At 55.7% G+C, this 914,307-nt stretch carries 813 protein-coding genes, 6 tRNA genes, 3 rRNA genes, 5 pseudogenes and 1 riboswitch (1 of these 828 cut by a window edge); of the genes and pseudogenes, 346 read left to right on the forward strand and 481 right to left on the reverse strand.

Annotated features, from left to right (window positions below):
* Positions 1–1,238 carry the 5' portion of a TonB-dependent receptor domain-containing protein gene (locus EBC_RS20540; RefSeq protein ID WP_013203780.1) on the reverse strand. The gene continues 1,162 nt to the left of window position 1, outside the view, so the window shows 1,238 of its 2,400 coding nt (coding positions 1–1,238); its start codon is at positions 1,236–1,238; the stop codon falls past the left edge of the window.
* 262 nt (positions 1,239–1,500) lie between these two features.
* Between EBC_RS20540 and EBC_RS20545 the strand changes: the two genes are divergently transcribed.
* Entirely contained in the window at positions 1,501–1,782 is a 282-nt protein-coding gene (locus EBC_RS20545; RefSeq protein ID WP_013203781.1) for a SelT/SelW/SelH family protein, read from the forward strand.
* A 213-nt stretch (positions 1,783–1,995) separates the two neighbouring features.
* A complete protein-coding gene (locus tag EBC_RS20550; RefSeq protein WP_013203782.1) occupies positions 1,996–3,210 on the forward strand; it encodes an MFS transporter in 1,215 nt (404 codons plus the stop codon).
* Positions 3,211–3,251: 41 nt separating this feature from the next.
* Here the strand turns inward: EBC_RS20550 and EBC_RS20555 are convergent, their stop codons facing one another.
* Positions 3,252–4,448 carry an MFS transporter gene (locus tag EBC_RS20555; protein WP_013203783.1) on the reverse strand — a complete coding sequence of 399 codons (1,197 nt, stop codon included), beginning with the start codon at positions 4,446–4,448 and terminating at the stop codon, positions 3,252–3,254.
* A 113-nt stretch (positions 4,449–4,561) separates the two neighbouring features.
* On the opposite strand from EBC_RS20555, the gene EBC_RS20560 reads away from it, so the two are divergent.
* Complete coding sequence (locus EBC_RS20560; RefSeq protein ID WP_197535593.1) at positions 4,562–5,530, forward strand: AraC family transcriptional regulator; 969 nt, start codon at positions 4,562–4,564, stop codon at positions 5,528–5,530.
* 16 nt (positions 5,531–5,546) lie between these two features.
* On the opposite strand, the gene yghX is transcribed toward EBC_RS20560, so the two are convergent.
* Positions 5,547–6,434, reverse strand: a complete 888-nt coding sequence (yghX, locus tag EBC_RS20565; RefSeq protein ID WP_013203785.1) for a YghX family hydrolase — start codon at positions 6,432–6,434, stop codon at positions 5,547–5,549.
* 175 nt (positions 6,435–6,609) lie between these two features.
* Between yghX and EBC_RS20570 the strand changes: the two genes are divergently transcribed.
* From EBC_RS20570 to EBC_RS20605, 9 genes are all read left to right on the forward strand, one after another.
* Positions 6,610–7,650 carry a dipeptidase gene (locus tag EBC_RS20570; RefSeq protein ID WP_013203786.1) on the forward strand — a complete coding sequence of 347 codons (1,041 nt, stop codon included), beginning with the start codon at positions 6,610–6,612 and terminating at the stop codon, positions 7,648–7,650.
* Positions 7,651–7,833: 183 nt separating this feature from the next.
* Positions 7,834–7,905, forward strand: a complete 72-nt coding sequence (gene pqqA / locus EBC_RS25240; protein ID WP_071822147.1) for a pyrroloquinoline quinone precursor peptide PqqA — start codon at positions 7,834–7,836, stop codon at positions 7,903–7,905.
* Between the two features lie 55 nt (positions 7,906–7,960).
* Positions 7,961–8,872, forward strand: coding sequence for a pyrroloquinoline quinone biosynthesis protein PqqB (gene pqqB / locus EBC_RS20575; protein WP_013203787.1), 912 nt, complete (start codon positions 7,961–7,963; stop codon positions 8,870–8,872).
* A 10-nt stretch (positions 8,873–8,882) separates the two neighbouring features.
* Positions 8,883–9,650: a pyrroloquinoline-quinone synthase PqqC gene (gene pqqC, locus EBC_RS20580; protein WP_013203788.1), complete on the forward strand. Its 768-nt coding sequence runs from the start codon at positions 8,883–8,885 to the stop codon at positions 9,648–9,650.
* Positions 9,650–9,934 carry a pyrroloquinoline quinone biosynthesis peptide chaperone PqqD gene (gene pqqD, locus EBC_RS20585; protein ID WP_013203789.1) on the forward strand — a complete coding sequence of 95 codons (285 nt, stop codon included), beginning with the start codon at positions 9,650–9,652 and terminating at the stop codon, positions 9,932–9,934. Before pqqC ends, pqqD begins: the two co-directional genes overlap by 1 nt.
* Positions 9,921–11,060, forward strand: coding sequence for a pyrroloquinoline quinone biosynthesis protein PqqE (gene pqqE, locus EBC_RS20590; RefSeq protein WP_041692122.1), 1,140 nt, complete (start codon positions 9,921–9,923; stop codon positions 11,058–11,060). The genes pqqD and pqqE overlap by 14 nt, the downstream gene beginning before the upstream one ends.
* On the forward strand, positions 11,060–13,657 hold the full coding sequence (pqqF, locus tag EBC_RS20595) for a pyrroloquinoline quinone biosynthesis protein PqqF (RefSeq protein WP_013203791.1): 2,598 nt from the start codon (positions 11,060–11,062) through the stop codon (positions 13,655–13,657). Before pqqE ends, pqqF begins: the two co-directional genes overlap by 1 nt.
* A gap of 234 nt (positions 13,658–13,891) precedes the next feature.
* A complete protein-coding gene (locus EBC_RS20600; RefSeq protein ID WP_013203792.1) occupies positions 13,892–15,394 on the forward strand; it encodes a sugar porter family MFS transporter in 1,503 nt (500 codons plus the stop codon).
* A 109-nt stretch (positions 15,395–15,503) separates the two neighbouring features.
* Positions 15,504–17,165 (forward strand): methyl-accepting chemotaxis protein, encoded by a 1,662-nt coding sequence (locus EBC_RS20605; protein WP_013203793.1) that lies wholly within the window; start codon positions 15,504–15,506, stop codon positions 17,163–17,165.
* A gap of 32 nt (positions 17,166–17,197) precedes the next feature.
* On the opposite strand, the gene EBC_RS20610 is transcribed toward EBC_RS20605, so the two are convergent.
* Positions 17,198–18,133 (reverse strand): LysR family transcriptional regulator, encoded by a 936-nt coding sequence (locus EBC_RS20610; RefSeq protein ID WP_013203794.1) that lies wholly within the window; start codon positions 18,131–18,133, stop codon positions 17,198–17,200.
* A gap of 96 nt (positions 18,134–18,229) precedes the next feature.
* On the opposite strand from EBC_RS20610, the gene EBC_RS20615 reads away from it, so the two are divergent.
* Positions 18,230–19,444, forward strand: coding sequence for an MFS transporter (locus EBC_RS20615; protein ID WP_013203795.1), 1,215 nt, complete (start codon positions 18,230–18,232; stop codon positions 19,442–19,444).
* Positions 19,445–19,523: 79 nt separating this feature from the next.
* On the opposite strand, the gene EBC_RS20620 is transcribed toward EBC_RS20615, so the two are convergent.
* Positions 19,524–19,736, reverse strand: coding sequence for a helix-turn-helix domain-containing protein (locus EBC_RS20620; protein ID WP_013203796.1), 213 nt, complete (start codon positions 19,734–19,736; stop codon positions 19,524–19,526).
* A gap of 125 nt (positions 19,737–19,861) precedes the next feature.
* Between EBC_RS20620 and EBC_RS20625 the strand changes: the two genes are divergently transcribed.
* Positions 19,862–20,080 carry a helix-turn-helix domain-containing protein gene (locus EBC_RS20625; protein ID WP_013203797.1) on the forward strand — a complete coding sequence of 73 codons (219 nt, stop codon included), beginning with the start codon at positions 19,862–19,864 and terminating at the stop codon, positions 20,078–20,080.
* A 201-nt stretch (positions 20,081–20,281) separates the two neighbouring features.
* Here EBC_RS20625 and EBC_RS20630 read toward each other — a convergent pair whose 3' ends face one another.
* From EBC_RS20630 to EBC_RS20660, 7 genes are all read right to left on the reverse strand, one after another.
* Positions 20,282–20,587, reverse strand: coding sequence for a hypothetical protein (locus tag EBC_RS20630; protein ID WP_013203798.1), 306 nt, complete (start codon positions 20,585–20,587; stop codon positions 20,282–20,284).
* A 10-nt stretch (positions 20,588–20,597) separates the two neighbouring features.
* A complete protein-coding gene (locus EBC_RS20635; protein ID WP_013203799.1) occupies positions 20,598–21,863 on the reverse strand; it encodes a PTS sugar transporter subunit IIC in 1,266 nt (421 codons plus the stop codon).
* A gap of 48 nt (positions 21,864–21,911) precedes the next feature.
* Positions 21,912–22,211 carry a PTS sugar transporter subunit IIB gene (locus tag EBC_RS20640; RefSeq protein WP_013203800.1) on the reverse strand — a complete coding sequence of 100 codons (300 nt, stop codon included), beginning with the start codon at positions 22,209–22,211 and terminating at the stop codon, positions 21,912–21,914.
* Positions 22,212–22,221: 10 nt separating this feature from the next.
* A complete protein-coding gene (locus EBC_RS20645; RefSeq protein WP_013203801.1) occupies positions 22,222–23,214 on the reverse strand; it encodes a 6-phosphofructokinase in 993 nt (330 codons plus the stop codon).
* A gap of 12 nt (positions 23,215–23,226) precedes the next feature.
* A complete protein-coding gene (locus EBC_RS20650; RefSeq protein ID WP_013203802.1) occupies positions 23,227–23,670 on the reverse strand; it encodes a PTS sugar transporter subunit IIA in 444 nt (147 codons plus the stop codon).
* A gap of 230 nt (positions 23,671–23,900) precedes the next feature.
* A complete protein-coding gene (locus tag EBC_RS20655) occupies positions 23,901–24,494 on the reverse strand; it encodes an AAA family ATPase (RefSeq protein WP_013203803.1) in 594 nt (197 codons plus the stop codon).
* Entirely contained in the window at positions 24,487–25,428 is a 942-nt protein-coding gene (locus tag EBC_RS20660) for a tagatose-bisphosphate aldolase (RefSeq protein WP_013203804.1), read from the reverse strand. Before EBC_RS20660 ends, EBC_RS20655 begins: the two co-directional genes overlap by 8 nt.
* Before the next feature lie 268 nt (positions 25,429–25,696).
* Between EBC_RS20660 and EBC_RS20665 the strand changes: the two genes are divergently transcribed.
* Both EBC_RS20665 and ftnA read left to right on the forward strand, forming a co-directional pair.
* Complete coding sequence (locus EBC_RS20665; protein WP_013203805.1) at positions 25,697–26,596, forward strand: sugar-binding transcriptional regulator; 900 nt, start codon at positions 25,697–25,699, stop codon at positions 26,594–26,596.
* Positions 26,597–26,885: 289 nt separating this feature from the next.
* A complete protein-coding gene (ftnA, locus tag EBC_RS20670; protein WP_013203806.1) occupies positions 26,886–27,395 on the forward strand; it encodes a non-heme ferritin in 510 nt (169 codons plus the stop codon).
* Between the two features lie 83 nt (positions 27,396–27,478).
* On the opposite strand, the gene EBC_RS20675 is transcribed toward ftnA, so the two are convergent.
* The 4 genes from EBC_RS20675 to EBC_RS20690 form a co-directional block, all read right to left on the reverse strand.
* Positions 27,479–28,780: a c-type cytochrome gene (locus EBC_RS20675; protein WP_013203807.1), complete on the reverse strand. Its 1,302-nt coding sequence runs from the start codon at positions 28,778–28,780 to the stop codon at positions 27,479–27,481.
* 15 nt (positions 28,781–28,795) lie between these two features.
* Positions 28,796–30,574: a GMC family oxidoreductase gene (locus EBC_RS20680; RefSeq protein ID WP_013203808.1), complete on the reverse strand. Its 1,779-nt coding sequence runs from the start codon at positions 30,572–30,574 to the stop codon at positions 28,796–28,798.
* Between the two features lie 3 nt (positions 30,575–30,577).
* Positions 30,578–31,306 (reverse strand): gluconate 2-dehydrogenase subunit 3 family protein, encoded by a 729-nt coding sequence (locus tag EBC_RS20685; protein ID WP_013203809.1) that lies wholly within the window; start codon positions 31,304–31,306, stop codon positions 30,578–30,580.
* Positions 31,307–31,637: 331 nt separating this feature from the next.
* Complete coding sequence (locus EBC_RS20690; protein WP_013203810.1) at positions 31,638–32,561, reverse strand: LysR family transcriptional regulator; 924 nt, start codon at positions 32,559–32,561, stop codon at positions 31,638–31,640.
* Positions 32,562–32,832: 271 nt separating this feature from the next.
* Here EBC_RS20690 and EBC_RS20695 point away from each other — a divergent pair, with 271 nt between their 5' ends.
* The 3 genes from EBC_RS20695 to abgT all read left to right on the forward strand — a co-directional run bounded on the left by EBC_RS20695 (position 32,833) and on the right by abgT (position 37,216).
* Positions 32,833–34,149, forward strand: a complete 1,317-nt coding sequence (locus EBC_RS20695; protein WP_013203812.1) for a M20 family metallo-hydrolase — start codon at positions 32,833–32,835, stop codon at positions 34,147–34,149.
* Positions 34,149–35,597 (forward strand): M20 family metallopeptidase, encoded by a 1,449-nt coding sequence (locus EBC_RS20700; protein WP_013203813.1) that lies wholly within the window; start codon positions 34,149–34,151, stop codon positions 35,595–35,597. The genes EBC_RS20695 and EBC_RS20700 overlap by 1 nt, the downstream gene beginning before the upstream one ends.
* Positions 35,598–35,683: 86 nt before the next feature.
* Positions 35,684–37,216, forward strand: coding sequence for a p-aminobenzoyl-glutamate transporter (abgT, locus tag EBC_RS20705; RefSeq protein ID WP_013203814.1), 1,533 nt, complete (start codon positions 35,684–35,686; stop codon positions 37,214–37,216).
* A gap of 64 nt (positions 37,217–37,280) precedes the next feature.
* Here abgT and EBC_RS20710 read toward each other — a convergent pair whose 3' ends face one another.
* The 3 genes from EBC_RS20710 to EBC_RS20720 form a co-directional block, all read right to left on the reverse strand.
* Entirely contained in the window at positions 37,281–38,552 is a 1,272-nt protein-coding gene (locus EBC_RS20710; RefSeq protein ID WP_013203815.1) for an acid phosphatase, read from the reverse strand.
* Positions 38,553–38,707: 155 nt separating this feature from the next.
* Positions 38,708–39,928 carry an oxalate decarboxylase family bicupin gene (locus EBC_RS20715; protein WP_041692123.1) on the reverse strand — a complete coding sequence of 407 codons (1,221 nt, stop codon included), beginning with the start codon at positions 39,926–39,928 and terminating at the stop codon, positions 38,708–38,710.
* Between the two features lie 334 nt (positions 39,929–40,262).
* The gene (locus EBC_RS20720; RefSeq protein ID WP_041692416.1) at positions 40,263–41,966 is read right to left on the reverse strand and encodes a lysophospholipid acyltransferase family protein; all 1,704 of its coding nucleotides are present in this window, start codon (positions 41,964–41,966) and stop codon (positions 40,263–40,265) included.
* A gap of 219 nt (positions 41,967–42,185) precedes the next feature.
* Between EBC_RS20720 and EBC_RS25245 the strand changes: the two genes are divergently transcribed.
* From EBC_RS25245 to EBC_RS20735, 3 genes are all read left to right on the forward strand, one after another.
* The gene (locus tag EBC_RS25245) at positions 42,186–43,280 is read left to right on the forward strand and encodes a fatty acid desaturase (RefSeq protein ID WP_013203818.1); all 1,095 of its coding nucleotides are present in this window, start codon (positions 42,186–42,188) and stop codon (positions 43,278–43,280) included.
* On the forward strand, positions 43,261–43,869 hold the full coding sequence (locus EBC_RS20730) for a phosphate/phosphite/phosphonate ABC transporter substrate-binding protein (RefSeq protein ID WP_231853673.1): 609 nt from the start codon (positions 43,261–43,263) through the stop codon (positions 43,867–43,869). Before EBC_RS25245 ends, EBC_RS20730 begins: the two co-directional genes overlap by 20 nt.
* 224 nt (positions 43,870–44,093) lie before the next feature.
* Complete coding sequence (locus EBC_RS20735; RefSeq protein WP_013203821.1) at positions 44,094–45,317, forward strand: serine hydrolase domain-containing protein; 1,224 nt, start codon at positions 44,094–44,096, stop codon at positions 45,315–45,317.
* Positions 45,318–45,461: 144 nt separating this feature from the next.
* Here the strand turns inward: EBC_RS20735 and EBC_RS20740 are convergent, their stop codons facing one another.
* The 8 genes from EBC_RS20740 to EBC_RS20775 form a co-directional block, all read right to left on the reverse strand.
* The gene (locus EBC_RS20740; protein WP_049789673.1) at positions 45,462–45,845 is read right to left on the reverse strand and encodes an Imm50 family immunity protein; all 384 of its coding nucleotides are present in this window, start codon (positions 45,843–45,845) and stop codon (positions 45,462–45,464) included.
* A 10-nt stretch (positions 45,846–45,855) separates the two neighbouring features.
* Positions 45,856–50,136, reverse strand: coding sequence for an HNH/endonuclease VII fold putative polymorphic toxin (locus tag EBC_RS20745; protein WP_013203822.1), 4,281 nt, complete (start codon positions 50,134–50,136; stop codon positions 45,856–45,858).
* Positions 50,137–50,150: 14 nt separating this feature from the next.
* Positions 50,151–50,585, reverse strand: a complete 435-nt coding sequence (locus tag EBC_RS20750) for a DcrB-related protein (RefSeq protein WP_013203823.1) — start codon at positions 50,583–50,585, stop codon at positions 50,151–50,153.
* Positions 50,586–50,854: 269 nt separating this feature from the next.
* A complete protein-coding gene (locus EBC_RS20755; protein WP_013203824.1) occupies positions 50,855–51,565 on the reverse strand; it encodes a proteasome-type protease in 711 nt (236 codons plus the stop codon).
* A 19-nt stretch (positions 51,566–51,584) separates the two neighbouring features.
* A complete protein-coding gene (locus EBC_RS20760; protein ID WP_013203825.1) occupies positions 51,585–52,385 on the reverse strand; it encodes a transglutaminase family protein in 801 nt (266 codons plus the stop codon).
* Positions 52,382–53,311, reverse strand: a complete 930-nt coding sequence (locus EBC_RS20765) for an alpha-E domain-containing protein (RefSeq protein ID WP_013203826.1) — start codon at positions 53,309–53,311, stop codon at positions 52,382–52,384. The genes EBC_RS20760 and EBC_RS20765 overlap by 4 nt, the downstream gene beginning before the upstream one ends.
* A complete protein-coding gene (locus tag EBC_RS20770) occupies positions 53,305–54,741 on the reverse strand; it encodes a circularly permuted type 2 ATP-grasp protein (protein ID WP_013203827.1) in 1,437 nt (478 codons plus the stop codon). Before EBC_RS20770 ends, EBC_RS20765 begins: the two co-directional genes overlap by 7 nt.
* Before the next feature lie 192 nt (positions 54,742–54,933).
* Entirely contained in the window at positions 54,934–55,521 is a 588-nt protein-coding gene (locus tag EBC_RS20775; protein WP_041692125.1) for a cupin domain-containing protein, read from the reverse strand.
* Between the two features lie 301 nt (positions 55,522–55,822).
* Here EBC_RS20775 and EBC_RS20780 point away from each other — a divergent pair, with 301 nt between their 5' ends.
* Complete coding sequence (locus EBC_RS20780; RefSeq protein WP_013203829.1) at positions 55,823–56,305, forward strand: YlaC family protein; 483 nt, start codon at positions 55,823–55,825, stop codon at positions 56,303–56,305.
* 75 nt (positions 56,306–56,380) lie between these two features.
* Here the strand turns inward: EBC_RS20780 and EBC_RS20785 are convergent, their stop codons facing one another.
* Together EBC_RS20785 and EBC_RS20790 are read right to left on the reverse strand one after the other, a co-directional pair.
* Complete coding sequence (locus EBC_RS20785; RefSeq protein WP_013203830.1) at positions 56,381–57,790, reverse strand: aminotransferase-like domain-containing protein; 1,410 nt, start codon at positions 57,788–57,790, stop codon at positions 56,381–56,383.
* A gap of 57 nt (positions 57,791–57,847) precedes the next feature.
* Positions 57,848–59,980: a putative bifunctional diguanylate cyclase/phosphodiesterase gene (locus tag EBC_RS20790; protein WP_013203831.1), complete on the reverse strand. Its 2,133-nt coding sequence runs from the start codon at positions 59,978–59,980 to the stop codon at positions 57,848–57,850.
* Positions 59,981–60,529: 549 nt separating this feature from the next.
* Here EBC_RS20790 and EBC_RS20795 point away from each other — a divergent pair.
* The 6 genes from EBC_RS20795 to tcuC all read left to right on the forward strand — a co-directional run bounded on the left by EBC_RS20795 (position 60,530) and on the right by tcuC (position 67,316).
* Positions 60,530–61,096: a spore coat protein U domain-containing protein gene (locus tag EBC_RS20795; RefSeq protein ID WP_013203832.1), complete on the forward strand. Its 567-nt coding sequence runs from the start codon at positions 60,530–60,532 to the stop codon at positions 61,094–61,096.
* 37 nt (positions 61,097–61,133) lie between these two features.
* Positions 61,134–61,649 carry a Csu type fimbrial protein gene (locus tag EBC_RS20800; RefSeq protein ID WP_013203833.1) on the forward strand — a complete coding sequence of 172 codons (516 nt, stop codon included), beginning with the start codon at positions 61,134–61,136 and terminating at the stop codon, positions 61,647–61,649.
* A 26-nt stretch (positions 61,650–61,675) separates the two neighbouring features.
* A complete protein-coding gene (locus tag EBC_RS20805; protein WP_013203834.1) occupies positions 61,676–62,395 on the forward strand; it encodes a fimbrial biogenesis chaperone in 720 nt (239 codons plus the stop codon).
* A gap of 3 nt (positions 62,396–62,398) precedes the next feature.
* Entirely contained in the window at positions 62,399–64,822 is a 2,424-nt protein-coding gene (locus EBC_RS20810; RefSeq protein ID WP_013203835.1) for a fimbria/pilus outer membrane usher protein, read from the forward strand.
* A complete protein-coding gene (locus EBC_RS20815) occupies positions 64,819–65,805 on the forward strand; it encodes a Csu type fimbrial protein (RefSeq protein WP_013203836.1) in 987 nt (328 codons plus the stop codon). The genes EBC_RS20810 and EBC_RS20815 overlap by 4 nt, the downstream gene beginning before the upstream one ends.
* Positions 65,806–65,987: 182 nt before the next feature.
* Positions 65,988–67,316 (forward strand): MFS transporter, encoded by a 1,329-nt coding sequence (tcuC, locus tag EBC_RS20820; protein WP_013203837.1) that lies wholly within the window; start codon positions 65,988–65,990, stop codon positions 67,314–67,316.
* Between the two features lie 50 nt (positions 67,317–67,366).
* On the opposite strand, the gene exbD is transcribed toward tcuC, so the two are convergent.
* Both exbD and exbB read right to left on the reverse strand, forming a co-directional pair.
* Complete coding sequence (gene exbD, locus EBC_RS20825) at positions 67,367–67,789, reverse strand: TonB system transport protein ExbD (RefSeq protein WP_013203838.1); 423 nt, start codon at positions 67,787–67,789, stop codon at positions 67,367–67,369.
* A 5-nt stretch (positions 67,790–67,794) separates the two neighbouring features.
* A complete protein-coding gene (gene exbB, locus EBC_RS20830) occupies positions 67,795–68,526 on the reverse strand; it encodes a tol-pal system-associated acyl-CoA thioesterase (protein ID WP_041692126.1) in 732 nt (243 codons plus the stop codon).
* Between the two features lie 249 nt (positions 68,527–68,775).
* Between exbB and metC the strand changes: the two genes are divergently transcribed.
* Both metC and EBC_RS20840 read left to right on the forward strand, forming a co-directional pair.
* On the forward strand, positions 68,776–69,975 hold the full coding sequence (gene metC / locus EBC_RS20835; protein WP_013203840.1) for a cystathionine beta-lyase: 1,200 nt from the start codon (positions 68,776–68,778) through the stop codon (positions 69,973–69,975).
* A gap of 106 nt (positions 69,976–70,081) precedes the next feature.
* The gene (locus tag EBC_RS20840) at positions 70,082–70,738 is read left to right on the forward strand and encodes a DedA family protein (protein ID WP_013203841.1); all 657 of its coding nucleotides are present in this window, start codon (positions 70,082–70,084) and stop codon (positions 70,736–70,738) included.
* 27 nt (positions 70,739–70,765) lie between these two features.
* On the opposite strand, the gene EBC_RS20845 is transcribed toward EBC_RS20840, so the two are convergent.
* The gene (locus EBC_RS20845) at positions 70,766–71,659 is read right to left on the reverse strand and encodes an AraC family transcriptional regulator (RefSeq protein WP_013203842.1); all 894 of its coding nucleotides are present in this window, start codon (positions 71,657–71,659) and stop codon (positions 70,766–70,768) included.
* Between the two features lie 124 nt (positions 71,660–71,783).
* Here EBC_RS20845 and dkgA point away from each other — a divergent pair, with 124 nt between their 5' ends.
* Complete coding sequence (gene dkgA, locus EBC_RS20850) at positions 71,784–72,608, forward strand: 2,5-didehydrogluconate reductase DkgA (protein WP_013203843.1); 825 nt, start codon at positions 71,784–71,786, stop codon at positions 72,606–72,608.
* Positions 72,609–72,670: 62 nt separating this feature from the next.
* Here the strand turns inward: dkgA and ftsP are convergent, their stop codons facing one another.
* The 4 genes from ftsP to EBC_RS20870 form a co-directional block, all read right to left on the reverse strand.
* Positions 72,671–74,089 (reverse strand): cell division protein FtsP, encoded by a 1,419-nt coding sequence (ftsP, locus tag EBC_RS20855; RefSeq protein WP_013203844.1) that lies wholly within the window; start codon positions 74,087–74,089, stop codon positions 72,671–72,673.
* A gap of 107 nt (positions 74,090–74,196) precedes the next feature.
* Positions 74,197–74,934 carry a 1-acylglycerol-3-phosphate O-acyltransferase gene (locus EBC_RS20860; RefSeq protein WP_013203845.1) on the reverse strand — a complete coding sequence of 246 codons (738 nt, stop codon included), beginning with the start codon at positions 74,932–74,934 and terminating at the stop codon, positions 74,197–74,199.
* A gap of 180 nt (positions 74,935–75,114) precedes the next feature.
* Positions 75,115–77,388, reverse strand: coding sequence for a DNA topoisomerase IV subunit A (gene parC / locus EBC_RS20865; RefSeq protein WP_013203846.1), 2,274 nt, complete (start codon positions 77,386–77,388; stop codon positions 75,115–75,117).
* A 148-nt stretch (positions 77,389–77,536) separates the two neighbouring features.
* Positions 77,537–78,319, reverse strand: coding sequence for a transporter substrate-binding domain-containing protein (locus tag EBC_RS20870; RefSeq protein WP_013203847.1), 783 nt, complete (start codon positions 78,317–78,319; stop codon positions 77,537–77,539).
* Between the two features lie 153 nt (positions 78,320–78,472).
* Here EBC_RS20870 and EBC_RS20875 point away from each other — a divergent pair, with 153 nt between their 5' ends.
* Both EBC_RS20875 and EBC_RS20880 read left to right on the forward strand, forming a co-directional pair.
* Positions 78,473–79,054, forward strand: coding sequence for an NAD(P)H-dependent oxidoreductase (locus tag EBC_RS20875; RefSeq protein WP_013203848.1), 582 nt, complete (start codon positions 78,473–78,475; stop codon positions 79,052–79,054).
* Between the two features lie 33 nt (positions 79,055–79,087).
* Positions 79,088–79,396: a putative quinol monooxygenase gene (locus EBC_RS20880; protein WP_013203849.1), complete on the forward strand. Its 309-nt coding sequence runs from the start codon at positions 79,088–79,090 to the stop codon at positions 79,394–79,396.
* A gap of 51 nt (positions 79,397–79,447) precedes the next feature.
* Here EBC_RS20880 and EBC_RS20885 read toward each other — a convergent pair whose 3' ends face one another.
* The 5 genes from EBC_RS20885 to EBC_RS20905 all read right to left on the reverse strand — a co-directional run bounded on the left by EBC_RS20885 (position 79,448) and on the right by EBC_RS20905 (position 87,120).
* Positions 79,448–80,704 carry a flavin-containing monooxygenase gene (locus tag EBC_RS20885; RefSeq protein ID WP_013203850.1) on the reverse strand — a complete coding sequence of 419 codons (1,257 nt, stop codon included), beginning with the start codon at positions 80,702–80,704 and terminating at the stop codon, positions 79,448–79,450.
* Between the two features lie 37 nt (positions 80,705–80,741).
* Positions 80,742–81,779 carry an ABC transporter ATP-binding protein gene (locus EBC_RS20890; RefSeq protein ID WP_013203851.1) on the reverse strand — a complete coding sequence of 346 codons (1,038 nt, stop codon included), beginning with the start codon at positions 81,777–81,779 and terminating at the stop codon, positions 80,742–80,744.
* 2 nt (positions 81,780–81,781) lie between these two features.
* Entirely contained in the window at positions 81,782–83,554 is a 1,773-nt protein-coding gene (locus EBC_RS20895; protein WP_041692128.1) for an ABC transporter permease subunit, read from the reverse strand.
* A gap of 49 nt (positions 83,555–83,603) precedes the next feature.
* Positions 83,604–84,689: an ABC transporter substrate-binding protein gene (locus tag EBC_RS20900; protein ID WP_013203853.1), complete on the reverse strand. Its 1,086-nt coding sequence runs from the start codon at positions 84,687–84,689 to the stop codon at positions 83,604–83,606.
* A gap of 61 nt (positions 84,690–84,750) precedes the next feature.
* A complete protein-coding gene (locus tag EBC_RS20905; RefSeq protein ID WP_013203854.1) occupies positions 84,751–87,120 on the reverse strand; it encodes a glycoside hydrolase family 3 C-terminal domain-containing protein in 2,370 nt (789 codons plus the stop codon).
* A 403-nt stretch (positions 87,121–87,523) separates the two neighbouring features.
* Here EBC_RS20905 and EBC_RS20910 point away from each other — a divergent pair, with 403 nt between their 5' ends.
* Positions 87,524–88,471, forward strand: a complete 948-nt coding sequence (locus EBC_RS20910) for a LysR family transcriptional regulator (protein WP_013203856.1) — start codon at positions 87,524–87,526, stop codon at positions 88,469–88,471.
* Between the two features lies 1 nt (position 88,472).
* Here EBC_RS20910 and argE read toward each other — a convergent pair whose 3' ends face one another.
* Genes argE through EBC_RS20925 form a run of 3 tightly spaced genes read right to left on the reverse strand, consistent with a single transcriptional unit; the run spans position 88,473 to position 90,715 of the window.
* Positions 88,473–89,624 (reverse strand): acetylornithine deacetylase, encoded by a 1,152-nt coding sequence (gene argE / locus EBC_RS20915; protein ID WP_013203857.1) that lies wholly within the window; start codon positions 89,622–89,624, stop codon positions 88,473–88,475.
* Complete coding sequence (locus EBC_RS20920; protein WP_013203858.1) at positions 89,617–90,294, reverse strand: DUF1028 domain-containing protein; 678 nt, start codon at positions 90,292–90,294, stop codon at positions 89,617–89,619. The genes argE and EBC_RS20920 overlap by 8 nt, the downstream gene beginning before the upstream one ends.
* A gap of 1 nt (position 90,295) precedes the next feature.
* Complete coding sequence (locus tag EBC_RS20925; protein ID WP_013203859.1) at positions 90,296–90,715, reverse strand: RidA family protein; 420 nt, start codon at positions 90,713–90,715, stop codon at positions 90,296–90,298.
* A gap of 261 nt (positions 90,716–90,976) precedes the next feature.
* On the opposite strand from EBC_RS20925, the gene EBC_RS20930 reads away from it, so the two are divergent.
* The gene (locus tag EBC_RS20930; RefSeq protein WP_013203861.1) at positions 90,977–91,489 is read left to right on the forward strand and encodes a flavin reductase family protein; all 513 of its coding nucleotides are present in this window, start codon (positions 90,977–90,979) and stop codon (positions 91,487–91,489) included.
* 70 nt (positions 91,490–91,559) lie between these two features.
* Positions 91,560–92,492 carry a nucleoside hydrolase gene (locus EBC_RS20935; protein ID WP_013203862.1) on the forward strand — a complete coding sequence of 311 codons (933 nt, stop codon included), beginning with the start codon at positions 91,560–91,562 and terminating at the stop codon, positions 92,490–92,492.
* 16 nt (positions 92,493–92,508) lie between these two features.
* On the opposite strand, the gene EBC_RS20940 is transcribed toward EBC_RS20935, so the two are convergent.
* From EBC_RS20940 to EBC_RS20960, 5 genes are all read right to left on the reverse strand, one after another.
* Positions 92,509–93,408, reverse strand: a complete 900-nt coding sequence (locus EBC_RS20940; RefSeq protein WP_013203863.1) for a LysR family transcriptional regulator — start codon at positions 93,406–93,408, stop codon at positions 92,509–92,511.
* A gap of 99 nt (positions 93,409–93,507) precedes the next feature.
* Positions 93,508–93,885, reverse strand: a complete 378-nt coding sequence (locus EBC_RS20945) for a DUF1090 domain-containing protein (RefSeq protein ID WP_013203864.1) — start codon at positions 93,883–93,885, stop codon at positions 93,508–93,510.
* A gap of 16 nt (positions 93,886–93,901) precedes the next feature.
* Positions 93,902–94,384 carry a GlcG/HbpS family heme-binding protein gene (locus tag EBC_RS20950; protein ID WP_013203865.1) on the reverse strand — a complete coding sequence of 161 codons (483 nt, stop codon included), beginning with the start codon at positions 94,382–94,384 and terminating at the stop codon, positions 93,902–93,904.
* 70 nt (positions 94,385–94,454) lie between these two features.
* Positions 94,455–95,102 (reverse strand): response regulator transcription factor, encoded by a 648-nt coding sequence (locus EBC_RS20955; RefSeq protein ID WP_013203866.1) that lies wholly within the window; start codon positions 95,100–95,102, stop codon positions 94,455–94,457.
* Positions 95,099–96,424 carry a sensor histidine kinase gene (locus EBC_RS20960; protein ID WP_157868036.1) on the reverse strand — a complete coding sequence of 442 codons (1,326 nt, stop codon included), beginning with the start codon at positions 96,422–96,424 and terminating at the stop codon, positions 95,099–95,101. The genes EBC_RS20955 and EBC_RS20960 overlap by 4 nt, the downstream gene beginning before the upstream one ends.
* Before the next feature lie 195 nt (positions 96,425–96,619).
* On the opposite strand from EBC_RS20960, the gene ampC reads away from it, so the two are divergent.
* Positions 96,620–97,786 carry a class C beta-lactamase gene (gene ampC, locus EBC_RS20965; RefSeq protein WP_013203868.1) on the forward strand — a complete coding sequence of 389 codons (1,167 nt, stop codon included), beginning with the start codon at positions 96,620–96,622 and terminating at the stop codon, positions 97,784–97,786.
* 85 nt (positions 97,787–97,871) lie between these two features.
* Here ampC and parE read toward each other — a convergent pair whose 3' ends face one another.
* From parE to nudF, 5 genes are read right to left on the reverse strand one after another with little or no spacing between them, the layout of a single operon-like run.
* Positions 97,872–99,761: a DNA topoisomerase IV subunit B gene (gene parE / locus EBC_RS20970; RefSeq protein ID WP_013203869.1), complete on the reverse strand. Its 1,890-nt coding sequence runs from the start codon at positions 99,759–99,761 to the stop codon at positions 97,872–97,874.
* A 53-nt stretch (positions 99,762–99,814) separates the two neighbouring features.
* A complete protein-coding gene (gene yqiA / locus EBC_RS20975) occupies positions 99,815–100,396 on the reverse strand; it encodes an esterase YqiA (RefSeq protein WP_013203870.1) in 582 nt (193 codons plus the stop codon).
* Between the two features lie 3 nt (positions 100,397–100,399).
* Positions 100,400–101,227, reverse strand: coding sequence for a 3',5'-cyclic-AMP phosphodiesterase (gene cpdA / locus EBC_RS20980; RefSeq protein ID WP_013203871.1), 828 nt, complete (start codon positions 101,225–101,227; stop codon positions 100,400–100,402).
* Positions 101,228–101,266: 39 nt separating this feature from the next.
* Positions 101,267–101,692 carry a DUF1249 family protein gene (locus EBC_RS20985; protein WP_013203872.1) on the reverse strand — a complete coding sequence of 142 codons (426 nt, stop codon included), beginning with the start codon at positions 101,690–101,692 and terminating at the stop codon, positions 101,267–101,269.
* On the reverse strand, positions 101,689–102,324 hold the full coding sequence (gene nudF, locus EBC_RS20990; RefSeq protein ID WP_013203873.1) for an ADP-ribose diphosphatase: 636 nt from the start codon (positions 102,322–102,324) through the stop codon (positions 101,689–101,691). The genes EBC_RS20985 and nudF overlap by 4 nt, the downstream gene beginning before the upstream one ends.
* 212 nt (positions 102,325–102,536) lie before the next feature.
* Here nudF and tolC point away from each other — a divergent pair, with 212 nt between their 5' ends.
* From tolC to EBC_RS21005, 3 genes are all read left to right on the forward strand, one after another.
* Positions 102,537–104,015, forward strand: coding sequence for an outer membrane channel protein TolC (tolC, locus tag EBC_RS20995; RefSeq protein WP_013203874.1), 1,479 nt, complete (start codon positions 102,537–102,539; stop codon positions 104,013–104,015).
* A 144-nt stretch (positions 104,016–104,159) separates the two neighbouring features.
* On the forward strand, positions 104,160–104,831 hold the full coding sequence (locus tag EBC_RS21000; protein ID WP_013203875.1) for a DUF1190 family protein: 672 nt from the start codon (positions 104,160–104,162) through the stop codon (positions 104,829–104,831).
* 4 nt (positions 104,832–104,835) lie between these two features.
* Positions 104,836–105,996: a glutathionylspermidine synthase family protein gene (locus EBC_RS21005; RefSeq protein WP_013203876.1), complete on the forward strand. Its 1,161-nt coding sequence runs from the start codon at positions 104,836–104,838 to the stop codon at positions 105,994–105,996.
* Between the two features lie 642 nt (positions 105,997–106,638).
* Here EBC_RS21005 and EBC_RS25865 read toward each other — a convergent pair.
* The gene (locus tag EBC_RS25865; RefSeq protein ID WP_157868037.1) at positions 106,639–107,064 is read right to left on the reverse strand and encodes a hypothetical protein; all 426 of its coding nucleotides are present in this window, start codon (positions 107,062–107,064) and stop codon (positions 106,639–106,641) included.
* 154 nt (positions 107,065–107,218) lie between these two features.
* Here EBC_RS25865 and EBC_RS25870 point away from each other — a divergent pair, with 154 nt between their 5' ends.
* Complete coding sequence (locus EBC_RS25870) at positions 107,219–115,696, forward strand: Ig-like domain-containing protein (RefSeq protein ID WP_013203878.1); 8,478 nt, start codon at positions 107,219–107,221, stop codon at positions 115,694–115,696.
* 127 nt (positions 115,697–115,823) lie between these two features.
* Positions 115,824–116,840 (forward strand): hypothetical protein, encoded by a 1,017-nt coding sequence (locus EBC_RS21020; protein ID WP_013203879.1) that lies wholly within the window; start codon positions 115,824–115,826, stop codon positions 116,838–116,840.
* A 10-nt stretch (positions 116,841–116,850) separates the two neighbouring features.
* Here EBC_RS21020 and ygiD read toward each other — a convergent pair whose 3' ends face one another.
* Entirely contained in the window at positions 116,851–117,636 is a 786-nt protein-coding gene (ygiD, locus tag EBC_RS21025; RefSeq protein ID WP_013203880.1) for a 4,5-DOPA-extradiol-dioxygenase, read from the reverse strand.
* A gap of 195 nt (positions 117,637–117,831) precedes the next feature.
* On the opposite strand from ygiD, the gene zupT reads away from it, so the two are divergent.
* Complete coding sequence (zupT, locus tag EBC_RS21030) at positions 117,832–118,599, forward strand: zinc transporter ZupT (RefSeq protein WP_041692129.1); 768 nt, start codon at positions 117,832–117,834, stop codon at positions 118,597–118,599.
* A gap of 104 nt (positions 118,600–118,703) precedes the next feature.
* On the opposite strand, the gene ribB is transcribed toward zupT, so the two are convergent.
* Entirely contained in the window at positions 118,704–119,360 is a 657-nt protein-coding gene (ribB, locus tag EBC_RS21035) for a 3,4-dihydroxy-2-butanone-4-phosphate synthase (RefSeq protein WP_013203882.1), read from the reverse strand.
* 107 nt (positions 119,361–119,467) lie between these two features.
* A riboswitch (FMN riboswitch) is annotated at positions 119,468–119,620 on the reverse strand.
* 147 nt (positions 119,621–119,767) lie between these two features.
* On the opposite strand from ribB, the gene ubiK reads away from it, so the two are divergent.
* Complete coding sequence (gene ubiK, locus EBC_RS21040) at positions 119,768–120,055, forward strand: ubiquinone biosynthesis accessory factor UbiK (protein ID WP_013203883.1); 288 nt, start codon at positions 119,768–119,770, stop codon at positions 120,053–120,055.
* A 64-nt stretch (positions 120,056–120,119) separates the two neighbouring features.
* Here ubiK and hldE read toward each other — a convergent pair whose 3' ends face one another.
* The 3 genes from hldE to EBC_RS21055 all read right to left on the reverse strand — a co-directional run bounded on the left by hldE (position 120,120) and on the right by EBC_RS21055 (position 125,863).
* Positions 120,120–121,547: a bifunctional D-glycero-beta-D-manno-heptose-7-phosphate kinase/D-glycero-beta-D-manno-heptose 1-phosphate adenylyltransferase HldE gene (gene hldE / locus EBC_RS21045; RefSeq protein ID WP_013203884.1), complete on the reverse strand. Its 1,428-nt coding sequence runs from the start codon at positions 121,545–121,547 to the stop codon at positions 120,120–120,122.
* A 119-nt stretch (positions 121,548–121,666) separates the two neighbouring features.
* Entirely contained in the window at positions 121,667–124,501 is a 2,835-nt protein-coding gene (gene glnE / locus EBC_RS21050) for a bifunctional [glutamate--ammonia ligase]-adenylyl-L-tyrosine phosphorylase/[glutamate--ammonia-ligase] adenylyltransferase (protein ID WP_013203885.1), read from the reverse strand.
* 57 nt (positions 124,502–124,558) lie between these two features.
* Positions 124,559–125,863 (reverse strand): CYTH domain-containing protein, encoded by a 1,305-nt coding sequence (locus EBC_RS21055; protein ID WP_013203886.1) that lies wholly within the window; start codon positions 125,861–125,863, stop codon positions 124,559–124,561.
* 271 nt (positions 125,864–126,134) lie between these two features.
* Here EBC_RS21055 and EBC_RS21065 point away from each other — a divergent pair, with 271 nt between their 5' ends.
* Positions 126,135–126,755, forward strand: coding sequence for a TIGR04211 family SH3 domain-containing protein (locus EBC_RS21065; RefSeq protein WP_013203887.1), 621 nt, complete (start codon positions 126,135–126,137; stop codon positions 126,753–126,755).
* 139 nt (positions 126,756–126,894) lie between these two features.
* On the forward strand, positions 126,895–128,121 hold the full coding sequence (locus EBC_RS21070; RefSeq protein WP_013203888.1) for a multifunctional CCA addition/repair protein: 1,227 nt from the start codon (positions 126,895–126,897) through the stop codon (positions 128,119–128,121).
* A gap of 49 nt (positions 128,122–128,170) precedes the next feature.
* Here EBC_RS21070 and bacA read toward each other — a convergent pair whose 3' ends face one another.
* Both bacA and folB read right to left on the reverse strand, forming a co-directional pair.
* The gene (gene bacA / locus EBC_RS21075) at positions 128,171–129,019 is read right to left on the reverse strand and encodes an undecaprenyl-diphosphate phosphatase (protein WP_173363018.1); all 849 of its coding nucleotides are present in this window, start codon (positions 129,017–129,019) and stop codon (positions 128,171–128,173) included.
* A gap of 113 nt (positions 129,020–129,132) precedes the next feature.
* Complete coding sequence (folB, locus tag EBC_RS21080) at positions 129,133–129,492, reverse strand: bifunctional dihydroneopterin aldolase/7,8-dihydroneopterin epimerase (protein ID WP_013203890.1); 360 nt, start codon at positions 129,490–129,492, stop codon at positions 129,133–129,135.
* A 107-nt stretch (positions 129,493–129,599) separates the two neighbouring features.
* Here folB and plsY point away from each other — a divergent pair, with 107 nt between their 5' ends.
* The gene (plsY, locus tag EBC_RS21085) at positions 129,600–130,208 is read left to right on the forward strand and encodes a glycerol-3-phosphate 1-O-acyltransferase PlsY (RefSeq protein ID WP_013203891.1); all 609 of its coding nucleotides are present in this window, start codon (positions 129,600–129,602) and stop codon (positions 130,206–130,208) included.
* A gap of 100 nt (positions 130,209–130,308) precedes the next feature.
* Here plsY and tsaD read toward each other — a convergent pair whose 3' ends face one another.
* Complete coding sequence (gene tsaD, locus EBC_RS21090) at positions 130,309–131,328, reverse strand: tRNA (adenosine(37)-N6)-threonylcarbamoyltransferase complex transferase subunit TsaD (protein WP_013203892.1); 1,020 nt, start codon at positions 131,326–131,328, stop codon at positions 130,309–130,311.
* A 302-nt stretch (positions 131,329–131,630) separates the two neighbouring features.
* Here tsaD and rpsU point away from each other — a divergent pair, with 302 nt between their 5' ends.
* The 3 genes from rpsU to rpoD all read left to right on the forward strand — a co-directional run bounded on the left by rpsU (position 131,631) and on the right by rpoD (position 135,802).
* A complete protein-coding gene (gene rpsU, locus EBC_RS21095; protein ID WP_001144069.1) occupies positions 131,631–131,846 on the forward strand; it encodes a 30S ribosomal protein S21 in 216 nt (71 codons plus the stop codon).
* 111 nt (positions 131,847–131,957) lie between these two features.
* Positions 131,958–133,703, forward strand: a complete 1,746-nt coding sequence (dnaG, locus tag EBC_RS21100; protein WP_013203893.1) for a DNA primase — start codon at positions 131,958–131,960, stop codon at positions 133,701–133,703.
* A 260-nt stretch (positions 133,704–133,963) separates the two neighbouring features.
* Positions 133,964–135,802 carry an RNA polymerase sigma factor RpoD gene (rpoD, locus tag EBC_RS21105; RefSeq protein ID WP_013203894.1) on the forward strand — a complete coding sequence of 613 codons (1,839 nt, stop codon included), beginning with the start codon at positions 133,964–133,966 and terminating at the stop codon, positions 135,800–135,802.
* Between the two features lie 72 nt (positions 135,803–135,874).
* Here the strand turns inward: rpoD and mug are convergent, their stop codons facing one another.
* The 4 genes from mug to EBC_RS21125 form a co-directional block, all read right to left on the reverse strand.
* Positions 135,875–136,393: a G/U mismatch-specific DNA glycosylase gene (mug, locus tag EBC_RS21110; protein WP_041692423.1), complete on the reverse strand. Its 519-nt coding sequence runs from the start codon at positions 136,391–136,393 to the stop codon at positions 135,875–135,877.
* Between the two features lie 37 nt (positions 136,394–136,430).
* Positions 136,431–137,387 (reverse strand): YncE family protein, encoded by a 957-nt coding sequence (locus EBC_RS21115; RefSeq protein WP_013203896.1) that lies wholly within the window; start codon positions 137,385–137,387, stop codon positions 136,431–136,433.
* A gap of 71 nt (positions 137,388–137,458) precedes the next feature.
* Complete coding sequence (locus EBC_RS21120; RefSeq protein ID WP_013203897.1) at positions 137,459–137,920, reverse strand: heme-degrading domain-containing protein; 462 nt, start codon at positions 137,918–137,920, stop codon at positions 137,459–137,461.
* A 100-nt stretch (positions 137,921–138,020) separates the two neighbouring features.
* Positions 138,021–138,941: a LysR substrate-binding domain-containing protein gene (locus EBC_RS21125; protein WP_013203898.1), complete on the reverse strand. Its 921-nt coding sequence runs from the start codon at positions 138,939–138,941 to the stop codon at positions 138,021–138,023.
* 130 nt (positions 138,942–139,071) lie between these two features.
* Here EBC_RS21125 and EBC_RS21130 point away from each other — a divergent pair, with 130 nt between their 5' ends.
* Positions 139,072–139,461 (forward strand): tautomerase family protein, encoded by a 390-nt coding sequence (locus tag EBC_RS21130; protein ID WP_013203899.1) that lies wholly within the window; start codon positions 139,072–139,074, stop codon positions 139,459–139,461.
* Positions 139,462–139,497: 36 nt separating this feature from the next.
* On the opposite strand, the gene EBC_RS21135 is transcribed toward EBC_RS21130, so the two are convergent.
* From EBC_RS21135 to EBC_RS21145, 3 genes are all read right to left on the reverse strand, one after another.
* Positions 139,498–140,844 (reverse strand): amidase, encoded by a 1,347-nt coding sequence (locus EBC_RS21135; protein WP_013203900.1) that lies wholly within the window; start codon positions 140,842–140,844, stop codon positions 139,498–139,500.
* A 60-nt stretch (positions 140,845–140,904) separates the two neighbouring features.
* On the reverse strand, positions 140,905–142,065 hold the full coding sequence (locus EBC_RS21140; RefSeq protein WP_013203901.1) for an alanine racemase: 1,161 nt from the start codon (positions 142,063–142,065) through the stop codon (positions 140,905–140,907).
* Positions 142,066–142,216: 151 nt separating this feature from the next.
* Entirely contained in the window at positions 142,217–143,368 is a 1,152-nt protein-coding gene (locus tag EBC_RS21145) for a porin (RefSeq protein WP_013203902.1), read from the reverse strand.
* Between the two features lie 330 nt (positions 143,369–143,698).
* On the opposite strand from EBC_RS21145, the gene EBC_RS21150 reads away from it, so the two are divergent.
* From EBC_RS21150 to fucO, 8 genes are all read left to right on the forward strand, one after another.
* Positions 143,699–145,477 carry a glycerol-3-phosphate dehydrogenase/oxidase gene (locus tag EBC_RS21150; protein WP_013203904.1) on the forward strand — a complete coding sequence of 593 codons (1,779 nt, stop codon included), beginning with the start codon at positions 143,699–143,701 and terminating at the stop codon, positions 145,475–145,477.
* Positions 145,449–146,294, forward strand: coding sequence for a class I fructose-bisphosphate aldolase (locus EBC_RS21155; protein ID WP_041692131.1), 846 nt, complete (start codon positions 145,449–145,451; stop codon positions 146,292–146,294). Before EBC_RS21150 ends, EBC_RS21155 begins: the two co-directional genes overlap by 29 nt.
* A gap of 14 nt (positions 146,295–146,308) precedes the next feature.
* Complete coding sequence (locus EBC_RS21160) at positions 146,309–147,802, forward strand: FGGY-family carbohydrate kinase (protein WP_013203906.1); 1,494 nt, start codon at positions 146,309–146,311, stop codon at positions 147,800–147,802.
* Positions 147,803–148,175: 373 nt separating this feature from the next.
* Positions 148,176–150,473: a phosphatidylglycerol--membrane-oligosaccharide glycerophosphotransferase gene (gene opgB / locus EBC_RS21165; protein ID WP_013203907.1), complete on the forward strand. Its 2,298-nt coding sequence runs from the start codon at positions 148,176–148,178 to the stop codon at positions 150,471–150,473.
* Between the two features lie 106 nt (positions 150,474–150,579).
* Positions 150,580–152,160: a methyl-accepting chemotaxis protein gene (locus tag EBC_RS21170; protein ID WP_013203908.1), complete on the forward strand. Its 1,581-nt coding sequence runs from the start codon at positions 150,580–150,582 to the stop codon at positions 152,158–152,160.
* 130 nt (positions 152,161–152,290) lie between these two features.
* Complete coding sequence (gene ampH, locus EBC_RS21175) at positions 152,291–153,484, forward strand: D-alanyl-D-alanine-carboxypeptidase/endopeptidase AmpH (RefSeq protein WP_013203909.1); 1,194 nt, start codon at positions 152,291–152,293, stop codon at positions 153,482–153,484.
* Positions 153,485–153,822: 338 nt separating this feature from the next.
* Positions 153,823–155,424, forward strand: a complete 1,602-nt coding sequence (locus EBC_RS21180; protein ID WP_013203910.1) for an APC family permease — start codon at positions 153,823–153,825, stop codon at positions 155,422–155,424.
* 137 nt (positions 155,425–155,561) lie between these two features.
* Positions 155,562–156,713, forward strand: a complete 1,152-nt coding sequence (fucO, locus tag EBC_RS21185; RefSeq protein ID WP_013203911.1) for a lactaldehyde reductase — start codon at positions 155,562–155,564, stop codon at positions 156,711–156,713.
* Here the strand turns inward: fucO and EBC_RS21190 are convergent.
* The gene (locus EBC_RS21190) at positions 156,685–157,773 is read right to left on the reverse strand and encodes a LacI family DNA-binding transcriptional regulator (protein ID WP_013203912.1); all 1,089 of its coding nucleotides are present in this window, start codon (positions 157,771–157,773) and stop codon (positions 156,685–156,687) included. The two genes, fucO and EBC_RS21190, sit on opposite strands and share 29 nt — an antisense overlap.
* A 201-nt stretch (positions 157,774–157,974) precedes the next feature.
* Here EBC_RS21190 and EBC_RS21195 point away from each other — a divergent pair, with 201 nt between their 5' ends.
* The 4 genes from EBC_RS21195 (at position 157,975) to EBC_RS21210 (ending at position 161,631) form a co-directional block, all read left to right on the forward strand.
* Positions 157,975–158,805 (forward strand): ABC transporter substrate-binding protein, encoded by an 831-nt coding sequence (locus tag EBC_RS21195; protein WP_013203913.1) that lies wholly within the window; start codon positions 157,975–157,977, stop codon positions 158,803–158,805.
* Positions 158,806–158,867: 62 nt separating this feature from the next.
* Positions 158,868–159,680: an amino acid ABC transporter permease gene (locus EBC_RS21200; RefSeq protein ID WP_013203914.1), complete on the forward strand. Its 813-nt coding sequence runs from the start codon at positions 158,868–158,870 to the stop codon at positions 159,678–159,680.
* A gap of 1 nt (position 159,681) precedes the next feature.
* Positions 159,682–160,455: an amino acid ABC transporter ATP-binding protein gene (locus tag EBC_RS21205; RefSeq protein ID WP_013203915.1), complete on the forward strand. Its 774-nt coding sequence runs from the start codon at positions 159,682–159,684 to the stop codon at positions 160,453–160,455.
* Positions 160,456–160,512: 57 nt separating this feature from the next.
* Positions 160,513–161,631 (forward strand): NAD(P)/FAD-dependent oxidoreductase, encoded by a 1,119-nt coding sequence (locus EBC_RS21210; protein ID WP_013203916.1) that lies wholly within the window; start codon positions 160,513–160,515, stop codon positions 161,629–161,631.
* Between the two features lie 87 nt (positions 161,632–161,718).
* Here the strand turns inward: EBC_RS21210 and EBC_RS21215 are convergent, their stop codons facing one another.
* Genes EBC_RS21215 through EBC_RS21225 form a run of 3 tightly spaced genes read right to left on the reverse strand, consistent with a single transcriptional unit; the run spans position 161,719 to position 165,407 of the window.
* The gene (locus tag EBC_RS21215; RefSeq protein ID WP_013203917.1) at positions 161,719–162,927 is read right to left on the reverse strand and encodes an aminotransferase class I/II-fold pyridoxal phosphate-dependent enzyme; all 1,209 of its coding nucleotides are present in this window, start codon (positions 162,925–162,927) and stop codon (positions 161,719–161,721) included.
* A 47-nt stretch (positions 162,928–162,974) separates the two neighbouring features.
* Complete coding sequence (locus tag EBC_RS21220; RefSeq protein WP_013203918.1) at positions 162,975–164,282, reverse strand: LLM class flavin-dependent oxidoreductase; 1,308 nt, start codon at positions 164,280–164,282, stop codon at positions 162,975–162,977.
* Between the two features lie 54 nt (positions 164,283–164,336).
* A complete protein-coding gene (locus EBC_RS21225) occupies positions 164,337–165,407 on the reverse strand; it encodes an iron-containing alcohol dehydrogenase family protein (protein ID WP_013203919.1) in 1,071 nt (356 codons plus the stop codon).
* A 335-nt stretch (positions 165,408–165,742) separates the two neighbouring features.
* Here EBC_RS21225 and EBC_RS21230 point away from each other — a divergent pair, with 335 nt between their 5' ends.
* From EBC_RS21230 to EBC_RS21245, 4 genes are read left to right on the forward strand one after another with little or no spacing between them, the layout of a single operon-like run.
* Positions 165,743–166,294 carry a GNAT family N-acetyltransferase gene (locus EBC_RS21230; protein ID WP_013203921.1) on the forward strand — a complete coding sequence of 184 codons (552 nt, stop codon included), beginning with the start codon at positions 165,743–165,745 and terminating at the stop codon, positions 166,292–166,294.
* Entirely contained in the window at positions 166,291–167,469 is a 1,179-nt protein-coding gene (locus tag EBC_RS21235; protein ID WP_013203922.1) for an amidohydrolase, read from the forward strand. The genes EBC_RS21230 and EBC_RS21235 overlap by 4 nt, the downstream gene beginning before the upstream one ends.
* A complete protein-coding gene (locus tag EBC_RS21240) occupies positions 167,466–168,572 on the forward strand; it encodes an Ldh family oxidoreductase (RefSeq protein WP_013203923.1) in 1,107 nt (368 codons plus the stop codon). The genes EBC_RS21235 and EBC_RS21240 overlap by 4 nt, the downstream gene beginning before the upstream one ends.
* A gap of 14 nt (positions 168,573–168,586) precedes the next feature.
* Positions 168,587–169,927, forward strand: coding sequence for an MmgE/PrpD family protein (locus tag EBC_RS21245; protein ID WP_013203924.1), 1,341 nt, complete (start codon positions 168,587–168,589; stop codon positions 169,925–169,927).
* A gap of 983 nt (positions 169,928–170,910) precedes the next feature.
* Here the strand turns inward: EBC_RS21245 and EBC_RS21250 are convergent.
* Genes EBC_RS21250 through EBC_RS21265 form a run of 4 tightly spaced genes read right to left on the reverse strand, consistent with a single transcriptional unit; the run spans position 170,911 to position 175,853 of the window.
* Positions 170,911–173,253 (reverse strand): molybdopterin-dependent oxidoreductase, encoded by a 2,343-nt coding sequence (locus tag EBC_RS21250; protein WP_013203925.1) that lies wholly within the window; start codon positions 173,251–173,253, stop codon positions 170,911–170,913.
* A gap of 26 nt (positions 173,254–173,279) precedes the next feature.
* Positions 173,280–174,041, reverse strand: a complete 762-nt coding sequence (locus EBC_RS21255; protein WP_013203926.1) for an amino acid ABC transporter ATP-binding protein — start codon at positions 174,039–174,041, stop codon at positions 173,280–173,282.
* Positions 174,034–174,960, reverse strand: coding sequence for an amino acid ABC transporter permease (locus EBC_RS21260; protein WP_013203927.1), 927 nt, complete (start codon positions 174,958–174,960; stop codon positions 174,034–174,036). Before EBC_RS21260 ends, EBC_RS21255 begins: the two co-directional genes overlap by 8 nt.
* Complete coding sequence (locus EBC_RS21265; RefSeq protein ID WP_013203928.1) at positions 174,957–175,853, reverse strand: ABC transporter substrate-binding protein; 897 nt, start codon at positions 175,851–175,853, stop codon at positions 174,957–174,959. Before EBC_RS21265 ends, EBC_RS21260 begins: the two co-directional genes overlap by 4 nt.
* A gap of 412 nt (positions 175,854–176,265) precedes the next feature.
* On the opposite strand from EBC_RS21265, the gene EBC_RS21270 reads away from it, so the two are divergent.
* From EBC_RS21270 to EBC_RS21285, 4 genes are all read left to right on the forward strand, one after another.
* Positions 176,266–176,832 (forward strand): sugar dehydrogenase complex small subunit, encoded by a 567-nt coding sequence (locus EBC_RS21270; RefSeq protein WP_013203930.1) that lies wholly within the window; start codon positions 176,266–176,268, stop codon positions 176,830–176,832.
* A gap of 27 nt (positions 176,833–176,859) precedes the next feature.
* Positions 176,860–178,518 carry a GMC family oxidoreductase gene (locus tag EBC_RS21275; RefSeq protein WP_013203931.1) on the forward strand — a complete coding sequence of 553 codons (1,659 nt, stop codon included), beginning with the start codon at positions 176,860–176,862 and terminating at the stop codon, positions 178,516–178,518.
* A complete protein-coding gene (locus EBC_RS21280) occupies positions 178,515–179,915 on the forward strand; it encodes a cytochrome c (RefSeq protein ID WP_013203932.1) in 1,401 nt (466 codons plus the stop codon). The genes EBC_RS21275 and EBC_RS21280 overlap by 4 nt, the downstream gene beginning before the upstream one ends.
* A 306-nt stretch (positions 179,916–180,221) precedes the next feature.
* Entirely contained in the window at positions 180,222–180,770 is a 549-nt protein-coding gene (locus EBC_RS21285; protein ID WP_013203933.1) for a hypothetical protein, read from the forward strand.
* Between the two features lie 72 nt (positions 180,771–180,842).
* On the opposite strand, the gene EBC_RS21290 is transcribed toward EBC_RS21285, so the two are convergent.
* The 3 genes from EBC_RS21290 to idnO are packed head-to-tail and all read right to left on the reverse strand — an operon-like array spanning position 180,843 to position 182,649.
* The gene (locus EBC_RS21290) at positions 180,843–181,316 is read right to left on the reverse strand and encodes a YhcH/YjgK/YiaL family protein (RefSeq protein WP_013203934.1); all 474 of its coding nucleotides are present in this window, start codon (positions 181,314–181,316) and stop codon (positions 180,843–180,845) included.
* On the reverse strand, positions 181,306–181,872 hold the full coding sequence (locus EBC_RS21295) for a gluconokinase (protein ID WP_013203935.1): 567 nt from the start codon (positions 181,870–181,872) through the stop codon (positions 181,306–181,308). Before EBC_RS21295 ends, EBC_RS21290 begins: the two co-directional genes overlap by 11 nt.
* A gap of 15 nt (positions 181,873–181,887) precedes the next feature.
* Positions 181,888–182,649 (reverse strand): gluconate 5-dehydrogenase, encoded by a 762-nt coding sequence (gene idnO / locus EBC_RS21300; RefSeq protein WP_013203936.1) that lies wholly within the window; start codon positions 182,647–182,649, stop codon positions 181,888–181,890.
* Positions 182,650–182,919: 270 nt separating this feature from the next.
* Between idnO and EBC_RS21305 the strand changes: the two genes are divergently transcribed.
* The 7 genes from EBC_RS21305 to EBC_RS21335 all read left to right on the forward strand — a co-directional run bounded on the left by EBC_RS21305 (position 182,920) and on the right by EBC_RS21335 (position 193,504).
* A complete protein-coding gene (locus EBC_RS21305; protein WP_013203937.1) occupies positions 182,920–183,912 on the forward strand; it encodes a LacI family DNA-binding transcriptional regulator in 993 nt (330 codons plus the stop codon).
* A 150-nt stretch (positions 183,913–184,062) separates the two neighbouring features.
* A complete protein-coding gene (locus tag EBC_RS21310; RefSeq protein ID WP_013203938.1) occupies positions 184,063–185,004 on the forward strand; it encodes a 2-hydroxyacid dehydrogenase in 942 nt (313 codons plus the stop codon).
* Between the two features lie 86 nt (positions 185,005–185,090).
* A complete protein-coding gene (locus EBC_RS21315; RefSeq protein WP_013203939.1) occupies positions 185,091–186,422 on the forward strand; it encodes an MFS transporter in 1,332 nt (443 codons plus the stop codon).
* A 617-nt stretch (positions 186,423–187,039) separates the two neighbouring features.
* Entirely contained in the window at positions 187,040–188,542 is a 1,503-nt protein-coding gene (locus tag EBC_RS21320) for an OmpA family protein (RefSeq protein ID WP_013203940.1), read from the forward strand.
* 14 nt (positions 188,543–188,556) lie between these two features.
* The gene (locus EBC_RS21325) at positions 188,557–190,155 is read left to right on the forward strand and encodes a hypothetical protein (RefSeq protein WP_013203941.1); all 1,599 of its coding nucleotides are present in this window, start codon (positions 188,557–188,559) and stop codon (positions 190,153–190,155) included.
* Positions 190,152–190,982, forward strand: coding sequence for a hypothetical protein (locus tag EBC_RS21330; protein WP_013203942.1), 831 nt, complete (start codon positions 190,152–190,154; stop codon positions 190,980–190,982). Before EBC_RS21325 ends, EBC_RS21330 begins: the two co-directional genes overlap by 4 nt.
* Before the next feature lie 449 nt (positions 190,983–191,431).
* Positions 191,432–193,504, forward strand: coding sequence for an FUSC family protein (locus tag EBC_RS21335; protein WP_013203943.1), 2,073 nt, complete (start codon positions 191,432–191,434; stop codon positions 193,502–193,504).
* Between the two features lie 34 nt (positions 193,505–193,538).
* Here EBC_RS21335 and EBC_RS21340 read toward each other — a convergent pair whose 3' ends face one another.
* From EBC_RS21340 to EBC_RS21355, 4 genes are all read right to left on the reverse strand, one after another.
* Positions 193,539–193,826 carry a helix-turn-helix domain-containing protein gene (locus EBC_RS21340; RefSeq protein ID WP_013203944.1) on the reverse strand — a complete coding sequence of 96 codons (288 nt, stop codon included), beginning with the start codon at positions 193,824–193,826 and terminating at the stop codon, positions 193,539–193,541.
* Positions 193,827–193,828: 2 nt separating this feature from the next.
* A complete protein-coding gene (locus EBC_RS21345) occupies positions 193,829–194,497 on the reverse strand; it encodes an RES family NAD+ phosphorylase (protein WP_013203945.1) in 669 nt (222 codons plus the stop codon).
* Positions 194,490–195,206: a hypothetical protein gene (locus tag EBC_RS21350; RefSeq protein WP_013203946.1), complete on the reverse strand. Its 717-nt coding sequence runs from the start codon at positions 195,204–195,206 to the stop codon at positions 194,490–194,492. The genes EBC_RS21345 and EBC_RS21350 overlap by 8 nt, the downstream gene beginning before the upstream one ends.
* 176 nt (positions 195,207–195,382) lie before the next feature.
* Positions 195,383–196,036, reverse strand: a complete 654-nt coding sequence (locus EBC_RS21355) for a hypothetical protein (RefSeq protein ID WP_041692133.1) — start codon at positions 196,034–196,036, stop codon at positions 195,383–195,385.
* A gap of 825 nt (positions 196,037–196,861) precedes the next feature.
* Between EBC_RS21355 and EBC_RS21360 the strand changes: the two genes are divergently transcribed.
* The 16 genes from EBC_RS21360 to EBC_RS21430 all read left to right on the forward strand — a co-directional run bounded on the left by EBC_RS21360 (position 196,862) and on the right by EBC_RS21430 (position 219,896).
* Positions 196,862–199,360: a type VI secretion system Vgr family protein gene (locus tag EBC_RS21360; protein WP_013203947.1), complete on the forward strand. Its 2,499-nt coding sequence runs from the start codon at positions 196,862–196,864 to the stop codon at positions 199,358–199,360.
* 16 nt (positions 199,361–199,376) lie between these two features.
* Positions 199,377–200,330, forward strand: a complete 954-nt coding sequence (locus tag EBC_RS21365; protein ID WP_013203948.1) for a T6SS immunity protein Tli3 family protein — start codon at positions 199,377–199,379, stop codon at positions 200,328–200,330.
* A gap of 2 nt (positions 200,331–200,332) precedes the next feature.
* The gene (locus tag EBC_RS21370) at positions 200,333–201,199 is read left to right on the forward strand and encodes a T6SS immunity protein Tli3 family protein (RefSeq protein ID WP_013203949.1); all 867 of its coding nucleotides are present in this window, start codon (positions 200,333–200,335) and stop codon (positions 201,197–201,199) included.
* A 3-nt stretch (positions 201,200–201,202) separates the two neighbouring features.
* Complete coding sequence (locus EBC_RS21375) at positions 201,203–203,239, forward strand: T6SS effector phospholipase Tle3 domain-containing protein (protein ID WP_013203950.1); 2,037 nt, start codon at positions 201,203–201,205, stop codon at positions 203,237–203,239.
* Positions 203,236–203,493, forward strand: coding sequence for a PAAR domain-containing protein (locus EBC_RS21380; protein WP_013203951.1), 258 nt, complete (start codon positions 203,236–203,238; stop codon positions 203,491–203,493). The genes EBC_RS21375 and EBC_RS21380 overlap by 4 nt, the downstream gene beginning before the upstream one ends.
* Positions 203,493–204,932 carry a hypothetical protein gene (locus EBC_RS25875; RefSeq protein ID WP_013203952.1) on the forward strand — a complete coding sequence of 480 codons (1,440 nt, stop codon included), beginning with the start codon at positions 203,493–203,495 and terminating at the stop codon, positions 204,930–204,932. Before EBC_RS21380 ends, EBC_RS25875 begins: the two co-directional genes overlap by 1 nt.
* Before the next feature lie 2 nt (positions 204,933–204,934).
* Positions 204,935–208,033: an ImcF-related family protein gene (locus EBC_RS21390; RefSeq protein ID WP_013203953.1), complete on the forward strand. Its 3,099-nt coding sequence runs from the start codon at positions 204,935–204,937 to the stop codon at positions 208,031–208,033.
* 13 nt (positions 208,034–208,046) lie between these two features.
* The gene (tssF, locus tag EBC_RS21395; protein ID WP_013203954.1) at positions 208,047–209,822 is read left to right on the forward strand and encodes a type VI secretion system baseplate subunit TssF; all 1,776 of its coding nucleotides are present in this window, start codon (positions 208,047–208,049) and stop codon (positions 209,820–209,822) included.
* On the forward strand, positions 209,822–210,847 hold the full coding sequence (gene tssG / locus EBC_RS21400; RefSeq protein WP_013203955.1) for a type VI secretion system baseplate subunit TssG: 1,026 nt from the start codon (positions 209,822–209,824) through the stop codon (positions 210,845–210,847). The genes tssF and tssG overlap by 1 nt, the downstream gene beginning before the upstream one ends.
* Before the next feature lie 25 nt (positions 210,848–210,872).
* Complete coding sequence (locus EBC_RS26270) at positions 210,873–211,007, forward strand: hypothetical protein (RefSeq protein WP_013203956.1); 135 nt, start codon at positions 210,873–210,875, stop codon at positions 211,005–211,007.
* 156 nt (positions 211,008–211,163) lie between these two features.
* The gene (locus EBC_RS21405; protein ID WP_013203957.1) at positions 211,164–212,036 is read left to right on the forward strand and encodes a phosphorothioated DNA-binding restriction endonuclease; all 873 of its coding nucleotides are present in this window, start codon (positions 211,164–211,166) and stop codon (positions 212,034–212,036) included.
* Positions 212,037–212,077: 41 nt separating this feature from the next.
* Positions 212,078–212,743 (forward strand): hypothetical protein, encoded by a 666-nt coding sequence (locus tag EBC_RS21410; protein ID WP_041692134.1) that lies wholly within the window; start codon positions 212,078–212,080, stop codon positions 212,741–212,743.
* Between the two features lie 323 nt (positions 212,744–213,066).
* Complete coding sequence (gene hsdR, locus EBC_RS21415) at positions 213,067–215,502, forward strand: EcoAI/FtnUII family type I restriction enzme subunit R (RefSeq protein WP_013203959.1); 2,436 nt, start codon at positions 213,067–213,069, stop codon at positions 215,500–215,502.
* A 74-nt stretch (positions 215,503–215,576) separates the two neighbouring features.
* Positions 215,577–217,049 carry an N-6 DNA methylase gene (locus tag EBC_RS21420; protein ID WP_013203960.1) on the forward strand — a complete coding sequence of 491 codons (1,473 nt, stop codon included), beginning with the start codon at positions 215,577–215,579 and terminating at the stop codon, positions 217,047–217,049.
* Positions 217,049–218,779 (forward strand): restriction endonuclease subunit S, encoded by a 1,731-nt coding sequence (locus tag EBC_RS21425; RefSeq protein WP_013203961.1) that lies wholly within the window; start codon positions 217,049–217,051, stop codon positions 218,777–218,779. The genes EBC_RS21420 and EBC_RS21425 overlap by 1 nt, the downstream gene beginning before the upstream one ends.
* Before the next feature lie 10 nt (positions 218,780–218,789).
* Positions 218,790–219,896: a PDDEXK family nuclease gene (locus EBC_RS21430; RefSeq protein WP_013203962.1), complete on the forward strand. Its 1,107-nt coding sequence runs from the start codon at positions 218,790–218,792 to the stop codon at positions 219,894–219,896.
* A 922-nt stretch (positions 219,897–220,818) separates the two neighbouring features.
* Here the strand turns inward: EBC_RS21430 and EBC_RS21435 are convergent.
* The 7 genes from EBC_RS21435 to EBC_RS21470 form a co-directional block, all read right to left on the reverse strand.
* The gene (locus tag EBC_RS21435) at positions 220,819–221,382 is read right to left on the reverse strand and encodes a hypothetical protein (protein ID WP_013203964.1); all 564 of its coding nucleotides are present in this window, start codon (positions 221,380–221,382) and stop codon (positions 220,819–220,821) included.
* Positions 221,383–221,573: 191 nt separating this feature from the next.
* Positions 221,574–223,904 (reverse strand): primase-helicase zinc-binding domain-containing protein, encoded by a 2,331-nt coding sequence (locus tag EBC_RS21440; RefSeq protein ID WP_013203965.1) that lies wholly within the window; start codon positions 223,902–223,904, stop codon positions 221,574–221,576.
* Positions 223,905–223,917: 13 nt separating this feature from the next.
* Complete coding sequence (locus EBC_RS21445; protein WP_013203966.1) at positions 223,918–224,241, reverse strand: DUF5375 family protein; 324 nt, start codon at positions 224,239–224,241, stop codon at positions 223,918–223,920.
* Positions 224,238–224,462 carry a hypothetical protein gene (locus EBC_RS21450; protein WP_013203967.1) on the reverse strand — a complete coding sequence of 75 codons (225 nt, stop codon included), beginning with the start codon at positions 224,460–224,462 and terminating at the stop codon, positions 224,238–224,240. The genes EBC_RS21445 and EBC_RS21450 overlap by 4 nt, the downstream gene beginning before the upstream one ends.
* Positions 224,459–224,998, reverse strand: coding sequence for a host cell division inhibitor Icd-like protein (locus EBC_RS25250; protein WP_013203968.1), 540 nt, complete (start codon positions 224,996–224,998; stop codon positions 224,459–224,461). Before EBC_RS25250 ends, EBC_RS21450 begins: the two co-directional genes overlap by 4 nt.
* 7 nt (positions 224,999–225,005) lie before the next feature.
* A complete protein-coding gene (locus EBC_RS21465; protein ID WP_041692135.1) occupies positions 225,006–225,224 on the reverse strand; it encodes a hypothetical protein in 219 nt (72 codons plus the stop codon).
* Positions 225,221–225,487: a helix-turn-helix transcriptional regulator gene (locus EBC_RS21470; RefSeq protein ID WP_013203969.1), complete on the reverse strand. Its 267-nt coding sequence runs from the start codon at positions 225,485–225,487 to the stop codon at positions 225,221–225,223. Before EBC_RS21470 ends, EBC_RS21465 begins: the two co-directional genes overlap by 4 nt.
* Positions 225,488–226,026: 539 nt before the next feature.
* Between EBC_RS21470 and EBC_RS21475 the strand changes: the two genes are divergently transcribed.
* The 4 genes from EBC_RS21475 to EBC_RS21485 all read left to right on the forward strand — a co-directional run bounded on the left by EBC_RS21475 (position 226,027) and on the right by EBC_RS21485 (position 230,677).
* The gene (locus EBC_RS21475; RefSeq protein ID WP_013203970.1) at positions 226,027–226,782 is read left to right on the forward strand and encodes a hypothetical protein; all 756 of its coding nucleotides are present in this window, start codon (positions 226,027–226,029) and stop codon (positions 226,780–226,782) included.
* A complete protein-coding gene (locus EBC_RS21480) occupies positions 226,779–227,327 on the forward strand; it encodes a phage polarity suppression protein (RefSeq protein ID WP_013203971.1) in 549 nt (182 codons plus the stop codon). Before EBC_RS21475 ends, EBC_RS21480 begins: the two co-directional genes overlap by 4 nt.
* A 1-nt stretch (position 227,328) precedes the next feature.
* Complete coding sequence (locus EBC_RS25255) at positions 227,329–227,601, forward strand: ogr/Delta-like zinc finger family protein (protein WP_013203972.1); 273 nt, start codon at positions 227,329–227,331, stop codon at positions 227,599–227,601.
* A gap of 601 nt (positions 227,602–228,202) precedes the next feature.
* On the forward strand, positions 228,203–230,677 hold the full coding sequence (locus tag EBC_RS21485; RefSeq protein WP_013203973.1) for a toll/interleukin-1 receptor domain-containing protein: 2,475 nt from the start codon (positions 228,203–228,205) through the stop codon (positions 230,675–230,677).
* 56 nt (positions 230,678–230,733) lie between these two features.
* Here EBC_RS21485 and EBC_RS21490 read toward each other — a convergent pair whose 3' ends face one another.
* Together EBC_RS21490 and EBC_RS21495 are read right to left on the reverse strand one after the other, a co-directional pair.
* Positions 230,734–231,987 carry a tyrosine-type recombinase/integrase gene (locus EBC_RS21490; RefSeq protein WP_013203974.1) on the reverse strand — a complete coding sequence of 418 codons (1,254 nt, stop codon included), beginning with the start codon at positions 231,985–231,987 and terminating at the stop codon, positions 230,734–230,736.
* 164 nt (positions 231,988–232,151) lie between these two features.
* A tRNA-Leu gene (locus EBC_RS21495) sits at positions 232,152–232,236 on the reverse strand.
* A 379-nt stretch (positions 232,237–232,615) separates the two neighbouring features.
* On the opposite strand from EBC_RS21495, the gene EBC_RS21500 reads away from it, so the two are divergent.
* The 4 genes from EBC_RS21500 to EBC_RS24745 all read left to right on the forward strand — a co-directional run bounded on the left by EBC_RS21500 (position 232,616) and on the right by EBC_RS24745 (position 240,854).
* A complete protein-coding gene (locus EBC_RS21500) occupies positions 232,616–233,128 on the forward strand; it encodes a DUF2501 domain-containing protein (RefSeq protein WP_013203975.1) in 513 nt (170 codons plus the stop codon).
* A 202-nt stretch (positions 233,129–233,330) separates the two neighbouring features.
* A complete protein-coding gene (locus tag EBC_RS21505) occupies positions 233,331–234,833 on the forward strand; it encodes a helicase HerA-like C-terminal domain-containing protein (protein WP_013203976.1) in 1,503 nt (500 codons plus the stop codon).
* 55 nt (positions 234,834–234,888) lie between these two features.
* Positions 234,889–236,184 carry a DUF445 domain-containing protein gene (locus EBC_RS21510; protein ID WP_013203977.1) on the forward strand — a complete coding sequence of 432 codons (1,296 nt, stop codon included), beginning with the start codon at positions 234,889–234,891 and terminating at the stop codon, positions 236,182–236,184.
* 404 nt (positions 236,185–236,588) lie between these two features.
* Positions 236,589–240,854, forward strand: coding sequence for a S6 family peptidase (locus EBC_RS24745; protein ID WP_013203978.1), 4,266 nt, complete (start codon positions 236,589–236,591; stop codon positions 240,852–240,854).
* Between the two features lie 80 nt (positions 240,855–240,934).
* Here EBC_RS24745 and lptG read toward each other — a convergent pair whose 3' ends face one another.
* Both lptG and lptF read right to left on the reverse strand, forming a co-directional pair.
* Positions 240,935–242,011 (reverse strand): LPS export ABC transporter permease LptG, encoded by a 1,077-nt coding sequence (gene lptG, locus EBC_RS21525; RefSeq protein WP_013203979.1) that lies wholly within the window; start codon positions 242,009–242,011, stop codon positions 240,935–240,937.
* On the reverse strand, positions 242,011–243,111 hold the full coding sequence (gene lptF, locus EBC_RS21530; protein WP_013203980.1) for an LPS export ABC transporter permease LptF: 1,101 nt from the start codon (positions 243,109–243,111) through the stop codon (positions 242,011–242,013). The genes lptG and lptF overlap by 1 nt, the downstream gene beginning before the upstream one ends.
* 290 nt (positions 243,112–243,401) lie before the next feature.
* Here lptF and pepA point away from each other — a divergent pair, with 290 nt between their 5' ends.
* From pepA to EBC_RS21550, 4 genes are all read left to right on the forward strand, one after another.
* Positions 243,402–244,913: a leucyl aminopeptidase gene (gene pepA / locus EBC_RS21535; RefSeq protein WP_013203981.1), complete on the forward strand. Its 1,512-nt coding sequence runs from the start codon at positions 243,402–243,404 to the stop codon at positions 244,911–244,913.
* 5 nt (positions 244,914–244,918) lie between these two features.
* Complete coding sequence (locus EBC_RS21540) at positions 244,919–245,377, forward strand: DNA polymerase III subunit chi (protein ID WP_013203982.1); 459 nt, start codon at positions 244,919–244,921, stop codon at positions 245,375–245,377.
* A gap of 5 nt (positions 245,378–245,382) precedes the next feature.
* Entirely contained in the window at positions 245,383–248,238 is a 2,856-nt protein-coding gene (locus EBC_RS21545) for a valine--tRNA ligase (RefSeq protein ID WP_013203983.1), read from the forward strand.
* Between the two features lie 84 nt (positions 248,239–248,322).
* Positions 248,323–248,826, forward strand: a complete 504-nt coding sequence (locus tag EBC_RS21550; protein ID WP_013203984.1) for a GNAT family N-acetyltransferase — start codon at positions 248,323–248,325, stop codon at positions 248,824–248,826.
* Between the two features lie 61 nt (positions 248,827–248,887).
* Here the strand turns inward: EBC_RS21550 and miaE are convergent, their stop codons facing one another.
* Both miaE and rraB read right to left on the reverse strand, forming a co-directional pair.
* Positions 248,888–249,652: a tRNA isopentenyl-2-thiomethyl-A-37 hydroxylase MiaE gene (miaE, locus tag EBC_RS21555; RefSeq protein WP_013203985.1), complete on the reverse strand. Its 765-nt coding sequence runs from the start codon at positions 249,650–249,652 to the stop codon at positions 248,888–248,890.
* A gap of 127 nt (positions 249,653–249,779) precedes the next feature.
* Positions 249,780–250,199, reverse strand: coding sequence for a ribonuclease E inhibitor RraB (rraB, locus tag EBC_RS21560; RefSeq protein WP_013203986.1), 420 nt, complete (start codon positions 250,197–250,199; stop codon positions 249,780–249,782).
* Between the two features lie 159 nt (positions 250,200–250,358).
* Here rraB and argF point away from each other — a divergent pair, with 159 nt between their 5' ends.
* The 5 genes from argF (at position 250,359) to ridA (ending at position 253,527) form a co-directional block, all read left to right on the forward strand.
* A complete protein-coding gene (argF, locus tag EBC_RS21565) occupies positions 250,359–251,369 on the forward strand; it encodes an ornithine carbamoyltransferase (protein WP_013203987.1) in 1,011 nt (336 codons plus the stop codon).
* Between the two features lie 91 nt (positions 251,370–251,460).
* The gene (locus EBC_RS25880) at positions 251,461–251,613 is read left to right on the forward strand and encodes a hypothetical protein (protein ID WP_013203988.1); all 153 of its coding nucleotides are present in this window, start codon (positions 251,461–251,463) and stop codon (positions 251,611–251,613) included.
* 12 nt (positions 251,614–251,625) lie between these two features.
* The gene (gene pyrB / locus EBC_RS21570) at positions 251,626–252,561 is read left to right on the forward strand and encodes an aspartate carbamoyltransferase (RefSeq protein ID WP_013203989.1); all 936 of its coding nucleotides are present in this window, start codon (positions 251,626–251,628) and stop codon (positions 252,559–252,561) included.
* A gap of 11 nt (positions 252,562–252,572) precedes the next feature.
* Positions 252,573–253,037, forward strand: coding sequence for an aspartate carbamoyltransferase regulatory subunit (pyrI, locus tag EBC_RS21575; RefSeq protein WP_013203990.1), 465 nt, complete (start codon positions 252,573–252,575; stop codon positions 253,035–253,037).
* 103 nt (positions 253,038–253,140) lie between these two features.
* Positions 253,141–253,527 carry a 2-iminobutanoate/2-iminopropanoate deaminase gene (ridA, locus tag EBC_RS21580; protein WP_013203991.1) on the forward strand — a complete coding sequence of 129 codons (387 nt, stop codon included), beginning with the start codon at positions 253,141–253,143 and terminating at the stop codon, positions 253,525–253,527.
* A gap of 40 nt (positions 253,528–253,567) precedes the next feature.
* Here ridA and EBC_RS21585 read toward each other — a convergent pair whose 3' ends face one another.
* Positions 253,568–255,958, reverse strand: coding sequence for a beta-N-acetylhexosaminidase (locus EBC_RS21585; RefSeq protein ID WP_013203992.1), 2,391 nt, complete (start codon positions 255,956–255,958; stop codon positions 253,568–253,570).
* Positions 255,959–256,168: 210 nt separating this feature from the next.
* On the opposite strand from EBC_RS21585, the gene EBC_RS21590 reads away from it, so the two are divergent.
* The gene (locus EBC_RS21590; RefSeq protein ID WP_013203993.1) at positions 256,169–257,827 is read left to right on the forward strand and encodes an alpha,alpha-phosphotrehalase; all 1,659 of its coding nucleotides are present in this window, start codon (positions 256,169–256,171) and stop codon (positions 257,825–257,827) included.
* Positions 257,828–257,863: 36 nt separating this feature from the next.
* Here the strand turns inward: EBC_RS21590 and EBC_RS21595 are convergent, their stop codons facing one another.
* From EBC_RS21595 to EBC_RS21615, 5 genes are all read right to left on the reverse strand, one after another.
* Positions 257,864–260,440 carry a DEAD/DEAH box helicase gene (locus tag EBC_RS21595; RefSeq protein ID WP_041692434.1) on the reverse strand — a complete coding sequence of 859 codons (2,577 nt, stop codon included), beginning with the start codon at positions 260,438–260,440 and terminating at the stop codon, positions 257,864–257,866.
* A gap of 251 nt (positions 260,441–260,691) precedes the next feature.
* The gene (celB, locus tag EBC_RS21600) at positions 260,692–262,044 is read right to left on the reverse strand and encodes a PTS cellobiose transporter subunit IIC (RefSeq protein WP_013203995.1); all 1,353 of its coding nucleotides are present in this window, start codon (positions 262,042–262,044) and stop codon (positions 260,692–260,694) included.
* 46 nt (positions 262,045–262,090) lie between these two features.
* On the reverse strand, positions 262,091–263,392 hold the full coding sequence (locus EBC_RS21605) for a 6-phospho-beta-glucosidase (RefSeq protein WP_013203996.1): 1,302 nt from the start codon (positions 263,390–263,392) through the stop codon (positions 262,091–262,093).
* A complete protein-coding gene (locus tag EBC_RS21610) occupies positions 263,385–263,708 on the reverse strand; it encodes a PTS lactose/cellobiose transporter subunit IIA (RefSeq protein WP_013203997.1) in 324 nt (107 codons plus the stop codon). Before EBC_RS21610 ends, EBC_RS21605 begins: the two co-directional genes overlap by 8 nt.
* Before the next feature lie 91 nt (positions 263,709–263,799).
* Positions 263,800–264,108 (reverse strand): PTS sugar transporter subunit IIB, encoded by a 309-nt coding sequence (locus tag EBC_RS21615; RefSeq protein ID WP_071822128.1) that lies wholly within the window; start codon positions 264,106–264,108, stop codon positions 263,800–263,802.
* Between the two features lie 305 nt (positions 264,109–264,413).
* Here EBC_RS21615 and EBC_RS21620 point away from each other — a divergent pair, with 305 nt between their 5' ends.
* The 3 genes from EBC_RS21620 (at position 264,414) to nrdG (ending at position 268,365) form a co-directional block, all read left to right on the forward strand.
* Positions 264,414–265,559 (forward strand): MurR/RpiR family transcriptional regulator, encoded by a 1,146-nt coding sequence (locus tag EBC_RS21620; protein ID WP_013203999.1) that lies wholly within the window; start codon positions 264,414–264,416, stop codon positions 265,557–265,559.
* Between the two features lie 200 nt (positions 265,560–265,759).
* Entirely contained in the window at positions 265,760–267,892 is a 2,133-nt protein-coding gene (gene nrdD / locus EBC_RS21625; protein WP_041692137.1) for an anaerobic ribonucleoside-triphosphate reductase, read from the forward strand.
* Positions 267,889–268,365 carry an anaerobic ribonucleoside-triphosphate reductase-activating protein gene (gene nrdG / locus EBC_RS21630; RefSeq protein ID WP_013204001.1) on the forward strand — a complete coding sequence of 159 codons (477 nt, stop codon included), beginning with the start codon at positions 267,889–267,891 and terminating at the stop codon, positions 268,363–268,365. Before nrdD ends, nrdG begins: the two co-directional genes overlap by 4 nt.
* 42 nt (positions 268,366–268,407) lie before the next feature.
* Here nrdG and EBC_RS21635 read toward each other — a convergent pair whose 3' ends face one another.
* Entirely contained in the window at positions 268,408–269,451 is a 1,044-nt protein-coding gene (locus tag EBC_RS21635) for a permease (protein ID WP_013204002.1), read from the reverse strand.
* Between the two features lie 242 nt (positions 269,452–269,693).
* On the opposite strand from EBC_RS21635, the gene EBC_RS21640 reads away from it, so the two are divergent.
* On the forward strand, positions 269,694–270,215 hold the full coding sequence (locus tag EBC_RS21640; protein WP_013204003.1) for a type 1 glutamine amidotransferase domain-containing protein: 522 nt from the start codon (positions 269,694–269,696) through the stop codon (positions 270,213–270,215).
* A 30-nt stretch (positions 270,216–270,245) separates the two neighbouring features.
* Here the strand turns inward: EBC_RS21640 and EBC_RS21645 are convergent, their stop codons facing one another.
* A complete protein-coding gene (locus EBC_RS21645; RefSeq protein ID WP_013204004.1) occupies positions 270,246–270,674 on the reverse strand; it encodes a YhbP family protein in 429 nt (142 codons plus the stop codon).
* Between the two features lie 73 nt (positions 270,675–270,747).
* Between EBC_RS21645 and EBC_RS21650 the strand changes: the two genes are divergently transcribed.
* A complete protein-coding gene (locus EBC_RS21650; RefSeq protein ID WP_269446433.1) occupies positions 270,748–271,065 on the forward strand; it encodes a GIY-YIG nuclease family protein in 318 nt (105 codons plus the stop codon).
* On the opposite strand, the gene EBC_RS21655 is transcribed toward EBC_RS21650, so the two are convergent.
* Entirely contained in the window at positions 271,052–271,555 is a 504-nt protein-coding gene (locus EBC_RS21655; protein ID WP_013204005.1) for a GNAT family N-acetyltransferase, read from the reverse strand. The two genes, EBC_RS21650 and EBC_RS21655, sit on opposite strands and share 14 nt — an antisense overlap.
* Positions 271,549–272,076 carry a ubiquinone anaerobic biosynthesis accessory factor UbiT gene (gene ubiT, locus EBC_RS21660; protein WP_013204006.1) on the reverse strand — a complete coding sequence of 176 codons (528 nt, stop codon included), beginning with the start codon at positions 272,074–272,076 and terminating at the stop codon, positions 271,549–271,551. Before ubiT ends, EBC_RS21655 begins: the two co-directional genes overlap by 7 nt.
* 205 nt (positions 272,077–272,281) lie before the next feature.
* Here ubiT and ubiU point away from each other — a divergent pair, with 205 nt between their 5' ends.
* From ubiU to EBC_RS21675, 3 genes are all read left to right on the forward strand, one after another.
* Positions 272,282–273,277 carry a ubiquinone anaerobic biosynthesis protein UbiU gene (gene ubiU / locus EBC_RS21665; protein WP_013204007.1) on the forward strand — a complete coding sequence of 332 codons (996 nt, stop codon included), beginning with the start codon at positions 272,282–272,284 and terminating at the stop codon, positions 273,275–273,277.
* An 8-nt stretch (positions 273,278–273,285) separates the two neighbouring features.
* On the forward strand, positions 273,286–274,164 hold the full coding sequence (locus tag EBC_RS21670) for a U32 family peptidase (RefSeq protein ID WP_013204008.1): 879 nt from the start codon (positions 273,286–273,288) through the stop codon (positions 274,162–274,164).
* Between the two features lie 235 nt (positions 274,165–274,399).
* Positions 274,400–275,407: a luciferase-like monooxygenase gene (locus tag EBC_RS21675; protein ID WP_013204009.1), complete on the forward strand. Its 1,008-nt coding sequence runs from the start codon at positions 274,400–274,402 to the stop codon at positions 275,405–275,407.
* Positions 275,408–275,520: 113 nt separating this feature from the next.
* Here the strand turns inward: EBC_RS21675 and EBC_RS21680 are convergent, their stop codons facing one another.
* The 17 genes from EBC_RS21680 to rlmE form a co-directional block, all read right to left on the reverse strand.
* Positions 275,521–277,458 (reverse strand): DEAD/DEAH family ATP-dependent RNA helicase, encoded by a 1,938-nt coding sequence (locus EBC_RS21680; protein ID WP_013204010.1) that lies wholly within the window; start codon positions 277,456–277,458, stop codon positions 275,521–275,523.
* 16 nt (positions 277,459–277,474) lie between these two features.
* Positions 277,475–277,531 (reverse strand): protein YrbN, encoded by a 57-nt coding sequence (yrbN, locus tag EBC_RS26365; RefSeq protein WP_151038654.1) that lies wholly within the window; start codon positions 277,529–277,531, stop codon positions 277,475–277,477.
* Between the two features lie 103 nt (positions 277,532–277,634).
* Complete coding sequence (gene nlpI, locus EBC_RS21685; RefSeq protein WP_013204011.1) at positions 277,635–278,519, reverse strand: lipoprotein NlpI; 885 nt, start codon at positions 278,517–278,519, stop codon at positions 277,635–277,637.
* Between the two features lie 126 nt (positions 278,520–278,645).
* Positions 278,646–280,790: a polyribonucleotide nucleotidyltransferase gene (pnp, locus tag EBC_RS21690; RefSeq protein WP_013204012.1), complete on the reverse strand. Its 2,145-nt coding sequence runs from the start codon at positions 280,788–280,790 to the stop codon at positions 278,646–278,648.
* Positions 280,791–281,090: 300 nt separating this feature from the next.
* Positions 281,091–281,360: a 30S ribosomal protein S15 gene (rpsO, locus tag EBC_RS21695; RefSeq protein WP_013204013.1), complete on the reverse strand. Its 270-nt coding sequence runs from the start codon at positions 281,358–281,360 to the stop codon at positions 281,091–281,093.
* 108 nt (positions 281,361–281,468) lie between these two features.
* The gene (truB, locus tag EBC_RS21700) at positions 281,469–282,413 is read right to left on the reverse strand and encodes a tRNA pseudouridine(55) synthase TruB (RefSeq protein ID WP_013204014.1); all 945 of its coding nucleotides are present in this window, start codon (positions 282,411–282,413) and stop codon (positions 281,469–281,471) included.
* The gene (gene rbfA, locus EBC_RS21705; protein ID WP_013204015.1) at positions 282,413–282,829 is read right to left on the reverse strand and encodes a 30S ribosome-binding factor RbfA; all 417 of its coding nucleotides are present in this window, start codon (positions 282,827–282,829) and stop codon (positions 282,413–282,415) included. Before rbfA ends, truB begins: the two co-directional genes overlap by 1 nt.
* Before the next feature lie 69 nt (positions 282,830–282,898).
* Positions 282,899–285,586 (reverse strand): translation initiation factor IF-2, encoded by a 2,688-nt coding sequence (gene infB / locus EBC_RS21710; protein ID WP_013204016.1) that lies wholly within the window; start codon positions 285,584–285,586, stop codon positions 282,899–282,901.
* A gap of 24 nt (positions 285,587–285,610) precedes the next feature.
* A complete protein-coding gene (gene nusA, locus EBC_RS21715) occupies positions 285,611–287,098 on the reverse strand; it encodes a transcription termination factor NusA (protein ID WP_013204017.1) in 1,488 nt (495 codons plus the stop codon).
* A gap of 24 nt (positions 287,099–287,122) precedes the next feature.
* Positions 287,123–287,575: a ribosome maturation factor RimP gene (rimP, locus tag EBC_RS21720; RefSeq protein ID WP_041692438.1), complete on the reverse strand. Its 453-nt coding sequence runs from the start codon at positions 287,573–287,575 to the stop codon at positions 287,123–287,125.
* A gap of 212 nt (positions 287,576–287,787) precedes the next feature.
* Positions 287,788–287,864: transfer RNA gene (locus EBC_RS21725), tRNA-Met, on the reverse strand.
* A gap of 61 nt (positions 287,865–287,925) precedes the next feature.
* Positions 287,926–288,012: transfer RNA gene (locus tag EBC_RS21730), tRNA-Leu, on the reverse strand.
* Between the two features lie 54 nt (positions 288,013–288,066).
* On the reverse strand, positions 288,067–288,399 hold the full coding sequence (secG, locus tag EBC_RS21735; RefSeq protein ID WP_013204019.1) for a preprotein translocase subunit SecG: 333 nt from the start codon (positions 288,397–288,399) through the stop codon (positions 288,067–288,069).
* Between the two features lie 220 nt (positions 288,400–288,619).
* Positions 288,620–289,954 carry a phosphoglucosamine mutase gene (glmM, locus tag EBC_RS21740; protein WP_013204021.1) on the reverse strand — a complete coding sequence of 445 codons (1,335 nt, stop codon included), beginning with the start codon at positions 289,952–289,954 and terminating at the stop codon, positions 288,620–288,622.
* 4 nt (positions 289,955–289,958) lie between these two features.
* A complete protein-coding gene (gene folP / locus EBC_RS21745; protein ID WP_013204022.1) occupies positions 289,959–290,795 on the reverse strand; it encodes a dihydropteroate synthase in 837 nt (278 codons plus the stop codon).
* Between the two features lie 115 nt (positions 290,796–290,910).
* Positions 290,911–292,845, reverse strand: coding sequence for an ATP-dependent zinc metalloprotease FtsH (gene ftsH / locus EBC_RS21750; RefSeq protein WP_013204023.1), 1,935 nt, complete (start codon positions 292,843–292,845; stop codon positions 290,911–290,913).
* Between the two features lie 56 nt (positions 292,846–292,901).
* Complete coding sequence (gene rlmE, locus EBC_RS21755; protein WP_013204024.1) at positions 292,902–293,531, reverse strand: 23S rRNA (uridine(2552)-2'-O)-methyltransferase RlmE; 630 nt, start codon at positions 293,529–293,531, stop codon at positions 292,902–292,904.
* A 128-nt stretch (positions 293,532–293,659) separates the two neighbouring features.
* Between rlmE and yhbY the strand changes: the two genes are divergently transcribed.
* Positions 293,660–293,953, forward strand: a complete 294-nt coding sequence (gene yhbY, locus EBC_RS21760; RefSeq protein WP_013204025.1) for a ribosome assembly RNA-binding protein YhbY — start codon at positions 293,660–293,662, stop codon at positions 293,951–293,953.
* Positions 293,954–294,078: 125 nt separating this feature from the next.
* Here the strand turns inward: yhbY and greA are convergent, their stop codons facing one another.
* On the reverse strand, positions 294,079–294,555 hold the full coding sequence (gene greA / locus EBC_RS21765; RefSeq protein ID WP_013204026.1) for a transcription elongation factor GreA: 477 nt from the start codon (positions 294,553–294,555) through the stop codon (positions 294,079–294,081).
* A 248-nt stretch (positions 294,556–294,803) separates the two neighbouring features.
* Here greA and dacB point away from each other — a divergent pair, with 248 nt between their 5' ends.
* The 3 genes from dacB to pmrB are packed head-to-tail and all read left to right on the forward strand — an operon-like array spanning position 294,804 to position 297,957.
* The gene (gene dacB / locus EBC_RS21770; RefSeq protein WP_013204027.1) at positions 294,804–296,237 is read left to right on the forward strand and encodes a serine-type D-Ala-D-Ala carboxypeptidase; all 1,434 of its coding nucleotides are present in this window, start codon (positions 294,804–294,806) and stop codon (positions 296,235–296,237) included.
* A gap of 5 nt (positions 296,238–296,242) precedes the next feature.
* Positions 296,243–296,905, forward strand: a complete 663-nt coding sequence (pmrA, locus tag EBC_RS21775) for a two-component system response regulator PmrA (protein WP_013204028.1) — start codon at positions 296,243–296,245, stop codon at positions 296,903–296,905.
* Entirely contained in the window at positions 296,902–297,957 is a 1,056-nt protein-coding gene (gene pmrB, locus EBC_RS21780) for a two-component system sensor histidine kinase PmrB (RefSeq protein ID WP_013204029.1), read from the forward strand. The genes pmrA and pmrB overlap by 4 nt, the downstream gene beginning before the upstream one ends.
* A gap of 34 nt (positions 297,958–297,991) precedes the next feature.
* Here pmrB and EBC_RS21785 read toward each other — a convergent pair whose 3' ends face one another.
* Positions 297,992–300,205: a TonB-dependent siderophore receptor gene (locus tag EBC_RS21785; protein ID WP_013204030.1), complete on the reverse strand. Its 2,214-nt coding sequence runs from the start codon at positions 300,203–300,205 to the stop codon at positions 297,992–297,994.
* A 156-nt stretch (positions 300,206–300,361) separates the two neighbouring features.
* Here EBC_RS21785 and fes point away from each other — a divergent pair, with 156 nt between their 5' ends.
* A complete protein-coding gene (gene fes, locus EBC_RS21790) occupies positions 300,362–301,600 on the forward strand; it encodes an enterochelin esterase (RefSeq protein WP_013204032.1) in 1,239 nt (412 codons plus the stop codon).
* Here the strand turns inward: fes and fepB are convergent.
* The 4 genes from fepB to rplU form a co-directional block, all read right to left on the reverse strand.
* Positions 301,565–302,533, reverse strand: a complete 969-nt coding sequence (gene fepB / locus EBC_RS21795) for a Fe2+-enterobactin ABC transporter substrate-binding protein (protein WP_013204033.1) — start codon at positions 302,531–302,533, stop codon at positions 301,565–301,567. The two genes, fes and fepB, sit on opposite strands and share 36 nt — an antisense overlap.
* A 147-nt stretch (positions 302,534–302,680) precedes the next feature.
* Complete coding sequence (gene cgtA, locus EBC_RS21800; protein ID WP_013204034.1) at positions 302,681–303,868, reverse strand: Obg family GTPase CgtA; 1,188 nt, start codon at positions 303,866–303,868, stop codon at positions 302,681–302,683.
* 329 nt (positions 303,869–304,197) lie between these two features.
* Complete coding sequence (gene rpmA / locus EBC_RS21805; RefSeq protein WP_013204035.1) at positions 304,198–304,455, reverse strand: 50S ribosomal protein L27; 258 nt, start codon at positions 304,453–304,455, stop codon at positions 304,198–304,200.
* A gap of 15 nt (positions 304,456–304,470) precedes the next feature.
* Complete coding sequence (gene rplU, locus EBC_RS21810; protein WP_013204036.1) at positions 304,471–304,782, reverse strand: 50S ribosomal protein L21; 312 nt, start codon at positions 304,780–304,782, stop codon at positions 304,471–304,473.
* A gap of 254 nt (positions 304,783–305,036) precedes the next feature.
* Here rplU and ispB point away from each other — a divergent pair, with 254 nt between their 5' ends.
* Positions 305,037–306,008: an octaprenyl diphosphate synthase gene (ispB, locus tag EBC_RS21815; RefSeq protein ID WP_013204037.1), complete on the forward strand. Its 972-nt coding sequence runs from the start codon at positions 305,037–305,039 to the stop codon at positions 306,006–306,008.
* A 317-nt stretch (positions 306,009–306,325) separates the two neighbouring features.
* Entirely contained in the window at positions 306,326–306,583 is a 258-nt protein-coding gene (locus EBC_RS21820; RefSeq protein ID WP_013204038.1) for a helix-turn-helix domain-containing protein, read from the forward strand.
* 51 nt (positions 306,584–306,634) lie between these two features.
* On the opposite strand, the gene murA is transcribed toward EBC_RS21820, so the two are convergent.
* The 7 genes from murA to mlaF all read right to left on the reverse strand — a co-directional run bounded on the left by murA (position 306,635) and on the right by mlaF (position 311,443).
* Positions 306,635–307,897, reverse strand: a complete 1,263-nt coding sequence (gene murA / locus EBC_RS21825) for a UDP-N-acetylglucosamine 1-carboxyvinyltransferase (protein WP_013204039.1) — start codon at positions 307,895–307,897, stop codon at positions 306,635–306,637.
* A 77-nt stretch (positions 307,898–307,974) separates the two neighbouring features.
* Positions 307,975–308,229 (reverse strand): BolA family iron metabolism protein IbaG, encoded by a 255-nt coding sequence (ibaG, locus tag EBC_RS21830; RefSeq protein ID WP_013204040.1) that lies wholly within the window; start codon positions 308,227–308,229, stop codon positions 307,975–307,977.
* 124 nt (positions 308,230–308,353) lie between these two features.
* Complete coding sequence (gene mlaB / locus EBC_RS21835) at positions 308,354–308,650, reverse strand: lipid asymmetry maintenance protein MlaB (protein WP_013204041.1); 297 nt, start codon at positions 308,648–308,650, stop codon at positions 308,354–308,356.
* The gene (mlaC, locus tag EBC_RS21840) at positions 308,650–309,285 is read right to left on the reverse strand and encodes a phospholipid-binding protein MlaC (RefSeq protein ID WP_013204042.1); all 636 of its coding nucleotides are present in this window, start codon (positions 309,283–309,285) and stop codon (positions 308,650–308,652) included. The genes mlaB and mlaC overlap by 1 nt, the downstream gene beginning before the upstream one ends.
* An 11-nt stretch (positions 309,286–309,296) precedes the next feature.
* Positions 309,297–309,845, reverse strand: coding sequence for an outer membrane lipid asymmetry maintenance protein MlaD (mlaD, locus tag EBC_RS21845; RefSeq protein ID WP_013204043.1), 549 nt, complete (start codon positions 309,843–309,845; stop codon positions 309,297–309,299).
* A gap of 4 nt (positions 309,846–309,849) precedes the next feature.
* The gene (mlaE, locus tag EBC_RS21850) at positions 309,850–310,623 is read right to left on the reverse strand and encodes a lipid asymmetry maintenance ABC transporter permease subunit MlaE (RefSeq protein ID WP_013204044.1); all 774 of its coding nucleotides are present in this window, start codon (positions 310,621–310,623) and stop codon (positions 309,850–309,852) included.
* A 7-nt stretch (positions 310,624–310,630) separates the two neighbouring features.
* Entirely contained in the window at positions 310,631–311,443 is an 813-nt protein-coding gene (gene mlaF, locus EBC_RS21855; RefSeq protein WP_013204045.1) for a phospholipid ABC transporter ATP-binding protein MlaF, read from the reverse strand.
* 223 nt (positions 311,444–311,666) lie between these two features.
* Here mlaF and EBC_RS21860 point away from each other — a divergent pair, with 223 nt between their 5' ends.
* From EBC_RS21860 to npr, 11 genes are all read left to right on the forward strand, one after another.
* Positions 311,667–312,647 carry a calcium/sodium antiporter gene (locus tag EBC_RS21860; protein ID WP_013204046.1) on the forward strand — a complete coding sequence of 327 codons (981 nt, stop codon included), beginning with the start codon at positions 311,667–311,669 and terminating at the stop codon, positions 312,645–312,647.
* A gap of 15 nt (positions 312,648–312,662) precedes the next feature.
* Positions 312,663–313,649 (forward strand): arabinose-5-phosphate isomerase KdsD, encoded by a 987-nt coding sequence (gene kdsD, locus EBC_RS21865; RefSeq protein WP_013204047.1) that lies wholly within the window; start codon positions 312,663–312,665, stop codon positions 313,647–313,649.
* A 17-nt stretch (positions 313,650–313,666) separates the two neighbouring features.
* Entirely contained in the window at positions 313,667–314,233 is a 567-nt protein-coding gene (gene kdsC / locus EBC_RS21870; RefSeq protein ID WP_013204048.1) for a 3-deoxy-manno-octulosonate-8-phosphatase KdsC, read from the forward strand.
* A complete protein-coding gene (lptC, locus tag EBC_RS21875; protein WP_013204049.1) occupies positions 314,230–314,805 on the forward strand; it encodes an LPS export ABC transporter periplasmic protein LptC in 576 nt (191 codons plus the stop codon). The genes kdsC and lptC overlap by 4 nt, the downstream gene beginning before the upstream one ends.
* The gene (lptA, locus tag EBC_RS21880) at positions 314,777–315,325 is read left to right on the forward strand and encodes a lipopolysaccharide ABC transporter substrate-binding protein LptA (RefSeq protein ID WP_013204050.1); all 549 of its coding nucleotides are present in this window, start codon (positions 314,777–314,779) and stop codon (positions 315,323–315,325) included. Before lptC ends, lptA begins: the two co-directional genes overlap by 29 nt.
* Positions 315,326–315,331: 6 nt before the next feature.
* A complete protein-coding gene (gene lptB / locus EBC_RS21885) occupies positions 315,332–316,057 on the forward strand; it encodes an LPS export ABC transporter ATP-binding protein (RefSeq protein ID WP_013204051.1) in 726 nt (241 codons plus the stop codon).
* 48 nt (positions 316,058–316,105) lie between these two features.
* Positions 316,106–317,539 (forward strand): RNA polymerase factor sigma-54, encoded by a 1,434-nt coding sequence (gene rpoN / locus EBC_RS21890; RefSeq protein ID WP_013204052.1) that lies wholly within the window; start codon positions 316,106–316,108, stop codon positions 317,537–317,539.
* Between the two features lie 22 nt (positions 317,540–317,561).
* Positions 317,562–317,849 carry a ribosome hibernation promoting factor gene (gene hpf / locus EBC_RS21895; protein ID WP_013204053.1) on the forward strand — a complete coding sequence of 96 codons (288 nt, stop codon included), beginning with the start codon at positions 317,562–317,564 and terminating at the stop codon, positions 317,847–317,849.
* A 213-nt stretch (positions 317,850–318,062) separates the two neighbouring features.
* Positions 318,063–318,545: a PTS IIA-like nitrogen regulatory protein PtsN gene (ptsN, locus tag EBC_RS21900; RefSeq protein ID WP_173363019.1), complete on the forward strand. Its 483-nt coding sequence runs from the start codon at positions 318,063–318,065 to the stop codon at positions 318,543–318,545.
* A 109-nt stretch (positions 318,546–318,654) separates the two neighbouring features.
* Positions 318,655–319,509, forward strand: coding sequence for an RNase adapter RapZ (gene rapZ / locus EBC_RS21905; protein ID WP_013204055.1), 855 nt, complete (start codon positions 318,655–318,657; stop codon positions 319,507–319,509).
* Positions 319,506–319,778: a PTS phosphocarrier protein NPr gene (npr, locus tag EBC_RS21910; protein ID WP_013204056.1), complete on the forward strand. Its 273-nt coding sequence runs from the start codon at positions 319,506–319,508 to the stop codon at positions 319,776–319,778. The genes rapZ and npr overlap by 4 nt, the downstream gene beginning before the upstream one ends.
* A gap of 47 nt (positions 319,779–319,825) precedes the next feature.
* On the opposite strand, the gene mtgA is transcribed toward npr, so the two are convergent.
* Both mtgA and arcB read right to left on the reverse strand, forming a co-directional pair.
* Positions 319,826–320,548, reverse strand: coding sequence for a monofunctional biosynthetic peptidoglycan transglycosylase (mtgA, locus tag EBC_RS21915; RefSeq protein WP_013204057.1), 723 nt, complete (start codon positions 320,546–320,548; stop codon positions 319,826–319,828).
* Between the two features lie 877 nt (positions 320,549–321,425).
* Positions 321,426–323,756, reverse strand: a complete 2,331-nt coding sequence (gene arcB / locus EBC_RS21920; protein WP_013204059.1) for an aerobic respiration two-component sensor histidine kinase ArcB — start codon at positions 323,754–323,756, stop codon at positions 321,426–321,428.
* 1,152 nt (positions 323,757–324,908) lie between these two features.
* Here arcB and EBC_RS21925 point away from each other — a divergent pair.
* Together EBC_RS21925 and EBC_RS21930 are read left to right on the forward strand one after the other, a co-directional pair.
* Positions 324,909–330,440, forward strand: a complete 5,532-nt coding sequence (locus EBC_RS21925; RefSeq protein WP_013204061.1) for a glutamate synthase-related protein — start codon at positions 324,909–324,911, stop codon at positions 330,438–330,440.
* Positions 330,441–330,506: 66 nt separating this feature from the next.
* A complete protein-coding gene (locus EBC_RS21930; protein WP_013204062.1) occupies positions 330,507–332,264 on the forward strand; it encodes a sulfite reductase subunit alpha in 1,758 nt (585 codons plus the stop codon).
* A gap of 37 nt (positions 332,265–332,301) precedes the next feature.
* Here EBC_RS21930 and sspB read toward each other — a convergent pair whose 3' ends face one another.
* The 5 genes from sspB to zapE form a co-directional block, all read right to left on the reverse strand.
* On the reverse strand, positions 332,302–332,802 hold the full coding sequence (sspB, locus tag EBC_RS21935; protein ID WP_013204063.1) for a ClpXP protease specificity-enhancing factor: 501 nt from the start codon (positions 332,800–332,802) through the stop codon (positions 332,302–332,304).
* 5 nt (positions 332,803–332,807) lie between these two features.
* Positions 332,808–333,449, reverse strand: coding sequence for a stringent starvation protein SspA (gene sspA, locus EBC_RS21940; RefSeq protein ID WP_013204064.1), 642 nt, complete (start codon positions 333,447–333,449; stop codon positions 332,808–332,810).
* Between the two features lie 319 nt (positions 333,450–333,768).
* Positions 333,769–334,161, reverse strand: coding sequence for a 30S ribosomal protein S9 (gene rpsI / locus EBC_RS21945; protein WP_013204065.1), 393 nt, complete (start codon positions 334,159–334,161; stop codon positions 333,769–333,771).
* Positions 334,162–334,176: 15 nt separating this feature from the next.
* The gene (rplM, locus tag EBC_RS21950) at positions 334,177–334,605 is read right to left on the reverse strand and encodes a 50S ribosomal protein L13 (protein WP_013204066.1); all 429 of its coding nucleotides are present in this window, start codon (positions 334,603–334,605) and stop codon (positions 334,177–334,179) included.
* A 245-nt stretch (positions 334,606–334,850) separates the two neighbouring features.
* The gene (zapE, locus tag EBC_RS21955; protein WP_013204067.1) at positions 334,851–335,978 is read right to left on the reverse strand and encodes a cell division protein ZapE; all 1,128 of its coding nucleotides are present in this window, start codon (positions 335,976–335,978) and stop codon (positions 334,851–334,853) included.
* Positions 335,979–336,165: 187 nt separating this feature from the next.
* Between zapE and zapG the strand changes: the two genes are divergently transcribed.
* The 3 genes from zapG to degS all read left to right on the forward strand — a co-directional run bounded on the left by zapG (position 336,166) and on the right by degS (position 339,197).
* Entirely contained in the window at positions 336,166–336,567 is a 402-nt protein-coding gene (gene zapG, locus EBC_RS21960; RefSeq protein ID WP_013204068.1) for a Z-ring associated protein ZapG, read from the forward strand.
* Positions 336,568–336,687: 120 nt separating this feature from the next.
* Positions 336,688–338,061: a serine endoprotease DegQ gene (degQ, locus tag EBC_RS21965; protein ID WP_013204069.1), complete on the forward strand. Its 1,374-nt coding sequence runs from the start codon at positions 336,688–336,690 to the stop codon at positions 338,059–338,061.
* Positions 338,062–338,138: 77 nt separating this feature from the next.
* On the forward strand, positions 338,139–339,197 hold the full coding sequence (gene degS, locus EBC_RS21970; protein ID WP_013204070.1) for an outer membrane-stress sensor serine endopeptidase DegS: 1,059 nt from the start codon (positions 338,139–338,141) through the stop codon (positions 339,195–339,197).
* 50 nt (positions 339,198–339,247) lie between these two features.
* Here degS and mdh read toward each other — a convergent pair whose 3' ends face one another.
* Positions 339,248–340,183, reverse strand: coding sequence for a malate dehydrogenase (gene mdh / locus EBC_RS21975; RefSeq protein ID WP_013204071.1), 936 nt, complete (start codon positions 340,181–340,183; stop codon positions 339,248–339,250).
* A gap of 435 nt (positions 340,184–340,618) precedes the next feature.
* Here mdh and argR point away from each other — a divergent pair, with 435 nt between their 5' ends.
* From argR to yhcN (EBC_RS21990), 3 genes are all read left to right on the forward strand, one after another.
* The gene (argR, locus tag EBC_RS21980) at positions 340,619–341,089 is read left to right on the forward strand and encodes a transcriptional regulator ArgR (protein ID WP_013204072.1); all 471 of its coding nucleotides are present in this window, start codon (positions 340,619–340,621) and stop codon (positions 341,087–341,089) included.
* A gap of 437 nt (positions 341,090–341,526) precedes the next feature.
* Positions 341,527–341,790: a peroxide/acid stress response protein YhcN gene (gene yhcN / locus EBC_RS21985; RefSeq protein WP_013204073.1), complete on the forward strand. Its 264-nt coding sequence runs from the start codon at positions 341,527–341,529 to the stop codon at positions 341,788–341,790.
* Positions 341,791–341,905: 115 nt separating this feature from the next.
* Complete coding sequence (gene yhcN, locus EBC_RS21990) at positions 341,906–342,175, forward strand: peroxide/acid stress response protein YhcN (RefSeq protein ID WP_013204074.1); 270 nt, start codon at positions 341,906–341,908, stop codon at positions 342,173–342,175.
* Positions 342,176–342,333: 158 nt separating this feature from the next.
* Here the strand turns inward: yhcN (EBC_RS21990) and EBC_RS21995 are convergent, their stop codons facing one another.
* The 5 genes from EBC_RS21995 to aaeX all read right to left on the reverse strand — a co-directional run bounded on the left by EBC_RS21995 (position 342,334) and on the right by aaeX (position 347,347).
* The gene (locus EBC_RS21995; RefSeq protein WP_013204075.1) at positions 342,334–342,597 is read right to left on the reverse strand and encodes a barstar family protein; all 264 of its coding nucleotides are present in this window, start codon (positions 342,595–342,597) and stop codon (positions 342,334–342,336) included.
* 52 nt (positions 342,598–342,649) lie between these two features.
* On the reverse strand, positions 342,650–344,104 hold the full coding sequence (locus tag EBC_RS22000; RefSeq protein ID WP_013204076.1) for an NAD-dependent succinate-semialdehyde dehydrogenase: 1,455 nt from the start codon (positions 344,102–344,104) through the stop codon (positions 342,650–342,652).
* A 127-nt stretch (positions 344,105–344,231) separates the two neighbouring features.
* Complete coding sequence (gene aaeB, locus EBC_RS22005; RefSeq protein WP_013204077.1) at positions 344,232–346,190, reverse strand: p-hydroxybenzoic acid efflux pump subunit AaeB; 1,959 nt, start codon at positions 346,188–346,190, stop codon at positions 344,232–344,234.
* A 13-nt stretch (positions 346,191–346,203) separates the two neighbouring features.
* Positions 346,204–347,136 carry a p-hydroxybenzoic acid efflux pump subunit AaeA gene (aaeA, locus tag EBC_RS22010; RefSeq protein ID WP_013204078.1) on the reverse strand — a complete coding sequence of 311 codons (933 nt, stop codon included), beginning with the start codon at positions 347,134–347,136 and terminating at the stop codon, positions 346,204–346,206.
* Positions 347,137–347,143: 7 nt separating this feature from the next.
* Positions 347,144–347,347 carry a p-hydroxybenzoic acid efflux pump operon protein AaeX gene (gene aaeX, locus EBC_RS22015; RefSeq protein WP_013204079.1) on the reverse strand — a complete coding sequence of 68 codons (204 nt, stop codon included), beginning with the start codon at positions 347,345–347,347 and terminating at the stop codon, positions 347,144–347,146.
* Between the two features lie 280 nt (positions 347,348–347,627).
* On the opposite strand from aaeX, the gene aaeR reads away from it, so the two are divergent.
* Entirely contained in the window at positions 347,628–348,545 is a 918-nt protein-coding gene (aaeR, locus tag EBC_RS22020) for an HTH-type transcriptional activator AaeR (protein ID WP_013204080.1), read from the forward strand.
* 71 nt (positions 348,546–348,616) lie between these two features.
* Here the strand turns inward: aaeR and tldD are convergent, their stop codons facing one another.
* The 8 genes from tldD to csrD form a co-directional block, all read right to left on the reverse strand.
* A complete protein-coding gene (gene tldD / locus EBC_RS22025; protein ID WP_013204081.1) occupies positions 348,617–350,062 on the reverse strand; it encodes a metalloprotease TldD in 1,446 nt (481 codons plus the stop codon).
* Between the two features lie 83 nt (positions 350,063–350,145).
* Positions 350,146–353,970, reverse strand: a complete 3,825-nt coding sequence (gene yhdP, locus EBC_RS22030) for an AsmA2 domain-containing protein YhdP (RefSeq protein ID WP_013204082.1) — start codon at positions 353,968–353,970, stop codon at positions 350,146–350,148.
* A gap of 19 nt (positions 353,971–353,989) precedes the next feature.
* Positions 353,990–355,459: a ribonuclease G gene (gene rng, locus EBC_RS22035; protein WP_013204083.1), complete on the reverse strand. Its 1,470-nt coding sequence runs from the start codon at positions 355,457–355,459 to the stop codon at positions 353,990–353,992.
* Positions 355,449–356,042 carry a Maf family protein gene (locus EBC_RS22040; RefSeq protein WP_013204084.1) on the reverse strand — a complete coding sequence of 198 codons (594 nt, stop codon included), beginning with the start codon at positions 356,040–356,042 and terminating at the stop codon, positions 355,449–355,451. Before EBC_RS22040 ends, rng begins: the two co-directional genes overlap by 11 nt.
* Positions 356,043–356,050: 8 nt before the next feature.
* Entirely contained in the window at positions 356,051–356,539 is a 489-nt protein-coding gene (gene mreD / locus EBC_RS22045) for a rod shape-determining protein MreD (RefSeq protein WP_013204085.1), read from the reverse strand.
* Entirely contained in the window at positions 356,536–357,585 is a 1,050-nt protein-coding gene (gene mreC, locus EBC_RS22050; RefSeq protein WP_013204086.1) for a rod shape-determining protein MreC, read from the reverse strand. Before mreC ends, mreD begins: the two co-directional genes overlap by 4 nt.
* Before the next feature lie 71 nt (positions 357,586–357,656).
* Positions 357,657–358,700, reverse strand: coding sequence for a rod shape-determining protein MreB (mreB, locus tag EBC_RS22055; RefSeq protein ID WP_003855260.1), 1,044 nt, complete (start codon positions 358,698–358,700; stop codon positions 357,657–357,659).
* A gap of 314 nt (positions 358,701–359,014) precedes the next feature.
* Positions 359,015–360,964 (reverse strand): RNase E specificity factor CsrD, encoded by a 1,950-nt coding sequence (gene csrD, locus EBC_RS22060; RefSeq protein ID WP_013204087.1) that lies wholly within the window; start codon positions 360,962–360,964, stop codon positions 359,015–359,017.
* Positions 360,965–361,281: 317 nt separating this feature from the next.
* Between csrD and msrP the strand changes: the two genes are divergently transcribed.
* From msrP to EBC_RS22135, 15 genes are all read left to right on the forward strand, one after another.
* Positions 361,282–362,286 (forward strand): protein-methionine-sulfoxide reductase catalytic subunit MsrP, encoded by a 1,005-nt coding sequence (gene msrP, locus EBC_RS22065; protein ID WP_013204088.1) that lies wholly within the window; start codon positions 361,282–361,284, stop codon positions 362,284–362,286.
* A 2-nt stretch (positions 362,287–362,288) separates the two neighbouring features.
* A complete protein-coding gene (msrQ, locus tag EBC_RS22070) occupies positions 362,289–362,888 on the forward strand; it encodes a protein-methionine-sulfoxide reductase heme-binding subunit MsrQ (RefSeq protein WP_013204089.1) in 600 nt (199 codons plus the stop codon).
* A 240-nt stretch (positions 362,889–363,128) separates the two neighbouring features.
* The gene (gene aroQ / locus EBC_RS22075) at positions 363,129–363,581 is read left to right on the forward strand and encodes a type II 3-dehydroquinate dehydratase (protein WP_013204090.1); all 453 of its coding nucleotides are present in this window, start codon (positions 363,129–363,131) and stop codon (positions 363,579–363,581) included.
* 21 nt (positions 363,582–363,602) lie between these two features.
* Complete coding sequence (accB, locus tag EBC_RS22080) at positions 363,603–364,073, forward strand: acetyl-CoA carboxylase biotin carboxyl carrier protein (protein WP_013204091.1); 471 nt, start codon at positions 363,603–363,605, stop codon at positions 364,071–364,073.
* Between the two features lie 11 nt (positions 364,074–364,084).
* The gene (gene accC / locus EBC_RS22085; protein WP_013204092.1) at positions 364,085–365,434 is read left to right on the forward strand and encodes an acetyl-CoA carboxylase biotin carboxylase subunit; all 1,350 of its coding nucleotides are present in this window, start codon (positions 364,085–364,087) and stop codon (positions 365,432–365,434) included.
* Between the two features lie 72 nt (positions 365,435–365,506).
* A complete protein-coding gene (locus tag EBC_RS22090; RefSeq protein ID WP_013204093.1) occupies positions 365,507–365,743 on the forward strand; it encodes a YhdT family protein in 237 nt (78 codons plus the stop codon).
* Positions 365,740–367,191, forward strand: coding sequence for a sodium/pantothenate symporter (gene panF / locus EBC_RS22095; RefSeq protein ID WP_013204094.1), 1,452 nt, complete (start codon positions 365,740–365,742; stop codon positions 367,189–367,191). The genes EBC_RS22090 and panF overlap by 4 nt, the downstream gene beginning before the upstream one ends.
* A gap of 15 nt (positions 367,192–367,206) precedes the next feature.
* Positions 367,207–368,088, forward strand: coding sequence for a 50S ribosomal protein L11 methyltransferase (prmA, locus tag EBC_RS22100; RefSeq protein ID WP_013204095.1), 882 nt, complete (start codon positions 367,207–367,209; stop codon positions 368,086–368,088).
* A gap of 303 nt (positions 368,089–368,391) precedes the next feature.
* Positions 368,392–369,357, forward strand: a complete 966-nt coding sequence (dusB, locus tag EBC_RS22105) for a tRNA dihydrouridine synthase DusB (protein ID WP_013204096.1) — start codon at positions 368,392–368,394, stop codon at positions 369,355–369,357.
* Positions 369,358–369,381: 24 nt separating this feature from the next.
* Positions 369,382–369,678 (forward strand): DNA-binding transcriptional regulator Fis, encoded by a 297-nt coding sequence (fis, locus tag EBC_RS22110; RefSeq protein ID WP_000462905.1) that lies wholly within the window; start codon positions 369,382–369,384, stop codon positions 369,676–369,678.
* 201 nt (positions 369,679–369,879) lie between these two features.
* Complete coding sequence (lpxP, locus tag EBC_RS22115) at positions 369,880–370,800, forward strand: kdo(2)-lipid IV(A) palmitoleoyltransferase (protein ID WP_013204097.1); 921 nt, start codon at positions 369,880–369,882, stop codon at positions 370,798–370,800.
* Positions 370,801–371,148: 348 nt separating this feature from the next.
* The gene (locus EBC_RS22120) at positions 371,149–372,174 is read left to right on the forward strand and encodes an amino acid ABC transporter substrate-binding protein (protein WP_013204099.1); all 1,026 of its coding nucleotides are present in this window, start codon (positions 371,149–371,151) and stop codon (positions 372,172–372,174) included.
* A 68-nt stretch (positions 372,175–372,242) separates the two neighbouring features.
* Entirely contained in the window at positions 372,243–373,421 is a 1,179-nt protein-coding gene (locus EBC_RS22125; protein WP_013204100.1) for an amino acid ABC transporter permease, read from the forward strand.
* A 15-nt stretch (positions 373,422–373,436) separates the two neighbouring features.
* Positions 373,437–374,537: an amino acid ABC transporter permease gene (locus tag EBC_RS22130; protein WP_013204101.1), complete on the forward strand. Its 1,101-nt coding sequence runs from the start codon at positions 373,437–373,439 to the stop codon at positions 374,535–374,537.
* Positions 374,538–374,545: 8 nt separating this feature from the next.
* A complete protein-coding gene (locus tag EBC_RS22135) occupies positions 374,546–375,307 on the forward strand; it encodes an amino acid ABC transporter ATP-binding protein (RefSeq protein WP_041692138.1) in 762 nt (253 codons plus the stop codon).
* 338 nt (positions 375,308–375,645) lie between these two features.
* On the opposite strand, the gene rrf is transcribed toward EBC_RS22135, so the two are convergent.
* The 5 genes from rrf to EBC_RS22160 all read right to left on the reverse strand — a co-directional run bounded on the left by rrf (position 375,646) and on the right by EBC_RS22160 (position 380,901).
* Positions 375,646–375,761: ribosomal RNA gene (gene rrf / locus EBC_RS22140) — 5S ribosomal RNA — on the reverse strand.
* Positions 375,762–375,867: 106 nt separating this feature from the next.
* Positions 375,868–378,775, reverse strand: a 23S ribosomal RNA gene (locus tag EBC_RS22145).
* A gap of 202 nt (positions 378,776–378,977) precedes the next feature.
* Positions 378,978–379,053: transfer RNA gene (locus EBC_RS22150), tRNA-Ala, on the reverse strand.
* A gap of 155 nt (positions 379,054–379,208) precedes the next feature.
* Positions 379,209–379,285 (reverse strand) — tRNA-Ile (locus tag EBC_RS22155).
* Positions 379,286–379,360: 75 nt separating this feature from the next.
* A 16S ribosomal RNA gene (locus EBC_RS22160) occupies positions 379,361–380,901 on the reverse strand.
* The 16S, 23S and 5S rRNA genes sit together here with 2 tRNA genes alongside, the layout of an rRNA operon.
* A 510-nt stretch (positions 380,902–381,411) precedes the next feature.
* Here EBC_RS22160 and EBC_RS22165 point away from each other — a divergent pair.
* Entirely contained in the window at positions 381,412–381,966 is a 555-nt protein-coding gene (locus EBC_RS22165) for a gamma carbonic anhydrase family protein (RefSeq protein WP_013204103.1), read from the forward strand.
* Here EBC_RS22165 and EBC_RS22170 read toward each other — a convergent pair.
* The 6 genes from EBC_RS22170 to dprA are packed head-to-tail and all read right to left on the reverse strand — an operon-like array spanning position 381,942 to position 385,734.
* On the reverse strand, positions 381,942–382,193 hold the full coding sequence (locus EBC_RS22170; protein WP_041692139.1) for a DUF1488 family protein: 252 nt from the start codon (positions 382,191–382,193) through the stop codon (positions 381,942–381,944). The two genes, EBC_RS22165 and EBC_RS22170, sit on opposite strands and share 25 nt — an antisense overlap.
* Positions 382,190–383,008 (reverse strand): shikimate dehydrogenase, encoded by an 819-nt coding sequence (gene aroE / locus EBC_RS22175; protein WP_013204104.1) that lies wholly within the window; start codon positions 383,006–383,008, stop codon positions 382,190–382,192. The genes EBC_RS22170 and aroE overlap by 4 nt, the downstream gene beginning before the upstream one ends.
* Positions 383,009–383,019: 11 nt before the next feature.
* Positions 383,020–383,592, reverse strand: a complete 573-nt coding sequence (gene tsaC / locus EBC_RS22180; protein ID WP_041692140.1) for an L-threonylcarbamoyladenylate synthase type 1 TsaC — start codon at positions 383,590–383,592, stop codon at positions 383,020–383,022.
* Complete coding sequence (locus EBC_RS25260; protein ID WP_013204106.1) at positions 383,582–384,139, reverse strand: DNA topoisomerase family protein; 558 nt, start codon at positions 384,137–384,139, stop codon at positions 383,582–383,584. The genes tsaC and EBC_RS25260 overlap by 11 nt, the downstream gene beginning before the upstream one ends.
* Positions 384,140–384,164: 25 nt before the next feature.
* A complete protein-coding gene (smg, locus tag EBC_RS22185) occupies positions 384,165–384,638 on the reverse strand; it encodes a DUF494 family protein Smg (protein WP_041692141.1) in 474 nt (157 codons plus the stop codon).
* Positions 384,610–385,734: a DNA-protecting protein DprA gene (gene dprA, locus EBC_RS22190; protein ID WP_013204108.1), complete on the reverse strand. Its 1,125-nt coding sequence runs from the start codon at positions 385,732–385,734 to the stop codon at positions 384,610–384,612. The genes smg and dprA overlap by 29 nt, the downstream gene beginning before the upstream one ends.
* Before the next feature lie 127 nt (positions 385,735–385,861).
* Here dprA and def point away from each other — a divergent pair, with 127 nt between their 5' ends.
* The 5 genes from def to mscL all read left to right on the forward strand — a co-directional run bounded on the left by def (position 385,862) and on the right by mscL (position 390,652).
* Positions 385,862–386,386: a peptide deformylase gene (gene def / locus EBC_RS22195; RefSeq protein WP_013204109.1), complete on the forward strand. Its 525-nt coding sequence runs from the start codon at positions 385,862–385,864 to the stop codon at positions 386,384–386,386.
* 9 nt (positions 386,387–386,395) lie between these two features.
* Positions 386,396–387,340: a methionyl-tRNA formyltransferase gene (gene fmt, locus EBC_RS22200; protein ID WP_013204110.1), complete on the forward strand. Its 945-nt coding sequence runs from the start codon at positions 386,396–386,398 to the stop codon at positions 387,338–387,340.
* A 46-nt stretch (positions 387,341–387,386) separates the two neighbouring features.
* Positions 387,387–388,676 carry a 16S rRNA (cytosine(967)-C(5))-methyltransferase RsmB gene (gene rsmB, locus EBC_RS22205; RefSeq protein ID WP_013204111.1) on the forward strand — a complete coding sequence of 430 codons (1,290 nt, stop codon included), beginning with the start codon at positions 387,387–387,389 and terminating at the stop codon, positions 388,674–388,676.
* A 62-nt stretch (positions 388,677–388,738) separates the two neighbouring features.
* Positions 388,739–390,115 (forward strand): Trk system potassium transporter TrkA, encoded by a 1,377-nt coding sequence (gene trkA, locus EBC_RS22210; RefSeq protein ID WP_013204112.1) that lies wholly within the window; start codon positions 388,739–388,741, stop codon positions 390,113–390,115.
* 126 nt (positions 390,116–390,241) lie between these two features.
* On the forward strand, positions 390,242–390,652 hold the full coding sequence (mscL, locus tag EBC_RS22215; protein ID WP_013204113.1) for a large-conductance mechanosensitive channel protein MscL: 411 nt from the start codon (positions 390,242–390,244) through the stop codon (positions 390,650–390,652).
* Here mscL and EBC_RS22220 read toward each other — a convergent pair.
* The 42 genes from EBC_RS22220 to fkpA form a co-directional block, all read right to left on the reverse strand.
* Positions 390,627–390,899 carry an alternative ribosome-rescue factor A gene (locus tag EBC_RS22220; protein ID WP_049789634.1) on the reverse strand — a complete coding sequence of 91 codons (273 nt, stop codon included), beginning with the start codon at positions 390,897–390,899 and terminating at the stop codon, positions 390,627–390,629. The two genes, mscL and EBC_RS22220, sit on opposite strands and share 26 nt — an antisense overlap.
* Positions 390,900–390,953: 54 nt before the next feature.
* The gene (zntR, locus tag EBC_RS22225; protein ID WP_013204114.1) at positions 390,954–391,373 is read right to left on the reverse strand and encodes a Zn(2+)-responsive transcriptional regulator; all 420 of its coding nucleotides are present in this window, start codon (positions 391,371–391,373) and stop codon (positions 390,954–390,956) included.
* Positions 391,373–391,744 carry a DnaJ family domain-containing protein gene (locus EBC_RS22230; RefSeq protein WP_013204115.1) on the reverse strand — a complete coding sequence of 124 codons (372 nt, stop codon included), beginning with the start codon at positions 391,742–391,744 and terminating at the stop codon, positions 391,373–391,375. The genes zntR and EBC_RS22230 overlap by 1 nt, the downstream gene beginning before the upstream one ends.
* Positions 391,745–391,856: 112 nt before the next feature.
* The gene (rplQ, locus tag EBC_RS22235) at positions 391,857–392,243 is read right to left on the reverse strand and encodes a 50S ribosomal protein L17 (RefSeq protein ID WP_004160560.1); all 387 of its coding nucleotides are present in this window, start codon (positions 392,241–392,243) and stop codon (positions 391,857–391,859) included.
* A gap of 40 nt (positions 392,244–392,283) precedes the next feature.
* On the reverse strand, positions 392,284–393,273 hold the full coding sequence (locus EBC_RS22240) for a DNA-directed RNA polymerase subunit alpha (RefSeq protein WP_013204116.1): 990 nt from the start codon (positions 393,271–393,273) through the stop codon (positions 392,284–392,286).
* Positions 393,274–393,298: 25 nt separating this feature from the next.
* Positions 393,299–393,919: a 30S ribosomal protein S4 gene (gene rpsD / locus EBC_RS22245; protein WP_012442832.1), complete on the reverse strand. Its 621-nt coding sequence runs from the start codon at positions 393,917–393,919 to the stop codon at positions 393,299–393,301.
* Positions 393,920–393,951: 32 nt separating this feature from the next.
* A complete protein-coding gene (rpsK, locus tag EBC_RS22250; protein ID WP_004160563.1) occupies positions 393,952–394,341 on the reverse strand; it encodes a 30S ribosomal protein S11 in 390 nt (129 codons plus the stop codon).
* Positions 394,342–394,357: 16 nt separating this feature from the next.
* Positions 394,358–394,714 carry a 30S ribosomal protein S13 gene (gene rpsM, locus EBC_RS22255; protein WP_013204117.1) on the reverse strand — a complete coding sequence of 119 codons (357 nt, stop codon included), beginning with the start codon at positions 394,712–394,714 and terminating at the stop codon, positions 394,358–394,360.
* A gap of 136 nt (positions 394,715–394,850) precedes the next feature.
* Positions 394,851–394,967 carry a 50S ribosomal protein L36 gene (gene rpmJ / locus EBC_RS25265; RefSeq protein WP_013204118.1) on the reverse strand — a complete coding sequence of 39 codons (117 nt, stop codon included), beginning with the start codon at positions 394,965–394,967 and terminating at the stop codon, positions 394,851–394,853.
* A 32-nt stretch (positions 394,968–394,999) separates the two neighbouring features.
* Positions 395,000–396,331, reverse strand: a complete 1,332-nt coding sequence (gene secY, locus EBC_RS22260) for a preprotein translocase subunit SecY (RefSeq protein WP_013204119.1) — start codon at positions 396,329–396,331, stop codon at positions 395,000–395,002.
* A 7-nt stretch (positions 396,332–396,338) separates the two neighbouring features.
* The gene (gene rplO / locus EBC_RS22265; protein WP_013204120.1) at positions 396,339–396,773 is read right to left on the reverse strand and encodes a 50S ribosomal protein L15; all 435 of its coding nucleotides are present in this window, start codon (positions 396,771–396,773) and stop codon (positions 396,339–396,341) included.
* A 3-nt stretch (positions 396,774–396,776) separates the two neighbouring features.
* The gene (rpmD, locus tag EBC_RS25575) at positions 396,777–396,956 is read right to left on the reverse strand and encodes a 50S ribosomal protein L30 (RefSeq protein ID WP_004160569.1); all 180 of its coding nucleotides are present in this window, start codon (positions 396,954–396,956) and stop codon (positions 396,777–396,779) included.
* Between the two features lie 5 nt (positions 396,957–396,961).
* Positions 396,962–397,462, reverse strand: a complete 501-nt coding sequence (gene rpsE, locus EBC_RS22275) for a 30S ribosomal protein S5 (protein ID WP_013204121.1) — start codon at positions 397,460–397,462, stop codon at positions 396,962–396,964.
* Positions 397,463–397,476: 14 nt separating this feature from the next.
* Positions 397,477–397,830 carry a 50S ribosomal protein L18 gene (gene rplR / locus EBC_RS25580; RefSeq protein WP_013204122.1) on the reverse strand — a complete coding sequence of 118 codons (354 nt, stop codon included), beginning with the start codon at positions 397,828–397,830 and terminating at the stop codon, positions 397,477–397,479.
* A gap of 9 nt (positions 397,831–397,839) precedes the next feature.
* Positions 397,840–398,373, reverse strand: a complete 534-nt coding sequence (gene rplF / locus EBC_RS25585; protein WP_013204123.1) for a 50S ribosomal protein L6 — start codon at positions 398,371–398,373, stop codon at positions 397,840–397,842.
* Positions 398,374–398,383: 10 nt separating this feature from the next.
* Positions 398,384–398,776 (reverse strand): 30S ribosomal protein S8, encoded by a 393-nt coding sequence (gene rpsH, locus EBC_RS22290; RefSeq protein ID WP_013204124.1) that lies wholly within the window; start codon positions 398,774–398,776, stop codon positions 398,384–398,386.
* A gap of 30 nt (positions 398,777–398,806) precedes the next feature.
* Complete coding sequence (rpsN, locus tag EBC_RS22295) at positions 398,807–399,112, reverse strand: 30S ribosomal protein S14 (RefSeq protein WP_013204125.1); 306 nt, start codon at positions 399,110–399,112, stop codon at positions 398,807–398,809.
* Between the two features lie 13 nt (positions 399,113–399,125).
* Positions 399,126–399,665 (reverse strand): 50S ribosomal protein L5, encoded by a 540-nt coding sequence (rplE, locus tag EBC_RS22300; RefSeq protein WP_013204126.1) that lies wholly within the window; start codon positions 399,663–399,665, stop codon positions 399,126–399,128.
* Positions 399,666–399,679: 14 nt separating this feature from the next.
* The gene (rplX, locus tag EBC_RS22305) at positions 399,680–399,994 is read right to left on the reverse strand and encodes a 50S ribosomal protein L24 (protein ID WP_013204127.1); all 315 of its coding nucleotides are present in this window, start codon (positions 399,992–399,994) and stop codon (positions 399,680–399,682) included.
* A 10-nt stretch (positions 399,995–400,004) separates the two neighbouring features.
* The gene (gene rplN / locus EBC_RS22310) at positions 400,005–400,376 is read right to left on the reverse strand and encodes a 50S ribosomal protein L14 (protein WP_004160583.1); all 372 of its coding nucleotides are present in this window, start codon (positions 400,374–400,376) and stop codon (positions 400,005–400,007) included.
* A 166-nt stretch (positions 400,377–400,542) separates the two neighbouring features.
* The gene (gene rpsQ, locus EBC_RS22315; protein WP_013204128.1) at positions 400,543–400,797 is read right to left on the reverse strand and encodes a 30S ribosomal protein S17; all 255 of its coding nucleotides are present in this window, start codon (positions 400,795–400,797) and stop codon (positions 400,543–400,545) included.
* On the reverse strand, positions 400,797–400,988 hold the full coding sequence (gene rpmC / locus EBC_RS22320; protein ID WP_013204129.1) for a 50S ribosomal protein L29: 192 nt from the start codon (positions 400,986–400,988) through the stop codon (positions 400,797–400,799). The genes rpsQ and rpmC overlap by 1 nt, the downstream gene beginning before the upstream one ends.
* Positions 400,988–401,398, reverse strand: coding sequence for a 50S ribosomal protein L16 (rplP, locus tag EBC_RS25590; protein ID WP_002438716.1), 411 nt, complete (start codon positions 401,396–401,398; stop codon positions 400,988–400,990). Before rplP ends, rpmC begins: the two co-directional genes overlap by 1 nt.
* Before the next feature lie 12 nt (positions 401,399–401,410).
* A complete protein-coding gene (gene rpsC, locus EBC_RS25595; protein ID WP_013204130.1) occupies positions 401,411–402,109 on the reverse strand; it encodes a 30S ribosomal protein S3 in 699 nt (232 codons plus the stop codon).
* 17 nt (positions 402,110–402,126) lie between these two features.
* Complete coding sequence (gene rplV, locus EBC_RS22335; RefSeq protein WP_013204131.1) at positions 402,127–402,459, reverse strand: 50S ribosomal protein L22; 333 nt, start codon at positions 402,457–402,459, stop codon at positions 402,127–402,129.
* 13 nt (positions 402,460–402,472) lie between these two features.
* Positions 402,473–402,751 (reverse strand): 30S ribosomal protein S19, encoded by a 279-nt coding sequence (gene rpsS, locus EBC_RS22340; RefSeq protein ID WP_013204132.1) that lies wholly within the window; start codon positions 402,749–402,751, stop codon positions 402,473–402,475.
* A gap of 16 nt (positions 402,752–402,767) precedes the next feature.
* On the reverse strand, positions 402,768–403,589 hold the full coding sequence (gene rplB, locus EBC_RS22345; protein WP_013204133.1) for a 50S ribosomal protein L2: 822 nt from the start codon (positions 403,587–403,589) through the stop codon (positions 402,768–402,770).
* 17 nt (positions 403,590–403,606) lie between these two features.
* Positions 403,607–403,909 (reverse strand): 50S ribosomal protein L23, encoded by a 303-nt coding sequence (gene rplW / locus EBC_RS22350; RefSeq protein WP_013204134.1) that lies wholly within the window; start codon positions 403,907–403,909, stop codon positions 403,607–403,609.
* Complete coding sequence (gene rplD, locus EBC_RS22355; RefSeq protein ID WP_013204135.1) at positions 403,906–404,511, reverse strand: 50S ribosomal protein L4; 606 nt, start codon at positions 404,509–404,511, stop codon at positions 403,906–403,908. Before rplD ends, rplW begins: the two co-directional genes overlap by 4 nt.
* A gap of 10 nt (positions 404,512–404,521) precedes the next feature.
* A complete protein-coding gene (gene rplC, locus EBC_RS22360) occupies positions 404,522–405,151 on the reverse strand; it encodes a 50S ribosomal protein L3 (RefSeq protein ID WP_013204136.1) in 630 nt (209 codons plus the stop codon).
* Positions 405,152–405,184: 33 nt separating this feature from the next.
* Entirely contained in the window at positions 405,185–405,496 is a 312-nt protein-coding gene (gene rpsJ, locus EBC_RS22365) for a 30S ribosomal protein S10 (protein ID WP_001181005.1), read from the reverse strand.
* Between the two features lie 338 nt (positions 405,497–405,834).
* A complete protein-coding gene (bfr, locus tag EBC_RS22370) occupies positions 405,835–406,308 on the reverse strand; it encodes a bacterioferritin (RefSeq protein WP_013204137.1) in 474 nt (157 codons plus the stop codon).
* Between the two features lie 84 nt (positions 406,309–406,392).
* Positions 406,393–406,587: a bacterioferritin-associated ferredoxin gene (gene bfd, locus EBC_RS22375; RefSeq protein WP_013204138.1), complete on the reverse strand. Its 195-nt coding sequence runs from the start codon at positions 406,585–406,587 to the stop codon at positions 406,393–406,395.
* A gap of 164 nt (positions 406,588–406,751) precedes the next feature.
* A complete protein-coding gene (gene tuf / locus EBC_RS22380) occupies positions 406,752–407,936 on the reverse strand; it encodes an elongation factor Tu (protein ID WP_013204139.1) in 1,185 nt (394 codons plus the stop codon).
* Between the two features lie 70 nt (positions 407,937–408,006).
* Positions 408,007–410,121 carry an elongation factor G gene (fusA, locus tag EBC_RS22385; RefSeq protein ID WP_013204140.1) on the reverse strand — a complete coding sequence of 705 codons (2,115 nt, stop codon included), beginning with the start codon at positions 410,119–410,121 and terminating at the stop codon, positions 408,007–408,009.
* A 93-nt stretch (positions 410,122–410,214) separates the two neighbouring features.
* Positions 410,215–410,685 (reverse strand): 30S ribosomal protein S7, encoded by a 471-nt coding sequence (rpsG, locus tag EBC_RS22390; protein ID WP_008457106.1) that lies wholly within the window; start codon positions 410,683–410,685, stop codon positions 410,215–410,217.
* Between the two features lie 96 nt (positions 410,686–410,781).
* Positions 410,782–411,156: a 30S ribosomal protein S12 gene (gene rpsL, locus EBC_RS22395; RefSeq protein WP_013204141.1), complete on the reverse strand. Its 375-nt coding sequence runs from the start codon at positions 411,154–411,156 to the stop codon at positions 410,782–410,784.
* A 125-nt stretch (positions 411,157–411,281) separates the two neighbouring features.
* Positions 411,282–411,569: a sulfurtransferase complex subunit TusB gene (gene tusB / locus EBC_RS22400; protein ID WP_013204142.1), complete on the reverse strand. Its 288-nt coding sequence runs from the start codon at positions 411,567–411,569 to the stop codon at positions 411,282–411,284.
* A 7-nt stretch (positions 411,570–411,576) separates the two neighbouring features.
* A complete protein-coding gene (tusC, locus tag EBC_RS22405; protein WP_013204143.1) occupies positions 411,577–411,936 on the reverse strand; it encodes a sulfurtransferase complex subunit TusC in 360 nt (119 codons plus the stop codon).
* On the reverse strand, positions 411,936–412,322 hold the full coding sequence (gene tusD, locus EBC_RS22410; protein WP_013204144.1) for a sulfurtransferase complex subunit TusD: 387 nt from the start codon (positions 412,320–412,322) through the stop codon (positions 411,936–411,938). Before tusD ends, tusC begins: the two co-directional genes overlap by 1 nt.
* A complete protein-coding gene (locus tag EBC_RS22415; RefSeq protein ID WP_013204145.1) occupies positions 412,322–413,044 on the reverse strand; it encodes a helix-turn-helix transcriptional regulator in 723 nt (240 codons plus the stop codon). Before EBC_RS22415 ends, tusD begins: the two co-directional genes overlap by 1 nt.
* 199 nt (positions 413,045–413,243) lie before the next feature.
* Positions 413,244–414,080 (reverse strand): FKBP-type peptidyl-prolyl cis-trans isomerase, encoded by an 837-nt coding sequence (gene fkpA, locus EBC_RS22420; RefSeq protein ID WP_013204146.1) that lies wholly within the window; start codon positions 414,078–414,080, stop codon positions 413,244–413,246.
* 285 nt (positions 414,081–414,365) lie between these two features.
* Between fkpA and EBC_RS22425 the strand changes: the two genes are divergently transcribed.
* On the forward strand, positions 414,366–414,584 hold the full coding sequence (locus EBC_RS22425) for a SlyX family protein (RefSeq protein WP_013204147.1): 219 nt from the start codon (positions 414,366–414,368) through the stop codon (positions 414,582–414,584).
* Between the two features lie 58 nt (positions 414,585–414,642).
* Here EBC_RS22425 and slyD read toward each other — a convergent pair whose 3' ends face one another.
* The 4 genes from slyD to kefG all read right to left on the reverse strand — a co-directional run bounded on the left by slyD (position 414,643) and on the right by kefG (position 417,894).
* The gene (gene slyD, locus EBC_RS22430) at positions 414,643–415,194 is read right to left on the reverse strand and encodes a peptidylprolyl isomerase (protein WP_013204148.1); all 552 of its coding nucleotides are present in this window, start codon (positions 415,192–415,194) and stop codon (positions 414,643–414,645) included.
* Between the two features lie 139 nt (positions 415,195–415,333).
* A complete protein-coding gene (locus EBC_RS22435) occupies positions 415,334–415,528 on the reverse strand; it encodes a YheV family putative zinc ribbon protein (RefSeq protein ID WP_013204149.1) in 195 nt (64 codons plus the stop codon).
* Between the two features lie 8 nt (positions 415,529–415,536).
* Positions 415,537–417,342, reverse strand: a complete 1,806-nt coding sequence (gene kefB, locus EBC_RS22440; RefSeq protein ID WP_013204150.1) for a glutathione-regulated potassium-efflux system protein KefB — start codon at positions 417,340–417,342, stop codon at positions 415,537–415,539.
* The gene (kefG, locus tag EBC_RS22445; RefSeq protein WP_013204151.1) at positions 417,343–417,894 is read right to left on the reverse strand and encodes a glutathione-regulated potassium-efflux system ancillary protein KefG; all 552 of its coding nucleotides are present in this window, start codon (positions 417,892–417,894) and stop codon (positions 417,343–417,345) included.
* Positions 417,895–418,015: 121 nt separating this feature from the next.
* Here kefG and EBC_RS22450 point away from each other — a divergent pair, with 121 nt between their 5' ends.
* Positions 418,016–419,914 carry an ABC transporter ATP-binding protein gene (locus tag EBC_RS22450; protein WP_013204152.1) on the forward strand — a complete coding sequence of 633 codons (1,899 nt, stop codon included), beginning with the start codon at positions 418,016–418,018 and terminating at the stop codon, positions 419,912–419,914.
* Between the two features lie 50 nt (positions 419,915–419,964).
* On the opposite strand, the gene EBC_RS22455 is transcribed toward EBC_RS22450, so the two are convergent.
* Positions 419,965–421,452, reverse strand: coding sequence for a nicotinate phosphoribosyltransferase (locus EBC_RS22455; protein WP_013204153.1), 1,488 nt, complete (start codon positions 421,450–421,452; stop codon positions 419,965–419,967).
* On the reverse strand, positions 421,442–422,317 hold the full coding sequence (gene prs / locus EBC_RS22460; RefSeq protein WP_013204154.1) for a ribose-phosphate diphosphokinase: 876 nt from the start codon (positions 422,315–422,317) through the stop codon (positions 421,442–421,444). Before prs ends, EBC_RS22455 begins: the two co-directional genes overlap by 11 nt.
* A gap of 214 nt (positions 422,318–422,531) precedes the next feature.
* On the opposite strand from prs, the gene EBC_RS22465 reads away from it, so the two are divergent.
* A complete protein-coding gene (locus EBC_RS22465) occupies positions 422,532–423,257 on the forward strand; it encodes an NUDIX hydrolase (RefSeq protein WP_013204155.1) in 726 nt (241 codons plus the stop codon).
* A 10-nt stretch (positions 423,258–423,267) separates the two neighbouring features.
* Here the strand turns inward: EBC_RS22465 and tauD are convergent.
* From tauD to EBC_RS22490, 5 genes and pseudogenes are all read right to left on the reverse strand, one after another.
* Positions 423,268–424,122: pseudogene (tauD, locus tag EBC_RS22470) on the reverse strand (taurine dioxygenase).
* Positions 424,119–424,946: a taurine ABC transporter permease TauC gene (gene tauC, locus EBC_RS22475; RefSeq protein WP_013204158.1), complete on the reverse strand. Its 828-nt coding sequence runs from the start codon at positions 424,944–424,946 to the stop codon at positions 424,119–424,121. Before tauC ends, tauD begins: the two are co-directional and overlap by 4 nt.
* A complete protein-coding gene (gene tauB, locus EBC_RS22480) occupies positions 424,943–425,710 on the reverse strand; it encodes a taurine ABC transporter ATP-binding subunit (protein ID WP_013204159.1) in 768 nt (255 codons plus the stop codon). The genes tauC and tauB overlap by 4 nt, the downstream gene beginning before the upstream one ends.
* A gap of 9 nt (positions 425,711–425,719) precedes the next feature.
* Positions 425,720–426,700 carry a taurine ABC transporter substrate-binding protein gene (tauA, locus tag EBC_RS22485; RefSeq protein ID WP_013204160.1) on the reverse strand — a complete coding sequence of 327 codons (981 nt, stop codon included), beginning with the start codon at positions 426,698–426,700 and terminating at the stop codon, positions 425,720–425,722.
* A 225-nt stretch (positions 426,701–426,925) separates the two neighbouring features.
* The gene (locus EBC_RS22490; RefSeq protein ID WP_013204161.1) at positions 426,926–427,528 is read right to left on the reverse strand and encodes a LysE family translocator; all 603 of its coding nucleotides are present in this window, start codon (positions 427,526–427,528) and stop codon (positions 426,926–426,928) included.
* An 85-nt stretch (positions 427,529–427,613) separates the two neighbouring features.
* On the opposite strand from EBC_RS22490, the gene EBC_RS22495 reads away from it, so the two are divergent.
* Together EBC_RS22495 and EBC_RS22500 are read left to right on the forward strand one after the other, a co-directional pair.
* Positions 427,614–428,606, forward strand: coding sequence for a hydrolase (locus tag EBC_RS22495; RefSeq protein ID WP_013204162.1), 993 nt, complete (start codon positions 427,614–427,616; stop codon positions 428,604–428,606).
* Position 428,607: 1 nt separating this feature from the next.
* Positions 428,608–428,826: a YheU family protein gene (locus EBC_RS22500; RefSeq protein WP_013204163.1), complete on the forward strand. Its 219-nt coding sequence runs from the start codon at positions 428,608–428,610 to the stop codon at positions 428,824–428,826.
* Here the strand turns inward: EBC_RS22500 and EBC_RS22505 are convergent.
* The 7 genes from EBC_RS22505 to EBC_RS22535 are packed head-to-tail and all read right to left on the reverse strand — an operon-like array spanning position 428,823 to position 436,015.
* Positions 428,823–430,208 carry an amidohydrolase family protein gene (locus EBC_RS22505; protein WP_013204164.1) on the reverse strand — a complete coding sequence of 462 codons (1,386 nt, stop codon included), beginning with the start codon at positions 430,206–430,208 and terminating at the stop codon, positions 428,823–428,825. The genes EBC_RS22500 and EBC_RS22505 overlap by 4 nt on opposite strands.
* Before the next feature lie 9 nt (positions 430,209–430,217).
* The gene (locus EBC_RS22510; protein WP_013204165.1) at positions 430,218–430,982 is read right to left on the reverse strand and encodes a cysteine hydrolase family protein; all 765 of its coding nucleotides are present in this window, start codon (positions 430,980–430,982) and stop codon (positions 430,218–430,220) included.
* A 1-nt stretch (position 430,983) separates the two neighbouring features.
* Entirely contained in the window at positions 430,984–431,406 is a 423-nt protein-coding gene (locus EBC_RS22515; protein WP_013204166.1) for a cupin domain-containing protein, read from the reverse strand.
* A gap of 3 nt (positions 431,407–431,409) precedes the next feature.
* A complete protein-coding gene (locus EBC_RS22520; RefSeq protein ID WP_013204167.1) occupies positions 431,410–432,348 on the reverse strand; it encodes an ABC transporter permease in 939 nt (312 codons plus the stop codon).
* Positions 432,345–433,457, reverse strand: coding sequence for an ABC transporter permease (locus tag EBC_RS22525; RefSeq protein WP_041692143.1), 1,113 nt, complete (start codon positions 433,455–433,457; stop codon positions 432,345–432,347). Before EBC_RS22525 ends, EBC_RS22520 begins: the two co-directional genes overlap by 4 nt.
* On the reverse strand, positions 433,441–434,991 hold the full coding sequence (locus EBC_RS22530; RefSeq protein WP_013204169.1) for an ABC transporter ATP-binding protein: 1,551 nt from the start codon (positions 434,989–434,991) through the stop codon (positions 433,441–433,443). The genes EBC_RS22525 and EBC_RS22530 overlap by 17 nt, the downstream gene beginning before the upstream one ends.
* A 16-nt stretch (positions 434,992–435,007) precedes the next feature.
* Positions 435,008–436,015 (reverse strand): BMP family protein, encoded by a 1,008-nt coding sequence (locus EBC_RS22535; protein WP_041692144.1) that lies wholly within the window; start codon positions 436,013–436,015, stop codon positions 435,008–435,010.
* Positions 436,016–436,125: 110 nt separating this feature from the next.
* Between EBC_RS22535 and EBC_RS22540 the strand changes: the two genes are divergently transcribed.
* A complete protein-coding gene (locus EBC_RS22540) occupies positions 436,126–437,025 on the forward strand; it encodes a LysR family transcriptional regulator (RefSeq protein WP_013204171.1) in 900 nt (299 codons plus the stop codon).
* A gap of 33 nt (positions 437,026–437,058) precedes the next feature.
* On the opposite strand, the gene EBC_RS22545 is transcribed toward EBC_RS22540, so the two are convergent.
* Positions 437,059–437,856 (reverse strand): creatininase family protein, encoded by a 798-nt coding sequence (locus tag EBC_RS22545; RefSeq protein WP_013204172.1) that lies wholly within the window; start codon positions 437,854–437,856, stop codon positions 437,059–437,061.
* Positions 437,857–438,034: 178 nt separating this feature from the next.
* Here EBC_RS22545 and EBC_RS22550 point away from each other — a divergent pair, with 178 nt between their 5' ends.
* Positions 438,035–438,904 (forward strand): phosphoribulokinase, encoded by an 870-nt coding sequence (locus tag EBC_RS22550; RefSeq protein WP_013204173.1) that lies wholly within the window; start codon positions 438,035–438,037, stop codon positions 438,902–438,904.
* A gap of 39 nt (positions 438,905–438,943) precedes the next feature.
* Here the strand turns inward: EBC_RS22550 and EBC_RS22555 are convergent, their stop codons facing one another.
* Positions 438,944–439,354, reverse strand: coding sequence for an OsmC family protein (locus EBC_RS22555; protein ID WP_013204174.1), 411 nt, complete (start codon positions 439,352–439,354; stop codon positions 438,944–438,946).
* 307 nt (positions 439,355–439,661) lie between these two features.
* Between EBC_RS22555 and crp the strand changes: the two genes are divergently transcribed.
* Positions 439,662–440,294, forward strand: coding sequence for a cAMP-activated global transcriptional regulator CRP (gene crp, locus EBC_RS22560; protein ID WP_005969523.1), 633 nt, complete (start codon positions 439,662–439,664; stop codon positions 440,292–440,294).
* Positions 440,295–440,352: 58 nt separating this feature from the next.
* A complete protein-coding gene (locus EBC_RS22565; RefSeq protein WP_013204175.1) occupies positions 440,353–442,431 on the forward strand; it encodes a YccS/YhfK family putative transporter in 2,079 nt (692 codons plus the stop codon).
* A 67-nt stretch (positions 442,432–442,498) separates the two neighbouring features.
* Here the strand turns inward: EBC_RS22565 and argD are convergent, their stop codons facing one another.
* The 4 genes from argD to ppiA all read right to left on the reverse strand — a co-directional run bounded on the left by argD (position 442,499) and on the right by ppiA (position 445,640).
* Entirely contained in the window at positions 442,499–443,716 is a 1,218-nt protein-coding gene (argD, locus tag EBC_RS22570; protein ID WP_013204176.1) for a bifunctional acetylornithine/succinyldiaminopimelate transaminase, read from the reverse strand.
* Between the two features lie 81 nt (positions 443,717–443,797).
* Positions 443,798–444,376, reverse strand: a complete 579-nt coding sequence (locus tag EBC_RS22575) for an aminodeoxychorismate synthase component II (RefSeq protein WP_013204177.1) — start codon at positions 444,374–444,376, stop codon at positions 443,798–443,800.
* 33 nt (positions 444,377–444,409) lie between these two features.
* The gene (locus tag EBC_RS22580; protein ID WP_013204178.1) at positions 444,410–444,970 is read right to left on the reverse strand and encodes a putative adenosine monophosphate-protein transferase Fic; all 561 of its coding nucleotides are present in this window, start codon (positions 444,968–444,970) and stop codon (positions 444,410–444,412) included.
* 97 nt (positions 444,971–445,067) lie between these two features.
* Complete coding sequence (gene ppiA / locus EBC_RS22585; RefSeq protein WP_013204179.1) at positions 445,068–445,640, reverse strand: peptidylprolyl isomerase A; 573 nt, start codon at positions 445,638–445,640, stop codon at positions 445,068–445,070.
* 269 nt (positions 445,641–445,909) lie between these two features.
* On the opposite strand from ppiA, the gene tsgA reads away from it, so the two are divergent.
* Positions 445,910–447,094: an MFS transporter TsgA gene (tsgA, locus tag EBC_RS22590; RefSeq protein WP_013204181.1), complete on the forward strand. Its 1,185-nt coding sequence runs from the start codon at positions 445,910–445,912 to the stop codon at positions 447,092–447,094.
* Between the two features lie 61 nt (positions 447,095–447,155).
* Here the strand turns inward: tsgA and EBC_RS22595 are convergent, their stop codons facing one another.
* A complete protein-coding gene (locus EBC_RS22595; protein WP_013204182.1) occupies positions 447,156–448,436 on the reverse strand; it encodes a cytosine deaminase in 1,281 nt (426 codons plus the stop codon).
* Positions 448,437–448,684: 248 nt separating this feature from the next.
* Here EBC_RS22595 and nirB point away from each other — a divergent pair, with 248 nt between their 5' ends.
* From nirB to cysG, 3 genes are all read left to right on the forward strand, one after another.
* Positions 448,685–451,219 (forward strand): nitrite reductase large subunit NirB, encoded by a 2,535-nt coding sequence (gene nirB / locus EBC_RS22600; protein ID WP_013204184.1) that lies wholly within the window; start codon positions 448,685–448,687, stop codon positions 451,217–451,219.
* On the forward strand, positions 451,216–451,542 hold the full coding sequence (nirD, locus tag EBC_RS22605) for a nitrite reductase small subunit NirD (protein WP_013204185.1): 327 nt from the start codon (positions 451,216–451,218) through the stop codon (positions 451,540–451,542). Before nirB ends, nirD begins: the two co-directional genes overlap by 4 nt.
* 75 nt (positions 451,543–451,617) lie before the next feature.
* The gene (cysG, locus tag EBC_RS22610) at positions 451,618–452,982 is read left to right on the forward strand and encodes a siroheme synthase CysG (RefSeq protein ID WP_013204186.1); all 1,365 of its coding nucleotides are present in this window, start codon (positions 451,618–451,620) and stop codon (positions 452,980–452,982) included.
* A gap of 57 nt (positions 452,983–453,039) precedes the next feature.
* Here cysG and trpS read toward each other — a convergent pair whose 3' ends face one another.
* The 12 genes from trpS to pilM all read right to left on the reverse strand — a co-directional run bounded on the left by trpS (position 453,040) and on the right by pilM (position 463,021).
* Entirely contained in the window at positions 453,040–454,044 is a 1,005-nt protein-coding gene (trpS, locus tag EBC_RS22615) for a tryptophan--tRNA ligase (protein WP_013204187.1), read from the reverse strand.
* Between the two features lie 17 nt (positions 454,045–454,061).
* A complete protein-coding gene (locus EBC_RS22620; RefSeq protein WP_041692145.1) occupies positions 454,062–454,739 on the reverse strand; it encodes a phosphoglycolate phosphatase in 678 nt (225 codons plus the stop codon).
* Entirely contained in the window at positions 454,723–455,409 is a 687-nt protein-coding gene (rpe, locus tag EBC_RS22625) for a ribulose-phosphate 3-epimerase (protein ID WP_013204189.1), read from the reverse strand. The genes EBC_RS22620 and rpe overlap by 17 nt, the downstream gene beginning before the upstream one ends.
* Positions 455,410–455,461: 52 nt before the next feature.
* Entirely contained in the window at positions 455,462–456,280 is an 819-nt protein-coding gene (gene dam, locus EBC_RS22630) for an adenine-specific DNA-methyltransferase (RefSeq protein ID WP_013204190.1), read from the reverse strand.
* Positions 456,281–456,404: 124 nt separating this feature from the next.
* Complete coding sequence (locus EBC_RS22635; protein ID WP_013204191.1) at positions 456,405–457,433, reverse strand: SPOR domain-containing protein; 1,029 nt, start codon at positions 457,431–457,433, stop codon at positions 456,405–456,407.
* A 90-nt stretch (positions 457,434–457,523) separates the two neighbouring features.
* Positions 457,524–458,612 (reverse strand): 3-dehydroquinate synthase, encoded by a 1,089-nt coding sequence (gene aroB, locus EBC_RS22640; protein WP_013204192.1) that lies wholly within the window; start codon positions 458,610–458,612, stop codon positions 457,524–457,526.
* A 52-nt stretch (positions 458,613–458,664) separates the two neighbouring features.
* Positions 458,665–459,186, reverse strand: a complete 522-nt coding sequence (gene aroK, locus EBC_RS22645; protein ID WP_041692146.1) for a shikimate kinase AroK — start codon at positions 459,184–459,186, stop codon at positions 458,665–458,667.
* A gap of 386 nt (positions 459,187–459,572) precedes the next feature.
* The gene (gene hofQ / locus EBC_RS22650) at positions 459,573–460,835 is read right to left on the reverse strand and encodes a DNA uptake porin HofQ (RefSeq protein ID WP_071822130.1); all 1,263 of its coding nucleotides are present in this window, start codon (positions 460,833–460,835) and stop codon (positions 459,573–459,575) included.
* A complete protein-coding gene (locus tag EBC_RS24750; RefSeq protein ID WP_071822131.1) occupies positions 460,774–461,172 on the reverse strand; it encodes a HofP DNA utilization family protein in 399 nt (132 codons plus the stop codon). Before EBC_RS24750 ends, hofQ begins: the two co-directional genes overlap by 62 nt.
* Entirely contained in the window at positions 461,162–461,662 is a 501-nt protein-coding gene (locus EBC_RS24755) for a HofO family protein (protein ID WP_013204196.1), read from the reverse strand. The genes EBC_RS24750 and EBC_RS24755 overlap by 11 nt, the downstream gene beginning before the upstream one ends.
* Positions 461,655–462,194, reverse strand: coding sequence for a PilN domain-containing protein (locus tag EBC_RS22665; protein WP_013204197.1), 540 nt, complete (start codon positions 462,192–462,194; stop codon positions 461,655–461,657). Before EBC_RS22665 ends, EBC_RS24755 begins: the two co-directional genes overlap by 8 nt.
* Positions 462,194–463,021 (reverse strand): type IV pilus biogenesis protein PilM, encoded by an 828-nt coding sequence (gene pilM, locus EBC_RS22670; protein WP_013204198.1) that lies wholly within the window; start codon positions 463,019–463,021, stop codon positions 462,194–462,196. Before pilM ends, EBC_RS22665 begins: the two co-directional genes overlap by 1 nt.
* Positions 463,022–463,139: 118 nt before the next feature.
* On the opposite strand from pilM, the gene mrcA reads away from it, so the two are divergent.
* A complete protein-coding gene (mrcA, locus tag EBC_RS22675; protein ID WP_013204199.1) occupies positions 463,140–465,695 on the forward strand; it encodes a peptidoglycan glycosyltransferase/peptidoglycan DD-transpeptidase MrcA in 2,556 nt (851 codons plus the stop codon).
* An 81-nt stretch (positions 465,696–465,776) separates the two neighbouring features.
* On the opposite strand, the gene nudE is transcribed toward mrcA, so the two are convergent.
* A complete protein-coding gene (gene nudE / locus EBC_RS22680) occupies positions 465,777–466,343 on the reverse strand; it encodes an ADP compounds hydrolase NudE (RefSeq protein WP_013204200.1) in 567 nt (188 codons plus the stop codon).
* Positions 466,344–466,752: 409 nt separating this feature from the next.
* On the opposite strand from nudE, the gene EBC_RS22685 reads away from it, so the two are divergent.
* From EBC_RS22685 to pckA, 4 genes are all read left to right on the forward strand, one after another.
* Positions 466,753–468,891 (forward strand): intracellular growth attenuator family protein, encoded by a 2,139-nt coding sequence (locus EBC_RS22685; protein WP_013204201.1) that lies wholly within the window; start codon positions 466,753–466,755, stop codon positions 468,889–468,891.
* Between the two features lie 139 nt (positions 468,892–469,030).
* Positions 469,031–469,432, forward strand: coding sequence for a ribosome-associated heat shock protein Hsp15 (hslR, locus tag EBC_RS22690; RefSeq protein ID WP_013204202.1), 402 nt, complete (start codon positions 469,031–469,033; stop codon positions 469,430–469,432).
* A 22-nt stretch (positions 469,433–469,454) separates the two neighbouring features.
* Positions 469,455–470,333: an Hsp33 family molecular chaperone HslO gene (hslO, locus tag EBC_RS22695; RefSeq protein ID WP_013204203.1), complete on the forward strand. Its 879-nt coding sequence runs from the start codon at positions 469,455–469,457 to the stop codon at positions 470,331–470,333.
* 254 nt (positions 470,334–470,587) lie between these two features.
* Positions 470,588–472,201, forward strand: coding sequence for a phosphoenolpyruvate carboxykinase (ATP) (gene pckA / locus EBC_RS22700; RefSeq protein WP_013204204.1), 1,614 nt, complete (start codon positions 470,588–470,590; stop codon positions 472,199–472,201).
* A gap of 55 nt (positions 472,202–472,256) precedes the next feature.
* Here the strand turns inward: pckA and envZ are convergent, their stop codons facing one another.
* Together envZ and ompR are read right to left on the reverse strand one after the other, a co-directional pair.
* The gene (gene envZ, locus EBC_RS22705; RefSeq protein ID WP_013204205.1) at positions 472,257–473,609 is read right to left on the reverse strand and encodes a two-component system sensor histidine kinase EnvZ; all 1,353 of its coding nucleotides are present in this window, start codon (positions 473,607–473,609) and stop codon (positions 472,257–472,259) included.
* Positions 473,606–474,325 carry an osmolarity response regulator transcription factor OmpR gene (gene ompR, locus EBC_RS22710; protein WP_001157751.1) on the reverse strand — a complete coding sequence of 240 codons (720 nt, stop codon included), beginning with the start codon at positions 474,323–474,325 and terminating at the stop codon, positions 473,606–473,608. The genes envZ and ompR overlap by 4 nt, the downstream gene beginning before the upstream one ends.
* Positions 474,326–474,615: 290 nt before the next feature.
* On the opposite strand from ompR, the gene greB reads away from it, so the two are divergent.
* From greB to EBC_RS22735, 5 genes are all read left to right on the forward strand, one after another.
* On the forward strand, positions 474,616–475,095 hold the full coding sequence (gene greB / locus EBC_RS22715; protein WP_013204206.1) for a transcription elongation factor GreB: 480 nt from the start codon (positions 474,616–474,618) through the stop codon (positions 475,093–475,095).
* A gap of 96 nt (positions 475,096–475,191) precedes the next feature.
* The gene (locus EBC_RS22720) at positions 475,192–477,528 is read left to right on the forward strand and encodes a Tex family protein (RefSeq protein WP_013204207.1); all 2,337 of its coding nucleotides are present in this window, start codon (positions 475,192–475,194) and stop codon (positions 477,526–477,528) included.
* Positions 477,529–477,681: 153 nt separating this feature from the next.
* Complete coding sequence (gene feoA / locus EBC_RS22725; RefSeq protein WP_013204208.1) at positions 477,682–477,906, forward strand: ferrous iron transporter A; 225 nt, start codon at positions 477,682–477,684, stop codon at positions 477,904–477,906.
* A gap of 13 nt (positions 477,907–477,919) precedes the next feature.
* Positions 477,920–480,223, forward strand: coding sequence for a Fe(2+) transporter permease subunit FeoB (gene feoB, locus EBC_RS22730; protein ID WP_041692445.1), 2,304 nt, complete (start codon positions 477,920–477,922; stop codon positions 480,221–480,223).
* Between the two features lie 111 nt (positions 480,224–480,334).
* The gene (locus tag EBC_RS22735; protein ID WP_013204210.1) at positions 480,335–482,023 is read left to right on the forward strand and encodes a sugar phosphorylase; all 1,689 of its coding nucleotides are present in this window, start codon (positions 480,335–480,337) and stop codon (positions 482,021–482,023) included.
* A gap of 98 nt (positions 482,024–482,121) precedes the next feature.
* Here the strand turns inward: EBC_RS22735 and EBC_RS22740 are convergent, their stop codons facing one another.
* The gene (locus EBC_RS22740) at positions 482,122–482,391 is read right to left on the reverse strand and encodes a YdgH/BhsA/McbA family protein (RefSeq protein ID WP_013204211.1); all 270 of its coding nucleotides are present in this window, start codon (positions 482,389–482,391) and stop codon (positions 482,122–482,124) included.
* 167 nt (positions 482,392–482,558) lie between these two features.
* Positions 482,559–483,335, reverse strand: a complete 777-nt coding sequence (gene bioH / locus EBC_RS22745) for a pimeloyl-ACP methyl ester esterase BioH (RefSeq protein WP_013204212.1) — start codon at positions 483,333–483,335, stop codon at positions 482,559–482,561.
* Positions 483,336–483,369: 34 nt separating this feature from the next.
* Here bioH and gntX point away from each other — a divergent pair, with 34 nt between their 5' ends.
* Both gntX and nfuA read left to right on the forward strand, forming a co-directional pair.
* Complete coding sequence (gene gntX / locus EBC_RS22750; protein ID WP_041692147.1) at positions 483,370–484,053, forward strand: DNA utilization protein GntX; 684 nt, start codon at positions 483,370–483,372, stop codon at positions 484,051–484,053.
* Between the two features lie 58 nt (positions 484,054–484,111).
* Entirely contained in the window at positions 484,112–484,687 is a 576-nt protein-coding gene (gene nfuA / locus EBC_RS22755) for a Fe-S biogenesis protein NfuA (RefSeq protein ID WP_013204214.1), read from the forward strand.
* 45 nt (positions 484,688–484,732) lie between these two features.
* Here the strand turns inward: nfuA and malQ (EBC_RS22760) are convergent, their stop codons facing one another.
* The 5 genes from malQ (EBC_RS22760) to glpE form a co-directional block, all read right to left on the reverse strand.
* A complete protein-coding gene (gene malQ / locus EBC_RS22760; RefSeq protein WP_013204215.1) occupies positions 484,733–486,841 on the reverse strand; it encodes a 4-alpha-glucanotransferase in 2,109 nt (702 codons plus the stop codon).
* Between the two features lie 9 nt (positions 486,842–486,850).
* Positions 486,851–489,250 carry a maltodextrin phosphorylase gene (gene malP / locus EBC_RS22765; RefSeq protein ID WP_013204216.1) on the reverse strand — a complete coding sequence of 800 codons (2,400 nt, stop codon included), beginning with the start codon at positions 489,248–489,250 and terminating at the stop codon, positions 486,851–486,853.
* A 170-nt stretch (positions 489,251–489,420) separates the two neighbouring features.
* Positions 489,421–490,179, reverse strand: coding sequence for a DeoR/GlpR family transcriptional regulator (locus EBC_RS22770; protein WP_013204217.1), 759 nt, complete (start codon positions 490,177–490,179; stop codon positions 489,421–489,423).
* Positions 490,180–490,217: 38 nt separating this feature from the next.
* Positions 490,218–491,039: a rhomboid family intramembrane serine protease GlpG gene (gene glpG, locus EBC_RS22775; RefSeq protein WP_041692446.1), complete on the reverse strand. Its 822-nt coding sequence runs from the start codon at positions 491,037–491,039 to the stop codon at positions 490,218–490,220.
* A 69-nt stretch (positions 491,040–491,108) separates the two neighbouring features.
* A complete protein-coding gene (gene glpE / locus EBC_RS22780) occupies positions 491,109–491,438 on the reverse strand; it encodes a thiosulfate sulfurtransferase GlpE (protein WP_013204219.1) in 330 nt (109 codons plus the stop codon).
* Positions 491,439–491,668: 230 nt separating this feature from the next.
* Here glpE and glpD point away from each other — a divergent pair, with 230 nt between their 5' ends.
* Positions 491,669–493,177, forward strand: a complete 1,509-nt coding sequence (gene glpD / locus EBC_RS22785) for a glycerol-3-phosphate dehydrogenase (protein ID WP_013204220.1) — start codon at positions 491,669–491,671, stop codon at positions 493,175–493,177.
* A gap of 77 nt (positions 493,178–493,254) precedes the next feature.
* Here glpD and glgP read toward each other — a convergent pair whose 3' ends face one another.
* The 6 genes from glgP to asd all read right to left on the reverse strand — a co-directional run bounded on the left by glgP (position 493,255) and on the right by asd (position 504,214).
* Positions 493,255–495,702, reverse strand: a complete 2,448-nt coding sequence (gene glgP, locus EBC_RS22790) for a glycogen phosphorylase (RefSeq protein WP_013204221.1) — start codon at positions 495,700–495,702, stop codon at positions 493,255–493,257.
* 19 nt (positions 495,703–495,721) lie between these two features.
* Positions 495,722–497,155, reverse strand: coding sequence for a glycogen synthase GlgA (gene glgA, locus EBC_RS22795; protein ID WP_013204222.1), 1,434 nt, complete (start codon positions 497,153–497,155; stop codon positions 495,722–495,724).
* Positions 497,156–497,228: 73 nt separating this feature from the next.
* Positions 497,229–498,518 carry a glucose-1-phosphate adenylyltransferase gene (glgC, locus tag EBC_RS25995; protein WP_013204223.1) on the reverse strand — a complete coding sequence of 430 codons (1,290 nt, stop codon included), beginning with the start codon at positions 498,516–498,518 and terminating at the stop codon, positions 497,229–497,231.
* Positions 498,519–498,530: 12 nt separating this feature from the next.
* Positions 498,531–500,516, reverse strand: a complete 1,986-nt coding sequence (gene glgX / locus EBC_RS26000; RefSeq protein ID WP_013204224.1) for a glycogen debranching protein GlgX — start codon at positions 500,514–500,516, stop codon at positions 498,531–498,533.
* Positions 500,516–502,699, reverse strand: a complete 2,184-nt coding sequence (gene glgB, locus EBC_RS22810) for a 1,4-alpha-glucan branching enzyme (RefSeq protein WP_013204225.1) — start codon at positions 502,697–502,699, stop codon at positions 500,516–500,518. Before glgB ends, glgX begins: the two co-directional genes overlap by 1 nt.
* 405 nt (positions 502,700–503,104) lie before the next feature.
* A complete protein-coding gene (gene asd, locus EBC_RS22815) occupies positions 503,105–504,214 on the reverse strand; it encodes an aspartate-semialdehyde dehydrogenase (RefSeq protein WP_013204226.1) in 1,110 nt (369 codons plus the stop codon).
* Between the two features lie 275 nt (positions 504,215–504,489).
* Between asd and EBC_RS22820 the strand changes: the two genes are divergently transcribed.
* The gene (locus EBC_RS22820) at positions 504,490–505,083 is read left to right on the forward strand and encodes a YhgN family NAAT transporter (protein WP_013204227.1); all 594 of its coding nucleotides are present in this window, start codon (positions 504,490–504,492) and stop codon (positions 505,081–505,083) included.
* A gap of 46 nt (positions 505,084–505,129) precedes the next feature.
* On the opposite strand, the gene gntU is transcribed toward EBC_RS22820, so the two are convergent.
* From gntU to EBC_RS22840, 4 genes are all read right to left on the reverse strand, one after another.
* Complete coding sequence (gene gntU, locus EBC_RS22825) at positions 505,130–506,470, reverse strand: gluconate transporter (protein ID WP_013204228.1); 1,341 nt, start codon at positions 506,468–506,470, stop codon at positions 505,130–505,132.
* A 10-nt stretch (positions 506,471–506,480) separates the two neighbouring features.
* Positions 506,481–507,014, reverse strand: a complete 534-nt coding sequence (gene gntK / locus EBC_RS22830) for a gluconokinase (RefSeq protein ID WP_013204229.1) — start codon at positions 507,012–507,014, stop codon at positions 506,481–506,483.
* 247 nt (positions 507,015–507,261) lie between these two features.
* The gene (gene gntR, locus EBC_RS22835; protein ID WP_013204230.1) at positions 507,262–508,257 is read right to left on the reverse strand and encodes a gluconate operon transcriptional repressor GntR; all 996 of its coding nucleotides are present in this window, start codon (positions 508,255–508,257) and stop codon (positions 507,262–507,264) included.
* A gap of 96 nt (positions 508,258–508,353) precedes the next feature.
* Entirely contained in the window at positions 508,354–509,049 is a 696-nt protein-coding gene (locus EBC_RS22840; RefSeq protein WP_013204231.1) for a pirin family protein, read from the reverse strand.
* A 365-nt stretch (positions 509,050–509,414) separates the two neighbouring features.
* Between EBC_RS22840 and EBC_RS22845 the strand changes: the two genes are divergently transcribed.
* Positions 509,415–509,924, forward strand: a complete 510-nt coding sequence (locus EBC_RS22845) for a GNAT family N-acetyltransferase (RefSeq protein WP_013204232.1) — start codon at positions 509,415–509,417, stop codon at positions 509,922–509,924.
* Here EBC_RS22845 and EBC_RS22850 read toward each other — a convergent pair.
* The gene (locus tag EBC_RS22850) at positions 509,921–510,937 is read right to left on the reverse strand and encodes a LacI family DNA-binding transcriptional regulator (protein ID WP_041692148.1); all 1,017 of its coding nucleotides are present in this window, start codon (positions 510,935–510,937) and stop codon (positions 509,921–509,923) included. The genes EBC_RS22845 and EBC_RS22850 overlap by 4 nt on opposite strands.
* A 115-nt stretch (positions 510,938–511,052) precedes the next feature.
* On the opposite strand from EBC_RS22850, the gene EBC_RS22855 reads away from it, so the two are divergent.
* The gene (locus EBC_RS22855; protein WP_013204234.1) at positions 511,053–511,883 is read left to right on the forward strand and encodes an SDR family oxidoreductase; all 831 of its coding nucleotides are present in this window, start codon (positions 511,053–511,055) and stop codon (positions 511,881–511,883) included.
* A gap of 8 nt (positions 511,884–511,891) precedes the next feature.
* Entirely contained in the window at positions 511,892–513,034 is a 1,143-nt protein-coding gene (locus EBC_RS22860) for a phytanoyl-CoA dioxygenase family protein (protein WP_013204235.1), read from the forward strand.
* Positions 513,035–513,089: 55 nt separating this feature from the next.
* On the opposite strand, the gene ggt is transcribed toward EBC_RS22860, so the two are convergent.
* On the reverse strand, positions 513,090–514,838 hold the full coding sequence (gene ggt, locus EBC_RS22865; RefSeq protein WP_041692149.1) for a gamma-glutamyltransferase: 1,749 nt from the start codon (positions 514,836–514,838) through the stop codon (positions 513,090–513,092).
* 155 nt (positions 514,839–514,993) lie between these two features.
* Between ggt and EBC_RS22870 the strand changes: the two genes are divergently transcribed.
* Positions 514,994–515,287 (forward strand): DUF2756 domain-containing protein, encoded by a 294-nt coding sequence (locus EBC_RS22870; protein WP_013204237.1) that lies wholly within the window; start codon positions 514,994–514,996, stop codon positions 515,285–515,287.
* Positions 515,288–515,401: 114 nt separating this feature from the next.
* Here the strand turns inward: EBC_RS22870 and ugpQ are convergent, their stop codons facing one another.
* The 10 genes and pseudogenes from ugpQ to EBC_RS22920 all read right to left on the reverse strand — a co-directional run bounded on the left by ugpQ (position 515,402) and on the right by EBC_RS22920 (position 525,616).
* Positions 515,402–516,160 (reverse strand): glycerophosphodiester phosphodiesterase, encoded by a 759-nt coding sequence (gene ugpQ / locus EBC_RS22875; RefSeq protein WP_041692447.1) that lies wholly within the window; start codon positions 516,158–516,160, stop codon positions 515,402–515,404.
* Positions 516,160–517,230 (reverse strand): sn-glycerol-3-phosphate import ATP-binding protein UgpC, encoded by a 1,071-nt coding sequence (locus EBC_RS22880; protein ID WP_013204239.1) that lies wholly within the window; start codon positions 517,228–517,230, stop codon positions 516,160–516,162. Before EBC_RS22880 ends, ugpQ begins: the two co-directional genes overlap by 1 nt.
* Positions 517,231–517,233: 3 nt before the next feature.
* On the reverse strand, positions 517,234–518,079 hold the full coding sequence (gene ugpE, locus EBC_RS22885; protein WP_013204240.1) for a sn-glycerol-3-phosphate ABC transporter permease UgpE: 846 nt from the start codon (positions 518,077–518,079) through the stop codon (positions 517,234–517,236).
* Positions 518,076–518,963, reverse strand: coding sequence for a sn-glycerol-3-phosphate ABC transporter permease UgpA (ugpA, locus tag EBC_RS22890; RefSeq protein WP_013204241.1), 888 nt, complete (start codon positions 518,961–518,963; stop codon positions 518,076–518,078). The genes ugpE and ugpA overlap by 4 nt, the downstream gene beginning before the upstream one ends.
* 121 nt (positions 518,964–519,084) lie before the next feature.
* On the reverse strand, positions 519,085–520,404 hold the full coding sequence (ugpB, locus tag EBC_RS22895) for a sn-glycerol-3-phosphate ABC transporter substrate-binding protein UgpB (protein ID WP_013204242.1): 1,320 nt from the start codon (positions 520,402–520,404) through the stop codon (positions 519,085–519,087).
* A 262-nt stretch (positions 520,405–520,666) separates the two neighbouring features.
* Positions 520,667–521,377 (reverse strand): high-affinity branched-chain amino acid ABC transporter ATP-binding protein LivF, encoded by a 711-nt coding sequence (livF, locus tag EBC_RS22900; RefSeq protein WP_013204243.1) that lies wholly within the window; start codon positions 521,375–521,377, stop codon positions 520,667–520,669.
* A 1-nt stretch (position 521,378) separates the two neighbouring features.
* On the reverse strand, positions 521,379–522,146 hold the full coding sequence (gene livG / locus EBC_RS22905) for a high-affinity branched-chain amino acid ABC transporter ATP-binding protein LivG (protein ID WP_013204244.1): 768 nt from the start codon (positions 522,144–522,146) through the stop codon (positions 521,379–521,381).
* Entirely contained in the window at positions 522,143–523,417 is a 1,275-nt protein-coding gene (locus tag EBC_RS22910; protein ID WP_013204245.1) for a high-affinity branched-chain amino acid ABC transporter permease LivM, read from the reverse strand. The genes livG and EBC_RS22910 overlap by 4 nt, the downstream gene beginning before the upstream one ends.
* Entirely contained in the window at positions 523,414–524,340 is a 927-nt protein-coding gene (livH, locus tag EBC_RS22915) for a high-affinity branched-chain amino acid ABC transporter permease LivH (RefSeq protein WP_013204246.1), read from the reverse strand. Before livH ends, EBC_RS22910 begins: the two co-directional genes overlap by 4 nt.
* A gap of 159 nt (positions 524,341–524,499) precedes the next feature.
* Positions 524,500–525,616, reverse strand: a pseudogene (locus tag EBC_RS22920) (branched-chain amino acid ABC transporter substrate-binding protein).
* A gap of 387 nt (positions 525,617–526,003) precedes the next feature.
* Here EBC_RS22920 and panM point away from each other — a divergent pair.
* Positions 526,004–526,399: an aspartate 1-decarboxylase autocleavage activator PanM gene (gene panM, locus EBC_RS22925; RefSeq protein WP_013204250.1), complete on the forward strand. Its 396-nt coding sequence runs from the start codon at positions 526,004–526,006 to the stop codon at positions 526,397–526,399.
* 62 nt (positions 526,400–526,461) lie between these two features.
* On the opposite strand, the gene rpoH is transcribed toward panM, so the two are convergent.
* The 4 genes from rpoH to ftsY form a co-directional block, all read right to left on the reverse strand.
* On the reverse strand, positions 526,462–527,316 hold the full coding sequence (gene rpoH / locus EBC_RS22930; RefSeq protein ID WP_013204251.1) for an RNA polymerase sigma factor RpoH: 855 nt from the start codon (positions 527,314–527,316) through the stop codon (positions 526,462–526,464).
* Positions 527,317–527,578: 262 nt separating this feature from the next.
* On the reverse strand, positions 527,579–528,571 hold the full coding sequence (gene ftsX, locus EBC_RS22935) for a permease-like cell division protein FtsX (RefSeq protein ID WP_013204252.1): 993 nt from the start codon (positions 528,569–528,571) through the stop codon (positions 527,579–527,581).
* Positions 528,564–529,229 carry a cell division ATP-binding protein FtsE gene (ftsE, locus tag EBC_RS22940; protein ID WP_013204253.1) on the reverse strand — a complete coding sequence of 222 codons (666 nt, stop codon included), beginning with the start codon at positions 529,227–529,229 and terminating at the stop codon, positions 528,564–528,566. The genes ftsX and ftsE overlap by 8 nt, the downstream gene beginning before the upstream one ends.
* A gap of 5 nt (positions 529,230–529,234) precedes the next feature.
* Positions 529,235–530,800, reverse strand: coding sequence for a signal recognition particle-docking protein FtsY (ftsY, locus tag EBC_RS22945; RefSeq protein ID WP_013204254.1), 1,566 nt, complete (start codon positions 530,798–530,800; stop codon positions 529,235–529,237).
* 165 nt (positions 530,801–530,965) lie between these two features.
* Between ftsY and rsmD the strand changes: the two genes are divergently transcribed.
* Both rsmD and EBC_RS22955 read left to right on the forward strand, forming a co-directional pair.
* Complete coding sequence (gene rsmD, locus EBC_RS22950; RefSeq protein ID WP_013204255.1) at positions 530,966–531,571, forward strand: 16S rRNA (guanine(966)-N(2))-methyltransferase; 606 nt, start codon at positions 530,966–530,968, stop codon at positions 531,569–531,571.
* Positions 531,561–531,830, forward strand: coding sequence for a DUF1145 family protein (locus EBC_RS22955; protein WP_041692150.1), 270 nt, complete (start codon positions 531,561–531,563; stop codon positions 531,828–531,830). Before rsmD ends, EBC_RS22955 begins: the two co-directional genes overlap by 11 nt.
* Positions 531,831–531,887: 57 nt before the next feature.
* On the opposite strand, the gene EBC_RS22960 is transcribed toward EBC_RS22955, so the two are convergent.
* Positions 531,888–532,232 carry a DUF2500 domain-containing protein gene (locus EBC_RS22960; protein WP_013204257.1) on the reverse strand — a complete coding sequence of 115 codons (345 nt, stop codon included), beginning with the start codon at positions 532,230–532,232 and terminating at the stop codon, positions 531,888–531,890.
* A gap of 152 nt (positions 532,233–532,384) precedes the next feature.
* Between EBC_RS22960 and EBC_RS22965 the strand changes: the two genes are divergently transcribed.
* Positions 532,385–533,011, forward strand: a complete 627-nt coding sequence (locus EBC_RS22965; RefSeq protein WP_013204258.1) for a lysoplasmalogenase — start codon at positions 532,385–532,387, stop codon at positions 533,009–533,011.
* Between the two features lie 93 nt (positions 533,012–533,104).
* Entirely contained in the window at positions 533,105–535,378 is a 2,274-nt protein-coding gene (locus EBC_RS22970) for a zinc/cadmium/mercury/lead-transporting ATPase (protein WP_013204259.1), read from the forward strand.
* 35 nt (positions 535,379–535,413) lie between these two features.
* Here EBC_RS22970 and tusA read toward each other — a convergent pair whose 3' ends face one another.
* The gene (gene tusA / locus EBC_RS22975) at positions 535,414–535,659 is read right to left on the reverse strand and encodes a sulfurtransferase TusA (protein ID WP_013204261.1); all 246 of its coding nucleotides are present in this window, start codon (positions 535,657–535,659) and stop codon (positions 535,414–535,416) included.
* Positions 535,660–535,862: 203 nt separating this feature from the next.
* Between tusA and EBC_RS22980 the strand changes: the two genes are divergently transcribed.
* Positions 535,863–536,528, forward strand: a complete 666-nt coding sequence (locus EBC_RS22980) for a 7-cyano-7-deazaguanine/7-aminomethyl-7-deazaguanine transporter (RefSeq protein ID WP_013204262.1) — start codon at positions 535,863–535,865, stop codon at positions 536,526–536,528.
* A gap of 98 nt (positions 536,529–536,626) precedes the next feature.
* Positions 536,627–537,184, forward strand: coding sequence for a DcrB family lipoprotein (locus tag EBC_RS22985; RefSeq protein WP_013204263.1), 558 nt, complete (start codon positions 536,627–536,629; stop codon positions 537,182–537,184).
* A 75-nt stretch (positions 537,185–537,259) separates the two neighbouring features.
* Here EBC_RS22985 and iolE read toward each other — a convergent pair whose 3' ends face one another.
* From iolE to iolD, 4 genes are all read right to left on the reverse strand, one after another.
* Positions 537,260–538,156 carry a myo-inosose-2 dehydratase gene (gene iolE / locus EBC_RS22990; RefSeq protein WP_013204264.1) on the reverse strand — a complete coding sequence of 299 codons (897 nt, stop codon included), beginning with the start codon at positions 538,154–538,156 and terminating at the stop codon, positions 537,260–537,262.
* Between the two features lie 43 nt (positions 538,157–538,199).
* Entirely contained in the window at positions 538,200–539,084 is an 885-nt protein-coding gene (locus EBC_RS22995) for a sugar phosphate isomerase/epimerase family protein (RefSeq protein ID WP_013204265.1), read from the reverse strand.
* A 16-nt stretch (positions 539,085–539,100) separates the two neighbouring features.
* On the reverse strand, positions 539,101–540,114 hold the full coding sequence (locus EBC_RS23000) for a Gfo/Idh/MocA family protein (RefSeq protein WP_013204266.1): 1,014 nt from the start codon (positions 540,112–540,114) through the stop codon (positions 539,101–539,103).
* Between the two features lie 100 nt (positions 540,115–540,214).
* Positions 540,215–542,155 (reverse strand): 3D-(3,5/4)-trihydroxycyclohexane-1,2-dione acylhydrolase (decyclizing), encoded by a 1,941-nt coding sequence (gene iolD, locus EBC_RS23005; RefSeq protein WP_013204267.1) that lies wholly within the window; start codon positions 542,153–542,155, stop codon positions 540,215–540,217.
* Positions 542,156–542,644: 489 nt separating this feature from the next.
* Between iolD and EBC_RS23010 the strand changes: the two genes are divergently transcribed.
* Positions 542,645–544,564 (forward strand): bifunctional 5-dehydro-2-deoxygluconokinase/5-dehydro-2-deoxyphosphogluconate aldolase, encoded by a 1,920-nt coding sequence (locus tag EBC_RS23010; protein ID WP_013204268.1) that lies wholly within the window; start codon positions 542,645–542,647, stop codon positions 544,562–544,564.
* Between the two features lie 317 nt (positions 544,565–544,881).
* Complete coding sequence (locus tag EBC_RS23015; RefSeq protein WP_013204269.1) at positions 544,882–545,724, forward strand: MurR/RpiR family transcriptional regulator; 843 nt, start codon at positions 544,882–544,884, stop codon at positions 545,722–545,724.
* Positions 545,725–545,769: 45 nt separating this feature from the next.
* On the opposite strand, the gene iolB is transcribed toward EBC_RS23015, so the two are convergent.
* Positions 545,770–546,588, reverse strand: a complete 819-nt coding sequence (gene iolB / locus EBC_RS23020; RefSeq protein ID WP_013204270.1) for a 5-deoxy-glucuronate isomerase — start codon at positions 546,586–546,588, stop codon at positions 545,770–545,772.
* Positions 546,589–546,651: 63 nt separating this feature from the next.
* Positions 546,652–548,157, reverse strand: coding sequence for a CoA-acylating methylmalonate-semialdehyde dehydrogenase (locus tag EBC_RS23025; protein ID WP_013204271.1), 1,506 nt, complete (start codon positions 548,155–548,157; stop codon positions 546,652–546,654).
* 493 nt (positions 548,158–548,650) lie between these two features.
* Between EBC_RS23025 and EBC_RS23030 the strand changes: the two genes are divergently transcribed.
* The gene (locus tag EBC_RS23030; protein WP_013204273.1) at positions 548,651–549,466 is read left to right on the forward strand and encodes a TIM barrel protein; all 816 of its coding nucleotides are present in this window, start codon (positions 548,651–548,653) and stop codon (positions 549,464–549,466) included.
* 108 nt (positions 549,467–549,574) lie between these two features.
* Here EBC_RS23030 and EBC_RS23035 read toward each other — a convergent pair whose 3' ends face one another.
* Positions 549,575–550,795, reverse strand: a complete 1,221-nt coding sequence (locus tag EBC_RS23035; RefSeq protein ID WP_013204274.1) for an MFS transporter — start codon at positions 550,793–550,795, stop codon at positions 549,575–549,577.
* Between the two features lie 259 nt (positions 550,796–551,054).
* Between EBC_RS23035 and EBC_RS23040 the strand changes: the two genes are divergently transcribed.
* The 4 genes from EBC_RS23040 to EBC_RS23055 all read left to right on the forward strand — a co-directional run bounded on the left by EBC_RS23040 (position 551,055) and on the right by EBC_RS23055 (position 555,562).
* A complete protein-coding gene (locus tag EBC_RS23040; RefSeq protein WP_013204275.1) occupies positions 551,055–551,759 on the forward strand; it encodes an ABC transporter ATP-binding protein in 705 nt (234 codons plus the stop codon).
* Positions 551,756–552,730: an ABC transporter substrate-binding protein gene (locus EBC_RS23045; protein WP_013204276.1), complete on the forward strand. Its 975-nt coding sequence runs from the start codon at positions 551,756–551,758 to the stop codon at positions 552,728–552,730. Before EBC_RS23040 ends, EBC_RS23045 begins: the two co-directional genes overlap by 4 nt.
* Positions 552,731–552,773: 43 nt before the next feature.
* Entirely contained in the window at positions 552,774–554,426 is a 1,653-nt protein-coding gene (locus tag EBC_RS23050; RefSeq protein ID WP_371732178.1) for an ABC transporter permease, read from the forward strand.
* 62 nt (positions 554,427–554,488) lie between these two features.
* Complete coding sequence (locus EBC_RS23055; protein ID WP_013204278.1) at positions 554,489–555,562, forward strand: AI-2E family transporter; 1,074 nt, start codon at positions 554,489–554,491, stop codon at positions 555,560–555,562.
* Between the two features lie 48 nt (positions 555,563–555,610).
* Here the strand turns inward: EBC_RS23055 and EBC_RS23060 are convergent, their stop codons facing one another.
* A complete protein-coding gene (locus EBC_RS23060) occupies positions 555,611–556,300 on the reverse strand; it encodes a FadR/GntR family transcriptional regulator (protein WP_013204279.1) in 690 nt (229 codons plus the stop codon).
* 188 nt (positions 556,301–556,488) lie between these two features.
* On the opposite strand from EBC_RS23060, the gene uxuA reads away from it, so the two are divergent.
* On the forward strand, positions 556,489–557,673 hold the full coding sequence (uxuA, locus tag EBC_RS23065) for a mannonate dehydratase (protein WP_013204280.1): 1,185 nt from the start codon (positions 556,489–556,491) through the stop codon (positions 557,671–557,673).
* A 41-nt stretch (positions 557,674–557,714) separates the two neighbouring features.
* Here the strand turns inward: uxuA and EBC_RS23070 are convergent, their stop codons facing one another.
* A complete protein-coding gene (locus EBC_RS23070) occupies positions 557,715–558,044 on the reverse strand; it encodes a DHCW motif cupin fold protein (RefSeq protein WP_013204281.1) in 330 nt (109 codons plus the stop codon).
* Positions 558,045–558,131: 87 nt separating this feature from the next.
* Entirely contained in the window at positions 558,132–559,154 is a 1,023-nt protein-coding gene (locus tag EBC_RS23075) for a LacI family DNA-binding transcriptional regulator (protein WP_013204282.1), read from the reverse strand.
* Positions 559,155–559,398: 244 nt separating this feature from the next.
* Here EBC_RS23075 and iolG point away from each other — a divergent pair, with 244 nt between their 5' ends.
* A complete protein-coding gene (gene iolG, locus EBC_RS23080; RefSeq protein WP_013204283.1) occupies positions 559,399–560,385 on the forward strand; it encodes an inositol 2-dehydrogenase in 987 nt (328 codons plus the stop codon).
* Positions 560,386–560,391: 6 nt separating this feature from the next.
* Here iolG and EBC_RS23085 read toward each other — a convergent pair whose 3' ends face one another.
* The 5 genes from EBC_RS23085 to EBC_RS25610 all read right to left on the reverse strand — a co-directional run bounded on the left by EBC_RS23085 (position 560,392) and on the right by EBC_RS25610 (position 565,437).
* On the reverse strand, positions 560,392–561,966 hold the full coding sequence (locus EBC_RS23085) for a DHA2 family efflux MFS transporter permease subunit (RefSeq protein ID WP_013204284.1): 1,575 nt from the start codon (positions 561,964–561,966) through the stop codon (positions 560,392–560,394).
* Positions 561,966–563,045, reverse strand: coding sequence for an HlyD family secretion protein (locus tag EBC_RS23090; RefSeq protein ID WP_013204285.1), 1,080 nt, complete (start codon positions 563,043–563,045; stop codon positions 561,966–561,968). Before EBC_RS23090 ends, EBC_RS23085 begins: the two co-directional genes overlap by 1 nt.
* Complete coding sequence (locus EBC_RS23095) at positions 563,042–563,584, reverse strand: winged helix-turn-helix transcriptional regulator (protein WP_013204286.1); 543 nt, start codon at positions 563,582–563,584, stop codon at positions 563,042–563,044. Before EBC_RS23095 ends, EBC_RS23090 begins: the two co-directional genes overlap by 4 nt.
* A gap of 128 nt (positions 563,585–563,712) precedes the next feature.
* Complete coding sequence (locus EBC_RS25605) at positions 563,713–564,654, reverse strand: ABC transporter substrate-binding protein (protein WP_013204287.1); 942 nt, start codon at positions 564,652–564,654, stop codon at positions 563,713–563,715.
* A gap of 12 nt (positions 564,655–564,666) precedes the next feature.
* Positions 564,667–565,437 (reverse strand): class II aldolase/adducin family protein, encoded by a 771-nt coding sequence (locus tag EBC_RS25610; RefSeq protein WP_013204288.1) that lies wholly within the window; start codon positions 565,435–565,437, stop codon positions 564,667–564,669.
* A gap of 233 nt (positions 565,438–565,670) precedes the next feature.
* Here EBC_RS25610 and EBC_RS23110 point away from each other — a divergent pair, with 233 nt between their 5' ends.
* Complete coding sequence (locus EBC_RS23110) at positions 565,671–567,269, forward strand: EAL domain-containing protein (protein ID WP_013204289.1); 1,599 nt, start codon at positions 565,671–565,673, stop codon at positions 567,267–567,269.
* 10 nt (positions 567,270–567,279) lie between these two features.
* Here the strand turns inward: EBC_RS23110 and EBC_RS23115 are convergent, their stop codons facing one another.
* On the reverse strand, positions 567,280–567,789 hold the full coding sequence (locus EBC_RS23115) for a hypothetical protein (protein WP_013204290.1): 510 nt from the start codon (positions 567,787–567,789) through the stop codon (positions 567,280–567,282).
* 484 nt (positions 567,790–568,273) lie between these two features.
* Here EBC_RS23115 and proP point away from each other — a divergent pair, with 484 nt between their 5' ends.
* Positions 568,274–569,779 carry a glycine betaine/L-proline transporter ProP gene (gene proP / locus EBC_RS23120; protein WP_013204292.1) on the forward strand — a complete coding sequence of 502 codons (1,506 nt, stop codon included), beginning with the start codon at positions 568,274–568,276 and terminating at the stop codon, positions 569,777–569,779.
* 69 nt (positions 569,780–569,848) lie between these two features.
* On the opposite strand, the gene EBC_RS23125 is transcribed toward proP, so the two are convergent.
* The 3 genes from EBC_RS23125 to ygbI all read right to left on the reverse strand — a co-directional run bounded on the left by EBC_RS23125 (position 569,849) and on the right by ygbI (position 574,014).
* Positions 569,849–570,964, reverse strand: a complete 1,116-nt coding sequence (locus tag EBC_RS23125; RefSeq protein WP_013204293.1) for an ABC transporter substrate-binding protein — start codon at positions 570,962–570,964, stop codon at positions 569,849–569,851.
* A 23-nt stretch (positions 570,965–570,987) separates the two neighbouring features.
* The gene (locus EBC_RS23130) at positions 570,988–573,111 is read right to left on the reverse strand and encodes a TonB-dependent siderophore receptor (RefSeq protein WP_013204294.1); all 2,124 of its coding nucleotides are present in this window, start codon (positions 573,109–573,111) and stop codon (positions 570,988–570,990) included.
* Between the two features lie 141 nt (positions 573,112–573,252).
* Complete coding sequence (gene ygbI, locus EBC_RS23135; RefSeq protein ID WP_013204295.1) at positions 573,253–574,014, reverse strand: DNA-binding transcriptional repressor YgbI; 762 nt, start codon at positions 574,012–574,014, stop codon at positions 573,253–573,255.
* 312 nt (positions 574,015–574,326) lie between these two features.
* Here ygbI and ltnD point away from each other — a divergent pair, with 312 nt between their 5' ends.
* The 6 genes from ltnD to EBC_RS23165 all read left to right on the forward strand — a co-directional run bounded on the left by ltnD (position 574,327) and on the right by EBC_RS23165 (position 581,067).
* Positions 574,327–575,241, forward strand: coding sequence for an L-threonate dehydrogenase (gene ltnD, locus EBC_RS23140; RefSeq protein WP_013204296.1), 915 nt, complete (start codon positions 574,327–574,329; stop codon positions 575,239–575,241).
* Positions 575,241–576,503, forward strand: a complete 1,263-nt coding sequence (otnK, locus tag EBC_RS23145) for a 3-oxo-tetronate kinase (RefSeq protein WP_013204297.1) — start codon at positions 575,241–575,243, stop codon at positions 576,501–576,503. The genes ltnD and otnK overlap by 1 nt, the downstream gene beginning before the upstream one ends.
* Positions 576,500–577,123 carry a 3-oxo-tetronate 4-phosphate decarboxylase gene (gene otnC / locus EBC_RS23150; RefSeq protein WP_013204298.1) on the forward strand — a complete coding sequence of 208 codons (624 nt, stop codon included), beginning with the start codon at positions 576,500–576,502 and terminating at the stop codon, positions 577,121–577,123. Before otnK ends, otnC begins: the two co-directional genes overlap by 4 nt.
* 2 nt (positions 577,124–577,125) lie before the next feature.
* Positions 577,126–577,902: an HPr family phosphocarrier protein gene (locus EBC_RS23155; RefSeq protein WP_013204299.1), complete on the forward strand. Its 777-nt coding sequence runs from the start codon at positions 577,126–577,128 to the stop codon at positions 577,900–577,902.
* Between the two features lie 143 nt (positions 577,903–578,045).
* Positions 578,046–579,401 (forward strand): GntP family transporter, encoded by a 1,356-nt coding sequence (locus EBC_RS23160; RefSeq protein ID WP_013204300.1) that lies wholly within the window; start codon positions 578,046–578,048, stop codon positions 579,399–579,401.
* Between the two features lie 169 nt (positions 579,402–579,570).
* Entirely contained in the window at positions 579,571–581,067 is a 1,497-nt protein-coding gene (locus EBC_RS23165; protein ID WP_013204301.1) for a glucosyltransferase domain-containing protein, read from the forward strand.
* Positions 581,068–581,271: 204 nt separating this feature from the next.
* Here the strand turns inward: EBC_RS23165 and cspE (EBC_RS23170) are convergent, their stop codons facing one another.
* From cspE (EBC_RS23170) to EBC_RS23185, 4 genes are all read right to left on the reverse strand, one after another.
* Positions 581,272–581,484, reverse strand: a complete 213-nt coding sequence (gene cspE / locus EBC_RS23170; RefSeq protein WP_013204302.1) for a transcription antiterminator/RNA stability regulator CspE — start codon at positions 581,482–581,484, stop codon at positions 581,272–581,274.
* A 340-nt stretch (positions 581,485–581,824) separates the two neighbouring features.
* The gene (locus tag EBC_RS23175; protein WP_013204303.1) at positions 581,825–583,198 is read right to left on the reverse strand and encodes a PTS ascorbate transporter subunit IIC; all 1,374 of its coding nucleotides are present in this window, start codon (positions 583,196–583,198) and stop codon (positions 581,825–581,827) included.
* 42 nt (positions 583,199–583,240) lie between these two features.
* Positions 583,241–583,510 (reverse strand): PTS sugar transporter subunit IIB, encoded by a 270-nt coding sequence (locus EBC_RS23180; RefSeq protein WP_013204304.1) that lies wholly within the window; start codon positions 583,508–583,510, stop codon positions 583,241–583,243.
* Between the two features lie 36 nt (positions 583,511–583,546).
* Positions 583,547–584,008: a PTS sugar transporter subunit IIA gene (locus tag EBC_RS23185; RefSeq protein WP_013204305.1), complete on the reverse strand. Its 462-nt coding sequence runs from the start codon at positions 584,006–584,008 to the stop codon at positions 583,547–583,549.
* 457 nt (positions 584,009–584,465) lie between these two features.
* On the opposite strand from EBC_RS23185, the gene EBC_RS23190 reads away from it, so the two are divergent.
* A complete protein-coding gene (locus EBC_RS23190) occupies positions 584,466–585,200 on the forward strand; it encodes a GntR family transcriptional regulator (RefSeq protein ID WP_013204307.1) in 735 nt (244 codons plus the stop codon).
* Positions 585,201–585,254: 54 nt separating this feature from the next.
* Here the strand turns inward: EBC_RS23190 and EBC_RS23195 are convergent, their stop codons facing one another.
* A complete protein-coding gene (locus EBC_RS23195; RefSeq protein ID WP_013204308.1) occupies positions 585,255–586,436 on the reverse strand; it encodes a BaiN/RdsA family NAD(P)/FAD-dependent oxidoreductase in 1,182 nt (393 codons plus the stop codon).
* Between the two features lie 241 nt (positions 586,437–586,677).
* Between EBC_RS23195 and pitA the strand changes: the two genes are divergently transcribed.
* Entirely contained in the window at positions 586,678–588,180 is a 1,503-nt protein-coding gene (gene pitA, locus EBC_RS23200) for an inorganic phosphate transporter PitA (RefSeq protein ID WP_013204309.1), read from the forward strand.
* A gap of 69 nt (positions 588,181–588,249) precedes the next feature.
* On the opposite strand, the gene uspB is transcribed toward pitA, so the two are convergent.
* Positions 588,250–588,585 carry a universal stress protein UspB gene (gene uspB / locus EBC_RS23205; protein WP_013204310.1) on the reverse strand — a complete coding sequence of 112 codons (336 nt, stop codon included), beginning with the start codon at positions 588,583–588,585 and terminating at the stop codon, positions 588,250–588,252.
* A gap of 446 nt (positions 588,586–589,031) precedes the next feature.
* On the opposite strand from uspB, the gene uspA reads away from it, so the two are divergent.
* The gene (gene uspA / locus EBC_RS23210; RefSeq protein WP_013204311.1) at positions 589,032–589,469 is read left to right on the forward strand and encodes a universal stress protein UspA; all 438 of its coding nucleotides are present in this window, start codon (positions 589,032–589,034) and stop codon (positions 589,467–589,469) included.
* Positions 589,470–589,535: 66 nt separating this feature from the next.
* Here uspA and rsmJ read toward each other — a convergent pair whose 3' ends face one another.
* Together rsmJ and prlC are read right to left on the reverse strand one after the other, a co-directional pair.
* On the reverse strand, positions 589,536–590,291 hold the full coding sequence (rsmJ, locus tag EBC_RS23215; RefSeq protein ID WP_013204312.1) for a 16S rRNA (guanine(1516)-N(2))-methyltransferase RsmJ: 756 nt from the start codon (positions 590,289–590,291) through the stop codon (positions 589,536–589,538).
* Positions 590,292–590,298: 7 nt separating this feature from the next.
* Positions 590,299–592,338 carry an oligopeptidase A gene (gene prlC, locus EBC_RS23220; RefSeq protein WP_013204313.1) on the reverse strand — a complete coding sequence of 680 codons (2,040 nt, stop codon included), beginning with the start codon at positions 592,336–592,338 and terminating at the stop codon, positions 590,299–590,301.
* Between the two features lie 236 nt (positions 592,339–592,574).
* Between prlC and EBC_RS23225 the strand changes: the two genes are divergently transcribed.
* Both EBC_RS23225 and EBC_RS23230 read left to right on the forward strand, forming a co-directional pair.
* The gene (locus EBC_RS23225; RefSeq protein ID WP_013204314.1) at positions 592,575–593,399 is read left to right on the forward strand and encodes a CPBP family intramembrane glutamic endopeptidase; all 825 of its coding nucleotides are present in this window, start codon (positions 592,575–592,577) and stop codon (positions 593,397–593,399) included.
* Between the two features lie 95 nt (positions 593,400–593,494).
* Positions 593,495–594,337, forward strand: a complete 843-nt coding sequence (locus EBC_RS23230) for a 23S rRNA (adenine(2030)-N(6))-methyltransferase RlmJ (RefSeq protein ID WP_013204315.1) — start codon at positions 593,495–593,497, stop codon at positions 594,335–594,337.
* A gap of 63 nt (positions 594,338–594,400) precedes the next feature.
* On the opposite strand, the gene rnz is transcribed toward EBC_RS23230, so the two are convergent.
* Positions 594,401–595,315 carry a ribonuclease Z gene (gene rnz / locus EBC_RS23235; RefSeq protein ID WP_013204316.1) on the reverse strand — a complete coding sequence of 305 codons (915 nt, stop codon included), beginning with the start codon at positions 595,313–595,315 and terminating at the stop codon, positions 594,401–594,403.
* A 176-nt stretch (positions 595,316–595,491) separates the two neighbouring features.
* Here rnz and gorA point away from each other — a divergent pair, with 176 nt between their 5' ends.
* Entirely contained in the window at positions 595,492–596,844 is a 1,353-nt protein-coding gene (gorA, locus tag EBC_RS23240) for a glutathione-disulfide reductase (RefSeq protein WP_013204317.1), read from the forward strand.
* Between the two features lie 66 nt (positions 596,845–596,910).
* Here the strand turns inward: gorA and EBC_RS23245 are convergent, their stop codons facing one another.
* The 5 genes from EBC_RS23245 to EBC_RS23265 all read right to left on the reverse strand — a co-directional run bounded on the left by EBC_RS23245 (position 596,911) and on the right by EBC_RS23265 (position 601,598).
* Positions 596,911–598,872 (reverse strand): methyl-accepting chemotaxis protein, encoded by a 1,962-nt coding sequence (locus tag EBC_RS23245; RefSeq protein ID WP_407919942.1) that lies wholly within the window; start codon positions 598,870–598,872, stop codon positions 596,911–596,913.
* A 294-nt stretch (positions 598,873–599,166) separates the two neighbouring features.
* Positions 599,167–600,063, reverse strand: a complete 897-nt coding sequence (locus tag EBC_RS23250; protein WP_013204320.1) for an alpha/beta hydrolase — start codon at positions 600,061–600,063, stop codon at positions 599,167–599,169.
* 270 nt (positions 600,064–600,333) lie between these two features.
* Complete coding sequence (locus tag EBC_RS23255) at positions 600,334–600,840, reverse strand: TIGR00645 family protein (RefSeq protein WP_041692152.1); 507 nt, start codon at positions 600,838–600,840, stop codon at positions 600,334–600,336.
* A gap of 116 nt (positions 600,841–600,956) precedes the next feature.
* The gene (locus EBC_RS23260) at positions 600,957–601,211 is read right to left on the reverse strand and encodes a hypothetical protein (protein WP_013204323.1); all 255 of its coding nucleotides are present in this window, start codon (positions 601,209–601,211) and stop codon (positions 600,957–600,959) included.
* A 54-nt stretch (positions 601,212–601,265) separates the two neighbouring features.
* The gene (locus EBC_RS23265; RefSeq protein ID WP_013204324.1) at positions 601,266–601,598 is read right to left on the reverse strand and encodes a helix-turn-helix domain-containing protein; all 333 of its coding nucleotides are present in this window, start codon (positions 601,596–601,598) and stop codon (positions 601,266–601,268) included.
* A gap of 215 nt (positions 601,599–601,813) precedes the next feature.
* On the opposite strand from EBC_RS23265, the gene EBC_RS23270 reads away from it, so the two are divergent.
* The 4 genes from EBC_RS23270 (at position 601,814) to EBC_RS23285 (ending at position 607,849) form a co-directional block, all read left to right on the forward strand.
* Positions 601,814–602,713, forward strand: coding sequence for a LysR family transcriptional regulator (locus EBC_RS23270; protein WP_013204325.1), 900 nt, complete (start codon positions 601,814–601,816; stop codon positions 602,711–602,713).
* A 228-nt stretch (positions 602,714–602,941) separates the two neighbouring features.
* On the forward strand, positions 602,942–604,306 hold the full coding sequence (locus EBC_RS23275) for an MFS transporter (protein WP_013204326.1): 1,365 nt from the start codon (positions 602,942–602,944) through the stop codon (positions 604,304–604,306).
* Positions 604,307–604,454: 148 nt separating this feature from the next.
* Positions 604,455–605,588: a GNAT family N-acetyltransferase gene (locus tag EBC_RS23280; protein ID WP_013204327.1), complete on the forward strand. Its 1,134-nt coding sequence runs from the start codon at positions 604,455–604,457 to the stop codon at positions 605,586–605,588.
* Positions 605,589–605,941: 353 nt separating this feature from the next.
* Positions 605,942–607,849 (forward strand): exopolysaccharide biosynthesis protein, encoded by a 1,908-nt coding sequence (locus tag EBC_RS23285; protein ID WP_013204328.1) that lies wholly within the window; start codon positions 605,942–605,944, stop codon positions 607,847–607,849.
* Between the two features lie 41 nt (positions 607,850–607,890).
* Here EBC_RS23285 and EBC_RS23290 read toward each other — a convergent pair whose 3' ends face one another.
* Positions 607,891–609,723 carry an ABC transporter ATP-binding protein gene (locus EBC_RS23290; protein WP_013204329.1) on the reverse strand — a complete coding sequence of 611 codons (1,833 nt, stop codon included), beginning with the start codon at positions 609,721–609,723 and terminating at the stop codon, positions 607,891–607,893.
* Between the two features lie 75 nt (positions 609,724–609,798).
* Entirely contained in the window at positions 609,799–610,566 is a 768-nt protein-coding gene (locus EBC_RS23295; protein ID WP_013204330.1) for a DeoR/GlpR family DNA-binding transcription regulator, read from the reverse strand.
* Between the two features lie 192 nt (positions 610,567–610,758).
* On the opposite strand from EBC_RS23295, the gene EBC_RS23300 reads away from it, so the two are divergent.
* The 8 genes from EBC_RS23300 (at position 610,759) to EBC_RS23335 (ending at position 618,276) form a co-directional block, all read left to right on the forward strand.
* Positions 610,759–611,784, forward strand: a complete 1,026-nt coding sequence (locus EBC_RS23300; protein WP_041692153.1) for an SIS domain-containing protein — start codon at positions 610,759–610,761, stop codon at positions 611,782–611,784.
* Positions 611,781–612,710, forward strand: coding sequence for an ROK family protein (locus tag EBC_RS23305; protein WP_013204332.1), 930 nt, complete (start codon positions 611,781–611,783; stop codon positions 612,708–612,710). The genes EBC_RS23300 and EBC_RS23305 overlap by 4 nt, the downstream gene beginning before the upstream one ends.
* Before the next feature lie 225 nt (positions 612,711–612,935).
* Positions 612,936–614,186, forward strand: coding sequence for an extracellular solute-binding protein (locus tag EBC_RS23310; protein ID WP_013204333.1), 1,251 nt, complete (start codon positions 612,936–612,938; stop codon positions 614,184–614,186).
* Between the two features lie 9 nt (positions 614,187–614,195).
* Entirely contained in the window at positions 614,196–615,104 is a 909-nt protein-coding gene (locus tag EBC_RS23315) for a carbohydrate ABC transporter permease (RefSeq protein ID WP_013204334.1), read from the forward strand.
* Positions 615,094–615,933, forward strand: a complete 840-nt coding sequence (locus EBC_RS23320) for a carbohydrate ABC transporter permease (protein WP_013204335.1) — start codon at positions 615,094–615,096, stop codon at positions 615,931–615,933. Before EBC_RS23315 ends, EBC_RS23320 begins: the two co-directional genes overlap by 11 nt.
* A gap of 32 nt (positions 615,934–615,965) precedes the next feature.
* The gene (locus EBC_RS23325) at positions 615,966–617,048 is read left to right on the forward strand and encodes an ABC transporter ATP-binding protein (protein WP_013204336.1); all 1,083 of its coding nucleotides are present in this window, start codon (positions 615,966–615,968) and stop codon (positions 617,046–617,048) included.
* Between the two features lie 145 nt (positions 617,049–617,193).
* Positions 617,194–617,796, forward strand: a complete 603-nt coding sequence (locus tag EBC_RS23330; RefSeq protein WP_013204337.1) for an alpha/beta hydrolase — start codon at positions 617,194–617,196, stop codon at positions 617,794–617,796.
* Positions 617,797–618,054: 258 nt separating this feature from the next.
* Positions 618,055–618,276: a YdgH/BhsA/McbA-like domain containing protein gene (locus EBC_RS23335; RefSeq protein WP_013204338.1), complete on the forward strand. Its 222-nt coding sequence runs from the start codon at positions 618,055–618,057 to the stop codon at positions 618,274–618,276.
* Between the two features lie 61 nt (positions 618,277–618,337).
* Here the strand turns inward: EBC_RS23335 and kdpD are convergent, their stop codons facing one another.
* From kdpD to EBC_RS23380, 9 genes and pseudogenes are all read right to left on the reverse strand, one after another.
* A complete protein-coding gene (gene kdpD / locus EBC_RS23340) occupies positions 618,338–621,007 on the reverse strand; it encodes a two-component system sensor histidine kinase KdpD (protein ID WP_013204339.1) in 2,670 nt (889 codons plus the stop codon).
* Positions 621,008–621,036: 29 nt separating this feature from the next.
* Positions 621,037–621,606, reverse strand: coding sequence for a potassium-transporting ATPase subunit KdpC (gene kdpC, locus EBC_RS23345; protein ID WP_013204340.1), 570 nt, complete (start codon positions 621,604–621,606; stop codon positions 621,037–621,039).
* Positions 621,607–621,618: 12 nt separating this feature from the next.
* A complete protein-coding gene (gene kdpB / locus EBC_RS23350; RefSeq protein ID WP_013204341.1) occupies positions 621,619–623,667 on the reverse strand; it encodes a potassium-transporting ATPase subunit KdpB in 2,049 nt (682 codons plus the stop codon).
* Positions 623,668–623,685: 18 nt separating this feature from the next.
* Positions 623,686–625,371 carry a potassium-transporting ATPase subunit KdpA gene (gene kdpA / locus EBC_RS23355; protein WP_013204342.1) on the reverse strand — a complete coding sequence of 562 codons (1,686 nt, stop codon included), beginning with the start codon at positions 625,369–625,371 and terminating at the stop codon, positions 623,686–623,688.
* Positions 625,371–625,460: a K(+)-transporting ATPase subunit F gene (kdpF, locus tag EBC_RS25615; RefSeq protein WP_082267203.1), complete on the reverse strand. Its 90-nt coding sequence runs from the start codon at positions 625,458–625,460 to the stop codon at positions 625,371–625,373. The genes kdpA and kdpF overlap by 1 nt, the downstream gene beginning before the upstream one ends.
* 122 nt (positions 625,461–625,582) lie before the next feature.
* Positions 625,583–625,867 carry a NadS family protein gene (nadS, locus tag EBC_RS23365; RefSeq protein WP_013204343.1) on the reverse strand — a complete coding sequence of 95 codons (285 nt, stop codon included), beginning with the start codon at positions 625,865–625,867 and terminating at the stop codon, positions 625,583–625,585.
* A gap of 1 nt (position 625,868) precedes the next feature.
* Positions 625,869–625,982, reverse strand: a pseudogene (locus EBC_RS26420) (type II toxin-antitoxin system RelE/ParE family toxin); the annotation flags it as partial.
* Between the two features lie 269 nt (positions 625,983–626,251).
* The gene (locus EBC_RS23375) at positions 626,252–627,481 is read right to left on the reverse strand and encodes an MFS transporter (protein WP_231853723.1); all 1,230 of its coding nucleotides are present in this window, start codon (positions 627,479–627,481) and stop codon (positions 626,252–626,254) included.
* A gap of 375 nt (positions 627,482–627,856) precedes the next feature.
* Complete coding sequence (locus tag EBC_RS23380) at positions 627,857–628,762, reverse strand: GntR family transcriptional regulator (protein ID WP_013204345.1); 906 nt, start codon at positions 628,760–628,762, stop codon at positions 627,857–627,859.
* Positions 628,763–628,898: 136 nt separating this feature from the next.
* Between EBC_RS23380 and EBC_RS23385 the strand changes: the two genes are divergently transcribed.
* The gene (locus EBC_RS23385; protein WP_013204346.1) at positions 628,899–629,921 is read left to right on the forward strand and encodes a zinc-binding alcohol dehydrogenase family protein; all 1,023 of its coding nucleotides are present in this window, start codon (positions 628,899–628,901) and stop codon (positions 629,919–629,921) included.
* A gap of 49 nt (positions 629,922–629,970) precedes the next feature.
* Here EBC_RS23385 and EBC_RS23390 read toward each other — a convergent pair whose 3' ends face one another.
* The 3 genes from EBC_RS23390 to EBC_RS23400 form a co-directional block, all read right to left on the reverse strand.
* Positions 629,971–630,366 carry a hypothetical protein gene (locus tag EBC_RS23390; RefSeq protein WP_013204347.1) on the reverse strand — a complete coding sequence of 132 codons (396 nt, stop codon included), beginning with the start codon at positions 630,364–630,366 and terminating at the stop codon, positions 629,971–629,973.
* Between the two features lie 165 nt (positions 630,367–630,531).
* A complete protein-coding gene (locus EBC_RS23395) occupies positions 630,532–631,443 on the reverse strand; it encodes a LysR family transcriptional regulator (protein ID WP_013204348.1) in 912 nt (303 codons plus the stop codon).
* A 2-nt stretch (positions 631,444–631,445) separates the two neighbouring features.
* Positions 631,446–632,537, reverse strand: coding sequence for a dipeptidase (locus EBC_RS23400; protein WP_013204349.1), 1,092 nt, complete (start codon positions 632,535–632,537; stop codon positions 631,446–631,448).
* Positions 632,538–632,734: 197 nt separating this feature from the next.
* Here EBC_RS23400 and EBC_RS23405 point away from each other — a divergent pair, with 197 nt between their 5' ends.
* Genes EBC_RS23405 through EBC_RS23430 form a run of 6 tightly spaced genes read left to right on the forward strand, consistent with a single transcriptional unit; the run spans position 632,735 to position 639,306 of the window.
* Positions 632,735–634,330 (forward strand): ABC transporter substrate-binding protein, encoded by a 1,596-nt coding sequence (locus EBC_RS23405; RefSeq protein ID WP_013204350.1) that lies wholly within the window; start codon positions 632,735–632,737, stop codon positions 634,328–634,330.
* Positions 634,330–635,340, forward strand: coding sequence for an ABC transporter permease (locus EBC_RS23410; RefSeq protein ID WP_013204351.1), 1,011 nt, complete (start codon positions 634,330–634,332; stop codon positions 635,338–635,340). The genes EBC_RS23405 and EBC_RS23410 overlap by 1 nt, the downstream gene beginning before the upstream one ends.
* On the forward strand, positions 635,337–636,236 hold the full coding sequence (locus EBC_RS23415) for an ABC transporter permease (protein ID WP_013204352.1): 900 nt from the start codon (positions 635,337–635,339) through the stop codon (positions 636,234–636,236). Before EBC_RS23410 ends, EBC_RS23415 begins: the two co-directional genes overlap by 4 nt.
* Entirely contained in the window at positions 636,237–637,067 is an 831-nt protein-coding gene (locus EBC_RS23420; RefSeq protein WP_013204353.1) for an ABC transporter ATP-binding protein, read from the forward strand.
* 2 nt (positions 637,068–637,069) lie between these two features.
* Positions 637,070–637,810 carry an ABC transporter ATP-binding protein gene (locus EBC_RS23425; protein WP_013204354.1) on the forward strand — a complete coding sequence of 247 codons (741 nt, stop codon included), beginning with the start codon at positions 637,070–637,072 and terminating at the stop codon, positions 637,808–637,810.
* Positions 637,807–639,306 carry a serine hydrolase domain-containing protein gene (locus EBC_RS23430; protein WP_013204355.1) on the forward strand — a complete coding sequence of 500 codons (1,500 nt, stop codon included), beginning with the start codon at positions 637,807–637,809 and terminating at the stop codon, positions 639,304–639,306. The genes EBC_RS23425 and EBC_RS23430 overlap by 4 nt, the downstream gene beginning before the upstream one ends.
* A 258-nt stretch (positions 639,307–639,564) precedes the next feature.
* Here EBC_RS23430 and EBC_RS23435 read toward each other — a convergent pair whose 3' ends face one another.
* The 8 genes from EBC_RS23435 to dgcN form a co-directional block, all read right to left on the reverse strand.
* A complete protein-coding gene (locus tag EBC_RS23435; protein WP_013204356.1) occupies positions 639,565–640,386 on the reverse strand; it encodes a M55 family metallopeptidase in 822 nt (273 codons plus the stop codon).
* 67 nt (positions 640,387–640,453) lie between these two features.
* A complete protein-coding gene (locus EBC_RS23440; RefSeq protein ID WP_013204357.1) occupies positions 640,454–641,509 on the reverse strand; it encodes a DmpA family aminopeptidase in 1,056 nt (351 codons plus the stop codon).
* Between the two features lie 4 nt (positions 641,510–641,513).
* Entirely contained in the window at positions 641,514–642,413 is a 900-nt protein-coding gene (locus EBC_RS23445) for an ABC transporter permease subunit (RefSeq protein ID WP_013204358.1), read from the reverse strand.
* On the reverse strand, positions 642,410–643,342 hold the full coding sequence (locus EBC_RS23450) for an ABC transporter permease (protein WP_013204359.1): 933 nt from the start codon (positions 643,340–643,342) through the stop codon (positions 642,410–642,412). The genes EBC_RS23445 and EBC_RS23450 overlap by 4 nt, the downstream gene beginning before the upstream one ends.
* A 69-nt stretch (positions 643,343–643,411) precedes the next feature.
* Positions 643,412–644,953, reverse strand: coding sequence for a glutathione ABC transporter substrate-binding protein (locus tag EBC_RS23455; RefSeq protein WP_013204360.1), 1,542 nt, complete (start codon positions 644,951–644,953; stop codon positions 643,412–643,414).
* A 33-nt stretch (positions 644,954–644,986) separates the two neighbouring features.
* Positions 644,987–646,858 carry an ABC transporter ATP-binding protein gene (locus tag EBC_RS23460; RefSeq protein ID WP_013204361.1) on the reverse strand — a complete coding sequence of 624 codons (1,872 nt, stop codon included), beginning with the start codon at positions 646,856–646,858 and terminating at the stop codon, positions 644,987–644,989.
* Positions 646,859–646,880: 22 nt separating this feature from the next.
* Positions 646,881–647,846: an N-acetyl-D-Glu racemase DgcA gene (dgcA, locus tag EBC_RS23465; protein WP_013204362.1), complete on the reverse strand. Its 966-nt coding sequence runs from the start codon at positions 647,844–647,846 to the stop codon at positions 646,881–646,883.
* 2 nt (positions 647,847–647,848) lie between these two features.
* Complete coding sequence (gene dgcN, locus EBC_RS23470; protein WP_013204363.1) at positions 647,849–648,856, reverse strand: N-acetyltransferase DgcN; 1,008 nt, start codon at positions 648,854–648,856, stop codon at positions 647,849–647,851.
* Positions 648,857–649,078: 222 nt separating this feature from the next.
* Between dgcN and EBC_RS23475 the strand changes: the two genes are divergently transcribed.
* Positions 649,079–651,193 carry a TonB-dependent receptor gene (locus tag EBC_RS23475; protein ID WP_013204364.1) on the forward strand — a complete coding sequence of 705 codons (2,115 nt, stop codon included), beginning with the start codon at positions 649,079–649,081 and terminating at the stop codon, positions 651,191–651,193.
* Between the two features lie 16 nt (positions 651,194–651,209).
* On the forward strand, positions 651,210–652,226 hold the full coding sequence (locus EBC_RS23480) for an ABC transporter substrate-binding protein (RefSeq protein WP_049789680.1): 1,017 nt from the start codon (positions 651,210–651,212) through the stop codon (positions 652,224–652,226).
* Positions 652,227–652,267: 41 nt separating this feature from the next.
* Here EBC_RS23480 and EBC_RS23485 read toward each other — a convergent pair whose 3' ends face one another.
* Complete coding sequence (locus tag EBC_RS23485) at positions 652,268–652,891, reverse strand: pyridoxamine 5'-phosphate oxidase family protein (protein ID WP_041692154.1); 624 nt, start codon at positions 652,889–652,891, stop codon at positions 652,268–652,270.
* A 212-nt stretch (positions 652,892–653,103) separates the two neighbouring features.
* On the opposite strand from EBC_RS23485, the gene EBC_RS23490 reads away from it, so the two are divergent.
* A complete protein-coding gene (locus tag EBC_RS23490; protein ID WP_013204367.1) occupies positions 653,104–653,358 on the forward strand; it encodes a hypothetical protein in 255 nt (84 codons plus the stop codon).
* Here EBC_RS23490 and EBC_RS23495 read toward each other — a convergent pair.
* On the reverse strand, positions 653,355–654,344 hold the full coding sequence (locus EBC_RS23495; RefSeq protein ID WP_231853725.1) for an alpha/beta fold hydrolase: 990 nt from the start codon (positions 654,342–654,344) through the stop codon (positions 653,355–653,357). The two genes, EBC_RS23490 and EBC_RS23495, sit on opposite strands and share 4 nt — an antisense overlap.
* A 346-nt stretch (positions 654,345–654,690) precedes the next feature.
* Between EBC_RS23495 and EBC_RS23500 the strand changes: the two genes are divergently transcribed.
* The 6 genes from EBC_RS23500 (at position 654,691) to EBC_RS23525 (ending at position 660,384) form a co-directional block, all read left to right on the forward strand.
* Positions 654,691–656,289, forward strand: coding sequence for an MFS transporter (locus tag EBC_RS23500; RefSeq protein ID WP_407919943.1), 1,599 nt, complete (start codon positions 654,691–654,693; stop codon positions 656,287–656,289).
* Positions 656,290–656,309: 20 nt separating this feature from the next.
* Positions 656,310–657,449 carry a beta-galactosidase BglB gene (bglB, locus tag EBC_RS23505; protein ID WP_013204370.1) on the forward strand — a complete coding sequence of 380 codons (1,140 nt, stop codon included), beginning with the start codon at positions 656,310–656,312 and terminating at the stop codon, positions 657,447–657,449.
* A 15-nt stretch (positions 657,450–657,464) separates the two neighbouring features.
* Entirely contained in the window at positions 657,465–658,226 is a 762-nt protein-coding gene (kduD, locus tag EBC_RS23510) for a 2-dehydro-3-deoxy-D-gluconate 5-dehydrogenase KduD (protein ID WP_013204371.1), read from the forward strand.
* Positions 658,227–658,272: 46 nt separating this feature from the next.
* Complete coding sequence (locus EBC_RS23515; protein WP_013204372.1) at positions 658,273–658,914, forward strand: RpiB/LacA/LacB family sugar-phosphate isomerase; 642 nt, start codon at positions 658,273–658,275, stop codon at positions 658,912–658,914.
* 299 nt (positions 658,915–659,213) lie between these two features.
* Entirely contained in the window at positions 659,214–659,675 is a 462-nt protein-coding gene (locus EBC_RS23520; protein WP_013204373.1) for an SgcJ/EcaC family oxidoreductase, read from the forward strand.
* A 364-nt stretch (positions 659,676–660,039) separates the two neighbouring features.
* On the forward strand, positions 660,040–660,384 hold the full coding sequence (locus EBC_RS23525) for a hypothetical protein (RefSeq protein WP_041692155.1): 345 nt from the start codon (positions 660,040–660,042) through the stop codon (positions 660,382–660,384).
* Between the two features lie 52 nt (positions 660,385–660,436).
* Here EBC_RS23525 and EBC_RS23530 read toward each other — a convergent pair whose 3' ends face one another.
* The 4 genes from EBC_RS23530 to mntP all read right to left on the reverse strand — a co-directional run bounded on the left by EBC_RS23530 (position 660,437) and on the right by mntP (position 662,854).
* A complete protein-coding gene (locus EBC_RS23530; RefSeq protein WP_013204375.1) occupies positions 660,437–660,736 on the reverse strand; it encodes a chaperone modulator CbpM in 300 nt (99 codons plus the stop codon).
* On the reverse strand, positions 660,733–661,680 hold the full coding sequence (gene cbpA, locus EBC_RS23535; protein WP_013204376.1) for a curved DNA-binding protein: 948 nt from the start codon (positions 661,678–661,680) through the stop codon (positions 660,733–660,735). The genes EBC_RS23530 and cbpA overlap by 4 nt, the downstream gene beginning before the upstream one ends.
* A 341-nt stretch (positions 661,681–662,021) precedes the next feature.
* On the reverse strand, positions 662,022–662,099 hold the full coding sequence (azuC, locus tag EBC_RS26370; RefSeq protein ID WP_134824821.1) for a stress response protein AzuC: 78 nt from the start codon (positions 662,097–662,099) through the stop codon (positions 662,022–662,024).
* A 185-nt stretch (positions 662,100–662,284) separates the two neighbouring features.
* On the reverse strand, positions 662,285–662,854 hold the full coding sequence (gene mntP / locus EBC_RS23545; protein ID WP_013204378.1) for a manganese efflux pump MntP: 570 nt from the start codon (positions 662,852–662,854) through the stop codon (positions 662,285–662,287).
* A gap of 583 nt (positions 662,855–663,437) precedes the next feature.
* Between mntP and EBC_RS23550 the strand changes: the two genes are divergently transcribed.
* Positions 663,438–663,689 carry a DUF1158 family protein gene (locus EBC_RS23550; protein ID WP_013204380.1) on the forward strand — a complete coding sequence of 84 codons (252 nt, stop codon included), beginning with the start codon at positions 663,438–663,440 and terminating at the stop codon, positions 663,687–663,689.
* 140 nt (positions 663,690–663,829) lie between these two features.
* Here EBC_RS23550 and mgtA read toward each other — a convergent pair whose 3' ends face one another.
* A complete protein-coding gene (gene mgtA, locus EBC_RS23555) occupies positions 663,830–666,514 on the reverse strand; it encodes a magnesium-translocating P-type ATPase (protein ID WP_013204381.1) in 2,685 nt (894 codons plus the stop codon).
* A gap of 683 nt (positions 666,515–667,197) precedes the next feature.
* On the opposite strand from mgtA, the gene EBC_RS23560 reads away from it, so the two are divergent.
* Together EBC_RS23560 and EBC_RS23565 are read left to right on the forward strand one after the other, a co-directional pair.
* Entirely contained in the window at positions 667,198–668,646 is a 1,449-nt protein-coding gene (locus EBC_RS23560) for an alpha/beta hydrolase (protein WP_013204382.1), read from the forward strand.
* A gap of 337 nt (positions 668,647–668,983) precedes the next feature.
* A complete protein-coding gene (locus tag EBC_RS23565) occupies positions 668,984–670,312 on the forward strand; it encodes an MFS transporter (protein WP_013204384.1) in 1,329 nt (442 codons plus the stop codon).
* Positions 670,313–670,407: 95 nt separating this feature from the next.
* Here the strand turns inward: EBC_RS23565 and EBC_RS23570 are convergent, their stop codons facing one another.
* Together EBC_RS23570 and pdeH are read right to left on the reverse strand one after the other, a co-directional pair.
* Positions 670,408–672,474 (reverse strand): AsmA family protein, encoded by a 2,067-nt coding sequence (locus EBC_RS23570; protein ID WP_013204385.1) that lies wholly within the window; start codon positions 672,472–672,474, stop codon positions 670,408–670,410.
* A gap of 61 nt (positions 672,475–672,535) precedes the next feature.
* Complete coding sequence (gene pdeH, locus EBC_RS23575) at positions 672,536–673,309, reverse strand: cyclic-guanylate-specific phosphodiesterase (protein ID WP_013204386.1); 774 nt, start codon at positions 673,307–673,309, stop codon at positions 672,536–672,538.
* A 277-nt stretch (positions 673,310–673,586) separates the two neighbouring features.
* Here pdeH and kdgK point away from each other — a divergent pair, with 277 nt between their 5' ends.
* Both kdgK and EBC_RS23585 read left to right on the forward strand, forming a co-directional pair.
* Positions 673,587–674,519, forward strand: a complete 933-nt coding sequence (gene kdgK, locus EBC_RS23580) for a 2-dehydro-3-deoxygluconokinase (protein ID WP_041692457.1) — start codon at positions 673,587–673,589, stop codon at positions 674,517–674,519.
* 456 nt (positions 674,520–674,975) lie between these two features.
* A complete protein-coding gene (locus EBC_RS23585; RefSeq protein WP_013204388.1) occupies positions 674,976–675,851 on the forward strand; it encodes an alpha/beta hydrolase in 876 nt (291 codons plus the stop codon).
* Positions 675,852–675,902: 51 nt separating this feature from the next.
* Here EBC_RS23585 and EBC_RS23590 read toward each other — a convergent pair whose 3' ends face one another.
* From EBC_RS23590 to bcsR, 8 genes are all read right to left on the reverse strand, one after another.
* Complete coding sequence (locus EBC_RS23590) at positions 675,903–677,396, reverse strand: M16 family metallopeptidase (RefSeq protein WP_013204389.1); 1,494 nt, start codon at positions 677,394–677,396, stop codon at positions 675,903–675,905.
* 247 nt (positions 677,397–677,643) lie between these two features.
* Entirely contained in the window at positions 677,644–678,930 is a 1,287-nt protein-coding gene (locus tag EBC_RS23595) for a dicarboxylate/amino acid:cation symporter (RefSeq protein ID WP_013204390.1), read from the reverse strand.
* A 223-nt stretch (positions 678,931–679,153) separates the two neighbouring features.
* Positions 679,154–681,157, reverse strand: coding sequence for a biofilm formation regulator HmsP (gene hmsP / locus EBC_RS23600; RefSeq protein WP_041692158.1), 2,004 nt, complete (start codon positions 681,155–681,157; stop codon positions 679,154–679,156).
* Between the two features lie 166 nt (positions 681,158–681,323).
* The gene (gene bcsC, locus EBC_RS23605; RefSeq protein ID WP_013204392.1) at positions 681,324–684,632 is read right to left on the reverse strand and encodes a cellulose synthase complex outer membrane protein BcsC; all 3,309 of its coding nucleotides are present in this window, start codon (positions 684,630–684,632) and stop codon (positions 681,324–681,326) included.
* Complete coding sequence (gene bcsB / locus EBC_RS23610; protein WP_013204393.1) at positions 684,629–686,929, reverse strand: cellulose biosynthesis cyclic di-GMP-binding regulatory protein BcsB; 2,301 nt, start codon at positions 686,927–686,929, stop codon at positions 684,629–684,631. Before bcsB (EBC_RS23610) ends, bcsC begins: the two co-directional genes overlap by 4 nt.
* Positions 686,930–686,949: 20 nt before the next feature.
* A complete protein-coding gene (gene bcsA, locus EBC_RS23615; RefSeq protein WP_013204394.1) occupies positions 686,950–689,544 on the reverse strand; it encodes a UDP-forming cellulose synthase catalytic subunit in 2,595 nt (864 codons plus the stop codon).
* 46 nt (positions 689,545–689,590) lie between these two features.
* Positions 689,591–690,322 carry a cellulose biosynthesis protein BcsQ gene (gene bcsQ, locus EBC_RS23620; protein WP_013204395.1) on the reverse strand — a complete coding sequence of 244 codons (732 nt, stop codon included), beginning with the start codon at positions 690,320–690,322 and terminating at the stop codon, positions 689,591–689,593.
* Positions 690,322–690,516: a cellulose biosynthesis protein BcsR gene (gene bcsR / locus EBC_RS23625; RefSeq protein ID WP_013204396.1), complete on the reverse strand. Its 195-nt coding sequence runs from the start codon at positions 690,514–690,516 to the stop codon at positions 690,322–690,324. The genes bcsQ (EBC_RS23620) and bcsR overlap by 1 nt, the downstream gene beginning before the upstream one ends.
* Before the next feature lie 187 nt (positions 690,517–690,703).
* On the opposite strand from bcsR, the gene bcsE reads away from it, so the two are divergent.
* Genes bcsE through bcsG form a run of 3 tightly spaced genes read left to right on the forward strand, consistent with a single transcriptional unit; the run spans position 690,704 to position 694,070 of the window.
* Positions 690,704–692,251: a cellulose biosynthesis protein BcsE gene (gene bcsE / locus EBC_RS23630; RefSeq protein WP_013204397.1), complete on the forward strand. Its 1,548-nt coding sequence runs from the start codon at positions 690,704–690,706 to the stop codon at positions 692,249–692,251.
* The gene (gene bcsF / locus EBC_RS23635) at positions 692,248–692,436 is read left to right on the forward strand and encodes a cellulose biosynthesis protein BcsF (protein WP_013204398.1); all 189 of its coding nucleotides are present in this window, start codon (positions 692,248–692,250) and stop codon (positions 692,434–692,436) included. The genes bcsE and bcsF overlap by 4 nt, the downstream gene beginning before the upstream one ends.
* Positions 692,433–694,070: a cellulose biosynthesis protein BcsG gene (bcsG, locus tag EBC_RS23640; RefSeq protein ID WP_013204399.1), complete on the forward strand. Its 1,638-nt coding sequence runs from the start codon at positions 692,433–692,435 to the stop codon at positions 694,068–694,070. The genes bcsF and bcsG overlap by 4 nt, the downstream gene beginning before the upstream one ends.
* 66 nt (positions 694,071–694,136) lie before the next feature.
* On the opposite strand, the gene EBC_RS23645 is transcribed toward bcsG, so the two are convergent.
* From EBC_RS23645 to EBC_RS23730, 18 genes are all read right to left on the reverse strand, one after another.
* Positions 694,137–695,138: a glycosyl hydrolase family 8 gene (locus EBC_RS23645; protein WP_013204400.1), complete on the reverse strand. Its 1,002-nt coding sequence runs from the start codon at positions 695,136–695,138 to the stop codon at positions 694,137–694,139.
* A gap of 8 nt (positions 695,139–695,146) precedes the next feature.
* Entirely contained in the window at positions 695,147–695,614 is a 468-nt protein-coding gene (bcsD, locus tag EBC_RS23650; protein ID WP_013204401.1) for a cellulose biosynthesis protein BcsD, read from the reverse strand.
* 2 nt (positions 695,615–695,616) lie between these two features.
* Positions 695,617–699,426 carry a cellulose biosynthesis protein BcsC gene (locus EBC_RS23655; RefSeq protein WP_013204402.1) on the reverse strand — a complete coding sequence of 1,270 codons (3,810 nt, stop codon included), beginning with the start codon at positions 699,424–699,426 and terminating at the stop codon, positions 695,617–695,619.
* A gap of 8 nt (positions 699,427–699,434) precedes the next feature.
* Positions 699,435–701,969: a cellulose biosynthesis cyclic di-GMP-binding regulatory protein BcsB gene (gene bcsB / locus EBC_RS23660; RefSeq protein WP_013204403.1), complete on the reverse strand. Its 2,535-nt coding sequence runs from the start codon at positions 701,967–701,969 to the stop codon at positions 699,435–699,437.
* On the reverse strand, positions 701,966–704,065 hold the full coding sequence (gene bcsA, locus EBC_RS23665; RefSeq protein ID WP_013204404.1) for a UDP-forming cellulose synthase catalytic subunit: 2,100 nt from the start codon (positions 704,063–704,065) through the stop codon (positions 701,966–701,968). The genes bcsB (EBC_RS23660) and bcsA (EBC_RS23665) overlap by 4 nt, the downstream gene beginning before the upstream one ends.
* A gap of 92 nt (positions 704,066–704,157) precedes the next feature.
* A complete protein-coding gene (gene bcsQ, locus EBC_RS23670) occupies positions 704,158–704,955 on the reverse strand; it encodes a cellulose biosynthesis protein BcsQ (protein ID WP_013204405.1) in 798 nt (265 codons plus the stop codon).
* Positions 704,946–705,761: a cellulose biosynthesis protein BcsO gene (bcsO, locus tag EBC_RS23675; RefSeq protein ID WP_331426447.1), complete on the reverse strand. Its 816-nt coding sequence runs from the start codon at positions 705,759–705,761 to the stop codon at positions 704,946–704,948. Before bcsO ends, bcsQ (EBC_RS23670) begins: the two co-directional genes overlap by 10 nt.
* A gap of 475 nt (positions 705,762–706,236) precedes the next feature.
* Complete coding sequence (gene dppF / locus EBC_RS23680) at positions 706,237–707,241, reverse strand: dipeptide ABC transporter ATP-binding subunit DppF (RefSeq protein WP_013204407.1); 1,005 nt, start codon at positions 707,239–707,241, stop codon at positions 706,237–706,239.
* Positions 707,231–708,217, reverse strand: coding sequence for a dipeptide ABC transporter ATP-binding protein (dppD, locus tag EBC_RS23685; protein WP_013204408.1), 987 nt, complete (start codon positions 708,215–708,217; stop codon positions 707,231–707,233). The genes dppF and dppD overlap by 11 nt, the downstream gene beginning before the upstream one ends.
* Before the next feature lie 9 nt (positions 708,218–708,226).
* A complete protein-coding gene (dppC, locus tag EBC_RS23690) occupies positions 708,227–709,129 on the reverse strand; it encodes a dipeptide ABC transporter permease DppC (protein ID WP_013204409.1) in 903 nt (300 codons plus the stop codon).
* A gap of 12 nt (positions 709,130–709,141) precedes the next feature.
* Positions 709,142–710,161: a dipeptide ABC transporter permease DppB gene (dppB, locus tag EBC_RS23695; protein ID WP_013204410.1), complete on the reverse strand. Its 1,020-nt coding sequence runs from the start codon at positions 710,159–710,161 to the stop codon at positions 709,142–709,144.
* Positions 710,162–710,436: 275 nt separating this feature from the next.
* Complete coding sequence (gene dppA, locus EBC_RS23700) at positions 710,437–712,041, reverse strand: dipeptide ABC transporter periplasmic-binding protein DppA (protein ID WP_013204412.1); 1,605 nt, start codon at positions 712,039–712,041, stop codon at positions 710,437–710,439.
* A gap of 670 nt (positions 712,042–712,711) precedes the next feature.
* A complete protein-coding gene (gene eptB, locus EBC_RS23705; protein ID WP_013204413.1) occupies positions 712,712–714,412 on the reverse strand; it encodes a kdo(2)-lipid A phosphoethanolamine 7''-transferase in 1,701 nt (566 codons plus the stop codon).
* 369 nt (positions 714,413–714,781) lie between these two features.
* Positions 714,782–715,537, reverse strand: a complete 756-nt coding sequence (locus tag EBC_RS23710; protein ID WP_013204414.1) for a molybdopterin-dependent oxidoreductase — start codon at positions 715,535–715,537, stop codon at positions 714,782–714,784.
* Entirely contained in the window at positions 715,530–716,150 is a 621-nt protein-coding gene (locus EBC_RS25900; RefSeq protein WP_013204415.1) for a cytochrome b/b6 domain-containing protein, read from the reverse strand. Before EBC_RS25900 ends, EBC_RS23710 begins: the two co-directional genes overlap by 8 nt.
* 12 nt (positions 716,151–716,162) lie before the next feature.
* Complete coding sequence (locus EBC_RS25905) at positions 716,163–716,774, reverse strand: hypothetical protein (RefSeq protein WP_013204416.1); 612 nt, start codon at positions 716,772–716,774, stop codon at positions 716,163–716,165.
* A 168-nt stretch (positions 716,775–716,942) separates the two neighbouring features.
* Positions 716,943–717,371, reverse strand: a complete 429-nt coding sequence (locus tag EBC_RS23725; protein ID WP_013204417.1) for an organic hydroperoxide resistance protein — start codon at positions 717,369–717,371, stop codon at positions 716,943–716,945.
* A gap of 92 nt (positions 717,372–717,463) precedes the next feature.
* Positions 717,464–717,922, reverse strand: coding sequence for a MarR family winged helix-turn-helix transcriptional regulator (locus EBC_RS23730; protein ID WP_013204418.1), 459 nt, complete (start codon positions 717,920–717,922; stop codon positions 717,464–717,466).
* A gap of 64 nt (positions 717,923–717,986) precedes the next feature.
* Between EBC_RS23730 and EBC_RS23735 the strand changes: the two genes are divergently transcribed.
* The 3 genes from EBC_RS23735 to EBC_RS23745 all read left to right on the forward strand — a co-directional run bounded on the left by EBC_RS23735 (position 717,987) and on the right by EBC_RS23745 (position 719,538).
* Positions 717,987–718,589 (forward strand): HD domain-containing protein, encoded by a 603-nt coding sequence (locus tag EBC_RS23735; protein ID WP_013204419.1) that lies wholly within the window; start codon positions 717,987–717,989, stop codon positions 718,587–718,589.
* Positions 718,586–718,966, forward strand: coding sequence for a hypothetical protein (locus tag EBC_RS23740; protein WP_013204420.1), 381 nt, complete (start codon positions 718,586–718,588; stop codon positions 718,964–718,966). The genes EBC_RS23735 and EBC_RS23740 overlap by 4 nt, the downstream gene beginning before the upstream one ends.
* 95 nt (positions 718,967–719,061) lie before the next feature.
* A complete protein-coding gene (locus tag EBC_RS23745) occupies positions 719,062–719,538 on the forward strand; it encodes a nucleoside deaminase (RefSeq protein WP_225309796.1) in 477 nt (158 codons plus the stop codon).
* 93 nt (positions 719,539–719,631) lie between these two features.
* On the opposite strand, the gene EBC_RS24850 is transcribed toward EBC_RS23745, so the two are convergent.
* Positions 719,632–720,153 carry an RcnB family protein gene (locus tag EBC_RS24850; RefSeq protein WP_013204422.1) on the reverse strand — a complete coding sequence of 174 codons (522 nt, stop codon included), beginning with the start codon at positions 720,151–720,153 and terminating at the stop codon, positions 719,632–719,634.
* Between the two features lie 316 nt (positions 720,154–720,469).
* On the opposite strand from EBC_RS24850, the gene EBC_RS23755 reads away from it, so the two are divergent.
* The gene (locus EBC_RS23755; protein WP_065762088.1) at positions 720,470–721,855 is read left to right on the forward strand and encodes a Fic family protein; all 1,386 of its coding nucleotides are present in this window, start codon (positions 720,470–720,472) and stop codon (positions 721,853–721,855) included.
* Positions 721,856–721,922: 67 nt separating this feature from the next.
* Here EBC_RS23755 and EBC_RS23760 read toward each other — a convergent pair whose 3' ends face one another.
* The 4 genes from EBC_RS23760 to EBC_RS23775 form a co-directional block, all read right to left on the reverse strand.
* Entirely contained in the window at positions 721,923–722,453 is a 531-nt protein-coding gene (locus EBC_RS23760) for a hypothetical protein (protein ID WP_013204425.1), read from the reverse strand.
* 296 nt (positions 722,454–722,749) lie between these two features.
* Positions 722,750–723,157: a YdcA family protein gene (locus EBC_RS26375; protein WP_041692159.1), complete on the reverse strand. Its 408-nt coding sequence runs from the start codon at positions 723,155–723,157 to the stop codon at positions 722,750–722,752.
* 92 nt (positions 723,158–723,249) lie between these two features.
* Positions 723,250–723,546, reverse strand: coding sequence for a contact-dependent growth inhibition system immunity protein (locus EBC_RS23770; protein ID WP_013204426.1), 297 nt, complete (start codon positions 723,544–723,546; stop codon positions 723,250–723,252).
* Between the two features lie 8 nt (positions 723,547–723,554).
* Positions 723,555–724,376, reverse strand: a complete 822-nt coding sequence (locus tag EBC_RS23775; RefSeq protein ID WP_013204427.1) for an RNase A-like domain-containing protein — start codon at positions 724,374–724,376, stop codon at positions 723,555–723,557.
* 671 nt (positions 724,377–725,047) lie between these two features.
* Between EBC_RS23775 and EBC_RS23780 the strand changes: the two genes are divergently transcribed.
* Entirely contained in the window at positions 725,048–726,127 is a 1,080-nt protein-coding gene (locus tag EBC_RS23780; protein WP_013204428.1) for a type I restriction endonuclease, read from the forward strand.
* A 103-nt stretch (positions 726,128–726,230) separates the two neighbouring features.
* Here EBC_RS23780 and EBC_RS23785 read toward each other — a convergent pair whose 3' ends face one another.
* A complete protein-coding gene (locus EBC_RS23785; RefSeq protein WP_013204429.1) occupies positions 726,231–726,626 on the reverse strand; it encodes a VOC family protein in 396 nt (131 codons plus the stop codon).
* Between the two features lie 435 nt (positions 726,627–727,061).
* On the opposite strand from EBC_RS23785, the gene EBC_RS23790 reads away from it, so the two are divergent.
* The 4 genes from EBC_RS23790 (at position 727,062) to EBC_RS25290 (ending at position 728,720) form a co-directional block, all read left to right on the forward strand.
* Positions 727,062–727,298, forward strand: coding sequence for a YgdI/YgdR family lipoprotein (locus tag EBC_RS23790; RefSeq protein ID WP_041692160.1), 237 nt, complete (start codon positions 727,062–727,064; stop codon positions 727,296–727,298).
* Entirely contained in the window at positions 727,299–727,604 is a 306-nt protein-coding gene (locus EBC_RS23795) for a hypothetical protein (protein ID WP_041692161.1), read from the forward strand.
* Between the two features lie 328 nt (positions 727,605–727,932).
* The gene (locus EBC_RS23800; protein WP_013204432.1) at positions 727,933–728,541 is read left to right on the forward strand and encodes a TetR/AcrR family transcriptional regulator; all 609 of its coding nucleotides are present in this window, start codon (positions 727,933–727,935) and stop codon (positions 728,539–728,541) included.
* Positions 728,538–728,720 carry a hypothetical protein gene (locus EBC_RS25290; protein WP_071822133.1) on the forward strand — a complete coding sequence of 61 codons (183 nt, stop codon included), beginning with the start codon at positions 728,538–728,540 and terminating at the stop codon, positions 728,718–728,720. Before EBC_RS23800 ends, EBC_RS25290 begins: the two co-directional genes overlap by 4 nt.
* An 83-nt stretch (positions 728,721–728,803) precedes the next feature.
* Here the strand turns inward: EBC_RS25290 and EBC_RS23805 are convergent, their stop codons facing one another.
* The 3 genes and pseudogenes from EBC_RS23805 to EBC_RS23815 all read right to left on the reverse strand — a co-directional run bounded on the left by EBC_RS23805 (position 728,804) and on the right by EBC_RS23815 (position 731,035).
* Entirely contained in the window at positions 728,804–729,181 is a 378-nt protein-coding gene (locus EBC_RS23805) for a RidA family protein (RefSeq protein WP_013204433.1), read from the reverse strand.
* Between the two features lie 90 nt (positions 729,182–729,271).
* Positions 729,272–729,867, reverse strand: a pseudogene (locus EBC_RS23810) (glutathione S-transferase family protein).
* Positions 729,861–731,035, reverse strand: a protein-coding gene (locus EBC_RS23815) for an IS3 family transposase (RefSeq protein WP_157868027.1) whose coding sequence is annotated in 2 segments (ribosomal slippage) — positions 729,861–730,777 and positions 730,777–731,035 — 1,176 coding nt in all. Because the reading frame shifts where the segments join, the coding sequence is not laid out codon by codon here. Before EBC_RS23815 ends, EBC_RS23810 begins: the two are co-directional and overlap by 7 nt.
* 380 nt (positions 731,036–731,415) lie before the next feature.
* Here EBC_RS23815 and EBC_RS23825 point away from each other — a divergent pair.
* Positions 731,416–731,904: a DinB family protein gene (locus EBC_RS23825; protein ID WP_013204434.1), complete on the forward strand. Its 489-nt coding sequence runs from the start codon at positions 731,416–731,418 to the stop codon at positions 731,902–731,904.
* A 13-nt stretch (positions 731,905–731,917) separates the two neighbouring features.
* Entirely contained in the window at positions 731,918–732,229 is a 312-nt protein-coding gene (locus EBC_RS23830; RefSeq protein ID WP_013204435.1) for a hypothetical protein, read from the forward strand.
* A gap of 514 nt (positions 732,230–732,743) precedes the next feature.
* Here the strand turns inward: EBC_RS23830 and EBC_RS23835 are convergent.
* Both EBC_RS23835 and EBC_RS23840 read right to left on the reverse strand, forming a co-directional pair.
* Positions 732,744–733,751 (reverse strand): hypothetical protein, encoded by a 1,008-nt coding sequence (locus EBC_RS23835; protein ID WP_013204436.1) that lies wholly within the window; start codon positions 733,749–733,751, stop codon positions 732,744–732,746.
* Between the two features lie 247 nt (positions 733,752–733,998).
* Positions 733,999–735,018, reverse strand: coding sequence for a LacI family DNA-binding transcriptional regulator (locus EBC_RS23840; protein ID WP_013204437.1), 1,020 nt, complete (start codon positions 735,016–735,018; stop codon positions 733,999–734,001).
* A 388-nt stretch (positions 735,019–735,406) separates the two neighbouring features.
* On the opposite strand from EBC_RS23840, the gene EBC_RS23845 reads away from it, so the two are divergent.
* From EBC_RS23845 to EBC_RS23855, 3 genes are read left to right on the forward strand one after another with little or no spacing between them, the layout of a single operon-like run.
* Positions 735,407–736,123: a gluconate 2-dehydrogenase subunit 3 family protein gene (locus tag EBC_RS23845; RefSeq protein ID WP_013204438.1), complete on the forward strand. Its 717-nt coding sequence runs from the start codon at positions 735,407–735,409 to the stop codon at positions 736,121–736,123.
* A 37-nt stretch (positions 736,124–736,160) separates the two neighbouring features.
* On the forward strand, positions 736,161–737,933 hold the full coding sequence (locus EBC_RS23850; protein WP_013204439.1) for a GMC family oxidoreductase: 1,773 nt from the start codon (positions 736,161–736,163) through the stop codon (positions 737,931–737,933).
* Between the two features lies 1 nt (position 737,934).
* Positions 737,935–739,245: a c-type cytochrome gene (locus EBC_RS23855; RefSeq protein WP_013204440.1), complete on the forward strand. Its 1,311-nt coding sequence runs from the start codon at positions 737,935–737,937 to the stop codon at positions 739,243–739,245.
* A gap of 84 nt (positions 739,246–739,329) precedes the next feature.
* Here the strand turns inward: EBC_RS23855 and EBC_RS23860 are convergent, their stop codons facing one another.
* The 4 genes from EBC_RS23860 to EBC_RS23875 all read right to left on the reverse strand — a co-directional run bounded on the left by EBC_RS23860 (position 739,330) and on the right by EBC_RS23875 (position 744,297).
* The gene (locus EBC_RS23860; RefSeq protein WP_013204441.1) at positions 739,330–741,153 is read right to left on the reverse strand and encodes a methyl-accepting chemotaxis protein; all 1,824 of its coding nucleotides are present in this window, start codon (positions 741,151–741,153) and stop codon (positions 739,330–739,332) included.
* An 813-nt stretch (positions 741,154–741,966) separates the two neighbouring features.
* On the reverse strand, positions 741,967–742,458 hold the full coding sequence (locus EBC_RS23865; RefSeq protein ID WP_013204443.1) for an Hsp20 family protein: 492 nt from the start codon (positions 742,456–742,458) through the stop codon (positions 741,967–741,969).
* Positions 742,459–742,739: 281 nt separating this feature from the next.
* A complete protein-coding gene (gene cspE / locus EBC_RS23870) occupies positions 742,740–742,952 on the reverse strand; it encodes a transcription antiterminator/RNA stability regulator CspE (protein WP_013204444.1) in 213 nt (70 codons plus the stop codon).
* Between the two features lie 370 nt (positions 742,953–743,322).
* Positions 743,323–744,297, reverse strand: coding sequence for a quinone oxidoreductase family protein (locus tag EBC_RS23875; protein ID WP_013204445.1), 975 nt, complete (start codon positions 744,295–744,297; stop codon positions 743,323–743,325).
* 107 nt (positions 744,298–744,404) lie between these two features.
* Between EBC_RS23875 and EBC_RS23880 the strand changes: the two genes are divergently transcribed.
* The 3 genes from EBC_RS23880 (at position 744,405) to EBC_RS23885 (ending at position 747,337) form a co-directional block, all read left to right on the forward strand.
* On the forward strand, positions 744,405–745,283 hold the full coding sequence (locus tag EBC_RS23880) for a LysR family transcriptional regulator (protein WP_013204446.1): 879 nt from the start codon (positions 744,405–744,407) through the stop codon (positions 745,281–745,283).
* 689 nt (positions 745,284–745,972) lie between these two features.
* On the forward strand, positions 745,973–746,167 hold the full coding sequence (locus tag EBC_RS25910) for a hypothetical protein (RefSeq protein WP_134823040.1): 195 nt from the start codon (positions 745,973–745,975) through the stop codon (positions 746,165–746,167).
* Between the two features lie 477 nt (positions 746,168–746,644).
* Positions 746,645–747,337, forward strand: a complete 693-nt coding sequence (locus tag EBC_RS23885; protein ID WP_013204447.1) for a DUF421 domain-containing protein — start codon at positions 746,645–746,647, stop codon at positions 747,335–747,337.
* 185 nt (positions 747,338–747,522) lie between these two features.
* Here the strand turns inward: EBC_RS23885 and EBC_RS23890 are convergent, their stop codons facing one another.
* The 9 genes from EBC_RS23890 to EBC_RS23930 form a co-directional block, all read right to left on the reverse strand.
* Positions 747,523–748,470, reverse strand: a complete 948-nt coding sequence (locus EBC_RS23890; RefSeq protein ID WP_013204448.1) for an apurinic/apyrimidinic endonuclease family protein — start codon at positions 748,468–748,470, stop codon at positions 747,523–747,525.
* Between the two features lie 445 nt (positions 748,471–748,915).
* Complete coding sequence (locus EBC_RS23895; protein WP_157868040.1) at positions 748,916–749,893, reverse strand: hypothetical protein; 978 nt, start codon at positions 749,891–749,893, stop codon at positions 748,916–748,918.
* Positions 749,893–750,570, reverse strand: a complete 678-nt coding sequence (locus EBC_RS23900) for a Fe(II)-2OG oxygenase family protein (protein WP_049789637.1) — start codon at positions 750,568–750,570, stop codon at positions 749,893–749,895. The genes EBC_RS23895 and EBC_RS23900 overlap by 1 nt, the downstream gene beginning before the upstream one ends.
* 228 nt (positions 750,571–750,798) lie before the next feature.
* Positions 750,799–753,129 (reverse strand): phage/plasmid primase, P4 family, encoded by a 2,331-nt coding sequence (locus EBC_RS23905; RefSeq protein ID WP_013204450.1) that lies wholly within the window; start codon positions 753,127–753,129, stop codon positions 750,799–750,801.
* Positions 753,130–753,143: 14 nt separating this feature from the next.
* Positions 753,144–753,467: a DUF5375 family protein gene (locus tag EBC_RS23910; protein ID WP_013204451.1), complete on the reverse strand. Its 324-nt coding sequence runs from the start codon at positions 753,465–753,467 to the stop codon at positions 753,144–753,146.
* On the reverse strand, positions 753,464–753,688 hold the full coding sequence (locus EBC_RS23915) for a hypothetical protein (RefSeq protein ID WP_013204452.1): 225 nt from the start codon (positions 753,686–753,688) through the stop codon (positions 753,464–753,466). Before EBC_RS23915 ends, EBC_RS23910 begins: the two co-directional genes overlap by 4 nt.
* Entirely contained in the window at positions 753,685–754,224 is a 540-nt protein-coding gene (locus tag EBC_RS25295; RefSeq protein WP_013204453.1) for a host cell division inhibitor Icd-like protein, read from the reverse strand. The genes EBC_RS23915 and EBC_RS25295 overlap by 4 nt, the downstream gene beginning before the upstream one ends.
* Positions 754,225–754,232: 8 nt before the next feature.
* The gene (locus tag EBC_RS23925; protein WP_013204454.1) at positions 754,233–754,451 is read right to left on the reverse strand and encodes a hypothetical protein; all 219 of its coding nucleotides are present in this window, start codon (positions 754,449–754,451) and stop codon (positions 754,233–754,235) included.
* The gene (locus EBC_RS23930) at positions 754,448–754,714 is read right to left on the reverse strand and encodes a helix-turn-helix transcriptional regulator (RefSeq protein ID WP_013204455.1); all 267 of its coding nucleotides are present in this window, start codon (positions 754,712–754,714) and stop codon (positions 754,448–754,450) included. The genes EBC_RS23925 and EBC_RS23930 overlap by 4 nt, the downstream gene beginning before the upstream one ends.
* Positions 754,715–755,257: 543 nt before the next feature.
* Here EBC_RS23930 and EBC_RS23935 point away from each other — a divergent pair.
* From EBC_RS23935 to EBC_RS23950, 4 genes are all read left to right on the forward strand, one after another.
* A complete protein-coding gene (locus EBC_RS23935) occupies positions 755,258–756,010 on the forward strand; it encodes a hypothetical protein (RefSeq protein ID WP_013204456.1) in 753 nt (250 codons plus the stop codon).
* Entirely contained in the window at positions 756,007–756,555 is a 549-nt protein-coding gene (locus EBC_RS23940; protein WP_013204457.1) for a phage polarity suppression protein, read from the forward strand. Before EBC_RS23935 ends, EBC_RS23940 begins: the two co-directional genes overlap by 4 nt.
* A gap of 1 nt (position 756,556) precedes the next feature.
* Entirely contained in the window at positions 756,557–756,829 is a 273-nt protein-coding gene (locus EBC_RS23945) for an ogr/Delta-like zinc finger family protein (protein ID WP_013204458.1), read from the forward strand.
* A gap of 671 nt (positions 756,830–757,500) precedes the next feature.
* The gene (locus tag EBC_RS23950) at positions 757,501–758,988 is read left to right on the forward strand and encodes a P-loop ATPase, Sll1717 family (protein WP_013204459.1); all 1,488 of its coding nucleotides are present in this window, start codon (positions 757,501–757,503) and stop codon (positions 758,986–758,988) included.
* A gap of 377 nt (positions 758,989–759,365) precedes the next feature.
* Here EBC_RS23950 and EBC_RS23955 read toward each other — a convergent pair whose 3' ends face one another.
* From EBC_RS23955 to EBC_RS23975, 5 genes are all read right to left on the reverse strand, one after another.
* Positions 759,366–760,541 carry a tyrosine-type recombinase/integrase gene (locus tag EBC_RS23955; protein WP_013204460.1) on the reverse strand — a complete coding sequence of 392 codons (1,176 nt, stop codon included), beginning with the start codon at positions 760,539–760,541 and terminating at the stop codon, positions 759,366–759,368.
* A 162-nt stretch (positions 760,542–760,703) separates the two neighbouring features.
* Positions 760,704–760,798: transfer RNA gene (locus EBC_RS23960), tRNA-Sec, on the reverse strand.
* Positions 760,799–760,909: 111 nt separating this feature from the next.
* Positions 760,910–761,641, reverse strand: coding sequence for an ArsR/SmtB family transcription factor (locus EBC_RS23965; protein WP_041692163.1), 732 nt, complete (start codon positions 761,639–761,641; stop codon positions 760,910–760,912).
* Positions 761,620–762,012, reverse strand: coding sequence for an amino acid-binding protein (locus EBC_RS23970; protein ID WP_013204462.1), 393 nt, complete (start codon positions 762,010–762,012; stop codon positions 761,620–761,622). Before EBC_RS23970 ends, EBC_RS23965 begins: the two co-directional genes overlap by 22 nt.
* On the reverse strand, positions 762,005–762,328 hold the full coding sequence (locus EBC_RS23975; RefSeq protein WP_013204463.1) for an antibiotic biosynthesis monooxygenase family protein: 324 nt from the start codon (positions 762,326–762,328) through the stop codon (positions 762,005–762,007). Before EBC_RS23975 ends, EBC_RS23970 begins: the two co-directional genes overlap by 8 nt.
* A 178-nt stretch (positions 762,329–762,506) precedes the next feature.
* Here EBC_RS23975 and EBC_RS23980 point away from each other — a divergent pair, with 178 nt between their 5' ends.
* The gene (locus tag EBC_RS23980) at positions 762,507–763,049 is read left to right on the forward strand and encodes an isochorismatase family protein (RefSeq protein WP_013204464.1); all 543 of its coding nucleotides are present in this window, start codon (positions 762,507–762,509) and stop codon (positions 763,047–763,049) included.
* 1 nt (position 763,050) lies between these two features.
* Positions 763,051–763,974 carry a GlxA family transcriptional regulator gene (locus tag EBC_RS23985; protein WP_013204465.1) on the forward strand — a complete coding sequence of 308 codons (924 nt, stop codon included), beginning with the start codon at positions 763,051–763,053 and terminating at the stop codon, positions 763,972–763,974.
* 77 nt (positions 763,975–764,051) lie between these two features.
* Here EBC_RS23985 and malM read toward each other — a convergent pair whose 3' ends face one another.
* The 3 genes from malM to malK all read right to left on the reverse strand — a co-directional run bounded on the left by malM (position 764,052) and on the right by malK (position 767,671).
* Positions 764,052–764,951 carry a maltose operon protein MalM gene (malM, locus tag EBC_RS23990; RefSeq protein WP_041692462.1) on the reverse strand — a complete coding sequence of 300 codons (900 nt, stop codon included), beginning with the start codon at positions 764,949–764,951 and terminating at the stop codon, positions 764,052–764,054.
* A gap of 285 nt (positions 764,952–765,236) precedes the next feature.
* Positions 765,237–766,535 carry a maltoporin gene (locus tag EBC_RS23995; protein ID WP_173363020.1) on the reverse strand — a complete coding sequence of 433 codons (1,299 nt, stop codon included), beginning with the start codon at positions 766,533–766,535 and terminating at the stop codon, positions 765,237–765,239.
* Between the two features lie 26 nt (positions 766,536–766,561).
* Positions 766,562–767,671, reverse strand: coding sequence for a maltose/maltodextrin ABC transporter ATP-binding protein MalK (malK, locus tag EBC_RS24000; protein WP_013204468.1), 1,110 nt, complete (start codon positions 767,669–767,671; stop codon positions 766,562–766,564).
* Positions 767,672–768,026: 355 nt separating this feature from the next.
* On the opposite strand from malK, the gene malE reads away from it, so the two are divergent.
* From malE to malG, 3 genes are read left to right on the forward strand one after another with little or no spacing between them, the layout of a single operon-like run.
* The gene (gene malE / locus EBC_RS24005; RefSeq protein WP_013204469.1) at positions 768,027–769,226 is read left to right on the forward strand and encodes a maltose/maltodextrin ABC transporter substrate-binding protein MalE; all 1,200 of its coding nucleotides are present in this window, start codon (positions 768,027–768,029) and stop codon (positions 769,224–769,226) included.
* Positions 769,227–769,286: 60 nt separating this feature from the next.
* Positions 769,287–770,852 carry a maltose ABC transporter permease MalF gene (malF, locus tag EBC_RS24010; RefSeq protein ID WP_013204470.1) on the forward strand — a complete coding sequence of 522 codons (1,566 nt, stop codon included), beginning with the start codon at positions 769,287–769,289 and terminating at the stop codon, positions 770,850–770,852.
* Between the two features lie 9 nt (positions 770,853–770,861).
* Complete coding sequence (gene malG, locus EBC_RS24015) at positions 770,862–771,752, forward strand: maltose ABC transporter permease MalG (protein ID WP_013204471.1); 891 nt, start codon at positions 770,862–770,864, stop codon at positions 771,750–771,752.
* Positions 771,753–771,838: 86 nt separating this feature from the next.
* On the opposite strand, the gene malQ (EBC_RS24020) is transcribed toward malG, so the two are convergent.
* A complete protein-coding gene (gene malQ, locus EBC_RS24020) occupies positions 771,839–773,920 on the reverse strand; it encodes a 4-alpha-glucanotransferase (RefSeq protein ID WP_013204472.1) in 2,082 nt (693 codons plus the stop codon).
* A gap of 9 nt (positions 773,921–773,929) precedes the next feature.
* Positions 773,930–776,332 (reverse strand): maltodextrin phosphorylase, encoded by a 2,403-nt coding sequence (malP, locus tag EBC_RS24025; protein WP_013204473.1) that lies wholly within the window; start codon positions 776,330–776,332, stop codon positions 773,930–773,932.
* 363 nt (positions 776,333–776,695) lie between these two features.
* On the opposite strand from malP (EBC_RS24025), the gene malT reads away from it, so the two are divergent.
* Positions 776,696–779,419: an HTH-type transcriptional regulator MalT gene (malT, locus tag EBC_RS24030; protein ID WP_013204474.1), complete on the forward strand. Its 2,724-nt coding sequence runs from the start codon at positions 776,696–776,698 to the stop codon at positions 779,417–779,419.
* On the opposite strand, the gene EBC_RS24035 is transcribed toward malT, so the two are convergent.
* The 3 genes from EBC_RS24035 to EBC_RS24040 form a co-directional block, all read right to left on the reverse strand.
* The gene (locus tag EBC_RS24035) at positions 779,416–780,411 is read right to left on the reverse strand and encodes an acyltransferase (protein WP_041692463.1); all 996 of its coding nucleotides are present in this window, start codon (positions 780,409–780,411) and stop codon (positions 779,416–779,418) included. The two genes, malT and EBC_RS24035, sit on opposite strands and share 4 nt — an antisense overlap.
* Positions 780,412–780,475: 64 nt before the next feature.
* Complete coding sequence (locus EBC_RS25915) at positions 780,476–780,667, reverse strand: hypothetical protein (RefSeq protein WP_157868041.1); 192 nt, start codon at positions 780,665–780,667, stop codon at positions 780,476–780,478.
* 37 nt (positions 780,668–780,704) lie between these two features.
* Positions 780,705–781,553 carry a hypothetical protein gene (locus EBC_RS24040; protein WP_041692464.1) on the reverse strand — a complete coding sequence of 283 codons (849 nt, stop codon included), beginning with the start codon at positions 781,551–781,553 and terminating at the stop codon, positions 780,705–780,707.
* Between the two features lie 498 nt (positions 781,554–782,051).
* Here EBC_RS24040 and EBC_RS24045 point away from each other — a divergent pair, with 498 nt between their 5' ends.
* From EBC_RS24045 to EBC_RS24060, 4 genes are all read left to right on the forward strand, one after another.
* Positions 782,052–782,849, forward strand: coding sequence for a fimbrial protein (locus EBC_RS24045; RefSeq protein WP_013204478.1), 798 nt, complete (start codon positions 782,052–782,054; stop codon positions 782,847–782,849).
* Positions 782,850–783,026: 177 nt separating this feature from the next.
* Positions 783,027–783,530, forward strand: a complete 504-nt coding sequence (locus tag EBC_RS24050) for a CS1 type fimbrial major subunit (protein ID WP_013204479.1) — start codon at positions 783,027–783,029, stop codon at positions 783,528–783,530.
* 76 nt (positions 783,531–783,606) lie between these two features.
* Positions 783,607–786,342 carry a TcfC E-set like domain-containing protein gene (locus tag EBC_RS24055; protein ID WP_013204480.1) on the forward strand — a complete coding sequence of 912 codons (2,736 nt, stop codon included), beginning with the start codon at positions 783,607–783,609 and terminating at the stop codon, positions 786,340–786,342.
* Positions 786,343–786,354: 12 nt separating this feature from the next.
* Positions 786,355–787,512: a CfaE/CblD family pilus tip adhesin gene (locus EBC_RS24060; protein WP_013204481.1), complete on the forward strand. Its 1,158-nt coding sequence runs from the start codon at positions 786,355–786,357 to the stop codon at positions 787,510–787,512.
* A 41-nt stretch (positions 787,513–787,553) separates the two neighbouring features.
* Here the strand turns inward: EBC_RS24060 and EBC_RS24065 are convergent, their stop codons facing one another.
* The gene (locus EBC_RS24065; RefSeq protein WP_013204482.1) at positions 787,554–788,147 is read right to left on the reverse strand and encodes a hypothetical protein; all 594 of its coding nucleotides are present in this window, start codon (positions 788,145–788,147) and stop codon (positions 787,554–787,556) included.
* 418 nt (positions 788,148–788,565) lie between these two features.
* Positions 788,566–789,474 carry a LysR family transcriptional regulator gene (locus EBC_RS24070; protein ID WP_013204483.1) on the reverse strand — a complete coding sequence of 303 codons (909 nt, stop codon included), beginning with the start codon at positions 789,472–789,474 and terminating at the stop codon, positions 788,566–788,568.
* Positions 789,475–789,602: 128 nt separating this feature from the next.
* Between EBC_RS24070 and EBC_RS24075 the strand changes: the two genes are divergently transcribed.
* From EBC_RS24075 to EBC_RS24085, 3 genes are read left to right on the forward strand one after another with little or no spacing between them, the layout of a single operon-like run.
* Positions 789,603–790,910: an MFS transporter gene (locus EBC_RS24075; RefSeq protein WP_013204484.1), complete on the forward strand. Its 1,308-nt coding sequence runs from the start codon at positions 789,603–789,605 to the stop codon at positions 790,908–790,910.
* A gap of 14 nt (positions 790,911–790,924) precedes the next feature.
* Positions 790,925–792,013 (forward strand): tartrate dehydrogenase, encoded by a 1,089-nt coding sequence (locus tag EBC_RS24080; RefSeq protein ID WP_013204485.1) that lies wholly within the window; start codon positions 790,925–790,927, stop codon positions 792,011–792,013.
* A 2-nt stretch (positions 792,014–792,015) separates the two neighbouring features.
* Positions 792,016–793,275 (forward strand): glycerate kinase type-2 family protein, encoded by a 1,260-nt coding sequence (locus EBC_RS24085; RefSeq protein ID WP_013204486.1) that lies wholly within the window; start codon positions 792,016–792,018, stop codon positions 793,273–793,275.
* Between the two features lie 296 nt (positions 793,276–793,571).
* Here EBC_RS24085 and EBC_RS24090 read toward each other — a convergent pair.
* The 3 genes and pseudogenes from EBC_RS24090 to EBC_RS24100 form a co-directional block, all read right to left on the reverse strand.
* Positions 793,572–794,431: pseudogene (locus EBC_RS24090) on the reverse strand (SMP-30/gluconolactonase/LRE family protein).
* Positions 794,432–794,488: 57 nt separating this feature from the next.
* Positions 794,489–794,962, reverse strand: a complete 474-nt coding sequence (locus EBC_RS24095; protein ID WP_004958554.1) for a DMT family transporter — start codon at positions 794,960–794,962, stop codon at positions 794,489–794,491.
* Between the two features lie 14 nt (positions 794,963–794,976).
* The gene (locus tag EBC_RS24100) at positions 794,977–796,374 is read right to left on the reverse strand and encodes an amidohydrolase family protein (protein ID WP_013204489.1); all 1,398 of its coding nucleotides are present in this window, start codon (positions 796,372–796,374) and stop codon (positions 794,977–794,979) included.
* A gap of 130 nt (positions 796,375–796,504) precedes the next feature.
* Between EBC_RS24100 and EBC_RS24105 the strand changes: the two genes are divergently transcribed.
* On the forward strand, positions 796,505–797,422 hold the full coding sequence (locus EBC_RS24105; RefSeq protein WP_013204490.1) for a LysR family transcriptional regulator: 918 nt from the start codon (positions 796,505–796,507) through the stop codon (positions 797,420–797,422).
* A gap of 93 nt (positions 797,423–797,515) precedes the next feature.
* On the opposite strand, the gene EBC_RS24110 is transcribed toward EBC_RS24105, so the two are convergent.
* The gene (locus tag EBC_RS24110) at positions 797,516–798,706 is read right to left on the reverse strand and encodes an MFS transporter (protein WP_013204491.1); all 1,191 of its coding nucleotides are present in this window, start codon (positions 798,704–798,706) and stop codon (positions 797,516–797,518) included.
* A gap of 87 nt (positions 798,707–798,793) precedes the next feature.
* Here EBC_RS24110 and EBC_RS24115 point away from each other — a divergent pair, with 87 nt between their 5' ends.
* The gene (locus tag EBC_RS24115) at positions 798,794–799,588 is read left to right on the forward strand and encodes an AraC family transcriptional regulator (RefSeq protein ID WP_013204492.1); all 795 of its coding nucleotides are present in this window, start codon (positions 798,794–798,796) and stop codon (positions 799,586–799,588) included.
* Positions 799,589–799,799: 211 nt separating this feature from the next.
* Here EBC_RS24115 and EBC_RS24120 read toward each other — a convergent pair whose 3' ends face one another.
* The 14 genes from EBC_RS24120 to EBC_RS24180 form a co-directional block, all read right to left on the reverse strand.
* Positions 799,800–800,255, reverse strand: a complete 456-nt coding sequence (locus tag EBC_RS24120) for an Hcp family type VI secretion system effector (RefSeq protein ID WP_013204493.1) — start codon at positions 800,253–800,255, stop codon at positions 799,800–799,802.
* A gap of 20 nt (positions 800,256–800,275) precedes the next feature.
* Positions 800,276–800,728, reverse strand: coding sequence for a DUF943 family protein (locus EBC_RS24125; RefSeq protein ID WP_157868042.1), 453 nt, complete (start codon positions 800,726–800,728; stop codon positions 800,276–800,278).
* A complete protein-coding gene (locus EBC_RS26380) occupies positions 800,725–800,865 on the reverse strand; it encodes a DUF3289 family protein (RefSeq protein ID WP_081461050.1) in 141 nt (46 codons plus the stop codon). The genes EBC_RS24125 and EBC_RS26380 overlap by 4 nt, the downstream gene beginning before the upstream one ends.
* Positions 800,866–800,868: 3 nt before the next feature.
* Positions 800,869–801,321: a DUF943 family protein gene (locus tag EBC_RS24130; RefSeq protein WP_041692164.1), complete on the reverse strand. Its 453-nt coding sequence runs from the start codon at positions 801,319–801,321 to the stop codon at positions 800,869–800,871.
* Positions 801,321–802,163: a DUF3289 family protein gene (locus EBC_RS24135; RefSeq protein WP_013204496.1), complete on the reverse strand. Its 843-nt coding sequence runs from the start codon at positions 802,161–802,163 to the stop codon at positions 801,321–801,323. The genes EBC_RS24130 and EBC_RS24135 overlap by 1 nt, the downstream gene beginning before the upstream one ends.
* 407 nt (positions 802,164–802,570) lie before the next feature.
* A complete protein-coding gene (locus EBC_RS24140) occupies positions 802,571–803,686 on the reverse strand; it encodes a mandelate racemase/muconate lactonizing enzyme family protein (protein ID WP_013204497.1) in 1,116 nt (371 codons plus the stop codon).
* A gap of 43 nt (positions 803,687–803,729) precedes the next feature.
* Positions 803,730–804,503 (reverse strand): GntR family transcriptional regulator, encoded by a 774-nt coding sequence (locus EBC_RS24145; protein WP_013204498.1) that lies wholly within the window; start codon positions 804,501–804,503, stop codon positions 803,730–803,732.
* Between the two features lie 14 nt (positions 804,504–804,517).
* Positions 804,518–805,894 carry a dihydroorotase gene (locus tag EBC_RS24150; RefSeq protein WP_013204499.1) on the reverse strand — a complete coding sequence of 459 codons (1,377 nt, stop codon included), beginning with the start codon at positions 805,892–805,894 and terminating at the stop codon, positions 804,518–804,520.
* A gap of 13 nt (positions 805,895–805,907) precedes the next feature.
* A complete protein-coding gene (locus EBC_RS24155) occupies positions 805,908–806,846 on the reverse strand; it encodes an ABC transporter substrate-binding protein (protein ID WP_013204500.1) in 939 nt (312 codons plus the stop codon).
* Complete coding sequence (locus EBC_RS24160; RefSeq protein ID WP_013204501.1) at positions 806,846–807,910, reverse strand: alpha-hydroxy acid oxidase; 1,065 nt, start codon at positions 807,908–807,910, stop codon at positions 806,846–806,848. The genes EBC_RS24155 and EBC_RS24160 overlap by 1 nt, the downstream gene beginning before the upstream one ends.
* A complete protein-coding gene (locus tag EBC_RS24165) occupies positions 807,903–809,426 on the reverse strand; it encodes an amino acid ABC transporter permease/ATP-binding protein (RefSeq protein WP_013204502.1) in 1,524 nt (507 codons plus the stop codon). Before EBC_RS24165 ends, EBC_RS24160 begins: the two co-directional genes overlap by 8 nt.
* A gap of 87 nt (positions 809,427–809,513) precedes the next feature.
* Positions 809,514–810,398, reverse strand: coding sequence for a transporter substrate-binding domain-containing protein (locus EBC_RS24170; RefSeq protein WP_013204503.1), 885 nt, complete (start codon positions 810,396–810,398; stop codon positions 809,514–809,516).
* A gap of 91 nt (positions 810,399–810,489) precedes the next feature.
* The gene (locus tag EBC_RS24175) at positions 810,490–811,467 is read right to left on the reverse strand and encodes an NAD(P)-dependent oxidoreductase (protein ID WP_013204504.1); all 978 of its coding nucleotides are present in this window, start codon (positions 811,465–811,467) and stop codon (positions 810,490–810,492) included.
* Between the two features lie 16 nt (positions 811,468–811,483).
* A complete protein-coding gene (locus EBC_RS24180; RefSeq protein ID WP_013204505.1) occupies positions 811,484–811,876 on the reverse strand; it encodes a Rid family detoxifying hydrolase in 393 nt (130 codons plus the stop codon).
* A gap of 393 nt (positions 811,877–812,269) precedes the next feature.
* Between EBC_RS24180 and glyQ the strand changes: the two genes are divergently transcribed.
* On the forward strand, positions 812,270–813,184 hold the full coding sequence (gene glyQ / locus EBC_RS24185; protein WP_013204507.1) for a glycine--tRNA ligase subunit alpha: 915 nt from the start codon (positions 812,270–812,272) through the stop codon (positions 813,182–813,184).
* Between the two features lie 9 nt (positions 813,185–813,193).
* On the forward strand, positions 813,194–815,263 hold the full coding sequence (gene glyS, locus EBC_RS24190; RefSeq protein ID WP_013204508.1) for a glycine--tRNA ligase subunit beta: 2,070 nt from the start codon (positions 813,194–813,196) through the stop codon (positions 815,261–815,263).
* A gap of 102 nt (positions 815,264–815,365) precedes the next feature.
* Here the strand turns inward: glyS and EBC_RS24195 are convergent, their stop codons facing one another.
* Complete coding sequence (locus EBC_RS24195; protein WP_013204509.1) at positions 815,366–816,418, reverse strand: NAD(P)-dependent alcohol dehydrogenase; 1,053 nt, start codon at positions 816,416–816,418, stop codon at positions 815,366–815,368.
* A gap of 232 nt (positions 816,419–816,650) precedes the next feature.
* On the opposite strand from EBC_RS24195, the gene EBC_RS24200 reads away from it, so the two are divergent.
* Both EBC_RS24200 and EBC_RS24205 read left to right on the forward strand, forming a co-directional pair.
* Positions 816,651–816,905, forward strand: coding sequence for a hypothetical protein (locus EBC_RS24200; RefSeq protein WP_041692165.1), 255 nt, complete (start codon positions 816,651–816,653; stop codon positions 816,903–816,905).
* Positions 816,902–817,417 (forward strand): type II toxin-antitoxin system YafO family toxin, encoded by a 516-nt coding sequence (locus EBC_RS24205; RefSeq protein WP_013204511.1) that lies wholly within the window; start codon positions 816,902–816,904, stop codon positions 817,415–817,417. Before EBC_RS24200 ends, EBC_RS24205 begins: the two co-directional genes overlap by 4 nt.
* A 47-nt stretch (positions 817,418–817,464) precedes the next feature.
* On the opposite strand, the gene EBC_RS24210 is transcribed toward EBC_RS24205, so the two are convergent.
* Positions 817,465–817,758 carry an HTH-type transcriptional regulator gene (locus EBC_RS24210; protein WP_013204512.1) on the reverse strand — a complete coding sequence of 98 codons (294 nt, stop codon included), beginning with the start codon at positions 817,756–817,758 and terminating at the stop codon, positions 817,465–817,467.
* Between the two features lie 512 nt (positions 817,759–818,270).
* Here EBC_RS24210 and EBC_RS24215 point away from each other — a divergent pair.
* The 13 genes from EBC_RS24215 to EBC_RS24275 all read left to right on the forward strand — a co-directional run bounded on the left by EBC_RS24215 (position 818,271) and on the right by EBC_RS24275 (position 832,269).
* Positions 818,271–818,990 (forward strand): FadR/GntR family transcriptional regulator, encoded by a 720-nt coding sequence (locus tag EBC_RS24215; RefSeq protein WP_013204513.1) that lies wholly within the window; start codon positions 818,271–818,273, stop codon positions 818,988–818,990.
* Entirely contained in the window at positions 818,987–819,991 is a 1,005-nt protein-coding gene (locus tag EBC_RS24220) for an ABC transporter ATP-binding protein (protein ID WP_013204514.1), read from the forward strand. The genes EBC_RS24215 and EBC_RS24220 overlap by 4 nt, the downstream gene beginning before the upstream one ends.
* Complete coding sequence (locus tag EBC_RS24225) at positions 819,988–821,076, forward strand: ABC transporter ATP-binding protein (RefSeq protein ID WP_013204515.1); 1,089 nt, start codon at positions 819,988–819,990, stop codon at positions 821,074–821,076. The genes EBC_RS24220 and EBC_RS24225 overlap by 4 nt, the downstream gene beginning before the upstream one ends.
* Positions 821,073–822,587, forward strand: coding sequence for an ABC transporter substrate-binding protein (locus EBC_RS24230; protein WP_013204516.1), 1,515 nt, complete (start codon positions 821,073–821,075; stop codon positions 822,585–822,587). The genes EBC_RS24225 and EBC_RS24230 overlap by 4 nt, the downstream gene beginning before the upstream one ends.
* A gap of 14 nt (positions 822,588–822,601) precedes the next feature.
* Positions 822,602–823,543: an ABC transporter permease gene (locus EBC_RS24235; RefSeq protein ID WP_013204517.1), complete on the forward strand. Its 942-nt coding sequence runs from the start codon at positions 822,602–822,604 to the stop codon at positions 823,541–823,543.
* Positions 823,544–823,545: 2 nt separating this feature from the next.
* Positions 823,546–824,421: an ABC transporter permease gene (locus EBC_RS24240; RefSeq protein ID WP_013204518.1), complete on the forward strand. Its 876-nt coding sequence runs from the start codon at positions 823,546–823,548 to the stop codon at positions 824,419–824,421.
* A gap of 16 nt (positions 824,422–824,437) precedes the next feature.
* Positions 824,438–826,039, forward strand: a complete 1,602-nt coding sequence (locus tag EBC_RS24245) for a gamma-glutamyltransferase family protein (RefSeq protein ID WP_013204519.1) — start codon at positions 824,438–824,440, stop codon at positions 826,037–826,039.
* Positions 826,040–826,179: 140 nt separating this feature from the next.
* The gene (locus EBC_RS24250) at positions 826,180–826,896 is read left to right on the forward strand and encodes a DUF3053 domain-containing protein (RefSeq protein ID WP_013204520.1); all 717 of its coding nucleotides are present in this window, start codon (positions 826,180–826,182) and stop codon (positions 826,894–826,896) included.
* A gap of 288 nt (positions 826,897–827,184) precedes the next feature.
* The gene (locus tag EBC_RS24255) at positions 827,185–827,610 is read left to right on the forward strand and encodes a hypothetical protein (RefSeq protein WP_041692166.1); all 426 of its coding nucleotides are present in this window, start codon (positions 827,185–827,187) and stop codon (positions 827,608–827,610) included.
* A gap of 432 nt (positions 827,611–828,042) precedes the next feature.
* On the forward strand, positions 828,043–829,974 hold the full coding sequence (locus EBC_RS24260; protein ID WP_013204522.1) for a PTS mannitol transporter subunit IICBA: 1,932 nt from the start codon (positions 828,043–828,045) through the stop codon (positions 829,972–829,974).
* A gap of 101 nt (positions 829,975–830,075) precedes the next feature.
* On the forward strand, positions 830,076–831,224 hold the full coding sequence (mtlD, locus tag EBC_RS24265) for a mannitol-1-phosphate 5-dehydrogenase (protein WP_013204523.1): 1,149 nt from the start codon (positions 830,076–830,078) through the stop codon (positions 831,222–831,224).
* Positions 831,225–831,289: 65 nt separating this feature from the next.
* Positions 831,290–831,835: a mannitol operon repressor MtlR gene (gene mtlR / locus EBC_RS24270; protein ID WP_041692167.1), complete on the forward strand. Its 546-nt coding sequence runs from the start codon at positions 831,290–831,292 to the stop codon at positions 831,833–831,835.
* 71 nt (positions 831,836–831,906) lie between these two features.
* A complete protein-coding gene (locus EBC_RS24275; protein WP_013204525.1) occupies positions 831,907–832,269 on the forward strand; it encodes a YibL family ribosome-associated protein in 363 nt (120 codons plus the stop codon).
* 60 nt (positions 832,270–832,329) lie between these two features.
* Here EBC_RS24275 and EBC_RS24280 read toward each other — a convergent pair whose 3' ends face one another.
* The 6 genes from EBC_RS24280 to EBC_RS24305 form a co-directional block, all read right to left on the reverse strand.
* Complete coding sequence (locus tag EBC_RS24280) at positions 832,330–833,397, reverse strand: sugar ABC transporter substrate-binding protein (protein WP_013204526.1); 1,068 nt, start codon at positions 833,395–833,397, stop codon at positions 832,330–832,332.
* 33 nt (positions 833,398–833,430) lie between these two features.
* Positions 833,431–834,429 (reverse strand): ABC transporter permease, encoded by a 999-nt coding sequence (locus EBC_RS24285; protein WP_013204527.1) that lies wholly within the window; start codon positions 834,427–834,429, stop codon positions 833,431–833,433.
* Complete coding sequence (locus EBC_RS24290) at positions 834,426–835,931, reverse strand: sugar ABC transporter ATP-binding protein (RefSeq protein WP_013204528.1); 1,506 nt, start codon at positions 835,929–835,931, stop codon at positions 834,426–834,428. Before EBC_RS24290 ends, EBC_RS24285 begins: the two co-directional genes overlap by 4 nt.
* Before the next feature lie 312 nt (positions 835,932–836,243).
* Positions 836,244–838,202, reverse strand: coding sequence for a methyl-accepting chemotaxis protein (locus tag EBC_RS26275; RefSeq protein WP_013204529.1), 1,959 nt, complete (start codon positions 838,200–838,202; stop codon positions 836,244–836,246).
* Positions 838,203–838,468: 266 nt separating this feature from the next.
* On the reverse strand, positions 838,469–839,086 hold the full coding sequence (sodA, locus tag EBC_RS24300) for a superoxide dismutase [Mn] (protein WP_041692466.1): 618 nt from the start codon (positions 839,084–839,086) through the stop codon (positions 838,469–838,471).
* Positions 839,087–839,282: 196 nt separating this feature from the next.
* Positions 839,283–840,623: an aspartate aminotransferase family protein gene (locus tag EBC_RS24305; RefSeq protein WP_013204531.1), complete on the reverse strand. Its 1,341-nt coding sequence runs from the start codon at positions 840,621–840,623 to the stop codon at positions 839,283–839,285.
* A 174-nt stretch (positions 840,624–840,797) separates the two neighbouring features.
* Between EBC_RS24305 and EBC_RS24310 the strand changes: the two genes are divergently transcribed.
* Positions 840,798–841,574: a DeoR/GlpR family DNA-binding transcription regulator gene (locus tag EBC_RS24310; protein ID WP_013204532.1), complete on the forward strand. Its 777-nt coding sequence runs from the start codon at positions 840,798–840,800 to the stop codon at positions 841,572–841,574.
* Positions 841,575–841,582: 8 nt separating this feature from the next.
* Here EBC_RS24310 and fdhD read toward each other — a convergent pair whose 3' ends face one another.
* The gene (gene fdhD / locus EBC_RS24315; RefSeq protein WP_013204533.1) at positions 841,583–842,401 is read right to left on the reverse strand and encodes a formate dehydrogenase accessory sulfurtransferase FdhD; all 819 of its coding nucleotides are present in this window, start codon (positions 842,399–842,401) and stop codon (positions 841,583–841,585) included.
* Between the two features lie 151 nt (positions 842,402–842,552).
* Here fdhD and fdnG point away from each other — a divergent pair, with 151 nt between their 5' ends.
* From fdnG to EBC_RS24360, 8 genes are all read left to right on the forward strand, one after another.
* Positions 842,553–845,600 (forward strand): formate dehydrogenase-N subunit alpha, encoded by a 3,048-nt coding sequence (gene fdnG / locus EBC_RS24325; protein WP_157868043.1) that lies wholly within the window; start codon positions 842,553–842,555, stop codon positions 845,598–845,600.
* Between the two features lie 28 nt (positions 845,601–845,628).
* A complete protein-coding gene (gene fdxH / locus EBC_RS24330) occupies positions 845,629–846,525 on the forward strand; it encodes a formate dehydrogenase subunit beta (RefSeq protein WP_013204536.1) in 897 nt (298 codons plus the stop codon).
* Entirely contained in the window at positions 846,522–847,145 is a 624-nt protein-coding gene (fdoI, locus tag EBC_RS24335) for a formate dehydrogenase cytochrome b556 subunit (protein ID WP_013204537.1), read from the forward strand. Before fdxH ends, fdoI begins: the two co-directional genes overlap by 4 nt.
* A 165-nt stretch (positions 847,146–847,310) precedes the next feature.
* Positions 847,311–848,234 (forward strand): formate dehydrogenase accessory protein FdhE, encoded by a 924-nt coding sequence (fdhE, locus tag EBC_RS24340; RefSeq protein ID WP_013204538.1) that lies wholly within the window; start codon positions 847,311–847,313, stop codon positions 848,232–848,234.
* Between the two features lie 84 nt (positions 848,235–848,318).
* A complete protein-coding gene (locus EBC_RS24345; protein WP_013204539.1) occupies positions 848,319–848,930 on the forward strand; it encodes a glutathione S-transferase in 612 nt (203 codons plus the stop codon).
* Between the two features lie 17 nt (positions 848,931–848,947).
* Complete coding sequence (gene selA, locus EBC_RS24350) at positions 848,948–850,327, forward strand: L-seryl-tRNA(Sec) selenium transferase (RefSeq protein ID WP_013204540.1); 1,380 nt, start codon at positions 848,948–848,950, stop codon at positions 850,325–850,327.
* Positions 850,324–852,159 carry a selenocysteine-specific translation elongation factor gene (selB, locus tag EBC_RS24355; RefSeq protein WP_013204541.1) on the forward strand — a complete coding sequence of 612 codons (1,836 nt, stop codon included), beginning with the start codon at positions 850,324–850,326 and terminating at the stop codon, positions 852,157–852,159. The genes selA and selB overlap by 4 nt, the downstream gene beginning before the upstream one ends.
* Complete coding sequence (locus EBC_RS24360) at positions 852,159–852,824, forward strand: DUF1345 domain-containing protein (RefSeq protein ID WP_013204542.1); 666 nt, start codon at positions 852,159–852,161, stop codon at positions 852,822–852,824. The genes selB and EBC_RS24360 overlap by 1 nt, the downstream gene beginning before the upstream one ends.
* 10 nt (positions 852,825–852,834) lie before the next feature.
* Here the strand turns inward: EBC_RS24360 and EBC_RS24365 are convergent, their stop codons facing one another.
* A complete protein-coding gene (locus EBC_RS24365; protein ID WP_231853726.1) occupies positions 852,835–854,778 on the reverse strand; it encodes an autotransporter outer membrane beta-barrel domain-containing protein in 1,944 nt (647 codons plus the stop codon).
* A 204-nt stretch (positions 854,779–854,982) separates the two neighbouring features.
* On the opposite strand from EBC_RS24365, the gene EBC_RS24370 reads away from it, so the two are divergent.
* From EBC_RS24370 to ghrB, 7 genes are all read left to right on the forward strand, one after another.
* A complete protein-coding gene (locus EBC_RS24370; RefSeq protein WP_013204544.1) occupies positions 854,983–855,546 on the forward strand; it encodes a DNA-3-methyladenine glycosylase I in 564 nt (187 codons plus the stop codon).
* 110 nt (positions 855,547–855,656) lie between these two features.
* Positions 855,657–856,319 carry an OmpA family lipoprotein gene (locus tag EBC_RS24375; protein ID WP_013204545.1) on the forward strand — a complete coding sequence of 221 codons (663 nt, stop codon included), beginning with the start codon at positions 855,657–855,659 and terminating at the stop codon, positions 856,317–856,319.
* A 230-nt stretch (positions 856,320–856,549) separates the two neighbouring features.
* Positions 856,550–857,584 (forward strand): LacI family DNA-binding transcriptional regulator, encoded by a 1,035-nt coding sequence (locus EBC_RS24380; protein ID WP_013204546.1) that lies wholly within the window; start codon positions 856,550–856,552, stop codon positions 857,582–857,584.
* A 148-nt stretch (positions 857,585–857,732) separates the two neighbouring features.
* A complete protein-coding gene (locus tag EBC_RS24385) occupies positions 857,733–858,482 on the forward strand; it encodes a sugar phosphate isomerase/epimerase family protein (protein WP_013204547.1) in 750 nt (249 codons plus the stop codon).
* Positions 858,483–858,485: 3 nt separating this feature from the next.
* A complete protein-coding gene (locus EBC_RS24390; protein WP_013204548.1) occupies positions 858,486–859,439 on the forward strand; it encodes a sugar kinase in 954 nt (317 codons plus the stop codon).
* Between the two features lie 92 nt (positions 859,440–859,531).
* On the forward strand, positions 859,532–860,818 hold the full coding sequence (locus EBC_RS24395) for an MFS transporter (RefSeq protein WP_013204549.1): 1,287 nt from the start codon (positions 859,532–859,534) through the stop codon (positions 860,816–860,818).
* 51 nt (positions 860,819–860,869) lie between these two features.
* Positions 860,870–861,844 (forward strand): glyoxylate/hydroxypyruvate reductase GhrB, encoded by a 975-nt coding sequence (ghrB, locus tag EBC_RS24400; RefSeq protein ID WP_013204550.1) that lies wholly within the window; start codon positions 860,870–860,872, stop codon positions 861,842–861,844.
* Positions 861,845–861,908: 64 nt separating this feature from the next.
* On the opposite strand, the gene kduD (EBC_RS24405) is transcribed toward ghrB, so the two are convergent.
* The gene (gene kduD, locus EBC_RS24405; RefSeq protein WP_013204551.1) at positions 861,909–862,670 is read right to left on the reverse strand and encodes a 2-dehydro-3-deoxy-D-gluconate 5-dehydrogenase KduD; all 762 of its coding nucleotides are present in this window, start codon (positions 862,668–862,670) and stop codon (positions 861,909–861,911) included.
* A 303-nt stretch (positions 862,671–862,973) separates the two neighbouring features.
* On the reverse strand, positions 862,974–863,171 hold the full coding sequence (locus EBC_RS25940) for a hypothetical protein (protein ID WP_162096470.1): 198 nt from the start codon (positions 863,169–863,171) through the stop codon (positions 862,974–862,976).
* Here EBC_RS25940 and EBC_RS24410 point away from each other — a divergent pair.
* The gene (locus tag EBC_RS24410; RefSeq protein ID WP_013204552.1) at positions 863,133–864,383 is read left to right on the forward strand and encodes a valine--pyruvate transaminase; all 1,251 of its coding nucleotides are present in this window, start codon (positions 863,133–863,135) and stop codon (positions 864,381–864,383) included. The genes EBC_RS25940 and EBC_RS24410 overlap by 39 nt on opposite strands.
* 253 nt (positions 864,384–864,636) lie before the next feature.
* Positions 864,637–865,005: a YceK/YidQ family lipoprotein gene (locus tag EBC_RS24415; RefSeq protein WP_013204553.1), complete on the forward strand. Its 369-nt coding sequence runs from the start codon at positions 864,637–864,639 to the stop codon at positions 865,003–865,005.
* Positions 865,006–865,019: 14 nt separating this feature from the next.
* On the opposite strand, the gene EBC_RS24420 is transcribed toward EBC_RS24415, so the two are convergent.
* The 8 genes from EBC_RS24420 to yidA form a co-directional block, all read right to left on the reverse strand.
* Entirely contained in the window at positions 865,020–866,288 is a 1,269-nt protein-coding gene (locus tag EBC_RS24420) for a DUF3748 domain-containing protein (RefSeq protein ID WP_041692467.1), read from the reverse strand.
* Between the two features lie 42 nt (positions 866,289–866,330).
* Positions 866,331–867,272, reverse strand: coding sequence for a 2-hydroxyacid dehydrogenase (locus EBC_RS24425; protein WP_013204555.1), 942 nt, complete (start codon positions 867,270–867,272; stop codon positions 866,331–866,333).
* Between the two features lies 1 nt (position 867,273).
* Positions 867,274–868,587, reverse strand: a complete 1,314-nt coding sequence (locus EBC_RS24430) for an MFS transporter (RefSeq protein WP_013204556.1) — start codon at positions 868,585–868,587, stop codon at positions 867,274–867,276.
* A 294-nt stretch (positions 868,588–868,881) separates the two neighbouring features.
* Positions 868,882–870,030, reverse strand: a complete 1,149-nt coding sequence (gene dgoD, locus EBC_RS24435) for a galactonate dehydratase (protein WP_013204557.1) — start codon at positions 870,028–870,030, stop codon at positions 868,882–868,884.
* Positions 870,027–870,644, reverse strand: coding sequence for a 2-dehydro-3-deoxy-6-phosphogalactonate aldolase (locus EBC_RS24440; RefSeq protein ID WP_013204558.1), 618 nt, complete (start codon positions 870,642–870,644; stop codon positions 870,027–870,029). Before EBC_RS24440 ends, dgoD begins: the two co-directional genes overlap by 4 nt.
* The gene (locus tag EBC_RS24445) at positions 870,628–871,509 is read right to left on the reverse strand and encodes a 2-dehydro-3-deoxygalactonokinase (RefSeq protein WP_013204559.1); all 882 of its coding nucleotides are present in this window, start codon (positions 871,507–871,509) and stop codon (positions 870,628–870,630) included. Before EBC_RS24445 ends, EBC_RS24440 begins: the two co-directional genes overlap by 17 nt.
* A complete protein-coding gene (locus EBC_RS24450; RefSeq protein ID WP_013204560.1) occupies positions 871,506–872,201 on the reverse strand; it encodes a FadR/GntR family transcriptional regulator in 696 nt (231 codons plus the stop codon). The genes EBC_RS24445 and EBC_RS24450 overlap by 4 nt, the downstream gene beginning before the upstream one ends.
* A 177-nt stretch (positions 872,202–872,378) precedes the next feature.
* Complete coding sequence (yidA, locus tag EBC_RS24455) at positions 872,379–873,188, reverse strand: sugar-phosphatase (RefSeq protein WP_013204561.1); 810 nt, start codon at positions 873,186–873,188, stop codon at positions 872,379–872,381.
* 184 nt (positions 873,189–873,372) lie between these two features.
* Between yidA and EBC_RS24765 the strand changes: the two genes are divergently transcribed.
* The gene (locus EBC_RS24765) at positions 873,373–873,981 is read left to right on the forward strand and encodes a helix-turn-helix domain-containing protein (protein WP_013204562.1); all 609 of its coding nucleotides are present in this window, start codon (positions 873,373–873,375) and stop codon (positions 873,979–873,981) included.
* A gap of 61 nt (positions 873,982–874,042) precedes the next feature.
* Here the strand turns inward: EBC_RS24765 and gyrB are convergent, their stop codons facing one another.
* The 4 genes from gyrB to dnaA form a co-directional block, all read right to left on the reverse strand.
* Positions 874,043–876,451: a DNA topoisomerase (ATP-hydrolyzing) subunit B gene (gene gyrB / locus EBC_RS24465; protein WP_013204563.1), complete on the reverse strand. Its 2,409-nt coding sequence runs from the start codon at positions 876,449–876,451 to the stop codon at positions 874,043–874,045.
* Positions 876,452–876,468: 17 nt separating this feature from the next.
* A complete protein-coding gene (recF, locus tag EBC_RS24470; RefSeq protein ID WP_013204564.1) occupies positions 876,469–877,554 on the reverse strand; it encodes a DNA replication/repair protein RecF in 1,086 nt (361 codons plus the stop codon).
* A 188-nt stretch (positions 877,555–877,742) separates the two neighbouring features.
* Positions 877,743–878,843: a DNA polymerase III subunit beta gene (dnaN, locus tag EBC_RS24475; RefSeq protein ID WP_013204565.1), complete on the reverse strand. Its 1,101-nt coding sequence runs from the start codon at positions 878,841–878,843 to the stop codon at positions 877,743–877,745.
* 4 nt (positions 878,844–878,847) lie between these two features.
* Positions 878,848–880,239, reverse strand: a complete 1,392-nt coding sequence (dnaA, locus tag EBC_RS24480) for a chromosomal replication initiator protein DnaA (protein ID WP_013204566.1) — start codon at positions 880,237–880,239, stop codon at positions 878,848–878,850.
* A 604-nt stretch (positions 880,240–880,843) separates the two neighbouring features.
* On the opposite strand from dnaA, the gene rpmH reads away from it, so the two are divergent.
* From rpmH to EBC_RS24500, 6 genes are all read left to right on the forward strand, one after another.
* On the forward strand, positions 880,844–880,984 hold the full coding sequence (rpmH, locus tag EBC_RS25310) for a 50S ribosomal protein L34 (RefSeq protein WP_013204567.1): 141 nt from the start codon (positions 880,844–880,846) through the stop codon (positions 880,982–880,984).
* 17 nt (positions 880,985–881,001) lie between these two features.
* On the forward strand, positions 881,002–881,361 hold the full coding sequence (rnpA, locus tag EBC_RS24485; RefSeq protein ID WP_034889333.1) for a ribonuclease P protein component: 360 nt from the start codon (positions 881,002–881,004) through the stop codon (positions 881,359–881,361).
* Positions 881,325–881,582, forward strand: coding sequence for a membrane protein insertion efficiency factor YidD (gene yidD / locus EBC_RS25315; protein WP_071822134.1), 258 nt, complete (start codon positions 881,325–881,327; stop codon positions 881,580–881,582). The genes rnpA and yidD overlap by 37 nt, the downstream gene beginning before the upstream one ends.
* Before the next feature lie 2 nt (positions 881,583–881,584).
* Positions 881,585–883,231 carry a membrane protein insertase YidC gene (yidC, locus tag EBC_RS24490; RefSeq protein ID WP_013204569.1) on the forward strand — a complete coding sequence of 549 codons (1,647 nt, stop codon included), beginning with the start codon at positions 881,585–881,587 and terminating at the stop codon, positions 883,229–883,231.
* A gap of 132 nt (positions 883,232–883,363) precedes the next feature.
* Positions 883,364–884,728, forward strand: coding sequence for a tRNA uridine-5-carboxymethylaminomethyl(34) synthesis GTPase MnmE (gene mnmE, locus EBC_RS24495; protein WP_013204570.1), 1,365 nt, complete (start codon positions 883,364–883,366; stop codon positions 884,726–884,728).
* A gap of 182 nt (positions 884,729–884,910) precedes the next feature.
* Entirely contained in the window at positions 884,911–885,651 is a 741-nt protein-coding gene (locus EBC_RS24500) for a 4'-phosphopantetheinyl transferase family protein (protein ID WP_013204571.1), read from the forward strand.
* Between the two features lie 71 nt (positions 885,652–885,722).
* On the opposite strand, the gene EBC_RS24505 is transcribed toward EBC_RS24500, so the two are convergent.
* Positions 885,723–887,036, reverse strand: a complete 1,314-nt coding sequence (locus EBC_RS24505; RefSeq protein WP_013204572.1) for an NCS2 family permease — start codon at positions 887,034–887,036, stop codon at positions 885,723–885,725.
* Between the two features lie 210 nt (positions 887,037–887,246).
* On the opposite strand from EBC_RS24505, the gene yieH reads away from it, so the two are divergent.
* On the forward strand, positions 887,247–887,909 hold the full coding sequence (gene yieH / locus EBC_RS24510) for a 6-phosphogluconate phosphatase (RefSeq protein ID WP_013204573.1): 663 nt from the start codon (positions 887,247–887,249) through the stop codon (positions 887,907–887,909).
* A gap of 37 nt (positions 887,910–887,946) precedes the next feature.
* Here yieH and EBC_RS24515 read toward each other — a convergent pair whose 3' ends face one another.
* From EBC_RS24515 to EBC_RS24555, 9 genes are all read right to left on the reverse strand, one after another.
* On the reverse strand, positions 887,947–889,182 hold the full coding sequence (locus EBC_RS24515; protein WP_013204574.1) for an MFS transporter: 1,236 nt from the start codon (positions 889,180–889,182) through the stop codon (positions 887,947–887,949).
* 116 nt (positions 889,183–889,298) lie between these two features.
* A complete protein-coding gene (gene phoU, locus EBC_RS24520) occupies positions 889,299–890,036 on the reverse strand; it encodes a phosphate signaling complex protein PhoU (protein WP_013204575.1) in 738 nt (245 codons plus the stop codon).
* Between the two features lie 17 nt (positions 890,037–890,053).
* Complete coding sequence (pstB, locus tag EBC_RS24525; protein ID WP_013204576.1) at positions 890,054–890,824, reverse strand: phosphate ABC transporter ATP-binding protein PstB; 771 nt, start codon at positions 890,822–890,824, stop codon at positions 890,054–890,056.
* 44 nt (positions 890,825–890,868) lie between these two features.
* The gene (pstA, locus tag EBC_RS24530; protein WP_013204577.1) at positions 890,869–891,756 is read right to left on the reverse strand and encodes a phosphate ABC transporter permease PstA; all 888 of its coding nucleotides are present in this window, start codon (positions 891,754–891,756) and stop codon (positions 890,869–890,871) included.
* The gene (gene pstC / locus EBC_RS24535) at positions 891,753–892,715 is read right to left on the reverse strand and encodes a phosphate ABC transporter permease PstC (RefSeq protein ID WP_013204578.1); all 963 of its coding nucleotides are present in this window, start codon (positions 892,713–892,715) and stop codon (positions 891,753–891,755) included. The genes pstA and pstC overlap by 4 nt, the downstream gene beginning before the upstream one ends.
* An 85-nt stretch (positions 892,716–892,800) precedes the next feature.
* Positions 892,801–893,841: a phosphate ABC transporter substrate-binding protein PstS gene (gene pstS / locus EBC_RS24540; RefSeq protein WP_013204579.1), complete on the reverse strand. Its 1,041-nt coding sequence runs from the start codon at positions 893,839–893,841 to the stop codon at positions 892,801–892,803.
* Between the two features lie 141 nt (positions 893,842–893,982).
* Positions 893,983–894,726: an FCD domain-containing protein gene (locus tag EBC_RS24545; RefSeq protein ID WP_041692168.1), complete on the reverse strand. Its 744-nt coding sequence runs from the start codon at positions 894,724–894,726 to the stop codon at positions 893,983–893,985.
* A gap of 96 nt (positions 894,727–894,822) precedes the next feature.
* Complete coding sequence (locus tag EBC_RS24550) at positions 894,823–897,189, reverse strand: glycoside hydrolase family 31 protein (RefSeq protein ID WP_013204581.1); 2,367 nt, start codon at positions 897,187–897,189, stop codon at positions 894,823–894,825.
* Positions 897,190–897,220: 31 nt separating this feature from the next.
* Positions 897,221–898,528 (reverse strand): MFS transporter, encoded by a 1,308-nt coding sequence (locus tag EBC_RS24555; protein ID WP_013204582.1) that lies wholly within the window; start codon positions 898,526–898,528, stop codon positions 897,221–897,223.
* Between the two features lie 317 nt (positions 898,529–898,845).
* Here EBC_RS24555 and uxaC point away from each other — a divergent pair, with 317 nt between their 5' ends.
* A complete protein-coding gene (uxaC, locus tag EBC_RS24560) occupies positions 898,846–900,255 on the forward strand; it encodes a glucuronate isomerase (RefSeq protein ID WP_013204583.1) in 1,410 nt (469 codons plus the stop codon).
* A gap of 93 nt (positions 900,256–900,348) precedes the next feature.
* On the opposite strand, the gene glmS is transcribed toward uxaC, so the two are convergent.
* From glmS to mnmG, 13 genes are all read right to left on the reverse strand, one after another.
* A complete protein-coding gene (glmS, locus tag EBC_RS24565) occupies positions 900,349–902,181 on the reverse strand; it encodes a glutamine--fructose-6-phosphate transaminase (isomerizing) (RefSeq protein ID WP_013204584.1) in 1,833 nt (610 codons plus the stop codon).
* Positions 902,182–902,366: 185 nt separating this feature from the next.
* On the reverse strand, positions 902,367–903,737 hold the full coding sequence (glmU, locus tag EBC_RS24570) for a bifunctional UDP-N-acetylglucosamine diphosphorylase/glucosamine-1-phosphate N-acetyltransferase GlmU (protein ID WP_013204585.1): 1,371 nt from the start codon (positions 903,735–903,737) through the stop codon (positions 902,367–902,369).
* 124 nt (positions 903,738–903,861) lie between these two features.
* Positions 903,862–904,281, reverse strand: coding sequence for a F0F1 ATP synthase subunit epsilon (locus EBC_RS24575; RefSeq protein ID WP_013204586.1), 420 nt, complete (start codon positions 904,279–904,281; stop codon positions 903,862–903,864).
* Between the two features lie 24 nt (positions 904,282–904,305).
* Positions 904,306–905,688: a F0F1 ATP synthase subunit beta gene (gene atpD / locus EBC_RS24580; protein ID WP_013204587.1), complete on the reverse strand. Its 1,383-nt coding sequence runs from the start codon at positions 905,686–905,688 to the stop codon at positions 904,306–904,308.
* Positions 905,689–905,749: 61 nt separating this feature from the next.
* Positions 905,750–906,619 (reverse strand): F0F1 ATP synthase subunit gamma, encoded by an 870-nt coding sequence (gene atpG, locus EBC_RS24585; RefSeq protein WP_013204588.1) that lies wholly within the window; start codon positions 906,617–906,619, stop codon positions 905,750–905,752.
* A 54-nt stretch (positions 906,620–906,673) separates the two neighbouring features.
* Positions 906,674–908,215, reverse strand: coding sequence for a F0F1 ATP synthase subunit alpha (atpA, locus tag EBC_RS24590; RefSeq protein ID WP_013204589.1), 1,542 nt, complete (start codon positions 908,213–908,215; stop codon positions 906,674–906,676).
* Between the two features lie 14 nt (positions 908,216–908,229).
* Entirely contained in the window at positions 908,230–908,763 is a 534-nt protein-coding gene (gene atpH / locus EBC_RS24595) for a F0F1 ATP synthase subunit delta (RefSeq protein WP_013204590.1), read from the reverse strand.
* Between the two features lie 14 nt (positions 908,764–908,777).
* Complete coding sequence (gene atpF, locus EBC_RS24600; RefSeq protein WP_013204591.1) at positions 908,778–909,248, reverse strand: F0F1 ATP synthase subunit B; 471 nt, start codon at positions 909,246–909,248, stop codon at positions 908,778–908,780.
* Positions 909,249–909,351: 103 nt separating this feature from the next.
* Complete coding sequence (gene atpE / locus EBC_RS24605) at positions 909,352–909,591, reverse strand: F0F1 ATP synthase subunit C (RefSeq protein ID WP_003849523.1); 240 nt, start codon at positions 909,589–909,591, stop codon at positions 909,352–909,354.
* Positions 909,592–909,641: 50 nt separating this feature from the next.
* Positions 909,642–910,457 carry a F0F1 ATP synthase subunit A gene (gene atpB / locus EBC_RS24610; RefSeq protein WP_013204592.1) on the reverse strand — a complete coding sequence of 272 codons (816 nt, stop codon included), beginning with the start codon at positions 910,455–910,457 and terminating at the stop codon, positions 909,642–909,644.
* An 8-nt stretch (positions 910,458–910,465) separates the two neighbouring features.
* Positions 910,466–910,846: a F0F1 ATP synthase subunit I gene (atpI, locus tag EBC_RS24615; RefSeq protein ID WP_013204593.1), complete on the reverse strand. Its 381-nt coding sequence runs from the start codon at positions 910,844–910,846 to the stop codon at positions 910,466–910,468.
* A gap of 842 nt (positions 910,847–911,688) precedes the next feature.
* Entirely contained in the window at positions 911,689–912,309 is a 621-nt protein-coding gene (rsmG, locus tag EBC_RS24620; RefSeq protein ID WP_013204594.1) for a 16S rRNA (guanine(527)-N(7))-methyltransferase RsmG, read from the reverse strand.
* A gap of 108 nt (positions 912,310–912,417) precedes the next feature.
* Positions 912,418–914,307, reverse strand: coding sequence for a tRNA uridine-5-carboxymethylaminomethyl(34) synthesis enzyme MnmG (gene mnmG, locus EBC_RS24625; protein WP_013204595.1), 1,890 nt, complete (start codon positions 914,305–914,307; stop codon positions 912,418–912,420).

Here is a 914,307-nt window from a genome sequence, read left to right on the forward strand (position 1 = left end):
GGTTCTTCCCGGAACGGACGTTTCGTCTCGGTGACACGACCGTTCAGGCCGGCGCTCAGCTCGTGGCGACCCAGCGCCTTGCTCAGCTGCGTTTCGAAGCCGTAGGTATCGACATCATAGTTTGAGTAGACGCGCTCCTGGCTGCTGGTGCTGATGGGCATCAGGGTGTTGTCGTGCGCCTGGGTCTGCTGGTAATAGACTTTGTTGCTGAGGGAATCGATAAACGCATTGGCTGGCGTCCACTCATCCTTCAGGCTGACGCCCCAACGGCGGGTATTACTCTGCTGTTGCGAGGTGCCGAGAATGCTGCTGCCCGCCGAGTTCCAGGTGTCGTAATGGGTGTGGTTGGTCTTGTCGTAATAATCGACGGTGCCGGTCAGCTTGTGCTCGTCATTGGGCTGCCAGATCGCGGAGGTCATCAGCGCATTGGAGTGCCAGTTGGCCGGATAGGCATCGATGGTGCCGCTGTTATTGCGGGTTTGCTGGCCGTCACGGCGGCTGTAAACAAACACGCCACGCAGCGTTTCGTCGCCGGCTGCGGCGGTAATGCCGTTATGCCAGCTGCGGTTGGCCGAGTCGTAATCAGACTGATAACCAAAGTAGGTCGATTTGTACGGCGACAGGTAATCGTCGGCGGATTTCGGCTGGAAGGAGACCGCGCCGCCAATGGCGGTGTTGGCCGTCGCCGTTGAGGTCGCACCGGATTCAATGTCCACCTGGCCGTACATATACGGGTCGAGATAGTCACGGCCGATGCCGAAGGTGTTTAATCCGGCGCGGCTGACGTAGCTGCGGCCGGTGGCATCCGGCTGCGGAATGCCGTCCACGTCCAGTCCAACACGGTTACTTTCCAGACCACGGATGTTGTAGCCGGTATAGCCGCTGCGGTCGAAGCCGCTTTTGCCTGCGGACGATCCGCCGCTGACGCCGGTAGCGCTGATTAACGGCTCATAGCGCATCACCGAGCCAAAGTCGTTGGTGCCCTTTTGCTGCATTTCTGCGGCGGTAATGGTGGTTTTGCTGCCCGCCTGTTTTTCCGGCTCGGGCGCGGTCACCGTCATAACGGCTTCCGACTGGCTTTTCTTGCCGGAGATCGCCAGTGGCGTGCCAGAATGGCTGGCTTCGGGAAGTGGTGCGGTGGTGCGTGTTTCAGCAGCGATGCTAAAACCGGTGGTAACCAGCGTGCCGAACAGCACGGACTTCTGGATAAACCCCTGAGAATTGAAAGATTTGCGCATTTAGTAAGCCTTTATTCTTTATTAGTATCGACTCATACATTGCGGCCGCAATCCAACAAGATTGCGAAAACTCCATACGCATCCGGCGCTATGTAGGTCATTCCATGACGACTGTCAAACGCGAATGATAATGAGATCGATTCTCTATATCAACAACCTCCACAATTAATTCACAATGTTAAAAAAGCGTCAGCAACACCCACTTGACAGTGCAGCAACCGACGCCGGAAGATGAGCGCCTGTTTTTAGAGAGGACATCGCGATGAAAACCGCTCCTGCCATCACCATTCACTACTGCTCGCAGTGCAACTGGCTGCTGCGTGCCGGCTGGATGGCGCAAGAATTACTGCATACGTTCAGCACCGATTTAGCCTCGGTCAGCCTGGTGCCCGGCACCGGCGGCATTTATCAGATCTTGATTGACGAGCACATTATCTGGGACCGTAAAACCGACGGCGGCTTCCCGGAAGCCAAAGAGTTGAAGCAGCGCGTGCGGAACTTCTGCTTCCCGGAGCGGGAACTGGGACATATCGACACGAAATAACCCCTGCGCGGGCGGCATCATCCTTGTGTCATCCGGCGGCTTCACGCTAAACTTACCGCCGCATCGCTGCCCTTGCTGGCAGAAAGATGACACAAGGGCCGGAACAGGCCCGATAACAAGAATCACCCCTCACTTACCTGCCCTGCCTGAAGACCTGCGCTCCCGCCTGTGGCTGGAGTAACTTCTCATCGTTAATTAAGTGCACCCTTTTCTATGGATACGTTAGATTCAGCTACACCCGTGCGTGGCGTCGGCCCGCTGCTCTTTTCCCTTGCGCTGGGCGCCTTTGCCATCGGCCTGAGTGAGTTCGTGATTATGGGACTGCTGCCGCACGTTTCCAGCGCGATGAACGTCAGCCTGGCGGAAGGCAGCAAATTTATCAGCTACTACGCGCTTGGCGTGGTGGTTGGCGCACCGCTGTTCTCCCTCAGCACCGCCCGTTTGTGCCGTAAACATCAGCTGATGATTTTTATCTCGCTGTTTTTGGTCGGCAACCTCAGCAGCATGCTGGCCAGCAATGCGCATATGCTGGTGATTTCCCGTTTCCTGAGCGGGCTGCCGCACGGTGCCTTCCTCGGTGTAGCCGCGCTGGCTGCGGCGTCACTGGTGGAAGAGAATCGCCGTGGACAGGCGGTAGGCAGAGTGATGTTGGGCCTGACGCTGGCGTCGTTGCTAGGTAACCCGGCGGCGACCATGCTCGGCGAACATCTCGACTGGCGCTGGGCATTTGCCTGCGTCTCGGTGCTGACCGTGATTGATGCGCTGCTGATCTACAAGCTGTTCCCGGTGCAGAAAGAGCATGAGCAGAGCTCGCCGTTGAAAGAGATCCGTGGCCTGGCGAACCTGCGCCTGTGGTTAACGCTGGGGATTGCGGCGATTGGCTTTGGCGGCATGTTTGCGGTGATCAGCTATATCACCCCGATCCTGACCATGGCGGCGCACCTCTCCACCTTCTGGCTGCCGTTCGTGCTGTTCGCATTTGGTCTGGGCATGGTGATTGGTAATCTGGCGGGTGGCCGTATGGCTGACGGCAAAATCATGCTGTCGATTTTCAGCATCCTGGCGTGGAGCGTGGTGGTGCTGACCATCTTCCCACTGCTGATTGGCACCATTACCGGCCTGATGCTTGGCGCGTTCCTGGTCGGCACTAACCTCGCCCTGTGCGCACCGTTGCAGGTGCGTCTGATGCAGGTGGCGGGCAAAGCGCAAACGCTGGCCGCCACGCTGAACCATTCGGCGTTTAACATCGCCAACGCGCTGGGTGCCTTCCTGGGAGCGTATGTGGTGCAGCAGGGTTATCCGATGACGCAGACCGCCACCTACGGGGCCATCCTGCCGGTACTGGGCATGATGATCTTTATGGTGGCGCTGCTGAAAGAAGTGGCTGACCGTAAAAACACCGGCGTGGGATCGACCGATTTGATCTGATGTTGCTAACGGCCAGGCGCCCTGCCTGGCCATTCACTGTTTTACGCTTTCTCCGCCACAACCGGTTTGGTTCGCAACGCGGCATAAATCGTCAGCGTGGCAATCAGTAACGCCATGGCGCTGCCCATAAATACCCCTTTCGCCCCGGTAATGTTGAAGATCACGCCGCCTGCCGCCGCACCGATGGTAATCGCTAACTGAATAGACGCCACCAGCAGACCGCCGCCGCTTTCTGCCTCATCCGGCATGGTCCGGGTGATCCAGGTGGACCAGCCTACCGGCACGGCACCAAACGCCATGCCCCACAGCGCCACCAGCACCGCATCCACCAGCGGAGCCGATCCCATCACCACCAGACCAACACCGAGCAGGCCCATCGCCAGCGGCATACCGATCAGCGTGCGGTGCAGGTTACGCTCCAGCAGGATGCCGGCAATCAGCGTCCCGGCGAAGTTCGCCACGCCAAAGCCCAGCAGGATCACCGACAGCCCGTTGACGCCGACGCCGGTGACGCTTTCGAGGAACGGACGCAAATAGGTGAAGAAGGCGAAGTGGCCGGAGAACACCAGAATGATCGCCAGCAACGCGGTCTGCATGCCGGGACGGCGGATCAACGCAAACATTGAACTGCTCTTGCCCACCTGCGTCGACGGCATTTTCGGCAGCGCGGCTACCTGCCAGGCCAGCGCCAGCAAACCAATCACCGAGGCGGCGACAAACACGTTTCGCCAGCCAATCAGATGACCAAAGTAGCTGCCCATCGGCGCGGCAACGATAGTGGCAACCGACACGCCGCTAAAGACGATCGACAGCGCGCGCGGGATCATCGCTTCCGGCACCAGCCGCATGGTGGTCGCCGCCGCCAGCGTCCAGAAGCCACCGATGGCAATCCCCAGCAGCACGCGGCCGGCGAGGATAAAGCCCAGGTTCGGTGAAAAGGCCACCAGCAGATTGGAGACGATCAGCATCACCGAGAACATCAGCATCACCCAGCGGCGATCCAGATTACGGGTGGCTGAGGCGCTGAAAAAGCTGGTCAGCAGTGCGAATACCGCGGTAATGGTCACCGCCTGCCCGGTTACGCCTTCCGTTACGCCAAGACTGGCGGCCATGGGCGTCAGCAGGCTGGCGGGCAGAAATTCTGCCGTCACCAGTCCAAACACGCCAAGCGCCATCGAAAATACCGCGCCCCACTGGGGCTTTTCCTCTGCCATGCCGGCCTGTTTGAGTGTGTTCATTGCATGCTTTCCGTAAGAAGAAGTGAGTGTACAGAGTAGTGGGCTGCCGCCGGATGGTCTATGATGTTAAATCCGTATTTATTGATTCTCCGTCCGGAAGGATAGCCACCGTGATCACAGAAACCCACGATCTTGCCAGCGAGCTGCTGCTGGGAATGCGCCTGATGGGCGTGCAGTACAAGCGGATTGAGCTGGCGGCGCCGTTCGGCGTGGGCTTTATTAATGCGCCAGGTCAGGCACAGTTTCACTTTGTCAGCCGCGGTCCGGTGATGCTGAAAACCCAGGGCGGCAATCTGTATACCCTGAATACCGGCGATGCGCTGCTGCTGCCGCAGGGCACCGATCATATGCTGCTCTCCTCGCCGGATGTGCCGTGCAAAGACGTGCGGTCGTTTGAATCGACGCCGGTGTGCGGCAACGTGCGCTGCGTGAAGGCCTGCCCGTCCGAGCTGCCGGAAGCCGCATCGGTGCTGATTTTCAGCGGCAGCATGGAGTTCGATCTGGGCGGCATGCAGATGCTCATCAGCGCCATGCCGGAAGTGCTGCTGGCCGATACGCTGATCCACAAATACCCGGAAGTTCAGCCGATGCTCGATGCGATGGAGCGCGAGTCGCTGAGCCGCAGAGCGGGCTACGCGGGGATCCTGTCCCGGCTGGCGGATGTGGTGGCGTCGTTTATCGTGCGCGGCTGGGTGGAATCGGGATGCGGACAGGCCGGCGGCTGGCTTGAAGCGCTGCGCGATCCGCGTCTGGGTAAGGCGCTGGTGGCGCTGCATCGCGAGCCGGGGAAAAACTGGACGGTAGCGCAGCTGGCGTCCGAGATGGGCAGCTCCCGCTCGGTGTTTGCCGAGCGCTTCCTGGCGGTGACCGGCATGACGCCGGTGCGCTATCTGACCGAATTACGTATGCAGCTGGCCGTGCAATGGATCGGCCGCGATGGTGAAGCGATTGAAACGGTGGCCTGGCGTCTGGGATACGGCTCGCTGGCCGCCTTCAGCCGGGCCTTTAAGCGCACCGTTGGCAAAACCCCCGGCGCGCTTCGCAGCGAGGAAACGCAACGGCTGACGCAGGGCGCAGCCTGAGCACCTTTTTTTACCGTTACGCCAGATACTTATTAAACCAGCCGAGGGTTCTTTCCCAGGCCAGATCGGCAGCTTTCTTGTCGTAGCGCGGTGTAGAGTCATTGTGGAAGCCGTGATTCACCTCCGGGTAAATGTGTGCTTCATACACCTTGTTACTGGCCTTCAGCGCGGCCTCGTAGGCCGGCCAGCCTTCGTTGATGCGCGTATCCAGCCCGGCGTAATGGATCAGCAACGGGGCCTTGATGCGTGGGACATCTTTGGCATCCGGCTGACGGCCATAGAACGGCACCGCCGCAGCCAGCTCGGGATAGGCCACCGCAGCGGCATTGGCCACGCCACCGCCGTAACAGAAGCCGGTGATGCCGACCTTTCCAGTGGTGCGCGGGTCCTGCATCATAAATTCGATGGCGGCAAAGAAATCGTTCATTAATTTGGTCGGATCGATCTGCGCCTGCATCTCCCGCCCTTTCTCATCATTTCCAGGATAGCCACCCAACACGCTCAGCCCATCCGGTGCCAGCGCGATAAAGCCGGCTTTTGCCAGCCGGCGCGCCACGTCTTCGATATACGGATTCAGTCCCCGGTTCTCATGCACCACCACCACCGCCGGCAGCTTGCCGCTGGCCTTCGCCGGACGCACCAGATAGCCGCGCACGGTTTTATTGCCGTTGGGCGAAGGATAGTGAATGTATTCCGGCAGAATATCCGGATCGGTAAATTCCACCTGTTCGGCCAGCGCATAGTTAGGGCTGAGCGAGGTCAGCAGCGTCGCCGCCGTCAGGCCGCCCACCGCAAACTTGCCCGCCAGCGACAGAAATTCGCGCTTATTTATTTTGCCGTGAACGTAGTAGTCATAAATTTCGAGGAGTTCGGGGGAGAAATCTTTCGCGGTCAATCGGGACATATCAATGCTCCTTACACGCCAGAGAAGGGGAAATGATGCTCAGTAACAGTCAGGCACATTGCCCACTTCGTCAAGCCTCACGGCCCGTAGAGCACTTTTTAACGACGCAACGGGCGCTAAACTGCGTATGATCGTCAGCTGTTCACCCCTTTTCATTACGCCATTGAGCCCTGCCATGACTGAAACTGCTTCACTGACGCCGATTTTTGACGGCCACAACGATTTGCTATTGCGCCTGTGGATGCCTGCGGAGCAGGATCCGGTGACGCAGTTTTTGCACGGCACCTTGCCCGGTCATCTGGATATGGCGCGTATCGTTCAGGGCGGATTCGCCGGTGGCCTGTTTGCGGTATTTATCCCGCCGGTCGAGTTTGTGCAGCAAAGCAATCAGGCTTACAGCGAGGCCGTCCACGATCCGTTAGCCATCACCGAGGCGCAGATTGCGCTGCTGCACAGGATTGAAGCGGAGTCCGCTGGTCGGGCAAAAATTTGCCGCACGGCGGGCGAGATCCAGCGCTGTATTGAACAGGGCGTGCTGGCGATGGTGCTGCATATTGAAGGTGCCGGGGCGCTGGATGACCAGCTCAGCCAGTTGGATCGCTGGATTGATGCCGGTCTGCGCAGCATCGGGCCGTTATGGAATCTGGCGAACCGGTTTGGTGTCGGCGTCACCGGCAGTTTCCCTGGCTCCCCCGATACCGGCGACGGGCTGACGCCGCTGGGCCTGGCGCTGTTACGCACCTGCAACCAGAAAAAGCTGCTGATCGACCTGTCGCACATGAATGAGAAAGCCTTCTGGCAGACCGCCAAACACAGCAGCGCGCCGCTGGTCGCCACCCATTCCAACGTGCACGCCCTTTGCCCGCAGCCGCGCAATCTGACCGACAGCCAGCTGCAGGCGATTGCCGAAAGCGACGGCTTTGTCGGCGTGAATTTCGGCAATGCCTTCCTGCGCAGCGACGGCAAACGCGACAGCGACACGCCGCTCGGCGACATTCTGCGGCACCTTGAAGGGCTGATGGCGGTGCTGGGTGAGGATCGCGTGGGTCTGGGGTCGGATTTCGACGGCATCAGCGTACCGGAGACGCTGAAAGATGCGGCCGGACTGCCGCGTCTGGTCGACGCCATGCGCGCTGCGGGCTATTCGCAACAATTGATCGAAAAAATTAGCTGGCGCAACTGGTTAGCGGTTTTACAGAAAACATGGGGAGAATGAACCACCTGGAACGTTCCGGTGACTGTTCTCTCAATATCCCTGCTGCTTACAGGGTTGATATCGCAAAAGCTTAGGCGCAACATTTGCGCGCCAAATCTTTCGATATTTGACAACAAGCGTATTACCTGCCGAACTTAACGAGCAGAGTCCTGTATTTTTCATAAACACCGTGAGGATCCCACCATGTGGACTAAACCTAAATTTGTTGATTTGCGCTTAGGTCTGGAAGTGACGCTGTACATCTCCAACCGTTAATCCTTTATGCCCACAGCCTGCTGTGGGCATCTTCTCTTCTTTAGCTGGTCTACACATGCAGATTAACGTTCTCGGTTCTGCGGCGGGTGGTGGCTTCCCTCAGTGGAACTGCAACTGCAGTAACTGTCAGGGCGTGCGTAATGGCACCCTGAAAACCTCAGCCCGTACGCAATCCTCCATTGCCCTCAGTGACGATGGCATCAATTTTGTGCTGTGCAACGCCTCGCCAGACATTGCTCATCAGCTGGCGGCCACGCCTGCGCTGAGTAAAAAAGAGGTGCTGCGCGGCACCGCGATCGGTTCGATTATTCTGACCGACAGCCAGATCGATCATACTGCCGGGCTGTTGAGCCTGCGCGAAGGCTGCCCGCATCAGGTGTGGTGTACGCCTGAAGTGCATGACGATCTGACCACCGGCTTCCCGGTGTTCACCATGTTGACCCACTGGAACGGCGGGCTGATCCATCACGGCATTACGCCGGGTGAAGCCTTCTCGGTGGCGGTCTGTCCGGCGCTGACGTTCACGGCGATCCCGCTGTTGAGCAACGCACCGCCCTATTCGGCGTATCGCGGTAAGCCCCTGCCTGGCCACAATATCGCGCTGTTTATTGAAGACACCCGCACCGGTAAGACGCTGATGTACGCGCCCGGCCTGGGTGAACCGGACAGCGAGCTATTGGGCTGGCTGCACAAAGCCGACTGCCTGCTGATTGACGGCACGCTGTGGCAGGACAATGAGCTGGCTAACACTGGCGTCGGCCGCAATACCGGTAAGGATATGGGGCACCTGGCGCTGGCAGAGGAACAGGGGCTGATTGCGCTGCTGGCCTCACTGCCGGCAGAACGTAAAATTCTTATTCATATCAACAACACCAACCCGATCCTCGATGAAGAGTCCGCGGAACGTCAGATGCTGACGTCGCTGGGCATTGAAGTCAGCTGGGACGGTATGGTGATTGAGGTTTAGCGAGACGCAGATGAAACCCGATAATTTCCCGGCCCAACCGATGACGCCTGAAGCCTTTGAACAGGCGCTGCGCGACAAAGGCGCGTATTACCATATCCATCACCCGTACCATATTGCGATGCATAACGGTCAGGCCACGCGTGAGCAGATCCAGGGCTGGGTCGCCAACCGCTTTTATTACCAGACCAGCATTCCGTTGAAGGATGCGGCGATCATGGCTAACTGCCCGGATCCGAAAACCCGCCGCAAGTGGGTGCAGCGTATTCTGGATCACGATGGTCACGACGCCAGCGAAGGCGGTATTGAAGCCTGGCTGCGTTTGGGTGAAGCGGTCGGGCTGGACCGCGACGTGCTGCTCTCCGAGCGGATGGTGCTGCCGGGCGTGCGTTTCGCCGTTGATGCTTACGTCAGCTTTGCCCGCCGTGCCGTCTGGCAGGAAGCGGCCTGTAGCTCGCTGACAGAGCTGTTTGCGCCGCAAATCCACCAGTCGCGCCTCGACAGCTGGCCGCAGCACTATCAGTGGATTGAAGCCGAAGGCTACGGCTATTTCCGCGGCCGTTTAAGCCAGGCCAACCGCGACGTTGAGCATGGCTTACAGCTGGCGCTGGAATATTGCACCACCGTTGAGAAGCAGGAACGTATGCTGGAGATCCTGCAGTTCAAGCTGGATATCCTCTGGAGCATGCTGGATGCGATGACCATGGCCTATACGCTGCATCGCCCGCCTTACCACACCGTGACCGATAAAATGGCCTGGCACAAAGAGAGATTACTGTAATGCTCATCACCGAACAGCAGATCCCCGCCTTTCGCCGTGGCTATCGCCTGCAGTGGGAACAGGCGCAGGACTGCCATGTGATCCTTTACCCGGAAGGCATGGCAAAACTGAATGAGAGCGCGACCGCCATTCTGCAACTCGTGGATGGCGTACGCTCTGTGGCTGCCCTGATCGCTGAACTGAACGCGCAGTTTCCGGATGCCGGTGGCGTGGACGACGACGTCAAAGAGTTCTTTGGTCAGGCTTACGAACAAAAGTGGATAATTTTCCGTGAACCCGCTTAAACCTTCGGTCAATCCGCCGCTCTGGTTGCTGGCTGAGCTGACCTACCGCTGCCCGCTGCAGTGTCCTTACTGCTCCAACCCGCTGGACTTTGCCCAGCAGGAGAAAGAGCTGACCACCGAACAATGGATTGAGGTGTTTAAGCAGGCCCGCCAGATGGGTGCCGTTCAGCTGGGCTTCTCCGGCGGCGAGCCGCTGGTGCGCAAGGATCTGCCTGAGCTGATCCGCGCCGCAAGGGATCTCGGTTTTTACACCAACCTGATCACCTCCGGCATCGGCCTGACCGAGAAAAAGATCGATGCGTTTGCCGAAGCCGGGCTGGATCATATCCAGATCAGTTTCCAGGCCAGCGACGAAACGCTGAACGCCGCGCTGGCCGGATCGCAAAAAGCCTTCCAGACCAAGCTGGCGATGGCCAAAGCGGTGAAGGCGCACGGCTATCCGATGGTGCTGAACTTTGTGTTGCATCGCCACAATATCGATCAGATCGATCGCATTATTGAACTGTGCATTGAGCTGGAAGCGGACGACGTCGAGCTGGCAACCTGTCAGTTCTACGGCTGGGCGCAGCTCAACCGTGAAGGCCTGCTGCCAACCCGTGAGCAGATCGCCAACGCCGAAGCGGTGGTGCATCAATACCGCGAGAAGATGACCGCCAGCGGCAACCTCGCCAACCTGCTGTTCGTTACCCCGGATTACTACGAAGAGCGGCCGAAAGGCTGCATGGGCGGCTGGGGAGCGATCTTCTTAAGCGTCACGCCGGAAGGCATGGCGCTGCCGTGCCACAGCGCGCGCCAGCTGCCGGTGGAATTCCCGTCGGTGCTGGAAAACACGCTGCAGGAAATCTGGTACGACTCGTTCGGCTTTAACAAATACCGCGGGTTTGACTGGATGCCGGAACCGTGCCGCTCCTGCTCTGAAAAAGAGAAGGATTTCGGCGGCTGCCGCTGTCAGGCCTTTATGCTGACCGGCAACGCCGACAATACCGATCCGGTGTGCTCGAAATCGCCGCATCACGGCAAGATCCTCGAAGCGCGCGAGCAGGCGAACTGCACCAATATGCAGATCAGTCATCTGCAGTTCCGTAACCGCACCAACTCTCAGCTGATCTTCAAGACTGAGGCCTGATGAGTCAGGCAGCGCCCGGCGAACAACATCGCACCTTAGCCAACGGTTTGCGGATCGCGCTGATCCACGATCCGTCGGCCAGCCGGGCCGCTGCTCTGCTCCAACTCTCCGCCGGCAGCCATCAGGCCCCTGAACAGTGGCCCGGACTGGCGCATCTGCTGGAACACGTGCTGTTTGCCGGCAGCGAAAATTACCGGGATGAAAACCGGCTGATAGCCTGGGGACCGGCGAACGGTGCCCGCTTAAATGCCACCACCCTTGCACATCACACCGCCTGGTTTTTTGATATTGCCAGTGCGCGCTTCGACGCGGGTTTGCGGCGGCTGGTGGATATGCTCGCCAGGCCGTTGTTAAGCCTCGAAGCGATTGCTCAGGAAGCGACGGTGATCGACGCCGAGTTCCAGATGCTGACCCGCCATAGCGACAGCCTGTGTGAAGTCGCTCTGAGCCAGGCGGTGGCTGCGCCGCATCGCCTGCATGATTTCCATGTTGGCAATCGGTCGGCCTTTGGCGAGGATACTGGCGCGCTGCAGCAGGCTCTGCGCGACTATCATCAGCGATTTTTCCGCGCGCCCAATCTGCAACTGTGGCTGCACGGGCCGCAGTCGCTGGATGCGCTGGGCGAGCTGGCTGAGCAGGTTGCGGCCGCGTTCACAGCACTGGCTGACGGCGATAACGGCCGCAGCGGTTTGCCGCAGCAACCAATCGCCAGGCGTCAGGATGCTGAGCAGATTTCTCTGCCTCAGCAGCCTGAACCGCTTTCCCCCCTGACGCTCACTGCCGCACGCCATTATGCTTTACGCCTGCCCTCAGCCCATCGCCTGCAGTTAAGCGTTGTCATCCCGGCTGCCGACCGGCAGATGCTGGCGCTGTTCAGCCAGCTGTTAACCGATAAAGCGCAGCACAGCCTGCTGGCGACCCTGCGCGACCTCAACCTGTGCGATGACATTTCGTTGCTGGAACCCTACCGCAGCCCGCAGCAGTCGCTGATTTCAGTGCAGTTCGACCTGTGCGAGTCGGCCAGTCCGGCGAGGGTTGAAGCGGTATTCAATCAGTGGCTACGCCAGTCGGCCAGTCTGAATCCTGAGGCACTGGCGCATTATGCCAGGCTGGCCCAGCGGCATGTCGACCAGCTTTCCGGCCTCGATCGGCTGCGCACGCGTGCCTTCGGTTTTGCGCCCGCTGAGCGGTCGGTAAACCTGCTGGAAGGCTGGCGGACGTTACGCGCGGCGATGCAACCGGCCGCCCTCACCCGGCTGTGGGTGACGCCTGGGGTGGAAGTCGGTCGTAAGGCGGTGCAGGGATTCACGCTGGACACCGGCGAACTCAGCTGGCCGGAAGCGTCGTGCGACGCCCCGCAGATGACCTTTTATGCGCCCGGCCAGCCGCTCAGCCTGCCTGCGCTGCCGGTTGAAACGGCTGCGCTGCAATGGGTTAACGCCAGTTGCGCGCCGTTGCTGTTGCTGAATCCGCAGGTCGGTCAGCCGTTTTCCCGCCGGGATGCGGCGACGCTTAAAGCCGCGCTGCAACCGGTAATCGGCCTTTGCCAGCATCTTGGCGGCGAGCTAAGCCTGACGCAACGCCAGGGCATCTGGCTGATCCAACTTAGCGGCAGTGCAAGCCTGATGCAGAATCGCGTGGCGGCGATGATTGAAGCGCTGAGCTCACCGTCAGCGGCGGCGATCGCGCAAGGCGACCGGCTGTACCGTAAAGCGCTGCGTTCAGAGCGTGCGGAGATTGCCATCCGCGTGCTGCTGGGACGGCTGCCGGAGGTGCTGAACGGCTCCAAGTCTGAGCCGCTGACATCAACGGAGGTGCTGAGCGGCTCGTCTCAACCGCAGGATGCAGTGGACCGGTTAAGTGCCACGCCGTGGCAGGCGGCCACGGAGGGATTGAGCGGTACGCCCTGGCAGGCAACGCTGTACGGTGGCGATAACGATCTGCAGCTGGCGCTGTCACAGCTTCTGTCTCGCTGGCCTGGCGGGCTGGTCATGCCGTGCCCTGATGGCAGGCGGGTCACGCCGTGCCCAGATGGCGGGCTCATGCCGGGCCTTATGCCTCAACGCCCGCCCTTTTCCTTCCCAACAGAGAGTGACGAGGCGGCGTTATTGCTGTTCTGTCCGCTAACCGAAAACAGCGCACAGTGCCTCGCTGCCTGGCAATGGCTGGCGGGGCTGTTTGAACCCAGTTTCTTCCAGCGACTGCGAGTCGAGCTGAATATCGGCTATGTGGTGAGCTGCCGTTTCCATCAGTCTGCTGGCGTGGCCGGGATACTGTTTGTCCTGCAATCCCCAACCTTAAGCCAGCAACAGCTTAAGCAGCATATCGTCGATTTTATTGCGGATATGGCCGAGGTTATCGACACAATCACTGACGATGAGCTGCGGGAGAAATCCACCATGCTGAGTGATGCCCTGCCCGCCAGCGCCCCGCAGTCGCATACTCAGGTGCTCGATAGCTGGCAGCAGCAGCAACTGAATTTACCGCCGCTAACGGCGGGTATTTTCGCCACCCTTTCAATGGAAAAAATTCAACAGTATTACCGCGCGTTTGCTACAGAAATTCAGCGCGGATTCTGGCTAAATAACGCCAAATAATAGTGTCAACACTGGCAACAAATAGATTCAATTATCCCACCTTAACTCCGTGAAAATAAGATATCGCTTATTGCAGGATAATATTCTGTTTTCCGTTTTGTGAGTGACATCACGTTTTTGCCATGTTATAGCTATAAACAGTCTTTGATAAAAGAGACGCAGATAGCAAAAAAAATGGTGCCCCCTTCCTCGCTACCCTACTGATTTAAAATCACTTAAAGAGCAAGGATACTTATGCCATTACAAAAAAAACCCGAAGAAAATTATCAGGATCCCGTCCTGTCAGTAAACGCTGATAATGAAAAGACCTCCGAGAGTTCCACCAGCGAAATAACCAGCTTCTTAAGCGCTGAGGCCTTTTTATTAACAGCAACCATGATCTCCGCTATCGCCGGTTTTCTCTATGGCTATGACACCGGCATTATTTCCGGTGCCTTACTGCAAATAAGCGCCGATTTCGCCCTGTCACCGCATGCGCAGGAATTAGTGACCAGCGCCATTCTGGTCGGTGCGGTAATTGGTGCCCTGACCTGCGGCAAACTCTCCAGCGTTTTAGGCCGCCGCTATACGGTGATGATCGTCGCCGGCATCTTTGCGGTAGGCGTGCTGGCGTCCGGCATGTCACCCAGCCCCACCTGGCTGGGCGTATCGCGCCTGGTGTTGGGCTTCGCGGTGGGCGGTGCCTCGCAGATTGTGCCAGTTTATATCGCTGAACTGGCCCCGGCGGATAAACGTGGTCGCCTGGTGACCTTCTTCAATATCTCCATCGGCCTCGGCATCCTGACTGCGGCACTGGTCGGCACCTTCCTGCAGGATATCTGGACCTGGCGCACCATGTTTTCCGTGGCGGCAATCCCGGCAGTGATCCTGCTGCTGGGTATGATCCGTCTGCCGGAAAGCCCGCGCTGGTTGGTCAGCAAAAAGCGGCTGAAAGAAGCGCATATTGCACTGGATACCGTGCGGGAAACAGAATCTGAAGTGCGCCGCGAGATCCGCGCCATTCAGCGTGTGCATGACAAGGTGGATCGTAAATCTCAGGGAGGCTGGAAAGAGCTGAAGCAGCCGTGGCTGCGTCCGGCGCTTATCGTCGGTTTGGGGATCGCCGCATTCACCCAGCTTTCCGGCATCGAAATGATGATCTACTACACGCCAACCCTGCTGACCAACACCGGATTTAGCCGCGATGCCGCGCTGCATTCCGCGCTGGGTATTGCGGCGATTTATCTGATCATGACGGTGATCGGCAAGCTGATCGTTGACCACGTTGGCCGCCGTACCCTGACCCTGTGGATGATGCCCGGCGCCATTATCAGCCTGGTCCTGCTGGGTGCGGTGTTCCGCATGGCGGGCGGGGTCAGCCATCATAGCTGGCTGATCGTCATCTGCCTGTTTGGCTTTATGATCTTTAACGCCGGCGGCATCCAGGTGATCGGCTGGTTGATCGGTTCAGAAGTCTATCCGCTGGGGATCCGTGAAAAAGCCAGCAGCCTGCACGCGGCGATGCTGTGGGGATCGAACCTGCTGCTGACTGCCACCGCGCTGACCACAGTGAATATCCTCGGCATCGGTGGCGCCATGTGGTTCTACGCGTTGCTTAACCTGATTGGCTTCCTGTTTATCTTCTTTATGATGCCGGAAACCAAAGGCCGCTCGCTGGAGGCGATCGAAACCTCGCTGAAAGAAGGACACTTCTACCCGCGTGGTCGTCAGCAGCAGAAGGCCGTTTCCCAGCAATAACAGTCCCTTCCCCTCAGCCTCTGACAACGCGTCAGGGGCTGCTTAAAGTTAACTCACTTTGTACCGATAACCCTTTTACCAGGCTTATCTTCCCTACAGAGTGCGCACTATGCTTAAAAATATTAAAGTCGTCACCAGCATCATCATTATGTTGATTGTATTCAGTGCGTTACTGCTGCTCTCCAGCGGGCTCTCCTTTAACGCCATTCATCAGGACAAAGATAACTTCGTCCGCGCCAGCGTGCTGACCGAGCAACAGGGGCAGCTGAGCGATGCCTGGCAGACGCTGATTAAAACCCGCGTCACCATTAACCGTGCCGCCATCCGCATCCTGAAAAAACAGACCGATCCGGCCGCACTGGCGGGGATCACCAAACTGCTGGCAACCGCCAGCACCACGCTGGACGACGCGGCGTTTCATTTTGCTAACTACCAGAAAGCGCCACAGCAAAGCGGCCAGAATGCTCAGTTAGCCACCACCGTGGCCAATAATTACCAGCAGATGTACGACACGATGAAAATGTCGATTCAGTATCTGGGTGCCAATAATTATGAAGCCTACGGCAATCTGGATGCGCAGAAAGCCCAGGACGATCTGGAAACCAGCTACGACAGCTGGCGTACGCAGAACCGCCAACTGCTGGCGGTGGGCATGACCGAAAACCAGCAGGGCTTCAGCCATATGATGTGGACGCTGGCGACCGTGGTGGTGGTGTTGCTGCTGCTGGTTGTGGCGGTCTGGGTGGTGATTAAACGCGTGCTGCTGACGCCGCTGAAACAGGTGCTGGCGCATATCCAGCGCATCGCGGCGGGCGATTTGTCTGAAACCCTGGTGGTGGAAGGCCGCAGCGAAATGGGAATGCTGGCGAGTAATCTGACGGCGATGCAGCAGTCACTGATTGTCACCGTCGGCCACGTGCGTGACAGCTCCAACGCCATCTTCACCGGGGCCAGCGAAATCTCGCTCGGCAACAACGACCTCTCTTCCCGTACCGAGCAGCAGGCGGCGTCACTGGAAGAAACCGCGGCCAGCATGGAGCAGTTAACCGCCACGGTGAAACAGAATGCCGAAAACGCCCGTCAGGCGTCACAGCTGGCGAAAAGCGCCTCCGAAACCGCCGGAAAAGGCGGCAAGGTGGTCGATGGCGTGGTGAAAACCATGAGCGAAATTGCCGGAAGCTCGAAGAAGATTGCCGATATCACCAGCGTGATCGACGGTATCGCTTTCCAGACCAATATTCTGGCGCTGAACGCCGCGGTAGAAGCGGCGCGTGCAGGCGAACAGGGTCGCGGTTTTGCGGTGGTGGCTGGCGAAGTGCGTAACCTTGCCCAGCGCAGCGCCCAGGCGGCAAAAGAGATCAAAACGTTGATCGAAGATTCGGTTAACCGCGTCAATGCCGGCTCTTTGCAGGTCGAAACCGCGGGCGAAACCATGCACGATATCGTCAACGCGGTGGTTCGCGTCACCGATATTATGGGTGAAATTGCCTCGGCGTCCGATGAACAGAGTCGCGGTATCGATCAGATTGGTCTGGCGGTCACCGAGATGGATCGGGTAACCCAGCAGAACGCCTCGCTGGTGCAGGAATCCGCGGCGGCGTCAGCCTCGCTGGAAGAACAGGCCAGCCGTCTGTCTCAGGCGGTTGCGGTGTTCAAAATTGGTCAGCAAACGCTGTTGCCCGCCGTCAGCCAGCCGGTGAAAGCGATAGCGACCCTGCCCCGTAAGGCGCTGACCGTCAGCACCGATCAGGGTAACTGGGAAACCTTTTAAGCTGTGACAGTCCGGCCTCGCTCCGGGGCCGGCTACTTTGCCGGGCGCTGCGTGCCGCCGATAACCGGCAGCACCTCGCGCATCAGCGCCAGAAACTGCCGCAGCTTGGCGGGATAAAAGCGCGCATACGGGTAAACCAGATACACCGGTAACGGCGCCGCATGCCAGTCCGGACACAGATGGCGCAAGCGGCCTTGTTCAATATCCTCTTTCACCGCCCAGGACGAGGCTATCCCCACCCCCATTCCCGCCAGCACCGAATTGCGTAAGGCATACAGACTGTCGGTCAGCAGCTGCGGACGGATATCTATGCGCTGCGTATTGCCCTGTTCACTATTCAGCACCACTTCCTGACGGTAAAAGGTACTCAACGCCACCCAGGGTAATTCGGCCAGCGCCGCCGGCTGGTCAATATCGCTGGCATTGTCGAGGAGCGCCGGTGCGGCCACCACAATGCGTGGCACCTCCGCCACTAACAGCGCCACCACCGACGGATCGGTCAGCGCACCGACGTGCACCGCGCAGTCGATTCCTTCGGCGATAAAGTCCGGGCGACGATCGCTGAGCATCCATTCGATGGTCATTTTCGGGTAGCGCTGCAGATAGTCCTGCAGCGGCGCAATCATCTGGTCCTGACCAAAGGCATGTGGCACCAGCACCCGCAGCACGCCTTTCGGCTCTTCCGCCGCGCCGCGCAGGTCGTCCTCTATCGCCTGCCAGCGCTCGACCAGTTCCTGCGCATGAGCAAAACAGCGTTCGCCGTCATCGGTCAGCTTCATCACATGGGTGGTGCGCTGCAACAGCTTGACCCCGAGCAGGCGTTCAAGGGACTGCAGACGACGGCTGATGGTCGGCTGGGTGGTGCTCAGACGCAGCGCAGCCGCAGACAAACTGCCTGATTCAACGATGCGCACAAAGGTGTGCATTAACTCTATACGGTCAATGCCTGACAGAAGGGATTCTTTCATACGTTAAACGTATAACAGTTTTACCGATCGGGCGACTACCCTTTGATCACCGATCCGGTAAAAATGTGATCATCATCGCACAACAGAGCTAACACCATGTCCATGACACAGACTGCCGACACCCACGAGAAAGGCATCACCGGCCGCACGGTCCTGATGCTCGCCACCGGCGCGGGCTTTTCCGTCGCCTCTATTTATTACAGCCAGCCGATGCTTGGCATCCTGGTTAACGAACTGCATGCGGGCGTCAGTACCGTCGGGCTGGTGCCGACGCTGACCCAGATTGGCTATGCGTTGGGCATTTTGCTGCTGGCACCGCTGGGCGATCGCCACGATCGCCGTCAGATCATTATTCTGAAAGGCGTGCTGCTCACGGCGGCGTTGCTGCTTAGCGCCTTCAGTGGCGGTATCAGCATGTTGCTGGTTGCCAGCCTGGCGGTGGGCATCGCGGCGACGATGGCGCAGGATATCGTTCCGGCCGCCGCCACGCTTTCGCCTGCGGCACAGCGTGGCAAAACGGTCGGCACGGTGATGACCGGCCTGCTGCTGGGCATTCTGCTATCCCGGGTGTTGAGCGGTTTCGTCGCGGAGTACTTCGGCTGGCGCAGCATGTTTGGCGCGGCGGCGGTGATGGTGGTGGCAATTACGCTGGTGATCTGGCGCAGCCTGCCTGCCATTCCGGCCAGCACTACCATGAGCTATCCGGCGCTGTTGGCCTCAATGCGTCATCTGTGGACCGAATACAAACCGCTGCGCAGAGCCACGCTGGCACAGGCGCTGTTGTCCGTCGGCTTCAGCGCCTTCTGGTCGACGCTGGCGGTGATGCTGCATGACGTCTATCAGCTGGGCAGTGCCACCGCCGGCATGTTCGGTCTGGCCGGTGCCGCCGGTGCACTGGCCGCGCCGTTAGCCGGTTCACTGGCCGATCGCCGTGGCCCGGAGCTGGTCACCCGCATCGGCACCGGGCTCGCCACCGTCTCGTTCGCGCTGATGTTTTTGCTGCCGCTGTTGCCTGCGCCTTATCAGCTGGCGCTGATTGTGATCTCGGCCATCGGCTTCGACTTTGGCGTGCAGTCCACGCTGGTGTCTCACCAGTCGATTATCTTCAGTCTTGAACCGGCAGCACGCAGCCGACTGAATGCGCTGATGTTTACCGGGGTGTTTATCGGCATGGCGGCAGGTTCGGCATTAGGGAGTGTGATTCTGGAACATGCGGGCTGGCAAGGCGTGGTCGCGCTGTTAACCCTGGCCGGATTGGGCAGCATGGTGGTGCGCTGGATGAGTAAAGGCTTACATCAAAAGGCGGACTGAGGGCAAATTCAGGACGAGCCTTTCTCGCAGGCATCGTCTGCGGGTAGACATGAAGCGGTCAGTCAGAAAACGCTGGCCGTTATTTCTTTCGGTAACGCGTGGGCCAGATCTGCTCTGGCCGGGCATCCAGGGCGGCGGCAATCAGCAGCTCGCCTTTGGGCCAGGGACGGCGCAAGGCATTGGAGAGGGTTGAAGAGGCCAGTCCGGATTCCCGGGATAAAGCCGACAAATTCGTGCCTCTTTTCTTTAACGCCGCAATAATGTCTGCGGGATGCCAATCATCTTTGTTCATTGCCTTCCCCAACCTGCAGATAAAAGTCTCACTTGTAGACGATGAGTCACAATCATATCACGTTATTTTCCTAATGTGACTAATAGTCCGTGGACTAATAGACTGCAAAGCGCAATGCTGAGCGCATGGAAAAGCTAAACACCACCAAAGTTCTTTTTGGAAAAAGAGTTAAACAACTCAGACTGCAGGCAGGCTTGTCGCAAGAAGCATTCGCACATAAATGCGGGCTGGATCGCACCTATGTGTCTGGAATTGAGCGAGGTTTACGCAACCCGACGCTGGAAGTGATTGCCATTCTGGCCAAAGGATTGGGAATTGAACTTAAAAATCTGATTGAGTTTTAATCGCAGAAGCTAAATATTTTTATTTTTTTATACTGAGCTATTTCATCTGGTTGCAAGTAAGCGCCAAAATAAAACCTTTCTGACACGTTAAAAAAACCTTTTTCAGTTTTTACTTACGAAAATAATTAATTTTTTCGGATTTTACCCGTCACCTTTTTTTAAAAAAACTGAGCGGCACGCTGGCCGCTCGTTCTGTCAGCACTAAAATCCGTAGCGAATGGCATCCTTACTTTGCTGCATTAATCCGTCTATCTTCAATGAATACAACTCCACACCTGCCCCGTCTCCCGCCTGTGAACATTCCCGACGTTTCGCGTTGTAGGCTTTCATCAGCTGTGCCTGAGCAAAACCGGGTTTACCGTAACAGGTCACGCTTTGCTCCCAGCACGCAATCGCGCGGTCGCTGTCCTGCTGTTCCTGGAAACGTTTCCCCAGCTCGTTAAGCGCAGTGGCGCACTCTTTGGCCGGAAGCCCTTGTTGCATGATGTCGTCTATTGCCTGGTCCATAACGCCTCCGTTAATGGAAGAAGTTGAGAATGTGGCCGAAGATCAGCCCGACGCTGATCACGTCGGAGTCACTGAAGGTGACGTTGGCCATACCGTATTGCCCCAGCAGCGGCAGCAGCAGCGCCGGCAGTAAGGTGATAAACAGCCCGTGGAAGACGCCACCGATGATCGCCCCGCGACGTCCGCCCACCGCATTAGCAAAGATCCCGGCCGTCCCGCCGGCAAAGAAGTTGGTTAACATGCCCGGCAGGATCATCGCCAGACCGACCCACGGGAACAGCAGCATGCCGATCACCGAGCCGATGGTGGTGGAGATAAAGCCGATAATCACCGCGTTTGGCGCATACGGGAACAGTACCGGACAGTCGAGAGCCGGAACGGCATTCGGTACGATACGCAGCGCGATACCGCGGAACGCCGGAACAATTTCGGCCAGCAGTAAACGCACCCCGGACAGCAGCACATACACCCCAACCACAAACTGAATCGCCTGCAGGAAGGAATAGACCAGATAGTTAACGCCATTGGATGAGGCGGCGACCACTTCCGGGCCGGCAACGATCGCCGGGATCAGGTAGATCGGGATCATCACCACCATCATCGACAGGTAGGTATCCTGCAGGAAAGAGAGTGCCTGCGGCAGCTCCAGATCCTCGGTACTTTTGCTGACGTCGCCGGTCACTTTGGCCACGCCAGCCTGCACGATATAGCCGACGGTACAGAAATGGCCGAGCGCGAAATCATCGCCGCCGGTGATCTTGCGGACAATCGGCTGAGCCAGCGCCGGCATAAACACCGCCATCATTCCGGCAATCACCCCGCCCAACACGATCAGCTCGACGCCACGCAGTCCACCCATATAACCAATTACCGAACAGACGGTCGCCATCCACAGCGACGCCTGCCCGGTCAGAAAGATATATTTGTAGCGGGTGAAACGGGCAATGGCGATATTGACGATAAAGGCGATCACCATAATCAGTGCGGTCTCACTGCCCAGCGTTTGCTGAGCGATACCGGCAATCGAACCGACGTCGGTAACCACACCGCGCATATGGAAGCCTTTCTGGAATATCTCACCCAGGAAGGTTAAGGTGCCGACAATAATATTGGCACCCGCCAGAATGACCAAAAAGCCTAAGAGGGTTTTTAAGGTGCCAGTAATCACCTGGCCCGGACTTTTCTTCAACGAGATCAGACCGATCATGGCGATCAATGAGATCAGTATTGACGCTTGTCCCAGCACATCATGGACAATAAAGTTAAGGAAAGACATGGTAGTCCCCTGTTTCTGTCACAGTAAACGGATAAGTTTAAAAATGGATCAGAGCATGTAGCCTTTTTCTTTTAGTATCGGCTCAAGCTTGGTTTTAATTTCGTTCTTATCGACCAGACGCTTCAGATAAATAACGGTCGCGTTAATGGTGTAATGCTGAAACTGTGAACGGAAGTTCTCACCGGTCATAATAATGTCGGCGCGGGAGGAGGTGGCGCTGGAGATATCGCAATGCGAGAGATCGGCTTCAATGCCCAGATCCTTTAAGGCCGCTTCAATACTCATTTCGCACGCAAAGCTGCTGCCCAGCCCTGCGCCACACACTGCAAGAATAGATAACTTTTTCATCAGGTATTCCTTAGTTGATCATCTGTAAGTTTCTTGCCGCTACCACTAAATGCGGATCGGGTTGTCTTTTACCTGCTGCGATAGCCTGCAGCCTGATACATGTTGTTTGTCCCCGTGCCATGCCAATCACCAGCCCGCTTTCACCTTGCTGAAAGAGCTGCAAGGCCTGCTGACCGGAAGCGGAGGCCAGTAACCGGTCGGCTGTCACAGGCGTCGCCGCGCGCTGACAATATCCCGGCAGGGTGTAACGCACCGGCACATCGAGCGTCGCTTCAAGCTGCTGCCCTAACGCCACCGCACCGCCCTGGCTTCCTGCCATTACCCTTCCGCTGCCTGCCACGCCTTCGGCACACACCACGATGCCGTAGCCAAAAGGCGCGTTGAGACAGTGGCGTAAGCGCTGCTGCAACCAGTGCATGTCCGGCGGGATCTCCGGGATTAACACCGCATGTGCCGCGCCGGCCAACGCACCGCTGAGCGCCAGATGCCCACAGCCTGCACCGAACGCTTCCAGCAGATAAATCCGCCCCGGCATGTTGTGCGCCGTACCGTGCAGCTGGTCCAGCGCCTGCGCAATCACTCCCACCGCGCTGCTAAAGCCCAGCGTGTCATCCAGACCGGGGATGTCATTGTCTACCGTCATCGGGATCAGCAGGACTGGCTGCCCCTCTTCCTGCAAACACCTTGCCGCCTGCAGCGAACCGCCGCCGCCAAACACCAGCAGCAGATCGACGTCAAGTTCCCGTAACCGCCTGCGGATGCTGGCCCTTCCCGCCGGCTGCCAGGCAAGCTGACTGCGGGCGCTGCGTAAAACGTTACGGTTGCTGGCGACCGCCAGCCTGACCTCGGTTTCATTCAGCATAAAAGGCGCGTGATGAATAATGCCGTCATAGCCACCATGAAACGCCAGCACAGATTCAGCGTGCTGAACCAGCGGCAAAATAGCCGAATTAATCCCTACGGCATCTCCGCCGCTGGCAATCAGTGCAATTTTTCGCTTCATGATCGGGCTCTTTTAAAACTGGCTGAGAATATCCAGTACGGCGTGTTTACTTCGGGCATTCTTTAATTTATCCAGCACGTCATCTTCGCAAAAAAGCCGGGACAGGCTGGCAATCATTTCAATATGTGAATGACTGTCGATGGCCGCCAGGGCAAATACTACATAAACAGGATCGTTATCAGGGCTATTAAAACTGACGCCTTCGGAAATAATGATTAGCGACAGTGCTGTTTTAATCACGCCCTCTTCCGGTCTGGCATGGGGCATTGCGATGCCTTCACCTAACACATAATAGGGCCCTATTTCCCGATGCATATCATAGATGGCGTTCAGGTAGCGCGGCTCCACGGAGCCGTTGTCCACCATCGGTTGCACGGCCAGCTTCACCGCGTGTTGCCAATCATTAACATGGGTGAACAGTGAAAGATTACTTTCGTTAATCCAGTCAGTCAGCATAGTGTTCCTTATTTAGAAAATAAGCGTTAATTCAATATACTTTCCAGCCAAGGGTTAAAACGTGATCCAGTCACCTATTTTAAAATTAAATAAAAAATAATTTAGCCTAAAAAGAGATTGAAAAATAAAGCAATAAGATCACGCTGGTAATTTAATAAAAACCAGTGAAGTTTCATTTAAAATAAATGATATTGAGATCGTTTCTGCCATTAATTCAGGCGGAAAAGTTATCAGTTATAATTAACTGTGGTTAAAACCTCTCTGGTCCAGGCAATAATATTTTCATTGTTGATAACCTGACTCTGGTCGGCAATATACACCGGACTTAACTGCATCGGCCCGGCACGTTCGGCCAGTGCAATCAGTTCAGGAATATATTCGGCGCCGGGATGACCGGGTAAACGATCGCCCAACCGGGCCGCATAACGTTGCGCCGCCAGTTCGCCGGTAAGCTGACACCAGATTTCGGCCAGGGATTTGACGTTCGCCTGCTGTAAGTAATTCACCAGACTCTCTTTGGGTTGGAAGCCAAACCACGCATCAACAATAAAGGTGCAGCCTTGTGGCGCTGCGGCAATCACAGACCAAATGGCCTGATAGCTGGCAATGCCCAGCCGACGATTAAGCGGACGATCCAGCTGTTCGAACTGCTGCATAAACGGTTCTTTGATGCCGTCCACCGACAACACGGGCCAGCCGGTTGCCTGCGATACTGCCCGCGCGATGCTGCTTTTTCCCGAAGCGGGGATGCCGTTAACCATCACGACGCGTTTACCGGCGTTGACCGGGGCGGCGTGGCTGGCGGTTGCCCTTCCATCAGACATGATTGACCTGCTCCTCGCTTTTCACTTCCGCCGTGGCGGCGGTAAAATATTTCCCGATAACCGCCTGAATCTCCCGCAGTCTTGGCACCGCCAGGGTTTCCAGCTTTTCACGGGTCACCGTGCGGTCCAGCGAGATACAGTCTTTCCATAATGCACGGCCTGCAATCACACCGGAAGCCCCATTGCTCATGGCATCGGCCACCTGTCCGAGGAAGGTTGCGTGGTCAACACCGGCGGAGAGCACGGCCCACGGCACATCGCCGGAAATTTCAGTGATGGCGGCACAGGCGGCAGGCGATCCCGGATAAGGAATTTTCAGCACTTTCGCACCGCAATCCAGCGACAGTTTGGTGCCTTCAAAGATAAGCGACGGGACCTTGCTTTTATAGTCAGCATCGCTCTCGCCTTCTAACTGATAGGTAAGGAACTCGACCACCAGCAGCAGATCTTCTTTGCTGAAGTCTTCGATACAGTGGCGGAGAATAGCGAGGTTATGGTCGTTGGCCTCCGGACGATCGGCACGCAGGTAGACCATGATTTTGCCGCCGTTGCCGCCCAGCTCACGCACGCGGCGGGCGTTGATGCCTTCCACCAGACGTGAATTGCGGTAGCCTTCGGCGGTGGTATCCCAGCCTGAGGCATCCAGCCCAATCAGCAGCGCGGTGTCGCGGGCAATGATGCCGTCATCCACCAAATCGGGGACCGCACAGACCGGATCCACCAGCACGCAGGAGGCCTGGCTTGCCAGATACTGGGTGATGTCCGCCTTGATGCGACCGAGTTGCTGTTCGGAAATGGCTTTCTGCTGATCCGGGTCGGATGAGAGCAGGCTGCGCATTGCGCCACGCTGATCGCAGGCAATGACCAGCATTGCGCCGTTGCTGCCGCAAATCTGTTGATAACCACGCAGTTCTGACGTTGACATATGTGACATTATTTTTGTCTCCTGGACAGTTTTTCAGTTTTAGAACACGGTTACAGCCTCATTTTTCAGTGTGCGACTTCATACCCGATCCCCCTGGAGCATCAGTGCTGATGCGGCGTCCTGTCAGGGTTTTTGCCGGGTATACGCATTGCAATTTGTGGGGTGTTGCGCAATAATCCTTCAATCGATGAACTGAGTGTAATACATTGCAGAAAGGAATTTCAAGCTGAAAGAACCTCTTTTACAAGACGCCGCGACAACGCGGGCGATGATGCATATGGTGGCAAAGTTGCACTATCAGTCAGACATGGCTCAGGTGGACATTGCTAAAAAACTGGGCGTATCGACCGCCACCATCTCGCGGCTGCTCAACAAAGCCCGCGCGGCGGGGATCGTGCGGATCGAGGTGGTGGAACTGACGTCGCCTGAAGAGATCACCGCCGATCTTATCCAGCGGCTGGGGCTGAAAAGCGCCGCCGTGGTGGAGCCACCGCCGACCAATATCCTCGGCTCGCTGGCCACGCCGCTGGCGGGTTTGCTGCAGCAGGCCGATCTGGCGGCCGGTTCGGTGATCGGCATTGGCTGGGGTCGTGCGGTGCGGGAAGTGACCATGGGCGGCCTGCCGAAAATTCCTGGCGTGATGACGGTAGCGATGAACGGCGGGATGCAGCAGGCGGCGGCGCATTTTCAGATCAATGAATTTGTCCGTCAGGCGGCGGAACAGATGGGCGGCGTGCCGCATTTCCTGCATGCGCCCTACCTGACCTCGCCGATGCTGCGTGAGGCATTTCTGGCTGATGCCGGCGTGCAGCAAATTATTTCACTGTGGGATAACCTCGACGTGGCGATTGTCGGCGTCGGCTTAACCCATCATCTGCCGGCCCCGTCAGAAACCACCACCGCCACCGCCAACGAGCAGGCGCTCAGCCAGGCGGCGGGCGACGTGCTGCGGCATTACGTGACCGAAAGCGGTGAGATCCTGCACTGGGAAGGCGAAGAGCGGATGATCGCCGCCTCCACCGCCCAACTGCGCAATACCACGCTGAGTATTGGCGTGGCGGCCACGCCGGAAAAAGCGGCTGGCATCATTGGCGCGGTGCGCTCCGGGATGATCAACGCGCTGGTGACCGATGTCACCACCGCCCAGGCAATCCTCGACCGCTTAATGGTGGAGTGATAATAATTCCCCCTGATTTATTCGGGGGCGTTATTTTTAGCAGCACGTTATGCGTTTTTCAGAATTATCTTTCCGCGCAAATAACAATAAGAATGGTTATCAAAACCATTTGGAAAATTGAATAATTGGTATTAATGCGCGAATAGTTATCACTTAACTATCATAATGTTACGAACACCAAATAATAAGATAAAAACCGCAACTAACGGTTTTTATTTAGGCAACATGCGTGCATAATTGCGCCCAATGACACTTCTAATAATATCCCATCATCGCTAATGGAGCCTTTATGCTGACTGCCGACATGACCGCCAAACTGAACGATCAATTAAACCTGGAGTTCTACTCTGCCAATCTGTACCTGCAGATGAGCGCCTGGTGTGCTGACAAAGGGTTTGAAGGGGCTGCGGCCTTTATGCGTGAACACTCCGTTGAAGAGATGCAGCATATGCAGCGTCTGTTTAACTACCTGAGCGACACCGGCGCGATGCCGGTACTGGGCAGCATTGCGGCTCCGCCAGTGACCTTTAACTCGCTGAACGAAGTGCTGGAGCAGGCTTACGAGCACGAGAAGCTGATCACTGGCAAGATCAACGAACTGGCGCACGCGTCAATGACCACTCAGGACTACTCAACCTTTAACTTCCTGCAGTGGTACGTTTCCGAGCAGCACGAAGAAGAGAAGCTGTTCAAATCCGTGCTGGATAAACTGGCGCTGGTTGGCACCGGTGGACAGGGCATGTTCTTCGTTGATAAAGATCTGATGAAGATGAGCACCACCAGCAACCCACAGGCTTAAGCCGGGTCCGTCCGGGCGCGATAGCCCAAGTTAAAAAAAACGCCTGACAGCATTTGTCAGGCGTTTTGCTTTTTAGTGGCAGGTTATTGCTGCGGTTGTTGCTGCTTGTCCGGATCCTTGCGCTCCACGGTCGACACCGTTTTACGCAACGCTTTCACCTGCTCGGGTTTCACCGCCGGCGCATTATTCCCCCAACTGCTGCGAACAAAGGTCGACAGATCCGCCACCTGGCGATCGTCCAGACGCCAGCCGAAGTCCGGCATGGTCAATCCGGTCACCGCTTTATGCGTTACCGCCGCTTTGCCCCCGCGCAGGACAATGCTTATCAGTGACGACGGATCGTCGCTTAAGATCGCCGGGTTGTGTGCCAGCGCCGGGAAGGTTTTACTGTAACCTTTACCGTCGGTGCGGTGACAGGCGGCGCAGTTATCCATATACACCTGCGCTCCCGGTTTGCTCATATCCCCTGTTACCAGCGCTGCCTGGGTACGGCTGTCGGGTTCGGGTGCCACGGCTTTTGGATTCGACGATTTCAGGCTTTTCAGGTACACCGCCATCGCATTCACATCCCGATCGCTCAGATGCTGCGTGCTGTGCTCAATCACGTCGGTCATCGATCCGAACGCGGCGCTGTTTGCCGTCCAGCCGGTTTGCAGGAAGCTGACGATATCCTGCTGCGACCAGCTGCCAATGCCGGCGTGCACGTTGCCGGTCAGGTCCGGCGCGTGCCAGCCTTCCAGCGTGCCGCCGGTCAGGTAAGCCGAATCCTTCTGGTTCAACGCTTTTTCCTGGAAACCGATGCCGCGCGGCGTATGGCAGGTGCCGCAGTGCTCCAGCCCCTGAACCAGATAAGCGCCGCGGTTCCATTCCGCACTCTGACTGCTGTCCGGCTGATATCGACTGTCGTCATGGAACGCCCAGTTCCACACCGTTAGCGGCCAGCGCATGCTTAACGGCCAGGGAATATCGCTGTCGCGGTCGGCCTGATGCACGGCCGGCACTTCGTTCATAAAGTAGTCGTACAGCGCGTGCATATCCTCATCAGTGATCTTCGCGAATGCGGTGTAAGGCATCGCCGGATACAACCGGTGTCCGTCTTTCGCCACGCCGCCACGCACCGCGTTGGCAAAGTCGTCATAACTGTAATCGCCGATGCCGGTTTGCTTATCCGGGGTGATGTTGGTGGAATAAATTGCACCTACCGGGGTGACCATCCTCAGCCCACCGGCAAAATTCGCGCCGCCCGCCGAGGTGTGGCACGCCGCGCAGTCACCGGCCTGTGCCAGATAATGCCCTTTGCTCACCGGCGCGTCTGTCGCCGATGCTGACGCGGAAGCCAGACCGGCAAACAGCAAAGACGCTAACCATCCAGAATGCTTGATCATCTTTTTTCTTCCCTGTTAAGCCTGAACCAGCGGTCCGGGATTGGCCAGATACTGCGTACGAATGGCATTGGCCGCAAACAGCGCGGTTGCCCCCACGATCCCGGTCGGGTTATAGGCCAGGTTCTGCGGGAAGCAGCAGGCGCCCAGCACAAACACGTTCGGCACATCCCAGCTTTGCAGGTACTTATTCACCACGCTGTTTCTCGGGTTATCGCCCATGATCGCGCCACCGGTGGTGTGCGTGGACTGGTACGGACGCACGTCGTAATGTGCGTTCATGCCCATAAAACCGACCTCGTAATGATCGGGTGCCATCGCCTTAACGATGCCTTCGGCTTTGTCCTTGATAAAGTTGGTCATCTTCAGTTCGTTCTGTTGCCAGTCGAAGGTCATCCGCAGCAGCGGCTGGCCATGAACATCGCGATAGGTCGGGTCAAGGTCGAGATAACACTGCTTGTACGGCATCACCGAACCGGACGATCCGACGCCCATCGCGTGCAGATAGTTATCCTTAATCGACTGCTTCCAGCCCGATCCCCAACGCGGCGCGTTTTTCGGCGTGCTCATTTGCTGAATAGGACGGCCGCCGGTGGTGGTGGCCGAGATGGTCGCGCCGCCAATGAATCCCAAGCTGCTGTGGTCGAAATTCTCGGCGTTGAAGTCGTCCATAAACACGCTGGTTGCGCCGGTTGCGGCAAACGGATTGAAGATTTTTTCTTTGTTGTAGAACAGCTTGATGCCGCCGTTCATCTGGTAGGCGTAGTTCTTGCCGACCACCCCTTCGCCGGTGATCGGGTCGTAAGGCTTGCCGATTTTCGACAGCAGCAGCAGACGCACGTTATTCAGCTGGAAAGTGCTCAGCACCACAATCGATGCAGGCTGCTCCACTTCCTGGCCCTGCGCATCGATATAGGTCACGCCGGTGGCTTTTTTGCCGCTGAAGTCGGTGTTCACCCGGATCACCTGCGCCTGAGTGCGCAGCTCAAAGTTCTTGTGCTGATAGAGCGCCGGCAGCACGGTGGTTTGTGGCGAGGCTTTGGAGTAGTTAAAGCAGCCGAAACGTTCACAGAAACCGCAGTAATTACAGACGCCCAGCTGCACGCCGTACGGGTTGGTATAGGATTCAGTGCAGATAGCGGCAGGCAGCGTAAACGGGTGATAGCCCAGTCCCTCCGCGGCCTGGGAAAACAGCTGGCCGCCGAACTGACGCTTTTGCGCTTTGGTCGGATACGGATTCTGACGCGGCGCTTCAAAAGGATTGCCGGTTTCCTGCTTCTGGCCGTTGAGGTTGCCCGCATCGCCAGACGCGCCGCAAATCTTCTCAAACTTGTCGAAATAGGGCTCCATTTCCGCGTAGGTAAACGGGTAATCCTGCACCGTCATATCCTGCGGAATAAACGAGGCGCCGTAACGTTCAATCACCGTGCTGCGCATTTTCAGGTCGGCTTCCAGCGGACGCCATAACATTCCGTTCCAGTGCACGCCTGCCCCGCCGACGCCATCGCCCGGCAGGAAAGAACCGAAGCGGCGATACGGCATGGCGGTATCCGCCGTGGCATGACGCACCGTCACCGTTTCGCGCGCGGCATTCTGGAACAGCTTCAGGCGAATGCCGTAGGTCAGCTCATCGGTATTGCGCGGGTAAGCAAAATCAGGGTAGGTATCGCGTTGTTCGCCACGTTCAAGGGCGAGAATATTCAGCCCGCTGTTGGCCAGTTCCATCGCCATCAGGGATCCGGTCCAGCCGAAGCCGACGATCACCATATCCACGGGATCTTTTTTGATTGCTGCCATGTGTTAAACGCTCCGTTTGCCTGAAATACTCACCGGTCCCAGCGGGTAAGGCTGGTTGGGACGATCCATTTGATCCTGGTAATCGGCGCGCGCACCGGGGAAACCAATCATTTTCCAGGAGGCCAGCGTTTGATTGCCGCCGTGCATCGGATCGGCAAGATAACCTTCCTTGGTGTTTTCCAGCAGTTGCTCAAAGAACAGCTTGCCCGGCACGTTCTCAAAGGTCAGCTTGCCGCCGTCCAAATCGTGCAGCACCGCTTCCTGCTGCAGGTTATCGAGGTCGGCAAACGCCTTTTGAAACTGCTGCTGACAGTGCTGATTAATGGCCTTGATCCCCTGGCGATAGGTTTCGCGCGGGACCAGGCTGGACTGGTAACCGAGTTCTGGCACAGCGTTGGCAAACGGCGGATGCATGTACCACAGGTGACCGTGACCGTAAGGCAGTTCCATCTGTTTATCGATATAGACGGGAACCCCTTCGCTGACGGCACCGGGGCCGTTGCTGTCGGTCGGGATAAGGCGATCGCAGGCGGCCAGAATAAAGCGCCATTCATCGTTGTTGAAATAGTTGGGAACGTAATGGGCGGAGACGCCCTCAGATTTGGCTTCAGCGGCGGGCGCGGCGAGGGCAACGACACTGCTTCCTCCGGCCGCTGCCAGTGGGATCAGCGACAGGGTTCTCTGCAGGAAACGCCTTCGGGAAGGCACCTGCGCTTCTGTTTTTTTTTCCATGACGACATTTCCAATGCAAGCGCGCCGGGGTGCTCCCCGACACAATAGTTACTTGTGTAATAGTTTTAGTGCTAATTGTTTAGCGTTTATAAAATAGCCGTTAAAGATATTGTGTAAAAGTGAACGGGAAGTTAAATATGTTAATAAGTGTTTCTGGTATGGTAAATTTAAGACCATCTGAAAGCTGAATAACCGTGTCAACAAAATGAAAAATAAGGATATTTACAAAAAGTGCGGTTTATGCGTTTAGAGCATAACAGTGGCACTGAGTTTGGCTTAAGTTCAGTGCCTGTTTAGCAGAATGGCAGGTGTGGAGGAAATATCGCGGGGCTTACTGCTCTTCAAGCGGGAATTTGACGCCCTGGCAATGCATCCGGAACAGCCTGGCGAGGTGCGCGCCCATCGGGGTGAGCGTGGTGTCCTTGCGTTGGATTAAATAGAAGGTCGCTTTGGGCAGCGGCTCCTTAATCTTTAATGCCACCAGATGATTGCCGAGGATCGGATCGGAAATCACATCCAGCGAGAGGATGCTGACAAAGTCACTTTGCGCCACCAGGCTGGTGCAGGCCATAAAGGTTTCGCAGGTGACGCTGATCGCCGGGGCCATGCCCATATCGGTAAACAGCTCGTGCAGCAAGCGGTAGTAACTGCCCTTCGGCGTCGGCATCGTCCAGTCGCAATCTTGCAACTCCGCCAGCGAGGTGGCGTGTTCAAGCGGATGCCCTTTGCGTACCACCACCCGATATTCCCGCTCCATCAGACGCTCGTAGCTCAGCTCGTTATCCAGATGGCTCTGATAATAGGTATTGATGGTGAAATCCAGCTCGCCCTGACGCAGTTCGGGGATCATCGACACCAGCTGACCTTCAACAATTCTGACCTTCACCTTGGGGAACTGGCGATGAAACTGAGTTATCACCTGCGGCATAATGGTGCGGGCAATACTTCCGCCCACGCCAATGTTGACCGACCCGCCGGCATGACCCAGCCGCTGCTGAATATCCTCCTGCGCCACCCGTAACTCTTCGAGGATCAGGCTGGCATGCTGAAAGAAATTATCGCCGACATCGGTCAATTCAACCCCTTGCCTGCGGCGGATAAACAGCCGCGCACCAAGGACTTCCTCCAGCTCCTGAATCGATTTAGTTAACGCCGGCTGAGACAAATTAGAGGCGCGGGCGGCGGCACGGATACTGCCCGCCCGGGTGACATCGACAAAGGCACGCAGCTGATGAAGCTTAATGGAAGCAGGCATAAAACCTCGACAAGGGTGATAACCGGTGTTTATCAGTGCAAAGATATTGGCATCTTCTTCCCCCTGCTGCCAATGTGTACAGTCAAAAAAAAGACACATTCTCCACCCGGCCCTTCTGTTGGCCATTTGGTACCCCCGGCAACATCTTTTTTGACTGACCCGGCGCGGCTTTATTGCGCCAGTATCCAGACACCTGTTTACCCGTCCCTGATAATTTTCGGGCCTGTTTTGCTGCCTGCAAAATTTATCCTGTCATTCTGAGGAAGAGAAAATGGAACAAGCTGTTGCTGATTTCGTCCGTGAAATCGCCCCCACGCTACAAACCCGACGACGCGACCTGCATAAATATGCCGAGTCCGGCTGGTTAGAATTCCGTACCGCCACCCTGGTGGCCGAAGAGCTGCACCGGCTGGGATACCCGCTCAAGCTGGGCAGAGAGGTGATCGATGCGGACGCCCGCATGGGCCTGCCGTCGGCCGAGGTGCTGGCGCAGCAGGAGCAGCGGGCGCTAAGCCAGGGCGCACTGCCGCAATGGCTGTCACATTTTTCCGGCGGCTTTTGTGGCATCGTCGCCACCTTAGACACCGGCCGCCCAGGTCCGGTGATGGCTTTTCGGGTGGATATGGATGCGCTGGACGTGATTGAGCTGCAGGCGGAAGAACACCGCCCGTTCGCCGACGGGTTTGCCTCCTGCAACGAGGGCATGATGCATGCCTGTGGCCACGATGGTCACACCTCGATAGGCCTGGGGCTGGCTCAAGTACTGAAGCAGTTTGAGTCCCAGCTGTGCGGCACCATCAAGCTGATTTTCCAGCCGGCCGAAGAAGGCACGCGCGGCGCGAAATCGATGGTTGCGGCCGGCGTGGTGGATGACGTCGATTTCTTTACCGCCATCCATATCGGCACCGGCGTCCCGGCCGGTGAGCTGGTCTGCGGCAGCGATAATTTTATGGCCACCACCAAGCTGGATGTCACCTTCCGTGGCGTCGCCTCCCACGCGGGTGCGCGGCCGGAAGAAGGGAACAATGCCCTGCTGGCGGCGGCTCAGGCCACGCTGGCGCTGCATACCTTGCCGCAGCACAGCGGCGGCAGTTCGCGCATCAACGTCGGCGTGCTGCAGGGCGGCACCGGGCGCAACGTGGTGGCCGATCGCGCCTTTATGAAGGTGGAAACCCGTGGCGCAACCAACGAGATTAACGACTTTATCTACCAGAAAACCCTGCAGGCACTGGCGGGCGCGGCAGCGATGTATGGCGTGCAGCACGAGGTGACGCTGATGGGTGCGGCCCGCAGCAGCAAGCCGACCAAGCCGTGGGTCAACTATATTCGCCAGCAGGCCAGCCGTATTCCTGAACTGACCTCGCTGGTCGATCAGCGCGGGCAGGCCGCCGGATCCGAAGACGCGACCTATATGATGGAGCGCGTGAAGGAATTGGGCGGACAGGCCTCCTACATCATCTTCGGTACCGAACTGAGCGCCGGGCACCATAACGAGAAGTTTGATTTTAACGAGCAGGTGATGGCCACGGCGGTGAAAACCCTCGCCGCGCTGGCGCTCAATATTCAGGACTTCAGGGAGGAGGCGTAATGTCTGACGAATTCAGCGCCTTTGTCGCGCACTATATCGACAGCAACCAGTCCCGCTTCACCGCCCTGAGCGATGCCATCTGGGATCATCCCGAAACCCGCTTCACCGAAACCTTCTCCGCGGATCTGCTGGCGACGGCGCTGGAAGAGGAAGGCTTTGCCGTCGAGCGCGGCGTGGGCAATATCGACACCGCGTTTATCGCCAGCTTTGGCAGCGGCAAGCCGGTGATTGCGCTGCTGGGCGAGTACGATGCGCTGGCCGGATTAAGCCAGCAGTCAGGCTGCGCCACGCCCGATCCGCTGGTCGAAAATGGCAACGGCCACGGCTGCGGTCACAACCTGCTGGGCACCGCCGCGCTGGCCGGTGCCTTTGCGGTCAAAGCCTGGATGACCCAGCAAGGCTTACCGGGCACCGTGCGCTTCTACGGTTGTCCGGGTGAAGAAGGCGGTTCCGGCAAAACCTTTATGGTGCGCGAAGGCCTGTTTGATGACGTCGATGCCGCGCTGACCTGGCACCCGGAAGGCTTCAGCGGCATGTTCAATACCAGCACGCTGGCCAATATCCAGGCCGCCTTCCACTTCAAAGGGGTCGCCGCCCACGCGGCTAACTCCCCTCACCTCGGTCGCAGCGCGCTGGATGCGGTGACGCTGATGAACACCGGCGCGAACTTCCTGCGCGAGCACATCATTCAGGAAGCCCGATTGCACTATGCGGTGACCAATACCGGCGGCAGCTCCCCCAATGTGGTGCAGGCCGATGCCGAAGTGCTCTATTTGATCCGCGCGCCCGAGCTGGATCAGGCCGAAAACATCTATCAGCGGGTGATTAATATCGCCAGGGGCGCGGCGCTGATGACCGACACCACCCTGACCCTGCGCTTTGATAAAGCCTGCTCGAACTATGTGCCCAACCGGGCGCTGGAAAGGGTGATGTACGGTTACCTGTGCGAGTACGGCATTCCTGATTACAGCGCCAGCGAGCGGCAGTTCGCGCACGAGATCCGCCAGACGCTGAGCAAAGAGGATTTGCAGAACGCTAAGCTGAACATCGCCCGTACCGGCGGCGCGGCAGGCAAGGCCTGGGTGGCGGCGCTGGGTGACAAGCAGCTGATGGACGAGGTGGCGCCCTACTGTGAATCCGACGAGGTGATGTACGGCTCAACCGATGTCGGTGACGTCAGCTGGATTGCGCCAACCGCGCAGTGCTTCACCCCCTGTTTTGCGCTGGGTACGCCGCTGCACACCTGGCAGCTGGTGGCGCAAGGCCGCACGCCGATTGCCCATAAAGGCATGTGTCTTGCAGGTAAAACCCTGGCCGCCACCGCGATTGCGTTGCTCAGCGATAGCGCGCTGCTGGAAAACGCACAACAGGAGTTCCGCCAGGTGCGCGAACAACAGCCTTATCACTGTCCGATCCCGGCGGGTGTGAAACCCTCACCCCTGGCTTAGTTCCACCGTCCGACCCTGAGGCTGGGCTCGATCCCAGCCCAAAAATTATAAGCATAAGCAAACACAACCAAGACCGAGGGTAAAGCATGAGTGAAGCAACCAGCCCGGGGAAAAGCCCAGGCAAGATTTTTTACTGGATTGAGCGGGTCGGCAATAAGATCCCGAATCCCTTCCTGCTGTTCGTTTACCTGATCGTGGTGCTGATGGTGTCGACCGCAGCGATCTCCTGGCTGGGCGTGTCGGTGAAGAACCCGGCCAACGGCGAGATCATCCACGTTAAGAACCTGCTGAGCGTTGCGGGGATCCAGTGGATCCTGCCGAACATCATCAAAAACTTCAGCGGCTTTGCACCACTGGGATCGATTCTGGCGCTGATGATCGGTGCCGGGCTGGCGGAAAAAGTCGGCCTGTTGCAGGCGCTGATGCATAAGATGGCGTCGTTTGTCAGCGCCCGGTATGCCAGCTATATGGTGCTGTTTATCGCCTTCTTCAGCCATATCTCTTCCGATGCCGCGCTGGTGGTAATGCCGCCGCTGGGCGCACTGATGTTTATCGCGGTGGGTCGTCATCCGGTGGCTGGCCTGCTGGCCGCCATTGCCGGTGTAGCCTCCGGCTTTACCGCCAACCTGTTGATTGTCACCACCGACGTGTTGCTCTCCGGCATCAGCACCGAAGCGGCCAAAGCGGTCAGTGATACGGTGCACGTCAGCGTGGTCGATAACTGGTTCTTTATGGCCTCATCGGTGGTGGTGCTGACCTTTGCCGGCGGTCTGCTGACCGATAAGTTTGTTGAACCGCGCCTGCCGGCATGGAAAGGCAACAGCAATGAGCAGCTGGCCACGCTGACGCCGAGTCAGAATCGCGGGCTGATGATGAGCGGCATCGCCGGGCTGATTTTTGTTGCGCTGGTGGCGCTGCTGGTGGTGCCGGAAGGCTCGCCGCTGCGTCAGCCGGGCACCGGCTCAATCATCCCGTCGCCGTTTATTCAGGGCATCGTGCCGCTGATCATTCTGTTCTTTTTTGTAGTGGCGATTACCTACGGTGTGGTGACCAAACAGATCCAGCGCCCGGACGATATTCCGCAGCAGCTGATCGAACCGATGAAAAGCATGGCGGGCTTTATCGTGATGGTGTTCCCGCTGTCACAGTTCGTGGCGTTCTTTAACTGGAGCAACATGGGCAAGTTTATGGCGGTGGGGCTGACCGATATTCTGGAGTCCGCCGGGATGACCGGTGCGCCGGCCTTTATCGGGCTGATGTTCCTGTCGGCGTTCCTGTGCATGTTTATCGCCAGCGGCTCGGCGATCTGGTCGATTCTGGCACCGATCTTTGTGCCGATGTTTATGCTGCTGGGCTTCCATCCGGCGTTCGCCCAGATGATTTTCCGCATTGCCGACTCGTCGGTGCTGCCGCTGGCCCCGATGTCGCCGTTCCTGCCGCTGTTCCTCGGCTTCCTGCAGCGCTACCGCAAAGACGCGCAGCTGGGCACCTACTACATGCTGATCATGCCCTATCCGCTGGTGTTCTTTAGCGTGTGGTTCCTGCTGCTGCTGGCGTGGTACGCGCTGGGCCTGCCGATCGGGCCGGGCGTCTGGCCGGGCATGCCGACCCAGGGCTAGTTTCCTGGCGGCGTAAAGTAAAAAGGGGCAACCACGGTTGCCCCTTCTGCTTTCTGACTGACGGCTAGCGGTGCGCGGCAGCCACCGCGTCCTGCAGGTTCAGGCGCTGCCAGAAGTTCTGCTCTGGCGTGTTGCCGGAAAGCGGATAGCCGCCCGCAAGCGCGGTAGACACCATCAGCTGACGACGCTGGGCATCGGTCAGATCGGGCAAGGGCCCTTTCAGCAGCACTTCCGCCCCTTCTGGCACCACCACCGGCGAGGCCTTCACTTTCTGCTGTGGCAGGTTGTAGGTCATGGTGAAGCGGTAGAAGGTTTTCATCTCAGGCGCGGTATAGGGATCGGCTTCGCCAGCCGGTTTAGCACAGACCTCCAGTGAGGTGCCGCACTCCTTCTCCAGCGCGTGACGCAGCTGATCGCGTGCCTCAATAAACAGGCCGCGATACTTCGCATCATTGAGATAATGGGCCACGTTTCGCTGCGCCACCATCCGCGATCCGATTAGGTCGATCGGGTAATGCACGCCCAGCACCATGCGCGAATAGCCATAGCGGGCCGCACGATCCACCAGCGGCACAAACCGCTCTGGCAGCATTTCGCCCAGCAGTAAGGCATCGGTATAGGCGGTATTGGTGTGGCCGCTCGGATAGGATCCTTCGGTGGCGCTGTAAGGTTTGTTGTCCTTCACCACCGCCGTGTCCGGCACAAAGTGAATGCTGTTGCCGTCGATCAGGAACGGACGCGGATTGTTGAACTGTTTTTTAGCGGCGCTGGTGCTGACTTCGCTGGCTTTGATCAACGCGGCGGCTTTGCCGATCTCGCCTTTGTTGTAAGCGTTCAGGAAGGCCTGGCCCAGTTTCGGTCCCAGCGCATCCGCCAGGAAGAACAGATGATCCTGGCCTTCGGCGTCGATCAATGCCTGCGTGCGCTGGCCCTGGCTGGCATTCAGGTTAACGTTCTCCACGGTTTTCAGGCTGGCGGCAATGGTGCTTTTCGGCAATGCCGGGAACGCGGTTAACAGCTGGATACCCGCCTGCTGATTGGCTTTCTTCTGGAAGTCGTAGCCACTCTCTTTCAGCCACTTTTTATCTGCCAGCATTTTGCTCTGTTTGGTGTCGTCCAGCTGGTCACGCGTCAGGGTGGCGGCATCCCCTTTCAGCGCGGCGATCAGCGACTGCTGGATTGCCGCATCAAAGGCGACAAACTGCGGGCTGTCGCTGGCGGGTGTGGTGGTGTCGGCGATGGCGCGGATATGTTCGAAGGTCAGTGTTGCCGGTTTCGCCTGGGCCAACTGGCTGAGCACCAGTGCGCCTGCCAGCAGAGAGTAACGATAGCGCATTGCCGTTCCTTATGAAATTGAAGGTGTTAACTGCCTGGAGAGCAGACTAGAAGACAATTATGACAGAAATGTTGCAAGGCATATTCTGTTACCATTTGCGCCCGTTGCGGGGGGGAAACGCGGGCGAAACCGGACGCCGCCCGCTGCGGTGATGACTAGCTTACGATCGGTTTTTTGGTTTTATCCAGCGCGTGCATAAAGCGGTCATCCAGATGCAAATGCTGTTTCACCAGTTCCGGCGGCGTTGAGGCCAGCCACTGATTGAGGGAAATATCGGCGTAGTAGCTGCTTTTAAACAGCTCAAGGAAACGCAGCGGCTTATCGCCGGTGTTTTCGATGTAATGCCCCATGGCAAAAGGCACGTAGCCGACGTCGCCCGCGCGAAAGTCAAAGGTGCGCGCCTGGCCGGACGAGGCAAATACCCCCATCCGGCCTTCGCCTTCCAGATAGTATTGCCACTCATCATTGTTCGGATGCCAGTGCAGCTCACGCATCGCGCCGGGTTGCAGCTCCACAAGCGCGGCGGCGATGGTTTTCGACACTTTAAAGGAGGAGGAGTCGGTGATGCGCACCGTGCCGCCTTTCAATGTAATCGGATCCTGCGCCAGCATCCTGTGACTGAAAGCAATGCTGGAGCGGGTTGCGCCGCCGATCGCATCGGCATTCAGTGCGCCGGGCACCTTGCCGGCAAAGATATATTCATCGGAGGGCGAAGGCAGCTTGCTAAAGGTTTCCGCCGGGACGCCAAAGTTCTTCGCCAGGATCTCCGGCGGAACGTGCTTAAACCAGTCGCTCAGCAGGAAGGTACTGTCTTCATCAAAGCCGCCGTTGTCGAACGCCAGCAGAAACTCGCAGCCGTCCGGCCCGAGCCCCTGGATCGAGTGCGGCACGCCAGGCGGGAAGTACCACAGATCGCCGACGTTCACGTCATCAACAAACCAGTTGCCGTCGGTATCCAGCGCGGTGATGCGCGCTGAGCCATACAGCATGTACGACCATTCTCCCTCTTTGTGCCAGTGCAGCTCGCGAATGCCGCCTCTGTTCAGGCGCATATCCACGCCGGCGATGGTGGTGGAAATCCCCAGTTCACGTTCCGTGACCTGGCGGGTCCAGCCGCCGGTGCCCTTGCGGACGTGCGAGTCGCTAAAGGAGAAGCGCAGGTTAGGCAGGGTGCCGCTGTCGGTCGGCGGAGGATTAACGATATCGGGATTTTCACCCATGCGGATCGGATCGTTCGGGCCAGGATCGCTCCCGCCGGTTTTACCGGTGAAGGGTTGCGCCACCGGTTGATCGTGAGCGTGCACCTTTCCAGCCGCTAACGCGACGGTGCCACCAGCAGCAAATGCCATAAAACTGCGACGAGTAATGGGGTTCATGATGAGCTTCCTTGTGTAGGATCTTATTAGCCGATGACCTTTTTAGTCCCAGCGAAAGATAAGACTAACCACAGTAATGCCCTGCGCCACTCACCCACGGCGGAATACCCTTACCAAATGTAAGCCACCGTTATGCAGAATTTTTTATCGTTAGTTCAACCGCACTTAAACCAAATTAGCCCTTCTATCGCCAGGCAATATTCCCTGCTTTGGAATGACGTTTTCGCAGAAGCATGCGTTTGATTCGCGCGCTATCCATGCAAAATATTTATCAATAAGTTAATGGAATGTGAAATAAATGTTTACAGTGAACCGCGCCGTTCGGCCTCGCGATTCAGGAGTGATGCACGGCGATATAGCGATCGAAGCGGGTGGATTTCAGTTGCATCAAGTCCACCACCACCAGGCCATCAATGCAGTGATTGAAATCCGGGTCGCTGCCAAAATCGATAAACTGCACGCCGCCCGGTTCGCACAGCTCGGAGTACTGCTTATACAACGGCGGAATGCTGGTGCCGAGGTTGTTCAGCATCCGCTTCAGGGTTTTCAGATCCTGCTGATAATCCTCGCCGCTGAACTGCGCCAGCACGTCGGGCAGCGAAGCCGGATAGGGTCGGCGTGACGTGGCCAGCGGCAGCGCGGGGGCAAAATAGAGGCGATAGAAGGCCACCAGCAGATCGCGCGCGGGCAGCGGCAGCCCGCCAGAGATGGACACCGGGCCAAACAGGTAGCGGTACTGCGGGTATTTCGCCAGGTAAGCGCCGATGCCCAGCCAGAGATAATCCAGCCCGCGTTTGCCCCAGTACGCCGGTTGAATAAAGCTGCGGCCCAGCTCGATGCCCTGCATCAGCACGTCGTTCATCCGGTGATCGTAATGGAACAGGCTGTGGCTGTAGATCCCTTCCAGCCCTTTCTGCGTCAGCTGTTCGGCGGTGGGCAGAAAACGGTAGGCGCCAACAATATCCAGCGCCTCGTCATCCCACAAAATCAGATGGTAATAGTCGTCGTCGTAGTCATCGAGATCGCGTCGTTTGCCGCTGCCTTCACCCACCGCACGGAAAGCGATTTCCCGCAGCCTGCCCAGCTCACGCAGGATTGGCACATAGTCTTCGCCGTTACGCCGCCACAGGTAAATCATTTTGCCATCCGCCGTCTGGCCCAGCACTTCACAGCCTGACAGCGCGCGCTTCAGCACCGCACGATCTTCTGCGCGGGCAATGGCCGGTTCGGTCTGGAACAGACCGGATTTCCCCTGCGCGGTGCGGTACAGATGACGACGGAAGCGCTTTGCCAGCTCTTTGGCCGGCGTGTGGCCGTCATGCCAGTGGGCATAAGGAATGCGCGCGCCGATGGTCAGCTTGAGCCGTGCGCCGCGGTTTTTGAACATCTCGCGCACCAGTAACAGCATCGACAGCGGCTGGTAGACAATCGAGGTGAGATAGAACAGCGAGGTATTGCGCCCGCTGACATGGATCGGCACGATCGGCGCGCGGAAACGGGCGGCCAGCCGCACAAAGCCGTGGTTCCATTTGCCGTCCTTTACTCCTTTGCTGCCAAACCGCGAGACTTCGCCTGCCGGGAAGAAGATCAGCACGCCCTGATTTTCCAGCTGCTCATGCATCTGCGCCAGCTGCTGGCGGTTGGTGCGGTTGCCCATATTGTCGACCGGCAGCATCAGGCTGCTCAGCGACTCCAGGCAGTTCAGCAGCCGGTTGGTGACAATTTTTACATCGCGGCGCACCTGCGAAACCGCGTGTAACAGGGCCAGGCCATCCAGCGTGCCCAGCGGATGGTTGGCGACAATCACTACCGGCCCCTGACTCGGGATCTGCTCCAAATCGCGCTCGCTCAGTTCGCAGCGGATATCGAAGTAATCGAGTACCTGTTCCGCCATATCCAGCCCTTTGAGGTGGCGGTATTTCTGATTGAACTGCTGAAACTCTTTTTCGCGCAGCAGGATCCTGAGCAGGGATTTTTGCCAGCCGGGGGTATTTCGCTGTGGGCAGAGGTCGTCTAATACGGATTCAATAGTAAACACAGGCATCTCTCCAGGCGGTTTACCGCGACAGTAAAGAGCCTGAATGACGCTTTCATGGCGAATAAATGACGACAAAAAGAAGCCTGCAGCGGCGGTCGGTATTCCTCGCTGGCCGCACGCCGCCAGCATTGCCATTAAGCGCATAACTTCATACGTTTTCACTATTTCCGCGCGATTTTCAGCCACGGCATACTGAACGCTCTGTTTCAGGAGAGAGTTATGGCTGATTACCTGCATGCGTCACAGCGCCGCGCCATTAAACGGCGTGAAGCCCACTGGTTGTGGCAAAGCGAACTGCCCACTTGGGCGGTGATCGTCACCGTGTATGCCGGCTGGTTTGGCGTGGTGGCGAACTGGCAGGCGTTAACGCCGTGGATCGGCACGCCGCTGCTGGTGCTGCTGACCACCTGGTATATGTCGCTGCAACATGAATGTATTCACGGCCACCCCACCCGGTGGGCGCGGGTGAATCAGCTGCTGGCACAACTGCCGCTGGCCGTCTGGTATCCCTACCGGCTGTATCGCGATTCGCACCTGAAACATCACCGCAATGAGTTCCTGACGCTGCCGGAAGAGGATCCCGAAACCTACTATTACAGTGCGGCCCACTGGCAACGCTATCCGCGCCTGTTTCCGCTGCTGGCGGCGGTGCGCAACACCTTAAGCGGCCGGGTGGTGCTGGGCCCGCTGCTGGATATCGTTGGCACCGCGCAGGATGCCGTGCGCAAAATACTCGCCGGTGACTGGCGCGAAATGCTGATGTGGCTAAACCACGGGCTGCTGCTGGCCGGCGTTTTTTACTGGCTGGAACGGCACGGTATTGCAACCGGCTACTACCTGTTCGCCGTGAGCTATTTCAGCCTGAGCCTGACCAAAATCCGCTCCTTTTACGAGCACCGGGCGGAAGAGAATCCCCAGGCACGTTCGGTGCTCAACGAGGCGGGGCCGTTCTGGCGACTGCTGTTTTTGAATCTGAACTATCATTTGGTACATCACGATCTGCCGGGCCTGCCGTGGTATGGCCTGCGCGAGGTTTATCTGGCCGATAAAGCGGCGTACCAGCAGCGCAGCGAAGGCTTTGTGGTGGACGGTTACCGCGCGTGGCTGCCCGCGTTAATTACCCCGATCGCGGTGACTGTCCACCCGTTTGCCGATGGAGCAAAAAGCACAGATGATTGCCTCACTGCCAATGTACCCCTTCACGCCCCAGCATGTGGAAGCCTTCTGGCAGACGCTGAGGAACACTCTGCCGTCGCTCACGACGCCCACCGCCCTGAGCTGGCCGGATCCCTTGTTGCCTCACTGGCAACGTGACGATCTGCTGCTGAGCCAGACCTGCGGCTATCCGCTGGTCACCCTGCTGCCGGACGTTCAGGTGGTTGGGGCGTTTTGCTACTCGGCGGCCGGTTGCAATGGCCCGAATTACGCCAGTTGGCTGGTGGTGCGGGAAGAGGAATCGGGTCAGGCGCTGGCTGATTTTGCCGGCCGCAGGCTGGCCTTTAACAGCGAAGATTCCCAGTCGGGCTACCACAGCGTGATGAAAATGACCGGCGGCCCGGCGATTTTTTCTGACACCGTTGCCTCCGGCGGCCATCGACGTTCCGTGGCGTTAGTTCGCCGTGGGCAAGCCGATATTGCCGCCATCGACTGTATCAGCTGGGCACTGCTTCAGCGGGATTTCCCGGAAGAGCTGCGTGGGTTAAAGATTATTGACCAAACGGCGAGCGTACCAGGCTTACCGGTAATCACTTCCGCCCGCACATCCGCTGAAACCCTCGCCGCGCTGCGCGAGGGACTGACTCAGGTGGTGACCGATGTCGCCAACCGCCCGATGCTGGACGCCTTGTTAATTAAGGATTTTAACCCCCTTCCCCGATCCGCCTGGCAGGTTCTCCTCGCGTAATTATTCAGAACTGGATGATAAACGGGCTTAGCGCTTGCCGTTCACAATGTCACCAGGTTACACTATAACAAATCATAACTTATTATTTTTATTGATTATTTTACTTACCAGCAAACGTAAATCTTTGGCACTAATGGAAATCTGGCGACGATCGTCCCGCCGATGCCTTACTGATAAAGTTAAAAATTTCGCGGCAGTCAAAATCATCAGTACGGCCTATCGCAATGAATAACCTGACCTCCCTGTTGCTGTCCGCATGCCTGCTATTGAGCGGCTGCGCCTCGCTGTCCAGCAACAGCATTGATACCTCCCCGGAAGCCAGCCTGCTGGCAAGCTGCCATGTGCCGGTAAAACAGCAGATTGATGCGCTGGCCAAACCTTTGATCGACGCGCACCGCACGCCCGGCGTGGTGGTTGCGCTGTTGCATGGCGGCAAACGCCAGGTGTTCAGCTACGGCTTTACCGACACCGACCGGCAGATCCCGCTGACCGGCGATACGCTGTTTGCGGTGGGCTCGGTGACCAAAGGCTTTACCGCAGAGAGTGCGGCGCTGCTGGTGCAGCAGGGCAAACTGCGCTGGGACAGCACGCTGCGGGAGATGCTGGGCAACGAGGTGGCGCTCAGCCCGGATGCCAGCAGGATCACCCTGATGGAACTGGCGACCCACACTTCCGGCCTGCCGCGCCAGATGACCACGCTGCATATGCTCGGCAAGCTGACCGACTATCTGTTTACCGGCAATCCTTTCTATGACGACCTGGATCAGGGCGAGTTTGTTAGTTACCTGCGCGATTTTTCCGCGCCGGCCCACCGTTCGGTGATCTACTCCAACCTCGGCTATTCGATTCTGGATTACGTGATCACCCGACACAGCGGCCAGTCGCCGCAGCAGATCGCCAGCCAGCAGATTATCGCGCCACTGGGCCTGCGCCATACCGGCTATCAGCCTGAGACATTGCCGGGCTATATGCTTCGCGCCCGCGGACATGCGGGCGATCAGCCTAAATTTGTTCGTCGGGGGGAAGTGGTGCCGGAGTGGCATTTTGCCGGCAATATGGTGGGAGCCGCCTCGCTGTGGTCCAGCGCCAACGACCTGTTAACCTATCTGAATGCGCATATGAACGGCAGCGGCGATCCGGCGCTGGACGCGGCATTTGATGATGCCACCACCATTCGCTTTAAAGAGCCGAAATATGACTCTTCCGCGTTAGCCTGGCTGAGCAACAATATTGACGGTCAAAGCATTCTCTATCAGTCCGGCTTTATCGGCGGCTACGCCAGCTATATCGGTATGGACATCAAACACCGCACCGCCATCGTGGTGCTACAGAACAGCTTTAACTGGGATAATGATATCGGCCACCGCATGCTGCTGCGGTTGGCGACCGAGAAGGATCAAGGAACGGCGTGTGGGGCGAGCGAGGGAGGGGTTAATTCAGTGAGGTGAGTGCATGAGAATATTGCGGGGCAACTGCGGATGATGGAACAGCCGCTAAAGGCGAAGCAGCTGGAGCTGGCTCGCCATACTTGCGTGACGGGCGGCTGGAGGTAAAAGCCAGAAGGATCATTGGGATCGCTTCCGGCTTTAACTTTAATTACTAATATATACTGACGGCCCCATAAACTGAATATGAATACACTTTAGGTGCAAAAAAATACTAGGCCCATTAATTAAAACCTCGCTATACCCATCATTTTTCTCTATTTTAATTTTAGCCTGCATGTTAGTAGACATCCCATCTAACTTGATTGTGCTAACGCCACCGCAATTTATACCACATCGACATCTATTATAACCTTTGACCCATTTAACTGGAGGATTGTCTGGCAATTCATCAATTAAGTCGAAAGATATTATTACAGCAGCACCTTCACGATCTATTTTTACGTCAAAAACATCGATTTCATTAATTTCTACAGGCTTAGAAAAAACATTATTAATCATATAACTACCATCAAGATCATTCCAATACACATTAACCCCCTCAAAATTCATAATGATCAAACGTACCTGAAACAAATCCTGTTCGAATGTTTTCAATAGGCCTTACGTTCAAATGACGGCCTTGGTTTCCGATCCCTCCTGGATAGCTATGTCCCGCAGAATGATCCTGAATAATAATTTTATTTCCATCAGTTTTTGTAAATTGATATTCCCTAGTCCAGATCTGATTTCCACTCTTATCTGAAATAGGATTATTATTTGAGTCAGTCATTCGTACATTCCTATGATCTCCATGAAAACCAGTTTTAGGATTAAATATCCTATCTGGTTGTTGAGTCATTGGTATTCCTGCATCTCTTTTCGCTGCTCTGAAGGCTTCTTTCCTAGAATTGAATTGAGAATTACATTTAGTAAGTCCCAACGGATCGATCCAACTCAAAGGATTAGGCGCATACGCATACAGGTTATCACCACCCGCCAGCCCTATCGGATCCTGAACAGTAAACCGTCCTACACCGGGATCGTAATAGCGGAATAAATTATAGTGCAGCCCGGTTTCTTTGTCAGCGTACTGCCCTGCGTAACGCAGGGGTTGCTCAGTAAGGGAGCGATCCTGACGGACGTCGAAACTGCGGGTGGTCTGGTATTTGACCTCCCCAAACGTGCCGTAATGGCCAGCCCAGCGCAGATGTCCTTCTTCGTCCGTTACCTCCAGCGGCGCGCCGTTCAGATCGGTGTTAAACCAGAAGATGTCTGCTGCTGTTCCGGCGACAGGCTGATCCAGTCTCGCCAGCGGGCTCCAGATATCGTTCGGATCATAAAGGTAAGTCTGCCGTGCGCCATTCTGCTTTTGTTCCTGCAGCAGACGGTAACCCTGCCACAGGAAGCGCGTGGCAACGGTTTTGTCATGGAGGCGAACCGCTTTGCAGGTACGGCGACCCAGCGCATCGTAATGATAGTGGGCCTCAAACCGGCCTTCCGGGCCGGTGCCGCTGGCCTTAATCAGGCGGTTATCTGCATCGTAACGGTAGTGCTGTTCGTCCGCGCCGTTGCGGCGGCTGATCAGGTTGCCCCAGCCATCGTATTTGTAAAACAGGTTTCGCCAGACGCTGAGGCGGTTATCCGCAATGGCGTCCGTGTCCTGGCTACCGTGGCTCTGACGCTGGCCGTAAACTGGATCATCATTCCAGCCTCCCCAGTTATCGGGAAGCGGGCCATTGCCCTCTGCCAGCAGGTTGTCGGCATTGTCATAACGCAGTTCGTTGGCGGCCCGGCGACTGCGCGATTCTGCATGGCTCAGCAGCCGGCCTTCAGCATCGTAGCCGTAATGGATATCGCCTCTTAGCGTGTCGCTGACGCCGGCCAGTTCGCCCCTTGCGGTATAGCGGAAAGCGCGGGCCAGCAGCGTACTCTGTGGTGAAACAAATTCACCGCTCAGCTGGCTTTGCTGTTGCGTGCGGCGGCCGAGCGCGTCGTAGCTTCGCGTCTGCAGGCGGGTTCCCTGGGTGCGTGATACCTCGCGGTGCAGGCTGTCGCGGGTGAATTCGCTGACCGTCTGGCGGTTGAAACCGATCGCGCTGACGTGGCCGGAACCGTAATGCAGCCAGCGGAGTTCATCATCGCCAGGCAGGGCCAGATGGGTCAGATTGCCCTGCGCATCCCGGGTATAACGCAGCGTGCCGTTCACCCCGGACTCTTCTTCCAGCTGCCCCAGCGCGTTATAGCTGAACTGCAGGCTGTCTTCTTCAATGCCCAGCGCTCGTCCTGACTCTGTTGGCGTGCGCTGCAGCCTTGTCAACCTGCCGCGCAGGTCATAGCAGTAATCCCATTCAGCACTGATGTTAGCGCGCCAGAGGAGCTGTCCGGCGGCATCGTGTCGGAACATCTGGCTGCGGCGGGCAATGCCGCCATCAGCCGCTTCCCGCGCGGTCTCCGCCACGGTGGCAAGGTAGCCAGCCTCGTCATAGTCAAACTGACGGGAGGTCTCATCCGGGCGAACTTCGCGCGTCAGGCGTCCCGTCGGATCGTGCTCAAAACGATAGCGTCCTCCGTTGCCGTTATCCAGCTCGGTTAACCGTCCGCGCACGTCATAATGCCAGCGCCGCGTGCGGTTCAGGCGGTCGGTCTGGCTCAGCGGCTGGCCCAGGGCGTTGTACTGCCAGCGAGTGAGGCTCTCCAGCGGATCATGCCACGCCGCCAGCTGATTGCGTTCGTTCCAGCTAAAGCGTTCCGTCGTGCCGTCCGGGTGTTCCACTTCGCTAAGCTGCCCGACGGCAAGCCAGTGCCAGCGGGTGATATTGCCCTGCGCATCGATCATGGCTTTGGGCTGGCCAAAGGAATCGTACTGCCAGCGCGTGATGCTGCCAGAACAGTCAGTACGCTGCGTCAGCAGTCCCTGATGGTTCCACTGCAGACTGACTTCGCCGCCGCTGGCGTCGGTTATCCTGTCCGGCAGGCTCTCTTCAGCGTCCGGATAATGCCAGCGGGTGATGTTGCCTGCGGCATCGGTCTCAGCGATCAACCGACCTGCCGGGTCAAAATCACTGCGCTCGCGGACGCCGTCGGGCCAGGCGATTTCAACAAGATTGGTCGACAGCCGTGACCAGCGATATTCCGTCCTGCGACCCAGTTCATCTTTCTCACTGAGCAGACGGCCATGGCGGTCCCACTGACAGCTGCGCTGTGCGCCGCCCGGCAACAGGACGCAACACAGCTCCCCCTTCTGATAGATAAAGCTGTAACGGCGGCCGTCCCAATCGGTAAACGCGGCCACGCTGTCATCATCCTCACAAACCCAGTGAGCGGTGCAGCCGTCTTCACGCACTGCCCGGCGGGTGCCGTTTTCAAAATCGTAACTGAAGTCCAGCCTTTCTCCCGCGCTGTTGCGGTAAGCCACCACGCGCGGCAACCCCGCAATTTCGCGCCACAGGTATTCGTTCAGCAGGCCGTTAGCATCTTCATGGCTGCTCATCAGCCCGTCGTGCCAGCTGAAGCGTCGCACCACGCTACCGCCCCGGTTTTTAACCCTGACCAGCTGACCTTCATCATCATATTCGTAGCTAACCAGCGTGACTGCATCATCAAGTCGGGCTTCCAGCAGCCGCTTTCGCGCAGGGTCGTAACGGCAGATGACCCGCTGCCCGGCACTGTCGATCAGTTCATGCAGCAGACCATCATGCTGATAATGGAAGGTGATGGTATTGCCGGTAAGGTCAGCCATGGCGGTTAACAGGCCGGGCATCGCCTCGTCCAGACTGCCGTAATGCAGACGCTCGCCGCTGACATCAAACACCGACCAGCTGTCATCGCTATGGTGCTCCAGCCAGCACTTCTCGCTATCGCACCAGGTTTTACGGCCTTTGGGGACGTCGGGGAAAGAGACGTAGTCGCCGGACGGCGCGCGCCAGACCAGCCCATCCTGATAGCGTGCCAGACGGGTTTCCCAGAACAGGCTCCAGCCGCGACCCAGCACACTCTCTGCAGGATTGCCGCTTCGCCAGTAGCGCTGCCAAAGCACGGGCAGACGGGAGGGAAGCGTGAAATCCAGCTCATCATCGCCGTCGAGGAATTTTTGACCGCTGATAAGATCCACCGGGCGGGCAATAATGCCTGCCGCCGCCGCGCCGGTCATCAGTGCCCCCGCGCGACAGGTAATGCGGGCGAGTTTATTGATGCCGGGAAGTTTAGCGAGCAGTTTACTCAACGCGCCAACCTTACCAGCTGCACCGCCCCAGCCACCCACCAGGCCGGTGAACAGCAGCGTCAGATCCGAGGCTTTATACATCCAGTCGGCCACTTCCGGCGTGATGGGTAGGGTGGTCTGGCGGGCCCCGCCAATAAACACGTTGGACGACCCCGTCAACACTTTGGCATCACAATTGGTGGCGTCACCGATACGCGCAGCAGGAAAACCATTGATAAAGACGCTGGCAGAGCCCTGTGCCACCTGCATCGAAGGGCCGTCATTGGCACAGCCTGCCTGGCTGAGGGTGGCGATTGCCGCGGGCTTGCCGTTGATAAAGACGTTATGTGACCCCGTCAGGATCTTGCCGTTCGCGGACATGCCAGCTGCGCCGGCTGCGGCAATGCCATCGCGGGCAGCGGTTGCCAGTTCTCCCGTCGCATAGCCCACTGCCAGACTGGCGCCGACTAACAGCAGACCGACACCGAGATAGGAAGAAGCCAGCCCTGCCACCATCAATGCTCCGGCGGCGATGCCCCCCATCGCGCACAGCAGTCCGCCCACGACTGTTCCGGCAATCATCCCGGCAAGAGCATGGGAATGGCCGATATCATCGCCAACACGCGCAGCTTCAAGCATGTGAAATGTCCTTATTAACGGGCGACGTAGCTTTCCAGTAGAGAGCTGAAGGTCGCCATATCGCCGTTATCCAGCACGGCGGTTTTGCTTTGAGTGATAACCAGTACCAATCTGTCGTCAACCGCGAAAACGGCTTGCTGCTGAGCGATGCGTTTACCTTCCCGCAGATAGCTGGCGTGGATGCTCTCGCCCGGCAACGCAGGTTGCCCCAGCGTCGCCGGTTGACGGCTTTCCAGCTTCCAGCCCTTCAGGACTTGATTCAGTTGCTGCAGCTGACGGTCTATATATGCCCCCAGCATTTCGCCTTCATTCAGCGCATCGCGGGCAATAGTAATGACTGCGCCTGCAGGATCGAGGGGTTTGAAAACGTTGAGGGTGCGATCTTCATAACCTGGCGGCAGGTCAAGCTGACCTTCGGTGAAAATGCACTGCGGAGAGGTGGAAGACATGATGCCCAATCCCTGATGCTTAAAGATAATTGATGCAAACTATCATCTCACGATGCCAGACGCAGACCAAGAAAAAATCGCCGTAGTCCATTACTTACAACAGGTTAGGAAAAATATTAAGCATCTTGCCGGTGTGGAATTATTAACGGATTTATTAAGGATATTATCCAAGCGGGTTATCTGTTGCCGTAAAACCGGCGTCATTAGTTGGCCGGTTTGAGATAAACCCGGCCAACTAAAAGCAGACTTAAAATCGAGATCAGGCGAGGCTATTCATCCAGCTCTAAAGGCGGCAACTGAGCGAAGACGCTGAGCAGACCGGCGCTCCACAGCTGGCGGATTTGTGAGTAGTAGGGATGCTTTTCGGTCAGGTGATACTGTTGCGCGATGCTGTAACTGTCGGTGGGATAAATCATCACGTCCAGCGGCAGTCCGACCGAGATATTACTGGCCAGCGTAGAGTCCATCGAGATCAGCGCGCACTGCATCGCCTGGTCCAGCGGCGTATCAAAGCGCAGCACGCGGTCGATAATCGGTTTGCCGTACTTGCTTTCACCAATCTGGAAATACGGCGTGTCGGTGCTCGACTCGATGAAATTGCCCTGCGGGTAGATCTGGAACAGCCGCGGCTCTTCGCCTTTGATCTGGCCGCCCAACATCAGCGTGCCGCCAAACTCTTCTCCGTCCCGTTTGATGACTTCACGCAGCGTATCGCCCACCAGCAGCGCCACATCGTACATGTTGCTACAGCTCATCAGGTTGGGCTTTTTCGCGTCTTCGCACCCGCGCCTTAACAGGCTGAGGGCACTTTGCGTGGTGGCCAGGTTGCCGGCACTTTGCAGGACCAGCGTGCGCTCATCGTCCTGTTGGAAAACATGAAGCTTACGGAAGGACGAAATATGATCGACCCCCGCATTGGTTCGGGAGTCCGAAACAAAAATCATCCCTGACGATAAACGCATTGCCACACAGTAAGTCATAGTTTGCCCGAGTCATTAATTACTGCTGCGAATTCACCAGTTGCACCGCAGCCACCGCTAACATGTCTTCGCTCCCGCCGCCCAGCCTCATGCCCCGTACCGGGCAGGCATCCATATAATCTACGCCCACCGCCAGCTTGAGATGCTGGCGCGTGCTGCGGGTATTATTGGTGATATCAAAGCTGTGCCAGCTGCCGTCCACCCAGGCCTCAACCCAGGCGTGCGTAGCCACATGTTCAACGGTGTCAGTATAAAGGTATCCGCTTACATAGCGAGCGGGGATATGCAGGCTGCGACAGCAGGCCAGAAACACGTGGCTGTGATCCTGGCAAACCCCGGTGCCCGCGGCAAATACTTTCGCGGCGTTATCAGTAACAATCGTGCTACCCGGCTGATAAGGCATTTTCAGTAATAACTCGTCCATCAACCGGTCCAGGCTGGCCATTGGCGCTTCCGGACGGAAATAGCGCAGGGCAAAGTCGCGGATTGCCGCATCAGGCTGAGTTAACGGCGTCACGCGCAGGAACACTAACGGCGACAGACAGCTGTCCGGATCCGGCGCCATGTCGCCATCATCGAGGATTTCCACCATGCCGCGCGCTTCAATCTCAATCGACTGGTGCGGCGTATCCAGCGTCAGCACGTGCAGCACGTTGCCGTAGGTATCGGTAGTACAGATCGCCTGCTCGGGCAGGATCAATTCCCAGGAAATAATGTTCTGATGGACCGAATTCTGCGGCGTTAGGCGCAGATACTGGGTGCTTTGCTTCACCAGACTCTGATAACTGAAAAGGGTCTTATGGGCGATATCCAGTTTCATTTAGCCTCCAGGTAAGTCTGTTGAATGCTCACGGCAATGTTGCCAAGGTCGCCAAGGAAATCCTGCAGCCAGCTGTGGATCCCCTCTTTTATCAGCGAGTCGTACGAGGTGAAGCGCAGCTCTGCATCCAGCACCGTCACCAGCAGACGCGGGCGATTTTCACCGCTGCCACCGATCAAGTTTAGCTGGTTGGAAATTTCATCAATGCAGGATCGTAAGGATCGCGGGCTCTCTTCCCGCAGGATCAGCATCTCATTGACGCTGGCACTGGCCAGCTCCTGTTTGTAGATGGTGTGGTAAGCCTCGCGCGCCGATACCGAGCGCAGCAGGGTGTCCAGCCGGTAATATTCGCGCACCGAGTCGTCATCCTGCTCGGTCAGATAGTGGGTCACGTCCAGCAATCTGGCGGTGCAGTCCGCCCGCTCCAGCAGCGTGCCGAGCCGGATAAAGCTCATCGCATCGCCGCGCATCAGCGTGCCAAACATCGCGCCACGAAACAGGTGCGAACGCTCTTTTACCCAGTCGAAAAAGGCATCCGCGCCGATGCTGCTGACGCCTTTGCGCCGCAGCTTGCGCATCTCAATCCAGCTGGAGTTGATGCTTTCCCACACTTCGGAAGAGAGGCTGCCGCGCACCGCGTGCGCGTTGTTCCATGCCGATTCCCAGCAGCAAAAAATACTGCCCGGATTGCGTTCATCGAGCACAAAGAAATTGAACAGCTGCGGCATCGCCAGCTTGTCATTCAGCGTCCAGAACAGCTCGCTGGTGCTGGTCAGGTTAAGCGGTACGTGCAGCTCATCGTCGTGGCTGCTGCGCACCGGCATCAGCGACAAACGGTTGGTCACGTCCAGCACGCGGGCAATGTTTTCAGCACGCTCTAAATAGCGCGCCATCCAGTACAATCCACTGGCTGTGCGACTCAGCATTGGTCATCCTCCAGCACCCAGGTATCCTTAGTCCCACCGCCCTGCGATGAGTTCACCACCAGCGAACCTTCGGTCAGCGCCACCCGCGTTAACCCGCCCGGCACCAGCCGGATTTCGGCACCGCTGAGGGCAAACGGCCGCAGGTCGATATGCCGGGGTGCCAGGCCCTGCTCGACAAACGTCGGGCAGGTCGAGAGCGCCAGGGTGTTCTGTGCAATGTAGTTTTGTGGCCGGGCAATCAGCAGCGAACGGAACTCTTCCAGCTGTTTCTGAGTGGCCACCGGACCAATCAACATGCCGTAGCCGCCCGCGCCATGCACCTCTTTCACCACCAGCTTTGGCAGGTTAGCCAGCACCCACGAGAGCTCGTCCGGGCGACGGCACTGCCAGGTCGGCACGTTATTGAGGATCGGATCTTCGGAGAGATAAAACTTAATCATATCCGGCACATACGGATAGATAGATTTGTCGTCCGCCACGCCGGTGCCGATGGCATTCGCCAGCACCACATTGCCGGCGCGATAGACCGACAGCAGCCCCGGCACGCCGAGCATGGAGTCGGCGCGGAAAGCCAGCGGATCGAGGTAGGCATCATCCACGCGGCGATAAATCACGTCGATTTTGCACGGGCCCGCCGTGGTGCGCATCATCACTGCCCCGTCCTTCACAAACAGGTCGGCACTTTCGACCAGCTCCACGCCCATCTGCTGGGCAAGGAAACTGTGCTCAAAGTAGGCACTGTTGAAACGACCGGGCGTCAGCACTACCACCACCGGATCGTTCACCGGCGAGCTTTCGCGCAGGGTTTGCAGCAGATGCGACGGATAGCGTTCGACCGGCGCAATCCGCTGTTGGGCGAAGAGTTCCGGGTAGAGCCGCATCATCATTTTGCGGTTTTCCAGCATGTAGGAGACGCCGGACGGCGTGCGCAGATTGTCTTCCAGCACGTAGTATTCACCGTCGCTGTTACGCACCATATCGACGCCGCAGATATGGGCGTAGATATCGCGATGCAGATTCAGCCCCTGCATGCAGGGTTGATACTGGTCGTTAACCAACACCTGCTCCGCCGGGATGATGCCGGCTTTCAGGATGTGCTGCTCGTGGTAGATATCATGGAGGAAGGCATTCAGCGCCTGAACGCGCTGGCGGATGCCTTTGTCCAGCATCGCCCATTCACTGGCCGGAATAATGCGCGGCACGCTGTCGAACGGGATCAAGCGCTCAGCGCCGCCATCCTGACCATAAACATTGAAGGTAATGCCGACGCGGTGAAACAAAAGTTCGGCCTCTTCCCGCTTGCGGGCGATCGCCTCGTGGTCGGCTTTTTGCAGCCAGTGCCAGTAGTCGCGATAGTGCTGGCGGTGCTGACCGCTGCCCAGCAGCATTTCATCATAAAAGGTTGATGCTAATTCATAGCCTTGATTCATGATTTCCCTTCCACTGTCGGTGAACCCGTTACTTATCTGCACAAAGCGTGCCAGTACCCAGGGTGACAGAGCGGAGCCTGATGCCGTGCGAGGGCACCATCAACGCCTGGCTTGGCCGGTGCGCCGGGAAGTATCCCTGGAAAGGAGGTCGTAAAGGAAACGCACCATAACGGTGCGTTTAATCAGCGGCGATCAGTTTTGTTCCAGCGGGTGCCAGATTTCGGTGACGGCCCCTTCACCGCCGGTGATCGGGTCATGCTGCGGCATCGGAACCCGCTTAATTTCTACTATAGACTGGTTCAGAAGATTCAGCTCATCACGGCGGGTATCTGGCTGCATCCCGCGCGGGTAAGCGCCGACCGCAAAGAAGTCATCGCTGGCGGCCAGCTGTTGATGGCCAACGCCCGCCGGGATCAGCACCGCGTCGCCGGCATAGACGGTGACCGCCCGGCCGGTTTCACCGCCAAACAGAATTTGCGCCCAACCGGCAGCAATCCCCAACAGTTCATGGGTGTTGGGATGGTAATGGGTGTAAGGGAAAACCGGATAGCGCCAGCGCGGCAGCCACTGGTGGCGGGCAAACAGATCTTCGAAAAAGCGGGCAATGTCTTCTTCATCATCCGGTGCGACCTGCGGATAGATGATCAACGGCAGCGGATTGTTCGGTACGCCGCTGGCGGGCTGGAACGTCATATATTGCGGATTGGATGACGCGCCGGCAGAGAAAGTACCGGCAGCGAAGGACATCATGGTGAGTAGGCTCCCAGATTGCGGCAACATACGGCGTCTCCTGTTTCTGGACTTGATTAGTTGTTAATTAATTGTGGCAAATAATCCACAAGATGCAATGTTTGCGCGACGGCGCAGATCACATAACTTATTAATTTACGGGAACTTAACTCAAATCAGCGCAGCGGCAGATCCTTCAAGAGAAAGAAACGGAAATCGGGCTCAAAAAGGCGCGATGCAATGGCGTTTACCACGGTAGGCAAACTGTTATAGCCATATTAATGAAAACTGTGTCTGCCCTGACTTTACGCAGTGTGTTTTACTGTGAACAGTCACGAATGAGGTGAGAAAAATGCACGACGTAAAACAGATACTGCAACGCGAGATCGACACGCTGAATCAACAGGAACAGCGCGATAACCGGCCACGCCTGAGCATGACCTTCCTGAAAAACCATCCCGGCTTATGGATATCAATGTATGTCTGTTACGCATTGACCGTAGCGCTGTGTTTCACCACCGAATTCCTCGGCTGGCCGGCGTTCTGGGGCGCGACGTTTTTTGTGCTGTTGATGAGCGGCTTGATGATGCTGGATGTGAATCCGCGCTACCGTTTTGAAGATATCGATACGCTGGATCTGCGCGTTTGCTATAACGGCGAGTGGTACTACATTCGTACCCTGTCCGACCAGGCGATTCAGGAAATCCTCTCCAGCAGCCAGGTTTCTGACAAGGTGAAACAGGGCATTGAAAAGCTGCTGTCGCTGAAAGGCGAAGTCGATTTCTACGACGTATATCATCTGACCTGGGGCCAGCAGCGCGCCTCAACTATCTGATGGCAATGGGGCCAGGCAAACTGGCCCATTAATCGCATCCATCAGCTCCTGCCCCGACGTCCGTCCGCCCTGCCTTTACAGCATTTCCGCAATCAGTCCCCCGAGAATCGCTACCGCCGCCTCCTGCGCATCGCCCCACGCCCATGACGCGTTAAAGCGGAAATAATTCGCGTATTGTTCGCCTGACGAGAACATTTTTCCGGGTGCAATACTGATGTTGTTGTTCAGCGCGCGGTAATAAAGTTCGGTGGTGTTCACCTGGCGCGGCAACTCCACCCACAAGAAATAGCCGCCCTGGGAATCGTTGATCCTCGCCTCTACCGGCAGATGACGCTTCAGCGACTGTCGCGCCTGATTCTTGCGCTGCTCCAGCAACATCCGCAGTTTGCGCAGATGGCTGTCATAGCTGCGGGTCAACAGGTAGTTGGCCAGCGCCAGCTGCATCGGCGTGCTGGTCGACAGCGTGCTCATCAGCTGTAAGCGCTGGATGCGCTGCGCATGCTGACCGGCAACCACCCAGCCGACGCGAAAGCCGGCCACCAGATTCTTGGAGAAGGACGAGCAGTGCAGCACGCTTTGTTCCAGCTCAAAGGCTTTAGCGGGCAGCGGCTTTTCATGACCAAAATAGAGTTCGTTGTAAACGTCATCCTCAATCAGCGTCACCTTATGGGCAGAGAGGATCTCCACCAGCCGCTGCTTTTTCGCTTTGGTCAGCGTATGGCCCACCGGATTCTGCTGGTTGGTCATCATCCAGCAGGCCTTGATCGGCCAGCGCTCCAGCGCCCTTTCCAGCTCGTCTAAATCCATCCCATGCTGTGGATCGGTGGCGATCGCCACGGCCTTCAGCTTCAGCCGTTCAATCACCTGCAGCGCGCCGTAAAAACACGGGTTTTCGATCGCTACCCAGTCGCCGGGTTCGGTGACCGCCTGCATACTCAGGTTCAGCGCTTCCATCGCACCGTTGGTAATAACGATTTCATCCGGGGAGACCTGAATGCCCTGCAAGGCGTAACGCTGCGCCAGGGTTTTGCGTAAGGCTTCATTGCCCGGCGGCAGGTTATTCAACGCGTCGGCAGGCTTCATGGTGTGGGAAACCGAGGCCAGCGAGCGCATCAGCTGCCGCTGCGGGAACAGTTCAGGATCGGGGAAGGCAGAGCCAAACGGCAGAATGCGCGGGTCGCGGCAGGCTTGCAGCACATCAAAGATAAAGGCATTGATATCGACAGACTCCGCCAGCTGCACCTTCTGGTGGCTGGCAGGCTGGCTGAGGAAGTCCGCGCGCGGGGCAACGTAGTAGCCGGACTGCGGGCGGGACTGGATCCACCCCTGGCTCTCCAGCACCTGATAGGCGTGCATCACCGTCATCAGGCTCATGCCGCTTAACGCGACCTGCTCTCGCAGCGAGGGCAGTTTTTCTCCCGGCAGCCAGACTTCCGACGAAATCTGCTGCTGGAGTTGGTCGATGAGCTGCTGGTATTTAGCCAAAACTGTTACATGCCCGAACTAGGAATTTGGCAACTATTATAGGTCGCCGCTGACGGATTAAACAATGTCCGTTAGCGGCGTGATGCCAATCAACTCTTTTTTCAGGGTTGGCAACACGTCCACTTCAGTGTCACCGACGTAATGCTTCAGCCCGGCCACCTGATCCGCAGGGATTGGTCGGCCTAATAAATAGCCCTGTAGGGAGTTACAGCCGAGGCTGGTAAGAAACGCCTGCTGTTCTTCGGTTTCCACCCCTTCAGCCACCACTTTCAGGTTCAGGGTCTGCGCCAGCGCCACAATGGCGGTGACGATGGTGGCATCCTCGCTCTGCGCCTGTAACTCATTGACGAAGGCACGGTCAATTTTCAGCTCGCTGGCCGGTAAACGCTTCAGGTACAGCAGGCTGGAGTAGCCGGTACCAAAGTCATCAATCGAGGCTTTGACGCCCAGATCGGTCAGCTGCGTCAGGATGCGGATACTTTCATCCGGATCGCGCATCGCGGTGGTTTCCGTCACTTCCAGCGTCAGCAGCTCGGCCGGAATATGATGAACCTTCAGCGCGGTGAGCACGGTTTCCACCAGGCCTGGCTGTTCAAACTGCAACGCGGACAGGTTGACGGCCACCGACCAGTGCGGATTGCCCTGCAAATGCCAGATACGCAGCTGGCGACAGGCTTCGTTGATCACCCAGTTGCCGATACTGACAATCAGCCCGGTTTTTTCCGCCAGCGGCAGGAATACGTCCGGGGACATCAGGCCGCGCTCCGGGTGCTGCCAGCGGATTAACGCTTCAAATCCGAGGATCGGTCCCTGCGGAGCACAGAACTTCGGCTGATAGAACAGACGGAGTTCTTCACGCTCCTGCGCCAGCCACAAATCGTTAATCAGCTGCAGTTGGCTCTGCGCAATCATGTTCATCGATGGCTGGAAGAAGGTGTAGCCGTTACGGCCGTTATTTTTGGTGTGATACATGGCGGCATCGGCATTGAACATCAGCTCGCGCTCGTCATTGCCATCGCCAGGGAACACGGCAATGCCGATGCTCAGCGACACCATCAGTTCATAACGGGAAATTTCAAACGGCTGATCGATGGCTTTGACCAGCATATCGGCCGTGGTGGCCGCATCATTGGGATCGTTGATCTCCACCAGCAGCACAAACTCATCGCCGCCCAGACGGGCCAGCGTGTGGTGGCCCTTCAGCAGATGGTTCATTCGGTCGGTGACGGCAACCAGCAGGTTGTCACCGATATGGTGGCCGAAGGCATCATTAACCGCCTTAAAGCCATCAAGATCCATAAACATCAGCGCAAAAGAGGTGTTTTCCCGCACCGCTTTATTCATCGCCTGGTCCAGACGATCTTCCAGCAGAATACGGTTAGGTAAGCGGGTCAGGTTATCGTGTAGCGCCAGCTGAGCCAGCTCGCGGTTGGCATCGGCCAGCGAAGACGCCAGCACCGAGGTTCGCGCCTGCAGGCGGGCATCCAGCGTCGACACCACCAGGGTGATCCCCAGAATGGAGAGCGTCACCACCACCACCAGCACCGCCAGCCAGTTGCTGTTAACGCCCATTTCAGTGGCGTGGCTGTGCATCGGGAAGCTGGCGGCCGCCATGCCGGTGTAGTGCATCCCGGCGATCGCAAAGCCCATTACCGTTGCCGCACCCGCGCGCATCAGCGCCAGTCGACCGCCGCCCTGACGCAGCTTAAACGCCAGCCACAGCGCCGCAGTGGACGCGGCCAGCGCAATCACCACCGACAGCATGATCCAGTTCCAGTTCCAGATGATGCCCGGCTCGAACATCAAGGCCGCCATGCCGGTGTAGTGCATCGCCACCACGCCGCTGGCTAACACCAGCGCGCCTACCATCAGGCGATGCAGCGGCAGTTCGCCGTAGCAAACAATCCACAGCGCGAAGATAGAGGCCGCCACCGCAATCAGCATCGACACCACGGTCAGCGTGGGATCGTAACTCATCACCATTGCCATGTTCATCGCCAGCATGCCGATAAAGTGCATCGACCAGATGCCGACGCCCATCGCAAAGCCGCCGCCAAACAGCCAGACCTGCGCTGTTCTGCCTGTAGTGGTCGCCACTCTGCCCGCCATATCCAGTGCGGTATAGGAAGCCAGAAAAGCCACGAAGATGGAAACGATGACCAGAAGCTGGTCGTAGGAGCTCATAAGCATAGGGAAATCTCTGATGCTGATGCCGTTTTACGGGCGCCGGGTAGTTAAACAAAATTGCTGAAAAAAACTGCCTTTGAGATCAGTGTATCGGCTAAAGATCAGGCAACTTTATGCCTGTGACAATAAAGAACGGAAGCTGAATAAAATAAGCACAGCGCAATGATAGATATCCCTATAATTTATCTCGTTTATTAATTGCCAATAGCGATCCTACGAACATAGCAGAGGCACTTTTTTTTGCGAAGTTATAAATAGGAAAAGTCCCGTTTATTTTCACAGCCCAGATCGGGTAAGGGTTTGGCGCAGAAATGATTTCTACCGGTAAATTGATAAGCTTTATTTTAAGGTTTCGCTTCGCTACAAGGTCCAGGCTGATCTATAGTAAAGAAAAACAAGACAAAGCTGTTAATTCAAACGCCTGAAGCACAGCCCTCAGGTGTTTATTGTGACAGCGATCAAGTAATTTTATTGCAGAATTTAGCGTCACTTATATTAATTTCACATCAGGCGAAAAAGCACGTTCATCTGTCTAATCAGTAAGGAATGGTTATGAAAATGAAGCTTTTTCTGCTGGGCTGTGGCCTTAGCCTTGGCGTGGCCTCTTCTGGCTTTGCCGCCACCACAACGGGAACCATTAACGCAAGGCTGGTCCTGACCACCGGCTGCCTGGTTAACGGTCAGTCCGCCACCACCGGCGTTAACTTCGGTACCTTAGACTTTGGTAGCAGCGCTGCCACCTTCGATACTCTGAACGCCACCTTAGTCGGCTCGCTGGGTAACGGCATCTTTGTCCGTTGCACCACCGGTCAAACCTACAACGTTCAGCTCACCAGCAGTAATGCGGCCCCCGCTACCGTGTTCGGTGCGGTGACGGCACAGCCACGCTATCTGGTACTCGGCAGTGACGCCACACAGGGAATTGCTTACACCCTGTATGGCACCACCTCTTACACCACGCCAATTGCTAACAGCACAAACCTGACTAATACCGGCACCACCGATCCGGTCAACGGCGACAACTACCCGATTTACGGTCGTATCACCGGCGGTGGATTCAATGCGGCCATTCCGGCAGGCACCTACACCGATACCATCAACGTAGCCGTCAATTACTGAGTCTGAAGACAGGGAAAACAACGTGCTGGAGTGGGTGATGCGACAAGGCGGGAGGCTTTATCCGCTGTGCCTGATGCTGCTGTTAATCAGTTATCAGAGTTGGTCGCTACCCACTCAAACTTTTCAGGTGACGGCTTCGGTGGTCAACGGCTGCGTGGTGTCGGGAACCAATCCAGGCGTGTTTGGCACGCTGGATTTTGGCACCCAACCGGGTGTTGGCAGCCGCAGCGTCAGTGCCGCGTTTGTGCAAAGCACCACCATCACGCTGGCCTGCACGCCCGGCACCACGCTGAATATGAGCATTAATGGCGGTAGCAACTACGGCTCCAGCCGTAATCTGAAGGTGGCAAATAACACCAACCTGGTGGCCTATTCGCTGTATACCAATGCCAGCCACAGTGCGGCAAGTGCTATCCCGGTGAATCAGAACGTGGCGCTGACCTACAGCAATGCAAACAACATTACCCTGCCGATTTATGGCCTGCTGCAGCTGAGTGGCGTCAACCGGGCAGGGACTTACAGCGACACGCTGACCGTGACGCTGAGTTGGTAAAACAGGGATTTCAGAAGGATTGAATAATGAAGACGCTACGACTTTTTGGCCTGCTGATCAGCCTGATGGGCAGTGCTCTGGTGGCGCCAGCCTGGGCTGGTAACTCGGTGTTGATCTGGCCTATCGATCCTAAAATCCCCAGCGGTGATAAAGCCACCGAGCTGTGGCTGGAGAACCGGGGAGAAGCCACCACCTTAATGCAGGTCAGGGTGTTTACCTGGCAGCAGATTAACGGCCAGGAACAGTATCAGACGCAGCAAACCGTGGTCGCCAGCCCGCCGCTGGTGAGGATTGAACCGGGGAAAAAACAGCTGGTGCGGTTGATCAATCAGACGCCGCCACCGGCAGGCAAGGAGGTCGCGTACCGGGTATTGCTGGATGAGATCCCCACCCCGCAAACGCCGGGTAAAGACCAGGCCGGGCTGAACTTCCAGATGCGTTACTCGGTGCCGCTGTTCACCTACGGTAAAGGCCTTTCCTCCGACTCGGCTAAGCCCGATCTCAGCTGGCAGACGGTCAGCCAGGATGGCCATTCCGCCATCAGGATCACCAATAACGGCTCTGGCCACGCCAGACTGAGCAAGGTCTCGCTCGGCAGCCGCATTCTGTCCAACAGCCTGTTTGGCTATGTGCTGGCAGGATCCAGCAATACCTTTCCGTTGAATTTCCCGGCTTCCAACAGTTCGGAACTGAGCGCGCAGCTGGAAAATAACAAAAGCTGGCGTAGTACCGGTTCCTCACAGTAACGCATGAGCAGGCGATGCGTTGCGTCACTGGGACGCTGCTCCCTGGCCGTCACCGGCATCATCAGTTGCCTGTTCCCTGTAACCGGCAGCGCGGAAACCTTTTCCTCACTGCCGCCGCCGCCGCAACAAACTGCGCCAGGTCAGCAGAACAATCAGTACATGCTGGGACTGGTGGTGAACGATCAGGACAGCGGTCAGGTGGTGCCGGTTGAGTTTAAGGATGACCACTATTTATTGCGCGCGGGCGATCTGCAGCGCGCCGGGATCCCCACCTCGAAGATTAACGCCTCGATTGTCGATGTCTCGACGCTCCCCGAGGTCAAAGCCGAATACGATCGACCGCGTCAGCGCATCCTGCTGACCGTGCCGCCGGCCTGGCTGCCGAAGCAAACCATCGCCAGCGCCGAGACCAACGGCCCGCGCTATCCGGGACGCACCACCGCAGGCGCCCTGTTCAATTACGATCTGTATACCAGCCACACCTCGGCCAGCGGCACCCGAATTTCTGCCTGGAACGAATTCCGCCTGTTCAGCGAAAGCGGGCAGTTTTCTACCAATGGCGTTTATCAGGAACAGCTTTCCGGTACGCCGGGCAGCCAGGACGAGGGCTTCCTGCGCTACGACACCTGGTGGAGTAATCAGGATGAGAACCACTCGCTCAGCTGGCGGGTGGGCGATCTGATCACCGACTCGCTGGCGTGGACCAGCAGCGTCAGGCTGGGCGGTATCCAGATCGCCAGGGACTTTTCCGTGCGCCCGGATTTGGTCACCTATCCGCTGCCGTCGTTTTCCGGCCAGGCGGCGGTGCCATCAACCGTTGACCTGTTTGTGAACGGTTATAAAAACAGCAGTAACAACGTCCAGCCTGGCCCGTGGTCACTGACCAATATGCCGTTCGTTAACGGCGCGGGGAACGCGGTGGTGGTGACCACCGATGCGGTGGGCCGGCGCGTGACCACCACCCTGCCGTTTTATGTGTCGAGTAACCTGCTGAAACCCGGCCTGTCGGACTTTTCATTTTCTGCCGGTGCGCTGCGTGAAAATTACGGTCTGAAGAATTTTGATTACGGAGCCGGTGCGGTCAGCGGCTCGTATCGTTATGGCCTGAACGACTGGCTGACGCTGGAAAGCCACGCCGAAGGTGCCGATGCGCTGGCGGTGGGCGGCGCGGGCGGCCAGATGAGAGTTGGCTCGCTGGGCGTGGTCAATGCAGCGCTGACGCAAAGCCAGATGGAAGGCGACACCGGCACGCAGTACAGCTGGGGTTATCAGTACAACAACAGCCGCTTCAGCGTCGGCACGCAGCATATCGTGCGCTCGTCGGGCTTCGGCAATCTGGCCCTGTACGGCGATCGTAACGGTAACATCGGCGGCTCGGAATACACCCTCAGCCGCCGCAGCGCCCAGTACAGTGCCAGCCTGTCGCTGAACCAGTATGGCAGCGTCGGCGCCGCCTTTATTGATATCACCAGCGGCACCGGTGACCGCACCCAGCTGTGGAACCTGTCGTGGAGTAAGAACCTGTGGGGCAACAGCAGCCTCTACGTCTCGGCCAGCCGCGACCAGCAGGAAGGTGAATGGTCCGGTGCCATCTCACTGGTGATCCCGTTCAGCGATCTGGGCACGGTCAGCGTAAGTCAGGAACGCGATCAGCAAGGCGGATCGTCACAACGCATCACCGCCTCACGCGCGATGCCGACCGAAGGCGGTTTTGCCTGGGATGCCTCGTATGCCAATCAGAGCAGCGACAGCGATTACCGCCAGGCGAGCCTGAGCTGGCGTAACGCCAATCTCGAAACCTCCGCCGGCTTCTATGGCGACAAGGACTACAGCACCGAATGGGCGGATTTAACCGGCTCGGTGGTGTTGATGGATGGCAGCCTGTTTGCCGCCAATCAGGTTAACGACGCCTTCGTGCTGGTGAAAACCGACTATCCGAACATCAATGTCCGCTACGAAAACCAACTGATGGGTAAAACCAATGACAACGGCTATCTGCTGGTGCCGGGCATCAGCTCCTATTATCCGGCGAAGTACGATATCGATACGCTCGATCTGCCGGCGGATATGACCACCTCCAGCGTGGAACAGCGCTTTGCCGTCAAGCGGGACAGTGGCTATCTGCTGCACTTCCCGATTGAACCGCTGCGTGCCGCCAGCGTGATCCTGCACGATCAAAACGGCCAGCCGCTGCCGGTGTCCACGCAGATCCTCCGCGAAGGTCAGGCAACCGAATACGTTGGCTGGGATGGTCTGGTGTGGATGGAAAACCTGAAAACTGACAATGCTTTCCGCGCGGAAACGCCGGATGGTCGCCACTGCGCGTCAACACTCACTGTGGCGGGCGGCCGCCCGAAATCGCTTGAAACTTACGGGCCGCTAACCTGCTCGCTCACATCCGATCCCTCTCCAGGAACGTCACCATGAAAAAGCTGCTTTCCGGCCTGTTATTCCTGCTGCTGCTGGCCTGCGCGATCCCCGGCTGGGCCGCCTGTACGTTACCCTCTTCCACCGCCAGTTTTGGCACCGTCAGTTCATTTGCGGTCAATACCACTGCCAGCAACATAACGGCCAACGTCAACGTCAATTGCGGCTCGGGCAGCGTGCTGTCACTGCTTTCTACCGACTATATAAGGCTGCAGCTCGCCAGCGCCACCTACACCAGCGGCACGCGGGCAACGTTAAAAACCGTCAGCACCGGCACCGACAATATCCCGCTTCGCACCTGCACCGACGCCGCCTGCGCCACGGAAATCGCGGTCGGTGGCGTCACCACCAACTATAGCCAGGCGCAGCTGCTGAACCTGCTTGGTCTGGGCGGCGGGCAGAACTTCAGTATTCCGCTCTACCTGCGCACGGTACCGGGGCAAACGGTGGCCGCAGGCACCTATACCGTCAACCTGAATATCCTGGTCAACTACAACATTTGTACCGGCATTGGCGCGTTGGGACTCTGTCTGCTGGGCAATCAACAGACGGGATCGGGCACCATACCCATTACTACCACGCTGATTGTCACCAATGACTGTACAACCATTACCGCACCCGATATCAGCTTCGGCAGCGCGCCGCTGGTCAGCAGTTTCAATACCATTTCTCAATCGATTAATGTGATTTGTACCAAAGGCAGCACCTACACGGTGGGGATGAGCAACGGCAGCCATGCGGTGGGCACCCAACGCTATATGACCAGCGGCAGCAACCAGCTGGCCTACGAGATTTATCAGAATGCCACCACCACGCGCTGGGGGCCAACCGGTACCGACCGGGTGTCGAGTAGCGCATCCAGTGCCCTCAGCACCGATGGCCTTACGCGAACCTTCAACTATACCGCCAGGGTTTTGACCACTCAGGCCACGCCGGTGGCGGGCAGTTACAGCGACAGTGTAGTGATCGACCTGTCGTTCTGAGTCGATGACCGCCGCCGTCAGCGGCTTCTGGCGGCGGCTTTTCTGCCTGAATTATGGCTGGTACTGCATGTGTTAATAATTTGTTACGAAGAGTCTGCACAGCGCCCGGCTAACGGTGACCGTCATCACATTAAATCCGCGGCTGGCAGGATAAAACGGAAGAAAACCCAAAAGGATGCTGTATGACTGCCGTGACTTCTCCCCCAAATCCCGCCCGCAAGCCTCAGGGTAATGCCAGAACCATCTTCAATGTGACCAGCGGAAATTTCCTGGAAATGTTCGATTTCATGGTGTTTGGTTATTACGCCACGGCTATCGCCAAAACCTTTTTCCCGGGTGACGATCCCTTTGCCTCGCTGATGCTGACGCTGATGACCTTCGGTGCAGGTTTCCTGATGCGGCCATTGGGCGCCATCGTGCTGGGGTCGTATATTGACCATCATGGCCGCCGCAAAGGGCTGCTAATGACGCTGGGCCTGATGGCCATCGGCACGCTGACCATTGCAGTGGTGCCGGGTTACAACACGCTGGGTGCCGCCGCGCCGATCCTGATCCTGTTAGGACGCCTGTTGCAGGGCTTCTCTGCCGGGGTTGAGCTGGGCGGCGTTTCGGTTTATCTGGCCGAGATCGCGCCGAAGAACCGTAAGGGCTTCTTCGTTAGCTGGCAGTCGGGTAGCCAGCAGATCGCGGTGATTTTTGCGGCGCTGTTAGGCCTGGGCCTGAACCATCTGCTGGAAAAAGATCAGGTCACCGAATGGGGCTGGCGTATCCCGTTTGTGATCGGCTGTATGATTGTGCCGTTCCTGTTCTGGATCCGGAGCAAGCTGGAAGAGACCGAAGCGTTCAGCCAGCGTAAAACGCACCCGTCAATGAAGCAAATCGTTCGCTCGGTCGCCAGCAACTGGGCGCTGGTGCTGGCGGGCATGCTGATGGTGGTCACCACCACGGTGATGTTCTATATGATCACCGCGTTTACCCCCACCTTCGGCAAAACCGTGCTGATGATGAGCGATAAACAGAGCTTCTTCGTCACCCTGTGCGTGGGCGTGTCTAACCTGATTTGGCTGCCGATCATGGGTACCGTGTCTGACCGTTATGGCCGCCGTCCGCTGCTGATTTTCTTTACGCTGCTGATGATTGCCACCGCGTGGCCGGTGCTGCACTGGCTGGTCGGTTCCCCGAGCCTTTCCCACCTGCTGGAAGCGGAACTGTGGCTCTCGTTCCTCTACGCCAGCTATAACGGTGCGATGGTGGTGTATCTGGCAGAAGTGATGCCGGCGGAAGTGCGGGCGACCGGCTTCTCACTGGCTTACAGCCTGGCAACCGCCCTGTTCGGCGGCTTCACCCCGGCCATCTCCAGCTACCTGATCCACGTCACCGGCGATAAGGCGATGCCTGGCGTCTGGCTGACCTTTGCCGCCGTGTGCGGATTGATTGGGACAATGATTATCAAGCGCCTGATCCGTCAGTACCAGACCCGACACAGCGGCGCCCCGGCGGTGCAGCTGTAATAAAAAAGGGCCGACATCTGCATGTCGGCCCTTTTTTTAACGCCCGTCGGTTACTTCCCGGCGGTTTCCATTCCCATCAGACCAATCTTCAGATATCCCGCCTGACGCAGTTTATCCATCACGCCCATCAGCGTTTCATAATCCACAGACTTATCTGCCTGGAAGAAAATGGTGGTCTCTTTATTGCCTTCGGTCTGGCTGTTCAGCGCATTCAACAGCGTTTCCGGTGTCACCGCATTGTTGCCAATGAACAGCTGCTTGTCGGCTTTGATTGACAGGTAAACCGGCTTCTCAGGACGCGGCTGCGGCGCACTGGTGGAAGCAGGAAGGTTAACGCGGACGTCAACGGTTGCCAGCGGCGCGGCGACCATAAAGATAATCAGCAGCACCAGCATCACGTCGATAAACGGCGTGACGTTGATTTCATGCATTTCGCCGTTGCTTTCGAGATCTTCATTCAATCGCATTGCCATGGTGCTTATCCTACCCGCAGTTTCTGAGCGGGCGCACGCTGTGCGCTGCCGCAGGCGGCCAGGTCCAGATCGCGGCTTTGCAGCAGCATCACCTGGGCGGCAACATCGCCCATTGACGCTTTGTAGTTGCCGATCAGGCGGGCAAAGACGTTGTAGATCACCACGGCGGGGATGGCCGCAACCAGGCCGATAGCGGTGGCCAGCAGGGCTTCCGCAATCCCCGGTGCAACCACCGCCAGGTTAGTGGTCTGGGTCTGGGCAATGCCGATAAAGCTGTTCATGATGCCCCACACCGTACCAAACAGACCGACGAACGGTGCGATGGCGCCGATGGTGGCGAGGAAACCGTTGCCGCGGCCCGCGTGACGGCTAAAGAACGCCACGCGGCGCTCCAGGCGGAAAGAGGTACGCTCTTTGATGCCGTTGTCGTCGTCGGAGCCTGCGGAAAGTTCCAGCTCGTTTTCCGCTTCTTTCAGAAACTGCGTGGTCAGGCTGCCCGCTTTAAAGCTGGCGCTGATCTGCGCGGCTTCCTGCAGAGAGCGTGCACCTGCCAGCGCGTTCTGTTCGTTTTTCAGGCGGCGTTTCGCGGCGCTGAGTTCAAAACTTTTACTGAAGAAGATCGCCCAGGTCACGACAGATGCCAGCAGTAAGCCGATCATCACCACTTTTACTACGATGTCCGCATGCTGGTACATGCCCCAGACGGAAAGATCCGTCTGCATCAAATCATTCGTCACGCTGTGTCTCCAACGTCATTCAACGGGTAAAAAAAACCAGTGCGGATCATACCAAATCAGTGCTGAATTGATAGTGGTTATCATTACTATTTACTTTTGGGGTAACATTTTTTACACACTTTCCTGATTTAGCGCATATCCAGCCGACTTTTGCTGAATCTTTCTCACAGTGCCCTACGCTTAATTTCGCCCAGCCGCCTGCCGTGTTAACGTTAAGGCAGACCAGACATCCGCAAACAGAGCATTCCGATGACCAGTAAAAAAATTGAAACGGCGCTGATTGCCGCCGGACGCAGTAAACGTTTTACCCAAGGCTCAGTGAATAGCGTGATCCAGCGGGCCTCCTCGCTGGTGTTTGATAGCGTGGCTGAGAAAAAACGCTGTACCGCCGGCCGTGCCGATGGCGAGTTATTTTACGGCCGTCGCGGCACGCTGACCCACTTTTCCCTGCAGGACGCGATGACCGAACTGGAAGGCGGCGCGGGCTGTGCGCTCTATCCTTGCGGCGCGGCCGCGGTTGCCAACGCCATTCTGGCCTTTGTTTCTGCCGGTGATAACGTGCTTATGGCGGGCTCGGTCTATGAGCCGACGCAGGACTTCTGCACCAAAATCCTCAGCAAAATGAATGTCTCCACCACCTGGTTCGATCACTGCATCGGTGCGGAAATTGCCGAACGGGTGCAGCCAAATACCAAAGTGGTGTTCCTCGAATCTCCGGCCTCGATCACCATGGAAGTGCAGGATGTCCCGGCGATTGTCGCCGCCGTGCGCAGCAAAGCGCCGGATGCGGTGATCATGATCGACAATACCTGGGCCGCCGGCATTCTGTTCCGCGCGCTGGATTTTGGCGTCGATATTTCCATTCAGGCCGGCACCAAGTATCTGATTGGTCACTCCGACGCGATGATCGGCACCGCCGTTGCCAATGAACGTTGCTGGGCACAGCTGCGTGAAAACTCCTATCTGATGGGCCAGATGGTCGATGCCGATACCGCGTATATGGCCAGCCGGGGATTAAGAACGCTGGCCGTGCGCCTGCGTCAGCATGAAGAAAGCGCAATAAAGGTCGCCCACTGGCTGGCAGATCGGGCCGAAGTTTCCGTGGTCAATCACCCTGCTCTGCCACAATGTAAGGGACATGAATTCTGGCAGCGCGACTTTACCGGCAGCAGCGGCCTGTTCTCATTTGTGCTGAAAGCGCGTTTGACCGACAAGCAGCTGGCTGAGTATCTCGATCGCTTCGAACACTTCAGCATGGCCTATTCCTGGGGCGGCTACGAGTCGCTGATCCTCGCTAATCAGCCGGAAGAGCTGGCGGAAATCCGGCCGGCCGGCGGCGTGGATTTCACTGGCACGCTGGTGCGCCTGCATATTGGCCTGGAGAACGTTGACGACCTGATTGAAGACCTGGCTGCCGGATTTGCTCGTCTTTCCGCCTGTCCTGCCTGATAAAGCTAAACGGACGATTAACGGTGCGACATCCGCGCCCTTGATCAAAGTGTGGTGAGGGGATTAGCGCTACAATGGCAGCTTAACGCAGTAAACAGGAATTAAGATGGGTGTATTGCATGAGATTGTTCAGGCGCTGTGGCATCAGGATTTTGCTGCGCTGGCCAATCCGGACGTCATTTGGGTAGTTTATTGCATTATGTTCGCTACCCTATTTCTTGAAAATGGCCTGTTGCCCGCCTCGTTTTTGCCGGGCGACAGCCTGCTGTTACTGGCAGGCGCGATGATTGCCAAAGGGGTGATGGACTTTGTGCCTACGGTGGCGATCCTGACGCTGGCCGCCAGCCTCGGCTGCTGGCTAAGCTATTTACAGGGACGCTGGCTGGGCAATACGCGGCTGGTGAAAAGCTGGCTGATGCATCTGCCGGTGCAGTATCACCAGCGGGCGTGGAATCTGTTTCATCGCCACGGACTGACGGCTTTGATCGTTGGCCGTTTTCTGGGCTTTGTCCGCACCATTCTGCCGACCATGGCGGGGATTTCCGGCCTGAAAAACGGCCGCTTCCAGCTGTTTAACTGGCTGAGTGGTTTTCTCTGGGTGGCCATTTTGGTGTCGCTGGGCTTTGCCATCACCCAGGTGCCGTTTATCAAACGGCACGAAGATCAGGTGATGACCATTCTGATGGTGTTGCCGCTGGTGCTGCTTTGTGCCGGATTAATCGGCAGCGTGGTACTGCTGATCCGCCGTAAAAAATCGGCGTAAAAAAAGGCCGGTGCTCCGGCCTTTCTCTTATCCCGCCTGACGCATCCGCGTCGCTTCTTCGCCCGGCGTGACGCCAAAATAGCGCTTAAACTCGCGCGAAAACTGCGAAGCACTTTCATACCCTACCCGCATTGCCGCCGCGCTGGCCTTCAATCCTTCATGCAGCATCAGCATCCGCGCCTGATGCAGCCGGTAGCTCTTCAGATACTGCAACGGCGAGGTGCTGGTCACCGCTTTAAAGTTATGGTGAAACGCCGAGACGCTCATATTCACTTCTGCGGCCAGCAGGTCAACGCTGAGGTTATCGGTGTAATGGTGTTCGATGCGGCGCAATGCGCGGGCAATCTGGCTGAACTGGGTGTGGCGGCTGACCAGCGCCATCAGCGCCCCGCCGCACGGGCCAAGCAGCACATGATAGAGAATTTCCCTGACAATCTGCGGGCCCAGCACGCGGGCATCGCGCGGATTCGCCAGCACGTCCAGCAGCCGCTCGGCGGCACAGAGCATCTCTTCCGTCAGCGCGGAGGAGTGAATGCCCCGGGTTTGCGGTTCAGGATGGAAGCTGTCGTCATCGCCAATATCAATCAGCAAATCCTGCAGCTTGACCGGATCGACGTTCAGCAGGATCCCGGCCAGCGGCGCTTCCGGCGTGGCGAAAGTTTCACACTCGACCGACAGCGGCACGGTCAGCATCAGGTATTCCGTGGCATCGTAATGAAAAACATTATTGCCGAGGTAGCCGGTTTTCTGCCCCTGGAACAGGATCACAATCCCCGAAGAATAGAGCACCGGCGTCCGTCCGCTGGGCTTGTCGGCATAAATCAGGCGAACATCCGGCAACGAAGCCAGCGGCGAAGCGCCCGATGTCACCAGATGCACCACCTTCCTGGCAAGCTGAGTACAAAGCGTGTTGCGATCCATAGACGAGTTTTACTCTCAGAGAATTCCAAATAGCATCATGCCCAACGGCGCGGCTATTCTCAACTAGACTTAGAGTCACTCGCCGGCACAGAGGTGCCGGTTCATTCGCTGCAAAGGAGAAAACATGGCAGAGCAACCTGTAATTAAACTCCATGACGGCAACATGATGCCGCAGATTGGCCTTGGTGTCTGGCAGGCCAGCATTGAAGATACCCGCACCGCTGCAGTTAAGGCGTTGCAGGTCGGCTATCGCTCACTGGATACCGCCGCCATCTACAAAAACGAGGAAGGGATTGGGCAGGCGCTGCAAGAAACCGATATCCCGCGCGAAGATATCTTTGTCACCACCAAACTGTGGAATGACGATCAGCTGAACGCGCCGCAGGCGATGGAAACCAGCCTGAAAAAATTGCAGCTGGAGAGTGTCGATCTTTATCTGATGCACTGGCCGTGCCCGGCAAAAGACAACTACGTTGATGCCTGGAAAGCGATGATTGAGTTACAGAAACAGGGGCTGACGAAAAGTATCGGCGTCTGTAATTTCCAGGAAGCCCACCTGAAACGGCTGCTGGAAGAGACTGGCGTCAGCCCGGTGGTCAATCAGATTGAGCTGCATCCGATGCTGCAGCAGCGCACGCTGCACGCGTGGAATGCGATGCACCATATTCAGACCGAGTCCTGGAGTCCGTTAGCGCAGGGCGGTAAAGGCGTATTTGATCAGGAGATTATTAAAAACCTGGCGAAGAAATACGGCAAAACCCCGGCGCAGATCGTGATTCGCTGGCATCTGGATAGCGGCCTGGTGGTGATCCCGAAATCGGTCACGCCGTCGCGCATTGAAGAGAACTTTAAGGTGTTTGACTTCCGTCTGGAGAAACCTGAAATCAGCGAGATTGCCAAGCTGGATAAGGGTAACCGACTGGGGCCAAACCCGGATGAGCTGAACTAACTGTGCAAACGGGGCGAATTAATCGCCCCGTTTTTTTTGCCTGCCTGCCCGACTCTCGCCACCTAAATCGTTGGCTGTATCAGCATCTGACCCGCCGAGCCGCGGTCGGCCATTTCCAGCGTCTGGCTGTAATAGACGAACGGGAAATGTTCAGCTGAGGACTGCAGCAATGAGACAAATAACTCCACCGTGCCGTCGACCCAGACCGTATCTTTCCAGCCGCGATCTTCTGCCCAGGGCTGCGCGCCGTTGACGTTTTTAATCAGGAACTTCACGCCCTGAATATGGAATGACTGCGGCAGATCGGCATGGATAATCCAGCGCTCAAAGGTGCCCTGCTGCGCCTGCACGTCAATTCGCTCCATATCCCATAGCGCGCCATTGATGCCCGGCAATGAATCACCGAGGCTGAATTCACGCGTGCGGCTGACCGACCCTTCAATCACCTCATCGGCCAGCAGGCGCATTGGCAGGTTATCGGTGACCAGCGGTAACAGCCCGGTCGGACGCAGCGTCAGCACCAGCGTCGAGGTCAGAATGCTGGAGGGTTCGAACAGGCCGCGCAAGCGGTCAACGATACCGGCTGCGGTGCCCGCGGTGATCGACACTTCGTCGCCCTGGCTCATATCCACCAGTACTTCACGGCGTTCGCCCGGTGCCAGCGACAGCTGCTTGACCGCCACCGGCGCAGGCAGGAATCCCTGATCGCTGGAAATCACGTTGAACGGGCGGTTGTCGCTCATTAACAGCTGATAACAGCGGGAGTTGGAGGCGTTAAGCAAGCGCAAACGCACCCAGCCGCGCGAGACATCGACATACGGATTCTGCACGCCGTTAACCAGCAGCGTGTCGCCGACAAAGCCACCGCTGGACGGCGGGTCATACTGCGGTGAACCAAAGTTATCCAGGCGCTTATCCTGGATAATCAGCGGGAAATCATCGACGCCGTAATGATTGGGGATCGGCAGCGCTTTGCTGACCTCATCTTCAATCAGCCACAGACCGGCCAGCCCGTTATAAACGTGAGGTGCCATGCGGTTTGGCGTGTTAGCGTGATACCAGCAGGCGGTGGCTGCCTGGCGGATCGGCAATACCGGCGCCCAGTCCACACCCGGTGACATCAGTCGTGGTGCGCCGCCCGCCAGTGCGCCAGGCACCTGCAGACCGCTGATGGTCATCGAGACGGGTTCATTCAGTCGGTTGCTGTAGATCAGCTTGACATCATCGCCGCTCCACACCCGCACCGTCGGCCCGAGGTAGAGGCCGTTAACGCCCCACACCTGAGCCTTATTGCCATCGCCGGTGAAGGACCAGTGGCTGCGTTGTAAGGTCAGGAAAATGGGCTGCCCACGGCGCGATTCCACCAGCGGCGGGACCGGCAATGCGGTGCCCGGCCCGGCGGCGAACGCATTAACAGGTAACGAGCCCGCGCACAGCGCGATACCCGAAGCCTGAATAAACTGACGTCGACTGAAAGACATAAAAACTCCGTAAACCAAAACGCAGTCCTTATGCCGGACTGCTATCCATCTTTTATGATTCTGGTCTTTGCTGTGTGAGGGTAAGCCAGCCCGCAGGCTGGCTGAAATTATCTTTTATCGGCGGCTTCGCGCGCGGCCACTTCTGCGTTCAACTCGTCAAGTTTCGCCATCATCAGTTCACGGCAGTGTGTCGCCAGCTTGCGCACCGACTGGTCGGCAAAGGCAGCCGTATCTACCGGTGGCAGCATTTCGATAATCACATGGCCGTTGTTCAGGCGGTTAAGCTTAATTTTATCGTGGGTGTTCGACACCACAATCGGGATGATCGGCACACCGGCGGCCATTGCCGCGTGAAACGCGCCGGTTTTAAACGGCAGCAGGCCACGACCACGGCTGCGGGTGCCTTCCGGGAACATCCAGAACGAGATTTTTTTCTTCTTGAACTGATCGACCAGCTCGCCAATGGTGCCGTGCGCCTTGGAGCGGTTATCACGGTCAATCAGCAGGTTACCGGTCAGCCAGTACAGCAGGCCAAAAAAGGGCACCCACAACAGCGTTTTCTTACCGACGGTCACCGTCGTTGGCTGCACAATCTTCGCCGCGGTGATCATATCGTAGTTATTTTGATGGTTGGCAATATAGATGGCGTTAGGGTAATTATCGGCGCCTTCTGGACGGCGGAGTTCGACTTTCAGGCCAAATACCGTCGAAAGTTTGCCAAAAAGATGGCCAAACGTGGCGACGTGACGCGGGTTTCTCGGGCTGAATAAGCACCAGATGCAGCCAAAGACACACACCAGGATTGAGTAAATCACCACGACAATAAAACGTAAAATTGAGAGCATCACATCCTCGTTATTGCTTTCAGACTCCCTTGAGTCGGCAGACGGTAACCTGACCTGTTACCGGGGCGAACGCCCTGCCTTCGGGGTACGGATAAAGTATATCCTGAAATCTTGAAATTGACTGCATTTCACCGGGTTAGCCAGGCTTTCGCCTGGCCAGCACGCAGTATACAGGGACCGTTACTCTTCGCTGTCAGCAACCGGTGCTCTGACCGGACCGTCAACTTCCACCCGATCGATACGCTGCAATCCACGTGGCAACAGCGTACCGCGACGCCCGCGCTCTGCGCGGAACTTCTGCAGATCGTCAGGCTTCAGCGTCAGCTTGCGTTTACCGACGTGCAGCGTCACCGAGGTTTGTGGTGTCAGCAGCAGCAGCCAGGCCAGATTATCTTCACCGGACGCCGCCTGCGCGGAAGGAATGGAGATAATTTTGTTGCCCTTGCCTTTCGACAGCTGCGGCAGATCGCCCACCGGGAACAGCAGCATCCGGCCCGCAGAGGTGATCGCTAACAGCAGATCGTCATCATGATGGATAGCCAGTGGCGTCATCACTTTGGCATTCTGCGGCAGCGTGAGCAGCGCTTTACCGGCGCGGTTACGGGAAACCAGATCGCTGAAGGTACAGACGAAGCCGTAGCCCGCGTTTGAGGCCATCAGCAGTTTCTGATCGTCGGCCTCCATCAGCACCTGCTCCATCACCGCGCCCGGCGGTGGCGTCAGCTTGCCGGTTAACGGCTCGCCCTGGCCACGCGCCGACGGCAGCGTAATCGGATCCAGCGCATAGCTGCGCCCGGTGGAGTCGACAAACACCACCGGCTGATTGCTCTTGCCACGGGCGGCGGCGCGATAGCTGTCACCGGCTTTGTAGCTCAGGCCACCCGGATCGATATCATGCCCTTTGGCGCTGCGTACCCAGCCAGACTGCGACAGCACAATGGTCACCGGCTCTGACGGCACCAGTTCGCTTTCGCTGATGGCTTTGGCTTCTTCACGCTCACGCAGCGGTGAACGGCGATCGTCGCCATACAGGTCGCTGTCTGCCTGCAACTCTTTCTTCAGCAGGGTATTCATTTTGCGTTCGGACGCCAGAATGCCCTGCAGCTGATCGCGCTCTTTCGCCAGCTCATCCTGCTCGCCGCGAATTTTCATCTCTTCCAGCTTGGCGAGATGACGTAATTTCAGTTCGAGGATCGCTTCAGCCTGCGTTTCGCTGATCTCAAAGCGCGACATCAGGACCGGCTTGGGTTCGTCCTCGGTACGAATGATGTGGATCACTTCGTCGATGTTGAGGAACGCCACCAGCAAACCTTCGAGGATATGCAGACGACGCAGCACTTTATCCAGACGGTGCTGCAAGCGGCGGCGCACGGTATCACGACGGTAGATCAGCCACTCGCTGAGGATCTCCAGCAGGTTTTTCACCGCCGGACGGTTGTTCAGGCCGATCATGTTCAGGTTGATGCGGTAGCTTTTTTCCAGATCGGTGGTGGCAAACAGGTGGTTCATCACCTGGTCCATATCCACCCGATTGGAGCGCGGCACAATCACCAGCCGCGTCGGGTTCTCGTGGTTGGATTCATCACGCAGATCCTCGACCATTGGCAGCTTTTTATTGCGCATCTGGGCAGCAATCTGCTCCAGCACGCGGGCACCGGAGACCTGATGCGGCAGCGCGGTGATCACCACGTCGCCATCTTCACGTTTCCACACCGCGCGCATGCGCACCGAGCCACGACCGCTCTGGTAAATTTTACGAATTTCGTTACGCGGCGTAATGATTTCGGCTTCGGTCGGATAGTCCGGCCCCTGCACGATATCCAGCAGCTCGTCGAGAGTGGTTTTTGGTGCGTCGATCAGCGCGATCGCCGCCTTCGCCACTTCGCGCAGGTTATGCGGAGGAATATCCGTTGCCATGCCCACCGCAATCCCGGTGGTGCCGTTCAGCAGGATATTCGGCAGCCGCGCAGGCAGCATTTTCGGCTCCTGCATGGTGCCGTCGAAGTTCGGGACATAGTCGACGGTGCCCTGTCCCAGCTCGCCCAGCAGCACTTCGGCATATTTCGACAGGCGGGATTCGGTGTAACGCATCGCGGCGAAGGACTTCGGATCGTCCGGCGCACCCCAGTTTCCCTGACCATCCACCAGCGGATAGCGGTAAGAGAACGGCTGCGCCATCAGCACCATCGCTTCATAACAGGCGCTGTCGCCGTGCGGATGGTATTTACCCAGCACGTCACCCACGGTACGGGCCGACTTTTTGAACTTGGCGCTGTTGTTCAGCCCCAGCTCTGACATCGCATAGACAATGCGGCGCTGTACGGGCTTCAGCCCGTCGCCAATATAGGGCAGCGCACGGTCCATGATGACGTACATGGAATAGTTGAGGTAGGCCTCTTCCGTAAACTTATGCAGGGCACGACGCTCTGCACCATCCTGCGTCAGGTCACTCATTACTCTTGATTCCTCACATCGCGGCGCTGTTGGCGCGCCACATCGGGGTCGTTTGGCGTGGATAGTACCTTATCCAGGCGGGGTCTGTCACAGGTAACCGTGGGGGCAAAGCGGATTCAGGCGGGGAAAGATTGCCCCGCCATCAGGTTTATTTTTTAACGGCCAGCCACTGGCTGACAACCTGCTGATATTCGCCGGTGGCATTGCTCAAATGCAGCCACTGATCGACATACAGTTTCCAGCTCAGATCGTCACGCGGCAGCATGTAGGCTTTCTCGCCGTACTGCATCGGCTGCTCAGGATTGATGGCGCAGAGTTTGGGATAGTGTTTCTGCTGGAACATCGCTTCCGAGGCATCGGTGATCATCACGTCGGCTTTTTTATCCACTAACTGCTGGAATATGGTGACGTTGTCGTGGAACAGCGTCAGGTTAGCCTGCGGCAGGTAAGCGTGGACAAACGCCTCGTTGGTGCCACCCGCCGGTTCGATCAGCCGCACCGACGGCTTATTCAGCTGTTCAATGGTGCGGTACTTCTTCTTATCGGCACAGCGCACCAGCGGGATCTTGCCATCGGTACCCAGCGGGGTAGCAAACCAGGCGGTTTGCTGGCGTTTCAGGGTGACCGACACGCCGCCCAGGGCAATATCGCACTGCTTGGCGATAAAGTCTGGCGTTAAGGTTTTCCAGGTTGTGGGCACCCACTTCACTTCCGCGCCGAGATTTTTGGCCAGTGACTGCGCCATCGCGATATCAATACCTTCATATTGCCCGTCAGCGCGCAGGAAGGTGTACGGCTTGTAATCGCCGGTGGTGCAAACGGTCAGGACTTTGCTTTGCAGCACGCGGTCCAGATGTGACTGAGCACTGGCGCCGCCTGCAACCAGCAGTAACGCGGCAACCCCGCTTTTAATGCGTATTTTTTTTATCATTGTTGTCTGTCTCATGGTAACTGTGCCGAAATCCTACCTTGTGAAGCGCCATTATTGCTCAAAAAGCAAAAGTGTTGTGATCAAACACACATTTTTCTCTGCGGCTCTCGCGCGTAGACTGGCCGTAATGTCATGAACTGGAGAACAAAGAGCATGAGCAAGATTTTAATTATTGATGCAGGAAAAGCCTTCGCCCATTCAAAAGGCGAACTGAACCACACGATGACCGAAGTGGCCGCCACCTTTTTACGCGATGCCGGCCATCAGGTCGACGTCACCGTGGTTGACGACGGCTATGTGATTACCGATGAAGTGCAGAAATATCTTGATGCGGATACCGTGATTTACCAGATGCCCGGTTGGTGGATGGGCGAGCCGTGGATCCTGAAGAAATACATTGATGAAGTCTTCACCGAAGGCCACGGTTCACTGTACGCCAGCGATGGCCGTACCCGCTCAGACGCGGCAAAAAAATACGGCTCCGGCGGGCTGATTCAGGGCACCAAATATATGCTGTCCCTGACCTGGAATGCGCCGCTGCAGGCCTTTACCGATCCCGAGCAGTTCTTCGAAGGCGTCGGCGTCGATGGCCTGTACCTGCACTTCCATAAGGCGAATCAGTTCCTCGGTATGGAAGGTTTACCGACCTTTATTTGTAACGATGTGATTAAACAGCCGGACATTGCCGCAGATATTGCGCGCTATCGGACTCATCTGAGCGAAATCTTTGCTTAACTAGTCAGACGACAATCTCACTAAGGAATAACTATGCTCACCGTGATCGCTGAAATTTGCGTAAAGCCAGGCCGCCGTACGGCCGTGTTACAGGCTATTGAGAACGTAACGCCAACGGTGTTGGAGGAAGCGGGCTGCGGAAGCTATCAGGCGCTGACTGACTATAAAGCGCAGGTTCCCTGGAAGCAGCATTCGCCCGATTCCATCTTTATGGTCGAGCACTGGGATTCTCTGCGCCATCTGGAGCAGCATCAGCAGGCTGCCCATATGGAACAGCACCGCACCAACATCAAAGCCGATGTGGTGGATGTGAAGATTTTCGTGCTGGAAGCGGCTAAGTAACCTGCCTTAAATACTTCGCCCGGATGAGCAGGCCTCTCCGGGCGATTTTTTTTAACCCTGTCGGTATTCGCTGTATTTTCGCTGCGTGGCAATATGGTCAGCGATATACTTCGCGTCGTGCCAGACACCCCAAATAAACGTCGAGCCCCGGCGCGATAACCACGGTAATCCTAAGAAATAGACCCCCGCTTCACTGGATACACCACGTTGGTGTTTCGGCTTATTCTTTTCATCAAAGGCATCCACCTGCAGCCAGCTGTAATCCGTGGTATAGCCGGTCGCCCAGATAATTGAGGTAATTCCCGCCTCTTCAAGATCCAGCTGTAATATAGGATGGGTCACGCATTCAGGGTTTTCCAGGAACTGTCGCGCTTGCGGCTCTTCCGGCAGATCCAGACCGTTACGGACAACATAGGCGTCCGCCGCATCCAGCAGCGAGAGATAGTTTTCATCACCACGGGAAATATTCTCTGCCAGATCGGGCTGGAAGGTCACCTTGCCATTGCGGAACGCTTTTGTCAGGCCCACCAACGTGACGCCCTGATGCGCCAGTGCGCGGAAATCAACGGTATGACCGCCGCGTGCGCCGCTCACGGCAATGGTCACATGCTCTTTGCCTGGCTGGCTGGCGGAGGCGTCCCACAAGCCCAGCACGCCCAACCACCAGCAGAAATCGCGGTTACGGTAAGCACGCGGCGGACGGTCATGTGCCCCCACGGAAAGGTACACCGCTTTGCCTGCGCGCTGCAGCTCGTCCGCGATCTGCACACCGGACGATCCCGCGCCGACCACCAGCACCGCGCCTTCAGGCAGCTGCTGCGGGTTGTAATAGGCCGCAGAATGGATCTGATGCACGCTGTCATCATTTGGCGCGATCGCCGGGATCACCGGACGCTGGAATGGCCCGGTGGCGGCAACAATATGCCGCGCTTCAATGATCCCTTCCGACGTTTCCACCGTGAAGCCCGCGCGTCCGACGTTGCGTTCAACGCGTTTCACTTCAACGCCGGTACGGATTGGCGCGTTAAATTTCTCGGCATAGGCCGCAAAATAGTCGGCAACGCCCTCTTTCGGCACGAAGCCGTCGGCATCAATACCGGGAAATTCCATGCCGGGGAAACGATCGTGCCAGGCAGGACCATTGGCAACCAGCGAGTCCCAGCGTCCGCTGCGCCAGGCTTCGGCAATGCGTTTTTTTTCCAATACCAGATGGGCAATGCCCAATTTAGTCAGATGTTCGCTCATGGCAACACCGGCTTGCCCGGCGCCAATAACCAGGGTATCTGTCACGGTTTTTTCAACCATCATCACTGCATCCTTAAAGTAGTTTTCTGTTGCGGACGGATTACGCCGGGAGTAACAGACTTTGCTGAACATCCCAACCCAGCGAAACCCGATCGCCAATTCGGTTGCCGGACAGGCCATTGCTGCGCACCACGAACCGTGCGCCCTCAGCCAGCGCCACCACCAGACGGGTTTCTGAGCCGGCATAAATACGCTCACAGATTTCGCCGTGCAGCTGGCCGCTGCCGGCCTGCAAAATACGTAAATGTTCTGGGCGGATCACCAGCGAAGCGTTGCCCTGTTTGGTCGGGGATTCCGGCAGCGCGAATGAGCCCTGTTTGGTCACCAGCTGGCCGCCCTGAATATCCCCTTGCAAAATATTGGAGAGGCCAATAAATCCGGCCACAAAGGTCGACTGCGGGCGTTCATAGATGCCTTCTGGCGTGTCGATCTGCACGATCCGCCCTTCATTCATCAGACAGATGCGATCTGAAAGCGCCAGCGCCTCTTCCTGATCGTGGGTGACAAAGATGATCGTGGCGCCTGACTCACGGTGGATCCGGCGGATCTCCATCTGCATAGTTTCACGCAGTTGGCGATCGAGCGCGCCCAGCGGTTCATCCATCAGGATGATCCCCGGCTGGTATACCAGGCAGCGTGCCAGGGCGACACGTTGCTGCTGACCGCCAGACAGGGCCCGCGGAAAACGCTGCGCCGCATGGCCCAGCTCAACCATTTCCAGCGCGGCTTTGACCTTGCGGGCCACTTCCGCCGCCGGCAGTTGCCGCATCCGCAGCGGAAACCCGACGTTTTCTTCAATGGTCAGATGTGGAAAGAGCGCATAGTTCTGGAACACCACGCCGATATCGCGTTTGTGAACCGGCGTCCAGGTTTCATCTTTTCCGTCGATCAATAACCGGCCCGAGGTCGGTTCGGTCAGACCACTGATGATCTGCAATAAGGTGGTTTTACCGGAGCCGGAGGAGCCAAGCAGGGTTAACAGCTCCCCTTTGTTTACCGTTAAATCCAGATCCTGCAATACCTTGGTTTGCCCGTAGTATTTGGCGATCTGTTCCACTTTCAACTTAACAGAGGACATGCTTATTCTCCTTGCAGCGCATCGGCTTTACGACGCGAGCGTTCAGCAATAATGAACAACAGCGTAACCACGGACAGGATAATCACCGAGGCGGCAGCCAGCGTTGGCGTAACGGACAGCAGCACGTCATCCCACATCTGTTTAGGCAGCGTCTGCTTCACGCCGCCGCCGACAAACAGGGCAACCGTCAGCTCTTCAAACGAGTTGAGGAAACCAAAGATAAACGCCGCCACCAGGCTGCTTTTGATTAACGGTAGGGTGATTTCCCGCAGCGTTCGCCAGCGGCTGGCACCCAGCGTGCCCGCTGCCTGATCCAGCCGCCAGTCATAGCCTTTGAAGGTGGTGAGGATAATGATAAACACCACCGGAATGGCCATCACCGTATGCCCCAGAATGATGCCAAGGTCAGACCCAATCAGCCCCAGGGTGGCAAATAGATAGAACAGGGAAACGGCGGTCACAATGTTGGGAATGATCATTGGCAGCAGGAAGGTCATCACCACCAGGCTGCCCGATTTACCCTGATGTTTTGCCAGGCCAAAGGCCGCGGCACCTGAAATCAGCACCGAGAAGATGCCGGTGACCAGCGCGATGCCAAAGGAACGTATCGTGGCCCCGGTCCAGATGGGTGATTCCAGATAGGTTTCCATCCAGCGCAACGAATAACCCGGCGGTGGAAATTGCAGGAAGCTGGAGCTGCTGAAGGCCATCGGCAGGAAGGACACCACCGGTGAAACCAGCACCAGCATCACCAGGATACTGAACAGTGGCAGCAGCCAGCCGAAGCCGGGACGCCCAGGGATCACCGCCAGCCCTGTGGCCAGCCCGTCACATACCCGCGCCAGCACAGCGGTAATCGCATAGCCCACCCGTCGGATCAGCTTGCCGCTGGCATGGCTTTCGCCACCTGAAATCGCCGACATGCCGAACAGCTTGTCATAGCAAAAACAGACAATCAGCGTGGTCACCAGAAGCATCATCGCCACCGCACCGGCCAGTCGCCAGTTGAGCAGTTGTTGCACCTGGGTGATCAGCAGCTGGCCAATCACCGAATCCTGCGGGCTGCCGAGTAATGCCGGCGTAATAAAGAACCCCAGTGAACCGATAAAGATCAGCAAACAGGCCGCGACCACCCCAGGCATGGAAAGCGGGAAAAAGATCCGCCAGAAGCTTTGCGCCTTTGACGCCCCGAGCGTGTGCCCGGCCTTCATCAACCCGTTATCAATGCCGGTCATGGTCGGCAGCATGGTGATGATCGCCAGCGGCAACATGCTGTGCGCCATGGCAAATACCACCACGCCGCGGGTATAGAGCACATTCAGCGGCTGATCGGCACCCAGCGACAGCAGGATTTCCGAGAGAATGCCACGGCGGGAAAGCAGCACCAGCCACGCAAAGTTTTTCAACAGGGCGCTGGTCCAGAATGGCAGTAAAATCAGCCACATTAAGCGACGCCGGACGGTTTCCGTGCGCTGTGAAAGCCAGTACGCTACCGGGTAGCCAATAACCAGGCAGACCACGGTGGTTTGCAGCGCGATGGTGAAGGTATTCAGCATCACCTTCACGTAGATCCCGGCCCCAAACATCTGGCTCCAGACCGCAAGTGAGAATCCGCCGTCGCCATCCTGAAAGCTGAGTAACATCAGTTTCAGCGTCGGCCAGGCGAGGAACAGGGCCAAAAAGAGTAGTCCTGGCGCCGTCAGCCACAGGGGATGCCAGCGTCGGGATTGACCAGGTGGCGATTTTTTCACGCCAGATGTTGCGAGTTCTGCCAAAGACTTGTCCTCCAACAGGTTGGGTGGCGCGATTGCGCCACCGCCTGAATTAACTCATTACCCACTTCTCAAAACGCTCGGTCAGCGCCACCTGATTGTCGCCCCAATAGTCCGCGCTCATCTCCGCCAGGCCCTGGATATGATCCGGCGCGGTCGGCAGCAATGCCGCCTTCTTATTGTCGATAAAGTCGTAGGCTTTAATATTGGTCGGTCCGCAGGCCAGGTCGTTGGTGTACATCGACTGGCGTTTGGCATCCATACAGAACTGAATGAACTTGCGGGCGGCGTCGAGCTTCGGGCTGCCATGCGGAATGGTGAAGCCATCAATGTTGTACAGTCCCTGGCCCCAACCGATTGACGCTGGCGTACCGGCATCAATCGCCGTTTGCGCGCGGGTGCTCCAGATACTCATCAAATCCAGCTCGCCGCTTTGCAACATTTGCGTAGCCTGCGCCCCGCTGGTCCACCAGACGTCGATGCTGCTGCGGATTTTATCCAGGCTGCGGAACGCGCGATCCACATCCAACGGATAGAGTTTTTTCGGATCAACGCCGTCCGCCATCAACGCCAGCTCAAGGGTGCAGACCGGGCTGCGCCACAGTCCACGACGGCCCTTGAATTTGGCGGTGTCCCAGAAATCCGTCCAGTTGGTGGGTGCCGCTTTACCGGCAAAGCTGTCGGTACGGTAGCCGAGTGCCAGCGCATAGATGCTGACGCCACCGAACTGCGGGGTGATCGAGCCTTTAACGTAGTTTTCCGGGTCCGGCACCTGAATATGCAGATCTTCCAGATAGGGTTTCGGCATCTTGTTCAGACGCACCAAATGCTCCGGATTGAGCAACGCCACGTCGAACAGATAGTTTTTGGTATCGACCATCATCTGGAACTGAGGAACCGGATCCGGCCCCAGGACGGTATTAATAATTTTGATGCCGGTGGCTTCTTCAAACGGCTTATAGAAGGCTTTGCCGAAGCCCGCGCCATACGGGCCGCCCACATCCGCCACCGTCAGGGTGGTGACTTCCGCCGCGCGTGCCGGACGGCTGATAATCATCGGCGCAACGGCGGCGGTGACCGCCGCTCCCATGCCGAGTTTGAGTGCATCACGACGCGAATACCCTTTGTTCTCTTTCATTCTGATTCCCCTGCTGCATAGCAAAATGGTGTGAATGGCCGACCCAAAAGCCGCTGTTTTTTTACTGTGTTTCTCGTTCGATGATGGCCCGATTGACCGTAACGATCAGTTGTTCAATATCGGCCTCCGCAAAGCGCTGACGGAACCGGCGATCAAAGGTGGTGAAAATGCTGAAGAACGAGTTTTTGCAGTGCTCAAGCATGCGGTCAGCATCGGGCGCGCTGACGGAGAGTTGGGCCTGCAGGAATCGGGTGAAGGCTTCACGGGCGACCGGGTTTTCCAGCACAAATATCGGCTGGGTATCGCGCGAAATCAGGCGGTAACGCGCCACGTCGCTGAGGCATTTCACCTCAGCCTGCAACGGGAATTCGCGGGAGTTTGGCCCAACGCTCAGCGTTATCTGCCCCTCTTCCAGGATCCACTGCTGACGGCCGGTATCGTAGTAACGCAGGTCATCGGCGGAGACGGCCAGCGTGATGCGGCGCGCTTCACCTGGCTGAAGGTCGACCTTACTGAATGCCCGCAATTCCTGCACCGCACGGGCGCGCTTCGAGGTGTCGTAATGGCTGTAAAGTTGACAGATTTCTTTGCCGGCGCGTGTGCTGGTGTTTTTCAGCGTGAAGCTGACGTTGACGGTGTCATCCTCGCGTAAGCTCTGCACATCCAGCGCGATGTCGCTGTAGGTAAACTGGCTGTAGCTCAGGCCGAAACCAAACGGGAACAGCGGTTCCACTTTACGGATGTCATACCAGCGATAGCCGACAAAGATGCCTTCGCTGTAATAATGACGGCCGTTTTCGCCAGGGTAGCTGTGCCAGCCCGGGATATAGTCAATACGCTGCGGGAAGGTAACGGTCAGCTTGCCGCACGGGTTTACCGCACCAAACAGCACGTCGGCCACGCCGCCGCCCATCGCCTGACCGGCATAGAAGGTTTCAACCACGGCACTCACCCGGTCCAGCCACGGCATTACCACGGCATCCGGGTTCGCCAGCACCACGATCACCCGATCGTTGACCGCCGCCAGCGCGCTAATCAATGCATCGTGACCGTGCTGCAAGCCGAGCGTGCGGCGGTCGGAACCTTCGCCGTCATAACCGTCTTCGCTGTTAACAAACACCACGACATAGTCGGCTGACTGTGCAGCCGTGCAGGCCTCAGCGCGTAATGCCTGCTCATCAGTGAACTCGTCACCGGCTCCCTGACACCAGTTCACAGCAATGGTGTCGCCGCAATAACGGAGGATTTCGTCGTAAGGGATATCGACGCGAGTCGGGGTGGTGGTGGCGCAACCGGAACCCTGAATAACCGGTTTTTTCGCACCTTCACCGACAATCAGCAGCTGGCGGCAGCGTGTGGCTTCCAGCGGCAGCGTCTGATTTTCGTTTTTCAGCAGGACAATTGATTCGGCCACCATCTTACGGGCCAGCGCATGATGCGCATCGACATCAACCTGCGTCTCAGGACGTTCTGCGGATTTGGCCCGGTGCACCAGGCTCAGGATCCGCTCCGCGCTGCGCTCGGCCTCTTCACGCGGCACCTCACCGGATTTGATCGCGTTGATCAGACTGGCCTTGCGCGTCTCGCTTTCTGGCATATCCAGATCGTTACCCGCCAGTAACGACGCCGGACGATCTTTGATGCCGTGCCAGTCCGCGACCACGACGCCTTCAAAGCCCCATTCAGACCGCAGCACATCGTTCAGCAACCAGCTATTTTCGGCAGTATGTACGCCATTCAGGCGGTTATAGGAACTCATTACCGTCCACGGCTGCGACTGCTTAACCGCACGTTCAAAGCCGCGCAGATAGATTTCACGCAGCGCACGTTCCTCGACAATTGAGTCCATGCTGGTACGCTCAACTTCGGAGTTATTACAGGCAAAATGCTTCAGCGACGCGCCAACGCCGCGCTGCTGTAACCCGTTGATCACCCCGGTAGCAATTTCTCCGCTGATCAACGGATCTTCGGAATAGTATTCATAGCTGCGGCCACCCAGCGGCGTGCGGCGGATGTTAATCCCTGGCCCCAGCAGCAGGTTTACGCCAAGCCGCTGGCACTCTTTGCCGAGCGCATCGCCCAGCGTTGCCGCCAGCTCAACGTCCCAGCTACAGGCAAAGCTGGAGCCATTCGGGAAGCAGGTGGCAGGCCGCATGGTGCCCCAGGCCACCTCCACATCTTTTGCGCGCTGGTTGACCACGTTCAGGAAGGCTTCAAAGTCCTGGCCGCCCTTCTCGTCCTGCTCAATTTGCTGGATTGAGTAGCGCACACCGTAGGTGCCGTCGGTCATGATCATATGCGGGATGCCGAGCCGGACGTTGGCTTCGGTCTTCCACATGCCATGTCCGCTGAGAATGTCGCCCAGCTCTTCGGGCGTCATCGCTTTCGCCAGAGATAAAAATTCCCCTTGCTGAATGAATGCAGTGCTCATGCCTTAATATTCCTGTCATGGAGGCGTGGCTGACGACGCCACAGAATTCGCTGGCATTCACTATGTACTGAGGCGAAACAAGGAGGAAAGTAGTAATTTGTTTGCCACTAAACTTAAAAAAACTAGGTCAGTATTTATTCTGCATAAAAAAACTATTTATCCGCTGAATTCGGTTCAGACGGGCAGAAATAAACGCTCACTGCCCTAAAATGGCGCTAATTAATCGACGCTGATGCAGCCGTTGCACGAAATAAGAGCAGGCAGGCCGGTGAATAATAAATAATCCTTCGCCAACCTCTTTTTTTCTGTGGCACAAATATTGCTTTGATGAGTCTGCCTCGCTTTTTTGTTTTCAAAGAAAGCGCTGACATAACTAAATACTCATCAGAGAGAACACCTGCACATGGCTCATTTCACCCTCAAACAGCTCAAATATTTTATAACCGTGGTGGAACATCGCAGTATTGCCGAGGCGTCGCGCCATCTGCACATTGCCCAACCGTCCATTTCAACGGCGATTAAAAGTCTGGAGGAGAGTTTCGAACAGCAATTATTTATCCGTCATCATGCGCAAGGGGTGTCGCTAACGCCGAGTGGACGTCGCTTCTATGAAAAGGCCGCTGAGTTAATGAGAATGTCCCGGCAGTTTGAGCAGAATGCCCGTGCAGACAATGACCTGGTCGCGGGAACGCTGTCGGTCGGCTGTTTTGAAACCGCGGCACCGCTGTATATGCCCAAGCTGATCGCCGGTTTTAAGAAGCTTTATCCCAATATCGAAGTGCAGATTTACGATGGCGAGCAGCATGAGCTGACCGACGGTCTGCATCGTGGGCGCTTTGATATGGCCATTCTGTATCGTCATGAACTGGACAGCAGCATCCATGCCGAGCAGCTGAAAGCCCCGCAAAAACCCTATGCGCTGTTGCCTGCCGATCATCCGCTGGCCTTACGCAGCAGCGTGAGCCTGGAAGAGCTGAGCCATGAGCCGATGATCCTGCTGGACGTGGTGCCAAGCCGGAACTATTTCCTCGATATCTTTAAGCAGAAAGGCCTGTCGCCAAACGTGGCGTTCAGCTCACCGTCGATTGAAATGGTGCGTTGTATGGTCGGTCAGGGCTTTGGTTTTTCGCTGCTGGTGACCCGGCCATTCCCGGACTTTACCTATGATGGCAAGCGCGTGAAGCGCGTGACCATCCGCGATGAGATGGAAGGATCGTGCCTGGTGATGGCGCACTTACGCCACGCAGAACCGACACGCCCGACGCAACTGTTTATGGAATATTGTCGCGCGCAGGAGCTGACGCCAGAACATCTCAGCGCAGCCGAGCTGCTCTCGCAGTCCGTGGCGTAAATTATTCCCGCATCGACTGGCACAGCCGCTGCAGGAAGCGGTCGCACTCTGCCAGCTGGTCGAGGCGAATAAACTCATCGGCCTTGTGTCCCTGGGCCATATCACCCGGCCCACAAACTACCGTCGGGATCCCCATCTGCTGGAACAGCCCGCCTTCGGTGCCAAACGCCACGGTACACAGGCTATCCGGCGGCGGCAGAAGGTGCAGAACCGCCGCCAGCGCGTCGCTGCTCTCGCTCTGTAAACCGGGATAATGGCTGAGCGGACTGAAGGTGATGCGACAGTCTGGCGAGACCCGCTGCATTTCCGGCAACAGATGCTGTTGGCACTCGCTTTCGATTTCATCCACCAGCGACTGCGCATCAACGCCAGGCAGCGTGCGGATCTCAAAATCGAACTGGCAGTGTGCCGGCACAATATTCAACACCTCACCGCCCCGGATCACCCCGGTTTGCAGGGTTGAAAACGGCGGATCGAAGGCCAGGTTTTGCTGTGTTTTTAACTTTTCCGCCAGCGCCATGAGCTGCTGAATAATTCGCACCGCGTACTCGATAGCATTCACTCCCTGCGGCGTATAGGCGGAATGACCCGCCAGGCCAGTCACCTCACAGCGCAACGCGATTTTGCCTTTATGCCCAAGGATCGGCCGCATGTTGGTCGGCTCACCGACGATGCAGGCTGCCGGCAGTACCGGCACCCTGGCCAGATGCGCCAGAAGGGCCGGCACACCTTTGCAGCCCACCTCTTCATCATGGCTGAATGCCAGCCACACCGGCAGACGCAACGGCTGAGCAACCAGCTGCGGGACCAGCGCTAATACCGCAGCCAGCCAACTCTTCATGTCGGCCGTGCCGCGACCGTACAGACAGCCATCGGCTTCACGCAGCTGGAAAGGATCGCTTTGCCACTGCTGCCCGTCCACCGGCACCACATCGGTATGCCCGGAGAGCACGATGCCAGCGCGTTCCTGCGGACCAATCACCGCCAGCAGATTAGCTTTTTCCCCGCTGGCATCGGTCAAAAGCTGGCTGCTGACGCCATAGCCGGACAGGTAATCCTGCACCCAGACCATCAGCGCCAGATTGCTGTTGCGGCTGACGGTATCAAAGGCGATCAGCTTCGCCAGCAGCTCGCGGGTGGTCAGATTATTCATCGCCCGGCACGCCGTAACTGGGTGCAGCAGCAGGATTGATCGCGCGCGTCAGATAGGCTTCACTTTGCGGCTGCCACAGCTGCCAGATCCGTGCCAGCTCGCCAATGGCATCCTCTTCAAACCAGTCCACCCGCAGATCGGTCAGCGGCCAGCTTTCACTGCTGACCACCTTCATGCCCGCCGAATAGATCGGCCCGGCTTCGCCACCGGTCTTCAGCCCGGCCTGCAAGGAGGCAATCAGGCGATCGCCCAGCGACTGGCGCGGATCGGCACAAAACTGGCGGACCATCGCCTCAATCACCTCGCGATCTGCCAGCATATTGCCAGCGGCCACACAGTTCAGCCCCTGCCGGTGATGATTGATGCCCAGCGTTTTCTGGCCAGAAAAAACCGCGCTGTCACCCCTGCCGTCCAGCACCGTCACCTGCCGCCAGTCGGCGTAAGGTTCGGCATCCATCACCGCTTTCAACGCCACGTCGGCCGTTTCCCCCTGCGCCAGCCGGGCAAGAATTCTCGGCCCCAGGGCCGGTAAGGTAATGTTCTGGCTGGACACCGCGCCCACGCCGCTCATCACCCACGGGCAGCGTGCGGCAACGGCCAGGCTGGATGAGCTGAGTGCAATACCATACTGCCCGCTGCGCGGGCAAAAACCGGCGATGGAAAAGGTCATGTTATGCCTCCGGGATCACGGCGATGACATCAATTTCCACCAGCCACTGCGGCTGGGCCAGTGCTGAAACCACCAGACCGGTAGAGATTGGGAAAACGCCCTTCAGCCACTCGCCCACCACCAGATATACCGGCTCACGGTAGCGCGGATCGACAATGTAGGTCGTGGTTTTGACGATATGGCTGAGATCGCTGCCCGCTTCTTCCAGCAGCTGTTTGATATTTTTCATTGCCTGTCCGGCTTGTAGGCCGGCATCACCGAGCCCAACCAGATTGCCATCGAAATCCGTCCCGACCTGCCCGCGCACATACACCGTATTGCCGGCACGCACCGCCTGACAAAGATCGTTATTCAGCGCCTGATTAGGATAGGTGTCTTTCGTGTTAAACATGCGGATACGGGTATGGGTTGGTTGACTCATGGTCGGTTCCTTCAGTAGCCAATAATGAACCGAGCCAGCAGCATCGCGCGAAAATTTTCGCGCATTGGACCGGCTCAGAATATCCGTCCATTCTTGGTGATTGCCGGAGAGAAAATAAATAAGGATTTTTATCTTCCGGCAATAACTAAAAACTGGCCTCTCGCAGACGCGTTTTTTTAATGCCAAAGGATAAAAAAATACGCATTTATTTTTGACGCTGGCCGTGAACATACTTAAAGCTAGTTAATTAAGGAGCTGGCTATGTCCGCCACTGTTAAAGAAGTGCCGCTTATTACCCGGGAAGCCTTTATTAGCGCGATGGAAAGCTGTGTCACCGGCGTGCACATTGTGGCCACTGACGGGCCAGCCGGCAGAGAGGGAGCAACTCTCAGCGGTATGACGGCCATTTCAACCGAGCCAGGGCTGTTGATGATCTGCCTTAACCGCACCAGTTCACTGTGCAGCGCCATAGAAGAAAATCGTGGTTTCAGTGTTAATGTACTGGCCGAAGGGCAAAAAATGGCCGCACACGCGTTTTCAACATTTGCGCAGGGTGAGCCGCAATTTGCCGACTCCCACTGGACCATCAGTCCGGAGGGAACGCCGCTGCTGCAGGGCGCCATTGCCAGTTTCGATTGCCGGTTGCATCAGCAGTGGGCGGTGAATGATAAGGTGTTACTGGTTGGCGAAGTCAGCGCAGTGTATCGCCATTATGGCGTGCCGCTGGCACGACAGGCGCGCCAGTATGTGCTGATCCAACGCGATCAATACTGACATTTGCGGATCGATGTTTTCCTGAAAGACGGCAAAATTTCGGCATAGCGGAATCACAGAGTGAGGAACGATGAGAACCATCATTTTTGATACTGACATTGGCGTAGATGACGCCTTTGCGCTGGCTTACGCTGCCAAAACGCAGACCATTCTCGGCATTACCACCGTCTTCGGTAATGTGCCGGTCGATCAGGCAGTGAAAAATGCAAGGCTGTTTTCACAGCAGATTGGGCTGGATGTGCCGATCTTCCGTGGCTGCTCCCGACCACTTGCCCTTTCGCCGATGGTCAACAGTACTACCGTGCACGGCGGAGATGGCCTGGGCGATGTGCTGACAAATCCCTTTGACGGCCAGGCCGACAATGCCATCAGCTTTATCATCGACAGCGTGAAAGCCCATCCGGGAGAGATCACACTGGTGGCTATCGGTCCGTTGACCAACATTGCGACCGCGATCAATCTGGCGCCAGAGATTATTCCTCTGGTCAAAGAACTGGTGATTATGGGCGGTGCTTTTGGCACCAACGGGCACGCCGGAAACGTAACGCCGCACAGCGAATTCAATATCTGGAAGGATCCGCATGCTGCCGATCAGGTTTTCGCCTCAGCATTGCCGCTGGTGATCCTGCCGCTGGATGTGACGCATGAAGTGCTGATCACCGGCGAGGAGATCCGCGCGCTGAACGTACCGGTGCTGACCAGCATCTCCAAAGGCTATCTGAAATACAGCCTTGAGCGCGAAGGGTTTGAAGGTATGGCATTGCATGACACGCTGACCCTGTCCTGGCTCAGTCACCCCGAGCTGTTTACCACGGTCAATGCCCCGATCAGAGTGGTCACAGAAGGGATCACCCTTGGGCAGACGGTGCGGAAAACCACGGAGCTGGCCTCACGGTTTAACCCGTATCAGCACTGCCGCGCGCAGACCCTGTGTCTGGAAGTGGACGCCGAAAAGGTGAAACAGGCTTTTCTCAGCTGTTTACGGCAGTCGGCGCAGCGTTGAGGTCGACGGCTTCGGTTTACAGCAAAGGCTTGCTGGCGATCTGCTCGCTAAGAAAATCCAGGAAGCAGCTGATGCGCACCGATAAGGTGGTGTTGCGGTAGTAGACCGCGTGGATCGGGTGATGCATCTCGCGCGTCAGGTCATCCAGCACGGTAACCAGCCTGCCGCTGGCGCGATCCTCGCGACTGAGAAAATCAGAGATGCGCACGATCCCCTGCCCGTAAACCGCCAGCTGCCTGAGCGTTTCCCCACTGGATGCCGACATCGTCGGTTTGATTTGCAGCGGCTCTCCTTCACTCTTCCACACCGGCCAGACGTTATGACGATCTAACTGGCTGAAGCCCAGCAAACGGTGATCGTCCAGATCCTCCACGCGGGTTGGCACGCCATATTTCGCCAGATAGTCCGGGCTGGCCACCAGCCGCAACCGGCTGCTGCCTAATGCCCTGGCATGAATACTGGAATCCCTGAGTTCACCAATCCGGATGGCGATATCGGTCTGCTGCTCCAGCAGATCGATCACCAGATCGTCGGTATTCAGTTCAAGCTGGATCAATGGATAGCGCGCGGTGAATTCGTCCAGTAACGGCACGATCACATGCAGCATAAACGGCGTGGCGGCATTCACCCGCAAGCGGCCAGAAGGGATTTCACGACGCTGAGCAATCTGCTCCTCGGCGGTTTCGACCGAACGCAGGATCTCCCGCGCGTGCTCCAGAAATATCTGGCCCTCTTCGGTCAGGGCGATGCGTCGGGTGGTACGGTGCAATAAGGTGGTCTGCAGCTTCTTTTCCAGCCTGCTCAACGCACGGCTGATGCCGGAAGTGGTCTGGCTCAGCTGCTCGGCGGCAGCGGTGATCGAACCGGTATCGACAACCACGACCCAGGCCCGCAGTTCTTCAAGCGTGATTTTCAAGGATGGCCTTAGCGAAAGTGAGCACCGGCTGAGTATATCCCAGAAACTGCGAAGGCATAAAAAAAGGAGCCTCGAGGGCTCCTTTTGCAGGAGCAGAGATTACTTGCTCAACTGCGCCTGCGCGTCTTTTAACTCTTCGTTAGCGCTGTCCAGTTTCTTCTGCTGTTTGGCAATTTTCTTGCTGTTGCCGCTGGCCTGCGCTTCACGCAGATCGGCTTCGCGCTCGGCGACTTTGGCCTGCTTTTCGCTGACCCTCTGTTGGCGATCGGCCAGCAGACCTTCATTAGTGCAGTGCTGATCGATCTCTTTCAGCGCTTTTTCCAGGCCCGCTTTCTGTGAACTGTTGCCATGGGCATCGGCATACTTAATTTGTTCGACAACCTCTGCGCGTTTAGCGGAGCAGCCGGTTGCCGGTTCCGCGGCCTGGGCTGAACCCAACACCATCAGCAGCGAAGTCAGTAGAATGATTTTTTTCATGGTTTAGCCTTCCTCATTAGCCTTTGGACACATTATCGATAGCGGCCTGAGCACACTGCTCATCCAGATTTCCGCCTGGTGCACCACCCACGCCTACCGCGCCGATCACCTGGTCACCATCACGCAGCGGCAAACCACCAGCCAGCAACAGGAAACCCGGGATGTCACGCATATTGGCGGCACCGGCGTTCGACTGCGCGGCTTCCATCACTTTGCCAGAGGCATTTTTCGCGCTCAGCGCGGTGAAGGCCTTCATGCGGCTGGCTTCAACGGTGTGCGGGCCGGCGTTATCCATGCGCTGCAGGGCTTTCACGTTGCCGCCACGATCGAGGACGGTCACGCTGACGTTATATTTTTTCGCCGAACAGGACTGAATGACGGCAGACGCCAATTCATTGGCCTGCTGCAGAGAAATGTTTTTTTCAGTCAGCGACGCGGCATGTACCGGCAGTGCGCTAAAGCAGGCCAGTACGGCCAGAGCAGAAAGGGTCTTTTTCATCTCAGTATTCCTGTTTTCGGTAAGTGGACCCTATTCTGCAGGAAACGTCAGAGGCGAACTATTCGGTGGATTACCCATCGTGCCTGGTAGATCTACCAGGTTCAGACAGGGTTTGCAGCCGGGCATACTGCCAGACCAGCGTTGCCAGGTTATTGACCTCAAGGCGGGCAAAGATCGAGGCACGATGCGCTTCGGCGGTACGCGGGGAAAGCGCCAGCGTCTTAGCGATCTCTTTGGCGCTCTGCCCTTCGACCAGCAGCGCCAGCACCTCGCGCTCACGGTTCGTCAGCTGAGCAAACTTATTCTCCAACTGCTGCCGTTCCTGCCGTTGCCCGGCGCGCAGTTCGCTCTCTTTGAAGGCCTCGCTGATGCACTCAATCAGCGCATCGCTGTCGATGGGTTTGGTAAAAAACTCCCAGGCACCGTGCTGGAACGCCCGGCGGCACAGGTCGATAGTGCCGTGGCCGGTCATCAGGATCACCGGCAGCAGCGGATAGTGACGGGACGTCTCTTCCAGCCAGCTCAGCCCGCTTTTTCCCGGCATGCGGATATCCAGCAACAGGCAACCGGTCAGCGAGGGCGTGACCGACGCGTCGCTTTCAAAGGCGGCAATGCTGTCGAAGGTGTTAACCTGCCAGCCCAGCGTCTGCAACAGAAAGCTCAGGGATTCCCTGATCGACGCATCATCGTCAATCAGCCAGATAGGTGACTCGTTCATTGCTTCTCCCAAAGCTGAAAACGCAGGTGTATGCAGGCTCCGCCAGCCTCATGGTTCGACAGGCGAATCGTCCCGTTCATGCGTAATACCAGGGTTTCCGCCAGCGTCATCCCCAGCCCGATCCCCTCGGCGCGGGTGGTGTAGAACGGCATCAGCGCCTGCTTCAGGCCCTCTTCCGAAAATCCTTTCCCGCCGTCGGTCAGCGTTATCAGCACGCTGCGATCGTCCACCCTGCAGTGTACCCGTACCCAGCCTTTGCGCTGCGCGCTCTGCGCCTGCACCGCATTGCTTAACAGATTATGCAGCACCTGCTCCAGCCACAGGCGGTCGGCGCGCACCAGCGGTGCTGGCGTAATAAAATCGCGCTGCACGGCTATCTCGCCTTCGCGGATCTCCCGCGCCAGCAGATCCTCGACATGCCCCCACAGACGTTTCACGTCCACCGCTTCCATCTTTACTTCACGTTGTTCAAGGTGATCGCGGAAGCGCTGCAGCAGTAAGGCAATGCGCTGAGTCTGGCTTAAAGCGCCCTCAAGCGCTTTCGGCAGCAGGCTGAGATCGCCCTTGGCCACCAGCCTCTGCGCGCCCTGTAACCAGGTCTGGATGGCGGTTAGCGGCTGATTGATCTCATGCACCATGCCCGCAGTAATTTCGCCTAGCGCGTTGAGCTGTGAATGCTGATAAAACTGCGCGCGGCGATCGGCCTGGCGCTGGCGCTGCAGCTGGTGCAGCAGCAGAACCAGCCCACTGAGCAGCAGCGCCAGCAGTAACGAAGGCCATATTTTGACTGCCGCCCAGTTTGCCGACGCGTCAGCGGTCAGCTCAAACGGCTGGATCTCTTGCGCAAAGGTCGTCGACCAGTGCCAGATCCCGCCAGACTGCCCGCTGCCTGCAGTCAGCAGCACGTTTTCCTGCCAGCGTAGCGTCAGATGGCTGAACTCAGCCTGCTGCAATGCCGCGGCGATGACCGGGCGGAAGTCCACCAGCTCGCGGACATTCTGCCAGGGATTATTCAGCCAGTAACGGCCATTATCCGCGAGGGTAATCCGCACTTCTTCAGAGCTTCCGCCAGGCAGGGGTTCAATGGCGACAATTTGCGGGAATTTGTGATTAAGCGCTTTGGCATCGCTGCCGGGTGAGATCAGCGGCAATACCGCCGCATTCTGCGTCAGCCGGTACGCAATCTGCAGCTCCACTTCCTGAAACGCCTTATTGAGCGCTTTCCATTGTTGATACAGCTGAATGCCGGGCACCACCATCAGCGGGATCACCATCAGCAGTAACCAGATGATCAGGCTGCGTTTTATCAGCGGAAATGTCACCAGAAGATCCTTAATCAGCACATTGGCGGCAGAGTAGCCTGTATTATCGCCAGGGATCAACTAAACGGACAGAGAATAAGGGAAAGGGTAAATGTCGCGGCCATCACAAAATTGGCCGATTGCGGTTAAGTACATGTTAACTTCCGGGAGGATCCCTTAGCATAAGCCGGTTAATTAATTATCTGGAGCACTGTGATGTTTAAAGGACTTTTCCCTGTTGTTTGCCTGTCTGCCGTACTGACGTTGACCTCTGCTGACGCTTTTTCTGCCCCGCCGCTGAGCAGTGAACAGATCAAGAGCGTGGTCGATGGCCAGATTGCCCCGCTGCTTAAAGCCCAGCAGATCCCCGGCATGGCCGTGGCAGTGATCTATCAGGGTCATCCCTGGTTCTTTAATTATGGCGTGGCGGAAGTGAAAAGCGGCCGTCCGGTTTCTGCCAACACTATTTTTGAGCTGGGCTCGGTCAGCAAAACCTTCACCGGCGTGCTGGGCGGCTATGCCGTGCAGAGCGGGCTTATCAAGCTCGACGATCCGGTGGCAAAATACAGTGCAGAATTGTCCGGCAAACAGTGGCGCGATATCACCCTGCTCAACCTCGCCACCTATACGGCGGGCGGATTGCCTCTGCAGGTGCCTGATGCGGTCACCGACCAGAAATCGCTGTGGAATTACTATCAGCAGTGGCAACCGCAGTGGAAAGCCGGAACCATGCGCAACTATTCCAACGCCAGCATTGGCCTGTTTGGACTGTTAGCCGTGGCGAAATCCAACAGCAGCTTTGCTTCGCTGATGCAGCAGCAGGTTTTCAACCCGTTAAGCCTGACCCACACCTACCTTCGCGTGCCCGAATCCGCACAGGCTGACTACGCCTGGGGCTATAAAAATGGCCAGCCGCTGCGCGTGACGCCAGGTCCATTGGACGAACAGGCGTACGGCGTGAAGTCCAGCGCGCAGGACATGGCGAAATTTTTACAGGCCAATATCGATCCCGACAGCCTGCCATCTGAGGACGCGGTGCTGAAAAAATCGCTGCTGACGGCGCAGAAAGGCTATTACCAGGTGGGGAATTTCCGGCAGGGACTGGGTTGGGAGATGTATGACTGGCCGACCAATCCCCAGACGATTATTGCCGACAGCGCCAATGACGTTGCCCTGAAGCCACGTGAAGTCCACGCGCTGGTGCCGGCCCGTGCGGCAACGCCCGCCAGCTGGATCCACAAGACCGGCAGCACCAATGGTTTTGGCACTTACATTGCCTTTATCCCTGCGGAGAAGCTCGGGATTGTGATGCTGGCGAACAAGAATTACCCGAACCCGACTCGCGTGGAAGCCGCGGCGAATATTCTGCAGGCATTGCGCTGAGGCGTTAACCCGCCAGCGTTGACGCAATAAAAAGGCCCGGACGGTTTCCTGTCCGGGCCTTTTTTATATCGGCGTTAGATTACGCTTAGATATCCGCCGTATGGCCGTTTTCCTGCAGCCAGTTGCGGCGATCTTCCGAACGCTTTTTCGCCAGCAGCATGTCCATCACCGCCATGGTCTTCTCCACTTCATCATCTTCAACCGTCAGCTGAACCAGGCGACGGGTGTTCGGATCAAGGGTGGTTTCACGCAGCTGTAAGGGGTTCATCTCGCCCAGCCCTTTAAAGCGCTGTACGCCAGGCTTGCCCTTTTTACGCTTGAGCTGATCGAGAATACCGGCTTTCTCTTCTTCATCCAGCGCGTAATAGACCTCTTTACCCAAATCGATTCGGTAAAGCGGCGGCATCGCCACGTAGACGTGGCCGTTTTTCACCAGCGTACGGAAGTGACGCACAAACAGCGCGCACAGCAGCGTGGCGATATGCAAGCCATCGGAGTCCGCATCCGCAAGGATACAGATTTTGCCGTAACGCAGCTGGCTGAGATCTTCGCTGTCTGGATCGATGCCAATCGCAACCGAGATATCATGCACTTCCTGCGAGGCTAACACCTCATCCGAAGAGACTTCCCAGGTATTGAGGATCTTACCTTTCAGCGGCATGATCGCCTGATATTCACGATCGCGGGCCTGCTTGGCCGATCCGCCTGCGGAATCCCCTTCCACCAGGAACAGCTCGGTGCGGTTAAGATCCTGCGCGCTACAGTCAGCCAGTTTGCCAGGCAGTGCCGGGCCGCTGGTCAGCTTCTTACGCACCACCTTTTTGGCGGCACGCATACGCCGTTGCGCGCTGGATACTGCCATTTCGGCCAGTATCTCAGCGGTCTGAATATTCTGGTTCAGCCACAGGCTGAAGGCATCCTTCACCACGCCCGAAACAAAGGCTGCGCACTGACGTGAAGACAGGCGCTCTTTGGTCTGGCCGGCAAATTGCGGATCCTGCATTTTGACCGACAGCACGTAAGCACAGCGATCCCAGATATCTTCCGCAGAAAGCTTCACGCCGCGCGGCAGGATATTGCGGTATTCGCAAAACTCACGCATCGCATCCAGCAGGCCCTGACGGAGTCCGTTGACGTGCGTCCCGCCCTGCATAGTCGGGATCAGGTTGACGTAGCTTTCGGTCAGCAGCTCGCCGCCTTCCGGCAGCCACAACAGCGCCCAATCCACCGCTTCCACATCGCCGGCGAACGCGCCGACAAATGGCCGCTCTGGCAGCGTAGGCAGACCGTTTACCGCTTCACACAGGTAATCGGTCAGGCCATCGGCATAGCACCAGGTTTGTTCGGTGTTGTTCACGTTGTCTTTGAAAACAATTTCAACGCCCGGACAGAGTACCGCTTTGGCCTTCAGCAAATGGCTGAGGCGCGAAACGGAAAATCGTGGGCTGTCGAAGAAGTTCACGTCTGGCCAGAAGCGGACGCGGGTGCCGGTGTTGCGCTTACCCACGGTGCCGGTGACGTGCAAATCTTCCACTTTATCGCCGTTCTCGAAGGCCATTTCATAGACTTCGGCATTACGGCGAACCGTCACTTCCACCCGGGTGGAAAGGGCGTTAACCACCGAGATCCCCACGCCGTGCAGGCCGCCAGAGAACTGATAGTTTTTGTTAGAGAATTTACCGCCGGCGTGCAGACGACAGAAGATCAGCTCAACGGCTGGAACACCCTCTTCCGGGTGAATATCCACAGGCATGCCGCGGCCATCGTCGATAACTTCTAACGATTGATCGGCATGCAGGATCACTTCGACGCGTTTGGCATGGCCCGCCAGCGCCTCATCGACGCTGTTATCGATCACTTCCTGACCTAAGTGGTTAGGACGCGATGTATCGGTGTACATCCCCGGACGGCGACGAACGGGTTCAAGGCCGCTGAGTACCTCAATGGAGTCAGCGTTATAGCTGGATTGAGTCATCGTATAAATCTGATTGGTGGCTAAAAGTGAGAAGCCAGTCGCCGCGACTCACGTCAGCCGGAGGACAAGCCCAGGAAGTCGAGGATCGGGGTGAAATGGCGTTCGAATCTGATAAAAGCATGATTGCCGCCCTCTTCAACCGTCTGGCGGCAGGCACTGTAGTAGTCCAGGGCCTGACGGTAGTCGAGCACTTCATCGCCCGTTTGTTGCAGCAACCAGAGCAAATCCGGTGACTTTAACGGGTCAATCTGCATCATTTTCAGATCGTAAATATGGCGTGACTCTAACACATATTGCTGGCCGGTGTATGGGTTCTCGTTGTTGCCCAAATAATCCGCCAACAGCTCAAAAGGCCGCACCGCCGGGTTCACCACCACCGCCGGAACATGAAAGCGTTGTGACAGCCAGGTGGCGTAATAGCCGCCTAACGAAGAGCCGACAATGCCGACCTGTTCACCGGATGCAGACATCAGCCAGTTCTCCAGCATCTGCGCGGCTTCGCCAGGAAAAGCAGGGAGTTGCGGCACATGCACCTTGAGATCGGGATGGTGAGCGGCCAGCCATTCACGGAACTGGGTGGCTTTGGCTGACTGCGGGGAACTGTTAAAGCCATGCAGATAAAGTAGCGTGGCCATCCGTCAGTATCCTTCCGAATCGGGATCGGGACTAAAGGCACGCGTCGCCAGGCGTTCAACCTGCGTTTCCACCCGACCGTCCGGCAGAAGATCCAGCCAACGCCAGCCCGGCGCTTCGGAATCAATGGTGAAATTGGTGCAATGGGGTTTGAACTGCACGCAGGTCGATGGCGTCGCCAGCAGGCGGCGTCCGTTCCAGTTCAGATCGAGATCCTGATGAATATGACCGCACAGCAGCGTGGTGGCCAGCGGGTATTTTTGCAGCACCGCATCCAGCGAATGGGGATTGCGCAGGCTGTGTTGATCCAGCCAGGTGCAGCCAGAAGGCAGCGGATGGTGATGCAACAGCACCAGCGTGTGACGATGCGGTTCTTTCGCCAGCGTATTCTCCAGCCATTCCAGCTGATAGTCGCTGAGCATGCCGTGCGGCACGCCAAACACCTGGCTGTCTAACAAGACAATCTGCCAGCTGTCGCCGATCAGCACATGTTTCTCATCGGCAATCTGCGATTCGGCCAACGTACTGAACATCGCGGGCTGGAAGTCGTGATTTCCCGGCAGCCAGACGCAGGGTGCGGGCAGGCGCGCGATACCCTCAGCGAAATGCTGATAGGCTTCGACAGTATGGTCCTGAGCCAGATCGCCTGTGGCGACAATCAAATCATAGTGACGGGGGCTGGCGGATATTGCCTGCAGTACCGCGTCATAACTGGCCCAGGTGTTCACACCCAGCAGCGTTTCATCTTTACCTGCAAAGAGGTGGGTATCGGTTATCTGTAAAATCCTGACCGTAGACCCACCCGCCGCAGGAAGTAGTAGCCGGCTATCCAATCAAAATCCTTAGGGTTAACGCCATCTCAGTTGTCTGTCTTAGCAAACCGGTACGGCCATCGCGCCATGCGCCAAACAGTAGCGCAACCAGTCTGCGAGGAACTGGTTTATCTGATGCTTTTCATCACGCTGATGGAGCTTTTTATTAGGATAATCATAGCGCGCTTTGAAGCGATAGATCTGTTGCGTTGAACACACTTCCGCAACCATCGCATCGTGATACAGCCTGACGGACATGGCAGGCAGGCTCCAGTAGCTCACCGCGGGCGCGGTTTGCTTCACTTCCACCAGCGTGGTGTAACGCGTCGATTCCTGGATGGTGACAGAATAATGGGCACCGTTCACCTGATAGGTCACTGACTCTCCCGCCTGGTCTTCTTTAGGCAGCAGGCGACGCAGCTGGGCGAAATTGGTTTCGCACACGCGCATCATTTCAGGGAAATCAGGTACATAGCGCTTTATCATTCGGTTTTCCACTCGTTGCGTAATTTTTTATGGTGCAGTTCAAGCCATTGCAAAGCGATGACAGAGGCTGCGTTGTCTATTTTCCCCTCTTCCACCCACTGGTAAGCCTGCTCACGGCTGACCACATGGACAAGAATATCCTCATTCTCTTCCTCCAGACCGTGGTTTCCCTTCGCCACGCTGGCATCCACTTCTCCCACCAGGATATGCAACCGCTCGCTGGTGCCGCCAGGACTGGCCAGATAGCTCAGCACCGGCTTCACGCGCGCGGGGGTTATCCCGGCTTCTTCTACTGCTTCACGCCGCACCACATCTTCATAGGTTTCGCCCGGCTCAACGATCCCGGCGACTAATTCTAACAGCCAGGGCGTCTCACTGCTGTCAAACGCGGGAATTCGGATTTGTTCGATCAGGACCACTTCGTCGCGCACGGGGTCATAGGGTAGCAGCACTGCGGCATGTCCGCGCTCAAAGACTTCCCTTTTTACTTCACCACTCATCCCACCCTTAAACAAGCGGTGACGAAATCGGTAGCTGGTGAGTGAAAAAAAACCGCTATAAAGTGTCTCTCGTGCAATAATTTCTACATCGTTTTTTGTGAAAGTCACTGGGTATTTTTTGCTGTTTTCCATCGGGGCAGCTCCATTCCGGATGAGTGCGAAAACGAGAAAAGCAACCCGAATCCGCTGAGAGTGTGGTTCTTAATGAATTATTTAAGTAAATTAGGGCAACATGGCACGTTCAGCCAACTTAACTGTTCCGTTTACTCTGCTAGAATCGGCGATTATTTTTTGGCTTACGTCAGCGCTACCATAGCAATTTTGCTGCACTACAAGGAATGCAAATGAAGAAACTGCTCCCGTTACTCATCGGCCTGAGCCTGGGCGGCTTCAGTGTCGCCAGTCAGGCAGAAAACCTGTTGCAGATTTACCAACAGGCTCGTTTGTCTAACCCCGATCTTCGCAGTTCTGCAGCAGATCGTGATGCGGCCTTTGAGAAAATCAACGAAGCCCGTAGCCCGTTGCTGCCGCAGTTAGGCCTGGGTGCTGATTATACCTATAACAACGGCTATCGCGACAGCAGTGGCCTGCATTCCAATACCACCAGCGGAACCTTGCAGCTGACTCAGACCATTTTTGACATGTCAAAATGGCGCGCGCTGACCCTGCAGGAAAAACAAGCCGGCATCCAGGATGTGACTTATCAGACTGCACAGCAGACGCTGATCCTGAACACCGCTACCGCCTACTTTAACGTGCTGAATGCGATTGATACGCTGTCCTACACGGAAGCGCAGAAACAGTCTATTTATCGCCAGTTAGATCAGACCACCCAACGCTTCAACGTCGGTCTGGTTGCCATCACTGACGTGCAGAACGCCCGCGCCCAGTATGACAGCGTGCTGGCTAACGAAGTGACCGCACGCAACGCGCTGGATAACAACGTTGAAATCCTGCGTCAGGTCACCGGCAACTACTATCCAAGCCTGGCGTCGCTGAACATTGACCGCTTTAAAACGGAAAAACCTCAGCCGGTTAACGCACTGCTGAAAGAAGCCGAAAGCCGCAACCTGAGCCTGTTGTCTGCGCGTCTCTCCCAGGATCTGGCACGCGAATCCATCCGTTCAGCCGAAACTGGCCATATGCCAACGCTGGACCTGACCGCCTCTACCGGTTTGTCTAACAGCAAATACGGTGGCAGCCGCGCCAACCAGACCTCTGCGACCGATGACAGCATCACTGGTTCTAACCAGGTTGGCCTGAGCTTCTCTCTGCCGCTGTACAGCGGTGGTGCCGTCACCTCTCAGGTTAAGCAGGCGCAGTATTCATTCGTTGCTGCCAGCGAGCAGCTAGAAAGCGCGCACCGTTCTGCTGTTCAGACCGTGCGTTCTTCCTTTAACAACGTGAATGCGTCCATCAGCAGCATCGATGCGTATCGTCAGGCCGTGGTGTCTGCCCAGAGCTCCCTCGATGCGATGGAAGCCGGTTATCAGGTGGGTACGCGTACCATCGTTGATGTGCTGGATGCGACCTCCACGCTGTTCAGTGCTAAACAGCAGCTTTCCGATGCCCGTTACAGCTACATGATCAATGAGCTGAATATCAAGTCGGCACTGGGTACGCTGAACGAGCAGGATCTGCAGTCGCTGAATGCGCGTCTGGGCAAAGATGTGTCTACCTCTCCTGAGGCGGTGGCACCTGAAACCCCGGAGCAAAATAACGCGGCTGATAACGGCAATGCTGCACCGGCTCAGGTTCATGCTACGCCGGTTGCACAAAGCACCGCGCCAGCCCGTGCCAGCGGCAATCCATTCAGTAAGTAATCCCCAGAGGGGCAGCGCCTGCTGCCCCTTCACAATCAAACGTATAGCTAAGTAAAGATCCCCCTCCGTACTGCCCTCATCGCTTCATTTTTCACCGCTGTTACCCTATTCTATGCACTACCTTTGGGCACAGGACAGAACGTGATGAAACGGACTAAACAAATCAATCATGCCTCCTTTCGCAAAAGCTGGAGCGCACGACACTTAACCCCGGTAGCCTTAGCGGTCACCGCGGTCTTTATGCTTGCCGGTTGTGAACAATCGGATGAAAGCGTTTCCTTGTATCAAAATGCCGACGACTGCTCCAGCGCCAACCCGGGCAAAAGCGAGCAATGCACCACGGCGTTCAACAACGCGAAAAAAGAAGCGGAAAAAACCGCACCGAAATATGCCACACGTGAAGACTGCGTGGCGGAATTCGGTGAGGGGCAGTGCCAGCAAACCCCTGCTCAGGCGGGTGTAGGCACAACCAATAATGCCGAATCTCAGCAGAGCGGAAGCTTCTGGATGCCGCTGATGGCAGGCTACATGATGGGCCGTATGATGGGCGGCGGTTTTGGTGGTCAACAGCAGCCGCTGTTCACCTCACGCGCACCGAACAGCCCGGCCAACGGCAAGTTTGTGGATGCCAGCGGTAAAAGCTTTGGCGCTGCCACACCAGGTCGCACCATGAACGTGCCGAAAACCGCCATGGCGCCGAAACCTGCCACCACCAGCACGGTCACCCGTGGCGGCTTTGGTGACAGCGTAGCTAAGCAGGCCACCGCGCAGCGTAGCAGCGCGACATCCGGTTCCCGCCGCACCTCAGGGGGCTAATGCCATGAAGCGTCTTGCTATCGCTGAACGCCCGGACTGGCGTGAAAAGGCCACCGAATACGGTTTCCGTTTTCATACCATGCACGGCGAGCCTTACTGGTGTGAGGATGCTTACTACCAGTTTACGCTCCAGCAGATTGAGAAGCTGGAGGACGTAACCAGCGAACTGCATCAGATGTGTTTACAGGTGGTGGAGAAAGTGGTGAACAGCGAAGAGCTGCTCGCCAAATTCCGCATTCCAAAACACACCTGGGACTTCGTGCGCGCCTCGTGGAAAACCAACCAGCCGTCGCTCTATTCGCGGCTGGATCTGGCCTGGGATGGCCATTCCGACATTAAGCTGCTTGAGAACAACGCCGATACGCCGACCTCGCTGTATGAAGCGGCGTTCTTTCAGTGGATCTGGCTGGAAGATCAGCAGGCGGCGGGTAACCTGCCTACCGGCAGCGATCAGTTCAATAGCCTGCAAGAGAAGCTGATTGAGCGCTTTGCCAACCTCCATCAGCAGCATGGCTTCAGCTGGCTGCATTTTGCCTGCTGTCGCGACACCGACGAAGATCGTGGCACGGTTCAGTATCTGCAGGACTGCGCCACCGAAGCCGGCTTACCGAGCGAATTTCTGTTTATGGATGAAATTGGCCTGGGCGAACGAGGCCAGTTCACCGATGTGCATGACCAGGTGATCGGCAACCTCTTCAAGCTGTATCCGTGGGAGTTTATGCTGCGTGAGGTGTTCTCTACCAAGCTGGAGGATGCTGGCGTTCGCTGGCTGGAACCCGCGTGGAAAAGCATTATCTCCAACAAAGCGTTGCTGCCGCTGCTGTGGCAAATGTTCCCCAATCATCCGAATTTGTTGCCGGCGTATTTTGCCGAAGATGACGTGCCGCATATGGATAAATATGTGGTTAAGCCATTGTTTTCGCGCGAAGGTTCGAACATCAGCATCATGGAAAACGGCAAGGAAATTGCCAGTGCCGATGGTCCTTATGGCGAAGAAGGCATGATTGTGCAGCAGTTCCACCCGCTGCCAAAATTTGGCGACAGCTACACCTTAATTGGCAGCTGGCTGATCGACGATCAACCGGCTGGTATTGGCATCCGCGAAGACCGGGCGTTGATTACACAGGATCTGTCGCGGTTCTATCCGCACACCTTTATTGAATAACGCTGTTATGCCTTTCAGTTGAGCACTCCGTTAACACGGAGTGCTTCGCTGCTGCTGTTCATGTATTTCCACCCTGCTCTCAGCCCCGGTACTGCCCCTTCCTCTCCTTTTCCATCTTTCCCGGCAATTTTCTCCTTAGTTTTTTTAAAATTTGCGCTACAGGCAGTCTGATAATTGCGCTTATTCACCTCAAAAATTCCTAAGCGGTTATGCTAACAATCATCAATAATATGAAGACGCAAACGCCGAAATAAACAGTCATCCAGAATGACATCAGGATAAAACACAAGGATATCAAGATCTAAAGGTGCCAATAAACGTCATATATATCCAGTAGTGGCGCCCGTAATGGATAACGCTAAAGATTAAGATCTTTATTAATCCTCTGATCGTTTTAACAAAACAAGAACGGTTCAACTAATCGTCAAAAACGATTTCATTAAGCTCTCTCCCATCTTTATCCTCATGCAAAAGTTGTTAAGAAAAATCCAGTCCTGCGGAGGAATCTTAATAACTTTATTAAAGTTGCCGCCTTGTTATTAGATGAGGGCACCTGTGTGCTTTTCATTTTTACACTCGGCCTGGATAGCCATAAGGATATGTACAATGAAGATTCATCAATTCGTCTCACTTGCGCTTCTTTCACTGACGCTTTGCGCCTGCAGTTCGCCGCAAGTAAAAAAAGGAACGGTCAAAAAAACTGGCGACAGCCTGGTGCAACAAAAAACTGACGGTAAGAAGTGTGTCGATAACTTTGATATGTTGAAAGGCCTGAATTACGAAGCCTTTAATCAGTACCGCCTGCAATTCGATAAAATCAATAACTCTCACGCGTATTTTAAAAGTCATGAAGGCCTGATGGAACAGGATCCAAAAGAGCTGATGACGCTGACTCTGAATGACAAACTGAACATGGTCTGCGAGCGCGTAAAAAGCCAGGCTTTCCTGGAGATTCAAAAAAAAATGAAATCCATCAGCCAGATCTAAATAAACCGCTTTTTGCCGCTGACAGCCTGTCACATTAACAATCAAAAGATCTTTTCCTACATTTTTTTCTCTATTTTCCATAACCTCCTCTCCGGGGTTATGGAACTTTTTTTCCGGACGGGAAGATATGGACTTCAAATTCAAAAAAATAGCCTCTGTTCTTGTTATACTGAACCATCTATTTGTCTCGATTGCTATACCGCTTTATTCTTCAGCCGTCCGGGCTAATTCAGACATGCTGGCATTAAGCGAGACGATGGCGGAGCTCAACGCGGGGATAAGTACCCTGCCAGACCGCCATACCCTTGAGCCCGCGCCTGCAACTACAGCGCAGGAAAGTAGCGATCCTTCGCCATCGGCACTCAACCTTTCGCCCCCTTTATTCCCTGCCTCACCGGCCTACGACGCCTCTTCTTCCTCTGGCCCGTTCAATACTGCGGCAGAGTTAAATAAAGAAGGCAGCAATGACCTTATTTCACAGCTCCCTTCACTGGAAGGAAGCCAGAGCAGCTTATCAAAAGAAAAATCGCTGCTGTTAAATGAGGATATGCAACGTTCCCGTGAAGCGGATGAAAACGATCTGCGCCCGCTCGAAGGCGTTAAGCAGTTCTGGCAAATCATGGGCGCAGACAGCCGTTCTCAGGCCGGTATGGGCGTCATTACCGGTATTGCAAATGATATGGCCAGCAGTGCGCTGCGTGACTGGATGGGCCAAAGCGGCAATACCCGCATCCAGTTTAATTCCGCAGGTGAAGCCAGTGCGGATTTACTGATCCCGTGGTGGGATACTCCGAGCACGCTGCTGTTCAACCAACAGGGCGTTCGCGTCAATAAAGAACGCACCACGCTCAATCTCGGGCTGGGGCTGCGTCATTACCTCTCCGACCACTTTATGCTCGGGGTAAACAGCTTCTATGACCGCGATATCACCGGCAACAATGCGCGATTCAGCGTCGGGGCCGAAGCCTGGACCCACTACCTGAAACTGAGCGCCAATAAATATCAGCGCCTGACCGACTGGCACCAGTCGCCACTGGATGCGATGGAAGATTACGACGAACGTCCTGCCAACGGTTTTGATCTGGCCGCCGATGCCTGGCTGCCGTTCTACCCGCAATTTGGCGCGTCGGTGAAGTATGAAAAGTACTTTGGTAAAGGTATCGTTCTTGATAATTCTGCCAGTCCCAGTGACCTGCGGGATTCCCCTTCCGCCGTCACCACCACGGTGAATTACACGCCGATCCCGTTGCTGACCTTCAAGGCGGGCCACAAATCCGGTAGCGGATCCGACAGCTTTGTCGGTCTGGACATTAATTACCGCCTCGGCCTGTCGTGGCAAGAACAGACCGACCGTGAAACGGTCAAGGTGATGCGCAGCCTGCCTGGCGCACGTTACGATTTTGTCGATCGTAACTACAACATCGTCATGCAGTATCGAAAACAGAATCTGATTTCACTCTCCTTACCCGCATCGGTTAGCGCTGAAGCAGCGTCCACCACGGTGATCACCGCCAGCGTTCGCGCGAAATACGGGTTGAAGAAAATTGACTGGCGCGCAGCAGAACTGATTGCGGCGGGCGGCTCGCTGTCTCAGGATTCGGCGACGTCTGTGGCGGTCAAATTACCGAAGTATCTGCACGAGGGGGTTAACAGCTATACCGTTTCGGCCATCGCCACCGATAACCACGGCAATGTCTCGCCAGAAAGTACCGTGGTGATCAACCTTATCCCTTCCAGCACCATCATCTCGCTGGAGGTTAAACCGGCCGATAATGTGGTGGCCAACGGCGTGGATGCTGCACAGCTGCATGCCAAAGTCACCGGAAAATCCGGTGAGCTGTTAAGCGATCATAACGTGCGCTTTGTGGTCTCAGGCATTGATGACAGCTGTATTCTGAAGGGCGCTAACAACTGTGAAGCGCTGCATATTACCGATACCTCGGGTAGCGCGATGGTGCCGCTGGCCTCAACCCGCGCCGGTAAGGTCACTATTTTCTCGCATCTGGATAACGGTAACCGCGACAGCAAAACGCTGAACTTTATCGCCGATAGCACTACCGCTGAAATGGCCGAGCTGACCATGGACGTCAACAATGCCGTCGCCAATGGCAGCGTCGCCAATAAAGCCAGGGTGCTGGTCGCCGATTACTACGGCAACCCGATCCGTAATGTGCCGGTCACCTTCTCTGTCGCTGGGAATGCGACGCTTTCTACCACCGCCACCGTGACTGACAGCAACGGTTCTGCCACCGTGGAGTTGACCAGCAAACTGGCTGGCACCGTCACCCTGACCGCATCAGCCACCGGCATGACCAAAAGTGCCGAGCTGACATTTGTCGCAGATTTGCGTACCGCGAAAATTGATGATCTGTTCGCGACGCCAGCCACCGAGGTGACGGCGAATGGCGCTGATGCCACAGTCCTGACGGCAGTAGTGAAAGACACCAACGGCAACCGCGTCAGTGGCGCGCCGGTGATTTTCAACGCCACGGGTGCGGCCAAACTGGGCCAGACCACGGTTATCTCTGATGCCGACGGAGCCGTCAGGGTTAATCTGACCAGTATCCGAGCTGGCAGCAGTACGGTAACCGCAATCACCGGAGAAGATAAAACCGGTAAGCAGGTCACCGTCACCTTTATCAGTGATATCAGTACCGCGCAGATAGACCAGTTCACCGCTTCGCCAGAAGCTGGCGTGAAGGCGGATGGCACTGAAGCCGCCCAGCTCAACGCCGTGGTGCAGGATGCTCAGGGCAACGCCGTCAGTGGGATTCTGGTTAACTTTGCGATAATAAGCGGCAATGTTCGACTCAGCGCGACTGAGGCCATATCGGGCAATGACGGCACCGTTACGATTAGCCTGGCCAGCGCCACAGCCAACAGCATTACCGTCAGCGCCACAACGCCTTTTGACGCGACGGGTAAACAGGTTTCCGTTGAGTTTGTTGCGGACGTTGCCACGGCCAGCGTTGAGAGCCTTATTGCCTCACCTGCCTCTGAGGTGAAAGCCAACGGCATTGCCACTTCGATCCTCAGCGCGCAGGTGAAAGACGCCAGGGGTAACCTCGTCAGCGGGGCAAAAGTGAGCTTTAGCGTGCCTGCCGATGGAAAAGGCAAATTAAGCCAGTCATCCGCTATCACCAGCAGAGAGGGTATCGCCACCGTCCAGTTGACCAGCACGCAGGCGGATACCCTCACCGTTACGGCGAAAACCGATTTTGATACCACAGGAAAGCAGGCCACCGTCAGCTTTATTGCTGATGCCACGACAGCGAGAATTGCCAGCCTGAGCGCATCGCGTGATACAGAGGTGAAAGCCAACGGATCTGACAGTTCACTGCTGACCGCGAAGGTAAAAGATAACTTTGGCAATGCCGTAGCGGGCGTTACGGTCACTTTCCGCGTGCATGGCCATGCCATCCTGGGTGAGTCGAACGCTGAAACCGACAGTGACGGCACCGCGACAGTCTCCCTTACCAGCAAAGCGGCAGGAAGCAGCACGGTGACGGCAGTGGTCGACGGTGACAACATCGGTAAGCAGACTGTTGTTGGCTTTATCGCCGACGTAGCCACAGCGAAAGTCGAGAGCCTGATCCCTTCACGCGATAATGATGTGCTGTCCAACGGCAACGATATGTCGGTTCTCACCGTGACGGTCAAGGATGCCAACGGCAACCTGGTCAATAATGCTAAAGTGTTCTTCAACGTGTCCGGCAAGGGATCGGCGACGCCATCTCCAGCCACGACGTCCAACGGTATCGCGACCGTGCAACTAACCAGCACTGAGGCCGGGATCGTAACCGTTACGGCCACCACAGACGCTGATGCCTCCGGTAAGCAGACCTCAGTCACCTTCAGGGCCGATGTGGGCACAGCCAAAATCGACAGCCTGAGCGCTTCACGAGATTCTAATGTGAAAGCCAATGGCACCGACAGTTCAATACTTACCGCCACGGTGAAAGATGCTAACGGCAACCTGGTGGACGGTGCGAAGGTGTTCTTCACTTCATCAGCAGGCAAGGGGAAACTCAGTCAGACCTCTGCCACCACCGTCAACGGTGTAGCCACGACCGTTCTGACCAGCCTTAGCGCTGAAACCATCACCGTTACGGCAACAACCAACGTCGATAGCACCGGAAAACAGGCTGCCGTCAGCTTTATTGGTGACTCAGACACCGCGACAATTGCCGACTTCACCGCGTCGCGTACGGAGAATGTAACGGCTAATGGTCAGGACAGCGCCATGGTTACCGCCACGGTGAAAGATGCTCAGGGAAACCTGGTCAATGGCGCGACCGTCACATTCACGGTCTCGGATGGCAAAGCCAAGTTGAGTCCGACTTCGGCCACCAGTAACCAGAATGGCATCGCTACCGCGCAGCTCACCAGCAATGTCGCTGACATCATCACGGTCACGGCTGTCACCAACTTTGATGGAACGGGCAAACAGACTTCTGTCAGCTTTATTGCCGACCTTGCCACGGCGAAAGTAGCCAGCTTAAGCGCCACACGAACAGACGGGGTGAAGGCTAACGGCACAGATAGTACAACCCTTGTTGCGACAGTGAAGGATTCCAGTGGCAACCTGGTCAATGGCGCTAACGTCACCTTCAGCGTGGTGACAGACAATGGAGAACTTAGCCAGAAATCGGCCAATACGGTAAATGGTATTGCTGGCGTTAATCTGTTCAGTACCCGCGCTGAAATTATTAGCGTTAAAGCAGTAACCGATTTTGATGCGACGGGCAAAACTGAATCCGTCAGCTTTATCGCCGACCTTGCCACAGCAAAAATAGAAAACTTCATCGCTTCACCTGACGCGGGGGTTGTGGCTAACGGCACTGACAGCTCGGAACTTAAAGCCACCGTAACCGATGCCAATGGAAACCGCGTGAAGCAGGCTAACGTGTTCTTCAGCGTCGAGGGCAATGCCGACTTAGCTACTCAGTCCGCCAAAACCAACGATGACGGCTATGCCATAGTCAGTCTGACAAACCGCACCGCGGAAATCAGCACCGTTACCGCAACCACGGACGCTGATAAATCCGGCAAAAATAAGGCAGTCAGCTTTATCGCCGATAAAAGCACCGCGAAAGTGGACAGCCTCACTCCCTTCCCTTCCACCGCACTGGCAAATGGCCGTTCAGTCATCACTCTGACGGCGGTAATCAGGGATGCCAATAACAATCCGGTGAGCCAGGTGCCGGTAAGCTTTACTGCAACTAACGGGGCAATACTGGAGTCGGGCTCAGTTACCACCGACAGCAACGGAAAAGTTAGCGTGGGGCTAACCAGTGTCAACGCAGATAGCAGTACTGTCACGGCTACCACGGCTACTGACCAAAGTGGTCAACAGGCCACCGTCACCTTTGTCGCAGAAGCTCAAACAGCCAGTATTGCCACGCTCACCGCGACGCCGGCATCAGGGATCAAGGCCGATGGCAAAGCAACGTCCACCATTGATGTCACGGTGAAAGATGCCAATGGCAATGTCGTGGCAAACGAGGAGGTAACCTTCCATGTGACAGGTAATGCCGATCTGAGCCCGTCCACAGTCAAAACCAACGGCAAAGGGGCAGCCAAGGTGACGCTGAAAAGCGCTACTGCTGGCAGCACGACCATCACCGCCGTTACGGCTTTCGACACCACCGGTAAACAGACTGCCGTCAGCTTTATTGCCGACGCAGACACGGCAAAAATCGACAGCCTGATCCCTTCACGGACGGATAACGTCAAGGCTGACGGCAGCGATAGCTCTGTGATCACCGCCACGGTAAAAGATGCCAACGGAAATCGGGTCAATGGCGCAAAAGTCACCTTCACGGTAACGGGCGGCAAATTAGCTGAGGACAGCGTTACTACTGTAGATGGCGTCGCCAGCGTGCAGCTAACCAGCCTGTCGGCGGAAAGCATCACGGTCACCGCGACCGTCGGCGCGGACTCGACCGGTAAACAAACCAGCGTCCTTTTTAAAGCCGACCCGGCTACGGCAACCATCGACAGCCTGATCCCGTCACGGCCTTCAGACGTGAAGGCGAACGGCACTGACCACTCCGTGCTGACTGCCACGGTGAAGGATGCTAACGGTAACCTCGTCAGCGGCGTCACCGTGTCCTTTAAAATCAACGTTGGCAATGGGACGTTGAGTCAGAATTCAGCCACTACCGTCAATGGTTTAGCGACTGTCGAACTCATGAGCCGTACCGCTGCAATCACCACGGTCAGAGCGCATACCGAAACGGACACGAACTTCAAAGAGGCCGCCGTCAGCTTTATAGCCGATAGCACTACGGTGAAGATCGACACGCTTACCGCTTCACGATCTTCAGACGTGACGGCAAATGGCGCTGACCGCTCGGTAATTAGCGCCAGGTTAAGAGATGCCAACGGTAATCCGGTCAGTGGATTTGATGTGACATTTACCGTGACATCCGGTGAGGGTGTGCTGGCTAAGACCACGAGGAGCAATGTGAACGGCGTGGCGACGGCGAACCTTACCAGCCGCAGCGCCAGTAGCAGCACCGTCACGGCGACCCTCGAGGGCGACAGCATCGGCAAACAGGTTAGCGTCAGCTTTGTGGCCGATGCCGCGACTGCGCATGTTGACTTCCTGGACGCCTCGCGCAAATCCGACGTCATCGCCAACGGTGCCGACAGTTCGGTGCTTAGAGCCAGGGTGGTCGATGCCTATAACAATGCTGTGAGCAACAAACCCGTCAGCTTCAGCGTAAGCGGAAACGCCAACCTGGCCGGCACGTCCGCGACGACGGACAGCGAGGGGTATGCAGAAATGAAACTGACCAGCCTTATTGCGGACAGCAGTACCGTTACTGCAACCACTGATTACGATAAAACCGGTAAGCAGGCTTCCGTCAGCTTTATTGCTGACCAGGCCACGGCCAAAGTCGACAGTCTTAGCGCTGCGCCGGAGAGTGGAATTACCGCTAACGGCACGGATAAATCTGTGCTGACGGCAACGGTGTCGGATGCCAACGGAAATCGGGTCAATAACGCCCGGGTGACGTTCACCATCAAGGGCAACGCCAACCTCATTAACTCATCGGCGACAACAGGCAATGATGGTAAAGCATCAGTGAGCGCCATCAGCTTTACCGCAGGCAGCAGCACGGTGCTGGCGCAGACAGCTTATGACAAAACCGGGAAGCAGGCCTCCGTCAACTTTATTGGCGATATTGCTACCGCCGCCATCAACAGTTTTACCGCGTCTCAAAGCCAGGTAATCGCTGACGGTAAGTCATTTGCCACCCTGACGGGAATTGTGAAAGATGCCAATGGCAATCTGGTGGCAGGGGCCGCAGTAACCTTTAAAGCGCCAGCTAACGGCACCCTGAGCCAGTCTTCAGCTGTTTCCGACAGTGAAGGCAAGGTGGTGGTAACCATTGCCAGTAAAATAGCGGGGATTCATGAGACGAGAGCCGTGACCAAGTATGATCCTGAGGGTAAGAACGCTGCAGTCAACTTTATCGCCAACGAAAACACGGCAAAAGTGACTGACATTATGATGTCAGCAAATATTCCACTGGCTAATACTAAAGATCAGTCGATCCTCACCGCTGTAGTACAGGATGCAAATGAGAACCCTGTCAGTGACGTAGAGGTGATTTTTACCCTCAGTGGCAAAGCGACGCCAAATCAGCTTACTGCCCGCACCGACAACAACGGTTACGCGAAGATGACGCTCACCAGTACCGTGGCAGGCAGCAATACGGTTACGGCCAGGACGGATATGGTTAAAGACAGCAAGAGCATCACCGTTGTCTTTAAGGCAGATGCGTCTACCGCCACGATAGCCAGCCTGACGGCAACGCCGGCAGAAGGCATTATTGCGGACGGCGTCGCCGTCTCAACCATCAAGGCTCTGATCACCGACGCCTACAATAACCCTGTGTCGGATACATCAGTTACCTTCTCCGCACCAGGTACGCTTAGCAAAGGACAGGTACAGACCGACAGTGCAGGTATGGCTGTCACGACAGTGAGCAGTTCTCAAGCAATGACAATGGACGTCATGGCCAGCACTAAGGGCATTGAAAAAACGGTGAGCGTTACCTTTATCGCCAATACTAAAACAGCCGTCGTCGACAGCCTGACGGCCTCGCCAGCGACCGGCGTGACGGCGGATGGTAATACCTTCTCCACGCTCACTGCCGTGGTGAAAGATGCCAAGGGGAATCCCGTAAAAGATGTGGCGGTCACCTTCCAGGCGGCAGGAACAGTTATATGGGGCGCAAGAACCCTTAAAACAGATGCTGAAGGAGTCTCCACAGCGGAAATTGCCAGCACCCTTGCAGGTAGCATAACTCTCACTGCCATCATCAGCACTGACACAACCGGCAAGTCCACAAAGGTTATCTTTGTTGCCGCCCCAATTAATGCCAGCAACTCAGTCTTGCAACTTAGCAACAACATATTGCCAGCTGATGGGAAATCTACGCTTGCCATAACGTTAACTGCGAAAGATAAATTTCAGAATGTCGTCACTGGAGGGAAAGTTGCCTTCAAGGTCGCTAATTTAGAAGGAACGAAAATAAGCGCAGTCACTGAAAAGAATGGGGTTTACACGGCGACACTGACCGGCGGGACGAAAGCGGGCACAGGAACTATCTCCATTTTGCAAAACGATGTATTAGTGGAAAACATGTCGGTTGATGTGGGCCTGTATTCGCCGCAGTTAACCTTAGTGATTAATTAATCGACTTCGAAACTGTATTTATAATTAACAGGTCGGTAATCGCCGGCCTGTTAAAATTGACGCTACCGAAGACGGAATAAAACAGCCGAGGCTCCATTAATTAACTGATGTAAAGGAACTACGATAAATGAAAAAATTCTTGAAAAGAAAAATAACCTTTGGCCTGCTTACCCTGACACTGTCATTTAATGCTGCCGCCCTTGATTGTTATATTGGGAATGTAGCTGATGAAGTTGTATCAATTGGCAAACTTGTGCTGCTTTCTGGCACCGGGAATGGCAGCCGGGTCTGGGAGTCAAAAGAATATGTGCGTGATATTACCTGCAAAGGGGATATCCAGGAAAACGTCTATTTTTATCCGTTTCCCTATATCAGCAGCGAGACGCTGCCAAGCGGCGTAGAAATGGGGCTGGTTTATGATGGGAAAGATCTCGGAACCTTTGATGAAAGCTCAGGAAATGGAAATATAAATACAAAGATAGATACCGGTTGGACGATCAATAAAACAGCTGATACCAAGACCTTTCGATTCAAGGCCTATCTCAAAAAAACCGGGGATATCGACACCAGTAAGGTATCAGGCGCCATCCGTCTGTTTCAGTTGGATGGCAAAGGAGGTTTAAACAGAGCAGTTGGCGCAAAAAATTATAAATTCAGTCTCTCAGAGTGGAATCAGGCCGGCACGGTAAGCTGTTCCCATACGGTTTCTAACAGCACATTCAGTCTTGCAGTGCCCACAGCCCAAGCCCTGTCAGCCTCATCAAGCCTCAGTGCGCAACCGGTGGTGAATATTGCCTGCACGTCGGATACCTCCGGGCTGGCTAATTTAATTTCCACTGTAACCGGTGACTTTTCGCTGTCAGGAAATGCCATGACAAACAAAAGCGATCATTACGGCACTGACAAAGACCAATTTGGTTATGCCGTCACCCTTAAAGGTACCGCTGTCACGCCCGGTAAGACCGTGCCGTTAACTATCCCGATTAGCGCAGGTAAGGCAAGCTACTCTGTGCCGCTGGTATTAACCCCAAGACTGGCAGCATTAACCCTGAACAGTCCTGCATGGATCTTTAACAATGCAGAAAAAGAGGTGAAGGCCAAAGCAACGCCGGCTTTCACCCCTCTTTCTGTCAACACCAACTGATGGTGTGCATTTAGCCCACTTGCACCGAAAGCATACTGAGCGAAGACATCACCAAACCATCCACCGGAATAGAGACGGCTTCACCCGGCAAACGAGCACCCAGCACGTAGAGCAGTGGCAGGTAGTGCTCAGGCGTCGGGTTGGATAACGCAGCGCCGCTGTGCTGACTAAAGTTCACCAGCGGATGCTGCTCTGCTTCCCCTTCCCAGCTCAGGTTTTCACGCACGTAGTCGTTAAAGGATGAGGCCCACGGGTAAGGTTCAGCATTGCCTTCCCAACGCACCATCCGCAGGTTATGCACCACGTTGCCGCTGGCGACAATCATCACGCCCTGCTCGCGCAGTGCCGCGAGCTTACGTCCCAGTTCAAAGTGATAAGCCGGCGGTTGCGTACCGTCGACGCTCAGCTGAACCACAGGAATATCGGCTTCCGGGTACATCTTAATCAGCACGCCCCATGAACCGTGGTCAAAACCCCACTCCTGATCCAGGCGGACATCGTAAGGTGTCAGCGCGTCAACCACCTGGCGGGCCAGGTCCGGTGAACCCGGAGCCGGATAAGTGGTGTCAAACAGCGCCTGAGGGAATCCGCCAAAATCGTGAATGGTTCTTGGCTTTTCCATCGCGGTGACCGCCGTGCCGCGGGTGTACCAGTGTGCGGAGACCGCCACGATAGCTTTAGGACGCGGTAAGGTTTGGCCCAGCTCACGCCAGGCTTCGGTATAAACATTTTCTTCCAGCACGTTCATTGGGCTGCCATGGCCAAGAAAAAGTGCGGGCATACGTGACTGACTCATAGTGGTTCCCCTGAAGATGTCGGCTTAATGATCGCTACATTACGCCCTTTCGACAGGGGATGAACCCGGATAACGGTGATGAAGATATTCAAGAAATTTGAACAGCGAAAAATACAAATCCTGACGTTACAACTGATTATTTTTTGATAAGGTATAGCAAAGGCTATACTTTATTCTTGTCTTTAGGAGGTCACCTTGTCCGTGCCATTAATACTGACTTTACTTGCCGGTGGCGCGACCTTCATTGGCGCGTTTCTGGGTGTTGTCGGCCAGAAACCGTCGAACCGGGTGCTGGCGTTTGCGCTGGGATTTGCTGCCGGCATTATGCTGCTGATTTCACTGATGGAGATGCTGCCAGCGGCGCTGCACGCTGAAGGCATGTCTCCTGTTTTGGGTTACGGCATGTTTGTGGTTGGGCTTCTGGGTTACTTCGCCCTCGATCGGATGTTGCCCCACCAGCATCCACAGGATCTACTTAGCGGCGGCCAACCTCCCCGCAACCTTCGGCGCACGGCAATCTTACTGACGCTCGGCATCAGCCTGCATAATTTTCCAGAAGGTGTGGCAACCTATGTCACCGCCAGCAGTGACCTCGAAATGGGCTTAGGCATCGCGCTGGCCGTTGCCATCCACAATATTCCTGAAGGACTTGCCGTCGCCGGGCCGATGTATGCCGCAACGGGTTCAAAAAGGAAAGCGATCTTCTGGGCAGGCGTGTCAGGCATGGCCGAAATTCTGGGTGGCGTGTTGGCCTTCCTGGTGCTCGGTCCACTGGTGTCACCAGTGATGATGGGCGCGGTGATGGCGACCGTGGCCGGGATTATGGTGGCGTTGTCGGTCGATGAGCTGATGCCGCTGGCGAAAGAGATCGATCCGAAAAGTAATCCCAGCTATGGCGTGCTGTGCGGGATGGCGGTGATGGGCCTGAGCCTGACCATGCTGCAAAGCAGCGGCTTAAGTTAAAGCAGTGGCTTAGTTAAAGCAGTGGCTTAGGTAAAGCAGCGGCCTAAGTTGGGGCATAAAAAAACCGGGTGACAGGCACCCGGTTTTTTTTCATCGTCGGGCAATTAGCTGGCCTGACGAGACTCGTTGCTACGGCGATAAGCCACCAAATCTTCGATGGTCACAACCGGCATATTCTGCTGCTTAGCAAACACGATAGCTTCTGGCGCATGGGCCATAGTGCCATCATCGTTGGTCAGTTCACACAGCACACCCGCCGGTTTAAAGCCGGCCAGCGTCACCAGATCGATAGTTGCTTCAGTATGACCGCCGCGCGTCAGCACGCCGCCTTCGCTGGCGCGAAGTGGGAACACATGGCCAGGACGATTCAGGTCAGAAGGTTTGGCATCGTCGGCGATAGCCGCACGGATGGTGGTCACGCGATCTTTCGCCGAAACGCCGGTGGTCACGCCTTCTGCCGCTTCAATGGTGACGGTGAAGCCGGTGCCATAAGCACTGGTATTGGTTTCGACCATCATTGGCAGCTCAAGCTGACGACGACGCTCTTCCGTCAGACAAAGGCAGACAATGCCGCTGCCGTGGCGAATGGTCAGTGCCATCTGCTCAACGGTCATGGTTTCGGCGGCAAAGATCATGTCACCTTCGTTTTCACGATCTTCATCGTCCAGGACCATCACACCGCGCCCGTCGCGCAAGGCAGCGATAGCACGTTCTACACGCTCTTCAGGCGTGCCAAATTCAGAAAGTAGCGTCTGATTCATGGTAATAAAACCTTATAAAATGTATGGGTTACCAGAATCAGGGCGTGCTTAGGAGTGTCATGCAGTGACAAAAAATAACGGCGCGGCGGGCAAAGCCCGGCCTGATACGTTACTCTCTCCCATCCGGACTTTAACCGTCGGCCCCGGAGTTACACCGGGTCTGCTGACCTTCAAACCGGGAGGTCTGAAGCGCTCGCGGGCTTTCGGCATGACGCCGATTTACCGCCGGTGGGGAATTACACCCCGCCCTGAGAATAAGCCTGCTTACTATAACGCCGATAAAAAGCCAGGGCAACGAACAAAATGTGCCTTTAGTTTGGCATTTTTCTGCTTTGCTTATTTCTGGTTTATCCTTTCGGATTATCGCATTACACTTAAAGAAACTTTGCCGCTACCAGGAAGCCGCTATGATTGACCCCAAAAAAATTGAACAACTCGCCCGTCAGGTTCACGAATCCATGCCAAAAGGCATCCGTGAGTTCGGCGACGATGTTGAGAAAAAAATCCGTCAGACGCTGCAATCGCAGCTGACCCGTTTAGATTTGGTCAATCGCGAAGAGTTTGATGTGCAAACTCAGGTGTTATTACGCACCCGTGAAAAGCTGGCTGCGCTGGAGCAACGTCTGGCCGAGCTGGAAAGCCGCGGTACCGACGCAGCGCCAAAAGACGTGATTAAAACCGAAGATATGCAGTAATTCTCTGGTTTCAGGCCAAAAAAAGGGGCGATCTCAGATCGCCCCTTTTTCTTTCTGACCGCGGTCAGTCTTTCGCTTTAATCGCTTCGATGATTTTGCTGGTGGAGATGCCATCTTCAAAATTCAGCACCCGCACTTCGCCACCGTTAGCCCAAACTTCAACACTGCCCGCAATCTCTTCCGGCTTGTAGTCTCCGCCTTTCACCAACAGGTCTGGCAGCACATCAGCAATCACCCGCTGCGGCGTGTCTTCTTCAAACGGCACCACCCAGTCGACCGCTTCCAGCGCGCCCAGCACAATCATCCGGTTGATCAACGGATTGATCGGACGGGTTTCGCCTTTCAGCCGTTTGGTCGAGGCATCGCTGTTAACCGCAACAATCAGGCGATCGCCCAGCTTACGGGCGTTGGCCAGATAGGAAACGTGGCCAGCGTGCAGAATGTCGAAGCAGCCGTTGGTCATCACCACTTTCTCACCGCGACGACGAGCCAGCGCGACCGCTTCTCTCAGCTGCGCTTCATCCATTACGCCAAAACCCGACTCCGGACGGGCACGGATGGCGTTTTCCAGTTCAACCGGCGACACGGTAGAGGTCCCCAGCTTACCGACCACCACACCCGCCGCCGCGTTGGCGAGGAAGCAGCTCTCTTCCAGCGTATTGCCCGCCGCCAGCGCCGCCGCCAGCACGCCAATCACCGTATCACCGGCACCGGTCACGTCATACACTTCCTGTGCCTGAGTCGGCAGATGGAACGGCTTTTTGCCCGGTTGCAGCAGCGTCATGCCGTTCTCTGAACGCGTCACCAGCAAGGCTGACAGATCGAACTGCGCCATCAGCGCCATGCCGCGCTCAACAATCTCGGCTTCGTCCGCACATTTGCCGACCACGGCTTCAAACTCAGAGAGATTTGGCGTCAGAATGGTGGCACCGCGATAACGCTCAAAGTCAGTGCCTTTCGGGTCGACCAGCACCGGCACATTGGCCTCGCGGGCGATCTTGATCATGGTTTCTACGCTGGCCAACGCCCCTTTGGCGTAGTCAGACAGCACCAGCGCGCCCGCTTTCGGCAGGCCCTGACGAATACGCTCATGCAGCGGCTCAGGATCGACGCCTTCAAAACCTTCTTCAAAATCAAGGCGGATCAGCTGCTGGTTACGCGACAGAACGCGCAACTTAGTGATGGTGGGATGGGTGGCAACCGCAACGAAGTCACACTGCACGTTAACGCCACTCAGGCTGGCGTCCAGCGCGCGGGCGGCATCATCAATACCGGTCAATCCCACCAGACGTGAGCCTGCGCCCAGTGAGGCGATGTTCATCGCCACGTTAGCCGCGCCGCCAGGACGCTCCTCAACGTTATCCACTTTTACTACCGGAACCGGGGCTTCAGGGGAGATGCGGCTGGTTGGGCCGTACCAGTAGCGATCCAGCATCACGTCGCCAACAACCAGAACACCCGCACGGTTAAAATCGGGCAGCGTAATTTTCATTCCAGACACTCCAGGCTGAAGTCAAAAATAGTGCGCGGGATGATAGCACAAGCTGACTATCCCGCACATTCACCCGTAATCTTACACGCTATCGCTTGCAAACCCGGGCAAGCAGCAGATTAACTGCCGAACCAGTGCAGCCAGCTGTTGTTGACCACGCTCTTCTCCGCGCTGAACGCATCCGGCGAGACATGACCCGGCAACTCCTGCAACGCGAGGTGGTGCAGCGCGTCACGTAGCGTGACGTAAGCCTGGGTCAGCGCCTTCGCTTCTTCGCTGCTCATCCGGTCATTATTGGCCATCAGCTCCAGAATGCGCACGTTATCGGACCAGCGGGTCAGCTTCGGTTCACTGGCGGCATAGCGTAAGACCAGGTATTGCGTAATGAATTCAATATCGGTGATGCCGCCCCGATCGGCTTTCAGATCCCAGCGCCCTTTATGCTTGTTGCCAAGGTGCGCGCGCATTTTCTCACGCATCTCGCGCACGTCGATCTTCAGCTTATCGGCCTCACGCGGCAGGCACAGGATGCCACGGCGGATATCATCAAAGCGCTGGCTCAGCGCCGCCTCGCCAAATACGATGCGCGCGCGCACCAGCGCCTGATGCTCCCAGGTCCAGGCTTCATTACGCTGGTATTCATCAAAGGCGTCAAAGGTACTGACCAGCATGCCTGCGGCTCCGGATGGACGCAGCCGCGCATCCACTTCATACAGAATGCCGGAGGAAGTGCGGGTGCTGAACAGGTGCATAACACGCTGCGCCAGACGCAGATAAAACTGCCTGCCGTCAATACTGCGCTCGCCGTCGGTCACCGCATCGGCCGGGCAATCATGCAGGAACACCAGGTCCAGATCCGAGCTGTAGCCCAGCTCCCAGCCACCCAGCTTGCCGTAACCCACCACGGCAAACCCGCGTTCCTGAAGCTGAATCAGGTGCGAAGGACGACCATAACGCTGCACCATCATCTGCCAGGCCTGCTGGACCACCTGCTCGATCATCGCTTCTGCCAGCCAGGTCAGATGATCGCTGACCTTCATTACCGGCAGCGTGCCGGCAATATCTGCCGCCGCAATGCGCAGATGCTGGGCCTGCTTAAACTGACGAAGCGCTTCCAGCTGCTGCTCCTCATCCTCTTCCGGGATGCGCAGCAGATACTGGCGCAGCTCATCACGGTAGGCATCGGTGGCGGTCGGCTGGTAGAGCGTGGCCGGATCGAGCAGCTCATCGAGCAATAACGGATAGCGCGCCAGCTGGCTGGCCACCATTGGCGACGCCGCACACAGGCGGATCAGGTGCTTTAACGCGCCGTGATACTCGGTCAGCAGCTCCAGATAGGTGGTTCTCGTTACCACGCCCAGCAGCAACGGCGTCAGGCGGCTTAAGGCAACGGCAGCATCATCGCGCGGGCAGACTTCGCTCAGTAGACGCGGCATCAGCTGATCGAGCGCCTGCCGTCCACGCGGGCCAATGGTGCGTTTATCCACATCCTGACGGAAGTCGTTGATGGTTTGCAGCAAACGCTGACGCGCCTCGCTTTCAAGGTGGGGAACCAGCGGCGCAAGCTCGGCCTCTTCCAGCCGATCCTGCCAGAGCACGCCATAATCATCGGCTTCTTTATTGCCGCCGGTTTCCGGGGTGTCATCGCCAATCAGGTCATCGAAAATTGCGCGCACCGCGGCCATATGGCCCTCAAGCTGGCGGGTCAGCGCAGCCCAGTTCTCCACGCCCATCGCCCAGGCCAGACGCTCGCGGTTTAACGCGTCCGCCGGCAGCGTCTGGGTCTGTTCGTCATTGATGCTTTGCAGCAGATTTTCCAGACGACGCAGATAGAGATAGGCCTCACTGAGCTGCCCGACCTGTTCGCCAGGCAGCAAATTCAGCTCGCCAATGGCCTGCAAGGTGGGTAACAGCGCACGCAGCTGCAGCGAACGCTCACGCCCACCCCGGATCAGCTGGAACACCTGCACAATGAATTCCGTTTCGCGGATGCCGCCTGCACCCAACTTGATGTTGTCGGTCAGGCCGCGCCGCCGGACTTCACGGGCGATCATGCTTTTCATATTTCGTAGCGACTGGATCACGCTGAAGTCGATGTAGCGGCGGTAGATGAAGGGCCGCAGCATCTGCTGTAATTCCTGGCTCCAGCGATCGTCCGTCCCGCCCATCAGGCGCGCTTTGACCATCGCATAGCGCTCCCAGTCGCGTCCCTGCTCCTGGTAATAATCTTCCAACGCGGCAAAGCTCAATACCAGCGGGCCGCTGTCACCAAATGGCCGCAGCCGCATATCCACGCGATAGACGAAGCCGTCGACCGTCGGTTGATCGAGCACTTTGATCAGACGCTGGCCAAGCCGCGTGAAGAACTGGGCATTATCCAGTTCACGGCGTCCGCCGGTGGTGGTGCCATTTTCAGGCCAGGTGAAAATCAGGTCGATATCAGAAGAGAAGTTCAGCTCGCCGCCGCCCAGCTTGCCCATGCCGAGGATCAGCAGCGGCTGCGGCTCACCGGCGGCATTGACCGGCGTGCCGAATTCACGGCAGCAGGCCAGCCAGAGCCAGTCACGGGCGGCGACAATCAGGGTTTCAGCCAGTTCGCTAAGCTGCTTCAGCGAGTCTTGCGTACTGCTGGTTGCCAGCGTCTGCATCCAGGCAATGCGCGTCAGCATCTGCCGCCGGAACAGGCGCAGTTCACGCATCAGGGCATTTTCATCCGCCACATCTGCCAGCTTTTCAGCCAGCCAGGCCGGATAGTGCCGCCACTCGTCCGGCGCGGGCGCCTGCTCCTGCAGCGATTGCCACCAGTCAGGATGGCGTGCCAGGTTGTCCTGCACAAAATCACTGAAGGCCAGCACGCCCTGCTGTCCGGCGCTCAGTTCTCCCCATGTCGGGCTAAGCTGTTGGGCCTGTGCCGCCAGCAGCGGCGGCAGGGTCTGAGTAAGCGATGGCGACATAAAAACTCCCTGTGAGCGGCGTGAATTCTCTCGGTTCTCTTAACGCGGCGAACGACCTCAGACGGTGCCGTTTTTCCAGAAGGCCGGTTGCTTAACCGCCTGGCGACAATGACCTTCCAGCCAGATTTCCTGACCGCTTTCGATCGCCTGCGCCAGCTGCTGCCAGCTTTGCATCCAGGCATCGACCGTCTCAGCGTCGTAGCCACCGGACAGTAAACGGGCGGCCAGCAGCTGACGATGCAGGCGGGTCAATTTATCCTGATACTCATTCATCTGACGCACATCGCCGAAGGTTTCTTTCAAATCGGCGGCAATTCTGCCGAGCATAATGTCGCAGAAGCGTTTGAACGATCCCTGCAGCTTGGCATCGCCTTTCGCGTCGATAAACCCGCGCCAGCGCTCGGTTACAATCCAGTTAGTAAGTGCTAACTGGGTATCCAGAGAGAGCGTGCTGAAACAGAGAGCGTCGGCCTTAACATCATCTTCCCGCAGCGCTTCTTCCAGCCCGGTTAAGGAGTGACGCAGCTCATTGCTGGCCTTACGCGGCACCAGTGAACCAAACAGGGAGAAAGTCTGGCGCAGGGTTTCAAGCGCCTGCTGCACTTCATGCTGAGCCGCGCGGTTGCCACGCAGCCACAGCTCTTCGTGATACTGCCACTGGCTCAGCGCCAGGGTGAACGCCGCCAGCATCGCCTGCTCTACCGTGGCTTTCGGTGCCACCTTCATTACTTTCAGCGGGCGCAGTTCGCGGGTTGGATTGCCTTTGGCCAGCGCGTATCCACGGGCGGCTTTGCTCAGGCTCCCCAGACGCAGTCCGCCCATATTTGCCAGTTCAGCGGCAAAGGCCAACAGATCATCACGTTCACCGGATTTCAGTTCCAGCTCAATTTCATTCAGCGGCTCGCTCAGCTCACCGGCGGTGACATCGCCGCGATCAAACGCAACTTCAATCTCGCTTTCCCGGTAAGTAACCACCCACTTTTCACGAACGAAATGGGTGCTGAACAGCGGCTGCAACTGCTGCTGCAGCGCGGCCAGATCGCAGCCTTGCGGCCAGATATCTGCTGGCAACAGAGCAATATCCAGCTCGGGTTTGGCAAGCGCCACATTGTATTCCGGGCGCTGATGCAGGCCACCAATGGTCTGCCCTGCTGTCTTCAGCGTCATTTCATAGCTGTCGCCGAAGCCACGAATGCGCAGCCCCATATCCCAACCGCGCAACTGGCCGTCGGCCGTTTCGAAGTAGATATTGGTGAGTTTCTGCGGTGCAGAGTGCTGATGCGGCCAGTTTGCCAGCTGTGCAGGCAATTTTTCGGCGGCGTCGGAGGTCGCGATGAACTTTAATTCGATTTCGATGGTCATATTTTCTTAACCAGATAATTAGCGGTACGGTAAAGGGCTTTTGGCGCGATTTTGCCGCTCATTTCATCAATGGGGCACACGGTGGCCAGATATGACGTGAAGAGTAATGCAGAATCGCCGTGGCTGTCTTGGCTTTCTTCTCTATTTCGCGTCTGCTCGCGTCGGCCCTCGCAGAGCGCTGAGACCAGGAAAGTTCTCATTCAGCTTTCTGCGAGCCAGCTCCAGACTGTTCCATTACTTTTGTCCAGGATCCATGTAAAAAAGACATCGAATGAAAAAAACTCAGCTTATTGGCCTCACTTTACTGACTTTTAGCGTAGCAGCATCCGTTCATGCCGAAGAAAAACGCTATATCTCCGACGAACTTTCCACCTGGGTTCGCAGTGGTCCCGGTGACAATTTCCGCCTTGTCGGCACCCTGAATGCTGGCGAAGAAGTCCAACTGCTGCAATCGAATGACAGCACGCATTATGCACAGATCCGCGACTCAAACGGCCGCACCACCTGGATCCCGGAATCCCAGCTGAGCCAGCAGCCAAGCCTGCGTACCCGCGTGCCGCAGCTGGAACAGCAGGTCAAAGACCTGACTGACAAGCTGGCAAACATTGATGGCAGCTGGAACCAGCGCACCGCCGAGATGCAGAAGAAAGTGGCCGGTAGCGATGGCGCCATCAACAGCCTGAAGGACGAGAATCAAAAGCTGAAAAACGAACTGGTTGTGGCACAGAAAAAAGTGAGTGCCGCCAACGTTCAGCTTGATGATAAGCAGCGCACCATCATTATGCAGTGGTTTATGTACGGCGGCGGCGTGGCCGGTGTCGGCCTGCTGCTGGGTCTGCTGTTACCGCATATGATCCCGAGCCGTAAAAAGAAAGATCGCTGGATGAACTAACCCTTCACCGGTCAGCATCAGGGCATCCATTGATGCCCTTTTTGTCGTGCCTGTCATTCAGCAAACCTGACCCGCAAAGGTGGGAGAGGATCACCACATCTAGTATGATGACGGAAACGTTTAACTCAGGAGCGTGGTAGTGAAGACTTACCTTGTCGGTGGCGCGGTACGCGACGCACTGTTAAATCTGCCGGTCAAAGACAAAGATTGGGTAGTGGTGGGCGCCTCTCCGGAAGAGATGCTCAGCCAGGGTTACGAGCAGGTTGGCCGTGACTTCCCGGTGTTTTTGCATCCTGAAACCCATCAGGAGTACGCGCTTGCGCGCACCGAGCGCAAAAGTGGCAGTGGCTATACCGGTTTTGTCTGCTATTCCGCCCCGGATGTGACGCTTGAGCAGGATTTACAGCGCCGCGATTTGACCATCAATGCCATTGCCCAGGATGAACAGGGCCGCTTATACGATCCCTACGGTGGCAAAGCGGACCTTGATCAGCGTCTGTTGCGCCATGTTTCCGCGGCCTTTAACGAAGATCCGCTGCGTGTGCTGCGTGTGGCGCGATTTGCCGCGCGTTTTGCCCATCTGAATTTTGTGGTGGCGGAAGAGACCCAGGCGCTGATGCGCTGGATGGCAGAGAGCGGCGAGTTGAACACGCTGACGCCAGAAAGGGTGTGGAAGGAGACGGAAAAGGCGCTGGAAACCCGCAACCCGCAGGTCTACTTCCAGGTGCTGAGAGACTGCGGAGCTTTAGCGGTGCTGTTCCCGGAGCTGGACAATCTCTACGGCGTGCCCGCGCCGGCCAAATGGCATCCTGAAATCGATACCGGCATTCATACGCTGATGACGCTGGCTATTGCCGCTCAGCTCAGCCCGGATATCGCTGTCCGCTTTGCCACTCTGTTCCACGATGTCGGCAAGGCGCTCACGCCACCTGAGAAGTGGCCGAGCCATCACGGTCACGGCCCGGCCGGCGTCCCGCTGGTTGCCGCCTTGTGCCAGCGTCTGCGGGTGCCGAATGCGATTCGCGATCTCGCCCTGCTGGTGACTGAATTTCACGATCTGGTGCACACCGTGGAACGTCAGAGCGCCGAAACCCTGGTGGCGCTGTTTGATCGCATCGATGCCTGGCGTAAGCCTCAGCGGGTGGAGCAAATTGCCCTGACCAGCGAGGCGGATGCTCGTGGGCGCACCGGTTTTGAGAGCAATGCGTATCCGCAGGGTGATTATTTGCGTCAGGCATTTGAAGTGGTGTTAAGCGTGTCGACCAGGGAGGTGGTGGCAGCCGGATTTAAGGGTATGGAAGTCAGGGAAGAGCTGAACAGACGGCGCATTGCCGCGCTGGAACAGTGGAAGCAACAGCAGGATTAAGGTCCCGAAGCGGCCTGAGCAGGCCGACTCCGGGGCAAAGCACGCTTAACTACACAAAGATCATGTAGACCGCAGCGGCCACAATAAAGCGGTAAATCGCAAACGGCACGAACGAGATGCGCTTAATCAGGTTGAGGAACACCTTGATAGCAATCAGCGCGACCACGAATGCGGTCAGGAAGCCGACGGCAAACATCGGCAGATCGGCCATGCTCAGGAAGCCAATACTCTTGTAGAGATCCAGCACGGTGGCACCCATCATCATTGGCACGGCCAGGATGAAGGAGAACTCTGAAGCCGCATAACGGCTCACGCCCATCAGCATACCGCCTGAAATGGTCGCGCCCGAGCGGGAGAAGCCCGGCCACAGCGCCAGACACTGGAAGCAGCCGATCACGAACGCCTGACGATAGGTCATATCATCCACGCCGACCGCTTTCGGATTTTTAGGCTTCAGGTATTCTGCCGCCAGCAGCAGCACGCCGCCGACAACCAGCGCGTACATCACGTTAATCGGATTGAAAAGCTCTTTGATTTTGTCGTGGAAAATCAGACCGATAACGACAGCGGGCACCATGCCCAACAGGATGTGGATAAGCGTCAGATGACCTTTGCCAGTGCCTTCATGCGGCACCTTGCCAAAATGAATGCCGATTAAACCAAACAGTCGACGCCAGAACATCACTACGACAGCTAAGATTGAACCAAGCTGGATAACAACCTCAAAGGTGTCCGCCTTGTCGCCTTCAAATCCTAACAAATGACCGACGATGATCATGTGCCCGGTGGAGGAGACCGGAAGAAACTCCGTAAGCCCCTCAACAATGCCGAGTATTGCTGCCACCCATAGCTGATGAATATCTGCCATCCAATCTACCCCTATCCGTATAAAAAACATTAAAAAGGCGGTTGCTCATCGCTACCGCCAAATTCTGCCCAGGTTGAGTTAGGCCAACCTTAAGACAGAGCATAATGTGGTTTGGTTTCACCGTGATGGCAATCACATTGGGTTTATTTCGGATTAGTCCCGCGTTCGATGATCACCCCGACCTGGGCTGCCTGGGCCACTGCGCCTGGCTTGCTGAGCTTAATTCGCACCCAGGGAGAGTTGAATCGGGTCAGCAGCAAGGCAGCCACTTCTTCCGCCACGCGCTCAACCAGCGCAAAACGGCCACCGGCAACGTGATTAATAATGGTCTCAGAGACGTCGGCGTAGCTCAGGCAGTCGTTCACATCATCACTGGCGGCGGCTTTGCGGTTGTCCCAGGCCATTTCGACATCGAACACCAGCTTCTGCTGAATGGTTTGTTCCCAGTCGAAAGCACCAATGGTGGTTATGACCGTGAGTTGTTCAATAAATACAATATCCATGATGGCCGTCTCTGTTTTTGTGGTTGCCGGATACCACTTCCGGCGGATTATGCGTATTATCCACGGATGACGAGAACAAAACGACCCCTACTGGATGGAACGGTGTTATGAGTGTATTCGCGCTTGGTATGATTCTTTTCGCGTATCTGTGCGGCTCCATTTCCAGCGCGATCCTGGTTTGCCGACTGTTCAGACTGCCGGACCCGCGACTTAATGGTTCCGGTAATCCCGGTACGACAAATGTGCTGCGTATTGGCGGGAAAACCCCGGCAGCGATGGTATTGGTGTTTGATGTTCTGAAAGGCATGCTGCCGGTCTGGCTGGCTTATCACTATGGCGTTTCGCCACTCTATCTCGGCCTCATCGCCATTGCCGCCTGCCTCGGTCATATCTATCCGGTGTTTTTCCACTTTAAAGGCGGAAAAGGCGTGGCGACAGCCTTTGGTGCCATTGCGCCGATTGGCTGGGACTTAACCGGGCTGATGACCGGGACCTGGCTGCTGACCGTGCTGTTGAGCGGCTACTCCTCCCTTGGCGCGATTATCAGCGCACTGATTGCCCCCTTCTACGTCTGGTGGTTCAAACCCCAGCTGACCTTCCCGGTCGCCATGCTCTCGTGTCTGGTGCTGCTGCGTCATCACGACAATATTCAGCGTCTGTGGCGTGGGCAGGAATCGAAGATCTGGAAGAAGAAAAAGAAGAAACCTGACGCCTGAGAACGCCGGGCAAAGCCATCGCCCGGGCGGGCATTGAAGGGTTTATTGCGTCATCCGTAACGCCTCTGCCATCACCGGCTGATGATGGCAGAGTGGAACACTACGCCTGGATTGCAGGCAGTTCCGCCAGCGGCCAGCGCGGACGTACTGTCACGCTCAACTCGCCCCGCGTTCCGCCTTTCATCCGCACCATACCCGCGTAAGCAATCATCGCGCCATTGTCGGTGCAGAACTCCGGTCGCGCATAAAACACTTCCCCACCGCGCGCCTTCATCACCTCCGCCATTTTGCTGCGCAGCGTGCGGTTGGCACTGACGCCACCGGCAATCACCAAACGTTTAAAACCGGTCTGCTCCAACGCGCGCTTGCATTTGATCGCCAGCGTATCAACCACCGCATCCTCAAAGGCACGGGCGATATCAGCACGGGTCTGATCGTCATCGCTGTTTTCACGGATGGTGTTGGCCGCAAAGGTTTTCAGCCCGGAAAAGCTGAAATCCAACCCAGGGCGATCGGTCATCGGACGCGGGAAGATAAAGCGCTTTTCGGTGCCCTGCTGAGCCATTTTCGACAGCATTGGGCCGCCAGGATAATCCAGCCCCAACAGCTTGGCGGTTTTATCAAAGGCTTCGCCTGCCGCATCGTCCACTGACTCGCCCATCAGGCTGTATTCACCAATGCCGGTCACGCTGATTAACTGAGTGTGACCACCCGATACCAGCAAGGCGACAAAGGGGAATTCCGGCGGATTATCTTCCAGCATCGGTGCCAGCAGATGGCCTTCCATATGATGAACCGGGATCGCCGGCACATCCCAGGCAAAGGCCAGTGAACGGCCGATAGTGGCCCCGACCAGCAGCGCGCCGACCAGACCGGGACCGGCGGTATAGGCCACCGCATCAATGTCTTTGGCCTGCAATCCGGCTTCTTTTAACGCCGCCTGGATCAGCGGTACGGTTTTACGCACGTGATCGCGCGACGCCAGTTCCGGCACCACACCGCCGTAATCGGCATGCAGTTTGACCTGGCTGTAAAGTTGATTGGCGAGCAAACCGGCGGTTTCGTCGTAAATGGCGATTCCGGTTTCATCGCAGGATGTTTCAATTCCGAGCACACGCATGACTTTATTTACCTCATTCTGGCGGCGCGCAGTGTACCATGAAGGCCGCTGCCATTCGGCAATTTTGCAACGAAAAACGTGACTCCCTGAAAAAGCTGGGGAAAATATTTTCGCGAGCGCCTTCCCTTTGATGTATACTCCTTGGCCTGAAAAAACCGGCAGTGGCACAGGCGCATCTGTTGGTAAGTTAATGCTATGGTGCTTTACAACGCTGCCTGTGTTGGAGTAAAATTCCGCACCATTTTGAAACAAGCTGGCACCGACGTCAGCAACAAAACCGATTTTATCGAGGTGAGAGTTACATGCCGGTAATTAAAGTACGTGAAAACGAGCCATTTGACGTAGCACTGCGTCGCTTCAAGCGTTCTTGCGAGAAAGCAGGCGTTCTGGCTGAAGTTCGTCGTCGTGAGTTTTATGAAAAACCGACTACCGAACGTAAGCGCGCTAAAGCGTCAGCAGTTAAACGCCACGCGAAGAAACTGGCTCGCGAAAACGCACGCCGCACTCGTCTGTACTAGTCGTTGGGGGTTCGCCCTCACGTTTTACAGATAAGTAGTAGTTAAGAAGGCCGTGCTTTCCGAAAGGAATGCGCGGCTTGTTCTCGTTTATGCACTGATAAACCGGGGCCTATGGCTGGACGAATTCCACGTGTATTTATCAATGACTTGCTGGCGCGCACGGACATCGTGGACCTCATCGATGCACGGGTAAAGCTGAAGAAGCAGGGCAAGAACTACCACGCGTGCTGTCCTTTCCATAACGAAAAAACCCCCTCTTTCACCGTGAACGGTGAGAAACAGTTCTACCACTGCTTCGGCTGTGGCGCCCACGGCAATGCTGTCGACTTCCTGATGAACTACGATCGTCTGGAGTTTGTGGAAAGCATCGAAGAGTTGGCGACGCTGTACGGATTAGAAGTGCCGTACGAAAGCGGAACCGGCCCGAGCCAGTTAGAGCGTCATCAGCGTCAGAGCCTTTATCAATTGATGGGCGGCCTGAATGAGTTTTATCAGCAGGCGCTGTCACAGAGTCAGTCTTCAGGTGCACGCGAGTATCTTGCCAATCGCGGACTGAGTGACGCTGTCATCAAGCACTTTTCTATCGGCTATGCCCCCGCAGGCTGGGATAACGCCCTGAAGCGCTTCGGTCGCAATCAGGACGATCGCCAGTCGTTAATCGATGCGGGCATGTTGGTCACCAACGACCAGGGCCGCAGTTACGATCGTTTTCGCGAACGGGTGATGTTCCCGATCCACGACAAACGCGGGCGGGTAATAGGATTTGGCGGTCGCGTGTTAGGCGACGGGATGCCGAAATACCTCAATTCCCCCGAAACCGATATTTTCCATAAGGGTCGTCAGTTATACGGCCTGTATGAAGCGCAAAAGAATCATCCCGAACCGGCGAAGCTACTGGTGGTTGAAGGCTATATGGATGTGGTGGCGCTGGCGCAGTTTGGCATTGATTATGCCGTTGCCTCGCTGGGAACCTCGACCACACCGGAGCATATTCAGCTGCTGTTCCGCACCACCGACACGGTTATTTGCTGTTATGACGGTGACCGGGCTGGTCGTGAAGCGGCCTGGCGCGCGCTGGAAACCGCATTACCTTACATGAATGACGGTCGTCAGCTACGCTTTATGTTTCTACCTGATGGTGAAGACCCGGATACGCTGGTGCGTAAAGAGGGTAAAGAGGCCTTTGAAGCCCGGATGGAGCAGGCGATGCCGCTCTCCGCGTTCCTGTTTGACTCTTTACTCCCGCAGGTTGATTTGCGATCGCCAGATGGTCGCGCGCAGTTGAGCACCCTGGCGTTGCCGTTGATTACCCAGGTGCCGGGCGAAACGTTACGCATTTATTTGCGTCAGGAGCTGGGCAACAAGCTGGGCATTCTGGACGACAGCCAGCTGGATAAGCTGATGCCGAAGCTGGGCGAGAAAGCCCGGCCTCCTCAGCAGCCCCAGCTAAAACGCACAACCATGCGTATACTGATTGGACTGCTGATCCAGAATCCGGCGCTGGCGACTACCGTGCCGCCGCTGGAAGGATTAGAAGCGTCAGATCTGGCCGGATTCCCACTTTTTGTGGAGTTAGTGAGCACTTGCGTAGCTCATCCTGGCCTGACCACCGGACAGCTACTAGAGTTGTACCGTGGAACAAATTTTAGCCAGAGCCTTGAAACTCTGGCCACATGGAACCACATGATCGTAGAAGATGAAGTGGAAACCATGTTTCAGGACTCCCTGGCCAGCATGTATGACGCGGCGCTGGAACGCCGGCTTGAAGAGCTGATTGCGCGCGACCGCACACATGGTCTGAACTCGGAAGAACGCCGCGAGTTCTGGACGCTGAGCCAGGCCTTAGCCAAGAAATAAGTTATATTGCCGAATTTGTGAAGCGTATATCGGCGAGGCCAGTTTGAACGCGAGCACTGCCAGCGTTCAAAAAGGCACGCCAGATAGCTTCCATACAGAATATGTAAAGAACACTGCGGCTTAAGTGCCGATAATCCGCCAGGTCGAGCCTGGCAGCCGCTTGGATGGGCAGCGGCATAAATCCAACGCCCTCACTGTTATTGTTGGCTTGTTAGCCGACCGACACCAATCTAATTTAACAGAAGTGTGGATACCGTCTTATGGAGCAAAACCCGCAGTCACAGCTTAAGCTTCTTGTCACCCGTGGTAAAGAGCAAGGCTATCTGACCTATGCCGAGGTCAATGACCATCTGCCGGAAGATATCGTCGACTCCGATCAGATCGAAGACATCATTCAGATGATCAACGACATGGGCATCCAGGTTGTAGAAGAAGCGCCTGATGCCGACGATCTGATCCTCAACGAAAACAGCAGCGACACTGACGAAGATGCCGCCGAAGCCGCCGCTCAGGTGCTGTCCAGCGTTGAATCTGAAATCGGGCGTACCACTGACCCGGTGCGTATGTACATGCGCGAAATGGGTACCGTTGAACTTCTGACCCGCGAAGGCGAAATCGACATCGCTAAGCGTATCGAAGACGGTATCAACCAGGTTCAGTGCTCCGTTGCCGAATATCCGGAAGCTATTACCTATTTGCTGGAACAGTATGACCGTGTTGAAGCGGGCGAAGCACGCCTGTCAGACATGATCACCGGCTTTGTCGATCCCAACGCTGAAGCAGAAATTGCCCCTACCGCCACCCACGTGGGCTCTGAGCTTTCTGAAGCAGAACGTAACGACAACGACGAAGAAGAAGAAGACGAAGACGACGCGGAAGATGACAACAGCATCGACCCGGAACTGGCGCGCGAGAAGTTTAACGACCTGCGTGTTCAGTACGAGAAAGCGCGTACCGTGATCAAAGCTAAAGGCCGCAGCCACGCTGATGCCGCCGCTGAGATCCAGAATCTTTCTGACGTCTTCAAGCAGTTCCGCCTGGTGCCGAAGCAGTTCGACTTCCTGGTCAACAGCATGCGCATCATGATGGATCGCGTTCGTACGCAAGAGCGCCTGATCATGAAGTTCTGTGTTGAAATCTGCAAAATGCCGAAGAAGAACTTCATCACCCTGTTCACCGGCAACGAAACCAGCGAAACCTGGTTCAAAGCCGCGCTGGCAATGAACAAGCCATGGTCTGAGAAGCTGAAAGACGTCGCCGATGACGTGCAGCGCGGCCTGATGAAGCTCGGACAGATTGAGCAAGAAACCGGCCTGACCATCGAGCAGGTTAAGGACATCAACCGTCGTATGTCTATCGGTGAAGCTAAAGCCCGCCGTGCGAAGAAAGAGATGGTTGAAGCGAACTTACGTCTGGTTATCTCGATTGCCAAGAAGTACACCAACCGTGGTCTGCAGTTCCTGGATCTGATTCAGGAAGGTAACATCGGTCTGATGAAAGCCGTTGATAAGTTTGAATATCGCCGCGGTTATAAGTTCTCAACTTATGCCACCTGGTGGATCCGTCAGGCTATCACCCGCTCCATCGCTGACCAGGCGCGCACCATCCGTATTCCGGTGCATATGATTGAGACCATCAACAAACTCAACCGTATTTCCCGCCAGATGCTGCAGGAAATGGGTCGCGAGCCGACGCCGGAAGAACTGGCCGAACGCATGCTGATGCCAGAAGATAAAATCCGTAAGGTGCTGAAAATCGCTAAAGAGCCTATCTCTATGGAGACGCCGATTGGTGATGACGAAGATTCGCATCTGGGTGATTTCATCGAAGATACCACGCTGGAGCTGCCGCTGGATTCCGCGACCTCCGAGAGCCTGCGCTCTGCCACGCACGATGTGCTGGCTGGCCTGACCGCGCGTGAAGCGAAAGTATTGCGTATGCGTTTCGGTATCGATATGAATACCGACCACACGCTGGAAGAAGTTGGCAAGCAGTTTGACGTAACCCGTGAGCGTATTCGTCAGATTGAAGCGAAGGCGCTGCGTAAACTGCGTCATCCGAGCCGCTCTGAAGTGCTGCGCAGCTTCCTGGACGATTAATCGTTCCCTAAGCGCCAGTAAAAAAGCCCCTGCATGCAGGGGCTTTTTTTATGCCTGAAGCCGGGCAGCGCCCTAACGGCCTCGTGCCGCAAGGGCGGTATCCAACTCGCGGTAAGCGGCCGCCAGCTGCTCCTGAGACGCCCGGTTCAGCCCGCTGGGATTGGGTAGCACCCACACTTCGGTGTCGCCAATGGTTTGCGGCTGCCTGCCCCACTCCACCTTACTGACCCGGAACGCCTGCTTGTAAGCCTGCTTGCCCAGCACCGCCAGCGCATCAGGCTGGTACTGCTGCACCTTCTCAATCAGCGCTTTGCCGCCGTCACGCAGCTCCATGCCGGACAGCTCGGTCGCCTCTTTGGTAGGCCGCTCCACCAGCATTGTGATGCCGCAGCCGGTCTCCAGCAGCTGCATCTCCTCTTCCGGCTTCAGCTGCCTGACGGTGAATCCCGCCTGCCAGATCGTCTTCCAGAAGCGGTTGCCGTTATGGGCAAAATGAAAGCCCTTATGGGCGGAGGATTTTCCCGGATTGATGCCGCAAAAAATCACCCGCAGGCCCGGTGCCAGAATATCGGTAATATTATGCTCGTCGATCTCACTCACTGGTTATCTTCTCTTCCAAATGCCGCGTTTATTCTGCTAACGCATAATAGCTCAATACTTCACAACCTCGCCCGACAGACGGCGTGGCGGTCACGGTCAGGCTGGCAATATCAATGACGCTCAGGGTGCCATCATCTTCGTTAGCAATCAGCAGCGTGCGGTTGTCGGGGCTGAAACAGCCGTCCATCGGCTTATTGCCCACCGCCACCTGACCGAGCGGATTCAGCTCGCCGTCAAACAGGCTGATTACCGGCTCCTGATCGCCAATCACCACCAGCAAAGAGCCATCCTCACTGAAGCGGACAATCTGTGACGCCTTCTGGTGGCCGGTGAGCGGCAAGGTGCGGATAAGCTGATGGCTTTCCGCATCCAGCACATACAGACGCGGCTGGTCGCCATCGGTGGCAACGATCGCCGGATGGCACGGCGACGCCGCAATCCCGTTTATCGGTCCCGGCATCGCAATATTGTCCACCACCTGACCTTTGCCGTTTTCCAGCGCCACCACGGTTATCGAGGCATCTTCTTCGTTGTCGGTAAACAGCTTACGGCCGGAAGGCAGGATGGTCAGGCGATGGGTATTGTGCGAAGGCACCGCAATCTGGCTGACGATCTTATCGGTATTGGGGTCGATCGCCAGGATCGTCGCGCTGTTTTCGCAGCACTGATAGACATAGCCATCGCTTGCCAGCCGCGAAGTATGCGGCGACTCCAGCGGGCTGACGTCAATAAATCCGCTGACCTGGCGGGAGATCAGATCGATCACCGCAATCTTGTGGCCGGGATGGGGATTATCGCCGTGGATGCCATCACCAAAGATCGGCACATAGGCTTTATGCTGCTGCGGCAGGATCAGTAACTCGTGGGGACGCGGAGGGAAAGCATTAAGCTCCTGCTCTACGGCAAAGGTCTCAGGATTGAGGAACAGCACGTTGCTGCCCTGCTTATCCACTGCGATCAAACCATAGCGAGTGGCCGACGTCATACACACCTCCAGTAAAATGAACGTTTCATTTAAAGGTAGCGCATAACGTCGTCAAGTTTTGCGGGAAAAGGTTACAAAACTTGCTGGATCCCCCACATCGCCAGCGCATGATCCTCATGGGAAGGCAGTCCGCTGACCGTCACCGCACCGATAATCCCGCCACCGGTAAGCAGTAATGGGAAGCTGCCGCCGTGGTCGGTATAGCGCTCAGGATCCATATAATTCATCGCTTCCATCCGCGTGCCGGCCGCTTCATTCACTTCGCCGGTGTATAAAGAGGCATGACCGTTGCGCAGGGTGCTGTTGCGCTTGCGGGCAATCCACTCCAGATTTTCGGCGCTGGAACCCGGCAGCGCGGCGCAGAACAACACCTGACCGAAGGCATAAACTTCAATCGCCACCGGGTAGTTTTCCTGTGAGGCGCGCTGGCGGATCAGCTCACCCACTTTCCAGGCATCATCAAAGCTGAACTGGGTCAGACGAACAAGTTGCTCCTGCTGCAGCAGGGTTTCAAGGCTGGGAACGCTGGACATCGGACTCTCCGTGAGCGGGAAACGAGGCCTTCAGCTTAATTGATTACTATTTTCCAAAATAGATAAATATGAAATATCAGTTCTGTTTTTGCGAGCAAGATCACTGCTCAAACGCCGCCCGCAGCCAGTGAATAAAGCCGCTGACCGCGCGCGGCACCTGCGCAGACCACGGGCGCACCACGTACAGCATTCCGGCAAAGGCGCCCACCGTCTGCCAGTCTGGCAACACCTCCACCAGCCGCCCTTCGCTTAAGGCCGCGCGGGCGCTGAAGTCCGGCAGCAGTGCGATGCCCAGCCCGTCCAGCGCCGCATCGCGAATGGATTCACTGTTATTGGTGGCAAACGGCCCGCTGACGTTCACCGTCACCGATTCTTCTCCCGCCTGGCGTGAGGCAAAGGTCCAGCGTGGCATCTCCGTGCCGCGCGGGTAATACAGGCACTGATGATCGCTCAGGGCCTGCGGCGTTTGCGGGAAGCCGTGCTGCGTAAGATACGCCGGGGAAGCAACCACCTGCGCATGCGTGGTACACAGCGGCAGCGCCACATGGGTTTCGGGCAGGGTATCGCTGTGGCGGATAGCGAGGTCAAAGCCTTCACTGGCCAGCGATACCAGCCGGTCAGACACCTCAAGCTGCACACGCACCTGCGGATGCTCGCGCAGGAAGGCGGTGATATGCGGCACCAGCTGCTGGCGGGCAAACGCCACCGGCGCCGTCACCCGCACCAGGCCGCGTAACGGCCCCGCCGAGTCACGCACGCTGAAAAAGCTCTGTTCAATCTGCGCAAAAGGCTGGCGTAACTCTTCCACCAGCTTCTCACCGGCGCTGGTCAGCCGCAGGCTGCGGGTGGTACGCGTAACCAGCGGCACGCCCGCCAGATGCTCCAGCTCTTTGATTTTCTGGCTCATCGCCGCTTTGCTGACCTCCAGGCGTTCGGCAGCGCGGGTAAAACTCCCCTGCTCTGCCAGCACCGTCAGCCAGTGCAGATGGATCCACAACGCGTCGGTCTTTACGTCTTTCATGGTTATTGTTCACTATAGTAAATAATCAATTCAAGTATAGCGCTTTTTCCCGTCTCATATTCCCCGTAAAGTGAACCTCAGATAAGCCGCAGCCATCCGGCTCAATTGACTGTTTTCAGGGGATAAACCAATGCCATTACTGCAATTTGATGTGATTCAGGGCCGTTCAGAATCGGAGATGAGAACCTTACTGGACGCAGCGCACCGCGCGGTGCTGGCGGCATTTAAGGTGCCAGCGCGCGATCGCTACCAGATTGTTCACGAAAACAAAGCGTATCAGATGGTGTTTGAAGATACCGGACTGGGTCTGACCCGTACCGATAATCTGGTGATGGTGCGCGTCTTTACCAGCCCGCGCAGCGATGAGCAGAAGCAGTTTTTTATGGCCGAACTCTGCCGTGAGCTGAAAGAGAGCTGTGGCATTTTGGGCAGCGACGTGATGATCAGTTTTATCACCAACGGCAAAGGCGACTGGAGCTTTGGCAACGGCGTAGCGCAGTACATGACCGGCGATCTGTAAACTGACGGCGCGCTTGTGCAGCAAGCGCGCCGACGGTTATTCCCAGCCAGCGGGCTGCTGATGCCAGCCGGTTAACGCTTCCAGCCGGTGCGCCATCGCCAGCAGCTGTGACTCATGGTGGTAGTTGGCCACCAGCTGCGCACCAATCGGCATCCCTTCTGAGCTCAGCGCCACCGGCAGCGTAATTGCACAGCCATCAAGATAGTTCACCGCGCGGGTCAGCAGCGCCAGCGTGGCCTGCTGCTCATTGACCTCGTCAACCGGGCAGGCGGTGATAGCCAGCGTTGGCATCAGCAGGATATCCCAGTCGTCCATCAACTCATGGAACAGCCCGATATGCTGCTCGCGCTGGCGTAACAGGCCTTCGAAGCTCTCTTTGTTGATCGCCGCCCCGTGCAGCAGCTTCTCAGCCGTTAACGGATTGTAGCGATCGCGGTGGCTGGTCATCATCTCGCGATGCCAGGCCCAGGCTTCCGCCGAAATAATTTCCCCGCTGCGGGCGCTCAGCCCGGTCCATGAGAACGGCAGCTTAATGCGGGTGACCGATATTCCCGCCTCGCTCAGCCGTCTCTGGGTCTTTTCCAGCGCGGCGACAATCTCTGGGTCGATTGCCGCGCCCAACGTATCCGGCTCAATAAACGCCACCTTTAGCGTGTCTGCCACCGCAAGGCGCTGCGTATCGCCACTCATACTGCGGTAGATCAGCTCCGCGTCGGCCACCGTGTGGGTTAACGGACCAATCGAATCCAGCGTGGTGGAGAGCGGAATACAGCCTTCGCGGCTGATGCGATTTTGCGTGGGCTTCAGGCCCACCAGGCCATTCAGCGCGGCGGGAATACGCACCGAGCCGCCGGTATCGGTGCCGATCGCCGCCGGCACCAGGCCCGCCGCCACCGCCACCGCCGATCCGCTGGAGGATCCGCCCGGTACGCGATGCACGTCGCAATCCCAGGGATTCCACGGCGTGCCAGCACTCTGATTGATCCCCCATCCGCCGAAGGCAAACTCCACCAGCTGGGTTTTTCCGGCAATCACCGCGCCGTGTTGCAGCAACCGGGTTACCGCAGGCGCGGTATGGGTTGAGCGGCTGTCCGGCAGCTGACGGGAGCTGGCGCTGCAGGGCGTCCCCCGCCAGTGCAGCAGATCCTTAATGCCCAGTGGCATCCCCTGTAGCGGCCCAAGATCGACCCCGGCTTTCAGCAACAGATCCTGCCCCTGCGCTGCCGTCAGCATCGTCTGCGCAAACACCGTGACAAACGCATTGAGCTTGTCGTTATAACGGGCGATGCGGGCGAGATAAAATTCCGCAATCTCTTCACAGCTCAGCTCGCCGCGACGTAACGCGGCGGCCAGTTCGGCGATCGGTGAAAATGGCGCAATCATGCGGTCTCCATGGCCTGTCATCATTTATGAAGGAGACAGTGCAATATCCGATCCATATTTTTACAGAAACATGCCGCGCGCATCGATATTGATGATTTCCGCCGTGCCATGGCTGTTTCTCATCACAAATTGCGTAAATTGTGCCATTACCGCGCAGGAGTGATTGGGGAAAACGCGCATCAGGCTGCCGAGCGGCGGTGTATTGCCATAATGTGGAATAAAGCCGTGCTCTTCCGATAATTTTTCGACGCGATACTGCCGATCCGTCAGCGCATTGACCGCCAGACCAAAATCGGCTGCACCAGTTCCGTGCGGACCCTTGTCAGAACTGAGTGCTTTTGAGCCGGCATCAATAATGGCGTAGCGATCGTTTACCGACACCACCCGCGCGACCACGCTGATGGCCACCTCATCCAGCGTGCACAGCTGCAGGCGCAACCCGGTAAGATCGCATAAGGCGTAATTGCCGGGACGGATCTCGTCATACCCGTCAGGCAAGGGCGCACCAAGGATCGACGGCGTTGCACCGACGGACAGCGCGCACTGCGCAAATCCAGCCTGATGCAGGCGCTGGCGCAGTCCCTGCATACACTGGGCTTCTGCCTGCACGATCGCCGCCATCTGCTGCGGGTTCTGTGCGCCATAGGCATGTCCGGCATGAGAGACCAGCCCGGCAAAGTGCAGGCCGGCGGCTTGCACCGCGTGGGCCAGCTGCAACGCTTCATCGCCTTCCGGATTGACCCCAACCCGTCCAAGCCCGACATCAACCTTGATCCACACCGATAAATCCAGCGAAGTGACCGCCGCTGCGGCCTGCGCAATAGCCGCCACGCCGGCCTGACTGGCGACAATCACCCCCAGTTTGCAGCCGCTGCTGGCGGCCACGGCAAACAGCGCGCTGACGCTTTCAGCCTGTACCACCGGGTAAGCCAGCAGCACATCGCGCACGCCGCCGTTGATAAACACCACGCCTTCGCTGGGTTTCGACACGGTGATGCCGACCGCGCCCAGCGCAATCTGCTGTTGCGCGATCGCCACGCTTTTATGGGTTTTCACATGAGGACGGAGCCGTACGTTCCCCGTCGCGGCGCGCTGCTGCATCTGCTGTAAATTACGCGTAAGCCGTTGCGCATCGATTTCAATATAGGGCGTCAGCCGGTCGTCATAAAACGGACGATCGCTGCCTGCCACTGCTTCTGAACCTGCCTTCAGTTGATTCACACTGCCTCCATCGTATCGGACTCTCCCGTCATCAGGAGCGAGTTGCCCATCCTAACCCAAACGCGCGTCAGCGAAAAAAAAAGCGCCCGTGCAAATGCAGGGGCGCTCAGAGTCTGCCTGAACCGTGAATAAGGTCACGGTTTACAGCGAATTAGAAGTCGTAACGCAGACGGACCAGGTTCATATCACCCAGGTTGTCGGTGCTGGAGGTGAAGACGTGTTCGTAGTCAACACGGAAGCCGTAATCCAGCTGGAAGGTCACGCCGACGCCGTTATCGATGCGCTGATAGTTGCGGTCGTTAACGTATTCCAGACGGTCACCCATAAAGTACGGCATCACCGATTTCAGGGCGTACTGGCCCACCGGGATGGTGTAACCGGCCAGATACTCAATGCCCCACGCATCGCCCGCGAAGTAGTTATTCACGTTAACTTGCTTGGTGGTCAGGAAGTTCTGGTAGTAACCGCCGCCGAAGCTGAAGGTCCAGTTGTCCGGTTTCCAGCTCAGAGAAGTGCCGTAGATGTTCTGATCGTAGGTTTTGTTGTCGCCGTTGCCAGGGTTACGCATCTCAGCGCGGGTGTAGTTCCACGCGGTGCCCCAGGTCAGGTCTTTGGTCAGGTGATAATCCACACCCAGCGAGCCGCCGCCCTGACGCTTGTAGCGCAAGCCGTTGCCCGGGAGGTATTCGTTATCGCTGAACAGGTACGACGCATAGACGTCAGCCGCGCCGAAGGTGTTTTTGTACTTCAGCATCTTACGGCTACGGTATGAACCATCGTAGTCGCCGTTGATGCCGTTGCCCGGTGCCTGGGCGAGCATGTCGTAGTCCCAGATATCGGTTTTCGCGCCAACCACATCATAGTAAACGCTGTTCTGCTGGCCGAAGGTCATCTGGCCCCAGGTCTTACTTTTAAAACCGGTATACAGCATACGGCGGCTGGTGTTGTTTGCGCCGTCAGCGTGGTGATTATCCCAGTCAAACACCGCCGGAATATTCACGCCCAGCTCGTAGTAACCGATCCAGCTGATGTCATCAAACAGGTAGTAATCCGCCGCAAAGCGGAAACGGGTGCCGCCATCGAAGCCGTTACGCTTGTAAGAGCCGTTATCGCTGGCGCCGGTCATATTGTTGAACTGCGGACGAATACTGCCGCCAACGGTAAAGTTCAGGCGGCTAAGCGGGTCGCCAGCCTGAGGATCTTGCTTCAACACAGTCACTTCTGCATGGGCGGCGAATGACGCACTGCCTGCCAGCAGCCCCAGACCAATGGCCTGAGATAAAACGCGCATTTTTGTTAACATAATGTATCCCTGGAAAGAATCGTCTTAGAATTTTGCCCGCAGATAATAGCCTGAGAAACATGACAAAAAATCGCCTTCCATGACCGTTTTGTGCGTTTTTGCCGACGAAATCATTAAGTAAATGTGTCATTTGACGCACTTACTCACGAAACCAAGCATTTTGTGCGGTTTTTAGCGTTTCCCGTGCAGCATTCACATCCGCATTGATGTTTTGCAATAATTTGCCGATAAGCGCCGTTAAAGCCGCGCGGGTTAACACTTTTGCAACACCAGAGTGAATTTCTGTCCCTGACTGCTATACCTCACAAAGGATTGCATAAGGAGGACAGCATGGCATCAGACAGCAGCAGGCCAGACGATCGCGAGGCGCGACTGACCCGCCTCCGGCAACTCACCCGCACGCCGGTACTGATTATTGGTGGCGGCATCAACGGCATCAGCACCTTCCGCGAGCTGGCTCTGCAGGGGATCCCGGTGGTGATGGTGGAAAAAGGCGACTGGTGTCAGGCCGCCAGCGGCGCGTTGTCACGGATGATCCACGGTGGATTGCGCTATCTGGAAACCGGTGAGTTTTCGCTGGTGAAAGAGTCGGTACAGGAGCGCGACCGGCTGTTAAAAAATGCGCCGCACTTTGTCGCCCCGCTGCGCACCACCGTGCCCATTGACAGCTGGGGTGGTGGCCTGATGAATGCCGGAAAACGCTTCCTGCGCCTGTCCGAAAAACCGAGCCGTCGCGGCGCGCTGGTGATCAAAACCGGCCTGGCGCTGTATGACACCTGGTCCCGCCGCTTCGGCACCATGCCCAAACATCAGCTGCACACTAAACAACAGACTCAGCAACGCTGGCCGGGTTTTGCCGACTGGGTGAAGTGCAGCGCCGCCTACTACGATGCGTGGATTGCCGCACCGGAACGGCTGGGCTTTGAACTGATTGACGATACCGAGCGTGCGGCCGCAGGCGCGCTGGCGCTGAACTATGTCAGCGTTGAGCAGTGTGATGGCGAGAACATCATCCTGCGCGACAGCTTCAGCGGCGAGACGTTTTCGCTGCGACCGCATGTGGTGGTCAATGCCACCGGCGCGTGGATCGATCGGCTGAACGGCACCTTAAGCCCAACCCTGCCTGAGCAAAAGCTGATTGGCGGCACCAAGGGCTCGCATCTGATCCTGCGCAGCCCGGAGCTGCTGCAGATGCTGGATGGCGAAATGGTCTACTACGAGAATCAGGAAGGCCGGGTGTGCATTATGTTCCCGTGGTACGGCAACGTGCTGGTGGGTTCGACCGATATTCGGGTGGATAACCCGGATGATGTGGTCTGCGAAGCGGACGAGAAAACCTATATTCTGCAATCGCTGCGCTTTGTCTTTCCCCACCTTAAGGTCAAAGACGAAGACGTGCTCTATACCTTCAGCGGCGTGCGCCCGCTTCCGGCCAGCGATTCGGCCTTTAATGGCACCATTTCACGCAATCACTCATTAGTGTTACTGCCGCCGGTGGCCGGACGGGAGTTCACCACCCTGTGCCTGGTCGGCGGCAAATGGACCACCTTCCGCAAATTTGGCGAAGAAGCGGCAGACCGCGTGCTGAAGCTGCTGGGCGAAAGCCGCAAGGTCAGCACGGTGGAGTTGGCGATTGGCGGCGGCCGCAATTATCCCAATGCGGCGCGAAAACCCATCTGGATGCACGAACTGAGTGAGGAATTCGGCCTGACGCCGGCGCGCGTTTCACAGCTGGTTGCCCGTTACGGCACCCGCGCCCAGGCGATGCTGCATACCATGGCACTCCAGCCTGACCAGCCGTTGCAGGCTAACCCGAACTGGAGCCAGAACGAAATACGCTTCCTGATCGCGCACGAGCAGGTGCAGACGCTGGAGGACCTGTTGGTTCGCCGCACGCCGCTGGCCATCAGCGGACAGCTGACCGTTGATCTGATTGCGGAGATCAACCGCCTGCTGGCGGAGGCGCGCGGCTGGTCGCCGGAACAGGCCGCGCAGCACCTCGATCACACCCTTTCACGTCTTGCCAGCCTGCACGGGCTCGGCAGGCTTTCTCCTGTGGCCGTTAATAAGGAAACCCGCCATGTCAGCCAGTCAGAAAGTGAGGCTTAACCGACTCTTTAATCAGGGTAAATGCCTGGATGTCGCCATCGATCACGGCATCGCCAACGAGCCAGATTTCCTGATCGGCCTGGAAGATATCGCCAGCGTGATGCGCAGCCTGGTCACCGCTCAGCCTGACGCGATTCAGGTCAATTACGGCCAGGCCGATCTGCTTCAGCAATTGCCCCAGCGCCACAAGCCCGCGCTGGTGCTGCGCACCGACGTCGGCAATGCCTATAACGCCGCCCGTCATCGTGAGATGTGGGCGGTGCTGCACAATCCGGACGATCCGATTCTGGCGGCCCTGCAAATGGACGCGGCGGCAGTGGTGGTGAATCTCTATCTGATCCCCGATGAGCCGGGCATTTTTCGCCAGTGCATTGAGAATATCGGCCGGCTGCGCCACGCCTGCGAGCGTTACGGCATGCCGCTGATGATTGAGCCGCTGGTAATGGCAGCGGCCGGACAGGGCGCGGCCTATGGCTCGCTGGGCGACGTGGAGAAAATGGTGCCGCTGGTCCGGCTGGCGCGCGAACTGGGCGCGGATATCATCAAGGTTGATCCGACCGATAACGTGGAAGAGTTTCACCGCGTGGTGGAAGCGGCCCGTTGTCCGACGCTGGTGCGCGGCGGCGGCAAGGGTGAACTTGGCCCGGTGCTGACCAAAAGCGCGGCGCTGATGGCGCAGGGCGCATCCGGCATGGTGTATGGCCGTAACGTCTATCAACACAGCAATCCGGCCAGCGTGGTGACGGCGCTGATGGCGATAATTCATCAGGGCGTCAGCGGAGAAGAGGCGCTGGCGATCTATCAGCGTGCTGGCTGAAACGGAGAAATGCGATGAGCCAACTGCTGGGCATTGATGCCGGCAACACCATGATTAAGGCGGTGTTGTTCGATCTGGATGGCACGGTTCGCGCCGTTGCCAGCTGTGCGGGCGAAACCCACCAGCCACAGCCCGGCTATGCCGAACGACCGGTGAACGAGGTCTGGCTGGGCGTCACCGCCGCCATCAAAGCCTGCCTGGCACAGATGCCGGATGCGCAGGTGATCGCCGTCGGTGCCGCCGGACATGGCAACGGGCTGTATGCGCTGGATCAGGCGCAGCAGCCGTTAATCGGCATTCAGTCGGTCGACAGCCGCGCCGCCGACCGGGTGGAGGAGCTGGAACAGAGCGGCAACGCAGCGGCGATTTATGCCCGTTCGCTGCAAAAAGTCTGGGCCAGCTCAACGCCGGTGTTGCTGAGCTGGCTGAAGCGAAACCGGCCGGAACTGTATCAGCGCATCGGCCATGTGCTCTGTGCCAAGGACGTTATCAGTCACTTCCTGTCTGGCGAAGTCAGTGCTGACTATTCCGATGCGTCCGGAGCCGGGCTGATTGATCACCGCGTTCGCGGCTACAGCGCCGACCTGCTGGCCCTGTACGACCTGGCGGACGCCCTGCCGCTGCTTCCCGCCCTGCATGAATCCTGCGAAGTGGTCGGCACCGTCACCCCACATGCCGCGCAGCTTACCGGTTTACCTGCCGGTATTCCGGTGGTGGCGGGGATCTTTGACGTGGTGGCCAGTGCCGTTGGCTCCGGCGTGGTGTTGCCAGGCGAAGCCTCGATTGTGGCAGGCACCTGGAGCATTAATCAGGTGGTGGTGTCCCGTCCTGATTACCTGCGCCCGGTCTTTATGAACGCCCTGATTGAGCGCGATCGCTATATGGCGATTGAAGCCAGCGCCACCTCGGCGACCAATCTGGACTGGTTTATCCGCGAGTTTGCCGACGGCCGCAGCGGCAGCGGCGCAGAACAAAGCAGTGATTTAGTGGCAAAGGTGGTGCCGGATGCGCATCTGCCGGTCTACCATCCCTACCTCTATTCCGGCCGGAAAGAAGAACCGGCCAAGGCCGGATTTTATGGCCTCAGCGGCTGGCACACCCGCGCCGATATGCTGTTCGCCTTATTTGAAGGCGTGACCTTTTCTCACCGTGCGCATATCGATCGGCTGCGCGCGGCCGGACTGCCGTTCACCTCGGCTACCCTTTCTGGCGGTGCCAGCCGCAGCTGCGTCTGGCCACAGATGTTTGCCGACGTGTTGGCGATCCCGATTCAGGTCGCGGAGTGTAAAGAGACCGGCGCGTTGGGCGCGGCAATCTGTGCCGGCGTCGGCGTAGGGATCTGGGCGAATCTGGCGGAAGGCGTGGCGCAGGCGGTCAAGCTCAACCCGGTGATTTTGCAGCCCGACGCTGCCCGCGTTGCCTTCCATGAACCCCGTTATCGCCTGTTCAAAAAGCTGGAGCGGGCGATGGACAGCCTCTGGCATGAAGAGCTTAACGACCTGGCTTAACGTGATCTAAATCTGAATTCCGTTACGTCGCTGTTGGGTAGCCGCCGGGTAAATAACGTTAATTTAACTTAACACTCCGCAAGCAGGCTGGCGGACGACTTCCGCATTTTGCTTATAATTCAACGAACTTCCCGTCATCTGGCCCGCTTATGCCCCACAAAATGTTAATGTTACCGATTTGAAAATAATACAAACTTAAACAAAGTGTAAACAGACCGTCATAAACCACGCGGTCAGCCGCATTTTGCTGGGTGGTAACAACATTGCCAGGGATAATTCGCTGCGCTAAATTGGCATATTACGCGCAGATCAGACCACTGCTACTTCCGGCACAGGGCTGGGATCGCGTCAGGTTGAGGATAAAAATAAGCTCATGGGTTCAGAATTACTCTCGCTGGTACTGTTCATTGCTTCAGTGTCGCTTTACACCTGGAAAGCCGGAAGAAATAAACTGTGGTTCAGCGCTATTCTGCTGTTTCTTGGCATCTATATCATTCTGAACGCCTCGATGCTCGCGAGTAATTATTTTACCGGCGAAGGCATTAATGACGCGGTTATTTACACCATCACCAGCAGCTTAAGCGGCGCGGGGATCAGCAAATATATTCTTCCGGCGGTGGGATTGATTGTCGGGCTGGTTGTGCTGTTTGGCGTTTTGTCCTGGCTGTTACGCCTGCGCAAAGGCCATCGCGCCAGTCCGCTCTACAGCCTGCTGGCGGTGATTCTGGCCGTTGCCTCGATCAATACCACGCCGGCCTATCAGCAGGTGGCCAGCCTGATTAAATCCCAGGTCGGAAAAGGTAACTCCGATTTCTATACCCATTACAAAGTGCCGGGAAAACAGCTTCGCGGGGATAAGCCCAATCTGGTTTATATCTATGCCGAAAGCCTGGAACGCACCTACTTCGATGAAAAAGCCTTTCCTGGTCTGGCGCCGGAACTGAGCAAGATTAAAGATAACGCTTACGACTTCAGCAATACCGAACAGCTGCCGGGAACCGAATATACCATTGCCGGCATGGTGGCCTCGCAGTGCGGTATTCCGCTGTTTGCGCCGTTTGACGGCAATGCCTCCAGCTCGCTCTCCACCTTCTACCCGCAGAACGTCTGCCTGGGCGACATCCTGAAGTCTTCCGGCTACCAGAACTACTTTTACCAGGGCGCGAGCCTGAGCTTCGCCGGCAAAGATCTGTTCCTCTCCTCGCACGGCTTCGACCATCTGTATGGCTATAACGAGCTGAAATCGGTGGTCAAAGATCCCAACTACCGCAACGACTGGGGCTGGTATGACGACACGCTGCTGGACGTGGTGTTCGATAAATACCTTGAGCTGGCGAAGCAGAACCGCCCTTTCTCACTGTTTGCGTTAACCGTCGATACCCATCATCCGGACGGATTTATCTCGCGCAGCTGCCAGCGCAAAGACTATCCGTATGAGGGCAAACCGAACAAATCCTTTGCCGCAGTGGCCTGTAGCCAGGAACATATTGCCCGGCTGATCCAGCGCATTCAGGCCACGCCGTACTTTAAAAACACCATTATCGTGGTCAGTTCCGATCACCTGGCGATGAACAACACCGCCTACAAATACCTGAACCAGCACGACCGCAGCGATCTGTTCTTTATGGTGCGCGGCAACGACGTCACCAGCAAAGTGCTGCCGGTGAAACGCAGCACGCTGGATAACGGCGCGACGGTGCTGGATGCGATGGGTGGCGATAACTTTATCGGCCTTGGCCGCAGCAGCCTGTCGTCAACCTCTATGGTGGCCACCTATCTGAATATCAAAGACAAAATCAACGAGTGGAAGCCCGACATCATCAAGCTGTGGAACTTCCCGAAATCGATTTCCGATTACAAAATTGATACGGTCAGCAACACCTTCAGCTTCTCCGGCATGCACTTCAAGCTGCCGCTGCTGCTGTCGGTGAAGCCGAACAGGATTGAGCCAAAGTTTGACGTCTACCTCGCAACTCCCTTAAAGCAGCAGCTGGCGAACTTTGCGCCTGACGAGAAGTTTGTCTGGATTGACCGCTGCTTCAAAATGGGCGATGTCTGGGACGAGAAGCTGGAGCTGAACCCTGGCCTGTGCGTCGCTGACGGCACGTTGAACTCTGCGCCACAAATTGAGCAGATTGAACCGGGCAACACGCTGGGCAAGGTCACCTTTAAACAGACCGGCGATAACAGCGACGCGCGTTATCAGCAGGCGGTAACGCGCCTGAGAGTCACCGATGACGATCTGCGTTATACCGCCGACCACATCATGTTCGGCCTGCCGGGCCTGCCGAAGCAGGTGCAAAAGGTCACCGGCCTCTCCTTTATCGAACCCTGGGGTGGACGCTGGTCTGACGCCAATCTGCTGCCGACCGTCACCGTGCAGTATCTGGAACCGCTGCCGGCAGCCTTTGACCTGAAGCTGACCGCGCGGGCCTTTGGCAAAAACAGCCAGAAGCCGTTCACCGTTAAGGTGGGTGACCGCACGCAACAGATTACGCTGACCAATGCCGACAGCACGCTTAAGATTCATTTCACTAATCCGTCGCAGTCGCGCACCATTGAAATCCTGCCGCCAGCGCCGGAAGAGACCGCCGAAGGCGCTATCGACGGCTTTGCAGCGCGTAAGCTGGGCATCGGCCTGGTCAGCCTGCAGGTGACCACCACCGAATAAACTGAGACCCGCCTCACAAATATTCATCAAGTTTTCGCCCCTGTTGCCGATTTAACCTGCTTCAGGGGCGCAAACGAAAGCCCTGTCTTTCAGAGGGAAACATGTGATGGCATCAGTGAAAAATATGAAGGTCGGGGTTCGCCTCGGCGCTGCGTTCAGTTTGGTGATCCTGTTGTTGATCATCGTGAGCGTCACCGCAGTAGTCAAAATCAACACCATTAACGACGCGGTCAGCAGCATCGTCAGCGATCGTTATATCAAAGTCCGCCTGGCATTTGACGTGCGCGATGGCGTCAACGATCAGATTAAATTCCTGCGCGGCATGGTTATCGACACCACCCGCCCACAATACAACGTTAAGCGCTTCGGTCAGCTGACTGACGCCACCGACAAAACCAATCTGGCGGTGGGCAAAATTGCCCAGCTGCAAACCACGCCCGTGGGTATCAAAAAAATTCAGGCGGTTAAAGAAGCGGCTCAGACATTTGAAACGGCTAAATCCACGCTGCTGGAGATGATCCGTGCCGGTAAACAAGATGAAGCGGCCGAATTCGCCCTGCAAAAAATGACCCCGGCACAGAATACCTATCTGAATCTGGCCTCCGCCTTTGCCGACTCGCAGTCGCAACAGCTGGTCGCTGAAGGCGCGCTGGCCGGCACGGAAGGGAACAGTGCGATTCAAATCACCCTGATCTTCTCTGCCCTGGCGATCCTGGCCGCAGTCCTGCTGGGCTATTTCCTCGCCCGCTCAATCGTGCGTCCATTGCGTGAAGCGGTGACCATTGCCGAAAACGTGGCGGCTGGCGATCTGCGCACGGTGATCCGCGTCAACTCTACCGATGAAACCGGTCAGCTGATGCAGGCCCTGAAGCACATGAACGAAAACCTGCTGCGCATCGTCACCGAAGTGCGCTCCGGCACCGATTTGATCCATAACGCCTCCAGCGAAATTTCAGCGGGCAATATGGACCTGTCATCACGCACCGAGCAGCAGGCCAGCTCGCTGGAAGAGACCGCCTCGGCAATGGAGCAGATGACCTCAACCGTGAAGCAGAATGCCGACAACGCCCGCCAGGCCAATGAACTGGCCGCGCTGGCGTCGAAAGTTGCCAGCCAGAGCGGTGATGCGGTGAAGCAGGTGGTCAGCACCATGGAGATGATTAACGGCTCCTCACGTAAAATTGTCGACATCATCAGCGTGATCGACGGCATTGCCTTCCAGACCAACATCCTGGCGCTGAACGCGGCGGTAGAAGCGGCGCGTGCCGGTGAACAGGGTCGCGGCTTTGCGGTGGTGGCCTCGGAAGTGCGCAGCCTGGCGCAGCGCTCTGCTTCAGCGGCGAAAGAGATTGCCCAACTGATTGAAGACTCGGTCAGCAAAGTGGACGAAGGCGGCAAGCAGGTGGCAAAAGCCGGCACCACCATGGAAGAAGTGCTGAGCAGCGTGAAAAGCGTGACCGCCATCATGGGCGAAATCTCAATTGCCAGCTCAGAACAGAGCACCGGCATCAACGAGATCAGCATGGCGATCACCCAGATGGACCAGGTGACGCAGCAGAACGCCGCGTTGGTAAACCAGTCGGCGTCGGCGGCGCAATCGCTGCAAGAGCAGGCAGAACAGCTGTCGCGGGCGATCAGCGTGTTCAAGGTTAACGACGCGCACTACCACGGTCAGGCGCTGGCCTGATTGTTGAGAGGGCACGCCAGTGCCCTCTTGATACAAATTTGTGGCGAAAGTCGCTGATAAAAGCACGCTGACGGCTTTTTAAGCCGGGTTAAAACAGATTACTATAAGGTTTCTCTTAAGCCTGACTCAGATGGATGACCGCACGTTGAAACCCCTTCTTCACCGTTTGCTGGCACTAATGCTTGTTGCCCTTCCGCTTAGCGGCATGGCAGCGAGAACCAGCCCCGACCCGCTTCTTGCGTCCCAGATTGTTGACCGCTACGCGCAGAACATCTTCTACAACACCAAGGCAACCGGCATGGCGATGGTGGCAATTGATGCCAACCAGCGCGTTTTTGCCAGCCAGGGTTATGTCCGTCCAGGCAGCAACGTGCGCCCGCAGAAAGACTCGGTGATCCGCATTGCCTCGCTGACCAAACTGCTGACCAGCGAACTGCTGGTGAAGCTCTCTGAACAGGGCGTGGTTCGCCTTGACGATCCGTTAAGCAAATATGCCCCTGCCGGCAGCAGCGTGCCGGGTTACGCCGGGCAAACCATTCGCCTGATCAACCTGGCGACGCACACCAGCGGCCTGCCTCGCGAACAGCCTGGCGGTAAGGCGCAGCGTCCGGTGTTTGTCTGGCCGACGCACGCTCAGCGCTGGAACTGGCTGGGCAATGCCCAGCTGAAAGCCGCGCCGGGCAGCCAGGCGGCCTACTCTAATCTGGCCTTCGATCTGCTGGGTGATGCGCTGTCTAAAGCCTCCGGCGTGCCTTATCCGGCGCTGCTTCAGCGTGAAATTACCCGTCCGCTGGGCATGAAGGACACCACCTTTACGCCGTCACCGGACCAGTGTCGTCGCCTGATGGTGGCCGCGAAAGGCGCCAGCCCGTGCATGAATACGCTGGCGGCGATCGGCAGCGGCGGCATTTACTCGACGCCGGATGATATGGGCCGCTGGATGCAGCAGTTCCTTTCCTCCGACGTGCATCCGCGCACGCCGCAGGCCGACCGCATTCAGACCATGATTTATCAGCGCGACCAGTTAAGCAGAGTCATCGGCATGGATGTGCCGGGCAAAGCCACGGCGCTGGGCATGGGTTGGGTATATATGGCGCCTCAGGGCGGCCGTCCTGGCATCATTCAGAAAACCGGCGGTGGCGGTGGCTTTATTACCTATATGGCGATGGTGCCGCAGTACAGCGTTGGCGTGTTTATTGTGGTCACCCGCTCGGCGCAAACGCACTTCACGCCGATGAGCGATGGGGTGAATAATCTGCTGACCGAATTAATCGGCAATACGCCTGACAGTGCGCAATTAGCGGCCAGCATTATGTCCAACTAATATGCGATTCACCCGGCGGACGCCTTAAATCCGCCGGGAATAAGCCACGAATATATCTGGATGTAAATATCCATTATAAAGTTTAAATAATGGATCATCCGGGTGCGCAACGCACTGCTGGCGCTCACCGCCTTTTTTCTTCGCGAATGTATTCAACGCCCTCCGCAATTATTCCGCCCGTATTACGCCCTTATATCATCAGAAACTCGCCGGTAAATTAATACCGTCACGCGCCGTTATTTTTACTGGCACGTAATATGCTACATCCCCCTTTTACCGTATTACCCAAAATAGAAAGCGATAAGCAATAACTCGCGACATCACATCATGAGGTTCCTATGGCGAAGGCGGCATTTAAACAAAAGTTAGGGTTGGTTGATCTCAGCCTGTTGGGGATCGGCTCGATGATCGGCTCCGGCTGGCTGTATGCGGCGCTGACCAGCTCCGGTTATGCCGGGGCACAGACCGGATGGGCATGGATTTTAGGGGCGATTATCGTGCTGATGATTGGCCTGGTGTTTGCCGAGCTTTCTGCCGCCATTCCGCGCGCCGGCGGCTTTGTGCGTTACCCCAACTTCTCACACGGCAACGTGGTCGGCTTTGTGATCGGCGTCAGTTCGTTGCTGGCCTACACCAGCACCGCCGGGGTGGAAGTGGAAGCGGTGCGTCAGTATGCCCAGTACTGGTGGCCGGCGGTCAGTAACAGCGCGGGCGGCCCGACGGCGTTGGGCTTCGCGGTGCAGATCCTGCTGCTGGTCGGCTTCTTCCTGCTGAACTACTGGAGCGTCAGCTTCTTTGGCCGGGTGAACACCATCGTCACCACCTTCAAATTCATCGTGCCGCTGCTGACCATCGGCACGCTGTTTATGTATTACCACGGCGCCAACCTCGATGTGCCACCACCGCCACCGGGCGGCGCGCATGGCATCTTCACCTCGCTGACCGGTGCCGGCATCGTGTTTGCCTATCTCGGCTTCCGCCAGGCGGTGGACTTCGCCAGTGAGGCCAAAAATCCGCAGCGCAACGTGCCGCTGTCGATCATCATCGCCATCGCGGTGAGCTTCGTGATCTATATCGCCCTGCAATATGCGTTTATGGGTGCGGTGCCGTCCGAAGCGCTGTCGGCGCACGGCTGGGATGGTCTGAAGCAGGTATTCCAGTCGCCGTATGCCGATCTGGCGCGCAGCCTGGGGATCACCTGGCTGATTAACCTGATCCTCGTCGATGCGGTGATCTCTCCGGCCGGTACCGGCAATATTTACCTCGCCGGGGCCAGCCGCGTGCTGTTTGCCTGGGCGCGTAACGGCCACCTTTTTAAAATCTTTGGTGAAGTGGATGCCAAATCCGGCGTGCCGCGCGGCGCGCTATGGCTGTCACTGATCCTGTCGATTGCCTGGACGCTGCCGTCGGAGTTCCAGGTGTGGGGCGGATTGATTGGTGCCGTTACCTCGGCCACCGTGTTCACCTATATGCCGGGCCCGATCACCCTGGGCGCATTCCGTCGTCATCTGCCGGATATGCCCCGTCCGTTCCGCCTGCCGGTTGCCGCCATCCTCAGCCCGCTGGCGTTTGTCGCCAGTACGCTGCTAATTTACTGGAGCGGCTGGTCGGTTAACGAAATTCTGATCCCGATTCTGGTGCTGGCGTGGGTGGGCTATGCGCTATTCGGTAAGAAGTCGGACACCTCAGGCCGCGATCTGAAATGCGCCTGGTGGTTGCTGGTCTACTATCTGCTGGTGCTGATCCTGTCGTATCTCGGCACCTTTGGCGGCATCAATGCGATCGCGTCGCCGACCGATATGATCCTGGTAACTATCGCCTCTCTGTTTTGTTACTACTGGGGCGTGGCGGCCAGCCTGTCGGTGCCCGAAATCACCGATGATGAAGAAATTTCCACCGACGCTGACGAAAAACCGTCCGGCAAATATGCCCACAATTAATCCATCGCGTTAACCTCACCAGGGCGAGAAAAACTCGCCCTGGACTGATCTCCATCAATACCCCACCGGCTATTTCCTGCGCATATTTCCCCCCGACCTCTCGAGTAATAATAAAAACCTTCAAGGCAGGAGCCGATATGCAACACAGAATGGTATTGAATGAAACAGCCTGGTTTGGTGCGGGATCGATCGCGCAAATCGTCAGTGAAGTGAACAAACGCCACTTTACCAAAGCGTTGCTGGTGACCGATAAGGCGCTGATGAAAGCCGGCGTGGTGGAGAAAGTCACCGCGCTGCTCGACCGGCACCATCTGCCCTATATGATTTATGACGAGGTGGTGCCGAACCCGACCATCAGCGTGGTGCAGCAAGGCGTGGAGCTGTTTAAAACTGCTGGCGCTGACTACCTGATCGCCATCGGCGGCGGCTCCCCGCAGGACACGGCAAAAGCCATCGGCATCATTATCAATAACCCGGAATTTGCCGACGTGCGCAGCCTTGAAGGCTTCGCCGACACCCGCAACCCGTCAGTACCAATCATTGCTGTTCCCACCACCGCCGGCACCGCTGCCGAAGTCACCATCAACTACGTGATTACCGACGAAGAGAACCGCCGCAAATTCGTCTGCATCGATCCGCACGATATTCCGGTGGTGGCGATTGTCGATGCCGAAATGATGGCCAGCATGCCGCCTTCGCTGAAAGCGGCCACCGGCATTGATGCCCTGACCCATGCGATTGAAGGCTTTACCACCAAAGGCGCGTGGGAGTTAACCGATGCGCTGCACCTGAAGGCGATGCAGATTATCAGCCGCTCGCTGCGGGCGTCGGTCGCAGGCGAAGCCAAGGGTGTGGAAGATATGGCGCTGGGACAGTATATCGCCGGCATGGGCTTTTCTAACGTCGGGCTGGGGCTGGTTCACGGCATGGCGCATCCGCTGGGGGCGTTTTACAACGTGCCGCACGGCGTGGCCAACGCCATTATCCTGCCGCACGTGATGGCATGGAATGCCGAATACACCGGCGAAAAATACCGTGATATTGCCCGGGCGATGAACGTCCCAAGAGTTTGCGGCTTGAGCCTGAGCGAAGTGCGGGTGGCGGCGGTCGACGCGGTGAAACAGCTGTCCGCCGACGTCGGCATCCCCGCCAGGCTGCGTGATGTCGGGATGAAAGAAGAAGACATTGCCGCGCTGGCGCAGGCGGCACTGGACGATGTCTGCACTGGCGGCAACCCGCGCGACGCCACGCTGGCCGATATTACCGAGCTGTATCGCCAGCTGTACTGACCGGACCAACCGAACCCCGGCGGATAAAACGGGGAGTGAAAGTGGGCTGGGAGCCGGCATCATCGCCACGGATTTGTGAAATCACGCGGCGGGCGGCTTCCCGGCCCATCTCATACACCGGCTGCTCAATCACCGACAGCGGCGGCGAAACGATTTCCGTCCATGGGAAATTGTCATACATCACGAACGACAAATCCTGCGGGATCCGCAGCCCGCGCAGCGCGAATTCACGCATCAGCGACTGGGCAATCAGGCTGTCTGAGGCAACAATCGCCGACGGCGGCGGGCCATTCTCAAACAGTTGCGCGACAATCTTGCCGATCGCCGCATCATCAATCGCATCGGTTTTAATCATCTCCGGCAGGAAGGTCACGCCCGCCTGCAGAAACGCCCGTTCCATGCCCGCCACACGCTGCGCCACCGGGGTCAGCCCCAAATCCTCCGGCTGCTGATAGCCGCCCTCGCACTGCATGCTGGTGACATAGGCAATCCGCCGGTGTCCCAGTTCCAGCAGCTGCTGCGTGGCTTCCTGTGCCGCAGGCGTAAAGTCCACGCCGATCACCTCCACATCCAGATCGTAAACGCCCCGATCGAACAGCGTCAGCGCACAGCCATCCGCCAGAATCTGCGCCAGATGCGGATTGTCTCCGGCCGCCGAGCTGCAGGGCGCGACGATAATGCCGTCCACGCGCTTATCCAGCATCACCCGCACCGCTTCCTGTTCGATGTCCACCTGCTCATCGCTGTTGCTGAGGATCACATGGTAACCCGCCTGGCGCGCCACGTCGGAGATGCCGCGCAGCGCGAGGCCAAAGTGCGGATTTTCGATATCGCCGACAATCACCCCCAGCGTGTTCGAGCGTCCGGTGTTCATGCTGCGCGCCAGCTCGTTGGGGCGATAGCCTAAGCGGCTGGCGGCATCGGTCACGCGGGTGGCCACCTCGTCACTCACTGCGCCATAGCCGCCCAACGCGCGGGCGGCCTGCGCTTTCGACACGTTCGCTTCGCGGGCCACATCGGCGACGGTCGGGGCTTTGGCCCGTGCTGCTGCTCTGGTCATAATAATTTCGAATCACATGTTGAGTGGATGAAGATTGACGGCTTTTACCGGCTGTGTCTACTATCACTATAGCTGACTTGAGACCGGTCTCACAACCACCCTGTCGCCCTTCAGCCACCTGCATTGAGACCGGTCTCATACTAATAAACCGATCCGCTCTCAATAGTCGTTGATGTTATCCACAACAAAAACGGACTGACTATGAAATCGCATAAGCCCCTGATCGCTCTGGCCGCTTCCCTTCTCGCTGCGGTCTCTTTATTCACCAACGCTGCTTCGGCGGCCAGTAATGACAATCCCTATGGTTTGATTGAGCCCGGCCACCTGCGCGTCGCCAGCCTTGGCGATGCCAAACCCTATACCTTCACCGATGCCAACGGCCAGTTCACCGGCTTCGACGTCGAGTTCTTTACCGACGTGGCGCACCGCATCGGCATCAACAACGTGGACTTTATCGGACAGGACTTTGCCGGGATTTTGCCGGCGGTGGCGAACGGTCAGTACGACGCGGGCGTGGCGGCGATTGGCATCACCAAAGCGCGCGAGCAGACGGTGGACTTTTCCTCCGGCTATCTGGCGGGTTACCTGACGGTGCTGACCAGCAAAACCTCGGGGGTGAAGAACGTCGATACGCTGGCCAAACACCGGCTGGCGGTGATCCAGGGCACCCTGCAGGAGTCTTATGCGGTCGATCACTTTAAACAGACCGACCTGGTGCGCTTCCCGGATAACAACGCGGCGATCTCGGCGATGAACAACGGCACGGTGGATGCGGTGTTCCTCGATTATGAGTCGGCCAAAACCTACGCCGACCGTTATGACCTGATCCATGCCGCAGACATTCCGTCGTTTGACGCGCCGGCGGGTTTTGCCATCGCCAAAAACAAGGTGGCGTTCAAAACCGCGCTGGATAAAGCGATTAAGTCGGCGATGGAAGATGGCACCTGGAAACGCCTGTATGAGAAATGGTTCCCCGGCTCGCCGATGCCGAAACAGTATCTCCCTGCCGCTGACCAGACCACCCAGTCCTGAAAACGCGCCCCTCTACCCGGCGGCGTGACCTTCTCGCCGCCTAAAGAAAGTGAGTCCTTGCTATGGATATTTTCGAGATCCTGAGGAAAACGTTTTTCGACTTTCCGTCGATGTTACAGGTTCTGCCGCAGCTGCTCGGCACCGGGCTGATCAACACGCTGATCATCTCCCTCTGCGCCACCGTGCTGGGCACCTCAATCGGCCTGCTGCTGGCGCTGATGGGCATTTCGCCGTCCCGCTGGCTGCGCATTCCTGCCCGCCTCTATACCGACCTGTTTCGCGGTTTGCCGTCGATCCTCACCATCCTGCTGATCGGCCAGGGCTTGGCCCGCTTCAGCTATCAGATTTTTGGCCCCAGCCCCTATCCGCTGGGGATTTTCGCCCTGAGCCTGATTGCCAGCGCCTATATGGGCGAGATTTTCCGCGCGGGGATCCAAAGCGTGGAACGCGGACAGCTGGAGGCCTGCCGCGCGCTGGGCATGAGCTACGCCCGTGCCATGAGCCTGATCATCATTCCGCAGGGCATCCGTCGCGTGTTACCGGCGGTGGTGAATCAGTTTATTGCCATCATCAAAGACTCCTCGCTGGTGTATCTGCTTGGGCTGATGGTCAACGAACGCGAGCTGTTCCGCGTCGGCCAGGATGCGGCAGTGCTGACCGGCAACCTGTCACCGCTGATGCTGGCCGGGCTGTTCTACCTGATGATCACCGTGCCGATGACCCATCTGGTGAACTATGTCGATGCCCGTTACCGCACCGGACGCCGCAAAGCGACCGCGCCACAAAGCGGGCTGAAAGAAGTAGACGAAGTGCAGCAACGCAACGCGCTTGCCACCCATCCTGCGTCGCAGCTGACGCCCGACAGAGGACAATAAGATGCTGAAGCAGACTTCCCCGGCAGCGCCGGTCGAGGAGCGCGCGTTTCACGGCGCCAGCCTTGAGCTGCGTGACCTGACGCTGGCCTACGGCGAGATTGAGGTGCTGCGCAAGGTGTCGATCAGCGTCTCACCGGGCACCACCACCTGCATTATTGGCCCGTCCGGCTCGGGAAAATCGACCCTGCTGCGCGGCATCAACCGGCTGCACGAGCCGAAATCCGGCGATGTGTTGCTGGCTGGCCGTTCAGTGTTGAAAGAGAACCCCGACGCGCTGCGGCTGCGCATCGGCATGGTGTTCCAGCACTTCAATCTGTTCCCGGACCACAGCGCCTTGCAGAACGTCGCGCTGGCCCCGTGGAAAATCAAAGGATTGCCGAAGAAGCAGGCCTTTAAGCTGGCGGCAGACCGGCTGAATGAAGTGGGCCTGACCACCCGCGCCGACCACCGCCCGCGCGATCTGTCCGGCGGCCAGCAGCAGCGCGTGGCGATTGCCCGGGCGCTGGCGATGGATCCGCAGGTGATGCTGTTTGATGAGGCGACCTCTGCCCTCGATCCCGAGCTTGTGAAAGGGGTGCTGACGCTGATGGCCGACCTGTGCACGCGTGGCATGACCATGGTGGTGGTGACCCATGAAATGGGCTTTGCCCGCAAGGTTGCCGACCAGGTGGTGTTTATGGATGAAGGTGAAATTGTCGAAAGCGGCACGCCGGAGCAGATCTTCGACCGCCCGCAATCGGCCCGTTTGCGCCAGTTTCTTTCGGAAGTGCTGTAACGCCCTGTTGGCCGTTGACCGCCTCTTACTCTGTCTGACTGATAAGGAATTTGTTATATGGCTGTAACCGCTTCAAGCAAGACCGTTGCCGTGATCGGCGGCGGCATTATCGGTGTTTCCATCGCCACCCATTTGCAGCGCTTTGGCGCACAGGTCACGCTGATTACCGAGGCTGAGCCCGCCTCCGGCGCGTCCGGCCGCTCGCTGGCCTGGCTGAATTCTGCGGGTGAGCGCTCGCTTGCCTACCATAATCTGCGCATGGCCGGGATCGACCGCTATCGCACGCTGTTTTCTCAGCAGCCCGACGTCGACTGGCTGCGTTTTGACGGCGGCCTGTGCTGGAGCAAAAACGACGAGGCCGGCAGCCTGGCGCGTCATGCCTATGAAGCGGCCCACGGCTATGCCTCGGTGCTGGTTGGGCCCGACACCGTCGACCGTTTTACGCCGAATATCGCCAGCGGGGCGATGGCCGCCACCGCCATCTTCAATCCCGGCGAGGGCTGGGTCAGCCTGCCGCCGCTGATTAGCCAGCTGCTGGCCGAGTTCAAGGCCGCGGGCGGCAAGCTGGTTGAGCAGGCCGGGAAAGCCACGGTGCAAACCGACAGCGCAGGACGCGCCACCGGCGTGTCCACCCTTGCGGCCGGTGCGTTTTCCGCCGGGGTGGTGGTGGTGGCCTGCGGACCGTATACCCCTGACGTGGTGAAGCCGCTGGGCGTGACCATTCCCAACGGTTCGCCCGTGTCGATGCTGGTAACCAGCGAACCGGTCGATCACGGGCTGAAAGCGGTGCTGAATACGCCACGATCGGCGGTGCGACCCAATCCGGGCAGTACGTTAGTGATGGATCATGACTGGTATGAAGCGCAGTTTACCCAGGATGCCGCAGGCAACTATCAGATCCCGCCGGCGGTGGTCACCGAGCTGATGGCGGAGACGACGAAGCTGCTGGCCGGGCATCCGCCGCTGCAAGCCGCTGGCTGGAAGGCCGGGCTGAAGCCGATCCCGGGCGATGGCGATCCGGTGCTGGGTGAACTGGAAAAAGTGCCGGGCTGCTATGTCGCCTTCACCCATTCAGGCGCCACGCTGGGGCTGATTGTTGGCGAGCTGCTGGCCGGGGAAATTGTCAGTGGGGAAAAACATCCGATGCTGGCGGCGTTCCGCGCAGAGCGGTTTTAAGGGGTCAGGCGTAACCGGATACGAGGTTACGCCTGACTTAATCGTGAAGTTACACCGACCGTTATTGGCAAGGTTACGCCCCGTCGATCACGCCTTGCGCAGCTGCCCGAAGGCGGTCTGGATGCGGCGACCGGCTTCGCGTACCGACGCCAGGTCCGTCGCAATCGACAGCCGGAAATACGGCGACAGGCCATAGGCGCTGCCCGCCACCCCGGACACGCCGCTCTCCAGTAAATAGCTCAGCACATCCTCTTCACTTGCCAGCGGGCGGCCATCGGGCCGGATGCGACCCAGCACGTCCGCGCAGCGGCACAACACAAAGAAGGCCCCGGCCGGCGAGCTGACGCTGAGGCCATCCACCGTGCTCAATGCATCCACCAGGCTGTCGCGACGTTGCTGATAGGCCGCAAGCTGAGGCACCAGAAAATCCAGCCCGCCGTTAAAGGCCGCCACCGCCGCAGCCTGGCTGACCGATCCGGCCCCCGAGCTGTTTTGCGACTGAACCACCGCCATCGCGTCGGTCAGGACTTTCGGGCCCGCGCCGAAACCAATGCGCCAGCCGGTCATGGCGTAGGTTTTCGACACCCCGCCCACCAGCAAAATACGATCCTTCAGGTCCGGCGCAACGTTCAGCAGGCTTTGATGCTGGCGGCCATCGAACAGCACGTGCTCATACAACTCATCCAGCAATACCAGCACCTGCGGATGCTGGCGCAGCACCGCCGCCAGCGCCGACAGTTCGGCGGCGTCATACACCGCGCCGCTGGGATTACCCGGCGAATTCAGCACCAGCCAGCGGGTTTTCGGCCCAATCGCTGCCGCTAACTGCTGCGGCTGCAGCTTGAAGCCCTGCTCCAGCGGGCAATCCAGCAGCACCGGCTCACCGCCGTTAAACTTCACGCTGTCCGGAAAAGTCGGCCAGTAAGGCACCGGCACCAGCACTTCATCGCCGTCATTCAGCGTGGCGGCGAAGGCGTTAAAGATGATCTGCTTGGCGCCGTTGGCGATCACAATCTGGTTGATGTCATACGCCAGCTGATTTTCGCGCAACAGTTTACGCTGCACCGCCTGACGCAGCGCTGGCGTGCCGGGCGTCGGCGTGTAGTTGGTCTCGCCGCGCGCAATCGCCTGGTATGCCGCCTGCTTGATATGTTCAGGCGTATCGAAATCGGGCTCACCCACCGTAAGATCGAGAATATCCACCCCTTCCGCCTGCAGGCGCTGGGTGAGCTGACGGGCGGCAGCATTCGCCGACAGGGAAACGCGCTGAACACGGCGGGACAGGGTAATGGTCATGAAGAGATCTCGCGGTTAAGCCGGAGCGCATCCGGCTGAGAAAAGGATCAGTTGTAGTCGGGCAGCCCGAGGTTTTCGCGCAGGGTGTTGAACTGATACTGCTCGCGGAACAGGCCACGGCGCTGCAACTCCGGCACCACCAGCTCGATAAACAGATCCAGCTGCTCCGGCACGGTGGCAGGCATGATGTTGAAGCCGTCCGCCGCCGACTGCTCGAGCCACTGCTGGAAGTCATCGGCGATATCTTCGGCCGTGCCCACTACCACGCGATGCCCACGGGATCCGGCGGCTACCGCTGCCAGCTCGCGCAGTGTCAGGTTGTCGCGTTTCGCCATCTCGGTAAACAGCCGTACCCGGCTCTGGTTACCCTCGCCTTCCGGCGCATCCGGCACCGGGCCGTCCAGCGGATACTGGCTGAGATCGAGGCCGAAGCGTGCCGACAGCTGGCGCAGGCCATTCTCAATATCCACCAGCGAATTCAGCGCTTTCCAGGTCGCCTGCGCCTCTTCACGGGTTCTGCCGACAATCGGCATCACGCCCGGCAAAATCAGCAGATGATCCGGGTTGCGTCCGGCCTCTTTCACCCGCTGCTTCTGGGAGCGGTAAAACGCCTGACCTTCTTCCAGGCTGGCGGACGCGGTAAACACCACTTCGGCAGTTTCCGCCGCCAGCGCCTGACCATCCTCCGAGGAACCGGCTTCAATGATCACCGGCCGTCCCTGCGGTGAACGGGAAATATTCAGCGGGCCCTGCACCTGATAATGCTCACCCTGATGATTAATCGCCTTGATCTTGTCATCAACAAAATAGCTGCCGCTGGCGGCATCCGGTTGCACCGCGCCCTCTTCCCAGGCTTCCCACAGCTTGAAGGAGACCTCGAGGAATTCGCGCGCTTTGGCATAGCGTTCCGCATGGCCCGGCATATCGTCGCGGCTGAAGTTGCGCGCCACGTCGGTGGAGAACGAGGTCACCACATTCCAGGCCGCCCGGCCACGGCTGATATGGTCAATCGACGAGAAGCTGCGCGCGAGGGTAAAGGGATCGCTGAAGGTGGTGGAAGCGGTGGCCGCCAGGCCGATATGTTTGGTTGATACCGCCAGCGCCGACAGTAAGGTCAGCGGCTCAAGGCGCGCCATGGTGGATGGCAGGCGGTGCACGCTGGTGGCCAGCGCATCACCGACGAAAAACATATCAAACAGGCCGGCTTCGGCCTTCTGCGCGATCTGGATCAGCCAGTCGATATCGGTCGGCGAACCTAACTGGCGGGTCAGACGCCAGCCGCTGACGTGCTGCCCCAACGGCTGAACGAACAAACCCAGGCGAAGCTGGCGGGGTGAAGACGGAGTCGGTTGCATAATCAGTCCTGGAATAATAAAGCGCACGCCAACACGGCCTGCGTCTGAAAAGGGTTAGCCAATTTCGGTCGCCAGCAAGGCTTTTTCCAGCGTGGCCGGGGAAATCTCGAACGGCAGACGCGCGGCGCTGGCGGGCGAAAATTTCACTTCGCGGGCGATGCGTTGGATCGCCTCTCTGCGGTTGCCGGTCAGCGGTGCCAGGGTTAGCGGCGCATCGTACTGCCGCAGCAGCGCCAGCAAACCGGCGTCGGGCTGGCCATCCGGCTGCTGCATCCGCGACTGCACCAGCAGGCTGAAGCCGACTTTCTCACCGTGCAGCCAGTCATGCAGCTCGGGCTGATGCGTCAGACGATTGTGAATGGCGTGGGCAAAACCCGGCGTCGGATCGGCATCGCGAATGCTGTTGGCCATACCGGCTAACACAATGCAGCCTTCAATGACTTTCTCCAGCGCGGGCGTAACCTGGCCCTGCTGGTTATCCAGCACCGCCTGCTCGCCCCATTGTGCGAACACTTCTACCGCCTGACGGGCCATCAGCGCCTTCAAATTCAGCGCCAGGTTGTCCGGGTTATGCCGCTGATAGGGCTGAAATTCATACCACTTGGCCAGCGCATCGACGATGCCCGCTTTCAGGAAACGGACGTCGCTGCGGGCAATGATTTCGCTGTCCACCAGCACCAGCTCGGGCATCTGGCTTAACGGCTGGCTGCGCTGATGGGCACCGCTGGCGGTATAGAGAATGCTGATCGGTGACCAGGCGGCGCAGGTGGCGGCCAGCGTTGGCAGGGTGACAATCTTCACCTCGTCCAGCGCGTTACCGACGGCTTTCGCCGTATCCAGCACGCGCCCGCCGCCGATGCCCAGCACCAGCGTGCTGCCGTGCGCCTGCATCTCCGCCGTCAAATCCGCAATCGCCACCTCCGTACATTCAGTGGTGAGCATTGCCAGCTGATAGCGGATGCCGGCGGCGGCCAGGCTGTTTTCCAGTTCCGGGTTAACGGCCTGCCAGGCCGCCGGGCTGGAAATAATGAAAATCCTGTTCGCCAGCGGGGAAATTAATTCACCCACCCGTGCGCGAATACCGGGAAGTTGCGAATACTGTTTAGGGGATTTTATTGAAAACACGCTGTGACCTTTTAATTTATTCTGCGTGGAACCGGGCGAACTTTTTCCCTGAAACGTTTTACCTGAAACGGGCTGACTGCTGAGAAAGTGGTTGTCTGCCTTGCTACCAGCGGCGCTTCATTCATCATGCTACAAAGAAAAGTGCAGAAGCAATCAGGCATTCCCGATCCTTTACGACAAATTCGCAAGAGCTTATGCAAATAAAAGCTATAGGGATAAATAGCTTGCTGTGCGAAATTTAAAGACGGCATGATTATTCTCAACGCTTGCGAAACAGCATGACGAATAATAAAGAACGGCACTGAATTTTTTTATTTCCAGTCAGGGAGCACCGCATGAATCTGCATTTCCGCCAGCTGACGCTGGACGATCGTCACGCCTATCTGACCCTGATGCTGGCCGCGTATGCCCCCATCCGCGCGCTGGGGATCCACTTTGATGCCGCCACCGCCGACCTGGATCGGGTCACCCGCCACCTGCAACAGCACGCGGTGTATGGCCTGTTCGCCGACGATCGGCTGGCCAGTTCGCTGACCCTGCGTTTTCCCTGGGGACCGCTGCCCGGCCCGTTTGGCCTGCCGCATATCGGCTGGTTCGGCACCGACCCGGCATATAAGGGTCAGCAGCTGGGCCGCGCGATGCTGGACTGGGTAGAAACGCATATTCTGCGGGCGCAGTTAAAAGCCCCGGCCGTTTCGCTCGGCACCGCCGTCAGCCATCCCTGGCTGAAAGAGATGTACCTGAACCGCGGTTTTGTCGCCATGCACCAGACCGATTTGGGCAAAGGACATATCACGCTGTATATGAAGAAAATTCTCGATGAGGCCGCCCATCAGCAGTGGCTGGAGAAATCCGCCTCATCGACGACCCGTCAGGATAAACCATGAATATCAGTGAAAAGCACCAGCCTCTGGCCGCGCAGCTGCAGGCCTTTCGTCACGAATTGCATCGCCATCCTGAGCTGTCCAACCAGGAGTTTGAGACCACTGCCCGCCTGAGAGCGGCGCTGGAAGAACATCAGATCCGCATTCTGGACCTGCCGCTGCCGACCGGTCTGGTTGCCGAAGTCGGCGACGGTGACGGCCCGCTGATCGTGCTGCGTTCCGATATTGACGCCCTGCCGATTGAGGAAAAATCGGGGGTGGAATACCTCTCGCAAAATCCTGGCGTGATGCATGCCTGCGGTCATGATTTTCATGCCTCGGCCGCCCTGGGTGCCGCCATTTTGCTGAAAAAAATTGAGGCCACTCTGCCGGGACGGGTCCGCATCCTGTTCCAGGCCGCAGAAGAGACCGGCATGGGCGCGCCGGCGCTGCTGGCAACCGGCGCACTGGATCAGGCAAAAGCGATCTTTGGTATTCATAACGATCCGTCGCTGCCGGTGGGGGTGATTGGCAGCAAAGGCGGCGCGCTCACCGCAGGCGTCGATCGTTTCACCCTGACCATTACCGGCACCGGCAGCCACGCGGCTAAGCCGCACGAAGGCAACGATCCGATCGTCATCGCCGGACAGCTGATCGGCACGCTACAGACGGTGATCAGCCGTAATCTGTCGTCGGCGGAAAATGCGGTGGTGTCGATCACCCAGATCCACAGCGGCACCACCTGGAACGTTATCCCGGACAGCGCCTGGCTGGAGGGCACCGTGCGCACCTTTAGCGCCGGGGCCCGCGAGAAGATTGAGCAGCGTTTTCGTCAGGTGGCGCAGGGACTGGGCGAGACCTATGCTGCGCGCATTGAGCTGGACTGGCAGGCCGGCCCGCCGTCGGTGGTTAACGATCCGGCCTGGGCTGAATTTGCGCTGGCGCAGGCGCCGCTGGCCGGTTTTGCCGCCAGAGTGGTCGAGGCCAGCCCGATCGGCGAGGACTTCGCCTTCTATCAGCAGCAGATCCCCGGTGCCTTTGTGATGGTGGGATCCGGCGGGCCGTTCGCCCTCCATCATCCCGAATTCCGCGTTGACGATCGCGCGCTGTTCCCCACCGCCGATTATCTGGCGACGCTTGCGGTCAACGCGCTGGAAAAACTCAGTCAGGAAACGCACGCATCAGGACCCTCGCAATGAATCAGGCGGTGACCCTGCCCGCTGCGCTGCTGATGCGCCAGGCGGAAACCATCCTGACCGGCTGGGGAATGCCGGAGGATATCGCGGTGCAAACTGCTGAATTAATGGTGGAAACCGATCTGTTTGGCGTCGATTCCCACGGCATCTCGATGCTGCCGCATTACGATAAATTATTGCAGGCCGGACTGTGGAACCCGGCCGGACGGGCGAAAATCATCAGGGAAACTCCGGCAACGGCGGTGATCGACGGTTGCCATTCGTTGGGACACGCCACGGCGTTACTGGCGATCCAGACCGCCGTGGCGAAAAGCGAGCTGTCCGGCATGGGCAGCGTAGTGGTACGTCATTCCAATCATTTTGGTGCCGCCGGGCTGTATGCCCGTTACGCGGCGGCCAGAGGCAAGATTGCGCTGATCACCAGCACCACCCGCAGCAGAATGCTGGTGCCCAGCCGCGCACAGGTGCCGGTGCTGGGCACCAATCCCCTCGCCTTTGCCGCACCCGCTGAGCGAAACGCCGATTTCGTGCTGGATATGGCGACCACTACCGTGGCGGCCAACAAGGTCAAGGTATATGACTTTACCGGTCAGGCGTTGCCGCCGGGCTGGGTCAGTGATGAACACGGCGAGGCCGTCACCGACAGCGCGCTGGGCATGGAGTACGTTTTCCAGCGCCCGCTTGGCGGCCTGACGCCGTTGGGCGGTCTGGAAGAGACCGGCGGCCACAAGGGTTATGGCCTGGCGATGCTGGCGCAAATTCTGGCGGGCCCGCTGGCCGGCGCCTCCTTTGCCGCCACGCGTCCGGCGGGCGGCATGCCAGATATCGGCCACTTTTTCCTGGTCATCGATCCTGCGGCGTTTGGCGATCCGTCCGACTTCCGTCAGGGCCTCGACCACATTATTGATACGCTGCATGACACGCCGCCCGCCGATGCCAGTAAGCCGGTGCTGGTCGCCGGTGACATTGAAAACCAGACGCATCAGCAGCGCAGCCTGAGCGGCATCCCGCTGCCCGCCGCGCTGATCGCCCAACTTCAGGCACTTTGTCAGCGCAGCGGCTTTACCGATTTGCTCGCTGCGCATCTTCCGCCGTCATCGTCATGAATCCCGGAGAGCCAATGGCCATTACCCCACCGCTAGCCAGACTGATTGTCCGCAGTCAGCCGGACAGCGCCGCGCGTGAGCGGGCCAGAGCGGGCCTGCTGGATTATGTGGCGGTAACGCTCCCAATACTGCGTGGCGACATCAGCGACAGTGGCCTGAGTGCGCTGCGCAGCGTCAGTCAGGCGCAGGATGCGCAGACGCGTGCTCTGCTGCTTGGTTATGCCGGCCACGCGCTCGATTACGATGATTTTCACCCTGATTTTCGCGGCCATCCCAGCACGGTGATCCTGCCGGCGCTGCTGGCGCTGGCGGCAGACGTTCAGCCCGACGCCGACGCGCTGCTGGATGCCTATGTGATTGGCGTCGAGGTGGCGGGAAGGCTGGGGCTGGCGGCGACGCAGCGTCACTACCAGTCCGGTTTCCACAGTACCGCCACGCTGGGCACGCTGGCGGCCGCCGCGGCGGTGGCACGCCTGTTGAAGGCCGATGAACATCAGGCGGCGGTGATCCTCGGCATCGCCACCACCCAGGCCAGCGGGCTGCGTGCCCAGTTTGGCTCCGCCACCAAGCCGCTGCATGCCGGGCTGGCGGCGCAGAGTGCGGTGCTTGCCGGACGGTTGACGCTGGCTGGCTTTGGCGGGCAGCCGCAGGGCGTGATCGAGGCGTTCTTACTCGCCTGCTGCGGCGAGCAGAGCGATGCGACAAAGCTGGTTGAGCACTGGGGCACGCCATGGCGCATCCAGTCGCCAGGTCTGGAGTTTAAGCCCTATGCCACCTGCGGAGGCACCCATACCGCCGCAGACGTGGCGCGCCGCCTGCGTCAGCAGGCGCTGCCACGGTTTCAGGGCAATGTGGAGGCGATGGACGCCGCCATCAGCCGCATTGAGGTGGCTTTCCCACCGGGCGGTGACATTGCCGCGTCGGTCACGCAGCCGAAAAATGGCATCGAGGCGCGCTTCAGCCTGGAATACGTGATTGCTTCCAGCCTGTTATTTGACGGCGTGGCGCTGGAGGATGTGGCGGAAGGACCGGTGAATCCGGTGATCGCCAGTCTGGCAGATCGCGTGCAGCGCTGTCCCGATTTTTCGGCACCGCCGGATGAACTGGATCCGGCCGCGCGATTCCATAAGGTGACGATCTGGTTTACTGACGCCGAGCCGTTAAGCTGCCGCATGACGCGCAGCGAAAGCCTGGCAACGCCGGTCGATTTGCAGGCGAAATTACGCAGTTGCCTGGGCGCAGGTTCAGAGGACGAGGCCGAGGAGATTGCCTCGCTGTGCCAACTGGCCACGCCAGATTCCCTACCGAGGTTAACGGCGATGCTGATCGCGGCGCTGTATTCCGCCACCCTGTAAAGTTGGCGTCGTTGATAGGTTTGGCGGATGCACAGGTCAAAAGCGGCTTCGGTGGTTCGGCGTCAGCATAGTGCGCATTTTCCGGGACGCCGTAAATCCATCCCTGGAGGCTTGGCTGCGGCATCCCTGCCGCAGACACCCGGCTAATGCGCTCTATGCCGCCACCCAATAGCATTAGCGTCTTGGGTGGTACGGTGGTCACACAGGTCAAAATCAAATCAAGTTTGGTCAATGCATAGAGTGAAGTCAGCGGGTTTTGACCTGTGTGTCCACAATTGATCATCCATTATTGAAGCCTGAGGGGAAGGGAGAGAGGGGGGAAAAGCAAAGCATCGGCGACAGGGATGTCGCCGCTGAGCCCCCAGGGATGGGTTTACGGCGTCTTTGTGTTCCCCCCTCTCTCCCTGAGCAATACACCGAAACATCCAGACGACGTCCCTAACACACAGGTCAAAACCCGCTTCGGTGGTATGGCGTCAGCATAGAGCGCATTATCCGGGACGCCGTGAATCCATCCCTGGAGGCTTGGCTGCGGCATCCCTGCCGCAGACACCCGGCTAATGCGCTCTATGCCGCCACCCAATAACATCAGCGTCGTTGGGTGGTACGGTGGTCACACAGATCAAAAACTGCTCGGGTGGTACGCTGGTCACACAGGTCAAAATCAAATCAAGTTTGGTCAAAGCATAGAGTGAAGTCAGCGGGTTTTGACCTGTGCGTCCACAATCGACCATTCATTATTGAAGCCTGAGGGGAAGGGAGAGAGGGGGGAAAAGCAAAGCATCGGCGACAGGGATGTCGCCGCTGAGCCCCCAGGGATGGGTTTACGGCGTCTTTGTGTTCCCCCCTCTCTCCCTGAGCAATACACCGAAACATCCAGACGACTTACCTAACATCCCTAACATCCCTTACATCCCCAACTTTCCCGACTTCCCTGACTTTCCCGACCTTCCTGATAATAGCGAAAACGTTCCTCGCAGGCTTTACGCTCCAGGCGCCACATCGCCAGCCGCTGCCGACGCTTGAGGCGGGTTGCGGCTAATCACCGGCGGTTCGAACGCCCTTACGGCCGGCGGCTCACCCGTAAACCTGCGGATCTGCACCACGGTTATTTGCCCGGTGCAGCCCTGGCTCAGGCCTGAGGTGCCGATATCCAGCGTCAGCACGTTGGGATTGCCGTGACGACAGGTCGGCTGCTCCGCTAACGGATCGACCGGATCGTACCAGGCGCCGGTCGGCAACTGCACCACGCCGGTTCTGACCTTCTCGCTCAGCGTTACGCTGGCCAGCACCGTGCCACGCGGGTTGGTGATTTCCACCACGTCACCCTCGGCAATGCCCTGCTGCTGCGCATCCCGCGGATGCATGCTGCACACCTCACGCCCACCGCGCTTCTGGCTGACGCTGAAGCGGCCAAAATCCAGCTGACTGTGCAGACGGGAGGCGGGCTGATTGGCAATCAGATAGAACGGGTACTGCTCGTCTGGCTGCTGCAGCGGCGTCAGCCACACCGGATGCCCCGGACAGTCCGCATTGTCAAAACTGGCCAGCGTGGCGGAATAAATTTCGATTTTTCCGCTCGGCGTCGGCAGCGGATGCTGCTGCGGATCGCGCCGGAAGTGACGCAGCAGCCTGCCCGCGTCATCACTCTGCGGCAGCTCGAGGATCCCCTGCTGCCAGAAGGTGGCGAAATCCGGCACGCTGATGCCCTGCTGCTGCAGTTTTTCCTGCATTTGCTGATAGAGATGCGCCTGCCATTCGCGTGCGTTGCGCCCTTCGGTAAAGGCCTGCTCGCTGCCCAGCCGCCGCGACAGCTCGCTGAAAATACTGTAATCATCTTTCGCTTCGCCATAGGGCGCGGCCACCTGCTGCATGGCAATCAAATGCCGGTCGGTCGGTGCGCCGCCAACGTCTTCACGCTCAAGGGTCATGGTCGCGGGTAGCACCAGATCGGCATGACGGGCGGTCGACGTCCAGGCCACCTCATGCACAATCAACGTGTCCAGCGTCGCGAACGCCTTACGTAATCGGGCGAGATCCTGATGGTGATGAAACGGATTTCCACCCGCCCACCAGGCAAGTTTGATGGTGGGATAGGTCAGCGTGCGGCCGTTGTAGCGAAACTTTTCGCCCGGATGCAGCAGCATATCGGAGATGCGCGCCACCGGGATCAGCCGGTCGATGCCGTTTTTGCCCTGCGGCAGCGCGGGAAAGGCCACCCGGTTATGCTGCTTGCCATAATGGCCCAACGCGCCAAGCGCATAGGAATAGCCGCCGCCCGGCAACCCCGGCTGGCCCAATGCGGCCGCCAGCACCAGCCCTAACCACACCGGCTGTTCGCCATGCTGCGCGCGCTGCAACGCATGCGCCACGCTGACAATCACCCGCTTACCGTGCAGCTGTTCTGCCAGCGCCTCGATGCGCGCCGCCGGAATACCACAAATCTCTGCGGCCCAGGCGGCATCACGAAGCTGCCCGTCCTGCTCGCCGTTCAGGTAGGCCACCAGCTGCGGCCAGCCGACGCAGTAGTCCGCCAGAAAGGCTTCATCACTCCACTGCCGCTGCTTAAGGATCTGCAACAGCGCGAGGATCAGTGCCGAGTCGGTGCCGGGATGAATGGCAAGCCACTCGCCCTGGGCTTCGTCAGGCAGATCGCTGGCCAGCGGACTGACCGAGATAAAGCGCGCGCCGCGACGGGCCGCCTGCTGAATAAAGCCGCGTTCGGTATGTTCGCTAAGGCCGCCGCTGGCCACCTGCGAGTTTTTCAGCGCCAGGCCGCCAAACGACAGCACCACTTCACTGTGTTCGGCAATTTCCTGCCAGCTGACGCCACGGCGGGCAATCTCGTTCATGTCGCCCACGATATGCGGCAGGATCACCGACGCCGCGCCCGAACTGTAGCTGTTAACCGAACGGACGTAGCCGCCAATGCTGGTATTAAGAAAGCGATGAACCTGACTTTGCGCATGATGGAAACGCCCGGCGCTCGACCAGCCGTAGGAGCCGCCAAACACCGCTTCCGGGCCTGCCAGCCCGGCTACCCGCTTCAGTTCAGCGGCGGCCAGGCTGTAGGCCTGCTCCCAGCTGATGGCGATGTAGTCATCCGCCCCACGCCGGTCGTCAGGGCCAGGCCCATCCTCCAGCCAGCCGCGACGCACCATCGGCGTTGCCAGCCGCACCGGATGACGCAGGACATTCTCAAAATTCTGGAGCAGCGGGCTGGGATCGGGATCGCCGCTGAACGGGGTGATGTGCAAGGTGCCGTTGTCGTTGAGGGCGCTGAACGCCCCCCAGTGCGAGCTATGCATAGCGCGGGTAGCGGTCATGGTGTTTCCCGGTTAAAACGCGACGGTTAAAGTACCGTGGCTAAAAAATGACGGACGCGCGGGTTTTGCGCTTCGTCAAGTACGGTTGAAGTCGGTCCGGAGGCAACGATTTTCCCTTCTTCCATAAAGACGATGTTATCCGCCACTTCACGGGCAAAGCCGATTTCATGGGTGACGATCACCATGGTGATGCCGGAGTGCGCCAGCTGTTTGATCACCTGCAATACTTCGCCGACCAGCTCCGGATCCAGCGCCGAGGTGGGCTCATCAAACAGCATCACCTCGGGATCCATCGCCAGCGCCCGGGCAATCGCCACGCGCTGCTGCTGACCGCCGGAGAGCTGCTGCGGCCAGTCGTGTTCACGTCCCGCCAGCCCGACCTGCTTCAGCAGCGCCAGACCTTTGCTTTCCGCCTGCTGACGGCTGAGCTTTTTCACCCGCATTGGCGCATCAATCACGTTTTGCAGCACCGTGCGGTGTGGAAACAGATTGAACTGCTGGAAAACCATGCCGATCTGGCTGCGTTGTGCGGCGATCTGCTTGCTGCTCAGCTCGTGCAGCAGCTGGCCCTTTTGTTGATAGCCCACCAACGCGCCACCGATGCGGATGGTGCCGCCATCGAGCTTTTCCAGATGGTTAATGCAGCGCAGCAGCGTCGATTTACCCGAGCCCGACGGGCCGAGGATAGTGGTCACCGAACCGGCGGCAATATCCAGATCGATGCCGTCCAGAATGGTGACGCCGGAAAAACGTTTGGTGATTTTACGTAACGAGATAGCTTCAGCCATTGCTCACTCTCCCCTGCTCTGCGGTAAAGGTTGCCGGCTTGCGTTTGAACCATTCGCGCTTCTCTTTACGGGTGACGCCGCGCGCAAAGTAGCGCTCAACGTAGAATTGTCCCACTGACAGCACCGAAGTCATCAGCAGATACCACAGCGTCGCCACCAGCAGCAGCGGGATCACCTGATAGGTGCGCTGGTAAATAATCTGCGCCGAAAACAGCACGTCCTGCAGGGCGATCACCGACACCACCGCGGTGGTTTTCAGCTGGCCGATGATTTCATTGCCCGCCGGTGGCAGGATGGCGCGCATCGCCTGCGGCAGCACGGTATAGCGGAAAATTTCGGAGGGACGGTAGCCCAACGCTTTGGCCGCTTCCAGCTGGCCGTTGCCGACGCTCTGGATGCCGGCGCGCACAATTTCTGCCGCATAGGCCGCCTGGTGCATCACCAGGGCGATCACCGCCGCGCTGAACGGACTGATCAGCGAGTTCGACGACGCGCTCCACAGCTCGCCGACCCAGGGCAGCGAAACAGAGACCTTTGGATAGAGCGCGGCAATGTTGTACCAGAGAAACAGCTGCACCAGCATCGGCACGCCACGGAAAAACCAGGTATAGGCCCAGCTGACGCTGACCAGCACCGGATTGGAAGAGAGCCGCATTAACGCCAGCACCGTGCCGCCGGTAAAGCCCAGCACCACCGAAATCGCCGTCAGCTGCAGCGTCATCAGCACCCCTTGCAGGATCGACTGCTGGGTAAAGCTGTCGGCAATCACCTGCCACTCAAAACGCGGGTTCTGTACCATCGAGCTGACCGCCGCAGCCAGCATCAGCAGCACCACTAAGGCGCTGATCCAGCGGCCATAATAGCGTTTGCCGACAATGCGCAGCGTGTCGGGATCCTGATGGCTGTCGTCTTTACTCATTTAAAAATATCCAGATTGCGTTTAGCTTCTTTCACCGCGCCGAAGCCGATGTTCCACTTATCGAGAATTTTCTGGTACGAACCGTCTTCGATCAGCGAGTTCAGTGCGGCCTGCACCGCAGGCTCCAGCGGAGAATCTTTAGCGAAGGCCACGGACACCGGCGCATCGTCGACGTGGATCTGGCCCGGTAAGGCCAGCACGGGAACCTGGCTGACCTGATAGGTCAGACCTTCATACGGGCCGAAGAACATCGGCACACGCCCGCTCACCACCGCCTGAACACCGGCCGGACGATCCGGGAATACCGCCGTTTTAATCGGCTGCTTGCCGGCGGCCTCACACGCTTTGCTGGCCTGGTCCAGACGCGTCAGCTGCGTGGTGCCGGCACCGGCGCCCACCGTTTTACCGCAGACGTCCAGCAGCGAGGTAAACGGCTTCACGTTGGCCTCTTTCTGGGCAATGATCCCCAGACGCGAGGCGTTGTAATAGCCAACGAAATCGACCTGCGCCAGGCGGGCTTTGGTGGCGTTGATATTCGACAGCGCCACATCGTAACGGCCGGATTTCAGCCCCGGAATAATGTTGTCGAAGCCGCCGGTATCCTGCCAGTGCACCGGAATGCCCAGGCGTTCGCCGACCGCATTCATAATGTCGATCTCGCGACCGACCAGCGTGCGGTTATCTTCTTTATAAAAGGTGGTTGGCGGCGTATTTGGGTTGGTTCCGGCGACGATATAACCGCGCTTCAGGATCTCAGCAGGCAGCTGGCTTTTCAGCTTGCTGTCGGCCGACACGTGCAAAGAGCTTTCAGTCGGGACATTTTGTTCCGCAGCCCAGGCCGTTGGCAGGCTGGCGACCATCAATGCTGAAAATACCCATTTAGATAATGTCATTTGCACTCTTTCTCCTGAATAAAGATAACAATCCGCTCGCCAAAGAGACGGAAAAGAATAACGCCACCGGATCTTATTTAATGGAACGCTTGATTCATTCTCACTGAAGCCGCGGAACCAGAGCAAATGTGAAAATACGCTAAGCTTTGCCGGTTTTTGTTTAAGGCCCGTGGAGTCTGGCTTCGCCTGCGGTTTCCGGCATCACAACCAGGATTTCGGCGGGATCTGCTGAAGAAGGGTTTTAGGGAGGCATGAAATCGGCTACTAATTTTTAAACAAAATTATCATTTAGAGCTGAAATCGTCACATTTCGATAAATTCCTGCAATATCCCATTAACAAAACAGGGGCATCCCAGTAAGATTTGTGACTTCAGTCTCATTTCTCGCTCACTTTCGTTTTCCAGGGATACCATGCACCAGCCAAAAACCGATCGTTCTCTGGTTCCGCCCAAAAATGGAACCGGTTCCAATCGTCGTGAGTTCCTGCGCACCGCCGTCAATCTGACCGTCTCGGCAGCGCTGTTCGTCGGGCCTGGCCGGGCGTTTGCGGCAAGCCTGGTCAGCGCCAGCGATCCGGTTAAAAACTTTATTACCGTCTCGCAGGCCATCACCGAGCATAAGCAGATCGACAGTGGCCTCGCCGCGCGTTTCTACGAAGCCTTCGCCCGCAGTGACAGGCAGTTTACCGCCAGGGTCACCCGCCTGGCGCAGTTGCTGACCGCCGGCGACAGCGCGCAACAGCTGATGGACAAAGCCACTCAGGCAGGACTGAAAGACTTCCTCTATCAGATCGTTACCGCCTGGTACACCGGCACCGTCGGCAGCGACTATCACGGCACGCTGGTCGCCTATAAGCAGGCGCTGATGTATGCCCCGGTCAGCGATGGCCTGGTGGTGCCAACCTACTGCGGCAATGGCCCGATCTGGTGGACCGCACCCGTCCCGGATGAAAACGACGGTTTGATCGCCAGTCTGTAATTCAACACATTAAAAAATAAGATAAAAATGAACAAACAACCCGTTTTTACTGCGCAAGGCGATGCCAGCGCGGATATTGTGATCGTGGGCTCAGGTGTTGTCGGTGGCATGATTGCCAATGAATTGGTCAGCCAGGGCTATTCCGTGCTGGTGCTGGAAGCCGGGCTGCGCATTGAGCGTTCCCAGGCGGTCGAGAACTGGCGCAATATGCCTTTTGCTAACCGTGCAGGGTCGGATTTCCAGGGGCTGTACCCGCAGTCGAAATTCGCGCCCGCCCCGCTCTACTTCCCGCCGAATAACTACGTTAACGTGACCGGCCCGAACGCCTCCAGTTTCCAGCAGGGCTATCTGCGTACCGTCGGCGGCACCACCTGGCACTGGGCGGCGTCCTGCTGGCGTCACGATCCCAGCGACTTTGTCATGCAGTCGAAATATGGCGTCGGTCGCGACTGGCCAATCTCCTATGACGAACTGGAGCCGTGGTACTGCAAAGCCGAAAACGAAATTGGCGTGGCGGGCCCGCACGATCCCGCCCGTCAGTCACCTTCCCAGCGCAGCCAGCCCTATCCGATGGATATGGTGCCGTTTGCCCACGGCGACAGCTATTTCGCCAGCGTGGTCAACCCGCACGGCTACAACCTGGTGCCGATCCCGCAGGGCCGCAGTACCCGTCCGTGGGAAGGTCGCCCGACCTGCTGTGGCAACAATAACTGCCAGCCGATCTGTCCGATTGGCGCGATGTATAACGGCATTCACCATATCGAACGTGCCGAGCGCGCGGGTGCGGTGGTGCTGGCCGAAGCGGTGGTCTACAAGATGGATACCGACAGCAACAACCGCATCACCGCCGTGCACTGGAAAGACAGCGCGGGTGCGTCGCATAAAGCCAGCGGCAAAGCCTTCGCGCTGGCCTGTAACGGCATCGAAACGCCGCGCCTGCTGCTGATGGCGGCCAACGAAGCTAACCCAACCGGTATCGCCAACAGCTCCGATATGGTCGGCCGTAATATGATGGACCACTCCGGTTTCCACTGCTCATTCCTGACCAAAGAACCGGTCTGGCTGGGTCGTGGCCCGGCGCAGAGTAGCTGTATGGTTGGCTACCGCGATGGCGAGTTCCGCCGCGACTACTCCGCCAACAAAGTGATCCTCAACAACATCTCGCGCGTTGTTGCTGCCACCACTCAGGCGCTGGCAAAAGGTCTGGTCGGCAAGGCGCTGGACGAAGAGATCCGCTATCGCGCCGTGCACAGCGTCGATCTGTCGATCAGCCTTGAGCCGCTGCCGGATCCGGAAAACCGCCTGACGCTGAGCAAAACCCGTCTGGATCCGCACGGCCTGCCCTGCCCGGATATTTACTACGACGTCGGTGATTACGTGCGTAAAGGCGCGGAAGCGTCCCACGCGCAGCTTGAGCATATCGGCCAGCTGTTTGATGCCAAAGAGTTCAACATCAGCAAAGGGCTGAACGCCAACAACCATATTATGGGCGGCGTGATCATGGGCAAAGACGCCAAAGACGCGGTGGTCGATGGCAACTGTCGCGCCTTCGATCATGAGAATCTGTGGCTGCCGGGCGGCGGGGCGATTCCGTCTGCCAGCGTGGTTAACAGTACGCTGACCATGGCCGCGCTGGCGTTGAAAGCGGCACAGGATATGGCGATGCGCATGAAGGGGCGGGTATGAAAAAACTGACGTTGCTTTCCCTGCTGCTGGCCAGCATGACCGCTGCAAGCCTTACCGCTTCTGCTGAGGACCTGGATGTTAACCTGCTGCATAAAGGTCAGCAGGTTGCCTCCGCCTCCGACTGCCAGGCGTGCCACACCGCGCCGGGCAGCAAAACCGCTTTCTCTGGCGGCTATGCCATCGCCTCGCCGATGGGGGTGATTTACTCCACCAACATCACGCCCGCCGAAAACGGCATTGGGCACTATACCGAAGCGCAATTCTCCGCGGCGGTACGCGATGGCGTGCGGGCTGACGGCGCGCAGCTCTATCCGGCGATGCCGTACACTTCCTACAGCCAGATGACCGACGAGGATCTGCACGCGCTCTACTACTACTTTGAGCACGGCGTGAAGCCGGTCGATCGGGCCAATCAGCAGACCAGCCTGCCGTTCCCGTTCAGCCTGCGGTTCAGCATGAAGTTCTGGAACCTGATGTTTGCTAACACCAAACGCTTCGAGCCGGACAGCAGCAAAAGCGCCGAATGGAACCGCGGCAACTATCTGGTCAACAGCCTGGCGCACTGTAATACCTGCCATACGCCGCGCGGCGTGCTGATGCAGGAAGAGAGCGCGAAGCCGCTGGCTGGCGGCCCGCTGGGCAGCTGGTATGCGCCAAACATCACCTCCGACAAGGTCAGCGGCATTGGTGGCTGGAGCGTTCAGGAGCTGATGCAGTACCTGAAAACCGGTCGCGCCGAAGGGAAAAACCAGGCGGCTGGCGGCATGGCGGAAGCGGTTGAAAACAGCCTGCAGTATCTGCCGGACAGCGATCTGAAGGCGATTGCGGTTTACCTGAAAAGCACCCCGGCGATCCGTGACGATGGCGACACCCAGGCCGCCTTCTCTTACGGCAAGCCGATGGATGTTGAAAACAGCATTCGTGGTCGCAACCCGAATAATGCCAACCACTCGCTCACCACCGGTGCCGCATTGTTTAGCGGAAACTGCGCCAGCTGCCACCAGCCGGATGGCGCAGGCAGCAAGAATCAGGCTTATCCGTCGCTGTTCCACAACACCGCAACCGGGCTGCGCGATCCGAATAACCTGATCTCGGCGATCCTGTTTGGTGTGCAGCGTAAAACCGCCGATGGTGACGTGCTGATGCCGGGCTTCAGCTCGCCATCTTATGTCGACAAGCTGAACGATCAGCAGGTGGCGGATATCACCAACTTTGTCCGTCAGAACTACGGCAATCCAGAAGGTACGGTTACCGCAGGCGATGTTGCCTGGGTGCGTAAAGGCGGCCATCCACCGCTGCTGGCCGAAGTGCAGCCGTGGATCGTTCCTGGCAGCATTGCGGTCATTGTGATTGTGCTGATTATTGTTCTGCTGTGGCGTCGGGCACGACGTAAATAATAATCGCTGGGGTTAATTCAATTAACCCCAGCTATTTTACTGTTGGCAATGAGTTAACAATTCAGAATTAATTCGAACACCATCTTATTTATTTCGCTGACGCTAATTAACCTCTCCCTGTTTGTTAATTCTATTTCCGTTACCGCGCGCAAAGTTTGCCACTTCCCGGTTGGATGTCAAAACACAAAGCTTTAGCATCAACATTCAAGGCGTACCGGGCTGGGCCTCTGAGGGATGTATTATTTTACCTCCCACTTTAAGGCGTGAAATCTGGAATTCTAATGATAAAGAATTATTGGTGGTGCCATGAAAAGAGCTCTTCTGACGTTACTCTTATGTTCAGCCTTTGCCAGTGCAGAGATGAGCCCTGCCGCGGTAAAGCATCAGATTGAGGAGCATGGGGTTAACGCTTTTCAGGCTCAAGTCAGCGAATCCGACTGGCATAGCATTATTGCCACTAAAGTTGCTGAAGGCGATGCGGAATGGATAGCCATACTGCCCTGGTTCAGAGCGTTATCTAATAACGAAAAAACCGCTGATCTGGTTGAAGCGGCCCAGCGAGGGTTAATCCGTAACCCTCAGGCTATGCTGGAGGCCCTGAACTCAATCGATAAGATGACGCCACGGGGAAAGGTCGTGCATCTTGATACGGATAATATCTGTTTTGGCAGCATTCCTGATATATCCAAACACTCCTATCTCCTGTTCTATGCCGCAACGAAGCATGCATTGGAAGAGGCTAATAACCTGGCCGCGAAGTGTTTGTGGGTGCTGGACTCTGTCCATGATGAGCTTATGGCTGAAGACAGAAATGGCACAAAGAACTGGGGGACCCGCGCCGTTCCTGGCTACTGACCCACTAAAAAAGCGCCTGAGATCTTCCGATTTCAGGCGCTTTCTAAACAAGATCCTCAAGCCGGATCGGGATTAATCCACCAGCAATGCGCTGTCGATTTTCACCACGATCTTACGCAGCGGAGAGGGAACGCCGAAGGTGCACATTGGGCGATGCAGCTCCAGCGGGAAGATCACCGCCAGCGCGCCGGGTTGCAGGTGGATCAGCGTTTCACTGTCGATCCGATGGCAGAAGCCCAGATCCTTCTGCTCTTCAAAAGGAGCAACCAGATCCCGTTCCAGCCCGATCGGGCCTGCGCCAATGATCTCTTCCCCGGCCAGCACCAGATGGATATCGATATACTGGCGGTGGAACTCGGGCTGCTGCGCGTTAAAATCGCGCGTTTCGCTTTCCATCACCGAGTAGAAAATCGCCTCGCCCTGAATGGCGTATTTTCCTACCGCCTGGGTCTGCGGATTGTTCGCCTGGATAGTCTGCAGGGTGTTGCGGATCACCGCTGGATAAAGCGGATTTTTTGCTGCCTGTTCGAGGGTATCAATGATCATAACGTTGTTCGGTCTCCGGTTGTAAGGATGCCACGGCGGGCGCCGCAGGAGTGGGCTGCAACAGGCTGACGCAGCGGGTCACAATGGTGCTCAGCGCAGGCGAGATATCCACGGGGATAACATCGCGCTCCTCTGCACCGGGTGCTTCCAGCGCGGCAAACTGACTTTTAAGCAGCGCCTCCGGCATAAAGTGCCCTTTGCGCCGCTTCATGCGGTCCAGCACGCAGTCGTAGTCGCCGTTCAGCCAGATAAAATGCACGTTCTGATTGCCTTCACGCAGCCGGTCGCGGTAGCTTTTTTTCAGCGCTGAACAGACCAGTACACCGGACTCATTCTTCTGCTCAAGGCTGAAAATTACGTCTGAAAGCCGGCCTAACCACGGTAAACGATCGTCGTCGTTCAGCGCCTGGCCGGACGCCATCTTGGTGATGTTCTGCCGGGGATGCAGATCGTCCCCGTCGATAAATTTCGCCTGTAAGGCATTTGCCAGCGCCGTCCCCACCGAGGATTTCCCGGTGCCGGACACGCCCATCACAATAATGCATTGACCTGCCATTTCGGTTCCTCCGGGTTAGACCGCTGCCAGCATGCCGCCATCAACAAACAGCAGATGCCCATTCACAAAGTCAGACGCCTTTGAAGACAGGAATACCGCCGCGCCCACCAGTTCTTCGGGATTGCCCCAACGGGCAGCCGGCGTGCGCTTGCACAGCCAGTCGGTAAACTCCTGATTGTCCACCAGCGCTTTGGTCATCGGCGTCTCGAAATAGCCCGGCGCAATGCCGTTGACCTGGATGTTGTAGCGGGCCAGCTCCACGCACATGCCGCGCGTCAGCATTTTCACCGCGCCTTTCGCTGCGGCATAGGGAGTGATGGTGTCGCGGCCCAGTTCGCTCTGCATCGAACAGATGTTGACGATTTTGCCCGCGTTGCGGGTAATCATGCGCTTCGCCACGGTCTGGGAGACCAGGAACACCCCGGTCTGGTTGGTGGCAATAATGTCATTCCACTCATCCAGCGGGAACTCGGTGAACGGGTGACGGCGCTGGATGCCGGCATTATTAAACAGCACGTCGATTGGCCCGATGGTGGACTCAATCTTTTCAATCCCGGCTTCAACCCCTTGCGGGTCCGCGACGTTGAAGACCGCGGTGTGCGCGGTAAAGCCTTCGTCGCGCAGCTTCATCGCCGCATTCTCTGCGCGCTCTTCTGAGGTGCCGTTAATGATGATTTCCGCACCGTGCTGCGCCAGGCCGCGCGCCATAATAAAACCGATGCCCTGCGCTGCGCCGGTCACTAAAATTCGTTTGTTCTCTAAGCTGAATAGATTCATCTGTTCCTGCTCCATTGCATCAGGCAGTGAGTGGCTCGCGCGAGGTGAGTCTGTATGGGCCTTATCACACGGCTTTTAGCCCTTTTAAACTGTGATGCAGATCACCTATAGCGCTGTTACGAAACCAGGATACCGTTGCTGTGATCGCGACGGGCTTTTCACCGTAACGCGTGCCGCAAGACCAGGATTAACCGCACTTTAATCCAATTTCCTTTAAGGGTCGCAGCAGGCATAATGCAGGCATTCAAGGGCTGTCGGCTGATAACAACGATGAAAATGCAACGGATCACGTTACATGATATTGCCACTCTGGCGGGTGTAACAAAAATGACGGTCAGCCGCTATCTCCGCACGCCGGAAAAAGTTAAACCTGACACCGCCGAGCGGATTGCCAGCGTGATTGCCGAGGTGGGCTACCAGCCGGACCCGGATAATCACGCCATCGCCAGCAACGCCCTTCCCCGCATCGGCGTGCTGATCCCCTCCTTTAATAACCAGATTTTCTCCGACCTGCTGGCCGGCGTGGAGTCGGTGACCACCGCCCAGGGCTATCAGACGCTGGTGGTGAATTACGACTACGACAGCCAGCGCGAGGAGGAGCAGATCGCCACCGTGCTGGCCTTCAATGTTAAGGCAATCTTACTGACCGAATCGGTCCACACCGTGCGCGCCGAGAAGTATCTGAAAGCGGCGGGCATTCCGGTGGCGGAAGTGATGGGGCTGACCACCACCGAAGGCCGCGTCAACGTCGGATTCAATAACTTCCAGGCCGGGTTTGATATGGCCAGCATGCTGATTGGCAGCGGCAAAAAGCGCATCATCTATTTCGGCTCAATGTCCGATATCCGCGATGAGCAGCGCTACGCCGGCTACTGCAAAGCGGTGGAAGACGCGGGCCTGCCAACCGGACGCATCGCGCCAAAAAAGGTCTCATCGGTGTCGACCGGGGCCGGAATGATGACCATGGCGCGCCAGATGTATCCCGATATGGACGGCATTCTCTGCACCAACGATGACCTCGCGGTAGGCGTGTTGCAGGAGTGCCTGGCGGCCGGGATTGCCGTGCCCCAGGAGATGGCGATAGCCGGTTTCCACGGGCTGGAGATCGGTCAGGTAACAACCCCGAAACTGGCCAGCGTCATCACCCCGCGCTTCGAGATGGGTAAAACCGCCACTGAGATTTTGATTAAGAAGATCAACAACCTTCCCACCATCGAGCGGGTAGATTTGCACTATCGCCTGTCGATGGGATCGACCATCTGACGCCGGAAACCCGCCGATAAGCACCTTCGCGATCACGTAGTCGGTAACACAGATTTCTAACACGATTCAGTGTGATCCAGCTCGCAATTAAATACTCAGAAACCCCTTTAATAGTACGTATCCGACGTACTGCCTTTGAAGGGGAACCCCATGACAACTCAAGCCATCCTGCTAATCGCTCCCGTACCTGATGCCCTGATGGACCGACTGGCTTCTGGCTGGACGGTTCACCGCCTGTACGAGCAGCAGGATCCGCAGGCCTTTCTGGCCCAGTCTGGCGACAGCATTCAGGCGGTGGTGACGCGCGGCGACATCGGCGTTCGCAACGAGGTTCTGCAGCAGTTACCGCAGGTAAAGCTGATTGCCGTGTTCGGCGTCGGCACCGATGCCATCGACCTCAACACCACCCGCGCCCGCAAGATTGCCGTGACCATCACCTCCGGCGTGTTAACCAATGACGTTGCCGATATGGCGATGGGCCTGCTGCTGGCGGCATCCCGCCGACTGTGCCAAGGCGACCGCTTTGTTCGCGAGGGCCAGTGGCTGAACAACGCGCCACCGCTCGGCACCCAGGTCAGCGGCAAACGTATCGGCATTGTCGGCATGGGCAACATTGGCCAGGCCATTGCCCGCCGCGCCAGCGGATTCGATATGCCGGTCAGCTACACCAGCCGCAGCCGCCGTGAGTCGCTGCCGTACAGCTGGTGCGACGATGTGCAGAGCCTGGCGAAATCCTGTGACTTCCTGGTGATTGCGGCTTCGGGCGGCGAATCCACCAAAGGGATGGTTGACAGCGCCGTCCTGCAGGCGATGCCGAAACATGCCTGGCTGATCAATATCGCGCGCGGCTCGTTAGTCGATCAGTCCGCATTAATTCAGGCCTTACGCAAAGGCGAGATTGCCGGTGCCGCGCTGGACGTCTTCGAGCAGGAGCCGCAGGTTCCAGAAGAGCTGATTGCGCTGAACAACGTGCTGTTACAGCCCCATGTGGGTAGCGCCACTCACGAAACCCGTCAGCAGATGGCGGATGTGGTGTTCGCCAACGTTGAGGCGTTCTTCAACCAGAAGCCACTGCCGACCGCCATCGATTAACGCGTTCATACCACCTGCCCAGGCCGGCGTTGTCGGCCTGCATCACCGGGATGGTCCGCCATCCACTTTTTTCCAGAGGGCCTGAGATGAATAATAAAATACCCGGCACGCGTTGGCTGCGTGTAATAGCCCCGATTCTGATCACCTGCATTGTGTCGTTTATGGACCGGGTGAACATCAGCTTTGCCCTGCCTGGCGGCATGGAGCAGGATTTAGCCATCACCAGCCAGATGGCCGGTATCGCCAGCGGCATTTTCTTTATCGGTTATTTATTCCTGCAGGTGCCGGGCGGCCGCGTGGCGGTGAACGGTAGCGGCAAGAAGTTTATCGCCTGGTCTCTGGCGGCGTGGATGGTAGTGTCGATCGCCACCGGCTTTGTCACCAATCACTGGCAGTTACTGGGTCTGCGCTTCGTGCTGGGCATCTCGGAAGGCGGGATGTTGCCGGTGGTGCTGACCATGGTCAGCAACTGGTTCCCGGAAAAAGAGCTGGGACGTGCCAACGCCTTTGTGATGATGTTTGCGCCGCTGGGCGGCATGTTTACCGCGCCGATTTCCGGTTGGATCATCAACGCCTTCGACTGGCGCTGGTTATTTATCATCGAAGGCCTGCTGTCTGCCGCCGTGCTGCTGGTGTGGTGGCTGGTGATCAGCGACCGTCCGGAAGAAGCCCGCTGGCTGCCCGCGCGTGAGCGTGAATACCTGATTACCGAACTGACCCGTGAGCGCGAAGAGCGCAGCAAGAAAGCGCCGGTTGGCAAAGCGCGGCTGAAAGACGTGTTCCGCAACAAAGGGTTGATGAAGCTGGTGCTGCTGAACTTCTTCTACCAGACCGGCGATTATGGCTACACGCTGTGGCTGCCAAGCATTCTGAAAAACCTGACCGGTGCCAATATGGCCAACGTGGGGTTGCTGGCGATACTGCCGTTTGTCGCGACCATTGTCGGTATCTACCTGATCTCGATGATCAGCGACAAAACCGGTAAACGCCGTCTGTGGGTGATGATTTCGCTGTTCTGCTTTGCCGCATCGCTGCTGGCATCCGTGGTGCTGCATCAGCATATCGTCGCGGCCTATATCGCCCTGGTATTCTGTGGTTTCTTCCTCAAAGCCGCCACCAGCCCGTTCTGGTCAATGCCTGGCCGTATCGCCTCGGCCGAACTGGCCGGTAGCGCACGCGGTGTGATTAACGGTTTGGGTAATCTGGGCGGCTTCTGCGGCCCTTACCTGGTCGGCATTATGATCTACTTCTACGGTCAGGGAACGGCCATCTGCGCGCTGGCAGGCTCGCTGATTATTGCCGGTCTGATTGCCACCACGCTGCCGAAACAGTGTGACCTGGTTGAGGATGCCGACGACGGGAAAGTCAGTGCCGGCCATGGCAAGATCGGGCACGGTGTTTCGCATCAGGGACGGTAATTAGCTGGCTGAGTGTTGAAAAGCGCAAAGTCTGAAGTATTGTGAGACGCCCGGCAATAGCCGGGCTCTTTCATTTCACGGGCAGATTAATCGCCAGATGCGCCGTTTCAAAGAAAGTATTATTTTTTTCCACTTCGGCTGTTCCTCGCTATATATTTTTTTAAACTTCTGCCGATACTCCTACCTAAACAAACCCTTCTTCAACTGTGCCTGGCTTCCATCTTCCCCTCGCGTATTTAAGGGGATTTGTAACTGCTGGACAACGCGTGCGGAGATGGCAATAATGTGCTGGTTTTTCATAGAGTCAGGTCATACCCCAAGGTGATTATTTTATTTAACGGTATTGCCGTCTTATTTCTATGATTTATTCTCCCGCAAATACAATTTTCAGCCATTAAGCCATGCGTTATCCCTGTAATTTGGCTTAGTGCGGAACTTATTTTGCATAAATTATTATTCAGCTTCGCCGTGGATTAGCGCGTTTTCGTGCCTGATCCCCGGGATTTATTTTTTTTATAAATAACGACACGTCAATTATTAAGGCTTAATCCCCAATAAATGTGGGAATAGCGGCATGAATTTTACTTTTTGGGATGGACAAGGATAAAGGAGAGGATGTGGAACGAAATCATTTAGGGAAGATTAGCCTGCTGACGGCCGTCGTTATGCTGTCATCAAGCTGCGCCAGTCTGCACGAAACGGGTCAAAACTATGGCACGGCCATTGGATGTATTGGTGGCGCGGCACTGGGCGGTGGGCTGACCTATTTACTCACTAAAGATGCCGGAAAAGCCCTTGCTGGCGGACTGGCCGGTGGGATCGCCGGATGCGTAGCGGGCAATGCCTGGCAGAATCGCGAAAAGGCGCTGGCCAAGATTGCTGCTGAAGAACATATCGTCATCAGCTCGAGCCCGTTACAGGCTCAGGAAAGTGGCGGCAAAAAAGATGTCGGTATCGTCGCCCAGGTTGAAGATAACGGCATGTTCGATACTGACAGTGCGCAGCTATCGGTTGATGGCTTACGCCAGGTAAGAAAACTTGCGGCCGTTATGAAGCAGGACGATCAGCAAGGTGTGGTGCTTATTGTTGGGCATACCGATGCCACCGGCAACGCCAGCTGGAACCAGAAGCTTTCAGAAAGCCGGGCGCAAAGTGTCGGACGCGTATTACAGCAGGCAGGTCTGAATCCACAGCGACTTTATTTCCAGGGCGCGGGCTCATCCCGTCCGATAGCTGACAACGCTACCCTCGCCGGAAGATCGGCAAACCGTCGGGTCGAGATTGTCGGTCTGGCGAATGAAGCCTTGCTGAAACAGCGTGTTGAGCAGGAAGGCAGCAACCTTGCCTACCTTCGCTACGGCACGCAGTCCGCAGACAGCATGGCAAAACCTAAAGCCACCACGTCCTCACGCAAAACGGCGCGTCCGGCAAAACAGACCTCCTCTTCTCAATCCCGTGCCAGTAAAACCGATGAGGTTGCAAGCGCAGTAGAGTCGAGCCAGACAGCCGCAGCAACCCCTTCTTCACAACCCACCAATGGCAAAAACTGGGTTGATTTTGGCGGCCAGCCCGTCAGCCGCGCCATGCAGCCGCTGGCTGCTAACCTCAAACCGCTCAGCAGTGGCTTCAGCCTGATTTCCAAAGCGAATGCCAGCCAGGTCACCGGCAGTTGCCTGACCGATACCGCCCGTGTCGCCGGGGCGGCAAAAAATCTTGCCAGCGGCAAAGCGATTGATACCCATCGCACCAAAGACTATCTGCCAAATATGAATGGCCATGCCTGGGCCGGGCTGGTCAATAACCATCTGGTCACCCTTTCGCCAGTCCAGGTATTGCAAGAAAACGCCACGGTGGAAGTTAATCCGAAGGTCTATATCACCCGAAACTATCAGTCCACGGGTAACCGCAAGGTTGATGCACCGGTTCAGGCTGTGGCAAATGCGTGGGAAGGCGAGGACAGCATCCTTTATCGCGTCTATATGCCTGCGGCCGACGGCCAGCCTCTTTCCTGTATCGATCTTCTGATGCCAAAAAATGCAGCCAAAGCGCAGCAGGGGCAGCTTTTCTACTCCAGTCACAGCAACGCTTATATGGCGAACTATCTCCCGGTCCGTAGTTAATTAAGGAACAGACAATGGAACTTTTCCAGAGCATCGCGGAAGCGATCTCCCTTTACCGCTATATTTTTTGGCCACTACTCGGCCTGATGGCGCTGGTAATTATCTTTATTCGCTGGTGGGAACAGGTTAGCTATTTCTTCCTGAACTTCTTCAGCAGCCTGCCCGTTGTCGGATTTATTGCCCGCCTTTCACGCAATAATGAACCGCGCCGCGCCGGGACCGGTGGTAAATTCTGGTATCCGGCTGAGGAAGCGCTCTGTGCCAAATACTGGCAGCATCATAAATCCTTCAACCTTAACGCCGATTTCTATCTGCGTTGCGTCAACTACCTGAATAAGGTCGACGAGCGCGGACGCAAACCTACCGGCCCATTATTGTGGTTCTGCAGCGTGGCGCTGGTATTGCTGGAAGCCTTTATTTTCGCCCTGGTGCTTTCTCCGTTTATTGCCAACAACATCTCCGCCAATCAGGCTGAGTTTTCCGCCATTGTGATCTCGGTTTTAATCGGGGTGGTGCTGGTGCCTGCAACCCATTTAATGGGCGCAGAACTGCATAAGAATACCCTGCTCAAAAAGATCCGTTACTGGTATGAAGATGCGCGCCATAGCGGCACGGCCAAGGGCTTGTCAAAAAATGCCCATGTCTCGCTGGAAGAAACGCGTCTTGATGACGGCGAGCCTAACTATGTTCAGATGCATAACCGTGTCAGCACCAACGTGCACGTTAAGCCTCAATACTGGGCCACCGCAATCGCGCTGGCGTTGATCCTGTTCTTTGCCGTCGGCGCTTATTTTGTCCGTGCCGCGACCATTGATTCCATGGACACTCAGGCAGTTAACGGCACGCCGTTCAGCCAGAGCATTGATGTGCAAAGCTCGCCGTTCGATCTGCCTGCTGATGCGGTCGCCGACAATGCGAAAGCCGACAGCCAGGCGTCTAAAGAGATTGGCAATAACCGCGTATTCGCCTCCAAGCTGACCTTTATCATTCTGTCGGTGATCTTCGTTGGCGTGCAGTTGATTGGTATTCTGATTGGCATCTACCGTTCCTTTGCCGGTATCGAGTCCAAGATGGCGGCAAAATATGCCGGTAACTTCAGTGGTTCCGAAGAGTTCTCAGCCTGGCACAGCATGCGCCGTGAGCGGGTTGAGCGGGACGGACAGGAGAAACTGAGCGCGCTGCAGAATCGCATGATGATGAAGCGCACCAGCAGTCAGAGCCAGCAGCAGAATGAATTGCCCACCTTTGATGATTACGTCAGCGGGAAAATTCGCGACAAGGCACGCTCCGAGCATGAGCTGAGCGAGCATCTGAAAAGCGCTAATTATGCTCAGGTTGAACCCGTTCGGGCGCCTCAATCTCCTGTCACCACCCCACGCACCCTGCATGTGGTTGATACCGCCCGTGAAGCCGCGGTGATTGACTTGCCTCAAGCAAGCGCCGTTAAAGAGGATGAGAAAGAGCGGATTAACGCGCTTGGCGATCTAATTGGGCTGGATGAAGATGATCTGGCGTTGATTGCCGAAGATCAGGGCCTGTCGTTGGAAGCCGTGCTGAAACGCCAGCGTGTTCAGCAATTATTGAATAAAACCCGGGCAAAGGGTGAAGCATGAGAAGCTGGCTAGCCCTGATTTTACTGGGCCTGTCCTGCGGCATCCACGCCGCCGATCGTAACGACATTCCAAGTTGTTACCACTATTCGAAGCTGGACGCTGAGCGCCCGGCAGAAAGTGGCCGTGAGCTGGTGATTGTTGTCGATCAAACGGTGAAGATCCCGCTGGATTTGAAAAAGTCGGTCTGGCAGCACGTGATCCGTTACGTGCAACCCGGGGATCGTGTTGTGATGTATCAGTTCTCTGCCCTGTTGCAGGACAACTATATGAAGCGGGTATTTGACGGAAAACTGGAAGCGTTGTTTACCGATCAAAAGGCCCGTAACAATATGGGGATGGAGAGCCTGAAAAACCTCGATGCCTGCCTGATTAAGCAGAAGCAATACTTCGATCAGGGTATCGGCAAGCTGCTGGCCGCCAGCTTTGCAGCAGAAGGTGACAACATCGCTAAAAGCGAAATCCTCGACAGTCTTAAGCGTATTGCAGAGGATCTGAAAAGCGATCCGGCCCCGGATAAATCCGTGGTGCTGGTCTCGGATATGCTGGAGAACAGTGATTTTGGCAGCTTCTACAGCAACAATCAGATCCGACTGCTTGCGCCAGATAAAGAGCTGGCGCGGGTAACGAAACAGAACCTGATAGCTGATTTCTCCGGTGCCAAAGTCTATGTGGCTGGAGCAGGTTTGATTGATACCTCCGCCAAAAATAATTATCGTTCGGGTAAGATCATGCAGCAGCTTGAAGGGTTCTGGCAGCAGTACTTCACCGCCTCAAACGCTGAGTTGGTGAGCTTTGGTGCGCCAGAGCTGACGGTTGAAATTAAATAACGGTTAATTGACTCCTGGTTCATATATAACGCCTCCAGCCCGGAGGCGTTTTTTTTGTGGGTCTGAAAACCCGCGTTATGCGGGCAATCCTTCCCCATCACCCCAGCCGCTACCCCGTTCTTTTACGAATCTTTTTTATGGTTACGGGGCGGTTTCTGAGCATTAACTGATATCGGCTTGATCGCTATCATTGACAGGATTTATTGATTGGCTGTTACGGGTAACGTGCAGCACCTTGTAATGACTCGAAAAGCCCCTGCTTTTACTGGCAGGGGCTTTTGTCGGTAAGGTTGCCGCTGAAGTTTATTTATATAGTTTCACCTGAAGATAATTTCATGATGGGAATATCTTTTTTGATTCAGTAACAATTTGACGTAGTTAACCCCATGAATTAGGCGCGTATTCTGGCAGGATGCTGCGCACTTAGTGTGCATTTGGTAGTCCCTGTCATGCAGTGGTTTTCGAAAAACGCCGTTTTGTTTTCAGTAAAGACCTGTCTTGCGGCCTTTCTGGCTGTCTATATCTCGCTTGAACTGAATCTGGATAAACCTGCCTGGGCACTGACTACCGTTTACGTCTCTTCCCAGCTTTACTCCGCATCGACCATCTCGAAATCGATCTTCCGTCTGATGGGCACGCTGCTGGGTGGGCTGTTTGTATTCCTGATTTATCCTGAAACCGTGCAGTCTCCGATGCTGTTCAGCCTGTGCGTGTCTTTATGGGTCAGCTTCTGCCTCTATCTGTCGCTGCATGACCGCACGCCGAAAAGCTATGTATTTATGCTGGCGGGCTACAGCGCCGCCATTATGGGTTTCCCGGCGGTGACCATGCCGCTGAGCATTACCGGCACGGTGATTTCACGTATTGAAGAGATCGCGCTGGGCGTCACCTGCAGCAGCTTTATTCATGGATTACTGCTGCCGGTTTCGATGCGCAACCTGCTCGAGCAGAGCGTCACCGTCTGGTATCAGAACGGGCGTAAGATGTGCAGCGATCTGCTGACCGGCATTCCGAAACACAACTCGCCGGAGCGGGAAGATATTCTGATCCGCATGGCACAGTATCCGCAGCAGGTTGAAGCGCTGATCACCCACTGTGTTTATGAAGGTGACGCGGCGCGCAGGCTGATCCGCCTGGTGAGCGTGCAGTATCAGCATCTTTCTTATTTGATCCCGACGCTGGCCGCGATTGAAATCCGTCTGCATCAGATGACGCAGCTGGAGATCCGCTTTCCGGAAACGGTTTCCCTCGCCTTTCAGCAGTTTCTGCTGTGGCTGAACGCCGGGGACGACCTCAGGGATAACGCCGGGATTCAGGCCACGCTGACCGCCACTCAGGCCGATCTCAAACGTGCCTGGCAGAATGGCGAGTTGCCGATTGACGAGTGCCTGGTGCTGACCGGTTTACTTGAGCGCCTGGCCGACTTTGTACGCATCGCCGGGGCCTATCACAGCGTCAGCAATCTGGTCAGCGATCTGTCGGGCGATACCAGCCTTGCGCGTAAAGAGCGCTCGCGCCCGCATACCGACACCGGCCTGCTGCTGCTCTCCGCGACCACCTCATTCCTCGCAACCTTTGGCGCCTGCCTGTTCTGGATGGGCACCGCCTGGCGTGATGGCGCCTCCGCGCCGATGATGGCCGCGATCCTCAGCTCATTCTTTGCCAGCGCAGACACGCCGGGCAACTCCATGAAGCTGTTTATTAAAGGCACCGTCATTTCGATCATTATCAGCGTGCTGTACGTCGCGCTGCTGATCCCGCAGGCCGTGACCTTTGAAAGCCTGATTATCTGCCTGTCGCCGGGGCTTTTCGTGCTGGGGTTAGTGATTGCGAATCCTTCGACCAATATGATCGGCCTGAGCGCCGCAATTCAGCTTCCCGGTTTAATCGGCTTGAGCCATCACCTGAAGCCCGACCTGACGCTGGCGATCAACACGGCGATCTCCTCGATGACCGGGATTCTGTTTGCGGTGGTGATCACCGCGATTATCCGCAACAAGCGCCCGTCATGGATTGCCCGCCGCGCGGTGCGTTCGGGGCTGGGCGAGCTGCTGCGCTTTGTGAAAGAGATGGAGCGCAACGGCTCATCACTGCTATCACGTCAGCACTTTATTACCCGCATGCTGGAGCGCGTGAACGTGATCCTGCCGCGTATGCGCCTCGATCCGCATCCCGACCTGCTGACCGCTGGCAACCTGGTGACCGAAGTGTGGCTGGGCGCGAACTGCTATGACTATTACGCCCGCAACCGCGAGATGTTGGGGCAGCATCAGCTGGACAGCGGACAGATGTTCCACGAGCTGGCGCTGTTTCTGAAGCGGCGAATGAAGTCACTGAAAGTGGCTCCGCATCCCGCCCTGCTGGATGAGCTGGATTTGCTGCTGCTGGAGCTGGAAGGCCTGGCCACCCGCGATGAGCAGCTGTTCACGCCGCTGTTCCATCTGTACAGCATCCGCCTGTGGCTGTTCCCGGATCGGGCATGGCCGGATAAGCCGTTAGCGTATTTGAGGATGCGGCGGTGAGGGTTTGGGTGGTGATGGAATAGTAATAACTCAGTTAATTCAGTCCAGCGTGACTGATAGAATACTGCTTTATTATTCTTGCAAATTCGTCATCCTCAGCAAACAGATAAGCAACAGGTACTTCCAGAGCCTCAGCCAGACGCTGAACGGTGTCCAGGTCGGCTTCATGAATCCCCTTTTCATATCGGTTTATACGGGTGCTGGCGACGAACTCGTCGATGCCCGCAGCAATGCCTAAGCTTTTCTGGGAAAAGCCCTTTGCCAGGCGTGCCTGCTTTAAGCGTTTGCAGAACGTTTCATGGATACTTGATCTCGGTTTCATAACTACGAGATGCCACCTCCCGCCGGCAAAAGCACCACTCCCAGCTGATCGGCTTCTTCCTCAATAGCATCCAACACCTTCTCTGACTCATTTATCACTTCAGATTCAATCTCAACCTTCAGTTGAGAGTCTTCGATACGGTCGCCAAATAGCATCAATGCCGCATCACCATGCTGTTTAGAAGACCACTGAAGTCCCTGAACGTCCGGGAAAGCCTGATGTATCGCCACCGCGTATTCCCGGGTGAAAATATACTGTTCGGCAGAAGAGTCTAAAAGCTGAGCTCGCGTGACGCCCATTTTGCGCAGTGTTTTAGGATTAAGATCCGCAAGGTGAAGGTCAATAAGCGGCGTGATAATCGAATGCGCCATTCCGGCCAGCTTTCCCAAATCGTAAGGTGCGCCGGCGGAGTCTGCCGGCAGATCGTGGAACAGCGTTTCCATCACCGCCACGCCGGTATTTTCACCGCCGTATAATGTCGCTACGCCGTTACTCATCGGACTGAAGCGAGAGTTCCCCTTACCTGGGTTGAACTGCACCGCACTGTAATCCGCTGAATGCACCCGATGGAGCCGTTTGCCCGCAGGCCAGGTAACAAAGTTCACCTGCAAATTAGCCTTGGGCTGACGTATTTTGCGGCCAACAACCTCCTTGTCATCGGCATCAGCCATGAATGGCGCCCTCTCTCTCTGCCTGTGCCGCTAACAGCACCTGTTTTGGCTGGGATGCCAGCACATCTTTCGGTTTTTTGCCGCCAAGCCAGCTGTTCTCCGAACCAAACCAGATAGCGAGTCCCCACGGCGTTTTTTTCTCGCCGAACAGTGAGATCACCTGTTTCACCACCGGGATTGGCCGAAAACCTTCATCCAGCGCGTATTCCGGGTAGTTGTCCTTGCCTTGCAGCTGCAGGGCAAAAATACTGCCTGCCGATTTCCAGCGATTAGGTCCCGCGCTTGGATTACTGCTCTGGAAGTTAGCTTTTTCGGAGAGTTCACGCGCCGTCAGCCAGACGGAATCTGCCAGAATACGGTCGTTCAGCTGTTCACGCCGTTGAGCATTCCGTTCGGCCCTGGCCTGTTTGCTGGTTTGTTCCAGAGGTTCAGTGACGACCGCCAGCGTTTTTCGTCTACTGGAAGCCGTGCTCTTGTTCACCGCAGGCTCTTTCTGGCTAAACGAAGCCAGCACGGCGTTCAGGGCAGCCTGCATCGCCACCTTCATAGTTTCATTGAACGCCGGGTTACGTGCTTTCGTGCTGCCCAAATCAATCACCAGGTATTCCGCATCGGCATGGGTTTCCAGGCTGTGAAGCTGGTCGCCACTGAGGCTCCTCACATCGAAGGAGTGATCTTCACGCCGTGCAGAGTTGTTTTTCGCTGCCATCATTCACCTCGACTGACAGATGGATATATCGGTTATATTCATTATATCTTAGCTGTGTGATTTGTCGATTATTTGAGCTAAATGAATTGGGACATGGTGTAAGGATTGGGCTGTTCCTGTATCAGGATTAGCCCAAAACTCAGGATAGGGTGGGGTTTAGAGCAGAAACATCAACCTTAGACATCAACATCCTTGGGTTTTAGAATTTCCTCAAGTAATTGGCACTCTTTAGGACGAGGAATTATGTTTGCAAAAGAGATAAAGAAAAGGAAGAATACTACGGCAGCAAAGTACAAAAGAGCATGTCCCCAAATTGGGTACTGTTCACCTCGGTAGAGGGATATAAAAACGGAACATGCGGAAAGAACTAAAAACTGTAATGAAAACAATCCATACAACACGTTCTCTAACCAGAAGAATGCCCCCTTTTTAAAAATAATATGATCATTTTCCAAAAAAATAAAATTCCTGAACTTTTTAAAAAAAACCACTTTTATTAATTTTCTGTTTTGCATGTAAAGTTGCCATATAGCTTTCTGCTTCGCTACATCTGATATCCCTGTAATACGATATCCAACACTCCTTTCAATTTCATCATTTAAGCCGGTGCGAACTTCTTTAGGAAGTTTATGGCTGTCAAGGATACGCTGTAGTTCGTTTATTCTGGAGTTTCTAACATCATTAATGAATGAGAAAATACCTTTAATTTTCCAGATAACCAGAGCCAAAGGGCCAGCGATAAATATAAATATGATAACTTGTGTAAAATCTAATTTTCCACTAGATAGCCCAAATGTTATAAGGTTGTTTATTACATCACAAAAGTCCATTACTTAGCTCCCTGCCATGCTATTTAAAAATTACCAGGATCCATATCAGGAAAATGGCAACCAGGATTTCACAGGTTTGTTGAATATTTTTCAAGTCATTACCTGTCACACAACACAATGAAACAGATTAGAAGAAGACTATACAAGTAGAAATAATCACTGTCGAAATTTTTTTCTCGAACCATGAGCCTGAACTTGTTTCTCACCTAAGCAGGCTAATGAACAGCTCTTCTAAGGGTACTCTCCCCCAACAGTAAATAATTGCGCAGCATGTTATCCCTTTAAGAAAAAGATGAACTGCTTAATAACAGTAACAAGTCGCATTAATAAAACCCCTAACTTCAAAAATATTCGTTGTACCAATAACTTATCAAACATGATCTCAATAAGTTAATTTTCAGCGAAAATCATTATGCCCCCTAAAATCCCCAGTAAAAGTCTCACACGGCCAAGATATTAACCCTGGAATTTCCTCATATTTTTTAATTTCTAATTCCATCATAATTTTATGTGATCTGACCTGCTTGAATCATGTACTGCCCTGTGCTAATTTTCATTTTCCAGGACTGGAAGCTTTAAAGATAATGCGGTGCGCTGCTGGGATGCTGTTGGCACAAATATTTTCAGTTAATTTATACGTTTACATCATATTTCCCTCCATCCCCGAAAGCACATTAATTATCCCCCCACTTCCATAGCATCATTAACCTGTTGCCAAGCAGAAAGCACTTATCCTGGTTATTGCTGTTAGCGGTTTATATAACGTGAATGCCTGATATTCGGGAGCGGTGTTCACGCCCGTGAGCGTTAAAAAGGACTTGAACGATGAGCATTCAGGAATACATTCTTGCAGGCAGTAAATTACCGATTCACAACCACTATCAGCTCAGGTTAACCCGGCTGGAATCTCAGCAGCCCGGCGTCGATATTTCGGTGCTGAGGTTCAGCAGTTCAGAGGCTATCAGCGATATTCTGCGTTACGAAATAGAGTTTACCAGCGCAGTTAAGGACATCCCCGCCCGTTACATCATTAACTACTCCGCCCTGTTCCTGATGTACCCCGACGGCGAACCGTGGCAGGCGGTTAAACCGCGCATCATCCCCGGCGTCATCACCCAGCTTCACCAGTTCGGTACCTCTGCCGATGAGACCCGTTATGTTGCGACACTGGAACACCGCGTCACTCGCTTAAATCAGGGCTGCAATAACGCGATTTACCAGAACGACAGCGTGATCAGCATGACCGAAAACACCTTCCTGCGTTACAACATGGATCGGCTGGATTTCCGTTTTGCACTCAACGATCGGTACCCGCTGAAGAAATTCATGATGCAGTTTGGTGAAAGTGAGTACGCACACATTGCGCGCCGCCTGGCCGACAGCGGCATCTGTTTTTTCTTCGAATATGACGAAGAAAACAACTGCGATGTGATGGTGCTGGCCGATCACTCTTACGCCTGGCCTGAACCGCTTGCTGTTCCGTTCCGCCACCCGGCTGGCATGTTTGACGGTGGACTGGAATCGGTCTGGGAGATGTCGGTCAGCCGTAAAACCATCCCGAAGTCGGTGACGGTCAACGACGACTATTATCCCGCCGCGCAAAGCGATATGACCGCCACAACGGAGACCAATGCGGACTATCCGGCGCTGGTTGCCGAAGATTATCGCTGGGGTGAGTATTATCCCGAGCCGGGCAAGGAGTACAGCAACGAGCCCGGTCAGGGCATGTGGTATGCCAGACGTCGACAGGATCGCCACCTCACTGAGCAAATCACCTTTGAGGGCAAGTCCAACTGCATGACACTGCGTCCGGGGATGGTCATCACCACGCCCGGTAAGGAGTGGCCGGAAGCACCGGATGGCCTGCTGATTGTGTCCACCCACGCCAAAAATATCGCCCGCGATACGGCGTATGTCATCACCTTCACCGCCGTTCCGCTCAACATCCAGCATCCGTATCGTCCTGCCCTGCTGCCGTGGCCAACCGTCACCGGCACGCTGGCTGCCCGCATCTCCAGCGCCCATCCCGATGAGCCTTATGCCCACATCAACGCCGAAGGTCTGTATCGCGCGCAGTTTGGCTTCGACCGCACCGAATGGCAGAAAGGCTTTGAGAGTTGCTGGCTGCGCCTGGCGAAGCCTTATTCCGGCGAAACCTACGGCTTCCATATGCCGCTGCTAGATGCCACCGGCGTGGCGATTGCGTTCGAAAACGGCGACGTTGACCGGCCTTACATCGCCTATGCGCTGCATGATTCGCGCCATCCTGACCCTGTTGCGTTATCGAACCATAAGCGGAATGTGATTCGTACACCGGCCAATAACAAGCTGCGGCTGGACGACACGCGCGGCAAAGAGCACATCAAGCTTTCGACGCCTGCCAGCGGTAAGAGTCAGCTGAACCTCGGCGCGCTGGTTGATGATAAGCGTAAGGATCGCGGGCACGGCGCTGAGCTGCGCACCGATGACTGGGTGGCGGTTCGCGGCGGCAAAGGCGTGTTTATTTCTGCCGATGTGCAGGCATCCGCCGGAGGTCAGCAGCTGGACATGCAACAGGCAAAGGCACTGCTTTCCAGCGCGATGGTGGAAATGCAGAGCCTGTCGGCCAGCGCGCAACAGGCGCAGGCATTAGCCGCCGACATCGACCGGCAGCAGACGCTGTTACAGCAAAAACTCGACAAGCTTCAGCAGGCCGTTTTACTGCTCAGCGCACCAAATGGCGTTGGAATTGTCAGCGGTGAAAGCATGCAGCTGTATGCGCAAGACAGCCTGACGCTGACCGCCGGTAAACAGGTAGATATTGGCGCGGCCAAAAAATTCACCATCGCGGCCGGCGATCAAATCAGCCTGTACAGCCGTCAGGGCACCAAAATGTTTGCCGCCAGGGGTGACATCGACCTTCAGGCGCAGGGTGGGAAATTCACTACCTGGTCCACGGATGACACGCATATTGCCAGCGGTAAGAAAATGACGGTATCAGCGCAGGACGAGCTGGTTCTGATTTGCGGCGGTGCCTGGATCAAGCTGAAAGGCGGCAATGTCGAGATAGGCGGGCCGGGGAAAATGCTGGTGAAGAATGGCGGTATTGTAAAACAAGGCGCGACCAGCATGCAGAGCGTGATGAAGTCGTTCGAGCCTGAACAATTCACAGAAAGATTTATTGTCACTCATCCCCTCAACGGCAAACCACTGGCTTCCCAAAAATACAGAATCACGCTGGACGATGGTCAGATAATTGAGGGGGTAACTGACGCCTCAGGGAAAACCCAGGAAATAAAATCCAATATCATTAAAGACATGATTATCAGCTTGATTGACGATTAAAAGGAATTAATAAACCATGAAAAAAGAAGCTAAATTAATAATCCGAGCGCTAAGCATTTCTACCGTGCTGATTATGACAGGCTGCGCTGTTGGCCCCTGGGGAGGTGTGGCTATAGGTAATCCATTTTCAGGGCTAGCTGACGCGCGTAAGGCTCGAGAATACGAAGAAAGGCAGGAAGTTATTAAAAAGGAGCTTGCGAATAAAGAGCAGCTGGCTATAAAACCGATCTATGGCCTGCCTCAGGTTATTTATCGTATTGATGAAAACCGTTATATCACCCTTGAAGATTATACCAACTGTGATAACGGATCGATTTATTATAACAATGACAGAAACCAGATAAAGACCAAATTATGGTTTCTTTCAAGAGGGACAATGAATTATAAAGGAAAACTCATTTGGGCTGCTAAAAATGATGACATACTGGCAATTCCATTAGTGAGAGGCGATAACGATGCCTGTGGTGACTCGCTTAGAGGTTGTGCCCACAGTATATTGTCAGTCAGTCATGATGGTGGGAGAACATTTGGTAAAATTAGATTTAGTGCAATTGATAGCTCAGGTTCGAAAGAATACACGATTGTTGTAACTGATGATGCAATCTACATCAAAAGCGACCGCTATCCAGCTGATAAATACGCAATCAATAGTGCTGGTGAATTTTATAACGTGAGGCAAGCCTGGATTCAGGATGAGTTTTACAAAGGAATGAAGAGCTTAGGTGTACCTGAAGATGTCTTGGATAAAAAAAGACCAATGGGATATTCAGAGCTTTGGCTAACAAATAAACACCATTATTCTGATGCGCAACTTTATGAGTTAAGAAAAAAGGCCGAAGTCCTTTTTGATAAATACAATAATTCTCCGCACATCGAAAGACTGCCTGATGTCAAAACATATAATAAAGCCAGCATTCAGTTTCAATGCAATGTCGCAACTTTACCTTCCCTACCAAAGAATAAAGGATGACCATGAAAAAGCTAATACCACTCGCAGCATACGCGGTGTTTGTTATAACCAGCCTTTGCGGCTGTGCGGTTACACCTCCTCCGGGACAAAAAACGGCTCAGCCCGAAAAATTGGTTATAAAACCGATCTATGGCCCGCCTCAGATTATTTATCGTATTGATGAAAATCGTTATATCACTCTTGAAGATTATACCAACTGTGATAACGGATCGATTTATTATCACAATGACAGAAACCAGATAAAGAGCAAACTATGGTTTCTTTCAAGAGGGACAATAAATTATAAAGGAAAATTCATTTGGGCAGCTAAAAATGATGACATGCTGGCAATTCCATTAGTGAGAGGCGATAACGATGCCTGTGGTGACTCGCTTAGAGGTTGTGCCCACAGTATATTGTCAGTCAGTCATGATGGTGGGAGAACATTTGGTAAAATTAGATTTAGTGCAAGTAATAGCTCAGGTTCGAAAGAATACACGATTGTTGTAACTGATGATGCAATCTACATCAAAAGCGACCGATATACAGCTGATAAATACGCAATCAATAGTGCTGGTGAATATTATAACGTGAGGCAAGCCTGGATTCAGGATGAGTTTTACAAAGGAATGTTGAAATTCGGTGTGCCAGAAGATGTTTTAGAGAAAACTAATCCGTTAGGATACTCGTTTATTCGGCTAAAAGAAAAACATCATTACTCAGACAGCCAGATTGATGAAGTAAATATCAAGGCTGATGCATTGTTTAATCGACTTAATAACTCTCCCACATTGGAAAAACTTCCTAAAGATATTTTAGATATCTCAATTAGTAATAAATTTCTTTGTAACGTTAATCTGATACCGACAAAACCAATAATTCAAGGATGACCTATGCCTGAACAATATAAGCACGATCAGCCTACTCGCTTACTGAACGGTGAGACGAGACCTAATGGTATTCTACAAGCCAGAAGTACTATGAGTCCGCAAAATGTTAGTGTTCGAGCGGAGGTAAGAAAAGGTATCCAACTTCCAGGCTTGGTTATCTTTGTTCATGGCGTTAATTCTGAAGGGGAATGGTACCCACCAGCAGAAGAAAGTATTTGTAAAGGTCTTAATATTCGCCTTGGCATAGAAGGCACAGATTTTCAGTTAAGTGAAAATGAATATAACAAAGATAGAACATTCCCGGTTACCTTTACTAAAAAAGGACGCTCTCCAGTCATTCGTTTCTATTGGGGATATCGAGCACAAAAAGGAACAGAAGAGGATTTTATTATCCCACTGAGAACCTCAAAAGGCGATAGTTATACAGATCTCACTACAGAACAGAAAAAAAACACTGATGATCCATTTTTCTGGGGCGGTGGCCCTTTCCAAAATGGCTGCACATCACTGTATTCCTTATGGAGCAAATATGGATTTAACAAATGGTTAAAAAAAATCCCGATCCCGTTCAGTACGCAGTTAATCAATGAAGAAACAGACCGTCTCTTAACGAACGCTCCTGCTCGGGATTATTACTCTCATGCCGCTGAACGACTGGCAAATTTAGTCAGAAAAATTCGTGAATTGAGCCCAAAGGACACGGTTACGGTGATTTCACACAGTCAAGGCACGATGATTGCCGCTGCTGCGGCGGCAATGGAAGGTGCCGCACCGGATGCGCTTTTTTTGATGAATTCCCCGCTTTGTCTGGAAAGTAAAGGAATTGATTATCTTTCCTATCCTTTAACTGAATGTATTTCTGACGTCGCCAGACGTGCCACCTTTGCTGATATTGTCGCTAGGGTAGCTGAAAACAAAAACCGACTTAAGCAAGCCGATCCGAATAAATTAATCTGCGGCCTCGATGGTGCTGGCGAAAACTGGCATCCCGAGGGTAAAACCAGCAATCCAGACGTTCCTGAGCGGGACAATCATGGACGTACGTATATTTATTGCAGCCCCCATGACCGGGTAATGGGATCCTCACCGTTGCTGAGTATCGGCTGGCAGGGTCTTCCCAATACAAAAAATAGCAACTATACCGAGCCTCACCCTGTCTTTGCGATGGTTCCTAAAGACTCTCTCTTCGTGCGCATGCTCGCCCGCAATATGGCCTGTGGGGAAGCACCTAATCCGCAAACGCCGTTCGGTACGTTGCCAGATATGACCAGGGACTGGAAGCCGAAGGGTGGAAAATCATTCTGGGACAGCAATGACTCTTTGTTTAGTCGTCAGGCTTGGCCTACTCCTGATCCTAATCAAAAACTTTATATTAATGCTGAAAAAGTCCCCTTGCCTATCACTGCGGAGGAGATGGCTGACTTTGACAAAGATCGTAAACACATTGAAGAATTACCCGCCCATAAAGCAGCACATTCGATCTATCTTGGTGATAAAAATTACGACAGTTATGGTTATAGTTGGAGCACTATTAATCCTGAAACGAGAGAGCCTAACGACAATACCTACAAGTATTATATTAAGCTCTATGGCTACAATGAGCGTAAAACCTTTAATGTTCCTCAGGCCGATAAAAATGGCCCTCCCTTCGTAAACAGCAGGAATGTTGATCGCGAATCCGTTGAGCAGATGCGCCATCGCATTAGCCAATATATTTCCCGCCCTGCCGACCACAGTGATTTACCTCAAAATCCGTTATTCATTCAGCAGGTAATGGCTTACGACTTGCCAATAGGTTTTTGTCGAATCGGTCAGAATGAAGAATGGATGCAAATGCTACGCAATATGGCTGACTGGACACATTCTGGCTCAGATAGTTATTACAAAACAGGCACATTCACGCCTCCTCCCATGCCATCAATTCTTCGTAAAGACACAGATACCGATGCCCAGCAGCGTTACGACGCAGCACTGAAAAAAGCCGAGGCTGACAATTTCGCGTTAGTACGTGCACAGAAATCGCAGGGAGAACTCGCATGAAAAATGTTGTGGTGCTTGGGGATAAAACTTCCCATGGCGGTACGGTCATCTCGGCGTCTTCCACCTTCGAAATAGTGGGTAAATACGCGGCATTGCTAAATGACAGTGTGAGCTGCCCAGAGCATGGCCCAAACCGCATTATCGAATGCGATTCCAGTTATGAGGAGTTGGGAAAAGGCATTGTGGTGCATGGTTGTAAAACCGAGTGCGGGTCGATGGTGTTAGCCAGCTTGCCTGATGTGGGGTTTGCATAATGGGCTGGTCAGTGCCCCAGGCGGCACCTAAAAAAAAGCCTGCGGTATGGTCGCCATGGATATGCGTTTTTATATTTCTACTGAATTTCGCACTGGCTCTGGCCTGGGTACTGAGCGATACGCCTTCTACCGGACTTTACACTTTGTCTTCAGGACATTACCTGCCGTTGACCGGCTTCACGTTGATTGGGATATTGTCGTGCCTGTCACTTTATCTCCTCCTTTGGGAATGGGGTGCGTTGATTTATTACAACTGGGCACACTGGCAAGCAAACACGAATACAGCATGGCAAAAATGGGCACATCAGCACCTGCACATTGTCGCCAGTACAAACTTCACCACCAGCCAGGATTTATACCCGCAGATTGCGGGCTTATCCCATCCTGAATACGACCAAGATGAACCTGCCATTTTGCTATTTCCTGACGACGTTGCGCCGCCGGGTATTTATCGTTTTGAAGTACTCTGTCGTCATATTCTGACGTCCTTTGAGACTGCGATAAAGGTGATGCATTTTTCCAGGCAAAGAGCATTCAGGCTCTATGTACAGACCCAAACAGAGGTTACTGGTACACACGTTCTCTATCTCGAAGAACTCTGGAAAACGCTTTATCCCGAATTAGAATTGCAGATAAAACCTGTCGCGCCGCAGGCGTCTCTGGGAACACTTGCTGGTTGCTTAGACTCACAAATGCCATCAATCGTTATCGCGATGCATTACTACGATGGTGTGGAGGAAAAACCGCTCAGCGAAATCGCATCCGGTCTCCTGCTTTCCCCCGCCACCCTTCTCAAGCCTGATGCGCAAAAACGTGCCCCGGAACTCTTCCGGGCGATGCCGTTGAATCTGAATAAACTGCCGGAAGAGTTGCAGGAACTGCGTGATATGTCGCAGCAACCGGCGGAGGCTCTTCGTCTGGTGTGGTTTTCAGGGTTGAACAACAGCCTGCGTCAAAAGCTAAATGCTACTGTACATGACCTGAAATTACCGCTGCGCACGGAAGCGCCGATGGGTGGCCAGCTGGACTTCGATAAAAGTTGCGAAGGATATGGCCCTGTTGCCGGCTGGCTGATGGTCGGTGCTGCTGCCGAGATGATTAATCACGGTCAGGGCAGTCAGTGGGTATTGGCCGGTTCAGAAGAGTCCGCCTGGGCGGTCGTTATCGGGACTAAAGCGCCGGTTCCGTCTGACTACCACGGCAAGTTGCCTGCTGATGTTTACCCTGCCGGATGCCTGGTCGCGTCACTGCTGTTCAACCTGGTATTGTTCTGGTCCCTCGGGCATGCCTTCCCTGGCTGGATGTTTTCTTTCTGGGGCGCGGTCACGCTAATTGTGTCCCTGGTTGTCACCATAATTGGCAGCGTCATTGGCCTGAGGATCATGTTAAATCGCCTGCTTGAACCGCACTTTATCCGGTCTTCGCAGCAAGGAAGCTGATAGTGAATAAATTCATCAGGGCACTGGGAATACTGCTCCTGCTGCTGGCTATCGCCGTCGTGGTGATCGGTATGATCTCGCAGTACGGCGTGTTTTCTTCGTCCGGAAAGGGTGCCGGCATTTTAATCTCCCTGCTGGCCATCGTGCCGATCGTCGCTGTTATTGCGGTCTTTTTATCCCTCGCCACCACGTCGGCCAGCTGGCGAGCGCCGGTTCGTCCGAATAGCACACAGGCGGGTGACGATTCGGATCGCCCTGTTGTAAAAGCGTCAATTGATTTCATAAGCTTGAAATCAACACTCCAGCACCACTTCGGCAAGCGCTGGAAACGCAAACTCCCCTGGCTGCTGGTAATGGGGCGTGTGGATGATGTAGATCAGGTCGCGCCGGGTCTGACTGAATCTGGCTGGATGACGGTCGGCAGTACCGTGCTGTTATGGGGTGGTTCACTCGCGGCAGGTGGCAATCCGGCCGATCTTCAGGCGTTACGCAGGCTGCGTCGCTACGCGCCTGCCGATGCGCTGATCTGGGTTAGCCAGGAAGCACACTATAGCCAGCCGGTGCAGGCAGACTCCGCGCTTCGCGGCTATGAGTTTGTCCGCCACCAGCTGCGCTGGGAAATGCCGGTATATCTGCTGGATCGGTCTGAAGATCTCTGGCCGCAGCCAGAACGTCCTGTGCAGCTGGCTGGGGTATTACAGAACAAAAGACTGACGCCTGAATCTTTATCGTCCTACGTTCAATCTCTGCTTCCCGCGCTTCGTGTCCGTGGCATGGCCCAAATCAGCAAGAACCTGAGCCATGCGTTTCTCCTGCAACTTGCCTGTGATTTAAAAGCCCGTTTGCCCCGCTGGATTGATGGTTTCAAGCCTTTGTTGAATAGCTACTGTCCGATGCCTTTGTATGGCGTGGTGTTTTCACCGTCGCTGAAGTTGCGGGCATACGGCCCGCATGAACGTGCTGACTCACCGGTCTGGCGCGAGTTGTCTGCAGGTATTTGCCGCCAAGCCGGTCGTCCGGTCGGGCTAACGCTGCGTGCGGTGACGCAGTGGGGAGTCGCTCTCGCGGTGCTGGTTTTTGCGCTGGGCACGCTGGTATCCGGCATCAGCAATTACCGGCTGGTGAGCCGCAGCCTGGAGCATGTTCAGCAGACGAAAACCTCGCCTTCGCCTGAAGCTCTGCATTCGCTGCAACAGACTCTGCAAACCTTGCTGACTCAGCAGCAACAGGGTACACCGCTGTATCGTCGTTTTGGTCTGGACACAACGGATGCGCTTCTCCCTGCGCTCTGGCCGGAATATAGCGCGCTGGCGCAACGGCTTATCGTGCAACCGGCGCAGCAACAGCTTCACGCCATGTTGATGTTACCCAGGCCTGACTATGACGCCTTGAAAACCTATCTGATGCTGGCCCAGCCAGACAAAGCCGCCGGTGAAGTAGCGCAGCGCTATTTAGCGCAGCAGCTGACGCCGTTGCTGAAAAACGTCGCGCCGCAGGACATCACTTTTATGACCGCGCATTTCGCCCGGCATCCTGAGTGGAAAATCACGCCGGACAACGGGGTTGTCACCCAGGCGCGTTCGGCCCGACTCAATGCCATGAGCGGCGCTGATGAAGAGCAAAAGCTTTATGCCTCGCTGATTTATCGCGCCTCACTTAATTACGTAAACCTGTCGCTGACGCAGCTTTTAGACGGTCAGGAGACGGGTGGCATGTTTACCCTCGGCGCCGACGTGCCGGGCATTTTCACGCGGCAGGCATATGAAGGTGCCATTGCGCCGGAGATTGCCGCGCTGGTCACCAGGCGTCAGGAGCAGGTCGGCTGGGTACTGGCAGAACCGGGACATCCGCTGGAAACCGCACGCTCACCCGCCGCTTTCGGTGAGCGCTTAACGGCGCGGTATTTTGCTGAATACGGGACCGCCTGGCAGAAAACGCTGAACCAGCTGAAGGCACATACGGTGGCGGATCCGGTGGCACAGTTGACGCTGGCCTCCGACGTCAGCCGTTCACCGCAGATCGCGTTGATGAAACAGCTGGCCTGGCAGGGACTGGCGGGCCCGGACGAACGTCGGGGTGAACTGCATCCTGCCCTGGAGCCTGTGTTTGCCGGCATCGTCTCGATGGCGACCGGCGCGGGGAAACGAAATGGTATTACGCTGTCTGCCTGGCGGTCACAAACGGCCGGACTGCGCGACAGGATGCGCAGCCTGTCGTCGGCCACCGGCGGAACGGCGGCGCTCTCACAGTCGGTATTTCGCGGTACGCAGATTGATAACAGCGTCGCTGAGTTACCCGCTCGCCTGCGTGCTCAGCTCGGTAGCGGCTGGCAGCCAATGGCACAGGCGCTGTTTTTGGCTCCGCTGAGCCAGACATGGAAAGGCGTAATGAGCACTGGGGTAAAAGGCATGGACGCGCAGTGGCAGCAGCAGATTGCCGCAGCATGGCACAAAGAATTTGATCACACCTTCCCGTTCGCCGACAGCCCGAAAGATGCCTCTCTGGCCGCGCTAAACGATTTTATTCATCCGCAGAGCGGCCTGATTGCCAGATTCATCCGCCAACATCTGAACGGCGTACTGGAATACAAAGGCAACCGCTGGCAGAAGGCGGACAAGCTGCCGCCGGGAATAACGGTGAACGCCGCCTTTCTTAACAAACTGAACCAACTCGACCGCGTAGGCCATGCGCTTAACGACAGCGGCTGGAGTTTTCGTTTCAGGCTGCAGGCGGGTACGGCGCGTGACGTGGTGCGGACCGAACTGCGCATCGACGGTCAGAAGTTGACGTACTTCAATCAGATGCCTTCATGGCAGGCATTTCAGTGGCCGGGCGATACCTATTCTCCCGGCGCATCGCTGGTGTGGAGCAGCGTGCGGGCCGGTGCGCGACTTTACTTTGATACGCGCGGCGTCTGGGGATTTTACCGGCTGCTAAAGCAGGCCAATGTCACGCAGTTGGACGCGACGCATTATCAGCTGAGATGGATTGCACAAGACGGTCTGCCGCTCAATTACCGGCTGGCCTTTAGCGCCGGTAACGATCCGCTCAGCTTGCTGAAGCTCGAGGGTTTCAGCTTTCCCAACACCATTTTCCGCTAACGCAGGCACTGACATGGAAGACGATTTCTTAAAATATTTTGACGGCGAGATGCGCTATCTGAAGGAGGCCGGGCTGGAGTTCTCGCAGGCGTTTCCGGAACTGGGCCGCACGTTGGGTCTGGACGGCAGTCCGGTTCCGCGCGATGAATCCGTGGAGCGGCTGTTTCAGGGCTTTTCGCTAATGATGGCAAAACTGCGGCAGAAGATTGATGACGATATTCCCGAACTGACTGAACCGCTGCTCTCGCATCTGCTGCCGGTGATCAACCGCACCCTGCCCTCGATCGCGGTTGTCGAACTGATGCCCGCCGCGCCAGAACTGCATGTGCGCGAGGAAGTGCTGCCTGCTGAAAGCGAACTTTATACCCAGCCGCTGGGCAATGACCAACAGCGCTGCGCCTATCGCACGGTCCGCGACCTGAAGCTACATCCGTTTGCGCTAGATAGCGTTGCGGTATTCACCCTGCAGGAAGGTCAGCAGGCGCTGCGGCTGCGCTTCACCCTGCCCGCTCTCACCGAAATCCGCCCTGCCGACTGGCAGAACATCAGCCTGTATCTCAATGGAGATCGCGTGCTGCAGTCTGCGCTGTATCTCGCGCTCAGCCGTCAGGTGAAAGGCATAGGCGTGCGGTTCTGGCAGAACGCGACCGACCTGATGCCGGTAGATGCGACGTTTATGCCGCGCTGGCAGGCTGAAGCCGACGCCTCACTGTGGCCCGAGAGCGACAGCCCGGCGCTGTGCGGCGAAGTGAGACCGTGGCTGGAGTATTTTACCGCGCCGGAACGTTATTTCTTTATGCAGTTGCAGGGACTGGAGACCCTGACTTTCCCGCCGGATACCACGTCGTTTGATATTGAGGTGACGCTCAGCGAACGCTGGCCGTATGATTTGTCGGTGCCTCCGGACGCCCTCCGCATGCACTGCGTGCCGGTGATCAACCTGTTCCGCCTGCTGGCGCAGCCGCTGGCCGTGACCACCGCGGTCAGCGATTACCGGCTGCGGCCGCACCGCCTGAAAGACGGCCATACCGAGATCTATGCGGTGAATGACGTGGTGCAAGTGACCGAAGACAACACCGAATTCAGCTACGTCCCCTACAGCCATTTCCGTCATAAAGGCGGCATGCTGAAATATGCCAAAAGCTGGCCCGAACGTTATTACCACACCCGCCTGTATCGTGGACCTTCCGGGCTGAATGAAACCATTCTGACGCTGGGTGGCCGGACGCATGCAGAACAAAACGGTGTGAAGATGCGCCTGAACATGACCTGCACCAGCGGCGCATACCCGCGCATGGCGTTGCAGGCCAGCGTATACGACGGCGACATGGCCCCTAGCAACCTTGAGCTGAAGTGTGCCACCCGCACGCGCCCTTCGATGCCGTATTACCCGCTGACAGACGCACTTTATCAGTGGCAGGTGCTGTCGCTGCTGCATCCGCAGGCCATCGCCGGGCTGATGGAGATTGGCACGCTGCGTCACGCGCTTGGTTTGCTGGACTGGACAAACAGTGCAGGTAACGCCCGCCGCATCGCGGGCATTACGCATGTTGAATACGATCCCTCACATTACCCTGCCGAAGGCTGGCACGGCGTGGCGATCCGCATCACGCTGGATGAAACGCAGTTCTGCGGACAGGGGGACGCCCTGCTATTCAGTGAGGTGCTGGAACAGTTTTACACCCAGTACGCCGATATCCGACGCTTCACGCAGCTGACGGTGACGCTCAGTCATTCCGGCAGACAATGGGTTTGGCCCGAGCGACGCTTAACACGGATTTTGTTCTGATGACGATGGGAGATAACGAGAAGCGCCTGAACGCATTCTGGCGCGACAAGGACGGCAACGACCGGGCGCACGCATTTAACTTCTATCGCTTCTGCCAGCTTTTGGAGAAACAGCTGTCGGACCTGAAACCCATCGGCAGTACTTTCTCGCCGAAAAATGACGCTGTGCGCTTTCGCCCGCATCCGGGCATGGGTTTTCCGGTCAGCGAGCTTAAGGCGGTGGAAACCGATCCCGAACGACCCGATGCCCCGCCGACGGTACGCACCACCTTTATGGGGCTGTACGGCGTGGATTCGCCACTGCCGACGGGCTACATCGATGACATCGCCCAAAAGCGAGAAGGCCACGAGGCGCAGGAAGCCTTTCTGGACATCTTTAACCACCGGATGATGACGCAGTTCTACCGCATCTGGCGAAAGTACAGCTACCCCGCCACCTTTGAAGACGGCGGTACTGACAAAACCTCTCGCAGCCTGATGGCCCTGACCGGCATCACCGACAGGTGCGACGTTTCCGCCTCGCGACTGCTGGCAATACTTCAACCGCTGGTCCTAACCACCCGCACGGAAGAAGGCATTGCCAGCGTGATCCGCTCGCAGGCCCCGAATACGCAGGTTGTCGTGAAGCCGCATAAGGTAACGCAGATGCCCGTCGGGAAGCGGGCCAGATTCTCGATTTCAGATCGGCAAAGGTTGGGCGATCACTTAGTGCTTGGCAGCATGATGTCCGATGCCAACTACTGCATTGGCGTGGAGATGTTTACCGAGGATGCGAACGAGGCCAAAGGCTGGCTTCCCGGCGGGCAGCTTAGGGAAGACGTATTTACTTTGCTGCGGGTGTATTTGGGGTGTGATTACGACGCGAGTTTGGAGCTGACCATTCCGATGAGGTTAGCTCCGGTGCCACGGCTGGGGGAGCGGTCGCTGCTAATGGGGTATAACGTGGTGCTGGGGTTGAGGGAGGATAATTTGGGGGAGATGGCTGAGAGGGTGACGATGAGGGTTGGGAGAATTCGGAAAAAATGAAAACTAATTAATGATGGAGTGCTAAATGCTGAATGTCATTTTGGAAGGGGAAGCGGGCGGAAATGCTACTACTGCGTGTCGCAATAAGGTGAACCACCCTATTAAAACGCTACCAGAAAAATCCAAAGGCTATCTGGATGTTTATGCGGTTATAGGTTAGTGGAAAGGATTTCGCTACACCGGGAATCTGTTTTGGACAGATGTTGTTTAACGCTACGAATTCTTGACGTCTCACAAATTTTTAAACGAACGGGCGTTGAATTACATATTTTTTACGAGCATGATCGCACCAACTTGAACTTATTAACCTTTCACTATGATCTCACGTAAAGCACTGCAAACAGCAATTTCCAATGTGGCGGTCTGGCGCAATGGCGATCAGCGTGCACCACACAAGCCGCTGCTATTACTCTATGTTCTGTCTCAGTACCTGAAGGGCCATTCCCGACTCTTCGACTATGGACAAGACATCCACGAGCCGCTGACAAAATTGCTGGCTGATTTCGGTCCTAAACGGCGAGACTACTACGCGAATATGCCTTTCTGGAGATTGAGGACTGACGGGTTTTGGAATTTGGAAAATACTGAGGGTTGTAAGCCACGTAAGGGCAACATGCAGCCTACGAAACGTGAGCTGATTGAGAATCATGTTTCAGGCGGTTTTGATGAAAGCAGCTACCAGATCCTTCGTCAAGCTCCAGGAATGATTAATAAGTTGGCACAGCAGATTATGACTGAACACTTCCCTGAAAGTCTTCAAATACGTCTGGCAGACCGTCTGGGTTTTGATTTTACATCGCTAATGAAAGCCCGTGATCCCCGTTTCAGAGAAATTGTTTTACGCGCTTATCACTCACGCTGTGCTTTTTGCGGCTACGATCTTCGGCTTGATGGCGCACTTGTAGGATTGGAAGCGGCACATATCCGATGGAAGCAATATGGCGGACCATGTGAGGTTAACAACGGGCTGGCACTCTGTTCCCTTCATCATTCTGCATTTGATATGGGAGCAATAGGAATAGATGAGCATATGACCATCCGTATTTCTGGTGGAGTAAACAGAAGCCCCGTTGTGGATCACCTTTTCTGGCAACGACACGGGGAACAACTTTATTTGCCGCAAGATAAAGTTTACTGGCCAGCGGATTGTTTTATTGAATGGCATCAGAGTCAGGTTTTTAAGAGCTGAATGTTTGATATTCAATTTTTTATTAGAAAGGATAGAAAAGCATGAGTGTAAGATATATCAATATATTAAAATCCATTGAAATTACAGAAAAAAGAAGGAAATCTCGCAAGAGAAATTACAAAAGCGACTTGCGATGTTTTTTCATAATCTTAGCATTAGGATTATCGTCAATAGCAATGGTTTTTATATATTACCTTACAAAAATAGAATGGTTGAAATTAGCCAGTCTATTTCTTTTGTTATTAGTTTACCTCACAGCACCAGTCATGCAGATTTATAGTGCCTATAGATATCGTTCTAAAATAAAAAGGTCTTTTACTTTACCATTATGCGAGTCTCTTAATCTCAATATAAAAACAGAATTATCAGTAGATACAGTGCATTTCCCTGCACTGAAGGAATTAACAAGGGAGGAGTTAGAGTTAGGATTATTAGAGATAAAAAATGAAAGGGCATTACTGGAGAAAAGGATGAATATTATGATCGGCCCTATCGATAAACTAGGCATCCTCCCAGGCATCGTCGCAACTATTACTGCTATGACAAAAATACCGGAAAGCTATAGCTGGGTTTCTGCCATAGCTTACGGATATATGGGGTTGTCGATTTTTTCATTATTCTTTTATCAACTAATTATGCGTTATGAAAGGATGATTGCACTGACTGAGTTGGCTCTGGAAAGTAAATCTCCCCCTTTAACCACTTAATGAAATTTTCAGGACGGGCAACGTCTCTACCTAGATCTCAGCAGACAATGCCCCACGCATTTTCGACTCGTGCCTGAAACCGACTTTGTTTTAATCGCGCTATATTGGATGAAAGCTAGCAGGCCAGTTAGTGTCAACATCACTATGTGTTTATCAATCAGGATCAGATCATGATTTCCAAAAAATGAACACAGAAACCGCGGAATTCTTCCTAACGAAGAATGATTTTACCAATTGCAGCCCAAAACATCATTTCAGGTCATTACGTAATGCACTTATCTGTGTAAAATCAGAGCTAACCCAATATCGTGGAGTGTTCTGCTATGGCAGGCGTCAACAAAACTCATTTGACTGAAACTGACATTATCACCAAATTCATCCTGCCAGCGGTAAAAAACGCGGGCTGGGATGTGATGTCGCAGATCCGCCAAGAAGTGAAACTCCGCGATGGTAAAGTGGTGGTGCGCGGCAAACTGGCTGCACGTCTGAAAGTGAAATCAGCGGACATTGTGCTTTACCACAAACCGGGATTGCCACTTGCTGTCATAGAGGCTAAAGCCAATAAGCATGAGATCGGCAAGGGTATGCAGCAGGGTTTGGATTACGCTCGCCTGCTTGATGTGCCTTTTGTCTTTGCTTCTAATGGTGATGGATTTATCTTCCACGACAAAACGAATCCCACACAGCTTGAATCGGAAATTACACTTAACGAATTTCCAACGCCGGAGCAGCTGTGGAGTAGATACTGTGTCTGGAAAGGTTTCACCGCTGAACAAATGCCGGTCATCAGCCAGGACTATTACGACGACAGTACCGGGAAGTCCCCCCGCTACTACCAGCTTCAGGCGATTAACAAAACGATAGAAGCTGTTTCTGCCGGACAAAAGCGCCTGTTATTAGTCATGGCGACAGGTACAGGTAAAACCTATACCGCGTTTCAGATTATCTGGCGTCTATGGAAAGCAAAAAATAAGCAACGCATTCTGTTCCTTGCTGACCGTAATATCCTTGTTGATCAAACCAAAACTAACGACTTCGTGCCCTTCGGCAGTGCGATGGCAAAAGTGACTGGCAGGACGATTGATCCGGCCTACGAAATTCAACTGGCTCTCTACCAGGCCATTACCGGTCCGGAAGAACATCAAAAAGCGTTTAAACAGGTTGCTCCTGATTTCTTCGACCTGATTGTTATCGACGAATGCCATCGTGGCAGTGCGTCAGAAGACAGCGCTTGGCGTGAAATCCTCGAATACTTCTGTAGTGCCACCCAAATTGGCCTCACCGCCACGCCGAAAGAAACCGACGAAGTTTCCAGTACCGACTATTTTGGCGAGCCGGTTTACACCTATTCCCTTAAAGAAGGCATCGAAGATGGTTTCCTCGCCCCTTACAAAGTGGTGCGTGTGGATATCGACGTGGATTTACAAGGCTGGCGTCCGACCAAAGGGCAGGTGGATAAGCACGGCGAGCTGATTGAAGACCGTATTTATAACCAGAAAGATTTCGACCGTACCATGGTCATTGATGAGCGTACCCTACTGGTGGCGCAAACCATCACCGACTATTTAAAACGCACCAACCCGATGGATAAAACCATCGTCTTCTGTAACGACATCGATCATGCCGATCGCATGCGCCGAGCACTGATCAACCTCAATCCTGAGCAGGTGAAAAAGAACGAAAAGTACGTTATGAAAATCACCGGTGACGACGACATCGGCAAAGGACAGCTGGATAACTTCATCAATCCGAAGAAAGCCTATCCGGTGATAGCGACCACCTCAGAATTGATGAGTACCGGTGTGGACGCGCAGACCTGCAAACTGGTAGTGCTGGACCAGAACATTCAGTCGATGACCAAGTTCAAGCAAATCATCGGGCGCGGCACGCGTATCAACGAAAAATACGGCAAGCTGTGGTTCACCATTCTCGATTTCAAAAAAGCGACCGAACTGTTTGCCGATGAACGTTTTGATGGCGTACCGGAAAAAGTGATTCGTACGACGGCAGAAGAGATTACCGACCCGGACTCTGATTTTGACGAGCAACTGGAAGACGACACGCAAGAGAGTGAATTGCCTGATGTGTTTACTGGGATGGAAGAACCCCCTGCAACGTATGACCCAACGTCAGGTGATCGAGCTGGGGTTTTCGAAGAAGACGACGACAACAAAATCCGCAAATTCCACGTTAACGGCGTTGCGGTAAAAGTGCTGGCGAAACGCGTTCAGTATTACGATGCCGACGGCAAACTGGTCACGGAATCCTTCCAGGATTACACCCGCAAAACGTTGCTAAAAGATAAAGACTACGCATCACTTGATGACTTCACCCGTAAATGGCAATCTGCCGACCGCAAGCAGGTGATCATCGAAGAGTTGCAACAGTTAGGCATACTTTGGGATGTGTTAGCAGAAGAGGTGGGTAAAGATCTCGACCCGTTCGATTTGCTTTGCCATGTGGTTTACGGTCAGCCGCCGCTCACGCGCCAGGAACGTGCCAACAACGTGCGCAAGCGTAACTACTTCACCAAATATTCCGCGCCTGCGCAGAACGTGTTAAACACACTTCTGGATAAATACGCTGACGAAGGCGTGCAGGAAATTGAAGATATTCAGGTGTTGAAACTCAAACCTTTCGACACGCTGGGCCGGCCTCTTGAAATTATCAAAAGCAGCTTTGGTAACAAGCAGGCTTACGAAGAGGCAGTGAACGAACTGGAAAACGAAATCTACCAGTTGCCACCACGCTCCGCCTGATAACCCAACGACTATTCTGCCACCTGGCGCTTATGGCTCCCGGTGGCATCATTTTTTAAAAGCGGAAAGAAAACATGTCAATTAGCTCAGTCATCAAATCCCTCCAGGATATTATGCGTAAAGACGCAGGCGTGGACGGCGACGCTCAGCGTCTCGGGCAGCTTTCGTGGCTGCTATTCCTGAAGATTTTTGATACTCAGGAAGAAGAGCTGGAACTGGAGCAAGATGATTACCAGTTGCCGATCCCTGAACGCTACCTATGGCGCACCTGGGCGGCAAACAGCGAAGGGATCACCGGCGACGAACTGCTGGAATTTGTGAATGACGACCTGTTCCCAACCCTTAAAAGCATGATTGCGCCAATCGACAAAAACCCACGCGGTTTTGTCGTTAAGCAAGCGTTTAGCGATGCCTATAACTACATGAAAAACGGTACGCTGCTGCGCCAGGTGATCAACAAACTTAATGAAATCGACTTCAGCAGCAGTTCCGAACGGCACCTGTTTGGTGACATTTACGAACAAATCTTGCGCGACCTGCAAAACGCAGGCAATGCGGGCGAGTTCTATACCCCGCGTGCGGTGACTCGCTTTATGGTCAACCGCATCGACCCGAAACTGGGCGAGTCGATTATGGACCCGGCTTGCGGCACTGGCGGTTTCCTGGCGTGTTCATTCGACCATGTGAAAGAGCATTACGTTAAAACCACAGAAGACCATAAAACGCTGCAAAAGCAGATTTTCGGCGTCGAAAAAAAGCAGCTTCCACATCTGCTGTGTACCACCAATATGTTGCTGCACGGCATTGAAGTGCCGGTACAAATCCGCCATGACAACACGCTTAACAAACCACTATCTTCATGGGATGAGCAAGTCGACGTATTTGTTACCAACCCGCCGTTTGGTGGTACCGAAGAAGACGGCATCGAGAAAAATTTCCCGGCAGAAATGCAGACCCGTGAAACTGCCGACCTGTTCTTGCAACTGATTATCGAAGTGCTGGCCGACAAAGGCCGCGCAGCGGTGGTCCTGCCGGACGGCACGCTGTTTGGCGAAGGCGTCAAAACCAAAATCAAAAAGCTGCTCACCGAAGAATGCAACCTGCACACCATCGTGCGTCTGCCGAACGGCGTGTTTAACCCGTACACCGGCATCAAAACCAATATTTTGTTCTTCACCAAAGGTCAGCCAACCAAAGAGGTATGGTTCTACGAGCACCCGTACCCGGATGGCGTAAAGAACTACAGCAAAACCAAACCGATGAAGTTTGAAGAGTTCCAGGCGGAAATCGACTGGTGGGGCAGCGAAGCCGACGGTTTTGCCAGCCGCGAAGAGAACAACCAGGCGTGGAAAGTCAGCATTGACGACATCATTGCGCGCAACTTCAACCTTGATATCAAGAACCCGTACCAGGGTGTAACCGTCAGCCACGACCCGGACGAATTGCTGGCGCAGTATCAGACACAGCAGGCGGAGATCAGCGAACTGCGCAACCAGCTACGCGATATTCTCGGTGCCGCGTTGGCAGGCAACAAGGGGGCGAACTGATGGCCGTTGAACAACTGATTACTCAGCATATTGATACCTGGACTTCCGCGCTGAAAACCCGCTCGACCGCCGGGCGTGGCAGCACCGGCAAAATCGATCTCTACGGCATTAAGAAACTGCGCGAGCTGATTCTGGAGCTGGCGGTGCGCGGCAAACTGGTACCGCAGGACCCGAATGATGAACCGGCGTCTGAGTTGTTAAAGCGTATTGCTGCTGAGAAAGCGGAACTGTTAAAACAAGGGAAGATTAAAAAGCAGAAGCTGCTGCTGGAAATTAGCGAAGAAGAGAAGCCGTTTGAATTGCCGGAGGGGTGGGAATGGATGAGGTTAGGTTTTATTACTAACTATGGCGAGTGTGATAAAGCAGAACCAACTGATGCGAATGCAGATACTTGGATTGTTGAGCTTGAAGATATTGAAAAGAGTACATCCAAGCTCTTAAATCGAGTTAAGTTCTCTGAGCGTCCATTTAAAAGTTCAAAGAATAAATTTTATAAAAATGATGTGCTCTACGGGAAGTTACGACCCTATCTGGATAAAGTTTTGGTTGCTGATGATAGTGGTGTATGTACAACCGAAATTATTCCTATAAAGGGCTACGGTAATATTCTTCCTGATTACATTCGCCTTTTACTTAAATCTCCAAGGTTTATTGCTTACGCAAATAAATCAACGCATGGAATGAACTTACCAAGGTTAGGAACCGATAAAGCCATCCATGCAGTGGTTGAATTAACATCAATTGCAGAACAAGCAAGGATTGTGAATAAAGTTGACGAACTAATGTCCCTCTGCGACCAACTGGAACAGCAATCTCTGACCAGTCTGGAAGCCCACCAGCATCTGGTAGGAACCCTGCTGGCAACACTGACCGAAAGCCAAAATGCAGAAGAATTAGCTGAAAACTGGGCGCGAATTAGCCAGCATTTCGACACGCTATTTACCACCGAAGCGAGTATTGACGCGCTTAAGCAAACCATTCTGCAACTGGCAGTAATGGGTAAACTGGTGCCGCAAGACCCGAATGATGAACCCGCCTCTGAACTGCTAAAACGTATTGAGCAGGAAAAAGCGCAACTGGTGAAAGAAGGGAAAATTAAAAAACATCCTCCAGTTGAACCTTTGGGAGAACCTGCCTTATTACCCCGTTCGTGGTTAAATATTGTTGTTCAGGATTTTGCTGACATAAGGTTGGGAAGTACTCCTGATAGAACTGAAAAAAAATATTGGAATGGAGATATCCCTTGGGTTAGCTCTGGAGAAGTTGCAAATGAAGTTATTTTAGATACAAAAGAAAAAGTCACATCTGAGGGTTTTAAAAATTCGAGCACCAATATGATTCCAGCAGGTAGCTTACTCATGGCAATTATTGGCCAAGGAAAAACGAGAGGGCAGACTGCAATTTTAGGTATTGATGCGTGCACTAACCAAAATGTTGCTGCTTTTGTTTTTAACCGGGAGCTTGTAGATCCTGAATATGTTTGGTTCTGGGCGAAAAGTAAATATTTGTCCCATAGAGGAGATGGGCACGGAGGAGCACAACCCGCACTAAACGGGAAGAAAGTCAGAAGCTTTATCTTTCCTCTGGCTCCAATCAAAGAACAACAGCGCATCGTTAGCGAAGTGAAGCGATTTAATGATATTTGTGACACTCTAAAATCCCACCTGCAATCCGCCCAGCAAACCCAGCAGCACCTGGCAGATGCACTCACAGACGCAGCATTAAACTAAGGAACAGACGATGCCGGTTCATCATGCTATCTGGCGGGTAGGGGACAATCCTCAGCCGCTGACCATCAGCAAACTTGCGAGTGAGCAACTGCTGGAGAGGATGATTTTAAACGACCCGACAATCCTCTCCGATCAATGGATGATTATCGGCCATCAGGAAAATACGCTCGATAAAGGGCGTATCGATCTGCTGGCTATCGCGCCGGATGCCTCGCTGATCCTGATTGAGCTTAAGCGCGACCGTACGCCGCGTGAAGTGGTTGCTCAGGCGCTCGATTACGCCTCTTGGGTGGATGACTTAACCGCCGATCGCTTGTCGCAAATTTATGAAAAATTCTCCGGCGGCGGTAACCTGGGCGACGCGTACAGACAGCGCTTCAATACTGAGCTGGAAGAAGAGTCGCTCAACCAGTCGCATCAAATCATCATTGTGGCAGCAGAACTGGATCCGTCCACCGAACGTATTATCGATTACCTGAGTAAGAACGGCATCTCGATTAACATCCTGTTCTTCAAAGTGTTCCAGCACGGTGACGAGCAGTTCTTAAGCCGCACTTGGCTTATCGATCCGAGTGAGACACAAACCAATGCCGCACAAGCAGTTACAAGCGTAAATGGCAGCACTAAAGAACCTTGGAACGGAGAGTTTTACGTCTCCTTTGGTGATCCACAAAGCCGCGTTTGGGAAGAGGCTCGCAATTACGGATTTATCAGCGCAGGCGGTGGCAGTTGGTACAGTCAAACTTTAAAGCAGCTCCAGCCAGGCGACCGTGTCTGGGTCAATATCCCTAAAACAGGTTATGTGGGCGTAGGTCTGGTACAGAGCGCCGTTGAACCAGCTAGCAGCTATATGGTTAACACCGACAATGGCGAAAAACTCGCAATGGACGTGCTCAAATTTGGTGCCTGGTATCGCGATAACGCCGATAATCCTGATAAATCAGAATATTTTGTCTCGGTTAAATGGCTTGAAACTCGCAGCGAACAAGAAGCGGTGAGCGAGGTCGGCTTCTTCGGTAATCAGAATACCGTGTGTAGGCCGACAGCACCGAGATGGCGTCACACTATCGAGAAATTGAAGCGATCTTTCGTAAACTGGAACGCAGAATGTAATTAGCTGGTATTAATTTTCCAGATATGTACGAAATTAGTATTTTAGAAGACTTCTGAAAATGAACAGCAGCCGCAGTATCATCTGCGGCGTATGGTTGTTTCATTTTTTTACCTCAACGTATTTTTAAATGGGGATACGACTAGTTCACGATTCGCATCCAGATAATACGCCTACCACTTCAACATCTATCTGCGTACTCCAAGATGCTCTGCCTTATGAATATAACCCGCACGTAAAAAGTAAGGTTCTTAATAACTCATCTGCTTATCTAACGTGTTGATGTGGGGTAACTCAGACTGATGACGGTGGACTACAAAAGCGAGAAAAGCCTTGCAGGTACGGGATTTTAACCAAAAAAAAAGCCACCTCAACGGTGACTTAATTTTTTCATACACTATTGGTGCGAAGGCCGGACTCAAACAAACCTTCAATCCATTGTTTAATAAAGACAAAAATGAAGGTAAATTCTTATATGCCCCCTTTTGTGCCCCCACATCAATTTTTACAATTCACTTTAAATTCATAAAGTTAACTAGATTGTATGATTTTTGTTTAAGGTAATCATGATTGACTATTTCACTCAGTCAGGTTCCGTTACACGGAACCAAACCACACTTTATCAAAAAAAGATTTTATGAAAAATCCTTCACACTCTACACCTTTCATTTATTATCTTTAAATTCAATTAATTAGATGATGAAGCATGGATGTAGAATAGACTGTACTCTACACCACGGATGTACAATAGGCGTAAAAAACGGCCTTCATTGGTTCCGGGTGAGCAAATCTGAGTAATCTTAACTTTTTGTAAACCGCATGATTTTGTAGCGCCTAAACGTCCAGAATGCTCACTAACGATGCCCTTGTCAGAAAATAAACTACGCATTAATTATTGCTGATCATTTTCATCCTTATAAGACTTTAGCTAAACTTTACTTTTATATAGAATTGCCTTTTCTATTTTTTTCAACTCGCCTAACATCTTATTACCTACTGAGTTATCAGAAGCAGAAACCCCTAAAAAAGAGTAGATATCCAAATAAGTTCTATTTTTAATGGCTTTTGGGTAAAGAGATTTAGGATTTGCTTTGTAGAAAGTAATATCTACCGTTATTTTTTTCTCTTTAAACCACTCGCTTAGTCCCGCATAATTCCCAAGCATAGATATCCTTGATACATCGGGCGCAAGAAACGGGATGCCTGATATTAAAGGCCCTTCATACATAACTTTAGATTTTTCACCAAAAAAAGCTTTTTGGGGTAGCTTCTCACTGGCTTCAAATGTGATATCTTTAGCTGCACTTTTACCTATATTCTTTATAACTAAATTGAGTACCGTTGGTGCGTGCTTATCCTGCTCAATGTAAACAATAATATCAGGAGAAGAGTTCTCTTTATACACCAAGTAACTAATTAAAGATGAAGCAATGGCGATTATCATCATAATTACATTCACCATAAAGCCACCAAACTCCATTTCATCCATCATTTAAACCTCGCTAATTATTAAATTAATCCCTTATATCAAGGAAGCATATTAAAATAAATATAGTGCAAACGAAATTATCTACAATCCTTTTCACGCAATCGCTTTAACTATCTATTTTCAAAGAATTTTGTATGAAGTATATCATCACATGCTAAGCATAAAAAAACCGGCTTTCGCCGGTTCCGTATGTTTCAGATGGCTGCCGGGTCATCACATTTTGGCAGCCAGTCGGTGTTGCTCTCCTCCGTCAGATCCAGATTGGTCTGGATCCCCTGCTTGGTTCGCCGCTTAAGATAGCTCAGCCCGTATTCCCGTAAAATTCCCTCAAGAGCCAGACCAAACATTTTCATGCTCAGTGGGTTTTTATAGCCATTGGCTTCCATGTAGCACAGGTAAGCATGATACAGATAGCGGCGTGGCTGTGCGGGACGGATACTGGCATTACCCATATAAAGCGCGTTCGGCTCCGGTGCGGTAAACAGGTAGCCACAGAAATCCACCATAGGATCGGCGTCGCGTTTGATGCGCATCGCCTCCCCGGAGTTCTGCTGAGACTGAAGAAGCGCGCGGGCGTCCTGCGGCTGGCTGAACCGCTGCATCAGCTGGCGCACGATAACGGCCATCTCTCCCCGGATTTTCTCTTTCAGCTGCGGATCGCGTTCACTGGCCGCAACAATTTCTGGAAAGTGCAGAATGACCCGGCGGCGTGACACCCCGCCGCTGCGGTCAGTGAAGCGCATCGGGTTGTTGTTCACCGCCAGAATAACCGCCGGGATATGTGTTGAATAGGCATCACGGTATTTCGGGTCAACGGATACCGCATCGCCGCCAGTGATGGCCTTGATGCCCGCACCGTCACCGCTCCACTTCTCCTGGTCGGGCAGGATAATCAGTGAATAGCCAATCACCGCCGCGCGTTCCCGTGATGACTCCAGCGTCTCGATGGTCGCAGAGGTGGTGTTATCCGTTCCGGCCAGCATGGTGGCAATTTCGGCCATGATACTTTTACCGCTGCCGCCCGGACCTGTCACCTCAAGAAACAGCTGCCAGTCAAAGCGGTTTGCGAGCACCATGAACAGCGCGGCCAGAATGATATCGCGCTTCTCTGCACAGCGACCTGCGGCCCGGTCCAGCCACTGCCAGAAGTGCGGCGCGTGGCTTTCCAGCGTCTCACCCGTCACCGGCGGGGTAAAATCAACGTCACTGACGGTACGAAGCCAGTAGTCTTTTCTGTGCGGGCTGAACGTAGCGGTGCGGGTATCGAGTACGCCGTTGCGAAAGCCAATGAGGCGGCGGGCAGGTTCTGCCTGCTGCGGCACAATGAGTTTTAGCGTGTCGACGATTCCCGCCACTTTCGTAGATGAAAAGCTTGCCCCTACCTTAAGGAACAGCGCCGCCACCTCACGGCGAAACTGATTGCCGGGCATCACCTTCCACGCGCCGGATTTGTAGCGGCTGAGAACTTCACCGCTTGCGTCCACGGCCAGCCGGTCACGATAGTGTTCAGACACGCGCTCCGCCTTGTCGCTGACGCTCATGGCCGAAAATTCCGCCTCGCTCATGGTGTTAAACGGGCTGGTCCTGACCGGAGCGGCCGCAACGCTCAGCGCGTGTCGGGTTTCATCCGCGCCGTTCAGAACAAAAGCATCGTTCCAGTCACCAAATACCGGCGGAAGGGCAACGTCGGCGTTACAGGCTTCAGCTGCTCTGCGTGCTTTCGTCTGTCCGTCGCCGTTCAGGTCACGGTCTGCGGCTATCAGCAGCGGCAGTGTGGCGTGTTTTTCCCGGACAAGGCCTGCCAGGGAAAGGAGATTAACGGACGACAGCGCCACCCACACCTCATCGCCGGTGAGGTTATGCACCGTCAGGCCGGTGGCGTAGCCCTCCGCCAGCCAGATACGCTTTGCCGGTTTACCACTGCTGAGAACGTGGCAGGCACCATTCACCTGCCCGCCCTTCAGCGTGCGCTTTTCACCTGCGGCGTTAATCAGCTGAACGTTAACCAGTTCCCCGCTCATATCGTACAGCGGCACCACCACGTCACCCGGACGGTAGCTGATGGTCGCAACCTTCTGAGGCTTCGCAAGTGTCAGGGCACCATGCTGCGGCCAGCCCTTGCGCGACAGGTAGGCATTACCGGTGACGTCTTTCGCCGTACTGACCAGCTGCTGCGCCAGCGTGATGGACGCAGCGCGCGCGGCTTCATCATCAGCCGTGTTTATGGTCAGGGATTCAGGCTGCACCGCGGGCAAAGCGCCGCTCAGTTCGCTGACGCGCGCGGCGGCCTCGCTGAGCGAAATACTGAGCGCCCTTTCCACCAGGGTGAGGCCGTCACCGGCCCCGCAGTGGTTGCAAATCCACGTACCTCGCCCATCCTTGTCATCAAAGCGAAAGCGGTCGGTGCCCTGACAGACCGGACAAGGCATATGACGGTTCTTCATCACCTTAAGACCAAGGGCCGGGAGGATGCGGGGCCACTGGCCCCTTGCGGCGGCAGCCGCTTCTGTTACGGTCATTTTCATTATTTGCTCTCCCTCAGTGCAGTACCGGCACGTCTTTCAGACGTCCGCACAGTTCATCCATCACCACCTGTCCCAGAAAGGACAGGCACGGGGCGGCTTTCAGCGGCCCGGCGGCCATCAGGTCAGCCAGCAGCGCACAGGCAATTTCCTGCCCGCGCTGGCGTCCGTGCTGGCGCAGATAAAACCCCTCAAGCTCGGTTTCAATGGCGTGTTCAAGCCGCGCCAGCGTCAGGGAGGCATAGCGTTTTTGCTCATGGCACAGGGTCAGCCAGGCACAGGCCACCGCGCGGCGGTAGAGTGCGGCTTTTAATGCGGGCGTCAGGTGACATTCTTTCATGACTGCACCTCCATGTTCATCCAGCCGTCGCTGCAGCGGGCAACCACGCCGTCCAGCTGGGCGGTCATCAGGTAAATCAGGGAGGCCAGCTGCGCGCGCTGGTCAGCCGGTGGCACTTCGTGGCAGTCCTGAATCCGGGTCAGGTCAGAAACCAGCTGGCCGACGTTGCGGATATGGTCGAGGCGGAGAATATCTTCATGAGAAATGCTGGCGTGGCTCATGCGCGCACCTCCCTTACAGGCAGGCGGGCGGCCAGAGAGAGAATATAGTCACGGGCAAGCGGCAGGCGCGCGGCGCGCTCACTTGCAGCCACCGTGCGCAGCATCTGAATACGGGAATGGCGCTCACAGCGGCGAAGGGCGGCAAAAACAAAGACGAACTGAATGTGTGGGGAATGAGTGACCGTAGCCATGATGGCAGTCTCCTGTGAATAGCGGTTAACGCCACCACCGGAGTTCCTACACTCATGGGTGGTAGCCCGGACGGGGGTAGGAATACCGGCTTCACAGGATACCGGCCAGCCCGAAGGCTGCCCCGCCCAGGCCACCATTACGCGGACGGCACAGCGGTTACAGAACCGCTGCCCGAAAAATGGGTGCACTGAGGCTTGGACACAAAAAAAGACGCAAGGCGCGTCTGGTGTCGCCTGTGAATTACTCGGGTTCCTACGCCCGGCTGCCGATTTTGCGACAGCGAAAAGAATGTAGCAGGAAAATGCCCCGGCAGGCAAGCCGGGGAAGCAGAAGAAAAATATCATGGATGCCTCAGCAGTCGGTGAGGGAAATACCGGCACGGGAAAGGTTTTCCACATCCGGCTGACCGGATACGGCGCCGGAGCACGCCACGCTGAACGCGATACCGGTGCCCTGAAAACGCTGAGCCTGCCCCGGTTCATCCACCTCAGCGGCGACTGCCAGCGCCAGACTTTTGGCATCCTCTACGGAGAGGCGGTGTGTCACGCCGCCGATGGTCAGCATAATCATGACAAGCGCTCCTGACCGCGCGCGGCGATACGATCATTCATCCAGCTGCCAACCTCACTGGCAACCCACGCCACGTTTTTGCCGCCCAGTGATATCTGCGCCGGAAATGCATCACGAGCGATGAGGTCGTAAACGGTGGAGCGGGATAAACCGCAGAGATGCATCACTTCGGGCAGGCGAATAAAGCGTTCCTGTACAGGCAGGGATGCAGGTAAAGCGGGTGCCGCAGGGGCGGATGAAGATGCGGAAATACTGTTATGCATGGCTACCTCTCAGGGTTCCGTAATGAGCCGGACGGACGTGCCCGGCCTCTGGTAGCTCTTTATTTTGAGTATATTTCCTATGGAATCAACAAGTGAAAATTGTCTGATGGCTGACAAATATTCCGTTTTTTTTTCCCCATTGCCAATGAGTACCAATGAGTACCAATGAGTACCAATGAGTGCCAAGGAGCTTTTATCAAATAATAAAAAAGAATTTTAAATAACTTTAATATACCAAACAAGTCTAAACAGGCTGGCACAGAAGAATTGAGAAGGTGAAGGATGGTGTACGGAGGGTGAAGAATCATTTTCTGATTGTTCACCCCTTAATTTACTGTATTTACTCTATTTTTCTTTAGAGTGAAGAAAGGTGAAGGATATATACAAAAGTAAAATCGACATAAGAAGTTTGTGAAGCCTTTTCCTGGCTAGCCAGAAGAAGGGATTTTGTCTGGTCGCTGAGACAACGGTATGTGGTGGTTCGACTGTGTGAGCGTCGGCACAATTGACTTACCAAAACAAACCTGACAGGGAACACCATGACAGATACAAACACACCTGATGATTCAGATATCACCACTTCATTGCCTGCCGCCACCCAGCAGACGCTCAACAAGCTGAACCTCACTAAAGCCACCTGGCTTGATACGCGCCGCAGACAAAGCGAGGGCGAAGCCATGCTGACCACTATCCGGCAGCGCAGGCAGGAGACTGAAGATGAAGCAAAGGCGCTCAACGACGAATGGCGGCAGCTGTTCCGGGACAATAACGGCGCAATGACGCCCCGTATGAAGAAGCTGCGCCCTGAGATTGCGTTGGGCCATGAAACACTTAGCGAATTCGATTACCTGATAGCCGAACAGGAATACAAAAACAAAGCGCTCATGGCTGATACCGCGAATATGGCAAAGGACTATATCAACGCTCACAACGATTTCACTGAGGGGTATTCGCTTCATCTGTGGGAGCAGTTTATGGCGGCAAACGGGCAGGAGCTGCTGCAATTACTAGGCCTTATGAAAACCACCCTGGGTCGCAGGGCAAGCGCCGTCATCGGCGTGGTGAACTCAGTCAATGACCCTGAATCGATTCTTAAACAGTTTATCGATGAGAAAATCACAAAGCCTGCGCTGGATATGAATTCCGCGCCTGAAAATGACGCGCTGCTGAAGCAGACGGGAGCATACCCGGCACATGCTGCCTCTGTCAGCGTTCATAACGCCCCCAGCCCGGCAGCGCTACACAAACTTCGTGTTCAACGTGAACGGGCCGGTGGTAAGGAAAAAGCACAATGAAAAAACCACAGGAAGCTCTGAATCAGTATCTGACCGCCGCGCAGGAATGGCAGACGCTGCGCAGCAGTCGCGAAGTTGCCAGTCAGCAGCTGGCAGCCTTGCTGGCGTCCGGGGAGAAGCCAGCTGGTTACGCCATTCAGCTGGATAAGGTGCGCGAACGGCTGGCGGTGCTGGAGTGGCAGATTAACTGTGCGGCGCGTGAGGGCGTTTATACGCAAGGTATGGTGCTCGATGCCTGCGTGGAAGACGGTCTGAACGCATTTATGGCTGATAACGGCAGCGCACTGACAACCGCCCTTGCACCCTTCCTCATCGGACGCGGCGGCCTGGAAATGGCAGCGCGGGTCTTACGGACGGCACTTGCCCGTCAGGCAGAAGCGAACAGACCGCAACCGGCAGAAGCCTACCGGGACATTATTGCCGGGTCAGGCCTGTTTCCTGACGGAACTATGGCTGAAGACTGCCAGCAGGGTTATACAACAGCACAACACTTTCGTTTCCAGCGCCGCCTGTCAACGCTGGATACCACTAAGGGAGGCGCGTGACATGGCGCTGAAATGCCCGGAGTGTGGCGCGGTAGCCCACACGCGCACCAGCGCCTATGAATCAGCCACGGTGAAAAGGACCTGGTATCAGTGCCAGAATATTGAGTGCTCATGCACCTTCACCGCACTGGAGAGCGTGGAGAAGATAATCATGAAGCCTGGACGGACAAACGACCTGGGCGGGCTGCCTGAACCACCGGAAAGAAAGCCACAGGTTCTGGGGCGCTATGGTTCAGGAAGTCGCCTTTCAAAGCGCCAGCAGATCCCCGTCTGAAAATTTGAAGTTCATACGCACCCCGGCCAGCGCGCCGGGTTTTTTATGCCCTTTATCTGGCTGGCCTGCCGTTCTGTGTCGGTGCATGACTATGCCGCATGAAAACGCATGACTTTATGCAGTTGGTATTCCCCATCTGAAGCCTGCAGCAGCTTGCATTCAGAGTGTTCATGCAGGCGCATGAAAACCAGCCCATAAAGTGGGCAGGCGTGGCGGGGGTACGAGCGCGCGCAGTGGATATAGACATGCCTAGTTAGTCTCAATTCTTAGCAAACCTTAGCTTTAGAGATTTATAAGCCACCACAAAGATTACACAATGCATTATCCTTGATCGGGCTATTCTTTAGTGCATGAAATTCCATTAGAAGGCGGTTTCTATTGATAAAGTTAAGGGGGTGAGATAAAAAGGTATATCTGCTGGAGTCAACTAACCTTATGAAAGATAGCATACGAACGTAAACGCATAACTCAGGATATGCTCATGATTAGACTCATCTTCTGAGCTCATCTCTGCTTAGGGGGCTTTAAACCATACAGCAAAGAAAGCTCACAAGATAAAACTTCCTGGTACTAGTTAAATATTGATATAGAGGGAATTTTAATGATAAAAGCATTCTTATCACATTCAAGTAAAGATAAAGAACATTACGTGCGTAATGTTGCAAATTGGCTGGGAAAGGAAAACATAATTTATGATGAGTTTACTTTCGAGGAAGGAGAGAAAACACTAGATCAAATTATGGAAGGGCTCGGAGAATCAGAACTCTTTGTGCTTTTCATTTCAAATAGCGCGCTAGAGTCAAAATGGGTAAGAAAAGAAATAATAGAATCCAAAGCTCTTTATGATGCAGGTGTGATTTTAAAAATATTCCCAATAATTATTGATAGCAATATAAACCATGAAGATAAAAGAATACCTGCTTGGTTAAGAAAGCATTATAACCTACAGCCAATTACTCGCACAAAAATAGCAGCATCAAGAATAAAGAATCACCTTTATAAAATATCTTGGCAAAAACACCCTAAACTTGAAAAAATAAACTCTTTATTTGTAGGCAGAAACGAAAAGCTAGAGGAGTTCGAGGAAAGAATTAATGACTATGCAAAGAAAAAACCAACTGTAATTTTTTCTTCCGGGCTTATAGGCATTGGAAGAAGAACATTCCTTTCCAAAGCATTAATAAAAAGCAACATTCAAAAAAGCCAAATAACCCCTTACGCAATATATCTCGATAGGAATGAATCAATTGAGGACTTTATACTTAAACTTAATGACTTGGGGATTATTGACATTAACGAAAGCGCGCTATCACTATCTGAAAAAAGCATTGAAGAAAAACAAGAAATTATAATTAAAATATTAAATGAAGCATATAAAGCAAAGGAAACAATATTCTTTCTAGATGATGGATGCATCATAAACTACAAAAGAGAACTATCTAGTTGGTTCAGAACAATGGTTGAAAAGTGTAATAATTTCAACTATCCAGTCCTTTGCATTGCATCAAGATATAGAGTTAACTTTTCAAACAGGCCGCGAGATGACAGATTTTATTTCATTGAACTTTCAGAGCTAAATACAAAAGAAAGAAAAAGATTATTATCTCAACTTCTTGAAATTGAGGAAATCCGTGATTTAGATACATCAAACTTTAACAATATATGCGACTTACTCACTGGCCTACCTGAACAAGTAAAATTCGCCATTGAATTAATAAAAGACAAAAGCATAATACCTTTTGAAAATAAATTTCCGATGCTTTCCGACTTTAACAACGATAAAGCATCAATACAGTTACAACGTTATGTTAAAAACGAAACAGTATTGGATTTTGTGAGATTACTAGCGCAATTTGAGGTGATAACTTTAGATTTTATTTTTTCCATAATTGATAGGGATGAATGTCTACCTATCCTCGAAGAATTGATTGCAGAAAGCATTTGTGAATTAGTTGGCTCGGATGGAGAAATGGTAAGACTAAATGATATCGTCAGAGATTACATAAAAAGGAATAGGCTAAAAATAAATGAAGACCATAACAAAAAGTTAAATTCAGTCGTAAGAAATATTGTTAATAATGAAGAACTTATAGAGGCAAACTCATCAGTTTACGTATTCACAATTAAAGAAATGCTGAAGTCAGAGGAATACATTGACCCTAAATACCTCATACCATCACATTACCTAAGGTGCATGAAAGATCTTTATAACACCAAAGGATCACTAGATAAAGTTATATCATTAGCTGATGCTATCCTACAAAAAGAAAACAACATGGAAAGCGGTGTGGTTCAAGATGTCAGATATTACCTCTGTCTTGCCTTAGCTAAAAAGTCAGATCGTAGACTATTGGCAGAAGTTCAAAAAATACGCGGAGACGAACATAAGTTTCTATTGGGTTTTTATTTCAGAAAATGCGGAAGATTTTCTGACGCCTTGAAACAGTTTGAAAGTATAATAAATGCACCTTATGTCGACACACGAGCTAAACGCGAACTTGTACAAGTTTACACGCATCTTGAAGAATACGATAAAGCCTTAAATTACGCCAAGAAAAACTACGAAGAAAATAGAAGTAATCAATTCCATTGCCAAGCTTATTTCAACTGCCTTATAAATTCTCAGCACAGAGTAGAAAACGACAATTCCACGCTTAAGGAAATAATAAACATGTTATTGGCCATAGACTCTGAGCAGTCTAACGAAATGGCAAAAATAGCATCCGCGATGTATGCTGCAAAAATAGAAAATGATGAAACAAAATCTATTGATGAGATTAATGATTGTATTTCCATGCATCCTGAAAGTCCTTACCCTTTACTCGCAAAGTGTGATGTTGGACTCAAATTTAAATCAAGTGATATTATCGCTGAAGCATTGCAGTCTTTGGAAAAAATGAGAAGAAGAAAAGTAGTGTCGGAACGAACATTAATAACCTATCAAGCTTATCTAGCAGCCTTACAAGGTGATGAGAATGGTGCTAATAAGATTATAGCGGGTGAAATCTCAAGGTATCCTCATGAAGCCAAGGAAAGAATATTTAAAAGAATAAAGGATTGCGCCGGGAAAAATTAATTTTAAATAAATGAAGGCATCTGATAATGCCTTCATTTATATGATTTTTTATTCAATCATTTTTTTGCATAGTCAAATGGTGAGATATAGCATTCCCTATTTATTGAAAGATAGTCTGCCCACCATTGGACCATTAAGCATCTTTCATCCAAATGCTCTGAAGTATGAATGTAAGCAGCGCGTACGTTATTACGCTCAGAGTGGCTCAACTGCCGCTCAATCGCGTCATCACTCCATAAGCCTGACTCACCCAGCGCGCCTCGTGCCATTGTCCTGAAGCCATGCCCGCAAACCTCGGTCTTCGTGTCATATCCCATAGCACGCAGGGCATTGTTAACCGTGTTTTCGCTCATGACTTTTTTAGGATCGTGATCGCCGGGGAAAAGTCTCTCGTTGTCACCGCTTAATTGCTTCAACTTTTCCAGGAGGGCTAAAACCTGACTGCTTAGCGGTACAAGATGCTCCTCTTTCATTTTCATACCACGGTGGGAGTAACGAACTCCTTCAATCTCTTTGCGTTGTGCAGGAACACGCCACAAGGCCCTTTCAAAATCGAACTCATCCCACCGGGCAAAGCGGAGCTCACTGGAGCGGACAAAAGTCAGTAATGAAAGCTCGACGGCTATGCGCGTCATGATACGCCCACGGTATGCGGCAAGGCGCTCAAGAAATTCAGGAAAACCGCTGAAGGGTAATGCGGGGTAATGACGAGCCTTGACCGTAGAAAGTGCCCCGGCCATATCAACAGCAGGATTAGATTCAATGTAATCGTTCTGCACGGCATAGCGCATTATCGCCGTAACACGCTGCTGAAGACGCTGAGCGACATCGTGCCTGCCACTGGCATCAACGGATTTAATAGGAGCTAACAGCTGACTGGTTTTCAGCCTACGAACGTCCGCCAAACCGATATGAGGGAAAATATACAGTTCAAGGTATCGCATAATCCGTGAACGATGGTCATCACTCCAGCGCTTATTACTGGCATGCCATTCGCGGGCGATTGTTTCAAAAGTGTAAGCCCCCGCATTTTCAGCCTGGGCTTCTTTCTGTTCAGCTTTGGGGTCTATCCCCTGCCCTAACATCTTTTTAGCTTCATCACGCTTAGCACGTGCCTCAGCAAGCGTTACTGTCGGCCAGACGCCAAAGGCAAGCCGGTCTTCTTTTTTATCGGCTGGCCGTCGGTACTTCATACGCCAGTACTTTGATCCTTTTGTCGTGACCTCAAGATACAAACCGCCGCCATCAGCCATTTTATAGGTTTTTTCCTTAGGCTTTGCAGTGTCGACCAGGCGGGCATTCAGCTTCATTTTGGGGGCACATTTCTTATCGAAGTGGGGATGCCCCCAATTATGCCCCCAGCGGGGTCTGGATTGCAACGGATATGCTCGGACGATGCCGGATGATAAAATCATCCTACACAATGATTTTTAAGGTTTTTTTTGACTTCCCCGGACGGGGATGGACAGGATACTGGTGCCGAAGGCCGGAATCGAACCGGCACGCCTCGCGGCGGTTGATTTTGAATCAACTGCGTCTACCGATTTCGCCACTTCGGCACTGAAGGGTATGCGGAAAACGTTGGGGATTATACCGTTACCGACTCTGCGCGCAACTACTATCCGCCCTGTTGTGATGCAAGTGCTGAAAAAATCGGCGGTCGCGAGGAAAAATAGGACTCAGCCTCTCCCCAAACGATCCTGCACATCAATAGCCTCAAATCATCAGTCCCCCTCTCCACCCCGTCAGGCACTCTGCAGCCAACCCACCAGCTCCACTCTCCGCCCTCCCTTCCCTTAGGACTAATCTCAAAGGCCAGCACCAAATGCTTTCCACATTCACAATGCGGAACTCCCCCGCAATCCGGCAGTCCCAAAGGGGAGATACGGTGTGACGCCCGAAGGGCGTCGTGCTGGAAAACATACTAAAAGGTCTATTATGAAATTTTCTAAGATGGTTTTGGCAGTAACGGTTTCTACTTCCTTGTTCGCAGGCGTGGCTTCTGCAGCCAGCTGGCAGGATCAGCTGAGCAGCGCAGCGTCTACGCTCAGCCAGAACTCAAATTCTTCCACTGCGGCTTCAGGCACCACGCCTCAGCCTGCGGGAACGTCGCTTAGCTCGCTGACCAGCCTGTTGGGCGGCGGCAATCAGGCACTCAGCTCCAGCACCATGACCAATGCCACTGGCGTGCTGCAATACTGCGTGAAGAACAATCTGGTGGATAACAACGTCAGCTCGGTGAAAGACCAGCTGATGGGCAAACTGGGTCTGACCGACACGGCGAAGCAGCAGGAAACTACCGATTACAAACAGGGCCTGATGGGTCTGCTGAACACCGGTAACAATCAGCAGGTGAACCTCAGCAGCCTGGGCGATACCGCGATGGGCAAGAAGGTGAAAACCAAAGCCTGTGACCTGGTTCTGAAGCAGGGCAAACAGTTTATCTCTTAAAACGGCGAGGCTGTCCCCTCACCGTCCTTCCCGGAGCCGCCATTGCGCGGCTCTTTTTTTATTTATCCTGCAACTGAAACCGTTAAAGTCATCATTCCGCGCTGAAAAAGGACAGTGGCCTTCTCGCTTCGCTGCGTGTCGGCCTGCTACGCTTAGTGTATGACTTCACCCACTTCTTTCGCTTACTTCAGGAACCATACCGATGACTGAACCGTTGCTGATTGCTAAAACCACCGACCTGTCGCTGAGCCTGTTGCCTGGCATGGCCAATCGTCACGGGCTGATTACCGGCGCAACCGGCACCGGGAAAACCGTCACCCTGCAAAAGCTGGCGGAAAGCTTCTCTGCCATCGGCGTCCCGGTGTTTATGGCCGATGTGAAGGGCGATCTGACCGGGATAGCGAAAGAAGGCACGGCATCTGAGAAGCTGTTAGCGCGACTCGCGAAGATTGGCGTGACCGACTGGTCGCCGCAGGGCAATCCGGTGGTGCTGTGGGATATCTTCGGCGAGAAAGGCCATCCCATTCGCGCCACGGTCTCCGATCTCGGCCCGTTGCTGTTGGCGCGTCTGCTGGATCTGAATGAAGTCCAGAGCGGCGTGCTGCAGATTATCTTCCGCGTGGCGGACGATCAGGGTTTGCTGCTACTCGACTTTAAAGACCTGCGGGCGATGACCCAGTACATCGGCGAGAACGCCAAAGCATTCCAGACGCAGTACGGCAATATCAACAGCGCGTCGGTGGGGGCGATCCAGCGCGGGCTGCTGTCGCTGGAGCAACAGGGTGCCGAGTACTTTTTCGGTGAGCCGATGCTCGACATCAAAGACTGGATGCGCACCGACAGCAGCGGCAAAGGGGTGATCAATATCCTCTCGGCAGAGAAGCTCTATCAGATGCCGAAACTCTACGCCACCAGCCTGCTGTGGATGCTTTCAGAGCTCTATGAGCAACTGCCGGAAGCTGGCGATCAAGAGAAGCCAAAACTGGTGTTCTTCTTCGATGAAGCCCATTTGCTGTTCAGCGATGCGCCGCAGGTGCTGCTGGATAAGATTGAGCAGGTGATACGCTTAATCCGTTCGAAAGCCGTTGGCGTCTATTTTGTCTCGCAGAATCCGGCGGATATCCCGGATACGGTGCTCGGCCAGCTCGGCAACCGTGTTCAGCACGCACTCAGGGCGTTTACGCCGAAGGATCAGAAGGCGGTTAAAGTGGCCGCGCAGACCATGCGTGCCAACCCGGCGTTCGATACCGTCGCCGCCATTCAGGAACTCGGCACCGGCGAGGCGTTAATCTCCTTCCTGGATGAGAAAGGCAGCCCGTCAATGGTTCAGCGTGCGTCAGTGATCGCGCCCTTCTCAAGAATGGGACCGGTCACCGACGATGAGCGCAACGGGCTGATCAATCACTCTCCGCTCTCCGGCAAATACGAAGAAGCGGTCGATCGCGAATCGGCCTACGAGATGCTGAGCAAAGGCGTGCAGGCCGCCAGCGACAAAGCCAACGCGCCGCCGGCCAAAGGGCAAAAGGTTGAGGTCGATGACGGCATCCTCGGCGGACTGAAGGATATCCTGTTCGGCAGCACCGGCCCGCGCGGCGGCAAGCGAGATGGCGTGGTGCAAAGCGTCACCAAAAGCGCCGCGCGTCAGATTACCAATCAGATTATCCGTGGCGTGCTGGGCAGCATTATGGGCGGCCGTAAACGCTAAGCGACTGGAGTAAGGCAAGGCCGTCAACACACCATAAATTGTAAGATAAGGGTCAATGGACAAAGAACTCGAACTCACCAGAGCTAAACGTACGCCGTTGCTGCTGTTATGCGGCGCGGCAGGGGTCTTTATCGGCACCGTGCTTTACCCGCTGTGGTTTCCGAATAATCATTGGGTCGGTGCGCTGAAGGCCATTTCTGAAGCGTCGATGGTCGGCGGACTGGCCGACTGGTTTGCGGTCAGCGCGCTGTTCAGCCGCGTGCCGATCCCGCTGGTTGGGCGCCATACCGCCATCATCCCGCGCAATAAAGACCGCATCGCCGATAACCTCGCGCTGTTTGTGCAGGACAAATTCCTTAACACCACCTCGCTGCTGACGCTGATACGTCGTCACGATCCGGCGCAAATGATTGCCAACTGGCTGAGCAGCCCGGAGAACGCGGCACGGCTGGGCGGCTATCTGCTGAAGATCGTGCGCGGTTTCCTCGATCTGGCAGATGACCAGCGCATTCAGGCATTTATGCGTCGCGCGATTCATAAAGCGATCGATAAGGTCGATTTGTCGCAGTCGGCGGCGATGGTGCTGGAAAGTCTGACCAAGAATAACCGTCACCAGACGCTGCTGGACGATGCCATCGCGCAGCTGCTGCATCTGGTGAACAAGCCGGGCACCCACGAGTTTATCGCCCAGCAGGTGATGCGTTATCTCAAGCGCGAGCATCCACTGAAAGAGAAGATGCTGCCAACCGAATGGGTTGGCGATAAAAGTGCGGAGATGGCCGCCAATGCGGTGCGATCGATCCTCAACGATATCGAGCAGGATGGCGCGCATGAGATCCGTCAGGGCTTTAACCGTGCGGTGCAACGGCTGATCGAGCGGCTGCGCAACGATCCGGAAATGCAGCTGAAGGCCGAAGAGATTAAAGAGTACCTGAAGCAGGATGACGCGCTGAATACCTATATCAGCCAGCTGTGGGGCGACCTGCGGAACTGGCTGAAAGCGGATCTGGATAAGGAAGATTCTGTGCTGCACAGCAAAGTCAGCGCCGCCGGACAGTGGCTGGGGGAAACCCTGATGCAGGATGCCAACTTACGCGCCTCGCTCAACCAGCATATGGAAGAGGCTGCGACCAGCGCTGCACCAGAGTTTTCGGCGTTCTTAAGCCGCCATATCAGCGACACGGTGAAAAGCTGGGATGCGAAGGATATGTCGCATCAGGTTGAGCTGAATATCGGCAAGGATCTACAGCGCATTCGCATTAACGGCACGGTGGTGGGTGGCGTGATTGGGCTGATCCTGTGGGGACTCTCGCAGGTTCCCGCCCTGCTCGCCTGGGCACAACTCACATAGCCGTCGAATAATAAGATTATTCCTGTCAGCATCCCCGATAATAACATTCCCTTCCCACAAGGGAATATTATTATTTTTAAGCGTATTTTAATAAAATCCTCATACTTTTCTGAGCGAAAATTTAACATCCTCCTAATAAGATATCTCATCATTACTGCGGGTATTCAGACGGTTGAATACTATCGCAGATCAATCATTATTCATTAGTGCGTTTACAATCCAATTATTATCATTTTTAATACCCGATTAATGTGTTCGTAAATTGTTTAAAAAATAAGGCGAGATAACTCATTGCTAATGCGCAATGCAAAATAAAATAAATGCGAAGGAATATTATCGTGAGAAAAAGGACCGCTGCGTGTTACTGCACACTGTTCGCGTGCGTAACGTCTTATGCAGGCATCATGAGACAGGATGTTGATCTCCAAGACTATCGTGATTTTGGCGAAAACCTCGGCAAGTATGCTGTGGGCAATACCGACGTTAATGTCTACACCACCGATGGCCTGCTTGCGGGGACGTTGAATTTCCCTATGCCAGATTTTGGGGTCTCCGCTTCCCAGGGTTACGCGACATTAATTTCCCCTTCCTATGTGGCCGGCGTACAACATAACGGTGGCTATAAAACGGTAAGTTTTGGTAATGGTGCCAAATACGGCGCCAGCTATAAATTAATTAACCGTAATGAAATGAGCTCGCTGGATTTTCATGTCCCACGCTTAAACAAAGTGGTGACGGATACCGCGACAATTCCCTATGTCACCGGCACAGAATTAACAGATACCAGCCGCTACACCTGGTACGTCCGTGTCGGTACCGGCGTCCAGAAACAGGTCGATGCCGACACTCAAACCGTCGTTAAGTTGGCCGATGCGTACACTTACCGCACCGGCGGCACGATTCTTAATCCCAGCTTCTCCAGCGATTCTCTCTCCTGGACCACCTATGCGCCGACGGATGCCCGCGTCACGCCGCTGGATATTGGTGCGCAGACTGGCGACAGCGGCAGTCCGGTGCTGGTTTATGACAACGTTGAGAAAATCTGGAAACTCGCCGCCGTCACCGCAACGATATCAGGCCGCTATCCCTACGGCCTGAACACCAATTCAATCTATATCCAGGATGCGTTTGTTCAACAAATCATCGCCAACAATACCGATGCGGATGTTACCGACAGCAGTGCAGATGGCACGCTGCACTGGGGCTCAGACAGCATCACCCAGGGAAGCAACAGCTGGTCATGGCATGGTGTCGACGCCGCGTTACCCGCCAACGCCACAAACGAGGAGCTGGATGCGTCCAAAGATCTGCGCTTTAACGGTGACGGCGGCACGCTGGTGCTGGATCAGGCGGTCAACCTCGGCGCAGGAAAGCTGCAATTTTCCAGTGACTACTTCGTTAAATCGGCCGATGGCGCAAACAGCAGTTGGGTTGGCGGCGGTGTTGAGGTTGATACCGGTAAAACCGTGCGCTGGCAGGTTAACGGGCTGGCCGGTGATGCCCTGCATAAAATTGGTGCAGGTACGCTGTACGTCAATGCCAGCGGGAGCAATGGCGGCAGCCTGAATACCGGCGACGGTACGGTGGTGCTCGATCAACAGGCGGACGCAGAGGGCAACAAGCAGGCGTTCTCCTCGGTGACCCTCGTCAGCGGACGCCCGACGGTGATTCTGAAGGATGCCGATCAGGTGGCGGCAGATAATATCTTCTTCGGTTATCGCGGCGGCACGCTCGACCTTAACGGCAACAGCCTGACGTTCAAAAACATCAATCATACCGACAGCGGTGCCACGGTGGTGAACCATCATTCCGCCAGCCCGGCCTCGATCACTCTGACCGGATACAGCCGTGATGACGTGCCTTTTTACCGGTTCAACGGAAGCAATCACACCGGAACCATCGGGTCGCTCTATGTTTACAACAACCCTTACACCAAAGACACCGAATATTTCCAGCTTAACAAGACGTCCTACTGGTATTTCCCGACCGATAAAACCAGCACCGATACCTGGATCTATTTAGGTACCGATGGCGACGCCCTGATCGAAAGCCGGCTGTTACAGATGAACCAGATGGTTTTTCGCGGCTTTCTGGGTGGCGGTGGCGACCAGCAAGGCGAGTTGAACGTCAATGTCAGTGTACCCGGCTCCTCTGCCGTAACCGCGTTCACTGGCGGCATGGATCTGAAGGGAAATCTGAACGTCTCGCAGGGTACCGTCCTGCTCTCGGGCCAGCCGGTTCCTCATGCGGCCGGCCTGGTGGTTAATGACGACTGGACAACCTCCCGCTTCAGCGCCGACCTTATTTCCGTTAGCAAAGACAGCACGTTGCAGGTCGGCGAGTATGCCCAGGTTGAGGCGAATATCGCTGCGGACGACTCATCTAAAGTAATGCTGGGCTATAACGCCAGCTCATCTGAGGCGGACCGTGTCTGGCGCTGTTATGCGGTGATCAATGCCGACATCTCCACCTGCAGCCAGCCACTGCGCAGCGCGACTGAACTGGCTGCGCTGGCTGCCAGCACCGTCACTGGCGATATCACGCTGGGCGAAAACAGCCTGCTGACGCTCGGTAAAGTGAACTATCAGGGAACGATTGCGGCGGCCACCAGCAGCAATATGACTATGGACAGCGGCGCGTTCTGGCAGTTGAGCGGCAACAGCCGCATTGGGTCTTTGAAAGCCGCCTCCGGCTCCACTATTTCTCTGCTGGCTGCGGATGGCGTGGCCTGGTCGCCAACCCTCTTTAATCTGGCATCGCTGGATGCCAACGGGCTGACGATTAGCCTCGCGGCTTCGCCTGCCACCGAGCAGGGCGACAAAGTGACCATTGAGGATGCCGCAACGGGCAGTAATAACATTCTGGATATCATCGTGCTGGCCGATTCGGCAGAACCGGTGAGGTTGTTGAATGACATTGTGTTGCTGGATGCCCCAGCCGGCACGGCGCATGATTACTTTACCGTTCCCTCAGTTGCCCGCGGCTTCAGCCTGTATACACCGGACTATCAGGTGGTCGACAAAGATAACCGCGTGCAATGGTTGCTGGCGCATAACGCCGTGGCAGAGCCGGAAGGGGTTGATGAGGTTGAAACACCGGTTGAACCTGAAGTGCCGGTGGTTCCGGTAACTCCGGTTGAACCTGTAACACCAGTGATTCCAGTTGAACCTGAAACGCCTGCTGAACCTGAAACGCCAGTGGTTCCGGTAACTCCGGTTGAACCTGAAACACCAGTGGTGCCGGTAACACCAGCGGAACCTGAAACGCCTGCTGAACCTGAAACACCAGTGGTTCCGGTAACTCCGGTTGAACCTGTAACACCAGTGATTCCAGTTGAACCTGAAACGCCTGCTGAATCTGAAACGCCAGTCAATCCGGTAACACCTTCAGAACCTGAAACCTCGGTTGAACCTGACGCACCAACTGAAGCCGAAACACCGGCAGAATCTGAAGCGCCAGTGGTTCCTGAAACCCCAGCCGAACCTGAAGCATCTGCGGATCCCGCAACACCTTCAGAACCTGAAGCATCTGCGGACCCCGTAACACCTTCAGAACCTGAAACCTCGGTTGAACCTGACGCACCAGCAGAAGCCGAAACACCGGCAGAATCTGAAGCGCCAGTGGTTCCTGAAACCCCAGCCGAAACTGAAGCATCTGCTGATGCAGAAACCCCTGCCGAACCTGAAGCGGCGAAGTCCTCATCGCCAGAAGAAGCGGCTAAACCCGAAGCACCTGCCGACCCGACTCCCGACAAGCCTGCCAGCTGGTTTACCGTCGAGGATAACAAGCCGTTGATCCGCGATACCCGTGCGTTACTGGCTTCCCGCCAGTATGTCTTCAGCGAAGCAATAAGCCAGCTGCATGGACGCGCCTCGCTGCTGCGCAATGCGCCGCAAAAAAGCGGTGAATGGGTGTCGATTGAGCAGAACAAGGGCAGCTTCGAAGGATTCACGGTGAATCAGCAGTCTCTGAACCTCGGCTGGGACAGCGTGCAGGGGCAGACGATGTTCGGCTTTAATGCCGGCTACACCCAGGGCACCACCAAGGGTAACGGGCAGGAAACTCACCGTATGGCGAGCGTTGGCGCTGACTACTCCTGGTCGTCTCCGGCTGGCTGGTTTGTTGATGCCGCGGTGCGCTATATGCACCTCAGCCAGGATCTGACCTTCGATCCGGTGCTGGATATTCACCACGGTAAAGCGAGAAGCCATATCCTGGCCGGCAGCGTTAAAAGCGGCTATCAGTTCACTGCCGATCGCGGCTCGCTGTTTATCTCGCCGTACGTAGGTTTGAGTGGCGGCAGCCTGTCTGGCTTCAGCCTGAAGAGCGACAGCGCGCAGGTTGGCCTCAGCGCCAGCACGCCTTATATGGCTACCGCCGGGCTGGAGTTGAAGAAGCGTGGCCTGTGGAAGACGAATCCGGATGTGATGTTAACGGCGGGGGTTGAATATCAGTATTCGCCGGGCAAAGCCGGTTCCAGCCTGACGCTTTCAGACAGCCAGCAGCAACGCAAATTCGGCGCGTTATCGGATAACCGCTACCGTGTGCATATGGGTGCCGAAGGCAAGATTGCCGATAACTGGTCGCTGGAAGGGAAATCCAGAAGCAGCATGGGTGGCACCTTCCGCACCGACTACAGCGGCATCGCAGGCATCAATTACCACTTCTGATCGCTTCTGTAAAAACAAAGACCCCGCCAACTGGCGGGGTCTTTTTGCTGTCAGGTCAGCTTTTAACAACCGGGCTGCGGTTATCGCCGCTTCAGCAACATATAGACGCTGATCGCGAAGAACGCACCGCTTGGCAACAGGGCGCCCATAATCGGCGGAATGTTGTAAACCAGGCTTAGCGGACCGAAAATCTGGTCAAGCACGTAGAAGATAAAGCCAAAGCTGATCCCGGTGACCACGCGCATCCCCATCGATACGCTGCGCAGCGGACCAAAGATAAACGACAGCGCCATCAGCATCATCACCGCCACCGACAACGGCTGGAAGATTTTACTCCACATATTCAGCTGATAACGGCTGGACACCTGGCCACTCTGCTTCAGGTACTTCACGTAATTGTAGAGGCCGCTGATCGACAGCGCATCCGGATCCAGCGCCACCACGCCCAGCTTGTCTGGCGTTAAGGTGGTTTTCCATTCGCCGCTCAGCGTCTGGCTACCGGTCACCTGTTTTGGATCGGTCAGATTCGACTGATCCACTTCCGCCAGATCCCAGCGTTTTTTATCCACGTTGTACTTGGCCGATGCCGCATAACGCACGGTCTCCAGACGACGCTCTTTGTTGAAGCTGTAGATGCTGATACCACTGAGTTCGCTGTTATCTTTGATCTGTTCGATAAAGATAAAGTTATCGCCATCTTTCGCCCACAGACCATTTTGCGTCGACAGCAGCGAGCCGCCCACCAGCTGTTGAGCACGGTAGTTACGCGCCATCTGCTCGCCCTGCGGCGCAACAAATTCGCCGATGGCCATGGTCAACAGCACCAGCGGAATGGCGGTTTTCATTACCGAGGCGGCAATCTGCATACGGGTGAAGCCCGACGCCTGCATCACCACCAGCTCACTGCGCTGCGCCAGCGTGCCCAGTCCCAACAACGCGCCTAACAGCGCCGCCATCGGGAAGAAGATTTCGATATCTTTCGGCACGCTCAGCACGGTGTACAAACCGGCACCCAGCGCAGTGTATTCGCCCTGGCCCGTTTTGCGCAGCTGGTCGACAAACTTGATGATGCCGGACAGCGACACCAGCATAAACAGCGTTGCCATGATGGTGTTGAAGATGGTTTTACCGATATATCTGTCGAGTACGCCAAACATCAGTAGGCTCCTCCCTTGCTAAAGCGGGCACGGAAACGCCGCATCGGCACCGTATCCCACACGTTAAGCAACACGGCCAGCCCCAGATAAGACAGGTTCACCACCCACATCCACAAGGCCGGATCGAGGCGTGCCTTTTGTCCGCTGGAGCGCAGGGAGCTCTGCAGCAGGAAGAAGATCAGGTACAGCAGCATGGCAGGCAGCATCGACAGCACGCGGCCCTGACGTGGGTTGACCACGCTGAGCGGCACCACCATCAGCGCCATCACCAGCACCGAGAACACCAGCGTCAGGCGCCAGTGGAACTCGCTTCTGAACTCCGGCTTGTCGGACTGTGCAAGGGTTTTGAAATCCATCTGCTCGGCATCGTTCGGATCCAGCACCACGTCCTGGTGCCCCACGATCGCCTGATAGTTCTCGAAATCCGTAATGCGGAAGTCGCGCAGCATCGCCGTGCCCTCAAAGCGCGTGCCCTTATCAAGGGTCACAATCTGAGAACCGTCCGGCCCCTGGGTCATATGGCCTTTATCCGCCAGCACCACCGACGGACGCGCGTTGCCTTTCGGCCGCAGCTGCGCCAGGAACACGTTGCCAAAGTTGTTGCCCTTAACGTTCTCAATGAACATCACCGACTGACCATCTCCAGACTGCTGGAACTGGCCCGCCGCCAGCGCAGCAGCGCCAGGGTTAGCTTTAGCATTTTGTGTCACTTCGCTTTGATAGCGCGAAGACCAGGGCCCGAGCCAGGCAACGTTGACCGCCGCAACAATGGCGGTGAACAGCATCAGCACCATCGCTGCCTTCACCAGTACGGCTTTACTCAAGCCGCAGGCGTGCATCACCGTGATTTCGCTTTCGGTGTATAACCGGCCAAGCGTCATCAAAATGGCTAAAAACAGGCTCAGTGGCAGGATAAGCTGCGCCATTTCTGGCACGCCAAGGCCTAATAATGTCAGGACTAAATTTGTTGGGATCTCACCGTCCACCGCCGCGCCTAAAATCCTGACTAACTTCTGACAAAAGAAGATCAGTAGCAGGATGAAGAGGATAGCCAGCTGGCTTTTGAGTGTTTCCCTTACCAGATATCTAATGATGATCACGCTGAGTACGCCTGTGAAAACTTGTCTTTTTGCAGGAAAATCGCTAGTTTCATCGCTTATACGCCATTTTTTCTCATCAATGGCCTCCGTCATAGCTAAACTAGTATGACAACAATCGCGTTCTGGTGATGCAAAAAAATGATGTAACCCAAAATAATTGGGACTAATCATCACCAAAACTAAATCTGACGTCCGTTACTTTAACGGCGTAATGCCTGGCACCGAGCTTGACGAAAGCGCTACATTCTAGCCGCAGCAAGCGCCGTTGTCTTTAAGATTCAGGAGAGTGCATGGAGTTCAGTGTAAAAAGCGGTAGCCCGGAAAAACAACGCAGTGCCTGTATCGTGGTTGGCGTGTTTGAACCGCGCAGGTTGTCACCGATTGCTGAACAGCTGGATAAAATCAGTGATGGCTACATCAGTGCTCTGCTCCGCCGTGGCGAACTGGAAGGCAAAGTCGGTCAGACTTTGTTGCTGCATCATGTGCCGAATATTCTCTCTGAGCGCATTTTACTGATTGGCTGCGGCAAAGAGCGCGAGCTCGATGAACGTCAGTACAAGCAGGTTATTCAGAAAACAATCAATACCCTGAACGATACCGGCTCAATGGAAGCGGTGTGCTTCCTGACCGAGCTGCACGTTAAGGGCCGCAATACCTACTGGAAAGTGCGTCAGGCGATTGAAACCTCGAAAGAGACGCTTTACAGCTTCGATCAGCTGAAAAGCAACAAAACCGAACCGCGTCGCCCGCTGCGGAAAATGGTGTTCAACGTGCCGACGCGCCGTGAACTGACCAGCGGCGAACGCGCCATTCAGCACGGTCTGGCCGTCGCGGCTGGCGTGAAAGCGGCAAAAGACCTCGGCAATATGCCACCGAACATCTGTAACGCGGCTTACCTGGCCTCCCAGGCGCGTCAGCTGGCGGATGCCTACAGCAAAAACATCACTACGCGCGTGATTGGCGAGCAGCAGATGAAAGAGCTGGGCATGAACGCCTATCTGGCCGTGGGCCAGGGTTCGCAGAATGAATCGCTGATGTCGGTCATTGAGTACAAAGGCAACCCGGATCCGGACAGCAAGCCTATCGTGCTAGTCGGTAAAGGCGTGACCTTTGACTCCGGCGGTATCTCGCTCAAACCTGGCGAAGCCATGGATGAGATGAAGTACGACATGTGCGGCGCGGCGTCGGTGTACGGCGTGATGCGGATGGTGGCCGAGCTGAATCTGCCGCTGAACGTGGTCGGCGTGCTGGCCGGCTGTGAAAACATGCCGGGTGGCCGGGCTTACCGTCCTGGCGACGTGCTGACCACCATGTCCGGTCAGACCGTTGAAGTGCTGAACACCGATGCCGAAGGCCGTCTGGTGCTGTGCGATGCGCTGACCTACGTCGAACGTTTCGATCCGGACGTGGTGATTGATATCGCTACCCTGACCGGTGCCTGCGTGATTGCGCTGGGCCACCACGTCAGCGGTCTGCTGTCGAACCACAATCCGCTGGCGCACGAGCTGATCGGCGCGTCCGAACAGGCAGGTGACCGCGCGTGGCGTCTGCCGATGGCCGACGAATATCAGGAGCAACTGGACTCCAACTTTGCCGATATGGCAAACATTGGTGGCCGTCCTGGCGGCGCGATTACCGCAGCCTGCTTCCTGGCGCGCTTTGCCCGTAAATACAACTGGGCACACCTGGACATCGCCGGGACCGCATGGCGCTCCGGTAAAGCCAAAGGCGCCACCGGACGTCCGGTTGCCCTGCTCTCTCAGTTCCTGCTTAACCGCGCAGGCCTGAACGGCGACGATTAAATCTGATGAAAAACGCAACCTTCTATCTGCTGGAAACCGACACCCCGGTTGACGGGATCAGCGCCCTTGAGGCGCTGGTCTGCGATATAGCAGAAGCGCGCTGGCGCGAGGGAAAACGCGTGTTGGTTGCCTGCGAGGATGAAGCGCAGGCCATCCGGCTGGACGAAGCCTTATGGCAACGTCCAGCCAGCGCCTTTGTGCCGCACAATCTGGCGGGCGAAGGGCCAAAATACGGTGCACCGGTCGAACTCGCCTGGCCGCAACGTCGGGGAAATTCTCCGCGTGACCTGCTGATCAGCCTGCTGCCGCACTTTGCAGATTTTGCCACCGCTTTCCATGAAGTGGTAGACTTCGTCCCTTATGAAGAATCTTTGAAACAGCTGGCGCGCGACCGCTATAAAGCGTATCGCAGCGTTGGATTCCACTTGAATACGGCAACGCCGCCCGTGCCGCCAACGACATAGTAGAAATGGAAAAGACATATAACCCGCAAGATATCGAACAGCCGCTTTACGAGCACTGGGAACAGCAGGGCTACTTTAAACCTCATGGCGATACCCGCCAGGAGAGCTTCTGCATCATGATCCCGCCGCCGAACGTCACCGGTAGCTTGCATATGGGTCACGCGTTCCAGCAAACCATCATGGATACCATGATCCGCTACCAGCGCATGCAGGGTAAAAATACCCTGTGGCAGGCAGGTACGGACCATGCCGGTATCGCCACGCAGATGGTTGTCGAGCGCAAAATCGCCGCTGAAGAAGGCAAAACGCGCAAAGACTACGGTCGCGATGCGTTCATCGAAAAAATCTGGGAATGGAAAGCAGAATCAGGCGGCACCATCACCCGCCAGATGCGCCGCCTGGGTAACTCTGTGGACTGGGAGCGTGAGCGCTTCACCATGGACGATGGCCTGTCTGACGCGGTAAAAGAAGTGTTCGTGCGCCTGTACAAAGAGAACCTGATTTACCGTGGCAAGCGCCTGGTCAACTGGGATCCAAAACTGCGCACCGCAATTTCTGACCTGGAAGTGGAAAACCGCGAGTCGAAAGGCTCGATGTGGCATATCCGCTATCCGCTGGCCGACGGCGCGAAAACCGCCGATGGCAAAGATTACCTGGTGGTTGCCACCACCCGTCCTGAGACGGTGCTGGGCGACACCGGCGTTGCCGTTAACCCGGAAGATCCGCGCTACAAAGATCTGATCGGCAAATTTATCGTGCTGCCGTTTGTAAATCGTCGCATCCCCATCGTTGGCGATGAGCACGCGGACATGGAAAAAGGCACCGGCTGCGTGAAAATCACCCCGGCGCACGACTTCAATGACTATGAAGTTGGCCGTCGTCACCAGTTGCCGATGATCAACATCCTGACCTTTGATGGCGATATCCGTGAGCTGGCGCAGGTGTATGACTGCAACGGCGAAGAATCTGACGTTTACAGCGCGGCTATCCCGGCAGAATTCCAGAACCTGGAACGTTTCGCGGCGCGTAAAGCGATCGTTGCTGCGGTCGACGCGTTGGGCCTGCTGGAAGAGGTGAAGCCTCACGATTTGACCGTGCCTTACGGCGATCGTGGCGGCGTGGTTATCGAACCGATGCTGACCGATCAGTGGTACGTGCGTACTGCACCGCTGGCGAAAGTCGCGGTTGAAGCGGTTGAGCAAGGCGATATCCAGTTCGTGCCTAAACAGTACGAAAACATGTACTTCTCGTGGATGCGCGATATTCAGGACTGGTGTATTTCCCGTCAGCTGTGGTGGGGTCACCGCATCCCGGCCTGGTATGATGCGGAAGGCAACGTCTACGTCGGTCGCACCGAAGAAGAAGTGCGTAGCGAAAACAGCCTGGGTGCCGAAGTGGCGCTGAACCAGGATGAAGACGTGCTGGATACATGGTTCTCTTCCGGCCTGTGGACCTTCTCTACCCTTGGATGGCCTGAGAACACCGAGGCGCTGCGTACCTTCCACCCGACCAGCGTGCTGGTCAGCGGCTTCGACATCATCTTCTTCTGGATCGCCCGCATGATCATGCTGACCATGCACTTCATCAAAGATGAAGACGGCAAGCCGCAGGTTCCGTTTAAGACGGTCTATATGACCGGCCTGATCCGTGACGACGAAGGCCAGAAGATGTCCAAGTCGAAAGGCAACGTCATCGATCCGCTGGATATGGTTGACGGCATTTCGCTGGAAGACCTGCTGGAGAAACGTACCGGCAACATGATGCAGCCGCAGCTGGCCGAGAAAATCCGCAAGCGCACCGAGAAGCAGTTCCCGAACGGCATTGAGCCACACGGTACCGATGCCCTGCGTTTCACCCTGGCGGCACTGGCCTCAACCGGCCGTGACATCAACTGGGATATGAAGCGCCTGGAAGGCTACCGCAACTTCTGTAACAAGCTGTGGAACGCCAGCCGCTTTGTGCTGATGAACACCGAAGACCAGGATTGTGGCTTCAACGGTGGCGAAATGGAGCTGTCTCTGGCCGATCGCTGGATCATCGCTGAATTCAACCAGACGGTGAAAGCCTACCGCGACGCGCTGGATAACTATCGTTTCGATATCGCCGCCAACATTCTGTATGAATTCACCTGGAACCAGTTCTGTGACTGGTACCTGGAGCTGGCGAAACCGGTAATGACCGGCGGAACGGAAGTCCAGCTGCGCGGTACGCGTAATACGCTGGTGAACGTGCTGGAAGCCTTGCTGCGCCTGGCGCACCCAATCATTCCGTTTATCACTGAAACCATCTGGCAGCGCGTGAAAGTGCTGAAAAACATCAGCGACGACACCATCATGTTGCAGCCGATGCCCGCTTTCGATACCGCGAAGGTTGATGAAGCCGCACTGAACGACACCGAGTGGCTGAAACAGGCTATCGTTGCCATCCGTAATATTCGGGCGGAAATGAACCTGTCTCCTTCTAAAAAGCTCGATGTACTGCTGCGTGGCGCAAGCCCGGCTGTGGTGCAGCGCGTTACCGACAACCACAGCTTCCTGAAAACGCTGGCACGTCTGGACAGCATTACCTGTCTGGCCGCCGATGACAAAGGGCCGGTGTCGGTTACCAAGATCATCGACGGTGCCGAGCTGCTGATCCCCATGGCTGACCTGGTCGACAAGACCGCTGAGCTGGAGCGTCTGGCGAAGGAAGTCACCAAGCTGGATGTGGAAATCGGTAAGATTGAGAGCAAACTGTCGAACGAAGGTTTTGTGTCCCGCGCCCCTGAAGCTGTTGTGGCGAAAGAGCGTGAGCGCATTGCCGACTTTGAACAGGCTAAAGCGAAACTGATTGAACAGCAGGCGGTAATTGCCGCACTGTAAAGTGCAACGGGCGTCCAGCCCGTTGCCCACCGATCAGAGCCGGGCTTGCCCGGCTTTTTTGGCATGGTTAAACGAGTGAGTCTTATGACAACTGCAACGCAGCTCAATTTACACGTGCGTCCCATCACGCTGGACGATAACCCGCAGATTGCGCAGGTCATCCGCGATGTCTCCGCCGAGTTTGGCCTGACGGCCGATAAAGGCTTCACCGTGGCGGACCCGAACCTCGACCATCTTTTTGAGCTCTACAGCGAGCCTGACAGCGCCTACTGGGTAATTGAGCTGGAAGGTAAGATTGTTGGCGGCGGTGGCGTAGCGCCGCTGCAGTGCAGCGAGGAAGGGGTTTGCGAACTGCAGAAGATGTACTTTATGCCTGCGGTGCGCGGTTTGGGGCTGGCACGCGAGCTGGCGATGCAGGCGATGGACTTTGCGCGCGAGCGCGGCTTCAAACGTTGCTACCTTGAAACCACCGCTTCACTGACGCGTGCCGTGCGTCTGTATGAGCATCTGGGCTTTGAACATATTCCAGGCCCGATGGGCTGCACCGGCCACGTTGACTGCGAAGTCACCATGCTAAAAACGCTGTGATTTGAACCGGACGGAACTCCCCTTCCGTCCTGATCCCTTTCTGACTCAACCTTCTCTTAGGCTAGCCGAAATCCGGTAATCCACTGTGGAATCGCAGCTGGCTGTCCGGTTCCTGGATCAACTTCGCTTCCGTCTCGCCAATGATCTGCACGCGCGCACTGATATCGGTTTTCGATATCTCGGCTGCCAGCGCCAGATAATCCTGATAGTGCCGGGCTTCTGAGCGCAATAACGACACGTAAAACGACGCCAGCTCGTCATCCAGATGCGGCGCCAGGCTGGCGAACCGTTCGCAGGAACGCGCTTCGATATAGGCGCCACAAATCAGCTTATCCACCAGCGTCTGCGGTTCATGATTGGTGATTTCCCGCAGCAGGCCTTTGGCATAGCGGCTGGCGGTGATTTTCACATAGGGAATATTGCGCGCCTGCATAATCTCCAGCACCTGGTAAAAATGGTGCAGCTCCTCTTTGATCAGCAGCACCATTTTATCCACCAGCACATCGCCATATTTCGCGTCGACGCGGCTGATCACCGTCTTCGATAAGGTTTTATGCTGCTCGAGAAACGCCAGGTCAGCGTTCTCACAATGCACAAACTGCTCCCACGGCTTCAGCCAGGCCAGCAGCGCATCGCCGCTCTCTTTGTCCGCGACATATCGGCGGATCAGCCACATGGCGGTCTGTGCCGCTTTCAGTTCGCACACCAGATGGTCGGTGAGCAGCAGCGGCAGGTTCTCCGGCTTACGGGCCTGCTCAATCCATGCCTGCGGCGTGCGGCAATGCAAAAAAGCGTGAATGGGAGCAAGGAGGTGTTCAGTGTTCATGCGGGTCCGAAAAGTGGTGAAGGTGAACCGGCGTTCCCTTCATAAAAGTCGATGGCAGCGCAATTCTGCCCGGTCAGAAATAAACAGGCCCGGAGCAATGTCCGGGCCTGGTAACGCTTAAGCTGAATCAGTGACGGATGCCGTCATCTTCTTCATCGGCTTCGTCGCCTTCTTCATCTTCGTCCTGCGCATCAGGATCTTCGAAGTAGGTGCCCCAGCCATCGTAATCAACGTTGAACTTCGCCGCCAGATCGACCAGCTGTTCAACCTGCGTATCAATCAGTTCGGCATTCAGCGCGCCTTCGCTCAGAATATCGCAGCACATCACTTTGCTGCCATCTTCCAGTTCCAGCTCTTCTGGCTCGGTCACTTCGTAACCCAGCTTAAAGGCTTCAACCGCCGCTTTTTCCAGCGCGTCAAAACTGTCGCAAGAGAGGTGGTGTTCGATGGTGTAAAGCGCGTCCGGGTCGCTGCCATCGTCTAACAGCTCTTCAATAATCAGCCGCGTTTCTTCACGCTGCTCTTCCAGCAAGGCTTCATTTGCCATGATCCGTTCCTCTGTGTGTGGCATCTATAATGAGTATTTTCCCACAGTGCCGTTCCCGCCACTACCTTTAAACAAAAGTTTCTGCACGCCGGGGTTGAAAATGCATATTCATACGGTTAAATTGAATTTTAATTCAATAATTGTCACCTGGAGTGCTTTATGAGTCATTTATATAAACGCCATTTTCTCAGGCTGCTGGATTTTACCCCCGCTGAACTGACCGGATTACTGGCGCTGGCGTCCACGCTGAAAACCGATAAGAAAAATGGCGAGGAAATTCAGCACCTGAAAGGCAAAAATATTGCGCTCATCTTCGAAAAAGACTCGACCCGTACACGATGCTCTTTCGAAGTTGCCGCTTACGATCAGGGCGCAAACGTCACCTACCTCGGCCCGAGTGGCAGCCAGATCGGCCATAAAGAATCGATGAAAGACACGGCGCGCGTGCTGGGCCGGATGTATGACGGTATTCAGTATCGCGGTCACGGCCAGGCGCTGGTTGAGTCGCTGGCGGAGCATGCCGGCGTGCCGGTGTGGAACGGCCTGACCAACGAGTTCCACCCGACCCAGCTGCTGGCAGACCTGCTGACCATGGAAGAGCACCTGCCGGAGAAAGCCTTCAGCCAGATGGCCCTCGCCTACATCGGCGACGCGCATAACAATATGGGCAATACCCTGATGGAAGCCGCCGCGCTGGTCGGGCTGGATTTGCGTCTGGTGGCACCCAAAGGCTGCTGGCCGGATGAGGCGCTGGTCGCCGAGTGCCGTAAGGCGGCAGAGAAAACCGGCGGCAAAATCACCCTGACCGAAGATATTGCGGAAGGCGTGAACGGCGCAGATTTCATCTACACTGATGTCTGGGTGTCGATGGGCGAACCGAAAGAAGTGTGGCAGGAACGTATCGCGCTGCTGCGCAAATACCAGGTCAACAATGAGATGCTGGCGCTGACCGGCAACCCAAAAGTGAAGTTCCTGCACTGCCTGCCGGCTTTCCACGACGACCAGACCACGCTGGGCCAGCAGATGACCGAGCAATACAATCTGCAGGGCGGCATGGAAGTGACCAACGACGTGTTTGAATCCGCGCACAGCGTGGTGTTTGATCAGGCGGAAAACCGTCTGCACACCATTAAAGCGGTGATGGTCGCGACGTTGGCAAAACTGCATTAAGTTGCCAGGGGCAAACGGTTTCGGCGCTGCGGTTTTTGCTTGCCGCAGCGAGCCGATTGCGTATAATGCCCCCCGTTTGCCGGGAGGAAGCATGAAACTGAGTCGCGTTAACATTGCTGGACTGACAAGCCTGAACCCAGGCTGGCAGCGCCGTTTTTCCTTCCATGGCACCATCGATCATAAAAAGAAGCCCCTCATTGAGGGGCTTTTTTTTGCCCGTTTTTCAGCTAACCGGCACGCGTAAAGGAGAGAGATAATGGCAAACCCGTTGTTTCACAAGCATATCATTTCAATTAACGACCTCAATCGTGAAGAGCTGGAGCTGGTGCTGCACACCGCCGCCAGCCTGAAGGCCACGCCGCAGCCGGAACTGCTGAAGCATATCGTGGTGGCGAGCTGCTTCTTTGAAGCCTCCACCCGCACGCGCCTCTCCTTCGAGACCGCCATGCACCGCCTGGGCGCGTCGGTAGTCGGCTTCGCCGATGGCAGCAACACCTCACTGGGCAAGAAAGGCGAAACCCTCGCCGACACCATTTCGGTGATTGGCACCTACGTCGATGCGATTGTGATGCGCCATCCGCAGGAAGGTGCCGCGCGCCTGGCAACGGAATTCTCCAACGGGGTGCCGATCCTCAATGCCGGTGACGGCGCGAATCAGCACCCGACGCAGACCCTGCTGGACCTGTTCACCATTCAGGAAACCCAGGGCCGTCTGAACAACCTTAAGGTGGCAATGGTCGGCGACCTGAAATATGGCCGTACCGTGCACTCACTGGCACAGGCGCTGGCGAAGTTCGACGGCAACCGTTTCTACTTTATCGCCCCGGATGCGCTGGCGATGCCGGCTTACATCACCGATGTGCTGGACGAAAAAGGCATTGTCTGGAGCCGCCACGACAGCATTGAAGAAGTGGTGCCGCAGGTCGACATTCTGTATATGACCCGCGTGCAGAAAGAGCGTCTGGACCCGTCCGAATACGCTAACGTCAAAGCGCAGTTTGTGCTGCGTGCGGCTGACCTCGCCGGTGCCCGCGACAATATGAAAGTGCTGCACCCGCTGCCGCGCATCGACGAGATCACCACCGATGTCGACAAAACGCCGTATGCCTGGTACTTCCAGCAGGCGGGAAATGGCATCTATGCACGCCAGGCGCTTCTGGCGCTGGTGCTGAGTAGCGAACTGGCTCTGTAAGGGGAATTGAGATGACGCACGATAATAAACTGCAGGTCGAAGCGATTAAACGCGGCACGGTAATCGACCACATTCCGGCACAGATTGGCTTTAAGCTGCTGTCGCTGTTCCGCCTGACCGAAACCGATCAGCGCATTACCATCGGTCTGAACCTGCCGTCTGGCGAGATGGGCCGCAAAGATTTGATCAAGATTGAGAACACCTTCCTGACCGACGATCAGATCAACCAGCTGGCGGTCTATGCCCCGCACGCTACGGTTAACCGCATCGATAATTATGAAGTGGTCGGCAAAATTGCGCCGGCGCTGCCGGATCGTATCGAGCACGTGCTGACCTGCCCGAACAGCAACTGCATCAGCCGCAGCGAGCCGGTCACCTCCAGCTTCGCGGTGAAAAAACGTCAGGATGACGTGCGCTTAACCTGCAAATATTGCGAGAAGTCGTTCGCCCACCACGTGGTGCTGGCAAACTGGTAATCAGCATCCAGCGGCCTATAATGGGCCGCGGGTGAACGCCAAACCCGGCCGGAGCGACCGCCGTTGCTCCGCTAACGCAGCATCTCATTATCAGGGAGAAAGTATGTCTCGCGAAATCAGCACTGAAAACGCACCCGCCGCTATCGGTCCTTACGTGCAGGGCGTCGATCTGGGTAGCATGATCATCACTTCTGGCCAGATCCCGGTCGATCCTAAAACCGGCACCGTGGCCGACGACGTGACCGCTCAGGCACGCCAGTCGCTGGAAAACGTGAAGGCGATCGTCGAAGCCGCCGGTCTGAAAGTCGGTGACATCGTTAAAACCACGGTGTTCGTTAAGGATCTGAATGACTTCGCGACGGTGAATGCCGCGTATGAAGCGTTTTTCACCGAGCATCAGGCCAGCTTCCCGGCGCGTTCTTGCGTGGAAGTGGCCCGTCTGCCAAAAGATGTGAAAATCGAAATCGAAGCGATCGCCGTTCGTCGCTAACCGGTTCACCCTCTCCCCGCCGCGGGAGAGGGTTTTCGTCCTACCGTTCCGCCCGCAATAACCGCTCAATCGGATAAACCAGCGCCAGCACCACTTCATCCTGGGTGGCCGCCGCTTTATCCAGCGTCGCCTGCATTTTTGCCACTTCATCCGACCCGAACGCCCGGTTATCCTCAATGGCATCCAGCAATGACAGGCCGATGCGGCTTATCGCTTCCAGCTGCTGCGCCACCGGCTGAAGCGGCTGTAGCGCATAATTTTGCGCCAGCAGCGGCATTACCTCCGGCACGTTTTGCTGCCACAGGCGCAGCTGATGACGTATAGCCTGCAGTGCCTGGCGGTCGCTCCGGTTGGCAATCAATGCCCCGACCTGCTGGTTAAGCTCGCGCACCTTATCGCTCTCAGCGGGTAACACATCGGCAAGCCGGTTTAGCGGTTCGTTCAGGTCATAATGTCCGGCCTGGAATTTCAGGTGCTGACGGGTGTAATACTGGGCCGGCTCCAGCGCTTCCGCGAAGATTTGCAGCGGCACGGTATTGCTGCTGTTCGCCAGCCGGATCATCTGGGTCTGCGTCTGGGCATGCTGCTGCAAGCCCACCGAGACGGCTGACCAGCTGTCCACCGCCGCCAGCCGCCGGTACATGTTCTGCTCATTGGTCACATCCTTCGCCGACCACAGACGCTCCGCGACGACATAGGCGCGCGGCCACAGGCGCACATCAATCACCTGCGGATTGACGATTTCTGCCCACAGCGCCGCTTCGCCGCCCAGCAGGTTATCTTTCATCTGCTGCTCACTGGGTACCGCAGGCTGGATACCGATCGGCACCGCATTCAGCTTAGTGCCCTGAGCAGGATAGCGGGCGTTGCCCACCCGCATATAGCCGCTGAGCCTGTCGCCATCCAGCGAGACCACCGGCTGGAAATCACCCATCCAGGTATCCACGCTGAAAGTCACTTGATGCGGTGACAGCCACTCGACGTCGCGTACCATCCGCCGCGATTTCCCGGCAAAATCGATAAAGCCGCGCCATTCGCCGCCATGCTCGATAAGCGTAAAGCTGCCCTTCACCGCGCTGCCTTTCAGCCTTGGCATGCTGAACTGCCAGCTCTGCGCCGTATCGCCCTGCTGCAGCCGATCGTGCCCGTCCAGACCCACGGGATAGACTTCGTTGCGGTAGTGATAAGAGGCCGGCTGCGCTTGATCCAGATAGAAACCGGCGGAGAGAATGCCGTGATAATCCTGCTTGCTGACCTCGCCCAACGCATCCTGCCCCTGCCAGGATTGGATCAGAATGCTTTTTGGCAGATCCGGATGGGCGATCTCATCCCAGCCCATCATCTGGCGATGATGCTGCTCAAGGATCTTCTCCACCCGCTGGTTGAAATACGCCTGCAGCGCATGCTCATCCTTCAGCCCTTTTTCCCGCATAAAGTCCTGAACAGGTTTGGATTCCTTCCACTGCGTGGCATCCACTTCGTCGCCACCGATATGCAGCCACGGATCGGGGAACACCGCCGCCACTTCCCCGACCAGGGTGTCGATAAACTGATAAACCTGCTCGTTGCTGGGATCGAGCAGCGGTTTGAACACGCCCCAGCCACGTTCGATCTGATACGGCCCCGGCGCGCTGATCAATTCGGGCATCGCTACTGCCAGCGCCGTCGCATGACCCGGAAGATCGATCTCCGGCACCACGCGTACGCCACGATCCGCTGCGTACTGCACGATCGATCTCATCTGATCCTGGGTGTAGAACAGGCCGTCACTGCCCTTTTCCTGCAGCTGTGGATAATGACTGGAGGCGAATCGCCAGCCCTGATCGTCGGTCAGGTGCCAGTGGAAGACGTTCATTCTGGCCGAGGCAATGCCATCAATCTGGCGGCGGAGTGTGTCGAGCGGCATAAAATGACGGGCGGAATCGATCAGGATGCCACGCCAGGGAAAGCGCGGGCTGTCGTGGATAGTGACATAAGGGATCTCGCTAGCCTGCCGGGTGTTCTGCACCAGTTGCAGCACGGTTTCCATGCCACGCATCGCACCAAAACGCGTGGCGGCATTCAGCACCACGCCGTCACCGCTGACCTGCAGGCTGTAGCTTTCATCGCTGTCCGGCTGCGGGATCGGATCGACGCGTTTGGCGATGATAATGCGGATGGTCGGCTGCGCCACCTCAGCGGTTTGCGGCATCATCTGCCAGCCGGTTTGCAGGCCAATACGCTGACGCCAGCGATCTACCGATCCCGGCAGATCGTCGCCCTCAATGCGGATCGAAAGCCGGTTATCCAGCCGCAAACTGCCGCCGCTGGCGGGCTGCTCAACCTGTTGTGGCCAGGGCATCAACGGCAGGTTGCCAGCGGGGGTTGCCTGAGCATAGAGTGAGACAAACAGGGCGCTGGCAAGTAACGACAAACGCAAAAACTGAGGCATCAAAAGGTCTCCATAAGTATGACGGGCCAAAAAAGGCAAAAAACCCATAAAACATATTTCGCAATGCGCAGCAAGTGAGTTGTGACTAATCCCCCAGGCACTGTCTTGTTTTGTGACGCCTTGCCAGATAATGGCTAATCTTAGGGAATAAGAACGGATTACAGCAATCAACACAGCCAGACCCTTTCACCTGAGAATCAGGATTGAGCGATGACCAAAATTCCCCCGTGGTGGCAAAACGGCGTTATTTATCAAATTTATCCCAAGAGTTTTCAGGACACGACCGGCAGCGGAACGGGCGATCTGGCAGGCGTGATCCAGCGGCTCGACTATTTAAAACAGCTCGGCGTGGATGCAATCTGGCTGACGCCGTTCTATATCTCCCCGCAGGTCGACAACGGCTATGACGTGGCGAACTATATCGCCATCGATCCGATTTTTGGCACCCTGAACGACTTCGACAGGCTGGTCGAAGAGACGCATCGGCGCGGCATGCGCATTATTCTGGATATGGTGTTTAACCACAGTTCGACCCAGCATCACTGGTTCCATGAGGCGCTGGATCGCGAGAGTCCCTATCGTTCCTATTATATCTGGCGTGACGGCACGCCAACTCAGCCGCCGAACAACTGGCTGTCGAAGTTTGGTGGCAACGCCTGGCGCTGGCATCCGGAAAGCGCCCAGTACTATATGCACCTGTGGGCACCGGAGCAGGCCGAGCTTAACTGGGAGAATGATAATCTGCGCGCCGAGCTGAAGCAGATCGTCAACTTCTGGGCCGATCGCGGCATCGACGGGCTGCGGCTGGATGTGGTGAACCTGGTGTCCAAGCATCAGGATTTCCCGGACGATCCCGGTGGCGACGGGCTGCGGCTGTATACCGATGGTCCGCGCATCCATGAGTTTATGCAGGAAATGAGCCGCGACGTGTTTCGCCCCCGTGAGCTGATGACCGTAGGCGAGATGTCTTCCGCCACCCTTGAGCACTGCCAGCGCTATGGCGCGCTGGATGGCGAAGAGCTGTCGATGGTATTCAGCTTCGATCATGTTGAGGTGGATTTTTACAACGGCCAGAAATGGACGCTGACGCCGCTGGATCTGGTGGCGCAAAAGGCGATCTTCAGCCACTGGCAGCATGGCATGCACAATCAGGCGTGGAACGCGCTGTTCTGGTGTAACCACGATCAGCCACGGGTGGTGTCGCGCTGGGGAGATGAAGATCGCTACCGCGTGCAGTCGGCCAAAATGCTGGCGCTGGTGCTGCACGGGATGCAGGGCACGCCGTATATCTTCCAGGGTGAAGAGCTGGGGATGACCAATCCCCACTTCACCCGCATCATCGATTACCGCGATATCGAAAGCCACAATATGTACGCCGAGCTGCGCTCTCAGGGTCGTGACAGCGATAACCTGCTGGCGATTCTGGCCAGTAAATCCCGCGATAACGGCCGCACGCCAATCCCCTGGAACGCGGGCGAGAATGGCGGCTTCACCAGCGGCACGCCGTGGATCGGTATGTGCGACAACCTGGAAACAATCAACGCCGAGGCGGCACTGGCCGACAAGGGATCGGTGTTTTACACCTATCAGCGGTTGATCCAGCTGCGCAAAGAGTTCGCGATCCTCACCTGGGGCGATTACCTCGATCTGCTGCCGGATCATCCTTATCTGTGGTGTTACTGTCGACGCATGGACAACGAGACGCTGGTGGTGGCAACCAACTTCAGTGCCGAAACCCAGGTCTGGCACCCACCGGCCTACAGCGGTCAGTGGGACGTGCTGATCAGCAACTATCCCGATACCCACGTCACGCCCGGTGAAGTGATGCTGCGCCCGTGGGAAGCGGTCTGGTGGTATCAGAAGCGCTGATTGCGCCTGGCGGCAATCGACCGCAGAGACGAGACGTCAGAGCGGCGCAAACAGCGTCGCCAGATCGTCACTGGTGAAGCTGGCGGGTTCGCTCAGTTCATCCTCAAGGATGCTGTCGGCCAGTTCGGCTTTCTGCCCCTGCAGCGCGACGATCTTCTCTTCAATGCTGCCCGCGGCAATCAGTTTATAGACGAACACCGGCTTGTCCTGACCGAGGCGATACGCGCGGTCGGTGGCCTGATTCTCTGCCGCCGGATTCCACCAGGGATCGTAATGGATCACCGTGTCCGCCGCGGTGAGATTGAGCCCCACACCACCGGCCTTCAGGCTGATCAAAAATACCGGGACCTCACCTTCCTGAAAACGCCTCACCGGCTCAATACGATCCCGCGTGCTGCCGGTCAGCGTCACAAACGGAATGCGGGCTTTTTGCAGCTCTTCCGCGATCAGCGACAGCATGGTGGTGAACTGCGAGAAGATCAGGATCCGGCGATCCTCCGCCAGCAGATCGTCCAGCATCTCCCGCAGCAGCGCCAGCTTGGCGGAATGCTTCACTTTCGCGGCCTTATCGGTTTTGACCAGCCGCGGATCGCAGCATATCTGTCGCAGCTTGAGTAACGCATCCAGCACCAGCAGATGGCTGCGCCCGGCGCCTTGCTGCTCAACCGCCAGCCGCACACGATCCTGCATCGCACTGCGCACGGATTCGTACAGCTCGCGCTGGCTGCCTTCCATCTCGACCGAACGCACGATGGTGTTCTTCGGCGGCAGTTCTTTTGCCACTTCCTGCTTGCGTCGGCGCAGCATAAACGGCCTGACGCGTCGCGCTAACAGCTCTCTGCGCACCCGGTCACCGTTGCGCTCAATCGGCACGCGCCAGTCCTGCGTAAACTGTTTTTCGCTGCCGAGGAAGCCCGGCAGCAGGAAATCGAACTGTGACCACAGCTCGCCGAGGTGGTTTTCCAGCGGCGTACCGGTCAGGCACAAGCGGTGGCGGGATTTCAGCGAGCGGATCACCGACGCCGCGCGTGAGGCGCTGTTCTTGACGTACTGCGCTTCATCGAGGATCAACAGATGATAGCTGTGGCCAATCAGCTGCGGCTGGTCACGCCATAACAGGGAATAGGTGGTGAGCACCACATCGTACTTTTCGATGTCATCATAAAAGGCTTTGCGATCCGGCCCGGTCAGCGCCAGCACCTTCAGCTCTGGCGTAAAGCGGCTGGCTTCCTGCGTCCAGTTATAGACCAGCGTGGTCGGCACCACGATCAGCGCCGGACGGTCCAGCCTGCCCGCCTCTTTTTCCAGCTGAAGATGCGCCAGCGTCTGCACGGTCTTGCCCAGTCCCATATCATCCGCCAGCACGCCGGAGAGGTCATGGGCGCGCAGGAACTGCATCCAGTTCAGCCCTTGCTGCTGATAGTCACGCAGCTGGGCATGCAGCCCTTTTGGTGGCTCAACCGGCAGGATGCCTTCGCTGGACCTCAGGCGTTCCGCCAGCTGACAGACACCGCTGTCGCCGTGAAACTGCCAGCGACCGGTGTCATTCAGCGCGGTTAAGCGCCCTGCCTCGTAAGGCGCAATCCGCAGCGGCGTATGGGCCCCTAACGCAAACAGATCGATAAGATTGCCGACCAACGGCTTCATGATGCTGGCGCTGATATGCAGACGTTCGTTGCGATCGCTTCGGAGTTCGATCACTTCCTCGTCGGGGATTTGATTGAGGTTGCCGGAGAACCAGCGGCGATCTTTCTGGAACAGCGCGGAGAGTAACGGCTGCATCCGCACCTGGCGTTTGCCGACGTTGACTTCCAGCTCAAGGTTGAACCAGCCGTCCTGCCCCTGCACCGCTTTGCCTTCGATGCCGGCAATGTCGGTGACGTTCCAGGTGAAGTCATCGTCCATGCTGACCTTCCAGCCGCGCTTGCGCAGTTTCGGCAGCTGTTTGCGGATAAACGTCCGCCACGCAGCCGGGGTTTCCGGGGCAAAGATCACCGGTGGCAATGGCGTGGATTCAGGCGTGTAGATGTGCCCGGCCGGGATGGTTTCCAGCCCGGCGGCATTCAGCTCCTGCAACCAGCTCTCCTCCAGCGCCGGCTGACGCTGAATCAAAAAAGGCGCGCCCTGACGGTCTTCAAAGCGTTCACCGCTGCTGCCCGCCGGGACGGCGATGCCCGAGTAGTCAAAATGCACCGCAGCGAAGTCCAGCTTCTTCTGCCGGTGGCCATAGCGACCAAAGCCACTGACAAATTTTGCGCGTGATTCAAGCCGCAGCGTTGGCACTGGCGTGGTGGAGATTCGGTGTAATGTGGGTTCTTCTGACGCTTTTTCAGGCTGCTGTTGCAGATAAGCCAGCATCACCGCCGCAACATGGCGGCAGTTGTTTTTTACCGGACAGGTGCATTCGCCATTGGCCAGCAGCTTGCCCTGCGGCGTGCTGAAATGCACCATCACCTGGAAGGGTTCGATTTTTCTGCCCGGCACTTCGCCGGTCAGCAGGTTGTTTTGCCACTGAATATTCTGCGCTTTTTCCACCAGGCTTCTTCCCCTGGCAACGGTGCGCGCACCGATCCATCGGCTAACCTGTTTTTCATTGTACGTCACAGAAGGCATCAGACAGTATCCCGGGATGACCTGAGCAAAGACATGTTTGCTCCGCATAACAGGCAATAATATGAATTCCTCTGCTATGAATGCAACTGAAGCGCGTCATTCAGGCGCCAAAAAATACTTTCAGCTGCGATGTTGCCCGTTCCCCGGCCAAAGTTTCAGCGCCGTGCGCGTTGACAACCCGCACGCCACCACCCAGGCACAATGCGGGTGGTGGCGTGCTGAGGTAAAAAGACTGAAGTCGATTAACGCACTTACACGGCGGGCTGTGAAGCGGCGGCGGCTTCCACACTTTGCTGCCTGGCCTGTAGCTCCTCACGGGCTTTCAGGTTGTCCCACGCGCGGAAGAACGGGTAATAGACCACCAGCGAGATCCCCAGATTCACCACCTGCAGAATGGTTCCGGAAATGTGCCCGCCGGTTGCCAGATAGCCGCTAACGAAGATCGGCGTGGTGAACGGCAGCGCAATCCCGGCGGGCGGTGCCACCAGCCCGGTAGACATTGAGAAATAGGAAACCAGCACCAGCAGCACCGGCGTCAGGATAAACGGCAGGAAGAAGTACGGGTTCATCACCAGCGGAATGCCAAACACCATCGGTTCGCTGATATTAAACAGCGCGCCCGGTGCGGCGATTTTACCCAGTTGGCGCATCTGTGCGCTGCGGCTGCTGACAACCATAAAGATCACCAGTCCCAGCAATGCCCCGGTCCCGCCCGGCGCGATCCACAGGTCGTAAAACTGCTGGGTAATAATGTGTGGTATCGGCAGGTTATGTTGAAACGCGTTCAGGTTTTCGGTCATATTAGACAGCCACACCGGCTGAATAAACACCAGCACGATGGCATCGCCATGCAGCCCCAACGTCCACAACACGCCAATCAGGATCACCGAGAAAATCATCCCCGGCAGCGTGCCGCCGACATGATGCATCGGAATGCCGATGATGGTGGCGATCATGTTATTTACGTCACCAAAGGAGGAGGCTTCCACCGCCAGCCTGATCGCCAGCACCACCGCCAGTACGCAGAAGCCGGGAACCAGCGCCAGGAACGATTTGGCCACCGCTGGCGGCACCCCTTCCGGCATGCGGATCACCAGATTTCGCCCGCTGACAAAGCGGTAAATTTCGGTGGAGAGTAACGAGATAATGATCGCCACAAACAGCCCCTGACTGCCCACCAGGTTAACCGGGATCACGCCATCAATCACTTTCTGCGCCGCGCCTTCTACTGGCGCAAACAAGGTGTGCTGCGGGATGGTCATCATAAAGGCCACCAGCGACATCGCACCGCTGGTGAGGGGATCGATAGTGCGGTATTTTTCCGCCAGCCGGTAAGCGATGCCGAAGCTGGAGAGGATCGCCATGATGTCGTAAGTGGCTTTCACCGGATACAACAGCTTGTCCCGCCAGCTATCGCCAAACAGGTCAGCCATCAGATGCCCCCAGGCGGGGATCGGCAGATAGGCAAAAATCAGGAAGAAAGAGCCAATCAGCATAAACGGCATATTCAAAATGATGCCGTCACGCACCGACAGCACATGCTTTTGCCCGGCGACTTTCAGCGCTACGGGCAGGACATAACGCTCAATGAATGTTTTTTTCACAGTCACAGACACCCCCATCACCGGTTCGTCGCCGGTGTTTTTCACATCAGTTAAATTGCGGCAGATACGGTTTGTTTAGCGTCAGCACGTCTTCCAGCAACGCTTCAGCACTGGCGAGATTTCCAATCAGTGGATTGGTCACCAGCGCCAGCAGCGCGCTCTGACGATCGCCTTTGACCGCGGCTTCGATGGTCAGCCTTTCAAAGTCTTTTACCTGTTGCGTCAGGCCATTCATGGCCGGCGGCAGGCGGCCAAACGCCAGCGGATGCGCGCCCTGGGCGTCAATCAGGCAGTTGGTTTCAACCACCGCATCATCCGCCAGTCCCTGAATCGCCCCGTTATTGCGGCAGTTCACCACCAGCTCTTTGCCGGCGTTGGTATAGATTGCGCTGATAAGTTCCACGGCCACTTCCGAATAGTGCGCGCCGCCACGGAAGCTAAGCTGCTCGGGCTTGGTGTCCAGCTGCGGATCGGCATACAGCGCAAAGAGCTCGGCTTCGACTTTCATCACCTGTTCGGCTCGGGTACCGCGAGATTTTGCTGCCTCAACTTCTTCTTCGATCATCGCGGCGGTTTGATAAAAGTAGCGATGGTAAGGACAGGGAATTGCGCCCAGCGCTTTCAGGAACGCCGGCGGCCACGGTAAATCCTTGATGTTGTTCATCGACAGGGCGTTGCCATCACACAGCAGGTCGATCGCCTTCGCCGTCAGGTCTTCACCCAACCGGCTGACCTTGTGCACCCAGACCATATGATTCAGCCCGGCAAAGCGCAGCGACAGTTCCTGATAAGGCACCGCAAGCATATCGGCAATCATGTGGTGCATGGTAATGGGGACGTTGCACAGGCCGATGATTTTTGCCCGGCTGTAGCGAGACACGGCTTCGGTAACAATCCCCGCCGGGTTGGTGAAGTTGATGATAAAGGCGTCCGGCGCCAGCTCTTCCACCTTGCGCGCCACGTTCAGCATGACCGGAATGGTCCGCAGCGCTTTGGCAAAGCCGCCAACGCCGGTGGTTTCCTGTCCCAGCAAACCATATTTCAGCCCCAACCGCTCATCGGCCGCGCGGGCGGCTAACTGCCCAACCCGCAGCTGCGTCAGCACAAAGCTGGCACCCCGGATGGCGTCATCCAGCTCGAAGTGAACGCTGACGTTGACCTGCTCCAGCCCTTTGTGCCTGAGCATCCGGCGGGCGAGTGCGGCGATCGCTTCCACCTTCTCGCGCCCGGCTTCCACATCAACCAGCGCCAGTTCGGTGATCGGCACCTGTTGATAGCGCTGGATCAGACCTTCCATCAATTCGGGCGTATAGCTGCTGCCACCGCCAACGACTGCGATCTTAAGCATGACTGACCTCCTGCGGTAAACGGCGATAGAGGGTGATGAAATCCGTCGCCAGATCCTGGATCAGCATCGCATTCATCAGGTGATCCTGAGCGTGGACGGTGATTAAGGTCACCGGCACTTTGCCGCAGCCTTCATCCATGCCGATCAGTTCGGTCTGGATGTGGTGGGCTTCGTTGACCGACTCTTTGGCGGCCGCCATCGCGAGATCGGCGGCGATAAAATCCCCGCTTCGGGCATTTTGCAGAGCGCAAAGCGCATGGCTTCGGGCGCTTCCAGCCCTGACCAGCAACTCCATGATCAGATTTTCCAGTGACATAAAAATTCCTCTTTGACGAAAAAAAAGTGCAGTAAGCCGCACGCTGCAAAGGCAGCGCGTAACAGCGATAAATAAAAAGGGAAGTGAGGGATTAGGCTCCCATCAGCGCCAGAGCTTTATCCAGTACGTTGTCACCGCGCATCATGCCGTAATCCAGCATATCGATAACGGCGACCTGCTTGCCCTGTGGAGCAGCCAGCGCCTGAAGTCGTGCGGCTTCATACTGAACCTGCGGGCCGAGCAGAACGATATCCGCGCCAGCCAGTTCCTGTTCGAAACTGGCCACCGGGACGGCTTCGATCTCAATCTGCAGCGCGCGCTTTTGCGCTTCGGCTTTCATCTTAGTGACCAGCATGCTGGTGGACATTCCAGCGGCACAACACAATACGATTCGCATCAGCTTTCCTCCTGTGATGGCGTGGAAGAATATAAGCCTGAAGCCGATCGTTCTGTAAATACCCCCGGGACATAGGATTTGCTGATGTTTTTTGAAAGCCGTTAATAATCATCAGGATAGAATAAATGCCTTATGAAAATAATTTTCATGAATGTGATCTGGATAGATTTTCACAGATCGCGATCGGAGTGGGTATATTTAATAATCGATAAAAATCATCACCTTAATTGAAAAGCCCTCCCTTTCACGCTAAAAACCCCCTTGTGAAAAAGTTTTTCATTGGCATATGATGGTAAAACAGTTCTCTGGTGTTAAACGTCAAAGGCATAACGGTTCTGGATATTCTCTGGCAGTTGCAAACAGCACAGGCTCGCTTTCCCGCCCCACAGTCGCGGGTCGCGCGCTTTGTGCTGGATAACTTAACGTTTACTTCTCAGGCCAGTATTGAACAGCTGGCCACGAAGGCAGGGGTAAGTGCTGAGACGCTGACGGCTTTCGCACGCTCGGTAGGATGCAAAGATTTGAATGATTTTATGGCGCAGTTGCGGGCCCTGAACAGCAAACAGGTCGACGAGAATAGCGTTGCGCCTGCCGTCACCGGGGATATCGATTTTTCGACCACCACCGCGCTGGAGAAGCTCGCCGCTAAGGCCGGCATCGGCCCGGATATGCTCAAGCGGTTTGCGCGCTCGATTGGCCGGGAAGACTTCAGCGATATTCTGTTCCAGATCCGCCGCCGCCTGAACGAGCTGAGCCAGCAGGAAGCGAAGGTTGCCCGTGCGGTGCTGGAAGATGTCGACTTCGCCTCGTCCGCCTCGATTGAACAGCTTGCGACCCGCTCCGGCGTCAGCCCGGCGACGATCACGCGCTTTGCCAAATCGGTGGGCTGTGAAGATATCCGTGAGTTGAGGATGAAGCTGGCTCAGGCCAGCACCAGCCATTCACGCTATCTGCCGGCCAGAGAGGCCACGAATCTGCCTGCCGCATGGCAGCAGACGCTTGCAGGCGTTGAGCAGGCGCTGCAAACGCAGCTGCAGACCAGCGATACCCACGCCTTCAGCCAGGCCGCTGCCTGTCTTAAAAAAGCCCGCAGCGTGACGCTATTTGCGATGGGCAATCAGGATGCGCCGTTTGCCAGTGAGCTACAGCATCGTCTGCTGGAAGCGGGCATCATGACCACCCTTTGCCAGGAAAGTAATCTGATGCGGATGACGGCCGCCACGCTAAGCGACGATCACGCGCTGCTGGTGCTGACCACCGATGAAGCCGATATCATGCTGCAAGCGGCGGTGTTACAGGCGCGCGAGCACGGTTTGCCGATCGTCACCCTTGCCCCAGCCTCCAGCCCGCTGGCGGCAATGTCACAGCATCTGATTGCCCTGCCTGCCGGGCAGAAACTGGCGCGTTATGGTGTGTTAATGGCGATTGATTTACTGCTGGCGGAGTGGCAATAAACCGGCTGACATCCCGCTAACGTCTCCCTGCATCAGGCATGGTCCGCGCCCCTTTCCGGGACGCTAACCGTGCGTTCTTAAGACTTTGCTGAACACTTGCGCCAGGTCAACAAACTGGCAGTTAAACTCCAAAAATCACTACATATAGCGTTTATCATGCCTGCATAAATCCATATATAGATTTTTGCGAGGGATGATACGTGGTGAGGGTGATTAAACGTGATGGCTGCAGTATGCCGTTTGATGCAACGCGCATCGGCGATGCAATCAAAGGCGCGGCGCACGCGGCAGGGATTGAGGATCAGGGATATTGCGCTGAGGTAACGGTGCAGATTTGCCAGCAGCTTCAGCAACAGGACTGTCTGGATATTCATGATATCCAGCGCGCGGTTGAAAACCAGCTGATGGCCGGGCGCTATCCCGAACTGGCCCGGACCTACATCGAATATCGCCACGATCGCGACATCGCCCGCGAACTGCGGGGCAAACTGAATACCGCCATTCGCGGCCTGGTTGAGCAAAGTAACCCCGCCCTGTTGAACGAAAACGCCAACAAAGACAGCAAGGTGATCCCAACGCAGCGCGATCTGCTGGCGGGGATCGTGGCTAAGCATTATGCCTCACAGCATATTTTGCCGCGTGATGTGGTGATGGCGCATGAACGTGGCGAACTCCATTACCATGACCTGGATTACTCGCCGTTCTTTCCGATGTTCAACTGTATGCTGATCGACCTGAAAGGGATGCTGACGCACGGCTTTAAGATGGGCAATGCCGAGATTGAACCCCCAAAATCCATTTCCACCGCGACAGCCGTTACGGCGCAAATCATCGCGCAGGTTGCCAGCCATATTTACGGCGGCACCACCATCAACCGCATTGATGAAGTGCTGGCGCCGTTTGTCGAGGCCAGCCAGGCTAAGCACCTGAAAACCGCACAACAGTGGCAGATCGCCGATGCCGAAGCCTATGCCCGCGACCGTACCGAAAAAGAGTGTTATGACGCTTTTCAGTCGCTTGAGTACGAAGTGAATACCCTGCATACCGCTAACGGTCAGACGCCTTTTGTCACCTTTGGTTTTGGCCTTGGTACCTGTTGGTCGGCGCGATTGGTGCAGCAATCCATTTTGCGCAACCGCATTGCCGGTTTGGGTAAAAACCGTAAAACCGCGGTGTTCCCAAAACTGGTGTTCGCCATCAAAGAAGGCCTTAACCGCCGCGCCGGTGACGTCAATTACGATATCAAACAGCTGGCCCTTGAGTGCGCCAGTAAGCGCATGTACCCGGATATTCTCAACTATGAGCAGGTGGTCAGCGTCACCGGTTCCTTCAAAACCCCCATGGGCTGCCGCAGCTTCCTCGGAACCTGGGAAGAGAACGGTGAACTGGTGCATGAAGGCCGCAATAATATCGGCGTCATCAGCCTGAATCTGCCGCGCATCGCGCTTGAAGCCAAAGGCAACGAACAGCACTTCTGGACGCTGCTCGACCAGCGTCTGGCGCTGGCGAAAAAAGCGCTGATGACCCGTATCGCCAGGCTGGCGAACGTCAAAGCCCGGGTCGCACCGATCCTGTATATGGAAGGCGCCTGTGGCGTCAGGTTGAATGCCGACGATGACGTGGCGGAGATCTTCAAACATGGCCGCGCCTCCATTTCGCTGGGTTATATCGGGCTGCACGAAACCATTAACGCATTGAGCGGCGGCGAAACGCATCTCTACGACGATCAACAGCTGCGGGACAAAGCGGTGGCGATTGTCAGCCATTTGCGTCAGGCCACCGATCGCTGGAAAGCCGAAACCGGTTACGGCTTCAGTCTGTACAGCACGCCGAGTGAGAACCTGTGCGATCGCTTCTGCCGTCTGGATGCAGCGGAGTTTGGCGTGGTGCCTGGCGTCACCGACAAAGGCTATTACACCAACAGCTTCCACCTCGACGTGGAGAAAAAGGTGAACCCCTACGACAAAATTGATTTCGAAGCGGCCTACCCGCCGGTCGCCAATGGCGGCTTCATCTGTTACGGCGAATATCCCAATATTCAGCACAACCTGAAAGCGCTGGAAGACGTCTGGGATTACAGCTACAGCCGCGTGCCCTATTACGGCACCAATACGCCAATTGATGAATGCTATGCGTGCGGCTTTACCGGCGAATTCGCCTGTACCAGCAAGGGGTTTACCTGCCCGAAATGCGGCAATCACGATGCGGCCAGAGTGTCGGTTACCCGTCGCGTTTGCGGTTATCTTGGCAGCCCGGATGCCCGTCCATTTAACGCCGGAAAACAGGAAGAGGTGAAGCGACGCGTTAAGCACTTGAATGGCCCGCTGGGGTGAATATCCATCAGTATTACCCGGTCGACATCATTAACGGGCCGGGCACGCGTTGCACGCTGTTTGTTGCCGGGTGTGAGCATCAGTGCAAGGGTTGCTATAACAAAAGTACCTGGCGGCTCACTTCCGGCCATCCTTTCACCGTGCAGCAGGAAGAGCAGCTGATTGCTGACCTGAACGATACGCGCATTCCCCGCCAGGGGTTATCCCTGTCGGGAGGCGATCCCTTGCATCCGGCTAACGTCGCGGATGTGCTGAGGCTGGTGAAGCGCGTGCGTCGTGATTGCCCGGGCAAGGATATCTGGCTGTGGACCGGTTACCTGCTGGCTGAGCTGACCGCCAGGCAAATGCAGATTGTTGAGCAGATTGATGTGTTAATCGATGGGAAGTTTATCGCGGCTTTAAAAGACCCGGCACTGCTGTGGCGTGGCAGCAGTAATCAGGTCATTCACTACCTGCGGAAAGCCGATGGCTAAGCCCGTTATTCTGGCGGGCTGACATCGAACGCTCGTATCGTGCTAAAGCAGTAACAGACTCACCCCGCCAACCAGCATTCCGCTTAATGCCACCAACGCGCCGGTAAGCCACAACGAACGGGCCGGCAGCGCGCCATGCAGCATCAGCAACGACGGCACGCTCACCGCAGGCAAGGTCATCAACAGCGCCAGCGCCGGTGCCATCCCCATGCCAGCCAGCATCATGGTCTGAACAATCGGGATTTCTGCCGCCGTTGGGATCACAAACAGGCAACCGGTAATCGCCATCGCCACCACCCAGAACAGCGTATTGCTGACCAGGCCATCCGCATGAGGGAACAGCCAGACTCGCGCCGCGCCGAGCAGGAGCACAGCGAGGATATACAGCGGGATGGTATTCCAGAACAGCGTCCACAGCGCGCGAAACCAGCGTCGCAAAAACGGCGTGTTATCGGTTTTAGGCCTCAGCGGAACCACGTTAGACACCTGCGCGTCTGGCGTCATTTTTTGTACCAGCCGCGCAATGCCCAACACCATCAGCAACCCGGCCACCAGCCGGATTGCCGCAAACTGCCAGCCCAGCACAAATCCCATAAATACCAGCGTGGCCGGGTTCAGGATCGGATTACCCAACCAGAACGCCAGCGTTCCCCCTACCGAGGCTGAAGATTTCCGCAGCCCTGCGGCAACCGGCGCGGCACAGCAGGTACACATCATGCCTGGCAGGGAAAGCAGTGTGCCAAACAGCGTGCCGGAAAAACGGGGCTGCCCTAACGTGCGTAATAACCAGTTTCTCGGGATCAGTACCTGTACCAGAGAACCGAGGATCACGCCCAGCACGGCGGCTTTCCATACCGCAAGAAAATAGACCTGCGCGTAGTCCCAGGCGGCCTGTAAAGGATGCTCGCTGGGGTTGGCCAACAGGGATTTACCGATGCTGTGCGTATCCGCCGCGAGGAAGGTTTTCAGGTAATAAGGCTGCCACTTGACGACCCACAGCCCGATGACCACCACAGCCAAAAACAGCAGCGGTTTCCACCTGGCAAACACAGGAAGAGCAAGGCGTGACGAGGTTATATGGGACATGGCGAAGGCTCCGGATCACTGCGGGCTACGCCCGACAGCGCATAGTACTCAGAATTCAATATCCACAATTTGATCGGGGTTCCGTTTTGAATTTTCGTCTGCACGGGCAGAATGACCGCTTCACCGGCATTACCCTCTGCCTTAATAGTGGTCAATTAGCGCATTCACCCTTACTGGCTTGATTTATCAGCATGATGAACCACACTTAAGGATGTTAATGATTTTAATCACCGGAGGAAAACATGAGCAAGAAGATTGCGGTACTGATCACCGATGAATTTGAAGACTCAGAATTTACTTCTCCTGCCGACGCTTTCATCAAGGCTGGCCATCAGGTAATCACCATTGAGAAAAAAGCCGGCGTGACCGTTAAGGGCAAGCAAGGCAAAGCTGAAGTGAAGATTGATAAATCTATCGACGACGTGAAGCCAGGCGACTTCGATGCGCTGCTGTTACCGGGCGGCCATTCGCCGGACAGCCTGAGAGGCGATGACCGTTTCGTTGACTTCACCAAGCAGTTTGTGGCGCTGGGCAAACCGATATTTGCCATCTGCCATGGCCCACAGCTGCTTATCAGCGCCGATGCGGTCCGCGGCCGTAAAATGACCTCCGTGAAGGCCATTGCGATTGATTTGAAAAATGCCGGTGCCGATTTCTACGATAAAGAAGTGGTCGTCGATAACGACACGCTGGTCAGTAGCCGCACCCCTGAGGATTTACCCGCGTTTAACCGTGAATCCCTGCGTCTGCTCGAAACGGCCTGACAGGTCTAAGGCCGGGTATTACCCGGCCTGTTATCCTCTGATCCAACTCAGCTTTTTGCCAAATCCCAACGCATTGTCGGTCATCTTCAATTCATCCAGCGTTATCTGCCATAACGGTGCGGAGACTTTTGCCGCGACCGGGAAACGCTTGATGTAGGCTTTGCGGGCATGAAGCTCTTCTTCGCCTTGCAGCAAGGCGATCTTGCCAGAATATTGCACCCCTTTTATCAGCAACACTGACCTGGGCTGTCCATTGATGGTGCCGGCCACCAATGGATCCTGGGCGATTTGCGCACCGTGACGGGTTTCGGTTTCCGTCATCAACCAGAACGCGACCTTTTCGGCGTCATAGACGTAAAAGCAGTTGGCACACCACACGGGATTGCCGCTGCAAAGAGACAGCACATGTTGTTTTTTAAGATAGCGGCTAATCGCGCTAAGGTTTTCGCTTGCTGACATGAGGCCTCCCTGAAAAACGCTACTTTGCCACATTCGTCGTGGGTTTTGCTATGCTGCGGGCAGAGGAATCGTGATGACTGAAATAATGAGTGAATGTGAGCGTGCGCCCTGGCGCCTGTATATCCTGCGCACCGCCAGCGGCATGCTGTATACCGGGATCACTAATGACGTGGCCAGACGCTTCTTACAGCATCAGGCGGGGAAAGGGGCGAAAGCATTACGCGGGAAAGGTCCGCTGGAGCTGCTGTTTCACTGTGAGGCCGGGGATCGTTCTTCTGCCTCCAGGCTGGAATATCAGGTGAAACAGTTGAAGCGGCTGGAGAAGATCAGGCTGGTAGAGCACCAGCCTGTCTCATTAAGCGCCTGGCTGGAGGGGCTTAAAAACGGTTAAAGGGCGCCGAATAGTCAATATGCCCTTCTGCACCGGTAAACGCATTATCAGCCAGCTTGTAGACCTGAAAAGCGGCCTCCGCGCCCAGCGTGCGGCAACGGAGCTGATGCCTGGCCGCCGGTTCAAAACCGTATCGTTCGTAGTAGGCCGGATCGCCGAGCACGACTACTGCGGCATAGCCAAACTCATTCAGCGTATCCAGCCCTTCGTAAATCAGCTTTTTGCCCAGTTCCTGCCCGCGAAAATCGGCATCTACGGCCAGCGGCGCAAGGCCGACCCACTGATTATCTTCGCCATTCAAGGTTACCGGACTGAATGCCGCGTAGCCCAGTACCTGGCCTTCCTCATCTGTGGCGACCACGCCCAGGGTGAGTAAACCATCTTCACGCAGTTGCTGAACCAGTTCGGCTTCCGCGGAGGTTTCAAAGCAACGGCGCAACAAACTGTCTATGCTGGCCGCATCCATTCCTATTTCACTACGAATCAACATGGTGCACCCGCGCGATCCGCTGGGGAATTCGCGTCCTCAGTCAGTCCAGCCTCAACCAGATCAGCCAGTTGCATAAGACCAAAGCGCAACGGCGCCGGCATGAATTCAAGCTCAATCGCATCCATCAGATTTTTCACTTCAAGCCCCAGTTCTGTATCCCCTTCAATCACCAAACGGCGCTGGAAAAACAGCGTATCGGGATCCAACCTGCGAGCGGCTACCAGTAGCAAATCGTTGGCGTCGCCGCGAAACCAGACGTCCGCTTCAACCCGATCGGCTACCCGTAATTTTCCCTGTTCAACAGTCGTTGCCCAGCTCAGCCCGAGGTCACGGATCTCAATCCCTAACCAACGCCCCTGCAGAAAGTTTAACTCACCTTCAGCCAAAGCATGGTGAAATTGCCAGTTCAGGATCTGCTGCAGCATCTGCTTCTTGATCATGAACGGTGCAAACTGTAGCGGGATCCGCAACATTTGCGGGCCTTTTCGAACCAATTGAGCGCGAAATGGGTTCAACACCATCGTGACTCCTTTTGAGTAAATTTCGACTATTTTGCCATATCGACAAAATGCATCAGGCAGTTGGATCAACAAAGTGAGCGAACTTTGAGGAATTTGCCGGCAAATCTCTTCCCATCAATACGCCATTAGCTGCCTTAAATCAAAAATTGTCCGCTTCATGCTGACTAAACTCAACGCCTCTTCTGTTTATCCGGAATGTTTTGATATGGAATTGCTATGTCCTGCAGGTAACTTACCTGCCCTGAAGGCAGCGATAGAGAATGGTGCTGATGCCGTATATATCGGCTTGAAAGATGACACCAATGCGCGCCATTTTGCCGGGCTCAATTTTACCGATAAGCGTCTGCAGGAAGCGTCCCGCTACGTTCATCAGCATAGACGTAAACTGCATGTGGCGATCAATACTTTTGCCCATCCTGACGGCTACCAGCGCTGGGAACGGGCGGTGGATATGGCAGCAGAAGCCGGCGTCGATGCGCTGATCCTCGCTGATATCGCAATGCTGGAATACGCCGCCGAGCGCTATCCGCAGATTGAGCGCCACGTTTCGGTGCAGGCATCCGCCACTAACGCTGAGGCGATTAAGTTCTATCAACGCAACTTTGCGGTTTCACGGGTGGTTCTTCCGCGCGTGCTGTCCATTCATCAGGTTCGCCAGCTGGCGCGCGCGACAACCGTTCCGCTTGAAGTCTTTGCCTTTGGCAGCCTGTGCATCATGGCTGAAGGTCGCTGTTACCTCTCCTCCTATCTGACAGGCGAATCGCCGAACACCGTGGGTGCCTGCTCACCGGCGAAATATGTCCGTTGGCAGCAAACCTCCGCCGGACTTGAGTCACGCTTAAATGAAGTGCTGATCGACCGTTACGACGCCGGTCAAAATGCCGGTTATCCGACGCTGTGTAAGGGCCGTTATAAGGTGGGCGATGTGCCGTATCACGCCATGGAGGAACCGACCAGCCTGAATACTCTCGAGCTGCTTCCCACCCTTTTGTCGGCAAATATCGCCTCAGTGAAAATTGAGGGACGCCAGAGAAGTCCGGCCTATGTGGCGCAAATCGCGCGTATCTGGCGACAAGCCATCGATCGCTGCAAGGCTGATCCGCAGAATTTCCGCGCACAACAAAGTTGGATGACCGCATTAAGTTCGCTTAGCGAAGGCACTCAAACCACGCTCGGTGCCTATCACCGTGAATGGCAGTAAGGATCAGCATGAAATACGCAATAGGCCCGGTACTCTGGTACTGGCCAACAGAGACGTTGCAGGCTTTTTATCAGGCAGCCGCTGCCAGCTCGGCTGACATTATTTATCTGGGCGAAGCCGTTTGCAGCAAGCGTCGGGCAACCAGGCACGCCGACTGGCTGGGGATGGCAAAAGACCTGGCGGGCAGCGGAAAACAGGTGGTGCTCACTACGCTGGCATTGCTGCAATCACCCTCTGAACTGACCGAGCTGAAAAGGTACGTTGATAACGGCGAGTTCCTGATCGAAGCTAACGATATGGGCACGGTGAATATGGCCTCAGAGGCCGGTTTGCCTTTCGTCGCCGGACATGCGCTCAACTGTTATAACGCCGTGACCCTGCGCCTGCTGCATAAAATGGGCATGATGCGCTGGTGCATGCCGGTTGAGCTTTCCCGTGAATGGCTGGTCAATTTACTCACCCAGTGTGAGGCGCTGGGGATCAGAAATCAGTTTGAGGTTGAGGTGCTGAGCTACGGCCATTTGCCGCTGGCTTATTCCGCCCGCTGCTTTACGGCCAGAGCGGAAAACCGCGGGAAAGATGATTGTCAGACCTGCTGTATTGACTATCCCCAGGGCAGAGCCTTGCGCTCGCAGGAAGATCAGCAGGTGTTTGTGCTTAACGGCATCCAGACCATGAGCGGCTACTGCTATAACCTCGGCAATGAACTGATTTCGATGCAGGGCCTGGTCGACATTGTGCGGCTGTCACCGGAAGGCAGCGATACCCTGCCGATGCTTGAAGCGTTCCGCAATAATGAAACCGGAAAACAGCCTCTGACCTTGATATCCCGCCAGCAGTGCAATGGCTACTGGTGGAAAGTGGCCGGGCTGGAATTGGTCAACTAACGCGGCGGGCGTAAAGCCCGCATCATCGTACTACCAATAAAGGCTGTTCAATATGGGTAACGATGGAGGATACTGGTCAGACTAGCCTGTCCTGAGCGCGAGCCATTGGGTTGGCGTTTTTTTAATCGCGGCCTTGCACTGCTGAAAAGTGCTGCAAACTGCCAATCCTTTTAAGAAGAAATCGTCCAGGATAGATATTTGTATTGGCTTACGCCCTTCGAATAAGTGAGCACCTATGTCTGATAAAAAAAATGTCCCACTTTCGGTTCTCGATCTGGCGCCGATCCCGCAAGGCGCCACCGCGCGCGATGCGTTTCATTCTTCACTGGCTCTCGCACAGCAAGCGGAAAAGTCAGGTTATAACCGTTACTGGCTGGCTGAACACCACAACATGACCGGCATTGCCAGTGCGGCGACGTCGGTGTTGATTGGCTATCTGGCCGCCAATACCACCACGCTGCGTCTGGGCTCTGGCGGCGTCATGTTGCCAAACCATTCACCGCTGGTGATTGCCGAACAGTTCGGAACCCTCGAATCGCTTTACCCTGGCCGTATCGATTTGGGACTGGGCCGCGCGCCGGGTTCGGATCAGCGCACAATGATGGCACTTCGCCGACATATGGGCGGCCATGTTGATAACTTCCCGTCTGATGTCGCCGAGATGATTGCCTGGTTTGATGCGGAGCCAGACGCGCAACCCGCCGTCCAGCCGGTGCCAGGGCTGGGGCTGAAAATTCCGGTCTGGCTGCTCGGTTCCAGCTTATACAGCGCGCAACTTTCCGCCCAGCTAGGCATCCCATTTGCCTTTGCGTCGCATTTTGCGCCGGACATGTTGTTCCAGGCCCTGCATATTTATCGTGAAAACTTTAAGCCGTCCGCGCGTCTTGAGAAGCCGCATGCGATGGTGTGTGTGAATGTGGTTGCTGCGGATAGCGAACGGGATGCCCGCTATATGTTCACCTCGATGCAGCAGCAGTTCATCAATCTCCGCCGGGGTAAGCCAGGCCCGCTGCCTGCTCCGGTTGAGAATATGGATAACCTGTGGTCACCTTCAGAGCAGTACGGTGTGCAGCAGGCGCTGAGTATGTCAATTGTCGGCGATCTGGATAAAGTCCGTCAGGGACTGGCTTCACTGATCCGTGAAACGCAGGCTGACGAAATCATGGTGAATGGTCAGATACACAACCAGCAGGCGCGTTTGCGCTCGTTTGAACTGGCTATGGAAGCGCATAACACGCTGTAATCCGCACGCAGCAGGGCAGGATTTCGCTGCCCTTATCGCTGATGCAGCGTCCGCGAATTGCAGGCAAAAAAAAACCAGCCCGAAGGCTGGTTTTTTTATGGGTCAGTCAGTGATTATGCATCACGACGACGAGTGGGTGCGTTGCCACCTTCGGTACGAGGACCGCGGTTGCCACCGTCACGGCTGAAACCGCCGCCACGACGCTCTCCACCAGCAGCTGGACCGTTACGGTCATTGCTGAAGCGACGACCACCTTCAGGACGATCGCTACGACCGCCTTCACGGTTGCCAGCGCCGAAGCCGCCACGGGCTGGAGCTGGACCACGACGCTCACCGCCACCAGTACGCTCTTTGCTGTGTGGCACTGCATCGCCAATCAGCTGCATATTCATTGGTTTGTTCAGAATACGCGTACGAGTGAAGTGCTGCAGGATGTCACCCGGCATGCCTTTCGGCAGCTCGATAGTTGAGTGAGTACCAAACAGTTTGATGTTACCGATGTAACGGCTGCTGATGTCGCCTTCGTTAGCGATAGCACCAACGATGTGACGAACTTCAACGCCGTCATCGCGGCCAACTTCAATGCGGTAAACTTCCATATCGCCAACGTCACGACGTTCGCGACGGGCTGGACGCTCGCCACCTTCACTTTTTTCACGAGGACCACGCTCTGGACGGTCACCACGACGATCGTCACGCTCTTTGAACTCACGACGAGGACGCTGAGGTGCATCGGCAGGAACGATCAGAGGACGTTCACCCTGAGCCATTTTCAGCAGAGCAGCGGCCAGCGTTTCGATATCCAGCTCATCTTCTGCAGGCTGCATTTTGCTCAGCAGTGCGCGGTACTGTTCCAGATCGCTGCTTTCCAGCTGCTGCTGAACTTTAGCGGCGAACTTAGCCAGACGACGCTCACCCAGCAGTTCTGCGTTAGGCAGTTCAACTTCTGGAATGGTCAGCTTCATGGTGCGTTCAATGTTACGCAGCAGACGACGCTCACGGTTCTCAACGAACAACAGCGCACGGCCAGCACGACCCGCACGACCGGTACGGCCGATACGGTGAACGTAAGATTCTGCATCCATAGGGATGTCGAAGTTTACCACCAGGCTGATACGCTCAACGTCCAGGCCACGGGCCGCAACGTCGGTCGCAATCAGGATGTCCAGACGACCATCTTTCAGGCGTTCCAGAGTCTGCTCACGCAGGGCCTGGTTCATGTCACCGTTCAGGGCAGCACTGTTGTAACCGCTACGCTCCAGCGCTTCAGCAACTTCCAGCGTCGCGTTTTTGGTACGCACGAAGATGATAGCAGCATCAAAATCTTCAGCTTCAAGGAAGCGAGTCAGTGCATCAGTCTTACGACCAAAAGCCGTCCAGTAGCTCTGAGAAATATCAGGGCGAGTGGTCATGCTTGACTGGATACGCACTTCCTGCGGATCTTTCATAAAGCGTTTAGTAATACGACGAATCGCTTCTGGCATGGTTGCAGAGAACAGAGCAGTCTGATGATTGTCTGGGATCTGAGCCATGATAGTTTCAACGTCTTCGATGAAGCCCATACGCAGCATTTCATCGGCTTCGTCCAACACCAGGCCGCGCAGGTTAGACAGATCTAACGTGCCACGCTTCAGGTGATCCAGCAGGCGACCAGGCGTACCCACAACAACTTGTGGACCCTGGCGCAAAGCGCGCAGCTGAACGTCATAACGCTGGCCGCCGTAAAGGGCAACCACGTTCAGACCTTTCATGTGTTTGGAGAAGTCGGTAATCGCTTCACCCACCTGAACCGCCAACTCACGCGTTGGTGCCAGCACCAGGATCTGAGGTGCTTTCAGGGAGCTATCAATGTTGTTTAGCAGTGGCAGCGAGAACGCTGCAGTTTTTCCGCTACCGGTCTGTGCCATACCCAGAACATCACGGCCTGCCAACAGGTGAGGAATACACTCAGCCTGGATTGGAGAAGGCTTCACGTAGCCCATACCGTTCAGAGATTCAAGGAGTTCGGCGTTCAGGCCAAGGTCAGCAAAAGTGGTTTCAATATCAGTCATGTAGTACACGTGCCTCTTAGATTGCGGCGGCCAGTCTACATAACTCGTCGTGAAAACATTCAGTAATTTTCATCAAAAAGTGTGAACCGGCTCAAATTAGTGGTTTCGACGAACAAGAAAGCCCTCATCCGCTAAGATGATGACATTTCGAAAAAAGGGCGATAGTAGTTCGTCAGCTATTGCTGGTCAGATTCTGATAAATCGTCTTGTGTCTGGCCGAGTAGGGCCAGCTCCAACAATGCATATCGGTGCTCAACGAAGTTGTGAACGTTGTTTGCGACCGTCAGCTTGAACAACGCTTCTGCGTCGTCCTTCTCCCCCAGACTTAGGTAATGTTTACCTAAATAGAAGTTGGTTTCACTGAGATGTTCAGCGAGCGAGGTGTTATCCGTTGCGTCTGCCTTGAGACTGTCCATCAGTGTACTTTCACTGATATTTCCCAGGTAGAACTCGACAATTTTCCATCCCCATTGGTCTCTGACCGCTTTGTCGTAACGCTGTTGAAGCGCTACTTTAGCCTTGTCTGCGTCCATCTCTCTTTCATCGAGATAGAGCCACAAGCTGCGGAAAGGATCGTTAGGATCGTCTTGATAAAACGCCAGCAGATCATCTTGCGCTAATTTATACCTTCCGCCGTAGTATAAGGCGATACCGCGGTTTAAATGCGCATAATTGTAAGTTGGATCAAGCTCAAGTACAGAATCGAACGCTTCATAGGCAGCATCAAAATTGCCTGCCTGCGTTAAGTATATGCCTAAGTAATTGAATACTTCAGGCATATCAGGTCTGACAGATAACGCTAATGAAAAATCATTTCGCGCCAGTGCTCTCAAACCTAAACTATCATACAACACTCCGCGCTCATATAACAGCTGTGCGCGTTCATCATCGCTAAGGGATCGACTGGCAAGAATTTGTTCCATACGTGCCAGAATCACTTCCTGTTGCAGCGTAGGCTGCAGCGGAACAGCCAGAACCTCGTTCTTACGCCAATCCGAGTTGCTGCATCCTGCCAGCGTTAAAGCTGTCGCAACGAAACACCAGCGTAAAAAAGGCTTCATTTCCCACTCCCAAAGACAAACAATGGGATGAATATCCTTTCATCCGCCTGCCGTGCACAAGGTGTCGTCCTGTCCTCGCGATGATACCGCTCTCCCTGTTCGCAGGGAGAGCTTAAGGGTCTGACTTTATTCTGCTTCAGGAGCTTCAGGCGCTGCTGGAGTCACGGCTGCTTCAGGCTCTGCAGCCTGCTCAGTCGCTTCTTTGATGCTCAGACGTACGCGGCCCTGGCGATCAACTTCCAGAACTTTCACCGGCACTTCCTGGCCCATCTGCAGATAGTCGGTCACTTTCTCTACACGCTTATCAGCGATCTGAGAGATGTGAACCAGACCTTCTTTGCCACCACCGATAGCAACGAAGGCACCGAAGTCAACGATGCGGGTAACCTTACCGTTGTAGATACGGCCCACTTCGATTTCTGCAGTGATCTCTTCGATACGACGGATAGCATATTTCGCTTTCTCACCGTCGGTCGCTGCGATTTTCACCGTGCCATCATCTTCGATTTCGATGGTGGTGCCGGTTTCTTCGGTCAGCGCACGAATCACAGAACCGCCTTTCCCGATCACGTCTTTGATCTTGTCCGGGCTGATTTTAATCGTGTGAATACGTGGTGCGAACTGAGAGATGTCGCCACGCGGCGTGCTGATAGCCTGTTCCATCACGCCCAGAATGTGCAGACGCGCACCCTTAGCCTGGTTCAGAGCCACCTGCATGATTTCGCGGGTGATACCTTCAATTTTGATGTCCATCTGCAGCGCGGTGATACCTTCACGGCTACCGGCTACTTTGAAGTCCATGTCGCCCAGATGATCTTCGTCACCCAGGATGTCAGACAGAACCACAAAGTTCTCGCCTTCTTTTACCAGACCCATCGCAATACCGGCTACGGCTGCTTTGATTGGTACGCCTGCGTCCATCAGTGCCAGTGAAGCACCACAGACGGAAGCCATTGAAGAAGAGCCGTTTGATTCAGTGATTTCTGACACCACACGCACGGTATAAGGGAACGCGTCAGCTTTAGGCATTACTGCCAGTACGCCACGCTTAGCCAGACGACCGTGACCAATCTCACGACGCTTAGGCGACCCAACCATGCCAGTTTCACCTACGCAGTACGGAGGGAAGTTGTAGTGGAACAGGAAGCTGTCGGTCTTCTCACCCATCAGCTCATCCAGGTTCTGCGCATCACGGGCGGTGCCCAGCGTTGCGGTAACCAGTGCCTGAGTTTCACCACGGGTGAACAGCGCGGAACCGTGAGTACGTGGCAGAACGCCAGTGCGCACATCCAGACCACGGATCATGTCTTTTTCGCGACCATCGATACGCGGAGCGCCGCTCAGGATACGACTACGAACCACGTTTTTCTCAAGCGCATGCAGGAGATCGCCGATTTCGTTGTCATCAAGGCTAGCGTCTTCCGCCAGCAGTGCTGCGGTAGTTTCAGACTTGATCACGCCAACCTGAGCATAACGCTCTTGTTTTTCAGTGATCTGGTAAGCTTCGCTCAGGCGAGATTCAGCCAGCGCAGCAATACGGGTCTGTAATGATTCGTTGACAGCTTCTGGCTTCCAGTCCCAACGCGGTTTACCTGCTTCGGCAACCAGCGCGTTGATTTGGTCGATCACAACCTGCTGCTGCTCGTGGCCGAACACCACTGCGCCCAGCATCTGATCTTCGCTCAGCAGTTCAGCTTCAGACTCAACCATCAGAACCGCGCCCTGAGTACCCGCTACAACCAGATCCAGCTTACTTTCTTTCAGCTCATCGGTCGTTGGGTTCAGCACGTACTGATCGTTAAGGTAGCCCACGCGAGCGGCACCAATTGGACCATTGAAAGGCAGACCTGACAGGCTCAGTGCGGCAGAGGCACCGATTAATGCCACGATATCCGGGTGAACCTGTGGGTTTACGGAGACCACGGTGGCAATAATCTGGACTTCGTTGATGAACCCTTCCGGGAACAGCGGACGAACCGGACGGTCAATCAGACGAGAGATGAGGGTTTCACCTTCGCTTGGACGGCCTTCGCGACGGAAGAAGCTACCCGGAATACGACCAGCAGCATAAGTACGCTCCTGATAGTTAACGGTCAGCGGGAAGAAGTCCTGGCCTGGCTTAGTGGTCTTTTTGCCTACAACGGTAACGAACACAGCGGTGTCGTCCATGCTTACCATTACGGCTGCCGTTGCCTGGCGAGCCATCATACCGGTCTCAATGGTGACGGTATGCTGACCATACTGGAATTTTTTTACGATCGGGTTCAGCAAAATTATGTCCTTAACGTACTGGCAAGGCACTGACCCTGCCGTTAATTTTAAATCCTCATCTGCATCCTCGCGACTAATGACAACCCTAATCCCTTATGGGACAAAGCCTCTCATTAGCCGCGCGAACCTCTGCAACTGAAGATCACACCCAGCAACAATACAATAGTTTGGCTTGAAATGCTGCCGCTCGCCTAAAAAAAGGGGCCATAAAGGCCCCTTTTTAGCGAAACTCGCACGAATCTGCCAACCCATCATTTCGGTACATCAGAATGCACCGAAACGACCTGGCAAACTCTAAGACTAGCGACGCAGACCCAGACGCTCGATCAGGCTGGTGTAACGTGCAACGTCTTTACGCTTCAGGTAATCCAGCAGCTTACGACGCTGAGAAACCATACGCAGCAGACCGCGACGGCTGTGGTGGTCTTTTTTGTGCTCAGAGAAGTGACCCTGCAGATGGTTAATCTGTGCAGTCAACAAAGCAACCTGAACTTCGGTAGAACCACTGTCATTCGCGTCACGACCGTAATCAGCTACGATCTGCGCTTTAGATTCAACACTTAGAGACATGATACAACTCCAAATTATAAGATAAATGTACAGGCGCCGATCTCTAATTCAGCAACCCAATGGTAAAGCCGCGCCATTCTACTCTTAGCCAGAAGCTTACGCAAATGACTAGTCGGAATATTCTACAACCAGACGGCGTGGCGCCACGCGACCGTCATCGGCAATTTCTGCCATGCCAATAAACTTCTGCTCTTCACCTTCCGTCACGCGAACCAGGCCGGAAGAAGGCGCATTAACCGCCTGCACCGGCATGCCCTGGCGGAAGTAAGCTGACACCGCCAGCGGCAGATTAACCGCCGGATACGCGGCTGCCGGGCTGTCCATCGGCATCAGCAACGCATCAAGCAATTCTGCCGGCGTGCGTTCCGTACGGTAAGCTTCTTCACTCAGTTCAGCCAACTGTTCCAGCGTCACCATACTGGCGATCGGATAGGTCGCAACCTGCAAACGACGCAAATAGATAACGTGCGCGCCGCAACCCAGCATCTCACCGAGATCGTCGGTAATGGTGCGGATATAGGTGCCTTTAGAACAGTGGATTTCCAGCTCCAGCTCATCGCCTTCCCAGCGAATAAACTGTAACTCGTAAACCGTAATGCTGCGGGCTTCACGCGGGACTTCAATGCCTTCGCGGGCATATTCGTACAGCTTACGCCCCTGGTACTTCAGCGCGGAATACATCGACGGCACCTGCTGGGTTTCCCCACGGAAGCTGTCCAATGCCTGCGCCAGTTGTTCTTCAGTAAAGGTCACCGGACGCTCGCTGATAATCGCGCCATCAGCATCAGACGTATCCGTGCGCTGACCCAGACGGGCAATCACGCGGTAACGTTTATCTGAGTCCAGTAGATACTGAGAAAATTTGGTGGCTTCGCCAAGGCAGATCGGCAGCATGCCGGTCGCCAGAGGATCTAACGCGCCGGTGTGGCCAGCACGGTTTGCTGTGAACAACCGCTTCACTTTCTGCAGGGCATCATTACTCGACAGCCCCTGCGGTTTGTCCAGCAGCAGAACACCGTGGACGTCACGTCCGCGACGACGAGGACGGCTCATCAGTCTTCCTTCTTGTCTTCTTCTTCCTGTTCTTCCTGCGGTCCACGACGTTCAACATCGTTTCTGACCACATTGGTCACCAGGTTAGACATGCGCATCCCTTCGACCAACGAGTTGTCGTAGAAGAAGGTCAGTTCAGGGACGATACGCAGACGCATCGCTTTACCCAGCAGTGAACGGATGTAGCCAGAAGCATCACCCAATGCACGCAGACCGCCTTTGATAGCGTCTTCGTCTTTGTCGTTCAGGAAGGTCACAAATACTTTGGCATAGGCCAGATCGCGAGACAAATCGACGCCTGATACGGTAACCATCATGCCCAGACGGGGATCTTTAATCTCACGCTGCAGAATAACAGCAATCTCTTTCTGCAATTCCTGAGAGACACGCTGTGGGCGACCAAATTCTTTCGCCATAATAATACTCTCCAAATAATTCGGGAGGCACAACGGCCTCCCAAATAAGTCACTGTTTTCAGGCGACCATTAATCGATAGTACGTTGGATCTCGATAATCTCGAAGACTTCGATCATATCGCCAACACGCACATCGTTGTAGTTCTTCACGCCGATACCACATTCCATGCCGTTACGGACTTCGTTGACGTCATCTTTGAAGCGGCGCAGGGATTCCAGCTCGCCTTCGTAGATAACCACGTTGTCACGCAGTACGCGGATTGGGTTGTGACGTTTGATGTTACCTTCAGTCACCATACAGCCAGCAACAGCGCCGAACTTAGGTGATTTGAACACGTCACGCACTTCAGCCAGACCGGTAATCTGATGCTTATACTCAGGCGCCAGCATACCGCTCATCGCCTGCTTAACTTCGTCGATCAGATTATAGATCACGGAGTAGTAACGCAGATCCAGACTTTCGGTATCCACTACGCGGCGAGCAGAAGCATCGGCACGCACGTTGAAGCCCAGCAGGATAGCGTTAGAAGCCGCGGCCAGCGTGGCGTCAGTTTCGGTGATACCACCTACGCCTGAACCCACGATTTTCACTTTCACTTCATCAGTGGACAGCTTCAGCAGCGAGTCGGAGATAGCTTCGACAGAACCCTGAACGTCAGCTTTCAGCACGATGTTCAGTTCAGATACTTCACCTTCGGTCATGTTCGCAAACATGTTCTCCAGTTTAGATTTCTGCTGACGAGCCAGCTTAACTTCACGGAATTTGCCCTGACGATACAGTGCAACTTCACGGGCTTTCTTCTCGTCACGAACAACCGTTGCTTCATCACCGGCGGCAGGAACACCTGACAGGCCAAGGATCTCAACAGGAATCGAAGGACCAGCTTCAGTCACTTCGCGACCCAATTCGTCACGCATCGCACGCACACGGCCATACTCGAAGCCGCACAGAACGATATCGCCTTTATTCAGCGTACCTTCACGTACCAGCACGGTAGCAACCGGACCACGACCTTTATCCAGGAAGGATTCGATAACCACACCGCTTGCCATACCCTGACGAACCGCGCTCAGTTCCAGCACTTCTGCTTGCAGAAGGATGGCGTTAAGCAGGTCATCAATACCGGTACCGGCTTTCGCAGACACGTTCACGAACATGTTCTCGCCGCCCCACTCTTCCGGAATGATTCCGTACTGGGTCAGTTCGTTTTTAACACGATCCGGATCGGCATCTGGCTTATCAACTTTGTTCACCGCAACAACAACCGGCACTTTCGCCGCTTTTGCGTGCTGGATAGCTTCGATAGTCTGTGGCATCACGCCATCATCTGCCGCAACGACCAGGATAACGATGTCAGTCGCCTGAGCACCACGAGCACGCATTGCGGTAAACGCGGCGTGTCCCGGGGTATCCAGGAAGGTGATCATACCGGTGTCAGTTTCAACGTGGTATGCACCGATGTGCTGAGTAATGCCGCCCGCTTCGCCAGAGGCGATTTTAGTGGAGCGAATATAATCCAGCAAAGAGGTTTTACCGTGGTCAACGTGGCCCATGATGGTCACGACCGGTGCACGGGATTCCTGCAGCGCATGAGTATCACGATCGCTCATTACCGCTTCTTCCAGCTCATTCTCACGGCGCAGCGTCACTTTGTGACCCATTTCTTCCGCTACCAGCTGGGCAGTTTCCTGATCGATAACCTGGTTAATGGTGGCCATGGCGCCCATTTTCATCATCGCTTTGATGACCTGAGAACCTTTCACCGCCATCTTGTTAGCCAGTTCGGCTACGCTGATGGTTTCGCCGATGATCACGTCACGGTTAACAGCCTGCACTGGCTTGTTGAAGCCCTGTTGCAGGGTGCTTGGCTTGCGCTTGCCGCCTTTACCGCCGCGAACCTGCGCACGCGCTTCTTCACGGTCAGTTTTCGCTTCAGAATGCTTGTTGCCTTTCTTGGAGCGTGGCGCTTTAGCCGGGCGGACTGCACGGGTACGACGGTCGCCTTCAACCTTCGCATCGTTTTCGTCTTCAGCCGCACGGGCGTGGGTAGAAGTGGTTACGTGGTAATCAGAAGTATCTTCAACTTCTTTAACCTCAGTCCACTCGGTGCCTTTCTCTTCTGCCATTTTACGAGCCTCTTCCGCTACGCGCTTCGCTTCTTCTTCAATCTTGCGATGCGCTTCTTCTTCGGCTTTACGCTTCAGTTCTGCAGCTTCTGCTTCGCGACGGGCTTTGTCAGACTGCGTTGCCCGGATTACTTCATCAGTAGGTTGATTGCTCACTTTATCTTTTTCCGCTGCTTCACGTTTGGCTTTATCAGCTGCCTCACGTTTAGCCTGCTCCTCGGCTTCACGCTTCGCTTTGTCTTGGGCTTCACGCTTGGCTTTTTCTTCAGCCTCACGACGAGCCAGTTCTTCCGCTTCACGCTGTGCCTGCTCTTCTGCTTCAGCCTGTTCAGCTTCTGCAGGATCGCCTTTTACATAGGTGCGCTTTTTGCGGACTTCAATTTGTACTGACTTGCTTTTGCCCCCGGTAACGGGAACATTCAAGGTGCTGCGCGTCTTGCGCTGCAGAGTCAGTTTACCTGAACCGCCGTTATGATCGCGATTCAAATGGGTCAGGAGCGTTTCTTTTTCCTGCTGCGTCACAGAATCAGTTTCAGACTTGCGGATCCCTGCATCAGCAAACTGCTGTACCAGGCGTTCTACCGGTGTCTGAATCTCTGCGGCCAGCGATTTTACAGTTACATCTGTCATGCTGTTCCTTCCTGCTACAGTTTATTACGCGTCGTCGCCGAACCAGCAGATATTGCGTGCAGCCATAATCAGCTCACCAGCCTGTTCATCGTTCAGGCCTTCAATATCTGTCAGGTCGTCAACACCCTGTTCGGCAAGATCTTCCAGCGTACAGACGCCAATCGCTGCCAGCTTGAATGCCAGCTCACGATCAAGACCTTCCAGATTCAGCAAATCTTCTGCCGGCTGGTTGTCGCCCAGGCTCTCTTCTTTCGCCAGCGCCAGGGTTGTTAACGCATTTTTCGCACGATCGCGCAGCGCTTCTACTGTCTCTTCATCCAGACCGTCAATTTCCAACAGCTCGTTGATCGGAACATATGCCAGTTCTTCAAGAGAAGAGAAACCTTCTTCAACCAGAACGGTAGCAAAGTCTTCATCAATATCGAGATGCTTGGTAAAGACGTCGATGGCAGCATGGGCTTCAGCCTGGTGCTTCGCCTGCAGATCGTCGACCGTCATTACGTTTAGCTCCCAGCCACTCAGCTGTGCGGCTAAACGTACGTTTTGACCATTACGGCCAATCGCCTGAGCCAGGTTACCGGCTTCAACAGCGATATCCATGGTGTGATTATCTTCATCCACCACGATAGAGGCAACATCCGCAGGGGCCATGGCATTGATCACGAACTGCGCAGGATTGTCATCCCACAGTACGATATCAATACGCTCGCCACCCAGCTCACTGGATACTGCCTGAACTCGCGCACCACGCATACCGACGCATGCACCAACTGGGTCGATACGTTTGTCGTTGGTTTTCACCGCAATCTTGGCACGTGAGCCCGGATCGCGCGCGGCGGCTTTAATCTCAATCACTTCTTCGCCAATTTCTGGCACTTCAATGCGGAACAGTTCGATCAGCATTTCCGGCTTGGAACGGCTGACAAACAGCTGAGCACCGCGCGCTTCTGGACGCACTGCGTACAGAACACCACGAATACGGTCGCCCGGACGGAAGTTTTCACGTGGCAGCATGTCTTCACGAATGATGACGGCTTCTGCGTTGCTGCCCAGATCCAGAGAGATGTTGTCGCGGTTAACTTTCTTAACCACGCCGGTGATGATCTCACCTTCCTGCTGACGGAACTGATCGACAACCATCGCACGTTCAGCTTCGCGCACTTTCTGCACGATAACCTGTTTCGCGGTTTGGGTGGTGATACGGTCGAAGGTCACAGATTCGATCTGGTCTTCTACGTATTCGCCCAGATTAAGCGCTTCGTCTTCGTAGCGAGCTGCATCCAGCGTGATTTCACGCGTTGGCATAGTCACTTCGTCAACGATAACCCAACGGCGGAAGGTGTCGAAATCGCCGCTTTTGCGGTCAATGCTGACACGGACTTCAATTTCCTGCTCGTATTTTTTCTTGGTCGCCGTGGCCAGTGCGCTCTCCAGCGCTTCGAAAATCTTTTCGCGCGGGAGTGATTTCTCGTTCGACACAGCCTCAACTACAGCTAAGATTTCTTTGTTCATCCTGGTATGCCTCAATCCGGACTTTTAAAAGTGGGGAACCAGGTTCGCTTTCTGAATGTTGCTCAGCGCGAACACTTCGTCGTTACCCTCAACAGCAACAGTGATCATTTCACCTTCTACAGATTTAATGATTCCCTGCCATTTGCGGCGGTTTTGAACGGCCATACGCAGCACCAGGCTCACTTCTTCGCCAATAAATTGTGCGTAATGCGCAGCGGTAAAGAGTGGGCGCTCAAGGCCTGGTGAGGAGACTTCAAGGTTATAAGCGACAGTAATCGGGTCTTCGACATCGAATACGGCACTTACCTGGTGGCTAACATCAGCACAATCGTCAACATTGATGCCATTTTCACTATCAATATAGATGCGCAACGTCGATGTACGACCGCGTACAAACTCGATACCGACCAGTTCGTAGCCCAGCGCCTCTACAGGTGCTGTGATCAGCTCAGTTAATTTTTGCTCTAATGTGGACAAGGCCACCCCCAAGACATAAAAAAAGGGCTTAATAGCCCAGTATGCTGTTTCCTGATAACAAAAAACCCCGATAAATCGGGGCTTTATGCGACTGGACCCTGTACGCCAAAAATCTGGCGGTTCGGCACAATCCAAAAGAATTTTTTTCAAAATCTGCTGAGATGCGCCGTTCGATGCATACAGTATATTTGAAAAAGAACTCTAAGGGAAAGTGGTTGCGGGGGCCGGATTTGAACCGACGACCTTCGGGTTATGAGCCCGACGAGCTACCAGGCTGCTCCACCCCGCGTCCGAAATAACGTGGCAAATACTACGCCGATCTTGCGTAAAACGCAAGCAATACTGAAGTTTGGTACCGAGGACGGGACTTGAACCCGTAAGCCCATGCGGGCACTACCACCTCAAGGTAGCGTGTCTACCAATTCCACCACCACGGCACTAAAGTGACGACTTTTTTATTTCTGTCGTGTCGAAATCACTGCATTTACTGCTTACTGTGGGATATCGCTACCCGGGGTTGCCGGTTTAGCTGGCTGGCTCTGCTGCGACTGTGCAGGCTGAGTCAGATTTTCCCACTCGCTTCCTTTCTGAGTCTTATTGGAGTTGAGGTTACCCAGAATCAAGCTAATGATGAAGAACAGTGTTGCCAATACTGCGGTCATACGGGTCATAAAGTTACCTGAACCGTTAGAACCAAACAGCGTTGCCGAACCGCCTGCACCAAATGACGCGCCCATATCAGCGCCTTTACCTTGCTGAAGCATGATCAAACCTACAAGGCCGATTGCAACAATAAGGAAAACAACTAAGAGAGCTTCGTACATAATTAACCTGTTTCCTTGCGCGGTAGCCGCACATCAAAAAGCTTCAAACCAGTTAGAGAGATAGCGTTGTCACTACCCATCAGAAGCGGGTGTGAATACTAACCAAAGCCGCCTGACTGCGCAAGGGCAATTTAGCACCAGGCATCTGATTGCGGAAAAAAACGGCAAATGAGCAATGAATTGCTGGTAAATCACTCATCTACCGTCCTTTTCTGGCTTATCAGACCGCCTTCACCGCATCGGCAATCCGGTGTGCCAGCGCCGTCACTTGCGCTTCATCTTCGCCTTCAACCATCACGCGGATTAGCGGTTCAGTGCCTGATTTACGCAGCAACACACGTCCACGACCCTGCAGCTCTTTTTCGACTTCTGCAGTGACCGTTTTGACCGTTGCATCTTCCAGCGGATCGGTTGTTCCACTGAAGCGCACGTTAACGAGGATTTGTGGCAGCAACTTCATGCCGCTGCACAGATCGTGCAGAGTCATGTGGTTACGCACCATCGCAGTGAGTACCTGCAAACCTGCCACGATACCGTCACCGGTAGTTGTCTTGTCCAACAGGATGACGTGGCCGGAGTTTTCAGCGCCCAGACGCCAGCCTTTTTCCTGCAGTTTTTCCAGCACGTAGCGGTCGCCCACTTTTGCACGCGCAAACGGAATACCCAGTTGCTTAAGCGCCAGTTCAAGCCCCATGTTGCTCATCAGCGTACCGACGACACCACCGCGCAGTTGTCCCTGACGTAAGCCTTCACGGGCAATGATATACAGGATCTGATCGCCATCCACTTTATGGCCCAGATGGTCCACCATCATGATGCGATCGCCATCGCCATCATAGGCCAGCCCCACGTCCGCTTTCTCCGACAACACGCGTTCCTGCAGCTTGCGGACATCGGTGGCGCCACACTCTTTGTTGATGTTCATCCCATCAGGATTAACACCAATGGTGATCACCGTCGCGCCGAGTTCACGCAGGACGTTTGGCGCGATGTGGTAGGTCGCACCGTTGGCGCAGTCCACCACAATCTTCATGCCATTCAGGCTGAGTTCGCTTGGGAAGGTACCTTTGCAAAACTCGATGTAGCGGCCGGCTGCATCGACAATGCGGCTGGCACGTCCCAGCTCTGCAGATTCAACGCAGGTGATCGGTTTCTCCATCTCCGCTTCGATCGCCTCCTCCACGTCATCTGGCAGCTTGGTGCCTTCGATGGAAAAGAACTTGATACCGTTATCGTCAAACGGATTGTGCGAAGCCGAAATCACAATCCCCGCTTCGGCACGGAAGGTTCTGGTCAGATAGGCAATGGCTGGGGTTGGCATCGGTCCGGTAAAGGCTGCCGATAACCCTGCCGCCGCCAGGCCTGCCTCAAGGGCCGACTCCAGCATGTAGCCAGAAATGCGCGTATCTTTACCGATGATAATTTTCTTTGAGCCATTGCGTGCCAGCACCTTACCCGCTGCCCAGCCAAGCTTCAGCACGAAGTCAGGTGTAATAGGAGACTCACCCACTTTGCCGCGGATGCCATCGGTACCAAAATACTTACGGTTGCTCATAGCGTTACTCTTCCTTCGCTGACAGTGTTGCTTCGACGACGCGCATCGCTTCGACGGTTTCTTTAACATCATGAACGCGCAGGATGTGCGCGCCTTGCATCGCGGCGATTACCGCGCAGGCCAGACTGCCTGTCAGCCGCTGCGACGGGCCAACATTCAGCAGTTGCCCAATCATACTTTTACGGGACATGCCGACCAGCAGTGGCAGGCCGAACCGGTGAAAATCAGCCAGATGGGCCAGCAACTGATAATTGTGGGACAGATTCTTACCGAAACCGAATCCCGGGTCGAGGATCAACTGCTCTTTTTTGATCCCGGCGGCTTCGCATCTGGCGATGTGCTGCACAAAAAAGGCGTCCACATCCTGCAGCAGCTGTTTGTACTTCGGCGATTGTTGCATGGTGGCCGGATCGCCCTGCATATGCATCAGACAAATCGGCAGGCCCGTTGCCGCCGCCGCTTCCAAAGCACCGGGCTCCTGCAGTGAACGGATATCATTGATGATGTGCGCACCCGCATTTGCCGATTCCCGGATCACCTCTGGTTTTGATGTATCGACCGAAATCCACACTTCAAAACGTTGAGAAATAGCCTCAACCACCGGAATAACCCGTTCCAGCTCCTGCTCTACACTGACTTCCGATGCGCCAGGACGCGTGGATTCGCCGCCGATATCAATGATGGTGGCACCGGCATTGATCATTTCGTTGGCATGGGTCAGCGCCTGAACCAAATCGTTATGCTTGCCGCCATCAGAGAAAGAATCCGGGGTCACATTCAGGATCCCCATCACATGAGGATGGGAAAGATCGAGGATGGTGTCTCTGGCGTAAAGCTTCATAACGGTAAGTCTCCAAACGGGTTCAGCAGGTCAGTTGGACCGGGTAATGAAATTGTAGATATAAAAAACCCCGGACAGCGCCGGGGTTTGGAGTGAGCTTAAACGAACAAGTAAATTACTTGTCGCCCAGCTGCTCTGACATGGTGTTACCAGGATTAGGCGTGCGCGGTTCATCAACCGGGCGCGGCGCCTTAGGCGTACCGTTGCTGTCAGAATTATTGGTGCTGCCCGGATCTTCCCAACCCTGTGGTGGACGCACTTCACGGCGTGCCATCAGGTCATCGATCTGTGGAGCATCAATGGTTTCATACTTCATCAGCGCATCTTTCATCGCGTGAAGAATGTCCATGTTTTCGTTCAGAATACGACGTGCACGTTGATAGTTACCTTCAACCAGTGATTTCACTTCCTGGTCAATGATACGCGCGGTCTCATCAGACATGTGCTTCGCTTTAGCCACTGAACGACCGAGGAATACTTCACCCTCTTCTTCAGCATACAGCAGCGGGCCCAGTTTCTCTGAGAAGCCCCATTGCGTTACCATGTTACGCGCTATTGAGGTGGCTACCTTGATGTCGTTAGAAGCACCGGTAGAAACACGCTCAACACCGTAGATGATCTCTTCTGCCAGACGGCCACCGTAAAGGGTAGAAATCTGACTTTCCAGTTTCTGACGGCTGGCGCTGATCGCGTCGCCTTCAGGCAGGAAGAAGGTCACACCTAATGCACGGCCACGAGGAATGATGGTCACTTTGTGCACCGGATCATGCTCCGGCACCAGGCGACCAATGATCGCGTGACCGGCTTCGTGGTAGGCCGTCGACTCTTTCTGCGATTCTGTCATCACCATGGAGCGACGTTCCGCACCCATCATGATCTTGTCTTTCGCTTTTTCGAACTCAACCATCGACACAACGCGTTTGTTACCACGGGCTGCAAACAGCGCAGCTTCGTTGACCAGGTTAGCCAAATCGGCACCTGAGAAGCCTGGCGTACCACGGGCAATAACGGATGCTTCAATGTCGGTCGCTAATGGAACGCGACGCATATGCACTTTCAGGATCTGCTCACGGCCTCGAACGTCTGGCAAGCCTACAACAACCTGACGGTCAAAGCGGCCTGGACGCAACAGCGCCGGGTCAAGTACGTCTGGACGGTTAGTCGCGGCGATGACGATGATGCCTTCATTACCTTCAAAACCATCCATCTCAACCAGCATCTGGTTCAGCGTCTGCTCACGTTCATCGTGACCACCGCCTAAACCAGCGCCACGCTGACGACCGACTGCATCGATCTCATCGATAAAGATGATGCAAGGCGCGGCTTTCTTGGCTTGTTCAAACATGTCGCGAACACGGGATGCACCCACACCAACGAACATTTCAACGAAGTCAGAACCGGAGATAGTGAAGAAAGGCACTTTAGCTTCACCGGCGATGGCTTTCGCCAGCAGCGTTTTACCGGTACCCGGAGGCCCGACCATCAGAACGCCTTTCGGAATTTTACCGCCCAGTTTCTGGAAACGGCTTGGCTCACGCAGGTATTCAACCAGCTCAGCCACTTCGTCTTTCGCTTCGTCGCAACCGGCAACATCAGCGAAGGTTGTCTTGATCTGATCTTCCGTCAGCATGCGGGCTTTGCTTTTACCAAAGGACATTGCCCCTTTGCCGCCCCCGCCCTGCATCTGGCGCATGAAGAAGATCCAGACACCAATAAGCAATAGCATTGGGAACCATGAGATGAAGATCGACGCCAACAGGCTCGGTTCTTCTGGCGGTTCGCCAACCACTTTCACATTTTTAGTCAACAGGTTATCAAGCAACTTGGGATCGTTGACAGGAATGTAAGTCGTGTATTTGTTGCTGTCTTTTTTGACAACGTTGATTTCACGCCCGTTAATACGTGCCTCGCGGACCTGATCCTGGTTCACTTCTGACAGGAAGGTTGAATAGTCAACCCTACGGCCATTCGACTCGCTGGGCCCAAAGCTTTGGAATACAGACATCAGCACGACCGCGATGACTAACCAAAGAATTAGGTTTTTCGCCATGTCACTCAAGGGGATTAACCTCTTATTACAACTGTGTTAACAGACAGCGTAGGGTACTATAGTTTGCGCCCTGTCGCTACAATGTACACTTCACGCGAACGAGAGCGCGAAGCGTCCGGCTTACGAATTTTTACTTTCGTAAACAGGGAGCGAATTTCCCGGAGGTAATCTTCAAAGCCATCTCCCTGAAACACTTTTACTAAAAAACTGCCGCCAGGTGCCAATACATCACGACACATTTCCAGTGCAAGCTCAACTAAATACATTGCACGTGGAATATCAACTGCTGGCGTTCCTGTCATGTTGGGAGCCATATCGGACATCACAACCTGTACTTTGTTGTCACCTACTCGTTCCAGCAACGCTTTCATGACCAGTTCATCACGAAAATCGCCCTGGAGGAAATCGACACCGGCGATAGGATCCATCGGCAGGATATCACAACCAATAACACGGCCTTTTGACCCAATCTGCGTTACCACATATTGAGACCAACCTCCGGGTGCAGCACCCAGATCGACGACGGTCATGCCAAGTTTGAACAGCTTGTCACCTTGCTGTATTTCATCGAGTTTAAACCAGGCGCGAGAACGCAGCCCTTTTTTCTGTGCCTGAAGCACATATTTATCGCTAAAGTGTTCCTGCAGCCAGCGGCTGGAACTGGCCGAACGCTTTTTACCAGTCATACAATTTCCAACTATGATTCAACGCATGCGATAAATAAACCGCGCAAATCAGCAAAGCCGATTTGGTGATACACCAGAGATGGCGGTAGAATGACCCGTTTTCAATCCCAATGTAAGTAAAAAATACGATGAATCTGAGTACCAAACAAAAACAGCACCTGAAAGGACTGGCCCATCCGCTGAAGCCCGTTGTCATGCTGGGCAACAATGGTTTGACCGAAGGGGTGCTAGCCGAGATCGAACAAGCACTGGAGCACCACGAGCTCATCAAAGTGAAAATCGCCACGGAAGACCGTGAAACGAAAGCACTGGTTGTTGAGGCTATCGTGCGCGAAACCAAAGCAGCAAACGTGCAGGTTATCGGCAAGATGCTGGTACTGTACCGTCCAACGAAGGAACGCAAGATCTCCCTTCCGCGCTGAGGATCAGGTAACAATTCTGAAACTTAGACCGGAGAAGGTGACACGCTCCTGATGTTGATAAAAGGCCGCATAGCGGCCTTTTTCCTTTCTTTACAATACGCGTGATAGTTTCAGCGTAGCAGAAATCAGAGATATTCTATCTTCAAAATCTCATACTCGACGTCGCCGCCGGGTGTTTTCACGATCGTCACATCATCAACTTCTTTGCCAATCAGGCCGCGCGCCATTGGCGAGTTCACAGAAATCAGATTTTGCTTAAAATCAGCCTCATCATCGCCCACGATGCGATAAGTCGACTCTTCGTCAGTATCCAGGTTCAATACCTTGACGGTTGAACCGAAGATCACCCGACCGTTCGCGTTCATTTTGGTGACGTCGATTACCTGAGCATTAGACAGTTTTGCCTCGATCTCCTGGATACGACCTTCACAGAAGCCCTGCTCTTCGCGCGCTGCGTGATACTCAGCGTTTTCTTTTAAATCGCCGTGCTCACGTGCGTCTGCAATTGAGGCAATAATTCGGGGGCGTTTAATGGTTTTCAGCTCTTCCAGCTCTTCGCGCAGTTTGTCCGCGCCCCTTAACGTCATCGGAATCTGATTCATCTCAATACCTCGTAAACTCTGTCCTGTGCAAAATTTCGTCATCCTGACAGGTTCATGCAGAAAAAGCGTTCTGCGGCGCTTGCCACTGAATTTCAAACGAAATAAACCAGACCCAAAGGGAAGCTCAGGGCCTGGAGGTTTTGCATTTTGATACGTATTTTAACCCAGAGTTCCTTATGGGTCATCGTTTACTTTCCACAACGATGCACCGTAGTATGTCAGCATCACCTGTCAGTAAACGCGAGATTATGCGATTTTCACGAATTGTTACCGGTTTAGCCTGCGCATTTATGCTGAATGCCCACGCTGCTTCGGTTGAAGACTACACCCAATATTTACCTGATGGCGCAAACCTGGCGCTGATTGTGCAGAAAATAGGCGCAACCACGCCTTCAATTGACTACCACAGTAAACAGATGGCGCTGCCGGCCAGTACGATGAAAGTGTTGACCGCCCTGGCGGCGCTGCTTCAGCTTGGCCCGGACTACCGTTTTCATACGCAACTGGAAAGCAAAGGCACCATTAATGATGGCACGCTGCAAGGCGATCTGGTGGCCCGTTTTGGTGGCGATCCGACGCTGACGCGTCAGGACTTGCGCAATATGGTCACCACGCTGAAAAAGCAGGGTGTGAAGCATATTCAGGGCAATTTGGTGATTGATACGTCGGTATTTGCCAGCCACGACGAAGCCCCAGGCTGGCCGTGGAATGACCTGACGCAGTGCTTTAGTGCGCCGCCAGCCGCTGCCATTGTTGACCGTAACTGCTTCTCGGTATCGCTCTACAGCGCACCGAATCCAGGTGACAAGGCGTTTATCCGCGTGGCCTCCTATTATCCGGTCAGTATGTTTAGCCAGGTGCGAACGCTGGCGAAAGGCTCGCCGGACGCACAGTATTGTGAGCTGGATGTGGTGCCAGGCGAATTAAACCGCTTCACCCTGACCGGATGTATGACCCAGCGTGCCGAACCCTTGCCGCTGGCCTTTGCTATTCAGGATGGCGCTAGCTATGCCGGTGCCCTGTTAAAAGCGGAGTTGCAGGCAGCCGATATCGATTATTCCGGCCATTTACTGCGTCAGACTCAGGTCACGCAGCCAGCTAACGTGCTGGCAGAAACACAGTCTGCACCCTTACACGATCTGCTGAAGATCATGCTGAAGAAGTCGGACAATATGATTGCCGATACCGTGTTCCGCACCATTGGACATGAGCGATTTGGCGTCCCTGGCACCTGGCGCGCCGGCTCTGATGCCGTGCGTCAGATACTGAGGCAAAAGGCGAATGTCGATCTGGGCAACAGCATTCAGGTAGACGGTTCGGGGCTTTCACGGCACGATTTGATTTCCCCGGCGACCATGATGCAAGCGTTACAATACATTGCACAAAATGATCAACAGCTGAATTTCATTTCCATGTTGCCTCTCGCAGGCTACGACGGAACGTTACGCTATCGTGGTGGTCTTCATGAAGCAGGCGTCGACGGAAAGGTATCAGCCAAGACCGGTTCATTGCAGGGTGTGTATAACCTTGCTGGCTTTATGACGACAGCCAGCGGGCAGCGCGTGGCATTCGTCCAGTATCTTTCTGGCTATGCCGTTCCGCCGGAAGATCAGCGCCAGCGACGTATTCCGCTGGTCCGCTTTGAGAGCCGGCTTTATAAGGATGTTTACCAAAATAACTGACAATTATGAAACTACTGGTTGTTGAAGATGATGCTTTGCTGTTGGGCGGACTGGTTCAGGCGCTGACGACTGAAGGGTATGCGGTGGATGCGGCTAAGAATGGCGCTGAAGCCTGTGCTCTGCTGCAAAGCGGCCAGTACAGCCTGATTGTTCTCGATCTTGGGTTGCCGGATCGGGACGGCAGGCAGCTGCTGCGGCAGTGGCGTAAAGAGACTATCGATCTGCCGGTGCTGATCCTCACTGCCCGTGATGCCTTAGAGGATCGGGTTGATGGACTGGATGCCGGTGCCGATGATTATCTGGTTAAACCCTTCGCGCTGGCCGAATTGAAGGCCAGAGTTCGGGCTTTGATTCGCCGTTATCAGGGTCGCAGCGATAACCTGCTGCAACAGGGCGATCTCTCCCTTAACCTGTCTTCTCAGCAAGTTTATATAGACAATCAGCCTGTTGAGCTGACGCCGAAAGAGTTTGCGCTGCTGACGCGTCTATTGATGCGCATCAGTCAGACGGTGCATCGTGAAACGCTGCAACAAGATCTTTATAGCTGGCAGGATGATACCGGCTCTAACACGCTTGAGGTGCATATTCACAACTTGCGCCGCAAGCTGGGCAAAGACCGCATCAAGACGGTGCGTGGCGTAGGATATCGTCTGGAAGAACGCACTTGAACAGTATGCGTCGGCGTTTACTGATTATGCTGGCTCTGATCCTGCTGTCCTGTCAGATGATGAGCGCGGCCTGGCTGTGGCATGAAAGCCGCGAACAGATCAGTTTCCTGGTTAACGAAACGCTCTCTGCTCACGCCCGCAATGAGCGAGTCGAAAATGAAATCCGCGAAGCGATAGCCTCACTGTTACTGCCTTCCGTGGTGATGGTCTGCTTCACGCTGCTACTCTCTTTCTGGGCGATCAGCTGGATCATTCGCCCGTTGAAGTCATTGCAGAACAGCTTGTCTGAACGTTCTGCCGATAATCTCACGCCGCTGCCTACTTTCTCTGACATGGATGAAATTGCTGCAGTGACCCGCGCCCTGAATCAGTTACTGGGCAGGCTCGATCATACCTTGCAGCAAGAGCGGCTTTTCACCGCTGATGCCGCACATGAGCTGCGTACACCGCTTGCCGGATTACGGCTTCACCTTGAACTGCTGGAGCAACAGGGTGTTACCCAGGGTCCGATGTTAGTGAAACGCATCGACCAGCTCATGCATGTCATTGAGCAACTGCTGATGCTGTCCCGTGCAGGTCAGGCTCTGGCCGGTGGCCATTATCAGGTGGTCAGCTGGGAAAGTGTCTTCCAGCCATTGCAGCAGGAAATGGTTGAGATGCTATTGCTGCGTCAGCAGACGCTGGAGGTCTCAGGTGACCTGTCGCTTGAAGCTGAAGGCGATGCCGTTCTGTTGCGATTGATGGTGCGCAATTTGCTGGAGAATGCCTCGAGATACAGCCCGGAAGGCAGCCATATCAGCCTGTTGGCAGAAAGTGAAAACGGCGGCAGCCGTTTCACTGTCAGAGATGAAGGGCCAGGTATTGATCCTGAAGCGGCAGCCGACCTGACAAAAGCGTTTCGCAGGATGGATCAACGTTATGGCGGCAGTGGGTTGGGACTGAATATTGTGCTGCGCATCGCGCAGATCCATCACGGTGAGTTGCGATTAACCAACCGAGAGGATCGAAGTGGGCTCAATGCCACCTGCTGGTTGCCGCAAAATCTGAACTAGACGTGGTGGGGGTCCGTCCCCACCGCCACCATCCTCAGAAATGCGTGTTCAGGCCCATATACCAGGTCCGGCCCGATTCGTTATAGGTGTTCGCCCCTGCGCCATACATATACGCATTGGTCGTGGCATTACCGGTTGTTTGTGCATTCCCTTCCCTGAAATGACGTTTATCCAGCACGTTATCCACGCCAAGAGTGACGCTCACGTATTTGTTCACATCGTAGGTGCCGCTCAAGCCAACGATGGAGTAGGGACTGACCGTCGATTGCTCCGTCCCGCTGACTGACTCTCCCTTGTAGTTATATTTTTTCGGCGTCTGTCGACCGTACCAGGTCAGGGTGCTTTGCAGGGAAAGCGCGTCTGTGGCCTGCCAGGCCAGCGTCGAGTTAAGGGTATATTCCGGGATGATTGATAAGCGGTCGCCTGTCGTTTTGTTTTTGCTTTGCAGCATATACGTCAGATTGTTGTTCCAGCTTACTGATTCAGTCAGCGGCAGGTTAACCGTTCCCTCCAGCCCTTCCACTACCGCTTTGGGCACATTCTCCCACTGGTAGATATCAGTACCGCCTGAAGTTGAGGTGCCACTTGGCTGATAGCCGGCTTCAATTTTATTGCGATAATCATTGCGGAACCAGGTGATCCCGGCCTGATAGCCTTCATGCTTATACTCGATCCCCACTTCCTTGTTAATGCTGGTTTCTGCTTTGAGGTCGTCATTTCCCATCAGATAGCAGGCGCCGGCACTGTCTGCACAGCCTTGCCCACGGCTGTACAGGACGTAATTTGGATTGGTCTGGTAAAGGCTCGGTGCTTTGTAGGCTCGGGCAATGCCCAGCTTCAGGGTGAAGTCATCGTCCAGCGCCTGTGAGAGGTTCAACGAAGGACTCCAGTTATCACCGACAATACTGTGGTGATCAAATCTCAAACCGGGCACCAGCGTGGTACTGTCAGTGAGCTCGATATTGTCTTCAGCAAACAACGAGAATATTTCTGCAGAGGAGTAAGGGCTGCGGTTGCTGCTTCCGATCCCTTCAATGTTACCGCCGGACAGCGCCTGAGTATTGGAAGCCCCGTCTTTCATGCGTTGCTGATTCCATTCGACGCCAAACGTTGCGGTCTGATTGACCAACAGCTCAAAAGGAACGCTGATTTCACTGTGCAACAATACGTCATCCAGCTGGATGGTGGAGAAGCCGCTGTCGGAGAAAATCCCTTCCGTACCGCCTGCCAGCCCTTCGTTCATCCGGCTGTTACGCGTGTTTTCATACTGCGCATAACTGCGGGTGCTGATGCCGTTATCCCACACGCCTGTCCACGTGGTGGCGAAGTCCTGACGGTAGAGACGGTTAGTCTCATTGCCATAGTTGTCCTGCACCAGTGCGCTGGTATTAGTATTTTGCGTGTCTCCGGCGTACAGATTTCCTTGCCGACTGTAGCCTGCACTGAATTCCAGTACCTGGCGTGGCGCAAACTCCCAACGCAATTTGCCGTGGATATCTTTATTTTCCACCCCTTCCCGCCCTGCCGGCACCGTATCAGCATACGTGCCGGTTCTCAGTGACTGATGCCCTTCATTGATAAACTGCGCATCAGCCTGCGTTTTACTGAGGTTGCCATACAGCATAAAGCTGACGGCATCAGAGAGCGGCCCACTGAGTGAGAAGTTGGTGCGTTTGGTCGATCCTTCAGAGCGATGCTCCGGCATATTCAGATAGCTATTCCAGGCACCATGCCACTCATTACTGGCCTGCTTAGTGATAATATTCACCACGCCACCTGCGGCGCCGTTACCATAGCGCGCTGCGGCAGGCCCGCGAATCACCTCAATATGGTCGACCATTTCAGGTGGAACCCAGTTGGTGTCTCCACGCGTATCACGCTCGCCACGCCAGCCTAACCGTACCGAGTTGCGGCTGGAAACGGGCAGACCGTCAATCAGGATAAGCGTGTTTTCTGGACCCATGCCACGAATATCAATCTGACGGTTGTTACCGCGCTGTCCGCTGGTTGAGTTGCCGGTCAGGTTGACGCCTGGCATGGTCCGAATGATTTCAGAGAGATCTCTGGCGGGAGGACGTTTTTTGATTTCATCGGCCGTAATGGTCGAAACGCCTGGGGCCTGAAGCGTCTGCTGCGCGGCCGTCACCATCAGCGTGCCACCATTGGCATCAACGGTGTCTGCCTGAGCCAGCGCGACGCCTCCCAGTCCTGCGAGAATCGTCAGTGATAAGCGTGAAAATCTGGTCATGAAGCCTGTTTCCCTACAAATATGCCCTTCAAAATTACCCGGGCCAAATTGGCAAAAGTGCGGCAACACACTATTGCAAATGAAAATAATTATCAATACGATTATTACAATCATTTCTATTTTTGTCAGAAAGTTCACTCAGTGGTTTGATAATCTATGACGGCTTTAACATCTGTAATCGGAACAGAGGCCTGGTGGCAATCTGTCGCTCAACAAGGCACCCCATTTATCGCCAGGGAAAAGGGAAAAAACGCCTTAGTGACTTTCCTCTGGCGCGATCCTGACGGGGATGAGTTCCACTCGGCGATCCGCAACGTCTGGCTGAACATTATCGGCATAACCGACCATCATCGTGGTGGGCTGCCCCACTCTCTTAAGCGCATTGCTGGAACCGACGTCTGGCAGACCACTCTGTCCCTGAGCCAGGGCTGGCGTGGCAGCTACTCTTTGATGCCTGACACCGCAGATGAGTTGCCCGCAGAACCGCTTTCGATGCTTTCCCTGAGACAGTGGTGGCAGCGGAAATTCCCACTGGCACAACCCGATCGTTATAATCCGCTGGCGGGCTGGCAAAGCGGACGTGGTCATTGGGTGTCTCCGCTGCATATGCCTGCAGCACCAGCGCAACCCGAGTGGCAGACTGAGGATAATCGGCTTGAAACCCTGAACTTGAGCTGGGAGAGCGTGTTACTGGGTAATACCCGAGACGTGGCGATACTGGCCACCGGCGAAGAAAATCCCCTTCATCGTCCACTGGTGATCCTGCTTGACGGGAAATTTTGGCTAATGAGTCAACCTGTTGCAGCGCCATTGGCAACGCTGACACGCAGCGGAGACCTGCCTGAAGCGGTATACATATTTATCGATTCGGTGGATAACTCGCTGAGAGCCGCAGAGCTCCCCTGTAATCCGCTCTTCTGGCAGGCCATTCAACAGGAATTGTTACCCGAACTGCGGCGGAAAATCGCGTTTTCCGGGCAAGCAAAAAATACCGTTGTTGTTGGACAGAGTTTTGGTGGCCTCGCGGCGGTGTATGCGGTGCTGAACTGGCCTGAACGCTTTGGCTGTGCGCTTAGTCAGTCAGGATCTTTTTGGTGGCCACGCCGGGATCACCAACCTGAGCAAGCGACAGGGTTGTTGATACAACAGGTTGTAAAGGGAATTGCCGGAATGCCCGGGCAACGCATTGCACTGGATGCAGGCTGGCATGAGAAAATCATTCTTGATTCGAACCGGCAGTTATATCCCCTGCTGGTCGATGCTGGCCTTGATGTCCGCTTTCGGGAGATTGACGGCGGTCATGATGCCCTCTGCTGGCGCGGAGGGATCACGGACGGACTTAAGTGGTTATGGTCCGACTCAGTGAGCAGCGAAGAGATCCCTAAGTCGCGTTAAAAGATGGTTTGCACTGTAGTAGTCAAGGCGGAAGCTGTCATTCCCCAGCGTATAGACCTGCTGATGCTGAACGGCAGGCGACGCCGCCAGTAAAGGCGCAGACAGCAGTGCCAATTTGCCAGATTGATCGGCGGCGAACATCAATACAGATTGCCCATTGATCCCCGTCACCAGGCTCTCGCCACTGAGTGGGATAATGTCTTTGCGTTGCAACCTCCGTTGCGCCTGAGCCAGTTCAGCGGGCACCGTGGCCAGGGTAAACCCCAATGATTCCAGCAATTGCCCCTGCGCAGAGTCGCGGGTCCAGAGATTAGCGGCCTGACTTTGTGGATTGAACACCAGTGCAGAGACGGGCTGCGGTGGCAATACTATTGCCGCTTTGACGGCAGCGACTCGTCTGGCAAATGACTGAATAGAAGCCTCCGCTTCGGTCTCCTTTCCGGTGGCTTTTGCAAGTTGTCGCTCTGTTTGCTGCCAGCTCTGCTGGTCGTAATTAATCACCAGCGTGGGTGCAATCAGCGAAAGTCGGTCATACAGCGTGACAGCTGAGTCTTTTCCCGTTGCGCTGACCACGATCAAATCTGGCTCCTGCGCGGCGATGGCTTCCAGACTGGCTTCCCCTGTGGGTAACGGTTTTACCCCGCGGGCGCTGGCAATATCGCCCCATTGACGAAAGAACCCCCGATCATCGGCAAGCCGTTTTCCAGGCTGAGTTACCCCGCTGGCAATAACCGGGGCTTCAATCGCCAGTAATGAGCCAGTAAGCGTCACGCTGGTTGAAACAATACGTCGCGGCGGCTGCTTAAGCACAACTTCCCCCTTTGAGGTTGAAAGATGGCGCGGCCAGTCAGGACGGGCATCAGCCTGGGCGAGAAAGGGGATCAAAAGCAGGCTGAACAGTAGCGGGTAACGCGTGAGGAAGGCAGAGGTCATTATCAGGCTCGTTGGCAAAGCGCCGATGTCAAAACATGGCAAATCGAAGGATGGCAAAGATGATAATAATTATCTTTACCATTTAAAAGACTTAATTGCCCGAGCTGCAGACATAAAAAAAGGACACCGGGGTGTCCTTTTGTTGGATTAACGCTTGTAGATGATTTCGACGCCTTCGTCGTCCTCTTCATCCCAGTCGTCATCCCAGTCGTCGTCTTCCACTTCAACAGCAGATTCTGCTTCAGCTTCTTCGAGTTGCTGGCGATGATAGTCATCCCACATGAACTCGACTTTCTCAGGCTGCTTCTGTGCTTCTTCCGCTTCTTTTGGATTGGCGTTGATAAAGGACATCACATCCCAGCACAATGGCGTTACGCCAGTACGGTTGGCAGCAGAGATCAGATAGTATTTATCTGTCCAGCCCAGCGCATCAGCAATCGCTTTAGCACGAGATTCCGCTTCTTCCTGGTCCAGCAGGTCAACTTTGTTGAACACTAACCAGCGCGGTTTGTTGAACAGCTTCTCGCTGTATTTTTCCAACTCACCGAGGATGATGCGGGCATTCTCAATCGGATCGGATTCGTCAATTGGCGCCAGATCGATGGTGTGTAACAGCACACGGCAGCGCTCAAGGTGCTTCAGGAAGCGAATACCCAGACCCGCGCCATCAGATGCCCCTTCGATCAGACCCGGGATATCGGCGATCACAAAGCTCTGTTCAGTGTCCATACGAACCACGCCGAGGCTTGGTACCAGCGTGGTAAACGGATAGTCAGCCACTTTTGGTTTCGCGGCGGACACCGCACGGATAAAGGTTGATTTACCGGCATTCGGCAAGCCAAGCATACCCACGTCAGCCAGCAGCATCAGTTCCAGCTGGATATCACGCACTTCACCCTTGGTCCCCATCGTTTTCTGACGAGGAGAACGGTTTACGGAAGATTTGAAGCGGGAGTTGCCCAGACCATGCCAGCCGCCTTTCGCGACCATCTGGATCTGACCATGCGTCATCATGTCGCCCAGCGTCTCGCCAGTGCCCTGATCGATGATACGGGTGCCGACCGGCACTTTAATAATAATGTCCTGACCACGTTTGCCGGTACAATCACGGCTCTGACCATTCTGGCCACGCTCTGAACGGAAAGATTTTTCGAAACGGTAGTCAATCAGGGTATTGAGGTTTTCATCGGCCTGCATGTAGACATCGCCGCCGTCACCACCGTCGCCGCCGTCCGGACCGCCTCTTGGGATATATTTCTCACGACGGAAGCTGACGCAGCCATTGCCGCCATCGCCCGCAGCGACGAGTATCGTCGCTTCATCAACAAACTTCATGTTACTTCTCCGTAAATCATTCGCCCGACGCTGGCAAGGTGACGCGTGTCCGGGAGTGATCCGCCGTAGCAAGCTGGTGTGCCTGGTGACGGAAACTGGGTTTCTGGCGCCGCAAAAGCTGTCTTCACGTCGATTCCAGAAAGGGGATCCGCCTCAAGACATCGTGCAGCTGAATATAAAGTGTACAGCAAAAGTGACCTTTGCTGTGAACCCTCAGACGTAATTACGCCGGGGCAGAACGCAGAATGTAAAAAGCCCCGCAATCATAGCGGGGCTTTTAGATTCGCTGCTGAAAGCGGTATCAGGTACCGCTTTCAGGCACGAAAACCTTACTCAGCAACGATGCTGATGTATTTACGGTTGTTCGGGCCTTTCACTTCGAACTGGACCTTGCCGTTTGCAGTTGCAAACAGAGTGTGGTCACGGCCGCAGCCTACGTTGGTGCCCGCATGGAATTTGGTTCCACGCTGACGAACGATGATGCTACCTGCCAGAACAGATTCGCCGCCGAAACGCTTAACGCCGAGGCGTTTTGCATTGGAATCGCGACCATTTCGAGTGGAGCCGCCAGCTTTCTTGTGTGCCATTTGTCAGATCTCCTCTTACGCGCTGATGCCAGTGATCTTCACGTCAGTAAACCACTGACGGTGACCCTGCTGCTTACGGTAATGCTTACGACGACGGAACTTAACAATCTTGATCTTGTCGCCGCGACCATGAGCAATAATTTCTGCCTTGATCAAGCCACCTGAAACTAAAGGCGCGCCAATTGACACATCTTCACCGTTGGCAATCATCAGAACCTGGTCGAATTCAATCGTTTCGCCGGTTGCGATGTCCAGCTTTTCCAGGCGAACGGTCTGACCTTCGCTTACTCGGTGTTGTTTACCACCACTTTGGAAAACCGCGTACATATAAACTCCGCTTTCGCGCTTGCCGTCTTAGTTTCAGGCTGCGCTATAAATATTCACAATAGGGCGCGAATTCTACGCAACTTCCAGGATAATGACAAGTGCCTGATGCGGGGTATTGCAGAAAAAAAACGCTAAGCGAATGCAATTGTTTCGTTGCGCTGATTTTCCAGTACAATCTGTAATACATAACCTGCCGCAGGCACGGGTAAAGACGCTTATCATAGCAGCATACTGAGCAATAGCTGAACAGACTGATGAACTTAGAACAGATAAACGAACTCACCGCGCAAGATATGGCGGACGTCAACGCAACTATCCTCGAACAGCTGAACTCTGAGGTCTCCCTCATTAATCAGTTGGGTTACTACATCATCAGTGGTGGAGGCAAACGCATCCGTCCGATGATCGCTGTTTTAGCGGCTCGCGCCGTTAATTACACCGGGAAACAGCATGTTACCGTAGCAGCCCTGATCGAATTTATTCACACGGCCACGCTGCTGCATGACGATGTGGTGGATGAATCCGACATGCGTCGCGGCAAAGCCACGGCCAATGCTGCTTTTGGTAACGCGGCCAGCGTGCTGGTTGGCGACTTCATTTACACGCGTGCTTTCCAGATGATGACCAGCCTCGGATCGCTCCGGGTACTGGCGCTAATGTCTGAAGCAGTGAACGTTATCGCTGAAGGCGAAGTCCTGCAGCTCATGAACTGCAACGACCCGGATATCACCGAAGAAAGCTACATGCGGGTGATTTACAGCAAAACCGCCCGTCTGTTTGAAGCGGCAGCCCAATCTTCAGCCATCCTTGCTGAGGCTGTGCCAGAGCAGGAAAAAGCGCTGCAGGACTACGGCCGCTTCATTGGCACCGCTTTCCAGTTAATCGACGATCTGCTGGATTACAGCGCCGATGGTAAAACGCTCGGTAAAAATGTCGGTGATGACCTGAGTGAAGGCAAGCCTACCCTGCCGCTGCTGCATGCGATGCGCAATGGTACCCCTGAACAATCCCAGATGATCCGCGAAGCGATTGAAAAGGGTAACGGACGCCATTTATTGGAACCCGTTCTGGAAACCATGCGCCAATGTGGCTCTCTGGAATGGACGCGTCAGGCCGCGGAGCATGAAGCGGATAAAGCCATTTCGGCGCTTAAAGCACTGCCTGAATCACCCTGGCGCAGTGCGCTTGAAGCGCTTGCTCACATGTCAGTACAGCGCGAATACTAGTCTTTTAAGCGCGGGAAACCGCGCTCTGCCCCCTTTTTCCAGCCCTTTTCGTCGTGAACTCATCCTCCATCCCTCTTTGCCTGATACCTTGCGCAGTTAACCGGCCAAAACTTCTGCAACTTATGCGTTTCCTCGCAAAAAGTTACCTCAACATTTAGAAAATACTGGAAACAAAGTTCCTGAAGTTGCTATAAATGCCTCGCGGTGTATTACGACTATGAGCAGTAAAGCAGGCACTGTTTCCAAACATAGTCATGCTGCTCAGCCGTTAATAAAGGAATGTCCTGAGAAGTCAGGTGTACAAGGAGGAGACACAAATGGTCAAATTTAAAGATGACTGGCACAACGCAGACATTATTGCGAGCCTGCGCAAAAAGGGAACCAGTCTGGCAGGGGTTTCACGCGATGCTGGACTCTGCTCATCGACACTCGCCAATGCGCTATTTCGCCCCTGGCCAAAAGGTGAGTGGCTGATTGCGGATGCGCTGCAAATTCATCCCGCCGAGATCTGGCCAAGCCGCTATTACCATCCCATCACGAAAAAGCTTATCGACCGCAAAGGGCTGATGAGGTAATAAAAAAAGGCGGTAGTTTCCTACCGCCTTTCATTGCTGAGGACGAAAAAATTACTCTTCGCCGCTCACGCGCTCAATGTTCGCGCCCAGCGCCTTCAGTTTATCTTCGATGTGCTCATAGCCACGGTCGATATGATAAATACGGTCAACAATTGTGGTGCCTTCTGCGATACAACCTGCCAGAACCAGGCTGGCTGACGCACGCAGATCGGTCGCCATTACCTGAGCACCGGAGAGCTTCTCAACACCATGACAAATCGCGGTGTTGCTCTCTATCTCAGCATGCGCACCCATACGGATCAGCTCCGGGATGTGCATAAAGCGGTTTTCGAAGATGGTCTCGGTGATCACACCGGTGCCTTCTGCCACCAGATTCAGCAAGCTGAACTGAGCCTGCATATCCGTTGGGAAGCCCGGATGCGGCGCAGTGCGGAAGTTGACCGCTTTAGGCCGCTTGCCATGCATATCCAGACTGATCCAGTCCGGACCGGTTTGAATTTCTGCACCGGCTTCACGCAGCTTAGCCAGTACGGCATCCAGCGTGTCCGGCTGAGTCGCGTGACAAAGGACTTTTCCGCCAGAAATCGCCGCAGCAATCAGGAAGGTTCCCGTTTCAATACGGTCAGGCAGAACGCGGTAAACTCCGCCGCCCAGACGCTCAACGCCTTCAATGGTAATACGGTCGCTGCCGGCACCGGTGATTTTCGCACCCAAGGTGTTCAGGAAGTTCGCGGTGTCCACAATTTCTGGCTCGCGCGCAGCATTCTCGATAACCGTCGTACCGGTAGCCAGTGTGGCTGCGCTCATGATGGTAACGGTCGCGCCAACGCTGACCTTATCCATCACGATATGTGCGCCTTTCAGACGGCCATCGACGGACGCTTTCACATAGCCTTCTTCAAGCTTGATCTCAGCACCCAGCTGTTCCAGACCGGTAATGTGCAGGTCAACAGGGCGGGCACCGATGGCGCAACCGCCAGGCAGAGAAACCTGCCCCTGACCAAAACGGGCCACCAGCGGGCCAAGCGCCCAGATGGAAGCGCGCATGGTTTTCACCAGATCATAAGGTGCGCAGTAGATATTGACGTCACTGGCATCCAGATGCACAGAACCGTTACGCTCAGCCTTAACACCCAGCTGGCTTAACAGCTTCATGGTGGTATCGATGTCCTTCAGTTTCGGGACATTCTGAATCTCTACAGGCTCTTCCGCCAGCAGAGCGGCGAACAGGATCGGCAGCGCAGCGTTTTTTGCGCCGGAAATAGTGACTTCCCCGCTTAAACGGGTCGGACCCTGCACACGAAATTTATCCATTGCACCAGCTCTCTTTTAAAAAAATAAAGGTCTGTTCGCCTCACCACGATCTTGCGCGGTGACCACAGCGAAACAGCTTAAAAACCGTTTAACTTACGGTCGCGCGCCCACTCTTCAGGGGTAAATGTTTTGATGGAGACTGCGTGCATGCGGTTGTCAGCGATATACGCCATCAGCGGTGCATAAACAGTCTGCTGTTTTTTGACCCGGCTGAGATCGGCAAACAGTTCGCCTACCGCGATAACCTGAAAATGGCTGCCATCGCCAGTAACGTGGACTTCCTGCAACGGTAACGCGCCCATCAGCACGGATTGAATTTCACTAGTTTCCATGAGGCTTCTAAATTTAATAGATGATAAACAGGCACACATATTAGTGGAAAGTGCCGCTATCTTAAACAAGCAAAAAGCCCCTGACGGTGCAGGGGCTCTTTCTGTTCAGTTTCCGCCAGGCATTTTATCCGCGGGAAACAATGATCTGCTGCAAGTTATACAGGGTAATCAACGAATGAAGTTTATCGTTGATGCCCGTAAATTGGGGCGCTTTGCCCTGTTGTAATGCTATCTGCCGCAGATGGACCAGCAGCGCCAGCCCAGCCGAATCAACCCGATCCAGTTCAGAAACGTCGATTGTATCGATCTGTTTCATTACCGTCTCGCGCTGCTTCCACAGCGCTAACAGGGTTTCGCGCTGCAGTTCGCCGGACAAATGTAACTGGTTTGCCTCAAGACGCCAGCTCAGTTGATCGCTCATTACTGCTGTTTATCCAACGTGATAGGCTGTTTAGCATAAGACTTCAGCTGCTCGGTCAGGCCATCGATGCCCTTCTGACGCAGCGTGTCGCTCCACTCATTTTGCTTAGTGGTAATCATGCTTACCCCTTCAGCAATCATGTCATACGCCTGCCAGTCGCCGCTGCGGCTGTTTTTGCGCCACTGGAAATCCAGACGCACAGGTGGACGACCGTTCGGATCAACAATGGTGACGCGGATCGCGATAATGGTTTTGTCTGCATAGGATTGCTCAGGAGCAATCTGGTAAGTCTGCCCGTTATACAGCGCCAGCGCCTGACCATAGGCCTGTGCCAGATAATCACCAAAGGCTTTGAAGTACGCATCGCGCTGCGCAGGCGTCGCATCTTTGTAATAGCGACCTAACACCAACGCGCCGGCGTATTTGATTTGCACATACGGCAACAGCTCTTCACGCACGATCTGACGCAGATAGTCAGGATCCTGTTTGATTTTAGGCTGCTCGGTCTTCAGCCGGGTGAAGGTTTTCCCTGCCGCTTCGTTCATCAGCTGATAAGGATTGGTTTGATCTGCTGCCGCATTGGCTGCAACCGGGGCAATAACCAGCATTGCCATCATCAGGAAACGTTTAAACATGACTTGTCCTCTTATGGTGTAGTCGTAGCCGCCGGCGCGGGTTGCCCGTTAGCTTCCGGTGCCGCCGACGAATCATCTTTCTTCTCATTACCATTGCCGCTCTTATACAAGAACTGGCCAATCAGGTCTTCAAGCACCATCGCCGATTTGGTGTCCTGAATGGTGCTACCATCTTTAAGCATAGCGGTTCCCATATCGGGATCGTCAAAACCGACATTCAGCGCCAGGAATTGCTCCCCCAACAGACCGGAGGTTCTGATTGCCAGCGAGCTGGTGTCAGGCAGTTGATTATATTGGTCTTCGATATCCATCGTAACGCGCGGCGAGTAAGTTTTTGGATCAAGTTCAATGTCGGATACCCGACCAATCACCACACCGCCCACTTTGACCGGTGATCCGCTTTTCAGGCCGCCAATATTGTCGAAAGTCGCATAGAGTTTCCAGGTTGGCGTGCTGCCCAGCGATTGCAAATCCGCCACGCGCAGGCAAAGAAACAGTGCCGCAAACAGCGCCAGTAATAAAAACACACCTACCCAAATTTCGCTTTTTTTCGTTTGCATTGAATCAGTTCCCAAACATCAGTGCAGTCAGCACAAAATCTAAACCGAGTACCGCCAGAGAAGCATGTACCACAGTGCGAGTGGTTGCCCGGCTAATCCCTTCCGAAGTTGGGATAGCATCATAGCCATTGAACAGAGCAATCCAGGTCACCGTGAAGGCGAAGACCGCACTTTTGATTACGCAGTTAAGAATGTCCGTGCGCACATCAACAGCATTTTGCATCGCCGACCAGAAGAACCCGCTGTCGATGCCTTTCCAGCTGACGCCAACAATCGCGCCGCCCATGATACCAACCGCCACAAAAATCAGCGTCAGCAATGGCATGCTGATAAAGCCCGCCCAAAACCGGGGTGAAATAATCCGGCGTAGCGGATCGACCGCCATCATCTCCATACTGGAGAGCTGTTCAGTGGCTTTCATCAGGCCAATTTCCGCCGTTAAGGCAGAGCCAGCCCGGCCCGCAAACAGCAGCGCGGTCACAACCGGCCCCAGCTCGCGCAATAGCGAAAGCGCCACTAACATGCCAAGACTGCTGTCGGCACCGTAGGTGTTTAATACCAGATAGCCCTGCAATCCCAGTACCATGCCAATAAATAAGCCCGATACCACAACGATCAGCAGTGACAGTACACCAATACTGTAAAGCTGTTTTATCAGCAGTGGCGCGTGCTTGCGAAAGCGTGGAATACCCACCAGCGCGTGAAAGAGCATTAATCCGGCACGACCAAAGGAAGCACAGGTATTGATCCCCTGTCGTCCAAGCGCACGTAAAAACATCAGTTAGTTAACTCCCTGAACCGGTTAAGTCTTGCAGATAATCGCCTGCAGGAAAACGAAACGGTACCGGACCATCGGCGATACCATCAATAAACTGGCGGACACGCGCATCTTCATTTTCATGCAGGGATTTAGCCGTTCCCTGAGCAATCACCTTCTGCCCGGCAATAATATAAGCGTAGTCAGCGATACTGAGCACTTCCGGAACATCGTGAGAAACCACAATGCAGGTCATCCCCAGCGAATGGTTGAGTTCATCAATCAGTTTAACCAGCACGCCCATGGTAATGGGATCCTGGCCGACGAAAGGCTCATCGAACATGATCAGGTCAGGCTCTAAGGCAATCGCACGGGCCAGCGCCGCACGGCGTGCCATGCCGCCTGAAAGTTCGGAAGGTTTCAGCTGTGCCGCTCCGCGTAATCCTACCGCTTCCAGTTTCATCATCACCGTGCTGTGCAGCAACTGCGGGGGAAGCTGAGTGTGTTCACGCAGCGGCCAGGCAACATTATCAAAGACGGTAAGATCAGTGAACAGTGCACCGGACTGGAACAGCATGCTCATTTTTTTTCTGGCTTCATATAAGCGAGAGCGAGTCAGGCTGGGAATATTTTCGCCGTTAAACCAGATTTCTCCGCTGTCAGGGCGTAACTGGCCACCAATCAGACGTAATAAGGTGGTTTTACCAATGCCTGATGGCCCCATAATAGCGGTCACTTTCCCTTTTGGCACAGTCAGCGAGATGTTATCGAATACTGGGCGATCTCCACGGGCAAAGCTCACGCCCCGGACATCCACCAAATTCGTCTCCGTCTGGCTCATAGTTACCTCTCCACATTTCAGGCATTAAATTTATCTCCGATGGTAGCGTATAACCCATCGGACAGGACACTTTTACAGAAACTTACCTCGAAGACGTGGCTAAAGTTGGCATAAGTTTTACTTTTCGCTCCCAGACCGTCAAAATCAGCACAATAACTTAACACCCTTGCTTTACTCGTCGCGCAAGGCCAGCCGACGATTATACCCGATCAAAGGACATTTCATGCTCGTAGCTATAGCACTGTTGGTTATCGGTTTAGTTCTGCTGGTATATGGTGCCGATCGTCTGGTCTTCAGTGCCGCTATTCTGAGCCGCGCGCTGGGCATTCCTCCGCTGATTATTGGTATGACGGTGGTCGGAATAGGCACCTCGCTACCTGAGCTGATTGTCTCTTTCTCCGCAGCAACCCATGGACAGATGGACATCGCCGTGGGCACGGCCATGGGATCGAACATTACCAACATTTTGCTGATCCTCGGTGGTGCGGCCCTGCTTCATCCCCTTACGGTGCATTCAAATCTGGTTCGTCGTGAACTGCCACTGATGCTGCTGGTCACATTATTATGCGGCGTAATGCTGTTTGATAATAACCTCAGCCGCAATGATGGCGTGGCCTTGATCGCCATTGCGGCGGCTTATTTACTCTTTATTATCAAAATTGCCCGTAAAGCCGAACGCGAAAACAACGACTCGCTGACACGAGAGCAGCTGGCTGAGCTGCCGCGCGACGATACCGGTAATACCGTCGCTTTTTTATGGCTGGCGGTGGCGTTGATTATTCTGCCGATGTCTACGCGGATGGTCATCGATAACGCCACGGTGATTGCGGACTTCTTCGGCATCAGCGAACTGATTATTGGCCTGACGGTGATTTCCGTTGGCACCAGCCTGCCTGAACTGGCGACGGTGATCGCGGGCGCACTCAAAGGCGAAGATGATATCGCTATTGGCAACCTTATTGGTTCCAACATCTACAATATTGCGATTGTCCTGGGCGTTCCGGCACTGATTCACCCAGGGGATATTGATATGCACGCGTTCGCTCGTGACTATTGGGTCATGCTGGGCGTCAGCGCGCTATTTACCTTAATCTGTTTACAGCGCAGCCGCTGTATCGGCCGCGTGGCCGGTGCGCTACTGCTCTCTGGCTTTGTTGCCTGGGTTGCACTGCTCTACTGGCTGCCTTCGGCTACCCTCTGGTAAAAAGGAATGGAAATTATGGCACCTGGCAACCTCGAACCCGGCTTTGACTTTCAGCAAGCCGGGAAAGATGTCCTGAATATCGAACGTCAGGGCCTGGAGCAGCTTGATCAATACATCAACGACGATTTCACCCAGGCGTGTCAGCGCATCTTCAGCTGTTCAGGGAAAGTCGTGGTAATGGGCATGGGCAAGTCGGGTCACATCGGCAAAAAGATGGCCGCGACCTTTGCCAGCACTGGTACACCCGCTTTCTTTGTTCATCCTGCTGAAGCCAGCCACGGCGATTTAGGCATGGTAAGCGCGGGCGATATTGTCATCGCCATCTCCAATTCCGGCGAATCCTCTGAAATTCTGGCCCTTATCCCGGTGTTAAAGCGGCTCCACGTCTCACTGATTTGCATGACCAGCAAACCCGAGAGCGCGATGGGTCGTGCCGCTGATATTCATCTGTGTGTTAAAGTACCGCAGGAAGCCTGCCCTCTGGGCCTGGCGCCGACCACCAGCACCACCGCGACACTGGTGATGGGAGATGCGTTGGCGGTTGCGCTGTTAAAAGCGCGAGGCTTCACTGCCGAAGACTTTGCCCTGTCCCATCCGGGCGGCGCACTTGGCCGTAAGCTGTTGTTAACGGTCAATGATATTATGCATACCGGTGATGAGATCCCGCATGTCAGCCGCGAGGCTTCTTTGCGGGATGCGCTGCTTGAAATTACCCGCAAAAACATGGGCATGACGGTGATTTGCAACGATCTGATGAAGATTGAAGGCATCTTTACCGATGGTGACCTGCGCAGGGTGTTTGATATGGGCATTGATTTCCAGACGGCCGACATTGCCAGCGTAATGACCTCAGGCGGCATTCGGGTCCGCCCAAATCTGCTGGCGGTGGATGCGCTCAACCTGATGCAAAGCAGGAATATTACCGTCGTGATGGTGGCTGACGGTGACACGCTGCTGGGCGTGGTGCATATGCATGACATGCTGCGCGCTGGCGTGGTTTAACAAGGAACAGAAGACAAATGAGTACTGCTGCAGAGTGGGTTGAAACTTGCTATGGCGAGGTGAGCCTTGATGTCATGACCCGCGCGCGCGAGGTCAGGCTGTTGATTTGTGATGTTGATGGCGTCATGTCCGATGGCGTGATCTATCAGGGTAACAGCGGAGAAGAGCTGAAAGCTTTCAACGTCCGCGACGGTTATGGTATTCGTTGCCTGCTGACATCCGACGTGGAAGTGGCCATTATTACCGGCCGGAAGGCAAAATTGCTGGAAGATCGCTGTGCCACCCTCGGGATTACGCATCTTTACCAGGGACAATCTGATAAGCTTTTGGCCTTCCGTGAACTTCTGGATACACTAGCACTTCGCCCCGAGCAGGTGGCTTACATCGGTGACGACCTGATTGACTGGCCGGTGATGGCCGAAGTCGGTCTCAGCGTTACCGTGGCTGATGCCCACCCGGTCCTGCTTCCTCGCGCAAACTACGTAACCCGTATTGCCGGTGGTCGGGGAGCGGTGCGTGAAATTTGCGATCTGATTTTGATAGCACAGGATAAGTTTGATGAGGCCAAAGGGCAGTCTGTATGAGTAAAACCAGACGTTGGATCACGCTGTTACTGGCATTGGTGGCCATTGTACTGATTGGCTGGAATCTGGCCGGTCCGGATGACAGCGCACAACCTGTTGCCAACAGCGACCAGAATCCCACCTACACCAGCCAGAGCTCAAATACTGTGGTCTACAACCCTCAGGGTGGTCTGAACTACAAGCTGGTGTCGGATAAAGTGACCTATTTTTCCACTGAGGCCGTCAGCTGGTTCGAAAACCCGGTGATGACCACGTACGACGAAAACAAAATTCCGACCTGGTCTATCCGGGCAGACAAAGCCAAGCTGACCAATGACCGTATGCTGTATCTTTACGGCCACGTAGAGGTCAACAGCCTGACTCAGGATGCTCAACTTGAGCGGATTAAGACCGATAATGCCATAGTGAACCTCGTCACCCAGGATGTAACGTCGGATGATCAGGTCACACTTTATGGCAGTAGCTTCAACTCTACCGGGATGAAGATGCGTGGAAATTTACGGAAGAAAACAGCCGAGCTGATTGAAAAGGTCAAAACCTCTTATGAAATCCAAAATGCAAAACAACCTTAAGTTCCTGGCGCTCAGCTTGCTGCTGGCTACCAGCCTGCCCGCTCTGGCGCTGACCGGCGACTCCGATAAACCGGTGAATGTCGATTCCGAAAATCAGGCCCTTGATATGCAGGGTAACGTTGCCACCTTTACCGGCAACGTCATCGTGACCCAGGGCTCGATCAAAATCACCGCGGACAAAGTCGTGGTCACTCGCCCGGATGGCGACAGCAAGAAAACCATCGTCGATGCCTATGGTAATCCTGCCACCTTCTACCAGATGCAGGACAACGGTAAGCCGGTGAAAGGCCATGCGCAGAAAATGCATTATGAGCTGGCGAAAGATTTTGTCGAGCTGACCGGTAATGCTTATCTGGAGCAGCTCGACAGCAACGTGAAGGGTGATCGGATAACCTATCTGGTGAAAGATCAGAAAATGCAGGCTTATGGCAGCAGCGGTAAACGCGTGACTACCATCCTGGTTCCTTCCCAGTTGCAGGACAAAGGCACCCAGTCTACCGGCCCAAAAAAGAGTAACTAATCAGCTATGGCTACGTTAATTGCGGAAAACCTGGCGAAGGCTTACAAAGGCCGTCGCGTGGTCGAAGATGTCAGTTTGCAGGTCAAATCCGGTGAGATTGTTGGCCTGTTAGGTCCAAATGGCGCCGGCAAAACCACCACCTTTTATATGGTAGTTGGCATTGTGCCGCGTGATGCGGGTCGTATCATCATTGATGATGAAGACATCAGTATCTTACCGTTGCACGCCCGCGCTCGCCGTGGGATTGGCTATCTGCCGCAGGAGGCGTCGATCTTCCGCCGCCTGAGCGTCTATGACAACCTGATGGCCGTGCTGCAGATCCGCGACGATCTGACCACAGAACAACGCGAAGACCGCGCCAATGAGCTGATGAACGAATTCCACATCGAGCATCTGCGCAACAGCATGGGTCAGGCATTATCCGGTGGCGAACGCCGTCGTGTTGAGATTGCCCGCGCGCTGGCCGCCAATCCAAAGTTCATCCTTCTTGATGAGCCCTTTGCCGGTGTAGACCCGATTTCAGTTATTGATATCAAAAAGATTATCGAACACCTGCGTGACAGCGGCCTTGGCGTGCTGATCACCGACCATAACGTGCGTGAAACGCTGGCGGTATGTGAGCGCGCTTACATCGTCAGCCAGGGGCACTTAATTGCTCATGGAACTCCGGCAGAAATTCTGGAGGATGAACAAGTTAAAAGAGTCTATTTGGGCGAAGAGTTCAGACTCTGATAAGGTGTTAAAACCAGGTAAGATTTTCGAGGAATTAGTATCCTGAATATGAAGCAAGGTTTGCAACTCAGGCTTAGCCAACAGCTTGCCATGACGCCACAACTGCAACAGGCGATCCGTTTGCTGCAGCTCTCTACGCTTGAACTACAGCAGGAAATTCAGCTGGCGCTGGAAAGTAATCCGTTGCTTGAACAAACCGACATTCATGAGGAAGTGGACGTACGCGAATATCAGGAGAAAGAGGCTCTGGATACCAGGGAAGCGCTGGAACAGAAAGACATGCCCGAAGAACTGCCTCTGGATGCGACCTGGGACGAAATTTATACCGCCGGAACGCCGTCAGGCACCGGAACCGATTATCACGACGACGAGCTGCCGGTCTATCAGGGTGAAACCACGCAGACCCTTCAGGATTACCTGATGTGGCAGGTGGAGCTAACCCCGTTTACCGAAACTGACCGGGCGATCGCGACCTCGATCGTCGATGCCGTGGACGACACCGGTTATCTGACCGCCTCGCTGGATGAGATCCTCGACAGCATTGGCAACGATGAACTGACCATGGATGAAGTGGAAGCGGTATTGAAACGCGTCCAGCGCTTCGATCCCGTTGGCGTCTGTGCCCGCGATCTGCGGGATTGCCTGCTGGTCCAGCTTTCCCAGTTCCCGCCTGAGGCCTTGTGCCTGAAAGAGGCACGGCTGATTGTCAGCGAACATCTGGACTTACTGGCTAATCATGACTTCCGTAGCCTGATGCGCGTGACGCGGCTGAAGGAAGACGTGCTTAAAAACGCCATGCAGGTGATTCAGTCGCTCGATCCGCGTCCGGGTCAGTCGATTAATACTACCGAGCCGGAATATGTCATCCCGGATGTGCTGGTGCGCAAAGCCAGCAATCGCTGGACGGTGGAACTGAACTCAGACAGCGTACCCAGGCTGAAGATTAATCAGCATTACGCTTCACTCGGCGGTTCGACGCGTAACGACAGTGACAGCCAGTTTATCCGCAGCAATTTGCAGGAAGCGAAGTGGCTGATAAAAAGTCTGGAAAGCCGTAACGACACGCTGCTGAAAGTGACGCGCTGCATCGTCGATCAGCAACAGGCTTTTTTTGAACAGGGCGAGGAATTTATGCGCCCGATGGTGTTGGCGGATATCGCCAGTGCCGTGGATATGCATGAATCCACCATTTCGCGCGTGACCACGCAGAAGTATCTGCACAGTCCGCGCGGAATTTTTGAATTGAAGTATTTTTTCTCCAGTCACGTCAACACCGACAGTGGTGGCGAAGCGTCCTCCACGGCGATACGTGCACTGGTGAAAAAATTAATCTCGGCGGAGAATCCCGCCAAACCACTGAGCGACAGCAAGCTCACGACCTTGCTCTCTAATCAAGGGATCATGGTAGCGCGCCGCACTGTCGCAAAGTACCGAGAGTCTTTATCCATCCCGCCCTCAAACCAGCGCAAACAGCTGGTCTGATCGAACAGATAAGGAAGAACGTATGCAACTCAACATTACCGGGCAGAACGTGGAAATCACTGAACCATTGCGTGATTTCGTGACGACCAAATTTGCCAAACTGGAACAGTACTTTGATCGAATTAATCAGGTCTATATTGTACTGAAGGTCGAAAAGGTCACTCAGGTAGCGGATGCGACTTTGCATGTGAATGGCGGTGAGTTGCATGCCACCTCGGAAGGGAAAGATATGTACGCGGCGGTTGACGGCTTGATAGACAAGCTGACGCGCCAGCTCAATAAACATAAAGACAAGCTGAAGCAGCACTAAATTTCACTCAAGCATTGATTATTTCTTCGCCACCCTAATCTTAGGATCAGGCATGACGTAAGATAACCGGCTCGGCTCCCTTTAACCGGGGAGCCGGGCCGTTAATCAATCAGGCAGGCTGAGCAGTCGACCGATGACCCTCTCCCCTCTTCTCAGGTGAAGATGTGTCCCGTAATTTTGCCAGGCAGAAGTGAACACGTAAGTGAAACTATGATGAACAATGAATTAACACTGGAACTGAGCTCGGTACTGAATGTGTCCTGCACCCGCAGCGGCGTCCATTGCCAGAGTAAGAAGCGGGCGCTGGAAATCATCAGCGAGCTGGCGGCTAAACAGCTTAACCTTCCGCACCAGACCATCTTCGAAGCGATTCTGACCCGTGAACGTATGGGCAGTACCGGAATTGGTAATGGTATCGCGATCCCGCATGGCAAGCTGGTAGAAGACACCCTGCGTGCGGTGGGCGTTTTTATCCGCCTCGATCAGCCGATCGCTTTTGATGCCATTGATAATCAACCGGTAGATCTGCTTTTCGCCTTACTGGTACCTGCCGATCAGTGCAAAACGCATTTGCATACGCTGTCGCTGGTTGCCAAACGTCTGGCGGATAAAACCGTATGTCGCCGCCTGCGTGCTGCGCAGACTGATGAAGAGCTTTACGAGATCATGGCTGAGACTCCTGAGGAGAGCCACTGATCATACCGGGCGTGGAAGCCCCGGCCCATTTTAAGCATGTGGGTTATTCTGGCGGCCTTAGCAGCCAGGGCTGAATACCCTCAAACAGGCAAATTCAGGAGAACAAGTCATGGTGCTGATGATTGTCAGCGGTCGATCGGGATCGGGTAAGTCTGTCGCCTTGAGAGCACTGGAGGATATGGGCTTTTACTGCGTGGATAACTTACCCGTGGTTTTACTGCCTGAACTGGCCAATTCTCTGGCCGACCGCAACATGTCTGCTGCGGTCAGCATCGACGTGCGCAATATGCCTGAGTCACCAGAAGTGTTCGAAAAAGCCCTGACCAGCCTGCCGGACAGCTTTTCTCCTCAACTGCTGTTTCTCGATGCCGACCGCAACACGCTGATCCGTCGCTATAGCGATACTCGCCGCCTGCACCCTCTTTCCAGCAAGAATTTATCGCTGGAGAGCGCCATTGACGAAGAGAATGAGCTGCTGGAACCGCTGCGCTCTCGCGCAGACCTGATTGTTGATACCTCCGAGATGTCGGTGCACGAGTTGGCCGAGATGCTGCGGACGCGCTTACTGGGTAAACGCGAGCGCGAGCTGACGATGGTTTTCGAATCCTTCGGCTATAAGCACGGTATTCCTATTGATGCTGACTACGTCTTCGATGTGCGCTTTTTGCCGAATCCCCATTGGGATCCCAAACTGCGTCCGATGACCGGCCTGGATCGCCCGGTAGCGGCATTTCTCGACCGCCATACGGAAGTGCATAACTTCATTTATCAGACCCGAAGCTATCTGGAATTGTGGTTGCCGATGCTGGAAACCAACAACCGCAGCTATCTTACTGTTGCCATCGGTTGTACCGGGGGTAAACACCGTTCCGTCTATATCGCTGAACAGCTGGCTGACTATTTCCGCTCTCGCGGTAAAAATGTCCAGTCCCGTCATCGCACGCTGGAAAAACGTAAATCATGACTGTCAGGCAAACCGTTGAGATCAAAAATAAGCTGGGAATGCACGCGCGCCCGGCCATGAAGCTTTTCGAACTGGTGCAGAGTTTTGATGCGGAAGTGTTACTGCGTAATGAGAGTGGCACTGAAGCGGAGGCCAGCAGCGTGATAGCGCTGCTGATGCTGGATTCAGCCAAGGGCGGCCATATTGAAATTGAAGCCTCTGGCCCGGAAGAAGAGAAGGCGCTGAGTGCGGTAATTGAGCTTTTTAACGCCGGTTTCGACGAAGATTAACCGTTTTATCCCAGGCATAATCACCGATTATGCCTGGGAAAACGTTCTCACATCAGCTTATGTTCGCGTAAAAATCCCTCTCCCCCAAGCTGCCTCATCTGGCGCAAAATCCACTGCTGGCGCTGACGGATATAGCCTGACGGTGCATCGGCTTTAAAACGAATTGGATTCGGTAATACGGCCGCTAACAGCGCGGCTTCAGACATCGTCAGACGACTCGCCGGCTTATGGAAGTAGCGCTGAGAGGCTTCCTCAACGCCGAAAACGCCGTCACCAAACTCGGCCACATTCAGGTAAACGGTCAGAATACGTCTTTTGGTCCAGACGGTTTCAATTCCCACCGTCAGGCCCGCTTCTAAGCCTTTGCGTACCCAGCTTCTGCCATCCCATAAAAAGACGTTCTTGGCGGTCTGCTGAGACAGGGTCGATGCGCCGCGGATCCGCCCACCCTCTTCGTTATCCAGCACTGATTGAATGGCCTGCACATCAAAACCCCAGTGCGTCGGGAATTTCTGATCTTCAGAGGCCATTACCGCCAGCGGCATCCAGGGGGAAATGTCATCCATGCTGGTCCAGTCAGAGTGCGCGACATAACTAAAATTGCCGCTAAACCAGGCACCTAGCTGTCGTTCTACCATAACAGCGGAGAACGGTACCGGCAGAAATGAAAACAGTAAAATACCCGCAACCCACACGCCAATCACGGTCAAAAACGCGCGTAAAACCCACGTTTTGAGCAGTTGAAAACCCTTTTTGTTTCGTTTTTTCATACCATAATATCCATGACTATCTTATCAATTCCTGTAAGAGGATAGCTGTATGACACTTTTCTTCTTAAACAAGAACCTGACGCTAACATTGCCAACAAAAGGCGCTTTTAAGGGATAAAGCCCGGCCAGAATTAAAATGTCCTAGCCGCTTCAACCACTTCCGCACTTCAGGAATCGGTTCCATAGAACAAACGAACGTAAAACATCCTCAGGAACATCAGTTAAGCGGTCCGAATCAGTTGATAAAAAAAGATTCGCATAGCTTATAAATTTCTTACCTAAGCATTTGCAAAACAGGTCGGAAGCAGCCCAAAACCCTGAGAAGATTCTGAATAGGGGCTTTTACTGGGCTAACAAGATAAGCGCTTCATCCAGATCGCAAAAGTTATTAAATGCGCCTTCATTAATCGGTAAAAACTTCCAATTGCGCTTTTATCATTCGCCCTGTAAACGGTTTCATTCCCGAGACCGTAATCTCACAAAAAGAATATGTTATACAGAGAGTTAAACTTTTCAGCAGTCTGACCATTTTTGATTAGCAGCGTTGCTAGCGCGCCGACGTGCTGGCTACACCACCACGTCAATCGGATTCCCGAAAAAATCGCCACATTCGTTTAAAAAACCACCAATTCAAAGCAAAAAATCATTTCCAGCTTGACTGTGTTATCAAATTAATGTTTTCTGTCTTAAATCGCTGCTCAACATCACACATTTTAATGAATCTGGTAACATGTGATGTAAGATTTGCTAAGGTAGTTCCTGAGCGTTTTACCCAATACCGCGCCTGTGCTTTTAAACTCTTCTTCTAAGAATAGCGCAAGGTTACCCATTTCCCTGGTGTTGGCGCAGTATTCGCGCACCCCGGCCTCGGTCGGGGTCATTTTTTTCCAGCGTCCGAAACCCATTCCCGTAACACGTCCACGTCGTTCCGCCACTCTTGCTTCAGCTCGTCAATCCATTCCTGAACGTTGTCCCACCAGGCTGGCAGCTCCGGACTTTGAATCTGTTTCGCCAACTGCTGTAAATGTACCAACCCCACAGAACCTGCCGCGCCTTTAATCTTGTGCCCCTCTTCCGCTATCCCTTTCTGATCGCGCGCCATCATGTTGGAGTCCAGCACGTCCAGATAGCCCGGCATCATCTGCTCGAACATCTCCATGCTCTGGTAAATCAACTGCGGGCCCACCAGCTCGATATATTGCTCAAGCATGGTGACGTCCAGTAATCCCAGTTTCTTCTCGTCCACTTTTCTTTCCTCGGCTTCATCTTGCTGAAAGTCCCAGTATTTTTTGATAATGGCGGTCAGCGCCGGCACGGCCAGCGGTTTGCTCAGCACGTCATCCATCCCGGCATCCAGATACTCTTTTTTGTCCTTGAGCACGTTGGCGGTCAACGCGACCAGCGGCGGCAAATGTTGCTTGCCATGACGCTGATGGATCTCACGGGCGACATCCAGGCCCGTCATATCCGGAAGCTGAATATCGAGCAACACCAAATCAAACTCTTCAGGGTCGAACATGGCGAGTGCTTCTTCACCCGTCATCGCCACCTCAACGCTGTTACCGAGCTTTTCCAGCACCGAGCGGGCAACCACCACGTTAAGCTCGATGTCTTCAACCAGCAGCACGTGAAGCGCAGGAAGCGGCATATCATCCGCTGGCTGCTGATCTTCCGGCTGCTCAGCGATACGTGGGGCATTCACCGTCAGGGTAAAGCAGGAACCTGTGCCAGGCGCGCTGTGAACCGTAATATCACCGCCCATGCTCTGTGCCAGCCGGCGTGAAACGGCCAGGCCAATCCCGGTCCCGGTGGCAGGCTTGCCGCCATGCTGGTCTTTCACCTGGTAATACATGGCAAAAATCTTGTCCTGCTCGTCCTGCGGGATCCCCATACCGGAGTCTTCCACTTCGAAGCGCAGGCAGTCTTCGCCCAGATACGCCACGCGAACAATAATGCTGCCCTTCTGGGTGAACTTCACCGCATTGCCGATCAGGTTCCACAGGATCTGCCGCAGGCGCGTGCCATCGGTCATGATTTTGTGAGGCAGCGGCAGTTGCGGGTCGAGCACAAACTTCAGTTCTTTCGGCTGGGCCAGCAGCCCGGAGAGGTTTTCCAGATCGGCAAGGAAGCCGGTAAAATCCACCGGCTGAATATCCAGCTGGACCTTACGCCGCTCGATTTTGTCCATCTCGATCACATCGTTAAAGATATTGCCGAGGGTGATTGCCGACACGTGGATGGTTTTCAGGTATTTGAGCTGCTCCTGATTTAAATCGGTATCCAGCAAAATACGGCTCAGGCCGACGATGCCATTAAGCGGCGTACGAAGCTCGTGGCTGATTGTGGAGATAAATGTGGTCTTTTCCCTGCTGGCATTCTCTAAAGCGTCCTGGTAGCGCTTACGTTCCGTTATGTCGCGTCCGAAGCCCATCAGCCCACTGCGTTTACCAATGCGGTCGTAATAAGGCACCTTACGAATTTCGAAGCAGGCTTTGCGCCCATCCGGATACTGCAACCACTGCTCGTAAGTTAACGACACGTTGTGACGGAAGACTTTATCGTCAGTCTCCAATACCTTAGTGGCGGCATCTTCGTCGTACACATCGCGCGGCGTCAGCCCAATCAGTTGCTTTTCGCTTTTTCCCGTCAGCAATTCCATCGCGCGGTTACAGCCCGAGAACTGTTGATCAATGTTGCGATAGAAGACCAGGTCGGGTGATGCATCCAGGAATGAGCGCAGGAAGGAGGATTGTTGCTCAAGTTCGATCTGCGCTTCCTCGCGCCGGGCCATCTCTTCCTTCAGCTTGGCCATCACCTGCAAACGCGCCTCTTCAGCTTTGATACGGTCAGCAATTTCGTGATTCAGCTGGGTGATGTTTTCTTTCATCTGCTGATTCAGCTCAAGATCGCGGTGACGCATCTCTTCCAGCTTATCGACCAGCCGCGACAGGCGCTGCCTCGACTCCTCAAGCTGCTCAACGACGACTGAGAGAAAATAGACCGCCCACGGCGTAATCAACAGGCCAAAAAACACCGATCGAACCATATCGATACTTTCGACATGACCGCGCAATACCATGGTGACCGCCATCTGAACGATCATCGCCAGGACCACCAGCGCTGAAGCCAGCAACAATGAGAAGCGGACCAGTCCCAGCTTGACCATCAGGTCGACATAATATTGTGCTAAGAGACGAATTTGTTTCATAAAAGATTCCTTCCGGGCCAATAGCCCCAATCATACCGTAAAAGCTTAAAAGACCCACGTAAGCTGTACAAAGCATCAGCGCACCAGCCTGGTGCAGCACCCGCGCTGAATGACTGCTTACGCACTCACTTATTCAAAGAAATAAACGGACCTTAACGGATTTCTGCTACGGCACGCGGTTAAACAAGCCCGGCACGATCGCCTTACTTCGACCTGGTTGAGAGCGGTTGTGGCGAATTGTTAAGGAGGACTTTCACCTGCACGTTTGGCATAAAATAGCGATCGCTTATCTGCCTGCAAGCTGCGTCTTTGCTGGATCCACAGCATAAAAACCGCCTGCCTGAAAATAAACCTGTCGTCGCCCAAATCTTTTGTCATCTTTCTGTCACCCTGAGGCTGGACGCTTTATTGAACTGCATAATCCGCTGGTCGGTCCTTCTGCAGCTTTTCCTCACTGAACTGGCTAATTCATAGTGATAGTGAGATCTTTGCGCTCTTAACCCATTACCCTATCGAATAACAATTCACATTAAGTGAGAACTTACTCATTGCGATGATGATTAATTTTACTAATGATGGGCGGCTGTTTAATTCAAATAAGCGTACGGGATAAAAACAGTATTTTTCAGTAAATAGCGTATAATTGTCAGAACATTCTCCTACCAATAACCCCAGCACCAGCATGGTGCAGAGATATGGCGCCTGCACTACAGTGAGACAGCTCACACTTATTGCGGTCTTTGCCTTGCAGGGTTTAGTAGAAAAAACGGCGACAAATCCTTACACATCAATAGCCTGAGCTGTCATAAGGTCGCAAAAGCCTCAGTAAGAACGCTATTTGACCTGAGTACGCTTTCCCGATAAGTTGGAAATCCGCTGGAAGCTTTCCCGACGGGCCAGTGTCTCGGCATATCTATGCAGCAAGAAGACTCCCTCGTGATGCAAGTTATCTCCCTTTAAGAGATTCGGAAATTTGAGAGCAGCCCCCTTCAAGGACGTCAGGAAAAAAGTCTGGAGAGGTAACGCTCGGGGTAACGGCGTCCGCATTAAGCGGTCAGGAAAAATGAGACAGAGCCTGAGAGAGACTCCTCAGATGCACTCTGTGCTTGAAACACTATAGGTAATGTCACAAAGAAGTTGAGGAGGCCTCCGATGTCCAACACAAAACCTTTTCCCTATGGCTTGTACGATCCTTCAAGAGACAGCGATAGCTGTGGCGTAGGTTTTCTGACGCGTAAGGACGGCGAGCAAACTCATGAGATCCTGCAGATGGCCCATAGCGCCTTGTGCACGGTACCTCATCGCGGGGGTATGTCGGCGGAAGGCGTCGGTGACGGTGCTGGCGTCAACGTGGACATCTCTTTGCACTTCTTCCGCAAAATTACCGGCCAACAGCTTGAAGCGGGTCGCTTTGGCGTCGGCAACTTCTTCGTGCCTAAAGACGTTGAACTGCGTGCCAATGCGGAACGTCTGGTTGAAGATACGCTTGCAGCCTATGGCCTGCCTGTTCTGCTGAAGCGCGACCTGCCACTCGATGGTAGCGTGCTGCGTCCTGCTGCGCTCTCTTTCCAGTTGCCTATCGTCCAGTGGGTGTTTACTGCCCCGCAGGATGTCGACACGCAAAACGAATTCGAAAAACGTATCTACCGTGCCTTGCTGGACATCGAAGCGCGCGCCTTTACCGAAAGTCAGTTTGGCGGGCTCTATCCGCTGTCGCTTTCTTCGCGCACGCAGGTTCTGAAGGCCCGTCTGAATTCCAATGAAGTGATCCCTTACTTCAAGGATCTGACCGATCCGGATCATCAGGTGCGTGGGTTGTTCTTCCATACCCGCTTCTCAACCAACACCGATCCGCACACCACCATGGCGCAGCCTTTCCGGCTGATGGCCCACAACGGCGAGCTGAACACCGACCGTAAAAACCGTATTGCTGAGTCTGCGCTGGCGCTGGCTCGCGGCAAGAAAATTGTTCGCCCGAAAGGACAGTCCGACAGCTCGCGTCTGGATCAGAGTATCCAGAGCCGCCTGATGGAAGATAACCTCGACCTGATCAATGCCGTGGTGTCGATGATGCCGCCGGCGTGGGAAAACGATCTCACCCTGTCGACCGAAGTCCGTGCGATGCTGGAGTACTTCTCTTTATATGAAGAGAAAAACGATGGCCCGGCCGCGCTGATCTTTGGTAACGGTGAAGTGATTGGCGCGCGTCTGGACCGTCTGGGCCTGCGCCCACTGCGCTCTGTGGAAACCGCCGAGTATATCGGTGCGATGTCAGAAGCCGGTCAGATCGCCTTCCCCCCGGAAAGCGTATTACGCCGTGGCCGTATCGAAGCGGGCGGCATGCTGTATTACGATCACAGCGAAAAGCGCAGCTACACCACGCTGGAAGCGCTGGAAAAACTGGCGGCTGAAAAAGATTACCCGGCACTGGTTGAACAGGCCCGTGTCATGCTGGAAGAATTGCCTGTGGTTCCTGCTGAAGAGCAAGGTTCACCGCTGCGCTACAGTGGTGACCTGAAAACTTATCAACGGTTTGTGGCTTACTACTACAACCAGGAAAGCTTCAAATTCATGATGGACCCGATGCTGAACACCGGCGCAGAGAAAATTTCTGCCATGGGTTACGGCAACGCGATCAACGGTCTGTCCGATCATGAAGGCGGGATGGCGCACTACTTCTCTCAGCGCTTTGCTCAGGTAACTAACCCACCGTTAGACTCAATCCGTGAAGTTGACGGCATGACCTTGCGCGTTGCGCTGGGTGCTAAGCCGCATCTTGGCCGCAGCAAAGGCCGTCAGATTATCGTGCCGACCCCGATCCTGACGCATCTGGATATGCTGCAGCTGCGTGAACAGAATGTCGCCCCTTATGCGCGTTTCGATATGCTTTACATCCCGGTGGTGGGCACAGAGCCACAGAACCGTATCGACAATGCCAACGCCCTGGAAAAAGCCATTGATGACCTTGCTCAGCAGGTTGTCGACTTTGCCCGTGAGCAAGGCGGTATCGCGGTTCTGACTGACCGTCATATCTCTTCTACCCGTGCCGGTATCCCGATGCTGTTGATGGTGTCTGCCATTAACCAGCGCCTGGTTCAGGAAGGCTTGCGTCTGGACGTTTCTCTGGTGGTTGAAAGCGGCCAGAGCATCTCCTCGCACCATATCGCGGCAACCCTCGGTTTCGGCGCGTCGGCCGTTTACCCTCTCGGCGTGCAGATGCGCGCAGAAGAAAAGTACGGCGAAGGCGAAGAAGGCAATAAAGCATTCAAACGCTATGCCAAAGCTGCTGAAAAAGCCCTGATGAAAACCATGGGTAAAGTCGGCCTTTGTACCGTTGAAAGCTACAGCTGCGGTGAGTTCTTCGAGCCAAACTTCCTTAATACCGACGATCCGGTACTGAGAAAGTACTTCCCGAACATTAAAACCCCGGTTGGCGGCGCTGGCTTTGCCACGATCGCGCAGATGGCCGTGGACTGGCACCAGAGCGCCCTGAAAATTCAGGGTGAGTCAGAAGTGCCGTTGTTGGGTCTGTTTAAAGAGCGTGCGGAAGGTGCCGGTCACTCCTACGGTACCATTGCTGTGCGTACCTTTATTGATATGACAGAGCAGCCGATCCGTTTTGCTGATAAGCCACGCGATGAAGATCAGTTCATCCGTTTGCTGACGCTGGCGAAACTGGATAATGCCTTCAATATCAAACCCAGCGCTTTTGCGGACACCAGCTTTGAACGTATCCCAAATGACGTGATTGATAACTTCACCATCACGCCGGACTATCGCGAATTCTCCAGCCTGATGCTGCAGGAACGTAAACGTCGCCCGGCGGCGCTGCGTGACATTCTGACCTTCCCGGCCGATCTGACCCACGTCGACAGCCAGGCAGAGTTTGCCCGTAAACTGGGTCGCTACTCGCTAACCAACAATGGTTTTGCGACCCGTGGTCTGGCATGTGAAGCCACCGAAGGCCGTGAAGGTCACTTCACGCTGCGCCTGACCGAAAGCATCGTTGGTCTGAAGCCAGAGAACGAGCGCCTTGCGGCACTGTTCAGCGCACTGAAAACCCGTTTCACCGATGAGATCGGCGAAAGTGAGATTGTGGCTGGTGGCCTGCAGCTTGCCGCAACCGGCAAAGCGGCTGAGTACCTGTCACGCATCTTCACCTCGGCCCCTTCTCTGCCGCTGAACGAAATTCAGCCTGCCAGCGAAATCACCCGCACCTTTGCTTCCGGTGCGATGAGCCACGGTGCGCTGGTTGCGCCGGCTCACGAAGCGGTGGCACACGGCACCAACATGGTTGGTGGCATGAGCAACTGTGGTGAGGGTGGCGAGCACTATTCCCGTCACGGCACTATCCGTGCATCACGCATTAAGCAGCTGGCTTCCGGTCGCTTTGGCGTGTGGGCTGCGTACCTTGCGGACCCGATGCTGGAAGAGCTGGAGATTAAAATCGGTCAGGGCGCGAAACCTGGCGAGGGCGGTCAGCTGCCTGCGGCGAAAGTCACGGTTGAAATTGCTGCGGCCCGTGGCGGTACGCCTGGCGTGGAGCTGGTTTCCCCTCCTCCGCACCACGACACCTACTCGATTGAGGATTTGGCGCAGTTGATCCACGACTGCAAGGCAGCTCGCGTGCGCGTCATCGTTAAACTGGTTTCCTCTGAAGGCATTGGCACCATCGCCGTCGGCGTGGCAAAAGCCGGTGCGGACGTTATCAACGTCGCGGGCAACACCGGTGGTACCGGTGCGGCTTCGGTTACCAGCCTGAAATACACCGGACGCGTGGCGGAAATCGGCATTGCCGAAGTGCATCAGGCGCTGTGCGCTAACGGCCTGCGTGAAAAAGTTCTGCTTCGCTGCTCCGGCGCGCAGCAAACGGGCAGCGACGTCGTGAAATCTGCCCTGTTGGGTGGCGACAGCTTCGAATTCGGCACCACCGCGCTGATGATGCTGAAATGCGTGATGGCAAAAAACTGTAACGTGAAATGCCCGGCCGGCCTGACCACCAATGCCGAAGCTTTTGATGGCGATCCCCGTCAGCTGGCGCAGTACTTTATGAACGTCGCGCATGAAGTGCGTGAGATTCTGGCGCGCCTTGGCCTGCGTTCGCTGCGTGAAGCGCGCGGTCGCTCTGACCTGCTGCACCTGATGGATCACCCACTGGAAGTCGGCAAGCTGGACTTCCGTGCCATGCTGACCGTGGTACCCGAACTGAAAATCGCCCGTCCAGTCTATCTGGAAAAAGATTTCGAGCTGGACAACGGCTGGGTCGATCAGCTGAAACTGGAGCTGGTCGATCAGGGCCAAACCGATATTCAGTTCGGCAATGGCATCACGCTGAACAACCGCAACAAGAGTGTTGGCGGACAGTTGGCCATCGATATCGAGCGCCTGTTGAACCACACGCTGGATGCTGCTCAGCTGAGCAAAATCCCTGCAGCATTGCTGGACGATCGCGGACGCCGTTATCTGGCACCCAATACCGTCAATATCTCTACCTCAGGATCGGCCGGTCAGTCCTTCGGCGTATTCTGCAACGACGGTATGCAGCTTAAGCATTACGGCACCTGTAACGATGGCGTTGGTAAAGGCCAGTGCGGTGGCGAAATTGTGGTGATGTCGCCTGGCGGCGGCTCGCAGGATGCTGAAGGCAACGTGTTGATCGGTAACTTCGCGCTGTTTGGTGCTACCGGTGGACGCCTGTTTGTCCAGGGCCAGGCGGGTGACCGCTTCGCAGTCCGTAACTCCGGCGCAACGGCCGTGGTTGAAGGCGTTGGCGATTTCTGCTGTGAATATATGACCAATGGCGCGATCCTGAACCTGGGCACTTACGGCACCGGTTTCGGTAACGGCATGAGCGGTGGCTTTGCTTACCAGTACGACCCGTACGGCACGCTGGCAGGTTCAGCAGCCGGAGACTCCGTGCTGTTTGGCTGCATCGCTGACGACAATGAAATGGCGCGCGTGCACAAGGACGCGGTGCTGACGATGCTGAACTGGCATCTGGAAGCGACCCATTCACCTCGTGCGGCCTGGCTGCTTGAGCACTGGGAAACCGAGTGCCAGCACTTTGTCTTTGTGATGCCGCGCTCCCTGCTGTTGTACCAGGAAAGCACCGAGATCCTGAAGGCCAAGACCCGTAAGGATCTGCTGGAAGAGCTTTCAACCGCGCTGGCAAGCCATCAGGTTGCCAAGTTCAAAGCGGCCTGGCGCAGCAAGAAAACGATTGCCAATGGGGTGGTACCTGAATACGGTGCAACTGACACGCAAGATATGTTTGTGCTGCTGAACAACTATACCGTGCTCAGCTTTGCACAGCAGCTGGCACTCTCCCGCCTGCCGAAAGGCACGCCGGTAGAAGATGCCGCGGTAGAAAAAGCCGTACGTAACCTGTTAATGACAGAGGACTTCGCACTGATCAGTAAGCTGCAGCGTCACGCACGTTCAGCAATTGAAAATTACAGTGATGATGAACTGGCCTGCCTGATTGCAGCCAAACGTATGGCCGACTACAAGGCTGCCCTGACGCAACGTAACATCCGCTCGATGGACAGCCTGGCGACTTATGGTTGGATCATTTATCAGGATGCGCGTAACAGAGAAGTGCTGGGCGGACTGCCTGACTTCGAAGAGCTGTTTGCTCGCGCCGCACTGCCTGAAATCGCTGCAGCCGTCGGGAAATTATCCTGACGGTTTACCGGACTGAATGTGACTATCTACTGAACACGACGAAACGGGATTGAGTACAGATAACCCATGAAAATTCCTTACATTCCTGAAGACGCGCCATTCAATGGCGACCAGAAATACTGGCTGGCGGGGTTTCTCGCCGGGCTACACTCACGCCTGCTAGTACTGGAAGACAGCAAGCAGGTTGCCAGCGGTACCAGTTCTGCGGCAACCACGCAGTTGCATATCCTGTTTGGCTCGCAGACCGGTAATGCCGAAGCGCTGGCACAGAGCGCAGCGAAAGCTGCCCGTGCTCAGGGTCTGGTGCCTGTGGTGCAGGGCCTGGGCGAAGTGGATATCGACGTGTTCGCGACCATGCGTCACGTGCTGGTGATCACCTCAACCTACGGCGAAGGCGAAATGCCTGACAACGCCCAGCTGTTCTGGCAGGCCATTTCTGCCAGCACCGCCCCGCGTCTGGAGCAGATGCACTTTGCCGTACTGGCTATCGGTGATACCGGCTATGATGGCTTCTGCCAGGCCGGTAAATTCATCGATATGCGCCTTGAGCAGCTCGGCGCGAAACGCGTCAGCGACCGTATTGATTGCGACATTGATTACGAAGAGCCTTCTAATCAGTGGATCTCTACCTCTATGCCACAGTTTGCTGCCAGTGCCGGCAGTAGCGGTACCGCGCTGGAGAATCTACCGGAAGCCCCGGTGATCCCTGGCAGCAACAAGCAGAATCCTTATGCCGCAGCACTGATCACCAATAAGCGTCTTTCTGGTGATGAATCAGGCAAAGATATCCGTCACTTCGAATTCGATTTGACCGACAGCGGGCTGAAGTACGAAGCCGGCGATGCGCTGGGCGTGATCCCGGTCAATGACCCTTCGCTGGTAAAACTGCTGCTGACTCAGCTGAACTCGGATTACGATACGCCGGTTTCAGGCTTCGACAGAACGCTGGGCGACCTGCTGACCTATCAGTTTGAGATCTCTGAGCCTTCGCGTAAGCTGATTGAATGGGTTGGCCAGAACACCACTAACCAGGAACTGCGCCACGTTCTGCAGCATGACGACAAGGACGCGCTTGGCGTCTGGTTGTGGGGCAAAGACACGCTGGACCTGCTGCAACTTGAGCTGACCCGCTCGCTGAGCATTCCAGAGTTCGTTGCGCTGCTGCGCCCATTACAGCACCGTGCTTACTCCATCTCTTCAAGTTCGAAGGCGTACCCAAATCAGGTTCACCTGACTATCGCCACGCTGCGTTACCACAGCACTGGCCGCCCACGTAGCGGCGTATGCTCTGCTTACCTGGCGGAGCGTGTCGGTCGCGGTGAAAAACCGGCTATCTTTATTTCGCCGAACAAAGCGTTCCGCGTGCCGGCGAACAACGATGCGCCATTGATTATGATTGGTCCGGGGACCGGTATCGCGCCATTCCGCGCCTTCCTGCAGGAACGTCAGGCTGCCAGCGCGAAAGGCAAAAACTGGCTGTTCTTTGGTGACCAGCATCAGGAACACGACTTTATCTATAAAGACGAATTGCTGGGCTGGCAGGAAAGCGGCTTACTGACGCGTCTGGATTTGGCCTTCTCCCGCGACCAGTCGAAGAAAATCTACGTACAGAGTCGCATGCTTGAGCAAGGTGCAGAGCTGTTTGCCTGGCTGGAACAAGGCGCCTACTTCTACGTCTGTGGTGATGCATCACGCATGGCGAAGGACGTGGATAAAGCCTTGTATGAGGTGATTACTCAGTTCGGTGGGATGTCTGTAGAGCGCGCGGCCGACTATGTTGACCAGCTCAAAAAAGAAAAACGTTACCTGCGAGATGTTTACTAATCTCAGCGATAAAAAAACGGGCCGAAAGGCCCGTTTTTTATTTCACGACGCGTAACGCCGGTCGACCACCGCGCGGTGGCGGGTCGTTGTCCGGATTGTCATCATCGTTCTGCACGCTGTCATCCGGGCGATCGCCGTCGATAACAGACATCACCGTTTCTGGCGTGTCGTTCTGCTCTGAATCCGGGTTATATTCCCCGGCTTCTTCGTAAACCGGCTCAGGCTCAAACATCGTACCTGCACCGTTTTCACGTGCATAAATAGCCATCACTGCCGCCAGAGGAACCGTAACCTGACGAGGCACGCCGCCAAAGCGGGCGTTGAAAGTCACCTCATCATTACCCAGTTCCAGGTTGCCGACCGCACGCGGAGCGATGTTCAGAACGATCTGACCATCACGCGCATACTCAAGAGGCACCATCACACCTGGCAGATTGATATCCACGACCAGGTGCGGGGTTAGCTGGTTGTCCAGCAGCCAGTCATAGAACGCCCGCAGAAGGTACGGGCGACGAGCGGTAAGTTGCGACATTTCCATCGTAATCAGCCCCGTGTTTGCAGGCGCATTTCACGTTCCGCTTCCGTCAGGGAAGCCAGGAAGGAATCACGCTCGAAGACACGCGTCATATAGCCTTTCAGCTCTTTAGAACCTGCGCCGACCAGCTCAATGCCCATCTGCGGCAAACGCCACAGCAGCGGTGCCAGGTAGCAATCAACCAGGCTGAACTCTTCGCTCATAAAGAACGGGGTACGGGCAAACAGAGGGGCGATCGCCAGCAGCTCTTCACGCAGCTGCTTACGCGCGGCTTCTGCTTCCTGCGCCGTGCCGCTCTCGACCTTACGCATCAGGCTGTACCAGTCTTGCTCCACGCGGTGCATCATCAGACGGCTTTCTCCACGGGCAACCGGGTAAACCGGCATCAATGGTGGATGCGGGAAGCGCTCATCAAGGTATTCCATGATGATACGGGATTCGTACAACGTCAGTTCACGATCAACCAGCGTTGGGACGGTACGGTACGGATTGAGGTCAATCAGATCCTGGGGCAGGCTATCCATTTCTACCTGCTCGATCTCTACGCTAACACCCTTCTCCGCCAGCACGATACGAACCTGGTGGCTAAAAATGTCAGTAGGACCAGAAAACAGCGTCATTACCGAACGTTTGTTGGCAGCGACAGCCATGTAAACCTCCAAGTTTATCCAGAAAATTACTGCGCAAGCCCGCCAGGTGGCGACTAACCTGCTTAATAGAGTGCCATTAGCATGATGTGAAGCCGAACCAGCATCCACTGAGGATTTCATGCATCAATGCTCTGCTAATGCGCGCAAAGTGACACACAGTTTACCAGATTTTAGACAGCTTGTGGGGGCGGGAACGCGGATTTGACGGGAAAAGGGTAAACCCCGTCGCGATTTCCATCATTATGCCGATGGCGGAAAAGAAAAAACCCGGTGCAAGCACCGGGTTTTTCGATAATCGACTCTGCCGAGGCAGAATAAATTAACGCTTGGAGAACTGAGGACGACGACGTGCTTTACGCAGGCCGACTTTCTTACGTTCTACCTGACGAGCATCACGAGTCACGAAGCCTGCTTTACGCAGTTCGCCACGCAGTGATTCGTCAAACTCCATCAGAGCGCGTGTGATACCGTGACGGATCGCACCAGCCTGACCAGAGATACCACCACCTTTAACAGTGATGTACAAATCGAATTTACCAACCATGTCCAACAGTTCCAGCGGCTGACGAACTACCATGCGGGCAGTTTCGCGACCGAAGTACTGTTCTAAAGAACGCTGGTTAATAACGATGTTACCGCTACCCGGCTTGATAAAGACGCGTGCGGAAGAGCTTTTGCGGCGACCAGTGCCGTAGTTTTGATTCTCAGCCATTGCCTGTAATCCCGATTAAATGTCAAGAACTTGCGGTTGCTGTGCCGCATGGTTGTGCTCGTTGCCCGCGTAAACTTTCAGTTTACGGTACATAGCACGACCCAGCGGGCCCTTTGGCAGCATGCCCTTAACCGCGATTTCAATCACACGCTCAGGACGGCGAGCAATCATCTCTTCGAAGGTCGCTTGCTTGATACCACCGACAAAGCCGGTGTGATGGTAATAAATCTTATCGGTACGCTTGTTACCGGTTACGGCAACTTTCTCAGCGTTAAGAACGATAATATAATCACCGGTATCAACGTGCGGAGTATATTCCGCTTTATGCTTACCGCGCAGGCGACGAGCCAGTTCGGTCGCTAAACGACCTAAAGTTTTGCCAGTTGCGTCAACAACAAACCAGTCACGTTGGACCGATTCTGGCTTAGCTGTAAAAGTTTTCATTTAAAAGCTTACCCAAATTAAGTTACACGTTGGTGAAATCCCAAACGCTTGAATAAACGGTTGAGGCTCACACGACCATCTTGACCAGCAAGCCCACCCCTTCGGATAGAGTTACTGGAACACAAAGAGTTTTGGGAAAAAAACCTTTGTTGTAACGTGGGGTCGCAAGATTATAGAGAAGTCGACCACAAAGCGCGACCCTTTTCTTACAATAATTGCACCCCGGTGCCCCGCCCTGGCTTGCTTCAGGGCAAATGCGCCAGCCGGAGGTACTCTTCGCTTTGCATCTCCTGCAAGCGGGAGACGCAGCGTTGGTATTCGAACTTCAGCCGCGCGCCTTGGTATATCTCAAACAGCGAGGCTTCGGCGGAGACCACTAGCTTAACATGCCGCTCGTAGAACTCATCCACCAATGCCAGAAAACGTCGCGCCTGGTCCTCCGTTTTGTAGATCATCACCGGCACGTTATACAGCAATACGCTGTGAAAACGGCGCGACAGCTCGATGTAGTCATGTTGACTGCGCCCTTCACCGCACAGCGTTTTAAAGTCCATCGCCACCACGCCTTCCGCCATGCCCTGGGTCGGCAGAGAACGGTGATTAATCTCCAGCACCGGTTTGTCGCTGCGCGCGACGCCAGCCAGCGCCACGAACATCCGCTCCATCTCTTTGCTGGTGTCGTCATTTAATGGCGTCATCCACAGATGGGCTGAGGTCAGCGTGCGCAAGCGGTAATCAATGCCGGCATCCACGTTCATGATTTCGCAATGCTGCTTAATCATTTCAATGGCGGGCAGAAAACGCGCGCGCTGCAGGCCATTGCGATAGAGATCGTCAGGCGGAATGTTCGAGGTCGCAACCAGCGTAATCCCTCTGGCGAACAGCGCTTCCATCAGCGTGCCCAACAGCATCGCGTCGGTAATGTCTGACACAAAGAATTCGTCGAAGCACAGCAGGTCGGTTTCGCTTTTGAAACGATCGGCGACAATTTGCAGCGGATCGCTTTGTCCCTGAAGCTCAGTCAGCTCCTGATGGACGCGTAACATAAAGCGGTGAAAGTGCAGACGCTGCTTACGCTCTCCAGGAATTGCCTGAAAAAACATATCCATCAGCCAGGTTTTCCCACGGCCGACACCGCCCCACATATATAAGCCCCGGGCCGCCGCCGGCGCCTCGGTTTTTCCTTTGCCCATCAGCTTGTTCAACTTGCCAAAAAGTCCTTTCGCAGGCTGGGCAGAAACCGGCTGAACGCGAGTCAGCGCCTGATAAATTCCGTCAAGGCGCGTCATGGCGTCGAGTTGTACTGCATCAGGCTGGAATTCGCCTTTTTCCAGCGCCTGCTGGTATCGCGCCAGAGGAGACATCGTTTGCATAATTTATTCACATTCCCTGAAAAATTCGGTGCGTCAGGTGGTTGATTGTCGAAAAAAAGGCCGCTATACACTAAGCGATGCAGCCTCAGGATTCCACTTCCATCAGATTAGCGGTTATAGTGGCAGGTAGTGAACTGGCGTTGGCCAGTAGCCCTTACGGAACAACGAAGACAACACGGGAGTTATTATGACCTGGGAATACGCGCTTATTGGCTTGGTAGTTGGATTAATCATCGGCGCGGCGGCCATGCGTTTTGGCAACAAAAAGCTTCGCGAACAGCGGAGCCAGCAGTACGAACTGGAAAAAACGAAAGCAGAGCTGGCCGACTATCGTGAAGAGCTGACCAGCCACTTTGCACAGAGTGCTGAATTGCTGGACAACATGGCGCGCGATTACCGCCAGCTGTATCAGCATATGGCGAAAGGGTCTAATGACCTGCTGCCAAACCTGCCGGGTGAGAAAAACCCGTTTGCTTATCAGCTGACTGAATCAGAAGCGGATAACGATCAGGTCCCGGTTCAGATGCCACGTGACTACCCGGACAGCGCTTCAGGCCTGCTTCGCGGTGACCGTGCAGCACAGAAATAAGCAGAATGATTGAAGGGCGCTCAGCGCCCTTTTTTTCTTTTGCCATAGCAACATCTGCACTCTGAGTTTTAGGTTAATACCTGAGTTCCCCCCACCTTTTGTAGCGAGAGCGTCTTAGCGATGAAGAACAAATCCTTACTGTTAAGTGCATTGGCATTGAGTATTGGCATGAATCTGACCATTACTCCCCAGGCGATGGCTACGCTCCCCGCGCAAATTGAGGGGCAACCGCTGCCAAGCCTGGCGCCAATGCTGGAAAAAGTGCTTCCTGCGGTCGTTAGCGTCCATGTGGAAGGCACCCAGACGGCTGCGCAGTCTCAGGAGATCCCTGAGCCGCTGAAAAAATTCTTTGGTCAGGGCCAGGACGGTGATTCCCAGCCGCAGCCATTCGAAGGTCTGGCTTCAGGCGTGGTGATCAACGCCGATAAGGGCTATGTGCTCACCAACAATCATGTGGTCAATGGCGCCAGTAAAATCAGTGTCCAGCTGAGTGATGGCCGTGAATTTGATGCCAAACTGATTGGTCACGATGAACAAACCGACATCGCGCTGATCCAGATCAGCGGCGCAAAAGGCCTGACGCAGATTAAAGTGGCGGATTCCGATCAGCTTAAAGTCGGTGATTTTGCCGTCGCCATTGGCAATCCATTTGGCCTTGGCCAGACCGCCACTTCAGGGATTGTCTCTGCGCTGGGGCGCAGCGGCTTGAATCTTGAAGGTCTGGAAAACTTTATTCAGACGGATGCCGCCATCAACCGCGGTAACTCCGGTGGCGCGCTAGTGAACCTGAATGGCGAACTGATTGGCCTGAATACCGCCATTCTCTCCTCCGCCGGGGGCAATATCGGCATTGGCTTTGCCATCCCAAGCAATATGGCGATGAACCTGGCTCAGCAGCTGATTGATTTCGGCAAAGTGAACCGCGGTCAGTTGGGTATTAAAGGCACTGAGATGACGGCGGATATGGCCAAAGCCTTCAATGTGGATGCGCAGCGCGGCGCGTTCGTCAATGAAGTGCTGCCAGGCTCTGCGGCGGCGAAAGCGGGCATCAAGGCCGGGGATATCATCACCAGTCTGGATGACAAGCCGATCGACAGCTTCGCTGCACTGCGGGTGAAAATTGGTACTACCGCACCGGGTAAAGACGTCAAGGTCGGCCTGATCCGTGAAGGTAAGCCGGTTAACGTTACCGTTAAACTGGATGCCAGTACGCAAACCTCGACCACGGCCGATCAGACCACTCCGGCTCTGCAAGGTGCTACCTTCATCGATGGCGCCGCGAAAGACGGAACCAAAGGCGTGGTAGTGGATGACGTGACCAAAGCCTCACCCGCTGAGCAATATGGCCTGAAAAAAGGCGATGTGATTATTGGCCTCAACCGCACCAAGGTGGCTAATCTGGCCGAGCTGCGCAAGCTGCTGGAAGCCAAGCCACCGCTGCTGGCGCTGAACGTGATCCGTGGCGATGCGAGTATCTATCTGCTTTTACGTTAAATCATGAAGCGGACACCTGCGTGTCCGCTTAACTCATGCTATCCTGCCAAACGTTCATTCACTCACCATTTAAAGCCATGTTTCCTAAACTATTGCGTTCAGTGCTTCTTGGCCTTGTAGTTGCGGGTTTGCTGCTGGCCGGCATGCCAGCATTGCGGATCGGCAGTGACTTTTTCTCGCACAAAGATGACAGCGCTAATGAAACGCCTGTCAGCTACAACTCTGCCGTGCGTCGGGCTGCCCCGGCGGTAGTGAATGTCTACAATCGCAGTGCCAATGCCTCTGCTGACAACCTCGAAATCCGCACGCTGGGATCTGGCGTGATCATGGATGGGCGTGGCTATATCCTTACTAATAAACACGTGATCAACGATGCCGAGCAGATTATCGTTGCGCTGCAAGATGGCCGCATCTTTGAGGCAATGTTAGTAGGTTCGGACAGCCTGACCGACCTAGCGGTGTTGAAGATCACCGCGTCCAGCCTGCCCGTTATCCCAATCAATCCCGCGCGCATTGCCCATATCGGCGATTTAGTGATGGCTATCGGCAACCCGTACAATATTGGGCAGACGGTGACCCAGGGGATTATCAGCGCCACTGGCCGCGTTGGTCTGAGCCCTTCCCGCTACCAGAACTTCTTACAGACAGATGCTTCCATCAACAAAGGGAACTCGGGCGGCGCCTTGATTAACTCTCTCGGTGAACTGATGGGAATCAATACGCTGTCGTTTGATAAGAGTAACGACGGTGAAACGCCGGAAGGCATTGGCTTTGCCATCCCTACGGCACTGGCTGCGAAAATCATGGATAAGCTTATTCGCGATGGTCGCGTAATCCGTGGGTTCATCGGCATCAGTGGCCGTGAAGTGCCGCAAATGCACGGACAAAACAGCAGCCTGGATCATATTCAGGGCATTGTGGTGACCAATGTTTCTCAGGGAGGCCCGGCAGCCAAAGCGGGTCTGCAAATCAATGATGTGATCACCAACGTGAACCATAAACCGGCTATTTCGGCGGTGGAAACAATGGATCAGGTTGCGGAGATTCGACCAGGAACCGTCATTGACGTGGATATCATTCGCAACGATCAAAAAATGACGCTGCCGATTACCGTGCTGGAATATCCGGGGAATTAAGCGGGAAGTGATGGAATGCAGGGCCAGACAGCGCCGGCCCTGTAGCAGGCTTATTTAACGAATTCTTCGCCCAAGGTAATGTCTTTCTTCAGCGTATCCAACATGCCGTCCAACGACTTCTGCTCAAAAGCGCTCAGCGTGCCGATTGGCTTGCGCTCAACGATGCCGTTTTTACCCAGCAGCAGCGGTTGTGAGAAGAAGCGAGCATGTGCGCCATCTCCCTCAACATAAGCACATTCCACAACGTTGCTTTCACCGTTCAGAGCGCGTACCAGCGACAGACCGAATTTGGCCGCAGCCTGGCCCATCGACAGCGTCGCGGATCCGCCACCTGCTTTCGCCTCAACCACTTCGGTACCCGCGTTCTGGATACGTTTCGTCAGATCGGCCACTTCCTGTTCAGAGAAGCTGACGCCTGGGATCTGGGAGAGCAGAGGCAAGATAGTCACGCCTGAGTGTCCACCCACTACCGGGATGTTCAGCTCGGCAGGATTTTTGCCCTTCAGCTCAGCGACGAAGGTGTTGGAACGGATGATATCCAGCGTGGTAACGCCAAAAAGTTTGTTTTTATCGTAAACGCCGGCTTTTTTCAGCACTTCCGCAGCAATCGCGACCGTGGTGTTAACCGGGTTAGTGATGATACCTATCAACGCCTTAGGGCAAGTGCTGGCAACCTGTTCAATCAGATTACGAACAATACCGGCGTTAACATTGAACAGATCGGAGCGATCCATGCCTGGCTTACGCGCCACGCCAGCGGAGATCAGGACCACGTCAGCGCCTTTCAGCGCCGGCGTTGCGTCTTCGCCACAGAAACCTTTGATATTGACTGCGGTAGGGATATGGCTCAAATCAACAGCTACGCCAGGCGTAACGGGAGCGATGTCGTACAGAGAGAGGTCGGAACCCGCCGGAAGCTGGGTTTTTAGCAGAAGTGCGAGAGCCTGGCCAATACCGCCAGCTGCGCCGAGAACTGCAACTTTCATCCTGAACTCCTTATTATAGTGAGCGTAAAGTGCTGTGAATCCATCTGGTTATGAACATAGTCCAGCCTTCAGCGCTTTGCGATTGCTTTCATGTCGATCTGAGCGCTCACGCCCAAAACCGCTGAAGCAAATGATTAACCGCATAGGGTGCAAGGCCGCTCGTAGCCAGCGACAAACAGCACGATTCGGCCTTACATTACACCCTTAGCGCTAAGCAGAACAACATCAATTTAATAACAAATCGTTTACTTTTTGCGCTACATCCTTGTCTGAGCGGGCATTTTTTTTCCATCAAAAGTTTGGCATACTGTCACCCCTTCACCGCTCCCCCGCATAAAACACCCTGCCTTATTGCATAACCATTCATTTAATTGCATAATCACCGCCAGTCCCATCAGGGAATCCCCTTTATTTCTGACTCTTAAGCGGAAGCCTATGCGTAACCCATCAAAACAGGAAGACCTGATTAAAGCCTTTAAGGCTTTATTGAAGGAAGAGAAGTTCAGCTCGCAGGGCGAGATCGTCGCCGCTTTACAGGAAGATGGCTTCGACAATATCAATCAGTCTAAAGTCTCCCGCATGTTGACCAAGTTTGGTGCCGTGCGCACACGCAACGCCAAGATGGAAATGGTCTATTGCCTGCCTGCGGAACTGGGCGTGCCGACCACCACCAGCCCGCTTAAAAACCTCGTGCTGGATATCGACTACAACGATGCGTTGGTGGTAATCCATACCAGTCCGGGTGCCGCGCAGCTTATCGCTCGCCTGCTGGATTCCCTCGGCAAAGCTGAAGGGATCCTTGGCACCATTGCCGGCGATGACACCATCTTTATTACCCCTGCCCGCGCCTTTACGGTAAAGCAGCTGTTCGAAGCGATCCTGATCCTCTTCGAGCAAGAGTTATAAGCAGCAGCAATTAACGCCTGATTTTTAACCTAAGGCTAACCACCCCGTATCATCATCTTTTCTTAGAGCCGGCGCCTGCCGGCTTTAGCTTTTCTGCCCTTCCACGCCTCACTATTCAGCATGATGCACTGCCTCGCGGGCGACATGTCAGGCAGAAAAACCAGATACTCTCGTCTCATGGTGTGATCCACCACAAATAAGCGCACGAATGGCTAAAGTCACATATCCCTATGTTTTTACATGTATTTAACATGGATAGGGCAACTTATAAGCGTTTTTTATAACGTCTGGTTATTAAAATGCAGTTTTCGGTTAAAGTATCCCAACAAAAAATTATTAGCACGCTATTAATTTTTTACGTTATTAGATCTATACTTGTTTTCGTGATGACAATCACACTAAACAAAAAGATAAAAACATACTACGAGGAAATAATCATGAACATTAAAACTACTGTTGCGGCTGTAACCGTTCTTTCTGCTCTCTCTTTTGGTGCTTTTGCAGCTGAATCTGTTAATGCGGATCAGGCGCAAAATCTGCAATCAGTTGGCACCATCTCCGTAAGCGGCGTTGCCGGTTCACCGATGGACATCCGCCAGCAGCTGAATGCGAAAGCTGACGCTCAGGGCGCAAGTGCTTACCGAGTTATCGAGGCGTACAACAACGGTAACTACCACGCGACTGCAGAGCTGTACAAATAAGCAAAGATTACCCGGCAATACGGTATTAACGACTAAATAAAAACGGTAACCCCAAGAATAATAAACGCTTTTTAGCCCTTTCGGTTACCGCTCAACCCTATCTGGAGCATCTATCATGAAAACCAAATTAGCAATCGCAGTACTCGGCCTGGCCTCAGTTCTTTCTTTCGGCGCCAGCGCCGCTCACCTGATAACTGATCAGCAGGCAAGCGAGCAGAACCTGCAGTCAATGGGCACCATTAGTGTTAGTGGTGTTGATGGCGCGCCAACCGATATCCGTCATGAGCTTTCTCAGAAAGCGGATCAGCAAGGTGCCAGCTCTTATCGTGTGATCGAAGCGCGTAACGATGGCAACTACCACGCCACCGCAGAGCTGTATAAATAAATTCTGATAAGTACAAAAAATTAGAAGGTGCCAGCACCTGCGTGTTGTCGAACGCGCGAATCCCTCTCGCTGGCTTGTCACTGCTACTGTAAGACATTCCTCGTCAGTATGACGAACCCTTTGGCCCCGCTTGTCGGGGCCCTTTTTGTTTCTGCTGACTAGCGAACGTTAAATCGGAGCTGCCCTTCCAGCTCCTCTTCTGCTTCATCAAACAGCAGGATTAACGCGCCATAACGCCGCTTCTGTCCGCTCCCCAAATGTACAAATTCAATTTCCAGGGGTAATGGCAACAGCGTCACCGCGTCCCATAAGCTGTCCAAATCCTTCACATTCAGATCGGCCAGCGCAAACCGTTCGCTGAACTGGCGGTAGAAGTGTGCCTGATCGACAATTTCATCAAAATCAAAAATCTCTGTTCTCATGCTAGCCGCTCCACGAGGCCCACGGTTGGGCGGCATACTGCCGCCCGGTGAGTTACAGTCCCCCAATATGCAGGGCTTTCACTTCTAAAAACTCTTCCAGTCCCAGCACCGAACCTTCACGTCCTAGGCCAGATTCTTTTACGCCGCCGAAAGGTGCCAGCTCCGTCGAGACGGCACACTCGTTAATGCCGACCATGCCACTCTCCAGTGCCGCCGACACGCGGAACACACGCTGAAGGTTTTGCGTATAAAAATACGCAGCCAGCCCGAACTCGGTATCATTTGCCCGACGAATAACCTCGTCTTCCTCATCAAAACGGAAGCAGGCAGCCACGGGGCCAAAGGTCTCTTCTTTTGCCAGCTTCATCTTCTCGTTGGCTTCGGCTATCACCGTGGGCTGCCAGAAATTGCCACCCAGAACATGGCGGGCACCGCCAGTAACAATCTTGCCTCCGTGGGCGACCGCATCCTTGACGTGTTCTTCCACTTTCTCCAGCGCAGAAGCCTCTATCAGCGGCCCGACGATCACCCCTTCTTCCATGCCATTACCGACCTTCAGTTTTTTCACCTCATCAGCCAGCTGGCTGACGAAGCGGTCATAAACGCGGTTGTGGATATAGAAGCGGTTCACGCTGACGCAAACTTGGCCAGCGTTACGGAATTTATTGGCGATGGCGCCTTTCACCGCGGCATCAATATCGGCATCGTCAAACACGATATAGGGTGCGTTACCGCCCAGTTCCATCGAGACCTTTTTCATCGTCTCTGCGGCATTTCGCATCAACAGCTTGCCGACGGCGGTCGAGCCGGTAAACGAGATCTTCCGAACCGCCTTGCTGGCCATAATGGCATCGCTGATTGCATGGGTGTCGCCCGCGACAGCATTGAGAACTCCATCGGGTACACCGGCTTTCTTCGCCAGTGCCAGCAGCGCAAAGGCTGAAAGTGGGGTGTTGTTGGCGGGTTTGATAATGCCGGTACAGCCTGCGGCCAGTGCAGGACCAAGTTTGCGGGTCAACATTGCCATGGGGAAATTCCACGGTGTGATCGCGGCCACCACCCCAATCGCTTCCCGCGTGGCCAGGATCCGCGAGCCGGCTTTGGCAGGAGGAATGATCTCGCCGTTAGCGCGCTTGGCCTGTTCAGCAAACCATTGAATGAAGCTGGCGGCATACTCCACTTCGCCTTCAGCTTCCTTCAGCGGTTTGCCCTGTTCGGCGGTCATTAACTTGCCGAGCCAGGCTTTGTTGTCGATCATCAGCTGATACCAGCGGTTAAGGATTTCGCTGCGCTCTTTGGCCGTTTTAGCACGCCAGGCGGGGAAAGCCTTCTCTGCAGCCGCGATCGCCTGCTCTGTTTCGCTTTTACCGGCTTTGGCGACATGGGCTACCACTTCACCCGTTGCCGGATTCAGTACATCGAAGGTGGCAGCGGTACGCAGCCACTTGCCATCACAAAAATAGCCGGTCTGGAACAGTTCGTGATCCTGAAGTAATGAGGTGCTCATCGTGTTCTCCTGAGGGGTTTGCCATCCTGATGGAATAAGTATAGATGGCACACTTTATCCCTGTATGAACCCGTCGGAGAGAAACGTGAATGGGAAAGCGCTGATACCGGGCAGTATCAGCGTAAAGTCAGATTTGGATGAGGGTGTTCTGGTACTTTTTCAGCGTATTCGCCAGCCTTTTGACCGGCTCGGTTACGTTCAGCGGCGCGTCATAATGCACCAGCTTGCCCTGATAAGTGTCCAGCTCGGCCAGCAGCTGCTCGAAGTAACGATGTCGTTTTGCATCGGTTCTTGCGGCAATGACCTGATCGGCGGTATGCCGCAGCTGTTTATGGTAAGCCGATAAATCCTCATTAACCGGGATATCTGCATCCCGCAAACGCTGGTGCCCGATGATCAACGTCAGGGCAATGCGGAATTTATCGATATCACCAGGGAAAATGTTCAGCAACATAAAGAGCTGGTGATATAGCGCCGGCAGATGATTCTCACGACGGCGAGCCTGATTGGTACTCATGGCGGCCACCGCGGCATACATAAAGCGATTCAGCAAAATGCGGCCGGTGCGGGCTTTCGACGTGTCCCGGATCAACAGGATCACCAGCAGCGCGAGGAAGCAGCCGATAGCCTGCCCCAACGCGTTATCCAGAAACGCGGTGACGTTAAAGGTCATCGGGTTATCCAGGGTAATAATGTTGATGGTGCCGACCAGGCCACCCAAAGTACCAATCTGCCGCCGCTGGATCAGTATTCCACCGATAAATGCCATCACACCCAGCGAGATGCACAACAGCAGCATACTTTGCTGGGTTGACGGCATGATCACCATGTAATAGAGCGATCCGAGTGGGATCGCCACGATCATGCCGTAGAGGAAATCCTTCGCCATCATCAGGGGATTCGGCATACGCATCGCCAGCGCGGTGATCACCGCCAGCATGACCATCGCGCCGCTTCCGGAAGCCCAGCCGGTCCACAGCCAGAAAAGAGAGCCGACTGCGGTGGCCACAAACGTCCTGATACCGTTGATCATCGCATGGCGGGATTCGGCCGAACGCATCTTCACCACCGGCTCATCCTTCAGCACTTCCCGCTCGATACGGCTGATGCTGCTATTGGTATGGATGCCTTTTAACAACAACAGGTAGCGCGTGGCGGCGACCACCCAGTTCTGCAACGTAACCGGCGTGTTTTTGCTGCCACTGGTGGTGATAACCCGTCGCATGATCTTCATCCGCTTGTGGATGTCACCGATGTTTTCTACTGATTTATCAAAAAAGATATGGAACTGCGGCGGGACATACTCTTTTCGGCTGTCCTGGATCAGATAGGTTTCGGCGGCCTGGGTAATCAGCGCCAGCGAAAGGGTATTCAGCGCACGCATGCGCTCATCGATTTTCTGCCAGCGGCTGGACTCCATCATCAGGTTGCCCCGCATGCCGTTCAGCGCCGTGGTGCGGCGAACCAGGTTGGTCCACAGTCTGTCGACTTCTTCCTTGTCGCCGTGCGCGACACAAAGCTGCATCAGCTTGTACTGATCCACCAGCAGGGCATCAATTTCCCGGTCAATGTCCTGCTTCACCGAGCGCGGCGAAAACAGCATATCGGCGAGGATGGCGCAGACAATCCCGATGATGATTTCGCTACAGCGTTCCACCGCAAACTGCGGAGCCAGCAGCACTGAACCGTTCGCATCCACACTGACCACAATGATCAGCGCGGTGTAACCCGCCAGGCCCAGCGCATAGGAGTTTTCAATTTTGATCAGGGAAGAGAGCCAGACGCAGAGTCCGGCCCACATGCAGCAAAGCAGCATCATTAACGCCGGTGCCCTGATGGTGGCGATCATGATGGTCAGTGCCGCAATACACCCTAGGAAGGTGCCGATGATACGCAACATGCCGCGGTGGCGAAGCGCGCCGGAGAACGGATCGCCACCGGCAGCAAACGCCGTTCCGCCTGCCACGATGCAGGCGGTCATTACCGCCCAGCGAGGCGTCTCAAGATTGAAGTGAAAACCGATTAGCAAAGACAGCACAATGGCAAAAGTCAGCTTGATCGGGAACCGCAAACGGTGCCACTGCATAATGCTCTCCTGCTTAGCCGAACTCACGCAGGCGATGCATCAACTTCGACATCGGTGACATCTGTTCCGGCTTGCGATCGGCTGCGCCGGTTACCACTACCGTCGCCGTGGTGCCGGATGGATAAAGATTGCCCTGCTGCTCGTCCAGGTGAATACGCACCGGCACACGCTGCGCCAGACGCACCCACTCCAGGTTGGAGTCAATGGTCGCCATCCCTTTGCTGTCGATGGTGCTGCTGCTGTTAGTCACACCCGCCGCAACGCTGTCCACCGTACCATGCAATACGCGGTTGCTGCCCAGCGGCGTAATCTCGACACGGTAACCCGGACGGACGCCTTCCAGCTTGGTTTCTTCCATATAGGCCAGCACATAGAAAGTATGCTGCTGCACCAACGCCACGGCGGTTGAGCCACGGGTAATGAATTCACCGCGGTAAACGTTCAGGTTAGTCACCCAACCATCGGCCGGCGCTTTCACCACGGTACGCGTCAGATCCAGTTTTGCGGTATCGCGCGTCGCGATGGATTTCGCCAGCTGGTGCTCGGAGGTCTGGTAATCGTTATTGGATTGCTCGATGGCCTCACGGGACATGGCAGAAACACCTAACTGATTGCGGCGGGCCGCTTCACGACGTTTCTCGTTCACCAGCGCCTGGTAGTAAGCCACATCGGCTTCAGCTTCATCCAGTGCCTGTTGATAGCGCGGCTGATCGACCACGAACAGCACCTGGTCTTTCTTCACCAGCTGGTTATCGCGTACCTTAACATCCGTTATCAGGCCGCTCACGTCCGGGGCAATCGCCACGACATCCGCAGTAAATTTAGCATCACGTGTCCACGGGGATTCTGTGTAGAACACCCATGCGCGGAAAATCAGGATAACGGCGATGACGACCAGAATCAGGGTTATGGCGTATCGGGCAATTTTTGTAGTTAGCGCTTTCACTATGACCTCAGACAAACAATCGGGAAACCAGGTAGAACAGGCAGCAGTAGAGTGCTGTATTAAACAGTGCAGGATGCCAGACCAGGTCATAGATCCCGGTTGGTGTCAGCAAACGACGCACCAGCCAGAACAGCATCAATGACACAATAATTTCGAAGAAAATGGGCGGAAAAGAGAGCCCAAATATCACAATAACCGGAAGCATACTCATCTTTTATCCTTGTCAGTACCTTACCGGGCACACGCCTTCTGGCAGACTCAAGCCACCTCCCGGTTGAGGGGGGCTGCTGCTTTACAGGTTGATGATGATAGAGTAACAGACAAGCTGTCAGATAATCATAACCGGCGCTCAATGAATAATAGCGTATTCAGGAGCCAGCATTGTGGTGAGTAGAGTTACGGAAAGGTAACCCGGCGCCGCTATAATAACGCGCCTGACTATGTGTTTTCTACCTAATGTGATCTAAATCACTTTTAAGCCAGGGTTAACAATGGAAAGACTTAAGGGCATGTCCGTGTTTGCACGGGTGGTAGAACTGGGATCCTTTACCGCGGCGGCTAACCGGATGCAAATGAGCGTCTCGGCCGTCAGCCAGACTGTAGCCAAACTGGAAGATGAACTCCAGGTCAAATTGTTGAATCGCAGTACCCGCAGCCTGGGACTGACCGAAGCCGGGAAGATCTACTTCCAGGGCTGTCGACGAATGATGTCTGAAGCGCAGCAGGTTCATGAACAGCTGTACGCGTTTAACAATACCCCAGTGGGAACCTTGCGCATTGGCAGTTCATCCACCATGGCGCAAAACGTGCTGGCCAACATGACGGCGGAGATGCTGCGGGAATATCCCGGCCTGACCGTAAATCTGGTCACCGGCAGCCCAGCTCCCGATCTTATCGCTGACGGGCTGGATTTAGTGATCCGCGTCGGCGCGCTGCAGGACTCGAGTCTGTTTTCACGGCGGTTGGGGTCAATGCCGATGGTGGTTTGCGCCGCAAAAAGCTATCTGACCCAACATGGCACACCGGAGAAACCGTCAGATTTAGGTAACTTTTCTTGGCTGGAGTACAGCGTCCGCCCGGATAACGATTTCGAGCTGACGTCGCCTGAAGGCGTCTCTATCCGCCTTTCTCTTCAGGGGCGTTTTGCCACCAATGACTCACAAACCCTGATCCGCTGGCTGGTTTCAGGAACCGGCATCGCCCATGTGCCGTTAATGTGGGTGATCGATGAGATTAACGCCGGACAGGTGGAGATCCTGTTTGCCCATTATCAATCCGCACCACGGCCGGTTTATGCGGTTTATACCCAGAAGGACAAGCTGCCGTTGAAGGTGCAGGTGTGTATTAACTATCTCACCGAGTATTTCGATAAGGTGGCGGACGTTTATCAGGAATCGCGGCAGGAGTAGAGGCCAGAAAAGCCAAAGGGACGATTTCTCGTCCCTTTGGGTGTCGCTTTTCAGCTATGCGTTTAAACGGATTACGCGGTGCCGCCAACCGTCAGCTTATCAAGCTTCAGCGTGGGCTGACCCACACCAACCGGCAGGCTCTGGCCTTCTTTACCGCAAACGCCCACGCCTTTATCCAGCGCCAGGTCGTTTCCGACCATCGAGATTTGCTGCATCGCTTCGATGCCCGAGCCAATCAAGGTCGCGCCTTTTACCGGTTTGGTGACCTTGCCGTTCTCAATCAGATACGCTTCTGAGGTAGAGAACACAAACTTACCTGAGGTGATATCAACCTGACCGCCGCCGAAGTTCGGTGCATACAGGCCGTACTCCACGCTTTCGATGATGTCCTGCGGCGTGGATTTACCGGCCAGCATATAGGTATTGGTCATACGCGGCATTGGCAGATGAGCATAGGACTCACGGCGGCCGTTGCCCGTTGGGTTAACCCCCATCAGGCGCGCATTGAGCTTATCCTGCATGTAACCTTTCAGAATGCCGTTTTCAATCAGTACGTTGTACTGACCCGGTACGCCTTCATCATCGACAGCCAGCGATCCACGCAGACCTTCGATGGTGCCATCGTCGACCACGGTACAGAGCTCAGAAGCCACCAGCTGCCCCATCTGGCCACTAAAGACCGAGGTTCCACGGCGGTTAAAGTCGCCTTCCAGACCATGACCGACCGCTTCATGCAACAGCACGCCCGGCCAGCCGGCACCCAGTACCACCGGAATGGTGCCTGCCGGGGCAGCAACCGCATTCAGATTAACCAGCGCCATTCGCACCGCTTCACGCGCCCAGGCTTCAGCACGCATTTCGCCAGACTCATCAGCCAGGAAGAATTCATAGCCGAAGCGCCCGCCGCCGCCGCTTGAACCACGCTCACGCTTGCCGTTCTCCTCTACCTGCACGCTGACAGAAAGGCGAACCAGCGGGCGAATATCGGTGGCCAGCGTGCCGTCAGTGGCGGCCACCAGAATCATTTCATACACGCCGCTCAGACTGGCGCTGACTTCCTGAACACGTTTGTCCGCAGCACGGGCGGCGCTATCGACGCGGTGCAATAACGCAATTTTTTCTTCACGGGTCAGGCTCTGCAGCGGATCCACCGTTGGGTACAACGAACGATGCATCACCGCGCCAAGCGTATGGGATTTTCCGTTCCCCTGCTCACGGACAATGCTGCGCGCAGCGGTAGCGCTCTGCGTCAGGGCATTCAGCGTAATCTGGTCTGCATAGGCAAAACCGGTCTTTTCGCCGCTGACGGCACGGACGCCGACACCCTGATCGATATTCCATGAACCGTCTTTAATGATGCGGTCTTCCAGCACCCAGGACTCGTGAAAGCTGGACTGGAAATAGAGGTCGGCATAATCCAGTTTACGTTCAGACAGCTGACCGAGAAGGGAAAAGAGATCCTGTTGATTAATGTTGTTAGCAGTTAGTAACTGCTCACTTACCAGATTCAGACTCATGAATTCTCGCTCTGTTTGGATGAGCCAGTAACCGCTGGCATCGCATATCTATAGCCTGAGGCAATTCGCAGGTCACGTCAAATTCACTTCGCGCTCTTTTCAACGGGCTTACGCAGCACTTCGTCAATCTGCGGCTTATCGATCGAGCCGGAAATATGGTAGCGAAGCACCGAAATTTTGTTCCACAGCGGACCGAGCACTTTGCTGGCGGCAAACACCGCCGCACCGACAATCGGATTGACCGCAAACGCTGCAGCCACACCGACGGTCGCGGAGATCTCTGGTGCCACAACCGCTTCCATATCGATCTGGCGTTTCACCAGGTCCATTATGCCCTTCATCGCAATGTCAGCTTCCAACCCGTCCACCAGCAAATTGTCGGTGTGCATCACGCCCTTTTCAATCCAGGCCGTTCCGCTGATCGAGTCGTAATAGAAGCCCTGACTGAAGGTATCGCTGAAATCCAGCCGCATTTTGCGCAGCAGCGCATCGAAGCTGACCAGCCGCAGGAGCTGTCCGGCTCTGCCGGTATTCACATCGGCAATTTCACCGGCACCGAAATGCGACTTCAGCACGCCGCTTAAGGTTGCTTCTGACGGCTGCCACGGAGCGGACTGCCAGTGAAGATCGTAATCGATATTGAACGGCGAATTCCGCAGTGGCGTATTCACCCCAAACCAGTTGGTGGCATCATTGATTTTTTTACCACTGAGCACGCCTTTTAAAGCCGTACGCTGGGCGCCAGGACGATTAACCCACTCGCCCTCGACTTTCAGCCGCGAGCTACCGGTATCAATCAGGCCATTTTTCAGGGTCAGCGTGTCGCTGGAATGGCTGACATCTGCCGCCATCCGGCCAAATTTCTGCCCGCGTATCCAGCATTCATCGCAGGTCAGTGCCAGCGCTGGCCAGCTGCTGAAATCAATCTTGCTGCTGTCGCCCGGCAGAGGAGAACCGCCTTCGGCGGAGGCCCATTCCGGATTGTAATAAAGGTAGTTGAGATGAGCAGCCCAGGGTGAGCGTTGGTTCATCTTCAACGTGCCGTTAATCTCTTTGCCCTTAGCCTGAATCTGCGTGTCTCCCGATACGGTCTCACTCAGCGTGGCTTCAAGATCGTGCCACAGCTGGCCACCCAGCGTCAGCGCTGGCGTGCGTAGGGTGATATTCCCCGGAATAAACGCCCGGCTTTTAGTGGCCTGCTGCGAAGACGATCCACCTGCCGTTTTGCCTGTGCTTTGGCTGTTGAACAGCCCCAGCCAGGCTTCGCCATCCAGCGGAGGCAGATTCAGGACCATGCCGTCCGCCTCGGGGAGGGGAGGCAGACCTTTGCTGTTGTTCTCCCAGATTCCACGATCGATCTTCAACTGCTTGCCAAAGAGCCACTGGCTATTGAAGTGGCGGTTGCTGCCGACAGAACCGCTGAGGTTGAAACTTTTGAGGTCACCCTTGGCGCTGACTTTAACCGGCATCGCCACATTCCGCTCTTTATCCAACGGTGGAGGTAAGTGACTACTCACATTTTTCAGGTCACCGTCCAGTACAACCTGATAGTTTGCGCTGCCAGCGTGCGGCAAATTGATCAGCACGTTGCTCTTCCAGCTGGCATCGCCGGTGAGTTTGTCACGGATCTGCGCAGGAACCACATCCATCTTGCCTGGCTGCCAATCCCCTTTAAGATCAACGCCAATCTGGTAGTTCTTGTCGCCCTCAAGGGTGTTGAAGCTGACGTCCATCGGCTGCCCGAACCAGTTGGCCGTCATCGGGTCACTCTTCAGATCGCCATTATCGTAGGTAAAGTGGCCAGTCAGCTGCTTGATGGTGCTATCAAGCGGCTTGATGTACAGCGTGTTGTCCTTCAGATTCACATCGCCGGTGGCCCGGACCAGCTCGCCATCGAGCGGAATATCCAAATGTAAGCGACCACTCACATCGCCGCCAATCTGCAGCTCATCAAGCGCGGCACCCAGTGACGGTTTCAATGGCGTCTGATTAAAGTAATCGCCAATCGCTTTGCCGGCACCGTTGATGTCAGCATCAATGATCAGCTTCTCTTTCAGATAATCCGGGATTACCGCCGAGATATTTCTGCCATCAACCTGCCCCAGTTTGGTGTGTTCGGCTTTCATAAACAGGCCGTCATTCACGAAGTCGAGGTTGATATCCAGATTTTGCAGATCCGGCCAGCCTGGCTGGAACTGGAAGGTTGATTGTTTCAGCGGCACCCAGACTTCAAACTGCCCGTCATTATGCTTGAACGGGAACAGTTGGGGGTTGCCGGCGAAAATCAGTGAGGCATTCTGCACCTGCCCGCCCTTAATGGCGCCGCTGAGGTAGTCCACCAGCGATTTGCCCATCAGCGGTTCAGGGAAGTAACGCCAGGCATCGCCGGCATCGGTCACATTGATGCCGGCCAGAATATCCAGTCGGGGCGCTTTGTCCTTCGGCTGGGCGTAGGTGAAGTCGCCTTTCGCCCACAGGGAACGCGCCTTCACATCTAACTGATGGCCTGCAAGGGTGAAGTGGTCGTTGGCGTACTGCCAGCTCAACGCCCCTGTGGCATGTTCTATTTCAAGCGGTGCCCGGAACATCGAACCGTAAGGTAAGGTGGCGTTGTTGACGTTGAAATCGACCTGCCCGTTCGCCACCGCACCGCTCACCGATCCACTGAAATGCGCCATACCGGGCAGCAGTTCCCAGTGTTGCCAGCTGAGATCCCGCCATTTGGCCTGGAAACGGCTCTGTTCAGGTTGTTGGACAGGAATATCCACCGCCAGCGCTTCAATGCGGCCTTTAGGTTGCAACGCACGCCAGTTTTGCAGCAGTGTTGGGGTCAGTTTGGCAAACAGAGGGATCAGCGGATCCAGCCGTTCCAGATCCAGCTGCGTGGCGCGCACGCGTACTTCTTCATTGTGATCCGGGCCTGGCAATACGCCATTCTCAGGCTGCCACATTCCCGACAGCTGGCCTTTGGGCCACGGGTGGCCGTCGGTCACCAGATTGGTCTGAGGAACCTCAATGCTCCAGCCGCTGTTGAAGCGGGCAATGTGCGCGGTAACGTTATCGACGGTCAGATGATGCTGCTGTTGGTCGCCCTTCCAGCTCGCGCCGCCTTTTTTCAGCTGAATATCGCCATCATAGATTTCACCCTCTTTCAGGCTCATCCACGCCGCCAGACTGAATCGTGCACTGTCCAGGCTGGTATTATCGCGCATCCACTGGCCTAGCCAGGGTTTCACGTCGACATCATCCGCCTGCATCCACACCCGGCCGGTATCCAGATAGCCGTTACTGTCGCTCAGATCCAGCCGCACCTGAATTTCACCATGCTGACCGTTAAAACTGGACAGGCTGACCACGCCTTCCGCACGGTGACGGTTTTTTTCGTTTAGCCAGGTGAGCTGAGGAACATCCAGTCGCGCAAGCTGACCGGAAAGGGTGACAAAGCTGATGTGACTGTCGCGGAGATCGAAATGATCGAATTGACGAAGGAACAGATCGCTGAACTTACCCGGCTCCAGCTGCAATTTCTCACCGTTGCCTGAGGTTAACGGCTGACTGGTGGCCAGATTCAGTTGGTAGAAGGTCAGATTACGGAACTGCCAGCGCAGGTGGAGCATTGACTGCCAGATATCCAGCGCCAGCGTGATGCGTTGGGCTTTTAAGTCATCACCTTCTTTCAGGCTGACGTGCAAGTCGCGGATTTCCAGCACCGGGCCGAAGTTTTCCCAGGTGCCGTTCAGCGCACTGGCTTCCACCGGCATGCCGGCCACGGACGAAATTTTTTCCAGCAGCGGTTCGCGCCAGCTGTTCAGATGCGGCATCACCAGACGCAGCCCACTGACCATCAGCGCAACAATCACCACGATGGTTGCGCCAGTCAGTAGCAGGATCCCTGGTAATCGCCTCACACACTTCTCCTTGTGCTGGTCACATCATGATCACGTCAAACTGCTCCTGGGTATAGAGCGGTTCAACCTGGACTTTGACCTGCTTGCCAACGAAGATTTCTACTTCGGCCAGCGCGTGTGATTCTTCGGATTTCAGCGCTTCACCCACCGCAGGTGAAACGTATACCAGGAAGCGGTCCGAGTCATAAGCATGATGTACGCGAACAATTTCACGCATGATCTCATAACAGACCGTCTCAACCGTTTTCAGCGTGCCGCGTCCCTTACAGACCGGGCAATCCTGGCAAAGCACATGTTCAATACTTTCCCGGGTGCGCTTACGCGTCATCTCCACCAGCCCAAGCTGGGAGAAGCCATGGATACCGCTTTTTACCCGGTCTTTACTCAGACCCTGCTCAAGGGAATGCAGCACGCGGCGTCGGTGATCTTCATTGGTCATATCGATAAAGTCGATGATGATAATGCCGCCGAGATTACGCAGACGTAACTGCCGGGCAATGGCATGCGTCGCTTCAATGTTGGTATTGAAGATGGTTTCATCAAGATTGCGATGGCCAACGAACGCGCCGGTATTGATGTCGATGGTGGTCATCGCTTCGGTTTGGTCGATGATCAGATAGCCACCGGACTTCAGCTCCACTTTGCGATCCAGCGAACGTTGGATCTCATTCTCAACGTCAAACAGATCGAAGATCGGTTGCTTGCCGGTATACAGTTCCAGTTTGGAGGTCATCTCCGGGATATATTCGCCGGTAAACTCCACCAGATGCTCGTAGGTCAGACGGGAGTCAATGCGGATCCGGTCGAGCGCTGCACCGGCAAAATCACGCAGGATGCGCTGGGATAAGGCCACTTCGCCATACAGGCGGCAGCGCGTTTGGTTGCGTTTTCTGCGCTCAATCACCTTGGTCCACAGGCGTTTCAGAAATGCCGCGTCAGACGCCAGCTCAACCTCACCCACACCTTCAGCCGCCGTACGGATGATGTAACCGCCCAGTTCGTCACAGTAAGCAGACACCACCTTTTTAAGACGGTCGCGCTCGGCTTCACTTTCAATACGCTGAGACACTCCCACGTGTGAGGCGCCAGGCATAAACACCAGATAGCGTGATGGCAGAGTGATGTCTGTGGTCAGGCGTGCGCCCTTGGTGCCCAGGGGATCTTTCACCACCTGAACCACCAGGTCCTGCCCCTGTCGGACCAGCTCGGAGATATCGCGCACTGAGAAGTTTTTCTGTTCATCTCCGGCGACGCATTCCGTATGCGGCATGATATCCGAGGCGTGCAGGAAGGCGGCCTTTTCCAGACCGATATCGACAAAAGCGGCCTGCATGCCGGGCAAAACACGGCTGACGCGCCCTTTATAAATATTGCCCACAATCCCACGGCGCGCTTCGCGCTCGATATGGATTTCCTGCAGGATGCCGCCATCAATATAGGCTACACGCGTTTCCGAAGGGGTGATATTTACCAGCAGTTCAGCGGTCATGTTGTTCCCTTACCTCACGCAGTGACTGAAAATGGCTGAGTAACTCAGCGGTTTCAACCAACGGCAACCCGACCACTGCGTGATAGCTTCCATTAATTTTGCGAACAAAATTGCCTCCCAACCCCTGAATGCCATAGGCTCCGGCTTTATCCATCGGTTCACCGCTGGCAATGTAGGCGGCAATATCCTCAGCGGTTAAGGTACGAAAAGTGACGTCGGTGACCACCAGACAGTCCAGGATGCTCGCGTTATCTGCCAGCGCAACGGCGGTCAGTACCTGATGCGTCTGACCAGACAGTTTAGTCAGTATTTTGGCGGCGTCAGCCTGATCTTCAGGTTTTTCCAGCACCTCACCGTTCAGCACCACAATGGTGTCTGCGCCAAGCACCGGCAGATCCCGTTCTGCCACGGCAACACCGGCCTGAGCTTTTTCACAGGCGAGACGGCGAACGTAGGCTTCAGCCTGCTCGTCCGGGCGTTTCAGTTCTTCAACTTGAGTAGAGAGGCGTTCAAAGCGCAGGCCAAGCTGCGTGAGCAGCTCGCGACGACGGGGAGAACCAGAGGCCAGATAAAGGGATACCATAATCGTCCTTATTGTACGGCAAACTGGCGGCGTATTTTTCTCATCAACAAGAACAGCCAGGGCCAGAGGATACCGTCTACTACGCTACTCCAGAAAATTTCCGGTCGGAATGAGACGTTTATCACTAAAAATTCAGCCCAAAATACAATGACATCCATTGCCAGCGACAGCACCATGACCATCAGCGCCTGTTGCCAGAGCGCGAGGTTACGGAACAGTTGGAATTTGAACGCCACCAGATAAGCCACGATGCTGAAAGCCAGAGCACGAACGCCCAGCGTCGAGCCAGAGATAAGATCCATTATAGAACCCATCACAAAGCCCGTGCCGACATTCACACGATGAGGCAGAGCCAACACCCAGTAAATCAGGATCAGAAGAAGCCATGACGGCCTGAACATAAAGAACTGTTCAGGCCACGGCATAATTTGTAATACCAGTGCGACCAGGAACGACAGCCAGATAACCCAACGCCCATGGCTGCGATAACTGCTCAAGGATGGCCTCCGCGGGCAGCAGGCGCGGCCTGGCGACCCGCAGAAGAAGGCGCGGCAGGAACAGCGGTTTGACCGGAAGCAGCAGGAACGGATCCCGCAGGTTGCCCCGGTGCGGGCGGTCCCATCAGTTCATTCGCGGCAGGCAGAACCTGCGGCATCATCTGCATCAGTCGCTCATTGGCCACCCGGTGCACTTCATTCGGCGCCATTGGCATCGTGCCATTACGATCGGCGCCCCAAAGCAGCAACAGATAGCGCAGACGCTGTAAACCTGCGGTAGGTCGGGCCTGGATCACGGTGTAAGCGCGCTGGGTATCAAGCTTGACGGAAGAGACCACGCCAACAGGATAGCCTTCAGGGAAACGGCCGCCCAGTCCGGAGGTCACCAACACATCGCCAACGCGAATGTCGGTGTTACCTGGCAGGTGTTCCAGCTGCAAGTCTTCAGTACAGCCGTTGCCCGCCGCGATCACCCGTATATCGTTACGCAGTACCTGAATAGGCAAGGCATGGGACGAGTCACAGATCAGCATCACCCGGCTGGTGATTTTACCCACGGCAACCACCTGCCCGACCACACCTTTATCACTGATCACCGGCTGGCCTTCGTAAACGCCGTTCACGCTGCCTTTATCAATTACCACCTGGTCGGTGTAGGGATCGGTACCGGTGGAGATCACCTGAGTGACCATCTTGTGCTCGTCCTGACGCAGAGGGGAACCCAACAGTTCGCGGAGACGGGCATTTTCCTGCTTAAACTGACCCAGCATCAGCAATTCGCTGTTCTTGAGCATCAGTTCGCGCTGTAAGCCTTTGTTTTCCAGTTCGAGCTGCTGGCGAGAGGCCAGTGTTTCAGAAACACTGTCCAGAATTTGACGTGGCCCGTTGGCCAGAAAATAGAATGGGCTGACCGCCGTATCCATATAGGTGCGTATCTGGCTGAAAGCGCCCATACGACTGTCGGCGACAATCACGCCTATAGCCACAATAACCGCTAAAAATAAGCGTAACTGCAGGGAAGGTCCCCTGCTGAAGATCGGCTTCATAAACTCGGCGTATTCCTCGACATCTTAAAAAAGGAGTGCAGGACAGAGCGTACCTACACTCCTTAAGCAAATTATTCTTCGCTGAACAAATCGCCGCCGTGCATGTCGATCATTTCCAACGCTTTACCGCCACCGCGAGCAACGCAGGTCAGCGGATCTTCTGCCACCACGACCGGAATACCGGTTTCTTCCATCAGCAGACGATCGAGGTTACGCAGCAATGCGCCACCACCGGTCAGAACCATACCGCGTTCAGAGATGTCGGATGCCAGTTCTGGCGGACACTGTTCCAGTGCAACCATCACCGCGCTAACGATACCGGTCAGCGGCTCCTGAAGCGCTTCCAGGATTTCGTTGGAGTTCAGCGTGAAGCCACGCGGCACACCTTCTGCCAGGTTACGACCACGGACTTCAATTTCACGCACTTCATCGCCCGGATAAGCAGAGCCGATTTCATGCTTGATACGTTCAGCGGTCGCTTCACCAATTAGTGAACCGTAGTTACGGCGCACATAATTAATGATCGCTTCATCAAAGCGATCGCCACCGATACGGACGGAAGAAGAGTACACCACGCCGTTCAGCGAGATAACCGCCACTTCTGTTGTACCGCCACCGATATCCACAACCATTGAACCGGTTGCTTCAGACACCGGCAGGCCGGCACCGATTGCCGCAGCCATAGGCTCTTCAATCAGGAACACTTCACGTGCTCCTGCGCCCTGCGCGGATTCACGGATTGCGCGACGCTCAACCTGCGTCGCGCCGACAGGCACACACACCAGCACGCGCGGACTTGGGCGCATGAAGCTGTTGCTGTGAACCTGTTTGATAAAGTGTTGCAGCATTTTTTCAGTAACGAAGAAATCGGCGATGACGCCGTCTTTCATTGGCCGAATAGCAGCGATATTGCCGGGGGTACGACCCAGCATCTGTTTTGCATCATGACCGACTGCCGCAACGCTTTTAGGGGAACCGGCACGATCCTGACGGATGGCAACGACGGAGGGTTCGTTCAGAACGATACCCTGCCCTTTCACGTAGATCAGGGTATTGGCTGTACCCAAGTCGATGGACAAGTCGTTGGAAAACATGCCACGGAATTTTTTAAACATACTAAAGGATAATCCTGCAAGCTGGGGGCGGAAAATAAAATCCGCTTACTTTACCAACCACACGAAGCAGCGACAAGGCGCAAAAATAGTCTACTTCGGTGAAAAATCACGCTATCTCACGCAAGGGCCACACCCTGAAGTCGCGTTGCGAACCACAAGCCTGATGTCAGGCTAATGCGCTCAGAATTCAGGGCTGACAGACGGACATAACGTACATAAAATTTAACATTCTTTGGGTCACTGGCTGACCAGATCCCCCATGCCGGCACCACAGCCGCGCGGGTATTCTACGTGAAATCCAGCACAACGGCAGATTAAACTTGATATCTTTGCGAATATTTTTTTACGCCGGTGTTTAGCGGCTGCGACGGCGCGATGAAATCGCCCTGACCACCCGCCACACCTAGCTCCGCAAGGATTTGCCACTCGCCTCTGGTGCGGACACCCGCCGCGAAAACCTGGGTAGAAGTCCTGGTACAGCTCTCCAGAAGACTCCTGACAAACAGCTGATTCTCTGTACGACGCTCGATGTTTCTTACCAGGGCAGGATGCAGCTTAATCAGCTCCACCTCAAACTGCCTGATATAAGCCGTACTGACCACCGTCAGGCCCGCCTGATTAATCGCAATTCGACAGCCAAAACCCTTCAACAATCGAAACGCAGAACCCAAACGGCTGATGTGTTGACACACATCTGCTTCTGCAAGTTCAAATAAAATGTGGTTTCTTTGCAATTTAGTGCATTGCAGCAGCATATCCCTGAGCCAAATCTGAAAAGGACGCTGCATAAGGGCATCAACGGTCAGCGGAATGGCGAAGGTTTCCTCTGGCCAAATCGGCAACAGCGACAGGATGCGGGTGACTAACTGACGGTCGTATCCTTCGGCCATGCCTAACTGCTGAACGAAAGGCAGATACTCGGCTGAGAGCAGCTCCTTCTCGCCATCATAGATACGCGGCATCATTTCCCGATGATGAACGGTCCCATCAAGGGTCACTGCGGGTTTCAGATACAGTCTTGGGCCGCCACGGTGCAGGGTATTTTCCAGCAGCGTGCGCCATTTAACGCTGCCGCGGGTGAACTCTTGCTGCGGCGCTTCACCCACCGACCAGTTGTTGCCACCCAGTAAAGCGGCATGTCGGGTAGCCAGTTCAACGTTTTCCATTACCTGCTGCGTTTCCTGCCCGCTGTGCCAGGCGCTGATACCGATGTGGATAATATCCTCGCGATCCAACATTCGCGTCGGCGGCAGCGCATCCACGGCATGAATAAGCTGGGAAGCAATGCTGTCGGCATCTTTCAGGCTGCGATGAGGAAGGAGAACGGCAAAATCACTGCGGAAATAGCGCGCCAGCAAGGCGCCGGGATAACGCATCACAAAGGTGGATAACAGGTTCACCAGCGCAAACAGATAGTCTTTGGTCTGGTTATGTCCCCAGTTATCCCGCAGCGTGTCAAAGTCCGGCAGACGGATCATCATTACCATGCCGTGCGTGCCACCGGTTTCGGTATCCTCCAGCATGGTCGCCAGTTGGTTATCAAAGAACAGGCGATTGTTCAGCCCGGTGGTCGCGTCCTGCGCGGCAAACGTCCGGATTAAAGTATCAATGCGCGTGCGCTGCTCGCCCGCTTCCTGCAGGTCTGCCAGCAGTAAATCGATAGCGCTACTGGCCTTGGGTGGCCACTCATGTACCGTCCCCGCCCTTACCGTGCCTCTCTCTCCTTTAATCACCTTGCCGGCTCTGACCTCAAGCCGCTCCATGCCCTGAAGCTGCCGGTTAAGCCAGCGATGCGTCACGATCAGCAGCGTGGTCATGATCGCCACTATCGCGATGACCACGCTAAGAATGAAGGCGCCGATAAACGATTTCAGCCAGGTTTCGGTTGAATCGACCCACTGAACATGGAGGCGGTAACCCGGATGTTTTGGCAGCGGAAGGACGGTGTCGCGATACTGGTTTTGTTCATCATCCAGTACCGGATCCTGATGATGCACGAGGGTTAACCGGGTTTGATCACCTTGCATCAGCTCGGTGCGAACAATTTGCAGTGGCCCCATCACTTTGCTTAGCCACTGAGCAACCTGTTCGGGTGACTCACTTTGCAGCGCGGTATCCACATCGCCAGCCATCAGTTCAAGCCGGTGTTCACTTCTCTGCGTGCTGAGGTAAAAAAAACTCATAATGCAGCCCACCAGCATCAGTAACATCGCCAGTGCGCTCAGTAAGGTGATCATCGTCGAAAGTTTGGTGGTTAATCGCATCCCTGTGCCCATCACTGCGGATAAAGTAACGCATTTCGCGCCCTGAACCCGTGCCGAATAAATGTATGACTCTCCGCTGCCCAAAATCAGACCGCCACTGAAAGTACCATATCCTGGCGGGCGTTGACCTGGCGGATGTCAGATTAATGACCCGCCCTGCGAGTATACGTGTCTCCGCGTTTGCCTGACGTTTCACCGTTCATTTTCGGGTGATTCTCATTCCAGGAAATTTCACATTTTTCGTCCTTTATTCGCGCAAAGCCGACTCTTTGGTCATGCTAACAGGAAGAGAAGAACGAGCCTGTGGAGGCCGCCTGATGAAGCCCTTTGATAAACTTACCGAACGCGATGTTACCCCCGAGAGCATTTTTAACGCCCGTCGCCGCGAGTTGCTGAAAACGCTGGGTATTAGCGCGGCGGCGTTATCGCTGCCCTCTGCGGCTCACGCCGACGTCTTGTCCTGGTTTAAAGGCAACGACCGCCCTAAAGCGCCTTCTGGAAAACCCCTCGACTTCAGCAAACCCGCTCAGTATCAGGCCGATTTAGCCCTGACGCCGGAAGATAAAGTCACCGGCTACAACAACTATTATGAGTTTGGCCTCGATAAGGCCGATCCTGCGGCTAACGCCGGAACGTTGAAAACCGACGACTGGAAAATTGAAATCGGCGGCGAAGTCGCAAAACCACTGACGCTATCCATGGACGATATTTTCAAACGCTTCCCGCTTGAACAGCGTATTTACCGGATGCGTTGTGTTGAAGCATGGTCGATGGTCGTGCCCTGGATTGGTTTTGAATTGCGTAAATTGCTGAAAGCCGCCGAACCCACCAGCAACGCGCGTTATGTGGCGTTCCAGACCATTTACGCACCGGATGAGATGCCAGGCCAGAAAGATCGTTTTATTGGCGGCGGTATCGACTATCCCTACGTTGAAGGATTGCGCCTTGATGAGGCCATGCACCCTCTGACGATGCTGACCACCGGGGTTTATGGTAAAGCGCTGCCCCCGCAAAATGGTGCACCTGTTCGACTGACCGTGCCGTGGAAATACGGTTTTAAAGGCATCAAATCGATTGTCAAAATCACCCTGGTCAAAGATATGCCGCCAACCACCTGGAATCAGCTCGCCTCTAACGAGTATGGTTTTTACGGCAATGTGAACCCGCACGTGGACCATCCTCGCTGGTCGCAGGCGACAGAGCGCTTTATTGGTTCAGGTGGCATTCTCGATGTCAAACGCCAGCCTACCTTGCTGTTTAACGGCTATGCGGATCAGGTGGCTTCTTTATACCGTGGGTTGGATCTGCGGGAGAATTTCTAGTGATGCGTATCACCGCCAGGCAAATTACCGGCTTAAAAGTGATCCTGCACCTTGCGGGTTTTCTTCCTTTACTCTGGTTGCTTCTCTCCATCGACCAGGGCTGGTTCAGCGCCGATCCGGCGAAAGACATACAACATTTTACCGGCAGAATGGCGTTGAAGTTCCTGCTGGGCTCGCTGCTGATCACCCCGCTGGCACGCTACGGTAAGCAACCGCTGTTGATCCGTGTGCGCCGCCTGCTGGGCCTGTGGTGTTTTGCCTGGGCGACGCTGCACCTGGTAAGCTATTCAGTGCTGGAGCTGGGCATCAGCAATCTCGGCCTGCTGGGCTCTGAACTGATCTCCCGACCTTACCTGACGCTGGGCATTATCAGCTGGTTAATTCTCTTATCTCTGGCCCTGACGTCGTTTCAGAAAGCGCAGCGCAAGCTGGGCAAACGCTGGCAAACCCTGCATAACGGTATTTACCTGGTGCTGATCCTCGCACCCATCCATTACTTGTGGTCGGTGAAGACTTTCAGTCCACAACCGTGGATTTATGCGCTAATTGCAGCGATCTTGCTGGCATGGCGCTACAAAAAGTTTCGCCAGTGGTTTCGTTAAAAACCCGCTTAAGACTGTGTGCCACTCCGCATATCTGGCATTAAACCACCTGCCGTTTTTGCCAGGTGGTTGATAATCTTCGCTGATACGACCAGTATTTAGCTGCGAATTGCCACGAAATCGTTATAATGCCCGACTTCAAACTTGCGAACCGACCTAATTTCATCTGGAAAGGTGACAAATGGCGTTTCGCGTTGTATTTTGTGCGATGCCTCAATTATCGCAGGAGATAGCAGCAAGATGACGGATAAGTTTCACATACTGCTTTTAAACGGTCCCAACCTGAACCTTCTCGGCACACGTGAGCCTGAGAAGTACGGTAAAACGACCCTGGCAGAGATTGTAAGTGACCTTACCACGCAAGCTGATGCGCTCAACGTGAAGATGAGCCATCTCCAGTCCAATGCGGAACACGCGTTAATTGACCGCATTCATGAGGCGAAAGGCAATGTCGATTATATCGTCATTAACCCGGCGGCATTCACCCATACCAGCGTAGCGCTTCGGGATGCCCTGCTGGCAGTCAGCATCCCATTCATTGAAGTGCACCTGTCGAATGTGCATGCTCGCGAGCCTTTCCGTCATCATTCATATCTTTCTGATATTGCTGCCGGCGTAATCTGTGGACTTGGTGTCGACGGTTATTCCTGGGCTTTGCAGACGGCGGTTAAACGCCTGTCACAATCTAATTAAACAGAGTACGGAACCACACTCATGGATATTCGTAAGATTAAAAAACTGATCGAACTGGTTGAAGAATCAGGCATTTCTGAACTGGAAATTTCTGAAGGTGAAGAGTCTGTTCGCATCAGTCGCGCACCGGCCAACACGGGCTACCCAATGATGCAGCACTATGCTGCACCGATGATGCAGCAGCAGCCTGCGCTGGCTAACGCCGTCGCACCTGCAACTGCACCAGCGATGGAAGCTCCGGCTGCAGCCGAGATCAGTGGCCACATCGTACGTTCACCAATGGTGGGCACTTTCTACCGTACCCCAAGCCCGGACGCTAAAGCGTTTGTGGAAGTGGGTCAGAAAGTTAACGCTGGCGACACTCTGTGCATCGTTGAAGCGATGAAAATGATGAACCAGATCGAAGCCGATAAATCCGGCGTAGTAAAAGCGATCCTGGTTGAAAGCGGCCAACCCGTTGAATTTGACGAGCCGCTGGTAGTCATCGAATAACGAGGCGAACCATGCTGGATAAAATTGTAATAGCTAACCGTGGTGAAATCGCGCTGCGCATTCTGCGTGCCTGTAAAGAGCTGGGCATTAAGACTGTTGCCGTGCATTCAACCGCGGACCGCGATTTGAAACACGTACTGCTGGCAGATGAGACCGTCTGTATTGGTCCTGCACAGTCCGTAAAAAGCTACCTGAACATCCCTGCCCTGATCTCTGCTGCAGAGATCACCGGTGCGGTGGCAATCCATCCCGGCTACGGCTTCCTGTCCGAGAATGCGGACTTTGCTGAGCAGGTTGAGCGTTCAGGCTTCATCTTTATCGGCCCGAAAGCTGAAACCATTCGCCTGATGGGTGACAAAGTTTCTGCAATCAATGCGATGAAGAAAGCTGGCGTACCTTGCGTACCTGGCTCTGACGGCCCGCTGACTGAAGACATGGATAAGAACCGTGCCTTCGGTAAGCAAATCGGCTACCCGGTAATCATCAAAGCTTCTGGCGGCGGTGGTGGTCGTGGTATGCGCGTTGTGCGTCATGAAAAAGATCTGGAACAGTCCATTAATATGACCCGTGCTGAAGCCAAAGCGGCTTTCAACAACGATATGGTCTATATGGAAAAATACCTGGAAAACCCACGCCACATCGAAATTCAGGTGTTGGCGGACGGTCAGGGCCACGCCGTTTATCTGGCTGAACGTGACTGCTCCATGCAGCGCCGCCACCAGAAAGTGGTGGAAGAGGCTCCAGCACCCGGTATCACTGAAGAGATGCGTCGCTTTATCGGCGATCGTTGCTCTAAAGCCTGTATCGAAATCGGTTACCGTGGCGCAGGGACTTTCGAGTTCCTGTACGAAAACGGCGAGTTCTACTTCATCGAGATGAACACCCGTATCCAGGTAGAACACCCGGTTACCGAGATGATCACCGGTGTTGACCTGATCAAAGAGCAGCTGCGTATTGCTGCCGGTCAGCCTTTGTCGATCAAACAGGAAGACGTGGTGATCCGTGGCCATGCGGTAGAATGCCGTATCAACGCCGAAGATCCGAACACCTTCCTGCCAAGCCCAGGCAAGATCACCCGCTTCCATGCACCAGGTGGTTTTGGCGTGCGTTGGGAATCGCATATCTACGCTGGCTACACTGTGCCACCGTACTATGACTCCATGATCGGTAAACTGATCACTTACGGTGAAACCCGTGATGTGGCAATCGCCCGCATGAAAAACGCGTTGGCTGAGCTGATCATCGACGGCATCAAAGTGAACGTTGAGCTGCAGATGAAGATCATGTCTGACGAAAACTTCCAGCACGGTGGAACCAATATCCACTATCTGGAGAAAAAACTCGGCCTTCAGGAAACCTGATTAGCCTGATGTTTTGAAAAAAAGGCCGGTCTGACCGGCCTTTTTCTTTGCATTTTTAAGGTGAGGAGAGAGATGGACAAGCGCTTCGTTCAGGCTCATCGCGAGGCTCGCTGGTCATTCTGGCTGGCTGTAGCCTATCTTATTGCCTGGTCGCTGATGGCCTGGCTACCGGATGATAAACAAGGCATTACCGGGCTACCACACTGGTTTGAAATGGCCTGTCTGCTGGTTCCTGCGCTATTTATCCTGCTGTGCTGGCTGATGGTCAGGCTGGTATTTCGTGACATTCCTCTGGAAGATGAAAAGTGAAACTTCAAATCATCCTGCCGCTTATTGCCTATCTGCTGCTGGTCGCCGGCCTCTCTGTGTATGCCATGCGTAAGCGCCGTGAAGGCAGCTTTCTGACTGAATATTTCCTCGGTAGCCGATCGATGGGCGGCTTTGTGCTGGCCATGACCATGGCGACGACATACATCAGCGCCAGTTCGTTTATTGGCGGACCCGGTGCGGCCTATAAATATGGGCTGGGTTGGGTACTGCTGTCGATGGTACAGGTCCCCGCCGTCTGGCTTTCGCTGGGCGTATTGGGGAAAAAATTCGCTATCCTCGCCCGACGTTACAACGCGGTTACCCTCAACGATATGCTTTATGCCCGTTATCGCAGTCCGTTACTGGTGTGGTTCGCCAGCCTCAGCCTGCTGATCGCCTTTATCGGCGCCATGACCGTGCAATTTGTCGGTGGCGCGCGCCTTCTGGAAACCGCCGCAGGCATTCCCTACGATACCGGGTTGCTGATATTTGGTGGCACCATCGCGCTGTACACCGCTTTTGGCGGCTTCAGGGCCAGCGTGCTGAATGATGCCATGCAAGGTGTGGTGATGCTGGCAGGTACCTTCCTGCTGCTGTTTGCGGTGGTCCATGCCGCGGGCGGTATGCACAGTGCCGTCGATAAGCTTCAGCATATTGATCCCCAGCTGGTGTCCGCCAGTGGCGTTGACCATATTCTCAGCCCGACCTTCCTGGCGTCGTTTTCGGTGCTGGTCTGTTTCGGCGTGATCGGCCTGCCGCATACCGCGGTGCGCTGCATCTCCTATAAAGACAGCAAGGCGGTCCACCGCGGGATCATTATTGGTACCATCGTGGTCACGATTCTGATGTTTGGCATGCATCTGGCGGGCGCGCTTGGACGGGCGGTGATGCCTGACCTGGCAATCCCGGACCAGGTGATCCCAACGCTGATGATCCACGTTCTGCCGCCCGTCGCTGCCGGGATCTTCCTGGCGGCACCGATGGCGGCGATCATGTCGACCATCAACGCGCAACTGCTGCAATCATCGGCGACGATCGTCAAAGATCTCTATTTGCGCCTCTATCCACAGCAGATGGACAATGAGCCGCTGCTGAAGAAGATGTCAGGCGTGATCACGCTGTTGCTTGGCCTGCTGCTGCTGCTGGCCGCGTGGAATCCACCTGAAATGATCATCTGGCTCAATCTGCTGGCCTTTGGTGGGCTTGAAGCGGTCTTCCTCTGGCCGCTGGTCCTCGGGTTATACTGGGAAAAAGCCAATGCCACTGGCGCGCTCAGTAGCATGATTATGGGTGCGGGTTGTTATACGCTGCTGGCCAGTTTTTCGCTGCAGCCATGGGGATTCCACCCGATCGTGCCCTCACTGATCCTGAGTCTGATTGCCTTTGTCGTTGGAAACCGTTTTGGCCATGCCGCTGCCCCGTCAGCGCAGGCTTCCACCCCTGTTTGAATAAAGAGAATTGCCATGCCCTGGATACAGATGAAAATTAATACCACCGGCGCTCAGGCTGAAGAGCTGGGCGATGCGCTGATCGAGAACGGGGCTGTCTCGGTCACGTTTCAGGACACGCATGACAACCCGGTGTTCGAGCCCTTACCCGGCGAAACGCTGCTGTGGGGCGATACCGATGCGATCGGCTTATTTGATGCTGAAACCGATATGGATCTGGTAGTGATTGGCTTAGAAGCCTGTCCTCTGCTGGGCAGCGGCTTCGCCCACAAAATTGAACAGATCGAAGATAAAGACTGGGAACGTGAGTGGATGGTCAACTTCCATCCGATGCGTTTTGGTCAGCGTCTGTGGATCTGCCCAAGCTGGCGCGACGTGCCGGACCCGGAGGCGGTAAACGTGATGCTCGATCCTGGCCTGGCTTTCGGTACGGGTACGCATCCTACCACTTCAATGTGCCTGACCTGGCTTGATGGTCTGGATCTGCAAGGCAAAACGGTGATCGACTTTGGCTGCGGTTCCGGCATTCTGGCGATCGCCGCACTGAAGCTGGGTGCCGCCAGCGCGATAGGGATCGATATCGATCCTCAGGCGATCCAGGCTAGCCGTGACAACGCTGAACGTAATGGCGTCTCTGATCGCCTCTCGCTGTATCTGCCGCATGAGCAGCCAGATAATCTGAGTGCCGATGTGGTGGTGGCTAACATCCTTGCAGGCCCATTACGCGAGCTGGCACCGCTGATTAGCGTCCTGCCGGTGAAGGGCGGCTCTCTGGGTTTGTCAGGCGTACTGGCAAGCCAGGCTGAAAGTGTTTGTGAAGCCTATCAGGAGCTGTTCATCCTTGATCCGGTAGCAGAAAAAGAAGAGTGGTGTCGGATTACGGGCATCAAAGCCTGAGATGTTAACAAAAGGTGAGATCGTCTGGTTTTGATGATTTCATCCGTCACATGTCTCGTTATCCGGGGCATGTGATGCCTTTTATCTGGCTGTTTAGCCTATAAAAAAAGAAAAATATTTGTTCGTAATTTAATCGCTTTTTATTAAGCGATTGAATTTAATCATTAAAATAATTTACCCCTAACGGATATCTCTACCAGCACCCCGTAAGCCGGTGGATTGTTCAAAGTTTGGCCTTTCATCTTCGACAGAAAATGCGTAATATACGCCGCCTTGCGGACACACTATGGTCACTTTTATTTCATGCGCATTGGAAACCACCAGCTTCGTAATCGTCTGATTGCCGCGCCAATGGCCGGGATAACCGACAGACCGTTCCGGACCCTTTGTTATGCAATGGGCGCTGGTATGACCGTTTCCGAGATGATGTCGTCTAACCCTGAAGTCTGGGCGACGGACAAATCCCGGTTGCGCATGGTTCACAGTGATGAGCCCGGTATTCGTACCGTGCAAATTGCAGGTTGTGACCCTCATGAGATGGCTGAAGCAGCGCGTATCAACGCTTTATCTGGCGCGCAGGTGATTGACATCAACATGGGATGTCCAGCCAAAAAAGTGAATCGCAAACTGGCGGGCTCTGCCCTGCTGCAACACCCTGAGCTGGTGAAGTCTATCCTGCTGGCGGTGGTTGATGCAGTGGACGTTCCCGTTACGCTGAAGATTCGCACTGGCTGGGATCCAGACAACCGTAATTGTGTTGAAATTGCCCAATTGGCTGAACGCTGCGGTATTCAGGCCCTGACCATCCACGGACGCACTCGCGCGTGTTTGTTCAACGGCGAAGCTGAATATGACAGCATTCGGACAGTTAAGCAGAATGTCTCCATTCCCGTTATCGCGAATGGCGACATCACTGACCCGCATAAAGCCAGAGCCGTGCTCGACTATACGGGGGCTGATGCCCTGATGATAGGACGTGCGGCTCAGGGAAGACCTTGGATCTTCCGGGAAATCCAGCATTATCTGGACACTGGGGAGCTGCTGGCACCGATGCCCTTAGCTGAAGTAAAGCGCTTGCTCATCGGGCACCTACGGGAACTGCACGACTTTTATGGTCACCGCAAAGGATACCGTATTGCCCGGAAGCACGTCTCCTGGTATCTCCAGGAGCATGCCCCAAACGACCAGTTTCGGCGCACATTCAACGCCATAGAGGATGCCAGCGAACAGCTGGAGGCGTTGGAAGCATACTTCGAAAATCTTGCCTAATAGAAATAAAGAGCTGACAGAACTATGTTCGAACAACGCGTAAATTCTGACGTACTGACCGTATCTACCGTAAACTCACAGGATCAGGTGACTCAAAAGCCACTGCGTGATTCGGTCAAACAGGCACTGAAGAACTATTTTGCTCAACTGAATGGTCAGGATGTGAATGACCTGTATGAGCTGGTTTTGGCTGAAGTAGAACAGCCATTGTTGGACATGGTGATGCAATACACCCGTGGCAACCAGACCCGTGCGGCCCTGATGATGGGCATCAACCGTGGTACGCTGCGTAAGAAACTGAAAAAATACGGCATGAACTAAGTTTCGGTTCATTGTGTTGGAGGCGCTACCATTCGTTAGCGCCTTTTTTATTGCCTTTTTTCAGGCCCAGAATTATCCGGATCGTGTAAAGTAAACCTTTCTGGCTCAACTTCCTGTCCGTGATGTTGTCGAAGTTTTTGTATCGCTGATGATTTGCGTCTCTATGCGCTACATACCCTATGCACGCTTAAAGAGAGAATTATGAAGTCTTCCCCCCGTTTCACCCGCCGCTTACTGCACCCACGTTACTGGATAACCTGGATCGGACTGGGAATTCTGTTTTTGCTGGTTCAGCTCCCTTTTCCTCTGCTGGAAAAACTGGGCACCTGGATGGGCCGGACCTCGATGCGGTTCCTCAAGCGCCGGATTCGCATTACCCGCCGCAATCTGGAGCTGTGTTTCCCTGAGATGCCTGCCGATCAGCTTGAACAGCACATCGTAAAGAATTTTGAATCACTGGGTATGGGATTACTGGAAACCGGCATGGCCTGGTTCTGGTCGGATCGCCGGGTGAAGCGCTGGTTTACCGTTGAGGGCCTGGATAACCTGAAGGCCGCGCAGGTAGGTGGACGAGGTGCGCTGATCATTGGCGTTCACTTTATGTCTCTTGAGCTGGGAGGCCGTACGATGGGCCTGTGTCAGCCAATGATGGCCATGTATCGCCCGCACAACAATAAACTGATGGAATGGGTTCAGACTAAAGGTCGTATGCGCTCTAACAAAGCGATGATCAACCGTCGCGACCTGCGTGGCATGGTGAATGCCTTGAAACAGGGCGAAGCCGTATGGTTTGCTCCCGATCAGGATTATGGCCCTAAAGGCAGCGTATTCGCGCCGCTGTTCGCCGTTCCTCAGGCCGCGACGACCAGCGGTACCTGGATGATTGCCCGCATGGCTAAACCAGCCATGCTCACCGTTGTCCTGATCCGCAATGATGATGGTAGCGGCTATAAGCTGGTGATCCAGCCTGAGCTAAAAGATTACCCTGTCGCGGATGAGCAGCAGGCTGCGGCGTATATGAACCAGGTGATTGAACACGAGATCATGCGTGCGCCCTATCAGTATCTGTGGCTCCATCGCCGCTTCAAAACCCGTCCCGAGGGTGCCAGCTCCCTTTATTAAATCTCTTTCTCCCTTCTTTTCAGAACCAGCTCATATTCTATGAGCTGGTCTCGCCGAATTCATTGCAATCTCGTAACATAAAGTACGCTTTTGCTCACATTGCTTCCATATAGTGAAACGCGATGCACCATTTGTGACCAATCCACCTGTTTTTGCCCACCCGTAGTGCGCGATATTAAGCAAACTTTCTGGATGCTTCTAATTATTAGCAAACCTTTCCAACAAATTCAGGGCTCTGCAATTTTGGCATTACCTTTGCAGTGTCGTGGATGGCTTCGGCCACAGACAGGAAAAGTGCACCACAGCGTGCGTTAAACATAATAATGATTTCGCCACACAGGATGCTTTATGAAAAAAATGATGCTCTCCACTTTGGTTGCCGCTGCAGCGCTGTTTGCAGTTGCGAATCAGGCTCACGCCGGCACCACCCTGGATGCCATTAAGAAGAAAGGTTTCATTCAATGCGGTATCAGTGATGGTCTGCCTGGCTTCTCGTTTGCAGACGCCAGTGGCAAATTTAGCGGTATCGATGTGGACGTATGCCGTGCAGCAGCTGCCGCCGTGTTTGGCGATGCAACCAAAGTGAAATACACCCCATTGACTGCAAAAGAACGTTTCACTGCTCTGCAGTCTGGTGAAGTAGACATCCTGTCTCGTAACACAACCTGGACCTCTGCGCGCGATGGCGGCATGGGCTTCATTTTCGCTGGCGTAAACTATTATGACGGCATCGGCTTCCTGACCCACCAGAAAGCAGGGCTGAAGAGCGCGAAAGAGCTTGATGGCGCAACCGTTTGCATTCAGGCCGGTACAGATACTGAACTGAACGTGGCTGACTACTTCAAAGCCAACAACATGCAGTACACCCCGGTAACCTTCGACCGTTCTGACGAATCAGCGAAAGCGCTGGATACCGGCCGTTGCGATACGCTGGCATCCGACCAGTCTCAGCTGTATGCACTGCGTATCAAGCTGGGCAAACCAAACGAATTTATCGTGCTGCCAGAAGTGATCTCTAAAGAACCGCTGGGACCGGTTGTCCGTCGTGGCGATGATGACTGGTTCACCATCGTGAAATGGTCTCTGTACGCCATGCTGAATGCCGAAGAGATGGGCATCACTTCTGCAAATGTCGATCAGCTGGCCGCTAAACCCACCAACCCAGATATGGCTCACCTGCTGGGCTCAGAAGGTGATTTCGGCAAAGACCTGAAGCTTGATAACAAATGGGCTTACAACATCGTTAAGCAGGTTGGTAACTATCAGGAAGTCTTTGACCGTAACGTCGGTAAAGACAGCCAGTTGAAAATTGCCCGTGGCCAGAACGCCCTCTGGAACAAAGGCGGCATCCAGTACGCACCACCAGTACGTTAATTCCCACCGTTTACAGGGCACCGGCTTGCCGGTGCCTTAGTCAGAATTTTCGTCACTGAGGTTTCAACATGTCTCAACGCCCAACCGTAAAAAGGGATTTTTCATTCAGTAATCCTGCGGTGCGCGCCTGGCTGTACCAGATCATTGCGATTGTCGTTGTTCTGGGTGTGGCGGGGTATCTGGTTCACAATACCGTCATTAACCTCGCAAGCCGCGGCATTACCTCCGGTTTTGGTTTCCTGGAACGTAGCGCTGGCTTTGGTATCGTTCAACATCTGATCGATTACAGCGAAGGTGATACCTATGCCCGGGTGTTTCTCGTTGGCTTAACCAACACTTTGCTGGTCTCTGCTCTTTGTATTGTCTTTGCCTCGCTCCTCGGCTTCTTTATTGGCCTTTCACGCTTATCCGACAACTGGCTGCTGCGGAAAATCTCGACGATCTATATCGAGACCTTCCGTAATATCCCGCCATTGTTGCAGATCTTCTTTTGGTACTTTGCCGTCTTACGCAACCTTCCGGGACCGCGTCAGGCAGCCAGTGCGTTTGATTTAGCCTTTGTCAGTAATCGGGGTCTCTATATTCCATGGCCACAGTACGCAGTGGGTACCTGGCCGTTTGTCATTGCGCTGTTGGTGGCGGTAGCAGGCACTGTTGCTCTGTTCCGCTACAACCGCACCTATCAGTTGAAAACCGGGCAGCTTCGCCGTACCTGGCCTGCCAGCGTGGCGATGGTGATTATCTTCCCGGTTATTGCGCATCTGACGTTTGGTGCCGCTATGCACTGGGACATTCCTCAACTTCGCGGCTTTAACTTCCGTGGCGGGTTTGCCCTGATCCCTGAGCTGGCAGCCTTAACGCTGGCCCTGTCGATCTATACCTCAACCTTTATCGCTGAAGTTATCCGCTCCGGCATCCAGTCCGTACCGTATGGTCAGCACGAAGCGGCACGTTCACTGGGGATACCGAATCCGGTTACGCTGCGCCAGGTCATCATTCCTCAGGCCATGCGCGTGATAATCCCGCCATTGACCAGCCAGTATCTGAATATCGTGAAAAACTCCTCGCTCGCCGCAGCGATTGGCTATCCCGATATGGTTTCGCTGTTTGCAGGAACGGTGTTGAATCAGACTGGCCAGGCTATCGAGACTATCGCCATCACCATGGGTGTCTACCTGGTCATCAGCCTGCTGATTTCGCTGTTAATGAACATCTATAACCGCAAAATCCGCCTGATTGAGCGTTAAGAGAACGGGATCAATATGACTTTAGCTACTCACGAAACCCCGCCCGTCCCGACGAATGCTTTTTCCCGCACCGTTAGTTGGGCAAGAAAAAATCTGTTCTCCAGCTGGGGAAACTCTCTGCTGACCCTGTTTTGCATTTGGGTTATCTGGACGGTGATCCCGCCGGCGCTTAACTGGCTGGTCTTCCAGGCTAACTGGATTGGTACCACCCGCGCAGACTGTACTAAGGATGGCGCTTGCTGGGTGTTTATCCATGCCCGCTTTGGCCAGTTTATGTATGGGTTATATCCGCATGAACTGCGCTGGCGTATCAACCTGGCGCTGGTGATTGGCCTGCTTTCAATTCTGCCGATGTTCCTCAAAAGCATGCCGCGCCGTGGCCTGTACATCGCCGTTTGGGCGGTGGTTTATCCGATTGCTGTCTGGGTGCTGCTGTATGGCGGTTTCTTTGGACTTGAGCGGGTAGAGACGCGTCAGTGGGGCGGATTAACGCTGACGCTGATTATTGCCTCCATCGGCATCGCCGGTGCCCTGCCGTTGGGGATTTTACTGGCTCTGGCAAGACGTTCCTCGATGCCGGTAGTGCGTGCCCTTTCAGTCATTTTTATCGAATTTTGGCGCGGCGTGCCGCTGATCACCGTGTTGTTTATGTCTTCGGTGATGCTGCCGCTGTTTATGTCAGAGGGCAACAGCATTGATAAGCTGATCCGTGCGCTGGTCGGCGTGATCCTGTTCCAGTCAGCGTATGTTGCAGAAGTGGTTCGTGGTGGATTACAGGCGCTACCAAAAGGCCAGACTGAAGCCGCAGAGTCACTGGCGCTGGGCTACTGGAAGACACAGGGTCTGGTGATCCTGCCGCAGGCGTTAAAACTGGTGATCCCGGGTCTGGTGAACACCATCATTGCCCTGTTCAAAGATACCAGCCTGGTGATTATCATCGGTCTGTTTGACCTGTTCAGTAGCGTACAGCAAGCGACCGTCGACCCCGCGTGGTTGGGGATGTCGACTGAAGGCTATGTCTTTGCTGCACTGGTCTACTGGATTTTCTGTTTTAGCATGTCGCGCTATAGCCAGTATCTGGAGAAGCGTTTTCACACCGGGCGTACACCGCACTGAGGCTTAAAATGACCCAACCTATGAAACAATCCGACGACGCGATGATGATTACGCTCGAAAACGTGAACAAATGGTACGGCCAGTTTCACGTACTGAAAGATATCAACCTGCACGTTAAGCCGCGCGAGCGCATCGTGCTTTGCGGCCCTTCGGGTTCCGGTAAATCAACGACCATTCGTTGTATTAACCATCTCGAAGAGCATCAGCAGGGACGTATTGTGGTTGATGGTATTCATCTCAATGACGATCTCCGCAATATTGAACGTGTGCGGACAGAAGTGGGGATGGTATTCCAACACTTTAATCTGTTCCCGCATCTGACTGTTTTGCAGAACTGCACGCTGGCGCCGATTTGGGTGCGTAAAACGCCGAAGAAAGAAGCTGAGGCACTGGCCATGCACTATCTGGAACGTGTTCGCATTTCAGAGCACGCCCATAAGTTTCCTGGACAGCTTTCCGGTGGGCAGCAGCAGCGCGTGGCGATCGCACGATCGCTGTGTATGAAACCGAAAATCATGCTGTTTGATGAACCGACATCGGCACTGGATCCAGAGATGGTGAAAGAGGTGCTGGATACCATGATTGGTCTGGCTGAAGATGGTATGACAATGTTGTGTGTCACGCACGAGATGGGCTTTGCCCGTACCGTGGCTGACAGGGTGATCTTTATGGATCGTGGTGAGATCGTTGAGCAAGCGCCACCGCAAGAGTTCTTCTCCAATCCGAAGTCAGAACGTACCCGCGCGTTTCTTTCTCAGGTTATTCATTGAGTTAAGCACTGTTAAGTAGCCAACTGTATTAAACGCCCTGCCGACAGGCAGGGCTTTTTTATGCCCGCAGTGAGGGTATGGCCTATCAGGTAGGTGATTAGCATTGAGGGCGTGAGACGATTCTGGGTCCAGTGATAACTGGATTAAATATGGCGTCGTGCGGCAGCACGGCGTCTTTTTTTGTCTGGTTTTTGGGGTGGTTTGGAATTTTAGTGACGGGTTTCGGCCGTTATCAGGCGGGCCGGGGGAGTCCGGGAGCCGTTTTGAGGCGGGTTTTGCCTTCTCACGCACACAAAAAAGCCCCATGCTTTCGCATGAGGCTTGTCTGCTTAATTGATGCCTGGCAGTTCCCTACTCTCGCATGGGGAGACCCCACACTACCATCGGCGCTACGGCGTTTCACTTCTGAGTTCGGCATGGGGTCAGGTGGGACCACCGCGCTAAAGCCGCCAGGCAAATTCTGTTATTCACGCCGCCATAGGGCCGCGCAAATTTATCCGGTTCAAGCTGAAAATATCGTTCGTGTCTCTCAGACACCACCAGAACGCTTCTGGTGTTGTAAGGTTAAGCCTCACGGGTCATTAGTACCGGTTAGCTCAACGCATCGCTGCGCTTACACACCCGGCCTATCAACGTCGTAGTCTTCAACGTCCCTTCAGGGGCCTTAAAGGCCCAGGGAAGATTCATCTCGAGGCAAGTTTCGCGCTTAGATGCTTTCAGCGCTTATCTTTTCCGCACTTAGCTACCGGGCAATGCCATTGGCATGACAACCCGAACACCAGTGGTGCGTTCACTCCGGTCCTCTCGTACTAGGAGCAACCCCTCTCAATCTTCCAGCGCCCACGGCAGATAGGGACCGAACTGTCTCACGACGTTCTAAACCCAGCTCGCGTACCACTTTAAACGGCGAACAGCCGTACCCTTGGGACCTACTTCAGCCCCAGGATGTGATGAGCCGACATCGAGGTGCCAAACACCGCCGTCGATATGAACTCTTGGGCGGTATCAGCCTGTTATCCCCGGAGTACCTTTTATCCGTTGAGCGATGGCCCTTCCATTCAGAACCACCGGATCACTATGACCTGCTTTCGCACCTGCTCGAGCCGTCACTCTCGCAGTCAAGCTAGCTTATGCCATTGCACTAACCTCACGATGTCCGACCGTGATTAGCTAACCTTCGTGCTCCTCCGTTACTCTTTAGGAGGAGACCGCCCCAGTCAAACTACCCACCAGACACTGTCCCCACGCCGGATCACGGCGCCAGGTTAGAACATCAAACGTTAAAGGGTGGTATTTCAAGGTTGGCTCCACGCAGACTGGCGTCCACGCTTCAAAGCCTCCCACCTATCCTACACATCAAGGTTCAATATTCAGTGTCAAGCTATAGTAAAGGTTCACGGGGTCTTTCCGTCTTGCCGCGGGTACACTGCATCTTCACAGCGAGTTCAATTTCACTGAGTCTCGGGTGGAGACAGCCTGGCCATCATTACGCCATTCGTGCAGGTCGGAACTTACCCGACAAGGAATTTCGCTACCTTAGGACCGTTATAGTTACGGCCGCCGTTTACCGGGGCTTCGATCAAGAGCTTCTCCTTGCGGATAACCCCATCAATTAACCTTCCGGCACCGGGCAGGCGTCACACCGTATACGTCCACTTTCGTGTTTGCACAGTGCTGTGTTTTTAATAAACAGTTGCAGCCAGCTGGTATCTTCGACTGGCTTCAGCTCCGGGAGCAAGTCCCTTCACCTACGCGCCAGCGTGCCTTCTCCCGAAGTTACGGCACCATTTTGCCTAGTTCCTTCACCCGAGTTCTCTCAAGCGCCTTGGTATTCTCTACCTGACCACCTGTGTCGGTTTGGGGTACGATTCCGTGTTACCTGATGCTTAGAGGCTTTTCCTGGAAGCAGGGCATTTGTTACTTCAGCACCGTAGTGCCTCGTCATCACACCTCAGCGTTAAAAAGAGTCCGGATTTACCTAAACTCTCCGCCTACATGCTTAAACCGGGACAACCGTCGCCCGGCTAACATAGCCTTCTCCGTCCCCCCTTCGCAGTAACACCGAGTACAGGAATATTAACCTGTTTCCCATCGACTACGCCTTTCGGCCTCGCCTTAGGGGTCGACTCACCCTGCCCCGATTAACGTTGGACAGGAACCCTTGGTCTTCCGGCGAGCGGGCTTTTCACCCGCTTTATCGTTACTTATGTCAGCATTCGCACTTCTGATACCTCCAGCAGCCCTCACAGGCCACCTTCGACGGCTTACAGAACGCTCCCCTACCCAACAACGCCTAAGCGTCGCTGCCGCAGCTTCGGTGCATGGTTTAGCCCCGTTACATCTTCCGCGCAGGCCGACTCGACCAGTGAGCTATTACGCTTTCTTTAAATGATGGCTGCTTCTAAGCCAACATCCTGGCTGTCTGTGCCTTCCCACATCGTTTCCCACTTAACCATGACTTTGGGACCTTAGCTGGCGGTCTGGGTTGTTTCCCTCTTCACGACGGACGTTAGCACCCGCCGTGTGTCTCCCGTGATAACATTCTTCGGTATTCGCAGTTTGCATCGGGTTGGTAAGCCGGGATGGCCCCCTAGCCGAAACAGTGCTCTACCCCCGAAGATGAGTTCACGAGGCGCTACCTAAATAGCTTTCGGGGAGAACCAGCTATCTCCCGGTTTGATTGGCCTTTCACCCCCAGCCACAAGTCATCCGCTAATTTTTCAACATTAGTCGGTTCGGTCCTCCAGTTAGTGTTACCCAACCTTCAACCTGCCCATGGCTAGATCACCGGGTTTCGGGTCTATACCCTGCAACTTAACGCCCAGTTAAGACTCGGTTTCCCTTCGGCTCCCCTATACGGTTAACCTTGCTACAGAATATAAGTCGCTGACCCATTATACAAAAGGTACGCAGTCACACCACGAAGGTGCTCCCACTGCTTGTACGTACACGGTTTCAGGTTCTGTTTCACTCCCCTCGCCGGGGTTCTTTTCGCCTTTCCCTCACGGTACTGGTTCACTATCGGTCAGTCAGGAGTATTTAGCCTTGGAGGATGGTCCCCCCATATTCAGACAGGATGTCACGTGTCCCGCCCTACTCATCGAACTCACAGCAAGTGCATTTTTGTGTACGGGAGTATCACCCTGTACCCTGCGACTTTCCAGACGCTTCCACTAATGCACAAACTGATTCAGGTTCTGGGCTGTTCCCCGTTCGCTCGCCGCTACTGGGGGAATCTCGGTTGATTTCTTTTCCTCTGGGTACTTAGATGTTTCAGTTCCCCAGGTTCGCCTTGCAACACTATGTATTCATGTTGCAATGATGCACCAAAGTGCACCGGGTTTCCCCATTCGGGTATCGTCGGTTATTGCGGTTCATATCACCTTACCGACGCTTATCGCAGATTAGCACGCCCTTCATCGCCTCTGACTGCCTAGGCATCCACCGTGTACGCTTAGTCACTTAACCTCACAACCCACAAGCGTCCCGAAAGACACATGCTGTTGTAAGCATTTGAGAGACTCGAACATATCGTATGATTTCATTCTTATTACGGAGAATGAAAACGACATGTCGTTTCAATTTTCAGCTTGTTCCGGATTGTTAAAGAGCATAATACTTCGCAGCACACCGTTGCCGGTACGCTCTGAAGTATTGTCAGAAAACTGCATGGTGGAGCTAAGCGGGATCGAACCGCTGACCTCCTGCGTGCAAGGCAGGCGCTCTCCCAGCTGAGCTATAGCCCCATACAGTTACTGCAGAGACCATCTACTACCACTCAACGTGAGTTCATCAGCCACCGTCAGGCGACAAATGTTAATTTTTGCTCAGGCAAGGCATGTTTTCGCGCCGCATAGTTCACTATGCAAGCCGGAAACATAACGCAGCATGAGTGAAAATTTGGTAGGCCTGAGTGGACTTGAACCACCGACCTCACCCTTATCAGGGGTGCGCTCTAACCACCTGAGCTACAAGCCTGTAGAGGTTTTTTCTGCTCGTTACTTTTCTATCAGACAATCTGTTGTGGACACTACGCGGGAGAGTATCTTCAGGTAAGGAGGTGATCCAACCGCAGGTTCCCCTACGGTTACCTTGTTACGACTTCACCCCAGTCATGAATCACAAAGTGGTAAGCGCCCTCCCGAAGGTTAAGCTACCTACTTCTTTTGCAACCCACTCCCATGGTGTGACGGGCGGTGTGTACAAGGCCCGGGAACGTATTCACCGTAGCATTCTGATCTACGATTACTAGCGATTCCGACTTCACGGAGTCGAGTTGCAGACTCCGATCCGGACTACGACGCACTTTGTGAGGTCCGCTTGCTCTCGCGAGTTCGCTTCTCTTTGTATGCGCCATTGTAGCACGTGTGTAGCCCTGGCCGTAAGGGCCATGATGACTTGACGTCATCCCCACCTTCCTCCGGTTTGTCACCGGCAGTCTCCTTTGAGTTCCCGACATTACTCGCTGGCAACAAAGGATAAGGGTTGCGCTCGTTGCGGGACTTAACCCAACATTTCACAACACGAGCTGACGACAGCCATGCAGCACCTGTCTCACGGTTCCCGAAGGCACTAAGGCATCTCTGCCGAATTCCGTGGATGTCAAGGCCAGGTAAGGTTCTTCGCGTTGCATCGAATTAAACCACATGCTCCACCGCTTGTGCGGGCCCCCGTCAATTCATTTGAGTTTTAACCTTGCGGCCGTACTCCCCAGGCGGTCGACTTAACGCGTTAGCTCCGGAAGCCACGCCTCAAGGGCACAACCTCCAAGTCGACATCGTTTACGGCGTGGACTACCAGGGTATCTAATCCTGTTTGCTCCCCACGCTTTCGCACCTGAGCGTCAGTCTTTGTCCAGGGGGCCGCCTTCGCCACCGGTATTCCTCCAGATCTCTACGCATTTCACCGCTACACCTGGAATTCTACCCCCCTCTACAAGACTCTAGCCTGCCAGTTTCAAATGCAGTTCCCAGGTTAAGCCCGGGGATTTCACATCTGACTTGACAGACCGCCTGCGTGCGCTTTACGCCCAGTAATTCCGATTAACGCTTGCACCCTCCGTATTACCGCGGCTGCTGGCACGGAGTTAGCCGGTGCTTCTTCTGCGGGTAACGTCAATCGACAAGGTTATTAACCTTATCGCCTTCCTCCCCGCTGAAAGTACTTTACAACCCGAAGGCCTTCTTCATACACGCGGCATGGCTGCATCAGGCTTGCGCCCATTGTGCAATATTCCCCACTGCTGCCTCCCGTAGGAGTCTGGACCGTGTCTCAGTTCCAGTGTGGCTGGTCATCCTCTCAGACCAGCTAGGGATCGTCGCCTAGGTGAGCCATTACCCCACCTACTAGCTAATCCCATCTGGGCACATCCGATGGTGTGAGGCCCGAAGGTCCCCCACTTTGGTCCGAAGACGTTATGCGGTATTAGCTACCGTTTCCAGTAGTTATCCCCCTCCATCAGGCAGTTTCCCAGACATTACTCACCCGTCCGCCACTCGTCACCCGAGAGCAAGCTCTCTGTGCTACCGTTCGACTTGCATGTGTTAGGCCTGCCGCCAGCGTTCAATCTGAGCCATGATCAAACTCTTCAATTAAAAGTTCGATTTGCTGAAACAAGTTCAGCGGTGCTCAAGTGTAAAACGTCATAATGAATTTCATTATGTGTTCACTCTTAAGGCTTGATATTTTTTTGCGCCTTGCGGCGCTGATATCAATCCTGCGAGTGCCCACACAGATTGTCTGATAAATTGTTAAAGAGCGTTGCGGTAAGCGCCTTGGCGCCTTACTGCGAGGTGGCGTATATTACGCTTTCCTCCTTCAGAGTCAACTTCTTTTTGGGAAGTTTTTCTCTGGCGATTCAGCTTCCTGAACCTCTGACCCGGTGACTCGTAAGTCGTTGTTCCGTGTCAGTGGATGCGCATTATAGGGATCCCATTTCAGAGCACAAGGCTTTTTTCGATCTTTCTATTTGGTTGCTGGATTTTCACGCTTTCCGCTGAGATCTCAGACGATCCGCACAAAATTACCGCAAAATAATCGACAGTTATTGATCGGTAAACCCCTGCCGCACTACCCTTCAGGGATCCTATTGCAGAGAGGTAGTTATGTCAGGGAACCTAAGATCGTTTAAAAACACCCGCCCGCAGCTCGGCCAGCGCGTAATGGTCGATGCTTCAAGCGTGGTGGTAGGCGAAGTGGACTTGCAGGACGATGTCAGTATCTGGCCACTGGTTGCCATCCGCGGAGATGTGAACCGTGTCGTGATCGGCAAACGCAGCAATATTCAGGACGGCAGTGTTTTGCACGTTACCCATAAGTCTTCTTATAACCCTGAAGGCAATCCGCTGATCGTCGGGGAAGATGTCACCGTTGGCCATAAAGCCATGTTGCATGGCTGCACCATTGGCAATCGGGTATTGGTAGGAATGGGATCTATTCTGCTGGATGGGGTAATAGTAGAAGACGATGTGATGATTGGGGCCGGAAGCCTGGTCCCTCCGGGTAAACGTCTGGTGAGTGGCTACCTTTATTTAGGAAGTCCGGTAAGGCAAGCTCGCAAACTGACAGAAGCTGAGGTGGCGGGCCTTCTCTACTCATCGAATAATTATGTCGGCTGGAAAGATGACTACCTTGCTCAGGAAAGCCAGACCCAACCCTGATCGTTTTCTTGCGCGTCTTTAATAGAGGCTTCCGCTTCATCTTCCAGATCCCAACGATGGGCAAGGAAACACGGCACTATTGCCAGCTCATTACCGTAGCGGCGAACCATCGTTTCGCCGCTGATCGCACAGGTAAGCAGGAAGCCATTCACCAGGGCTGGAAAACAAACCGCCTTTTCTGTCTCGTCCCACCATTCCCTGTCGGGAAACTGGATAGCCTGATTCACGCGCTGAGTTCTGCCTTTAATACCGCAATGACCGGAGTAATATCGGGTAGCTTGCCGTGCCATAAAAAGAATGAGTGAGCCGCTTGCCCCACCAGCATTCCCAAACCATCTGCCATAGCCACAGCTCCATGCTGCTGGCACCAGTTCAGAAAAGGTGTCGTCGTAGCCAGGTAGAACATATCGTAACAACGGGTTTTTTCAGTGATCAGTGATGATGGCAATGCCGGAATATCCCCACCAATCCCGCTGGATGTGGCATTGATGATCAAATCAAAGTGTTCGCCATCAAGTTGATCCATCGCTTTCGCCTGAATACCACCAGCGTGTTGGAATACTTCGGCGAGGATCTGCGCTTTAGATACCGTGCGGTTGGTGATGGTCAGTGAACAGCCAAACGACAATAAAGGAAGGATCACGCCACGAGCGGCACCTCCAGCACCTACTAACAGAATACGATCGCCCGGTTTGATCAGATTCAGTCGTTCCAGATCCGTCAGCAAACCAATGCCGTCGGTGTTGTCACCTAACAAACGGCCATCCTCCTGTTTTTTCACCGTGTTGACGGCACCGGCCAGAGAAGCACGTTCGGTCAACTCATCGGCTCTCTCGTAAGCCTGCTCCTTGAATGGCAAGGTAACGTTGGCTCCTTTGCCGCCCTGCGCCATAAACTCTGATAAGGAAGCAATGAACTCATCAACAGGCGCACAGATGCGACCATAAACATGAGAGATGCCGGTCTGCTCAGCAAAAAGCTGGTGAATACGCGGTGATTTGCTGTGATTGATCGGATTTCCGAAAACGGCAAAGGTGTGCATCTTATTTCCTGTTATCCCTGACGAATGAGTTCGCCGGTTAAAACATCCCGAATCTCTGACGGATTCAGCCGACCGCCGGTATTTCCCAGAAAGACCGGGAAGTCAGATCCAAACTGCTGATGAACTTCAGCGGCAGTACGGCAGGGTTCAAGCCCGGTTAAATTCGCGCTGGTAGACACCAGCGGTTTACCAAAGCCCAAACAGAGACGCTGCACATCAGGATGGTCAGTGACTCTGACTGCCAGAGAATCAAAACGGCCAGTCAGCCAGCGAGGAGTTGAGGTGCGCGAAGGCATCACCCAGGTAACCGGGCCCGGCCACGAGGCGAACATCTTCTCTTTCTGCGCATCAGTAAGGCCGAGATCGTCGATGTAGGGCTGAAGCTGAGCATAATTTGCAGCGATAAGGATCAGCCCTTTCTCCACAGGCCGCTGCTTTAATGCCAACAAAGCCATTACCGCTGACTCACTGTCGGGATTGCACCCCAGGCCAAAAACAGCCTCGGTAGGATAGGCAATGACGGCATTTTGCCGAAGTTGGTGAATACAGGCTTCTACAGAACCTGGGACGGACTCATTCTTCACTGCTGGTTCCTGATGTTGCCGGCTTACCACAGGCTTTGCTGGCGCAATAACGCCGAAGACCGCGAGCCGTTTTTTTCTCTATTAAAAGCGGGAAATGACAAAACTCACATTCACCCTCGACTGGCGTGAAGTTCACCGCAAACTGGCAATCTGGATAGCGTTCGCATGCGTGGAAGGTTTTGCCATAGCGTGACCGCCGCTGAACCAGCTTTCCTTGATTGCACTGAGGGCAGGCAAGCGTCGTGGCATCGGGCTTATCGATAACTTCAGTATGTTCACATTCCGGGTAGCGGCTACAACCGACAAACATGCCGAATCGTCCCTGGCGTAAAACCAGTTCCGACTGACATTCAGGACAAAACTGTCCTTCCAGAACTTTAACTATGTTGCTATCTGCCTGACTTTTCAGGGGGCGAATGTAATCACACTCGGGATACTGCGAACAGCCGAGAAAAGCGCCGTGTTTGCCGGAGCGAATAACCAGTTCTGCCCCACATTGGGGGCAGGGTTCATTTTTTCGCACAGCGAAAAGCGCTGTTTTATTCATAACATTTCTTACACGAAGACGATCTTCAGTGCACTATTCCTTCGTTGACGTCGAAAAGAAGTTCTTCCATCTGTTGATAAGCGTTTTCACATCCTGGGATATTAAACAGCACCATCAGCACCACCCATTTGAGATCTTCAAGATCAAACTCGATAGTATCGAGGGCCATAATACGTTCGATGACCATTTCCCGGGTTTCAAGATTCAGCACCTGAATTTGCTCCAGGAACAAAATAAAGCCCCGACAGTTAGCATCTAAACGCTGACTCTCTTCCTCGGTGTAGATACGCATAGACAGCGGATCGGTAGCCAGCAGGATCGGAGCGACAAGTCCCTCCTGATAATCTGCGAGCTTTTCCAACCAGTTCAACGCATTATAAATATCTTCACGATGAAAACCGGCATCGGTTAAATCATCAGTCAATTTATCCTGATCAACGCGCATTTCTGCCTCGCTGTGGATATACGTTTCAAATAAGTACATTAGTACGTCGAACATGGCTTGCCCTCCTCAATCGGACATAGCCGCCGGGTACAGCTGCGATCCATCCTGCTAACTCCAACTCAAGCAGCTTAGCTACGATGGTTGGCACAGGTTGGCCGGCACGTTCAGCGACGACGTCAACAGGTGTAACCTCATCTCCTACGTTAGCCAACACATCAGCAAATGGCAATGGAGTATTGCCCTGCTGATGTGAATATATTGTTGAATTTGACGTATTGGACAACCATTTGAGGTCACTTTGCAGCTGTTCAAGGATGGAATGGGGATGTGCCGTTAATAACGCGCCCTGCTGAATCAACCAGTGAGTGCCTTCACTACCCGGATTGCCAATGGCGCCAGGCAAAGCATACACATCGCGATTTTGCTCTAAAGCCAGCTTCGCGGTCACCAATGAACCGCTTTTTAATGTCGCCTCCACCACTAATACGCCCAGGCTCAAACCGCTGATGATACGATTACGCCGGGGAAAATTGTGCGCAACCGGCGAAGTGGATAATGGGAATTCAGAGATCACCGCACCACCACTTGCGATAATCTCCTTTGCCAGAGAGATATGCTGTCGGGGATAAAGGTGGTTCAGGCCGCTGCCCAATACCGCGAGGGTTTTCCCTCCAACCTCCAGTGCCGCACGATGAGCAATCCCATCTATTCCCAATGCCAGCCCAGAGGAGATAGTGATACCACTCAACGCCAATGTCTGAGCGAAATAGCTACCCCAATTTCTGCCATAAGGTGAACATCTACGGCTCCCCACGATAGCAATTTGCGGCGTGAGTAAAATGTCAGGGTCACCCGCAATGAAAAGCAGCGGCGGATAACTGGCAATATTTTTCAAACGTTCAGGATAGTTAGAATTGTCGCATGTCAGAAGATGGTGCTGAGGTTGCTCCAGCCAAAGAAGGGTTTCCTCCACAATCGTTGGATCATAGTTGAGAAAAGCCTGCCGTTGTTCGTCATTTAAGCCGGCGCGGATGAGATCTTTCTCTGCCACACTGGCCGTTTGCCGCAAGCAATCCACAACCCTTAATCGTTGCTGGTTGCGTATACCTATAACGCCGGAAAGACGTAACCAAATCTCCGTTGGTGTCATGATGCATCCCTGTAAATACTGAAAAGTCCCTAAGGCTAACGTAGCGGGAATGCTGTCAATCACCGACCGAAATGTCTACAATAAGAAAGATAAATATCTAATCCCTTGAACACAGATCTGGAAAGTTATGTCAGTTTTGCAGGTATTACATTTTCCTGACGAGCGCCTGCGCATCGTTGCGAAACCCGTTAAAGAAGTGAATGCCGATATTCAGCGCATCGTCGATGATATGTTTGAAACGATGTATGCCGAAGAAGGTATCGGGTTGGCGGCCACTCAGGTCGATATCCATCAGCGCATTATCGTGATTGACGTTTCTGAAAATCGCGAAGAACGTCTTGTGCTTATTAACCCGGAAATGCTGGAAAAAAGCGGCGAAACGGGAATTGAAGAGGGTTGCCTCTCCATTCCTGAACAGCGTGCGCTGGTTCCCCGCGCTGAAAAAGTCAAAATCCGCGCGCTGGATCGTGAAGGAAACAGCTATGAGCTGGAAGCAGATGGTTTACTGGCTATCTGTATTCAACACGAAATGGATCATCTGGTCGGTAAACTGTTTATTGACTACCTGTCGCCGATGAAGCGCCAGCGTATCCGCCAGAAGCTGGAAAAACTTTATCGCCAGACTGCTCGCGATCAAAACGAGCCTGAATAAGGGAAAAGCGTGTCTGAAGCCCTGAATATTATCTTTGCCGGCACTCCAGACTTTGCAGCGCGTCATTTAGACGCGCTGTTGTCTTCTGGGCATAACGTTGTTGGCGTTTTTACGCAGCCAGACCGTCCGGCAGGCCGTGGAAATAAACTCACCGCCAGCCCGGTTAAGCAGCTGGCCGAGCAACACAATCTCCCGGTGTTCCAACCAAAATCCCTCCGACCGGAGGAAAACCAGCAGCTGGTTGCCGATTTACGCGCTGATGTGATGGTGGTCGTCGCCTATGGCTTGATCCTGCCAGCGCCGGTGTTGGCGATGCCACGTCTGGGTTGTATCAACGTGCACGGGTCGCTGCTGCCGAAATGGCGTGGCGCTGCGCCAATCCAACGCTCACTGTGGGCGGGAGATAGCGAAACCGGCGTGACGATTATGCAAATGGACGTCGGGCTGGATACGGGCGATATGTTGTATAAGCTTGCTTGCCCAATCGGGCCTGAAGATACCAGCGCCACGCTTTACAGCAAGCTGGCTGAACTGGGCCCTGAAGGTATGTTGGTCACCTTATCGCAACTGGCTGACGGCACTGCGAAGCCTGAAGTACAGGATGAAGTGCAGGTCAGCTATGCTGAGAAGCTAAGCAAGGAAGAAGCTAAGCTGGACTGGAGCCTTTCGGCTACCCAGCTGGAACGCTGCATCCGTGCCTTCAACCCGTGGCCTGTTAGCTATTTCACTGTCGATGACCAGCCAGTAAAAGTCTGGAAAGCGACCGTATTGCCTCACTCAGATCAACACCCCGGCAAGATCGTTCAGGCCGATAAAAACGGCATTCAGGTTGCTACCGCTGACGGTGTCCTGAACATTGAAGAACTGCAACCTGCCGGCAAAAAGCCGATGAAAGCGCAGGATCTGCTGAACTCCCGCCGAGAGTGGTTCACGCCGGGCAACATTCTTGCCTGATGCCTCGCCCGGTTTACAGCCGGGCTGATTTTGACTTGCGATCCCTATGAAAAAAAATACCAATTTGCGCAGCATTGCTGCCCAGACTATCGAAAAAGTGGTCGAGCAAGGCCAGTCGCTCAGTAACGTGCTGCCTGCTGCGCAGAAATCCGTGGCTGAGAAAGACGCGGCGCTGCTGCAAGAGCTTTGCTATGGCGTGTTGCGTACCCTTCCTCAACTGGAATGGATTATTGGCCAGCTGATGGAACGCCCGATGACGGGCAAACAACGTACTATTCACTTCCTGGTGATGGTTGGCCTTTATCAGCTGATCTTCACCCGTATTCCCGCTCATGCCGCGTTGGCAGAAACGGTTGAAGGTGCAAGCTCCCTGAAACGACAGCAGTTTAAGGGATTGATTAACGGTGTATTGCGTCAATTCCAGCGTAAGCAGGACGAGTTGGTGCAGCAGATGAATGTAGGTGACCAGAAATACCTGCATTCGAAATGGCTGCTGGAAAGACTGAAGCGTGCGTGGCCGAATAACTGGGAAGCCATTGTTGAGGCCAATAATCAGCGGCCGCCAATGTGGCTGCGTGTTAATCGCCAACACCATAGCCGGGATGCCTGGCTGAAGCTGTTACAGGAAGCAGGCAAAGAAGCCGAGCCGCACCCACTGCATGCAGATGCTTTACGACTGGAGACGCCTTGCCCGGTGTCACAGCTGCCGGGATTTGATCAGGGCTGGGTGACGGTTCAGGATGCTTCTGCACAAGGATGCGTGGCGCTGTTGGATCCGCAAAATGGCGAATCTATTCTCGACCTTTGCGCCGCTCCGGGCGGCAAAACAACTCATATTCTTGAAGCAGCGCCACAGGCAACTGTGCTGGCGGTTGATATTGATGAGCAACGTCTGGCCAGGATTAACGAAAATCTGCTGCGTCTCAATATGACGGCAGAGGTAAAGGTCGGCGACGGTTGCCTTCCAGAAACATGGTGTGGCGACAAACAGTTTGACCGAATTCTGTTAGATGCCCCTTGCTCGGCAACCGGTGTTATCCGCCGTCATCCTGATATTAAATGGCTACGCCGCGATCGTGACATCCCTGAGCTTGCTGCTTTGCAGCAGCAGATCCTGGATGCTATCTGGCCGCATCTGAAGCCTGGCGGTACATTGCTGTATGCAACCTGCTCCATCCTGCCGGAAGAGAATCATCTGCAGGTTGCCGCTTTCCTTGAACGCCATGAAGATGCCATGCTGTCTGATACAGGCGATGCCAACCATCCGGGTCTGCAGGTCTTCCCTGCTCCACAGGATGGCGACGGCTTCTTCTATGCAAAATTACTAAAACGATAACTGCGCCGGCCGGTGACAAATTCCCGGCCAGGTTGACTCCCAACGAATCAGACTAAAGCAAAATGAAAATAATCATTCTTGGCGCCGGTCAGGTCGGTGGCACACTCGCCGAAAACCTGGTTGGTGAAAACAACGACATTACCGTCGTAGATACTGATTCGAATCGTCTGCGTCAGTTGCAGGATAAATTCGACCTGCGTGTCGTACAGGGGCACGGTTCACATCCTCGCGTATTACGTGAAGCGGGCGCCGAAGATGCCGATATGCTGGTTGCGGTGACCAATTCGGATGAAACGAATATGATCGCCTGTCAGATCGCCTACTCGCTGTTTAACACCCCCAACCGTATTGCCCGTATTCGTGCTCCGGACTACATCAGGGATGCGGAAAAACTGTTTGTCCCGGAAGCGATCCCAATCGATCATTTGATTTCGCCAGAGCAGTTAGTGATCGATAACATCTACCGGTTGATCGAGTACCCAGGGGCATTGCAGGTAGTGAATTTTGCAGAAAGCAAAGTGAGTCTCGCGGTTGTGAAGGCGTATTATGGCGGCCCGTTGGTCGGCAATGCGCTTGCCGTCATGCGCGAACATATGCCGCATATTGATACACGCGTAGCAGCTATCTTCCGTCAGGATCGTCCCATCCGTCCGCAAGGATCGACGATTGTAGAAGCCGGTGATGAAGTCTTCTTTATTGCTGCCAGCCAAAATATCCGGGCGGTGATGAGCGAATACCAGCGTCTGGAAAAACCGTACAAGCGCATTATGATCGTCGGCGGCGGTAATATTGGCTTTGGACTCGCCCAGCGGCTGGAAAAAGATTACAGCGTTAAACTGATCGAACGCGATCAGCAACGTGCAGCAGAGTTGGCAGAGCAGCTGCAAAACACCATCGTGTTTTATGGTGATGCTTCCGATCAAGAACTGCTTGAAGAAGAACACATCGATCAAATAGATCTGTTCATTGCCATCACCAATGATGACGAAGCCAACATTATGTCGGCTATGCTCGCCAAACGGATGGGCGCGAAAAAAGTAATGGTGCTCATCCAGCGTAAAGCCTATGTCGATCTGGTGCAGGGCAGCGTGATAGATATTGCCATCTCACCACAGCAGGCAACTATTTCCGCATTGCTGGGGCATGTCCGTAAGGCTGATATTGTCGGGGTTTCGTCATTACGCCGCGGTGTTGCAGAAGCCATTGAAGCCATCGCTCATGGTGATGAAACCACGTCGCGCGTCGTGGGCAGACTGATTAATGATATCAAACTGCCTCCAGGCACCATCATCGGGGCCGTAGTGCGTGGTAATGATGTCATGATCGCCAATGATAATTTGCGTATTGAGCAAGGCGATCACGTCATCATGTTCCTTACTGACAAGAAGTTTGTGCCCGATGTTGAACGCCTCTTCCAGCCGAGTCCGTTCTTCCTGTAGTTTCGCGCCGGCGGACTTTACTGCCGGCTGCTTTATTCCGGTGATAATTCATTTATTCACTCATCACCATGGAAAAAAACCAATCGTTTGTTAGACTTAACAATTGGCACAGGAAAGGAGATAACAATGAGTTTATTCAAAGAGTTTCGCGATTTTGCTATGCGCGGCAATGTTGTCGACCTGGCGGTCGGTGTCATTATCGGTGCAGCATTTGGTAAGATCGTTTCTTCTCTGGTGGCGAATATCATTATGCCACCGCTAGGGTTACTGATTGGTGGTGTTGATTTCAAATCGTTCAGCTGGATATTGAAGCCTGCAGAAGGCGAAACCCCAGCGGTTGTGATGCAATACGGTATTTTCCTTCAGACGGTATTTGATTTTGTGATCGTTGCCTTCGCAATCTTTATGGCGATCAAGGTAATGAACAAGTTGTATCAGAAAAAAGAAGTGGAAAAACCAGCGGCGAAACCAAGTGCAGAAGAGACGCTGTTAACGGAAATTCGCGATCTGCTCAAGCAGCAGAATGGCCAGCCATAATTCTGGCGTTGGCTGTAAAAAAACCGCTCCTGGCGGTTTTTTTTTGCCCTGAAAGCAGAAGGCCAGTGGTAAAGCTGTCTTTACCACTGGCCTCCCAGTTACCCTTCTTCGCGTGTTTGTCTTTACGCCGGAAGCTTCCTTTGCCTTTGTGATTCACTTCTATCCGAACTTTGAATAATGGATCGTGCAGTAACGCTTCAATCGCATTGTCGCGAATGACACCTTTCTTATGTTGATAACCTGACATGTGATTTTCCTTTAATGAATGACGGCATGAATATAGAACCCGTTGAATAAAAAATCAATCTGCTGCTGCAATTTCCCCCTTCTCCAGCGCCTCGAGGATTGAACAGTAAACGCTGCTGTGTGAAGTCCCGCAGCAGGCATCATTTAATCGCCGTAGTGAACGCTGCATATTCTGCAATTCGGCAATCATTCCTTCGACTTCCTGCAAGCGTGACTGGACGATGGTTTTAGATTCCTGGCAGGTATGATGCTCCGGATCAACGCGGATCGACAGTAGTTCCCGGATCGCTTCAAGACTAAAACCCAACTGTCTGCCATAACGAATAAACTTCAAACGCTGCAAATCCTTATCGCTATAAAGACGGAATCCGCCTTCAGTTCGGATTTCATGATCCATCATCTGCTGCTTTTCGTAGTAGCGGATGGTATCTGGCGTGACATCGGCCAGCTTAGCCAGTTGCCCAATTTTAAACATCACTCTTCTCCTTTGAACCGCTTATGAACGTGATTACGGTAGTCACCGCGCAGGAACGTAGTGCTCATACCCGCTTGTCTGAGTTTTAGTTCAAGTAAGACCAGACGCTTCGCATGCTGATCATAGCGATGGTCATCGGGCTCGAGCCCTGCAAGGAGTTGGTCAAGTTCGACCGCTTCACGACGCATTTCCAGCTCAGGTGGCAGATAGCCAGAATTTTTCATCAGACGATAGGCCGCGCGTAATTCAACTGGAACATGACTGTCATCATCCAGCTCAAGCTTTTTACCGCTGCCAGGCAGATCGTCCAGCCCACCGTTCTTTTGTGCTTCAGAGATATGTTGCTCTACCAGTCGATCAATAAGCCACATATTGGACTCGCTGAATGGAGAAGGAAGGGATAAGGATAACGCTTGAAAGGGCTGAGGGGAATTTTAGACATAAAAAAACCGGGCAAGCCCGGTTTTTCCGTAGTGCAACAGATTACTCTGCTACAGCTTCTGCTTGAGCTTCTGGACGATCAACGAGCTCGATGTAAGCCATCGGAGCGTTGTCACCAGCGCGGAAGCCACACTTCAGAATGCGAGTGTAACCACCTGCACGACTCGCAAAACGCGGGCCGAGCTCATTAAACAGTTTTGCCACGATCTCGTTATCACGAGTACGGGCGAATGCCAGACGACGATTAGCTACGCTATCGGTCTTGGCAAGAGTAATCAGCGGCTCAACTACGCGACGCAGCTCTTTCGCTTTTGGCAGGGTCGTCTTGATAATCTCGTGACGAACCAAAGAGCCAGCCATGTTGCGGAACATAGCCTGACGATGGCTGCTGTTGCGGTTCAGTTGACGACCACTCTTACGATGGCGCATGACCTTATCCTTCTCAGTGAAACCTTAACCTGTGATCGGTTTATTCATCAGCAATGCTAGCGGGTGGCCAGTTTTCCAGGCGCATGCCCAGAGACAGTCCACGCGAAGCCAGCACATCTTTAATCTCGGTAAGAGATTTTTTACCAAGGTTAGGCGTTTTAAGCAGCTCAACCTCGGTACGCTGTACCAGATCACCGATGTAGTGGATAGCTTCTGCCTTAAGGCAGTTAGCAGAGCGGACAGTCAATTCCAGATCGTCAACAGGGCGCAGCAAGATTGGATCGAATTCTGGCTTCTCTTCTTTAACTTCCGGCTGACGTACATCACGTAAGTCAACGAATGCTTCAAGTTGTTCTGCCAGGATGGTTGCCGCACGGCGGATCGCTTCTTCAGGATCTATAGTGCCGTTGGTTTCCATTTCGATGACCAGCTTGTCCAGGTCAGTACGCTGTTCAACACGCGCTGCTTCAACATTGTAGGCTATACGCTCTACAGGGCTGTAACAGGCGTCTACCAACAGACGACCGATCGGGCGCTCATCTTCTTCCGAATGAATTCGGGCAGAAGCCGGCACATAACCACGACCACGCTGAATTTTGATACGCATGCTAATCGCAGCATTCTCATCGGTCAGGTGGCAAATCACGTGCTGCGGCTTGACGACTTCGACATCACCATCATGGGTGATATCGGCTGCAGTTACAGGGCCAATGCCAGATTTATTCAAGGTGAGAATAACTTCATCTTTCCCCTGAACTCTTACCGCCAGCCCTTTCAGGTTGAGCAGGATTTCCAGGATATCTTCCTGTACGCCCTCTTTGGTGCTGTACTCATGTAGTACACCATCAATTTCAACCTCGGTCACCGCGCAACCCGGCATGGATGAAAGCAGAATACGGCGCAGTGCGTTACCAAGAGTATGGCCAAAGCCACGCTCTAAAGGCTCAAGGGTCACCTTGGCGTGCGTCGAACTCACTTGCTCGATATCTACCAGGCGCGGTTTTAGAAACTCTGTCACAGAACCCTGCATTGTGTCCTCTCTTTGGTACTAAGCTTTACTTGGAGTAAAGCTCGACGATCAGGTGTTCGTTAATGTCCGCAGACAGATCGGTACGTTCAGGAATACGTTTGAACACACCTTCCATCTTAGTCGCATCAACTTCCAGCCAGGTTGGCTTTTCACGCTGTTCAGCCAGCTCCAGAGCGGCTTTCACGCGAGACTGCTTTTTGGCTTTCTCACGGATGCTAACAACGTCATTCGGAGTTACCTGATAAGAAGCGATGCTGACAACGCGACCGTTTACCATGATAGATTTGTGGCTAACTAACTGACGTGATTCTGCACGAGTAGCGCCAAAGCCCATACGGTAAACAACGTTATCCAGACGACCTTCAAGCAGTGCTAACAGGTTTTCACCTGTGTTGCCTTTCAGACGAGCTGCTTCTTTATAATAGTTACGGAACTGACGCTCCAGCACGCCGTAGGTACGACGAACTTTCTGCTTTTCACGTAACTGCACACCATAATCAGACAGACGCGGTTTACGCGCACCGTGCTGACCAGGAGCTTGTTCAATCTTACACTTGGTATCAATCGCGCGAACGCCTGACTTCAAAAAGAGGTCGGTACCTTCGCGACGGCTCAGCTTGAGCTTAGGACCCAAATATCTTGCCATTTTCTTTCTCCAACATTCCTAAAAAACGGGCGTTATACGCGACGTTTTTTCGGCGGACGACAACCGTTGTGAGGGATCGGAGTCACATCAGTAATATTCGTGATGCGGAAACCAGCAGCGTTCAGAGCACGAATCGTTGATTCGCGGCCTGGACCTGGACCCTTAACCATAACTTCCAAGTTCTTAATACCGTAATCTTTCACGGCCTCTGCGCAACGCTCTGCAGCAACCTGCGCAGCGAATGGCGTAGACTTACGAGAACCACGGAAACCGGAACCACCGGCTGTTGCCCAACCCAGCGCATTACCCTGACGATCGGTAATAGTTACGATGGTGTTGTTAAAAGACGCATGGACATGAGCCACGCCATCAGAGACTTGCTTTCTTACACGCTTGCGTGCACGAACTGGTGCCTTTGCCATTATTCAATCACCCCGATTATTTCTTGATCGGTTTACGCGGACCCTTGCGGGTACGTGCGTTGGTCTTAGTACGCTGACCGCGAACTGGAAGACCACGACGATGACGTAAACCACGATAGCAGCCAAGGTCCATAAGACGCTTGATGCTCAGGGTGACTTCACGACGCAGATCGCCTTCAACAACAAACTTAGCTACTGCATCACGCAGAATATCGATTTGTTCTTCAGACAGCTCACTGATCTTAACATTTTCAGCGATTCCCGTAGTTGCACAGATAGACTGTGAACGGGTCTTACCGATGCCGAAGATTGCAGTTAATGCAATCACGGTATGTTTATGATCAGGAATGTTAATGCCTGCTATACGGGCCACTATGCACTCCTATTTAATTACTTATGCGTCCCATGCCGAAAAGCCCGTTTTCAGGATACTCAAATGGAAACGCATAGACATACAAAAGATTGGCTGGCTAATCTAGCCAGCTCAACCCGACTTTGCAAGAAAAATATTAGCCTTGACGCTGTTTATGCTTAGGCTCGGCGCTGCAAATAACACGAACGACACCTTCGCGGCGAACGATTTTGCAGTTACGACATAATTTCTTGACGGAAGCACGAACTTTCATTTTTACTCTCCGTAACTTCAGTAAGCGCCTGATTAACGGCCGTAGCCTTTCAGGTTTGCTTTCTTCAATGCAGACTCATACTGACTAGACATCATCAGAGTTTGCACTTGAGCCATAAAGTCCATGATGACAACCACTACGATCAGCAGTGATGTACCGCCGAAGTAGAATGGGACTTTCATCGCATCACGCATGAACTCCGGGATCAGGCAGATGAAAGTAATGTAGAGCGCGCCGACCAAAGTCAGGCGAGTCATTACTTTATCGATGTACTTCGCCGTCTGTTCTCCCGGACGAATTCCTGGTACAAATGCACCGGACTTCTTCAGGTTATCTGCTGTTTCACGCGGGTTGAACACCAGCGCTGTGTAGAAGAAACAGAAGAAGATGATTGCAGTCGCATAGAGTAGCACATAAAGCGGTTGTCCGGGCTGCAAATTCATCGAAATAGTCGTCAGCCAGTTCCAACCGGTACCGCCCCCGAACCAAGAAGCGATGGTCGCTGGGAACAGAATAATGCTGGAAGCAAAGATTGCTGGGATAACCCCGGCCATATTCACTTTCAACGGTAAATGTGTGCTCTGTGCAGCATAGACACGACGGCCTTGCTGACGTTTCGCATAGTTCACCACAATGCGGCGTTGACCACGCTCAACGTAAACAACGAAGAAGGTCACTGCAAATACGAGAACTGCAACCAACAGCAACAGGAGGAAGTGCAGGTCGCCTTGCCTTGCTTGCTCGATAGTATGGCCAACGGCCGGCGGCAATCCCGCAACAATACCAGCGAAGATTATGATTGAGATACCGTTGCCGATACCTCGCTCAGTAATCTGTTCACCCAGCCACATCAGGAACATTGTTCCGGTAACCAGGCTAACAACAGCGGTAAAGTAGAAAGCAAAGCCTGGGTTTAACACCAGGCCCTGCATTCCAGGCATATTCGGTAAACCGGTAGCAATACCGACAGACTGAAATATCCCTAATACCAACGTACCGTAACGGGTGTACTGGCTAATCTTACGACGGCCAGCCTCCCCTTCTTTCTTTATTTCAGCTAACGCTGGATGAACCACCGTCAGCAGCTGGATAATAATAGAGGCCGAAATGTACGGCATAATACCCAGGGCAAAGATAGAAGCACGGCTGAGGGCACCACCAGAGAACATGTTAAACATTTCAATGATGGTGCCACGCTGTTGCTCAAGCAGTTTGGCAAGTACAGTGGCATCGATACCAGGGATCGGAATAAAAGAACCAATTCGGAAAACAATCAGCGCACCAATAACAAACAGAAGTCTGCGTTTTAGTTCGCCAAAACCACCCTTGGCACTTTGAAAATCTAATCCTGGTTGCTTAGCCATCTGCTACTTATTCCTCAATTTTACCGCCAGCAGCTTCGATTGCAGCACGAGCGCCTTTAGTGACACGCAGACCGCGAACCGTTACCGGTGCAGAGACTTCGCCAGACAGAATAACTTTAGCGAATTCAATCTGAATTCCGATAATGTTGGCTGCTTTCAGCGTGTTCAGGTCGACGATTCCGCCTTCCACTTTCAGCAGGTCAGACAGACGAACTTCTGCCGTAACCATTGCTTTACGTGAGGTGAAACCGAATTTCGGCAGACGACGGTACAGAGGCATCTGGCCGCCTTCGAAACCGCGACGTACGCCACCGCCAGAACGTGAGTTCTGACCTTTGTGACCACGACCAGCGGTCTTGCCGAGGCCAGAACCAATACCACGACCAACACGCTTCGCAGCGTGTTTAGACCCTTCGGCCGGAGACAGAGTATTTAAACGCATCTGTTACTCCTCCACTTTAACCATGTACGAAATCGCGTTGACCATACCGCGTACAGCTGGCGTGTCTTCACGCTCTACGGTGTGGTTAATACGACGCAGACCCAGGCCAAGCAGCGTTGCCTTGTGTTTTGGCAAACGACCGATCGAACTGCGGGTTTGAGTAATCTTAATAGTCTTAGCCATGGTCATTACCCCAGAATGTCTTCAACGGATTTGCCACGCTTAGCAGCGACCATTTCTGGGGAATTCATGTTGCCCAGGCCATCCAGCGTTGCACGAACCACGTTAATCGGGTTAGTGGAACCGTAGGCTTTAGCCAAAACGTTATGAACCCCAGCGACTTCCAGGACGGCGCGCATTGCACCACCGGCAATAATACCGGTACCTTCAGAAGCCGGCATCATGAACACACGAGAACCTGTGTGCACACCTTTAACTGGGTGCTGCAGAGTACCGTTGTTCAACGCAACATTGATCATGTTGCGACGAGCTTTTTCCATAGCTTTCTGGATCGCTGCTGGAACTTCACGCGCTTTTCCGTAACCAAAACCGATACGACCGTTACCGTCGCCAACCACTGTCAATGCAGTGAAGGAGAAGATACGACCGCCTTTAACGGTTTTAGATACGCGATTTACCGCGATCAGCTTTTCCTGCAGTTCGCCAGCTTGTTTTTCGATGTGTGCCATCTTACACCTCTACCTTAGAACTGTAGGCCAGCTTCACGGGCAGCATCTGCCAGTGCCTGGACACGACCATGATATTGGAAACCAGAGCGGTCGAAAGAAACATTTTTGATGCCTTTTTCGATTGCGCGCTCAGCTACTGCTTTACCAACAGCTGCTGCGGCGTCTTTGTTTCCTGTGTACTTCAATTGCTCACCGATTGCTTTTTCTACAGTAGAAGCAGCAACCAGGATTTCAGAGCCGTTTGGAGCAATTACCTGTGCGTAAATATGACGCGGGGTACGATGTACCACCAGGCGAGTTGCACCAAGCTCTTTGAGCTTACGGCGTGCGCGGGTCGCACGACGGATACGAGCAGATTTCTTATCCATAGTGTTACCTTACTTCTTCTTAGCCTCTTTGGTACGCACGACTTCGTCGGCGTAACGAACACCCTTGCCTTTATAAGGCTCAGGACGACGGTAGGCGCGGAGATCTGCTGCTACCTGGCCAATCAGCTGTTTATCAGCGCCTTTCAGCACGATCTCAGTCTGAGTTGGACATTCAGCAGTAATTCCGGCTGGCAGCGCGTGGTCAACAGGGTGAGAGAAGCCCAGGGCCAAGCTCACAGAGTTGCCTTTAACGGCTGCACGATAACCTACACCAACCAGCTGTAACTTCTTAGAGAAGCCTTCGGTAACACCGATAACCATACCGTTCAACAATGCACGAGAAGTACCAGCCTGTGCCCAACCATCCGTGAAGCCTTCGCGCGGGGCGAAAGTCAGGGTGTTGTCAACATGCTTAACTTCTACAGCAGAGTTCAAAGTACGAGTCAGCTCGCCGTTTTTACCTTTAATCGAAATTACCTGACCGTCGAGTTTTACCTCTACGCCTGCAGGAATCACGACAGGTGCTTTAGCAACACGAGACATAAATTCCTCCTTAAGCTACGTAGCAGATAATTTCGCCACCAAGACCAGCCTGGCGCGCTGCACGATCGGTCATAACACCTTTAGAGGTAGAAATAACAGCGATACCCAGTCCTGCCATAACTTTTGGCAGCTCGTCTTTGCGTTTGTAGATGCGCAGACCTGGACGACTAACACGCTGAATGCTCTCTACCACTGCCTTGCCCTGGAAATACTTAAGAGTAAGTTCCAGTTCTGGCTTGGTGTCGCCTTCGATTTTAAATTCTTCAATATATCCTTCTTCCTTCAGCAGCTTGGCAATAGCCAATTTCAGCTTGGAGGAAGGCATGGTAACCGCTACTTTATTCGCAGATTGACCGTTACGGATACGGGTCAGCATATCCGCGATCGGATCTTGCATGCTCATCTGTCTTTACTCCCGTGATTCAATTGGTAATTACCAGCTAGCCTTTTTCAAGCCAGGTACTTCACCGCGCATAGCGGCTTCACGAAGCTTGATACGGCTCAACCCGAACTTGCCCACATAACCATGTGGACGGCCAGTTTGGCGGCAGCGTTTACGCTGACGAGACGGGCTGGAATCACGCGGCAGAGTTTGCAGCTTGAGAACAGCATTCCAACGATCTTCGTCGGATGAGTTCACACCTGAAATGATAGCTTTCAGTTCCTCGCGTTTAGCGCGGTACTTGTCAGCCAGTTTCACGCGAACGACTTCGCGTGCTTTCATCGATTGCTTAGCCATCAGTAACCCTGCCTTACTTGCGGAATGGGAAGTTAAAAGCAGCCAAAAGTGCGCGGCCTTCATCATCAGATTTCGCAGTAGTGGTAATGGTGATATCCAAACCACGAACGCGGTCGACTTTGTCATAGTCGATCTCTGGGAAGATGATCTGCTCACGAACGCCCATGCTGTAGTTTCCACGGCCATCGAATGACTTAGCGGACAAGCCACGGAAGTCACGGATACGTGGAACAGCAATAGAAATCAGACGCTCAAAGAACTCCCACATGCGTTCGCCACGCAGAGTTACTTTACAGCCGATCGGATAGCCCTGACGGATTTTGAAGCCTGCAACTGATTTGCGTGCTTTGGTGATAAACGGCTTTTGACCGGAGATTGCTGCCAAGTCAGCTGCTGCGTTATCCAGCAGTTTCTTGTCAGCGATCGCTTCACCCACACCCATATTCAGGGTGATCTTCTCGACCCGAGGGACTTGCATGACAGAATTGTAGCTAAACTCAGTCATGAGTTGTTTAACTACTTCGTCTTTGTAGTAATCATGCAGTTTCGCCATCGTACTACTCCAAATTACTTGATAGTTACGCTGTTAGACTTGAAGAAACGGACTTTTTTGCCGTCTTCGAATCTAAAGCCTACACGGTCCGCCTTGCCGGTGGCAGTGTTGTAAAGTGCAACGTTAGAAACCTGCAGAGCAGCTTCCTTTTCAACGATGCCACCTGGTTGGTTCAGGGCCGGAACCGGCTTCTGATGCTTCTTAACCAGGTTGATACCTTCAACAATTACCTTGCCAGAAGACAGGACATTCTTAACTTTACCGCGCTTACCTTTATCTTTGCCGGTCAGCACGACAACTTCGTCATCGCGACGGATTTTAGCTGCCATTTTTCGCTCCTTAGAGTACTTCTGGTGCCAGAGAGATAATTTTCATGAACTTTTCAGTACGAAGTTCACGAGTTACCGGCCCAAAAATACGCGTTCCGATAGGCTGCTCGCTGTTATTATTTAAAATAACGCATGCATTACCATCGAAGCGAATGACAGAACCGTCCGGGCGACGAACACCCTTCCTGGTGCGCACCACTACCGCTTTCAGCACATCACCTTTCTTAACCTTACCGCGAGGAATTGCTTCCTTGATGGTAATTTTGATGATATCGCCTACGCCTGCGTAGCGACGGTGCGAGCCACCCAGAACCTTGATACACATTACGCGACGTGCACCGGAGTTGTCGGCGACGTTCAGCATAGTCTGTTCTTGGATCATTTTAGTGCTCCGCTAATGTCAACTACTACTTCGGGACCTGATTCAGGTCGATTGATAGCCCATAATTGAGGGCGCAGCATTATAACACTGCTTTTCGCATATGGGTAGAAAAAATAAACGGCTCAAAACGAGCCGTTTATCTTATTTTTAACGAGGGCAGATTCTATTACAGAATCGCTTTCTCTACAACGCGAACCAGCGTCCAGGACTTAGTCTTGGACAGCGGGCGGCATTCGCGGATGATAACCACGTCGCCGATACCGCATTCATTGTTCTCGTCATGTACGTGCAGTTTAGTCGTACGCTTGATGAATTTACCGTAGATAGGGTGTTTCACAAAACGTTCGATAGCAACGGTCATGGATTTCTCCATTTTGTCACTAGTCACACGACCTTGCAGAGTACGGATTTTATCGGTCATTACGCACCCGCCTTCTCAGTCAGTAAAGTCTTTACGCGTGCAACATCACGACGCACTTGCTTCAACAGATGAGACTGTTGCAGCTGGCCGGATGCTGCCTGCATGCGCAGGTTAAACTGCTCACGCAGTAGGTTAAGAAGCTCAGTGTTCAGCTCTTCAACGCTTTTTTCACGCAGCTCTGTTGCTTTCATTACATCACCGTCTTAGTTACAAAGGTGGTTTTGATAGGCAGTTTTGCTGCTGCCAGCTTGAATGCTTCACGGGCAAGCTCTTCCGGAACGCCGTCCATTTCATACAGGACTTTGCCCGGTTGGATCAAGGCAACCCAATATTCCACGTTACCTTTACCTTTACCCATACGCACTTCCAGCGGCTTCTCGGTAATTGGTTTGTCCGGGAATACACGGATCCAAATTTTACCTTGACGCTTAACTGCACGTGTCATTGCACGACGTGCGGCTTCGATCTGACGGGCGGTCAGACGACCACGGCCAACAGCTTTCAAACCGAAAGTACCGAAGCTAACATCCGTGCCCTGCGCCAGACCACGGTTGCGGCCTTTATGCACTTTACGGAATTTTGTACGCTTTGGTTGTAACATCAGCGACTCTCCTTACTTACGGCTTTTACGCTGCTGCTTTTTAGGTTGAGCAGCCGGTTCCGGTTGTTCAACAGCAGCCATACCACCCAGGATCTCACCTTTGAAGATCCATACCTTAACGCCGATTACACCATAAGTGGTGTGCGCTTCAGAGGTGTTGTAGTCAATGTCAGCACGCAGGGTGTGCAACGGCACGCGGCCTTCACGGTACCATTCGGTACGCGCGATTTCAGCACCGCCCAGACGGCCACTAACTTCAACTTTGATCCCTTTAGCGCCCAGACGCATTGCGTTCTGTACAGCACGCTTCATAGCACGACGGAACATCACACGACGCTCCAGCTGTGAAGTGATGCTGTCAGCAACCAATTTAGCGTCCAGTTCCGGCTTACGGACTTCAGCGATATTGATCTGTGCAGGAACGCCAGCGATATCCGCTACGACCTTGCGCAGTTTTTCTACGTCTTCGCCTTTCTTACCGATCACGATGCCAGGGCGAGCAGTGTGAATAGTCACACGGATGCTCTTAGCTGGACGCTCGATAACGATACGAGATACAGACGCTTTGGCCAGTTCTTTAGTCAAGAACTGACGCACTTTAAAGTCGCTGTCCAGGTTGTCAGCGAATTCTTTGGTATTGGCGAACCAGGTAGAGTTCCAAGCTTTAACTATACCCAGGCGAATACCATTAGGATGTACTTTCTGACCCATTGCTAGTCTCCAGAGTCTCAGCGATCGGACACAACCACAGTAATGTGGCTGGTGCGCTTCAGGATGCGATCTGCACGACCTTTTGCACGAGGCATAATGCGCTTCATGCTAGGGCCTTCGTCTACGAAGATCTTCGTGACTTTCAGATCATCAATGTCAGCGCCATCGTTGTGTTCGGCGTTAGCAATGGCAGATTCTAAGACCTTCTTAACCAGTACAGCCGCTTTCTTGTTGGTGTAGGTCAAAATGTCCAGAGCCTGCGACACATTCTTACCGCGTACAAGATCCGCAACAAGGCGAACCTTCTGTGCAGAAGAACGAGCGTGGCGATGTTTAGCGATAGTTTCCATCTCTTCCTCCTGCTTAGCGTTTCTTGGCTTTCTTATCAGCCGTGTGGCCGCGATAAGTACGGGTCGGTGCAAATTCACCCAGTTTGTGACCGACCATTTCGTCGGAAACAAAGACAGGAACGTGCTGACGACCATTATGGACAGCGATGGTCAAACCGATCATGTTAGGGAAGATCGTTGAACGACGGGACCAGGTGCGCAAAGGCTTCTTGTCTCCGCTTTCCACCGCTTTCTCTACCTTCTTCAGCAAGTGCAGGTCAATAAAAGGACCTTTCTTGAGAGAACGTGGCATGGCTTATCCTCTAAAATTATTTGCTACGGCGACGTACGATAAATTTATCAGTACGCTTGTTGCTGCGGGTCTTCTTACCTTTGGTCTGAACGCCCCACGGAGTTACCGGGTGCTTACCAAAGTTACGACCTTCACCACCACCGTGTGGGTGGTCGACTGGGTTCATCGCAGTACCGCGAACGGTAGGACGAACACCACGCCAACGAGCAGCACCGGCTTTACCCAGAACGCGAAGCATATGCTCAGCATTACCGACTTCACCCAGGGTAGCGCGGCAGTCGATTTCGACTTTACGCATTTCACCTGAACGCAGACGCAGGGTTACGTAGGAACCTTCACGCGCAACGATCTGCACGTAAGTACCAGCTGAGCGAGCAATCTGTCCGCCTTTGCCTGGTTTCATTTCTACGTTATGCACGGTAGAACCCACTGGGATGTTACGCATCGGCAGGGTGTTACCTGCTTTAATCGCAGCATCAACGCCAGACTGAATCTGGTCGCCAGCTTTCAGGCCTTTAGGGGCCAGGATGTAACGGCGCTCGCCGTCTTTGTACAGAACCAGTGCGATGTTCGCAGAGCGGTTCGGATCGTACTCAAGACGTTCAACGGTTGCTGGGATACCATCTTTGTTGCGTTTGAAGTCAACAATACGGTAAGCCTGCTTGTGACCACCACCGATATGACGGGTAGTGATGCGACCATTGTTGTTACGGCCGCCGGATTTGCTGTTTTTCTCTACCAGCGGGGCGAATGGTTTGCCCTTGTGCAGCTCCGTGTTTACCACTTTAACTACATGGCGACGACCCGGAGATGTCGGTTTACATTTAACAACTGCCATTGTTCTTCTCCTCCGACTTACTCAGCGCCGCCGACGAAGTCCAGATTCTGGCCTTCTTTCAGGGTGACGTAAGCTTTTTTCCAGTCGTTACGACGACCAATACGCTGACCAGAACGTTTAACTTTCCCTTTAACTACCAGGGTGTTAACGTCTTTTACTTCCACTTCGAAAAGCTTCTGTACAGCGGCTTTGATTTCTGCCTTGGTCGCGTCTTTAGCAACTTTGAGAACGATGGTGTTTGTTTTTTCCATCGCGGCAGATGCTTTTTCAGATACGTGCGGCGCGCGCACGACTTTCAGCAGACGTTCTTCACGGATCATGCCAGCATCTCCTCAACTTGCTTAACTGCGTCAGCAGTCATAACGACTTTGTCGAAGGCGATCAGGCTAACTGGGTCGATACCAGCTGCATCACGTACGTCAACCTTGTACAGGTTGCGCGCGGCCAGGAACAGGTTCTCTTCCAGTTCGCCAGTGATGATCAGCACGTCTTCCAGAGCCATGTCTTTCAGTTTCTCAACAAGCAGCTTAGTTTTAGGCGCTTCCAGAGAGAACTGCTCGACAACGATCAGACGATCTTGACGTACCAGTTCGGACAAAATGCTTTTCAGCGCGCCGCGGTACATCTTTTTGTTAACTTTTTGACTGTGATCCTGTGGCTTCGCTGCGAAAGTTACACCACCTGAACGCCAGATCGGGCTCTTCACAGTACCAGCACGAGCACGGCCGGTACCTTTCTGACGCCACGGTTTCTTACCGGAACCAGTTACTTCAGCGCGGGTCTTCTGAGCACGAGTACCTTGACGGGCACCTGCTGCATAAGCAACAACAACCTGGTGTACTAGCGCTTCGTTGAAATCACGACCGAAGGTAGTTTCGGAAACAGTCAGCGCGCTTTGCGCGTCTTTCAATACTAATTCCATTGCTATCCCCTTACGCCTTAACAGCTGGTTTAACGATCAGGTCGCAACCGGTAGCACCGGGTACTGCACCTTTAACCAGCAGCAGGTTGCGCTCAGCGTCAACGCGTACCACGTCCAGGCTCTGAACAGTGACACGTTCGTTACCCATCTGGCCTGCCATTTTCTTGCCTTTAAACACTTTGCCCGGAGTCTGGTTCTGACCGATAGAACCCGGTACGCGGTGGGACAAGGAGTTACCGTGAGTAGCATCCTGAGTACGGAAGTTCCAGCGCTTTACAGTACCGGCAAAACCTTTACCTTTAGATGTTCCAGTCACGTCAACTTTTTTAACGTCGCTGAAGATATCAACGTTAATGCTCTGACCAACAGCGAACTCATCACCTTCAACGGTGCGGAATTCCCAGAGGCCACGGCCAGCTTCAACGCCAGCTTTAGCAAAATGACCTGCTTCAGGCTTAGTAACACGGTTTGCTTTTTTAGCGCCCGCAGTTACCTGGATAGCAGTGTAGCCGTCGTTTTCCAGGCTCTTAACCTGAGTCACGCGGTTTGCTTCAATTTCAATCACGGTTACTGGGATAGAAACGCCATCTTCAGTGAAGATACGAGTCATGCCCACTTTCTTACCGACTAAACCAATCATTGTGTTCAACCTCTCAATCGCTCAATGACCTGATTAACCCAGGCTGATCTGCACGTCTACACCTGCAGCCAGATCCAGACGCATCAGAGCATCAACCGTTTTTTCAGTTGGCTCAACGATGTCAACCAGACGCTTGTGAGTGCGAATTTCATACTGATCGCGCGCGTCTTTGTTGACGTGCGGGGAGATCAGAACAGTAAAACGCTCTTTGCGGGTCGGCAGCGGAATAGGACCACGAACCTGCGCACCAGTGCGCTTGGCAGTCTCTACGATTTCCGCAGTTGATTGATCGATCAAACGATGATCAAACGCTTTAAGACGGATACGGATTCTTTGGTTCTGCATGAGACCAGAGCTCCAATTATTTATAAACGAAAAGATTACTACTCAAACCCATTACGATTGATGGGAGAGTGTAATCGTCTGCACATAACTCCCCTATTGGGAGTATTGTCAGGTGAGCTAATTGCTAACCTGCGGTTCAGATTGAACCGGGCCGTCATTTCTGACGAGCCCGCGCATTATACGTGTCTGAGCACACAAAGCAAACTGTTTGTCGCAAAGGACTGTAGTGGGAAGCTGGAAGTGGAAGCGCTTGATGGGACTCAGAAATGACAACGCCGCTGAAGTGACTGTTTCAGCGGCGAAAATATGTACAACAACATTGCAACTGCCCTACCCTGCTATTCGACTTTTATTTGTGTCTGTAGATAATTTTGAACCCCAACCTTGCCCATCAGCTCGAGTTCGGTTTCCAGGAAATCGATGTGATGCTCTTCATCCTCCAGGATCACAATCATCATGTCCCGACTGACATAGTCATGCACCTTGTCGGCGTAGGCTATCGCTTCCCGCAAGTCTCTCGCCCCTTCAAGTTCCAACGCTAAATCTGACTTCAGCATCTCTTCAACATCCTCTCCGATGCGAAGTCTGCCCAGATCCTGCAGGTTGGGTAATCCTTCAAGAAACAGAATGCGTTCAATGTACTTGTCGGCATGCTTCATTTCATCGATGGATTCGTGGTACTCAATATCGTTAAGCCGCATCAGTCCCCAATTCTTGAACATCCGCGCATGCAGGAAATACTGATTAATAGCAACCAGCTCATTTCCAAGCAATTTGTTTAAATGACTTATAATTTTCGCATCGCCCTTCATTTTGCTTCCTCCGCTTCCAGTTAATCAAATCGTAGACGCGGATTGGGGGAAGTCAAAAAACCATGACAAATTATAGGGAGATTATCAGGCGATCTCTTTGTACTGCGGAACGTGCTGCATTTCTTCATCCATGATTTCGCGCGCGGCACGGATACATTTGCCACATTGTTTGCCAACCGGGACCAGTTGACGAAGGTGCTGTAACGATTTCGGTTGATAACGACGGACAACTTCGCGGATGGTTTTATCACTAACGGCATTACACAAGCAGACGTACATTTTGCGACTCCAGTACAGTTTCTGATCATAGTGTAAATGCGAATCGTTTTTATTTCAATCACTACCCCTGCCGGCGTCAAATTACAGGCATAAAAAAAGAGCACCGAAGTGCTCTTTTTATTTGCACCGGCAGAGCGAACCCTGCCGTTTCAAATCATCGACAATTAAGCGATAACTTTAGCAACAACGCCCGCACCAACAGTACGGCCGCCTTCACGGATTGCGAAACGCAGACCGTCATCCATCGCGATTGGGTGGATCAGGGTAACAACCATCTGGATGTTGTCACCAGGCATTACCATCTCAACGCCTTCTGGCAGTTCGATGGTACCGGTCACGTCAGTTGTACGGAAGTAGAACTGTGGACGGTAGCCTTTGAAGAACGGAGTATGACGGCCGCCTTCATCTTTGGACAGAATGTAAACTTCTGACTCAAATTTGGTGTGTGGCTTGATTGAACCTGGCTTAGCCAGAACCTGGCCACGCTGGATTTCTTCACGCTTGATACCACGCAGAAGAACACCACAGTTCTCACCTGCACGACCTTCGTCAAGCAGCTTACGGAACATCTCAACACCAGTACAAGTAGATTTAACGGTGTCTTTGATGCCGACGATTTCAACTTCTTCGCCAACTTTAACGATACCGCGCTCTACACGACCGGTAACAACAGTACCACGGCCGGAGATAGAGAAAACGTCTTCAATTGGCAGCAGGAATGGCTTGTCAATTGCGCGCTCTGGTTCTGGGATGTAGCTATCCAGGTAACCAGCCAGCTCGATGATTTTCTCTTCCCACTCAGCTTCGCCCTGCAGTGCTTTCAGTGCAGAACCGCGAACGATTGGCAGGTCATCACCAGGGAAGTCGTAGGCAGAAAGAAGTTCACGAACTTCCATCTCAACCAGTTCCAGCAGCTCTTCATCATCAACCATGTCACATTTGTTCATGAATACGATGATGAAAGGAACGCCAACCTGGCGACCCAGCAGGATGTGCTCACGGGTCTGAGGCATAGGGCCGTCAGTTGCAGCAACAACCAGAATTGCACCGTCCATCTGCGCAGCACCGGTGATCATGTTTTTCACATAGTCGGCGTGGCCTGGGCAGTCAACGTGCGCATAGTGGCGAGTCGGGGTGTCATATTCAACGTGAGAAGTGTTGATGGTGATACCACGCGCTTTTTCTTCTGGTGCGTTATCGATCTGGTCGAATGCACGAGCAGAACCGCCGTAGGTTTTAGCCAGAACGGTGGTGATAGCTGCTGTCAGGGTAGTTTTACCGTGGTCAACGTGGCCGATAGTACCAACGTTGACGTGCGGTTTGTTACGTTCAAATTTCTCTTTAGCCACGACGATATTCCTTACTTTAATGCTCTCACTCCATGGTGAGAGCATATGATCAATATTTTAAAACTGTAGCTTATTTGCTACGAGCTTCAATAACGGCCTGAGCGACATTGTTCGGCGCATCATCATACTTCAGGAACTCCATAGAGTATGAAGCACGGCCTTTAGTCAGAGAACGCAGCTGAGTTGCATATCCGAACATTTCAGACAGCGGAACTTCAGCGTGAATCTGAACGCCAGTAGCGTTAGATTCTTGTCCCTTCAGCATACCACGACGACGGCTAAGGTCACCGATAACGTCACCGGTGTTCTCTTCCGGAGTCTCTACTTCAACCTTCATGATCGGCTCAAGCAGAACTGGAGTTGCTTTCCTAAAGCCGTCTTTGAACGCGATAGAAGCAGCCAGTTTAAACGCCAGCTCAGAGGAGTCAACGTCATGGTAAGAACCAAAGTGCAGACGAACACCCAGATCAACTACTGGATAACCAGCCAGAGGACCTGATTTCAGCTGCTCCTGGATACCTTTGTCAACCGCAGGGATATATTCCGTTGGAATAGTACCGCCTTTGATGTCGTTGACGAACTCGTAACCTTTAGGGTTCGAGCCTGGCTCCAGTGGGTACATGTCGATAACAACATGACCGTACTGACCACGACCACCAGACTGCTTGGCGTGTTTGCCTTCGATATCGGTAACTTTGGCGCGAATCGCTTCACGATAAGCAACCTGAGGTTTACCGACGTTCGCTTCAACGTTGAATTCACGCTTCATACGGTCAACGATGATGTCGAGGTGCAACTCACCCATACCGGCGATGATGGTCTGGTTAGTTTCTTCATCAGTCCATACGCGGAATGATGGATCTTCTTTAGCCAGACGACCCAGAGCCAGACCCATTTTTTCCTGGTCAGCTTTGGTTTTTGGTTCAACAGCGATCGAGATTACTGGCTCTGGGAATTCCATGCGCTCCAGAATGATCACGTTGTTCGGATCACACAGAGTGTCACCGGTAGTCACGTCTTTCAGACCGATAGCCGCGGCGATGTCGCCTGCACGAACTTCTTTGATCTCTTCACGCTTGTTGGCGTGCATCTGTACGATACGGCCCAGACGCTCACGAGCAGACTTCACCGGGTTATAAACTGTGTCACCGGAGTTAACGATGCCAGAGTAAACGCGGAAGAAGGTCAGGTTACCAACAAACGGGTCGGTAGCGATTTTGAACGCCAGCGCAGCAAACGGTTCTTCATCATCAGAGTGACGAACAGCTGGGGTATCTTTACCATCGTCCAGCATACCGTTGATTGCAGTAACGTCAGTTGGAGCCGGCAGATATTCAACAACCGCATCCAGCATCGCCTGAACACCTTTGTTCTTAAATGCAGAACCACAGGTAACCAGGATGATTTCGCTGTTCAGAACGCGCTTACGCAGAGATGTTTTGATCTCTTCTTCAGTCAGCTCTTCGCCGCCAAAGAATTTCTCCATCAGCTCGTCAGAACCTTCAGCAGCGGCTTCGACCAGCTTGGCGCGCCATTCATCAGCCAGTTCCTGCATATCAGCTGGGATCTCTTCGTAAACGAAGGTCACGCCCTGATCGGCATCGTTCCAGTTGATGGCTTTCATTTTCACCAGGTCAACAACACCGGTGAATTTCTCTTCTGCGCCGATTGCCAGCTGCAATGGAACTGGGTTTGCACCCAGGCGCACTTGCATCTGATCAACAACTTTCAGGAAGTTAGCACCCATGCGGTCCATTTTGTTAACGAACGCGATGCGTGGAACTTTATATTTGTTAGCCTGGCGCCATACGGTCTCAGACTGTGGCTGAACACCACCAACTGCACAGTAAACCATTACTGCGCCGTCAAGCACACGCATGGAACGTTCTACTTCGATGGTGAAGTCAACGTGTCCCGGGGTGTCGATGATGTTTACATGGTGTGGCTCAAACTGCTTAGCCATACCAGACCAGAAACAGGTGGTCGCAGCGGAAGTGATGGTAATACCACGTTCCTGTTCCTGCTCCATCCAGTCCATGGTGGCCGCGCCGTCATGTACTTCACCGATTTTGTGGTTTACACCGGTGTAGAACAGAACACGTTCGGTCGTCGTCGTTTTACCGGCGTCGATGTGTGCGCTGATTCCGATGTTACGGTAGCGCTCAATGGGTGTTTTACGAGCCATTTGATTCCTCTGATTCTCGGACGTTCTAAGTTAGTAAACCCCAGCGGGTGAGTCACTGGGACGCCCGCTGGGTTAATAACAACTACGAAGCTGTTACCAGCGGTAGTGAGCGAACGCCTTGTTGGCTTCGGCCATACGGTGAACGTCTTCACGTTTCTTAACTGCAGTACCTTTGTTCTCTGCAGCATCAGAAAGTTCGTTCGCCAGGCGCAGAGCCATCGATTTATCACCGCGTTTACGAGCAGCTTCAACGATCCAACGCATTGCCAGAGCATTACGACGAACCGGACGGACTTCAACTGGTACCTGATAAGTAGAACCACCAACGCGACGGGATTTAACTTCCACGGTTGGGCGGACGTTGTCCAGGGCTACTTCAAATGCTTCCAGTTCGTTTTTACCTGAACGCTGAGCCAGGGTCTCAAGCGCGGTATAGACGATTGATTCAGCTGTAGATTTTTTACCGTCTACCATCAGGATGTTTACAAATTTAGCCAGCAGCTCTGATCCGAACTTAGGATCTGGCAGGATTTTACGCTGGCCAATTACGCGACGACGTGGCATGGAAATACTCCGTTGTTAATTCAGGATTGTCCAAAACTCTACGAGTTTATTATGACATTTAATATAAAACGTTTGGCCTTACTTAACGGAGAACCATTAAGCCTTTGGCTTCTTCACGCCGTACTTGGAGCGTGACTGCTTACGGTCTTTAACACCTGAGCAGTCCAGCGCGCCACGAACGGTGTGGTAACGCACACCTGGCAAGTCTTTTACACGACCGCCACGGATCAGGATCACGGAGTGTTCCTGCAGGTTATGACCTTCACCGCCGATGTAGGAGGTAACTTCAAAACCGTTGGTCAAGCGAACACGACATACTTTACGCAGTGCGGAGTTCGGTTTTTTAGGGGTAGTAGTATATACGCGAGTACATACACCACGTTTCTGCGGGCAGGCTTCCAGCGCAGGTACGTTGCTCTTTGCAACTTTACGTGCGCGTGGTTTGCGAACCAGCTGATTAACTGTTGCCATTAAATAGCTCCTGGGATTTGCTTTTGCTTCGTAAACACGTGATAAATCGCCTCGTGGTATAACGAGGACGCAGAATTTTAGGGCTGAGCTCAAAAGGTGTCAAGAAATAACCAGGATATCTTCAGTTACCAGGTCATTTGTTGTGGGTTTTTTACCGTCAGCGCGACGAAATCAGTATAGCTTACTGTCGCCACACTGATTGAAATTTGAGCAGAAAGCCCACGCGCGACAATGTCTTCTTCCAGCACATACAGGGATATAGGGGCTTTCTGCAGGATTTCAAGGCTACGCGTCCCTTCAATTGCGGCTAGCACGCCATCCTGAATGAGCAGAACATCGTCGCCTGCCGCAAATAAACGCACGATCGCGGCTAAATCGGTCTTAAAGGGGGAAGCGGTCAGAGTGTGAAGCATAAAATCCTCAAAACGTGATGATCCGATCGTACTTTCCAAGCGCTTCTCGCAATGCAGCAGGCGTCATCACTTCGACCGGCAGCACGTCGGTCATTTCGGCATTCAGGCCACGTTCAGCCAACGATTCCGCACAGACATAGAAATGCTCGATGTCATACAGCGGCAGCACGCCAAAGGTCGCAATGTAATTGCGCGAAAGTATCTGTTCGGGATGCTGGCCTGAGATAAGCTGGAACACGCCATCGCTGACAAAAAACAGCGCCAGCTCTTCACTCAATGCAGACATCGCCATCACCGCATCAAGCCCTTCGCGGCCGGCACTGTTGCCATGAGGAGCCTGGCTGAACACGAACGCCACACGGTTCATCAGAACTGCACCAGACGGTCACAGGTCAGCGCCGCTTCCGCCAGCGCACCCAATCCCGACAGCTGAAAGCCTTCCGCCAGATTGGCCGCAGGCAGCCCCAGATTGGTCGCTTCCTGCCGATCGGTAATGCCCCGACGTAACGCCGCGGCCACGCAGATATTCAACGTCACGCCCTGCTCCTGATGCAGGCGCTGCCAGGCCTGACTGAGGTGAAATTCATCGCTGGCCGGTGAGGTTAACTGGCTGGCATTCAGCACGCCTTCACGATAGAAGAACACGCTCTCCAGCTGATGGCCGGCGGCCAGTAAAGCCTGGGCGAAAAGATAGGCGCTGCTGGATTGCTGCGTGCCGTAAGCCGGTCCGGTGACCAGCAGAGAATAACGCATCAGCGATCGTGCCCCTGCAAATCACCGTTCTTGAACTGGCGGATGTAGAGATAAACCGTGTGCTTGGAAATATTCAGGCGGTCGGCGACCTGGTTAATGGCATCCTTGATATCAAAGATCCCCTTCTCATACAGGTTCAGCACGATCTGACGGTTTTTGGCGTTGTTGGACACATTGCGGTCGCCGCTCACCTCTTCGATGGTGAACTCCAGCGTTTGCATCACCAAATCGTCAACCGACGACGCGAAGTTCACGGAAGATGCCGCGTCCTGTGTCTCCGGTGGCATAAACGTCGCCATAATCTGAGAGAAAGGCACATCCAGGTTCATGTTGATGCACAGCAGGCCAATGACGCGTTGATCGCCGTTGCGGATGGCAATGGTCACCGATTTCATCAGTACGCCGCTTTTTGCCCGCGTGAAGTAGGCTTTGGAGACATTGCTGTCTGCGCCATTCATGTCATGCAGCATACGCAGCGCCAGGTCGGTGATAGGCGACCCAATTTTACGCCCCGTGTGCTCGCCATTGGCGATTCTGACCGCTGAGCACTTCAAATCTTCCAGTGAATGCAGCACGATTTCGCAGTGGGAGCCGATCAGCATTGCCAATCCATCCACCACCGCTTCATAGGATTTGAGGATATCAAAGTCAGTTTGCACGAAGGGATGCTGTTCCAGTAATTCCAGATCGGCCACATCACCGGTAAAAATTGAACCAGACATTTAGACACCACCCTTTAAGAGAGCCTGTCGCACGGCGCAAGGGCAGACTCATTCTGAAGAAAATGCGTGAGGCACAGTCTATCAAATATCAGAAACGCCTGTCCTGACCTTTGTCATGAAATGCCGGGGAACGCAACAACAAGAGGGATTTTACAGCGGGGAAAGCACACCGCCACACAATGTGTGGCGGTGAGAGGTGTTACTTCGCCTGCGTGGCGGCTGGGGCTTCTGCTGGGCTCGGAGCATTAGCATCCGCTTTGGCAGCAGGTTTGATGTCAAGCAGCTCAACATCGAACACCAGCGTGGAGTTAGCCGGGATACCCGGAACGCCGTTTTTGCCGTAAGCCAGCTGTGGTGGGATCACCAGCTTAATCTTACCGCCTTTCTTCACGTGCTTCAGACCTTCAGTCCAGCCTGGGATAACGCCATCCAGACGGAATGACAGTGGCTCACCGCGGGTGTAGGAGTTATCGAATTCAGTACCGTCAATCAGCGTACCTTTGTAGTTCACTACCACAGTGTCGCTGTCTTTCGGTGCGTCGCCGGTACCTTCTTTCTCAACCTGGTAAAGCAGGCCAGACTCGGTTTTCTTCACGCCTTTTTCTTTCGCGAACTTGGTGGCATAAGCCTCACCTTTCGCGGTGTTCTCTTTTGCGTCTTTTTCCATCTTGGCCTGAGCGGCGCCTTTCACGCGGCCTTCAAATGACTGCAGCGTCTGCTCGATTTCCTGGTCTGAGAGTTTGCTCTTACCCGCAAAAGCGTCCTGAACACCGGAGATCAGCTGATCTTTATCCAGTTTGATGCCCAGTTTCTCTTGCTCTTTCAGTGAGTTCTCCATGTAGCGACCCAATGACGCACCCAGCGCATAAGCGGACTGCTGGTCGTCATTCTTGAAGGCTGCATTCTTCGGTGCCTGCTGTGGTGCCTGTTCAGCCGGTGCTGCTGCCGGAGTAGTTTCGGCAGCCATTGCCAGTGGCGCATTCAGCGCAACGGCCATGGTGGTGGCTAACAGTGTGACTTTAAACAGTGATTTCATCCATTTCTCCAAAACCGAAGGCTCTCACCTCGGAAATCGTTTACAGGCCAGGGCCTGCACTATAACTGTCTGCGAGGAAGCTACACAATCTCGCAATGAAAACTAAGTTAACTTCCGACCGCAGTCCCCTGCGAAAGTTTCACCACAGAGATGCAGACGCGAAAGAACTTTTTCAACCGCTGGAGCGAAATTAACCGCAAAATCCCTATTTCAAGCCAGGCTTTGCCGTTAGAATCACGCCATTCGGCCAGTATACCGGCCAGTGCAGCAACAAGAGGAAAACGTATGCAACAATCATTGTTTGAAGAGCGGATGGAGATGCTGGAGAGCCGACTGGCCTTTCAGGAACATACCCTGGAAGAGCTTAACCAAACGGTGATTCATCATGAACTGGAGATGGCCCGTTTGCGTGAGCAAATGCGCCTGCTGACCGATAAGCTAAAATCAGCGGCTCCTTCGATGATCGCGTCACAGTCTGAAGAAGCCCCGCCGCCGCACTACTAACGGCCGGTTCAGCGCATAAAAAAAGGAGCCCGTGGGCTCCTTTTTTTATGTCGGGCACTTAGTGGCAGCCACAGCCGCCAGTACCACAACCGCCTTTACCATGGTCGTGATCATGGTCATGGTCGTGATCGTGGTCATGACCGTGCTCACCGTGAACGTGGCCATGGGCCAGTTCTTCCGGCGTCGCTTCACGAACCGCAACCACTTCAACGTTGAAGTTCAGGTTCTGACCGGCCAGCATATGGTTACCGTCAACCACAACGTGCTCGTCTTCAACTTCGGTGATTTCTACCGGAACAGGACCCTGATCGGTTTCTGCCAGGAAGCGCATGCCAACCTGCAGTTCATCAACGCCCATAAACACGTCTTTCGGTACGCGCTGTACCAGGTTGTCGTCATACTGACCGTAAGCGTCGTCGGCAGCGATGTTCACTTCGAACTTATCACCCGCCTGATGCTCTTCCAGGGCTTTTTCCAGACCTGAGATCAGGGAACCATGACCGTGCAGGTAATCCAGCGGTGCGCTCACCGGGGACTCATCGACCAACACGCCGTCTTCTGTACGTACCTGGTATGCCAGGCTGACCACCAGGTCTTTAGCTACTTTCATGATTACTCCTAACCGTTGAGAACGTTGAGTCCTTAGTTTGTTGACCTGTTTGCCAACGCGAAAGACTCTAAATTGCGCCGATTGTAACGAATTTCAATGCCGCTGTGTGTTACAGCTTAAAAAAAGCTGAGGCATAACGCTACTCAGGATGGAAAATTCCAATCACTTGCTCATTGGTTCTGACCTGTTCCTGCGCCTGTTTGTCGGCTTCACGCATCTGGTGGCCGCACTTAACACACTCAACCACATCGATATTATTCTCCTGCCACAGCGCAAGCGTGTCCTGAGCCTTGCATTTTGGGCAGGTGGCACCTGCAATAAATCTTTTACGCATAATCGATCCTATTCAAATTCGTCCCAGCCATCAAACTGGCGTTTTTCATGCTGCATCTCAGCCTGAAAAATATCTTCCAGCTCACGACGCGCCTCTTTTACCCGGGAAATTTGCTGGCTGTCAGCATGATTTGGCATCAGTTCACGCAGCATCCGCATATCTAACCGGCGAAAATGTTGCTGGGCGCGAAACGCCTGATGAGGATGCATGCCCAGCGTCATCAGCGCCTTGCGTCCTAACTCCAGCGCACTGGAGAAGGTCTCACGCGAGAATTGCGTCACGCCAGCCTGAATCAGCTCGTGCGCCTCCACACGTCCCCTCGCCCTTGCGAGGATCTGCAGGTGCGGGAAGTGATGCTGGCAGAGATGCACAATCTCCATCGCATCTTCCGGGCCGTTACAGGTAATCACGATAGACTGGGCGGTTTCTGCGCCAGCGGCACGCAGCAGCTCCAGCTCGGTCGCATCCCCATAGTATACTTTGTAACCGTATTTTCGCATCAGGCTAACCGCACTGATATCGCGCTCCAGCACGGTAATGCGTTTCTCGTTGGCCATCAGCAGGCGGGCGACAACCTGACCAAAACGCCCGAAGCCCACCACGATCACCTGTGGCTTATCATCTTCAACGAACGGTTTCTCGGCGGTCTCATCCACTTCGTTAAAGCGTCTTTCCAGAATCTTATCCACGCCCTGCATTAGCAACGGCGTGGTCATCATCGACAGGGTGACGGTAACCAGCAGCAGCGGCATCTGATCGCCGGTGAAAAGCTTCGCCGAGGAGGCAGCGGAGAACAGCACAAAGGCAAACTCACCGCCCTGGCTCAGCACGCCGGAAAATTGCAGGCGTTCTGAACTGCGCAGGCCAAAGATGCGGGAAAGCAGATAGAGCACGCCGGCTTTGATGGAAACCAGTGCCACCACGCCAATCAGGATTTCGGTGATATGGGTATAAAGCACGCCCAGATTCAGCGCCATGCCGACGGAGATAAAGAACAGGCCCAGCAGCAACCCTTTGAAGGGATCGATGGCGATTTCAAGCTCATGGCGGTATTCACTTTCCGCCAGCAGGATCCCGGCGATGAAGGTTCCGAGCGCCATCGAAAGCCCCAGCGCATCCATAAACAGCGCCGAACCCAGCACCAGCAGCAACGCCGCTGCGGTAAAGACTTCACGCACGCCGGAAGCGGCGATAAAGCGGAAGATCGGCTTCAGCAGATAGCGACCCCCAATCAGCATGCCGGCAAAGGCCAGCACCTTCATGCCAACCTTCATCCAGTCGGTGTGGCCGCTGTCACCGCCGGCCAGTAACGGCACCAGCGCCAGCGCCGGGATCACTGCCAAATCCTGGAACAGCAGCACCGAAAAGCCCAGCTGACCGGACTCGTTACGGTTCATGCCCTTATCGCGCATTAACTGCAGCGCCATCGCCGTCGAGGACATCGCCAGGCCAATGCCGCCGATGGTCGCGGCCTGCCAGGAGAAATCCGTTAGCAGCAGCAGCCCGCCCAAAATGGCCGCACTGAAGATAACCTGCGCCGCGCCGACGCCGAAGATAGACCGACGCAGCTCCCACAGCTTTGAGGGCTTCAGTTCCAGGCCGATGATAAACATCAGGAACACCACGCCCAGCTCGGAGAAGTGAAGGATCTCGTCCACATCGCTGATAAAACCAAGTCCCCACGGGCCGATGGCAATACCCGCCAGCAGATAGCCCAGAACCGCGCCAATGCCTAAACGGGCCGCAATCGGTACAGCGATAACCGCAGCAAATAAATAGACCACGCCTGCCGTCAGGAGAGTTTGTCCTTCCATTCAAATACCTCCATAAGGCAAAGGGGAAGCGAGCCAGTCACTGTACGCTCGCGAAAAATTCTTCATCACGTCCGGGGTCTGGCGACGGGCCCAGTAGATGATCATCGGCGTCAGCCAGTGCATCCGGCACATCTGCGCCGTCAGCTCGAACGGACGCATAATGTCTGACATCGGATAGCGGTTCAGCCCTTCCTGATGGTAAGCCGCTTCAGGCTCACCGGTGGTGATCACACTGCGCCAGTATTTGCCTTCCAACACGTTGCCGCCGGGACCGCTGGCAAACCCGCGTGACAGCACACGATCGAGCCACTCTTTCAGCAGCGCCGGGCAGCTGTAAGTATAAAGAGGATGCTGGAAAACGATGATGTCGTGCTCGCGCAACAACTGCTGTTCGTAGTGAATATCGATAAAGAAATCAGGATAGTGCGCGTAGAGATCGTGAACGGTCACGTGCGGCAAATCATAGGCCGGTTGCAGCAAAACCCGATTGGCTATCGAGTCTTGTGATTCCGGGTGTGCATAAAGCAGCAAAACTTTAGGTGGCTGCGACATCATTCCCCTCCAAATCATCGTCACGGCGGGGAAATTCCGCTACCATGCTCGACGCAACGGAATTCAAGATTCCGAAAAAATTGATGGTTTAATTTAACATATCCTGACTATTACGGCGCTTATGATTGTCTTCTCATCGTTACAAATTCGACGCGGTGTCCGCGTACTGCTGGACAATGCCACAGCCACGATTAACCCCGGGCAGAAAGTGGGCCTGGTGGGAAAAAACGGCTGCGGTAAATCCACGCTGCTGTCGCTGCTCAAAAACGAGATAAGCGCCGATGCAGGGAGCTTTAGCTTTCCCGGCACCTGGTCGCTGGCCTGGGTCAATCAGGAAACCCCGGCCCTTTCCGTTCCGGCGATTGAATACGTGATCGATGGCGATCGCGAATTCCGTCAGCTGGAAGCTGAACTGGCACATGCCAATGAGATCAACGACGGCCACGCCATCGCCACGCTGCACGGTAAGCTGGATGCGATTCAGGCCTGGACAATACAGCCTCGCGCCGCCAGCCTGCTTAACGGTTTGGGCTTTTCTCAGGAACAGCTGCAACGCCCGGTAAGCGATTTCTCCGGCGGCTGGCGCATGCGTCTTAACCTGGCGCAGGCGCTGATTTGTCGCTCTGACCTGCTGTTACTCGATGAACCGACAAACCACCTCGATCTTGATGCGGTGATCTGGCTGGAGCGCTGGCTGAACAGCTATCAGGGCACGCTGGTATTAATTTCGCATGACCGCGACTTCCTCGATCCGGTGGTCGACAAAATTCTGCATATCGAAAACCAGTCGATGAACGAATACACCGGCAACTACAGCTCGTTCGAAATTCAGCGCGCCACCAAGCTGTCGCAGCAGCAGTCGATGTTTGAAAATCAGCAGCAAAAAGTGGCGCATCTGCAAAGCTTTATCGACCGCTTTAAGGCCAAAGCCAGTAAAGCCAAGCAGGCACAAAGCCGCATCAAAATGCTCGAGCGCATGGAGATGATCGCGCCTGCTCACGTTGATAACCCGTTCACCTTCAGCTTCCGCGAGCCGGAAAGCCTGCCTAACCCGTTGCTGAAGATGGAAAAAGTCACCGCCGGTTACGGTGATAAAATCATCCTGAATTCCATCAAGCTGAACCTGGTTCCCGGCTCCCGCATTGGGCTGCTCGGCCGCAACGGGGCCGGTAAATCCACGTTGATTAAGATGCTGGCCGGCGATCTGGCGCCGTTAAAGGGCGATATCGGCCTGGCAAAAGGCATCAAGCTTGGTTACTTCGCCCAGCATCAACTGGAATTCTTACGGGCAGATGAATCTCCGCTGCAGCATATGGTGCGTCTGGCGCCAAAAGTGTTGGAACAGCAGCTGCGGGATTATCTGGGCAGCTTTGGTTTCCAGGGCGATAAAGTCACTGAAAACACCGAACGCTTCTCCGGCGGTGAAAAAGCGCGGCTGGTGCTGGCCCTTATTGTCTGGCAGCGCCCTAACCTGCTGCTGCTTGATGAACCGACCAACCACCTGGATCTGGATATGCGTCAGGCGCTGACCGAAGCGCTGATTGATTTCGAAGGCGCACTGGTCGTCGTTTCGCACGATCGTCACCTGCTGCGCTCCACCACCGACGATCTCTACCTGGTTCACGATGGTCAGGTCGAGCCGTTTGATGGCGATCTGGAAGATTACCAGCAGTGGCTGAGCGATCTGCAAAAGCAGACCTCGGCGTCAGAGCCGAAGCAGGACAGCGCCAACAGCGCGCAAAACCGTAAAGACCAGAAACGGCGTGAAGCGGAACTGCGCACCCAGACTCAGCCGCTGCGTAAGCAGATCGAGAAGCTGGAAAAGCAGATGGAAAAGCTGAACACGCAACTGTCAGAGGCGGAAGCCAAACTGGCCGATGGCGACATCTACGATCAGAGCCGCAAAGCCGATCTTACTTTAGCGCTACAACAGCAGGCTACGGCTAAATCGGCGCTGGAAGAGTGTGAGATGGAATGGCTGGATGCGCAGGAGCAGTTGGAAACCCTGATGGCCTCCTGATGCCACACGTCAGAGGCGCGTGAAATGCGCACCTCTGACGCTTTGCTGATTTACTGTGCGCCCAGACGCTGACGCAGCGTCGCAAGATCCTCAGTATTCAATAGTTTGCCATTGAGAAAACGCGTTTTCAGTTCCCCGCCGCGCTCCTGCGCCCAGTTTTGCCCATCTTTAAGCGTTAATTCCCCGGCGGCATTCCGATCGACCCGCAACAAGCCACGGGCTGAATTCTTCATGCCGCTGTCGGTTTTAGGCTGTTTAAAGATTTCACGTCCAACGCCATTCACTTCGCCGTAAGTCGCTTTCATCGCAAAGCCGAAGGTGTCCCGGGTATTGTACTGGTAGGTGTAAGAGCCGACCCCAAACACCACGTTACTGCTGGCAAAGCCTTTGGCTTCCAGACGGCTGAGGATCTCATTCGCGCGTTCCAGCGTAATCGAGTCGCCATAAATCAGCCCCACATGCGGATCCAGCACTTTGTAGCCCTTGCTGTTCACCGTACCGCCAAAGATTTCCCATAACACTTCAACAGAGCCTTTTTGCTGGGCGGTTCGCGCGGGATCCGTCGCCTGATCATCACCCGTTCCACATAAGATTTCCACCGGGTTACCGCTGTCCGGGCGAAACACCAGCCGACCCTCACGCGCCATAATCTCCGGCCGCAGCTCGCGGCTGTATTCGGTCAGCACTTTCCAGTAATCCCAGGTATCCGACACCACAGAGACAAATCCCTGCGGGTAAAGCTCGGTGATCAGCCGGCGGAAAGTGGCGATTTCGCCCTGCTCTTCTCCCATGCACATCACGCTGTGCTCGGTGGCCGGAATGCTGCCGGCGATAAAGTAATCTTTGGCCGGCGTGTAGTAACGGCGGGCATACAGAATGGAAGGCAAACTGTCGGTGCCGGTAAAGCTCAGCAGGTGCCCGACACCCGCCTGTGCGGCATCATGCAAGCCTGACATTCCCCGGAAGGAGAAGTCGTGGCACTGAAAATCGATATGGCTGTTATCGTCACAGGTCCGGTCCGCCCACAGTTGGCAAATCTGCCGGTAATGGCTGGCGACGGTGGCATTGGTGGACGATTTCCATAACTCCGCCGACATCACGCTTTCCAGGTAATTGACCAGCCAGAAAAATTCATCAACCGTATTGGTGATGGTCAGCACCGGAATTTTCATCGGCACTTTGCTGCCTTCATCCAGACTTTTGATCTCCAGCGGCAAATAGCCTACGCGGTGCAACGCACGAATATGATCAACGCTGACGCTGCCTTTTCCAAGGTAGCTGTCCATCAGCTGTTGATACTCATCCACCACCACCTCTTCTGGCTGGGCGAAAAACTTGTCGTTAAACAGATCGACCATGAACCACTGCAGAAAACCCTGCAGGCCAAAGAACACCAGACGGTCGTCGGCCAGCGGGGAATGGAAGAAGCGGTTTCCGCGCGGCGTGAAGTTGGAATAGACCTTGTTGGTGCCCAGCGGGTATTGCTCACGGTGCGAGGTCTTGTAACCATCAATGGCCAGAATCGGATTAGTTTGCATGGTTATCTCCTTCGCGGTGGAAAATGGCATCGCTGTTAATCAGCTCGACATGCGGCTGCGCAATGGCCGGATCGGCAATGGAAGTGGTAGTCCAGATATGGTCAATGCCCTGACTCAGCAGATGATCAACCCCTTTAGTAAACAGGCCATGAGTGACATAGAGGCTGACCGAGCGGGCTCCCGCCCCGCGCAGAACGGCGGCCGAACCGATAAAGGTGCCGCCAGCATCACACAGGTCATCGGCGATCAGCACATCGCGTCCCGCAACCTCGCCTTTCAGCAGTTCAAATCCACTTAACCTGCCGCTGGTGATATCTCTGTGCTTGGCCAGGATGCCAAACTCGCTGGCCCCGACATGCTGAGCCAGCGCATGAATTTTTTTCAGCGCGCCCGCGTCCGGTGCTATCAGCATCATTCCCTGTTCCAGCTTGCTCATCAGACTGCGGCTGTGTTGCAGGCAACGATGTTGCGGGATAGCCATCATGCGATCGAGGACACCTGCAGCCACATCACTGTGCGGGTCCAGCACTTTCACCCGGTCAAAGCCCAACTGATTGATGAAACCAGCAAAGACCTTCAACGCGAAACTGTCGCCATCACGCATGTTGCGATCCTGACGGGCATAAGGCAGCCAGGGCAGCTCGAGGGTCGTTAACGTCAGGGTGTAGCGTTGGCGAGCAGCATCCAGTAACTGCGCCACGAGCATCAGATCGTCCATGCTCTGCATTGCTGTCGCCCGCAGCGTCAGCACGTTTGCCCGTGGGCGTAATGGCGGAAGCAGGTGAGCCCAGACCGCACCATCAGGAAAGCGGCCGGTATCGAATGCCGCTTCCTGTCCATCGAGGGTTAATGAGAGTTTCATCATTGTCAGACTCCTTTCAGTTATGATTAATGTCCGAGAGACATTTATATAATTGTCTATGAGACACTATTAAGCAAGCGTTGGATTTCCATTTCGGGTGATAAACACATAACCAGCTGATTTAATGAAGATTAAAACATCCTTTACGCAGCGGTATTTGAATGACGCGCAGCAGACTGATAATGTGTCTTTGTGACACTTCTTCGCAGGCAATCCCATGACAGCAGAACAGCAGTATCTGGCCGGCTATGATCCCAGCCGCTATCCCACGCCCATTGTCACCGTCGACAGCGTCCTGTTTACGCTCTTTGACCAACGACTCTGTGTGTTGCTGGTGCAGCGTGCCAACCATCCGCAGCAAGGTTTTTGGGGGTTACCGGGTGGGTTTATTGATTTAAAGCGTGATGACTCAACCAGAGCCACAGCCATGAGGAAGTTGCAGGAGAAAACGGGCGTGATTCCGCACTGGCTGGAGCAATTAGAAACGTTTTCCGGCCCCGACAGGGATCCGCGCGGCTGGAGCCTGACATCGGCCTGGTATGCGTTGATCGCGGCAGAGAATTGCCAGTCGGAAAGTGATGCCATCAGTGATGTGCAGTGGCAGCCAGTGGCAGAGCTGGCGTCGAGGTCAGATATTGCCTTTGACCATCAGCAGATTATTGCCGCCGCTTTGCAGCGATTACGGCAGAAGACGCTCTATTCCTTGCTGCCGGTGTACTGCCTGCCCGCGGCTTTTACGTTGACTCAGCTTCAGGATGTCACCGAAACGATCCTTGGCCAAACGGTGCAGCGCAAAAGCCTTATCCGCCGGTTTGAGGCTTCTGAGATGTTCGAAGAAACCGGCGAAAGCGTGGCCACCGGTGCGCGAAAAGCGAAACTCTATCGCCTTAAAGTCGGCGCCGATGTCCGCAACTTCTCGCGCAACCTGATGGCCGCTGACTAATTCACAGCCCTCAGCGTTCAGCGCGGTAAAAAGGCTTGTCACCCAGGATGGTGGCACGATGCATGATCCTGCGCTGCGGCAGATAGTCGGCGTTAGCATAATGCTGCGTGACCCGGTTATCCCAGATAGCAATATCGTTCTCCTGCCAGCGCCAGCGGACCTGAAACTCCGGTTTGGTGACATGGGCAAACAGGAAGTTCAGCAGCGCATCGCTCTCCTTCTGGCTGACATCCACAATGCGCGTGGTAAAGCCTTCGTTGACGAATAACGCCGGCTTGCCACTGAACGGATGGGTGCGGATCACCGGATGCAGCAACGGCGGGTTCTTCTCGACCGCCAGCTTCCAGCGCGCATGCTCCTCTTCACTGCCACGATGCTTAAACTCCTGAAATTACTTGGTAAAGTCATGCTCGGCCTGTAATCCGCTCAGCAGCACCTTAAAGGGTTCAGACAGCGCCTCATACGCGGCAATGCCGCTGGTCCACAGCGTATCGCCACCCGTTTCCGGCAGCTGTTTGGCCGCAAGGATCGCGCCAGCCGGCGGCGTGGCAATAAAGGTCACATCGGTGTGCCAGTTATCGTTGTCCGGCGGATTATTGTCATGGGTATCCAGCACGATAATCTCTTCCACACCCGGCGCGTGAGGATAAACCGGGTGGATATGCAGGTCGCCAAAGCGGGTGGCCAGCGCACGCTGCTGCTGAGGCGTGACCGGCTGATCGCGGAAGAATAAGACCTGATGGCGGATCAGCGCATGATAAAGCTGTTCGAATTGCGCATCGCTCAGCGGACGGCTGAGGTTGATGTCGGAAACCTGACCGCCGATATTCGGGCCCAGTGCGGTAATCGTCAGACGTTCGTTCATGAGTGTACTCCGTGCCACGGGGTTAAGCGGCGCTGAAGCGCGCGCAGCCCCAGCTCAAGGGTGAAAGCGATCAGGGCGATGACGGCAATGCCGGCCAGCACCACATCGGTCGCTAAAAATTCTCCGGCGGACTGCACCATAAAGCCCAGTCCACGCGTGGCGGCGATCAGCTCAGCGGCCACCAGCGTCGACCAGCCCACGCCCAAACCAATGCGCAGACCGGTGAGGATTTCAGGCAGTGCGCCAGGCAAAATCACAAACCACAGCACCTGCCAGCGGTTGCCGCCCAGCGACTGGGCCGCGCGGATGCGTACCTGCTGGGCGCTTTTCACCCCAGCCAGGGCTGACATCGCCACCGGGGCAAAAATGGCCAGGTAGATCAGCAGGATTTTGGAGGTCTCGCCAATGCCAAACCAGATCACCATCAGCGGCAGATAGGCCAGAGGCGGAACCGGACGATAAAGTTCGATCAGCGGATCGAGAATGCCGCGAGCGGTTGCACTCAATCCCATCAGAATGCCTACCGGCACGCCGATAATCACCGCGGCAAACAGCGCGATCAGGATGCGGGTCAGACTGGCGGCCAGATGCTGCCAGAGCGTGGCGTCCATAAACCCCTGTGAACTGGCAATGGTCAGCAGCTGATGGAACACCTGCTGCGGCGCAGGCAGAAACAGCGGCGCAATCAGTTTCAGCGCCGTGACGCCCCACCAAATCGCGAGGATCACCAGCAAGGTCGCCGCACTCAGCGTGATCTGGCGGCCAAAGGGCCAACGCAGACGCACGCGGCGTGGCACGGTTTTTTCGGTGGATAACAGGCTCATGAAAACACCTCGCGTTGCTGGAAGACCTGGCCTAAAACGTATTCTCTGCGCTCAATAAACGCCGGATCGGACTTGATGGATCGGCAGGACTCGCCAGCGATATAACGACGACCAAAGTCGAGAGGCAGTCGCTCAATCACCCTTCCCGGCCCGGGCGACAGCAGGATCAGTTCACTGGCAAGAAACACCGCTTCTTCGATATCGTGAGTGATCAGCAGGATCTTTTTGCCGCTCTCCTTCCACAAGGTCAGCAGCAGTTCCTGCATCTGCTCGCGGGTGAAGGCGTCAAGCGCGCCGAAAGGTTCATCCAGCAGCAACAGCTGCGGGTCGGCGGTCAGCGCCCGGGCAATGCCCACCCGCTGGCGCATGCCGCCGGACAGCTGCCAGATAAAGCGTTTTTCAGCGCCTTCCAGCCCAACCTTCTTCAGCATCTGGCGAGCCACCTCGCGGCGAGCGTTTTTCTCGACGCCGGCCAGCTGCAGGCCAAAAGCGACGTTATCCAGCACGTTGCGCCACGGAAGCAGCCCTTCATGTTGAAACACCACGCCGCGTTCAGCGCCCGGCCCGGTGACCGCCTTGCCATCCAGCATAATGCTGCCGGATTCGGCAGGCAGAAAACCGGCAATCAGATTCAGCAGCGTGGTTTTGCCACAGCCTGAAGGTCCCAGCACCACCAGCAGCTCACCAGAATCAATCGACAGGTTGATATCCTGCAGTGCGAGATGCCCTTCATAGCGAGCCGTAAGATGCGAGACCGTCAGCATGGGAACTCCTTATTGCGTCGCGAGAGGTTTAACGAAGCGATCGGTAACGTAATCGCTGTAATCGGTGGCCGCCTGCGGCACCTTGCCCTGCTCTTTCAGGAATTTAGCGGTATCGACAATCGCCTTATCGACCGGCTTCCCGAGTTGTTCAACCTGCTGCTGGGCGGTGAGATAGGTATTGCCTTTCACCAGACCGGGAACCTGTTGTTCCGGCACGCCGCTCAGACGGGACAGTTTGCTCAGGTTGTCGCCCTCTTTCAGCCACTGCTCGGGATTATCGAGATAGCCTTTCTGTGCCGCGAGCGCGCTGCGGGCAAAGGCGGTGACCACTTCCGGGTGTTTCTGCGCAAAATCTTTACGCACCACCCAGACATCCAGCGTTGGCGATCCCCATTTCCCGACCTGATCGGAATCGGTCAGCACCTTGCCGGTTTTTTCCAGTTCGTTAACCGCAGGTGCCCAGACGTAGGCGCCATCGATGTCGCCACGCTGCCAGGCAGCAATAATGGCGGGAGGTTGCAGGTTGATAATTTGCAGCTGATCGGGACGGATGCCCCAATGCTTCAGCGCGGACAGCAGGCTGTAATGGGTGGTGGAGATAAACGGTACGGCGATGCGTTTACCGATCAAATCTTTCGGGGTTTTGATGGTGTTTTTCACCACCATCGCTTCAGAGTTACCCAGCTGAGAGGCCAGCAGGAAGACTTCGATCGGTACCTGCTGGCTGGCGGCTACGGCCAGAGGGCTTGAGCCGATGTTACCAATCTGCACATCGCCGGAAGCCAGCGCACGCACCACGCTCGCGCCGCTGTCGAATTTACGCCAGTCGACTTTCGCCCCGCTCTCTTTGGCAAAGGTGTTGTCGGCCTGAGCGACTTTCGCCGGTTCGGCAGACGTTTGATAGGCTACAGTGACATCCACCGCCTGGGCGCTAAGCGCCGACAATCCGAGTGATGCTGCAATAAGAGTAAGAGTGAATTTTCCTGCCATGATGTCTTCCGCCGCACGTTATTGTTTGAATAACGCCTTTGTAACCGACAGTGACCATCGCAAGAAAGTAATTAGAAATTATCTGTTATAACCTTTTGTCCTTAGATCAAATGCGGGGTTTCTTAGTCAGAATCCGGGTTTAGCCCATAAAAAAACCACCGGCAGAGAAAGTGCCCCTTCAGGGAGCTGCCTACCTGCCGGTGGTTCATGTTGCCGGGCGGGGAATTAATGCCAGATCAGCAGCACGCAGGCCGCGGTCAGGATCCCCATAAAGACATTGAATATCGTCCACGCGCGACGGCTGCGCAGAATACGGCCAATCAGCGAGCCAAAGCCCAGCCAGATCACGCCGGATACCACATTCACCAACGCCATCCCGGCGCTGATGGCGAGCACCGAACCGCGATAGGCTTCACCGGCGAGGCTAAAGCTGGCCACCGCGCCCAGCGCCATCAGCCAGGCTTTCGGGTTAATCAGCTGCAGCAGGCCGCCTTGCCAGAACGGCATCGGCGCGGCGGGTGCCGTTTCGGTGTCCAGTTTCTCGTACTTCGCGCTGGCGATTTTCCATGCCAGCCACAGCAGATAGGCACTGCCGCCAATTTTCAGCACCAGATGCAGCGAAGGATAGAGCAGGATCAGTCCACCAATGCCAAAGGCCACCATCAGCAGCATCACCTGCATGCCGATCATGATGCCAATCAGCAACCACAGCGAGCGCAGAAAACCAAAGTTGGCGCCGGAGGCGGTGAGTAACATATTATTAGGGCCTGGCGTGATGGCAGCGACCCATAAAAAGCCTAACATCGATAAAAACAAACTCAGTTCCATATGAAACGGGTGCTCCTCACCCCCTGACCAGAAACGAACTTGTCGAAGCTAGCAATGTGACAGAGATCCTACAAGCATTTTGAACATGAATTTTAATCACTCAGCAGCCGCCTCTTTTCAGCCCTTAACCGGCATGAGCAATGCGCACCTGCAAACGCTTCTGCCGCGCCTGGTTCGCCGTCGGATTACCTTAAAACCTCACTGGCAGCGCCTGACGTTGCCGGACACGGATTTTGTCGATCTGGCGTGGAGTGAAGACCCTGCGGGTGCCAGACACAAACCGCGGATGGTGCTGTTTCACGGTCTGGAAGGCAGCTTTCACAGCCCCTATGCCCACGGGCTACTGGAAAGCTGTAAAGCGCGAGGCTGGCTGGGTGTGGTGATGCATTTTCGTGGCTGCAGCGGCGAACCGAATCGCCTCAACCGGATTTATCACTCTGGCGAAACCAGCGATGCCACCTTCTTCCTTAACTGGCTGCGTGAAGAGTGGGGTCAGGTTCCCACCGCGGCGGTTGGGTTTTCGCTGGGCGGGAATATGCTGGCCTGCCTGATGGGCGAGCAGGGCAAAAACTGCCTGCTGGATGCGGCGGTGGTGGTATCGGCCCCGCTGATGCTGGAACCCTGCAGCCAGAAACTGGAGCAGGGATTTTCCCGCGTTTATCAGCGCTATCTGCTAAACCTGCTGAAGCAAAACGCTGAACGCAAACTGCTTGCCTGGCCCGGCACCTTGCCCATCGATCTGACTGAACTCCGGGCGCTGAAAAAACTGCGGGATTTTGATGATGCCATTACTGCCCGGGCGCACGGTTTTCAGGATGCGACCGATTATTATCGCCGCTGCAGCGCGATGCCGCGATTGCCTGGCGTGGCGAAACCGCTGCTGATCATTCACGCCAAAGACGATCCCTTTATGACCCGCGAGGTGATCCCCGCGGCCGATCTGCTCCCTGCTTCAGTGACCTACCAACTGACCGAACATGGCGGCCATGTAGGATTTGTCTGCGGCACCTTACGTAACCCGCAAATGTGGCTTGAGCAACGCATTCCTCAATGGCTTTCAACCTGGCTGGACAACTAACGTGATTATTCCCTGGAAAGAGCTCGACGCTGAAACCCTCGATAACCTGATTGAATCTTTTGTCCTGCGTGAAGGCACCGACTACGGTGAGCAGGAACGCTCGCTGGAACAAAAAGTGAAGGATGTTCGCCGCCAGTTAAGCAGCGGCGAAGCGGTGCTGGTGTGGTCTGAACTGCACGAGACGGTCAATATTATGCCACGGGGTTCCGTGACCGGTTAGAACGCGGCAGACCGCCATGGCCGGGGTCGATCGTTGCCGGTTCTGGCAGCCAGTGACGCGGCGGCCAGACGGGAACGAAGCAGTACGTCACGCTGATTGACCCGCGTCAGGTTTCCGGCTCGCATCACCGCTTCACCCTCGATAAACACATCGGTGACTTCGTGTCCGAGCGCGGAGTACACCAGCGCGGAAACCGGATGATGGATCGGCGTCATCGCCGGATGATCGGTTCCGATAACAATTACATCGGCTTTTTTCCCCACTTCAAGCGATCCCACCAGATGGTCCAGCCCGATGGCGCGCGCGCCGTCAATGGTCGCCATCTCCAGCACTTTTTCAGCGGTGATAATGGTCGGATCGCGATGGACGCCCTTCTGCATCAGCGCGGCGGTTTTCATTGCCTGGAACAAACTGTGGTTGTTACTGCTGGCCGGGCCATCGGAACCCAGCCCGACGGTCAGACCGGCGGCCAGCATCTCCGGGATTGGCGGAATGCCGGACGCCAGATAGAGATTGCTGCACGGGTTATGCGAAATCCGCACATCGTGATGTTTCAGCGCGCGGATATCCCGCGAACTGCACTGCACGCAATGGACGGCCAGCACATCCGGCCCGAGAAAGCCGATGTCGCTGAGGAATTCCGTATCGCTGCTCTGAAAACGCAGCTGCGCCTGGGCAATCTCAAAGTCGGTTTCCGCCACATGGGTGGTGATCAGCACGCCGGTTTCATTGGCCAGCGCCCGCGTGCCGCGCAGGACTTTCTCATCCAGCGCCCAAATCATACTCGGTGCCAACCCGACTTTGACCCGCCCATCCGCACGGTGATAGCGGTGGATCACCTGGCGGGCATCGGCCAGCGCCGCTTCGGGGGTTTCAATCAATTCGGCAGGAATGCCGTGCTCTTCACCGGTGGTGAGGAATCCCCGACAGACGTGGCCACGAATGCCGCTAAGCTCAAAGGCTTCAATCACTTTGGCGGTCAGGCCTGGCCGTGGATGCGCATACATAAAATCCACCAGCGAGGTCACGCCCGAGCGGATGGACTCCACGCAGCCATGCAGCGCGGCGGCGAAAACATCCTCTTCGGTCAGCGCCACGGCGCTCGGCCCGGTCATGCAGGTGAACCACTTTTTCAGCACCATATCATCGCCCAGCCCCTTCAGCAGCGTCTGGAACAGATGCGTATGGGTGTTCACCATGCCGGGCATAATGATGCTGTCACGGCAATCAATGATCTCGGCTTCCGGGTTCGCCGCCTGCAGCGTTTCCCGCGAGCCGATGGCGGCAATGCGATCGCCGCTGATTAACAGGCTGGCCTGCTGGTAGATATCCCGGTCGGGATTCATCGTGATGATCCAGCCATCAGCAAGAATATAAGACAAGAGGCCCCCTTAAAGCTGCGGCAGCAGTTCGGCTGAACTGACGACGAAACCGAAACATTGCTGCACGTTGTACAGCGTGGCATCCAGGCAATACGCCGGGGACGTGGTCGCGCTGCAGTCTTCCAACAGCAGGCAGTCGTAGCCGTGAAAATTGGCGTCCTGCAGCGTACAGAGCACGCACTGATCGGCATTCACGCCGGCAAACAGCAGCGTGGTGATGCCCATATTGCGCAGCACGCTGTCCAACACGGTGTCCTTAAAGCCGGACATGCGATATTTACTGATGCGGATGTCATCCACTGCCGGCGTTAACTCATCGATGACCTCGGCGGCCCAGCTTCCTTCCTGCAATACCGGTTCACCCGATACCGGCAGCGGATCGCCCAGCCCCACGCTTGCGCCGTCGCCGTTATAGACGTGCAGTAACGCCGGGCTGAGATTGAGCTTGTCGGGCCGGTTTCCCCAGTTAAGCCAGACCACCGGCACACCCGCTTCACGCAGCGATGGCAACAGGGATTGCAGCGGTGCAATCGGCGCACGCGCCGGCGTCACATCGACGCCAATGTGCCCCAGCCACCCCTCGGGATGACAAAAGTCATTCTGCATATCAATCACCAGCAGCGCGGTGCGCTGCAAATCGAAGGTGATTTCTCTGCCACGGCTGAGCAGGCTAACCGGATGGCAGGAAACCGGTGGCCGCACCATGTTGACCTCGCTGGCCGACACGCGCCATTGGTTGTGCGCCGCACTTCCCAGGGGATTCAGTCCTGACATATTAACTCCCGCTTAATACACGCAAATCTTCTTCATCCAGCGCCATCGGCTGGCCGCTGTGGATCAGTTCCGCAAACCCTTCGTTCGGTGTCATCACGGTCAGGGTGTACAGCTTGCCGCTGCCGGTATTGCGGATCAGATGTTCATTACCCGGATGCAGCAGCAGCGCATCGCCCTTGCCGATGGTCACCTCATCGCCATTGCAGCTCGCCACGCCCTCACCTTCCAGCACGTAGAAGAACTCGTGAGCATGGGCATGTTCATTGGGTGGCGTTGCGCCGCCGACGGTAAAAATCTCCACCACGAAGATGTTTTCAATACCGTCCTGCTGCTGGTCGAACAGCACCGCAAAGTAGTTGGTGTCTTTCGGGCTGATGCGGAAGACCTGAGCCTCCGCGGGGTTAGTCAGGCGGAAATTTTTCATCCATTACTCCTTGCGATAGGGTTGAGTTAACGCCGCAGGCTGCACCGTGCGTCCAACGACGCCCGACATGGCGAGGATCGTCAACAGATAAGGCAGCGCCAGCAGCACCTGCGGCGGCAGGCTGCTTTCAAACAGCTGAAGCGACAGTTGCAGCGCATCCGCCGCACCAAAAATACAGGCGGCAATCAGCGCTTTAACCGGGCTCCAGCGGCCAAATATGACGATGGCCAACGCGATAAATCCCTGGCCGCTGACAATATTGTCGCGGAACAGACCAATCTGCGCGGTGACCAGATAGCTTCCCGCCAGGCCCGCGCCCAGACACGAGAGCAGTACGCCCCAGGTGCGGATGCGCAGCACGTTGAGGCCCGCGGCATGCGCCGCCCGAGGGTTTTCCCCGACGGCACGCAGCGAAAGGCCGAACCGGGTATGGAACAGGCCATAGTGCGCAATGCCGACTAACAGCAAGGTGAGATACAGCGGCAGAGGCTGGGAGAACAGCACCGGCCCGATGCCCGGCAGCGTGGAAAGACCGGGAATATGGATGGCGTTAAGCATGGCAATGGTGGGCGAAGAGCTGTCGCCCATCACCAGCGAGTAGGTCCAGGTTGCCACGCCGCCGGCGAGGATGTTAAAGACGATGCCAATGACGATCTGGCTGGCATGCGCCCGTAAATAGAGCGCGGCCAGCAACACCCCTACCACCAATCCGGCCACGCCGCCGGCGATAAAGCCCAGCGCGGTAGAACCGCTGTAGACGGCGGTCATATAGCTGGCCAGCGCCCCCATCAAAATGGTGCCTTCAAGGCCAATATTCAGCACGCCCGAGCGCTCAGCATAGATTTCGCCGAGGGCTGCCAGCAATACCGGGCCGGCCAGGCGCACCGCTGCCGCCAGCCAGGTGACAATAAACGCCGTATCGATATGCATCAGTGCAGTCATGACTTCTCCTCCATCAGAGAAGAGTGCGGCGAACGAGCAGGCCAGCGCAGACGGTAATAGCGCAGGATATCGCCCGCGAGGATCAGGATAACCACCAGGCTTTGCAGGATAAGCACCACCGAGGTGGGCAAGCCCGTCTGGCGTTGCATCGCGCTGCCGCCAACCTCAAGCCCGCCATACAAAATGGCGGTTGGGATCACCAGCAACGGATTGAGTCTGGCAAGCAACGCCACCACCACGCCGATAAATCCCACGCCGCCCGATAAGCCTTCCATCAGACGATGCTGCACACCCAACACCGCACACAGTCCCGCCAGTGCGGCCAGTCCACCGCCCAACAGCACCGCCTTCATTTGACGGCTGGCAACATCAATGCCGCTGTAGCGCGCGGCTTTGGGATTGAGTCCGCTGACAATGATTTCAAAGCCCGCCGGCGTCGCCCGGATCAGCCACCAGACGTACAGCGTGGCGATAAGCGCGATGCCTAATCCCCAGTGCGCCCGCATACCGTCCATAATAAACGGCAACCAGCTCTCTTTCGGCAGACGCGGCGTTTGCGGCAGATCGCCCATCGCCCGCATCGGCCCGGAGACCAGATACTGGATCAGGAAAATGGCGACATAGTTCGCCATCAGCGAGATCAGCACATCGTTGCCGCCAAACCGTACCCGCAGATATCCCACCCAGCCGGCCCACAGCGAACCGGCGACAAAAGCCGCCACGATAACGGCGGGCCAGTAAGCCCAGTCCGGCAAACTCCACGGCAAGCCCTGCGGCGTGCCGGCTAACGCCACCCAACTCGCCGCCGCGGCGCCCACTAAAAAGCAGCCTTCAAAGCCGATGTAGCCGAGCCCCGCGCGCCAGATCACAATCGTCCCGAGCGCAATCAGGATCAACGGTGTGGCCTGCACCAGCGTCTGCCCGATGCCACGCACCGAGCCGAACGCTTCGCTGAATAAAAAGCCATAGGCGCTGAGTGGATTGCCGCCGAAAGGGATAAACAGCAGTCCGGCGAGGAAAAAGGCCACCAGCATGGCGCCGGAGGTGGTGATGGCAATGGCGGTTGAGGAGTCGGCGGGTGCCAGTCGTTTTTCAAGCAGCCTGGTCATTGTCGGCTCCTGAAACAAGTTTGCCACCGGCCATCAGTTCGCCGAGCTTTTCGGCCGTGGCGTCTGAGGCATCGAGGATCCCGGCGATTTGCCCGCTGTACATCACCGCCACCCGGTCAGACAGGTTGAGGATCTCTTCCAGCTCGGCCGAAATCATCACGATAGCGCAGCCGCTGTCGCGTGCGGCCAGCAGCGCCTGCCAGACCGCTTCCACCGCGCCAACGTCCAGCCCACGCGTCGGCTGTTCCACCACCAGTAACTGCGGTTTACGGGCCACTTCGCGACCGAGGATCAGTTTTTGCAGATTGCCGCCGGACAGTTTTCCGGCTTCGAAGTCGGTATCCGGGGTGCGGACCTTGAAATGATTGACGATCGCCCGTGCGTGCAGCGCAATTTTCTTGTGGTCGAGCAGCCAGCCGCGAGCATGGGTAAAGGTTTGCTGCGCGCCTAACATGGCGTTATCCGCAATCGACAGCGAGGTCACCGATCCGACGCCCCGACGATCGGCGGGGATAAAACCCATGCCCTTCGCGCGTCGCCCGGCAGGAGACAGCTCGGTGATATCTTCGCCTCCCAGCCAGATGCGCCCGGCTTCCACTTCGCGCAGATTCAGTAACGCTTCAGCCAGTTCGGACTGCCCATTACCGTCGACACCGGCAATGCCTAAAATTTCACCGGCGGCCACTTTCAGCGAGGCTCGCCAGATTTTTTGCTGACCGGATTCGTCCCGCACCGCGATATTGTCGACGTGCAGCACCTCTTTTCCCGGCCGACAGGGCGATTTATTCACCCTCAGCACCACATCTCGTCCCACCATGCGCCGGGCAAGATCGGTTTCCGACGTCTCGCTGACCGCCACGGTATCGATCATCTTGCCGCCGCGCATCACCGAGACGCGATCGGCTATCGCCATAATTTCATACAGTTTGTGCGTCACAATGATTACCGAGCGCCCTTCGGCACGCAGTGATTTCAGCGTGGCAAACAGCCCTTCTTTTTCCTGCGGTGTCAGCACCGCGGTGGGTTCATCAAGGATCAACACCTGGGCATCGCGATACAGCAGCTTGAGGATTTCAACCCGCTGCTGCACGCCAATCGGCAGATGCTGTACCTTCGCCCAGGGATCGACCGCCAGACCATGACGATCCGACAAGGTCTGCAAACGCGCCGCCGCCGTGCGTAAATCCAGCCGACCGCTGCGGGTCTCTTTCAGTCCGAGGATCACGTTTTCCACCACGGTCATCGGCTGCACCAGCATAAATTCCTGATGGACCATGCCGATGCCACAGGCAATGGCATCACCCGGATCGCGCAACGTCACCGGCTTACCTTCGATAACGATCTCGCCTTCATCGGGCTGATACAGGCCATAGAGGATCTGCATCAGGGTACTTTTCCCGGCGCCGTTCTCACCGAGCAGCGCATGAATTTCCCCGGAAGCCACCTGCATCGTCACACAGTCATTGGCCGTGACGCGCGCAAAACGCTTGGTGACCTTATTGAGCGCGACACGGACTGACGGAGTTGATGCCATATCAAAAATCCTTTGCTCACACGTTAGGAACGATGCTGCCGTTATCCAGCTGCTGCCAGATGGCGGTAAACGTCTGCCAGGCCTCGGCGCTGACCAGCTTGCTGTTGTATGGCTCGCTGCCGTAAACCACCGACCAGGCTTTGGCGACCGTTGGCGACCACTCTTTGCCGCCCATAAAGCGTTTACTGGCGACCGAGTGGCCGACTTCTTCTACCATCCAGTCAAGGTTCTGCTTCAGGCTGCAGGCGATATACGCCGGCGCCACGTCCTTCTGATCGGCATAACAGCCGATGGCCTTGACCTTCGCCGCCGCCGCGCCTTGCAGCGCCCCTAAGCCGGTCACATCGGCGGTATGCCAAATCACATCCGCACCGTTGCCGATCAGGGTGGTGGCCGCTTCCCGACCTTTGGCCGCATTGTCATAATCGCCGGTTACCACGCCCAGGCCTTTTACTCCCGGACGCGTTTTCTCCGCGCCGGCAATAAACGCCCGCATCATCGCCTGCTGCGTCGGGTTATCCCCGCCGCCGACAAAGCCCACCGCCTTGCCCTTATCGGAAATCAGCGCCGCCAGCGCGCCGGCAGCATAAGCCGACTGCAGGTAGGCCAGATTGACGTACTCAACGTTGGCAGGTGCTTTGCTGTCTGGCTTGAAGGTCGACGCAAAGAAATAGGTGTCCGGATAATCAGGGCCGACTTCAGCAAAGGCCGAGCCGTATTCGAAGCTGTGTCCGATAATCAGCGAATAGCCGTCGTCGGCATAACCGCGGATAGTCTGTTCCATCTGCGCCTGCGGCACGCTTTCGCTCCAGGCAACGGTGAAGCCCTCTTTTTTCAGGGCCTGTAATCCCTGATAAGCGAGCATGCTCCAGCCGCCATCGGCGACGGAGCCGGGTAATAACAACGCGATCTTAATGCTTTTATCGGCCGCCAATGCACGCTTCGAAAGTAACGGCGCCAGAGCCGGTAACATCACCGCACCCGCCAGCATTTTTGCAAATCCCCTGCGACTTACACCTGCCATTTTTTTGCCCCCTCAACTGAAGATTGTTCAGTTATGCCGCGATTTTCGTTACCTTAAAAGCACATATTTTCGTACTCATTGATGCCTTAAAGGCAACGCAGGAGTTTTGCATGTTGCAACACCGGCTCTGGACCTACCTGGATGAAGTGGCGCGCTGCGGATCGATCCGCAAAGCCGCAGGTCGGCTGCATATCTCAGCGTCGGCAATCAACCGCCAGATCCTCGCGCTGGAGGAAGAACTGGGCACGCCGCTGTTCCAGCGCTTGCCGCGTAAAATGGTGTTAACCGCGGCGGGCGAAGTGTTGATCCACCATGTGCGGCAGACCTTTAAAGAGCTGGAATGGGCGCAGATTAAGATTGAAGAGCTGAAGGGATTACGGCGAGGCGAAGTGACGGTGGCGATGATGAGCGGGCTGGCCGCCAATTTGATCCCGCGAATGGCCGCTGAATTTCGCCGGGCAAATCCGCGGGTGAAACTGATCCTCCGGCAGATGACCACCGGCGATGACATTACCGCCGCGGTGGGATCCGGTGAGGCCGACCTCGGGCTGGGGTTCGATTTTGACCTGCCGCCCTCGTTGCGCATGCTGGGCAGCGCCGTCGGCAGACTGGGCGCAGTGGTTGCTCCCGGCCATCCGCTGGCCGATAAAACCAGCCTGAGGCTCAGCGACTGCGTGCCTCATCCGCTGGTGATTGCCGATAAGTCGATGGTGATCCGCCCGTATCTGAATGAGCTGTTTGCCCGGGCGATGGTCACCGTGCATCCGGTAATTGAAACCAACTCAATCGAAGTGATGCGCCAGGCGGCGATGTTCGATCAGGCGCTGACCTTTTTAACGCCGTTTGATATCGAATTCGATCTGCGCAGCGGGCGTTTGATGTATATCCCGGTACGTGAACTGTCGCAGCAGGCACAAACGCTGATGCTGATTGGTCACGACCGGGGCACCAGCGCGATCGGCAGCGTGCTGGCAGAAACCATCAAAGTGATGATGGGACAGATGGCGTAACGGCGTTGCCGCGAAGACAACGCCCGTGGACCTTTAGCGCTGGAAAGGAGGTTGATAAGCCTGCACTTCCTCAATCAGCCGGATCAGGGCCTCAGCCGCCCGATCGGTTTCAATCTTACCGCGTTCAGCATCTGCCGCCGCCGCATTGCCGGTGGTGCCGGACGGATGCAGATCTTCCGCCATCCAGCCAAAGCCGACGCCGCCTTCCGGGGTCAGAATACCGCCCGTTTCCGCCAGCGCCACCGAGGCGGAAACAAAGTTCTGCGCATAGTCCATCTGCACCAAATCCGGGTGCAGATGCAGCATCACGCTGGTTTCGGACTCCCCGCCGTGAATGCCGTGCTGTAACTCCTCCGCGCTAAACAGGTCGGAAGAATCAATGGTGCGGAACCAGCTGGCGCCGACCGCAAACAGATCGAGTTCGATGCGCAGCTGGCGACAGACGATTTCCATCAGCTGCGGTTGCCCACCATGGGAATTCCAGAAAATCAGTTTACGGATCCCGGCACGCCAGGCGCTTTTCGCCACCTCAAACCAGACTTTACCCAACACCTCATAAGGAAGGGTTAAGGTGCCGGGAAAATTGAGGTGCTCATCGGATTTCCCCACCGGCAGCGCCGGGAGGATCAGTACCGGCAAATCCGCCGGCATTAACTCGACCGCGCGCGCAATAATGCCCGCGTTGATGGCGGCATCCACCCGGACCGGCAGGTGCGGACCATGCTGCTCGACGGCGCCAATCGGCAGCACCGCGATCACTTTATCCATGTCCAGCTCACTGAATTCTCGGGTGGAAAGATCCCACCACCAGCGTGACGACGGCATATTCATCTGGCACCTTCTCCTGCATCATTTTTGTCAGTCTGCGGATATTCGTGGCCGAATTGAAGCAGCAAAAATGCGGCGCAGCGTTGCTTTTTTGGCATCAGAGAGTGGCAAAGATGACACCCGTGCGCGAAACATGGTACCAATGCGTGATCGATGTGACTTTACTCAGGGAGGTATGCGCATGTCAGCCAAACATCCGGTTATTGCCGTCACCGGCTCCAGCGGGGCGGGAACCACCACCACCAGCCTGGCCTTCAGAAAAATTTTCCAGCAGCTGAATCTGCATGCCGCCGAAGTCGAAGGCGACAGCTTTCACCGTTATACCCGTCCTGAAATGGATATGGCGATCCGTAAAGCGCGCGATATGGGCCGCCATATCAGCTATTTCGGCCCGGAAGCCAATGACTTCGCCCTGCTCGAACAGACCTTCGCGGAATATGGCCGGTCAGGCAGCGGCAAATCCCGCAAATATCTGCACACCTATGATGAAGCGGTACCCTGGAATCAGGTTCCGGGAACCTTTACGCCGTGGCAACCCCTGCCGGAACCGACCGACGTGCTGTTTTATGAAGGGCTGCATGGTGGCGTGGTGACGCCGCAGAACAATGTCTCGCAGCAGGTTGATTTGCTGGTTGGCGTGGTACCGATCGTTAACCTGGAGTGGATCCAGAAACTGGTGCGCGATACCAGCGAACGCGGCCACTCACGCGAAGCGGTGATGGATTCGGTGGTGCGATCCATGGAGGATTACATCAACTTTATTACGCCGCAGTTCTCCCGCACGCACATTAACTTCCAGCGCGTGCCGACGGTGGATACCTCTAACCCGTTCGCGGCGCGCGGTATCCCGTCGCTGGATGAAAGCTTTGTGGTGATCCATTTCCAGGCGCTGGAAGATATCGACTTCCCGTATTTGCTGTCGATGCTGCAGGGATCCTTTATCTCGCACATCAATACGCTGGTGGTGCCGGGCGGCAAGATGGGGCTGGCGATGGAGCTGATTATGGGGCCGCTGGTGAAGCGTCTGATCCAGGGTAAGAAAATAGAGTAAGCCCCGCGGGCACGGGGCTTAGGGCGGCGATGGGATGACTTACGCCGGTAACTCAATCACTTCATAGCTGTGGGTGATTTCCACGCCCTTGCCCAGCATCAGTGCCACCGAGCAATATTTCTCCGCGGAGAGATCGACGGCACGCGACACCGCTTTATCGCCTAAGGCCACGCCGGTGACGATAAAGTGCAGATTGATGTGGGTGAACAGGCGCGGGGCCTCTTCACGGCGTTCGGAGCTGAGCTTCACTTCGCAATCCTTTACGTCGTGGCGGCCCTTCTGCAGAATGGAAACCACGTCGATTGCGCTGCATCCGCCCGCGGCCATCAACACCATCTCCATCGGGCTCGGGGCTTTATCGCCCGCATTTCCGTCCATCAGAACCTGATGCCCGGATGAGGATTCTCCCAAAAACGTTAACCCTTCAACCCACTTGACTCGAGCCTGCATAACAATTTCCTCTAATTCATTCAGTTATCGCCAGATTACGCTTTAGGCAGAAAAACGGCAATGCGGCAATTTTCGCACTATGCTGAAGCGAGACAACACAAGACACTCGTTGAAAGCTGTGCTACAAACAAAGCTGTAATATTTTCGTCAGTACTCTACAGGCACGACGAAACGAATCGCATAACGAGCCAGGCTTTTAACAGAGGCCCGAATAAATTTCCTGATGGGAAACGCTTGACTATTTCAACGCCTGGCAGGGAACTCTGCCCCTGTATTTAGGCACGATTACAACAGAGGATAACAGCGAATGGTTCTCGGCAAACCGCAAACAGACCCGACACTTGAATGGTTCCTGTCTCATTGCCATATTCATAAGTATCCATCCAAGAGCACGCTGATTCATCAGGGTGAAAAGGCAGAAACCCTCTACTATATCGTCAAAGGTTCAGTAGCGGTGCTTATCAAGGATGAAGAAGGCAAAGAGATGATCCTGTCTTACCTCAATCAGGGCGACTTTATTGGCGAGCTTGGCCTGTTTGAAGAAGGTCAGGAGCGTAGCGCGTGGGTACGCGCGAAGACAGCCTGTGAAGTGGCTGAAATCTCTTACAAAAAATTCCGTCAGCTGATCCAGGTTAACCCTGACATTCTGATGCGCCTGTCTGCACAGATGGCGAATCGCTTGCAGGTCACTTCTGAGAAAGTGGGCAATTTAGCTTTCCTCGATGTGACGGGTCGCATCGCGCAGACCTTGCTGAACCTGGCAAAACAACCGGACGCCATGACGCACCCGGATGGGATGCAGATCAAGATCACCCGCCAGGAAATTGGGCAAATCGTTGGCTGTTCTCGTGAAACAGTGGGACGCATTTTGAAGATGCTGGAAGATCAGAACCTGATCTCGGCACACGGTAAAACTATCGTTGTCTACGGCACTCGCTAATCGGCTCTGATCCACGGCGCAACACCTGGTGTTGCGCCTTTTTATTTGGTGTGGAGTGATGTGGCGTCGACTGATTTATCACCCGGAGATCAACTACGCATTGCGCCAGACGCTGGTGCTCTGTTTACCGGTAGCGATGGGATGGCTACTGGGCGACTTGCAAAAAGGGTTGCTGTTTTCCTTAGTCCCTGCCTGTTGCAACCTCGCTGGCCTTGATACTCCTCATAAGCGCTTTTTCAAACGCCTGATCGTTGGCGGAAGCCTGTTTGCCTTCAGCAGTTTCCTGATCCAGTATCTTGCCGGTCACCACGTTCCCCTGCCCGTGATCCTGTTTTCGATGGCGATGCTGCTGGGCGTCACCGGTGAAATCAGCCCGCTGCATGGCCGCCTGCTGCCCGGCTCGCTGATAGCCGCAATCTTCACCCTTAGCCTGGCAGGACGCATGCCGGTGTGGGAACCGCCGATGCTCTACGTGCTCGGCACCATCTGGTACGGCGTGTTCAACTGGGTCTGGTTCTGGCTGTGGAAAGAGCAGCCGCTGCGGGAAACCTTAAGCCTGCTCTATCGCGAGCTGGCGGGTTACTGCGAAGCGAAATACACCCTGCTGACCAAACTCACCGATCCGGAGAAAGCCCTGCCTCCGCTGCTGGCGCGCCAGCAAAAAGCGGTCGACCTGATCACCACCTGCTATCAGCAGATGCATATGCTGTCAGCCACCAACAACAATCACCACAAGCGGCTGACCCGCGCGTTTCAAATCGCGCTAGATTTGCAGGAGCACATCTCCGTCAGCCTGCATCAGCCGGAAGAAGTGCAAAAGCTGGTGGAGCAAAGCCATGCCGAAGCGGTGATCCGCTGGAACGCGCAGACCATCGCCGCCAGGCTGCGTGAACTGGCCGACGATATCCTTTACCACAAGCTGCCCGAGCGCTTCACCATGGATAAGCAGCTTCAGGCGCTGGAGAAGATCTCACGGCAGAATCCGGATAACCCGGTGGGCACCTTCTGCTATTACCACTTCAGCCGGATTGGTCGGGTGCTGCGTACCCAGCGTCCCCTTTATCAGCGCGATTTGATGGCTGACCGGCAGCGCCGACTGCCGCTGCTGCCGGCCATCAAAAGCTATTTGTCGCTGAAATCGGCCGCCTTGCGCACCGCCGCCCGCTTTGCGGTGATGCTGACCTTTGCCAGTTCGCTGGCGCTGTTCTTTAATCTGCCCAAACCCTACTGGATCCTGATGACGGTCATGTTTGTCAGCCAGAACGGTTACAGCGCAACGCGCGTCCGCATCCAGCACCGTGCGCTGGGCACGCTGGCCGGGTTGGTGATTGCCGCGGTGACCTTGCGCCTGCAGGCACCCGAATCCATCGTGCTGCTGGTGATGCTAGCCATTACCCTTATCAGCTACCTGTTTATCCGTAAATTCTACGGCTTTGCGATGATTGGCTTTACGGTCACCGCAGTGTATTCGTTGCAGCTGCTCTCGCTTAACGGCGCAGACTTCCTGCTGCCGCGTTTACTGGATACGCTGATGGGTTGCCTGATTGCCTTCGGCGGCACCATCTGGTTGTGGCCGCAATGGCAAAGCGGGTTGCTGCGGCAGAATGCGCATGACGCGCTGGAAACCTATCAGGATGCGCTGCGGTTATTGCTGGGGAATGAACAGGACCCGGTGAAGCTGGCCTATCAGCGTATCCGCGTTAATCAGGCGCACAACGCCCTGTTCAACTCGCTCAATCAGTCGATGCAGGAGCCAGGCTTTGATCCCAGCTATCTGGCGGATATGAAACTGTGGGTGACGCACAGCCAGTTTATCGTCGAGCATATCAATGCCATGACCACGCTGGCGCGGGAACACACCATGCTGACCTCGTCGCTGGCGGAGCGTTATCTGCAGGCCTGTGAGGTTGCGTTGCAGCGTTGCCAACAGCGGCTGGAGTATGACGGGCCGAGCTCAGAAGCGAACGTGCTGGATACGCAGATGGAGTTGAATCAGGGGCCGGTGACCATCCTGGAAAGGCATGTGAAGCGGATCCTGGGGCACCTCAGCGTGATGCACACCATCTCGTCACTGGCGTGGAGCGCGCGGCCGCATCATGGGCGCTGGTTGTCCCGACGGTTAAGGAAGTCGACGTAAGCAGAATGGTGCGGAGAACGGCAGGCGCGGATCGGGAGCTGAGCCACTCAGCTCCCGTTTTTGTCGGTTAAGACAGGACTTTTTCGACGGCTTTGGCGAAGCGCGCCATGCCTTCTTCAATGTCGGTCGGCTCAATCACCAGCGAGGGCGCAAAGCGGATCACATCGGTACCGGCATTCAGGATCATCACCCCTTCAGCGGCGGCGGCATTCAGAATATCGCGCGCTTTGCCCGCATGTTGTGGCTTCAGCGCCGCACCAATCAGCAACCCTTTACCGCGAATGTCGCTGAAGAGATCCAGCTTCGCGTCCAGCGCTTTCAGCGCGGTGACAAACTGCTCACGACGCGTTTCCACCCCGCTCAACACCGCTTCGGTATTGATGATATCCAGCGCGGCTTCGGCAATGGCACAGGCCAGCGGATTTCCGCCGTAGGTGGTGCCGTGCACGCCTGGCGACATGGTGGAGGCAATTTCGTTGGTGGTCAGCATCGCACTGACCGGGAAACCGCCGCCCAGCGCTTTCGCGGTGCTGAGGATATCGGGCGTCACGCCGTAATGCTCATAGGCGAACAGCTTGCCGCTGCGACCCATACCGCTCTGCACCTCATCCAGTACCAGCAACGCCTGATGTTCGTCACAGAGTTTGCGCAGCCCCTGCATAAATTCAACGGTCGCGGGCATCACGCCGCCTTCACCCTGAATCGGCTCAACCACGATGGCGCAGGTGTGATCGTCAATGACCGCTTTGACCGCATCCAGGTCATTGAACGGCACATGCACGATATCGGCAGGTTTCGGGCCAAAGCCGTCAGAATATTTCGGCTGGCCACCGACAGAAACGGTAAACAGCGTGCGGCCATGGAAGCCGTTGTGGAAAGCGATGATTTTGCTTTTGTACGGCGAATGGCGTTTAGAGGCGTAATAGCGGGCCAGCTTGAAGGCGGCTTCATTGGCTTCAGCACCGGAGTTTGCGAAGAACACGCGCTCGGCGAAGGTGGCGGCGATCAGCTTGCTGGCAAGGCGCAGTGCGGGTTCGTTAGTGAACACATTGCTGGTGTGCCAGAGGGTTTCACCCTGCGTTTTTAACGCTTCCACCAGCACCGGATGGCAATGTCCCAGCGCGGTGACCGCAATCCCACCGGAAAAATCGATGTACTCTTTGCCCTGCTGATCCCAGACACGGCTCCCTTTGCCTTTCACTGGCACAAACTGCGCTGGTGCATAAACAGGCAATATCACTTCATCAAATGTCGCCCGCGTTACCGCTAATTTATCCGCTGCCATTGACTACCTCATCATTTGTAACGTTGCAGGAAAGTGAAATTATAATCATAAAATATGCATAATAAATCACTCAAAGGCAATTTATTTACGCGCGAGAAAATTCGCCAGCAGCTGATGCCCTTGCTCGCTAAGGATACTTTCCGGATGGAACTGCACGCCCTGCAGCGGCAAATGGCGATGGCGGAAGCCCATAATCTCGTCCGGTTGCCCGTCTGCGAGGGTCCAGGCGGTGATTTCAAAATCATCGGGCAGCGAGCCGTTTTCCACAATCAACGAATGGTAGCGGGTGACGGTGAGCGGATGATTCAGCCCGGCAAACACGCCGCCATCGTTGTGTTCAATGGCGGAGACTTTCCCGTGCATCACTTCGCGCGCCCGCACCACGCGCGCGCCAAACGCCTGGGCAATCGCCTGATGCCCCAGGCAGACGCCCAGAATCGGCAGCTTTCCGGCGAAGGCGCGGATAGCCGACAGAGAAATCCCCGCGTCGTCAGGCGTGCAGGGCCCCGGAGAAATCACCAAATGTTCGGGCTGTAGCGCCGCGATCTGCTCAAGGGTGATCCGATCATTCCTGTGGACTTCAACCTCGGCGCCCAGCTCGCAAAAGTACTGGTAAAGGTTCCAGGTAAATGAGTCGTAGTTGTCGATAAGCAGTAGCATGGTGGCTCCGGGCGGGATCAGGACCGCGCTATTCTACGCACTTTCCGGCCGTTCGTTTACCACTTTGCCAAACGCGGCGGTCAGTAAGCTGAGATCCCCGTCCAGACTCGCCTGGTTCGCGGCCTGCCAGCTTTCCGCATCCATATTCTTCCACTGAATATCAAACCCGGCCTGGATGATCACCTGCTCAAACAGCAGTCGCTGAGCGCGCCCATTGCCGTGCAGGAACGGATGCAGCACCGTGAGTTCGCAGTAATACCACGCCAGACGTTCAGTCAGCGTTTCCAGCGGCAAATCGGCCAGGCCATTCTCATCTTCGAGCGACTGCATCAGCGCATTGCCTTCTTTCTCGATATATTCGAAATGGCAGCACGGCGTGTCGCCCAACTGGATATCAATGCGGCGCAGTTCGCCCGCATCCTCAAGGACATCCTGAAATAAGGCATGGTGAAGCGCCCGCAAATGGGGAAGTCCGGGATGAGCAGGGCCGGGATCGAAGGCGGTGCCGTCTAACTGAAAACTGGCGAGGAAATTGGCTTCCAGTCGTTGCAGCCAAAGGCTGTGTTTTTGTTTCTCGGTGACTTTTTTGGACATGCTGCCTCCATGACGAAGTGATTGCTGCTTAATGCGGCCGGGCGGCCGCGTGCAAGATGCCTGCACTCAGTATAAGCAGCAATCACCCATCGGGAGATTAAGGCAGTACTTTTGCGGAGAGGATCACCACCGGTTTCACCGGAACATTCTGGTAAGGACCGACGTTCTGCGACTGAACCTGGGAGATTTTATCCGCCACGTCCTGGCCTTTCACAATCTTACCGAACACCGCATAGCCAAAATCACGCTGGCCATGGTCGAGAAAAGCGTTGTCCGCGACGTTGAGGAAGAACTGGCTGGTGGCACTGTCCTTGTCCGCGGTACGGGCCATTGAAATGGTGCCGCGCTTGTTCAGCAGGCCATTGTCGGCTTCGTTTTTAATCGGCGCGTTGGTCGGCTTCTGCTGCATATCCGCAGTAAAGCCGCCGCCCTGCACCATAAAGCCGGGGATCACGCGGTGGAAAGTGGTGTTGTTATAAAAACCACTGTTGACGTAATCAACGAAGTTCTTGGTGGAGATCGGGGCTTTCTGATTGTTGAGTTCCAGCTCAATGTTGCCAGCGGAGGTGGTCAACATCACATGCGTGTCTCCCTTGGCTGCCAGAGCAGATACGGAGATCGAGGACAGCGCGAGAACGGTCGCAACCGCTGTCAAAGTACGTTTTAACATGAAAGATTCCTTACAAAGGGCTACAGGCAAGAAAACTGATTGTAAAGAGGCGCTTACCCGTGCGCCAGCGTTTTACCTATATTTACGTCGAAACCTGTCCGGGCAATCGCTTGCGAGAGCCGATAAAGCGTGAGCTTGCTCACGTTATTCATGAATATGAAAACAAATGTTTCATTAATTATTTAAGCTGATCACGATTATCGTTACACTTCCGACGCTTACCGTGGGCGTCCTGCTCCACACTCCCTTTGACTCACAGGTTTCCAATTATGACTAATCGCGATCGCATCGGGCTTACCTGGATCAGCTTCTTCTCTTATGCGCTTACCGGCGCAGTGGTTATTGTGACCGGGATGGTGCTGGAAAATATTGCTGACTATTTCCAGTTACCTGTTGCCCAGATGAGTAATACCTTTACCTTCCTGAACGCCGGTATCCTCGCTGCGGTGTTTCTGAATGCCTGGCTGATGGAAATTATTCCGCTGAAGCGCCAGCTGATCTTTGGTTTTGTGCTGATGGTGTTGGCGGTGCTGGGGCTGATGAACAGCCACAATCTGAGCGTCTTCTCTCTGTGCATGTTTGTGTTGGGTGTAGTCAGCGGCATTACCATGTCGATCGGCACCTTCCTGATCACCCATCTGTACGAAGGCCGTCAGCGCGGTTCGCGCCTGCTTTTTACCGACTCCTTCTTCAGCATGGCCGGAACGATTTTCCCGATTATTGCCGCCGCCATCCTCGCACGATCGCTGCCGTGGTACTGGGTGTATGCCTGTATCGGCGTGATCTACGTGGCTATCTTTGTGCTGGCGCTGTGCTTTGAGTTCCCGGTGCTCGGCAAGAAAGCCCCAAACCAGCCGCAGGGTGAGAAAGAGAAATGGGGTGTTGGCGTGCTGCTGCTCGCCGTTGCTGCCCTCTGTTATATCCTGGGCCAGCTTGGCTTTATTGGCTGGGTACCGCTGTACGCCACCAAAACCATGGGCATGGATATCAGTCAGGCTGGCGGTCTGGTCGGTAACTTCTGGACCTCGTACATGATCGGCATGTGGGCATTCAGCGCCATCCTGCGTTTCTTCGATCCGCAGCGCATTGTCACCGTGCTGGCCCTGCTGGCGACCGCACTGATGTACTGGTTTGTCACCTCGACCGACGCGTCGATGCTGAAGTGGATCATGATCAGCCTGGGCTTCTGCTCCAGCGCGATTTACACCACCATCATCACCCTCGGCTCGCTGCAGACCAAAGTCTCCTCGCCGAAGCTGGTCAACTTTATCCTGACCTGCGGCACCGTCGGCACCATGCTGACCTTCGTGGTGACCGGGCCGATTGTTGAGAAAGGCGGCGCACATGCGGCGCTGTTAACAGCAAACGGTCTGTATGCCGTGGTGTTCGTGATGTGTCTGCTGCTGGGCTTCGTCAGCAAGCATAAGCTGCCTGGCCATATGTCCGCGCACTAAGCACCACACAGATCAACGAAAGGCCGGGAAACCGGCCTTTTTTATTGCCTGCGGGAAAGGCTCAGCGCCTGAAATCCACCGGCTCGCTTTCCTGCAGATGAATGGTGGTTTCGGCAGGCCGGGTCTCTGCAATCACCCTTCCCTGACGAATCGAGTAGCGCACCGGCACCTGACGACGCACGGCATCAAAACCATTCTCCGCCGGCAAAATAATCAGGTTGGCGCTGTTACCTGCCTCGAGTCCGTAATCCGTCAGGTTCATGGTTTTGGCGCTGTGATGGGTGATCAGATTAATGCCGGCATCAATCTGGCCGTAACCCATCAGCTGGCAGACGTGCAGCCCCATATGCAGCACCTGCAGCATATTTGCCGTGCCTAACGGATACCAGGGATCGAACACATCATCGTGGCCAAAGCAGACGTTGATCTCCGCGTCGAGCATCTCTTTCACCCGCGTAATGCCCCGGCGTTTAGGGTAAGTATCAAACCGCCCCTGCAGGTGAATATTGACCAGCGGATTGGCGACAAAGTTGATGCCGGAGAGCTTCAGCAGGCGGAACAGCCGCGAGGTATAGGCACCGTTATAGGAGTGCATCGCCGTGGTGTGGCTGGCAGTGACGCGCTCGCCCATTTTCTCGCGCAGCGCCAGCGCGGCGACCGTCTCGACGAAACGGGATTGTTCATCATCGATTTCATCGCAATGCACATCGACCATTCGCTGATACTTCTGCGCCAGCGCGAAGGTTTTATGCAGCGACTCCACGCCATATTCACGGGTGAATTCGAAATGCGGAATAGCGCCAACCACATCCGCTCCGAGCTTCAGCGCTTCTTCCAATAACGCTTCGCCATTTGGATAAGAGAGAATGCCTTCCTGGGGGAACGCCACCAGCTGAATATCGACCCACGGCGCCATCTCGGCCTTCACTTCCAGCATCGCCTTCAGCGCGGTCAGCGTGGGGTCGGACACATCCACATGGGTGCGTACGTGCTGAATGCCGTTGGCAATTTGCCATTTCAGCGTCTGCTTCGCCCGCTGCTTAACATCGTCGTGGCTTAGCAGCGCCTTGCGTTCCGCCCAGCGCTCAATGCCCTCGAACAGCGTTCCCGACGCATTCCAGGCCGGTTCGCCCGCGGTCTGCGTGGTATCCAGGTGAATATGCGGCTCGATAAATGGCGGAAAGGCTAATCCTCCTTCCGCATCCAGCGCATCCACCGTGGGAGGATCCTGCGTCTGCGGGGAAATCTGCACGATCCTGCCGGCGTCGATCTCAATTTGCCAAAGGCCTTCCCGCGCCGGCAAACGAACATGCGTAATCCATTTCAAATTAACAGCCTGCATACACGCTCCTGAGGGTCAGTGATCTCTTCTTTAACCATAACATTGTTTACGCCGGCTGCACGGCAGATTGTCAGTCACCGGCTGATGCGTTTCAGCTGAAGTTCTGCAAATTCCAATACTTACAATAAAAGCCAGAAAATCAGCAGCATACCCATAAAGGAGTATTTAAAAAGCGCTTTGATGTACATCAATAAGCCGGAGGTCGGGCGCGCTATTGTAGCGGCATTACATTGCATTGTGAGGCAAATATGAGCACCCGACTCGTCATCATTGGCAACGGCATGGTAGGCCACCGGCTGATTGAAGAACTGCTGGAAAAGGCGACGCCCGGCCAGTTTGCCATCACCGTTTTTTGCGAAGAGCCTCGCGTGGCCTACGACCGCGTACACCTTTCCGCCTATTTTTCCCATCATACCGCGGAAGAATTATCGCTGGTCCGCAACGACCTGTACCTGAAAAATAACGTCGAGGTGCTGATTGGCGAACGGGCGATCACCCTGAACCGGCAGGAGAAGGTAATCATTTCCAGCAGCGGTCGCGTCGTACACTATGACAAGCTGGTGATCGCCACCGGCTCCTATCCGTGGGTACCGCCGATCAACGGCGCGGACGGTCAGGACTGCTTTGTTTACCGCACCATTGAAGACCTCAACGCGATTGAAGCCTGCGCGCGCCGCAGCACGCGCGGTGCGGTGGTCGGCGGCGGATTGCTGGGGCTGGAAGCGGCTGGCGCGCTGAAAAACCTCGGCATTGAAACCCATGTTGTGGAGTTTGCCCCGGTGCTGATGGCGGAACAGCTGGATCCCCTTGGTGGCGCGCAGCTGCAGCAGAAAATCGAACGGATGGGGGTGAAGGTTCACACCGGTAAAAACACCCAACGCATCACCGACCGCCCGGAAGGCGGCAAACGCATGCAGTTTGCCGACGACAGCGCGCTGGACATCGACTTTATCGTCTTCTCTACCGGTATTCGCCCGCAGGATACCCTCGCCAGACAGAGCGAGCTTGCCCTCGGCCCGCGTGGCGGCGTGCTGATTGATGACCACTGCCTCAGCTCTGATGGCGACATCTATGCCATCGGCGAATGTGCCGCCTGGCAGGGCCGCATCTATGGTCTGGTGGCGCCGGGCTACAAAATGGCGCAGGTCACCTGCGATCATCTGTTGGGCAACGACAACCTGTTCGCTGGCGCGGATATGAGTGCAAAGCTCAAACTGCTGGGTGTGGATGTGGGCGGCATTGGCGATCCGCATGGCCGCACGCCGGGTTCACGGAGCTATGTTTATCTGGATGAGAGCAAGGAAATCTATAAGCGGCTGGTGGTCAGCGAGGATAACAGGCGGCTGCTCGGTGCGGTGCTGGTGGGCGACACCAGCGATTACGGCAACCTGCTGCAGCTGATGCTCAATGCCATCGAACTGCCTGAGAATCCGGATGCCCTGATCCTGCCGGCCCATGCCGGGAGCAAACCCTCAATCGGCGTCGACTCGCTGCCGGACAGCGCGCAGATTTGCTCCTGTTTCGATGTCACCAAAGGCGATCTGGTCAGCGCCATTCAGGGCGGCTGCCATACCGTGGCTGCCCTCAAAGCAGAAACCAAAGCCGGAACGGGCTGCGGCGGCTGCGTGCCGTTAATGACCCAAGTGCTGAATGCCGAACTGAGCCGTCAGGGCATCGAGGTAAATCATCACCTTTGCGAGCATTTCAGCTATTCGCGCCAGGAGCTGTATCACCTGATCCGCATTGAAGAGATCAAAACCTTCGATGCGCTGCTGGCGAAATACGGTAAAGGCTACGGCTGCGAGGTCTGTAAACCGACCGTCGGCTCGCTGCTGGCTTCCTGCTGGAATGAATACGTATTAAAGCCTGAGCACACCTCACTGCAGGACAGTAACGATATCTTCCTCGGCAATATTCAGAAAGATGGCACCTACTCGGTGATCCCACGATCCGCCGGCGGAGAGATCACCCCGGAAGGGCTGATGGCCATTGGCGACATTGGCCGCCGCTACAACCTCTACACCAAAATCACCGGCTCCCAGCGCATTGGCCTGTTTGGCGCGCAGAAGGATGACCTGCCGGCGATCTGGTCACAGCTGATCGCCGCCGGCTTCGAAACCGGTCACGCCTATGCCAAAGCGCTGCGCATGGCCAAAACCTGCGTGGGCAGCAGCTGGTGCCGCTTTGGCGTCGGCGACAGCGTCAGCCTGGGCGTCGAGCTGGAAAACCGCTACAAGGGCATCCGCACGCCACACAAGATGAAGTTCGGTGTCTCAGGCTGCACCCGCGAATGTGCCGAAGCCCAGGGCAAAGACGTAGGGATTATCGCCACCGAGAAAGGCTGGAATCTGTATGTCGCCGGGAACGGCGGCATGAAGCCGCGCCATGCGGATTTGTTGGCAGCCGACCTGGATAAGGAAACGCTGATCCGTTATCTCGACCGCCTGATGATCTTTTACATCCGCACGGCCGATAAGTTGCAGCGCACCTCGCTGTGGCTGGAGAGCCTGGAAGGCGGCATCGACTACCTGAAACGGGTGATCATTGACGACTCGCTGGCGCTCAATGCGCAGCTGGAAGCCGAACTCGCCAGACTGCGCGCGCGGTTTGTCTGCGAGTGGAAAGAGACCGTGGACGATCCGCGTCAGCACGCGCGCTTCGCCCACTTTATCAACGATTCACGGCGCGACCCGCTGGTACAGGTCATCGGCGAACGCGAGCAGCATCGCCCGGCACGGCCGGAGGAGCGCATCCCTGTTGTTCTGATGGAGGAGCAATCATGAGTCACTGGCAACCGGTCTGTTCTCTGGACAGCATCCTGCCCGCCACCGGCGTGTGTGCGTGGGTGAACAATCAACAGCTGGCGATCTTCCGCCCACGCGCCGATGAGACGGTGTATGCGCTGAGCAATATCGATCCCTTTGCCGGGGTCAGCGTCTTGTCGCGCGGATTAATCGGCGAGCATCAGCAGGCGCTTTGGGTTGCCAGCCCGTTGAAAAAGCAGCGTTTCCGTCTGCATGATGGCCTCTGTATGGAAGACGAAAGCCGTTCCATCACCTGCTACCCTGCCCGCGTCCGTGACGGTCAGGTAGAGATTGCTGTTTGATCCCCGACTGATATGTAAAAATCCCGCACCGGCCGCGTTCTGGCGGCCCTTTTCTTTCTGACTGGTGAGCGTTGTATGGACTATCTTCCCCTGTTTTGTCAGCTGCGTAACAGAGCCTGTCTGTTAGTCGGCGGCGGTGACATTGCCGAACGTAAAGCGCGAATGCTGCTGAAAACCGGAGCCGACCTGACAGTCTGTGCAACCCATTTCTCCCCGCAGTTCCGGCTCTGGCAGCAGGAAGGCAAGGTCACCTTGATTGAGGGCACCTTCCGCGCGGAGATGCTCGACGGTTGCTGGCTGGCGATCGCCGCCACCGACGACGATGCGGCGAATCAGCAGGTGGGCGACTGCGCCGAGGCACGACAGGTGTTCTGTAACCTCGTCGATGCCCCGCAACAGGCCAGCGTCATTATGCCGTCCATCGTTGACCGCTCGCCGCTGATTGTCGCCATCTCCAGCGGCGGCCGTGCGCCGGTGATGGCCCGACTGCTGCGGGAAAAAATAGAGGCGCTGTTGCCTCAGCATCTGGGGAAAATCGCCGCCTATGCCGGTTCTCTTCGCCAGCGGGTTAAAGATCGGTTCGTCGAGATGGGTCAACGCAGACGGTTTTGGGAAAAAGTGTTTCATCACGATCGGCTGGCGCAGTCGCTGGCTAATCAACAAACCGACCAGGTTGCGCAGCTGACCGAAGCGCTGTTTGCGGAACCGCTGGAGAACCGCGGTGAAGTGGTGCTGGTTGGCGCAGGACCTGGCGATGCCGGGCTGCTGACGCTGAAAGGCCTGCAGCAGATCCAGCAGGCTGACGTGGTGGTGTACGATCGTCTGGTGTCCGATGCGGTCCTCGAACTGGTGCGCCGCGATGCGGAGCGCATCTTTGTTGGCAAGCGGGCCGGTTTCCACTGCGTACCGCAGGAAAGCATTAATCAGCTTCTGCTGGAACAGGCGCAACAGGGCAAACGGGTGGTGCGTCTGAAAGGCGGCGATCCCTTTATCTTTGGCCGCGGCGCGGAAGAACTGGAGGCGCTGCTGGACGCGAAGATCCCCTTCTCAGTGGTGCCTGGCATCACCGCCGCATCAGGCTGTTCAGCGTACAGCGGCATTCCGCTGACCCACCGCGATCATGCGCAAAGCATCAGACTGGTCACCGGGCATCTGCAGGCGAATGGCACGCTCGACTGGCAAAACCTGGCGGCGGAGCAGCAAACGCTGGTGTTCTATATGGGACTGTCACAGGCGGGAGAGATCCAGACGCAGCTGCTGGCTCACGGCATGGCGGCCGATATGCCGGTGGCGCTGGTAGAAAGAGGTACGTCGCCCCAGCAACGGGTGGTCAGCGGCACGTTACAGCAGCTGGCAAGCCTGGCAGCAGAAGTCAGCAGCCCGTCATTGATTATTGTTGGCCGGGTGGTGGCCTTGCGGGAAAAATTGCGTTGGTTCTGAGGAATGGAAAGATAAACCAGAAGCGAAAACGTCCGCTTCTGGTTTATTCAACGGCCGTTACGGCTGCGCAACAAAGCCGATGGCTTCGTAGACTTTTTTCAGCGTCACCTGCGCCTGCGAACGGGCTTTCGCCGCGCCATCACGCATGATCTGATCCAGCAGCGCTTCATCATTACGGAAGCGGTAATAACGCTCTTGCAGATCGGTCAGCATGCCGGAAACGGCTTCGGCAACCGCGCCTTTCAAATGACCATACATCTGGCCTTCAAACTGCTGCTCCAGCTCAGGAATACTGGTGCCGGTCACGCCAGACAGGATATCCAGCAGGTTAGACACGCCCGCCTTATTCTTCACGTCATAACGTACCACCGGCGGCTCATCGCCATCGGTCATCGCGCGCTTGATCTTCTTCACTACCGCTTTTGGATCTTCCAGCAGGCCGATGACGTTATTACGGTTATCGTCAGATTTGGACATCTTCTTAGTCGGCTCAAGCAGCGACATCACGCGCGCGCCTGATTTCGGGATAAACGGCTCTGGCACCTTAAAGATATCGCCATACAGCGCGTTAAAGCGTGACGCCACGTCACGGCTCAGTTCCAGATGCTGCTTCTGGTCTTCGCCTACCGGCACCTGCGTGGTCTGGTACAGCAGGATATCGGCCGCCATCAGCACCGGATAGTCAAACAGACCGGCGTTGATGTTCTCTTCGTAGCGCGTCGATTTGTCCTTGAACTGCGTCATGCGGCTCAGTTCGCCGAAATAGGTGTAGCAGTTAAGGATCCAGCTCAGCTGAGTATGTTCAGGCACATGCGACTGAACAAAGATGGTGCTTTTTTCAGGGTCGATGCCGCACGCCAGGTAAAGGGCCAGCGTATCCAGCGTCGCTTTACGCAGTGCGGTCGGATCCTGGCGCACGGTGATCGCATGTAAGTCGACAATACAGTAGATGCAGTCATGGCTATCCTGCATGCTGACCCACTGACGCAGCGCACCCATATAGTTACCGATGGTCAGTTCGCCGGAAGGCTGTGCGCCGCTAAATACGATGGGTTTGCTCATGTTTTTCGTCCTGATAATTACAGCCCGAGTGCGGGCAACAAATCGTTAAAATGGTCCAGTACAACGGTAGGCTGGCTGGCGGCAATCGGCTCACCGTAGTTATAGCCAAACGTCATCCCGATTGAGGGACAACCGGCAGCCTGAGCCGCCAGAATATCATTGCGGGAATCACCGACAAACACCAGCTCCTCCTGCAACAGGCCGAACGTGCCTAACACCAGAAACAGCGGTGCCGGATGCGGTTTTTTCGCCACCACATCATCACCGCCGATAATCAGCGAGAAGTAGTCTGCAATGCCCAGTGAAGATAACAACGGCGCGACGAAAGGCGTCGGTTTGTTGGTCACCACCGCCATTGGCAGGCCTTTCGCTGCCAGTGCCGCCAGCCCTTCCTTCACGCCCGGAAACAGCTTGCTGCCGCTTTCGATGGTGGTGGCGTAATGGGTATCCAGCAGCACGCGCGCATCGCGGATCAGATCGTCTTCCGGCTGATGGCCTAACGCCCAGGTCAGCGCGCGTTCAATCAGGATATCCGCACCGTTACCGATCCAGGTGGAGACGCGTTCAACGCCTGCGGCCGGTAAGCTGAGTGCCGTTAATGCCGCATCGACCGCGCTGGCCAGACCTGGCGCACTGTCAATCAGCGTGCCGTCCAGGTCGAAAGCCAATGCGCGAACCTTAGTGAAATGAGCCATGGCGTGATTTCTCCAGTTCGGTGCGCATATCGTCGATCACTTTTTTGTAATCCGCTTTGCCAAAGATCGCTGAACCGGCAACAAACATATCTGCGCCCGCATCGGCAATCTCAGCGATGTTTTCAACCTTCACGCCGCCATCCACTTCCAGGCGAATGTCATAACCGCTCTGGTCGATCAGCTTGCGAACCTGGCGCAGCTTATCGAGGGTGCCGGGAATAAAGGATTGACCGCCGAAGCCCGGATTGACTGACATCAGCAGAATGACATCCACTTTATCCATCACGTAATCCAGGTAGCTGAGCGAGGTGGCCGGGTTGAACACCAAACCGGCTTTACAGCCGTGCTCTTTAATCAGCTGCAGTGAGCGGTCGACATGCTCGGAGGCTTCCGGGTGGAAAGTGATGTAGCTGGCACCGGCTTTAGCAAAGTCCGGGATCAGACGATCGACCGGCTTCACCATCAGGTGCACATCAATCGGCGCGGTAATACCGTAGTCGCGCAGCGCTTTCAGTACCATTGGCCCCATGGTCAGATTGGGAACGTAGTGATTGTCCATCACATCGAAATGCACGACATCGCCACCGGCGGCCAGCGCTTTTGCTGTGTCTTCACCCAGACGGGCAAAATCCGCAGACAGAATTGATGGGGCAAGTAAAAACTGTTTCATCCATTTCTCCCAATTAGCGCGCCTGACGACAGGCACGTACCGCAGTTGAGGGCTAACTCCCGGCGAACAACGCCAGCAGTTCATCCACCTGATTACGTCCGTTACTGTTGCGACTGATCGAACGCCGCGCTTTGATTTGATGCAGCTTTGCCGCCTGATACCATTCGCGGGTTAGCGGGGTATCGTGATTGGAGATCAGCACCGGAATGTGGCTCTCCATCGACAGCTTCTCCGCCAGTTGCGCCAGATGCTGTTGTTGCAGCAGGCTGAAACTGTTGGTGTGATAAGCGGTAAAGTTCGCCGTCGCTGACAGCGGTGCATACGGGGGATCGCAATAGACCACCGCCCCTTTATGTGCACGGCTCAGGGTAACATCGTACGATTCACAGACAAAGGTGGCGTTTTGTGAACGTTCAGAGAACCAGTACAGCTCGTCCTCCGGGAAATAGGGTTTGCGATAACGGCCAAAAGGCACGTTGAACTCACCGCTCAGGTTGTAGCGACACAACCCATTGTAGCAATGGCGGTTGAGATACAAAAACAGCAGGCCACGGCGGTAAGGATCCTCACAGCGATTAAACTCAGCACGGCGAGCGTAGTAGAACTCGGCGTCGTTGGTTTCACTGGTAAACAGCTCGCGGGCATCGGTGGTGAACTCGCTGACGCGGGTTTTAACGATGTTGTAGAGGTTAATCAGGTCGCTGTTGATATCCGCCAGCAGGTAGCTCGGAAATTCAGTGTTAAGAAACACCGATCCGGCCCCGACAAAAGGCTCAATCAGACAGTCGCCTTCCGGCAGATGACGATGGATATCTTCAAGCAGCGGGTATTTGCCACCCGCCCATTTCAAAAAAGCGCGATTTTTTTTCATGCCGTCGTTTTTATTACACTTATTTTTCTGGCTGCGATGACAACAACAACCTATCTGCGCTTTGAATAGTTAGCCCTCCGAAGAGGGCTAACAGTTTCATCAGTAAATCAGGCTCGCCTGACCTCTATTCAGTGGACTCTTTCTTCACCTGGCTGACTGGCTTCACCCATGGGTTTTGTGCACGAACCTCAGCAGGCAGCGAGGCTACGGCGCGCTTCGCATCTGCTGGCGCGGCATACGAGCCGCTGACCAGCACATACCATGGCTGACCGTTACGTGCGGTTTTATACACGTGATAGCTGCTCAGGTTTTGTTTCTTCGCCCAGGCATTCAGGGTATCTGAACGCGAGGCGCTGCTCAGCTGCAGCGTATAGCTGCCACCCGGCGTTGAGCTAGAGGCTTTTGACGGCTCAGAGGCGCTACGCGCGGCTGGCGTGGTGGCAGCGTGCTTAGTCTCTTTTGCAGCAGGTTTAGCCGTGGCTGGCTTGTGGGCAGTTGCCGGAGCCTGATGCTGAGTCGGATGACGTGGCTGGCTGGCGGCGGGCTTAGCTGCGGTTGCAGGCGGCGTATTGCCACCCGGCGCAACGGTTGCCGGTGCGGTAGGCAATGAGCTGCCGGAATCCTGCGCACCCTGTGCGGCGGCATCGACCTGACCTTGCTGATTGCTCAGGGCATTATTCAGATCGCCCGGCAGCTCAACGCGCTGCTGATTAGCCGGGGTTTGAACCGGTGCAGCCTGAGTTGGCGTGGAAGAGATTGGCGGTGCGCTGAGTTCCTGCGGGCCATTGCTGGTCGCCGGCGGGTTTGCCGCGGTGGTATCAGGCGCAGGCTGGGATCCAGACTGGCCGCTCATTGATGAGGAACCAGAAAGATCGATATTTTTATCGCTGCCGGACTGTGCAGGTGTTGTAGCCGCAGTACCGGTTGGCGCAGCTGGCTTCTCAGCCGTCTGGCTTCCGTTGCTGTCACCCGGCGAGTTCAGCGCGGAGCCGATACCAATCACCAAAAGCAGCAGCACCAGAATACCGACGCCCATCATCATATGCTGGCGGGATACCGGGACTTTAGGGGCAGAAGACGTCTTGCGGGATCGCTGCGGGCGGCGATCACTGGTGTCAGGTTTTAACTCGTCTTCCGGTTTAAACTCGTCCATTCAACCTCCTACAGTAGAGCAGCGACGCCACTCAACATCCTCTGAGCGGCGGATAACTTGATCGTTGGGCACAAGCCCGATGTAACAGCTTCAGACTGGCAGGCAGTCGTTGATCGCAGCCAGCACCGTATCATGGGCCACGCCGCTGCGCACTTCGGACTGGCCGATAGCGAGAGGTAACACCAGACGAAGTTTTCCAGCCAGTACTTTCTTGTCACGCATCATATGCGGCAAATACGCTTCAGCCGCCATCGATTCCGGGCCGGTGACCGGCAGACCTGCACGTTTGAGCAACCGGATGATCCGGTCGGTATCGTCAGCAGAGAATTGCCCCAGACGCTCGGCCGTGCGGGCAGCCATGACCATGCCGGCAGCGACGGCTTCACCGTGCAGCCAGTTACCGTAGCCCATATGGGCTTCGATCGCGTGGCCGTAGGTATGGCCGAGATTCAACAGCGCGCGTTGCCCTAATTCATGTTCATCTGCGGCCACCACGTCGGCTTTCAGCTCGCAACAGCGGCGGATACAGTACGCCAGCGCGGTGCCATCAAGGGCCAGCAGGGCATCGATATTCGCTTCCAGCCAGTCGAAAAACTCAGCGTCGAGAATAATGCCGTATTTGATCACTTCAGCCAGGCCAGACGCTAACTCGCGTGGCGGCAGGCTTTTCAGGCAGTCAATATCAATCACCACCGAAGCGGGCTGATAGAACGCGCCGATCATGTTCTTGCCCAGCGGATGGTTAACCGCCGTTTTGCCTCCCACAGAGGAGTCAACCTGCGACAGCAATGTGGTAGGAACCTGAATAAAGCGCACGCCACGTTGATAGCTGGCGGCGGCAAACCCGGTCAGATCGCCAATAACCCCACCGCCTAACGCGATAAGGGTAGTGTCACGACCGTGAGGTTTTTCGAGAAGAGCGGTAAAGACCTGATCCATGACCGCCAGCGTTTTATACTGCTCGCCATCGGGAAGGATCACCTGGTCAACCTCCACACCAGCGCCTTCCAGCAGCTGGCGCACAGGCGTGAGATAGAGAGGGGCCAGCGTCTGGTTTGTCACCAGCATGGCCCGATCGCCCGCCTTAAGCGGCCAAAAAGAAGCCGGATCGGTAAACAGTCCGGCAGCGATGGTAATGGGGTAACTTCTCTCCCCCAAAGTGACGGTAATCTTCTCCATGAAGCGTTATCACCTTTTTATTACTTTGGCCCGCAGGCGGTCAGAGCTGGACTCAGCTCTTTTCCAACATGTTGATGATCTGATTCGCGACCACTTTCGCACTCTGGTCGTCGGTACGGATCGTCACGTCAGCGATCTCTTCGTAGAGCGGATTGCGTTCTGCGGCCAGCGCTTCCAGCACCTCGCGCGGTGGAGATTCCACCTGCAGCAGAGGACGCTTTTTATCGCGCTGAGTGCGGGCAAGCTGCTTCTCAATGGTAGTTTCCAGATACACCACTACGCCGCGAGCCGAAAGACGGTTACGGGTTTCACGTGATTTTACGGAACCGCCACCGGTCGCCAGCACAATGCCTTGCTTCTCAGTGAGTTCGTTGATGATTTTTTCTTCGCGATCGCGGAAGCCTTCTTCGCCTTCGACGTCGAACACCCAACCCACATCCGCTCCGGTACGTCGCTCAATTTCTTGATCGGAATCGAAAAATTCCATATTGAGTTGCTGAGCTAACTGACGCCCAATAGTGCTTTTGCCGGCACCCATAGGCCCAACCAGAAAGATATTGCGTTTCTCTGCCATTTTTTCGGTATTACTACGACAATTCGTTAATGATACCCCGTCCAACCGGACAGGACATGAACTGAAACCTCATGAGCGTTGTGCGAGAGTCAGAACAAAATTATCTCAACACTGAAGGTGTTTTGGCAACCGTTTAAATTGACCTTGCCCATTGCGCGCTATCTGGCGCGTTTCAGTCCGCTTCATTTATCACCCCGATGTCATTGCATCGGCTACGCCGGTTGCGCACGATAAAAAACGGGTTCTGTGTATTCTTCGGAGCCAAACTGTGGCCCATAAATCAAAATCGCTAAACCTTGTAAGCTAATTCCGCCCTTGCGTCAAACCCATATGCCTTCAAGGCCGGAAAAAAGCACCCGGTTACTCAGTTTGGACTAAAAAAAGCATTACTCATCACGAATCAGTCGTGGCGTGATGAAGATCACCAATTCTCGCCTTTTTTGTTCATTAATATCATAGCGAAACAGCGACCCCAGTATCGGAATATCGCCAATCAGCGGAACTTTGCGTTGGCCGCTGGCGGTGGAACGCTGAAAGATGCCGCCCAGGGCCAGCGTCTGGCCGTCTTTTAACGTCACCTGCGTCTGGATTTCCTGTTTGTCGATGGCCAGATATTCGCCCTCGCCGCTGCGCATGGTTCGGCCAGGCACGTTTTGCGTTAGCTGTAACTTCAATAAAATCCGGCCGTTAGCCTGAACCACTGGTGTCACCTCCATGCCCAGCACCGCCTCCTTAAACTCCACCGTGGTGGTGCCGCTGGTGCCGCTGGATACTTCATAAGGGATTTCGGTGCCCTGTTTGATGCTGGCGGGTTGCTGATGGGAAGTAAACAGACGCGGGCTGGCGATAATTTCCAGCTTATTTTCCTGTTCCAGCGCGCTAAGCTCCAGATCGAGCAATTTTCCGTCCAGTCGGGCCAGCGTAAAGCCCGCCGTCAGGGCGGCATCCGCAACAGGCAGGGAGACGGTAAACTGACTGGTGCGCAACGCTTGTGTGATTTGCTCATTGCTGGTGGTGCCCCAACGAACGCCCAACTCTCTCAGGCTCTCCTCGTTGATGGTGACGATATGGGCCGCCAGCTCGATTTGTTCCAACGGCACATCCAGCGCCTGTACCCAACGTCGGGTGGCATCCAACGCTGGGCGCGTGTCACGCAGCAGTAAACTGTTGGTTCGGGCATCGACGGTAACACTGCCGCGCTCACTCATCAGTCGTGCACGCTCCGACTGCAAACTGCTGTTAACGATGCTGGCATCCGCGTGGGCCAACGTCAGCACTTCAGTTATCAGCAGCTGTTCTTTCTCGGCCTTCTCACGCTGATGTTCCTGTTCCAGCGCCTCCTTGCGTTGCTGTTCCAGCGCCCGGCTTTCCGGCCACACCAGTAAAATACTGTCTTCGGTTTCGACACTGAGCTGAGCCATGCGGGCCACCAGCTGAAGCGCCTGTTGCCAGGGAACGTTCGTCAGCCTGAGAGAAAGCGTACCCTGCACTTCTGGCGCCACCATCAAATTCAGGTTCTGCCAGTCTGCCAGCGCCTGCAGTACCTGCCCCACCGGCGCATCGTCAAAGGCCAGCGAGACCGGTCGTTCATTGGCCTTTAACGGCGTCAGTACGCCCATCAGCATCAGCAGACAAACTATCCTTTTCATAAATGCTCCCTTTTAGGTTCCTTTTAAACGCTGGCTCACACCCGTTCAGATCCGCCACGGTAATGCTCAACGCGGTGATCTCCTGCAACTGCCAGCGCTGGTTAAGCTGTTGGCCCTGAGTAAGCTGGATCCACTTGCCTTTTTTCGCCATCAGCCAGGCATGGAAATCGTCAGCCTGGCCAATGATGCCTTTCAGCTGCCAGTGAAAAGGCATCGGATGTTGCTCGCATTCACTCACCAACGGCTGAAAGGGATCGCGACCGGCCTGACTGTCCGCAGCCACCAGCAACAACAGGCTAACGATGGCCCTACAGAGGTTTCCGCGTTCAGTCTTCATGATTCAGGGCCAGCGTCAGATGGAAACGCAGCTGCGCGTGTTCAGGCTTGAGGGTGAAGCTTGATAGCGTCACGCCGGCGGGCAGCGTGCTCAGATAGCCGAACAGGCTTTCCACCTGCGGCCAGCTAACATCCAACGTCAGGCTTCCTCCCTGGCGGCTGGGTTGCCAGTCTGCCAACTCGCCACCAGAAATCTGGGTCAACGTCAGTAAAGAGAAGGCTGTTTTCTGCTCAGGCTGCAGCGCCTGCTGAAGTTGCGCGATTTCCTCCCTGGCACTGACAAAGGATCCCGACGCCATCAGACGTTGCACAAGAAGCTGATACCGACTGCTTTGCAGCCGATGCTGAGCCAGCAGCTTTATCGCCTGCTGGTCGGCCGGTGCGGTCCAAAGATGCCAAACGCACAGTGCAGAAGCACAGACGGCCATGCACAGCAGCGAGCCCTGCACCCAGACCGGTAAACTCAGCCAGCGAGACCAGGCGCTATTCATCTTCTTCTCCTGCAAGCGTCACCAACAGGTTAAAGGCCAGCCTGCCTTGTGGGCCTCGACTCAGCTGCCCGGTTTTTACCTGCGCGGCCAATGCCAGCGTTTGCAGCTGCAGGCGAAACGTCTCCAGATCGCTTATTCCCTGGCAGACTCCTGAGAGCGTCAGGCTGGTGGCGTTTTTAGCCATGGCGCTCAGCCACAGCGTGTCTGGCATCACCTCGGGCAGACTCAGGGCAAAGCTTCGCCAGCGATCAAGGCGATGTTGACGCTGCTGGCGCGCCGCAAGCTGGCGTTGCAGGCCCTCTTTTTCCAGCGTGAGTGCCGACATCTGCCGGGTCTGCTCTTCCAGCCGCTGGCTGGCACCCTGAATAAAGCTGTCCAGACGTTGGTATTGCTGGTTAAGCGCCCGCGTCCCGACCGTTGGCATTCCGGCGGCGATCAGTGTCAGCACCAGCACACCCAGCACCCATGCCCAACGCTGACGCGCCCTTTTCAGTTTGAGTGCCCGCCAGGGCAACAGATTGACCCAAACCATCAGGCATCTCCTGGACGAAGCGCCAGTCCGGCAGCCAGCGAAAAAGCGCCACTGAGCGTGGGTAACGGCGGCTGCTTCAGGGCAAATGCGGCAAAAGGATCCAACCCCTGCGCGCGCTCCGGCAGCGGTTCCTTTTGGTACGAGCTGTAATAAAATGCGTCAACGTCCGCTAACTGCTTCTGCTGTAACGCGGCAAAATCTGGCGCATCCTGCACTGAACTCCAGCCCCAGCGAGGCCTGCCCACAAATGGGCAATACCACAGCCAGTGATCCTGCAAACGGTGAACCAGCGCGGCCGACGGGTTGAGCGGTAACGTGGTTGAAAGGGCGTGCAGTGCCGCGGGCGACAGCTCCAGCACTTGGGGGTTGAGTCTGGCCTGATGAAGGCAGTGCAGCCAGCTCTGAAGCGCATCCTGACGGGCTGCGGTCAGATAGAGCGCTTTGCCGGCGTCGGCCTCCACACGGTAATCCAGCGCCAGCGTCTCCGGTTCAATTGGGAAAAATCGCCTCGCCGCTGCGGTGATGTACCTGCTACGCTCTGGTTCACGCAATTGGCTGCCAGGCAGCTCGATCTGCCGCTGCAGCACCAGTTGCGGAGGAAAACCCACCCGTAGCGAGATGCGGTAAGGGAGCCGCCTGCGCCAGTTTTGCAGCAGGGCGATCACCGGCTCAGGACGTTGCAGCAGCCCGTTAACTAACGTATCTTGCGGCAACGCATGTTGCCACCAGTGGCGAAGTTGCCAGCCGTTCCGACGGCGCTGGATGCCGAGGGCACAGAGTTGCCCGTTTTGAATATCCAGGCCGACTTGCCATGTCTGAAATGCCATTCGCGCGATCTCCATATCGTCAGTATCTAAAAGGACGTATCCAAGCTTCTGGCTTGCCTTTATACTACCGCGCGATTGTTTATAAACTGCCCAATCGACTCAGAATGGAAAATATCAGGTGAAGTTCGTAAAGTATTTATTGATCCTTGCAGTGTGTTGCATTTTGCTTGGAGCAGGCTCGGTCTATGGTTTGTACAAATACATAGAGCCCCAGCTGCCCGACGTTGCCACACTGAAAGATGTGCGTTTGCAGACGCCTATGCAGGTTTACAGCGCCGACAATGAGCTGATTGCTCAGTATGGCGAGAAGCGCCGTATTCCGCTGAAACTGCAGCAAATCCCGCCGGTGATGGTGAAAGCCTTTATCGCTACCGAAGACAGCCGCTTCTACGAGCACCACGGAGTCGATCCTATCGGCATCTTCCGTGCGGCAAGCGTGGCGCTGGTGTCCGGGCATGCGTCACAAGGGGCGAGTACCATCACCCAGCAGCTGGCGCGTAACTTCTTCCTCAGCCCTGAGCGTACGCTGATGCGTAAGATCAAGGAGGCTTTCCTCGCCATCCGCATTGAGCAGATGATGAATAAAGACGAAATCCTTGAGCTCTATCTGAACAAGATCTACCTCGGCTACCGTGCGTATGGCGTGGGCGCCGCAGCGCAGGTTTACTTCGGCAAAACCGTTGATCAGCTGTCGTTGAGCGAAATGGCGATGATTGCCGGCTTGCCTAAAGCCCCTTCAACGTTCAACCCACTGTATTCACACGAGCGCGCGTTACAGCGCCGCAATGTGGTGCTGGGTCGCATGCTGGACCAGAATTACATCACTCAGGCGCAGTATGACGAAGCGCGCAACACCCCGCTGGAAGCCAACTACCACGCGCCGGAAATTGCGTTCTCTGCCCCTTACCTGACCGAGATGGTTCGTCAGGAGATGGTTAAGCGTTATGGCGACAACGCCTATAACGACGGCTTCAAAGTCACCACCACCATCACCCGTAAATTACAGTTGGCTGCCCAGAAGTCGGTGCAGGACAACGTGATGAACTACGATATGCGTCACGGCTACCGTGGCCCGTCGAATGTGTTGTGGAAAGTGGGCCAGAACCCATGGGACCACACGGCAATCGTCAAGTCCCTCAAGGCATTGCCGGTATATGGTCCGCTGTTCCCGGCAGTGGTTACCGAGGCGAACAGTGATGAAGCCACGGTCACCATGCGTGACGGCAGCAGCATCGCGCTGAATCTGGCGGGTATGCGCTGGGCACGTCCATACAAATCCGACACGGCACAAGGCCGCACGCCAAAATCGGTGACGGAAGTGGTTCAGGCCGGTCAGCAAATTTGGGTCTACAAAGTGGATTCCGGCTGGGCGCTGGGTCAGGTGCCGGATGTGAACTCCTCACTGGTTTCGCTGGATCCCCATAACGGTGCGGTTCGTGCGCTGGTGGGTGGCTTCGACTTTAATCAGAGCAAATTCAACCGTGCCACTCAGGCACTGCGCCAGGTGGGCTCGAACATCAAGCCGTTCCTGTACACCGCCGCGATGGACCGTGGGCTGACGCTGGCCTCTATCCTTAACGACGTGCCGATTTCACGTTGGGATGCGGGTGCCGGCTCTGACTGGCGTCCGAAGAACTCACCGCCAACCTACGATGGTCCAATCCGCTTGCGTCAGGGTCTGGGACAGTCGAAAAACGTGGTGATGGTGCGGGCTATGCGCGCAATGGGCGTCGATTACGCGGCACAATATCTGCAGCGTTTTGGCTTCCCGGCACAAAACATCGTTCACACCGAATCGTTAGCGCTGGGTTCCGCGTCCTTTACCCCGCTGCAGATGGTGCGCGGTTACTCCGTTATGGCTAACGGCGGTTTCCTGGTTGACCCTTACTTCATCAGCAAGATCGAAGATGAGCAAGGCAACACCCTGTTTGAAGAGAAACCGAAGGTCGCCTGCCCGGAGTGCAATCTTCCGGTCATTTACGGCGAAACCAAGAAAGCGGTCGCTCTGAGTGAAGACAGCGTGGAAAACGTTGCCGTCTCGAAAGAAGGTGAAAAGACCGCCGTTCCTCAGCCGCAGCTTGAGCAGGTTTCGCAGAAGCAGGCCGAGCAGGATGGCGAGCAGCAATACGCGCCTCACGTGATCAACACGCCGCTGTCGTTCCTGATTAAGAGTGCAATGAACTCGAACATCTTCGGCGAGCCAGGCTGGATGGGAACCGGCTGGCGCGCAGGTCGTGATTTAGGTCGCAACGATATCGGCGGCAAAACCGGGACAACCAACAGCTCGAAAGATGCCTGGTTCTCTGGTTATGGCCCTGGCGTGGTGACCTCGGTGTGGATTGGCTTTGATGACCACCGTCGCGATCTGGGTCGCACCACGGCGTCGGGTGCGATCAAGGATCAGATTTCAGGGTATGAAGGCGGCGCGAAAAGTGCTCAGCCTGCCTGGGATCAGTATATGAAAGCTGCGCTGGATGGCGTGCCTGTTCAACCCCTGACTCCGCCGGAAGGCGTGGTGACGGTGACCATTGACCGTGGCACCGGCAAGCTGGCGAATGGCGGTGGCAACACCCGTCAGGAATACTTCATCGATGGCACCCAGCCTACCGAGTACTCCGTGCATGATGTCGGCACCACGCTGATGGATAACGGCCAGAGTCATGAACTGTTCTGATCGTTAAGCCAACAAAAAGGGACGCGCCGTTATCCGGCGCGTCCCTCTTAATCAACGAAAGCGGGCCTGGTGCCCGCTTTTTTAATAGCGAATGCGGCCCTGCTTCACCAGCCATTCACGGACCAGGAACAGCGCACTGACGTTACGCGCCTCGCAGAAGTCCGGTTCTTGTAACAATCCCAGCAGGTTATCCAGCGGCCAGCGCAGCTGCGGAAGGGGTTCAGGTTCATCTCCCTCCAGCTTCTCTTCATAGAGCTTTTCCGCCACCACGATATTCATTTTGCTGGAGAAATAGGACGGTGCCAGCGTCAGTTTACCCAGCGTTTCCAGCGTTTCCGCGCCGAAACCCGCTTCCTCTTTCAGCTCACGGTTTGCCGCTTCAAACGGGGTTTCGCCTGGGTCAATCAACCCTTTTGGAAAGCCGAGTTCATAGCATTCCAGCCCCACCGCATACTCCTGGATCAGGATAATGTGGTCGTCGATAATCGGCACGATCATTACCGCTTCGCGGTCAGTGGGTTTCATCCGCTCATAGACTCTACGGGCACCGTTACTGAATGCCAGGTCTACGGCCTCAACGGTGAACAGGCGCGAGCGTGCCACGGCTTCCACATTAAGGATTTTGGGTTTCTGCAGTTGTCTGGTCATAGTGGCCCCAGGAAAAAAGCCAAAAAATGAGCGTCATAGCCCGTAAGTCACGGCATATTGACCGTCGTACCCCCATTGTGCGGCACCGGAGTGGGGATGCCAATCATCGCATGGATTATTTTACGTAGTTATAACAAATGCGCGTCGGCTAGCATGAAAAGTTTTAAAAAAAGTCAATCAGGACCAGTAAAAATAGGATTATGCCGATACTGATGCGGCAAATGGGTTGATACCATCACAACAGGGAATCTTATACTAATAATCTAATTTTATGATTTTGCGCGCTATTTTTGTATACACAGCGGATTGCCAGAGCCGTCTAAACCCGCCACAATGTCGGTAACGATATGATCAAAGCCGGGTATCATCATAATGACGACGGGAGCATCGTGGCAGGAATGAGGGAAGCATGAGCACAATAGTCATTATATTGGCTGTAATGCTGGCCTGCTCGATGGGAGCGGGATGTTTCTTTTGGTACGCTATGCGGCATCGCCCGCCGTTGGCGAAACCACTGCCATTCATCAGTCCTCCATTTCGTAAACTGAGCGACGACGAGCGCAAAGCCGTTGAGCGCTATATCAGCCTGCTTGAAAAACATCGCGATAACACCTTACCCGGTGGTACCAGCAGGACAGCCGAACCGCTGGTCCTCACCTCGCAAAGCAGCAACGTCTACCCTGTCACCCGCTCGATTACCCGCTACGGCCTCTCCACTGATGATCCCAACAAATGGCGTTACTACCTGGATGCGGTAGAAGTGCATTTGCCGCCGTTGTGGGAACAGTATATTGCTGAAGAGAACTACGTTGAGCTGATCAAAACGCAATCCATTCCGCTGGTCATTTCGTTAAATGGCCATTCGCTGGTGAATTACGTTTATGAACAGCCCGCGCTGGCCCCGGCTATTCGCCCGGTGTCGCAAAACGCCTCGATCAGGAAAGAAGAGAGCGAAAACATTGAGCTGGTCAGCGTGCGCAAGGAAACCGCCGAAGAGTATGCCCTGAGCCGCCCGGACGGCACGCGTGAAGCGTCCGCAATCTGCATCGCCTTCCTGCTGTTCTTTGTCAGTCTGGTCGGCCCTGAACTGTTGATGCCGTGGCTGGTGCTGGCTGGCGCCGCGATGATTGCGGTAAGCTGCTGGTTCCTCTACCGTCGTCCTGGCGAAAAAGATCTCCGCGAAATTCACTGCCTGCGCGGCGCGCCTAAGCGCTGGGGATTGTTCGGCGAATCGAACCAGGGACAGGTCAGCAATATTTCACTGGGCATCATTGACCTGATTTACCCGCCACACTGGCAGCCCTACGTCTCTACTGATTTGGGCCAGTCGACTGAAATAGATATTTACCTGAACCGCCAGGTTGTCCGCCAGGGGCGTTTCCTCTCGCTGCAGGATGAGGTGCGCAACTTCCCGATTCAGCGCTGGAAAAAGAATCTGGTGCTGGCGGCAGGATCGTTACTGGTAATGGTGCTGCTGGTTGCGTGGATCCCGCTCAGTATGCCGCTCAAGCTGAGCCTGGCGTGGTTAAAGGGCACCGAAAGCGTTCAGGTTCAGACGGTCAACGATCTGGAAAAAATGCCGCTGCATATCGGTGACAGCCTGAAGGTCAACGGCGAAGGCATGTGTTCCATCCCGGCAACCTATCAGGGCAACCGCACTTACGCCTTTATGCCGTTCGACTGCTCGGCAGTTTACTGGAATAACGCCGCTCCCCTGCCCCAGCCGCAGTCCGACATTATTGATAAAGCCACCGCGCTGCTCAGCACCACCAGCATGCAGCTCCACCCGCAAAGCAACACCGATCCAAAGCTCAACCCACAGCTGGCAACGGCTATACAGAAATCCGGCATGATCCTGCTGGACGATTTCTCGGACATCGTCCTGAGAACCCAGGAGTTATGCAGTCAGGATCAGGATTGCGTACGGCTGAAGAATGCGCTGGTTAACCTCGGCAATGCCAAAGACTGGGATACGCTGGTGCGCCGGGCGGATTCCGGCTCGCTGAACGGCATGAATGTGCTGCTGCGCCCGGTCAGCGCTGAAGCGCTGGAAAATCTGGTGAATACCGCCACCTCTTCGTTCTTCTACCGCGAGACACGCCGTGCGGCGGAAGCGCTGAACAGCCCACCGCCAGGCGGCTTCCTGATCCTCAGCGATGAAGGCCGGCAGCTAGTGAACCAGCAGGCACCGAGCGTTTCACTGTTTGATTTCAATGCACCCGACCAGTGGCCCGAGCTGCAACGTCTGGCCGGCATGCTGCTGCACACCCAGTTTTACGCCAGCGGCATCGTCACCAACATCACCACCGATGCAAACGGCACCCGTCATATTGCGCTGCACAGCGCACCGGACAAACTGACGCTGTGGCGTTATCTGGGCACCAGCCTGCTGCTACTGGTGGTTACGCTCAGTTTTGTGATCAACGGCCTGTTGGCGTTGAAGCGCATCCACGGTAATCGCCAGCGCCTGATTGCCATCCAAACCTATTACGACAAGTGCTTCAGCCCCTCGCTGAGCACCAGCCAGAGCATTCGCCCGTTATTCTGAGCCGGTCAGTTTTATGCTATTTTTAAGGCTGACAAGGCGAATGGCCTCCCCTTCTGACTCCCCTGATTATCCTGCGATGAAGCGCCTTGAATTCCAGCGATTCACCCATACATAGGGGTATTCCCATCAAGGAGCAGCGATGAAAGAGAAATCCGCAGAGGCGATTCGGCTGGATAAGTGGCTGTGGGCCGCTCGCTTCTACAAAACCCGTTCTGCGGCGCGCCAGATGATTGAGGGTGGCAAAGTCCACTACAACGGTCAGCGCAGCAAGCCGAGTAAAATCGTTGAGCTGAATGCTGAACTGACGCTCCGGCAGGGAAATGATGAACGCACCGTGATCGTGCTGGCCATCAGCGAACAGCGCCGCCCGGCGGTGGAAGCTCAGCTGATGTACGAAGAGACGGCACAAAGTATTGAGAAACGGGAAAAGATAGCGCTGGCGCGAAAAATGAACGCGCTGACCATGCCGCATCCCGACCGCCGCCCGGATAAAAAAGAGCGACGGGACTTAATGAAATTTAAAAATTCTGGCGACGAGTAATCCGCCCAAACGAGAGAGAATCATGGCTCATCAAGATCAAATGCACCGTTACCTGTTCGAAAACCATGCCGTGCGTGGCGAACTGGTTACCGTTTCCGACACCTGGCGTGAAATCATCAAAGGCCACGACTATCCGTTACCGGTGCAGAAAGTACTGGGCGAACTGCTTGTTGCCACCAGCCTGCTGACCGCCACGCTGAAGTTTGACGGCGATATCACCGTCCAGCTGCAGGGCGATGGCCCGCTGAACCTGGCGGTCATCAACGGCAACAACCGCCAGGAAATGCGCGGCGTTGCACGTATGCAGGGTGAAATTGCGGCAGAAAGCACGCTGAAAGAGATGGTCGGCAACGGCTACCTGGTGATCACCATTTCCCCGGCGGAAGGTGAGCGTTATCAGGGCGTGGTAGGGCTGGAAGGCGAGACGCTGGCGGAGTGCCTGGAAGATTACTTTATGCGCTCTGAACAGCTGCCAACGCGCCTGTTTATCCGCACCGGCGAAATCGAAGGCCAGCAGGGCGCAGGCGGGATCCTGTTGCAGGTGCTGCCAGCGCAGGATGCTAACCCGGATGACTTCACCCATCTGGCCACGCTGACCGAAACCATCAAAACCGACGAGCTGCTCGGCCTGCCGGCGAATGATGTGTTGTGGCGCCTGTATCACCAGGAAGAAGTGACGATTTTCGATCCGCAAGACGTTTGCTTCCGCTGCACCTGCTCGCACGAGCGCTGTGGCGAAGTGCTGGCGACGCTGCCTGAAGCCGAAGTGGACGAAATCCTTGCCGAAGATGGCAAAATCGACATGCACTGTGACTACTGCGGCAGCCACTATACCTACGACGCGGTGGATATTGCGGCGATTCGTAACGGTTCTTCCGCGAGTAACGATCAGCTTCATTGATGCGACTCGCGTCGCAAACTGATGCGTTAATATGCACGAAATGGTCAGGCCTTAACCGGCCTGGCCCTGCACCTTCCTCTCTTCACGCGCTGCTTCTCATTTCTGCTGCTTTTGCCTTTCACTGCATCTTCACACGTGTAGACTGCGCGCGATCGTGTTTTCCGCATGAGGATGGATATGCGGAACATCACGGTTAATGGTCTTCCATTACCCTACACTACGTTGCAGCACAGAGCCGATAAAGGAGCAGTAACATGCGTGATCTGACCCCGCAGGACCTCGTCGCTTATGGCATCACGGACACGGTTGAAATCGTCCATAACCCCGATTATGAAACGCTTTTTCACGAAGAAACCCGTCCAGGACTGTCCGGTTGTGAACGAGGCATTCAGACACAATCTGGCGCCATTGCCGTCGATACCGGCATTTTTACCGGCCGCTCACCCAAAGATAAATATATCGTCCGCGATGACACCACCCGCGACACCCTGTGGTGGAACGATCGGGGCGAAGGTAAGAACGACAACCAGCCGCTCTCTGAGGAAAACTGGCAGGCCCTGAAATCCCTCGTCACGAAGCAACTGTCACACAAACGCCTGTTTGTGGTGGATGCCTGGTGCGGCGCCAATCCCGATAGCCGTCTTTGCGTGCGTTTTATCACTGAAGTGGCCTGGCAGGCGCACTTTGTGAAAAACATGTTTATCCGCCCGGATGACGCCGCGCTGGCCACCTTTGAGCCGGACTTCGTGGTGATGAACGGCGCTAAATGCACCAATCCACACTGGCAAAAACAGGGGCTGCACTCCGAGAATTTTGTTGCCTTCAACCTGACGGAACGTATTCAGCTGATTGGCGGCACCTGGTACGGCGGCGAAATGAAGAAAGGCCTGTTCGCCATCATGAACTATCTGCTGCCGTTGAAGGGCATTGCTTCGATGCACTGCTCGGCGAACGTCGGCGAAAAAGGCGATGTGGCGGTGTTCTTTGGCCTCTCCGGCACCGGTAAAACCACGCTTTCAACCGATCCGCTGCGCCAGCTGATCGGCGATGATGAACATGGCTGGGACGATGACGGCGTGTTTAACTTTGAAGGCGGCTGTTATGCCAAGACCATCAAGCTGTCTGAACAGGCTGAACCGGAAATTTATCAGGCGATTCGACGCGACGCCCTGTTGGAGAATGTGGTGATCCGTGCCGATGGCACCGTGGATTACGATGACGGCAGCAAGACCGAAAACACCCGCGTCTCCTACCCGATTGAGCACATCGATAACATCGTGAAGCCGGTCTCTAAGGCGGGCCACGCCAGTAAAGTGATCTTCCTGACTGCCGATGCGTTTGGCGTGCTGCCGCCGGTTTCACGGCTCAGCCCCGATCAGACCCAGTATCACTTCCTGTCGGGTTTCACCGCCAAACTGGCGGGCACCGAACGCGGCGTGACCGAACCTACGCCGACCTTCTCCGCCTGTTTCGGTGCGGCCTTCCTGACGCTGCATCCAACGCAGTATGCCGAAGTGCTGGTGAAGCGGATGGAAGCGGCCGGTGCGGAAGCCTATCTGGTCAATACCGGCTGGAACGGCAGCGGCAAGCGCATCTCCATTAAGGATACGCGGGCGATTATCAACGCCATTCTGGGCGGTGAGCTGTCGACAGCCGAAACCGTGACGCTGCCGGTGTTTAATCTGCAGATGCCTGTCGCGCTGCCGGGTGTGGATAGCCATATTCTCGATCCGCGAAACACCTGGAGTGATGAAGCCGAGTGGCAAGGGAAAGCCAACGATCTGGCCCAGCGGTTTATTGATAACTTCGATAAATACACCGATACGCCGGCCGGTGAGGCGTTAATCAAAGCCGGTCCGCAGCTGTAATTCAAAAAGGGCTTAGTCATCGACTAAGCCCTTTTTTTACAGACAGATTTAACCGTTACGCGACGGGCGGTGCCGGCAGGCTGTTGGCCGGTGGCAAAGGCAGATAGGCACGAATGCGCAACCCACCGCGATCGCTGTCACCAATCTCCAGCGATCCCTGATGCGCGTCGATAATACGCTGCACAATCGCCAGACCTAATCCCGTTCCGCTGGTGCTGCGGGCGCTGTCTCCGCGCACAAACGGCTGGAACAGGTGCTTCAGCTGATCGGGCCGGATGCCCGGACCATCATCTTCAACCTGGAACCAGGCGCGCTGCAACTCGCTGCCGCTGCTGACCTTTATCCAACCGTTACCATAGCGGGCGGCGTTCACCACCATATTGGCCACCGCACGTTTAATGGATAGCGGGTTGATATCGACCATCAGTTCGCTGGTCATCACCTCGTTCTCAATCTCACGCTCATAGCCGCTTTCCGCCGCGACCACTTCGCCGAGTACGCCATTCAGGTCCGCACGCTCAAACTGCATCTCCTGGCCGGTACGCAGATAATCAATAAACTGCTCGATGATGGCGTTGCACTCTTCGATGTCTTTATTGATCGACTCAGCAAGATAGCCATCTTCCTGAGACATCATCTCGGTTGCCAGACGGATACGCGTCAGCGGCGTTCGCAGGTCATGACTGACACCCGCCATTAACAGCGTGCGGTCATCGGCCAGCTGTTTAACGCCAGACGCCATCTGATTAAACGCCCGGGTAACCGAGCGCACTTCTGACGCTCCGTACTCTCTCAGCGGCGGCGGAATAATGCCTTTACCCACCTGGATTGCGGCGTGCTCCAGCTCCACAAGGGGTCGATTCTGGATGCGGATAAACAGCCAGGCACCGCCAATCGCTAACAGCATGATCGCCAGCGTGTAGCGGAACAGCGGCGAGAAGTCCCCCTGATGAATTTCCGTCAGCGGCACCCTGACCCAGATATCCGGCGACAGCCAGGTTTTCAGCCACACCACCGGGGAGTTTTTATTCACCTCGACGCGAACGTCGGTCGGCCCACCCAGTTGCTGCGCCATCTGTTGGCTGAGGAATTCGTAATGCTGCGCCCAGCGCAATCCGCTCTCTTCCGCCGCCGCATTGGTATACAGCGAAATGCCTAACTCGCGGTATATCTCACGGCGGAATGCAGGTGGCACCTCAAGCTGCGTGCCATCCTCCAGCTGTAACCGATCGGTCATCAGCATTCGCACTTCATACGCCAGCACTTTGTTGAACTGCTGCAGGCTTGGCAGGATGGCAAAGTTCAGCACCACCAGATAGGTCGTGACCAGACTGACAAACAGCAGGGTCACGATCAACAGCAGCGTACGGGCAAAGGAACTGCGGGGAGAGAAGCGGATCCGCCTCATGCCTTACTGCCGTCCGGCACGAAGACGTAGCCCAGGCCCCAAACGGTCTGGATATAGCGTGGGTGCGCCGGATCTTCTTCCACCATGCGACGCAGGCGGGAGATCTGCACGTCAATCGAACGTTCCATCGCACTGTATTCACGGCCACGCGCCAGGTTCATCAGCTTATCGCGGGACAGCGGTTCACGCGGGTGGCTGACCAGCGCCTTCAGCACGGCGAACTCGCCGCTGGTGAGTGGCATAGGCTCGTCTTCACGGAACATTTCACGCGTGCCGAGGTTCAGTTTGAACTTACCGAAAGCGATCACCGCTTCTTCCTGCGACGGCGCGCCCGGCAGTTCATTCGCCTGACGACGCAGAACGGCACGGATACGGGCCAACAGCTCACGCGGGTTAAACGGTTTTGGAATGTAGTCATCAGCGCCGATTTCCAGGCCAACGATACGATCCACTTCTTCGCCTTTCGCCGTCACCATAATGATCGGCATTGGGTTGCTCTGGCTGCGCAGACGGCGGCAGATAGACAGGCCATCTTCGCCAGGCAGCATCAGGTCCAGCACCATCAGGTGGAAGGATTCACGCGTCAGCAGACGATCCATCTGCTCAGCGTTCGCCACGCTACGCACCTGGAAACCCTGTTCGGTCAGATAGCGTTCCAGCAACGCACGTAAACGCATGTCGTCATCCACGACCAGAATTTTGTAGTTCTCTTGCATGTCGATACTCCCAAAGGCGCAATTGCCCGAGCTATTATTTTCAAAAAAGATGCCTGAATGTAACAGTCAATAATGGTTTATATTCTAGCCGAAATTGTTACAAAGCATATTAAACAGCAGCTTATCTTTAATTTTGGCGGAAAAACCTGCGCTAATGCACAGCTTTTCAATGCCGAATAGTCAGAACAAACAAACAGTAAGCGCGGGCAGAAAAATGCAGAAGGGATTTGCATCAGTGCGCGCCGCACAACAAAATAGTCGCAGCATTCCCGTGAAAGAAATGGATTACGATGAAAACCCAACTGATTACCCGCGAAGGTTACGACAAGCTGAAGCAGGAACTCGACTTTCTCTGGCGGGAAGATCGGCCTGAAGTGACCAAAAAGGTGACCTGGGCGGCCAGCCTCGGTGACCGCAGTGAAAATGCCGATTACCAGTACAACAAGAAACGGCTGCGCGAGATTGACCGCCGCGTGCGCTATCTCACCAAATGCCTCGAGCAGCTGCGCATCGTGGAATACTCGCCGCAGCAGGATGGCAAAGTTTTCTTTGGTGCCTGGGTCGAGATTGAAAACGACGCGGGCGACGTGAAGCGTTTTCGCATCGCCGGCTACGACGAGATTTTTGGCCGCAATGACTACATCTCAATCGATTCACCGATGGCCCGCGCGCTGCTGAAGAAAGAGGTCGGCGATTTGGCGGTGGTGCCTACGCCGGTTGGCGATGCGCACTGGTATGTGGTGGCGATCGACTACGTTAAACAATCCTAATCACGCGGATGTGGGCGCTGAGTGTCGCCCGGCGACTGGCAATTTCCGCCTGCAATCCGTATAACTGTCCGCTGTCTATAAGCCATAAAGTAACCGATGATGAAAGATTCGCTGAGCCGCATTATTGCAAGTGAGCTGCAGGCGCGAGCAGAACAGGTTGATGCCGCTGTCCGTCTGTTGGATGAAGGGAATACCGTGCCGTTTATCGCACGTTATCGTAAGGAAGTGACCGGCGGGCTGGATGATACCCAGCTGCGTATGCTGGAAACCCGCCTGAGCTACCTCAGGGAGCTGGAAGAGCGACGCCAGTCGATTCTGAAATCCATCGGCGACCAGGGCAAGTTAACCGATGAGCTGAGCACCGCCATCAGCAACACCCTGAGCAAAACCGAACTCGAAGACCTTTACCTGCCTTATAAGCAAAAGCGCCGCACGCGCGGAATGATTGCGCTTGAAGCCGGTCTGGAACCGCTGGCCGACACTCTGTGGCAAGATCCTTCACACGACCCTGAGCAGCTGGCCGCGACCTTTGTCGATGCCGATAAAGGCGTTGCGGACACCAAAGCCGCCCTTGATGGCGCGCGCTATATCCTGATGGAACGCTTCGCTGAAGACGCCTCGTTGCTGGCCAAAGTGCGTGACTACCTGTGGAAACATGCCCACCTGGTGTCGCGCGTCGTCGACGGCAAACAGGAGGAAGGCGCGAAGTTCCGCGACTACTTCGATCACCACGAAGCGCTGGCCACCGCACCATCCCACCGTGCGCTGGCGATGTTCCGCGGCCGCAATGAAGGCATCCTGCAGCTGTCACTGAATCCCGATCCGCAGTTCGATGAGCCGCCACGTGAAAGCCACGGCGAGCAGATCATTATCGATCACCTGCAGCTGCGCCTGAACAACGCACCGGCTGATGGCTGGCGTAAAGCGGTGGTCAGCTGGACCTGGCGCATCAAGGTGCTGCTGCACCTCGAAACCGAGCTGATGGGCACCGTGCGCGAACGCGCCGAAGATGAAGCGATCAACGTCTTTGCCCGTAACCTGCACGATTTGCTGATGGCGGCACCGGCAGGCATGCGCGCCACCATGGGCCTCGATCCGGGTCTGCGTACCGGCGTGAAGGTGGCGATCGTTGATGCCACCGGCAAGCTGGTCGCGACCGATACCATTTATCCGCATACCGGCCAGACGGCAAAAGCCGCGGCGGCCGTGGCGGCGCTGTGCACAAAACACAACGTTGAGCTGGTTGCCATCGGCAACGGCACCGCGTCCCGTGAAACCGAGCGCTTCTACCTGGATATTCAACAGCAGTATCCGCAGGTCAAGGCGCAGAAAGTGATCGTCAGTGAAGCCGGCGCATCGGTCTATTCCGCCTCTGAACTGGCCGCGCTGGAATTCCCTGACCTCGACGTGTCCATCCGTGGTGCGGTGTCGATTGCCCGCCGCTTGCAGGATCCGCTGTCTGAGCTGGTGAAAATCGACCCGAAATCCATCGGGGTTGGCCAGTATCAGCACGACGTCAGCCAGAGCCAGTTGGCGAAGAAGCTGGATGCGGTGGTCGAAGACTGCGTGAACGGCGTTGGCGTTGATTTGAACACCGCTTCCGTGCCACTGCTGACCCGCGTGGCGGGCCTGAGCAAGATGATGGCGCAGAACATTGTCAGCTGGCGCGACGAGAACGGCCGTTTCCAGGATCGTCAGCAGCTGCTGAAAGTCAGCCGTCTGGGACCGAAAGCCTTTGAGCAGTGCGCGGGCTTCCTGCGCATTAACCAGGGCGATAACCCGCTGGATGCCTCAACGGTTCACCCGGAAGCCTACCCGGTGGTGCAGCGCATTCTGGCCGCCACTCAGCAGGCGTTGAATGACGTGATGGGCAACCCTACCGAGCTGCGCAACCTGCGTGCCGTCGACTTTACCGATGAGAAGTTCGGTGTGCCGACCGTCACCGATATCATCAAAGAACTGGAAAAACCGGGCCGCGATCCGCGTCCTGAGTTTAAAACGGCCCAGTTCGCAGAAGGTATCGAGACCATGAACGATCTGCTGCCCGGCATGGTGCTGGAAGGCGCGGTCACGAACGTCACCGGCTTTGGCGCCTTCGTCGATATCGGCGTGCATCAGGATGGTCTGGTGCATATCTCTTCGCTGTCAGATAAGTTCATCGATGACCCACACAAGGTGGTCAAGGCGGGTGATATCGTTAAGGTGAAGGTGATGGAAGTCGATTTGCAGCGTAAGCGCGTTGCGCTGACTATGCGTCTTGATGAGCAGCCAGGCGAAGGCAACGCTCGCCGTGGCGGCGGCGGCAATGCCGGCCGTGACAACGCGAAACCCGCTCAGGGCAAACCGCGTCCACGGCAGGCGGCTCAGCCCGCAGTCAGCAACAACAGCGCGATGGGTGATGCGCTGGCCGCGGCGTTCGGCAAGAAACGCTAAGCAACACGCGCGGATCTGCCGGTCCGCGCGTCATTTCACCTGTGTTTAGTTTCGCTCCCCTCAAGCTTGTTCTGCATCAATAAGAGCGTGAATCGTTCTCATTATAATTGCCACCGTTGAATATCACGGCGCCTCCCGCCGCCAGGTGGAACTATGCAGATCGTCCCGCAGCAGTACTATAAAATCGTCAGCTTCTCTCCCTCCGTCAGCGCCGCGTTCCGACAGAAACTGCTGGCGCTTGGGCTGTTGCCCGGCGCCCATTTTCAGGTCAAGCGCATTGCCCCGCTGGGCGATCCGGTGCAGATCGAAGTTCGCCGCGTCAGCCTGATGCTGCGGAAAAAAGACCTGGCTTTCCTGCAACTGGAGCCTCAGCGCTGAGGGGACGATGAAGATGAAAACCTGCACCATTGGCCTGATTGGCAACCCGAATTCGGGTAAAACCACCCTGTTTAATCAGTTAACCGGCGCGCGGCAGCGAGTAGGCAACTGGGCTGGGGTGACGGTCGAGCGCAAACAGGGGCAGTTCGCGACGCAACGCTATGCTGTGCAACTGGTCGATCTGCCCGGCACCTATTCCCTCACCACCCTTTCTGCCGACAGCTCACTCGACGAGCAGATTGCCTGTCACTACATGTTAAGCGGCGAAGCCGATCTGGTGATCAACGTGGTCGACGCCAGCAATCTGGCCCGTAACCTATGGCTGACTCAGCAGCTGCAGGCATTGGGCGTGCCCTGCATCATCGCTCTGAATATGCTGGATATCGCCGCCAGCCAGCAGATTGATATCGATATTCCTTCCCTTGAAAAGCAGCTCGGCTGCCCGGTTATTCCGCTTGTTTCCACTCGCGCGCAGGGCATTGAACAGCTTAAGCAGGCAATTGATGACCATTCACGGCGTGCCGGGCAGTTTGCGGTCAGCTATCCCGCCGGGATCCTCGCGCAGGTGGCCACGCTGAGTGACGCGATGCACGGCGAGCGATCGCCGGTACAACGCCGATGGCTGGCGTTACAGCTGCTTGAGGGCGATATCTACAGCCGCTCCCAGGCCAGCGACGCCGCAGCCTTGCTGCAAACGTTCCCTGACCTGGCGGAAGCGCCGCTGAAGATTGCGGCAGCCCGCTATCAGGCCATTGATGCGGTGTGTGACGCGGTGACCGTGCCGCATCGGGCAACCGCGCACCGGCTTTCAACCCGGCTCGACAGCCTGGTTCTCAACCGCTGGCTCGGCCTGCCGATTTTCTTTGGCGTGATGTACCTGATGTTCTTCTTTGCCATCAACCTTGGCGGCGCGCTGCAACCGCTGTTTGAGATCGGATCGGCGGCGATATTTATTCACGGCACGCAGTGGCTTGGGGCCATGGCGCACTTCCCGCTGCCGCTCACGTTGTTCCTGGCACAGGGCATTGGCGGCGGTATCAATACCGTGATGCCGCTGGTGCCGCAAATCGGCCTGATGTATCTGTTCCTCTCGCTGATGGAAGACTCCGGCTATATGGCGCGCGCGGCGTTTGTGATGGATCGTCTGATGCAGGCGCTGGGTCTGCCCGGCAAATCCTTCGTGCCATTGATTGTCGGTTTTGGCTGCAATGTGCCGTCGGTGATGGGCGCCCGCACGCTGGATGCGCCGCGCGAGCGCCTGATGACCGTGCTGATGGCACCGTTTATGTCCTGCGGTGCCAGGCTGGCGATCTTCGCCGTATTTGCTGCCGCCTTCTTCGGCAAAAGCGGCTCGCTGGTGGTGTTCAGTCTTTATCTGTTGGGCATTGTCGCTGCCATTGTGACCGGGCTGCTGTTGAAAAAAACCTTACTGCGTGGGGAAGCGTCGCCGTTTGTGATGGAGCTGCCGACCTGGCACGTGCCCCATCTGAAAAGTCTGCTGCTGCAAACCTGGCAGCGGCTGCAAAGTTTTGTGCTGCGGGCCGGCAAAGTCATCGTGGTGGTTAGCGTGCTGATTGGTGCGCTGAACAGTTTCTCGTTCAGTGGTCAGCCGGTGGACAGCATCAACGATTCGGCGCTGGCTACTGTCAGCCGCACCCTGACGCCACTGCTGTCGCCGATGGGTGTGCAGCCGGATAACTGGCAGGCCACGGTCGGCCTGGTAACCGGCGCGATGGCGAAAGAAGTGGTGGTCGGGACGCTGAACACGCTGTACACCGCTGAAGCCCTGCACGAGCAGCCGTTTGACGCTGCCAGCTTCAGCCTGACCAGTGAGCTGAAAGACGCGCTGACAGAAACCTGGGACGGGGTTAAAGAGACCTTCAGCCTGAGCGTGCTGCTGAATCCGGTTGAAGCCAGTAAGGGCGACGGCGAAATGGCGACCGGCGCGATGGGGGTGATGCACAGCAAATTCGGCAGTGCCGCCGCCGCTTACAGCTATCTGATCTTCGTGCTGCTTTACGTGCCCTGTGTGTCCGTGATGGGTGCCATTGCGCGGGAAAGCAGTCGCCGCTGGATGTTTTTCTCGATTGGCTGGGGGCTGAATCTGGCTTACTCGCTGGCAACCGCGTTTTATCAGTTGGCCACCTTTAGCGATCATCCTCAATCCAGCAGCCTGATTTTACTGGCCGTTGCCGCTTTCAATCTGCTGCTGTGGCTGCGGCTGAAAACCCTGACCTTACCGCCGGAACGTCTGTCATTGAGCGTCGTCAGCCACTCACCGTGTGCGGGCTGTACCAAAAGTGGGCGCTGCCACTGATTTCCCTGACGAGACGCTGAGCGTCTGGCCGTTGAAGTTGCGATTCTGCTTCAACGGTCTACAGTGAAAACTATCGTGCTGTGGATAAATGCGGCGGCTCACTGCATCTCAATGGATAACATTACTCCCTTACTCGACAAAATTTACGACGGCACCTTTCCCCTCGTCTGCAGGGAAAAGTTGGCGGATGCTATTCTGCGCACCCGCAACGAACTGAATCATCAGCGTAAAGCGCATTGGGATGAAAAAGACGTGGTGCTGATCACCTACGCCGATCAGTTCCGCGAGGCCGATACGCCCACGCTGCGCACCCTCTCACGCTTCTATCAGCAACATTTGCAGTCCAGCTTTACGTTGGTTCACCTGCTGCCCTTTTTCCCTTATTCATCGGATGATGGCTTTTCGGTGATTGATTACCATCAGGTCAACGGGATTTGCGGGGACTGGTCAGATATCGCCGAACTGCACGGCCAGACGCGATTGATGTTTGATTTTGTCTGCAACCATATGTCCGCCCACAGCGGATGGTTCAGGCATTTTCTGGCGCAGGATCCGGGCTGGGATGATTTCTTTATCAGCATGCCACCGTCCACCGATTTGAGTGCGGTCACGCGTCCAAGAACCTCGCCCTTACTGACGCCGTTTCAGATGGCGGACGGTCAAACCCGCTTTATCTGGACCACCTTCAGCGCCGACCAGATCGATCTCAATTTTGCCAATCCTGAAGTGCTGCTGAGCATGGTCAACGTGCTGTTGGATTATCTGGCAAAAGGGGCCGATTATGTCCGGCTGGATGCCGTTGGCTATATGTGGAAAACGCCCGGAACCTCCTGCATCCATCTGGAAAAGACCCACCTGCTGGTCAAACTGTTTCGCGCCATCGCCAATGCCGTGGCGCCAGGCACGGTGATCATCACCGAAACCAACGTGCCGCACAAAGACAACATCAGCTATTTGGGCAACGGCCAGGATGAAGCGCAGATGGTGTATCAGTTTTCACTGCCGCCGCTGGTGCTACACGCCATTCACAACGGATCGGCACGCGCACTGAAACAGTGGGCAGCCTCACTTGATGGCTCTGGCGGCACGACGACCTGGTTTAATTTCCTCGCGTCCCACGATGGCATCGGCCTGAATCCGCTCCGGGGCATTTTGCCGGAAACCGAAATCGTCTCGCTGGTCAGGGATTTGGCGATGGAAGGGGCGTTGGTTTCGTATAAAAACAATCCGGATGGCAGCACCAGCCCTTACGAAATCAACGTCACGTATATGGATGCCCTGAACAAAAAAGACGATGACGACAGCACCCGGCTGCAACGATTTATGTTGGCCCACGCCCTGTTGCTGGCGTTTCCTGGCGTGCCTGCGCTCTATATCCAGAGCATACTGGGCTCGCGCAACGATATGGATGGGGTGAAAGCCGCCGGACATAACCGGGCGATTAACCGGCAGAAGTACAGCCTCAGCCAGATTGAAGCGGAATTAAGCGATACCCATTCGCTGCGATATCGGGTTTATCACGCACTCGCCAGCCTGGTGCAACTCAGAACCCGGCAAACCGCCTTTCATCCGGATAATCCCATGCAGGTACTGGAAGGTGATAACGCGCTGTTCGTTATGTATCGCTGGTCCGAGAAAGATCATCAGACGTTGCTGTGCATATATAACCTCAGCAACCGGGAGATCGCATATACGCTGCCGGACGCCCGACGCTATCGCGATATTATTACCGACAGGATTTTCGACGGTGAGAAACCACTGACGTTAACGCCGCTCTCTTATATGTGGCTGAAGAGCTGATGGGAATGCGGAAATAACAACAGGCAGGGAAACCCTGCCTGTTGAGAGAAATTCAGACCCCTGTTAAACCGTGCTACAGCGGCCTTTAACACCTGAAATTACTTATACACGTCGGCAGCAGCACTGAATTTACCGTGCTCACGTCCGGCGATCACCAGATAGTATTTCCCACCTTTTTCATCCGCTTTTTGAGACAGATCTTTTTTAGCATCCATCGGAGAAGTCGCTTCCGCGGTAGTGGTCACAGTACCAATTTTTTCGAGATTCATTGTTTTAACTTCTTCTTTGGTCACTTCTTTAGCCGCCATGGCCGTAAAAGAAACCGAGCCTACCAGCAGGCTAATCGCAACAGTTTTAAAGATTTTCATCAAAGACACTCCTGTATAGTTGTTAGGAATAAGCAATCGCTTGATGAGAATTCAGGGAGGGAAAAATGAGCCAACTCCCTGACAGCTCAGAGGTAATCAGTAAGCGATCCTGCTTACAGAGGTAATTATTACCCGTAATAAATAATTCGCCAGTTTTTGGCCAAAGTTTATGCGCTATTTTTCGAGCCGAAATCAATCAGTTGCTGGCAGAAAACCTCAGGATGGGAAATAAACGGCGCGTGCGCGGCTTTTTCCACAATCGTGGACTGGCTGGCAGGCCACGCGGCATCGAGCAACGGCACAATTTTACGCGGCACCAATCCATCCAGCGCGCCATAGATACGTAACAGCGGTACCGTCAGCGCTTTCATCTCTTCACGCAGGTCGACCGTGCGTAATATCTCCAGTCCGGCATCCAGCACGGCACTGTCGGGAGCCGGCAGATCCAGCACCACGCTTTTCAGCAAGCGGGCATCCTGCCTGGCGCTTTCGGTGCCCAGCGTTTGCAAGGCAAGGAAACGCTCGACGGTGCGCTGAAAGTTTTCACTGAGCTGCTGCTGGAAACCCGCCAGCGTCTCAGGTTTGATGCCCGGCCAGCCATCTGCGGCAGAAAACGCCGGCGAGGAGGCGACGGTGATCAATCCGCTGACGCGTTCAGGATGCAATAAGGCCAGCTTGCTGGCGACCAGCCCGCCTAAAGACCAGCCCAGCCACAGCGCTTTTTCCGGCGCCTGCGGCAACAGGGTGGCGACCATCTGCTCAACGCTCATTGGCGAAAAATCCCGGCTGCGACCGTAGCCTGGCAGGTCGACCAGGTGCAGACAAAAATGCGGACTCAGTCGCTCAACCACGTTTTGCCAGACATCGGCATTCAGCCCCCATCCGTGCAGCATCACAAGATTGCGATCGCCGGTGCCGATTGTCTGCCAGTAAAGCTGTGTCATCCGTTATTGTCCTGTTTTTGCCATGGAGGCCGCTATGCTACCAATGCCCACCACATGTTGGCTATGCCAGATGCCGCTGACGTTTGCCCATCACGGCATTTGCAGCGTTTGTCTGCGCCACCTTCCGCCGTTGCCCACCTGCTGTCCGCGCTGTGGCCTGCCGTCTGCCAGTGCCAGAAAGGAATGCGGCGCCTGCCTGCTGAAACCCCCTTACTGGCACCAGATGATTATGGTCAGCGACTGGCGACCACCGCTCAGTGACTGGGTGAAGCGGTTAAAATTTTACCAGGCCACCGCACTCTCAGCCATGCTGGCGAGGCTGCTTTTGCTAAGCTGGTTAGATGCGCGCCGGAAGCACAAGCTGCGCAGACCTGACCTGCTGCTCTGTGTACCCTTACACCCATCACGCGCCTGGCGACGGGGCTATAATCAGATGGATGACGTGACCCGCCATCTCGCCCGTTGGCTTAAATGCCGTTATGCCCTGGCTGGAATTTCCCGGCACAGGAAAACGCGGATCCAGCACCAGCTGCTGGCCACCGCCCGAAGACGAAATCTGCGTGGGGCGTTCAGGGTTGAAATTGCGGTGAAAGGCCTGCATATCGCATTAACAGATGATGTGGTCACCACCGGCAGCACCGTGGGAGAGATTAGCCGCATTTTGTTGGCCGCAGGCGCGGCCAGCGTGCAGGTATGGAGCCTGTGCCGAACCTTGTAGAGCGTCGGCGATGGGCGTAATATCGTTAATTAATTGTATAAACTATTGAGCAATCGCCATGATCCTAATTACTGATTCTGCGCAAGAGCACTTCGCAAAACTGCTGTCGAAACAGGAAGATGGCACACAAATCCGTGTATTCGTAATCAATCCAGGTACGCCAACAGCCGAATGCGGCGTCTCTTACTGCCCACCCGATGCAGTAGAAGCCACCGACACCGAACTGAAGTTTGAAAAGCTGTCGGCCTATATTGATGAACTCAGCGCCCCTTATCTGGAAGAGGCGGAAATCGATTTCGTTACCGATAACCTCGGTTCTCAGCTGACGCTGAAAGCGCCTAACGCCAAAATGCGTAAGGTGGACGATAATGCCCCGCTGATTGAACGCGTTGAGTACCAGCTCCAGGCGACCATCAACCCACAGCTGGCCAGCCATGGCGGTAAAGTTTCGCTGATGGAAATCACCGATGACGGTTACGCTATCCTGCAATTTGGTGGCGGCTGTAACGGTTGTTCTATGGTCGATGTGACCCTGAAGGAAGGCATCGAAAAAGAACTGCTGGTGGCTTTCCCTGAGCTGAAAGGCGTACGCGATCTGACTGAACACCAGCGCGGCGAACACTCTTTCTACTGAGTGGCATTAACGGGCGGATCCTTCCGCCCGTTTTCATTTCCGGTTTTACTCCCCCGCTTTCTTAACGGATTTCCCGCTTAGCTCACCCGCCTTGCGCCTGCGATTAATATCCTTAATCAGCCGGTTAACCCGCACATCGGCAAACATCTCTTCCAGCGTCATGCTGAGCTTTCTGCGCCAGTTCGGGTATTGATCGGTGGTTCCGGGCACGTTGACCGGCTTATCCATATCCAGCCAGTCCTCCGGTTGCAGACCCAGCAGCGCACTGTTGCTGTCGGCAATAAATCGCTGCATCCCGCGATTCAACTCCGGGGTCATTTTCATCACGCTGGCTTTTTTGCCGTTGCTTTTAGACAGGCAGCCATACTGATGCAAGGCCGTCAGCAGAGCCTGCTTCTGTCTGGCGCGATCCTGATACAGCCGGTGCAGCACCACTTTGTCCGGGTAGAGCCCAAGCCGCTCCCCTAATACCAGATCGCCGGCATTCCAGAAGCCGCGCAGCGTTGGCAAGTCGTGGGTAGTGGCACTCGCCATCGACTGACGGGGCCAGGCGGCGGGTGAATGGTACTGGTCCATATTCTGCTGCTCGAAGTACAGCACCTTCCAGGAGTAGATACCGCCATCTCGCAGCAGTGAGACGATCTCCTTCGGCACCGTGCCCAAATCTTCGCCAATCACCATGCACTGATTGCGCTGGCTCTCCAGTGCGAGGATTGCCAGCAAGTCTTCCACCGGATAGTAAACATAGGCACCGAAGTTGGCGGTTTCACCGTAGGGGATCCACCATAGCCGCAGCATCGACATCACATGATCGATGCGCAGCGCACCGCAGCTGGCCATATTCGCCCGTACCAGGTCGATAAATGGCTGATAGCCTCTGGCTGCCATAACGTGTGGATCCATCGGTGGCAGCCCCCAGTTTTGACCCAGCGGCCCCAGAATATCCGGCGGCGCCCCGACGGAAGCACCGAGGCAATACAGCTCCGGATCGCACCAGGTTTCCGAACCGCCTTCGGCCACGCCAACCGCCAGGTCACGGTATAAGCCGATCGGCATCTTGCGCTGCTGGCTCAGCTGCCAGCAGGCATCAAACTGCCGGTTTGCCAGCCACTGTAACCACAGCCAGAAGCGGATTTCACTCTCCTGCTGCTGGCAAAACTGCTGCACTTCTTTCGAGTGGGCCTGCTGCAAGGTCTTCGGCCACACGGGCCAGCCCCAACGATCGGGGTTGTCCGCCAGCATAATGCCGTGCAGCGCATCATAAGCCGCCTGCCAGTAGAGGCTGCTACCGCCTTCGGCGATAAAATCCTCAAATTGCACCACGTCGGGATCGCTATTTTTGCGCTGGGTAAAATGCTGCCACGCATGACGCAGCCCGCTGATTTTCAGCTCGCCAACCCGTGCATAATCCACCCAGTCACTTTCACGGGCTTTGGCCAGCTGCTTTTGCGTGCCTTTTTGTTGCCACCAGCGTTGCGCCGCTTTGCCCTGCTGGAAATCCGGCACCTCAGCCACAGCGATATACAGCACGTTCAGCCAGCGCCGGGACGAGGGACTGTACGGGCTGGCGCTTTCCGGGTTCGCGGGATACAGCGAATGGATCGGATTCAGGCCGATAAACGCGCCACCCCGATCGGCCACTTCCGCCAGCAAGCGTTTTAAATCGCCGAAATCCCCCATTCCCCAGTTCTGTTCAGAACGCACGGTATACAGCTGAACGCAGGATCCCCACAGTTTTTTGCCCTGCAGCAACGGCTCAGGTTCATAGCAGCGCTTAGGGGCCACAATGATCCGGCACTGCCACTGCTTTCCAGCCTGCTGAAGATGCAGCTGATGGTAGCCGAAGGCCAGATTGGCCGGCAGCCGGATCGCTTCCCCACCGTTCACCGTTCCGCTGTGTTCCCGCCCGTTCTCCATCATCAGCTGCCACTGATATTCGCCCTTTCCACCGACCGGCAGTTGCAGCAAACGCTTACGAATAAACACTTTGCAGGCCGGTACCGGCCCGGGTTTTTCTTTGTGCTTCCCCGACATCGCCGCCAGCAGACGCTGACGGATGGCCACGCTGACCTCTTCCGCCTCACCACGGGCGTTGATGTATTTTGTGGCGATCCCGGCGGCGGCGGCTTCCTGTTCAAATTTCTTTTTGTCCATTGCGGCTCCTTAGCGCTTCGCCTGCCAGATACGCTGCTGATAATCGCGGATTGAGCGATCGGAACTGAACATCCCGGTACGGGCAGTGTTCAGGATGGTGGCGCGGGTCCAGGCTTCCCGATCGCGCCACAGGGTTTCCACCCGCTTTTGCGCCTCGATATAGCTGTTGAAATCCGCCAGCACCAGCCAGGGATCGCCGCCCTTATCCAGGCTGTGCAGCATCAGGTCGAAGGCATGTTTATCACCATCGCTGAAGAAGCCTTTTTCCAGCTCCTTCAGCAGGCCATCAAGATGCTTATCCTTCTTACGCAGCTTTTTCGGTGAATAGCCGCCCGCTTTCAGCGCCTTCACTTCATACACCGAGTTACCGAAGATAAAGATATTCTCTTCACCGACCTGTTCGGCAATCTCAACGTTTGCCCCATCCAGCGTGCCGATAGTTAACGCGCCGTTCAGCGCCAGTTTCATATTGCCGGTACCGGACGCTTCATAACCGGCAGTGGAGATCTGTTCGGAAAGGTCCGCCGCCGGGATCATCAATTCCGCCGCCGTAATCCGGTAGTCAGGGATAAACACCACTTTCAGCTTGTCGCCTACCAGCGGATCGTTGTTGATTTTCTCCGCCACTTTATTGATGGCGTAGATAATATTTTTGGCGAGGTAGTAACCCGGTGCCGCTTTGGCACCAAACAGGAATACGCGCGGAACAACGTCTTTCTCAGGGTTTTCGCGCAGCGCTTTGTAGCAATGCAGGATGTGCAACAGACCCAGATGCTGGCGTTTGTACTCGTGCAGGCGTTTGATTTGCACATCGAACAGCGCATCCGGGCTGACCACAATGCCGGTCACCCGCTTGATATAGTCGGCCAGCCGCACCTTGTTATCGTGTTTGATCTGGCGATAACGCTTACGGAAGGCTTTATTATCGGCAAAGGGTTCTAGCCCTTTCAGCACATCCAGCTGATTGGCCCATTCGACCTTCAACGTCTCGTCGATCAGCCCGGCCAGCGCCGGGTTACACTGTTTTAGCCAGCGGCGCGGGGTGATGCCGTTGGTGACATTGTGGAATTTGTTCGGCCACAGCTGGTGATACTCGGGGAACAGATCTTTCACCACCAGCTCAGAATGCAGTGCCGCCACGCCGTTAACCGCAAAGCCACCGACCACGCAGAGGTTCGCCATCCGCAGCTGATGGTCGTAGAGCACCGCCAGCTTCTCCCACACCGCCTCTTCGCCAGGCCAGTGCTGCTCCACGACCTTTTTGAAGCGTTTGTTGATCTCGTTGACGATCATAAAATGGCGTGGCAACAGCGTGCGGAACAGTCGTTGATCCCAGCGCTCCAGCGCCTCCGGCATCAAGGTATGGTTGGTGTAAGCGAAGGTTCTGCTGGTGATGGCCCAGGCGTCGTCCCAGCTCATCTGATGATCATCAAGCAAGACGCGCAGCATTTCAGGAATGGCGATGGTGGGATGGGTATCGTTTAGCTGGATGACTTCATAATCCGGCAGCTCGGCGATATGGCGCCCGGCCAGATGATGGCGGCGCAGAATGTCGGCCACCGAGCAGGCACACTGGAAATACTGCTGCATCAGGCGCAGCTGCTTGCCTTCCTGATGATTATCATTCGGATACAGCACTTTGGTCAGCTTCGCTGCGTCAATCCCCTGCTGTTCAGCCTTGAGGAACTTGCCGTCATTAAATAATGTCAGATCAAAGGGATGCGCATGCGTGGCCTGCCACAGTCGCAGTGGCTGAGTGATGCCGTTGCGATAGCCGGTGACGGGCAGATCCCAGGCCTCACCACGCAGCGTAAACGCCGGTTCCCAGCGGGAGATGCCGCCCTGTTTAACCACTTTACCGCCCAGCCCAACGTTCACATCCAGCGCCGCGTTATGGCGGAACCACGGATAGCTGTTGCGCTGCCAGTCGTCCGGCGCTTCAAACTGCTGGCCGTCAACAAAGGACTGGCGGAACAAGCCGTACTGATAGTTCAGCCCGTAGCCGATTGCCGGTTGTCCCACCGTCGCCATCGAATCGAGATAGCAGGCCGCCAGCCGACCCAGCCCCCCGTTGCCTAATGCCGGATCGACCTCTTCTTCCAGCAGCTCGCTCAAATCGCACTGGTGCTTAGCCAGGCTGGCTTTAACCTCATCATACCAACCGAGATTCAGCAGGTTATTGCCGGTCAGCCTGCCGATTAAGAATTCCATTGAAATGTAGTTAACGTGGCGCTGTTTCCTGGTCGGTCTGGCCACCGGCAAGGCCGCCAGCATCTCGGCCAGTGCGCCGCTAAGGGCCTGCCACCATTGATGCTGCGTCATTTCACTGGCTGAAGCTAAACCAAGATGTTGCCACTGACGGGTAAGGGCCGCGTCAAAACGCGCCTGATTGAATTTCTGCTGCGACATACCGCTTCCTTATTAAAAGGGAAAAATGGCAAAGTGCAAACCGGCTTACGACTCTTACAGTTAAGACCGGAACAGAATAAATTGCTCGTTGAGGGAAAGATAAACTTGATACAAAAGAAGAAAGGAGAAAAGCGCGCGGCATCCTTGCCACAGTGTGCAGAGCCCGGGCGTTAGCACAGCTCCAGATGCACTTCGTGCTGCTCGATGGTCTGCATCACGCTCGGTGGCGGCGTCTCATCGGTAAACAGGTAGTCGATCAGGCTCATATTTCCCAGATTGACCATCGCGTTGCGGCCAAACTTGGAGTGGTCAGCAACCAGCATGACGCAGCGAGAGTTTTCAATAATCGCCCGCTTGGTACGCACTTCGTGATAGTCGAAGTCCAGCAGAGAACCGTCCATATCGATGCCGCTGATCCCCAGAATGCCGAAGTCCAGGCGGAACTGAGAGATATAGTCGAGCGTCGCCTCACCCATAATGCCGCCATCACGGGTACGCACTTCGCCACCGGCAACGATCAGACTGAAATCGGGTTTCGACATCAGCAGCATCGCGACATTCAGGTTGTTGGTTACCACCCGCAGATTGCTGTGATTCAGCAACGCGTGCGCCACCGCTTCCGGCGTGGTGCCGATATCAATGAACAGCGACGCGCCGTCAGGGATCTGGCTGGCAACGCGCTGGGCAATACGCGCTTTTTCGGCCGACCACATCATCTTACGATCCTGCCAGGCGGTATTTTCCGAACTGGATGGCAGGGCAGCCCCGCCGTGATGACGTTGAATTTTATTCTGTTCTGCCAGGTCGTTCAGGTCGCGACGGATGGTTTGTGGGCTGACGGCAAAATGATCCACCAGCTCTTCCGTACTGACATATCCCTGACGACGCACTAATTCGATAATGGCGTCATGACGTTGCGTTTGCTTCACAAAACTCTCCTGTCCAGGCGTCCCTGCTGATGAATGCTTTAGGATCTTTTAACGTGTCGGGTATCAACAAATGCCATGGCCAGACCGACCAACAGGCCGGTAACGTGCGCGGCGTTGGCAATAGACAAGCCAAACCAGCCCATGTAGCCCACCACCAGCCAGACGACCGCGAAGGCCATCAGCCCACGTTCAAGGTAGATGCCACTTTGCGGGTCGCGCTCGCCTCTCAGCCACGCGTAGCCCATCAGAGCATAGACGGCGCCAGACAGGCCACCAAACATCACCCCACTGTATTTGGACTGCATCCAGCCACTGAGCAGCGCCGAGATCAGCAGGATGACAAACAGCTTGCCGCTGCCCAGCCTTTTTTCCACCGCGCCGCCCAGATACCACCACCACATCAGGTTAAAGGTGATGTGCAGGATCGAGAAGTGCAGCAGCGCATGGGTGAACCAGCGCCACAACTCAAAGTGCTGGTCTGCATCAGGCCAGGCCAGCAGGCTCATGACCGTCTGGTCGCCAAAAATCTGCATCAGGACAAAGACCACGATGCACATCACCATCACGGACAGCGTTAGCGGTCCGGCGCGCTCACGGATATTGGCCAACAGTGAGGAGCCCTGATAATGAATGCCGGACGAGGTGCTGCCTGAATGCCAGCTCGCCGCCTGATAGCGCGGGTGGTTCGGGTCGCGAATAAACTGGCTAAGTTCGTTTTCGACCAGATTGACTTTCGAATCATCATCCAGCCAAACCGTATAATGGTTATCGTGCTCCACACGCAGCTGGATGCCACGGGTTGCCATATAGTCCACAAAGGCTTGCGCCATGCGGGGGTTGGAGAATTCAGTGATGCGCATCATCGCCGTCGAAAGTCCCTGTTAATTAAAACGAAAGAACAGTATACCGCACTGTTTGAAGAGGGTCAGTTAAAGCGCAACGGCTTCCACCTGCTGCGGGAACACCACACGCCAGGCTTCAAAACCCCCATCAACGCTGAACACCTGATTAAATCCCTGGTTCAACAGATACTGCGCGGCACTTTTACTGCTGATGCCGTGATAGCACATCACCAGCACCGGCGTGTCGACATCCGACTGCGCGATAAAACCGGGCAGCGACTCATTGGTCAGATGAAAGGCCCCGCTGGCATGCGCGGCGGCATAACTCTGCGGATCGCGGATATCAACCAGCAGCGCGTTGTTGTCGGTCATCTGTGCCTGTGCCTGCTGCACGCTGATGCACTCAAATTGTTCCATGGTGGGTTCTCGTCAAAGTCAGACAAATCAGCCTTATTGTAACGCGAAGGTTGCCTGGAATAACCCGATATGTTGCAGGGTTAAGCGGCTTTTCTTTGCTCAATTATGTTACCTGCATCACGCATAAATGTTTTTATTCGGTTAACGCTGGCATCAATGTGCGAATACGATTATTATAATGCTCGAAAACGAACATTTAAGAACTATTCCGAACATCGGGGGAAGATGACGTGGAAACCAAAGATTTGATCGTAATCGGCGGCGGCATCAACGGCGCTGGCATTGCGGCTGATGCTGCAGGACGCGGCCTGTCTGTGCTGATGCTGGAAGCGCAAGATTTGGCCTGCGCGACCTCTTCCGCCAGCTCCAAACTTATCCACGGTGGCCTGCGCTACCTGGAGCATTACGAATTCCGTCTGGTCAGCGAAGCGCTGGCAGAACGTGAAGTGCTGTTGAAGATGGCACCGCACATCGCTTTCCCAATGCGTTTCCGTCTGCCGCACCGTCCGCATCTGCGTCCGGCGTGGATGATCCGCATCGGTCTGTTTATGTATGACCATCTGGGCAAACGCACCAGCCTGCCGGGCAGCAAAAGTTTGCGTTTTGGCTCAGATTCGGTACTGAAGCCTGAAATCGTGCGCGGTTTCGAATATTCCGACTGCTGGGTGGACGATGCGCGCCTGGTTGTGCTGAATGCGCAGGAAGTTGAGAAGCGCGGTGGCGAAGTCCGCACCCGCACCAAAGTGACCCGCGCATGGCGTGAAAATGGCCTGTGGATGGTTGAAGCCGAAGATATCGACAGCGGCAAAACCTTCACCTGGCGTGCCAAAGGTCTGGTCAATGCCGCTGGCCCATGGGTTAAGCAGCTGTTTGATGATGGCCTGAAGCTGAAATCGCCATACGGTATTCGCCTGATCAAGGGCAGCCACATCGTGGTGCCACGCGTGCATACGCAGAAACAGGCTTACATTCTGCAGAACGAAGATAACCGTATCGTGTTTGTGATCCCGTGGATGGACGAATTCTCGATCATCGGAACCACCGACGTGGAATACAAAGGCGATCCGAAAAACGTCCATATCGACGACAACGAGACCGAATACCTGCTGAAAGTGTTCAACGGCCACTTTAAGAAGTCGCTGAGCAAAGAGGATATCGTCTGGTCTTACTCCGGCGTGCGTCCACTGTGCGATGACGAATCTGATTCACCGCAGGCGATCACCCGCGATTACACGCTCGACGTGCGCGATGATAACGGCCAGGCACCGTTGCTCTCTGTCTTTGGCGGCAAGCTCACCACTTACCGTAAGCTGGCTGAGCACGCGATGGAGAAATTGTCGAAGTACTATCCGAAAGCGGGTCCGGCCTGGACCAAAACCTGCGTGCTGCCAGGCGGAGATATTGCCGGTACGCGTGAAGATTACGCCGCCAGTCTGCGTCGCCGTTATCCGTTTATTACTGAAGGGATGGCCCGTCACTACGCCCGGACTTATGGTAGCAATACCGAGAAGCTGTTAAGCGGCGCGACCAGCCTGGAAGAGTTGGGCGAGCTGTTTGGTCACCACTTCTATGAAGCCGAACTGCGTTATCTGGTGGAAAACGAGTGGGTGCGTGAGCAGGATGATGCCCTGTGGCGCAGGACCAAAATCGGTATGTGGCTGAACGATGAGCAACGCGCCCGCGTTGGCGAATGGCTGGCTCAGCACGCGAAGAAACCGGCGCTGTCACTGGCTTCCTGATTCATCCCGTCGACGTAAAGAAAAGGGGCAGAATGATTATTCTGCCCCTTTTACATTTCAGCTTTTAACGCGCGGGATTACAACCGTACCGGTTTGATCCCCCAAATCTCGTCAGCGTATTCCTGAATCGTCCGGTCCGAGGAGAAGTAGCCCATATTGGCGATGTTCAGCAGCGCCTTGCGGGTCCACTCATCCGGGTGACGATAAAGCGCATCCACCTTATCCTGGGTATCAACATAGCTGCGATAGTCGGCCAGCAGCTGGTAATGGTCGCCCAGATTGACCAGCGAATCGAACAGATTACGGTAGCGGCCCGGTTCCTGAGGACTGAAGGTGCCGGTGGCGATTTGCGTCAGCGCCTGATGCAGTTCCGCATCCTGCTCGTAAATCTTGTGCGCGCTATAGCCATTCTTGCGCAGCGCTTCGACCTGCGGCGTAGTGTTACCGAAGATAAACATATTCTCCTCGCCCACGTGCTCCAGCATCTCGACATTGGCACCATCCAGCGTGCCGATGGTCAGCGCGCCGTTCAGCGCAAATTTCATATTACTGGTGCCGGACGCTTCGGTCCCCGCCAGTGAAATCTGTTCCGAGAGATCTGCCGCCGGAATGATGATCTGCGCCAGACTGACGCTGTAGTTAGGCACAAAAACCACCTTCAGCCGGTTTCTCACCAGCGGATCGTTGTTAATGACCTTCGCCACATCGTTGATCAGGTGGATGATATGCTTCGCGGTGTAGTAAGCCGAGGCGGCCTTACCGGCAAAGATATTAACGCGCGGCACCCAGTCAGCATCAGGATCTTCTTTGATGCGGTTATAGCGGGTGATCACATGCAGCACGTTCAGCAGCTGACGCTTATATTCGTGGATGCGCTTAATCTGCACGTCAAACAGCGCGTGCGGATCGATAACCACCCCCATTTTCTGCGCAATATAGTCGGCCAGCCGCTTTTTGTTGTGCAGCTTGGCATCGCTGATCTGCGCCAGGAAGCTGGGGTAATCGATATGCTGCTTCAGCTCATCCAACTGGCTCAGCTCGGTACGCCAGGTGCGGCCAATCGCCTCATCCAGCACCCCGGAGAGTTCAGGATTCGCCAGCGCCAGCCAGCGACGCGGGGTCACGCCGTTGGTTTTATTGCAGAAACGGCCAGGGAACAGCGCGGCAAAATCCGCAAACAGCGACTGCACCATCAGATTGGAGTGCAGCTCAGAAACGCCGTTCACCTTGTGGCTGACCACCACCGCCAGCCACGCCATACGAATTTTTCGGCCATTGTTCTCATCAATGATCGAAATGCGTGACTGCAGATCCCAGTCGTCCGGGTAGTAATCCTGAATGGTTTTCAGGAAGTAATCGTTAATATCAAAGATGATTTGCAGATGGCGCGGCAGGATCTTGCCGATCATATCGACCGGCCAGGTTTCCAGCGCTTCGGTCATCAGCGTGTGGTTGGTATAGGAGAACACCTGACAGGTGACTTCAAACGCATCATCCCAGCTGAACTTATGCTCATCGATCAGCAGGCGCATCAGTTCCGGGATCGCCAGCACCGGGTGAGTGTCATTCAGGTGAATGGCAATCTTGTCGGCGAGGTTATCGAAGGTTTGATGCATCCGCCAGTGGCGGCTGAGGATATCCTGCACCGTGGCCGAGACAAGGAAATACTCCTGACGCAGCCGCAGTTCCCGGCCAGAATAGGTCGAGTCATCGGGATAGAGCACGCGGGACACGTTTTCCGAATGGTTCTTATCTTCGACCGCCGCAAAGTAATCGCCCTGGTTGAATTTCCCCAGATTGATTTCATTACTGGCCTGCGCTGACCACAGGCGCAGGGTGTTAGTGGCATCGGTGTCATAGCCCGGGATAATCTGGTCGTAGGCCATCGCCTGCACTTCTTCGGTTTCCAGCCAGCGCGATCGGCTGCCTTCCAGCTGGATACGTCCGCCGAAGCGCACTTTGTAGCGGGTGTTAAAGCGCTGGAACTCCCAGGGATTACCGTATTCCAGCCAGTAGTCCGGGGACTCGGCCTGGCGACCATCAATGATATTTTGCTTGAACATGCCGTAGTCGTAGCGAATGCCATAGCCGCGGCCAGGCAATCCTAACGTGGCAAGGGAATCCAGGAAGCACGCAGCCAGTCGGCCTAAACCACCGTTCCCCAAACCCGGATCGCTCTCTTCTTCAATCAGGTCTTCCAGATTGAAGCCCATCTCCTCCAGCGCGGCCTGAGCATCATCGTACATGCCCATCGCCAGCAGCGCGTTGGAAAGGGTTCTGCCTACCAGAAACTCCATCGACAGGTAATACACCTGCCGCACATCCTGGGAAAGCTGCGCGCGGTTGGAACGCAGCCAACGCTCAACCATCCGATCCCTGACCGCCAGCAGCGTGGCATTCAGCCATTCATGCTTGTTGGCAATCGAGGGATCTTTACCGATGGTAAACATCAATTTATAGGCAATCGAGTGCTTCAGCGCATCGACGCTGAGCGTGGGAGCGGTATAGGTGAAAGGTGCGTTCATATCAAAATTCCCATAGCCATTACAACAGTCGTTGATAGAGATCGCGGTAGGCCACAGCGGCCACCTGCCAGCTAAAATCCATCCCCATCGCCTGACGCTGCACGTAGCGCCAAAGTGAAGGACGGGACCACAGTACAAAAGCACGGCGGATAGCCCTCAGTAAAGACCAGGCATTGCTGTCCTCAAAAACAAATCCGCTGGCCATGCCATCGGCGAGGTTTTCCAGCGAACTGTCATTGACCGTATCCGCCAGTCCACCGGTGCGCCGGACCAGCGGTAAGGTGCCGTATTTCAGGCCGTACAGCTGGGTCAGTCCACAGGGTTCAAAACGGCTCGGGACCATAATCACGTCGGCACCGCCCATAATGCGGTGGGAGAATGCTTCATGATAGCCAATCTGTACACCCACCTGGCCCGGATATTCGGCCGCCGCCGCAAGAAATCCTTGTTGCAGTACGGCATCTCCGGCGCCCAGTAATACCAGCTGTCCGCCCTGCTCCAGCAGGCCAGGCAAGGCTTCCAGCACCAGATCCAATCCTTTCTGTTTGGTCAGCCGGCTGACCACCGCAAAGACCGGGACCTTGTCATCAATCTTCAGGCCCATGGTGATCTGCAGCTGGCGTTTGTTCTCGACCTTGGCATCCAGCACATCGCGGTTATAGCGCGCGTTAAGCAGCAGGTCTTGCGCCGGGTCCCAGATGGCCGGATCGACCCCGTTGAGGATCCCGGTCAGCCGGCCCTCAAGCTGTCGCTGCTTCAGCAGATCTTCCATGCCGTAACCATACTCCGGCAGGGTGATCTCCCGGGCGTAAGTAGGACTGACGGCGGTAATATGGTCAGCATAAAACAGGCCGGCCTTCAGGTAAGAAATCTGCCCGAAGAACTCCAGCCCGAACATGTTGAAGAATGACCAGGGTAACTGGATGTCATCCATATGCTTGGCGGCAAACAATCCCTGATATGCCAGATTATGGACAGTAAATACCGATTTTGCTGGACGGCCACGAGCCGCCAGATAGGCGCAGGTTAGCCCGGCATGCCAGTCATGCGCATGGACCACCTCAGGTCGCCAGTAAGGATCCAGCCCACAGGCCAGTTCACAGCCAATCCAGCCCAGCAGCGCAAAGCGGAGATAGTTATCCGTATACGCGAACTGTGACTCGTCGTGATAAGGGCTGCCGGGTCTGTCATACAAACCCGGCGCATCTATCAGGTAAATCCCTACGCCATCAAACTGCCCATAGAGCAGCTCCACGTAGCCCGCGAACGTTTGCAGCCTTGCCACGACCTCTGTGTCCGGGATCCCTTTCTTTAAATCAGGGAAGCCTGGAAGCAGGACTCTGGTATCAATGCCTTCTGCAATTTGCGCCGCCGGTAATGCCCCAACAACATCAGCAAGCCCGCCGGTTTTAAGCAGCGGGAAAATTTCTGAACAGACATGTAAAACCTGCATTATCGGCTCCTTTACGGTGTGCTGACGCGGTCCTCCGCATCAAAAACCTTGCCCAGACTGAACTGCTTCTTAGTTAACTGCGCCAGCCCAATTTGGCCAGCATGGATCGCGTCACCAGTACGATCCCCTCTTCGGAACGGTAAAAACGCCGCGCATCGTCATCGGGATTTTCACCGATTACCGTACCCTCCGGCAGCTCGCAGGCTCGGTCAATCACACAGCGGCGCAGGCGACAGGATCGCCCCACGACCACATCCGGCGAGAGAACTGAGGATTCGATATTGCAGAAAGAGTTGATTCGAACGCGGGAGAACAGCACCGAATTCACCACCACCGAGCCGGAAATAATGCACCCGCCCGACACCAGCGAATTCATGGTCATACCGTGACTGCCTGAGCGATCCTGCACAAATTTCGCCGGGGGAAGCGGCTCCATATGGGTGCGGATCGGCCAATCGCGGTCATACATATCTAACTCTGGCGTCACCGAGGCCAGATCGAGGTTGGCTTTCCAGTAAGCTTCCAGAGTTCCCACATCGCGCCAGTAAGGCGGCGCGGTCTCATCACTTTGCACGCAGGAGATGCTGAAGGAGTGCGCCAGCGCCTCACCGGTGGAGACAATCTGCGGCAGAATGTCTTTACCAAAGTCATGGTTGGATTCGGGATTTTTAAGGTCTTCTTCCAGCAACTCATAGAGATAGTCTGCGGTAAACGCATAGATCCCCATGCTGGCCAGCGCCTGCGTTTTATCGCCCGGCATATGCGGCGGATCGGCCGGTTTTTCGAGGAATTCCACTACGCGGCTTTCATCGTTAACCGCCATGACGCCGAACGCGCTGGCTTCTTCGATCGGCACAGGCAGACAGGCGATGGTGCATTTGGCGTCATTTTCCACATGGTCCAGCAACATCCGCGAGTAATCCATTTTGTAGATATGGTCACCCGCGAGGATCACGATGTACTTCGCCTGATAACGACGAATAATATCGAGATTCTGCGTGACCGCATCCGCCGTCCCGCGATACCAGTGTTCCGTTGCCTGACGTTGCTGCGCAGGCAGCAGGTCGACAAACTCGTTCATCTCCTCGTTGAGGAAAGACCAGCCACGCTGGATATGCTGCACCAGCGTGTGGGATTGATACTGGGTGATCACCGCGATCCGCCGGATCCCGGAGTTCAGGCAGTTCGACAGCGCAAAGTCGATAATGCGAAATTTGCCGCCGAAGTGGACAGCAGGTTTTGCACGTTTCGCGGTGAGATCTTTCAACCGGGTACCGCGTCCACCGGCAAGGATGAGGGCTACAGTTTGTGTCGGCAATTGTCTTGCCAGCATCAGGGGATCGTTCTTCTCTAATTTGATCATGTCTGACTCCTGTTATGATTGCTTTTGGAACACGCACACACCGTGGGCTGGTCCATGCCAGACAGTTATAAGGATCGGGTTATCATCCCCGGCGAAGGGTGGAATGGCATGCCATTCCCCTTGAGGCAGTTGTAAATCGCACACTTCTTCGGTGGCGTTAAACGTAATTAACCAGTTCTGAGACAGGCGAATTTGCAGACGATGCGCCCCGTTTCGCCACTCCTCAACGCTCAACGGCTGACCCGTGGGTCCCAGCCACTCAACGTTTCCATCCCCTTCCTGCCACCAGCTATCGCTCTGCAGCGCAGGGATCTTGCTGCGCAGATGGATTAAGGCGGCAGTGAAGTTAAACAGCCCGCTGTCATTGTTTTCCCAGTTAAGCCAGGTCAACTCGTTATCCTGACAGTAGGCGTTATTGTTGCCGTGCTGGCTGTGGCTGTGCTCGTCACCCGCTAACAGCATCGGTGTGCCTTGCGCCAGTAACAGCGTGGTCAGCATGGCGTGCACGCTGCGGCGGCGATGTTTAGCCACCAGCAACGGCGCGTTCAGCCCTTCCACACCGTGGTTGTGGCTGAAATTGCTGTTGTTGCCATCGCGGTTATCTTCACCGTTGGCTTCGTTATGTTTGTCGTTGTAGCAAACCACATCGCACAGGGTGAAACCGTCATGGGCGGTGATCAGATTGATGCTGGCCGACGGCAATCGCCCAGGCTGTTGGAACACGTCGCTGGAGGCAGCAAAACGCTTCACCAACTCGCCATTGGAGATGTCGCCATACAACCAGTAACGGCGCACAACGTCGCGGAAATGGTCATTCCATTCGGCAAACGGCGGCGGGAAGTTCCCCACCTGGTAACCGCCTGGCCCGATATCCCAGGGCTCAGCTATCAGCTTGCAGGCCGATAACAGGGGGTCGGCCTGGATTGCCTGGAACATCTCCGCATCGCGCTGGTATTCCGGCGTACGGCCTAAGATGGTGGCGAGATCGAAGCGGAAGCCATCGACGTGGCACTCCTCCACCCAGTAACGCAGGCAGTCCAGCGTCCAGCTCATCACTTTCGGATGGCTGATGTTCAGCGTGTTGCCGCAGCCGGTCCAGTTCTGATAGCCACCCTGATCGTCGAGCCAGTAATAGCTTTTATTGTCGACACCGCGTTTGGACAGCGTCGGGCCGGTCTCTTCCAGCTCGGCGGTGTGGTTAAACACCACGTCGAGGATCACTTCGATGCCCGCCGCATGCAGCGCCTTCACCGCCTGCTGGAACTCATCGCGCGGATGCACCCCGTTAACGCCGGAGGCATAACGCGCATCCAGTGCATAAGGCGCCAGCGGGTTGTAGCCCCAATAATTGGTCAGCCCAAGGCGCAGCAAACGCGGCTCGTGAGCAAAATACGCCACCGGTAACAGCTCCAGGCTGGTGATGCCGAGGCGCTTGAAATAGCTGATCATCACCGGATGACCCAGCGCCGCATAGGTACCCTGGATCTCCGCAGGAATGCCCGGATGGCGCTTGGTCAGCCCACGAACGTGTGCTTCATAAATGACGGTCGAGCCCCAGGGCACGCGCGGTGGCTGGTCATCTTCCCAGTCAAAATCATTGGCCAACACCACGCTTTTTGGCGCCACTGCCGCGCTGTCTTCGCAATTCATCTCCGTTTCACCGCACTGGAAACGCGGGTCGTCGGTGACTTCGCCTTCCACTTCGCGGGCACAGGGATCGACCAGTAATTTGTTGGGATTGAAGCGGTGTCCGGCGTCGGGCTGCCAGGGGCCATACACCCGGTAGCCATAGCGCTGGCCGGGTTTTATCGCCGGCAGATAGCCATGCCAGATATCGCCGGTATGTCCCGGTAAATCCACGCGTGTTTCCTGGCCCTGCTCGTCAAACAGACAGAGCACCACGCGCTCTGCATGCTGTGAGAACAGCGTAAAGTTCACGCCTTTGCCGTCGTAATCAGCGCCGGAAGGCGTGGCTTTGCCAGGAAGCACGGGGCTCATCACGCCTCCCTCGCCAGCCAGACGGTGGACAGCGGCGGCAAGGTCATGCTCACCGAGTGTTCACGATTGTGGCTGGGCTGCGGATCGCTGTGGATTGCGCCCTGATTACCGGCATTGCTGCCGTGATAATGGCTGGAGTCGGTGTTGAGCACTTCCCGCCAACTGCCCGCGCCGGTGACGCCAAAGCGGTAGTTCTCACGGGTGACCGGCGTAAAGTTGCTGACAACCATCAGCTCGTTGCCCTCGCGATCGCGGCGCACAAAGACAAACACCGAGTTTTCGAAATCATCCACCACCAGCCATTCGAAGCCCATCGGGTCGAAGTCGAGCTGATAGAGCGCGGGATGCGCGCGATAAGTGTGGTTTAAATCGCGTACCAGCCGCTGCACGCCGTTATGCCAGTTGTCGTGCCCTTCCAGCAGATGCCAGTCGAGGCTGACGTCATGGTTCCACTCTTTGCCCTGCGCAAACTCGTTGCCCATAAACAGCAGTTTTTTGCCGGGGAAGCCGAACATCCAGCCGTAGTAAGCACGCAGGTTGGCGAATTTTTGCCAGGCATCGCCCGGCATGCGGTCCAGAATCGATTTCTTGCCGTGAACCACCTCATCGTGCGACAGCGGCAGCACAAAGTTTTCGGTGGAGTTATAGAGCATGCCAAAGGTCAGGTTGTTGTGGTGATGCTTGCGATGCACCGGATCCAGCTTCATATAATCCAGCGTGTCGTGCATCCAGCCGAGATTCCACTTGTACCAGAAGCCCAGACCGCCCATTTCCGGCGGACGTGAGACGCCAGGGAAATCGGTCGACTCTTCGGCCACCGTCACCGAACCCGGTGCGGCGGAGCCCAGCGTGCGGTTGGTGTAGCGCAGGAAGGCGATAGCTTCCAGATTCTCTCTGCCGCCCAGGTGGTTAGGCACCCATTCCCCTTCGGCACGGCTGTAATCGCGGTAGATCATTGACGCCACCGCATCGACGCGCAGCCCGTCAATGCCGAAGCGCTCAATCCAGTACAGGGCGTTGCCCGCCAGATAATTGCTGACCTCGCGGCGGCCGAAGTTGTAAATCAGCGTGTTCCAGTCCTGATGGTAGCCTTCGCGCGGATCGCCGTGCTCGTACAGCTCGGTGCCATCAAACTTTGCCAGGGCAAAGTCATCGGAAGGGAAATGGCCCGGCACCCAGTCGAGCAGCACGTTCAGCCCGGCTTCATGCGCCGCGGCAACGAAGTTACGGAAGTCATCACGGGTACCAAAACGCCGGGTTGGCGCGTACATGCCGGTCGGCTGATAGCCCCAACTGCCATCGAACGGATGTTCGTTAATCGGCATCAGCTCAAGGTGGGTGAAGCCCATCTCTTTGGCATAGGGCACCAGCTGTTCGGCCAGCTCTTTGTAGCTCAGCCAGAAATTGTTATCGGTGTGCCGACGCCATGACCCCAGATGCACCTCATAAATCGAGATCGGTTGGTCAAAATCATTGGCGCGACGACGGGCCTCCGGCATCTCGGTTTTCGGGGGTATCCCACAAATCATCGAGGCACTGTCCGGCCGCATCTGCGCTTCAAATGCATAGGGATCGGCCTTCAGCCGCAGCTGACCGTGCAGATCGATAATTTCGAATTTATACAGCTGCCCGTGGATCGCGCCGGGAACAAACAGCTCCCAGACGCCAATCTCCTGGCGAAAACGCATCGGATGGCGACGGCCATCCCAGAAGTTGAAATCACCCACAACCGAGACGCGCTGGGCATTCGGCGCCCAGACGGAGAAGCGCGTGCCGATAACGCCATCAATCACGTCCGCATGGGCGCCCATAGTTTCGTACGGGCGAAGGTGCGTGCCTTCAGCCAACAGCCAGCTGTCCATTTCCGCCAGCAGTGGACCAAAGCGGTAGGCATCATCAATCAGGTTTTGCTGACCATGCCAGGTGACGGCCAGCTGGTAGCGGAAGGGGTTTTTACGTCGTGGAACCACGCCGTGGAAAAAACCACGGGAGTCCAGGCATTCAAGCTGAGCGCATTTGCGCCCGGTATTGGTTTCAATCACCCAGACTTCGGTTGCATCAGGCAGCATTGCCCGTACTTCGAGGCCGCTCTCGGTCTGATGCATACCAAGGAACGAAAATGGGTCTGCATAGTGGCCGGAAATTAATTCATTAATAAGCCGACGATCCGTAAGCTCGGACATGACTTTCTTCCCTTGATGGTTGGCAGGCAATCTCTTGTTACCCCAAAAAGGCAACGAATGCTCTGCTCTTTATTGAACCAAAAGCACGCTGACCGGAAAGGTAGCCATCCAGTGCGAAAACCGCCGCAGCGTGCGACAACTTCATCAGATAAGGTAAAGCGTTTCGGGCCGTGTCCCGCCAGCAGTACCGGCCCGTTATGTTTCAATGATATTTTTAAGCATAGCCAGGGCGCGGCTAAAGCCAGCACCGAAAACATAAAAATATGCCTTTCAGATCAAACTTTCGGAGATTGGTGACGGACAAGTCGGAAAACGCGGGAGGGAAAGCGCAGCAGGAGGCGGATGGCAAATAAAACACCCCGCTGCCAGAGGCGAACGGGGTGTGGGTAACGCGGCGTTTAAGGTTTAGCCAACCAGCAGACGCAGCATGCGACGCAGCGGCTCAGCGGCACCCCATAGCAGCTGATCGCCGACGGTGAAGGCAGACAGATATTCCGGCCCCATATTCAGCTTACGCAGACGCCCTACCGGCGTTTTCAGCGTACCGGTCACCGCAGCAGGCGTCAGCTCACGCATGGTCAGCTCGCGGTCGTTTGGCACCACGTGGACCCAGTCGTTATGGGAAGCCAGCAGCTGCTCCACTTCTTGCAGCGGCACGTCTTTTTTCAGCTTCAGCGTGAAGGCCTGGCTGTGGCAGCGCAGCGCCCCAACGCGAACGCACAGTCCATCGACCGGGATCACGCTGGCTGGCTGCAGTATTTTGTTGGTTTCGGCCTGGCCCTTCCACTCTTCGCGGCTCTGACCATTTTCCAGCTGCTTGTCGATCCACGGGATCAGGCTGCCAGCCAGGGGCACGCCGAAGTTATCGGTCGGCAGCACGCCGCTGCGGCCCATCTCGGTCACTTTACGCTCGATGTCGAGGATCGCAGAGGCCGGGTTCTGCAGCTCTTTCGCCACGTGGTTATGCAGCATGCCCATCTGCGTCAGCAGTTCACGCATGTGACGTGCGCCGCCGCCGGAGGCCGCCTGATAGGTGGCCACTGAAGCCCACTCCACCAGGTTGTTAGCAAACAGGCCACCCAGCGACATCAGCATCAGGCTGACGGTACAGTTACCGCCGGCGAAGGTTTTGATGCCTTTGTCCAGGCCCTGATGGATAACGTTATGGTTGACCGGATCGAGGATAATCAGCGCATCGTCGTTCATACGCAGGGTTGAAGCGGCATCAATCCAGTAACCCTGCCAGCCGGCAGCACGCAGTTTTGGATAGATTTCAGTGGTATAGTCGCCACCCTGACAGGTAATAATAATATCCAGCGCTTTCAGCGCCTCGATATTGAAGGCATCCTGCAAGGTTCCGGCAGACTGCCCGCCAAACTCAGGGGCCGGCTGGCCGTGCTGAGAAGTCGAGAAAAAGACCGGGCGGATCACGTCGAAGTCACGTTCTTCTACCATGCGCTGCATAAGAACGGATCCAACCATGCCACGCCAACCGATAAGTCCTACTGATTTCATGATGCACCTGCTGCAGACCACTGGCTTGCCCGGCCAGTCAATGGCGGGGGGAGAGTAGACCTGACCTGTTAAAGTTATAAGAAAGAAGTATGGTTAACACCTTACAAAATGCTGCAAAAGTGGCAAGTGAATTAAATCGATTATCGGCAAATTTTTAGCAATATCGCTAATATACCCGTAATAATTCAGCAAACGGGCAGGCGGATAGCGCCAGACCTGTCGGCTGGAAAATGCAGGGTATTGGCCGCTAACGGCGCTTAACAGAGATGGATACGATGACTGAAATGATCTCAGCAACGATATTATTGTTGCTTATTATGGATCCGCTGGGCAATTTGCCGATTTTTATGTCGGTTTTGAAGCATCTGGAGCCTAAACGTCGACGGGTGGTGTTGATTCGCGAAATGCTGATCGCGCTGGTGATCATGCTGCTGTTTCTGTTTGCCGGCGAGAAAATCCTCGCCTTCCTGAATCTGCGCACGGAAACCGTGTCGATTTCCGGCGGCATCATTCTTTTTCTGATCGCCATTAAAATGATCTTCCCTTCCCATGAAAGTAGCAGCAGCGGATTGCCTGCCGGCGAAGAACCCTTCCTGGTGCCGCTGGCCATTCCGCTGGTGGCAGGCCCGTCGCTGCTGGCCACCCTGATGCTGCTGTCGCATCAGTATCCCGATCAGATGACGCATTTGGTCGGCGCACTGATGATTGCCTGGGGCGCAACGGTATTTATCCTGCTGATGTCCGGCGTATTTTTACGGCTGCTGGGGGAGAAAGGCGTTAACGCGCTGGAAAGGCTGATGGGCTTGATTCTGATTATGCTGGCGACCCAGATGTTCCTCGATGGTATCCGGGCCTATCTGAAGATTTAAACAAAAAGGGCGCTCATTGAGCGCCCTTCTGCTATTCAGCTGCCCATCAGGACAGCAGCTCGAAGGCAATCATGCCGACGATAGCGCCGACGGTCCCCAGAATGGTTTCCATCATCGTCCAGGTTTTCAGCGTCTGGGCTTCCGTTGCGCCGGTAAAGCGGCCGAACAACCAGAAACCGGCGTCGTTGACGTGGCTGAAGATAATCGAACCCCCGGCGATACAGATCGACAGCGCTGCCATCTGCGCGCCTGAGTAATGCAGCGGCTCAATCACCGGCATAATCAGGCCAACCGTGGTCAGGCAGGCAACCGTTGCTGAACCCTGAATGATACGCACCGCACCGGCCAGAATAAAGCACGCCAGCGCAACCGGCAGACCCGCGCCGGTCAGCGCGTTACCCAGTGCCGGGCCAACGCCCGAATCCACCAGCACCTGCTTGAACACGCCACCGGCACCAATCACCAGCAGGATAATCCCGGCAGGTTGCAGCGCGCTGCCGCAAATCTGCATCACCCGCTCTTTATCCATCCCCTGACGGTACGCCAGGCCATAAATCGCCACCAGGCAAGCCAGCAGAATGGCGATAAACGGATGGCCAATAAACTCCAGCCACTCGTACAGACGCGTGCCGGGATCGGTAAAGCGGGCACCAATGGTTTTCAGCCCAACCAGCACCAGCGGGAACAGGATCAGCGACAGGCTGAAGCCAAACGACGGCAGCTTACTCTCGTCAAAGTCCGGATGGGTGGTTTCGGTGGGCAGCGTGAAGGTCACATGACGGCTGATAAAGTTACCGAACAGCGGACCGGCAATCAGCATGCTTGGGATCGCCGCGCACACGCCCAGCAGGATCATCCAGCCAAAGTCGACGTGCATTTGCGAGGCCAGCAGCATCGGCGCAGGGCCGGGGATCAGGAAGGCCGCGGACGCCGCCACGCCGGCAAACAGCGGAATGACCAGCTTCACCAGGTTGTCGTTGGTCCGACGCGCCACGGCAAAGGCAATGCTTATCAGCAGCACGATCGCCACTTCAAAGAACAGCGGCAGCGCGCAGATTAAACCGGCCACGCCCATCGCATAATGCGCGCGGCTCTGGCCAAAGGTCTTCAGCATCTTGATGGCGATCTGATCGACCGCGCCCGTTTCATGCAGAATTTTGCCGAACATCGCCCCCAGCGCAACCACAATCGCGAGGAAGCCCAGCGTACCACCCATGCCTTTCTGCATGGTGTCCGCAATTTTATCGAGCGGCATACCGGAGAAGATCCCGGCCCCGACAGAAACTAACATCAGAGCGACAAAGGCGTGCATACGCGCTTTCATCACCAGGAACAGCAGCAGTAAAACAGAACCCGCTGCGGTCAAAACCAGTGTTGCAGTAGCCATTACATCCAACTTATTTTTTTATCGCGCCTTCGATAGTGGTAATGGTCGCAGCCACAACCTCATCCAGCGTCTGATTAATGTCCACGACCAGCACATCGCGCTCATCAGTGCCCGGCTCTTCCAGCGTGGAAAACTGGGTGACCAGCATTTGCGGCTTGAAGAAGTGCCCTTTGCGCGCGCGCAGACGGGATTCAATGGTGTCGAAATCGCCCTGCAGATAGACGAAGGACAGGTTGTCGTTGCCTTTGCGCAGGATGTCGCGGTAACTCTTTTTCAGCGCCGAGCAGACAATCAGCGAGATGTCGTTGGTGCGCTGCATGGCGAATGCCGCATCGTTAATCGCTTCCAGCCAGGGTTTGCGGTCATCATCATTGAGCGGATGGCCTTCAGACATTTTCTCGATGTTGGCGCGAGGATGAAGAAAATCCCCGTCAAGAAACGCCGCCTTCAACTGGTGTGCAACGGCGTTGGCAACAGCTGATTTGCCGCTTCCGGATACGCCCATCAACACGAACACGTAATTGGACGAAGGGGTAATTTTCATTATTTATGCTCCGGCAGAGAAGTCTATTGAGATGGCCGTTCTGGGTCAGCCCAATTTGTTATCGGTAACATTGTCTGGACGGCCGTCCTCTAAGGCAACAGCTGGGGAGGAAAAAGCTGGTAAATGTGAAGTAGCTCAAAAAAATGACAGTTTCAGAGTGATGGCGGCACAAAGGGACAACTTTCATCCACAGCGCGCGGGCAGCAAACCCTCTCGCCCACACGCAGTGGATAAATCCGCCCTGCCGTCAGATGCTGCCACCTTCCGAAATGGTAAAGCCGACATTCACCTGTTTGGCGTCGCGCAACTCACCGCGGATGCTGGACAGCAGCAATGCGGCAGATTCACGACCCATTTTTTCACGCGGTGTCACCACCGTTGCCAGTTCAGGTGTTACCACCTGAGTAATATCATGGCCGTGAAAACCGGCAATCGCCATTTCCTGGGGCACCCGCAATCCCTGACGCTGGCATTCGAACATCGCGCCGACCGCCAGGTCATCGTTGGTACAAAACAGGCTGTCGGTATCGGGATAGCGGCGCTGGGCTTCCTTCAGCAGGGTTGCGCCCATCGAGAAAGAGGACGCCTCTTCCATCATGATGCTGCGCGGCTCCAGGCCGGCTTCCCGCATCGCCTTCTCGTAGCCCTGCTGCTTAAGCAAGGTACGCTCATCCAGGCGGGCGCCAAGGTACACCGTACGGCGATGGCCTTTCTGCAGAATGGCATGGGTCATTTGGCGCGCGGCTTCAACGTTATCGAAGCCGACCGCCATATCCAGGCAAGGCGACACCGAATCCATCATTTCCAGCACCGGGATGCCGGCGGTTTCCAGCATCCGCAGGCTGGCGGCGGTGTGGGTGCGTTCGGTGAGGATCAGGCCATCAATGTTCCAGGCCAGCAACGAGCGGATTTGCAGCTCTTCTTTTTCCGCGCTGTAGCCAAAGTGGCCCAGCATAGTCTGGTAGCCCGCGGCATCGGTCACCGCCTCAATGCCGCGCAGCACATCGGCGAACACCTGGTTGGTCAGGGAGGGCAGCAGCACGCCAATGGCGCGACTGGTGGAATTAGACAAAATATCGGGGGCTTTATTGGGGATGTAACCCAGCTCATCCAGCGCCTCGGCAATCCGGCTCTGTAAGGCAACAGAGACCTGATCGGGATTACGCAGATAGCGGCTAACGGTCATTTTGGTGATGCCCACACGATCGGCAACATCCTGTAATACCGGTCTTTTCTTCTTCATTGTTGTAAAGGGTCAGGGGAGAGATGAAGAGAGTGTAACAAAATTGAAAGGGAAACGGTGAAGGGTGCGGTAAACCGCACCCAAAGTGTGACGGACTTAAACAGCAGGCAAATCGAACAGCAGGATTTCGGCATCGCTACCGGCTTCAATCGCCAGAGCCGCTTCATCCCAGACCGCAAACGCATCGCTGGTGGAGGCTTTTTCACCGTTGACGGTGACATCCCCTTTCACCACCTGGATCCAGATACGGCGTCCGGCTTCAATTTCCACAGCGCCCTGTTCGCCCTGCTTCAACGCCCAACGCGAGAGCGTCATATCCTGGAACACTTTCAGCGAACCGTCACGAGCATCGGGAGACAGCACCAGCTGGCGGCCCTGCACGTCATCGAAGCGGCGCTGAGCATAGCGCGGCTCGATGCCGGTTTTTTCCGGGATAATCCAGATCTGATACAGATGCAGCGGCACCTCTTTGCTGGCGTTGTACTCAGAGTGACGCACGCCGGTACCGGCGCTCATAATCTGGAATTCACCCGCCGGGATCTGCTCTTTGTTGCCCATGCTGTCTTCGTGCTCAACCGTACCGGACAGCACGTAAGTCAGGATTTCCATGTCTTTATGCGGATGGGTACCAAAACCCTGTCCACCGTCGATCACATCTTCGTTAATCACCCGCAGCGCCGAGAAGCCCATAAAGTTGGCGTCATGATAGCTGGCGAAAGAAAATGTGTGGTAGCTGTCCAGCCAACCGTGGTTAGCGTGACCGCGATCTTGTGCTTTGCGTAGATAAATCATGTTCAATCCTCCTCAACGTTTTCACATAGTCTGGACCTGTTCTGGAGGGGATGATAGCGGATAAAATTGTCTCCTCTGTTCAAATTATTCGATGGAATCGAGAGCAGTTAAACAGACAATTTGTCGCTGGATTGCGGCGGAGGTAAACGGCAGGCAAAAAAAAAGCCAGCACCCGAGCTGGCTAAATAATACTTGGAAGCAATGTGAGCAATGTCGTGCTTTCCCGATGGTCCGTGAAGCCCATGCCGGGAACGCATGACAATAATAATCATTATCATTCGCACTTGTAAAGCATTTTTTTGCTTGATTTATCGGCTAAAGGCCATGATCTTAAAGAGGATTAGCGGAAAACAAGGAGCAGGGAAATGAGTGAGATCGTTATACGTCATGCCGAACCGACTGATGCTGAGGCGCTTTTTCGCATCCTCAGCCAGCCCGAAACCTATCGCGATACGCTCCAGCTTCCGCATCCCTCGCAGCAAATGTGGCAGCAGCGGCTGGACTCACCGAAAGAGGGTCAGCAGCGGTTTGTCGCCTGCATTGATGGCCAGGTGGTGGGCGATCTGACGCTGGAACTGAACAGCCGGTTACGTCGTCGTCACACCGCATCGTTTGGCCTCTGCGTCGATGTTCATCATCGCGGCAAAGGCGTGGCTTCGGCGCTGATGAAAGAGATGATCGTCCTTTGCGATAACTGGCTGAGCATCGAACGCATTGAGCTGACGGTATTCGCTGACAACGCCACGGCGATTGCCCTCTATCAGCGCTTCGGCTTTGTTACCGAAGGCGTTGCCCGCCGTTTTGCGGTCCGCGAGGGTCAGCAGGTGGATGCGCTGTTTATGGCGCGTCTTAAAAATGCGCCATCGCCGGTCTAAACATTGAACGGCGTGGCCACGATCACCCGTGAAAACGCCGTTTGCTGCGCTTCTTCCGCCGGCAGGAAACCATGAAAACGCAGGATGGCACTGAACGCCGTGCGCGCATCCTCCCGCAGATCGTGGTCAATTACCGCGTCCAGCTTCTCCGCCGTCAGTAACTGGCGGTTCTCCTCATCCAGATCGTGGCCAATAAAGACTTTCACCTCACGATCCATCGCCGCAAAGGCCCGCAGGATGGCGCTGTTGCCGCCGCCAACGCTGTAAACGGACTGGATGGTGCTGTCCTGTTCCAGCGCTGCGCACATCTGGGTAAAGGTCAGCTGATCGATGCCATAGCCTTCGCTGACCGCGACGGTATTCAGCCAGGGCGCGCGTTGTTGTAGCGTCGCCATAAACCCTTCCATACGCTGCTCTTCGCCGCGAAATCCCGCGCTGCTTAGCGCCACAGCCACCGTTTGTGCCTCAGCCGGCAGCCAGCGCGACATCAGCCAGGCCGCCGTTCGCCCTGCCCCTTCATTGTCCATGCCGACATAACGAATGCGCTCGCTGTGCGGCAGGTCGGTGACCAGGGTTACCACCGGGACGCGCAGCGCGGCCAGTTCGGCAACCGCGCTTTCCAGCAACGGATGGTCACTGGCCTTTAGCAGCACGCCGTAGCTGTCATTGCCACAGCGGCGCAGTTCACGCACCAGCTCTTCTGGCGTGGTTTCCTCAACAATATGGCAGCGCAGAGTCAGCCGGAACGGCGCAAAGCTTTTTATCTGGCTGAGCAGCGCCGCCAGCGTCAGCGAGCTGAAGCGCTCAGGCGCATGCATCACTAAATCGATCGGCAAGGTACGGCCGCTGGCCAGGCTGGCGCGCTGCTGCAACTCCAGATCGCGGATGGCCTGCGCAATCCGCCGTGCGGTGCGCGGATGCACGCTGCCCCGCTGGTGCAGCGCCCGATCGACCGTGGCTTTACTGACGCCCGACTGGGCCGCGATTTGCTTAAGTGAAAACGGGTTAGCCATAAATTGAGGTCTTTTTGAGGTCATGCCGACGTATTGTTAATCAAATGTAATTGCTAAGGTCAGGGTCAGCAAGTGAACAGACCTTACCTTCCCCGACAAAAAGAAAGGACAAATAATGAGCCTGACTGAAAGCACTATCTTCAACAATAAGGTGTTCGTGGTCACCGGTGGCACCCAGGGACTGGGCGCGGCGGTGGCCCAGCTGCTGGCGAAGCGTGGCGCGCGCGGCATCGTGATCTGCGGACGTAATACCGACGCCGGACGCCAGCAGGTCGAAACCCTGAGCCACTCCGGCTGTGAAGCGATCTTCGTCGAAGCCGACATCAGCTCACCGGCCGCCTGCGAAAAGGTGGTCGCCGCGGCAGAGTCCTGTTTTGGCACGCTGCACGGGTTGGTTAACTGCGCGGGCATGTCCGATCGCGGCACCATCCTCGACACCTCGCCGCAACTGTTCGACGCCATTATGGCGGTCAACGTGCGGGCGCCCTTCTTCCTGATGCAGGCGGCGATCAAGCTGATGATCGCCAAAGGCGTTGAGGGCAGCATCGTCAATATCATCACCATGACTTCACACGGCGGCCAGAGCTTTCTTAGCGCCTATGCCGCGTCAAAGGGCGCGCTGGTGACGCTGACCAAAAACGTTGCCTTCAGCGCCATGCGGAACCGCATCCGGGTCAATGGCCTCAACATCGGCTGGATGGATACGCCACATGAGGACGATATCCAGCGGCAATACCATCAGGCAGAAGACGGCTGGCTGGAAAAAGCGGAGCAGCAGCAGCCCTTTGGCCGCCTGCTGAAACCGACTGAAGTTGCCCGTGGCGTGGCTTTCCTGCTCTCCGAAGAGTCAGGAATGATGACCGGCGCGGTGATCGACTTCGATCAGTCGGTGGTTGGCTGTGGTGATAACGGTGGCTTCCAGCCATCCCATGCGTTGACGCTGTGAGGTGCCCAATGACTCAGATTTATATTAATGACAGCCAGATTTCGCTGGATGATTTCGCCACCCTCTGTGCGCAGACCTTGCCGAAGGGCGACTTCCCGCTGGCCCGCTCCGCCGAAAAAAACGTGCTGATTTACCACCGTGACGATCTGCTGAAAGCCGCAGAAACCGACCGTCAGAAGCTGCTGGCCGAGCTGCATCGCGCATTATCCAGTGGGCCCGGCGTGTTTGTGGTGCAGGGTTTGTATGAAGACCTTTCCGCCGTGGATCGCAGCAGTATGCTGTTTGAGGAAATTCTCGCCAGTGAAGCCGCCAGCGGCGGCGGTGGCGATCACTTTGCCAAAGCCGGCAGCAATGGCCGTATCTGGAACGCCCTGCAAAAGGTGGCAGAGCGCGATGCCGATGCGTTTATCGATTACTACAGCAACCCCTTACTGGCGTTGATTTGCGAAGCCTGGGTGGGGCCTGGCTATGAAATGACGGCGCAGGTGAATCAGGTGCGTCCGGGCGGCAAAGCGCAGCAGCCGCACCGCGATTACCATCTGGGTTTTCAGGTTAATGAGGTTGTCGCCCGCTTCCCGCTGCCGTTGCAGATCCTGTCGCAATATCTGACGCTGCAGGGTGCGGTCGCCCACAGCGACATGCCGTTAGCATCTGGCCCCACGCAGCTTCTGCCGTGGTCACAACAGTATGCCGAAGGCTATCTGGCCTGGCGCGATCCGCGCTTTATCGCCTTCTTCCAACAGCACGCCATTCAGCTGCCGCTGAAAAAAGGCGATGGGCTGTTCTTCAATCCGGCACTGTTCCATGCCGCCGGGAATAACGTCACTGCGGATCATATTCGCACCGCCAATTTGCTGCAGGTCTCGTCGGCCTTTGGCAAAACGATGGAAAAAGTGAATCACGTCAAGGTGCTGGAGGCGATCTATCCAGCCTTACTGAGCAAAACACTGAGCGAAGCGCAGCTGCACGCGGTGGTGGCCGCGAGTGGTGAAGGCTATTCCTTCCCCACCAATCTGGATACCGATCCGCCGTTGGGTGGGCTGGTGCCGAAGACTCAGCAGCAGTTGATTCTGGAGGCGTTGCAACAGGGCTGTTCAGGCGGGGCGTTTAATCAGCTGCTCGCCGCACATGAACGAAAAAGAGAGGCGTAAGCGCCTCTCAGGAAGGAACCTGCAGAACCCCCGACCGTCGGGGGTTCTCAGCCGGTTAGTAACCCGCCGTTAAATCATCAATGGTGCGCGGATCGGATGCGCCATACAGCATGCCGTCCGGCCCAATCATAATACTCTGCGTGCTGCCCATCGCCGGCATCACCTTCACATGCTGACCTTTGGCTTCCAGCAGTTTCAGGCTGTCCGGGCTGAAGCCCTTTTCAACCCGCAGCTGATCCGGCAACCACTGGTGATGGAAGCGTGGTGCGTTGGTCGCTTCGGCGATATTCATCCCGTAATCGATGCTGTTGACCACCATTTGCAGCACGGTGGTGATAATGCGGCTGCCGCCAGGGCTGCCGGTCACCAGCCAGGTTTTGCCATCTTTCGCCACGATAGTCGGCGACATTGATGACAACGGTCGCTTATACGGCCCCACCGCATTGGCTTCGCCGCCCACCAGGCCATAGACGTTCGGCGTGCCCGGCTTGGCAGAGAAGTCATCCATTTCATTGTTCATCAGGATGCCGCTGTTACCCGCCACGATACCGCTGCCAAAATAGGTGTTCAGCGTGTAGGTCACCGCCACCGCATTGCCCTGCTTATCCACCACCGAGAAATGCGTGGTCTGGTTACTTTCATACGGTGCCAGCTTGCCCGGTTTGATCTCCGAAGACGGCCGCGCCTTATTCACATCAATCTGCTGCGCCAGCGATTTCGCATAGGCTTTGCTGGTCAGCGCCTGCCACGGCACCTTCACAAAGTCCGGATCGCCGAGATATTCCGAGCGGTCGGCATAGGCATATTTTTCCGCTTCCGCCATCACCTGCATGGCATCGGCGCTGCCGAAGCCCATTTTCGCCAGATCGAAGTTTTCCAGGATATTCAGGATCTGCACGATATGGATCCCGCCGGAAGATGGCGGTGGCATAGAGAAGACTTCATAGCCGCGATAGGTACCGCTGATTGGCTTACGCTCAATCGCCTGGTATTTCGCCAGGTCCACTTTGCTGATTAAGCCGCCGTGCGCCGCCATTTCCTCGTCAATCTGCGTGGCGATAGCGCCCTTGTAGAAGGCGTCCGGTCCCTGGCTGGCAATCAGCGTCAGGCTGTGGGCCAGATTGCGCTGCACCAGCGTCTCGCCGCGGGCATAAGGCTGACCATCCGCCTTGTAGAAAATCGCTTTGCTGTTGGGATGGTTAATCAGCACTTCTTTGCCATAGACCTTCAGATCGTCAGCCAGCGCCTGATTGACCACGATGCCTTTGCTGGCCATTTTGATCGCCGGCTGGATCAGACGGCTGAGCGGCATAGTGCCGTACTCTTTATTCGCCAGCGCAAAGCCCGCTACCGTGCCAGGTACGCCGGACGCCAGGTGAGAGGTGAGGGATTTTTTGCTGTCGGCATTGCCCTGCGCATCGAGGAACATATCGCGACTGGCGCGGGTTGGGGCCATTTCGCGGAAGTCGATGGCGGTGGTACGGCCTGAGGCGGTGCGCAGCATCATAAAGCCGCCGCCGCCGAGGTTGCCGGCCTGCGGATGGGTCACCGCCAGCGCATAACCGACGGCAATCGCCGCATCCACCGCGTTGCCACCCTGCTTAAGGATATCCACGCCAACCTGAGTTGCTGTCGCATCCACTGACGACACCATCCCATGTTGCTCTTTCACCGGATGGAAGGTATCCGCATCCACCCCGTAAGAAACTGCCGGTGCGGTGGGCGCAGCACTGGCACCCTGCCACAGTAACAGCCCGATCATTAGCGGTCCCGCAAGCCGCGTTAACTTACCCTGTCCTGTCATCTTCACCTCTTGTTAGTCTTATTTACGTTTGTTTACTGCTGATAAGTGTGTACGAAATAAGAGAAAAGGCGAGGCGGGACTGAAATTCAGTTGACTCCTGGAGGCAGTTTGGTGGCCCTGGCATACACTTGAGTAATCTAACACGGAGGCAGTTTATGAAATGGTTAGTTATTTTTGTTGCCGCACTGGCACCGTTGAGCGGCATGGCCAACATGTTGAACAACAATCAGCCAAACCAGCCGGGCTATAATCCCAGCACTCAACGGATGCAGAGCCAGATGCAGACGCAACAGTCCCAGCAGAAACTGAAGTTGCAGCAGGATCAGCAACGTCAAAGCCAGGACACACAGCGGAAAGTTCAGGAGCAGCGGAACAGTGCTTCCCAGCGCGTGATCCAGTCACAGCCGGGAACAAACACCATGCCGCCGGTGCAGCAAAACAACAATTAATCCCCACCTTACCCACAGTGCTGGCGCGACAATAAAGCGGCAAGCACTGAGAACCCCGACGCTGACATCAGTCAGTGGCCGGGGTTCATCTGGTCAGCTCACGCGGTTGCCGCCTCAGCGATGCAGTTGAGAGGCAAAGTCGGGGCCAAGGGTATCGATGGCATCGGTACAGATCGCATCGACACCCCACTTCAACAACTGTGCAGCCCTGTCGGCATCGTTCACCGTGTACACCAGAATACGTAAGCCGGATTTTTTCAGCTCAGCCACGCGCTTCTCGTTCAACACCTTGTGATTGAAGTGAATCGACACGCACTGCAGTGCATCGGTCATTTCCTGCCAGTTATCGTGCCATTCATGCAATAGCAAACCGCGTGGCAGCTCCGGTGCCGCCTCTTTCGCCGCGGCCAGTGCCACCGTTGAAAACGACGAGAGCAGCGGTGCTGCGGGTTGCATATGCCAGAGATCCCGCGCGGCCAGCGCCACCACCCGTCCGGTTTCGGCTTCCAGCCCGGTGGTGGGTTTGATCTCGATATTGGCCATCATCTGGTGCTCGGCACAGCGCTTCGCCACCTGCGACAGCAACGGCAGGCGCTGACCGGCGAAATCCTTGCCGTACCAACCGCCGACATCCAGCTGCACCAGCTTTTCCCAGGGAAGCTGCCCGGCAATTCCCCAGCCATTGCTGGTCCTGTCCAGCGTGTCATCGTGCAGCAGGAAGATCTCGCCATCCTGCGACAGCTTCACGTCAAATTCGATCATCTTGTGGCCCAGCTTCGCGCCAACATCAATGCTGGCGAGGGTGTTTTCCGGGGCGAGTTTACCGCCGCCGCGATGGGCCACAATCGGGGGGTAAGGCCAGGCTTTGTTCATCATTCGAGCCGTTGTCCAGTAGAGGGTTCAAAGAAGTGTAGCGAGTCTGTCGGCAGATGCAGCCACAATGTGCTGCCAATCGCCGGACGCTCGATATGCGGCAGGCGTACCACCAGCGACTGCCCGCCCCACTTGCCGTGCGCCAGATTATCCGCGCCCAGCATTTCCAGCGTTTCAACCACCAGCGGCAAGCCGTCCTGCGGCGACGCGAGTTTAATATGCTCCGGGCGAATACCCAGCGTCAACGGGCGGCCCGCCCAACGCGCTTTCGCTTGCGGCAAGGGGATCGTAAAGCAATCGGACAACGTCAGCCGGCTGCCATCATCATTTAACTGGCCATCCATCAGGTTCATCGACGGCGCGCCAATAAAGCTGGCGACAAAGCGCGTCGCCGGACGTTCATACACCTCCACCGGCGTACCCAACTGCTCCAGCACCCCTTTGTTCATCACCATTACCCGCTGCGCCAGCGTCATCGCTTCCACCTGATCGTGGGTAACATACAAGCTGGTGGTGTTCAGGCGACGGTGCAGCAGCTGCAGCTCAAGGCGCATCTGCACGCGCAGGCGGGCATCGAGGTTGGATAAGGGTTCATCGAACAGGAATACCGCAGGCTCACGCACAATCGCTCTGCCCATCGCCACGCGCTGCCGCTGGCCGCCAGAGAGCTCACGCGGGCGGCGATGCAGCAAGGCTTCCAGCTCCAGGCTTTTGGCGGCTTCCAGCACTTTCTGCCGCACATGCTCTTTGCCCATGCCGCGAATCTTCAGGCCATAGGCCATGTTCTGCTCAACGCTCATATGCGGATAGAGCGCGTAGTTCTGGAACACCATGGCGATGCCCCGATCTTTCGGTTCAAGATCGGTGACGCGCTGGGTATCGATATAGATATCGCCGCTGGTGACCTCTTCCAGCCCGGCGACCATGCGCAGCAGCGTGGATTTTCCGCAGCCGGAGGGACCCACCATCACCATAAATTCACCGTCGCGGATTTCCACGTCGAGCGGCTGAATGATCTGATTTTTGCCGTCATAGGATTTGGTAACAGCCTGAAGTTTTACGCCTGCCATAACTTATTTCTCGCTCTCAACCAGCCCGCGAACAAAGGCGCGCTGCATCACTAAAACAATCACAATCGGCGGCACCATGGTCAGCAGCATGGCGGTCATCACCAGATTCCATTGGGTCGAGCCGTCACCGTTGCCAATCATGCTGCGGATACCGGCGACGGCGGTGCCAAGGTCCGCTTCGCTGATGATCAGCAGCGGCCACATATACTGGTTCCAGCCGTAGATAAAGGTGATCACAAACAGCGCCGCCAGGTTAGTTTTCGACAGCGGCAGCACGATGTCCCAGAAGAAGCGCATCGGGCTGGCACCATCAATTCGCGCCGCTTCAATCAGCTCGTCCGGCAGGGTCATAAAGAACTGGCGGAACAGGAAGGTGGCGGTGGCGGAAGCCATCAGCGGCAGCGTCAGCCCGCTGTAGCTGTCGAGCATATTCAGGTTGGAAATCACCTCGACGGTCGGGAAGATCCTCACCTCAACCGGCAGCATCAGGGTGATAAAAATCATCCAGAAGAACAGCCCGCGCAGCGGGAAGCGGAACCACACCAGCGCAAAGGCGGAGAGGATCGACACGGTGATTTTCCCCAGCGTAATGCTCAGCGCCATGATCGCGCTGTTCATCAGCATCACGCCAAAGGGCGCGCTGTTCTGCGCCACGCCGTGCTGCCAGATGTTGGCAATGTTATCCAGCAAATGCCGGCCGGGGATCAGCGTCATCGGCACCTGGAACACTTCGCTGTTGCTCAGGGTGGCGGCAACAAAGGCCACATACAGCGGGAACAGCACGGTGAGGATCCCCAGTCCCAACATGATATGGCTGAACATCGTCAGCCCTGGTCGGTTCTCTATCATTGGTAGCGCACCCTTTTCTCGACGTAGCGGAACTGGATCACCGTCAGAATAATCACCAGCACCATCAGCACCACCGACTGGGCGGAAGAGGAAGAGAGGTCGAGTCCGGCAAAACCTTCGCGGTAAATTTTATAAATCAGCGTGGTGGTCGACTGCACCGGGCCACCGCCAGTGGCGGCGTCAATCACCGGGAAGGTGTCGAAGAAGGCATACACCACATTCACCACCACTAAAAAGAAGCCGACCGGGGTGATCAGCGGCAGAGATAACTGGAAAAAGCGCCGGACCGGACCCGCGCCATCAATGGCGGCGGCTTCCGTCAGCGATTTTGGAATGGACTGCAGCGCGGCAAAGAAGAACAGGAAGTTGTAGCTCATCTGCTGCCAGATCGAGGCCAGCACCACCAGAAACATCGCCTGACCGCTGTTTTGCGCATGGTTCCAGTCATAGCCGAGGTAACGCAGGAAATGGGTAATCAGCCCCAGACCCGGACTGAACAGGAACATCCATAACACCGCGGCGACGGCGGGTGCCACGGCGTAAGGCAGTAAAAACAGCGTCTGGTAGAAGCGCTTCAGGCGCAGGACATGGTCGACCAGCGCGGCAAAAAACAGCGAGACCACCAGCCCGATGACGGTGACCAGCCCGCTGAAAATCAGCGTGGTCAGAAAAGAGTCGAGGTAATACTCGTCGCCGATCAGGCGCCTGAAGTTTTCCATGCCGACAAAGGTGCTGGAAAGGCCGAACGGATCGACGCTTTGCACCGAATACCACAGGGCTTCACCGGCGGGCCAGAGGAAGAAGATCACGGTGATCAGCAGCTGAGGCAGCACCAGTAGATAGGGCAGCCAGCGCGAGCGAAAAACGGGACGGGAAGAAGACATAGCGTCGTCCAATATGAGGAGTAAGGGGCCGCGTTCACTACCCTCAACGCGGCCCTGAAAACGGTTTCAGGGGCGCATCCAGCCGGGAATTGGACTGAATGCAGCCCCTGTGGGCGAAGCGTTATTGCTTAGCCGTCTGCTCAAAGCGGCGCAGCAGCAGATTGCCACGGGTCACCGCGTTATCCAGCGCCGCCTGCGGCGTTTTCTTACCGGTCCAGACGCCTTCCAGCTCTTCGTCGACAACGGTACGGATCTGCGGCATGTTGCCCAGACGCATCCCTTTGGTGAACGCTAACGGTGGCTTGTTCAGCATCTGACGCGTGGCGATGTCCGCGCCGGGATTTTTATCGTAAAACCCTTGTTTGCGGGTCAGCTCATAGGCAGCGGTGGTGATCGGCAGGTAGCCGGTTTTCTGGTGCCATTCAGCGGCGATATCCGGCTGTGCCAGGAAGGCCATAAACTCGGCCACGCCTTTGTAGGTGCTGGCGTCTTTGCCTTTCATCACCCACAGGCTCGCGCCGCCGATGATGGCGTTCTGCGGGGCGTCAGGGACGGTGGCGTCGTACGGCATCATGCCGACGCCGTAGTTAAATTTGGCGTAATGACGGATATCCGCCAGCGAGCCTGAAGACGCGGTGGTGATGCCACAATCGCCGTTGTAGAACTTGGCGGTGGATTCATCTTTACGGCCGAAGTAGGTGAAATCGCCTTTCTTGTTCATATCTTCGAGCATCTGGATATGACGAACCTGCGTCGGCTTGTTGAATTCCAGCACGGTATCGGTGCCGTCAAAACCGTTGTTTTGGGTGGCGACCGGCAGTGCATGCCAGGCGCTGAAGTTCTCAATCTGTATCCATCCCTGCCAGCCACTGGCGTAGCCACAGGTCATGCCCGCTTTACGCAGCGCAGCGGCGTCCTTTTCCAGATCCTGCCAGGTTTTCGGCGGCTGATCCGGGTTCAGACCGGCTTTTTTGAAGGCGTCTTTGTTGTAATACAGCACCGGCGTCGAGCTGTTAAACGGCTGAGAAATCAGGTGACCACTGGCGTCGCTGTAGTAGCCCGCCACGGTCGGCACGAACTGCTTCTCATCGAAGGCCACGCCGGCATTTTTGAACACATCGTAGACCGGCACGATCGCTTTAGAAGCCATCATGGTGGCGGTACCCACTTCGTAAACCTGCAAAATAGCCGGCGCTTTACCTGAACGCACGGCGGCAATCCCGGCCGCCAAGCTCTGTTCGTAGTTGCCTTTGTAGGTCGGCACGATTTTGTAATCTGGGTGAGACTCATTAAAGCGTTGTGCCAGAGAATTTACTTCCACACCCAGTTCGCCTTCCATCGAATGCCAGAAAGGGATCTCGGTGGCAGCCAGTGCGTGACCGCTGAAGGTCAGTCCCAGTACCATGCAAAGTGCGGTTTTACGAAATGAGAACGATGTCATATCGGTATCCTGTGCCCGGAGTCAATCGCGCGATATCGCGCATTCTTATTGTTCGGGAAGTAACATGACACGGGAAAATGACGGAAAGATAACGGGTTTATGACGGAAAGGTGACAGGCAGGTGACGCACGAGGCGAGTGAATTACCGCCTTTTTTGCGCTGACGGGCACAAAAAAGGGCGGGGAAAATCCCGCCCTGTCACCCCGACTTCGCCCGCAGGCGGCGGGCCTGGCGGCCTTGAAACCGCCGGGTTTACAACACATTAGCCGCCGAGATAGGCACTGCGCACCGCTTCGTTCGCCAGCAAGGCGTCGCCGGTATCCTCCAGCACCACATGGCCGTTTTCTAACACATAACCGCGATCGGCCAGCTTCAGCGCCTGGTTAGCGTTCTGCTCCACCAGGAAGATGGTCATCCCTTCCTGACGCAGCTGCTCGATGGTGTCGAATATCTGCTGGATAATGATCGGCGCCAGGCCTAACGAGGGCTCATCCAGCAGCAGCAGGCGCGGCTGGCTCATCAACGCCCGGCCAATCGCCAGCATCTGTTGCTCACCGCCGGACATGGTGCCGGCACGCTGAACGCGGCGCTCGTACAGGCGTGGGAACAGCTCATATACGCGCTTGATGCGGGTCTGATACTGCTGACGCTCGGCGAAAAAGCCGCCCATCGCCAGGTTCTCTTCCACCGTCATCCGTGAAAACACGCGGCGCCCTTCCGGCACAATGGCAATGGCTTCACGCATGATGCGCGCGGTTTGCCATTCTGTGATCGCTTTACCGTCGAAGGTAATCGATCCCTGCGTCGCGCGCGGCTCACCACACAAGGTGCCAAGGATAGTGGTTTTACCCGCGCCGTTGGCCCCAATCAGGGTGACAATCTCGCCCTGATTGATATGCAGACTGACGTTATGCAACGCCTGAATTTTGCCGTAATGGGCGCTGACGTTCTCGAGAGAGAGCATCGGATTCATATCAGGCTTCTCCCAGATAGGCGCGGATCACGTCCGGATTGTTGCGGATCTGCTCCGGCGTGCCGTTTGCCAGCGGCGTGCCCTGATTCACTACATAAATGCGGTCAGAAATGCCCATAACCAGTTTCATATCATGTTCAATCAACAGTACCGAGACGTTGTGCTGGCTGCGCAGTTCGGCAATCAGCTCATCAAGCTCGTGGGTTTCTTTCGGGTTCAGCCCGGCGGCTGGCTCATCCAGCATCAGGATTTCCGGCCGGGTGACCATACAACGGGCGATTTCCAGACGACGCTGCTGACCGTAGGCCAGGTTGCCCGCCTGACGGTTAGCCATTTCCAGCAGCCCCACGCGATCCAGCCAGGTGGCGGCACGATCCAGCGCGTCGCTTTCGGCTTTACGGAAGGCCGGCGTTTTCAGCAAACCGGCAAACACGCCGCTTTTCAGATGCTGATGCTGCGCCACCAGCAGGTTCTCAATCACCGTCATTTCGCGGAACAAGCGCACGTGCTGGAAAGTACGGACAATGCCCATCCGGGCAATTTTTTGCCCCGGCTGGCCCGCGATATCCTTGTCGCGCAGCATGATGCTGCCGCCCGTCGGCCGGTAGAAACCGGTCAGACAGTTAAAGACGGTGGTTTTCCCGGCGCCGTTCGGGCCGATTAATGACACGATCTCCTGCGGGCGCAGCTCCAGCTCAACGTTATTAACGGCAAGCAGGCCGCCAAAGCGCATCATCAGGCCTTTTACGGCCAACAAAGGCTGTGTCATGGCTGCTCTCCTTTTTCTACCGTCTTCAACTTCAGATGCGGACGCTTCATCGGCAGCAGACCCTGTGGCCGCCAGATCATCATCAGCACCATCAGACCGCCGAGCACCAGCATGCTGTACTCATTCAAATCACGCATCAGCTCGCGGGAAACCACCAGCAGCACCGCAGCGAGGATCACCGCAAACTGCGATCCCATGCCGCCCAGTACCACAATTGCCAGCACGAACGCCGACTCGGCAAAGGTGAACGATTCCGGGCTGACAAAGCCCTGGCGTGCGGCAAACAGGCTACCGGCAAAGCCGGCAAAGGCCGCACTGATGGTGAAGGCGGTCAGCTTGATGCGCGTTGGGCTCAGGCCCAGCGAGCGGCAGGCAATTTCGTCTTCACGCAGCGCTTCCCAGGCCCGTCCCAGCGGCATCCGCAGCAGGCGGTTAATCACAAACAGCGTGATGATCACCAGCAGCAACGCCACCATATACAGGAAGATAATGCGGTCGCTGGGATCGTACTTCAGGCCGAAGAAGTTATGGAAGGTGTCCCATCCGCCGTCGCGCACGCTGCGGTTAAACTCCAGACCAAACAGCGACGGTTTTGGGATCTGGCTGATGCCGTTCGGGCCACCGGTAATTTCGGTGTTGTTCAGCAGCAGAATACGCACGATTTCGCCGAAGCCGAGCGTCACAATCGCCAGATAGTCACCGCGCAGCCGCAATACCGGGAAGCCGAGCAGCAGGCCAAACATCGCCGCCACCAGACCGGCCAGCGGCAGACACTCCCAGAAGCTCAGGCCGTAGTAGTGATTCAGCAAGGCAAAGGTATAGGCGCCAACGGCATAGAATCCGCCGTAGCCCAGCACCAGCAGACCGGAAAGGCCGACCACCACGTTCAGGCCAAGCCCGAGCATCACGTAGATCAGCGTCAGCGTGGCGATATCCACCGTGCCGCGTGAGACGATAAATGGCCAGGCCACGGCGGCAATGATCATTACCAGCAGCACCAGCTTTTGCTTCGGCGTGGAGCCGTCAATACCCGGCAGAACCATCGCCGGGCCGGAGATTTTTTTCAGGCTTTTTTGCAGCAAAGGACGCAGCAGCTGGAACAGGAACACCACCGCCGCGCCCAGTGCAATCCAGTTCCAGCGGACGCGACCGGCGTTATTCACCACCAGATGCGTGCCGTCGAGGTCGAGGCGCATGCCCATAAAGAAGGCCGCCAGCAGCACCAGCATCAGCGCGGAGGCAACGGCGTTAACCAGGTTGAGATGTTTCATACTTTCTCAACCTCCGGACGGCCGAGAATACCGGTAGGCATTACCAGCAGCACCACAATCAGCAGCGCAAAAGAGACCACGTCTTTGTATTCGGTACTGAGATAAGCAGAGGTCAGCGCTTCAGCGATGCCGAGGATCAGGCCGCCCAGCATCGCGCCGGGAATACTGCCGATGCCGCCAAGGACAGCAGCGGTAAACGCCTTCATCCCCGCCATAAAGCCAATGTACGGGTTAATCACGCCGTAGAACTGGCCGAGCAACACGCCGGCAACCGCCGCCATGGCCGCGCCGATAACAAAGGTCAGCGAGATAACACGGTCGGTGTTAATGCCCAGCAGGCTGGCCATTTTCAGGTCTTCAGCACAGGCGCGACAGGCGCGTCCCATGCGGGAATAGCGGATAAACAGCGTCAGTGCCAGCATCGACAGGAAGGTCACCACCCAGATCACCACCTGCATGGTGGAGATAGTGGCGGAGAAGCCGTTGCTCTCGCCCAGCGTCCACTGCCCGGTGATCAGGCTTGGCAACGCAAGATCGCGGGAGCCTTGCGTCAGGCTGACGTAGTTTTGTAAGAAGATCGACATCCCGATGGCCGAGATCAGCGCGATCAGGCGCTTGGAGGATCGCACCGGCTTATAGGCCACGCGCTCAATGCTCCAGCCGTAGGCGCTGGCAATCACAATCGCGACGATAAAGCCGGCACCGATCAGCATCCAGCTGACATCGATGCCCATCATCATCAGGGCCGCAATCACAATAAAGGAGACGTAGCTGCCGATCATATAGACCTCGCCATGGGCGAAGTTGATCATGCCGATAATGCCGTAGACCATGGTGTAACCAATGGCTATCAGCGCGTAGGTGCTGCCCAACGTTACGCCGTTGAACATTTGCTGCAGGAAATAGAGAAACTGCTCGGACATACCTTGCTACCTTACTTCTTTCCGCACGGGCGGAGAGAATGGAAAAAAACGCCCGGGAACCCTCACCAGACGTTTACTGTTACCGACGACCTGTTCGGTCGTCTTCACCGCTGTCAGCCTTCCCCGGACAGCCCCTGCCGCCGGGAAAGTATGGCTGATTTATTTCACTGCGGTAGAAGAACCGTCCGCGTGCCATTTGAAGATGCCGAATTCAAAGCCTTTCAGATCGCCCTTCTCATCCCAGTTCAGGTCGCCCATCACCGTTGGCACCGCTGCGCCTTCCTTCAGATTTTTAGCGATATCGGCTGGCTCAGCACTTTTGCTGCGCTCCATCCCGGTGGTCAGCGCCTGCAGTGCTGCGTAGGTGGTCCAGACGAATGGGCCGGTTGAATCCAGCTTCTTCGCTTTCAGCGCATCAACAATCGGTTTGTTAGCTGGCACCTGGTCGTAACGCTTCGGCAAGGTCACCAGCATGCCTTCAGACGCAGCACCTGCGATGTTAGACAGCGAGGAGTTGCCCACGCCTTCTGGTCCCATAAACTGGGTCTTCAGGCCGGCAGCACGTGCCTGACGCAGCATCTGGCCCATCTCCGGGTAGTAACCGCCAAAGTAGACGAAGTCGACGTTCTCTTTCTTCAGGCGTGCCACCAGCGTGGAGAAATCTTTGTCGCCCGCGGTGATACCTTCAAACATCACCACGTTGCCGCCTGATTTTTTCAGGCTGGCCTGCACGGAACGCGCCAGGCCTTCACCGTACTGCTGCTTGTCATGGATGACCGCGATGCGCTGAGGCTTGATCTCTTTCAGGATATAGGTGGCGGCAGTTGGGCCCTGGTCGGAATCCAGACCGGTGGTACGCATGAATCATCTTGTAACCACGGGTGGTCAGATCGGCGTTGGTTGCCGCCGGGGTGATCATCAGCACACCTTCATCTTCATAGATGTCGGAAGCAGGCTGAGTAGAAGACGAGCAGAGGTGGCCAATAACATAACGGATACCGTCATTGATCACTTTGTTGGCAACGGCCACCGCCTGTTTTGGATCGCAGGCATCGTCATATTCCACGCCAACCAGTTTGTCACCGTTCACGCCGCCTTTGGCATTGATGTCGGCAATCGCCTGCTTGGCACCGGTGAACTCCATATCACCATACTGCGCTACCGGGCCGGACATCGCGCCAACAATGGCCACTTTAATGTCTTTCGCCATGGCCGCGTGGCTCATCGCCAGTGCCACACAACCTGCCAGGAACGCGCTACCTTTACTGATTTTCATCCGAACTACCCCATCTGTTGTGATTGCTGTTTTATTGCCGCTGGATCCCAGATAAAACGCTGAAGAAAGAGAGAGTTATCGGAATACGCGGCGATTTTTATAAATAAGGCTTTAATTTTCAGGTTATTAAACAGGAATATTCTGCTGTAAATCAACTGACACATTCAGAAATACCCAGGTCCCGCAGGATAAAACGCTGGTGGCAACGGTGGCTTTTTCAGCAGAATGGCAGTCTTTTATGCTGATTAATAGTTCGGCGATAAGCTTTCACGCTGGGTTAGCGCGTCGCACTAAACAGAATACTCCGTTTTCGCCGGGGAAAAGTTAAGCGCCCTTCTTTGGCTAAATTCGCTACAATATGCCTTTCGTACTCGTTCGGTATTCGTCATGAAATTGACCATCATCAGATTGCAAAATTTCACCGATCAGGACCGCCTGGATCTGGCGAAAATCTGGCCAGAGGCTGACCTTGTTGCGCTTGAAGCTTCGCTGGATGAACATCAGCAGCTTTGGGCCGCCAAATTCAACGACCGCCTGCTGGCGGCAGTCAACGCGTCGATCCTCGGCACGCAGGGCGAGCTGCAGGATTTCATGGTGCGAGAGGTGACGCGCCGGCGCGGCGTGGGCAGTTACTTACTGAATGATTTGCTGGCGCAGAATCCGGGGATTGTGCAGTGGTGGATTGCGGACCGTCAGGTTGAGGATCGTGAGGTGATGGCCGCGTTTATGCGACAGGCCGGCTTTATTGCCCAGGTCGGCGGCTGGGGCTTTCTGGCGCAATAACGGGCTGACTGAGAAAAACAAAAAGGGCGACCGAAGTCGCCCTTTTTTTGTTACCGCATGGATTACGCTTCGATAGCGACACGCAGTTTTTTCATCGCGTTCTTTTCCAGCTGACGCACACGCTCTGCTGAAACGCCGTATTGATCGGCGAGTTCCTGCAGCGTGGTTTTGTTGTCATCGTCCAGCCAGCGGGCACGGATGATATTCTGGCTACGCTCATCAAGACCCTGCATCGCATCGCTGAGTTTATCAGCCGCGTGGGATTCCCAGTTGTCTTCCTCAATGCCATCGGCAAAGTCAGACGACTTATCCTGCAGGTAGAGCATAGGCGCCATTGAGCGGCCTTCACCTTCATCATCCGGTGTCGGATCGAAGGTCATGTCCTGGGCCGCCATACGCGACTCCATCTCCAGCACGTCTTTGCTGGTGACACCCAGTTCACGGGCAACCATTTCCACTTCTTCCTGGTTAAACCAGCCTAAACGCTGCTTGGCTTTACGCAGGTTAAAGAACAGCTTGCGCTGTGCTTTAGTGGTGGCGACCTTCACGATACGCCAGTTACGCAGGACGTATTCGTGGATCTCAGCTTTAATCCAGTGCACCGCAAAGGAGACCAGACGCACGCCGACTTCCGGGTTAAAGCGGCGAACCGCTTTCATCAGGCCGATATTACCTTCCTGAATCAGGTCAGCCTGCGGCAGACCGTAGCCCGAATAGTTACGAGCGACATGAACAACAAAGCGCAGGTGAGACAGGATCAGCGTTTTAGCTGCTTCCAGATCGCCCTGGTAATGCAGCCGTTCAGCCAACGCTTTTTCCTCTTCTGCCGTCAGCATAGGCCAGACATTGGCGGCCCGGATGTAAGAATCCAGGTTGCCTAAAGGAGCAATAGCTAAAGTTTGCATTTCTTTGGTCATTCAAACCCTCTCTGTATTTAACAATAATGCCGCGCAATTCCCTGCACAGTCCACAAGAGTACGTGAACGGCAGCCAGAATTAAAAGCAATCTGTGCTACTTCGACGTCAAAGTTATCCACAAGTTCACTATCGTCGGTGAATAAAGTACACACCGTCTGGGCAGGAAGAGTATAGCAGGAGGAAGTGACAAACTGATGACTTCCTCTGAAGCACATTACTCATGCAACAGAGGAAGATTATAACAAAAAACGTGTAAAGGGGTTACTGCGGCGTAAATCGACGTAAATGTTGTACGGTCGCCAGCCAGGCGGCTATCCAGCCAATCATCGCCGATACCAGCAGCAACAGCAGGCTCTCATCCCATGCCAGTCCGGTCAGGTTGAAGGTGGTGCCAAACACCGCCGCCACCTGTGTCACAACGGACTCCAGACGGAACACCAGCACTTCCGACAGGATCAGCGACAGCAGCGCACCGGCGAATCCTAACAGCGCACCACCGTAGAGGAACGGACGCAGGATAAAACCATCCGTTGCACCGATCAGCTTCTGCACGTTGATGGTATCGCGCCGGGCAAAGATGCTCAGCCGCACGCTGTTGCCGATCACCAGGAACACCGCCACAATCATCAGCACGCCGATCATCGCCGCCACCTGCCCCACCAGCCCGGTCAGCGCCGCCAGACGGGCAAACCAACTGTCGTCCATCTTCACTTCATCCACGCCCTGCACTTTTGACACGCGGTCGCGCAGGTTGGTCATGGTGTTGTCATTCTGGAAGTTGAGCTTCGGCGTAATAATTGCCACCGCAGGCAGCGGATTCTGCTCAAGCATATCCATTGCCCCGCCAAAGCCAGACCAGTTACGGAACTCGCCCATCGCTTCTTCGCGCGACAGGTAGTTCACCTTGTCGACGCCATCTTCTTTCTTCAGCTGGCTGACAACACCTTCAGCGGCATCGTCATCCAGCGTTTTGCTGAGATAGACCGTTAGCTGCGGTGCCGGATACCACTGTGCCGCCGCCTGGTTGACGTTTTTCCACACCATATAGCAGACGCTTGGCAGAGTCAGGGAGATGGCGATAACCATCACCGTCAGTAACGTCGCCAGCGGCTGACGCCACATATCAGATAAGGTGCCGCGCAGCGCATAACGCCACTGCTCCTGCCAGCCGCCCTTCAGCGCTTTGCTTTTGGAAGGCTGCTTCTGCTTCGCGGCTTTGGGCGCAGGCGCCCGGGAATTGCGTTTATTAACCACCCTGGCCTCCGTGCAAACGTCCCTGATTCAGGCTCATCAGGCGGTAGTTACGGCGGGCGATCAAGGCCCGGTCGTGGGTTGCCATCAGAACGGTGACGCCAACCCGGTTAAATTCTTCAAACAGACGCAGGATGTCTTCCGACAGCGCGTCGTCGAGGTTACCGGTCGGTTCATCGGCCAGCAGCACCGCAGGTTTGTTCACCACCGCACGGGCGATGCCCACACGCTGCTGCTCACCGCCCGACAACTGAATCGGATAGCTTTTGGCTTTATCCAGCAGGCCGACTTTATCCAGCGCGGCCGACACGCGGCGGCGAATATCTTCGCCGCTGGCACCGGCAATGATCAACGGGATTGCCACGTTGTCATACACAGATCGATCCATCAGCAGATGGTGATCCTGGAAAATCATGCCAATCTGGCGGCGTAAAAACGGCACTTCGCTGCTTTTCAGGCGGCTGATATCGTGGCCGCCAAACCAGATCTGACCGGCGCTTGGCCGCTCGATGCCACAAATAAGCTTCAGCAAGGTACTTTTCCCTGCCCCGGAATGTCCGGTCAGAAACGCCATTTCTCCCGGACGCAGATGGAAATCTACCCCCTGAAGCGCTTGCCGACCGCCGAGATAAGCCTTACTGACTTCTTCAAAGCGAATCATCCTAATTAGTCCTCTCGGGCAAAAAGTGCCTCTATAAAATCGTCAGCTTTAAACGCGCGTAAATCTTCAATGCCTTCACCCACGCCGATATAGCGGATCGGGATGGAGAACTGATCGGCTACGGAGAAGATCACGCCGCCTTTTGCGGTGCCATCCAGCTTGGTCAGGGTAATCCCGGTCAGACCCACCGCTTCGTGGAACAGCTTAGTCTGACTGATGGCATTCTGACCGGTGCTGGCATCGATGGTCAGCATCACTTCGTGCGGCGCTTGATCGTCGAGCTTTTTCATCACGCGGGTGATTTTCTTCAGCTCTTCCATCAGGTGCGATTTGTTCTGCAGGCGACCGGCAGTATCGGCAATCAGCACGTCAACGTTACGCGCCTTAGCGGCCTGAATCGCATCGAAAATCACCGAGGCTGAATCCGACCCGGTCTGCTGGGCGATCACCGGAATATTGTTACGCTGGCCCCACACCTGCAGCTGCTCAACCGCCGCGGCACGGAAGGTATCGCCCGCCGCCAGCATCACAGATTTGCCTTCGGCCTGATACTGGCGCGCCAGTTTACCGATGGTGGTGGTTTTGCCGACGCCATTGACGCCCACCATCAGGATCACAAACGGCGTTTTGCCGGTGACGTCCAGTGGCTCTTCCACTTTAGCCAGGATCTCTGACATTTCCTGCTTCAACAGGCCATAAAGCGCTTCGGCATCACGCAGCTGTTTACGGTTCGCCTGCTGCGTCAGGTTTTTGATAATGCGGCGGGTGGTTTCCACGCCAACGTCGGCAATCAGCAGCTGTTCTTCCAGCTCTTCAAACAGATCGTCATCAATCTTTTTGCCGCGGAACAGGCCGATAAAGCCGGAGCCCAGATTCTGGCGGGTTTTCACCAGGCTGCGCTTCAGGCGGGCAAAGAAACCTTCTTTCGTCGGACGCTGCTGCTCGGCCTGCTCTGACTGCTCCACTTTCGCTAACGCGGCGGCGATGGATTCTTCTTCCTCAATCACCTCCGGCTCTGCGTCAGCCGCTAACGCCAGCGCTTCGAGCTCTTCAGGCAGGATCTCATCGTCCGGTGCGATTTCAGCAATCTCTTCCGGCACGGGCGCGATGATAGCCACTTCTTCGGGCTCAGGATGAACAATCGCTATCTCTTCCGGCAGAAGTTCTTCTTCCGGCTCTGGCTGAACCACCGCCAGCTGTTCCGGTAACACCTCTTCTTCCGGCTCGGGCTGAACGCGCGCGTCGTCTTCCGGCAAAAACGCTTCCAGCGGCGCGGGCGTAATTACCGCCAGCTCTTCCGGCTGAGGTTTCGCTTCAGGCTGCGGCTCAGCGGCAGGTTCACGGTAAGCTTCCGGATGTGCGGCCTGATCGTGGGCCACATTTTCAGTGACGTTGACCGTCGCTTCGGCGCGCTGCTCTGCCTCGGTTTTTGCGGGCGTGGCGGCATCCGTTGACGTCTCGTCAGCGGGCTGCTGTTCCTCTAACGTCTCTTTTATCTCTTCCTGCGGCGCCTGCTCTTCACGCCCTAATCCCAGCCAGGAAAAAAAGCCACGTTTTTTATTTTTTGCCATGGTGCAACCACACTCCTCGCGGGGAAAAATCTGTCAGGTCGTTGAAAATTGACTTAATCCCCTAGTCTAACACTTTCCTGCTAACGCAACACAGCACCCTTTTTACGTTTCCTCAGCCCGGTAAGCCCGTTAAACTGTGCAACAAATTATGAAGAGTTCAGCAGCATGAATAAAAAACCCCGCAGCGGCGGCGCCGGACAAATCCGCATTATTGGCGGTCTGTGGCGCGGCAGAAAATTACCGGTCCCGGACAGCGCCGGGCTTCGACCGACCACCGATCGCGTCCGCGAAACGTTATTTAACTGGCTCGCACCCGATATTCAGGGCGCACGTTGCCTGGATTGCTTCGCGGGCAGCGGTGCATTAGGGCTGGAAGCGCTGTCACGTCACGCCGCATCTGCCACACTGTTAGAGCTGGAGCGCCCGGTTGCGCAGCAGTTAGAAAAGAACCTGACCACGCTCGGTTGCAAAACCGGCCGGGTGATCAACACCAACACACTGCAATTTCTGGCGCAAAACGGTGAGCCTCACGATCTGGTGTTTATTGATCCGCCGTTCCGTAAGGGATTGCTGGAACAGACCCTTGGACAGCTGGAAAGCAACGGCTGGCTGGCGAATAACGCGTTGATTTATGTCGAGAGCGAAGTGGAACATGGCCTGCCGCCGGTGCCGGTAAGCTGGCAACTGCATCGGGAAAAGATCGCCGGACAGGTGGCCTATCGCCTGTACCACCGCCAGATCGCGAAGAAGGAAGCGAACCATGATGATTAATATTGGCAGGCTGCTGATGGTCTGTGTCTGGGCATTTTTACTGCTTAACCTGGTGCATCCGTTCCCCAAGCCGCTGAAGTATTTTATTGATGTGGCGCTGTTCTTTATGGTGGTGATGCACGGACTGCAGTTGGTGCTGATGCGCGCTACGCAGCCGAAAGATGCCCCGAAGCTTAGCTTCCTGATGCAAACCAAGATTTTCTTTTTTGGCGTGTTTGAGCTGCTGGCCTGGCAGAAGAAATACCTGCCGAAGAAGTAACGCAGTGGTAAAACCAGCCGAAAAAGCGCGGAACCCCATGCTTTTTCGGCAAGCCCACTAATTCGCGCTAAACGATATAAACCGCGTCCCCTGCACCTTCAGCTGTCCCTTTTCCCCCTGATCAATCTGCCGGTAATCCTGCTCTTTCAGCACCAGTTTGAAATCCCCGGCACCGTTGAGCGGATGAAACCAGGCTTCATAACGCTTATCCTCAACCGGGATCACTTCACGCTGACGCGAACGGCGGTTCGGCACCGGAACCTCGCGCTTGGCTTTTACCTCAGCGGGAAGTGAGCGCACCGGGGAAGCGTCATTGACCGCCACTTCTCTCCGCTGCTTGATAAACTGACGCGTCGCCAGCACGGCGATGATAGCCAGTACGATGAAAAAAATGACCTTCATATTTTTCTTCTTCCTCCTTATCAGGCAATGCCAATCATTCCCACGGCCAGAAAGGATACAACCAGACGCCTCCCATTGTCACATCGTCGGGCTCTGTCCTAGACTAGATTCAGAATTGTGGAGTTTTGCATCTGAATACAAAGGGACACATTATGATTTGGTCGTTTCTGGCAGTTTTCTTTTCCGGTTGGCTCTACGTGGATGCGTCATACCGTGGGCCTCAATGGCAACGCTGGGTATTTAAGCCCGTCACCTTGCTGCTTCTGCTGGCGCTGGCCTGGCAGGCACCGATCCTCAACACTACCGACTATCTGATCCTGTTTGGCCTGCTGGCCACGCTGATTGGCGATGCGCTGACGCTGTTACCTAACCGGCGCATGCTGTACGCGATTGGCGCATTTTTCCTTTCGCATCTGCTGTATACCCTGTGCTTCGCCAGCCATATGACGCTGACCTTCTTCTGGCCGATCCCGCTGACGGTACTGGTGATAGGCGCGCTGTTGATTGCCACCATCTGGTCCAGACTGGAAGATCTGCGCTGGCCGATCTGCACCTTTATCGGCATGACCCTGTTGATGGTCTGGCTGACCACCGAGCAGTATTTCTTCCGCCCAACCGATTACAGCTTCTCGCTGATGGTGGGGACTTCGCTGCTGCTGCTGGCCAATATCGTCTGGCTTGTCAGCCACTATCGTCGCCGGTTCACCTCTGACCGGGCGATTGTCGCCGCCTGCTACTTTGCCGGTCACTTTATGATCGTGCGTTCGCTGTATCTGTAATCGCCGTAAAAGCCTTGACTCTGGAGTCCACTCCAGAGTGTAAGATGCGTCATCGGCGGGAGCGTTTCCCGCCGTTGCCCATCAGGAGGCGCCATGCATCAGCACTCATCTTCTTGCCCTTGTGGCCAACGCCATGCTCACAGCCAGCAAGGTTGCAGCAGTAAACCTCGCCCAACCATCAAAAAAATCTCGATGATGACCTCAGTCACCGCTGAAACCAGCTGTTGCAGTGAAGCCGGCTGCGGTTCAGGCAGCGATGCCGATGAGGAAAGCGACAGGAGAGGTTCCGCAGAACGTTTCAGCTGGATAATCAGCGGAATGGATTGCCCCAGCTGCGCACGAAAAATTGAAACCGCCGTTAGCAAGCTTAGCGAAGTCGATACGGCTCGCGTGCTGTATGCCACCGAAAAACTGGTCGTGAACGCCGATCGCGACGTCCGCCAGCAGGTTGAAGCGGCGGTGAAGCAGGCCGGTTTCACCCTGCAACGTAGCGATGCCGTCAAAACCGACGCCGCCACGCCGGGCTTCTGGCAGGAAAATCGCGCCATTATTCTGCTTGCCGTGATGATGCTGGCCAGTTGGCTGATCGACCTTGTCAGCCCTGAAGCCGGACAAATCGCTTTCACCCTGACCACCCTCGCCGGTGCCTGGCCCATTGCCCGCAGCGCGCTGCGCTTGATCCGCAGCGGCACCCCATTTGCCATTGAAACCCTGATGACCGTCGCGGCCATCGGTGCATTATTTATTGGCGCCACCGCAGAAGCCGCGATGGTGCTGCTGCTGTTCCTGCTGGGTGAACGGCTGGAATCCTTTGCCGCCAGCCGCGCCCGCCGTGGCGTGACCGCCTTAATGGCCCTGAAACCGGAAGAAGCTGTCCGGGTGAGCGGGGAGAAGCGTGAAACGGTTGCCCTCAGTGAACTGCGCCCCGGCGACAGAATTGAAGTGGCCGCCGGCGCGAGATTGCCCGCCGATGCGCGTTTACTCTCGCCGTTTGCCAGCTTTGATGAAAGCGCATTAACCGGCGAATCGGTGCCGGTCGAGCGTCAGCAAGGCGAAGCGGTTACCGCAGGCTGCCTGAGCGTGGACCGCCAGGTGCTGTTAGAAGTGATATCCAAACCAGGTGAAAGTGCCATCGACCGCATTCTGCATCTGATTGAAGAAGCCGAATCCAACCGGGCACCGATTGAGCGCTTCCTTGACCGCTTTAGCCGCATCTACACGCCGGTAATTATGGCGATGGCGCTGCTGGTCGCGGTGATCCCGCCGCTGCTGTTCGCCGCCGACTGGCAGCCGTGGATCTACAAAGGCCTGACGCTGCTGCTGATTGGTTGCCCTTGCGCATTAGTGATTTCAACGCCTGCGGCCATCACCTCCGGGCTGGCGGCGGCATCCCGCCGGGGTGTGTTAATTAAAGGCGGTGCCGCGCTGGAGAGCCTGAACGCCATCCGCACCTTTGCCTTCGATAAAACCGGCACGCTGACCGAAGGAAAACCGCAGGTCACCGCGCTGATCCCACTGGCAGAGGAGAGTGAAGATTCCCTGCTGGCCAAAGCGGCAGCGGTGGAAGCCGGTTCGTCGCATCCCTTAGCCAAAGCCATCGTGGCGCTGGCTGGCCAGCGTGGCTTAACGCTGGCAGCGGCGACCTCGCAACGCGCGCTGGCCGGCAGCGGCGTTGAGGCTATCGTCAGTGGTCACTCACTGCTAATCAGCGCGCCCGCCAGGCTGGATCAAGGCACGCTCAGCCCTGAACAGCAGGAACGGGTGAGCGCGCTGGAAGCCGAAGGAAACACCGTGGTGGTGCTGTTGCAGGAGAATCAGCCAACGGCGCTGATCGCCTTGCGTGACACGCTGCGTGCCGATGCCGCCGCCGCGTTGGCGGAGTTAAAAGCGCTGGATATTCAGGCGGTGATGCTGACCGGAGACAATCCGCGCGCCGCTGCGGCGATCGCCGGTGAGCTGGGCATCGACTTCCGCGCAGGCTTGTTGCCCGCCGATAAGGTCACCGCGATTGGCGAACTGAATCAGCAGCAGCCGGTGGCGATGGTCGGTGATGGTATTAACGATGCGCCGGCAATGAAAGCCGCGACGACCGGGATTGCGATGGGCAGCGGCAGCGATGTCGCGCTGGAAACGGCGGATGCGGCGCTGACGCACAACCGGCTTGGCGGACTGGCCACGATGATCCGTATCTCCAGGGCCACGCACGCCAATATCCGGCAAAACATCACCATTGCGTTGGGGCTAAAAGGGGTGTTTCTGGTGACCACGCTGCTGGGAATTACCGGCCTGTGGCTGGCGGTACTGGCAGACTCCGGCGCGACGGCGCTGGTCACCGCGAATGCGTTAAGGCTGCTGCGCAAACGCTGAGTGGCTCCGCGTAAAACCGGGCCCGAGGCCGATGCTTAGAGCCCTTTCTTCAGCAGATACTTATAGGGTGTCTGCTCGGTCATCTGCGCCACCAGCTGGTGTTCCATAAAACGGCAGAAGCCGGGGATATCACGCGTGGTGGCCGGATCGTCGGCAATAATCAGCAGGGTTTCGCCCTCCTGCATATGACGCACGGTTTTACGCACCATCATTACAGGTTCCGGGCAGCGCAGGCCCATCGCATCGAGGGTTTGATCGGGATTGGCGAACAGATCGCTCATAGCAGTCTCATTAAAACGGAAGAAATACCTGCGCTCATTTTACCCTCACCTTTTGCATGTGCAAGTGGGTACCGCGACGATAACGTTTGCGCTAAAATTAACCGTTGCAATAGCACTCTGTTTCGGTAAGATGCCGCGCAATCGCTATTGCGACACAATTTTTCATTGGGTTCCCTCACCCCAATCTTCAAAAAGGTCATATGATGATTTCGTTCTCGAATAGTCAGCGCACGCATGCGTTGATTTGGCTGTCCCTTTTCCACGTGCTGGTGATCACCTCCAGTAACTATCTGGTGCAATTGCCGATCTCCATTTTCGGTTTTCACACCACCTGGGGCGCGTTCAGCTTCCCGTTTATCTTCCTGGCAACCGATCTCACCGTGCGCATTTTTGGCGCGCCGCTGGCTCGTCGCATCATCCTTGCGGTGATGGTCCCGGCACTGTTTATCTCCTACGCCGTCTCCGCGCTGTTCTATCAGGGTGAGTGGCAGGGCTTTGCCGCATTAGAAAACGTCAACCTGTTCGTTGCCCGCATCGCCTGCGCCAGCTTTATGGCCTACGCGTTGGGCCAGGTGCTGGATGTGCACGTCTTCAACCGCCTGCGCCAGCTGCCGCAGTGGTGGATTGCCCCGGCCTCCGCGATGTTCCTCGGCAATATCAGTGATACGCTGGCGTTCTTCTTTATCGCCTTCTACAAAAGTCCCGATCCGTTTATGGCGCAGAACTGGGTGGAGATCGCCCTGGTGGATTACAGCTTCAAGGTGCTTATCTGCATGATTTTCTTCCTGCCGGCTTACGGCCTGTTGCTGAATGCCATGCTGAAGCGTCTGGCGGAAAAATCGAACCGCGCTCAGGTTAACTTCGGCTAAGCTGCATTCTGTGACAGAGCGACAGTTGCTTTTGCCCGCTGATTACTATTTTATGAGGGGCTGTAAAGCAGCACACGACTAACGTAAAAGGGATCATGATGCGTAACTTACTGAAATATGCCGGTATCGGCTTACTGGTGGTTGGACTGACCGCCTGCGACGGCAAAGATGACAAAGCCTCTGCGGATGATAACGGCGTCAGCAGCAGCCAGAGCAGCCAGGCCGTCACCCTGATGGACGGCAAGCTGGGCTTCACCCTGCCAGCCGGGATGTCCGATCAGAGCGGCAAGCTCGGCACCCAGGCCAATAATATGCACGTCTATGCTGATGCGACCGGCCAGAAAGCGATTATCGTGATTGAAGGCGACGCGACTACCGATGGACTGGACGTGCTGGCTGGCCGCCTTGAGCAGCAGCAGCGCAACCGCGATCCTCAGCTGCAGGTCGTGACCAATAAAGCGATTGAAATCAGCGGTCAGCCTGCTCAGCAGCTGGATACGGTGATCTCCGCCAAGAACCAGTCTTCCTGGTCTTCCGTGGTGCTGGCGAAGGTGGATGGCAAACTGCTGACCATGCAGATTACGCTGCCAGCAGAAAACCAGCAGCAGTCTCAGACCGACTCTGAGAACATCATCAAAACGATTGCGCTGAAATAATCGCCGTTATTTGAATGACAAAAAGCCCCTGCCAGTTTGCTGGTCAGGGGCTTTCTTATTTCACTGCCGCCTCCGTTACAGGCCGGCGGTCTCGCGGATATATTTTCTGGCTTTCACCGCATACTCAAACGGATTGGCTAACGCCGGATCCTGCTCGGCTTCCACCACCATCCAGCCTTTATAGCCCGACTCGTCCAGAATTTTAAACACCGGCGTAAAGTCGATCACGCCATCGCCAGGCACAGTAAAGGTGCCTTTCTTGACGCCATCAAGGAAGGAGAGCTTCTGGCTTCTCACCTCGGCGACTACCTCATCACGCACATCTTTCAGATGCACATGGTTGATGCGCGGCAGATACTTTTCGAGGATCGCCAGCATCTTCGCCTGACTGCCTTCCGAATAGTAGGCATGGCCAGTATCAAACAGCAGGAACACGTCGTCATTGGTGATCGCCATAAAGCGGTCAATCTCTTCCGTGGTCTGGATGGCGGTGCCCATATGGTGATGCAGACAGACCTGCATGCCTTTCTCCGCCGCCAGTTTCGCCAGCTCGTTATAGCCTTCAGCCGTCAGCTGCCACTCTTCATCAGTGAAGTAAGGCTTCTCATCCAGCACCGAAAGCGAGGTGCCCTGAATGCTCTTACTCTGCTCGGAACAGCCGATCACCTTCGCGCCCATCGCGTGCAGGAAATCGCGGTGGTTGATAAATTCGTCGATGGTTTTCGCTTTATCGCCGTTGGCAAAAAAAGTGCTGAACCAGGCGTTGCAGATCTGTACGCCGCGAATATCCAGCATTGGCTTCAATACCGCCGGATCGCGCGGGTATTTGCTGCCCACTTCACTGCCGGTAAATCCCGCCAGCGCCATTTCGCTGACGATTTGCTGGAAGGTATTTTCCGCACCCAGCTCCGGCATATCATCGTTGGTCCAGCCAATCGGGGCTATTGCCAGCTTAACGTTATCTTTGTTCATCGCACTCTCTCGCAAGGGGTACGGCAGCGCAGGCTGCCAGAAGTTATCTGCTCAGCAGCTCACGCTCGATCAGTTCGCGGGTTTCCACGGCCTGACGGTTCATTTTTTCCGGATAACCGAACAGCGAAGAGGCAATAATCGACTCGCCGCCCACTTTGTAGGTTCGGTTGGCAAAATCCATTTCGCGCAGCGTCTGGAACAGGGTGTCGAAATCGACCTCCCCTTCACCGACACCCACATGCTGGTGAATGGTGGCATCCACGCCTGGCGGGTTAACGATGTAGCGACAATGCTTGGTGTGGTTCATGGTATCGGCGATCAGCACGTGGGACAGATCGCCACCGGCGTACTCCAGCATGCTCTTCACATCGCCCTTTCCTTTGTCATAGAAGAAGGTGTGCGGCACGCTGTACAGGTACTTCACGTTCTCACTGCGGAATGATTTCACCAGATCGGCGGTTTCGTTATTCTCTTCGCAGAAATCCCACGGATGTGACTGGATTTCGATACGGATACCTTCACGTTCAACGATAGGCAAGATTTCTTCCATCGAGCGATAGAACATCTCTTCGCAGATTTCCGGCTCGTTCGGCGTACCGGAAAGCTCGGTATTGATCACCTGTACACCGGTTTCCACCGCGATCTCAATCATGCGCTTCCAGTTGCGGACAGCCGCCTGACGGCGCGCTTCGTCCGGGCCGGACCAGCGGTAAACCACGATATAGGACGAGATCTCCAGCCCGGTTTCACGCAGCGCGTTTTTATACTCGGTGATGATCTCCCGGCTGGCCTTCGGATGCTTATAGAACGGGTTAATCTGTGGGTGCGGAGACTGCTCAATGTACTTGTAGCCCCAGTCCGCCACCTGATGAACCATTTTGGTAATGCCCATGTCTCTGATGACGTCTACGTCAAAGGCGATTTTCATTGCGATCTCCCTGAAGCTACTTGTTGTAGAAGGCTGGACGCGCTGGCAGCTCAACCGGCTCGATAGCGCCGCTTTCCTGCGCTTTCAAACAGGCATCGGCGGCAACGGAAGCGGCATAGCCGTCCCATGCTGACGGGCCCTGCAAGGTTCCGGCGGTGGCATCGTTGATAAAGGCCTGCAGCTCAACGTCGTAGGCATCAATAAAGCGGTCTTTCCAGTCGGTCAGAATGGTGTTCGACAGCTTGGCGTCTTTGCGCAGCTGAACAGAAGACGGCTCTGGCAATTTGGCGATGCCGGTTTCACCGACCACTTCACACTGGATGTCGTAGCCGTAAGCGCAGTTGACGTAAATCTCCACGTCAATGCGGGTGCCCTTATGGGTTTCAAACAGCACAATCTGCGGATCGCGCAGTTTTGCGTGGGTGTTTTTGGTCGAACGTGGGAAGACCACCTGCACAGATTTGTAGTCGTCTTCGGTCAGCCAGCGCAGCACGTCCAGCTCGTGGATCAGCGTGTTGGTGATCGCCATATCGGTGGTGTAGCTTTCCGGTACGGTCGGGTTACGGTGCGCACAGTGCAGCATCAGCGGCTCGCCAATGTCACCGTCGGTGATCACTTTCTTCAACGCGCGGTAGCCAGCATCGTAAGGACGCATAAAGCCAACCTGCACCAGACGTTTGCCGTGGGCGATTTCCGCATCCACGATACGGCGGCAACCTTCAGCACTCAGCGCCAGCGGCTTTTCGCAGAACACCGGCTTACCCGCAGCAACTGCCGCCAGGGTGAACTCTTCATGCGTTGGGTCCCAGGACGTCACAATGATCGCATCGACTTCCGAAGAGGCGATCACATCGTGGCCGTTGGCATACACTTCCGCGTCCAGACCTAACCGGCTGACAATGCCTTTCGCGCCGTCGATGTTGATATCCGAGACGGCAACCACTTTGGCGCCCTGCAGCACTTTGCTACAGCGACGAATATGTTCCTGACCAATAGCACCGGTGCCGATTACGCCAAGTTTCAGAGTCATAAAATATCCTTTATATGTAGGGGAGAGCGCGGGCATCAACCTGGCCGTTATTTGCAGCCAGTGAAGATGTCCGCACTACATTCAGAGTAAGCAAAATGAATCAGTATTCGCGTGCCTGGTCGATATGTTCGTTGAGCATTTTGGCGACCGCATCGACCCGTTCAGATTCGGAAACCTGCGCCCCGCCAACGCGCCACCAGCTGAAGTATTTGTGCACCATGGTTTTCGGCAGCACTTTGATATCAATCAGCGTGGAAACGGTCTGCTTGCGGGCATCTTCCAGCGCGTGCTTCAGCTGGTCGAGGGTGGTGACGCGATAGGTTTTGCAGCCGTAGCCGCCGGCAATCGCCGCGAAGTCTACCGGCACAAAGCCGCCATTCAGCTTGCCGCCTTCCGCATTACGGAAGCGGAACTCGGTGGTGAAGCTGTCCATCCCGTGTTCCATCTGCAGGTTGTTGATGCAGCCGTTGGTCATGTTGTCGAACAGCAGCACGTTGATTTTTGCCCCTTCCTGAATGGAGGTCACCAGCTCGGAGTGCAGCATCATAAAGGAGCCATCCCCCACCAGGGTGTAGACCTCACGGTGCGGCTCGGCCAGTTTGACGCCCAGCGAGGCACTGACTTCATACCCCATGCACGAGTAGCCGTACTCCACGTGGTAGCTGTTGTAATCTTTGGTGCGCCAGACGCGCTGGAGATCGCCCGGCAGGCTACCCGCAGCGGCGACGATCACCGAATCCTTTGGGAGATGCTCATTCAGTGTCCCCAGCACGCTGCTTTGGGTGAGGAAGGAATCGGTCAGGCGGTTGAACTCGGCATAGACCGCTTCACGATCCATATGGTCATCAATTTCCGGCACAAAGCCGTCGTTGCTGTAAACCGACTGATAAACACGCTGCGTTTCTTTCAGCAATTTGCTCTGCGCCTGGCCGATTTTCTCGCCCCAGCCGCTGGTGAAGCCCTGTGCAGCCAGACGCTCATCCAGTGCGGTCAGCGCTTCACGCGCATCGGCCACTACCTGCACGGCATCGAGCTTATAGGCGTCAAAATTGCTGACGTTAATGTTGATGTAGCTGACGTCCGGATTGTGGAAAATCCATTTCGACGCGGTAGTAAAGTCGGTGTAACGGGTACCGACGCCAATCACCAGATCCGCCTCTTTCGCCAGCAGGTTAGCCGCCAGACAGCCGGTTTCACCCACGCCGCCGACGTTCAGCGGATGGTCAGAAACAATAGTGCCTTTACCGGCCTGGGTTTCCGCGAAGGGGATCTGATGGCGCTCGGCGAACTGGCGCAGCGCCTCACCGGCTTCGGAGTATTTCACCCCGCCACCGCAGACGATAATTGGCTTACGCTTACCGGCGATCATCTTCAGTGCGGCTGCCAGCTGGGCTTCGGTTGGCAGGCGGCGATCCAGCAGATGCACGCGCTTCTGGAAGAAATAATCCGGGTAGTCATAGGCTTCGCCCTGCACGTCCTGCGGCAGGGAAATCGTTACCGCGCCGGTTTCAGCCGGGTCGGTCAGCACGCGCATGGCATTGATACAGGCGGTCATCAGCTGCTCCGGGCGGCTGACGCGGTCCCAGTATTTGCTGACCGCGCGGAAGGCATCATTGGTGCTGATGCTGAGGTCATGACTCTGTTCAATCTGCTGCAGAACCGGGTCCGGCTGGCGGGTAGCAAACACATCGCCGGGCAACAGTAAGAGAGGAATTCGGTTAGCCGATGCGGTGCCCGCAGCGGTGATCATATTGGCCGCACCCGGTCCGACAGAAGAGGTACAGGCGATGATTTCACGGCGCAGTTTCTGTTTGGCGAAGCCGATGGCCGCGTGCGCCATACCCTGTTCGTTACGACCCTGCATAACCACCAGGTCGCCGCTGTCCTGCTCCAGTGCCTGACCGAGGCCCAGCACGTTGCCGTGACCGAAGATGGCAAAAATCCCTTTAACGAACTTGGTTTCAACGCCATCTACCGACAGATACTGGTTGTCCAGGAATCTGACCAGAGCCTGTGCTGTGGTTAATCTACTCTTACCCATGTGCTCTTCCTTAACGGTGAGGCTGAAAAAGTGAAACGTGAGGCGATTATAAACAAATATTTTTTTCACTAAACAGAATTACAGAAGAAACATTTCATTTTGCGAGAGAGATCAAATTATGCGATGAAACGACTCTGCGCGGGGTGATCGCGCGGTCAGATTTGGAACAATAAAGAGGATGTCTGAGCAGTAAAGAAAATTTCGTTTCACTTCAAGGGCTTTGCCCGAACGGCTTTTGCAGTTTGCGAGCAGGCTCACACCGCCTGGATCGCCACAACCCGCCGCCGCTTTTGATCCCCCGCAACGACGATCCCCAGAGTTTTATCCACCTCACACTTTTGGGGTATTAATTTCATTTTGTGTTGAAGTTGAAATTTTTATTCTCCATACTCATTTCCATATTGAATCCGGGCGTCCGGACGTTACGTTCAGGCGAGTCCGCTGGAAAAGCGCAGCTGAGTCGGCTTATCAGAGAAGGAAACAACAGGTATGAGTACACAACAGAAACGGCTTGATGTGATTTGTATCGGGCGCATTGCCGTTGACCTCTATGGCCAGCAAATTGGCGCCCGCCTTGAAGATATGAGTACGTTTTCGAAATATCTCGGCGGTTCGTCGGGTAACGTGGCGTACGGCACGGCGATCCAGGGGCTGAAGTCCGGCATGCTGGCCCGCGTGGGCGATGAACATATGGGCCGTTTTCTGCGCGAAGAGCTGCAGCGCGTGGGTGCCGATACCGAATGTCTGATCACCGACAAAACCCGGCTGACAGGCCTGGTGATCCTCGGAATTAAGGATCAGGACACCTTCCCGCTGGTGTTCTACCGCGATAACTGCGCCGACATGGGGCTGATCCCGGAAGATATCAGTGAAGAGTACATCACCTCTTCCCGTGCGGTGGCGGTCACCGGCACGCACCTTTCGCATCCTCAAACCCGTGCAGCAGTATTAAAGGCGCTGGAAATTGCCCGTCAGAACGGCTTACGCACCGCGCTGGATATTGATTACCGTCCGGTGCTGTGGGGACTGACCTCGCTCGGCGACGGTGAAACCCGCTTTGTGGAATCCGAGCACGTCACGCAACAGCTGCAGGAAGTGCTGCACTATTTCGATCTGGTGGTCGGAACGGAAGAAGAGTTTCATATTGCCGGCGGCAGCACCGATACCCTGACCGCGCTGAAAAACGTTCGTCAGGCGACGAAAGCCACGCTGGTCTGCAAACGTGGTCCGATGGGCTGCGTGGTGCTGGAAGGCGAGATCCCGGACAGCTGGGAACAAACCAAATTACAAAGCGGCGTGCGCGTGGAAGTATTGAACGTGCTGGGCGCAGGCGATGCCTTTATGTCTGGCCTGCTGCGCGGCTGGTTGAATGATGAAAGCTGGGAGCAGGCCTGTCGCTATGCCAATGCCTGCGGCGCCCTGGTGGTGTCACGCCATGGCTGCGCGCCAGCGATGCCAACCAAAGCTGAACTGGATGATTTCCTCAGCCGCGATAAGGACGTCAAGCGTCCTGACCTCGACAGCCGCCTGAATCACCTGCACCGCGTCACCACCCGCAAGCAACAGTGGCCAGAGCTGTGTGTCTTTGCCTTCGACCACCGTAAACAGCTGGTGGATATGGCTAATGAAGCGGGCGTCGACACGTCACGCCTGCCTGAACTGAAGCTGTTGCTGCTGCGTGCGGCAGAAGAAGCCGCCGGTGAAGCCGGGCTGGATGGCCGCAGCGGCATCCTCGCTGACACCACCTTCGGACAGCCGGCGCTGAACGCCATCACCGGTAAAGGCTGGTGGATTGGTCGCCCGATTGAGTTACCCAGCTCCCGTCCGCTGCGCCTTGAGCACGGCAACATCGGTTCCCAGCTGGTCGACTGGCCGCAGGAACACGTGGTGAAATGCCTGGTGTTCTACCATCCGCATGACAGCGCCGAACTGCGTAAAGAGCAGGATGAGCTGGTGATGGACGTGTGGAACGGCTGTAACAAAACCGGCCACGAACTGCTGCTGGAAGTGATCCTGCCGGAGGGCAATCCGGACAAGAAAGAGTCTTACTACCTCGATATCCTGACCCACTTCTACTCGATGGGGATTCAGCCGGACTGGTGGAAACTGCCGCCGCTGAAACTGGAAAGCTGGCAGGCAATCAGTGGCCTGATCGAGCGGGAAGATCCGAACTGTCGCGGCATTCTGATCCTCGGCCTCGATGCGCCGGAAGAGAAGCTGAAAGCCGGTTTCGCTGACGCCGCCAAAGCACCGTGGGTGAAAGGGTTTGCCGTCGGCCGCACCATCTTCGGCCAGCCTTCACGCCAGTGGCTGCAAGGCGAGCTGGATGATGACGCGCTGATCGCCCAGGTGAAAAGCAACTACCATCAGTTGATCAATTACTGGCGCGAAGTGCGGCCAGCGAAGTAATGCGTTAACCAGGGCAGGAACGCGACACCATCACCGGTCGGCTATGCCAGCGGCCGCTGAACAGTCACCCGTTCCTGCCCTTTTAACCTTGGTGTTCTGCCCTTTCAACCTTCACATCCCGCCCTTTTCACTGCGCTTATTTCTCTTCACGAACGAATTCCCCCTCCCTTCTGCTCTCTTTTCAGCCAGAATCTGTGATTCCATTCATATCCCGATGAAATAGATCCCCTGAAATCCGTTAGAAAGTGAAATTTTTTGTTCATCTGGTAGAATATCGGACAGAACAAACGACTTATTTTATTTAGCGAGCCGAAGTAATGACCAACAACCCAACGCAGCTTTCCCTGTTGCAGGACGACATCCGCCGTCGCTACGACACCCTGAGTAAGCGCCTGAAACAGGTGGCTCGTTATATTCTGGACAACAGCAACAGCATTGCCTTTGACACCGTGGCATCGATTGCCCAACAGGCGGACGTACCGCCTTCTACCCTGATCCGCTTCTCAAATGCCTTTGGCTTTAGCGGCTTCAACGAAATGAAACAGGTTTTCCGTCAGCACCTGATGGAAGAGACGGTGAACTACACCGAGCGCGCACGGTTGTTCCGCCAGACCTCGACCGATGAAACGGCTGCTCCACCCGAGAACCCGGCTGAAATCCTTAATGTGTTCACCATGGTGAATTCACAGGCGCTGCAACAGCTGGCGATGCAGACCAATCCCGAGCAGTTGGATAAAGCGGTTGAGATGCTGCATCAGGCAGAGAACATCTACGTGATTGGCCTGCGCCGTTCGTTCAGCGTGGCATCCTATCTGACCTATGCGCTGCGCCATCTGGAACGCCGTGCCTTCCTGATTGACGGCCTGGGCGGGATGTTTACCGAGCAGCTGAGCATGGTGAATCCGAAGGATGTGGTGATTGCCATCAGCTATTCGCCGTATGCGCGTGAAGCGGTGGAACTGGTTGAGTTAGGGGCCAAACGTGGGGCGCATCTGATTGCGATCACCGACAGCCAGGTCAGCCCGCTGGCCGCTTTCAGCGACGTCTGTTTTGTGGTGCGTGAGGCGCAGGTTGATGGCTTCCGTTCGCAGGTGGCTTCACTGTGCCTGGCCCAGACGCTGGCCGTTTCGCTGGCGCTGAACAACGCCGATAAGGCATAAAAAAACGGGTGGAAAATTCCACCCGTTTTTTTGTCGCATCCCGTTCTACTTTTCGACCGGATACGCATCGCTGTTCACCCAGGCGTGATCCTTCTCCCAGGTAAATTTCCACAGTCGAACCGGCCCGGCCATCACGTTCAGATAGTAATTGTCATAACCGGCAATGGTGGCGACCGGGTGATACCCGCGCGGCACCGTGACCACATCGCGGTTATAGGCCGCCATGCACTCATCCAGCGAGCGATCGTCGGTATAGACGCGCTGCATAGCAAAGCCCTGCTCCGGGTTAAACCGATGGTAATAGGTCTCTTCCAGATAGGTTTCGTTTTCTGAGTTTTCCTGATCGTGCTTGTGGCTCGGATAGGAGCTGGTGTCACCTTCGTTGGTATACACTTCCACCACCAGCAGGCTGTCCGCTGGCTTATCATCAGGCAGAATATTGTGCACCAGACGCTTGTTACGCCCCTTGCCACGCTGCTCCACGCCGACGTCCGCCGGCGAAATCAGTCTGGCCGGTAGTGCGCCCTTGCCCGGCGCATTACAGACCGCCAGCTCAAGGTCGGAATCCGCATAGACTTCCACTTTGTCGTTGTTCGGCACATACACCGAGTAAGGCGGCGTGCGTTCAAACGGCGACATCCGCTTACCGATGCCGGGGAATTCAGCGTGCAGCGTCTTCACCGACGCCAGTCCGGCAACCAGCACCAGGCACAGCTCTTTATCGCCACTCTCCAGCTGCAGGGTCTGCCCCTTTTTCAGCTGATAAGCATCAAAGCCAACGTAACGCCAGCCCACGCTCTCCGGAGTCACGTGCTGAATGCGCCCTTGCGCATCCGGTTTTTGTACTTTGGACAACAATGACATTCAATTCTCCTTCACTCTCCTCTGGCGCCTTGCAGCCGCGCCAGAGGTTTTGGAATGTATGAATTATCCCAGCGTCGGCATGCTGAACTCTGAAACGGTTTTCTGACCGCTTGGCCAGCGCACGGTCGCCGTTTTCATTCGGGTGTAGAAGCGCACACCGTCTGGCCCATGCACGTTCAGCGCGCCAAACACCGAACGCTTCCAGCCACCAAAGCTGTGGAAGGCCATCGGTACCGGCACCGGCACGTTAACGCCGACCATCCCGGCCTGCACTTCACGCACAAAGTCACGGCCGGTGTGGCCATTGCTGGTGAAGATGGCGCTACCGTTACCAAACTCGTGGCTGTTAACCAGCTTCAACGCGCTGGCGTAATCCGGCGCACGCATGATGCTCAGCACCGGTCCGAAGATCTCTTCGCGCCAGATCACCATATCGGAAGTCACGTTGTCGAACAGCGTACCGCCCACGTAGTAACCTTCGTTGTAGCCTTCCACCTGGAAGTTACGGCCGTCGACCACCAGCTTCGCGCCTTCCTGCTCACCTTTATCGATGTAGCCCAGCACTTTCTTCTGGTGCGCAGCGGAAACCACCGGCCCCATCTCATTCTCTTCACTGCCTTTCTGAATGCCAGGGCCCACGCGCAGGGCTTTCACCAGCGGCGTCAGCGCAGCAATCAGTTTGTCTGCGGTGTCATCACCTACCGCCACCACAACCGGCAGCGCCATGCAGCGTTCGCCCGCTGAACCGAAAGCACCGCCCATGATGGCATTGACGGTTGCTTCCAGGTCGGCATCCGGCATCACGATGGCGTGGTTTTTAGCCGCACCAAACGCCTGCACACGCTTGCCATGGGCACTGGCGGTTTTATAAATATGTTCTGCCACGCCGGAAGAACCGACGAAGCTCACCGCCTGCACGCGCGGATCTTTATACAGCTGCTCAGCATCTTCATTCGAGCAGTGGACCACGTTAAAGACGCCATCCGGCAGGCCGGCTTCGGTCAGCAGTTCTGCCATACGCACCGATGCAGAAGGATCCAGCGCCGGTGGCTTGAGGACGAAGGTATTGCCGCAGGCCAGCGCGATGGGGAACATCCACAGTGGCACCATCGCCGGGAAGTTGAACGGGGTAATCCCGGCCACCACGCCCAGCGGTTGCATCAGCGAGTAGCTGTCCACGCCGGTTGCCACGTCGGCAGAGTTCTCGCCCTTAATCAGATGCGGGATACCGCAGGCAAATTCGACCACTTCCAGACCGCGCGTCAGTTCACCCAGCGCATCTGACCAGACTTTACCGTGTTCGCTGACGATCAGCTCAGCCAGCTCTTCGCGGTGTTGTTCCATCAGGGCTTTAAAGTTGAACATCACGCGCGCACGGCGCAGAGGCGAGGTGCGTGACCAGTCTTCAAAGGCGTTATGCGCCACTTCGATGGCGTGAGTCACCTCATCGGCGGTGCTTTGCGTCAGTTCGCGCACCGGTTTGCCGGTAGCCGGATCGTAAATTGGGATGGTTTCATTGCTGGCGCTCTGAGACGTTTTTCCGCCAATAAAATTGCCTACGATAGTCATGTTCTGGCCTCTTTGATGTGAGTATTCCCTGCGGGCTGCCGCGTTTAGCCGCTGGCAACCTGACCGGACAAATCCCGAATGCGTGCAAGGACAGTATTATATTGGAATAAATTTTTCAAATATTTCACTTTAGAAAATTCATTTTTAGCGGCCTGGATCGCATTTTTACCCGCTGAGCGGTTGCCAGAGCCGATTGCTACCGCCCGTCAGTGAAATCCAGCGAAAACTTAACAATGGCGCGGCTCATGGGCATGTCAGCGTCAGACAATTAATTGCCATTTTCGCCTGCGACAGGGCTCACATTTCCTCCCTTTCGTTGCGGCTTTACGCTGAAAAAAACGAAATTTTGCGAGAGCGATCCAAAAATTTAAATTTCATAATTCACCAAACATGAAATAAATGTTCTTTTATAGGCCATAACCTGAGGCCATCCTCCTTCTGCACAAAAAAGGCCTCTTCAGATCCTCTCTACCTTGCTTGCAGGAGCAGTACCATGGCGATTGACCCTACCCGTTTCTGTATTAACCGTAAGATTGCACCCGGCCTCAGCATCGAACAGTTTTTCCAACTGGTGAATAAGCTTGGGCTGCATAAAGTTGAACTGCGTAACGATATGCGCGGCGGTAGCGTCACCGACAATCTGAGCCATGCCGAAGTGAAAGCGCTGGCGCAGCGTTACGATCTTGAAATTGTCACCATCAACGCGGTCTACCCGTTTAACCAGGCTGACGATGCGTTGATGGCGAAAGCGGAAGGCTTACTGAAAGATGCTCAGGGCGTTGGCGCAAAAGCGCTGGTGCTGTGCCCGCTGAACGACGGTGCGCCGGTTTCCGAGCAGCAGACGCTTGAGGCGCTGCAAAAACTCGGTCCGCTGTTTGCTCAGTATGGCATTGAAGGGCTGGTTGAGCCGCTGGGCTTCCCGGTGAGTTCGCTGCGCTCGGCGCAAAAGGCGCAGGCGTTGATCCGGGATGCCAACGTGCCGTTCCGCCTGGTGCTGGATACCTTCCACCATTTCCTTTATGAGAAGGCAGAAGAAGAGTTTGCCAGCGGGGTGGATATCAACGCGATTGGCCTGGTGCATCTGTCTGGCGTGGAAGATGGCCGCCCGACCAGCGAACTGACCGATGAAGAGCGCATTATGCTGACCGAAGGGGATGTGCTGAAAACTGCCGCTCAGGTGCAGCGTCTTGAGCAGTTGGGCTACCGGGGAATTTATGCTTTCGAGCCGTTCTCCTCGGTGATGGACAGCTGGAAAGCGGCGGATATTGAGCGTGAAATCCGTCGTAGTATCGAAATCTTGCAGGATTAATTCCGGGGGTAAACGCCCCCACCCTTATCTGTGTCACTTTGGCGGCAGCTGTCGAACTGCCGCTATTTTTTTGCTGTTACCCGCGTGCCCGCAGGCGTCCAGCCGGGCTCAGGACATCTCGACCAGCGCCTCTTTTTGCCCCTTCAGCATCCGCTTCAGTCTGACCGTCAGCAGCATGGCCACGCAAACCAGCAACGCGCTGATCAGGTAGATCACCGGCACGCCGAGATAGCTCATGGCAAACCCGGCCAGCGGCCCGGTAATGCCCAACGACAGATCCATAAAGGTGGTATAGGCGGCCAGCGCGCTGCCCTGATTTTGGGGCGGAACGGCTTTCACCGCCACCACGCCAACGGCCGGGAACACCAGCGAGAAACCGGCACCGGTGAAGAATGCGCCCAGCTTTGCCATCCACGGGTCAACCGATCCCCACACCAGAAACAGCCCCACGGCTTCCACCGCAAAGCAAACCAGCGCGACGGCCAGCCCGCCATGGCGGTTAATGGCATTAGGAAACAGCAGACGCGTACCGACAAATGCCCCGCTGAACAGGGTCAGCGCCCAGGCAGCGCCATCCCATCCCTTATCCTGATAAAACAGGGTGATAAAGGTGGCGATGACCCCAAACCCGGCGGAGCCCATCGCCAGGATCACGCCATATCCCCAGATTTTGCCCAGCACGGCGCGGAACGGCAGCGGCTTACCTTTGCTGCTGGTGACGTTAGGTCTGGGAAGCGCAAACAGAATGGCGATCAGTGCGATAGCGATAATGATCCCCGCCAGCAGCAGCAGGCCGCCCCACTGATAAATGCCCACGCCGAGCGGTGCGCCAATCGCCATGGCACCGTAGGTGAAAATCCCGTTCCACGAAATAACCCGACCAATATGCAACGAACCCACCACGCCCACGCCCCACAGCGTGGAGCCGGTGCCGGCGAAGCTTTGCCCGACGCCTAAGATCACCCGCCCCAGGCAGAGCATCACCAGGCTTAACACCGGCAGCGCGCTTTCCACCGCCGCCAGCGCATAGCAGATGCCACTCAGCAGCGCGCCGCACAGGCCAAACACCACCACCTTTTTTGGCCCCCACAGATCGGCATAGCGGCCGGCATGGGGACGACTGAGCAGGGTGGCGAAGTATTGCAGGCTGACCACCAGGCCCGCCCAGAAGGCGCTGTAGCCCATCACGTCATGGACGTAGCCCGGCAGGACCGCCAGCGGCAAGCCAATGGTCAGGTAGCTGGCAAAATTGAAAATCACCACGGAAATGATGCGCAGATTCAAGCGTAAACCGCTTTGAGCAGGCTCCAGCGCGGGTTGATCAGGCATGGGGATCGGGACTCTGTTAACACCAACACGAGGGTTCACTATACCTTGATTTCCCCCCTGCCTGTCATCCCCCGTTTACAGGATTGTCACAATTGCCGCCATAAATCCGTCACATAGCGCTCCTATACTGCCGCCTTAATGAAGTCCCAAAGAGGATAAAAAATATGTCAGCTCCCCTGATTTTCCCCCAGGAGAGCGCGAACCGTCGGTCACCGCTGACGGTCTGTGGGCGATGCCTGTTCATTACCGAGGCCGCCTTATGACGCGCACTCCGATCCGCATTGTGCTGAAGGGCATTCAATATGCCTTTGGCGATCAGCGCGTCCTGCAACAGCTCGACCTGACGGTTGAAGCCGGCACCACCGTGGCGCTGCTGGGCCCGTCCGGCTGTGGCAAAAGCACGCTGCTGAAACTGCTGGCCGGTCTGTTGCAACCGCAGCAGGGCGAAATCCACTTTGGTGACCGGCTGATTGCCAGCCCGCGAAGTGCGCTTCCCCCGGAACAGCGTGATATCGGCATGGTGTTTCAGGACTACGCGCTGTGGCCGCATATGACGGTGGCGCAGAACGTCGGCTTCCCGTTGTTGATGCGCAAGGTAGCGACCGCCGAACGGCTGAAGAAAACCATGATTGCCCTTGAGCGCGTCGACCTGGCCAACTTCGCCCTGCGCCGGCCTGCCGATCTGTCAGGCGGCCAGCAACAACGCGTGGCGCTGGCGCGCGCCATCATTGCCGAGCCCGGCATCCTGTTGTTTGATGAGCCGCTGTCTAACCTCGACCGCGATCTGCGTGAATCCTTATGCCGTGAAATGAGCAGCCTGCTAAGCCAGCTCGGCACCACCGCAGTGTATGTCACCCACGATCGTAACGAGGCCGAACTGCTCGCCAGCCGCATTGTTCACCTGTCACACGGTTCGGTGACGTCCATCCAGGCCGTCACGCCATTCTCTGGGGAATTAGCATGAAATCCATTTTGACTAAAAAAACAGGAGCCATCGTCGCGATGATCTTCACCTCCGCCATGATGATAAATGACGCCAGTGCGCTGACGGTGTATACCGCCGGACCGGGTTCGCTGGCCAAAAAACTGGCCGCCGGTTACGAGAAGCAAACCGGCGTGAAAGTGAATATTTTCCAGGCCACCACCGGCAAGGTGATGGCCCGTCTGGAAGCCGAACAGGCCAATCCGCTGGCCGACGTGCTGATTTCCGCCTCCTGGGATACGGCAGAAGATTTGCAGCATCGCGGCTGGCTGCTGCCGTATCAGAGCGCCAACGCGGCTAAGGTGCCGGATGCGCTGAAGAGCGATGCCTATGTGGCACAGGGTATTTCCGCACTGGGCATCGTCTGGAACACCAAAAGCGGCACCCCGGAGCCGAAAGAGTGGGCCGACCTCACCACGCCTGCGTTTAAGGACAAGGTGACCACCCCCGATCCGTCGATGTCTGGCGCCTCGCTGGACCTGTTAATCGGCCTGCAAAACGGCATGGGTGACGGTGCCTGGCAGCTGTTCGATAAGCTGAAAGCCAACGGCATGGTGATCAGCGGCCCGAATGCGCAGGCGCTGACGCCGGTGTTACAGGGTGCGAAAGCCGCCGTCTTCGGCGCGGTGGATTATGTCTCTTACGGCAGCATTCAGGATGGCGAAGCGATCAAAGTGATCTTCCCGGAAAGCGGCACCGTGGTGGCCCCGCGCCCGATGATGATCCTTAAGTCGACGCAGCACGCCGCCGACGCCAAAGCCTTTATCGATTATGTGCTGTCACCGGAAGGCCAGGAGTTAGTGGCGGCAGCATGGCTGATGCCGGCGCGATCGGATATTGGCGCGAAACGCCCGCTGCTCAGCGATCTGAAAATCCTGCCTGCGCAGAGCGAGGCAAAGAGTGACCGTGCGGCGGTGCTTCAGCGCTTTGGTAAATTATTTGCAGCACCATAACGCGACCCGACGCCCTGGAAATCTGCCTGTGAAACTGCGCCTGATGCCCCTGCTGACCGTGGCTCTTTTGATGGTATTGGTGGCGCTGCCGCTGCTGTTTATTCTGCTGCAGGCGCTGTTCCCGGCGCTCAGCGAAGGATCGCTGGCCGGGGCGTTTTCGACTATCCCGGCGCTGCTAAGGGATCCAGAACTGCCGACGCTGCTGGTGGGCACGCTGAAAACCGGCGTTGGCGTGGCGCTGTTCAGCGCGCTGCTGGGGATCCCGTTGGGTACCCTGCGCGGCCTGTTTCATCTGCCGCTGGCCCGCGTTTGGGATGTGCTGATGCTGATCCCGTTCCTGACCCCGCCCTATATCGCCGCGCTCAGCTGGATGCTGGCGCTGCAGCAAAATGGCTACCTGATGCAGCTGGGCGGGCCGAACCTCAACACCCTGCTGTTCAGCCAGACCGGCATCATGCTGATCATGACGCTGAACATTTTTCCGGTGGTGTACTTTGCCGTGTCGCGCAGCATGCTGGCGAGCGGTCAGCGGCTGGCCACGGTGGCCCGGGTGCATGGCGCTTCCGCCTGGCGGGCGTTCTGGCATGTGTCACTGCCGATGGCGCTGCCCGCGCTGGCGGCGGGAGTGCTGCTGGCCTTCACCCTGGCAATTGAGGAGTTCGGCGTACCGGCGGCACTTGGCCCGCGTGCGGGTGTGGTGATGCTGACCGTCGGCATTGAACAGCGGCTGGCGGACTGGCCGATCGACCTGCCCGGTGCCTCGTTGCTTTCCGTGATGCTGGTGCTGATTGCCCTTGCGGCCTTTGCGCTGCAAAAGCAGCTGACCGGCAATAAAGAAGTGACCAGCATTACCGGCAAACCGGCGCAGAGCAGCCCGGTTCTGCTGGGTGTCTGGAAAATCCCGGTGATGGCGCTGTTTACCCTGGTTTCAGTGGTGGTGGTGGCGATGCCGCTCTGCTCGCTTTACGTCACCGCGCTGATGTCGACGCTGTCCGGCGGGCTGCACCTGGCTAACCTCACCGATCGCCATTTTGTCGCACTGTTCGCGCAGCAAAGCGAAGCGTTATCGGCCCTTTCCACCAGCGTGGCGCTGGCGCTGGGTGCCGCTGCCATTACCGGCGTGCTGGGTTTTCTGGCGGCCTGGCTGGTGGTGGAAGGCAAAATGCGGGGCGCGAAAATAATCGATGCCCTGTCGTTGCTGCCTGCGGCGATCCCAGGCGTGGTGGTCGGCGTGGGGTTAATCCTGCTGTGGAACCGATCGTTCTGGCCGGTTTCGCCTTACAACAGCTGGGCGATCTTACTGCTGTCGTACTGCTGCATTCTGCTGCCGTGGCCGGTGCGCTATGTCGGCAGCGCGCTGAAACAGATTGGCGGCAATCTGGAACCCGCCGCCCGCGTGCACGGGGCCAGCTCGCTGCAGGCGCTGCGCCATATTATTCTGCCGCTGGTGTTTCCCAGCCTGCTGGCGGCGATGCTGATGGTATTTGCTATCGCCTCCCGCGAGCTGGTGACCTCGCTGCTGCTGGCACCCGCCGGTACGCAAACGGTGGCGGTGTTTATCTGGCGGCAGTTTGAACAGGGCTCGGTCGGTCAGGGAATGGCGATGGCCAGTATTGCAATGACGGTGAGTTTACTGCTGATGCTGGCGGCGCTGGCGCTGCTGCAAAAACAGGGAAAAGCCTCCGATCTTTCCTAAAAGCATCCTGGCACTGTTCAGAGGCGTTAAACTTACGCATCTGAGGTTGAACTGGAGAGGGAATGAGCGAACTGCAGCAGGAAAAGATCGGGCAGAATATGCTGTTGAAAATGGCCACGCTGATTGTGATTTTGGCGGGTATCAAAGCGGCATCAGAGATTCTGGTGCCGTTTTTAATGGCGCTGTTTCTGGCCATTGTGTTGAACCCGCTGGTCACCTATTTGATGCGCAAAGGCGTCAGGCGGGGCCTGGCCATCAGCCTGGTGATGCTGGGCGTGCTGATTGTTATTGGCCTGCTGGTGGCGATGGTGGCCGGATCGGTCAATGAATTCAGCGACATCTACCCGCAAATCCGCGCGCAGATGGAGCATAAGCTGGGGATCGTGCAGCACTTTGCCGCCACCTTCCATATCAACCTCTCCACCGAACGTATGGCCGAGCGGCTGGATCCGAATTCGTTGATGAACGTCGCCACCACGGTACTGAGCCAGTTCTCTGGGGCGATGACCAATGTGGTGCTGCTGCTGATGACCGTGGTGTTTATGCTGTTTGAGGTGCATCACCTGCCCTACAAGCTGCGTTTCGCGCTGGTGAACCCGAAAATCCGCATTGCCGGTTTGCATAAGGCGCTGAAAGGCGTCACCCATTATCTGGCGCTGAAAACGCTGATCAGTCTGATTACCGGGGCCGCCGTCTGGCTGTCGCTGTTTCTGCTGGGGGTGAAGTTTTCACTGCTGTGGGGCGTCGTCGCCTTTGTGCTGAACTTTATTCCCAATATCGGCCCAATCATTGCCGGCATTCCGCCGCTGATCCAGGCACTGCTGCTGAATACGGTGTTTGATGCCGCGATGGTCGCGGTGCTGTTCACCGTGATTCATATGGTATTTGGCAATATGCTGGAGCCGCGCGTGATGGGCAAAGGGCTGGGACTCTCCAGCCTGGTGGTGTTTCTGTCGTTGATTTTCTGGGGCTGGCTGCTGGGGCCGGTGGGTATGCTGCTTTCCGTGCCGCTGACCAGCGTGTGTAAAATCCTGATGGAAACCACGCCGGGCGGCAACAAGCTGGCGATCCTGCTGGGGAATGGCAGACCGAAAGAGAAAAAGGCGCTGACCCGAAGAAAGTCGGCGAGCGAATAAGCGGCGTTCCGGCCTCAACGGTGGCGGCTGAACCCGCCACCCACCTGATTACTGTCCGCTAAAAAGCCGATCGTAGACGTGCTGGATATGCCGCTCCATGCACGCTCTGGCTCGCTCAGGATCGCGTTCAATAATCGCCTGGCTGATATTGGCGTGATCCTGATTCATCTCGCGCGGGAAGTCGCTTTCAGCGTAGTGACTCTCCAGCCGCAGAAAACGGCTGCTTTTGCGCTTGTTCCACAAGTATTCCATCATCTCGGCCAGCACTTCGTTGCCGGTCATCGCGGCGATCAGCAGATGAAAGCGCTTGTCTTCATGCAGGAACTTCTCATCATTGACGTGCAGCTGGATCAGGTCCTGAGTGACTTCCTTCAGCTCGGCGCGCTGGTCATCCGTGCCATTGCGCGCCGCCAGCTCGGCGGTCATGCCCTCGTACAGCAACCGGGCGTTAATCAGCGCTTTCAGGCTGAATTCATCCTCCACCAGCGGCGCATCGGTTTTTGGCAGCAGGCTGCTGACAAACACGCCGTTGCCGGTGCGGATCTCCACCCAGCCGGTAATTTCCAGCGCAATTAACGCTTCGCGGATCGATGAGCGGCTGACGCCCAGCTGCTTTGCCAGCTCCCGCTCTGGCGGCAGCATTGCACCCGGCGCAAATTGCCCTTTGCGGATGCAGCCAATCAGCAGCGAGGAAATCTGCCGGTAAAGTCGTTCAGGTTTTAAGGTAGGTAATTCCATTATCCGCGCTCCTGCCGGGCCATCTGGCAGGCAGCTTAGCATAAGCCATCGGGCTTTTTGACCGTGGCCGACGGCCAAACCTGCGATCCGGATCACGGCACTCCACCGCCGTTGCGTTTTATCCTTGGTCCAGCGGCCTGACCACTGGGCCGGAACCGGTCTTTTCCTGCGTATTTAAGGAGCTCTGCATGGAACACACATGGCGCTGGTATGGCCCAAACGATCCCGTTTCGCTGGACGATGCCCGCCAGGCGGGAGCAACCGGCATCGTCACCGCCCTGCATCACATTCCGAATGGCGAGGTCTGGCCGGTAGAAGAGATTCAGGCTCGCCAGGCACTGCTGGCTGAAAAAGGGCTGGTGTGGTCGGTGGTGGAAAGCATACCCATCCATGAGTCGATCAAAACCCAGCGTGGTGATTATCAGCATTACATCGCCAACTATCAGCAGTCGATCCGCAATCTTGGTCGCTGCGGCATTGATACCGTCTGCTACAACTTTATGCCGGTCCTCGACTGGACGCGTACCGATCTGGCCTGGACCCTGCCGGATGGTGCCAAAGCGCTGCGCTTCGACCATATCGCCTTTGCCGCCTTCGAACTGCATATTTTACAGCGGCCGAACGCCAGCCAGGATTACGACGCGCAGGAGCAGAAAGCCGCCGCTGACTACTTCAATGCCATGACGCCGGACGCCATCGAGACCCTGACCCGCAACATTATTGCCGGGCTGCCCGGCGCGGAAGAAGGCTACACGCTGGAGCAGTTCCAGGCGCAGCTTTCGCAGTACGACGGCATCGATAAAGCCGGTCTGCGTAGACATATGGCGGCGTTTCTGCAGGCCATCGTGCCGGTGGCGGAAGCGTCCGGCATCGTGCTGGCGGTGCATCCGGACGATCCTCCGCGCCCAATCCTCGGCCTGCCGCGCATTGTCTCCACGCTGGAAGATATGCAGTGGCTGAAAGAGACCGTGGACAGCGTGCATAATGGTTTCACCTTCTGCACCGGCTCCTACGGCGTGCGGGAAGATAACGATTTAGTGAAGATGGCGGAAACCTTCTCCGACCGCATTCACTTCGCCCATTTACGTTCGACGTTGCGCGAAGAGAACCCGAAAAGCTTCCACGAGGCGGCTCATCTTGGCGGCGATGTGGATATGGTTGGCGTGGTGAAGGTGATTCTGGCGGAAGAGCAGCGTCGCCGTCAGCAGGGCAACACGCGCGGGATCCCGATGCGTCCCGATCACGGTCACCAGATGCTGGATGACCTGCACAAGAAGACCAATCCGGGCTATTCAGCCATCGGCCGTCTGAAGGGGTTAGCGGAAGTGCGCGGTGTGGAAGTGGCGCTGAAGCAGATCTATTTTAACGACTGAGGTTGCGGGGCCAGACGCGGGTCTGGCCCGTCATATATCGCCTAATCGACGATAAACAGCTGTGCGCCGGTGTGGGTCCAGGAGCGATGCGCTTCGGCATCATCGGCGACCTGATAACTCATCCCCGCCGTCAGGGTGAAGACCCGACCATCGTCGAGTTCGGTATGCAGCTCGCCGGAAAGACACAGCAGAATATGCCCTTTGGAACACCAGTGATCCGCCAGGTATCCGGCGGTATATTCGACCATTCTGACGCGAACCTCGCCGAAATGCTGAGTGCGCCACAGCGCTTTGCCGGTTTCGCCAGGGTGTTCAGTGGTGGCCAGTGCAGACCAGGCCGTGGTGCCAAACGGAATATCACTCATCTTCATGGTGCGGATGTCCTGGATTTAGGAGGCTGGTCGCAGCATAGCAACGGCGCAACGCGTATGTCCTGCTGTATTTAACGCCGCAACGGCTTAAAAATGCGCGTACTTGGTATAAATCAGCAAAGGGGTGTTTATGCTGTGAATACTCTCCCCGGTGCGCAAACGGTCGATAACCTCGATACCCAGCTCGATTTCCCGTTGAATATCATGGCCCAGCACGATGTCCATTTCCCCGGTTTCCAGCAGGCTGCGGGTATAGTCACTCAGCTCATGGCCGATAAACACCACCTCATTAGCCAGCCCCTTTTCCGTAAGGGCAAGAGCGACGCCGCGATTACCGCCGGCCATATTATAAATGCCGGCCATCGGCGGATTGTCTGCGAGAAACTTTTTCACGCTTTGATACGAGCTTTCCGATTCATCGTTGGTATTCACCCTTTCCACGACCGTCAGATGCGGAAACTCGACCCGTAACGCCCGGCGAAACCCCACTTCCCGCTCTTCCTGGGTGCGGTAGGTCGAGCTGAAAATCAGCAAAATATTGCCGGGCTTTTTCGGCAGCATCCGGCCCATCAGCCAGCCGGCGGTGGAGCCAGTGCTGATCTGATCCAGGCCGACATAGGCGGTGCGCCGCGAATTGGGCAGATCGCTGGTCAGGCAGATCACATGCACGCCGTTATCAATCGCCTCGCGCACCGCGCGGTTGATTTTAACGTCGTCGCGGCAGACCAGTAACACCGCTTCCGATTCTGCGGCACGGCGGGCGATCAGCTGGCTGAAGCGCTCGGTGTTCACCTGCACATTCGCCACGCTGTCAAAACTGAAGGCGATTTCCGGATGAGCTGCGATATAGCGCCGGGCTTCCTGCTCCACCAGGCTGATAAAACTGGTGCCGGACTCGCAGATAAAGGCGATGCGCCGCTGCTGCCCGGCAACGCCGCTCTCATCCCAGTTGCCGCCCAGTCGCTGTATCGCCAGTTTGACCTTTTTTCGCGTGACGTCACGCACGCCCGCGCGCCCGTTCAGCACCCGATCGACGGTGGCCATACTGATCCCGGCCTCTTTGGCGATTTCGGCGATGGTTGGTCCTTTCCAGCTGTTTTTGTCAGGCATGCCTGCATCCCTTTCCTTGCGCGTGAGGTGTTTTTCATCATAGTGCAAAGCCCGCATTCAGCCAGTGAGGCTAAGCCAATGATTCCAGTCTGTTTGCTGAAAAATGATGGACTTCACCTCATTTAAATATGTGATTTAACGCATTTTTTGATGATGCCGTTTGGCCTTTGCGTTGACTTTATTTCGGCCAAAAACGATCACTCATGCACCAACCCTTTCTCTCCCTCAGTTAAGGAATCACTGTATGTATAACGTTGCCCTGTTCGGTGCCGGTCGTATCGGTCAAATCCACGCGGCCAATATCGCGGCTCACCCAGATTGTCGCTTACAGTATGTGATCGACGTGTATCCTCCTGCCGCACAGGCACTGGCAGAAAAATACGGGGCGACGGTGGTGAGCGCCGAACAGGCGCTGGATGACAGCAGCATCAACCTGGTCGCCATCTGCAGTGCCACTATTACCCATGCCGACCTGATTGAAGCCTCGGCCAAAGCGGGCAAAGCCATCTTCTGTGAAAAGCCGGTGGATCTGAGTTTAGAGCGCGTCGAGCGCTGCCTGGCCACGGTCAAAGAATGTGGCGTGACCCTGATGGTCGGCTTTAACCGCCGCTTCGACCCGAGCATGGCGCAGCTTCAGCAAAGCCTGGCCGCAGGCGAGATTGGCAATACCGAAATCGTCACCATTATCTCGCGCGACCCCGGTGCGCCACCGGCGGAATACCTGAAAACCTCTGGCGGCCTGTTCCGCGACATGACCATCCACGATTTTGATATGGCGCGCTGGCTGCTGCAGGAAGAGCCGGTGAGCGTCTATGCCAGCGCCTGTTCGCTGGTCGATCCCGCCATTAAGGCGCTGGGCGATATTGATACCGCCGTCGTCACGCTGACCTGTGCCAGCGGCAAAATGGCGGTGATCACCAACAGCCGCCGCGCCACCTACGGTTACGATCAGCGCATTGAAGTGCACGGCAGCGAGGGAATGCTGGCGGTGAATAACCTGCCGGAAAGCAGCCTGGTAAAATCCGACATTGGCGGCGTGGTGGCGCAGAAACCGATGTATTTCTTCCTGCAACGCTATGCCGATGCCTATCGTCTGGAGTTCGCCAGCCTGATTGAGCACCTGAAGAGTGGCAAAGCCATCTCCCCTGGCGGCGAAGACGGTTTGCAGGCGCTGCGGCTGGCGGACGCCGCGCTGGCGTCGATGAACAGTGGGCAGGTGGTGCGGCTGTAACCCGGCCTAATGCGCCTCTGCGGTTACCGGCGGCGCGCTCGCGGCGGGTTTACGCATCAGCAGCACCATCAGCGTGGTGATGATGAATCCGACCATAATCAGCACAAACGCATCGGCAAAAGCCTGAGTTTGCGCTTCACGGAAGGTGATTGCAGCCAGCTGCTTCAACGCGGCGGTATGGGCGGTCGCGACGTCCATACCGCTCTGCTGCCAGATCTGCGTCAGCGTATCCAGCTGGCTGTCCATCGCCTGATTGGTCATATTCAGATGGTCACCCAGCCGGCTGAAATGCAGGTTCGTCCGGTCATTCAATACCGTCCCACACATCGCAATCCCGATGGCGCCGCCCAGGTTGCGCATCAGATTAAACAGTCCCGACGCCAGCTTCAGCCGCTCAGGCGGCAGCCCGCCCAGCGTCAGGGTTACCGCCGGGGCGACGGCGAACTGTTGCGCCGCGCCGCGAAAAGCCTGCGGAAGCAGCAGCTGTTCCGCTCCCCAGTCATGGGTAATCGGGGTGAAAAAGAACATCGACAGGGCAAACGCCGCGAGACCGATCATCATCAGCCAGCGCAGATCCACCCGGTTAGCAAACCACGAGTAGATCGGGATCGACAGGATCTGGAAGATCCCGGTGGAGAAGATCGCCAGGCCAATATCCAGCGCGCTAAAGCCGCGTAAATTGCCCAGAAAAAGCGGCGTAAGGTAGATGGTCGAAAAGATACCGACGCCGGCCATAAACGAGAAAAAACAGCCCAACGCAAAATTACGATCCTTCAGGGCCAGCAAATCGACCACCGGACGCGGATGCCGCAAGGTGCGCCAGATAAACCCTAGGCCCGCCAGGCCAGAAATCCACGCGGTGATAAGGATAGTGCTGTCATCCATCCAGCCCCAGCGCGGCCCTTCTTCCAGCGTGTATTCCAGACAGCCCAGCGACAACGCCATCATCAGCATGCCGGGATAATCCGCGCCTTTCAGCAATGACCAGTCCGGCTCATCGACGTTGACTAATATGGGCACCGCAATGGTGATAAACATCCCCGGCACCAGGTTAATAAAGAACAGCCAGTGCCACGAGTAATTGTCGGTGATCCAGCCACCGACGGTCGGGCCAAGCGTCGGTGCCAGCGAAGCCAGCCCGCCCACGGTCGCGGCGGCAATCACCCGCTGCGGCCCACTGAAGAAGGCAAAAGCGGTGGTGAACACCATGGGGATCATCGAGCCGCCCAGGAAGCCCTGCAATGCCCGGAAGGCGATCATACTTTGAATGTTCCACGCCCAGCCGCACAGCAGGCTCATCACCGTAAATCCGGCGGCGGAAGCGGCAAACAGCCAGCGGGTAGACATCACGCGGGCCAGCCAGCCGGAAAGCGGGATAACAATGATTTCGGCAATCAGATAACTGGTCTGCACCCACACCGTTTCATCGGTGCCTGCGGACAGCCCGCCGCCGATATCCCGCAAAGAGGCCGAAACAATCTGGATATCCAGCAGCGCGATAAACATCCCCACGCACATGGTGGCAAAGGCAAAAACCTTGCTTGCCATGCTCATGCCCGCAATACCCGCCTGGCCGTTCATTAGCGGTCCTGCTGGTTAACGTTGACGGTCACCGACAGGCCCGGACGCAACGCGCCAAACCGGCTGTCGTTGCTGTCTAACAGAATACGCACCGGCACCCGCTGCACGATTTTGGTGAAGTTGCCGGTGGCGTTTTCGGCGGGCAATACGCTGAACTGCGCGCCCGTTGCCGGAGAAAGGCTGCTGACATGGCCGTGAAACACCCGGTCGGGCATGACATCAGCACGGATTTCGGCTTTCTGGCCGGGTTTCATCTCCGCCAGCTGGCTCTCTTTAAAATTGGCATCGATCCATAATCCCTGGCTGGGCACCAGTGACAGCAGTTGCGTGCCGGCGGCAGCAAAGGCGCCGGGCCGCGCGCGGCGGTTACCGACCGTGCCGGCAAACGGCGCGCGGATGTCGGTATAGCCGACGTTCAGCTTCGCCATATCCAGCTGGGCCAGCGCCTGTTCAAGGGCAGCCTGCGCCTGCTGGCTGCGGGCATCCAGTACCGCCAGCTGACGCTGCGATGCGGTGGTTTCGGCCTGGGCTTTCTGTTCAGCGGCAACCGCCTGTTGCCAGGCGGCGGCGGCCTGCTCGCGACTCTGTCGGGAGACGGCGGCGCTGCTTACCAGCGCGGAATAACGCTGATTATCATCCCGCGTGCGGCGGGACTCTGCCTGCGCCGAACGCACGCTGGCCTGCGCGCTGGCAATTGTCGCCTGTTGCAGCTGACGCGTGGCGGCAATGTCCACCAGTTGCGCACGCTGCGCGCTGACGTTGGCCTGCGCCTGCGCCAGTGCCGCCTGATAATCCGCACTCTCAAGGGTAATCAGCCGATCGCCTTGCTGCACCTGCTGATTGTCCAGCACCCAAACCCGCGCAATATAGCCCGGCACTTTGGCTGACAGCACGCTGATATCGCCGCCGACATAGGCATCATCGGTTTGCTGCAGGTATCGCCCGGTGTTATACCAGTGCCAGCTATAGCCCGCCAGCGCGCACAGCAGGACAATCAGCAGCAGAAATGTTAGTGAGCGCTTACGGGGTAGCGTGAACCGGCGCGGTGCCGTGGCACCGTCATTCAGGGTCAGGCTCATGATGGGTCACGATAGATGCTGGGTGGGACAAATTTACCGGCAACCCCTGCCCGCTTTTGCTGCACGTACTCATGGCGATAGCGCACCGCCTCGTCGGCCGCCGGGCCGGGCACAGAGGCATATTCCGTGGCGGTGATCGCCCGGCCGGTCTGTTTATCGGTCAACTCCAGCTCGACCACGCGGCCTGAGCTGCGCTCGACCAGCTGCATCGAGCGGCCTTCCGGTGCAAGCCAGTTGTTGCCCCACTGCAACAGCGACAGGATCACCGGCCGGAAATCGCGTCCCATTTGCGTGAGGTGATATTCATAGCGCAGCGGCTTTTCGCAATAGGCGACCCGTTCAAGCAGACCGTCTTCTACCAGGTCTTTCAGCCGTCGGGTGAGGATATTTGGCGCAATATTGCTGCTTTTTTGCAGTTCATCAAACCGCGTCAGGCCGGCAAACATATCGCGCAGGATCAGCATGCTCCAGCTGTCGCCAATTCGGCCCAGGCTGCGGGCAATCGGACAGGACATCTGATAAAGGGGATCGGATTTCATGGCAGGCTTCCACTCGTGACTTGCATTATGCAAGTAACAGTAGCCAGGTCACTTGCATTATGCAAGTGACTTTATTTCGCCTGCCATCGGTCGCGCTGAATTCCTCATGTTCCAGCGAGGTGTTAACGCTACTGCGCCGTGAACACGCTGGTGTCGGTGATCGACTGGACGTCCACTTTCGCCGGCAGGATCGCCAGCGAGGAGAACAGATCGGAGACCTTCTGCACTTTCGCAATATCCTCCGCCGAGACCGGGCGAATGCCGTGAGAAATCCTGACGGTAATCGCCCTGGCGTCTTCCGGCGACAGTCGGGTCAGTGAAGAGTAAACCTGATTATATTCATCAGGATGCTGCAGCGCCCATTCCCGCGCTTTCGCCAGACGGCGGGCAAAGTCGGCTATCGCCAGCCTTTTTTGCGGATCCTTTAACGAACTCCCGGTGGCGGTAACAAATGACAGCGCGGTAGTCAGTCCTTTGCCGTCGCGCAGCAGGCGCGCGCCGTGCTGTTCGGCGATGCCGAGATAGGGATCGAAGGTCGCCCAGGCGGCAATCTGCCCGGAGTTGAACGCGGCGCTGGCATCGGTTGGCAGCACAAAACGGACCGGCACCGCATCACGCTTTACGCCCGCCTCTTCCAGCGCCTGATACAGCAAGTGCTGGGAAATGCTGCCCCGGGCGGAGGAGACCACCACCGGTTTGCCCGGCAGATCCTTGACGCTGTGGATCGGTGAATCGGCCGGAACAACCAGCCCATTCGAACCGGGATCGCCGACGTTAGTCGCAATAATCTTTAATTCCACCCCGCCTGAAGCCGCCATCAGTACCGGCAAATCCCCGGCATAGGAGGTATCCACCGCGCCGGCGCGTTGCGCTTCGAACAACGGCGCCGCGCCCTGGAAATTGGCCCAGCGATACTGATAAGGCGCGTCTTTCATTACGCCCGAGGCGTCCACCAGCGAACGCAGATTACGCGCCTGATCGCCCAGCACCAGCGTCACGCCTGAAAGGTCACTGGCCGCGCTGGCGGCATAAGTGGTGCAAAGCAGCAGCACAGCCGCTAAATATTTCATGGCGATCCCTTATTAAAGTGCGTTGCGTTGCAGCTGGCGGATATAGGCATCCCAGTGCAGGAGATATTTTTTGTTTTTAATGCCGTTATCAAACACCTGCGCGGCTTTCTCCGCCACGTCGTCCGGCACGATGGTCAGCTCGCTGCCGCCGGTCTGCGCAGCCAGCTGAGCCACGCAGGCGCGCTCCAGGTAATAGAGGTTATAGAAGGCTTCTTCAAGGTTGTTGCCGCAGGTCAGCAGGCCGTGATTGCGCAGGATCAGCGCGTTGAGATCGCCCAGATCGGCGACGATGCGCTGCTGCTCGTCCAGATCCAGCGCTATCCCTTCGTAGTCGTGATACGCCAGACGTTGGAAGAAACGCATGCTGTGTTGGGAAATCATCAGCAGACCCTTTTTCTGCGCCGCCACGCCAATCCCGGCGGCGGTATGGGTATGCAACACGGCATGGGTTTCCGGGCGCGCGCGGTGGATGGCGCTGTGGATCACGTAGCCCGCCGGATTAATGCCCAGACCGGTGGGATCGTCGATGATCTCACCATCCAGATCGATCTTAACCAGCGTTTCCGGGGTGATCTCATCGAAGGTTTGTCCGTAGGCGTTGATCAGGAAGTGAGGCTTTTCCCCCGGCACGCGCAGCGAAAAATGGGTATAGATATGGTCGGTCCAGCGGAGCTTCGCCGCCAGCTGATAACAGTGCGCCAGTTTGACCCTTGCCTGCCACTCCTCGTCCGTGATCCTGCTCCGTAAAGGCGCTGCACTTTTTAGTACCACCGCATCAGTCATTTTCGCTCCTGTTGTTGTCCGGGTTACGCGGCCAGACCGCGAAGGCATCCTGACACAGGAGAAAAACGGCGGGGAAACGATCAATCCGGCAATAATTTGCAGAATATTGACTAAAGCCCGGTCTCTGCGCTTATGATGCTGGCAGACTGTCTGGCTTTTCGTCAGCTATACCGTCATTTGCGGCTGGCCGGCACTTTTTTACGCAACGTTTTGTTGGGTTACAGAGGTACGACGTGGACTCTATTTTTAAGACCAGCCCGCAAAAGAAGGGCCTTTTTTTGACCATTGCCGGTCTGGCACCGCTGCTCCTCTGCCTGCTGTTTACCTTTATCGACGCCCGACAAATTGTACAACGTCAGCAATCCGTAACGGCCTCAATGCTGCTCACGCAGGCCGAGTCGATTAGCGATCAGGCGTGGAATATGGTCGGCTATCTGCGCAAGTTCTCCGATAAATCCTGCACGGACATTAATGAGCAGCTGCAGGAATACGCCTCGCAGTACCCCTATTTCCGCTCAATCGGCGTGATGCAGGATGACGAAGTCACCTGTTCGTCAATGTATGCCGGTTTACGCGGCGACCTGAAGACCATGCTGCAAGGCCCACCACCAGAAACGCGCAAAGCCTGGTGGATGACCTCGCTGGCCGGCACGTTTTCGGTAAAGGATCGCCCGGCCGTAATCTATGTGCGCGACACCCCGAGCATGTTTAGCAGCTATGCGATAGTGGATGGCCAGTATCTGCTCGACTTTATGGATGCGGTGGGCAAAAGCCACGATTACGCCATCGTGTTGCAGTTTGGCGGCGGTTACCGCATCGCCAGCGGCACGCTCCCGGATGAGCGCGCTTCCCTGCTCAGGGCGCATACGCTGGTTGAAACCTCGCAACGCTATCCGATTGTCGCCACCGTCACCTCGCCTGCGCGTGACCTGGCGTTAACCTGGCGCCACGGCATGGTGACCTTTATCCCGATGGCGGCCATTTTCTCGCTGCTGTTGATGATGGTGACCAACAACTGGCTGAAGCGAAAGGTATCGATCCGCGACCAGCTTAAGCGGGCGATTCAGCGCCGGGAATTCTCGGTAAATTATCAGCCGGTGTATAACGTGGAGACCGGCAAAGCCTCCGGTGCGGAAGCGCTAATGCGCTGGAAATTACCCAATGGCCGCTGGGCCAGACCGGATCTGTTTATTCAGGCTGCCGAAGAAGAAGGAATGATTGTCCCGCTGACCCAATCTTTATTGCAGAATATCGCCGAGGATATGCGCGACTGGCAGATCCCGCCGAACTTCCATATTGGATTGAATATCGCCGGTGAGCATATTCAGCATGCGGATTTTATGGCGGACATCCGTGAATTTGCCGCCAAAATAGCCCACCACCAGCCGAATATTACCCTTGAGCTGACCGAACGCAGCCTGATTTCCGACGGCGACGATGTGATCAGCAAACTGCAGCAGCTTCGCCGCGAAGGGATTAAGATCGCCATCGATGACTTCGGCACCGGCCACTGCTCGCTCTCTTACCTGCAAACCTTCCCGCTGGACTACCTGAAAATTGACCGTGGCTTCGTGAATGCCATTGAATCGGTTGAGGGCGAAGCGCCGGTGCTGGATGCGATTATCATGCTGAGCCATAAGCTGAAGCTGAGCATCGTGGCGGAAGGGGTGGAAACGCCGCTGCAGCTGGAGTATCTGAAAAAGCGTGGGGTGATCTTTATCCAGGGCTATCTGTATGCCCGGCCGATGACCGGCAGTGCGTTAATGGCGTGGATGGAAGAACAAAATCAGCAACCCTGGACGTCAGTGCCCGTCGCGGTGAGAGAAGAATAAAGGCGAAGAGTTAGCTGCGACGTTTAAGCGCGGCGCGTAATGCCACGTTGACCGTTTCGTCAGCCACCGGCGGGGTTATTTTTGTTTCGGCTTTAATCCCTACCGCTTCACGGCGTGCTTCTACCCGCTGATTAATGCGTTCCAGCGTCGGCATAATATGATCGGCCAGCTGCTGATACTCCTGATAAATTTCCTCGCGGCGGGAATTGACACTTTGTTCGGCCAGTTTTACACCCAATGCCTGAAAGCGTTCCACCATGCCCTGCATCTGCTTTGACAACAGTCCGTAACGGTTCAGCACCCCAGCCTGCTGCGCCACACTTTTGCTCTGTAAATGCACCTGCTGCACTATTTTATCGACACTTTCACCACAGTTCAGCCACGCGTTTTGCGGCGAAATAACCTGATTATCAATAATGTTAACGGCGTGATAATGACGCCAGAGACGTAAATTATTATCAATGCTTTCTTGCATATTAAGATAATAATTTTCAAAGGTGTTGCTATTTTTATTATACATTGCTGACTCCGCAAAAATGCGGCAGGAAGTATTACCCATAGTCTGTTCGCACGCAACAAATAACTTTTTTGAATGTTATTAACTAATTTAACTTAATTCAGCCAATGAATTATCAGCAATTAACGGTTCTGTTCTCTTCTATTATTCTGCTCATCAGAATGAATACCTGCCAATGGCCGTTTTGCCGTGAAGCAGCCCCGTCGGCGGCTGGCCCTGGCTTTGTTAAATTCCTTGTCTGAATCAGATTCGGTCTGTTGCATCGCTGTAGCTAATTTCAGACAGAAATTATGTTAGCCGCGTAAGAAACGATATACTGAATGCAGACAGTTATCTGTTGATGGGCGCCATTACCCACCACAAATCGCTGTCAGTGGGGCTTCTGGCCCTGCACTATTTGACCCGTTTCGCCCGGTGCCAGGTCTTGCGCACGAGCAGAAAGGGGCAAGAATCTAATTGGGAAACAGACAATTACAGGGTGTTTTATATGAAGCTACGTAGGAAGCGTGTTAAGCCGATTGGCTTAAAAGACGTAACGATCATTGATGATGCCAGGTTACGCAAAGCCATTACCGCAGCGTCGCTGGGTAACGCTATGGAGTGGTTTGACTTTGGGGTTTACGGCTTTGTGGCCTTCGCCTTAGGCCAGGTGTTTTTCCCGGGTGCCGATCCGGGCTTGCAGATGATTGCCGCTCTGGCAACCTTCTCCGTTCCTTTCCTTATTCGTCCTTTAGGTGGTCTTTTCTTCGGCAGACTCGGTGACAAATACGGTCGCCAGAAAATCCTCTCTATCACCATTGTTATCATGTCGGTCAGTACTTTCTGTATCGGTCTGATACCGTCTTACGCCACCATTGGCATCTGGGCACCGATCCTGCTGCTGCTGTGTAAAATGGCGCAAGGCTTCTCGGTCGGCGGTGAATATACCGGTGCGTCGATCTTCGTGGCGGAATACTCCCCCGACCGTAAACGCGGCTTTATGGGCAGCTGGCTGGACTTCGGCTCCATTGTCGGCTTCGTCACCGGTGCGGGCCTGGTCGTGCTGATCTCTACCGTCATCGGTGATGCCAAGTTCCTTGAGTGGGGCTGGCGTATTCCGTTCTTCGTGGCGCTGCCGTTAGGACTGATCGGCATCTACCTGCGTAACGCGCTGGAAGAAACACCTGCGTTCCAGCAGCACGTGGACAAGCTGGAAAAAGGTGATCGTGAAGGTCTGGCCGAAGGGCCAAAAGTGTCGTTTAAAGAGATTGCCACCAAGCACTGGAAAAGCCTGCTGGCCTGTATCGGTCTGGTGCTCTCGACTAACGTCACCTACTACATGCTGTTGACGTATATGCCGAGCTACCTGTCGCACAATCTTCACTATTCTGAAGATCACGGCGTGTTAATCATCATCGCCATCATGATTGGTATGCTGTTTATTCAGCCGATTATGGGCCTGATGAGCGATAAGTTTGGTCGTCGTCCGTTTGTGATTATCGGCAGTATCGCGCTGATGATTATGGCCATTCCTTGCTTCATGCTGATCAACAGTAACGTCACCGGGCTGATCTTTGCCGGTCTGCTGATCCTGGCGGTGATACTGAACTGCTTCACCGGCGTGATGGCCTCGTCGCTGCCAGCGATGTTCCCGACGCACATTCGTTACAGCGCCTTAGCCAGTGCCTTTAATATCTCGATTCTGGTGGCGGGTCTGACGCCAACGCTGGCCGCCTGGCTGGTTGAATATACCGCGAACCTCTACATGCCGGCTTACTACCTGATGGTGGTGGCGGTGGTGGGCCTGGTCACCGGTATCATGATGAAAGAAACCGCCAATATGCCACTGCGTGGCGCGACTCCGGCGGCTTCCGATATTCATGAAGCGAAAGAGCTGTTGCAGGAGCATCACGATAATATCGAAACCAAAATCGACGATATCAGTGAGCAGATTGCCGAGCTGGAAGAGAAACGTAAGCATCTGATTAATCAGCATCCCAATATCAACGAATAACGTTGGTCTGGACTGATAGCAGCAAAAGGCCCGCGAAATTCGCGGGCCTTTTTTTATGGCTTAACGTTTTTAGTGCCCATTTGCGGCGCTGTCTGGCGTGGTCCAGTAGGTGCCCTTTTCGGCTAACGGCAGGAACTGCTGATTCATCTCATCCAGCGTTTTACGCGGGTCGAGATCGGCAAACAGCTGGGGATGCAGCGCCTTAGCGAAGATCTCCACATCCAGCAGATGCCACGGACTCATATAGAAGTTGTGCCACACCGCCAGCGCCCGACCGTTGCGGATGGCCGGCAGCTGGGAGATGACCGACTCGTTCGCCAGCGCCTTGCTGAAGCTCTGCTGAGCCGCCGCCGCATTAACCTGCGGGCCAAGCTGAAGCTGCTCCGTTTGCTGCGGGCCGCCCGAGCCGGTGGCCAGGTAAACCTCCGGGTTGGCGGCAATGATCGCTTCCGGGCTGAGCTGGCCAAACACGCCGCCAAACCGACCCGTCGCAATATTATTGCCCCCGGCAAACGCCAGTAAATCGGCCAGATTGCCGTGGCTTACCGTGGTGCAACATTCCTCTCTGCGGCCGATATGCAGCTGCAACAGCACGCTCGGTTTTTCCGGATTGGCGGTGGCCAGCCGATCTCGGATCAGATTCATATGCTGCTGATAAAAATCAATAAAGCGTTGCGCTTTCGCCTGGTCATTCAGCGCTTCGCCCAGAATTTTCAGGCTCGGCACGGTGTTTTTCAGCAGGTCGACGCGGGTATCAATATAGATTACCGCAATGCCTGCCGCAGTAAGCTGCATCTGGAAGCTGTCATGATTGCTTTCCTGTTTGGCATACACCGGCAGGATCACCAGATCGGGCTGCAGGGCGATCACCTTCTCCACGCTGATCTGGGTATAATTCGACTTGCCGACCAGCGGGATGGTTTTGATCTGCGGAAATGCGTCAACGTAACGATCCCAGGTTTGACGATCCAGCTTTTGCAGATCGCCTGGCCAGCCCACCACCCGTTTCGCCGGATTGCCTTCTTCCACCAGCGCCAGGGTGTAAATCATCCGGCTTTCCCCCACCACAATCCGCTGCGGGTTATCCGGCACCTCTACCTTGCGTTGCAGAATGTCGGTGATGGTTTTCGCCGGTGCCACGCTGCTGACCAGCATCAGCAGCAGGCTGATCAATGCCCTGTTCATCGCTTTTCCTTCTCCGTTGGCTATCAGAAATCGACAGACGCTTGCAGATACATTACGCGCGGCTCGCCTTCACTCACCCGCAGATTACCGCCACTGGACTGGTAATATTCCTTATCAAACAGGTTGTTCATATTCAGCTTCAGCTGCGTATGTTTCCCCACCAGCTGGCTGTCCCAGGCGATAAAGGCATCCGCCACGGTGTAGTCCGGCATGGTGAAGCTGTTTTCAGGATCGCCGGCACGGCTGCCGACGTAGCGTCCGCCGCCGCCAATACGCAGTTCGCCCGGCAGCCAGGAGAAGCGCAGGGTGTGGCTCAGATACAGGCTGCCCATATTGGTTGGCGCGTTGACCAGGCGGTTGCCGACGTTATCCGGGTTAAGGTTGTCCTCAACGATCTCGGTTTTGTCATAGCTGTAGGTCGCCGTCAGGTTCCAGTCTTTCGCCACTTCACCGTTGATTTCAACTTCAGCTCCGGTCGAGCGGGCTTTCGGGATGTTACGGGTCACGCCGTTAATAAATACCGACATGTCTTTTTCATCAATGCGGTACAGCGCCAGCGTGGCAGAAACCGCCGGCACCACCTGCCATTTGGCACCGACTTCATAGGTAGTGCCTTTTTCAGTCGAGGCGACGTTGCCGTCGTCATCGGTTTGCGTCGATGGGGTAAATGACTGGCTGTAGCTGCCGTAAAGCGACAGATCCGGCAGGATTTTATACACCAGCCCCGCCTGTGGCAGGAAGCTGTCGCCCCGATCGTTCAGCGTGGTGGTGGGGTTGGTCCAGCCGCTGCTGGCGGTCTGGGTGTAACGCTGGAAACGGCCGCCCAGCACCGCAATCCACTTATCGGTCAGGTGAATGCTGTCTTTGGCAAACACTGAACGGCTGTAAAGGTTGGTACGTGTATTACTGATCGCGTCGCTGACGGTGCTGCTGCTGACTACCGGCTCTTCACCATATACCGGGTCGTACATATTGAAGGTTTTGGAAACTTTGCCGCGATAGGAATACGCCTTATAGGTTTCGTCCTGCTCGTAGTCCACACCCAGCATCAGATCGTGCTGCATCCCCCAGATCTCCGGGCTGCCGCCGATATCCCATGACAGATAGGTGGTCTGATGGTTAAAGCCACGGTTGGCGTCCGCCCGGCGCGAGACAATCCCGGTGGTGGTGTCGATAGCGGTGGCCCTGACTTCGTTGCTGTCATAGCGGCGCTGCATCCAGCCATAGTTAACGTGGGTCGCCCAGGTGTCATCAAGGTTATAGCCGTAGGTGACGTTCAGCCGCTTGTTTTTGCCGTAAGCATGGTTGGCGCTGTCGTCCAGCCGTTCGTTATAGGGAATATCGACCGGTTTTTTGTTGATAAAGGCGGTGCCACGGTCATACGGGATATCGTATTTATTTTCCATGTAGCTGATATTGAACGAGGCTTTTTCGCCAAACCAGCTCAGGGAAGGGGCAATCAGCGTATGTTGATTCACGCCAAAGTTGCGCCAGTAATCTTCGCGCTGGCGTTCGGCAATCAACCGGAAGGCAAAACCGTTGCCGAGCGGACCGGTGATATCCACCGTACCGGCACCGCCGCCGAAGCTGCTGGATTCGCCGCTGATATGGGTATTCCACTCATACTGCGGCTTTTTGCTGACCAGATTGATCACGCCGCCAGGATTAAGGATGCCATACATCAGGGAAGCCGAGCCTTTCAGCACTTCCACACGATCGATGGTCGAATCCATCGACAGGCCCTGATTGCTGCGGATGCCATCGAGGAAAATCGATCCGTCCGAGTTGGCGCCAAAACCACGCTTAACGAAGCCATCTTCAATACCCCCGAGCGTATTGCCCTGGGTGACGCCGCTGACAAACTTCATCGCGTCGTTAACGGTTTTGACCTGGTAATCCTTGATCACCTGCGACGTCACCACGCTGATCGACTGCGGGGTGTCGTTACGCGGTGTGGCGGTGGTGCCGCCAATGGTGGCGGTATCCTGGCTGTAGCTGCCCACCGCCGTCGCCGTATCGGCATTGACGGTCAGGGTGCTCTCTGCCGCCAGCGCGGCGCCGCTGCCCAGCAGGCTGACAAACAGAACTACATGCGATTTTCCATGGAGGCGCGTGAAGGTGGAAACGGAGAAACGTGGCGTTTTCATAAAGTGAGTGCGATGTCGTTAGTGTTTTTGTGCGCGAATGATAATAACTTTCATTTCTATTATCAATCTCACTGATAGCCTGCGCCTTTTAGTAAATAAAAAAAGGGCCCGAAGGCCCTTTCTACATCGTGCAACACGCCGTTAGCTGGCCAGCGTGATCTCGATTTCTAGCGCCGCCATTTCCTGCCGGGCGGAGTCCGGCAGATAGGGATCGGTAATAACCGCGTCAAAGCGGGCCAGCGGCAGCGCGAGGAAGGTGGCGATCTTGTTGTATTTTGAGCTGTCAGCCAGCAGCACCCGTTTGCGGCTCACTTCACTTACCGCCCGCTTTACGGTGATCTTCTCCGCATCGGGAGTGAAGATGCCGCGCATTCCCCAGCAGGACGCGGAGATAAAGGCGATATCAATCGACAGTCCCTGCAACGCCAGCGCCGCCGCATCGCCGACGCAGGAACGGTTATCGCGACAGAGCGTGCCGCCGGTGTGGATCATCCGGCACTGGCTGTTGTCGATAAAGAAGTTGGCAATCACAAAGTCATTGGTGACGATGGTTAAATCGTCCCGCATACCCAGCTCACGGGCCAGCGCCAGCGTGGTGGTGCCGGCATCCAGATAGATGCAGCTGTTGCGGGGAATATGCCGGGCCGCCGCTTCGCCAATCGCCTGCTTCTCCTGGCTGAACATGCTGGTTTTATCCAGATGTGACGGCTCGCTGGCCAGTCGCTCGGTAGAGCGTACGCCGCCTGACACCAGCATGACCGCGCCCTGCTCTTCCAGCTTCTGCAGATCCCGCCGGATGGTCATATGTGACACCGCCAGCCGATCGGTCAGTTCAGCAATGCTCACCACGCCCTTTTCCTGCACCAGCGCTAAAATTTGTTGATGTCTTTCGACCGGGATCATGGTCTCTCCTTGTGAGCGGGTTATCTGCGGGACAAGTGTAATGGAGCAGAGGCGCGGTCTGCACCCCAATTTTTATCATTTTATCACGCATACGGGTAACTACTCAGGTTTTGATCGACCAGCGTAAAAGCACATAGCACTGATAATAAAGGGTTTAATGCTTTATAGCGCGATTCACACGCATGTTAAACCTTGTGAAATGCAGGTTAATTACTGTTAATTAATGTGATGCGCGTCACCAATCCTGGTGATAAAAGCGCCTATACTTCACACAACAAAACAAATTATCACCTAAATTAACACGGAGAGCGTATGCCTAACGCATCATCAATGTCGGTCTGTGTCGTTGGCCTCGGGTCTATGGGCATGGGTGCGGCGCAATCCTGTATCAAAGCCGGCCTGAACACCTACGGTGTTGACCTGAATCCTGCCGCGCTGCAAACGCTGCTGAGCAGCGGAGCCAAAGCGGCCGAAACCCGTGCGGATGGCTTTGCCGAACAGTTAGATGCGGTGCTGTTGTTGGTGGTCAACGCGCAGCAGGTGAACCAGATCCTGTTTGGTGACAACGGCCTGGCGGCCCATCTGAAGCCCGGTACCGCGGTGATGGTGTCCTCCACCATCTCTTCTCAGGATGCGCTGCTGATTGAACAGCGTCTGGCGGAGCATCAGCTGATCATGCTGGATGCGCCGGTCTCTGGCGGTGCGGCGAAAGCGGCGCTGGGCGAGATGACGGTGATGGCCTCCGGCAGCGATAAGGCCTTTGCGCTGCTGCAACCGGTGCTGGATGCCGTGGCAGGCAAGGTCTACCGCATTGGTCGCGAAATCGGTCTCGGCTCGACGGTGAAAATCATCCACCAGTTGCTGGCAGGCGTGCATATTGCGGCCGGTGCCGAAGCGATGGCGCTGGCGGCGCGCGCCGGCATTCCGCTGGATACCATGTATGACGTGGTCACCAACGCGGCGGGTAACTCGTGGATGTTTGAGAACCGTATGCGTCACGTGGTGGACGGTGATTACTCGCCAAAATCGGCGGTGGATATCTTCGTCAAAGATTTGGGTCTGGTGGCCGACACCGCCAAAGCGCTGCACTTCCCGCTGCCGCTGGCCTCCACCGCCTTTAACATGTTCACCTCCGCCAGCAACGCCGGCTATGGCCGTGAAGACGACAGCGCGGTGATCAAAATCTTCAGTGGCATTACCCTGCCAGCGAAAAAGGAGCCGCAATAATGCGCCTGGGCGTGATAGCAGATGACTTCACCGGTGCCACCGATATCGCCAGCTTCCTGGTGCAGAACGGCATGGCGACGGTACAGGTAAATGGCGTGCCGGCCGAGCCGCTGGCATTGGAGGCTGAGGCGATTGTTGTCAGCCTGAAATCCCGCTCCTGCGCTCCTGAGAAGGCGGTTGCCGACTCGTTGCAGGCGCTGGCATGGCTACAGCAACAGGGCTGCGAGCGCTTCTACTTTAAATACTGCTCGACCTTCGACAGCACCGCCAAAGGCAACATCGGTCCGGTTACCGACGCGCTGCTGGCCGCGCTGGGCGAAACCCAGACCATCATCTCCCCGTCACTGCCGGTCAATGGCCGCACGGTGTATCAGGGACATCTGTTTGTGATGGATCAGCTGCTGTCCGATTCCGGTATGCGCCACCATCCGGTGACGCCGATGACCGACAGCAACCTGCTGCGTCTGATGGAAGCCCAGAGTGAAGGCAAAGCCGGACTGATTAACAGCCAGACGCTGGATCGGGGTGCCGACGCCGTCCGTCATGCGCTGGCTGAACTGAAACAACAGGACGTGCGTTATGTGGTGCTGGATGCGCTGAACGAACAGCATCTGCTGACCCAGGGCGAAGCGCTGCGGGAAATGACGCTGGTGACCGGCGGTTCCGGCCTGGCGATCGGGCTGGCCCGTCAGTGGGCAAGCAGCGCCCATAACAGCGCGCAGGCGCAGGCCGCCGGCACGCCGCAGGGCGAGCGCGCGGTGGTGCTGTCCGGCTCCTGCTCTAACATGACAAATCGTCAGGTGGCGCGTTACCGCGATCAGGCGGCGTCTCTGGCGGTTGACGTTGAACGGGCGCTGGCACAGCGTGACGCCTATGCGATCGAACTCTGTGACTGGGTCGCTGAGCACAGCGGCGAAAGCCTGGCACCGCTGCTGTTCGCCACCTCTGAACCGGACACCCTGAAGCGTATTCAGCAACAGTATGGTGCCGAGAAAAGCAGTGAAGCGGTCGAGCAGCTGTTTGCCGCCGTGGTGCGTGAACTGCAACAGCGTGGCTGGCAGCGCTTTATCGTCGCCGGCGGTGAAACCTCCGGCGTGGTCGCGCAGACGCTGAATATCGATGCGTTCCATATCGGCCCGGTGATCTCGCCCGGCGTGCCGTGGGTCAAAGCCGTTTCCCAGCCGATCTCGCTGGCATTGAAATCCGGCAACTTTGGCGATGAAAACTTCTTCGCACGCGCTCAACAGGAGTTCTCGCTATGACTGAACAACAAGCACGGGAAGAGATGGTCCGGCTGGGCGCGTCCTTCTTCCAGCGCGGTTATGCCACCGGTTCGGCGGGCAACCTCTCGATGCTGCTCGAAGACGGTACGCTGCTGGCCACACCCACCGGCTCCTGCCTCGGTGAGCTGGTCGCCGACCGGCTGTCGAAAGTGACGCTGGAAGGGGAATGGATTGGCGGGGATAAGCCCTCGAAAGAGGTCAGCTTCCACCGCGCCATCTATCTGAACAACCCGGCCTGCGGGGCAATCGTCCATCTGCACTGCCTGTATCTGACCGCCCTTTCCTGCCTGGAAGGCCTGGATCCGCAGAACTGCATCCGCCCGTTTACTCCGTATGTGGTGATGCGCGTCGGCGATGTGCCGGTAGTGCCCTATTACCGTCCGGGCGATGCGCGGCTGGGTGAAGACCTGGCGAAGCTGGCGCCGCATTACAAAGCTTTCCTGCTGGCCAATCATGGCCCGGTGGTGGTAGGCAAAACCCTGCGTGAAGCGGCGGACAACACCGAAGAGCTGGAAGAGACCGCCCGCCTGATCTTCACCCTGGGCGACCGCCCGATTCGTTATCTGAACGATGACGAAGTGGCTGAATTACGGAGCTAAACATGCCTAAGTTTGCTGCCAACCTCTCAACCATGTTTACCGAACTGCCGTTTATGGCGCGCTTTGACGCGGCAGCGGCAGCGGGATTCCGTGGCGTGGAGTTTCTGTTCCCTTACGACTATGCCGCCAGCGAGTTAAAGCAGGCGCTGGAACGTAACGATCTGGCGCTGGTGTTGTTTAACACCGGGCCTGGCGATGTGGCCGCCGGCGAATGGGGGGTCTGTGCCATTCCCGGCCGTGAAGAAGCCGCCCGTCGCGATATCGATATGGCGCTGGAATACGCGCTGGCACTCGGTTGCCCGCAGGTGCATATCATGGCCTCCACCGTGCCGGAAGGCGCAGATCGTGAAGCTTACAGCCAGACCTTTATCAGCAACCTGCGTTACGCCGCCGACCGTTTCGCGCCGCACGGCATCCGCATTTTGCTGGAAGCGTTAAACCCGAAAACCAAGCCGGGCTATCTCTATTCCAGCCAGTACCAGACGCTGGAGATGGTTAAACGCATTGACCGGCCGGGCGTGTTTACCCAGCTCGATCTGTTCCATGCCCAGCTGGTCGACGGCAACCTGAGCCATCTGATCACCGCCTTTAGCGGCCAGTATCAACACATCCAGATTGCTTCCGCACCGGATCGCCATGAACCGGACGCAGGCGAAATCAACTACCCGTGGATCTTCGATTTAATCGATCGCAGCGGCTATCAGGGCTGGATCGGTTGCGAGTACTTCCCGCGCGGCGTCACCACCGACGGGTTGGGCTGGTTCGACGCCTATAAATAGTTAACGACGTACCGAGTAAACGCTGCGCGCCTTTAGCGCAGCGTTGGCTTTCTGTTGCCTGAATCAGGCCAGAGCCAGGGATGACCTACCCATACCATGTTGAAAAGCATGATAAAATTATAAAATCCTACGAGGCTGAAATAATGTCCACCGCCCTGTTATTGACTATCGCCGTCGCCAGCGTGCTGATTTTGCTGCTGATGGTGATCAAACTGAAAATCCATCCGTTCGTCGCCCTGTTGGTGGTCAGCCTGTTAGTGGCGATCGCCACCGGCATCCCGGCGGACAACATTATGAAGGTGATCGTTGCCGGGATGGGCGGCCTGCTGGGGTCGATTACCATCATCATCGTGCTGGGCGCGATGCTCGGGGCGATTATTGAATCCTCCGGCGGCGCGGAGTCGCTGGCGCAGCGCTTCACCCATGCGCTGGGCATCAAACGCACCGTCGCCGCGCTGACCATGGCCGCCTTTATTCTCGGCATCCCGGTGTTCTTTGAAGTCGGCTTTATTATTGTTATCCCGCTGATTTACGGCTTCACCAAGGTCGCGAAGGTCTCACCAATCAAATATGGCCTGCCGATGGCGGGCGTGATGCTGACCGTGCACGTGGCGTTACCGACGCACCCCGGTGCGGCAGCGGCGGCGGGCCTGTTGGGCACCGACGTGGGCTGGCTGATGCTGCTGGGCATCGCGGTGTCGATCCCGGTTGGCGTGGTGGGTTACTTTGTGGCGAAAGCGATGAACCGCCGTCAGTATCATCTGTCGCTGGCGGTGCTGGAGCAGCTGCAGCTGGCTAAACCTGAAAGCGCGCCGGGAAAAACCGGGACGCAACCACCGGGCGCAACGCTGATTGCTTCATTGATCGTGGTGCCTATCGTGCTGATTGTGGTGGGCACGCTGGCGCATACGGCGCTGCCAGAAGGCAACGTTATCCGCCAGCTGCTGACGTTAATCGGTACGCCGGCGATTGCGCTGCTGATTGCGCTGGCGCTGTCGGCCTGGCTGCTGGCGCTGCGTCGTGGCATCAGCAAAGAGAAGCTGGGTGAACTGCTGGATCGCGCTATCCCAAGCTCGGCGGGAGTGATCCTCGTCGCCGGTGCGGGCGGTGCTTTTGGTAAAGTGCTGGTCGAGTCCGGCGTGGGTAAAGCGCTGGCGCTGTCGCTGGAAACCATCCATCTGCCGCTGATCCCCGCCGCCTTTATTCTGTCGCTGGCGCTGCGGGCATCGCAGGGATCGGCAACCGTGGCGATCCTCACCACCAGCGGACTGCTGACCCAGGCCGTCACCGGCCTGAGCGATATGCAGCTGGTGCTGGTTACGCTGTCAGCCTGCTTTGGCGGACTGGGCCTGTCCCACGTAAACGACGCCGGTTTCTGGGTGGTCACCCGTTACCTCGGCCTGTCAGTGGCGGACGGCTTGAAAACCTGGACCGTGCTGACCACGGCGATGGGCGTCACCGGCTTTGTGCTGGTCTGGCTGCTCTCTGCGGTGATTTAAGGGCTTTATGCGGCAGAGCCCGACTCTGCCGCACGCTGTTAATCAAAATTGCGAACGCCCTCTCATATCCCTCGTTAATACGGACTTCCGCCGCCGACATTCCCGGGTAAACTGAAGCACTCCACGGCTTTTTAGTGGCTCTTCAACGCACGCCTTCATCTGGAATAACATGCGCAATGGTGAGTCTGCCACCTCAGTCATCAGCCGTCACCGGCAGATCCTCTACACCTTCCTGACTGGCCTGCTGATGACGCTGCCGCTGTGGAGCGAAAAAGTTTATTACCGGGATGACTTCTTCCGCATTGTTAATGGCCAGGCCAATCTGTGGATCTCCAACGGCCGCCCGTTAACCTGGCTGATCAACGTTGCGCTGCGCTTTAATACCAGCGTCAACGATATCTCGCCGCTGCCGCTGCTGATGGGCCTGGCGATCCTCGCCGCCGCCAGCGTGATATACGCAGAAAAACTGGCGCTACCGCTGCGCGGTTACTGGCAGCTGTTGCCCGCCCAGTTTATGATCCTCAACCCTTTTCTCGCGCAGTCACTGCTCTATAGCTATGACTCGCTGACCATGATGCTGTCGCTGGCCATGGCGATGATGGCCAGTCTGCCGCTCAGATTCAGTCGCGCTATTCATATCCTGCTGACGGCGGGGCTGATGCTGTTGGTACTGACCACCTACCAGACCGGATTGAATGTCTATCTCGGCTGTTGCGCCATTATCACCTTCAGGCTGTGGGTTAACCGTGAGGCGATCTGGCCGTATATCGGCGAAAAAATGGCGGCCGGTCTGATCGCCGCCGTGCTGTATAAGGTGATTATCGTCGCCTGGCTGGTGACCGACCCTTACAGCCTGGCGCACAGCAAAATGATTCCGCCCGGACCCGCTGCCTTTGCCACCTTGTTGCAGAACGTCGACAGCTTCACCGCGATGGTGCTGAGCGCGTTTCCGGGGTATAAGGTGCTGCTGATTGCGATTCCGCTGCTGTTAGCCGCTTTGGGGTTGCTGATATTACTGGTCAGGACGGCAAGAGAGGCGGGCTCCGCCAGGCGGAAAATGTTCAACGGTCTGGCGATCGTTCTGCTGCCGTTTCTGGCGATCGCCGCCATTCCGGGGCTTTCATTGCTGCTGAGCGATCCGGTAATCAGTCCTCGCGTGCTGATTGCCTGGAGTTGCTTCAGCCTGTTTTGCTTCTGCGTCAATATTCTGGCCTTTCCAGCGATACGACGCTGGGTACAGGCTTTAACGCTGCTGCCGCTGCTTTACTGCCTGGTGTTGATGGTCTCGGCCTTTAACACCGTCGCCAACGATCAGCGCTACACCGCAAATCTGCTGCAACGAATGAAGATCGACCTGTCACATATCCCACCCCAGGACGTGAAGAATATTGCGTTTATCGGCCAGCCGGCCGATTCACCCGATATCATCATCAGCCTGCGTAACTTTCCGCTGATCAAGGCTATTCGCCTGCCGATGCTGATGGAGTCAGCGCCCTGGGAATATCAGGTGCTGGCCCTGCGGGAAAATATCGCCCAGCGGATAACGCCAACCCTGCCGGAGATGAAAACCGCGACGCCCGCCTATCTGTCACAGGACTGCGTCTACAAGCTGTTCCTGTACCAGCAAATCGCGGTGTTTGATTTCAGGGCCGGGCCCTGCCGCTGAGCGCCTGACACCTGGACGACGGCCAACAAAAAAGCCACTCCGCCGGATAACCGCGCGCCTTGATGGCGGCCGTACACCGGGAGTGGCTTTTACTGAACGCTGAAAACAAAAAACCCGCACAAGGCGGGTTTTTTTATCGCTGGTACCTGGCTGCTCGGGCTAATGCCGTCATCGCTGTCGCAAGTGTTAGCGAAGTATCAGCAATTACAGAGCAACTACGTTGCCAGCTGATGGACCTTTAGCACCGTTCTCGATAGTGAACTCTACTTTCTGGCCTTCATCTAAAGTTTTGAAATCGTTGCTCTGGATTGCAGAGAAATGTACGAATACATCTTTGCTGCCGTCTTCTGGAGAAATGAAGCCGAAGCCTTTGTCAGAGTTGAACCATTTTACTAAACCAGTCATTTTGTTAGACATAGATATTTCCTTTAATTTTTTGAGCCACTCAACGCGGCGAACTTGGCCTGAGTTTCAGATAATTACTTATGGGCGCACTTAGGAGGAGGCTCATGAGGAAGGGTATCTAGGGATAACACTTAAACTGAGGACTGCTTTACTAAAACTGCTTACATAAGGTCTGTGTTCCAAACCGATGACGCATACTACGCGCAGCACGACGCATTAAGCAAGCGTTAATTTTTTTGATGACTTTTTAACAAGTTGAGATCGTCCCCTTCTGCCGTTCCCCAACCGCGATAAGGAGACAGCAACCGGAGGCACCTTCACCTGCCTGACCGGTTGCTGTGAGCCGCTGGGCTTAGCCTGCGTTCTCTTCCACCACGACTTTTTTCGGCGCGGCGAAGTTATAAATCACTAACAGTCCGAAAATGCCGGTGATGATCATGGTGATGGTCCCTTTATCCATAAAGTGAGCCATGTTGCCCAGCAGGATCCCCACCACGCCGAAATCGGTGTCCGAGAAGGTGGTGTTGGTCAGGCCAATCTGTCCCAGTACCGGCAGCAACGCCACGGGCAGGAAGGTGATCAATATGCCGTGTGCAAACGCACCGCAGATCGCCCCACGCTTGCCGCCGGTCGCATTACCGAACACGCCCGCCGTTGCGCCACAGAAGAAGTGAGGCACAACACCCGGCAGAATCAATACCCAGTGCAGCTGACCGAGGATAAACAACCCCACCAGGCCACCGATGAAGCTGGAAATAAAGCCGACCAGCACCGCGTTAGGCGCATACGGGAAGACAATCGGGCAATCCAGCGCAGGACGGGCATTCGGCACCAGCTTTTCGGAGAAACCGGTAAAGGCAGGAACGATTTCGGCCAGGATCAGGCGCACGCCCTGCAGGATGATGAAGACACCGGCGGCAAAGGTAATCGCCTGAATAAAGGAGTAAACCAGGTAGTTCTGACCGTTACTGAAATTCGTTTCCACATACGCTTTACCGGCGGAAACCGACAGAATTAAGTAAATGATCATCATCGTCAGCGAGATAGAAATGGTGCTGTCACGCAAAAAACTGAGGTTTTTTGGCATGTTCATTTCTTCGGTAGATTTGGAACCTTTACCGACCAGCGAGCCAATCCAACCCGATAACACATAGCCAATGGTGCCGGTATGCGCCAGCGCGACGTGGTCACCGCCAATGATCTTACGCATATAAGGCTGAGCAATGGCCGGGAAGGTCGCCATCAGAATACCCAACGCCAGCGAACCGGTATAAATAAGCTGGATGCCTTCAAAACCCGCCACCGATAAAATAATCGCGATCATACAGGCCATATAGAAGGTGACATGGCCGGACAGATAGATGTATTTCAGACGGGTGAACCGGGCGACCACGATATTCGCCACCATGCCGAAGGCCATAATCATGGTGGTAGGGGCACCATATTTCGCCAGCGCAATGGAGACCATCGCTTCGTTATTGGGAATGATGCCCTGTACATCAAACGCCTGTTTAAAAATGTCGCCCAGTGGCGTCAGCGAGCCGACCAATACCGTCGCCCCGCCCGCCAGCACCAGGAAGCCCAGAATGGTTTTTACCGTGCCCTTAATCACATCAGGCAGCGGCTTCTTCTGCGCAACAAGGCCGAATAATGCCACCAGTCCAACCAGGATGGAGGGCACTTTCAGCACGTCGACGACGAACTGCAAAAGGTTTTGAGTAAACATTTTAACCTCGAGGGTAAGGTGTTTATCTGGTTATGAGCGTTATTATTTGCCGAAATACTCGCGTACTTTTTGCTCAATTTCCTTCAGGTCAATAATGTTATTAATGATAATGACCTTTTGTTCCGGAAGATTGGCGCTGTAGGCAATGTCTTTCGCCATAACAAACACATCGGCCACATCAGGCGTCACCGAGCCGAGATCGGAGTGTTCCACTTCCGCTTCAATTCCGAGGGTTTTAAGCACTTTCTTGATGTTCATTTCCATCATGAAGCTACTGCCCAAACCTGAACCACACACCGCCATAATTTTCATATCAAACCTCAATATCTGTTGGTCAAAAGGAGAGTGTTAACGGGCAGATGCATCGCCCAGTAAAATCGTCATCAGCTGTTCCTGGCTTGCGGCAGCAAACAGCCGATCCATAATCTCTTCATCGGACAGGACTTCCGCCAGCTGGGAAATCATCTCGATATGGCTGTTGCTGTCCGGCGCGGCAAACATGAAAATCGCGCTGACCGGATCGTTCTCTTCAGAGTCAAAGTTCACCGCATTGCCCAGCAGTACAATCGATAACCCCAGTTTTAAGGCGCCCTGCTCAGGACGCGCATGGGGCATGGCAATCCGCGGCGCGATAACGAAATACGGGCCGATCTGCTCTTTTTGTTGAATGATGGCATCAATGTAGTCTTGCGAAATGATCCCTTCACTGAGCAGCGGACGCCCGGCGATCAGCAGCGCGTCCTTCCAGTCAGCAACGCTTTCAACGTATTGAATTTTATTATTATCTAACCAATTTCCCAGGTGTGGCATAGTCTTCATCCTGCTGTTTACATGAGCGATCTGATTGACTTGTACAGTCAGATAATGTTCAGCCTCATTTTCCCTGCCCGTTTCCCATCCACAAATCTGACTTAAAAATGGGCAAACCAGCGGGAAAAATGATTTCAACATAAATCAATAAAATTGATTTATTACAGACAGTTAAAATCATGATCACGGCAGATAGTGCATTAACCGAAAAGCCATGACCTCTGTAAGGCGATCCCGTCTAGACATGTTTCAGGTGTCTAGTCATCTCAATAATGTACGTGGACGTGTACAGATACAACATGTAAAGTTTAAAACCAGCTGGACAGGCTGACCCTCAGTGTAAATTCGTTAAGTTGATCACATATCCATGTAACCAAAGTGATATTCAGCACGGAAAGTCAGGCAAATCGCGGCCGGACTGGGGAAATCTGTCTTTCACTCTCACGGGAAAAAATCGATGGTTGATGGCATTACAGAAAAACAGCGAGAGGTTGTTGATTACATCCTCAAAAAAATTAAGGACGATGGCCTTCTACCCGGAGAGAAGCTGGATACCGAAATTTCCATTGCCAAAAACATTGGCATTACCCGCGCGACGGTGCGCGAAGCAACGCGCATTCTGATTGAGCAACAGCGGATTTACCGGGTGAAAGGATCCGGGCTTTTTGTTGGATCTATCGGGATAAGTAACCAGTCGGGGCGATTTCACGCGCTGTCGCCGTTTGATTATCAGGCGCAAAAGCATGGTCACAAAGGCGTCAGAAAAATCATTTCGGTCAGCATCATGAAGGTGCCGTCGGCGGATATGGCGCAGGCGCTGCGCATCAAGAACAGCGATCAGGTGTATAAGATTTTACGTTTGATGTGCTTCGATGATATTCCGGTGGCGCTGGAACATATTCACCTGCCGGTAAACCTGTTTAGCAGCATGGAATTTAGCAAGCTGGAAATCTCGAAATATTCGTATATCGAGGAGCTTACCGGGAAGAAAGTCCAGCTCAGGGATCAAAACCTGACGGCGTTAAATTTAACCGACCCGGACATCATCGCGTTATTAAAGCTGACGGAAAACGATGCGGTTATTCAGATCAATGAAACCGTGTTTCTCGACGACGGCGTGCCCTGTGAAGTGAACATTGCCATCATCAACACCCGACTGTTCCCGCTGAAGCAGAATTCCCAACGGCCTTAACGGCCGTTATCGTCGCCTTGTTGCCAGCGCTTTCAAAGCGCGGCTGAGTGACGATCACAGCGCCTGCGCACACGCCCAGGCCGATGCCCACGCCCACTGGAAGTTATAGCCGCCCAGCCAGCCCGACACATCCACCACCTCACCGATAAAGTACAGGCCAGGCACATCCCGCGCTTCCATGGTTTTCGACGACAGCACGCTGGTATCGACGCCGCCAAGGGTCACTTCGGCGGTGCGGTAACCTTCAGTGCCGTTAGGCTGAATGCGCCAGTTGTGCAGCAGCGCGACCAGCTCAGCCTGCTGGCGGCTGTTAAGCTGCTTTAAGGTGCATTCCGGCACGTGGCCGAGCAGCTGCAGGCTGTCGACCAGCCGGCGCGGCAGTACTTTTGCCAGGGTGTTTTTCAGGCTTTGATTCGCATGGCCCTCGCGCTCTTCATTAATAAAGGTGCCGAGCTCGCGTTCCGGTGACAGGTTGATGGTGACAAACTCACCCGGCAACCAGTAGCTGGAGAGCTGTAACACTGCCGGTCCTGATAATCCCCGGTGGGTAAACAGCAACGCCTCTTTAAACACCGTGCCGTCTTCGGCAGTGACGGTCGCAGGAACCGCCACGCCGGACAGCGTCTGCAGCTGTTCCAGCAGCGGCTTATGCAAGGTGAACGGCACCAGCCCGGCGCGGGTCGGAAAGACTTTCAGGCCGAACTGCTCGGCAATCTTGTAGCCAAACGGCGACGCACCCAATCCCGGCATCGACAGCCCGCCGGTGGCGATCACCAGCTTATCTGCCTGCACCGTATCGCCATTCAGCTCCAACGTGTACGTCTCGTCGCGGGAAACGCTCAACACTTCGCTTCTTAGCCGCACCGTGACCTTCCCCGCTTCGCACTCTTTCAGCAGCAGGTCGACAACCTGTTGCGCTGACTCATCACAAAACAGCTGCCCCAGCGTCTTCTCATGCCAGGCAATGCCGTGGCGGTTGATCAGATCGATAAAATCCCACTGGGTATAGCGCGCCAGCGCCGATTTGCAGAAATGGGGGTTTTGCGACAGGTAGGCCGCCGGTTCGATAAACAGGTTGGTGAAGTTGCAGCGACCGCCGCCGGACATCAGGATCTTACGGCCGGCCTTTTTGCCGTTATCCAGCAGCAGCACCCGCTTGCCGCGTTGTCCCGCCTGTGCGGCACAAAACAAGCCAGCCGCACCGGCGCCAATAATGATAACGTCAAACTTTTCCACGACTCGCTCCGGGGCTGCTGAAAAAACGCTGATTGTAGTGATAAGGGGCCGCTGATACCAGAGTCACAAAACGCGCGTCCGGCAAAGATCGCAAAACAGGTTATTTTTTGCGCAGAGCAATGTTCTGAATTCATCTAATCGCCACATTAATGTCAAAAAAAGTCTATATTTCGCTTTCCCCGGCCGCGCTTTCTCGCTGATAATGCGCCGCGTTCATGTCCTCCAAAATGGCTTAACGCTTATGTTACATCTGTTTGCTGGTCTCGATTATCACACCGGTATCTTACTGGTGCTTGCGCTGCTTTTTGTGTTGTTCTACGAAGCGATCAATGGCTTCCACGATACGGCCAATGCAGTGGCTACCGTTATTTATACCCGCGCAATGCGATCGCAACTTGCGGTGGTGATGGCCGGGGTATTCAACTTCTTTGGCGTCATGCTGGGCGGACTGAGTGTGGCTTACGCCATCGTTCATTTGCTTCCCACTGACCTGTTGCTTAACGTTGGATCGGCGCATGGCCTTGCCATGGTCTTCTCCATGTTGCTGGCGGCAATTATCTGGAACCTCGGCACCTGGTACTTTGGTCTGCCGGCCTCCAGCTCCCATACCCTCATCGGGGCCATTATCGGCATTGGCCTGACCAACGCTCTGATTACCGGCACCTCGGTAGTGGACGCGCTGAACATCCCGAAAATGATCGGCATTTTTGCCTCACTGGTGATCTCACCGATTGTCGGCCTGGTGCTGGCCGGCGGCCTGGTTTTCCTGCTGCGTCGTTACTGGAGCGGGAACAAAAAACGTCTGCGCATTCATATGACCCCTGCCGATCGTGAAAAGATTGACGGTAAAAAGAAACCGCCATTCTGGACCCGGATCGCCCTGATTGTTTCCGCTATCGGCGTGAGCTACTCACACGGTGCGAACGATGGTCAGAAAGGCATTGGCCTGATTATGCTGGTGTTGATTGGCGTCGCCCCGGCCGGGTTCGTGGTCAATATGAACTCCTCTGGCTATGACATCACCCGTACCCGCGATGCGGTGAACCATCTGGAGCAGTACTATCAGCAGCATGCTGATTCGCTGACCCATATTATTCAGATGGCGCCACCGGCCGTTCCTACGCCGGAAGAAGTGCCAAGCGGCCCGCATGAGTTCCACTGTGATGCGGCCCGTGCGCTGCCGGCTATCGACCATGCCCAGAGCCTGTTGAATAACCTGCAGAGCTACGACAACCTCACCGTCGATCAGCGCGCGCAGCTTCGCCGTCTGCTGATGTGTATCTCCGATACCGCAGAGAAAGCCGCCAAGCTGCCTGGCGTCAGCAATGACGATCAGCGCTTCCTCGGCAAGCTGAAAAGCGACCTGTTGAACACCGTTGAGTACGCACCGATCTGGATTATCGTGGCGGTCGCGCTGGCGCTGTCGCTGGGTACCATGGTTGGCTGGCGCCGTGTGGCGACCACTATCGGTGAGAAGATCGGTAAAAAAGGCATGACCTATGCGCAGGGCATGTCCGCGCAGATGACTGCCGCGGTCTCCATCGGCGTGGCGAGCTACACCGGGATGCCGGTGTCGACCACCCATGTGCTCTCTTCTTCCGTCGCCGGTACCATGCTGGTTGATGGCGGAGGCGTACAGAGCCGCACCATCAAAAATATCCTGTTGGCATGGGTGTTAACCCTGCCAGTGTCGATAGTGTTGTCCGGTGGATTGTACTGGATTGCGTTGAGGTTCGTGGCGTAATCAGCAGCAGAAAAAACAAAAGGGCGGAGATTATCTCCGCCCTTTTTCGTTTCTGATGTCGGCGCGGCGTTAGTGCCAAATCGCCAGCCCGACCAGACTAATTACAATCAATCCGCATAAGGCGCTGGTCAGGATAAACTGGCCCCGAACCCGCTCGCAGCGGCGAATAAACTCATCATCATGATGGTCGCGATAACGCTGTGACCAGATATAACGCACCAGTCGAACCTGCTTGCTCGGCTGCCCGTGTGAGGTAAAAAATCCCGCGCCATCCACATATTGATACAGTAAAGGGTCACACCCACGTAGCACCACTAAAAGCGCGCGCAAAGAGGAAAAGTAGCGCGCCATATTCACCACACAAACCACACAAAGAGCCCAGAAAAGCGCGATGGTGCTGATCATGATCCCCTCCCGGCAAGGCATCTAAAGGACGTTATCCGCGGGGAATGCCGGACAAGCCCCACAATGATTCGCCAATCACCTCATTGAACCAGACAGAATTGAAGTTGTAACCGCTGAGCGACCGTCATTAGCGCATAACGGGTCGTTAATATCAGTGTAGGAGATTTGATTAAAATAATTCCAGCGATGTTTTGCCTGAGCAGCAGAAAGAGAGAAAAATTCATTTTGATCCCGCTCGCAAAGGGCGCGGCCTGCACGCCCGTCTGTTAACAATTCGGGCTATAATAAATGCGAAAACTATAAAGGTGCCGGGATGTTTGCTCATCTCAGGCGCGGTACTAAACCATCATGCATTAAACATTAGCAACGGATTTCAATGTGTTATGATGCAAAAAGACAACTTTGTCGGCGGATAACTCTCCGCAACGAATGAAAGGAGTATCGTTATGTCTTACAAACACATTCTGATTGCAGTCGACCTTTCCCCTGAAAGTAAGCTGCTGGTCGCCAAAGCGGTGTCCATGGCGCGTCCTTACGATGCCAAAGTGTCACTGATCCACGTCGATGTGAACTATTCCGACCTGTATACCGGGTTGATCGATGTAAATCTTGGCGATATGCAAAAACGTATCTCTGAAGAGACCCACACCGCCCTGACTGACCTCTCTAACAGCGCAGGCTACCCGATTTCCGAAACCCTGAGCGGCAGCGGCGATCTGGGCCAGGTACTGGTTGATGCCATCAAAAAATACGATGTGGATTTGGTGGTCTGTGGTCACCATCAGGACTTCTGGAGCAAGCTGATGTCCTCGGCGCGTCAGCTGATCAACACCGTCCATATCGATATGCTGATCGTGCCGCTGCGCGACGAAGAAGACGAATAGTCTGAAGCATAAGACAAAAGAAAGGGCGGAAAATATTCCGCCCTTTTTGTTTTCGCCAACCGGCGTTTATTCGCTGATTAGCGGCGGATAGATATCAAACCGGTGGCTTTTGGTCACCACCGCCGCCTGTGTTACCACGCCCGCCAGGGGCGGTGCGTAGTCAGGCCGCTTCACCACCACGCGCTTCTTCGCCAGACGCCGGGCCGGTTCCAGCAGGCCATCGGCATCGTCATCGGCACCCACCAGCGTCTGGAAAACCCGCATCTCTTTTTTGACCAGCGCGCTTTTCTGCTTGTGGGGGAACATCGGATCGAGATAAACCACATCCGGCTGTTCAACGATCTCAGCGAGTGCTTGCAGGCTCGACGCGTGGATCAAGGTCAGCCGTTCGCGCAGCCAGCCGCCGATTTCGGCACTTTCATAGCCACGCCGTAAACCGTCATCTAACAGCGCGGCCACCACCGGATGGCGCTCCAGCATCTGCACACGGCAGCCAATCGAAGCCAGCACAAAGGCATCGCGTCCCAGGCCGGCAGTGGCATCGACCACCGCAGGCAGATAACCGCTTTTGATGCCGACCGCTCTGGCCACCGCTTCGCCGCGACCACCGCCAAAACGCCGACGGTGCGCCATCGCGCCTTCTACGAAGTCGACAAAAATCCCGCCAAGCTTAGGCTCATCGAGCTTGCGCAGTTCGAGGTGCGTAGCGGTCATTACCAGCGCCATCGGCGCTGACGCATCGTGCTCCAGCTGCCAGCGATCGGCTAAAACAGATAAGGCGCCGTCTCCGGCGCCCGATTCATCCACTAAACAAATCTTCACGTTAACGCTATTCCTGAATACCGTAATGAGCCAGCATCGCATCCAGCTGCGGCTCACGCCCACGGAAGCGTTTGAACAGCTCCATTGGCTCTTCAGACCCGCCACGGGTCAGAATGTTATCGAGGAATGACTGGCCGGTTTTACGATTGAAAATACCTTCTTCTTCAAAGCGCGAGTAGGCATCGGCAGCCAGCACGTCGGCCCACAGATAGCTGTAGTAACCCGCCGCATAGCCACCGGCAAAGATATGGCTGAAGGCATGCGGGAAGCGGCCCCAGGCTGGACTTGGGATCACCGCCACCAGCTGCTTAATCTCTTTCAGCATCTCCAGGATCTGCGCGCCTTTGGCCGGGTCGAACTCGGCATGCAGGCGGAAGTCGAACAGGCCGAACTCCAGCTGACGCAGGATAAACAGCGCCGCCTGGTAGTTTTTCGCCGCCAGCATTTTCTCCAGCAGTTCCTGCGGCAGTGGCTCGCCGGATTCATAATGGCCGGAGATAAAGGCCAGCGCTTCCGGCTCCCAGCACCAGTTTTCCATAAACTGGCTTGGCAGCTCGACGGCATCCCATGGCACACCGCTGATGCCAGACACGCCCGGCGTTTCGATACGGGTCAGCATATGGTGCAGGCCATGACCAAACTCATGGAACAGCGTGGTCACCTCATCATGGGTAAACAGGGCAGGCTTACCCTTCAGCGGACGGTTGAAGTTACAGGTCAGGTAGGCGACCGGTTTTTGCAGCGAGCCGTCGGCAAGGCGCATCTGGCCGACGCAGTCATCCATCCACGCCCCGCCGCGTTTATGTTCACGCGCATAGAGATCCAGATAGAAGCTGCCGCGCAGCTCGCCGGTTTCGTCGAACAGGTCGAAGAAGCGCACGTCAGGATGATAAACATCGACGTCTTTACGCTCTTTGGCAGTGATGCCGTAAATGCGTTTCACCACCTCGAACAGGCCGTTAACCGCACGCTCTTCCGGGAAGTAAGGACGCAGCTGTTCGTCGCTGATAGAAAACAGGTGTTGCTTCTGCTTCTCACCGAAGTAGGTCAGATCCCACGGGTTCAGGTCAGAAACGCCGTGCTCTTTCAGCGCGAAGGCGCGCAGCTGTTCGATTTCACGCTCGGCCTGCGGACGGGCACGTTTTGCCAGACCGGTCAGGAAGTCGGTCACCTGCGCCGGGTTTTCGGCCATTTTGGTGGCCAGCGATTTGTCGGCGTAGGAGTCAAAGCCCAGCAATTGGGCCAGTTCGTGGCGCAGCGCCAGCTCTTCAGCCATCACCTCGCTGTTGTCCCACTTGCCGGCATTCGGGCCCTGATCGGAGGCACGGGTGGAGAAGGCGCGGTACATCTCTTCGCGCAGCGCCTGATTGTCGCAGTAGGTCATCACCGGCAGATAGCTCGGGATATCCAGCGTTAACAGCCAGCCTTCCTGCTCTTTGGCTTCAGCCTGCGCTTTGGCCGCGCCCAGTGCGCTTTCCGGCAGACCGGCAAGCTCGCTTTCATCGGTGACAAGCTTGCTCCAGCCCATGGTGGCATCAAGCACGTTGTTGCTGTATTTCGAGCCCAGCTCGGACAGGCGCGCGGCGATTTCGCCATAACGCTTCTGCTTCTCTTTCGACAGGCCAATACCGGACAGCTCAAAATCACGCAGCGCGTTATCCACGGCTTTTTTCTGCGGGGCGGTTAATCCGGCGTAACTGGTCTCTTTCAGATTGCGGTAAGCCTGATACAGGCCTTCGTGCTGGCCCACCCAGGTGCTGTATTCGGACAGCAGCGGCAGCGTTTGCTCATAGGCTTCGCGCAGTTCCGGGCTGTTTTTCACCGAATTCAGGTGGCTGACCGGCGAAAACAGACGGCTTAAATGGTCATCAACTTCAGCCAGTGGCTGAACCAGGTTATCCCAGGTGTAAGGCGCGCCCTGGGCAACCGCTTTCTCCACCGCCGCACGGCTCTCGGCCAGTGCCTGAGTGACAGCAGGGACCACGTGTTCGGGTTTGATGGCGGAGAAAGGAGGAAGCGTAAAAGAGGAGAGTAACGGATTGGTCATTGCGCAGTCCTTATAGTCAAACATGTTTGAGGCGCGTTTAAGCGCGCGATTAGGTTAACATGAGGCTAAGTGTAGCGAAATTCAATGGCCTGATTGAGAAAACCCGGCTGTTGATCCTGGTCATTTTCACCGGTAAATCCTGACCTTTTCACCACGATTCCAGTTGCCTGCCCCGACGGCCAGCCGCATACTTTCGCCGTTTTCCGGTTAACACGATTTCTACACGGAGTGTTGTTATGTGGTACGTCTTTGCGGCCTCGTTACTTTTTCTGCCTTTTTACCGCCGCGCCTCGTACGGGCTGCTGGCGCTCGCGCTGATAATGGCGGCCGTGGATGGCACGCTTCACTGGCCGGCGATCGCCGCCTTAGTGGTGCTCGGCGCGGTGGCGATGGGCCATCGGCAAATCAAAAAACCTGCCGCCGTTACGGTGGTGACTGAAGCGGTACTGGTGCTGGGCTCGGTGGCGCTGATGCTGCATCTGATCCCCGGATTCTCTAACCCGCAGATTGTCAGCGAGGTGAAAGCCGGGCCAGAAAGCGCGCCTTTCAGCTTCTATTACAACCTCGATAAGGCGTTGATCCCCTTCCTGCTGCTCGCCTGTCTGCCCACGCTGCTTAAGCGTCCGGCGGCAGGACCGAAGAACACGCTGTGGTGGCTGGTGCTGATGCTGTCATTGCCGCTGCTGCTGCTGATTGCCACTCTGGCCGGCGGCCTACGCGTCGAGCGGCACCTGCCCGAGTGGCTGGGTGCCTTTATGCTGGCGAACCTGTTCTTTGTCTCGTTTGCGGAGGAAGCGCTGTTTCGTGGCTACCTGCAACAACGGCTGAGCCAGAAGCTGGGCAACGTCTGGGGATTACTGATTGCCGCCGCGGTGTTTGGCCTGGCGCATATCGCCGGCGGCCCGCTGCTGGTAATTTTCGCCAGCCTGGCGGGGATAGTCTACGGCCTGGCGTGGCTGTGGAGCGGCAGAGTGTGGGTCGCCACGCTGGTGCACTTCAGCTTTAATCTGCTGCACCTGCTGTTCTTTACCTATCCGCTGTGGCAACGCCTGCCAGGATAACAGAGCATTTTAAGCGCAGGACAGTTATACTGACGCCAATATGTGCCGCCCAGCGGCGGCACGCTCCTCATTCCCCACCGGACAGATCCCACGACATGCTGAGTTATCGCCACAGTTTTCATGCCGGCAATCACGCCGACGTTCTCAAACACACCGTTCAGAGCCTGATTATCACTGCGCTTAATGAGAAGGATAAACCCTACCTCTATCTGGACACCCACGCCGGTGCCGGGCGCTATCAGCTGAGCGGCGAGCACGCCGAGCGCACGGGTGAATATCTGGAAGGCATCGCCCGCATCTGGCAACAGGACGATCTGCCGGAAGAGCTGGAGAGCTATATCTCCTGCGTGCAGGCACTGAACAAGAACGGCAAGCTGCGCTTTTATCCGGGTTCTCCGCTGATCGCCCGTCATCTGCTGCGTCCTTTCGACAAGCTGAACATGACCGAGCTGCACCCAAGCGATTACCCGATGCTGCGCAACGAATTCCAGAAAGATGACCGTGCCCGCACCGAACGTGCAGACGGTTTCCAGCAGCTGAAATCCAAGCTTCCGCCTCTGTCACGCCGAGGTCTGGTGCTGATCGATCCGCCTTACGAAATGAAAACCGATTATCAGGCGGTGGTTCAGGGTCTGGTGGAAGGGTATAAGCGTTTTGGTACCGGCGTGTTCGCGCTGTGGTATCCGGTGGTGCTGCGTCAGCAGATCAAACGTATCACCAAAGAGCTGGAAGCATCCGGCATTCGCCGCATTCTGCAGATCGAGCTGGGCGTGCGCCCGGACAGCGACCGCTTTGGCATGACCGCGTCCGGGATGATTGTGATCAACCCACCGTGGAAGCTGGAGCAGCAGATGAACAACGTGCTGCCGTGGCTGCTGAAGCACCTGGTGCCTTCTGGCACCGGCCACACCAAAGTCAGCTGGATCGTACCGGAATAAGTGACCACCCGTGGGACGCCGCCGCGCGTCCCACCGCATCAGCCCTGCCTTTCGAACCGCCGCTCAGAGCCGGAATAGCGAGAAATCATGCGCCATCTCGGTATTTGGAAATATCGCCCGACACTCCGCCAGTAACCTTTCCGCATCCTCTCGCAGATAACGCGAACTGAGGTGGGTGACGATCAGCTTTTTCGCGCCCGCGTTTTTTGCCGCCGTGGCCGCCTGCACCGTTGAAGAGTGTCCCCGACTGTTGGCTTTTTCTTCCAGCGCCACTTCCAGCGTGGCTTCATGCACCATCACATCGGCATTCGCCGCCAGTTCGGCGGCTGCGGGCGTCGGGCTGGTATCGCCGAAAATCGCCAGCGTCAGGCCTTTGGTTGCCGGGCCAAGATAGTCTTTGCCCCTGACCACCCGACCGTCGTCCATGGTCACGGTTTTGCCCAATTTGAGCTGCTGGAACAGCACGCCGGGCTTGATGCCGTCGGCCAGCAGCCGTTGCGCATCCAGCGCGCCCGGCTTGTCATGCTCTTCAATACGGAAGCCGTAACACTCAACCGGATGGGTCAGCGGCCAGGCGGTGACGCGGAAATGCTCGTCGCTAAAAAGCTCGCCGGCGGCGATCTCGACAATCTCCAGCGGGAAGGTCAGCCAGGAGCCGCTAAGGCTGAGGGTGGTGTCGATAAAGGCCTTGATGCCTTTTGGGCCGTAAAGGGTCAGGGTGTCGCTGATGCCATTCATCGAGCGGCTGGTCAGCAGCCCCGGCAGACCAAAGATATGGTCGCCGTGCAGATGGGTGATAAAAATTTTCTCGATTTTCCCGGTCTTCACCTGGGAGCGCATCATCTGATGCTGGGTGCCTTCGCCGCAGTCAAACAGCCAGCAACCGCTGCGCGTCCCCTGCAAATTCAAGGCGATACTGGTGACATTCCGCTGGCGGCTGGGCGTGCCCGCGCCGGTCCCTAAAAATAGCAGTTCCATCCGGCCTCTCTCTGCCTGTTAGTATGCGAAAACAGTGAGCCATCTCGCAGTAATTGTCGATTATCGCTGATTTCCGCCCCGCTGCCCTATCACAATCATAGACGCAAACTTTGCGGCATTTAACCGAGTGGCGTTACACTACTGCCAATTCATTTCACTGACTTATGGAATCACCGATGACCAGACATTATGACTACCTTGCTATTGGCGGCGGCAGCGGCGGTATCGCCTCTATTAACCGTGCCGCGATGTACGGACAGAAATGCGCGCTGATCGAAGCGAAAGAACTCGGCGGTACCTGCGTAAACGTCGGGTGTGTCCCGAAGAAAGTGATGTGGCACGCGGCGCAGATTGCCGAAGCGATCCATTTGTATGGCCCGGATTACGGCTTCGATACCACCGTTAACAGCTTTAACTGGGCGACGCTGGTCAAAAACCGCAGCGCTTATATCGACCGTATTCACACCTCGTACGACAACGTGCTGGGTAAAAATAACGTCGACGTGATCAAAGGCTACGCGCGCTTTATCGATGCGCACACCGTGGAAGTGAACGGCGAAAAAATTACTGCCGACAACATCCTGATCGCCACCGGCGGCCGTCCAACCCATCCGTCGATTCCGGGTGCGGAATACGGTATCGACTCTGACGGCTTCTTCGAGCTGGATGCCCTGCCAAAACGCACTGCCGTGGTCGGTGCCGGCTACATCGCGGTCGAAATCGCCGGAGTGGTGAACGCGCTGGGTTCCGAAACCCACCTGTTTGTGCGTAAACACGCGCCGCTGCGCAGCTTCGATCCGTTGATCGTCGATACGCTGGTTGAAGTGATGAATGCTGAAGGCCCGGCGCTGCACACCGAATCCGTGCCGAAAGCGGTGATCAAAAATGCCGACGGCAGCCTGACGCTCCAGTTGGAAAATGGCCAGGAGCAGACCGTTGACTGTCTGGTATGGGCCATCGGTCGTGAGCCAATGACCGACAACCTGAACCTGGACGTCACGGGCGTGAAGCTGAACGAAAAAGGGTACATCAGCGTCGATAAGTACCAGAACACCAGCGTGTCTGGCATTTATGCGGTCGGTGATAACACCGGTGCGGTTGAACTGACGCCGGTGGCGGTTGCCGCAGGTCGTCGTCTGTCAGAGCGCCTGTTTAACAACAAGCCTGAAGAGCATCTGGATTACAGCAACGTGCCAACCGTGGTATTCAGCCACCCGCCAATCGGCACCGTGGGCCTGAGCGAGCCGGAAGCGCGTGAGAAGTACGGCGACGATGAAGTGAAAGTGTATAAGTCGGCGTTCACCGCCATGTACACCGCCGTGACGCAGCACCGCCAGCCGTGCCGCATGAAGCTGGTTTGCGTCGGTAAAGACGAGAAGATCGTCGGCATCCACGGTATTGGCTACGGTATGGATGAGATGCTGCAAGGCTTCGCGGTCGCGCTGAAAATGGGGGCCACCAAGAAAGACTTCGACAACACCGTGGCAATCCACCCGACCGGTTCGGAAGAGTTTGTCACCATGCGTTAAGTCCTGCTTCAGGATCAAAAAAGCCAGCATATGCTGGCTTTTTTTATGGGCGGAGTGTCGGCGGAATTACCCCTTTTCGTTCGCCCCGGAGAGGCTCTGCAATACGGACAGCTGCGCGACAGCGTCCTGCATCGCATCCATACCGGCGGTCAGGCTGCGCAGGCTACCGAGGTGCTGGGCGATGCTTTCACGCTGGTGCGCGGTTTGATGGCTCATGGCAGCAATCGAATCCGCCGCGGCGATGCTGCGGGCCGCCATCTCGCTGGAGGTTTCCACCGTTTCGCTGGCAACGGTACGGATGCGGAAGATGGTATCCACCGCCTGACCAATATTGCCGGCCGTCGAATCGGCCTGCTCTTTCGACGAGTGTGCCAGCCGACGAACTTCTCCGGCCACCACCGCAAATCCCCGTCCGGCCTCCCCGGCACGCGCCGCTTCAACCGCCGCATTCAGCGACAGCAAATTGGTCTGGAAGGCGATATTGCTGATGCCGCTGGTGATCTCATTGATGCCGTTAGAGATTTTCTCCAGATCATCCAGCCCCTGGCCCAAACGCAGCTGAGCCTGCTGGCTTTTCTGCGCGATATCGCCAATCGAGCGGATACTGTTTTCTGCCATCCCCAGCGTCTCATTCTGCGTTTGCGTGGCGGCTTCCAGCATCGGCAAGGCTTCCATCAGCGGTGCCAGCTCCTGCTGATAGGCGATCACCCGCTTCAGCACCCGCGACTGAATGCTGTTCAACGCTTCCCAACGACGCAGCGCGCGTTGTGCATAGTGCCCGGCATACCCGGCGTACTGCACCGGGAACTGGCTCATCGCCTTCACGTCCTTGTTGAAAAACACCAGCGCAGAGAGCGTCTGGTTAATCGGCACGCCGAGGATTTCGCCAAAGCTGGAGAAGCCGGCGGCCGGCAGCCCCTTAAAGAAATGGGCGTTATGCAGCTGCCCTTCATTGCCGACCCGGCGCAGGATGCAGTCATTCATCAGAATGGCCGCCGGCCTGCCGCGGTTGGCGATAAAGGTTTGCCAGTCCTGACGCGTGGTCTGTTTAAAATCTTTCTCTTCCAGCAGATACAGGCGATCGCCAAATTCCAGGTCGCAGAAAAACTGAATGCTGTCGGCCTCAATTTTGGCGATGGAGCGAATGAAATACTCCTCACCGACCTTCACGCCAAAGGTCAGCCCTTTCAGCTTTTCGGTCAGCTGCGGCACGTTGCAGCCCAGCCAGCTGGCCAGCGCGTCAGTAAACCTCACCTGCTGGCCCTGCTGATCGAATACCGAACTGACCGTGCGGGCAATCGGATCGGCCTCGGCGATCAGCCAGCTTTTGTCTTTTGGGACAAAGTTCTGACTTTTGAACGGCGCAAAGGATTTGCCGGCGGCCATCTGGCAGAAAATGATGACCGCTTTGCCCTGCAAAATTTTGCCACCTACGCCGATCCAGGTGCCATCAAACTCAATCTTACCGCCAGCCGAGCCGCCGATCGCCAGGCACGGAAAGCGGCCGCAGTTGTACCAGGCCTGCATCAGGAAGCCTTCCGAGGCGGACAGGCCATCGCAGTAAATCATCGCGAAGGTGCGGTCGGATGAGAGTGGCATCCGCACCGCCAGCCTGCTGAGCTCCTGCTGGATGGCGTTGATACGGTCGGCGGCGGTGTGGGTGTCATTGACATGTAAATCAACGATATGGGTTTCATGACGCGCAATCAGGCTGTCCGGCAGCAACAGCCAGCTTCCCTGCTGACCGGCGCCTTCGCAATAGGTGGTCTCTTTGCCGCTGCTGCTCAGTGCGCCATTGGACGAGAGGGTAATCACCGTCAAATCGGCGGAGCTAAAGCGCTGCCAGCTCTGGCTCACCGGCTGAAAGTCGGCATACGGCGGCACAAAGGTCATGAGAATGCCGGCACTTTTTTCACTGAGTCCGGCCTGCGAAAGCGAAGCAGGCAGGCTGCGGCAGTCAAAGGTCCCGTTTGCGGGCTGGTGTTTATTTCGAAACAGCAAAGACGACAGGCGCTGTTTAATCGCCATTAATGGAAACATGGTTTTACCTATACTTTTCAAATGCTTGATTAATTATGGATGGTGAAGCAAAAAGTCTGACGACCAAAGGAGGGCTAAAGGCATGTTCCATACGCGAGAAGAACTCAGAAGTGAGAGAAAACGCGGCTTGTGTTTACTGCCTCTCACGTCATAAACGTTATCGCCCGATTGCGGGAAAACTTTAGCGGTGGCGGGTTACGACGGGGTTTTTTACCGGCAGATGACGCGGCGTGGGGTGATTAAGCGTGGGTGCGGCAGAACATTGCACCGTCACGGTGCAGTTTACTTACGGGCGTCCAGCCAGATGGCGTAGGCTTCATCCCAAATCGCCGCCGGGGAACCGGCTTTACCGAGGCCAAAACCGTGTCCGCCACGGGTGATATTAATCTGCTCAACCGGCACGCCCATGCGGCGGCAGACGTTGTGCATGATCACCGTGTTGTGCGGATTAGAGATCGGATCGTCTTCCGCCTGCGCCAGGAAGGTCGGCGGGTAGTTGCGGGTGACGTAATTTTCCACCGACCAGTTCGCCTCTTCATTCGCGGAGGCATTGTTACCGACCAGCTGCTTGTGCGTGGTGGTGTGGGTATACGGCGGCTCCAGAGTGATCACCGGATAAATCAGCCCGACGCTGTCCACTACCGGGACCACATTATCCAGCGCATCCTGCGGCTCGTAGGTGACGAAATCAGGACGGGCGGCCGCCATACCAAACAGGTGGCCACCGGCCGAGAAGCCGAGCAGATGCACCTTACGTTCCATCGAGCGCACCAGACGAATGGCGCGCTGGGCGTCCTGCAACGGGGCGAGGCTGCCTGCGTGCCACTTCTCACGCGGCAGGCGATAGCTAAGGACATAGGCGGTATAGCCACGCGCATTCAGCCAGCGCGCCACGGGCCAGGCTTCACCACCCATGCCGATCCAGCGATAGCCGCCACCCGCGGCAATCAATACGGCCGATCCGTTCGGGTTTTCTGGCTGGAAGCGTTGGATCGCCGGGCTGACGATATTCGACCACGAGCCGTTGGCAGAAACATGCAGGTTTCCGCTGGGTCCGCCGCCGCCGGGCGGTTCGTCCTGCCACAGAGGAATAATATCTTCTCTGGCAAACAGTTTTCCGGTGGTCATCGCAAGCAACGTGGCGCCGGTTCCTAATATCAACCGACGACGACTAATCATCTGGCATTTCCGTCCTCAGTTATCAACAGGCGATCCCAGGCCATGGGAAGATACCTGATATCATGCAATGCAAATGCCAGAAGTTATTCGCAGAATAACCGCATTTCAGTGCGATATCAGGGAATGTCGGCGACCGTGATGTTTTTATATCGGCAGGGTATCCGGGCTCTTCACCGCTTTTTATGCGATTTGCCCCTGTGGATGCAAGCAAAACAGCGCGATAAGGTGAAAAAAGCGGGAAAACTGCCCGGAACGCCGGGCAGATGAGGCTTAGTGGCTACTGAGCTTCTCTTTCCGCGACAGGCTGTCCAGATAGCCCATCACAAACGCCGAGAGGACGAAGGTCAGGTGGATCACCACATACCACAGCAGTTTATTGTCCGGAATATTTTTGGCATCCATAAACACCCGCAGCAGGTGAATGGAAGAGATGGCGACAATCGACGCGGCCACTTTGTTTTTCAGCGAGCCGGAATCCATTTTACCCAACCAGCTGAGCTTCTCTTTGTGGTCGGCGATATCCAGTTTTGAGACGAAGTTTTCGTAACCGGAGAGCATCACCATCACCAGCAGACCGCCGACCAGCGTCAGGTCGATCATCGACAGCAGCACTAACACCAGGTCGTTTTCTGCCATCGCCAATACATTCGGCAACAGGTGAAAAACCTCCTGGAAAAATTTTATCGCAAGTGCCAGCAGACCCAGCGACAGCCCGATATAAATCGGCGCCAGCAGCCAGCGTGAGGCATAAATGAGGTTTTCAGCGAAACGTTCCATAGCATCCCGTAAGCAAATTAACACGGGGGTCAGTATACCCGAGGAAATGTTAAATTTTGCATAGCGCCGGCTTATCGCAGCGATATTTAACGGATTTTACGCGAACAGAGGGCGTTTTACTTTGGCTGGCTGGAAAAGCTGATGTCGCCCACCGCGCCCAGGGTCTCAACCGGCCGCAGCACCCGTTGCACCTGACGGGCATAGCCTACCAGTCCCTGAGTGAGATCCTGGGTAGCAGCACTTCCGCTAAAGCAGCTGCCCGGATCGCAGTGAACAGTGATAACACTGACCGGCGCTTGCGGGCCCAGGGTCAGGGCAAAAGCAGGACCACTCATCGCCAGGGCGATAAGCAATAACAGGGTCTTTTTCATCTTTTTTAGCTTACAGGAGGTGTAGGGTTAAAGGTGTTGCCTGGCTACGCTGACTCAGTGCATTTCACGATGCTGGTTGCGATAGTCTCTTGGCGTGATATTAAAATGCTTTTTGAACACCCGCTGGAAACACTGCTGGGAAGAAAATCCCAGATCCATCGAGATGGTCATAATGGTCTTGTGGGAACTGATCAGGCTTTTGGCCGCTTCGTCCAGTCGACGGCAGCGGATAAAGGTGCCTAAAGTCATGCCCTGTTGCTCTTTAAATGCACGTTGCAGGTGCCATTTTGAATAGCCCGAACGGGCGGCTACGGCTTCAATATTCAGACCATCATCCAGATGCTCTTCAATCCAGTCGATGATAATTTCTACGATTTCGCCTTTCACTTGCTCTCTCCCGGGACGCACAGCCTGCACAAGGCCGCCGCCATTTGCGCGATGGAATTATTATATGTTTATGTTTTTGTTATACTTTGAGGCGATATGCAAAAAATAATGCAACATATCAAATATTGGTGGTGTGGATGTTATAAAGAAGTTTAAAATAGTTCAAATAGATAATTTGAATCTTCATTTATAGATAGCATCTATAAGGCCGCATTATGATGGATCTCAATCTTGTCCGTGTGTTTATCGCCATTTACGAAACACGCAGCGTCAGCGGTGCGGCAGACCGGCTGTTCATTACCCAACCCTCTGCCAGTTATGCGTTATCGCGTCTGAGAAATGAAACCAACGACGAGCTGTTTAAACGCAGCCGGGCCGGCATGGAGCCCACTCCGATCGCTTTGCAGCTGTATAAGGTGTTCAAAAAGTCCCTGACCGGCATTGAAAAGGCGGTCGCGGATACGCGAAACTTTGTGCCCGCCACCTCGCGACAAAAATTCCGCCTCGCCCTGTCTGACCTCGGCGAACTGTTGCTGCTTCCCGGACTGGTGGCCTCATTGCGGGTGGAGGCGCCGCACATTCAGCTGGAAGTGGTGGCGATAGAATCCCTCAGGCTGAATGACTGGCTGTTGACCGGCAAGGTGGATGCCGCCATCTGCAACCGCAATGAAACCATCTCTTCCGCACAGCGCGAACTGCTGCTGTATGAACGCTATGTTTGCCTGCTGAACGAACAGCATCCCCGCATTGGCAGCACGCTGTCGTTTGATGAATATATGCGGGAACAGCATGTGATTGTGGCCGCCAGCAGCGGGCACCATATCGTGGAAGACCGACTCAAAGAGTTTGGGCTGGAGCGCGACATTGCGCTGGAAGTGCCGCGCTTCTCCGCGCTGGGCGAACTGATTTCCTCCAGCGAACTGCTGGTCACCCTGCCGTCCGCTGCCGCCAAAATTTATCAGCGCAGGGGCAATGGCCGCCTGCTGGAGCTGCCGTTCCAGGTGGCGGATCAGGAAGTCTTTGTCTATGCGCATACCGAAATCGGCGATATCTCCGCCAAGACCTGGTTCTATAATTTCCTGAAAGATATCGCGCCCGGCTTAATGGATCACTGACGCGGCCGTAGAAGCTTCTGCCGCTCAATTCCTCGACAGAGAGCACATTCCTGCAAAGCCTTTTTGGCCGAGCGGCATTCAGTGGCGGGAATGTGAAGCGCTTCAAGCGCCCTTGTGACTCTTGCTGAATTTCCCCGTTTTATTCCCGCGTTATTGCAACAAAAGCCCAATGACCGTTACCTGACGGCGCTCCTATATTTGAAAGAAAGGCCCACAAGGTAATCTGTTATGACCGCAAAAAACGGCTCGCATGTCCGCATCTGGATATTAATGTTGATCTTATTTCTGTCGGTAATTGCCTACGCTGACCGATCTATTCTGTCGATCGCCGGCGGCGCAATTAAGGATGAATTTGGCCTGTCGCCGATTCAGCTGGGATTTGTGCTGTCCGCGTTCAGTTGGGCCTATGTGATTGGGCAAATTCCCGGCGGTTTATTTCTCGACCGCTTTGGCACCAAAAAAGTCTATGGCATTACCCTGGTGCTGTGGTCAATATCGACGCTGGCGATGGGCTTTATTGGCGAGTTTTCTCAGGGCGTTACCAGCGCGCTCATTATTATGTTCAGCCTGCGTTTTGCGCTGGGATTAATTGAAGCCCCCAGCTTTCCCGCCAACGCCCGCGTGGCCATTATGTGGTTTCCAAAATCGGAACGCGGCCGGGCCTCTTCGCTGTTTGCCTCATCACAGTATTTCGCGGTGGCGATCTTCTCCCCGTTGTCCGGCTGGCTGGTGTCTGAATTTGGCTGGCCGTGGCCGTTCTTTGTGCTGGGCTTGATTGGCATTTGCGCCTTCTTTGCCTGGCTGTGGTATATGAAGGAACCGCGTCAGCATCCGCACGTTTCCCGCCAGGAGTTGGACTATATTATCGACGGCGGCGGGCTGATCGATATTGACTCCACTGCCGTCAGGAAAGATAAAAATCGCCTGTCGCGTGCCACCTTCCGCAAACTGCTGACCAACCGCATGCTGTGGTGCGCCTACATCGGCCAGTACTGCACCATTGCCCTCAGCTACTTCTTTATCACCTGGTTCCCCATTTATCTGGTGCAGGCACGCGGAATGGATATTCTGCACGCCGGGTTTGCCACCATCGCACCGGCGCTGTTCGGCTTTGCCGGCGGTATTTCTGGCGGCATCATTTCCGATTACCTGATCCGCACCGGCTGGTCAGTCTCCTGGGCGCGCAAGACGCCGTATATTGTCGGCATGCTGATGGCCGCCACGCTGATTGCGGCGGCGGTTGCCAACAGTAACTTCTGGGTTATCGCCATTATGTCCTTCGCCTTCTATGGCAAAGGGGTGGCGGCCGGGGCAGGTACCTGGGCGATTATCAGCGATACCGCGCCTAAAGAAGCTGTGGGTCTGGCTGGGGCGATCTTTAACTGCGTGGGCAATATTGCCGGTATCGTCACCCCGATTATTTTTGGCTACCTGGTGGCCATCACCGGCAGCTACAGCCTGGGACTGGTGTTTGTTGGCGCACATTGCCTGGTGGCGGCGTTCTGCTTCCTGTTTATCATGGGGCCAGTGGTGCGCGTCGGCGGCGAAGAGCCTGAGGATGTCGATTACACGCTGACCCACGGCGTTCGCTAACCTGCCCGCTTCCGTCACCGCCCCGGCTTTAGCGGCCCGTGCGGTGACGGTATCAGTCGTTGATCTTCGCGGTAAAAACCTTCACCTTAGCCTTTCACGATCTATCCGGTACGGGTTCCCGTACTCGCCGCAATGACGGAGTACCGCTATGTCTCTTACCCTTCTGACGCAGTTGGCCGACCTTCCCGCCAGTCAGTGGGATGCGTTAACGCCCGACGACCAGCCTTTTATCAGCCATGCCTTTCTGAGCACGCTGGAAGAGAGCGGCTGTCTGGGCAAAGGCAGCGGCTGGCAGCCGGAGCATCTGCTGTGGGTTGAAAATGGCGTGGTGCAGGCGGCGCTGCCGGGTTACCGCAAAACCCATTCCCGGGGTGAGTACGTGTTTGACCATGCCTGGGCCGATGCCTGCCAGCGGGCGGGCCTGCCCTACTATCCCAAGTGGCTGGCCGCCGTGCCGTTCAGTCCGGTCACCGGCGCACGCCTGCTGGGCGGGGCCGACGCGGCCAGCAAACTGCTGCAGGGCATTCCGGATTTCCTGCAACAGCGGCAGATGCACAGCGCCCACATCAATTTCGGCAATGCCTTTACCCACGATCGGCTGGCGGAGGAACCCAACTGGCTGCCACGCCTCGGCCTGCAGTATCACTGGCATAATCCGGGCTACCGCGATTTCCAGGACTTCCTCGATACGCTGATGTCGCGCAAGCGTAAGCAGATCCGTAAAGAGCGGCAGCTGGTTGCCAGCCAGGGATTCGAATTTGAGTGGCTGAGCGGCAGCCAGCTGAGCGAATCGCACTGGGACTTTGTTTACGCCTGCTATGCCAATACCTATGCGGTGCGCGGCCAGCGTCCCTACCTCACCCGCGCCTTTTTCAGCCTGCTGGCGGAAAAAATGCCGCAGGCGATCCGCGTGGTGCTGGCGACGCAAAACGGCCTGGCGGCTGCCATGGCCTTCAGCCTGATGGATGGCAATACGCTGTACGGCCGTTACTGGGGCTGCCTGGAAGAGTTTAATCGCCTGCATTTCGAAACCTGCTTCTATCAGGGAATGGATTATGCCATTGCCCACGGCTTGCAGCGCTTTGATGCCGGCGCTCAGGGTGAACACAAGCTGATCCGTGGATTTGAACCGGCGATCACCGAGTCCTGGCACTATCTGCGGCATGAAGGTCTGCGCGACGCCGTGGCCGATTTCCTGCAACAGGAGCGCGCTGGCGTGGCGCAGTGGGCAGAAGAAGCGCGGGAAGCATTACCTTACCGACGCCAGGGTGATGAGGCGTAACGCATAAATTAAATTAATATCATTAATAAAATAACTGCCAGCAATGGCGGTTATTTTCCATAAATAGCGATTTATAATTTAGCTAAACTTATGGGTCGCAATGTTACTCTGGTTACATGTTGTAGAGCCTGAAGGAAATAAAATAACGCTAAGGAAAGTCTGCAAATTCACTTAACTCAAATAAATAAATAGTCAATTCAAACAAACTCCATTACATAATTACCCGCCTAAAGTCGCAGTACGCCACGCCAATAAAATTATTTATTACTGGCCCTGATAATCTCTTTCTTCCTGCCTCAGATATAATTCTTAGCGAATCCCGTCATTAACGTTAATTACAAGAGGTTCATCATATGCCGTCTAACAGCTCCACTAACACCCCTTCAGAGAATGGAATTTACGATCAGGCGAATGGCAATACATTAACGGTACTGGGTAAAGACGGAAAAGCCATTGAATTTGGCAAAATAGTGATGGAGCTCGCCACCGTCAGCGGAGGAAATACCGCGGTCACCACGGTCGGCACAATTGACGCGTTACGTGCGCTTGAACCCACCACTCCGGGGGAACTGGCCATTGTTATGGAGTATACCGCCGGCACCAAAACCGGTGGCGGTGTGTTTATTTATGATAAGACCGACACCAGAACGGCCGAAGACTATGGCATTAATATCGTCACGCCCAAGGGAGCACGCTGGAAGCGGAATCTGACCAATTTCCGCGAAGTGAATGTGATATTTTTTGGTGCTGTCCCCGGCGGAACCATTGACAGTGCCGAAGCAGTAACACGCATGTGGAACTGGTCGCAAGCACACAGCCCCAGCATTGGCATTCAGTTCCCGGCAGGGCGATATCTGATGTCAAAATTCGATATACAGGGCAAGGAAGTGGCCCGGTTTCGTCTGGCGGGCGATCTGGTCACCTTTGGCTATTCACCTGCCACCACCCTGATTTCTGATAAAAAGAACGGCGAGGTGATGTTTAACGTTAATGCCCGCTACACAGAAATCACCAGTATTATCGTTGATGGTGAAAGTAAGGCCGCCACACCCAATACCAAAGGCTTTTATAAAAACATTATTCAGGCTGGTCAGTTTATTCGCGTCAGCAATATGATGTTTTATAATCTGGGCGGTAAAGGGTTAAGTATGCTCGATACCCTCGATTGTAAAATTGACCAGTGGTACGCCCGTGACTGTTCCGACACGGTGATTTATGCCACCTGGTCAAATAATCCGAGTGGTAAATGGGACCATATTACCGCCATCGAACTCTCCAACTTTAATATTCAACGCAGTACGCTAAAACCGGCCATAGATCTGCAACGTGCCACGCAATCCTTTATCTGGAATGGCTGGATTGAACATAGCGAATATCCCGGCAACCTTTCTAACGGTGACTGGTCTTTCATCGGGTTCAACCTTGAAACCTGCACCCATCCTTTTGAATGTCATTACACCCGCTTTATTAATACCCAATTCAATCTGCAGGCCGGTTCCAGCATGGATACCTCGGAAACCGGCGATACCTGGTCGTCTATTTCAGCGTATGAAAAAGGCAACGTGCATACCGAAAGTCACGGTATTGAGATCAACGGTTCGCTCAGCTACGACTATCTCTCCTCGCCCAATAAGATGGATAACCGCAAGGATGCCGAAACCTGGTTTTACCTGGGTGAACTGGCCCCGTCGCAGAACACCGTGCAAACCCGAATTCGCCTGTTAGCCAGCTGCGGTTACAGCAGCCAGGGCGAAACGCAAACCGGCTATTCTGAACGCTCGCCGGAAGGCAGTGCGGATATCTTTATTCTGAAAACCGGCGACAACTCTTTTACCAGCAGCTGGGTCGGTCAGGGTTCCTCTCCGGCTACCCGCGTGTTGACCCAGCCCGGTTCCTCGAACGGCAAGATTAAAATTTACGTCAAGCTCGGCAAATATACCGGCTATACCACCGCCATCATTGAAACCAATGATTTTAGCCGGTTCAGTAAGGGCATCCGTTTTATGTTCGAAAAGTCCTACACCGCGGTGACCGATGCCACGATGCTGGCCACCTTAAATGGGGCGGCCGACAACTGCTTCCATCAGCACTGGCACGGCAAAGCCGCCGTGGGGATTGGCTTTAATAATGACAATGCCCTGCTGCTGAAAAGTGCCAATGTGGCGACGGCAGACGTGGGGACCGATGTGAAGTATCTGAAGGTGATGGTGGATGGCACAGCCTATGCGCTGGAGCTGAAAAAACTGAAGCCCGCCAGCTAGGCCGGAGGTATGCGGCCCTGTGAATACAGGGCCGTTTACGCTTAATCCTCGCCGACAAAGCCGCCGGTTTGATGGGCCCAGAGTCGCGCATACAGTCCGCCGTGCGCCAGCAGTTCCTGATGCGTACCCATTTCGGCAATTCGCCCTTTCTCCAGCACCACCAGCCGGTCCATTTTGGCAATGGTCGACAGGCGGTGCGCGATGGCAATCACCGTTTTTCCACCCATCAACGTTTCCAGGCTCTCCTGAATCGCCGCTTCCACTTCCGAATCCAGCGCGGAGGTGGCCTCATCCATGATCAGAACCGGCGCGTCTTTCAGCAACACGCGGGCGATGGCAATACGCTGTCGCTGGCCGCCAGACAGCTTCACGCCGCGTTCACCGACGTGCGCATCCAGCCCGTAACGGCCCTGCGGATCGGACAGCATTGGGATGAATTCATCCGCTTTCGCCTGGTGAATGGCCTTTTCCAGCTCGGCTTCGGTGGCATTCGGGCGACCGTACAGCAGGTTGTCGCGGATGGATCGGTGCAGCAGCGAGGTATCCTGAGTGATCATGCCGATTTGCGCCCGCAGACTTTCCTGGCTGACCTGGGCGATATCCTGACCATCAATCACAATGCGGCCACCGTCCAGATCGTACAGGCGCAGCAGCAGGTTCACCAGCGTCGATTTACCGGCGCCGGAAGGCCCAATCAGCCCGATTTTTTCGCCCGGGCGAATGGTCAGCTGCAGGTTATCGATCACCCGACGACTCCCGCCGTAATTGAAGTTCACCTCGTCATAGCGAATTTCGCCGCGATGGACCTTCAGCGTCGGGGCTTTCGGTTTATCCATCACGCTGAGCGGCTGGGCGATGGTTTGCAGGCCGTCCTGCACCATGCCGATATTCTCGAAAATGCCGTTAACCACCCACATGATCCAGCCGGACATATTCACAATGCGGATCACCAGACCAGTGGCCAGCGCAATCGCCCCGACGCTAATCAACGACTGGGTCCACAGCCACAGCGCCAGACCGGTGGTGCCGACGATCAACAGGCCGTTCAGCGTGGTGACCACCACATCCATATTGGTCACCATCCGGCCCTGCTCGCGGGTTTTAGCGGTCTGATCGCCGATCGCCTCGCGGGCATACTGCCGTTCAAGGTCGCTGTGGGCGAACAGTTTTAGCGTGGTGATATTGGTATAGCCATCCACGATGGTGCCCATTAATTTGGAACGCGCGTCGGAAGAGGCCACCGAACGGGATTTCACCCGCGGCACAAAGTAGGCAAGGCAGACAACATAGCCGACAATCCACAGCAGCAACGGCACCATCAGTCGCCAGTCGGCTTCGGCAAACAGCACCAGTGCGGTGATGGCGTAAATCAGCACGTGCCACAAGGCATCAACCGCCTGCACCGCGGAGTCCCGCAGCGCGTTGCCGGTCTGCATAATGCGCTGCGCGATACGTCCGGCGAAGTCATTCTGGAAGAAATTCAGGCTCTGGCGCAGCACGTAGTTATGATTCTGCCAGCGGATCATACTGGTCATGCCGGGGTTAATGGTCTGGTGCACCAGCAGGTCGTGCAGGCCAATAAAGATCGGCCTCAGCACCAGCGCCACCACCAGCATCCAGATCAGTGCCGACGCGTGATCGCTGAAGAAGGTGGCCGGCGGCGTGCTGTTGACCATATCGATAATGGTGCTGAGATAGCGGAACAGCGCCACCTCAATCAGCGAGCCAATCAGGCCGACCACCAGCAGCATTGCGAAGCTTTGCCAGACCTGGCGAAGGTAGTAAACGTAGAAGGCCCAGACGCTATTGGGTGGCGTTGCGCCGGGTGCATCCTGGAAGATGTCGATCAGTTTCTCAAAGCGGCGATACAACATTAAAGGCTCACTTTTACGGCTAAAAGAACTGATTTTAGTGCAATTTCATCCCCTTCTGCGTCACTACGTGCGTTTTTATGCCTGCGGCTCGACCACAACCAACCGCGAACCGTACTTCGCGCGCTGTTTTAGCGTTGGGGAATTTTCGGTGACTATCTGGCTGATATCGCTCAACGGACAGACGTGTGCCAGCGCGCGATAGCCGATTTTGGAGCTGTCGACCAGTACCACCGTTTGCTCGGCAGACTTGATCATCGCCTGCTTGACCGGGATTTCGACGGTGTTGATATTGGTGATGCCGCTGTCGAAATGCACCCCTTCCGATCCCAGAAACGCCCAGTCAACGTGGATGCTGTTGATCTTGTCGACGGTTTCCTGCCCGACCAGGGTATAAACCTGATCCAGCATCAGCCCGCCGGCCACGTGCACGGTGATGCCCGGAAAATTGCCCAGCGCCATCGCGGTAAAAATGTCGTTGGTGACCACCGTCAGATTCTTTTTATCCTTCAATGCCAGCGCCAGCGCATACACCGTTGAACCGTTATCCAGAATCAACGACTGGCCATCTTTCACCAGGCTGGCGGCGTACTGCGCAATCGCGGTTTTGGCCGCGGCGTTCATCGTCAGTCGCTCAGTAAACGGCGTATCATTATTGCTTTCGGCTTCAACCGGCAACAGGCCGCCGTGGGTGCGCATCACCTTGCCGGTTTTCGCCAGCAAGGAGAGATCGCGGCGGATCGTTGAACTGTCCACGCCGAAGATCTCCGAAAGCTCTGCGGCATTCAGATAGCCCCGTTCAGCAATCATTTCTACTATTTGCGCTCTGCGCTGTGCCGCTGTCATCCCTCACTCCCTTGGTGTGTAATTGCACGTTATCATGCATATACTGACTCACAACGTGCAATTTGTCACCTTTAGAGGGCTTTATTCGCGGTAAAAACAATCATGCTGCACGAATTTTCGCCTTGACTGCACGAATTCGTGCATATATGTTTAAACACATCAGGAATGTTTACCTTTAAGAGAATAAGACCCATGACGGCATTGTGTTTCAGTGACTACGAAAAAGAGTTAGCGCAGCAGGTCAGCGCCCTTGGCGACCAGCTCGACTATGCCCTGCCGGGCACACTGAATTCACTGGATCTCAACCAGTACGATCGCATTGTGCTGGCCGGAATGGGATCGTCTGATTATGCGTTGATCCCGATCGAACGGGCGCTGATCGCCCAAGGCTTACCGGTGTGGCGGATTGATGCAGGTCGCTTACTTGATATGCCAAAAATGGTCACACCAGGGACCTTATTATGGATAACGTCACAATCCGGGATGAGTGGCGAAGTGGTGGCGGTGCTGGATGCCGTCGCCACGCCGAAAACGCTGATTGGCGTCACCAACGATATCACCAGCCTGCTGGCAAAAAAGGCGGATATCCTGGTTGAACTGAAAAGTGGTGATGAAGCCACCGTCAGTGCCAAAAGCTATCTGAACACCTTAGTCGCCAGCTACCGGACGCTGTACGCCCTGACCGGTCAGGACGAGAAGCCGCTGTTGGCAGAGGTCCGCGCCGTGCTGCCGCAGGTGGCGGGGATCATCGAACAACGCGATCCGGTACAGCAGCTGACCGACCGTTTATTCCGCCATGCTAAACCGCGCGTGGCGCTGGTGGGTATGGGAGCCGATGCTGCCACCGCCTTAACCGGGGCATTGATTATCAAAGAAGCATCAAAAGTGAGTGCAGAAGGCTTTATCGGTGGCGAGTTCCGACATGGCCCGATGGAAACCTCGGGTGAAGGCATGCTGGCCGTGCTGTTTGGCGATGGCAGCGATGTCACGCTGCAAACGCTGGCCACGGATTTGCTGAGCAACGGCACCGAAGTGGTCACCGTTGGGCCGGTGGCCTACGCCCGCAGTCCGCGCTGGGACACGCCAGGAAACTCGCCATTAACCCGTTTACTCTGCGCTATGCTCTGGGTTCAGCATCTTACCGTTACGCTTGCCCGCGGCAATGGTATGGTGCCAGGTGAATTCCTCTACGGCAAAAAAATAACGGACAAAATATGACAACTCACACACTTCCTCTCCGCGCAGGTATCGATATGGGTGGCACCGGGACACGCATTGTGTTGCTGGACGGTGAACGGGAAGTGGTATCAGAAACGGTGGCGACGGCCTGGTTTACTACCCTGCCGCAAACGCTGCGGGCCAAGGCGCTGGTCGACAAGATTTGCCGCCTGTTGCCGAACGGCTCTTCGCTGGCAAGTTTAGGCATCGGCGCCAGTGGCCCGGTCAATAACGCCACTGAAATTATTGAGAATAACGACACACTGGCCTGCTTTTCCTGTTACCCGCTGGTGGCGCAATTACGCGAAATGCTGGCGATACCGGTGGCCATTGATAACGATGCGGTGGTGGCCGCGCTGGGCGAATACCATTTAGGCGCAGGCCGCGGCAGCAAGCGCATGCTGATGGTGACATTAGGCACCGGCATTGGCGTCGCGCTGCTGGATAACGGCGAACCGTTGCGCAGTTTTGACGGCAAGCATCCGGAAGCCGGGCATATTCCGGTCTCTTCCGAACCGGTGATGTGTTATTGCGGTTTGCAGGGCTGTTGGGAGATGCTCGCTTCGCGCGGTGCCTTGCAGCAGGCGCTGGAAAACGAGCTGCCGGATTTGGTCTGGAATGGCAGCACCCCAGCGGTATTAACCGAAATGAAAGCCGCCAGGCCGAAAGTCGCCGACATTCTGTATAAATATGGTCATACCGTTGGGCGCGGATTAAATACGCTGCTGACGCTGTATGGCCCGGATATTACCGTATTAAGCGGTAGCGCGGCGGCCCTGCTTCCGCTTTATCAATCAGGTCTCGACTCTGCATTGGTCCGCGCAGACGGATATGCGGTAAATAACCATATTACGCATTCTGCCCTTGGCGATGCGGCCGGGGCGTTGGGCGCAGCAATATTGCCGACGCTCAGGGCCACTCGTTAACAGTCCTTAAATTAAATCACCTATTCATCTCTCGATGCGCGGCGGGCGCGTCAGGAACGGCGAGTCAGCCAGCACCATGGGAATCCCGCCAACTGTAAGAAATAAAATAAGAAAGTGCTCGTAATTATCGCCTGGCCCCTTTAGTTTACAAGGGCGCCAGGCGTTTTACCGTTGTTAAAAAAGATTGACCAATCGCTTTTCATTTACTGTAACTGGAGAGTTTGTATGACGCGTCGATTCACCCCCCGTTTGACCGGTTATGTCCTCACCCTGCTGGCACTCAGCGCCTCCGGGATGGCCTCTGCAAAAACCCAAATTAATGCCTTATTTATGTCTCAGGCCGCCTACAGCGAAAGCGATGTGCGTGCCATGACCACTGATTTTGAAAAAGCCCATCCCGACGTCAGCGTTAATCTTGAATTTGTCCCTTATGAAGCGCTGCACGATAAAATCGTCGCCGCACGCGGTGCGGGCAGCAATGGTTATGACGTGGTGTTATTTGACGATATGTGGCCCGCTGAATTCAGCAAATTCAATATGCTGAAAGATATCACCAGTAAAATTACCCCGGATGAAAAGGCGAAAGTCTTTGATGGCGCCTGGAGTACCGTCAGTTGGAATAACAAACAGTGGGGAATGCCGTGGATCCTCGATACCAAATACCTTTATTACAATAAATCGATGCTGGCGAAAGCCGGAATTAAAGAGCCGCCAAAAACCTGGGCACAGGTGATGGAGCAGTCGCAGATCCTGAAAGAGAAAGGCATCGTGAAATATCCGCTGGTGTGGAGCTGGTCGCAGGCCGAAGCGCTGGTCTGTGATTACACCACGCTGGTTTCCGCTTTCGGTGGTCAATTCTATAAAGATGGCAAGCTGACCTTCAGCGATGCCGGATCGGTTAAAGCCGTCGATTATATGAAAACCTCGCTGGATAAAGGAGTCACTAACCCGAACTCCCGCGAATATCTGGAAGAGGATGTGCGTAAGGTGTTCTCTAACGGCGATGCGGCGTTTGCCCTGAACTGGACCTATATGTACAACATGGCCAACGATCCGAAGCAGAGCAAAGTGGCCGGTGACGTTGGGATTGTGCCTGCACCTTCCGAAAAACCGGGTGCGGTGGCGGCGATGAATGGCTCGATGGGCCTGGGCGTGACCCAGACCAGCAGCCACCCGGATCAGTCCTGGGATTACATTCGCTACCTGACGTCTCAGCCGGTGCAGGATAAATATGCCCGTCTGAGCCTGCCAATCTGGAAATCCTCTTATGACGATCCGGCGGTGCAGAAAGGCCAGGAGCCGTTAATTGCTGCCGCCAAACCGGCGCTGGACGTGATGCTGATGCGCCCAATTACCGCCGATTATTCCCGTCTCTCCAACACCCTGCAGCAACAGCTGCAGCAGGTATTGCAGGGGCAGGTCACGCCGGAAGCGGGTATGGCAGCCGTGACGAAAAGCGCTCAGCGTCTGCATTAAGGAGTCGCGATGCTCAGTTTGTCACAACGTGAGCAGCGTCAGGCATGGGTGCTTCTGGCACCCATGCTGATCGTGATGGGGCTGTTGACCGCCTGGCCCCTGCTGCGAACCATCTGGCTCAGCTTTACCGATGCCGCGCTAATCGGCACCGGTGGCGAAATCAATTACGTGGGTATCGAGAACTATCTCTATGCCCTCACCGATCCCGATTTCCTTGCCTCTATCCTGCGTACGCTCTATTTCACCGTGGTGTCGGTGGCGCTGGAAGGGATTATTGGCGTGCTGGTCGCCTTGCTGCTCAATCAAAAGTTTTATGGCCGAAGCGTGCTGCGCGTGCTGGTGATTTTGCCGTGGGCGCTGCCGACCATCGTTAACGCCATGATGTGGCGACTGAATTTCAATCCTGACTACGGCAGCATTAACGCCCTGCTGACCCAACTGGGCATTATTGACGGCTACCGCAGCTGGCTGGGTTCACCGGATTCCGCGCTGAATGCGGTGATGCTGGCGGACGTCTGGAAAAACTACCCGCTGGTCACCCTGATGACGCTGGCCGCAATGCAGTCGATTCCGGAGGATCTGTTTGAAGCCGCCCGGCTGGATGGCGCGTCCGCCTTTCGCCGCTTCCGCGCCATTACCTTCCCGGCCATTGTCGGGCCGCTCAGCGTGGCGCTAATCCTGCGCACCATCGATGCCTTTAAAATCTTCGACATCATCTATGTGATGACGCGCGGTGGGCCGGTCGACAGCACCAAAACCCTCAGCTTCTTCGTCTATCAGGAGTCGTTCAGCTATCTCCGTGCCGGCAGCGGTGCGGCCTACGCCATTCTGATGACGCTGATGTGCAGCATCCTGATTGCCCTTTATATGGCGATGCTCTATCGCCAACGCCGCAGGAGCGTAGTCAATGAAGCGTAAACTCCGGCTGGTTCTGCGTTATCTGGCCGCGCTGCTGGTTGCGGTCAGCATCCTTGGCCCGATGCTGTGGCTGTTCCTGATGAGCGTCAGCTCGAATAACGATCTGGCGCGCATTCCGCTGGAGTGGTTACCGCGCAAATGGGATTTCAGTCGCTACGCGGCGTTGGTGTCACTTGAGCCCGGTCAGCCGGGGGCGTTATTCCTGCATGCGCTGGGTAACAGTATTCTGGTGGCCACCAGCGCCACGCTAATTTCGCTGCTGTTGGCGATCCCGGCGGCATTCAGCTTTTCCCGCTATCCGGGCCGTGACGGCTGGTTGTTTGGCAGCCTGGCAATTTATATGGTGCCGCCGGTGGCCTTCGTACTGCCGCTCTATTTCGTGCTGCAACAGCTCAATCTGCTGAACACCCACCTTGGCCTGGTGCTGGTTTACTGCTCGCTGATCCTGCCGTTTCTCACCTGGATGCTGAAAAACCAGTTTGATGCCCTGCCAAGGGACATCGAACAGGCGGCGCGTCTGGATGGGCTGCGCTTCTGGCAGGTACTGCTGCGCATCACGCTGCCGCTGGCGAAACCGGTGCTGGGCGCGTCGGCGCTTTTTGGCTGGCTGCTGGCCTGGGATGAATTCTTTTATGCCTTGCTGTTTACCAGCAATATCAGTGCCCAGACGCTGCCCGTGACCATTGCGGGCTTTACCGCAGGCCGCGCCACCGATGACGGGCTGATTGCCGCCGTCGGCATTCTGGCCTCGGTTCCGCCGTTGTTTATTGCCATCTGGCTGCAAAAAAGCCTGGTTAACGGGTTGGCCAGTGGCGGCAGTAAAGGCTAGCCGTCGCCCTTTTATGGAGAGAACGCTGAATTATGGCTCGTGTTGAACTGGTGAAAGTGGCCAAGCGCTACGGTAAACAAACGGTGCTCAGCCCGCTGGATTTAACCATTCCGGACGGCAGCTTTACCGTGCTGGTCGGCCCGTCAGGCTGTGGCAAATCCACGCTGCTCAGGCTGCTGGCCGGGCTGGATACGCTGTCAGAAGGGGCGATCCTGCTGGATGCCAAACAGATCAACGATCTGGATCCGGCAGATCGCGATATTGCGATGGTTTTTCAAAGCTACGCGCTCTATCCCCATCTGACGGTGGCGGAAAACCTCGGCTTCCATATGAAGGTCAAGCGGGTCAAACGCGAAGAGCAGGAGAGCAAAATCGCCCGCGTGGCGGAGATCCTCGGCATCAGCAAACTGCTAAACCGCTTTCCCCGTGCGCTGTCTGGCGGCCAGCGCCAGCGCGTGGCAATGGGTCGGGCGATGGTGCGCAACCCGCAGGTTTTCCTGTTTGATGAGCCGCTGTCCAACCTCGATGCCCAGCTGCGTATGGAGTTGCGGGCGGAAATCAAAGCGCTGCATCAGCGATTCAAAACCACCATGGTGTATGTCACGCACGACCAGGTTGAGGCTATGACGCTGGCTGACCAGATAGTGGTGATGCGGGATGGCGTTATCGTCCAGCAGGGCAAACCGCTGGAGATATATGACTTTCCGGTGAACACCTTTGTGGCCCGCTTTATTGGCTCGCCGCCGATGAACCTGCTTGAGGGCCAGCTGGACATCCAGCAAGGTCAACCGGGCGTGCTGTGCAATGGCTTGAGGTTTACCCTGCCTGCGCGCTGGCATGACGCCGCCCGCCGTCAGGGAAACAAACCGGTGCTGGTGGGTGTGCGCGCGCAGGATTTCATCCTCGATCCCACGTCGGCGCAGCCAACCGCCACCGTCAAACTGATCGAAGTGACCGGCGAATCAAGCCTGCTGCACATTGACTGGCAGGGCTTTTCCTTACATGTGCAGTTCGCGGGTCGGGTAGATGCCCAGCCAGAACAGGCCATTGCGCTGGCCATTAACAGTGAAAAAATGCACCTGTTCGATGCGCAGAGCGGCAACCGACTCAGTTAAACCGATAATGAGCGTTCACTGGATTGTTTCCAAACTGGAAAGAGTTTTTACGATTTTTCCGGGATAATAATCCCGCTAAAACCGGTGTAGCCTTGTGGTCAAAGCAACATCAACATCCGACGACAACAGAAATAACGAGGCTAAGATGGCAACAGGACTGGTAATTTTACTGCACGGCGTTGGCAGCAACGGAGAGGATTTGGCCGGTCTTGGCGCCCACTGGTCTGGCGATCTGCCGGGTGTGAGCTTTGCCAGCCCCAATGCCCCTTTCCGTTTTGACCATGGGCCTGGCTATCAGTGGTTCAGCCTGAACGGAATCACCCCGGATAATCGCCCGGCACGCGTGGAAGCCGCGCGCGACGCCTTCGACCGGCAGCTCAGCGCAATCCTGACCGAACATCAGATGGAAAATCAGCTGGATAAAGTGGTGCTGGTGGGCTTTTCGCAGGGCTCGATTATGGGGCTGGACGCGATTGTTTCTGGCCGCTGGCCCGTCGCCGGACTGGTCTCTTTCTCCGGTCGCCTCGCCTCACCAACGCCGTATCATCCGGCGGTGAATACGCCGGTGCTGATGATCCATGGTATGGCAGACAGCGTGATCCCTTATGGCGAAACGGAAACCGCCGCCGCCGCGCTGCGCGAAGCCGGCGTTACCGTCAGCACCCAATTTGATGCTTCCATTGGCCACACCATTTCCGCGCAGGGCGCGCGGTCAGCGGCCGAATTTATCGCCCGCTGCCTGGCTTAAACCTGCAAAACGGTGGGAATTTGCGCTGGCATAGCGCAGTCTCAACAGCAAAGCTCCTGCGGGAGCTTTTTTATTGCCTTTATATTCATTCACTTAATACATCCCTTCCGCCCGCGCCACCTAACCCCGCAGAGAAAGTGTGATTAAGATCGCACTTATTGTTAATCGACTAATAATTACCTGGGTTATTATTACACCCATCGAAGGCACACAGTCTTCACCTGCAAAACATGCAAACCATAAAGAAGGATTTTAACCATGAAAACCATCAAAACACTGTCTGTCGCCGCTATTGCCGCCCTGTCACTGGTTTCTTTCGGTAGCTTCGCTGCCCAGAGCATCTCTGCACACGGTGCAACCCTTGACGGCGCACAGGCCAAAATCGAAGCTCAGGCGAAAGCATCCGGCGCTGATTCTTACAAAATCACCAGTGCCCGTGCAGATAACGGCGTGTATATGACCGCTGAACTGTACAAATAAGGAATGGTGCATAAGGACGTGCCAGAAGAAGCTGCCTCCGGGCGGCTTTTTTTGTGCCTGCTCACTGGTACTCTTCAATCACCGGCGGCTCTTTGACCGGCAGGGTGATAATAAAGCGCGCACCGCCTTCCGCCCGGTTCTCGGCGCGAATTTTGCCCTCGTGAATGCTGACGATGGCCTGACAGATGGCCAGGCCCAGCCCGACGCCCGGCACCGCCGACTCTTTGTTGCCACGCGAAAACTTCTCAAAAATCTGCGTTTCCTGGCCGCCAGGAATCCCCGGCCCGCTGTCCCATACTTCAATTTCCAGTCGCTGCGCCTGCACACCGGCGCGAATGCCTATCTGCGCATCGTCACCGGCATATTTCAGCGCGTTCTCCAGCAGGTTAGTCAGCACCCGCTCCATTAGCGGCCCGTCAACGTGGATCAACAGCATCTCTTGCGGTAACGCCAGCGCCACTTTTCTGTTGCCCAGCGACGGTGCCATCATCTTCAGCGTGCTGCCGATCAACTCTTCCAGCGCCATCCACTCGGCACGCAGGCTAAATCCGCCGGACTGCAGGCGAGCCATATCCAGCAGATTATTGACCAGCCGGATGGTATTCAGCGTTTGCTCGCGCATCTCGCTGGCCTGGATGGCGTGTTTTGAGCCTTCCGTCGCCAGATCCAGCGTCAGAATTTCCGCCTGGCCAAACAGCACCGTCAGCGGCGTGCGCAAATCGTGCGACAACGCCGACAGCAGCGCATTGCGCAACTGCTCGCGTTCTGCAGCCAGGCGGGAAACCGCTTCGCGCTGGCTTAGCGCAATACGTTCCAGCGCGTTGGCAATCAGCACCGTAAAGGTCTCCACCAGCCGCTGCTGTTCCGGGATCATCAGCTGACGCAGATTCAGCGGCTCCAGCACCAGCAGGCCCAGGGTCTCATTCCCGCTTTTCAGCGGCAGGATCTGCCAGGGCACACCCGGCAAGGTGTCGGTGCCGGCACCGGCGGGCTGGCCTTTATCGAAGCTCCAGCGCGCGATGGCGTTATCCGGCACGTTGTTCAGCCGCGATTCGCCAACCGCCACCAGTTCGCCCTGCTCGTCCGGCAACAGCAGTTCGCTGCGGGCCTGCAACGTGGTGTCCAGACTTCGCGGTAACGCCTGCGCAATGTCCTGCTGGCTGAGCGCGCGGCTCAGGGTCTTCGCCATCTCATAAAGATGCCGCGCGCGCTGTTCACGGTAACGGGCAACGCGGGCCTGATAGCGCACGCCCGCCGTCAGGTTGCCGACAATCACCCCCACCGCCAGCATCACGCCGAAGGTGACCAGATACTGCACATCCGACACCGCGATGGTGCCGGTCGGCATCACAAACACCAGGTCAAAGGCGACAATATTCAGCACGGTAGCAACGACAGACGGCCAGCGACCATAGCGCAGCGCCACCACCACCACCGCCAGCAGATAGACCATCACCAGGTTCACGGAGTCGACGCCCGGCAGCAGCCAGCGCCCGGCCAGCGTTACCAGCGAACATAAAATCAGGCTGGCCAGGCAACCGCGCAACGGATTTCGCCATTTGTCGCCGCCGGGACGGTTATCGGCCAGCGCGCTGGCCGGTGCCGAAACCGGCTCATCCAGCGCGACAATCACCATATCCAGATCCGGGCCGAGTTTGCCCAGCCGTTCAGCAAAGCTGTCGCGCCGCCAGCGGCGGGCAGACCGGCGACCGAGGATAATTTTGCCGAGGTTATGTTCACGTGCGTAACGCAGCACCGCGTTGGCATCGTCAGGATCGGAGAGCGTGGCGGTTTCCGCCCCTAAATCCTGCGCCAGCTGTAAGGTGCGCAGAATGCCCCGGCGTCGGGCTTCAGAAAGCCGGTGCAGCCGGGGCGTTTCAACGTAGACCGCGTGCCAGACGCTATCCAGCCGCGCCGCCAGCCGGGCTGCGGTACGCACCAGTTTTTCGCTGCCGGTGTTATCGCCAATGCACAGCAGGATTGCATCGCGCGTATGCCAGACTTTCTCCCGACCCTGGCTGTCCCGCCAGGCCCGCATCTGATCGTCAACCCGATCGGCGGTGCGGCGCAGCGCCAGTTCACGCAGGGCAAACAGGTTGCCCTTACGAAAGAAGTTCTCAATGGCGCGTTCGGCCCGGTCGCCAATATAGACCTTGCCCTCTTTCAGCCGCTGACGTAAATCGTCGGCCGGCAAATCCACCAGCACCACTTCGTCGGCCGCATCGAAAAAGGGATCCGGCACGGTTTCCCTCACGCGGATCCCGGTCACGCCGCCGACCACATCATTCAGGCTTTCCAGATGCTGAACATTGACGGTGGTCATCACGTCCATCCCGGCGTCCAGCAGCTCTTCAATATCCTGCCAGCGTTTAGGATGCCGGGAGCCTGGCGCATTGGTGTGCGCCAGTTCGTCCATCAGGATCACCGCCGGATGACGCGCCAGTGCCGCATCCAGATCGAATTCCGGATGGCGGTTTTGTCCAGTCGCCTTACGCGGCAGAACCGTCAGGCCGTCCAGCAGCGCCGCCGTCTCCTCACGCCCATGGGTTTCCACCACACCGACCAGCACCTCCAGCCCTTGCGCCCGCAGGCGACGCGCTTCCTGCAGCATCGCCCAGGTTTTCCCCACCCCGGCACAGGCACCGAAGTAGATTTTCAGCTTGCCGCGCCCGCTTTCCGTCGCCTGCAGCAGCAGGGAATCCGGGTCCGGTCGGTGCAGTTCATCGTTCATGGACGCTCCCTGTTAAAATCAAAAGTCAGTTATTGCAGTGCATCCAACGCCAGGTTCAGCGTCACCACGTTGACGCCAGGTTCGCCAATAAAGCCGGGGAATGGCGTATGGGTATTATCCTCAATCAGCCTTTTCACCTCTTCCAGCGGCAGCTGACGCGCCGCCGCCACGCGCGGTGCCTGCCAGAAGGCCGCTTCCGGTGAAATCTGCGGATCCAGGCCACTGCCCGATGCCGTCACCAAATCGACCGGCACCGCCGCGCTGGCCTGCGGATTGGCTTTACGCAATGCCGCCACCCGCTGTTTTACCGCGTCATCGAGCGCCGGGTTGCTGCCCGCCAGGTTGCTGCCCGACGACGCCAGCGGATTATAAGGTGAATCGCCGGTGGCGGAAGGACGGCCCCAAAAATAGTTCGGCTGCGTGAAGTTCTGCCCAATCAACGCCGATCCCTGCGTTTTCCCGTCAGTTATCAACAGTGAACCGTTGGCCTGCGACGGGAACCACCACTGGGCCAGCGTGGTGGTGAGTAAAGGATAAATCAGCCCGGTGATTAACGTTAGTAACAGCAGCAAAATCACCGCAGGACGTAATTGACTCATGATGTTCACTCCTTACAACCAACCGGTCAGGGTCAGTAACATATCGATCAGCTTGATGCCGGCAAACGGCACCAGCAGGCCACCAAAACCATAAATCCACAGATTACGACGCAGCAGCGCGGCGGCACTCAGCGGACGGTAGCTGACCCCGCGCAACGCCAGCGGGATCAGGAACACAATCACCAGCGCGTTAAAGATCACCGCCGACAGAATGGCGGAGTCCGGCGAGTGCAGGCGCATCACGTTCAGCGCATTCAGCTGCGGGTAGGTCACCGCAAACGCGGCCGGAATGATGGCGAAATACTTGGCCACGTCATTGGCGATACTGAAGGTGGTGAGCGATCCCCGCGTCATCAGCATCTGCTTACCGATGTGCACCACTTCCAGCAATTTGGTCGGGTTGGAATCCAGATCCACCATATTCCCCGCTTCTTTCGCTGCCTGGGTGCCCGAGTTCATCGCCACCGCCACGTCCGCCTGCGCCAGCGCCGGAGCATCGTTGGTGCCATCGCCGGTCATCGCCACCAGTCGTCCTTCCGCCTGATACTGACGGATCAGCGCCAGCTTGGCTTCCGGGGTCGCTTCTGACAGGAAATCGTCCACACCTGCTTCAGCGGCAATCGCCGCCGCCGTCAGCGGGTTATCGCCGGTGATCATGATGGTTTTGATGCCCATTTTGCGCAGCTCGGCAAAACGCTCTTTGATGCCGCCTTTCACAATGTCTTTCAGCGCCACCACGCCCATCACTTTGGCGCCATCACAGACCACTAACGGCGTGCCGCCGCTGCGAGCCACGTCCTCCACCAGCTTGTTCACTTCTGCCGGGAAAGTGCCGCCATTGCTGTCGATATGGCGGCGAACGGCGTCGACTGCCCCTTTCCGCACCATGCGATCCTGGACGTTAACGCCGCTCATTCGCGTCTGGGCCGAGAACGGAATAAAGGTCGCGCCCATGCTGTTGAGATCGCGCTCGCGCAGGTTAAATTTCTGCTTGGCCAGCACCACGATGCTGCGCCCTTCCGGCGTCTCATCGGCCAGCGACGCCAGCTGTGCTGCGTCGGCCAGCTGCTCTTCGCTGACGCCCGGCGCAGGCATAAACTGGGTGGCCTGGCGGTTGCCGAGGGTGATGGTGCCGGTTTTATCCAGCATCAGCACATCGACATCGCCCGCGGCTTCCACCGCACGCCCGCTGGTGGCGATGACGTTAGCGGCCAGCATCCGGCTCATCCCTGCCACGCCAATCGCGGACAGCAGGCCGCCAATGGTGGTCGGTATCAGGCAGACCAGTAGCGCCACCAGCACGGTGATACTGACCGGATTCCCGCCCCAGACCGTGAACGGATAGAGCGTGGCCGTCGCCAGCAGAAAGACGATGGTCAGCGCCACCAGCAGGATGGTCAGCGCAATTTCGTTCGGCGTTTTGCGCCTTGTTGCACCTTCCACCATGGCGATCATCCGGTCGAGGAAGGTTTCGCCAGGGTTAACGCTGCACTGGATCACCAGCCAGTCCGAGAGGATGCGCGTCCCGCCGGTGACCGACGCAAAGTCGCCGCCCGATTCGCGGATCACCGGTGCAGATTCGCCGGTTATCGCGCTCTCATCGACGGATGCGCCCCCTTCCAGCACTTCGCCATCGCAGGGAATGATGTCACCGGCTTCCACCAGCACCACATCGCCTTTGCGCAGCGAATCTGCCGCGACCTGCTGATGCGCTGACCCGTATTTTGCCGCCGCCATTTTTTTGGCATAGCTGGTTTTCTGGATGCCTTTCAGGCTGTTGGCCTGCGCTTTACTGCGCCCTTCGGCCAGCGCTTCGGCAAAGTTTGCGAACAGCACGGTGAACCACAGCCACAGCGAAATCGCCCCGGTAAAGCCGGCGCTGCCCGGCGTTTTTCCTGCCAGCATGGCCAGCGCCAGCAGCGTGGTGAGCACGCTGCCCAGCCAGACAACAAACATCACCGGGTTGCGGAACTGCACGCGCGGGCTCATTTTTTTCAGGGCATCGCCCAGGGCAACCCTTATCAGCGCACCGTCAAACAGCGCCTGTTGATTACGACTCATGATCCTTCTCTCCGGCGATTAATGTGCAAACATGATCAGGTGTTCCGCCACTGGCCCCAGAGCCAGAGCAGGGATAAACGTCAGTGCGCCCACCAGCAGCACCGTGCCAATCAGCAGAGCGATAAACAGCACCCCGTGGGTCGGCAGCGTGCCGTTGCCCACCGGCTGCACTTTTTTCATCGCCAGCGATCCGGCAATCGCCATCACCGGAATGATGATGCCAAAGCGGCCGACCAGCATGCAGAACGCCAGCAGCAGGTTCCAGAACGGGGTATTGGCGCTCAGGCCGGCAAAGGCACTGCCGTTGTTGTTCGCGGCCGACGACACCGCATACAGCACTTCGCTGAAGCCGTGAATACCGGGGTTGGCCATACCGCTGCGTCCGGCGTCGGTCATCATCGCCAGCGCGGTGCCGAGCAGAACCAGCGTCGGCGTGATCAGGATCGCCAGCGCGGTCATTTTCATTTCCCAGACGTCGATTTTTTTGCCGAGGTACTCCGGGGTGCGACCGATCATCAGGCCGGCGATAAACACCGCCAGCAGGACAAACAGCAGCATGCCGTACAGCCCGGCACCGACGCCGCCAAACACCACTTCGCCAATCTGCATCAGCCACATCGGCACCATGCCGCCGAGCGCGGTAAAGGAGTCATGCATCGCGTTGACCGCGCCGCACGAGGCGGCGGTAGTGATCACCGCGAACAGGCTGGAGTTGAGAATGCCAAAGCGGGTTTCTTTGCCTTCCATATTGATAGCGCTGTCGGCACCCAGGCTGAGGAAGTGCGGATTGCCTTTCAGTTCGGCCCACATCACCACCACCACCGCGCCGATAAACATCAGCGACATCGCCCACAGCAGCGCATGGCCCTGACGGCGGTCTTTCACCACATCGCCGAAGGCAAAGCACAATGCGGCCGGGATCAGGAATATCGCCAGCATCTGCACGACGTTGCTTAACGCGGTCGGGTTTTCAAACGGATGCGCCGAGTTAGCGTTAAAGAAACCGCCGCCGTTGGTGCCAAGCATTTTGATCGCTTCCTGCGAGGCGACCGGACCCATCGGCAGCGTCTGTTTCACCCCTTCCAGCGTGGTGAGATCCAGATAGCCGTTAACGTTTTGCAGCGTACCCTGGCTGACAAAGAACAGCGCAATCAGCAGGGAAAGTGGCAGCAACACATACAGCGTGATGCGGGTCATATCCCGCCAGGCGTTGCCCAGCGTGCCCAGTGAGCGGTTAGCAAAGCCGCGGATCAGCGCGAAGGCCACCGCAATCCCGGTCGCTGCCGAGAGGAAGTTCTGCACGGTCAGGCCCACCATCTGGCTAAAGTAGCTGAGCGTGCTTTCGCCGGCATAGGCCTGCCAGTTGGTGTTGGTGACAAAGCTGACGGCGGTATTCAGCGCCAGATGCCAGCTGAGATTCGGCAGGTGCTGCGGGTTAAGCGGCAGGCTGGCCTGGGTCATCAGCATCACTGTCAGCAGGATCAGGCCGCCGAGGTTAAACAGCAGAATAGCGAGCAAGTAGCTGCGCCAGCTCATGGATTCAGCCGCCACGCCGCTGGCGCGCCAGAGCAGGCGTTCGAAGCCGGCAACGCCGGCCAGCGGACGATCGTCAATCAGGCGAGCAAGACCGCTACCCAGCGGACGGGCGAGGATCATCAACAGCAGCAGATAGCTGGCGATCAGTAAAAATGCGCTGGCGGCCATCAGAACGCCTCCGCATTAATCAGGGCATATACCAGATAGCCCAACAACAGGAACACCAGCACAATGCCGGTAATTAAGGCCATGCTCACAACACACCTCCAGAGGCGCTTTCGAAGGCCTTTATTGTTGCGAGCGGGGTGCAAAGTTGATGTAAAAATGCAGGGGCGGGGTGTAAAAAAAGTATAAAAAAAGGCTGGGGTGCCTATATTAATTACTGCGAGGCCAGTTCCCGAAAAAATGCGGGATTGGCATGAATAGCGGCCAACACTTTAGCCGCCAGACCGGTGGGATTACGCCTTTTACTTTCCCAGCTTTTAATTGTATCAACGCTGGTACCCAGAGCCCTGGCCATTTCACTTTGCGAAACGTTAAGCTGCTCCCGGATCGCCCTGACATCGGCAATCTCAAAGCGGGTAACATTGCCAGGCGCTTTATCGCCATTCCTGATATCCACAGCCTCTTCTAAAGACGCTTTAAGATCGTCAAAAATGTTCATATCACACCTCACTTTTCAATAATTTAGTTAACTTTTTCAGCTGGACTTTTTCCGCATCAGTCAGGCTAACCTTAACGTTTTTCGGATAGGCCATGACAAGATAAATAACCCTTTTTTTGGTTGACTATGTACACCTTTATACCACCAAAGCCGCAGGTAAAAAGCGGCTTTTACCCTGTCAGGATATACGCCCGCGCGCAGTGTAGCGCACAATATCACCTTCCCTGCGTAGCACTTATTTAAACTTAAAACTGGATCTAAATTTTGTGCAAGCGGCTTGAAATCAGGTAGCAACTATCTGCATTTCCCCACAAATAATCATCCTGCCTAGAAATAAAAAAGGCAGCGCCTTTAAAGCGCTGCCTTTATTTACTGACTCAGTCGTTAGTCCACGGCATCGACAATCGGGTCGCGGACGATAAACAGGTAAGAGAGCGCGCCGAGTACGGTGACGCAGGCACAGACCATTAACGCCATATTGAACGAGCCGGTTTTATCAAGGATAAAGCCGGTTAAAACCGGGGCGAACGAGGCGAAGATAAAGCTCGCGAAGTTCTGGATGCTGCCAACTGACGCCGTCATACGCGAGGTGACGTTCACGTGGATCAGGCCCCAGCAGGAGGTGCCGGCAAAGTGGATGCAGAACAGCGCCATACCGATCAGCACCACCGCCGCGTAAGTGGTGGTTGCCTGCACCACCACGGCAGTAAAGGCCGCGGAGAACAGCATACCGGCAACGATACAGATTTTACGGGTTTTGACCGGCTGCATGCCGCGGCGCACCAGCGCATCAACCACATAGCCATTCAGTAACATCCCCGCCGCACCGAACAGGAACGGGATCGCCGTCAGCCAGCCGGTCGCTTTCAAATCCAGATGATAGGTGGTTTGCAGGTAGCCCGGCAGCCAGGCCAGATACAGCCACGCGGTGTAGTTGATGCCGCTGAAGCCAATCATCATGCCCCACATGGTGCGGTTCTTGAACAGGCCGCGCCACTCTTTCATGCTCATCGGCTCTTTGCGTGCGACGACGCTGCCGGCTTCCAGATAGTTCACTTCTTCTTTGGTCAGCGTTTTATTATCGCGGTTGCGGTACAGCATGTACCAGCCGGCAGAGAGGAAAATGCCCAAGATACCGATCGTAACGAACATGCCGCGCCAGCCCATGGTCAGCATCATCGCCGCCAGAATCGGTGGGCTGATCGCCAGGCCAATCATCGAGGCGGCGTTAAAGAAGCCCATCGGCATCCCGCGCTCTTTGATATTGAACCAGTCGTTGATTACCTTCACGCCGCACGGGTTCATCGGCGCTTCGCCAATCCCCAGGCCAATACGCACCAGAATAAACTGGGTGAAGCTCTGCACCAGCCCGGACAGGGCCTGGAAGCAGGACCAGACGAACATGCCGATCCCCAGCATAATGCGCGGGCCTTTACGGTCCAGCAGCGTGCCGCAAGGCAGCTGGGCGATACCGTACGCCAGTGAGAAGGCCGACAACAGCATGCCGATTTCGGTGGCGCTCAGCCCCATATCGCCGCGGATGGTCATGTTAGCCACCGAAAGCGAGCTGCGGTCGAGGTAGTTGATCACGGCGGCGAGGAACAGCAGGATCATCGCGGTGGTTTGCACGCGTTTGATGCGTGCTGAACGTACCAGTTTGCCGTGCGCCGGGACGATTTCTACCGTCTCTTTGTCAGAGCCAAGTTGATGGCCGCTGCCAGTCACAATCGGGCTGTTTTCCATAAAGCATTCCCCAGTGTCAGGTGTTCTTGTAATCCGCGCTCGGCGGTGAAGATGTCCTGATCAGAGTAAATGCCCTGTTAATTACCTGGGGTAATCATGTTGCGGTTCCGTGCTACAGATTGGGCTTTGCCGTTTTTTAATGGTTTTTTATCCCGCTGCCCCGGCGCAAAGCGAGATCCCAGTCACTTTATCCGCCCGCACGGAGGTGTGCATAACGCCGTACAGGCATCAACACACCCGGCTTCGTCAGTCGCTGTACTGCTTGATCGAGCGGATCATCGACTGTTTCGCGGTGGTCAGATGGCGGTGTAATTCACAGCTCGCCTCAACGTCATTGCGGCTGATGATCGCGGTGAGGATCGCCATATGCTCCTCCAGCGCGACGATATTGCGCTGCTTTAAATCGCTTTCATCCCACTGATAATGCGAATGGAAAATCACCGAAATGATCTCCAGCGACTGATCAATAAACGGGTTATCCGCCGCGGAGAGGATCAGCTGATGCATTTCGCGATCCAGCTGGGCAAACATCCGGTAACTGCTGGCGATGGTGTCGCGCATCTCGCGGTGGCGGCTGAGCAGGTCACGCGCTTTTATCCAGCGTTCATCATCGGCAGGAAGATTGAGAAAACGGTTCAGGGCGTGCGTCTCCAGCATTTCCCGCAGCTCAAACAGTTTTTCTGCATAACGCCGGTCGAACTTCTTCATCAGCCAGTGGCCGCGACGGGTGCTTTCAATCAGGTTATAGCGGCTGAAGCGCAGCAAAAACTCCCTTACCACTACCGGACTGACCCCCACCTGCTGCGCCAGCTGCAGTTCGGTAAAGCTTTCGCCGGCTGACAAGGTTTTCTGGTTGATCATCTGGAAAAACGCCTGCTCGAACTGCCGGGCCTGTTCATCCAGCGAGGTGCTGACCGCATCAAAGCCGTCGTCCTGGCTGGGCTGACGCACGATCAGATACTGGTCTTCCACCTTATCCAGCACGCCACGTTCATGCAGATGCGCCAGCGTATGGCGAACCGTGGTGCGGCTGACGTTAAACATCTCCGCCAATGCTGCCTGCGGTGGCAACGGCGAGCGGATATGCTGGCTGGCGATGCCTTCCAGCATCTGATTGACCACGTTGTGGCGAAGGTTTTGCGTGCGGCTCATGGCTTCTCCTGATTTTTATCCATTAAAAACCAATTCAGGCCCGATAAAGGCGCGTTCAGTCACAAATCCGGTTGTGCACCCTGCGCGGCGGCCCGGTTTTATTCCATAACTCAGGCCAGACAACGGAGAAAAACCCATGACCATGATGACCACGCTGGTGATCCAGCAGCCGAAAGAGATGTCCTACCAGCAGCGCGCGAAACCCCATGCCGCGCCGGGTGAAGCCCTGCTGAAGATTGTGACTGCCGGCATCTGCGGCACCGATATCCACGCCTGGGCAGGCAATCAGCCCTTCTTCAGTTATCCCCGCGTACTCGGCCACGAGCTGTGCGGTGAGGTTGTGGCGCTGGGTGCCGGCGCACACCGCTTCCGCGTCGGTCAGAAAGTCTCGGTGATCCCTTACCTCTCCTGCGGCAGCTGTGGCGCCTGCGAAAGCGGCAAAACCAACTGCTGTGAGAAAATTTCAGTGATTGGTGTCCATCAGGACGGCGGTTTTTGTGACTACCTCAGCGTGCCGGAAAGTAATCTGCTGGATGTCACCGGCGTCGATGCGGAAGCCGCGGCATTAATCGAACCCTTTGCCATCAGTGCTCATGCCGTTCGCCGTGCGGCGATTCAGCCCGACGAAAGCGTACTGGTGGTCGGTGCCGGTCCGATCGGACTGGGCGTAGCCGCCATCGCCAATGCCGCTGGCGCGCGGGTGGTGGTTGCCGATACCAGCCCGTTCCGCCGCTCCCACGTCGAAAAAAATCTGGCACTGCCGGCGCTGGATGCTGCCGCCGCTGATTTCGAACAGCAGCTGCGGGGGCAGTTCTCCGGCCGCCTGCCGGGCAAGGTGATTGATGCCACCGGTAACCCGCACGCCATGAACAACTGTGTCTCGCTGATTGCCCACGGCGGCAGCATCGTGTTTGTCGGTCTGCACAAAGGCGACATCCAGATCCCGGATACCGATTTCCATAAGAAAGAGACCACGCTGATGGGCAGCCGTAATGCCACTCAGGAAGATTTTGAGAAGGTCGCGCAGTTAATGGCCGCAGGCAAAATCAGCGCAGAGATGATGTTGAATAAACGCTTTGAGTTTGCCGATCTGGCGGAGGTGTTTGAAGCGGACGTGATTAACAATCGGGAATTAATTAAAGGTGTGATTCATTTCTGAGAGCATTGCTGACAGCGCGGGGAAAACGGTGGTTCCCCCGCGTTGCCGGTCAGGTGGTTAACAGCGTATGCAGCGCCTGCAAATCCCGCTTTACCCACTCAATATCCTGCGCAAACTTATCTTCAGACATTAGTGACTGTCGAAACACGGTGATAAACACCGTCGCCCCGGCTTCATTCCCCACCACGCGCATCGGCACATACACTTCCTTGCCAAAACCGCTATCGACGTAATGATCCATCACGCCCCAGGGGTTGTGCTCGGTAAAACGCAGTTTCACCACGCCGTTCGGGCCGTTGGCTTTCCAGTGCGTGCTTTCCCTGACCAGCGATGACTGGCTAAGGCCGGAGGCCCACTTCGGGAAGAATTCGGGTTTCCAGATGGTTTCGTACAGGTCTACCCAGTTACGGGGGATGGTCACATTGACGGTTTGCGATGGCAGCACAGCTCCTCCTGCATCTTTTTAAGCGACAGCAGATTTAAGCACCCGCAGCGGGAGAGAGAAAGCGGCAGAGCGCCGATCTGTTAACTCCATCGGACATTCGTTGACGGCTGCGGCAAAAACCGCCAATCGTTTGCGCAGCGCGGCGCAGTTCGGTCAGATGCCGGCTCAGTGTTCGGCGTGAATTTGCGCCTCACACTGGCGCGCCAGCTCCCACAGCCTGGTGCGGATCACCTGCTTAAGTTGCAGCGTCGACTGCGATTGTGGCCGGTCGCGGCGGCTGATCAGCATCACCTCAAACGGTAACGGCTGGGCGATCGGCAACACCCGCAGCTGATCGGCATAGCGGCGGCCGGTAAACAGGTCGGCAATCCCCACGCCACCGCCGGCCAGCACCATATCGGCGATCACCGAATAGGTCTTGATATACAGCGAATTGGCCGGTTGCAGCGCCTTATCCCGCAGCGCACGGTGCAGCACATGGCCCAGCGGATCTTCCTGCTGCATCATCAGCAAATTGTTCTGGCATAGCCATTCGAGCGTGACCGCCGAGGTCTGCTCTGAATCCGCCGGCAACAGGGCCACCATTGACGAGTGAAACAGCGGCTCTGATACCAGTTCTCCCGGCACCTGCTGACCAAACACCAGCGCAAAATCAAGCCGATCCTCCAGCAAGTTCTGGCACAGTGTACTGAAATGCTCGGTCACCAGGTCGACGTTGACGAAGCCGTTTTGTCGGCGATATTCCACCATCGCCGGGGCGAGGATCATCTGGCCAAAAGCATGGGCCGCGCCCACCCGCACCGTCTGGCCTTCACCGCGTCGCAGCTGCTCCGTTAACACGCCGATCGCCTGCAGACGGCCATACAGCTCGCGGATCTCCGGGATCAACCGTTGCGCCTCCAGCGTCGGGATCATTCCCTGGCTGTGCCGTTCAAACAGGGTAAAGCCGAGCTGTTGCTCGGCATGGTTCAGCACCCGACTGACGTTCGGCTGTGAGACGTTAAGCTGCCGCGCCGCCGCACTGATGCTGCCGGCCTCCACAATCGCCTGGAAAACCTCAATATGGCGCAGGCGCATGGTTATTCACCCCAGGTGGCTTCCAGCACGCGGATCCAGTTGCCGTAGCAAATTTTTTCCAGCAATGGCCGGTCGTAGCCGTGCTCGCTTAACGCCCTGACCAGCAACGGCAATCCCGCCACGTCTTTCATGTCCGGTGGCAGCGTGGTGCCGTCAAAATCCGATCCAAAACCGACGTTATCTTCACCTACCTTTTCAACCAGATAATCCACGTGGCGGACGATTTCCAGCACCGTGGCATCGTCGGCTTTTTTACCGTCGCCGCGCAGGAAGCTGGTGCCAAAATTCACCCCGACAAAACCGTTGGTTTCGCGGATGGCCGCCAGCTGGCGATCGGTCAGATTACGCGACTGCGGGCACAACGCATGGGCGTTGGAATGGCTGGCCACCAGCGGCGCGTCGCTGATTTTCGCCGTTTGCCAGAAGCCCTTCTCATCCATGTGCGACAAATCCACCATGATGCGCTTGTGATTACAGGCGCGAACCAGCCTTAATCCCGCGTCCGTCAGGCCGTTGCCGATATCCGGCGATGAAGGGAAACGGAACGGCACGCCGTCACCAAAAATATTTGGCCGGCTCCACAGCGGGCCCAGCGTGCGCAAACCGGCGGCATACAGCACCTCCAGCAACGCCAGGTCTTCATCCAGCGCTTCTGCTCCCTCGATGTGCATCACCATGGCGATTGCACTGTCCTGCATGCATTGACGAATATCTTTCGCCGTGCGGCAGATGCGTGCCGCGCCGCCCGACTGCTGCTCAATGCGCAATAAGGTGGCAATCATCGACAGGGTGATTTCCAGCGCCTCTTCCCGCGATGGCGTCGGTTCTATCTCATTGTATTCCGGCACCGATCGGTTTTTTCTGACAGCTGGCGCGCTTCTTGCACTGGATCCAGCCGAAGGCACATACGCCGCGAATAAACCGCCTGCAAAACCGCCCTGCTTCATGCGTGGCAGGTCCATCTGGCCCGCAGCCGGACCGTTGAGAAAAGCGGAAGCGGGATCGTCCTGATGGGACAGCCACAGGCGCATCAGGAGATCGTTATGGCCGTCAAAGACGGGCACGGTCACGGCATCAGAACGCAGTTGTTGCATGGGGGAATTCCGCTCTCAGGTTAGGGGATTAACGGTGCGCCATGCTGAAGCAGGTTGCACCAGCAAAGCGCAGGCTGCTTCGCGCAGCAAAAAAAGGCTTCTCCTTTCAGTACTACCCGAGATCGTCGGTAGCTGTCAAGACAGAAAGCACAATAAAATTCATTATTTTTCTTTAATTTCAATATGTTGGAGATACCATGGTTACCAGAAGACGTTTTCTTGCAGGATGCAGTGCGGTTCCTTTTCTCTCTTACCTCTCTCTGAACAGCGCCTTTGCCGCCACCCCACCTTCGATGCTGGTGATGGCGATGCAGCTCGACAACATGACCAGCCTGGATCCGGCCGAAAGCTTTGAAGCCATCGGCTCTGAAGTCTGCGGTAACCTCTATCAACGCCTGGTGATGCCAAATCCGGCTAAGCCGAATGAAGTGATGGGCGAACTGGCGAAAAGCTGGGACGTTAGCAGCGACAGCAAGACCTTCACCTTCCATCTCGACCCGGCGGTTAAATTCGCCGACGGCAGCCCGATGACCGCCGATGATGCCGCCTTCTCGCTGCAACGCGTGGTGAAGCTGGATAAGAGCCCGGCCTTTATCATCAACCAGTTCGGCTTTACCAAAGACAACGTTGACCAGATGATTGTGGCGAAAGATGCCCACACGCTGGTGCTGAACCTGGCGGAACCCGCCGCCGAAACCTTCCTGCTGTACTGCCTGTCCGCGCCGGTGGGCAGCATCGTGCAGAAGAAAACCGCGCTGGCAAATCAGGCCGGCGACGATCAGGGCAATGCCTGGATCAAGCAGCACAGCGCCGGCAGCGGCCCGTTCACCCTGCGCGCGTGGAAAGCCAGCGAGAGCATTATTCTGGAGAAAAACGACAACCATCCGTCAACAAGCACCATTAAACGGGTGATCGCCAAACATATTATCGACCCGTCCGCCCAGCTGCTGATGCTGCAAAAAGGCGATGTGGATATCGCCCGCGACCTGACCACCGAGCAGCTTAAGCCGCTGATGGGCGACACGAATTTCCACGTGGTGCAGCAGATGGTCGGCACCCTGATGCTGATGTCCTGCAACACCAAAAACGAACATTTGCAGAAGCCGCAGGTCTGGCAGGCGCTGAAGTGGGCGATTGATTACGACAGCATCCAGAAAAATATCATTCCGCTGACCTACAAAGTCCATCAGAGCCTGCTGCCAGCCGGTTTCCCGGCAGCATTGAACGACCAGCCGTTTAAGGTGGATGTGGCAAAAGCGAAGGCGTTGCTGGCCGAAGCGGGTTACCCGGACGGGTTTGAGCTGACGCTGGATCACTACTCCGCCCAGCCTTTCCCGGACATTGCCCAGGCTATCCAGACGCAGCTGGGCGCTATCGGCATCAAAGTTCAGCTGATTTCCGCCGAAAACCGCCAGGTCCTGACCAAAATGCGCGCCCGTCAGCATCAGTTGGCGATCACCGCCTGGGGCGCTGACTATTTTGATCCGAACTCCAACACCGAAGCCTTCAGCGTCAATACCGATAACAGCGACACCGCCCGCGTGCGTTCCCTGGCCTGGCGTTGCAGCTGGTCCGACGAAGACTTCAACAAAATGACCGCAGCGGCCCTGCACGAAAAAGACCCGGCGAAACGTATCGCCCTCTATGAGCAGATCCAGACCATGCACCGCGAGAAGAGCCCGTTCATTTTCATGTTCCAGAAACTGAACACCTACGCCAGCACCAAAGGCGTCACCGGCATGCACATCACCGTGCTGAATGACAACCCTTACGAGTTGGTGAAAAAAGCCTGATGTCGTGGTTAACCCGTATTGCCAGCACGCTGGGAAGCCTGCTGCTGACGCTGTTTGGTCTGTCGGTTTTAACGTTCTTTATCGGTCGGGTGATGCCGACCGATCCGGTGCTGGCCGCGGTAGGCGATAACGCTCCGCAGGCCGTCATCGAGCGCGTTCGACAGGAAATGGGGCTGGATCAGCCCCTGTACATTCAGTTCTGGCACTATCTGACCCAAATCCTTCATGGCGACTTTGGTCGCTCCATTCTGACCTCTAACCCGGTCAGCCAGGACATCGCCCGCTTTTTCCCGGCCACGCTGGAACTGGCAACGGCGGCGATTATTGTCGCGGCGATTATCGGCATCCCGTTGGGCGTCTGGGCCGCCGTGCGTCAGGGGAAATGGATCGATCAGGTGATCCGCGTGGTGTGCCTGGCCGGTCACTCCCTGCCGGTATTTGTCCTCGCGCTCCTCAGCCTGCTGGTGTTCTACGCGGTGTTGGGCATTGCGCCTGGCCCTGGCCGTCAGGACATCATTTATCAGGATATGGTGCCGCAGGTTACCGGCCTGCTGACGGTGGATTCCCTGCTGGCGAAAGATTATGACGCCTTCTGGGATGCGCTGGCGCATATGGCCCAGCCGGTGCTGATCCTCGCCTATTTCAGCATGGCGTACATCACCCGTATGACCCGCACCTTTATGCTGAACGCGCTGAGCGGCGAGTTTGTTATCACCGCCCGCGCCAAAGGGCTCTCTTCACGTCGGGTCATCTGGCGTCACGCCTTTCCGACCGTGGCGGTTCAGCTGGTGACCGTGCTGGCATTGACCTATGCCGGGCTGCTGGAAGGCGCGGTAGTCACCGAAAACGTCTTCTCCTGGCCGGGGCTGGGGCAATACCTCACCACCTCGCTGATGAATGCCGATATGAACCCGGTCGTCGGCGCGACGCTGCTGGTGGGCACCGCCTATGTGCTGCTGAATCTGTGCGCTGATATTCTCTACCGACTTATGGACCCACGCGTAAAATGACAAACTTATCAAGAGCCTGGCTGCTTAACGAGACGCCAACCACCCGCAGTCAGGCGGTGTGGGGCAGACGTTATCGCCTGTGGCTGGGACTGAAGCGCCATCCGCTGGCGATGAGCGGCCTGCTGGTGGTGCTGCTGATGCTGCTGCTGTCACTCGCCGCACCGCTGCTGACGCCGTACGATCCCGGTTTTCAGGATCTGGCCAACCGCCTGGCCCGCCCTTCCACGCTGCACTGGCTGGGTACCGATGAGCTGGGACGCGACATTTTCACCCGCATCCTGTTTGGCGGCAGAACCACCTTAGGCATGGTGATTGCGGTGGTGTTGATCACCGCGCCCATCGGCCTGTTTATCGGCTGTATCGCCGGTTATGCCGGTGGCCTGCTGGATAAAACGCTGATGCGCATCACCGATATCTTTCTGGCCTTTCCCCGGCTGATTCTGGCGCTGGCGTTTGTCGCTGCCTTAACCCCCGGCGTCGAGAGCGCCATTCTGGCGATTGCCCTCACCGCCTGGCCGCCTTACGCACGCCTTGCCCGCGCTGAAACGCTGCAGTTCCGCCACAGTGATTTTATCGCTGCCAGCCGGATTAGCGGCGCGTCGCCCCTGCGCATCGTGTTGCGCCATATCATGCCGCTGTGCGTGCCCAGCCTGATTGTGCGGGTGACGCTGGATATGAGCTCCATCATTATCACCGCGGCCAGCCTTGGCTTTCTCGGCATGGGCGCGCAGCCGCCGTCGCCAGAGTGGGGAACGATGATCGCCACCGCGCGCCGCTTCCTGTTCAGCGAATGGTGGGTGCCGCTGATGCCCTGCATCGCCATCTTTTTAACCTCGCTGGCCTTCAACTTCCTCGGCGATGGCCTGCGTGACGTGCTGGATCCTAAGGAGCAGTAAATGCTGGTTGAAATTGAAAACTTACGAATTGGCTTCACCAGCGGCACGGAGACCTTTGAAGCGGTGCGCGGCGTCTCATTCAGCGTCGGCAAAGAGAAGTTTGCCATCGTCGGTGAGAGTGGCTCAGGCAAGTCGCTGACCGCGCGCTGCCTGATGCAGCTGCTGCCCGGCAACGCGAAGGTCACGGCGGATAAGCTGAGCTTCGACGGTATCGATCTGCGGGGTGCCAGTGAAAAAGTCATGCGTCAGGTGCGCGGCAAACGCGTGGGCTTTATTTTGCAGGACCCTAAATACTCGCTGAATCCGGTGATGACCATTGGTCAGCAGATTGCCGAGGCCTGGCGTGAGCATAAAGGCGGCAGCAAACGCGACGCGCTGAAGGCCGCCGTCGATCTGCTTTCTCAGGTGAAAATCCGCGACCCGGAGTTAGTGGCGAAACGCTATCCGCATGAGGTTTCGGGCGGCATGGGCCAGCGGGTGATGATTGCGATGATGCTGGCACCGGATCCTGAACTGCTGATCGCCGATGAACCGACCAGCGCGCTGGATGCCACCGTGCAGGCGGAGATCTTAAGGCTGATTGACGATCTGGTTTCGCAGCGCGGCATGGGATTGATCCTGATCAGTCACGATCTGCCGCTGGTTTCGCATTTTTGCGATCGCGTGGCGGTGATGTACAGCGGACGCATTGTCGAGATGCTGGCGGCGGGCGATTTGCAGCAGGCTCAGCATCCCTACACCAAGGGTCTGCTGGCGTGCCTGCCTTCGCTGCGCCATCCGCGCGCCCGTCTGCCCGTGATGCAGCGTGAAGCCGCGTGGCGGGAGGAGTAACCATGATTAAAATTAAAGACTTACGCATTGCTTTTGGATCGCTTGAGGTCGTAAAGGGCGTGTCATTCGACGTCGCCAACGGTGCCAGCTTCGGTATCGTCGGCGAAAGTGGCTCAGGCAAATCGACCATCCTGCGCGCGCTGGCCGGGCTGAACAATGACTGGCGCGGCGAAATGACCTTCGGCGGCATGGCGCTGTCTGCCAACCGTGGACGCAACTTTTTCCGCCAGGTGCAGATGGTATTTCAGGATCCGTACGGATCGCTGCATCCGCGCCAGACAATCGATCGCATTCTGCATGAGCCGCTGCTGATCCACCGGATCGATCGCGCGGAGCAACGTATCGCTCAGGTATTGTCAGACGTTGGCCTGCCAGCCAGCGTGCGCTTCCGTTTTCCGCATCAGCTGTCTGGTGGTCAACGCCAGCGCGTGGCGATTGCCCGGGCCTTGATAGCCGAACCGGAAGTGCTGCTGCTGGATGAACCGACTTCGGCACTGGACGTCTCGGTGCAGGCGGAAATTCTGAATCTGCTCAGTGATTTGCGGGAAGAACGCAAACTCACCTACATTATGGTGACGCACAATCTGGCGGTGGTGACCCACCTGTGTGCGCATATTGGGGTGATGCAACAGGGTGAAATGGTTGAGATGTTAAGCGCCGACGACCTGCGCGCACGACGCATTCAGCACCCGCACACCCTGCAACTGTTTGATTTAAGTATGACGCTGGAGGAACCGGCATGACCCTTAACTGGCAGCAGGCGAAACAGGTTGCGGATGAGATTACCGCCGGCTGGGGACAACCCGGCGCACCGGGCGGGGCTATCGCGCTGTTCGACAGTGAGAAAATGCACAGCATCAGCGCCGGTGGCCTGGCGGATCTGGCGCAGGGCCGCGCGTTCGATGGTGATACCGTGGTGCGCTATGCCTCGGTGACCAAGCATATTTTCGCGTCGTTAGTGACCGGCGCCGCCAGCCAGCATCTGGGGCTGGACGACCAGCTGGTGCAGCATCTGCCGCAGCTGACCGGGGAAAATGGCCAGGTGACCGTCGGTCGCGCGCTGGATATGACCTCCGGCCTGCCGGACGTGCGCGAAACCCTCTCGCTGCTGGGCCTGTCGGTTTACAACGCCACCAGCGCCGCGGCCTTACTGGCTTTGCTGGCCGAGATGGGCGATCTGAGTTATCCGCCGGGCAGCGAAGTGTCCTATTCCAATACCGGTTATCGCCTGGTTGAGGAAGCGCTGAAGGCCAAAGGCGTGCTGTTCTCTGAGCTTATCGCCGGGCAGATTAACCGGCCGCTGGGCATCCAGTTTAGCGCACCGGAAACCTGGTTCGATGTCGTGCCGGGCCTGGTGCCGGGCTACTGGCAGCACAACCAGCAGTGGCTGCTCGCCAGCGCCGGACTGCACCTTTCGGCGTCCGGCTGTATTACCGGCAGCGTGACCGACCTCAGCCGCTGGCTTCAGCACCTGTTGCGTGAGGAGCAGACGCTGAACAGGCTGGCTGCCCCGCGTCAGCTGGCTGATGGCCGGGTGACCGGCTACGGTCTGGGGATCGCCCACTCGTCGGCAGGCAAGGTTAAACTTGTCGGTCATGGCGGTTCGCATGCCGGTTATAAAAGCTATTTCCTGCTCGACCCGCAGCAAAAAGTGGGTCTGGCATTGGTCGCCAACCGCGAAGATGTCGCCAGCTTCGATTCGGCGCTGGCGATCATGGCAGCGCTGCAAGGGGAATCACTGCCACAACGGGGTCACAGCCTGACGCCCGGTCTGTATGTGGCGGAGGAAGGCAGCGACTGGCTGGAGGTGAATGCCGACAGCATCAACTGGCTGGGCAATGCCGAGAATCTCTATCACAGCGACGTGCCGGGTGAAGCAGTGTCGCTGTCCAGCACCTTCCCGGTCCGTTTGCGCCAGCAGGGCAGCACCATCAGCGGTGAGATTGGCCTTGCCGCGCGTCAGTTTGTGCCGGTGGAAGCGGACAGCACCACCCTGTCGGCGGTGCAGGGACGCTGGCACATTCCGGCCGTGCGCAGTGAACTGGTCATCAACGGTGACAAGATGGTGATGGGCATCGGCCCGGCGGCCATTCACGCCACGCTGGTGCCGCTCGGCAAAGGCCGCCTGCTGGCCACCGCGCAGGATGGTCTGTGGCAGAAGCGCTTTGCCGTGCAGGTCGATGGCGACAGCCTGACGCTGGTGCTTAATCGCAGCCGGATGGTGAAGTACCGGCGTTAACCACAGGCGGTGATAGCGATATAACGGGCGCAGTGTTTGATGATGTTGCCATCATTGGTGATCAGATTCATCTTGCGCATAGATCCCCCGCAAACAGGTCAGCACAAGCCACAAAGTTGACCTGTTTGACCTGTTTGACCTGTTTGACCTGTTTGACCTGTTTGACCTGTTTGACCAGACTACTCGCACAATTTTGGTCGATCAATAATTAACCGCATCGACAATGCGCTGCTGGAAACACGTTTGCACAGGTCAGGTTCAGTTCTGCGTCGAGGCCAGATAGGAGAACGCGCTCAGCAGGCTGACGAGGGTCGCCATATTTTGGGCGCTGTATCCGACGGTGACGGCATCCAGCCGCGTGACGCCGGGGACCAGGCAGAACAGATCGCCGAGCACCGGTTTAGTGACCATCAGTTCCAGCTGGTAAGGCGCGGTAACGCGGGTGGTGCTGACTTTTCTGCCGCGCCTCACTGCTTTTTCAGCGGCCTGACGAATGGCGGTGCGGGCGGCGTCCGGGCTGAGTGATTCGGCGCAGGTTTGTGAAATCGCCCGTTTTACGCAGACGTAATCGGCCGACGGATAGTAATCCGCCATCCACTGTTGCAGCCTGTCATCTCCGGTCACCAGCCACAATGGCGCATTCTGCTCCGCGCCGGCGGCGGCATAAATATCGCTTTCGCCCATCACTTCGCCGTTGATTTTGACCCGGTAAAACGCCCGACCGTTGATGGTATGCGCCAGCACGCCAAACTCGCCTGCGGCGCTGTGAAAGCCGACGAACATCATGCCGTCGTAAGGCTGATGCTCCAGCCCTTCCACCATCGATAACCCGCGCGGTTTACCCTGCACCAGACGCGCGCGCGGGTCGATATTTTCCGCCCGCAGATTGGTCATCTGTGCATGACTGTCGGCGACCACCACTTCCGTTGCGCCTCCGGCAAAGGCGCCGTCGATGGCGGCATTCACTTCCTGCTCCATCAGACCACGTGCCAGCTGATACTCGGCGTGACCCGGACTGCACTGTTCCGGGCGCATTACGCCTGCGATGCCTTCAATATCGGCGGAGATAAAAATTTTCATCGGGGAAGACCTTCAGCAGAAACCAGGGAGTTGCAGCGCGGCCAGCTTGCGCCGCGCCAGGGATACGTCAGGCGTCAGGGCCTGCAGCCAGTCGATCTAATAGTTCGCTTAATGCCGGGCGATGATGCCCACGGAATCCGGTGACCGCTTCGGCGCTCAGCAGCGCATCCAGCACCGCATGCTCCGTGGCATCGGCAGCGGCGGATAACAGCGGTTCCAGCGCGGACTCCTCCGGCGGCTGCGGCACCCGGTGGGTGGAGAAGGCCACCGCGATATCGCCGGATCCATGGCCCCAGTAACTGCCAAGCCTGCCCAGACCGGCACCGGCGCGCTTCGCAATCCGCTTTAACTGCCGGGCATCCAGCGGCGCATCGGTGGCCATAATAATGATAATCGAACCGGCATCGCGCTGCGGCGTCAGCTCGGGCAGCAGCGGTTCTATCGCTTCACCCACTCTGACCCCGTCCAGCGTCAGCGCAGTTAAGGCGCCAAAGTTGGCCAGCACCAGCACACCCAGCGTGGCATTCAGTGTCGGGAGGCTGCGTGAGGCGGTGCCAATGCCGCCCTTCATGCTAAAGCAGCTCATGCCGCGCCCGGCACCGACGCTGCCACGGGAAAACGCAGCGGAGGCAGACTCCAACGCCTGCTGCGCCATCTGTTCGGTCACCGCCAGCGCCTGAATGTCATTCAGCCAGCCATCGTTGCACTCCAGCGCCAGCGGATTCACCGTCGGCAGCGAGCGCCCCAGCTCCGGATTATGGCTAATCGCCTCGCGCACCAGGGTGGTAAACAGCGTGCCCACCGCCAGCGTGTTGCTCAGCAGGATCGGCGTTTGCAGCACGCCCAGCTCTTCAATCTGTACCAGCCCGACCGGCTTGGCGAAGCCGTTTAACACCGCCGCACCGCAGGGTAACGGCTGGGTAAACAGGTTGTCGCCCGGCGGCACAATCGCCGTCACCCCGGTCTGGCGTTCGCCCTCGTCCAGCGTGGCGTGCCCGACCCGAACGCCCGGCACATCGCTCAGGCTGTTGGTGGCACCACAGATGCCGCGAGGATTGCCTAACCGGCGCGTCTCTCGCCAGCGCTGCAATAACAGGTCGAGCGCGGCCTGACGATAGTCCATCTGCTTACCCTTTCAATTTCGGATCTAAGGTGTCGCGCAGCGCATCACCCAACAGGTTAAACGCCAGCACGGTAATAAAAATCGCCAGCCCGGGGAACACGCTGACGTGCCACTCTCCGGCCATCATCATATTGCGGCTCATCGCCAGAATATTGCCCCACTCCGGCACATCCGGCTCCGGGCCAAGACCGATAAAGCTCAGGCCGGCTGCGGTCAGAATACTGGTGCCGATACGCATGGTGAAATAGACAATCACGTTCGACAGCGTGCCCGGCAGAATATGGCGGATCAAAATCACCCGATCCGGCGCACCGGCACAGCGCACCGCTTCAACGTAGGCCGCCTGCTTTAACGACAGCGTCGAGGCACGCACGATGCGGGCGAATACCGGCACGCTGAACACCGCGACGGCGATAATGACGTTATTTAAGCCTGGACCTAAAATCGCCACCACCGCAATCGCCAGCAGCATGCCTGGGAAGGCAAACAGCACGTCAGAGCCGCGCATAATCAGCATATCCACCCAGCGGCCGTAATAGCCCGCCAGCAGTCCCAGCACGATGCCGACCATCATCCCAAGGGTGACCGACAGCACGCCGACATACAGCGAGATGCGCGCGCCGTAGATAATGCGGCTAAGCACATCGCGACCCAGATCGTCGGTGCCCATCCAGTGCGCGGCAGAAGGCGGTGCCGACAGCGCCATCCAGTCGGGAGCCATCGGATCCCAGGGCGCAATCCACGGCGCAAACACCGCCACAATCACCAGCAGCAGGATAAAGCCACCGGACACCAGCGCCAGCGGGTTGCGTATCAGGTTCTGAATAAAATCGTGCCACGGCGAGCGCAGCGTACTGTTCTCGAGCACGGTTTGCGCGATGGCCGCTTCGGTTGTTGGCTTCATGCAGGCTCCTGACGCAGACGGATGGCCGGATTCACCACTGCGTAAAGCAGGTCCACCAGCAGGTTGATGACAATAAATTCAAAGACAAACAGCATCACCAGCGCCTGAATCACCGGCTGATCCTGGGTTTTGATCGACTCGATCAGCAACCAGCCCAGACCCGGCCAGCTGAAGACGCTTTCCACCACGATCGATCCGCCGAGCAGAAAACCAAACTGTAAGCCGAGCATGGTGATCACCGGGATCAGCGCATTGCGCATGATATGTTTCCAGGTCACCAGCCGGTTACGCAGCCCTTTCGCCCTGGCGGTACGGACGTAATCTTCCTGCGCCACTTCCAGAAAGGCCGATCGGGTGAAGCGCGCCATCACCGCCGCCACCGAGGATCCCAGCGTAATGGCCGGCAGGATTATGTCGCTGGGTTGGTTGAAGCCGCTGACGGAAAACAGGCCAAACGGCATCGCCACAAACTGGATCAACAGCAGCCCCAGCCAGAACGGCGGCATCGATATGCCGCCCACCGCCAGACTCATCAGCGTCCAGTCCTGCCATTTCCCGCGTTTCAGCGCCGAGATCACGCCGATAATCAGCCCCAGCAATACCGACCAGGCAAATCCGGCCAGCGCCAGCCACATCGTCGGCATAAAGCCCTGGGCAATCACCTCGGTGACCGGCTGTTGCGTGCGGTAGGTGACGCCAAGGTCGCCCTTCACCAGCCCGCCCAGCCAGTGCAGATACTGCTGCGGCAGCGGATCGTTGAGGCCTAAATGCTGTCGTGCCGCCTCGACCGCCTCAATTGGCGCATCGGGACCGGCATAAATTCGTGCCGGATCGCCCGGCAGCAGTTTAATAAAGGCAAAGACCAACAGGGAGACCACCAGCAACACCGGGATCATTTCCAGTAAACGTCGGACAAGATAGGCAAACATAGGCGATTTCCTGGTTAATTCGGGTGTACCAGCAGCAAAGGCGGGATCGCTCCCGCCACAGACTCAGGATTAATGGAACTCCGCCTGATCGAACAGGAACGAGCCGTCGGCCAGCATCGACACGCCGGTCAGGTTCTTTTTCTTGCCGACCAGGTTATCTGGCGAGCCGAGGAAGGCGATGGGCGCATCTTTCCAGATGATGGTCTGTGCCTGGGCATAAGCCGCCGCACGCTTCGCCGGATCGGCCGTTTGCAGCGCTGCCGCAATGGCTTTATCCGCTTCCGGGTTGCTGTAGTAAGAGACGTTATACGACACCGGTACCCAGGATTCGGTGGCGAACAGCGGACGTAAGGCCCAGTCCGCATCACCGGTGGAGGTCGACCAGCCGCCGTAATAGAGATCGAATTCGGCCTGCTTCGGATCCTTCACGCCCCACAGTTTGGCGTTACGCGCGCCGGAATCCATTGGCGTCACCGAGACGCGAATGCCGACCGCACCCAGCTGCTGCTTAAGGAACTGCGCAGCACGCACGCTGGCGGTGGCGTTGGTCACCCACAGCTTGAGGTCCAGACCGTTGGCGAAGCCCGCCTCTTTCAGCAAGGCTTTGGCTTTTTCCGGGTTGTAGCGGTAATCCGGATCGCTCTGTTTGGCGTAGAACTGCACCGCCGGCGGGATCGCCGAGGTGGCCGGTTTGCCCATGCCCGCATAGGCCACTTTCAGCCAGATATCGCGGTTAATGGCGTAGTTGATGGCCTGACGCACCCGCACATCGGCCAGCGATTTATGCTGGGTGTTCATCGCCATGTAGTAAAGGTAGATACTTTCATCGCGCTGAACCGCCAGCTTGCTGTCGCTCTGCACGGTGTTGATCAGGTCGGAAGGCAGCGGATAGATCGCATCCACCTGGCCGGACTTCAGCGCCGCAACGCGGGTGGAGTCTTCCGGACTTGGCGAAATGAAGACGTTATCGACCTTCGGCCAGCCTTTCTGCCAGTAACCGTCAAACTTGCTCAGCTTGACCTCTTTTCCCGGCTGCCAGCTGACAAATTTGAACGGGCCGGTGCCGGTGGGATGCAGGCGCAGCTGCGCTTCGTCCGGGTACTGCTTCAGCACGGTCGGGCTCCACATCACCGCCGACGGGTGTGCGAGGGTGTTGATAAAGGCGCCAAACGACTGGTTCAGTTCGATTTTGACCTGGGTTGGCGAAACGACGGTGACGGTTTTAATCATCTTATACAGGCTGTTACGCTTCAGACCTTTGGTCTGGTCGGCCAGCCTGTCGAGGTTGGCTTTTACCGCCGCGGCATCAAACGGCGTGCCGTCCTGGAAGATGACGTCTTTACGCAGATTGAGCGTGAATTCGGTGGCGTCCGCGTTGCTGGTGTAATCGGTCGCCAGCCACGGCACCAGCTTCATTTTGCTGTCGAACTGGAACAGGCGTTCAAAGATCCCCGCCTGTACCGAATAGCTGGCGTTGTCGGAGGTATCGTGCGGATCAAGACCGGTGATATCGACATAGGCGGAAATCCGCAGGTCCTGCGCCTGGGCGATGCCCGCCAGACACAGTGACAGCCCAAGGGCGACGGCAGAACGACGTAAAAACGGCTTCATGGTGTCTCTCCAGAATGGTAAATGAAATAAGCGCTAACGGTGCATGTCCCCTTCGGCAACCCAGTGATGCAGGTCGACCTGGCGGTAACGAAGTTTTTCCACTTCTTCCCCGGCTTTACGCAGCGGCGAGGAGATTTCGCCGTCGTCCAGTTCACGCACGGTACGGCGGCCAGGATCGGCCACCGGAACGGAGGCCAACAGACGACGGGTATAAGGATGCTGAGGATTGCTGAATACCGCATGGCGCGGGCCGATTTCCACAATCTGGCCGAGGTACATCACCGCTACGCGGTTGGCGATACGCTCGACGACGGCCATATCGTGCGAAATAAAGATCCACGCCACGCCGGTCTCTTTTTGCAGGTCCATCATCAGGTTAACCACCTGCGCCTGGATGGAAACATCCAGCGCCGACACCGCTTCATCCGCGATAATCACCTGCGGCTGCAGCGCCATGGCGCGGGCGATGGCGATACGCTGACGCTGGCCACCGGAAAACTCATGCGGATAGCGGCGGGCATGTTCCGGCAATAATCCGACGCTTTTCAGTAATGACTGGACCTGCGGCGTCGCCTCTTCCAGGGATTTCACCAGCCCATGCAGCAGCAGCGGTTCGGCAATGGTGAAGCCCACCGTCAGGCGCGGATTTAATGAGGCATAGGGATCCTGGAACACCATCTGAATTTCCCGACGCAGCGCATGAAACGCCGGCTCTTTCAGCATGCTGATCTCTTCGCCGCGAAAGTGAATGCTCTCCGACTCGCTGGAAACCAGCCGCAGCAGCGCGCGTCCGGTGGTGGATTTGCCGCAGCCGCTTTCGCCGACAATCGCCAGCGTTTCCCCGGGCCAGACGCAAAAATCGATCTGCTCAACGGCGTGGACGCGATGGGTTAGCGCGGAAAACATCCCGCTGCGGATGGGGTAATACACCTTCAGCCCCCGCACATCCAGCAGCGGTTTCTGCTCATAACGCGCGGTGATCTGCACGCCGGCCTCCTCATCCTGCTCTTCGCCGAGCAGCGGAAAACGTTGTGGCCAGCGGCTAGCTTTCATATCGCCCAGACGCGGAACGGCGGCCAGCAACGCCCTGGTATAAGGGTGTTCGGGTGCGGCAAAAATCTGCTCCACGCGGCCCTGTTCCACCACTTCGCCGCGATACATCACCACCACCCGATCGGCAATTTCCGCCACCACGCCCATATCGTGGGTGATAAACAGCACCGCCATATCGCTTTGCTGTTGCAGGTCGCGGAGGATTTGCAGGATGCGGGCCTGAACGGTGACGTCCAGCGCGGTGGTCGGTTCATCGGCGATCAGCAGCTGCGGATCGCAGGCCAGCGCCTGGGCAATCATCACCCGCTGGCGCATGCCGCCGGACAGGGAATGCGGATGGCTTTTCATCACCCGATCGATATCCGCAATACGCACTTTGCGCAGCAGCTCGCGGGCTTTGGCGTTGGCAGTTTTGCTGTCGCACAGTTGGTGATCGCGCAGGGCTTCCGTCAGCTGATCGCCAACCCGCAGGACCGGGTTTAGCGAGGTCATCGGCTCCTGAAAAATCATTGCCATGTCGCGACCGCGCAGCTTGCGCCGCTCCTCGGTGCTCATGGTCAGCAACGGGTGCTTCACGCCGCTGCGCGGGCTGAAGTGGATCGCCCCGCGCTCAATGGTGGCAGACGATGCCAGCAGGCCCATTACCGCCAGCGAGGTGACCGATTTACCCGAGCCACTTTCGCCAACCACGGCAACAATTTCGCCTTTATTGATGGTGAAGGAGACGCCTTTCAGCGCAAGGTTTTTCCCGGAGCGCCCGCTAAAGCTGACGCTCAAATCCTCAACCTGCAGTACAGGCGAGGCGTTGCCGGATCCGGTGGCGGTGGGTTCTGAGTGAATACGTTCCGTCATCGTGACTCCGGTGGTCGCTGGATTAAAGCCAGATACGACCCTGGTTGTAGGAAAGATAAGGGGCGCTGTCCGCCGCGAGCCAGATCGGCCCGTCGAGATCAACATGTTCCGCCGAGACGGCCACCGGCAGCGCGGCTTCCATCGCCAGTGAGGAGCCGAGCATGCAGCCCACCATCAGCCGTAATTTGTGGATCCGTGCGGCGTCCACCATCGCCAGCGCTTCGGTCAGGCCGCCACATTTATCGAGCTTGATGTTGATCATCTCGTAGCGGTTGCGCAGCCCGGCGATGTCGCCGACGTGATGGCAGCTTTCATCCGCACAGACCGGGATCGGGTGATCGAAGCGTTGCAGATCGGCGTCGTTACCCGCAGGCAACGGCTGTTCGATCATCGCGATGTTGTAGTGGGTCAGCGCCGAGAACAGGCTGCTGAGATCCAGCCCGCTCCAGGCTTCGTTGGCATCAATAATCAGCGTGGCGTCCGGCGCGGCGGCGCGGATCGCCGCCACTTTTTCCAGAATCAGGTCGCGGTTGAGTTTGATTTTCAGCAGGATCGCCCCGCGCGAAACGGCATCCGCCGCCGCGGCCGCCATCATCTCCACGCTGTCGAGGCTCAGCGTTTCGGCGGTGATCACGCTGGCAGGTGGCTGCGCATTCAGACGCTGCCACAGCGTTTGTCGGTTGAGCGCGGCATCCAGCCGCCATAGCGCGCAGTCCAGCGCGTTGCGGGCCGATCCCGGCAGCAGACGGTTTTGCAGCTCGCTTAACGTCAGACCGTTTTCCACCTCTTCCTGCACCGCCGCCAGCTGCGCGGTAACGCTTTCGGCACTTTCATGGTAATGGGCGGTGGGCGTGCATTCGCCACGCCCGATAAAGCCCTGTTCTTCCAGCGTGACCCGCACCACCGTCACCGCCGTGCGGGTACCGCGCGCGATGGCGAACGGACGCGCTAACGGCAGCTCGACAACTTCAACCTGCATCCGGCGCATAATCAGCCCCGCTCTTTCAGCAGCGCAGCAATCTCCGCGATGCCAAAACGCACCGGATCGGTGGCCGGCACGCCAAATTCCTCACTGATTTGCTGGCAGTAATCACGGGCTTCCTGCTCGCTGTAGTTAGAGGTATTGATGGCGAAACCGGCCAGCTGAACGCTGTCGCTGGTGACATGGGCGGCACGCACGTTGGCTTCCACGCAGTCTGCCAGGCTGACCATCGGCTGATGCGGCAGGTGACGCATATGCGGACGGTGCATCTCGTGGCACATCACCAGCCAGTGCGGCTGCGCGCCATGGATCAGGCCCATGCTGACGCCGGCATAAGAGGGATGGAACAGTGAACCCTGGCCTTCCACGATATCCCAGTGATCGGCCTCGTTGGCCGGAGACAGCGCTTCTGCCGCGCCGGCGATAAAGTCCGCAATCACCGCATCGATGGCGATCCCCTCACCCGCCACCAGAATGCCGGTCTGCCCGGTCGCGCGGAAATCAGCCTTCAGGCCAATCTCACGCATGGCGGATTCCAGCGCCAGCGAGGTGTACATTTTGCCGACCGAGCAGTCGGTGCCGACCGTCAGCACGCGTTTGCCGCTGCGTTTCTTACCGCTGCCCACGTCCAGTTTTGGCCGCATATGGCGGATGTCGAACAGCGCAACGCCCTGCGCTTTCGCCAGCGCCACCAGCTCTTCGTTATCCACCAGGCGATAATGCAGGCCGCTGGCCACGTTCAGTCCGGCATTGATCGCGCCACGCACGGTGTCCAGCCAGTGTTCCGGCAGATAGCCACCGGCATTGGCGGTGCCGAGCACCAGCGTTTTCGCCCCGGCCGCGACGGCGGCTTCAATGGTCAGATCGTCGAGGCCCAGAGAGACGGTGCAGCCCGGCAGACGGATCTGCCCAACGCACTGCTCAGGACGCCAGACGTGGATGCCGCGTGCCGTTTTCGCCGCCAGCGGATCGGTAACGTCGCCAAGGAATAACAAATAGGGTTGAGGGATCAGCATCAGGGTTTTCTCTTATCAGGTTGCAGGGTTTGCCTGAGAAGACTATTTCACTGTTATGACAGCCGGGATAATGCTTGTTTATCGGCAGGGTATAGCCTGGGGTTATGGCGAGTCGCTATATACTAATTGATATAGCGATATGCTAACCTCTGCGCTCTTTTTACAGCATCCCCGCACAGGTGGCCGCCCGAGCCGCTCAGCATCGTAAGGCAAATTAAAACAATGGCAGTGGTAAACCCCTCTTTTAAGGCAAGTGCGCTTAGCATATTGATTCTTTTTGCGCTGCACGCGCAGGCAGCAACGGCAGATAAGACGCTGACGGTCACCGCCGCAGCGCCGGACAGCGACGTTCCCGCAGTGGATAAACAGGCCACGCTCGGTAATCTCGGTAAGCAGGAGGTCCGCAACACGCCCTATGCTGTTCAGGTCATCTCCCCTTCACTGATGAAGCGCCAGCAGTTGAAAAGCCTCAGCGATATCTATCGCTATATGCCGTCCGTGCAGGGCGATGGCGCGCGGCCGCAGACCCGCGGTATGCAGGGAAGCGTGGTGCAGAACTCGATGATTGATGGGCTGAATGTGGTGTCCACCACCGACTACGCGGCGGAACAGTTTGATCATCTGGAGGTGCTGAACGGGCTGGCGGGATCGCTGTATGGCCCGGCGAACCCGGCAGGCCTGTTTAACTTTGTCGCCAAACGCCCGACTGATATCGCGCAGCACAGCCTGACCTTCGGTGGTGGAACCGGGCTGAGCCATCTGGTGTCGGGTGATTTTAGCGGTCCGCTGGATGATAACGATCGTCTGCGATATCGCGCGAACGTCCTTGATGATGAAGGCAACGGCTACGTCAGCGGCAGTAAAAAACGTCGTCAGCTATTCAGCCTGGCGCTGGACGCCAACCTGACCGATAAAACCGTGCTGGAAACCAACTTCAGCTACTACCACTTCTATGATAAAGGCCTGCCGGGCAAATTCGCGCTGGGCAGCGGCCTGTCGTTCCCGTCAGCACCCAACCCGAAAACCGCTCACCTCGGCCAGTCCTATGCCGGTGACGATAACCATACGCTGACCGCCAGCCTGCATCTGAAGCATGATTTTGATGGCAACTGGCAGGGCGAAGTGGGCGTACTGCGCCAGATTGCCGACCGCGAATCGACCGCGGTGACCAACACCTTTACCGACAACGCCGGCCATTACAAAACCACCACCTCATCCGCCACCGCCAGCCGCTTTACCATAAACAGCTATATGGCGAACCTCAACGGCGAAGTGGACACCGGCTGGCTGCATCACCAGATTTCGACCGGCATGCGCGGCTTTGTCTGGAAGAATGAAAACCCGCGCAACGGCGCAACCTCAACGCTCGGCAGCGCCTCGCTGGACAATCCGCAGGCGTTTGCCGAGCCGGACTATCCTGACTTTACGCATCGTTACCATTCGGCGACCGCCACCCAGCAGGCCTTCTTACTCAGCGATACGCTGACCTTTTCGCCGCAGTGGAGCCTGCTGCTGGCCGGCAGCGAAAGCTTCCTGAGTTCGGCGAACTACGCCAAAACCGGCAGCCGCACCAGCGAGTCAAATAACAGCGGGTTCAGTGGTTCAGCCAGCCTGATGTTTAAGCCGGTCGATCCGCTGACGCTTTACGTCACCTATGCCGACAGCCTGCAACAGGGCGATACCGCACCGACCGGAGCCGCCAACGCCGGCAATATTCTGGCGCCGTACCGCAGCAAGCAGGTGGAAGTGGGCAGCAAGCTGGCGGTAGGCAAAGTCCTGCTCACTGCCGCACTGTTCCAGATCGATCGCCCGTTTGCCTATACCACCACCAGCGGTGAATACGCCGTTGACGGTAACCAGCGCAACCGGGGCCTGGAGCTGATGGCCGACGGCGACCTCAGCGAAAATCTGCATCTGTATGGCGGCATGACCTGGCTCGATCCGCGCCTGCGCGATACCGCCAGCGCAACCACCGACGATAAGCAGATTGTCGGCCTGGCACGCTATACCGCCAGCCTGTTTGCTGCTTACGATCTGCCGTTCTTTAGCGGCACTGATATTCACGGCGGTATGCATTACGTTGGCCGCCGCAGCACCGATAACGCCAACGACAGTTGGGTGGGCAGCTACGCCACCTTCGATGCCGGCACCCGCTACAAAACGCGGCTTTTCAATACCGACACTACGTTCCGGCTGGATATGACCAACCTGACCAATCGCCATTACTGGACCAACATCGTGCCCGGCGGCCTGAACGGCTACAGCGGTGCCGGTTATGCCAGCGCCCAGATTGGCGAACCGCGAATGGTGCAGATTTCCATGCAGCTTAATTTCTGATGAGGTCCTGATGAACATGCGCCCGATCCTGCTGCCGCTGCTGGCGGCACTGAGCCTGACCACTTTTAGCCAGTCGCTATTCGCCCGCACGGTAACCGATGACGCGGGGAATCGCGTCACCGTTCCCGTTCAGGCAACGCGCATTGCCGATGGCTGGTATGCGCACCATTCGCTGCTGATGACGCTGGGTGCGGGCGACCGGATCGTGGCGACGGTAAATCACGCCAAAGACCGGCCGTGGATGTTTAAAATCCAGCCGTCGTTAAATCAGGCGCTGTCGGTGCATGGCCGCAGTTTCGAGAGCGAAGCGCTGCTGACGCGAAAAGTGGATGCCGTGTTTGTCGCGGCGGAAGATGGCGATGCCGCCGCCTATCGCCAGGCTGGCCTGCCAACGCTGGTGATGGGTTTTGACGACTTCCCGTCCATGAAGCGCTCCCTGCTGACCACGGCGGAGGTGGTCGGGACGGAGAAAGCGCGTCGGCGGGCGCTGGCATACAATGCCTATCTGGACCAGCATATTGCCGCGATTCAGGCCAAAACGGCGGCGCTGCCGGCTGACCAGCGCCCGCGCGTGCTGCATATTGAGTCACTGCATCCGTTAAAAGTGGATGGTAGCCATACGCTGATTGATACCTGGATCAAACTGGCCGGCGGGCGCAATGCGGCGGCGGAAGTGAGCGGCAATATGAAGGAAACCTCGCCGGAGAACGTGCTGTTCTGGCAGCCGGATATCATCATTATTGGTGCCGGTGCAGGTTCTATTGCTGACTCCGATTACGCGACACTATTTAGCAGCCTGAATGCGGTGAAAAACCATCAGGTGTGGCAAAACCCGGCCGGGGTTTTCCCCTGGGATCGCTACGGTACCGAAGCCGCGCTGCAAATCCAGTGGGCAGCAAAACTGCTGCATCCGGCGTTATTCCCGGATCTCGATATGGTGAAAACCACCCAGGATTTCTATCAGCGCTTCTTTGATTACCCGCTAACGGCGGATCAGGCCGGTAGGATCTTGCGGGTGTTGGGGCCGGAATGAGGCTGTAAAGTGTGAGCACTCAAGCCACGCTGATAAGCCACTCAGTAAAGCGTGTCCTTAATCCGCCCCGGCAAAGCCCGATCGTAAGCCTCGCCGTCGATAGCTGACTGGGAAAGGGCTTTCAGGATGCTGCCGGTGCTGGGCAGTTGAGCGCGTTCAAGCTGGGTGGCGGGATCCCACAGTCGGGCGCGGATTATCGCCCGGCTACATTGGAAGAACACGCTATTTACCGTAATACGTAACACCGATCTCGGCCTGTTTCCCTCGACCGCAAAGCGTTCCAGCAGCTCGGGATTGATGCTGATCTCAGCAACGCCATTTACCCGCAGCGTTTCACCAATGCCGGGGATCAAAAACAGCAGCGCCACACGAGGATCGCTGACGATATTTCTCAAACTGTCGATGCGGTTATTGCCTCGCCGATCCGGCAGCAGCAGGGTTTTCTCATTTTCGATATGCAGGAATCCGGCCGGGTCGCCTCTGGGCGAAACGTCCAGACCTGACGGGCCTGATGTCGCCAGTGCCACAAAGGGAGAAGAGTCAATAAACGGGCGGTAGGCCGGGTGAATATGGTCGGTTACTTTCATCAACGACGGCGTTGCAACCTCGCCATACAGCTGTTCAAGCGCGGCCAGCGTTGTAATGCAATCCTGCTCGTCTGACATGTTATCCCCGCAAATTTGATCGAAATTGTGCTTTGCTCGACGCCGACAAAGCACCTTGCCGATAATCATAGTACAGCGCCAGGATGGCAGATGGGTTACCGGCAACGGTTTCATCCGGCCGTCGTCGCATATCAGCCCGGTAATCTTCGCGTTTTTGACCAGGCTATCTATGCTGTCAGTATCGCTTTTGCATGCTTTTTTCTGGGGAAATAATGATGAAGATGACTGGCATTCTGGCCCTGCTGGCGCTGGCGTTCTCAGGTACCGCCTGTTCGCAAATGTCTCAACTGCCGTTGGTGCCGCCAAAGCAGGATATTATCGCCACGCCGGTGGCGGCAAAGTGTGATGTCAGCCTGTGCCAGCAAAATTGCTATGTGCAAAACAGCCAGTGTCAGCGCAACAATGACAGTGGCTGTGGTGCCAAGATGCAGTCCTGCCTGCAGGCCTGCACCTCTCAGTGCCGTTAAGGTTGATCCAGATTTTTAATCAGCGCCTGATTAAACTTCGCCGGCTCTTCCATCTGCGGCGCGTGCCCCATTCCCGGGAATTCAATCAGCGTGGAATGCGGAATTAACGCGGCAACCTGCTTGCCCAGTTGGTTGTAATGGCCGATTTTTGCCTTCACCTCCGGCGGAGCAATATCGCTGCCGATCGCCGTGGTGTCTGAGGTGCCAATCATCAGCGTGGTTGGCATTTTCAGATCCTTAAACTCGTAGTACACCGGCTGAGTGAAAATCATGTCGTACAGCAGCGCCGAATTCCAGGCGACAATCTGGTGGCCCGGTCCGTTATTCAATCCGGCCAGCATGGTGACCCAACGGTCATATTCTGGCTTCCAGCGACCAACATAATAGGTGTTCAGCTCATACTTTTTGATGCTGGCCGCCGAGGTTTTCAGCTCGCGCTGATACCAGTCATCGACGCTGCGCCACGGCACGCCCTTCGCTTTCCAGTCTTCCAGACCAATCGGATTCACCAACACCAGCTTCTGTACTTCCTGCGGATACATCAGCGCAAAGCGCGTTGCCAGCATGCCGCCGGTTGAATGGCCCACCAGCGTGACCTTGTCGATATGCAGTTTGTTCAGCAGGTTCTGCGTATTCAACGCCAGTTGCTGGAAGCTGTACTGGTAATGAGCGGGTTTGCTGGAGGTACAAAAACCGATCTGATCCGGGGCGATCACCCGGTAACCGGCGTGGCTCAACGCATCGATCGAGTCCTGCCAGGTCACGCCGCAAAAGTTTTTGCCGTGCATCAGCACCGCCGTGCGGCCGTTGGCCTGGCCTTTCGGCTGCACATCGATATAGCCCATGCTGAGCGGCTGGCCCTGCGAGGTAAAATCGAATTTCTGAATTGGGTAAGGGAAATCAAAACCTTGCAGTTCCGGCCCGTAGGTCGGCGTGGTTTCCGCCGCCGTTACAGAGAAACCGGTTACCAGGCTGGCAAAGACCAGGCCACGAAGGATGTTCGACACAGGTTTATCCTTATCAAATGAGGAAAGGGAGAGGAAAAATCAGCATAAACAAGGCTTAACCATAGTGGATAAAAAAGTCTGTCAGCGGATGTGACAGGTAAAGAAGCGCAAAGAAGAAAAACCGTACTAAAATTGGCAATCAAGACGGCACTTCAATAAAAATGAAACGGCATTTTATTAAATTGGTGAGATCGGTGTCCGGTTTCTTCTTTTTAATGTCACCTACCCCCTAAACCTGGCAAAATCGCAAAGGTTTTCTGTTCGTGCTGGTTCTAACTTAGCTCATCCCCGACATAAGGCCGGGTCTGACAGTTGTCTAACCAGGATGGGCACTATGATGATACGTAAACCAGGAACGCTAACTTATTTAGCCTACGGATCAGGTGATTTTCTCGGCGCTGGCACCATGGCGCTAACCTCTGCGTGGCTTCTCTATTTTTACACTACCTTCTGCGGGCTCAGCCCGATTGAAGCCACGTCCATCTTTGCCATGGCCCGCGTGCTGGACGCCGTGGTCAGCCCGCTGATGGGCTATCTTACCGACCACTTCGGTTCGACCTGGCTGGGCAAGCGCTTTGGTCGCCGCAAATTCTTCATTCTGACCGGTATCCCGCTGGTCTTCACTTACAGCCTGATGTGGGTCGGCGATATGACTTACGTCTATTACCTGCTGACCTATCTGGTGTTCGAAGTGGTTTACACCTCAATTCTGGTGCCATACGAAACGCTGGTGCCGGAAATGACCGATGATTTCAAAGAGAAAACCAAGTTCTCTGGCGCACGCATCGCGCTGGCGCAGCTTTCAGCCATTCTGGCGGCTTTCCTGCCGGGCGTGTTGCTCAGCTACTTCGGCAAAGATAATGCGATCTCCTTCTTCTATTCCAGCCTGGTGTTCTCGGTGATTTGCGCCATCGTGCTGACGCTGGTGTGGTTTAACACCTGGGAACGGCCGGCCGAGAAAAAATCCGCTGCCGCACTGGAAGCCGAGCAGCAGAAACTGACGCTCGGGCAAAGCCTTTCCCGACTGAAGATTGAGCTGACGTCCACGCTGCGCGTGCGCATCTTCCGCCAGCATCTCGGCATGTATCTTGGCGGCTATATCGCCCAGGACGTGTTCAATGCGGTGTTCACCTATTACGTGGTGTTCGTGCTGATGCAAAGCGCCAGCCTGGCCTCTAATCTGATGGGCACCATGGCAATCATGCAGTTTATCGCCGTGATGGGCATGATCCCACTGTGCATCCGCTTCGGGCCTGCGCCTTCTTACCGCATCGTGGTGGTGCTGTTCGGTCTGAGCACCCTCTCTTACGGCGTGCTGTATTACACCGGCCTGAGCGATGTGTTCTCGCTGCTGCTGCTGGTATCGGGCCTTGCCGGACTGGGTCGCGGCGGCATCAACTATGTGCCGTGGAATATCTACACCTACATTTCTGACGTTGACGAGGTGATCACCGGACAGCGCCGTGAAGGGATTTTTGCCGGGATCATGACCCTGACCCGCAAAGCCTCCCAGGCGGGCGCGGTGATGCTGGTCGGCATCCTGATGCAGCTCTCCGGTTTTGTGGCCGGCAGCAGCGTGCAATCCCCGACGGTCAGCCACGCCATTCTCGGCATCCTGTGTGGCGGCACGCTGGTGATGCTGTGCATCGGCTTCTTTATCTCACTGCGCTTCAAGCTGAATCTGGCAACGCATCAGACGCTGCGTGAAGAGACAGAAAAAATGCGAGCAGCCGGCAATGTGGTGCCCGGCAATATCACCCCTCAGGCCCGGGCAACCGTCGAGATGCTGGCCGGACTGCCGTACGAAGCACTGTGGGGCAACAACAATATTGGCTACCTCAACCGCAACAAGCCTGCTGTGACGCCATTGCCCGTCGCGCCGCTGGTTGAACCTGTCGCCAGTCAGTTAACCCGTCATCCCTGAATATTCGAGGACAAAAAAATATGTTGGTCTATCCCGTAAAACACAGCGAACTGCTCCGCCAGCCGGACCGCTTTATCTCCAGTAAAGAATTACATCAGCTGATCAATAAGTTGGTGGATAACCTGGTGAACATTACCGATGAGTCCGGCGAGTTCCTGTTAAGACTGGATGACGGACGGGTAATTGATACCAAGGGTTGGGCAGGCTGGGAGTGGACGCACGGCATCGGGCTGTACGGTATTCATCAGTACTACCGCCAGACCGGTGACGATCGTCTGCGGGCCATCGTTGATGACTGGTTTCGCGACCGCTTTGCGGAGGGTTCCACCACCCGCAACGTCAACACCGTCTGCCCGTTCCTGACGCTGGCCTACCGCTATGAAGAGAGTAAAGACCCGCGCTGGTTGCCCTATCTGGAAAGCTGGGCCGACTGGATAGTACACAAGATGCCGCGTACCGATTGCGGCGGTCTGCAACACATCACGCTGGCAGAGGAAAACCATCAGCAGCTGTGGGACGACACGCTGATGATGACCGTGCTGCCGCTGGCGAAGATTGGCAAGTTGCTGAACCGCCCGGACTACATCGAAGAGGCGAAATATCAGTTCCTGCTGCATACCCAGCATCTGATGGATCGCCAGAGCGGCTTGTGGTTCCACGGCTGGACGTTTGAAGGCCACCACAACTTTGCCAATGCCCGTTGGGCGCGCGGCAACAGCTGGCTGACGATTGTTATCCCGGAATTCCTTGAGCTGCTGGATCTGCCGGAGAAAGACGCCACCCGGCGTTATCTTCAGCAGGTCCTTGCCAGCCAGCTGGCGGCGTTAGAGAACTGCCAGCATGAGAGTGGGCTGTGGCACACGCTGCTGGACGATCCGACCTCCTATCTGGAAGCCTCGGCCACCGCAGGCTTTGCCTTCGGCATGCTGAAAGCCGCCCGCTGCCACTATGCCGACGACCGCTACATCGCTGTAGCTGAAAAGGCGCTGAAAGGACTGATTAAGCATATCAATGCCGAGGGTGAACTGACTCAGGTTTCCTTCGGCACCGCGATGGGCAAAAACCTCGATTACTACCGCCAGGTCCCGCTGACGTCGATGCCGTATGGCCAGGCGATGGCGATTCTATGCCTGGTGGAATACCTGCACGTTTATCTGTAAAAAAAGGAAAACCGCATGATCCTTAACGATTTTTCTCTCCACGGCAAGGTCGCCGTGGTCACCGGATGTAATACCGGGCTGGGGAAGAGTATGGCCGTCGGCCTGGCGCAAGCCGGGTGCGACATCGTGGCCATAAACCGCAGTGAACCCACAGAAACCGCTAAGGAAGTCACGGCAGCAGGTCGACGTTTTTTGAGTCTGAAGGCCGATTTGGGCAAACAGGATCAACTGGCGTCGCTGCTTGAACGCGCGGTCGGCGAAATGGGGCAGATCGATATTCTGGTCAACAACGCCGGGATCATCCGCCGCGATGAGGCACTGGACTTTAGCGAGCAGGACTGGGACGACGTGATGAATGTGAACATCAAGACGCTGTTCTTTTTGTCCCAGCTGGTCGCCCGTCAGTTCGTTAAACAGGGCCACGGCGGAAAAATTATCAACATCGCGTCCCTGCTCTCTTTTCAGGGCGGGGTTCGCGTGCCGTCGTATACCGCCTCGAAGAGCGCGGTGATGGGCCTGACCCGCGAGCTGGCCAACGAATGGGCGAAGCATGGCATCAACGTCAACGCGCTGGCACCCGGCTATATCACGACCAATAACACCGAGCAGTTACGCGACGACCCAACGCGCAACAAAGACATTCTTAATCGCATTCCGGCCGGACGCTGGGGAGCCCCGGAGGACCTGATGGGCCCGGTGGTATTCCTCGCCTCCAACGCGTCTGACTACGTTAACGGATACACCCTTGCGGTGGATGGCGGCTGGCTTGCACGCTAGCCCTTTCTGCCCTTTTTGAACGAATAAGCCTTAAACGGGAGTAAATATGAATATTGCACTGATGATGGAAAACAGCCAGGCGGGAAAAAATGCGCTGGTATTAACCCAACTGGAAGCTGTCGCTAAAGAAAACAAAGATGCGGTGTTTAACGTCGGTATGCAGGACGATCAGGACCACCATCTGACCTATATTCACTTAGGTATCATGGCCAGCATTCTGTTGAATGCTAAAGCGGTGGATTTTGTCGTCACCGGCTGCGGCACCGGCCAGGGCGCGCTGATGTCGCTGAACATCCATCCAGGCGTGGTGTGCGGCTACTGTATCGATCCGGCGGACGCCTTCCTGTTTGCGCAGATCAATAACGGCAACGCCTTGTCGTTACCTTTTGCTAAAGGCTTCGGCTGGGGCGCGGAGTTGAACGTCCGCTATATCTTTGAGAAAGCCTTCACCGGTCGCAAAGGCGAAGGCTATCCGCTTGACCGTAAAGAGCCTCAGGTCCGTAACGCAGGCATTCTGAACCAGGTGAAAAGCGCGGTCATCAAGGAGAACTACCTCGATACGCTGCGGGCCATCGACCCGGAACTGGTGAAAACCGCCGTGGGCGGCAAACGCTTCCAGCATTGCCTGTTTGAACACGGTAAAGATGCCGAGATTATTGCCTGGGTCAGAAAATTGATTCAGCAATAATCATTTCATCATTACCGGCAGCCACTATCCGGTGGCTGCCGGTATTTTTTTACCCTGTAAAAACACGATTATGTAAACTGCCATTTCACCATCATGGTTTTAATAATGTTGCGTATAATTACTGCGTAAAGTACTATTCCCTGCCAGTTAGATTAAATAACACCCCTAAAATTGATCTACATCAGAGGTCAAGCTTCCCCTCTTTCCCCGCGCCCACAGGTTTATGCCTCGTTTAATTAACGGTTGCTACCTTTCATTTTTAAAAATCGCATTCAGTTAAACATCATGGGAAAAAACAAATGAAATCTGGAATAACCGTCCTTATTATTGCTGCCGTACTGACGTCTTCTGCGGCCTTTGCCAAGGAAAATAACGCCTGTGTTAAAACGACCGAGAAACAAGTGGCGTCAATGTTCGATCGCTGGAACGCCTCGCTGCAGACCGGCGATGCGAAAACCGTTTCAGAAAATTACCTGTCGGACGCGGTATTGCTACCGACGCTGTCTAATCAGGTCCGTTTAAGCGACGAAGAGCGCATTCATTATTTTGAAGAGTTTTTAGCGAAAAAACCGGTTGGCCATATTGATAGCCGCAATATTCGTCTGGGCTGTAATAAAGCGATTGATACCGGAACCTATACCTTTACCTTTAAAGACGGCAGTAAAGCGGCAGCCCGTTATACCTTTACCTATGCCTGGAATGGCGAGAAATGGTTGATTTCAACTCACCACTCTTCTGCCATGCCAGAACAGGTTAAATAACCCCTTTATCTGATTATTCCCGTCCAGCCATAAAGGCCAATGTATATATATCGACAATGGCAATCGGTGCGCGGGGAACATAAGGCGCGCGCTGGGCGAAAGCAATGAATACGCTCCAGCGTTTCGTCGCGTGCTTCAGGCTTTATGCTGCACCGATACCCACCGTGGCCCGGGCCAGACCAATGCTGAAGCACGGTACCAGAGCGGCAAAACCCACCATCGTGCGATCCTGACTCTTAAAAAGAGCCTGAATGAAATTCTGTCATCAATCCGATCAACACTGGCGAGCAGGCTGAAACAGTTGCAATTTAAAGGCTGCCTGATGGAAGATGCGTTAACTTCACCCCTTTTACCAGGAGCAGGTATGAAAAAAGCACTAATGCTGCTCGCCATTCTGGCAGCAACCGGCGCGGCGCAGGCCGCAGATGACTCTGAAGATCCGGCTCAGGGCTATATCGCCAATCTGTGTACGCTAGTGACCCAGGAAAAAACCAGCGGGTCCGTGGACAGCTACATTGCTAAGTTGAAGGCGCTGGATGCACGCGGTCAGTCGCCTTCCGCGCAGGAAAAACCTGAGTTTGATGAAGATGAAGCCAGAACGGTGATTGCCGCCTGGATGAACCTGAATGAAAACCAGAAAAAAGAAGCGCGTCAGAGCCCCGAAGCTTGCCAGAACGCCACGCTGGACGAGTATCAGAGCCAGGATTAAAGCGCATCAGGGTCGGGCGAACCGACCCTGAACACTTCGCCACGCCGTCAAATTAGTGAGTGTGCAGCAGCCGCTCAAGTTGGCGCTTCAGATGGGCGTTCTCTTTCTCCAGATGCTCCACCTTCTCCATCAGCGTCAGCGCCATCGCAATACCCGCCCACTCCAGCTCAAGCTCAACCTGCAGCTGTCGTGCTTTGCGCAGGCTACGCAGCGCGTGATAATCGAAAATCCAGCCGGGCGTCACTTCCAGCGGGGTGATCACCCCAAGCCCCACCACTTCCGTCAGCTCTTCGGGGGAAATATCCACCGAACGGCAAATCTCAATCACGGTATAGCGGACATGTTCACTCATGATGCGTTCTCCCATGCTGAGCGCGGCTCGAAGGCGGCCTTCTCCGCTAACTCACGCCACAGGGCGGCCGTTTGCTCATCGGCTTTGCCCGGCATCACCACTTTCAGAATGGCAAACAGATCGCCGCTGCCTTTTTTACTGACCAGGCCTTTACCTTTGACCCGCATTCGCTGGCCGTTCTGACTGCCCGCCGGGATGGTCAGCGCAATTTTTCCGGTCAAGGTTGGCACCTGAATCGTCGCGCCCAGCGCGGCTTCCCACGGAGCCAGCGGCACCACAATCTGCAAATTCTGCCCATCGACTTCAAACAGCGGATGCGGCGCCACGCGGATCACCAGATACAAATCGCCGTTCGCCGCACCGTGGCTGCCCGCCACGCCCTGGCCTTTCAGGCGAATACGCTCGCCATCGACCACGCCAGCGGGGATTTTCACCTTCAGGGTTTTCGCTATTTCATCCGTCTGGCGACCAAACTCATCCAGCACTGGCAGGGTGAAGGAGACGTTGCGGCTGTCGCCGGTCAGCGTCTCTTCAAGGAACATCGGCACTTCCATTTCCAAATCCTGACCTCGTCTTGGTGGATGACGTCGCGTCTGCCCCTGGAATCCACCGCCCTGACGGCCAAAGATGGATTCGAAGAAGTCAGAATAGTCACCGGTATTACCCTGAGAATGTTGACCAAATCCGCCACCGAAGTCCGGTGCGGATTGTGAGAAGCGGGGATCGTCGCGGTGTAAGCGCAGATTGTCGTATTCAGCGCGCTTGTCGCTGTCCTTCAGAACCTCGTAAGCTTCTGCCATCTCTTTAAATTTCGTTTCGGCATTGGCTTCGGTGCTGACATCGGGATGGTATTTTCGCGCCAGCCGACGGTACGACGTTTTAATGGTTTTCAAATCTGCCGTCGGTTCAACCTCCAGCAGGGCGTAATAATCTTTAAATTCCATCTATTAACACCTTCTTTTCACACAACTATTTTGAGACAAGTCGGGTTCAATCCGTCGAAAACAAGTGAGGCCATAAGGCCCCACGGTGACCCTTAACGCGGTACTTAATGAGTGTAAGGCGTAAATGCGCGATGGGGGAAATAAATCAGACCATCCCGTTACAGGGTGTGGAGAGTTTAATGCGGCGATCGACAGGCACAGCAAATCGCCCGATGGCTGAACGGGTTCAGAAGGCGTAAGAAGATTTTTTAGGGAGAGTAGAAGGCAGTGAAGAACAGAAGAAAGTGATAACCACCGGTCGGTCCCTGACCGAGGCTATCGAGGGTGTCTGGCCGGAACCATTAAGACATGGCGCCTGGCGGCACGTGTTTGAACGCTTCAACATAGCTGTGCAACACGCGTTTAAAGAATTTTTTCATTTCGGCTACCTGATTAAACTTTTGTTAGTAAAACGCAAAAAAAGTATACAAGAAGCGCGTTTTTCAGGCAAATAAATTTGAACCAGATCACAAAATTGGCGGGTAGTATGCAAAGGTGAACTTAAACGAAGGTTAAACAAGCGGGCCGCAGCCCGCCGACAGCAAGGAGAGAAAGAGGAGGGAAATCAGGCAAAAAGGCCTAAATGTTCAACCAGAATGCTGCTGCCGATACCGATCAGCACGACACCACCAAATATCTCTGCCCATTTGCCCATCACCGGGCCCAGGAAACGCCCCAGCAAAATACCTGCTGATGCCATCACCATGGTGGAAGCGCCGATAGCCAGCGCGGTGGTGACAATGTTCACCTGCAGGAAGGCCAGGCCAACGCCCACAGCCATAGCATCGAGGCTGGTTGCCACCGCAGTGGTGGCCAGCAACATGAAGCTGTGGCTCTGGGGCGCGTCTTCGACCGATTCTTTTTTGCGGAACCCTTCCCAAATCATACGGGCACCGAGTACAAACAGCAGCGTGAAGGCCACCCAGTGATCCCACTGCATAACGTAACGGCTGGCCGCAATGCCCACTGCCCAGCCAATCAGCGGGGTCAGCGCTTCAATAACGCCAAAAATCAGGCCGGTGCGCAGCGCCTCTTTCAGTGAGGGACGATGCAGGCTGGCACCTTTACCGATGGCCGCCGCAAACGCGTCCATCGACATGCCAAAGGCCAAAATCATTGTTGCGTACATGTTCATTGTAGTTATACCGGTTTGAGGGCCCTGGACGCCTTCAGGCATCAAAAACGGAGGTCCCGGCGAAAAAATAAGCGCGGGTGCTCAACAAGAAGCGCATCCTATCACGGGGTTTCGCAAAAAAAAAGACAACAAAATCAGGGATTTGAGTATAGCCTTGGCTATACTTTTTAACGAATGCTAATTTCGCGGTAAATTTTTAATCAAAAAGGCTAAAAGAATTACTGTGTTAACGGTCACATCCCTGAAGCCGTTGGGGGAATAGCCAGCAGAAATGAGGGATAAGGCGGGCAGGAAATGGGGGAATCTTTTGTTTAGAAAAGGGGCGGAGATCGGCCCCCTGAGCGTTACCAGACCCGGTAAACCTTGCCGGTTTCAAACTGGGTGATGGTCATCTCGCTCAGCGGGTCAAAATGGACGCCGCCCGATTCACGTTTTGTAGCGGCAGGATCTGCACCCTTCGGAGAAGCGCAGCAGCTTTATTCAGTGGATGCGGGAAGAGGTGAAACGCGCGCTGGCGGTGTAAGCATTGAACCTGAAGCGAGTTTGCTGGAAAATGGCCGCTGATGACCCGACTGGAAGCTCCATGAATAACCCGTTTCTGACCTTTTTGATGCCGATGAGCACCCTGATGCTGGGCATGCTCTCCGCCCTGCTGTTGCCCGCGCCATGGTTTGGTCTGAGCCTGACGTACCGCCTGATGGCGATGTTCCATCTCAGTGATATCGGCCAGCTGTATACGCTGGTGTTTTGCCTGTGGTTTTTGCTGCTGGGGGCGATTGAATACTTTGTGATCCGCTTTATTTACCTGCGGTTTGTGAAGGTCTCACGGGATTAAAAAAATCAGGGCGGATCGGCGATCCGCCCTGACTGCATTACATGCTGAGGATCATCAGCAGTCCGCTGGAGAAAATCAGCAGCCCGACGAAGAACAGCACGATGGTGGTCACCACGTTAGCGTATTTCATGCGTTTCTCCTCAGAACCACTGGCCGAAGCGGCGGATATAAACACGTTTCATCGCCTGCGCGACCACGCAGTACCCGAACAGCGTGGCGACCAGCCATGGGAAGTACGACCATGGCAACGGCACCAGACCGACCGCATGCCCCAGCGGTGAGAACGGAATATAGATCCCCAACGCCATCACCAGCCCGGTGGCTATCATCACCGGCAGCGCCGCACGGCTCTGAATAAACGGGATTTTCTGGGTGCGCAGCATATGCACCACCAGCGTTTGCGAGAGCAGCCCTTCAATAAACCAACCCGACTGGAACAGGGCCTGATGCTCGACGCTGTTGGCGGCAAACACGTGCCACATAATCACAAAGGTGGTGATATCAAACAGCGACGAGGTTGGCCCCATCCACAGCATAAAACGACCGATGTTTTTCGCGTCCCATTTGCGCGGTTTGCGTAAAAACTCCTTGTCCATTTTGTCCCACGGCAGCGCCAGCTGAGACAGGTCATACATCAGGTTCTGGATCAGCAGATGAATGGCCAGCATCGGTAAAAACGGAATAAAGGCACTGGCGATCAACACTGAAAACACGTTGCCAAAGTTGGAGCTGGCGGTCATGTTCAGGTACTTAATGATATTGCCGAAGGTTTCCCGGCCTTTAATCACGCCCTGTTCCAGCACCATCAGATTTTTTTCCAGCAGAATAATATCGGCGGACTCTTTGGCGATGTCCGTGGCGGTATCCACCGAAATGCCGATGTCCGCATCCCGCAGCGCCGGCGCATCGTTGATGCCATCGCCGAGGAAGCCGACGGTGTGGCCGTTGTACTGCAACGCCTGCAGCACGCGTGATTTTTGCTGCGGTGTCAGGCGGCAAAACACCGTCCGCGCTTCTACCAGCGGGTAAAGCTCATCGTCGCTGAGGCGGGCAATCTCGGTCCCACACAGCGGCACGCCCGGGTTAAGGCCGACTTCACGGCAAATTTTGCTGGTGATAATCGCGTTATCGCCGGTCAACACCTTCACCGCCACGCCACTTTCCTGCAGCGCAGCAATCGCTTCGCCGGCACTCTCTTTTGGCGGATCGAGGAAGGTAAGCAGCCCGCAAATGGTCAGCTCACGCTCGTCCGCTTTGCTCAACGGCAGCGTCAGCGGATTGTCTCCCAGCTCACGTTCGCCCAGCATCAACACGCGGAAGCCCTGCTGATTCCACTCTTCTGCCTGCTGACGCCACTGTTGCCGTGCGGCTTCATCCAGCGGACGCTTTTCGCCGCCGTCCAGCCACCAGCTGGCCACCGCCAGCATCTCATCCACCGCGCCTTTGCAAATCAGCTGCTGCTGATTGTGTTCATTGGCGACCACCACCGACAGGCGGCGACGCTCAAAGTCGAACGGCAGCTCGTCAATTTTACGGTAGCGCCACAGTCCGGCGACCGCCTGGTTTCCCTGGCTGAAGCTGAGGATGGCTTTATCCATCAGGTTCTTAATACCGCTTTGATGGCGGCTGTTCAGCCAGGCCAGCTGCAGCACCTTGTCGTTATTGCGGCCATGGGCATCCAGATGCTGTTCCAGAATGATGCGATCTTGCGTCAGCGTGCCGGTTTTGTCGGTGCACAGCACGTCCATCGCGCCGAAGTTTTGAATGGCATTCAGCCGTTTCACCACCACTTTGCGACGGGACATAGCAATCGCCCCTTTCGCCAGGTTGGAGCTGACGATCATCGGCAGCATTTCCGGGGTCAGACCCACCGCCACCGCCAGCGCGAACATCAGCGCATCGGACCAGTCACCTTTGGTAAAGCCGTTGATAAACAACACAATCGGCACCATCACCAGCATAAAGCGGATCAGCAGCCAGCTGACGCTGTTGACGCCACGGTCGAACGCCGTTTGCGGACGGCTACCCACCACTGATTTCGCCAGCGAGCCAAACCAGGTTTCGCCACCGGTCGCCACCACCACGGCGGTTGCGGTGCCGCTGGCGACGTTGGTGCCCATCAGGCAGATGCCGGGCATCGACAGCAGGTCGGCATCATCGCTACTGCCGGCCGCGGTTTTCTCGGCGATGTTGGCCATCGCGTCATATTTCTCAATCGGAATGGCCTCCCCGCTGAGCGCCGCCTGGCTGACAAACAGGTCGCGGGAGGAGAGCAGCCGCACGTCAGCCGGGATCATGTCGCCCGCCGACAGGAAGATAATGTCGCCTGGCACCACATCATGCAGGGCAATTTCACTTCTGACCGGCTGCGCCGAGGCGCTGCTGCGGCGGATCACCGTGGCGGTGGTACGCACCATTGACTTCAACGCTTCCGCGGCTTTATTGGTGCGGTATTCCTGCCAGAAACGCAGCAGCCCGCTCAGCATCACCATCATCAGCATGATCAGCACGCCGGTCAGATCGGTTTCCTCACCTTTGCGCTGCGGCAAAATGTAATCGGTGACAAAGCTGATGCCGGCCAGCACCATCAGCACCCAGATAAAGGGATTGTTAAACGCCTGAAAAAGCTGGCGAATGGCATGGGGTGCCTTCTCGTTCGCCACCTGGTTTTTGCCGTAATGGGCGAGGCGCTCTGCGGCCTCTTCCTGGGTCAGGCCCTGACGCTGGGTATGCATTCTGGCCAGCGTGCTGTCCAGGCTCTGTTTTGCGGCGCTGGCGATGGCCAGATCGCGGGCAAGGTTTAAGTTGGCATTGTTCATTTTCATCTGCCAGATCCTTTCTTTTTTTTGTTCAGGCGCGGGGAATCTCTCCTGCGCATGAGGATTAATCAGAATGTGTACGGATCGGGACGAGGGCAGGACAGCGTGAAGAAGGGAAGATCAGTGCGTGTTTATCCCCCTTCTGCCGTGCAGCCGCCTTCGCCCATCGCTGGTCGGAGGTTCTTTCATCAGAAAATCCTTTATCAGAAAAAGTGTGTTTAGCGGCACTGCAAAAGATCGGGGATCAAACGCATAGCCTTCCGCGCCCAGTATTCACTGGACCTGATTACGATAAGTCAGGGGGGATGCGACGACCTTGAAAGGAGGTGAAACATTGCCCGCCGTTTTTCGGCAAGCAAACAAAGGAGTTGGCTTACCAGATTAAGATGTTACTTAAGGGGTGACTGTCCAATTTTGGGCTCCGTTGTGTGAATCGCCGTCACTATAGGCCGGGTCAGGACCGAAGTAAACCGCAAAATTTAGCACCACATTGCGATGTAAAAATAAAAATACCCAACATAATCATAAAGATAAATGGTAACTTACGGTGATTAATCGCTGTTTTTTTCTTAAACCATTAATCAACAGCGGCGAAATTCCCATTAAGACATTGCTTAAACACAGTCTCATTCCCAGGCCGATCCGCTCTATACTTGCAGCGGAGACTCGGGCAGAAGGACAGGATGACAATGCTTCAACGGACTAAAATCTGGTTTAAACGCGTGGCGATACTGGTGGTCATTGTATCGATCGTGCTGCTGGGGCTGCGCGTGGCGCTAACGGAACGCGGGCCAGATTTGCAGCTGTGGCACACCTGGGTACCGCAGGAGCTGAGCGACAGTCAGATGGATAACAGCGACTGGGCGGGCTATCTGAAGAATGAGCAGAACCTGTTCGACGGCATCAAAATTAACGTCAGCGACAGGCTGCAGGACGACAATCCGGAAACCTATAACCGCTATGCGGAGCGCAGCCCGGTCAATCCGGAACACTTTTCCACCGACTGGAACCGCTCCTACATCATGATGCCGACCGGCACGCCGCGTGGCGCAGTGGTGTTGCTGCATGGCCTGACCGACTCACCCTACAGCCTGCGCCATATCGCTCAGGACTATCAGCAGCATGGCTATATCGCGTTGGGGATCCGCTTACCCGGCCACGGCACGGTGCCGGCGGCGCTGACCAGCGTGGTGTGGCAGGACTGGATGGCGGCAACCCGGCTGGCCGTGCGGGAAGCGAAAAAACGCATTCCACCCGGTGCACCGCTGCATATCGTCGGCTTCTCCAACGGCGGCGCGCTGGCAATGAAATATGCGCTGGATGCGCTGGACGATCCGACCCTGCCGGCACCCGACCGGCTGATCCTGATCTCGCCGATGATTGGCGTCAGCAGCTACGCCCGTTATGCCGGGCTGGCGGGGATCCCGTCGATCTTCCCGGCCTTTGCCCGATCGGCGTGGCTGAGCATCCTGCCGGAGTTTAACCCGTTCAAATACAACTCATTCCCGGTAAAAGCGGCGCGCCAGTCCTGGCTGCTTACCAGCGCCCTGCAGAGCCAGCTGCATCATGAACAGGCCAGCCAGCGGTTGGCTAAACTGCCGCCGGTGCTGACCTTCCAGTCGGTGGCGGATGCCACGGTCAGCACGCCTGCGGTGGTCAGAGCCTTATACAATCTGCTGCCGGCCAACGGCAGCGAGCTGGTGCTGTTTGATATCAATCAGTCGGTGCCGCTCTCCCCGCTGATGCGCAGCAGCGCCCGCCATGCGGCAGAACATCTGTTACCTCCCGCGCCACGGGCCTACACCGCGACCCTGGTCACCAACGCTTCTGCCGGAAGCGATACGGAAGTGGCAAAAACCACCCCAGCCGGCAGCACCGCGACCCTGGTCACGCCGCTGGGATTGCGTTACCCGGCAGACGTCTATTCGCTGTCCCATGTGGCGCTGCCCTTCCCGTTAACCGATTCCCTGTACGGGCGCACACCGACGCCGCCCAATGCGTTCGGCGTCAGTTTCGGCTCGATGACGCCGCGCGGGGAGCGCTCGGTGTTAATCGTCAGCCTGGATTCGCTGATGCGCCAGTCGTCGAATCCGTTTTATCCGTGGATGCTTGAGCAGGTTAACGCGACGATAAAATAAACCCTTCCCCATCCGCTCCGACACGCGTTGTAACACGCTGTGTCGGGGTTAACGTCGTCCGTCGCTGGGGCGAAAGCCAGTCATAAATCTGGTTTGCTGGGCAAAAGTTAGCCAAAAGCCAGCATTTAACGCTGACCCGCCACTTTTTATTGGCCGTTTACTGGTGTTTATTGCCAGCAAACCGGCGTTTGGCGTTGCCATCGCCCGGCAATTATCCTCTGTCACGCATAATCCTCTTTTCCACGCCGCAAGCCCGTCGTGCCGCGGTTTTCGCCATTGAATGCCGTCTCCGCTGTGCGTAAGATTCTTTAACATGTTTTACAAATAAGAAACTGCTATGCAAGCCTCCATCGCCCCAACGCTCGACGCCGAAAACGACACCACGCCCGTAAATTCCCGCGGTAAAGTGATGGTCGCTTCGCTGGTCGGCACCGCTATCGAATTTTTCGATTTCTATATTTATGCTACCGCTGCGGTCATCGTTTTCCCGCATATCTTCTTCCCACAGGGTGATGCCACGGTCGCCACGCTACAGTCGCTGGCTACCTTCGCCATCGCCTTTGTCGCGCGCCCGATTGGCTCGGCGGTGTTTGGCCACTTCGGTGACCGCGTGGGCCGTAAAGCCACGCTGGTCGCATCGCTGCTGACCATGGGGATTTCAACCGTGGTGATCGGCCTGCTGCCGGGCTATGAAACCATCGGCGTCTTTGCGCCACTGCTGCTGGCGCTGGCGCGCTTCGGTCAGGGTCTGGGACTCGGTGGGGAATGGGGTGGCGCGGCGCTGCTGGCAACGGAAAATGCCCCGGCGAAGAAGCGTGCCCTGTACGGCTCCTTCCCGCAGCTCGGCGCGCCGATTGGCTTCTTCTTTGCCAACGGCACCTTCCTGCTGCTCTCCTGGCTGCTGACCGACGATCAGTTTATGCAGTGGGGCTGGCGCGTGCCGTTTGTGCTCTCTGCGGTGCTGGTGCTGGTTGGGCTGTACGTGCGCCTGTCGCTGCACGAATCGCCGGTCTTTGCCAAGGTGAAGAAAGAGAAGAAGCAGGTCAAAATCCCGATTGGCACGCTGCTGTCTAAGCACCTGAAGGCGACGATTATCGGCACCTTTATCATGCTGGCGACCTACACGCTGTTCTATATCATGACCGTGTATTCAATGACCTACGGCACCACGCCGGCACCGGGCGGTCTTGGCTTCCCACGCAATACCATGCTGTGGATGCTGATGCTGGCGGTCATTGGTTTTGGTGTGATGGTGCCGATTGCCGGCCTGCTGGCAGACCGCTTCGGTCGCCGCAAAACCATGATCGTCATTACCCTGATGATTATCGCCTTCTCGCTGATTTTCCCGAGCATGTTAGGGTCAGGGAATCAGCTAATGGTGATGGCCTTCCTGCTGTGCGGCCTGAGCATCATGGGGCTGACCTTCGGCCCGATGGGTGCCCTGCTGCCGGAGCTGTTCCCGACGGAAGTGCGTTATACCGGTGCCTCGTTCTCCTATAACCTGTCGTCGATCCTTGGGGCGTCTGTCGCACCCTATATCGCCACCTGGTTAGCGCACACCTACGGTCTGTTCTACGTCGGCATCTATCTGGCCTCGATGGCCTGCCTGACGCTGATTGCGCTGTTGGCCAGCAAAGAAACCCGCCACGAATCGCTGTACGACTAAGCCTTGTTCAGGCAATAAAAAACCGGCTCTGGCCGGTTTTTTTTCGTGCTGAAATCCGCTGCGGGAACGGGCGCTGCGCCCATCCCCGCCGGGGATTATTTCTTGCTCTTCATCTGTTGCAGCACGTTGGTACACTGATTCTGCTCGTTGTCGCTGGGTGAAATCAGTGCCAGCAGCGCGGCGGCGGGCGCCACGACCGCACCGAGAGCCACCGCTGCCGCACCCCGCGCAATCAGCGGACCGGCTTTCACGCCCGCATCCGGATTCTTGAAGGTGCCCTTCACATACAGCGGCGAGCGTAGGGTGATGATACGGATACCCTTGCTCTCAGGATCGATCGACAAATCCATCCGCTCATTGGCAAAGTTGGTGGTGCCGGAGATGTTAATCACCGCGTTCTCGGTATCAAAGACGAACAGCCGGGTTGAGGCTAAGCCGTTGGTGACGTTGAGGTCGGCTGCGGCACAGTTGATCCGCACTTCATCATCGCCAAACAGCTTGCCGACCACGTAGTTACCGACGTTGAGACCGACAATCTCCATCAGGCTGCGGCTGATCACCCCGTCATTCATCAGCATCTTCAGCTCGCCGTTGCTGGTCGCCAGAATATCGGCCACCGAGTTACCGTTTCCGCTCAGCGTGGCGTCGCCGTTCATCTGCCCCATGCTGCTTTGCATGGCGGAGACATTCGGGAACAGCTGCTTCAGCTTCAGGTTACGGGCATGCAGATCGGCCCGCGCGCGCATCGGCGTACGATCGCCTTCCAGATGAATGGTGGAGTTGAGATTGCCGCCGGCCATGCCGAAGCGCAGCGGATCCAACAGGATATCGCCGTTTTTCAGCACCAGATGGGTGTACAGATCGCTGAGCGGCAGCGAATTACTGTGCTCAATTTTCTTGCCGCTGAACTTCACGTCAGCGTCCATCGCGCCCCAGCTTTTGGTATCGAACTTATCGTGTGGCAACACGCGATCTGCCGGCTGCGTGGTGGCATCGCCCCGTTTGGCTTTCGCCTGCTCGGTTTTCTCGCTGCCTTTACCCGAATTCACGCCAATCAGTGGCCCTAAATCGGCCATTCTCAGCTGTTTCGATTCCAGCGAACCTTCCAGTTTTGGACGCGGTTTGCCCTGGGTGTAAGTCATGGAACCGTGAATATCGCTGTCGCCAATATGGCCGTTGAAATTTTCATAGCGGAATACCGGGCCACCCTTCTGCTGGAAGCGGGCGATCAGATGTCCATCGGTTTCATATGGCGGCGTATCCGGCAGCAGAATGCCGGTCAGGCCGTAGAGATTGGCCAGCGTGTCACCGGCGAAGCGCAGCCGGATATCCAGCCCGCCAAGGTTAAGCGGATCCTGCAGCGTACCGGCCACCTGCACGCGCGTGGTGCCGTTGCGCACGTCGGCCTGCAGTGGGAAAGGATTGGTTTTACTGCGCAGCGACAGCATGCCGCCGATTTTGCCGTCGCCGGTCAGCTTCTCGTTGTTGTAAGTACCGGAAGCCTTCCAGCCAAACACGTAATCAGACGCGCCCTTCTGGCTCTTATCATCCTTGCTGCCCGCCACCTGAACGTAAGGCACCGGCTTGCCGAGCGGATCAACGGTGACCTGCACATCGGCTTTGTTGATGGCATCCCGGTAGGCGATCTGTCCGCGGTCAAACATGATGTTGTCGAGGCGGAAGGTCCACGCAGAAGGCGGCTGATTCGGATCCGGGTTGTCACTGCCGGCCAGATTGAAGGTCCAGTTATTCTTTTTATCCGCGGTCTGGATCAGCCTGGCATCCGGCTGCGTCAGCTTAATCCACGGGATATAAACTTCTTTGCCCAACAGCGCCAGCGGGGCCAGCGTGGCATCCACGCGTTGCAGATGCACCATGGTGACATCAGGAATTTCGGGCGGATTGCCCAGCAGAATATCGTCGGCATGAACGTGCGGCCATGGCACCCAACTGCGCCAGCCAGGTTCATCCCGGTTGCGTTCCCACGCCACGCCCAGGTCACCGCGAATGGCGAACGGACGATTCAATTCAGTCGACACTTTTTGATTGATGGTCGGTTTGAGTCGGTTCCAGTCAAAGGTCGCAATGATGATCACCACCACGATCACCAGCAACAAAAAAATCCCGACAATCCAGCTAATTATTTTTCCCGTACGCGACATACCCGGTCTCCTTGCTCGCTTCGGCCTTCTGTAAAGATAGTCGAGAGCGCAGGAAACGGGATCAGATCAGCTGGTGCGGCAGCGATCCCAGCTGGTCAAAAGGCATCGGACGGGCAAAAAAGTAGCCCTGAGCAGCATAAGCCGGTGAATTTTTCACCTGCATCCATTCATCAAGGGTTTCAACGCCTTCGACAATCACCCCTTTGCAGTAGCGATTAATCAGGGCCAGCAGCATGTTAAAGAGATTGCGGCCCTCTTCTGACTTTCTCAGCATGATAAACAGCTCGCGGGCCATTTTGATGTAGTCATACTTCAGCTCGGTCAGCGCGGAAAAGTTGGCCATGCCGCAGCCGAAATCATCCAGCCACAGCGGGCCGAGTTCCGGCATCTGCGCGACAATCTCTTCCTGCGGCAGCATATGGTGTTCCACCAGCTCAAAGCGCACCCACGGGCAGCGCGCAACCAGCTGACGGATGGCAGCATGATGCTGCAGTTCCAACAGGGTTGGGCCATCAATATTGACCGAGGCAACGGTGCCACTGGAGGTGAACAGCGTTTCCCATTCCGCCAGCAATTCAAGCTGCTCGGTAACAATGTGCAGGCGCTGTGGGATCTCAAGCGCTGCAAAATAGGACTCCGGTGATACCCTCTTGCCCGGTTCGGCGGGATGGAATACCGCCGTGAGCAACTCAATTGCCATCAGACTGCCGGTCACCCGGTAGATAGGCTGAAACGTATAGATGCGCTGGCACTCCTGCCAGTACAGACGCTCATCCTGTTGCTTTGTCACAACATTTGAGAGAGGAAGCCGGTGACTGAGGTCGTTCAGCACCATGTAATTGATCCTTGATAATGATGAGACCGTTCGGGGAACGGATCTCCCGCAAGAGAGATATCGGCACCGGATCGCAGAACTTTATCGCGCCTGGCGCTAAAAACGCCCGGTAATTGCCCATTACCGCGGGCCGCAGCTGGCCGAAAATGCAGGCCGTTGCTGCTGTATTCTCAGCGATTCACTGCGTGAGGAAAAAAGTAAAACACCGTTTTAAAATATTGACTACGTGCGTCTGCGCAGCGAAACTGGTGCAAATTTGAGGGATGAGCTGACCACCATGACGCAGAAAAAAATTGCCGTTATCGGCGAGTGCATGATTGAGCTTTCACAGAAAGCCACCGACCTGAGCCGCGGTTTTGGCGGCGATACGCTGAACACCGCGGTGTATATCGCCCGTCAGGTTGACCCACAGCAGCTCAGCGTGGATTACGTGACCGCGCTGGGCACCGACAGCTTCAGCGGTGAGATGCTCGCCGCCTGGCAGCAGGAGCAGGTGCAGACCGGCCTCATCCAGCAGATGGATAACAAGTTGCCGGGCCTGTACGTGATTGAAACCGATGCGCAGGGCGAGCGAACCTTTTACTACTGGCGCAACGATGCCGCCGCGCGCTTCTGGCTGGACGGCGAGCGCGCAGAGGACATCTGCCAGCAGCTGGCCCGGTTCGATTACCTTTACCTGAGCGGCATCAGCCTGGCGATCCTCAGCCCGCAGAGCCGGGAAAAGCTGATGGCGTTGCTGACCGCCTGTCGCCGCAACGGTGGGAAAATCATCTTTGATAACAACTATCGACCACGCCTGTGGCCGTCGGCAGAGGTCACCCAGGCGGCTTATCAGGTGATGCTGGCCTGTACCGACATCGCCTTCCTGACGCTGGACGATGAAACCCTGCTGTGGGGCGAAGCGCCGGTTGACGAGGTGATTGCCCGCACCCGTGCCGCCGGCGTCAGCGAGATTGTGATCAAGCGCGGTGCCGAATCCTGCCTGGTGTCGCTGGCCGATCGGCCACTGCTGGAGGTGCCGGCAGTGAAGCTGCCGGCCAGCAGCGTGGTCGATACCACGGCGGCAGGAGACTCCTTCAGCGCCGGCTATCTGGCGGTACGCCTAAGCGGTGGCAGTGCGGAAGAGGCGGCGAAACGCGGCCATCTGACCGCCAGCACGGTGATCCAACATCGCGGGGCGATCATTCCCCGTTCGGCAATGCCGGCTTAAGCGCGTTCGCCGGTTTTCAGCCCTGGCGGCAAACAGCCCCGCACTCGCGGGGCTTTTTATTATTCCACGCCCGCCGATCCGCCCTTTAATTAACATCCGCAATTTAAGTCAAATTAATTACGCGGCTTATCCGTAAGCAGTCTGAATGAGTCAATTCCTAATTCAGGTCCAGCCGCAGATCGGTAAACGGATAATAAACTGAATATTATGATAATTACCCTAAACCCGCTTAATGGCGATCCGTGATGCAAACCGACTCGTTTTAAAACAATCAGATAGCAGCAGATAAATAACCCCAGACCGGCGCTTCTGGGCATAGTCTGAAACTGCGCTAAAAGCGTGAGCAAGGCTGGACGCTGTATAAATAAATGGGCAATGATTGTTTTATTGCAGCCGATCCCCCCTATTCTCGCGCCGGGCTCGCCTATACTTAAATAATGAAATTCAGGAGCGCCTATGAAAACCGAAATTATTAATATCTGGCCTCACGGCGAGGCTCCCGGTGCCAGCGATTCCAGGGTCAGCCCACAAATTGTCGATTTAGCGAAAGAGTACGAACCTTACGATCGTGCCGCCAGCGGCGTGCGCAATCCTGAGCTGGCCTTCTGGTATCCGGAAGAATCCAACGGCGTGACCCTGCTGGTCGCACCCGGTGGCGGCTTCGAAAAAATCATGATCGACAAAGAAGGCAGCGCGCTGGCGATGTTCTTTACCGCGATGGGCTATACGCTGGCGGTGATGACCTACCGTTTCCCGCAGGATGGTCACCATGAAGCGGCTGACGCGCCCTTATCGGATGCGCAGCGTGCGGTGCGCGTGCTGCGGCACCGTGCCGCCCGTGGGCTGAACGGCAAGCGTATTGTGATGATGGGCTTCTCGGCCGGTGGCTATGTGGCCGCCAGCGTCGGTACGCGCTTCACTGAGAAACTCTATCCGGTGCAGGATATTGCCGACTCGCTGACCGCCCGTCCGGATGCACTGGTGCTGATGTACCCGGTGATCAGTATGCGTGAAGGGCTGGCGCATCAGGGTTGTCGCCAGCATCTGCTGGGTGAGCATCCGACGCAGCGGGAAATTGACGCGTACTCGATGGAAACGCGCGTGACTGAGCAGACGCCACAAACCTTGCTGATCCATGCGGTGAATGATGAGTCGGTGCCAATCAATAACAGCATGGTGATGTTCAGCGCGCTGCGGGAACACAAGGTCTCCAGCGAGCTGCACTTCTACGAGAAAGGCGGGCACGGCTTTGGCATTCGCAACGTCGCCGATCTGCCGCTGGCCAGCTGGCCGATGCTGGTTAATGAATGGCTGCGCGCACGGATCTGGTAGCACGCAAAAAAACCCGGCCGCGTTAGGCGACCGGGTTGTGGTCAGAACAGATCAGTTCTGCGAAGACGGGATATCAGAGACTTCCGGCTTGGTTTCATCCACCGCTGCGGCCGCCGCTTCCGGGGCCGGTGCCATGATTTTCTTCCAGCTCTCTTCCAGCTGCTGAACGTTGGTTTCCGGCTCGCCCTGCGGCTGCATCAGCATCATGGTCAGATCCTGTGACAGCTGCTGGCGCAGCTCCTGGTTCATCATCTGCAAGGTCAGGCCCGACAGGAAGCTCTGGCGCAGTTTCTGATACTGTTCCGGCGCGATATCCACTACCGCATTCTGCTGCGAGCGCAAACGCTGGCTCATCAGCACATCGGTATCAGTGCGGGCGTAGGTGGCAAACAGCTTGTTCAGCTCGGCGGTTTTCTGCGCCATCAACGCGTCAAACTCTTCCTGCGGCAGGCCGTTATCGCGGATGTTTACCATCTCCCGCGCAACCAGATTCAGGTTGCTTTGCAGGGTGGCGTTATCCGCATCCAGATTGATGGCGCACTGCGCGCGCTGGTACAGCACGCGGCAGTCAAAGCCCACCTGCACCTTCTGCGCCTTACTGTCGCTCAGCACATGCTGCACGTGCCAGAACAACGCTTCACGGGCCAGATCGCTCTGCCAGTAATGCTGCAAATTCTGCGAATCCCTGATCGGCTGCCACGGCGAATCCCACACCAGCGACAGACGATCCTGGGTCAGATTATTGTTAACCAGGTTAATCGGCTGCGGCGGCAGTGGCGACAGCGTTGGCATCGGCGACGGCGTATCACGCTTGCCCTTCAGCGGCGAGAAGGTTTTGTTGATCTGCTCGGCCAGGCTGCGGCTGTCGACGTTGCCCACCACCATCAGCGTCATCGCATCCGGCGTGTACCACTGCTTGTAGAAGTCGTTCAGCTTGACCGGGTCGATCGGCGCATTAGCGGGCGTGCCCGGATCGTGGCCCAGCAACGTGGAGCCCTTCAGCCGGTAACGCCACCAGACATCCTGCGGATTGGCAGGCCAGGTGGCGATCGGATCGTCAGCAGCCAGCGCGGTGTTCACCGTCTGTTCATTGATGGTCATATCGCCGACGGTCGCCGCCAGCCAGTTCATCGCTTCTTTCACCACTTCCGGCCGGTTGTTCGGCAGACTGAGGGTGTAGAGCGTGAAGTCATAAGAGGTGATCGCAGGCGGTTGCGGGCGATCGGGATCGATACTTTGCTGCCACAGCGAGCGCTGCTGCGCAGGGTCGAGCTTCGCGTTATGCACTAAGGCCAGACGCGGTAAAAGGTGGCTGTAACCGGCCTGCTGGGTATTCTCCACCAGAGAGCCGGTATTAACCAGTAAGCGGACTTCAACGCGGTCGCTGGGACGCTGCGGAGTCGTTAAAACCTGCCAGGTGAACCCGTTGTCGAGTTTTCCCTGCTGCCAGGCGGGATCGGGTTGGAGTGTTTCAGCCTGCACAGTACTGCTGACCGCGGCCAGCAATATTCCACCAACCAAAAGACGAATTCTGGTGCCCTGCATGTGAACCCCTACTCAATCACAAACCAAAAAAAATCACTGGCGATCTACGGCCTGCTGCTATCTACGGGAGGGATAACTCAGGGAAGCCGCTGTTTTTTCTCAGAACAGCTTCTTAGACCACGCATTGGCGGGGATGTCCCACCACGGAGTGAAAAATGATAAAAATCTCTGAGGGTTATTATGCAAATGCCCGCCGCGAGGGCAAGTCGCGACGGGCATTTGAGGGGATATTTAACGAATTAACGGCTTATGCGGCGTTTTCGGGCAGTTTTTTCGCCTTATTTTTGCCGTCCAGCGTGTCTTTCAACTGTTGCTCGTCCAGCTGATCGACCCATTTTGCCACCACCACGGTCGCCACGCCGTTGCCGACCAGGTTAGTTAACGCACGGGCTTCAGACATAAAGCGGTCGATACCGAGGATCAGCGCCAGACCGGCCACCGGCAAATGGCCGACCGCCGAGAGCGTGGCCGCCAGCACGATAAATCCGCTGCCGGTAACGCCCGCCGCCCCTTTCGAGGAGAGCAGCAGCACCACCAGCAGCGTGATTTGATGCCAGATATCCATATGCGCATTGGTGGCCTGGGCGATAAACACCGCTGCCATGGTCAGGTAAATCGAGGTGCCGTCGAGGTTAAACGAGTAGCCAGTTGGGATCACCAGCCCGACCACCGACTTCTTACAGCCCAGCTTTTCCATCTTATCGAGCATGCGCGGCAGCGCGGATTCTGAGGACGAGGTCCCCAGCACGATCAGCAGCTCTTCTTTGATGTAGGCGATAAATTTGAAGATGTTGAAGCCGACCACGCGGGCAATGGTACCCAGCACCACCACCACAAACAGCAGGCAGGTAATATAGAAGCAGATAATCAACTGACCTAACTGCACCAGCGAACCGACGCCGTATTTACCAATGGTAAAGGCCATCGCCCCGAACGCGCCAATCGGTGCCAGACGCATGATCATATTGATGATGCCGAAAATCACGCGGGAGAAACTTTCGATAAAGTTGAATACCAGCGTGCCTTTGTCGCCCATGCGGTGCAGGGCAAAACCGAACATGATGGCGAACAGCAGTACCTGCAGAATGTTGCCGCTGGCAAAGGCGCCAATCACGCTGTTAGGAATGATATCTAACAGGAACGCCACCACGCCCTGCTGCTCGGCCTGCTGGGCATACATCGCCACCGCTTTGGCATCCAGCGTGGCCGGGTCGATATTCATACCAACGCCAGGCTGCAACACGTTGACCACCACCAGGCCAATAATCAGGGCGATGGTGCTGACCACTTCAAAATAGAGCAGCGCGACGGCACCGGTACGGCCGACCGCTTTCATGCTTTCCATCCCGGCGATCCCGGTGACCACGGTACAGAAAATAACCGGTGCGATGATCATCTTGATCAGCTTCACAAAGGCATCACCGAGCGGCTTCATCTGGGCACCCAACTCGGGGTAGAAATGCCCTAACAGCACGCCGATGACGATGGCGGTAATCACCTGGAAATAGAGGCTTTTAAACAGGGAAGTTTTCATAGAATGTCCATTAACGGCTTGGATGGCAGGCGCTTTCGCTGAGGTTATCGTCAGTCTTCAGCGCGAAAGTAACACTACGTTAACGGGATTGATATAACTTGAAACACTCAGCCGCCGGGCAACGCGCCGTTTTATGAGCTGAATCACTTCAGCACCGGTAATGACGCGTTGTGGTTTGCGTTAAGGATTGATACACGTGGAAATTATCCCTTACGGGACCGTATTAAGGCGTGATTAATTCCAGATATTTGCGGTTAAAGACCGCCAGCGGTAGCGCCTCAGAATAGAGGTAGCCCTGCCCGATATTAATGCCGCGCGCCAGTAGCCAGTCGCGCTGCTGGCTGGTTTCGACGCCTTCGGCAATCACGTCCAGCTTGATGATTTCGGCAATCGCCGCAACGATTCGCACCATGGTGTCATCATTCGGCAGCACACAGACAAAACTGCGGTCCATCTTCAGCTTACTGATGGGTAACGACTTAAACTGGCTCAGCCAGTTCAGGTTGGCGTAGCCCATACCAAAATCATCCAGCGCCACCGAGATGCCGACTTTCTGCAGCTCGCTTAACAGCTGCAGTGCCTGTTCCGGCTCGCCCACCTGGGCGGTCTCGGTGATCTCCAGCATCAGGCTGCCCGGACTGATTTGGTGGCGATGGATCAGGTCCTGTAAGTGGGTGACCATATCCGCTTCACGCAGCTGCACGGCGGAGAGATTGACGCTGAGCGGCAGATTAATGCCCTGCTTCTGCCAGCCCGCCAGCACCCGGCAGGACTCTTCGAACACCCAGCGGCCCAGCGCGCTGATCACGCCAATCTCTTCGGCGTTCACAATCAGATCTTCCGGCAAGGCCCAGCTGCCGTCCGGCTGGCGCATTCTCAGCAGGGCTTCCGCGCCGACCAGCTTGCCGTTACGCATATCAATCTGCGGCTGCAGGAACAATGAGAACTGCTCTTCTTCCAGCCCCTGCAAAATGTCGTGTTCCTGGGTCAGCCGCTTGTGCGCCCGTTCCATCATCATCGGGTCATAAAACAGGATCTGATTTTTGCCCTGATGACGGGCCGACATCATCGCCGACGCCGCACGGCTTAAAAAGTCCTGCGCGGTGAGATCGCGCGCTTCACGCTGCGCCAGGCCGATGCTCAGGTTGGGCCGCAGCTGCATGTCCTGCAAAGTGACCGGCTGATTCAGCCGCAGCAGCAGCAGGCGCGCCAGGCGCATGGCGCGGAAAGGTTTATTGGCGCGCTTCACCAGCAGCACAAAATCGCTGCCTGACAGCTGGCCCACCAGCGTATGGCTGTCGATACTGTTGCGAATTTTTTCCAGCAGCGTCAGCAACAGCGCATCACGCTGTTCGTCCTTCACCACGCCGTTGGCGTCCTGCAAGGTCTCGATGCGCAGCACCATCAGGGTGAAATTGTCGTCGTCAGAGACGGAATTAAGATGCTGCTCCAGCAGCGCCAGAAACAGGGTTTTGTTCGGCAGATTGGTCAGGGCAAAACGGGTGGTCAGCCTGCTCATCTCATCATGCACCGCTTCGCCCACCTGCTGATTGCGGTTGTAGCTGCGGATTAACATGCCCAACTCATCGTCACGGTGGCGCTCAGGCAGCGTCAGCTGATGGGAAATCGCCTCCTGCGGCGGCAGATCCTGCAGCTCCATGGCGATCCGCCGCAGCGGGCGAACGATCAGCTTGTTGATGCACCAGCTGATGGCGATCGACAGGATCAATGCCAGCAGCAGGTAAGTGGTCACCATCGTCGACAGGGCGCTGAGAATAAACTGATAGACCCGCCAGGAATCGGCCTGCAACACCAGCAGCGCCAGCGGCTTGGGATTGGCTGGCTCCACCGAGTAGAGCGGCACGGTGATCTTCACCGGCAGCTCAAACAGCGTGGCGATAAATTCCGGCACCGGTTTTTCGGGCTCGAAATCGGTATGCAGCGCCTGCAGGCCGTTCGGCAACACCACTTCGGCCCTGGCCAGGATCCCGGCCGGTTTCAGGGAGTTGAGGATCAGTTCGGCCTGGGGAATATCGGCTTTCAGCACCGCCTGGGACAGCGGCTGGCGCACGGTATGGGCGACGTTTTCCATCTGCTGGGCGTAGTCAATCCTGCGCTGCTGCACAAAATGGAAAAGCTGAATGACAATAAAAATACAGATGGTCACGGCGGCCACGCAGGATACCGTCGCCATCTGTTTTATTGTTAATGAACGACTGACGCGCAAACCCACTCTCCGAATCACTGAATGCCACCACCGGGGGCAGCAAAAAACTGCCCTGAGTATATCTTAAGGCGGCCGCTTGTTAAGCACTCTGTCCGGGCCAGGGGTTGATTAGGTGTTTTCTGAAGGCGATTATCTTAATTTTCTCACTAAATGCAGCCTGATAACCCTATTTAAAGTCCGCGTATGGCGTTAACGGCTCTGGCGGCAGATCCAGATCGCCCTGCCAGCCGGCCATCGAATAGCGCGCATAGATCAGCCCGTGGCTCGGCGTATAGTCTTTTGCCTGCTGAATATCGACGCCGACGCCCATCGTCCAGTGCGCGCTTAACCGGCGTTCCAACACCGCGCGCAGGGTATAGCCGAATCCGTTGCTGCTGCTGTCGCTGCTTTGCGGGTTATCCGTGGTCAGCGCGCCGAAATCGAGCGGGTAGCGTGACTGGCCGTCGGTTTCCGAATGGGACCAGGAAACCGAACCGCCGAGATCGTAAGACCAGTTTTCCGTGCGCTGCCGCCAGCTGACCGGCACCGAGAGCGAGCTGTAACGCTGCGGGCTGTAATAGCCGCCCTGTCCAAGTGAGTAATCACTCAGATCCTTCGCGTAGTGCCACAGCATGCCGTTCAGGCCGATGGTGGCCCGCCGGTTGTTTTCGTTGATCAGCTTGTAGTAATAGCCCGCCATCAGGCGTTCGCGGCTGTTATCCGCCACGTTTTCGCCGGTGATCTGGTGCGCGCTGAGATCGGCCCAGACGCCGTTGGCGTTGCCCTGGTCATAGCTCAGGCCAATCGCGCCGCCGGTTGCCACCACGCCGCCCCAGGTTTTGCCGCTGGCGGTGTTGGGATCCTGCGCGCCGGCATAGGCGAGCAGCGAGCTGGAAATCGGCCGCCGCGACGCGGTCAGCGACACGCCGATATCCTGCCAATCGGTGTTCCAGGTGACGCCACCCACCCAGTTGGTGACCGCAAAGCCCAGCGGCGTGGTGCCAATATCCGCGCGCCATTTATCGCTACGGTAGCCGACGCCAAGGCTGGTGCCGTTCTGATGCTGGCGGAAATCGCGGTTGCAGGTCGCATCGTCATTGGCACAGGTGCCGAACGTCTCATCAATATTTCCATCGACGTTGCGCGAGAAGGTGCCGGCCGACACATCGACATTATCCAGCCGCAGGAAGCTTTTGCCGTCGGCAAATGGCGTTTCGGCTTCCATCATGGTGGTGTGCGCAGTGAAGTCGGACACGCCGCCGGTGCCCTTATTGCGCGAATAGTCCTCTTCCAGCGTCAGCGTGCTGTCCTGCTGACGATAAAGATCGGCGGCATCGCTGCGGATACCGCGCTTCAGCCAGTCATCCCGCCGTTCGTTGCGGGTCAGCCGGGTAAAGGTTGGGTTATCCGGCGGCACCACCAGGCTGATGCCGCTGGCGACCATCGCCTGGCGGTAATCCTCCTGCGCGAAGTGAGGCTGACCCTGCTGCGCTTCCAGACGGGCGGCATCGCGATAGATCAGCGCGCTGCTTTGCGACGGCCCGTCTTTTGCGGCCTGGGTTTTCAGCCCGGCATACAGCGAGGTGGCTTTCTGCGGCTCGCCCACCGCCAGCCAGGCATTGGCCACCCGCCGTCCGCTGTAGACGTTCGCCGTGGACGCCTCGGGCGGCAGCGCGTTCAGCTGCTTACGCGCGGCGGCCAGCTGATGGCGGGCGATCAGGGCCTCAATGTTATCCAGGCTGGCTTCCGCGCGGGCGATTAGCAGGCCGGTTTCCAGCCGGGTATTGAGGTCGGTGATATTGTGATCCCACTTTGCCTGCGGCAGCGTGTGGATCTGCGCCAGCGCGGCCTGTGGCCGGTCGCTGCCTGACAAATAGAGCGCGTTGGCATAGACCTGTGCCGGCACGCCGGGCTGCTGGCGCGCCATCGCCTGCATCTGCCGATCGGCGGCCTGCGTCTGCCCACTCTGACGCAGTGCGCCCGCCAGTCGGGTGTTCAGCCAGACGTCGTCCGGCGACAGCTGGAGTGCCTGACGGTATACGTCTGCCGCCTGCCGCACGTTTCCGCCAGCCGCCAGCCTGTCCGCCTCGGCGCTGAGCGCACTGCTGCGCAGGCTGGCGAGGGTATCACCCAGCGCCTTTTTCTGTGAGGCCGGTAGCCCGTTGATAAACGCCATCGCCTTTTGCGGTGACTGCTGTTGATAGAGTGCGGCCAGCCGTCGGGCGGCGGTGGTATTGCCTGCATCCAGCCGTAACGCGCGGCTGTACTGCACTTCCGCCGTGGCCGGATTTTTCTGTGCCAGCGCCACGTCGCCCAGCCCAATCAGCGCATAGCTGTCGCGGTTATCCAGCGAGCGCGCCCGCTGATACTGACTGGCGGCCTGGGGAAGGTTGCCCGCCGCCAGTTCTTTGTCACCCTCGGCAATCGCCAGCCAGTACTGGTTGGAAGTCAGCAGGCTGCGCCATTTGCCGATATCGGTGCCCTGCGCATCGGCGACAATCGCCCGCTGAAAATAGCCGTTTGCCTCGGCGCGCTGGTTGGCCCGCGCCAGCGCCTGGCCCATGGCACCCAGTAAATCGGCATCGTCTGGCGTCGCCTTTAGCGCAGCACGCAGGGCGGGAATGGCAGCGCTGCTTTGACCGTCATCGATCATCGCCAGGCCGCGCAGCCGCTGCTGGTAAGCCGGATCGGCCAGCATTTTTTGCTGCCGCGCCAGCTCGGTCAGGCCGTCGGACTGCGGCTTGTCACTGGTAAAGGTGGCGAGATAGGTTTTCAGCTGGGCGACGCTTTGCGGCGTGACCGGCTGCGATTTGATATGGCTCAGCCACAGTTCGGCGGCCTGCACCCGGCCCGCCGGATCCATTGCCACCACTTGCAGTTGTTTAACGGCGGCGGTCGGGTTATTGCGGCTCAGCTCCATTTGCGCAATCGCCATGCGCACGTTGATGCTGCCCGGCGCATCGCGATCCAGCGCGGAGAGTTCGGCCAGCGCGCGGTTTTCCTGTCCCGGCAGCCGCGACACTAACCGCCAGTATTCCAGCGCGATATCTGGCGAGGGAAAGACGCCGTTGAACTGTTTATCGTAAGCCGCTTTGGCCTCTTCCAGCCGGCCAGAGGTGGCGAGAAGCCGCGCCAGCTGCAGCTGTTTCCTGCCCTCGTCAGATAGTAAGCGAATACTAACTTCAGCCTGCCGCGTCGCCAGCGAATCGGGCGAAACCTGCTTCAGCGTCACCATCAGCTGACGCGCTTTGTCCTGTTCGCCCTGGTGCAGCGCCAGGCGGATCTGTGCCGCCAGCACCTGCGGATTATCCGGCGCAATTTTTTCCAGCCGGTACAGCGACTGGCTGACCAGATCGTATTTCTGGGTCGCTTCGCCAATCCTGACCTGTTGCAGCAGCCAGTCGACCGGCTCAACGTGATCGGGTGCCGCCGGCACGGCGCGGCTTAACGGCCACAGCAGCAGCGGCAACAACAGGCTGAGTCGCGAACGTTTCACTCCTCGTCGTCCTCGTCACCGAGGCGATGACGGCTGACGCGGCGCATCAGTCGCCACACCAGCAGCGCAAACAGGATCACCACCAGCGTGGCAAACGCCGCCAGCATCATCGGATGGGTGGCCAGCGCATTCCATACCCGCTCCCACCACGGCAAATGGCCCACCCAGTAGGTGTCGCCTACGCGCAGGCTGCGCACGCCGGATTCACGGATCACCGATGCCGAGCCAAAAATCGCCGCGCGTTTACCGCTGTCGATCAGCGCGCCATTCAGCAGTTCCCAGGCGCGCGGGCTGTCTGCCAGCAGCGCGACCACGCTGCGTTGCGCATCAAACGGCGACTGGAAGCCAATCACTGCCGCCATCGGCCCAGCGGAGCTGATGGTGGTCTGGCTTTCGGCGCGCAGATCGTCCGGGGCTGAGGAGCCGCTGGAGAACGCCGTCTGCCGGTTAGGCTTGTTGATCCAGCTTTTCGCCGCGTCCAGCAGCAGATTGACCTTGTCGTCATCCTTCATCTGTTCAGGCAACCGGCCGATCATCAGCAGATCGGCATCGCTGGTTTTCGCCTTGCTCCAGTCATCGGCGATCTGCATTTTCAGCGCCGGATAGCCGGTCTGCGCCGAGATATTGCCCAATGCGTTCAGCAGCGCGCTGACTTCGCCCGGCTGCGGACGGTTGTTGACCAGCACCAGCGTTTGCGCCAGGTCAGCATTACGGCTGAACGGGAAGCCGGCGTTGGCAAACGCGCCCAGCGACGGCATTTCCATATAGTGGCGATAGCCGGAGAAATCGACCGTCGAATTGCCGTCGATCACCACATGGTTGGATACCGGGGTGATGGTTTCGCAGCGCCCTTCGTTGGTGCCGTTATTAAACGAGCCGCCAATAAAGGTGCTGGCATAATCAAAATCGAAGCGCAGCTGATTGACCACGCCCAGCTGCAGCGCCGGAATGGTCAGCTGCGTGCCGCCATCCAGCAGCCCCTGCACCAGCGGAATATGCAGCAGCTGCTTGCCTTCCTCGCGCTTGTTGACCAGCGGGTAATCCTGCACAAACTGGTTGTTGAGGTTCACCGCCAGCCGCGATCCGTCATCCTGCACCGGGGAGGTATAGCGGTACTTGATATCCATATCGATACCGCGTGCGCGCACCAGGAACAGATCCGGCGGTAATTTCAGGGTTAACGAGATGGGCGCAGGCTGCATGCCGTCGGCCTGAAGCTGGCCCTGGAACTGTTGCAGCTCGGCGAAGGTGGTGGCGCGGTCGGTCCGTACCCAGTTTGGCGCATCGTAAGGCTGGCGTGCCGCCAGCTCCTTCACGCTGTCGATGCTCGAGGCCTGTCCACGCAGCAGCAGTTCGCCCTGCGCAATTCCCTGCACCGCTTTCAGCAGGTCCTCGTCGTTACGCCCCAGCACCAACAGTAATTTTTGGTACTTATTGTCCGGCTGGTCGATGATTTCCACCGTCGGTTTATCCACCGGCGGCAAATCCTTCAGGAAGTCCGGACGCCGATCGTTGGTGGCAAACACGACGGCGTGCTGACGATCCGGCAGCTGGTTATACAGCACCGGGAAGGTCTGTCCACGCCAGTCCGCCTGGGTGCCAAACCACGATGCCAGCACCGCAGCCGCGCGCTGTTGGCCGAGATCCGGCGCGCGGGCAAAAATCATCGGCAGGGTTAACGGGCGGCTGTCGCGCGCATCGAAAAACGGCTCCGGGAAGTGCGATAAATCATCCTTCAAAGGCAGCTTTTGCAGCGACAGATTCAGCGTGCTGTCCTTGCCGATATCCAGCCAGATGGCGCTGCTGGCCGGGTTTTCGCAGATGTTGGCGTAATGCCCCACCAGCTCAAAGCGGATGCGGTTGAAGTCGCCAATAAATCGCGGGTCAATCGGCACCTGCACCTGATTATTTTTACCGGCCTGTTCGGCGACTACCGGTACCAGACCGACCAGCTCGTCGTTCAGATAGACCTTCAGATGCGACATGCCGGGGATCAGCGACGGCGACGGGCGGAAACTCAGGTTGAGCAACGCGTTGGTCACCACTTCATCGCTGCGCACGCCAAACTCAATCTGCCCCTGAGTGCGGGTGCCGGTCAGGTTGAAGTTGCCTGGCGGCGGGGCGATCTGGGTAAACGGCCGCAGATAATCCCGCACCGGCGCGGCGGGATCGATGGCCGGAGGTGCCAGGCTGTCCGCCGTGGTGTTGACCGGCCGGGTGTAGCCGTCTGCTGCTGCCTGAACCCCTGGCAGCACGCCAAGCCATAATGCGGTGAACCAAGCTAATTTTTTCGTCATGGTGTCTTCATCAAGGTCAATCAGGAAACCGCGGAGCCTGTTCTGCTCACGCTGCGGGGGAAGAAGGAGGCCAGCCAGCCTGCCAGCTGCGTCAGCAGCGCAAACAGCCGGCGCAGCGGTGCAGGGCCATACTCTGCCAGCCGCAAATAGCCTTTAAAGCCCAGTACCACAATATCGGCCAGGCTTTGCACCGGTTTATCTTCCGGGAAACTGTCCTGCCACAGGGCCCAGGTATCGGCGCGGGCAAAGGTGCATTGAATAAATTCGACGTGCTGTTCGGTGGTCAGCTGATGCAGGCGGATGCCGGCGCGGCGGCCAAAGGTGCGCTGCACCTGGCACGGGAAGCTGAACTCCTGCTGGCCCCGGCGCAGCAGCAGCCAGACCTGTTCGCCTTCGCTGAGCAGATTGTCTTCGCGCAGCTCCAGGCCAACGCCGCCGTCGGAGTAGTCGCGCAGCGTGCAGGGCAGCATATGGCCATCGGCCCGCGCCAGCGCCGCCGGCATGGCAATTTCCACCCGGTGCGCTTCACGGATCTGCCGGGCTTCCACCGACACCGCCACCGCGCCGCCGAGAATAATCATGTTGTAGAGCACCCACACCAGGCTGACGATCACCGTCAATACCTCGTGCGGCGGGCCATAGTGCAGTCGCCAGAAGGCGGCGAACACGCCCGCCAGGTTGATCAGCACCAGGCACATATACGGCTTGGTGATCACCCAGTCGAGATGCTGCTCTTCCACCAGCCCGCCTTTGGCGGTGACGTTGAACTTGCCTTTGTGCGGATTAAACAGCGCCACCGTGGTTGGACGGGCAATATACCAGGCCAGCACGGTTTCATAGACTTCGCTCCAGAACGAGTGACGCCAGCGGCCCTGAATGCGCGAGTTGGTCATGCTGGTGTGCACCATATGCGGCAGCACAAAGATGGCGATCACCAGCGCCGGGGCAAAAATGATAAAGGCGTGGAACAGCAGGAAGGCCAGCGGTGCCAGCAGGAAGATCAGCCGGGGAATACCGGCGAGGAAGTGCAGCATGGCGTTGGCATAACAGAGCCGCTGCACCAGCTTCAGCCCCTTGCCCATCAACGGGTTATCCAGACGGAAGATCTGCACCATGCCGCGCGCCCAGCGAATACGCTGGCCGATATGGGCGGACAGGCTTTCGGTCGCCAGGCCCGCCGCCTGGGGAATACGGATATAGGCCGAGGTGTAGCCTTTGCGGTGCAGCCGCAGCGAGGTGTGCGCATCTTCGGTGACGGTCTCCACCGCGATGCCGCCAATTTCATCCAGCGCGCTGCGGCGGATCACCGCACAGGAGCCGCAGAAGAACGCCGCATCCCAGACATCGTTGCCATCCTGCACCAGGCCGTAAAACAGGGTGCCTTCATTCGGCGTGCGGCGGAAGCGGCCCAGGTTACGTTCGAACGGATCGGGCGAGAAGAAGTGGTGCGGCGTCTGCAGCATCGCCAGCTTCGGATCTTTCAGGAACCAGCCCAGCGACACCTGCAGGAAAGAGCGGGTTGGCACGTGGTCACAGTCAAAAATCGCCACGTATTCGCTGCGGCATTCGGACTTCAGCGCATGGTTGATGTTGCCGGCCTTGGCATGGGCATTCCCGGACCGGGCAATGTACTTTATGCCGATCTCTGCGGCGAACTGGCGGAACTCTTCGCGGTTGCCATCATCCAGCAGGTAAATGGTCAGTTTGTCCTTCGGCCAGTCGATGCCGAGTGCCGCATACAGCGTCGGTTTCACCACGCTCAGCGCTTCATTGTAAGTGGGTACTAACAAATCTATCGAAGGCCAGCTGGCGGTATCTGCGGGCATCGGCACCGGCTGACGCTGCAGTGGCCACAGGGTCTGGAAATAGCCCAGCACCAGCACCACCCACGAATAGGTTTCCGCCGCGATCAGCAGCACGCCAAAGGTCAGGCTGACCGGGTCATCCCAGTTCAGCGTGGAGGTGTAGCGCCACCAGAGATAGCGGCAGGAGATGGTCAGCGACAGTACGATCAGCATCATGGTCGGTAAGCGCCCCGGAATGCGCCGCACCACCATCGCCACGCTCCACAGCAGCACCACAAACACCGCCTGGGTAAAGAAGTCGAACGGCTGAGAGATACACAGCAGCGCCAGCGCGGTCGCCAGCAGGATCGCCAAACCAAACAGCCCTTTGCGTAGCGCAGCAGGCATCTGCTTTATGCAGCGGTCGGCCTTGCGCGCCAGCTGTCGGTCTTCCGCGCGCTGCGGCAGTCTGCCCAGCCAGATTAAGGCGCGCTGCCGCCAGCGTTGCAGCGGAATAATACGTGAGCGCTCACTACGGCTAACAGCACCGACCGGCAAGACCAGCATCAGCCACAGGCTCTGAAAAAGATAACGCAGCAGGTCTGCCGGACGCGGTTTTTCCGGCGAGATATGCGGGTACAGGCGACGGCGATCGGCCTGCACCTTTTGCCAGGCCGGCGACTCAAAACGCAGCAGCGACCAGCCCAACACCAGCCACAGGCAGTGCAAGGCGGAGGTGAGGGATGACGCACCGTGATGGCGGAAGCCGCTGTATCGTTGATGCAGCGCCTGCCAGACCGGCGGATTCAGCAGCCAGCGTAACGGCGTCACAACGTCGACCCAGGGCGGGCAATTGACGCCGGGGCGATAAACGGCTTCATGACGCCTGCTCAGCCAGATGGATCAGCGCCCAGCTGGCAAAGGTCATCATCTCTTCTGCCGCCAGGCTCTGCGGGCGATATTCGCTAAACGGCTGCTTGCGCAGCAGCGCTTCCGCCACCGCCTCATCGCGATGGAGTGTCAGCGGGATCAGGTTCTGCAACGTCGCCAGCCACAGCTGATGCAGATCCTGCTGCGAACGGCTGACCGGGAAGAACTGATTCAGTAAGAACAGGTTATTGGCGGTAAAGCGCTGCTGATGCAGGCGGATATGGCAGTTGGCATCGGGCACCATCACGCTGATGGTGCGGTCAGCCAGCGCCAGCAACGCCCGCGTCCACGGCGTGGTGCCGGCAGGAACATCCAGCAGGATCCAGCGGTAGGTTTGCCTGAGTGTGGCAAGCTGCGCGGTCCAGCCATCCAGACCGGCCTGCGGCTGGCTGACAAAGGCCATCAGCTCGTCGTCATTCAGCTGGCCGAAGGGGATAAAATCCAGCTCGGGCGCATAGCGCAACGCACTTTGCTGCCAGGGCTGGCGATCGAGCGCGGTGCGCAGCCAGCCACGGGGATGATCCGACGCGGTATTGAAGTGCATCCGCAGCTGGTTATCGGGCGACATATCGATGGCAATAACCGACTCGCCCAGCGTATGCAGCGCCCAGCTCAACCCGGCCACCAGCGAAGTGGTGCCCGCGCCGCCGCGCAGCCCCTGAAAGGCAATTACCGGCATTACGCCACCTGCTTACGGACGTCCGTGGCCCGTTCCGCCAGTAACGGCCAGCGGGCAACGATCGCCGCCAGTCGCTCTTCGCGGGCGATATCAATATAGCGCCAGTGTTGTAAAGAGAAGGCGTCGGCTAACGCGCGAATGTCATCCTGTGATTCATTGCTTACTGATAACAGCGGATGTCGCGGCTCACTCATTATCAAACCCTTTTTTACGCAGCGGAAGGTGCCAAAAGTGGCGGGGTGTTCTAAGAATTAACTTAGGGACAGTTTAAATGGGTTTGGCAGAACTTGTAATGTATATTTACAGCAAGATAAGTCAGGCAATCTATTTTCATCTGCTCACCACTCACTGTTTTTAATAGGACGTGTTGCGATAAAACTTATGGCCACATCATTTTCTTTAGGTTTCGAACAGGTCAGGGATGAATTAATCCTGATGCAGCCGTCCGGCTGTTATTGGGTGACCGCAAATCGGCAAGAAGATGCCCGCGTTCTGGCACGTCAGTGCATCAGCGCGCAGCGCTCGGTGGCCCTGATAACCTCCGGCAGTCAGCCGCAGGCGTTGCTGACCCCGGCACCGCCCGGCGGCCCTGATGCGATCCCGATGTTCTCCCTGCCGGAGACGCGTAAAGCATTGCTCAACCTGACCGACGATCTGGACCGGGTGCTGTCGGAAAAACCGCGTCTGGTTATATTGTTTACCGCTTCGTTGTTATGGGAAAAAATAGCGGCGGACGAGGTGAATATTTGGCTTAAGCAATTACAGCAGTGGTTGAGCGGTAAAAAGATTACGCTTCTGATTATTACGGCGGGTAGCGGAATTAATAACCTGCGCAATCATTTGCAAACCTGTTATCGCCACCTTGAAGGGCTTTCCCATCTCGACTGGCAGCAGGACAGCTGGAATTACCGCATTAACTGGTGGGCGAATGGCGGCGGCATGCTGGCCGACCGCGCCATGCGACTCAGCGCCTCGGAAACGGGCTTCGCGTTGTTGGATCAGGATGAGCAAAATACGCCGCTGACCCTCAACGATGAGCAGCGGTATCTCGCGGAACAAACGGTGCTGGAAGGCGCGCCGCCGCTGTCAACGCAGTGGACGCTGTTCGCCACCAATGAAGCGGTCTATGACCGCGCGTTGCAGGCCAATGCCGCCACGGTGATTTTCACCCTGAAAAACAGCGATCGTATTCCGCATCTGGCGGGCCGCATCCACAGCCTGCGCCGCACGCGCGGCAGCGGGCTGAAAATTGTGGTGCGCGAGATGGAAACCGCCCTGCGCTACAGCGATGAACGCCTGCTGCTGGCCTGCGGCGTCAACGCCATCGTGCCGTTTAATGCGCCGATGTCGCGCTTCCTGACCCTGCTGGAAGGCATTCAGGGGCAATCCTACAATCGCCACGTGCCCGCCGATCTTGATGCGTTGCTGAAATCGATGCAGCCGCTGCAGGAAAGAGGCTATCTGCCGCTGGAGGCGTTCTGCCAGTCGGTGACGCTGCTGGTGAACAACGCCCTGCTGCCCGAGAATGGCAAAGGGCTGTTGGTGGCGCTGCGGCCGGTGCCGGAGCTGAAACCGGAACAGGTGCTGACGCTGTGCAAACCCCGGCGCTTTGGCGATCTGGTGACGCTGGTCGATGACCGGATTTATCTGTTCCTCTCCTCCTGCCGCTTCAACGATTTGGATACGGCGGTGAAGTATATCTTCCGCCTGCCGCACGATGAGATTTTCACTAACCGGCTGGTGTGGCAGGAAGATCTGCAGATTTTATCGGAGATCCGCCAGATCCCCGGCAAGGTGAAAACCGCCTGGCGCGCCGCGCCGGTGCAGCCCGCTGCCGATCCGAAGGCGTCGACGCCGGCCACGGAAGCGCCGCGCCGCCAGCCGCAGGACATCACCCTCGGCAAACAGCCGCCGGAAGCGTCAGAATGAATCTGTCGGACATTGTGCAGATCCTGATCCTTGTGGTGCTGCTGCTGTTATTACTGAAACCTGTTTATGCCCGCTGGCTGCCAAAAAAATGGCACCGGCTGATGCTACGCCTGACCCCGCCGCGCGCCCTGAAGTACGAAGGCACCTGGCGACGTAATGCGGCAACACCACCGGATAAGAAATGACTCAACGACCTGTTATGCCCGCGACGCGCTTTGTATGGCGCGGTCTGGGTGGCTGGAACTTCTACTTCCTGATCAAATTCGCGCTGCTGTGGTTTGGTTACCTCAATTTTCATCCGTTGAGCAACCTGGTGTTGCTGGCCGGCTTGTTGCTGCCGATCCGCTCCGATCGGCTGCACCGCCTGCGTAACTGGATCGCCATCCCGGTCGGCATCGGTTTGTTCTGGCACGATACCTGGCTGCCCGGCCCGGAAAGCATTGCCAGTCAGGGCAGCCAGCTGACCGGCTTTTCCGCGTCGTATCTGCTGGAGCTGGCCAACCGCTTTATCAACTGGGAGATGGTGGGTACCGCCTTTGTGATGCTGGTGCTGTACCTGTTTATTTCGCAGTGGGTGCGGATTACCGTGCTGGTTTCGCTGGCGCTGCTGTGGCTGAACGTGGTGACGATTGCCGGTCCGTCGGTGAACCTGCTTCCCGGCAGCAGCACGCCGGTCGCGGCGTCTACGTCTGCGCCAGCCGCGAAGGTCGCCGCCGACGGGTTGGATCAGTCTGCGCCGCCCACCAGCGCCAATCTGACCGCGTACCTCAATAAGTTTTACGACAGCGAAAAGCAGAAAGTGACCGCGTTCCCCGCCACCTTACCGGCGGAAGCGGCGCCGTTCGATATTCTGGTGATTAATATCTGTTCGCTGGCGTGGTCCGATCTGGATGCGGCGCAGCTGCGCGATCACCCGCTGTGGAAGCACTTCGATATTATGCTGAGCAACTACAATTCGGCGACCGGTTACAGCGGTCCGGCGGGCATCCGCCTGTTGCGCGCCAGCTGCGGCCAGAGCTCGCACAGCGATCTGTATAAACCGACCGATGGACGCTGCTATCTGTTCGACAATCTGGCCAGCCTCGGCTTTAAGCAGCAGCTGATGATGGACCATACCGGCGTGTTCGGTAACTATCTGCAGGAACTGCGTGAAGAGGGCAATCTGAAGGCACCGCTGATGTCGCAGGCCGGGATCAGACCGGAGCTCAGCTCCTTCGACAGCTCGCCGGTATTAAACGATGGCGAGGTGATGCAGCGCTGGCTGGATGAGCGGCAGAAAAGTGCCGATCCGCGCAGCGCCACTTTCTATAACCTGATCCCATTGCATGACGGCACTCGCGAACTGGGCAGCAGCAAAACCGCCGCCTGGCAGCCGCGCGCGAAAATGCTCTTCGATCAGCTGGATACTTTCCTGACCAATCTGGATAAATCCGGCCGTCGGGTGATGGTGATCGTGGTGCCGGAGCACGGCGCGGCGCTGGAAGGCGACAAAATGCAGATGTCCGGCCTGCGGGATATTCCCAGCCCGTCGATTACTCATGTGCCGGTCGGCATTAAGTTTGTCGGCATGAAAGCGCCTCATCCGGCCCAGGCCGTGGACGTCTCTACGCCAACCAGCCTGCAGGCCATTTCCGAACTGGTTTCCCGTGCGGTGGATGGTCAGGTGTTCAGCAACCCTCAGCTGAATCTGGCGACGCTTACCGCCAACCTGCCGCAGACGCCGGTGGTGTCGGAGAACGATAACGCGGTGGTGATGATCTATCAGGGCAAGCCGTGGATCCGGCTGAACGGCGGGGATTGGGTGGCGTACCCGAACTGATTGTTAAAAAAAACCCGCCTGCTCAACCGTTTGAGCAGGCGGGTTTTTTATTGCCTGCGGAGCAGACTAGTGGTCTTTCAGCGCCAGCCAGGCCAGCAGATGCAGGCTGGAGGAGAAGTAATCCTCTTTGGCATCCAGCTGGTCTGTCAGATAGCCGCTCTGATTCAGCGTCAAATCGCGCACCGCCAGCAGACCACCGGCCATATTGTAAGGCGCTTTGTTATTGCTCATCACGTCAATCCACGCCGGGGTTTGCAGCCGGGAGAAGCTCATCCAGTAACGCTGGAAAGGCACCAGCTGCAGACTTTGCGCGTCATACCAGTAGACATACAGCGGCACGCGGATCGCGTCATAGCTAAAGCGCGGCGGCCAGGCGGTGGCCGGTGCCACCGTGCCGTCGGCGTTCAGCGCCACCCAGTCAACCGGCAGGCCGGCATCGCCAAAGCGCATCTTGCCCAGCAGATCCATCCCGCTGTCGATCAGGTTGGTCCAGACTTTCAGATGACTGCGCGCGGCAAAATCACGCCACGCCGGGAACAGGAAATAGGACGGGTTCAGCACCACGTAGCTGGTTTTATTAAAGCCCTGCACGCCAGGCAGCATCACGGTCTGGCCACCAAAGGTGATCACTTCGCGGTCAACAATCGCCTTCTGAATGCGGTCGGATGCCTGCAAATACGCCTGATCCTGCCACTTCTGTCCGGCCTTCAGCAGCGCCCAGGCGATCAGCACATCGCCGTCGGAGGCATTGTTCTTGTCCATCACCGGATCGGCGGCGGCTGGATTGTATTTCCAGTAGAACAGGCCATTTTGCGGGTTCTTCAGGTGCTGCTGGGTCCAGCGCCACAGGCTGTCGAAGCTGCCGCGATCGTTGTACCAGACCGCCATCAACATCGCGTAGCCCTGCCCTTCGGTATGGCTGACGTTGTTGTTGCCGGTATCCTGAATGCGGCCGTCTTCGGTCATAAAGCGCCCTTTAAAGGTGCTCCAACCGTCTGACGCGGTGGCCTGCGCGCAGCCCACCATCATCGCAATGATCATCAGGCTCGCCCTGAGCAGAGACATCATTATCTTCCTCACCTCTGATAACGGAAATTCAGCGTGGCTTCGCTGTCGGTTTCTTCGCACACCAGCGGAACGGCCTGGTTGCCGCCCTGATCGCGTAGCCAGCGGGCGTATAAGCCCAGCAGCACCGCGCCCAGCGCCTGACGCCACTGACGGGCTTCAATCTGCCCGTCGCCCGGCGGCAGCGCCATATGCGAGATCACCATCGAATTCTCGCGCGGCTGCACATCAACAAAGCCCCAGTTAAACTGCGCCAGCACCGCGTTGATCTGGCTTTCCAGATCCGCCACGGTATTTGCCGCGCCCAGCGGATAGCGCGCTGCCAGCGTGTCACCCATTTGCTGCAGGAAGGCGTGACTCTCACGCTCTCCGGCATTGCGCAGCATGCCGTTGATCATCACGCTCAGTAAGTCGAACCAGCCTGGCTGATACTGCTGCTGACGATAGTAGTGCAGCGTACGGTCCTGAAGGTCAGTCATTCTTATTTGTCCCCGAGCATATAGCGGAAATAGAGTTTCGCGCTGCTTTCGTTGTAATCACCGAAGGTGTCGTAGCCCAGCTGGCCGCCAATGGTGACGTCTTTATTCACCTTGTAATCCGCACCGGCGTGCAGATTATAGCCAATGCCGTTTTTGCTGCCGCCTTCGTAATAGGCCTCGGTGGCGTAGCCCGCATTGTAATAGCTTTCCAGCTGCGCCTGTTTATCCGGATCCGTTGGGAAGTAGGCGCTGCGATCCTGCGAGTAGGACTGATAACCCACCGAGCCGCCGACCTTCACCTTCAGATCGTCGTAGTTCTTGCTCCAGTCAACCGGGAACGACACCGCAACAAAGTTCTGCGGGCTGAAGTAACCGCCCTGGCCGTAGGTGTAGTAGCTGAGGTTTTTCGAGAAATCCATCCAGCTCATGCTGATACCGGTTTTCAGCTCGCTGCTGTCGTCATGGAACGGACGCACGTAGGCGCCCGCCTGGCCCATGATGCTCTGGTTGCTTTCAACGTTCTCACCGAGATAGCTGTAACCGCCCGCGCCGAAGTAGAAACCGGCGTCGCCGTTGTCGTAGCTTAACAGCGCATCGCCGCCGTTTTTGGTCACGCGGCCCCAGCGCTTGCCACTCAGCTTGTCTTCAACGCCGACATAAGAGAGCAGGCTGTCGGTGACCGAACGGCGTTCACCGGTCAGGATCAGCGTCAGGTAATCGGTCAGCTTCGGTGACCACTGAATGCCGCCCACCAGCGTGCTGAGATCCTGGCCCAATGGCGTCGAGCCGAGGTCAATTTTGAAGTTGTCGTTGGTCAGGCCGAGGTTCACTTCAACCCCGGAGGCGTTCTGCGATCCCGGTGAATCCAGCTTCACTTCCGACGGCAGCACGTTGTTGGCCTGCGCGCTGCGGCCCTGCTCCAGCGCCTGGGTACCAAAGCGCGGCGTGGCCGAACTGTTGGCACTGCCCGCGCTGAGGGTCACCGGCGTTAAGGTGAAGTCGAAACGGGTGTCGCCATACGGCACCGTTGACCAGGTCAACGGCGCTTTGGCTTCGGTCAGCTTACTGAGGCCGGATTCGCCATCACGCCCTCTGACCTGTACGCCGCCCTGTGCCCAGGTGCCGGTGCGCTCCTGCAAATCGTCCATCATGGTATCGATCTGATGCAGCGTCTGGCTCTGCTGCGACGGCACGTCCACACTGGCGGTTTGCATCGCTGCATCGCTGCTGCCCGCCGGGGCGTTCTGCCATGGCATCACCGCGCCATACGCCGAAGGGGAACGACGCTGCGATGGCGTGGTGCGGTTGATAAACGGATTGTCTGCCAGCGCCAGGCCGCCGATTGCCGGGTTGGAGCCGCTTGAGGCGCCTTCCAGGCCGATCATCTTGCCGCGCGCGGTGCGCAGATACGCCAGCGCCTGCTGATGGTCGCCATCGGCTTCCGCCACGCGCGCCATAAGCAGCAGGCGCTCCGGGGTTTGCTCGCCACGCAGTCCGGCCACCAGGCCTTTTGCCTTTGGCAGATCGTGACTGGCCAGCGCCACGTCAATCGCGCCAACGCGGGCATCCTGGGTTGGCGTGTCGCGGGTCATCAGGTAGTCATACACCACGCCCGCTTCTTTGTTCATTTTGCCGGACTGATAGAGACGGCCCATGGCAAACATCAAATCGGTGTTCTGCGGATCGCGCTGCAACGCGCCGATCAGCTTGTCATAGGCCGCGGCATACTGCTTCTGATTCCGCAGACGGTCGGCTTCGTTGATCACGTAGCCGTTCTGAATGCCTGCCAGCTGGGTTTGCGTGCTGCGCGACTGCAGTTCCGGGTTGCTGAGGAAGCGCTGCGCTTCGCCGCTCAGCCCGGCCTGGTTCAGCACCGCCACCTGCGCGGCATAATCGCCGGCATTGCCCTGCACGCCGCGCTGCATATTGTTGCGTACCACGGTTACCGCCGTCGACAGATCGCCGGCATCGGCCAGCCCTTTCGCCAGGTTACCCGCATCGGCCGGGTTCTCCGGTGGGTTCACCGCCAGCGCTTTCAGGGTGTTCGCCGCCGCGGCATTCGAGCCCTGCGCCAGATACTGCTGCGCCACCGCCATCTGCAGATTGAAGTTAGCCCTGCGCGACAGCTCGCGCATTTCGCTGCTCTGACTGCGGGCAGGAATACGGGCGATCAGCGTCTGCACCTGCTGCCAGGCCCCGCTTTCGCTGGCAAACAGGGCGCCGGCGTAAATTTCGTTATTGCTTGCGCCGTTACGGAACGCCGGCTGCATGATGCCCGCCGCCAGGCTGGTGTTGCCCTGCTGCTGGTAAATGCGCGCCAGATCGAGGCGAAGCCAGGGATCGGTTGGGAAGCGCTGAGTGCCCTGTTGCAGAATGGCAATCGCCTGCTGGGTATTGCCTGCCGCCAGCGCCTGCTTCGCCTGACGGCGCACCGGATCGCTGGTCACCGCCGGTTTCGGCGTCACGCTTTCGCGCACGCTTTCCGGCAGAGACGACAGCAGCGTATTGGCTTCTGCGCCACGGTTCTGCTGACGCAGCACGTAGAACAGCCCTTCTTTCGCCGGACGGTTGTCCGGGTCGCTCTGGATCACCGAGCGGTAGGTCTGCTCCGCGGCGTCGAGCTGGTTGCTGCGGCGCTGCACATCGGCGCGGAACAGCTTCGCCGACACGCCTTTTTCGCCGTCGGCCTGGGTCAGGGGTTCACTGAGGCTGAGCGCCTGCGCGGTATTCCCGGCCTTCATCGCCTGCTGCGCGGTGGCAAGCTGGGCATAGAAACGGGCGTCGGCGGCCTGGGTCATGCGCTGCTGGCTGTTTTCACCGCCCTGCTTCGCGGCACGATCGAGATAGTCCGCCGCCGCGGCATAGTTGCCGTTACGCTGGGCGACATAGCCGAGACCCGCCAGCGCATCGGCATCTTCCGGGTTGGCCTGCAGCACCTGATTAAAGGCAGACTGTGCGCCGGAGACGTCACCGCTGTTCAGCGCGGTAAAGCCCTGGCCTTTCTCGGCGCCGCCGGCGTTCTTACGGTAATAGTCCATTACCGCGCGATCCTGCGGGTGACGCTGCTGATAGTTCTGGTACAGCGGGGCATCGGCCGGCTGCGGACCGAGCCATAACAGGCCCTGACGCAGCGAGCGGTCCGCATCCTGGTTGCCATCCGCCATGCCGGCCAGCGTTTGCAGACCTTCGCGGCGGGTGGATTCCTGGTAGGTCAGCGCCTTGCCCAGCGCCAGCTTCGCGCCGTTATCCTGCGGATTTTGCGCCGAGAACTGACGCAGGTTATCAATCGCCTGCGGCAGCAGCGAACGGTCGCCCGCCATGGTCAGGTAATATTCTGCCGCCACGCTGGCCGGCGGCTCGTTGCCGCTGAAGGTGTTGCGCCAGGTTTGCAGCGACGCCGAGATATTGCCGCTGCGGGCCTGCTGACGGGCCAGCGACAGCTGCGCCGCCGGGATCGACTGCAGCTGACGGGCCTGGTCCAGCTCCACCAGATGCGCATCATCCGGCGAGACCTGGCTCAGACGCGTGCGCCATTTGCTGGCCGTCGCGCTGTCACCGCTCTGCTGTGCCCACAGCGCCATCAGGTAAATGGCCTGAGTGTTGCTGCTGTCGACCATCAGCACTTTGTTCAGCGCATCGCGGGCCAGCTCGTCATGGGCCTTCTGGTGCCAGTAATTGGCCTGATCGAACAGCGCCTGGATGGCCGGGTTGTTCTCCGCTGCCAGCGCCGGGAAAACCAGCGCAGAGGCAGCCAGCGTCATGCCGGGAACCCAATGCTGACGAAGTCTGGCGGTCAGTGTTTTTATTTTCATCATGTCGGTTACTTCTTCTCGCCAGAGGAATCGGAATCATGTTGCGGGTTCAGTCGCTTCCAGGCGTGGCGCTTCAGCAGCACAACGGTGCTCAGGCCCACCAGCACAGAGAACAACAGCGCCAGCAGGGCTAACACCACCGCATGCTGGTTGGCATACCAGATCACCATCATGTACCACGGCATCTGGCCGCTCGGGAACTGCGCGCCGACGCGGAAGCTGCGGATACCGTTCTCATCGGTGATGATCGCCGTATCGCCCCGGATGCCGGCGTTAATGCGCGGCGACGTCAGGTCGTGATGCAGGCGGGAAAGCTGGGCATCGTCGGTGGCGACGGTCATCACCACCACCCGTGAACTGTTCCACGGCGAGCTGTAGCTGATAAAGCCGCGCCAGTCTTCGTTCGACGAGAAGTAGCGATCCGCATCCACCGCCTGGCGGTACCAGTCACCGGTCAGCCAGCCGCGCAGGTTATCCAGCAGCGTCGGCTCTTTAACGCCGAGGGTGTGGCCGTTCACATCGTACGGCGTGCCCTGCAACATCGACTGGTTGAAGGCCGTCTGCGACAGGGTCGAAACCGCCAGCACATCGCTGTTCTTCAGGCGTCCCAGCGAGGTTCCGCCCGCCGGAATACCAAACATCACGCTGTTGTGGCTTAACGCCACGCCGGTGGCATTGCCCGAGCGTCCGGCCATATCCAGCAGGGTGCTGATTTCAGCATTGCTTGGCGAGGACGGCAGCATCAACACGGTCTGCGAGTAGTCGGCAAAACGGGTGAACGGGAAGGCCGCACCGACGAAATACGACAGGTTCGGCAGCAGCGTAAAGTGACGCGTGTGGCTCAGGTCAATATAGGAGTCGTCTTCGATCCGGCTCTTGATATTGTTGTTGCTTAACACGCTGCACGGCGCATCGGCCTTCGGCTTGATGTTGAAGTACAGCTGCAGCTGGTTGTCACCGTAAATCAGGTACGGGTCGAGCTTCAGGGTGTAGTTTTCCTGACGCGCATCGCCGCCCAGACGGTGCCAGACGCTTTCCAGCAGGCCGACCTTGTTGACGGTCAGGTTACGCAGGAAGGTGCCGTTCAGCCCGACGTTTAAGAACGATTTGTCCTCATCAATCCAGCTTTCCGACGGGAAACGGTAGTTCAGCTTCACCGGCAGGGTGTCGCCATCCCACAGGAACAGGTCCGGCGCGGCGCGGAAGTTCACCCGCAGCGCGTCATGCCAGATCCCGGTGGTGGTCATGCTTTGATCTTTACGCAGCAGATCGCTGAGGCGAACCGGACGATCGGTGTTGATCCAACGCGGCGCGTCGTACGGCTTGCTGACCGGGATATTCTGCGCAGCCACCGCCAGCGACGGCACGTCGACGCTCAGCGGCTGCGTCAGACGCCAGGCCGCCTGACGCAGCGCGTCATCGTCCTTACCGATCACCAGCATCAGCTTGTAAACCGGGTTCACCGGGTTATCGATCACCTGCAGGCTCGGGCCGGTCACGCGTGGGATCGCCACGCCCGCCACCATTTCGCCCGGATGAGCAAACAGGATGCCGTTTTTCTCTGGCAGCTCGTTACGCAGCACCGGGAAGCTGATGCCACGGTAATCGGTCTGGATACCCATCCACGAGGAGACAATTGCCGCCGCGCTGACTTCACCCGGCGACACCGCATCGCCAAACACCATCGGCACCACCGAAGGGGTCATGCGCAGCGGATCGATAAACGGGCGCGGGAAGTTGCGCAGCGTGTTACCGATATTCAGCTGCTGGCCTTCCAGCGACAGGGTGGTTTTCGGCAGGATGGTGACCTGATACTGACTGGCGCTGTCGCGCTCGCACAGCAGCTGATCGGCATCGTTAATCTTGAAGCTCAGGTTGTTGCTGGAGACCACCATCGCGGCGGGAATATCCAGCTGATAATCTTCGCTGGCGCTGTCTGAGGCGCTTAACGGCAGCGTGCCCAGCGGCTGACCGTTGAGCATCAGCTGCAGCGAGGTGTTACGGGCGGCCAGCGCCTGAGAGACCTTCAGTGACAGGTTCAGACGGGCGTTAGTGATCACTTCATCCGTTGGCAACGTGAAGACGATACCGGACTGCAGCTGACCGCCGGTCAACAGAATGCCGTTGGTCTGGCCCATCTGGCCGACCGACACGGTGCTGGTCAGCGGCTGATTCAGCAACACGGGCTGCGCCGGGGCGGAAACCACCGGCGCGGGCAGCGGCGGCAGGCCCGCCGGCAGACCGGTGGCCGGATCCGGCTGCCTGGTCGCTGCGCTGTCCGCCGTGCCCGGTGCCGGCTGGGCAGCATCGGGCTGCGCGGCCGGATCGGCGGCGGGCTGGCTCATCTGAGAGGCCGTGCCGGTTGCCTGGTTCATCTGTGCCGAATAGCCCGGAGTGCTGCCGGTCTGCTGGCCTACATCGGCCGGCGGTGGGATCTGGGACAACGCATTGCTGTCCTGGGTCACGCTTTCCGGCGCGGCCCAGACGCTGCTCAGGGTCAGGACCCCGGTAAAACAGAGCGCAGGTAATATCAGTCGCTTCATGCCACGCCATCCTCTTCCTTCACGGCCTGACGATGACGCTTCGCACGACGATCTTTCCAGGTCAGCCAGAACAATTCAAATACGGTACGGATAATGGTAATCAGCGAGCGGAACGGTTTGTCCTTCTCGCCTTCTGGCTTGATCCAGGCGTCGGCGCGCGAGAGCACCACGCGCACCAGTTCGCGGCGGCGTGATAACGGGATCTCATCAAACATCAGGCGGATCACCCCGTTGTCCGAGCCCATAATGCTCACCGGAATCGAGATAGTGCCGGACTGCAACATCAGGTCGATGGCTTCGATTTCATCATTTTCATGACGGTCATCCGGCGCGTTAACCTGTGCGCCACCCATCGACAGATCCACCGTGGTGGTGCGTGAAGAGATGCCGCTGGCGTAGTGCAGCACCACCGGAATATTCACCTCGATACGGATGGTTTTACGCGTCTGTTTGGTTTCGCGCGCCACGGCAATCGCCGCCATCAGGATGATCAGGCTGAACATCGCCCAGCCGACGTTGAGGGCGATGACGTAAGGATCCACGCCGAAGTAGTCATGCGCCACGGCACGGACAATGCCGCTCACCACGCCAATCGTCAGCAGCGCGGCACAGATTACGTGTGGACGCACGATGTTGAAGTCGAAGAAGCCAACGTCCAGCAGGCCGCCCTTATCCGTTACGTTGAACTTGCCGTGCTTCGGCGAAATCATCGTCAGGAGGGTTGGGATAACCAGGTGGAAGGCCATCACCGTTTCGTAGATTTCCCCCCAGAAGGTGGCGCGGAAGCGGCCGTTCATGCGGGAGTTGACGTACAGCGACATCACCAGATGCGGCAATACGTAGGCGAAAATCAGGCTGGCTGAGGAGTGAATGATGTTCAGGTTGAACAGCAGATACGCCAGCGGCGCGGTCAGGAAGATTACGCGCGGCAGACCAAACTGGAAGTGCAGCATGGCGTTCAGGTAGCACAGACGTTGCTGCCACTTCAGGCCACGGCCCAGCAGCGGGTTATCCACGCGGAAAATCTGCGTCATGCCACGCGCCCAGCGGGTACGCTGAATGATGTGCAGACCCAGACGTTCGGTGGCCAGGCCCGCCGCCAGCGGCAGCGCCAGGAAGGCGGACTTCCAGCCCAGACGCTGCATTTTCAGTGCGGTGTGCGCATCTTCGGTCACGGTTTCGGTGGCAAAGCCGCCGATCTCTTCCAGCGCAGACCGGCGGATCACCGCACAGGAGCCGCAGAAGAAGGTGGCATTCCAGTTGTCGTTACCCTGCTGTACCGGGCCATAGAACAGCGCGCCTTCGTTCGGGATATCGCGCGCGGCTTTCAGGTTGCGCTCAAATGGGTCCGGCGAATAGAAGTAGTGCGGCGTCTGTAACAGGGCCAGTTTCGGGTCTTTCAGGAACGGTGCCACGGTGGCCTGCAGGAAGGCGCGGGTGGCGACGTGGTCGCAGTCAAAGACGGTAATCAGCTCGCCTTTGGTAATGCGCATCGCGTGGTTCAGGTTACCGGCTTTGGCGTGGCGGTTATCGTCACGGGTGATGTAGCCCACGCCCGCATCGGCGGCAAACACCGCAAATTCGCTACGCTTGCCGTCATCCAGCAGGTAGATTTTGATTTTGTCGCGTGGGTAGTCGATGCACTGGGCAGCGAGCACGGTATCGCGCACCACATCGAGGCTTTCGTTATAGCTCGGCACGTAGATGTCGACGGTCGGCCATAAGCTGACGTCTTCCGGCATCGGCTCGATGGTTCTCTTAAGCGGCCATGATGTTTGCAGGTAGCCGAGGATCAGGATCAGCCAGACATACACTTCGGCAATAAATAAGCCGATGCCTAAGATCGCTTCCACTTCGGAATTGAATGAGAGGGTTTCCGTCGCACGCCAGTATATATAGCGCGTCGACATTAATGCCGACAGGAACACCATTACCATAGAAATTTTGCGGCTTTTACTGAAGCCCATAACAAAAAGAATGGCAATAGAAATCAGACCAAAAATATACTGCTTCTGGCTGTCCATTGGGGTGATCACAATCACTGCGGCGAGCGGGAATAATACCAGCAGCAACAGGTAATACAGGACTTTTTTCATAAGTCATCCTGAAAACGAGACTATTATTTTTTACCGCAGCGCGGGCGCACTGCGGTGTTTCAGGCATCCATACCCGACGGCTGCGCCGTCGATTAGCGCGATCTCAGCGGCGCCTGCATTTCACCGTCGCCGACCTTGATATCCAGCAGCGCAGCAATACGCTTGCTGACGATCTCAATATCAAAGGCCGCCGCCGAAACAGGGCTGAAATCAAAGATGGACTGCTGCGAGGCATTGGCTTCCGCCACGCTCTCATCGCGATTCACCACACCCAACAACCGGTCGCCCAGTCGCTGTTGCATAAAGGCCGTTACGTCACGACTGATGTTGCGGCGGCTGTCACTCTGGTTCAGCACAAAGAAGTGTCCTGAACGCTGATTCAGCGCAGCGCCAATCATTTTTTCGTTTTCGATTTGCGGCAGCAGTGACAGCGAAGCGGTATCCGCCAGCATCACCACAAGGTGTAAATCGGCAAGATCGGTCATTGCCTTTAGGGCTGGACCCGGTCCTGGCGGAAAATCAGCGACAATCACCAGGCCTGGGTAGTTGAGGACGGTATGTAAACCCCGTGCGAGGAAGTTCGGGTCGCGGGATAAATTATCTTCAAATTCAACACGCTGCTGTTCAGTCACGTCACCATACGGCATCACAAAGATGTTGCCGCCGGTGGTTAAAATAGACTGGCTCCAGTCGGGTGATTCGGACGATTTCGCCACGTAACCCCGCCCGTCTGACAACGGCACGCCAAAATGCAGACGCAGGGCGTTCTGCACATCAAAGTCGATGGCCAGCACTTTGCTGCCGCCACGGGCGAGGGAATAGGCGAGGTTGGCCGCCAGCGTGGTTTTACCCACGCCCCCTTTGGGAGAACAAACACAAACTAACGGCATGAGGCAATTCTCTCCAGCAGAGGTTGCAGCAAAGTATCTTTCGATAAAGAGGTCACTGACGGCTCCGGCGCGGTGCTGAACAGCTGCTTAAAGCGCGGCAGATCGGCAGCCGGTTGCACCGGGGCTGCGGGCTGACGAGCCGGTGCAGTCTGCACGGGCGCAGCGGTGGGCAGCGAGGACAGGGACGCCATCAGCGGTGACGCGGCCGGGGCTGGCTGAGCAGCTGGTGCGGCGGCGGCTGGGGTGGCGAAGGCCGGCTGAGAAGCTGGTGCGGCGGCGGCAAAGGCCGGCTGAGCTGACGCCAGCGGGTTCTGCGCCTCATTAAACGGGTTCACGGCCTGAGGCTCAGGTGCAGGTGCAGGTTCCGCCACCGGCGCAGGCTTCAGCGACGCGGATATGCTGTCCAGCAAGGAGCCACCAATCTGCGCTGCCGCCGGTTTCGCCACGAGCGGCGCCACGCTGTGCGACGGCGCGTGCGTAGGCGGCTGGTGCTGTGGTTTTGGCTGCTGAACCGGCTGCACTGGCTGCGCGGCTTGTCCCAGCAGGGCATCCAGGCTGTCTTCGGCAATCGGTTGCGGCGCAGGCACATCGATACGCTGACCGTTGCCTAAAGCCGACTCTGCGCCATCATTCATTAACTGTTTGATGATCGCCCAATTGGCACTGTCTGAATTCTTCGTCTGTTCAGACATGTCCTTGAATTCGATATGGTTTGTTTGCGTTTTTTCTTTAAAACGCTGCAGGTCATCATAACTTTTCATGGGAATGATCGCGGAGAGTGGGGGGATTTCGCGGCAATATACCATACAATGTTTATATGCATCAGATTATTCTTATCGCCAGTCAGGGTGCAGAAGAATGATTAATTAACTCTTCAGGATAAATAAAATAAATGATTGCGCAGGCTATCAATCAACTTTGTTATTATTTGCCTTAATTAAATAATTTCGTCAGGTTAATTAAATAGAATGACGATTAAAAGACAATGAATGATAAGAGGAAATAGCCAACTTCTTTGAGTTTAGCAATACGTTAGGGGAAGTAATCAAAGTTTATGCTGGCAAGCGGTGAAATTTGACATAAGTCACCTTTGACTGGCCCTGAACCCCTACTTTATCCGGTGGTCCTGTTCCTCCCAGCCTTTTGAACTGACCATTGGTCCTAAGCGCAATCGCCTGAGCAATCGCTACTCACGCCTTATTTCTCTTATAAATTCGTCTGCTACGCACAGATAAAAAAAGGGCGAATCGATGATTCGCCCTTCTCGCTTATGGCCGGACCTCAGTTACCGACCGGTTGACCTTCATCCTGATCGACGGCGAAGCAGGCTATCTGCTGGTCGCCATACTGCTTGAGCTGCGGTTGCAGCTGGGTGCAGGGACCAAAACGGCGGCGGCAACGGGCGTTAAACGCGCAGCCCGGCGGCGGATTCAGCGGGCTTGGCAGCTCGCCGGTCAGCTTGATGCGTTCGCGACGCTCGTCCGGGTTCAGACGTGGCGTCGCAGACAGCAGCGCCTGGGTGTACGGATGGCGTGGGTTCGCAAAGATCGCTTCTTTACTGCCCCGCTCCACGCAGCGTCCCAGATACATCACCATCACTTCATCCGCGATATGCTCCACCACCGACAGGTCGTGGGAAATAAACACGTATGACAGCCCCAGCTCCTGTTGCAGATCCATCATCAGGTTCAGCACCTGCGCGCGCACCGACACGTCCAGCGCCGATACCGGTTCATCGGCAATCAGCACGTCCGGATCCAGCATCAGGCCACGGGCGATGGCAATACGCTGACGCTGACCGCCGGAGAACATATGCGGATAGCGATCGTAATGCTCGGTTTTCAGGCCGACCTTGGCCATCATCGCCAGGGTTTTCTCGCGGCGCTCGGCTTTGCTCAGGCTGGTGTTAATCAGCAGCGGCTCTTCAAGGATCTGGCTGACCTTTTTACGCGGGTTCAGCGAGCCGTAGGGGTTCTGGAAGACGATCTGAATTTTCTGGCGGCGCAGCTTCTGGGCCGCCGGATCGTGCTTCAGCAAATCCTGTCCCTGATAGAACAGCTGGCCTTCGGTCGGCGTTTCAATCATGGTCAGTAAACGGCCCAGCGTGGATTTACCACAGCCTGACTCGCCTACCACCGCCAGCGTTTTGCCGCGCTCCAGATTAAAGGAGACGCCGTCCAGCGCCTTCACCAGACGCTCCTGACCAAACAGCCCTTTCTTCACCGGGTAATGCTTTTTCAGATCGATCGCCTGCATCAGCAGCGCAGAGTTATGTTCAGGCTTCATAAGTTGGTCTCCCGGCATCATCCAGAGGGTAATGACATTTGGACTGACGCCCCGGAATATCACGTAATTCAGGTTCTTCAACCCGGCAGCGGTCGTTGGCATACGGGCAACGCGGGTTCAGCAGACAGCCCTGCGGACGGTCATATTTGCCCGGCACCACGCCCGGCAGTGACGCCAGACGCGCCTTGTCAGCGGCAAACTCCGGCAGCGCACGCAGCAGCGCCTGAGTGTACGGATGGCGTGGCGATTTGAAGATATCAACGGCCTTACCGGTTTCCACCACCTGCCCGGCATACATCACGATGATGTGGTGCGCGGCTTCGGCCACCAGCGCCAGATCGTGAGTGATCAGGATCAGCGCCATGTTCTCCTGCTGTTGCAGCTCAAGCAGCAGCTCGATGATCTGCGCCTGAATGGTCACATCCAGCGCGGTGGTGGGCTCATCGGCAATCAGCAGTTTTGGCCGACAGGCGATGGCCATCGCAATCATCACGCGCTGGCTCATCCCGCCCGAAAGCTGGTGCGGATAGACATCCAGACGCGACGACGGATCGGGGATGCCGACCTGGTTAAGCAGGTCAATCGCACGCTGGCGACGGGTTTTCTTGTTGCCGCCCTGATGCACCTTGATCGCTTCCATAATCTGGAAGCCCACGGTGTAACACGGATTCAGGCTGGTCATTGGATCCTGGAAAATCATCGCCACTTCCGAGCCCACCAGCTGGCGGCGCTCTTTCTCGGAGATGCGTTTCAGGTCGCGCTGGTTAAACTCCAGCTTTTCCGCCATCACTTTGCCGGGATAATCGATCAGCCCCATGATCGCCAGCGAGCTGACGGATTTACCGGAGCCGGATTCGCCGACGATGCCGACCACCTGGCCCTGCTCGACCTGATAGCTGATGCGATCGACCGCTTTAAACGGTGCCTTCTCGTCGCCGAAATGCACCGACAGTTTGTCTACAGTGAATAGTGCCATCTGGTGCCTCTACTGCTTGAGTTTCGGGTCGAGGGCGTCACGCAATCCGTCGCCCATCAGGTTAAATGCCAGTACGGTCAGCAGGATCGCGACACCAGGGAAGGTGACCACCCACCAGGCACTTTGCGCATACTGCAACACGTCGGAGAGCATGGTGCCCCACTCCGGTGTTGGTGGCTGCGCACCCATACCCAGGAAGCCCAGCGCGGCCATATCGAGGATCGCGTTGGAGAAGCCCAGAGACGCCTGCACGATCAGCGGTGCCAGGCAGTTTGGTAAAATGTTGATAAACATCTGGCGGATCGGGCCAGCGCCGGCCACGTTGGAAGCGGTGACATAATCGCGGTTCACTTCCACCAGCACCGCGGCGCGGGTCAGACGAATATAGTGCGGCAGGGCCACGAAGGTCAGCGCGATGGAGGCATTGACGATCGACGGCCCGAAGATTGCCACCAGCACCAACGCCAGCAGCAGGCTTGGCAGCGCCAGCATGATATCGACCAGACGCATAATCACGTTGTCGGTGACACCGCCGACGTAACCGGCGATCAGACCGAAAATCACGCCGAGGATCAGCGACAGCACCACCACCAGACAGCCGACCAGCAGCGACAGGCGGGCACCGTACATCAGACGGGAAAGCACATCGCGGCCCACGTCATCGGTACCGAGAATAAACTTCCAGCTGCCGCCATCCTGCCAGGCCGGCGGATGCAGCAACGCATCGCGGAACTGTTCAGACGGCGCATGCGGCGCCAGCACGTTGGCAAAGATCGCAATCAGGAACATCAGAACCACGTAAACCAGGCCGATCACCGCGCCTTTGTTACGCTTAAAGTAGTGCCAGAACTCCTGTAACGGGGTCATGGGCTTTGGGGCAGCGCTCACGCTGCCTGGATCGAGTGCAGACATATCCTCGTCCCCTTATTTCTTGTGGCGAATGCGCGGGTTAACCACGCCATAGAGCACATCAACCAGCAGGTTGACCGCGATAATCAGGATGGCCACCATCAGCACGCCGCCCTGCACCACCGGATAGTCACGACGCTGAAGCGCATCGATCAGCCAGCGGCCCAGACCCGGCCAGGAGAAGATGGTTTCGGTCAGGATGGCGCCCGCCAGCAGCGTGCCCACCTGCAACCCGATCACGGTCACCACCGGCAGCATCGCATTGCGCAGCGCATGGACCACAATCACCCGCATCCGCGTCAGCCCTTTGGCGCGCGCGGTACGGATGTAGTCTTCACCTAACACTTCCAGCATCGCCGAACGCGTCATACGGACGATCACCGCCAGCGGAATGGTCCCCAGCACGATGGCCGGCAGGATCATATGCATTACGGCGTCTTTGAAGTCGCCCGGTTCGCCCCAGATCAGGGTATCAATCAGCATAAAACCGGTTAGCGGCTGACTGTCGTCGAGGAACACCGTATCGCCTATTCGCCCCGCGACCGGGGTCAGGTTCCAGTGCACCGACACCAGCATGATCATCATCATTCCCCACCAGAAAATCGGCATGGAGTAACCGGTCAGCGAGATGCCGACCACGGTATGATCGAAGATGGAACCGCGTTTAACCGCAGCCAGTACCCCGGCAGGGATGCCGACAGCCACGGCAAAAATCATCGCGCAGATGCCCAGTTCCAGCGTCGCTTTAAAGCGCGGAACGAATTCCTGCCAGACCGGGATGCGGCTTTTCAGTGAAATGCCTAAATCGCCATGGAGCACGCCATAGACGTAGGAGACATATTGTTGCCACAGCGGCTTATCCAGACCCATCTGGGCCAGAAGCTGCGCGTGACGTTCAGGAGACATTCCGCGTTCGCCGGCCATAATCAGCACCGGATCGCCCGGGATCATATGGACAAACGCGAAGGTTAACAGGGTGATACCAATAAACGTTGGGATGACAAGTCCCAAACGTCGGAGTATGAACTGCAGCATATTCCGGATTCTCTTTTGGTTCCCGCAGGCTCGTAGCCCGAGAGATTATATTTGCTCACATCTTGCCGCGGATATTCTCCGCCGCGACGCTTTTCAGGGCGCCGTACCTGGCATTGATTGAATGAATTCAATTAATGATGACTTCAGATGGTGATAACCGTCGGGCGCAGAGTGAAGAACAAGGCGCGCGGCGCACAGCAACCCAGACATGGCATCGTGCCAGTCGAAGGTGGCGAGCGCCGCGCAACGCAGTTATTCAACCGCGCACCCGTTTACTATTCCTGAATATCAACGTTCTCGAAGTGATGTTTACCCAATGGGTCAACCACGTAGCCGGTCACTTTCTTGCTCACCGGCTCGTACACCGTAGAGTGCGCGATAATCAGCGCAGGCGCCTGGTCGTGCATCACAACCTGAGCCTGTTTGTAGTATTCAATACGTTTGTTGTGATCGGGCTCAGCACGGGCTGGCTGGATCTGGTCTTCAAACGGCTTGTAACACCAGCGGGAGTAGTTGGAACCGTCTTTTGCCGCTGCACAGCTGAACAGGGTGGCGAAGAAGTTATCCGGATCCCCATTATCGCCGGTCCAGCCCATCATCACGGTCTGGTGTTCACCGGCTTTAGCACGCTTCAGGTACTCGCCCCACTCGTAGGTGACGATCTTGGCTTTCACGCCAATTTTCGCCCAGTCGGACTGGATCATTTCAGCCATACGACGCGCGTTCGGGTTGTACGGACGCTGAACCGGCATTGCCCACAGGTCGATGGAGAACCCGTCTGGCATACCCGCTTCTTTTAGCAGCGCTTTCGCTTTCGCCGGGTCGTAGGTGTAATCCTTGACCGCGTCGTTGTAGCCCCACATGGTTGGTGGGATCAGGTTTTTGGCCGCCTGGCCAGCACCCTGATACACCGCGTCGATGATCGCCTGCTTGTTAACGGCCGTGATCAGCGCCTGGCGCACTTTCAGGTTATCCAGCGGTTTTTTCTCAGTGTTGAACGACAGGTAACCGACGTTCAGGCCTGGCATCTGCATCAGGTTGATATTTTTATCTTCCTTCATGCGGGCGATGTCAGCCGGGTTCGGGTACGGCATCACCTGGCATTCGCCTTTCTGCAGCTTGGCGTAACGCACGGACGCATCCGGGGTGATGGAGAACACCAGACGGTCGATTTTTGGCTTGGTGCCCCAGTACTGGTCAAAGGCTTTGTACAGGATGCGGGAGTCTTTCTGGTACTGCACCAGCTGGAACGGACCGGTACCGACCGGGTTCAGGTCGATTTTTTCCGGGGTACCGGCTTTCAGCATGTTGTCAGCGTATTCAGCCGACAGCACGGAGGCGAAGTCCATGCCGAGGTCGGCCAGGAACGGAGACTCAGGACGGGTCAGCACGAAGCGCACGGTATTGTCGTCCACTTTCTCGATTTTGCTGATCAGCTTCGGCATGTCCATGCCTTCGAAGTATTCGTAGCTGCCGCCAGAGACGCCATGATACTTGTTGTTCTTATCGAGCTGACGCTCGAAGGAGAACACCACGTCATCGGCGTTGAAATCGCGGGTTGGCTTGAAGTCTTTGGTGGTCTGCCACTTCACACCCTTACGCAGGTGGAAGGTGTAGGTTTTACCGTCTTCGCTCACTTCCCACTTCTCTGCCAGGCCAGGCTGGATTTCAGTGGTGCCGATTTTGAATTCAACCAGACGGTTGTAGATCGGAACTGAGCTGGCATCGTAAGTGGTGCCGGAGGTGAACAGCTGTGGGTTAAAGCCCTCAGGCGACCCTTCTGAACAATAAACAAGGGTTTTAGCCTGGACGCCAGCGGCAACGGTGAGAGCAATCAGGCTCAGACCTACCTTCAGCATCCCTGTTTTAGAAATACGCATGCTTCTGCTCCAATTGTGATGTGGTGTTGTGTGCACGTGCGCAAGACCCTGTATTTTTTTAGTGCGGTCTTTGCGTTGCCTTGCGGCGCTGGAGAAGGAAAGGATCGGTCAGGGGAGAAACCATCAGACTAATCCGCATCCTGTCTCGCTGAGGCATCAATTTGTCAACAGTTGCAAGGAACGTCAATACAACTGTCAGGTATTTACACAGAGTGTGAGAAACAGCAAGCAAACATAAAAAAAACCAATTGCGGGGTTTTTCAGAGGAAACGATTGATTGCAGCCAGTTTCACCGCACAAAGATAATGCCCACAACTTTAATCATGGCAATTTGCTCTAAAAAAAAACGATTAATTTAGTCGGCTAACTGGGTTATTTATGAACGATACGCTTTGCTTATATCAACTTAGCCAGCTAAATATGCTGCAACTGACGCATAAGAAATCAGCAACAACCCGGGATCGGTCATAAGCGGAACGCGGCGCGAAATAAGGGGATGAAACCAGACGGCAGAAGGGTTTCAGCGACTTTTTTTCCATTTAAAATGGACAAATTTTTGTAACAGTCATTTTTCGCCAACAGGATTTTATGCTGCGGTTTTGCGGTGGGGAATTTCAGGCATAAAAAAGCCCGGAACGATCCGGGCTAATTGCAGGGGTTTTGCAGCCGATCAGGCTTTGTCGTCTGTCGTCGCCGTGGCCTGTTTCGGATCGGCACACCAGTTGTTTTTCTGATTGATGCCGCCGTCTGGCGAGGTGTAGCCGAGGCAACCGAGCAGGGTATCAAACAGCTCAACGTGGCGATGGGTCTTGCCCACGCGCTGCTGGGCTTTCAGCCGTTCAAAGGCGCTCTGATTGGTTGGGTCTGCCAGATACTTATCGGACGCCCAGACAATCATCGGCACGCGGAACTGCTCCGGTGGTGCCATATGACGCGGCGTGCCGTGCAGGTGCATGTTCTCGCTGATCGATTCGCCGTGGTCCGCCGCATAGAAGACGATGGCTTTCTTATCACGCAGCTGGTCGAACACGCTGTCGAGCACCGTATCGGTGTACAGCACCGAGTTATCAAAGGCATTGATCAACATTGCCTTGCTGCAGGTGTCGTCGACGCCCATGCATTCAGGCTGATAGCGGGCAAACTCGCGCGGATAGCGCTGGGAATAGAGGTAGTGCGAGCCTTTAGTATGCAGCACCACCAGATGCTTGCCATCAGGGTGGCGATCCAGCGACTTTTTCAGCTCCGGCACCAGCAGCATATCGTCGACCGATTTGCCCTGATTCTCTTTCTCCGAGCCAATCTGCTCGCGGAAGGCGAAGTTATCCGCATTGGTGTTGTTGTAGAACCACACTTCGCTCTGCATGGCGAACAGCTCCGAGCTGAAGCCCAGTTCTTTCAGTACCGAGAAGACGTTCTGCTCTTTCAGGGTGCGGGCCGGGCCTTCATCGGTTCCGCCCTCACGCACAAACATACAGCGCAGCGACAGCTTGGTGGCGGTATCGCAGGACTCGCCCCGGAATGCCACCAGGTTCTTCTCTTTCGACAGTTTCGGCGTGGTATCACGGTCATAGCCGAGGATGCCCATATGGTCCCAGCGGGTGGTTTCACCGATGACAAATACCACATAGGTATCGTCCAGCCCGGCTGGCGCGGTGTAGGTAAACTGCTTCGCCGGATCCAGCAGGTCCTTGCTGTCCATCTTCTCGTCGTAGCTGGTATAGGCAAACAGCCCCAGCGCCGACAGCCAGTTCGACGGCAGATAGGAGTGCGCCACCACGCCGCCATAGCTTGGCAGATCGACGTTGGTCAGCTTTTCATTGATGTTCTGCTGCTTATCAAGGAAGCGGATCGGCAACCAGACCAGCGCGACGGCCAGCAGCAGGATCAGCAGCGGTTTAATGCGGTGTCCCGGGGTTTTCAGCTGCTCAAGCAGGGTCAGGCGCAGCGCGTTGCACCAGATCAGCACTAACGGCACGATGCTGACGGACAGCATCCACAGGACGAAGTGGTAACCAATCACCTCTTTCGACAGGTCGGTATCGGTGGTCATCACCGAGGCGACGATGCCGTAGCCAATAACGACGTTAAAGAAGCTCATATAGTAGCTGGCGGCGACCGAAATCAGCACCAGCGCGGTGGCGGTAATGCGCCAGAACACCTTGCCGCCGAGCGACAGCAGACGCATCAGGAAGAAGGTCAGCAGGACGATTGCCACCACTTCCACCGCAGCAGAAAACCACTGCATGGCGTTAAATTGGGCCAGAAAGGGATCAAAACGACGGTAAAACACCGGTATATTCAAAAAGATACCGATGTAAAATGCCAGCATCAGCGAGAGCTTCTGCTGTGTTAGAGATTTAATAAAATTCATTCAACCTATTTCCCGGTGTAACAAAAACGGATCTTAAACGCTAATCAGACCGTACCGTTACGCCAGAGTTCGGAAAGCAGGTCGATTATCCCCAGGTAAAATCATCACCCAGGAACGTCAAAGCGAAGGAGCCCCTCCGCACAAGCCGCGTAGTTAACCACAATACGCGCCCGTTTTCCCAAAAATCGTTCAGAAAAAGCTCAAAACCAGAAAAAATCGGCGTCAATGACGCAGGGTCCACCTGCCCAGACTCAAGTCATTGGCGCTGTGGCAAGGCAGCAAAAGAAGTCATCCCGATGAGCTTACATGAGTAAGTGATTCGGGTGGCTTCTTGCAGCTAACGCCGCCACGGCGTCAAGGACGCAGGGTCTAGATCCCGCTGAACCAATTGTATCCTTGATCCTCCCAGTACCCGCCGGGATTCTCATTGGTGACAAAAATGGCCCCAATATGCTTGGCATTCTTAAATCCGAGCTTAGTCGGCGCGCGCAGACGCAGCGGATAACCGAAATCCGGCGGCAGCGGCTTTTTGTCAAAATCTAACGCGAGGATGGTTTGCGGATGCAGCGCGGTGGGCATATCCAGGCTGGAGTAGTAGCGATCGTCACACTTAAAGCCGACGTATTTGGCCGTCAGATCGGCCCCCACATGCTGTAAGAAGGTTTTCAGCGGCACGCCGCTCCACTGGCCGATAGCGCTCCAGCCTTCAATACAGATCAGCCGGGTGATCTGCGCACTCTGCGGCAGCTGCTTTAGCTGATCCAGCGTCCAGGGCGCTTTCTTCTCCACCTTGCCGGACACTTCAAGCCGGTAGTCGCTGATATCGATATCCGGCACGTTGTACTCAGGGTAAAAGGCGTTGAAGCGGAATGGCCGGGTGATCTGCGCTTCGCTGTAGGTCTGCGCCAGCTTATCGCCGCTGAACAGCCAGGCCTGTACCCGATCGTTCCAGCGCGACATCGCCCACAGCGCTTTATCCACCTGATCGCCGTCCTGCAGGTTGCAACCGGTCAGCATCGACACCGCACCCAGCGTCAGGCCCGATCGCAGGATCAACCGACGCTGCAGATTCACCAGCTGTTTGCGCTGATCCGGCTCAAGGATAATTTTGGGTTTGTCACTCATCGGTGGGTGTCTCCCTGCGGCCACCGGTGATCATCGCCGGCAGCGTTTTCGGCACCAGCAACACCATCACCACATGCACCACCACAAACAGCATCACGCCGCTCATGGCAAAGAAATGGACGTAGCGGGCAATATCAAAGCCACCGAACAGGGCGACCAGCTGGCTGAACTGCACCGGTTTCCAGATCGATAACCCGGACAGCACCAGCAGCGCGCCCAATATCAGCACGCCCACATACAGCAGCTTTTGCACCGCATTGTAGTGCCCCTGCTGGTGCGGCAGCTTAAAGCGCAGCGCCTGGCCGATATCACGCAGCACCGACGCGGGCGTAAAGGGGAAGAAGCGACGACGAAAATGCCCGCTGAACAGCCCCCACAGCACGTAAATCGCCGCGTTGACGAACAGCAGCCACATCACCGCCAGATGCCAGGCGATATTACCGCCCAGCCAGCCACCAAGGGTGAGGAACGCCGGGAAGGTAAACGAAAACAGCGGCGAGGCGTTATAAATGCCCCAGCCGCTCATCACCATGCCAACCATCACCAGCACGTTCAACCAGTGACACAGGCGGACGGGCCACGGATGGACCCGTTTTTTTGCAGAAGCCGGCATGGTTGCTCCGGGTTACATTGGCGGCGTCAGGCCGTCTTTACCGGCAGAAATGCCGCGTGCCACGATGTTGCCCTGCGCATCTTTCATGCCGAACAGCACCACTTTGGTTCCGGCTTTCAGCAGGCTCTTGTTGCCCGGCTCGATCAGCACCACCGGCACGTCGTCAGGCACGATCACGGTTTTTTCCATGTCATGCACTTTGACGGTCAGAGTGTGGCCGTTGCTGTTAACCAGCTTGCCGACGGTGCCGTTGGTCATGGTGTTGATTTTACCGTCCGGCGATTCAAACGGGTTGAAGCCTTCACCGCTGCCACGCAGGCTCGGTGCAAAGACGTGCACTTCCAGCGCTTTCAGCTCGCCATTGGCCATCGGAACCGCGGCGGTGCCGATAAAGCTGTCCGGTTTGATATCGCTCATTTTGGCTTTGCTGACGCTGTTGACCTTGGTCTGGTCGGTGATTTTTACATCCAGCTTATCGCCCTGACGGGTGGTGATCTGCACCGCAGAATCGCTGACCGAGTCGATCGTTCCGCGGGTAGGCTTGATAGTGGTATCTGCAGCGAAAGAGGTGCCGCTGACCAGCAGCGTGCCGAGCAGCAGGGCTGCAATACGGGACTTGATCATGTGTCTCTCCTGAGAAGGATGCTGTGTGTCGACTAGTTAGGGTGCTAAGTAAGCGTAAGCGGAGAACAGGAAACTACCAGGAAGATTGCGGTTTTTTTGTATTTTAAAACGTTACGGGCCGCGCATCCCCGGCCACAGAGCGGGCCGGGGGGCATTTATACCATCAAATTAGTTGATGATATTCAGGGTCACGTCGATGTTGCCACGGGTTGCATTAGAGTACGGGCAAACGATGTGCGCAGCGTCGACCAGTTTTTTGGCTTCCGCTTCGTCCATGCCTTCCAGATGAATATTCAGTTTGGCTTCGATACCGAAACCGGTCGGGATCGCGCCGATGCCCACTTCGCCTTCAATAAAGGCGTCTTTCGGGATAGCGATTTTGTCGCGACCGGCCACAAATTTCATCGCACCAAGGAAGCATGCAGAGTAACCGGCAGCAAACAGCTGCTCTGGGTTAGTCGCTTCGCCGCCTGCGCCGCCCATTTCTTTCGGCACGCCCAGCTTAACGTCCAGCACGCCGTCGGAAGAGGTCGCACGGCCGTCACGGCCACCGGTGGCTTTAGCTTTTGCGGTATAAACTACTTTTTCGATAGACATGGTGAAACTCCTGTTGAGTGCTTTATACGCGATTAAATCGCGCGCTATTTATATAACAAAAAGAATCGATACTGATTTTAGTGCATCCGCGCTTACCCGTTAAGGTTGTCGCGCAGCGTTTCCAGTCCGGTTTTCAGCGAGGTCAGCGTATCGCCGTCACACGCCGTGGCGCAGAACACCGACTCAGGGATGTTCTCGGCCTTACGGCGCAATTCAGCGCCCTGCTCCGTTAAGGTCACCACCACCTGGCGCTCATCTTTGCGTGAACGCTGGCGATTAAGCAGTCCGGCGGCTTCCAGTCGTTTCAGCAGCGGCGTTAAGGTCGCGGAATCAAGGAAAAGACGCTCGCCAATCTCGGAGACGGTGACGTCATCCTTCTCCCACAGCACCAGCAGCACCAGATATTGCGGATAGGTGACATCGAGCTGGGTCAGCAGCTGCCGGTAAAGCTTGTGGAGCGCCAGATTGGCGGAATAAAGCGCAAAGCACAGCTGTTGATCAAGCAACAGTGGCGAGTCTTTGGCTTTTTTGTCATCTTTATCTTTCGTCATGACCAAAAATATAAATAGTGCACGATATATTTGCAAGCTAATTTCTATCTATGGGGGAAAACGGATGGATTCACTGGAAGAACAGGCACGGCGATATGCCACCAAAGCCCACGCGGAAGCGGGCCAGCGCCGCAAATATACCGATGAACCCTATATCGTTCATCCGGCGGCCGTGGTCGAACTGGTCAGAAGCGTGACCGACAACGAAGTGATGCTGGCGGCCGCGTGGCTGCACGACACGGTTGAGGACACGCCATCCACCTTAAATGACATCAGCAACTTTTTTGGTCCGCAAGTCGCGGAGCTGGTCGAGATGCTGACCGACTGCCCGCCGGCGGACGCCAAAAACCGTGCCGCGCGCAAAGTCGCCCATTTCCGCCACACGGCCAAAGCCTCGGCGGATGCGCAGACCATCAAGCTGGCGGACATCATTGATAACACTCGCTCGATAATCCATTTCGATCCGCATTTTGCCCGCGTCTATCTGGTCGAAAAGCGCGTGCAGATTTCGCTGCTGACCGACGGCAATGCCGACCTGTGGAAGCAGGCGTCGATCATCATCGAACAGGGCATTGATCAGCTGACGCAGGCACCGCATCATGTACCGGCTGACTGGTTTGCCCGCCAGCAGCAAAAATATCCCGTTAACAGTGAGAAAACGTCATGAATACCTGGTTTACCGAAGTGCTGGACGCACATGTCGCCATTGAAAACTGGCTGAGTGAAGGCAGCGGCGACGTCGGGGCGTTACTGGCTCGCTTCCCGGCGGCGTTTTCCATGATCGGGCTGAGCGGCGCGGTGCTGGATCACTCCAAACTGAGCCAGTTTTTCCGCGCCAGCCAGGCGGCAAAGCCAGGGCTGACGATCGCCATCGACGAGATGACGCTGGTCAGCGAATGGACCGACGGTGCCGTGGTCAGTTACCGCGAAATCCAGTCGCTGCCGGGTTCAGCGCCTACCCAGCGGCGTTCAACCGTGGTGTTCAGCCTCTCTTCTGCCGGCATCGGCTGGCGGCATCTGCATGAAACACCTATAAGCGGTTAATTATCAGTGCTATAAGCTCAACTCCATCTTTGCTAGCTTGATTGCTAGCAATATTCAGCCTACGCTTACGCCTGTCTTAACGCGTGAGAGAGGTCATGATGGATTTTGTAAAAAGAACGATTGAGTTGGCAATGCAGAACGTTGAAGAAGGTGGCAGACCGTTTGCCACGGTAATTGTGCGCAATGGCGAGATCGTGGCCGAAAGCGCCAATAAAGCCGCGCAGAGCCACGATCCGACCGCTCATGCTGAGATCCTGGCGATCCGCGAAGCCTGTAAAAAGCTGCAAACGGAAAATCTCTCCGACTGTGAGATCTACATTCTGGCCAGCCCGTGCCCGATGTGCCTGGGTTCGCTGTACTATTGCAGTCCGAAGCAGGTGATTTACATCACCACCCGCGAAGAGTACGTGCCGTTTTACCGCGACGATCGTCAGTACTTTGAGCTGGAGAACTTCTATCAGGAATTTGCCAAGCCGATCGCGCAGCGTCGCCTGCCGATGAAGCATCAGCCGGACGTTCAGGCACTGGACGTGTATAAGCGCTGGAAAGAGCTGAACCGCCCTGCCGAATAAGGCGTGGAGACGTCAGAAGAAACGGATCCTGCGGTGATAAGGTGGGAACCAACCAAGAACGGAAACCGACGCGTGCGGTTTCCGTTTTTTTTATTACTGGTGGTAGAAGATGTCGCCGGATTCAGCCTGCACGATTTTGCCATCGACTTTGGTGAACAGCACATAGTTGCCGCCCATATAGGTCCAGGCCGTGCCGTCTGCCGGTTTTGGCAGGTTACGGGTTTTCCAGTCCACGACTTCATACTTCTTGGTGCGGTAACGGTCGGGGATCACGCTACCGATATTGAAGCGCTGGAAGTCCGCGAAGAACGTTTTGATCGCATACGGGTGCGCCGGATCGGGCTTCTCGACGGCATCCTGATTGTGTTCCGCAGGCGTTTGCACGTCCGGGGTCTGACCTGGTGTGGTCACGCCCTGATTATCCTGAGAGGACGGCGTGCCGGTGTCCGCATCTGACGGGTCAGCGGCGGTGGCCGGATCCTGCGTGGCCGGTGCCTGAGCCGCCGGGTCGGTCTGAACTTGCTGAGCCTGCTCGCCTTCTGCATACGCAGTGGACATCACCGGCAGGGCTCCCATCAATACAGCGGATAACAACACGATCTTCGACTTACTCATAATTTCTCCAGATTGAACACCGTCAGCCCTGAGGCGTACTGATCAAATTCTACAAAATAATCGGTTCTGTTTTTACTCTTTTTGCACGTCAGGGCCGTGGAAACGCGCACGCTCGCAAATTTGCTGTAGAAGATAAAGCGTTCGCGGCTGGAAGGCACAGAAATTTTGTAAAGAAAATCCGGTGAAGGGCTGTGTGCCAGGGTTATTCAACGCCGGGCAGCAGCCGGGTAACGATGCAGCCTGGCGATAAAACTTGCAGATCGATCAATTCCTCTCCATCATCAACTCAATTTCTTCGATTTTTGAGTTGAAAAAAATGAAAATCAAAAGACCGTCAAACGCGCTGAATATCAATGAATTAGCCAATGTCTTCGGCAATGGTGAAAACCTGTCGGCCTATATTGAGTTTATGAAACCGGTCGACGATAAGGGACGCTACCTGCACTGGGATTCGCTGCGGCACCGCATCCCAAAACAGCTTGATCCTGAACTGGTCTGGACCTTTGTGAAGCATGCCCGCCGGAGCGGCGGCCGGACATTGCCGCTGACGGACAAAAACGGCAGCAAGGCGCAGCTGTACGTCACCGATTTTATGCAGAAAACCTGCAGCCAGGTCGACAGACTGACCTCCTCTTCCGCCGAAAATGAGCTGTTAAAAGGCCTGGAAGAGAGAAGCTACTTTATCAAAGACCTGTTTGGCGAAGAGTCGATTTCCTCCAGCCAGCTGGAAGGTGCGGCAACCACCACCCGCGTGGCTCAGGAAATGCTGCAGATAAAAAGGGAGCCGAGAGATGAAAGCGAAAGGATGATTTTCGGCAACTACCGCATGATGCAATTTGTCGTTCAGCAGGCGGGACAAAAAATGACGGCCGGGCTGCTGAAAGAAATTCACGCCATCGGTGTGCAGGATATCAACGACGCGCAGTATAAACCCGGCGACTTTCGCGATCACGATGACATCGTGTTGGAAGATACGCTGTCGAAAGACGTGATCCATCAGCCGCCCAGCCATACACAGCTTGATGAGTATATTGAGACATTGTGTCACTGGGCTAATGAACCGCACGAGAAAGACGTAACGGGTTCCTATATCCATCCGTTGCTGAAAGCCTGCGTGCTGCATTTTATGATTGGCTACATTCACCCCTTCTGCGATGGCAACGGCAGGACGGCACGCGCGCTGTTTTACTGGTACATGCTCAAGTGCGGCTACTCGGCCTTCCGGCATATCTCAGTCAGCCGTTTGTTGAAGGAAGCACCGGTCGCCTATGGCAAGGCCTACCTGCAGACCGAAACGGATGATTTCGACCTGACGTATTTTGTGAGCCATCAATGCGAGACAGTCGCAAAGGCGGTCGACGCGTATATCACGCACATTAAAGAACTGATCCGCATCCGATCGGAGCTGGATGCCTGGCTGTGGAGCAATGAGTCGGTCAAAGACCTTAACGCCCGCCAGCAGCAAATTATGAGCGTGGCCATTGCGCACCCAGGCAGAATATTCTCGCTCGGCGAAGCAATGGAGAATCTGAAGATTTCTTACAACACGGCCAGAACGGATTTCCAGCAGCTTGCGAAGTTGGGGCTGCTCAAAGCTCATAAGGAAGGCAAAGAAACCGTGTTTATCGCACCAAAAAACAGCAAACAGGCGAAGAAATGGAACGACGCCGAACCTGATTTACCTAAAACGACCGGCTGGTAATTCAGTGGCTTAGCGAATCTGATGGCAGGCAAGAACAGCCCGATTGCTCGGGCTGAATGACAGTGACTTAATGAACCGGCAGCAGCGTTTCGCCTTCAATCATGGCTAAACCCTCGCTGGTACGGATAAAGCGCGGTGCTTTCAGATCTTCAGTCAGAACGTAGAGCATATCGAAAAGCAATTCGGTGATCTGTTCTGCCTGCTCCTGCGGTTGCCGCTGGCTGAGCAACACCAGCGCCAGCGCAGAACAATAACCACAGAGCGTTTCCGAGTCGTTGGTCAGCGGACTGATATAGCCGCCAGACTGCACCTCATCGACCGTGAGCTGTTCAATCAGATAGTCAGGTAAAGGATAGGTTAATACCACCTTTAGCACTTCCAGTCCGGCGAACAGGCGGCCACAAAGCGCCATGCGCTGTTCCTCAAAGTCATTCTCAATTAATGCATCGCCATAACAACGACAAATATCCAGTATCTGGAATAAGTCCAGAGAGGTATTTACCGGTAATTTCAACAGCGCTGGAATACTCAGATCAAAAATTGAAGATTCAGATGTGAAATCATCGTAGCCGTTTGTGTTACTGTATGCCGTAGCCATATTCGTTAGCTCCTTTAACGTTTGTGGTCAGACGCCTCGGAAGTGTGTTCGCACTTTCGGGGCGTTGCTATTTGTTACGCGGGAGAATGCGTAACAGACGTAGTGTCCTGTATGCATATATAGTGAGTCAAATGAAAATTGAGTGAAAAATACTCAAATTTGAAGGGTTAGAAGTGGCTCGCAAAAAAATGTATTGAGAGTGGGTGTTGCAGGTTTTTTGTAAAAACTCCTGAGTTAAATACCGTTCATCATGTTAATTATTTCTCAGGAGTAATAGCAATTATTGGAATATATCGTTAATACTGGTTTCCAGAACAAATCGGGAGATGGGTATCTCCAGCCTTATCTGCCATATAAAGCGGTGCACAGGTCGGCTTTCTCGGTTCCAGCTTTGAAACGTCATCATTTTGAGCAGGCTGGGAATCTACTTTCTCGCTGTGTATCGGTTTTTTCGCACTGGTTTTCTTAGGAGGTGACTGTTGAATGCGTGATTCTGGAATCGGTTGTTGGATACTTCGAGTGCCATAGCCTGAACAGAACCGCTTAGACTGGCTCAAGCTGCCATCATTACAGATGAATCCCCCTTCAGCACTACAGTGAGAGATACCGCCCTTTGAGCCTGAGCAAGGTTGCCGCCCACGCGCAGCTTCAGCTTGCATGGTGACCAACATCATCAGGGCGAGGAGAGAGAGTATTTTTTTCATTCATTATCCTTAACGTAAAAAACAACAAACCTGTAGAACACTGTACGCATAAATGATTGTGCTACATAAGCCTGAGCGGGAACTATCGGGCTTTACTTCTCTGATGCTATACGGCGTACCGTCATCAAAAACTCAAGGGCCGTTGTCTCCCACAGCTCTGGTGAGAAATCATGCCCGTACCTCTTCTCGAACTCATCCTCTACGCCATCACCATAAGCGGTAATGAAATCATCGACTTCATCAATAAGATCTTTCAACATCCAGTCCATAAATCTATTTTTATAGAGTTTTATGATCCCTTCCATAGATTCTTCACCGTCATTGATGAGGTCGTAATCTTGATTGAAATAACCGAATATCAGTTGATCAAGCAAATTGAATTTTTGCATTGTGTTCCTTATGCATCCGGGAAGGCGGTGAGAATATAATATGGCTTACCGTTGTACTTTTGAAACTCGATAACGACCCTGACATTTTTCAAAATCAATCTTTGACTGCTTCCACGCCTGAAACCATAACCCAGGACTTCATTTGTCGGGTAACGAATGGTGAGCCTGGCCTCGGGCCGTCCTCCAGCCAATACGGACTTTATCGATGATTTATTGATAAAAATCGCTCTTGAGATGGCATCCTCAGCTATGCGCACATCTGAAAATGTAGAGGAGAACTGCAATCGTTTATTTGTTTGAAATCTGGCCAAAAGGTCACTGTCACTCTTGCCGATATGCATGGAAAGGGTATGTCCGCCTGGCTTGAGATTAGTCGCTGACTCATGCTCTCTCAATCTGATGCGGCCAGCCCTCACCGCTGCAACGCGGGTAGCTCCAATCGCCAATGCGAATCCTAATGGCACGGCGATATCCACGGTAAGCCCGATCTTCAACGCAGTATCGTCGTCAGCACCGAAAGCTTTTGCCATCGCAGTAGCAGCTTTATAGGTGGCTGAGCGAGTATTATTTCCCGTAATAATCTGATTTGCAGCGGTATTAATACCATCAAGGCTGTGCGCTCCAACCACAATACATCCGGCTTTGGTTAATCCTGTCGGCTCAGGAGCGACACACAGAGCCGTCGCCCCCACAAGCTCCAGAGTGCCCATGACGAGTCCAAGGCCGCCAAATAAACGATTACTGAGAGTTTCACCTTCTGTAACGGACCTGTCTGAGAGTGCAGCTGCGAGCTGCACCGGGGACATCACGATTTTGACACCATTTTCCATAACTTCATCCCTGTTGGTTAAAATACATCCTGCTGCGTAGTATCCCTAGGATGACTGAATAAGATCCAGTTTAAATTCTAAAAAACATGATAACGCACTCAAATTAGGGTGCATTTTTAGGTTACTTGCTTAAGTGTCTTTCCAGGATTCCGAATGAAGACTGCAAGAATTTTACTCAATATTAAAATCGTCAAACGCTGATAAAAGAAGGTTAAACATTGATTAATCGCTGGCACTGCCTGCGATCGGCATAAATCATGAGAAATAAGCTTTTTCAGCACTCAGAGTGTAAGAAATTTCTGTCCAGCTTAACTTTACTAAAAAATAGGGCAGATGAATGTTGTTTAAAAAAAAGGCGATATTTAGTTAAAAGTTAACTAAAATTCATGGATCATTTCATTTAAAACCATTTAATTCAGATAGTTATGGATGTGTTGAAATATTTCATCGGGGTATTGATTAGAAATCCTTGATCGGATACTGTTAGTGTCAATGAGATAATCCCTAAAGGATATTGATGCTTCATAACGACGTCGTTATTAATGAAGGTTTAAGATTTCCTTCATCTCAATGAGATTTTAAAGAAAGATATAGAATTTTAAGTGTTAAAACAGGGTGTTAGAAGATGGTGCTGGTCTTTTTAATCGATGAAACCAAAAACTGGTGAAAAAATGGAAATTTTGGACACGCTTAACGATCTCTCTGCAAAAATTAAACAACAGGCATCATTGATTAAAACTGAAGAGGCAACAAAAAGTGCCTTCGTAATGCCATTTATTAACAAAGTTCTTGGTTATGATGTTTTTGATCCAACAGAAGTCATACCTGAATACATTTGTGATGTTGGCACCAAGAAAGGCGAAAAAATAGACTTCGCAATAATAAAAAATGGTGAAATACAGATCCTTATTGAATGCAAAAAAATTGGCGAACCATTAAACATTAACCATGCATCTCAACTTTTCAGGTATTTCCATGTAACTACAGCACGCATATCTATATTAACCAATGGACAGGTTTATAAGTTTTTCACAGATCTAGACTCCCCTAACAAAATGGATGAGAAACCATTTTTAGAGCTTGATTTAGATTATATTGATGAGAATGTCGTCCCTGAGATTTTCAAGCTGACTAAAAGTGCATTTGATGTTGATTCAATTGTAAACGCTGCTGGTGAACTAAAGTATGTCAGTCAAATTAAGAAAATAATCTCATCGCAATTTATAAATCCTGATGATGATTTTGTACGGCTAATTGCATCGCGAGTATATGAGGGTGTGCAAACCCAGAAAGTCAGGGAGCTTTTTTCAGCACTTACCAAAAAATCGCTGACACAATGGATGACTGACCAAGTTAATGAAAGACTGAAATCAGCCCTCAACAGTACAAAAATTGTCGAGACAAAAACTGATGTTGAGAAAACTACCAATGATGATATCTCAACTGCAGAAGAGAATAATGATATTGTCACAACCGCAGAAGAGATTGAAGGTTTCCATATCGTTAAGTCAATAATCAGAACGACTCTCTCACCTGAGAGAATTGGGTTCAGAGATACTAAAAGTTATTTCGGCATACTCATTGATGATAACAACAGAAAACCGATATGCCGGCTTCATTTAAATAGAAGCCAGATTTATATTGGATTGTTTGATGATAACAAGAAAGAAATTAGACACCCTTTGAGTAACATTGATGATATATTCAATTTCTCAGAGGAATTGATTACAGCCGCTAAGTTATACTTATAAATATCCGGCCAGGCGTGGATATAAGATGAGTCATGTGAACTCAGAGTTAGGCGAAATCCTTAAGGCTACTCTCTAAAGGTGTAGCCTCCAGAGAGCGTTGACTTTACTTATTCTGGTAAAGATCCCAGCGGTTGCCATACAAGTCTTCAAATACAACAACTGTACCGTACTCCTCTTCGCGAGGTTCCTGGCAGAATTCCACCCCCTTAGCTTTCATGGAGGTGTAGTCGCGCCAGAAGTCATCAGTCTGAAGAAAAAGGAAAACACGTCCGCCACACTGGTTGCCGATAAAGTTTTCCTGCTTCTCGTTTGATGCGCGAGCCAAAAGAAGATTACAGTCGCTGTCCGGGTTTGGTGTAACGACTACCCAGCGTTTTCCTGGCTGCGGTGTATCCTCAACGAGCGTAAAGCCCAGTTTTTCCGTGTAATACGCTATTGCCCGATCGTAGTCATCAACAACTATGGCCACATATCCCATGCATCGCTTCTGAGTTCTCATTTCTGCTCCACCAGGTTTCAGGCATACATGCCCGGAGAGTTCTTTTTATCATAAACAAACCTCATTCTGCGTTTAGATTGTTCAGAGTCTCTTCACCCGTCCCAGAGATGAAGCTTGCTGAAGGAAAACTCTCCTGCCCAGCAATGAGACTACTCTTATCACCCTTAAAGAAAAACGGACAGCCAATTTGATCCTATGGACTTTCTTAACACTTCGCTGTGAGGGGCTTTGCTGGCAGATGTCCATTTCCCCTGCTTAACCGAATTGGAAAAAAATTTCCCATGCAAGCGCATTATAAAAAAATGATTAAGATCATGGAAAAATATACCCGCGCGTTTCTTTACCCGGCCATTGACAATCTGTTTACAGAGTGCGAGGGATAATCAGCAACCTCTTTATCATTCATTTCGAAAATACCAAACCAGAGAGCTTAAAATGAAAGTATCTGCATCTTCAAAACGACTTATCCTGGCTTGTATGGTTGCGTCCGCTGTGTTGAGTATCACTGCATGCTCAAGCAGTTACGTGATTTCAACCGATGACGGGCACATGATTACTACGCACGGTAAACCGGTTAAAGATAACGACACCGGACTTATCTCATATAAAGATGCTGACGGGGTGATCCACCAAATGAACCAGAAAGACGTCAAAGAAATCATTGAAAAATAAATGAAAAGACTACTAATGCTACTGCTTATTCCCCTCTGTCTGACAGGCTGCGTGGAATATAAATGGGTTAAGGCTGATGCGAATGAGCAGCAGGAGGCGATGGCAGAAACGGCCTGCCAGGCTCAAGCACTACGGGATTTACCGCCAGATAACGTGGTGAGCGATAAATATACGTCTAAAAATAAGAAAGATAAGTCAACTGACACCAGTTATTCAACAAGTGACGTAAATGAAACTCAGCGCACTATCCTTGTTAAGGACTGCATGTTCAAGAAAGGATGGCAACAGATTGAAATTCAAAAATAACCGTAAAAAATGAGTTCTTTATTTGCAAAAAAATGGCAGTCATTGTTCTCAGGGGGCTGCCTTTTCAGCAACTCAGTACTGCCCCCCTTCCATACTCAACCCAAATTCTCACAAGTTACAATCTTAAAATTAACCTTCATATCCTTATACCAACGGGGGTTGATATCCCGCACCTCGGTATTGCCCACGTCAGTGTTGTAGCCCCCCGCCACTCTTGTCACCCTTAAAAAAAAACAAACAGCCAGGATGCGTTAATGAAGAATTTCACAGAAGCTTCCAATTGTAGATTGATCGCTCTACAATCGATGTTCCCCCACAGGAGAACCTTATGAAAGCATCGGTTGGTAGGCCCAGAGAATTTGATCCAAAGGACTTTCTTAACACTGCGCTGGAGTGCTTCTGGCAGAATGGATACCGGGCAACCTCGATGCCTGACCTTATGAAGGCATCAGGCCTGGCAAGCGCCAGCATCTACAAACTTTACCCGGATAAACGGGCTATCTATCTTGCTGCACTACAGCTTTATATGGATGAAGGAACATCCAGAGGCATGAAACGTGATGCGGACTTGTCGCCAGAAGATGCATTGCGGGAAACGCTCGAATTTGTCGCCCTGTTCTCATCTGCTCCTGAAGGAGATAAAGGCTGCTTTACCATAGCCGCCGCCAGTGAACTCTTGCCGGGTGATGAAGAGGTCAAAAACAAGGTGTCTGATAAATTTAATAAGATAATTAATCAATTAGAGACAATATTGACCAAAGGCCAGGCACAGCAGGTCTTTCGACAGGATGAAGATGCAAGAGTAATGGCCGTAAGTATTTTCATGATGCTGGAAGGGATGCGTGTGTACGCAAAAATTCAGCCTGCAATTGAAGACCTCAGAAGGAGCAACGATTTTATCGTCAGGTCGGTGCTATCAAACAAGGTATCAACATGACAGAAGTGGGCACCATTGTTCAGCGCCATAAACGAAAACACACAATGGTGGTTCTTGAATACGAGAACGGCATCGCCCTGTGCGGCTGGATCGATAAAGGCCGGTTTTATAAAAGACGCTTTCCTGTGACTCATTTAAAGGTGTGTGCGCCGTGGTCAAATTTTTGGCCTTTTACATGAAAGCGCTCAGTTGTATTCTAAAGCTGATTTTTATAATCATGCTTGAGCCGAACAGGAATCACCGCCCGGCTTTTAGCAATGAATCAAAGAGCAAAAATAGCCTCAATTTCGATTGAAAGGTCAGGTGAGAAAAGGCGGCTGACTTCAACGAGTGAACTGGCAGGCAAATGATCGCCATAATGCCGGTAAAGCACTTTACGCAGATCATGGATCTCTTCAAAAGAGGTGATGAAAATAGTCACTTTGATCAGCGCTGAAAACTCGGTTCCTTCTGCGCTGATGATTTTCCTGATTTGGCCGAATATTTCTTCAGCCTGCCCTGCAATGCCCGAATGTTGAGCAGCAGTACCAAATGCAGTCAGTCCTGAAATATAGAGTGTGCCATTGTGCCGAACAGAGTGGACGTAGGGAGCCTTTACCTCGCCCAGTTCAGGATAATTCTTCCGTACCACCTTACTCATGCAGATTTCCTTTTGAGAGTGAACAGGTGCCAATCGTATCATCTCAACGTCCGTTTATAGCTCATAACTTGCTAGGTCAAACGAGTAACGTTAAGCGCGCAACTCTTCATATGAGACCATGACATGCTCCCGAAAAGCAGGCCTCACGGCGATATTTTCATAATACGCACGTAATCTGGGTAAAGACTTACGGACGACATCTATATCGTAATAACGGTATAGCACGTGACCAAACTGGATGTCGGCCAGAGAAAAATCATCTCCCGCCAGAAAGCGGTGTTTTTCGAACTGCGCCTCTGCGACCGAGAGGTAGTTTTCTAACTTCACCATCGCTTCAGCTATAGCTTGTTCGTCTCGGTTTCCTGTGGTGTACGTACAACACGCCAGAACACAGGAAGATTAAATGCTGTCGCAACATTAATTTTTGACCATTCAGCCCATTTATCTATATTCGCTTTTTGTATCTCATCCGAAGGCCAGAAGCTTTCAGCACCATAGCGATTAGCCAGATAGCGAAGAATGGCTCCCGTCTCCCATAGGGGTGGAGCGGTACCATCCTGCAGAACCGGAACAGTCCTGTTTGGATTAAGTGAATAGTAAAAATCAGTCTCAGTCCCTTTATACTTATGTCCTATGTCGTGCCTGACGTAAGGCAATTCCATTTCTCCAATTGTAGCGGTCAACAAAAACTGGCCACAGCTTTAGAGTTTTTCCAGAACAATCGTTCTGATTCATTCGGCGTCAAACCACCATTATATTGATGAGGTCTGAGCTGGCTGTAATATCCTGTGATGTAATTCGTTATTGCCGTGCTGGCTTCGCTAAAATTCGCGTAGCCATTATCCGGTACCCACTCTGTTTTCAGGCTTCTGAAGAATCGTTCCATTGGGCTGTTATCCCAGCAATTTCCCCGGCGACTCAGGCTTTGCTTTATCTGATATCTCCACAGTAACTGCCTGAAATTCCTGCTGGTATAGTGGCTGCCTTGGTCCGAGTGATACAGTAAATTAGCCGGCTTTCCTCGCGCTTCCCAGGCCATGGACAGCGCTTTAGCTGTCAGTGCAGAATCCGGGAAAAATGACATCGCCCAGCCAACCGGTTTACGGGAAAACAAATCGAGTACAACAGCCAGATAAGCCCAGCGTTTTCCCGTCCAGATATAAGTCACATCACCGCACCAGGCCTGATTAGGCTCGGTAACAGCAAACTGGCGATCCAGATAATTAGGGATCTCAATGTGCTCCTTAGACGCCTTCTTATAACGATGGCCAGGTTGCTGACAGCTGATAATATTGAGCGCTTTCATTAGCTTTGTTGCCCGCCAGCGGCTCAGTTTTATACCTTTGGTGGTGACCATCGCGGCAATGCTTCGCGCTCCTGCTGAGCCGTTACTTTCGCGATAAACTTCACGCACAAGGCTCAGTAATGCCACTCTCGTGGCGTCAGGCTTCCTGGGCTGCCGCCAGTATTTATAACTGCTGCGATGAACCCCAAACACGTTGCACACAACGGCAACAGGAAACCGCGCCCTGAATTTCTCAACTAATGAGAATTGTTCAGGGAGTCTGACATCAAGAGCGCGGTAGCCTTTTTTAATATATCCCTTTCCATTTCAACGCGTTGAAGTCTTTTCTTTAGCTCGCGTATTTCAATCTGCTCAGGTGTCATGGGTGAAGCAGTGGGTGATTTTCCCGCTCGCTCTTCTTTCAGTTGTCGAACCCATTTGTCCATTGTGGATTTGCCGACGTTCATTGCCGTAGCAGCGGCGGCAACGGTGTAATGCTGATCGAGTACAAGCTGGGCAGCTTCGAGGCGAAACTCGGGGCTAAAATTGCGTCTGTTACGTCCGGTCATAATGTCACCTGTTTTGACTATGAGGTGATGATATCACCTCTATTCAGGTGGCCAAATTCAGTGTGCCACTACAAATGCACCACATCAAAGCCTGAACATTCGAAGACGTCTTGCGACCCCATACCGTTAGCATCTGGACTCCTTTTGGCGTGACATTCAAGCCAGGTTACCACAAGGGTCCTTGAGCCTATTGAACAATTATTAATATAGGGCTTTGGTATTGTTGGGGCTTAGAGCAGAACAAGCCCAATTTCATATGCATTAGTTTTAGCGACTCAATGATTACGATATATAGGCAGGACCGTGTTGGTTTAGTTATGTTGCACTGCAAGACGCAATGAAGGCATGATATCGCTTCACAGGAAATGAAGGGCAAGGTAATGGATAAGGACACGTTAGTTACGCTACTAAAATATAAACTGTGGGCGGATACAGCTACCCTCCAGTCGATACAGGAAACCGATGATTCAATCCATCCCGAGAAGCATCATCTGATGCTGAGGTTGATGAATCATATCTACGTAGTAGACAGAATTTTCCAGGCTAACATGACCAGCCAGCAACACGGATATACTGCCCTCAACACGCCAGAAACGCCATCAGTTGAAGAATTGCGAGTGAATATGCGCGAATGTACCGAGTGGTATATCGAGCGCGTGAGCGCCATGCAAGATGCCGATTTGGCTGAAGTTATCAGATTCCAGTTTGTCGATGGCGGTAAAGGTGAAATGAAGTCACTCGACATGATCAACCACGTGCTTTTCCATGGGACCTATCATCGCGGCGCTGTCGGATGGCTCATTTCCGAGTGCGGAGGCATTCCCCCCAAAGACGTGGTAACGGTTTTTCTTCGGGATCATAATCACTAAAAGGAGAAAGTTGATGATTGTCCGGACATGGCACGGTTGCGTTCCGCTTAAACATGCAGAGGGCTTTGCTAAGCATCTCGATAAAACAGGCGTGGCGCATTCAAGGAGTGTCGAGGGAAATAAGGGCGCATTCGTGCGAAGAGAAACGCAGGCCGGTTGGGAGCATTTTTTCCTTGCCACCTGGTGGCAGGACCTTAGCTCCGTGAAAGCCTTTGCGGGTGAAAATTATCAGGTGGCAGTGACATGCCCTGATGACGAGGCGTTCGAATTGCTTTCCGATCCCTATGTGTTCCAGCATGAGGTTGAGGCTATCTCACCGCTTTAAGTGCAATTTTGGGTGACGTTATCAATCATCCGGATTGGAGAGTTCAGTACTTGCGCTGGCGTTATGCAAAATCGTTATTTCTTGCATAAGCAGTAAGCTTTATGAACCTAATGTCTGCCAGGAGCGAGAAGCTAAGCATAAAGCGGTATATGAGGCAGCTCAGCAACAAAATTAGAATAGGATGTGGTTCCAATGAAAGTGAACAATTGCCAGACTTGTGACCAGCCAATGAGTGCCGCATCAGAAACACTGAATCTTGATTGTGGTGGCGATTGTTCAAGTTGCATGGCTTGGCATGGTGATCCAGACGCTATCGAGGCTGTTGAAAGACTTACGGGTGAGAAGGTTGATAGCCGTGGGCGTACACATCATTCTTTTAATGTTAAAGGTCAGTTATGAGCGAGGAGCGGAAGTCCGCAATCGTTCTCACAGATGTTGGCGGATAAACCCATAGCAAATAATATATATTATCGCTTAATTGGCCACAGACATACCAATGTATGTGTGTGAATGGTCAGTTTCGTTTTTCTAAGTCGGCTAATGCATATCTTCCGCGTTCTGCTACTGATGGCGACCTATCAGAAGCCAATATATTTGCCAGATTGAATGCTTCATCACCGATGTTATTCAATTCTTTTATGAGCATTTCGCCAGCTATACGCCGAACCATTGGCGAACGGTCGGTTGTTGCCATTCTCAAAGTATCAATAAAGGGGCGAGTTGTAGGTATTATTCGTTCTTTTAAAGCAGGGATGCGTCGCTGTATGCCGTATATTTTATCGATCCAGTGCCATGTCAGCCCTTCAGCCCAAACAAATTTACTTTCAAACTGACAACGATACGCTTTGGCTCGCAGGGAGGGTTGAATTGATTTTTCTGAAATCTCATCTAAAAATTTATCCAGAGCTGTTGTGCGCCCTGCCTGTGAAAATATAGTAGCAACAGGCCCTGAAGAGGATGTTAGAAGCCGTTTTTTTAAAGCATTAATTACTTTCTCCATCATTACCACTTTCATGAGGACCTCTTTCTCGATATCTTCCATTCTCCCCCAAGAATCCCAGTAGGGAAGAGTTATAAATAAAACATCAACAATAAATTCAGGGTCAGATTCTTCAGCAACAAATGGCAAAGCATCACGCGCTGCAGCTCTTACCTGCGGAACCCAGTCATTTAGCCTCCGAACAACTAAAGCTAATAAAAAACCATTTGGTGCACCACCAGATAGTGTCCTTAGCGCTCTTTCGCGTCTGAAACCATCAGCGCTACATATGTCCATCCATCTGAGTGTTCCAACTTGCTGGAAATCATTATCACTTTGCTTCTGACTATACTGTCGAAGTGAAAAGAAAATCTCTGCTCGAATTAATCTTTCCCATTCATCGAGGCCTTTTAAGGATAGCTTTGAGGTGGCATTGATGAATTTTGATATGTCAGGTCTTATTCTTTGATATAGGATATCGAAAGTGAGTGATTTTTTAATAGATGCAATGATTTCTTGCCGAAGGCTATCCTGCTGCAACATGAGACAACTTCCTTTATAAAATTTTATAGGCTTACATTTCTTTTAAAGTGACAAAGAGCTAAAGTCAAGAGTCATTTATCTATCAGATTTTTATTTATATAAGGTTCCCCCGAGTTAAAGGTGACGAAATGCGCAAATAATAGACTACACAAGAAAAGTCAGTCTTGAGCTTAAAGACAATGCGTCCGCTTTTGGCACATTGCAGACTGCCCCCCTTACTAAAACCCGGAAATGATCAGCCCCACCTTCAACCCAAATTCTCACACGTCACAATCTTCAAATCGACCTTCCCGTCCTCATACAGTGCAGGTTGATACCCGGTTTCCAGATGACTCAACAGCAGCTCGATCGAAAGGCGCGCATGCTGATGGGCATTTTGGTCGAGGGTGAAATCCACCGCATCCTCCTGCAGCATGGCTTTGGTGATGCTGTACAGCTCATGGGTGATAAAGGCGCATACGCCCAGCCGCTGGTGCTTTTGCAGGATATCCCGCACTTCGGTATTGCCCACGCCGGTGTTGTAAACGCCGGCCACGTCATTTGACAGTGAGAGCGTCGAATCCAGCAGCGAGCGGATGGTGTCTCGCTGATCCTGACCGGCCAACGCTTCCCGCAGTTTCACCTGCGGCGCGTGGGCAGCCATCGCATCGCGAAACCCTTCAATGCGCTGGCGGTGGGCGCGATAATCGATGCGCCCGCTGACCATAATCACATCGCCAGTGGTATCGATCGTTTTGCTCATCAGCAGTCCTGCGGTGCGGCCTGCCTGATACTGATTAATGCCGACGTGGCAAAGCCGTTGCGCATCCGGAATATCCGTCACGAAGGTCACCACCGGAATGCCGTTGGCATGACAGTGCGCCAGCGCATCGTGGATCATGGGATAGTCATGACCAAACACGATCAGGCCGTCGCGTTTCTCACTGCTGGCAATTATGCGTTGCGCCAGAATTTCCGGCTGCGATTCCGGGATAAAGGTGCGATGCAGCGTTAAGCGCTGATAACCCAAATGGTTGGCGACGGCACTCAGATCGTTATTCAGCCGCTGAAAAAACGACGAGGGATTGCTGCTGAGAAACGCTTCGATCTGCCACGGCTGCTTATGCTCTTCCGGCAGATAGCGCTTCAGCCCCGCTTCGCGCGCGGCATGCAGCACTTTTCGCACCGTCTCGGGAGAAACGCCGCCGCGATCGTTGAGTACCCGGTCTACCGTGGCCACGCCCACACCGGCCATTTTCGCCAGCATTTGCAGGGTTAACTTTTTCATTTTTACTCCCGGAAACCCGGTAAAAATCCTGACGAAAACATGCCGCGTTCACTTTCTGCATCACAGCGAAAAACAGGGCGATAGGTTGGATGAAATTCTTTGCCGACGCGTCACAATTTGAGCGATTGCAGGCAGGACACCTGTTTGTCCGGCGCAAAAAAGCAGCAGGCCGGAGGCAATGATGTAAAACCATCAACGAAAATCTTGGTCGCGATCACGCTACGAATTATTATCCCCCCAAGTTTGTTAATGCTTTATTAAACACTTTATTTACATGTGAAGTAAATATCTCTGATTTGATATTTAAAATTATCTAAATATCACGAATTTCTATTCCAAAATTAAAATAATAATTCCGCAATGTGATCAATTAACCGGCAGGGAATCTATGAAACGCAGAGAGTTTCTCACCTCAATGGCAGCATTGGGTGTGGCTACGTCATTGCCTGGCGCTCAGGCTGAAGTCGTCACCGGTGGCCAGCCCTGGCAACCAGGAAAAGTAAATACCCCTCCCACTCCGCCACGCACCGGCGGCTTACAGTTTCTGACCCAACATGAGTCTGACACCATGGGCATCATTGCTGAGCACTTTATCCCGGCGGATGAATCCAGCCTCAGTGGTAAAGACGCGGGCTGTGCCACCTTTATCGACCGTCAGCTGGCGGGCGATTATGGCAAGGCTGTTGCCGTCTACCGCCTCGGACGCTTTGTGAAAGGCACGCCTGAGCAGGGCCAGCAATCGTTGCTGACGCCTGCGGAGCGTTACCGCCAGGGCCTGACCGCGCTGGATCAGGCTACCCGCAAAGCCTACGGCAAACCCTTTATTGAACTGGATGAGCCTCGCCGTGAGCAGATCCTGCATGCGATGGAAGCCGGTAAATTCGATTTAGGTGCCGACGTGGACACCAAAGTCTTTTTCGAGCTGCTGCTGCAAAACGTCCGTGAAGGTTTTCTCTCCGACCCGATATACGGTGGAAATAAAGAGATGACCAGCTGGAAAATGCTGGGCTTCCCTGGAGCACGTTATGACTTCCGCGATCTGCTGAGTAAAAAAGGGCAGAAGCTGAATATCATCCCCACCAGTCTGATTGATAACACCCTGTAAATACTGGCTGTTATATTTATGTAGAGAGCAAAGTCTTATGAATAACGTGCGTCCGAAAGCTGATGTCGTCATTGTCGGCCTGGGATGGTGTGGCTCTTTGATTGCCGAAGAGTTGACCCGTGCCGGCCTGAATGTTGTTGCCGTTGAGCGCGGTCCGTGGTTTGAAACCGCCACGGATTTCCCCCCGTCGATTGATACCGATGAACTGCGCTGGGATACCCGCCGCAGCATGCTGCTGCCGCCCGCAGTGGAAACCACCACCTTCCGCAATAACATCACCCAACAGGCGCTACCCAGCCGCGACTGGAACCTGAATGAGCTGGGTTATAACGTCGGCGGCTCCGGTACCCACTGGGCCGGCATGGCATGGCGTTTCACCCCGTTCGATTTGCAGCCGTACACCCAGACCGTTGAGCGCTACGGCAAAAAGCAGATCGCCAAAGGGCTGATCCTGCAGGACTGGGGCGTGACCTATGACGAGCTGGAACCGTTTTACGATCGCTTCGAAAAAATCGCCGGCGTGTCGGGCAAAGCGGGCAAGCTGAACGGCGAAGTGATCCCGGACGGCAACCCGTTTGAAGGCAACCGCAGCAGTGAATATCCGCTGCCGCCGCTGGAAGGCATGCGTCTGACCGATCTGTTCCGCGATGCGGCAAAATCCCTCGGCCAGCACCCGTTTATGGTCCCGGCGGGCCAGGCGTCCCGCGCCTACGTCAACCCGCTTGGCGTGCGTATGGGGCCGTGCACCTACTGCGGTTACTGCCTGTATTACGGCTGCGGTAACTTCTCCAAATCCAGCCCGAACGCCTGCGTGATCCCGGCGCTGATGCAGCGTGAGAACTTCACGGTGCTGACCGATTCCGCCGTGGTGAAGGTCAATAAAGCCGACGACGGCAAGACCGCCACCGGCGTGACCTATCTGGATCGCAATAAAAAAGCGTGGTTCCAGCCTGCGGATATCGTGATCCTTTCGGCATTCCAGATGCAGAACGTGCGTCTGCTGCTGCTTTCCAAAATCGGCGTGCCTTACGATCCGGTCAGCAAGAAAGGCGTGGTGGGCCGCGCCTACAGCTTCCAGACCGTGGCCGGTGCCACCCTGTTCTTTGAAGACGAAAACCTCAACCAGTTTATTGGTGCCGGCGCGCTTTCGCAGCAGGTGGATGACTTCAACGGCGATAACTTCGATCACACCAACCTCGGCTTTATCGGCGGAGCCGGCATTCTGGTGGTGGCGCGCGGTGCGCGTCCGATTGGCAATGCCGACGCGCTGCCGCCAGGCACGCCGCGCTGGGGCAAAGAGTGGAAAAAAGCCTATACCCATGCGTTCCAGAACGGCACCTTTATCTTCGGCCAGGGCACCAGCTATTCCCATGAGGATTACTACCTCGACCTGGACCCGGAATACAAAGATGACAACGGCAATCCGCTGCTGCGCGTAACCTTCGATTACAACGAAAACGACCGACTTGCGGCGAAGTTTATCGAAGAGAAAAGCGTGGAAATCGGTAAGGCAATGGGCGCCAAAATCGTCAACGGCACCAACTCCGCCTCGGGCCACTATTCGCCCTATAACTTTGCCAGTGACCACACCATCGGCGGCGCCGTGATGGGGACCGACCCACAGACCAGCGTGCTCAACCGCTATCAGCAAAGCTGGGACATGCATAACCTGTTTGTCCTTGGCGCTTCATCGTTCCCCAATAATGCCGGCTACAACCCAACCGGCACCATCGGCGCACTCAGCCTGTGGACGGCAAAAGCCATTATTGAGCAATACGTGAAAAACCCCGGCCCACTGGTGAAGGTGTGACATGAAAAAGACCAAAATTTTGGGCGGCGTGGCGCTGATTGCCGTCGCCGTGGCCGCGGGGTTGCTGTGGCAAAATGGCACTACCCGCGCGGATGACGTTGCGGATAACACCCTCCTCACCAGCCAGCCGCCGGGAGCGGAGGATGCCGCCGCCGTGGCGCGCGGGAAGTACATTGCCATCGCCGGCGACTGTGTGGCCTGCCATACCGCGCCGGAGAGCAAAGATGCCTTTGCCGGCGGCTATTCGATCAGCACGCCGTTTGGCGGCATCGTTGCCAGCAATATTACGCCTGATACGGAAACCGGAATTGGCAGCTGGACCGAGCGTGATTTCTATCGCGCGGTGCGTCACGGCAAGGGCAAAGACGGCGAAAACCTCTATCCAGCGATGCCGTATAACGCCTACGTGAAAACCAGCGACAAGGACATGCACGACCTGTGGATGTATATGCGCTCGGTGAAGCCGGTGAATTATCACGCTCCGGAGACCCACCTCGGCTTCCCGTACAATATCCGTCTGGCGATGATGGGCTGGAACCTGTTGTTCTTTAAAAACAGCGGATACGAGCCGGACACATCCAAATCCGCCGAATGGAATCGCGGTGCCTATCTGGTGGAAGGTCTGGAGCACTGTAGCGCCTGCCATACGCCGAAAAATCTGCTGGGCGGCGACACCGGAGCCTATCTGCAGGGCAGTAACCTGGCGGAATGGCATGCGCCGGATATCACCCCGAACCGCTATACCGGCGTCGGCAGCTGGAGCGATCAGCAACTTGTCGACTACCTGAAAACCGGCAGCAACCATGTGGCGGTGGCGTCCGGGCCGATGGCAGAAGCGGTGACCAACTCGACCCAGCATCTGACCGATGCGGATCTACGCGCGATTGCGGTCTACCTGAAATCGCAGCCGGACTCGGGGACCAAAGCCCCACAACCGCTGGCGGCCGATTCGGCGCAGATGAAAATGGGAGCCAACGTCTATTCCGCCAACTGCAGCGCCTGTCATAACAGTGATGGCAAGGGTATCCCGCAGCTTGCGGCCGGACTGGCGAACAATCCGGGGCTGATGGCGGACGATGCGTCGTCGATTATTACCACTATCCTGCAGGGTGGCCGGGGTGCGGTGACGCAGTCCAACCCAACCAGCGGTGCGATGCCGTCGTTTGCCTGGAAACTGTCTGATGAACAGGTCGCGGCTGCCGCAACCTATCTGCGTAACAGCTGGGGCAATGCCGCGCCGGCCGTAACGGCCGATGATGTGGCGAAAAACCGGGCGTTGATAAACATGCCCGCGCAGATGCCAGAAAAGTAGGGGATTGAATTGCGATGAAGGCCGGCTTGCCGGCCTTTTTTACTGACACGTTAATGCGCTGAGCATCCTGCCCGCGCAGCCGCCTTACTGCACCACAAACCGTGCAATCGACGCTTCCAGCATCGATGCCTGGTCGCGCATCGCGCTGGCAGCCGCCGACGACTCCTGAACCAGCGCCGCATTCTGCTGGGTGACGCTATCCATCTGCACGATAGCCACGCCAACCTGAGAAATTCCCCGGTTCTGCTCGTCGGACGCCTGAGCAATCTCGACCAGTATGCTGGTGACGTTGCCGACAGAGTTCACAATCTCATTCATCGTTTCGCCCGCCTTGCCGACCAGTTGCGAGCCGCTGCCAATGCGCGCGACGGATTCAGCAATCAAGGTTTCAATCTCCTTGGCCGCCTGCGCACTGCGCTGGGCAAGGTTCCGCACCTCGCTGGCGACCACCGCAAAGCCGCGGCCCTGTTCGCCCGCGCGGGCAGCTTCCACCGCCGCGTTCAACGCCAGGATGTTGGTCTGGAAGGCAATACTGTTGATTACGGTGGTGATCTCGGCAATTTTACTGGAACTGGCGCTGATCTGATTCATGGTGTCCACCACGCTTTTAACCAACACCCCGCCTTTGTTTGCCGTCTCGGAAGTGGCGCGTGCCAGCTCGCTTGAGTGGTGAATATTCTCCACATTCTGCTTCACGGTGGCCGTCAGCTGCTCCATGCTGGCCGCCGTTTGCTCCAGCGCGGCCGCCTGCTCTTCCGTTCGGGCCGAGAGATCGTTATTCCCTGTCGCAATTTCTGCGGACGCCTGGCTGACCTGGATAACGCCGCTGCGAATATCGCCAATGATGCTGCGCAGATCGTTGCTGATGCCGCCAACCGCTTTCATCAGCTCGCCCAGTTCATCCCGACGCGAGGTCTCCAGACGCACGCTCAAATCACCCTGCGCAATCTGTCGTGCGATCTGCAGCGTGGCGGCGAGCGGACGGGTGATCTGCCGGGAAATAATCACCGCAATGACAATGCTGGCGATGACCGCAGCGGCAAGGATCATCAACATCCACAGAATGGCACTGGCGATATCTTCATGGGTGGCACTCAGTTGCTGGCTGAACAGCTGATTACTGGTGGTGGTCAGTTGCGCCCCCGCCGCGCCAAGCTGCCGGGTCGCCTCCTCTTCCGCCAGCGCCGACGTATTATATTCCTGCACGCTGTCGCGTCTGGCGGCCAGCAGCACCGCCAGTTTTTCTATGGCATTGCCGTCCTCAGGGCTGAGTCGGGGCCTGGCCTGCTCAACAAGTTGAATCGTTTCAGCTAAAAAGCCTGTCAATGCCTGACGATTTGCTGCGCTGTTATCCAACTCCATCAGCCGGACGCGGACGCTGACACCGGCAAGGTGTTTAGCAACGTCGTTCAACGCGGCGGCCGTACCGTCCGGCGAGGCGCTGTATTTTTGCGCCATCGCCTCAGCGTCGGCGGCTTCACCAGTAAGCCTCAGCGCCTGCAGGATAATTTGACGGGAATGCACTTCGCTTACCGTCTCTGCACGATGCTCACGGTAGACGCTCATGGCGCCCGGAAGTGAAGCTATCAACTGACTCTGTTCGGCATCCCAGTGGCGGGTTTTGAGTTGGTCAATGCTGGTTTCTACCGCCCGCAACCGCTCTTCATTCGCCGCGATAAATTTTTCATCATGGGTTTTTACGTACTGCTGGCGGGCATCTTTGGCCTGTGAGAACTGGTCATTAATGTTCTTTAGCTGGCTGAGTTTGTCCGCACGCTCCGCAATATCCCGCAGGTTTTTAATACCACAAGCTGCTACAGCAATGCTGAGGATCAGCACCAGCCCAAATCCCAACATGAGCTTCCTGCCGACTCTGATATTTTCCATAAAAACACGTAATTTTTTCATAAAACTCGAATTCTCCTGTCGTGTTGTCCATGTAATTGCCAGTAAGGCCACAGAGTTATCGGCAGGGAGAAAGTTAATTTCACTATTTATAGTTACAAAATCAACAATTACTCAAGTTTACTAGTGTCGGGTGGTGAGGGGGAGTTGCTTGCGAGAAAGACAGGGGTAAATGACGGGTTTTATTCTTATAAATGGTACTGATTTTGGATGATGTAACGCAGAAGAGTGTTGACGCAGATTGCGCGTTTGTCAAAGCCGGGGCGGGAATTTTTCAACAGCATCCCGCCCGGCGGTTATGACAAAACATCTGACCTCTTGGCTTGCAACATATGAACCTAGAAACGGTAGTGGGTATTCCCCGGTGTTGGCATAACAAATAAGAAACTTTTGCATCCAGATACATCGCGCACTTTATAATAGCGTGCTACTTATGTCTCTAATTCATTCTGGCACTTATCTGGAAAAAGTAAAACAATTGCGCGATGAAATTAATGCATCGCTGCAGAAGAAAGCATTCGTTAAAGAAAATGACCGTGCCGTTCAGGGCTAAAAACACCCTCATTTATGAATATTGCGCATCAGCTCGAACGCCATTACCAGTACGGTGGCAATGAAAGATGTGTTCACTATGATCATGTTGATCATATGGTCCTCCTGTCCGTGCTGAAGCGCCGGATGCTTTCGCTGGATGTGGTTGGCTCATTGGTGGGTTCTGAGGGATTGGTGAACATATTCACGATAAACCTCCCGCAGCAAATTCCAGTTGCACGTTATCCTGGGGCAGAACACCCCAGGATAACGTGAGTAACGGAATTACGCCTGATGAGACAGAAGTTGCGTATCGCCCTGTTCAATCGGGATACGGCGGGGTTTTGCACTTTCCGGTACTTCCTGCTCAAGCGCCACCCGCAACAGGCCATTTTCAAGCCTTGCCCCGGTCACCTTCACATGCTCAGGAACGGTAAAGCTCAGACGGAAGTCAGCCTGATGTATTCCCCGGTGAAGCCAGGATGGGCCAGCCTCTTTTTCAGCATCAGCGTCAGCATTGTTGTTACCGGCTTTGCGTCCGGCGACCGTCAGCTGGCCTCCTGTCACTTCAATCTCGAGTTCAGATTGCGTCCAGCCCGGTACGCTGACGGTCAGGGCATAGTGCTCGCCGTCGAGCTGCTGCAAATCATAGGCGGGAATAGATGCTGCGCTGGCATCGCCGGTCAGCTGGCTGAACAGTCTGTCCATACGGTTAAAGCGGTCAGACAGTATCGCGTCACTGAAGAAAGGAGAAACGGGAAAATTGCGTAGATTCATAATGATAATCCTCTGAATAAGGGTTCATCCAAAAGTTCATCGAAGCGGGGCGAGCCCCGGTCATGACTATTTATATAATCTGCTGTCGGATTTTCAAGACTCTCAAAAAAAAATTTTTTGGGCTCTGTCGTTACGTCATTCCCTCCCCCTCAAGACGAGCGGGACCGGCGTGAAACGGGCATAAAAAAACCCGCACAAGGCGGGTTTTTCTACGTTAACTGAAGCTTAACTGCTCAGGCTGTTGCCGTCATCGCTGTTTTAAACTCCGGTCACGGACCGAATTACATCGGTATGACATTTACCGCTGACGGGCCTTTGGCACCATTCTCCACGGAGAATTGCACTGTCTGACCTTCATCCAGGGTTTTGAAATCATTGCTCTGAATGGCGGAGAAGTGTACGAACACATCCTTGCTGCCATCCTGTGGAGAAATAAAGCCAAAACCTTTATCAGCGTTAAACCATTTTACTAAACCAGTCATTGAATCAGACATAGATACTTCCTTTATTTTTTTTGGCCACATGAGTGGCGAACGTGGTCTGTTTTGCAGAGATGAACTTATGGTGCATTTAGGAGGAGACTCACGAGGAAGGGTATCTTGGGATAACGCCTGAACTGAGGACTGCTTTACTAAAACTGCTTTCATAAGGTCTGTATAACAAACCGATAGATGCATACTACGCTTCACCGGGTGCTAAACGCAAGCGGTAATGAAATAAAAATTCCAGTTACCATGCTGACGGGAATTTTTTTCCAGTTCAGTGCCGGACAAGGAGTAAAAGCCCAGACAGTGACAATCCAGGCTTTTATATTCATAATATTCAATAGCTTATTTACATTATGGCTCTGTAGATAAAAGGGGGCTAAACCGTCAGTATCACGCTTCCCGTTGTACGTCCGGCCTCGAGGTCAGCGTGGGCTTTTGCCGCCTCCATCAGGCTGTAATCCGCTCCGATTGGATTTTCCAGCCCATTCTGAAGAGCCGCCATCAGGTCGCTGGCCCCCTGCCTGTAAAGTTCCGCGTCATCAGCATAGGCCATTGAACTTGGCCGCATCAGAGCGATAGAGCGGGCGAAGCCAAGTTCCTCTACACGCACCGGTGGTACAGGGCCTGCGGCCTGCCCCAGACTGGCCACTGTGCCAAAAGGGCGTACCACGCCGAGCGTTGCAGCGAGCATAGGGCCTCCAATGCCATCAATGGCAAGATGCACCCCGCGCCCATCCGCAATCTCGCGTACGCTTTCAGCCCATGCCGCATCGGTGTGAAGAAGCACTTCAGCGGCACCTGCCGCTTGTGCAATTTTCATTTTTGCCACTGACCCCGTTGTACCAATCACCCGGGCACCTTTCAGGGTTGCCCAGCGGGTGACAATCTGCCCCAGACCGCCCGCGGCGGAATGCACCAGCAGCCAGTCTCCTGCTTTAACGTTCCGTACCTTATGAAGCAACATATGAGCGGTGAGACCTCTCAGCATCGTGCTTCCGGCGGTGCGAATAGTTATCCCCTCGGGTATTTTTATCAGCCGGCTGGCGGGAATATTTCTGCGCTCGGTATAAGCCCCCATCGGGTTGCCGGTATAGGCAACCCGGTCGCCCCGGGTAAATGCGCGAACGTTCTCCCCGACGGCGATCACCCTCCCGCCGCCTTCAAACCCGGGCACGGCCGGAGAGGATGGCAGAGGGTACAACCCTGAACGGAAGTAAATATCCACAAAGTTGACGCCTATTACCTCATGTTGGATCTGAACGTCATCGGGGCCCGGTTCACTCAGGGCGATTTCAATTGCTTTCAGGACGTCGGGACCGCCCGGCTGACTGATTACGATGGCTACTGACATAGTCTGTCCTCACTGTTTGAGTGAGAAAATTATAAAGTCGTTTATCTCAGGAAAAATACGGGTATAAAAGACCCATATATGTGTAAAAACGCACAAGGAGAAGGTGAATGGACTGGCAGGATTTACATTACTTTCTTGCGCTGGTCCGCAGGGGTTCTATGTCCGCTGCGGCAAAAGAGCTTCACGTCGATCATGCCACCGTCAGCCGCCGCATCGCCGCCCTCGAAAGGTCGCTCGGACTTCGTCTGACGGAACGTTTGCCCAGGCGTACCGCGCTGACAGAACAGGGCAAAGTCATTGCCTCTGTCGCTGAAGAAATGAACCGGGTGTCAGACCGGGTAAAAATACAGGCTACGTCGCTCTCTGCCGCGCCCGCTGCTGTTATCAGGGTTAGCGCATCTCCGGCTGTCGCAGCGCTGCTGATTGCGCCAGCCGTGGCCGACTTTACGCAAACTCATCCGAATATTTCGCTCTCCTTATCAGGAGCATCCCATCAGGTTCAACTGAACAAAGGCGAGGCGGATATCGCGGTACGTCTGACAAGACCGGAAGACCCCGACCTGTTAACACGCCGGATCGGGACGATGCGTTTCGGCCTGTATGCTTCGCCTTCCTGGCAGGACAGGCCACCCGAAAGTTGGTTATTCCTTGGCTATGAAACGTCGCTGGATTATGTGACGCAGCAGAAATGGCTGGAGTCCCTGCTGAACGGACGGCGGATTATATTCAGGGCCAGCGACCTGATGGCCCAGCAGCAGGCCGCCAGGAGTGGGCTTGGCGTGGTGACGTTACCCTGTTTCATGGGGGACAATGACAGCTCTCTGATAAAACTGGCTGTAGATTCTCCTCCCCCAGGCAGAAGTATGTGGCTGGTTGCCTATCCTGAGTACCGACGCGATCCCTCCGCTGTTAGGGTGATGGAATTTCTGGCTGACGTTGTTGGAAAAGCATGTCCGCCTGACAATGCCCCTGAAACAGGACTGTAAGTGCATAATGACAGTTCATGCGATTCTCGGATTCACTACAGCCCCTGTTAACATCTCCCCCGTCCGGACCTCATAGCCCTCATGGGTTAAGGGCGAGCCCAGCTCATTACAGGAAATTGTGCTGCTGGTAAGACAATCCAACAAAAAAAATTGAACAGTGACGAAGAATAAACCCTATTCGCTTACTGAAATTTTTTTCCAGAGATTAATCAAACTCAAAAATACCTTGCCTCAGAAACCTCCGAACTTATGACCTCTAAGAATATCCCTGGAGCCATAGCCACCCGTGCGCTGTAGGCTAAATAATCTACATATGTGATGGTTATGCGTATGTATTATGAGTGTAGATATGTTCTTTTCCCGGCCCTGGCGGCCGGGATTTTTTATCGTACATCGTTAGCCTTATTGGATTCTCCCTCCTGTTTAAAACACGTTACCTCCCAATGAAGTCTTTTAACCCTCAGTTAGCGAAGCCCCTGCTCACTTCGGTTTAAACCGACCGCTTTAAACCAGATGCCGTCAGGACTGGAAATTAACGTCATATTTTTGCAAAAAAATACCTATGCTTTTTATGCATTTGCAACCCGGTGAATTCCTAATCGTGAAAATAGTTGCGTTTTCATTGATATATATCAAGAAACCTTGATTTTTATTGTGTGATTATTGATCACTTACTGAATGAGGTTTTAATGAATACAGCTAGATATTACTACTTAGTAAGTAGTTTAAACGCTTGGGTTTTACATAAAAAAGGTTGTGAACAGGTTACTGCAGCAAAATTCAGAGTATTTCTTGGCAGTATATATACGGATTTTCAGGCCAGCGGAATTGCACAGCAGCGGGTGCCAGAATTTAGCCTGTGTGAGGACTGTATGAATAGTTAATGAGTGAGTGTTAACAGTTTACCAGCATGATAAAAACCTCTTCCGGTATGGAAGAGGTTTTTTTCGTTCACATAAAACTACTATCTTTCTGTGGGCGATTTTTTATTTTGAGATTAATTTAATCTTGCGCTCGCTTCCTTACAAATCTGAGCAGCTGAAAAATATAATAGTGACTGGCATCAAATAATTTTGTCTGTTCCCGCCTGGCCAGTTTTTCGTTCAGCCCCCGCTCCTGGCCCCGGAAACCGACGCACACCTGATGCTGCAAAAAACAGCTCGCAGACGGTCTGCTGTACCACCGATGGTGTTCACGCCCGGATGCCTCTTCGGCCGTCAGGCTCCGAGCGGCGGCAAAGAGTGCCATGGCGGGCCGGCATGCTCAGACGCTGGGGTGAAATCACAGCTCTTGTCACTCAGAACCTTAATAATGATTTGAGTATTATAATATTCAGATCCTGATATTCCCGAGAAAATAGAATGAATCACACTGACTGGCAGAAATTTTTCCTGAACGATCTTCCCCTGACGTTCCTGGGTGAAGTGGCGTTACGCGTGTGTATTGCTTATGTGGTGGTTTTTATCTTTCTGAAAATATCTGGCCGGCGTGGCGTCCAGCAGCTCTCCCTCTTTGAAGTGGTCATTATTCTTACGTTGGGATCGGCTTCAGGTGACGTGACCTTCTATGATGATGTGCCCGTGCTGCCTGTGATTATGGTCTTCATTGTACTTCTCATCCTTTACCGTGCCACTACATGGTCTATGTCCCGCTTCACTGCTGTAGCCCGCCTGGTTGAAGGCGAGGTCATCACGCTGGTGTCTGACGGGCGCTACGTGGTGGAAAATCTGGACCGGCTCAATATTTCCCCGAACGAATTTTTGATGGAACTGCGTCTGAAAAACATAGAGCATTTGGGCCAGATACGTCTGGCCCTTGTGGAGGTTGACGGGCAGCTCAGCATCTATTGTTTTGATAATGAATTTGTCAGACCCGGCCTGTCGGTCCTGCCACCTGAGCATCGCCGAAGTTTCCCGGAAATTCAGGCTGCCGGCACCTATGCCTGCAATCATTGCGGCAGTGTTGAAGAACTTGATGTGAAGGGTGTTCACCTCTGCTCCCGGTGCGGCAAGGATTTATGGTCTGTGGCGCTGAATACCCTGCGTACTGGCTGAAAGCAATGTGCAAGGGTGCGTGTATAAATCTTATTATCTGGCCAGGAACGAGGGGATACCGACTCATCGGGCCGCCAGATCAGGGAATGCAGGATTAAAGGTGAGGCATCTGAACCTTCCCGATGCCGTCGACTCAGCTTATCCGGTACTGTTATGCAGGTGCGGGAGGTTGCTGCTCCACATCCCTACTGATATTTAAAGAGGCTTTCCCGCGCAATGTTTTTCATTTTTACTTCACACATAATATCGAAATCCTTAAATGACAGAGCCCACTCGTTTAGATCCTCATTAAAATAATAGTTTGAATGTGCCCGCAGTTTCATTTTGGACAATTGCAGCGATTCCTGATCGGGAAATCCGCGCTCAGGAATTAATCCCTTCTGTGACACTGAGTAATGTAAAACGGGTCTCACTCCCCGCCAGGATTCTTTAATTAAAGCAATACGCTCATCATCTGGTTTTATGAACTGGTTTTCTTTTACCCAGTGATGGTGAATATCCAGTACAATCGGACACAACTTTCTGGCCTGCAACACATCGTCCAATGAGCAAGAAACTTCATCGTTTTCAACGGTAAGCATCAGCTTAGCTTCAGGGCTCAGTCGCTGAAAAGCGGACCTGAATCCTTCAAATCCTCCCCGTCCGTTCATATGTATATTAATTTTAAAATCCTGAAAATTTTTCCCGTAACCGAGCAGCCTGGCGCATAAAACATGGTATTCGATGTCTGCCAGCGAGCGGTCAACGACCTCCGGTGTTTCGGATGCAAGTACAGTGTATTGCCCGGGATGAAATGAGAGACGTATGCCGTTGGTGCGCGCGCGTTCACCGCACGCCGAGAAAAGCGGTTTAAGTTGGAGTAACAGCCGCTGATAATGGATGCCGGCTTCAGGAACGGTAAACAAGGGGAGCAAATCGCTACCTATTCTCATCATTCTTAATGCCTCGGGCAGTTGCGCCAGCTCATCAAAAATGTGCGACAGCTGGGCAAGGTTGTGTGTGGCACACTCAAACAGCAATTGCCCCTGTTTTTTCTCATCAAGGTTGAGAAATCGCTTTCGTGTTGGTGACTTAAAGGGCCATGGCTGCTTTAAATCCGCGTTAAGGTACTTGCAGGCAAACCCTAATTTCATCACTGTTCCTTTTCATAATTTCAGATAATTGTATCAACTAACCTGAATTTTGCACGGTCAGAAATGTTTTTATTAATTGAATAGTCATTCACTTTTTTTCAAATATTTTTTCACTATTTTATTTCTAATTTTTATTAAATTCATCTGACTCTTTCAGCAGAACGCTGAACGCAATAACGATATATTCCTATTCAAAACGCATATTCAGGCAGGCCTTAAAAGACAAGGACAATCGCATTAACCCTGTAAATACAGGTTTTATGAATGTGATCGGATGAGCAGGGATCAAGTTTGGAAGATGCTGATTGGCGGAAGATCACAGGAGTCAAAAAAACAACATAAGTACATGATTAACATCATAAAAAACTCAAACCAAAATAGACTTATACACTTCCGTATACACTTTAAGGATGGTTGGTCAACTTCCAACCACCTATCGAACTACTTACTCATTGTTATCGTCTTCAAAGCGACTGGTAGCTGAGGCTTCACCCTCTCTGCGCGCTTCATAAATTTCATCTTCAGTGTAAAGGTTATAGAATTCTGCAATGGTGAATGTTGTGGTATTGACATATGAATCCCCCAGACCACAAGCGTTGAGTCTTGAGTATCCATTCATCTTAAGGCCACAGCTCACACATTCGAATGATATAGGGAGCATATCTTGCTTTTGGATGACTTTATCTTGCTCTTGGTCTGTAGTTGTCTTGATTGACGAAGACGGAGAGCCTTGTAAAAGAGCTAATGATTCACAAACTGGGCAATTTACTCTATGACCACTTTGACGAGTGGCCCAGATAGAAGCCTGATTAACGCACTTATTTTTTTCGTCATCGCTCTTATCGCTCCAAACTTTTTTATAAGCTGCGATGTCTTGCTTAACTGACTTCCCTGCTTCATCACTGAGGGATTTTATTGAGTCATTAACAACATCAGGCATATCGAAAAGATCTTCTATTTTCTTGTTCATTATTTCAAGTAAAGATTCACAAGACTTATAATACCTAGACAGCCAAAGAGAATTTTTTAACTCTGAAAATACCATTTCTCCTGTATGAAGCTCAGCGTTTCTTCTTTCGATATGTTGAGAGCTATAACCTAATATTTCTGTATTGAAGCTAGGGGTAATTTCATTTAATCTAATAAAAACATCTTTTATTCCTACTGATTTTGGGGAAAAACCTTTCATAGTCACTTCGTGACCTAATGAAAAGTGAATATTCCTCCAACTGTGAGCATCAGCTAAAAGCGTCGGAGATATATGAGAAAGCGCTGCTCTTGCAAGAAACTCTAAGCTTAACGAAGACCACAACCCATATTCTGGATCATCAAGACGAGTGGACTCCATTTTACTGACATATATTAGCGCCTTTGCAAAAAGGGTATCACTAGACCAAGGATGGTTTTTTAAGGTTAATGTCATTACCATATCTCCGATAAATATATTCTTTCAACTATTCTCAATTTATCTTTTTCAGAAACAGAACTCCTAGAATGTAAACTTTTCCAGTTATTAATGATAAGAGTGTCTCCTTTTTTCAATAAAGAATACGAGTTTTGGTAGCCTTCCCATTTTTTTACTGACATCCAATTATAAAAATCTTCTGCATTTTTATTTACTGGTTCAAGGAAGACTGAATCCCATCTTATAAACCGACCATCAAATACAAGAGGCAATGGGAACGAAACCCTCGAAATCATATTATCCCTTGATTTAAAAATGCTTTTCTTTAATTTAATATTGTCATAGTTTTCTAATATACTTTTACTACTTAAAATGTGAGTTTTAACATCTTTAGCACCCTCCACACAACGCAGAAGTAAATATTGGGGAGGGGAAGTAGTATGTGCCAAGTCAGTGTGAAAGGGAAAGTCCGCAAATCCAAATATCGCACTATATGTGTTCTTATTTAAATTTTTTTTGTTTTTTGGGATAAGGGTATCAAACACTCCCGCAGAAAATCCATTTGGATATATTAGAGGAGCAATTATCTCTCCAATAATTTTCCCACAACTAATAATATCATTGTTTGGTAAAAACTCTGGAATGAACACATATCCATCTTTTTCCAAAAGATACCTTTGATGAATGGTAAGCATAGGATTTGTTCTAATTTCATACAATACGTGCAGCTTATAACGTTACCTAATTTGGATGCAATACAAAAAAATGATTTCGCTAAAAATCCTTCACACTCTACACCTTTTGTTTTATATGTTTAAATTCAGTTAGTTAGATGGTGATGCGAAGATGTAGAATCGTTTTAACTCTACACTCATGGTGTACACTAGGCGTAAAAAAACCGGCTTTCGCCGGTTCCGGGTGGTTCAGATTGCTGCCGGGTCATCACACTTTGGCAGCCAGTCAGTGTTGCTCTCCTCCGTGAGATCCAGATTGGTCTGGATACCCAGCTTCGTTCGCCGCTTCAGGTAGTTCAGTCCGTATTCCCTTAGGATACCGTCCAGCGAAAGCCCGAACATTTTCATGCTGAGCGGGTTCTTGTACCCATTCGCTTCCATGTATGCCAGATAGGCATGGTACAGATAACGCTTCGGCTGTGACGGACGAATGCTGGCATTCCCCATATAGAGCGCGTTTGGCTCCGGAGTGGTGAACAGGTAGCCGCAGAAGTCCACCATCGGATCCGCGTCGCGCTTGATGCGCATTGCCTCATCGGAGTTTTGCTGCGACTGAAGCAGCGTTCGCGCATCCTGCGGCTGGCTGAACCGCTGCATCAGCTGGCGGACAATCACGGAAAGCTCCCCACGGATTTTTTCCTTCAGCTGCGGATCGCGCTCGCTGGCCGATACGATTTCCGGAAAGTGCAGTATTACCCGGCGTCGCGACACCCCGCCGCTGCGGTCGGTGAAGCGCATCGGGTTGTTGTTCACCGCCAGAATAACCGCCGGGATATGAGTGGAGTAGGCATCCCGGTACTTCGGGTCAACGGATACCGCGTCGCCGCCGGTGATGGCCTTGATACCCGCGCCGTCTCCACTCCACTTTTCCTGGTCTGGCAGGATAATCAGCGAATAGCCAATGACCGCCGCGCGTTCCCGTGATGACTCCAGCGTTTCAATGGTCGCAGAGGTGGTGTTGTCCGTTCCGGCCAGCATGGTGGCAATATCGGCCATGATGCTTTTACCGCTGCCACCGGGGCCGGTGACCTCAAGAAACAGCTGCCAGTCAAAGCGGTTTGCCAGCACCATGAACAGCGCGGCCAGGATGATATCGCGCTTCTCTGCGCTGCGACCTGCTGCTCTGTCCAGCCACTGCCAGAAGTGCGGCGCGTGGCTTTCCAGCGTCTCGCCCGGCACCGGCGGGGTGAAATCAACGTCGCTGACGGTGCGCAGCCAGTAGTCTTTTCTGTGCGGGCTGAACGTTGCGGTGCGGGTGTCCAGCACGCCGTTTCGAAAGCCAATCAGACGGCGTGCCGGCTCCGCCTGCTGCGGCACGATAAGTTTAAGCGTGTCGACGATGCCGGCGACCTTTGTTGACGAAAAGCTTGCCCCGACCTTAAGGAACAGCGCCGCCACCTCACGGCGAAACTGGTTGCCGGGCATAACCTTCCACGCGCCTGACTGGTAGCGGCTGAGAATTTCACCACTGACGTCCACGGCCAGCCGCTCATGGTAATGTTTAGACACGCGCTCCGCCTTGTCGCTGACGCTCATGGCCGAAAACTCCGCTTCACTCATGGTGTTAAACGGGCTCGTAACTGCTGGCGTGGCTGCAACGCGCAGTGCGTTAATGGTTTCATCCGCGCCGTTCTGAACAAAGGCATCGTTCCAGTCACCAAATACCGGCGGCAGGGCTACAGTAGCGTTGCAGGCTTCAGCTGCCCTGTGCGCCTTCATCTGGCCGTCGCCGTTCAGGTCGCGGTCTGCCGCAATCAGCAGGGGCAGCATGGCGTGTTTTTCCCGGACAAGGCCAGCCAGAGAAAGGAGGTTAACGGACGACAGCGCCACCCACACCTCATCGCCGGTGAGGTTATGCACCGTCAGGCCGGTGGCGTAGCCCTCCGTCAGCCAGATACGCTTTACCGGTTTACCACTGCTGAGAACGTGGCAGGCGCCTTTCACCTGGCCGCCCTTCAGAGTGCGCTTTTCACCGGCGGCGTTAATCAGCTGGACGTTTACCAGCTGCCCGCTCATATCGTGCAGCGGCACCACCACATCACCCGGACGGTAGCTGATGGTCGCCACCTTCTGCGGCCTGGCAAGCGTCAGGGCACTATGCTGCGGCCAGCCTTTGCGGTCCAGGTAGGCGTTACCGGTGACGTCTTTCGCCGTACTGACCAGCTGCTGCGCCAGGGTGACGGCTGCAGCGCGTGCGGCTTCATCATTAACTATGGTTTGGCGCAGGGTTTCAGGCTGCACCGCTGGCAGCGCGCCGCTCAGTTCGCTGACGCGCGCGGCGGCCTCGCTCAGGGAAATACTGAGTGCCTTTTCCACAAGGGTGAGGCCGTCACCGGCCCCGCAATGGTTGCAAATCCACGTACCGCGCCCGTCCTGGTCATCAAAGCGAAAGCGGTCGTTGCCCTGACAGACCGGACAGGGCATATGACGGTTTTTCACCACCTTAAGTCCCAGCGCCGGGAGAATGCGGGGCCACTGGCCCCTTGCGGCGGTGGCCGCTTCTGTTACGGTCATTTTCATTGTTTTATTCTCCCTCAGTGCAGTACCGGCACGTCTTTAAGACGCCCGCAAAGTTCATCCATTACCACCTGTCCGAGAAAGGACAGGCACGGGGCGGCTTTCAGCGACCCGGCGGCCATCAGGTCGGCCAGCAAAGCACACGCAATTTCCTGCCCGCGCTGGCGTCCGTGCTGGCGCAGATAAAACCCCTCAAGCTCGGTTTCAATGGCGTGTTCAAGACGCGCCAGCGTCAGTGAGGTATAGCGGTTCTGCTCATGGCACAGGGTCAGCCAGGCACAGGCTACCGCGCGGCGGTAGAGTGCGGCTTTTAATGCGGGCGTCAGGTGACGTTCTTTCATGACTGCACCTCCATGTTCATCCAGTCGTCGCTGCAGCGGGCAACCACCCCATCCAGCTGGGCGGTCATCAGGTAAATCAGGGAGGCCAGCTGCGCGTGCTGGTCAGCCGGTGGCGTTTCGTGGCAGTCCTGAATCCGCGTCAGGTCAGAAATCAGCTGGCCGACGTTGCGGATATGGTCGAGGCGGAGAATATCTTCATGTGAAATGCTGGCGTGGCTCATGCGCGCACCTCCCCGGCAGGCAGGCGGGCGGCAAGAGAGAGAATATAGTCACGGGCAAGCGTCAGGCGCGCGGCGCGCTCACTGGCGGCCACGATACGCAGCATCTGAATACGGGAATGGCGCTCACAGCGGCGCAGGGCGGCAAAAACAAAGACGAACTGAATATGTGGGGAATGAGTGACTTTAGCCATGATGGCAGTCTCCAATGAGTAGCGGTTAATGCCACCACCGGAGCTGCAAATCTCATGGGTGGTAGCCCGAACAGGGTTTGCAGTACCGGCCTCAATGGATACCGGCCAGCCCGAGGGCTGCCCCGCCCGGGCCACCATTATTTGATACAGACAGGGGCATAAAAGCCACTGCCCGAAAAATAGGGAAGCCGAAGCTACGACGTAAAAAAAGACGCATGGCGCGTCTGGTGTCGCCATTGAGTTGCACGGGCTGCAAATCCCGGCTGCCGATTTTGCGACAGCGATAGGAATGTAGCAGGAAAATGCCCCGGCATGCAAGCCGGGGAAGCAGAAGAAAAATATCATGGGATGCCTCAGCAGTCGGTGAGGTAAATACCGGCAGGGGAAAGGGTTTCCTCATCCCACTGAGCGGATACGGTGCCGGAGCACGCCACGCTGAACGCGATACCGGTGCCCTGAAAACGCTGAGCCTGCCCCGGTTCATCAACCTTAGCGGCGACGGCCAGCGCCAGATTAGTGGCATCCTCCACGGACAGGGCGTGCGTTACGCCTTCAATGGTCAGCATAATCATGACGGGCGCGCCTCGCTTCGCGCGGCGATGCGGTCACTCATCCAGCTGCCCACTTCACTGGCAAGCCACGCCACGTTTTTGCCACCCAGCGATACCTGTGCCGGAAAGGCATCCCGGCTGATGAGGTCGTAAACGGTAGAGCGGGATAACCCGCAGAGATGCATTACTTCCGGCAGGCGGATAAAGCGTTCCTGTGCGGGCAGTGATGCAGGTAAAACGGGGGTCGTCGGGGCTGATGAAGACTGATGAACGGCGTTTTGCATGGCTACCTCTCAGGATTCCGTAATGAGCCGGGCGGACGTGCCCGGTCTCTGGTAGCCCCTTATTTTGAGTATATTTACCCCTGAATCAACAAGTAAAAACCGTGTGAGTCATGAGACAAAACGCCTGTTTTTTAAGCATGTAGACTCACTGCATACTGAGGGTTAACAAATGTTGATGAATAGTAAACCCGTAAAAAATGCAAACCAGCTCCACCGGTTAATTGCATGGTTTCTATCGAAATAAACATTAACGACGTATTACGCAATTAAATCTTTAGGTGAACAATGATGAACAGAGGATGTAGAGTTATTTCTGGATTGTTCACCTCTTAATTTACTGTATTTACTCTCTTTTTCTTTAGGGTGAAGAAAGGTGAAGGATATATACAGAAATAAAAATGGCATGCAGGGCTTGTGAAGACCTTTCCTGGCTGGCCAGAAGAAGGGCTTTTTGTCTGGTCTGTGAGACAACGCCGTGAGGTGGTTCAGCTGTGTGAGCACCGGCACAATTGACTTACCGAAACGCGCCAGACAGGAAATATCATGACAGACACCAATACGCTTACCGATACTGATATCACCGCCTCACTGCCTGCCTCCACTCAGCAGGCGTTCAACAGACTTAATCTGACGAAAGCCGCCTGGCTTGATACCCGCAGCAAGCAAAGCGAGGGTGAAGCCATGCTGACCACCATCCGGCAGCGCAGGCAGGAGACAGAGGAAGAAGCACAGGCGCTCAACGACGAGTGGCGACAGCTTTTCAGGGAGAATAACGGCGCAATGACGGCCCGCATGAAGAAGCTGCGCCCCGAGATTGCACTGAGCCGCGAAACGTTTAACGAATTTGATGACCTGATTGCCGAACAGGAATACAAAAATAAAGCCCTCATGGCCGCTACGGCAGACATGGCGAGGGAGTATATCGGCGCGCACAATGATTTTACCGAAGAGTATGCGCTTCACCTGTGGGAGCAGTTTATGGCGTCGAACGGCCAGGCGCTGCTGCAACTACTGGGCCTGCTGAAAGCCACCCTGGGCCGCCGGGCAGGTTCCGTCACCGGCGTTGTGAATTCAGTCAATGACCCGGAATCTGTTCTGAGACAGTTCATTGCCAAAAGAATCACAAAGCCCGCGCTGGATATGGATTCATCGCCTGAATATGACCCGCTGCTGAAGCAGACGGGAGCATATCCGGCTCATTCTGCCCTAATGAGTGTTCGTAACGCCCCGAGTCCGGCAGCACTTCACAAACTTCGCGTTCAGCGTGAGCGGGCCGGTAAGGAAAAGGCACAATGAATAAACCACAGGAAGCACTGAATCAGTATCTGGCCGCCGCGCAGGAATGGCAGGCGCTGCGCACCCGTCGTGAGGCAGCAAAACAGCAGCTGGCAGCATTACTGACGTCCGAAGTGAAGCCTGCTGACTATGCCGGTCAGCTTGATGCGGTACGTGAACGGCTGGAGGTACTGGAGTGGCGGATTAATTGCGCGGCGCGCGAGGGCGTGTATGCGCAGGGCATGGTGCTGGGTGCCTGCGTGGAGGACGGACTGAACGCATTCATGGCTGAGAACGGTAGCGCCCTCACAGCAGCCCTGGCTCCCTTCCTCAACGGACGCGGCGGACTGGAGGTCGCGGCAAGGATGTTACGCACTGCTCTCGCCCGTCAGGCAGAGGCAAGCACACCGGAACCGGCAGAAGCCTACCGGGATATCATTGCCAGGTCGGGACTGTTCCCGGACGCCACCATGTCTGAAAACTGCCAGCAGGGCTACACAACAGCGCAACACTTTCGTTTCCAGCGCCGCCTTGCAAAGCTGGTTACCACTCAGGAAGGTGCATGACATGGCGCTCAAATGCCCGGAGTGTGGTGAGGTGGCCCATACGCGCACCAGCGCCTATGAGTCAGCCACGGTAAAACGGACCTGGTATCAGTGCCAGAATATTGAGTGCTCATGCACCTTCACCGCACTGGAGAGCGTGGAGAAGATAATCATGAAGCCCGGACGGACAAACGACGCCGGCGAGCTACCTGAGCCACCGGAAAGAAAGCCACAGGTTCTGGGGCGCTATGGTTCAGGCAGTCGCCTTTCAAAGCGCCAGCAGATCCCCGTCTGAAAATTTTAATTCCACATCACCCCGGCCACCGCGCCGGGTTTTTTTATGCCCTTTCTCTGGCTGGCCTGCCGTTCTGCGTCGGTGCATGACTATGCTGCATGAAAACGCATGACTTAATGCAGCTGTTTTTTCCCACTTAAGGCCAGTGGCAGCCTGCGCTGAAACTGTTCATGCAGGCGCATGAAAACCAGCCCATAAAGCGGGCAGGCGTGGCGGGGGTACGAGAGCGCGCAATGGGGTTAGCTTGGTTTATTGCTCATATGAGTATAACCAAGCTTATTGGGTGCTTATGGGAAAAATAGCTTGCACAATTAGGCTGCGGTGGCCTATCAATGGGTGACGGTGTGTCATTAGGACAGCCGAAATGATGTGTTAGCTCTGACTTGATCGGGCATTGTCGATGCACAGTGCGTAACCTTATCTGACAGGCCGCTCTCTGCCAGAAAAGATGCTATGCCTCGCCCAAAAGATGCGTGCCAGTTGTATTGATGGCTTTAGCACTTGTAGAAACCTGCGATATAAGACAAAAATCCATATTCACATCAAACTGTAAACAAAACCTACCACGCAATTAAAACTCAGAGGTAATTCAAAAAAAAACTTGCCAAATAACACTATTTGCATTTACTTTTAAGACAAGTATCAATATTTAAAATTTTCTCGGGGTATATATGGATATCAAAGATTGGCTTCCAGAATTTCAAGTATCAGCTGAAACAGATCGAGATTTGCAAACCTACTTTTTTAAACTACCCGCTATAAAAGATATTATTGAGAGTAGGGCCTGGCTTGTTCTTGGAAGAAAAGGTACGGGGAAAACTGCGATTTACGAACATCTCCGGCGAGGTAACCCAGCGAATCTTAATGGATTCAATTCAGTATGCCTTAATTTCAGTGATTATCCATGGCCTGCGCATCAACTTTATAAGGATGCTATGGCTGGAGAGCTATCTGCTTACCAGAAAAGTTGGATGTACCTTTTTTATATTAAGGCGCTGTCAAAGCTCATTGAAATAAAAAACATTAAAAAAGAACAACTCAATAAAGATCTAAAATGGGCCGATAAGTATATAAAAACTATTTTTGGTAGCCCGGACCCCACACTAAGAGAGGTTCTTTTTTCTAAAGTCACTAGATTGAAGACTATTAAAGGGCCAAGTGCAGGCATTGAAGAAATATCTCTTGATGTTGGCGAAGTTTCACTTGAGGAGATAGCGGAAAATGCGCAACTTAAACAGAAGCTTAGAGCAAATGCATTTACCCTCCTAGTTCACTTTGAAAAGGTATTCAAAGATAATGTAGGCGATAACAAAATTATAATCGCATTAGACCAATTGGACGAAAACTGGTTAGAAGGACAAATTGAAGAATATAGCAAGGTTTTAATAAATCTCCTCAATGTATGTAGAAACATTTCTTCTGACGAGAACCTTTCTGATAAATTAAAAGTAATACCATTTTTACGTACAGATATTTATCACTCTTTAAAATTTAACGATAAAAATAAGTTACTTCAAGATAGCGCTATTGTCATATCTTGGGATGAAAACAACCTCAATGATATGTATTATGAAAGGATAAAGAAATATAAACCTAATGAGGTTGTTCTAGGAGACGAAAAGGACAAGTCTGGTAAAGTATTTGAAGTCTCATTTGTAAGACAAGGCACACCGCCTTTTAAATACATATGCCGACGTTCTTTTTTTAGGCCTAGAGATGTAATTGTATATTTCAACAAAATACGCGCTTGCCATAATAAAAACACCTCTGGCCTTTACACTTCCAATGAATTATATGAGGCTGATCGTGAGGCCTCCATTAGTGTATATAACGAAGTGATTGATGAATGGTCTAATCAATTCCCTGAGATCGAAAACTTACTTACCGTACTGCAAACTATTCAAGTAGAGACATTTGACTACAATGATTTTTCTGATAAGTGCAGGGATGAATTTTCGGGTATAACTGATGGGGTTATACGGCAGTACATTAATTTTCTCTTCGACAACTCATTGATTGGGCAGAAAAAACAAGGCAGATGGGAATATGTAAGCAGCATGCATAACTTGAAGATAAATATACAAAATGAATTCAGGACACATCATGCACTAAAATACAGACTGCATTTAATTGAAAGCCGCCCAAGTCAAAATATTTAATTCCCAACACACCATCATCAGCCAAGGTGATGGTGTGTATTTATAATTAGATCATATTGAAACGACACACGGTCAAAACCTTTTAAATTTAAATTAGCACATTCATTTTATTCTATAAACGTGCTGACCGGCTGCAAGTTAAGTAGAATATACAAATTTTAGCAAAGTCTCCAACAGCAGTGGGAATATGTGCTAATGTCTGATCCTCGTCCACTGCAGACTTTGCGCCTGCTCTGACATGCTTCATCATCTCGATTTTGTAGTTGATCATTAGCATATTATTCATGGAAATTTAATCTCTGATGCAACATTAAAATCGCTTAATTCATCGCAAGCGCCCTAAATAAACCTCATTGTTGATATAAATTTATACTTCATTACTCTGATCCTTTGAGCAATTTATCTGAATACCATTGAAGCATGCTTTTCCTTTGCTTAATATATAATGCATGGTTATATGTTCCACGAATATTGTTTTTATCAACATGTGCCAGCTGCATCTCAATCCAAGCGCTATCAAAGCCTTGCTCATGCAATATTGTCGACATGGTGTGCCTAAAACCGTGACCGGTAGCACGCCCTTTGTAGCCAAGTAACTCTATAACCTGTGACACAGTTTCTTTAGATATTGGTTTGCTGCGGTTGTTTCGACCGATAAAAATGTATGGGTAATGTCCGGTAATCAACTTCAGCTGCTTAAAGAGATCAATTACTTGGGTAGATAAAGGCACTATATGTGGCCTTCGCATTTTCATCCGTTCCGCAGGTATCTCCCAGACACCTTTAACAAGATCCACCTCACACCACGAAGCAAAGCGCATCTCTTGGGTTCTAACCCCTGTCAACATAACAATCTTTGTGGCGTTTTTTGTAATGATGCTGCCAGTGTAAGCTTCCAGATCACTTATAAAATGGGGCAATTCCTCCGCTGATAAAAATGGATGATGCTTTTGTTTAGGAACGGCCAAGGCGCTGGCTAAATCTGGTGCGGGGTTATACTCAGCCCTGCCTGTAATAATCGCATAGCGAAAAACTTCGCCACAGCGCTGCCGTACTTTTCTAGTTTTCTCCAAAGCACCACGCTTCTCAATACGCCTCAGAACCTCAAGCAACTCAAGTGGCTTAATTTCAGAGATAGGTCGACGGCCAATGAACGGGTAAACGTCCTGTTCAAAGGTTTTGAGGATCTCTTCTCTATAAGCCAATGTCCAACGATCAGCTTTGTTAGCATGCCACTCCTTGCTAATAGCTTCAAAAGAGTTTTCGCTGGAAAGCTGCTGCGCCAGTTTCTGAGCTTTCCGCTCCTCTACCGGGTCTATTCCATTCGCTACCTGCTTGCGCGCTGTATCGCGTTTCTCACGCGCCTCTGCAAGTGATACGAGACTGTAAGAACCAAAGGACATCAGGCGAGCCTTGCCTGCATACCGGTAACGGAATCTCCACCCTTTGCTTCCATCGGGATTGATCAGGAGGGCTAAGCCTTGCCCATCGTTCATGGTGTAAGGCTTGTCTAGCGGCTTTGCGCGCCGAATTTGTATGTCAGTTAGTGGCATGTGTATAAGCGGATTTTGTGTATAAGTATTCTATACACAACACTATACATACTTTTAGTGGATTCAGGCAGACTTTGTCGGACAGCCATGGACAGAGATATTCACATTAGCACTGAAAATAAAGGGTTTTTTGTACTTACTCGGACAAGCATGAACATTGATTGGCGGAAGATCACAGGAGTCGAACCTGCCCGGGACCGCTGGCGGCCCCAACTGGATTTGAAATCCAGCCGCCTCACCGGAGACGACGATCTTCCTCTTTGAAGAGGCGCAGAGTATAGCATTGTGTAAAGCCGAAATTCAGCCCTAACCGCGTCGCACCCTGGCTTTCGTTAAGCGCATCCCACAATGACGAAAGGCAGCCACGTTCAGTCCGTAAAAACCACCCCGTAATGCCTTTGCAATGCTTTTTTCCCTGCTTCAGTGAATCTCACTTCCCGATAACCTTCAATGCGCACCAGCCAGCCCTGTGCCTCAAAGGCGAGGAATAACGCCGCGCCGGCATCCCCTCCGAGGTGAAAACGCCGCTCGCTCCAGTCCAGACAATCGCAGCACGGTTTCCGTTTGGTTTTGGGATTAAGCACTGCCCCTATGCTTTGAAAATGGTGCAGCCCGGCCTGAGTTATCGTACTGCCGTCAGCTGTAATCCAGTGGTTGGCCTTCATACAGGCATAGAGTTCGACCGCGATTTCCCCCGCCAGATGGTCATAACAGGTACGGGCGCGCCGTAACGGGAGCGGCGCGCGCGTCTCAGGCGTGCGGATATGTTTAACCGACATGCCCATAATGTTTTCCAGCAGGCAGGCAACATCGCTGCCTGCCAGGCGGTAATAACGGTGCCTGCCCTGCGAGAGACACACCGTTAAACCACTTTGCAGTAGCCTCGCCAAATGCCCGCTGGCGGTGGAGGTGGCGATATCGGCCACGGCGCTCAGTTCCGTCGCTGTCCATGCCCGGCCATCCATCAGTGCGCAGAGAATTCTGACCCTCGACGGGTCAGAAATGGCACTGGCGATAGCCGACATGGCGTGTTCCAGCGATACGGCACCGTCATCCGTGTTAGCTAAACCCGGCATGCTCATGCAGAAGGGATTTCCCATGGTTGAGTGACCTGTGCGGCCAGTTCATTATTGTCTGTCAGTAATATTAACTGGTTGTGGTGATCGCTGTACTGGACCAACAGATTTATTCCGTTGCGGGCAATCACGTCCATGATTTCGCCCAGTTCTCCAGGACGTTCCTGCCGGAGCTTGCGGATCACCGGTTTAACCACCGCATGCACAGAGAAACCGGCATCAACCAACACATCTCGGGCGCGCTCGCCATCCTCCACCAGATAATGCGCATGGCTTTCACTGCCGACGGAGAACGCGCCGCCGCCTTCCAGGCCGACACCATTGTTACCCAACGTGGTGCCCATTGAGGCCAGCGAGCCCGGCATATTGGTCAAAACAACATGGATATCATACATCTGCATGGCTTCCTGATTCTGATGAGTAGTCTCTAATCACGCTGGCAATACGAATACGGTAATACGCGAAAATGGTGGCTTTGCCCTCTTCCTGCGCTGCCCTGTGCCGCTGATTTTTCTTCCAGCTCAACACCGACGCTTCATCGCGCCACCAGGAGAGCGAAAGAATTTTGTCGGGGGTGCTCAGGCTCTGAAAACGCTCGATTGAGATAAAACCGTCCACGTCGGTCAGCTCCGGTTTAAGCTCCGTGGCTAATTGGAAATAGCGCGCCTGATGTTCAGGCACGGCATCGGCTTCAAAAAGTACAGCAATCATCAGGTAACTCCCTTGGTGGTTGATGTCTGCCAGTGTATTCAGCGGCAGGCACGATGCTTCGCTGCCCAACGAAATGTCGATCGTCTCACCCGGACAGGATCATGTCCGTTTTTGGCCTTCTTTGACCTGCCCTTTCCCGCCATCATTGGGCTATACCCTCTTCCAGTGGAGTCCGTAAATGTCCAATACCGTCCTTTTAGTGATTGACGCACAGCAGTCCTTCTATCATCGTGGTTACCAGGATACGGTCGAGATGCCGGCGTTTGAACGCAGTATCAGCGCGCTGATTGGCGGCTGCCATGTTCGTGGCATTCCGATTGTTGATGTGTTCCATGTGGAAGATCATGGCCCGTTTTCGCTGGCCTCTGGCCTGGTTGAGCGTCTGCCGTTCCTCAACCATAAGGTGGCGAAAACCGTCCAGAAGCGAGTGCATAACGCGCTGACCGAATCCGGGCTGGAGCCGTGGCTGCGCGAGCAGAAAATCGATCATGTGATTATTTGTGGTTTGCGCACCGAACAGTGCTGCGAAACCACCGCCCGCGTGGCGTCCGATCTGGGGTATAGGGTGACGTTCGTGACCGAAGCGACGCTGACCTTCCCGATTAGCCATAACCGCATCACGCTGAGTATCGCTGACCTGCGTCATCATACTGAAGCCGTGCTGATCAACCGATTCGCCTCCATCCGTACCGTGGAGGAGTGTCTGCAGGAGTTGCCATAAGATGACTATCCCGGTGTGGTTTTTGATGGTGCCAGGCATTGTTTCGCTGGATGTGACCGGCCCGGCGGAAACGCTGAAGCTGGCAGCGGGCGCGTTCTCGCTGCGCTATATCGGCCCGGAGGAGAGCATCATGACCTCCACCGAGATGACCGTCAGCCGCATCGAGCCGTTGCCCGATCGCCTGCCCGCCGGGAGCCTGCTTATCGTGCCCGGCGTGGAGGATTCCAGTCGCGGGTTTGATACGCCGCAGGGCGTGGCCGCGCGCAATTGGCTGATGCGCCAGCAGCCGGATATCCATGACCGCAAGATTTCGTTGGTGTGCGTCTGTTCCGGCACCATCCTGGCAGCAAAAGCCGGCCTGCTGAGCGGCGTGCAGTGCACCAGCCATCATGAAGTGATCACCCGCCTGAAAAAGGCCGATCCGACGGCGATCGTGAAGGAAAACCGCATCTTTGTCGAAGATCGTGGCATCTGGACCAGCGCCGGCATTACCGCTGGCATCGACCTGTCGCTGCACCTGATCCACCAGCTGTGCGGCTCGCAGACTGCGCTTAACGTCGCGCGTGAAATGGTGGTCTACTTCCGCCGCTCCGGTGAGGATCCGCAGCTGTCGCCCTGGCTGCGCTATCGCAATCATATGCATCCGGCCATTCACCGCACCCAGGATTTGCTGGTTGTCCAACCCGAACGGGAGTGGCAGCTGGAGGAGATTGCCGGCAAGGTGCATATCAGCCCACGCCACCTGACGCGGCTGTTCAGGCAACATCTGGGCATCAGCGTGCGCGATTATCACGAGCAGCTGCGCATCGCCATTGCCCGCCAGCGCCTGCAACAGGGTGAAGGGGCCGAAAAAGCCGCGTTGTCTGCCGGGTTCTCGTCATCGCGTCAGCTGCGTCGGGCATTGCAGCGCTGGGAAGCGCCTTAGTCTTCTGTCAGTTAACCCGCATCAAAAAAGGGCGGGCAGATTTCTCTGTCCGCCCTTCTGTTATTCAGCCTTGAAATTTACTTCTTCACGCTCTCGATAAAGGTTTTACGGGCGGTTTTCGAGCCCAGACGCTCCGCTTCATCCAGCAGTTTCAGCGCTTTATCCACGTCTCCGGCTTTGACGGCCTTCTTAATCGACTCGTTAAACCAGGCATCCGAATCGTCCAGCATCGGCTCTGACGGTTTGGCCGGTGCGGCTGGCGCTGGCGCAGGTGCCTGCGTGCTGCCAACCACCACCGGTGCTGCTTCGGCCGGTGCGGATGACGGGAAGATCTGCCCAATCATCACGTTACCGGCTTTCTGCTCGGCGGTGACCTTCAGGCTCAAGGTGCCGGTTGGCGTATGACGCGCCACAGGGTCCGGGATATCCGGCACCGCGTTGCCCACGCCAGCGGCATAGGCTTTGGCCGGGTTAACCATCTGCGTGGTGGCATCCAGATCGTTGCGGGTGGTGTACACCAGCAGGTAAATTTGTTTCTGCCCCAGCGCCGGGGTCAGCTTCAGCGTCCCTTCCAGCCGGTCGCTGGACACAATGCCCGGCTTCTCGTAAGGGAAGTAGCTGGAAGGATAAAAGGCCGCCGGACGCATCTGCTCATCCAGCACCAGAACATTTGGCGCATACACGGTTTTGCCGGTGGCGATACTGGTCAGGGTAATCTCCAGCGAACCCCGGTCGGCAGGCAAGGCGAATGCCGCCACCGCGCCCTGAATTTGCCCCTGATTAATCTGTGCGCTGGACATCCCAAGCGTCACATCCTGCGTCACTGGCGGCACCAGCGGCGTCCACGACAGGTTACGTAAGGTCTGGCTTGCAATCGCCGGAGCGGTATTCGCATCATTCTGCGCCGCATTCACCACCGCAGGTGCAGCAGTCAGCAGGCTCAACGACAGACACAGTGACAGCAGATTCTTTTTCATCATTGTTTCCTTTGAAATCACCCTGAAGGCTGGCGGTTTATACGGATAACCCACCAGCCAGCACATCATGTTTTTTCTACTCAACCCCTGCCACAAACCTCACCATCATTGAGTGGCTCAGGTGCCCGTCAGTGCAAACTCAGAAGGTGGTAAATTTTTTTTCCAAACGCATTCGTGTTGCAGGAAGGCGGCAAGCGTCCAAGTCCCCGGGAGCGTAGATAACTACGTGACCGGGGCGAGGAGGCGCGGCCAACGCCCCTGCAGCGCGAAGGCGGACGGAAAAAATTACCACCAGACTTCCATCTGGGCCCCAAACGTCACCTCATCGTCGTTCCCCCGGCTGAACGTCCGCGCACTGGTGTCGTTCATCGCCAGGCCGTTATCCACGCCCGCATCGGTGTCGTAACCCCACTTCTCATCCCACTTGGCATAGGTGGCGAACAGGCGGATCGCCGGACGGGACCAGATGCTGTCGCCCGCCTGCCACTGCTGCGCCAGGGTCAATTTGTACTGGCCGTTGCGGTCGCCGGTACGCTGGGACTTCACGTTGTCGTAACCCGCTTCCAGCAAGGTGCTCATGATCGGCGTCCATTTGTACATCGGACGCACGCCGACGGTGTACCAGGTGGTGCCGTTATTGTTATCGCGATCGGTATCCTGATACATCGCCACGTACATCAGGCCCCAGGTATCGTTAAAGTCGATGGCACCGTGGTCCAGCACGCGCAGCATGTTGCCGTTGTTGTTGATTGCGCCGCCGTTGGAGTGGCCGTTGGACGAACCGGTGTTCGGATCGGTCATCGAGTCCGCCGCGTACTGCACGACGAATTTGTTGTAGCCGTTATAAATGCTCTGCGTGTGTTCTGCGGTCAGTAACCAGCCATCTTTGGTGGCATTGTCATCCAGCGTATAGCCGTCACGCGCGTTGGCGCGGCCGTAGTCCACACCCAGCTCCAGCACGCCGCCAGGGTTGGTTTCAATCCCGGCCAGACGGACGTCGAACACGTCGTTAGAGGTCGGCAGTTCGTTACGCTGGTCGGCGATATAGCCAAAGGAGCCGCCGCTTTCGGTATTACGCGTGGCGGCGATAGAAAGCTTACCAAAGCCGACATCCACATCTTCCAGACCGGCACCGGGACCGGAAATGTCCCAGTAGTAGAAGTCGATCATATGCACGTCATGACGCTGGTAGAAGCGCTTACCTGCCCAGAGGGTGGAGCCTGGTAACCATTCGATCAGGTTCTTACCTAACACGTTGGCTTCACGGAAAGCCGGATCGGTTGCTTCCCAGTCATTCTGCTGTGAAACGGAGTACGCCACGTTACTGTTGAAATAGAAGCTCTTATCGCCCTGTTTCCAGATTTCCTGGCCCAGTCGTAATTCGGCATAAGTTTCGCACTCGTTACCCAGACGGTATTTACTCTCCGCCCCGGTCGCCTTGAAACATTGCTGCTCGCCGCCGCTGCCAGACCAGCCAATACCGGAACGCGCATAACCGGTGAAATCCACCGCCATTGCCTGTGTGGAAAGGACGCCTGCAGCCACTGCCAGCGCCAGAGAGGAATTACGTATTGTTATCATCATCTTCTCCTGTAGGGGGACATGTGCATTTAAACGCCCGGCTCCGGGTGTAACCGGCGACAGGCCGTCCCGTCTTCACGGAACAGATGACAGCGGTGTGGCGGCAGGCCGATTGCGAATGTTGCACCTTCTTCTACCAGCACCACGTCGTTCTGGCGGTAAACCAGGTTTTGACGAATTGCCGGAATCTGGATGTGGATCTGTGTTTCGTTGCCGAGCTGCTCGACCACCTGCACTTCGCCGGACAGCGCGATTTCGGCGCGGTCACCGGGCAGCAGGTGTTCAGGGCGAATACCCAGCGAAAGGTTGCTGCCGACAATGACGTCACTGCCGGATACCGACAGCCAGACCCACTGGCGATCGGGCAGCTCGACCTGCACGCGGTCAGGCTCGACGGCCACCACTTTTACCGGCAGGAAGTTCATTTTCGGCGAGCCAATAAAGCCGGCGACAAAGCGGTTGGCGGGATAGTGGTAAAGCGCCAGCGGCTTGCCAATCTGGGCGATCTTGCCGGCGTTCAGCACCACGATTTTGTCGGCCAGCGTCATCGCTTCAACCTGATCGTGGGTGACGTAAATCATCGTGCGCTTCAGGCGCTTATGCAGTCGGGAGATCTCAATGCGCATCTGCACACGCAGCGCCGCATCGAGGTTAGAGAGCGGTTCATCGAGCAAAAATACCGTCGGCTCTGCCACCAGCGTGCGGCCAATCGCCACGCGCTGACGTTGCCCGCCGGACAGCGCTTTTGGACGGCGGTCGAGCAGGTGCGCCAGCTGCAACACTTCGGAGACCTGGTTCACCCGCCGGTCAATCTCGGCTTTTTTGGTGCGCGACAGCTTGAGGCCAAACGACATGTTTTCGGCCACCGACAGGTGCGGATAGAGGGCGTAGGACTGAAACACCATGCCGATCCCGCGGCCGGCAGGCGGCACCTCATTCATGCGCTGATTGCCAATCTTCAGCTCACCGGCGGTGATCTCCTCCAGCCCGGCGATCATCCGCAGCAGGGTGGATTTTCCGCAGCCCGATGGCCCGACGAAGACCACGAACTCGCCTTCTTCTATCTCCAGATTGATGTCGCTGGAAATCACGGTCTCACCGAAGGCTTTATATACGCCGCTGAGGGAAACGCTCGCCATCTGGACTCCTGTGAATGTGGACGACTGAATGCCACGCAGCATGACGACATCCCCGGCGGGCGTAATCCTCCGGCGGCGGGATTTTTGTGGGGGAGGAGCAGGGAGGATGAGAAGTCGCGGCGCGGGCCGGAACGGGCCGGGCAAAAGCGCGTTTCGTGATCTGCGCTGCAAAAAACGATGGCGAATAACGGCGCGCAGGCGGGATTACTGAAGGCATTGCTAGCGGCGTCACAATCTGAGAGGTGGGGGCGTAGGCGGGGGGATGATGAAGCCCCAGGGGGTTAACGCCACACTGGCATCGTACCCTCGCTTCTCCGTCTGGGGCCAAGCCCCACAGCAATGAAAGGACTGGATTATGGCCCTCAGCATCAAGAACGTTATCAAACACACTGTCGCAGTTTCCGCGCTGGCTACGCTGGTGCTCTCGTCGTCCGCCTTCGCCAAAATCGAAGAAGGCAAGCTGGTGATCTGGATCAACGGCGATAAAGGCTATAACGGCCTCGCCGAAGTCGGTAAGCAGTTTGAAAAGGACACCGGCATTAAGGTCACGGTCGAACACCCTGACAAGCTGGAAGAGAAGTATCCGCAGGTGGCCGCCACCGGCGACGGCCCGGACATCATCTTCTGGGCCCATGACCGTTTTGGTGGCTATGCCCAGTCGGGCCTGGTGGCCGAAGTCAGCCCGGACAAAGCCTTTAAGGACAAGCTGTTCCCGTTCACCTGGGATGCGGTCACCTTTAACGGCAAGCTGATCGGTTACCCGGTGGCGGTAGAGTCGCTGTCGCTGATTTACAACAAAGACCTGGTGAAAACCCCGCCGAAAACCTGGGAAGAGATCCCGGCGCTGGACAAGACGCTGAAGGCTCAGGGCAAAAGCGCCATCATGTGGAACCTGCAGGAACCCTACTTCACCTGGCCAATTATCGCGGCCGATGGCGGCTATGCCTTCAAGTATGTTGACGGCAAATACGACATCAAAAACACCGGCGTCAACAATGAAGGCTCGAAAGCTGGATTACAGTTCATCGTCGATCTGGTGAAAAACAAGCACATCAGCGCCGACACCGACTACTCGATTTCCGAAGCCGCCTTCAACAAAGGGCAAACCGCGCTGACCATCGACGGTCCGTGGGCCTGGTCAAACCTCGATAAGAGCAAGATCAACTACGGCGTCGCGCTGCTGCCAACCTTCCACGGCAAGCCGTCGAAACCCTTTGTTGGCGTGCTGACCGCCGGCATCAACGCCGCCAGCCCGAATAAGGAACTGGCGAAGGAGTTTATCGAAAACTACCTGATCACCGATGCGGGCCTGGCCGCCGTCAACAAGGATAAGCCGCTGGGTGCGGTGGCGCTGAAGTCGTACCAGCAGAAACTGGAAAGCGACCCGCGCATTGCCGCCACCATGGCCAACTCCAAAAATGGCGAAATCATGCCGAACATCCCGCAAATGAGTGCCTTCTGGTACGCCGAACGCAGCGCGATCATCAACGCGGTCAATGGCCGTCAGACCGTGCCGCAGGCGTTGAAAGATGTTGAAACCCGCGTCACGAAATAACCTTAGCGTTAGCTGAAATAAAGGGCTGCTTGCAGCCCTGATTCCACAAGGATTGCTGCTATGCCTTTCGCTCAGACCAGCCTGACAACGTCTGCCAAACGACCGCTGAAAACCGCGATCGCCAGGGCGCTGATCGTGCTTTTTGCCCTGCTGGCCGGTTATTTGATTGTGCTGATGTATGCGCAGGGAGAGTACCTGTTCGCCATTCTGACGCTCCTTCTCTCAAGCCTCGGCCTGTTTATTTATGGCAACCGCCGCGCGTACGCCTGGCGCTACGTCTATCCCGGCCTGGCGGGCATGGCCCTGTTCGTGCTGTTCCCGCTGGTGTGCACCATCGCCATCGCCTTTACCAACTACAGCAGCGTCCACCAGCTGACCTTCGAGCGGGCGCAGAGCGTGCTGATGGACCGGCAGTTCAGCGCCGATAACGCCTGGAACTTCGCGCTCTATCCGGATGGCGATCGGTGGCAGCTGGCCCTGACCTCGCCGGAAAACGGTGCGGTGATGGTCTCCAAACCGTTCGCCTTTAACGCCACCACGCCACAAACGCTGGAGATGGCGGCGCAAACCCTGCCGGAGACGGAGAAAGCCGGGCTGCGGGTGATCACCCAGAATCGTCAGGCATTAAGCCAGCTCTCCGCCAGACTGGCTGACGGCACCCAGCTGCGCATGAGTTCGCTGCGCCAGTTCTCTGGCACCCAGCCGCTGTATCAGCTCAGCAAGAGCGATAATCTGCTGACCGACAGCCAGAGCGGCAAGGTGTACCGTCCCAATATGGACAGCGGTTTTTATCAGGCGATTGATGCCAAAGGCGGCTGGGAAACCGAGGTGCTGAGCCCCGGTTTTACCGTCGGTATTGGCTGGAAAAACTTCCTGCGCGTGGTGCAGGATGACGGCATCCAGAAGCCGTTCCTGTCGATTTTTGTCTGGACGGTGGTGTTCTCGCTGCTGACGGTTGTCCTGACCACCGCGGTCGGCATGGTGCTGGCCTGCGTGGTGCAGTGGGATGAACTGAAAGGCAAGGCGGCCTATCGCCTGCTGCTGATCCTGCCGTATGCGGTACCGGCGTTTATTTCCATCCTGATTTTCAAAGGGTTATTCAACCAGAGCTTCGGCGAGATCAACCTGGTGCTCAGCACCCTGTTCGGCATCAAACCGGCGTGGTTCAGCGACCCGCTGACCGCCAAAACCATGCTGATTATCGTCAACACCTGGCTCGGTTATCCCTACATGATGATTTTGTGTATGGGCCTGCTGAAAGCCATTCCCGACGACCTATATGAAGCCTCGGCAATGGATGGTGCCACGCCGGTGCAGAACTTCTTCCGCATCACGCTGCCGCTGCTGATTAAGCCGCTGACGCCGCTGATGATTGCCAGCTTTGCCTTTAACTTTAATAACTTTGTGCTGATCCAGCTGCTGACTAACGGCGGCCCGGACCGGCTGGGCACCACCACACCGGCCGGGCATACCGATCTGCTGGTCAGCTACACCTGGCGCATCGCCTTTGAAGGCGGCGGCGGCCAGGACTTTGGTCTGGCGGCGGCAATCGCCACGCTGATTTTCCTGCTGGTTGGCGGCCTGGCGGCCATCAATCTGAAAGCGTCACGAATGAAATTCGATTAAGGAGGCGTTATGGCCATGGTTAAACCGAAGTCTCAGCGGCTCAGGCTGCTGGTGACGCACCTGTTATTACTGAGCTTTGTCGCGCTGATCCTGTTTCCGCTGCTGATGGTGTTTGCCATCTCGCTGCGGCCCGGCAACTTTGCCACCGGCAGCCTGATCCCGGAGACGGTTTCCTGGGATCACTGGAAGCTGGCGCTGGGGATCGCCGTCACCAACAGCGACGGCAGCGTCACGCCGCCACCGTTCCCGGTGATGCTGTGGTTATGGAACTCGATCAAGATTGCGGTGATCACCGCCGCCGGCATCGTCACCCTGTCCACCACCTGCGCCTACGCCTTTGCCCGCATGAAGTTTCGCGGCAAAAGCTCGCTGCTGAAGGGGATGCTGATTTTCCAGATGTTCCCGGCGGTGCTGTCGCTGGTCGCCCTGTACGCGTTGTTTGACCGCTTAGGCGTGTACGTGCCCTTCCTTGGGCTGAACACCCACGGCGGGGTGATTTTTGCCTATATGGGCGGCATCGCGCTGCACGTCTGGACCATCAAAGGCTACTTCGAAACCATCGATAACTCGCTGGAAGAAGCGGCGTCGCTGGACGGTGCCTCGCCGTGGCAGGCGTTCCGCCTGGTGCTGCTGCCGCTGTCGGTGCCGATCCTGGCGGTGGTGTTTATTCTGTCGTTTATTGCCGCCATTACCGAAGTGCCGGTGGCGTCGCTGCTGCTGCGTGACGTCAACAGCTACACGCTGGCGGTGGGCATGCAACAGTACCTGAATCCGCAAAATTACCTGTGGGGCGACTTCGCGGCGGCGGCCATCTTATCGGCCATCCCGATCACCGCAGTGTTCCTGATCGCGCAACGTTGGTTAGTGGGTGGGCTGACGGCGGGAGGGGTGAAGGGTTAAGATTTTTTACCTGTAATACGGTTATTACAGCTAGTCCTGTGTCCTGGGTGGCCTTCAAGGCCACCCTTTTTTATGCCTGCGTCCGGTCAGAGGACCGACACTTTCCTGCGGCGCTTATCCAGATCCTGAATCAGGCTGTTCACTTCGGCATCGGCAAACATCGCTTCCAGCGTCTGCGACAGCTTGCGTCGCCAGTTCGGATACTGATCGCTGGTGCCCGGCACGTTAACCGGCGCGGCCATATCCAACCAGTCTTCCGGTTGCAGCCCCAGCAGCGCGCTGGCGCTGTCCGCCACATAGCGTTGCAGGCCACGACGGATCGCCGGCGTCAGTTGGGCGGCCCGGTGCGCGGTTTTCACCGGCACGCAGCCATAGTGATGCAGGCCATCCAGCAAGCCCTGACGGGCCTTCGCCCGGTCGGCGTACAGCGTCTCCAGCACCGCGTCATCGGTGTACAGCCCCAGCGTTTTACCCAGCGTTAAATCGTCCGCCTGCCAGTAGCTGCGCAGCGTCGGTAAATCGTGGGTGGTCAGCGTCGCCATCGCCTGCACCGGATAGGACTGCGGCGCGCGGAAGCTGTTCTCCGCATCACGCTCAAAGTAGAGCACTTTGTAGGAGTAAACGCCGCCTTCACGCAGCTTGCTGACAATCTCCACCGGCACCGTGCCCAGGTCTTCGCCAATCACCATGCAGCGGTGGCGCTGACTTTCCAGTGCCAGAATGGCCAGCAGATCGTCAACCGGGTACTGCACGTAGGCCCCCTTATCGGCGGTTTCACCCGCCGGGATCCACCACAGACGCAGCAGCGCCATCACATGATCAATCCGCAGCGCGCCGCAGTGGATCATATTGGATCGCAGCAGATCGATAAAAGGCTGATAGCCCCGGTTGACCATCGCCCAGGGATCCATCGGCCGCAAATCCCAGTTTTGCCCCTGCGGACCGAGGATGTCCGGCGGCGCGCCGACCGAGGCTTTCAGGCAGTACAGCTCGCCATCACCCCAGGTTTCCGCGCCGCCTTCCACCACGCCCACCGCCAGATCGCGGTATAAGCCAATCGGCATCGCGGCCTGCTGGCTGAGCTGATAACAGCGTTCAATCTGCGTTTCGGCCAGCCACTGCAGCCACAGGTAAAACTCCACCTCCGGCGCCTGCTGCTCGCAAAACGCCCGCACCACCGGACCGCGCGCGTTGCGGTAAGCGTCCGGCCAGGCGTTCCAGCCCTGTGCCCTGCCGGTTTCTTTCTCCAGATGGACATACAGCGCGTCATAGGCCGCCTGTAACCACAGGCTTTCGCCACCTTGCTTCACAAAGCGGGCAAACGCCTGGCGCTGCGCATCATCCGCCTTGCGCGCCATAAATTGCGGGTAGGCCAGACGCAGCCCCTTCAGCTTGAGTGCCATCACCGCGCTGTAATCCACCCAGTCGGTGGCGCGCACCGCCTGCAGAGCATGCTGCGTTTCCGCCGCCTGCCACCACTGCTGCGCGGCCTCGCTGTGCTTGAAATCGGGCACCGCAGCGACGTCGATATAAATAATATTCAGCCAGCGGCGGGACGAAGGACTGTACGGGCTGGCCGCTTCCGGATCGCCGGGACAGAGCGCGTGGATCGGGTTGAGGCCGACAAACGCGCCGCCGCGTGAGGCGACCTGACTCAATAGCGTGCCGAGATCGCCAAAATCGCCGATGCCCCAGTTGCTCTCCGAGCGCAGCGTATACAGCTGCACGCAGGCGCCCCACAGCTTTTTCCCCGCCAGCAGCGGCTCCGGTTCGAAGCAGCGTTTCGGGGCGACAATCACCCGGCATTCCCAGCTCTGCGTGCCCTGGGTGAGCGTCAAACGGTGATAGCCCGCCGCGATCGGCTCCGGCAGCGCCAGCGTCATGCGGCCGTTGACCCTGCCCTGCTGCTCGCTGCCGCTCTCCTGGCGAAACTGCCAGCTAAAATCGCCGTCGCCGTTAACCGGCAGGGCAAAACGCTCACCGCCGGTAAACACCCTGACGGTGGGCACCGGCCTGGCCGGCGGCCGCCGATCGTTGTTCCAGCCCATCGCCTGCAGCAGGTCGCGTTTGGTTTCAGCCGCAATCGCCTGAGGCTTGCCGTGGGCGTTAATAAAGCCGGAGGCAATGCCCGCCTCTCTGGCCGCCTGCTCAAGTGCATTATTTTCCATCGGGGCTCCTCAGCGCTTCGCCTGCCAGATCCGCTGTTGATAATCGCGGATCGATCGGTCGGAACTGAACATCCCGACGCGGGCGGTGTTCAGAATGGCACTGCGCGTCCACTGCGTGGCGTCGCGGTACAGCACGTCCACCCGTTGCTGGGCCGCGCAGTAATCGGCAAAGTCCGCCAGCACCAGATACGGGTCGCCGCCCGACAGCAGGCTATCCAACAGCGGTTTGAACGCGGTTTTATCCCCGCCGCTAAAGAAACCGTTTTCCAGCTCTTTCAGCAGGCTGTTCAGGTGCTTATCCTGCTTACGCAGCTTCAGCGGATCATAACCCGCGCTCAGCAGGGCTTTCACCTCATCAACCGTCTTGCCGAAGATAAAGATATGCTCATCGCCGACCTGTTCAGCAATCTCCACGTTGGCTCCGTCGAGGGTGCCGACGGTCAGCGCGCCGTTCAGCGCCAGCTTCATATTGCCGGTGCCGGAGGCTTCTTTGCCCGCCGTTGAAATCTGTTCTGAGACGTCCGCCGCCGGGATCATCAATTCCGCCACCGACACCTTGTAGTCCGGGATAAACACCACCTTCAGACGATCGCCGACCAGCGGGTCGTTATTGATTTTTTCCGCCACCTTATTGATGGCGTGAATGATATTTTTCGCCAGGTAATAGCCCGGCGCGGCCTTGGCGCCAAACAGGAACACGCGCGGCACGCAGTCTCTTTCCGGGTTATCGCGCAGCTGGCGATACAGCGAAAGAATATGCAGCAGGTTAAGGTGCTGACGTTTGTACTCATGCAGACGTTTGATCTGCACATCGAAAATCGCCTCAGGATTGAGGGTGATGCCCATCGTTTGCTGAACATAGTGGGTCAGACGGCGTTTGTTTTCCTGCTTAATGTTCTGGTAAGCCTGCTGGAACGCGCGGTCATCGGCAAAGGCTTCCAGCCCTTTCAGCGCATCGAGATCGGTCAGCCATTCGACGTTCAGCTTGCTGTCGATCAGCGCGGCCAGCGCCGGATTACACTGCTTCAGCCAGCGGCGCGGCGTGATGCCGTTAGTGACGTTATGGAATTTTTGCGGCCACAGCTGGTGATATTCCGGGAACAGATCCTTGACCACCAAATCGGAATGCAGCGCGGCCACGCCGTTGACCGCAAAGCCGCTGACCACACACAGATTCGCCATGCGCACCTGCTTGTTCTGGTGGATAGAGAGCTTTTCCCACACGCGTTTGTCGCCAGGCCAGCGCTGCTCAACCACCTTTTTAAAGCGGGCATTGATCTGCTTAATCAGCGAGAAATGGCGCGGCAGCAGGCTGCGGACCAGCTTTTCATCCCAGCACTCCAGCGCTTCCGGCATCAGCGTGTGGTTGGTATACGCAAACGTCTGGCTGACAATGGTCCACGCGGCGTCCCACTCAAGCTGTTGCTCGTCCAGCAGAATGCGCAGCAGCTCCGGGATGGCGATGGTCGGATGAGTGTCGTTAAGCTGGATCACCTCATAGCGCGGTAAATCTTCAATTTTGCGGCCAAGGAAATGGTGGCGGCGCAGAATATCGGCCACTGAACAGGCGCACTGGAAATATTGCTGCATCAGGCGCAGACGTTTACCGGCCTGATGGTGATCGTTGGGATACAGCACTTTGGTCAACTTTTCCGCCTCAACGCCCTGTTTTTCTGCCTTGAGGAATTCCCCGTCGTTAAACCGGCCCAGATCAAAAGGCTGCACCGCACCCGCTTTCCACAGGCGCAACGGCTGGGTGACGCCATTCTGATAACCCACCACCGGCAGGTCCCAGGCTTCCCCGCGCAGGGAGAATTCCGGAATCCAGTGTTCGCGTCCGTCATCCTGTTTCAGCAGCATGCCGCCAAAGCCAACATCCACCGACAGCGCGCTGTTGTGGCAGAACCACGGATAGCTTTCGCGGTGCCAGTTATCCGGCGCTTCCTGCTGCTCGCCGTCGCGGAACGACTGGCGGAACAGACCGTACTGGTAGTTCAGCCCATAACCGGTAGCCGGCTGGCCCACGGTGGCCATCGAGTCGAGGAAACAGGCCGCCAGCCGGCCTAAACCGCCGTTGCCCAGCGCCGGATCGACCTCCTGCTCCAGCACGTCCGCCAGCTCAACGCCCTGTTCTTTCAGCACTTCCTGCACCGGCGCCATCCAGCCGAGGTTAATCAGGTTGTTGGCGGTCAGGCGGCCAATCAGAAACTCCATCGAGATATAGTTCACGTGCCGCTGCGGCTGTTTCGCGGCGGGCGGCAGCGGGCTGGCATTCAGCTGTTCCGACAGCGCCGCGCTGGTTGCCTGCCACCACTGGTGCGGCGTCATCTCCTGCGCCTGGTGTAAACCAAAACGCTGCCACTGACGTGTTAACGCCGCCTGAAACACCGATTTATCAAACTGAACCTGCATCACCTTTCCTCGCATCGGGTAAATTTTTCCCATGCTGAAGCTTCACCCATCGCGCGGCATCCTCCCGACAGGGATTAGCGAGGGAGGAGAAAAGGGGGCGTAGTCAGCCGCAGGTCAGCCCAGGGCCCAGGCATGGAAAATCTGATTTTTAAAAATGTGACGAAGTGCGACTAAACGAAACAAAAATCAGTAACGTTCTTGCAATCAATACGTTCCAGGCAGACCTTAAGGAAAACTGATTAATTACGCACACTAAAATAATTAAATCCCCCCACAAAACTTACGCTGAAGCCCCCAAACACGGCTTTGTGGCAGTTAGAGAAGGGGAAACTGTCCTCTGACCTCCGGCAAAAGATACTCATTATGCTTATCCCTTCGAAACTGAGCCGCCCGGTGCGGTTGCAAAATACGGTGGTGCGCGAGCGTTTGTTGACGAGACTTTCCGCTGCACAAAATTACCGCCTGACGCTGGTGACCAGCCCGGCGGGTTACGGCAAAACCACGCTGATGGCGCACTGGGCCTCCGGCAAAAATACCCTCGGCTGGTACTCGCTGGATGAAAGTGATAATCAGCCTGAGCGCTTTGTCAGTTACCTGATCGCCGCCATTCAACACGCGACGAGCGGCCACTGCGCCAAAAGCGAAGCCTTAAGCCAGAAGCATCAGTACGCCAGCCTGCCGGCGCTGTTTGCGCAGCTGTTTGTTGAGCTTTCCGACTGGGATCAGCCGCTGATGCTGGTGATTGATGACTATCATCTGATTTCCAACGCGGCGATCCACGAAGGCATGCGCTTTTTCCTGCGCCATCAGCCGGAAAATGTCTCGCTGCTGATCCTCTCGCGCACCCTGCCACCATTAGGCATTGCCAACCTGCGCGTGCGCGACCAGCTGCTGGAGCTGAACTCCACCCAGCTGGCGTTTACCCATCCTGAAACGCAGCAGTTTTTTGACTGCCGCCTGAACGAACCCATTGAGCAGGCCGACAGTAATCGCCTGTGTGACGAGGTCGCCGGTTGGGCCACGGCGTTACAGCTGATCGCCCTGTCCGCCCGCCAGTCGACCACGCCGGCACAGCAGTCGACGCAGCAATCCGCGCGGAAACTGGCCGGGGTTAACGCCAGCCACCTGTCGCACTATCTGGTGGAAGAAGTGCTGGATCGCGTCGATGCGCCGACCCGCGATTTTCTGCTGCGCTGCTCGTTGCTGCGGTCGATGAACGATGCGCTGATCGTCCGGCTGATGGGCGGCGACAACGGTCAGCAGCGTCTGGAAGCGCTGGAAAGCCAGGGGCTGTTTATTCACCGCATGGATGACACCGGCGAATGGTTTAACTTCCATCCGCTGTTCGCCACCTTCCTGCGTCAGCGCTGCCAGTGGGAGCTGGCGCCGGCAATCCCGGCCATTCACCGTGCCGCCGCCGAAGGCTGGCTGGCGCTGGGTTTCCCGGCCGAGGCGATCCACCACGCGCTGGGTGCGCAGGACACCACCATGCTGCGCGATATCATGCTGCAACATGCCTGGGCGCTGTTTAATCAAAGCGAGCTGGCGTTGCTGGAAGAGTGTCTGAACGCGCTGCCGTATGACCAGATGATCCTCAATCCGAAGCTGGTGCTGCTACAGGCCTGGCTGGCCCAGAGCCTGCACCGTTATGAGGAAGTGGACGCGCTGCTGTCCCGCGCCGAAGGGGAAATGCAGTTGCGCAATATCGCGATGGCGCCCGATTTAACTGCCGAATTCGATGCGCTGCGGGCGCAGGTGGCGATTAACGATGGTCGTCAGGAAGAGGCCGGTCAGCTGGCGACCGAAGCCCTGCGCTTTTTACCGCACGACAGTTATTACAGCCGCATTGTCGCGACCTCGGTCACCGGCGAAATCCAGCACTGCAAAGGCGATCTGGCCCGTGCGCTGCCGCTAATGCAGCAGACCGAGCAGATTGCCCGACGTTATCAGGTCTACCATTACGCGCTGTGGGCGCAGCTGCAACAGAGTGAAATCCTGATTGCGCAGGGCTTTTTGCAGGCCGCTTTTGAGATGCAGGACCGCGCATTTGAGCTGGTGCGCGAACAGCACCTTGAGCAGTTGCCGTTGCACGAATTCCTGCTGCGGTTGCGTTCCCAGGTGCTGTGGTCCTGGTCGCGGCTGGATGATGCCGAAGCCGCCGCCCGTCAGGGCCTGATGGTACTGACTAACTTCCAGCCGCAGCAGCAGTTGCAGTGCCTGGCGATGTTGGCGAAATGCGCGCTGGCACGGGGCCAGCTGGATAATGCCCACCACTATCTGCAACGCTGCGAAACCCTGCTGAAACACGGCAAATACCATATCGACTGGCTGACCAACACCGATAAAATCCGCGTAATTTACTGGCAGATCACCGCCAATAAACCGGCGGCGCGGCAGTGGTTGCAACAGACGCGTAAACCCGGCGTGGCGGATAATCATTTCCAGCAGGGCCAGTGGCGCACCATCGCCCGCGTGCAGATTATGCTGGAACAGTTTAGTGAGGCCGAAGTGGTGCTGGACGAGCTGAACAGCAATGCCCGCCAGCTGCGCCTGCTCAGCGATCTGAACCGCAACCTGCTGTTAAGTAATCTGCTTTACTGGCACACCGGGCGTAAAAGTGAAGCGCAGCGGGTGCTGATTGAAGCGCTGGGGCTGGCGAACCGCACCGGCTTTATCAGCCACTTTGTGATTGAAGGCGAGATGATGGCGCAGCAGTTAAGGCAGCTGCTGCAGCTGAACCTGTTGCCGGAACTGGAACAGCGGCGTGCGCAGCAGATCCTGCGCGAGCTGAATCAGCACCATCGCCACAAGTTCGCCCACTTTGATGAAAGCTTCGTCAACAAGCTGCTGACCCATCCGCATGTGCCGGAATTGATCCGCACCAGCCCGTTAACCCAACGCGAATGGCAGGTGCTGGGGCTGATTTATTCCGGCTACAGCAACGAGCAGATCGCCGGAGAGCTGGCGGTGGCGGCCACCACCATCAAAACCCACATCCGCAATCTGTATCAGAAGATGGGCATTGCGCACCGTCAGGATGCGGTGCAACAGGCGCAGCATCTGCTGTCGGTGATGGGTTACCACTAGCTCACCAGATGGGTCTTATCGATACGTCGCAGGCCCATCGCCAGCAGCAAACTGCCCGCCAGCGTCAGGGAAAACACCAGCGGGATATCGATAAACGGATGGTCGGTGTGGTCCAGATGGTGGGTACGCATAAAGTGGATAAACAGCGCGTGGAAGCCATAAATCGGCAGTGAATGGCGCGAGATTAGCGCCAGAAACGGCAGCGGTCGCTGATTGAGGCAGTTTTTAAACAGCACCAGCAGGCTGACCGCGGCAATAAATACCACCGGCCCGCAGTAAAGATACCAGGTGTCGGCAAAGGCACCGTTGATCGCCATCTGCTTTTTGGTCCCCATCGCAATCCCCGCCACGCTGGCAATAAACACTACGCCCGCCAGCCAGCTGACGCCGCGTCGGTTGGTGTCCATCATGCCAATCGCCCGGCCAAACAGCGCGTACAGCACGTAGTAAAAACTGTCCCCACTGAGATACAGATTGAGCGGCAGCCAGTGGAACGGCCCGACCGATTGATCGAGGGTATTCGGGTTGGCCAGCACTGCCAGCACCAGCGTCACAATCGCCAGATAGCCAGCGCGCACGGCTTTCACCTGGATCAGCGGGGAAAGCAGGTAGATCGGGATAATCGCGAAGAAGAACCACAGATGGTAGAACACCGGCTTTTGCAGCAGGTGCTTGATGGAAATCCCCTGATTGATTGGCGTCAGCCAGGTGATATAGGCCAGCGCCACCAGGCTGTAAAAGGCCAGACAGAGCACGATGCGCAGGAAATGCCGCCCCTGCGCACTGCGTTCACCAAAGAACAGATAACCCGAAATCATAAAGAAAAGCGGCACGCACACGCGCGAGGCGGAATTCAGCAGGTTGGAAACATCCCAGGTGTGCTCGCCGATGGCCGTACTGTTGGTCACATACCAGGTGGTGGTATGGATCATGATCACCATCAGACAGGCCACCGCGCGCAAATTATCTATCCAGCCAATCTTTTCCTTCATGTCCGTCATGCCGTCCTCAGTTCCAGCGTTAGTGCGTACCAGAGGGTAGCCGGACGGCGATTGTTCAACAACCTTTGCGGTGAGAAATCGGAGGACGCCGACCGGATAAAGCCAGCTTGTGGGTTGGTAAAGCCTGAGTGGATGGCGATGCGGGATCGCCATCATAGGGCGATGATTCGCCGACGGAATAACCGCGTTCGGTTATTTGACGGACGGCTTCTTCCTTATATTCAGCTGTAAATCGTGGTGTGCCCATACGCGCCTCCTGTGCTCAAACTAAAGGGCAGGATCGTCTACCGGCGCGCGGGCAAACCACTCAATCCATACTCGACCATCGCCATGTAAACCGCAAAGTAGTTCAGCGCCATTTGCATAAAGGTCGGGTGCAGGATAATGGTGTTGTTCGCTGTATCGAGCGTCAGTAAACCGCCAACCTCTGCGGCTTGCAGGCATCGTCTGATGTGCGAACGTGACACACCACACTTGAGTGAGGCTTTCAGGTAGTTGTACTCGATCACCACCGTCTGCTGTTTGATGCTCTCGATATAGAGATCCATCAACAGCATGTGCCCGGCATCTCTGAAAACGAACGCCTTACAATCCGGTACCATCTCGAAGAGATATACCTGATTGAGGGTGATTTCGGAATATTTTTGGAAATAACTGGCGGTGAAATTTTCCATTTTTAAACATCCGGATACATCGAACTCCGGATAAAGCATCCCATAGGGGATCATCATGGTATTAATTAACGCACGGGTTTCATCAAGCGCTTTTGACGTTACCTGATAGTTTAACTTTCGTTTATCCAGCGGATCCTTTTTGACGTCCATACGACCGCCTACCCGGATAAAAAGCAGAAAAGAATCAATCGTGTTGTCACTGATTAACCCCGTTTTCTTACAAAAATTTTTCACCTGGCGAAGCGTCGGCTTTTCTGTCGTGTAGAAATACGCAATGAGGGCAGAACCGATAATAAAACGGTTTGCTTTAAAAATAACCTTAAAATAGAGTGGCTTAGTCAGATAAAGTCTAAACAGTAGTTTGCAGTGCTTCTGCATGACTGCCTCAATGTTTTTGTGGGACTTAATTACTTCTGCACGGAGAAAAATTAATTCGGTGAGTTTTTGTTTTCTTTTCATATTGCTGCTTACTTTACCTGGTTCCATAATGCAAATAAAAAAATACCGCCACTCTTTCTTTAGCTTTTATTTATAACCCGTTGAGAAATGGTCCATCTTGCTATATAGAGGCGGTTAGTTTTTAACGATTCTTGTTAAAATCAGTAAGGGTCTTTATTGCCCTTCTGAGGATAATCCTAACACTAAAGCGGCCGTATAGCATAATACCTGATTTTATTTTGACCGGTTAAAATATTTTCAAAAGCCAATGACTTGCTTTTGGCTTGGATGTTTTAGTTAGCTACTTCAATGATTTATATGGTTTTTTCTGCAATAAGAATCCTTTCCCATTTCTCTTAAAAAATTAACCACAAAAATGGACAGTGACATAGCAAAGCCTGTGTGAGAATTTTCTTATCGCCAAGTTAAACCCGTGAGTTCAGATGTCCAGGTTAACAGGATTTCTCTCAGGAGGGGGAATTACCGGCACGTTTTTAATGGATTTCATAAGGATTTATCATGGAAGAGTCACGTCATCAGCCCCTGCGTTACGGCAATTCTTTTGCGTTTTTTTGTAAAAAGAAGTTCGCCAGGTTACTGTTTTTATTACTGATATTAATGACTTTTTTTTCCGTGCCTGTTGCATTGGCTAATATGAGCGTTTATCCCATGGAGGTTACGCTTAATAGTCAGGGAGCAGCGCAGGTACAAACCCTGTCGCAAAGCGGCGAGGCGCAGTTTATTAAAGTCAGCATTAAGCGAATTGATCGCCCTGCTACACAATTTGAAAAAGAAATATTGATTGAAGATGCGGTTTCACGCTCGCTGATTGCTACCCCGGATAAATTCGCGCTGGCATCGGGTTCGCAACGCATCATTCGTCTTATTTCTTTACAACCTCCGGAGAAAGAGACCGCCTGGCGTGTTTACTTCGAGGCCGTCGGTGCGCCGGAGGAATTGAAAGATAACACCGGCCAGGAGAATAAAATCAGTAACCAGCTGGGCATCAATTTAGTCTGGGGCGTGCTGGTTCATATACCGCCGCAACACGCGGTATTATCACTGATCCCATTATCGTCGGGCGAGGTTAAAAACAATGGCACGGTGCGCATAGCGATCCGCGAAGTCGCTTTCTGCTTGCAAAAAAATAGCAGCAGCAGCTGCCAGTGGAAACAGGAACACGCCACGATATATCCGGATGAGACATTGCGGTTCAAAGCATGGACGCCAGATGAAATAAAAGCTGCACAGGAAATCAGAATTAAATATGTTGATCAGAAAACGAGAAGTATGAACGAATACGTTCTCGGGAAATAATCAATTTATTCTAAAAGAATAACAATCCGTTTGTTATGAAGCAGTTCATTGTCAATAAAACGGTCATGGATGCGCGTCATTCTTCAAGCCGCAGGCGCGTTGATTGTATTGAGTCACCTTCCTGCAGCTCGAATTATTTAGCGTTATGACCATTACATGGATTTTCATGGAGCTAAAATGCAAAAATTAATCAAACCACTTTTCATCGCTGCTGCGTTAACGGCTGCATTTAATGCACAGGCTGTGCAGAAAGATATCACTGTTAATGCCAACGTTGATTCGACGGTAGATATGACTCAGGCAGACGGCACTGCGCTGCCGGCAACCATTAATATGCAATATATTCCTGGCCGTGGTTTATCTACTTATTCACTGGATACCAAAATCTGGTCGAATTCTTCTACCGCTAATATCAACGTGGCGCTGGTGAGTACTGCCCAGTTAAACGAAACCGTAACCGGTACCGCCGTTCCGTTGAAAGTCACGCTGGGTGCAGATCTGAAACCGATCACCACCACGGCGACCTCCCTGACTTACGCATCCCTGTTTCCGGCGGGCACTGAGAACGGTTCTTCCGTTCTGCCATTGAAAATCGCCCCGGCAACCGTAGCGCCTCTGGCGACCGGCAGCTATTCCGGCGTGGTCAGCCTGTTAATTACACAGGCAACGACGTCGAGCTGATTTGCCGGAGTTGATTGATAGATTATTTCGGGGGGCAGTTCGCCCCCTTGTTATTCTTTTTCAGCAGGACGCTGTAATGAAGGTCATTTTCCGGATCGTTACAATCGCCTCTTTCATTACCCTGATCCCCTTTCTTTCAGCCCGTGCCGCCACCCAGGTTCCACCTGGTTTTGAATCGCTGGTCACCGGCCAGACGCTGTGGGTCAATCTGTCTATCTACGGGCAATCGCTCGGACTTTTTGAAGCCTCCGTTAACCTCGATACCGTCACTTTCCTCAAACCGGAAGCCGTCGCGCAGGCGGTGATGGCGCATTATCAAAAGAGTCCTCAGCAGCAAGCGCTGCTGGATCATCTGATCGGCAAGCCTATGGCACGTAACGGGAATCTGGCGTGCAGCAGTAACGGCGGCGTGAGCGGGTGTGACTATCTGGAAACAGATTCGGTTGCGCTTATCTATGATGAAAATAATGGCAAAGTCGCGCTGTTCCTCGGCCCTGAGTTTGTGCCGCTTGCCGCAACCAGGAACTCGCCGTACTACGAACAGACGGCAGAAACGGAAGCGGCGTTTATACATCAGCAGAATATCAACTTCGTGACTAATAACGATGACCAGACGTTATCCGTACAGGGCGCAGGCGCGGTCGGATTGACGGAAAATAGTTATGCCGGTATTGACTGGGACTATCTGGCGCAGAAATATCGCCAGCAAAATCATCAAGATGTGCATTTTAACAATATTTTCCTGCGCCGCGACGTTGGCAAACGCTATTACGTTCAGGCGGGGCGCATGGACTCCCGGGATATTTTCAGCAACGCAGGCGGAAATATTACCCTCAGCCAGTTGCCGCTCAGCACCATCGAAGGTATGCGTGTCGGTTCCACGCTAGCCTGGATGAACAACTCACAGGCCGCGCAGGGCACGCCGGTGACGGTGTTTATCACCCGCCCCTCGCGTATTGATGCCTATCGCGATCGGCAGTTACTCGGCACCTTTTACCTGAATGCGGGGACACAGAACCTCGATACCACCGCGTTCCCTAACGGCAGCTACACCGTGACGTTGCGTGTTTACGAAGATAATCAGCTATCGCGCACCGAGCAGGTGCCTTTTAGCCGTACGGGCAATGTCACCAGCCAGAACATCGAATGGTTTGTGCAGGGCGGTGCCATTCCCGACCACGAGGTACAGGGCAACGGTGCAGAATCAAAAAACGGTGGCGATCGCCGCGTGATGCAGGCGGGGATCAAAGTGCCGCTCACCCGTGAAGCCGCGTTCACAGGCGGTGTGGCCGCGACCAACCGCCACCATTTTGTCGAAAGCGCACTCGACTGGAGTCACGGATTCGATAACCCGCTGCTCGACGGCATTCTCACCACCCGCTTCAGTTACCTGAAGGGCAGCGAAGGCTCTCGCGGCAACATTCAGCAAGCCACTTATAACGACGGTTTTTCCCTCAGCTTTTACCGCAGCGCACTGTATGCGCAGGATTGTTACAGCAACAACGGTGGCCAATACGGTTTCAGCGGCTGCTATCAGAGCAGCAGCCTGATGTTCAGCGTGCCGGTGAAAAGCTGGTACGTGAACGCCGGTTACAGCGCCAGTAAAAATGAAGGCCGCAACGTGATCCCGGCCCAGCTCGATGATAACGACGTGGTGCCGGTGTGGACACGCCGCAGCAGCTATAACAAAACGCAGACTACCACCTGGCAGGCCGGGCTGGGGCGCGGTTTCAGCGTCGGCGGCATCAACATCAATACCAGCGCCAACCTTTTTACGCGTACCAGCAGCACCGGCATGAAGCGCGATAATGGCGGATTTCTTTCCGTTTCACTCTCGCGTGTCAGCACGCCGACGATCAATGCGCGCTCGAACTACAGCTCGGTGGGCATGACTTATCAGACTGACCGCAGCAGTAAGGATCAGGTTGGCTATAACGTCGCGCAAAACTGGTATTTCGATGCGCAGAATCAGCAGGAAATCGGCGTGAATTTCAACGGGAATCAGGACAATACGCTGAATGCGTCGGTTTACGGAAAAACCAGCGGCGAGTACGGCAGCGGCAGTCTGGCGTTCAGTTCAGCCTCTTCGGGTGCGTCGGGCCAGCATGTAAGCAGTAGCGGCAGCTATAACTCCTCAATGGCGGTGGCGAAATCCGGTCTGTACTGGGGAAAATGGGGCAACGGCCTGCCTGGTGCTGCCATCGGGCTGAACGTCGCGAGCACCGATGAAAGCCAGGATACCCGAGTGGATGTCTCCGTTGACGGCGCGGGCAGCGCAAGTCTGCGCGGTACCGGCCGTACGTTGTTTAGCGTGCCGGCGTATACGCAAAGTCATATCAGCATCAATGATTCCATCGAATCCACCGCCGGTATGCGCAGTGAAATCACGCAGGGTGCCGGACGCCGGACGCTTTTTATCGCGCCGGGACGGATGCTGGTCAGCAAGGTGAATATCGTCTCGCGCTACACCTATCTCGGCAGGCTGATGGTCAATCCGCAAACGCCGCTGGAAGGCGCGACGCCGATAAATGTCACCAGCTGGTCGGGATTAGGACAGGGCGGATTCACGGCGGAAACCGATCACCGCATGAAGAATTTATATATGGCGCGTGGGAGGCAGATGTACCGCTGCGAACTGAAGGTGAAAAGCACGCATGACGTCGTGCGTTATGTTGGCGACAGCGAATGTAAAACGGTTGAACTTGCGTCGGTGCCGCAGGACGTTCAGCAGCGAGCAAAAATGCTGATCGCTACCCGCCGCACGGATGAAGGTCCTCTTGCGCGGGCAGCGTTTTCTTCGCAGAAACAATAATAGGGATTTTGTATGAAAAGTAGACTTCTTGCCAGTCTGGCGCTGATATGCCTGATGGCCGGCGCACAGGCGGCTTCACTCACGCCGACAGGACGCAATACCAGCGTCGCCGTGTCCTTCGACCGGATGTCCGTACCGGCGCAGTTGCCCATCTGGACCAACGAAAACGGCGGTTATGACACCAACGACGCACCAAAATGGGGGCGGAACACGCTGGTGTGCCAGTCACGAACCAACAATCAGTACGGTGCCTGCCTGACGTTTCCGGTCTGGCTGGAAGCCTCCCCCGCGCCCTATCCCGTGCCGGTCTTGTTTACAGAAAGCACCACTAAACAGACGCTGGTGCTCAATGTCTATATGACCAAACGTCGATCGCTAAATAATGTGGTCGTGGCAACCAATCTCGTTCCGCTGAATGCCTTTGGTGGAGAGGTTACGCCGAGGGGCGACGGTACGGATTATTCGGCCTATGTACCTTCTTCAGAGCTGAGTAAATTTCCCGCCGCCGGAACCTGGAGCGGAACGCTGAAAATGTCGCTGATGCAATGGCCCGTAACCTGTACCGGGAATTCGCAGAACGTGAACGTGGGCTGTACCAACGTGATCAAGCTGGGTGACTGGATCGCCAGCATGACCTTTAAGGTGACGGATTACGGTAATCAGCAGATCTATCTGCCCGAGTTTGGCAATGCGGCGGCGAATGTGGAGCTCGGGCTGAAAATTTTCCCCGGCGCACGCGCCACCACCACGGTAAGCGGCAGCCGCTCGCTGGATATGTGCCTTTATGATGGCAATAATTCGGACAGCAACCGCGTAAGCCTGATATTTCAGGACGAAGGTTCTGCCGCGCCCTCCAGAGCCACGGGGTTGTTTTCGTTATATCTCATTGGCGGCAATAAAAATCTGGCGCAAGATCGTCTGGATTATTCGATAGAGGTGATTAATCCGCTGACCAAAGCGCGGCAGGCAGTGCAGAACGGCACCGAGGTCATCTGGAGCGGTACCAATAAAGGCGTATTACGGCGCGTCGTTTTACCGGGACAGCGAAATTCCGTGCTGTGCGTTCCCGCACCGATGGACTTGATTACGCCCTCTTTCACTTTGTCGTCAAAAACGGCGGGGCGATATCGCGGTACTCTGAGGATTATTTATACCCCGACCACGCAATAATCCCCTGAAAGACTTATTTCCTGATAAATAAAACTGTTGGATTAAAAATTATAGATAAGACGCTTATACAGATGAAGACTGTTTTTGAGGTTAAGTTTTTTAACCACATTGGCCTGATGACTGTAGAGCGTTTTTTTGTTTTCACCGGTTATTTTCGCCACACCTTCAATCGAACCTTGGGTGAATAAAGAACACAGGAAACTGAATTCGCATTTTGTTAAATAATTACTCATCACGGATGCGGAAAATGACAGGCCGTTTTTGTGAAGTATCAACACCTCCGCAAGTTTAATAGAAATTATGTCTGTGGAGGATTTTTTATCGATAAAAAAGTCGGCTTTGATGCCGTGCTCGCTATAGTTAAAAATATTTTTCTCGAAATCTGAGAAGAAAATCAGCGTTGTGTTTCGATTGATTTTGAGTCGTGTCAGATAATCGATGTAAGTCAGCGCTGTGCGGAAATTTGCAGGTAAATCAAAAATAATCAACGGCGAAAAAATGGGTTTACTTTTCTGGTCATTAAGCCTGTTTTTTACTTCACCAATATCGCTACAACAGCATAACAGTGATTCACCGATCAACGCAGCCAGGCCCTGCTGGTGATAGTAGGACTGATCCAAATAAATAGCATCCATTTTTAATTTCCGATGAGATTCCCCTTATCCTCCGAATAATATCGGTTCCACGTTAAAAGTTAACTGTCCATTTTTGGTGCTAAGTTTGTCTGCTACGTCGAAGAGACTTGCTACCGGTCTCGGTCCGCTCTGTGCCAAAAGCGGAAGTTTAGGATGGCTCTGGGAAACTTCGAACTTGTCCATTAAATGCATGATCGGACTTTATTGAGATTTTGGGGTGCTAATAAACCGGTGGCAGAGCGGTGAGAGTTTCGTGGTATTTAATGTTTCATAAACTTATGCGCTCTGATTCTTTTTAATGCTTTCCCCTTCTTTCGCTAATCAAAGAGCCGCATGAAATCCCACCCCGACCTGGCGCTTTTTTGAGCAAGCGTGCACAGGGCCAATGGATAGTCAGTCTCCACCGTTCTGTAATCAGTCACAGGTTATAAGTAAGCTTTTCAATGTTGTCAGAAAGCATATCCAGCAGAGCGTTAACATAAATATTATTATTTCCCTGATGCCACATCGCACTCAGCGGAAGCCCGTCCACATTCTTCATCGGCGAGAGAGCGAGGTATTTCACGCCGTCAGCATTCATATTCTTATATGATGAAGGGACCAGAGCGATGCCCAGACCGGCGGCTACAAAACTCAGGATGGTCTGTTTCTCTTCGGCATACTGCGCGATAACGGGTACGCAGCCGCCTGCTTTGAAAACGTTCATCGTCAGATCGTAACTGTGAGGCCGGGTGCGCCTTTCGGGCACGATTACCGGCTCATTACGAAAATCATCGATACTGACTTCACTATGACTCACCAGCCGGTGATGGGCAGGAACGGCGAGCACGCAGGTTTCATTAGTGATAAATCGCGTTGTCAGCGTAACGTCAACATGTTCAGGCGGACGTACAAAGATCACATCCAGCCATCCGGAGAGGAGTCGGGGGATAAGGCTGTGCGTTTTATCTTCAGTAATATGGATATCCGCATCAGGAAACCGCCTGACGAAAAGATGAATTAATTCCGGCAGTAACCCTCTGGCAGCGCTGTCAATAGCACCTATCCGCAGCGTCCTTTTCTGCAATAATGCCGTTTTACGGAACCGCAGCCGCAGCGCATCGAAATCAGCAATCACGGCTTTGGCCTCATTCAAAAACGCTGCCCCTTCAGGCGTCAGCGAAACATTTCTGGTCGATCGATTCAGTAACCTTATCCCCAGCTCCTCCTCCAGCAATTTTATGAAACGGCTGAGTGACGCAGGCATCATTTCAAGTTTTCGGGCTGCCCGGCCAAAGTGAAGCTCATCACCCAACACTGCAAAGCAACGCAACTGATTTATATCCATTTTTTCACCAAAACCTGATTATGCAAATTATTTATATAAAGCAGTGCCGATGATAAAGCCGCGCAAAACTTCATACTGGGATTATTACAAAACGATAACAACCCTACATGACTGTGGAGCATCCTGAAATGAATAACGACCTCGACAAAAAGGTTATGCGAAAGGTTACCTTGCGCATCATTCCTTTTATTATGCTGCTGTATTTCATTGCGTTTCTCGACCGGGTAAACATTGGTTTTGCTGCCCTGACCATGAACCAGGATCTGGGCTTTTCGCCGACAGTCTTTGGGCTGGGTGCCGGCATTTTCTTCCTCGGATATTTCCTTTTTGAAGTCCCGTCAAACTTAATCCTCCATAAAGTGGGCGCCCGTATCTGGATCGCCCGCGTGATGATCACCTGGGGCTTAGTCTCTGGCTGTATGGCTTTTGTGCAGGGCACTACCAGTTTCTATATTCTGCGCTTCCTGCTCGGCGTGGCTGAGGCCGGTTTCTTCCCGGGTATCATCCTCTATCTCAGCTACTGGTTCCCGGCAGCAAAACGCGCGCAGGTCACGGCTATCTTCATGGCCGCTGCCCCGCTCTCAACAGCACTGGGATCGCCTATTTCAGCTGCCCTGCTGGAGATGCATGGTTTTCTCGGCTACGCCGGCTGGCAGTGGATGTTTTTACTGGAAGCCGTCCCCGCGCTGATGCTCGGCGTTATCGTGTTGTTCTACCTTACTGACCGCCCGGCCAAAGCCAAATGGCTGACTGACGAAGAACGTACCTGGCTGGAAAACACCATGCAGGCCGAGGAGCTGGCACGTGCGGCAAAACAGAGCCACAGTAGCGCATGGCAAGGACTGGCGGATAAGCGCGTGCTGGCACTGGTTTATTTCGGTACGTCCGCTGGCTTGTACACGCTTGGCATATGGTCGCCGCAAATCATCCGCAGCTTCGGTGCATCATCGCTTGAAATTGGTTTCCTTAACGCCTTCCCGGCTGTCATAGGCGTTATCGCCATGATCCTGTGGGCACGTCATTCCGACCGTACTAAAGAGCGCAGCTGGCATGTAATTGGCGCCTGTCTGCTGGCAGCAGCCGGACTGATTTACGCCGGTAACGTTAGCACGCTGTTCGCCGTTATTATCGCCTTAACGCTGGTCACCGTAGGGATCAGCGCATCGAAACCCCCACTGTGGAGCATGCCAACCGTGTTTCTCAGCGGACCGGCAGCGGCAGCGGGTATCGCTACTATCAACTCCATCGGCAATCTCGGCGGTTTTGTCGGTCCGATGATGATTGGCGTGATCCGTCAGCAAACCGGCAGCTACAGCTGGGGCCTCTACTTTGTCGCGGGGCTGCTGGGATTATCAGCTCTGATTGTCCTCATTCTTTCTGCCAAAGCAAATAAACCGCAAACGGCAGAGATTCCTCATCCTCATACCCATCATTGACTGGAGAAGTAACTATGCGTAATTACAAAATTGCAGCCATACCTGCCGACGGTATCGGTCCGGAAGTCATTTCAGCAGGTGTTGAAGTACTGCATGCGCTGACACGTCGCGATCCGCAGCTGAAGTTTGATGTAGAAACCTTTGACTGGGGTTCGGATTACTACAAAAAACATGGCGTGATGATGCCGGAAGAGGGACTGAACACGCTGAAGAAGTTCGACGCTATTTACTTCGGCGCGGTGGGAGCACCCGATGTGCCTGACCACATCACCCTGTGGGGCCTGCGTCTGCCGATTTGCCAGGGCTTTGACCAGTACGCCAATGTACGGCCAACCAAAATCCTGCCTGGCGTGACTTCACCATTACGGAACCGTGGTCCAGGCGATCTTGACTGGGTCATCGTGCGTGAAAACTCTGAGGGCGAATACTCCGGTAACGGCGGTCGTGCGCACCGGGGCTTACCGGAAGAGGTGGGTACCGAAGTGGCAATCTTCACCCGCGTTGGGGTCACGCGCATCATGCGCTATGCCTTCAGACTGGCGCAGTCACGTCCGCGCAAGCTGCTTACCGTAGTGACCAAATCCAATGCCCAGCGTCACGGTATGGTGATGTGGGATGAAATTGCCGCTGAGGTAGCGCTGGAGTTTCCGGATGTGCAGTGGGACAAAATGCTGGTCGATGCCATGACGCATCGTATGACGCTGCATCCGCAGACGCTGGATACCATCGTTGCAACCAACCTGCATGCCGATATTCTGTCTGATCTGGCCGGGGCGCTGGCAGGCAGTCTGGGCGTGGCGCCTACCGCAAATATCGATCCGGAACGCCGGTTCCCTTCCATGTTTGAACCGATCCATGGTTCAGCATTTGATATCACCGGCAAAGGCATCGCTAATCCGGTTGCGACCTTCTGGACTGCCGTGCAGATGCTTGAACATCTGGGCGAACGCGACGCCGCTGCGTTGATCATGGAAGGCATCGAATACGTGTGTAAGAAAGGCATTCTGACGCCAGATGTCGGCGGCACCGCCAGTACCGCTGACGTCACACGCGCCGTGGTGCAATTTATCGAAGCCAAAGCTGACGTTGCCGAGAACGCATAGCCATGAAAAATGAACAGGCCGCAGCGATCCTGCAGGATATCTTTCAGCAGGCTGTCGACAGCGCCCGCGCCGGGCCGGTGATCCCTCCGAACCTGCCGGAAAAGCCACGCGGCCGTTGCGTGGTGATCGGTGCCGGTAAAGCTTCAGCAGCTATGGCGGCAGCGGTGGATGCGGCCTGGCCTGAAGTGGATGTGTCAGGCGTGGTAGTGACGCGTTACGGTCACGCGGTGCCCGCGGGTCGCATCCGCATTATCGAGGCGGCGCATCCCGTATCGGATGCGATGAGTGAAACGGCCGCAATGCTGATTGTGGAGGCATTACGCGGATTAACACCGGATGATCTGGTGCTGGCACTGATTTCCGGTGGGGGTTCTGCGCTGATGGCGCTTCCCGCGCCGGGATTAACGCTGCCCGATAAGCAGAAAATCACCCGGTCTCTGCTACACAGTGGCGCCAACATCAAAGAGATGAATCTGGTACGTCGTCACCTCTCCGCGGTGAAAGGTGGCAAGCTGGCGGTGCTGGCGCAACCGGCCCGTATCGTGTCACTGATTATCAGTGACGTGCCGGGCGATAATCCGGCAGACGTAGCGTCTGGCCCCACCGTTGCCGACCACAGTATGCCGCATGATGCGCTCCAGGTACTACAGCGCTACGACATCGCTATCCCCGAAGCTGTCCGCAACCTGTTAAACCAGCCGGCCAGCCCGGTGAAAAAAGTAGCGAACGGTGAATTCAGGCTGATCGCCACACCTGCGCTGGCATTACAGCAGGCGGCAGTCGCTGCACGCAATCACGGACTCACGCCGCTTATTCTGGGCGATGCGATTGAAGGTGAAAGCCGTGAAGTGGCCGTGGTCATGGCCGGTATCGCCAGGTCGATGAAGCAGTATGGGCATCCGGTTTCCGGTCCTGCTGTGCTGTTGTCGGGTGGTGAAACCACCGTGACGGTCAACAACGGTCAGCCCGGAAAAGGCGGGCGAAACACCGAGTTTTTGCTCAGCCTTGCTTGCGCATTGCAGGGTGAAAACGGTATCTGGGCAGTAGCTGGCGACAGTGATGGTATTGACGGCACGGAAGATGCAGCGGGCGCGATGGTTTTCCCGGACACGCTGACACGCGGCAGAATGAGTGGCCTTAATGCGGTTAATTATCTCGATGGACATGACAGTTACAGCTATTTTCACGCGCTTGATGATTTGCTGATAACCGGCCCGACTTTAACCAACGTAAATGACATCCGGGCAATATTGATTGCCTGAGCCTGTTGCTCTCCTGCGGCCCGGGAGAGCAATATTTATGCTTAGCGTTGTTCAGCCTAAGCCAGTTTGTCACGGTTCTAACGGCTTCCCCTGATGCTCTATCCTGGAAAGCTACAGCCTGTCGTGTCCAGTTTGCGCGGTTGAAAATCCCTTCTCCCTATTAAAACCAGTCAATCCCCTGGATTTAGTCCGTTTCTCACTCACAGTGGACGCTGGCCAGCGCCTATCTGCTTTGTGTCAGAAGCGGACGTTTTCTTTGAGCCTGAACTACCAAATTTCTATCAGTATCAAAACCATTAAACTGTGTGTGCCGCAAAGCGGTTTTCAGGTAATCCGGGACTGAGATCAGATTCAGCTCTGAGCAATGCACCGTCATATTCAGACAGCGCAGTGAGTCCCACTGTAGCCGTGGTGCAATAAAGACGGGTAAAACCCTCACCGGCGAGTGTCGGACAGGTGCTCTGGATTCCAGGTGACGTCAGAATAGCGTCTGTGGTCCCATCCGGGCGGTAACTGACAACACGGTTCCCTCCCCATTCAGCATTCCATAGATAGCCCATCTCATCCACGCAGGAGCCGTCAGGCGCGCCGCTGCCTTCGCTTTCGGCGAACACGTGCTGGTTCTGCAGCGAGGGGTAATCACAGCACATTATCCGACCCTGCATCGAGTCACAGTAATAGAGCGTGCCGCCATCGGGGCTGAAACAAATGCTGTTTGGTATAGCGACATCGGGCAGTGCAAGCGTCTCAACAGTCAGCGTTGCCGCGTTGAGTCGATGAAACTTACCGATGACTTTAACGGGATAACCGTCATCCATCGTCCCGAAGACAAAATTACCCGCACGGTCACATCGTCCATCACCTATGCGGGTGCCGTTGTCTCCCGGTGAAGCGGCAAATGGGGTAATTAAACCGCTGTTGAGATCATAGAAAGCCAGCCTTGGCGCGAATCCCATCAGCAGAATGTGACTTTTTCAGTCAGTGCAAAGGAGCCAAGGCGTTCAGGCAGCGACCAGCGCATCACAGCATCATTGCCCTCTTCTATGGCTAGCAGTTCACTGGCTTCAATGTCAGTCCAGTAGAGCCTGCGGGTTCTTTCACACCACAGCGGGCACTCTCCGAGCGTATTCCTGACCTCAGCTGCAATTGAAAACATGATAATCCTCCGGATATAAAAGGTCGTACTGCACGTGGGCAAAAGTGGATAACGCAGTTACTGCAGAAAACGTGCAGAGAGCCGATCGCCGAAAAGCATGACGGCAAGTCCGATCAACATGACAACCATGCCCCCCAGCCTGAGTAACGAAACCGGACGCCGCACAGCGCCCAGCAAGCCAAAATGATCAATCATCTGCGAGGAAAGTAACTGTCCGACAATCGCCAGCCCGAGCAGGGCTGAAAACCCAATTTTCGGCGCAAGCACGACATAGCTGAACAGTGCACATGCGCCTATCATTCCGCCCGCTAGACTCCAGAGGGGTTGCGACGGGATCGCCGCCAGCGATGTCATCAACCCACCCCGCAGCAGCGCGTAAATCCCCAGACTGAACGCGCCCGCTGTAAATGAAAACAGCGCCGCAGTGACCGGGTCGCCGCCCAGTCCCTTTGCCAGCTGGCTGTTCAGGGTCGTCTGCAGGGTGATCCCAAGACCTGCGGCAAAAGCGATTACGTAATAGATCATGCCCATGCTTTTCATCCTGGTCAGTCGGCCTGCACCAGCGGCAGGAAGGTGTCAGCAAAAATGTCAGGCTGGTAGCCAGAGGCTGCAAAAAGGTGCTCACGCGACTCATCAATCGCCGCATGCAGTCGCGCGCTGTCTACGCCCAGCACCTTACCGTTCTGTTTAACGATGCGTCCGCCGATCATGACGGTGTCGATGTTGCTGCGCTCGGCGGCATGAACCACCGTGCCAAAGGCATTGCCGGATGGGTAAAGATTGAGATCACTGACGCTAATCAGCACCAGGTCGGCTTGTTTGCCTGGCGTCAGGCTGCCCACTTTGTCCTGCAGCCCTGCACAGGCAGCGCCATCAAGAGTCGCGGCTTTAAGGAGCTGCGCCGCCGGAAGCGTTTTCAGCGCATGTTCAGAATCGCAGCACTGCTGCTGATGCATGCCCATCACGCGCTGCAGGTAAAAGGCGACGCGCATCTCCATAAACATGTCGGTGCTGTACGACGTTTCATTGTCTACGCTCAGGCCAGGGTTGATGCCATGACGCTGCGCGGCCTCAATGGCGAACATCCCGCTTTCGATGCCATAGTGCGAATCTGAGCGCGGGCAGACGTTCACCCGGACACCGGCCTCCCGCAGAATTTTCCATCCCCGGTCGGGCAGCGCCGTGCAGTGATTGAAAATATTGTCCGGACCCAGCAGCCCCTGCTGATGCAGCGACTCAAGTTCAGCCCCCATCTCAGCGCCAAAGAACTCAGTGACAATCGACAGTCCCAGCCTGCGGGCCTCGGCCCACAACTCCGGCTCCAGCTGGGCCATGACGGCGAGAGAGACCAGGCTTTCAGGGTTGTCGGTGAAATACTTATCCTGCAGACGCTGCCAGTTTCCCGGCCAGTGGGCTTTATCCCATTCGCCAGCTACCGGTGCGCCGGAAGCATGAATGGCACGAATGCCGGTATCAAGCAGGGCCTCCACGGCGGCATCGGAATGCGCTGCGGTTCGGCTGTTGTGCGAGTTATCGATCATCGTGGTGATGCCCGCGTCAATAGCGCCCAGCGCCGTCAGCAGGTTGCCAACATAGATATCGGCAGGCCGGTAATATTTAGCGAAGGAGAAGTGCGTGGCGTTGCTGTAGTCGTCCAGGCAGGTGGCGTTTGGGTTAATGCGGCGCAGCTGTCCTTCCCATGCGTGACGATGAGAATCGACCATTCCCGGCATGGCGATCATGTTGGTGGCATCAATGACATGCGCACCCGGCACATCCAGGTTTTGGCCCACGGCGGTAATCGTTGAGCCGTTGATGAGAATATCGCCGCGCTCAATGTTACCGACGTTCCCGTCCATGCTCAGTATCGTCGCGCCACGAATCAACGTAGCCCGTGAAGTGACATTCTGATTGTTAACAATATTTCGGATGTAGTCGGTCATTAAACCTGCCTCTTTCCTGATTAATGGGGAAACGATACGCCACGTCATTATCCTGAAAAAGATGCTTAAAGCGTTTTCATAATTCATAATTTGCGAATAATCAGACTCACTTTTACCCAGGAGCAGGACGATGGATCGGATTCAGGCTATGCAGGTTTTTATAAGAGTTGCTGAAGCCGGAAGCTTTGTGCGCGCGGCAGAGACACTGTCACTGCCAGCTTCCACCGTCACCAGCACGATTAAAAATCTGGAGAAATACCTGCAGGTGCGTCTGCTTAACCGGACGACGAGGCGGGTCAGACTTACGCCTGAAGGCCTGCAGTATCTTGCGCAGTGCAGGGAAATCCTTTCACTGATTGAACACACGGAATCCAGCCTGACCGATTCCGTCAGGCGGCCCCAGGGGCGACTGCGGATAGATATGCCCGGTGGGATCGCCCATTTTATTGTCATGCCGAATCTGAAAGATTTTTACCGGCTCTATCCGGATATTTATCTGATGATTGGCGTCAGCGACCGGCAGGTTGATCTTGTTCAGGAAGGTGTGGATTGCGTCATCAGAACCGGGGAATTAACCGACTCCACGCTGGTTGCCCGTCCCCTTGGCCGGTTTCGCTGGGTGACCTGTGCCTCGCCGGACTATCTCAGGGAGTACGGTATCCCTGAGACGCCGGAAGCGTTGTCGCAGCATCGGGCAATTCATTACTTTTCCGGTTCGGGAAGACGGACCAATGAACTGCGTTTTAGGCGTGGCACTGAGATGCTTTCCGTTCCGGTAGAAGGAGACGCAGCCGTTAACGAAACGGGACTCTATATCAGACTGTGTCTTGAGGGTTTTGGGCTGGCGCAGCTTGCTGAGAATGTGATTTCGGAGAATCTGCAGCAAGGCAAGCTGGTCGAGGTTCTGGCGGACTGGCAGCCACCTTCAGTGCCGGTGACGATGCTCTATCCGCATCAGCGGTTTCTCTCTCCCGCAGTGCGTGCTTTTGCTGACTGGGTCGCCGGGCTTTTTAACGATGGCGCAGGTGAGAAACGGCCCTCCCGGTAAGAGATGGTCTTGAGAGTAAGAGTACGCTTCAGAACGATAATGGACAGCATCCACAGCAGAGGAACCGATCGTTCCCCTGTTGTGCCAGCCAATTCAGCCCGTCTGCTGTACAGGTTCCAGATGCGCATTTCGTCCGGCAGCCATTCCGGTGCAGGCACCTGCTACCGCGATTGCTGCGGTCATCAGTAATGACACCGTCCAGCCTCCGGACAACTCCTGTACTTTGCCCAGCAACAGCGGCCCCATCGCCGCCATCAGATAACCAACACTCTGCGCCATGCCTGACAACGCGGCAGCATCACCGGCGTTTTTAGTACGCAGCCCGATGAAGGTCAGACCCAGCATCATGCTGGCACCCGAGCCAAAGCCTAGAAGCGCTGCCCACAGCATCGCAAGATTCGGCAAGTACAGGATCCCCATAAAGGACACAGCCGTTATAAGGCTTACGCCAGCAGCGGCTAATCTCTGATCGTTTAGACGACGCAGCGTGGCCGCCAGAATCAGGCCGGGAATGGCGGTGGTCAGCTGAAGGATACCGTGTACCTCACCAGCCTGAGCTGAGGAGAGTCCACTGTCCGTCAGAATGGCTGGCAGCCATCCCACCGCAACATAAAACGGCATCGCATTCAGGCCCATAAATAAGGTGACCTGCCATGCCAGAGGCGAGCGCCAGACCGCGACGGTCGCCGCTTTTTTCTCGCCCTCTCCCGGCAACTGATGCTTCATCTTTAACTGGGGCAACCATAAAAGCAACGCAAGCAGCGGTGCAATAACCAGCATGGCTAACGCGATGTTCCAGCCCCAGCTCTGCGTCAGAGGAATGACAATGGCTGAACCAATAGCACCAGCCGCGCCCATGGTGATGGAATATGCCCCCGTCATGGAAGCCACGTTGCCAGAAAAGTCACGTTTGATAAGGCCAGGCAGCAGGACATTGCCGAGCGCAATCCCGATACCTATCAATATGGTTCCGCCATAAAGCGCCCAGACACTGCCTGTGGAGCGAAGCAGGATGCCCGCTGAAATCACGGCCAGGGCACCAAAAAGGGTGCGTTCAAGACCGTACTTGTGTGAGATGGATGCGCTCAGCGGTGAAAAGACGGCAAAGGCCAGTAAAGGCAGCGAGTTAAGCAACCCAACGGCAGTAATACTGAGCCCAAAATCATGGCGAATAGACTCTAAAACGGGCGCGATAGCGGTAAAAGGAACACGCAGGTTGATAGCGATAAAAAGGATGCCGGTCACAAGTATGATTGAAGACCACTTGTTGGTAGTGTGGGACATAAATTTTGTTTTCTCTGGTAAAAAGAAAGACTTTAAAGGACGCATGAGTTACAGAATATAGATAACCTGACAACATATAACTAAATCATGCCAGTTAATAAAAAACCGGTGACCTCACCGGATGAGTTTAATGCCGATGCTTTCAGTCAGGCTGCTATCGCGCTGCATGTATCATCGTCAGGCGAGTATGCAGGGCAGAGTCCGCATGCTCACCGTAAGGGACAACTTATTATCTCTTTACGTGGTGCAGTGAGTTGTGAGGTTCAGGATGCGCTGTGGCTTGTTCCACCGGGACATGCTGTCTGGGTTCCGGGTGAAACCCCACACAACTGCCGGGTCACGAAGAATGCGGATACCTGCTTTCTGTTTATCGAACCCGGCGCGGCAGCGATGCCGGAAGCCTGCTGTACCCTTGCTATTACTTCTCTGGTCCGCGAGCTCGTTCTGTTCCTGGCAGAGCAGGAACATGCTTATTCGCCTGACAGTAAAAACGCGAGGCTGGCAGCAGTGCTGCTGGAACATATACCGGATGTGCCGGTTAAAGCGCTCCACCTGCCTGTATCCGACCATCCTAAAATCCGGAATATGGCTGAGGCACTTTTTAATGAGCCTGATGACCGGCGAACATTAAAGCAGTGGGCTGCACATCTGGTCACCAGCGAACGATCGCTGGCCAGGCTGATAAAAGAGGCGACAGGAATGAGCTTTGGTCGCTGGCGTCAGCAGCTGCATTTGATGATTGCCCTGAGCCATCTGGCTGAAGGTCAGTCCGTGCAGCGCGTAGCCGGAACGCTGGGATATGATTCGGTAAGCGCGTTTATTACGATGTTCAGAAAAGCGTTGGGTAAATCACCGACGCAATATTTTATGTCCCTAAACTAATGCAACCCGACACAAACCGGATTTTACAAAGAACGCCAGCGTCGGCTGTTCGCTCAAAACGGACCTTCATAGTTGAAAGCCCCGCGCATCAATAAACCCCTCTTAGTAGCCATCAAACACAACTGCCCACCCCACCGCCTGCGAACAGAAAGAAGAGTGGAGAACTGGCCATAGCCTCCATCACGTCTACCTGGAAGGTTTCTCCTTCTGGTCAAAAAGCGGAGGTGTTATTTTTTATATCCCAGCCGGCCCTGGCTTCGGCGCCTTTACCGCCGAAGGCACTCTGTTCCCAGTACTGCACTTTTACCGTCTCGGCCTGAAAAGCATATTGCATCCGGGCTTGGTCACCGCCGTCACTGAAGGAAACACCGGCAATAAAAACGTTCTCCAGCGTGATGCGATAATATTCCAGTGCGGTACCGCCCGCCTTGCAGGCCGAGAGTTGTACTTTGCTAATTTTATGGCCATTCGATGCGTGCAGAAACATCGCCGGGGTGGATTTATCCATTGACGCCTGGGCAATCAGATTGAGATGGTTGGCGCCTCCCTTACCGGCCTGAACCCGGTTTACGCCCCAGCTGTAAGAGTGGATATCGGTCCAGCCCTTGTGGTCAGCGTCCTGAGACTCGCCATTTATGTTGTCGACCTTGATAAACAAATTACTCATTCCCTGAACCCTCTTCTGAGCTAATCCTTGCTGACTTCGGTGATTTTTCCACCCTGTGTCATAAGATACGTATTCCGGTGACGTCTGAACTGCGTGTCGCCAGTGCGGGTACGATTAATAAGCATCAAAATATCTTTATCGATGCAGTTTTTAGGTGGTTTCATGTCAGCGAAGCATAACCTGTCCTCCCGGCCTAATTCCTGATACCCCTCACCAAAACCAAAGATCGTTATGTATCTTGGTCCCCCGGCATCGCTGGGGAGTATTTTATACTTTGAGTAAATAGCGGATTTATTTTTCATCCACCAGTCAATACTGGCGGAGGTTGAAACCGGAAGACGATCAACAAGGATTTCTGCATGAGTGGTATTTTGATGTGCATCGATCACTTTTACGCTTCGGAAATCTAGATAGATATATACGCCTGTGGCAGTCAGCACCAACAAGAACACACTGATCATTAACTTTTTCACTTAACGCCTCCATCAATATCTGTTGTCGCTTCTATATGGGTCATAAAGAGACGAAATCTAAATGGGCTAGAACGTTGCAGGACAAACCCGATCCTCAAAAACTGCAACTGATGAAATTTTGGCTTACTGATGTCCAAAAGCTAATCCTTGCTGACTTCGGTGATTTTTCCATCTTGCGTCATAAGATAAGTATTCCCGTGGCGTCTGAACTGCGTGTCGCCATCTCGGGTGCGACTGACCTGCATGAGAATGCCTTTATCGATGCAGTTTTGAGGTGGTTTCATATCAGCGAAACATAGCCGGTCCTCTTGGCCTAATTCCTGATACCCCTCACCAAAAGCAAAGAATGTTATAGATTCTGGCCCACCCGCATCGCTGGGGAGTATTTTATACTTTGAGTAATTAGCGGATTTATTTTTCAACCACCAATCAATACTGGTCGAAGTGGAAAGAGGCAGATGATTAACAATTATTACTACCGAATACGGTGTAAGATGCACATCAATAACCTTAACTTCCCGGCCATTTAAATAAAAATAGACACCTGATGCCATAAACACCAATATGGCCAATGTGATAAACAGTTTTTTCACTACCTGCTTCCTTGTATATCGATAGTTGCTTCCATATTTGTCATAAATGGACTGAATCCAAACCGGTTAAATCTCTGTAAAACGAACCAGATCCTAAAAAAGTGAAACTGATGGAATCTTTGCTTACTGATGTCATTTACGTCCAGGCCAAAGTGATCCTGCCCGGTATACTTAACTTTTGCTCTCCAGCGATTTCCCCGGATATCCAGACTGATAATCTCGATATGCGTAGCATAGACATCATGAACAGTGATTCCCAATCCATTAATTTTATCAAAAACTAATGAGTCGAACTTCGGTAATACCTTATCACTGACACTATCGGTGATAGTGATGATTTCCTTCTGTGGAAAACCTTCTTTATCAAAATTGACGTTATCGTTAATGACCTGTTGGATTCCCAATCGAGTGCTTTTTTCAGAGTCATCATTCAGGATCTGTTCACGATATCCCCTGTCCAGCTGCAAATCTCGGAACGGTGCGCCGTTCGCCGTTTGCATATGGCTGAACATTTGATTGATCAGATTTCTATAGGGGCCATATATGGAAAAAGGCAGCGATGTGACCTGAAGTTCATCAAACAGCAGTCTCGCACACTCCTCGACACTGACTTTCCCCGCCCTTTTATCGCCATAGACGCCGGCAAAGCGCGATTGCGGGTTATTGAAGGCCGTCAGTCGTGTCAGCGTGTAAGGGTCAACGACGTTAGAGATGGTGCTGAGGGTAAACTCGTCTTTCAGGCGTGATTCGGTGATGTCGCCGCACCGCATATCATCGGTGCCGTAATCGTCGAACGGGCGCTGCGTGGAGAAGATAGTCTGCGGGAAACGGGCCATCGTCATCTGCGTTACTCCTTGTAACGGTAAATCCCTATTTTATTCAGACAGGATTTTTATCAGGGGCGAATAACGAAACTTTACGTCAGATTAATCATGCAGAAAAGTGATAAACCCACAAAACAGCAAGTTAATTTAGAGGGCATTAGCAGAAGGCGTTAATAGATCCGCTAATCTTAATTTATATTTTCCCCTTCATCATCAAGCAACACCGACTTTCCGTGGCATCCCTGTTATGATTCTCCATTACTGATTCGATTAACCGGTATCGGGATTGTCTTTATTATTAAATTTTTAGTTTGGTTTATATTTAAATAAAAAAGCCGCGATCAAGCGGCTTGAGGTAAAAAAGTTCGTGCCCAATTGCCTGCAAGTAAACCCGTCCGATGAAACCAGGCCAGGTCAGTCCGCCGTTAATCACGCACCAAAAACTTCTCGATAATGTCTTCGCGCGGCTCGACGCCCAGGCCAGGCTCTGACGGCAGCCAGGCGTAACCGTCTTCAATGCGCACCGGGTTCTTAGCCAGCGAGCGGCTGATTTCACCCGGCTCAACGCAATATTCCATCACCAGCGCATTCTCGATGGCGCAGAGGAAGTGCAGCGAGGCGGCGGTGTTGATGTCGGTGGTGAAGTTATGGTTACACACCTTGCGGCCCCGGCTGTGGGCATAGTTGGCGATTTCAATCGCCTGGGTAAAGCCGGTGCGGGTCAGGTCGATCTGCACGATATCAATGCCGCCTTCATCAATCAGACGCTGGAAGCCGCTGACCGAACACTCCTGCTCGCCGGCCGCAATATGCTGCGTACAGGCGGCGGAAACCTGGCCGTAACCGGCAAAGTTATCCGGGTGCAGCGGCTCTTCAATCCAGAACAGGTTGAACGGATCGAAACGCTCGGCACGACGAATGGTGGTTTTGGCATCCCATGCGTGGCCGACGTCGAGCATCAGGTCGACATCGTCGCCAATTGCATGGCGAAGTGCGTCAAGGTAGCGCATGTCCAGCGCTTCATTCTCACCAAAAGGTTCCCAGCCAAATTTCACGCCGGTGTGGCCGGTATCCACCGCATGACGGGCGCGGGCCACGGTGTCATCAATGCTGTACTGGAACATATTGGAAGAATAGACGCGCATTTTGTCGCGCATCGCGCCGCCCAGCAAATCGACAATCGGTTTATCCAGCGCCTTGCCTTTGATATCCCACAGCGCGATATCAATGCCGGCCATCGCCTGGATCACCGCACCGTTGCGGCCGTAATAGATGGTCGCCTTGTGCATCTTGGTCCACAGGCGCTTAGTGTCCAGCGGGTTCTCGCCAATCAGCAGCGACTTCAGGCCGGTGACCATGGTGTGGGAATACGGCGCATCAATAATTGCTTTGGTTACGTACGGGCTGCCGTCCACTTCGCCCCAGCCGACATAACCGGCATCGGTGGAGATTTTGATCAGCAGCGCATCCTGCGAACTGTCGGTGCGCTTTTCAATGTTCGGCAGTCGCAGGTAAAAGGCTTCTACGTCGGTAATTTTCATCAAGTCGGTTTCCTGGTGGCAAAATAGTGAAGCAAAGGCGGCGTTACTCTGCCTGAGAAAGCAATTTGCGGCGTTCCGCAATGATTTTTTCGTAATCCACGTCCAGTGACTGCACGCGAATATGTTGTTCAATTTCGTCCGCCATTTTGCGGATATCGCCTTCGGCAAACACATCCACCAGACGCTGATGCTCCCCGATAATCGCCGCCATCGATTTGCCCATGGTCGACAGGCCGAAAATCACCGTCAGCTGGCGGGCGATGGACTCCCACAGGTTGCTCAGCACCGGGTTCATCGCAAAGCTGCACAGCGTGCGGTGAAAGGCGGTATCGGCGGAGGCAAAGCCGTACACGTCCTCGCGCTGCTGCATCAGCACCAGCTCTTCCACGCTCTGATTGAGAATGCGGATCTCGCGGGGGCCGTTGCGCCCCGCTTCAATCGCCCGGCGGCAGGCCAGCGTTTCGAGCGGAATGCGCACGTCGATAATCTGCTCCAGCCGCTGATGCGAAATCTCCATCAGGCGGATGCCTTTATACGGCTCGCTGGAGACAATCCCCTGGCTTTCCAGAATCCGCAGCGCCTCGCGGATCGGCACCCGGCTCATGCCCAGACGGGTGACCAGGTCCGGCTCGGACACCCGGTCGCCCGGCAGCAATAATCCCCGTGAGGCGGCCGAAAGAATGGCATCCACCGCGTGATCCACTAAGGTACGTGGCCTGGCGGGTGCCCAGCTGTCGTCAATATTCTCTTCGTCGAGCAAAGGCGCGTTGACCTGTTTTCCCGTTTTACGCGCGGGGGTCGCGGATTTTGCGGCCATAGCACTGTCCTGAATTAATGGGTACGGGTCTGGAACTGGCCGAAACCGGGTTCCACCTGCATTTCGCCCTCGCTGAAGACCGTCACGCCACGGATTATCGTGCGGACCACCTTGCCCTGGCAGGTCATGCCTTCAAAGGCGCTCCACTTGCCGAGGCCCTGGAAGTTCGCTCCTTCCACCGTCCAGCTGGAAGCCGGATCGTAAAAGGCCAGGTCAGCATCAAAGCCCAGCGCGATAGCGCCCTTCTGTGGATAAAGATGGAAGGCTTTTGCCGGGCCGGTGGCGGTCATGCGGGCGATGTCCTGCAACGACACGCCGCGCTTAAGGTGCCCTTCGCTAAAGAACATCGGGCCCAGCGTTTCCACGCCGGTCAGGCCCATGCCGGCATCCCAGATGGTCTCCAGCCCGGCCTGCTTCTGTTCCGGGGTATACGGACAGTGATCGGAGGCCAGCACGTCAATTTCGCCACTTTGCAGCACCTGCCACAGCGCATCCACCACCGGACGCGGGCGGATGGGCGGCCCGCAGCGGGCGTTGGGACCGATGCGCACCAGATCTTCTTCATCCAGCATTAAGTAGTGCGGGCAGGTTTCGAAGGTCGCGCGGACGGCCGGGCGGGAATCGGCAATCAGCTGCGCGGCTTTGGCCGAGCTGACGTGGACGATATGCGCCCGTGCGCCAGTGGCTTTGGCAATCTGCAACACGCGACCAACCGCTTCAATCTCGGCGATTTCCGGGCCGGCCAGCGCGTGGGCGCGGGTATCTTTGCGTCCGGCCTGGCGCAGTTCGCTGCCTGCGCCGATCAGAATGTCGTGGTTCTCGGCATGGACGCCAATCAGGCCATCAAAGGTTTTCAGTTCGCGCATCGCGCGCAGCAGGCCGTCGTCGTTCAGACGCGGTAGCCCTTTCTCATCGGTCGCCTCACCGTTCACCGCGCCGCTGCACAGAAAGGCCTTAAAAGCCACCGCACCCAGCGCGTCCAGCTCCGCCAGCTGGCTGACGTTGTTGCCGTCCAGCCCGGCCCACATGGCGAAATCCACCGAGCAGCTGCGGGCCAGCATCTCGCGCTTGGAGATGAAGTTTTTGGTGCTGGTCGCCGGCGGCAGCGAGTGCGGCATTTCGACAATGGTGGTCACGCCGTGCGCGGCGGCACCGCGCGTCCCTTCCCTAAGCTCCTGCTCGGGGAAGTCGTGCGAACCGGTGAAATGGGTATGCACATCAATCGCGCCCGGCAGGATCACCAGCCCGGCGGCATCAATAATCTCGTCGGCCTGCGGCAGCGTGGTGCCGCGCGCGAGGATCCCGGCGATTTTGCCCTGGTCGATCAGCAGATCGGCCTGCACTTCGCCGCTTTCCAGTACCACCAGGCCATTAATAATCAACGTCTTCATGCCGTTTCTCCTGTTAAGGTTTCACGCTGGCGGCGAGGGACACGTCCACCAGCGCGGCAAAAGGAACCGGGATTGCCGGGCTCAGCCAGCCGGCGTCGGTCAGCAGCCGCGCAAAGCGGTCGAAATCGTCCTGCATCATCAGCGGAGACGCCGCAAAGACCTTCGCCTGCAGATAGGCATCCAGTCCGGTGACCAGCGCCGCTTCAGGGTAATCGGCATACCAGGGCTGAACATGCGCCGCCAGCGCCTGCGCGCTGTGCTGCTGCAACCACTGCTGCGCGGCGTTCATCGCCGCCGTAAAGGCAACGAATGCCGCATGTTTGGCGGCCAGCACGTCACGCCGCGCAATATAGGCACTCCACGGAATATCGCCGCACAGCGGTGCCAGGCTGGCGATGCTGTGCAGCTCGCCACGCGCAATATAAGGTGCCAGCGCGTGCATCGAATGCAAGGCGTAATCGGCTTCGCCACGGCTGACGGCAGCCATATCGGCCGCTTCGTCGCCGCTGCCGGCAATCAGCTCAACCTCGTTTTCAAGCTGGTGCTGACGCAGCAGCCTGGTGAAGCTCAGAGTCGCCGTGCCGACGTTGCCGACATCAATCACCCGCTTGCCGCGCAGGCTTTGCAGGCTAAACCCGCCGTCCGCAGTGCCGGCCGCGAGGAACCATGGGTTGGCAGACACCGCAGCAGCAAAGCACAGCAGCTCCGGGCCGTTTTCCTGATAATTTTTCATCATCACCATCGGGCCGCCAATGGTCAGATCGGCCTCACCCGCGATCACCGCCGGCACCTGGCCACCCTGCACGGTGTGACCGCCGGATTCTGCGGTGGTGAAGTTGACGCGAAGGCCGTGCTTTGCAAACAGGCCGAGGCTGTCGGCCAGATACTGCGCGCAGTAATAAATGCGGGATTCGCTGCGGTCGCCCTGGTTAAGCGTTAAAAGCATCGTCATCAGACGGGTTCTCCGGCAGAGGTAAGAAACGACGGGTTCAGCTCGCGGATTTCGCTGACGCCGCACCAGTGGCTGAGGGCGGTGATTTCATTCACCCAGCCCGACAACAGGCCAAATACCGCCTCTTCGCCACCGGCAACCAGCGCGCTTATCACCGGACGGACCACCAGCGATAATGACGCGCCCAGGCAGGCGGCGACCACCGCATCGGTGCCGCTGCGCACGCCGCCATCCAGTACCAGATCGCCGTGATACTGCTGACGCAATGCGGCCAGCTGTTGCACCGGCGTGGCCCAGCGCGAACTCTGGCGCAGGCCGATATTGGAGGCAATGATGCCCTGACAGCCGACGTTCTGCGCCGCAACCGCATCGTCAGGATGCAGAATGCCTTTTACCAGCAGCGGCAGCTGATGCCTGGCCGCCATTTCGCACGCCTGGCGGAGTTCGTCCCAGCCCCAGCACGGGAAAGCCGGCAACGCCTGCACGCCAGGTCCGGTGGAACCAATGGTTTTCATGCCGCGCTGTAATAGCGCCTCGCCAATCGAAAATCCGCCGGGCTGCAGGCCGGCAACCGGATGAACCGGTGCCAGCACTGTCAGAATAATGCCCTTTGCGCCGCATTCGGCGGCATGGGCGATCAACCCGGCAATGCGCGCGAGATCGCCCGCCGCACGCAGTTGCAGCCAGCAGCCGTCATACACCGCACAAATCTCGTTCAGCGGCGTGACCGTCTCCTCAGAGATGGCCAGCGGCAGCTGCAGACGCTTACAGGAACGGGCAATCGGCAGCAGCCCTTCGGGGTGAAAAATCGCGTCACCGGCAAACGCGCCGACGCCAAGCGGCGCGGCCCAACGCTGTCCGGCAAATTCAATCTGGGTGTTAATGCCTGTGTTGGCGCGCATCACGCGGGGCAGCAGGCGATAGCGTTGCAGGTCCTGACTGTTGACGTCACCAGCATCCAGCAGCGCATCCGCCGGCTGGCCCATCATATAGCGGTACAGCGGCTCGCCCAGACGCTGGCGGGTCTCCTGCTGGAAGGGCAGCCCGTTGGCTGAATCAGGCATGGTGACTCTCCTGATGGTCCTGTTCGTGTTTCAGGAAGGTGGCAAATGCGTCGGTTTCCGGCTGCTGCAGAATCGATGGCGGGCCCTGCTCAATCAGCTGGCCTCCCTGCAGGAACACCACGCGATCCGCCACGCTGGCGGCGAAGGCCACGTCATGGGTACTGATAATCATGGTGATGCCGGTTTGCGCCAGATTACGGATGGTCTGGTTAACTTCACGCACCAGCTCCGGATCCAGTGCCGAGGTTGGCTCATCAAACAGCAGAATACGCGGCTCGGCGGCGAGTGCACGGGCGATGCCGACGCGCTGCTGCTGGCCACCGGACAGCTCGTGCGGCAGGTTGGCAACGAAGTCACCCAGACCCACCGCCCGCAGCGCACGTAAGCCCTTAGCGCGCGCCAGCTCTTCCTGCACGCCCTGCACCCGCAGCGGAATGCTCATGGCGTTATCCAGCGCGGTCAGATGGTCAAACAGGGCAAAATGCTGGAAGACGATGCCGATGCCGGAACGGGCGCGGTTCATCGGCAGCAGACGTTCCGGCAGCGCGCGGCCGCTTTCGTCGTAGCCCATGATGTGGCCTTCGGTGGCAATTTTGCCGCTGGAGCGTGGCGTCAGCGCCAGAATCGATTTCAGCAGCGTACTTTTACCGGAACCGGAGCGGCCCAGCAGCACCACCACTTCGCCACGGCGAATATGCAGCGACAGATCCTTCAACACCGGCTTGCTGCCGTACTCCACGCACAGGTTGTCGATTTCCAGCACCGTGGCGGCTTTGTTGGTGTCCCAGCGCTGTTTCGGCAGCGCGACCACGTCGGCCTCCACCGGCATCGGCAATCTCTCCAGACGCAGTCGGGCACGGCGGGCGCGGTCTTCAAGGTTGTAGTGACGCTCAAGCCACCACTGGCCGCCGGCCAGCAGCGAGGAGAGGATCATATAGATGCCGCCTGACGCCACCAGCACCGGAATAAACAGGAAGTTCTGGGAAACGATGGTCTGCCCACGCATGGTCAGCTCGTTCACGCCGACCACCGAGGCCAGCGAGGTGGATTTCAACAGGCCCACCGCTTCGTTGCCCATGGTTGGCAGAATGGCACGCAGCGCCTGCGGGATAACCACATGGATCATCTCTTTGGTCCGCGAATAGCCAAAAGCCTGCGCGGCGGTGCGCTGATTGCGATCGGTGGCAAGAATGCCGCCACGGATAATTTCCGCGCAGAAGGCGGTTTCGTTGATCATCAATGCCAGTAAGGCACTGAGGAAAGGGCTGAAGCGCAGGCCAAACTGCGGTAACACGTTGTACAGCAGGATCAGCTGTAACAGGACCGGCGTGCCACGCAAAATATAGATATAGACCTGCACAGGAAAACGGATAATCCAGTGGCGGGAGGTGCTGGCCAGCGCCAGAAAGAACCCAATAATCACCCCACCTGCCAGCGCACCCACCAGCAATTCCAGCGCGATAACGGCACCCTGCCACAGATACGGCAGGGTTAAATACTTCAGAAAATCATCCACGCGCTTTCTCCCGCTGTCGGACGCTTACCTTACCCCGGCCCTGCAGCAGCGTTCGCCGCAGGGCCGGTCGTTCACTGACCTTACGGCTTACCCTTTATCGACGGCGATACGCTGTGCGCTGGCGCCCTGGCCCCAGTAATCCAGCAGTTTTTTCTGCGCGCCGCTCTCCTGGATCACTTTCATCGCATCCAGCACCGCATGACGCATCACGGTGTTGTCTTTGGCGATTGGGAAACCGACCATGATTGGCAGGTCGACGGTGAAGGCGGTGTCGAAGCCTGGGTCGGCCTTGGCAATTTCACGCGCGGAGCCCGCTTCGGTCAGGTAGATATCCGCACGGCCGCTTTTGATCGCCTGAATGCTGTTATCGGTGTTTTGCACCATCAGCATGCCCACTTCCGGCTTACCGGCCGCTTTGCATTTTGCCGTCTGCTCCGGCACCAGCTTGGTGGCTTCGTAAGTGCCGGCCGCCGCCGCGACGGTTTTGCCGCACAGGTCATCGGCAGAGAGGATGTTCTTCGGGTTGCCTTTGGCGACGATCGAACCGTCCTGCACCTGTACCGATGCCACAAACGCAATCTGCTTCAGACGTTCAGGGGTGACGTACAGCATCGGGCCGATATCGGCACGGCCGCTGGAGATCGAGGTCAGCAGCACGTTGAACGAACCGTTCTGATAGGTGTGCTTGAAGCCCAGGCAGCCGCCGATGCGATCGAACAGCGACGGGTCCAGACCTTCAATCACCGTTGGATCGGCCGCAGATGGCGCTTCGAAGCCTTTGGTGTAGCCGCCCAGACCCACCACCACGTCCTTGCCAACCAGCGAAGGATATTTGGTTTGCAGCGTTTTACACTGCGCCATCGCACCGAACGCGTCGGCGGAAGGTGTAACCGGGTCCGCAGCCTGCGCGGAGAGAGAGACCAGTGCGCCGGTCAGACCGGATACGAACAAAGCGATGCGTGCTAATTTCATGAAAAGATTCCCCTGGTGCTGGTATGTGTGGAAGCGATGACCTGCAAGAAATGAATCACGTTCGACTGCGTTTGTTGGTGTTGGCGTAAGATCAATAACCGTTCTCTTTACTCACCCGGTTTATAAGCGGCTCTTTGGCCAGGTACCGTTCGAGGTTCTGCTCGAACAACGTCAGGCAACCGTCGAGATAGGCGCCGTGGTCGTCCAGACTGCAATGCGGCGTGATGATCAGCCGCGGGCACTGCCAGAGCGCGTCGCCTTGCGGCAGCGGCTCCTCGTTAAACACATCCAGTACGGCACCGGCCAGTTGCCCGGCGGTCAGCATGTCGCTGAGGGCGTCGTAGTCAAAAACCCTGGCCCGACCGACGACGATCACCCCGGCACGCGCCGGTAATGTCGCCAGGCGTTGACGGCTGAACAGCCCGTCGGTGGCAGGCGTCAGCGGCAGCGTGGAGACCAGCACATCGGTATCGGCCAGTTCGGCATCCACGTCGGCGATGCGGATACAGCGCGCAACGTCAGCGGTGGTCTCTCCGCTGCGGGTCACGCCCGTTACCTGATAGCCCTGACGGGTCAGTAACGCTGCGGCGGCTGAGCCGATGCCGCCCAGCCCAAGCAGCAGCACTTTTTTACCGCGCGCGCAGCCGCCGAAAGTCGGACGCCACTGCTGACCGGCCTGATCCTGCAGAAAGCCGGGAATGCCGTAGTTGAACATCAGCGCCGACATCAGAATAAACTCCGCACCTTTGTCGCCATGCACCCCGGAAGCGTTGGTGAGCTGCACCGCGTCTGGCCACTTCTCCAGCCAGCTCTCCACGCCCGCCGACATCACCTGCACCCAGCCGAGCGTTGAGGCGGATGACAGATGCTGATACAGCGGGAATTTGCGGCCGGCCCAGACGATATCGGCCGCCGTTAAAAAGTCGGCGATCCGCTGCGGATCGCTGTTTTCACTCAGCGTAAAGCGTCCGCGCAACGCCGGGTTGGCTTCCAGACGTTGCATCAGCACGGCCTGCGGCAGTTGCAGCGCGTCAGGGCCGGCCGGGTCGTTTTCAATGTGAATATGCATGCTGTTCTCCCGCGTCTCAGCGCATTGCCGTCACTTCCATCTCAACCAGTAAATCCGGGTGGTTGAGCTGGATGCCGACCGTGGCACGGGCCGGGAACGGGAAGGTGAAGTAGCCGGCGTAGACGTCATTCAGCTGCGAGAACAGCGACAGGTCGGTGAGGAAAATGGTGACGCGAACCACGTTGTCGAAGGTCATGTCAGCCTGGCTCAGCAGGTCACCGACGTTTTTAAGCACCTGGTGGGTCTGTTCCTGAATGGTGTTGCCGACGATGGTCGCGGTGTAGGGGTCAATCGCCACCTGGCCGGAAATGAACAGCATCGGTTCATGCAGTACCGCAGCCGACAGCGGCGCGGGGCCCATCGGACGGTCTTCCGGATTCATACCTGGGTAGCAAATAGCCTTTTTCATATGCGTCTCATCGTGCGGTTGATGCAGCCAAATTCGTATACGATTAGACGAAAGTCAACGCGCGAATTTTCACCAACCGGTCAGTTTTGCTACGCTGGTATGGTGATCGCGGTCGACAAAGTGCGTGGGATTTCGAATTAAAGGGGTGTTAAATCATTTGCTTAGGGATTATCGCCCGTTCTCTGTTGACGGCGAAAAAAGCGGCTGGACAGAACGTATACGATTTTCTGATGATAGCGCCTGGCGGGGTAATCAGCAGCAGAATGCGCCGATCTGCCAGGCTGTTGAGGCGCTGTCTGGCTATTGCCCGTTACAGCGGGCTGACACTCTGGCGGTCAAAGGGTATACTGACGCCCACTTTTTATAACCTCTCGTATCGCGTGCGGATCCAACATGCAAAAGTTTGATACTAAAACCTTTCAGGGACTGATCCTGACCTTACAGGATTACTGGGCTCGCCAGGGCTGCACCATTGTTCAACCACTGGACATGGAAGTCGGCGCCGGCACCTCTCACCCCATGACCTGCCTGCGTGCGTTAGGCCCTGAGCCGATTGCGGCCGCCTACGTTCAGCCGTCACGCCGTCCAACCGATGGACGCTACGGCGAGAACCCGAACCGTCTGCAGCACTACTACCAGTTCCAGGTGATCATCAAGCCTTCACCGGACAACATTCAGGAGCTGTACCTGGGCTCGCTGAAAGAGTTGGGCATGGACCCGACCATTCACGATATCCGTTTCGTGGAAGATAACTGGGAGAACCCAACGCTGGGCGCATGGGGCCTGGGCTGGGAAGTGTGGCTGAACGGCATGGAAGTGACGCAGTTCACCTACTTCCAGCAGGTTGGCGGCATGGAGTGCAAGCCGGTCACCGGTGAGATCACCTACGGTCTGGAGCGTCTGGCAATGTATATCCAGGGCGTGGACAGCGTTTACGATCTGGTCTGGAGCGACGGCCCGCTGGGCACCACCACGTACGGCGACGTGTTCCATCAGAACGAAGTGGAGCAGTCCACCTACAACTTCGAATACGCCGACGTCGACTTCCTGTTTACCTGCTTCGAGCAGTACGAGAAAGAGGCACAAAGCCTGCTGGCGCTGGAGAAACCTCTGCCGCTGCCGGCCTACGAACGCATTCTGAAAGCGGGCCACACCTTCAACCTGCTTGATGCGCGTAAAGCCATTTCCGTCACCGAGCGTCAGCGCTACATTCTGCGCATTCGCACCCTGACCAAAGCCGTGGCTGAAGCCTACTATGCGTCTCGCGAGGCGCTTGGCTTCCCGATGTGCAATAACAAGAAAAAATAAGAGGCCGCCATGACTGAGAAAACTTTTCTGGTGGAGATCGGCACCGAAGAGCTGCCACCAAAGGCACTGCGTAATCTTGCTGAATCCTTTGCTGCCCACTTCACCGCCGAGCTGGACACCGCGGGCCTGACCCACGGCGCAGTGAGCTGGTATGCCGCGCCGCGCCGCCTGGCGCTGAAAGTCGCCAACCTGAGCGCCGCACAGCCCGATCGTGAAGTTGAAAAACGCGGCCCGGCGATTGCCGCTGCGTTTGACGCCAACGGCGTGGCCACCAAAGCCGCCGAAGGCTGGGCTCGGGGTTGCGGCATCACGGTCGACCAGGCCGAGCGTCTGAGCACCGACAAAGGCGAATGGCTGCTGTATCGCGCCCAGGTGACCGGCGAAAGCGCCCAGTCGCTGCTGCCGGCGATGGTCAGCACCTCACTGGCAAAACTGCCGATCCCGAAACTGATGCGCTGGGGCGATTCCGACGTGCAGTTTGTCCGTCCGGTTCACACCGTGACGCTGCTGCTGGGCGACGAAAGTCTGCCGGCGACCATTCTTGGCGTGGCGTCTGGCCGCACCATCCGTGGTCACCGCTTTATGGGCGAGCCTGAATTCACCATCGATAATGCTGACCAGTACCCGCAGATCCTGCTGGAGCGCGGCAAGGTGCAGGCGGACTATGAAGTGCGTAAAGCGCAGATTAAAGCCGATGCTGAAGCGGCCGCCCGCGAAATCGGCGGCGTGGCAGATTTAAGCGACAGCCTGCTGGAAGAAGTCACCTCGCTGGTCGAATGGCCGGTGGTGCTGACCGCGAAGTTCGAAGAGAAATTCCTCGCGGTGCCGGCCGAAGCGCTGGTCTACACCATGAAGGGCGATCAGAAGTACTTCCCGGTCTACGATACCGCGGGCAAACTGCTGCCAAACTTTATCTTCGTCACCAATATCGTGTCGAAAGATCCGCAGCAGATTATCTCCGGAAACGAGAAGGTGGTGCGTCCGCGTCTGGCCGATGCCGAGTTCTTCTTCAACTCAGACCGTAAAAAGCGTCTGGAAGATAACCTGCCGCGTCTGGAAACCGTGCTGTTCCAGAAAGAGCTGGGTACGCTGCGTGACAAAACCGACCGTATTCAGGCGCTGGCAGGCTGGATTGCCGGACAGATCGGTGCGGATGTTAACCATGCGACCCGTGCTGGCCTGCTGTCCAAGTGTGATCTGATGACCAACATGGTCTTCGAGTTCACCGACACCCAGGGCGTGATGGGCATGCACTATGCGCGTCACGATGGCGAAGCAGAAGACGTGGCGGTGGCGCTGAACGAGCAGTATCAGCCGCGTTTTGCCGGTGACGATCTGCCCTCCAACCCGGTTGCCTGCGCGCTGGCTATCGCCGACAAAATGGATACGCTGGCCGGTATTTTCGGCATCGGCCAACATCCGAAAGGCGATAAAGACCCGTTCGCACTGCGCCGTGCCGCGCTGGGCGTGCTGCGTATTATCGTCGAGAAGAACCTGCCGCTGGATCTGCAAACGCTGACCGAAGAAGCCGTGCGTCTGTATGGCAGCAAGCTCAGCAACGGCAAGGTGGTCGACGAAGTGATCGACTTTATGCTGGGTCGTTTCCGCACCTGGTATCAGGAAGAAGGCCACAGCGTGGATACCATCCAGGCCGTACTGGCGCGTCGCCCAACCCGTCCGGCAGACTTCAACGCCCGTATGAAGGCGGTGTCGCACTTCCGTACGCTGGAAGAGGCTGCCACGCTGGCGGCGGCGAACAAGCGCGTCTCCAACATTCTCGCCAAGGCTACCGAGCCGCTGAATGACAGCGTGTCGGCGTCCCTGCTGAAAGAGAACGAAGAGATCCAGCTGGCGACATACGTCTCCGCGCTGACCAGCAAACTGCAGCCTTACTTTGCAGAAGGCCGTTATCAGGATGCGTTAATTGAGCTGGCTCAGCTGCGCACCGCTGTCGACAACTTCTTCGAGAAAGTGATGGTGAATGCCGAAGAGCGTGAAGTACGGATTAACCGCCTGACGCTGCTGGCCAAACTGCGTGAGCTGTTCCTGCAGGTTGCGGACATTTCGCTGCTGCAGTAAGCGTGAAATCAGCGGGTGGGTTGTTTGCATCCACTGGTACATATAAAAAGGGCGGGATAATTCCCGCCCTTTTTGATCGCTTTAGTCGCGTTATCGCCGACGTTAGCTGCGTTTAGAGGCTTTCATATCGATCACGAAGCGGTACTTCACATCCCCTTTCAGCATCCGCTCAAACGCCATTTCCACCTGATCCAAAGTAATCACTTCCACATCGGAGACGATGTTGTGCTCACCACAGAAATCCAGCATCTGCTGCGTTTCCTGAATGCTGCCGATTGAGGTGCCGGAAATGCTCAGGCGCTTGAAAACAATCGGCGTGACGTTTGGCGACGGGTGCGGCGCGTCCGGGATGCCCACCAACACCAGATGACCGTTGGTCTTCAGCGTATGCAGATACATATCCAGATCGTGCGGCGCGGCAACGCAATCCAGAATCATATCGAGGCTGTTGGCTTCGGCCGCCATCTGCGCGGCGTCTTTCGACACCACCACTTTACTGGCACCCAGACGCAGCGCATCGGCACCTTTGGCGGGTGAGGTGGTAAACAGCACCACTTCCGCGCCCAGCGCGCTCGCCAGTTTCACCGCCATATGGCCCAGGCCACCCAGACCGATCACGCCAACGCGCTGGCCAGGCTGCACGTTCCAGTGTTTCAGCGGTGACCAGGTGGTGACGCCCGCGCACAGCAGCGGCGCAACCGCATTCAGCGGCAGATTTTCCGGAACGTTAACCACAAATTTGCCGTCGACCACGATGCTTTCGGAGTAGCCACCGAAGGTTTTGCCGCCGATGGTTTTCTCGTCCGCGTTATAGGTTGCGGTGAAGCCGGCTTCGCAGTACTGCTCTTCGCCCTGATGGCACTGTGAGCAATGTCCGCAGGAATCGACCATCACGCCGACACCCACCAGATCGCCGGCCTTAAACGCGGTGACGTCCTTGCCGGTGCCGATCACGCGACCCACGATTTCATGACCCGGCACTAACGGGAACTGGCTGACGCCCCACTCATTGCGCGCCATATGCAGGTCAGAGTGGCACACGCCACAGTAGTGGATATCGATATGCACATCGCCAGCCTGCAGCTCACGGCGTTGAAATTCAAAAGGTTCGAGGGGAGTTGTCGCAGACGTTGCTGCCAGACCATATACCTGCATGGGGGATGCGCCTTGTTTTGCAAAGCGGCGTAGAGTAGTGAAATGCGGCGGTGAGGGCAAGGCGGAAGTGTAAATTGGAATATCTGACTCGCATTCATACACGGATTTGTCATTTTCCATTAGCCGAACAATTATTCTGCCGTTAACTCCGTCATCCATGCCGGAAGTTCGCTGGATTTTATCTGTGATAAGATTGTATGATTAGTAGGCAAGTGGTAACAGGAGGCTAAATATGGCCGATATGAAATTTATGACTGCGGAAAGTGTGCTCGAACGCACCACGTTGGGAAGGCCCAACGAAGTCCTCCGTCACAGGAAAGCGCGTGCACTAAAACGTGCTTACGCTAGTGCAACCAGAGTGGTGGTCCGTGTTCCCGTGACTTCGGGTCATGGCATCTCTGAAGAACGCGCGATGGAAATTTCTCAGCAGTTTGTCGATTTGTACGAAAACAAAGATAAACGTAAGAGAGGATTTAAGCGGGCATGATGCTAAAGGGAGATGTATATGTCAGCGGCAACTATGAGTACCTGATGGAGTGTGAAAGAAACCAGGGAAAGCATGAGTTAGAGACAGCATTAAAGGACTTCAAAATATACTGGTCAACCCCCGGTTTCCATTTGAGTTTTGGCAAGGATAGCCATTTCACCCGCCCTTATCATCCAGCCCCTGGTATTCTGGCTTGCTCAATTCGAAAAGCGCATGTCAGGCCAGCTATCTTTACAACTCTATTTGGACAAAATGGTTCTGAAGCCAAATGGAATCTTCAAAAAATCCCGCGCACCGCAACCAGTAACACCTACCTGATTTACGCAGTCAACAGCAACAGGGATGCTTTGGTGATGGCACTCCTCCATGACGCTCATTACCAAACGCAGTCAAATGATCTTATGGAAGGGTTCATGGAAACGGCGGATAACTGGTTTTGTGATATGCGCGTCAAACCCCTCTCGGTTGCAGCTCAGGATTCTATCTGGTCTGTCCATATCTGGAAAAAATAACCCAACCCCCAGAAACACAAAACCCGCCAGATGGCGGGTTTTTCGGATTATCCCAGCAGTTCTCTGCTGAGACAGGGATTAAATTGTATCAACTGCATCAACTTTTGAGCGCTGCGCGACGGTTTCGTCCGCTTGGCTTCCCAACTCTTAACCGATGAAACGCTCACGCCCAATGCCAGGGCAAATTCGTCAATTTCCATGCCGGTGATTTCCCTGATGCGTTTTGGTTCGGGTATCGATACTTCACCCTTTAATGCGGGAGCGGCCTGGATAACTTCACGCGTTAAGACAATATGTTCGAGGCTTGATAACAACTCTCCCATTGGGTCTTTCAATTCCATAATTCTCTCCTCATAAAAATCACAAATGTGAACGGCCAGAGGGTAAAGAACCTGATTCTCAGGTTCAGAATGCTGGCTACAACAGCCGCTGGGGTGGCTCAGAGAGGTTGCTCAGAGAGACAGCGCAGGGAAACGCCAGGATCATAAGTATTAGATCAAATCCTGGGATTTACGTCATATTTTTAGACTATATTTCACTCTTGCTTTTGGCTGCGCCGAAACGGAACAAAGCTGCACCATCGCAGCGCAGATGGCCGCATTAGTGGTCGGTAAATGTTAACGGCTTTGACTCTGCCCGGCGTTTCGCCGCCGGAACAAAAATCTGCGCCATGTTTAAATCCTCCCAATTTCAATCAATTAGCGCGACGTGGCTCACAAATTAATGAACCAATAAAAAATTGGTTCGGTTCTTGCCTACTTTAAAGAAAGAGAGACTGTGCAAACTATCACCAATTGTGATGGTAAGCGCCGATAACCGCCCTTTTTCTGATGAGTAAACAAGCGAACCAATTATGGGTGACACGCCAGAAACCGCCGTTAACTCCAGCTCCGCGCTGGAAAAGCTTCGCCAGCTGCTGCAACAGCACGAGGCGCAACCTGACCTGCCGCTACCCACCGAACGCGAGCTGGCAGAACGCTTTGTCGTCGGCCGCCGGGAAATTCGCCGGGCGCTGGATGTGCTGGAAGAAGAAGGCCGGATCTGGCGCAAACAGGGTAAAGGCACCTTTGTTGGCCCGGCCGCGCCGGTGCAGCCGCTGGTGCTACAGGATCTGCCGCAGCAATCCAATCTGCTGGAGGTGATGGAGGCGCGCGTGCAGCTGGAGCCGGGCCTGGCGCGGATGGCAGCGCTGCGGGCGACCCATGAACAGATTGCGCTGCTGAAACGCCTGCTGGAAAGAATGCAGAGCATCACGCTCGGCGACGGCGATCAGCATGAACTGTGGGACAGCGCCTTTCACCGCGCCATCGCGGAAGCGGCGGGGAACCGGCTGATGCTCGGCCTGTTTGATGCCATTGATGCGGTGCGCCGCGAGCCCAGCTGGCAGCATCTGCGCGAGCTGGCCCGCACCCAGGATCGCCTCAACAACTATGACGACCATCATCAACGCCTGGTGCAGCACATTGCCGCCCGTCAGCCGCGTGAAGCGGCAGCGGCGATGCGCGAGCACCTGCTGGCCCTGCAACAGGCGCTGATTGAAGCCATCAGCAGCGGCGACGAGGAGCAACCATGAGCCCTGAACAACCTTCCCCGGTACTGGCCGTCTCCCAGCTCAACGTGCAGTTCACCGGCTCGCCGGTCAGCGTGCTGGACAATATTTCGCTTGAGGTCCATGCCGGTGAAACCCTGGCGCTGGTCGGCGAATCCGGCTGCGGCAAAAGCATCACCTCGCTGGCGTTAATGGGGCTGTTACCCGCCAGCGCCCAAGTGAAGCACGGCAGCCTGTCCTTCCTCGAGCAGAACCTGCTGACCCTAAGCCCGCGAGAGTACGCCGACATTCGCGGCAACCAGCTCGCGATGATTTTTCAGGAGCCGATGACCTCGCTGAACCCGGCGTTCACCCTGGGCGATCAGCTGAGTGAAGCGGTGATGCGCCACCGCAACGTCAACCGGCGTGAGGCGATGAAGGTGGCGTTACAGATCCTGGAAAAGGTGCAGATCCCCGCGCCGGAAATGCGGCTGAAAGCCTGGCCTCATCAGCTTTCCGGCGGCATGCGCCAGCGCGTGATGATCGCCATGGCGCTGATTAACCACCCGAAGCTGCTGATTGCCGATGAACCAACCACCGCGCTGGATGTGACCATTCAGGCGCAAATCCTCGCGCTGCTGAACACGCTGAAAGCCGACACCGGCACCGCGGTCCTGATGATCACCCACGACCTCGGCGTGGTGGCGGAAGTGGCGCAGCGCGTGGCGGTGATGTACGCCGGGCAGGTGGTGGAAACCGGCGACGTGGAGGAAATTTTCAACGATCCGCAGCATCCGTACACCATCGGGCTGATGGGCTCGATCCCCAGCCTCGGCGCGCGCAGTGCCGCGCTGGCGACCATTCCGGGCACCGTGCCGCTGCCTGAACAGATGCCGGCCGGCTGCCGCTTTGCCACCCGCTGTCCCTTTGCCGAAACCCGCTGCCATCAGCATAAACCCAGCCTGAAAGCCTTCGGTCCCCGTCATCAGGTGGCCTGCTTCCGCGCGCCGCTGGAACAGCACATTACGCTGGGAGAAATTGCATGAGTACGCCAATTCTGGAATGCAGCGACCTGAGCAAAACCTTTGCCGGTCCATCGCGCCTGTTTAAGCGCAATCCGCAGGTCACCGCCGTCGATCGTATTTCGCTGAAGGTGATGCCAGGCGAGACGCTGGCGGTAGTGGGCGAGTCCGGCTCTGGCAAGTCCACGCTGGGCCGGCTGCTGCTACGCCTGCTGTCACCGACCCAGGGCAAGGTGTTTTATCAGGGCGAAGACATTACCCAGGCCAGCGGCGCGCGCCTGAATCAGCTGCGCCGCGAGCTGCAGATTATCTTCCAGGACCCGTTTGCCTCGCTCAATCCGCGCATGAACGTCGAAAGCATTGTCGGCGAGCCGCTGTGGCTGCATGAATCGCTCTCCAGCAGCCAACGTCAGGAAAAAGTGGCCGATCTGCTGCAAACGGTCGGCCTGCCGGCGGCCTGGTCCCGCCGCTATCCACACGAATTCTCCGGCGGCCAGCGTCAGCGTATCGGCATCGCCCGCGCGCTGGCTTCCGGTCCCAAACTGCTGCTGGGCGATGAGCCGGTTTCCGCGCTGGACGTGTCGGTGCAGGCGCAGGTGGTCAATCTGCTGGAGAACCTGAAGCAGCAGTTCGGCCTGACGATGATTATCGTGGCGCACGGCCTGGCGGTGATCCGCCATATGAGCGACCGCGTGGCGGTGATGTACCTCGGGCAGATTGTGGAGCTGGCAACGGTGGACGAGATTTTTGATGCGCCGCTGCATCCCTATACCCAGGCGCTGATCGCCTCCGCACCGCAGCTTCAGCCGGGCGTCAGTCGCCCGATCCCGATGCTGCAGGGCGATCTCCCCAATCCGGCCGATCCGCCCTCCGGCTGCCGTTTTCACACCCGTTGCCCGCACGTTAGCGACGAGTGTCGGCTGGTTGAGCCGATTCACCAGGTTTTACCGGGCGGCCGCCAGATCGCCTGCCATCGCTGGCAGGAGATCAACCGCGACCGCAGCGTAATCACGATTGCTCCACCTTCTTCCGCCTTTTTACGGCGTCGTGCGCTGTTTGAACAAGCGGTTAAACACCATTCAATCCCCTCTGGAGAAGTGACGCGATGAAAGTACGCCACACGTTGTTGACCGCTTTTGGCGGCCTGATGCTGCTGGGCAGCCTGCAGGCTCAGGCAGAAAGCACCCTGCGCATTGGCCTGGGCGCCGATCCGGATATGCTCGATCCGCATCTGGCCCGCACCTACTACGGCCGTTTTGTCTTTGCGGCGATGTGCGACCGTCTGGTGGACGTCGATGAAAATCTGAAGGTGGTGCCAGGCCTGGCGACCGACTGGAAATGGAGCGAAGACGGCAAAACGCTGACCATGAATCTGCGTCAGGGCGTGACGTTCCAGGACGGCGAGACGTTTGATGCAGACGCGGTGAAATTCAATATCGACCGCGCGCTGACGCTGCCGGGATCGCTGCGTAAGAGCGAAATCTCTTCGATTGAGTCGGTAGAAGTGGCGTCGCCGTCCCAGGTGATTTTCCACCTGAAAACCGCCGATGCCGCCCTGCTCAGCCAGCTGACCGACCGCGCCGGCGCGATGCTGGCCCCGAAAGCCGCCGCCAAACCGGACTTCGCCACCCATCCGGTCTGTTCCGGCCCGTATCAGTTTGTCAGCCGCGTGCAGCAGGACCGTATCGTGCTGAAGCGTTTTGAAAATTACTGGAATAAAGCCGCTTACCACTTCGATAAGGTGGTGTTCCTGCCGATCCCGGATGACTCGGTGCGCCTGGCTAACCTGCGCTCTGGCGACCTCGATCTGACCGAAGGCATCGCCGCCAGCGATGTGAAGACCGTTGAAGCCGACAGCAAGCTGGCCCTCGCCAAAACCACCGGCCTCGGCTATCAGGGCATTACTTTTAACATCGCCAACGGCAAGGTCGATCCGGCCAACCCGTTCGCCAAAGATGCCCGCGTGCGTGAAGCCTTCTCACTGGCTATCGATCGCGATGCGCTAAATCAGGTGGCGTTTGAAGGCGTATATACCCCGGCCAATCAGGCGTTTTCCCCGGTCAGTCCCTATCACGTCAAACTGCCGATCGCCCCGCGTGATGTGGAAAAAGCCAGGGCCCTGCTGGCCGCCGCGGGCGTGAAAACGCCGGTTAACGTCACGCTGCTGGTCACCAATAACCCCACCTCTCAGCAGGTCGGTCAGGTGATCCAGGCGATGGTTAGCGAGGCGGGCTTTAACGTCAATCTGCAAATGAGCGAGTTCGCTTCCCTGCTGGATCGTCAGCAGCGCGGAGACTATCAGCTCAGCCTGTCTGGCTGGTCGGGTCGTCCCGATCCGGACGGCAGCATCTTCTCGTTTATCAACAGCAAAGGCACCCTCAACGACGGTCGTTACAGTAATCCGCAGGTGGACAGCTGGCTGACCGAAGCCCGCCAGACCAACGATCAGGCCACCCGCCAGGCGCTGTATGACAAGGTGGTGAAGCAGCTACAAACCGATGTGCCGATTGCCTATCTCTACTTTGAGCCGCGCATTTTTGGCATGAACAAGAAACTGCAGGGCTTTAAGGCCTGGCCGGACGGGCTGGTACGCCTGGCTGGCGTGAAGATGGCCCCGTAAGCCGGAGAGCGACAATGCTGGAATTGATCTGTAAACGCCTGCTGCTGGCGATCCCGACGCTGTTCCTGGTGAGCATTATGGTGTTCTCGTTGCAGAAACTGCTGCCGGGCGACCCGGTGCTGGCGATGGCGGGCGAAGAGCGCGATCCGGCGGTGATTGCCCAACTGCGCGAGCAGTATCACCTGAACGATCCGCTGCCCACGCAGTACCTCTACTGGCTGGGCAATGCGCTGCGCGGTGATCTCGGCACCTCGTTACGTACCCAGGAGCCGGTCACCGCACTGATTGCCAGCAAGCTGCCGGTGACGCTGGAGCTGTCGCTGCTGGCGATGATTGTGGCGCTGGTGGTCGGCATCAGCATGGGGATTATTGCCGCGGTGCGCAAAAACAGCTGGGTTGATCACACCACCAACTTTGTCGCGCTTTCGGGCATCTCGGTGCCGCACTTCTGGCTGGGCATCCTGCTGATTTTGCTGTTTTCGGTGCATCTTCAGTGGCTGCCCGCCTCGGGCTATGTCTCGCTCAGCGAGAGCCTGTCGCAGAACCTGAAAACCCTGCTGCTACCGGCGCTGGTGCTGGGCACCGGGCTGGCGGCGACGCTGATGCGCCACACCCGCGCCTCGATGATTGCGGTGCTGAAGGCGGATTATATCCGCACCGCCCGAGCGAAAGGCCTGCTGCCCAACAAAGTGATCCTCAAGCACGCCTTTCGCAATGCGCTGGTGCCGGTGATCACCCTGACCACCCTGCTGTTTGGCGAACTGCTGGGCGGCGCGGTGCTGACCGAGCAGGTATTCACCCTGCCGGGCTTCGGCAAAATGATCGTTGATGCGGTGTTCAACCGGGATTACGCCGTGGTTCAGGGCGTGGTGCTGGTGGTGGCGATAGGCTTTCTGCTGCTCAACCTGCTGGCGGACGTGCTCTACGTGCTGATTAACCCGAAAATGCGAGGCTGACGATGAGTGAAGTTCTGGCTGCCGGCAGCGCCGCTGCGCTGCGTAAACCGACCAACCGCGTGCTGAAGAAATTCCTCGGCAATAATAGCGCGGTGATTGGCGCGGTGATTGTGATTTTCTTTGTGCTGATCGCCCTGCTTGCGCCCTGGCTGGCGCCCTTTGACCCGACCAAAGCCGATTTTATGGCGGTGCGCAAAGCCCCGTCGGCCCTGCACTGGTTAGGCACTGACGAGCTGGGACGCGATCTGCTCTCCCGCCTGATTTGGGGCGCGCGGACCTCGCTGCTGGCGGGCTGTATCTCGGTGATGATCGCCATTCTGATTGGCGTGCCGCTGGGACTGATTGCCGGTTACTGGCAGGGGATCTGGGATGGGGTGATTTCGCGCTTTATTGAAGCGCTGCTGGCCTGTCCGTTCCTGATCCTCGCCATCGCGCTGGGCGCATTTCTCGGCCCCAGCCTCGGCAATGCGATGATCGCGATTGGCCTGTCGGCGATGCCGATTTTTGCCCGCCTGACCCGTGGCCAGGTGATTGCGATCCGCAATGAAGAGTATATCGACGGCGCCCGCGCCATCGGGCTCCCGGACCGCTGGATCGTGCTGCGGTATGTGTTGCCCAACGTGATGTCGCCGATTCTGGTGCAGGCGACGCTGGCGATTGCCTCGGCCATTATTACCGAAGCCAGCCTGTCGTTCCTTGGCCTCGGTCAGCAGCCGCCTAACCCGTCCTGGGGCGCGATGCTGAACACCGCCAAAGGCTTCCTGGAGCAGGCTCCGTGGATGTCGATTTTCCCTGGCCTTGCCATTTTTCTTATCGTGCAGGGCTTCAATCTGCTTGGCGACGGACTGCGCGATGCGCTCGATCCGCGTAACGATTAATCATTAAGGAACTGCTATGAGTGGAATCAGTGATTTTAACGTCGGCTACCCGTCCTACCGCGCGCCGATGATGGGCCGCAATGCGGTGGCCGCCTCACAGCCGCTGGCGGCACAGGCGGGGATCAGGATGCTGCAACTGGGTGGCAACGCGGTGGATGCGGCGATTGCCACCGCCATGGCGCTGACGGTGGTTGAGCCGACCGGCAACGGCATTGGCAGCGATGCCTTTGCCATTGTCTGGGACGGGAAAAAACTGCATGCGCTGAATGCCTCTGGCCGCGCGCCAGCCGCCTGGTCGCGGGAGACCTTCGCCCATCTTGCAGCGATGCCGGAAATTGGCTGGGATGCGGTTACCGTGCCGGGCGCGGTGTCCGCCTGGGTTGAGCTGGCGGAGAAGTTTGGCACCCTGCCGCTGACCACGCTGGCGCAGCCGGCGATTGAGTATGCGCGCAACGGTTTCCCGGTGTCGCCGCTGATCGGTCATCTTTGGGAGCGCGGCTATAACAAACTGCGCGATCAGCCGGGTTTCAGCGCCTGTTTTGCGCCGGAAGGCCGTCCGCCGAAAGTCGGTGAGCTGTTCCGTAACCCGGACCAGGCGGACACGCTGGAGAAAATCGCCGCCACCAACGGCGAGTCGTTCTATCGCGGTGAACTGGCCGAGAAAATTGTCGCCTTTGCCAAAGAACACGGCGCGGCGTTGACGCTGGATGACCTGAAGAACCACAAGGCGGACTGGGTTGAGATGCTCTCCCGTCCGTTTGCCGGCGGCTCGGTGCAGGAGTTGCCGCCCAACGGCCAGGGCATCGCCACGCTGATGGCGCTGGGCATTCTCGAGCAGTGGGATATTGGCCGTTATGAGCCGGATTCGGTGCAGTGGCTGCATCTGTCGATTGAAGCGATGAAGCTGGCGCTGGTGGATCTGGAGCGCTATATCGCCGATGAAGATCATATGGAGTTTCCGGCGGACCTGCTGCTGAGCGACGAGTACCTGAAAACCCGTGCGGCGCTGATCGACCCCACCCAGGCCGGCGATTTCACCTTCGGCGCGCCGAAGCAGAGCGGAACGGTGTATCTGTCCACCGCCGATGCCAGCGGCATGATGGTCTCCTTTATTCAGTCGAACTTTATGGGCTTCGGTTCAGGCGTGGTAGTGCCCGGCACCGGTATCAGCCTGCAAAACCGCGGCGCGGGCTTTGTGCTGGACGAGGCGCACCCGAACGTGGTGGCCGCCAGCAAACGCGCCTTCCACACCATCATTCCGGCCTTCGCGCTGGATGCGGAAGGTCAGCCGCTGATGTCGTTTGGCGTGATGGGCGGCCCGATGCAGGCCCAGGGCCATTTGCAGATGGCATTGCGTATCATGCTGGCGAAACAGAATCCGCAGGCGGCGATTGACGCGCCGCGCTGGCGGGTGGTGGAAGGACGTGAGGTCAGCGTGGAGCCTGCCATGCAGCTGAATACCCTTGCCGCCCTGCGGGCGATGGGCCACAAGATTGTGGTGGAAGATCCGCTGCAGACCTATAACTTCGGCGGCGCGCAGGCCATCGTCCGCGACCCGCAAGGCTTCTATATTGCCGCCACCGAAAGTCGCAAAGACGGCCAGGCGCTGGTTTACTGAGTCCCCTGCCGGAAGTCAGCATTTATTCGCCCTTCCGGCGTTTTTTTCCCTGTCCTCCCCGTCCCTTACGGACTATTCTTAGGTGCGGCGCCTGCCGCCCCGATAGCTTGCCAGCCCTACAATTACAGGAGTTACTTCCCATGACGACAGGAATCTTTCGCGTCTGCTCGCGTCTGTTAGTGCCTTTTATGGCACTGGTTCTGGTCTTTCAACTGACTGGTTGCGGCGATAAAGAAGCCGACCAGCGTAAAGCCTTCATCGATTTCCTGCAGAACACCGTGATGCGCAGCGGCGAACATTTGCCGAGCCTGAGCGAAGATCAGAAGCAGAAATTCGGCAATTACGTCAGCGATTACGCCATCATTTATGGTTTCTCACAGCAGGTTAACCGCGCGGTGGATTCCGGTATGAAGCCGGTGGTGGATGAGCTTTCCGCCATTCGCACGCCACAGGATTACCTGACGCGCCGTGATTCGCTGCGCCAGGCCAGTGGTTCTCTGGGCGTGCTGACTCAGCAAATTCAGGCGGCCAAAACCCAGGCCGACAGCAGCAAGGCCGCGCTGAAGCAGCCGGAAGAGCTGAAAACGGTGTATGACAACGTCTACAACAAAGTGGTGACCCAGCCGGCCAACGCATTGCAGCCGCTGTTACCGGCCTTGCAGACGCTGAGCCAGGATGCGGTACAGACCGGTGACTTCCTGCAGCAGCAGGGCAGCAAAGTGACCTTTAACGGTCCGGCTATCCAGTTCCCAACGCAGCAGCAAGCCGAGCAGTACAACACGCTGATGCAAAACCTGTCTTCGAACGCTCAGGTGCTCGGTCAGGCGCAAAGTGCCATGCAAGGCGGTTTCCAGTAAGCCGCCCGGCTTAACGGCGATCGCTTTCCTTAACGGGCGGACGTGCTCCGCCCGTTAAAATTTCTGCTTACCTCTATCGGTTTTTCCCTTCGCGCATTCTCCTGAATCGTAAACTTGTGGTACGGATTGACTGATTTTTCAGAACGCTATCAGTCCATTTTTACGATGGGTGTCAATGATTCGAGTTTAGAACCGGGATAGTCTTTTTCTCGATAAGTGAAATGGAATTTCAGCCTGGTCCTGCGCCTGATGCAGCCGAACGGGTGTGGATAAGGGCAGGGATTGATTTTGCAAAACGCTCGGGGTTTTAAGAAACGTTATTTGTTAATGCCGCTGGCTATATTGCTGGCTGGCGGCATTTTTTGGTTTTCCCACTTAACGCCTTTTTCGGAGAGCATTATTAAAAAAATCCCTCTCAGCAATCTGGCGGTGCTTTATGTCACGGAAGGTGATGCCGGTGCCACAACAGCCTGGTCCTATCGCTTCTATCTGTACGATGCGGCGAAAAGCGAGGGGGATTTTGCCGCCAGCATTAAGAAAGGAACGAAGCCCTTTCTGATCACCTCGGACAAAGACACGGTGATTAATGTCGATAACGGCAACCTCTCCCTATCTGTCCATGGGAAGGTTTATTCTTATCACAGTAATGCCAGTTATCGACTCTCTTCAGGGGTCTATTCCGTTCCGGTTTATCTGCAAGCGTCGCCGTATTAATTGACCATGAATGGGGTTAAGCGACCGTAATTTTATTACATCCCGCTAAGCCGTTGATTTCGAGCCGGGGGTAACTGTGATCGCACGCATTTTGCGCGGTAGATTTATTGTGATCTGCATCACACATCGTGCACAAAGGCTCATCACATATTCGTGACAAAAATCACACAATTCAGCCTGATTTGCTTATTTATTGTTCGGCGTCTTTTTTTTACACTACATAAGTGTGATGTGCATCACTAAAACACCCCCTCTACCCCACCCTACATAGTGATATACATCACACTTTTTCTGCTTGCTACGCAGCGTCATATTCGCGTGTTAGAGTCCGCCTGCATACAGTGATAGAGACGGCTCCCCGCCGTAATCTCATAAACAAAAATCAACGCGCTCTCTTATTTGTCAGCGCGTACCAATAAGGGGTGTTTTTTTATGTCCTCATCAGATATCAAGATCAAGGTCCAGAACTTTGGTCGCTTTCTGAGCAACATGGTGATGCCAAACATCGGGGCGTTTATCGCCTGGGGTATCATCACCGCGCTGTTTATTCCTACCGGCTGGCTGCCAAATGAAACCATGGCCAAGCTGGTCGGCCCAATGATCACCTATCTGCTGCCGTTACTGATCGGCTACACCGGTGGTCGTCTGGTCGGTGGCGATCGTGGCGGCGTGGTGGGTGCTATCACCACCATGGGCGTGATCGTCGGTGCGGACATGCCAATGTTCCTCGGATCGATGATTGCTGGCCCGCTCGGCGGCTGGGCAATCAAGAAATTCGATGCGTTAGTCGACGGCAAAATCAAAAGCGGCTTCGAAATGCTGGTCAACAACTTCTCTGCCGGTATCATCGGCATGCTGTTGGCGATCCTCGCGTTCCTGGCTATCGGCCCGTTGGTTGAAGGTTTGTCCCATATTCTCGCCGCTGGCGTGAACCTGATGGTGCAGAACAACCTGCTGCCATTAACCTCCATCTTTGTGGAACCGGCGAAAATCCTGTTCCTGAATAACGCCATTAACCACGGTATCTTCTCGCCACTGGGTATCCAGCAGGCCAGCGAAGCCGGTAAGTCGATCTTCTTCCTGATCGAAGCTAACCCAGGTCCGGGTATGGGCGTGCTGATGGCGTACATGTTCTTTGGTCGTGGCAATGCTAAGCAGTCTGCGGGCGGCGCGGCAATCATCCACTTCCTCGGCGGTATCCACGAAATTTACTTCCCGTACGTGCTGATGAACCCGCGCCTGATTCTGGCGGTTATCCTCGGTGGTATGACCGGCGTGTTCACTCTGACCCTGCTGCACGGCGGTCTGGTGTCACCTGCCTCTCCGGGTTCCATCCTGGCGGTGCTGGCCATGACGCCAAAAGGGGCTTACTTCGCGAACATCGCCGCGATTGTTGCCGCCTTTGCCGTCTCCTTCGTGGTCTCCGCTATCCTGCTGAAAACCAGCAAGGTGAAAGAAGAAGACGATATCGAAGCTGCAACCCGTCGTGTGAGCGAAATGAAAGCGCAGTCTAAAGGCCTGCCTGGCACCGCAACCACCTCGGCTGACGGCATGAACAGCGACCTGACCCACGTGCGCAAAATCATTGTTGCCTGTGACGCCGGGATGGGTTCAAGTGCGATGGGTGCGGGTGTATTGCGTAAGAAGGTGAACGATGCCGGACTGACCAATATCTCCGTGACCAACACCGCCATCAACAACCTGCCGGGCGATGTGGATCTGGTGATCACCCACCGCGATCTGACCGAACGCGCCATGCGCCAGGCGCCGCACGCGCAGCACATTTCGCTGACCAACTTCCTCGACAGCGGCCTGTATACCGACCTGACCAGCCGTCTGGTGGATGCCAACCGCACCGCCGGTCATCGCGAGAAAGTCACCGCAACGCTGAGCGACAGCTATGACGAGAGCCAGGAACACCTGTTCAAACTGAGCGCCCGCAATATCTTCCTCGGCAACCACGCCACCAATAAAGAGCAGGCCATCCGGTTTGCCGGTGAGCAGCTGGTGAGAGGCGGTTATGTTGAGCCAGAATATGTTCAGGCGATGCTGGATCGTGAGAAACTGACCCCAACTTACCTGGGTGAGTCCATCGCCGTGCCACACGGCACCATCGAAGCAAAAGACCGCGTGCTGCAAACCGGCATCGTGTTCTGCCAGTACCCGGAAGGCGTACGCTTTGGTGAAGATGAGGACGATATTGCCCGTCTGGTTATCGGCATCGCGGCCCGTAACAACGAGCATATCCAGGTGATTACCAGCCTGACCAACGCGCTGGATGATGAGTCGGTGATCCAACGACTGATCAACACCACCGACGTGCAGGAAGTGCTGGACCTGCTGTCAGGTAAACAGCCCGCTTAAACCGGGTTGCAGACAAGCATTACCTCCCAGGGCCGGGCATGCCCGGCTCTTTTTTTAGGGTCGGGTTTGTCCGGCCCCTGATCATTGATACGGGAAAAATTATGAAAGCATTACATTTTGGCGCCGGAAATATTGGTCGCGGTTTTATTGGAAAATTACTGGCTGATGCCGGGATTCAGCTGACGTTTGCCGACGTTAACCAGGTGGTTCTGGATGCGCTGAATGCCCGTCATGAGTACCCGGTTCATGTGGTTGGCGAGCAGGCTCAGGTCGAGATCGTCAAAGGCGTGAATGCGGTTAACAGCACCAGCGATGACATCATCCCACTGATCGCTGAGGTTGATATCGTTACCACGGCGGTTGGCCCGCAGATCCTCGAACGCATCGCCGGTGGCATTGCGAAAGGTCTGGCAAAACGCAGTGATAACGGTAATACCCGCCCGTTAAACATTATCGCCTGTGAGAACATGGTGCGCGGCACTACCCAGCTGAAAGGCCACGTGATGAAGGCGCTGCCAGAGCAGTATCACGCCTTTGTTGACGCGCACGTGGGCTTCGTCGATTCCGCCGTGGACCGCATCGTGCCACCGTCTGAAGCCGGCACCACCGATCCGCTGGAAGTGACCGTTGAGACCTTTAGCGAATGGATTGTGGATAAAACCCAGTTCAAAGGCGATCTACCCGCCATTCCGGGCATGGAGCTGACCGATAATCTGATGGCCTTTGTGGAGCGCAAGCTGTTCACGCTGAATACCGGACATGCCATCACTGCATATCTTGGCCAGCTGGCCGGGCACCAGACCATCCGCGATGCGATCCTCGATGAGAAGGTGCGTGCCGTGGTGAAAGGTGCGATGGAAGAGAGCGGCGCGGTGCTGATCAAGCGTTATGATTTCGATGCTGAAAAGCATGCTGCCTATATCCAGAAAATTCTCGGCCGCTTTGAAAATCCGTATCTGAAAGATGACGTCGAGCGCGTTGGACGCCAGCCGCTGCGTAAGCTTAGCGCGGGCGATCGCCTGATTAAACCCACGCTGGGCACGCTGGAGTACGGCCTGCCGCACGCCAACCTGGTGACCGGCATTGCCGCCGCGATGCATTATCGCAGCGATCAGGATCCGCAGGCTCAGGAGCTGGTCGGGCTGCTGAACAGCAAAGGCGTTAAGGCGACGCTGGCGCAGGTATCAGGCCTTGAGGAAAACAGCGACGTGGTTGCTGATGTGGTGAAGGCCTTTGATGCCATGGCGTAACGCCCACTTCAACGGATGAACGGACAGGGCACACGCGTGCCCTTAAAGGCGGCCCTCGCCTGGTGATGAACGATATGCAGGCTCTCATGGAAAAACCACAGGCTTTTGAGAATCGGGTGCTTGAACGCCTGAACACCGGACGAACGGTCAGAAGCTTTCTGATCGCGGCGGTTGAGCTGCTGGCGGAGGCGGTGAACCTGTTGGTGATCCAGGTGTTTCGCAAGGATGACTACGCGGTGAAGTATGCGGTAGAACCGCTGTTACTGGGTGATGGCCCGCTGGGCGAACTGTCCGTGCGGCTGAAACTGATTTACGGTCTCGGCGTGATCAGCCGGAGCGAGTATGAAGATGCCGAACTGCTGATGGCGCTGCGTGAAGCGCTGAACGATGATGGCACCGAGTACCGTTTTACCGATGATGAGCTGTTAGGCCCGTTTGGCGAACTGCATTGCGTGACGGCATTTCCGCCGCGCCCTGACCTCTCCAGCGATGATGCCGAGCTGCGCGCCATGCTGCAGCAACGCTATCAGCAGGTGGTCAGATCGACGATGGTGCTTTCTCTGACCGAACTGATTTCGCGCATCAGCCTGAAGCAAGCGTTCAAAAAGTAACGCGTCACCTTTCCCTCTTGCCGTCGCATTGTGTATCCTTGCGGCAATGAATCACTTCACGGTTAATGACAATGAAAGAAGAAGTCCAGGCAGAAATCAGGATCCTCAGCGATAAGCTGGATGCCCTGAACTACAAAGAGCAGCCACTGCTGGCGTCCGGCGACACGGAAAAGCTCGGCGAACTGCTGAAAGAGAAAGACAAGCTGATCGAAGAGCTGGAGCGTCTGCGTGGCGTCCGCGAGCAGAAGCTGAGTGCGGAAGCGCAGAAGCTGAAAGATATGCCGTTCAGCCGTGCCATCACCAAGAAAGAGCAGGCCAATATGGGCGCGTTCAAAAAGAGCGTTCGTGGCCTGGTTGTGGTGCATCCGATGACCGCATTAGGTCGTGAGATGGGCCTGCAGGAGATGACCGGCTTCGCGAAAACCGCTTTCTAATCGCGCTTTCGCCGATAAAAATGCCCGCAATTGCGGGCATTTTTCATTTCGGGATCCGGCTTATTTTTTGGCGTATTTCGCCTGCAGCGTGGCGAACCACGGCGCGACGAAGTCAGTCGATTCGCCCCAGCCTGGGATGATTTTGTTCAGCGTCGACACGTTGACCGCGCCAGACTGTGCCGCCAGCTGCGCCTGAGAGATCGCCGCCGCCTTAAACTGGTAGGTCGCTGGCGTGGTTTCGCCGCCAATTTTGTTGGCCACCAGACGCATATTTGTTGCACCAATCAGCTTGCTGTCGACCGCCACCGTTTGCTTCCACGGGCTGTCTTTCTGGTGCATCAACTGCAGATCCTGGTTGGAGACATCGATGCTGTACAGTTTGATCTCGGTACGGCCATTCTCCTGCAAGGCTTTATAGGCGCCCTGCGCGAACGCATCCCATGAACCCCAAATCGCATCGATTTTGCCTTTCGGGTATTTCGCCAGAATGGCGCCAATTTTGTTGGCGGTATCGCCCTGCACGTCGGAAGAAACCGCACCGATTGATTCCAGCTGATGCAGACCTGGATTGGCCTTCAGCACTTTCTCATACACCACCTGACGACGTTCCATCGCCGGGAAGCCCGCCACCCACAGCTTGACGATATTGGCCTTGCCGTTGGTGTCTTTGATCAGCTGGTCCAGCGACAGCTGCGCCAGCGACGCATCGTCCTGCGCGGTGACCGTCACGCCTGCAATCGGCTGGTTCACCGGCGTATCAAATACCGAGACCTTGATGCCGGCATCGGTAATGCGCTTCACCAGCGCCGTGGAGTACGGGTCTTTACCGTGCGACAGGATGATGCCGTCATACTTCTGGCTGATCGCCTGATTAACGAAGTCCTGGAAACGCGCGTCGTCGCCGTTGCTGAGGAAGGTGCTGACCTTAAAGCCCAGCTTGCGGCCTTCCTGAATGGCACCGGCAACGAACTGCGTGGTGTTGTCATCCGAACCGAGGTTACGGATCACCGCGATACGGATCGGGCCGTCGTGATTAGCGATAGCGGCAGGCACCGCAGCCGTGTCAGCAAAGGCAGGTACGGCGATCAGCAGGCTCAACGCCAGCAACGATGTAGTCAGTTTTTTCATTATTATGTTTACCCTGTCTGAAGAAGTAAGCGCCTAGCGGCGCTGGATGTACGTAATGGCCAGTGCGATAGCCAGCACCAGGCCTTTGATGATATCCATCGCGTAATACGGCACCGAGAGCATCACCAGTCCGTTCTGTAACACGCCAAGGATGATGGCACCCACCAGCGTTCCCAGCGCGTTTGGCTTGCCGGAGCCCGCCAGAGAAAAACCGATCCAGGCCGCCGCCACGGCGTCCATCAGATAGCCGCCACCGGCATTGACCTGCGAAGAACCGATACGGGACGCCAGCAAAATCCCGCCCAGTCCCGCCAGCAGTGAAGCAATGACGTAGGCCAGCACCCGGTAGCGGTTGGTGCGGATCCCGGACAGACGCGCCGCCTCAGGATTGCCGCCAATCGCATACATACGGCGACCGTGTTTGGTGAGCGAAAGGCCCAGCTGCGCAACGACCGTCACCACCAGCATGATGATCACGATGGTCGGCACCTGCCCCAGCAGCGAGAAGTTGGCCGGGATGGTCCCTTCCGCCATATCGCCGCTCGGCATCACCATATTTTCGGTAATCGAGCCGCCGAAGCTGTAGGTCATCGCCACGCCCTGCACCACAAACAGGCTGGCTAATGTCGCCAACATGTCGGGAATGCGCAGGATCACGATGAGAAAGGCGTTGAACAGCCCAACCAGCGTGCACAGCAGCAGGGTGATGACGATGGCTTCCGTCGAGCCGTAGCCGTACCAGACGAACAGTGAGATCACCAGGGAGTTGGCCAGCGAGGCGGTCGAGCCCACCGAGAGGTCGAATCCGCCGATGGTCAGGGAAATCGACACCCCAATCGCAATCACCGTGACGATGGCGATAGAGCGCAGGATATTGATGATGTTAGTGGGTTCAAGGAAGCTGTCTGACGCCAGGCCAAAGGCGGCGATCAGCGCGACCACCGTCAGCAACATTCCCCATTTATAGAGAAATTCAAACAGTTGGTGGCGCACAGAGGGCGCAGCCTTCAGGGAAATATCTTTGCTGCTCACGCAGGCGTTCCTCCGGTGGAATAAAGTAAAAGCGTTTCTTCATCAACGTCACTGGCATCCATTTCTGCCACGATACGCCCGTCCCAGAGCACGCAAATGCGATCGCATAAGCCCACCAGTTCGGCGAATTCGCCGGAGGCATAAATCACCCCTTTTCCCTGGCGGGCCAGACCATCAATCAGTTCGAACAGGTCGGTTTTGGCTTTGATATCGACGCCTTTGGTCGGCTCATCAAAAATCAGCACGTCTGCGTCGTTGCGCAGCCATTTGCCGATCGCCACTTTCTGCTGGTTGCCGCCCGACAGGCGACGCAGCGTTTGTTGTGGGCCGGTGGTGCGCACGCCCAGCTTGTTGATCACCTCTTCGGCCCATTGCCAGGCCTGACGGTGACCAAACAGACTCCAGCGTGAGAAGCTGTTATCTGCGGTGACGCTGAGGTTCATCGCCACCGACTCATCAATAAAAATGCCTTCTTTGCGGCGCTCTTCCGGGATCAGCGCCATACGGTTGTCGACCGCGGCGTGCGGGGAAGAGGGTTTCCACGGCTTGCCGTGCAGCTCACCCTTCTCCACGCGGCTATTACTGGCACCAAACAGCGCCTTGCACAGTTCGGTTTTCCCCGCGCCGGCCAGTCCGGCAAGGCCGAGGATTTCGCCTTTGCGCAGCGTCAGCGAGATATCCTGCAGCAGGGCATCGTCATGCAGGCCGTCAACCTTCAGCAGGATCTCATTACTGAACGGCGGTCGGCGCGGCGGGTAAATGTCGTCCAGCTGATGCCCGAGCATCTTCTCGACAATCTGCTCGCCATCCAGCTGGGCCATCGGGCAGGTTTCAATCAAGCGGCCATCGCGCAGCACGGTCAGTTGATCGCAAATGGCGCGCAGCTCGTGGATGCGGTGGGAGATAAACACCACGCCGATGCCGTTGCTTTTCAGCCGGCGTACGACGGCGAATAAGCGCTCGCTTTCGTTTTGATCCAGCGGCGCCGTGGGCTCATCGAGGATCAGAAAACGGCAGTGGTGGGAAAGCGCGCGGGCCAGCAGAATTTGCTGCTTCTCGGCCAGCGTGCATTGATCGATGCGGCGACGGACGTCCAGCGAGACGTCAAGCTGCGCCAGCAACGCGCGCGCCTGTTTGCGCACTTCGCCCCAGTGGTAGACCTGTCCGCCTTCGGCCAGGCGATCCAGCATGATGTTTTCCGCCACGCTGAGCGTCGGCACCAGCGCCACATCCACTTCCTGCTGCACCAGATGAATACCCAGCTGCTTGGCATCACGCGGAGAACGGATGCTGACCGGCTGGCCATCGAGCAGGATGTCACCGCTGTAGTGATCGTAAGCGCCTGACAGTACTGCCATCAGCGTCGACTTCCCGGCCCCGTTTGCCCCGGTCAGCGCATGCACCGAGTGGCCTTCAAGGCTGAAATCAACGCCATTCAGGGCTGTAAAACCGCCAAAAGCGATGGAGATTTGACGCATTTCAAGGCGATTTACCACAGTCATGAACAATAACTCTCTGGCAGGTGAACAAAACAGGTTGCCGCATTTTTTATTGGATTGTTACGGCTGGCAACGAACGAAAGCGCATAAGCTAACACAAAACGTTATTAGCCATCCAGACATCCAGCCATATAAGCGGTTAAAACCAGTGAGACAGCGGTATCCAGCATAATCCGGGGGGATAATGACAACAGGCAGCATTTCACTCGGCGTGGAACCCACCGACCGCGAAGATCAAGGGGCATAAAAAAACCGTCATTACTGACGGCTTATTTTGCGGGCCACTTACCGCCCCCAAAGGGGCGGCCATCGTTGTCAGAACGTTTCCCAATTCGCTTCGCTGAGCTGGGTTGGGGTGATGGCTTTCGGGGCCGTTAGCGTTGAGCGCAGCGGTGCTGGCATCGCCGGGCCAGGCACCTTGCGGCCCGCAACACCTTCATCGGCGGACAGGCGGAACACCGCTACCGCCTGGCTTAACAACATCGCCTGCTCTTCCAGCGAATTCGCGGCGGCGGCGGATTCTTCCACCAGCGCGGCGTTTTGCTGGGTGGTGTTGTCCATCTCCACCACTGCCGTCGACACCTGGCTGATACCGCGGCTCTGCTCGTCAGAGGCGGAGGTAATTTCACCCATAATGTCACGCACGTTGGAGACCGACTGCACGATATCCTGCATGGTCATTCCGGTATTTTCGACCAGCTGCGCACCGCTGTTAACGCGATCCACCGACTCTTTAATCAGCCCTTCAATCTCTTTTGCCGCCTGTGCCGAACGCTGGGCCAGGTTGCGCACCTCGCTGGCGACGACTGCGAAACCACGGCCCTGTTCACCGGCACGCGCGGCTTCCACCGCCGCATTCAGCGCCAGAATATTGGTCTGGAACGCGATGCTGTTGATGGTGGTGGTGATATCGGCAATGCGCTTCGAGCTTTGCGAAATTTGCTGCATGGTTTCCACCACGTCTTTCACCTGTCGGCCACCGGTCTGAGCGGTGGTTGAGGCCTCAGACGCCAGCTTGCTGGCGTGGTGCGCGTTATCGGCGTTCTGTTTTACCGTGGAGCTTAACTGCTCCATGCTGGCGGCGGTTTGCTCAACGGCGGCAGCCTGCTGCTCGGTGCGGGAAGAGAGGTCGGTATTGCCGGCGCTGATTTCCGCCGCCGCATGGGCCACCTGACTGACGCCCGAGCGGATTTCGCCAATGATCTGACGCAGATTATCGCTCATGATGCCCACCGCGCTCATCAGTTGCCCCAGCTCATCGCGGCGCTCGGTGTTCACCCTGACGCTCAGATCGCCGTTGGCGATACGCTCGGTGGTTTCCAGCGTGTCACGCAGCGGACGGGTGATCTGGCGGGTAATGACCATGGCGATAATAATGCCCAGCACCAGCGCGGCGAAGGTGACCGCAGACATGGTGGTAATGGCGGTGGCGACGTTCTCGCGGGTCATTCTCAACTGTTTTTGTACCAGCGCTTCCACCAGCTTATTCATCTCCGCAGCCTGCTTAATCATCACCGCGGCCGCGGCTTTCTGTTCCTGATACGCCGGAACGTAGGACAGCACGCTGGCCTTATAGCTAATCAGGCGGTTTTTCAGCGGCTGCAGCGTGGCTTCCTGCGCGGGCGTCACCAGGCTGGCAAAAGTATCCAGCGTCACCGCCGCATTATCTGCCGAGGCGCTCAATATCGCCGCCGTTTGCTCGGAAGGCCCGGCAATCAGGCCGCGCACGGCGTAATGCACGTCCAGCAAGGCATAGTCCAGCTTGCCCATCAGCACCTGCAACTGCAGATCGGCGGTCGGCCCCAGCTCTTGCTTCAGGTCGAGGAAGGCCGCTTCACTGGCCGAGAGGTTCCAGCTGTTTTTGATGCCATCGCGGGTGTTCACCGCGTTGACATAGTTGGACTGCGCCTGCTGGTAGGCTTTGACCAGCCCAGGGAAGGTGTTCAGCCACGCGCGGCTTTCGGCATCAAATACCGAGGTGCTCATCATCTTGTCGAACAGCCCCAGCGCGTCGGCGATTTTTTTCTGGCTGAGGGCGATCTCTTTCTCGTCAAAGAACAGCTGATACTGCTTCTGGCTGTCCAGCGCAGCGCTGATATCGCTGCTGATGGCGTGGCTGAAGTCGACCTTGTCGGTCCGCTCTTTCACGTTGTTGAATTTCTGGATGCCGACGGCCGCAATCAGCGCAGCCAGCAGCAAAACCAGGGCGAAACCGGAACCGAGCTTCCTGCCGACGTTGAGGTTCTCGATGCGAAGTTTAATGCTGTTAATCATTTTTATTATTTTCCCGTGACCCGATAGCGTATGGCGGCGAGCAGATGGACTGCGCGTTCGCCAGGTATGGTGATCCACTTAACAGTTTTACCTATCGGTACGGCAGGGCGAGGACTTTAACGGCCAGGCAGGCCAGCGGCAGGCGAATCTTCTGTTCGCCGGGGGAATGCGCAGAATGAACAGGAACTCTAATTAATTAGCAGGCAATAAAAAACCGACGAAGCGGACTCCGTCGGTTTATCGTCACGAATTAACGTGGCGGGGATTTATTTTGCTGCTGAGAAAAGCGCTGCCGCCTGATCCCAGTTAGCCACATCCCAGAACGCCTTGATGTAATCAGGACGTTTGTTCTGATACTTCAGATAGTAGGCGTGTTCCCACACGTCCAGACCCAGAATTGGGGTACCGGATGCGCCAGAGATCGCTTCGCCCATCAGCGGGCTGTCCTGGTTTGCTGTGGAAACAACGGCCAGCTTGTCGCCTTTCTTAACCAGCCACGCCCAGCCAGAACCGAAACGGGTGGTTGCCGCTTTTTCGAATTCAGCTTTGAACGCGTCAACGCTGCCGAAATCTTTTTCGATAGCCGCTTTCAGGTCGCCGCTCAGGGTTGTGCCGGTTTTCAGGCCTTTCCAGAAGAAGCTGTGGTTTGAGTGGCCGCCTGCGTTGTTACGCAGTGCTGCTTTCTTATCGGCAGGAACCTGATCCAGTTTAGCGATCAGCTCATCAACAGGCAGATCGGCAAACTCAGTCCCTTCCAGCGCCGCGTTGGCGTTGTTGACGTAAGCCTGGTGGTGTTTGCTGTGATGGATTTCCATCGTCTGCTTGTCGAAATGCGGTTCCAGTGCGTCGTATGCGTAAGGCAAGGATGGCAGTGAATAACTCATGTTCATCATCTCCATTTAATGGTGGGCGGCGCTGTTTCTGTTAGCACCGCGTAAGCAGTCGGATCATTATAGTTAAATAAACGATCCGTAAAAGGGTTATCAATGCCCCGACGTTTATAAGGGTTTACTGCGCAGCAGGCGCAGCGGCGCTTTTATGCCCTTTCCCTGCTGGGATAAAACCAAACGGTCTAAGGCTTTATTTCCCTAATGCTGCCAACGATTTATCCAACGCGCCAACCAGCCAGTCGATATCGCTCTCCTGGAACGCCAACGGCGGACGCAGTTTCAGCACATTGCCATACGGCCCCGCCACCGAGGTCAGCACGCGGTTTTCACGCAGCTTCTCGGTGACATCCAGCGCCAGCTGTTTGTCCGGCGTTTTGCTGGTTTTATCGGTCACCAGCTCGAAGCCGATAAACAGCCCGGCACCGCGCACATCGCCGACGCATTCGTATTTGTCTTTCAGCGTCAGCAGTTCACGCAGCAGCTTCTCGCCGACCACGCGGCTGTGTTCCTGCAGCCCTTCTTCCTTAATCACTTTCAACACCGCCTGCGCCGCCGCCATCGCCACCGGGTTACCGCCGAAGGTGTTGAAGTACGGAATATCGTCGCTGAAGGAGGCCAGCACATCGCTTTTGGCCAGCAGTGCCGACACCGGAATGCCGTTACCCATCGGCTTGCCGGTGGTGACGATATCCGGCACCACGCCATGGCGGGCAAAGCCCCAGAACGCATCGCCGGTACGGGCGAAACCTGGCTGCACTTCATCGGCAATAAAGATCCCGCCGTTTTTATGCACCACGTCCACCGCTTTCTTCAGAAAGCCTTTTGGCCCCGGCAGCACGCCGTCAGAGGAGAAAATGGAGTCGGCGAGGAAGCCGGCAAACTTGATGCCGTTGGCTGCCATATCATCAATCTGCTTCTGAATTTCAGCCGCGAACCAGTCACCCAGATCGGGCGCGGTGACGCGATAACGATCGGGCGGGGACACCAGCCGGGTAGTGGTCGCCAGCGGCTGACCGGTGCCCAGCGCGGGCGAGACGCCAGACGTTAAGTCACTGGTGCCGTGATAGGCTTCCTGGCTGACGATAATGCCGGTGCCGCCGCTGTGCGCACGGGCAACACGGATCGCCAGGTCATTGGCTTCTGAACCGGTACACATGTACATGGCGCGGTCGATTTCAGATGGCATGGTCGCCAGCAGTTCTTCGGAGTAATCAAGGATACGTTCGTGAAGGTAGCGGGTATGGGTGTTCAGCTGCTGCATCTGCTGGTAAACCGCGTCGATCACCGCCGGATGGCAGTGACCAATACTGGCGACGTTGTTATAGGCGTCGAGGTATTTATCGCCGTTGGCATCCCAGAGATACTGGCCCGCACCTTTCACCAGATGGACCGGCTTACGGTAGAACAGACGGTAAGATTCACCCAGCACCTTGCTGCGTTTATCGGTCAGTTTACGTACATCAGCATCCAGGCCGTCGGCATGCTCGGCGCGAAAGCTGTTGGTGTCCATGATGGTCGAACGTGTAGCCATGATAACTCCCGTTGCGAAGTGAGAAATGAACGGGCAACCCGTGCGCCCGGATACCTTCATCATGGCAAGTTTTTGACAAAATGCAACCAAATACACAAATACAATAAAATACACATGCAGCGACCGACGATGTCGGTTAGGCTATGCCCATCCCCACTGGAAAAGGACACCACTATGCTGCAGGAAACCCGTTTACATCGCATTCGCGCGCTGCTGACCACGCTGAATCACGTCAGCACCGAGCGGATCATCCGGGAGCTGGGGATTTCCAGGGAAACCGCCCGCAGAGACATTATCGAGCTGGAGGCCCTCGGGCTGGCGCGGCGGGTCCACGGTGGGCTGATTGCGCTGGATGCCGAGCCGGAGCCGCCGTTAACCGTCCGCAGCGAGGTTCGCGCGCGGGAAAAGCGTGCCATTGCCCGCGCCGCCGCGCAGCGGTTGAAGCCGGGGCAAACCTTGTTTCTCGATGCAGGCAGTACCACCACCATGCTGGCGGAAGAGCTGCGCACCATGTCCGGCCTGACCATCATCACCAACAGCCTGAATGCGGCGCTGAAGCTGTCGGCGGCCGAAGAGCATGAGACGCTGAATAATTCGGTGATTTTGCTGGGTGGCAGCATGCTGGCTGGCGCGCAGGAAACGCGCGGTGAGCTGACCGTCGGCGAAATCTTCCGTTATCGCGCCGATGTGGCGCTGATGTCGCCGGTGGGTATCGAGGCGAAAAATGGCGCCAGCAGTTTTCATCCGCACGAAGCGGCGATTGCGCGGGCGATGGCGCAGCAGGCCACGCAGCTGATATTGCTGGCCGATCACAGCAAACTGGGGCTGACCAGCCGCATGAATTATGCGGCGATCAAGGACATTACTGCGCTGATTACCGACAGCGGCGCGGCCAGCCTTCCGGCGTTTGCGGCGCTGGAAAAAGCGCTGCCGGAGGTGGTGCTGGCCTGAGCCGGAAGTCAGATCAGTCTTTGCGGGTGGGTGTAGACGGTGGCGCGGCCCGGTTTGCTGAAGCCGACCAGCGTCAGGTTGCTGCGTTCGGCGACCTCAACCGCCAGTTTGGTGGCCGCCGAGACCGCAAACAGGATCTCAATGCCGCACATCGCGGATTTTTGCACCATCTCATAGCTTGCCCGGCTCGATACTAACGCCGCGCCCTGTTGCCAGCCCGGCTGCTGGCATCGCAACCCCAGCAGCTTATCCAGCGCCACATGGCGACCCACATCCTCGCAGCCGCCGACCAGATTGCCGTCGGGCATGATCCAGGCCGCAGCGTGCGTACAGCCGGTCAGCTGCCCCACCGGTTGGAAACTTTTTAGCTGGGATAAGGCTTCATCCAGACGGGCGATTTCAAAGGTCTGGCTGAACGGCAGCGGTTGCAGCGGTTTGCCGATTTCCGCCAGCTGCTCCACGCCACACACGCCGCAGCCTGTGCGTCCCGCCATCGCCCGGCGTTGCTCTTTCAGCCCCATAAACCGGCGGCTGGACAGCTCAACCTGCACCTCAATGCCGCCGCACGACGGCTGGATCTCAATGCCGTAAATATCCGCCGGCGAGGCGATAATCCCTTCCGACAGCGAGAAGCCAATGGCGAAGGCTTCAAGGTCTTTTGGCGTCGCCATCATCACCACATGCGAGATGCCGTTATACACCAGCGCCACCGGCACCTCATCCGCCAGCCAGTCTGGCTCCGGGGTGTCCAGCGATCGACGCTGCCGCACCTCGACCTGGCTCAGCCCTGCGATCTCACTCACAATCTCGTCACATTTACTGCTCATATTCACCTGAAACCCATCCCACGGACTACGACCACATAGTTACTGTGGTAATGTTTTAACCACAAGCGTTCAGAAAAGATTCTAAAGATTCTGAACCTGTGACCGCCTTATCGCAAAACTTATTGAGCACTGTCGAAACAGGAATGACACCATGAATGTCAGCAGAAGAAGCTTCTTCAAAATCTGCGCGGGTGGGATGGCAGGAACCACGGCGGCGATGCTCGGCTTTATGCCGGAGGTCGCGCTGGCGGAAACGCGCCAGTACAAGCTGCTGCGCGCCCGTGAAACGCGTAACACCTGCACCTACTGTTCCGTTGGCTGCGGGCTGTTGATGTACAGCCTGGGTGACGGCGCAAAAAACGCCAAAGAGTCGATTTTCCATATTGAAGGCGACCCGGATCACCCGGTCAGCCGTGGCGCGCTCTGCCCGAAAGGCGCAGGCCTGCTGGACTTTATCCACAGTGAAAGCCGCCTGAAAACCCCTTCCTACCGCGCGCCGGGTTCCGATAAGTGGCAACCCATCAGCTGGGATGAGGCGTTAGATCGCATCGCCAGATTGATGAAAACCGACCGCGACGCCAACTTTATCGAGAAGAACGCCGCCGGCACCACGGTCAACCGCTGGCTGAGCACCGGGATGCTCTGTGCGTCCGCCTCCAGCAACGAAACCGGCTATTTAACGCAGAAATTGACCCGCTCGCTCGGCATGCTTGCCGTCGATAACCAGGCACGCGTCTGACACGGACCTACGGTAGCAAGTCTTGCTCCAACGTTCGGTCGCGGTGCGATGACCAACCACTGGGTTGATATTCGAAATGCGAATGTGGTGATTGTGATGGGTGGCAACGCCGCTGAAGCGCATCCGGTTGGATTCCGCTGGGCGATGGAAGCCAAAATCCATAACAAGGCCAAACTGATTGTGATCGATCCGCGCTTCACCCGAACCGCGTCGGTTGCCGATTTCTACACCCCGATCCGCTCCGGTACTGACATCGCTTTCCTGTCAGGCGTATTGCTGTACCTGATCAGCAACAACAGGATCCAGCGCGAATACGTTGAGGCTTACACCAATGCCAGCCTGATTGTGCGTGAGGATTACCACTTCGACGACGGGCTGTTCAGCGGCTACGACGAAGCCAACCGCAAGTACGATAAAACCAGCTGGAACTACGAACTGGACGAGAGCGGCTTTGCCAAACGTGACCTGACGCTGACCCACCCGCGCTGCGTGTGGAACCTGCTGAAAGAACATGTCAGCCGCTATACGCCGGAGGTGGTGGAATCGCTGTGCGGCACGCCGAAAGCCGATTTCCTCTACGTCTGTCAGGTGCTGGCGGAAACCAGCGCCAACGATCGCACCGCCACCTTCCTCTATGCCCTCGGCTGGACGCAGCACTCGGTAGGCGCGCAGAACATTCGCACCATGGCGATGGTTCAGCTGCTGCTGGGCAATATGGGAATGGCCGGCGGCGGGATTAATGCCCTGCGCGGCCACTCCAATATCCAGGGGCTGACCGATCTGGGGCTGCTGTCGCAGAGCCTGCCGGGCTACATGACGCTGCCGTCAGAAAAACAGGCCGATCTGCAAACCTATCTGACCGCCAATACGCCGAAGCCAACGCTGCCGGGCCAGGTGAACTACTGGAGTAACTATCCAAAGTTCTTCGTCAGCATGATGAAGGCCTTCTACGGCGATAAGGCGCAGAAGGAGAATAACTGGGGATTCGACTGGCTGCCGAAGTGGGACAAAGGCTACGACGTGCTGCAGTACTTCGAGATGATGTCGAAGGGCCAGGTCAACGGCTACCTGTGCCAGGGCTTCAACCCGCTGGCGTCATTCCCGAATAAAAACAAGGTAGTGCAGTCGCTGGCGAAGCTGAAGTTCCTGGTGACCATCGATCCACTGAACACCGAAACCTCCAACTTCTGGCAGAACCACGGCGAGTTTAACGACGTTGACCCGTCGCAGATCCAGACCGAAGTATTCCGCCTGCCGTCCACCTGTTTTGCGGAAGAGAACGGCTCGATCGTCAACTCCGCCCGCTGGCTGCAATGGCACTGGAAAGGGGCGGATGGCCCTGGCGAATCGCGCAATGACGGTGAAATCCTCTCCGGGATTTATCAGCGCCTGCGCGAGATGTATGCCAAAGAGGGCGGCGCGCTGCCGGAGCAGGTGCTGAACATGAGCTGGAACTATCTCACGCCGGACAATCCGGCGTCAGAAGAAGTGGCGATGGAAAGCAACGGCAAGGCGCTGGCGGATCTGATGGACGACAAGGGCACGCTGCTGGCGAAAAAGGGCCAGCAGCTGGGCAGTTTTGCCCTGCTGCGCGATGACGGTTCCACCTCCAGCGGCTGCTGGATCTTTGCCGGCAGCTGGACCGCAGACGGCAACCAGATGGCGCGGCGCGACAACACCGATCCGTCCGGGCTGGGCAACACCCTTAACTGGTCGTGGGCGTGGCCGCTAAACCGCCGCATCCTGTATAACCGCGCCTCTGCGGACCCACAGGGCCAGCCCTGGGATCCGAAACGGGCGCTGCTGCACTGGGATGGCGCGAAGTGGGTCGGGCAGGATATCCCGGACTACAGCACCGCCGCACCGGGCAGCGATGTCGGGCCGTTTATCATGCAGCCGGAAGGGATGGGACGCCTGTTCGCGCTGGATAAAATGGCGGAAGGGCCGTTCCCGGAACATTACGAGCCGTTCGAAACGCCGCTGGGCACCAACCCGCTGCATCCAAAGGTGGTGTCCAATCCGGCCGCGCGCGTGTTTAAGGACGATCTGGCGGCGATGGGCAAAGCGGACAAATTCCCGTATGTCGGCACCACCTACCGTCTGACCGAGCATTTCCACTTCTGGACCAAGCATTCGCTGCTCAACGCCATTGCGCAGCCGGAACAGTTTGTGGAAATCGGTGAGGGGCTGGCGGGCAGGCTGGGAATTGTGGCGGGCGACACGGTGAAGGTGAGTTCAAACCGTGGCTATATCAAAGCCAAGGCGGTAGTCACCAAGCGTATTCGAACGCTGACCGTGGACGGGAAACCGGTCGATACCATCGGCATTCCTATCCACTGGGGCTTTGAGGGCGTGGCGAAAAAAGGCTTCCTCGCCAACACCCTGACGCCAGTTGTCGGCGATGCCAACACGCAAACGCCGGAGTTCAAGGCGTTCCTGGTTAACGTAGAAAAGGCTTAGCCACATTAGCTGGCTAAGGGGAACGATTATGGCTTATCAATCACAGGATATTATTCGTCGTTCCGCCACCAACGGCTTCACGCCTGCCCCGCAGGCGCGCGATCATCAGCTGGAAGTGGCGAAACTGATCGACGTGACCACCTGCATCGGCTGCAAGGCCTGTCAGGTTGCCTGTTCGGAGTGGAACGACCTGCGCGATGAGGTCGGGCATAACGTCGGGGTGTACGACAACCCGGCCGATTTGACCGCCAAATCCTGGACCGTGATGCGCTTTTCCGAGGTGGAGGAGAACGGCAGGCTGGAGTGGCTGATCCGCAAAGATGGCTGCATGCACTGCGCCGATCCCGGCTGCCTGAAGGCCTGCCCGTCCGAAGGCGCGATTATTCAGTACGCCAACGGCATTGTCGATTTTGAGTCCGAGCAGTGCATTGGCTGCGGCTACTGCATTGCCGGCTGTCCGTTCGATGTGCCACGGCTGAATAAAGAGGACAACCGCGTCTATAAATGCACGCTGTGTGTCGATCGTGTCACCGTCGGTCAGGAACCGGCCTGCGTGAAAACCTGCCCCACCGGGGCCATCCACTTTGGCAGCAAAGAGGAGATGAAGCAGGTTGCCGCAGAGCGCGTGACCGAACTGAACAGCCGCGGCTACGACCATGCCGGGCTATACGATCCGGAGGGCGTCGGCGGCACCCACGTGATGTATGTCCTGCATCACGCCAACAAACCTCAGCTGTACCACGGCCTGGCGGAAAACCCGTCGATCAGCCCGGCGGTAACCTTCTGGAAGGGGATCTGGAAACCGCTGGCGGCGATTGGTTTTGCCGCCACCTTCGCGGCCAGCGTGTTCCACTACGTCGGCATCGGGCCGAATCGGGTGGAAGATGACGACGATAACCTGCACGACAGGGAGGAAGACCAATGAGAAAGCGCGATCGCATCCAGCGCTACAGCGCGCCGGAACGCATTAACCACTGGATTGTGGCGTTTTGTTTTGTGTTCGCCGCACTCAGTGGGCTCGGCTTCTTCTTCCCGTCCTTCAACTGGCTGATGCATATTCTCGGCACGCCGCAGCTGGCGCGCATTCTTCACCCGTTTATCGGCGTGATTATGTTTGCCGCCTTCTTGCTGATGTTCCTGCGCTACTGGCGGGATAACCTGATTGAGCGCGACGATCTGGAGTGGGCAAAGAACATCCGTAAAGTGGCGCAAAATGAAGAGGTCGGGGATACCGGCCGCTATAACTTCGGCCAGAAATGCGTGTTCTGGGCGGCGATCGTCAGCCTGCTGTTGTTGTTAGCCAGCGGCATCGTCATCTGGCGGCCTTATTTCGCCGGCGCATTCTCCATCCCAATCATCCGCCTGGCGTTGGTGGTCCATTCCGTCTCGGCGGTGGTGTTAATTATGGTCATCATGGTGCATATCTACGCGGCGCTGTGGGTGAAAGGCACCATCACCGCGATGGTTGAGGGCTGGGTAACGCCGGCCTGGGCAAAAAAACATCACCCGCGCTGGTATCGCCAAATCAGAAAGAATAAACCCTGAAATCAGCCCGTTGCTGGCAGAACCGGGGTGCCGGTGCACCCCGGACGCGGGCAGAAAAATGGCTTAAAATTTCCCAAAACAAGGATCGGGGTGATACCGGGCGCTATAATTCCGAACAGAAATGCGTATTCTGGGCAGATATCCTCACCACAGGAAAAGAGACTGATGACTATTCGCATAATCCCGCAGGAGCAGCTGGAGAAAAGCGACAAAAATGCGGCGGATTTTATTCCGCCGTTACTTTTCCCCAGGTTGAAAAATTTATACAGCCGACGCGCAGCCCGGCTGAGAGAACTGGCAGAGAAAAATCCGCTGGGTGACTACTTACGCTTTGCGGCGGTGGTGGCCAGTGCGCAGGAAATCGTGCTGTACGATCATCCTTTGCAGATGGACCTGCATGCCCGACTGCTGGCGACGGCAGCCAGCGGAAAGCCGCCGCTGGATATCCACACCCTGCCGCGCGATCACCACTGGCAGCGCCTGCTGCACTCGCTGATTGCCGAAATGAAGCCCGAGATGACCGGTCAGGCGCTGGCCTCGCTGGAGAATCTGGAAAAAGCCTCGGCGACCGAGCTGGAAACCATGGCCAGCGCACTGTTCTCTAACGAATTTTCCCAGGTCAGCAGCGATAAATCACCGTTTATCTGGGCGGCGCTGTCGCTGTACTGGGCGCAGATGGCGGCACTTATTCCTGGCAAAGCCCACGCAGAATACGGCGAACAGCGGCAGTTCTGCCCGGTGTGTGCCAGCGTGCCGGTGGCCAGCGTGGTGCATATGGGCACCCAGGGCGGCCTGCGCTATCTGCACTGCAACCTGTGCGAAAGCGAATGGTATGTGGTGCGATCAAAATGCAGCAACTGCGAACAGACCCGTGACCTGCACTACTGGTCACTGGACTCCGAAGTGGCACCGGTTAAAGCGGAAAGCTGCGGCGATTGCGGCACTTACGTGAAAATGCTCTATCAGGAAAAAGATCCGGCGGTTGAGCCGGTGGCGGACGATTTGGCCACCCTGATCCTCGACGCCCGCATGGAGCAGGAAGGATTTTCACGTAGCAGTTTGAATCCCTTCCTTTTTCCGGGAGAATAACGGCAGCCGCTGGGGCCACCTGCGCCAGCGATGCTATCTGTCCACTCCGGCCGACACCCGTCGGCGCCACAGGGGAAATGCGTAATGAAATTGATTGGCACCTATACCAGCCCTTTTGTCCGTAAGATTTCCGTCATCATGCTGGAAAAGGGCATCACGTTTGAATTCATTAACGAAAATCCCTGGACTGATGAGAGCCACGTGCCCGGCTACAATCCGCTGGGAAAAATCCCGGCGCTGGTGACCAGCCCCGGCGAAACCTGGTACGATTCGCATATCATTGCCGCCTATCTGGAACAGATGGACATTGCGCCAGCGCTGGTGCCGCGCGATAAGCTGGCGGCGTTAAAGGTGCTTCAGCTGGAGGCGCTGGCTGACGGCATTGGCGATGCAGCGGTGATTTTGCTGCGTGAACAGATGCGTCCGCCCGAGTTTCAGATGGAAGCGCAACTGCTGCGCCAGCGTGAGAAGATCCAGCGCGGGCTTGATGCACTGGAAATCGAGGCGGCAAAGGGCACGGTGCTCAACAGCGACACGCTGAATCTGGCCGATATCGCCACCGCCTGCCTGATCGGCTTCCTCAACTTCCGCCGGATTGTGCCGGGCTGGTGCGTTGAGCGACCGGCGCTAATCAAACTCGCTGAGAAGATGTTTGCCCGTGACAGCTTTGCCCGTACCGTTCCTCCAACCGCCTGATCCATTATACGGACGTAATGAAGACACTATTCAGTCAGCTTCCCGCCATCGATAGCCTGCTTCGGGAGCCTGCCATGCAGGCTCTGCGCGTTCAGTATGGCCATCAGCAAACCACCGACACCCTGCGCGCCCTGCAACAGGAAGCCCGCGAGCAGATTCTGGCGCAGCAACAGCTTCCCGCCTGGTGCAGCGACTGGCCGCAGGCCGCCGCGGCTCGCCTGCAACGGCAACAGAGCACGGCGCTCAAGCCGGTGCTGAATCTCACCGGCACGGTGCTGCACACCAATCTGGGACGCGCATTGCTGTGTGAAGAGGCCGTTGCGGCGGTGACTCAGGTGATGCGCTCGGCGGTGACGCTGGAGTATGCGCTGGAAGAAGGCGAGCGTGGGCATCGCGACCGCGCGCTGGCTGAGCTGCTGTGCCAGCTGACCGGTGCGGAAGACGCCTGCATCGTCAATAACAATGCCGCCGCCGTGCTGCTGATGCTGGCCGCGCTGGCTCCCGGTAAAGAGGTGGTGGTCTCCCGCGGCGAACTGGTCGAAATCGGCGGCGCGTTCCGCATTCCCGACGTGATGAAGCAGGCGGGCTGCACGCTGACCGAAGTGGGCACCACCAACCGCACGCACCTGAAGGATTACCGCCAGGCGCTGACGGAAAACACCGCGCTGCTGATGAAGGTCCACACCAGTAATTATCAGATTGCCGGCTTTACCTGCTCGGTCGCCGAAAGCGAGCTGGCGACGCTGGGCGAAGAGTGCGGCGTGCCGGTGATCGTCGACCTCGGCAGCGGCTCGCTGATTGACCTCAGTCAGTACGGCCTGCCGGCGGAACCGATGCCGCAGCAGCTGATTGCCGATGGCGTCAGCCTGGTGAGTTTTTCTGGCGACAAGCTGCTTGGCGGCCCGCAGGCCGGCATTATCGTCGGCAAGAAAGCGCTGATCGCCCGTCTTCAGCAACATCCGCTGAAGCGGGCGCTGCGGGTCGACAAAATGACGCTGGCTGCCCTTGAGGCCACGCTGCAGCGCTATCTGCAGCCGGAAACGCTGGCCGTTCAGCTCCCCACGCTGCGCCTGTTAACCCGCACGCCACACTCGATTGCCGAACAGGCCGGGCGCCTGTTGCCGGTGTTGCGCCAGGCCTGTGGCGCGCATTTTTTGGTGGAGATCGCGCCCTGTTTATCGCAGATCGGCAGCGGATCGCTTCCCGTCGATCGCCTGCCCAGCTTTGCGTTGACCCTGACGCCGCACGACGGCTCCGGCAGCCGCCTGCAGCAGTTGGCCGCCGACTGGCGAAAACGCGAGGTGCCGGTCACCGGACGTCTCTCCGCCGGAAAACTCTGGCTGGATCTGCGTTGCCTGGAAGATGAAGAACTGTTTATCAGGATGATTTCGTTATGATTATCGCCACTGCTGGTCACGTCGACCACGGTAAAACGGCGCTGCTGGAAGCGATCACCGGCGTGAATGCCGATCGCCTGCCGGAAGAGAAAAGCCGGGGAATGACCATTGACCTGGGCTACGCCTACTGGCCGCAGCCGGACGGTCGGGTCATCGGCTTTATCGATGTTCCCGGCCATGAAAAATTCCTCGCCAATATGCTGAGCGGCATCGGCGGACTGGATCGCGCGTTGCTGGTGGTGGCCGCCGATGACGGCATTATGCCGCAAACCCTGGAACACCTGGCGATCCTCCAGCTCAGCGCGGTGCCGGCCCTGACCGTCGCCCTCACCAAGGCGGATACGGTTGACGAAGCCCGGCTGCAAACCCTCAGTGGCGACATCACCGCCCTGACGCACGACATGGGCTGGACGATCGATCTGTTTATCACCAGCACCCAGTCCGGGATGGGCATTCCGGCACTGGCTGCGCACCTCAGCCAGCTTCCCGACAGGGAAAGAGCCGCAGGCAAAACTTTCCGTCTGGCCACCGACCGGGCGTTTAACGTCAAGGGCGCGGGCACCGTGGTGACCGGCACCGCGCTCAGCGGCACGGTGAAGGTCGGCGATAAGCTGTGGCTGACCGGCCTGAACAAAGCGGTACGGGTTCGTGGCTTGCATGCGCAGAATCAACCGGTTGAACAGGCGTATGCCGGCCAGCGCATCGCCCTTAATCTGAGCGGCGGCGTGGAAAAAAGCGATATCTCACGCGGTGACTGGCTGCTGGAATCCCCGCCTGAAGCGGCTTTCGATCGCGTTATTGTCGAATTGAGCAGCCACCCGCCGTTGCGCCAGGGACAGCCGCTGCATCTGCATCATGCCGCCAGCCATATCACCGGCCGGATTTCACTGCTGGAAGGCGCGCTGGCGGAGCTGGTGCTGGATAAACCTCTGTGGCTGGCCGATAACGATCGGCTTATCCTGCGCGATATCAGCGCACAACAGACGCTGGCGGGCGCCCGCGTGGTGCAGCTTACGCCGAGGCGGCGTGGCAAGCGTCAGCCGGACTATCTGCGCTGGTTACATCAGCTGGCACAGTCTGCTGAGGATCCGCAGGCGATTGCGCTGTACCTGAAAGCCCAGCCGTGCCGCAGAGAAGCGCTAAGCTGGGCCCGGCAGTTAACGCCGGCGGCGCTGGCCGCCTGTGTGGCAACGATTGCGCCGGTTGAGGCCGGTGACACTCTGCTGCTGAGCGACACGGCAGAAATGTGGCAGGAGCAGGTATTACTGACGCTGGCGGAGTACCATCAGAATAACGGCGATCGTGCCGGTCTTGGCCGCGATCGGTTGCGCCGCATGGCGCTGCCCAACTTGCCCGACACCGTTGGCCTGGCGTTAATCGATCGCCTGTCGGCCAGCGGTAAACTGAGCAATAACCGGGGCTGGTTGCATCTTGACGGCTTCAGTATTCAGTTTGAGCCGGACGAAGCCGCGCTCTGGCAGCAGTGCGAGCCGCTGTTTGCCCATAACGCCTGGTGGGTCAGGGATCTGGCGACCACCCTTGCCGTGGACGAAGAACGTATGCGGCAGGTGCTGCGCAAGGCGGCCCAGGCCGGGTACATCACCGCGATTGTGAAAGACCGCTATTTCCTCAGCGAACAGATGAAGGCGCTGGCCGATATGATCCGCCAGCGTGATGCAGAAGGACACGCCACCAGCGCGGCGGATTTCCGCGACAGCCTTGGAGTGGGTCGCAAGCTTGCCGTACAGATTTTGGAGTTTTTCGACCGCAGCGGCTTTACCCGTCGCAAGGGCAACGACCATTTACTCAGGGATGCCGGGATGTTCCTTTAATGAAAACACTGCACGTTCTGAAGCACTACTATCACGCCCGTCCCCGCCTGTTGGTGGCCTTAGTGCTGGCCGTGGTGTGCTTTTTCTTTTTACCGGGGCAGCAGCCGCTGGTGCAGAGGCTGTTGGTCAGCTGGAACGTGCTCGCCTGGCTGTACCTGCTGTTCCTTTGGTGGCTGCTGTTAAGAACGCCAACCGATCGGATTGCCCATATCGCCCGCGAACAGGATGAAAGCGCCGGCACCGTGCTGGCCCTGGTGTGCCTGACCTGCCTGGTCAGCCTGCTGACCATTCTGTTTGAGCTGACGGCCGTTAAGCATCTGCCGCAGGCGCAGCAGGCCGGCCACATTGCCCTGACCGCCGCCACGCTGGTGGTTTCCTGGTCGCTGTTGCCGACCGCCTTTGCCATGCACTATGCCCACCTGTATTACCAGCAAGAGGGGCAAGGCGAAAAAACGCTGCTGTTCCCCGAAAAACCCGAGCAGCCAGGCTACTGGGATTTTATTTACTACGCCTTCACCATCGCGGTGGCCGCGCAGACGGCGGATGTCTCCACCGGCAATACCCGGGTTCGCCGCATTACCACCCTGCAGGCGGTGTTATCGTTCTTGTTTAATCTGGCCATCCTGGGCCTGTCGATCAACGTCGCCGCAGGCTTGCTCAGCTGACCATTTAAATTCAGAAGCGTGCGCTGACCCCGAGGTTATACATAAACTGTTCCCCGGAACTCAGCCCGCCGGTCTGGGAAACGGAGGCAAAGGCCGCCACCGAATCCCCCAGCGGCATATGGGCACCGACGGTGACATCCACCCAGTTGCTGTCCTGCTCTGCCGTATCACGGGTGAACGAGGTTTGGGTGGATTTCAGTCCGCCGCCCGCCCGCCAGACGTTATCGCCAAACTGGTGGTTATAACTGACCTCCGCCCACGGGTTCAGCCAGCCCAGCTGGGAATCGACCCGCCAGCCCAGCGCACCAATCTGTGAGTGATAGTTCTGATCATCAAAGCGCATGGCGGTGCTGCTGTTGCCCTGCTCCTGATAGCCGTCCACCGAACTGTAATCCAGCGCGTATTGCGCTACCGGGCCGGTGGTCAGCAGCGTGCCGACCGGGAAGTCCCAGCCGGTGGTGACTCTCGCGCCGATCTGGGTGCCGTTGGTTTCACCGCTTTCGGTTCGCGTGGCGGGCCCCAGCGTCAGGCGACGCTTGATGCTGTCGTAACTGGCCGAGGCATAGTGCGCGTCGGTATTCACCCAGCCGTTATCGAAGAACGACAGCTCGCTGTAGGCCGAAATCAGCCAGCCGCGCATCTTATACTCATAATCTGGCGTCGGTTGCTGCGAGTCGTTAGAGCCGGAGACCAGCGCGCCCACCAGCAGCGTGTCGGTCAGCTTGTAGTCCACGCCCAGCGTCAGATTATGCGTGGTGGCATCGCCATCGCCGGCGGCGAGGTTGCCGGAATAGTCATTGTGTTGGCCAGCATAGCCGCCATACAGGCTGAACGCGCCCTGCGGATACTCGCCGTGGCGCTGCTGTTGCAGATGGCTGTCGAGGGTGGCGCGCGCATCGCGGGACATCGCCAGCGTCGCCTGATTCAGCGCCACCACCTGCGCAGGCGCGTCCAGCACCGACTGGATGTAATCGGCAATCAGCAAATGGGTGGCAGGACTGGGATGCAGACGGTCAGCAAACAGAAACGCCTGCTGGCTGGAGAAGCCCGGCGTTGAGGAGCTGCACAGCGCCGCAGACACGCCCGGCGGACAGGCCATGCCGGCGGTGTTACTCAGGCCATAATGCGCCGGATCGGCCAGCACTTCGTTAAACAGCCCGTTGATATCAACCCGGACAATGTTGCCACCCTGACGGGCCAGCTGCGCGTCTTCCTGTTGGTTATAGCTGTCGGTTAACGCACTGGCCTGCGCGCTGAGCGCTTGCCAGGCATCAAACAGCTGGTCGGCGATCGCATCCTGCAACACGCTGACCGTGGTGAGCTGTCCGGCCGCGGCGGTCAACGCCTGCTTGATCGCCTGGTTGCGGGCATCGGGATTAAGGGTAGTCTGACTGTTCAGCGAGGCAAACGCGGCGGTCAGCGCTGAATTAGCGACGGGTGCGAGGCCGGCCTGGATCACCGCCTCCAGCAGCGCCGGCGTGGCGCCAATATTGGGCACGGTGGGCACAATGACCGTGTTGGCGCCGGCGGTTAGCAGCGCATGAACCTGATTAGCCGCCGCGAACGCGCTGGTACTGACAATACCGTTCGCCGCCACGGGATTGAGGGCAGCGGCCGCCAGATCGTTACCGCCAACCCAGTGGACATACAGGCCATCCGCATCGGCCCGGCCCCCGTTGGCAGCGAGGTAAGTCTGCACCTGGTCGGCGGTATTATCGACCGGATTAAGCGCCGCCACCGCCACCGCATCACCGGCGGCGTAGTTGGTCCCGCCGCGATCGGAAGGGCGCAGAGATTGATTAATTTTGGCCGCCAGCACATCGTCGTACAGCGGATGCTGGCTGCCATCCCAGGTGTAACGGCCATTGTTGCCGCTGTCACTCAGGCTGTCGCCAAAGACATAAATCTGATCCCAGCCGAGGGCCGGGCTGCTTGCACAGAGATAACACGCCATCGACACTGCCCCAAAGGCCAGATAGCGTGTGCCATACCGTTTCTTTGACATGAAATGACTCCAGAAAAGAGCCTAAAATCGATAAGAGTGCGCGTATTATTGAATTTATTTACTGGTCAACCTGTCACTAACTATTGCCTGGAACGCGATAACGTCAAGGCAGCGGTGATTATTTTTCGGTCAACTTCATAAGGAAATTTAACCATGCAGCGATGCGGCTGGGTTTCACAGGATCCGATCTATCTTGCCTACCACGATACCGAGTGGGGCGTACCGATCACCGACGGCCGGGCGCTGTTCGAAATGCTCTGTCTGGAAGGGCAAATGGCCGGGTTGTCGTGGCTGACGGTGTTGAAAAAGCGCGAAAATTACCGCAACGCCTTCCATCAGTTCGATCCGCAGGCGGTGGCGCTGATGAATGAGGACGACATTGAACGCCTGATGCAGGACAGCGGCATTATTCGTCATCGCGGCAAAATCGCGGCAATTATTGCCAATGCCCGCGCGCTGCTGGCAATGGAAGCCCGGGGCGAACCGTTTAACACCTTTATCTGGGATTTTGTCGATAACGCGCCGCAAATTCACCGACATGCCGATTATCGCACCGCACCGACCTTTAGCCCGGTCTCTGATGCGCTTTCAAAGACCCTTAAAAAGAAAGGTTTTAAATTTGTTGGTACCACCACCTGTTATTCATTTATGCAGGCCTGCGGGCTGATTAACGATCATGTTACCGGCTGTTTTTGTCACCCGGATAACCTGAAGTAGCGTCTCTTTACACTTTAAGACCAAAGCACCGTTATTTTTTGGAAATTCCTCGGCATAATCGGCGTTTTACGGGCAAATTTGCCCGCCGTTGCAATTGAAAAGGAATCCCGATGAAGACGCGTTTTACGACTCTTGCTCTGGTTTTGAGCGGTACGATCGCCCTGTCAGCCTGTACGACGAATCCGTACACCGGCGAGCGCGAAGCAGGTAAGTCTGGTATTGGTGCTGGCCTTGGGGCGGCCGTGGGCGCGGGTGTCGGCATGCTGTCATCCTCGAAAAAGGACCGAGGCAAAGGCGCGCTGATTGGCGCAGCGGCCGGTGCGGCGCTCGGCGGTGGTGCGGGCTATTATATGGATGTGCAGGAAGCCAAGCTGCGTGACAAAATGAAGGGTACCGGCGTCAGCGTTACCCGTCAGGGCGACAATATCGTGCTGAATATGCCGAATAACGTCACCTTCGACAGCAGCAGCAGTACGCTGAAACCGGCGGGCGCCAACACCCTGACCGGCGTGGCGATGGTACTGAAAGAGTATCCAAAAACCGCGGTTAACGTGGCGGGCTACACCGACAGCACCGGCTCCCGTCAGCTGAACATGACCCTGTCGCAGCAGCGTGCGGACAGCGTCGGCAGCGCGCTGATCACCCAGGGCGTGGCCGCGAATCGCGTGCGCACCAGCGGAATGGGCCCGGATAATCCGGTCGCCTCTAACAGCACCGCTGAAGGCAAAGCGCAGAACCGTCGCGTGGAAATCACCCTCAGCCCGCTGCAGTAAGTTTGTCCGTGCCGGGCGGCGCGTTTAGCCCGGCAATTCCCCCTATTCCGTCAAGCCACTTCCCTTTCACAACTGCATTCCACGGGCCGAAGCGCAAAGATGGGCGCGCCGGCGCTTATGCTTTATGATGGCCCGATCCGCTTTCGGCAATTCCGGGCTATCTTAGGGTAACAAGGCCAGTACTGGCTGAAAGGTCGTTTTTCTTCACTGTGACAGTTTTAAGGATCGCTATGAACCGCAAGGCGGCACGAGCCACCATCAGCGACGTCGCTAAAGCGGCAAAGACCGGGAAAACCAGCGTCTCGCGTTATCTGAACGGCGAGCAGAACGTCCTGTCGGCGGATTTAAAGCAGCGGATTGAAACCGCCATTGCCGAGCTCAACTATCGCCCAAGCCAGATGGCGCGCGGGCTCAAACGCGGCCGCACCCGCTTAATCGGCCTGATTATTGCCGATATCACCAATCCCTATTCGGTCGATGTGATGTGTGGCATTGAAGCTGCCTGCCGCGCGCAGGGCTTTACCTTGCTGATGTGTAACACCAACAACGAGGTCGATCAGGAGCAGCATTATCTCAACCTGCTGAGCAGTTATCAGGTCGAGGGGATTGTGGTGAATGCGGTGGGGATGCGCGAAGAAGCGCTTAACCAGCTTCAGCAATCCTTTTTGCCGATGGTGCTTATTGACCGAAAAATTCCTGATTTCCCCTGTGATGTGGTCGGTCTGAACAACGCTGAAGCGGCGACCGAGGTCACCACTCACCTGATCGGACAGGATTATCAGGCCATTCTGTTTGTGACCGAGCCGCTGGGCATGGTCAACACCCGCCACGAACGCCTGCGCGCCTTTCAACACACCATGGCACAGCACCCCGACCGCCTTGCCGAAAAAGCGGAAGTCGCCCTCACCGACAGCGCCGGCATGGATCGGGTTCTGCACGCCTTCTGGCAGCAGCACGGGGAAAAACGTTGCGCGGTGATGGTGGTTAACGGCGCATTGACGCTGCAGGTTGCCCGTTCGCTGAAGCGCCTTGGCCTCAACTGGGGTGAGCACATTGGCCTGCTGGGCTTTGATGAGCTGGAGTGGTCAGAGCTGGCCGGCGTCGGCATCACCACCTTTAAGCAGCCGACCTGGCAGATCGGCTATTCCGCGCTGGAACAGGTGATCCGCCGCATTGATGGCGACACCTCGCCACCGAATGACTGCGTGTTCTCCGGCGAGCTGATTGTTCGCGGATCGACGACCTTACTGCACAACAAAGCCTGATCCCCTCAGGCTTTTTCAGACCATTCCCGCCAAAATCCTGTTCACATCGTGAGCGCGATCATAAAACGACACTCTGCCCCTTTGCTTTGGAACCGGTTCCATTTAACGTTTTTATAACGCCAAGGCCATCCCGTGCCTGGAGGACCCGATGGAAAGAGAAGTGATAGTCGTCACCGCGGCCTATGGTCGCGAAAAAATTGCCGCACTCGGCGGCCAGCAGGCGGTCGTGCCGATCGTCGCCGCAGCGGGTGCAGATGGCGTGGAGATCCGCCGTGAATTGTTCAGCGATAAAGAGCTGCAATCGCTGCCGGCACTCGGCAAAGCCATTGCCGATGCGCGCCTGACCGCCTTTTATTCGGTGCCGGAAGCGCTGTTTACCGAACAGGGTGAGCTTAATCCGCACCTCGATCGTCACCTGGTCGAAGCTGAGCAATTAAACGCCCAGCGACTAAAATATTCGCTGGGGCACTATCAATGTGGTTTTGACGCTTCCGCACTGCGCGAAAAGCTGGCAGGTCAGCCTGTCCAGCTGGTGGTTGAGAACGATCAGACCGATTGCGGCACGCTGGCTGCGCTTGAGGGCTATGCCCGGGACGGTGGCGAAGCACGCGCCGACAGCGGGTTGACCTTCGATATGGGCAACTGGCTGTGGGTGGGCGATGAGCCCATCGCCGCGGCCCAGCGCCTCAGCCCTTACGTCACGTATATCCACGTTAAAGCCGCCGCGCGCAAAGGTCACGCCTGGCAGGCTGTGGCGTTGGATGATGCCGATAACCTGTGGCGCGAAACGCTGGCGCTGTTACCGCGCGAGGTGCCGCGCGGCATTGAATTCCCACTGGAAGGCGACGATCTGGTTGCCGTCACCCGCCACTACGTTGACCTGTTGAAAGAGGATTAAGCGATGAGTCTGCATAACAACGGCACGCTGGATGCGGTGACAATTGGTGAAGCGATGGCGATGTTTGTGGCCACCGAAGCCGGAGATTTGGCGGCGGCCGAACGCTTTGTGAAGCGTATTGCCGGTGCTGAGCTGAACGTGGCGATTGGCCTTGCCAGGCTCGGACTGAAGGTGGGCTGGGTCAGCCGCGTCGGTGACGACTCGTTTGGCCGCTTCACCTTGCAACAGCTGGAAAAAGAGGGCGTGGATCATCGCCAGGTGACCACCGATGCCCGTTACGCCACCGGTTTTCAGCTGAAATCAAAAGTGGATGACGGCTCAGATCCGCTGGTGGAATATTTCCGCAAGGGCTCCGCCGCCAGCCATCTGTCCGTCGATGACTTCAACCGCGACTATTTTGGCTCAGCGCGCCACCTGCATTTAAGCGGCGTGTCGGCGGCAATTTCGGCCTCCTCGCTGGCGCTGTCTAAACACGCCGCGCAGGAGATGAAGCAGATGGGCAAAACCATCTCTTTCGATCCGAATCTGCGCCCGGTGCTGTGGCCGAGCGAGCGCGAAATGGCCAAACAGCTGAACACGCTGGCCGGTTTTGCCGACTGGGTGCTGCCCGGTATCAGCGAAGGCAAAATACTCACCGGCTACGATCAACCGGAAGCCATTGCCGATTTTTACCTCGATATGGGCGTCAAAGCGGTGATTGTGAAAACCGGCTGCGACGGCGCCTGGTATAAAACCTCAGCGGGCGAAAAAGGCCAGGTCGAGGCAATCAAAACGGAGAAGGTCGTGGACACCGTCGGCGCAGGCGATGGCTTTGCCGTCGGGGTGATCAGCGCGTTACTGGAAGGAAAACCGTTGCCCGCAGCGATTCGTCGCGGCAACAAAATCGGCTCACTGGCGATTCAGGTGATCGGCGACAGCGAAGGGTTACCGACGCGCGCTGAACTGGGCGATTTCTAGCCCTTAACCACTGCCAGAGCCGGCAACATAATGAAACCGCATCGTTTCCCTACAGGACAGAATGCGGTAAACCTCAAACAGAGGATCCACCTATGAACAAACAGAAAACAATCGCGCCTAAACGCTGGTGGTACATCATGCCCATCGTGTTTATCACCTACAGCCTGGCGTATCTGGACAGGGCAAACTTCAGCTTTGCCTCCGCTGCAGGGATAAACGACGATCTGGGGATCACCAAAGGCATGTCATCGCTGCTGGGCGCCCTGTTCTTCCTCGGCTACTTCTTCTTCCAGATCCCTGGCGCTATCTATGCCGAACGCCGCAGCGTGAAGAAGCTGGTGTTCATCTGTTTGATTCTGTGGGGCGTCTGCGCGTCATTAACCGGCATGGTGAGCAACATTCCGATGCTGGCGGCGATTCGCTTTGTGCTCGGCGTGGTGGAAGCGGCGGTAATGCCCGCGATGCTGATTTATATCAGTAACTGGTTCACCAAATCCGAACGTTCACGCGCCAATACCTTCCTGATCCTCGGTAACCCGGTCACCGTGCTGTGGATGTCGGTGGTGTCTGGCTATCTGATTGAAGCCTTCGGCTGGCGTGAGATGTTTATTTTCGAAGGGATCCCGGCGGTGATTTGGGCGGTTGCCTGGTGGTTTATGGTGCAGGACAAGCCTGCGCAGGCCAAATGGCTGAGCGACGATGAAAAAGCCGCGCTGCAGGCGCAGCTGCAAAAAGAGCAGGAAAATATCAAAGCGGTGCGCAATTACAGCGAAGCTTTTAAATCCCGTAACGTGATTATCCTGTGTGTTCAGTACTTTACCTGGAGCATTGGCGTGTACGGCTTCGTGCTGTGGTTACCGTCGATTCTGCGTAACGGCAACCAGATGGGCATGGTCGAAGCCGGCTGGCTGTCCGCCGTTCCTTACCTCGCCGCGACGATTGCGATGATTGTGGTCTCCTGGGCGTCGGATAAGTTACAAAACCGCAAATTGTTTGTCTGGCCGTTGCTGCTGATTGGCGCGCTGGCGTTTTTAGGGTCATATCTTGTAGGAGCCAATAATTTCTGGCTGTCGTTCACCCTGCTGGTGATTGCCGGTGCTGCGATGTATGCCCCTTACGGGCCGTTCTTCGCCATTATTCCGGAGATGCTGCCGCGTAACGTGGCCGGTGGCGCCATGGCGCTGATCAATGCGATGGGTGCGCTGGGCTCATTCCTCGGTTCGTGGGTGGTCGGTTACCTGAACGGTGCCACCGGCAGCCCTTCAGCGTCGTATATCTTTATGGGAGGATCGCTGTTGATTTCAGTCTGGCTGACGTTGATTGTGAAGCCGGCGGAGAATAATCAGCCCCCGATGCCCCGCGGCGCTAAACACGCTTAAAAATGCAAAACGGGCCAGCTGGCCCGTTCCTCAATTTAAAAGGGAGACGAAATGAAACCTTCTGTGGTGCTGTATAAAAAATTACCGGACGATCTGCGCTCAAAGCTCGACGCCCATTTTACCGTCACCGAGATCAACGGCCTGACCCCAGAAAACCTGAGTCAGCACGCGGCGGCTTTTCAGCAGGCTGAAGGCATTCTGGGATCCGGAGGCAAGGTTGACGCCGACTTCCTGAGCAAAGCACCAAAGCTGCGTGCCGCCTCCAGCGTCTCGGTTGGCGTGGATAATTTCGATATCGCCGCCCTTAACGATCGCGGTGTGGTGCTGATGCACACGCCTACCGTGCTGACCGAAACCGTGGCCGATACCATGATGGCGCTGGTGCTGGCATCGGCCCGTCGCGTGACCGAAGTCGCCGAGCGGGTGAAAGCCGGTGAGTGGAAAAGCAATATTGGCGCGGACTGGTTCGGTATCGACGTTCACCACAAAAAGCTGGGTATTTTGGGCATGGGCCGTATCGGCCTGGCGCTGGCACAGCGCGCGCACCTCGGCTTCAGCATGCCGATCCTCTATAACGCGCGTAAGCATCATGAAGAAGCCGAACAGCGTTTTGATGCCACCTATTGCGACCTTGATACGCTGCTGAAAGAGTCTGATTTCCTGTGCATCAGCCTGCCGCTGACTGACGAAACCCATCACCTGATTGGCCGTGAGCAGCTGGCAAAAATGAAGTCCAGCGCGGTGCTGATCAATGCGGGTCGCGGTCCGGTGGTCGATGAGCAGGCGCTGATTGCGGCCCTGAAAGACGGCACGATCCACGCCGCAGGTCTGGATGTCTTTGAGCAGGAGCCGTTACCGGCAGACTCTCCGCTGCTGACGCTGCCAAACGTGGTGGCGCTGCCGCATATCGGTTCGGCGACCCATGAAACGCGTTATGGTATGGCCAGCGATGCGGTGGATAACCTGATTGCGGCGTTGACCGGCAAGGTAGAGAAAAACTGCGTGAACCCGCAGGTGATCAAATAAGCCGAGACGGGCTTAAAAGGAAGGACCAGGCCACCCATCCTGCCGGTGGCCTGGCGTTTACCCCTTAGCGTGCCAGCCAACCGCCATCGACCGCCAGCGTGTAGCCATGCACATAGTCTGAAGCGGGCGAGGCCAGAAACACTACCGGCCCTTTCATATCTTCAGGACGGCCCCAGCGGCTGGCCGGAATGCGGTCAACGATTTCCCCGTTGCGCTTTTCATCCGCCCGAAGCTGCTGCGTATTGTTGGTCGCCATATAGCCCGGCGCAATCGCATTGACGTTGATGCCGTGCTTCGCCCACTCATTCGCCAACAGACGCGTCACGCCCATGACCGCGCTTTTCGACGCGGTGTAAGAAGGCACCCTGATCCCGCCCTGATAAGAGAGCATTGAGGCAATATTGACGATTTTGCCGCCGTGACCCTGCTTAATAAACTGTTTCGCCACCGTCTGGGACATAAAGAACACCGATTTAATGTTCAGGTTCATTACGTCGTCCCAGTCTTTTTCGCTGAAGTTGATCGCATCTTCGCGACGGATGATGCCGGCGTTATTGACCAAAATATCGACCCTGCCGAATTCGGCGACCGCAGTTTCTACCAGACCGGCAAGGCACTCAATCTGTCCCAGATCGGCGGTCAGACTCAGAAAGCGACGACCCAGTCCTGCCACCATGCCGTGGGTTTCGGTGGGTTCGACAATATTAATGCCGACAATATCGCAGCCCGCCTCGGCCAGCCCAACGGCCATTCCCTGCCCCAGCCCGGTATCGCAGCCGGTGACGATGGCCACACGGCCCTGCAAGCTAAACGTATTCAAACTCATGGTGATCTTCCTTTTCAGTGGCTAATTTAATTTCCACCCATTCCTCCCAGACACGCATTAATTCCGCCGTGATAATGGGATTAGCCTTAAATACAATTAAAAGAGGTATAACAGCGCGTGCAAAACATCCATGATGATTTGTCGAGGGCACACTATAGCCAAAGAGAAACCCCGATAACCGTGATCGACGTCGAAATTAACGAGGATTGATACGTTATTTTCATAAAAACAAAACGCTGTTTCATTTATTATTAATGCGGCATGTTAATTACCGGTTAATTATTTCAAGGTAATGTTAAGGTATTATTTAATGGCAGCGACGACCAGCACAGGATGCCCCGGCCGCGCAAGGAAACCTGCTTTAACAAATGCTTTACCGTTTTCACGGAGGTGCGATTGCATCCCGCCTGGGCTGGCGTTAAGGTAAACCTCCACACGATCAGACAAAGTAGTTAACACGTTATGAGCTTTTCCGCCTTCGGTGACAAATTTACGCAACATTCAGGCATTACGCGCCTGATGGAAGATATGGGTGAAGGATTACGCACACCGGGAGCAGTGATGCTGGGCGGCGGCAATCCCGCACAGATCCCCGCAATGAATGACTATTTCCAGCAGCTGCTGCAACAGATGCACGATGAAGGCAAGCTTGCCGAGGCGTTGTGCAACTATGATGGCCCGCGCGGAAAAACCACGCTGCTGGAGTCGCTTTCTACTCTGCTGCGCGAACAGCTTGGCTGGGAAATCAGCCCGAAAAATATCGCCCTCACCAACGGCAGCCAGAGCGCGTTCTTCTATCTGTTTAACCTGTACGCCGGCCGTCGCGCCGATGGCAGCAAAAAGCGGGTGCTGTTCCCGCTGGCACCGGAATACCTCGGCTATGCCGATGCCGGGCTGGATGAGGATCTGTTTGTCTCCACCCGTCCAAATATCGAGATGCTGCCGGAAGGCCAGTTTAAATATCACGTTGATTTTGAGCATCTCAACATCACCGATGACACCGGGCTAATCTGCGTCTCACGCCCGACCAATCCCACCGGCAACGTGATCACCGACGAAGAGCTGATGAAGCTCGATGTGCTGGCGCAACAGCATCAGATCCCGCTGCTGATTGATAATGCCTATGGCGTGCCTTTCCCCGGCATTATCTTTAGCGAAGCGCGACCGCTGTGGAACCCGAACATTATTCTGTGCATGAGCCTGTCGAAGCTCGGCCTGCCGGGCGCGCGCTGCGGCATTATCATTGCCGATGAGAAAGTGATTTCGGCCATCAGCAATATGAACGGCATTATCAGCCTGGCGCCCGGCAGTATTGGCCCGGCAATCGCCAATGAGATGATCCAGCGTGGCGATTTGCTGCGCTTGTCGGAAGAGGTGATCAAGCCGTTCTATCAGCAGCGGGTGACCGAGACGATTGCCGTCATTCGCCGCTATTTGTCGGAAGATCGCTGCCTGATCCATAAGCCGGAAGGGGCGATTTTCCTCTGGCTGTGGTTTAAAGACCTGCCCGTTTCAACCGAAGTGCTGTATCAGCGGCTGAAAAAGCGCGGCGTGTTGATGGTGCCCGGCCACTTCTTCTTCCCCGGTCTGGAGCACGAATGGCCACATACGCATCAATGTATGCGCATGAACTATGTGCCGGACAACGACACCATCGAACGGGGAATTGCCATCCTCGCCGAAGAGATCGCACGGGCGCATCAGGAAGGATAAAAAAGGGCCGCTGCTGCGGCCCTTGCTTTTGGCGGGCCGAAAACCTCAGCATCCTGCACAACCGCATTTGTGACGCCGACGGGGCTTTCAGGGCATCGAAACGCAAATTTTTTAACCATCTGCCGATGAATGTCATACACTCAGGGAAGAATTCGTCGCACCAGTGCATGAGTCGCCACAGAGCGGCCGGGAACTCCCTGCACATGACGATAACAATCAGGCCGGCGTTGCCGTGACTGAAGGGATGATGATGATGAAAGTGTTAAATAAATGCCGCTGTGCCGGTCTGCTGGCCTGTCTTTCTCTGGTCAGCACCACGGGATGTTCCAGCATAATGAGCCATGCCGGCCCGGATCAGGGGTACTATTCCGGCACACGTGCTGGCGCAGCGACCGTTGCAGACAGCAATAACGGCTGGGTGATGCGTCCGCTTGCTGCCCTCGACCTGCCGTTTTCAGCCGTAGTGGATACGATTTTGCTGCCATGGGATTACTATCGTAGCGGCAAAGACCAGACGGCAAGCTCCCCGCGTGAACGCGTGCTGCAAAGCGAGCGGCTAAACCACACTAACGAAAGCCTCGCCACGGCGGCCCCAATGCCGAGCACTACGCCTCCTCAGTAACGGCGTCAGGCAAATTATTCCCCCACGCTGACCACAAACACTTGTTGCCAGCCGTTGACGTTGCGCAGGTAGGCCACATGCAATCCATCCGGCGAACAGACCACCGCATCCGCCAGTGGCGCGTCGTCCGTTCTTGCCGTCAGACGCTGCAGCTTGCCGCTCGCCACGTGACATAGCATCACGCTGTTATCGTTGATCAGCGCCACTGCGCGCCCATTCGGATGCCAGCTGAAGGCGGACTGAATATCACTCTTCGCCTGTGTGACCTGCCGTGGCTCGCCGCCCGTTGGCGCAACCGTCCACAGCTGAACCACCCCCGCGTCATCTTTCATCAAAAATGCAATGGCGCGCCCGTCAGGCGAACTGCGTAACCAGTGACGCGGCGCGGTTGCCAGGCCAGGATAAGCACGTTGATGGGTGAAGGTCAGGCGGCGCTGGAAGACGTTTTCCGGCGGCGCAGGCAGGCTGGTTGGGGTTCCGGCCAGCGGCGCATCGCCCTCCAGCGCGTAATCGGCCATTTTCGCCGGCAGATCGACCAGAAACACCTCCGGCACCTTGTCGCCGTTTGCTGCCAGCGTGTCGCCAATAAAGGCCAGCGCCCAGCGCTGACGGTGACCATCATGTTTCAGATAGCCCTCTTCACCGACCCAGCCCTCTTCATATGCCCGGTTGATATCGTCACTGCCGGCCACCGGTGTTGAGGTGGTTTTGCTCACCAGTACGCAATAATGGCTGCCATCGTATTCGCGGGGATGCTGCTTCGGCGGGCACACCGCATGCAGCGGCACGGCAACGCCGACGTTACGTAAATCTTCGCCGTTGTGCAGCTCATGCATCAGATGATCGTTATAGGTAAAGCTAAGGCGCGAGCCGTCAGGGCTGAAGACATGCACGTGCGTGCCGCCCCGCAACGCGCCGGCGGTGAAAGGTGGCGTGATATCGCAGGCGTCCAGATTCTCAAGATGGCCGTGTTGAATAATGACGCCACGGCGATGGTGAAAATCATACTTCCACTGGCTGTCCGGGTGTTCCGGGCCGTGGATGCACACATAGCGCGGCGGTAAATCGGGGCTGGCGGTGACCACGCCGACATGCGCGCCGTCTTTGGCCTGATACAGCACTTCCGTCTGGCCACTGAGGTTAACCCGCTCAACGGTCAGGCTGGTAAAGGTGGCGCCATTTGGCCGCACGTCATACACCAACCACTGGCTGTCTGCCGTCCAGATGTTGATGTTAGTGAGTTGGTGATTGCGTGGATCAAACGTCAGCTGTGTCTCTGTCATCATGCTTACCCCTAGCCGTCTATGCAGCTAAGGGTAATGCATTCAGCGGCTTTCGGGTACTGGCGAGACCAACGGTGAACCGTTAAAAAATGCCGCCACGTTATCCAGCACCAGCTGAGACATCGCCTGGCGCGTGGCCCAGGTGGCGCTGGCCATATGCGGCGTCAGCACCACATTTGGCCGGTTTTGTAATGCCGCCGGCACCCGTGGTTCGTCGCTGAACACGTCCAGCCCGGCGCCGCCCAGCGTGCCGGCATCCAGTGCCGCGATCAGCGCCTGTTCATCCACCACGCTGCCGCGCCCAACGTTGATCAGAATGCCGTCGCAGCCCAGCGCATCCAGCACGTCGCGGTTAATCAGATGGCGATTGCTGGCGGTGCCGGGTGCGCAGACCAACAGGAAGTCGCACTCTTTTGCCAGCGCCACCACATCAGGCTGATAGCGATACGCTACGTCTTGCAGCGGCGAACGGTTGCAGTAGGCGATCGACATATCAAATGCCTGCGCGCGTTGGGCTACCGCCTGGCCAATACGTCCCAGCCCGACAATCCCTAACGCCGCGCCGGACACCTTGCGGGTCCACGGAAAGCTTCCCTGCGACCATTTTCCCTTCTCGATAAAGGTCTGTGCCGCCGGGATCTGACGGGACGTGGCCAGCATCAGACCGAGAGCGAGGTCAGCGACGTCTTCCGTCAGCACATCCGGCGTGTGGCTCACCTTAACCTGATGATCACGCGCGGCCTGCACATCAACGCCGTCATAGCCGACACCAAATACCGCAATCAGCTTGAGGGCCGGTAAAGCGGCGATCTGCTCGCGGGTCACCACCCCTTCGCCATTGGTCAGCACCACTTCAAACTCCCCCGCCATGCCGGAAAAATCGCGGTCGCTCAGGGTGCTGTATTCCACCACCTCATACGCTTCCTGCAGGGCGGACATCAGGGGCGCGGGCAAGCCGGCCAGCTGCAATACTTTCTTCTTCATTTCAATTACCTGACTGAGGGTGAGGAACGGATTTCAGCGCATCACGCGAAGGGCGTGACACGATAATGCCGATCACCCCACCGAGGATGAGCGCCACGGCCACAATCAGCAAACCGTAATGGTAGCTGTTGGTCATGTCTTTGATTTTGCCAAGGATCGGCGGTAAACCGAGGCCGACAAAGTTCGCCACGGTATTAATAAAGGCGATGGAGGCAGCCGCCGCCACACCGGCCAGTTTTTCGGTGGTGACCGCCCAGAAAATCGGGGTCAGCGCAAAGTTAAAGCCGACGGTCAGCACCAGCAACAGATAGGACACCACCAGATTGCCGGAATAAATCGCCACCGCCAGGGCCAGCCCGGAGAAGATCAGCGGCAGCCCCATATGCCAGGAGCGTTCGTTGGTTTTGTCAGAATGGCGACCGTTCAGGTACATAAACAGGCAGGCCATCACAAACGGCACGGCTGAAAGCAGGCTGATAACGAAGTTGCTCTGTTCGGCGGCCATACTTTTGATGATCAGCGGCATAAACAGCGTAATGCCGATGGAGCCAAAGGCCTGCAGGAACCACACCAGGCTCAGCAGCAACACCGTTTTGTCTTTCAGGGCGCTCCACCAGGCGTGATTTTTACCGATCTCTACGCCGACATTGTCCTGCTGCAAACGCTGCTTCAGCCAGGATTTCTGCTCCGGGTTTAACCAGGGCGCATGGTCGGGTGTATCCGGCAGGCGCCACAGTACCAATACGCCCAACACCAGGGCCGGAATACCTTCCAGCGCGAACAGCCAGCGCCATCCGGCAATTTCCGCAATGCCGTGCATATTCAGGATCGCACCCGATACCGGCAGCCCAATAATGGAGGCGGCAACCGAGCCCATATAGAAGAAGGACATCGCACGGGCGCGGTTACTTTTCGGGAACCAGCAGGAGATGTAATAGATGATGCCTGGGGCAAACCCGGCTTCTGCCATGCCCAGTAAAAAGCGCATCACGTACAGCTGATTGGCGCTGTGTACAAAGGCCATCCCGGTACTGACAATGCCCCAGGTAATCATGATGCGGGCGATCCAGCGGCGCGCACCGACTTTGGTCATAATCACATTGCTGGGGATCTCAAACAGAATATAAGAGATATAAAACATGCCGACACCCAGGCCATACATACTGGCAGACAACCCCAGATCCGCATTCATTTGCAGCGCGGCAATCGAGATATTGGTCTTATCCAGATTCGCCACAAAATAGCAGATGACGATAAACGGAATTATTTTCGCGTTCAGTTGTTTCAGCGTAGAGGTATACAGATCGGTGGTCATAATAATAACCTCGGTGGGCGTTATCGCCATATTCGGGCAGCAGAAACACCGCCCGCAGCGCACGCGGAGTTTTTAGGGTATGTCATTATTATTATTGCTATAACACTATTTAACTAAGACCCAGCTTTTACTCTTTTGCCTTGGCCTTTAATTAACTCTCTCCCATGTTAATCTCCAGGCCCCTGGTTTTCTGGCAAGGCAGCCAGGAAACCGATCCCGATGAGCTGACCAGAGTCAGTGATTCGGGTCAGTTTCCGCAGCGAACGCCGCCAGAAAGCCAGGGGAGCAGGAGATTTACCATTCGGCAACGGAGCCGTCCGGGAACCGCCACAAAGGATTCCGCCAGTCCTGCACCTGCTGACTGCGTTCAATCACCAGCTGTTCGTTAATTTCCACGCCCAGCCCCGGTTTATTCAGCGGTGCAAAGTGGCCGCCCTTCATATTGAAGTCTTCTTTATTCACCACATAATCCAGCAATTCCGCGCCTTTATTGTAGTGAATGCCCATACTCTGCTCCTGGAATACCGCATTGCGCGAAACAAAATCCACGTGCAGGCAGGATGCCAGCGCAATCGGTCCCAACGGACAGTGCGGTGCCAGCGCGACGTCATAGGCTTCCGCCATCGCGGCAATTTTAAAGCACTCGGTAATCCCACCGGCGTGGGAGAGATCCGGCTGCAGAATCGCCAGCCCGCCCGCTTCCAGCACCCGTTTAAATTCAAAGCGGGAATACATCCTTTCTCCCGCCGCAATCGGCAGATGGGTCTGGGCCGCCAGCCGCGGGTAATATTCCGCCTGCTCCGCCAGCACCGGCTCTTCAATAAACAGCGGACGGTAAGGCTCCAGCTCTTTGATCAGGATTTTGGCCATCGGCGCACTGACGCGTCCGTGGAAATCCAGACCAAACTCGATCTCGTTACCAAAGGCTTCGCGGATCTGCGCTACGGTGTTGACTGCCGCATCCACTTTGCGCGAGCTGTCGATAATCCCCATCTCTTCGCAGCCGTTCAGCTTGAAGGTATCAAAGCCGATTTCGCGCAGTTTCTTAATGCCATCAATCACTTCGGCCGGACGATCGCCGCCCACCCAGCTGTAGGCTTTGATACTGTCACGCACCAGGCCACCGAGCAGCTGCCAGACCGGCACGCCCAGCACCTTGCCTTTGATATCCCACAACGCCTGGTCGATACCGGCGATGGCGCTCATCAGGATCGGGCCACCACGGTAGAAACCGCCGCGATACATCACCTGCCACAAATCATTAATGCGCGCCGGATCCTGGCCAATCAGATACTCAGACAGCTCATGTACCGCCGCTTCGACGCTTTTTGCCCGCCCTTCAATCACCGGCTCGCCCCAGCCAACCACGCCTTCGTCGGTTTCAATTTTCAGGAACATCCAGCGCGGCGGCAGGCGATAGGTGGTTAATTTGGTGATTTTCATTGTACGGCTTCCTTATAGGCGGCAACGAACGCGCGTGCCTGCGCTGCGGTGCGGGTTACCGGCTGTCCGGCGCGATAGAGATCGCTGCCCAGCCCAGCGCCCACGCAACCGGCAGCCAGAAACGCATGAAGATTTTCAGGGGTGACGCCGCCTACGGCGAACACCGGCACATCCGCAGGCAGCACCGCTTTCAGCGCCTTGATGTAATCCGGGCCAAAGGCGGAAGAAGGGAAGATTTTCAGCGCCTGCGCACCGGCCTTCAGCGCGGCGAAGGCTTCCGACGCCGTGGCGCAGCCTGCGGCCACCGTCATGCCACGCTCCACGGCGCGGCGGATCACCGCGGGATCGGTATTGGGCGTCACCACCAGCTTGCTGTTAATGGCGGCCAGGCGATCGACCTGTTCAGGCTCCAGCACCGTACCCGCCCCAATCAGCGCCTGATGGCCAAAAGTCGTCACCATGTTGGCAATGCTCAGTTCCCAGTCTGGCGAATTCAGTGGGATTTCAATGGCATCGAAACCGGCATCAATCAGCGCGGCGACATGCTCCTCAGCCTCTTCCGGGCGAATGCCGCGCAGAATAGCGATTAGCGGCAGCTTAGTTGACCAGTTCATCGGCGATACTCCTGATTCCGTATTGGAAGGCGGTGTCGCCTTCCAGCAAATGGGCCGATAGTCCACTTAAGGTCATCGCCTGCTGATAGCGATCGGCCAGTGAACTGCCGGCGATAAGGGTAATCGGCGCCGTTTCACCCGGCATAAAGGTCTCTTTCATCAGCGCAACTTCATGACCAATCAACAGGCCGGAAAGAAACTCGCTGACCGATTCCCGCGGACGCGTGCCCAGCACATGGGCCGCGCGCACCTCAAACAGTCTGCTGAGAATGCTGCGGTCGTTAGCGCCGGTTTCCAGCCCCTGACGGAACGCTTCGGCATCCGGCTGTTGTGCGGGTAAACCGGCACCCACCAGCGAATGATTGAGCAGAACATGGTGCAGTTCGCCGGTGATCACCGTACGAAAATCGACAATCTTGCCGCCATCTGCCCTCACCCATTTTGAGTGCGTGCCCGGCATCACATAATGCGACGCGGGATGCCGTTGCGCGGCACCGAGCAACTGCGTTTCTTCGCCGCGCATCACATTGACGTTATCGCGGCGGTCGATGCTCAGGCCCGGCACAATCCAGGCGAGGCCATCCACCCTGGTCAGGCGCGACGCGATATCCCCCAGCGCGACCGGACAAGGCAGATAGGGCACGCTTAACCAGCCGGCGTTACTGCCCACCATGCCGGCCATCACCACCGGCACGTCGTCCACCGGCCAGCCTTCGGTCACGCGGGCAAAGACCTCTGCCGGCGTGCGGCCATTGAGCCGGGTGATGCCGGATTCAGAACGACGTTCCTCCTGGCAGATGCCCTCACGGTAATACCAGGCACGCAGGTTGGTGGAACCCCAGTCGATAGCGATATAGCGGGTCACGTGATGTCCTTTAGTCGTCGGGTTGAACTGGCGATCATCGTCAGTGCCGCCTGTTCAGCCTCATCCGGCTTCTGATGGCGAATGGCGTCAAACAGCGCTTTATGCTCCTGCAAGGTATTGGGCATATTGCCGCTATCAGGCATGTAAGTGCGTTCAAAAACCGCTAACTGCAGCGAACTGATGGCCACGCTAAGCTGCTGAAGCACCGGGTTATGCACCGATTCCAGCACCGCTTCGTGATAGCGAATATCGGCCTGATTAAAGGCTTCGCGGTCACGGTGATGCGTGACCATATCGTTCAGCGCCGCCTCGATGTTGGCTAAATCCCGCGAGGTGGCCCGCTCGGCAGACCAGCGCGCAATTTGCGGTTCCACCAGGTTGCGCACTTCGCTCATCGCGGCGATCAGGCGCGGATCCTGATCGTGCTTCAGCGACCATTGCAGCACGTCGCTGTCGAGGAAATTCCACTGGCCGCGCGGGGTCACAAAGGCGCCGCGATAGCGTTTCATCTCAATCAGCCGCTTGGCCATCAGCGATCGGTACACTTCGCGAATGATATTGCGCGAGGTGCTGAACTGCTCGCAGAGCTCAGCTTCTGCCGGCAATGAGGCACCGGGCGCATATTTGCCCGCTACCACCTCTTCGCCGAGGGTCAGAATGATACGGTCCGTTTTGCTGAGGTCGTCTTTCATGATGTTCCATGGAGAATAGCGAAGGGGGTATTGTAGTACCCATAACTCAGGTTGTACTACAATCCAGATCACAAAACAGACAATCCACCCGAGGCAGATCGGGGGAAGCAGGAGAAATCAGGGAGGGATGCGAAGGAAGAGAAACGTCCCGGACTGGCCGGGACGCTGGGTCAGGCATTACAGCACAAACTTCTCGATGGCATAGGCCACGCCGTCTTCCAGGTTGGTTTTGGTGACAAACTGGGCGATAGCTTTGACCGATTCAATGCCATTTCCCATCGCCACGCCGGTGCCGGCAAATTCCAGCATCGCCATGTCGTTTTCCTGATCGCCGATGGCCATCACTTCATCACGGGACAGGCCGAGACGGTCGGCAAGCGCCTTAACGCCCGCGCCTTTATTCACCTTTTTATTCAGGATTTCAAGGTAGTAAGGCGAGCTTTTCATGATCGTCGCGCGCTCACGCGCTTCCTCCGGCAGGCGGGCAATGGCCTTGTCGAGGATTTCAGGCGGATCGATCATCATCACTTTCGGGAAGGTCATGCTGCTGTCCATCTCTTCAACCGCACGATAGTGCAGCGGAATGCCGGTCAGGAACGACTCATGCACGGTGAACGCGCTGATGTCTTTATTGGCGGTATACAGCTCGGATTTGGTCAGCGCCTGGAAGTGAACGCCCAGCTCACGCGCCAGCTTTTCAAAATAGAGGTAGTCATCGTGGGTTAACGTCGCTTCCGCCACGCACTCACCGGTAGCCGCCTGCTGAACCAGCGCGCCGTTATTAGTGATGCAGTATTGCCCTTCGTGCTGTAAATCCAGCTCCATCAGGTAACGCTGCACGCCGATAAACGGCCGGCCGGTGGCCAGCACCACAGAAACACCTTTCTCACGGGCGGCCTGAATCGCCTTTTTTACCCCAGGAGTCACTTCATGCTGTGGGTTTAGCAGGGTGCCATCCATATCAATCGCAATCAATTTTATTGCCATAACGTCCTCGTCAGCTAACGGTTTGCTTCATGCTAGCGCGATTCAGCTCGCATTGACCAGCCCGAACAAACGGCATATCGCTAAAACCCGTCGGGAACGGCACCTAAAGGCAAATTTATTCGATGTGTGGTTTTTGAACAAATGTGAGATGATAACCGAGCGTGACATTCAAGGAGGAAACAGAATGAATATTGTCATCGTCAGTAAAGATAGTTTTTTTATCTCGGGTGCAATCGGTCTTATCCAGGAAGCCTGGCTCCCGCAATATGAGGGAAATCCGGTGTTTTTGGTGGCGGATGCTAACAGAGAGTTACTCACAGCAAATATCATCCTCACCGATGAATTTAAGTTAATACCAGGTAAAAAATCTCGGGCAAAATCGCTTCAGGAATCAGAGGATCCGTCCAGGGAGCGTTGCCTGTCGATCTGGCTGGCCGCAGCGTGCCATGCAGAAAACCGTTCCTGCCAGCAACATAAATATCAGGTGACCCAACGTGATTCGAGGCAACGGCTGGTTGAACTGTTCAGCTATAAAAATGCCCGCGGTTCGGCTTCATCACCCTTTTACGATCCCCGCCATTGTGGCACCCAGGATCCGATTACCCTTAGCAAACAACAGGCTATGGTAGTCAAATATACGCGTCTGGGTCTGTCACTTACCGATATTTCGCGTCTGACCAGTCTGAGTGTCAAAACCATCAGCACCCATAAACGTGCGGTAATGCGTAAGCTCGGCATGAAAAATAACAGTGAGTTTTACCGTTATGCGTTAGTGGGGGGGAATCCGCCCTAGAGACGACAGCCATAAAAAAAGGCAGATCCTGGGATCTGCCTTTCTTGTGACTCAGTACGCGTTAAATATCGATGTTCGCTGCACGCAGCGCATTCTCTTCGATAAAGGCACGACGAGGTTCAACCGCATCGCCCATCAGCGTGGTAAACAGCTGGTCAGCGGCAATCGCATCTTTCACCGTCACACGCAGCATACGGCGGCTGTCTGGATCCATGGTGGTTTCCCACAGCTGCTCCGGGTTCATCTCACCCAGACCTTTGTAGCGCTGAACCGTCAGGCCACGACGTGACTCTTTCACCAGCCAGTCCATCGCCTGCTCGAAGCTCTCGATCGGCTGACGGCGCTCACCACGTTCGATGAAGGCATCTTCTTCGATCAGGCCACGCAGTTTTTCACCCAGCGCGCAGATCTTACGGTATTCACCGCCGGAGACGAATTCGTTATCCAGAGGATAATCGGTGTCCACGCCGTGAGTACGGATGCGAACAATCGGCTCGAAGATATGCTGTTCCAGATTCTCACGCACCAGACCGCTGTAAGAGCTACCGTGCTGCTCTTTCTCGTTCAGCATCACAATCAGCCCGTCAATCCAGCTCTGTACCGTCGCCTGTTCAGACAGGTCGCTCAGCGTTGAGTGGTAGATCAGCGAGTTCAGCAGGGCTACCGGATAACGGCGCTCCATACGTTTGATCATTTTACGGGTGCTGTTGAATTCTGACACCAGCGTTTCCAGCGGCGCGCCGCCCAGTGCCGGTGCTTCGGCGTTGGTGTGCAGGGTTGCGCCATCCAGCGCGATCGCGATTTGGTACTGATCCATCGCGTCATCATCCTTGATGTACTGCTCCTGCTTGCCTTTCTTCACTTTGTACAGCGGTGGCTGGGCAATATAGACATGGCCACGCTCGATGATTTCCGGCATCTGGCGGTAGAAGAAGGTCAGCAGCAGCGTACGGATGTGCGATCCATCCACGTCGGCATCGGTCATGATGATGATGCTGTGATAACGCAGTTTGTCCGGGTTGTATTCGTCACGGCCGATGCCGCAGCCCAGCGCGGTGATCAGCGTGGCAACTTCCTGCGAGGCGAGCATCTTATCGAAGCGCGCTTTCTCAACGTTGAGGATTTTACCTTTCAACGGCAGGATCGCCTGGTTTTTACGGTTACGTCCCTGCTTGGCGGATCCGCCTGCAGAGTCACCCTCCACCAGGTAGATTTCGCACAGCGCCGGGTCACGCTCCTGACAGTCAGCCAGTTTGCCTGGCAGACCTGCCAGATCCAGCGCGCCTTTACGGCGGGTCATTTCACGCGCACGACGGGCCGCTTCACGGGCACGGGCCGCATCGATAATTTTACCGACCACGATTTTCGCATCGGTCGGGTTTTCCAGCAGGTATTCCGCCAGCAGTTCGTTCATCTGCTGCTCAACCGCTGTTTTCACCTCAGAAGAGACCAGCTTGTCTTTGGTCTGTGAGGAGAATTTCGGGTCCGGCACTTTCACCGATACCACCGCAATCAGGCCTTCACGGGCATCGTCACCGGTGGCGCTGACTTTCGCTTTCTTGCTGTAGCCTTCTTTATCCATGTAGGCGTTCAGCGTACGGGTCATCGCGGTACGGAAACCAACGAGGTGCGTGCCGCCATCGCGCTGTGGGATGTTGTTGGTAAAGCAGTAAATGTTTTCCTGGAAACCGTCGTTCCACTGCAGCGCCACTTCCACGCCAATGCCGTCTTTTTCCGTCGAGAAATAGAAGACATTCGGGTGAATCGGGGTTTTGTTCTTGTTCAGGTACTCAACGAACGCCTTGATGCCGCCTTCGTAGTGATAGTGATCCTGACGAGCATCACGCTTGTCTTCCAGCTTGATCGACACGCCGGAGTTCAGGAACGACAGCTCACGCAGACGCTTGGCGAGGATTTCATATTCGAAATCGGTCACGTTGGTGAAGGTCTGATGGCTTGGCCAGAAACGTACGCGGGTACCGGTCAGATCGGTTTCACCGGTCACGTGCAGTGGCGCCTGTGGCACGCCATGAACGTAAATCTGATTGTGAACCTTGCCTTCGCGGCGAATGGTCAGCTCCAGCTTTTCAGACAGGGCGTTAACCACTGAAACGCCGACGCCGTGCAGACCACCGGAAACTTTATAGGAGTTGTCATCAAATTTACCGCCTGCGTGCAGCACGGTCATGATCACTTCTGCCGCAGAAATGCCTTCTTCTTCATGGATGCCGGTAGGAATACCACGGCCATCATCCTGAACGGATACGGAGTTATCCGCATGAATAGTCACCAGAATATCTTTACAGTGACCGGCGAGTGCTTCGTCGATAGCGTTATCCACGACCTCGAATACCATGTGATGCAGACCGGTGCCGTCATCCGTATCGCCGATATACATACCCGGGCGCTTGCGTACTGCATCAAGCCCTTTAAGAACTTTGATACTTGAGGAGTCATAAGAATTCGACATCAACGTTTCTCGCTCGTTTAATCTTCAGGTTGAACCGCTATTTTACCTTGTTCCACGTGGAACATCTTGCCCTTTTCGTCAGTCATGTCGAACACGTGTTCGGCACTGATTGCACTAACAAAAACCTGGGCATGCGTGGCTTTCAGACGGGAGGCTAACAGCTGTCGCCGCGTCTCATCCAGCTCGGAGGCAAAATCATCTATCAGATACAGGCAGCGTCGCCCATTCTGTCGGGTGAGAAACTCACCCTGCGCCAGTCTCAGGGCGCACATCAGCAGCTTTAACTGGCCGCGTGACAGTAAATCTTCAACCGGCGTCCCGTCGGCACGGATTCGGAAATCCGCTTTGTGCGGGCCGCTGGCGGTGTAAGTCAGTGCCCGATCGCGTTCAAACTGGCGTTCGAGCAGTTCGCCGTACTCCGTCTCTTTGTCCCAGCCGCGCTGGAAAGAGAAGGTCAGCTTAAATTCAGGTAAAAACTGCGCGCAGGTGGCGTTGATATCTTCGGCAATGGCGTCGCTGTAGGCAGCTCGCCAGCGGCTGATCTGCTCAGCAAGGGGAACCAGCTCCTGATCCCAGGCGCGGATTTGCTGATAGCGTGACACCTGACGCAAGGCGGCATTGCGCTGTTTCATCAGCCTGCGCAGGTTGCTCCAGGCGGTAAAGAAGCCGGGTTCATTATGAAAACAGCCCCAGTCGATGTAGGCGCGGCGGTATTTCGGCCCGCCGTTAAGCAGCGTAAAACCTTCCGGCGTGATCAGCTGCATCGGCAGCATTTGCGCCAGCTCGGCGACTTTATGGCCGTCGCTGCCATCGATGCGCACCTTGCTGTCTCCGGCGCGATTCTTGGTCAGACCGACCGAGATTTCGCGCTCGGCGCCTTCAATACGCCCGTGCAGGACAAACGCATCCTGTTCGTGGCGGATAACCCGTCCTGCCTGCAGGCTGCGAAACGCGCGACCGTGGCCAAGCGTATAGATCGCTTCCAGCACGCTGGTTTTGCCACTGCCGTTCGCGCCCACCAGAAAGTTAAAGCCGGGTGCCAGCGCCAGATCCGCATTTTCGATATTACGAAAGTCTTTGATAAGCAGGCGGGTTAAAGCCATACAGACGGAATTCCAAAACAGGCGATGATAATGCCGCATCCTGCCCTTTTTTTACGACAGGCCAGGGCGTCAACGGCGCAGTCAGTATGCACCCGACCAGCGCGGAGCCGCCGCAGCGCACTAAAGTACGTGAGGACGGCGAGCACTGCCCGGGCGCAAAATGACAAGTAAGTTAGCCCGATAGTCTACTACAACCGCATTGGCATGACGACGTAGGCCGCGCTCTGGCTGGCTGCATCTTCAATCTGTACGCTGGAAACGGAGTCGGTCAGCAGCAGGCGCACATTTTCACACTTCAGCGCATTGAGCACGTCCAGTACGTAGCTGACGTTAAAACCAATTTCCATATCGGTGCCGCCGTAGGTGACATCCAGCATCTCTTCCGCTTCTTCCTGCTCCGGGTTGTTCGCGGTAATTTTCAGCTGATTTTCGCTGACATACAGACGAACGCCGCGGAACTTCTCGTTAGAGAGGATTGCCGCACGGGCAAAAGCTTGCTTAAGAATGTCGCAACCGGCATCCAGCGTTTTGTCCGGGTTCTTCGGCAATACGCGGCGATAATCCGGGAAACGGCCATCAACCAGCTTGGAGGTGAAGATAAAGTCGCCGACATGTGCACGAATATTGTTGCTGCCGATCTGCACCTGCAGTGGCGTATCGCCACCATCAAGCAGACGCACCAGCTCAATCACGCCTTTACGCGGCACGATCACCGAATGGCTCGGCAGTTGCTGACCGACCGGCATCGAACAGACCGCCAGACGGTGACCATCGGTGGCCACGGTACGCAGCTCTTCACCTTCGGTTTCAAACAGCATGCCGTTCAGGTAGTAACGCACATCCTGATGCGCCATCGAGAACTGGGTCGCTTCGATCAGACGCTTCAGCGTGGCCTGCGGCAGCGTAAATTCCACTTCGCTGGTCCAGTCATCCAGATTCGGGAAGTCGCTGGCCGGCAGCGTGGAAAGCGAGAAACGGCTGCGGCCGGAGCGCACCAGCATTCTTTCGCCGTCCAGCATCACGGTTATCTCCGCGCCTTCAGGCAGGCCACGGCAGATATCGAAAAACTTACGGGCTGGCACCGTCGTGGCGCCAGGTTCGTGTTCCTGTGTCAGCGCGACACGGGCCACCATTTCCATCTCCAGATCCGTGCCGGTCAGCAACAGGCTGCCTTCATTGACCTGTAACAGCAGGTTGCCGAGGATAGGTAAGGTCGGCCGTCCGCCCAGTGGGCTGCTGACCTGCTGTAATGGCTTGAGTAAATGCTCGCGTTCTACAATAAATTTCATAGCGTCAGGAAGATAATGTTCTGATTAGATTTGAGAAATCTTCTTTAATATCGTGACTTTCTTCACGCAGCTGCTCGATTTTACGACAGGCATGCAGCACCGTGGTATGGTCACGACCCCCGAAAGCATCACCGATTTCCGGTAAACTGTGGTTGGTCAATTCTTTCGCCATTGCCATCGCCATCTGGCGTGGGCGGGCCACCGAGCGGGAACGCCGCTTGGAGAGCAAATCAGCCACTTTGATTTTGTAATACTCTGCCACTGTCTTCTGGATGTTGTCGATGGTGACCAACTTCTCCTGAAGTGCCAGCAGATCGCGCAGAGCTTCCCGCACAAAATCAATGGTAATCGCCCGGCCGGTAAAGTTGGCGTTGGCAATCACGCGGTTCAACGCGCCTTCTAACTCACGCACGTTGGATCGTAAACGCTTGGCAATAAAGAAAGCCACTTCACCCGGCAGGCGGATGTCGTTTTCATCGGCTTTTTTCATCAGGATCGCCACGCGCGTTTCCAGTTCTGGCGGCTCGATCGCCACGGTCAGTCCCCAGCCAAAGCGCGACTTCAGACGATCTTCCACACCGTTGATCTCTTTCGGATAGCGATCCGAGGTCAGAATGATCTGCTGGTTGCCTTCCAGCAACGCATTAAAGGTGTGGAAAAACTCTTCCTGAGATCGTTCTTTATTGGCAAAGAACTGAATGTCATCGATCAGCAACGCATCGACCGAACGGTAGTAGCGTTTGAACTCTTCAATGGCGTTGTTCTGCAGCGCCTTGACCATGTCCTGTACAAAGCGCTCGGAGTGCATGTAAACCACTTTGGCATTGGGTTTACGCGCCATGATGCCGTTACCTACCGCGTGCAACAGGTGGGTTTTACCCAGACCGGTGCCGCCATAGAGGAATAAAGGGTTATAAGCGCCGCCAGGATTGTCCGCCACCTGACGCGCAGCCGCACGGGCTAACTGGTTTGATTTACCTTCAACGAAGTTATCAAAGTTGTGCTTGGTGTTGACGTTCGAGCGGTAAGAGAGCTCCGCCGGTGCCGGCATGCTGTCCCAGCTTGGGCGGGTATGCACGGGGCGCGAACCCTGCACCGGTGCACTGGCATGGGCGCTGGCCATCACCGGCTGGCTGATCTGGCGTGTCACCGGCTTGCTGCCCACTTCAAAACGCAGCAACGGCACATCCGTACCGCAGAAATCATTCAGCAGGCCATTAATATTATTGAGGTATTTATCCCGAACCCAATCGAGTACAAACCGGTTTGGTGCATACAAGGCCAACGTGTTGTCGTTCAATTCGGCCTGCAGTGGGCGTATCCACATGCTGAATTCGGTGGCAGGTAGTTCATCCTGCAAACGGGCAAGACACTGTTGCCATAGCGTAAGTGACACGGCGGACTCCACTCGAAAAAATTCGATAAGAAAAAAGGCGCTGAAGCGATAAATTCATCATTGTTGACGCATGCAGATGACGCACATACGAACCGCTGTCCGCGGTTATCCCGCCATCGATCGACCCGGAGGATCGCAAACGGAAGGGCGGATCATAGCGTAAAGCGAAGCAGAGATCTTCACTTTCTACACAGTTTTGATCCAATTTATCCACAGGCCATCGCTGCGGGGATAAGTTTACGCTCTCGTGCTCAAAAGGCATTCAGGATCGTCTGCATTCATCGAATTTTAAAGCGCCCGTCACGTTATTGTCGCAAGCCTGATGTAAGGGATCGCAAGAAGATCCTGAACGATCCTTGCGCTTTATAGCAGAGGCCGTATAATTCTCGCCCCGACGCGTAGCGCTCTGGCCCGTACCGGCTGGTTTTGCGGTCGACCGGGACATCCAGACGCGGCTTTTAACGCGAAGTAAATTGACTCCGGACTGTACAATTATTACAATCCCGCCTCTTTATTAAAGACACACACTGAGGCGTCGGTCGGTTTTCTGACCATCAAAACGCGTCACCCAGTGAAAATTTTCCAAGTTTAGGTAGAAATCGCCATGAAACGCACTTTTCAACCGTCCGTACTGAAGCGTAACCGTTCACACGGTTTCCGTGCTCGTATGGCAACAAAAAATGGTCAACAGGTTCTGGCACGTCGTCGTGCTAAAGGCCGTTCACGCCTGACCGTTTCTAAGTAATAAAAGCTAACCGCTCAGTGGTTAAGCTCGCATTTCCCAGGGAGTTACGTTTGTTAACTCCCACTCATTTCACTTTCGTCTTCCAGCAGCCACAAAGAGCTGGCACGCCGCAAATTACTATTCTCGGCCGCCTGAACTCGCTGGGGCATCCCCGCATCGGTCTTACCGTCGCAAAAAAACACGTCAAACGCGCGCATGAACGCAACCGGATCAAGAGATTGACCCGCGAGAGTTTTCGCCTGCGTCAACATGAACTTCCAGCAATGGATTTCGTGATCGTGGCGAAAAAAGGCGTGGCTGACCTGGATAACCGTGCGCTGACGGAAGCGTTGGAGAAACTATGGCGTCGTCACTGTCGCCTGGCTCGCGGCTCCTGATAGCGGTCATCCGCGTGTATCAACGCGCGATTAGTCCGCTTTTAGGACCCCACTGTCGCTTCCATCCCACCTGTTCTCAATACGGTATTGAGGCATTGCGCAGGTTTGGGGTGATAAAAGGCAGTTGGTTAACGATGAAACGCGTATTAAAATGCCACCCCTTGAACCCGGGTGGCGACGATCCGGTGCCGCCAAAAACCGACGATAACAGAGAACATTAACGATGGATTCGCAACGCAATCTTTTTCTCATCGCTTTTCTGTTCGTGTCTTTTATGATCTGGCAAGCCTGGCAGACGGACCACGCTCCGCAGCCTGTGCAGACTCAGACCACACAAAACACGACCAGCGCAGCCGGTGATGCCGCAAACCAGGGCGTACCTGCCAGCGGACAGGGCAAAACGATCACCGTTAAGACTGATGTCCTGACATTACATATCAACACCCGTGGTGGCGATATCGAGCAGGCACAGCTGCTGACTTACCCGGATAAACTGGGTTCTTCTCAGCCATTCCAGCTGCTGGAAACCAACCCAGGTTTTCTGTATCAGGCTCAGAGCGGTCTGACCGGTCGTAACGGCCCGGACAACCCGGCTAACGGCGCGCGTCCACTGTTCACCACCACTCAGGATAGCTTTGAGATGGCGGACGGCCAGAGCGAACTGCGTATCCCGATGACCTACACTGCGGAAAACGGCGCAACCTACACCAAAACCTTCGTACTGAAGCGCGGTGAGTTTGCGATCAACGTGGATTATCAGGTTAACAACACCACCCAGCAGCCGCTGGAAATGGCGATGTTCGGTCAGCTGAAGCAGACCATCGACCTGCCAAAACACCGCGATACCGGCAGTAATAATTTTGCGTTGCACACTTTCCGTGGCGCGGCTTACTCCAGCAGTGAGACCAACTACGAGAAGTACAAGTTTGATAAAATCAGCGATAACGAAAACCTGAGCACCACCACCAACAACGGTTGGGTGGCGATGCTTCAGCAATACTTCGCGACGGCCTGGGTGCCACGCACCAACGGCACCAATACGCTTTACACCAGTAACCTGGGTAACGGTATTGCGGCTATCGGCTACAAATCTGCACCGGTCACTATCGCCCCTGGCGCGCAGCAGAATCTGGCTGCCACCCTGTGGGTTGGACCGGAAATTCAGGACAAGATGGCCGCTATCGCGCCGCATCTGGACCTGACCGTGGATTATGGCTGGTTGTGGTTTATCTCGCAGCCGCTGTTCAAACTGCTGAAATTCCTGCACAGCTTTATCGGTAACTGGGGCTTCTCCATTATCGTTATCACCTTTATCGTTCGTGGCATCATGTACCCGCTGACTAAAGCGCAGTACACCTCCATGGCGAAAATGCGCATGCTGCAGCCGAAGATTCAGGCAATGCGTGAGCGTATCGGTGAAGATAAGCAGCGTATGAGCCAGGAAATGATGGCGCTGTACAAAGCAGAGAAAGTGAACCCATTGGGTGGCTGTCTGCCGCTGGTTATCCAGATGCCAATCTTCCTGGCGCTGTATTACATGCTGATGGGCTCGATTGAACTGCGTCATGCGCCGTTTGCACTGTGGATCCATGACCTGTCTGCACAGGACCCGTACTACATCCTGCCGATCCTGATGGGCGTAACGATGTTCTTCATTCAGAAGATGTCGCCGACCACCGTGACCGACCCGATGCAGCAGAAGATCATGACCTTTATGCCGGTGATCTTCACCGTGTTCTTCCTGTGGTTCCCGTCTGGTCTGGTGCTGTACTACATCGTCAGTAACCTGGTCACCATTATCCAGCAGCAGCTGATTTATCGCGGCCTGGAAAAACGTGGCTTACACAGCCGTGACAAGAAGAAAGCATAAGTTTCACTAAAAGATGCTTCACCCGGAGGATTTCTCATTGCAGCCAATACGCGGGCAGTGAGAAAGAGGAAGGGTGTACTATAAGGCGGTCACTGACCGCCTTATTTTTTTGCCAAAAAAAGAGAGCCGAATATGAGTCATAGCGAGACTATCGTCGCCCAGGCGACGCCGCCAGGCCGCGGTGGTGTGGGCATCCTGCGCATTTCCGGCAGCAAAGCCGCTGAGGTTGCTCAGGCACTGCTGGGCAAGCTGCCTAAACCCCGCTACGCCGACTATCTGCCCTTCCGTGATACCGACGGGAAAGCGCTGGACCAGGGCATTGCGCTGTGGTTCCCAGGCCCGAACTCCTTTACCGGCGAAGATGTGCTGGAACTGCAGGGTCATGGCGGCCCGGTGATCCTCGACCTGCTGCTTAAGCGCATTGTCGCCATGCCTGGCCTGCGTATCGCCCGTCCCGGCGAATTCTCAGAACGCGCCTTCCTCAATGACAAGCTGGACCTCGCGCAGGCTGAGGCGATTGCCGACCTGATTGATGCCAGTTCTGAACAGGCGGCGCGCTCGGCGCTGAACTCCCTTCAGGGGGCGTTTTCGCTGCGCGTTAACCATCTTGTGGAAGCACTTACTCACCTGCGAATCTACGTCGAAGCGGCTATCGACTTCCCTGATGAGGAGATCGACTTCCTGTCAGACGGCAAAATCGAAGCGCAGCTGGAACAGGTGATTGCCGATCTGGATGGCGTGCGGGCCGAAGCGCGTCAGGGCAGCCTGCTGCGGGAAGGCATGAAGGTGGTGATCGCCGGTCGCCCCAATGCCGGTAAGTCCAGCCTGCTGAATGCGCTGGCAGGCCGTGAGGCGGCGATTGTGACCGATATCGCCGGTACCACCCGCGACGTGCTGCGCGAGCACATCCATATTGACGGTATGCCGCTGCATATCATTGATACCGCCGGACTGCGCGAAGCCAGCGACGAAGTTGAGCGCATCGGCATCGAACGTGCGTGGAACGAGATCGAACAGGCAGATCGCGTGCTGTTTATGGTTGATGGCACCACCACCGGCGCCACCGAGCCTGCCGAAATATGGCCAGATTTTATTGCCCGTTTACCCGCGACTCTGCCGATCACCGTGGTGCGTAACAAAGCCGACGTCACCGGCGAGGCGCAAGGTCTGACGGAAGTGAATGGCCACTCACTTATTCGCCTGTCGGCCCGCACCGGCGACGGCATTGACGTGCTGCGCAACCATCTGAAAGAGAGCATGGGCTTCTCCGGCAACATGGAAGGCGGCTTCCTGGCGCGTCGTCGTCACCTGCAGGCGCTTGAGTTAGCAGCTACTCACTTACTCCAGGGAAGAGAGCAGCTGCTGGGCGCCCGTGCTGGCGAACTGCTGGCGGAAGAACTGAGAGTGGCGCAACAGGCGTTAAGCGAAATCACCGGCGAGTTTACCTCCGATGATTTGCTGGGCCGCATCTTCTCCAGCTTCTGCATCGGTAAATAAATCAAAGGGGAAACGCAGGTTTCCCCTCTTTTCTCTGCAAAACGTCCAATGCTGCTCAGCTAGCGCCAAAAACATGATCTTAATCTGAAAGTCTGCACTTCCACGTAAAGTGAGGTGATATTTGCTAAGAAAATTCTTACAATAGCCCCGATGATTTTCCGACCATTTTCACGGAGCGACAGATGGCCAGTCATTTTGCACGCCGCACCCTTACCCAGGGTCTCCCCTCGGTACAGCGACTCTCACAACCCCTGCTTGATTTCTCCAGCACGCTGGCTGAAAAGCGCCGTGTGCGTTATCTGGCAGCCCGCGCGTTGCTGGCTGACCTGATGCTGCGCGTTTATGGCCTTTCACAGCTGCCGGAAATGACGCTCAGCGAGTGTGGCCGCCCGGTGTTTGCCGACCCCGATCTTCCTGACTTCAGCCTGGCCTATGCCGGTAACATTATTGGCGTCCTGCTGGCAGAAGAAGGCGGTCATGCCGGGCTGGGCATTGAAATTGTCCGTGCGCACAGCAGGCAAACGCAGGAGCAGTATCTGCAAGGCCTCTCTTCCGGTGAACGCGCCTGGATTAATGCACAGACCGACCCCAGCGAAGCCGCTATCCAGCTGTGGGCAATGCGTAAAAGCCTGATGAAGCTGACCGGGGTGAAAGAAGGCCGCAGCGAGTCATTGCGGCTGCATCCCGCCTCTGGCCGCTTACGCTCGCTGGAGTATCCCGATATTCAGGCGGTTTCCGACGTGGAACCCTTATTGATCTGGTCCTGTGCGTTGTCACCCGGCAACGAGCGTTTGCATCTTTGGGAGTCTGACGAAGAGAAGAACTGGACGCGACTGCAGGATATTCAGGTCAACAAACCGGCGATGGGCCAACGCATGCTGCGTCTGACCAGCCTGCCAGCAGAGAAAGTGTTTCAGGGATAGGCACGGGAAACGCGGCGAACGCCGGCGTTGAGAAAGCCACAGGCCAGCCGGAGCTGGCCTGCTTAACGCGATTAATGCGCGTCGATAAACACGATTTTCAGCACAAACAGCAGCGCGACAACCACCACGCAGGGGCTGATTTCACGCCAGCGACCGGTGCCAAACTTCATCACGCAGTAAGAGATAAAGCCTAACGCAATCCCTTCGGTAATGGAGAAGCTGAAGGGCATCATCACCGCCGTGACGAAGGCCGGAACGGCTTCGGTCAGGTCATCCCACTTCACGCGCGCCAGGCTTGAGCTCATCAGCACGCCAACATAAATCAGCGCACCCGCCGCCGCATAGGCTGGAACCATGCCCGCCAGCGGTGACAGGAACATCACCAGCAGGAACAGGATCCCGGTCACCACCGCCATCAACCCGGTACGGCCCCCGATGGAAACACCGGATGAGCTTTCGATATAGGCCGTCACGGAAGAAGTGCCGATATAAGAACCGGCCACCGAGCTGATGCTGTCAACAAACAGCGCCTGCTTCATGCGTGGGAAGGTGCCTTTCTCATCGGTCAGACCCGCTTTATCGGTGACGCCAATCAGCGTACCGGAGGAGTCGAACAGGTTAACCAGCATAAAGGAGAAGATGATGCCGGCCATGCCAACGTTCAGCGATCCGGCCAGGTCCACCTGACCGACAATCGAGGTGATGCCGGTTGGGGCGGAGAAGACGCCGCCGTATTTCACATCACCAATCGCCAGACCAATCAGCGTAGTCACCACAATCGACACCAGCACCGCGATATGAATATTGCGGGAAGCCAGAATGGCGATAATAAAGAAGCCCAGCGCACCCAGCAGCACGCTGTGTGAGGTCAGGTTACCGACCGCCACCAGCGTATCTTTGTTGGAAACGATGATGCCGGCATTTTTCAGGCCGATCATCGCAATAAACAGACCGATACCGGCGGTGATCCCCACGCGCAGGCTGGCAGGAATATTGGCAATCATCCAGTAGCGGACGCGGAAAATGGTCAGCAGCAGCAGGCCAACCGCGCCCCAGAAGATGGCGCCCATACCCACCTGCCAGGAGATGCCCATCGCACCGACCACAACGAAAGCAAAGAAGGCATTCAGGCCCATTGCCGGCGCAAGTGCCACCGGCAGGTTAGCGACCAGGCCCATCAGGATGCTGCCGAACGCGGCAATCAGACAGGTGGTGACAAACACCGCCTGGGTGTTCATGCCCGCCACACCGAGGATCTGTGGGTTCACAAAAACGATATACACCATCGTCAGGAAAGTGGTGATACCTGCAATCACTTCGGTACGGACGGTCGTGCCGTGTTCCTGCAGTTTAAAGATCCGCTGTAGTAGGCCTGGATTAGTCATTATGTGATTCCAAAACGGAGAAAAGTTGTCGACGGCTATCCTAACCTAAAATTCTGATTTTGGGAGCTAACCGACAGGTTTTTTCGCAACCGGTTGCGCCGCGTTTTACAGACGTTCACAACCACTAACTGGAATTGACATTTCTCAGTCGCAATTCCGCCGCAGGTAAGTCAAAGTGGAGCGACCGTAAAAAAACTCAGGGAGACACCGATGACTGTTGGCTGTGTATTTTTTGATTGCGACGGAACGCTGGTGGACAGTGAACTGCTTTGTACCCAGGCCTACGTGAATACCTTCGCGCAGTTTGGCGGCGACCTTTCACTGCAGGAGATGTTTGAAAAGTACAAAGGCGTCAAGCTGTACGACATTATTGCCGAGGTGTGCGCCGGGCATCATCTCAGCGTCAGCAAAGAGGAGTTCGAACCGGCATACCGCAAAGAAGTGGCGCGGCTGTTCGATCTGGAACTGAAGCCGATCGCCGGCGCAAAAGCGCTGCTTGAGCAGATCACCGTGCCGATGTGCGTGGTATCCAACGGGACGGTGCCAAAAATGCAGCACTCGCTGGGGCTGACGGAGATGCTGCCGTGGTTTACCGATCGCCTTTACAGCGGCTATGACATTGGCAGCTGGAAACCCGATCCGGAGTTGATGTACCACGCCGCCCGCGAGATGAACGTTCCCATCGGGCAGTGCATTCTGATTGATGACTCGGAAGCGGGAGCGAAGGCCGGTATTGCGGCAGGCATTCCGGTGTTTTACTTCTGCGCGGATGCGCATAATAAGCCGCTGGATCACCCTTTGGTCACCCCTTTCACCGAGATGGCCGAACTGCCTGCACTGTGGCGGGCAAAAGGCTGGAACATCACCCGCTAAGCGGCGTCAGGGGCGAATCTCTTCGCCCCTGAGCAATTCAGCCAATCGCGCCCAGCGAATCCTCCGTGCCCTGCTTTTTAGGCAACAGGAACAGGGTGGCGAAGATATCCAGCAGGTAAATCAGCGCCAGCAGGGTAATTGCGGCGGTAAACGACAGGTGGATCACCAGCAGACCAATCACCAGTGGGCCAAAGCCGCCCACGCCACGGCCGAGGTTGAACAACACGTTCTGCGCCGTTGCCCGCACCTTCGCCGGGTAGGTGTCCGAAATCAGAGCACCGTAACCGCCAATCATCCCGTTCACAAACATCCCCATCACCGCACCGGTAAACAGCATCACGGTCGGGTCGCGCAGCTGCGCATACACGATCACCATAATCACCGCACCAAACTGGTAAAGCAGGAAAATCTTCCAGCGCGCGAAGCGGTCCGCCAGCACGCCAAACAGCCAGATGCCAAAGGTCATGCCGATCACCGTCACCGCTGTCCACAGCCCTGACTTGGTCAGTGAGAAGCCGAAATTGCTGGAAAGGTAGCTTGGCATCCAGATCATCAGGCCGTAATAGCCAAAATTCTGCACCGAGCAGAGGATGAAAATCCCCAGACTGGCTTTGGCGGTCGCGCGATCCTTGACCAGCAGCTTAAGCCTTGCTGAGAACGAAAGGCCCTGATTCACATCCACATGTTGGGTAAATCCCGCCGGTTCGCCCATGCCACGGCGGATAATAAAGGAGGCGAAAGCCGGCAGTAACCCGACCAGGAACATGCCGCGCCAGCCAATGTAGCCCAGCAGGAACGGGGTGATAAATGCCGCCAGTAACACGCCCAGCTGCCAGCCGATACCGACCCAGGCCGACGCGCGGTTACGCTTGTTGGCAGGCCAGGCTTCGGCAATCAGCGCCATGCCAATGCCGAATTCCCCGCCCAGCCCGACGCCCGCTAAGGTGCGGTAGGCCAGCAGATCCCAGTAACCCTGCGCCACCGCGCACAGGCCAGTGAACACCGAGAACATCAGGATGGTATAGGTCAGTACGCGGATGCGTCCAAAGCGATCGCTCAGGTGGCCGAAGATAATGCCGCCGAGTACCGCGCCAATCAGCGTCCAGGTCACCAGCGAACCCGCCTGCGAAGGGCTGAGCGCCAGTGAAATCGAGATGGCGGGCAGCATAAAGCCCAGAATCAGCAGATCGAAGCCGTCCATTGCATAGCCGCTGATCGCCGCCAGCATGGCCTTACCTGGAGTAGCGCCCTTTACGGGCGTCTTTGAAATCATGAGTGTTCCCTGCCAGAAATAAAGTGCGGCAAGTATAAGTAGGCAGGCGGTCACATTCCAGACGAAAAGTCGCCGGCAGGATCAACGGGCCGGACTCAGCCGGCCAGTGGGGAACATCAGGTAGGAGAATTACTGCCTTCGTCGTCGCCGGTTAACAGCTTATCGAGCTCGTCACCGCCAACGTGGCGGAAATCCTGCCCTTTAACGAAGTAGAAGATGATTTCGCAGATATTCTGACAACGATCGCCGATACGCTCGATGGCGCGGGCGCAGAATAGCGCGGTCAGCACGCTGGGAATGGTGCGCGGATCTTCCATCATATAGGTCATCAGCTGACGCACGATGCCCTCATACTCCTGATCGACCTTCTTGTCTTCGCGGTAGATCTCAATCGCCGCGCCCAGATCCATCCGCGCAAAGGCATCCAGCACATCATGCAGCATCTGAATGGTGTGATGGCCCAGCGACTCCAGGCTGACCAACAGCGGCTTGTGATGCTGACCGAACTTCTCCAGCGCGGTGCGGCTGATCTTCTCGGCCACATCACCAATGCGTTCCAGCTCGGAGATGGTTTTGATGATCGCCATCACCAGACGCAGATCGCTGGCGGTGGGCTGACGTTTGGCGATGATGCGCACGCAGGCTTCATCAATCGACACTTCCATCATGTTGACCTTCTGGTCACCATCAATCACCTGCTTCGCCAGCTCGCCATCCTGGTTGTGCATCGCTTTGATGGCGTCCATCAGTTGCTGCTCAACCATGCCGCCCATGGTCATCACCTGGGTACGGATATGCTCCAGCTCGGCGTTAAACTGCCCGGAGATATGTTTATTCAGATTCAGGTTATCCATCGTACTCTCCAGTCAACTCAACCGTAACGGCCGGTAATGTAGTCTTCAGTTTGTTTCTGATGCGGCTTGGTAAACAGCGTGTCAGTATCGCTGAATTCAATCAGTTCGCCCAGATACATAAAGGCCGTGTGATCGGAACAGCGTGCAGCCTGCTGCATGTTGTGCGTCACGATAACCACGGTGTAATCCTGCTTTAATTCGGTGATCAGCTCTTCAATGCGGCCGGTCGAGATCGGATCCAGCGCCGAGCAGGGTTCATCCAGCAGCAGCACCTCCGGGCGAATGGCAATGCCCCGTGCGATGCACAGACGCTGTTGCTGACCACCCGACAGGCTGTAGCCACTCTGGTGCAGCTTGTCTTTGGTTTCTGTCCACAGCGCGGCCTTGGTGAGCGCCCACTGTACGCGCTCATCCATATCCGCGCGGGACAATTTTTCAAACAGGCGCACGCCAAAGGCGATGTTGTCATAAATCGACATCGGGAACGGCGTCGGCTTCTGGAACACCATTCCGACGCGGGCACGCAGCAGCGCGATATCCTGGCTGGCGGTGAGAATGTTTTCGCCATCCAGCATGATCTCGCCTTCAGCCCGCTGTTCCGGGTAGAGCGAGAACATCTTGTTAAAGGTACGCAGCAGGGTGGACTTACCACAGCCTGACGGGCCGATAAACGCCGTGACCTGGTTTTTCGCGATATCCAGATTGATGTTTTTCAGCGCATGAAATTTCCCGTAGTAGAAGTTCAAATCACGAACCTGAATCATCTTACTTGAGGTGTTGTCAGCCATTCTCTTTCTCGCTTATTCACGCCGCCGCAGCCGCGCTTAGGTAATTAATGTTTGCCCTTGGCAAAAACGACGCGCGCCAGGATGTTCAGCAACAGCACGCAGAGGGTAATCAGCAGCACGCCCGCCCAGGCCAGACTCTGCCATTCGGCAAACGGGCTCATGGCGAATTTAAAGATGGTCACCGGCAGGTTTGCCAGCGGCTGCATCATGTCAGTACTCCAGAACTGGTTGGAGAGTGAGGTGAACAGCAGCGGTGCCGTTTCGCCCGCAATACGGGCAATCGCTAACAGCACGCCAGTCAGAATGCCGGAGACGGAGGCTTTCAGGGTGATCGCCGAGATCATCTTCCACTTCGGCGTGCCCAGCGCGTACGCCGCTTCACGCAGGCTGTCCGGTACCAGTCTCAGCATGTTTTCCGTGGTGCGGATAACAATCGGGATCTGCAGCAGGGCCAGCGCAACCACACCCGCCCAGCCAGAGAAGTGCTGCATCTTGGCCACAACCAGCGTGTAGACAAACAGACCGACCACAATCGACGGAGCAGACAGCAGGATGTCGTTAATAAAACGGATCACCTCGGCCAGCCAGGATTTGCGGCCATATTCGGCGAGATAAACCCCGGCCATAATGCCCAGCGGCGTGCCGATCACCGTTGACCATAAGATTAACAGTCCGCTACCGGCGATGGCGTTCGCCAGCCCGCCACCGGCGGTATTTGGCGGCGGCGTATTCTCGGTAAACAGCGACAGCGTCATGCCATCCACGCCACGGGTGACGGTGGCAAACAGGATCCACACCAACCAGAACAGGCCAAAGGCCATGGTCAGCATCGACAGCGCCAGCGCGATGCGGTTTTTCATCCGACGCCACGCCTGCATTTTGCGGCGGGATGCGTCCAGTTCGGCGCGAGACTGCATTTCCATGGTGGTCATGAGCGCGCTCCTTCACTTTTTGCCAGCCGCAAAATCATCAGTTTTGAGCAGGCCAGCACGATAAAGGTAATCACAAACAGGATCAGGCCCAGCTCCATCAGCGCGGCGGTATGTACGCCGGATTCCGCTTCAGCAAATTCGTTCGCCAGCGCGGAGGTAATACTGTTGCCTGGCATAAACAGCGACGGGCTGTCGAGCTGGTAGGTGTTACCGATGATAAAGGTCACCGCCATGGTTTCACCCAGCGCACGCCCCAAACCGAGCATCACGCCGCCAATCACGCCGTTTTTGGTGAACGGCAGCACCACGCGCCAGATCACTTCCCAGGTGGTGCAACCGATGCCGTAAGCCGACTCTTTCATCATCACCGGCGTTTGTTCAAACACATCGCGCATCACTGACGCGATGTACGGGATGATCATGATCGCCAGGATAATCCCGGCAGCCAGAATACCAATACCAAATGCCGGACCCGAGAACAGCGTACCGACGATGGGAATGTTCGCCATCAGGTCGCCCAGCGGGGTCTGGAAGTAGGTGGCAAACAGCGGCGCAAAAATAAACAGGCCCCACATGCCGTAGACAATGCTGGGGATCGCCGCCAGCAGCTCAATCGCCGTGCCCAGCGGGCGGCGCAGCCAGTTCGGTGCCAGTTCAGTCAGGAACAGGGCGATACCAAAGCTGACCGGAACGGCAATAATCAGCGCGATAATTGAGGTCACGACGGTGCCGTAAATCGGTACCAGCGCACCAAATTGTTCGTTGGGTGCATCCCAGGTTTTGGTCCACAGGAACGAGAAACCAAATTTCTCAATGCTGGGCCAGGAAGAGATGATCAGAGAGACAATAATGCCACCGAGCAGCAGCAGCACGATCAGCGCAGCCAGTTTTACCAGCGCACCGAAAATGATGTCACCCTGCTTGCCGGGGGCTTTGAATGTCGGCTTGGTTGCAGCCATAGAGTTCTCGATGTTGAAAGTGTAGGGGCGGCACGACGGTGCCACCCGAGGGAACGGGCCGGAGTGCTCCGGCCCCTACAACAGCTTAGTACAGTGCTTTACCGGAGCTGTCTTTCACGTTGGTTTTCCAGGCGGCACGGATCTGCTCAACTACCGAGTCTGGCAGCGCAGCATAGTCCAGGCTGTTGGTGGTTTTGCCGCCGTTTTTGTAGGCCCAGTCGAAGAATTTCAGTACCGCTGCGCCTTTCTCCGCGTTGGCCTGCTCTTTCTGCACCAGGATAAAGGTGGTGGAAGAGATTGGCCATGCGTCGTCACCTTTCTGGAAGGTCAGGTCCTGGGCGAAAGATTCCGTCCAGTTCGCGCCTTTCGCGGCGTTGCTGAAGCTCTTCTCGCTTGGAGAAACGGCTTTACCGTCGGCATCCATCAGTTTGGTGTACGCCAGGTTGTTCTGCTTGGCATAGGCATATTCTACGTAACCGATTGAACCCGGCAGACGCTGAACGAACGCGGCGACGCCGTCGTTACCTTTACCGCCCAGACCGGTTGGCCAGTTAACGGTGTTGCCTTTACCAATTTTGCTGTTCCAGTCGCTGTTCACTTTCGCCAGGTAGCTGGTGAACACGTAGGAGGTACCGGAACCGTCAGCGCGGCGCACCACGTTGATGTTGCTGTCTGGCAGCTTAACGCCTGGGTTGAGCTTGGTGATTGCCGGATCGTTCCACTTCTTGATGGTGCCCAGGTAGATATCACCGACGGTTTTACCGTCCAGCGTCAGCTGACCGGATTTGATTCCCGGAATGTTGACGGCCAGCACCACGCCACCGATCACGGTTGGGAACTGGAACAGGCCATTCTTCTGCAGATCTTCATCTTTCAGTGGCGCATCAGACGCACCAAAATCGACGGTTTTTGCGATGATTTGCTTCACGCCACCGGATGAACCGATACCCTGGTAGTTAACCTGAGCGCCAGTCGCTGTGTTGTAGTCTGCAGCCCATTTGTTGTACACAGGCGCCGGGAAAGTCCCACCGGCACCGGTCAGGTTAGTGGCGGCAAAAGCAGAAACCGCGGTCAACGAAAGGGTTACCGCTACACATTGAGCCAGGGTTTTTTGCATCAGTGTCATGTTCCCTCCAGGGGGATTAAAAGTCAGGCTTAACGCCATTTTAATAATGAATAATCATTGCTGCTGGAGGCAAAATAGGACAGTTTGATGACAGTAAAATGTACGCTTTATGACAGTTTTGTGACGGTGGGTGAGTTTGAGTCAGGTCGTGACGCGGATAGGCCAGGAGCCGAAAAGATAACCATCAAATTCAGGGGCATCGACATCTGACAGGGCCATCAGACGTAACTTTACGTTCTCCAGATGCGTCCACATCGCCAGTTTGGCGGCAGCGGCATCTTTTTTCTGTAACGCAGCCAGGATCAGCTGGTGATCCTTCAACCATTCGCGGCGGTACTCCTTGCTGGAGATGCGCTCATGCAGCTGTTGCCACATGGGGTTGTTCTCCCGCTGCGCCCAGCACTGCTTCCACATCTCTGTCAGCATATTGTTGTGGGTGGCTTCGACAATGGCCAGATGGAACAGCTTATCGCCATCCTCACCGCCACCGGTTTCAATATCTTTAATCTCGGCATCCAGCGCGGCGCGCATTTTCTTGATATCCGCTGGCGTGACCTGCAGTGCGGCAAATTCGGCAATGTTGCTTTCCAGCAGCTGCCTGGCCTGCAGCAGTTCGAACGGCCCGATCAGCGAGGCACCGTCCTGTTGCTGGCGATCGCCTGGCATGGCAATCACATAGATCCCCGAGCCTTTGCGCACCTCAACGTAACCTTCAATTTCCAGCATGATCAGGGCTTCACGCACCACTGAGCGACCAACCCCCACCCGCTCAGCGATATCCCGCTCGGGAGGCAGTCGCGTGCCGATCGGATACTTGCCTGAATGCAGCTCTTCTTTCAGGTATTCACCGACCTCGCGGTATTGACGCTTTACTTCAACACTCATAGCCACAGCCTCAGTCAGGAAATACGCCTTCAGATAGTAGGAAAATGCTGAAGAGTGGTCAACCAGAATGCCGGTCTGGTTGACGCATTCTGCCGCTTAGCGCAGCGTCCAGCTATCCTGACGCTCGCCGTTAATGGTCAGCGTGCGGGTTTCTCCTGCGGGCAGCTGCAGGCGTAAGGTTTTCCAGGCCGGGCGATAGTGTCCATGGGCAGTGAACTGAATATTGATGCGCTCAGCATCGCTTCTCAGCGTCCAGTTGAGCCACAACGCACCGTCGCGCTGCCACTCCCAGCTTTCCCCATCATCTTCAAACAGCATGCCGGTCTCTTCAGCGATCCCTTGTGCCGGGAACAGCAGCAGCGTGCGCTGGTCATCCAAATCATTGTCGATATGGCCCACCCGGCTGGCCTGCGGCAGCGCCGCGCCCGCTCTGACCATCAACGGCAGTCGGTCTAAGGGCGCATCCACGCTAATCGTCTGGCCGCCCTGGTGCCACTGACCGCTGTAATAATCGTACCAGCCGGTGGTATTTTCAGGCAGGTAGATGGCGCGCTGCGTGGCTCCCGGCTCGACCACGCTGGCCACCAGCAGATCACGCCCCAGCATAAAATCATCGGTCTCGTCGAAGGTGCGGGGATCGTGCTCGTGGTCGAGGAAGGTCGGGCGCAGCATCGGCTCATCGTCCTGACTGGCCTGCCACAGCAGCGTGTACAGGTAAGGCATCAGACGGTAGCGCAGCGCCATCGCGTCGCGGATCGCCGGGGTGACCTCCGGGTACATCCAGGGTTCATTGACCGTGCGATCGTCATTCCATGAATGGATGGTGAAACGCGGATGCATGACGCCGTTCTGGACCCAACGCACAAACAGCTCCGGATCGGGCTTTGCGCCTGAGAATCCGCCCACGTCATGCCCAACGTTATATAAGCCGGAGAGGCTCATCCCGACGCCCATCCGCGTGTTATAGCGCAGCGTCTGCCAGTTAGTGCGGTTGTCGCCACTCCAGGTCTGCACATAGCGCTGCATCCCCGCACAGCCTGAACGGGAGATCAGGAAAGGACGCTTTTCGGGCGCGAACCGCTGCTGGGCCTCCATCGAAGCACGCATCATCAGTAGCGGCATGACCGGACGGATCAGCTTGATCGGCAACGGCTGACCGAAGCCGTGACAGCGCGCTTCGCCATCCCAGACTTCATATTCGTTGTTGTCATTCCAGGTGGAATCAATCCCCTTTTCCAGCAGCTGGTGGGTGACATTTTCCTGCCACCAGGCCACCGTGGCCGGATTGGTGAAGTCGAGGTGCGATCCTTCGTCATCCCAGAAGACCGAGCGTTCAGGCGCGTCTGATTCAGAATCGCGAATAAACAGCCCCTTCTGCGCCACTTCGTCATAGCGCGGATGGTCCTGCAACAGGCAAGGCTTAATGTTGGCAGCCAGCTTCATCCCGGCCTCATGAAACGCCGCACTCATCAGCTCCGGCTGCGGCACCTTGTCGTGGTTCCAGTTGAAGACATAACGCTTGTCGTTGATTGAGGTGTAGCCTGACGACAGCTGGAACGAGTCGCACGGAATGGCATTTTCCCGACACAGCGAAATAAAGTTCATCAGCTGAACCTGCGCATCCGGCGCATCGGTGTAATGCATGGTCGAACCGCTGTAGCCGAGGCTCCATTTCGGGCCAAACAGCGTTTTCCCGGTCAGACGAACAAAGGCTTTGGTGACATCCAGTACTTTTGGCCCAAGGAACAGGTAATAATCGAGGTCGCCTGCCTCGGCCTGATAACGGCGGTACGGCAGATGGTAATTATCCAGCTCGTTGCCTAAATCCAGCTGAGTGGTGCTCAGGTTGTCATAAAACAGCCCGAAGCTGACGGTATCGCGCCGCGTCAGGGTGAAGGGAATATGCTTATACAGCGGATCGGTCGAGGCGGCGTTATAGCCCATCGCATCCAGGTTGCGCATTTCATAGCGGCCTCCGGTACGGTTAAGATCGCCCGCTTTCTCGCCCAGGCCGTAATAGTTGTCTTCCGCGTAACGGCGCTGATAATGCGCCACGCTATCACCATGGGCATTGAGCAGATAGGCGCCGGTAGGGCGATCGGCGCAAAGCGGCTGCCATCCCGCCTCTTCATTAAGATATTCCCACTCCAGCCACAGCGGCTGATGAACGGTCACCCGCAGGCAATCGGTGGTCACCACCAGCCTGTCGTCCTGATGCTCGCAGTGATAACCCGGCAGCGAGAAGCCTTCACAGCTTTCCCGCAGGCGACCTTCCCACGGCACGTCCGCTTCCGGCGCGATGCTCCAGGTGCGATCCAGCGCCAGCTCCCCTTTCTGCTTGATCAGCACCCGACACAATCCCTGTTCCAGCACGTAGAGGCGGAACAGGTGTTTTTCATCGACGCAAAGCTCAATAAATTCGGCCGTTTTCTGCCCTAACACCCAGTTTTTCAATGTTTTCATCGTTTACTCTTCAAAATTGTCAGTCTGGAAATCAGGCCGCGCGCGACGTGCTTCGACGTTCGGCAATAAACGCGACCAGGAACACGGCACCAATCAGATCGAAAAAGCCCATGGCCACAAACAGCGGATTGAATCCGATGGTGTCAGCCGTGACGCCTATCAACAGGGAGAACAGGAAGCTGGCGATCCAGGCAAAGGAACCCCGCATCCCGTTCACCGTAGCCATCTGCCCTTTATCAAAGGACTCCACCACCAGCGCACTTAACATGCAGGAGATCACCTGATGGCCAAAGCCACCCACCGAGATCAGGATAATGGTGATGTAAGGGTCTTTGGTGATCGCCACCAGCGCCAGCGACAGCATCAGGAATGCGCCGGTCACCGAGCTGGCAACCACCGAGTTCACCAGCGAGCAGCCAAACCAACGGGTGTAGAGGCGCGTCAGGTAGCCACTGGCGATGCTGCCCAAATCGGCGGCGAGGAACGGCAGCCAGGCAAACATGGCAATCTGTTTCAAATCCATGCCGCGTTCGCTGGCGAGGTACAGCGGTACCCAGAAGCTTAAAACTGCCCAGGCGGGCTCAGCCATAAAGGCCGGGATGGCGATGCCGTAGAAACGTTTGTTTTTGCCGACGGTTTTCAGCGCGGTGAAGAACGGCAGTCTGACCGCATCGGGCTCGTTATCCTGCTTGATCAACGCCAGCTCGTCTTTGTCCAGACGCGGGTGATCTTCCGGCGAATGATAGAACAGCAGCCACAGCACTACCCAGCCAGCTGCCAGCGCGCCCGAGAACAGGAAGGCGCCTTGCCATCCCCAGTAGCTGTGGGTGACGTAAATGATCGGCGGCGCCAGCATGGCACCGACAGAGAAGCCGACACCGGCCCAGCCTGCGGCGATGGGACGCTCTTTTTTCGGGAACCAGTCGCCAATGGTTTTGGCGTTAGCGGGCGTGGCAGCGGCTTCCGCGGCACCCATAAAGAAGCGGAGGATCGCCAGATGGATCCAGCTTCCCGCGCCGGCATGTAACAGGCTGACCAGTGCCCAGATACTGGCGCAGATCACAAAGCCCAGCTTGAGGCCAATCACATCAATCAGCCAGCCACACAACGGCTGGAACAGCGTATAGGCCAGCTGGAAAGCACCGACAATCCAGGAATACTGTTCGGTGGTGATCCCCAGACTGGTTTTTAATTCCGGGGCCAGAATGCCCAGCGAGTTGCGGGTCAGGTAGTTAACGGTAACGCCCAGCAGGAACAGCACCAGCATCCACCAGCGTAACTTTTTGACTTTTCTCTTACTGCCCACCGCCTCTTGCACACTGTTTGCCGTCAGGCTCATCGCTTATCTCCGGTCGAAAGAGGTAACGGCGGCGGTCAGTCACGTCCCTTTACAGACGCATTGCTGATCCACACCCTCACCTTGGTTGCCCGCATCTTGCGGACAAGGTGAAAAAGTGGTCAACAGGAAATGTGCAGATGGGTGATATCACTCACAACAATAGCCAATATTGGTCGACCAAAACGCTATTTTGGTGTTTTATGGCAGTTAACCGCCTCTCTTCGACCATTTAATGAGCGAATGCGAGCATTTATGTAAAAAGTGGTCAACCAAATATCCTGGCGCGATGGGATGTCTGGCAAAACGGAGCCTACGCAATGACGGTATTTATGGGTGAAGATTTCTTACTGCGCAGCGATGCCGCGCGCGAGCTGTATCACCGCTATGCGGCGGATATGCCAATCTATGACTATCACTGCCATCTCAACCCGCAGGATATTGCTGAAGACCGTCAGTTTGAGAATCTCAGCCAGATCTGGCTGGAAGGCGATCACTATAAATGGCGGGCGCTGCGTGCGGCGGGCGTGGCAGAATCGCTGATCACCGGCAATGGCAGCGATTATGATAAATATCAGGCCTGGGCGCAGACCGTGCCGAAAACGCTGGGCAATCCGCTCTATCACTGGACGCACCTCGAGCTGAAGCGGCCGTTTGGCATCACCGGCCAGCTGTTCCGGCCTGAAACGGCAGAAAGCCTCTGGCATCAGTGCAACGCGCAGCTGGCGACGCCGGAATTTTCCGCGCGCGGCATTATGCGGCAGATGAAGGTGAAAATGGTCGGCACCACCGACGACCCGATCAGCGACCTGCGTTACCATCGCCAGATCGCCGCTGACCGCACCTTCGACACCGAGATCCTGCCAAGCTGGCGTCCGGACCGCGCCTTTAAAATCGAACTGGACGGTTTCGCCGACTATATCTCTCAGTTGGGTGAAGCGGCGGACGGTGAAATTACTGACTGGGACAGCCTGCTGACCGCCTTAACGCGCCGGCTGGATCACTTTGAGGCCCATGGCTGCCGCGCGGCCGATCACGGCATCGAAATCGTACGCTTTGCGCCAGTGCCGACAGAAGCCACCCTAAGCCGCCTGCTGCAACGGCGGATTGCCGGGCAGACGCTGGATGAGACAGAGGTCGCGGGCTTCACCACCGCCGTGCTGGTGTGGTTAGGTCAGCAATACGCGCAGCGCGGCTGGGTGATGCAGTATCATATTGGCGCATTACGCAATACCAACAGCCGGATGTTCAGGCTGGTGGGCGCCGATACCGGGTTTGATTCCATTGGCGACCGCACCTACGCCCGCGAGCTTTCGCAGTTGCTGGATCAGATGGATAAAACCGACCAGTTGCCGAAAACCATCCTTTACTGCCTGAACCCACGCGATAACGAGATGATCGCCGCGCTGACCGGCAATTTCCAGGGCGGCGGCATTGCCGGCAAGATCCAGTTCGGCTCCGGCTGGTGGTACAACGATCAGAAAGACGGGATGCAGCGCCAGCTGGAACAGCTCTCTCAGCTTGGCTTGCTGAGCCAGTTCGTCGGCATGCTCACCGATTCCAGAAGCTTCCTGTCCTATACCCGTCACGAGTACTTCCGCCGCATCCTGTGCAATATGCTGGGTGGACTGATGGAGCAGGGCGAAATCCCGCATGAAATGGCGTGGTTGGGCGAAATGGTGCAGAACATCAGCTATAACAATGCCCAGCGCTATTTTGCTAAAGCCTGAGTCGCCCGGCGTTAAGCCATAAAAAAACCCCGGTTGTGCCTTCAACAGCAGAACCGGGGTTTTGTTTTTGCGGAAAGTCTCCGACGAAAGCGGTTATTCCACCGTGACTGACTTCGCCAGGTTACGCGGCTGGTCGACGTCGGTGCCCTTAATCAGCGCCACGTGGTACGACAGCATCTGCAACGGCACAGTGTAGAAGATAGGTGCAATGATATCTTCAACGTGCGGCAACGGGATGATGCGCATCCCTTCGGAGTTGCTGAAACCGGCATCCTGATCGGCGAACACGTACAGCAAACCGCCGCGCGCGCGTACTTCTTCGATGTTCGACTTCAGTTTTTCCAGCAGCTCGTTATTCGGCGCGACCACAATCACCGGCATATCGGCATCAATCAGCGCCAGGGGACCGTGCTTCAGTTCGCCGGCCGCATAGGCTTCCGCATGAATATAGGAGATCTCTTTCAGCTTCAGCGCCCCTTCCATGGCGATCGGATACTGATCGCCACGGCCAAGGAACAGCGCATGATGCTTGTCAGAGAAGTCTTCCGCCAGCGTCTCAATCAGCTTGTCCTGCGACAGCATCTGCTCGATGCGGGCTGGCAGCGCCTGCAGGCCATGCACGATGTCATGCTCAATCTGCGGATCCATGCCTTTCAGGCGACCCACTTTCGCCACCAGCATCAGCAATACCGTCAGCTGCGTGGTGAAGGCTTTGGTCGACGCCACGCCGATTTCGGTGCCCGCTTTGGTCATCAGCGCCAGATCGGATTCACGCACCAACGAAGAACCGGCTACGTTACACACCGCCAGCGACCCCAGATACCCGAGCTCTTTCGACAGACGCAGCGCAGCCAGCGTGTCCGCCGTTTCACCCGACTGGGAAAGGGTGATCAGCAGGCTGTTTTTACGCACGGCGGATTTGCGGTAGCGGAATTCAGAGGCAATCTCAACGTCACACGGCACGTTGGCCAGCGCTTCAAACCAGTAGCGCGACACCATGCCGGAGTTGTAGGAGGTGCCACAGGCGACAATCTGGATATGCTCAACCTGCTTCAGCAGTTCGTTGGCCTGCGGTCCCAGCTCAGAGAGATCCACTTCACCGTGACTGAAACGCCCGCTCAGGGTGTTTTTGATCGCCATCGGCTGCTCGTAAATCTCTTTCTGCATGTAATGGCGGAACTGGCCTTTATCGCCGGCATCGTACTGCACGTTAGATTCGATTTCGGCGCGGGTGACCTGCTCGCCCTGACGATCGACAATGGTGACATCGCGACGGGTGATCACCGCAATATCGCCTTCCTCAAGGTAAACGAAGCGACGGGTGACCGGCAGCAATGCCAGCTGATCGGAAGCGATAAAGTTTTCGCCCACGCCACGGCCAATCACCAGCGGGCTGCCGGAACGGGCGGCCACCAGCAGCGACGGATCGCGGCTGTCCATGATCACCATGCCATAGGCACCGCGCAGCTGGGGGATCACGCGCTGTACCACTTCACGCAGTGAACCGCCCTGTTGCTGCTGCTCCCAGTGAACCAGGTGAGCAACCACTTCCGTATCGGTCTCGGAGGCAAAGCGGTAGCCACGCTCGATCAGCAGTTCGCGCAGTGGCTCATGGTTTTCAATGATGCCGTTGTGAACGATGATGATGTGTTCAGAGATATGGGGATGCGCATTCGCCTCGGAAGGCTCGCCGTGGGTTGCCCAACGGGTATGCGCTATGCCTGTTCCACCCAGCAATGGCGTGGTTTCAGCCGCTTCGGCCAGCATGGCCACTTTACCGACACGGCGCAGGCGCGTGACCTGGCCTTCTGCGGTAACCACTGCCACACCGGCAGAGTCGTAGCCGCGGTATTCGAGACGACGTAAGCCTTCAAGCAGGATTTCAGCGATATCACGCTGGGCTACTGCACCAACAATTCCACACATAATGTTATTCCTGAGGTCATGACCGTAACGGTCATTAACTTTGTCTTCTGACCTGATGAGTCCGGATTGCGCCGGTTCCCCGAGCCTTTGTAGAGAGTGGGGATTATATTTATGACTGCTTTTGCGGGAGGGATGGGTCCCTCCTCAGAATAATTTGGGGGTAACCTGGGTTACCCGGTTAGTGCTTACTTCTTCTTCGCCGGGCGCTGCCAGTCTGTTTTCAGATTCTGGTCTTTGCGGTTATACACCAGGCCTGCGGCGGCAACGTCTGTCATCACCGTGGTGCCCGCAGCGATGGTGGCACCCGCCGCAACATTGACCGGTGCCACCAGCTGCGTATCCGAGCCGACAAACACATCATCGCCAATCACCGTCAGCGATTTGTTCACGCCATCGTAGTTGCAGGTGATGGTGCCCGCGCCGATGTTCACATTGGCGCCGATCTTCGCATCGCCAAGGTAGCTCAGGTGACCGGCTTTCGAGCCTTTGCCTAACGAGGCTTTTTTCATTTCGACGAAGTTGCCAACGTGGGCACCTTCCGCCAGCTGCGAGCCTGGACGCAGACGCGCAAACGGCCCAATGGTGCAGGCAGCGGCCAGCTCGGCGTCATCCACCACGCTGTAAGGACTGATTTCACAGTCATCACCAATCACGCAGTTTTTCAGGATACAGCCGCTGCCAATTTTGACCCGATTGCCAAGCTTAACCTGACCTTCAATGATCACATTGGTGTCGATCTCCACGTCCCGGCCGTGGGTCAACTCACCACGCAGATCGAAACGGGCCGGATCTTTCAACATCACGCCAGCCAGCAACAGCTTCTCAGCCTGTTCAGCCTGGTACACACGCTCAAGCGTCGCCAGCTGCAGGCGATTATTCACCCCTTCGGTCTCTGTCGAGCGCGTCGGGTGAACCGCCTGGGTCGCGCGGCCTTCCTGATGGGCGAGCGCTATGATGTCGGTAATATAGTATTCGCCCTGAGCATTGTTGTTGGTCAGCTTGCTCAGCCAGCGTTTCAGATCGGCACCGTTAGCCAACAGAATACCGGTATTGATTTCGGCGATCGCCAGTTGCTCCGGTGAGGCATCTTTCTGTTCGATAATGCCGACTACCGAGCCGTTCTCACGAATGATGCGCCCGTAACCGGTTGGATTATCCAGAATGACCGTCAGCAGCGCGATGCCGCCTTCTGGCTTCACGCTTTGCAAACGTTGCAGCGTCTCAACCGAGATCAGCGGCACGTCGCCATACAGCATCAGAATGTCTTCATCGTCGGCAAAGTAAGGTGCAGCCTGCTGCATCGCGTGGCCGGTTCCTTTCTGTTCTGCCTGCAATACCCAGTTCAGCGCCGGGTCCGTTAAGGTGGATTGCAACAGATCGCCACCGTGGCCATAGACCAGGTGAACCTTGTCAGCGCCAAGCTGGGTAGCGGCATCAATGACATGTTGCACCATCGGCTTTCCCGCCAGGCGGTGCAGCACTTTCGGCAAGTCGGAGTACATGCGGGTTCCCTTGCCGGCGGCAAGGATCACCACGCTCATTGCGCTGGTAGACATAGACATCCTGAAATTCAGTTATTGAACGGAAGTAAAACGGTTTAACGGTGAAAATACTACATTTTTCTCGGCAAAAAAAATGCCAGTCAGTTTCCTGACTGGCATTCTGCAGATTAAACCTGAGTTACATCGCTCTTTTGGTCAACTCGATCACGCGCAGTTTGGCGATCGCTTTAGCCAGTTCAGCCGACGCGGTTGCAAAGTCCACATCACCGTGGGAGCTGTTCATGTGCTCCTCGGCTTTGCGTTTTGCTTCCATTGCACGGGCCTCATCGAGGTCGGTACCACGGATCGCGGTGTCAGCCAGCACGGTAACCGCGCCAGGCTGCACTTCCAACACGCCGCCGGAGAGATAAATATACTCTTCTTCGCCCTGCTGTTTAACGATGTGAACCATACCAGGTTTAATGGCGGTCAGGAGAGGAGCGTGATTTGGGCGAATACCCAGCTCACCTTCCGTTCCTGATACCTGGATGCTTTGTACCAGACCGGAGAACATTTGCTGTTCTGCGCTGACAACGTCCAGGTGAAAAGTCATAGCCATAATTAACCTCCACAGAAACCGTTATTACAGTTTCTTCGCCTTTTCTACAGCTTCTTCGATGGAACCAACCATGTAGAAAGCCTGCTCTGGCATATGGTCGAATTCACCTTCCATGATGCCTTTAAAGCCACGGATGGTATCTTTCAGAGACACATATTTGCCTGGAGAACCGGTGAAGACTTCTGCCACGAAGAATGGCTGGGACAGGAAACGCTGCATCTTACGAGAGCGTGCTACCACCAGTTTGTCTTCTTCAGACAGTTCGTCCATACCGAGGATGGCGATGATGTCTTTCAGTTCCTGATAACGCTGCAGCAGGGACTGAACGCCACGTGCAGTGTCGTAGTGCTCCTGGCCAACAACCAGTGGATCCAGCTGACGGCTGGTAGAATCCAGTGGGTCAACCGCTGGGTAGATACCCAGAGAAGCGATCTGACGGCTCAGTACCACGGTTGCATCTAAGTGAGCAAAGGTGGTGGCTGGTGATGGGTCAGTCAAGTCATCCGCAGGAACGTAAACGGCCTGTACGGAGGTGATTGAACCGGTCTTGGTGGAGGTAATACGCTCCTGCAAGACACCCATCTCTTCAGCCAGCGTTGGCTGATAACCTACCGCAGAAGGCATACGACCCAGCAGTGCTGATACTTCAGTACCGGCCAGGGTGTAACGGTAGATGTTATCGATGAACAGCAGTACGTCACGACCTTCGTCACGGAACTTCTCAGCCATGGTCAGACCGGTCAGCGCTACGCGCAGGCGGTTTCCTGGTGGCTCGTTCATCTGGCCATAGACCAGTGATACTTTATCGATAACGTTTGAGTCGGTCATTTCGTGGTAGAAGTCGTTCCCTTCACGGGTACGCTCGCCCACACCGGCAAATACAGAGAAACCTGAGTGCTCAGCCGCAATGTTACGGATCAGCTCCATCATGTTTACTGTTTTACCCACACCCGCACCACCGAACAGACCGACTTTACCGCCTTTAGCAAACGGACACATCAGGTCGATAACTTTGATACCGGTTTCCAGCAGCTCTTGCGAGTTTGACTGATCTTCGTAAGAAGGTGCCGCGCGGTGAATCGCCCAACGCTCTTCTTCGCCGATGTCGCCTTTCATATCGATTGGCTCACCCAGCACGTTCATGATACGGCCCAGTGTGGCAACGCCCACTGGCACTTCAATCGGGTGCTCAAGGTCAACCGTTTCCAGACCGCGCTTCAGGCCGTCGGAAGAACCCATGGCGATGGTACGAACGACGCCACCACCCAGCTGCTGCTGGACTTCCAGCACCAGACGAGCATCACCATTTTTAACCTCAAGGGCGCTGTACACTTGTGGTACTGCGTCCTGAGGGAACTCGACGTCCACTACGGCGCCGATTACCTGGACAATCTTTCCAGTAGCCATCTTGAATCCTCTACCTAATTCGTTTATACCCCGCCGCTAACAGCTGGCAGGGTATACCTGGTTAAACCGCGGAGGCCCCACCGACAATCTCGGTAAGTTCCTGGGTGATGCTGGCCTGACGAGCTTTGTTGTATACCAACTGCAGCTCTTTGATCAGGTTTCCGCCGTTGTCGGTAGCAGCTTTCATCGCCACCATACGCGCGGCCTGCTCGCTGGCCAGGTTCTCTACAACACCCTGGTAAACCTGAGACTCGACGTAGCGACGCAGTAATGTGTCCAGCAGCGCTTTCGGATCCGGCTCATACAGATAATCCCAGGTACTCTTCTTCACCACGCCTTCGCTCTCGTCTGCTGGCGGTAACGGCAGCAACTGAACGATTTGTGGAGACTGGGACATGGTGTTGATAAATTTGTTGCTGACGACAAACAGCTTGTCGAGACGACCTTCGTCATAGGCTTGCAGCATCACTTTCACTGGGCCAATCAGATCGGACAGGGAAGGTTTATCTCCCATGCCGGTCACCTGGGCAACAACGTTGCCACCGACAGAGCTGAAGAATGAAAGGCCTTTCGATCCGATAATCGCGAGATCGCTCTCAACGCCTTTATCAGACCAGCTTTTCATATCTGCCAGCACGCGTTTGAACAGGTTAATGTTCAAACCACCACAAAGCCCGCGGTCGGTAGACACGACCAGATAACCAACGCGCTTAACGTCACGCTCGTCCAGGTAAGGGTGTATGTACTCCAGATTCCCTAACGCAATGTGACCAATCACTTTGCGCATGGTCTCTGCATAAGGACGGCTGGCCGCCATGCGTTCTTGCGATTTACGCATTTTAGAGGCAGCGACCATTTCCATCGCTTTGGTGATCTTCTGCGTGTTCTGGACGCTTCCGATCTTACTACGTATCTCTTTTGCGCCGGCCATAAGCTTCTCCTCAAAGCCTTGCGGCTTGCCCCCTAAGAGACAAGCCGCCAGACATTACCAGGACTGGGTTTTCTTAAACGTTTCGAGGAGGCCTTTCAGCTTCTCTTCGATTTCGCCGTTATAGTTACCAGACTGGTTGATTTCAGCCATCAGCTCAGCGTGATCGCGATCCGCAAAAGCCAGCAGCGCCGCTTCGAAGCTACCGATTTTCGCCAGTTCGACGTCATTCAGGAAGCCACGCTCGGCCGCAAACAGCACCAGACCCTGCTGCGCTACGGACATCGGCGCATACTGTTTCTGTTTCAGGAGCTCGGTCACTTTCTGACCGTGGCTCAGCTGCTTACGGGTCGCTTCGTCCAGATCGGAAGCGAACTGAGAGAACGCTGCCAGTTCACGATACTGTGCCAGCGCGGTACGAATACCACCGGACAGTTTCTTGATGATCTTGGTCTGAGCAGCACCACCCACACGGGATACCGAAATACCCGGGTTAACTGCCGGACGAATACCGGAGTTAAACAGGTTAGTTTCCAGGAAGATCTGACCATCAGTAATCGAGATTACGTTGGTCGGAACGAACGCAGAAACGTCGCCTGCCTGAGTTTCGATGATTGGCAGTGCAGTCAGTGAACCGGTTTTACCCTTCACTTCGCCTTTGGTAAACGCTTCAACGTACTCAGCGTTAACGCGAGAAGCACGCTCCAGCAGACGGGAGTGGAGATAGAACACGTCACCAGGGAAAGCTTCACGACCTGGCGGACGGCGCAGCAGCAGGGAAACCTGACGGTAAGCAACAGCCTGTTTAGACAGGTCATCGTACACGATCAGTGCATCTTCACCGCGGTCACGGAAGTATTCGCCCATGGCGCAACCTGCATACGGAGCCAGGTACTGCAGAGCAGCAGACTCAGATGCGGTAGCCACAACAACGATGGTGTTAGCCAGTGCGTTGTGTTCTTCCAGTTTGCGAACCACGTTAGCGATAGTCGACGCTTTCTGACCGATAGCGACGTACACACACTTGATGCCGGAATCACGCTGGTTGATGATCGCATCGATCGCCATCGCGGTTTTACCGGTCTGACGGTCACCGATGATCAGCTCACGCTGGCCACGGCCGATTGGGATCATCGCATCGACTGACTTGTAGCCAGTCTGCACAGGCTGGTCAACGGACTGACGATCGATAACGCCTGGTGCAATCACTTCGATTGGCGAGAAGCCATCGTTGTCGATTGCGCCTTTACCGTCGATTGGTGCACCCAGGGTGTTCACCACGCGGCCTAACAGGCCACGACCAACCGGTACTTCAAGAATACGGCCAGTACACTTAACTTTCATGCCTTCGGCAAGGTCAGCGTATGGGCCCATCACGACTGCACCAACGGAGTCGCGCTCCAGGTTCAGTGCGATTGCGTAACGGTTGCCCGGCAGTGCGATCATCTCACCCTGCATAACATCGGCCAGGCCGTTTACGCGGATGATGCCGTCACTGACGGATACAATAGTGCCTTCATTGTGAGCTTCGCTCACTACATTGAACTGAGCAATGCGCTGCTTGATCAGTTCGCTGATTTCGGTGGAATTCAGTTGCATATGCTCCAGTCCCCTTAAGACTGCAAGACGTCTGTAAGACGCTCGAGACGGCCGCGTACGCTGCCGTCAATGACCATATCACCCGCTCGGATGATTACGCCTGCCAATACAGATTTATCGATTTTGCAATTCAGCTTAACTTTGCGTGACAGACGTTTTTCCATAGCGGCGCTGATTTTGGTCAGCTGTTCGTCACTCAGTGTAGTGGATGAGATTACCTCAACGTCCGCGGTCGCATCATGTGCGGCACGTAGTTGGATAAACTGAGCCAGTACATCGGGAAGCGCTGGTAAACGTTTGTTTTCAGCCATGACCTTAACAAGGTTCTGACCGGCTTCATCCAGTTGATCACCACAGATAGCGATGAACTGTGCAGACAACGCTTCCGGCGCAACAGCGCCGGAAAGAAGTTCTGCTACCTGTTCATTGCTGGCTACCTCGGTAGCGAACGCCAGCATCTGCTGCCAGCGATCGACACTTTGATGCTCAACAGCAAAGTCAAAAGCTGCTTTGGCGTAGGGGCGAGCTACAGTAGTAAATTCAGACATCAGCCCCTTCCTCCTTACAGTTCAGCGACCAGTTTATCAACGATGTCGCTGTTAGCAGCTTCATCCACGGAACGTTCAATGATTTTCTCGGCGCCGGCAATTGCCAGCATCGCGACTTGCTTCCGCAACTCTTCACGTGCACGTTTACGCTCAGCATCAATTTCAGCCTGCGCCTGGGTGACGATCTTGTTACGTTCCTGCTCAGCCTCAGCTTTGACTTCGTCCAGGATCTGCGAACGGCGCTTGTTAGCTTGTTCGATGATTACCTGAGCTTCTTCTTTCGCTTTCTTCAGCTGATCGGTCGCATTAGCCTGCGCGAGATCCAAATCTTTTTTGGCACGTTCAGCGGAAGCAAGGCCTTCGGCAACTTCTTTCTGGCGCTTTTCAATAGCGGCCATTAAAGGCGGCCATACGTACTTCATGCAGAACAGGACAAACAGGATGAACGCGATAGCCTGGCCGAGGATTGTTGCGTTAATGTTCACAGCACAATGCCTCTTGTTAAGTTAACTTTTTCTCCGGCTGGCAAGCCAACCGGAAGAATCCGTTCATCACCAGACATAACACCCGGCGATGAACTATCGGTTATTACGCGACAGCAAACATCACGTACAGACCCAGACCAACAGCGATCATTGGGATTGCATCCACCAGACCCATTACAACAAAGAACTGCGTACGCAGCAGAGGGATAAGATCCGGTTGACGCGCAGCGCCTTCCAGGAATTTGCCTCCGAGGATGCCGATACCGATTGCAGCACCGATTGCCGCTAAGCCCATCATCACAGCGGCAGCCATGTACAGCAGATCCATATTCAGGTTTTCCATGACAGTCTCCAGTTTGTTTCAGTTAAAACGCAGTAGTGTTAAGTAAAAAATCAATGTTCTTCAGATGCCATCGACAGATAGACAATCGTTAAGACCATGAAAATGAAAGCCTGCAACGAAATGATCAGGATGTGGAAAATGGCCCAAGGCACATTCAGGATCCACTGTGACCACCACGGCAACAGACCGGCAATCAGGATAAAAATCAATTCACCCGCATACATGTTTCCGAACAGTCGCAGACCCAGAGATACCGGTTTGGACAGCAGGCTCACACCTTCCAGAATCAGGTTGATCGGAATGAAAATCGGGTGATTGAAGGGTTGCAGTGTCAGCTCTTTCGTAAAGCCGCCAATGCCTTTCATCTTGATGCTGTAGAACAGAATCAAAACAAATACGCCAAGTGCCATAGACAGCGTGATGTTCACGTCTGCAGAAGGCACCACACGCAACGCTGGCAAACCTAAGACGTGCTCACCGATATACGGCAGGAAGTCTATAGGCAGCAGGTCCATGAAGTTCATCAGGAACACCCAGACGAAAATCGTCAGGGCCAGCGGTGCGATTAATTTGCTTTTACCGTGATACATGTCGCGGACGTTGTCGTCGACAAAACCAATTACCAACTCGATCGCGGCCTGCATTTTACCCGGTACGCCGCTGGTGGCTGATTTCGCAACTGAACGAAACAGCACCAGAAACACCAGTCCGAGCACCACAGAGAAAAACATGGAGTCGATATTTAGTACCCAGAACGACGGTGCGTCGTGTGGATTCACTAGCTCGAAGGTACGCAGATCAAGCTGAAGATTCTTCAGGTGATGACCTATGTATTCCTGCGGCGTAGAGATTTCTCCTGCAGCCATGATGCCTCTTACCCTTTGTTGTTAATTACAGCCGGTGCGACGATTTGCACAATCAGCACCGATAACCAGGCCAGTCCGAGCGGTGTAAACGCCGCCCCAAATACTGCCAGCGCCAACACCAGCAGGAGAATGGTGGCCAGGACCTTCAGCACCTCACCCAGTAAAAAAGTCCAGGCGATGCGCCCTTTCACTGGGTCTCCTGCCTGATGACGCCAGGCAAAAATCATAAACACAATGTTTGGCAGCCAGGCTGCCAGTCCACCCGCGAGGGCGGACAAGCCCCACGCCAGATCTTTCAGGGCAAACAGCGCGCCGATTACGACGAAAGTCACCAGCTGAAGCATCAGCACGGTTCGGGCAAATTTTACTCTGTAAAGGGACACTGACATGACGCTGAAACTCTCCTGCCCCATCCGGGGTATGTCGCGTGTCGTATAAAACTGCCTTTGCTCTTTTGAGTCAAGCAGCAAAAAACGAGCAAATTATACGGTGCGCCCCTGCGATTTCAATGGATAAGTAGCGAAAAGGTGAACAATTATTTAAATTTCTTTCCACAGGCCTGTTTTTCAAAATTGTAAAGAACAGCAAACCAAGTGAAATTTACTGCAATAGCCGACAAACCTTGCTCATAAAGCGTGCGTGTGATCACACTTCGGTAACTTAATGCTTAAGTTCTGTGCAGGATTAGTCTCATTAGAATGAAATTTAAATTAAAACACCTAATACAATTCAATAAGTTACCTAATGATAATTTAAATATGGCAATTATTGTCGATTAAAAGCCCTTATTGACATTCGTAGCAACTAATTCTCGCCCCATAAGCCATTACTTACGTCGATTTATAAAGGGGATATATTTTCCTGCGTGACGACTGACCAGACGATAATGGCGGCAAAAGGTGATGTTAATGATAATGGAATGTGAAAATAAGGTTAAATGTTGCCAATCGTGTCGGATAATTTCAGCCTGTGCTTTTAACCTTGTCGAAACAACCTGGCAGCGGAAAAAAGTGTGAATGCGATCGTTCAACTGATGCATTTTCAGACAACACCTTAGCCGGTCTGGCACGCCAGGTGTCGTCACCTGGCAGGATAGTCACCGAACTTAACTAAAATCCAGTAACATAAAGCACTTACAGACAATAAGGCTATTCCGCTTCAGGCGGATAATCCGGGTAAAAAACGCCGAAATATCGCCGCCAGTGCGGAATAAAAAAGCAGCGCCTGCTGCTTATTTCGTCACGTTAACCACAATCAAATGACGCTCACCTTCCAGCTGAGGAACCGCTAATTTGACCACCCGATCAACAGCAAATCCCGCCGGTAATGTCGCCAGTTCATCGTCAGGAACGACGCCTTTCAGGGCATAAAACTGGCCTTTTTCGCCTGGCAAATGGTGGCACCAGTTGAGCATATCGTTCAGTGAAGCAAAGGCCCGGCTAATCACGCCATCAAACGGTGGCTCCGCAGGAAAGTCCTCTACCCTACTCTGCACTGGCTCTATGTTCACCAGCTTCAGCTCATGCTGAACCTGCTTCAGGAAGCGTATGCGCTTGCCTAAGCTGTCCAGCAGGGTGAAATGCGCGTCAGGCCGGACAATCGCTAAGGGTACGCCTGGCAGGCCGGGACCGGTGCCGACATCAATAAAGCGGCTGCCCTGCAGGTGTGGCTCAACCACAATGCTGTCCATGATATGGCGGATCAGCATCTGCTCAGGGTCACGCACTGACGTCAGATTGTAGGCTTTATTCCACTTGTGCAGCATTTCAACATAGCCCACCAGCTGGTTTTTTTGCTGATCGGACAGAGAAATAGTAGCCGCTTTAAGCAGCGAAGTGAGTTTATTAATCACAATGAGGTCCTGTGAGGGATTTTGGGGGGAATTTATTCGTCCCGCCTGACAAATACAAGAGGGGCGAGAAAACTCCCGCCCCTCTTACGTTGTGACTGTCAGTGAAAGTCAGGCGCTTTTACGCAGCAAGCCCTGCTTTTTCAGGTAGATCAACAGAATGGAGATCGCCGCCGGGGTGATCCCAGAAATACGCGATGCCTGGCCAATCGATCCCGGTTTGTGATCGTTCAGCTTGGCAATCACCTCATTGGAGAGGCCGCTCACCTGATGATAATCCAGTTCTGCCGGCAGCAAGGTATTCTCATTGCGCTGCTGGCGATTAATCTCTTCCTGCTGGCGCGCAATGTAGCCTTCGTACTTCACCTGAATCTCAACCTGCTCAGCCGCCTGAGGATCGGCCAGTGCCGGGGCAAAGGTGCTCAGGGTCATCAGCTGCTGATAGGTCATTTCCGGACGGCGAAGCAGATCTTCACCGCTGGCTTCCTTGGTCAGCGCAGCACTCAGCACGCCGTTCACTTCTTCCACGCTGTCTGATTTCGGGTGTACCCAAATATCGCGCAGACGCTGGCGTTCTTTTTCGATGCTTTCCAGTTTCTCGTTGAAGCGAGCCCAGCGGGCATCGTCAACCAGACCCAGTTCACGACCGGCTTCGGTCAGACGCAGATCGGCATTGTCTTCACGCAGCATCAGGCGGTATTCAGCACGTGAGGTAAACATGCGGTACGGCTCTTTGGTACCCAGCGTGCAGAGATCGTCCACCAGTACGCCAAGGTAAGCCTGATCGCGGCGGGGTGCCCAGGTCTCTTTGTCAGCAGACAGGCGACCCGCGTTCAGACCAGCCAGCAGTCCCTGAGCCGCCGCTTCTTCGTAACCGGTAGTGCCGTTGATCTGTCCGGCAAAGAACAGACCCTGGATATGTTTGCTTTCCAGCGTCGGTTTCAGATCGCGAGGATCGAAGAAATCGTACTCGATGGCATAGCCAGGTCGAACGATCTTCGCGTTTTCCAGTCCCTTCATCGACCGGACGATCTGGATCTGAACGTCAAACGGCAGGCTGGTAGAGATGCCATTTGGGTAAATTTCATTGCTGGTCAGGCCTTCCGGCTCGAGGAAGATCTGGTGCGCGTTACGATCGGCAAAACGCATCACCTTGTCTTCAATCGACGGACAGTAGCGTGGACCAATTCCTTCAATCACGCCGGAGTACATCGGGCTGCGATCGAGGTTATTGCGGATCACCTCGTGGGTGTTCTCGTTGGTGTAGGTGATGTAGCAAGGCACCTGTTGTGGATGCTGTGACACATTGCCCATGAAAGAGAAGACCGGCATTGGCGTATCGCCATGCTGCGGATCCAGCACGCTGAAATCAATGGTTCTGGCATCGATACGCGGTGGCGTTCCGGTTTTCAGACGGCTGACACGCAACGGCAGTTCACGCAGACGACGTGCCAGCGGAATCGAAGGAGGATCGCCTGCACGACCGCCGCTGTAGTTATCCAGACCGATGTGAATTTTACCGTCGAGGAAGGTTCCGACCGTCAGAACGACCGACTTAGCACGGAACTTCAGTCCCATCTGGGTGACTGCACCGACAACACGATCGTTCTCAACGATAAGATCGTCTACCGCCTGTTGGAAGATCATCAGGTTTGGCTGATTCTCTAGCGCAGTACGCACGGCCTGTCGGTAAAGCACGCGGTCAGCCTGAGCACGGGTAGCCCGAACCGCAGGACCTTTGCTCGCGTTTAGTATCCTAAACTGTATGCCAGCCCGATCGATGGCATGTGCCATCAGCCCGCCAAGTGCGTCCACTTCTTTAACCAGATGTCCTTTTCCAATCCCACCGATCGCCGGATTACAGGACATTTGTCCAAGCGTATCAATGTTATGGGTTAATAGCAGGGTTTGCTGACCCATTCGGGCAGCCGCCATTGCGGCTTCGGTACCCGCATGACCACCACCGATTACGATGACGTCAAAAGGATCTGGATAAAACAT

This window comes from Erwinia billingiae Eb661 (assembly GCF_000196615.1).
Lineage (GTDB): Bacteria > Pseudomonadota > Gammaproteobacteria > Enterobacterales > Enterobacteriaceae > Erwinia > Erwinia billingiae.

Excerpts from the sequence above, each read along its gene's own strand:
- EBC_RS20545 (WP_013203781.1), top strand. The coding sequence starts at position 1,501 with ATGAAAACCGCTCCTGCCATCACCATTCACTACTGCTCGCAGTGCAAC.
- EBC_RS20550 (WP_013203782.1), top strand. The coding sequence starts at position 1,996 with ATGGATACGTTAGATTCAGCTACACCCGTGCGTGGCGTCGGCCCGCTG.
- EBC_RS20555 (WP_013203783.1), bottom strand. The coding sequence starts at position 4,448 with ATGAACACACTCAAACAGGCCGGCATGGCAGAGGAAAAGCCCCAGTGG.
- yghX (WP_013203785.1), bottom strand. The coding sequence starts at position 6,434 with ATGTCCCGATTGACCGCGAAAGATTTCTCCCCCGAACTCCTCGAAATT.
- EBC_RS20570 (WP_013203786.1), top strand. The coding sequence starts at position 6,610 with ATGACTGAAACTGCTTCACTGACGCCGATTTTTGACGGCCACAACGAT.
- pqqB (WP_013203787.1), top strand. The coding sequence starts at position 7,961 with ATGCAGATTAACGTTCTCGGTTCTGCGGCGGGTGGTGGCTTCCCTCAG.
- pqqC (WP_013203788.1), top strand. The coding sequence starts at position 8,883 with ATGAAACCCGATAATTTCCCGGCCCAACCGATGACGCCTGAAGCCTTT.
- pqqD (WP_013203789.1), top strand. The coding sequence starts at position 9,650 with ATGCTCATCACCGAACAGCAGATCCCCGCCTTTCGCCGTGGCTATCGC.
- pqqF (WP_013203791.1), top strand. The coding sequence starts at position 11,060 with ATGAGTCAGGCAGCGCCCGGCGAACAACATCGCACCTTAGCCAACGGT.
- EBC_RS20600 (WP_013203792.1), top strand. The coding sequence starts at position 13,892 with ATGCCATTACAAAAAAAACCCGAAGAAAATTATCAGGATCCCGTCCTG.
- EBC_RS20605 (WP_013203793.1), top strand. The coding sequence starts at position 15,504 with ATGCTTAAAAATATTAAAGTCGTCACCAGCATCATCATTATGTTGATT.
- EBC_RS20610 (WP_013203794.1), bottom strand. The coding sequence starts at position 18,133 with ATGAAAGAATCCCTTCTGTCAGGCATTGACCGTATAGAGTTAATGCAC.
- EBC_RS20615 (WP_013203795.1), top strand. The coding sequence starts at position 18,230 with ATGTCCATGACACAGACTGCCGACACCCACGAGAAAGGCATCACCGGC.
- EBC_RS20620 (WP_013203796.1), bottom strand. The coding sequence starts at position 19,736 with ATGAACAAAGATGATTGGCATCCCGCAGACATTATTGCGGCGTTAAAG.
- EBC_RS20625 (WP_013203797.1), top strand. The coding sequence starts at position 19,862 with ATGGAAAAGCTAAACACCACCAAAGTTCTTTTTGGAAAAAGAGTTAAA.
- EBC_RS20630 (WP_013203798.1), bottom strand. The coding sequence starts at position 20,587 with ATGGACCAGGCAATAGACGACATCATGCAACAAGGGCTTCCGGCCAAA.
- EBC_RS20635 (WP_013203799.1), bottom strand. The coding sequence starts at position 21,863 with ATGTCTTTCCTTAACTTTATTGTCCATGATGTGCTGGGACAAGCGTCA.
- EBC_RS20640 (WP_013203800.1), bottom strand. The coding sequence starts at position 22,211 with ATGAAAAAGTTATCTATTCTTGCAGTGTGTGGCGCAGGGCTGGGCAGC.
- EBC_RS20645 (WP_013203801.1), bottom strand. The coding sequence starts at position 23,214 with ATGAAGCGAAAAATTGCACTGATTGCCAGCGGCGGAGATGCCGTAGGG.
- EBC_RS20650 (WP_013203802.1), bottom strand. The coding sequence starts at position 23,670 with ATGCTGACTGACTGGATTAACGAAAGTAATCTTTCACTGTTCACCCAT.
- EBC_RS20655 (WP_013203803.1), bottom strand. The coding sequence starts at position 24,494 with ATGTCTGATGGAAGGGCAACCGCCAGCCACGCCGCCCCGGTCAACGCC.
- EBC_RS20660 (WP_013203804.1), bottom strand. The coding sequence starts at position 25,428 with ATGTCACATATGTCAACGTCAGAACTGCGTGGTTATCAACAGATTTGC.
- EBC_RS20665 (WP_013203805.1), top strand. The coding sequence starts at position 25,697 with ATGGTGGCAAAGTTGCACTATCAGTCAGACATGGCTCAGGTGGACATT.
- ftnA (WP_013203806.1), top strand. The coding sequence starts at position 26,886 with ATGCTGACTGCCGACATGACCGCCAAACTGAACGATCAATTAAACCTG.
- EBC_RS20675 (WP_013203807.1), bottom strand. The coding sequence starts at position 28,780 with ATGATCAAGCATTCTGGATGGTTAGCGTCTTTGCTGTTTGCCGGTCTG.
- EBC_RS20680 (WP_013203808.1), bottom strand. The coding sequence starts at position 30,574 with ATGGCAGCAATCAAAAAAGATCCCGTGGATATGGTGATCGTCGGCTTC.
- EBC_RS20685 (WP_013203809.1), bottom strand. The coding sequence starts at position 31,306 with ATGGAAAAAAAAACAGAAGCGCAGGTGCCTTCCCGAAGGCGTTTCCTG.
- EBC_RS20690 (WP_013203810.1), bottom strand. The coding sequence starts at position 32,561 with ATGCCTGCTTCCATTAAGCTTCATCAGCTGCGTGCCTTTGTCGATGTC.
- EBC_RS20695 (WP_013203812.1), top strand. The coding sequence starts at position 32,833 with ATGGAACAAGCTGTTGCTGATTTCGTCCGTGAAATCGCCCCCACGCTA.
- EBC_RS20700 (WP_013203813.1), top strand. The coding sequence starts at position 34,149 with ATGTCTGACGAATTCAGCGCCTTTGTCGCGCACTATATCGACAGCAAC.
- abgT (WP_013203814.1), top strand. The coding sequence starts at position 35,684 with ATGAGTGAAGCAACCAGCCCGGGGAAAAGCCCAGGCAAGATTTTTTAC.
- EBC_RS20710 (WP_013203815.1), bottom strand. The coding sequence starts at position 38,552 with ATGCGCTATCGTTACTCTCTGCTGGCAGGCGCACTGGTGCTCAGCCAG.
- EBC_RS20715 (WP_041692123.1), bottom strand. The coding sequence starts at position 39,928 with ATGAACCCCATTACTCGTCGCAGTTTTATGGCATTTGCTGCTGGTGGC.
- EBC_RS25245 (WP_013203818.1), top strand. The coding sequence starts at position 42,186 with ATGGCTGATTACCTGCATGCGTCACAGCGCCGCGCCATTAAACGGCGT.
- EBC_RS20735 (WP_013203821.1), top strand. The coding sequence starts at position 44,094 with ATGAATAACCTGACCTCCCTGTTGCTGTCCGCATGCCTGCTATTGAGC.
- EBC_RS20745 (WP_013203822.1), bottom strand. The coding sequence starts at position 50,136 with ATGCTTGAAGCTGCGCGTGTTGGCGATGATATCGGCCATTCCCATGCT.
- EBC_RS20750 (WP_013203823.1), bottom strand. The coding sequence starts at position 50,585 with ATGTCTTCCACCTCTCCGCAGTGCATTTTCACCGAAGGTCAGCTTGAC.
- EBC_RS20755 (WP_013203824.1), bottom strand. The coding sequence starts at position 51,565 with ATGACTTACTGTGTGGCAATGCGTTTATCGTCAGGGATGATTTTTGTT.
- EBC_RS20760 (WP_013203825.1), bottom strand. The coding sequence starts at position 52,385 with ATGAAACTGGATATCGCCCATAAGACCCTTTTCAGTTATCAGAGTCTG.
- EBC_RS20765 (WP_013203826.1), bottom strand. The coding sequence starts at position 53,311 with ATGCTGAGTCGCACAGCCAGTGGATTGTACTGGATGGCGCGCTATTTA.
- EBC_RS20770 (WP_013203827.1), bottom strand. The coding sequence starts at position 54,741 with ATGAATCAAGGCTATGAATTAGCATCAACCTTTTATGATGAAATGCTG.
- EBC_RS20775 (WP_041692125.1), bottom strand. The coding sequence starts at position 55,521 with ATGTTGCCGCAATCTGGGAGCCTACTCACCATGATGTCCTTCGCTGCC.
- EBC_RS20780 (WP_013203829.1), top strand. The coding sequence starts at position 55,823 with ATGCACGACGTAAAACAGATACTGCAACGCGAGATCGACACGCTGAAT.
- EBC_RS20790 (WP_013203831.1), bottom strand. The coding sequence starts at position 59,980 with ATGCTTATGAGCTCCTACGACCAGCTTCTGGTCATCGTTTCCATCTTC.
- EBC_RS20795 (WP_013203832.1), top strand. The coding sequence starts at position 60,530 with ATGAAAATGAAGCTTTTTCTGCTGGGCTGTGGCCTTAGCCTTGGCGTG.
- EBC_RS20800 (WP_013203833.1), top strand. The coding sequence starts at position 61,134 with ATGCGACAAGGCGGGAGGCTTTATCCGCTGTGCCTGATGCTGCTGTTA.
- EBC_RS20805 (WP_013203834.1), top strand. The coding sequence starts at position 61,676 with ATGAAGACGCTACGACTTTTTGGCCTGCTGATCAGCCTGATGGGCAGT.
- EBC_RS20810 (WP_013203835.1), top strand. The coding sequence starts at position 62,399 with ATGAGCAGGCGATGCGTTGCGTCACTGGGACGCTGCTCCCTGGCCGTC.
- EBC_RS20815 (WP_013203836.1), top strand. The coding sequence starts at position 64,819 with ATGAAAAAGCTGCTTTCCGGCCTGTTATTCCTGCTGCTGCTGGCCTGC.
- tcuC (WP_013203837.1), top strand. The coding sequence starts at position 65,988 with ATGACTGCCGTGACTTCTCCCCCAAATCCCGCCCGCAAGCCTCAGGGT.
- exbD (WP_013203838.1), bottom strand. The coding sequence starts at position 67,789 with ATGGCAATGCGATTGAATGAAGATCTCGAAAGCAACGGCGAAATGCAT.
- metC (WP_013203840.1), top strand. The coding sequence starts at position 68,776 with ATGACCAGTAAAAAAATTGAAACGGCGCTGATTGCCGCCGGACGCAGT.
- EBC_RS20840 (WP_013203841.1), top strand. The coding sequence starts at position 70,082 with ATGGGTGTATTGCATGAGATTGTTCAGGCGCTGTGGCATCAGGATTTT.
- EBC_RS20845 (WP_013203842.1), bottom strand. The coding sequence starts at position 71,659 with ATGGATCGCAACACGCTTTGTACTCAGCTTGCCAGGAAGGTGGTGCAT.
- dkgA (WP_013203843.1), top strand. The coding sequence starts at position 71,784 with ATGGCAGAGCAACCTGTAATTAAACTCCATGACGGCAACATGATGCCG.
- ftsP (WP_013203844.1), bottom strand. The coding sequence starts at position 74,089 with ATGTCTTTCAGTCGACGTCAGTTTATTCAGGCTTCGGGTATCGCGCTG.
- EBC_RS20860 (WP_013203845.1), bottom strand. The coding sequence starts at position 74,934 with ATGCTCTCAATTTTACGTTTTATTGTCGTGGTGATTTACTCAATCCTG.
- parC (WP_013203846.1), bottom strand. The coding sequence starts at position 77,388 with ATGAGTGACCTGACGCAGGATGGTGCAGAGCGTCGTGCCCTGCATAAG.
- EBC_RS20870 (WP_013203847.1), bottom strand. The coding sequence starts at position 78,319 with ATGATAAAAAAAATACGCATTAAAAGCGGGGTTGCCGCGTTACTGCTG.
- EBC_RS20875 (WP_013203848.1), top strand. The coding sequence starts at position 78,473 with ATGAGCAAGATTTTAATTATTGATGCAGGAAAAGCCTTCGCCCATTCA.
- EBC_RS20880 (WP_013203849.1), top strand. The coding sequence starts at position 79,088 with ATGCTCACCGTGATCGCTGAAATTTGCGTAAAGCCAGGCCGCCGTACG.
- EBC_RS20885 (WP_013203850.1), bottom strand. The coding sequence starts at position 80,704 with ATGATGGTTGAAAAAACCGTGACAGATACCCTGGTTATTGGCGCCGGG.
- EBC_RS20890 (WP_013203851.1), bottom strand. The coding sequence starts at position 81,779 with ATGTCCTCTGTTAAGTTGAAAGTGGAACAGATCGCCAAATACTACGGG.
- EBC_RS20900 (WP_013203853.1), bottom strand. The coding sequence starts at position 84,689 with ATGAAAGAGAACAAAGGGTATTCGCGTCGTGATGCACTCAAACTCGGC.
- EBC_RS20905 (WP_013203854.1), bottom strand. The coding sequence starts at position 87,120 with ATGAGCACTGCATTCATTCAGCAAGGGGAATTTTTATCTCTGGCGAAA.
- EBC_RS20910 (WP_013203856.1), top strand. The coding sequence starts at position 87,524 with ATGGCTCATTTCACCCTCAAACAGCTCAAATATTTTATAACCGTGGTG.
- argE (WP_013203857.1), bottom strand. The coding sequence starts at position 89,624 with ATGAATAATCTGACCACCCGCGAGCTGCTGGCGAAGCTGATCGCCTTT.
- EBC_RS20920 (WP_013203858.1), bottom strand. The coding sequence starts at position 90,294 with ATGACCTTTTCCATCGCCGGTTTTTGCCCGCGCAGCGGGCAGTATGGT.
- EBC_RS20925 (WP_013203859.1), bottom strand. The coding sequence starts at position 90,715 with ATGAGTCAACCAACCCATACCCGTATCCGCATGTTTAACACGAAAGAC.
- EBC_RS20930 (WP_013203861.1), top strand. The coding sequence starts at position 90,977 with ATGTCCGCCACTGTTAAAGAAGTGCCGCTTATTACCCGGGAAGCCTTT.
- EBC_RS20935 (WP_013203862.1), top strand. The coding sequence starts at position 91,560 with ATGAGAACCATCATTTTTGATACTGACATTGGCGTAGATGACGCCTTT.
- EBC_RS20945 (WP_013203864.1), bottom strand. The coding sequence starts at position 93,885 with ATGAAAAAAATCATTCTACTGACTTCGCTGCTGATGGTGTTGGGTTCA.
- EBC_RS20950 (WP_013203865.1), bottom strand. The coding sequence starts at position 94,384 with ATGAAAAAGACCCTTTCTGCTCTGGCCGTACTGGCCTGCTTTAGCGCA.
- EBC_RS20955 (WP_013203866.1), bottom strand. The coding sequence starts at position 95,102 with ATGAACGAGTCACCTATCTGGCTGATTGACGATGATGCGTCGATCAGG.
- ampC (WP_013203868.1), top strand. The coding sequence starts at position 96,620 with ATGTTTAAAGGACTTTTCCCTGTTGTTTGCCTGTCTGCCGTACTGACG.
- parE (WP_013203869.1), bottom strand. The coding sequence starts at position 99,761 with ATGACTCAATCCAGCTATAACGCTGACTCCATTGAGGTACTCAGCGGC.
- yqiA (WP_013203870.1), bottom strand. The coding sequence starts at position 100,396 with ATGGCCACGCTACTTTATCTGCATGGCTTTAACAGTTCCCCGCAGTCA.
- EBC_RS20985 (WP_013203872.1), bottom strand. The coding sequence starts at position 101,692 with ATGATAAAGCGCTATGTACCTGATTTCCCTGAAATGATGCGCGTGTGC.
- nudF (WP_013203873.1), bottom strand. The coding sequence starts at position 102,324 with ATGGAAAACAGCAAAAAATACCCAGTGACTTTCACAAAAAACGATGTA.
- tolC (WP_013203874.1), top strand. The coding sequence starts at position 102,537 with ATGAAGAAACTGCTCCCGTTACTCATCGGCCTGAGCCTGGGCGGCTTC.
- EBC_RS21000 (WP_013203875.1), top strand. The coding sequence starts at position 104,160 with ATGAAACGGACTAAACAAATCAATCATGCCTCCTTTCGCAAAAGCTGG.
- EBC_RS21005 (WP_013203876.1), top strand. The coding sequence starts at position 104,836 with ATGAAGCGTCTTGCTATCGCTGAACGCCCGGACTGGCGTGAAAAGGCC.
- EBC_RS25865 (WP_157868037.1), bottom strand. The coding sequence starts at position 107,064 with ATGGAAAATAGAGAAAAAAATGTAGGAAAAGATCTTTTGATTGTTAAT.
- EBC_RS25870 (WP_013203878.1), top strand. The coding sequence starts at position 107,219 with ATGCTGGCATTAAGCGAGACGATGGCGGAGCTCAACGCGGGGATAAGT.
- EBC_RS21020 (WP_013203879.1), top strand. The coding sequence starts at position 115,824 with ATGAAAAAATTCTTGAAAAGAAAAATAACCTTTGGCCTGCTTACCCTG.
- ygiD (WP_013203880.1), bottom strand. The coding sequence starts at position 117,636 with ATGAGTCAGTCACGTATGCCCGCACTTTTTCTTGGCCATGGCAGCCCA.
- ribB (WP_013203882.1), bottom strand. The coding sequence starts at position 119,360 with ATGAATCAGACGCTACTTTCTGAATTTGGCACGCCTGAAGAGCGTGTA.
- ubiK (WP_013203883.1), top strand. The coding sequence starts at position 119,768 with ATGATTGACCCCAAAAAAATTGAACAACTCGCCCGTCAGGTTCACGAA.
- hldE (WP_013203884.1), bottom strand. The coding sequence starts at position 121,547 with ATGAAAATTACGCTGCCCGATTTTAACCGTGCGGGTGTTCTGGTTGTT.
- glnE (WP_013203885.1), bottom strand. The coding sequence starts at position 124,501 with ATGTCGCCATCGCTTACTCAGACCCTGCCGCCGCTGCTGGCGGCACAG.
- EBC_RS21055 (WP_013203886.1), bottom strand. The coding sequence starts at position 125,863 with ATGACCATCGAAATCGAATTAAAGTTCATCGCGACCTCCGACGCCGCC.
- EBC_RS21065 (WP_013203887.1), top strand. The coding sequence starts at position 126,135 with ATGAAAAAAACTCAGCTTATTGGCCTCACTTTACTGACTTTTAGCGTA.
- bacA (WP_173363018.1), bottom strand. The coding sequence starts at position 129,019 with ATGTTTTTTATACGGATAGGGGTAGATTGGATGGCAGATATTCATCAG.
- folB (WP_013203890.1), bottom strand. The coding sequence starts at position 129,492 with ATGGATATTGTATTTATTGAACAACTCACGGTCATAACCACCATTGGT.
- plsY (WP_013203891.1), top strand. The coding sequence starts at position 129,600 with ATGAGTGTATTCGCGCTTGGTATGATTCTTTTCGCGTATCTGTGCGGC.
- tsaD (WP_013203892.1), bottom strand. The coding sequence starts at position 131,328 with ATGCGTGTGCTCGGAATTGAAACATCCTGCGATGAAACCGGAATCGCC.
- rpsU (WP_001144069.1), top strand. The coding sequence starts at position 131,631 with ATGCCGGTAATTAAAGTACGTGAAAACGAGCCATTTGACGTAGCACTG.
- dnaG (WP_013203893.1), top strand. The coding sequence starts at position 131,958 with ATGGCTGGACGAATTCCACGTGTATTTATCAATGACTTGCTGGCGCGC.
- rpoD (WP_013203894.1), top strand. The coding sequence starts at position 133,964 with ATGGAGCAAAACCCGCAGTCACAGCTTAAGCTTCTTGTCACCCGTGGT.
- EBC_RS21115 (WP_013203896.1), bottom strand. The coding sequence starts at position 137,387 with ATGACGTCGGCCACTCGCTATGGTTTGATCGCAGTGGATAAGCAGGGC.
- EBC_RS21120 (WP_013203897.1), bottom strand. The coding sequence starts at position 137,920 with ATGTCCAGCGTTCCCAGCCTTGAAACCCTGCTGCAGCAGGAGCAACTT.
- EBC_RS21125 (WP_013203898.1), bottom strand. The coding sequence starts at position 138,941 with ATGAAAGACGTAAAGACCGACGCGTTGTGGATCCATCTGCACTGGCTG.
- EBC_RS21130 (WP_013203899.1), top strand. The coding sequence starts at position 139,072 with ATGCCATTACTGCAATTTGATGTGATTCAGGGCCGTTCAGAATCGGAG.
- EBC_RS21135 (WP_013203900.1), bottom strand. The coding sequence starts at position 140,844 with ATGATTGCGCCATTTTCACCGATCGCCGAACTGGCCGCCGCGTTACGT.
- EBC_RS21145 (WP_013203902.1), bottom strand. The coding sequence starts at position 143,368 with ATGTTAACAAAAATGCGCGTTTTATCTCAGGCCATTGGTCTGGGGCTG.
- EBC_RS21150 (WP_013203904.1), top strand. The coding sequence starts at position 143,699 with ATGGCATCAGACAGCAGCAGGCCAGACGATCGCGAGGCGCGACTGACC.
- EBC_RS21155 (WP_041692131.1), top strand. The coding sequence starts at position 145,449 with ATGTCAGCCAGTCAGAAAGTGAGGCTTAACCGACTCTTTAATCAGGGT.
- EBC_RS21160 (WP_013203906.1), top strand. The coding sequence starts at position 146,309 with ATGAGCCAACTGCTGGGCATTGATGCCGGCAACACCATGATTAAGGCG.
- opgB (WP_013203907.1), top strand. The coding sequence starts at position 148,176 with ATGGGTTCAGAATTACTCTCGCTGGTACTGTTCATTGCTTCAGTGTCG.
- EBC_RS21170 (WP_013203908.1), top strand. The coding sequence starts at position 150,580 with ATGGCATCAGTGAAAAATATGAAGGTCGGGGTTCGCCTCGGCGCTGCG.
- ampH (WP_013203909.1), top strand. The coding sequence starts at position 152,291 with ATGGATGACCGCACGTTGAAACCCCTTCTTCACCGTTTGCTGGCACTA.
- EBC_RS21180 (WP_013203910.1), top strand. The coding sequence starts at position 153,823 with ATGGCGAAGGCGGCATTTAAACAAAAGTTAGGGTTGGTTGATCTCAGC.
- fucO (WP_013203911.1), top strand. The coding sequence starts at position 155,562 with ATGCAACACAGAATGGTATTGAATGAAACAGCCTGGTTTGGTGCGGGA.
- EBC_RS21190 (WP_013203912.1), bottom strand. The coding sequence starts at position 157,773 with ATGACCAGAGCAGCAGCACGGGCCAAAGCCCCGACCGTCGCCGATGTG.
- EBC_RS21195 (WP_013203913.1), top strand. The coding sequence starts at position 157,975 with ATGAAATCGCATAAGCCCCTGATCGCTCTGGCCGCTTCCCTTCTCGCT.
- EBC_RS21200 (WP_013203914.1), top strand. The coding sequence starts at position 158,868 with ATGGATATTTTCGAGATCCTGAGGAAAACGTTTTTCGACTTTCCGTCG.
- EBC_RS21205 (WP_013203915.1), top strand. The coding sequence starts at position 159,682 with ATGCTGAAGCAGACTTCCCCGGCAGCGCCGGTCGAGGAGCGCGCGTTT.
- EBC_RS21210 (WP_013203916.1), top strand. The coding sequence starts at position 160,513 with ATGGCTGTAACCGCTTCAAGCAAGACCGTTGCCGTGATCGGCGGCGGC.
- EBC_RS21215 (WP_013203917.1), bottom strand. The coding sequence starts at position 162,927 with ATGACCATTACCCTGTCCCGCCGTGTTCAGCGCGTTTCCCTGTCGGCG.
- EBC_RS21220 (WP_013203918.1), bottom strand. The coding sequence starts at position 164,282 with ATGCAACCGACTCCGTCTTCACCCCGCCAGCTTCGCCTGGGTTTGTTC.
- EBC_RS21230 (WP_013203921.1), top strand. The coding sequence starts at position 165,743 with ATGAATCTGCATTTCCGCCAGCTGACGCTGGACGATCGTCACGCCTAT.
- EBC_RS21235 (WP_013203922.1), top strand. The coding sequence starts at position 166,291 with ATGAATATCAGTGAAAAGCACCAGCCTCTGGCCGCGCAGCTGCAGGCC.
- EBC_RS21240 (WP_013203923.1), top strand. The coding sequence starts at position 167,466 with ATGAATCAGGCGGTGACCCTGCCCGCTGCGCTGCTGATGCGCCAGGCG.
- EBC_RS21245 (WP_013203924.1), top strand. The coding sequence starts at position 168,587 with ATGGCCATTACCCCACCGCTAGCCAGACTGATTGTCCGCAGTCAGCCG.
- EBC_RS21250 (WP_013203925.1), bottom strand. The coding sequence starts at position 173,253 with ATGACCGCTACCCGCGCTATGCATAGCTCGCACTGGGGGGCGTTCAGC.
- EBC_RS21255 (WP_013203926.1), bottom strand. The coding sequence starts at position 174,041 with ATGGCTGAAGCTATCTCGTTACGTAAAATCACCAAACGTTTTTCCGGC.
- EBC_RS21260 (WP_013203927.1), bottom strand. The coding sequence starts at position 174,960 with ATGAGTAAAGACGACAGCCATCAGGATCCCGACACGCTGCGCATTGTC.
- EBC_RS21265 (WP_013203928.1), bottom strand. The coding sequence starts at position 175,853 with ATGACATTATCTAAATGGGTATTTTCAGCATTGATGGTCGCCAGCCTG.
- EBC_RS21270 (WP_013203930.1), top strand. The coding sequence starts at position 176,266 with ATGCACCAGCCAAAAACCGATCGTTCTCTGGTTCCGCCCAAAAATGGA.
- EBC_RS21275 (WP_013203931.1), top strand. The coding sequence starts at position 176,860 with ATGAACAAACAACCCGTTTTTACTGCGCAAGGCGATGCCAGCGCGGAT.
- EBC_RS21280 (WP_013203932.1), top strand. The coding sequence starts at position 178,515 with ATGAAAAAACTGACGTTGCTTTCCCTGCTGCTGGCCAGCATGACCGCT.
- EBC_RS21285 (WP_013203933.1), top strand. The coding sequence starts at position 180,222 with ATGAAAAGAGCTCTTCTGACGTTACTCTTATGTTCAGCCTTTGCCAGT.
- EBC_RS21290 (WP_013203934.1), bottom strand. The coding sequence starts at position 181,316 with ATGATCATTGATACCCTCGAACAGGCAGCAAAAAATCCGCTTTATCCA.
- EBC_RS21295 (WP_013203935.1), bottom strand. The coding sequence starts at position 181,872 with ATGGCAGGTCAATGCATTATTGTGATGGGCGTGTCCGGCACCGGGAAA.
- idnO (WP_013203936.1), bottom strand. The coding sequence starts at position 182,649 with ATGAATCTATTCAGCTTAGAGAACAAACGAATTTTAGTGACCGGCGCA.
- EBC_RS21305 (WP_013203937.1), top strand. The coding sequence starts at position 182,920 with ATGAAAATGCAACGGATCACGTTACATGATATTGCCACTCTGGCGGGT.
- EBC_RS21310 (WP_013203938.1), top strand. The coding sequence starts at position 184,063 with ATGACAACTCAAGCCATCCTGCTAATCGCTCCCGTACCTGATGCCCTG.
- EBC_RS21315 (WP_013203939.1), top strand. The coding sequence starts at position 185,091 with ATGAATAATAAAATACCCGGCACGCGTTGGCTGCGTGTAATAGCCCCG.
- EBC_RS21325 (WP_013203941.1), top strand. The coding sequence starts at position 188,557 with ATGGAACTTTTCCAGAGCATCGCGGAAGCGATCTCCCTTTACCGCTAT.
- EBC_RS21330 (WP_013203942.1), top strand. The coding sequence starts at position 190,152 with ATGAGAAGCTGGCTAGCCCTGATTTTACTGGGCCTGTCCTGCGGCATC.
- EBC_RS21335 (WP_013203943.1), top strand. The coding sequence starts at position 191,432 with ATGCAGTGGTTTTCGAAAAACGCCGTTTTGTTTTCAGTAAAGACCTGT.
- EBC_RS21340 (WP_013203944.1), bottom strand. The coding sequence starts at position 193,826 with ATGAAACCGAGATCAAGTATCCATGAAACGTTCTGCAAACGCTTAAAG.
- EBC_RS21345 (WP_013203945.1), bottom strand. The coding sequence starts at position 194,497 with ATGGCTGATGCCGATGACAAGGAGGTTGTTGGCCGCAAAATACGTCAG.
- EBC_RS21350 (WP_013203946.1), bottom strand. The coding sequence starts at position 195,206 with ATGGCAGCGAAAAACAACTCTGCACGGCGTGAAGATCACTCCTTCGAT.
- EBC_RS21355 (WP_041692133.1), bottom strand. The coding sequence starts at position 196,036 with ATGGACTTTTGTGATGTAATAAACAACCTTATAACATTTGGGCTATCT.
- EBC_RS21360 (WP_013203947.1), top strand. The coding sequence starts at position 196,862 with ATGAGCATTCAGGAATACATTCTTGCAGGCAGTAAATTACCGATTCAC.
- EBC_RS21365 (WP_013203948.1), top strand. The coding sequence starts at position 199,377 with ATGAAAAAAGAAGCTAAATTAATAATCCGAGCGCTAAGCATTTCTACC.
- EBC_RS21370 (WP_013203949.1), top strand. The coding sequence starts at position 200,333 with ATGAAAAAGCTAATACCACTCGCAGCATACGCGGTGTTTGTTATAACC.
- EBC_RS21375 (WP_013203950.1), top strand. The coding sequence starts at position 201,203 with ATGCCTGAACAATATAAGCACGATCAGCCTACTCGCTTACTGAACGGT.
- EBC_RS21380 (WP_013203951.1), top strand. The coding sequence starts at position 203,236 with ATGAAAAATGTTGTGGTGCTTGGGGATAAAACTTCCCATGGCGGTACG.
- EBC_RS25875 (WP_013203952.1), top strand. The coding sequence starts at position 203,493 with ATGGGCTGGTCAGTGCCCCAGGCGGCACCTAAAAAAAAGCCTGCGGTA.
- tssF (WP_013203954.1), top strand. The coding sequence starts at position 208,047 with ATGGAAGACGATTTCTTAAAATATTTTGACGGCGAGATGCGCTATCTG.
- tssG (WP_013203955.1), top strand. The coding sequence starts at position 209,822 with ATGACGATGGGAGATAACGAGAAGCGCCTGAACGCATTCTGGCGCGAC.
- EBC_RS26270 (WP_013203956.1), top strand. The coding sequence starts at position 210,873 with ATGCTGAATGTCATTTTGGAAGGGGAAGCGGGCGGAAATGCTACTACT.
- EBC_RS21405 (WP_013203957.1), top strand. The coding sequence starts at position 211,164 with ATGATCTCACGTAAAGCACTGCAAACAGCAATTTCCAATGTGGCGGTC.
- EBC_RS21410 (WP_041692134.1), top strand. The coding sequence starts at position 212,078 with ATGAGTGTAAGATATATCAATATATTAAAATCCATTGAAATTACAGAA.
- hsdR (WP_013203959.1), top strand. The coding sequence starts at position 213,067 with ATGGCAGGCGTCAACAAAACTCATTTGACTGAAACTGACATTATCACC.
- EBC_RS21420 (WP_013203960.1), top strand. The coding sequence starts at position 215,577 with ATGTCAATTAGCTCAGTCATCAAATCCCTCCAGGATATTATGCGTAAA.
- EBC_RS21425 (WP_013203961.1), top strand. The coding sequence starts at position 217,049 with ATGGCCGTTGAACAACTGATTACTCAGCATATTGATACCTGGACTTCC.
- EBC_RS21430 (WP_013203962.1), top strand. The coding sequence starts at position 218,790 with ATGCCGGTTCATCATGCTATCTGGCGGGTAGGGGACAATCCTCAGCCG.
- EBC_RS21435 (WP_013203964.1), bottom strand. The coding sequence starts at position 221,382 with ATGATGGATGAAATGGAGTTTGGTGGCTTTATGGTGAATGTAATTATG.
- EBC_RS21440 (WP_013203965.1), bottom strand. The coding sequence starts at position 223,904 with ATGAAAATGACCGTAACAGAAGCGGCTGCCGCCGCAAGGGGCCAGTGG.
- EBC_RS21445 (WP_013203966.1), bottom strand. The coding sequence starts at position 224,241 with ATGAAAGAATGTCACCTGACGCCCGCATTAAAAGCCGCACTCTACCGC.
- EBC_RS21450 (WP_013203967.1), bottom strand. The coding sequence starts at position 224,462 with ATGAGCCACGCCAGCATTTCTCATGAAGATATTCTCCGCCTCGACCAT.
- EBC_RS25250 (WP_013203968.1), bottom strand. The coding sequence starts at position 224,998 with ATGATATTTTTCTTCTGCTTCCCCGGCTTGCCTGCCGGGGCATTTTCC.
- EBC_RS21465 (WP_041692135.1), bottom strand. The coding sequence starts at position 225,224 with ATGATTATGCTGACCATCGGCGGCGTGACACACCGCCTCTCCGTAGAG.
- EBC_RS21470 (WP_013203969.1), bottom strand. The coding sequence starts at position 225,487 with ATGCATAACAGTATTTCCGCATCTTCATCCGCCCCTGCGGCACCCGCT.
- EBC_RS21475 (WP_013203970.1), top strand. The coding sequence starts at position 226,027 with ATGACAGATACAAACACACCTGATGATTCAGATATCACCACTTCATTG.
- EBC_RS21480 (WP_013203971.1), top strand. The coding sequence starts at position 226,779 with ATGAAAAAACCACAGGAAGCTCTGAATCAGTATCTGACCGCCGCGCAG.
- EBC_RS25255 (WP_013203972.1), top strand. The coding sequence starts at position 227,329 with ATGGCGCTGAAATGCCCGGAGTGTGGCGCGGTAGCCCACACGCGCACC.
- EBC_RS21485 (WP_013203973.1), top strand. The coding sequence starts at position 228,203 with ATGATAAAAGCATTCTTATCACATTCAAGTAAAGATAAAGAACATTAC.
- EBC_RS21490 (WP_013203974.1), bottom strand. The coding sequence starts at position 231,987 with ATGAAGCTGAATGCCCGCCTGGTCGACACTGCAAAGCCTAAGGAAAAA.
- EBC_RS21500 (WP_013203975.1), top strand. The coding sequence starts at position 232,616 with ATGAAATTTTCTAAGATGGTTTTGGCAGTAACGGTTTCTACTTCCTTG.
- EBC_RS21505 (WP_013203976.1), top strand. The coding sequence starts at position 233,331 with ATGACTGAACCGTTGCTGATTGCTAAAACCACCGACCTGTCGCTGAGC.
- EBC_RS21510 (WP_013203977.1), top strand. The coding sequence starts at position 234,889 with ATGGACAAAGAACTCGAACTCACCAGAGCTAAACGTACGCCGTTGCTG.
- EBC_RS24745 (WP_013203978.1), top strand. The coding sequence starts at position 236,589 with ATGAGACAGGATGTTGATCTCCAAGACTATCGTGATTTTGGCGAAAAC.
- lptG (WP_013203979.1), bottom strand. The coding sequence starts at position 242,011 with ATGTTTGGCGTACTCGACAGATATATCGGTAAAACCATCTTCAACACC.
- pepA (WP_013203981.1), top strand. The coding sequence starts at position 243,402 with ATGGAGTTCAGTGTAAAAAGCGGTAGCCCGGAAAAACAACGCAGTGCC.
- EBC_RS21540 (WP_013203982.1), top strand. The coding sequence starts at position 244,919 with ATGAAAAACGCAACCTTCTATCTGCTGGAAACCGACACCCCGGTTGAC.
- EBC_RS21545 (WP_013203983.1), top strand. The coding sequence starts at position 245,383 with ATGGAAAAGACATATAACCCGCAAGATATCGAACAGCCGCTTTACGAG.
- EBC_RS21550 (WP_013203984.1), top strand. The coding sequence starts at position 248,323 with ATGACAACTGCAACGCAGCTCAATTTACACGTGCGTCCCATCACGCTG.
- miaE (WP_013203985.1), bottom strand. The coding sequence starts at position 249,652 with ATGAACACTGAACACCTCCTTGCTCCCATTCACGCTTTTTTGCATTGC.
- rraB (WP_013203986.1), bottom strand. The coding sequence starts at position 250,199 with ATGGCAAATGAAGCCTTGCTGGAAGAGCAGCGTGAAGAAACGCGGCTG.
- argF (WP_013203987.1), top strand. The coding sequence starts at position 250,359 with ATGAGTCATTTATATAAACGCCATTTTCTCAGGCTGCTGGATTTTACC.
- EBC_RS25880 (WP_013203988.1), top strand. The coding sequence starts at position 251,461 with ATGAAACTGAGTCGCGTTAACATTGCTGGACTGACAAGCCTGAACCCA.
- pyrB (WP_013203989.1), top strand. The coding sequence starts at position 251,626 with ATGGCAAACCCGTTGTTTCACAAGCATATCATTTCAATTAACGACCTC.
- pyrI (WP_013203990.1), top strand. The coding sequence starts at position 252,573 with ATGACGCACGATAATAAACTGCAGGTCGAAGCGATTAAACGCGGCACG.
- ridA (WP_013203991.1), top strand. The coding sequence starts at position 253,141 with ATGTCTCGCGAAATCAGCACTGAAAACGCACCCGCCGCTATCGGTCCT.
- EBC_RS21585 (WP_013203992.1), bottom strand. The coding sequence starts at position 255,958 with ATGCCTCAGTTTTTGCGTTTGTCGTTACTTGCCAGCGCCCTGTTTGTC.
- EBC_RS21590 (WP_013203993.1), top strand. The coding sequence starts at position 256,169 with ATGACCAAAATTCCCCCGTGGTGGCAAAACGGCGTTATTTATCAAATT.
- EBC_RS21595 (WP_041692434.1), bottom strand. The coding sequence starts at position 260,440 with ATGCCTTCTGTGACGTACAATGAAAAACAGGTTAGCCGATGGATCGGT.
- EBC_RS21605 (WP_013203996.1), bottom strand. The coding sequence starts at position 263,392 with ATGCTTAAGATCGCAGTCGTTGGCGGTGGCAGCAGCTATACGCCCGAA.
- EBC_RS21610 (WP_013203997.1), bottom strand. The coding sequence starts at position 263,708 with ATGTCACTGGAAAATCTGATCATGGAGTTGCTGGTCAGGGCTGGAAGC.
- EBC_RS21635 (WP_013204002.1), bottom strand. The coding sequence starts at position 269,451 with ATGTCCCATATAACCTCGTCACGCCTTGCTCTTCCTGTGTTTGCCAGG.
- EBC_RS21640 (WP_013204003.1), top strand. The coding sequence starts at position 269,694 with ATGAGCAAGAAGATTGCGGTACTGATCACCGATGAATTTGAAGACTCA.
- EBC_RS21645 (WP_013204004.1), bottom strand. The coding sequence starts at position 270,674 with ATGTCAGCAAGCGAAAACCTTAGCGCGATTAGCCGCTATCTTAAAAAA.
- EBC_RS21650 (WP_269446433.1), top strand. The coding sequence starts at position 270,748 with ATGACTGAAATAATGAGTGAATGTGAGCGTGCGCCCTGGCGCCTGTAT.
- EBC_RS21655 (WP_013204005.1), bottom strand. The coding sequence starts at position 271,555 with ATGTTGATTCGTAGTGAAATAGGAATGGATGCGGCCAGCATAGACAGT.
- ubiT (WP_013204006.1), bottom strand. The coding sequence starts at position 272,076 with ATGGTGTTGAACCCATTTCGCGCTCAATTGGTTCGAAAAGGCCCGCAA.
- ubiU (WP_013204007.1), top strand. The coding sequence starts at position 272,282 with ATGGAATTGCTATGTCCTGCAGGTAACTTACCTGCCCTGAAGGCAGCG.
- EBC_RS21670 (WP_013204008.1), top strand. The coding sequence starts at position 273,286 with ATGAAATACGCAATAGGCCCGGTACTCTGGTACTGGCCAACAGAGACG.
- EBC_RS21675 (WP_013204009.1), top strand. The coding sequence starts at position 274,400 with ATGTCTGATAAAAAAAATGTCCCACTTTCGGTTCTCGATCTGGCGCCG.
- EBC_RS21680 (WP_013204010.1), bottom strand. The coding sequence starts at position 277,458 with ATGACTGATATTGAAACCACTTTTGCTGACCTTGGCCTGAACGCCGAA.
- nlpI (WP_013204011.1), bottom strand. The coding sequence starts at position 278,519 with ATGAAGCCTTTTTTACGCTGGTGTTTCGTTGCGACAGCTTTAACGCTG.
- rpsO (WP_013204013.1), bottom strand. The coding sequence starts at position 281,360 with ATGTCTCTAAGTGTTGAATCTAAAGCGCAGATCGTAGCTGATTACGGT.
- truB (WP_013204014.1), bottom strand. The coding sequence starts at position 282,413 with ATGAGCCGTCCTCGTCGTCGCGGACGTGACGTCCACGGTGTTCTGCTG.
- rbfA (WP_013204015.1), bottom strand. The coding sequence starts at position 282,829 with ATGGCGAAAGAATTTGGTCGCCCACAGCGTGTCTCTCAGGAATTGCAG.
- infB (WP_013204016.1), bottom strand. The coding sequence starts at position 285,586 with ATGACAGATGTAACTGTAAAATCGCTGGCCGCAGAGATTCAGACACCG.
- nusA (WP_013204017.1), bottom strand. The coding sequence starts at position 287,098 with ATGAACAAAGAAATCTTAGCTGTAGTTGAGGCTGTGTCGAACGAGAAA.
- secG (WP_013204019.1), bottom strand. The coding sequence starts at position 288,399 with ATGTACGAAGCTCTCTTAGTTGTTTTCCTTATTGTTGCAATCGGCCTT.
- glmM (WP_013204021.1), bottom strand. The coding sequence starts at position 289,954 with ATGAGCAACCGTAAGTATTTTGGTACCGATGGCATCCGCGGCAAAGTG.
- folP (WP_013204022.1), bottom strand. The coding sequence starts at position 290,795 with ATGAAGCTTTACGCCAGAGACACCATCCTCGATCTTTCCCATCCTCAT.
- ftsH (WP_013204023.1), bottom strand. The coding sequence starts at position 292,845 with ATGGCGAAAAACCTAATTCTTTGGTTAGTCATCGCGGTCGTGCTGATG.
- rlmE (WP_013204024.1), bottom strand. The coding sequence starts at position 293,531 with ATGACTGGTAAAAAGCGTTCGGCCAGTTCCAGCCGCTGGCTGCAGGAA.
- yhbY (WP_013204025.1), top strand. The coding sequence starts at position 293,660 with ATGAATCTGAGTACCAAACAAAAACAGCACCTGAAAGGACTGGCCCAT.
- greA (WP_013204026.1), bottom strand. The coding sequence starts at position 294,555 with ATGAATCAGATTCCGATGACGTTAAGGGGCGCGGACAAACTGCGCGAA.
- dacB (WP_013204027.1), top strand. The coding sequence starts at position 294,804 with ATGCGATTTTCACGAATTGTTACCGGTTTAGCCTGCGCATTTATGCTG.
- pmrA (WP_013204028.1), top strand. The coding sequence starts at position 296,243 with ATGAAACTACTGGTTGTTGAAGATGATGCTTTGCTGTTGGGCGGACTG.
- EBC_RS21785 (WP_013204030.1), bottom strand. The coding sequence starts at position 300,205 with ATGACCAGATTTTCACGCTTATCACTGACGATTCTCGCAGGACTGGGA.
- fes (WP_013204032.1), top strand. The coding sequence starts at position 300,362 with ATGACGGCTTTAACATCTGTAATCGGAACAGAGGCCTGGTGGCAATCT.
- fepB (WP_013204033.1), bottom strand. The coding sequence starts at position 302,533 with ATGACCTCTGCCTTCCTCACGCGTTACCCGCTACTGTTCAGCCTGCTT.
- cgtA (WP_013204034.1), bottom strand. The coding sequence starts at position 303,868 with ATGAAGTTTGTTGATGAAGCGACGATACTCGTCGCTGCGGGCGATGGC.
- rpmA (WP_013204035.1), bottom strand. The coding sequence starts at position 304,455 with ATGGCACACAAGAAAGCTGGCGGCTCCACTCGAAATGGTCGCGATTCC.
- rplU (WP_013204036.1), bottom strand. The coding sequence starts at position 304,782 with ATGTACGCGGTTTTCCAAAGTGGTGGTAAACAACACCGAGTAAGCGAA.
- ispB (WP_013204037.1), top strand. The coding sequence starts at position 305,037 with ATGAACTTAGAACAGATAAACGAACTCACCGCGCAAGATATGGCGGAC.
- EBC_RS21820 (WP_013204038.1), top strand. The coding sequence starts at position 306,326 with ATGGTCAAATTTAAAGATGACTGGCACAACGCAGACATTATTGCGAGC.
- murA (WP_013204039.1), bottom strand. The coding sequence starts at position 307,897 with ATGGATAAATTTCGTGTGCAGGGTCCGACCCGTTTAAGCGGGGAAGTC.
- ibaG (WP_013204040.1), bottom strand. The coding sequence starts at position 308,229 with ATGGAAACTAGTGAAATTCAATCCGTGCTGATGGGCGCGTTACCGTTG.
- mlaB (WP_013204041.1), bottom strand. The coding sequence starts at position 308,650 with ATGAGCGATCAACTGAGCTGGCGTCTTGAGGCAAACCAGTTACATTTG.
- mlaC (WP_013204042.1), bottom strand. The coding sequence starts at position 309,285 with ATGTTTAAACGTTTCCTGATGATGGCAATGCTGGTTATTGCCCCGGTT.
- mlaD (WP_013204043.1), bottom strand. The coding sequence starts at position 309,845 with ATGCAAACGAAAAAAAGCGAAATTTGGGTAGGTGTGTTTTTATTACTG.
- mlaE (WP_013204044.1), bottom strand. The coding sequence starts at position 310,623 with ATGTTTTTACGTGCGCTTGGACGACAGGGGATCAATACCTGTGCTTCC.
- mlaF (WP_013204045.1), bottom strand. The coding sequence starts at position 311,443 with ATGAGCCAGACGGAGACGAATTTGGTGGATGTCCGGGGCGTGAGCTTT.
- EBC_RS21860 (WP_013204046.1), top strand. The coding sequence starts at position 311,667 with ATGCTCGTAGCTATAGCACTGTTGGTTATCGGTTTAGTTCTGCTGGTA.
- kdsD (WP_013204047.1), top strand. The coding sequence starts at position 312,663 with ATGGCACCTGGCAACCTCGAACCCGGCTTTGACTTTCAGCAAGCCGGG.
- kdsC (WP_013204048.1), top strand. The coding sequence starts at position 313,667 with ATGAGTACTGCTGCAGAGTGGGTTGAAACTTGCTATGGCGAGGTGAGC.
- lptC (WP_013204049.1), top strand. The coding sequence starts at position 314,230 with ATGAGTAAAACCAGACGTTGGATCACGCTGTTACTGGCATTGGTGGCC.
- lptA (WP_013204050.1), top strand. The coding sequence starts at position 314,777 with ATGAAATCCAAAATGCAAAACAACCTTAAGTTCCTGGCGCTCAGCTTG.
- lptB (WP_013204051.1), top strand. The coding sequence starts at position 315,332 with ATGGCTACGTTAATTGCGGAAAACCTGGCGAAGGCTTACAAAGGCCGT.
- rpoN (WP_013204052.1), top strand. The coding sequence starts at position 316,106 with ATGAAGCAAGGTTTGCAACTCAGGCTTAGCCAACAGCTTGCCATGACG.
- hpf (WP_013204053.1), top strand. The coding sequence starts at position 317,562 with ATGCAACTCAACATTACCGGGCAGAACGTGGAAATCACTGAACCATTG.
- ptsN (WP_173363019.1), top strand. The coding sequence starts at position 318,063 with ATGAACAATGAATTAACACTGGAACTGAGCTCGGTACTGAATGTGTCC.
- rapZ (WP_013204055.1), top strand. The coding sequence starts at position 318,655 with ATGGTGCTGATGATTGTCAGCGGTCGATCGGGATCGGGTAAGTCTGTC.
- npr (WP_013204056.1), top strand. The coding sequence starts at position 319,506 with ATGACTGTCAGGCAAACCGTTGAGATCAAAAATAAGCTGGGAATGCAC.
- mtgA (WP_013204057.1), bottom strand. The coding sequence starts at position 320,548 with ATGAAAAAACGAAACAAAAAGGGTTTTCAACTGCTCAAAACGTGGGTT.
- arcB (WP_013204059.1), bottom strand. The coding sequence starts at position 323,756 with ATGAAACAAATTCGTCTCTTAGCACAATATTATGTCGACCTGATGGTC.
- EBC_RS21925 (WP_013204061.1), top strand. The coding sequence starts at position 324,909 with ATGTCCAACACAAAACCTTTTCCCTATGGCTTGTACGATCCTTCAAGA.
- EBC_RS21930 (WP_013204062.1), top strand. The coding sequence starts at position 330,507 with ATGAAAATTCCTTACATTCCTGAAGACGCGCCATTCAATGGCGACCAG.
- sspB (WP_013204063.1), bottom strand. The coding sequence starts at position 332,802 with ATGGAAATGTCGCAACTTACCGCTCGTCGCCCGTACCTTCTGCGGGCG.
- sspA (WP_013204064.1), bottom strand. The coding sequence starts at position 333,449 with ATGGCTGTCGCTGCCAACAAACGTTCGGTAATGACGCTGTTTTCTGGT.
- rpsI (WP_013204065.1), bottom strand. The coding sequence starts at position 334,161 with ATGGCTGAGAATCAAAACTACGGCACTGGTCGCCGCAAAAGCTCTTCC.
- rplM (WP_013204066.1), bottom strand. The coding sequence starts at position 334,605 with ATGAAAACTTTTACAGCTAAGCCAGAATCGGTCCAACGTGACTGGTTT.
- zapE (WP_013204067.1), bottom strand. The coding sequence starts at position 335,978 with ATGCAAACGATGTCTCCTCTGGCGCGATACCAGCAGGCGCTGGAAAAA.
- zapG (WP_013204068.1), top strand. The coding sequence starts at position 336,166 with ATGACCTGGGAATACGCGCTTATTGGCTTGGTAGTTGGATTAATCATC.
- degQ (WP_013204069.1), top strand. The coding sequence starts at position 336,688 with ATGAAGAACAAATCCTTACTGTTAAGTGCATTGGCATTGAGTATTGGC.
- degS (WP_013204070.1), top strand. The coding sequence starts at position 338,139 with ATGTTTCCTAAACTATTGCGTTCAGTGCTTCTTGGCCTTGTAGTTGCG.
- mdh (WP_013204071.1), bottom strand. The coding sequence starts at position 340,183 with ATGAAAGTTGCAGTTCTCGGCGCAGCTGGCGGTATTGGCCAGGCTCTC.
- argR (WP_013204072.1), top strand. The coding sequence starts at position 340,619 with ATGCGTAACCCATCAAAACAGGAAGACCTGATTAAAGCCTTTAAGGCT.
- yhcN (WP_013204073.1), top strand. The coding sequence starts at position 341,527 with ATGAACATTAAAACTACTGTTGCGGCTGTAACCGTTCTTTCTGCTCTC.
- yhcN (WP_013204074.1), top strand. The coding sequence starts at position 341,906 with ATGAAAACCAAATTAGCAATCGCAGTACTCGGCCTGGCCTCAGTTCTT.
- EBC_RS21995 (WP_013204075.1), bottom strand. The coding sequence starts at position 342,597 with ATGAGAACAGAGATTTTTGATTTTGATGAAATTGTCGATCAGGCACAC.
- EBC_RS22000 (WP_013204076.1), bottom strand. The coding sequence starts at position 344,104 with ATGAGCACCTCATTACTTCAGGATCACGAACTGTTCCAGACCGGCTAT.
- aaeB (WP_013204077.1), bottom strand. The coding sequence starts at position 346,190 with ATGCAGTGGCACCGTTTGCGGTTCCCGATCAAGCTGACTTTTGCCATT.
- aaeX (WP_013204079.1), bottom strand. The coding sequence starts at position 347,347 with ATGAGTATGCTTCCGGTTATTGTGATATTTGGGCTCTCTTTTCCGCCC.
- aaeR (WP_013204080.1), top strand. The coding sequence starts at position 347,628 with ATGGAAAGACTTAAGGGCATGTCCGTGTTTGCACGGGTGGTAGAACTG.
- tldD (WP_013204081.1), bottom strand. The coding sequence starts at position 350,062 with ATGAGTCTGAATCTGGTAAGTGAGCAGTTACTAACTGCTAACAACATT.
- rng (WP_013204083.1), bottom strand. The coding sequence starts at position 355,459 with ATGACCGCTGAACTGCTGGTAAATATCACCCCTTCGGAAACGCGTGTA.
- EBC_RS22040 (WP_013204084.1), bottom strand. The coding sequence starts at position 356,042 with ATGGTATCCCTTTATCTGGCCTCTGGTTCTCCCCGTCGTCGCGAGCTG.
- mreC (WP_013204086.1), bottom strand. The coding sequence starts at position 357,585 with ATGAAGCCGATCTTCAGCAGGGGACCTTCCCTGCAGTTACGCTTATTT.
- mreB (WP_003855260.1), bottom strand. The coding sequence starts at position 358,700 with ATGTTTAAAAAATTCCGTGGCATGTTTTCCAACGACTTGTCCATCGAC.
- csrD (WP_013204087.1), bottom strand. The coding sequence starts at position 360,964 with ATGCGATTAACCACCAAACTTTCGACGATGATCACCTTACTGAGCGCA.
- msrP (WP_013204088.1), top strand. The coding sequence starts at position 361,282 with ATGAAGCCCTTTGATAAACTTACCGAACGCGATGTTACCCCCGAGAGC.
- msrQ (WP_013204089.1), top strand. The coding sequence starts at position 362,289 with ATGCGTATCACCGCCAGGCAAATTACCGGCTTAAAAGTGATCCTGCAC.
- aroQ (WP_013204090.1), top strand. The coding sequence starts at position 363,129 with ATGACGGATAAGTTTCACATACTGCTTTTAAACGGTCCCAACCTGAAC.
- accB (WP_013204091.1), top strand. The coding sequence starts at position 363,603 with ATGGATATTCGTAAGATTAAAAAACTGATCGAACTGGTTGAAGAATCA.
- accC (WP_013204092.1), top strand. The coding sequence starts at position 364,085 with ATGCTGGATAAAATTGTAATAGCTAACCGTGGTGAAATCGCGCTGCGC.
- EBC_RS22090 (WP_013204093.1), top strand. The coding sequence starts at position 365,507 with ATGGACAAGCGCTTCGTTCAGGCTCATCGCGAGGCTCGCTGGTCATTC.
- prmA (WP_013204095.1), top strand. The coding sequence starts at position 367,207 with ATGCCCTGGATACAGATGAAAATTAATACCACCGGCGCTCAGGCTGAA.
- dusB (WP_013204096.1), top strand. The coding sequence starts at position 368,392 with ATGCGCATTGGAAACCACCAGCTTCGTAATCGTCTGATTGCCGCGCCA.
- fis (WP_000462905.1), top strand. The coding sequence starts at position 369,382 with ATGTTCGAACAACGCGTAAATTCTGACGTACTGACCGTATCTACCGTA.
- lpxP (WP_013204097.1), top strand. The coding sequence starts at position 369,880 with ATGAAGTCTTCCCCCCGTTTCACCCGCCGCTTACTGCACCCACGTTAC.
- EBC_RS22120 (WP_013204099.1), top strand. The coding sequence starts at position 371,149 with ATGAAAAAAATGATGCTCTCCACTTTGGTTGCCGCTGCAGCGCTGTTT.
- EBC_RS22125 (WP_013204100.1), top strand. The coding sequence starts at position 372,243 with ATGTCTCAACGCCCAACCGTAAAAAGGGATTTTTCATTCAGTAATCCT.
- EBC_RS22130 (WP_013204101.1), top strand. The coding sequence starts at position 373,437 with ATGACTTTAGCTACTCACGAAACCCCGCCCGTCCCGACGAATGCTTTT.
- EBC_RS22135 (WP_041692138.1), top strand. The coding sequence starts at position 374,546 with ATGACCCAACCTATGAAACAATCCGACGACGCGATGATGATTACGCTC.
- EBC_RS22165 (WP_013204103.1), top strand. The coding sequence starts at position 381,412 with ATGTCAGGGAACCTAAGATCGTTTAAAAACACCCGCCCGCAGCTCGGC.
- aroE (WP_013204104.1), bottom strand. The coding sequence starts at position 383,008 with ATGCACACCTTTGCCGTTTTCGGAAATCCGATCAATCACAGCAAATCA.
- EBC_RS25260 (WP_013204106.1), bottom strand. The coding sequence starts at position 384,139 with ATGAATAAAACAGCGCTTTTCGCTGTGCGAAAAAATGAACCCTGCCCC.
- smg (WP_041692141.1), bottom strand. The coding sequence starts at position 384,638 with ATGTTCGACGTACTAATGTACTTATTTGAAACGTATATCCACAGCGAG.
- dprA (WP_013204108.1), bottom strand. The coding sequence starts at position 385,734 with ATGACACCAACGGAGATTTGGTTACGTCTTTCCGGCGTTATAGGTATA.
- def (WP_013204109.1), top strand. The coding sequence starts at position 385,862 with ATGTCAGTTTTGCAGGTATTACATTTTCCTGACGAGCGCCTGCGCATC.
- rsmB (WP_013204111.1), top strand. The coding sequence starts at position 387,387 with ATGAAAAAAAATACCAATTTGCGCAGCATTGCTGCCCAGACTATCGAA.
- trkA (WP_013204112.1), top strand. The coding sequence starts at position 388,739 with ATGAAAATAATCATTCTTGGCGCCGGTCAGGTCGGTGGCACACTCGCC.
- mscL (WP_013204113.1), top strand. The coding sequence starts at position 390,242 with ATGAGTTTATTCAAAGAGTTTCGCGATTTTGCTATGCGCGGCAATGTT.
- EBC_RS22220 (WP_049789634.1), bottom strand. The coding sequence starts at position 390,899 with ATGTCAGGTTATCAACATAAGAAAGGTGTCATTCGCGACAATGCGATT.
- zntR (WP_013204114.1), bottom strand. The coding sequence starts at position 391,373 with ATGTTTAAAATTGGGCAACTGGCTAAGCTGGCCGATGTCACGCCAGAT.
- EBC_RS22230 (WP_013204115.1), bottom strand. The coding sequence starts at position 391,744 with ATGTGGCTTATTGATCGACTGGTAGAGCAACATATCTCTGAAGCACAA.
- rplQ (WP_004160560.1), bottom strand. The coding sequence starts at position 392,243 with ATGCGCCATCGTAAGAGTGGTCGTCAACTGAACCGCAACAGCAGCCAT.
- EBC_RS22240 (WP_013204116.1), bottom strand. The coding sequence starts at position 393,273 with ATGCAGGGTTCTGTGACAGAGTTTCTAAAACCGCGCCTGGTAGATATC.
- rpsD (WP_012442832.1), bottom strand. The coding sequence starts at position 393,919 with ATGGCAAGATATTTGGGTCCTAAGCTCAAGCTGAGCCGTCGCGAAGGT.
- rpsK (WP_004160563.1), bottom strand. The coding sequence starts at position 394,341 with ATGGCAAAGGCACCAGTTCGTGCACGCAAGCGTGTAAGAAAGCAAGTC.
- rpmJ (WP_013204118.1), bottom strand. The coding sequence starts at position 394,967 with ATGAAAGTTCGTGCTTCCGTCAAGAAATTATGTCGTAACTGCAAAATC.
- secY (WP_013204119.1), bottom strand. The coding sequence starts at position 396,331 with ATGGCTAAGCAACCAGGATTAGATTTTCAAAGTGCCAAGGGTGGTTTT.
- rplO (WP_013204120.1), bottom strand. The coding sequence starts at position 396,773 with ATGCGTTTAAATACTCTGTCTCCGGCCGAAGGGTCTAAACACGCTGCG.
- rpmD (WP_004160569.1), bottom strand. The coding sequence starts at position 396,956 with ATGGCTAAGACTATTAAGATTACTCAAACCCGCAGTTCGATCGGTCGT.
- rpsE (WP_013204121.1), bottom strand. The coding sequence starts at position 397,462 with ATGGCACACATCGAAAAACAAGCTGGCGAACTGCAGGAAAAGCTGATC.
- rplR (WP_013204122.1), bottom strand. The coding sequence starts at position 397,830 with ATGGATAAGAAATCTGCTCGTATCCGTCGTGCGACCCGCGCACGCCGT.
- rplF (WP_013204123.1), bottom strand. The coding sequence starts at position 398,373 with ATGTCTCGTGTTGCTAAAGCACCTGTCGTGATTCCTGCAGGCGTAGAG.
- rpsH (WP_013204124.1), bottom strand. The coding sequence starts at position 398,776 with ATGAGCATGCAAGATCCGATCGCGGATATGCTGACCCGTATCCGTAAC.
- rpsN (WP_013204125.1), bottom strand. The coding sequence starts at position 399,112 with ATGGCTAAGCAATCGATGAAAGCACGCGAAGTCGTTCGCGTGAAACTG.
- rplE (WP_013204126.1), bottom strand. The coding sequence starts at position 399,665 with ATGGCGAAACTGCATGATTACTACAAAGACGAAGTAGTTAAACAACTC.
- rplX (WP_013204127.1), bottom strand. The coding sequence starts at position 399,994 with ATGGCAGCTAAAATCCGTCGCGATGACGAAGTTGTCGTGCTGACCGGC.
- rplN (WP_004160583.1), bottom strand. The coding sequence starts at position 400,376 with ATGATCCAAGAACAGACTATGCTGAACGTCGCCGACAACTCCGGTGCA.
- rpsQ (WP_013204128.1), bottom strand. The coding sequence starts at position 400,797 with ATGACCGATAAAATCCGTACTCTGCAAGGTCGTGTGACTAGTGACAAA.
- rpmC (WP_013204129.1), bottom strand. The coding sequence starts at position 400,988 with ATGAAAGCAACAGAGCTGCGTGAAAAAAGCGTTGAAGAGCTGAACACT.
- rplP (WP_002438716.1), bottom strand. The coding sequence starts at position 401,398 with ATGTTACAACCAAAGCGTACAAAATTCCGTAAAGTGCATAAAGGCCGC.
- rpsC (WP_013204130.1), bottom strand. The coding sequence starts at position 402,109 with ATGGGTCAGAAAGTACATCCTAATGGTATTCGCCTGGGTATAGTTAAA.
- rplV (WP_013204131.1), bottom strand. The coding sequence starts at position 402,459 with ATGGAAACTATCGCTAAACATCGCCACGCTCGTTCTTCTGCACAGAAG.
- rpsS (WP_013204132.1), bottom strand. The coding sequence starts at position 402,751 with ATGCCACGTTCTCTCAAGAAAGGTCCTTTTATTGACCTGCACTTGCTG.
- rplB (WP_013204133.1), bottom strand. The coding sequence starts at position 403,589 with ATGGCAGTTGTTAAATGTAAACCGACATCTCCGGGTCGTCGCCATGTA.
- rplW (WP_013204134.1), bottom strand. The coding sequence starts at position 403,909 with ATGATCCGTGAAGAACGTCTGCTGAAAGTCGTGCGCGCGCCGCACGTA.
- rplD (WP_013204135.1), bottom strand. The coding sequence starts at position 404,511 with ATGGAATTAGTATTGAAAGACGCGCAAAGCGCGCTGACTGTTTCCGAA.
- rplC (WP_013204136.1), bottom strand. The coding sequence starts at position 405,151 with ATGATTGGTTTAGTCGGTAAGAAAGTGGGCATGACTCGTATCTTCACT.
- rpsJ (WP_001181005.1), bottom strand. The coding sequence starts at position 405,496 with ATGCAGAACCAAAGAATCCGTATCCGTCTTAAAGCGTTTGATCATCGT.
- bfr (WP_013204137.1), bottom strand. The coding sequence starts at position 406,308 with ATGAAGGGCGATGCGAAAATTATAAGTCATTTAAACAAATTGCTTGGA.
- bfd (WP_013204138.1), bottom strand. The coding sequence starts at position 406,587 with ATGTACGTCTGCTTGTGTAATGCCGTTAGTGATAAAACCATCCGCGAA.
- fusA (WP_013204140.1), bottom strand. The coding sequence starts at position 410,121 with ATGGCTCGTAAAACACCCATTGAGCGCTACCGTAACATCGGAATCAGC.
- rpsG (WP_008457106.1), bottom strand. The coding sequence starts at position 410,685 with ATGCCACGTCGTCGCGTAATTGGCCAGCGTAAAATCCTGCCAGATCCT.
- rpsL (WP_013204141.1), bottom strand. The coding sequence starts at position 411,156 with ATGGCAACAGTTAATCAGCTGGTTCGCAAACCACGCGCACGTAAAGTT.
- tusB (WP_013204142.1), bottom strand. The coding sequence starts at position 411,569 with ATGCTTCACACTCTGACCGCTTCCCCCTTTAAGACCGATTTAGCCGCG.
- tusC (WP_013204143.1), bottom strand. The coding sequence starts at position 411,936 with ATGAACCGTGTGGCGTTCGTGTTCAGCCAGGCTCCTCATGGCAACAGT.
- tusD (WP_013204144.1), bottom strand. The coding sequence starts at position 412,322 with ATGCGTTATTCTCTGCTGGTCACCGGACCGGCTTACGGCACGCAGCAA.
- EBC_RS22415 (WP_013204145.1), bottom strand. The coding sequence starts at position 413,044 with ATGTCTGGTTCAATTTTTACCGGTGATGTGGCCGATCTGGAATTACTG.
- fkpA (WP_013204146.1), bottom strand. The coding sequence starts at position 414,080 with ATGAAATCACTGTTTAAAGTCACACTGTTAGCCACCACCATGGCCGTT.
- EBC_RS22425 (WP_013204147.1), top strand. The coding sequence starts at position 414,366 with ATGCAACAATCATTGTTTGAAGAGCGGATGGAGATGCTGGAGAGCCGA.
- slyD (WP_013204148.1), bottom strand. The coding sequence starts at position 415,194 with ATGAAAGTAGCTAAAGACCTGGTGGTCAGCCTGGCATACCAGGTACGT.
- EBC_RS22435 (WP_013204149.1), bottom strand. The coding sequence starts at position 415,528 with ATGCGTAAAAGATTTATTGCAGGTGCCACCTGCCCAAAATGCAAGGCT.
- kefB (WP_013204150.1), bottom strand. The coding sequence starts at position 417,342 with ATGGAAGGACAAACTCTCCTGACGGCAGGCGTGGTCTATTTATTTGCT.
- kefG (WP_013204151.1), bottom strand. The coding sequence starts at position 417,894 with ATGTCGCAGCCACCTAAAGTTTTGCTGCTTTATGCACACCCGGAATCA.
- EBC_RS22450 (WP_013204152.1), top strand. The coding sequence starts at position 418,016 with ATGATTGTCTTCTCATCGTTACAAATTCGACGCGGTGTCCGCGTACTG.
- EBC_RS22455 (WP_013204153.1), bottom strand. The coding sequence starts at position 421,452 with ATGCAAACTAATCCGATTCTGGCCATTGATGGTTACAAGACCTCGCAC.
- prs (WP_013204154.1), bottom strand. The coding sequence starts at position 422,317 with ATGATGAAACTCTCATTAACCCTCGATGGACAGGAAGCGGCATTCGAT.
- EBC_RS22465 (WP_013204155.1), top strand. The coding sequence starts at position 422,532 with ATGACAGCAGAACAGCAGTATCTGGCCGGCTATGATCCCAGCCGCTAT.
- tauC (WP_013204158.1), bottom strand. The coding sequence starts at position 424,946 with ATGAGCCTGTTATCCACCGAAAAAACCGTGCCACGCCGCGTGCGTCTG.
- tauB (WP_013204159.1), bottom strand. The coding sequence starts at position 425,710 with ATGCTGACGGTCTCGCATCTTACGGCTCGCTATGAAGGGCATCTCGCA.
- tauA (WP_013204160.1), bottom strand. The coding sequence starts at position 426,700 with ATGGCAGGAAAATTCACTCTTACTCTTATTGCAGCATCACTCGGATTG.
- EBC_RS22490 (WP_013204161.1), bottom strand. The coding sequence starts at position 427,528 with ATGGAACTGAGTTTGTTTTTATCGATGTTAGGCTTTTTATGGGTCGCT.
- EBC_RS22495 (WP_013204162.1), top strand. The coding sequence starts at position 427,614 with ATGAATTTTAATCACTCAGCAGCCGCCTCTTTTCAGCCCTTAACCGGC.
- EBC_RS22510 (WP_013204165.1), bottom strand. The coding sequence starts at position 430,982 with ATGTCAGGACTGAATCCCCTGGGAAGTGCGGCGCACAACCAATGGCGC.
- EBC_RS22515 (WP_013204166.1), bottom strand. The coding sequence starts at position 431,406 with ATGAAAAATTTCCGCCTGACTAACCCCGCGGAGGCTCAGGTCTTCCGC.
- EBC_RS22520 (WP_013204167.1), bottom strand. The coding sequence starts at position 432,348 with ATGACTGCACTGATGCATATCGATACGGCGTTTATTGTCACCTGGCTG.
- EBC_RS22525 (WP_041692143.1), bottom strand. The coding sequence starts at position 433,457 with ATGACCAGGCTGCTTGAAAAACGACTGGCACCCGCCGACTCCTCAACC.
- EBC_RS22530 (WP_013204169.1), bottom strand. The coding sequence starts at position 434,991 with ATGGCATCAACTCCGTCAGTCCGTGTCGCGCTCAATAAGGTCACCAAG.
- EBC_RS22535 (WP_041692144.1), bottom strand. The coding sequence starts at position 436,015 with ATGGCAGGTGTAAGTCGCAGGGGATTTGCAAAAATGCTGGCGGGTGCG.
- EBC_RS22540 (WP_013204171.1), top strand. The coding sequence starts at position 436,126 with ATGTTGCAACACCGGCTCTGGACCTACCTGGATGAAGTGGCGCGCTGC.
- EBC_RS22545 (WP_013204172.1), bottom strand. The coding sequence starts at position 437,856 with ATGAATATGCCGTCGTCACGCTGGTGGTGGGATCTTTCCACCCGAGAA.
- EBC_RS22550 (WP_013204173.1), top strand. The coding sequence starts at position 438,035 with ATGTCAGCCAAACATCCGGTTATTGCCGTCACCGGCTCCAGCGGGGCG.
- EBC_RS22555 (WP_013204174.1), bottom strand. The coding sequence starts at position 439,354 with ATGCAGGCTCGAGTCAAGTGGGTTGAAGGGTTAACGTTTTTGGGAGAA.
- crp (WP_005969523.1), top strand. The coding sequence starts at position 439,662 with ATGGTTCTCGGCAAACCGCAAACAGACCCGACACTTGAATGGTTCCTG.
- EBC_RS22565 (WP_013204175.1), top strand. The coding sequence starts at position 440,353 with ATGTGGCGTCGACTGATTTATCACCCGGAGATCAACTACGCATTGCGC.
- argD (WP_013204176.1), bottom strand. The coding sequence starts at position 443,716 with ATGGCAGCGGATAAATTAGCGGTAACGCGGGCGACATTTGATGAAGTG.
- EBC_RS22575 (WP_013204177.1), bottom strand. The coding sequence starts at position 444,376 with ATGCTACTGCTTATCGACAACTACGACTCATTTACCTGGAACCTTTAC.
- EBC_RS22580 (WP_013204178.1), bottom strand. The coding sequence starts at position 444,970 with ATGTCCAAAAAAGTCACCGAGAAACAAAAACACAGCCTTTGGCTGCAA.
- ppiA (WP_013204179.1), bottom strand. The coding sequence starts at position 445,640 with ATGTTAAAACGTACTTTGACAGCGGTTGCGACCGTTCTCGCGCTGTCC.
- tsgA (WP_013204181.1), top strand. The coding sequence starts at position 445,910 with ATGACTAATCGCGATCGCATCGGGCTTACCTGGATCAGCTTCTTCTCT.
- EBC_RS22595 (WP_013204182.1), bottom strand. The coding sequence starts at position 448,436 with ATGCAGGCTGTTAATTTGAAATGGATTACGCATGTTCGTTTGCCGGCG.
- nirB (WP_013204184.1), top strand. The coding sequence starts at position 448,685 with ATGAGCACCCGACTCGTCATCATTGGCAACGGCATGGTAGGCCACCGG.
- nirD (WP_013204185.1), top strand. The coding sequence starts at position 451,216 with ATGAGTCACTGGCAACCGGTCTGTTCTCTGGACAGCATCCTGCCCGCC.
- cysG (WP_013204186.1), top strand. The coding sequence starts at position 451,618 with ATGGACTATCTTCCCCTGTTTTGTCAGCTGCGTAACAGAGCCTGTCTG.
- trpS (WP_013204187.1), bottom strand. The coding sequence starts at position 454,044 with ATGAGCAAACCCATCGTATTTAGCGGCGCACAGCCTTCCGGCGAACTG.
- EBC_RS22620 (WP_041692145.1), bottom strand. The coding sequence starts at position 454,739 with ATGGCTCATTTCACTAAGGTTCGCGCATTGGCTTTCGACCTGGACGGC.
- rpe (WP_013204189.1), bottom strand. The coding sequence starts at position 455,409 with ATGAAACAGTTTTTACTTGCCCCATCAATTCTGTCTGCGGATTTTGCC.
- dam (WP_013204190.1), bottom strand. The coding sequence starts at position 456,280 with ATGAAAAAAAATCGCGCTTTTTTGAAATGGGCGGGTGGCAAATACCCG.
- EBC_RS22635 (WP_013204191.1), bottom strand. The coding sequence starts at position 457,433 with ATGGACGAGTTTAAACCGGAAGACGAGTTAAAACCTGACACCAGTGAT.
- aroB (WP_013204192.1), bottom strand. The coding sequence starts at position 458,612 with ATGGAGAAGATTACCGTCACTTTGGGGGAGAGAAGTTACCCCATTACC.
- aroK (WP_041692146.1), bottom strand. The coding sequence starts at position 459,186 with ATGGCAGAGAAACGCAATATCTTTCTGGTTGGGCCTATGGGTGCCGGC.
- hofQ (WP_071822130.1), bottom strand. The coding sequence starts at position 460,835 with ATGAAAAGGATAGTTTGTCTGCTGATGCTGATGGGCGTACTGACGCCG.
- EBC_RS24750 (WP_071822131.1), bottom strand. The coding sequence starts at position 461,172 with ATGAAGACTGAACGCGGAAACCTCTGTAGGGCCATCGTTAGCCTGTTG.
- EBC_RS24755 (WP_013204196.1), bottom strand. The coding sequence starts at position 461,662 with ATGAATAGCGCCTGGTCTCGCTGGCTGAGTTTACCGGTCTGGGTGCAG.
- EBC_RS22665 (WP_013204197.1), bottom strand. The coding sequence starts at position 462,194 with ATGGTTTGGGTCAATCTGTTGCCCTGGCGGGCACTCAAACTGAAAAGG.
- pilM (WP_013204198.1), bottom strand. The coding sequence starts at position 463,021 with ATGGCATTTCAGACATGGCAAGTCGGCCTGGATATTCAAAACGGGCAA.
- nudE (WP_013204200.1), bottom strand. The coding sequence starts at position 466,343 with ATGACCAGACAACTGCAGAAACCCAAAATCCTTAATGTGGAAGCCGTG.
- EBC_RS22685 (WP_013204201.1), top strand. The coding sequence starts at position 466,753 with ATGAGCACAATAGTCATTATATTGGCTGTAATGCTGGCCTGCTCGATG.
- hslR (WP_013204202.1), top strand. The coding sequence starts at position 469,031 with ATGAAAGAGAAATCCGCAGAGGCGATTCGGCTGGATAAGTGGCTGTGG.
- hslO (WP_013204203.1), top strand. The coding sequence starts at position 469,455 with ATGGCTCATCAAGATCAAATGCACCGTTACCTGTTCGAAAACCATGCC.
- pckA (WP_013204204.1), top strand. The coding sequence starts at position 470,588 with ATGCGTGATCTGACCCCGCAGGACCTCGTCGCTTATGGCATCACGGAC.
- envZ (WP_013204205.1), bottom strand. The coding sequence starts at position 473,609 with ATGAGGCGGATCCGCTTCTCTCCCCGCAGTTCCTTTGCCCGTACGCTG.
- ompR (WP_001157751.1), bottom strand. The coding sequence starts at position 474,325 with ATGCAAGAGAACTACAAAATTCTGGTCGTGGATGACGACATGCGTTTA.
- greB (WP_013204206.1), top strand. The coding sequence starts at position 474,616 with ATGAAAACCCAACTGATTACCCGCGAAGGTTACGACAAGCTGAAGCAG.
- EBC_RS22720 (WP_013204207.1), top strand. The coding sequence starts at position 475,192 with ATGATGAAAGATTCGCTGAGCCGCATTATTGCAAGTGAGCTGCAGGCG.
- feoA (WP_013204208.1), top strand. The coding sequence starts at position 477,682 with ATGCAGATCGTCCCGCAGCAGTACTATAAAATCGTCAGCTTCTCTCCC.
- feoB (WP_041692445.1), top strand. The coding sequence starts at position 477,920 with ATGAAAACCTGCACCATTGGCCTGATTGGCAACCCGAATTCGGGTAAA.
- EBC_RS22735 (WP_013204210.1), top strand. The coding sequence starts at position 480,335 with ATGGATAACATTACTCCCTTACTCGACAAAATTTACGACGGCACCTTT.
- EBC_RS22740 (WP_013204211.1), bottom strand. The coding sequence starts at position 482,391 with ATGAAAATCTTTAAAACTGTTGCGATTAGCCTGCTGGTAGGCTCGGTT.
- bioH (WP_013204212.1), bottom strand. The coding sequence starts at position 483,335 with ATGACACAGCTTTACTGGCAGACAATCGGCACCGGCGATCGCAATCTT.
- gntX (WP_041692147.1), top strand. The coding sequence starts at position 483,370 with ATGCTACCAATGCCCACCACATGTTGGCTATGCCAGATGCCGCTGACG.
- nfuA (WP_013204214.1), top strand. The coding sequence starts at position 484,112 with ATGATCCTAATTACTGATTCTGCGCAAGAGCACTTCGCAAAACTGCTG.
- malQ (WP_013204215.1), bottom strand. The coding sequence starts at position 486,841 with ATGGACAAAAAGAAATTTGAACAGGAAGCCGCCGCCGCCGGGATCGCC.
- malP (WP_013204216.1), bottom strand. The coding sequence starts at position 489,250 with ATGTCGCAGCAGAAATTCAATCAGGCGCGTTTTGACGCGGCCCTTACC.
- glpG (WP_041692446.1), bottom strand. The coding sequence starts at position 491,039 with ATGCGCATCACTGAATTCTCCAACCCCCGCATGGCGCAAGCCTTTGTG.
- glpE (WP_013204219.1), bottom strand. The coding sequence starts at position 491,438 with ATGGAACAATTTGAGTGCATCAGCGTGCAGCAGGCACAGGCACAGATG.
- glgP (WP_013204221.1), bottom strand. The coding sequence starts at position 495,702 with ATGAACGCACCTTTCACCTATACCGCTCCCACGCTCAGCGTCGATGCG.
- glgA (WP_013204222.1), bottom strand. The coding sequence starts at position 497,155 with ATGCAGGTTTTACATGTCTGTTCAGAAATTTTCCCGCTGCTTAAAACC.
- glgC (WP_013204223.1), bottom strand. The coding sequence starts at position 498,518 with ATGATCAAATTAGAGAAGAACGATCCCCTGATGCTGGCAAGACAATTG.
- glgX (WP_013204224.1), bottom strand. The coding sequence starts at position 500,516 with ATGAGCCCCGTGCTTCCTGGCAAAGCCACGCCTTCCGGCGCTGATTAC.
- glgB (WP_013204225.1), bottom strand. The coding sequence starts at position 502,699 with ATGTCCGAGCTTACGGATCGTCGGCTTATTAATGAATTAATTTCCGGC.
- asd (WP_013204226.1), bottom strand. The coding sequence starts at position 504,214 with ATGAAATCAGTAGGACTTATCGGTTGGCGTGGCATGGTTGGATCCGTT.
- EBC_RS22820 (WP_013204227.1), top strand. The coding sequence starts at position 504,490 with ATGACTGAAATGATCTCAGCAACGATATTATTGTTGCTTATTATGGAT.
- gntU (WP_013204228.1), bottom strand. The coding sequence starts at position 506,470 with ATGGCTACTGCAACACTGGTTTTGACCGCAGCGGGTTCTGTTTTACTG.
- gntK (WP_013204229.1), bottom strand. The coding sequence starts at position 507,014 with ATGAAAATTACCCCTTCGTCCAATTACGTGTTCGTGTTGATGGGCGTA.
- gntR (WP_013204230.1), bottom strand. The coding sequence starts at position 508,257 with ATGAAGAAGAAAAGACCGGTATTACAGGATGTTGCCGATCGTGTGGGC.
- EBC_RS22840 (WP_013204231.1), bottom strand. The coding sequence starts at position 509,049 with ATGATTTATCTACGCAAAGCACAAGATCGCGGTCACGCTAACCACGGT.
- EBC_RS22845 (WP_013204232.1), top strand. The coding sequence starts at position 509,415 with ATGAGTGAGATCGTTATACGTCATGCCGAACCGACTGATGCTGAGGCG.
- EBC_RS22850 (WP_041692148.1), bottom strand. The coding sequence starts at position 510,937 with ATGGCTAACCCGTTTTCACTTAAGCAAATCGCGGCCCAGTCGGGCGTC.
- EBC_RS22855 (WP_013204234.1), top strand. The coding sequence starts at position 511,053 with ATGAGCCTGACTGAAAGCACTATCTTCAACAATAAGGTGTTCGTGGTC.
- EBC_RS22860 (WP_013204235.1), top strand. The coding sequence starts at position 511,892 with ATGACTCAGATTTATATTAATGACAGCCAGATTTCGCTGGATGATTTC.
- ggt (WP_041692149.1), bottom strand. The coding sequence starts at position 514,838 with ATGACAGGACAGGGTAAGTTAACGCGGCTTGCGGGACCGCTAATGATC.
- EBC_RS22870 (WP_013204237.1), top strand. The coding sequence starts at position 514,994 with ATGAAATGGTTAGTTATTTTTGTTGCCGCACTGGCACCGTTGAGCGGC.
- ugpQ (WP_041692447.1), bottom strand. The coding sequence starts at position 516,160 with ATGAACAAAGCCTGGCCTTACCCCCCGATTGTGGCCCATCGCGGCGGC.
- EBC_RS22880 (WP_013204239.1), bottom strand. The coding sequence starts at position 517,230 with ATGGCAGGCGTAAAACTTCAGGCTGTTACCAAATCCTATGACGGCAAA.
- ugpE (WP_013204240.1), bottom strand. The coding sequence starts at position 518,079 with ATGATAGAGAACCGACCAGGGCTGACGATGTTCAGCCATATCATGTTG.
- ugpA (WP_013204241.1), bottom strand. The coding sequence starts at position 518,963 with ATGTCTTCTTCCCGTCCCGTTTTTCGCTCGCGCTGGCTGCCCTATCTA.
- ugpB (WP_013204242.1), bottom strand. The coding sequence starts at position 520,404 with ATGACATCGTTCTCATTTCGTAAAACCGCACTTTGCATGGTACTGGGA.
- livF (WP_013204243.1), bottom strand. The coding sequence starts at position 521,377 with ATGAATCCGATGCTCTCTCTCGAGAACGTCAGCGCCCATTACGGCAAA.
- livG (WP_013204244.1), bottom strand. The coding sequence starts at position 522,146 with ATGACACAGCCTTTGTTGGCCGTAAAAGGCCTGATGATGCGCTTTGGC.
- EBC_RS22910 (WP_013204245.1), bottom strand. The coding sequence starts at position 523,417 with ATGAAACATCTCAACCTGGTTAACGCCGTTGCCTCCGCGCTGATGCTG.
- livH (WP_013204246.1), bottom strand. The coding sequence starts at position 524,340 with ATGTCCGAGCAGTTTCTCTATTTCCTGCAGCAAATGTTCAACGGCGTA.
- panM (WP_013204250.1), top strand. The coding sequence starts at position 526,004 with ATGAAATTGACCATCATCAGATTGCAAAATTTCACCGATCAGGACCGC.
- rpoH (WP_013204251.1), bottom strand. The coding sequence starts at position 527,316 with ATGACCAAAGAAATGCAAACTTTAGCTATTGCTCCTTTAGGCAACCTG.
- ftsE (WP_013204253.1), bottom strand. The coding sequence starts at position 529,229 with ATGATTCGCTTTGAAGAAGTCAGTAAGGCTTATCTCGGCGGTCGGCAA.
- ftsY (WP_013204254.1), bottom strand. The coding sequence starts at position 530,800 with ATGGCAAAAAATAAAAAACGTGGCTTTTTTTCCTGGCTGGGATTAGGG.
- rsmD (WP_013204255.1), top strand. The coding sequence starts at position 530,966 with ATGAATAAAAAACCCCGCAGCGGCGGCGCCGGACAAATCCGCATTATT.
- EBC_RS22955 (WP_041692150.1), top strand. The coding sequence starts at position 531,561 with ATGATGATTAATATTGGCAGGCTGCTGATGGTCTGTGTCTGGGCATTT.
- EBC_RS22960 (WP_013204257.1), bottom strand. The coding sequence starts at position 532,232 with ATGAAGGTCATTTTTTTCATCGTACTGGCTATCATCGCCGTGCTGGCG.
- EBC_RS22965 (WP_013204258.1), top strand. The coding sequence starts at position 532,385 with ATGATTTGGTCGTTTCTGGCAGTTTTCTTTTCCGGTTGGCTCTACGTG.
- EBC_RS22970 (WP_013204259.1), top strand. The coding sequence starts at position 533,105 with ATGCATCAGCACTCATCTTCTTGCCCTTGTGGCCAACGCCATGCTCAC.
- tusA (WP_013204261.1), bottom strand. The coding sequence starts at position 535,659 with ATGAGCGATCTGTTCGCCAATCCCGATCAAACCCTCGATGCGATGGGC.
- EBC_RS22980 (WP_013204262.1), top strand. The coding sequence starts at position 535,863 with ATGATTTCGTTCTCGAATAGTCAGCGCACGCATGCGTTGATTTGGCTG.
- EBC_RS22985 (WP_013204263.1), top strand. The coding sequence starts at position 536,627 with ATGCGTAACTTACTGAAATATGCCGGTATCGGCTTACTGGTGGTTGGA.
- iolE (WP_013204264.1), bottom strand. The coding sequence starts at position 538,156 with ATGAACAAAGATAACGTTAAGCTGGCAATAGCCCCGATTGGCTGGACC.
- EBC_RS22995 (WP_013204265.1), bottom strand. The coding sequence starts at position 539,084 with ATGAAAATCGCCTTTGACGTAGACGTCATCAGAGACATGGGCATTACC.
- EBC_RS23000 (WP_013204266.1), bottom strand. The coding sequence starts at position 540,114 with ATGACTCTGAAACTTGGCGTAATCGGCACCGGTGCTATTGGTCAGGAA.
- iolD (WP_013204267.1), bottom strand. The coding sequence starts at position 542,155 with ATGGGTAAGAGTAGATTAACCACAGCACAGGCTCTGGTCAGATTCCTG.
- EBC_RS23010 (WP_013204268.1), top strand. The coding sequence starts at position 542,645 with ATGAGTACACAACAGAAACGGCTTGATGTGATTTGTATCGGGCGCATT.
- EBC_RS23015 (WP_013204269.1), top strand. The coding sequence starts at position 544,882 with ATGACCAACAACCCAACGCAGCTTTCCCTGTTGCAGGACGACATCCGC.
- iolB (WP_013204270.1), bottom strand. The coding sequence starts at position 546,588 with ATGTCATTGTTGTCCAAAGTACAAAAACCGGATGCGCAAGGGCGCATT.
- EBC_RS23025 (WP_013204271.1), bottom strand. The coding sequence starts at position 548,157 with ATGACTATCGTAGGCAATTTTATTGGCGGAAAAACGTCTCAGAGCGCC.
- EBC_RS23030 (WP_013204273.1), top strand. The coding sequence starts at position 548,651 with ATGGCGATTGACCCTACCCGTTTCTGTATTAACCGTAAGATTGCACCC.
- EBC_RS23035 (WP_013204274.1), bottom strand. The coding sequence starts at position 550,795 with ATGCCTGATCAACCCGCGCTGGAGCCTGCTCAAAGCGGTTTACGCTTG.
- EBC_RS23040 (WP_013204275.1), top strand. The coding sequence starts at position 551,055 with ATGACGCGCACTCCGATCCGCATTGTGCTGAAGGGCATTCAATATGCC.
- EBC_RS23045 (WP_013204276.1), top strand. The coding sequence starts at position 551,756 with ATGAAATCCATTTTGACTAAAAAAACAGGAGCCATCGTCGCGATGATC.
- EBC_RS23050 (WP_371732178.1), top strand. The coding sequence starts at position 552,774 with ATGCCCCTGCTGACCGTGGCTCTTTTGATGGTATTGGTGGCGCTGCCG.
- EBC_RS23055 (WP_013204278.1), top strand. The coding sequence starts at position 554,489 with ATGAGCGAACTGCAGCAGGAAAAGATCGGGCAGAATATGCTGTTGAAA.
- EBC_RS23060 (WP_013204279.1), bottom strand. The coding sequence starts at position 556,300 with ATGGAATTACCTACCTTAAAACCTGAACGACTTTACCGGCAGATTTCC.
- uxuA (WP_013204280.1), top strand. The coding sequence starts at position 556,489 with ATGGAACACACATGGCGCTGGTATGGCCCAAACGATCCCGTTTCGCTG.
- EBC_RS23070 (WP_013204281.1), bottom strand. The coding sequence starts at position 558,044 with ATGAAGATGAGTGATATTCCGTTTGGCACCACGGCCTGGTCTGCACTG.
- EBC_RS23075 (WP_013204282.1), bottom strand. The coding sequence starts at position 559,154 with ATGCCTGACAAAAACAGCTGGAAAGGACCAACCATCGCCGAAATCGCC.
- iolG (WP_013204283.1), top strand. The coding sequence starts at position 559,399 with ATGTATAACGTTGCCCTGTTCGGTGCCGGTCGTATCGGTCAAATCCAC.
- EBC_RS23085 (WP_013204284.1), bottom strand. The coding sequence starts at position 561,966 with ATGAACGGCCAGGCGGGTATTGCGGGCATGAGCATGGCAAGCAAGGTT.
- EBC_RS23090 (WP_013204285.1), bottom strand. The coding sequence starts at position 563,045 with ATGAGCCTGACCCTGAATGACGGTGCCACGGCACCGCGCCGGTTCACG.
- EBC_RS23095 (WP_013204286.1), bottom strand. The coding sequence starts at position 563,584 with ATGAAATCCGATCCCCTTTATCAGATGTCCTGTCCGATTGCCCGCAGC.
- EBC_RS25605 (WP_013204287.1), bottom strand. The coding sequence starts at position 564,654 with ATGAAATATTTAGCGGCTGTGCTGCTGCTTTGCACCACTTATGCCGCC.
- EBC_RS25610 (WP_013204288.1), bottom strand. The coding sequence starts at position 565,437 with ATGACTGATGCGGTGGTACTAAAAAGTGCAGCGCCTTTACGGAGCAGG.
- EBC_RS23115 (WP_013204290.1), bottom strand. The coding sequence starts at position 567,789 with ATGTATAATAAAAATAGCAACACCTTTGAAAATTATTATCTTAATATG.
- proP (WP_013204292.1), top strand. The coding sequence starts at position 568,274 with ATGAAGCTACGTAGGAAGCGTGTTAAGCCGATTGGCTTAAAAGACGTA.
- EBC_RS23125 (WP_013204293.1), bottom strand. The coding sequence starts at position 570,964 with ATGAACAGGGCATTGATCAGCCTGCTGCTGATGCTGGTCAGCAGCGTG.
- EBC_RS23130 (WP_013204294.1), bottom strand. The coding sequence starts at position 573,111 with ATGAAAACGCCACGTTTCTCCGTTTCCACCTTCACGCGCCTCCATGGA.
- ygbI (WP_013204295.1), bottom strand. The coding sequence starts at position 574,014 with ATGATCCCGGTCGAAAGACATCAACAAATTTTAGCGCTGGTGCAGGAA.
- ltnD (WP_013204296.1), top strand. The coding sequence starts at position 574,327 with ATGCCTAACGCATCATCAATGTCGGTCTGTGTCGTTGGCCTCGGGTCT.
- otnK (WP_013204297.1), top strand. The coding sequence starts at position 575,241 with ATGCGCCTGGGCGTGATAGCAGATGACTTCACCGGTGCCACCGATATC.
- otnC (WP_013204298.1), top strand. The coding sequence starts at position 576,500 with ATGACTGAACAACAAGCACGGGAAGAGATGGTCCGGCTGGGCGCGTCC.
- EBC_RS23155 (WP_013204299.1), top strand. The coding sequence starts at position 577,126 with ATGCCTAAGTTTGCTGCCAACCTCTCAACCATGTTTACCGAACTGCCG.
- EBC_RS23160 (WP_013204300.1), top strand. The coding sequence starts at position 578,046 with ATGTCCACCGCCCTGTTATTGACTATCGCCGTCGCCAGCGTGCTGATT.
- EBC_RS23165 (WP_013204301.1), top strand. The coding sequence starts at position 579,571 with ATGCGCAATGGTGAGTCTGCCACCTCAGTCATCAGCCGTCACCGGCAG.
- cspE (WP_013204302.1), bottom strand. The coding sequence starts at position 581,484 with ATGTCTAACAAAATGACTGGTTTAGTAAAATGGTTCAACTCTGACAAA.
- EBC_RS23175 (WP_013204303.1), bottom strand. The coding sequence starts at position 583,198 with ATGTTTACTCAAAACCTTTTGCAGTTCGTCGTCGACGTGCTGAAAGTG.
- EBC_RS23180 (WP_013204304.1), bottom strand. The coding sequence starts at position 583,510 with ATGAAAATTATGGCGGTGTGTGGTTCAGGTTTGGGCAGTAGCTTCATG.
- EBC_RS23185 (WP_013204305.1), bottom strand. The coding sequence starts at position 584,008 with ATGCCACACCTGGGAAATTGGTTAGATAATAATAAAATTCAATACGTT.
- EBC_RS23190 (WP_013204307.1), top strand. The coding sequence starts at position 584,466 with ATGGTTGATGGCATTACAGAAAAACAGCGAGAGGTTGTTGATTACATC.
- pitA (WP_013204309.1), top strand. The coding sequence starts at position 586,678 with ATGTTACATCTGTTTGCTGGTCTCGATTATCACACCGGTATCTTACTG.
- uspB (WP_013204310.1), bottom strand. The coding sequence starts at position 588,585 with ATGATCAGCACCATCGCGCTTTTCTGGGCTCTTTGTGTGGTTTGTGTG.
- uspA (WP_013204311.1), top strand. The coding sequence starts at position 589,032 with ATGTCTTACAAACACATTCTGATTGCAGTCGACCTTTCCCCTGAAAGT.
- prlC (WP_013204313.1), bottom strand. The coding sequence starts at position 592,338 with ATGACCAATCCGTTACTCTCCTCTTTTACGCTTCCTCCTTTCTCCGCC.
- EBC_RS23225 (WP_013204314.1), top strand. The coding sequence starts at position 592,575 with ATGTGGTACGTCTTTGCGGCCTCGTTACTTTTTCTGCCTTTTTACCGC.
- EBC_RS23230 (WP_013204315.1), top strand. The coding sequence starts at position 593,495 with ATGCTGAGTTATCGCCACAGTTTTCATGCCGGCAATCACGCCGACGTT.
- rnz (WP_013204316.1), bottom strand. The coding sequence starts at position 595,315 with ATGGAACTGCTATTTTTAGGGACCGGCGCGGGCACGCCCAGCCGCCAG.
- gorA (WP_013204317.1), top strand. The coding sequence starts at position 595,492 with ATGACCAGACATTATGACTACCTTGCTATTGGCGGCGGCAGCGGCGGT.
- EBC_RS23245 (WP_407919942.1), bottom strand. The coding sequence starts at position 598,872 with ATGGCGATTAAACAGCGCCTGTCGTCTTTGCTGTTTCGAAATAAACAC.
- EBC_RS23250 (WP_013204320.1), bottom strand. The coding sequence starts at position 600,063 with ATGATTAGTCGTCGTCGGTTGATATTAGGAACCGGCGCCACGTTGCTT.
- EBC_RS23255 (WP_041692152.1), bottom strand. The coding sequence starts at position 600,840 with ATGGAACGTTTCGCTGAAAACCTCATTTATGCCTCACGCTGGCTGCTG.
- EBC_RS23260 (WP_013204323.1), bottom strand. The coding sequence starts at position 601,211 with ATGAAAAAGACCCTGTTATTGCTTATCGCCCTGGCGATGAGTGGTCCT.
- EBC_RS23270 (WP_013204325.1), top strand. The coding sequence starts at position 601,814 with ATGATGGATCTCAATCTTGTCCGTGTGTTTATCGCCATTTACGAAACA.
- EBC_RS23275 (WP_013204326.1), top strand. The coding sequence starts at position 602,942 with ATGACCGCAAAAAACGGCTCGCATGTCCGCATCTGGATATTAATGTTG.
- EBC_RS23280 (WP_013204327.1), top strand. The coding sequence starts at position 604,455 with ATGTCTCTTACCCTTCTGACGCAGTTGGCCGACCTTCCCGCCAGTCAG.
- EBC_RS23285 (WP_013204328.1), top strand. The coding sequence starts at position 605,942 with ATGCCGTCTAACAGCTCCACTAACACCCCTTCAGAGAATGGAATTTAC.
- EBC_RS23290 (WP_013204329.1), bottom strand. The coding sequence starts at position 609,723 with ATGTTGTATCGCCGCTTTGAGAAACTGATCGACATCTTCCAGGATGCA.
- EBC_RS23295 (WP_013204330.1), bottom strand. The coding sequence starts at position 610,566 with ATGACAGCGGCACAGCGCAGAGCGCAAATAGTAGAAATGATTGCTGAA.
- EBC_RS23300 (WP_041692153.1), top strand. The coding sequence starts at position 610,759 with ATGACGGCATTGTGTTTCAGTGACTACGAAAAAGAGTTAGCGCAGCAG.
- EBC_RS23305 (WP_013204332.1), top strand. The coding sequence starts at position 611,781 with ATGACAACTCACACACTTCCTCTCCGCGCAGGTATCGATATGGGTGGC.
- EBC_RS23310 (WP_013204333.1), top strand. The coding sequence starts at position 612,936 with ATGACGCGTCGATTCACCCCCCGTTTGACCGGTTATGTCCTCACCCTG.
- EBC_RS23315 (WP_013204334.1), top strand. The coding sequence starts at position 614,196 with ATGCTCAGTTTGTCACAACGTGAGCAGCGTCAGGCATGGGTGCTTCTG.
- EBC_RS23320 (WP_013204335.1), top strand. The coding sequence starts at position 615,094 with ATGAAGCGTAAACTCCGGCTGGTTCTGCGTTATCTGGCCGCGCTGCTG.
- EBC_RS23325 (WP_013204336.1), top strand. The coding sequence starts at position 615,966 with ATGGCTCGTGTTGAACTGGTGAAAGTGGCCAAGCGCTACGGTAAACAA.
- EBC_RS23330 (WP_013204337.1), top strand. The coding sequence starts at position 617,194 with ATGGCAACAGGACTGGTAATTTTACTGCACGGCGTTGGCAGCAACGGA.
- EBC_RS23335 (WP_013204338.1), top strand. The coding sequence starts at position 618,055 with ATGAAAACCATCAAAACACTGTCTGTCGCCGCTATTGCCGCCCTGTCA.
- kdpD (WP_013204339.1), bottom strand. The coding sequence starts at position 621,007 with ATGAACGATGAACTGCACCGACCGGACCCGGATTCCCTGCTGCTGCAG.
- kdpC (WP_013204340.1), bottom strand. The coding sequence starts at position 621,606 with ATGAGTCAATTACGTCCTGCGGTGATTTTGCTGCTGTTACTAACGTTA.
- kdpB (WP_013204341.1), bottom strand. The coding sequence starts at position 623,667 with ATGAGTCGTAATCAACAGGCGCTGTTTGACGGTGCGCTGATAAGGGTT.
- kdpA (WP_013204342.1), bottom strand. The coding sequence starts at position 625,371 with ATGGCCGCCAGCGCATTTTTACTGATCGCCAGCTATCTGCTGCTGTTG.
- nadS (WP_013204343.1), bottom strand. The coding sequence starts at position 625,867 with ATGAACATTTTTGACGATCTTAAAGCGTCTTTAGAAGAGGCTGTGGAT.
- EBC_RS23375 (WP_231853723.1), bottom strand. The coding sequence starts at position 627,481 with ATGATCCTGCTGTTCCTCGCCGCCGTGATCAACTACCTCGACCGCAGC.
- EBC_RS23380 (WP_013204345.1), bottom strand. The coding sequence starts at position 628,762 with ATGAGCCGCACGCAAAACCTTCGCCACAACGTGGTCAATCAGATGCTG.
- EBC_RS23385 (WP_013204346.1), top strand. The coding sequence starts at position 628,899 with ATGACCATGATGACCACGCTGGTGATCCAGCAGCCGAAAGAGATGTCC.
- EBC_RS23395 (WP_013204348.1), bottom strand. The coding sequence starts at position 631,443 with ATGCGCCTGCGCCATATTGAGGTTTTCCAGGCGATTGTGGAGGCCGGC.
- EBC_RS23400 (WP_013204349.1), bottom strand. The coding sequence starts at position 632,537 with ATGCAACAACTGCGTTCTGATGCCGTGACCGTGCCCGTCTTTGACGGC.
- EBC_RS23405 (WP_013204350.1), top strand. The coding sequence starts at position 632,735 with ATGGTTACCAGAAGACGTTTTCTTGCAGGATGCAGTGCGGTTCCTTTT.
- EBC_RS23410 (WP_013204351.1), top strand. The coding sequence starts at position 634,330 with ATGTCGTGGTTAACCCGTATTGCCAGCACGCTGGGAAGCCTGCTGCTG.
- EBC_RS23415 (WP_013204352.1), top strand. The coding sequence starts at position 635,337 with ATGACAAACTTATCAAGAGCCTGGCTGCTTAACGAGACGCCAACCACC.
- EBC_RS23420 (WP_013204353.1), top strand. The coding sequence starts at position 636,237 with ATGCTGGTTGAAATTGAAAACTTACGAATTGGCTTCACCAGCGGCACG.
- EBC_RS23425 (WP_013204354.1), top strand. The coding sequence starts at position 637,070 with ATGATTAAAATTAAAGACTTACGCATTGCTTTTGGATCGCTTGAGGTC.
- EBC_RS23430 (WP_013204355.1), top strand. The coding sequence starts at position 637,807 with ATGACCCTTAACTGGCAGCAGGCGAAACAGGTTGCGGATGAGATTACC.
- EBC_RS23435 (WP_013204356.1), bottom strand. The coding sequence starts at position 640,386 with ATGAAAATTTTTATCTCCGCCGATATTGAAGGCATCGCAGGCGTAATG.
- EBC_RS23440 (WP_013204357.1), bottom strand. The coding sequence starts at position 641,509 with ATGGACTATCGTCAGGCCGCGCTCGACCTGTTATTGCAGCGCTGGCGA.
- EBC_RS23445 (WP_013204358.1), bottom strand. The coding sequence starts at position 642,413 with ATGAAGCCAACAACCGAAGCGGCCATCGCGCAAACCGTGCTCGAGAAC.
- EBC_RS23450 (WP_013204359.1), bottom strand. The coding sequence starts at position 643,342 with ATGTTTGCCTATCTTGTCCGACGTTTACTGGAAATGATCCCGGTGTTG.
- EBC_RS23455 (WP_013204360.1), bottom strand. The coding sequence starts at position 644,953 with ATGAAGCCGTTTTTACGTCGTTCTGCCGTCGCCCTTGGGCTGTCACTG.
- EBC_RS23460 (WP_013204361.1), bottom strand. The coding sequence starts at position 646,858 with ATGACGGAACGTATTCACTCAGAACCCACCGCCACCGGATCCGGCAAC.
- dgcA (WP_013204362.1), bottom strand. The coding sequence starts at position 647,846 with ATGCGCCGGATGCAGGTTGAAGTTGTCGAGCTGCCGTTAGCGCGTCCG.
- dgcN (WP_013204363.1), bottom strand. The coding sequence starts at position 648,856 with ATGCTGATCCCTCAACCCTATTTGTTATTCCTTGGCGACGTTACCGAT.
- EBC_RS23475 (WP_013204364.1), top strand. The coding sequence starts at position 649,079 with ATGGCAGTGGTAAACCCCTCTTTTAAGGCAAGTGCGCTTAGCATATTG.
- EBC_RS23480 (WP_049789680.1), top strand. The coding sequence starts at position 651,210 with ATGCGCCCGATCCTGCTGCCGCTGCTGGCGGCACTGAGCCTGACCACT.
- EBC_RS23485 (WP_041692154.1), bottom strand. The coding sequence starts at position 652,891 with ATGTCAGACGAGCAGGATTGCATTACAACGCTGGCCGCGCTTGAACAG.
- EBC_RS23490 (WP_013204367.1), top strand. The coding sequence starts at position 653,104 with ATGATGAAGATGACTGGCATTCTGGCCCTGCTGGCGCTGGCGTTCTCA.
- EBC_RS23500 (WP_407919943.1), top strand. The coding sequence starts at position 654,691 with ATGGGCACTATGATGATACGTAAACCAGGAACGCTAACTTATTTAGCC.
- bglB (WP_013204370.1), top strand. The coding sequence starts at position 656,310 with ATGTTGGTCTATCCCGTAAAACACAGCGAACTGCTCCGCCAGCCGGAC.
- kduD (WP_013204371.1), top strand. The coding sequence starts at position 657,465 with ATGATCCTTAACGATTTTTCTCTCCACGGCAAGGTCGCCGTGGTCACC.
- EBC_RS23515 (WP_013204372.1), top strand. The coding sequence starts at position 658,273 with ATGAATATTGCACTGATGATGGAAAACAGCCAGGCGGGAAAAAATGCG.
- EBC_RS23520 (WP_013204373.1), top strand. The coding sequence starts at position 659,214 with ATGAAATCTGGAATAACCGTCCTTATTATTGCTGCCGTACTGACGTCT.
- EBC_RS23525 (WP_041692155.1), top strand. The coding sequence starts at position 660,040 with ATGAAAAAAGCACTAATGCTGCTCGCCATTCTGGCAGCAACCGGCGCG.
- EBC_RS23530 (WP_013204375.1), bottom strand. The coding sequence starts at position 660,736 with ATGAGTGAACATGTCCGCTATACCGTGATTGAGATTTGCCGTTCGGTG.
- cbpA (WP_013204376.1), bottom strand. The coding sequence starts at position 661,680 with ATGGAATTTAAAGATTATTACGCCCTGCTGGAGGTTGAACCGACGGCA.
- azuC (WP_134824821.1), bottom strand. The coding sequence starts at position 662,099 with ATGAAAAAATTCTTTAAACGCGTGTTGCACAGCTATGTTGAAGCGTTC.
- mntP (WP_013204378.1), bottom strand. The coding sequence starts at position 662,854 with ATGAACATGTACGCAACAATGATTTTGGCCTTTGGCATGTCGATGGAC.
- EBC_RS23550 (WP_013204380.1), top strand. The coding sequence starts at position 663,438 with ATGAATAACCCGTTTCTGACCTTTTTGATGCCGATGAGCACCCTGATG.
- mgtA (WP_013204381.1), bottom strand. The coding sequence starts at position 666,514 with ATGAAAATGAACAATGCCAACTTAAACCTTGCCCGCGATCTGGCCATC.
- EBC_RS23560 (WP_013204382.1), top strand. The coding sequence starts at position 667,198 with ATGCTTCAACGGACTAAAATCTGGTTTAAACGCGTGGCGATACTGGTG.
- EBC_RS23565 (WP_013204384.1), top strand. The coding sequence starts at position 668,984 with ATGCAAGCCTCCATCGCCCCAACGCTCGACGCCGAAAACGACACCACG.
- EBC_RS23570 (WP_013204385.1), bottom strand. The coding sequence starts at position 672,474 with ATGTCGCGTACGGGAAAAATAATTAGCTGGATTGTCGGGATTTTTTTG.
- pdeH (WP_013204386.1), bottom strand. The coding sequence starts at position 673,309 with ATGGTGCTGAACGACCTCAGTCACCGGCTTCCTCTCTCAAATGTTGTG.
- kdgK (WP_041692457.1), top strand. The coding sequence starts at position 673,587 with ATGACGCAGAAAAAAATTGCCGTTATCGGCGAGTGCATGATTGAGCTT.
- EBC_RS23585 (WP_013204388.1), top strand. The coding sequence starts at position 674,976 with ATGAAAACCGAAATTATTAATATCTGGCCTCACGGCGAGGCTCCCGGT.
- EBC_RS23590 (WP_013204389.1), bottom strand. The coding sequence starts at position 677,396 with ATGCAGGGCACCAGAATTCGTCTTTTGGTTGGTGGAATATTGCTGGCC.
- EBC_RS23595 (WP_013204390.1), bottom strand. The coding sequence starts at position 678,930 with ATGAAAACTTCCCTGTTTAAAAGCCTCTATTTCCAGGTGATTACCGCC.
- bcsB (WP_013204393.1), bottom strand. The coding sequence starts at position 686,929 with ATGACGAAAAAATTAGCTTGGTTCACCGCATTATGGCTTGGCGTGCTG.
- bcsQ (WP_013204395.1), bottom strand. The coding sequence starts at position 690,322 with ATGCCGGTAATTGCCTTTCAGGGGCTGCGCGGCGGCGCGGGCACCACT.
- bcsR (WP_013204396.1), bottom strand. The coding sequence starts at position 690,516 with ATGAGTGAGCCGCGACATCCGCTGTTATCAGTAAGCAATGAATCACAG.
- bcsE (WP_013204397.1), top strand. The coding sequence starts at position 690,704 with ATGGCCACATCATTTTCTTTAGGTTTCGAACAGGTCAGGGATGAATTA.
- bcsF (WP_013204398.1), top strand. The coding sequence starts at position 692,248 with ATGAATCTGTCGGACATTGTGCAGATCCTGATCCTTGTGGTGCTGCTG.
- bcsG (WP_013204399.1), top strand. The coding sequence starts at position 692,433 with ATGACTCAACGACCTGTTATGCCCGCGACGCGCTTTGTATGGCGCGGT.
- EBC_RS23645 (WP_013204400.1), bottom strand. The coding sequence starts at position 695,138 with ATGATGTCTCTGCTCAGGGCGAGCCTGATGATCATTGCGATGATGGTG.
- bcsD (WP_013204401.1), bottom strand. The coding sequence starts at position 695,614 with ATGACTGACCTTCAGGACCGTACGCTGCACTACTATCGTCAGCAGCAG.
- EBC_RS23655 (WP_013204402.1), bottom strand. The coding sequence starts at position 699,426 with ATGAAAATAAAAACACTGACCGCCAGACTTCGTCAGCATTGGGTTCCC.
- bcsB (WP_013204403.1), bottom strand. The coding sequence starts at position 701,969 with ATGAAGCGACTGATATTACCTGCGCTCTGTTTTACCGGGGTCCTGACC.
- bcsA (WP_013204404.1), bottom strand. The coding sequence starts at position 704,065 with ATGAAAAAAGTCCTGTATTACCTGTTGCTGCTGGTATTATTCCCGCTC.
- bcsQ (WP_013204405.1), bottom strand. The coding sequence starts at position 704,955 with ATGCCGTTAGTTTGTGTTTGTTCTCCCAAAGGGGGCGTGGGTAAAACC.
- bcsO (WP_331426447.1), bottom strand. The coding sequence starts at position 705,761 with ATGGTATATTGCCGCGAAATCCCCCCACTCTCCGCGATCATTCCCATG.
- dppF (WP_013204407.1), bottom strand. The coding sequence starts at position 707,241 with ATGAAGCCTGAACATAACTCTGCGCTGCTGATGCAGGCGATCGATCTG.
- dppD (WP_013204408.1), bottom strand. The coding sequence starts at position 708,217 with ATGGCACTATTCACTGTAGACAAACTGTCGGTGCATTTCGGCGACGAG.
- dppC (WP_013204409.1), bottom strand. The coding sequence starts at position 709,129 with ATGTCTGCACTCGATCCAGGCAGCGTGAGCGCTGCCCCAAAGCCCATG.
- dppB (WP_013204410.1), bottom strand. The coding sequence starts at position 710,161 with ATGCTGCAGTTCATACTCCGACGTTTGGGACTTGTCATCCCAACGTTT.
- dppA (WP_013204412.1), bottom strand. The coding sequence starts at position 712,041 with ATGCGTATTTCTAAAACAGGGATGCTGAAGGTAGGTCTGAGCCTGATT.
- eptB (WP_013204413.1), bottom strand. The coding sequence starts at position 714,412 with ATGAATTTTATTAAATCTCTAACACAGCAGAAGCTCTCGCTGATGCTG.
- EBC_RS23710 (WP_013204414.1), bottom strand. The coding sequence starts at position 715,537 with ATGAGTGACAAACCCAAAATTATCCTTGAGCCGGATCAGCGCAAACAG.
- EBC_RS25900 (WP_013204415.1), bottom strand. The coding sequence starts at position 716,150 with ATGCCGGCTTCTGCAAAAAAACGGGTCCATCCGTGGCCCGTCCGCCTG.
- EBC_RS25905 (WP_013204416.1), bottom strand. The coding sequence starts at position 716,774 with ATGATCAAGTCCCGTATTGCAGCCCTGCTGCTCGGCACGCTGCTGGTC.
- EBC_RS23725 (WP_013204417.1), bottom strand. The coding sequence starts at position 717,371 with ATGTCTATCGAAAAAGTAGTTTATACCGCAAAAGCTAAAGCCACCGGT.
- EBC_RS23730 (WP_013204418.1), bottom strand. The coding sequence starts at position 717,922 with ATGACGAAAGATAAAGATGACAAAAAAGCCAAAGACTCGCCACTGTTG.
- EBC_RS23735 (WP_013204419.1), top strand. The coding sequence starts at position 717,987 with ATGGATTCACTGGAAGAACAGGCACGGCGATATGCCACCAAAGCCCAC.
- EBC_RS23740 (WP_013204420.1), top strand. The coding sequence starts at position 718,586 with ATGAATACCTGGTTTACCGAAGTGCTGGACGCACATGTCGCCATTGAA.
- EBC_RS23745 (WP_225309796.1), top strand. The coding sequence starts at position 719,062 with ATGATGGATTTTGTAAAAAGAACGATTGAGTTGGCAATGCAGAACGTT.
- EBC_RS24850 (WP_013204422.1), bottom strand. The coding sequence starts at position 720,153 with ATGAGTAAGTCGAAGATCGTGTTGTTATCCGCTGTATTGATGGGAGCC.
- EBC_RS23755 (WP_065762088.1), top strand. The coding sequence starts at position 720,470 with ATGAAAATCAAAAGACCGTCAAACGCGCTGAATATCAATGAATTAGCC.
- EBC_RS23760 (WP_013204425.1), bottom strand. The coding sequence starts at position 722,453 with ATGGCTACGGCATACAGTAACACAAACGGCTACGATGATTTCACATCT.
- EBC_RS26375 (WP_041692159.1), bottom strand. The coding sequence starts at position 723,157 with ATGAAAAAAATACTCTCTCTCCTCGCCCTGATGATGTTGGTCACCATG.
- EBC_RS23770 (WP_013204426.1), bottom strand. The coding sequence starts at position 723,546 with ATGCAAAAATTCAATTTGCTTGATCAACTGATATTCGGTTATTTCAAT.
- EBC_RS23775 (WP_013204427.1), bottom strand. The coding sequence starts at position 724,376 with ATGGAAAATGGTGTCAAAATCGTGATGTCCCCGGTGCAGCTCGCAGCT.
- EBC_RS23780 (WP_013204428.1), top strand. The coding sequence starts at position 725,048 with ATGGAAATTTTGGACACGCTTAACGATCTCTCTGCAAAAATTAAACAA.
- EBC_RS23785 (WP_013204429.1), bottom strand. The coding sequence starts at position 726,626 with ATGAGAACTCAGAAGCGATGCATGGGATATGTGGCCATAGTTGTTGAT.
- EBC_RS23790 (WP_041692160.1), top strand. The coding sequence starts at position 727,062 with ATGAAAGTATCTGCATCTTCAAAACGACTTATCCTGGCTTGTATGGTT.
- EBC_RS23795 (WP_041692161.1), top strand. The coding sequence starts at position 727,299 with ATGAAAAGACTACTAATGCTACTGCTTATTCCCCTCTGTCTGACAGGC.
- EBC_RS23800 (WP_013204432.1), top strand. The coding sequence starts at position 727,933 with ATGAAAGCATCGGTTGGTAGGCCCAGAGAATTTGATCCAAAGGACTTT.
- EBC_RS25290 (WP_071822133.1), top strand. The coding sequence starts at position 728,538 with ATGACAGAAGTGGGCACCATTGTTCAGCGCCATAAACGAAAACACACA.
- EBC_RS23805 (WP_013204433.1), bottom strand. The coding sequence starts at position 729,181 with ATGAGTAAGGTGGTACGGAAGAATTATCCTGAACTGGGCGAGGTAAAG.
- EBC_RS23825 (WP_013204434.1), top strand. The coding sequence starts at position 731,416 with ATGGATAAGGACACGTTAGTTACGCTACTAAAATATAAACTGTGGGCG.
- EBC_RS23830 (WP_013204435.1), top strand. The coding sequence starts at position 731,918 with ATGATTGTCCGGACATGGCACGGTTGCGTTCCGCTTAAACATGCAGAG.
- EBC_RS23835 (WP_013204436.1), bottom strand. The coding sequence starts at position 733,751 with ATGTTGCAGCAGGATAGCCTTCGGCAAGAAATCATTGCATCTATTAAA.
- EBC_RS23840 (WP_013204437.1), bottom strand. The coding sequence starts at position 735,018 with ATGAAAAAGTTAACCCTGCAAATGCTGGCGAAAATGGCCGGTGTGGGC.
- EBC_RS23845 (WP_013204438.1), top strand. The coding sequence starts at position 735,407 with ATGAAACGCAGAGAGTTTCTCACCTCAATGGCAGCATTGGGTGTGGCT.
- EBC_RS23850 (WP_013204439.1), top strand. The coding sequence starts at position 736,161 with ATGAATAACGTGCGTCCGAAAGCTGATGTCGTCATTGTCGGCCTGGGA.
- EBC_RS23855 (WP_013204440.1), top strand. The coding sequence starts at position 737,935 with ATGAAAAAGACCAAAATTTTGGGCGGCGTGGCGCTGATTGCCGTCGCC.
- EBC_RS23860 (WP_013204441.1), bottom strand. The coding sequence starts at position 741,153 with ATGAAAAAATTACGTGTTTTTATGGAAAATATCAGAGTCGGCAGGAAG.
- EBC_RS23865 (WP_013204443.1), bottom strand. The coding sequence starts at position 742,458 with ATGAATCTACGCAATTTTCCCGTTTCTCCTTTCTTCAGTGACGCGATA.
- cspE (WP_013204444.1), bottom strand. The coding sequence starts at position 742,952 with ATGTCTGATTCAATGACTGGTTTAGTAAAATGGTTTAACGCTGATAAA.
- EBC_RS23875 (WP_013204445.1), bottom strand. The coding sequence starts at position 744,297 with ATGTCAGTAGCCATCGTAATCAGTCAGCCGGGCGGTCCCGACGTCCTG.
- EBC_RS23880 (WP_013204446.1), top strand. The coding sequence starts at position 744,405 with ATGGACTGGCAGGATTTACATTACTTTCTTGCGCTGGTCCGCAGGGGT.
- EBC_RS25910 (WP_134823040.1), top strand. The coding sequence starts at position 745,973 with ATGAATACAGCTAGATATTACTACTTAGTAAGTAGTTTAAACGCTTGG.
- EBC_RS23885 (WP_013204447.1), top strand. The coding sequence starts at position 746,645 with ATGAATCACACTGACTGGCAGAAATTTTTCCTGAACGATCTTCCCCTG.
- EBC_RS23890 (WP_013204448.1), bottom strand. The coding sequence starts at position 748,470 with ATGAAATTAGGGTTTGCCTGCAAGTACCTTAACGCGGATTTAAAGCAG.
- EBC_RS23895 (WP_157868040.1), bottom strand. The coding sequence starts at position 749,893 with ATGACATTAACCTTAAAAAACCATCCTTGGTCTAGTGATACCCTTTTT.
- EBC_RS23900 (WP_049789637.1), bottom strand. The coding sequence starts at position 750,570 with ATGCTTACCATTCATCAAAGGTATCTTTTGGAAAAAGATGGATATGTG.
- EBC_RS23905 (WP_013204450.1), bottom strand. The coding sequence starts at position 753,129 with ATGAAAATGACCGTAACAGAAGCGGCCACCGCCGCAAGGGGCCAGTGG.
- EBC_RS23910 (WP_013204451.1), bottom strand. The coding sequence starts at position 753,467 with ATGAAAGAACGTCACCTGACGCCCGCATTAAAAGCCGCACTCTACCGC.
- EBC_RS23915 (WP_013204452.1), bottom strand. The coding sequence starts at position 753,688 with ATGAGCCACGCCAGCATTTCACATGAAGATATTCTCCGCCTCGACCAT.
- EBC_RS25295 (WP_013204453.1), bottom strand. The coding sequence starts at position 754,224 with ATGATATTTTTCTTCTGCTTCCCCGGCTTGCATGCCGGGGCATTTTCC.
- EBC_RS23925 (WP_013204454.1), bottom strand. The coding sequence starts at position 754,451 with ATGATTATGCTGACCATTGAAGGCGTAACGCACGCCCTGTCCGTGGAG.
- EBC_RS23930 (WP_013204455.1), bottom strand. The coding sequence starts at position 754,714 with ATGCAAAACGCCGTTCATCAGTCTTCATCAGCCCCGACGACCCCCGTT.
- EBC_RS23935 (WP_013204456.1), top strand. The coding sequence starts at position 755,258 with ATGACAGACACCAATACGCTTACCGATACTGATATCACCGCCTCACTG.
- EBC_RS23940 (WP_013204457.1), top strand. The coding sequence starts at position 756,007 with ATGAATAAACCACAGGAAGCACTGAATCAGTATCTGGCCGCCGCGCAG.
- EBC_RS23945 (WP_013204458.1), top strand. The coding sequence starts at position 756,557 with ATGGCGCTCAAATGCCCGGAGTGTGGTGAGGTGGCCCATACGCGCACC.
- EBC_RS23950 (WP_013204459.1), top strand. The coding sequence starts at position 757,501 with ATGGATATCAAAGATTGGCTTCCAGAATTTCAAGTATCAGCTGAAACA.
- EBC_RS23955 (WP_013204460.1), bottom strand. The coding sequence starts at position 760,541 with ATGCCACTAACTGACATACAAATTCGGCGCGCAAAGCCGCTAGACAAG.
- EBC_RS23965 (WP_041692163.1), bottom strand. The coding sequence starts at position 761,641 with ATGGGAAATCCCTTCTGCATGAGCATGCCGGGTTTAGCTAACACGGAT.
- EBC_RS23970 (WP_013204462.1), bottom strand. The coding sequence starts at position 762,012 with ATGTATGATATCCATGTTGTTTTGACCAATATGCCGGGCTCGCTGGCC.
- EBC_RS23975 (WP_013204463.1), bottom strand. The coding sequence starts at position 762,328 with ATGATTGCTGTACTTTTTGAAGCCGATGCCGTGCCTGAACATCAGGCG.
- EBC_RS23980 (WP_013204464.1), top strand. The coding sequence starts at position 762,507 with ATGTCCAATACCGTCCTTTTAGTGATTGACGCACAGCAGTCCTTCTAT.
- EBC_RS23985 (WP_013204465.1), top strand. The coding sequence starts at position 763,051 with ATGACTATCCCGGTGTGGTTTTTGATGGTGCCAGGCATTGTTTCGCTG.
- malM (WP_041692462.1), bottom strand. The coding sequence starts at position 764,951 with ATGAAAAAGAATCTGCTGTCACTGTGTCTGTCGTTGAGCCTGCTGACT.
- EBC_RS23995 (WP_173363020.1), bottom strand. The coding sequence starts at position 766,535 with ATGATGATAACAATACGTAATTCCTCTCTGGCGCTGGCAGTGGCTGCA.
- malK (WP_013204468.1), bottom strand. The coding sequence starts at position 767,671 with ATGGCGAGCGTTTCCCTCAGCGGCGTATATAAAGCCTTCGGTGAGACC.
- malE (WP_013204469.1), top strand. The coding sequence starts at position 768,027 with ATGGCCCTCAGCATCAAGAACGTTATCAAACACACTGTCGCAGTTTCC.
- malF (WP_013204470.1), top strand. The coding sequence starts at position 769,287 with ATGCCTTTCGCTCAGACCAGCCTGACAACGTCTGCCAAACGACCGCTG.
- malG (WP_013204471.1), top strand. The coding sequence starts at position 770,862 with ATGGCCATGGTTAAACCGAAGTCTCAGCGGCTCAGGCTGCTGGTGACG.
- malQ (WP_013204472.1), bottom strand. The coding sequence starts at position 773,920 with ATGGAAAATAATGCACTTGAGCAGGCGGCCAGAGAGGCGGGCATTGCC.
- malP (WP_013204473.1), bottom strand. The coding sequence starts at position 776,332 with ATGCAGGTTCAGTTTGATAAATCGGTGTTTCAGGCGGCGTTAACACGT.
- malT (WP_013204474.1), top strand. The coding sequence starts at position 776,696 with ATGCTTATCCCTTCGAAACTGAGCCGCCCGGTGCGGTTGCAAAATACG.
- EBC_RS24035 (WP_041692463.1), bottom strand. The coding sequence starts at position 780,411 with ATGAAGGAAAAGATTGGCTGGATAGATAATTTGCGCGCGGTGGCCTGT.
- EBC_RS25915 (WP_157868041.1), bottom strand. The coding sequence starts at position 780,667 with ATGGGCACACCACGATTTACAGCTGAATATAAGGAAGAAGCCGTCCGT.
- EBC_RS24040 (WP_041692464.1), bottom strand. The coding sequence starts at position 781,553 with ATGAAAAGAAAACAAAAACTCACCGAATTAATTTTTCTCCGTGCAGAA.
- EBC_RS24045 (WP_013204478.1), top strand. The coding sequence starts at position 782,052 with ATGGAAGAGTCACGTCATCAGCCCCTGCGTTACGGCAATTCTTTTGCG.
- EBC_RS24050 (WP_013204479.1), top strand. The coding sequence starts at position 783,027 with ATGCAAAAATTAATCAAACCACTTTTCATCGCTGCTGCGTTAACGGCT.
- EBC_RS24055 (WP_013204480.1), top strand. The coding sequence starts at position 783,607 with ATGAAGGTCATTTTCCGGATCGTTACAATCGCCTCTTTCATTACCCTG.
- EBC_RS24060 (WP_013204481.1), top strand. The coding sequence starts at position 786,355 with ATGAAAAGTAGACTTCTTGCCAGTCTGGCGCTGATATGCCTGATGGCC.
- EBC_RS24065 (WP_013204482.1), bottom strand. The coding sequence starts at position 788,147 with ATGGATGCTATTTATTTGGATCAGTCCTACTATCACCAGCAGGGCCTG.
- EBC_RS24070 (WP_013204483.1), bottom strand. The coding sequence starts at position 789,474 with ATGGATATAAATCAGTTGCGTTGCTTTGCAGTGTTGGGTGATGAGCTT.
- EBC_RS24075 (WP_013204484.1), top strand. The coding sequence starts at position 789,603 with ATGAATAACGACCTCGACAAAAAGGTTATGCGAAAGGTTACCTTGCGC.
- EBC_RS24080 (WP_013204485.1), top strand. The coding sequence starts at position 790,925 with ATGCGTAATTACAAAATTGCAGCCATACCTGCCGACGGTATCGGTCCG.
- EBC_RS24085 (WP_013204486.1), top strand. The coding sequence starts at position 792,016 with ATGAAAAATGAACAGGCCGCAGCGATCCTGCAGGATATCTTTCAGCAG.
- EBC_RS24095 (WP_004958554.1), bottom strand. The coding sequence starts at position 794,962 with ATGGGCATGATCTATTACGTAATCGCTTTTGCCGCAGGTCTTGGGATC.
- EBC_RS24100 (WP_013204489.1), bottom strand. The coding sequence starts at position 796,374 with ATGACCGACTACATCCGAAATATTGTTAACAATCAGAATGTCACTTCA.
- EBC_RS24105 (WP_013204490.1), top strand. The coding sequence starts at position 796,505 with ATGGATCGGATTCAGGCTATGCAGGTTTTTATAAGAGTTGCTGAAGCC.
- EBC_RS24110 (WP_013204491.1), bottom strand. The coding sequence starts at position 798,706 with ATGTCCCACACTACCAACAAGTGGTCTTCAATCATACTTGTGACCGGC.
- EBC_RS24115 (WP_013204492.1), top strand. The coding sequence starts at position 798,794 with ATGCCAGTTAATAAAAAACCGGTGACCTCACCGGATGAGTTTAATGCC.
- EBC_RS24120 (WP_013204493.1), bottom strand. The coding sequence starts at position 800,255 with ATGAGTAATTTGTTTATCAAGGTCGACAACATAAATGGCGAGTCTCAG.
- EBC_RS24135 (WP_013204496.1), bottom strand. The coding sequence starts at position 802,163 with ATGACGATGGCCCGTTTCCCGCAGACTATCTTCTCCACGCAGCGCCCG.
- EBC_RS24140 (WP_013204497.1), bottom strand. The coding sequence starts at position 803,686 with ATGAAAATTACCGACGTAGAAGCCTTTTACCTGCGACTGCCGAACATT.
- EBC_RS24145 (WP_013204498.1), bottom strand. The coding sequence starts at position 804,503 with ATGGCCGCAAAATCCGCGACCCCCGCGCGTAAAACGGGAAAACAGGTC.
- EBC_RS24150 (WP_013204499.1), bottom strand. The coding sequence starts at position 805,894 with ATGAAGACGTTGATTATTAATGGCCTGGTGGTACTGGAAAGCGGCGAA.
- EBC_RS24155 (WP_013204500.1), bottom strand. The coding sequence starts at position 806,846 with ATGACGATGCTTTTAACGCTTAACCAGGGCGACCGCAGCGAATCCCGC.
- EBC_RS24160 (WP_013204501.1), bottom strand. The coding sequence starts at position 807,910 with ATGCCTGATTCAGCCAACGGGCTGCCCTTCCAGCAGGAGACCCGCCAG.
- EBC_RS24170 (WP_013204503.1), bottom strand. The coding sequence starts at position 810,398 with ATGAAATTAGCACGCATCGCTTTGTTCGTATCCGGTCTGACCGGCGCA.
- EBC_RS24175 (WP_013204504.1), bottom strand. The coding sequence starts at position 811,467 with ATGCATATTCACATTGAAAACGACCCGGCCGGCCCTGACGCGCTGCAA.
- EBC_RS24180 (WP_013204505.1), bottom strand. The coding sequence starts at position 811,876 with ATGAAAAAGGCTATTTGCTACCCAGGTATGAATCCGGAAGACCGTCCG.
- glyQ (WP_013204507.1), top strand. The coding sequence starts at position 812,270 with ATGCAAAAGTTTGATACTAAAACCTTTCAGGGACTGATCCTGACCTTA.
- glyS (WP_013204508.1), top strand. The coding sequence starts at position 813,194 with ATGACTGAGAAAACTTTTCTGGTGGAGATCGGCACCGAAGAGCTGCCA.
- EBC_RS24195 (WP_013204509.1), bottom strand. The coding sequence starts at position 816,418 with ATGCAGGTATATGGTCTGGCAGCAACGTCTGCGACAACTCCCCTCGAA.
- EBC_RS24200 (WP_041692165.1), top strand. The coding sequence starts at position 816,651 with ATGGCCGATATGAAATTTATGACTGCGGAAAGTGTGCTCGAACGCACC.
- EBC_RS24205 (WP_013204511.1), top strand. The coding sequence starts at position 816,902 with ATGATGCTAAAGGGAGATGTATATGTCAGCGGCAACTATGAGTACCTG.
- EBC_RS24210 (WP_013204512.1), bottom strand. The coding sequence starts at position 817,758 with ATGGAATTGAAAGACCCAATGGGAGAGTTGTTATCAAGCCTCGAACAT.
- EBC_RS24215 (WP_013204513.1), top strand. The coding sequence starts at position 818,271 with ATGGGTGACACGCCAGAAACCGCCGTTAACTCCAGCTCCGCGCTGGAA.
- EBC_RS24220 (WP_013204514.1), top strand. The coding sequence starts at position 818,987 with ATGAGCCCTGAACAACCTTCCCCGGTACTGGCCGTCTCCCAGCTCAAC.
- EBC_RS24225 (WP_013204515.1), top strand. The coding sequence starts at position 819,988 with ATGAGTACGCCAATTCTGGAATGCAGCGACCTGAGCAAAACCTTTGCC.
- EBC_RS24230 (WP_013204516.1), top strand. The coding sequence starts at position 821,073 with ATGAAAGTACGCCACACGTTGTTGACCGCTTTTGGCGGCCTGATGCTG.
- EBC_RS24235 (WP_013204517.1), top strand. The coding sequence starts at position 822,602 with ATGCTGGAATTGATCTGTAAACGCCTGCTGCTGGCGATCCCGACGCTG.
- EBC_RS24240 (WP_013204518.1), top strand. The coding sequence starts at position 823,546 with ATGAGTGAAGTTCTGGCTGCCGGCAGCGCCGCTGCGCTGCGTAAACCG.
- EBC_RS24245 (WP_013204519.1), top strand. The coding sequence starts at position 824,438 with ATGAGTGGAATCAGTGATTTTAACGTCGGCTACCCGTCCTACCGCGCG.
- EBC_RS24250 (WP_013204520.1), top strand. The coding sequence starts at position 826,180 with ATGACGACAGGAATCTTTCGCGTCTGCTCGCGTCTGTTAGTGCCTTTT.
- EBC_RS24260 (WP_013204522.1), top strand. The coding sequence starts at position 828,043 with ATGTCCTCATCAGATATCAAGATCAAGGTCCAGAACTTTGGTCGCTTT.
- mtlD (WP_013204523.1), top strand. The coding sequence starts at position 830,076 with ATGAAAGCATTACATTTTGGCGCCGGAAATATTGGTCGCGGTTTTATT.
- mtlR (WP_041692167.1), top strand. The coding sequence starts at position 831,290 with ATGAACGATATGCAGGCTCTCATGGAAAAACCACAGGCTTTTGAGAAT.
- EBC_RS24275 (WP_013204525.1), top strand. The coding sequence starts at position 831,907 with ATGAAAGAAGAAGTCCAGGCAGAAATCAGGATCCTCAGCGATAAGCTG.
- EBC_RS24280 (WP_013204526.1), bottom strand. The coding sequence starts at position 833,397 with ATGAAAAAACTGACTACATCGTTGCTGGCGTTGAGCCTGCTGATCGCC.
- EBC_RS24290 (WP_013204528.1), bottom strand. The coding sequence starts at position 835,931 with ATGACTGTGGTAAATCGCCTTGAAATGCGTCAAATCTCCATCGCTTTT.
- EBC_RS26275 (WP_013204529.1), bottom strand. The coding sequence starts at position 838,202 with ATGATTAACAGCATTAAACTTCGCATCGAGAACCTCAACGTCGGCAGG.
- sodA (WP_041692466.1), bottom strand. The coding sequence starts at position 839,086 with ATGAGTTATTCACTGCCATCCTTGCCTTACGCATACGACGCACTGGAA.
- EBC_RS24305 (WP_013204531.1), bottom strand. The coding sequence starts at position 840,623 with ATGGCTACACGTTCGACCATCATGGACACCAACAGCTTTCGCGCCGAG.
- EBC_RS24310 (WP_013204532.1), top strand. The coding sequence starts at position 840,798 with ATGCTGCAGGAAACCCGTTTACATCGCATTCGCGCGCTGCTGACCACG.
- fdhD (WP_013204533.1), bottom strand. The coding sequence starts at position 842,401 with ATGAGCAGTAAATGTGACGAGATTGTGAGTGAGATCGCAGGGCTGAGC.
- fdxH (WP_013204536.1), top strand. The coding sequence starts at position 845,629 with ATGGCTTATCAATCACAGGATATTATTCGTCGTTCCGCCACCAACGGC.
- fdoI (WP_013204537.1), top strand. The coding sequence starts at position 846,522 with ATGAGAAAGCGCGATCGCATCCAGCGCTACAGCGCGCCGGAACGCATT.
- fdhE (WP_013204538.1), top strand. The coding sequence starts at position 847,311 with ATGACTATTCGCATAATCCCGCAGGAGCAGCTGGAGAAAAGCGACAAA.
- EBC_RS24345 (WP_013204539.1), top strand. The coding sequence starts at position 848,319 with ATGAAATTGATTGGCACCTATACCAGCCCTTTTGTCCGTAAGATTTCC.
- selA (WP_013204540.1), top strand. The coding sequence starts at position 848,948 with ATGAAGACACTATTCAGTCAGCTTCCCGCCATCGATAGCCTGCTTCGG.
- selB (WP_013204541.1), top strand. The coding sequence starts at position 850,324 with ATGATTATCGCCACTGCTGGTCACGTCGACCACGGTAAAACGGCGCTG.
- EBC_RS24360 (WP_013204542.1), top strand. The coding sequence starts at position 852,159 with ATGAAAACACTGCACGTTCTGAAGCACTACTATCACGCCCGTCCCCGC.
- EBC_RS24365 (WP_231853726.1), bottom strand. The coding sequence starts at position 854,778 with ATGGCGTGTTATCTCTGTGCAAGCAGCCCGGCCCTCGGCTGGGATCAG.
- EBC_RS24370 (WP_013204544.1), top strand. The coding sequence starts at position 854,983 with ATGCAGCGATGCGGCTGGGTTTCACAGGATCCGATCTATCTTGCCTAC.
- EBC_RS24375 (WP_013204545.1), top strand. The coding sequence starts at position 855,657 with ATGAAGACGCGTTTTACGACTCTTGCTCTGGTTTTGAGCGGTACGATC.
- EBC_RS24380 (WP_013204546.1), top strand. The coding sequence starts at position 856,550 with ATGAACCGCAAGGCGGCACGAGCCACCATCAGCGACGTCGCTAAAGCG.
- EBC_RS24385 (WP_013204547.1), top strand. The coding sequence starts at position 857,733 with ATGGAAAGAGAAGTGATAGTCGTCACCGCGGCCTATGGTCGCGAAAAA.
- EBC_RS24390 (WP_013204548.1), top strand. The coding sequence starts at position 858,486 with ATGAGTCTGCATAACAACGGCACGCTGGATGCGGTGACAATTGGTGAA.
- EBC_RS24395 (WP_013204549.1), top strand. The coding sequence starts at position 859,532 with ATGAACAAACAGAAAACAATCGCGCCTAAACGCTGGTGGTACATCATG.
- ghrB (WP_013204550.1), top strand. The coding sequence starts at position 860,870 with ATGAAACCTTCTGTGGTGCTGTATAAAAAATTACCGGACGATCTGCGC.
- kduD (WP_013204551.1), bottom strand. The coding sequence starts at position 862,670 with ATGAGTTTGAATACGTTTAGCTTGCAGGGCCGTGTGGCCATCGTCACC.
- EBC_RS24410 (WP_013204552.1), top strand. The coding sequence starts at position 863,133 with ATGAGCTTTTCCGCCTTCGGTGACAAATTTACGCAACATTCAGGCATT.
- EBC_RS25940 (WP_162096470.1), bottom strand. The coding sequence starts at position 863,171 with ATGTTGCGTAAATTTGTCACCGAAGGCGGAAAAGCTCATAACGTGTTA.
- EBC_RS24415 (WP_013204553.1), top strand. The coding sequence starts at position 864,637 with ATGAAAGTGTTAAATAAATGCCGCTGTGCCGGTCTGCTGGCCTGTCTT.
- EBC_RS24420 (WP_041692467.1), bottom strand. The coding sequence starts at position 866,288 with ATGACAGAGACACAGCTGACGTTTGATCCACGCAATCACCAACTCACT.
- EBC_RS24425 (WP_013204555.1), bottom strand. The coding sequence starts at position 867,272 with ATGAAGAAGAAAGTATTGCAGCTGGCCGGCTTGCCCGCGCCCCTGATG.
- EBC_RS24430 (WP_013204556.1), bottom strand. The coding sequence starts at position 868,587 with ATGACCACCGATCTGTATACCTCTACGCTGAAACAACTGAACGCGAAA.
- dgoD (WP_013204557.1), bottom strand. The coding sequence starts at position 870,030 with ATGAAAATCACCAAATTAACCACCTATCGCCTGCCGCCGCGCTGGATG.
- EBC_RS24440 (WP_013204558.1), bottom strand. The coding sequence starts at position 870,644 with ATGAACTGGTCAACTAAGCTGCCGCTAATCGCTATTCTGCGCGGCATT.
- EBC_RS24450 (WP_013204560.1), bottom strand. The coding sequence starts at position 872,201 with ATGAAAGACGACCTCAGCAAAACGGACCGTATCATTCTGACCCTCGGC.
- yidA (WP_013204561.1), bottom strand. The coding sequence starts at position 873,188 with ATGGCAATAAAATTGATTGCGATTGATATGGATGGCACCCTGCTAAAC.
- EBC_RS24765 (WP_013204562.1), top strand. The coding sequence starts at position 873,373 with ATGAATATTGTCATCGTCAGTAAAGATAGTTTTTTTATCTCGGGTGCA.
- gyrB (WP_013204563.1), bottom strand. The coding sequence starts at position 876,451 with ATGTCGAATTCTTATGACTCCTCAAGTATCAAAGTTCTTAAAGGGCTT.
- recF (WP_013204564.1), bottom strand. The coding sequence starts at position 877,554 with ATGGCTTTAACCCGCCTGCTTATCAAAGACTTTCGTAATATCGAAAAT.
- dnaN (WP_013204565.1), bottom strand. The coding sequence starts at position 878,843 with ATGAAATTTATTGTAGAACGCGAGCATTTACTCAAGCCATTACAGCAG.
- rpmH (WP_013204567.1), top strand. The coding sequence starts at position 880,844 with ATGAAACGCACTTTTCAACCGTCCGTACTGAAGCGTAACCGTTCACAC.
- yidD (WP_071822134.1), top strand. The coding sequence starts at position 881,325 with ATGGCGTCGTCACTGTCGCCTGGCTCGCGGCTCCTGATAGCGGTCATC.
- yidC (WP_013204569.1), top strand. The coding sequence starts at position 881,585 with ATGGATTCGCAACGCAATCTTTTTCTCATCGCTTTTCTGTTCGTGTCT.
- mnmE (WP_013204570.1), top strand. The coding sequence starts at position 883,364 with ATGAGTCATAGCGAGACTATCGTCGCCCAGGCGACGCCGCCAGGCCGC.
- EBC_RS24500 (WP_013204571.1), top strand. The coding sequence starts at position 884,911 with ATGGCCAGTCATTTTGCACGCCGCACCCTTACCCAGGGTCTCCCCTCG.
- EBC_RS24505 (WP_013204572.1), bottom strand. The coding sequence starts at position 887,036 with ATGACTAATCCAGGCCTACTACAGCGGATCTTTAAACTGCAGGAACAC.
- yieH (WP_013204573.1), top strand. The coding sequence starts at position 887,247 with ATGACTGTTGGCTGTGTATTTTTTGATTGCGACGGAACGCTGGTGGAC.
- EBC_RS24515 (WP_013204574.1), bottom strand. The coding sequence starts at position 889,182 with ATGATTTCAAAGACGCCCGTAAAGGGCGCTACTCCAGGTAAGGCCATG.
- phoU (WP_013204575.1), bottom strand. The coding sequence starts at position 890,036 with ATGGATAACCTGAATCTGAATAAACATATCTCCGGGCAGTTTAACGCC.
- pstB (WP_013204576.1), bottom strand. The coding sequence starts at position 890,824 with ATGGCTGACAACACCTCAAGTAAGATGATTCAGGTTCGTGATTTGAAC.
- pstA (WP_013204577.1), bottom strand. The coding sequence starts at position 891,756 with ATGACCACCATGGAAATGCAGTCTCGCGCCGAACTGGACGCATCCCGC.
- pstC (WP_013204578.1), bottom strand. The coding sequence starts at position 892,715 with ATGGCTGCAACCAAGCCGACATTCAAAGCCCCCGGCAAGCAGGGTGAC.
- pstS (WP_013204579.1), bottom strand. The coding sequence starts at position 893,841 with ATGACACTGATGCAAAAAACCCTGGCTCAATGTGTAGCGGTAACCCTT.
- EBC_RS24545 (WP_041692168.1), bottom strand. The coding sequence starts at position 894,726 with ATGAGTGTTGAAGTAAAGCGTCAATACCGCGAGGTCGGTGAATACCTG.
- EBC_RS24550 (WP_013204581.1), bottom strand. The coding sequence starts at position 897,189 with ATGAAAACATTGAAAAACTGGGTGTTAGGGCAGAAAACGGCCGAATTT.
- EBC_RS24555 (WP_013204582.1), bottom strand. The coding sequence starts at position 898,528 with ATGAGCCTGACGGCAAACAGTGTGCAAGAGGCGGTGGGCAGTAAGAGA.
- uxaC (WP_013204583.1), top strand. The coding sequence starts at position 898,846 with ATGACGGTATTTATGGGTGAAGATTTCTTACTGCGCAGCGATGCCGCG.
- glmS (WP_013204584.1), bottom strand. The coding sequence starts at position 902,181 with ATGTGTGGAATTGTTGGTGCAGTAGCCCAGCGTGATATCGCTGAAATC.
- glmU (WP_013204585.1), bottom strand. The coding sequence starts at position 903,737 with ATGTCTACCAGCGCAATGAGCGTGGTGATCCTTGCCGCCGGCAAGGGA.
- EBC_RS24575 (WP_013204586.1), bottom strand. The coding sequence starts at position 904,281 with ATGGCTATGACTTTTCACCTGGACGTTGTCAGCGCAGAACAGCAAATG.
- atpD (WP_013204587.1), bottom strand. The coding sequence starts at position 905,688 with ATGGCTACTGGAAAGATTGTCCAGGTAATCGGCGCCGTAGTGGACGTC.
- atpG (WP_013204588.1), bottom strand. The coding sequence starts at position 906,619 with ATGGCCGGCGCAAAAGAGATACGTAGTAAGATCGGAAGCGTCCAGAAC.
- atpA (WP_013204589.1), bottom strand. The coding sequence starts at position 908,215 with ATGCAACTGAATTCCACCGAAATCAGCGAACTGATCAAGCAGCGCATT.
- atpH (WP_013204590.1), bottom strand. The coding sequence starts at position 908,763 with ATGTCTGAATTTACTACTGTAGCTCGCCCCTACGCCAAAGCAGCTTTT.
- atpE (WP_003849523.1), bottom strand. The coding sequence starts at position 909,591 with ATGGAAAACCTGAATATGGATCTGCTGTACATGGCTGCCGCTGTGATG.
- atpB (WP_013204592.1), bottom strand. The coding sequence starts at position 910,457 with ATGGCTGCAGGAGAAATCTCTACGCCGCAGGAATACATAGGTCATCAC.
- atpI (WP_013204593.1), bottom strand. The coding sequence starts at position 910,846 with ATGTCAGTGTCCCTTTACAGAGTAAAATTTGCCCGAACCGTGCTGATG.
- mnmG (WP_013204595.1), bottom strand. The coding sequence starts at position 914,307 with ATGTTTTATCCAGATCCTTTTGACGTCATCGTAATCGGTGGTGGTCAT.